688 protein-coding genes, 10 tRNA genes, 1 other RNA gene and 6 pseudogenes (1 of these 705 cut by a window edge) are annotated in these 776,912 nt (G+C 68.8%); 379 read left to right on the forward strand and 326 right to left on the reverse strand.

What is annotated here, in order from left to right; genetic code table 11:
* From ACFRAQ_RS21945 to fbaA, 3 genes are all read right to left on the reverse strand, one after another.
* Positions 1 to 514, reverse strand: the 5' end (the start) of a protein-coding gene (locus ACFRAQ_RS21945) for a DUF4185 domain-containing protein (protein ID WP_379102438.1). Its footprint begins 953 nt before the window's first position; only the first 514 of its 1,467 coding nucleotides appear in the window; its start codon is at positions 512 to 514; its stop codon lies off the left edge, out of view.
* A 65-nt stretch (positions 515 to 579) separates the two neighbouring features.
* Complete coding sequence (locus ACFRAQ_RS21950) at positions 580 to 1,698, reverse strand: BTAD domain-containing putative transcriptional regulator (RefSeq protein WP_379102440.1); 1,119 nt, start codon at positions 1,696 to 1,698, stop codon at positions 580 to 582.
* Positions 1,699 to 1,788: 90 nt separating this feature from the next.
* On the reverse strand, positions 1,789 to 2,826 hold the full coding sequence (fbaA, locus tag ACFRAQ_RS21955) for a class II fructose-bisphosphate aldolase (protein WP_379102442.1): 1,038 nt from the start codon (positions 2,824 to 2,826) through the stop codon (positions 1,789 to 1,791).
* A gap of 228 nt (positions 2,827 to 3,054) precedes the next feature.
* Between fbaA and ACFRAQ_RS21960 the strand changes: the two genes are divergently transcribed.
* Together ACFRAQ_RS21960 and ACFRAQ_RS21965 are read left to right on the forward strand one after the other, a co-directional pair.
* Entirely contained in the window at positions 3,055 to 3,708 is a 654-nt protein-coding gene (locus tag ACFRAQ_RS21960) for a DedA family protein (protein WP_379103686.1), read from the forward strand.
* A gap of 8 nt (positions 3,709 to 3,716) precedes the next feature.
* Positions 3,717 to 4,436 carry a DedA family protein gene (locus ACFRAQ_RS21965; protein ID WP_379102444.1) on the forward strand — a complete coding sequence of 240 codons (720 nt, stop codon included), beginning with the start codon at positions 3,717 to 3,719 and terminating at the stop codon, positions 4,434 to 4,436.
* Positions 4,437 to 4,454: 18 nt separating this feature from the next.
* On the opposite strand, the gene ACFRAQ_RS21970 is transcribed toward ACFRAQ_RS21965, so the two are convergent.
* The 3 genes from ACFRAQ_RS21970 to ACFRAQ_RS21980 form a co-directional block, all read right to left on the reverse strand.
* Complete coding sequence (locus ACFRAQ_RS21970) at positions 4,455 to 5,597, reverse strand: glycoside hydrolase family 76 protein (protein WP_379102446.1); 1,143 nt, start codon at positions 5,595 to 5,597, stop codon at positions 4,455 to 4,457.
* Between the two features lie 64 nt (positions 5,598 to 5,661).
* Positions 5,662 to 6,369: a TrmH family RNA methyltransferase gene (locus ACFRAQ_RS21975; protein WP_379102448.1), complete on the reverse strand. Its 708-nt coding sequence runs from the start codon at positions 6,367 to 6,369 to the stop codon at positions 5,662 to 5,664.
* A gap of 25 nt (positions 6,370 to 6,394) precedes the next feature.
* A complete protein-coding gene (locus ACFRAQ_RS21980; protein ID WP_379102451.1) occupies positions 6,395 to 6,799 on the reverse strand; it encodes a DUF4190 domain-containing protein in 405 nt (134 codons plus the stop codon).
* Positions 6,800 to 6,903: 104 nt separating this feature from the next.
* Here ACFRAQ_RS21980 and ACFRAQ_RS21985 point away from each other — a divergent pair, with 104 nt between their 5' ends.
* From ACFRAQ_RS21985 to ACFRAQ_RS22005, 5 genes are all read left to right on the forward strand, one after another.
* Positions 6,904 to 7,515 (forward strand): Uma2 family endonuclease, encoded by a 612-nt coding sequence (locus ACFRAQ_RS21985; RefSeq protein WP_379102453.1) that lies wholly within the window; start codon positions 6,904 to 6,906, stop codon positions 7,513 to 7,515.
* Between the two features lie 113 nt (positions 7,516 to 7,628).
* On the forward strand, positions 7,629 to 8,075 hold the full coding sequence (locus tag ACFRAQ_RS21990; protein ID WP_357284876.1) for a hypothetical protein: 447 nt from the start codon (positions 7,629 to 7,631) through the stop codon (positions 8,073 to 8,075).
* A gap of 131 nt (positions 8,076 to 8,206) precedes the next feature.
* Positions 8,207 to 9,526: a purine-cytosine permease family protein gene (locus ACFRAQ_RS21995; protein WP_379102456.1), complete on the forward strand. Its 1,320-nt coding sequence runs from the start codon at positions 8,207 to 8,209 to the stop codon at positions 9,524 to 9,526.
* Complete coding sequence (locus ACFRAQ_RS22000; RefSeq protein ID WP_379102458.1) at positions 9,523 to 10,620, forward strand: phosphotransferase enzyme family protein; 1,098 nt, start codon at positions 9,523 to 9,525, stop codon at positions 10,618 to 10,620. The genes ACFRAQ_RS21995 and ACFRAQ_RS22000 overlap by 4 nt, the downstream gene beginning before the upstream one ends.
* 130 nt (positions 10,621 to 10,750) lie before the next feature.
* Positions 10,751 to 11,014: a hypothetical protein gene (locus ACFRAQ_RS22005; RefSeq protein ID WP_379102460.1), complete on the forward strand. Its 264-nt coding sequence runs from the start codon at positions 10,751 to 10,753 to the stop codon at positions 11,012 to 11,014.
* Between the two features lie 45 nt (positions 11,015 to 11,059).
* On the opposite strand, the gene ACFRAQ_RS22010 is transcribed toward ACFRAQ_RS22005, so the two are convergent.
* The 7 genes from ACFRAQ_RS22010 to clpB form a co-directional block, all read right to left on the reverse strand.
* Positions 11,060 to 11,746: a lysoplasmalogenase family protein gene (locus ACFRAQ_RS22010; RefSeq protein ID WP_379102463.1), complete on the reverse strand. Its 687-nt coding sequence runs from the start codon at positions 11,744 to 11,746 to the stop codon at positions 11,060 to 11,062.
* Entirely contained in the window at positions 11,746 to 12,804 is a 1,059-nt protein-coding gene (locus ACFRAQ_RS22015) for a beta-ketoacyl-ACP synthase 3 (RefSeq protein ID WP_357284890.1), read from the reverse strand. The genes ACFRAQ_RS22010 and ACFRAQ_RS22015 overlap by 1 nt, the downstream gene beginning before the upstream one ends.
* 152 nt (positions 12,805 to 12,956) lie before the next feature.
* Entirely contained in the window at positions 12,957 to 13,502 is a 546-nt protein-coding gene (pyrE, locus tag ACFRAQ_RS22020) for an orotate phosphoribosyltransferase (protein ID WP_357284893.1), read from the reverse strand.
* A gap of 8 nt (positions 13,503 to 13,510) precedes the next feature.
* Positions 13,511 to 14,326, reverse strand: coding sequence for an SDR family NAD(P)-dependent oxidoreductase (locus tag ACFRAQ_RS22025; RefSeq protein WP_379102466.1), 816 nt, complete (start codon positions 14,324 to 14,326; stop codon positions 13,511 to 13,513).
* 146 nt (positions 14,327 to 14,472) lie between these two features.
* On the reverse strand, positions 14,473 to 15,588 hold the full coding sequence (locus tag ACFRAQ_RS22030) for a hypothetical protein (RefSeq protein WP_379102468.1): 1,116 nt from the start codon (positions 15,586 to 15,588) through the stop codon (positions 14,473 to 14,475).
* A gap of 59 nt (positions 15,589 to 15,647) precedes the next feature.
* Positions 15,648 to 16,520, reverse strand: coding sequence for a DUF5666 domain-containing protein (locus ACFRAQ_RS22035; protein ID WP_379102470.1), 873 nt, complete (start codon positions 16,518 to 16,520; stop codon positions 15,648 to 15,650).
* Positions 16,521 to 16,676: 156 nt separating this feature from the next.
* A complete protein-coding gene (gene clpB / locus ACFRAQ_RS22040; RefSeq protein WP_379102472.1) occupies positions 16,677 to 19,232 on the reverse strand; it encodes an ATP-dependent chaperone ClpB in 2,556 nt (851 codons plus the stop codon).
* 192 nt (positions 19,233 to 19,424) lie between these two features.
* Between clpB and ACFRAQ_RS22045 the strand changes: the two genes are divergently transcribed.
* The 3 genes from ACFRAQ_RS22045 to ACFRAQ_RS22055 all read left to right on the forward strand — a co-directional run bounded on the left by ACFRAQ_RS22045 (position 19,425) and on the right by ACFRAQ_RS22055 (position 22,600).
* Positions 19,425 to 20,402, forward strand: coding sequence for an NADP-dependent oxidoreductase (locus tag ACFRAQ_RS22045; RefSeq protein WP_379102474.1), 978 nt, complete (start codon positions 19,425 to 19,427; stop codon positions 20,400 to 20,402).
* A 134-nt stretch (positions 20,403 to 20,536) separates the two neighbouring features.
* The gene (locus tag ACFRAQ_RS22050; RefSeq protein WP_357094304.1) at positions 20,537 to 21,697 is read left to right on the forward strand and encodes a globin domain-containing protein; all 1,161 of its coding nucleotides are present in this window, start codon (positions 20,537 to 20,539) and stop codon (positions 21,695 to 21,697) included.
* 153 nt (positions 21,698 to 21,850) lie between these two features.
* On the forward strand, positions 21,851 to 22,600 hold the full coding sequence (locus ACFRAQ_RS22055) for an FAD-binding oxidoreductase (protein ID WP_379102476.1): 750 nt from the start codon (positions 21,851 to 21,853) through the stop codon (positions 22,598 to 22,600).
* Positions 22,601 to 22,669: 69 nt separating this feature from the next.
* Here ACFRAQ_RS22055 and ACFRAQ_RS22060 read toward each other — a convergent pair whose 3' ends face one another.
* The 8 genes from ACFRAQ_RS22060 to ACFRAQ_RS22095 form a co-directional block, all read right to left on the reverse strand.
* Positions 22,670 to 23,839 (reverse strand): globin domain-containing protein, encoded by a 1,170-nt coding sequence (locus ACFRAQ_RS22060; protein ID WP_379102478.1) that lies wholly within the window; start codon positions 23,837 to 23,839, stop codon positions 22,670 to 22,672.
* Between the two features lie 528 nt (positions 23,840 to 24,367).
* On the reverse strand, positions 24,368 to 24,763 hold the full coding sequence (locus ACFRAQ_RS22065; protein ID WP_379102480.1) for a heat shock protein transcriptional repressor HspR: 396 nt from the start codon (positions 24,761 to 24,763) through the stop codon (positions 24,368 to 24,370).
* A complete protein-coding gene (gene dnaJ / locus ACFRAQ_RS22070) occupies positions 24,763 to 25,947 on the reverse strand; it encodes a molecular chaperone DnaJ (protein WP_379102484.1) in 1,185 nt (394 codons plus the stop codon). Before dnaJ ends, ACFRAQ_RS22065 begins: the two co-directional genes overlap by 1 nt.
* Positions 25,948 to 26,028: 81 nt before the next feature.
* Positions 26,029 to 26,613: a nucleotide exchange factor GrpE gene (grpE, locus tag ACFRAQ_RS22075; RefSeq protein WP_379103688.1), complete on the reverse strand. Its 585-nt coding sequence runs from the start codon at positions 26,611 to 26,613 to the stop codon at positions 26,029 to 26,031.
* A 20-nt stretch (positions 26,614 to 26,633) separates the two neighbouring features.
* Positions 26,634 to 28,472, reverse strand: coding sequence for a molecular chaperone DnaK (dnaK, locus tag ACFRAQ_RS22080; RefSeq protein ID WP_379102486.1), 1,839 nt, complete (start codon positions 28,470 to 28,472; stop codon positions 26,634 to 26,636).
* 275 nt (positions 28,473 to 28,747) lie between these two features.
* On the reverse strand, positions 28,748 to 29,521 hold the full coding sequence (locus ACFRAQ_RS22085) for a DUF1707 domain-containing protein (protein ID WP_379102488.1): 774 nt from the start codon (positions 29,519 to 29,521) through the stop codon (positions 28,748 to 28,750).
* A gap of 8 nt (positions 29,522 to 29,529) precedes the next feature.
* A complete protein-coding gene (locus tag ACFRAQ_RS22090; RefSeq protein ID WP_379102490.1) occupies positions 29,530 to 30,600 on the reverse strand; it encodes a DUF1707 domain-containing protein in 1,071 nt (356 codons plus the stop codon).
* 77 nt (positions 30,601 to 30,677) lie between these two features.
* Entirely contained in the window at positions 30,678 to 31,316 is a 639-nt protein-coding gene (locus ACFRAQ_RS22095; RefSeq protein ID WP_379102492.1) for an endonuclease, read from the reverse strand.
* 134 nt (positions 31,317 to 31,450) lie between these two features.
* Here ACFRAQ_RS22095 and ACFRAQ_RS22100 point away from each other — a divergent pair, with 134 nt between their 5' ends.
* Complete coding sequence (locus ACFRAQ_RS22100) at positions 31,451 to 32,344, forward strand: LLM class flavin-dependent oxidoreductase (RefSeq protein WP_379102495.1); 894 nt, start codon at positions 31,451 to 31,453, stop codon at positions 32,342 to 32,344.
* A gap of 22 nt (positions 32,345 to 32,366) precedes the next feature.
* On the opposite strand, the gene ACFRAQ_RS22105 is transcribed toward ACFRAQ_RS22100, so the two are convergent.
* Positions 32,367 to 32,858, reverse strand: a complete 492-nt coding sequence (locus tag ACFRAQ_RS22105; RefSeq protein WP_379102497.1) for an SRPBCC domain-containing protein — start codon at positions 32,856 to 32,858, stop codon at positions 32,367 to 32,369.
* A gap of 122 nt (positions 32,859 to 32,980) precedes the next feature.
* Between ACFRAQ_RS22105 and ACFRAQ_RS22110 the strand changes: the two genes are divergently transcribed.
* Positions 32,981 to 33,457 (forward strand): winged helix-turn-helix transcriptional regulator, encoded by a 477-nt coding sequence (locus ACFRAQ_RS22110; RefSeq protein WP_379102499.1) that lies wholly within the window; start codon positions 32,981 to 32,983, stop codon positions 33,455 to 33,457.
* Between the two features lie 24 nt (positions 33,458 to 33,481).
* Here the strand turns inward: ACFRAQ_RS22110 and ACFRAQ_RS22115 are convergent, their stop codons facing one another.
* From ACFRAQ_RS22115 to ACFRAQ_RS22125, 3 genes are read right to left on the reverse strand one after another with little or no spacing between them, the layout of a single operon-like run.
* A complete protein-coding gene (locus tag ACFRAQ_RS22115) occupies positions 33,482 to 34,327 on the reverse strand; it encodes an RNA polymerase sigma factor (protein WP_379102501.1) in 846 nt (281 codons plus the stop codon).
* 55 nt (positions 34,328 to 34,382) lie between these two features.
* Complete coding sequence (locus tag ACFRAQ_RS22120) at positions 34,383 to 35,342, reverse strand: haloalkane dehalogenase (protein ID WP_379103691.1); 960 nt, start codon at positions 35,340 to 35,342, stop codon at positions 34,383 to 34,385.
* Positions 35,339 to 35,854, reverse strand: coding sequence for a MarR family winged helix-turn-helix transcriptional regulator (locus tag ACFRAQ_RS22125; RefSeq protein ID WP_379102503.1), 516 nt, complete (start codon positions 35,852 to 35,854; stop codon positions 35,339 to 35,341). The genes ACFRAQ_RS22120 and ACFRAQ_RS22125 overlap by 4 nt, the downstream gene beginning before the upstream one ends.
* A 112-nt stretch (positions 35,855 to 35,966) precedes the next feature.
* On the opposite strand from ACFRAQ_RS22125, the gene ACFRAQ_RS22130 reads away from it, so the two are divergent.
* Both ACFRAQ_RS22130 and ACFRAQ_RS22135 read left to right on the forward strand, forming a co-directional pair.
* On the forward strand, positions 35,967 to 37,649 hold the full coding sequence (locus tag ACFRAQ_RS22130) for a DHA2 family efflux MFS transporter permease subunit (protein WP_379102505.1): 1,683 nt from the start codon (positions 35,967 to 35,969) through the stop codon (positions 37,647 to 37,649).
* Between the two features lie 101 nt (positions 37,650 to 37,750).
* Positions 37,751 to 38,911: a zinc-binding dehydrogenase gene (locus ACFRAQ_RS22135; protein WP_379102507.1), complete on the forward strand. Its 1,161-nt coding sequence runs from the start codon at positions 37,751 to 37,753 to the stop codon at positions 38,909 to 38,911.
* A 9-nt stretch (positions 38,912 to 38,920) separates the two neighbouring features.
* On the opposite strand, the gene ACFRAQ_RS22140 is transcribed toward ACFRAQ_RS22135, so the two are convergent.
* The 3 genes from ACFRAQ_RS22140 to ACFRAQ_RS22150 all read right to left on the reverse strand — a co-directional run bounded on the left by ACFRAQ_RS22140 (position 38,921) and on the right by ACFRAQ_RS22150 (position 44,734).
* Complete coding sequence (locus tag ACFRAQ_RS22140; protein ID WP_379102509.1) at positions 38,921 to 40,519, reverse strand: dynamin family protein; 1,599 nt, start codon at positions 40,517 to 40,519, stop codon at positions 38,921 to 38,923.
* A gap of 277 nt (positions 40,520 to 40,796) precedes the next feature.
* Entirely contained in the window at positions 40,797 to 42,644 is a 1,848-nt protein-coding gene (locus ACFRAQ_RS22145) for a dynamin family protein (protein ID WP_379103693.1), read from the reverse strand.
* 107 nt (positions 42,645 to 42,751) lie between these two features.
* Positions 42,752 to 44,734, reverse strand: a complete 1,983-nt coding sequence (locus tag ACFRAQ_RS22150) for an IniB N-terminal domain-containing protein (protein WP_379102511.1) — start codon at positions 44,732 to 44,734, stop codon at positions 42,752 to 42,754.
* 314 nt (positions 44,735 to 45,048) lie between these two features.
* On the opposite strand from ACFRAQ_RS22150, the gene ACFRAQ_RS22155 reads away from it, so the two are divergent.
* The 6 genes from ACFRAQ_RS22155 (at position 45,049) to ACFRAQ_RS22180 (ending at position 55,007) form a co-directional block, all read left to right on the forward strand.
* Positions 45,049 to 46,869, forward strand: coding sequence for an Hsp70 family protein (locus ACFRAQ_RS22155; RefSeq protein ID WP_379102513.1), 1,821 nt, complete (start codon positions 45,049 to 45,051; stop codon positions 46,867 to 46,869).
* Between the two features lie 475 nt (positions 46,870 to 47,344).
* Positions 47,345 to 49,834, forward strand: coding sequence for a LuxR C-terminal-related transcriptional regulator (locus ACFRAQ_RS22160; RefSeq protein WP_379103695.1), 2,490 nt, complete (start codon positions 47,345 to 47,347; stop codon positions 49,832 to 49,834).
* A gap of 43 nt (positions 49,835 to 49,877) precedes the next feature.
* The gene (locus ACFRAQ_RS22165; RefSeq protein WP_379102515.1) at positions 49,878 to 51,017 is read left to right on the forward strand and encodes a hypothetical protein; all 1,140 of its coding nucleotides are present in this window, start codon (positions 49,878 to 49,880) and stop codon (positions 51,015 to 51,017) included.
* A gap of 119 nt (positions 51,018 to 51,136) precedes the next feature.
* Positions 51,137 to 52,486 (forward strand): S1 family peptidase, encoded by a 1,350-nt coding sequence (locus tag ACFRAQ_RS22170; protein WP_379102517.1) that lies wholly within the window; start codon positions 51,137 to 51,139, stop codon positions 52,484 to 52,486.
* A 186-nt stretch (positions 52,487 to 52,672) separates the two neighbouring features.
* Positions 52,673 to 54,016: a S1 family peptidase gene (locus tag ACFRAQ_RS22175; RefSeq protein WP_379102519.1), complete on the forward strand. Its 1,344-nt coding sequence runs from the start codon at positions 52,673 to 52,675 to the stop codon at positions 54,014 to 54,016.
* Positions 54,017 to 54,179: 163 nt separating this feature from the next.
* Complete coding sequence (locus tag ACFRAQ_RS22180) at positions 54,180 to 55,007, forward strand: NRDE family protein (RefSeq protein WP_379102521.1); 828 nt, start codon at positions 54,180 to 54,182, stop codon at positions 55,005 to 55,007.
* A 78-nt stretch (positions 55,008 to 55,085) separates the two neighbouring features.
* On the opposite strand, the gene ACFRAQ_RS22185 is transcribed toward ACFRAQ_RS22180, so the two are convergent.
* Positions 55,086 to 55,808, reverse strand: coding sequence for a hypothetical protein (locus tag ACFRAQ_RS22185; RefSeq protein WP_357284974.1), 723 nt, complete (start codon positions 55,806 to 55,808; stop codon positions 55,086 to 55,088).
* A 375-nt stretch (positions 55,809 to 56,183) separates the two neighbouring features.
* On the opposite strand from ACFRAQ_RS22185, the gene ACFRAQ_RS22190 reads away from it, so the two are divergent.
* The 3 genes from ACFRAQ_RS22190 to ACFRAQ_RS22200 all read left to right on the forward strand — a co-directional run bounded on the left by ACFRAQ_RS22190 (position 56,184) and on the right by ACFRAQ_RS22200 (position 61,362).
* Positions 56,184 to 59,378: a (Fe-S)-binding protein gene (locus ACFRAQ_RS22190; RefSeq protein ID WP_379102524.1), complete on the forward strand. Its 3,195-nt coding sequence runs from the start codon at positions 56,184 to 56,186 to the stop codon at positions 59,376 to 59,378.
* Between the two features lie 174 nt (positions 59,379 to 59,552).
* Entirely contained in the window at positions 59,553 to 60,314 is a 762-nt protein-coding gene (locus ACFRAQ_RS22195; RefSeq protein ID WP_379102526.1) for a copper homeostasis protein CutC, read from the forward strand.
* A 226-nt stretch (positions 60,315 to 60,540) separates the two neighbouring features.
* Positions 60,541 to 61,362 (forward strand): lytic polysaccharide monooxygenase, encoded by an 822-nt coding sequence (locus ACFRAQ_RS22200; protein ID WP_379102528.1) that lies wholly within the window; start codon positions 60,541 to 60,543, stop codon positions 61,360 to 61,362.
* 584 nt (positions 61,363 to 61,946) lie between these two features.
* On the opposite strand, the pseudogene ACFRAQ_RS22205 reads toward ACFRAQ_RS22200, so the two are convergent.
* The 3 genes and pseudogenes from ACFRAQ_RS22205 to ACFRAQ_RS22215 all read right to left on the reverse strand — a co-directional run.
* A pseudogene (locus ACFRAQ_RS22205) lies at positions 61,947 to 63,230 on the reverse strand (YibE/F family protein); the annotation flags it as partial.
* 430 nt (positions 63,231 to 63,660) lie between these two features.
* The gene (locus ACFRAQ_RS22210; protein ID WP_357094657.1) at positions 63,661 to 64,872 is read right to left on the reverse strand and encodes a pyridoxal phosphate-dependent aminotransferase; all 1,212 of its coding nucleotides are present in this window, start codon (positions 64,870 to 64,872) and stop codon (positions 63,661 to 63,663) included.
* Positions 64,873 to 64,948: 76 nt separating this feature from the next.
* A complete protein-coding gene (locus ACFRAQ_RS22215; RefSeq protein ID WP_379102531.1) occupies positions 64,949 to 66,307 on the reverse strand; it encodes an XRE family transcriptional regulator in 1,359 nt (452 codons plus the stop codon).
* A 256-nt stretch (positions 66,308 to 66,563) separates the two neighbouring features.
* Here ACFRAQ_RS22215 and ACFRAQ_RS22220 point away from each other — a divergent pair, with 256 nt between their 5' ends.
* The gene (locus tag ACFRAQ_RS22220) at positions 66,564 to 67,013 is read left to right on the forward strand and encodes a hypothetical protein (RefSeq protein WP_379102533.1); all 450 of its coding nucleotides are present in this window, start codon (positions 66,564 to 66,566) and stop codon (positions 67,011 to 67,013) included.
* A 137-nt stretch (positions 67,014 to 67,150) separates the two neighbouring features.
* On the opposite strand, the gene ACFRAQ_RS22225 is transcribed toward ACFRAQ_RS22220, so the two are convergent.
* The 3 genes from ACFRAQ_RS22225 to ctaD all read right to left on the reverse strand — a co-directional run bounded on the left by ACFRAQ_RS22225 (position 67,151) and on the right by ctaD (position 71,123).
* Positions 67,151 to 68,578 carry an Hsp70 family protein gene (locus ACFRAQ_RS22225; RefSeq protein WP_379102535.1) on the reverse strand — a complete coding sequence of 476 codons (1,428 nt, stop codon included), beginning with the start codon at positions 68,576 to 68,578 and terminating at the stop codon, positions 67,151 to 67,153.
* A 205-nt stretch (positions 68,579 to 68,783) separates the two neighbouring features.
* Positions 68,784 to 69,356, reverse strand: coding sequence for a dCTP deaminase (gene dcd, locus ACFRAQ_RS22230; RefSeq protein WP_379102538.1), 573 nt, complete (start codon positions 69,354 to 69,356; stop codon positions 68,784 to 68,786).
* 15 nt (positions 69,357 to 69,371) lie between these two features.
* On the reverse strand, positions 69,372 to 71,123 hold the full coding sequence (ctaD, locus tag ACFRAQ_RS22235) for a cytochrome c oxidase subunit I (protein ID WP_379102540.1): 1,752 nt from the start codon (positions 71,121 to 71,123) through the stop codon (positions 69,372 to 69,374).
* 300 nt (positions 71,124 to 71,423) lie between these two features.
* Between ctaD and ACFRAQ_RS22240 the strand changes: the two genes are divergently transcribed.
* Positions 71,424 to 71,494, forward strand: a tRNA-Gly gene (locus ACFRAQ_RS22240).
* 51 nt (positions 71,495 to 71,545) lie between these two features.
* Here the strand turns inward: ACFRAQ_RS22240 and ACFRAQ_RS22245 are convergent.
* The 4 genes from ACFRAQ_RS22245 to ACFRAQ_RS22260 form a co-directional block, all read right to left on the reverse strand.
* Complete coding sequence (locus ACFRAQ_RS22245; protein WP_379102542.1) at positions 71,546 to 72,001, reverse strand: hypothetical protein; 456 nt, start codon at positions 71,999 to 72,001, stop codon at positions 71,546 to 71,548.
* Positions 72,002 to 72,140: 139 nt separating this feature from the next.
* Complete coding sequence (locus tag ACFRAQ_RS22250; protein ID WP_379102544.1) at positions 72,141 to 72,503, reverse strand: hypothetical protein; 363 nt, start codon at positions 72,501 to 72,503, stop codon at positions 72,141 to 72,143.
* 32 nt (positions 72,504 to 72,535) lie between these two features.
* Positions 72,536 to 72,832 (reverse strand): hypothetical protein, encoded by a 297-nt coding sequence (locus tag ACFRAQ_RS22255; protein WP_379102546.1) that lies wholly within the window; start codon positions 72,830 to 72,832, stop codon positions 72,536 to 72,538.
* Positions 72,819 to 73,043: a hypothetical protein gene (locus tag ACFRAQ_RS22260; protein WP_379102548.1), complete on the reverse strand. Its 225-nt coding sequence runs from the start codon at positions 73,041 to 73,043 to the stop codon at positions 72,819 to 72,821. The genes ACFRAQ_RS22255 and ACFRAQ_RS22260 overlap by 14 nt, the downstream gene beginning before the upstream one ends.
* Positions 73,044 to 73,141: 98 nt before the next feature.
* Between ACFRAQ_RS22260 and ACFRAQ_RS22265 the strand changes: the two genes are divergently transcribed.
* The 4 genes from ACFRAQ_RS22265 (at position 73,142) to ACFRAQ_RS22280 (ending at position 76,785) form a co-directional block, all read left to right on the forward strand.
* The gene (locus ACFRAQ_RS22265; RefSeq protein WP_379102550.1) at positions 73,142 to 73,921 is read left to right on the forward strand and encodes an alpha/beta fold hydrolase; all 780 of its coding nucleotides are present in this window, start codon (positions 73,142 to 73,144) and stop codon (positions 73,919 to 73,921) included.
* Positions 73,922 to 73,930: 9 nt separating this feature from the next.
* Complete coding sequence (locus tag ACFRAQ_RS22270) at positions 73,931 to 74,689, forward strand: crotonase/enoyl-CoA hydratase family protein (protein WP_379102552.1); 759 nt, start codon at positions 73,931 to 73,933, stop codon at positions 74,687 to 74,689.
* A 156-nt stretch (positions 74,690 to 74,845) separates the two neighbouring features.
* Positions 74,846 to 75,952 carry a DUF4185 domain-containing protein gene (locus ACFRAQ_RS22275; protein ID WP_379102554.1) on the forward strand — a complete coding sequence of 369 codons (1,107 nt, stop codon included), beginning with the start codon at positions 74,846 to 74,848 and terminating at the stop codon, positions 75,950 to 75,952.
* A 104-nt stretch (positions 75,953 to 76,056) separates the two neighbouring features.
* Positions 76,057 to 76,785 carry a class I SAM-dependent methyltransferase gene (locus ACFRAQ_RS22280; protein WP_379102556.1) on the forward strand — a complete coding sequence of 243 codons (729 nt, stop codon included), beginning with the start codon at positions 76,057 to 76,059 and terminating at the stop codon, positions 76,783 to 76,785.
* A 15-nt stretch (positions 76,786 to 76,800) separates the two neighbouring features.
* On the opposite strand, the gene ACFRAQ_RS22285 is transcribed toward ACFRAQ_RS22280, so the two are convergent.
* A complete protein-coding gene (locus tag ACFRAQ_RS22285) occupies positions 76,801 to 77,691 on the reverse strand; it encodes an SDR family NAD(P)-dependent oxidoreductase (RefSeq protein ID WP_379102558.1) in 891 nt (296 codons plus the stop codon).
* A gap of 78 nt (positions 77,692 to 77,769) precedes the next feature.
* Between ACFRAQ_RS22285 and ACFRAQ_RS22290 the strand changes: the two genes are divergently transcribed.
* Positions 77,770 to 78,342: a TetR/AcrR family transcriptional regulator gene (locus ACFRAQ_RS22290; RefSeq protein ID WP_379102560.1), complete on the forward strand. Its 573-nt coding sequence runs from the start codon at positions 77,770 to 77,772 to the stop codon at positions 78,340 to 78,342.
* A gap of 36 nt (positions 78,343 to 78,378) precedes the next feature.
* Here ACFRAQ_RS22290 and ACFRAQ_RS22295 read toward each other — a convergent pair whose 3' ends face one another.
* Positions 78,379 to 78,984 carry an alpha/beta family hydrolase gene (locus tag ACFRAQ_RS22295; RefSeq protein ID WP_379102564.1) on the reverse strand — a complete coding sequence of 202 codons (606 nt, stop codon included), beginning with the start codon at positions 78,982 to 78,984 and terminating at the stop codon, positions 78,379 to 78,381.
* A gap of 369 nt (positions 78,985 to 79,353) precedes the next feature.
* On the opposite strand from ACFRAQ_RS22295, the gene ACFRAQ_RS22300 reads away from it, so the two are divergent.
* A complete protein-coding gene (locus ACFRAQ_RS22300; protein ID WP_379102566.1) occupies positions 79,354 to 81,180 on the forward strand; it encodes an acyl-CoA dehydrogenase in 1,827 nt (608 codons plus the stop codon).
* Between the two features lie 85 nt (positions 81,181 to 81,265).
* Here ACFRAQ_RS22300 and ACFRAQ_RS22305 read toward each other — a convergent pair whose 3' ends face one another.
* The gene (locus tag ACFRAQ_RS22305; protein ID WP_379102568.1) at positions 81,266 to 82,969 is read right to left on the reverse strand and encodes a VanW family protein; all 1,704 of its coding nucleotides are present in this window, start codon (positions 82,967 to 82,969) and stop codon (positions 81,266 to 81,268) included.
* A 258-nt stretch (positions 82,970 to 83,227) separates the two neighbouring features.
* Between ACFRAQ_RS22305 and gnd the strand changes: the two genes are divergently transcribed.
* From gnd to ACFRAQ_RS22325, 4 genes are all read left to right on the forward strand, one after another.
* Positions 83,228 to 84,256, forward strand: a complete 1,029-nt coding sequence (gene gnd, locus ACFRAQ_RS22310; RefSeq protein ID WP_379102570.1) for a phosphogluconate dehydrogenase (NAD(+)-dependent, decarboxylating) — start codon at positions 83,228 to 83,230, stop codon at positions 84,254 to 84,256.
* A gap of 85 nt (positions 84,257 to 84,341) precedes the next feature.
* Entirely contained in the window at positions 84,342 to 85,511 is a 1,170-nt protein-coding gene (locus ACFRAQ_RS22315) for a glycoside hydrolase family 3 N-terminal domain-containing protein (protein WP_379102572.1), read from the forward strand.
* A 130-nt stretch (positions 85,512 to 85,641) separates the two neighbouring features.
* Positions 85,642 to 86,250, forward strand: a complete 609-nt coding sequence (locus tag ACFRAQ_RS22320) for a TetR/AcrR family transcriptional regulator (RefSeq protein WP_379102574.1) — start codon at positions 85,642 to 85,644, stop codon at positions 86,248 to 86,250.
* Positions 86,251 to 86,350: 100 nt separating this feature from the next.
* Positions 86,351 to 87,526, forward strand: coding sequence for a DUF5685 family protein (locus ACFRAQ_RS22325; RefSeq protein WP_379102576.1), 1,176 nt, complete (start codon positions 86,351 to 86,353; stop codon positions 87,524 to 87,526).
* Positions 87,527 to 87,742: 216 nt separating this feature from the next.
* On the opposite strand, the gene ACFRAQ_RS22330 is transcribed toward ACFRAQ_RS22325, so the two are convergent.
* Both ACFRAQ_RS22330 and ACFRAQ_RS22335 read right to left on the reverse strand, forming a co-directional pair.
* The gene (locus ACFRAQ_RS22330) at positions 87,743 to 88,609 is read right to left on the reverse strand and encodes a MaoC family dehydratase (protein ID WP_379103698.1); all 867 of its coding nucleotides are present in this window, start codon (positions 88,607 to 88,609) and stop codon (positions 87,743 to 87,745) included.
* Positions 88,609 to 89,967, reverse strand: coding sequence for a 3-oxoacyl-ACP reductase (locus ACFRAQ_RS22335; RefSeq protein WP_379102578.1), 1,359 nt, complete (start codon positions 89,965 to 89,967; stop codon positions 88,609 to 88,611). The genes ACFRAQ_RS22330 and ACFRAQ_RS22335 overlap by 1 nt, the downstream gene beginning before the upstream one ends.
* A 150-nt stretch (positions 89,968 to 90,117) precedes the next feature.
* Here ACFRAQ_RS22335 and ACFRAQ_RS22340 point away from each other — a divergent pair, with 150 nt between their 5' ends.
* Positions 90,118 to 91,440, forward strand: a complete 1,323-nt coding sequence (locus ACFRAQ_RS22340) for an acetyl-CoA C-acetyltransferase (protein ID WP_357094168.1) — start codon at positions 90,118 to 90,120, stop codon at positions 91,438 to 91,440.
* A gap of 74 nt (positions 91,441 to 91,514) precedes the next feature.
* Here ACFRAQ_RS22340 and ACFRAQ_RS22345 read toward each other — a convergent pair whose 3' ends face one another.
* Positions 91,515 to 92,624: an ADP-ribosylglycohydrolase family protein gene (locus tag ACFRAQ_RS22345; RefSeq protein ID WP_379102581.1), complete on the reverse strand. Its 1,110-nt coding sequence runs from the start codon at positions 92,622 to 92,624 to the stop codon at positions 91,515 to 91,517.
* Between the two features lie 16 nt (positions 92,625 to 92,640).
* Positions 92,641 to 93,081 (reverse strand): hypothetical protein, encoded by a 441-nt coding sequence (locus ACFRAQ_RS22350; RefSeq protein ID WP_379102583.1) that lies wholly within the window; start codon positions 93,079 to 93,081, stop codon positions 92,641 to 92,643.
* A 234-nt stretch (positions 93,082 to 93,315) separates the two neighbouring features.
* On the opposite strand from ACFRAQ_RS22350, the gene ACFRAQ_RS22355 reads away from it, so the two are divergent.
* From ACFRAQ_RS22355 to ACFRAQ_RS22370, 4 genes are all read left to right on the forward strand, one after another.
* Entirely contained in the window at positions 93,316 to 93,810 is a 495-nt protein-coding gene (locus ACFRAQ_RS22355; protein ID WP_379102586.1) for a universal stress protein, read from the forward strand.
* Between the two features lie 163 nt (positions 93,811 to 93,973).
* Complete coding sequence (locus ACFRAQ_RS22360; RefSeq protein WP_379102588.1) at positions 93,974 to 95,065, forward strand: isochorismate synthase MenF; 1,092 nt, start codon at positions 93,974 to 93,976, stop codon at positions 95,063 to 95,065.
* Between the two features lie 148 nt (positions 95,066 to 95,213).
* Positions 95,214 to 95,384, forward strand: a complete 171-nt coding sequence (locus ACFRAQ_RS22365) for a DUF2613 domain-containing protein (protein WP_071812209.1) — start codon at positions 95,214 to 95,216, stop codon at positions 95,382 to 95,384.
* Between the two features lie 85 nt (positions 95,385 to 95,469).
* Positions 95,470 to 99,639 (forward strand): alpha-(1->3)-arabinofuranosyltransferase, encoded by a 4,170-nt coding sequence (locus tag ACFRAQ_RS22370; protein WP_379103700.1) that lies wholly within the window; start codon positions 95,470 to 95,472, stop codon positions 99,637 to 99,639.
* Between the two features lie 49 nt (positions 99,640 to 99,688).
* Here ACFRAQ_RS22370 and ACFRAQ_RS22375 read toward each other — a convergent pair whose 3' ends face one another.
* Complete coding sequence (locus ACFRAQ_RS22375; RefSeq protein WP_379102590.1) at positions 99,689 to 100,840, reverse strand: acyltransferase family protein; 1,152 nt, start codon at positions 100,838 to 100,840, stop codon at positions 99,689 to 99,691.
* 187 nt (positions 100,841 to 101,027) lie between these two features.
* Between ACFRAQ_RS22375 and ACFRAQ_RS22380 the strand changes: the two genes are divergently transcribed.
* The 3 genes from ACFRAQ_RS22380 to ACFRAQ_RS22390 all read left to right on the forward strand — a co-directional run bounded on the left by ACFRAQ_RS22380 (position 101,028) and on the right by ACFRAQ_RS22390 (position 105,538).
* Positions 101,028 to 102,164 carry a DUF3068 domain-containing protein gene (locus ACFRAQ_RS22380; RefSeq protein WP_379102593.1) on the forward strand — a complete coding sequence of 379 codons (1,137 nt, stop codon included), beginning with the start codon at positions 101,028 to 101,030 and terminating at the stop codon, positions 102,162 to 102,164.
* A gap of 185 nt (positions 102,165 to 102,349) precedes the next feature.
* Positions 102,350 to 103,639, forward strand: a complete 1,290-nt coding sequence (locus ACFRAQ_RS22385) for a polysaccharide biosynthesis protein (protein ID WP_379103702.1) — start codon at positions 102,350 to 102,352, stop codon at positions 103,637 to 103,639.
* A 9-nt stretch (positions 103,640 to 103,648) separates the two neighbouring features.
* Positions 103,649 to 105,538, forward strand: a complete 1,890-nt coding sequence (locus tag ACFRAQ_RS22390; RefSeq protein ID WP_379102596.1) for a hypothetical protein — start codon at positions 103,649 to 103,651, stop codon at positions 105,536 to 105,538.
* Between the two features lie 72 nt (positions 105,539 to 105,610).
* Here ACFRAQ_RS22390 and ACFRAQ_RS22395 read toward each other — a convergent pair whose 3' ends face one another.
* The gene (locus ACFRAQ_RS22395; protein ID WP_379102598.1) at positions 105,611 to 106,780 is read right to left on the reverse strand and encodes a glycosyltransferase family 4 protein; all 1,170 of its coding nucleotides are present in this window, start codon (positions 106,778 to 106,780) and stop codon (positions 105,611 to 105,613) included.
* A 266-nt stretch (positions 106,781 to 107,046) separates the two neighbouring features.
* Here ACFRAQ_RS22395 and ACFRAQ_RS22400 point away from each other — a divergent pair, with 266 nt between their 5' ends.
* On the forward strand, positions 107,047 to 107,838 hold the full coding sequence (locus ACFRAQ_RS22400; protein WP_379102600.1) for a methyltransferase domain-containing protein: 792 nt from the start codon (positions 107,047 to 107,049) through the stop codon (positions 107,836 to 107,838).
* A 15-nt stretch (positions 107,839 to 107,853) separates the two neighbouring features.
* Here ACFRAQ_RS22400 and ACFRAQ_RS22405 read toward each other — a convergent pair whose 3' ends face one another.
* Positions 107,854 to 108,156, reverse strand: a complete 303-nt coding sequence (locus ACFRAQ_RS22405) for a hypothetical protein (RefSeq protein ID WP_379102602.1) — start codon at positions 108,154 to 108,156, stop codon at positions 107,854 to 107,856.
* A gap of 203 nt (positions 108,157 to 108,359) precedes the next feature.
* Positions 108,360 to 108,563: a hypothetical protein gene (locus ACFRAQ_RS22410; RefSeq protein WP_379102605.1), complete on the reverse strand. Its 204-nt coding sequence runs from the start codon at positions 108,561 to 108,563 to the stop codon at positions 108,360 to 108,362.
* Positions 108,564 to 108,803: 240 nt separating this feature from the next.
* Between ACFRAQ_RS22410 and ACFRAQ_RS22415 the strand changes: the two genes are divergently transcribed.
* Positions 108,804 to 110,240, forward strand: a complete 1,437-nt coding sequence (locus ACFRAQ_RS22415) for an aldehyde dehydrogenase (protein WP_379102608.1) — start codon at positions 108,804 to 108,806, stop codon at positions 110,238 to 110,240.
* Positions 110,241 to 110,301: 61 nt separating this feature from the next.
* Here the strand turns inward: ACFRAQ_RS22415 and ACFRAQ_RS22420 are convergent, their stop codons facing one another.
* The 3 genes from ACFRAQ_RS22420 to ACFRAQ_RS22430 all read right to left on the reverse strand — a co-directional run bounded on the left by ACFRAQ_RS22420 (position 110,302) and on the right by ACFRAQ_RS22430 (position 115,252).
* Positions 110,302 to 112,128 (reverse strand): phosphoenolpyruvate carboxykinase (GTP), encoded by a 1,827-nt coding sequence (locus ACFRAQ_RS22420; RefSeq protein WP_379102610.1) that lies wholly within the window; start codon positions 112,126 to 112,128, stop codon positions 110,302 to 110,304.
* Positions 112,129 to 112,370: 242 nt separating this feature from the next.
* The gene (locus ACFRAQ_RS22425) at positions 112,371 to 114,239 is read right to left on the reverse strand and encodes a hypothetical protein (protein ID WP_379102612.1); all 1,869 of its coding nucleotides are present in this window, start codon (positions 114,237 to 114,239) and stop codon (positions 112,371 to 112,373) included.
* A gap of 287 nt (positions 114,240 to 114,526) precedes the next feature.
* Entirely contained in the window at positions 114,527 to 115,252 is a 726-nt protein-coding gene (locus ACFRAQ_RS22430; protein WP_379102614.1) for a hypothetical protein, read from the reverse strand.
* Between the two features lie 210 nt (positions 115,253 to 115,462).
* Here ACFRAQ_RS22430 and trmB point away from each other — a divergent pair, with 210 nt between their 5' ends.
* Genes trmB through ACFRAQ_RS22445 form a run of 3 tightly spaced genes read left to right on the forward strand, consistent with a single transcriptional unit; the run spans position 115,463 to position 120,401 of the window.
* Positions 115,463 to 116,317, forward strand: a complete 855-nt coding sequence (trmB, locus tag ACFRAQ_RS22435; RefSeq protein WP_379102616.1) for a tRNA (guanosine(46)-N7)-methyltransferase TrmB — start codon at positions 115,463 to 115,465, stop codon at positions 116,315 to 116,317.
* The gene (locus ACFRAQ_RS22440; RefSeq protein ID WP_357094131.1) at positions 116,314 to 117,084 is read left to right on the forward strand and encodes an NYN domain-containing protein; all 771 of its coding nucleotides are present in this window, start codon (positions 116,314 to 116,316) and stop codon (positions 117,082 to 117,084) included. Before trmB ends, ACFRAQ_RS22440 begins: the two co-directional genes overlap by 4 nt.
* Positions 117,084 to 120,401 carry an MMPL family transporter gene (locus tag ACFRAQ_RS22445; protein ID WP_379102619.1) on the forward strand — a complete coding sequence of 1,106 codons (3,318 nt, stop codon included), beginning with the start codon at positions 117,084 to 117,086 and terminating at the stop codon, positions 120,399 to 120,401. The genes ACFRAQ_RS22440 and ACFRAQ_RS22445 overlap by 1 nt, the downstream gene beginning before the upstream one ends.
* Positions 120,402 to 120,461: 60 nt before the next feature.
* Here the strand turns inward: ACFRAQ_RS22445 and ACFRAQ_RS22450 are convergent, their stop codons facing one another.
* The 6 genes from ACFRAQ_RS22450 to ACFRAQ_RS22475 form a co-directional block, all read right to left on the reverse strand.
* Positions 120,462 to 122,183 (reverse strand): DUF2339 domain-containing protein, encoded by a 1,722-nt coding sequence (locus tag ACFRAQ_RS22450; RefSeq protein ID WP_379103704.1) that lies wholly within the window; start codon positions 122,181 to 122,183, stop codon positions 120,462 to 120,464.
* Between the two features lie 641 nt (positions 122,184 to 122,824).
* Positions 122,825 to 123,634, reverse strand: coding sequence for an alpha/beta fold hydrolase (locus tag ACFRAQ_RS22455; RefSeq protein WP_379102621.1), 810 nt, complete (start codon positions 123,632 to 123,634; stop codon positions 122,825 to 122,827).
* A 42-nt stretch (positions 123,635 to 123,676) separates the two neighbouring features.
* Positions 123,677 to 124,321, reverse strand: a complete 645-nt coding sequence (locus ACFRAQ_RS22460) for a DUF1707 domain-containing protein (protein ID WP_379103706.1) — start codon at positions 124,319 to 124,321, stop codon at positions 123,677 to 123,679.
* A 106-nt stretch (positions 124,322 to 124,427) separates the two neighbouring features.
* A complete protein-coding gene (locus tag ACFRAQ_RS22465) occupies positions 124,428 to 125,090 on the reverse strand; it encodes a response regulator (RefSeq protein WP_379102623.1) in 663 nt (220 codons plus the stop codon).
* Between the two features lie 14 nt (positions 125,091 to 125,104).
* A complete protein-coding gene (gene macS, locus ACFRAQ_RS22470; protein WP_379102625.1) occupies positions 125,105 to 126,295 on the reverse strand; it encodes a MacS family sensor histidine kinase in 1,191 nt (396 codons plus the stop codon).
* Entirely contained in the window at positions 126,279 to 127,499 is a 1,221-nt protein-coding gene (locus tag ACFRAQ_RS22475) for an AI-2E family transporter (RefSeq protein WP_379103708.1), read from the reverse strand. The genes macS and ACFRAQ_RS22475 overlap by 17 nt, the downstream gene beginning before the upstream one ends.
* A gap of 173 nt (positions 127,500 to 127,672) precedes the next feature.
* On the opposite strand from ACFRAQ_RS22475, the gene ACFRAQ_RS22480 reads away from it, so the two are divergent.
* Genes ACFRAQ_RS22480 through ACFRAQ_RS22490 form a run of 3 tightly spaced genes read left to right on the forward strand, consistent with a single transcriptional unit; the run spans position 127,673 to position 130,783 of the window.
* Positions 127,673 to 129,190, forward strand: coding sequence for an adenylate/guanylate cyclase domain-containing protein (locus ACFRAQ_RS22480; protein ID WP_379103711.1), 1,518 nt, complete (start codon positions 127,673 to 127,675; stop codon positions 129,188 to 129,190).
* Positions 129,191 to 129,194: 4 nt separating this feature from the next.
* Positions 129,195 to 130,349 carry a YbhN family protein gene (locus ACFRAQ_RS22485; protein WP_379102627.1) on the forward strand — a complete coding sequence of 385 codons (1,155 nt, stop codon included), beginning with the start codon at positions 129,195 to 129,197 and terminating at the stop codon, positions 130,347 to 130,349.
* A gap of 41 nt (positions 130,350 to 130,390) precedes the next feature.
* On the forward strand, positions 130,391 to 130,783 hold the full coding sequence (locus ACFRAQ_RS22490; protein ID WP_379103713.1) for a DUF3054 domain-containing protein: 393 nt from the start codon (positions 130,391 to 130,393) through the stop codon (positions 130,781 to 130,783).
* A gap of 7 nt (positions 130,784 to 130,790) precedes the next feature.
* Here the strand turns inward: ACFRAQ_RS22490 and ACFRAQ_RS22495 are convergent, their stop codons facing one another.
* Entirely contained in the window at positions 130,791 to 132,467 is a 1,677-nt protein-coding gene (locus ACFRAQ_RS22495; protein ID WP_379102629.1) for an NTF2-like N-terminal transpeptidase domain-containing protein, read from the reverse strand.
* A gap of 337 nt (positions 132,468 to 132,804) precedes the next feature.
* Here ACFRAQ_RS22495 and ACFRAQ_RS22500 point away from each other — a divergent pair, with 337 nt between their 5' ends.
* From ACFRAQ_RS22500 to ACFRAQ_RS22520, 5 genes are all read left to right on the forward strand, one after another.
* A complete protein-coding gene (locus ACFRAQ_RS22500; RefSeq protein ID WP_379102631.1) occupies positions 132,805 to 133,422 on the forward strand; it encodes a hypothetical protein in 618 nt (205 codons plus the stop codon).
* Positions 133,423 to 133,450: 28 nt separating this feature from the next.
* On the forward strand, positions 133,451 to 133,888 hold the full coding sequence (gene aroQ, locus ACFRAQ_RS22505) for a type II 3-dehydroquinate dehydratase (RefSeq protein WP_379102633.1): 438 nt from the start codon (positions 133,451 to 133,453) through the stop codon (positions 133,886 to 133,888).
* Between the two features lie 158 nt (positions 133,889 to 134,046).
* Positions 134,047 to 134,976 carry an ABC transporter ATP-binding protein gene (locus ACFRAQ_RS22510; RefSeq protein WP_379102635.1) on the forward strand — a complete coding sequence of 310 codons (930 nt, stop codon included), beginning with the start codon at positions 134,047 to 134,049 and terminating at the stop codon, positions 134,974 to 134,976.
* Positions 134,973 to 135,824, forward strand: a complete 852-nt coding sequence (locus tag ACFRAQ_RS22515; RefSeq protein WP_379102637.1) for an ABC transporter permease — start codon at positions 134,973 to 134,975, stop codon at positions 135,822 to 135,824. Before ACFRAQ_RS22510 ends, ACFRAQ_RS22515 begins: the two co-directional genes overlap by 4 nt.
* 28 nt (positions 135,825 to 135,852) lie before the next feature.
* Positions 135,853 to 136,056: a helix-turn-helix transcriptional regulator gene (locus tag ACFRAQ_RS22520; RefSeq protein ID WP_357275871.1), complete on the forward strand. Its 204-nt coding sequence runs from the start codon at positions 135,853 to 135,855 to the stop codon at positions 136,054 to 136,056.
* Here ACFRAQ_RS22520 and ACFRAQ_RS22525 read toward each other — a convergent pair.
* Entirely contained in the window at positions 135,984 to 136,979 is a 996-nt protein-coding gene (locus tag ACFRAQ_RS22525; RefSeq protein ID WP_379103716.1) for an NAD(P)-dependent oxidoreductase, read from the reverse strand. The two genes, ACFRAQ_RS22520 and ACFRAQ_RS22525, sit on opposite strands and share 73 nt — an antisense overlap.
* Positions 136,980 to 137,054: 75 nt before the next feature.
* On the opposite strand from ACFRAQ_RS22525, the gene ACFRAQ_RS22530 reads away from it, so the two are divergent.
* A complete protein-coding gene (locus tag ACFRAQ_RS22530; protein ID WP_379102639.1) occupies positions 137,055 to 137,411 on the forward strand; it encodes a winged helix-turn-helix transcriptional regulator in 357 nt (118 codons plus the stop codon).
* On the opposite strand, the gene ACFRAQ_RS22535 is transcribed toward ACFRAQ_RS22530, so the two are convergent.
* Positions 137,408 to 138,523, reverse strand: coding sequence for a glycerate kinase (locus tag ACFRAQ_RS22535; RefSeq protein WP_379102641.1), 1,116 nt, complete (start codon positions 138,521 to 138,523; stop codon positions 137,408 to 137,410). The two genes, ACFRAQ_RS22530 and ACFRAQ_RS22535, sit on opposite strands and share 4 nt — an antisense overlap.
* A gap of 98 nt (positions 138,524 to 138,621) precedes the next feature.
* Here ACFRAQ_RS22535 and ACFRAQ_RS22540 point away from each other — a divergent pair, with 98 nt between their 5' ends.
* Complete coding sequence (locus tag ACFRAQ_RS22540; protein ID WP_379102643.1) at positions 138,622 to 138,945, forward strand: GNAT family N-acetyltransferase; 324 nt, start codon at positions 138,622 to 138,624, stop codon at positions 138,943 to 138,945.
* Positions 138,946 to 138,948: 3 nt separating this feature from the next.
* On the opposite strand, the gene ACFRAQ_RS22545 is transcribed toward ACFRAQ_RS22540, so the two are convergent.
* Positions 138,949 to 139,710, reverse strand: coding sequence for a lysophospholipid acyltransferase family protein (locus tag ACFRAQ_RS22545; RefSeq protein ID WP_379102645.1), 762 nt, complete (start codon positions 139,708 to 139,710; stop codon positions 138,949 to 138,951).
* Between the two features lie 125 nt (positions 139,711 to 139,835).
* On the opposite strand from ACFRAQ_RS22545, the gene ACFRAQ_RS22550 reads away from it, so the two are divergent.
* Genes ACFRAQ_RS22550 through ACFRAQ_RS22560 form a run of 3 tightly spaced genes read left to right on the forward strand, consistent with a single transcriptional unit; the run spans position 139,836 to position 141,731 of the window.
* On the forward strand, positions 139,836 to 140,450 hold the full coding sequence (locus ACFRAQ_RS22550) for a YqgE/AlgH family protein (protein ID WP_379102647.1): 615 nt from the start codon (positions 139,836 to 139,838) through the stop codon (positions 140,448 to 140,450).
* Positions 140,451 to 140,502: 52 nt separating this feature from the next.
* Positions 140,503 to 141,009 carry a sigma-70 family RNA polymerase sigma factor gene (locus tag ACFRAQ_RS22555; protein ID WP_379102649.1) on the forward strand — a complete coding sequence of 169 codons (507 nt, stop codon included), beginning with the start codon at positions 140,503 to 140,505 and terminating at the stop codon, positions 141,007 to 141,009.
* Positions 141,006 to 141,731 carry a zf-HC2 domain-containing protein gene (locus ACFRAQ_RS22560; protein WP_379102651.1) on the forward strand — a complete coding sequence of 242 codons (726 nt, stop codon included), beginning with the start codon at positions 141,006 to 141,008 and terminating at the stop codon, positions 141,729 to 141,731. Before ACFRAQ_RS22555 ends, ACFRAQ_RS22560 begins: the two co-directional genes overlap by 4 nt.
* On the opposite strand, the gene ACFRAQ_RS22565 is transcribed toward ACFRAQ_RS22560, so the two are convergent.
* The 3 genes from ACFRAQ_RS22565 to ACFRAQ_RS22575 all read right to left on the reverse strand — a co-directional run bounded on the left by ACFRAQ_RS22565 (position 141,728) and on the right by ACFRAQ_RS22575 (position 144,088).
* Positions 141,728 to 142,498, reverse strand: a complete 771-nt coding sequence (locus ACFRAQ_RS22565; protein ID WP_379102653.1) for an ABC transporter permease — start codon at positions 142,496 to 142,498, stop codon at positions 141,728 to 141,730. The two genes, ACFRAQ_RS22560 and ACFRAQ_RS22565, sit on opposite strands and share 4 nt — an antisense overlap.
* On the reverse strand, positions 142,495 to 143,454 hold the full coding sequence (locus ACFRAQ_RS22570; RefSeq protein ID WP_379102655.1) for an ATP-binding cassette domain-containing protein: 960 nt from the start codon (positions 143,452 to 143,454) through the stop codon (positions 142,495 to 142,497). The genes ACFRAQ_RS22565 and ACFRAQ_RS22570 overlap by 4 nt, the downstream gene beginning before the upstream one ends.
* A 118-nt stretch (positions 143,455 to 143,572) precedes the next feature.
* Positions 143,573 to 144,088 (reverse strand): EXLDI protein, encoded by a 516-nt coding sequence (locus ACFRAQ_RS22575; protein WP_379102657.1) that lies wholly within the window; start codon positions 144,086 to 144,088, stop codon positions 143,573 to 143,575.
* Between the two features lie 193 nt (positions 144,089 to 144,281).
* Here ACFRAQ_RS22575 and ACFRAQ_RS22580 point away from each other — a divergent pair, with 193 nt between their 5' ends.
* The 4 genes from ACFRAQ_RS22580 to ACFRAQ_RS22595 are packed head-to-tail and all read left to right on the forward strand — an operon-like array spanning position 144,282 to position 148,816.
* Positions 144,282 to 145,985: a thiamine pyrophosphate-binding protein gene (locus ACFRAQ_RS22580; RefSeq protein WP_379102659.1), complete on the forward strand. Its 1,704-nt coding sequence runs from the start codon at positions 144,282 to 144,284 to the stop codon at positions 145,983 to 145,985.
* Positions 145,986 to 145,988: 3 nt separating this feature from the next.
* Positions 145,989 to 146,648: an SRPBCC family protein gene (locus ACFRAQ_RS22585; protein ID WP_379102661.1), complete on the forward strand. Its 660-nt coding sequence runs from the start codon at positions 145,989 to 145,991 to the stop codon at positions 146,646 to 146,648.
* Positions 146,649 to 146,657: 9 nt separating this feature from the next.
* Entirely contained in the window at positions 146,658 to 147,698 is a 1,041-nt protein-coding gene (locus ACFRAQ_RS22590) for a 3-oxoacyl-ACP synthase III family protein (protein WP_379102663.1), read from the forward strand.
* The gene (locus tag ACFRAQ_RS22595; protein WP_379102665.1) at positions 147,698 to 148,816 is read left to right on the forward strand and encodes an aminotransferase class I/II-fold pyridoxal phosphate-dependent enzyme; all 1,119 of its coding nucleotides are present in this window, start codon (positions 147,698 to 147,700) and stop codon (positions 148,814 to 148,816) included. The genes ACFRAQ_RS22590 and ACFRAQ_RS22595 overlap by 1 nt, the downstream gene beginning before the upstream one ends.
* Here ACFRAQ_RS22595 and ACFRAQ_RS22600 read toward each other — a convergent pair.
* Positions 148,770 to 149,738 carry a bile acid:sodium symporter family protein gene (locus ACFRAQ_RS22600; protein WP_357274581.1) on the reverse strand — a complete coding sequence of 323 codons (969 nt, stop codon included), beginning with the start codon at positions 149,736 to 149,738 and terminating at the stop codon, positions 148,770 to 148,772. The two genes, ACFRAQ_RS22595 and ACFRAQ_RS22600, sit on opposite strands and share 47 nt — an antisense overlap.
* 127 nt (positions 149,739 to 149,865) lie before the next feature.
* On the opposite strand from ACFRAQ_RS22600, the gene ACFRAQ_RS22605 reads away from it, so the two are divergent.
* Genes ACFRAQ_RS22605 through ACFRAQ_RS22625 form a run of 5 tightly spaced genes read left to right on the forward strand, consistent with a single transcriptional unit; the run spans position 149,866 to position 152,928 of the window.
* Positions 149,866 to 150,804, forward strand: a complete 939-nt coding sequence (locus ACFRAQ_RS22605) for a TIGR04222 domain-containing membrane protein (protein WP_379102668.1) — start codon at positions 149,866 to 149,868, stop codon at positions 150,802 to 150,804.
* Positions 150,801 to 151,685 carry a DUF692 domain-containing protein gene (locus ACFRAQ_RS22610; RefSeq protein WP_379102670.1) on the forward strand — a complete coding sequence of 295 codons (885 nt, stop codon included), beginning with the start codon at positions 150,801 to 150,803 and terminating at the stop codon, positions 151,683 to 151,685. The genes ACFRAQ_RS22605 and ACFRAQ_RS22610 overlap by 4 nt, the downstream gene beginning before the upstream one ends.
* Complete coding sequence (locus ACFRAQ_RS22615) at positions 151,682 to 152,032, forward strand: hypothetical protein (RefSeq protein WP_379102672.1); 351 nt, start codon at positions 151,682 to 151,684, stop codon at positions 152,030 to 152,032. Before ACFRAQ_RS22610 ends, ACFRAQ_RS22615 begins: the two co-directional genes overlap by 4 nt.
* Before the next feature lie 27 nt (positions 152,033 to 152,059).
* Complete coding sequence (locus tag ACFRAQ_RS22620) at positions 152,060 to 152,482, forward strand: cupin domain-containing protein (protein WP_379102674.1); 423 nt, start codon at positions 152,060 to 152,062, stop codon at positions 152,480 to 152,482.
* A 14-nt stretch (positions 152,483 to 152,496) separates the two neighbouring features.
* Positions 152,497 to 152,928 (forward strand): GNAT family N-acetyltransferase, encoded by a 432-nt coding sequence (locus ACFRAQ_RS22625; protein WP_379102676.1) that lies wholly within the window; start codon positions 152,497 to 152,499, stop codon positions 152,926 to 152,928.
* Between the two features lies 1 nt (position 152,929).
* On the opposite strand, the gene ACFRAQ_RS22630 is transcribed toward ACFRAQ_RS22625, so the two are convergent.
* On the reverse strand, positions 152,930 to 153,334 hold the full coding sequence (locus tag ACFRAQ_RS22630; protein WP_379102678.1) for an SdpI family protein: 405 nt from the start codon (positions 153,332 to 153,334) through the stop codon (positions 152,930 to 152,932).
* 161 nt (positions 153,335 to 153,495) lie between these two features.
* Between ACFRAQ_RS22630 and leuS the strand changes: the two genes are divergently transcribed.
* Entirely contained in the window at positions 153,496 to 156,369 is a 2,874-nt protein-coding gene (gene leuS, locus ACFRAQ_RS22635) for a leucine--tRNA ligase (RefSeq protein ID WP_379102680.1), read from the forward strand.
* A 64-nt stretch (positions 156,370 to 156,433) separates the two neighbouring features.
* On the opposite strand, the gene ACFRAQ_RS22640 is transcribed toward leuS, so the two are convergent.
* From ACFRAQ_RS22640 to ACFRAQ_RS22650, 3 genes are all read right to left on the reverse strand, one after another.
* Positions 156,434 to 157,216 carry a polysaccharide deacetylase family protein gene (locus ACFRAQ_RS22640; protein ID WP_379102682.1) on the reverse strand — a complete coding sequence of 261 codons (783 nt, stop codon included), beginning with the start codon at positions 157,214 to 157,216 and terminating at the stop codon, positions 156,434 to 156,436.
* Between the two features lie 53 nt (positions 157,217 to 157,269).
* Positions 157,270 to 158,067 carry a polysaccharide deacetylase family protein gene (locus tag ACFRAQ_RS22645; protein ID WP_379102684.1) on the reverse strand — a complete coding sequence of 266 codons (798 nt, stop codon included), beginning with the start codon at positions 158,065 to 158,067 and terminating at the stop codon, positions 157,270 to 157,272.
* Between the two features lie 85 nt (positions 158,068 to 158,152).
* Entirely contained in the window at positions 158,153 to 158,857 is a 705-nt protein-coding gene (locus ACFRAQ_RS22650; RefSeq protein ID WP_379102686.1) for an SDR family oxidoreductase, read from the reverse strand.
* A 226-nt stretch (positions 158,858 to 159,083) separates the two neighbouring features.
* Here ACFRAQ_RS22650 and ACFRAQ_RS22655 point away from each other — a divergent pair, with 226 nt between their 5' ends.
* On the forward strand, positions 159,084 to 160,424 hold the full coding sequence (locus ACFRAQ_RS22655; RefSeq protein WP_379102688.1) for a glycogen debranching protein: 1,341 nt from the start codon (positions 159,084 to 159,086) through the stop codon (positions 160,422 to 160,424).
* 86 nt (positions 160,425 to 160,510) lie between these two features.
* Positions 160,511 to 161,239 (forward strand): glycoside hydrolase family 25 protein, encoded by a 729-nt coding sequence (locus tag ACFRAQ_RS22660; protein WP_379102690.1) that lies wholly within the window; start codon positions 160,511 to 160,513, stop codon positions 161,237 to 161,239.
* A gap of 19 nt (positions 161,240 to 161,258) precedes the next feature.
* Here ACFRAQ_RS22660 and ACFRAQ_RS22665 read toward each other — a convergent pair whose 3' ends face one another.
* The 3 genes from ACFRAQ_RS22665 to ACFRAQ_RS22675 form a co-directional block, all read right to left on the reverse strand.
* Positions 161,259 to 161,984, reverse strand: coding sequence for an amino acid ABC transporter ATP-binding protein (locus ACFRAQ_RS22665; RefSeq protein WP_379102692.1), 726 nt, complete (start codon positions 161,982 to 161,984; stop codon positions 161,259 to 161,261).
* Positions 161,981 to 163,774, reverse strand: coding sequence for an ABC transporter substrate-binding protein/permease (locus ACFRAQ_RS22670; protein ID WP_379102694.1), 1,794 nt, complete (start codon positions 163,772 to 163,774; stop codon positions 161,981 to 161,983). Before ACFRAQ_RS22670 ends, ACFRAQ_RS22665 begins: the two co-directional genes overlap by 4 nt.
* Positions 163,775 to 163,865: 91 nt before the next feature.
* Positions 163,866 to 164,642 carry an LLM class F420-dependent oxidoreductase gene (locus tag ACFRAQ_RS22675; protein ID WP_379102696.1) on the reverse strand — a complete coding sequence of 259 codons (777 nt, stop codon included), beginning with the start codon at positions 164,640 to 164,642 and terminating at the stop codon, positions 163,866 to 163,868.
* A 193-nt stretch (positions 164,643 to 164,835) separates the two neighbouring features.
* On the opposite strand from ACFRAQ_RS22675, the gene ACFRAQ_RS22680 reads away from it, so the two are divergent.
* Positions 164,836 to 165,906, forward strand: coding sequence for an ABC transporter ATP-binding protein (locus tag ACFRAQ_RS22680; protein ID WP_379102698.1), 1,071 nt, complete (start codon positions 164,836 to 164,838; stop codon positions 165,904 to 165,906).
* Between the two features lie 30 nt (positions 165,907 to 165,936).
* On the opposite strand, the gene ACFRAQ_RS22685 is transcribed toward ACFRAQ_RS22680, so the two are convergent.
* A complete protein-coding gene (locus tag ACFRAQ_RS22685; RefSeq protein ID WP_379102700.1) occupies positions 165,937 to 166,437 on the reverse strand; it encodes a winged helix-turn-helix transcriptional regulator in 501 nt (166 codons plus the stop codon).
* Between the two features lie 98 nt (positions 166,438 to 166,535).
* Between ACFRAQ_RS22685 and ACFRAQ_RS22690 the strand changes: the two genes are divergently transcribed.
* The gene (locus ACFRAQ_RS22690; protein ID WP_379102702.1) at positions 166,536 to 167,705 is read left to right on the forward strand and encodes a thiolase family protein; all 1,170 of its coding nucleotides are present in this window, start codon (positions 166,536 to 166,538) and stop codon (positions 167,703 to 167,705) included.
* 52 nt (positions 167,706 to 167,757) lie between these two features.
* On the opposite strand, the gene ACFRAQ_RS22695 is transcribed toward ACFRAQ_RS22690, so the two are convergent.
* Complete coding sequence (locus tag ACFRAQ_RS22695) at positions 167,758 to 168,174, reverse strand: hypothetical protein (RefSeq protein WP_379102704.1); 417 nt, start codon at positions 168,172 to 168,174, stop codon at positions 167,758 to 167,760.
* Positions 168,175 to 168,806: 632 nt separating this feature from the next.
* On the opposite strand from ACFRAQ_RS22695, the gene ACFRAQ_RS22700 reads away from it, so the two are divergent.
* On the forward strand, positions 168,807 to 169,784 hold the full coding sequence (locus ACFRAQ_RS22700) for an o-succinylbenzoate synthase (protein ID WP_379102707.1): 978 nt from the start codon (positions 168,807 to 168,809) through the stop codon (positions 169,782 to 169,784).
* An 8-nt stretch (positions 169,785 to 169,792) separates the two neighbouring features.
* Here ACFRAQ_RS22700 and ACFRAQ_RS22705 read toward each other — a convergent pair whose 3' ends face one another.
* Complete coding sequence (locus ACFRAQ_RS22705; protein ID WP_379102709.1) at positions 169,793 to 170,317, reverse strand: TIGR04338 family metallohydrolase; 525 nt, start codon at positions 170,315 to 170,317, stop codon at positions 169,793 to 169,795.
* Complete coding sequence (locus ACFRAQ_RS22710; RefSeq protein WP_379102711.1) at positions 170,317 to 171,159, reverse strand: DUF2786 domain-containing protein; 843 nt, start codon at positions 171,157 to 171,159, stop codon at positions 170,317 to 170,319. Before ACFRAQ_RS22710 ends, ACFRAQ_RS22705 begins: the two co-directional genes overlap by 1 nt.
* Before the next feature lie 149 nt (positions 171,160 to 171,308).
* On the opposite strand from ACFRAQ_RS22710, the gene ACFRAQ_RS22715 reads away from it, so the two are divergent.
* The 6 genes from ACFRAQ_RS22715 to ACFRAQ_RS22740 all read left to right on the forward strand — a co-directional run bounded on the left by ACFRAQ_RS22715 (position 171,309) and on the right by ACFRAQ_RS22740 (position 178,107).
* Positions 171,309 to 172,613, forward strand: coding sequence for an ABC transporter substrate-binding protein (locus ACFRAQ_RS22715; RefSeq protein WP_379102714.1), 1,305 nt, complete (start codon positions 171,309 to 171,311; stop codon positions 172,611 to 172,613).
* A 179-nt stretch (positions 172,614 to 172,792) separates the two neighbouring features.
* Entirely contained in the window at positions 172,793 to 173,728 is a 936-nt protein-coding gene (locus ACFRAQ_RS22720; RefSeq protein WP_379103718.1) for a carbohydrate ABC transporter permease, read from the forward strand.
* Entirely contained in the window at positions 173,728 to 174,618 is an 891-nt protein-coding gene (locus tag ACFRAQ_RS22725; RefSeq protein WP_357097426.1) for a carbohydrate ABC transporter permease, read from the forward strand. The genes ACFRAQ_RS22720 and ACFRAQ_RS22725 overlap by 1 nt, the downstream gene beginning before the upstream one ends.
* A gap of 211 nt (positions 174,619 to 174,829) precedes the next feature.
* The gene (locus ACFRAQ_RS22730; RefSeq protein WP_379103720.1) at positions 174,830 to 177,043 is read left to right on the forward strand and encodes a transglycosylase domain-containing protein; all 2,214 of its coding nucleotides are present in this window, start codon (positions 174,830 to 174,832) and stop codon (positions 177,041 to 177,043) included.
* 28 nt (positions 177,044 to 177,071) lie between these two features.
* Entirely contained in the window at positions 177,072 to 177,674 is a 603-nt protein-coding gene (locus ACFRAQ_RS22735) for an effector binding domain-containing protein (protein ID WP_357274630.1), read from the forward strand.
* Between the two features lie 7 nt (positions 177,675 to 177,681).
* Positions 177,682 to 178,107 carry a GyrI-like domain-containing protein gene (locus ACFRAQ_RS22740; RefSeq protein WP_379102717.1) on the forward strand — a complete coding sequence of 142 codons (426 nt, stop codon included), beginning with the start codon at positions 177,682 to 177,684 and terminating at the stop codon, positions 178,105 to 178,107.
* Positions 178,108 to 178,236: 129 nt separating this feature from the next.
* Here the strand turns inward: ACFRAQ_RS22740 and ACFRAQ_RS22745 are convergent, their stop codons facing one another.
* Together ACFRAQ_RS22745 and ACFRAQ_RS22750 are read right to left on the reverse strand one after the other, a co-directional pair.
* A complete protein-coding gene (locus ACFRAQ_RS22745; RefSeq protein WP_357097432.1) occupies positions 178,237 to 179,334 on the reverse strand; it encodes an inositol-3-phosphate synthase in 1,098 nt (365 codons plus the stop codon).
* On the reverse strand, positions 179,327 to 179,908 hold the full coding sequence (locus tag ACFRAQ_RS22750; RefSeq protein ID WP_357274636.1) for a PadR family transcriptional regulator: 582 nt from the start codon (positions 179,906 to 179,908) through the stop codon (positions 179,327 to 179,329). The genes ACFRAQ_RS22745 and ACFRAQ_RS22750 overlap by 8 nt, the downstream gene beginning before the upstream one ends.
* Before the next feature lie 194 nt (positions 179,909 to 180,102).
* Here ACFRAQ_RS22750 and ACFRAQ_RS22755 point away from each other — a divergent pair, with 194 nt between their 5' ends.
* The 3 genes from ACFRAQ_RS22755 to ACFRAQ_RS22765 all read left to right on the forward strand — a co-directional run bounded on the left by ACFRAQ_RS22755 (position 180,103) and on the right by ACFRAQ_RS22765 (position 185,178).
* Positions 180,103 to 180,516, forward strand: coding sequence for a DUF5318 domain-containing protein (locus ACFRAQ_RS22755; RefSeq protein ID WP_357274638.1), 414 nt, complete (start codon positions 180,103 to 180,105; stop codon positions 180,514 to 180,516).
* 780 nt (positions 180,517 to 181,296) lie between these two features.
* Positions 181,297 to 183,471: a transglycosylase domain-containing protein gene (locus ACFRAQ_RS22760; protein WP_379103723.1), complete on the forward strand. Its 2,175-nt coding sequence runs from the start codon at positions 181,297 to 181,299 to the stop codon at positions 183,469 to 183,471.
* Positions 183,472 to 183,564: 93 nt separating this feature from the next.
* Complete coding sequence (locus tag ACFRAQ_RS22765; protein WP_379103725.1) at positions 183,565 to 185,178, forward strand: glycosyltransferase family 87 protein; 1,614 nt, start codon at positions 183,565 to 183,567, stop codon at positions 185,176 to 185,178.
* A 33-nt stretch (positions 185,179 to 185,211) separates the two neighbouring features.
* Here ACFRAQ_RS22765 and ACFRAQ_RS22770 read toward each other — a convergent pair whose 3' ends face one another.
* Positions 185,212 to 186,522 (reverse strand): TerD family protein, encoded by a 1,311-nt coding sequence (locus ACFRAQ_RS22770; RefSeq protein WP_379102721.1) that lies wholly within the window; start codon positions 186,520 to 186,522, stop codon positions 185,212 to 185,214.
* A gap of 111 nt (positions 186,523 to 186,633) precedes the next feature.
* Here ACFRAQ_RS22770 and ACFRAQ_RS22775 point away from each other — a divergent pair, with 111 nt between their 5' ends.
* The 4 genes from ACFRAQ_RS22775 (at position 186,634) to dhaM (ending at position 189,810) form a co-directional block, all read left to right on the forward strand.
* Positions 186,634 to 187,374, forward strand: a complete 741-nt coding sequence (locus ACFRAQ_RS22775; protein WP_379102723.1) for a hypothetical protein — start codon at positions 186,634 to 186,636, stop codon at positions 187,372 to 187,374.
* Between the two features lie 101 nt (positions 187,375 to 187,475).
* Positions 187,476 to 188,477, forward strand: a complete 1,002-nt coding sequence (gene dhaK / locus ACFRAQ_RS22780; RefSeq protein ID WP_379102726.1) for a dihydroxyacetone kinase subunit DhaK — start codon at positions 187,476 to 187,478, stop codon at positions 188,475 to 188,477.
* A complete protein-coding gene (gene dhaL, locus ACFRAQ_RS22785; protein WP_379103727.1) occupies positions 188,477 to 189,088 on the forward strand; it encodes a dihydroxyacetone kinase subunit DhaL in 612 nt (203 codons plus the stop codon). The genes dhaK and dhaL overlap by 1 nt, the downstream gene beginning before the upstream one ends.
* On the forward strand, positions 189,085 to 189,810 hold the full coding sequence (dhaM, locus tag ACFRAQ_RS22790; RefSeq protein ID WP_379102729.1) for a dihydroxyacetone kinase phosphoryl donor subunit DhaM: 726 nt from the start codon (positions 189,085 to 189,087) through the stop codon (positions 189,808 to 189,810). The genes dhaL and dhaM overlap by 4 nt, the downstream gene beginning before the upstream one ends.
* 3 nt (positions 189,811 to 189,813) lie before the next feature.
* On the opposite strand, the gene ACFRAQ_RS22795 is transcribed toward dhaM, so the two are convergent.
* From ACFRAQ_RS22795 to ACFRAQ_RS22810, 4 genes are read right to left on the reverse strand one after another with little or no spacing between them, the layout of a single operon-like run.
* Entirely contained in the window at positions 189,814 to 190,620 is an 807-nt protein-coding gene (locus ACFRAQ_RS22795; RefSeq protein WP_379103730.1) for an HAD family hydrolase, read from the reverse strand.
* 21 nt (positions 190,621 to 190,641) lie between these two features.
* Entirely contained in the window at positions 190,642 to 193,071 is a 2,430-nt protein-coding gene (locus ACFRAQ_RS22800; RefSeq protein ID WP_379102731.1) for a phosphoribosyltransferase, read from the reverse strand.
* On the reverse strand, positions 193,068 to 194,279 hold the full coding sequence (locus tag ACFRAQ_RS22805; RefSeq protein WP_379102733.1) for an HpcH/HpaI aldolase/citrate lyase family protein: 1,212 nt from the start codon (positions 194,277 to 194,279) through the stop codon (positions 193,068 to 193,070). Before ACFRAQ_RS22805 ends, ACFRAQ_RS22800 begins: the two co-directional genes overlap by 4 nt.
* A 40-nt stretch (positions 194,280 to 194,319) precedes the next feature.
* Positions 194,320 to 195,522: a hypothetical protein gene (locus tag ACFRAQ_RS22810; protein ID WP_379102735.1), complete on the reverse strand. Its 1,203-nt coding sequence runs from the start codon at positions 195,520 to 195,522 to the stop codon at positions 194,320 to 194,322.
* A 262-nt stretch (positions 195,523 to 195,784) separates the two neighbouring features.
* Between ACFRAQ_RS22810 and ACFRAQ_RS22815 the strand changes: the two genes are divergently transcribed.
* Entirely contained in the window at positions 195,785 to 196,360 is a 576-nt protein-coding gene (locus ACFRAQ_RS22815) for a TerD family protein (protein WP_357274658.1), read from the forward strand.
* A 146-nt stretch (positions 196,361 to 196,506) separates the two neighbouring features.
* Entirely contained in the window at positions 196,507 to 197,616 is a 1,110-nt protein-coding gene (locus ACFRAQ_RS22820; RefSeq protein ID WP_379102737.1) for a DUF475 domain-containing protein, read from the forward strand.
* Positions 197,617 to 197,671: 55 nt separating this feature from the next.
* Here ACFRAQ_RS22820 and ACFRAQ_RS22825 read toward each other — a convergent pair whose 3' ends face one another.
* A complete protein-coding gene (locus tag ACFRAQ_RS22825; RefSeq protein ID WP_379102740.1) occupies positions 197,672 to 198,634 on the reverse strand; it encodes a DUF389 domain-containing protein in 963 nt (320 codons plus the stop codon).
* A 102-nt stretch (positions 198,635 to 198,736) separates the two neighbouring features.
* Positions 198,737 to 199,678, reverse strand: coding sequence for a DMT family transporter (locus ACFRAQ_RS22830; RefSeq protein WP_379102742.1), 942 nt, complete (start codon positions 199,676 to 199,678; stop codon positions 198,737 to 198,739).
* 84 nt (positions 199,679 to 199,762) lie between these two features.
* Here ACFRAQ_RS22830 and ACFRAQ_RS22835 point away from each other — a divergent pair, with 84 nt between their 5' ends.
* Entirely contained in the window at positions 199,763 to 200,323 is a 561-nt protein-coding gene (locus tag ACFRAQ_RS22835) for a CGNR zinc finger domain-containing protein (RefSeq protein ID WP_379102744.1), read from the forward strand.
* On the opposite strand, the gene ACFRAQ_RS22840 is transcribed toward ACFRAQ_RS22835, so the two are convergent.
* Entirely contained in the window at positions 200,225 to 201,643 is a 1,419-nt protein-coding gene (locus ACFRAQ_RS22840; RefSeq protein ID WP_379102746.1) for a hypothetical protein, read from the reverse strand. The two genes, ACFRAQ_RS22835 and ACFRAQ_RS22840, sit on opposite strands and share 99 nt — an antisense overlap.
* Before the next feature lie 237 nt (positions 201,644 to 201,880).
* On the opposite strand from ACFRAQ_RS22840, the gene rpsF reads away from it, so the two are divergent.
* From rpsF to ACFRAQ_RS22880, 8 genes are all read left to right on the forward strand, one after another.
* Positions 201,881 to 202,171, forward strand: coding sequence for a 30S ribosomal protein S6 (gene rpsF / locus ACFRAQ_RS22845; protein ID WP_357274669.1), 291 nt, complete (start codon positions 201,881 to 201,883; stop codon positions 202,169 to 202,171).
* A 103-nt stretch (positions 202,172 to 202,274) separates the two neighbouring features.
* On the forward strand, positions 202,275 to 202,832 hold the full coding sequence (locus tag ACFRAQ_RS22850) for a single-stranded DNA-binding protein (RefSeq protein WP_379102750.1): 558 nt from the start codon (positions 202,275 to 202,277) through the stop codon (positions 202,830 to 202,832).
* 61 nt (positions 202,833 to 202,893) lie between these two features.
* The gene (rpsR, locus tag ACFRAQ_RS22855) at positions 202,894 to 203,163 is read left to right on the forward strand and encodes a 30S ribosomal protein S18 (RefSeq protein ID WP_040814320.1); all 270 of its coding nucleotides are present in this window, start codon (positions 202,894 to 202,896) and stop codon (positions 203,161 to 203,163) included.
* Positions 203,164 to 203,180: 17 nt separating this feature from the next.
* Positions 203,181 to 203,636 carry a 50S ribosomal protein L9 gene (gene rplI, locus ACFRAQ_RS22860; protein ID WP_357274672.1) on the forward strand — a complete coding sequence of 152 codons (456 nt, stop codon included), beginning with the start codon at positions 203,181 to 203,183 and terminating at the stop codon, positions 203,634 to 203,636.
* A gap of 489 nt (positions 203,637 to 204,125) precedes the next feature.
* A complete protein-coding gene (dnaB, locus tag ACFRAQ_RS22865) occupies positions 204,126 to 206,771 on the forward strand; it encodes a replicative DNA helicase (RefSeq protein ID WP_379102753.1) in 2,646 nt (881 codons plus the stop codon).
* A gap of 149 nt (positions 206,772 to 206,920) precedes the next feature.
* Positions 206,921 to 208,852 (forward strand): CocE/NonD family hydrolase, encoded by a 1,932-nt coding sequence (locus ACFRAQ_RS22870; RefSeq protein WP_379102755.1) that lies wholly within the window; start codon positions 206,921 to 206,923, stop codon positions 208,850 to 208,852.
* 116 nt (positions 208,853 to 208,968) lie between these two features.
* Entirely contained in the window at positions 208,969 to 210,894 is a 1,926-nt protein-coding gene (locus ACFRAQ_RS22875; RefSeq protein WP_379102757.1) for a DUF6301 family protein, read from the forward strand.
* 9 nt (positions 210,895 to 210,903) lie between these two features.
* Positions 210,904 to 211,542, forward strand: coding sequence for a class I SAM-dependent methyltransferase (locus ACFRAQ_RS22880; protein WP_379102758.1), 639 nt, complete (start codon positions 210,904 to 210,906; stop codon positions 211,540 to 211,542).
* 12 nt (positions 211,543 to 211,554) lie between these two features.
* On the opposite strand, the gene ACFRAQ_RS22885 is transcribed toward ACFRAQ_RS22880, so the two are convergent.
* Positions 211,555 to 211,977 (reverse strand): winged helix-turn-helix transcriptional regulator, encoded by a 423-nt coding sequence (locus ACFRAQ_RS22885; RefSeq protein WP_379102761.1) that lies wholly within the window; start codon positions 211,975 to 211,977, stop codon positions 211,555 to 211,557.
* A 66-nt stretch (positions 211,978 to 212,043) separates the two neighbouring features.
* Between ACFRAQ_RS22885 and ACFRAQ_RS22890 the strand changes: the two genes are divergently transcribed.
* The 3 genes from ACFRAQ_RS22890 (at position 212,044) to ACFRAQ_RS22900 (ending at position 216,305) form a co-directional block, all read left to right on the forward strand.
* A complete protein-coding gene (locus ACFRAQ_RS22890; protein ID WP_379102763.1) occupies positions 212,044 to 212,967 on the forward strand; it encodes an NADP-dependent oxidoreductase in 924 nt (307 codons plus the stop codon).
* A 68-nt stretch (positions 212,968 to 213,035) separates the two neighbouring features.
* On the forward strand, positions 213,036 to 214,571 hold the full coding sequence (locus ACFRAQ_RS22895) for an FAD-binding protein (protein ID WP_379102765.1): 1,536 nt from the start codon (positions 213,036 to 213,038) through the stop codon (positions 214,569 to 214,571).
* Positions 214,572 to 214,754: 183 nt separating this feature from the next.
* Positions 214,755 to 216,305 (forward strand): phytoene desaturase family protein, encoded by a 1,551-nt coding sequence (locus tag ACFRAQ_RS22900; protein WP_379102768.1) that lies wholly within the window; start codon positions 214,755 to 214,757, stop codon positions 216,303 to 216,305.
* Between the two features lie 10 nt (positions 216,306 to 216,315).
* Here the strand turns inward: ACFRAQ_RS22900 and ACFRAQ_RS22905 are convergent, their stop codons facing one another.
* The 3 genes from ACFRAQ_RS22905 to ACFRAQ_RS22915 all read right to left on the reverse strand — a co-directional run bounded on the left by ACFRAQ_RS22905 (position 216,316) and on the right by ACFRAQ_RS22915 (position 218,979).
* Positions 216,316 to 216,960, reverse strand: a complete 645-nt coding sequence (locus ACFRAQ_RS22905; RefSeq protein ID WP_379102770.1) for a class I SAM-dependent methyltransferase — start codon at positions 216,958 to 216,960, stop codon at positions 216,316 to 216,318.
* A gap of 258 nt (positions 216,961 to 217,218) precedes the next feature.
* Positions 217,219 to 218,139: a LysR family transcriptional regulator gene (locus ACFRAQ_RS22910; RefSeq protein WP_379102773.1), complete on the reverse strand. Its 921-nt coding sequence runs from the start codon at positions 218,137 to 218,139 to the stop codon at positions 217,219 to 217,221.
* Positions 218,140 to 218,352: 213 nt separating this feature from the next.
* Complete coding sequence (locus ACFRAQ_RS22915; protein ID WP_379102776.1) at positions 218,353 to 218,979, reverse strand: GDSL-type esterase/lipase family protein; 627 nt, start codon at positions 218,977 to 218,979, stop codon at positions 218,353 to 218,355.
* 195 nt (positions 218,980 to 219,174) lie between these two features.
* On the opposite strand from ACFRAQ_RS22915, the gene ACFRAQ_RS22920 reads away from it, so the two are divergent.
* Complete coding sequence (locus ACFRAQ_RS22920; protein WP_379102779.1) at positions 219,175 to 221,616, forward strand: YbhN family protein; 2,442 nt, start codon at positions 219,175 to 219,177, stop codon at positions 221,614 to 221,616.
* A 56-nt stretch (positions 221,617 to 221,672) separates the two neighbouring features.
* Here the strand turns inward: ACFRAQ_RS22920 and fadD5 are convergent, their stop codons facing one another.
* On the reverse strand, positions 221,673 to 223,238 hold the full coding sequence (gene fadD5 / locus ACFRAQ_RS22925) for a fatty-acid--CoA ligase FadD5 (RefSeq protein ID WP_379102782.1): 1,566 nt from the start codon (positions 223,236 to 223,238) through the stop codon (positions 221,673 to 221,675).
* A 283-nt stretch (positions 223,239 to 223,521) separates the two neighbouring features.
* On the opposite strand from fadD5, the gene ACFRAQ_RS22930 reads away from it, so the two are divergent.
* The 5 genes from ACFRAQ_RS22930 to ACFRAQ_RS22950 all read left to right on the forward strand — a co-directional run bounded on the left by ACFRAQ_RS22930 (position 223,522) and on the right by ACFRAQ_RS22950 (position 229,676).
* Complete coding sequence (locus tag ACFRAQ_RS22930) at positions 223,522 to 224,496, forward strand: NAD(P)H-dependent flavin oxidoreductase (protein ID WP_379102784.1); 975 nt, start codon at positions 223,522 to 223,524, stop codon at positions 224,494 to 224,496.
* Positions 224,497 to 224,653: 157 nt separating this feature from the next.
* On the forward strand, positions 224,654 to 224,821 hold the full coding sequence (locus tag ACFRAQ_RS22935) for a type II toxin-antitoxin system VapB family antitoxin (protein ID WP_357098794.1): 168 nt from the start codon (positions 224,654 to 224,656) through the stop codon (positions 224,819 to 224,821).
* A 184-nt stretch (positions 224,822 to 225,005) separates the two neighbouring features.
* Positions 225,006 to 228,080: an acyltransferase domain-containing protein gene (locus ACFRAQ_RS22940; RefSeq protein WP_379102787.1), complete on the forward strand. Its 3,075-nt coding sequence runs from the start codon at positions 225,006 to 225,008 to the stop codon at positions 228,078 to 228,080.
* A 35-nt stretch (positions 228,081 to 228,115) separates the two neighbouring features.
* Positions 228,116 to 228,505: a hypothetical protein gene (locus tag ACFRAQ_RS22945; RefSeq protein ID WP_379102790.1), complete on the forward strand. Its 390-nt coding sequence runs from the start codon at positions 228,116 to 228,118 to the stop codon at positions 228,503 to 228,505.
* A 7-nt stretch (positions 228,506 to 228,512) separates the two neighbouring features.
* Positions 228,513 to 229,676, forward strand: a complete 1,164-nt coding sequence (locus ACFRAQ_RS22950; protein WP_379102792.1) for a cation:proton antiporter — start codon at positions 228,513 to 228,515, stop codon at positions 229,674 to 229,676.
* Between the two features lie 9 nt (positions 229,677 to 229,685).
* On the opposite strand, the gene ACFRAQ_RS22955 is transcribed toward ACFRAQ_RS22950, so the two are convergent.
* The 3 genes from ACFRAQ_RS22955 to ACFRAQ_RS22965 form a co-directional block, all read right to left on the reverse strand.
* Positions 229,686 to 230,081: an RNA-binding S4 domain-containing protein gene (locus tag ACFRAQ_RS22955; RefSeq protein ID WP_379102794.1), complete on the reverse strand. Its 396-nt coding sequence runs from the start codon at positions 230,079 to 230,081 to the stop codon at positions 229,686 to 229,688.
* Positions 230,082 to 230,098: 17 nt separating this feature from the next.
* Positions 230,099 to 230,773 carry a C40 family peptidase gene (locus ACFRAQ_RS22960; protein WP_379102796.1) on the reverse strand — a complete coding sequence of 225 codons (675 nt, stop codon included), beginning with the start codon at positions 230,771 to 230,773 and terminating at the stop codon, positions 230,099 to 230,101.
* A gap of 221 nt (positions 230,774 to 230,994) precedes the next feature.
* Positions 230,995 to 231,249, reverse strand: a complete 255-nt coding sequence (locus tag ACFRAQ_RS22965) for a hypothetical protein (protein ID WP_357098812.1) — start codon at positions 231,247 to 231,249, stop codon at positions 230,995 to 230,997.
* Between the two features lie 156 nt (positions 231,250 to 231,405).
* On the opposite strand from ACFRAQ_RS22965, the gene ACFRAQ_RS22970 reads away from it, so the two are divergent.
* Both ACFRAQ_RS22970 and ACFRAQ_RS22975 read left to right on the forward strand, forming a co-directional pair.
* Positions 231,406 to 232,590, forward strand: a complete 1,185-nt coding sequence (locus ACFRAQ_RS22970) for an AAA family ATPase (RefSeq protein ID WP_379102799.1) — start codon at positions 231,406 to 231,408, stop codon at positions 232,588 to 232,590.
* A 90-nt stretch (positions 232,591 to 232,680) separates the two neighbouring features.
* Positions 232,681 to 234,636 (forward strand): acyl-CoA dehydrogenase family protein, encoded by a 1,956-nt coding sequence (locus ACFRAQ_RS22975; RefSeq protein WP_379102802.1) that lies wholly within the window; start codon positions 232,681 to 232,683, stop codon positions 234,634 to 234,636.
* A 71-nt stretch (positions 234,637 to 234,707) separates the two neighbouring features.
* Here ACFRAQ_RS22975 and ACFRAQ_RS22980 read toward each other — a convergent pair whose 3' ends face one another.
* Positions 234,708 to 235,136 (reverse strand): hypothetical protein, encoded by a 429-nt coding sequence (locus tag ACFRAQ_RS22980; RefSeq protein WP_379102804.1) that lies wholly within the window; start codon positions 235,134 to 235,136, stop codon positions 234,708 to 234,710.
* Between the two features lie 229 nt (positions 235,137 to 235,365).
* Between ACFRAQ_RS22980 and ACFRAQ_RS22985 the strand changes: the two genes are divergently transcribed.
* Both ACFRAQ_RS22985 and ACFRAQ_RS22990 read left to right on the forward strand, forming a co-directional pair.
* Positions 235,366 to 236,352 carry an alpha/beta fold hydrolase gene (locus ACFRAQ_RS22985; RefSeq protein WP_379102806.1) on the forward strand — a complete coding sequence of 329 codons (987 nt, stop codon included), beginning with the start codon at positions 235,366 to 235,368 and terminating at the stop codon, positions 236,350 to 236,352.
* 182 nt (positions 236,353 to 236,534) lie between these two features.
* Positions 236,535 to 236,822 carry a hypothetical protein gene (locus tag ACFRAQ_RS22990; RefSeq protein WP_357098825.1) on the forward strand — a complete coding sequence of 96 codons (288 nt, stop codon included), beginning with the start codon at positions 236,535 to 236,537 and terminating at the stop codon, positions 236,820 to 236,822.
* 145 nt (positions 236,823 to 236,967) lie between these two features.
* Here ACFRAQ_RS22990 and ACFRAQ_RS22995 read toward each other — a convergent pair whose 3' ends face one another.
* On the reverse strand, positions 236,968 to 238,305 hold the full coding sequence (locus ACFRAQ_RS22995) for an acetyl-CoA acetyltransferase (protein ID WP_379102809.1): 1,338 nt from the start codon (positions 238,303 to 238,305) through the stop codon (positions 236,968 to 236,970).
* Between the two features lie 336 nt (positions 238,306 to 238,641).
* On the opposite strand from ACFRAQ_RS22995, the gene ACFRAQ_RS23000 reads away from it, so the two are divergent.
* The 4 genes from ACFRAQ_RS23000 (at position 238,642) to ACFRAQ_RS23015 (ending at position 242,535) form a co-directional block, all read left to right on the forward strand.
* A complete protein-coding gene (locus ACFRAQ_RS23000; RefSeq protein ID WP_357274726.1) occupies positions 238,642 to 239,472 on the forward strand; it encodes a hypothetical protein in 831 nt (276 codons plus the stop codon).
* Between the two features lie 40 nt (positions 239,473 to 239,512).
* Complete coding sequence (locus ACFRAQ_RS23005) at positions 239,513 to 241,441, forward strand: fumarate reductase/succinate dehydrogenase flavoprotein subunit (protein WP_379102812.1); 1,929 nt, start codon at positions 239,513 to 239,515, stop codon at positions 241,439 to 241,441.
* Positions 241,442 to 241,443: 2 nt separating this feature from the next.
* Entirely contained in the window at positions 241,444 to 242,190 is a 747-nt protein-coding gene (locus ACFRAQ_RS23010; RefSeq protein ID WP_379102815.1) for a succinate dehydrogenase/fumarate reductase iron-sulfur subunit, read from the forward strand.
* 147 nt (positions 242,191 to 242,337) lie between these two features.
* Positions 242,338 to 242,535, forward strand: a complete 198-nt coding sequence (locus ACFRAQ_RS23015; protein WP_357098833.1) for a hypothetical protein — start codon at positions 242,338 to 242,340, stop codon at positions 242,533 to 242,535.
* A 99-nt stretch (positions 242,536 to 242,634) separates the two neighbouring features.
* Here the strand turns inward: ACFRAQ_RS23015 and ACFRAQ_RS23020 are convergent, their stop codons facing one another.
* Complete coding sequence (locus ACFRAQ_RS23020; protein ID WP_379102819.1) at positions 242,635 to 242,838, reverse strand: DUF397 domain-containing protein; 204 nt, start codon at positions 242,836 to 242,838, stop codon at positions 242,635 to 242,637.
* Complete coding sequence (locus tag ACFRAQ_RS23025; protein ID WP_379102822.1) at positions 242,835 to 243,722, reverse strand: helix-turn-helix domain-containing protein; 888 nt, start codon at positions 243,720 to 243,722, stop codon at positions 242,835 to 242,837. Before ACFRAQ_RS23025 ends, ACFRAQ_RS23020 begins: the two co-directional genes overlap by 4 nt.
* A gap of 253 nt (positions 243,723 to 243,975) precedes the next feature.
* Here ACFRAQ_RS23025 and ACFRAQ_RS23030 point away from each other — a divergent pair, with 253 nt between their 5' ends.
* The 3 genes from ACFRAQ_RS23030 to ACFRAQ_RS23040 all read left to right on the forward strand — a co-directional run bounded on the left by ACFRAQ_RS23030 (position 243,976) and on the right by ACFRAQ_RS23040 (position 245,852).
* Entirely contained in the window at positions 243,976 to 244,179 is a 204-nt protein-coding gene (locus ACFRAQ_RS23030) for a hypothetical protein (protein ID WP_357088694.1), read from the forward strand.
* Between the two features lie 387 nt (positions 244,180 to 244,566).
* On the forward strand, positions 244,567 to 244,989 hold the full coding sequence (locus ACFRAQ_RS23035; protein WP_379102825.1) for a GNAT family N-acetyltransferase: 423 nt from the start codon (positions 244,567 to 244,569) through the stop codon (positions 244,987 to 244,989).
* A gap of 2 nt (positions 244,990 to 244,991) precedes the next feature.
* On the forward strand, positions 244,992 to 245,852 hold the full coding sequence (locus ACFRAQ_RS23040; RefSeq protein ID WP_379102827.1) for a hypothetical protein: 861 nt from the start codon (positions 244,992 to 244,994) through the stop codon (positions 245,850 to 245,852).
* A 9-nt stretch (positions 245,853 to 245,861) separates the two neighbouring features.
* Here the strand turns inward: ACFRAQ_RS23040 and ACFRAQ_RS23045 are convergent, their stop codons facing one another.
* The 4 genes from ACFRAQ_RS23045 to ACFRAQ_RS23060 are packed head-to-tail and all read right to left on the reverse strand — an operon-like array spanning position 245,862 to position 250,713.
* On the reverse strand, positions 245,862 to 246,845 hold the full coding sequence (locus tag ACFRAQ_RS23045; protein WP_379102830.1) for an SCO2521 family protein: 984 nt from the start codon (positions 246,843 to 246,845) through the stop codon (positions 245,862 to 245,864).
* Positions 246,846 to 246,857: 12 nt separating this feature from the next.
* Positions 246,858 to 247,907: an SCO2522 family protein gene (locus tag ACFRAQ_RS23050; RefSeq protein ID WP_379102833.1), complete on the reverse strand. Its 1,050-nt coding sequence runs from the start codon at positions 247,905 to 247,907 to the stop codon at positions 246,858 to 246,860.
* Complete coding sequence (locus tag ACFRAQ_RS23055) at positions 247,904 to 248,836, reverse strand: SCO2523 family variant P-loop protein (RefSeq protein WP_357274747.1); 933 nt, start codon at positions 248,834 to 248,836, stop codon at positions 247,904 to 247,906. The genes ACFRAQ_RS23050 and ACFRAQ_RS23055 overlap by 4 nt, the downstream gene beginning before the upstream one ends.
* On the reverse strand, positions 248,833 to 250,713 hold the full coding sequence (locus tag ACFRAQ_RS23060; protein ID WP_379102836.1) for an SCO2524 family protein: 1,881 nt from the start codon (positions 250,711 to 250,713) through the stop codon (positions 248,833 to 248,835). Before ACFRAQ_RS23060 ends, ACFRAQ_RS23055 begins: the two co-directional genes overlap by 4 nt.
* A gap of 212 nt (positions 250,714 to 250,925) precedes the next feature.
* Between ACFRAQ_RS23060 and ACFRAQ_RS23065 the strand changes: the two genes are divergently transcribed.
* The 3 genes from ACFRAQ_RS23065 to ACFRAQ_RS23075 are packed head-to-tail and all read left to right on the forward strand — an operon-like array spanning position 250,926 to position 253,919.
* Positions 250,926 to 251,813, forward strand: coding sequence for a carbohydrate ABC transporter permease (locus ACFRAQ_RS23065; RefSeq protein ID WP_379102838.1), 888 nt, complete (start codon positions 250,926 to 250,928; stop codon positions 251,811 to 251,813).
* Positions 251,803 to 252,633 (forward strand): carbohydrate ABC transporter permease, encoded by an 831-nt coding sequence (locus ACFRAQ_RS23070; RefSeq protein ID WP_379102840.1) that lies wholly within the window; start codon positions 251,803 to 251,805, stop codon positions 252,631 to 252,633. Before ACFRAQ_RS23065 ends, ACFRAQ_RS23070 begins: the two co-directional genes overlap by 11 nt.
* An 11-nt stretch (positions 252,634 to 252,644) precedes the next feature.
* Complete coding sequence (locus ACFRAQ_RS23075; RefSeq protein WP_379102842.1) at positions 252,645 to 253,919, forward strand: ABC transporter substrate-binding protein; 1,275 nt, start codon at positions 252,645 to 252,647, stop codon at positions 253,917 to 253,919.
* Positions 253,920 to 253,926: 7 nt separating this feature from the next.
* Here the strand turns inward: ACFRAQ_RS23075 and ACFRAQ_RS23080 are convergent, their stop codons facing one another.
* Positions 253,927 to 254,850: a DNA-3-methyladenine glycosylase family protein gene (locus ACFRAQ_RS23080; protein ID WP_379103732.1), complete on the reverse strand. Its 924-nt coding sequence runs from the start codon at positions 254,848 to 254,850 to the stop codon at positions 253,927 to 253,929.
* Between the two features lie 59 nt (positions 254,851 to 254,909).
* The gene (locus ACFRAQ_RS23085) at positions 254,910 to 257,687 is read right to left on the reverse strand and encodes an FAD-binding and (Fe-S)-binding domain-containing protein (protein ID WP_379102845.1); all 2,778 of its coding nucleotides are present in this window, start codon (positions 257,685 to 257,687) and stop codon (positions 254,910 to 254,912) included.
* A gap of 133 nt (positions 257,688 to 257,820) precedes the next feature.
* Between ACFRAQ_RS23085 and ACFRAQ_RS23090 the strand changes: the two genes are divergently transcribed.
* The 6 genes from ACFRAQ_RS23090 (at position 257,821) to ACFRAQ_RS23115 (ending at position 264,500) form a co-directional block, all read left to right on the forward strand.
* Positions 257,821 to 259,701 (forward strand): ABC transporter ATP-binding protein, encoded by a 1,881-nt coding sequence (locus ACFRAQ_RS23090; protein WP_379102848.1) that lies wholly within the window; start codon positions 257,821 to 257,823, stop codon positions 259,699 to 259,701.
* Positions 259,702 to 259,794: 93 nt separating this feature from the next.
* On the forward strand, positions 259,795 to 260,754 hold the full coding sequence (locus ACFRAQ_RS23095; RefSeq protein WP_379102850.1) for a class I SAM-dependent methyltransferase: 960 nt from the start codon (positions 259,795 to 259,797) through the stop codon (positions 260,752 to 260,754).
* A 190-nt stretch (positions 260,755 to 260,944) separates the two neighbouring features.
* Entirely contained in the window at positions 260,945 to 261,415 is a 471-nt protein-coding gene (locus ACFRAQ_RS23100; protein ID WP_379102852.1) for a hypothetical protein, read from the forward strand.
* Between the two features lie 130 nt (positions 261,416 to 261,545).
* Positions 261,546 to 262,622, forward strand: coding sequence for a DNA polymerase IV (locus tag ACFRAQ_RS23105; RefSeq protein WP_379102854.1), 1,077 nt, complete (start codon positions 261,546 to 261,548; stop codon positions 262,620 to 262,622).
* Between the two features lie 30 nt (positions 262,623 to 262,652).
* Positions 262,653 to 263,438 (forward strand): enoyl-CoA hydratase/isomerase family protein, encoded by a 786-nt coding sequence (locus tag ACFRAQ_RS23110; RefSeq protein WP_379102856.1) that lies wholly within the window; start codon positions 262,653 to 262,655, stop codon positions 263,436 to 263,438.
* Between the two features lie 69 nt (positions 263,439 to 263,507).
* Positions 263,508 to 264,500 carry an oxidoreductase gene (locus ACFRAQ_RS23115; RefSeq protein ID WP_379102859.1) on the forward strand — a complete coding sequence of 331 codons (993 nt, stop codon included), beginning with the start codon at positions 263,508 to 263,510 and terminating at the stop codon, positions 264,498 to 264,500.
* Positions 264,501 to 264,643: 143 nt separating this feature from the next.
* On the opposite strand, the pseudogene ACFRAQ_RS23120 reads toward ACFRAQ_RS23115, so the two are convergent.
* The 3 genes and pseudogenes from ACFRAQ_RS23120 to ACFRAQ_RS23130 all read right to left on the reverse strand — a co-directional run.
* Positions 264,644 to 265,184: pseudogene (locus ACFRAQ_RS23120) on the reverse strand (heavy metal-binding domain-containing protein); the annotation flags it as partial.
* A 100-nt stretch (positions 265,185 to 265,284) separates the two neighbouring features.
* Positions 265,285 to 267,666 (reverse strand): endopeptidase La, encoded by a 2,382-nt coding sequence (gene lon / locus ACFRAQ_RS23125; protein ID WP_379103734.1) that lies wholly within the window; start codon positions 267,664 to 267,666, stop codon positions 265,285 to 265,287.
* A gap of 159 nt (positions 267,667 to 267,825) precedes the next feature.
* Positions 267,826 to 268,437 carry a TetR/AcrR family transcriptional regulator gene (locus ACFRAQ_RS23130; RefSeq protein WP_379102861.1) on the reverse strand — a complete coding sequence of 204 codons (612 nt, stop codon included), beginning with the start codon at positions 268,435 to 268,437 and terminating at the stop codon, positions 267,826 to 267,828.
* Between the two features lie 98 nt (positions 268,438 to 268,535).
* Here ACFRAQ_RS23130 and ACFRAQ_RS23135 point away from each other — a divergent pair, with 98 nt between their 5' ends.
* The 9 genes from ACFRAQ_RS23135 to ACFRAQ_RS23175 all read left to right on the forward strand — a co-directional run bounded on the left by ACFRAQ_RS23135 (position 268,536) and on the right by ACFRAQ_RS23175 (position 277,472).
* Positions 268,536 to 269,417: a metal-dependent hydrolase gene (locus ACFRAQ_RS23135; protein WP_379102863.1), complete on the forward strand. Its 882-nt coding sequence runs from the start codon at positions 268,536 to 268,538 to the stop codon at positions 269,415 to 269,417.
* Positions 269,414 to 270,436, forward strand: a complete 1,023-nt coding sequence (locus tag ACFRAQ_RS23140) for a PDR/VanB family oxidoreductase (RefSeq protein WP_379102865.1) — start codon at positions 269,414 to 269,416, stop codon at positions 270,434 to 270,436. Before ACFRAQ_RS23135 ends, ACFRAQ_RS23140 begins: the two co-directional genes overlap by 4 nt.
* A 23-nt stretch (positions 270,437 to 270,459) precedes the next feature.
* Entirely contained in the window at positions 270,460 to 270,969 is a 510-nt protein-coding gene (locus ACFRAQ_RS23145; RefSeq protein WP_379102867.1) for an SRPBCC family protein, read from the forward strand.
* Entirely contained in the window at positions 270,966 to 272,429 is a 1,464-nt protein-coding gene (locus tag ACFRAQ_RS23150; RefSeq protein ID WP_379102869.1) for a flavin-containing monooxygenase, read from the forward strand. Before ACFRAQ_RS23145 ends, ACFRAQ_RS23150 begins: the two co-directional genes overlap by 4 nt.
* Positions 272,429 to 273,262 (forward strand): short-chain dehydrogenase/reductase, encoded by an 834-nt coding sequence (locus ACFRAQ_RS23155; protein ID WP_379102871.1) that lies wholly within the window; start codon positions 272,429 to 272,431, stop codon positions 273,260 to 273,262. Before ACFRAQ_RS23150 ends, ACFRAQ_RS23155 begins: the two co-directional genes overlap by 1 nt.
* A complete protein-coding gene (fadD11, locus tag ACFRAQ_RS23160; protein ID WP_379102873.1) occupies positions 273,259 to 274,977 on the forward strand; it encodes a fatty acid--CoA ligase FadD11 in 1,719 nt (572 codons plus the stop codon). The genes ACFRAQ_RS23155 and fadD11 overlap by 4 nt, the downstream gene beginning before the upstream one ends.
* A gap of 66 nt (positions 274,978 to 275,043) precedes the next feature.
* Positions 275,044 to 275,895 (forward strand): alpha/beta fold hydrolase, encoded by an 852-nt coding sequence (locus ACFRAQ_RS23165; protein ID WP_379102876.1) that lies wholly within the window; start codon positions 275,044 to 275,046, stop codon positions 275,893 to 275,895.
* The gene (locus ACFRAQ_RS23170; protein WP_379102878.1) at positions 275,888 to 276,460 is read left to right on the forward strand and encodes a TetR/AcrR family transcriptional regulator; all 573 of its coding nucleotides are present in this window, start codon (positions 275,888 to 275,890) and stop codon (positions 276,458 to 276,460) included. The genes ACFRAQ_RS23165 and ACFRAQ_RS23170 overlap by 8 nt, the downstream gene beginning before the upstream one ends.
* A 4-nt stretch (positions 276,461 to 276,464) precedes the next feature.
* Complete coding sequence (locus tag ACFRAQ_RS23175) at positions 276,465 to 277,472, forward strand: zinc-binding dehydrogenase (RefSeq protein ID WP_379102880.1); 1,008 nt, start codon at positions 276,465 to 276,467, stop codon at positions 277,470 to 277,472.
* Positions 277,473 to 277,495: 23 nt separating this feature from the next.
* Here the strand turns inward: ACFRAQ_RS23175 and ACFRAQ_RS23180 are convergent, their stop codons facing one another.
* Positions 277,496 to 278,572: a metallophosphoesterase gene (locus ACFRAQ_RS23180; protein ID WP_379102882.1), complete on the reverse strand. Its 1,077-nt coding sequence runs from the start codon at positions 278,570 to 278,572 to the stop codon at positions 277,496 to 277,498.
* 227 nt (positions 278,573 to 278,799) lie between these two features.
* On the opposite strand from ACFRAQ_RS23180, the gene ACFRAQ_RS23185 reads away from it, so the two are divergent.
* The 6 genes from ACFRAQ_RS23185 (at position 278,800) to ACFRAQ_RS23210 (ending at position 284,534) form a co-directional block, all read left to right on the forward strand.
* Positions 278,800 to 280,155, forward strand: a complete 1,356-nt coding sequence (locus ACFRAQ_RS23185) for a hypothetical protein (protein WP_379102884.1) — start codon at positions 278,800 to 278,802, stop codon at positions 280,153 to 280,155.
* 87 nt (positions 280,156 to 280,242) lie between these two features.
* Positions 280,243 to 281,034, forward strand: a complete 792-nt coding sequence (locus tag ACFRAQ_RS23190) for a TIGR03084 family metal-binding protein (protein ID WP_379102886.1) — start codon at positions 280,243 to 280,245, stop codon at positions 281,032 to 281,034.
* A 381-nt stretch (positions 281,035 to 281,415) separates the two neighbouring features.
* Positions 281,416 to 282,117 carry a hypothetical protein gene (locus ACFRAQ_RS23195; protein WP_379102888.1) on the forward strand — a complete coding sequence of 234 codons (702 nt, stop codon included), beginning with the start codon at positions 281,416 to 281,418 and terminating at the stop codon, positions 282,115 to 282,117.
* A gap of 10 nt (positions 282,118 to 282,127) precedes the next feature.
* A complete protein-coding gene (lhgO, locus tag ACFRAQ_RS23200; protein ID WP_379102890.1) occupies positions 282,128 to 283,321 on the forward strand; it encodes an L-2-hydroxyglutarate oxidase in 1,194 nt (397 codons plus the stop codon).
* Positions 283,322 to 283,372: 51 nt separating this feature from the next.
* Entirely contained in the window at positions 283,373 to 283,873 is a 501-nt protein-coding gene (locus tag ACFRAQ_RS23205) for an SRPBCC family protein (protein ID WP_379102892.1), read from the forward strand.
* A 10-nt stretch (positions 283,874 to 283,883) separates the two neighbouring features.
* Entirely contained in the window at positions 283,884 to 284,534 is a 651-nt protein-coding gene (locus tag ACFRAQ_RS23210; protein WP_379102894.1) for a ribonuclease H, read from the forward strand.
* A 123-nt stretch (positions 284,535 to 284,657) separates the two neighbouring features.
* Here the strand turns inward: ACFRAQ_RS23210 and ACFRAQ_RS23215 are convergent, their stop codons facing one another.
* Genes ACFRAQ_RS23215 through ACFRAQ_RS23255 form a run of 9 tightly spaced genes read right to left on the reverse strand, consistent with a single transcriptional unit; the run spans position 284,658 to position 294,166 of the window.
* Positions 284,658 to 285,551, reverse strand: coding sequence for a hypothetical protein (locus ACFRAQ_RS23215; protein WP_379102896.1), 894 nt, complete (start codon positions 285,549 to 285,551; stop codon positions 284,658 to 284,660).
* A gap of 52 nt (positions 285,552 to 285,603) precedes the next feature.
* Positions 285,604 to 286,776 (reverse strand): MlaD family protein, encoded by a 1,173-nt coding sequence (locus tag ACFRAQ_RS23220; protein WP_379102897.1) that lies wholly within the window; start codon positions 286,774 to 286,776, stop codon positions 285,604 to 285,606.
* The gene (locus ACFRAQ_RS23225) at positions 286,773 to 287,894 is read right to left on the reverse strand and encodes an MCE family protein (protein ID WP_379102899.1); all 1,122 of its coding nucleotides are present in this window, start codon (positions 287,892 to 287,894) and stop codon (positions 286,773 to 286,775) included. Before ACFRAQ_RS23225 ends, ACFRAQ_RS23220 begins: the two co-directional genes overlap by 4 nt.
* Positions 287,891 to 288,982: an MCE family protein gene (locus ACFRAQ_RS23230; protein WP_379102901.1), complete on the reverse strand. Its 1,092-nt coding sequence runs from the start codon at positions 288,980 to 288,982 to the stop codon at positions 287,891 to 287,893. Before ACFRAQ_RS23230 ends, ACFRAQ_RS23225 begins: the two co-directional genes overlap by 4 nt.
* A complete protein-coding gene (locus ACFRAQ_RS23235) occupies positions 288,979 to 289,974 on the reverse strand; it encodes an MCE family protein (protein ID WP_379103736.1) in 996 nt (331 codons plus the stop codon). Before ACFRAQ_RS23235 ends, ACFRAQ_RS23230 begins: the two co-directional genes overlap by 4 nt.
* Entirely contained in the window at positions 289,974 to 291,017 is a 1,044-nt protein-coding gene (locus ACFRAQ_RS23240; protein ID WP_379102903.1) for an MCE family protein, read from the reverse strand. Before ACFRAQ_RS23240 ends, ACFRAQ_RS23235 begins: the two co-directional genes overlap by 1 nt.
* Positions 291,014 to 292,468 (reverse strand): MlaD family protein, encoded by a 1,455-nt coding sequence (locus tag ACFRAQ_RS23245; RefSeq protein ID WP_379102905.1) that lies wholly within the window; start codon positions 292,466 to 292,468, stop codon positions 291,014 to 291,016. The genes ACFRAQ_RS23240 and ACFRAQ_RS23245 overlap by 4 nt, the downstream gene beginning before the upstream one ends.
* A gap of 12 nt (positions 292,469 to 292,480) precedes the next feature.
* Positions 292,481 to 293,344, reverse strand: coding sequence for an ABC transporter permease (locus ACFRAQ_RS23250; protein ID WP_357274830.1), 864 nt, complete (start codon positions 293,342 to 293,344; stop codon positions 292,481 to 292,483).
* Positions 293,345 to 293,347: 3 nt separating this feature from the next.
* Positions 293,348 to 294,166: an ABC transporter permease gene (locus ACFRAQ_RS23255; RefSeq protein ID WP_357088587.1), complete on the reverse strand. Its 819-nt coding sequence runs from the start codon at positions 294,164 to 294,166 to the stop codon at positions 293,348 to 293,350.
* A gap of 500 nt (positions 294,167 to 294,666) precedes the next feature.
* Here ACFRAQ_RS23255 and ACFRAQ_RS23260 point away from each other — a divergent pair, with 500 nt between their 5' ends.
* A complete protein-coding gene (locus tag ACFRAQ_RS23260; protein ID WP_379102908.1) occupies positions 294,667 to 295,329 on the forward strand; it encodes a serine protease in 663 nt (220 codons plus the stop codon).
* 103 nt (positions 295,330 to 295,432) lie between these two features.
* Here the strand turns inward: ACFRAQ_RS23260 and ACFRAQ_RS23265 are convergent, their stop codons facing one another.
* Complete coding sequence (locus ACFRAQ_RS23265; RefSeq protein WP_357088584.1) at positions 295,433 to 296,062, reverse strand: hypothetical protein; 630 nt, start codon at positions 296,060 to 296,062, stop codon at positions 295,433 to 295,435.
* A 122-nt stretch (positions 296,063 to 296,184) separates the two neighbouring features.
* Here ACFRAQ_RS23265 and ACFRAQ_RS23270 point away from each other — a divergent pair, with 122 nt between their 5' ends.
* From ACFRAQ_RS23270 to ACFRAQ_RS23295, 6 genes are all read left to right on the forward strand, one after another.
* Positions 296,185 to 297,483: a cytochrome P450 gene (locus ACFRAQ_RS23270; protein WP_379102910.1), complete on the forward strand. Its 1,299-nt coding sequence runs from the start codon at positions 296,185 to 296,187 to the stop codon at positions 297,481 to 297,483.
* Between the two features lie 295 nt (positions 297,484 to 297,778).
* Positions 297,779 to 298,684: an Ig-like domain-containing protein gene (locus tag ACFRAQ_RS23275; RefSeq protein ID WP_379102912.1), complete on the forward strand. Its 906-nt coding sequence runs from the start codon at positions 297,779 to 297,781 to the stop codon at positions 298,682 to 298,684.
* 239 nt (positions 298,685 to 298,923) lie between these two features.
* Positions 298,924 to 299,853, forward strand: coding sequence for a carbohydrate ABC transporter permease (locus ACFRAQ_RS23280; RefSeq protein WP_379102914.1), 930 nt, complete (start codon positions 298,924 to 298,926; stop codon positions 299,851 to 299,853).
* A gap of 68 nt (positions 299,854 to 299,921) precedes the next feature.
* Complete coding sequence (locus tag ACFRAQ_RS23285) at positions 299,922 to 300,713, forward strand: carbohydrate ABC transporter permease (protein ID WP_379103738.1); 792 nt, start codon at positions 299,922 to 299,924, stop codon at positions 300,711 to 300,713.
* Positions 300,714 to 300,732: 19 nt separating this feature from the next.
* Positions 300,733 to 302,076, forward strand: coding sequence for an ABC transporter substrate-binding protein (locus tag ACFRAQ_RS23290; protein ID WP_379102916.1), 1,344 nt, complete (start codon positions 300,733 to 300,735; stop codon positions 302,074 to 302,076).
* Between the two features lie 26 nt (positions 302,077 to 302,102).
* Entirely contained in the window at positions 302,103 to 303,182 is a 1,080-nt protein-coding gene (locus ACFRAQ_RS23295; RefSeq protein ID WP_379102918.1) for an ABC transporter ATP-binding protein, read from the forward strand.
* A 66-nt stretch (positions 303,183 to 303,248) separates the two neighbouring features.
* Here ACFRAQ_RS23295 and ACFRAQ_RS23300 read toward each other — a convergent pair whose 3' ends face one another.
* The 3 genes from ACFRAQ_RS23300 to ACFRAQ_RS23310 form a co-directional block, all read right to left on the reverse strand.
* Positions 303,249 to 305,240 carry a M13 family metallopeptidase gene (locus ACFRAQ_RS23300; RefSeq protein ID WP_379102920.1) on the reverse strand — a complete coding sequence of 664 codons (1,992 nt, stop codon included), beginning with the start codon at positions 305,238 to 305,240 and terminating at the stop codon, positions 303,249 to 303,251.
* A 168-nt stretch (positions 305,241 to 305,408) separates the two neighbouring features.
* On the reverse strand, positions 305,409 to 305,789 hold the full coding sequence (locus ACFRAQ_RS23305) for a DUF397 domain-containing protein (protein ID WP_379102922.1): 381 nt from the start codon (positions 305,787 to 305,789) through the stop codon (positions 305,409 to 305,411).
* A gap of 31 nt (positions 305,790 to 305,820) precedes the next feature.
* Entirely contained in the window at positions 305,821 to 306,672 is an 852-nt protein-coding gene (locus ACFRAQ_RS23310; RefSeq protein WP_379102924.1) for a Scr1 family TA system antitoxin-like transcriptional regulator, read from the reverse strand.
* 90 nt (positions 306,673 to 306,762) lie between these two features.
* Between ACFRAQ_RS23310 and ACFRAQ_RS23315 the strand changes: the two genes are divergently transcribed.
* Complete coding sequence (locus tag ACFRAQ_RS23315; RefSeq protein ID WP_379102926.1) at positions 306,763 to 307,275, forward strand: hypothetical protein; 513 nt, start codon at positions 306,763 to 306,765, stop codon at positions 307,273 to 307,275.
* Here the strand turns inward: ACFRAQ_RS23315 and ACFRAQ_RS23320 are convergent.
* Both ACFRAQ_RS23320 and ACFRAQ_RS23325 read right to left on the reverse strand, forming a co-directional pair.
* Positions 307,253 to 307,783, reverse strand: coding sequence for a DUF4190 domain-containing protein (locus ACFRAQ_RS23320; protein ID WP_379102928.1), 531 nt, complete (start codon positions 307,781 to 307,783; stop codon positions 307,253 to 307,255). The genes ACFRAQ_RS23315 and ACFRAQ_RS23320 overlap by 23 nt on opposite strands.
* 9 nt (positions 307,784 to 307,792) lie before the next feature.
* Positions 307,793 to 308,566, reverse strand: a complete 774-nt coding sequence (locus ACFRAQ_RS23325; RefSeq protein WP_379102930.1) for a pirin family protein — start codon at positions 308,564 to 308,566, stop codon at positions 307,793 to 307,795.
* A 281-nt stretch (positions 308,567 to 308,847) separates the two neighbouring features.
* Here ACFRAQ_RS23325 and ACFRAQ_RS23330 point away from each other — a divergent pair, with 281 nt between their 5' ends.
* From ACFRAQ_RS23330 to ACFRAQ_RS23340, 3 genes are all read left to right on the forward strand, one after another.
* Positions 308,848 to 309,318 carry an NUDIX hydrolase gene (locus tag ACFRAQ_RS23330; RefSeq protein WP_379102932.1) on the forward strand — a complete coding sequence of 157 codons (471 nt, stop codon included), beginning with the start codon at positions 308,848 to 308,850 and terminating at the stop codon, positions 309,316 to 309,318.
* Positions 309,315 to 310,694, forward strand: coding sequence for a hypothetical protein (locus ACFRAQ_RS23335; protein ID WP_379102934.1), 1,380 nt, complete (start codon positions 309,315 to 309,317; stop codon positions 310,692 to 310,694). Before ACFRAQ_RS23330 ends, ACFRAQ_RS23335 begins: the two co-directional genes overlap by 4 nt.
* 79 nt (positions 310,695 to 310,773) lie before the next feature.
* Positions 310,774 to 312,417 carry a DUF4185 domain-containing protein gene (locus ACFRAQ_RS23340; protein WP_379102936.1) on the forward strand — a complete coding sequence of 548 codons (1,644 nt, stop codon included), beginning with the start codon at positions 310,774 to 310,776 and terminating at the stop codon, positions 312,415 to 312,417.
* A gap of 27 nt (positions 312,418 to 312,444) precedes the next feature.
* Here ACFRAQ_RS23340 and ACFRAQ_RS23345 read toward each other — a convergent pair whose 3' ends face one another.
* The 8 genes from ACFRAQ_RS23345 to ACFRAQ_RS23380 form a co-directional block, all read right to left on the reverse strand.
* A complete protein-coding gene (locus tag ACFRAQ_RS23345) occupies positions 312,445 to 313,308 on the reverse strand; it encodes a biotin-dependent carboxyltransferase family protein (RefSeq protein ID WP_379102938.1) in 864 nt (287 codons plus the stop codon).
* Positions 313,309 to 313,311: 3 nt separating this feature from the next.
* A complete protein-coding gene (locus ACFRAQ_RS23350; protein WP_379102941.1) occupies positions 313,312 to 314,049 on the reverse strand; it encodes an allophanate hydrolase subunit 1 in 738 nt (245 codons plus the stop codon).
* Between the two features lie 16 nt (positions 314,050 to 314,065).
* Positions 314,066 to 314,818, reverse strand: a complete 753-nt coding sequence (locus tag ACFRAQ_RS23355; RefSeq protein ID WP_379102943.1) for a LamB/YcsF family protein — start codon at positions 314,816 to 314,818, stop codon at positions 314,066 to 314,068.
* A gap of 143 nt (positions 314,819 to 314,961) precedes the next feature.
* Positions 314,962 to 316,080 carry a sulfate/molybdate ABC transporter ATP-binding protein gene (locus ACFRAQ_RS23360; RefSeq protein ID WP_379102945.1) on the reverse strand — a complete coding sequence of 373 codons (1,119 nt, stop codon included), beginning with the start codon at positions 316,078 to 316,080 and terminating at the stop codon, positions 314,962 to 314,964.
* Positions 316,077 to 317,696: a DUF885 domain-containing protein gene (locus tag ACFRAQ_RS23365; protein WP_379102947.1), complete on the reverse strand. Its 1,620-nt coding sequence runs from the start codon at positions 317,694 to 317,696 to the stop codon at positions 316,077 to 316,079. The genes ACFRAQ_RS23360 and ACFRAQ_RS23365 overlap by 4 nt, the downstream gene beginning before the upstream one ends.
* A 5-nt stretch (positions 317,697 to 317,701) precedes the next feature.
* The gene (locus ACFRAQ_RS23370) at positions 317,702 to 318,469 is read right to left on the reverse strand and encodes an ABC transporter permease (protein WP_379102949.1); all 768 of its coding nucleotides are present in this window, start codon (positions 318,467 to 318,469) and stop codon (positions 317,702 to 317,704) included.
* A complete protein-coding gene (gene modA / locus ACFRAQ_RS23375) occupies positions 318,469 to 319,194 on the reverse strand; it encodes a molybdate ABC transporter substrate-binding protein (RefSeq protein ID WP_379103740.1) in 726 nt (241 codons plus the stop codon). Before modA ends, ACFRAQ_RS23370 begins: the two co-directional genes overlap by 1 nt.
* A gap of 38 nt (positions 319,195 to 319,232) precedes the next feature.
* Positions 319,233 to 319,646: a molybdopterin-binding protein gene (locus tag ACFRAQ_RS23380; RefSeq protein WP_379102951.1), complete on the reverse strand. Its 414-nt coding sequence runs from the start codon at positions 319,644 to 319,646 to the stop codon at positions 319,233 to 319,235.
* 140 nt (positions 319,647 to 319,786) lie between these two features.
* On the opposite strand from ACFRAQ_RS23380, the gene ACFRAQ_RS23385 reads away from it, so the two are divergent.
* Entirely contained in the window at positions 319,787 to 320,614 is an 828-nt protein-coding gene (locus tag ACFRAQ_RS23385) for a hypothetical protein (protein WP_379102953.1), read from the forward strand.
* Positions 320,615 to 320,666: 52 nt separating this feature from the next.
* Here the strand turns inward: ACFRAQ_RS23385 and ACFRAQ_RS23390 are convergent, their stop codons facing one another.
* Entirely contained in the window at positions 320,667 to 322,145 is a 1,479-nt protein-coding gene (locus tag ACFRAQ_RS23390) for a CCA tRNA nucleotidyltransferase (protein WP_379102955.1), read from the reverse strand.
* 172 nt (positions 322,146 to 322,317) lie between these two features.
* Between ACFRAQ_RS23390 and ACFRAQ_RS23395 the strand changes: the two genes are divergently transcribed.
* The 8 genes from ACFRAQ_RS23395 to ACFRAQ_RS23430 all read left to right on the forward strand — a co-directional run bounded on the left by ACFRAQ_RS23395 (position 322,318) and on the right by ACFRAQ_RS23430 (position 334,432).
* Positions 322,318 to 322,872: an NUDIX hydrolase gene (locus ACFRAQ_RS23395; RefSeq protein WP_357088536.1), complete on the forward strand. Its 555-nt coding sequence runs from the start codon at positions 322,318 to 322,320 to the stop codon at positions 322,870 to 322,872.
* Positions 322,869 to 325,400 carry a DUF6049 family protein gene (locus ACFRAQ_RS23400; protein WP_379102957.1) on the forward strand — a complete coding sequence of 844 codons (2,532 nt, stop codon included), beginning with the start codon at positions 322,869 to 322,871 and terminating at the stop codon, positions 325,398 to 325,400. The genes ACFRAQ_RS23395 and ACFRAQ_RS23400 overlap by 4 nt, the downstream gene beginning before the upstream one ends.
* A gap of 488 nt (positions 325,401 to 325,888) precedes the next feature.
* Positions 325,889 to 329,770, forward strand: coding sequence for a murein biosynthesis integral membrane protein MurJ (locus ACFRAQ_RS23405; RefSeq protein ID WP_379103742.1), 3,882 nt, complete (start codon positions 325,889 to 325,891; stop codon positions 329,768 to 329,770).
* Between the two features lie 181 nt (positions 329,771 to 329,951).
* Positions 329,952 to 330,509 carry an RNA polymerase sigma factor SigM gene (sigM, locus tag ACFRAQ_RS23410; protein ID WP_379102959.1) on the forward strand — a complete coding sequence of 186 codons (558 nt, stop codon included), beginning with the start codon at positions 329,952 to 329,954 and terminating at the stop codon, positions 330,507 to 330,509.
* A gap of 140 nt (positions 330,510 to 330,649) precedes the next feature.
* Positions 330,650 to 331,447 (forward strand): hypothetical protein, encoded by a 798-nt coding sequence (locus ACFRAQ_RS23415; protein WP_379102961.1) that lies wholly within the window; start codon positions 330,650 to 330,652, stop codon positions 331,445 to 331,447.
* Positions 331,448 to 331,666: 219 nt separating this feature from the next.
* Positions 331,667 to 332,650 carry a thioredoxin-disulfide reductase gene (gene trxB / locus ACFRAQ_RS23420; RefSeq protein WP_379102964.1) on the forward strand — a complete coding sequence of 328 codons (984 nt, stop codon included), beginning with the start codon at positions 331,667 to 331,669 and terminating at the stop codon, positions 332,648 to 332,650.
* 11 nt (positions 332,651 to 332,661) lie between these two features.
* Complete coding sequence (gene trxA, locus ACFRAQ_RS23425) at positions 332,662 to 332,997, forward strand: thioredoxin (protein ID WP_379102966.1); 336 nt, start codon at positions 332,662 to 332,664, stop codon at positions 332,995 to 332,997.
* A 238-nt stretch (positions 332,998 to 333,235) separates the two neighbouring features.
* Positions 333,236 to 334,432 (forward strand): N-acetylmuramoyl-L-alanine amidase, encoded by a 1,197-nt coding sequence (locus ACFRAQ_RS23430; RefSeq protein ID WP_379102968.1) that lies wholly within the window; start codon positions 333,236 to 333,238, stop codon positions 334,430 to 334,432.
* An 82-nt stretch (positions 334,433 to 334,514) separates the two neighbouring features.
* On the opposite strand, the gene ACFRAQ_RS23435 is transcribed toward ACFRAQ_RS23430, so the two are convergent.
* The 9 genes from ACFRAQ_RS23435 to rpmH form a co-directional block, all read right to left on the reverse strand.
* On the reverse strand, positions 334,515 to 335,234 hold the full coding sequence (locus ACFRAQ_RS23435) for a GNAT family N-acetyltransferase (protein WP_379102970.1): 720 nt from the start codon (positions 335,232 to 335,234) through the stop codon (positions 334,515 to 334,517).
* A 160-nt stretch (positions 335,235 to 335,394) separates the two neighbouring features.
* Positions 335,395 to 336,408 (reverse strand): ParB/RepB/Spo0J family partition protein, encoded by a 1,014-nt coding sequence (locus ACFRAQ_RS23440; protein WP_379102972.1) that lies wholly within the window; start codon positions 336,406 to 336,408, stop codon positions 335,395 to 335,397.
* Between the two features lie 50 nt (positions 336,409 to 336,458).
* Entirely contained in the window at positions 336,459 to 337,427 is a 969-nt protein-coding gene (locus tag ACFRAQ_RS23445; RefSeq protein ID WP_379102974.1) for a ParA family protein, read from the reverse strand.
* A 310-nt stretch (positions 337,428 to 337,737) separates the two neighbouring features.
* Positions 337,738 to 338,517: a 16S rRNA (guanine(527)-N(7))-methyltransferase RsmG gene (rsmG, locus tag ACFRAQ_RS23450; protein ID WP_379102977.1), complete on the reverse strand. Its 780-nt coding sequence runs from the start codon at positions 338,515 to 338,517 to the stop codon at positions 337,738 to 337,740.
* Positions 338,518 to 338,600: 83 nt separating this feature from the next.
* Positions 338,601 to 339,137 (reverse strand): protein jag, encoded by a 537-nt coding sequence (locus tag ACFRAQ_RS23455; protein ID WP_379102980.1) that lies wholly within the window; start codon positions 339,135 to 339,137, stop codon positions 338,601 to 338,603.
* Positions 339,138 to 339,167: 30 nt separating this feature from the next.
* The gene (yidC, locus tag ACFRAQ_RS23460) at positions 339,168 to 340,247 is read right to left on the reverse strand and encodes a membrane protein insertase YidC (RefSeq protein ID WP_379103745.1); all 1,080 of its coding nucleotides are present in this window, start codon (positions 340,245 to 340,247) and stop codon (positions 339,168 to 339,170) included.
* Between the two features lie 4 nt (positions 340,248 to 340,251).
* Positions 340,252 to 340,593: a membrane protein insertion efficiency factor YidD gene (gene yidD / locus ACFRAQ_RS23465; RefSeq protein WP_357274901.1), complete on the reverse strand. Its 342-nt coding sequence runs from the start codon at positions 340,591 to 340,593 to the stop codon at positions 340,252 to 340,254.
* The gene (rnpA, locus tag ACFRAQ_RS23470) at positions 340,590 to 340,961 is read right to left on the reverse strand and encodes a ribonuclease P protein component (protein ID WP_379102983.1); all 372 of its coding nucleotides are present in this window, start codon (positions 340,959 to 340,961) and stop codon (positions 340,590 to 340,592) included. Before rnpA ends, yidD begins: the two co-directional genes overlap by 4 nt.
* Before the next feature lie 87 nt (positions 340,962 to 341,048).
* A complete protein-coding gene (gene rpmH, locus ACFRAQ_RS23475; protein ID WP_033085250.1) occupies positions 341,049 to 341,192 on the reverse strand; it encodes a 50S ribosomal protein L34 in 144 nt (47 codons plus the stop codon).
* Between the two features lie 601 nt (positions 341,193 to 341,793).
* Between rpmH and dnaA the strand changes: the two genes are divergently transcribed.
* From dnaA to ACFRAQ_RS23540, 13 genes are all read left to right on the forward strand, one after another.
* A complete protein-coding gene (dnaA, locus tag ACFRAQ_RS23480; protein WP_379103750.1) occupies positions 341,794 to 343,911 on the forward strand; it encodes a chromosomal replication initiator protein DnaA in 2,118 nt (705 codons plus the stop codon).
* Between the two features lie 781 nt (positions 343,912 to 344,692).
* On the forward strand, positions 344,693 to 345,862 hold the full coding sequence (gene dnaN / locus ACFRAQ_RS23485) for a DNA polymerase III subunit beta (RefSeq protein WP_357274908.1): 1,170 nt from the start codon (positions 344,693 to 344,695) through the stop codon (positions 345,860 to 345,862).
* 94 nt (positions 345,863 to 345,956) lie between these two features.
* Complete coding sequence (gene recF, locus ACFRAQ_RS23490; protein ID WP_379102986.1) at positions 345,957 to 347,129, forward strand: DNA replication/repair protein RecF; 1,173 nt, start codon at positions 345,957 to 345,959, stop codon at positions 347,127 to 347,129.
* Between the two features lie 114 nt (positions 347,130 to 347,243).
* Positions 347,244 to 347,837: a DUF721 family protein gene (locus tag ACFRAQ_RS23495; RefSeq protein ID WP_379102990.1), complete on the forward strand. Its 594-nt coding sequence runs from the start codon at positions 347,244 to 347,246 to the stop codon at positions 347,835 to 347,837.
* A gap of 422 nt (positions 347,838 to 348,259) precedes the next feature.
* Positions 348,260 to 350,302, forward strand: a complete 2,043-nt coding sequence (gene gyrB, locus ACFRAQ_RS23500; RefSeq protein ID WP_379102993.1) for a DNA topoisomerase (ATP-hydrolyzing) subunit B — start codon at positions 348,260 to 348,262, stop codon at positions 350,300 to 350,302.
* Between the two features lie 78 nt (positions 350,303 to 350,380).
* Positions 350,381 to 352,894, forward strand: coding sequence for a DNA gyrase subunit A (gene gyrA, locus ACFRAQ_RS23505; protein ID WP_379102996.1), 2,514 nt, complete (start codon positions 350,381 to 350,383; stop codon positions 352,892 to 352,894).
* Positions 352,895 to 352,938: 44 nt separating this feature from the next.
* On the forward strand, positions 352,939 to 353,910 hold the full coding sequence (locus ACFRAQ_RS23510) for a DUF3566 domain-containing protein (RefSeq protein ID WP_379102998.1): 972 nt from the start codon (positions 352,939 to 352,941) through the stop codon (positions 353,908 to 353,910).
* 139 nt (positions 353,911 to 354,049) lie between these two features.
* A tRNA-Ile gene (locus ACFRAQ_RS23515) sits at positions 354,050 to 354,123 on the forward strand.
* A gap of 30 nt (positions 354,124 to 354,153) precedes the next feature.
* Positions 354,154 to 354,226, forward strand: a tRNA-Ala gene (locus ACFRAQ_RS23520).
* Positions 354,227 to 354,287: 61 nt separating this feature from the next.
* Complete coding sequence (locus ACFRAQ_RS23525) at positions 354,288 to 354,395, forward strand: DLW-39 family protein (protein ID WP_379103000.1); 108 nt, start codon at positions 354,288 to 354,290, stop codon at positions 354,393 to 354,395.
* Positions 354,396 to 354,466: 71 nt separating this feature from the next.
* Positions 354,467 to 355,492, forward strand: a complete 1,026-nt coding sequence (locus tag ACFRAQ_RS23530; protein WP_379103003.1) for an adenylate/guanylate cyclase domain-containing protein — start codon at positions 354,467 to 354,469, stop codon at positions 355,490 to 355,492.
* A gap of 387 nt (positions 355,493 to 355,879) precedes the next feature.
* Positions 355,880 to 356,869 (forward strand): ATP-binding cassette domain-containing protein, encoded by a 990-nt coding sequence (locus tag ACFRAQ_RS23535; RefSeq protein WP_379103006.1) that lies wholly within the window; start codon positions 355,880 to 355,882, stop codon positions 356,867 to 356,869.
* On the forward strand, positions 356,866 to 357,708 hold the full coding sequence (locus tag ACFRAQ_RS23540) for an ABC transporter permease (RefSeq protein ID WP_379103009.1): 843 nt from the start codon (positions 356,866 to 356,868) through the stop codon (positions 357,706 to 357,708). The genes ACFRAQ_RS23535 and ACFRAQ_RS23540 overlap by 4 nt, the downstream gene beginning before the upstream one ends.
* A 25-nt stretch (positions 357,709 to 357,733) precedes the next feature.
* Here ACFRAQ_RS23540 and ACFRAQ_RS23545 read toward each other — a convergent pair whose 3' ends face one another.
* The 3 genes from ACFRAQ_RS23545 to ACFRAQ_RS23555 are packed head-to-tail and all read right to left on the reverse strand — an operon-like array spanning position 357,734 to position 360,090.
* Positions 357,734 to 357,913, reverse strand: a complete 180-nt coding sequence (locus ACFRAQ_RS23545) for a hypothetical protein (protein WP_357274929.1) — start codon at positions 357,911 to 357,913, stop codon at positions 357,734 to 357,736.
* A 54-nt stretch (positions 357,914 to 357,967) separates the two neighbouring features.
* The gene (glmS, locus tag ACFRAQ_RS23550; RefSeq protein ID WP_379103013.1) at positions 357,968 to 359,806 is read right to left on the reverse strand and encodes a glutamine--fructose-6-phosphate transaminase (isomerizing); all 1,839 of its coding nucleotides are present in this window, start codon (positions 359,804 to 359,806) and stop codon (positions 357,968 to 357,970) included.
* Between the two features lie 14 nt (positions 359,807 to 359,820).
* Positions 359,821 to 360,090, reverse strand: coding sequence for a hypothetical protein (locus ACFRAQ_RS23555; protein ID WP_246598244.1), 270 nt, complete (start codon positions 360,088 to 360,090; stop codon positions 359,821 to 359,823).
* 141 nt (positions 360,091 to 360,231) lie between these two features.
* Here ACFRAQ_RS23555 and ACFRAQ_RS23560 point away from each other — a divergent pair, with 141 nt between their 5' ends.
* The gene (locus ACFRAQ_RS23560; RefSeq protein ID WP_379103016.1) at positions 360,232 to 360,759 is read left to right on the forward strand and encodes a peptidylprolyl isomerase; all 528 of its coding nucleotides are present in this window, start codon (positions 360,232 to 360,234) and stop codon (positions 360,757 to 360,759) included.
* A 38-nt stretch (positions 360,760 to 360,797) separates the two neighbouring features.
* The gene (locus tag ACFRAQ_RS23565) at positions 360,798 to 361,667 is read left to right on the forward strand and encodes a rhomboid family intramembrane serine protease (protein ID WP_379103019.1); all 870 of its coding nucleotides are present in this window, start codon (positions 360,798 to 360,800) and stop codon (positions 361,665 to 361,667) included.
* Here the strand turns inward: ACFRAQ_RS23565 and ACFRAQ_RS23570 are convergent.
* Both ACFRAQ_RS23570 and crgA read right to left on the reverse strand, forming a co-directional pair.
* Positions 361,664 to 362,107: a PH domain-containing protein gene (locus tag ACFRAQ_RS23570; protein WP_379103022.1), complete on the reverse strand. Its 444-nt coding sequence runs from the start codon at positions 362,105 to 362,107 to the stop codon at positions 361,664 to 361,666. The genes ACFRAQ_RS23565 and ACFRAQ_RS23570 overlap by 4 nt on opposite strands.
* Before the next feature lie 107 nt (positions 362,108 to 362,214).
* Complete coding sequence (gene crgA / locus ACFRAQ_RS23575) at positions 362,215 to 362,481, reverse strand: cell division protein CrgA (protein WP_357088463.1); 267 nt, start codon at positions 362,479 to 362,481, stop codon at positions 362,215 to 362,217.
* A gap of 223 nt (positions 362,482 to 362,704) precedes the next feature.
* Here crgA and ACFRAQ_RS23580 point away from each other — a divergent pair, with 223 nt between their 5' ends.
* From ACFRAQ_RS23580 to ACFRAQ_RS23590, 3 genes are read left to right on the forward strand one after another with little or no spacing between them, the layout of a single operon-like run.
* Complete coding sequence (locus ACFRAQ_RS23580; RefSeq protein WP_379103025.1) at positions 362,705 to 363,346, forward strand: aminodeoxychorismate/anthranilate synthase component II; 642 nt, start codon at positions 362,705 to 362,707, stop codon at positions 363,344 to 363,346.
* Positions 363,347 to 363,359: 13 nt separating this feature from the next.
* Entirely contained in the window at positions 363,360 to 364,043 is a 684-nt protein-coding gene (locus tag ACFRAQ_RS23585) for a RibD family protein (protein ID WP_379103027.1), read from the forward strand.
* Positions 364,033 to 364,494 carry a dCMP deaminase gene (locus ACFRAQ_RS23590; protein WP_379103029.1) on the forward strand — a complete coding sequence of 154 codons (462 nt, stop codon included), beginning with the start codon at positions 364,033 to 364,035 and terminating at the stop codon, positions 364,492 to 364,494. Before ACFRAQ_RS23585 ends, ACFRAQ_RS23590 begins: the two co-directional genes overlap by 11 nt.
* Positions 364,495 to 364,579: 85 nt before the next feature.
* Here ACFRAQ_RS23590 and pknB read toward each other — a convergent pair whose 3' ends face one another.
* The 7 genes from pknB to ACFRAQ_RS23625 form a co-directional block, all read right to left on the reverse strand.
* Positions 364,580 to 366,484: a Stk1 family PASTA domain-containing Ser/Thr kinase gene (gene pknB, locus ACFRAQ_RS23595; RefSeq protein ID WP_379103031.1), complete on the reverse strand. Its 1,905-nt coding sequence runs from the start codon at positions 366,482 to 366,484 to the stop codon at positions 364,580 to 364,582.
* Entirely contained in the window at positions 366,481 to 368,091 is a 1,611-nt protein-coding gene (locus ACFRAQ_RS23600) for a protein kinase (protein WP_379103033.1), read from the reverse strand. The genes pknB and ACFRAQ_RS23600 overlap by 4 nt, the downstream gene beginning before the upstream one ends.
* 109 nt (positions 368,092 to 368,200) lie before the next feature.
* Positions 368,201 to 369,694: a peptidoglycan D,D-transpeptidase FtsI family protein gene (locus ACFRAQ_RS23605; RefSeq protein ID WP_379103036.1), complete on the reverse strand. Its 1,494-nt coding sequence runs from the start codon at positions 369,692 to 369,694 to the stop codon at positions 368,201 to 368,203.
* On the reverse strand, positions 369,691 to 371,157 hold the full coding sequence (locus tag ACFRAQ_RS23610) for an FtsW/RodA/SpoVE family cell cycle protein (protein ID WP_357274952.1): 1,467 nt from the start codon (positions 371,155 to 371,157) through the stop codon (positions 369,691 to 369,693). Before ACFRAQ_RS23610 ends, ACFRAQ_RS23605 begins: the two co-directional genes overlap by 4 nt.
* Positions 371,157 to 372,671 carry a protein phosphatase 2C domain-containing protein gene (locus tag ACFRAQ_RS23615; protein ID WP_379103038.1) on the reverse strand — a complete coding sequence of 505 codons (1,515 nt, stop codon included), beginning with the start codon at positions 372,669 to 372,671 and terminating at the stop codon, positions 371,157 to 371,159. The genes ACFRAQ_RS23610 and ACFRAQ_RS23615 overlap by 1 nt, the downstream gene beginning before the upstream one ends.
* Positions 372,668 to 373,135, reverse strand: coding sequence for an FHA domain-containing protein (locus tag ACFRAQ_RS23620; RefSeq protein WP_213558686.1), 468 nt, complete (start codon positions 373,133 to 373,135; stop codon positions 372,668 to 372,670). The genes ACFRAQ_RS23615 and ACFRAQ_RS23620 overlap by 4 nt, the downstream gene beginning before the upstream one ends.
* Before the next feature lie 208 nt (positions 373,136 to 373,343).
* Positions 373,344 to 374,738 carry an FhaA domain-containing protein gene (locus ACFRAQ_RS23625; RefSeq protein WP_379103041.1) on the reverse strand — a complete coding sequence of 465 codons (1,395 nt, stop codon included), beginning with the start codon at positions 374,736 to 374,738 and terminating at the stop codon, positions 373,344 to 373,346.
* Positions 374,739 to 374,998: 260 nt separating this feature from the next.
* Between ACFRAQ_RS23625 and ACFRAQ_RS23630 the strand changes: the two genes are divergently transcribed.
* Positions 374,999 to 375,084, forward strand: a tRNA-Leu gene (locus tag ACFRAQ_RS23630).
* A 686-nt stretch (positions 375,085 to 375,770) separates the two neighbouring features.
* On the opposite strand, the gene ACFRAQ_RS23635 is transcribed toward ACFRAQ_RS23630, so the two are convergent.
* Complete coding sequence (locus ACFRAQ_RS23635) at positions 375,771 to 376,832, reverse strand: stage II sporulation protein M (protein WP_379103043.1); 1,062 nt, start codon at positions 376,830 to 376,832, stop codon at positions 375,771 to 375,773.
* Between the two features lie 102 nt (positions 376,833 to 376,934).
* On the opposite strand from ACFRAQ_RS23635, the gene ACFRAQ_RS23640 reads away from it, so the two are divergent.
* Complete coding sequence (locus ACFRAQ_RS23640; RefSeq protein WP_379103045.1) at positions 376,935 to 377,747, forward strand: RDD family protein; 813 nt, start codon at positions 376,935 to 376,937, stop codon at positions 377,745 to 377,747.
* Here the strand turns inward: ACFRAQ_RS23640 and ACFRAQ_RS23645 are convergent.
* Genes ACFRAQ_RS23645 through ACFRAQ_RS23665 form a run of 5 tightly spaced genes read right to left on the reverse strand, consistent with a single transcriptional unit; the run spans position 377,725 to position 382,565 of the window.
* On the reverse strand, positions 377,725 to 379,044 hold the full coding sequence (locus ACFRAQ_RS23645; RefSeq protein WP_379103048.1) for a DUF58 domain-containing protein: 1,320 nt from the start codon (positions 379,042 to 379,044) through the stop codon (positions 377,725 to 377,727). The genes ACFRAQ_RS23640 and ACFRAQ_RS23645 overlap by 23 nt on opposite strands.
* A gap of 3 nt (positions 379,045 to 379,047) precedes the next feature.
* A complete protein-coding gene (locus tag ACFRAQ_RS23650; protein ID WP_379103753.1) occupies positions 379,048 to 380,049 on the reverse strand; it encodes an AAA family ATPase in 1,002 nt (333 codons plus the stop codon).
* Between the two features lie 20 nt (positions 380,050 to 380,069).
* Positions 380,070 to 381,116, reverse strand: a complete 1,047-nt coding sequence (locus tag ACFRAQ_RS23655) for a DUF4129 domain-containing protein (RefSeq protein ID WP_379103050.1) — start codon at positions 381,114 to 381,116, stop codon at positions 380,070 to 380,072.
* Positions 381,113 to 381,988 carry a hypothetical protein gene (locus tag ACFRAQ_RS23660; protein WP_379103052.1) on the reverse strand — a complete coding sequence of 292 codons (876 nt, stop codon included), beginning with the start codon at positions 381,986 to 381,988 and terminating at the stop codon, positions 381,113 to 381,115. The genes ACFRAQ_RS23655 and ACFRAQ_RS23660 overlap by 4 nt, the downstream gene beginning before the upstream one ends.
* A gap of 10 nt (positions 381,989 to 381,998) precedes the next feature.
* A complete protein-coding gene (locus ACFRAQ_RS23665) occupies positions 381,999 to 382,565 on the reverse strand; it encodes a TetR/AcrR family transcriptional regulator (protein WP_379103054.1) in 567 nt (188 codons plus the stop codon).
* A gap of 78 nt (positions 382,566 to 382,643) precedes the next feature.
* Between ACFRAQ_RS23665 and ACFRAQ_RS23670 the strand changes: the two genes are divergently transcribed.
* Positions 382,644 to 384,215 (forward strand): MFS transporter, encoded by a 1,572-nt coding sequence (locus tag ACFRAQ_RS23670; protein ID WP_379103056.1) that lies wholly within the window; start codon positions 382,644 to 382,646, stop codon positions 384,213 to 384,215.
* A gap of 73 nt (positions 384,216 to 384,288) precedes the next feature.
* On the opposite strand, the gene ACFRAQ_RS23675 is transcribed toward ACFRAQ_RS23670, so the two are convergent.
* Positions 384,289 to 386,148 (reverse strand): DUF4407 domain-containing protein, encoded by a 1,860-nt coding sequence (locus ACFRAQ_RS23675; protein ID WP_379103058.1) that lies wholly within the window; start codon positions 386,146 to 386,148, stop codon positions 384,289 to 384,291.
* Between the two features lie 884 nt (positions 386,149 to 387,032).
* Here ACFRAQ_RS23675 and gltB point away from each other — a divergent pair.
* The 5 genes from gltB (at position 387,033) to ACFRAQ_RS23700 (ending at position 396,430) form a co-directional block, all read left to right on the forward strand.
* Complete coding sequence (gene gltB, locus ACFRAQ_RS23680; protein ID WP_379103060.1) at positions 387,033 to 391,682, forward strand: glutamate synthase large subunit; 4,650 nt, start codon at positions 387,033 to 387,035, stop codon at positions 391,680 to 391,682.
* Positions 391,683 to 391,753: 71 nt separating this feature from the next.
* Positions 391,754 to 393,223 carry a glutamate synthase subunit beta gene (locus ACFRAQ_RS23685; RefSeq protein WP_379103062.1) on the forward strand — a complete coding sequence of 490 codons (1,470 nt, stop codon included), beginning with the start codon at positions 391,754 to 391,756 and terminating at the stop codon, positions 393,221 to 393,223.
* A 318-nt stretch (positions 393,224 to 393,541) separates the two neighbouring features.
* A complete protein-coding gene (locus tag ACFRAQ_RS23690; protein WP_357274979.1) occupies positions 393,542 to 394,201 on the forward strand; it encodes a hypothetical protein in 660 nt (219 codons plus the stop codon).
* A gap of 42 nt (positions 394,202 to 394,243) precedes the next feature.
* Positions 394,244 to 395,263, forward strand: coding sequence for an alpha/beta hydrolase family protein (locus ACFRAQ_RS23695; RefSeq protein ID WP_357274981.1), 1,020 nt, complete (start codon positions 394,244 to 394,246; stop codon positions 395,261 to 395,263).
* Positions 395,264 to 395,584: 321 nt separating this feature from the next.
* Positions 395,585 to 396,430, forward strand: coding sequence for a cutinase family protein (locus ACFRAQ_RS23700; protein ID WP_379103755.1), 846 nt, complete (start codon positions 395,585 to 395,587; stop codon positions 396,428 to 396,430).
* 94 nt (positions 396,431 to 396,524) lie between these two features.
* On the opposite strand, the gene ACFRAQ_RS23705 is transcribed toward ACFRAQ_RS23700, so the two are convergent.
* From ACFRAQ_RS23705 to lysX, 4 genes are all read right to left on the reverse strand, one after another.
* Positions 396,525 to 396,854 carry a hypothetical protein gene (locus ACFRAQ_RS23705; RefSeq protein WP_379103065.1) on the reverse strand — a complete coding sequence of 110 codons (330 nt, stop codon included), beginning with the start codon at positions 396,852 to 396,854 and terminating at the stop codon, positions 396,525 to 396,527.
* 128 nt (positions 396,855 to 396,982) lie between these two features.
* Complete coding sequence (locus ACFRAQ_RS23710; protein ID WP_379103067.1) at positions 396,983 to 397,600, reverse strand: histidine phosphatase family protein; 618 nt, start codon at positions 397,598 to 397,600, stop codon at positions 396,983 to 396,985.
* 52 nt (positions 397,601 to 397,652) lie between these two features.
* The gene (locus tag ACFRAQ_RS23715; protein WP_357274987.1) at positions 397,653 to 397,850 is read right to left on the reverse strand and encodes a hypothetical protein; all 198 of its coding nucleotides are present in this window, start codon (positions 397,848 to 397,850) and stop codon (positions 397,653 to 397,655) included.
* A 120-nt stretch (positions 397,851 to 397,970) separates the two neighbouring features.
* On the reverse strand, positions 397,971 to 401,306 hold the full coding sequence (lysX, locus tag ACFRAQ_RS23720) for a bifunctional lysylphosphatidylglycerol synthetase/lysine--tRNA ligase LysX (RefSeq protein ID WP_379103069.1): 3,336 nt from the start codon (positions 401,304 to 401,306) through the stop codon (positions 397,971 to 397,973).
* Between the two features lie 271 nt (positions 401,307 to 401,577).
* Between lysX and ACFRAQ_RS23725 the strand changes: the two genes are divergently transcribed.
* Positions 401,578 to 401,799, forward strand: coding sequence for an RNA-binding S4 domain-containing protein (locus ACFRAQ_RS23725; protein ID WP_357088410.1), 222 nt, complete (start codon positions 401,578 to 401,580; stop codon positions 401,797 to 401,799).
* Positions 401,800 to 401,865: 66 nt separating this feature from the next.
* Here ACFRAQ_RS23725 and rraA read toward each other — a convergent pair whose 3' ends face one another.
* Positions 401,866 to 402,357 carry a ribonuclease E activity regulator RraA gene (gene rraA, locus ACFRAQ_RS23730; RefSeq protein WP_357274994.1) on the reverse strand — a complete coding sequence of 164 codons (492 nt, stop codon included), beginning with the start codon at positions 402,355 to 402,357 and terminating at the stop codon, positions 401,866 to 401,868.
* Positions 402,358 to 402,362: 5 nt separating this feature from the next.
* Complete coding sequence (locus tag ACFRAQ_RS23735) at positions 402,363 to 402,869, reverse strand: nitroreductase/quinone reductase family protein (RefSeq protein ID WP_379103072.1); 507 nt, start codon at positions 402,867 to 402,869, stop codon at positions 402,363 to 402,365.
* A gap of 176 nt (positions 402,870 to 403,045) precedes the next feature.
* On the opposite strand from ACFRAQ_RS23735, the gene ACFRAQ_RS23740 reads away from it, so the two are divergent.
* A complete protein-coding gene (locus ACFRAQ_RS23740; protein ID WP_379103074.1) occupies positions 403,046 to 405,250 on the forward strand; it encodes a serine/threonine-protein kinase in 2,205 nt (734 codons plus the stop codon).
* Here ACFRAQ_RS23740 and ACFRAQ_RS23745 read toward each other — a convergent pair.
* From ACFRAQ_RS23745 to ACFRAQ_RS23780, 8 genes are all read right to left on the reverse strand, one after another.
* Positions 405,243 to 405,695, reverse strand: coding sequence for a DUF1707 and DUF4190 domain-containing protein (locus ACFRAQ_RS23745; protein ID WP_379103076.1), 453 nt, complete (start codon positions 405,693 to 405,695; stop codon positions 405,243 to 405,245). The genes ACFRAQ_RS23740 and ACFRAQ_RS23745 overlap by 8 nt on opposite strands.
* Before the next feature lie 95 nt (positions 405,696 to 405,790).
* Positions 405,791 to 406,171: a DUF5313 family protein gene (locus ACFRAQ_RS23750; protein ID WP_357275002.1), complete on the reverse strand. Its 381-nt coding sequence runs from the start codon at positions 406,169 to 406,171 to the stop codon at positions 405,791 to 405,793.
* Between the two features lie 75 nt (positions 406,172 to 406,246).
* Entirely contained in the window at positions 406,247 to 406,729 is a 483-nt protein-coding gene (locus ACFRAQ_RS23755; RefSeq protein ID WP_379103078.1) for an SRPBCC family protein, read from the reverse strand.
* A 58-nt stretch (positions 406,730 to 406,787) separates the two neighbouring features.
* Positions 406,788 to 407,756: a copper resistance D family protein gene (locus tag ACFRAQ_RS23760; RefSeq protein ID WP_379103080.1), complete on the reverse strand. Its 969-nt coding sequence runs from the start codon at positions 407,754 to 407,756 to the stop codon at positions 406,788 to 406,790.
* The gene (locus tag ACFRAQ_RS23765; RefSeq protein WP_379103082.1) at positions 407,753 to 408,283 is read right to left on the reverse strand and encodes a copper resistance protein CopC; all 531 of its coding nucleotides are present in this window, start codon (positions 408,281 to 408,283) and stop codon (positions 407,753 to 407,755) included. The genes ACFRAQ_RS23760 and ACFRAQ_RS23765 overlap by 4 nt, the downstream gene beginning before the upstream one ends.
* Positions 408,280 to 408,933, reverse strand: a complete 654-nt coding sequence (locus ACFRAQ_RS23770) for a YcnI family protein (protein WP_379103084.1) — start codon at positions 408,931 to 408,933, stop codon at positions 408,280 to 408,282. Before ACFRAQ_RS23770 ends, ACFRAQ_RS23765 begins: the two co-directional genes overlap by 4 nt.
* A 49-nt stretch (positions 408,934 to 408,982) precedes the next feature.
* Positions 408,983 to 409,483 (reverse strand): hypothetical protein, encoded by a 501-nt coding sequence (locus ACFRAQ_RS23775; RefSeq protein ID WP_379103086.1) that lies wholly within the window; start codon positions 409,481 to 409,483, stop codon positions 408,983 to 408,985.
* A 7-nt stretch (positions 409,484 to 409,490) separates the two neighbouring features.
* On the reverse strand, positions 409,491 to 410,129 hold the full coding sequence (locus tag ACFRAQ_RS23780) for a DUF6474 family protein (protein ID WP_379103088.1): 639 nt from the start codon (positions 410,127 to 410,129) through the stop codon (positions 409,491 to 409,493).
* Positions 410,130 to 410,306: 177 nt separating this feature from the next.
* Between ACFRAQ_RS23780 and ACFRAQ_RS23785 the strand changes: the two genes are divergently transcribed.
* From ACFRAQ_RS23785 to ACFRAQ_RS23795, 3 genes are all read left to right on the forward strand, one after another.
* Positions 410,307 to 411,956 (forward strand): TM0106 family RecB-like putative nuclease, encoded by a 1,650-nt coding sequence (locus ACFRAQ_RS23785; RefSeq protein WP_379103090.1) that lies wholly within the window; start codon positions 410,307 to 410,309, stop codon positions 411,954 to 411,956.
* Complete coding sequence (htpG, locus tag ACFRAQ_RS23790; protein ID WP_379103092.1) at positions 411,953 to 413,908, forward strand: molecular chaperone HtpG; 1,956 nt, start codon at positions 411,953 to 411,955, stop codon at positions 413,906 to 413,908. Before ACFRAQ_RS23785 ends, htpG begins: the two co-directional genes overlap by 4 nt.
* A gap of 317 nt (positions 413,909 to 414,225) precedes the next feature.
* The gene (locus ACFRAQ_RS23795; protein ID WP_033085228.1) at positions 414,226 to 414,426 is read left to right on the forward strand and encodes a cold-shock protein; all 201 of its coding nucleotides are present in this window, start codon (positions 414,226 to 414,228) and stop codon (positions 414,424 to 414,426) included.
* 207 nt (positions 414,427 to 414,633) lie between these two features.
* Here ACFRAQ_RS23795 and ACFRAQ_RS23800 read toward each other — a convergent pair whose 3' ends face one another.
* Positions 414,634 to 415,401, reverse strand: coding sequence for an SDR family NAD(P)-dependent oxidoreductase (locus ACFRAQ_RS23800; protein WP_357275020.1), 768 nt, complete (start codon positions 415,399 to 415,401; stop codon positions 414,634 to 414,636).
* Positions 415,402 to 415,541: 140 nt separating this feature from the next.
* Between ACFRAQ_RS23800 and ACFRAQ_RS23805 the strand changes: the two genes are divergently transcribed.
* The gene (locus ACFRAQ_RS23805; RefSeq protein ID WP_379103095.1) at positions 415,542 to 416,450 is read left to right on the forward strand and encodes an SDR family NAD(P)-dependent oxidoreductase; all 909 of its coding nucleotides are present in this window, start codon (positions 415,542 to 415,544) and stop codon (positions 416,448 to 416,450) included.
* Between the two features lie 25 nt (positions 416,451 to 416,475).
* A complete protein-coding gene (locus ACFRAQ_RS23810) occupies positions 416,476 to 417,120 on the forward strand; it encodes a TetR/AcrR family transcriptional regulator (RefSeq protein WP_379103097.1) in 645 nt (214 codons plus the stop codon).
* Here the strand turns inward: ACFRAQ_RS23810 and ACFRAQ_RS23815 are convergent.
* The 3 genes from ACFRAQ_RS23815 to ACFRAQ_RS23825 all read right to left on the reverse strand — a co-directional run bounded on the left by ACFRAQ_RS23815 (position 417,061) and on the right by ACFRAQ_RS23825 (position 419,420).
* Positions 417,061 to 417,804: a TMEM165/GDT1 family protein gene (locus ACFRAQ_RS23815; RefSeq protein ID WP_379103099.1), complete on the reverse strand. Its 744-nt coding sequence runs from the start codon at positions 417,802 to 417,804 to the stop codon at positions 417,061 to 417,063. The two genes, ACFRAQ_RS23810 and ACFRAQ_RS23815, sit on opposite strands and share 60 nt — an antisense overlap.
* A gap of 291 nt (positions 417,805 to 418,095) precedes the next feature.
* Positions 418,096 to 418,617 (reverse strand): peptidase, encoded by a 522-nt coding sequence (locus tag ACFRAQ_RS23820; RefSeq protein ID WP_357088368.1) that lies wholly within the window; start codon positions 418,615 to 418,617, stop codon positions 418,096 to 418,098.
* A 179-nt stretch (positions 418,618 to 418,796) separates the two neighbouring features.
* The gene (locus tag ACFRAQ_RS23825; protein ID WP_357088365.1) at positions 418,797 to 419,420 is read right to left on the reverse strand and encodes a superoxide dismutase; all 624 of its coding nucleotides are present in this window, start codon (positions 419,418 to 419,420) and stop codon (positions 418,797 to 418,799) included.
* Between the two features lie 150 nt (positions 419,421 to 419,570).
* Between ACFRAQ_RS23825 and msrA the strand changes: the two genes are divergently transcribed.
* Entirely contained in the window at positions 419,571 to 420,236 is a 666-nt protein-coding gene (msrA, locus tag ACFRAQ_RS23830; protein ID WP_379103102.1) for a peptide-methionine (S)-S-oxide reductase MsrA, read from the forward strand.
* Here msrA and ACFRAQ_RS23835 read toward each other — a convergent pair.
* The gene (locus tag ACFRAQ_RS23835) at positions 420,233 to 420,844 is read right to left on the reverse strand and encodes a hypothetical protein (RefSeq protein ID WP_379103105.1); all 612 of its coding nucleotides are present in this window, start codon (positions 420,842 to 420,844) and stop codon (positions 420,233 to 420,235) included. The genes msrA and ACFRAQ_RS23835 overlap by 4 nt on opposite strands.
* Before the next feature lie 309 nt (positions 420,845 to 421,153).
* Between ACFRAQ_RS23835 and ACFRAQ_RS23840 the strand changes: the two genes are divergently transcribed.
* The 4 genes from ACFRAQ_RS23840 (at position 421,154) to ACFRAQ_RS23855 (ending at position 424,504) form a co-directional block, all read left to right on the forward strand.
* Positions 421,154 to 421,525 (forward strand): rhodanese-like domain-containing protein, encoded by a 372-nt coding sequence (locus ACFRAQ_RS23840; RefSeq protein ID WP_379103107.1) that lies wholly within the window; start codon positions 421,154 to 421,156, stop codon positions 421,523 to 421,525.
* Between the two features lie 18 nt (positions 421,526 to 421,543).
* Complete coding sequence (locus ACFRAQ_RS23845) at positions 421,544 to 422,635, forward strand: DUF4328 domain-containing protein (RefSeq protein ID WP_379103109.1); 1,092 nt, start codon at positions 421,544 to 421,546, stop codon at positions 422,633 to 422,635.
* Entirely contained in the window at positions 422,632 to 423,399 is a 768-nt protein-coding gene (locus ACFRAQ_RS23850) for a glycerophosphodiester phosphodiesterase (protein ID WP_379103111.1), read from the forward strand. The genes ACFRAQ_RS23845 and ACFRAQ_RS23850 overlap by 4 nt, the downstream gene beginning before the upstream one ends.
* A 190-nt stretch (positions 423,400 to 423,589) precedes the next feature.
* A complete protein-coding gene (locus ACFRAQ_RS23855; protein WP_379103113.1) occupies positions 423,590 to 424,504 on the forward strand; it encodes a DUF5926 family protein in 915 nt (304 codons plus the stop codon).
* 129 nt (positions 424,505 to 424,633) lie between these two features.
* On the opposite strand, the gene ACFRAQ_RS23860 is transcribed toward ACFRAQ_RS23855, so the two are convergent.
* The 4 genes from ACFRAQ_RS23860 to ACFRAQ_RS23875 form a co-directional block, all read right to left on the reverse strand.
* Entirely contained in the window at positions 424,634 to 425,182 is a 549-nt protein-coding gene (locus tag ACFRAQ_RS23860; RefSeq protein WP_379103116.1) for a ferritin, read from the reverse strand.
* Positions 425,183 to 425,273: 91 nt separating this feature from the next.
* Entirely contained in the window at positions 425,274 to 426,746 is a 1,473-nt protein-coding gene (locus ACFRAQ_RS23865) for an LCP family protein (RefSeq protein WP_379103118.1), read from the reverse strand.
* A gap of 51 nt (positions 426,747 to 426,797) precedes the next feature.
* Positions 426,798 to 427,592, reverse strand: coding sequence for a CPBP family intramembrane glutamic endopeptidase (locus ACFRAQ_RS23870; protein WP_379103120.1), 795 nt, complete (start codon positions 427,590 to 427,592; stop codon positions 426,798 to 426,800).
* Positions 427,593 to 427,616: 24 nt separating this feature from the next.
* Entirely contained in the window at positions 427,617 to 428,387 is a 771-nt protein-coding gene (locus ACFRAQ_RS23875; RefSeq protein ID WP_379103123.1) for a DUF2470 domain-containing protein, read from the reverse strand.
* 151 nt (positions 428,388 to 428,538) lie between these two features.
* Here ACFRAQ_RS23875 and ACFRAQ_RS23880 point away from each other — a divergent pair, with 151 nt between their 5' ends.
* From ACFRAQ_RS23880 to ACFRAQ_RS23890, 3 genes are all read left to right on the forward strand, one after another.
* On the forward strand, positions 428,539 to 428,958 hold the full coding sequence (locus ACFRAQ_RS23880; protein ID WP_379103126.1) for a hypothetical protein: 420 nt from the start codon (positions 428,539 to 428,541) through the stop codon (positions 428,956 to 428,958).
* 144 nt (positions 428,959 to 429,102) lie between these two features.
* Positions 429,103 to 430,020, forward strand: coding sequence for a prephenate dehydratase (gene pheA, locus ACFRAQ_RS23885; RefSeq protein WP_379103128.1), 918 nt, complete (start codon positions 429,103 to 429,105; stop codon positions 430,018 to 430,020).
* Positions 430,017 to 430,679, forward strand: a complete 663-nt coding sequence (locus tag ACFRAQ_RS23890) for a histidine phosphatase family protein (RefSeq protein ID WP_379103129.1) — start codon at positions 430,017 to 430,019, stop codon at positions 430,677 to 430,679. The genes pheA and ACFRAQ_RS23890 overlap by 4 nt, the downstream gene beginning before the upstream one ends.
* Here the strand turns inward: ACFRAQ_RS23890 and ACFRAQ_RS23895 are convergent.
* The 6 genes from ACFRAQ_RS23895 to ACFRAQ_RS23920 all read right to left on the reverse strand — a co-directional run bounded on the left by ACFRAQ_RS23895 (position 430,676) and on the right by ACFRAQ_RS23920 (position 436,301).
* Positions 430,676 to 431,509, reverse strand: coding sequence for an ESX secretion-associated protein EspG (locus ACFRAQ_RS23895; protein ID WP_379103131.1), 834 nt, complete (start codon positions 431,507 to 431,509; stop codon positions 430,676 to 430,678). The genes ACFRAQ_RS23890 and ACFRAQ_RS23895 overlap by 4 nt on opposite strands.
* Positions 431,506 to 432,681 (reverse strand): PPE domain-containing protein, encoded by a 1,176-nt coding sequence (locus ACFRAQ_RS23900; protein WP_379103133.1) that lies wholly within the window; start codon positions 432,679 to 432,681, stop codon positions 431,506 to 431,508. Before ACFRAQ_RS23900 ends, ACFRAQ_RS23895 begins: the two co-directional genes overlap by 4 nt.
* Positions 432,678 to 433,007 (reverse strand): PE family protein, encoded by a 330-nt coding sequence (locus tag ACFRAQ_RS23905; protein ID WP_379103135.1) that lies wholly within the window; start codon positions 433,005 to 433,007, stop codon positions 432,678 to 432,680. The genes ACFRAQ_RS23900 and ACFRAQ_RS23905 overlap by 4 nt, the downstream gene beginning before the upstream one ends.
* A gap of 75 nt (positions 433,008 to 433,082) precedes the next feature.
* Entirely contained in the window at positions 433,083 to 433,436 is a 354-nt protein-coding gene (locus ACFRAQ_RS23910; protein ID WP_379103137.1) for a metallopeptidase family protein, read from the reverse strand.
* Positions 433,437 to 433,456: 20 nt separating this feature from the next.
* Positions 433,457 to 434,617, reverse strand: a complete 1,161-nt coding sequence (locus tag ACFRAQ_RS23915; RefSeq protein ID WP_379103139.1) for a septum formation family protein — start codon at positions 434,615 to 434,617, stop codon at positions 433,457 to 433,459.
* A gap of 94 nt (positions 434,618 to 434,711) precedes the next feature.
* Complete coding sequence (locus ACFRAQ_RS23920) at positions 434,712 to 436,301, reverse strand: GMC family oxidoreductase (protein WP_379103141.1); 1,590 nt, start codon at positions 436,299 to 436,301, stop codon at positions 434,712 to 434,714.
* A 154-nt stretch (positions 436,302 to 436,455) separates the two neighbouring features.
* On the opposite strand from ACFRAQ_RS23920, the gene serS reads away from it, so the two are divergent.
* The 4 genes from serS to ACFRAQ_RS23940 all read left to right on the forward strand — a co-directional run bounded on the left by serS (position 436,456) and on the right by ACFRAQ_RS23940 (position 441,421).
* The gene (serS, locus tag ACFRAQ_RS23925) at positions 436,456 to 437,715 is read left to right on the forward strand and encodes a serine--tRNA ligase (protein ID WP_379103143.1); all 1,260 of its coding nucleotides are present in this window, start codon (positions 436,456 to 436,458) and stop codon (positions 437,713 to 437,715) included.
* 150 nt (positions 437,716 to 437,865) lie between these two features.
* Positions 437,866 to 439,659, forward strand: coding sequence for a putative bifunctional diguanylate cyclase/phosphodiesterase (locus ACFRAQ_RS23930; RefSeq protein WP_379103146.1), 1,794 nt, complete (start codon positions 437,866 to 437,868; stop codon positions 439,657 to 439,659).
* Between the two features lie 103 nt (positions 439,660 to 439,762).
* The gene (locus ACFRAQ_RS23935) at positions 439,763 to 441,043 is read left to right on the forward strand and encodes an MFS transporter (protein ID WP_379103758.1); all 1,281 of its coding nucleotides are present in this window, start codon (positions 439,763 to 439,765) and stop codon (positions 441,041 to 441,043) included.
* A 120-nt stretch (positions 441,044 to 441,163) separates the two neighbouring features.
* Entirely contained in the window at positions 441,164 to 441,421 is a 258-nt protein-coding gene (locus tag ACFRAQ_RS23940; protein WP_379103148.1) for a hypothetical protein, read from the forward strand.
* A 203-nt stretch (positions 441,422 to 441,624) separates the two neighbouring features.
* On the opposite strand, the gene ACFRAQ_RS23945 is transcribed toward ACFRAQ_RS23940, so the two are convergent.
* The 3 genes from ACFRAQ_RS23945 to ACFRAQ_RS23955 are packed head-to-tail and all read right to left on the reverse strand — an operon-like array spanning position 441,625 to position 442,929.
* A complete protein-coding gene (locus tag ACFRAQ_RS23945; protein ID WP_379103150.1) occupies positions 441,625 to 441,831 on the reverse strand; it encodes a DUF397 domain-containing protein in 207 nt (68 codons plus the stop codon).
* Positions 441,832 to 441,848: 17 nt separating this feature from the next.
* Positions 441,849 to 442,055 (reverse strand): DUF397 domain-containing protein, encoded by a 207-nt coding sequence (locus ACFRAQ_RS23950; protein ID WP_379103152.1) that lies wholly within the window; start codon positions 442,053 to 442,055, stop codon positions 441,849 to 441,851.
* Positions 442,045 to 442,929 carry a helix-turn-helix domain-containing protein gene (locus tag ACFRAQ_RS23955; RefSeq protein WP_379103154.1) on the reverse strand — a complete coding sequence of 295 codons (885 nt, stop codon included), beginning with the start codon at positions 442,927 to 442,929 and terminating at the stop codon, positions 442,045 to 442,047. The genes ACFRAQ_RS23950 and ACFRAQ_RS23955 overlap by 11 nt, the downstream gene beginning before the upstream one ends.
* Before the next feature lie 597 nt (positions 442,930 to 443,526).
* Here ACFRAQ_RS23955 and ACFRAQ_RS23960 point away from each other — a divergent pair.
* Entirely contained in the window at positions 443,527 to 443,742 is a 216-nt protein-coding gene (locus tag ACFRAQ_RS23960) for a hypothetical protein (protein ID WP_379103156.1), read from the forward strand.
* Between the two features lie 21 nt (positions 443,743 to 443,763).
* On the forward strand, positions 443,764 to 444,714 hold the full coding sequence (locus ACFRAQ_RS23965) for a DMT family transporter (protein ID WP_379103760.1): 951 nt from the start codon (positions 443,764 to 443,766) through the stop codon (positions 444,712 to 444,714).
* A 75-nt stretch (positions 444,715 to 444,789) separates the two neighbouring features.
* Here ACFRAQ_RS23965 and ACFRAQ_RS23970 read toward each other — a convergent pair whose 3' ends face one another.
* Complete coding sequence (locus ACFRAQ_RS23970; protein ID WP_379103762.1) at positions 444,790 to 446,334, reverse strand: Rieske 2Fe-2S domain-containing protein; 1,545 nt, start codon at positions 446,332 to 446,334, stop codon at positions 444,790 to 444,792.
* A 221-nt stretch (positions 446,335 to 446,555) separates the two neighbouring features.
* Between ACFRAQ_RS23970 and ACFRAQ_RS23975 the strand changes: the two genes are divergently transcribed.
* Positions 446,556 to 447,308 (forward strand): lysophospholipid acyltransferase family protein, encoded by a 753-nt coding sequence (locus ACFRAQ_RS23975; protein WP_379103158.1) that lies wholly within the window; start codon positions 446,556 to 446,558, stop codon positions 447,306 to 447,308.
* Here ACFRAQ_RS23975 and ACFRAQ_RS23980 read toward each other — a convergent pair.
* Genes ACFRAQ_RS23980 through ACFRAQ_RS24000 form a run of 5 tightly spaced genes read right to left on the reverse strand, consistent with a single transcriptional unit; the run spans position 447,305 to position 453,483 of the window.
* Positions 447,305 to 447,892, reverse strand: coding sequence for a hypothetical protein (locus tag ACFRAQ_RS23980; protein ID WP_379103765.1), 588 nt, complete (start codon positions 447,890 to 447,892; stop codon positions 447,305 to 447,307). The genes ACFRAQ_RS23975 and ACFRAQ_RS23980 overlap by 4 nt on opposite strands.
* Before the next feature lie 59 nt (positions 447,893 to 447,951).
* The gene (locus tag ACFRAQ_RS23985) at positions 447,952 to 449,640 is read right to left on the reverse strand and encodes an ABC transporter family substrate-binding protein (RefSeq protein WP_379103160.1); all 1,689 of its coding nucleotides are present in this window, start codon (positions 449,638 to 449,640) and stop codon (positions 447,952 to 447,954) included.
* 44 nt (positions 449,641 to 449,684) lie between these two features.
* Entirely contained in the window at positions 449,685 to 451,562 is a 1,878-nt protein-coding gene (locus tag ACFRAQ_RS23990; RefSeq protein ID WP_379103162.1) for an ABC transporter ATP-binding protein, read from the reverse strand.
* Positions 451,559 to 452,506, reverse strand: a complete 948-nt coding sequence (locus ACFRAQ_RS23995) for an ABC transporter permease (RefSeq protein WP_357275096.1) — start codon at positions 452,504 to 452,506, stop codon at positions 451,559 to 451,561. Before ACFRAQ_RS23995 ends, ACFRAQ_RS23990 begins: the two co-directional genes overlap by 4 nt.
* Complete coding sequence (locus tag ACFRAQ_RS24000) at positions 452,506 to 453,483, reverse strand: ABC transporter permease (RefSeq protein ID WP_357275098.1); 978 nt, start codon at positions 453,481 to 453,483, stop codon at positions 452,506 to 452,508. Before ACFRAQ_RS24000 ends, ACFRAQ_RS23995 begins: the two co-directional genes overlap by 1 nt.
* Positions 453,484 to 453,707: 224 nt before the next feature.
* On the opposite strand from ACFRAQ_RS24000, the gene ACFRAQ_RS24005 reads away from it, so the two are divergent.
* The gene (locus ACFRAQ_RS24005; protein ID WP_379103767.1) at positions 453,708 to 454,508 is read left to right on the forward strand and encodes an HAD family hydrolase; all 801 of its coding nucleotides are present in this window, start codon (positions 453,708 to 453,710) and stop codon (positions 454,506 to 454,508) included.
* Position 454,509: 1 nt separating this feature from the next.
* Here the strand turns inward: ACFRAQ_RS24005 and ACFRAQ_RS24010 are convergent, their stop codons facing one another.
* Positions 454,510 to 456,513, reverse strand: a complete 2,004-nt coding sequence (locus ACFRAQ_RS24010) for an N-acetylmuramoyl-L-alanine amidase (RefSeq protein ID WP_379103165.1) — start codon at positions 456,511 to 456,513, stop codon at positions 454,510 to 454,512.
* Positions 456,514 to 456,832: 319 nt separating this feature from the next.
* On the opposite strand from ACFRAQ_RS24010, the gene ACFRAQ_RS24015 reads away from it, so the two are divergent.
* Positions 456,833 to 458,233, forward strand: coding sequence for a SpoIID/LytB domain-containing protein (locus ACFRAQ_RS24015; protein WP_379103167.1), 1,401 nt, complete (start codon positions 456,833 to 456,835; stop codon positions 458,231 to 458,233).
* Positions 458,234 to 458,300: 67 nt separating this feature from the next.
* Here ACFRAQ_RS24015 and ACFRAQ_RS24020 read toward each other — a convergent pair whose 3' ends face one another.
* The gene (locus ACFRAQ_RS24020; protein WP_379103169.1) at positions 458,301 to 458,801 is read right to left on the reverse strand and encodes a MarR family winged helix-turn-helix transcriptional regulator; all 501 of its coding nucleotides are present in this window, start codon (positions 458,799 to 458,801) and stop codon (positions 458,301 to 458,303) included.
* 109 nt (positions 458,802 to 458,910) lie between these two features.
* On the opposite strand from ACFRAQ_RS24020, the gene ACFRAQ_RS24025 reads away from it, so the two are divergent.
* On the forward strand, positions 458,911 to 459,840 hold the full coding sequence (locus ACFRAQ_RS24025; protein WP_379103171.1) for an EamA family transporter: 930 nt from the start codon (positions 458,911 to 458,913) through the stop codon (positions 459,838 to 459,840).
* Between the two features lie 30 nt (positions 459,841 to 459,870).
* Positions 459,871 to 460,509, forward strand: coding sequence for an NAD(P)-dependent oxidoreductase (locus ACFRAQ_RS24030; protein ID WP_379103173.1), 639 nt, complete (start codon positions 459,871 to 459,873; stop codon positions 460,507 to 460,509).
* A gap of 91 nt (positions 460,510 to 460,600) precedes the next feature.
* Here the strand turns inward: ACFRAQ_RS24030 and ACFRAQ_RS24035 are convergent, their stop codons facing one another.
* Positions 460,601 to 461,332, reverse strand: coding sequence for a S1 family peptidase (locus tag ACFRAQ_RS24035; protein WP_357088207.1), 732 nt, complete (start codon positions 461,330 to 461,332; stop codon positions 460,601 to 460,603).
* Positions 461,333 to 461,601: 269 nt separating this feature from the next.
* On the opposite strand from ACFRAQ_RS24035, the gene ACFRAQ_RS24040 reads away from it, so the two are divergent.
* The gene (locus ACFRAQ_RS24040) at positions 461,602 to 462,054 is read left to right on the forward strand and encodes a DUF4189 domain-containing protein (RefSeq protein ID WP_379103176.1); all 453 of its coding nucleotides are present in this window, start codon (positions 461,602 to 461,604) and stop codon (positions 462,052 to 462,054) included.
* 113 nt (positions 462,055 to 462,167) lie between these two features.
* On the forward strand, positions 462,168 to 462,923 hold the full coding sequence (locus ACFRAQ_RS24045; protein ID WP_379103178.1) for a MerR family transcriptional regulator: 756 nt from the start codon (positions 462,168 to 462,170) through the stop codon (positions 462,921 to 462,923).
* 116 nt (positions 462,924 to 463,039) lie between these two features.
* Here the strand turns inward: ACFRAQ_RS24045 and ACFRAQ_RS24050 are convergent, their stop codons facing one another.
* Positions 463,040 to 464,263, reverse strand: a complete 1,224-nt coding sequence (locus tag ACFRAQ_RS24050; RefSeq protein ID WP_379103180.1) for a hypothetical protein — start codon at positions 464,261 to 464,263, stop codon at positions 463,040 to 463,042.
* A 322-nt stretch (positions 464,264 to 464,585) separates the two neighbouring features.
* Between ACFRAQ_RS24050 and glf the strand changes: the two genes are divergently transcribed.
* From glf to ACFRAQ_RS24145, 19 genes and pseudogenes are all read left to right on the forward strand, one after another.
* Entirely contained in the window at positions 464,586 to 465,782 is a 1,197-nt protein-coding gene (gene glf / locus ACFRAQ_RS24055) for a UDP-galactopyranose mutase (protein WP_379103182.1), read from the forward strand.
* A complete protein-coding gene (locus ACFRAQ_RS24060; RefSeq protein WP_379103184.1) occupies positions 465,782 to 467,737 on the forward strand; it encodes a glycosyltransferase in 1,956 nt (651 codons plus the stop codon). Before glf ends, ACFRAQ_RS24060 begins: the two co-directional genes overlap by 1 nt.
* On the forward strand, positions 467,734 to 468,318 hold the full coding sequence (locus ACFRAQ_RS24065; RefSeq protein ID WP_357275130.1) for a phosphatase PAP2 family protein: 585 nt from the start codon (positions 467,734 to 467,736) through the stop codon (positions 468,316 to 468,318). Before ACFRAQ_RS24060 ends, ACFRAQ_RS24065 begins: the two co-directional genes overlap by 4 nt.
* Before the next feature lie 26 nt (positions 468,319 to 468,344).
* On the forward strand, positions 468,345 to 469,292 hold the full coding sequence (locus ACFRAQ_RS24070) for a decaprenyl-phosphate phosphoribosyltransferase (RefSeq protein WP_379103187.1): 948 nt from the start codon (positions 468,345 to 468,347) through the stop codon (positions 469,290 to 469,292).
* Positions 469,293 to 469,338: 46 nt separating this feature from the next.
* Positions 469,339 to 471,264, forward strand: coding sequence for a flagellar motor control protein ZomB (gene zomB / locus ACFRAQ_RS24075; RefSeq protein WP_379103769.1), 1,926 nt, complete (start codon positions 469,339 to 469,341; stop codon positions 471,262 to 471,264).
* Positions 471,265 to 471,580: 316 nt separating this feature from the next.
* Positions 471,581 to 472,561, forward strand: a complete 981-nt coding sequence (locus tag ACFRAQ_RS24080; protein ID WP_379103189.1) for an alpha/beta hydrolase — start codon at positions 471,581 to 471,583, stop codon at positions 472,559 to 472,561.
* Positions 472,562 to 472,765: 204 nt separating this feature from the next.
* Positions 472,766 to 473,854, forward strand: coding sequence for an alpha/beta hydrolase (locus ACFRAQ_RS24085; protein WP_379103191.1), 1,089 nt, complete (start codon positions 472,766 to 472,768; stop codon positions 473,852 to 473,854).
* Positions 473,855 to 474,027: 173 nt separating this feature from the next.
* Positions 474,028 to 475,074, forward strand: coding sequence for an alpha/beta hydrolase (locus ACFRAQ_RS24090; protein WP_379103193.1), 1,047 nt, complete (start codon positions 474,028 to 474,030; stop codon positions 475,072 to 475,074).
* A gap of 586 nt (positions 475,075 to 475,660) precedes the next feature.
* Entirely contained in the window at positions 475,661 to 476,620 is a 960-nt protein-coding gene (locus ACFRAQ_RS24095; protein ID WP_357275140.1) for an alpha/beta hydrolase family protein, read from the forward strand.
* 87 nt (positions 476,621 to 476,707) lie between these two features.
* The gene (locus tag ACFRAQ_RS24100; RefSeq protein ID WP_379103196.1) at positions 476,708 to 477,718 is read left to right on the forward strand and encodes an alpha/beta hydrolase; all 1,011 of its coding nucleotides are present in this window, start codon (positions 476,708 to 476,710) and stop codon (positions 477,716 to 477,718) included.
* Between the two features lie 136 nt (positions 477,719 to 477,854).
* Positions 477,855 to 478,880, forward strand: a complete 1,026-nt coding sequence (locus ACFRAQ_RS24105; RefSeq protein WP_379103198.1) for an alpha/beta hydrolase — start codon at positions 477,855 to 477,857, stop codon at positions 478,878 to 478,880.
* Between the two features lie 142 nt (positions 478,881 to 479,022).
* Positions 479,023 to 480,807 (forward strand): annotated as a pseudogene (locus ACFRAQ_RS24110) (alpha/beta hydrolase-fold protein); the annotation flags it as partial.
* Between the two features lie 514 nt (positions 480,808 to 481,321).
* A complete protein-coding gene (locus ACFRAQ_RS24115) occupies positions 481,322 to 481,837 on the forward strand; it encodes a DUF732 domain-containing protein (protein WP_379103200.1) in 516 nt (171 codons plus the stop codon).
* Entirely contained in the window at positions 481,834 to 482,817 is a 984-nt protein-coding gene (locus tag ACFRAQ_RS24120; protein ID WP_379103202.1) for a cutinase family protein, read from the forward strand. The genes ACFRAQ_RS24115 and ACFRAQ_RS24120 overlap by 4 nt, the downstream gene beginning before the upstream one ends.
* Before the next feature lie 415 nt (positions 482,818 to 483,232).
* The gene (gene fadD32 / locus ACFRAQ_RS24125; RefSeq protein WP_379103204.1) at positions 483,233 to 485,155 is read left to right on the forward strand and encodes a long-chain-fatty-acid--AMP ligase FadD32; all 1,923 of its coding nucleotides are present in this window, start codon (positions 483,233 to 483,235) and stop codon (positions 485,153 to 485,155) included.
* 104 nt (positions 485,156 to 485,259) lie between these two features.
* Entirely contained in the window at positions 485,260 to 490,386 is a 5,127-nt protein-coding gene (gene pks13, locus ACFRAQ_RS24130; RefSeq protein ID WP_379103206.1) for a polyketide synthase Pks13, read from the forward strand.
* 52 nt (positions 490,387 to 490,438) lie between these two features.
* Positions 490,439 to 491,983, forward strand: coding sequence for an acyl-CoA carboxylase subunit beta (locus ACFRAQ_RS24135; protein WP_379103208.1), 1,545 nt, complete (start codon positions 490,439 to 490,441; stop codon positions 491,981 to 491,983).
* Positions 491,984 to 492,066: 83 nt separating this feature from the next.
* On the forward strand, positions 492,067 to 492,543 hold the full coding sequence (locus ACFRAQ_RS24140) for a hypothetical protein (RefSeq protein WP_379103210.1): 477 nt from the start codon (positions 492,067 to 492,069) through the stop codon (positions 492,541 to 492,543).
* Between the two features lie 61 nt (positions 492,544 to 492,604).
* Entirely contained in the window at positions 492,605 to 492,811 is a 207-nt protein-coding gene (locus tag ACFRAQ_RS24145; protein WP_357088157.1) for a DUF5988 family protein, read from the forward strand.
* A gap of 82 nt (positions 492,812 to 492,893) precedes the next feature.
* Here ACFRAQ_RS24145 and ACFRAQ_RS24150 read toward each other — a convergent pair whose 3' ends face one another.
* Entirely contained in the window at positions 492,894 to 496,253 is a 3,360-nt protein-coding gene (locus ACFRAQ_RS24150; protein WP_379103212.1) for an arabinosyltransferase domain-containing protein, read from the reverse strand.
* A 77-nt stretch (positions 496,254 to 496,330) separates the two neighbouring features.
* Positions 496,331 to 499,585, reverse strand: a complete 3,255-nt coding sequence (locus ACFRAQ_RS24155; protein WP_379103214.1) for an arabinosyltransferase domain-containing protein — start codon at positions 499,583 to 499,585, stop codon at positions 496,331 to 496,333.
* 68 nt (positions 499,586 to 499,653) lie between these two features.
* On the opposite strand from ACFRAQ_RS24155, the gene ACFRAQ_RS24160 reads away from it, so the two are divergent.
* Both ACFRAQ_RS24160 and ACFRAQ_RS24165 read left to right on the forward strand, forming a co-directional pair.
* Positions 499,654 to 501,528 carry a serine/threonine-protein kinase gene (locus ACFRAQ_RS24160; protein ID WP_379103216.1) on the forward strand — a complete coding sequence of 625 codons (1,875 nt, stop codon included), beginning with the start codon at positions 499,654 to 499,656 and terminating at the stop codon, positions 501,526 to 501,528.
* Positions 501,529 to 501,561: 33 nt separating this feature from the next.
* Positions 501,562 to 503,199: a serine/threonine-protein kinase gene (locus tag ACFRAQ_RS24165; protein WP_379103218.1), complete on the forward strand. Its 1,638-nt coding sequence runs from the start codon at positions 501,562 to 501,564 to the stop codon at positions 503,197 to 503,199.
* A 104-nt stretch (positions 503,200 to 503,303) separates the two neighbouring features.
* On the opposite strand, the gene ACFRAQ_RS24170 is transcribed toward ACFRAQ_RS24165, so the two are convergent.
* The 4 genes from ACFRAQ_RS24170 to ACFRAQ_RS24185 all read right to left on the reverse strand — a co-directional run bounded on the left by ACFRAQ_RS24170 (position 503,304) and on the right by ACFRAQ_RS24185 (position 509,665).
* Entirely contained in the window at positions 503,304 to 505,124 is a 1,821-nt protein-coding gene (locus ACFRAQ_RS24170; protein WP_379103221.1) for a glycosyl transferase, read from the reverse strand.
* A gap of 203 nt (positions 505,125 to 505,327) precedes the next feature.
* Entirely contained in the window at positions 505,328 to 507,259 is a 1,932-nt protein-coding gene (locus tag ACFRAQ_RS24175) for a galactan 5-O-arabinofuranosyltransferase (RefSeq protein ID WP_379103224.1), read from the reverse strand.
* A 145-nt stretch (positions 507,260 to 507,404) separates the two neighbouring features.
* Positions 507,405 to 508,166, reverse strand: a complete 762-nt coding sequence (locus tag ACFRAQ_RS24180; protein WP_379103226.1) for a decaprenylphospho-beta-D-erythro-pentofuranosid-2-ulose 2-reductase — start codon at positions 508,164 to 508,166, stop codon at positions 507,405 to 507,407.
* Entirely contained in the window at positions 508,163 to 509,665 is a 1,503-nt protein-coding gene (locus tag ACFRAQ_RS24185) for an FAD-binding protein (protein ID WP_379103228.1), read from the reverse strand. The genes ACFRAQ_RS24180 and ACFRAQ_RS24185 overlap by 4 nt, the downstream gene beginning before the upstream one ends.
* A 44-nt stretch (positions 509,666 to 509,709) precedes the next feature.
* On the opposite strand from ACFRAQ_RS24185, the gene ACFRAQ_RS24190 reads away from it, so the two are divergent.
* Positions 509,710 to 510,192, forward strand: coding sequence for a GtrA family protein (locus tag ACFRAQ_RS24190; RefSeq protein ID WP_379103231.1), 483 nt, complete (start codon positions 509,710 to 509,712; stop codon positions 510,190 to 510,192).
* A 7-nt stretch (positions 510,193 to 510,199) separates the two neighbouring features.
* Here ACFRAQ_RS24190 and ACFRAQ_RS24195 read toward each other — a convergent pair whose 3' ends face one another.
* From ACFRAQ_RS24195 to ACFRAQ_RS24205, 3 genes are all read right to left on the reverse strand, one after another.
* Positions 510,200 to 510,817 carry a pyridoxamine 5'-phosphate oxidase family protein gene (locus tag ACFRAQ_RS24195; RefSeq protein ID WP_379103233.1) on the reverse strand — a complete coding sequence of 206 codons (618 nt, stop codon included), beginning with the start codon at positions 510,815 to 510,817 and terminating at the stop codon, positions 510,200 to 510,202.
* A gap of 412 nt (positions 510,818 to 511,229) precedes the next feature.
* Positions 511,230 to 513,488, reverse strand: coding sequence for a molybdopterin-dependent oxidoreductase (locus tag ACFRAQ_RS24200; protein WP_379103235.1), 2,259 nt, complete (start codon positions 513,486 to 513,488; stop codon positions 511,230 to 511,232).
* 191 nt (positions 513,489 to 513,679) lie between these two features.
* The gene (locus ACFRAQ_RS24205; protein ID WP_379103238.1) at positions 513,680 to 514,147 is read right to left on the reverse strand and encodes a hypothetical protein; all 468 of its coding nucleotides are present in this window, start codon (positions 514,145 to 514,147) and stop codon (positions 513,680 to 513,682) included.
* Positions 514,148 to 514,519: 372 nt separating this feature from the next.
* On the opposite strand from ACFRAQ_RS24205, the gene ACFRAQ_RS24210 reads away from it, so the two are divergent.
* Both ACFRAQ_RS24210 and ACFRAQ_RS24215 read left to right on the forward strand, forming a co-directional pair.
* Positions 514,520 to 515,101, forward strand: coding sequence for a DUF4282 domain-containing protein (locus ACFRAQ_RS24210; protein ID WP_379103240.1), 582 nt, complete (start codon positions 514,520 to 514,522; stop codon positions 515,099 to 515,101).
* A gap of 107 nt (positions 515,102 to 515,208) precedes the next feature.
* The gene (locus ACFRAQ_RS24215) at positions 515,209 to 516,081 is read left to right on the forward strand and encodes a helix-turn-helix transcriptional regulator (RefSeq protein ID WP_357275186.1); all 873 of its coding nucleotides are present in this window, start codon (positions 515,209 to 515,211) and stop codon (positions 516,079 to 516,081) included.
* Positions 516,082 to 516,093: 12 nt separating this feature from the next.
* On the opposite strand, the gene ACFRAQ_RS24220 is transcribed toward ACFRAQ_RS24215, so the two are convergent.
* Entirely contained in the window at positions 516,094 to 516,507 is a 414-nt protein-coding gene (locus ACFRAQ_RS24220) for a MarR family transcriptional regulator (RefSeq protein ID WP_357275189.1), read from the reverse strand.
* Positions 516,508 to 516,567: 60 nt separating this feature from the next.
* Here ACFRAQ_RS24220 and ACFRAQ_RS24225 point away from each other — a divergent pair, with 60 nt between their 5' ends.
* The gene (locus ACFRAQ_RS24225) at positions 516,568 to 518,058 is read left to right on the forward strand and encodes an MFS transporter (protein ID WP_379103243.1); all 1,491 of its coding nucleotides are present in this window, start codon (positions 516,568 to 516,570) and stop codon (positions 518,056 to 518,058) included.
* 108 nt (positions 518,059 to 518,166) lie between these two features.
* Here ACFRAQ_RS24225 and ACFRAQ_RS24230 read toward each other — a convergent pair whose 3' ends face one another.
* Positions 518,167 to 518,751 carry a dTDP-4-dehydrorhamnose 3,5-epimerase family protein gene (locus tag ACFRAQ_RS24230; RefSeq protein WP_379103245.1) on the reverse strand — a complete coding sequence of 195 codons (585 nt, stop codon included), beginning with the start codon at positions 518,749 to 518,751 and terminating at the stop codon, positions 518,167 to 518,169.
* Positions 518,752 to 518,753: 2 nt separating this feature from the next.
* Positions 518,754 to 519,629, reverse strand: a complete 876-nt coding sequence (gene rfbA, locus ACFRAQ_RS24235) for a glucose-1-phosphate thymidylyltransferase RfbA (RefSeq protein ID WP_357275195.1) — start codon at positions 519,627 to 519,629, stop codon at positions 518,754 to 518,756.
* A gap of 248 nt (positions 519,630 to 519,877) precedes the next feature.
* Between rfbA and ACFRAQ_RS24240 the strand changes: the two genes are divergently transcribed.
* Positions 519,878 to 520,879, forward strand: a complete 1,002-nt coding sequence (locus ACFRAQ_RS24240) for an alpha/beta hydrolase (protein WP_379103247.1) — start codon at positions 519,878 to 519,880, stop codon at positions 520,877 to 520,879.
* Positions 520,880 to 521,031: 152 nt separating this feature from the next.
* Here the strand turns inward: ACFRAQ_RS24240 and ACFRAQ_RS24245 are convergent, their stop codons facing one another.
* Positions 521,032 to 521,748, reverse strand: coding sequence for a hypothetical protein (locus ACFRAQ_RS24245; protein WP_357275200.1), 717 nt, complete (start codon positions 521,746 to 521,748; stop codon positions 521,032 to 521,034).
* A gap of 434 nt (positions 521,749 to 522,182) precedes the next feature.
* Between ACFRAQ_RS24245 and rfbB the strand changes: the two genes are divergently transcribed.
* Positions 522,183 to 523,187, forward strand: coding sequence for a dTDP-glucose 4,6-dehydratase (gene rfbB / locus ACFRAQ_RS24250; RefSeq protein ID WP_379103250.1), 1,005 nt, complete (start codon positions 522,183 to 522,185; stop codon positions 523,185 to 523,187).
* Positions 523,188 to 523,268: 81 nt separating this feature from the next.
* Here the strand turns inward: rfbB and ACFRAQ_RS24255 are convergent, their stop codons facing one another.
* On the reverse strand, positions 523,269 to 524,852 hold the full coding sequence (locus ACFRAQ_RS24255; RefSeq protein WP_379103252.1) for a DUF2142 domain-containing protein: 1,584 nt from the start codon (positions 524,850 to 524,852) through the stop codon (positions 523,269 to 523,271).
* Complete coding sequence (locus ACFRAQ_RS24260) at positions 524,849 to 525,820, reverse strand: glycosyltransferase (protein WP_379103254.1); 972 nt, start codon at positions 525,818 to 525,820, stop codon at positions 524,849 to 524,851. Before ACFRAQ_RS24260 ends, ACFRAQ_RS24255 begins: the two co-directional genes overlap by 4 nt.
* A 98-nt stretch (positions 525,821 to 525,918) precedes the next feature.
* Here ACFRAQ_RS24260 and ACFRAQ_RS24265 point away from each other — a divergent pair, with 98 nt between their 5' ends.
* Both ACFRAQ_RS24265 and ACFRAQ_RS24270 read left to right on the forward strand, forming a co-directional pair.
* A complete protein-coding gene (locus ACFRAQ_RS24265; protein ID WP_379103256.1) occupies positions 525,919 to 526,422 on the forward strand; it encodes a GtrA family protein in 504 nt (167 codons plus the stop codon).
* A gap of 93 nt (positions 526,423 to 526,515) precedes the next feature.
* Positions 526,516 to 528,420 carry a glycosyltransferase gene (locus ACFRAQ_RS24270; protein ID WP_379103258.1) on the forward strand — a complete coding sequence of 635 codons (1,905 nt, stop codon included), beginning with the start codon at positions 526,516 to 526,518 and terminating at the stop codon, positions 528,418 to 528,420.
* Between the two features lie 94 nt (positions 528,421 to 528,514).
* On the opposite strand, the gene ACFRAQ_RS24275 is transcribed toward ACFRAQ_RS24270, so the two are convergent.
* Entirely contained in the window at positions 528,515 to 529,102 is a 588-nt protein-coding gene (locus tag ACFRAQ_RS24275) for a TetR/AcrR family transcriptional regulator (protein ID WP_379103260.1), read from the reverse strand.
* Positions 529,103 to 529,123: 21 nt separating this feature from the next.
* Here ACFRAQ_RS24275 and ACFRAQ_RS24280 point away from each other — a divergent pair, with 21 nt between their 5' ends.
* Positions 529,124 to 529,504, forward strand: a complete 381-nt coding sequence (locus tag ACFRAQ_RS24280) for a hypothetical protein (RefSeq protein WP_379103262.1) — start codon at positions 529,124 to 529,126, stop codon at positions 529,502 to 529,504.
* Positions 529,501 to 530,004, forward strand: coding sequence for a hypothetical protein (locus ACFRAQ_RS24285; protein ID WP_379103264.1), 504 nt, complete (start codon positions 529,501 to 529,503; stop codon positions 530,002 to 530,004). The genes ACFRAQ_RS24280 and ACFRAQ_RS24285 overlap by 4 nt, the downstream gene beginning before the upstream one ends.
* Before the next feature lie 2 nt (positions 530,005 to 530,006).
* Here the strand turns inward: ACFRAQ_RS24285 and ACFRAQ_RS24290 are convergent, their stop codons facing one another.
* Positions 530,007 to 530,855 (reverse strand): SDR family oxidoreductase, encoded by an 849-nt coding sequence (locus tag ACFRAQ_RS24290; protein ID WP_379103265.1) that lies wholly within the window; start codon positions 530,853 to 530,855, stop codon positions 530,007 to 530,009.
* Positions 530,856 to 531,079: 224 nt separating this feature from the next.
* Between ACFRAQ_RS24290 and ACFRAQ_RS24295 the strand changes: the two genes are divergently transcribed.
* Both ACFRAQ_RS24295 and ACFRAQ_RS24300 read left to right on the forward strand, forming a co-directional pair.
* On the forward strand, positions 531,080 to 532,255 hold the full coding sequence (locus ACFRAQ_RS24295) for a serine hydrolase domain-containing protein (RefSeq protein WP_379103266.1): 1,176 nt from the start codon (positions 531,080 to 531,082) through the stop codon (positions 532,253 to 532,255).
* An 11-nt stretch (positions 532,256 to 532,266) separates the two neighbouring features.
* Positions 532,267 to 533,793, forward strand: coding sequence for an alpha/beta hydrolase (locus ACFRAQ_RS24300; protein ID WP_379103267.1), 1,527 nt, complete (start codon positions 532,267 to 532,269; stop codon positions 533,791 to 533,793).
* Here the strand turns inward: ACFRAQ_RS24300 and ACFRAQ_RS24305 are convergent, their stop codons facing one another.
* The 7 genes from ACFRAQ_RS24305 to ACFRAQ_RS24335 all read right to left on the reverse strand — a co-directional run bounded on the left by ACFRAQ_RS24305 (position 533,794) and on the right by ACFRAQ_RS24335 (position 540,683).
* The gene (locus tag ACFRAQ_RS24305) at positions 533,794 to 534,441 is read right to left on the reverse strand and encodes a response regulator (RefSeq protein ID WP_379103269.1); all 648 of its coding nucleotides are present in this window, start codon (positions 534,439 to 534,441) and stop codon (positions 533,794 to 533,796) included.
* A 28-nt stretch (positions 534,442 to 534,469) separates the two neighbouring features.
* Positions 534,470 to 535,867, reverse strand: a complete 1,398-nt coding sequence (locus ACFRAQ_RS24310; protein WP_379103271.1) for a sensor histidine kinase — start codon at positions 535,865 to 535,867, stop codon at positions 534,470 to 534,472.
* Positions 535,868 to 535,992: 125 nt separating this feature from the next.
* A complete protein-coding gene (rsgA, locus tag ACFRAQ_RS24315) occupies positions 535,993 to 537,099 on the reverse strand; it encodes a ribosome small subunit-dependent GTPase A (RefSeq protein WP_379103273.1) in 1,107 nt (368 codons plus the stop codon).
* 271 nt (positions 537,100 to 537,370) lie between these two features.
* The gene (locus ACFRAQ_RS24320; protein WP_379103275.1) at positions 537,371 to 538,294 is read right to left on the reverse strand and encodes a glycosyltransferase; all 924 of its coding nucleotides are present in this window, start codon (positions 538,292 to 538,294) and stop codon (positions 537,371 to 537,373) included.
* Positions 538,291 to 539,112, reverse strand: a complete 822-nt coding sequence (locus ACFRAQ_RS24325) for an ABC transporter ATP-binding protein (RefSeq protein WP_379103277.1) — start codon at positions 539,110 to 539,112, stop codon at positions 538,291 to 538,293. Before ACFRAQ_RS24325 ends, ACFRAQ_RS24320 begins: the two co-directional genes overlap by 4 nt.
* Before the next feature lie 7 nt (positions 539,113 to 539,119).
* Positions 539,120 to 539,944, reverse strand: coding sequence for an ABC transporter permease (locus ACFRAQ_RS24330; RefSeq protein WP_379103279.1), 825 nt, complete (start codon positions 539,942 to 539,944; stop codon positions 539,120 to 539,122).
* A gap of 142 nt (positions 539,945 to 540,086) precedes the next feature.
* Positions 540,087 to 540,683 (reverse strand): bacterial proteasome activator family protein, encoded by a 597-nt coding sequence (locus ACFRAQ_RS24335; protein WP_379103281.1) that lies wholly within the window; start codon positions 540,681 to 540,683, stop codon positions 540,087 to 540,089.
* Between the two features lie 227 nt (positions 540,684 to 540,910).
* On the opposite strand from ACFRAQ_RS24335, the gene ACFRAQ_RS24340 reads away from it, so the two are divergent.
* Entirely contained in the window at positions 540,911 to 542,116 is a 1,206-nt protein-coding gene (locus tag ACFRAQ_RS24340) for a cysteine desulfurase-like protein (protein ID WP_357088066.1), read from the forward strand.
* A gap of 21 nt (positions 542,117 to 542,137) precedes the next feature.
* Here the strand turns inward: ACFRAQ_RS24340 and ACFRAQ_RS24345 are convergent, their stop codons facing one another.
* Positions 542,138 to 543,130 (reverse strand): NAD(P)H-quinone oxidoreductase, encoded by a 993-nt coding sequence (locus ACFRAQ_RS24345; protein WP_379103283.1) that lies wholly within the window; start codon positions 543,128 to 543,130, stop codon positions 542,138 to 542,140.
* Between the two features lie 293 nt (positions 543,131 to 543,423).
* On the opposite strand from ACFRAQ_RS24345, the gene ACFRAQ_RS24350 reads away from it, so the two are divergent.
* From ACFRAQ_RS24350 to ACFRAQ_RS24360, 3 genes are all read left to right on the forward strand, one after another.
* Entirely contained in the window at positions 543,424 to 544,602 is a 1,179-nt protein-coding gene (locus tag ACFRAQ_RS24350; protein WP_379103286.1) for an alpha-hydroxy-acid oxidizing protein, read from the forward strand.
* A gap of 170 nt (positions 544,603 to 544,772) precedes the next feature.
* On the forward strand, positions 544,773 to 545,207 hold the full coding sequence (locus ACFRAQ_RS24355) for a MarR family winged helix-turn-helix transcriptional regulator (protein ID WP_379103773.1): 435 nt from the start codon (positions 544,773 to 544,775) through the stop codon (positions 545,205 to 545,207).
* Positions 545,208 to 545,272: 65 nt separating this feature from the next.
* Positions 545,273 to 545,357, forward strand: a tRNA-Ser gene (locus ACFRAQ_RS24360).
* Between the two features lie 684 nt (positions 545,358 to 546,041).
* Here ACFRAQ_RS24360 and ACFRAQ_RS24365 read toward each other — a convergent pair.
* Positions 546,042 to 546,293 carry a hypothetical protein gene (locus ACFRAQ_RS24365; RefSeq protein ID WP_379103288.1) on the reverse strand — a complete coding sequence of 84 codons (252 nt, stop codon included), beginning with the start codon at positions 546,291 to 546,293 and terminating at the stop codon, positions 546,042 to 546,044.
* A gap of 513 nt (positions 546,294 to 546,806) precedes the next feature.
* Between ACFRAQ_RS24365 and ACFRAQ_RS24370 the strand changes: the two are divergent.
* A pseudogene (locus ACFRAQ_RS24370) lies at positions 546,807 to 548,055 on the forward strand (serine/threonine-protein kinase).
* Positions 548,056 to 548,073: 18 nt separating this feature from the next.
* On the opposite strand, the gene ACFRAQ_RS24375 reads toward ACFRAQ_RS24370, so the two are convergent.
* Positions 548,074 to 548,370 (reverse strand): hypothetical protein, encoded by a 297-nt coding sequence (locus tag ACFRAQ_RS24375; protein ID WP_379103291.1) that lies wholly within the window; start codon positions 548,368 to 548,370, stop codon positions 548,074 to 548,076.
* A gap of 198 nt (positions 548,371 to 548,568) precedes the next feature.
* On the opposite strand from ACFRAQ_RS24375, the gene ACFRAQ_RS24380 reads away from it, so the two are divergent.
* On the forward strand, positions 548,569 to 548,772 hold the full coding sequence (locus ACFRAQ_RS24380) for a hypothetical protein (RefSeq protein WP_379103293.1): 204 nt from the start codon (positions 548,569 to 548,571) through the stop codon (positions 548,770 to 548,772).
* A gap of 148 nt (positions 548,773 to 548,920) precedes the next feature.
* On the opposite strand, the gene ACFRAQ_RS24385 is transcribed toward ACFRAQ_RS24380, so the two are convergent.
* The 4 genes from ACFRAQ_RS24385 to hisC all read right to left on the reverse strand — a co-directional run bounded on the left by ACFRAQ_RS24385 (position 548,921) and on the right by hisC (position 551,614).
* Positions 548,921 to 549,106, reverse strand: a complete 186-nt coding sequence (locus tag ACFRAQ_RS24385; RefSeq protein WP_379103295.1) for a hypothetical protein — start codon at positions 549,104 to 549,106, stop codon at positions 548,921 to 548,923.
* A complete protein-coding gene (locus ACFRAQ_RS24390) occupies positions 549,082 to 549,378 on the reverse strand; it encodes a hypothetical protein (protein ID WP_379103297.1) in 297 nt (98 codons plus the stop codon). The genes ACFRAQ_RS24385 and ACFRAQ_RS24390 overlap by 25 nt, the downstream gene beginning before the upstream one ends.
* A gap of 271 nt (positions 549,379 to 549,649) precedes the next feature.
* Positions 549,650 to 550,450, reverse strand: a complete 801-nt coding sequence (locus ACFRAQ_RS24395) for an alpha/beta fold hydrolase (RefSeq protein ID WP_379103299.1) — start codon at positions 550,448 to 550,450, stop codon at positions 549,650 to 549,652.
* A gap of 87 nt (positions 550,451 to 550,537) precedes the next feature.
* Complete coding sequence (gene hisC, locus ACFRAQ_RS24400) at positions 550,538 to 551,614, reverse strand: histidinol-phosphate transaminase (protein ID WP_379103301.1); 1,077 nt, start codon at positions 551,612 to 551,614, stop codon at positions 550,538 to 550,540.
* A 187-nt stretch (positions 551,615 to 551,801) separates the two neighbouring features.
* Here hisC and ACFRAQ_RS24405 point away from each other — a divergent pair, with 187 nt between their 5' ends.
* The 3 genes from ACFRAQ_RS24405 (at position 551,802) to ACFRAQ_RS24415 (ending at position 552,781) form a co-directional block, all read left to right on the forward strand.
* Positions 551,802 to 552,494 (forward strand): dienelactone hydrolase family protein, encoded by a 693-nt coding sequence (locus tag ACFRAQ_RS24405; protein WP_379103303.1) that lies wholly within the window; start codon positions 551,802 to 551,804, stop codon positions 552,492 to 552,494.
* An 88-nt stretch (positions 552,495 to 552,582) separates the two neighbouring features.
* Positions 552,583 to 552,672: transfer RNA gene (locus tag ACFRAQ_RS24410), tRNA-Ser, on the forward strand.
* A 36-nt stretch (positions 552,673 to 552,708) separates the two neighbouring features.
* Positions 552,709 to 552,781 (forward strand) — tRNA-Arg (locus ACFRAQ_RS24415).
* Positions 552,782 to 552,839: 58 nt separating this feature from the next.
* On the opposite strand, the gene ACFRAQ_RS24420 is transcribed toward ACFRAQ_RS24415, so the two are convergent.
* Genes ACFRAQ_RS24420 through ACFRAQ_RS24485 form a run of 14 tightly spaced genes read right to left on the reverse strand, consistent with a single transcriptional unit; the run spans position 552,840 to position 561,238 of the window.
* Positions 552,840 to 554,039, reverse strand: coding sequence for a tyrosine-type recombinase/integrase (locus ACFRAQ_RS24420; protein ID WP_379103305.1), 1,200 nt, complete (start codon positions 554,037 to 554,039; stop codon positions 552,840 to 552,842).
* Positions 554,036 to 554,212 carry a helix-turn-helix domain-containing protein gene (locus ACFRAQ_RS24425; protein ID WP_379103307.1) on the reverse strand — a complete coding sequence of 59 codons (177 nt, stop codon included), beginning with the start codon at positions 554,210 to 554,212 and terminating at the stop codon, positions 554,036 to 554,038. Before ACFRAQ_RS24425 ends, ACFRAQ_RS24420 begins: the two co-directional genes overlap by 4 nt.
* Before the next feature lie 12 nt (positions 554,213 to 554,224).
* The gene (locus ACFRAQ_RS24430) at positions 554,225 to 555,238 is read right to left on the reverse strand and encodes a DNA adenine methylase (protein ID WP_379103309.1); all 1,014 of its coding nucleotides are present in this window, start codon (positions 555,236 to 555,238) and stop codon (positions 554,225 to 554,227) included.
* Between the two features lie 14 nt (positions 555,239 to 555,252).
* Positions 555,253 to 556,944, reverse strand: a complete 1,692-nt coding sequence (locus ACFRAQ_RS24435) for a replication initiator (protein ID WP_379103311.1) — start codon at positions 556,942 to 556,944, stop codon at positions 555,253 to 555,255.
* Positions 556,944 to 557,606 (reverse strand): hypothetical protein, encoded by a 663-nt coding sequence (locus tag ACFRAQ_RS24440; RefSeq protein ID WP_379103313.1) that lies wholly within the window; start codon positions 557,604 to 557,606, stop codon positions 556,944 to 556,946. The genes ACFRAQ_RS24435 and ACFRAQ_RS24440 overlap by 1 nt, the downstream gene beginning before the upstream one ends.
* Complete coding sequence (locus tag ACFRAQ_RS24445) at positions 557,603 to 557,782, reverse strand: hypothetical protein (RefSeq protein ID WP_379103315.1); 180 nt, start codon at positions 557,780 to 557,782, stop codon at positions 557,603 to 557,605. The genes ACFRAQ_RS24440 and ACFRAQ_RS24445 overlap by 4 nt, the downstream gene beginning before the upstream one ends.
* Positions 557,779 to 557,946 (reverse strand): hypothetical protein, encoded by a 168-nt coding sequence (locus ACFRAQ_RS24450; RefSeq protein ID WP_379103317.1) that lies wholly within the window; start codon positions 557,944 to 557,946, stop codon positions 557,779 to 557,781. The genes ACFRAQ_RS24445 and ACFRAQ_RS24450 overlap by 4 nt, the downstream gene beginning before the upstream one ends.
* The gene (locus ACFRAQ_RS24455) at positions 557,943 to 558,128 is read right to left on the reverse strand and encodes a hypothetical protein (RefSeq protein ID WP_379103319.1); all 186 of its coding nucleotides are present in this window, start codon (positions 558,126 to 558,128) and stop codon (positions 557,943 to 557,945) included. The genes ACFRAQ_RS24450 and ACFRAQ_RS24455 overlap by 4 nt, the downstream gene beginning before the upstream one ends.
* The gene (locus ACFRAQ_RS24460; RefSeq protein WP_379103321.1) at positions 558,125 to 559,432 is read right to left on the reverse strand and encodes an FtsK/SpoIIIE domain-containing protein; all 1,308 of its coding nucleotides are present in this window, start codon (positions 559,430 to 559,432) and stop codon (positions 558,125 to 558,127) included. The genes ACFRAQ_RS24455 and ACFRAQ_RS24460 overlap by 4 nt, the downstream gene beginning before the upstream one ends.
* Positions 559,432 to 560,061: a DUF2637 domain-containing protein gene (locus ACFRAQ_RS24465; protein ID WP_379103323.1), complete on the reverse strand. Its 630-nt coding sequence runs from the start codon at positions 560,059 to 560,061 to the stop codon at positions 559,432 to 559,434. The genes ACFRAQ_RS24460 and ACFRAQ_RS24465 overlap by 1 nt, the downstream gene beginning before the upstream one ends.
* Positions 560,062 to 560,107: 46 nt before the next feature.
* Positions 560,108 to 560,287, reverse strand: a complete 180-nt coding sequence (locus tag ACFRAQ_RS24470; protein WP_379103326.1) for a hypothetical protein — start codon at positions 560,285 to 560,287, stop codon at positions 560,108 to 560,110.
* Positions 560,287 to 560,508, reverse strand: coding sequence for a hypothetical protein (locus ACFRAQ_RS24475; protein WP_379103328.1), 222 nt, complete (start codon positions 560,506 to 560,508; stop codon positions 560,287 to 560,289). The genes ACFRAQ_RS24470 and ACFRAQ_RS24475 overlap by 1 nt, the downstream gene beginning before the upstream one ends.
* Entirely contained in the window at positions 560,508 to 560,753 is a 246-nt protein-coding gene (locus ACFRAQ_RS24480) for a hypothetical protein (RefSeq protein WP_379103330.1), read from the reverse strand. Before ACFRAQ_RS24480 ends, ACFRAQ_RS24475 begins: the two co-directional genes overlap by 1 nt.
* The gene (locus tag ACFRAQ_RS24485; RefSeq protein ID WP_379103333.1) at positions 560,753 to 561,238 is read right to left on the reverse strand and encodes a hypothetical protein; all 486 of its coding nucleotides are present in this window, start codon (positions 561,236 to 561,238) and stop codon (positions 560,753 to 560,755) included. Before ACFRAQ_RS24485 ends, ACFRAQ_RS24480 begins: the two co-directional genes overlap by 1 nt.
* Positions 561,239 to 561,453: 215 nt before the next feature.
* Here ACFRAQ_RS24485 and ACFRAQ_RS24490 point away from each other — a divergent pair, with 215 nt between their 5' ends.
* Together ACFRAQ_RS24490 and ACFRAQ_RS24495 are read left to right on the forward strand one after the other, a co-directional pair.
* Positions 561,454 to 562,200 (forward strand): GntR family transcriptional regulator, encoded by a 747-nt coding sequence (locus tag ACFRAQ_RS24490; protein WP_379103334.1) that lies wholly within the window; start codon positions 561,454 to 561,456, stop codon positions 562,198 to 562,200.
* Between the two features lie 12 nt (positions 562,201 to 562,212).
* Entirely contained in the window at positions 562,213 to 562,881 is a 669-nt protein-coding gene (locus tag ACFRAQ_RS24495; RefSeq protein ID WP_379103336.1) for a YdcF family protein, read from the forward strand.
* Between the two features lie 1,079 nt (positions 562,882 to 563,960).
* Here ACFRAQ_RS24495 and ACFRAQ_RS24500 read toward each other — a convergent pair.
* From ACFRAQ_RS24500 to ACFRAQ_RS24515, 4 genes are all read right to left on the reverse strand, one after another.
* Positions 563,961 to 564,674, reverse strand: coding sequence for a maleylpyruvate isomerase family mycothiol-dependent enzyme (locus ACFRAQ_RS24500; RefSeq protein WP_379103338.1), 714 nt, complete (start codon positions 564,672 to 564,674; stop codon positions 563,961 to 563,963).
* A 26-nt stretch (positions 564,675 to 564,700) separates the two neighbouring features.
* Complete coding sequence (locus ACFRAQ_RS24505; protein ID WP_379103340.1) at positions 564,701 to 565,462, reverse strand: DUF998 domain-containing protein; 762 nt, start codon at positions 565,460 to 565,462, stop codon at positions 564,701 to 564,703.
* Between the two features lie 124 nt (positions 565,463 to 565,586).
* On the reverse strand, positions 565,587 to 566,006 hold the full coding sequence (locus ACFRAQ_RS24510; RefSeq protein WP_379103342.1) for a very short patch repair endonuclease: 420 nt from the start codon (positions 566,004 to 566,006) through the stop codon (positions 565,587 to 565,589).
* A 38-nt stretch (positions 566,007 to 566,044) separates the two neighbouring features.
* On the reverse strand, positions 566,045 to 567,187 hold the full coding sequence (locus ACFRAQ_RS24515) for a DNA cytosine methyltransferase (protein WP_379103775.1): 1,143 nt from the start codon (positions 567,185 to 567,187) through the stop codon (positions 566,045 to 566,047).
* 275 nt (positions 567,188 to 567,462) lie between these two features.
* On the opposite strand from ACFRAQ_RS24515, the gene ACFRAQ_RS24520 reads away from it, so the two are divergent.
* Positions 567,463 to 568,065: a putative glycolipid-binding domain-containing protein gene (locus tag ACFRAQ_RS24520; RefSeq protein WP_379103344.1), complete on the forward strand. Its 603-nt coding sequence runs from the start codon at positions 567,463 to 567,465 to the stop codon at positions 568,063 to 568,065.
* Between the two features lie 6 nt (positions 568,066 to 568,071).
* On the opposite strand, the gene ACFRAQ_RS24525 is transcribed toward ACFRAQ_RS24520, so the two are convergent.
* Positions 568,072 to 569,022, reverse strand: a complete 951-nt coding sequence (locus tag ACFRAQ_RS24525) for a prephenate dehydrogenase (RefSeq protein WP_379103346.1) — start codon at positions 569,020 to 569,022, stop codon at positions 568,072 to 568,074.
* Positions 569,023 to 569,080: 58 nt separating this feature from the next.
* On the opposite strand from ACFRAQ_RS24525, the gene ACFRAQ_RS24530 reads away from it, so the two are divergent.
* From ACFRAQ_RS24530 to ACFRAQ_RS24550, 5 genes are all read left to right on the forward strand, one after another.
* Complete coding sequence (locus ACFRAQ_RS24530) at positions 569,081 to 569,620, forward strand: tRNA adenosine deaminase-associated protein (protein ID WP_379103348.1); 540 nt, start codon at positions 569,081 to 569,083, stop codon at positions 569,618 to 569,620.
* Positions 569,621 to 569,646: 26 nt separating this feature from the next.
* Entirely contained in the window at positions 569,647 to 570,084 is a 438-nt protein-coding gene (locus ACFRAQ_RS24535; protein WP_379103778.1) for a nucleoside deaminase, read from the forward strand.
* A gap of 54 nt (positions 570,085 to 570,138) precedes the next feature.
* Positions 570,139 to 570,226 (forward strand) — tRNA-Ser (locus ACFRAQ_RS24540).
* A 138-nt stretch (positions 570,227 to 570,364) separates the two neighbouring features.
* Positions 570,365 to 570,826 carry a hypothetical protein gene (locus tag ACFRAQ_RS24545; RefSeq protein ID WP_379103350.1) on the forward strand — a complete coding sequence of 154 codons (462 nt, stop codon included), beginning with the start codon at positions 570,365 to 570,367 and terminating at the stop codon, positions 570,824 to 570,826.
* A gap of 175 nt (positions 570,827 to 571,001) precedes the next feature.
* A complete protein-coding gene (locus ACFRAQ_RS24550) occupies positions 571,002 to 571,487 on the forward strand; it encodes a hypothetical protein (protein ID WP_379103352.1) in 486 nt (161 codons plus the stop codon).
* 57 nt (positions 571,488 to 571,544) lie between these two features.
* Here ACFRAQ_RS24550 and ACFRAQ_RS24555 read toward each other — a convergent pair whose 3' ends face one another.
* Positions 571,545 to 572,111 (reverse strand): TetR/AcrR family transcriptional regulator, encoded by a 567-nt coding sequence (locus ACFRAQ_RS24555; RefSeq protein WP_379103354.1) that lies wholly within the window; start codon positions 572,109 to 572,111, stop codon positions 571,545 to 571,547.
* A gap of 89 nt (positions 572,112 to 572,200) precedes the next feature.
* Here ACFRAQ_RS24555 and ACFRAQ_RS24560 point away from each other — a divergent pair, with 89 nt between their 5' ends.
* On the forward strand, positions 572,201 to 573,310 hold the full coding sequence (locus tag ACFRAQ_RS24560) for an FAD-dependent monooxygenase (RefSeq protein WP_379103356.1): 1,110 nt from the start codon (positions 572,201 to 572,203) through the stop codon (positions 573,308 to 573,310).
* Positions 573,311 to 573,381: 71 nt separating this feature from the next.
* On the opposite strand, the gene ACFRAQ_RS24565 is transcribed toward ACFRAQ_RS24560, so the two are convergent.
* Positions 573,382 to 575,709 carry an MMPL family transporter gene (locus ACFRAQ_RS24565; RefSeq protein ID WP_379103358.1) on the reverse strand — a complete coding sequence of 776 codons (2,328 nt, stop codon included), beginning with the start codon at positions 575,707 to 575,709 and terminating at the stop codon, positions 573,382 to 573,384.
* 218 nt (positions 575,710 to 575,927) lie between these two features.
* On the opposite strand from ACFRAQ_RS24565, the gene ACFRAQ_RS24570 reads away from it, so the two are divergent.
* From ACFRAQ_RS24570 to tgt, 5 genes are all read left to right on the forward strand, one after another.
* Positions 575,928 to 576,515, forward strand: coding sequence for a TetR/AcrR family transcriptional regulator (locus ACFRAQ_RS24570; protein ID WP_379103360.1), 588 nt, complete (start codon positions 575,928 to 575,930; stop codon positions 576,513 to 576,515).
* A gap of 36 nt (positions 576,516 to 576,551) precedes the next feature.
* Positions 576,552 to 577,091, forward strand: a complete 540-nt coding sequence (locus ACFRAQ_RS24575; protein WP_379103362.1) for an RrF2 family transcriptional regulator — start codon at positions 576,552 to 576,554, stop codon at positions 577,089 to 577,091.
* 27 nt (positions 577,092 to 577,118) lie between these two features.
* The gene (locus tag ACFRAQ_RS24580; protein WP_379103364.1) at positions 577,119 to 578,852 is read left to right on the forward strand and encodes an ABC transporter ATP-binding protein; all 1,734 of its coding nucleotides are present in this window, start codon (positions 577,119 to 577,121) and stop codon (positions 578,850 to 578,852) included.
* Positions 578,849 to 580,813 carry an ABC transporter ATP-binding protein gene (locus tag ACFRAQ_RS24585; RefSeq protein WP_379103367.1) on the forward strand — a complete coding sequence of 655 codons (1,965 nt, stop codon included), beginning with the start codon at positions 578,849 to 578,851 and terminating at the stop codon, positions 580,811 to 580,813. Before ACFRAQ_RS24580 ends, ACFRAQ_RS24585 begins: the two co-directional genes overlap by 4 nt.
* A 102-nt stretch (positions 580,814 to 580,915) precedes the next feature.
* On the forward strand, positions 580,916 to 582,166 hold the full coding sequence (gene tgt, locus ACFRAQ_RS24590) for a tRNA guanosine(34) transglycosylase Tgt (protein WP_379103369.1): 1,251 nt from the start codon (positions 580,916 to 580,918) through the stop codon (positions 582,164 to 582,166).
* A gap of 42 nt (positions 582,167 to 582,208) precedes the next feature.
* Here tgt and ACFRAQ_RS24595 read toward each other — a convergent pair whose 3' ends face one another.
* Complete coding sequence (locus tag ACFRAQ_RS24595) at positions 582,209 to 582,979, reverse strand: queuosine precursor transporter (RefSeq protein WP_379103371.1); 771 nt, start codon at positions 582,977 to 582,979, stop codon at positions 582,209 to 582,211.
* Positions 582,980 to 583,043: 64 nt separating this feature from the next.
* Here ACFRAQ_RS24595 and ACFRAQ_RS24600 point away from each other — a divergent pair, with 64 nt between their 5' ends.
* On the forward strand, positions 583,044 to 583,604 hold the full coding sequence (locus ACFRAQ_RS24600; protein ID WP_379103375.1) for a DUF4190 domain-containing protein: 561 nt from the start codon (positions 583,044 to 583,046) through the stop codon (positions 583,602 to 583,604).
* Positions 583,605 to 583,700: 96 nt separating this feature from the next.
* On the opposite strand, the gene ACFRAQ_RS24605 is transcribed toward ACFRAQ_RS24600, so the two are convergent.
* The 3 genes from ACFRAQ_RS24605 to ACFRAQ_RS24615 form a co-directional block, all read right to left on the reverse strand.
* On the reverse strand, positions 583,701 to 584,471 hold the full coding sequence (locus ACFRAQ_RS24605) for an RDD family protein (protein WP_379103377.1): 771 nt from the start codon (positions 584,469 to 584,471) through the stop codon (positions 583,701 to 583,703).
* Between the two features lie 50 nt (positions 584,472 to 584,521).
* Positions 584,522 to 585,481: a tRNA glutamyl-Q(34) synthetase GluQRS gene (gluQRS, locus tag ACFRAQ_RS24610; protein ID WP_379103379.1), complete on the reverse strand. Its 960-nt coding sequence runs from the start codon at positions 585,479 to 585,481 to the stop codon at positions 584,522 to 584,524.
* Between the two features lie 97 nt (positions 585,482 to 585,578).
* On the reverse strand, positions 585,579 to 586,076 hold the full coding sequence (locus tag ACFRAQ_RS24615) for a DUF309 domain-containing protein (RefSeq protein ID WP_379103381.1): 498 nt from the start codon (positions 586,074 to 586,076) through the stop codon (positions 585,579 to 585,581).
* A 381-nt stretch (positions 586,077 to 586,457) separates the two neighbouring features.
* Here ACFRAQ_RS24615 and ACFRAQ_RS24620 point away from each other — a divergent pair, with 381 nt between their 5' ends.
* The gene (locus ACFRAQ_RS24620; RefSeq protein ID WP_379103383.1) at positions 586,458 to 586,667 is read left to right on the forward strand and encodes a DUF397 domain-containing protein; all 210 of its coding nucleotides are present in this window, start codon (positions 586,458 to 586,460) and stop codon (positions 586,665 to 586,667) included.
* 111 nt (positions 586,668 to 586,778) lie between these two features.
* On the opposite strand, the gene ACFRAQ_RS24625 is transcribed toward ACFRAQ_RS24620, so the two are convergent.
* Positions 586,779 to 588,434, reverse strand: a complete 1,656-nt coding sequence (locus tag ACFRAQ_RS24625; RefSeq protein ID WP_379103385.1) for a cytochrome bc complex cytochrome b subunit — start codon at positions 588,432 to 588,434, stop codon at positions 586,779 to 586,781.
* A 97-nt stretch (positions 588,435 to 588,531) separates the two neighbouring features.
* Here ACFRAQ_RS24625 and ACFRAQ_RS24630 point away from each other — a divergent pair, with 97 nt between their 5' ends.
* The gene (locus tag ACFRAQ_RS24630; protein ID WP_379103387.1) at positions 588,532 to 589,941 is read left to right on the forward strand and encodes a WS/DGAT domain-containing protein; all 1,410 of its coding nucleotides are present in this window, start codon (positions 588,532 to 588,534) and stop codon (positions 589,939 to 589,941) included.
* Positions 589,942 to 590,010: 69 nt separating this feature from the next.
* Here ACFRAQ_RS24630 and ACFRAQ_RS24635 read toward each other — a convergent pair whose 3' ends face one another.
* The 4 genes from ACFRAQ_RS24635 to ACFRAQ_RS24650 all read right to left on the reverse strand — a co-directional run bounded on the left by ACFRAQ_RS24635 (position 590,011) and on the right by ACFRAQ_RS24650 (position 593,122).
* A complete protein-coding gene (locus tag ACFRAQ_RS24635) occupies positions 590,011 to 590,436 on the reverse strand; it encodes a hypothetical protein (protein WP_379103389.1) in 426 nt (141 codons plus the stop codon).
* Positions 590,437 to 590,464: 28 nt separating this feature from the next.
* Positions 590,465 to 591,277, reverse strand: a complete 813-nt coding sequence (locus ACFRAQ_RS24640; RefSeq protein WP_379103391.1) for a DUF2637 domain-containing protein — start codon at positions 591,275 to 591,277, stop codon at positions 590,465 to 590,467.
* Positions 591,278 to 591,941: 664 nt separating this feature from the next.
* Positions 591,942 to 592,027: transfer RNA gene (locus tag ACFRAQ_RS24645), tRNA-Ser, on the reverse strand.
* 54 nt (positions 592,028 to 592,081) lie between these two features.
* Positions 592,082 to 593,122 (reverse strand): hypothetical protein, encoded by a 1,041-nt coding sequence (locus ACFRAQ_RS24650; protein WP_379103393.1) that lies wholly within the window; start codon positions 593,120 to 593,122, stop codon positions 592,082 to 592,084.
* A 100-nt stretch (positions 593,123 to 593,222) separates the two neighbouring features.
* Here ACFRAQ_RS24650 and ffs point away from each other — a divergent pair.
* Both ffs and ACFRAQ_RS24660 read left to right on the forward strand, forming a co-directional pair.
* An RNA gene (gene ffs, locus ACFRAQ_RS24655) (signal recognition particle sRNA small type) lies at positions 593,223 to 593,317 on the forward strand.
* A 138-nt stretch (positions 593,318 to 593,455) separates the two neighbouring features.
* A complete protein-coding gene (locus ACFRAQ_RS24660; protein WP_379103395.1) occupies positions 593,456 to 594,745 on the forward strand; it encodes an aminotransferase class I/II-fold pyridoxal phosphate-dependent enzyme in 1,290 nt (429 codons plus the stop codon).
* A 55-nt stretch (positions 594,746 to 594,800) separates the two neighbouring features.
* Here the strand turns inward: ACFRAQ_RS24660 and ACFRAQ_RS24665 are convergent, their stop codons facing one another.
* Entirely contained in the window at positions 594,801 to 595,619 is an 819-nt protein-coding gene (locus ACFRAQ_RS24665) for a methyltransferase domain-containing protein (protein WP_379103397.1), read from the reverse strand.
* A 99-nt stretch (positions 595,620 to 595,718) separates the two neighbouring features.
* Between ACFRAQ_RS24665 and ACFRAQ_RS24670 the strand changes: the two genes are divergently transcribed.
* The 19 genes from ACFRAQ_RS24670 to ACFRAQ_RS24760 all read left to right on the forward strand — a co-directional run bounded on the left by ACFRAQ_RS24670 (position 595,719) and on the right by ACFRAQ_RS24760 (position 613,437).
* Positions 595,719 to 596,282 (forward strand): HhH-GPD-type base excision DNA repair protein, encoded by a 564-nt coding sequence (locus tag ACFRAQ_RS24670; RefSeq protein WP_379103780.1) that lies wholly within the window; start codon positions 595,719 to 595,721, stop codon positions 596,280 to 596,282.
* Between the two features lie 116 nt (positions 596,283 to 596,398).
* Positions 596,399 to 597,097: a hypothetical protein gene (locus ACFRAQ_RS24675; protein WP_379103399.1), complete on the forward strand. Its 699-nt coding sequence runs from the start codon at positions 596,399 to 596,401 to the stop codon at positions 597,095 to 597,097.
* A 155-nt stretch (positions 597,098 to 597,252) separates the two neighbouring features.
* On the forward strand, positions 597,253 to 597,972 hold the full coding sequence (locus ACFRAQ_RS24680) for a hypothetical protein (RefSeq protein ID WP_379103401.1): 720 nt from the start codon (positions 597,253 to 597,255) through the stop codon (positions 597,970 to 597,972).
* A 205-nt stretch (positions 597,973 to 598,177) separates the two neighbouring features.
* Positions 598,178 to 598,891 carry a hypothetical protein gene (locus ACFRAQ_RS24685; RefSeq protein ID WP_379103404.1) on the forward strand — a complete coding sequence of 238 codons (714 nt, stop codon included), beginning with the start codon at positions 598,178 to 598,180 and terminating at the stop codon, positions 598,889 to 598,891.
* A gap of 114 nt (positions 598,892 to 599,005) precedes the next feature.
* Positions 599,006 to 599,554, forward strand: a complete 549-nt coding sequence (locus tag ACFRAQ_RS24690) for a flavin reductase family protein (RefSeq protein ID WP_379103406.1) — start codon at positions 599,006 to 599,008, stop codon at positions 599,552 to 599,554.
* Positions 599,555 to 599,600: 46 nt separating this feature from the next.
* Entirely contained in the window at positions 599,601 to 600,482 is an 882-nt protein-coding gene (locus ACFRAQ_RS24695) for an amino acid ABC transporter permease (protein WP_379103408.1), read from the forward strand.
* Positions 600,475 to 601,239, forward strand: coding sequence for an amino acid ABC transporter ATP-binding protein (locus tag ACFRAQ_RS24700; RefSeq protein WP_379103411.1), 765 nt, complete (start codon positions 600,475 to 600,477; stop codon positions 601,237 to 601,239). The genes ACFRAQ_RS24695 and ACFRAQ_RS24700 overlap by 8 nt, the downstream gene beginning before the upstream one ends.
* 25 nt (positions 601,240 to 601,264) lie before the next feature.
* Positions 601,265 to 602,251, forward strand: a complete 987-nt coding sequence (locus tag ACFRAQ_RS24705) for an ABC transporter substrate-binding protein (protein ID WP_379103413.1) — start codon at positions 601,265 to 601,267, stop codon at positions 602,249 to 602,251.
* Positions 602,248 to 602,751 carry a GNAT family N-acetyltransferase gene (locus ACFRAQ_RS24710; protein ID WP_379103416.1) on the forward strand — a complete coding sequence of 168 codons (504 nt, stop codon included), beginning with the start codon at positions 602,248 to 602,250 and terminating at the stop codon, positions 602,749 to 602,751. The genes ACFRAQ_RS24705 and ACFRAQ_RS24710 overlap by 4 nt, the downstream gene beginning before the upstream one ends.
* Positions 602,748 to 603,818, forward strand: a complete 1,071-nt coding sequence (locus ACFRAQ_RS24715) for an LLM class flavin-dependent oxidoreductase (protein ID WP_379103418.1) — start codon at positions 602,748 to 602,750, stop codon at positions 603,816 to 603,818. The genes ACFRAQ_RS24710 and ACFRAQ_RS24715 overlap by 4 nt, the downstream gene beginning before the upstream one ends.
* The gene (locus tag ACFRAQ_RS24720; RefSeq protein WP_379103420.1) at positions 603,815 to 605,449 is read left to right on the forward strand and encodes an ABC transporter substrate-binding protein; all 1,635 of its coding nucleotides are present in this window, start codon (positions 603,815 to 603,817) and stop codon (positions 605,447 to 605,449) included. The genes ACFRAQ_RS24715 and ACFRAQ_RS24720 overlap by 4 nt, the downstream gene beginning before the upstream one ends.
* A 4-nt stretch (positions 605,450 to 605,453) precedes the next feature.
* A complete protein-coding gene (locus ACFRAQ_RS24725) occupies positions 605,454 to 606,413 on the forward strand; it encodes an ABC transporter permease (RefSeq protein ID WP_379103422.1) in 960 nt (319 codons plus the stop codon).
* A complete protein-coding gene (locus ACFRAQ_RS24730) occupies positions 606,406 to 606,579 on the forward strand; it encodes a hypothetical protein (protein ID WP_379103424.1) in 174 nt (57 codons plus the stop codon). Before ACFRAQ_RS24725 ends, ACFRAQ_RS24730 begins: the two co-directional genes overlap by 8 nt.
* Complete coding sequence (locus ACFRAQ_RS24735; RefSeq protein ID WP_379103426.1) at positions 606,572 to 607,426, forward strand: ABC transporter permease; 855 nt, start codon at positions 606,572 to 606,574, stop codon at positions 607,424 to 607,426. Before ACFRAQ_RS24730 ends, ACFRAQ_RS24735 begins: the two co-directional genes overlap by 8 nt.
* Entirely contained in the window at positions 607,423 to 609,045 is a 1,623-nt protein-coding gene (locus tag ACFRAQ_RS24740; protein ID WP_379103428.1) for a dipeptide ABC transporter ATP-binding protein, read from the forward strand. The genes ACFRAQ_RS24735 and ACFRAQ_RS24740 overlap by 4 nt, the downstream gene beginning before the upstream one ends.
* Positions 609,045 to 610,121 carry an LLM class flavin-dependent oxidoreductase gene (locus tag ACFRAQ_RS24745; RefSeq protein WP_379103430.1) on the forward strand — a complete coding sequence of 359 codons (1,077 nt, stop codon included), beginning with the start codon at positions 609,045 to 609,047 and terminating at the stop codon, positions 610,119 to 610,121. Before ACFRAQ_RS24740 ends, ACFRAQ_RS24745 begins: the two co-directional genes overlap by 1 nt.
* Before the next feature lie 12 nt (positions 610,122 to 610,133).
* On the forward strand, positions 610,134 to 611,498 hold the full coding sequence (locus tag ACFRAQ_RS24750; RefSeq protein ID WP_379103432.1) for an NtaA/DmoA family FMN-dependent monooxygenase: 1,365 nt from the start codon (positions 610,134 to 610,136) through the stop codon (positions 611,496 to 611,498).
* Positions 611,495 to 612,304: a DUF1684 domain-containing protein gene (locus ACFRAQ_RS24755; RefSeq protein WP_379103434.1), complete on the forward strand. Its 810-nt coding sequence runs from the start codon at positions 611,495 to 611,497 to the stop codon at positions 612,302 to 612,304. Before ACFRAQ_RS24750 ends, ACFRAQ_RS24755 begins: the two co-directional genes overlap by 4 nt.
* On the forward strand, positions 612,301 to 613,437 hold the full coding sequence (locus ACFRAQ_RS24760; protein ID WP_379103436.1) for an LLM class flavin-dependent oxidoreductase: 1,137 nt from the start codon (positions 612,301 to 612,303) through the stop codon (positions 613,435 to 613,437). Before ACFRAQ_RS24755 ends, ACFRAQ_RS24760 begins: the two co-directional genes overlap by 4 nt.
* A 155-nt stretch (positions 613,438 to 613,592) precedes the next feature.
* On the opposite strand, the gene ACFRAQ_RS24765 is transcribed toward ACFRAQ_RS24760, so the two are convergent.
* Entirely contained in the window at positions 613,593 to 613,904 is a 312-nt protein-coding gene (locus ACFRAQ_RS24765; RefSeq protein WP_379103438.1) for a hypothetical protein, read from the reverse strand.
* 148 nt (positions 613,905 to 614,052) lie between these two features.
* Between ACFRAQ_RS24765 and ACFRAQ_RS24770 the strand changes: the two genes are divergently transcribed.
* Positions 614,053 to 616,395 carry an ATP-binding protein gene (locus ACFRAQ_RS24770; protein ID WP_379103440.1) on the forward strand — a complete coding sequence of 781 codons (2,343 nt, stop codon included), beginning with the start codon at positions 614,053 to 614,055 and terminating at the stop codon, positions 616,393 to 616,395.
* A 43-nt stretch (positions 616,396 to 616,438) separates the two neighbouring features.
* Here the strand turns inward: ACFRAQ_RS24770 and ACFRAQ_RS24775 are convergent, their stop codons facing one another.
* Positions 616,439 to 617,713: an ROK family protein gene (locus ACFRAQ_RS24775; RefSeq protein WP_379103442.1), complete on the reverse strand. Its 1,275-nt coding sequence runs from the start codon at positions 617,711 to 617,713 to the stop codon at positions 616,439 to 616,441.
* Between the two features lie 708 nt (positions 617,714 to 618,421).
* On the opposite strand from ACFRAQ_RS24775, the gene ACFRAQ_RS24780 reads away from it, so the two are divergent.
* Genes ACFRAQ_RS24780 through ACFRAQ_RS24805 form a run of 6 tightly spaced genes read left to right on the forward strand, consistent with a single transcriptional unit; the run spans position 618,422 to position 625,165 of the window.
* Positions 618,422 to 619,210 carry a GntR family transcriptional regulator gene (locus ACFRAQ_RS24780; protein ID WP_379103444.1) on the forward strand — a complete coding sequence of 263 codons (789 nt, stop codon included), beginning with the start codon at positions 618,422 to 618,424 and terminating at the stop codon, positions 619,208 to 619,210.
* Positions 619,211 to 619,438: a ferredoxin family protein gene (locus ACFRAQ_RS24785; protein ID WP_357087910.1), complete on the forward strand. Its 228-nt coding sequence runs from the start codon at positions 619,211 to 619,213 to the stop codon at positions 619,436 to 619,438. It begins immediately after the preceding gene.
* 21 nt (positions 619,439 to 619,459) lie between these two features.
* On the forward strand, positions 619,460 to 620,848 hold the full coding sequence (locus ACFRAQ_RS24790) for an ABC transporter substrate-binding protein (protein ID WP_379103447.1): 1,389 nt from the start codon (positions 619,460 to 619,462) through the stop codon (positions 620,846 to 620,848).
* The gene (locus ACFRAQ_RS24795; RefSeq protein ID WP_379103449.1) at positions 620,845 to 621,711 is read left to right on the forward strand and encodes an ABC transporter permease; all 867 of its coding nucleotides are present in this window, start codon (positions 620,845 to 620,847) and stop codon (positions 621,709 to 621,711) included. The genes ACFRAQ_RS24790 and ACFRAQ_RS24795 overlap by 4 nt, the downstream gene beginning before the upstream one ends.
* Positions 621,708 to 622,469, forward strand: a complete 762-nt coding sequence (locus ACFRAQ_RS24800; RefSeq protein ID WP_357087904.1) for an ABC transporter ATP-binding protein — start codon at positions 621,708 to 621,710, stop codon at positions 622,467 to 622,469. The genes ACFRAQ_RS24795 and ACFRAQ_RS24800 overlap by 4 nt, the downstream gene beginning before the upstream one ends.
* Positions 622,469 to 625,165 carry a fumarate reductase/succinate dehydrogenase flavoprotein subunit gene (locus ACFRAQ_RS24805; protein ID WP_379103451.1) on the forward strand — a complete coding sequence of 899 codons (2,697 nt, stop codon included), beginning with the start codon at positions 622,469 to 622,471 and terminating at the stop codon, positions 625,163 to 625,165. Before ACFRAQ_RS24800 ends, ACFRAQ_RS24805 begins: the two co-directional genes overlap by 1 nt.
* Positions 625,166 to 625,186: 21 nt before the next feature.
* Here ACFRAQ_RS24805 and ACFRAQ_RS24810 read toward each other — a convergent pair whose 3' ends face one another.
* Positions 625,187 to 625,987, reverse strand: a complete 801-nt coding sequence (locus ACFRAQ_RS24810) for an immunity 49 family protein (RefSeq protein ID WP_379103453.1) — start codon at positions 625,985 to 625,987, stop codon at positions 625,187 to 625,189.
* Between the two features lie 210 nt (positions 625,988 to 626,197).
* Positions 626,198 to 627,799 carry a DUF2207 family protein gene (locus tag ACFRAQ_RS24815; protein ID WP_379103455.1) on the reverse strand — a complete coding sequence of 534 codons (1,602 nt, stop codon included), beginning with the start codon at positions 627,797 to 627,799 and terminating at the stop codon, positions 626,198 to 626,200.
* A gap of 529 nt (positions 627,800 to 628,328) precedes the next feature.
* Between ACFRAQ_RS24815 and ACFRAQ_RS24820 the strand changes: the two genes are divergently transcribed.
* Positions 628,329 to 629,258 (forward strand): neutral zinc metallopeptidase, encoded by a 930-nt coding sequence (locus ACFRAQ_RS24820; RefSeq protein WP_379103457.1) that lies wholly within the window; start codon positions 628,329 to 628,331, stop codon positions 629,256 to 629,258.
* A 97-nt stretch (positions 629,259 to 629,355) separates the two neighbouring features.
* Here the strand turns inward: ACFRAQ_RS24820 and ACFRAQ_RS24825 are convergent, their stop codons facing one another.
* Positions 629,356 to 630,651 carry an ammonium transporter gene (locus ACFRAQ_RS24825; RefSeq protein ID WP_379103460.1) on the reverse strand — a complete coding sequence of 432 codons (1,296 nt, stop codon included), beginning with the start codon at positions 630,649 to 630,651 and terminating at the stop codon, positions 629,356 to 629,358.
* 105 nt (positions 630,652 to 630,756) lie between these two features.
* A complete protein-coding gene (locus tag ACFRAQ_RS24830; RefSeq protein WP_379103462.1) occupies positions 630,757 to 631,590 on the reverse strand; it encodes a hypothetical protein in 834 nt (277 codons plus the stop codon).
* 400 nt (positions 631,591 to 631,990) lie between these two features.
* On the opposite strand from ACFRAQ_RS24830, the gene ACFRAQ_RS24835 reads away from it, so the two are divergent.
* The 5 genes from ACFRAQ_RS24835 (at position 631,991) to ACFRAQ_RS24855 (ending at position 643,760) form a co-directional block, all read left to right on the forward strand.
* Positions 631,991 to 634,768, forward strand: a complete 2,778-nt coding sequence (locus ACFRAQ_RS24835) for a DNA polymerase III subunit gamma and tau (protein ID WP_379103464.1) — start codon at positions 631,991 to 631,993, stop codon at positions 634,766 to 634,768.
* Between the two features lie 257 nt (positions 634,769 to 635,025).
* Entirely contained in the window at positions 635,026 to 636,237 is a 1,212-nt protein-coding gene (locus tag ACFRAQ_RS24840; protein ID WP_379103466.1) for an acetyl-CoA C-acetyltransferase, read from the forward strand.
* Between the two features lie 37 nt (positions 636,238 to 636,274).
* Positions 636,275 to 638,428, forward strand: a complete 2,154-nt coding sequence (locus ACFRAQ_RS24845; protein ID WP_379103468.1) for a 3-hydroxyacyl-CoA dehydrogenase NAD-binding domain-containing protein — start codon at positions 636,275 to 636,277, stop codon at positions 638,426 to 638,428.
* Positions 638,429 to 638,636: 208 nt separating this feature from the next.
* Positions 638,637 to 642,218, forward strand: coding sequence for a protein kinase (locus ACFRAQ_RS24850; RefSeq protein ID WP_379103470.1), 3,582 nt, complete (start codon positions 638,637 to 638,639; stop codon positions 642,216 to 642,218).
* 57 nt (positions 642,219 to 642,275) lie between these two features.
* Positions 642,276 to 643,760, forward strand: coding sequence for an alpha/beta hydrolase (locus ACFRAQ_RS24855; protein WP_379103472.1), 1,485 nt, complete (start codon positions 642,276 to 642,278; stop codon positions 643,758 to 643,760).
* A gap of 46 nt (positions 643,761 to 643,806) precedes the next feature.
* Here ACFRAQ_RS24855 and ACFRAQ_RS24860 read toward each other — a convergent pair whose 3' ends face one another.
* From ACFRAQ_RS24860 to ACFRAQ_RS24870, 3 genes are all read right to left on the reverse strand, one after another.
* The gene (locus ACFRAQ_RS24860; protein WP_379103475.1) at positions 643,807 to 645,123 is read right to left on the reverse strand and encodes a class I SAM-dependent methyltransferase; all 1,317 of its coding nucleotides are present in this window, start codon (positions 645,121 to 645,123) and stop codon (positions 643,807 to 643,809) included.
* The gene (locus tag ACFRAQ_RS24865) at positions 645,120 to 646,550 is read right to left on the reverse strand and encodes an FAD-binding oxidoreductase (protein ID WP_379103782.1); all 1,431 of its coding nucleotides are present in this window, start codon (positions 646,548 to 646,550) and stop codon (positions 645,120 to 645,122) included. Before ACFRAQ_RS24865 ends, ACFRAQ_RS24860 begins: the two co-directional genes overlap by 4 nt.
* A gap of 189 nt (positions 646,551 to 646,739) precedes the next feature.
* Positions 646,740 to 652,568, reverse strand: a complete 5,829-nt coding sequence (locus ACFRAQ_RS24870) for a pentapeptide repeat-containing protein (RefSeq protein ID WP_379103477.1) — start codon at positions 652,566 to 652,568, stop codon at positions 646,740 to 646,742.
* Positions 652,569 to 652,672: 104 nt separating this feature from the next.
* On the opposite strand from ACFRAQ_RS24870, the gene ACFRAQ_RS24875 reads away from it, so the two are divergent.
* Positions 652,673 to 653,911, forward strand: coding sequence for an SLC13 family permease (locus tag ACFRAQ_RS24875; RefSeq protein WP_379103479.1), 1,239 nt, complete (start codon positions 652,673 to 652,675; stop codon positions 653,909 to 653,911).
* Here ACFRAQ_RS24875 and ACFRAQ_RS24880 read toward each other — a convergent pair.
* Entirely contained in the window at positions 653,908 to 654,801 is an 894-nt protein-coding gene (locus tag ACFRAQ_RS24880) for a hypothetical protein (protein ID WP_379103484.1), read from the reverse strand. The genes ACFRAQ_RS24875 and ACFRAQ_RS24880 overlap by 4 nt on opposite strands.
* Positions 654,802 to 654,910: 109 nt before the next feature.
* Here ACFRAQ_RS24880 and ACFRAQ_RS24885 point away from each other — a divergent pair, with 109 nt between their 5' ends.
* Positions 654,911 to 655,345 (forward strand): SRPBCC family protein, encoded by a 435-nt coding sequence (locus tag ACFRAQ_RS24885; RefSeq protein ID WP_357275397.1) that lies wholly within the window; start codon positions 654,911 to 654,913, stop codon positions 655,343 to 655,345.
* Here the strand turns inward: ACFRAQ_RS24885 and ACFRAQ_RS24890 are convergent.
* Both ACFRAQ_RS24890 and ACFRAQ_RS24895 read right to left on the reverse strand, forming a co-directional pair.
* Positions 655,342 to 655,698, reverse strand: a complete 357-nt coding sequence (locus ACFRAQ_RS24890; RefSeq protein ID WP_379103487.1) for a VOC family protein — start codon at positions 655,696 to 655,698, stop codon at positions 655,342 to 655,344. The genes ACFRAQ_RS24885 and ACFRAQ_RS24890 overlap by 4 nt on opposite strands.
* A gap of 16 nt (positions 655,699 to 655,714) precedes the next feature.
* Complete coding sequence (locus ACFRAQ_RS24895; protein ID WP_379103490.1) at positions 655,715 to 656,524, reverse strand: MerR family transcriptional regulator; 810 nt, start codon at positions 656,522 to 656,524, stop codon at positions 655,715 to 655,717.
* Positions 656,525 to 656,625: 101 nt separating this feature from the next.
* Here ACFRAQ_RS24895 and ACFRAQ_RS24900 point away from each other — a divergent pair, with 101 nt between their 5' ends.
* Positions 656,626 to 656,955, forward strand: coding sequence for a YbaB/EbfC family nucleoid-associated protein (locus ACFRAQ_RS24900; protein ID WP_379103492.1), 330 nt, complete (start codon positions 656,626 to 656,628; stop codon positions 656,953 to 656,955).
* A 14-nt stretch (positions 656,956 to 656,969) separates the two neighbouring features.
* Positions 656,970 to 657,578, forward strand: a complete 609-nt coding sequence (recR, locus tag ACFRAQ_RS24905) for a recombination mediator RecR (RefSeq protein WP_379103495.1) — start codon at positions 656,970 to 656,972, stop codon at positions 657,576 to 657,578.
* Between the two features lie 38 nt (positions 657,579 to 657,616).
* Here the strand turns inward: recR and ACFRAQ_RS24910 are convergent, their stop codons facing one another.
* The 3 genes from ACFRAQ_RS24910 to ACFRAQ_RS24920 form a co-directional block, all read right to left on the reverse strand.
* The gene (locus ACFRAQ_RS24910) at positions 657,617 to 657,808 is read right to left on the reverse strand and encodes a hypothetical protein (protein WP_357275408.1); all 192 of its coding nucleotides are present in this window, start codon (positions 657,806 to 657,808) and stop codon (positions 657,617 to 657,619) included.
* 155 nt (positions 657,809 to 657,963) lie between these two features.
* The gene (locus tag ACFRAQ_RS24915) at positions 657,964 to 658,605 is read right to left on the reverse strand and encodes a hypothetical protein (protein ID WP_379103497.1); all 642 of its coding nucleotides are present in this window, start codon (positions 658,603 to 658,605) and stop codon (positions 657,964 to 657,966) included.
* Between the two features lie 16 nt (positions 658,606 to 658,621).
* Entirely contained in the window at positions 658,622 to 658,765 is a 144-nt protein-coding gene (locus ACFRAQ_RS24920) for a hypothetical protein (RefSeq protein WP_379103500.1), read from the reverse strand.
* A 192-nt stretch (positions 658,766 to 658,957) separates the two neighbouring features.
* Here ACFRAQ_RS24920 and ACFRAQ_RS24925 point away from each other — a divergent pair, with 192 nt between their 5' ends.
* The 5 genes from ACFRAQ_RS24925 to ACFRAQ_RS24945 all read left to right on the forward strand — a co-directional run bounded on the left by ACFRAQ_RS24925 (position 658,958) and on the right by ACFRAQ_RS24945 (position 670,106).
* Positions 658,958 to 662,341, forward strand: coding sequence for a DUF2126 domain-containing protein (locus ACFRAQ_RS24925; protein ID WP_379103503.1), 3,384 nt, complete (start codon positions 658,958 to 658,960; stop codon positions 662,339 to 662,341).
* An 89-nt stretch (positions 662,342 to 662,430) separates the two neighbouring features.
* Complete coding sequence (locus ACFRAQ_RS24930; RefSeq protein ID WP_379103784.1) at positions 662,431 to 665,259, forward strand: circularly permuted type 2 ATP-grasp protein; 2,829 nt, start codon at positions 662,431 to 662,433, stop codon at positions 665,257 to 665,259.
* Positions 665,259 to 666,176 (forward strand): transglutaminase N-terminal domain-containing protein, encoded by a 918-nt coding sequence (locus ACFRAQ_RS24935; RefSeq protein WP_379103505.1) that lies wholly within the window; start codon positions 665,259 to 665,261, stop codon positions 666,174 to 666,176. Before ACFRAQ_RS24930 ends, ACFRAQ_RS24935 begins: the two co-directional genes overlap by 1 nt.
* A gap of 199 nt (positions 666,177 to 666,375) precedes the next feature.
* A complete protein-coding gene (leuA, locus tag ACFRAQ_RS24940; protein WP_379103507.1) occupies positions 666,376 to 668,178 on the forward strand; it encodes a 2-isopropylmalate synthase in 1,803 nt (600 codons plus the stop codon).
* 158 nt (positions 668,179 to 668,336) lie between these two features.
* Entirely contained in the window at positions 668,337 to 670,106 is a 1,770-nt protein-coding gene (locus ACFRAQ_RS24945) for a MinD/ParA family protein (protein ID WP_379103509.1), read from the forward strand.
* Positions 670,107 to 670,188: 82 nt separating this feature from the next.
* On the opposite strand, the gene ACFRAQ_RS24950 is transcribed toward ACFRAQ_RS24945, so the two are convergent.
* Together ACFRAQ_RS24950 and ACFRAQ_RS24955 are read right to left on the reverse strand one after the other, a co-directional pair.
* A complete protein-coding gene (locus tag ACFRAQ_RS24950) occupies positions 670,189 to 671,178 on the reverse strand; it encodes an LLM class F420-dependent oxidoreductase (RefSeq protein WP_379103512.1) in 990 nt (329 codons plus the stop codon).
* 72 nt (positions 671,179 to 671,250) lie between these two features.
* A complete protein-coding gene (locus ACFRAQ_RS24955; RefSeq protein ID WP_379103786.1) occupies positions 671,251 to 672,144 on the reverse strand; it encodes a LysR family transcriptional regulator in 894 nt (297 codons plus the stop codon).
* 114 nt (positions 672,145 to 672,258) lie between these two features.
* Here ACFRAQ_RS24955 and ACFRAQ_RS24960 point away from each other — a divergent pair, with 114 nt between their 5' ends.
* The 7 genes from ACFRAQ_RS24960 (at position 672,259) to ACFRAQ_RS24990 (ending at position 680,695) form a co-directional block, all read left to right on the forward strand.
* Entirely contained in the window at positions 672,259 to 673,236 is a 978-nt protein-coding gene (locus ACFRAQ_RS24960; protein ID WP_379103514.1) for an EamA family transporter, read from the forward strand.
* 126 nt (positions 673,237 to 673,362) lie between these two features.
* Entirely contained in the window at positions 673,363 to 675,129 is a 1,767-nt protein-coding gene (locus ACFRAQ_RS24965; protein WP_379103516.1) for an FAD-dependent oxidoreductase, read from the forward strand.
* A gap of 66 nt (positions 675,130 to 675,195) precedes the next feature.
* The gene (locus ACFRAQ_RS24970) at positions 675,196 to 675,819 is read left to right on the forward strand and encodes a pyridoxamine 5'-phosphate oxidase family protein (protein WP_379103518.1); all 624 of its coding nucleotides are present in this window, start codon (positions 675,196 to 675,198) and stop codon (positions 675,817 to 675,819) included.
* Positions 675,820 to 675,908: 89 nt separating this feature from the next.
* Positions 675,909 to 677,141 carry a MurT ligase domain-containing protein gene (locus tag ACFRAQ_RS24975; protein ID WP_379103788.1) on the forward strand — a complete coding sequence of 411 codons (1,233 nt, stop codon included), beginning with the start codon at positions 675,909 to 675,911 and terminating at the stop codon, positions 677,139 to 677,141.
* Positions 677,142 to 677,211: 70 nt separating this feature from the next.
* Positions 677,212 to 677,925, forward strand: a complete 714-nt coding sequence (locus ACFRAQ_RS24980) for a glutamine amidotransferase (protein ID WP_357275433.1) — start codon at positions 677,212 to 677,214, stop codon at positions 677,923 to 677,925.
* A 158-nt stretch (positions 677,926 to 678,083) separates the two neighbouring features.
* Complete coding sequence (locus ACFRAQ_RS24985; protein WP_379103520.1) at positions 678,084 to 679,712, forward strand: GMC oxidoreductase; 1,629 nt, start codon at positions 678,084 to 678,086, stop codon at positions 679,710 to 679,712.
* 182 nt (positions 679,713 to 679,894) lie between these two features.
* Complete coding sequence (locus ACFRAQ_RS24990; protein WP_379103522.1) at positions 679,895 to 680,695, forward strand: ion transporter; 801 nt, start codon at positions 679,895 to 679,897, stop codon at positions 680,693 to 680,695.
* Positions 680,696 to 680,699: 4 nt separating this feature from the next.
* Here the strand turns inward: ACFRAQ_RS24990 and ACFRAQ_RS24995 are convergent, their stop codons facing one another.
* The 3 genes from ACFRAQ_RS24995 to ACFRAQ_RS25005 all read right to left on the reverse strand — a co-directional run bounded on the left by ACFRAQ_RS24995 (position 680,700) and on the right by ACFRAQ_RS25005 (position 683,378).
* Complete coding sequence (locus ACFRAQ_RS24995) at positions 680,700 to 681,908, reverse strand: low temperature requirement protein A (protein WP_379103524.1); 1,209 nt, start codon at positions 681,906 to 681,908, stop codon at positions 680,700 to 680,702.
* A gap of 89 nt (positions 681,909 to 681,997) precedes the next feature.
* Positions 681,998 to 682,606 carry an SRPBCC family protein gene (locus ACFRAQ_RS25000; RefSeq protein WP_379103526.1) on the reverse strand — a complete coding sequence of 203 codons (609 nt, stop codon included), beginning with the start codon at positions 682,604 to 682,606 and terminating at the stop codon, positions 681,998 to 682,000.
* A gap of 193 nt (positions 682,607 to 682,799) precedes the next feature.
* Positions 682,800 to 683,378 carry a TetR/AcrR family transcriptional regulator gene (locus ACFRAQ_RS25005; protein WP_379103528.1) on the reverse strand — a complete coding sequence of 193 codons (579 nt, stop codon included), beginning with the start codon at positions 683,376 to 683,378 and terminating at the stop codon, positions 682,800 to 682,802.
* A gap of 72 nt (positions 683,379 to 683,450) precedes the next feature.
* On the opposite strand from ACFRAQ_RS25005, the gene ACFRAQ_RS25010 reads away from it, so the two are divergent.
* The 3 genes from ACFRAQ_RS25010 to ACFRAQ_RS25020 all read left to right on the forward strand — a co-directional run bounded on the left by ACFRAQ_RS25010 (position 683,451) and on the right by ACFRAQ_RS25020 (position 686,524).
* Positions 683,451 to 684,035 (forward strand): dihydrofolate reductase family protein, encoded by a 585-nt coding sequence (locus tag ACFRAQ_RS25010; protein WP_379103791.1) that lies wholly within the window; start codon positions 683,451 to 683,453, stop codon positions 684,033 to 684,035.
* A gap of 112 nt (positions 684,036 to 684,147) precedes the next feature.
* Positions 684,148 to 685,413, forward strand: coding sequence for an aspartate kinase (locus tag ACFRAQ_RS25015; protein WP_357275449.1), 1,266 nt, complete (start codon positions 684,148 to 684,150; stop codon positions 685,411 to 685,413).
* A 79-nt stretch (positions 685,414 to 685,492) separates the two neighbouring features.
* Positions 685,493 to 686,524: an aspartate-semialdehyde dehydrogenase gene (locus ACFRAQ_RS25020; RefSeq protein WP_379103531.1), complete on the forward strand. Its 1,032-nt coding sequence runs from the start codon at positions 685,493 to 685,495 to the stop codon at positions 686,522 to 686,524.
* 71 nt (positions 686,525 to 686,595) lie between these two features.
* Here the strand turns inward: ACFRAQ_RS25020 and ACFRAQ_RS25025 are convergent, their stop codons facing one another.
* Positions 686,596 to 686,796, reverse strand: coding sequence for a hypothetical protein (locus ACFRAQ_RS25025; RefSeq protein ID WP_379103533.1), 201 nt, complete (start codon positions 686,794 to 686,796; stop codon positions 686,596 to 686,598).
* Between the two features lie 455 nt (positions 686,797 to 687,251).
* On the opposite strand from ACFRAQ_RS25025, the gene ACFRAQ_RS25030 reads away from it, so the two are divergent.
* Positions 687,252 to 688,502, forward strand: coding sequence for a helix-turn-helix domain-containing protein (locus tag ACFRAQ_RS25030; protein ID WP_379103535.1), 1,251 nt, complete (start codon positions 687,252 to 687,254; stop codon positions 688,500 to 688,502).
* Positions 688,503 to 688,517: 15 nt separating this feature from the next.
* On the opposite strand, the gene ACFRAQ_RS25035 is transcribed toward ACFRAQ_RS25030, so the two are convergent.
* The gene (locus tag ACFRAQ_RS25035) at positions 688,518 to 689,870 is read right to left on the reverse strand and encodes a serine hydrolase domain-containing protein (RefSeq protein WP_379103537.1); all 1,353 of its coding nucleotides are present in this window, start codon (positions 689,868 to 689,870) and stop codon (positions 688,518 to 688,520) included.
* A 147-nt stretch (positions 689,871 to 690,017) separates the two neighbouring features.
* On the opposite strand from ACFRAQ_RS25035, the pseudogene ACFRAQ_RS25040 reads away from it, so the two are divergent.
* The 4 genes and pseudogenes from ACFRAQ_RS25040 to ACFRAQ_RS25055 all read left to right on the forward strand — a co-directional run.
* Positions 690,018 to 690,368, forward strand: a pseudogene (locus ACFRAQ_RS25040) (AAA family ATPase); the annotation flags it as partial.
* Positions 690,331 to 690,468 (forward strand): hypothetical protein, encoded by a 138-nt coding sequence (locus ACFRAQ_RS25045; protein WP_379103810.1) that lies wholly within the window; start codon positions 690,331 to 690,333, stop codon positions 690,466 to 690,468. The pseudogene ACFRAQ_RS25040 and the gene ACFRAQ_RS25045, both read left to right, overlap by 38 nt.
* Positions 690,469 to 690,681: a hypothetical protein gene (locus ACFRAQ_RS25050; RefSeq protein WP_379103812.1), complete on the forward strand. Its 213-nt coding sequence runs from the start codon at positions 690,469 to 690,471 to the stop codon at positions 690,679 to 690,681.
* A gap of 85 nt (positions 690,682 to 690,766) precedes the next feature.
* Entirely contained in the window at positions 690,767 to 692,221 is a 1,455-nt protein-coding gene (locus tag ACFRAQ_RS25055; RefSeq protein WP_379103539.1) for a catalase, read from the forward strand.
* A gap of 15 nt (positions 692,222 to 692,236) precedes the next feature.
* On the opposite strand, the gene ACFRAQ_RS25060 is transcribed toward ACFRAQ_RS25055, so the two are convergent.
* Complete coding sequence (locus ACFRAQ_RS25060) at positions 692,237 to 692,887, reverse strand: TetR/AcrR family transcriptional regulator (RefSeq protein WP_379103541.1); 651 nt, start codon at positions 692,885 to 692,887, stop codon at positions 692,237 to 692,239.
* Positions 692,888 to 692,988: 101 nt separating this feature from the next.
* On the opposite strand from ACFRAQ_RS25060, the gene ACFRAQ_RS25065 reads away from it, so the two are divergent.
* Positions 692,989 to 693,714 carry an SDR family oxidoreductase gene (locus tag ACFRAQ_RS25065; protein ID WP_379103543.1) on the forward strand — a complete coding sequence of 242 codons (726 nt, stop codon included), beginning with the start codon at positions 692,989 to 692,991 and terminating at the stop codon, positions 693,712 to 693,714.
* Between the two features lie 18 nt (positions 693,715 to 693,732).
* On the opposite strand, the gene ACFRAQ_RS25070 is transcribed toward ACFRAQ_RS25065, so the two are convergent.
* Positions 693,733 to 694,473: a TetR/AcrR family transcriptional regulator gene (locus ACFRAQ_RS25070; protein ID WP_379103545.1), complete on the reverse strand. Its 741-nt coding sequence runs from the start codon at positions 694,471 to 694,473 to the stop codon at positions 693,733 to 693,735.
* 157 nt (positions 694,474 to 694,630) lie between these two features.
* On the opposite strand from ACFRAQ_RS25070, the gene ACFRAQ_RS25075 reads away from it, so the two are divergent.
* Positions 694,631 to 696,172 (forward strand): MFS transporter, encoded by a 1,542-nt coding sequence (locus ACFRAQ_RS25075; protein WP_379103548.1) that lies wholly within the window; start codon positions 694,631 to 694,633, stop codon positions 696,170 to 696,172.
* Between the two features lie 67 nt (positions 696,173 to 696,239).
* On the opposite strand, the gene ACFRAQ_RS25080 is transcribed toward ACFRAQ_RS25075, so the two are convergent.
* The 3 genes from ACFRAQ_RS25080 to ACFRAQ_RS25090 all read right to left on the reverse strand — a co-directional run bounded on the left by ACFRAQ_RS25080 (position 696,240) and on the right by ACFRAQ_RS25090 (position 698,638).
* Entirely contained in the window at positions 696,240 to 696,431 is a 192-nt protein-coding gene (locus ACFRAQ_RS25080) for a hypothetical protein (RefSeq protein WP_379103551.1), read from the reverse strand.
* 63 nt (positions 696,432 to 696,494) lie between these two features.
* Positions 696,495 to 697,520 carry a phosphotransferase family protein gene (locus tag ACFRAQ_RS25085; protein WP_379103553.1) on the reverse strand — a complete coding sequence of 342 codons (1,026 nt, stop codon included), beginning with the start codon at positions 697,518 to 697,520 and terminating at the stop codon, positions 696,495 to 696,497.
* 2 nt (positions 697,521 to 697,522) lie between these two features.
* A complete protein-coding gene (locus ACFRAQ_RS25090) occupies positions 697,523 to 698,638 on the reverse strand; it encodes a hypothetical protein (protein ID WP_379103555.1) in 1,116 nt (371 codons plus the stop codon).
* Between the two features lie 128 nt (positions 698,639 to 698,766).
* Here ACFRAQ_RS25090 and ACFRAQ_RS25095 point away from each other — a divergent pair, with 128 nt between their 5' ends.
* Positions 698,767 to 699,375 (forward strand): TetR/AcrR family transcriptional regulator, encoded by a 609-nt coding sequence (locus ACFRAQ_RS25095; protein WP_379103557.1) that lies wholly within the window; start codon positions 698,767 to 698,769, stop codon positions 699,373 to 699,375.
* 499 nt (positions 699,376 to 699,874) lie between these two features.
* Here the strand turns inward: ACFRAQ_RS25095 and ACFRAQ_RS25100 are convergent, their stop codons facing one another.
* The 4 genes from ACFRAQ_RS25100 to ACFRAQ_RS25115 are packed head-to-tail and all read right to left on the reverse strand — an operon-like array spanning position 699,875 to position 703,029.
* Positions 699,875 to 700,528, reverse strand: a complete 654-nt coding sequence (locus ACFRAQ_RS25100) for a lactate utilization protein C (RefSeq protein ID WP_379103559.1) — start codon at positions 700,526 to 700,528, stop codon at positions 699,875 to 699,877.
* A complete protein-coding gene (locus ACFRAQ_RS25105; protein WP_379103561.1) occupies positions 700,525 to 702,024 on the reverse strand; it encodes a lactate utilization protein B in 1,500 nt (499 codons plus the stop codon). The genes ACFRAQ_RS25100 and ACFRAQ_RS25105 overlap by 4 nt, the downstream gene beginning before the upstream one ends.
* The gene (locus ACFRAQ_RS25110; protein ID WP_379103563.1) at positions 702,021 to 702,800 is read right to left on the reverse strand and encodes a (Fe-S)-binding protein; all 780 of its coding nucleotides are present in this window, start codon (positions 702,798 to 702,800) and stop codon (positions 702,021 to 702,023) included. The genes ACFRAQ_RS25105 and ACFRAQ_RS25110 overlap by 4 nt, the downstream gene beginning before the upstream one ends.
* Before the next feature lie 22 nt (positions 702,801 to 702,822).
* The gene (locus tag ACFRAQ_RS25115) at positions 702,823 to 703,029 is read right to left on the reverse strand and encodes a hypothetical protein (protein ID WP_379103565.1); all 207 of its coding nucleotides are present in this window, start codon (positions 703,027 to 703,029) and stop codon (positions 702,823 to 702,825) included.
* Positions 703,030 to 703,156: 127 nt separating this feature from the next.
* On the opposite strand from ACFRAQ_RS25115, the gene ACFRAQ_RS25120 reads away from it, so the two are divergent.
* Positions 703,157 to 704,842 (forward strand): PKD domain-containing protein, encoded by a 1,686-nt coding sequence (locus tag ACFRAQ_RS25120; protein ID WP_379103567.1) that lies wholly within the window; start codon positions 703,157 to 703,159, stop codon positions 704,840 to 704,842.
* A 36-nt stretch (positions 704,843 to 704,878) separates the two neighbouring features.
* Here the strand turns inward: ACFRAQ_RS25120 and ACFRAQ_RS25125 are convergent, their stop codons facing one another.
* Together ACFRAQ_RS25125 and ACFRAQ_RS25130 are read right to left on the reverse strand one after the other, a co-directional pair.
* Positions 704,879 to 705,874, reverse strand: a complete 996-nt coding sequence (locus ACFRAQ_RS25125; RefSeq protein ID WP_379103793.1) for a TIGR03617 family F420-dependent LLM class oxidoreductase — start codon at positions 705,872 to 705,874, stop codon at positions 704,879 to 704,881.
* Between the two features lie 151 nt (positions 705,875 to 706,025).
* On the reverse strand, positions 706,026 to 707,660 hold the full coding sequence (locus ACFRAQ_RS25130) for a GMC family oxidoreductase (RefSeq protein WP_379103569.1): 1,635 nt from the start codon (positions 707,658 to 707,660) through the stop codon (positions 706,026 to 706,028).
* Positions 707,661 to 707,865: 205 nt separating this feature from the next.
* Between ACFRAQ_RS25130 and ACFRAQ_RS25135 the strand changes: the two genes are divergently transcribed.
* Both ACFRAQ_RS25135 and ACFRAQ_RS25140 read left to right on the forward strand, forming a co-directional pair.
* Complete coding sequence (locus ACFRAQ_RS25135; RefSeq protein WP_357275497.1) at positions 707,866 to 709,098, forward strand: cytochrome P450; 1,233 nt, start codon at positions 707,866 to 707,868, stop codon at positions 709,096 to 709,098.
* A gap of 63 nt (positions 709,099 to 709,161) precedes the next feature.
* The gene (locus tag ACFRAQ_RS25140; RefSeq protein ID WP_379103795.1) at positions 709,162 to 709,626 is read left to right on the forward strand and encodes a glutathione peroxidase; all 465 of its coding nucleotides are present in this window, start codon (positions 709,162 to 709,164) and stop codon (positions 709,624 to 709,626) included.
* Here ACFRAQ_RS25140 and ACFRAQ_RS25145 read toward each other — a convergent pair.
* Together ACFRAQ_RS25145 and ACFRAQ_RS25150 are read right to left on the reverse strand one after the other, a co-directional pair.
* Positions 709,623 to 710,990, reverse strand: a complete 1,368-nt coding sequence (locus ACFRAQ_RS25145) for a cytochrome P450 (RefSeq protein WP_379103572.1) — start codon at positions 710,988 to 710,990, stop codon at positions 709,623 to 709,625. The genes ACFRAQ_RS25140 and ACFRAQ_RS25145 overlap by 4 nt on opposite strands.
* 99 nt (positions 710,991 to 711,089) lie before the next feature.
* Positions 711,090 to 711,653, reverse strand: coding sequence for a TetR/AcrR family transcriptional regulator (locus ACFRAQ_RS25150; protein ID WP_379103797.1), 564 nt, complete (start codon positions 711,651 to 711,653; stop codon positions 711,090 to 711,092).
* 119 nt (positions 711,654 to 711,772) lie between these two features.
* Between ACFRAQ_RS25150 and ACFRAQ_RS25155 the strand changes: the two genes are divergently transcribed.
* Complete coding sequence (locus ACFRAQ_RS25155) at positions 711,773 to 712,186, forward strand: hypothetical protein (protein ID WP_379103574.1); 414 nt, start codon at positions 711,773 to 711,775, stop codon at positions 712,184 to 712,186.
* On the opposite strand, the gene ACFRAQ_RS25160 is transcribed toward ACFRAQ_RS25155, so the two are convergent.
* The 7 genes from ACFRAQ_RS25160 to ACFRAQ_RS25190 form a co-directional block, all read right to left on the reverse strand.
* Positions 712,183 to 713,211 carry a hypothetical protein gene (locus ACFRAQ_RS25160; RefSeq protein ID WP_379103576.1) on the reverse strand — a complete coding sequence of 343 codons (1,029 nt, stop codon included), beginning with the start codon at positions 713,209 to 713,211 and terminating at the stop codon, positions 712,183 to 712,185. The two genes, ACFRAQ_RS25155 and ACFRAQ_RS25160, sit on opposite strands and share 4 nt — an antisense overlap.
* A 68-nt stretch (positions 713,212 to 713,279) precedes the next feature.
* Positions 713,280 to 714,146: an LLM class F420-dependent oxidoreductase gene (locus tag ACFRAQ_RS25165; protein WP_379103578.1), complete on the reverse strand. Its 867-nt coding sequence runs from the start codon at positions 714,144 to 714,146 to the stop codon at positions 713,280 to 713,282.
* 15 nt (positions 714,147 to 714,161) lie between these two features.
* Complete coding sequence (locus ACFRAQ_RS25170) at positions 714,162 to 715,634, reverse strand: FAD-dependent oxidoreductase (protein ID WP_379103580.1); 1,473 nt, start codon at positions 715,632 to 715,634, stop codon at positions 714,162 to 714,164.
* 33 nt (positions 715,635 to 715,667) lie between these two features.
* Positions 715,668 to 716,042 carry a carboxymuconolactone decarboxylase family protein gene (locus ACFRAQ_RS25175; protein WP_379103582.1) on the reverse strand — a complete coding sequence of 125 codons (375 nt, stop codon included), beginning with the start codon at positions 716,040 to 716,042 and terminating at the stop codon, positions 715,668 to 715,670.
* The gene (locus tag ACFRAQ_RS25180; protein ID WP_379103584.1) at positions 716,039 to 716,917 is read right to left on the reverse strand and encodes an NAD(P)-dependent oxidoreductase; all 879 of its coding nucleotides are present in this window, start codon (positions 716,915 to 716,917) and stop codon (positions 716,039 to 716,041) included. Before ACFRAQ_RS25180 ends, ACFRAQ_RS25175 begins: the two co-directional genes overlap by 4 nt.
* On the reverse strand, positions 716,914 to 717,666 hold the full coding sequence (locus ACFRAQ_RS25185) for an SDR family oxidoreductase (protein WP_357275517.1): 753 nt from the start codon (positions 717,664 to 717,666) through the stop codon (positions 716,914 to 716,916). Before ACFRAQ_RS25185 ends, ACFRAQ_RS25180 begins: the two co-directional genes overlap by 4 nt.
* Positions 717,667 to 717,677: 11 nt before the next feature.
* Complete coding sequence (locus ACFRAQ_RS25190; protein ID WP_379103588.1) at positions 717,678 to 719,150, reverse strand: aldehyde dehydrogenase; 1,473 nt, start codon at positions 719,148 to 719,150, stop codon at positions 717,678 to 717,680.
* A gap of 232 nt (positions 719,151 to 719,382) precedes the next feature.
* On the opposite strand from ACFRAQ_RS25190, the gene ACFRAQ_RS25195 reads away from it, so the two are divergent.
* The 9 genes from ACFRAQ_RS25195 to ACFRAQ_RS25235 all read left to right on the forward strand — a co-directional run bounded on the left by ACFRAQ_RS25195 (position 719,383) and on the right by ACFRAQ_RS25235 (position 728,542).
* Positions 719,383 to 720,588, forward strand: a complete 1,206-nt coding sequence (locus ACFRAQ_RS25195; protein WP_379103590.1) for a cytochrome P450 — start codon at positions 719,383 to 719,385, stop codon at positions 720,586 to 720,588.
* The gene (locus tag ACFRAQ_RS25200) at positions 720,589 to 721,383 is read left to right on the forward strand and encodes an SDR family oxidoreductase (protein WP_379103592.1); all 795 of its coding nucleotides are present in this window, start codon (positions 720,589 to 720,591) and stop codon (positions 721,381 to 721,383) included.
* 2 nt (positions 721,384 to 721,385) lie between these two features.
* Positions 721,386 to 721,604, forward strand: coding sequence for a ferredoxin (locus tag ACFRAQ_RS25205; RefSeq protein ID WP_379103594.1), 219 nt, complete (start codon positions 721,386 to 721,388; stop codon positions 721,602 to 721,604).
* Positions 721,605 to 721,630: 26 nt separating this feature from the next.
* A complete protein-coding gene (locus ACFRAQ_RS25210; protein WP_379103799.1) occupies positions 721,631 to 722,149 on the forward strand; it encodes a nuclear transport factor 2 family protein in 519 nt (172 codons plus the stop codon).
* A complete protein-coding gene (locus tag ACFRAQ_RS25215; RefSeq protein ID WP_379103597.1) occupies positions 722,143 to 723,399 on the forward strand; it encodes a hypothetical protein in 1,257 nt (418 codons plus the stop codon). Before ACFRAQ_RS25210 ends, ACFRAQ_RS25215 begins: the two co-directional genes overlap by 7 nt.
* 25 nt (positions 723,400 to 723,424) lie before the next feature.
* Positions 723,425 to 725,035, forward strand: coding sequence for an acyl-CoA synthetase (locus ACFRAQ_RS25220; RefSeq protein WP_379103599.1), 1,611 nt, complete (start codon positions 723,425 to 723,427; stop codon positions 725,033 to 725,035).
* 65 nt (positions 725,036 to 725,100) lie between these two features.
* Positions 725,101 to 725,811 (forward strand): acetoacetate decarboxylase family protein, encoded by a 711-nt coding sequence (locus tag ACFRAQ_RS25225; protein WP_379103601.1) that lies wholly within the window; start codon positions 725,101 to 725,103, stop codon positions 725,809 to 725,811.
* The gene (locus ACFRAQ_RS25230) at positions 725,808 to 726,578 is read left to right on the forward strand and encodes an SDR family NAD(P)-dependent oxidoreductase (RefSeq protein ID WP_379103603.1); all 771 of its coding nucleotides are present in this window, start codon (positions 725,808 to 725,810) and stop codon (positions 726,576 to 726,578) included. Before ACFRAQ_RS25225 ends, ACFRAQ_RS25230 begins: the two co-directional genes overlap by 4 nt.
* 182 nt (positions 726,579 to 726,760) lie before the next feature.
* Complete coding sequence (locus ACFRAQ_RS25235; RefSeq protein WP_379103605.1) at positions 726,761 to 728,542, forward strand: ABC transporter ATP-binding protein; 1,782 nt, start codon at positions 726,761 to 726,763, stop codon at positions 728,540 to 728,542.
* Between the two features lie 47 nt (positions 728,543 to 728,589).
* On the opposite strand, the gene ACFRAQ_RS25240 is transcribed toward ACFRAQ_RS25235, so the two are convergent.
* The gene (locus tag ACFRAQ_RS25240; RefSeq protein WP_357087710.1) at positions 728,590 to 729,411 is read right to left on the reverse strand and encodes a crotonase/enoyl-CoA hydratase family protein; all 822 of its coding nucleotides are present in this window, start codon (positions 729,409 to 729,411) and stop codon (positions 728,590 to 728,592) included.
* Positions 729,412 to 729,548: 137 nt separating this feature from the next.
* On the opposite strand from ACFRAQ_RS25240, the gene ACFRAQ_RS25245 reads away from it, so the two are divergent.
* Complete coding sequence (locus ACFRAQ_RS25245; RefSeq protein WP_379103608.1) at positions 729,549 to 731,138, forward strand: succinic semialdehyde dehydrogenase; 1,590 nt, start codon at positions 729,549 to 729,551, stop codon at positions 731,136 to 731,138.
* A gap of 68 nt (positions 731,139 to 731,206) precedes the next feature.
* On the opposite strand, the pseudogene ACFRAQ_RS25250 reads toward ACFRAQ_RS25245, so the two are convergent.
* Positions 731,207 to 731,866, reverse strand: a pseudogene (locus ACFRAQ_RS25250) (YbhB/YbcL family Raf kinase inhibitor-like protein).
* A gap of 105 nt (positions 731,867 to 731,971) precedes the next feature.
* Between ACFRAQ_RS25250 and ACFRAQ_RS25255 the strand changes: the two are divergent.
* The gene (locus tag ACFRAQ_RS25255) at positions 731,972 to 732,826 is read left to right on the forward strand and encodes a helix-turn-helix transcriptional regulator (protein WP_379103801.1); all 855 of its coding nucleotides are present in this window, start codon (positions 731,972 to 731,974) and stop codon (positions 732,824 to 732,826) included.
* Between the two features lie 48 nt (positions 732,827 to 732,874).
* Here ACFRAQ_RS25255 and ACFRAQ_RS25260 read toward each other — a convergent pair whose 3' ends face one another.
* A complete protein-coding gene (locus ACFRAQ_RS25260) occupies positions 732,875 to 733,405 on the reverse strand; it encodes a hypothetical protein (protein WP_379103610.1) in 531 nt (176 codons plus the stop codon).
* A 119-nt stretch (positions 733,406 to 733,524) separates the two neighbouring features.
* Here ACFRAQ_RS25260 and ACFRAQ_RS25265 point away from each other — a divergent pair, with 119 nt between their 5' ends.
* The gene (locus ACFRAQ_RS25265; protein ID WP_379103612.1) at positions 733,525 to 733,959 is read left to right on the forward strand and encodes a nuclear transport factor 2 family protein; all 435 of its coding nucleotides are present in this window, start codon (positions 733,525 to 733,527) and stop codon (positions 733,957 to 733,959) included.
* Between the two features lie 71 nt (positions 733,960 to 734,030).
* On the opposite strand, the gene ACFRAQ_RS25270 is transcribed toward ACFRAQ_RS25265, so the two are convergent.
* From ACFRAQ_RS25270 to ACFRAQ_RS25285, 4 genes are all read right to left on the reverse strand, one after another.
* Positions 734,031 to 734,104: transfer RNA gene (locus tag ACFRAQ_RS25270), tRNA-Pro, on the reverse strand.
* A 64-nt stretch (positions 734,105 to 734,168) separates the two neighbouring features.
* Entirely contained in the window at positions 734,169 to 735,335 is a 1,167-nt protein-coding gene (locus ACFRAQ_RS25275) for a hypothetical protein (RefSeq protein ID WP_379103614.1), read from the reverse strand.
* 30 nt (positions 735,336 to 735,365) lie between these two features.
* The gene (locus tag ACFRAQ_RS25280; RefSeq protein ID WP_379103616.1) at positions 735,366 to 736,427 is read right to left on the reverse strand and encodes a hypothetical protein; all 1,062 of its coding nucleotides are present in this window, start codon (positions 736,425 to 736,427) and stop codon (positions 735,366 to 735,368) included.
* A gap of 77 nt (positions 736,428 to 736,504) precedes the next feature.
* Positions 736,505 to 737,470: a metallophosphoesterase gene (locus ACFRAQ_RS25285; protein WP_379103618.1), complete on the reverse strand. Its 966-nt coding sequence runs from the start codon at positions 737,468 to 737,470 to the stop codon at positions 736,505 to 736,507.
* An 83-nt stretch (positions 737,471 to 737,553) separates the two neighbouring features.
* On the opposite strand from ACFRAQ_RS25285, the gene ACFRAQ_RS25290 reads away from it, so the two are divergent.
* The gene (locus tag ACFRAQ_RS25290; protein WP_357087687.1) at positions 737,554 to 738,018 is read left to right on the forward strand and encodes a GatB/YqeY domain-containing protein; all 465 of its coding nucleotides are present in this window, start codon (positions 737,554 to 737,556) and stop codon (positions 738,016 to 738,018) included.
* An 86-nt stretch (positions 738,019 to 738,104) separates the two neighbouring features.
* On the opposite strand, the gene ACFRAQ_RS25295 is transcribed toward ACFRAQ_RS25290, so the two are convergent.
* Entirely contained in the window at positions 738,105 to 740,471 is a 2,367-nt protein-coding gene (locus ACFRAQ_RS25295) for a penicillin-binding protein (protein WP_379103622.1), read from the reverse strand.
* 301 nt (positions 740,472 to 740,772) lie between these two features.
* On the opposite strand from ACFRAQ_RS25295, the gene ACFRAQ_RS25300 reads away from it, so the two are divergent.
* Complete coding sequence (locus tag ACFRAQ_RS25300; RefSeq protein WP_033089817.1) at positions 740,773 to 741,096, forward strand: WhiB family transcriptional regulator; 324 nt, start codon at positions 740,773 to 740,775, stop codon at positions 741,094 to 741,096.
* A gap of 145 nt (positions 741,097 to 741,241) precedes the next feature.
* Here ACFRAQ_RS25300 and ACFRAQ_RS25305 read toward each other — a convergent pair whose 3' ends face one another.
* Both ACFRAQ_RS25305 and ACFRAQ_RS25310 read right to left on the reverse strand, forming a co-directional pair.
* Positions 741,242 to 742,417 carry an ArsA family ATPase gene (locus tag ACFRAQ_RS25305; RefSeq protein WP_379103624.1) on the reverse strand — a complete coding sequence of 392 codons (1,176 nt, stop codon included), beginning with the start codon at positions 742,415 to 742,417 and terminating at the stop codon, positions 741,242 to 741,244.
* A gap of 2 nt (positions 742,418 to 742,419) precedes the next feature.
* Entirely contained in the window at positions 742,420 to 743,439 is a 1,020-nt protein-coding gene (locus ACFRAQ_RS25310; protein ID WP_379103626.1) for an ArsA-related P-loop ATPase, read from the reverse strand.
* A gap of 173 nt (positions 743,440 to 743,612) precedes the next feature.
* On the opposite strand from ACFRAQ_RS25310, the gene ACFRAQ_RS25315 reads away from it, so the two are divergent.
* The 3 genes from ACFRAQ_RS25315 (at position 743,613) to ACFRAQ_RS25325 (ending at position 745,144) form a co-directional block, all read left to right on the forward strand.
* Positions 743,613 to 743,777: a DUF4177 domain-containing protein gene (locus ACFRAQ_RS25315; protein ID WP_213558954.1), complete on the forward strand. Its 165-nt coding sequence runs from the start codon at positions 743,613 to 743,615 to the stop codon at positions 743,775 to 743,777.
* Complete coding sequence (locus tag ACFRAQ_RS25320; protein WP_379103628.1) at positions 743,777 to 744,232, forward strand: RidA family protein; 456 nt, start codon at positions 743,777 to 743,779, stop codon at positions 744,230 to 744,232. Before ACFRAQ_RS25315 ends, ACFRAQ_RS25320 begins: the two co-directional genes overlap by 1 nt.
* A 105-nt stretch (positions 744,233 to 744,337) precedes the next feature.
* Positions 744,338 to 745,144, forward strand: a complete 807-nt coding sequence (locus ACFRAQ_RS25325; RefSeq protein ID WP_379103631.1) for an MBL fold metallo-hydrolase — start codon at positions 744,338 to 744,340, stop codon at positions 745,142 to 745,144.
* 156 nt (positions 745,145 to 745,300) lie between these two features.
* On the opposite strand, the gene ACFRAQ_RS25330 is transcribed toward ACFRAQ_RS25325, so the two are convergent.
* Positions 745,301 to 745,975 (reverse strand): Crp/Fnr family transcriptional regulator, encoded by a 675-nt coding sequence (locus ACFRAQ_RS25330; RefSeq protein WP_019044571.1) that lies wholly within the window; start codon positions 745,973 to 745,975, stop codon positions 745,301 to 745,303.
* Positions 745,976 to 746,245: 270 nt separating this feature from the next.
* Positions 746,246 to 746,473 (reverse strand): hypothetical protein, encoded by a 228-nt coding sequence (locus ACFRAQ_RS25335; RefSeq protein ID WP_379103633.1) that lies wholly within the window; start codon positions 746,471 to 746,473, stop codon positions 746,246 to 746,248.
* Between the two features lie 307 nt (positions 746,474 to 746,780).
* Between ACFRAQ_RS25335 and nth the strand changes: the two genes are divergently transcribed.
* The 4 genes from nth to ACFRAQ_RS25355 are packed head-to-tail and all read left to right on the forward strand — an operon-like array spanning position 746,781 to position 750,073.
* Positions 746,781 to 747,461, forward strand: coding sequence for an endonuclease III (gene nth, locus ACFRAQ_RS25340; RefSeq protein WP_379103803.1), 681 nt, complete (start codon positions 746,781 to 746,783; stop codon positions 747,459 to 747,461).
* Positions 747,458 to 748,114, forward strand: a complete 657-nt coding sequence (locus ACFRAQ_RS25345) for a TlpA family protein disulfide reductase (RefSeq protein ID WP_379103635.1) — start codon at positions 747,458 to 747,460, stop codon at positions 748,112 to 748,114. The genes nth and ACFRAQ_RS25345 overlap by 4 nt, the downstream gene beginning before the upstream one ends.
* A 40-nt stretch (positions 748,115 to 748,154) precedes the next feature.
* A complete protein-coding gene (locus ACFRAQ_RS25350; protein WP_379103637.1) occupies positions 748,155 to 748,883 on the forward strand; it encodes an NUDIX hydrolase in 729 nt (242 codons plus the stop codon).
* Positions 748,880 to 750,073, forward strand: coding sequence for a MarP family serine protease (locus ACFRAQ_RS25355; protein WP_379103640.1), 1,194 nt, complete (start codon positions 748,880 to 748,882; stop codon positions 750,071 to 750,073). Before ACFRAQ_RS25350 ends, ACFRAQ_RS25355 begins: the two co-directional genes overlap by 4 nt.
* A gap of 64 nt (positions 750,074 to 750,137) precedes the next feature.
* On the opposite strand, the gene ACFRAQ_RS25360 is transcribed toward ACFRAQ_RS25355, so the two are convergent.
* The 4 genes from ACFRAQ_RS25360 to acs all read right to left on the reverse strand — a co-directional run bounded on the left by ACFRAQ_RS25360 (position 750,138) and on the right by acs (position 755,068).
* Positions 750,138 to 751,085 (reverse strand): alpha/beta fold hydrolase, encoded by a 948-nt coding sequence (locus ACFRAQ_RS25360; RefSeq protein WP_379103642.1) that lies wholly within the window; start codon positions 751,083 to 751,085, stop codon positions 750,138 to 750,140.
* Positions 751,086 to 751,108: 23 nt separating this feature from the next.
* The gene (locus tag ACFRAQ_RS25365; RefSeq protein ID WP_357275585.1) at positions 751,109 to 751,651 is read right to left on the reverse strand and encodes a phage holin family protein; all 543 of its coding nucleotides are present in this window, start codon (positions 751,649 to 751,651) and stop codon (positions 751,109 to 751,111) included.
* Positions 751,652 to 751,692: 41 nt separating this feature from the next.
* Positions 751,693 to 752,919, reverse strand: coding sequence for a Na+/H+ antiporter NhaA (gene nhaA / locus ACFRAQ_RS25370; RefSeq protein WP_379103645.1), 1,227 nt, complete (start codon positions 752,917 to 752,919; stop codon positions 751,693 to 751,695).
* A 202-nt stretch (positions 752,920 to 753,121) separates the two neighbouring features.
* Positions 753,122 to 755,068, reverse strand: a complete 1,947-nt coding sequence (gene acs / locus ACFRAQ_RS25375) for an acetate--CoA ligase (protein WP_379103647.1) — start codon at positions 755,066 to 755,068, stop codon at positions 753,122 to 753,124.
* A 181-nt stretch (positions 755,069 to 755,249) separates the two neighbouring features.
* On the opposite strand from acs, the gene ACFRAQ_RS25380 reads away from it, so the two are divergent.
* From ACFRAQ_RS25380 to ACFRAQ_RS25400, 5 genes are all read left to right on the forward strand, one after another.
* A complete protein-coding gene (locus tag ACFRAQ_RS25380) occupies positions 755,250 to 756,857 on the forward strand; it encodes an ABC transporter substrate-binding protein (RefSeq protein ID WP_379103649.1) in 1,608 nt (535 codons plus the stop codon).
* A gap of 4 nt (positions 756,858 to 756,861) precedes the next feature.
* Positions 756,862 to 757,788 (forward strand): ABC transporter permease, encoded by a 927-nt coding sequence (locus tag ACFRAQ_RS25385; RefSeq protein ID WP_357087656.1) that lies wholly within the window; start codon positions 756,862 to 756,864, stop codon positions 757,786 to 757,788.
* 13 nt (positions 757,789 to 757,801) lie between these two features.
* Positions 757,802 to 758,761 (forward strand): ABC transporter permease, encoded by a 960-nt coding sequence (locus ACFRAQ_RS25390; protein WP_379103652.1) that lies wholly within the window; start codon positions 757,802 to 757,804, stop codon positions 758,759 to 758,761.
* Positions 758,758 to 760,428, forward strand: a complete 1,671-nt coding sequence (locus tag ACFRAQ_RS25395; RefSeq protein WP_379103654.1) for a dipeptide ABC transporter ATP-binding protein — start codon at positions 758,758 to 758,760, stop codon at positions 760,426 to 760,428. The genes ACFRAQ_RS25390 and ACFRAQ_RS25395 overlap by 4 nt, the downstream gene beginning before the upstream one ends.
* A gap of 61 nt (positions 760,429 to 760,489) precedes the next feature.
* Positions 760,490 to 761,236, forward strand: a complete 747-nt coding sequence (locus tag ACFRAQ_RS25400) for an oxidoreductase (RefSeq protein WP_379103656.1) — start codon at positions 760,490 to 760,492, stop codon at positions 761,234 to 761,236.
* 469 nt (positions 761,237 to 761,705) lie between these two features.
* Here ACFRAQ_RS25400 and ACFRAQ_RS25405 read toward each other — a convergent pair whose 3' ends face one another.
* Positions 761,706 to 762,506, reverse strand: a complete 801-nt coding sequence (locus tag ACFRAQ_RS25405; RefSeq protein WP_379103658.1) for an HAD family hydrolase — start codon at positions 762,504 to 762,506, stop codon at positions 761,706 to 761,708.
* 438 nt (positions 762,507 to 762,944) lie between these two features.
* Here ACFRAQ_RS25405 and ssd point away from each other — a divergent pair, with 438 nt between their 5' ends.
* The 7 genes from ssd (at position 762,945) to ACFRAQ_RS25440 (ending at position 768,296) form a co-directional block, all read left to right on the forward strand.
* Positions 762,945 to 764,258 (forward strand): septum site-determining protein Ssd, encoded by a 1,314-nt coding sequence (gene ssd / locus ACFRAQ_RS25410; RefSeq protein ID WP_379103660.1) that lies wholly within the window; start codon positions 762,945 to 762,947, stop codon positions 764,256 to 764,258.
* Between the two features lie 186 nt (positions 764,259 to 764,444).
* The gene (locus ACFRAQ_RS25415) at positions 764,445 to 765,641 is read left to right on the forward strand and encodes a TadA family conjugal transfer-associated ATPase (protein WP_379103662.1); all 1,197 of its coding nucleotides are present in this window, start codon (positions 764,445 to 764,447) and stop codon (positions 765,639 to 765,641) included.
* 405 nt (positions 765,642 to 766,046) lie between these two features.
* Positions 766,047 to 766,688 (forward strand): type II secretion system F family protein, encoded by a 642-nt coding sequence (locus ACFRAQ_RS25420; RefSeq protein WP_379103664.1) that lies wholly within the window; start codon positions 766,047 to 766,049, stop codon positions 766,686 to 766,688.
* On the forward strand, positions 766,685 to 767,281 hold the full coding sequence (locus ACFRAQ_RS25425) for a type II secretion system F family protein (RefSeq protein WP_379103666.1): 597 nt from the start codon (positions 766,685 to 766,687) through the stop codon (positions 767,279 to 767,281). The genes ACFRAQ_RS25420 and ACFRAQ_RS25425 overlap by 4 nt, the downstream gene beginning before the upstream one ends.
* Before the next feature lie 78 nt (positions 767,282 to 767,359).
* Positions 767,360 to 767,554, forward strand: a complete 195-nt coding sequence (locus tag ACFRAQ_RS25430) for a DUF4244 domain-containing protein (protein ID WP_379103805.1) — start codon at positions 767,360 to 767,362, stop codon at positions 767,552 to 767,554.
* Between the two features lie 35 nt (positions 767,555 to 767,589).
* Positions 767,590 to 767,904, forward strand: a complete 315-nt coding sequence (locus ACFRAQ_RS25435) for a TadE family type IV pilus minor pilin (protein WP_379103668.1) — start codon at positions 767,590 to 767,592, stop codon at positions 767,902 to 767,904.
* Positions 767,901 to 768,296 carry an Rv3654c family TadE-like protein gene (locus ACFRAQ_RS25440; RefSeq protein WP_379103670.1) on the forward strand — a complete coding sequence of 132 codons (396 nt, stop codon included), beginning with the start codon at positions 767,901 to 767,903 and terminating at the stop codon, positions 768,294 to 768,296. The genes ACFRAQ_RS25435 and ACFRAQ_RS25440 overlap by 4 nt, the downstream gene beginning before the upstream one ends.
* 320 nt (positions 768,297 to 768,616) lie before the next feature.
* On the opposite strand, the gene ACFRAQ_RS25445 is transcribed toward ACFRAQ_RS25440, so the two are convergent.
* Positions 768,617 to 771,013, reverse strand: a complete 2,397-nt coding sequence (locus tag ACFRAQ_RS25445) for a DEAD/DEAH box helicase (RefSeq protein ID WP_379103672.1) — start codon at positions 771,011 to 771,013, stop codon at positions 768,617 to 768,619.
* A 435-nt stretch (positions 771,014 to 771,448) separates the two neighbouring features.
* Here ACFRAQ_RS25445 and ACFRAQ_RS25450 point away from each other — a divergent pair, with 435 nt between their 5' ends.
* The 4 genes from ACFRAQ_RS25450 (at position 771,449) to ACFRAQ_RS25465 (ending at position 776,707) form a co-directional block, all read left to right on the forward strand.
* Complete coding sequence (locus tag ACFRAQ_RS25450; RefSeq protein ID WP_029925108.1) at positions 771,449 to 771,652, forward strand: cold-shock protein; 204 nt, start codon at positions 771,449 to 771,451, stop codon at positions 771,650 to 771,652.
* Positions 771,653 to 771,969: 317 nt separating this feature from the next.
* Positions 771,970 to 774,882 (forward strand): type I DNA topoisomerase, encoded by a 2,913-nt coding sequence (topA, locus tag ACFRAQ_RS25455; RefSeq protein ID WP_379103807.1) that lies wholly within the window; start codon positions 771,970 to 771,972, stop codon positions 774,880 to 774,882.
* A 61-nt stretch (positions 774,883 to 774,943) separates the two neighbouring features.
* Positions 774,944 to 775,450 (forward strand): DinB family protein, encoded by a 507-nt coding sequence (locus ACFRAQ_RS25460; RefSeq protein WP_379103674.1) that lies wholly within the window; start codon positions 774,944 to 774,946, stop codon positions 775,448 to 775,450.
* A gap of 42 nt (positions 775,451 to 775,492) precedes the next feature.
* Complete coding sequence (locus ACFRAQ_RS25465; RefSeq protein ID WP_379103676.1) at positions 775,493 to 776,707, forward strand: DNA polymerase III subunit delta'; 1,215 nt, start codon at positions 775,493 to 775,495, stop codon at positions 776,705 to 776,707.
* The last annotated feature ends 205 nt before the right edge of the window (positions 776,708 to 776,912 follow it).

A 776,912-nucleotide genomic window follows, 5' to 3' on the forward strand; every position in this document is an offset into this window, starting at 1 on the left:
GTTTGGACACCTCGCGCACGTCGGAGACCTGTGGCGTGGGCCGGGTGGGGGTGCGCTCGGCGGGCTCGCTGGACGGGTGCTCGGGTTCGGGCCCGGGCGGCAGCGCGGGCGGATTCGGGTTGGGCAGTGCGAAATTGAACGGCTGCGGCCGCACGATGAGTTTCGGGATGCCGAGTTGTTCGGCGAGTCCCGGTGGCGCGGCGGGTGTGTCGGTGAGGTCCGGGCACGGGTTCACGCACGGGTCCGGCGGCAGTTCCATGTTCACGCGCTTGGTGTTCTCCGGCAGCGGCCCGGTGTCGACCGTGACGACCGGGTAGGCGACCGGCACCTCGAGGGTCTTGGGCACCACCGACTCGTGTTCGGGTCTGGGGTCGGTTTTGCAGGCGCCGATGCCCGGAACCGCCGGTGTCGCACCGGTTTCCGAATCCGCGGACGCCACCGGCCGGCCCATACCGACCAGTACTCCCGCCCCGAAGATCACCGCTCCCGCAGCCGCCACGAGCCGCTTGGCCATGCGTTCAACCCTCTCGACATTAGGGTCATCCGGACATCATCCGGGCAAGGACCCTACCCCACAGGTCAGCGCATGGCCTGGAAGGTGATCACGGTCGTGCCGATCCGGATGGCATCGCCGTCGGCGAGCACCGCGGCCGACTCGATGGTCTGCTCGTTGATGTAGATCCCGTTGGCGGAGTGCAGGTCCTTGATCAGCAGCCCGGCCCGGCTGGGCGTGATCTGCGCGTGGTACCGGCTGGCCTTCGGATCGTCGAGCACCAGATCGTTGTCGGTCATGCGACCGATCTTCACGCCATTGGCGCCGATCGGCACCACGCGTCCGTCCGCCAGGCGCAGCTGCCCGGCACGCACCGCGCGCGGCATCTCGGTGACGGTCTCGGTCATGGCCTTCGCCATCCGCTCGACCTCGTGAATCTGCCCGGTGCTCAACGGTTCCTGGCGCAGCACCTTCTGTTCCAGCGCGATCAGCGCGGGCCCCGGATCGATGCCGAGCTCGTCGGCGAGCACGGTCCGCACCCGGCGGCAGGCGTCGAGCGCGTCGGCCTGACGGCCGGACAGATAGAGCGCGGTGATGAGCTGCGCCCACAACGGTTCCCGCAGCGGATGGGCATTGGTCATCGACACCAGTTCGCCGACCACGGAAGACGCACGGCCCAGGGCGATTTCGGAGTCGATGCGGGCGGAGGCGACCAGCAGCCGCTCCTCGTCCATGGCGGTGGCGAAGCTCTCCGCGAAACCGAGACCCGACAGGTCGTCGAGCGCGCGCCCGCTCCATTCGGCGAGGGCCTCGCCGAAGAGCCGGGACGCGGTGGCCGGGTCGCCGATCGCGGCGGCCTCGGAGCCTTCGCGGCGCAGCGTCTCGAAACGCCCGAGATCGCACTCGTCGTCCTCGATTTCGAGGCGGTAGCCGGAGGATTCGGTGCGCAGCAACGCCACCGGGTCGATCCCGGCGGTGCGCAGCGTCTTGCGGATGTTCGAGACGAACACCTGGAGACTGGCCTGATAGGAGTCCGGCGGATCATCGTTCCAGACGATGTCGGCCAGGGCCTGGGAGGACACGGCACGCCGCCGGTTCACAGCCAGCGCCGCCAGCAGTGCGCGGGGCTTGGGACCGCCGACCGGTATGGACCGGCCGGCGACCAACAGCTGCACGGGGCCCAGGACCCGCACGTCGACAGTCATGCCACCTGCCTCGATAGAGACCGCGGCGCGCCCGCCGCTCGAAAATTGCCCGGGATTCCGCTGCGCTGCGCGGAATCCCGAGCGTTGAGCTTACTTGGCGCTGATCGAGCGTCCCGCCGAGTTCAGGTCGTTGCAGGCCTCGACCACGCGCGCGGCCATCGAGGTCTCGGCCTTCTTGAGGTAGCTGCGCGGGTCGTAGACCTTCTTGTTGCCGACCTCGCCGTCGATCTTCAGGACGCCGTCGTAGTTGCCGAACATGTGGCCGGCGACCGGACGGGTGAAGGCGTACTGGGTGTCGGTGTCGACGTTCATCTTCACCACACCGAAGCGCAGCGAGTCCTCGATCTCCGACTTCAGCGAGCCTGAACCGCCGTGGAAGACGAAGTCGAAGGGCTGCGCGTCCGCGCCCAGGCCCAGCTTGGCGGCGGCCACGCGCTGGCCCTCGGCCAGCACCTCGGGCTTGAGCACCACATTGCCCGGCTTGTAGACGCCGTGCACGTTGCCGAAGGTGGCGGCCAGCAGATACTGGCCGTTCTCGCCGGCGCCGAGCGCGTCGATGGTCTTCTCGAAGTCCTCGGACGAGGTGTAGAGCTTCTCGTTGATCTCGGCCTCGACCCCGTCCTCTTCACCGCCGACGACGCCGATCTCGACCTCGAGGATGATGTTGGCGGCGTGCGCCTGCTTCAGCAGTTCCTTGGCGATCTCGAGGTTCTCGTCGATCGGGATCGCGGAACCGTCCCACATGTGCGACTGGAACAGCGGGTTCAGGCCGTTCTTCACGCGCTCGGCCGAGATGGCCAGCAGCGGGCGCACGAAGGTGTCCAGCTTGTCCTTCGGGCAGTGGTCGGTGTGCAGCGCGATGGTGACGTCGTACTTGGCGGCCACCACGTTCGCGAACTCCGCGAGCGCGACCGCGCCGGTGACCATGTCCTTCACGCCCAGGCCGGAACCGAATTCCGCACCACCGGTGGAGAACTGGATGATGCCGTCGGAACCGGCGTCCGCGAAGCCCTTGATGGCCGCGTTGATCGTCTCCGAGGACGTGCAGTTGATGGCGGGGAACGCGAAGGAGTTCTGCTTGGCCCGAGCAATCATCTCGGCGTAGATCTCCGGAGTCGCGATGGGCACGTGGACCTCCGTGGGGTGTGTGCTGCGATACAACAAAATTCTGTCAGCCCACACCATAGGGGAGCGGCTTTTTCCACGGCCCGGGGCCTCGGATACTCGACAACTTTGTGAGGTTGCTTCGACGTTCGGTGTGATGTCCGGGGTACCGGTACTGTGGTGGCCGTGACCTTGCTGGCCGTATCCGATGCCGTGACGACCAACGCCGCGCTGCCCGCGATCTTGGACCCCATGCACCTCCTCACGGAGACGTGGTTGTCCCACGCGGTGCTCCCGGCGATCTTGGCCATCGTCTTCATCGAGACCGGCCTGCTGTTCCCCATCCTCCCCGGCGACTCGCTGCTGTTCACTGGCGGTCTGCTGGCGGCCCAGGCGCACCCGCCGGCCGGCATGAACATCTGGTGGCTGGTACCGGCCACCGCGTTCGTGGCCTGGCTGGGTGACCAGAGCGGCTACTGGATCGGGCGGACCATCGGCCCGGCGCTGTTCAAGAAGGAGGACACTCGCTTCTTCAAGCAGCGTTACATCACCGAGACGCACGCCTTCTTCGAGAAGCACGGCCCCAAGACCATCATCCTGGCCCGCTTCGTGCCCATCGTGCGCACCTTCATGCCGGTGCTGGCCGGTGTCTCGAAGATGGACTACCGCAAGTTCGCGACCGTCGACATCATCGGCGCGGTCCTGTGGGGCGGCGGCGTCACCGTGCTCGGGTACTTCCTGGGCAATGTCGAATTCATTCGCAAGAACGTCGAGGCGATCTTCCTGCTGATCGTGTTCGTGTCCATTCTCCCGGGCATCATCGCGGTCGGTAAGAATCTGCTGCACCGCGGTCAGCACCCGGAGCAGGCCGAGCTCGCCACCTCGTCGAACGAGTCGACCCGCTGAGCCATTCGGTGCCGACGACCACCCCGCTAACGACGACCCTCGCCTCCGGCGGGTTCGGACCGCTCGAGACGGCCGGACCGGTGCTCGTGTGGACCATCGTCCTCACGTTCGTATTCCTGGAGTGCGCACTCATCATCGGGCTGTTCCTGCCCGGTGACTCCATGCTCATCACCGCGGGCGTGGTGCTGGCCTCCCAGGTCAATGGCGAGGGCCACGTGTGGGCGCTGTCGGTGGGCACCATGATCGCCGCGATCGCGGGCAATCAGGTGGGATACGTGTTCGGGCAGCGCACCGGGCATCACCTGGTCGCGCGCAAGAACGGCAAGTACATCAACACCCGCAATCTGGCGCGGGTCTCGGAACTGCTGCACAAGCACGGATTCCTGGCGGTGCTGGTGGCCCGCTGGATTCCGTGGGTGCGCACGCTGTGCCCGCTGGTCGCGGGCGCGGCGGGGATGGATCACCGCAAGTACACCATCGCCTCGTCGATCGGGGCGGTGATCTGGGCGCCGGTGATCCTGCTGGCCAGCTATTACGCGGGCAGCTTCATCGAGGACATCTCCTGGCTGATGCCCGCGGTCATCGGGACCCTGGTCGTCGGGTTGATCCTGGGAACCGTGATCGGCGTACGGCAGTACCGGGCCGAAATGGCGCGGCCCGCCGAGGATTTCGACGTCGATATCGACGATCCGGCGACCGTTCCGCTCCCCCGGCAGCACCACGGCTGATCCTGGCGTGATTCGCGGCTAGAGTCCCGCGGCCGTGACCGTGTGCGCGGCCTCCATCAGTTTCCAGCCCGAGAGCTGTACCGACAGATCGCGTTCCGGGCTCTGGGAGGCGCTCACCGATCCGCCCTCGAAGCCGCCGGCGCCCGCGATGCCGGGCAGCCGGGCGGGCTGGCGCCAGTCCGCGCCGAACAGCGGTTCGCCCTCGACATCGAGTCGGTGCTCCCAGGCCGCGGTCGCGCAGGCGCGCACGATGGCGGCGGCCTTGCGGCGGGCGGTCACCCGGTCGGGTTCGTCGCCGGGCAGCATGAGCGCGGCCAGCGCGAGGTAGCGAATGAGGATGCCGTTGAACAGGCCGCCGTCACCGCCGCCGTCACCGACCACGACGCCGTTCTCGGTCAGGTGCTCGTCGATGGCGTCGATCAGCCGGACCGCGCGGTCGGCGTGCCGGGGTTCGCCGGTGTGCACCGCGAGTTCGGTCTCGAGCCCGAGGACGACGCCCTGGCAGTAGCTGTAGACGGGCTTCTCCACCTCGCCGGACGGTAGGTGGATGCCGTCGAAGATGAGACCGGTCTCCTGGTCACGCAGGTTCGCGTCGAGGAAGTCGGCCAGTTCCTGGGCGCGGGTGTAGCGGCCCAGCCGCGCCATGGCAATCCCGACCGGTCCGTTGGCGGGGGCGTTGTAGAAATCCGAGCCCTTCCGCCACGGCACCGCGCCGAACTCCGGCTCGAACCCGTTGACCAGCGTCTTCTCCAGAATCAGCAGCGCGCCCCGGACCTCTTCGACGCCCTGAGTGCGCTCGGCCCGCTCCAGCGAGATGGTCAGCCAGGCCATGTCGTCGTAGTAGTTGTTGGTCCAGCCGGTGATATTGCGCAGCCGCATGCCGTGCGCGATGGACCACAGCCGACGCTGCCGCGCGGGAGTCGGCGCGCGATTGGCGGCGTCGACCGCGCAGTCGATCAGGTGGGCCTGCCACCAGTAGTGCCAGAACGCGAAGGTGCGCTCGCGTTTGGTGGCGGGCCAGCCCACCACCCCGAGCTGCGTGCCCGGGCAGCCCCAGAGTTTGCGCAGGTGACGGGACAGAATCGCGGATTCGGCGAGATCGGCCCGCTGCGACCAGAGGGCAGCCGTCGGCTCGATATTGCGTCCGGTCCGCGATGTCATGGGACTAATAATGCCAATCGGACAACAGGGTTCGTGGCTTATTTGTTACCGAGAGTCGTACGCCTCACCATGCCTGAGCGAGGTCCGCGTGCTGCCGGATCCAGGCGTGCATGGCGATGCCCGCGGCCACCCCGGCATTGATGCTGCGGGTGGAACCGAACTGCGCGATCGAAACGGTCAGCAACGCGCCCGCTTTCGCGGCCTCGGTCACCCCGGGCCCCTCCTGACCGAACAACAGCAGGCAATCACGCGGCAGCTCCACCGTTTCCAGCGGCACCGCGCCGGGCACATTGTCGACCGCGACCACGGTCAGCCCGGCCTCCGCCGCGAAGGCGAGCAGCTCGGCGGTGTCGTGGTGATGGTGAATGTGCTGGTAGCGGTCGGTGACCATGGCGCCGCGCCGATTCCAGCGCTTACGCCCGACAATGTGCACGGCCGCCGCGGCGAAGGCGTTGGCGGTGCGCACCACGGTGCCGATATTGGCGTCGTGGCCGAAGTTCTCGATGGCCACGTGCAGCGTATGCCTTCGGCTGTCGATGTCGGCGACGATCGCCTCGCGCCGCCAATACCGGTACGCGTCCACCACATTGCGGCGGTCGCCGTGGGCGAGCAGCTCCGGATCCAGACGCGGATCGGCGGGCGGCTCGGTGCCGAACTCGTCCCGCCACGGTCCGACGCCGTGCGGATGCTCGCCCCACTCGGTCGGACCGGGGGCCGCCGCGTCGGCCTGGCCAGGGGCGCCGGATTCGTCGGCGATCGGGGTGGAACTCACCCGGCGATGGTAGTTGCCGGGCGAATCAGTACTGGGACGCCCCGACCCCACCGACGATGATCGCGAACACGATGAACAGGATCACCATCGCCATCAGCGCGGTGGCGACGATCCCGCAGATCCAGCCCGCCGTCACCATCCCGGCGCCGCCGATGGCGCCGTGGGAGTCGCGGATCTCGCGGCGGGCCTTGCCGCCCATGATCCAGGCCACCGGACCCAGCAGCTGACAGAACACCAGGCTCATCACGCCGAGGATCAGCACCACCACGGCCTGCGGGTGGTCCGGGGCGGGCGCGCCGTAATAGCCCGGCGGGTAGTAGCCGGGGACGGGCGGCTGATAGCCGGGGTTGTATCCGGGCTGCTGGTAGTAGCCCGGTTGCTGGCCCTGGGACTGCGGATCCCAGCCCGGCGGGGGCGCGTCGTAGGTCATGTGCGCAAGCCTAGGTGGTGCTGCGCCACAACGGGTGCGGGCGCTTCCGTGGTCGAAGGTTTGAAACATCGCTGCGCGGTTGCCGGGCGTGGAAGACTGGAATCATGACTCGGTCGAGTTCCGCGGAATTGCTGAAATCGGTTGAATACTGGCCGAATCACCTGCTGTCCATCGCGGAGTGGTCGCTGCTCCCCGAGAACAACCGGCACTGCCGGGAGCTGGTGGACGGCGTGCTGGTCGTGGCGCCGCAACCGCCCCGGCATCAACTCGCGGTGTGGCGCTTGGCAGCTCAGCTCGAGCGGGCGCTGCCGCGGCGCATGGCCGCCATGGCGCGCATCGAACTGCTGATCGACGAGGGCACGCCGCCGACGGTGCGGGTGCCGGACGTGCTGATCGTCGGCGGGGCGGCCGGAGCCGAGCACGCCACCCGGGTGCGGCCCCCGGATGTGCTGGCGGCCATCGAGATCGTGGCGCCGGGGTCGCGGCGGGTGGACCGGGTGATGAAGTTCGCGGAGTACGCGGCGGCCGGAATCGGGCACTACTGGCTGTTGGAGACCGAGGATGCGTTGCGGCTGTATACCTTTCGACTGCGGGACGGCCGGTACATACCGACCGGTGAGCATGTCGGACAGGTGACCCTGGAGCTCGACGATATCGGCCTGCCCTTGGACCTGGACGCGCTCACCGCGCTACGCCCCTCCGGCGTCTCGGTGTGATCCCGGACAGCTCTCGATTTGCCGCGCATACCCTCTGACCTCGCCTGATCGGTCCACACGGGACAAAATTCGGGACTATCCTGGAATCCCGGAGGCCGTGGTTGGAGGGTGTCATGGACCACGCGCGCATAGCCAGAACGGTGCTCGGAGTGACGGCGGCATATCTCGTCGCACTCGGCCTCTGGCTGGGCTGGCTGGTCCCGCTCACCCCGCCCGGAACCATCCCGGTCCAGGTCGTCACACTGGTCGGCCTGTACGGAACCTTCCTCGGACTCGGCATGCTGCTCGCCCAGCGCCCCACCCGCTCGGACCGGAAGCTGCTGCGGCACGGTCTCGAAGGCTGGGCGAACATCGAGGGCGTGCACCCGCTGCAGCGCACCGACCACTGCACCGAGCTCACCGAACTCGACCTCGAGCTGGTGGTGCCGGGGTCGGAAACCTATTACGGCAGCATCGTGTTCGACGTCGAACCCGTGGTCAAGCCGAGAATCGCTGTGGGCGGCACGATTTCGATCCGCGTCGATCCGCGCAACCGCGACCGCATCATCCTGTGCCTGTGAACCGCGTCCCGCAGGGCCGGTGACCCGGCGCTCATCGGACCGCCCCCACGGGGTGGCACCGCGACCGAGCCGGGTGCGCCCGCCGGGACGGTCTGCCGGATTCGTCCGATCCGGGCCGTAGCATCCTGACCATGACGATCGCCGACACACCGGACCGCCGGGAAGCGCCGCTGGTACTCGACACCGAGCCGCCGCGCACCCTCGGCTTCACCGATCAGGCGGCGTTCTGGCTGAATCTCGGCGTCAGCCTGATCGGGTTCAGCGGCGCCGCGGTCGTGCTCACCCCCGCCGGCGCGAACCTGCCGCTGACCGGAGCGCTGCTGGCCACCGTGCTCGGCACCGTGGTCGGCGCGGCCATGGTGGCCGGTCCCGCCGCCATCGGCGCCCGCACCGGCGCGCCGGCCATGGCGGTGCTGCGCGGACTGTTCGGCACCCGGCTGTCGTACGTGCCGACGGTCGCCAATATCGTGCAGTGCATCGGCTGGGGCGTGTACGAGCTCACCGTCATCACGCTCGGCGTCTCCGCGCTCACCCATGACCGGGTGCCGCACTGGATCGTCATCGTCGGCGCGGGTGCGCTGTCCACCGTGATGGCCGTGTGGCCGCTGTCCGCGGTGCGCGCGCTGCGCAAATACGTCTCGGTGGCGGTCGCTATCGCCCTGGTCTACTTCACGATTCAGCTGCTGCGGCAACCGGTTCCGATGCCGACCGACACCAGTTGGAGCGGGTTCTGGCCCGCCGTCGACGCCACCCTCGCGGTCTCCATCTCCTTCGTGCCGCTGGCCGCCGACTACACCCGGCACTCGCGGTCGGCCCGCACCGCCGCCGGGGCCACCGTGATCGGCTACTCGGTCGCACAGGTCTTGTGCTATCTGCTCGGCATCCTCGCGATCCTGCAGGCGGGCAGCGCCGACCACATCTTCGACACCTTCCTCGGCGTCACCGCCGGGTGGCTGTTCTTCGCGGTGCTGGTGCTGCGCGAATCGGATCAGTCCTTCGCCAATATCTATTCGACGGCCATGTCCATCCAGAACCTGCTGCCCCGGGTGGATCGGCGGCTGCTGGCTACCCTGGTCGGCGCGCTCGTGACGCTGCTGGCGCTGCCCGTCCGCGACTTCGGCAACTACGCCAACTTCCTGTACCTGATCGGGTCGGTCTTCGTGCCGCTGTGCGCGGTCCTGGTCGTCGACTACTTCTTCGGCCGCGGCCGCACCGGCTGGGACCTCACCGAGCAGGCCCCCACCCGCCCGCTCATGCTGCTGCCGTGGGCGATCGGATTCGTCGTCTACCAGCTGTTCAACCCCGGTTCGATCACCTGGTGGAGCGACTTCTGGACCAAGGCGCAGAACACCCTCGGCATCCATCCGGGCTGGTGGGCCTCGGCCTCGCTGTACTCGTTCCTGGCGGCCGCCGCCGTGACGGCGATCCTGGTGCGGCTGCGCCGGGGATGACCGACGGCCGGGTCTACGGCATGGGGCTCGACCCGCTGGTCGAACCGGATTGGCCCGCACTCACCGCCGCCGAGGTGGAAGCCGTGCTCGGCGCGGACGCCCGGATCGCCTGGCGCAGTCCGCGCCCACTCTCGGCCACCGCGCGGATCCGGCTGCCGGACCACCGCGAGGTCATCCTCAAACGCCTGCCCCGGGCGCTGCGCGACGCCGCCGCGCTCGGCGAGGAACACGCCTTCATGGATCACCTACGCGCGCACGGAATTCCGGTGCCGAGTGTCCCGCGTACCGCCGAGATCGGCGAATTCGCCTACGAGGTGCAGGAACTCGGCCCCGGCGACGACGCCTACGCGGGCGTCTTCTCCTGGTCCCCGTACCGCTCACTCGCCGACGCCGCCGCGGCCGGTCGCATGCTGGCCCACCTGCACTTGGCCGCCACCGGATACGACGCCGCCGCCCGCCCGGCCCGGCCCCTCCAGGCGGGATTCACCCTGTTCTCCGCCGCCGATCCCCTTGCGGCCGTGACGCATCGCGCGGCCCGACGCCCCGCGCTCGGCGCGTTTCTGGCCGGTCGCGATTGGCGCGCCGACATGACTCGCGTCCAGCTCCCCGCCTGCGAGCGCCTGTACCCGCTGCTCGCCGACCTGGAACCGCTGTGGACGCACAATGATTGGCACGGCACCAACCTGCTGTGGCGCGACCACGCTGTCACCTCGGTCATCGACTTCGGGCTGTGCGACCGCACCACCGCCGTCCACGACCTGGCCACCGCCATCGAACGCGCTGCGGTGGATTGGATTTCGATCCGTGCCGGCGGCTCCGCGCACGTGCGCTTCGACCAGGTCCGCGACCTGCTCGAAGCCTACGAATCGGTCCGCCCCCTCACACCCGCCGAACGCCGGGCCCTCCCCGCCCTGCTGCCCCTGGTGCACTGCGAATACGAACTCTCCGAGATCGATTACTTCCTCGGCGTGGTACCGGGCGGTAATCCGGAGAATGCCGAAATCGCCTACACCGATTACTTTCTCGGCCACACCGAATGGTGGGAATCCGTTTCCGGCCGAGAACTGCGGGCCGCCATAGCCATCGCGCAGTGAACGCGAAGTGAACTTGATTCCGTGACCGCGATCCGCTAGAACTTGTTCTGTTGCCTTTTCTGGCAACGCGAATCGTTCTGCACGCCATCTGAGTACAGCGTGCATCCCGAACGCCCAGAACCACGATCCGATGGCCAATGCCGCCGCCCTCGGCTTCGTGATCGGGGCCGCGACCGGCGCCGTGATCTGTGGCGTCACCATTATCGGAATTCCGCTGATCCCGCTCTGCGCGGTCGGCCCGGGCCTGCAGCTCGCGCTGGTCGGCCTGCTCGTCGGCGCGATCGCCCCGAATTCCGTTCCGCAGATCCTGCCCTGGTCCCTCGGACACCGGAGACACGAAGAACCCCATCCAGAGATTTCCGGATGGGGTTCTTTCGTATCGAATTCCGGGTGACGGATACGGCGACCTATTCGGTTACCGATATACCGACCGATATGCCTACCGATGCGCGCGCGGATCCGCGAGCAGATATTGCGCGGCGGCATAAGTGCCGAGAATGACACCCTCGGTGATCCGGCGCGACTTCTCACCACGCGCGAAAATACGGCGCAGCACGATCAATCCGTCCGAGACGGTGAACAGCAGTGCGCCCAGACCCAATCGGCTGCGCGGATCGGCGTTCGGAACGTTCACGCCCGCAATGTTCTTCGCGTCGCGGGCGAGTTCCGGATCCGAGGCCAGGGTGGCCGCGGCGCCCAGGGTCGCGCCGTACACGGTGAGCGGCACCGCCACCGTGGGGGCCTTGAACCGCATGAGCGTCGCCGCACCCAGCCAGGCGCCCAGCCGCTGGCCCGCGATGGCGGGCCGGGGCCGGGCCCCGCGCCGCCACCACAGCCACGAGTAGCCGGTCTGCATGACCGCGAACGACGAAGCGCCCGCGATCAATCGGCGGTCGTCGTCGGGTTCGATGAGCAGCACGTCGCCGACCGTGGCCGCGGCCAGCGAGCCGAGCAGCACGGTGCGGTCGGCGGGATCCAGGCGCTTGCCGTTCACGGCCACGTCGGCGGCGAGCAGCGGCATCAGCAACGGCTTCGCGACCCACTGCAGCTTCTCGCGACCGGTGACCGCGCCGTAGACGGTCACCGCCGCCGCGCCGACGAAGGCGGCACGGAACGGGCTCGCCATCAGAAGCTGGGCTCGGCCGGGGCGGGCGGCAGCACCGCGACCTGGCCGGCGTAGGACAGGCCCGCGCCGAAGCCGAGCAGCAGCGCCAGCTGACCACCCTTGGCCTTGCCGGTCACCAGCATCTCCTCGATGGCCAGCGGGATCGAGGCGGCGGAGGTGTTGCCGGTGTTCTCGATGTCATTGGCCATCGGCAGGTCGTCGGGAAGGCCGAGGTTCTTCTTCATGAGCTCATTGATGCGGGCGTTGGCCTGGTGCGGGACGAACACCTCGATGTCGTCCTTGGCCACGCCCGACAGCTCGATCGCGCTGGACAGCGCGCGCGGCAGGGTGACGGCGGCCCAGCGGAAGACCTTGGGGCCCTCCATGTGCAGCGACATCCGGCCCACGGACTCCACGGCCGGGTCGGTGCCCTGCAGCCGCTGCGCCTTGTTCATGAACTCCAGGAAGTCCACGTCCTGCGCGATGGCCTCGGCGTTCTCGCCGTCGGAGCCCCACACGGTCGGGGAGATGCCGTTCTCCTCGGCGGGACCGATCACGACCGCGCCCGCGCCGTCACCGAAGATCATGGCGGTGCCGCGGTCGGTCGGGTCGAGACCGACGGTCATCGTCTCGGCGCCGATGAGCAGGATGTACTCGGCCGAGCCGGAACGGATCATGTCGGCGGCCACGCCGAGGCCGTAGCCGAAGCCGCCGCAGCCGGAAACCAGGTCGAAGGCCGGGATGCCGTTCATGCCCAGGTCCGAGGCCACGGTCGGCGCACCGTGCGGGGTCAGCTTGAGCCAGCTGGAGGAGGCCAGGATCAGGGCGCCGATCTTGGATCGGTCGATGCCGGTGTTCTTCAGCGCCCGCTCGCCCGCGGCGACCGCCATGCTGCGCAGCGTCTCGTCGCCGGAGATCCAGCGCCGGTTGTGAATGCCGGTCCGCTCGAAGATCCACTCCGGGGTGGAGTCGAGGACCTCGCACACCTCGGCATTGCTGACGACGCGCTGGGGCCGGTAGGCACCGATGCCGAGCATCGCAATATTCTGCTGACCCTTGTTGATTGCAATGCTCACCACAGGTGACTCACACGACCCTTCGCACAATCATTGTCGACACCGTTGTCGGACGTAAGACCAGGACACAGGCTAACCCAGAGCAAGGTTTCAGCCCAGAGCCAAGTCTTGTTAACCGTCCAGTAAGGACACGCCCTGGCACCAGGGCATAAGTCCTACCCCAACGCGAGGTCTTTCAGGCCCAGAATCGATCGATATTCCAAACCTTCGGCGGCGATGATGCCGTCCGCGCCGGTTTCGCGGTCCACCACGGTGGCCACGCCGACCACGATCGCGCCCGCCTCGCGCAGCGCGCGCACCGCGGTGATCGGGGAGTTACCGGTGGTGGTGGTGTCCTCGACCACCAGCACCCGCTTGCCCACGATGTCGGGGCCCTCGATCTGGCGCTGCATGCCGTGGGTCTTGGCGGCCTTGCGCACCACGAAGGCGTCGATCGGCCGGCCCGGCGCGTGCAGGACCGCGGCCGCCACCGGGTCGGCGCCCATGGTGAGCCCGCCCACCGCGTCGAAGTCCCAATCCGCCACGAGCTCGCGCAGCAGCTTGCCGATGAGCGGGGCCGCCTCGTGGTGCAGGGTGGCGCGGCGCAGGTCCACGTAGTAGTCGGCTTCCTTGCCCGAGGACAGGGTCACCCGCCCGTGCACGACGGCGAGTTCGCGTACCAGAGCCGCGAGTCTGTCCCGGTCGGTCGTCGTTACCTGCATTGCTGTGTCTATGTCCTTCCGCGTGCGTTGAACAGGCCCCGGTTCAGGCGGGTCACCAGGGTTCGTGGGATGAGCCCGGCGATCGCGACGATCGCTTTGTACTGCCTTCCGGGCACGCTGATCACCCGGTCTCTCTCCAGATCATGCAGCGAACCGGCCACCACCTCGTCCACGCTCAACCACAGGGGTCGCGGTAGCGAGGCCATCTCGATGCCGGCCCGCTCATGGAATTCGGTGCGGACGAATCCCGGGCACAAGGCCTGCACCCGGACTCCGGTTCCGGCCAGCCCGCCGGCCAGCCCCTGAGAAAAGGATACGACGTACGCCTTGGAGGCCGAATAGGTCGATCCCCGCCCGGAGATCAGACCCGCGACGCTGGCCACATTCACCACGGTGCCCTTGGCCGCGTGCAGCATGGGCGGCAGGGCCGCCCGGGTGAGCTGCACGACAGCGGTGACGTTCACATCGAGTTGGTGCTGCAGGGCGTCGGCGTCCTGCGTCCAGAACTCACCCGACATGCCGAATCCGGCATTGTTGACCAGGAATTCGACGCCCTCGGCCAGGCGTGCGGCCACCCGGTCGCGATCCGCGGCCCGGCTCAGATCGGCGGGCAGCGTCTCGGCGCGTGCGGCGAACCGCACCCGCAGGTCGTGGGCCAGCGCGGCCAGCCGCTCCTCATCCCGCGCCACCAGCACCAGGTCGTAGCCGAGGGCGGCGAGCCTGGTGGCATACGCCTTGCCGATGCCGGAGGTCGGCCCGGTGACCAAGGCCACGGGGCGGCGGGCGCCCGGCAGGCGCACCTGATCTGGGGAACTTTCGGTCATCGACGGCCCATCACTCGCACGATCGGGGAGTGGTCGGCGATGACCTGAACTGCGCCCTCATTCTGGTCCCTGGCCGACCCACACGCGGCGAATTCGCGCAGACACCCTGTGGCTGCGGCGCGCCGCGCGTAGACACGGCCGAGGCGTCACCTCGGCGCGGGTCCCTGGTAGGGGCGGAAGCCCGGATGGAAGGGTCCGCCGGGCGGGGCGCTACGGCCCTGATCCCTGCGCCAGCCCTCCTCGGGCTCGCGGTTCGGATCCGATTCGGCGCGTCGGTCGCCGGATTCCGGCTCGTCCCAACGGTCCTCGTGGTCGGGGCCGTCGGCGTCGTAGCCGTCCTGCTCGCCCTCGGGGGCGGGCGGCCAGTTGCGGCGCGGGCGATTGCGCGGATCCGGCACGACTTTCAGTGCGGGACGCCAGCTTTCGGGCTCGCCGTCCGGTTCCCCGCCCCCGGCGATATCGCTGACCAGCGGGGAGTCGTAGTCGCCGGCGTCGTCGCGGGGGCGGTCGTCGCGGGCGGGACGCTGGGCGCGCGGGTCGCGCTCCTGGTCACCGTAGTCGCCGAACTCGTCGTGGCCGTCGTAGTCGTCGTCCCCGGAAACCGCTTGCGAGCGACCGGGTTCGGGCAGTTCGTCGCGGCCCCGCTCGGCATTGATGACCGGCGGCAGCACGTGCAGCAGGCCGGACAGCCGCAGCACCGCGTCGATGGCGGTCTCCCAGTCCTTGGCGACCGCGCCGACCGGCAGCATGCCGAGCGTCCAGTTGCCCTCGGACCACAGCTGCTGCACCTCGTCGGGCAGCGACTCGATGAACGCCACCATGCGCTGATCCACCGCGTGCCGTGCGACATCGGGATTGGTCGCGAAGACCACCCGGTCGCCGATGGCGCCGAGCAGCTCCAGATCGTGATCCTTCGGCGGCGCCGCGGTTTTCAGCCGCAGGTCGATATCGATGTCCGAGCCGATCTGACGGCGCACCGCGACCAGGGTGGCGGCGTCCTCCAGATCGAAGAGCACGAACTTCTCGCCCTTGCGGTTACCCGACACCACATCCACCGCGGACAGGTAGCCCAGTTTGGCGAGCGCGCCGCGCCGCCAGGTGGAGGCGAGCGCGGGCTCCACCGAAACATAGGTATAGCCCTGGGATTTCGCCCAGACCTGTCGCACATGCCCGGTGCGCTGCCGCTGCAGCCGATCGAAATAGAGGAGCACGATCGCACCCACGAGCGCGATCGCCGCCAGCCCGAACCATATAGCCGTCATCGCCGCCTACCCTATCCAGAGTGAGGGCGTCATGCCCGGCACGCCCACAGCATTCTTGCTCATCGAGTCCCGCTCGGCAGGGACGTGCTGAAGATCAACTTCGCCTGAATGGATCCGTCGGAGTTCTTGTCGCCCTGCACCATCACCACTTCGCCGACCGGCAGGTCCGCGACTTTGGTGCTGCCCAGGGAGATTACCTGCGTCTTGTCGTCGGTCTTCACGGTCACCGTGCTGCCGGACAGAGCCGTGATGGTGAGCGTCGAGCCGTCGTTGGAGGCGATGGTGCCCATGTCCGCGCCGAGCTGGTCCAGATCGCCCAGGCCCGGAATCGTGGGCACGCCGCTGGGCAGCGGCAGCGAGGACGTATTGCCCGGGAAGGCGGGCAGGCCGAGACCGGAGGTACTGGGTCCGGCGGCGCTGTCGGACGAGTCGTTGTTGCTCAGCAGCGTGCCCACGATCACCCCGACGATGGCGACCGCGATGATCGCGGCCAGACCCAGCGCGATCCACATGGTGGTCTTGCGCGGCGGCGGGGGCGGCGCCGGATTCTGCGGGAAACCCGCGGGCTGGTAGCCGCCCGGCGGCGGCATGCCCGCACCACCCGGATAGCCGGGTGCACCGGGCGGATAGCCCGGAGCGCCGTAGGCCCCCGCGGGCGCGTACCCCTGTTGCCCCGGGTAGACAGCCGTCGGCTCGTAGCCGCCGCCGCTGTCGTACCCACCCCAGCCGGCGTCGGCGGGCGGGAACACCCGGGTCGCCTCGGGCCCGGGCTGCTGCCCGAAATAGTCGGTCGGACCGGCGGGTATGGACTCGGTGGGCCCGTACGCCGCGGCGCTGTCCGAGGTGTGGCCGCCGGGGACGGCCTGCTCGGCGGGCCCCTCCGCGGAGCCCGGTTCCGGCCGCCGCGACCACGGATCGCTCGGATCAGTCATGGCCTCCAGGGTAGGCGGAGTACGGCTACCCAGCCGCGAACTCGAGCTGTGTTTGATTTGCCTTCGCTTCGCTTCGGCTGTTCGCGGCCCTTGTGACCCCGATTCTCGTGCGAATGGCCCCGAGACTCTTGTCTCGGGGCCATTCATCTCGGTACGTCAGCGGCCGACGATGAGCGTGTCACCGTCCGGGGTGACGTTCACCTTCACCGTGTCGCCGTCCTGCACCTCCCCGGCCAGCAGCTCCTTGGCGAGCGAATCGCCGATGGACTGCTGGATCAGCCGGCGCAGCGGGCGGGCGCCATAGGCCGGGTCGTAGCCGCGCACGGCCAGCCAGAAGCGGGCCGAGTCGGACACGTCCAGGGTGAGGCGGCGCTGGGCGAGCCGCTTCTGCAGCTGGTTCAGCTGGATGTCGACGATCCGCTCCAGCTGTTCCTCATCGAGAGCGTGGAACATGACCACGTCGTCGAGCCGGTTCAGGAACTCCGGCTTGAAGGCGCGGCGCACCGCGTTCATGACCGTGTCCCGATCACCGCCCGCACCCAGATTCGAGGTCAGGATGAGGATGGTGTTGCGGAAGTCGACGGTGCGGCCCTGGCTGTCGGTGAGTCGACCTTCGTCGAGCACCTGCAGCAGGATGTCGAAGACATCCGGGTGGGCCTTCTCGATCTCGTCGAAGAGGACCACCGTGTACGGGCGGCGCCGCACCGCCTCGGTGAGCTGGCCGCCCTGGTCGTAGCCGACGTAGCCGGGAGGCGCGCCCACCAGGCGGGCCACCGAGTGCTTCTCGCCGTACTCGCTCATGTCGATGCGGACCATGGCGCGCTCGTCGTCGAACAGGAAGTCCGCCAACGCCTTCGCCAGCTCGGTCTTACCGGTGCCGGTCGGGCCGACGAACATGAAGGAACCGGTGGGCCGGTTGGGGTCGGCGACCCCGGCCCGCGCCCGGCGCACGGCATCCGACACCGCTTGCACGGCTTCCTTCTGCCCCACGACCCGGCGGCCCAGCTCGTCCTCCATGCGCAGCAGCTTCTGGGTCTCGCCCTCCATCATGCGACCCACGGGGACACCGGTCCACGACGACACCACCTCGGCGATATCGTCCGGCCCGACCTCCTCCTTGAGCATGACGTCACCGTCGGCGGCGGTCTTCGCCTTGGCCTCGGCTTCGGCGAGTTCCTTCTCCAGCTTGGGGATTCGCCCGTATCGGAGTTCGGCGGCCTTGTTGTAGTCGCCGTCGCGCTCGGCCCGTTCGGACTCGCCCTTGAGCGACTCCAGCTCCTCCTTCAGCACCGACACCGCGTCGATGGCCTGCTTCTCGTTCTGCCAGCGGGTCATCAACTGGTTGAGCTTCTCGCGGTCGTCGGCGAGTTCGGAGCGCAGCTTCTCCAGGCGCGCCTTGGACGCGTCGTCGGTCTCCTTGGCCAGGGCCACTTCCTCGATCTCGAGCCGTCGCACCACGCGCTCGATCTCGTCGATTTCCACTGGGCGGGAATCGATTTCCATGCGCAGTCGCGAGGCCGACTCGTCGACCAGATCGATCGCCTTGTCCGGCAGGAACCGGGAGGTGATGTAGCGGTCGGACAGGGTCGCCGCCGCCACCAGCGCGGAGTCGGTGATCCGCACGTGGTGGTGATTCTCGTAGCGCTCCTTGAGCCCGCGCAGGATGCCGACGGTGTCCTCCACCGACGGCTCGCCGACCAGCACCTGCTGGAACCGGCGCTCCAGGGCCGGGTCCTTCTCGATGTGCTGGCGGTACTCGTCGAGGGTGGTGGCGCCGACCAGACGCAGTTCGCCACGGGCCAGCATGGGCTTGATCATGTTGCCGGCGTCCATGGCGGATTCGCCGGTCGCGCCCGCGCCCACGATGGTGTGCAGCTCGTCGATGAACGTGATGATCTGCCCCGCCGAGGATTTGATCTCCTCGAGCACGGCCTTCAGCCGCTCCTCGAACTCACCGCGGTACTTCGCGCCCGCGACCATCGCGCCGAGGTCCAGCGACACCAGTTTCTTGCCGCGCAGCGATTCGGGGACGTCGCCCGCGACGATGCGCTGGGCCAGGCCCTCGACGATGGCGGTCTTGCCGACGCCGGGCTCGCCGATCAGCACCGGGTTGTTCTTGGTGCGGCGGCTCAGCACCTGCACGACGCGGCGAATCTCGGTGTCGCGCCCGATGACCGGGTCCAGCTTGCCCTCGCGGGCGGCGGCGGTCAGGTCGGTGGAGTACTTCTCCAGCGCCTGGTAGGAGCCCTCGGGATCCGGCGAGGTGACGCGGGCGTTGCCGCGCACGGCGGTGAACGCCTCGCGCAGCGCGTCCGCGGTCGCGCCGTACTTCAGCAGCAGCTGCTGGACATCGGAATCGCCTGCGGCCAAACCGTAGACGAGGTGCTCGGTGGAGACGTACTCGTCGCCGAGCTCGGTGGCCAGGTGCTGCGCCGAGGTGAGCGCGGCGATGGCTTCGCGGCCGAAGTTGGGTGTGGTGGTGGCCCCCGTGGCGCGGGGAAGGCGCTCCACGATCTCCTGGGCCTCACGCCGGACCGTGGCCGGATCGACCGCGACGGCCTTGAGCAAGGGTGCGGCGATGCCGTCGGTCTGATCCAGCAACGCCACCAGCAAGTGAGCCGGACGGATCTCCGGGTTACCGGCGACCGAGGCCGCCTGTTGCGCGGCGGTCAGGGCCGCCTGGGTCTTGGTGGTGGGATTGAACGAGTCCACTGTCACCTTCCTACTAGTCGTTGCTGTCTACAACGCGGTAGAAGTTGAGTCTGTTCCGCTCAAGTCTGACCAGTTTTCGACGCCGACGCCAGCGGGCAGGGCCCGTCCTTACGCTACGCGTACGATGGCCCCATTCGTTGACGCATCACACCAGCTCATCCATCCCGGTTCGCCCGAACGAATGGAGCAGCAATGCGCGCGATCGTCGTCCGAGAATTCGGTGGCACCCCCGAACCCGCCGACATGCCGGTTCCGGAGGCCGGGCCGGGACAGATCCAGATCCACCTGGAGGCGGCCGGGGTGAACCCCGTCGACCAGCGGATCATCGACGGCTTCCTGGACGGCCAACTCCCCCACGACTTTCCGATGATCCCCGGCGTCGACGGCGCGGGCACCGTCAGCGCGGTGGGCGCGGGCGTCGACGACTTCGACATCGGCGACCGGGTGGTCGGCAAGTTCCTGTCACCGCCGCTCGGGCACGGCACCTTCGCCGAATACGTGGTGACCGCCGACGGCGGCACCCTGGTCAAGCTCCCCGACGAGGTCACCGCGGTGCGCGCGGCCGCGCTGCCGACCGCGGGCATCACCGCCCTGGACCTGCTGCACGCGGCCGGGGTCCAGCGCGGGCAGCGGGTGCTGATCGTCGGCGCGTCCGGCGGCGTCGGCTCCTACCTGGTGCAACTGGCGGCCATGGCCGGGGCGCACGTCATCGCGACCGCCCGGCCCGACGACACCGACCGCATGATCCGGCTCGGCGCGACCGAGGTGGTGAACTACGGCCGCACGACCGTCACCGACTCGCCCACCCATGCCGAGGCGGCGCGGCTGTCGGTCGCCGATTCGGTGCGGATCACCGATCCGGGCGGCATCGACGCGGTCTTCGATCTGGTCAGCCCACCGCCGGTGTTCGCCGACAACGCGAGCCTCGTGCAACCGGGCGGCCACGCCTACTCGACCATCGGATCGGCCGACGAGGCGGATCTGAAGGCCCGTGGCATCACCGGCGGCAACCTCGAATCCCGCGGTGGCACGGCCGAATTGAGCGAACTGCTGCGCCTGGTCGCGACCGGCGATCTGATGGTGCCGATCGGCAATCTGCCGCCGCTGGCCGACGCGCCCGCCATGATCGGCGCGTCGGGTGCGCGGGGCAAGACGGTGCTGGTGATCTGAACCCCGGGTTACGGAAATCGATCCACCTCCGGCTATATCCGTGCGACCTCCGCGTTTTAAGGGATACTTGACGCGGAGGGCCGCCTGGCAGCAGGCGGTTCGGGGTAGTTGGACAGGAAGGAAAGCTCGACGTCGTGGATGCGCGTTCGGCAGCGCTGGTCCGCGCAAACTTTCGGACAGTCGTCGAGGCCCCCAACGGGCCGGAACGGCTGATCAGCGCGTTCTACGGTCATCTTTTCGCGGAGATCCCCGCTTTGCGGGAACTTTTCCCCTCCGCCATGGACATGCAGGCGAAACGGTTGGTCACGGCCATCTCGTTCGTCCTCGACAACCTGGAGGACTGGGATCGCGCCCAGCGCTTCCTGGAGCAACTCGCCCGCGACCACCGCAAGTACGGGGTGGAGGCGGCGCACTACGACATCGCCGGGCGCGCCCTACTGCATGCCTTCCGGAGCTACAACGGGGTTGCGAACTGGTCGCGGCCGCTCGAGGCGGGCTGGCGCGACATCACCATCCTGATCTCGGCGTCCATGGCCATCGGAGCGAATTCCGATAAGTCGCAGCCCTATTGGGAGGCGACCGTGGTCGGGCACCGGCGGGTCGTGGACGATCTGGCCATCGTGCGCCTGCAGACCGACACCCCGATCCCCTACCAGGCCGGGCAGTACGTGCCGGTGGCCATCCCGCAGCGGCCCAAGATGTGGCGCTACCTGTCGCCCGCCATCCCCACCAACCCGTACGGCGAGATCGAATTCCACGTGCGCAAGGTCCGGACCGGCTGGGTCAGCCCCGGCATCGTGAACGAGACCCAGGTCGGCGACCGCTGGATGATCGCCGCCCCGCTCGGCGGCCTGCACGTCGACCTGAGCCGCCGCAAGGACGTGCTCATGATCGGCGCGGGCACCGGCATCGCCCCGCTGCGGGCCCAGCTCATCGAGATGGGACGGCGCGGCATCAACCCGCGCGTGCACCTGTTCATGGGCGGCCGCTACCCGTGTGACCTCTACGACGTGGAGAACATGTGGCAGCTCTCGCAGTCCAATCCGTGGCTCACGGTGATCCCGGTCTGTGAGAACGAGACCAACCCCTGGTGGCACCCCTACCCGCCCGCCGATCCCCCCTTCGGCATGCACCGGCGGCTGATCGGGAACCTGGGTGCGGTGGTGGCCAGCTTCGGCGCCTGGGCGGATCGGCAGATCCAGATCGCCGGTTCGGCCCGCATGATCGCCGACACCAAGCGAGCCCTGCTCGCGGTGGGAGCCCCCGAGTCGGCGATAAGCTCAGACCCGGTGTGATAGTTACGAAATTCGTTGTGCCACTGCGAGCTCGGTTTCAACCACTCACAGCCCACCCGCCCGGCCGCGAACCCGCCGAAGCGAAGCGGAGGCAAATGGAACAGAGCAGGAGTTGTTTTGACGATCGGCCCTGATGAGACCGGTGCCATTCCTGTGGACGCGCAGACCGAGTGGACCGCCACGGTGGTCGGTGCGCACCGGTTGCGTGAGGACACCACGGTGGTGCGGTTGATCGGCGAGTTCGTGCCGTTCGCGGCGGGACAGTCGGTGGAGGTGCGCACGCCGCAGCATCCGAACATGGTGCGCCGCATGTATTCCGCGCTGCCGCCGTCGCTGGACGGCAAGCTCGAGTTCCATGTGCGGACCGTGCCGGGCGGGTGGTGCAGCGGTTCCATCGTGGCCGACTCCCATCCCGGTGACGAATGGCGGATCAGCGCGCCCGGCGGCTGGCTGGCGGTCGAGCCGGACGCCACCGAGGTGGTCATGATCGCCGACGGGGTCGGGCTGGCGCCGATGCGCGCGCTGCTGCTGGATCTCGCGCGCCGCGAACAGCCGCCGCGCACCCACCTGTTCGTCGGGGCGCGCTACCCGCGCGACCTGTACGCCTCCGACATGCTCTACCTGTTGACCGGCGAAATGCCCTGGCTCACCGTGGTTCCCGTGGTGCAGGACGAGTACGACCCGGATTTCGTCGACACCTGGTACGAGCAGTGCCGCGTCGACATCGGCTTCCGCCCGGAGGAGATGATGCCGGGCACCATCGCCGACATCCCGGAACGGTTCGGCCCGCTGGACCACCACCAGATCCTGGTGTGCGGCGGCGCGGCCATGGTGCGCAACACCATCGACCAGCTCGTCGCCATCGGCGCGCCGGCCGAATCCATTCGCTACGAGGGCTTTTGACAGTTGCCGGCGCGGATACGGCAAACGGTCACGGCGCTTCGCCGCCCGCCGAAGTCCCGGAGAAGCGGGTCAGAACAGCGGGTCGTGGCGGATGTTCTCGGTGGAGGTGCCGGCCGCCATGAGCCGGAACTTGGTGGTCTGCACCATGGACGGGGCTCCCACGATCTGCACGTCGCGGTCCTCCCAGGAGCCGTGGCTCGCCACGATCTTGCCGATCTGACCGACCACCCGCGGCTGCAGGCCCGGGTATTCGCGGGTCTCCTCGGAATTGTCGAAGTGCCACCACGGGTTCTCGGTGGACTCGGTGACCGGGTGCACGGAGAGCCACTTGTTGGCGCAGGCCAATTGGCTGAGCACCTCGAGGTCGTAGAGGTCGCACGGGTAGTGGCCGCCGACGAACAGGTCCACTTTGGGGTTGGATCGGCGCGTTGTCATGGCCATGAGCTGGGCGCGCAGCGGCGCGATGCCGGTGCCGCAGCCGATCATCAGCATCTTGCGGCGGGTGTTGCGGGGCACGCCGAGACCGCCCAGCGGCGATCCGATCAGCCACTGCTCGCCGACCCGGCTGTGCCCGACCATGGCCGGGCTGACCCAGCCGCCGGTGACGCCGCGGATGTGGAATTCCAGTTCGCCGTCGGCGTTGGCGGGGATGGCCGGGGACAGGTAGCGCCACATGCGGGGACGGGACGGGATCTGCACGCTCATGTACTGACCGGCCGCGTACTGCATGGGCTGGTCCAGCTTCAGGCGCACGACCGCCAGGTTGCGCAGCACTTCGCGGTGCTCGATGACGGTGCCGGTCCACACCGGCGGGGTGGTCTCGCCGTCGGCGGCCTTGATCATGGTGCCGGCGATGATGCCGATGCCCTCGTCCCAGGCCCGGCCGACCTCGTCGGTCCAGATCTCGGTGCCCGCGTAGGCCTCGAGCGCGCTCTTGAGCGATTTCCCCACGGCCGCATAGTGATCGGCCACCACGCCGTACTTGCGGTGGTCGCGGCCGAGCTGCGCCAGGAAGGGCAGCAGCCGGTCGGGTTCCTCCAGCCGGTCCACCACGTAGGCGATGGCCTTCACCAGCCGGTCGCGCTGGGCGTCCAGGGCGGCGGGGAAGAAGTCCCGCACGTGGGGATACTCCGTGAAGAGGATGGCGTAGAACGACCGCGCGAGTTTCTCGGGGCCACCTTCTTCCGCAGCAACCGCCTTGAACGTTGTTCTTATCAATGCGACGGTCCGCGAATCCATTTGTGTCACAACCCCATTTCGCAATCGAACGCAGGCGTGACCGGCGAGTGAAGTGCTGCGGGACACTCGACAGCAGCCGTTGCCAAGCAAGTGTAAGCGAGGTTAGCCAGCAACGGAACGGGACGTTTCAATAACAGGCGCTTTATTCCTCGAAAACGTGAACGTTGCGGGCCTTCCGAGCCGAAAACCGACTGATCAACTGGAAAACACCGTGCGACACGGGTTTTCAGTCGTCGATTATGGCTGATCCGTTTTGCAAGACTCAGGAAAACAGCGATCCCGCCGCAACTACGTCAGGCCATGAATTCCCCTGCAGCATACGGACAAAACTCACGATCGGCAGCAATTAATAACCTACCGGTCCGTTTGTTATAAACAGCCCCACCGGACTTCGCCAATCACACAGTTCTCTGTCGCAACGCAGCACATCGGCCGCAACAATCGCAACCGGGCGAACGTCGACAAGCGGTATCCGGACAGCAGAAAGGCGGCGCCCACTCGGGACACCGCCTTCCGGCTTGTCTTGCCCTACTGCGGCTTACGCCGGTTTCGGGGCTGCCACACCACGAGAGCGGTGCTGGGCTGAGGGGTCAGGTGCGCGGGCCGGTACCCGGCCCGCAGCCTTTCCGCCTCGGCGGCCAGCTCGCTCACCCGCTGTTGCAGCTCGTCCACCTGGTTGGTGAGTTCGATGATCCGTTTGATGCCGGCCAGGTTCACGCCCTCGTCCTGGGACAGGCGCTGCACCTCGCGGAGCAGCTCCACATCCCGGTTCGAGTAGCGCCGCCCGCCGCCCGACGTGCGTTGCGGCGTAACCAGACCCAGCCGGTCATAGGTGCGCAGCGTCTGGGCGTGCATGCCCGCCAGCTGCGCGGCCACCGAGATCAGGAAGTACTGGGCCTCGGTCTGCTTCGGATCGGAACTCATTACGCACCTGCCCATCCCGCACGGGGATCGAATCCACTGGTCTTCTCCGCCTCCGCGTAGCGCCGCAGCGCCTCGGTGGCATCGTCGTCCAGTTTCTGGGGGACCGCGACCTTCACGGTGACCAGCAGGTCGCCCGCGCCGCCGTCACGCTTGGGCACACCGCGCCCGCGCACCCGCAGGGTACGGCCGTCGGCGGTGCCCGGCGGCACCTTGACGCCCACGCGGCCGTCCAGCGTCGGCACCGACACCGTGGTGCCCAGCACCAGTTCGGCGTAGGAGACCGGCAGCACCAGGGTCAGATCGTCGCCATTGCGGCCGAAGACCTTGTCCTGACTGACGTGCACGGTGACGTACAGGTCGCCCGGAGGCGCGCCGCGCAGGCCCGCCTCACCCTGACCGGCCAGCCGGATCCGCTGCCCGTCGCGCACGCCCGGGGGAATGCGCACGGTGATGGTGCGGGTCCGGTTCTGGATGCCCGAGCCGCGGCAGTCGACACACGGGTCGTCGATGATCGACCCGGTGCCCCGGCAGTCCTCGCACGGCTCGCTGAAGCCGAACGCGCCCTGGTTCCGGCTGACCACACCGGCCCCGTTGCAGTGCGGGCAGACCCGCGGACTGGTGCCGGGCTTGGCACCACTGCCGTGGCAGGTGGTGCAGGCGGCCGGGCTGGTCATGCGCAGCGGGACGGTCACGCCCTGGGCGGCCTCGCGGAAGCCGAGGGTCGTCTCGGTCTCCACGTCCGAACCGCGCCGGGGACGCGAGGACGCCCGCGTGCCGCCGCGATTGAACAGTCCGCCCAGCAGGTCGCCCAGGCCGCCATCCGCGCCGCCCGCGCCACCGGCGCCGGCCCCGAAGATGTCACCCAGGTTGAACTCGCCACCGGAGAACCCGCCGCCGGGCTGGCCGTAGCCGCCCCCGGGCGGGAATCCGCCGCGGCCGAAACCGCCGCCCGCGAACAGCTTGCGGGCCTCGTCGTACTCCTTGCGCTTCTCCGGATCCGACAGCACGGCGTTCGCCTCGCTGACGGCCTTGAACCGCTCCTCGGCCTTGCTGTCCCCGGGGTTCTTGTCCGGGTGCAGGTCTCGGGCCAGCTTGCGGTAGGCCTTCTTGATCTCGTCCTGGCTGGCGCCGGAGGAAACACCCAGATCCTTGTAGAAGTCCTTCTCGAGCCACTCTCGATTCACCGGGCATCTCCTCCTTTCTGTGTTGTCGGTGACGCCGGAGGCGTCGGTGATGTCGAGGACGCGGGGTGCGTCCGATTGCTGTTAATCAGTGCCAGCGGCATCGGTGCCAGCGTTCTGCGAATCCGGCTGCGCCGCAGACAGATCCGCCACACCGTCGGTGACGCCGACCAGCGCGTGCCGCAGCACGCGATCGCCGAAGCGGTAGCCCTTGCGCATCACCATGCCCAGCACGGGGTCCGCACCGCTGCCCTCGTGCTGCACGGCCTCGTGCAGGGTCGGGTCGAAAGGCTCACCCTCCGAACCGAATTCCTCGAGGCCCTGCTTCTGCAGGGCGGTGACCAGCTTGTCGGCGACCGACTTGAGCGGGCCGTTGTCCAGGTCACCGTGCGCGCGAGCGCGGTCCAGATCGTCGAGCACCGGCAGCAGTTCGCTGACCACCGCGGCCTTGGCGGTGTCGATGGTGACCTTGCGGTCCCGCTCGACCCGGCGGCGGTAGTTGGCGTATTCCGCGGTCAGGCGCTGCAGATCGGAGGTGCGCTCGGCCAGTTCGGCCGTGATCGCGTCGGCGAGGACGTCCTCGCTGACCTCGGGAGTCCCCTCGGCCCCCGCGGCCGCGGCGGTGTCCGCCGCGGCCTCGAAGACCTCACCCGTGGCCGGATCGACCATGTTGTCCGGGTTCTGGTTCGTCACTTCTTCTCCGGCTCCTCGACCACCTCGGCGTCGACGACGGTGTCATCGGACTCGGGCGCGCCCGCGCCGTTGCCCTGCGCGGCCTGGTCGGCGGCCGAGGCCTCGTAGATGGCCTGGCCCAGCGCCTGCGACTCGGTGGCGAGCTTCTCCACCGCGGTCTTGATGACCCCGATGTCGGTGCCCTTCAGCGCGTCGTTGGCTTCGGCGATGGCCGCCTCGACCTTGGTCTTGACGTCGGCCGGGACCTTGTCCTCGTTGTCCTTGATGAACTTCTCGGTCTGGTGCACCAGCGACTCGGCCTGGTTGCGGGTCTCCGCCTCCTCGCGACGCGCCTTGTCCTCGGCGGCGTGCGCCTCGGCGTCCTTCACCATCCGGTCGATCTCCTCCTTGGACAGGCCGGAGCCGTCCTGGATCTTGATCGTGTTCTCCTTGCCGGTGCCCTTGTCCTTGGCCGTCACGTGAACGATGCCGTTGGCGTCGATGTCGAAGGTGACCTCGATCTGCGGCACGCCGCGCGGGGCCGGCGGGATGCCGGTCAGCTCGAACGATCCGAGCAGCTTGTTGTGCGAGGCGATCTCACGCTCACCCTGGAAGACCTGGATCTGCACCGACGGCTGGTTGTCGTCGGCCGTGGTGAAGGTCTCCGAGCGCTTGGTCGGGATCGTGGTGTTGCGCTCGATGAGCTTGGTCATCACGCCGCCCTTGGTCTCGATGCCCAGCGACAGCGGGGTGACATCGAGCAGCAGGACGTCCTTGACCTCACCCTTGAGCACACCGGCCTGCAGGGCGGCGCCGATGGCGACGACCTCGTCCGGGTTCACACCCTTGTTGGGCTCCTTGCCGCCGGTCAGTTCCTTGACCAGGTCGGACACGGCGGGCATACGGGTCGAACCACCAACGAGCACAACGTGATCGATGTCGCCGACGGAGATACCGGCGTCCTTGATGACCGACTGGAACGGCTTGCGGGTGCGGTCCAGCAGATCGGAGGTGATCTTCTGGAACTCGGCGCGGGTCAGCTGCTCGTCGAGGAACAGCGGGTTCTTGTCCGCGTCCACGGTGATGTAGGGCAGGTTGATCGAGGTCGACTGCGAGGACGACAGCTCGATCTTGGCCTTCTCGGCAGCCTCGCGCAGGCGCTGCATGGCCATCTTGTCCTTGGTCAGGTCGATGCCCGAGGTGCCCTTGAACTTGTCGACCAGCCAGCCGACGATGCGCTCGTCCCAGTCGTCGCCACCGAGGTGGTTGTCACCGGAGGTCGCGCGGACCTCGACGACGCCCTCGCCGATCTCGAGCAGGGACACGTCGAAGGTGCCGCCGCCGAGGTCGAAGACCAGGATGGTCTGTTCCTTGTCGCCCTTGTCGAGGCCGTACGCCAGCGCGGCCGCGGTGGGCTCGTTGACGATGCGCAGGACGTTCAGGCCCGCGATCTGCCCGGCCTCCTTGGTGGCCTGGCGCTGCGCGTCCTCGAAGTAGGCGGGGACGGTGATGACCGCGTCGGTGATCTCCTCACCGAGGTACGCCTCGGCGTCGCGCTTCAGCTTCATCAGCGTGCGCGCGGAGATTTCCTGCGGGGTGTACTTCTTGCCATCGATCTCGACCGACCAGTCCTCGCCCATGTGGCGCTTGACGGACCGAATGGTGCGGTCGACATTGGTGACGGCCTGGTTCTTGGCGGGCTGCCCGACGAGCACCTCACCGTTCTTGGCGAACGCGACGACCGAGGGGGTGGTCCGCGATCCTTCCGAGTTGGCCACGACGACCGGCTCGCCGCCTTCGAGAACGGCGATGACAGAGTTCGTGGTCCCGAGGTCGATACCGACCGCACGAGCCATGGTGATTCCTCCTAGTTGGCACTACATCTCAGTGACACTGAGCGTGGTCGGCTCAATCCTGCCTCCGCCGGCGGCGGTGCGCAACTTTAACTTGAGTCCAACTCGCTCAACCTTGCTGACCTGTCCCAACGGGCGGCGCGCGTCATCTATTCCACGAGTCACAGAAAATTTCTTCGGGGGCGGGCGCGGCCCGACGCCCGCGGTCGAGGCGCGGGCTCTGCCATTGTGTCCATACCGGCCGGTCGGAACCACGTATGGATCCGGATCGTGACCGATCAGGAGGGCCAGTTGAGCATGATCGGCTCACCGGTGGCGGTGACCTTGATGTAGCCGGACTTGGCGCCGTCCACGGCGTACACGGTCACCATCGGCCCGCCGTCCTTCCCGCGCCCGATGATGATGTGACTGATCCGGCCGTTCGGCACGCCCGCCGACTTCGGCGCGCCCGCGAGCAGGCCCGCGATCTTCTTCAGATCCAGGACCGACAGGTCGATGATGTCGGTGCCCGGCGACCGCGGAATGTCGCCGGTGCTGCGGAAACTGCCGTCGTAGCGGTAGTAGTCGTCCCGCGGCGCGTTCGGATCCGCCGGACGCCGCTCGATGACCGCGTAGGTGGGGAACAGGGTGACCTCGTCGGCCTTGGTATCGCCGAAGTGGTCCTTGTAGGCCTCGACGAAACTGGCCAGGCCCTGACCCGTGGTCGGATCCGGCAGATCCGGCTTCGGCGTGGCGACCCGGGCCACGCAGCCCGCGAACGCGCCCAGCAGAGCGGCCGCCACCACGATCGCGGCCGCCACCTTCCAGCGGGTGGACGGGCCGCGCCGATTCGCCCGCACCACCGGCGAATTCACCAGATTGGCCGGGATCTGCAGATCGTCGAGTACCGCGTCCAGATCGCCGAAAGTCTTGGCCGCCATGGCTTTCGCGGTCCGGTGCGCGTGTTCGGCCTCGGTGAGCTCGCCCGCGTCGCGCGCCGAATCGAGCAGGGTGCAGGCGTCCACGCGATCGGTGTCGCGGGCCCGGACTCCCCGGGAACGTGCGTCAGCCATGGTCTCGCCTATCCCCCGAACGCCACGGTGCGCGTGACCCGGCCGTCGAGGGCGGCCTCGACGTAGCCGGTCTCCTTGGCCTGGTTGCCGACGTAGATCCGGACCACCGGCCCGGTGCCGCTGCCCTGGATATCGATGTAGTTGACCACGCCCTGATCGACCTTGGTGAGGGCGGGAGCCTGAGCCGCCAGCGCCGCGACGGCCTGCACGTTCAAGGCCGCCAGGTCCACGGTCGGGGTCTTCGGGTCCCGGGTCTGGGGTTGGTCGGTCTGGTCGAAACCGCCGAAGTAGTTGTAGTGCACCTTCCGATTGGCCTGCGGCGCGCGCGTGAACACCGCGTAGCCGGGGTAGAAGTCCACCTCGTCGAGCACGGTGTCGCCGAACTTCGCCCGGTAGACGTCACGGAAGTAGGAGATGCCCTCGGCCTCGGTGAGTTTCGGCCGGGGCAGCACCAGCGGCTGGATGATGCCGAGGTCCACCGCGGGCGGCCCGGCGGGCGGGGTGGCCGGGCGGGCCACGGCCATGAAGGTGCCCACCGCCACCGCGATGCTCATCGCCGCGACGCCGGCGGCGAACCAGTTCTCGCGCCGCGACTTCGGCGGGACCGGGTCGGGGGCGGCGTCGGCGTGCCGCTGCAGATCGTCGGTGAGCTGGGACAGATCGCCGAGGGTCCGGGCCTCACCGGCCAGTTCGGTGAGGGTGCGGTGGTCGGCGGTGGTCAGCTGGCCGTCCGCGAGCGCGGCGTCGAGCAGGACGTAGGTGGCCTGCCGATCGGCGTCGCGGGCCCGCGTCCGCGGCGGGTATCCGCCCGAGGCGGGCCGCCGCGACCACTTGCGCGCACGGGTCAGGTCGGCGGTCTTGGTGCTCGGCTGCAGATCGGCGATGAGCCGCTGCAATTCGCCGAGGGTCTGCGCGGACTGGGCCTGATCGGACCGCTGGTGATATTCGTCGGCCCCGAGCTCACCCTCCGCGTAGGCGGCGTCGAGCAGCGTCCGCGCGTTGACGCGGTCGATGTCCCGCGCCCGCATCCGCCCGGCCGCGGGCGAATCCCCGGCCGATCCGGACGTTTTCGAGCTCACGCGGGGATCGTAGACGGATTCCGGTCCGGTCGCGCGCCTTATCCACGCCCGAATCATCTACGCCCGAGTCGGGTGGCTCATCCGATGTGGAGGTCGTCCTTCAGGCCGTGGTCCAGTGTGACGCGCACCAGGGCCGCGGCCAGTTCGGCGTCGCGGCCGGCCGGAGCCAGGGCGGCGAGGGCGGACGGATCGGTGGGCAGGCCCAGGTCACGCGCGCCGCGACGGGCCCGCTCGTCGAAATAGGGGCGCAGCCAGGTCCAGGTGTCCTGCACCTCGCGCAGGTAGATGTCCGCGCCGACCGGGCCGATGCCCCGGAAACCCTGGAGCAGCTCGGCCAGGGCGGCGGGGTCGTGCCCGGATTCGATTGCGAGCCCGCGCATATCGCCGTGCCACCGCTCGATCAGCTCGGCGGCATTGGCGATCAGGCGGGTGGCGGTGGATTCGTCGTAGCGGACGTAATGCGCCCGGCCCAGCGCGGCGACCAGATCGGACCACTCTGCCACGGCGACGTGGTGGGGGGTGGTGTAGCCGGACTCGCGGAGTTCGCGGGCGGCGGCCACCGCGATGCGGGCCGAGATCCGGGTACTGAGCAGCTGGGCCAGCATCAGGAGTTGGTAGAGCGGCGCGGGCTTGTCGGCCAGCCGGATTCCGGCCTCGGCGGCATAACCGGTCCCGGCCCGGGCCAGCAGGGTGCGCACGGTGTCCTGCGCGGTCATCGGCATCGCCTCCTCTCTTCCCCGGCATACCCACGGACACGCCCGAGATGCGTGTCGAGGTCCGAAATGCCGGGGTTGCGCTCGGTGGCCCACGAAGATCAGAAGTATGGATTTCCCCTGGTAGAGGAGGTTCTATGCAGGCCCGGTTCGGTATTTCGATCCCGCCCGTCGCGTCCGCGCTGCCGGACGTCATCGACATGGCCCTCGCCGCCGACGCCGAGGGACTCGATCTGGTCGGCATCCAGGACCACCCGTACAACGCGCAGTTCGGCGACGCCTTCGCGGTCATCGGGGCCTGTCTCGCCGCGACCGGTCGGGTCAGCCTCTATCCCGGGGTCGCGAACCTGCCGCTGCGGACACCCGCCATGCTCGCCAAACAGGCCGCCACCTTCGACATCCTCAGCGGCGGACGCTTCGAATTGGGTTTGGGGGCGGGCGCTTTCGAGAGCGGCGTGGTGGCCATGGGCGGCCCCGCCCGCAAAGGCCGGGCCGCGCTCATGGCCATCGCCGAGGGCATCGCCATCATCCGGGCCGAATGGCGGCCCGGACAGCCGGTGTCGGTGGTCGGCACCGAATACACGGTGCAGGGGATCGAGGGCGGGCCCGCGCCCAGGCATCGGATCGGGATCTGGCTGGGAGCCATGGGCCCGCACGCCCTCGACCTGATCGGGGCGACCGCCGACGGATGGGTTGCGCCACTGCCGAATTGGCTGCCGTGGGAGCAGTGGGCCGCGGCCAATACCCGCATCGACGCCGCCGCCCGCGCGCACGACCGTGACCCCCGCTCCATCGCCCGGCTGGCCGCACTGCCCGGAGTGGTCAGCGACCGCGCGCTGCACCCGAATCCGCAGGGCACCGACCCGATTCACGGATCGCCCGAAGAATGGGCGAGCATCATCGCGAACCTCGCGCACACGGGCGGATTCGACACCTTCATCTACTGGCCGCCCGGGTTCGACGTCGACCAGGTGCAGCGTTTCGCGCGACAGGTGGTGCCTCTCGCGCGAAAGCTTTTGGCGGAGTTCTGATTTGACCCCGCCCGGTTCCGATTCAGTTCTGCGCGGCCGCCGCGGCGGCGGCCTCGGCCTCGACCTGGCCCGGGAACTCGCTGGGCTGGCCGACGCCGGTGGTGACCAGGTCGCGCAGGCTCTCGGTGATGTAGAAGGTCCAGGCCGGGGAGCACGCGTCGTAGCACTCGTAGTCCGGCACCAGGCCGACGTGGGTGAAGGTGAGTTCGGTGCCGCCGTCGGTCGCGGCGATATCGAAGCGCATCTCGGTGTTCACCCATTCGGTCTGGTCCTCGATGAAGGACATGAAATTGTCCTTCACCAGCCAGACCACGCGCTCGTCCGGCACCACCTCGGTCAATTCGATCTCGCTGCGGTGCACACCGGGAGCCTCGAAGACGAAACGGTCACCCGCCCGCTCGGTGCCGCCCTTGATACCGGGCGACCACCAGCCGCGGGCGTTCAGGACGGCCGCGAAGACCTCGGCGGGGGTGCGGTCGACGGTGATGGAGGTGGTGAAGTTCTGATCAGTCATGGCAGGTCCCGACTCTTCTCTCAGGGGTCAGCGGGTTGATGGGGACTGTCTCGCGAGAACTTACTTTCATGACGATAGCGTTGTTGCTTGCATCACACAAGCGGATAAGTCACCCTGGAGTCATGTTGGGACGCATGTACGACGGGGAGGTCTGCTCGGCGGCGCGCACGCTGGAACTGGTCGGCGAGCGCTGGAGCCTGCTGATCGTGCGCAATGCCATGTTCGCGGGCATGACCCGGTTCACCGAGTTCCAGCGCGCGCTCGGCATCGCGCCGAACATCCTGACCAAGCGGCTCGCCGAATTCGTCGAGGCCGGGATCTTCGAGCAGCGCACCAACGGCGGCCATCCGGAATACCTGCTCACCGACAAGGGACTCGACCTGAAACCGGTCATCCTGGCGCTCACCGAATGGGGCGACCGCTGGGCCGCGCCGGACGGGCCGCCGGTCACCTACCGGCACACCGGATGCGGCGGGAAAGTCGCCCTGCGCCTGGAATGTTCGGACTGCGACGCCACCCCCGAGCTGTCGGACGTGACCGCGGAACTCGCGCCGTGGGCGTACGAAATGAAGTACGGGACCTCGGCGTCGCTCTCCTGACCGAGCCTCATCCCGGAGCGAACCTCACTCCAGGAGCGGGAACCGGCCCGAGGCCAGCAGCCCGGCGATGGCCTCCATCTTCGCCTGCGGCGCGGCGTAATCCGGGTGCGCGCCCAGCACGGCCGCGGCGTCGTGCAGCCGGATCATCTGCCGTTCCGCCTCCGCCACACTCCGCCCGCCCGGCGTCACCGGGTGCGCGGCGAAGGCCGGGCGCTTCGGATCCACCCGCCCCAGGTCGACGGCCTTCTCCACCCGCCGCGAGCACCGGCAGAACGCCTGCGGATTCGCCAGGCCACACGTCGACCGCAGGAAGTTGCCGAGCCGTTTCTTGGCCCGCTCCACCCGTTTCCGATACGCGGCCGGTGTCGCGCCGACGATCCAGGCCGCCTCCTCCGAGTTCACCTCGAACACATCGGAGAGCACGTACGCGACTCGTTCGTCACGCCCCAGGCATTGCAGCATCGCCTGACTGCAATTGAGGCGGACCTCATGGGTGAGCAGCGTGGCCTCCGGACCGCGATAGTCCTCCTCCGCCAGGCCCTCCCGCAGTCCCTCGCCGAACTCGTCGAGGCTGAGCTGCCGCTGCTCCTGCGGCGTCTGCCGCTTCAGATTCAGCAGATAGTTGACGCCGATGCGGTACGCCCAGGTGGTGAGCTTGGCCTCGCCCCGCCAGCTCGCCAGACTGCCGACCGCGCGCAGCAGGATCTCCTGGGTGGCGTCCTCGGCGTCGGCGGGGCGCCACACCATGCGCAGCGCCAGCCGGTAGATCGGATCCTGCAGCAGCCGAACCACATCCGCGACGGCGGCGCGATCACCGCCGACGGCCCGCGCGACGAGATCGCGCTCGTCGATCTCCGATCCGGTCTCCATACCGCCAGCATAGGGGCCGGGTCCGACATCGCGGGGCCGTCAGGCCGGCCGCCACTCAGGCGACAGCGGGCGCGGTGAGCAGGGCGTGCGCACGCAACCAACCGGCGACAGCCAGGCCGATGGCGTCGGGCTGATCCTCCGGGCAGTGGTGCCCGGCCGGGCCGATGTTCGCGAGCTCGGCGGACGCGAAGGTGCGCACCGCCCACTCCATCGCCTCCGGCGAACCCAGGCCGACCCCGTCCTCGACGTGCATGAGCAGCTTGGGCACCTCCAGGCTGTCCGCCATCCAGGCGTCGTAGTTCTCGATGATGGCGACCACGTCGGCGGGCTCGCCGTCGAGCGGGAACTCCCTGGGCCACACCAGCATCGGCTTGCGCGACTCCGGCGTCGGGTACGGCGCGCGGTAGGCGTCGAGCGCCTCCGGGGTGAGGGTGCGGGTCGAGGCGGGCAGGTTGAACTCGATGAACATGTTCTTCTCCAGCACCATCTCCTCACCCTCGGGGGAACGGAAGCGGCGGAACAGTTCCGCGCCCTGCGGCGGCATGTCCGACCAGCTCATGGGACGCAGGAAGGTCTCCACCACGGCGATCCCGCGCACTCGCTCGGGATGGCGCGCGGCCCAGTCCATTCCGAGCGCGCCGCCCCAGTCGTGGCCGACGATGACGACCTGGTCCAGGCCCAGAGCCTCGAACCAGGCGTCCAGGTAGCGGGCGTGATCGACGAAGCGGTAGTCGCTGTCCGGCTTGCCGGAGGCGCCCATGCCGATGAGATCCGGTGCGAAGACGCGGGTTTCACCGCTCACGTGCGGGATCACATCGCGCCAGATGTAGGACGAGGTCGGGTTGCCGTGCAGGAAGACGACGGGGACGGTCCCGGCCGCGACGGGACCGCTGCCGGTGTCGGTGTAGTTGATGAACGAGTCCAGAACGTCGATGGTGGCCATCGTGGTGTCCTTCCGGGTGAGTTGCCTACACCTGGTTGGACACGCGCCGGAGCGGCTTGTGACAGCCCTCAGCTGTGACCTGGGTCATACATCGGCAGGGTGCCCGGCTTCATCGTCAGACCTGGGTGGACGCCCGGAGTGAGGCCGTTGCCGACGGCCAGGCGCTGCAGCATGGCCAGCATCCGCGGCCGATCCTCCGGTTCGAGCGGGGCCAGCAACTCGGCGTTCAGCTGTTCGGCGAGTTCGGCCGCACGGGCGATGGCCTCGCGGCCGGCGGGCAGCAGATGCACGGCGTGGGCGCGACGGTCGGCGGGGTGGCGGCGGCGCTCGACCAGACCCCGCTGCTCCAGGGCGTCGATCAGGCTGACCATGACATTGCGGTGGATTCCGAGCGTGTCGCACAGCTGCTGCTGGGTGCGGCCGTCATTGGCCTCGAGCAGCCGCAGCGTGCCGTACTGCGGGGGCTTGATCCCCAGGGGCGCGAGCAGCTGATCGAACCGGTACGCGGAATGCGATCCCAACTGTCCCAAGAGGAATGCGGGACTTTCGAACAGCGGCGAGTGCTGGGGATCGGCATCGGTCACCGGCACAGACTACAGCAATGCCCGAGCCATGATTGCCCTCTTGATTGATAATCACTTCAGGTGCATAGTTTGAATCGGACCTCCACCCACACCGAATCGAAGAGAGTTCGCAGTGGATACCGACAACACCCCCACCCTCGATCCACGCCGCTGGATCGCCTTCACCGTCGTGCTGGCCGCGGGATTCATGGACCTGCTCGACGTCACCATCGTCAATGTCGCCGTCCCCAGCATCCAGAAGGACCTGGGCGCGGCCTACTCGCAGATCGAATGGATCATCGCCGCGTACGTGCTGTCCTTCGCGGCGGTGCTCATCACCGGCGGCCGGCTCGGCGACATCTACGGCCGCAAACGCCTGTTCCTGATCGGCGTCGCCGGATTCACCGCGGCCTCGCTGGCCTGCGGCCTGGCGACCTCGCCCGGCATGCTCATCGGCTCCCGGTTCGTGCAGGGCGCGATGGCCGGGCTCATGGTGCCGCAGATCCTGGCCATCATCCGGGTCACCTTCCCGAAGGACGAGCGCGCCAAGGCGATCGCCGTGTACAGCGGGGTCGGCGGGTCCGCGTCGGCGGTCGGGCTGTCCCTGGGCGGGCTGCTCGTCGAGTGGAATCTGTTCGACCTGGACTGGCGGCCGATCTTCCTGGTGAACGTGCCGGTCGGGCTGCTCGCGCTGGGCGCGGCCGCCGTCGTCATGCGGGATTCGCGGTCCACGCACGCGCCGCGGCTGGACATCATCGGCATGGCGCTGGCCATCTCCGCGGTGCTGCTGCTGGTGTACCCGCTCACCGAGGGCCGCCGATTGGATTGGCCCGCCTGGACTTTCGTCATGATCGGGGCGGCGGCGGTGACCTTCGCGACCTTCCTGGTCTACGAGCGGTGGCGGGCCCGCACCACCGGGTCGCCGCTGATCGACCTGGAGCTGTTCCGGTCGCGGCCGTTCACGGTCGGCCTGGCCAGCTGGCTGCTGTTCTGGATCGGATTCGGCGGATTCTTCCTGATCTGGACCCTGTTCATGCAGGCCGGGCTCGGCTGGTCGCCCATGCGGGCCGGACTCACCTCGGCGTTCTTCGCGGTCGGCGCGGGCATCGGGGCGGGCGTCTCGGTGAGCGCCCTCGCGCCGCGGTTCGGCAAGTGGGTGCTGCTGGTCGGCGGGCTGATCACCGCGGGCGGATTCGCGCTCTACGGTGCGCTCGCCACCCGGTACGAATCCGATTTCGCCTCCTGGCAGATGGTGTTCCCGCTGGTGGTGACCGGTATCGGATTCGGCATCGTGGTCGCGCCGACCATCGACATGCTGCTCGGGCAGATTCCCGACCGTGAGGCCGGGGCCGCGTCCGGGCTGCTGAACACCGGACAGCAGCTGGGGCTGGCACTGGGTGTGGCGCTGGTCGGGATCCTGTTCTTCGGGCAGCTGGATCACGACTCGGCGCGCGGCGTGGATTCCGTTGCGGCACAGACCCGCACGGAGTTGGCCACCGCCGGGGTGCCGGACGGTGCGCGGGAGCAGATTCTCGCGGGCTTCTCCGCCTGCGTGCGGGACCGCTCCGGTGCGGTGGATCCATCGGTGGTTCCGCCCAGCTGCCAGTCGGCTCCGGCGGACCCCGCGATCGGCGGGATCCTGACGCGGGCGGGCGAAGACGCCAATGCGGTCAACTTCGCGCACACCTTCGAGTACACGCTGTGGTGGGGTATCGGGCTGATGGCCCTGGTCTGCGTCGGATTCCTGGCGCTGCCGCGCGACACCCGGCTCGAACAGCACGAGATGGCGGCCGAGGAGGACCTCGTCGGGGTCTGACCGCCACGCGCGCCGGCCGCCGGTTCGGGGAATTCCTCCGACCGGCGGCCGCTTCCGGGGAAGAATTCAGACGAATCACCGACTTCCGACAGGAGCCAGTCATGCGCGCGGCCGTGGTCAGTAAGGGCGAATTCCAGGTCGAGGACCTCCCGACTCCCGTGCCGGGGCCGGGCCAAGTGCTCATCTCCGTCACCCGCTGCGGCATCTGCGGCTCCGACCTGCACGCCCGCCTGCACTGCGACGAACTCGCCGACGTGGCCGCCGCCACCGGCTACGACCGGTTCATGCGGTCGGAACAGCGCGTCGTCATGGGTCACGAATTCACCGGGGAGATCGTGGAATACGGTCCCGGCACCCGGCGGCGCTGGAAGCCCGGCACCCCGGTGGTCGCCCTGCCGATCCTGCGCACCGGGCGGCAGCCCGAACTGACCGGACTGTCCGCGCACGCGCCGGGCGGCTACGCCGAACAGGTCCTGATCCAGGAACCCATGACCTTCCCGGTCCCCAACGGCCTCTCCCCCGATCACGCGGCCCTCACCGAACCCATGGCCGTGGCCTGGCACGCGGTCCGCAAGAGCCGGATCACCAAGGGCCAGACCGCTTTCGTCATCGGCTGCGGGCCGATCGGCCTGGCCGTCATCTCCATGGCGAAGGCCGCGGGCGTCCACACCGTCGTCGCCAGCGACTTATCCCCCCGCCGCCGGGAACTGGCCGCGGCCTGCGGAGCCGATGTGGTGGTCGACCCCGCCACCGCGTCCCCGTGGGAGTCGACTCCGAAGAAGTCCCGCATCACGGGCGCCGCCGACATTCTCAACCTCGGCTTCGACGCCATGGAACGCCTGCGCCGCATCCCCGCTGTTCCGTGGTGGTACCTGTTCCGCGCGGCCCACACGCTCCAGCGCGGGCCCTCCGGTCCGGTCGTCTTCGAATGCGTCGGCGTCCCGGGCATCATCGACCAGATCCTCACGGCCGCACCGCCGTTGACCCGGGTCGTGGTCGTCGGCGTGTGCATGCAGCAGGACGCGTTCCATCCCGCCACCGCGATCAACAAGGAGATCGAGCTGCGCTTCGTGCTCGGCTACGACCCGGGCGAATTCCGCGACACCCTGCACATGATCGCCGACGGCAAGGTCGACCCGTCACCGCTGATCACGGGCACCGTGGGCCTCGACGGTATCGACACCGCTTTCGCCACCCTCGCCTCCCCCGAGCACCACGCCAAGATCCTCATCGACCCGCGCAGCGACCGCACCGCGCCCTGACCGGGGACGTTATCGGCCGGGGCGCAGGGCCGGGAACGGGGTCGTCGGGGGCTCGTGCAGGATTTCCAGCAGGCCCTCGGCGCTGCGCGCGGCGGTGAGGCAGGCATTCGCGGTGAACTGATCGGCCAACGGGTGGCGGGCCCGGTTCCGCCACTTCTGAACCGCCGCCAAGGCCGCTTCGCGCTGGGTGGGGACGTCGGTGTGGGCGGGCAGGCCCAGGCGGAGGGTGGGGGCCACGCCGGTGCCGCCGATCAGGCGGTTGAGTTCCGCGAGATCCTCCGGGGGCAAAGGGAGTTCGTCGGAGCGGAGGTGCGACAGCAGACGTAGTTCGGCGAAGCCGTGGACGTCGGCCAGCAGGGTGCGGACGCGCGGGAGCAGGGCGTCGGCCGGGGAACCTTGGTTGGCGGCGAGAATGCGGGCCAGCGCGGTCAGCGCCGAGTGGGCCTTCAATTCGTCCGCGCGCTGGGCGAATTGAACATCCAGGACGGTGCGGAGTTCGTCGAGGCCGCTGCGGCTGGAGAGTTCGGCGGCCAGCGCCTGCGAGCCGCGGACGCCCAGGCGGATCAGGGTGACGGCCAGCCGGATACCGAACAGGCCGAATCGCGCGGCCAAGTGGGCGCGCAGGTCGGCGGGGACCGGGAGGGGCAGGTCGGGGTGGGCGAAACGGTCCGCCGACAGCAGGGCGGTGGTCAGGTCGTCGACGGGGATGGCGGCCAGCGCCTCGAAGGCGTCGTACTCCCGCTGCCGGAGGGTGGCGGCCGCGAAGGCCAGCAGACCCGCCACCGGAATCACCGACTGGCACAGGCCCGTTCGCTCCAGTTCCGTCGCGAAACGGGAGGCCACATCGCGCGCCGAATGCAGGGCGTCGATGCGGCCCGCACCGATCTCATCGGCCCGCGACACCACGCCGACCACCCCCAGCGGCCCCGAGAAACCCTGCGGCGCAGCGCTATTACCGCTGTGACCGCCGCCGATCCGCTCCAGGAAATCGACATCGGCGGCGTCCAGGCGGCGCAGGAGATAGAGCACGGCGTCGGCGGGCGGCAGCGCCGGACCCGGGCCGCCGGGGGTCAGCAGCCGCGACGTGCGGGCCGACACCTCCCGCGACAGCGACGAGATGCCGGGGGTGTCGATGATGGTGGTCTGCGCCAGTTCGGCCGACGGCCACTCCACCGCCAGCTGATCCACCTCGCGCGGAGCCGGCGAATTCCAGCGCAGCGCCGACAGATCGAAGGTGAGACCGTGCGCGCCGGGCAGCCCCTCGGCCCCCCGGCCACGGCGCACCACCACATCGGCGCGGGCGCCGTCCACGCTGTACGCGGTGACCCGTGGCGCGGTCCCATTGCGATACCAGGTGACCAGGCGGGTGCACTCGGTGGCGTCGGTGGGCGCGATGTCCTGCCCGACCAGAGCGTTCAACAGGGTCGACTTGCCCGCCTTGAGCTGACCCGCCAGGGCCACCCGCAGCGGCTCGTCCAACCGCCGCGCGCACTCGTCCAGTTGAGCCCGCACCCGCGGCTGCTCGCCGAGCGCCCGTCTGGCCGCGGCCAGCAGCCCGCGCGTCTCCGGTACCAGCCCGTATCCGACACCGCTCGCGTCGTCCCTCATAGGCTCCCGATTCCGAAGCACACCGCACCTCCACGCATCCGCAAGGCATTCGCCGGGACACGCGGAATCGTTATCAGACCCCGCCGGGTCTCACAGCCGATTCCCAGTCCCGGGCATCGGCCCGCGCCGCCCGGGAACGCGACTCCGTCCGCCACACCCTGATCTTGCCCGGCCCGGAGCGAATCCCCCCGACCCGGCCTCGGTGTGCCGCACCGGTCGGCGCCGGGGCCTCCCAGCGCGCACCAAGCCCCCCTGCGGCTCGGCGCGCGCGACGGGTTCAGCGCGCGGCGGGCGGGAGCTGGGGGTGATTGCCCGGCGGCAGCGCGCCGGGCGACTCCGGGCCGAGGAGCGCGCCCGCGTGGCGGCGGAGTTCCCCCACGACGTGCAGGCGGCGTTCCAGTTCGGCGGCCCGTTCGGTGCGGCGCGCGGCCTCCACGTTGGCGGCCTCCTGGGCGGCGCGCAGGGACTCGTCGATGGAGCGCAGGGTGCGGTCGGCGATGGCGGTGAAATGGTCGCGCAGCAACCGGTGGATGCGGTGCAGGCGGTCCTTGGTCTCCTTGCCGCTGTGGAAGGCGATGTCGTCGAGATAGCGGCGCACCGCCATCTTGGCGTCGGCACGGCGCTTGGCCAGGCGGGCCTTCTTGTCGTCGCTGAACGCCTTGCCGCCCAGCAGGACTCCCGCGCCCAGCGAGAGCGGATTGATCAGCGCCATCCCCGCCATGGTGCCGACCATGCCCGCCATGATCACGCCGCCGTACGAGCCGCGCACGCCCACCAGCAGCTTGTGACTCAAGCCCAGATCCGGTTCCAGATCGGCGAGGGTGCACGACCCGGTGCGGGAGTCGTCGTCGAGGGTGTCGCGGACCTCGGGCAGATCCACCGCGCCCAGATCGGTGAAATGGGCGGCGACCCGCTCGGCCAGTTTCACCGCCCGGGTGCCGGTCCACACCAGGTTGTCCCCGACCGCGGAACCGACGGTGGCCGTGAGCCATTCGTCCATGCTGTCCCAGTGCTTGCCGGGATCGTGGTCGTCGATCCAGTCCTCGGCGGTGCGGGAGATGTCCCGCAGCCGGTTGCGCAGATCGTGGTCGATATCGCCCGCCAGATCGGTGATGCCGTCGCCGAGGGTCTGCTGCCACGCCGCGGTGTGGCGGTGAAGCTTCTCCGCCTCGGCCTTGGCGGCGTGCAGTTCCCGGATGGCGGCCGCGCCACGGGCCGGATCCCGCAAGGCGACCAGCTCACTGCCCAACGCCAGCGCGAGATGCTCCGCGGCGGAGGAGATGTCGAGGGCGACCGCGCGCTGCGTGGCCGCCTGGTCCCGCGCCACCACCTGCTCCCGCAGGAACTGGAAGACCAGACCGAACCCGGACTCGCGGCCGAGACCCTCGTCCTGCAGGCGCATGGCGTGGGAGCGCAGCACCGCCGAGACCGGCAGGATCGGCATCTCGATCTCATTGGCACGCAGATGCTTCCGGTTCGCCTCGAACACCTGTCGCCAGTGCGGGTACAAATCGATCTTGGTGACCAGCACCGCGACGGCCGGGCACAACTCCCGCACCTGCCGCAGGAAGTCCACCTCGGGATCGGTCAGCTCGGTGGAGGCGTCGGTGAGCACCAGCACGGCGTCGGCGGCCGGAGCCTGCGCGAGAACGCCTGCCGCGCCGGTGGTTCCGTGCGCGCCCAGTCCGGGCGTGTCCACCACCACGATGCCGTCGGCGAGCAGCTGACTCGGGGCCTCGAGTTCGACGCGGAGCACGGCGCGGCCCTGCGGGCTGCGGGCGGTGAGCGCGGTGACGGCCTCGAACGGCACCGCCTCCCGGGTGTTCTCGCCGCCGTCCGCGCCCGCCGCGACCACAGTCGCGCGCGGTTGCGGACCGTAGGACAGGACGGTGGTGACCGCGGTGGCGATATCATCGGCGACCGGGCACACATCCAGATTGACCAGCGCGTTGACGAATCGGCTCTTGCCCTGATTCCCCAAGCCCGCCACCAGGATCCGGCGGCGCGGATCGCGCACCTTGCCCGCCACCGTCTCCAGGCGCGCGACCAGGTCGCCGCGTTCCGCGGCCCGCGCCACCGCGATGGTCTCCGAGACCATCGTCAACAGCGGATTCGCCGCCACCATGCCTGTCACAGCTTGCTCACCGACCTGCTCCAGCCGTCCATGTTCCGAGTGCATCGTCGAGAGACTGTCGCTCACCGCGGCGAACCCGCGGTGAGCGACCCCTCGCGTCACGAGTGCAGGATGTCGCCGACGACATCGCCGCCCGCGTGCGCCCCGAGATCCACACCGGTGTGCGCGCCACCGTCGCCGAACAGCGACGCGTCCGGACCGGTGGTGTGCACCCCGCCGCCGAAGGCCTGCGAAACATCCACTCCGGCCCAGGGATTCGCACCCGCGCCGTGCAGCCCGGCGTCCACCGCGCTGCCGCCGTGCATCCCGGCATCCAGACCGGTCCCGACCTGGGCCCCGCCGCCGACCTGCGTCGTCCCGGTGACCCCGGTGTCGAGCCCGGCCACCGCGTTCCCGACCCCGGTCAGCCCGGTGCCGAGACCCGCGCCGACCTGCGTACCCGCACCGACCGCCGAGTGCACCCCGGCATCCAGACCGGTCCCGACCTGAGTCCCGGCGCCGACAGCGCCGTGGAGGCCGGTGTCGAGCCCGCCCTGCACGCCGGTGCCGATTCCGGTCGCCGCACCGCCCACGCCGGAAATGCCCGTCTCCAAACCACTTCCGACCTGCGCGCCGAGCCCGGTACCCACAGTCGCCGCGCCATTGAGCCCGGTCTCGAGCCCCGCGCCGACCTGCGTACCCGCGCCGACCGCGGTGTTCAGCCCGGCGTCGAGACCCGTACCCAGCTGCGCACCGGTGTGCAGCCCGGTGTCCAGGCCCGCGCCCAGTTGCGTCCCGAGGTCCGCACCCGTGTGCAACCCGGTGCCCACGCCCGCACCGAGCTGCGTCCCGAGGTCCGCACCCGTGTGCAACCCGGCGTCGAGACCCGTGCCCAGCTGCGCACCCGTGTTCAGGCCGGTCTCGAGACCCGCGCCCAGCTGCGTGCCCGCGCCGACCGCGGTGTTCAGCCCCGCGCCGAGACCGCCGCCCAGCTGCGTGCCGAGATCCGCGCCCGCCTGGAGTCCGGTGTTCAGCCCCGCGCCCAGCTGGGTGCCGGCGCCGACAGCGGTGTCGACGCCCGCGCCGAGGTTGCCGCCGAGCTGGGTGCCGAGGTCCGCGCCCGCGTGCAGGCCGGTGTCCAGGCCAGCGCCGAGCTGAGTGCCCGCGCCGAGGAGGGCGTCGGCGGCGCCGGGGAGGCCGGTCTCCAGGCCGGTGCCGACCTGGGTGCCGAGAGCGGCCCCGGTGGTCACCGCGCCGTTGAGACCGGTCTGCAGACCGAGGCCGGTGTTGAGAGCGCCGTTCAGGCCGGTCTGCAGGCCCGCGCCCGCGCTGGTGACGGCGTTGACGGCGGTGGAGAGTCCCGCGCCGAGGCCGGTCTCCAGGTCGGCGGCGGTGGTGATCGCGCCGGTCAGGCCGGTGGCGAGGTCCGCGCCACCGTGGGCGACCGCGTCGAGCGCGCCCTGCAGGCCGGTTTCCAGGCCCGCGCCGGCCGCCAGGCCACCGGTGAGGGCGGAGGTCAGGTCGGCGGCGGCCTGGGCGCCGAGGACACCGCCCAGATTGGCTTCGACACCGGCCGCGACGTCGGCGGCCGCGCCGAGCGCACCGCCGAGTCCGGCGGTCAGGCCCGCGCCGAGACCGGCGGCCGCGTCCACGGCGGCGCCGACGCTGTTGGCGAGATCCAGCTCCAGGCCGGCGCCGACCTCGGTGCCGAGGTTGACCTGGGTGGCGGCGAGGGTGGCGGCCCCGAGGTTCAGAGCCGCGTTGTCGACGAGACCGGCGCCCACGTTCGCACCGACTCCGGTGGCCGCGCCCACGCCGGCGTTCGCGCCGAGGCCCGCGTCCGCGCCGAGCCCGGCGTCCAGACCGGTGCCGGCGCCGAGGCCGCCGGCCCCGCCCGCGGCGATGATGCTCGACAGCTGCGAACCTCCGGCAACCAGCGCGGATTCCGCCACCATCGGCGCCACGGCCGCGATGTCCTCCGGGGTCACGGTGTCCAGGCCGGCGGCGGCGAGGGCCGCGCCCGGATTGGTGCAATAACTGACGGCGGCCTCGTGGTCGCGCAGCAGGTTGAGGATGAACTCGAGAATTGCGTTGGGGCTCATGATCAATCGTCTCCCTGGTGGGGCGGGCCCCGTTGACCCGCACTGCTCGAATTGACTTTCCTGTTGGGAAGACGAGTTGTTACGCGTGCGGGGTGAACTCCCCCACTTTCCCCATCGACCACCTTGGGGGTCCTGCGAACATTAGGGGAATTTCCCCAAACCTGCCGGGGAATCGGTAACGAGAACCCCCCAGCAACCGACAGGCTCGGTGGGCCGACCGGCCTAACAGAGGGTTTTCAGACATATCGGACCAAGAGCTTTCGAGCGGCACGCGCAACACCCACCGCGTGTCCGGTAATGACAGGGGAACTCGAATGAGTCAGGGGCTGGCGCTCGGCATCACGGTCGGGTCGTCGAACACGGTTGCCGTGACAACTTCGGGGGGACAACACAAGCTCCATACCCGGCCCAGCACGCTGGGCGCGGAGACGGAGGTTCCGGAGAGTTTCCTGTCCCGGGTCGGGGACCCCGTGGACATCCGCACCCGCGATGGCTCCGTCGTCCGGGCCGCGGACCTGGTGGCGACCATCATCGGCCGCGTGGTGACGGATATGGGCCCGGCGGGCGCCTCGGTCGCCTGCTACCCGGCCTGGTGGTCGCAGCACACCGTGGAAACGCAGCGGACCGCGCTGGACGAGGCCGGACTGGGCGAGGTCGCCCTGGTCCCGGAACCGGCGGCGGCCATGCGCTGGCTGCAGGACGTGCACGGCTCCAGCCGTGACGGCGCGATGGTGGTGTTCGACCTCGGAGCCACCGGGCTGACCGTCTCGGTGGCGCGCACGGGCGCCATGTCGGGCCTGCTCGGCGAACCGGTCCGCAGCACCGCGGTGGCGGGTTCGGAATTCGATCTGCTGACGATGAGATATGTCCTCGCCTATGCGGTCGGCGAAAAAGATTTCGATCCTTTCGACCCGGAAGTGGAACAAGAATTGTCGGCGCTCCGGGAACGCTGCAAAATTGCGAAAGAAACTCTCTCCACAAATACCGCCACCATGGTGCCGGTGCGTTTGCCCATGCTCGGCGTCGCCGATGTGCGACTGGTTCGCGACGATATCGAGGAGCTGCTGCGGGGTCCGCTCCTCGGTTCGACCGACCTGGTCCGCGAGGCGCTGCGCCGCGCCGGACTGACCGCCGCCGATCTGGACGGCTTCCTGCTCACCGGCGGCGGCGCGAGCATCCCGCTGGTAACCGAGGTGCTGTCCACCGAGTTCGGCATCCCGGTCGCGGCCGCCGCCGACCCGGCCCACCTGAGTGCGCACGGCGCGGCCCTGCTGGCCGCCGACCTGCTCGCCGACTTCACCGAGACCGAGGCCCACCCGGCCATCGCGATCGGCGGCCCGACCTACGCCGAGGCCGACGGCAGCACCACGCTCATTCCGCCCCGGACCGCCGCGGGCGTGCCCCGCCGCATCGGGGGCGGCTCCCTACCCGAACCCGCCGACACCGCTCCGCCGGCGGTCGCCGGACCCGAGACGACGACGGAACCCGCTGTGGCTCCGCGTATTCCGCTGCTGCCCGAACTGCCCGTCGAGGAACCCCGGAGCGGCTTCCGGCACTGGAAGCGGCTGGCCGTGTTCGGCGCGGCCGCCATCGCCGTGGCCGCCGTGGCGACCGGCACGCTGGCCATGGGCACCGGAGACCGGTCCACCCCCGCGAATCCCGCGGGCACACCGGCCCCTTCGACCTCGGCGGTGGCCCTGGACAAGGCCGCGCCGAACGGCGGGGCCACCCCCTCCGGCACGCCCGCCGCGGCCGTGCCGGGCAGTCCGATCGCCGCGGTGAACTCGCCGCAGCAGCCCGGCGCCACCCAGCCGGGCGGCGCCCAGCCCGGCACGCCGGCCGCCGGCGCCCCCGTGGGCGCTCCGGCCGCCCCGGGCGGCCAGTCGGATACCCCTGCCCAGCAACAGAATCCGGCGCCGGACCAGTCGCCGCAGACCCAGCAGGCGCAGCCGCAACCCGCGCCGCAGACCCAGCCGCAGCCCGCCCCGGCGCAGCAGCAGCCGCCGGTGCAGACCATGCAGCTGCCGCAGCCTCCCGTGCCCGCCCCCGTGCAGGTGCCGGCGCCCCAGCTCCCGACGGGAGCCTTGAACAACGCCGTCGACGGACTCGGGAAAATTCCCGGTACGCACGGCTGAGAGTTGGTTCCTCGTGACAGGCGTTACCCCAGTCGCGCTCGATTCACTTCCGGGCGCGCGAGAGATATTCCGGGACTTGGATTCCGGCGACTCCGGTGCGGTGCTGTACCTCATCCGCGGCCGTTCCGGCACCGGTAAGTCCACCCTGCTGGGCGCGATCCGGGCGCGGCTGCGCGCCCGCGGCGTCACGCTCACCGACCATCCGGCGCAGGCCCCGCGTCCCGGCGGCGCGGAGACCGGCCGCCCCCGGACCGCCCTGGTCGTCGACGACGCGCACACCCTCGGCGCGGCCGAGTTCGATCTGCTCCGCGCCGCAGCCGAATCCGGGGAGTTCCCGGTCGTCATCGCGCTGCGCTCGCGGCCGCACGACGCCCGGCTGCGCGCGCTCACCGATCTGGTGGCCCGCCGCGGCCGCGTGATCGATCTGCGCGCCCTGGGCGCGACCGAGATCGCCCCGTTCGCACGGGAATTGGGCATGATGGTGCCGCGCGGGCTGGCCCAGCACATCCATCGCCAGACCGGTGGCATCCACGGCGGCGTGGTGGCCGCCCTGACCGCCGCCTGCGCGACCCGCCTGGACGCGGGCGTGACGGCCGTCGATCAAGCGGTGACCGCGTGGGCCCGGACCCGGCTCGACGACTCCGACCCGGACCTGCTCGACGCCCTGGTGGTGGCCGCCATCGGCGCGGGCCTGGACACCGGCGAACTGACCGAGGTCCTCGACCTCTCCCCCGCCGACGCCCAGAGTCTGGTGGACCGGGCCCGGGGCAGCGCCCTGGTCACCGATGCCGATCTGCTGCTGGCCCCGGCGGTCGCCCCGCTGCGCACCCTCGTCGGTGACCGCCGTTTCCTGACCGTCGCCCGCCGCCTGCTGCACGCCCGCCTGGACGCCGGACTGCTGCGCGACCACACCGCGCTGCTGCTCGCCGAATCCGGCCTCCGCGACGAGCGGCTGGCCGCGTTCCTGTGCGCCGCCGCGGAACGCGCCGGTGACGAGGCCGTCCGCTACTACGCGTCCGCGGCCGCCGCCGGTGCGAACCCGGAGGCGCTGGCGGTCCGCTGGGCCGACGCCGCGGCCCGCAGCGGCGACGGCGACACCGCGCTGCGCCTGGCCGAACCCAGCCTGGCGAATCCCTCGATCCCGCTCACCGATCTGGCCGTCGCGGTCCGTGTCTGCGCGGGCGTCTGGACCCGGCGCGGTCTGGCCGATCGAGCGGCACAGCTCTACACGTGGCTCGGGCCCGCCCGGGTGGGCGCGGACTGGGCGGTGGCGGCCACCGTGCTGTGCCTGTCCGGCGATGTCCGAGGCGCACAGGCCCTCTCGGTCAATGCCGGGCAGTGGCCACCCACCGAGGCGACCTCACGGGCCGCGTCCATCGCGCACGCCCTGTCCGATTCGATCGGATCGCCCGGAGCCCAGACGGCCCAGCGCCCCCACGCCACGCAGCACGGAGCGGCCGCGTCCGGAGCGCTCGGCGGCGGGCGTTCCGGGACCGGACAGCCGTCGCCCGGCGCGGCCGGCAACGGTCGCACCGGAACCGAATACTCCTCGGCGCCCGCGTCTTTCCACCGCCCCGCGCCGGGGACCGACCCGGCCCGCGGCGCGTACGACGCGGTCGCCGCGCGCAATGGCGGACCCGGCGGTGCGGGTGCGCTCGCCGCCGGTGACCACCGCGGCCACACCGTCACGGGCGCCCGACCGCCTTCGCCGGCACCGGTCGGCGACTTCGGAACCGTCTCGGCCCCCACCGGTTTCACCGCGGAGATGCGGGCGGTCCCCCCGGCGACCCTCGCCGGGCAGCGTTTCGCCAATCCGGCGCAGGCCCGCCGCGGTGCGGCCGTGTCGGCGGCATCGGCGCTGATCCACGCGGCGCACTCCGGTCCGGCCCCGGCCGACGACGGCGGCGATCGCTTCCTGCCGTGCTCGGCGGTGTCGATCGCGGTGCTGCTGTGCCTGAGCATGGGCGACCCCCGCCGTGCCGCCGACGCCCTGCGCGGCGCGAGCCCCACGCCGCAGAGCCTGGTGCTCGGCGCCTGGGTGGCCATGCTGGGCGGCGACGAGCATTCGGCCGCCACCCTCATGTCGGAAGTGCCGGTGGCGGAACTGGATCCGCGTGATCGCCTGCTCGCACACGGCGTGATCGTCGGCCTGGCCCGCCGCAGCGGCGACCATGCCGCGCTGGCCCTGGCCTGGCAGCAGGCCTACCCGCTGTTCGACGAGGTCGGCGCGGACCTGCTGGCGCTGCTGCCCATCGGCGAACTGTGGCTGGCCGGAATCCGTTTGCGCGACGAAGCGCGAATGACCGCCCTGGTGACCGGCGCCGACGAACTGCTGCGCCGCCTCGGCGAACCGCCGGTCTGGTCGAATGCCTTCCACTGGTACGCGATTCAGGCCGCGATCGCCCAGGAGAGCCCGGAAGCGCTGCTGCCGCACGCCCATCGGCTGAAGACGGCCGCCTCGGCGGGCGATCCGCAGGCCGCCGTACTGGCCGACGCGGGCCGCACCTGGGTGCTGGTGCTGCGCGGACAGGTGCTGCGGGATCGGGTCGAGGGCGCGGTGGCGCGACTGGCCGGGCTCGGCCTGCGCTGGGACGCGGCCCGGCTGGCCAGTGAGGCCGCGCTGGCGGCGAGCGACGCCGCCACCGCGACCGCCCTGCTGAAGCTGGCCCGCACGGTGCGCGCGCAGTCCCGGCCGCCGGAATCGCCGGTCCGGGTGCCCGAGCCCGCGGCCCCGCAGGCGCGCCCGGAACCGGTCACCGATACCGTGCTGAGCGAACGCGAACGCGAGGTGGCCGAACTGGTGCTCCTGGGTTTGACGTACCGGGAGATCGGCGCCCGGCTCTACATCTCGGCCAAAACCGTGGAACATCACGTGGCCCGGATGAGACGTCGAATCGGTGCGGGGTCGCGTTCGGAGTTATTGTCAATGCTCCGCGCCATGGGTCACGGTTCACTCCTGGTCTGATCCGGGCGCGGAGAGACCGGACGCACCGAGTGAGGTAACGAGGATGGCCACTGGCGTGGGCCTGCGGATCGCGGACGACGAATCCGTCGTAGCCGTGGTGACCGGCGACGACGCCACGCTCCCGGTGCATTACACCGTGCGTGAATCGGTGCTGCACATGTCCGACGACGGGGACGCCGTGCTGGGCGGGGACGCGCCGGAGGGCTATTCGCACTCCATTCGCGGCTTCGTCGGCGCGGTCGGCGACCCGGCCGGGCTGCCGGTGGACGACGGCGAGGCGTACCGCGCCGAGGACCTGATGGCCACGGCGGTGTTCTGCCTGATCAGTCAGGCCGCCGAACACCTCAACGGGCCCGCCGAGTTCTATCTCGCGCATCCGACCGGCTGGACCGACCCGCACGTGCGCTCGCTGCGTGAGGCCCTGGACTACCTGGGCCTGAAGTCGGTGGTGCTGGTCAGTGAGCGCGACCTACCGCAGGCGGACGCGGAGACCGGCAAGACCCTCGCCTACAACGCGGCCCGTGCGGCCCTGGCGGCGGTGCTGTCCACTCCGGCCGGGCTGACCCCGCCCGATGCCACCGCGTCCGCCGTGAACGCCGCCGACGTCACCGATGTGCTGCCCGCGCTGAAGTCGTCCGAGCCGCTGGCGCAGGCGTATTCGGCCGCGGTCGCGGCGGTTCCGGCCGCCACCGCCGCCGAGCCGGTGGTCGCCCGGTCGATTCCGGCGGCCGCGGTCACGCACGCACCCCGGGCCTCCCGGGGCCCGTACATCATCGCCGGGGCGGCCGCGCTGATCGGTTTGCTGCTCGGTGGCGTCGGAGTGGCGGCGGTGTTGCGCCAGGACGACTCCACCCCCGGCCCGCCGCGCGGCGAGGTCCGCAACGAACCGGACGCCACCGCGGGGGTCGCCCCGCCGCTGCTACCGCCGACCGGTTCGCTGCATCCGACCGCGGCCGCGCCCGTCGATCCGGCCGATGCCCCGGTGACCTCCGAGGCGCCGACCACGACGCCGCCGACGACCACTCCGGAGCCGACGACCACCCTGCCGCCGGTTCCGGCGACCACGGTGCCGCCCACCACCACCCGTCCGTATCCGCCGATCTATCAGAATCCGCCGGTACCGACATTCGGCCTGCCGCCGGCTCCGGTGCTGCAAGACCCGTGGGGACAGAGTCAGCGCTGATTTCGTAGCGACCATCCGAGGTTTGTGCCCTAAAGTGGTGCGCTGACCGACCTTCCGGAAGGTAACCCGGAACCTTTCCCCGCCGAAGCCGGTCTGCTGGTGCACTACGAAGGGACTCCATGCGCAAGTTCATGGCGCGCCGCGCCGCGGTCCGAGCAGCCACCGTCGCCGTTGCCTCGACCGTTCTCATCGGGCCCCTTCTGAGCACCGCCACCGCAGACCCGGCCTCCCCGGATCAGCTTGCCGCCGAGAGCCTTCCGGCCGAACTGGTGACCGCTATCCAGCGCGATCTGAAGATGACTCCGGCCGAATACCTGGACCGCGCGGCCAAGGCCCAGCAGTTGCGGGACTACGCCAGCGAATTCCGCACCCAGCGCCCCGACGACTTCGCGGGCGCCTGGATCGGGACCGACGGCAAGCCGGTGCTGGCCGTCACCTCCCTCGACGCCGCCAAGGTCGCCGCGGCCGCCGGGTACCAGACCCGGCTGGCCCCGATCAGCGCGGACGGCCTGGAGAACTCGGTCGATCAGCTGAACCAGTGGATCACCACGCTGCCGCGGGAGATCTCGGGCGCGATCAATTCGGTGGCCATCGACTTCCTCAACAGCCAGCTGGTGCTCAGCGTCGCCAACACCCCGGGCGGCCATTTGCTGAATCTGCCCACCCTGATCGCCAATATCAAGGTGATCCTGTCGCCGAACTCCGGCGGCCCGGTGGAGCGGCGGCCGATGGGCGGCGACACCTACATCACCGCACCGACTCCGCTCGACACCTCGCTGCACGGGGTGGATGTGTGCTCGTTCGGATTCAACAGCGTCGATTCCGCGGGCAATGCGCTGAACATCAGCGCGGGGCATTGCAATCCGAATGTGGACAAGGGCACCGGCGCCGAGGTGTACCTGCCGAATGTCAAAAACCTGTTGTCCAGTCCGAAGGTCGGCACTTTCGTTACCTCGAACCTGGGCGGCAGCAGCGCGCTGGACTATTCGGTCATCAAGCTCAATGACGACGCGGTGAAGGCGGGCATGGATCAGCCGTCGGTACGCGGCGCCAACGGCACCACCCTCACCATTACCGGTGTGGCCGACCCGATCACGGGCGCGCCGGTCTGCAAGTCGGGCCAGTCGTCCACGTTCACCTGCGGTTTCGTGGTGGCGGACCGGGTCGAGACCCAGCTCTACACCACCGAGGGCAATTCGAAGACGATCCGCGGCTTCGCCTCCAGCGCCTGCACCCTGGGCGGTGACAGCGGCGGCGCCATCGTCACCGGCACCCTGGCGCTGGGCATCACCAGCGGTTCCAACGCGGCGGACGCACCGAACTGCAACGAGGCCAACACGCAGCTCGCGCAGTACGGCGGCACCGCGTCGCTGGGCATCCCGCTGCGCCCGATTCTGAACGAAATCGACGCCAATTCGGGCGGAGGCGTCGGCAGCGGAATTCAGGTGCGGACTCGCTCGCACACGTGAGTGATTCACTTCGTGCGTGATTCATGCCGAGTGACGGATTCGCGGCCCGGTGCGACGGGCCGCGAAAATCGGACATCCCCCGCATTGGGGGGCCAATCTCCCATGCCTGCCGTTTGCTCTGCGAATACCGAAACGTCATCTGGCAATAAGTAGGCATAACGGGCTGGACACCATATAGTCGGGGCCATGCTCCTGCCACGTATGCGCGCCTCCATGCCTGCCGCGGGCCGACGCCCACGGTCCCTTGTCCGAACTGCGGCGATCGCGGCCACCGCGGTTCTCGTCGCCGGACCCTTGGCGGCGAGCGCGCATGCGGAGCCCGAGACCCCCGCGACCCCGAACCTGCCGGCCGAGCTGATCAACGCGATCAGCCGTGACCTCAAGATCTCCCCGCAGGACTACCTGAACCGCGCCGACGTCGCGCAGAAGGTGGCCAGCTTCGCCACCACCGCACAGCGCCAGTTCCCGGATGTCTTCGGTGGCGCCTGGCTGGACGAGACCGGCAAGGCGATCGTGGCGATCGCCCCCGGCGACGCGCACGAGCAGGCTCGCAAGGCCGTGCAGGACGCGGGCTTCACCGCCAAGGACGTCGCCAAGAGCGAGACCACCCTGCGCGGCGAGAAGAACGCCTTCCAGCAGTGGCTCAAGGACCAGCCGGAGTCGGTGTCCAAGTCGATCCGTGGCGTGGCCGTCGACACCCTGAACAACAGCATCGCGGTCCGCGTGGACAAGGCCGACATCCCGCTGCCCGGTTTCGTGGACCCGGCGCGCGTCATCGTCATGGCCGCCCCGCCGGTCGGCGGCGAGGGCCAGGACGTCCCGAAGGCCGCGGAGATCGCCGGAGCCGGCCCGCGCGCCATGGCCGCCGGTGACGCTTTCGCCTCGGTGGCCGGTCGCATGTCGCTGCGCTGCTCGCTGGGCTTCAACGGCGTGGACGGCAACGGCAATGTCGTGAACATCACCGCGGGCCACTGCAACCCGAACATCCCCGCCACCGGCGGCGCCAACTCCCCCGGCGTGTTCCAGCTGGTCGGCGAGAGCATGGGCCCGCAGATGGGCTCGTTCCAGAAGTCGGTACTGGGCAACCAGGACTACTCGATCGTCGGCATCAACGACCAGTTCCGGGACAGCTTCTCCAACCCGCTGGTGAGCGTCCCGAACGCGGCCCCGATCACCGTCACCGGTGTGGCCGTCCCCGTGGTGGGCGCTCCGGTCTGCAAGTCGGGCGCGCGCGCCGGCTTCAGCTGCGGCGTGGTGAACGCCGTCGACCAGACCGTCCAGGTCGGCGACCGCCTGCTCACCCAGTCGTTCTCGTCGAATATCTGCGCCCTGCCCGGTGATTCGGGCGGCCCGCTGGTGACCGGCACCCTGGCTCTGGGCATCTCCAGCGCCTCCTCGGTCGCCGACTACCCGATCTGCGAGATCCCGAACCTGATCGGTCTGATCACCGGCAACACCCCGCAGCTGTTCGCGCAGCCGATCAGCACGGTGCTCTCCGACAACCCGGGTCTGCGGGTGCGCACCAGCTAGGCACAGCATCCTTGGAAAGGCCGGTAGCTCAACCGCTACCGGCCTTTTCGCTTTCTTGGGTACCGGGGGCCCTCCGAGGGGCAGCGATGGGGCGGTGGGCAAGCAGTGGGACGGGAGGGACCGGGCGTGGTCGCGGCCCGGCCGCGTCGGGCATCCTGGAGTCATGTGTTTGGCGTTGCTCGGCTGGCGGGCGCATCCGGACTACCGGTTGATCCTCGCCGCCAATCGGGACGAGTTCTTCACCCGCCCAACGGAATCGCTGCGCCGCTGGGACGAGGTGCCGGGCCTGCTCGCGGGCCGGGATCAGGGTGCGGCCGGTCCGGTGCCCGGCACCTGGCTGGGCGTGCTGCCCGACCGGCACCGCGTCGCCACGGTCACGAATGTGCGACTACCCGGCGAGTTCCGCACCGACGTCCGCTCCCGCGGCGCGCTGCTGATGGATTTCCTGCGCGGCGACGCGGTGCCGGAGAAGTTCGCGCGCGGCATCGCGACCGCCCCCGACGACTACAACGGCTTCAATCTGCTGGTCTCGGATCTGGAAACGCTGTGGTGGCACAGCAATCGGAGCGAGGGCGGCCCCCGGGAACTGCCGCCCGGCTTCCACGGCGTCTCCAACAACGCACTGGTCGGTTCGCTGACACCGGACGGCACGGTCGTCACCGACACCGATGCCCCCGTGTGGCCGAAGGTCCGCAATGGCGTGCGCGCGCTGGCCGCGGTGCCACCGGGCGATGTCGCGGGGTACCTCGGGGTGCTGGCCGACCGCACCGCGGCCCCCGCCGCCGAACTGCCCCGCACCGGCCTCGACCGGCTCACCGAACGCTCGGCCTCGGCGCGTTTCGTCAACCATCCCGTGCACGGAACCCGCTGCAGCACAGTCCTTCTGGTGCGCGAGGACGGACGCTACATGATGACCGAGCGCACCTTCGCCCGCTTCGGCCGCCGCCGCGACACCGTGGTGTTCGAGGGCCGGATGGACCTCCCCGCCTGACAAAGCACCAGGCCCGCCTCCGACGAGCGAGGCGGGCCTGGTGTTCGAACTTGCCGGGGCGATGCCCCGGCGACGTCACTAGTTCGGGGTGACCTGCTGCTGGGCAGCGGGAGCCCACTTGGTGGTGCCGTCCGGCGCCTGCATGGTGTTCAGCAGATCGATACCGGCCGCGACCAGGGTCGGGCCACCCGCGGCGATGGTGCCGAGGATGCCGCCGATGCCGGCGCCCGCGACCAGACCCGGCACGCAGCCGGCGACGATGGTCACAACGCAGCCGATGATCGCGCCGAGGGCGGTGCCCACGAAGCTGCCGATGCCCAGCGCGAGGCTGAACTGGGTGGAGAAGTAGCTCATCGCCTTCTGGTTCTCGTCAGAGGAGGCGATCGGCTTGGCGGAGGCGACCGGCGCGGCGGCCAGCACCTGGGTGCCGGGGTTGAAGTCGGCCGGCTTCTCCGGAACGACCTCGAGCACCTTGCCGTCTTCCTTGACCTCGGACTTGACCGGGATCTGGGTGCCCGCCGCGGTGTAGGACAGCGGGAACGAGATCACGACCGCGCCCTGCTGATCCTTGACGTTGACCACCGTCTGCTTCGGGTCCTCGGGCGTCGCGCCGTCCTGCTGCGCGAGTTCGAAGGTGCCGTTCTTCAGGGTGGAGACGATCGTCTTGCCGTCGACCAGCTTGGTGGAGTAGTTGATTCCAGCAGGCTGCGCAGGAGCGTTGTCGGCGTGAGCGGTCGTCATCCCGATGGTCATTGCGCCGATGACCAGGGCAGCAGCCGCAGTGGTACTGCGAAGCTTCATTTGGTTGGTTTCCAATCCGTCATCAGGTATCCGCTGTGCGCTCTTCGCCACGCGAGGCCCGGCTTCCCTCGGGCCATGCCTCTACGCGCTAGGACGAGTCCTCCCCGAGCATGTGAAGACGCGCACAGCTGTCGGACAGCGTGAGCCTAGTCGATCACATTACGATTTGCGAGATTGGTTTCTTTCTGCACGCCACCATCTTTAGAAGTAAGCCTGCCCTTGGTTAAGGGCGTGATTTGCCGGGATTTACGGTGTGGGAAACCCTGGACAACTAAGTTACCGGTGGGTAACTTACCGTCCATTAGGATACGAGCATCTCGAGGCGTACCAGGCTGCCTCGCGAAACGCTCGGAGAACCGTAAGAGAGGTCGCGACATGAATGCCCTGACAGTGACGCTGGGCACGATTGGGGCGGTGTTCACAGTCTTCTGTTGGGCATCGTTCATCGGAGGCGTGCGAAATATCGCGCGCACCATCATGGTCGGGCAGTCCGCGCCCGATCGCTGGCGGCCGTTCTTCCCCCGCTTCAAGACCATGATGGTGGAGTTCATCGCGCATACGCGCATGAACAAGTTCCGCACTGTCGGCTGGGCGCACTGGCTGGTCATGATCGGCTTCCTGCTCGGCTTCATCCTGTGGTTCGAGGCCTACGGCCAGATCTTCGACCCCGAGTTCCATTGGCCGATCATCGGCGGCTGGGGCATCTACCACCTGGTCGACGAAATCCTCGGCATCGGAACGGTTGTCGGCATCGTCGTGCTGATCGTCATCCGCCAGCTGAACCACCCGCGGGTGCCCGCGCGCCTGTCGCGCTTCAGCGGCTCGAAGTTCGCGCCCGCCTACGTGATCGAGTCCATCGTCCTCGTCGAGGGCCTCGGCATGGTCTTCGTGAAGGCCGGCAAGATCGCGACCTACGGCGAATCTCACACCTGGAGCGACTTCTTCACCGAGCAGGTCGCCAAGCTGCTGCCCGAGTCGATCGCCCTGGTGTCGGTCTTCGCGTTCATCAAGCTCTGCTCCGGCGCGCTCTTCCTGCTGCTGGTCGGCCGCAATGTCACCTGGGGTGTCGCGTGGCACCGCTTCGCCGCGTTCCCGAACATCTACTTCAAGCGTGAGGCCGACGGCGACGTCGCCCTGGGCGCGGCCAAGCCGATGATGTCGGGCGGCAAGCCGATCGAGATGGAGACCGCTGATCCGGACAATGACACCTTCGGTGTGGGCAAGTTCGAGGACTTCTCCTGGAAGGACATCCTCGACGTCACCACCTGCACCGAGTGTGGTCGTTGCCAGTCGCAGTGCCCGGCCTGGAACACGGGCAAGCCGCTCTCGCCGAAGCTGTTGATCATGTCGCTGCGTGACCATGGTTACGCCAAGGCCCCGTACCTGCTGGCCGGCGGCCGCAAGGACATGGGTGGCGACGAGATCGGTCTGGTCGACGCCGAGGGCAAGCCGAACGAGCGCGCGCTGGCGCAGATCTCGGAGGCCGCGCGTGCGGAGGCGGAGCGTCCGCTGGTCGGTGGCGAGGACGTCAACGGCGTCATCGATCCCGAGGTGTTGTGGTCGTGCACGACGTGTGGTGCGTGTGTGGAGCAGTGCCCGGTGGATATCGAGCATGTCGATCACATCATCGATATGCGTCGCTATCAGGTGTTGATCGAGTCGGAGTTCCCCTCCGAGCTGGCGGGTTTGTTCAAGAACTTGGAGAACAAGGGCAACCCGTGGGGTCAGAACGCCAAGGATCGCCTGAACTGGATCTCCGAGGTCGACTTCGAGGTTCCGGTCTTCGGGCGTGACGCCGACTCCTTCGACGGCTACGAGTACCTGTTCTGGGTGGGTTGCGCGGGCGCGTACGAGGACCGCGCGAAGAAGACCACCAAGGCTGTCGCGGAGCTGCTGGCGACCGCGGGCACCAAGTTCATGGTGCTCGGGCAGGAGGAGACCTGCACCGGTGACTCGGCTCGCCGCGCGGGCAACGAGTTCTTGTTCCAGCAGTTGGCGATGCAGAACATCGAGTTGCTGAACTCGGTGTTCGAGGGTGTCGAGCAGGCCAAGAAGAAGATCGTCGTGACCTGTGCGCACTGCTTCAACGCGCTCAACAACGAGTATCCGCAGGTGGGTGGCACCTACGAGGTCGTGCACCACACTCAGCTGCTGAACCGTCTGGTGCGGGGCAAGGCGTTGGTGCCGGTGTCGCCGGTCGCGCAGAACGTGACCTATCACGACCCCTGCTATCTGGGCCGGCACAACAAGATCTACAACGCGCCGCGTGAGTTGATGGAGGCCTCGGGCTCGACTCTGGTCGAAATGCCGCGTCACGCCGAACGTTCCATGTGCTGTGGTGCCGGTGGCGCGCGCATGTGGATGGAAGAGCAGCTCGGCAAGCGCATCAACATCGACCGGGTCGACGAGGCGCTCGACACGCTCAAGGGCGGCAACGAGCCGTCGATGATCGCGACGGGTTGCCCGTTCTGCCGGGTGATGCTCACCGATGGTGTGACCGCCCGTAAGGACGGTGGCGAGGTCGGTCAGGGCGTCGAGGTCGTCGATGTCGCGCAGCTGATGTTGCAGTCCATCAACCGTGTGGACGCCGCGACCCTGACCGAGAACTTGAAGGTCATCCAGACCCCCAAGGCCGAGCCCGAGCCGGAACCCGCTCCGGAGCCGGTCAAGGCCGCGGTCGCGGTCGCGCAGGCTCCGGCCGAGGCCGCGCCGAAGGCCGCTCCGGCCGGTGGCGGCCTGGGTATGAAGGGTGGCCTGAAGCCGCCGGGCGGCGGCAAGGGCCTGGCCATGAAGGGCGGGCTCAAGGCCCCTGGCGCGAAGACCGAGGCTCCCGCCGCCGAGGCCGCTCCGGCGGCTGAGGAGACCGCCGCCCCGGCTCCGGCCAAGGGCCTCGCCATGAAGGGCGGCCTGAAGGCCCCCGGCGGCAAGGGTCTGGCCATGAAGGGCGCCGCCAAGGCCCCGGGCGCGAAGGCCGAAACCGCTTCCGCCGCCGCGGCTCCCGCCGAGGCCGCCGCCGCTCCGGAGGCTCCGGCCGCCAAGCCGGGCGGGCTCGCCATGAAGGGTGGCCTGAAGGCTCCCGGCGGCAAGGGTCTGCAGATGAAGGGCGCCGCCAAGGCTCCGGGCGCCAAGCCCGCCGCCGCGGCCGCACCCGTCGAGGCTCCCGCGGCCGCCGCTCCGGCTCCGGCCGCCGAGGCTCCCGCTGCCCCGGCCGCGGAGGCCAAGCCGTCCATCGCGCCCAAGGGTCTGGCCATGAAGTCGGGCCTGAAGCGTCCCGGCCCGAAGGCTCCGGGCGCCGCAGCTCCGGCCGCCGCCCCGGCGCCGGAAGCGCCTGCGGCTCCGGCCGATTCGGCTCCGGCGGCCGCTCCGGCTCCCGAGGCCGAGCCCGCCGCCCCGGCCGAACCGGCCGTGTCGGAGAGCAATGGCATCTCGGAGAGCAATGGCTCTTCGGAAGGCAACGGTGCTTCGGAAGGCAATGGCACTTCGGAAGGCAATGGCGCGACGCCGCCCGCCGCGAAGCCGGGTGGTCTCGGCTTCAAGTCGGGCATGAAGGCTCCGGGCCGCAAGAACTAGGCTCCGGCCCGAAACACCGGGCTGCCGAACCTGATTGACCAGGGCGGCGCTACCGAATGGGTAGCGCCGCCCTCGTCGTTTCCGGTCACGGTGTGGCCCGGTTCACGAGGCGTTCACCGCCCAGCGGCTAATCTCGGGCAACAAACTTGGCGGGAGTTCGCCATACTGCAAGGTATGACGGATGCGCGGGCGGTGCGGGTCGAGATCGGGGTGGAGTCTCTGGGCGGGGTCCGGATCGCCGAACAGGCGGGGGCGGCGCGCGTGGAGTTGTGTTCGGGCCTCACGGTCGGGGGGCTCACGCCGGGTCCCGCGCTCATCGAGGCGGCCGTGGCCGCGGCCGGGCACACCCAGGTGCACGTCCTGATCCGGCCGCGCCCCGGTGATTTCCGCTATACCCCCGACGAGGTGGCGCTCATGCGCGCCGATGTCGAGCGGGTCCGGGCGGCGGGCGCGCACGGCGTGGTGGTCGGCGTGCTCGACGAGGACGGGCACGTGGACCCGGCCGCCAATACCGAACTGCTGGCCGCCGCCGACGAGCTGGAGGTCACCTTCCACCGCGCGTTCGACGTGTGCGCCGATCCCTACGCGGGGTTCGACCAGCTGCTGGAACTGGGTTTCACCCGGCTGCTCACCTCCGGCCGCCAGGAGTCGGTGCTGGACGGCGCGTCCCTGATCGCGCGCATGGTGAGCCTGTCCGACGGCCGCATCGACGTGATGGCCTGCGGCGGCCTGCGCGCCGACAACGCCCGGCGGGTGATCGAGTTGACGGGCACGCGGGATCTGCATGCGGCCGTGCGCATTCCGGTGCCGGGCCGCTCGCAGCCGGATACCGAGGTCACCTTCGCCGAGTTCGGGGTGCCGAGCGGTTTCGACCATTTCGCCACGGACGCCGACGGAGTCGCGGCGCTGTGTGAAGCGGCGAGAACGGCTGTCTGACCGGGCGCGAACTCCACTGCCATCCAACGAGTTTGCTGTGACACCCCTGAAGTTTGCTGCGCAAAGGGATAATTCGGTCATCTGAGATAGGACGCTTGACCAAAGCGTTGCTGAGTCATATCTTTTTGAGCACGCTCTTGCTACAAAGTGGTCTGGATCACATCACAGATCCGTCACGGGACAGCACGCCGGCCTCCGCTGCCCCACTCTCTCTAGGGGTTTCACGTTGATAGCTCGAAGAAGTCTGTCCCTCCTCGGGGCCGCCGGCATCGCACCGCTGCTCGTCGCTGTCCTGCCCGCCGCCCCGGCGAGCGCCCACGGTTACGTGGCGTCACCGCTCAGTCGCCAGGCCCAGTGCGCGAAAGGTCTGGTGCCCTGCGGCGACATCCAATACGAGCCGCAGAGCGTCGAAGCGCCCAAGGGCTCGGACAAATGCAGCGGCGGCAACTCCCGCTTCCCGGAACTGGATGACGACAGCAAGCCGTGGAAGGTGCAATCCGTCGGCAGCACAGTGACTTTCACCTGGACGTTCACCGCCCTGCACCGCACGCTGAACTGGGAGTACTTCATCGGCGGCACCCGGGTCGCGGTCGTCGACGGCGGCAATAACCCCCCACCCCAGGACGGCGTCAGCCACACCGTGGACCTGAGCAAGTACAGCGGCCGCCAGAAACTGCTGGCGGTCTGGAACATCGGCGACACCGTCAACGCCTTCTACTCCTGCGTCGACCTCCAGATCGGGAGTGGTGGCGGCGGAACACCCACCACCACAAAGCCTCCCGCCACCACGACGCCCCCCGCCACCACCACGACAGCGCCGACCACCACGCACAGTCACCAGCCGCCGCCCAGCACCACCCACAGCCATCAACCCCCGGCCACCACCACGGCGCAGCCGGGCGCGGGCGCGTGGACGGTCGGCGAACACTACGCGGTGGGCGACGTCGTCACGTACAGCGGCAAGCGCTACCGCTGCCTGCAGGCGCACACGGTGTACGACCCGGGCTGGACGCCGACCGCCGCGCCCGCCCTCTGGCAGGCGCTCTAGAACCCCCGCGTCGCGAGTGAGGGGTACGGTGACCGCCGAATCCGAACCCGGAGACGACTCGCGGAACGGGAGAGGGGCGTGTTTCCTCGGAAACACGCCCCTCGCACCATCTTTCGCCCCAGCAGCCCGTTCGATCAGGAATCGGGCCGCGAATGCCGGCCGCCGCGCGGTGGTTCGGGTGGCGGCCCCGGGTTCCGCGCACCCGGTTCCGACCACGGCTCGTCGGGATGGAACCAGGACGACGTGGTGTACCGCGGCTCCTGGGGCGGCGCCCCGCCCTCGAACCACGACTGCTGCGGCGGCGGCGCGGGCTCGACCGGAGTCGGACCCGGTTGCACCACACTGGTTCTCGGTACCGTCGGATCCCCGTCCCCGGACTCGGCGGGGGCCTGGGGCGGTGCCGGCTGCGGCCCGGTGCGCGGGTCGCCGGTATCCGGTCCGAGCCGCACCACGAACTGCGAACCCGAGCGCGGTGCGTTCGGATCGCCGCCGCGCCGCGCCGTGGGCTGTCCGCCGGTGCGCGGGCCGCCCGCCGGTCCACCGGTTCGCCGCGGCGTATTCCGTTGCGGCCCACCACTCCGAGGCCGATTGCCGCCCGTGGCCGCGACCGCGCGCGCCGTACCCGGCGGTCGCGCCAGCAACACCGCGATGGCGGTGGTCAGTGGCACCGACAGTGCCAGCGCGATACCGCCGACCGCGGAGCGCGCGATCTCGATGCCCACCGCGTCGCCGGTCAGCACGTCGCGCATGGACCGCCCCGCCACGCTGAACAGCATCAGCAACGGCAGCGCGCCACCGGCGTAGGCGAGCACCAGGGTGTAGACGGTACTGGCGATGTGGTCCCGCCCGACCCGCATGGCCGCGGCGAAAATCCCGCGCCGCGTGGACTTCTCGTCCAGCGCCGCCAGCTCGAAGGCCGCGGACGCCTGGGTGATCGTGACGTCGTTGAGCACACCCAGCGAGCCGATGATGAACCCGGCGAGCAGCAGCCCGGTGATGCTCACATGCTGCAGATAGGTGGCGACATTGGTGTTCTGCTCTTCGGAGAACCCGGTCAGATGGGTGATCTTCAGTGCCGCCCAGGACAATACGGCCGCCAGCACCATCGCCGACAGCGTGCCCAGCAGCGCCGAGCTGGTACGCAGATTCACCCCGTGCGCGAGATACAGCACCGCGTACAGGATCACCGCGCCCGCGACGAGTGCCGTTGGGATGGCGGGTTTTCCGTCCAGCAGCGCGGGCAGCAGGAACACCACCAGGACGCCGAAGGCGACCACGAGTCCGAGCAGCGCCCGCAGTCCGCGCCACCGCGCGACCGCGATGATGACGACGGCGAACACGATGCCGATGATGGTCAGCGGCAGTCCGCGCGCGTAGTCGTCGAACGAGTAGGTGGTGACCAGGCTGGGGTCGGCGTTCTTGTCGGCCTTCGGATCCACTTGGCGCACGATGCGGATCTTGTCGCCGGCGCGCAGATCGGGTTGACCGGGCCCGGGCGCGATCTCGAAGAGCGTCTTCTCACCCCGGCTGGGTCCGGAGTCGATGGTGACGATGCTGCGCTGGCACGAGTAGCCGTTGGCGCGCGGGGCCTGTGGTTCGTCGCTGAAGACCCGGCCGTTGGAGGGGCTGCCGCAGGGTCCGATGTCCTGCTTGATCACGGTGCCGGCCTCGGTCTGCACCGCACCGCCGCCGCCGTTCTGCATGGGCAGGGGGATGTCGATGTGCTGAGCGCTGGGCCAGAGCCAGATCAGCCCGGCCACGACCGCCACGCCGATCAACGCGAGCAGTCCGATCACGACCTTGGCCGCGTTGGCGCCGATCGCGATGGGTCCCGAGTGGTCGTGATGGTGGTGATGGTGATCGCTCACGCGGAGAGCCTAAACGAAAACCATTTTTGACATGCTGAGAGGTCTCGGCATTGTGCCAGGTGAGGCGGTCGCGATCGCGAGAATTTTTTAGGGGGCGGCGGAGAGCAGGGGGATGTCTCCGCCGCCCGGGGTCAGCGGCCCAGGGGGGGTAGGCCGACTAACCAGGGCCGGACGGCCCAGGGGGGGTAGGCGGTCCGGCCGGGCACTCGAAGTGCCGAGGACCACTGTACACAAAAGACGGTTCTTTGCGCTAGCTAAGTCTCTAAAAACCCAACTTTTTCGTACCAGCGGTTTGTTTTAGCCAGAGTCCCACCTGCGCCACACCCCGCGAGGGAGGGTGTCCGCTCCGGGACAAAACCGTATAGGCGCAGGTCGAGAGGGCTCACGGGATACCCCATGAACCCTACCGGTAGATATTTCCGCCCGGAAGTTATTGGCGGTAGCTGGACAGGAAGTTGCCGAATCGTTCGATGGCGACCGACAGATCCCGCGCCCACGGCAGCGTCACGATGCGCAGATGGTCGTGATGCGGCCAGTTGAAGCCGGTGCCCTGCACCATCAGGATCTTCTCCTGCAGCAGCAGATCCAGCACCAGCTTCGAATCGTCGTGGATCTCATGGACTTCCGGGTCCAGCCGCGGGAACGCGTACAGCGCGCCCTCCGGCTTCACACACGACACACCCGGAATCGTGTTCAGCTTCTGCCAGGCCACATCCCGCTGCTCCAGCAGCCGCCCGCCCGGCAGCACCAGATCGTCGATGCTCTGATGTCCGCCCAGCGCCACCTGAATGGCATGCTGCGCGGGCACATTCGGACACAGGCGAGTGGAGGCCAGCAGGTCGATGCCCTCCAGGAAGCCGCCCGCGTGATCCTTCGGACCGGTGATGACCAGCCAGCCCGAGCGGTAGCCCGCGACCCGGTAGGCCTTGGACAGGCCGTTGAAGGTCAGGCACAGCAGATCGGGGGCCAGCGTGGCCAGCGACACATGCTTGGCGTCGTCGTAGAGGATCTTGTCGTAGATCTCGTCGGCCAGCAGCAGCAGCTGATGCTTGCGAGCCAGGTCCACCACCTGCTGCAGCACCTCGGCGGAGTACACCGCCCCGGTGGGGTTGTTCGGGTTGATCACGACAATCGCCTTGGTCTTGTCGGTGATCTTGGATTCCATGTCGGCGATGTCGGGCTGCCAGCCGTTGGACTCGTCGCACAGGTAGTGCACCGGGGTGCCGCCGGCCAGCGAGGTCATCGCCGTCCACAGCGGGTAGTCCGGCGCGGGGATGAGCACCTCGTCGCCATTGTCGAGCAGCGCCTGCATGACGATGGTGATCAGCTCGGAGACGCCATTGCCCAGGTAGACGTCGTCCACATCGAATTCCGGGAAGCCCGGCACCACCTCGTAGCGGGTGAAGATGGCCCGGCGCGCCGACAGGATGCCCTTCGACTCGCTGTAGCCCTGCGCGTACGGCAGCGCCGCGATCATGTCGCGCATGATCACGTCGGGCGCGTCGAACCCGAACGGCGCGGGATTGCCGATGTTCAGCTTGAGGATGCGATGCCCCTCGGCCTCCAGCCGCGCCGCATGCGCGTGTACCGGCCCCCGGATCTCATAGAGAACGTTCTGGAGCTTGGTGGACTGCTCCAGCATGCGCGGGGACCGATGCGAAGGGTGACTCTGAGGGCTCACCCCGTCAATGGTGCCATTAGCCCGCAACCAGCTTTTTTCAGCGCGAGGTATCGGGCGGCAACACGCTGCGGGCGGCGGTGGAGCCGCAGAACTCCTCGATTCTCTCGTCCAGATCCTGTGCCTCGCCCGCGGCGCGGAACTCCGGGCTGGCGAGGCGCCGGCGGAGGACGGACAGGCGTTCCTCGAGTTGGGCGATGCGTTTGTCCTCGTCCAGTTCGAGCACCGGTTCGAGGGCGGCGGCCGCGCCGTCCAGGCTGCCGTTGATCAGGTGCGCGGCGGCGTTGTCGACCCGGGCCAGCGACTCCGCGCCGTAGGAGCGCTTGTCGGTGGGTCCGTTCACGTACAGGTCGATGGCGCGGCGGGTGGCGTCCAGCGCGGGTTCGGCCTGGCCCAGATGGATGTAGGTGGCGCCCGCGTAATAGTGGCTCTTGGGCTGGTTGAAGCCGAAGACGCCGCCGACGTCATCGTGCAGGGTGTCGCTGGAATCGCCGTCGCGGGCCTCGTCGGCGGCGCGAATGCAGCGTTCGGTGTCGGCGGCGCTGCCCAGCCGCGACCAGATGCGGGCCTCGATGTTCAGCAGCCGCACCTTCGAGGTCGCGGATTCGGTGTAGCGCTGGCCGCTCTGGGCCAGCAGCACCGCGCGGCGCGGGCGTTCGGAGCGGTACTCGATGAGCGCCTGCATGCCGCGGGTCCAGGCGCGCAGCGGATTGTGCTCGCACAGTTCGGCGTAAGCCCATGCGGCCCTGGCCTGTTCACCGGCCGCGTCGAAATAGCCCAGATCCGTACTGGCATTCGCCAGCAGACCGGACAAAGTTCCCGCCAACAGATACAAATGCGCCGTATCCGACGGCCGCTGATGGCCTTCCAGCAACCGGTACACGCGCCGCCGGACCCGCAACATCTCCACCATCATCGGCACCGGAGGCATGTGTACGTAGTCGTTGGCGATGCGCGTGACATCGGCATCGAGCTGTTCCAGCAGGGTGGCACCCACATTGGTGCCCTCGGCCCGGCCGGCGTGCTCGCTGGCTTCATGGGCAGCCGCCATGATCAAGTCCCTCTCCGAAATCGCCGCTAACGCATCGCCTCTCATCGCACCCGTGTCGACGAGTGCCAGCAGTTCCGCGTCGCTGGAATAACTGGCCTGCGCCGGCATGCCGCTCCACAGCTCGGAACCGCCTTGGCGCACATCGAAACCGGGAACGGCGGGGCCACTCGAGGGCTGGTCGATCAAGGCCGCGAACCGTGCCCGCACCACATCGTCGGACCTGGCAAGGGATGTATCGAGGGCGGCCTGATTGACGGGGCGGGGATGCACCCGATCGCCCCCGGCCTCCCACTTCGAGACCAGTCGCTCGTGCACGCCCAAGTGGGCGGCGAACTCCCGGATACTCATGCGTTTGGCATCACGGAGGGCACGGGCCTCTTTGCCTGACCAGTGCCGTACCACGGTGCCATCCCTTCCGAACGAACTCCGAACTCCAGGGTACGAGCGGAAACTGGCCGCGGCCACAGCCGAAACCTAGCTGGTACCAGGCTTTATACGAAGCCGCAATAGTGGCGGCGGAAAGGCAGTGGAAGGCGAGTGTGCGGGCGTTTTCCCATCCAGCTCCGGCGCGCGACCCTGGTGACCAGGGGAAGGAGGCGGGGAAGTGAACGCGGACAAGCTCAGAACAGTCGACGACTGGGTCTCCTACTACCGGCACGAGTTCGGGCTGCCGGTCATCGAACGCGGCGGATTCGTCATGCTCCCCGTCACCACGCAGGTCGCGGTCGTGCACCTACCGGTCGCCCGAGCCGAAAAGGTCCGCAGCGCACTGCAACAGCGCCGGGCCGACGGCCCCATGCTGGCACGCCAGATTCGCTGGAGCTTTCTGGCCGAACCGGATTCGCGCCCCGGTGCCCAGATCATGGAGGTGCTGGACCGCCTCGACATCGGCATTCCGACGGTCGGCAGCGCGGTCATGCTCCCCACCGGCCTCGGCCGCTGGACCCGCGAGGGCTGCCACTGGGTACGCCCGCCCGCCCGAGACTCCAAACTCCCACCCCTGTCGGCGATCATCACGACAGCTCTGGCGGTGGGAACGGGAAGCGAGGATTGAACGCAGCCTCTCCTCGCACCGGCGCGCCTCGCGCCGGAACCACCGGGTCCGCCCTCTCCTGGCAGTCGACGGGGGCGGACTCGGTGTTGCATGTGCCCCTCCGCCCGCGCTCCGGGGCGGGTTGGTCTACCTGTGCGTCAGCGCGCTTGCTGCTGTTGCGCGGGAGCCGGCTGGAAGAGCGGCGGCAGGGTGGGCACGATCACCGGTGGGAGGCCGGGGATGAGCGTGATGGTGTTGGGGCCGACCGTGGTGGTGGGGGCCTCGGTGGTGGTGGTCGTGTTCTGCGGCTGCGGCGGCCCGGCCAGCGCCTCGTTGGTGGCGTCGGTGGTGCTCGGGGCGACGGTGGCCGGTTCGCTCGGGCGGGTGGTGCTGGTCGGCACCGAGCTGGTCACCGCGTCCTGGCGCTGCGAATCGTGGCTCAGCACTTGGGTTCCCCAGCCCAGGGTGATGCCGATGGCGGCCACCACGACCAGCGCGCCCACGGCGACACCGGCGAGGCTGACCTCGCGGCGGCGGCCCGGGCCGTCGGCCGGACCCGCAACCAGCGGCCGGGCCGGGGCGGGCTCGGCGGGCCGCGGCGCGACCTCCTCGCGCGGCGCGGCCGGGAACGGGGCGGGGGCCGGGCGTGGCATGACCGGGCGGGCCAGCATGGCGGCGCCGCGGGTCACCACGGTCTCGGGCGCGGCGGGCACGATCACCGGGACACCCAGCCAGCGCCGCAGAACCTTTGCCACCAGCGGAATCTGGGCGCAGCCGCCGAGCAGGGCGACGGCCTGCACGGGCTGCTCGGAGCGCAGGATGACATCGCGGGTCATGCGCGCGGAGGATTCGACGGCCAGCATGATGAGGGCCTCGAAGTTCTCCTGCGACAGCAGGACCAGCCCTTCGGTGGAGGGCAGAGCCACCGCGCTGCTGCCGGAGAGCTGTTCCTTGGCCTCGCGGCACAGCTTGTCCAGGGCGGTGAGGCCGGTGTGATCCGGCGGATGGGCGATGCGCCCGGAGGCGATCTGCTGTTCGCGGATGAGCGCGTCCAGATAGTCGCCGCTGATATCGCTGGTGCGCTCGGTGAAGCAGACCTGGCGGGTGCCGATGTCGACCACCGTCACGGACAGGCCGGACGCACCCAGGTCGTAGAGCGCGACGGTGCCGAAACCCGGCCCAGGGAGGTGGGGCCGTAGCTCGCCGGAGTATTCGAGGAACTCCAGGGCCGCCACCACATCCGGCACCAGCTCGTAGTTGGTGAACTGCCGCCGCGCCAGCTCGGCGCGGATGGCGCGCGCGTGGTTCTCGTCGCGGTAGGCGATGGCGGTGGCGCTGATCCGGGAGTCGGCGGCCAGCACCGCTCCGACCGCGTCGGCGACCAGCTCGTCGACCCGGCGTTCGCCGACCGGCACGGCTTGCACGTCGAACGCGTCGGGGGGACCGTCGAATCCGCTACGGGCCCGGCCGTATCCGGGCGCGGGCGGGGCGGCGAAATTCCTGGTGGGCTCGGCGGATTCACCGGTGTACGGACGTGCGACGCGAACCGCGCCCGCCCCCACCGACACTCCCAGCACCGAACTCATCGCCAGCCCATCTCGTTCACACCTACCTGTCGTCGCCACCTTACGACGTGCCGGGCCATCCGTACACCCGGCGAACCCGCCCAGCGGACGGCGTAATAGCGCCATTCCATGACGGTCAACTGTCCAGGCAGCGGCCGATTTCCGCCGGACGCCCGGCCGAACCGGCTACCCCGTAATACAACTCACGCGCGCCGGGGTCCGTGGCTCACTGCCGGGCGCCGAAGTTCAGGTAGGCCTTCGACGGCGTCGGCCCGCGCTGCCCCTGGTACTTGGAGCCCACGGTGGCGCTGCCGTACGGGTGCTCGGCCGGACTGGTGAGCCGGAACAGGCACAACTGGCCGATCTTCATACCCGGCCACAGCGTGATCGGCAGGTTCGCGACGTTCGACAGTTCCAGGGTGATGTGCCCGCTGAACCCCGGGTCGATGAACCCGGCGGTCGAGTGGGTCAGCAGCCCGAGCCGTCCCAGGCTGGACTTGCCCTCCAGCCGCCCGGCCAGATCGTCGGGCAGCGAGCACACCTCGAGCGTGGAGCCGAGCACGAACTCACCCGGGTGCAGCACGAACGGCTCGCCTTCGGCGGGCTCGACCAGCGAGGTCAGCTCGTCCTGCCGCTGCGCCGGGTCGATATGGGTGTAGCGGGTGTTGTTGAACACCCGGAACAAGCTGTCCAGCCGCACATCGATGCTCGACGGCTGCACCAGCTTCTCGTCGAACGGATCGAGCCCGAGACGACCGTTGGCGATTTCCTTGCGGATGTCGCGATCACTAAGCAGCACGCGCAAGAGCGTATGTCAATGATCGGTCGGCGAGTCGACTGGCCCGGCCTCGATGACCTGCTTCGGCTTGCGCAGACCCCAGGTGGCATGGGCTTCCGCGCGCATGCGCGGCACCATGTGCGGGTAGTGCAGCTCGAAGGCGGGGCGCTCGGAGCGGATGCGGGGCAGCTCGTAGAAGTTGTGCCGGGGCGGCGGGCAGGTGGTGGCCCACTCCAGGGAGTTGCCGTAACCCCACGGGTCGTCCACCGTCGCCAGTTCGCCGTAGCGGTAGGACTTGAAGACATTCCAGACGAACGTGACCATCGAGAACCCGAGGATGAACGAGCCGACCGTCGAAATGGTGTTGAGCGTGGTGAATCCGTCGCTCGGCAGATAGTCCGCGTAGCGCCGCGGCATGCCCTCGTTCCCCAGCCAGTGCTGCACCAGGAAGGTGGTGTGGAAGCCGAGGAACGTGGTCCAGAAGTGCAGCTTGCCGAGCCGTTCGTCGAGCATCCGCCCGGTCATCTTGGGGAACCAGAAGTAGATGCCCGCGAAGGTGGCGAACACGATGGTCCCGAACAGCACGTAATGGAAGTGCGCCACAACGAAATACGAGTCCGACACATGGAAGTCCAGCGGCGGCGAGGCCAGGATGACGCCCGACAGCCCGCCGAACAGGAACGTCACCAGGAAGCCGACCGAGAACAGCATGGGTGTCTCGAAGGTCAGCTGACCGCGCCACATGGTGCCGATCCAGTTGAAGAACTTCACCCCCGTCGGCACCGCGATCAGGAACGTCATGAACGAGAAGAACGGCAGCAGCACCGATCCCGTCGCGTACATGTGGTGCGCCCACACCGCGATCGACAGCGCGCCGATGGCCAGCGTCGCGTACACCAGGGTGGTGTAGCCGAACAGCGGCTTGCGGCTGAACACCGGGAAGATCTCGGTCACGATCCCGAAGAACGGCAGCGCCACGATATAGACCTCGGGATGCCCGAAGAACCAGAACAGATGCTGGTAGAGGATGGCCCCGCCGTTGGCCGAGTCGAAGACGTGCCCGCCCAGGTGCCGATCGAACTCCAGCCCCATCAGCGCGGCGGTCAGAATCGGAAACGCCAGCAGCACAAGCACACTGGTGACCAGGATGTTCCAGGTGAAGATGGGCATCCGCCACATGGTCATGCCCGGGCAGCGCAGGCACACGATCGTGGTGACCATATTGACGCCGCCCAGGATGGTGCCGACGCCGGACACCGCCACGCCCATGATCCACAGGTCCGCGCCCATGCCCGGCGCGTGTTCGGCCAGGCTGAGCGGGGTGTAGGCGGTCCAGCCGAAGTCGGCCGCGCCGCCGGGGGTGATGAATCCGGCGGTGGCCATGAGCGCCCCGAACAGGTACAGCCAGTAGCTGAGCGCGTTCAACCGCGGGAACGCCACGTCCGGCGCGCCGATCTGCAGCGGCAGCACCGCGTTGGCGAAGCCGAACACGATCGGGGTCGCGTAGAACAGCAGCATGATGGTGCCGTGCATGGTGAACAGCTGATTGAACTGTTCCGGGGTCAGGAACTGCATGCCCGGCCGGGCCAGCTCCGCCCGCATCAGCAGCGCCATCAGGCCGCCGATCAGGAAGAACGCCATGGCCGTGAACAGATACATGTTCCCGAGCATCTTGGGATCGGTGGTGGTGATGGCCTTCCACAGGTATGAGCCCTGCGGGCTCTTCCGACGTGGAAACGGCCGCACGGGTTCGAGCTCGGGAACCTCACGAGCGGGCACCGCGGTCATACGTCCTCCTCGACCGCCGAGCAGGAGCACCGAACCAGCGCCAGCTAACGTTCAGCGCATCCAAACTTCCAGTGGTGGACGGGTTTTCGACCCTGCGGGTCAGTGTAGGACCGGCCGCGCACGGAACTCGGTGCTTCGGCGAAAGAGCTACGCGATCTTCGGCGCGTCGCGCCGACACGGGCGACAGGCGGGGGCTGGGCGCCCACAACACCGCAGCCTCGAAACCCCTGCGACCCGGGCCCGTGAATTTGCACCGGCGGAGAAGTGGTCTGATAGAGTCGCGTGCGCAAGCAGGACCGTGCCGGTGTGGTGTAGTGGCAACACGCTACCTTCCCAAGGTCGAATTGCGGGTTCGATTCCCGTCACCGGCTCCGACGACAAGCCCCGCCCGATTCGGGCGGGGCTTGTCGCATGTCAGGGCCCTACTTGGTGCATTCGGTGGCGATCCGCTTGCCGGCCTTGCCCGCCTTGAGCAGATCCTCGGTGCCGAGGTTCACCTTGGTGGGGTTGGCGCCGTTGGCGCTCTCGATGATCTTCTGGATGCCGCTGTCCGACAGGCCTTCCTGGATGTAGATCCCGGCCACGCAGTCGGCGGTCTGCTGGTTGAGTTTGCCCTTGTCCTGCAAGGCTTTCGAGATCTCGGCGGCGGTCAGCGCGCCGAGCGCGCCCGGCGTCGCCGCGATCGAGGACGGGAGGGTCACCCCGGAGGGGAGCGTGGGCAGGCCGGACGGGAGGGTGGTGGGCAGGCCGGACCCGCTGGTCGGCGCCACGGACGTCGGCACACCCGCGGGCGTGGGCGTGGCCGCCTGCTGACTGTTGGCGCAGGCGGACAGTAGGGGCAGCGCGAGCAGCGCCACCACGACGACGGATTTCCGCATGATGTGATCCCTCCCGGATGCCGGGTCGATCCCGGTCGATTCAGAAATTGCACACCGGCACCGGAGAGTTAACAAGGGCGGCGCGGAAACCGCAGGCCGCCAAGGCCCCTGGCGGCCGGAGCCGCCGGGGAGACACCCGCTACTGCTGCTTGAGGCAGTCGGTCACGATCTTGTTGGTGGCCGCGCGCGCCTTCTCCGCGTCCTCTTTGCTCATGCCGAGCGACTCCGGATCGGTGGCGGCCGCCGACTTGGCGTCGTTCTTGATCATGATGCGCAGGCCGTCCTGCGAAATACCCTGATCCACATAGACTTTGGCGGCGCAGTCGGCGAGCTTGGTGTCCTTGAGGCCGCCGTCCTGCAACGCCTTGGAGACGTCCGTCTGGCTGACGTCGGCGGGCTTGTCGCCGCCGCCGCAGCCGGCCAGCAGGGGAAGGGCGACAAGCGCGGCAGCCATCAGGCCTGTGCCGCTCAGAGAAAGACGCACCGGTGCCTCGACTCTCATGATTCGATGGGAGAAATACGCCTGGCACCTTCTCACAGATCCATCGCGGCGCGCAGCGCTGTGTCGATTCGCTCGGCCGTCTCGGTGTCCACCTCGGCGACCCGCTCGGCCAGCCAGCCGCGATAGATGCGGCCCAGATTGCCGGCGTGCACCCAGCCGTGGCCGGGAATCGGGACCGCGAGGATGTCCTGCGGATCGGCGGCCTCGACCTCGGCCGCGATCAGCCAGGGCCGCGGCGACTCGTTGATGCCGTCACTGGAGATGAGAACGATGGTGCGGGTGCGGGTGGTGCCGTGCGGGTGGTAGACCCAGAGTTCACCCCTGCGCACGCAGCTCCTTCTCGGCGGCCAGCATTTCCGCCTCGTCGGCGGCGGCGAGGTCGACCGGATCCGATGCCGGGCCGCACGCCAGCCGCACGGCTTCGCGGCGTGCGGCGCGGGAGATCCACGCCGACGGCGACATGCCCGCGCGGGCGGCGGCGTCCTGGGCATATGACCAGGCGGCTTCGTCCAGCGACAGGGTCACTTTCCGGGTTGCCATACCTTTTATCGTACCGCTGGAGGCCCGTTTTCCAGCCTGTTGGCGACGCGTCAACAACGGTAGGGTGACATCAGCGATCGCGGCCTGGGGAGTGACAGATGACCACGTTGAACCATTACCGGACCGGCAGCGGCGAGCCGCTCGTGCTGGTGCACGGCGTCGGCAGCCGCTGGGAGGTGTGGGAGCCGATCATCGGCACGCTGGCCGAATCCTTCGAGGTGATCGCCGTGGACCTGCCCGGCTTCGGCGGCAGCGAGCCGCTCGCCGACACCACCGTCACCACCCTCGCCGACACGCTCGCCGAATTCCTCACCGCCGAGGGGGTCGAGAATCCACATCTGGCGGGCAATTCCATGGGCGGCGGCATCGTCCTGGACCTGGCCGCGCGCGGCCTGGCCCGCTCGGCCACCGCCTTCTCCCCCATCGGATTCTGGGACACATCCGGCCGGATCTGGTGCCAGCAGGCGCTCGGGCGTGCGAAACAGCTGCTCACCGCGCTGCGCCCGGCCGTGCCCGCCGTGCTCGGCAACACCGTGGGCCGGTCCGCCACGCTCGGCCTGGCGTTCGGCAAGCCCTGGCAGCTCGACACCCGGGTGTCGACGCAAACCGTCGAGGGCCTGCTCGGCGCGGAGGGCTTCGACGCCGCGCTGGCCTCCTTCACCGACTTCCGGCTCCCCGATCCGGCCGCCCTGGCCGATGTCCCGGTCACCATCGCCTGGGGCAATCGTGACATTCTGCTCACGTACGCCACCCAGGCCCGCCGCGCCCGCGCGCTGCTGCCTGGTGCGCGGCACGTCACCCTGCACGGCAGCGGCCACACGCCGTTCTCCGACGATCCGGCCGGCTGTGCGCGACTGCTCCTGGACCAGCTCGGATAAGGAATGACCGTGAGCCACAACGTTTCCCTGACCATCGCCGGCGACCGGGCGTATGTGGCCCTCGACCGGCCGGACAAGCACAACGGCCTGACCATCGACATGCTGAACGAGCTGGTCCGGGTGGCGGGCGTGGTCGGGAAGCGACCGGACGTGCGCGCGGTCATCCTGTCCGGCAACGGGCCCAGCTTCAGCTCCGGGCTGGACGTCGCCAAGGCGATGGGCAATCCGCTCGACGTGGTCCGCAACTTCGTCCCGCTGCCGTGGCGCGGCACCAACACCTTCCAGGAGGCGTGCTGGGCATGGCGGCGGCTGCCGCAGCCGGTGATCGCGGTGGTGCACGGTCGTTGCTACGGCGGCGGACTGCAGCTCGCGCTCGCCGCCGACTTCCGGTTCGTCACACCGGATTCGGAGTTCTCGGTGATGGAGGCCAAGCACGGCCTGATCCCCGATATGACCGGCGCGGCCACGTTGTCGCGGCTCATCGGCATCGATCAGGCGCTGCTGCTGACCATGACCGCCGACCTGGTCGACGCCGCCTACGCCGAGCGCATCGGTCTGGTCACCGAGGTGTCCGCGGACCCGCTCGCGGCCGCGGAGCAGCTGGCCGATCGGATCGCGGCGCGCTCCCCGCACGCGGTCGCGGCCGCCAAGAAGATGTTCGACCGCACGTGGCAAACTTCGGTGCGCCGGACTTTGTCCATCGAACGCGCCACCCAGCTGCCCCTTATCGTTCGACAGGCCCTCGGACGTGATAGGAATGGAAAGTAAGCCAATTCACGGCAAACACACTGGTGTGCAGTCACGATCGACTCGCGATCACTGTTAGCATTTTCACACTTTGCCAACGAGTCGAACGCATTGTGCGGTCCGCCACATACCGTTTGGTCCGCGCATTATTCGGCGAGACCCGGAGGACGCACGCAATTGACCAAGACCGCCCCGCTGCTGCTGTCCGCTGTGGCCGGTGCCACGGCCTTGCTCCTGGCGATGACATCACCGGCCGCAGCGAACCCCAACGCCATCAATCCGATTCCCGTGCTCAACGGCACCAACGGTTTGCCACAGCTGCCCGGCCGCACCAAGGCCGTCTTCCAGGTCACCGGCATGGCGAGCCCCAACAACACCCAGGCCTACAACGTGCTCGGCACCGACCTGGGCATCATGTGGGACAACGGCAACGGCGAACTGCTGACCGCCTTCGGTGACACCGCCGGCCTGGGCCTGCCGAACCTGCTGGTCGGCAGCACCTGGGCCTGGCGTTCCAATATCCTGGTCCGCTCGCACACCCAGGACCCGTCCAACGGCATCTACTTCGACTCGGTGGTGCGCGATATCTTCGGCCAGGCCCGCGACCTGATTCCGAGCCCCAAGATCCCCTTCATCGAGATCAGCCGCATTCCCACCGCGGCCATCTCGGTCGGCGGCACCCAGATCATGAGCCTGATGTCGGTGAAGAGCTGGGACGACGTGGGCCAGTGGACCACCAACTACTCCAGCCTCGCGGTCTCCGGCGACAACGGCGAGAACTGGGTCGAACTGCCCGCCACCCGCCGCGCCGACGACGGCGGCAACTCCAACTTCCAGATGAACGCCTTCGTCAAGCGCGGCGGCTTCCTGTACGACTTCGGCACCGACTCCGGGCGCAACCATCCGGCCTACGTGGCCCGCGTCCCGGAGGGCGCCGCCACCGATCTCGGCGCCTACGAGTATTGGGACGGCGGCCGGTGGCAGAAGGACGTCAATGCCGCGCAGCCGGTGGTGGGCGGCGGCGTCTCCGAGATGTCGGTGATGTGGAACGACTACCTCGGGCAATACATCATGCTCACCACCGACCCGTGGAACTCGGTCGTCATGTACACCTCGCCCAGCCCGGAGGGGCCGTGGAGCCCGCCGTCGGTGCTCATCGACACCCGCGAACTCCCGACCGCGTACGCGCCCTACATCTTCCCGTACCAGACCGGGCGCGACCTGTACTTCCTCACCACCGTCCACAGCCAGTACAACGTGCTGCTGATGCACACGACGCTCTAGCGGAACCCCACTCTCGGGACTCTCCCCCGCTCGACCTGCCGCCCGCGAACGCCCCGCGTTCGCGGGCGGCGTCGTCTCCGCGCGCGACTTCTAAACTCGTTCCCATGGATGCCGCCGCATGGGACGAGCACTACTCCGCCACCGAACTGGTGTGGGGCGCGCCCCCGAACGCCACGGTGGTCGAGCAGGTCTTCGGGCTGGAACGCCGGGTGCCGGTCGGCGGGTACGGGATCGGCGAGGGCCGGCCCGAGTTGCCGCGGGTGCTGGACCTGGGCTGCGGCGAGGGCCGCAACGCGCTCTGGCTCGCCACCCACGGCTGGCAGGTGGACGCGGTCGACTTCTCCCAGACCGGCATCGACAAGGCCCGTACCGTCGCCGCCCGGCTCTCCCGCTCGGTGCGCGGGCGCATCCGCTGGGTGCACGGCAATGTCACCGATCTGGATCGTGCGGGCATCACCGGCCCCTACGAACTGATCCTGGTCGCCTTCCTGCACCTGCCGCCCGAGGACCGTCGCATCCTGCTGCTGCGCGCGGCCGGGATGCTCTCCCCCGAGGGCACCCTGCTGGTCATCGGCAACGACACCCTCAATCTGGCCGAAGGCTATGGCGGCGAACAGGATCCGGCCCTCACCTTCACCCCGGCCGACATCATCGCCGATCTCGCCGCCGCCGAACCGGCCATTCGCGTCCAGATCGCCGACCGCGTGCACCGGCCCACCGAGGACCGCGACGCCATCGACGCCCTGGTGGTCGCCACCCGTCCGGCGGTCGAGGACCCGGACGCGCCGCGGGCCCTCGAGGTTCCCCAGCCCCCGGCACTGGACATGTTCTGACGGGCGCGCGGCTCGTCAGTGATCGACCGTCAGCCCCGTGAGGCGTGCGCTCTCGTCCCACAACCGAATGCGGCGGGCCGGATCGGTGGTGTGCGCGGCGGTCGCGACCTCTTTGCGGCGCACGAAGAATCGACCGGACACGCCCTCGAGTTCGAGCGCGGTGGCCAGCCAGACCGGCGTATCGGCCCCGGCGTCGGGACCGGGCAGCAGCGGATTGACCCACTGCGACCAGCCGAAGACCCGCAGCAGCCCGCGCGCGGACTCCCGGCCCAGCCCGGTGTGCCGGATGATCCCCGGATGCGCGCCGTTGACGGTCACCCCGCTGCCCGCGAGCCGCTCGGCCAGGCTGTACACGAACATCGCGTTCATGTTCTTGGTGCGGCCGTAGGCCACGAAAGGCCGGAAACTGGGCGGGAATCCGAGCGCGCGCGGATTCCGGAATCCCAGATCGTCGAGATCGACGGGCACCGGGCGCAAGGCGGTCGGTGACGCCCCGACCACCACCAGTCGCGCGGATCGCCCTGCGTCGGCGAGGTTCTCACCCAGGGTGCGCAGCAGCAGGTACGGCGCGAGGTGATTGGTGGCCAGGGTCGGCTGCAAGCCCTCGGCGGTGCGGTCGGCGATGTCGGCCACCACGGCGGCATTGCTGATCAGGATGTCGATCCGGCTGTCCCGCAGGCGATCCGCGAGCGCGCGCACGTCCGCGACCAGCGAGAGGTCCGCGAGTTCGGCCCGCAGTACGGCGTCGGGCACCGCCGCCGTGATCCGTTCCCGCGCGGCGCGCAACCGGCCCGGATCCCGCCCGACCAGCACCACCTCCGCACCTGCCTCGGCCAGCTGCCGCGCGATCGCTGCCCCGATACCGTTCGTCGCGCCCGTGACGACGGCTGTTGTTCCCCGGTCCATACCCGCTCCCATCAGAGGTTGACATTGTCAACCTAGGCGCGCTGGTTGACACTGTCAACCTGTGATTACGATGGACCGATGCCGCCGTCCACCCGCACCGTGCTGCTCGATTCCGCCCTCCGCCTGCTCGACGCCGGCGGGGTCGAGGCCGTCACGCTGCGCGAGGTCGGCAGCGGCGCGGGCGTCTCGCACAACGCGCCCTACAAGCACTTCGCCAACAAGGATGCGCTGCTCGCGGCGGTCGCCGCGCGCGAATTATCCGAACGCTCAGCGGATTTCGCGCGCATCGTGCAGGAGCGCCCGGAGCCGGTCGAGATGCTGCGCGGGGTGCTGCACGGCTACATCGCGTGGGCCCTCGAACACCCCGCCCGCTTCAAACTGGTCTTCGGCCACTGGGCCGACGAGACCCCCGAACTCGCCGAAACCGGCCGCAATGCCCAGAACGCGCTGATCGCCCTGGTCGAGCTGGCCCAGGAGGCGGGCAGCCTGCCCGGCGGCGACACCGAGCGCATGGCCTCCCTGGTCCGCGCCCTGGCGCACGGGGCGGCCGACCTCGCCTCCTCCGGCCACCTGGACGCGAACGGCAAGGGGCACGCGACGCCGACCGACCTCGTCGACGACCTGCTCGCCTACCTGAGCAAAGCCCGCTGAGCCCGCGGGCGAACCCGGTCGGCGGTACACCACCGCTCAGTTCGCGGACCAGCGCTCCAGCCACGGCTCGATCGCGGCGACGATCTCCTCGAACCCGGCGCGATACGAATGCGCCTGTCCCGCAATGACATGCACCTCGGCCGCATCGGCGGCGTCGGGAATGCCGAAGGGGTCGCGCGCGCCATTGACCACGACGACCTCGATATCGCCGGGCTCGAGCAATTCCTCGCGCCGCGACTTCTCCGGCTTACCCGGCGGATGCAGCGGGAACGACAGCGCGACCACGCCGCGCGCACCGGCCTTCCGCGCGGTCCGGCACGCGACCCGCGCGCCATTGCTCCGCCCGCCCTGGATCAGCGGCGCGCCCCGGACCTTCTTCCGCAGGGCCGCGATGATCTCCAGCCAGGCGGCGTCCTGCACGTCGGCCTTGCCGGGCGCGCGCCGCCCCGCGACCCGATACGGCTGGGTCACCAGCGCCACCGCGCCGCCCCGCGCGACGGCCGAATCCCGCACCGCCAGCAAATCTTTCGCATCGACCCCGCCGCCGGAGCCGTGGGTGAGCACCAGCAGGAATCCGGGCTTGTTCCGCCCAGGCTTGGCGATCTCCGCCTCCGCCGGTCCGGCACTCGTCTCGATCCGCATATACGCACCGTAACCACCGTCACAGACCGGATTCGCGCGGCACACCGGCGGTGTGCGGGAGGGTTGCCCACCCGCCGGGAGCCGACTGTGTCGAGGGCCTCACCTCGCCCCGGCATCGATCTCCGGCAGGGCTTTCACCTGCGACGACGGGATCCCCACGGACTCAACACAACCCCGGCCCCCGGCTACCCGCGTGCTTTCGGTCACATTCGGCCTCGATCGGGTTGGCGGGCCCCCTACCGGTCGGTAACATGGCGCATAAGTTACCCGCTAGTAGCGCTGCTTTACGGTGTCTACCCGGTGGAGACCTTACGGGCGGGAACGGCACACACCGAACCGCACCCATCTCAATGGAGAGTGAGTACGACCATGGGTCACTACAAGAGCAACGTCCGCGACCTCGAGTTCAACCTCTTCGAGTTCCTGGGCATCCAGAAGCTCCTCGACGCGGGCGCCTACGGCGACCTCGACGCCGACACCGTCAAGGAAATGCTGAGCGAGGTCCGTCGCCTGGCCGAGGGCCCGCTGGCCGAGTCCTTCGCCGACGCCGACCGCAACCCGCCGGTCTTCAACCCGGACACCCACACGGTCACCCTCCCCGAGTCCTTCAAGAAGTCCTACCGCGCCCTCGAGGACGGCGGCTGGTCCAAGGTTCCGGTCCGCGAGGAGCTCGGTGGCCTGGGCGCCCCCTCCGTCGTCGGCTGGGCGCTGGGCGAAATGGTCCTGGGCGCCAACCCGGCCGCCCAGATGTACGCCGCCGGTGCGGGTTTCGCGCAGGTCTTCTACAACAACGGCACCGATGAGCAGAAGCAGTGGGCGCAGAAGATCGCCGACCGCAACTGGGGCGCCACCATGGTGCTGACCGAGCCCGACGCGGGCTCCGACGTCGGCGCCGGCCGCACCAAGGCGATCCAGCAGGAGGACGGCTCCTGGCACATCGAGGGCGTCAAGCGCTTCATCACCTCGGGTGACTCGGACGACCTCTTCGAGAACATCATGCACCTGGTGCTGGCCCGCCCCGAGGGCGCCGGCCCGGGCACCAAGGGTCTGTCGCTGTTCTACGTGCCGAAGTTCCACTTCGACTTCGACACCGACACCATGGGTGAGCGCAACGGCGTGTTCGTCACCAACGTCGAGCACAAGATGGGCATCAAGGTCTCGGCCACCTGTGAGGTCACCTTCGGCGGCCACGGCGTGCCCGCCAAGGGCTGGCTGGTCGGCGAGGTCCACAACGGCATCGCGCAGATGTTCGACGTCATCGAGAACGCTCGAATGATGGTGGGCACCAAGGCCATCGCCACCCTGTCGACCGGTTACCTGAACGCGCTGGACTACGCCAAGACCCGCGTGCAGGGCGCCGACCTGACCCAGATGACCGACAAGGCCGCCCCGCGCGTCACCATCACCCACCACCCGGACGTGCGTCGTTCGCTGGCCATGCAGAAGGCGTACGCCGAGGGCCTGCGCGCCGTGTACCTGTACACCGCCGCGCACCAGAACGCCGACGTCGCCGAGCTGGTCTCGGGCGCCGACAAGGACACCGCGTTCCGCGTCAACGACCTGCTGCTGCCGATCGTCAAGGGTGTCGGCTCCGAGCGGGCCTACCAGTACCTGACCGACTCGCTGCAGACCTTCGGTGGCTCCGGCTTCCTGCAGGACTACCCGATCGAGCAGTACATCCGCGACGCCAAGATCGACTCGCTGTACGAGGGCACCACCGCCATCCAGGCGCAGGACTTCTTCTTCCGCAAGATCGCCCGCGACCGCGGCGTGGCGCTGGCCCACGTGGCCGGTCAGATCCAGAAGTTCATCGAGCGTGAGGGTGGCAACGGCCGCCTGAAGGCCGAGCGCAAGCTGCTCGCCACCGCCCTCGAGGATGTCCAGGGCATGGCCGCCACCCTGACCGGGCACCTGATGGGCGCCCAGCAGGACCCGAAGGAGCTCTACAAGGTCGGCCTGGGTTCGGTCCGCTTCCTGCTGGCCGTCGGTGACCTGATCATCGGCTGGCTGCTGCTGTCGCAGGCCGAGGTCGCCATCAACGCCCTCGACGCCGGCTCCACCGAGAAGTTCTACGACGGCAAGATCGCCACCGCGCAGTTCTTCGCCCGCAACGTGCTGCCCGAGCTGACCTCGGTCCGCACCGTCCTGTCGAACCTCGACAACGACATCATGGAGCTGGACGAAGCCGCGTTCTGACGTAGGGTCCCGGGGGCTCCGCCCCCGAACTCCCAGCACACAGCGATGCGGTCCGGATTCTTCCGGGCCGCATCGCTGTTGGTCGTTATTGGCACCGCACGACCGGGATCGGGTCGTACTTGACGGTGCGGGTGTTGCGGGAGATCTCCTTGCCCGTCTTGGCGTCGCGGATCACGCGGGTGTCGGAGGTGGTGAAGCCGGAGCCGCCGCTGGAGGGGACGCAGTCCTTGCCCGCGGGCAGCGTGATGGTCTGGGGCTCGGTGTATTTGGAGCGATCCCCGGTGATCGATTCGACCTCGACGGTCTTGGTGCTCCACATGCGGACGGTCACGTTCGAGTCGTCGGAGGTGGCGTCGATGATCACGCCGTACGGGGTGTTGTTGCGGAACTTCAGGTCGATCGCGCCGTCGAAGACGGTGGCCTCGCGGGCGGCCGGATAGCGCGAGATGTAGTAGCTGTGCTCGGTGTGGCCCGCGTCCTCCATGCCCGCGAAATAGGCGGCGTTGTAGAGGGTGGTGGCGAACTGCGAGATGCCGCCGCCGACCGCGTTGGCGGGGCGGCCATTGTTGATGATGCCGGACTCCACGTAGCCCTCGGCCAGACCGCGGGGGCCGGTGAAACCGTTGAGCGAGAACGTCTCCCCGGGCCGCACCAGCGCGCCGTTCACCTTGCGGGCGACCACGCCGATGTTCACCCCGGACGGTCCGCTGAACCCGCCGGTGGTGAAGGAACCGATCACCTCGGTGATGCCGAGCTTGCCCGCCTCCTCGGTGGTCAGCTTGGGCTGCACCTCCCGGTAGGTCACCGGCTTGACCCGCATACCGGGCGAAGTCAGGACGGCCGGAAGGTCTTCTAGTGTCTTGTCCCAGTCGACCAGCAGCCCGGGCACCGCGGGCCGCACACCGGCGCGGGGACCGCTCAGGTCGAAGCTCGCGTCCTGCGGCTTGGTCTCCGTGGCCTGCAACTGCGGGGCCAGGATGGCGATCATCGCCTCCCGGTTGATCGAAAGGCCCAGTCCGCCATGGCCGTCCGGCGGGAAGGAGAGCACGCTCGCGATCTGCGCCGGTTCCACTGTGGCGTCGCCGCCCTGTCCGGTGAATGTGATCGGGGCGCGCACGGCCGGTTCGGCGACCATCCGCACGGTGCGGTCGACGGCGTCGGCGGTCACCTTGGCCGGGGTCTCCACCATGGGCAGGGTCACCGTCGAGCCGTCGGCCCAGTGCTCGATCAGCGTGGCGCGGGCGGCCGGGGCGTCGAGGGTCAGGCCGGGCACCGGGCGGACCGCGACGGGCCGCGCGCCCTCGAAGGCGATCCCACCCTCGACCGGACGCCGATCGTGCGCCCGCAGGGCCTCCAGCTGCTTGTCCAGGGCCGCGGCGTCGACGGTGGACGCGGGCTCCACATCACGGGTGGTGAAGAAGGATGCGATCCGGGTGAAGGGGTTGAGCGGCTGACCGCCGATCCGGTCCCACGTGCCGTCCCAGTCGACGTCCAGTCCGGCGGCCCGCGGCACGACGTCGGTGGTGGTGTCGCCGGAGCGGACGGTGACCGGATGGGTCGCCCGCTGTTCGAGCGCGGGTTCCAGCCGGGCCCGCGCGGCCGCCCGGTCCTGGCCGCCGATATCGATCCCGGCCACCTGCGTACCGCGCGGCACATTTCCGGACGAAACAGACAGATCAACCAGGTATCCGACCGTCGCGGCGGCCACCAGCACACCCACCGCGATCCCGGTGCGACGCCCGGCCTTCGAATTCAGAAGTTGGCGAACACGAGCAATTCCACCGGCCACGAACCATCTCCCAAGCTTTCAGCAAACCTGCTGCAACGATACCGGGCGGGTGATTTCGGACCAGTCCTGAGACGCAAAGAGCTCCGTGCGGTTGCCGGGTCGGGGGTCTGGCAACAGCACGGAGCCACCCGTTCTATCGATACCGGTTCCAGGGTGTTACACACCCATTTCACGAATCGGGAAAAGTTTCCGGCGAGGGCTATCGTCGTCATAGCGAACGCAACATCTGATCTCGAAAGAGGCGGAGGAGCGACACCTATGCAGCTGGGGATGATCGGGCTCGGGCGGATGGGCGCGAATATCGTGCGCCGGATCGTGCGCGACGGGCACACCGCGGTCGGATATGAACGCAAGTCCGAACACATCGAGGAACTCGCCGGGGAACTCGGAGACAAGTTCCAGGGCAGCACCGAACTCCAGAAATTCGTGGCGATGCTCGACACCCCGCGCGTGGTGTGGGTGATGATCCCCGCCGGTGCGACGGGCGCGGTCATCGACAATGTCGCCGAGCTGCTGGAGCCCGGCGACATCATCGTCGACGGCGGCAACAGCCGCTATCACGAGGACATCGCCCGCGCGAACGCGCTGCGGCCCAAGGGTATTCACTACATCGACATCGGCACCTCGGGCGGCGTGTTCGGCCTCGACCGCGGCTTCTGCCTGATGATCGGCGGCGAACCGGAACCGGTCGCGCACCTGGATCCGCTGCTGAGATCCATCGCCCCCGGCGTGGACGCCGCCCCCCGCACACCCGGCCGCAGCGGCACTCCGTCCCAGGCCGAGCAGGGCTATCTGCACTGCGGCCCGGCGGGCGCGGGGCATTTCGTGAAGATGGTGCACAACGGGATCGAATACGGCGCCATGGCCGCCTATGCCGAGGGCCTCAATATCCTGCACAAAGCGAATGTCGGCAACGAACGCGACGACGAGCATTCCGCCGAAGTCACGCCGCTCGAACATCCCGAGTACTACCGCTACGACATCGATATCCCCGAGGTCGCCGAGGTGTGGCGGCGCGGATCGGTGGTGGCGTCCTGGCTGCTCGATCTCACCGCCGCCGAGCTGTACGCCGACCCGAATCTCGACTCCTTCGGCGGCCGGGTCTCCGACTCCGGTGAGGGCCGCTGGACCGTGGACGCCGCCATCGACGAGGGCGTGCCCGCACCGGTGCTGTCGGCGGCCCTGTTCCAGCGCTTCGCCTCCCGCGGCGAAGCCCTGTTCGCGGACAAGACGCTGTCGGCCATGCGCCAGGCCTTCGGCGGCCATCACGAGCTGCCGAAGCGGTAAATGGGATAGGGCGGGTGCGAAACGGACCACGGCTCGCGGCTGGCCGCTGAAGTCTCGGAGAGGCGGGGGAGCTACCGTCGGAGATATGCGCCTTGCACCGGGGATCGTCGTCGCGGTAACCGCCCTCGCCCTGACCGCCTGTTCGAGCGGAAAGGACACCAACGACGCCGCGCCGAGCAGTAGCGTCAGCGCGGCATCGAGCAGCAGCGCCGTCGCGCCGCCGTCGACGACGCCGGGCAAGCAGGACTGCGCGGCCGGGTACCTCTCGGAGTTCACCCTGCGGCAGAAGCTCGCGCAGTTGCTGACCGTCGGCGTGACCGGTGAGGCCGACGCCGAGAACGTGGTGCGGAACGAGCAGATCGGCGGCATCTTCATCGGCAGCTGGACCGACAAGGCGATGCTGGCCCAGCACCAGGTCGACGCGGTGCAGCAGGCGTCGCGGACCCCGCTCATGGTGACCATCGACGAGGAGGGCGGCAGGGTCTCGCGGGCCAAGGACCTGATCGGGCCCGCGCCCTCGGCCCGGGTGATCGCCCAGACCATGAGCCCCGACGAGTTCTACACCTTCAGCCTGGACCGCGCGAAGAAGCTGCGGGCCCTCGGTGTGACCGTGGACTTCGCGCCGGACACGGATGTGAGCGCGCAGTCCGACGACTCGGTGATCGGCGACCGCTCCTTCTCCGACGATCCGGATGTGGTGACGCAGTACGCGGGCGCGCAGATCCGGGCGATGAAGGACGCCGGGCTGGGCAGCGTGATCAAGCATTTCCCGGGTCACGGCTCGGGTTCGGGTGATTCGCACACCGGCGCGGTGCGCACGCCGCCGCTGGATCAGATGCAGACCACGGACCTGGTGCCGTTCCGCAATCTGGTGGATTCGGGCGCCGCCGTGATGGTCGGGCACCTGGACGTGCCGGGTCTGACCACCCCGAATGTGCCGGCGAGTATCAGCCCGCAGGCGATGGCGCTGCTGCGTCAGGGCACGGGTTACGGCGCAGCACCCTTCGAGGGGGTCATCTTCACCGATGACCTGGGCGGCATGGCCGCGATCACCAGCCGGATGAGCATCGAGGACGCGGTGGAGGCCGCCCTGATCGCGGGGGCCGACAACGCCCTGTGGATCACCACCGACGCGGTGCCGAAGGTGCTGGACCGGCTCGTGGCGGCGGTGAACAGTGGCCGCTTACCGGGATCCCAGGTGGATGCCTCGGTCTTGCGCATGGCAAAGTTCAAGGGCTCCGCGCCGCACTGCTGAGATCGACCCAGACGCCGCCGTCCAGGCTTGGCGAATCACCGGCAATTCACACTGGCGGAACTTACCATGGAGTAAGATAAGGGCTTCGGCGCTTGCGATGAGCGCCGACTGTCCGGTCCGAGGAGAGTGAATGGCAGGCGGAACGAAACGGCTTCCTCGCGCGGTGCGCGAGCAGCAGATGCTCGACGCCGCCGTGGAGGTCTTCTCGCGCAAGGGCTACCACGACACCTCGATGGACGCGATCGCCGCCGAGGCGAAGATCTCCAAGCCGATGCTGTACCTCTACTACGGCTCCAAGGACGAACTCTTCCGCGCCTGCATCCTGCGTGAGAGCGCGCGGTTCATCGAGGCGGTCGCGGTCGCGGGCAACCCCAAGCTCACCCCGCACGAGCAGCTGCGCGCGGGCCTGGAGGCGTTCCTCGCCTACGTGGACCAGAATCGGCTGTCCTGGCAGGTCCTCTACCGGCAGGCGCTCGGCCAGCAGCCGTTCGCCACCGAGATCGCCAACAGCCGCGACCGGATCATCGAGCTGACCGCGAAACTGCTGGAGTCCAGCGCCAAGTACGCCGAGCCGGGCACCAATTTCGAGGTGGTGTCGGTGGCGGTGATCGGCGCGGGCGAGGCCATCGCCGACCGGGTCGCGAGCGGGCAGATCGATATGGACGTGGCCGTGAACCTGCTCGACGATCTGGCCTGGCGCGGCCTGTCCGGCAGCAAGAAGCGGGCCGAGCCCGCCTGAGCCGGTCGGCCCACCGGACTTGCCGTCCCGGCGCGCGCCTGCCACAGTTCGCTGCGATCGTGTTGCAGGACGGCCCTTCCGGCCGGGGAGCGGGGACATCTTGTTCGGCTTGCTGAAGCCGTGCGCGCACAGTGCGGCACGGCACGGAATCGACCCCTCGGCGTGGCAGGCGCACATGTGCGGCCTGTGCCTGGGCCTGCGCGACGGCCACGGCCAGCTGGCCCGCGCGGCCACCAATACCGACGCCATCGTGCTCGAGATCCTCACCGAGGCGCAGCAATCGCTGCCTTCGCCGCGCACGGCCGCGGGCCCGTGCGCACTGCGCGGCATGCGCCGGGCGGAGGTGCTCGCCGCGGACGCGCCCGGGGTCCGGCTGGCCGCCACCGCGTCATTGCTGCTGGGCGCGGCCAAGATTCGCGATCACGTGGACGACGGCGACGCCCACCGGCTGGCCCGCCGCCCGCTGACCCGCGTCTCCACCCGCTGGCACGCCCGGGCCCGCTCGGCCGCCGCGCCGCTGGGCCTGGATGTGGAACCCCTGATCGCGGCCATCGAATCGCAGCTGCGCCTGGAGAACTCGCCCGGCAGCTCGCTGGCGGAACTGACCGAGCCGACCCAGGTCTGCGCCGCGGAACTGTTCGCGCACACCGCGATCCTGGCCGATCGCCCCGAGAACGCCGACGCGCTGCGCGACGCCGGATGGCATTTCGGCCGGATCGCTCATCTCGCGGACGCGCTCGAGGATCTCGACGCAGACCGCGCCGAGGGTCGCTTCAATCCGCTGTCCGCCACCGGAACCACGCCCGAGCAGGCGCATGCCCTGGTGGCCGAATCGAATTCGCTGTTGCGCGCGGCCCTGTCCCGGGTCGCCCTGGACCGGACCGCCACGGTTCGCTGGGCGCTGCTCGACCCGCTGGGCGGCGTGGTCAAGCGGCTCGGCCGGGCCGCGGGCGTCGTCCACACCTGCGCCACGGGCGCGTGCCGCACCCAGGCCGCCGCTCTGCCGGTGGCCGCCTTCACCCAGCGCCCGGATTCCGATGACCTGATCAAGCAGCCGAGCCTGCTCGAGGGGCTCGGCATCATCTGCACCCAGTACTGCACCGGTTACGCGTGCTGCGCGGAGCACACCGGCCCGTGCAGCGGCCGCCGCAAAGAGCCGTGGATGAACTGCTGCGACGGCTGCGGGAACTGCGGCTGCGACGGCTGTGACGGCTGCGGAGACTGCTGCGACTGTGACTGCGACTGCTGCGACTGCGGTTGCGATTGCAGCTGCTGACGCCCGGATTTCGTACGGCTCCGGAATGGCAAGAGCCGCACGCTGTTCCGTCCCGGATGTAGAAACCCCTGCGTGGCGACATCCGAAATAGGAAACAGCGTGCGGCTCCTCACCCCCATCGGGCGAACCGCGCATCGCGATCCGGCCCGAGTCTGCGGGTGCCGGGCTCAACACTCCCTCGCGCCGCGGAGCTGAGACCGCTCCGTGTTGCGAGGATCAGCGCAGCGTAGCCGTCAGGTGCGGATAGCCCTTCTTCGGGTGCTTCAAGGACAAGTCCCACCCACCGGACACCTGGTCGGCGTACACGTTCACGGTGGACGGCAGCAGGATCGGCTTGCCGAACTTCACCGAGTACGTGGTCCGGTCCGGAACCCGGCCCTCGATGGAACCGAGGATGGCGGCCGCCGACCACATGCCGTGCGCGATGGGCTTCGGGAATCCGAAGGCCTTGGCGCCCAACGCGGAGGTGTGGATCGGGTTGTGGTCGCCCGAGGCGGCGGCGTAGCGGTTGATCATCTTCTGATCGACCCGCAGCGTGCGCAGCGGCGCGGGCGGCACCTCGTCCGGCTTCGGTTCCGGCTTCGGGCCGCCGGACAGTGAGGTGCGCTGCTGGTGCAGGAAGGTGGTGACCTGCCGCCACACCAGCTCACGACCGACGCTCACCTCGGTGACGGCGTCCACGAGCAGGCCCTTCGGGTGCTCGCGCAGGTTCTCGATGTGGGTGTCGAAGTCCAGCGGCTCGGCGACCGAGATGGGGCGGGTGCGCTCGATGACGTTCTCCGCGTGCACCGCGCCGACCGCCACGAACGGGAAGTCCCGGGCGACGACCAGCTGCATGGCCAGCGGGAAGCTGAGCACGAACGGGTAGGTCAGCGGCAGCGAGTCGCTGAAGCGCAGCCCGGCGGCCCGGCAGTAGGCGGCCAGGTGGTCCGGGTTCACCCGGAAGCCCTCCAGCCGGACGCTGCGGTCGGGCAGGGTCGGCTTGCGGGCCGAGAGTCCGGGCACCGGCAGCGCGCCGAGGGCGGCCTTGACGAACAGGCCGCCGTTCTTCGGCACCTCGGACAGGGTGATGGTCTGCGACATCATGCTCCGATCATGGCCTGGCCGCAGACGCGAACGATGTTGCCGTTCACCGCGTTCGAGGCCGGGGAGGCGAAGTAGGCGATGGTCTCGGCGACGTCCACGGTCTGACCGCCCTGCAGCAGGGAGGACAGCAGGCGGCCGCCCTCGCGAGTGGCGAGCGGGATGGCGGCGGTCATGGCGGTCTCGATGAAGCCGGGGGCCACCGCGTTGATGGTGATGCCCTTCTCGGCCAGCTTCGGGGCCTCGGCGTTGACCATGCCGATGACACCGGCCTTGGACGCGCCGTAGTTGGTCTGACCGCGGTTGCCCGCGATGCCCGCGATGGAGGACACGTCGATGACGCGGCCCCCGGCGCGCAGCGCGCCCGCGGCGACCAGGCCCTCGGTGATGCGGTGCGGCGCGGCCAGGTTCACGTTGAGGACCGAGTTCCAGCGACCCTCGTCCATATTGGCGAGCAGCTTGTCGCGGGTGATGCCGGCGTTGTGGACGACGATGTCGATGCCGCCGAAACGCTCGGTGGCGAAGGCGGCCAGCTTCTCGGCGGCGTCGGCGGCGGTGACGTCCAGCGCGAGCGCGGTGGCGCCGACCTTGTTGGCGGTCTCGGACAGCGCCTCACCGGCGGCCGGGATGTCGGCGACGATCACGGTCGCGCCGTCACGGGCGAAGACCTCGGCGATGGTGGCGCCGATACCGCGGGCGGCGCCGGTGACCACGGCCACCTTGCCCTCCAGCGGCTTGTCCCAGGAGGCGGGGGCGACGGCGTCGTCGGAGCCGACCCGGAAGACCTGGCCGTCGACGAAGGCCGACTTGCCCGACAGCACGAAACGCAGGGTGGACTCCAGACCCGTTGCGGCGGTGGCGGCTTCGGGGTTCAGGTAGACCAGGTTGGCGGTGGCGCCGCGCAGCAGCTCCTTGCCGACCGAACGGGTGAAGCCCTCGAGCGCGCGCTGCGCGATCTGGCCGTCGACCGAACCGGCCAGCTCCGGGGTGGTGCCGATGACCAGCACGCGGCCCGAGGGGGCGATGCTGCGCATGGCGGGCTGGAAGAACTCGAACAGCTGCTGCAGCTCTTCGATGGTCTTGATGCCGGTGGCGTCGAACACGAGCGCGCCGAACTTCACGCCCGGGGTGACGGCGTCGACGAAGGTGTAGTCGCCCAGCAGGTTTCGCACGGCGTCCGCGGCGCGGCCCTTGCCGCCGAGCAGCACGGGGCCGGGGAGGGCGGCTTCGCCCGCCTTGTAGCGGCGCAGCGCCTCCGGCTGCGGCAGGCCCAGCTTCGAGGCCAGGAACGCGCCGGGGGCGGAGTGAACGAAAGATCCGTAGAGGTTGGGAGCGCCCTTGCTCTTGCTGGCAGCCACGTTTCCTACCTTCTCCTTGTCTAGGCCCGCGGACGGTGGATTCTTCAAGAGCGGCATTGCGCACATCTGCGGGGTACGGTGTCGACAAATGAACTTACTCCAGAGTAAGTTTAATGTAAACCGACTGACGTCACCCCTCAGGAGACTCGAGTGACCACCAAAGCCCGTTCGGCGAAGGCCGCGGCCAAGAACACCAAGCAGGCCCGCCCGGTTGCCATCCTCGGCGGTAACCGCATCCCGTTCGCGCGGTCCGACGGCAAGTACGCCCACGCCTCCAATCAGGACATGTTCACCGCCACCCTGAACGGCCTGGTCTCCCGCTTCGGCCTGCAGGGCGAGCGGCTGGGCATGGTCGTCGGCGGCGCGGTGCTCAAGCGCGTCGGCGAGCACGGCATGATCCGCGAGAGCGTGCTGGGCTCGACCCTGTCGCCGTACACCTCGGCCCACGACCTGCAGCTCGCCTGCGGCACCGGCCTGCAGTCCATCGTCACCGTCGCCGACGGCATCGCCCTGGGCCGCATCGAGAACGGTATCGGTGGCGGCACCGACACCACCTCCGACGCGCCGATCGGCGTCAGCGAGGGCATGCGCGAGTGGATGCTCGACGCCAACCGCGCCAAGAAGAACTCCGACTACGTGAAGCTGGTCGGCCGCCTGCGCCCGTCCATGGTCGGCATCGAGATCCCGCGCAACGCCGAGCCGCGCACCGGCCTGTCCATGGGTGACCACGCCGCCATCACCGCCAAGGAATTCGGCATCTCCCGCGAGGCGCAGGACGAGCTGGCCTACCTGTCGCACAAGAACATGGCCGCCGCCTACGACCGCGGCTTCATGGACGACCTCATCACCCCCTTCCTGGGCCTGACCCGCGACGACAACCTGCGTCCGGGCTCCACCCTGGAGAAGCTCGCCACCCTGAAGCCGGTCTTCGGCACCAAGCTGGGCGACGCCACCATGACCGCCGGCAACTCCACCCCGCTGACCGACGGCGCGTCCGCGGTGCTGCTGGGCTCCGAGGAGTGGGCGGCCTCGCGCAACCTCTCCCCGCTGGCCTACCTGGTGGACTCCGAGGTCGCCGCGGTGGACTACATCCACGGCCCCGACGGCCTGCTCATGGCCCCCACCTACGCGGTGCCGCGGATGCTGGCCCGCAACGGCCTGACCCTGCAGGACTTCGACTACTACGAGATCCACGAGGCCTTCGCCTCCGTGGTGCTCGCCACCCTGCAGGCGTGGGAGTCGGACCAGTACTGCAAGGAGCGGCTGGGCCTGGACGGCGCGCTCGGCAAGATCGACCGCTCCAAGCTGAACGTGAACGGCTCCTCGCTCGCCGCGGGCCACCCGTTCGCCGCCACCGGCGGCCGCATCATCGCCCAGACCGCCAAGCAGCTGGCGGAGAAGGGTGGCGGCCGCGCGCTGGTCTCCATCTGCGCCGCGGGCGGCCAGGGCGTCGTCGCCATCGTCGAGCGCTAGTCGACACCGCGTCATCCCCGCGAAGGCGGTGCGGTCCGAGTCTTCGGATCGCACCGCCTTTCACGTATCCGGGTCTATACGAACAGGTTTCGGGTGCGGCCGGCCAGGTCGGCGAGACCGCTGCCGTCGGTGGTGGAGAGCGCGGCGGCTCCGGTCAGGATGCCCGCCACCGACCCGGCGGTCGCGCTGTTCGAGTCGGTATCCCAGCCGCCCCGGGCGGTCAGGGTGACGGTCCGGTCGAAATCGCCTTCGCCCCAGAGCAATCCGGCCGCGATGAGGCAGGCGTTGCCGATGGCGTGCACCCGGTTGTAGTGGTTGTGGCGGGCGTGGACGGCGGTCACCGCCCGCTCCCAGGTGTCGCCGCGAGCGTGGTCGGCGAGCACCTCGGCCAGGGCGACGGCGAGGCGGGAACGGGCCGGGACGACGGCCGCGGCGGCGGTCAGCGCCGAGGCCGGGACATGGTCGGTGAAGGCGGCCGCGATCAGGGCGGCCGACCACATGGCGGCCCATAAACCGTTGCCCGTGTGGGAGATCGAGGCGTCGCGGGCGGCCGCGCCGGCAGCCCGCCGGGGGTGTCCGGGGTGGGTGTAGCCGTGGATGTCGGCGCGGGCGAGGGCGCCGACCCACTCCCGGTAGGGGTTTCGGTAGGTGGCGGTGTCGGGCGGGGCGAAACCGTCGATGAGATTGCGGTAGGCGACTCGTTCGGCGGTGTAGGTCCGGAGGAACGGCAGGCGCTCGAGCCATTCGGCCGCAACGTCGTCGGGACTGAAGTCGAGGCCGTGGCGTTCCAGCAGGTGCAGGCCGAGCACCGCGTAGTCGACCTCGGCGACGGCGCGGGATCGGGCGGTGTGGCGGCCGAGCCAGCCGCCGTGGAGGCGGTCCAGCAGTTCCGGTTCCGGCAGCGGTCCGGCCGAATCCTGGTCGCTCCCGGGCGGATTGCCGAGATGCGGCGCGTCGGCCCACTCCGTGTAGGGCCAATCCGGTAGCCGGGGCGCGTGTTCGATCTTGTCCAGGAGCCGGAAGCAGGCCGCGGGAACCGGCCGGTCGGTGTTCGTGAGCTCGTGCACTTCTTCCTCGAACTCGTCCACGGCGTAACCGGATTCGGTGCGCTGACACCACTCGTAATACAGCAGGGCGCGGGGGTCGGCCTCATGATGGCCGAACATGGCCGCCTCGATCGTCACCTCGATACCGCAGCGGTCAGAGCACCGCGCGGGTGGCCGCGACCACCTCGGAGAGCAACGGCAGCGATTCGTCGCGCTGGGGCTCGCGCGCCCACCAGCGACCCTCGTGGGTGTGCCGCCCGAATCCGGTGGGCAGGATGACATTACTGCGGTGCGGGCCGATGTCGACGCTGTTGCGCTCCAGCAGCTCCAGCAGGTCGTCGCCGGGGTAGCCGTCGAAGACCGCGAGGAAGGTGCGGCGCGGCGGCTTGTCGCGCACCAGCACCGGGCCGGGCGTGCCGCGCTCCATCATCTCGTGAAGGATCAAGCCCCCCAAGGGTTCCGGGGTGTTCAACGCCGCGATGGCGTCGTTGAGCGGTAGCACCACGAAGCCGGGGGTGGTCACGTGCACGTAGGGGAGACCGAACAGGGAGCGGTACACACGCGCCCACTCCTGCGGGGTCGTCAGCTCGTCCAACCGCACAATCCACCCCTCGTTCGGGCCCTGCTCCAACGACGGCGATGTCGATCGTCGGCGACAGCCGACAATTTCAGTGAAAACCCGTACCCCCCATCGCACCACCGCTTTGGGTGAATCGTTCGCAAACTGTGGAGAACTTGCGACGTGCCGGGCCTTGCCAAGTCCACTGGACAGCGGGCTCGAGGGGTAGCCTCGGGAGGACAGAGAGGCGTTCCTACCAGGAGGTTCGTCATGCCCTGCGATTTGATGCTGATCGCCTACGACGGCTCCGAGAACGCCCGGCGGGCCGTCGAATACGCGGGACGGTTCCTGGCCGCGAATCGGGCCGTGGTGCTGACGGCGTGGGAGCCGATGGTGCGACAGGCCGCGCGGCTGTCGGGGCTGTCCGGGGTGATGCAGCCGGAGTGGATGACCGACGACGAAATAGAGGACGTCGCGCTCGTGGACGCCCGGAATATCAATGCCGAAGGCGTGCGGCTGGCCAAACTGGCCGGTCTCAACGCTGAGGCTCGCACCGTGGAGTGCGGCACCACCATCTGGACCGCCATCGTCGAGACCGCCGACGAGCTGGATGTGGACATCATCGTGGCGGGCACCCGCGGGGCCACCGGCATCCGCGCCCTCATGCACTCCAGCGTCGCCGACGCCGTGCTCAAGCACTGCCACCGGCCGGTGCTGATGGTTCCGCCGGGCCGCGAACCCGACCCGAAACCCGCCGGTCGGTGAGGCTCCGGCGCCGCTCGGCGGCCCGCTCGCGGGCCGGATCGCACCGCTTGCGGGAAAGATGCTGGGCCGCAGGGTGATCCGTCTCACCACGCCGACGGCCGGGTGAGAGATGCGTCGCTCCCCGGGCTCGAGCGCTCGGGCGCGGGGCTATCGTCGATCCATCATGGACGGATTTCTGCTCGCGACCCCGGACGGTGTGCTGCGCGCCTCCGGCACCCGGGCCACGTTCGACTCGGCGGCGGCCGCGAGCACGGCGCTGCGGTCCGGCGCGGCCGAGCTGATCGTGGGCGCGCTGCCCTTCGATCCGCGCGGGCGGACCGCACTGACCGCGCCCGAGCAGGCCCTCCACACCGCCGGTCCGTGGCGGCCCGCCGCCCTGCCGGAGCTGCCCGGTGTACGGGTCGTCGCCGAAATACCGAGTGCCGCAGACCATGTCGCGCGGGTCACCAAACTGGTCGAGCAGCTGGGCGATCCCGCGCAGCCGCTGCGCAAGGTGGTGGCCGCCCGCGCGCTGCGGGTGGCGGCGGAGGCCCCGCTGGAACCCGAGGTGATCGCGGCCCACCTGGTCACCAGGCATCCGCGCGCCGCCGTCTACGCCGTCGACCTGACCGCCGCCGGACGGCCGGGCGACACCCTGCTCGGCGCGACGCCGGAAACCCTGGTGTCGCGCCACGGGCGCGCCGTCACCCTGCGCCCGCTGGCGGGCACCCTGCCCCGGCTCGCCGATCCGGCCGCCGACGCCGAGCAAGCCCGGGATTTGCTGGCCAGCACCAAGAATCGCGACGAGCACGCCTACGTGATCGACTGGATCCGGGAACGGCTGACCCCCGTCTGCACCGAGCTATCCATTCCCGACGCCCCCGAACTGCTCTCCACCCCCGAGGTCTGGCACCTGGCCACCCCCATCCGCGGCGTCCTGCGCGACCCGGCCACCACCGCCCTGGACCTGGCCGTTCTGCTGCACCCCACCCCCGCGGTCTGCGGCACCCCCACCGACTTGGCCCTGGACGCCATCGCCGCGCTCGAGGGCGACCGCGGCTTCTACGGCGGCGCGGTCGGCTGGTGCGACGCCACCGGCGACGGCGACTGGTTCGTGGCGATCCGCTGCGCCGAACTCGCCGCCGACGCCCGCACCCTGCGCGCTTCCGCCGGCGGCGGCATCGTCTCGGCCTCCGACCCGGTCGCCGAACTCCACGAGACCACCGCCAAACTCCGCACCTTCCTGGGCGGATTGCACTGCGTGATTCCCGAATAGCGGCAGCGCTGACGCCACCCGTCGCTGGGGTTCGGGGGCGCGGCCCCCGGGATTCATTTCGACCTGGGGTGTGGGGGCGGGCAGCCCCCACGTCAAAACCTGCTAGGTTGGCCGGGTTACGCATGCGTCCGATGTTGGGAGTACCGCGATGAAGTTTGCCGTTCCTGGTGCAGCGAGTGCTGTCGGTGGAGCCCTCGTCGGCCTGGCGGCGGTCCTGGTCATCACGATGGCGGCCTCGCAGGACAAGCGGCCCGATATCGACCGCAGCGGTGACGCCTCATCGTCGCTGCTGAACAACGTTGAGTACGGCTCGCGCTGACCGGACGACCTCCGAGCCAGACCACACCGAAGACTCACAGTCCGCGACCGGTCCGGACGAGGACCGGTCGCCGACTACCGCGCCGCTGGGCCGCCGCTGGCTGCTCGGCAGCGTCATCGCAGCATTCCTGCTGACCTTTCTGCAGGCCCCCGGGCAAACCGTCGCCGACACCAAGTACGACCTGGCGCAGAATCCGCTCGGCTTCCTGTCCCGCGCCTCGCATCTGTGGAGTAGCCAGGCCCCGATGGGCCAGGTGCAGAACCAGGCGTACGGCTACTTCTTCCCGCATGGGGCGTTCTTCTCGCTCGGGCACGTGCTCGGGCTGCCCGCCTGGGTGACCCAGCGCATCTGGTGGGCGCTGCTGCTGCTCGCCGGATTCTGGGGCATCGTCCGGCTCTGCGAGACCCTCGGCATCGGCAGCCGCGGGTCGCGAGTGATCGCCGCGGTCGCGTTCGCGCTGTCGCCCCGCGTGCTCACCACCCTCGGCTCGATCTCCTCGGAGACGCTGCCGATGATGCTGGCCCCCTGGGTGCTGCTGGCCCCGGCCGCGCTGGGCGCGGCGATGCGGCGGGACCGGAACTCCGAACCGCCGCGGCGCGGGATGGCGACGCCCGCCGGCAGCGCCGCGGCCCTGGCCCTGATGGGTTCGGTCAACGCCGTGGCCACGGCGGCGGCTTTCCTGCCCGCGGCCCTGTGGTGGTTGTCCTGCAAGCCGAATCGGACGTGGTGGCGGTTCACCCGCGCCTGGATCCCACTGCTGGCGCTGGGCACCTTCTGGTGGGTCGTGCCACTGTTGTTGCTGGGCAAGGTGAGTCCGCCGTTCCTGGATTACATCGAGTCCTCGGGCGTGACCACGCAGTGGGCGTCGCTGGGCGAGGTGCTGCGTGGCACCGACAGCTGGACGCCGTTCGTGTCGCCGGAGCGCATCGCGGGCGCGGTGCTGGTCACCCAGCCCGCCGCGGTGCTGGCCACGGGTCTGCTGGCGGCGGCGGGCATGGCGGGTCTGGCCATGCGGGCCATGCCGAATCGCGGTCGGCTGGTGCTGATCCTGATCGTCGGACTCACCGGCATCTGCGCGGGCTACGCGGGCGCGCTGGGCGGGCCGTTCGCCGAGCAGGTGCGCCTGTTCCTGGATTCCGGCGGCGCGCCCCTGCGGAACGTGCACAAGCTGGAACCGCTGATCCGACTACCGCTGGTGCTCGGGCTCGCGCACCTGCTGGCCCGGGTCCCGCTGCCCGCCTCGGTGCCGATGCCGGTGTGGCGCAGGGCGTTCGCGCATCCGGAGCGCGATCGGATGGTGGCGGTGGGCGCGCTCATCCTGACCGCGCTGGCCCTGTCCACCTCGCTGGCCTGGACCGGCAAACTCGCACCGCGCGGCAGCTACGACGAGGTCCCGGCCTACTGGCGGCAGACGGCGGACTGGCTGGCGCACAACGCCTCCGACACCCGTGCGCTCATCGTGCCGGGCGCGCCGTTCGCCTCCCAGGTGTGGGGCCTGACCCGTGACGAGCCGATGCAGGCGCTGGCGAGCACCCCGTGGGCGGTGCGCGACGCGGTGCCGCTCAACCCGCCCGGCGCGATCCGCGCCATGGATTCGGTGCAGCGGCTCATCGCCGACGGACGGCCGTCGGCGGGCCTGGCGGCCACGCTGGCCGGACAGGGCATCGGAGTCCTGGTGCTGCGTAACGACCTCGACCCGGAGACCTCCCGATCGACCCGGCCGATGCTGGCGCACCGCGCCATCGAAGGATCACCGGGGATCCGTAAGGTCATCGAGTTCGGGGATCCCATCGAGACCGGCAAGGTGGAGGGCCTGGTCTCGGACGGGGATCTGCGGCCCGGCTACCCGGCGGTCGAGATCTACCGCGTCGAGGCGCCCGCGCCCGGCACGCCCACCAGCGTGCGCAGCGGTGCCGGCGCGCCGGATTCGTTCCCGGGCGCGTTCACGGTTCCGCTCGCGAACCTCCCGGTCGTGCAGGGCGGACCCGAAGCCGTGGAACGACTACGGCGCAATCCGGCCGTACCCGCCGGGCCGGTCCTGCTGTCGGCCGACGCGAACACCGCCGGACTGCCGCAGCACGGCGTCACCATCACCGACACCCCGATGGACCGCGAAGCCGACTTCGGGCGCGTCGACAACCACAACTCGGCGCTGCGCGCACCCGGCGACGCCCGCCGCACCCACAATCTGGTCCCCGACTATCCGGTGCCCGGCGCACCGCTGGTGGAGGGCGAATGGTCCGGTGCCACCGTCACCGCCTCCAGCGCCGCGGGCGACGCCACCCAGCTGGGCGGGGCCGCGCCCGGCAGCTCCACCGCGGCCGCGGTGGACGGCGACCCGGCCACCGCGTGGATCAGCAATGGCGCCGAACACGCGGTCGGCCAATGGCTTCGACTCGACCTGGACAAGCCGGTGAGCTCGGCGGTACTGCGGCTGACCACCAGCGCGGCCGCCATCGGCAGCCCGATCAAATGGGTCGAGGTCGAGACCGCCAAGGGCACCGTCGCGGGCCGGATCACCGAACCCGGTGCGCCCGTGTCGGTCTCGCTGCCGCCGGGGCGCACCGACTGGATCAAGATCACCGCCGTGCACACCGAGGACGGCAGCGCCGGTGGACAGTTCGGGATCGCCGAATTGAGCCTGGACGACTACGCCGACCGCGAGAACCCGGTCACCGTCGACATCCGGCATCGCACCGTGCTCCCGCCCGCCCCCGCCGGCGCCACCGTCGCGGGCTGGGACCTGGGACAGGAATTCCCTGGCCGCAGTGCATGTTTCGACTCCCCCGACCGGATACGGTGCGGCAAGGGCCTCGCGCTGGCCGCCGAGGAACCGAGCCTGTTCGAACGCACCCTCCAGGTCCCGGAAGCCGTCACCGTGGCCCCGGACCTGATCGTGCACACCCGCCCCGGCCCCGCCCTGGAGGCCCTGCTCACCGATCCGGATCGGCCCATCGCCCGCGGCCGGGCCGATGTCGCGGACCCGCGCGGCTCGGCGCTCGCCGCCACCGACGGCGACCCGCTCACCAGCTGGACCGCGCCCGAGACCACGGTGCGCAACCCCGCCGGGCCCAAACCCACGCTCACCATCGAACTTCCGGCCCCCACCCTGGTGACCGGGCTGACCGTGACGCCCTCGCGCGGCGACCTCCCCGCGCACCCGACGGCCGTCACCGTGAACCTGGGCGACGGTCCGCAGGTGCGGGAGGTGCGGCCGGACTCCGGCGGCACCACCCGCCTGGAGCTGTACCCGACCGTCACCAGCCGCATCGAGATCTCGCTGCAGAGCTGGGACGGCGTACTGGACCGCACCGCACTGGGTTTCGCGCAGGAGCAGCCGCCGGGCCTGGCCGAGGTGACCGTACTCGGCCCGGACTATCCGGCTCCCGCCGATCCGAATCGGCCCATCACCATCGACTGCGCGCACGGGCCCACCATCGCGGCCGCCGGTCGTACCCTGCACACCACGGTCACCGGGACCGCCGCCGAATTGCGCTCCGGCGCACCGCTGCCCGCCACGGTGTGCGGGGTGGACGACGATGGCGGCGGCGCGTCCGAGCAGCACTCCTTCGAATTCCCCTCCGGGCGTGTGGATGTCGCGGTCGCGCCGACCGATCTGTTCACCGTCGACGAGCTGCGCCTCGACCGCACCCCTCCCCTGCCCGCCGCGACCGAGGCGACCGGCGACCGGGTGCTGGTGCTGCCGCTGTCGACGAATGTCGGCTGGCAGGCCACGACGGCCGACGGCACCGCGCTGAAGCCCGTGGTGATCAACGGCTGGCAGCAGGCGTGGCTGGTCCCGGCCGGCACGCACGGCCCGATCACCGTGTCCTTCCCCACCGACCGCTGGTACCGGCTGGCCATCTTCGGCGGTCTGGTGCTGCTAATTCCGTTGCTGGCGCTGGCCTTCCGGGGCGCGCGGTCGCCGGTTCGCGCGGACGGCCCGCCGCCGCGCGCCTGGCGCAGCCGGACCGTCGCCGGACTCGGCTTGGCCGCCGCGGCCGGCCTGATCGCGGGCCCGGTCGCGTTGGTGCTCACCGTGTTCGGCTTGATCGGCGATCAGCTGCGGCCGCGCGGCTGGTCGCGCATCCTGATCGCGCTCGCGGGCGGCGGCACCGCCGTGTGCGCTGCCGCGCTGTCCACCGGACCGTGGCGGTCGTTCGAGGGCTATGTCGGCGGTTCGCTGTGGGTCCAGTTCCCGGCGCTGGTCGCGATCATCGCGGTCGGGATCGCGGCCCTCCCGCCGCGGCGCTGAATCACACCGCCGCTCAGCATCACACTGCCGCTCAGCATCACACTGGCGCTCAGCCGAAGCGGCGGCGCGTCCACTGCCGGACCGGCTCCTCGACCAGGGCGAAACTGGCGGCCGCCAGGGGCAGCGTGAAGACGACAGTCAACAGGTAGACCACCACGAAATGCCCGCGGAACGGCACCACGCCGAACACCGGGAACACGATCGACAGCACCGCCAGGTGCCAGATGAAGATGCCGTAGGACCAGCGGCCGAGGGTGGCCGCGACCCGGCTCTCCAGCCACCGGTGCGGCAGGTCCGGCCGGAGCACCAGCGGGGCGATCAGCCCGAAGCCGACGATCGCGCCGAGCGCCATCTTGGCGGCGTACTGCCACGGCTGGCCGTGCACCAGCCCGCGCGGCCCGGCCAGGTCGGTGGTCGCGAGAACCATGGCCGCGACGGCGAGCGGCCACATCAGCCACCGGTTGCCCGCCACCCGCCGCCACGTCGGCGCGGGCTGGTCGGCGAGTTCGGCGAGCAGCATGCCGACCGCGAACCAGGGCAGGTAGCCGGGCAGCCAGTTGTCGGAGTGGATGCCGTCGGGGGTGGGGACGGGGAGGAAGTTCCAGCCGAGACCGATCAGGGCGAGGCCGAGCACCACCGGCACCCGCAGTCGCGCCCGCTGCCCGCGCAACCACACCAGTGCGAACGCCAGCAGCGGCAGCACCAGATAGAAGGCGACCTCCACCGAGAGGCTCCACATCTGGGTGAGCCCGTCGGTCAGCGTGAACGGCACGAACACCTGCAGCAGGCCCAGATTCGACAGCCACACCCGCAGTCCGGCGGTGTGCGCCGCGCTCGGCAGCAGGATCAGCACCGCGCACACGACCACCCAGTAGGCGGGCAGGATGCGGGCCGCGCGGTGCAGCAGATAGCGTCCGGCGCTCGGTGCCACCCCGTGGCCGCGGGCCGCCGCGGCGTGCGGCCGCCACAGCAGGAATCCGGACAGTGCGAAGAACACCGCGACCGCGAGATCGAAGCGCTCCCAGATCCGGCCGAGCACCGGCTGTCCGGTGGCACCGGTCTGGAAGGCGACGTGGGTGAGCACGACCCCCAGGGCGGCGAGCGCGCGCATGCCCTCGAGTGCGGGAACGAAGCGGCCCGGACGGACCGGCGCCGGGTCCAGGTCGGGCGTCTCCGCGGTGGTGAGGGTGGTCGTCGTCATCGGGTCCCAGTGTGCCTTGCGGGTGTTCCGCGGATCATCCGGCTTTTGACTTGGGGGCGTTTCGGGGTGTTTTCCTGCCTCGGCCACACTCAGGGACCGCTCGGACTGTTAGTGTCTGGGCTCACGAGTGCTGCGCGGCGACCGCAGTACTGGAAGAAACACGCGTTCGACGACGAGGAGAACCTGCATGGCACTCAGTGCCGGTACCAGAAGGACGGTTGCCTGCGTACTCGTGGGGCTCGGCGCGATGCTGCTTGTCGCTGCCATCATGATTCCCACGTACACGGTGAGCCGCCTCGCGAAGACGCCGTTGGATCTGGAGATCACGACCGTCGCGACCAACCCGCAGACCGGGGCGCCCAGTGAGGTGCTGGACTCGAAGTCGCTGACTTCGACGACCGGCTCGGCGAAGGTGGACCAGAACGTCCCGCTCGTCTCGCAGCGCTTCCTCACCGTCGAAAACCCGTCCGACGCTTCGGAAATGACCATTCAGGCCGGTCAGACCCTGCGTCGCACGGACAAGCAGGGCGACACCGGCCTGCTGACCGCGAGCATCGACCGCGTCACTGTGGACCGCAAGACCGGTGAGCCGGTGGAGTCGGTCGACGGCGGCCCGAACGGCGCGATCGCCGTGACGGTCGACAAAAAGGGCGAGTCGGTCATGGACCCGGTGCAGCACAAGGGTCTGCAGTACCGCTTCCCGATCGGCACCGAGAAGAAGACGTACCCGTACTTCGATCTCAACACTCGCAAGACCTACGACGCCCCGTTCGTCGAGGAAACCGAGATCAACAGCCTGAAGGTCTACCACTTCCAGATGACGGCGCCGGTCACCGACCTGTCCACCGTCGCGAACTCGCCGACCAACAAGCTGACCCTGCCCGCCGCCAAGTGGGGCGTGGAGGGCGACGGCGACGTCACCATGGCGCGCTACTACACCAACGTCCGCGACCTGTGGGTCGAGCCGGACACCGGCACCGTCATCAAGGGCCAGGAGCAGATTCACCTGTTCTACGCCCGCTCCGGTGACAAGCCCGAGGTGACCGCGCTCAAGTCGACCCTGGTGTTCGACGAGAACACCATCGAGTCGCAGATCTCGGTGGCCAAGGAGAACATCGACAAGCTGTCGCTCTACGGCCGCACCCTGCCGATCATCCTGGGCGTCCTCGGCCTGCTGTTCCTGATCGCCGGCATCGTGCTCGGCCTGCTCGGCAAGAACGGCGACGGCCGGACCCCGGCCCGCCGCGTCCCCGCCCCCGCGGGCGGCCCGGCTCCCTCGTTCGACGCGCCGACCCAGCAGATCGACATGAACAAGCGCCCCTGACGGCACCCGTTCCCGGCGGCCCAGCACCTTTCTCAGGTGCTGGGCCGCTGTCGTTGACGGACACACGTCCGGGTTGCGCGGGGTGGCGGGCCGGAGGCCGGACCCCGGATGGGAGCATTGCGGGCGTGTCTGTTGTACGCCGTCTGCCCGTGGTCAAGGACCTGACCTTGGTAACGGCGGGGGCCATGACCGCGAATGTCGCGGGGTATCTGCTGCAATTGCTCGCCAGCCGCTGGCTGGGGGTAGCGGGATACAGCTCTTTCGCGAGCCTGCTGGCGATCCAGGTGCTGTGCGCCGTGCCCGCGCTGGCCTTGCAGAACGTGGTCGCGCGCGAAGTGGTTCGCGGCGCACCCGTGGCGGCCGTACGCACACTCGCGCTGCGCTGTGCCGCACTGGTCGCGGCGGCCGCGGTCGTGCTGGCGCCAATCGTCGCCCTCGTCTTGAAGGTCAGCGTCGCGGCCGCCGCGGGCGCGCTCTGCTCTGCTCCCCTGCTGGTCCTGCTCGCGGGCGAACAAGGGATTCTCCAGGGTGGCAGCCGATTCCGGCCGCTGGCGTGGGTGCTGGGCGGCGCGGCGATCCTCCGGGTGACTCCGGCCCTGGTCGCGCTCGCGGTCGGCGGCGGGCCCGCGCCCGCACTCTGGGCGGGCGCCGCCGGGGCCGCGGTCGCGGCCGTCGCCGCCCGGCGCGTCGCCGACACGGTCGGCGCCCCGCACCCCGAATCCCCAGTCACGCAGGGCGGATCCTCGGGGCGAACGGCGGCGGGCGGCTCCGAGAACGCGGCACAGGCTGGCGCGGCCGGGGCGGCGGCACCGGTCCCGTCCGTCGGCGAACGCACGCGTGATGCGGCCCTCGGGGTGGTGCCGGTCTTCCGGGCGGCGCAGGTGCAGGCGGCATTGATGGCGTTGTCGTCGGCCGATCTGCTCATCTCGCGAATCGTGCTCAGCGAGAACGATGCCGGGCGGTACGCACTGGGTGCGATCGCGGCCAAGATCGCGTTCTGGCTGCCGCAGGCCGTCGGCGTGGTGCTGTATCCACAGATGGCGCGGCCCAAGCATTCCGCGCGGGCCATGCGGTCCGCGCTGGCGGTGCTGATGGGGATCGGGGCGGTCACGGTGCTCGGGGCCGCGCTGGCCGCCCCGCTGGCCCCCTTGTTCGCGGGACGCGACTACGCGCCGATCCAAGGGCTGCTGTGGCTGTTCGCGCTCGACGGCGCCCTGCTCGCGGTTCTGCAGGCGGTGCTGTTGTCGGCGATCGCGGCCGACCGCACCGCGCCCGCGGCGATCACCTGGGTCGGGCTGGGCGTCGGGGTGACGGTCATGCTGACCTGTGCCCACTCGGTGCTCACACTGATTCTCATCGCCACGGTCACCGCGGCCGTCACCACCCTGGTCCTGACCGCGGTCACCCTGCGCACCGCCCGCGACGACGCCGAGACCCCTTCGCGTGTCCCCGATCTCGGGCCGACCGGAACGTAGGGTGCCGGTGTGAACGCGGTGGGCGGAGAACGGCGGTGGCGCGGGCTGATCCCGGCCGGGTACAGCCTGCTGCTGTCCGTGATCGTCCTGGGCCCGCTGCTCGGCCCCGGCTACCTGCTCCTGCGCGACGCCGTCAGCACCCCGCGCTCGTATCTCACCGACTCCGCGCTCGGGCTCGGTGACGCCGCACCCCGCGCGGTGCCGCAGGACGCGCTGATCGCCACCCTGTCCGCGGTCGTCGACGGCGGACTGATCGTCAAAGCGATTCTCCTGATGGCCCTCTGGCTGTCCGGCTGGGGCGCGGCGATCCTGGCCCGCGACCTGTTGCGGGTCTCGCTGGGCCCGCAGCTGGTCGCGACGACCGTCGCCGTCTGGAATCCGTACGTGGCCGAACGTCTGCTCCAAGGACATTGGAGCCTGCTCACGGGCTACGCCGCCCTGCCCTGGATCGCCCTGCTCGCCTGGCGGTTACGCGCGGGCCCGGACCCAGCACGAGCGAGCGCGGACGTGGCAGCACGCCACATGCGACGCCTCGGCTCCGTGGGCGGGTGGGCCGGGCTGGCGGGATGTCTGGCCGCGGCGGGGCTCACGCCCACCGGATCCCTGCTCGCCGGTACGGTGACGCTCGTGCTGGTGGGCCGCCGGAATCTGGCCGGCGCGGTGGTGCTCTGGATCCTCTCCGCTGCCCCGTGGCTCACCGCGACCGCGCTCTCCGGCGCCGCCGCGGAACCCTCCGATCCGGCGGGCGTCGCGGCCTTCGCGGCCCGCGCGGAACCGTGGCTCGGCACCCTGGGCAGCCTCGCCGGACTGGGCGGCATCTGGAACGGCACGGCCGTTCCCGGCTCACGCACAACCTTTTTCGCCCTGGTGGGGACTGCGCTGTTGCTCGCCCTGGTGGCGACCGGGGTGCGTACGGTGGTGAGCCGATCCCCGGAAGAGGCTGCGACCGTGCCGAATACGGGGACCGACCACGGACTCGTCGTTCGCCGCCGACTGGTGTGGTTGGGGCTCGCGGCGATCGTGTTGCCCGCGTTCGGGGCGACCGGGTGGGGGCTGGCGGCGGGCGAGTTCCTGGTGCGTGAGGTGCCGGGAACCGGGCTGCTGCGGGATACCCAGAAGTATGTGGCGCTGGCGGTTCCGGCGTACGCGTTGTGCGCGGCGGCGGGGTGCCTGGTGGTGGGACGCTGGATCTCCCGCCTGGTGGTGGACGAAACGAGCGACCTGCCCCGGCGGGCCCGAACCGGCGGGGCCGCAGCGCTTTTCCTCGCGATCCTGTTCCTGGCGCTGCCGGATATGGCGTGGGGTGTCGGTGGCGCACTGCGACCGGTGCACTATCCGGACGGGTGGCGGAAGGTCGCCGCCGCGGTGGGCGCGCCCGGTGATGTGGCGGTGCTGCCGGGCGGGATGTTCCGCAAGTTCCGGTATTCGGGGAGCGCGCCGGTGCTGGATCCCGCACCGCGCATGCTGCCGCGAGATGTGTTGCAGACCGGGGAGCTTCCGGTGCGCGGCGGCAGTGTGGCCGGTGAGGGCGTGCGCGCCCGGAAGGTGGAGAGCCTGCTGCTGCGCGGTGGGTCCGTGCGCGAGCTGGCCGGCCTCGGCGTTGGCTGGGTGCTGGTCGAGGGTGGTACGCCCGGGCCGTCGGGTGATTCGAAAACCGTTCTGGCCCAGCTGACTCCGGTCTACGCGGATCGAGATGTGCAGCTGTACCAGATGCCGGGCGAGATCGCCACGCACGAGGCTTCCGCGAGCAGCCGCCGGATCGCCGGGGCCGCGCACCTGCTGTGGGCCGCGCTGCTGACCGGCGGATTCCTCACCGCCGCAGTCTTTTCGGTGCGGCGCGGGTCAGTCCTGCGGGAATCCGAGCGCGAATCCCGCACCGATCACGACAATGCTGATTAGCGCGATGACGACGATGATCCATAGGCCTCGATGCCGGGAATCACCACCGCGTCACGGCGGGACTTCGGCGAATCAGACGCGCGCGGGCGCGATCAGCCCGCTCACCCGCTGACCGCGGGTCACCGCGGACAGCACCTCGTAGACGCCGTTTCCGGTTTGCTCCCAGGAGAATTCACGTGCCCGCGCCCGCGCTTTCTCCCCCAGCACGGTGCGGGCCTCGCTGTCGCGGAGTAGTTCCCCGACGGCCGCGGTGAGCTGGGCGGAGTCGTCGACCAGGAGCCCGGTGACGCCGTCCACGACGGAATCGGTGAGCCCGCGCGAACTCCGGTAGCCGACGGTCGGCACCCCGTGCTGGGCGGCTTCGATGACAGCCAGTCCCCAGCCCTCCTTGCGGGAGGGCAGCACGTGCACCCAGGCGCGGGCCAGCAGGCGATGCTTCTCGTCCTCGTCGACGTGCCCGTGGAAGGTGACCGCGTCGGCGATGCCGAGCCCGCGGGCGTGCGCGCGCAGATTCTCGTCCCACCAGCCGCCGCCGACCACATCCAGGTGCAGGCCGGGGATGCTGTCGCGCAGTCCGGCGACCGCCGCCATGGCGTCCTCGATCTGCTTGTGCGGCACCAGCCGCGAGAGCACCACGATGCTCGGATGCGGGGTGCGGGCGGATTCGTCTCCGGCGGGCACGCATTCGGGGATGGGCTCCGCGCCATTGCGCACCACCGCGATCCGCGGCGCGTCCACGCCGAGCGCGGTGAGCTCTTCCGCGGACGGCAGCGACACCGTGAGGTACTGGTCGCCCCGGTGCACGCGCGGCGAGAGCCGCGATTCGATCCACCACCCGATCCGGCCGACGAGCTTCCCGGCCACCGGCCACTGCTCCCGATGCCCGTGGTGCACCAGCACCACGGTCGGCGCGGCCGTCACGGTGCGAGCGAAGAAGGGGATCCCGTTCTGGGTATCGATGACCGCGTCGGGCCGCAGCCCCTGCAGCGGTCCGAGTCCGACCCGCCCGAGCGCGATGGCGGCCAGCGCCCGCGGGTACACGGTGAACCGTCCCCCGCCGCGACTGATCTCGATCCCGTTGACCGATTCCCGGCGCGCCGCCCCCGGATATCCGGCGGTCCGCAGCGTCACCTTCACGCCGCGCGCGGCCAGCTGCGCGCCGACCTGCTCCAGATACCGCTCACTCCCCCCGCCCTGCGGATGCCCGGTGTCGCGCCAGCACAGCAGCAGCACTTCACGCACGGGCGAATCTCCAGGACAGAGTAGGTAGGCGGACAGACAATGGGCTCAACCGTACCGGTTCCCACGAACTTCAGTGGACAGCCCGGAGCATTCATCGGATCGCATCCGGTACTCGCGCGACGGAACGACTGGTTTGGCGAGGTGAGAGTAACTACCGGGGTACCCCAGAATCGGGTTGGGCTCCGAACCGCCGGCACGGTGCAGGGCGGTGAGCGGATTCCAGGCCGCCCGCTGAAGTCGCGGAGAGGCGGGTTAGCCTTGCCGCCGTGCTTCGAGCCGATCAGACCAGAGTGCGCCGTCCGCGATTCGCCCGCCGGGCGACGCTGCGACGCTCGCTGCGGTTGCTGGGCAGCTTCCGGTTCGAGCAGACCGATCCGGCCGTGTTCTACGGGGGTGTGGCCACCGATACGGCCGAGCTGGTGTCGGACTTCTACCGGGATCTGACCGGGCAGTCGCTGCGCGGCACCGTGGTGCTGGACGTGGGCGGCGGGCCCGGCTATTTCGCGGACGAGTTCGGTCGCGCGGGCGCGCGCTATCTACCGGTCGAACCGGACCCCTCGGAAATGCACGCGGCCGGGTTGCGGGTCGCGGGCGCGGTGCGCGGGTCGGGCATGGCCTTGCCGTTCCGCGACGACGCGGTGGAGGTGTGCGTCTCCTCGAATGTGGCCGAGCACGTGCCGCAGCCGTGGGTGATGGCGGCCGAGATGCTGCGGGTGACGAAACCCGGTGGCCTCATGGTGTTTTCGTACACGGTGTGGCACGGCCCGTTCGGCGGGCACGAGACCGGGCCGTGGCATTACCTGGGCGGGGAATACGCGGCCAGGCGGTATCGCCGCAAGCACGGGCGGGAGCCGAAGAACCGCTTCGGGCGTTCGCTGTTCGCGGTGAGCGCGGCCGAGGGCGTGCGCTGGGCCGCGGCGGCACCGGACGACATCGAGATCCTGGCGATGTTCCCGCGCTACCACCCGCGCTGGGCATGGTGGGTCGTTCGGGTTCCCGTGCTGCGGGAGCTGCTGGTCAGCAACCTGGTGGTGGTGGCCGCCAAGCGGCCGCGCTAGCCCACCCGGGCGCGCTCAGCGGAGGGAGAAGCCGCGCCGCCACACCCGGCGGAAGCCGGTGCAGGCCTCGGATTCGCCCCACGGTGACTCCTGGGTTGCCAACCCCACGGTCTCCATAGCGGTCAGGCCGACCTGACCGGCGAGGTCGTTCACGGCGGCAACCGCCTCGGCCGCCAGTAATGCGGCGGTGGCTTGCGCTGTGGTGAGGGTCCGGCCGGGTAGGAAGGACACCACCCATCCGCCCGCGCCGACGCTTTTCGCCTGATGCGGCGTGAGATCGCTGGTCATCAGCGCTCTGCCGACCACTTGCACCGCCATGACTCGGACTCCCCTGTGCGGTAACGGTTCATGTTACGAGCGAGCTATCCACGGTAGCTATAAAGCATGCTCGCTATGGCTTCCGAATGCAATAGTGCGTTCGGCGAAAATCGAACCGACAGGTCGGGATTCGATTGTTCGGAGCGCTGACGATTTGCCACAGGTATGCGGAAGTGCTTGCGCCGCTACACGTCCGGCGCGGATCAGTCCTCCGGCATCAGAAGCCGCAGTGCCGGTTGCCCTTTCCGGACAGTCGGATAGGTCGCCTCCACGACCTCCACCCGCCACCCGGACGGCAACACCCGCTGCAATTGGCCCGCCGCGCGCTGCATGGGCGTGCTGATCACCGAAGAGTCGGTATCGGACAACTCATTCACCAGGAAGTCATCGAGCCGCGTATCAGCCATGCGGGGGATCTACCTTTCGAAGAGCTATGGAATAGCAACCGACCGAAGTGGTGGAGAAAGGTGTTCTGACCCGAGCATAGGCCACGGCCGGGCAACCAAGATTTCAAACCGCGTATTACCTCGCCGGTAACAAGGGTGCTTAGAAACCGAGAGGTCCAATTTCAAAGAAAATCCCGGTCAACGGGACGATGGGCCGTCAGGACACGGACAATCCGGGGCAAAAAACTGTAACGTGTTCTCATGGAGTACCAGAGTCTGTTCATCGGTGGCCGCTGGACCGCGCCGGCCGGCCCCGACACCCTGCCCGTCGTCTCGCCCGCAACCCTGGAAACTGTCGGCAGCGTGCCCGTCGTCACCCGCGCCGACGTGGACGCCGCGGTCGCCGCCGCCCGCCGGGCCTTCGACAGCGGGCCCTGGCCCGCCACCCCGCCGGAGGAACGCGCCGCTCTGCTGTCGCGCGTCGTCGCGCTGCTGGACCAGAAGTCCGGGGACATCGCCAACGCGCTCTCCGCCGAGACCGGTGCGCCGCCGATGGTCGCCAGCACCCTCAACTACGTCTCCGGCCGCGCCACCCTCGACTTCTACGCCGGCCTCGGGAAGTCCTTCCCCTGGACCGAGTCCCGCACCGGCCTGTTCGGCACCGCCCGCGTCTCGCGTGAACCGGTCGGCGTGGTCGCCGCCGTCATCGCCTGGAACGTGCCCATCTTCCTGGCCATCAACAAGCTCGCCCCCGCCCTGCTGGCCGGGTGCAGCGTGGTCCTCAAGCCCGCGCCGCTGACCCCGCTGGCCACCAACCTGCTGGCCGACATCTTCGCCGAGGCCGGACTGCCCGAGGGCGTGCTCTCGGTGCTGCCCGCCGAGGCCGACGCCTCCGAGTACCTGGTCTCGCACCCGGGCATCGACAAGGTGACCTTCACCGGCAGCTCCGCCGTCGGCCGCAAGATCGCGAGCATCGCGGGCAGCCAGCTCAAGCGGTGTTCGCTGGAACTCGGCGGCAAGTCGGCCGCGATCCTGCTGCCCGACATGAACATCGAGGACATGCCGAAGCTGGCCTTCTCCGGCCTGATGAACAGCGGCCAGGCCTGCGTGGCCCAGACCCGCATCCTCGCCCCCCGCGGCCGCTACGACGAGATCCTCGAGGCCCTCACCGCATCGGTGGACCTGTTCCCGCTGGGCCTGCCCGACGATCCGGCCGCCCAGCTCGGCCCGCTCATCTCGAAGGCGCAGCGCGAACGCGTCGAGGGCTACATCGCCAAGGGCAAGGACGAGGGCGCGCGTCTGATCCGCGGCGGCGGCCGCCCCGACGACCTGCCCGGCTGGTACGTCCAGCCCACCGTCTTCGCCGACGTGGACAACGGCATGACCATCGCCCGCGAGGAGATCTTCGGCCCGGTCCTGTCGGTCCTCCCGTACGACACCGAGGAGGAGGCCATCGCGATCGCCAACGACAGCGACTACGGCCTCGCCGGTTCGGTGTGGACCGCCGACATCGAGCACGGCGCGACCGTCGCCTCGAAGGTCCGTACCGGCACCTACGCCATCAACTGGTACGCCTTCGACGCGTGCGCGCCCTTCGGCGGCTACAAGACCTCCGGCATCGGCCGCGAGAACGGCCCCGAGGGCCTCGACGCCTACTGCGAGACCAAGTCCCTGCTCATGCCCATGGGCACCGCGTAACCAGCTGAACGAAAAAGGCTCGCCCGCACAATCCGTGCGGGCGAGCCTTTTTCGTTCGGTCTTACGCGAGACGCTGCTTGAGAGCCTCGAACTCGTCACGCAGGCCCGAAGGCAGCTTGTCGCCGATGAACTGGAACCACTCCTCGATCGAGGGCAGCTCGTTCCGCCACTCCTCGACGTTGACCGCGAGGGCCTCGTCGACGTCGCCGGCGGTCACGTCCAGGCCCTCGAGGTCGAGGTTCGCCGCGACCGGCACATTGCCGATCGGGGTGGCGGTGGCCTCGGAGCGGCCCTCGATGCGGCCGACGATCCACTCCAGCACGCGGGAGTTCTCGCCGAATCCGGGCCACAGGAAGCGGCCGTCGTCGCCACGGCGGAACCAGTTGACGTAGAAGATCTTCGGCAGCGCCTGGGCGTCGGCGTTCTTGCCGAGGGTGATCCAGTGGTTCAGGTAGTCACCCACGTGGTAGCCCATGAACGGCAGCATGGCCATCGGGTCGCGGCGGACGGTGCCGACCTTGCCCTCGGCGGCGGCGGTCTGCTCGGAGCCCACGGTCGAGCCCATGAACACGCCGTGCTGCCAGTCGAAGGACTCGGTCACCAGCGGGATGGTGGTCTTGCGGCGACCGCCGAACAGGATGGCCGAGATCGGCACGCCCTGCGGGTCGTCCCACTCGGGGGCCAGGGTGGGGCACTGCGACATCGGGGTGCAGTAGCGCGAGTTCGGGTGCGCGGCGAGGGTTTCCGACTCGCGCTCGTACCAGTCGTTGCCCTTCCAGTCGACGAGGTGGTCCGGAGTGCCCTCGAGGCCCTCCCACCACACGTCGTTGTCGTCGGTGAGGGCGACGTTGGTGTAGACGGTGTTGCCGGCCTCCATGGTGGCCATGGCGTTCGGGTTCGAGCTGCGGTTGGTGCCGGGGGCGACACCGAAGAAGCCGAACTCCGGGTTGACGGCATATAGTCGGCCGTCCGCGCCGAAGCGCATCCACGCGATGTCGTCACCGAGGGTCTCGGCGCGCCAGCCCGGGATGGTCGGCTGGATCATGGCGAGGTTGGTCTTGCCACAGGCCGACGGGAACGCCGCGGCGACGTAGTAGGCCTTGTTCTCGGGCGAGATCAGCTTGAGGATCAACATGTGCTCGGCCAGCCAGCCCTCGTCGTGCGCCATGGCCGAGGCGATACGCAGCGAGTAGCACTTCTTGCCCAGCAGCGCGTTGCCGCCGTAACCCGAACCGTAGGACCAGATCTCGCGGTCCTCGGGGAAGTGGGTGATGTACTTGGTGTCGTTGCACGGCCACGGCACGTCGGCCTGGCCCTCGGCGAGCGGGGCGCCGACGGAGTGCAGCGCCTTCACGAAGGGGCGGTCGGTGCCCAGCTTCTCGAGGGCGGCCTGGCCGGCGCGGGTCATCACGCGCATGGAGACCACGACGTACTCGGAGTCGGTGATCTCGACGCCCAGCTTGGGGTCCTCGGCGCCGAGCGGGCCCATGCAGAAGGGCACCACGTACATGGTGCGGCCCTTCATGGAGCCGCGGTACAGCTCGGTCATGGTGGCGCGCATCTCGGCCGGGTCGACCCAGTTGTTGGTCGGACCGGCGTCGGCCTCGTTCTTGGAGCAGATGTAGGTGCGCGATTCGACGCGGGCCACATCGGACGGGTCGGAGAGCGCCAGGTACGAGTTGGGCTTCTTCGACTCGTTCAGCTTCTTGAAGGTGCCGGCGGCGACCAGCTGCTCGGAGAGACGGGCCGCTTCCTCTTCGGACCCATCCGACCAGACCACGCGGTCGGGCTGGGTGAGTTCTGCGACCTCCTGTACCCAGGCAAGCAGTTCCTTGTGCTCGGTGGGCGCGGTGCCATCGTGAAGACCAGGAATGGTCGCTGAGGTCATGAAAACTCTCCTGAGATGGGCGGCCCCGATGAGCATCGAGCCGAGGAGCGCGGCTCGCGACACCGAGTGCCACCAATTGCGGCAAGGCCCCGTCGGTCCCGCACGTGCGCCCATACCGGCTGGACGCATGTACAGGAACTCGGCGGATGCCCTGGTTCCTGCCATAGAGGTTAACGCCATATATCGCGCTGTACGGAATCGGGTTGTCCAGTCGGTACCGGGTCGAAACCTCCGACCAGCTGCTATACGAATTCGAGTGCGACCAGGTCACGTTCGCATGCCTGCACGAGCGCGGGTCGCCGCTGCGCCGCGTGCCGCAATTGCGCCTCCAATTCACCGACCCGCAAATCGGTTTCGACCATGCGGGCGGCGGCACTGCCGAGCACCTCGTCGGTGAGCCGTTCCTCGGCGTCCACCAGGGCGGTGGCGACCCGCTGTTCCAGTCCCGCGCGGGCGTCGACCAGCGCGTCGGCCACCCATTGCCGCAGGTGAGCGCCCTCGGCGAGGCGTCGGCGGGCGCGCACCACCCAGCCCGCGCCCGCGGCACCCAGGACCAGACTGATCGGCATGATCGCGTAGTCGAAGGCCTGCAACAGGGCCAGCGGCGTCACCAGCAGCCGCCCCAGCCCGAACCCCGCCGAGGCCCCCAGCACCAGGACCAGGTGGTCTTCGACGCCCCGCAGCCGCGGTCCCGGCGTCGGCGCGGCCCGCGACACCCGGTCCGCCGGGGCCGGAAAAGATATATGCCATTCCGCCGCGACGGATTCCTCGACCTGACGGCACAATTCGCCGATCCGGGACCGAATCGACCGATCCATCTCCTGTGTGAGTTTTTCCACACATTCGCCGACGCGCGGCGGAAATTCGGCGAGCGCATTCCGCGCCAACCCGTCGATCTCATCGCGCAGCTCGCCGTGCAAGCCCCGAATCCGCGCCCCGACCTCGTGCAACAGCTCCACCCGAGCCAACTGCGCCCGATTCCGCACCACGCTCATCGCCGCCCCGCGACCCCCGTCCCCCACCGCCAGCAACCGCGCCCGCTCCTCCCGCAACCCCGCCACGTCCCCGCCGTCCCGCACCTTCCCCAACTGCCCCCGAATCCGCTGCCGCGTCTCCTCCAGCACCCGCTCCCGCACGATCGCCATCTGATCCCCCACGGCCCCGGCCCCCGCCGCGGCCACCAGTCGCGCGTGCAACAACCCCACCCCCGACCGATCCACCAGCGCCGCATCCCCTGCCACCCGCCCGACCGCCGCCATCCGCCCCGATACCGGCACGATCTCGTCCCCGCCGGCCCCGGCCGCCTCGAGTAACTCCGCGTCCAGCTTCCGCACCTCCCGCCACTCGCGGTGTGCGTGAATCCCGTCGAGCGCGAACACGATCCGCGTGCCGTCGGCCCGCAATCCCCGCACCCGACCCAGCAGCTCTCCGCCGATCAGCGCACCGGCATCGAGTACGACCAGCGCTACACGGTACGGCCGGGACCTCGCGTCATCGCCACCGTTCACCTCGGGCGCATCGGTTCCAGCGCTGAGCATGCCGTCGCCCACCCGGCCACCGTCCGCCGCGGCGCCGGCGATGATGAGGTCGAGACGCGGCTGAAACCGGGCCAGCTCCACCCGCAATGCGGCGGCGAGGGATGTGTCCGCGGCGATGAGCGCGACCGCCGGGGGCGCCGGCGGCTCCGGGACCAGCATTCCGCGCAGCAACGCCAGCCCGTGCGGATTCCAGCGCATGACAACGGATTCCGCGGCCTCGGGCAGCGCTCCCGATACCGGGGCCGGGCCGGCTTCGCCTACCGCGGCCCCGGGACTGCGCCGGCCCTCTGGCAGCTCGGCGATGAGATCGACCTCTTCAGGCTGCCGCTGTCGCTGACTCCGGCGCGCACGGTCACCGTGCGGATCGGGACGCGGCCCGGTCGCGGGTTCGGCCGCCACCGGCGCGTTCGGCTCGCTCGCGGCGGTCCGGATCAACGGCGGCAGGTCGAGGCCACCGCCTCCGGCCGGTACCTGGGCTGTGGGCTGCGCTCCGGGCCCGGTGACCTGCCGGAGGCTCGGGGTCGGGATCGACAGCGGGTCTCGCGTCGCGGAGACCCGCACCGGCGGCGGCAATTCGAGGCCATGGCCCGCGGTCCGGGGGTTCCGCTCGCTCTCGGGGCCCGTTTCGGGCTGCGCCGCAACGGGTTCCGCGACACGGGCCGTCGCCTCGGAGGCTTCTGGGAGGGTATCCGGCTGTGGCAGGTCCGAGTCCGGCCGCGGGAGCGGTGGTTCGGTGGGACGGTGTGCTGGCATCAACACCGCTGATTCGTTCCTGCCGATGCGTTCGGCTTGCCCGGTCGACGCATTCGGCCCCGCCGATCTCGGCGGGGCCACGGCGAGATCGTCCGTCGCGAGGCGGATCATTCGGCCGGTTCGGCTGCAGCGGCTTCGTAGCGGCGGTGCAGTTCGCGGTGGAGCGGGTCGATTCCACTGGCGCAGTGCAGTATGTGGAGCAGGAACTGGGCCGGGAGACGTGGCGCGTGACGAAGGGCGGTCAAGGCGCACGAGACGCCGTACAGGTCCCAGCGGTCGAGCAGGGTGTGGCGAGCGTCGCGGCCGGGGGCGACATCCGGGGCCAGGAAGAGGTCGTGGGACAGGGTGAGGGGTGGGTCCGGCTCGTCGCGGTGGCGGCGCAGCGCGGTCAGATCGGTATCGGTGAGGGCGCCCGCGCGCGTGCGGGCGGCGAGGGTGGCGACCACCGGGAAGACCGGCAGGCCGAGGTCGGTGGCGAGGGTCTCGGCGGCGGTGGCCGCGTCGGACCAGCGGATGCCGATGGCGTCGGCCTTGTTCAGTGCGACGAGGGTCCGGGCCGGGGGCAGGGTGGCGAGAATGCGGCGGTCTGCGAGGTCGGCCAGGCCGGGCAGGACATAGAGGAGAAGGTCGGCGTCGAGGATCGGGGCCGGATGCCCGGGCTGGTCAATCGACCGGGTCTCCTCGGCGGTGAGCAGGGAGAGGGCGCGGCGGAGGGTGGTTTTCCGGCGCGGGCACGGCCGGTGACCTGGATGCGCGGCGTTCGCCGGGGCGGCACGCGGGCAGCGTAGCGGGCGGATGCGGAGGTGGGGGCGGAAAACTCTCACGGAACTCACAATCAAGACCGTGCGGTCGGGGACGCGGGCTCGGAAGCGCCCCGCCACGGGTGGTGGAAATGGCAACTACCGCAAGGTGAGTCACCGTGCGGTCGTCATCGCGCGTGGTCGCGTCGGCGTGTCCGGTGTGGCGTCCGGCCTGGCAGCCGGATTGATCTTGGCCGTCGGAACCCGTGGTCGATTGCTGCGCTAAGGATCGAATACTGGACAATGGACGCCGTGAACGACGCCGCGAACCCCTCTGCCGAGCCAGCTCCCGGGCCGCGGTCCGCCGACCCCGCCGGTGACCCCGGTCACCCGGAGAACGCCGCCGCCGAGTCGGAGCAGACCGCCGGCCGCGAGCGCCCCGTCGGCGGCAACCGGCTCTATCCCCGGGTCACCAGCTTCCGCGCCCGCCGCGGCGCGGTGTCGCCCGCCCGCCAGGACTCCTGGGATCGGGTGTGGCCGGTGATCGGCAAGGACGTGTCCGACGAAAAGCTGGACGCCGACGCCTGGTTCGGCCGCTCGGCCCCGCTGATCATCGAGATCGGCTGCGGCACCGGCACGGCCACCGCGGCCATGGCGCAGGCCGAGCCGGAGTTCAACCTGATCGGCATCGAGGTCTACAAGCCGGGTCTGGCGCAGCTGGTGCAGCGGGTGGAGCGGGAGGGGATCGACAATCTCCGGCTGCTGCGCGGCGATGCCGTGGATGTCCTGGAAAATATGATTGCTCCCGAATCGCTGACGGGCGTGCGCGTGTTCTTTCCGGACCCGTGGCCCAAGGCCCGCCATCACAAGCGGCGGCTGTTGCAGCCGGAAACCTTCGCACTCATCGCAAGTCGGCTGATTCCGGGCGGCGTGTTGCATGTCGCGACCGACCATGCGGACTACGCGGAGTGGATCGGCCTGTACGGCAATGCGGAACCCCAGCTCATCGGCATGAACGAGCCCACCGGCGGGGACCCCGACGCGTATCGAAACAAGGCACCGATTGGTTTCGAACGTCCGATTACTAAGTTCGAAAACAAAGGACTCCGCGCGGGTAGCGCCATCACCGAGTTCATCTGGGGGAAGATCGAATCATGAGCGTCAGTGAGATGACCCCGGAGGTCGCGGAAGTTGCCGGAATAATGCACGGCGGCGACTCGACCGGACTACAGGGCACCACCGGGCTCCACGGCAACGCAGCCGTCGCCATTGGCGGCACCGCCACCGACGTACGCCGCGTGCTGTTGGTCTGGGATGCACCGAATCTCGATATGGGCCTGGGCGCCATCCTCGGCGGCCGCCCCACCGCCGCCTACCGCCCGCGCTTCGACGCGCTGGGCCGCTGGCTGCTGGCCCGCACCGCCGAACTGTCGGTGGGCAGCACCACCCGGGTGGAGCCCGAGGCCACCGTCTTCACCAATATCGCCCCCGGCACCGCCGATGTGGTGCGACCCTGGGTCGAGGCGCTACGCAATGTCGGCTACGCCGTCTTCGCCAAACCCAAGATCGACGAAGACTCCGACGTGGACAGCGACATGCTCGGCCACATCGAGCTACGCCGCCGCGGCGCCGGACTGGCCGGGATCATGGTGGCCTCCGCCGACGGGCAGGCGTTCCGCGCGCCCCTCGAGGAGATCGCCGCTTCCGGCGTGCCTGTTCAGGTACTGGGTTTCCGCGAGCACGCGAGTTGGGCCGTCACGTCGGATATTCTCGAATTCATCGACCTCGAGGACATCCCGGGCGTGTTCCGTGAACCGCTGCCCAGGGTCAGCCTCGACTCGCTGCCCGACGAGGGTGCGTGGCTGCAGCCGTTCCGGCCGCTGTCGGCCCTGCTCACCTCCCGCCCCGCTCAAGGAGTCGCTTAGTGTTCACCCGCTGGGGCGACCTGGTCTACAAGCTGCGCTACACCGTCCTGGGTGTGGTCGTCGCCGCACTGCTCTCGTTGGGAGCGTTCGGGTTCGGGCTGGAGGACCATCTCAGCTCCAGCGGATGGGACGACCCGACCTCGGAGTCGACCGCGGCCGCGCAGCTCAAGGACAAGGTTTACAACCGCGACCACAACAGCGACGTGGTGCTGCTCTACACCGCGCCCGACGGCAAGACCGTCGACGATCCGGCGTGGAATCAGAAGGTCATCCAGTCCCTGAACGACCTGCCCAAGCAGCACCCGGAGATCACGCAGGTCAACGCGTCGCCGTGGAAGACCGAGACCGGTCAGCAGCTGGCGCAGGCGGTGAGCCCGGATCGCAAGCATGCCTTCGCGACGGTCGCCATCAAGGGCGACAACGACACCGAGATCATGCGCAACTACCGGAATGTGAAGAGCGCCTTCACCGTTCCGGACGTGACGGTCGAGGTCGGCGGCATGCAGCCGATCGCGGGCACCCTGAACGACACCATGGCGCAGGACCAGAAGCGCATGGAGATCATCGCGATTCCGGTGGTCGCGGTGCTGTTGTTCTTCATCTTCGGCGGTGTCGTCGCGGCCGCGCTGCCGCTGATCATCGGTGGCCTCACCGTGCTCGGCGCGAACGGCATCGTCATGGGGATCACGAAGTTCACCGAGGTGAATTCGTTCGTCTCCCCGGTGGTTTCAATGATCGGTCTGGGCCTGGCCATCGACTACGGCCTGTTCATAGTCAGCCGCTTCCGAGAGGAAGTGGCCGACGGCTACGACACCAAATCGGCGGTGCGGCGCACGGTGCAGACCGCCGGCCGCACGGTCATCTTCTCGGCGACCATGATCATCGCCGCCAGCGCCGGCATGCTGCTGTTCCCGCAGGGCTTCCTGAAGTCCGTGGCCTACGGCACCATCGCGACCGTCGCGCTGGCCGCGATCTCCGCGCTCACCGTCCTGCCCGCGTTGCTGTCCATTCTCGGGCCGCGCGTGGATGCCCTGGGCCTCAAGCGTTTCCGCAAGGAGAAGACCACCGAGGAGATCGAGAACGGCTTCTGGGGCCGGATGACCGCGTGGGTCATGAAGCACCCGCTGAAGGTGGCCATCCCGATCACCATCGGCCTGCTGCTGCTCATCATCCCGGTGAAGAACCTGCAGTTCGGCGGTATCTCGGAGACCTATCTTCCGCCGGATAATTCGACCCGTCTGGCGCAGCAGCACTTCGACGAAGTGTTCCCGATGCGCAAGTCCGATCCGCTGCAGCTGGTCATCATCACCGATGATTCGCGCAGTGTGGGACCGCTGATCAGCGAGGCCAACGCGAATACGCCGGGCCTGCTGGCGAACGGCAAGTTCCAGATCCCGTCGAAGCCGCCGAACGGCTCCAACGTGTGGGTCTCGGAAGGCCGCCTGGAGAAGGGCGCGGACAAGGCCGCCGCCATCGACTCGCTGCGCGCCATGGAGGTGCCCGAGGGCGTCGACATGATGGTGACCGGTCAGCCCGCCATCGAACAGGATTCGATCAGCGCGCTGCTGGACCGCATGCCGTTGATGATCGCCCTGGTGGTGCTGGTGACCACCATCCTGATGTTCCTCACCTTCGGCTCGCTGGTGCTGCCCATCAAGGCGGCGCTGATGAGCGCGCTCGGCCTGGGGTCCACGCTCGGCATCCTGACCTGGATCTTCATCGACGGTCACGGCGCGGGCCTGTTGAACTTCACGCCGCAGCCGATCATGTCGCCGGTGCTGGTCCTGATCATCTCCGTGGTCTACGGCCTGTCCATCGACTACGAGGTGTTCCTGATCTCCCGCATGGTGGAGGCCCGCACGCAGGGCGCGAGCACCACCGAGGCGGTGCGCGCGGGTACCGCGCAGACCGGCCGCATCATCACCGCGGCCGCGCTCATCCTGCTGGTGGTCACGGGCGCGTTCGCGTTCTCGGATCTGGTGATGATGCAGTACATCGCCTACGGCATGGTGTCGGCGCTGTTCATCGACGCGACCGTGCTGCGCATGCTGCTGGTCCCGGCCACCATGAAGCTGCTCGGCGACGACTGCTGGTGGGCACCCAAGTGGATGAAGAAGGTTCAGCAGAAGATCGGCCTGGGCGAGCCCATCCTCGACGATGAGCGGCCCGGCGGCGGCGAGGTGGTGGACCTGGTCAAGACCACCCCGATCACCGACCCGGTCACCATGCAGATCCCGATCGTCTCCGACGGTTCCACGCCCGCGCGCCCGCGCAAGCCGCGCCCGCGCCGCACCGTCGACGTGGACAGCGAGGCCCCGACCCAGCGCATCGACACGGTGACGCCGGCCGAGTCCACGCCGCCCGCCGACAACACGCCGCAGCCGCCGGAGCACACCGCGCAGCAGGCGGAGAGCGCCGCGCCCGCTCCGGAACCGGAGCGCCCCCGAACCGGATTCCCGTCCGCCACAGCGCGTCCCGGCTTCGGCGTCACGCCGTCGACCACCGCGCCCCCGGCCTTCGCCAAGCCCACGGGCATCACCGAACCCAGCACCGAGGCGACCTTCGGCCCGCCGGTCGAGAACTTCGGGACCGCGTCGGAGACCTACGGCGCGCCCGTGGAGTCGGTTCCACCGCTGGCCCCGCGCCGGGTGATCAGCGCGGCCGCCGCGGAAGCGCCGACCACCGAACTCGGTTCCGTCCCGCCGGTCGCCCCGGCCGGACCCGCCGAGTCCGCCGCGCCCCGCGGCCCGGTGACCCCGATCGGCGACTTCGCCTCGCCCACACGCGGTTCCGCCCCCGGTCTGCCGCAGCGCAAGCCCGAACAGCCCGCCGCGCCCGCCGAGAGCCAGGCGTACGGCCAGGACGTGAGCTTCACGCCCCCGCCCGCCCCGGTCACGCCGGCGAGTTCGGTGCCGTCGATCTCGCAGCCCGCACCGCCGGTCACCCCGGTGCCGCCGGCGCCGCAGCCCGAGGCGACCCCACCCGCGTCCACGGTCGGGTCGGAGCGGGTGCTGCCGCCGCCCGCGCCGAAGATCGCGCCGCATCCGGCCACCCGGGCCCAGTTGTACCAGCCGCAGCCGGAGGGCGAGCAGCCCGCGCCGGAAGCCGCTCCCGCGGAACATCATCCGGCGCATCACGCGGCCGGTGAGCAGCCCGAGGACGGCGCCGGGCGCAGCAGCATCGAGCAGTGGATGTCGGATCTGCGCACCTCCCGTCGTCGTCCCGGCAAGCCGGACGAGGACGACGCCAAGCACCGCGGCGGTGAGGGGCGGCAGGTGAGCGTCAACGAACTGCTGCGTCGCCAGAACAACGACTGATACGCCACGACGCAGGAAGGCCCGGCCGAATTCTCGGCCGGGCCTTCCTTTTTCGCCGCTCTAGGTGCGCGCGTCCAGATCGGCGAAGGCCCGCGCGTAGCGGGTGCCGACCATCAGCAGCAGCACACCCACCACCAGGAACGCGGCCGCGCGCAGCAGGCCGGCCAGGGTGGCCAGGTCGAACAGGAACAGCTTGGCCAGGGCCGCGCCGGTGAGCAGCAGGCCCGCTACCAGCGCCACCTTCGCCTGCGGCGACTTGCGCGAGAGCCGGCGCAGGCCGAACAGCAGGGCGGCGGTGGCCGCGGCCATCCAGATCACCGTGGCGATGCCGTGTCCGGCGAGGAACCCGTCGCGGCTGCCGGTGGCGACGCCGAGCGAGACGGTCAGGGCGGTCACCGCGTAGAGCCCGCCGATCCCGGCGAACACCGACAGAACGGCGGCGTCGGACTCCCGGTCGAGCAGACCCAGACGACGCGCCGTCCAGGCCGCGACCGCCAGCACCGCGAGCAGGAACACCGCCGACAGCGCGGTCGAAATACCCAGGTGTGCTTCGGCTTCCACCTGCCCCGCCAGCGTGGCCGGGTCGGCGCGGAACAGGAACGCGAGCGCGCCCAGCCCGCCGTAGACCGCGCCGAGCGCCGCCGCGAACCGCGATCGCTGCTGTCCGGCCGCCGCCAGGAAGCCCATAGCGACCACGAACAGCGCCGTCGGCAGCGTCTGGACCTCGGTCACGCCGACACACGCTTCGAACAGCGCGACCGCACCGGCCAGCGCGGACACCACCGCCAGGTGCCCCGGAATTCGCGCGGCGGCACCGAGTTTCGGCACCCACGGCACCGCCGCGACCAGCAGCAGCACCGCCGCGACCGCACCGGCCACCACCGTCGGCCCGGTGCGCCCGGAGAACAGCACGGGCGCGGCCAGCATCGGCACGGTCGCCGCCCCGAAGCTCAGGCTCGCGGTCACGTCACCCGCCCGCAGCCGCCCGGCGAGCACCGCACCGGTAAGCCCGGTCACCGCGATGACGATCGCGGCGGCCAGCGCCTGATACCGGTCCGGGCCCGCGCCCGAATCGAGGGCCGTGCCGACCACCGCGAGCAGGGTCCCCAGCACCGCCGGAATCGTCCGAATCACGTGCAGCCACGGCCAATCCCGCACCAACTGCACCGGCAGGGCGGCGATCTGCAACACGATCAGGAAGCCGACCAGAAGCATCAACTCCGTCGACACGAACGGCGCGAGCACCGCCGCCCCGGCGGTGACCAGCACGGCCAGCCCCTGGGAGTTCCACCGCATGGCGAGCGCCACGCCCCCGGCCGCGATCCCGAACGCCACCACGTACCCCACCACCGGATCCAGCCACCGGTACATCGTGGTCATGGCGACGACATCCAGATATCCCCCGGCGATACCGGTGGCCGCCAAGGCGATACCCCCGACCCGGCCCCCCGGCTTGGCGAACACCCGCGCCCCGACACCCACCAGAGCGGCCGAGAACAGGCCACCGGCGACAACTCTCGGCACCGGCCCGAAGAACCCCGCCTGCGCCGCCAGCACCAGCAGCATGACCACGCCGATCAACGTGACGGCCACCCCGGCCACGGCCAGCACCCGGCTGATCACGCCTTCCCGCTGCCACCACGGCTCCCGCGCCGGCCGCCCGGCCACCACGCGCCGCTGCTGCGGCAACCCGGGCATCGGCGACAGCGGCTGCGCACCCGGACCAGCCCACCCCGGCCGAGCCGCGCCGGCCGGACCTGGAACGGGCTGCCCCACCGGCATTCCCATCGGACCCGCGGGCGGGATCCACCCGGAGGCGGGCGGGATCGGCGCACCCGGCGCCCCGGGCATCCCTACACCTGACGCGGGCGGCTGCCCCCACCCGGCCGCCGGAGCAGCCCCGGACACTCCCGGGATCGGAACCCCCTGCTGCGCAGGCCATCCCGGCGCACCGACGGGTGGCGGCCCCCACAGGGGCGCGGCCCCGGCCGGACCGGACCCCGGCGCGCTCCGGACTGGAACCTCCTGCCCCGGCGGAACCGTCCCCTGAACGGGCTGTCCGCTCTGCTGAGCAGCGGCACCTCCGTCGAGCGCGCCCGGAACGCCCGGTTCCGGCCGCTGTTCCGTGACGGAGACGGTCGACGGGGCCTCGGAACTGCCCGCTCCGGCAACGCCCGTGCCGGTCGCGGTCTGTGCAGCGGTGCGCATGGATTCGGCGAGGACCTGCGTGTGCAGGGTGTCGAGGTCGCGGCCGAGGATGTTCAGGTGCTCGCCGAGCGAGGTGAATTCGGTCGACAGCCGCGCGATCAGGCGGGGATCGATGGCGGGATTCATGCCGGCAATGCTCCCGACCTGGGGGTTCTGCCACATGAGTAGAAACACCCGGGTAGCGGGCGATTACTACGCGAGTCGCAGCCGAGCGGTCAGGCGGAGTGGGCGGCCGCGCGCGCGATGGTCGCGGTGATCTCGGCGGTGATCAGGTCGGGGGCTTCCAGCATGGGGACGTGGCCCAGGTCCGGGAGCGGGCGCACCCGCACGGCTCCGGTGGGGGTGAGGGGCGCGTAGACGTGCGGCGGCAGCACCCGGTCGTGTTCGGGCAGCAGGATCGTGGTGGGGACGTCGAGCTCGGCCAGACCGGTGAAGCCGACGGGCAACTCGGGGTCGGTCGCGAGGTCGTCGACGATGGCGCATTCGGTGATGGCGGCGGTCATGGCCTTGGCGAGCGGGTTCGGCACGGCGGCGGGCCGGTAGGCGAGCAGCGGCAGCAGCAGGCTGCGCAGCAGCGACGGCATGGTCGGCTGCTGGCCGGGGCCCAGTCCGATGAGCGGCCCGAAGGCGCGGAACCGGCGCAGCAGCGAATCCGCGGCGGCCGGGGTGCGCCACAGTCCGGCGGGTGCGATGGCGGTGCAGGAGCGGGCCCGGCCGCGGGCGGCGAGTTCCAAGGCGATCCAGCCGCCCAGCGAGTTGCCCGCGATATGGACGGCGTCCCAACCGGATTCGTCGAGCAGCCGTTCGCAGTGGTCGACCAGGGCGGTCACGGTGGCGGGACGCGCGGCCTCGGGTCCGCCCCAGTGTCCGGGCAGGGTGGGGGCGAGCACGCTGTGGCTCGCGGCCAGGTCGTCGAGCACGCCGCCCCAGGACTGCCAGGTGAGCAGGACGCCGTGCAACAGCAGCAGCGGTTCGCCGCGGCCGGTTCGATGCACTGCCTCCGGTGCCGGGACGCCTTCCACCATGGGCGTGACCCTACCGTCCGGCTCCGGCTCCCGCCGACCGGTTCACGCCCCGTTGAGGAAGCGCTTCCAGTTGGTCCCGAACGGGTGCTTGGCGGTGACGGAGCTGAATCGCAGGCTCCCGCGCACGATGATGTGCAACGGACCCATCGGCGGCCCGCTGCGCACCTTGGTATTGGCGCTGGACCCGATCAGGTCGATGGCATTGAGGTCCACGGTCGCCTCGGCGGGCAGGATGAGTTCCAGCGAGCTGCAGGTGTCGTTCACGTGGATCTCCACCACCTGGGTGGACATGACGGCCTGGGTGAAGTCCAGGTGCACGCTGCCCATCATGCTGTTCAGCACGAGGCTGGGCGGCACGTGCCAGACGCCCCTGCGGTGCACGCTCGACATGCGCGCGCGAATCACGTTGCCGGGCACGGGTTGCGGCAGGCGCGGCGGCCCGCTCACGAATCGGGGCTGCGGCGCCACGTAATGCGGCGCGGCCGGGGCGGGCTGCCCGACCAGCCGGACCCCCGGCAGATCGATCAGCACCGCGTTGAGTTCGCCGCGGGTCTTGGCCGCGAGCGCGGTGTCCATGCGCTCGGTGAATTCCCCCAGCGACAGCATGCCCAGCCCGACCGCTCGCTGCAGCAACCGGCCGACATGTTCGCGTTCTACATCAGATACCCGTAGATCCCGGTCGCCGATCACGGTGCCGGTCTCGAGCGCGGAAACCGCTTCAGGACCTCCCATGTCTTCGAGGCTAGCGAGCCCGGGCCGGTCACCGCATCAGGGCAATCCCTGAACCGCTCCCCTACTCGAGGCCCTGTTCGATGGCGTACCGGGTCAGTTCGACGCGATTGCCGAGCTGGAGTTTGCGCAGCGTGGACTGCACGTGGTTCTCGACGGTGCGGTGGCTCAGCCCCAGCCGGGTGGCGATCTGCCTGGCGGACAAGCCTTTCGCCACCATCCGCAGCACTTCGGTCTCGCGGTCGGTGAGGGCGGGCCGGTGGGGTTCGTCGCGATCGGCGGGGGTGTTGGCGATGCGGCGGAACTCACCGAGGACCAGTCCGGCGAGGCCGGGGGTGAAGACGGCCTGGCCGGCGGCGGTGGCGTGCACGGCGTCGAGGAGTTCGGTGGCCGAGGCGCTCTTGACCAGGTATCCGGTGGCCCCGGCCTTGATGGCGTCGAGCACGTCGTCGCGTTCGGCCGACGCGGACAGCACCAGCACCCGGGTTCGCGGGGAGACCCGCAGCACCTCGGCGGTGGCGTCGGCGCCGTTGCCGTCGGGGAGCTGCATGTCCATCAGCACGACGGCCGGTCGGACGGCGGCGGCGCGGGCTCCGGCCGAGCGCACGCCGTCGGCGGTGGCGACCACGTCGAACCCGGCCTCGGCCAGGTCGCGGGCGACGCCGTCGCGCCAGATCGGGTGGTCGTCGACCACCATCACGGTGATCCGGTCCGCCGCTGCGCTCATCTCCGCCTCCGCTCTCATTGTGGCCGTCCGACGGGAATCCGGAACTCCCATTCCGCGCCCGCCCCCTCGTCGCCGTCCTCGGGTACCGCCTCGAACAGCAGCTGCGCGGTGCCGCCGAGCGCGGCGACCCGGCCGATGATGGAGCGCGAAACACCCATGCGCCCTTGCCCTTCGGCCTCCGCGAGCCGCCCGGGCGGGATCCCCGGACCGTCGTCGCGCACGCTCACGACGATCTCGTCACCCATATCCTCCAGCAGCACATAGGCTTTCGCGCCCGGTCCGGCGTGCTGGACCACATTCGCCAAGGCGGCGGCGACGGCCGCGGCGACCTCGCGGGCCGCCCAGTGCCCGAGCAGCACCGGATCGCCGGGCGTGGAGACGAAGACGGACGGCGTGGTCTGCGCGGTGAGCAGCGGCCGCAGGTCCTCGTCCACCCCGCTGACGTCGGCGGGTTCACCCTGTTCGGAGATGAGCACCCGCAGCGCGACCTCCTGCTCCCCCGCCCGCTGCGCCAGTTCCGCTGTCGGCCCGCCGATCTCGTTCCCGCGCCGCTTGATGTAGCTGAGCACCTGGAGGACGCCGTCGTGCACCTGGCGGGCCAGGCGTTCGCGTTCCTGGGCGGCGGCGGTGAGCCGGATGGCCCGCTGCAGCTGCGCGTGGGCGCGGCGGGCGGTGTTGGAGGCCAGCCCCACGGCCAGGCCCACCGAGATCAGCACCGGCAGCGTGGCGTCGCGCCAGACGTCGACATCCCATTGCGCGCGGGCGGTGATGACGGCGGCCGAGACCACCAGTCCCGAGCAGATGCCGCCGAACGGTCCCCACAGGATCGCCGCGGAGACAACCGCATTGGCGGCCCACAGCGTGGTGGGCAGGGTCTGATGGCCGTGGTACCAGTCGTACGGCGCGACCAGCCGGGTGGCGAAGATGAGAGCGATCACCACCACGTGGTCGCCGATCACCACACCGGTGCGCACCCGCGGCTCATGACGGATCCGCCACTGTGACAACAGGATCGCGGAGATGCCCGACCACACCGCCATGACCGCGATCAGCGCCCAGCTCAGCCGCTGATTGGTGTAGTGCGGCACCGAGGCCACCTGCTGGCCGACCGCGTACAGCAGCGTGACCAGCCGGAACGCCTGCACTGCCCGCCACAGCGGCGCGGTCGCGCCCCAGGCGGGGTCGGGCTCAGGCCCCGGGGACATCCTCGGTCCCCGGTGTCGCCGCGCCGCCCGCGGATTTCGGATCGGGGAGCGCCGGGCGGTCGCCCTCGCCCGCCGGCAGGGCGATCTTGTACCGGTCGGGGTCGGGTAGGTCGGGTTCGGCGCTGAACATCGGTTTGTCCGGGTCACCGCTGTGCAGTTCCTGATAGAGCTCCTGCGGCGAATCGGCGAGCAGCGAGCGGATGGCGGTATTGAGCACCGCCACGAACGGCACCGCGAGCAGACCGCCCGCCAGCCCGGCCAGCACCACGCCCGCCGCGATGGCCAGCACCACTGCCAGCGGGTGGATGCGTACCGCGCGGCCCATCAGCAACGGTTGCAGCACATGGCCTTCCAGCTGCATGACCGCCACCGTGATGCCCAGCACGATGAGCGCGGTGACCAGACCCTTGGTCATCAGGGCGATGAACACCGCCACCGAGCCGGCGATGAACGAACCCACGATGGGGATGAACGCGCCGATGAAGACCAGCGAGGCCAGCGGAAGTGCCAGCGGCACATTGAGAATGGCCAGGCCCGCGCCGATGCCGATGGCGTCCACCGCCGCCACCAGCACGGTGGCGCGGACGAAGCCGGTGAGGGTGCCGAAGCCGAGCCGTCCCGCGGCCCGCACCCGCGCCCGGTGCGGGGTCGGGACGATGCGAGTGCAGAACTCCCAGATCTGGTCGCCGCCGTAGAGGAAGAAGATGAGGATGAACAGGGTCAGGAACGCGCCGGTGAAGAACTCGCCGATGACGGTGGCGGTGGTGAGCGCCCCGTTGGTGAGCGCGTCCTTGTTGGATTCGACGGTCTTGACGATGGTGTCGCCCGCATTGCGGATCTGATCGTTGCTCAGGTGCAGCGGCCCGTTGATCAGCCAGTCCTGCACCTGGTGCACGGAGGTCTTGAACTCGTCGGACAGCTGCGGCACACCGGAGACGAACTGTTCCACGACGAAGGTCATGATCCCGGCCAGGATCCCGAGCGACCCGATCAGCGCGACCAGCACCCCGATGGCCCGCGGCACCCCGAACCGCTGCATCCAATTGACCAGCGGCGCCATCAGAGCCGCGCCCAGCAGCGCGATGGAAATCGGAATCGTCACCGTGGACAGCCGCCGTGCCAGATACGCGACCGCGACCACCGCCGCGAGAATGATGAGCAGCCGCCAGCACCATTCCGCGGTCTGCCGGACGAGCGGGTGCACAGCCTCCGCGTCGCGCCGCCGTACCTGACTCGTTTCCCCGGACCCGCTGGACACCGCCTGCGCCTCACTCACCTGAGCGAGCCTAACGGCCGGAACCTCCGCAGGCATGTACCGGCGATGCAAACGCTAGATTGGAGCTCGTGTCAGCGCCCCTGGAAGCGGTCAAACAGACCATGCATACCCGCTGGCCGCTGTACTTAGCTTCGATGCTCGCGGCCAACGCGTTCGGCGCTGTCCTGGTGTGGGCGTTCATCGAGTACGGGTTGCCGGTGCCGGAGGACGGCACGAGCGCGACCCGCGAGACCGGGCTGCTGGTGCCCGCGCTGGTCTTCGTGATCGGCGGATTCCTGAGCGTGACGGCGTCGGCGCTGATGCTGCGGCCGGTGATGCGGTGGCAGATGCGGGGCGGGCCGCCGTCGCGGCAGGAGCAGATGGCGGCGCTGCACGCGCCGTTGCGGCAGGCCATCGTGCATCTGGTGTTGTGGCTGATCGGCGGCGCGGTGCTGGCTTCGCTGATCATCGTGCGCACCCCGGAGCTGGCGGCGGCGGTGATCGTCACCGAATGTATGGCCGCCACCATCGTTTTCGGCTTCACCTACATGCTGGGGGAACGGATTCTGCGGCCGGTCGCGGCCGAGGCGCTGACCGTGGGGGCCTTCGACCACACCCTGACCGCGGGTGTCGGCACCCGAATGGCCATGACCTGGGGGATGGGCACCTTCGCGCCGACCATCGCCATCGTGCTGCTGTGCGTCACCCAGATTTCTTCTCGCGTCCAGTTTTCCGCGCAGTCGCTGGCGGTCTCGATTCTCTTGTTGTGCGGCGTGGTGATCATGCAGGCGCTGGCGCTTTCCATGCTCACCGGCTCCTCCATTTCCGATCCGATCCGCCAGCTCAGCCAGGCCATCGACCGGGTGCAGGAAGGCGCCCGGGATGTGCAGGTGGAAGTTTTCGACGGTTCCGAGATCGGGCTGCTGCAGGTCGGCTTCAACCGAATGATGGGCGAGGCCGCGAAACGCCGGGAACTGCAGGAATTGTTCGGTCAGCATGTCGGCGAGGATGTGGCGCGGCGCGCCCTGGAGTACGGCACCGAACTCGGCGGTGAAACCCGATTCGTGGCGGTCCTGTTCGTGGATATGGTCGGCTCGACCGCGACCGCGGCGGAACGCCCGCCGACCGAAGTGGTCAGCCTGCTCAACGAGTTCTTCCGGGTCGTGGTGGATGTCATCGACCGCCATCACGGGCTCATCAACAAATTCATGGGTGACGCCGCGCTGGCCATCTTCGGCGCGCCGCTGGATCGCCCCGACGCACCGACCGCGGCCCTGGCCGCGGCCCGCGAACTGCGTGAAGCCCTGCGCGAGGTGGTGGGCCTGGATATCGGTATCGGCGTCTCGGCCGGACTCGCGGTGGCCGGGAATATCGGTGGGGCGAATCGCTTCGAATACACCGTGATCGGCGATCCGGTGAACGAGGCGTCGCGCCTGACCGAACTCGCGAAAGACCGGCCCGAACGCGTCCTGACCTCGTCGAGCGCCCTGTTCTTCGCCGACGAGAACGAACAGCGGCATTGGCAGACCGGAGAAGAAGTGCAACTGCGTGGCCGCCGCCGGAAAACCCGGCTGGCGTGGCCGCGGGAAAGCACCGACCCCGCTGCTGCAGACGAGGCGGCGGCGAGTTCGTTAGGCTGACGACGTGACGGCCCATGGTGAGCTGGACGGCGAACCCACGCCGCCCGCGGACAACGCGCGCCGTGGCAGATTCTGGTGGGCCAAATGGGTGCTGGGCGCCGCGCTCGTGGGACTGCTGATTTCCGAGGGCACTTACCTATATCCGCGCCTGCACGAATCCTGGAAGAACCTCACCGAAATACATTGGGGCTGGATCGCCGCCTGCATCCTCATGCAGGCGGTTTCCATGTCCGGGTTCGGTCGCATCCAGAAACAGCTGCTGCACGCCGGCGGCGTGGAGGTGAGTCAGCGCAAGTCGGTGTCGGTGGTGTACGGCTCCACCGGCATGTCGCTGACCTTGCCCGCCGGTCAGGTGTTCTCGACCGCCTTCACCTACCGCCAGACCCGGCGCTGGGGCGCGAGCCCGATCGTGGCGTCCTGGCAACTGGTGATGTCGGGCGTGGTGGCGGCGGCGGGCCTGGCGCTGCTGGGCCTGTTCGGCACGGTGCTGGCCGGGGACCGGGTGGGTCCGGCCAAGGTGATCCTGACGCTGGGCACGGTCGCGCTGCTGATCTGGGCGGTGAACTACGTGTCCCGGCATCCGGACGGGGTGCAGGGCCTGCTGCAGCGAATCCTGCACCTGGTCAACCGGATCAGACGCAGACCCGCGGACGACGGCATGGACAAGATCGAGGAGATCATGTCCCAGCTGGAATCGGTGGACCTGGGCAAACGCGATGGCGCGTGGGTGGCGGCCTGGGCGCTGGTCCACCGGCTCGCCGACGTCGCCTGCCTGGGATTCGCCTGCTACGCGGTGGGCGCGGACCCGCGCTGGGCGGCGCTCATGCTGGCTTTCGCGGCCGGAAAGGCCGTGGGCACCATTCCTTTGGCTCCCGGCGGCATCGTCTATGTGGACGCCACCCTCATCTACTCGCTGACCGCCGCGGCCGGGCTGCCCGCCGCGCAGGCCGTGGCCGCCGCCTTCCTCTACCGGCTGGTGAGCTTCATCCTGGTGGCGATCGTCGGCTGGATCGTCTTCCTGTTCCTGTTCCGCAAGCCGCAGGCCGGTGACGCCGAACTGGAGAAGGAGTTCGAGGAGCGCGGCAATTCGCTGGTCACGGACCGCCGCCGCGCCACACCTCCCGCGGACCCGGGCTCCCCCGCCGCCCCGGATCTTTAGCCTGGTGTCCCTGCACGAGCGTTCGCGGGCGGCCCGATAGCCTGTCCCGCGTGAAGAAACTCGTGCCCTTCGTCGTGGATGTCGCCCTGGTGATCGTGTTCTGCGCGATCGGGCGGCGCAGTCACGACGAGGCGATCGCCGCGGGCCTGCTGCGCACGTTCTGGCCGTTCGGCACCGGGCTGCTGCTGGGCTGGGTGCTCGGGGTGGCGGTGGCGGCGGGCCGGGAAGGCGTCTCGGCGGCACGGGGTTTCGACGGCCGCACGGTGTGGCCGACCGGCGTGATCGTGTGGCTGAGCACGCTGGCGGGCGGCATGCTGCTGCGCGCGGTGTCGGGTCAGGGCGTCGCGGTCAGCTTCGTCATCGTGGCCGCGACCTTCCTCGGGCTGTTCCTGGTCGGCTGGCGCGCGGCCGCGCAGGCGCTGTCCTCCCGCTGAGCCGCCGCTAGTCCGGGGTGGCCAGCGACTGCAACAGCCGGGCGGCCACCCGCGCGGTGAGGTCGCCGCTGTCGGGATCCTCGATGTGGATGGCGAAGGCCAGGTCCCCGAGGGTCGCGACCAGCCACCCATTGTTGCCGGTGGTAGCGCTGTAGACCTGGACATCGCGATACCGGCCGAGGGCGGCCATCTCCGGCGCGCCGCCGCCGTCGTGCAGCATGGCGCGCAACCGGTCGGTGGCCTCCGGCGGCAGCGCGGCCAGGTCGGCCTCGGTGGTGGCCGGCTGGCCGATGGCGATCATCGGCTTGGGCACCTGCCCGCGCGCGACCGCGGCCGCCGCGATGGCCATGCCCCAGGGGCTGGCCAGCAGCGAGTCGGCGGCATTGCCGCGGCCGACGTTCTCGGCGGTGTTCTTCCCGGTGGGCAGGCGGCCGGTGGTCTCGTCGAGGCCGGGCACCCGGAAGTCGATGCCGATGCCGAGCAGGCTGGCCGCGTCTGCGGCGTCGCCGACCGAGACATCCTGCGGCGCTTTGTGTTTGGTGACCGCGGCGACATTCTTGAACAGCTCGATCATGCCGCCGACCGGGTACAGCCCGGTGAAGGCGATATTGCCGCGCTCACTGGCCTGACTGTTCTGGGCGACCGCGACCAGGGCCCCGCTGGAGGGCTGGATGGCGACGATGGAGGTGGGCGAACCGGTGCTCACCGCGGCGTCCTCGGCGGCGCGCTGCAGATGCTGGTCCATGGTGCCCGGAATGTCGGGTCCGGGCGGGCCCTGCTCCCCGACGAGCTGGGTGACCATGGCCCCATTGGGCTCGAACAGCTGCACACCCCAGCCGGAGTGGCTGTCGCGGTTCTCGTCCCACACCTTGGTGAGCGCGTCGAGCATGGGCGACCACACCCGGCGGTCGGCGGAGATGAGCTTGGGCTGCTTCTCCAGCACCACGCCCGGGATCGGGGCCATGCGCGGTTCGAGGATGGCGAAGTCGCCGTCGCGCAGGTTGACCGCGGTGATCGGTTTGCCCTGCGCGGCCGAAAGCTGTTGCATCAGGGCCGGTCCGTCGATGAGCGGGGCGACCGGGGCGATGGCGGCGGCGAGCGCGTTGGTCGAGGCGACCGGGTCGGTGATCTTGGCCGGGTCCAGCTTGACCACATTGATGGTCTGCTCGGTCATGAGCGGCTGGCCGACGATGTCGTTCACCCGCGGGGAGGGGTGGGCCTCGGTGCGGACCAGTTTGGCGGTCCGCTTGGCGTCGAGCTGCGGCATGACCAGGGCGGGATCCCACGAAATGCGCCAGCCCACACTGAGTTTGCGGACGGTGCCGTTGAGGTCGTACTTCCAGTTCCGGTTCCCGCCGAAGTTCCAGGCGCCGGTCATGGAGAAGAGGCCGGTCGTACCATCCAGTTTGATGAACTGGGTCACGCGGTAGTCGGGCTTACCCGACCCCATGCCCTCGAAGACTTGCTTCAGCGTTGCCGAAGCGCCCGCCGGATAGGAGGTCAGTCGCGACGCCCCGTCGTAGTCCTTCTTGTCGATCAGCGAGGTGAACTGCTCGACCACGTTCTCCGCGCCCGTCGATTTGTCCCGAAACCCACACGACCCCATCGCGATCGCGACGGCCGCCACACCCGCGAGTGCGATCGCACCCCGAACTCGGAAGCGGCGGGATCCCCACACATCCATATCGCCCACTCTTCACTCTGGCCACATCAGCATCAGGTCCACGGTACCGCGCTCCGAACGCCGCGGCGCCACCTTCTCCACCAGGTGCGCACGTACTGAGCATCACCATAGTGCCGAAATCCTTCAGTAGGGACCAGTTACATGATCACCGGTCGGTTACAGCACTGACGTATTCGAGACTCGGCAGACCGATCGGTTCTCACTGGTGACAGCCCCGCGCGCGATTCGTGACCATGCCTCGAGACCCCGTTCTCCCAGAGCGGAACCCACGCACCCAATTTCGACGTAACGTTGTAATCAGCATTACAACTCCATGCCGTAAGTGAGTGTGACCAACATGAGACACGGACATCGTGGACCCGGCTTCGGACGCACCGGCGGTTGGCAGCAGGCCGACCTCCCTGACGTCTCGGATGCCCCCGACTGGTTCGCTGGCAGATTGCCAGCCGACTGGTTCACCGGTCCCGCAACCCTCGAGGTCGATCGCGACGAAATCGTCGTCCTCGGCGAACTCCCCCTCCCCCCAGCCGAATCCACCCCCGCCGCCGAAGCCGGCGCGGACGCCCCCGCCGCCGACGCGGCCCCGGCCGGCGTCCCGCAGGCCACCCGCGAGGGCCTGCTCGCCCGCTTCCGGGAGTCCACCCGGCCCGCCCGCATGCAGATCGCCCAGGAGGCGCAGGCCCGCTACGGCCGCAATGTCGCCTGGGGCGTGCTCGTGGACGGCGAGCGAATCATGTTCACCCATCTGGCCGTACCGGTCATGACCCGATTGCGCCAGCCCGAGCGCAAGGTGCTCGACACCCTGGTCGACGCCGGGGTAGCCCGCTCCCGCTCCGACGCGCTGGCCTGGACCGTCAAACTGGCCGGCAAGCACGCCGAGGAGTGGCTCGGGGAATTGCGCACGGCCATGCGCAAAGTCGACGACCTGCGGACGGAGGGACCGCGCGGCCTGTGATCGCCCGGTCGGCCGATAGAGTGGGCGCATGCCTGCTACCGGTCCGATCCTGGTGCTCAACGGCCCCAATCTGAACATGCTGGGCACCCGTCAGCCCGAGGTGTACGGGGCCGACACGCTCGACGACGTGGTCGAACTGTGCCGCAAGACCGCGGCCCGGTTCGATCGCGAGATCGTGGCGTTCCAGTCCAATCACGAGGGCGCGCTGATCGACCGCATCCACGCCGCCCGCGGTGTGGAGTCCGGCATCGTCATCAATCCGGGCGGGCTCACCCACACCTCGGTGGCGCTGCGGGACGCGCTGGTGATCCCGGAGGTGCCGATCGTGGAGGTGCACATCAGCAATGTGCACGCCCGCGAGGAATTCCGGCACCACTCGTTCGTGTCCCCGATCGCGACCGCGGTGATCGCGGGCATGGGCGTCCAGGGCTACGCGGCGGCCATCGAGTTCCTCAGCACACGCTGACCCGTTCCCCAGCCCGCGCCGACCGGCGCGAATCCTTCGACGAAGGGCCCGGCTCTCTCCAGAGCCGGGCCTTTTTCGCGTGTGGACAAATAGCTTGAGCACCTCGAAATGTAGTAGTTATGCTACATCCGATCCGGCTTCTACTACGGAGGGGTGTCATGACGGTCGGCGAGGACGTCGTACTCGACGTCGAGAATCTGCGCATGCGCTACGGCACGCGCGACGTGCTGCACGATGTCGGTTTCCAGGCGCATCGCGGCGAGGTGGTGGCCCTGCTGGGCCCCAACGGCGCGGGCAAGACCACCACCATCGAGATCCTCGAGGGCTTCCGCATGCGCTCGGCGGGCCGGGTCGAAGTACTCGGGACGGACCCCGCGCACGGCGGCGAAGCCTGGCGGGCGCGCCTGGGCGTGGTGCTGCAATCGTGGCGCGACCACGGCAAATGGCGGGTGCGCGAACTCCTCGAGTACCTGGGCATGTACTACGCGCCCTACTCCACCCCCGCCATCCGACGGCCCTGGGACACAGACGAACTGATCGCCGCCGTCGGTCTCACCGAGCACGCGGGCGCCAAGGTGATGACCCTGTCCGGTGGCCAGCGCCGCCGCCTGGACGTGGCCATCGGCATCGTCGGCCGCCCCGAACTGCTGTTCCTGGACGAGCCGACCGCGGGCTTCGATCCGCAGGCCCGCCGTGAATTCCACGACCTGGTGCACCGTCTCGCCGACGACGACCACACCACCATCCTGCTCACCACCCACGATCTGGACGAAGCCGAGAAGCTGGCCGACCGCATCCTGATCCTGGCGGGCGGCCGCATCATCGCCGACGGCTCCGCCGATCAACTCTCCCGCCGCATCGCGGGTGAGGCCGAGGTGAAGTGGACCCGCGACGGGCAGCGCTTCGTGCACACCACCACCGAGTCCACCAAGTTCGTCCACGAGCTGTTCAAGCAGTTCGGCGAGGCCGTGGAGGAGCTGGAGGTGCGCCGCGCCTCGCTCGAGGACACCTACATGACCCTGGTCCAGCGGTTCGAATCCGGCCAGGGCGACATCGAATTGCACAGCCTGGAAGAGGTGGCCCGATGAACCCGACGACCGTGGCGATCCGGGCGGGGCTCCGGCGCGGGCGCATCGAAGTGGTCCAGACCCTCACCAACGGGATGGACATCTTCTCGCAGTTCTTCTGGCCGGTGGCCACCATGGTCGCGGTGTTCTTCATGCGGCACGGCGACTTCGAGGGCACCGGCGTCGGCCTGGGCGCGCTGGCGCTGCCCAGCGTGCTCGGCATGCTGGTCGCCTTCACCGGCATGTTCGGCATCGCCCAGGGCCTGGCCATGGACCGCGAGGACGGGACCCTGTTGCGCGCCAAGGCCACTCCCAACGGGATGCTGGGCTATCTGATCGGCAAGGTCACCGCGGTCTCCGGCGTCACCGTGGTGCAGGTGGCCCTGATCCTCGGCTTCGGCCTGTTCGCCATCGGCGGGGTGAGCCTGGACAGCGTCGGCGCGTGGGCCACCCTGATCGGCATCCTGGCGCTCGGTCTGCTGGCCTGCCTGCCGCTGGGCGCGATCATCGGCTCGGCGTTCGACAGCCCGCGCAGCATCGGCTTCGTCTCGTTCCCCATCATGGGTCTGGTGGCGATCTCCGGAATCTTCTACCCCATCACCGGCCTGCCCGGCTGGCTGCAGGCGGTGGCGCAGGCGTTCCCCATCTATTGGATGGGCCTGGGCATGCGCTCGGCCATGCTGCCCGACAGTGCTTCGGTGGTGGAGCTGACCCACTCCTGGCGGCACCTGGAGACCGTCGCGGTGCTGGGCGCGTGGGCGGTCGCGGGCGTTCTGATCGCGCCGATGGTGTTGCGCCGCATGGCCCGCCGCGAATCGGGTGCGGCCGTGGCGGCCCGCCGCGAGAGGGCCATGGCGCGTGCCTACTAACAGCGAGGTCATCTACAACCGGATCGCCATGTTGCGGGCCGAGCGCGGGATCTCGCGGCGAGAACTGGCCGAGGCCCTGGGCGTGCACTATCAGACGGTCGGCTATCTGGAGCGCGGCGAGTACAGCCCGAGCCTGCACCTGGCGCTGCGGCTGGCGACCTATTTCGAGGTGCCGGTGGAGATCATTTTCTCCACCACCCCGTTCCCGCGCATCGGCTCCGAAACCGCCTGAGCCATCAGCTCATAGGTCGATACCGGGCTCCCGGCCGCCAGGCTGGCGGCCACCGCCCGGCGCCAGAACGCCTGGGCGGTGTGCGAGAGCGTGGCGTCCACGCCGGCCTCCTCGCTGGCGTCGATGACGTGCTGCGCGCCCGCGTCCATCATGCGCAGCCCCGCCAGGTCGGCCCAGCCGCCGCTCGCGTTCCGCACCGAGAACTGCTCCATGAAATACGGGAAGGCGGCATTGGAGCGCACCGCGAACGGCACGAACTGCGCGATGTCGTGGCCGGCCCGGGCGATCATGGCCGTGGCCTGGTCGAAGGCCAGCAGCCAGGGATGGAAGATGGTGAGCAGGCCCTGGTAGAAGACCTGGGCCAGACCGTCATCCGCGCCCAGGTACTCCTGCGGGCTGAGCGGGCGCAGCAGCTCGGCGTGCGCGTCGAAGACCGCGCGCGGGCCGCTGTAGAAGATGTACGACGCCGGGTGCTCGATATTGTTGCCCGCCGACATGACACCGCCGGACAGGAATTCGGCGCCGTGCTCCCGCACCCACGCCGCGCCCCGGCGCGCCTGCTCGGGTGAATCCGAGGACAGATTGGCGATCACCTTGCCGTGCAGGCGATCCGCGTCCGGTCCGAGAACGTCGTACATGGCGGCGTAGTGGGTGAGGCTGAGCACCGTCACCTCGTTGGCGTCGAGCGCCTCGGCGACGGTCCCGGCGCGCTGCGCCCCGAGCTCGACCATGGCGTCCGCCTTCTCGGGGCTGCGGTTCCACACCGTCACCTCGACCCCGGCCTTCAGGAAGGCCTTCACCATGGCCCGGCCCATCGGGCCCAGGCCGATGACGGTGACGGATTTGCGCTGATCGGACATGCTGTACCCCTTCGATTTCGGCTGTTCTGCGGTGGCGCGCCGGAATCGATGGTCGTCCGGGATCGGTAGCCTCGGGAAGACCGCACCCGCGGGTGCGGTTGCTTACCTGGAGGTTGGCGATCTGGTCAGGAGGGCGCGATGAGTACCGGTGGTGACGGGGATCACGAGGTGTGCGGCATGTCCATCGCCATCGGCGCGGTCGGCGGCAAATGGAAATTGCACCTGATGTGGGTGCTGGCCGAGGGCACGCAGCGCTTCGGGCAGATCCGGCAACTGCTGACCGGCGTGAGCGAGAAGGTGCTCACCGAGAACCTGCGGCAGATGGAGGCGAGCGGCCTGGTGCACCGGGAGATCTTCCCGGAAATCCCACCGCGCGTGGAGTATTCGCTGACCGAGCTGGGCCGGGAGCTCAGCGCGGCCCTGCGACCGCTGGAGGAGTGGGGTGACCGCAATCGGAACCGGATTCCCGGCCGCGCGCTCACCCCGTCCGCCTAGGCTCCGCCGATCCGCTCACCGATCCGTTCCAGCAGGTCCGCGGCATCCGCCATGCTGCGGGCCGGGTCGGGCTCCAGTTCCGACAGGGCGTAGGCCGCCTCGAATCCGGCGTCCCGCACCTGGTCCGGGGTCAACCGCACCCGGCCCGCGACCGCGATGACCGGCAGGCTCGCCGCCCGGGCCGCGCGGCAGACCCCGATCGGGGCCTTGCCGGACAGGCTCTGTGCGTCCAGCGAGCCCTCCCCGGTGACGACCAGGTCGGCGTCCTTCAGCTGGGCCGGGAAGTCGATGAGGTCGAGGATCAGCTCGATGCCCGGGCGCAGCCGCGCGCCGAGAGCGGCCAGCGCCCCGAATCCGGTGCCGCCCGCCGCGCCCGCACCCGCCCGGTCCGCCCATTCCGGCCCGAGCACGGCGGCCCAATTCTTCAGTGCCGCTTCGAGAGTGGCGACCTGCTCGGGGTCCGCGCCCTTCTGCGGGGCGTAGATGGCGGCCGCGCCGCCGGGTCCGAGCAGCGGGTTGTCCACATCGCTGGCCAGGGTCACGGTCGCATCGGCCAGGCCGGGATGCAGATCGCTGCGGTCCACGCGTATGGCGCGCGCGAGAGCTGCTCCCCCGCACGGTAATTCGTGGCCGTCGGCGTCGAGGATGCGCAGGCCGAGGGCTTGCAGCAGGCCCGCGCCGCCGTCGGTGGAGGCGCTGCCGCCCAATCCGAGCACGATGTCGCGCGCACCCCGGTCGAGCGCGTCACCGATCACGTCGCCCACGCCGTAGGTGCTGGCGTGCAGGGGATCCGGTTGCCCGTCCGGCAGTTTCGCGAACCCGCTCACCGCGGCCAGCTCCACCACGGCGGTCCGGCCGCGCACCGCGTAGGAGGTGGTCACCGGTGCGAGGGTGGGCCCGAAGCTCTCGACCTCGACCCGCTCCCAGCCCGCCGCCACGAAGGCGTCCACGGTCCCGTCGCCGCCGTCGGCCACCGGTGAGCGCCGCACCTCGGCGCCCGGGTCGGCGCGGCTGATTCCCGCCGCGAGTGCGTCCGCCACCTGCGCGGCGGTCAGTGAGCCCTTGAATTTGTCCGGGGCGAGCAGCACCCGGCGCGGCCGTGGGTCCGTCATGCGTCCAGTGTGATCGCTGTGCCGGAAAGCGACACGCCAGGCGGCAGCCTTCGGCCGAACGGACAAATTGCCGGGGCCGGGGAACTAGCGTCGCACGCATGCCGAGTCAGTCGATCGAAGTCCGTATGAATTCCGCGCTGGATCGGTTCGAGTTGTACATCGACGATTACCTCGCCGGGGTCGCGGCGTATCAGGACACCGCCAATGAGCGGGCCTTCGTGCACACCGAGATCTATCCCCAGTTCGAGGGACAGGGGTACGGGCGCAAGCTGGTGCAGGGTGCGCTCGATCAGACCCGGGACGCGGGGTTCGGGGTCCTGCCGCTGTGCCCGATGGTGCACCACTTCGTCGAATCCCGGCCCGAATACCTGGCTTTGGTGCCGCACTGGTCCCGGGAACGGCTCAATCTGCCGCAGCACTGACGCCTAGTACGCCTTCACCGCTCCGTCCAGCGCTACCTGCAGTTCGTCGCGGACCACCCGGGTGATCTCGGCGGGTTTGGCGGGCAGCTCGGCGACCGGCACGCCGAAGTAGAAGCTGGCTGAGTACGCCTCCTTCTTGGTGGGCTCCACCGCCGGATCCAGGCGCGGGCCGTAGCTGAGCCCGAGGCTCACCAGCGCCGGTTCGGCGCCGAGCTTCTTGGCCCGGAAGGCGATGTGCCCGATGCCGCTGCCGATGGTCTGCACCTGGGTGGGGTCGACATCGTTGCAGGTCCCCTCCGGGAACACTGCGATCCCGTCCCCGCGCGCCATGCGCTCGGCGCAGATGTCGATCATGCGCTGCCCAGCCGCGTTGACCGCGCGCAGTCCGTGGTCCTTGCCCCGGAACACCGGGATCCCGCCCATCATGTCGATGCGTTCACGCAGCTTGGGCTCGGTGAACAACTCGTCCTTGGCCAGCACCCGGGTGCGTCCGATGACCGGCCGCATGGCGCTGCGCCACGCCGCGGCGGCGACCGTGTACGGATCCAGCTGGGAGAGGTGGTTCACCGCGATGAGCAGCGGACGCCGCTGGGAGATCAACTCGCGCAACTTCTCCCGCGCCCCGGCCGCGTAGGTCACGCGGGGCCGATAGCGACGACCCAGCAGCCAGTAGGCCGCCTTCGCCTTCAGCAAATTCTGCTGGTGGTCACGGTAGAAGTCGTACACGGTATCGGCGTTCTCGAGGATGACCTCGGGGCGTTCCATAGCGCCCACCCTAGCTACCAACCGCAAGGTATGCGGGACAAGTTCTTCCGCCCCCCCGACGGCACAAAAGGGTAACCAGCAAATTAAGCAACGCAATTACCCAGTCTCAGTGCGATGATGACTGAGTGGCACGTGCAGAGGAACACGGTGACCGATCTCGACGCGAATTCCGGCATGAGGACCAGGTGGTTCGGCCAGGAACTCTGCTGGTGTCGGCAACCGATCTGACCGAGCCGTCCTTCCGGCGCTCGGTGGTCTACATCCTCGAGCACAATGACGGCGGCACCTGGGGCGTGGTGCTCAACAAGCCCAGCGACACCGCCCTGCACGATGTGCTCCCCAACTGGTCCGAACTCGCCGCCGGGCCGCGCGCCCTCTACATCGGCGGCCCCGTGAAACGCGATGCGGCACTCTGCCTGGCCACCATCAAGGTGGGCGCGTCCATCGCCGGGGTGGCCGGCGTGCGACGGGTCGACGGCCGGGTGGCCCTGGTGGACCTGGATTCCGACCCCGACCGGATCGAAGGTCTGGTCGACGGCATCCGGGTCTTCGCGGGCTACGCGGGCTGGACCTTCGGCCAGCTGCAAGGCGAACTGGACCGCGGCGACTGGATCGTGCTCTCGGCCCTGCCCACCGACCCCCTGGCGGGCCGCGTCGACCTCTGGGCCCACGTCCTGCGGCGCCAACCCCTCCCCCTCTCCCTCCTCGCCACGCACCCGATCGAACTGGAACGCAACTAGGATCGTGGATCCGGTATGGCAACACTGCCGTGCGGAGAGGCGGGTTAGCGCGATGCCGGACGACCAGGCCGCCTTGCTCCGGGCGCTCTACGAGGAGCACGCGGCCGCACTGTGGCGCTACACCTACGGGTTGGTCGGGGATCCGGGCCGGGCCGAGGACATCGTGCAGGAGACCCTGCTGCGCGCCTGGCAGCGGCCCACCGTGCTGGATCAGTCCACCGGTTCCGCGCGGGCGTGGCTGTTCACCGTCGCCCGTAACCTGGCGGTGGACGAGCATCGCAGCGCGCGCAGCCGGCGCGAGTTCCGCACCGATCACCCACCGGAGGTGCCCGAACCGGACAAGACGGATCGGGCGCTGGACGGGTGGCTGGTGGCGGACGCGCTGGCGCGGCTGAACGTCGATCACCGCGAGGTGATCGTCCGCGCCTACTACCGGGGCCTGTCCACGCATCAGATCGCGGGGGAACTGGAGATCCCGGAGGGCACGGTCAAGTCGCGCATGCACTACGGCATGCGGGCGTTGCGATTGGTGCTGCAGGAGATGGGGGTGACGAGATGACCGAAGGCCATGAGCTGTGCGATGGCTACACCACGTGGGATGGCGCGTATGTGCTCGGCGCTCTCGCCCGGGACGACCGCCGCGAGTACGAGGAGCATCTGACCGGATGCGATTCCTGCCGCGCGGCCGTGTCGAAATTGGCGGGACTGCCCGGTCTGCTGGCCCTGGTGGACCCGGAGACCGCGCTGTCGATTGCGGCGCAGGAGGATCCGCCCGCGAGCGTGCCACCGACGCCCGAACGCCTGCTGCCCGCCCTGGCGGACCGGGCGCTGGCGAGCCGCCGGCGCGGCCGCCGACGGTCGATCGGCGCGGCGGTGGCGGCGGCCGCGGCGGCGGTGGCCGTCGCGGTGCCGGTGACCGCCACCATTGACCGGCCCGACCGTCCAGCGGTCGTGCAGCAGGTGGTGGCGCAGGGACCGCTGAAGCCGCAGACCGACACCCCGATGCAGGCCACCTTCAAGGTGGTGTCGATCAACGGCCAGACCCGGGTGGACATGTGGTGCGCCTACCCGCCGTCCGACGAGAAGGACGAGGTGTACGCGTGGACGCTGACGATGTGGGTGACTCGCGTCGACGGCGTGCAGTCCAAACTCGCCGAGTGGACGGTCAAGTCGGGCCAGAGCCTGACCCTGGACGGCACCGCGTCGGCCTCGCCGGAGCAGTTGAAGACGGTGGAGATCCGCAACCTGTCCGGCAAGGTCCTGATGGCGGCCGGGCTCTAGGCGGTCTTGCGACGGAAAGTCGTGGTGGCCCAGAAGTATCCGGCGACGGTGATCACCACGCACCAGCCGATGGCGAGCGCCCCGTTGTGCCCGATCGGCCCGCCCATCAGCAGCCCGCGCAGGGTTTCGGTGATCGGCGTGAACGGCTGGTACTCGGCGAACTGCTTCACCCCGGCGGGCATGGTGTCGGTGGGCACCAGCCCGCTGCCGAGGAAGGGCAGCAGCATGATCGGCATGGGCAGGTTGGAGGCGCTCTCCGGGGTCTGGGCGACCAGGCCGAAGCCCGCGCCGAGCCAGTTCACCGCGAACACCATCAGCCCGAGCAGTCCGAACGCCGCCAGCCATTCCAGCGCGTTCGCGTGCGGCCGGAAGCCGATGGCGAGCGCGGCCAGCGTCATCACGAGCACCCCGGCCATGCCCTGGATCCAGGTGCCCACCACGTGTCCGGTCAGCACCGACGGATGCGAGAAGTGCATGGTGCGAAAGCGATTGATGATGCCCTTGGTCATATCGGTGGACACCCCGACGGCGATGCCCGCGACCATGTAGGCCGGGATCAGCAGCATCATGCCGGGCGTCAGGTAGTCGATGTACCGGCCGCCGGTGGCGGACTTCAACGCGCCGCCGAACACGAAGTTGAACAACAGCAGCAGCACGACCGGCATGATGACCAGCGCGAAGGTCATGCCCGGATACCGCTTGGCGTGCACCAGATTCCGCCGCAGCATCGTCGTGGAATCGGCGAACGACGTGGTGAGAGTATTCATTTCAGGTTCTCCTCGGCGGGAGCGTGGCCACCGGTGAGGGCCAGGAAGACATCGTCGAGGTCGGGCGTGTGCACGGACAGTCCCGCGGGCTCCACCCGCGCCGCGTCCAGCCGGTCGAGCACCTCGCGGACCGAACGCACCGCGCCGTCGCTCGGAATGGCCAGCGTGAGATCACCGTTGACCCGCGCCGCGTCGCCGAACAATTGTGCGGCGGAGTCGAATTCGCCGCGTTCGAGGAAGTCGAGCCGGATGTATCCGCCCGGCACCATGCGCTTGAGCTGATCCGCCGTGCCCTCGGCCACCAGCCGCCCCTGATGCAGTACCGCGATGCGATCGGCCAGCTGGTCGGCTTCTTCGAGGTACTGGGTGGTGAGGAAGATGGTGACGCCCCGCGCGGTGAGGTCGCGAATGATGTCCCACATGGCCCGGCGGCTGCGCGGATCCAGGCCGACAGTGGGTTCGTCGAGGAAGATGATGCGCGGATCGCCGACCAGCGTCATGGCCAGATCGAGTCGCCGCGTCATACCGCCGGAGTAGCTGGACGCGATCTTGTCGGCGGACTCCTCGAGATCGAAGGTGGCCAGCAGTTCCGCTGCGAGCCTGCGGTTCTCGGCGCGCGGCAGCTGGTGCAGGTCCCCCATCAGCCGGAGATTCTCCCGTCCGGTGAGCAGTTCGTCGACGGCCGAGAACTGGCCGGTGACCCCGATGACCGACCGCACCCCGCCGGGATCGGTGACCGGATCGTGCCCGCCGACGCTGATCTCGCCGCCGTCGGGCCGCTTCAGCGTGGACAGGATCTCCACGGTGGTGGTCTTGCCCGCGCCATTGGGCCCGAGCAGCGAGAACACGCTGCCCGCGGGCACGGTGAAGTCGATGCGGTCGAGCACGATCTGCTCGCCGAAGGATTTGCACAGGCCGGTGACGCTGATGGCCGCCGGACCGGGTTGGAGGTTCATGTCTCCCTCTCATCAATTAGTAGGCATGAATGCATGAGTCATCGACGCCGTGACCGCCGAGGCTCGAGGTCAAGGTTGCCGGTTACCGCTGTTCGGTTGTGTTACAAGGATTGTCGAATCAGATGTCGAGGTCCTCGACGTTCGGATGTTCGGTGGCGTCGATGACGCGGGCGTAGAGCCGATCCGGGATCTTGCCCTTCAGCTCCCCCACGGTGTCGAAGACCTCGAGGGTGAAGTCCCCCCAATTCTGTTCCCCCACACCGAGGAAACGCCGCCATTGCCGCCAGTCCTTGAGGATGTTGGTGTCGGCCGGGAACTCCGACCAGTTGGAGAAGTGGCTGTGCACCGCGTACGCGCCTTTGCGGGTGCGGTACACCCGGATGTCCTCGATGCGCTCGTTGGTCACCTGGTGCCAGTCGGTCAGCAGGGTGGCGGAGAATCGAACCTGCCGGATCCCGTCCTTGCCGACCTTGAGGACCACCTCGTCGTAGCCCTGCTGGCGGCCCTCCTCGAGCTCGATGAAGCGCCGCAACGCCGTCACGATCGCCCCCGAAAGATTGCCCCCGACCAACTCCTGAGCCCGCTGAAAGAGTTTGAGGTCGTCATCGGACACGTAGATCGTCTTGTTCGGCATGAGCCAACTATACGTAGACGTATACATACACGGCAAGGGCCGGTCCGATTCTCGGAACTCTTCGGGGCTTCACCCCTGAAACCCCGAGAACACCGGCCGTCGAGCAGCAGAATTGAACCACCGGCTACCCGGATTTCGTATCCCGAGTGAGCGGTACTCGGTCACCGGTGGCGACCACCGAAAGGAATCGCCCATGCATAGCGGTACACGGGTCGCGGACCGGCTGGTCCAGGCGATCTCGACGCTGGGCGTCCGGCACCTGTTCGGAGTCGGCGGCGCCAATATCGAGGACCTGTACGACGCGGCCTACGAACAGCGCGACCTGATCACCGCGGTGGTCGCCACACACGAGTTCGGCGCGGCCACCATGGCCGACGGCTACGCGCGCTCCACCTCGGGCCTCGGGGTGGTCTGCGCGACCTCCGGCGGCGGGGCCGTGAACCTGGTCGCGGGGCTCGCCGAATCCTTCGCTTCCCGGGTGCCGGTGCTGGCCCTGATCGGCCAGCCCCCGACCGCGCTGGAGGGCCAGGGCGCGTTCCAGGACTCCAGCGGGCAGGCGGGCAGCTTCGACGCGGTCGCGCTGTACTCGCCGATCTCGCAGTACTGCGCGCGGGTGGCAGCTCCCGCCGACCTGCCCGCACACCTCGCCCACGCGGTTACCGCCGCCCGCCGCGGCGGCCCCGCGGTCCTGTTGCTGCCCAAGGACATTCAGCAGGCCGACCTGGTCACCCCGGATTTCGTGCCGCCCTCACGCGACTACCGCCGGGAGATCGAGAGCCTGTGGCGGGTGGTGCACATCGTGCGCGGCGCCCGTGCCCTCGGCAAGATCGTGATCATCGCCGGGGACCAGGTGGCCCGCGACGACGCCCGCGACGAGCTGGCCCGCTTCGCCGCCCGGCTGGACGCGGCCGTCGGGGTCGCGCCCGACGCCAAGGACGTCTTCCACCACGCCGACCCGGGGTTCTGCGGCGTCTCCGGCAGCATGGGCAATCCGGAACTGCTCGACGCGCTGCAAGGCGCCGCCCTGTGCCTGCTGATCGGCACCCGTATGCCGGTCACCGCCAGGGCGGGTATGGAGGACGCGCTGGCGGCCGTCCCGCTGGCGAGCGTCGGCGCCCTGCCGCCGTACCTGCCCGCCACCCACGCGCACAGCAATTACCTGGCCAAGACGCTCAACGAGCTGATCGCCGAATTGGATTCCGGCCCGGCCGAGAACACCGCCCGGATCATTCCGCTGCGACCCCACCCGCACCGCGAGCCCGCCCTCACGCCCCTGCCCGTCCCGCCCGCGCACGGTCCCGGACTGCGGTATCGCGAGGTGGTCGAGATCATCAACGACGCCCTGCCGCCCGGCGCGGACGTATTCGCCGATGCGGGCAATACCGGTGCGGCCGTGGTGCATCACCTGCGGCTGCCGCGCGGCGGCCGGTTCACGGTGGCGCTCGGCATGGGCGGTATGGGGTACGCGTTCGGGGCCGGCATCGGATCCGCGTTCGCCCGCCACCGCCGCCCCGACGGCGGCTCGCGTCGCACCTTCGTGATCGCCGGGGACGGGGCGTTCTTCATGCACGGCATGGAGATTCACACCGCCGTCGAGCACCGGCTGCCGATCACCTTCATCGTCCTCAACAACAACGCGCACGCCATGTGCGTCACCCGCGAACAGCTGTACTACGGGGATCGGTACAGCTTCAACCGATTTCGTCCCGCGTATCCGGGCGCGGGGATGGCCGCCATGTTCCCGGATCTGTGCACCCACGCACCGGAGAACCGGGCCGAACTCGCCGCGGCGCTGCGGCACTGCCGCGACCGCCCGGGTCCGTCGTTCGTCGCGATCGACTGCGATCCCGACGAAATCCCGCCGTTCACACCGTTCCTGACGCCACCCAGGAGGTAATCCGTGACCACCAGTGCCCTGCCCGCCCTCAGTGACATTCCGGACGGGGTCGTGCCCGGCGTGCTGCGGATCGAGAACTCCGATCGCGACGCCACCACCCCGATCATCTTGGACATGCTCCGCTCGGTGTATCCCCACGACCAGATATTCGGCGACTTCTGCCCGGTCCAGGGCTATATCGACGCCCCGCCCCGGGACCTGTACGAGTACCTCGCCGACACCCGGTGCCTGGAGGAGTGGACCTACAGCCTGCGCGGATTCACCGAGACCGAGGAACCCGGACTGTGGGAGTCCTACGACCGGCTGGGCGACAACACCCGGATCTACACCCGCACGGTGGCCAATCCCGAGGCCATGACCGTGGACTACCACTGCGCCTGGGATCAGCGCGAGCACCTGTGGATGGTCTATCTGATGCGGGTGGTCGACGCCCAGGTGGTGTTCGACAAGCCGGGCTCGGTGGTGCTGTGGACGAACTGCCATCACCCGTTCTACGACCGGAACCCCTACCAGGACACCGCGCCCGACCAGCGCAAGGTGTGGGTGGGCGATTTCTGGGAGATGTTCTCCGCCGGGCACCAATTGGAGCTCGACAACCTGCGGGGCATCGCGGAGTACCGCGCCTCGCACGGGCTACCCATCAAGCCCGCCTGGATGAAGTGAGGACGCGCCATGGACTTCACCGATCCCGCGCTGCGGATGCCGCCCGCGGTCAGTCTGGTCGACGTCGCCGGGTACCTGCCCGGTGATCCGGTCGGCACCGAGTACTTCACGCAGTTCTCGCGCTCGGACCGGATGGCCAAGAACGTCATGTTCCGCGCTCCCCAGGGCCGTCACCATGTGGGGCGCGACGAGACCGCCGTGGACATGGTCGAGCAGGCCGTCGCCCCGCTCATCGAACGTCATGGGGCACAGGAGATCTCGAGCATCGACGTGCTGCTCACCCACACCCAGCTGCCCGACAACCCCGTGCTGGGCGCGGGCCCGGAAGTGGCGCGGCGGCTGAACATGAAGCCGCGCTGGGTCTTCGACATCCACAACGGCGGCTGTGCGGCGTTCGTGCACATGATGTGGACCGCCCGCATGATCCTGCAGACCACCGATGCGCGCACCGCGCTCATCGCCTGCACCCAGAACTGCGCGGGCCCGGTGTTCACCCAGCCCGATATCCGCGGGCTCGCGCAGGCCCCCGTCCCCGGCGACGGCTGCGGGGTCGGGCTGCTGGTGAAGAACGGTTCCGCGCCCATCCTCGACATCGAATGCCGCACCTATCCGGAGTTCGCGGGCGATATGGAATTCAGCACCAATGGCGACCGCAAGTACTGGGAGCCGGGCGATGGCCAGGGCTGTGTCAGCTTCACCGAATCCAAAGTGGCCAAGGTGATGACGCGCGGCAATCGGCTGGTGCCGGAGGTCGCGCAGGCGGTGTGCAAGCGGATCGGCGTGAAGTCCAGCGATCTCGACACCTTCGTCACCAACCAGCCCAACCGGCTGTTCCTGCGCAATTGGAACGAGGCCATGGAACTGCCGCCCGAACGTCATCCCGACACCTTCGACAGCTGCGGAAACCTGTTCGCCGCGGGCATTCCGGTGACCCTCGACGCCGAGAACCGGGCGGGGCGGCTGCGCAACGGCTCGGTGGTGCTGATGGCCGCCTTCGCGCACGCGGGTGACTTCGCGGGCGCCGCCGCCGTGCGCTGGGGAGCCGCCTGATGACCCGCCCGGTGCCGTGGCCGACGGGGCTGCGCGCCGACTCGGGGGCCGTCCGCTTCGACCTGAGCCTGAGCGAGAATCCGTTTCCGCCACTGCCTTCCGTCATCGCCGCGATCGACACCAGTCTCGGCGGGGCCAACCGGTACCCGGAATTCCTGCCGCAACGGCTGCCCCGGCTGATCGGCGAGCACCTCGGGGTGGACGCCGACCGGATCGTGGTGGGGGCGGGCGCGACCGGGGTCGCCATGCAGATCATGCAGACCCTCCCCCGCCGCGGATCCGAATTCGTCTACGCCACACCGACCTTCGACGGCTATCCGATCATGGCGAACATGGCGGGACTGCGGCCGGTGGCGGTGCCGCTGGACGCCGACGGCCGCCAGGACCTGTGGGGCATGGCGCGCGCGGTCGGCGACCGCACCGGACTGATCGCGGTGTGCCGCCCGCACAATCCGACCGGCACCGTCGTCGGGGCCAGCGAGCTGAAGGCGTTCCTGTGCTCGATCCCCACCCGGGTGCCGGTGATCCTGGACGAGGCGTACGTCGAATTCCTCGGCGCGGCCGACGCACTGGACCCGCTCGAACTTATCCACAGGCATCCCAATGTGCTGGTCCTGCGCACTTTCTCGAAGGCGTACGGGCTGGCCGGGCTGCGGATCGGCTACGCCTTCGGCGCGCCGGAGCCGGTGCGGCGGGTGCGGCGGCTGCAACTGCCGTTCGGGATGCCCGGCCCGGCGGTGGCCGCGGTGCGCGCCTCCTACGCCGCGGAAGCCGAACTGGGCGAACGGATTCTGCGCATCACCACCGAACGCGAGCTGCTCCGGATCGACCTGCGCCGCGCGGGCATCCGGGTGCCGCGCTCGAGCGCCAACTTCCTGTACCTGCCCGGCCGCGACATCGCGCCCGCGCTGGCCCGGGCCGGGATCGCGGCCAAGCGCTACCCCGACGGCAGCGCCCGCATCGCGGTGGGCGATCCGGGCGCGCACCGCGCCGTGCTGCACGCCCTGGCCGACCGGCCCTCCGCCGGACTGCACCGCGCGCTGCGGCGCGAGGACAGCCGGCTGCTCTCCCTCACGGCGCGGTACGAGCCCAGCGTCCTGCGAGAGCGGCACAGGTGATCAGCTGAATCTGGTGGAACATCATGAGCGGCAGCACGACCAGGCCCACCGAGTGACCGGCGAACAGCACCGTCGCCATGGGCAACCCGGTGGCCAGGCTCTTCTTGGAGCCGCAGAACACCACCACGATCCGGTCGGCGCGATCGAACCGCACCGCCTCGCCGAGGAAACCGGTGGCCGCCAGCACGATCGCCAGGATCACGCAGCACACCACCGCCAGACCCAGAATCCGCCACGGCGACATGGCGTGCCAGATGCCCTCCACCATGCCCGCGCTGAACGCGCTGTAGACCACCAGCAGGATGGAGCCGCGATCCACCAGCTTGGTCGGCTCGGCGTAGCGAGACAGGAAACCCTTCACCTTGGGCCGGATCAACTGGCCCACGAAGAACGGCACCAGCAGCTGCAGCACGATGTCCACCACCGCGGACGGATCCACGCTCGCCTGGCCGGTGGTGTTCATGAGCAGGATCACCAGCGCGGGGGTCAGGAACACGCCCAGCAGGTTCGACACCGTGGCGCTCACGATCGCGCCCGCCACATTGCCTTTGGCGATGGAGGTGAACGCGATCGAGGACTGGACCGTCGACGGCACCAGGCACAGGAACAGCACACCGGTGTAGAGGTCGGGGGTGAGGATGTGCGGCACCAGCACCCGCGCGGCCAGGCCGATCAGCGGGAAGACGATGAACGTGCAGGACAGCACCGTCAAGTGGAGTCGCCAGTGCTTGAGGCCCTCGATCGCCTCGTGCGGCGCCAGGCGGGTGCCGTAGAGCAGGAACAGCAGCGCGATGGCTATCTTCGTCAGCCAGTTCACGACCTCGGCGGCGTCGCCCCGGGCCGGGAAGATGCTGGCCAGGACGACCATCCCGAGGATCGACAGAATGAAGCCGTCGATGTAGAACTTGCTGAGAAATCGCACCGGATCAGGCTAATCACCGAAAATTTCTTCGGATTACCGCCCCGAGGTCGCTCGGATAACACGGCACCCGCGCAGCCGCGATACTGGAGTTGATCGACTGTCACGACGACTCCCGAGGGGAATCGCCATGGTCCATGGGACCGTCGCGGCCGCCGCCGCGACCAACACCTGGGGGATATCCGGCCCGGCCTTCCTCTTGTTCTATGTCCTCGCCGGGTTGCTGGCGATCGCAGCCGGATACGCGATCCGCGCGAGCGTGGTGCGGCGGATCGACCCGGCCTGGCCGCCCGCGGGACCGCTGACGCCGAGCGAGACCGCCCTGCTCGTCGACGACCGGCGGCCGGTGCTGGCGGCGCTCGCACAGCTGCGCGGCCACGGGATCATCGATTCCAGCGGCAAACCGGTCCGGCCCTACAACGCCGGCGAGGCCGCGGAGCTGGATCAGATCTCCCGCACCCTGTGGGCGAGCCTGAGCCGGTCGGACCAGCTCAACATGACGTCGATGCTGGTCGCGACCGCCGGCGTCACCGATCGGATGCGCAAGGACCTCAGCTACCGCGGCTACCTCTTCGGCGACCAGCAGCGAAAAGCCTTGCGGACGGCTCGCTTCCCGCTCTTCGCGGTGTTGCTGCTCGGACTGGCCCGGCTGATCGCGGGTGTGGCCACTCATCATTCGGTCGGCTTCCTGGTGATCGTCATGATCGTGCTGAGCGTCGTCACCGTCGTGGTGGGTCGGGCGCCGCGCCTGACCCGACGCGGCCGCGACACCATCGAGCACGCCCGCAACAGCAACCTGCATCTGAGACCCGCCAACGCGCCCGCCTACGCGGCGTACGGCGCCGGCAGCGCGGCCCTCGCGGTCGCGCTCTACGGCTCACTCGTGTTGTGGACCCTGGACCCGGCCCTCGCCGGGGCCGCCGATCTCGCGGCCGGAACCAGTGGCGGCGGAAGCAGCTCGTGCGGCAGCGGATCCAGCTGCGGCACCAGCGACAGCGGAGGCGGCAGCAGTTGCGGAAGTAGCAGCAGCTGCGGCAGCAGCTGTGGCGGAGGAGGCTGCGGCGGATGACCGGATCACCGCTCCCCGAGGGCGCGCTGGGCATCGGCTGGCGGCGCGAGATCTGTGGCATGGTCGCCGCGCTGGACGGCATCGGCTTCTGCGAGGTCATCGCGGAGACGTTGGCGCCGAGCGGTTCCGGGCGCAGGCGCGGACGGAGTGCGGGGGCCGTGGTGCCGGAGGAACTCGCCGCGCTGGTGGCGCGCGGGATACCGGCGGTGCCGCACGGTGTTTCACTGTCCCTGGGTGGTGCGGAAGGGGTGGACGACCGGCGGGTCGCGCATCTCGCCGACTGCGCGCGGGCCTTGGGCTCGCCGCTGGTGAGCGAGCACATCGCCTTCGTGCGCGCGGGCGGACTGGAAGCCGGTCACCTGCTGCCGGTGCCGCGCACCCGCGAGGCGCTGGATGTCTTGGAGCGCAATATCTTCCGCGCGAGCAGGCAGCTGGACGTGCCGCTGGCGGTGGAGAACATCGCGGCGCTGTTCGAATGGCCGGACGCCGACTACTCCGAGGCGGAGTTCCTGCAGGAACTGGTCGAACGCACCGGCGTCTATCTGCTGCTCGATATCGCGAATGTCTATGCCAATGCCCACAATACGTCACGTGACCCGCTGACCGAGCTGTTGCGGCTGCCCGCCGAACGGGTCGCCTACTGCCATGTGGCGGGCGGCCACGAGTCGGACGGACGCTACATCGACACGCATGTGCACAGCGTCCCGGCCGAGGTCCTGGACCTGGTGGCCGAGTTCGCCACCGGTCGATCGGTCCCGCTCATGCTGGAGCGCGACGGAAACTATCCGCCCGCAACCGAACTCGCCGCCGAACTGAACGCCATCGCCGCGGCGTCCGGCCGCGCGCCCGTCACCCTGCACCCGGAGGCGATTCCGGCATGACCATCGAATCGGAGCGCGCCGCGGGCACACTCGCCGACCAGCAGGCCGCGATCGTGCGCGCCCTGGTCGCCGGGGACAGTCCGCCGCCGGGATTCGACACCGGCGACCTGGCGGCCACCGCTCACGGCCTGTTGCACAAGCGGGCCGACGAGGTGGCGCGGCGCTTCCCGGGACTGGCCGTCGCCGCCGGTCCCGACTTCCGCACCCGGTATGTCGAGTGGGCGCGCACCCGCCCGAAGACCAGCACCCCCGAGGACGCGGCCGCCTTCGCCGCGTCGGTCGGCCTGCCCGACCCGCGCCCGCGCCGCGGCCTGCGGGCGCGACTGCTCGGCCGTGGTCGGCGCTGACGCCACCTGGATCGGCAATGATGGATCGTGGTCTTCTCCAGGCGTGATCCGCGACACGGCTTCCGGCCCAATCCCGCACCGGCGGCCGGGACGGCCAGTCGGGTGCTGTTCCGATTCGGTCTGGCGCGATGGGAATTCGTACTGCGGCAGACGATCCTCGAGCCGGGCGGCCGCACCGGCTGGCACTACCACGACGGAACCCTGTTCGTGCTGGTCACCGGCGGTGTGCTCGATCATCCACGGGCGGATTGCACGCCCGTCACCGTGCGGCCGTGGCGAGTCTTCCGCGAGCCCAGCGGTCCCCGGCACGCGCATCTGGCGCGCAACAGCGGCGGGCGGCCCATCATGCTGACCGTGTTCTACGTGAATCCGAAGGGCAGCCCGCTCTCGCGGGGCATTCCGACCCCGCCGTGCGCGGGCGAACCCTCGGCGAGTGATCCGGCGCACTGAGGCATGCTGGGTTCATGATCGAGGTCGTCACCGTCAGCACCGAGCGGGAACTCGCCGACGCCTACGCCGTGCGGTTGAAGGTCTTCGTCGCCGAGCAGGGCGTGCCGGAGGAGATCGAGATCGACGAGCTCGACGAGGTCGCCGATCATTTCCTGGGATTGCTGGACGGCAGGCCCGCGGGGGCCGGGCGGCTCATCGTGCGCGACGGGATCGGGATTCTCGGGCGGCTGGCCGTGCTGGCCGAGACCCGCGGCACCGGGCTCGGCGCGGCCCTGGTCCGGGCCATCGAGGAGCGGGCGCGGGCCCGCGGACTGGTCGCGATCGAACTGCACTCGCAGACCCATGCCACCGGCTTCTACGAGAAGCTGGGCTACGTGCGGTTCGGGGAGATCGGCATGGACGCGGGCATCCCGCACATCTGGATGCGGCGCTCGCTCACCGAGTGAGTCAGGCGGTCTCGCAGGTGTCGCGCAGCGAGCACCCGCCGCAGGCGCTGCCGCACCCGCCGACCTTCTCCTCCGGGAAGGCGTTCGCGATGGCCTTCTCCGCCGCCGCCGCGCCCGCACCCATGGTGAACAGCGCGATCACCACGGCGACCACCGCGAGCACCAGGGCCGGGACGCCCCCGGACACCAGCGCCACCGCGCCGCTCGCCGCGAGCAGCAGACCGGCCACAATGGAGGTCGGCCCGGCCACCTTGTTGGCCAGCCTGAAGGCCTCCTCGGTCTTCAGCGCCGCGTCGGAGTGCACCCCGAAATAGCGGTTGCCGGGCAGGGTGCCGGTGAGTCCGAGCACGCCCGTGACCACGGCCACAGCCGCGAGGACAAAGAGGATCAGCGCCACGACAAACACCCCGCCACGGTACCTGTCAGGCCGGTACGGACCCGCCGCGGGCCTGCTTCGGACACCGTCGGCGGGAGCAGCCTCGACCCTTTTTGGGGCCCGAGGTACCGACGTTTTACCCTGGTGAGCGACCTTTATCGGGGATTGGCTGGACAAGCGAAGGCAGGACCGTGCAGGACACCCGTGCAACCGAAACACCCACCGCGACCGCGGCGGGGGGCGGCGACGTTCCCGCACACCGCTACAACGCCGACCTCGCCGGCCGCGTCGAGCGCAAGTGGCAGCGCAACTGGGAGGAGCGCGGCACCTTCTTCGCGCCCAACCCGGTCGGCCCGCTGGCCGCCGGCGTTCCCGCCGACAAGCTGTTCATCCAGGACATGTTCCCGTACCCGTCGGGCGCGGGCCTGCATGTCGGGCACCCGCTGGGCTACATCGCCACCGACGTGTTCGCCCGCTACCACCGCATGCACGGCCGGAATGTGCTGCACGCGCTGGGTTATGACGCCTTCGGCCTGCCCGCCGAGCAGTACGCGGTGCAGACCGGCGCGCACCCGCGCGACACCACCATGTCGAATATCGCGACCATGCAGCGGCAGCTGGACCGGCTGGGCCTGGGCCACGACCGCCGCCGGTCGTTCGCGACCACCGACCCCGAGTACTACAAGTGGACGCAGTGGATCTTCCTGCGCATCTACAACGCCTGGTACGACGAGGGCCTGAACAAGGCGCGCCCGATCGCCGAGCTGATCGCCGAATTCGATTCCGGCAAGCGGTCGCCCGCCGACGGCCGGGCCTGGGCCGACCTGTCGCCGGTCGAGCGCAATGCCGTGGTCGACTCCTATCGCCTGGTGTACCAGACCGATTCGATGGTCAACTGGTGCCCGGGCCTGGGCACCGTGCTGTCCAACGAGGAGGTCACCGCCGACGGCCGCTCCGAGCGCGGCAACTTCCCGGTGTTCCGCAAGCGCCTGTGGCAGTGGATGATGCGCATCACCGCCTACTCCGATCGCCTGGTCGACGACCTGGACGAGCTGGACTGGCCGGAGAACGTGAAGTCCATGCAGCGCAACTGGATCGGCCGCTCGCGAGGCGCGCAGGTCAAGTTCGAGGCCGGCTCGGACATCATCGAGGTCTTCACCACCCGCCCCGACACCCTGTTCGGCGCCACCTACGTGGTGGTCGCGCCCGAGCATGAGCTGGTGGACCGGCTGACCGGCAACACCTGGCCGTCCGGCACCCAGGCCCGCTGGACCTTCGGCAATGCCGACACCCCGGCCGAAGCCGTTGCGGCGTACCGCAAGTCGATCGCGGCCAAGTCCGATCTGGAGCGCCAGGAAAACAAGGAAAAGACCGGCGTCTTCCTGGGCACCTACGCCACCAACCCGGTGAACGGCGCCCGCGTGCCGATCTTCATCGCCGACTACGTGCTGTCCGGCTACGGCACCGGCGCCATCATGGCCGTCCCCGGCCACGATCCGCGCGACTGGGAGTTCGCCACCGCCTTCGGCCTGCCGATCGTGGAAGTCGTGGCGGGCGGCGACATCTCGCAGGCCGCCTACACCGGTGACGGCACCCTGGTGAACTCCGGATACCTGGACGGCCTGGACATCGACACCGCCAAGGCCAAGGTGATCACCCAGCTGGAGTCCGACGGCCACGGCAAGGGCACCGTCCAGTACAAGCTGCGCGACTGGCTGTTCGCCCGCCAGCGCTACTGGGGCGAGCCCTTCCCGATCGTCTACGACGAGGACGGCGCGCCGCACGCGCTGCCGGAATCCATGCTGCCGGTGACGCTGCCGGAGATGGAGGACTTCGCGCCGGTCACCTTCGACGCGGACGACGCCACCTCCGAGCCGTCCCCGCCGCTGGCCAAGGCCACCGACTGGGTGCACGTCGAACTGGATCTGGGTGACGGCCCCAAGAAGTACCGCCGCGACACCAATGTCATGCCCAACTGGGCGGGCAGCTCCTGGTACCAGCTGCGCTACGCGGACCCGACCAACACCGACGCCTTCTGCGCCCCCGAGAACGAGAAGTATTGGCTGGGTCCCCGGACCGCCGAGCACGGTCCGAAGGATCCGGGCGGCGTGGACCTGTACGTCGGCGGCGTGGAGCACGCGGTGCTGCACCTGCTGTACGCGCGCTTCTGGCAGAAGGTGCTGTTCGACCTGGGTGACGTGTCCGGCTTCGAGCCGTACCGCCGCCTGTTCAACCAGGGCTACATCCAGGGCTTCGCCTACACCGACGCGCGCGGCGCCTACGTGCCCGCCGCCGAGGTCGTGGAGCGGGACGGAAAGTTCTTCTGGACCAACGCCTCCGGCGTCGAGGAAGAGGTCGCCCAGGAGTACGGCAAGATCGGCAAGTCGCTGAAGAACGCCATCTCCCCCGACGAGATGTGCGACCTGTACGGCGCGGACACCTTCCGCTTCTACGAGATGTCGATGGGTCCGCTGGACACCTCGCGCCCGTGGGCGACCAAGGACGTCGTGGGCGCGCACCGCTTCCTGCAGCGCGTGTGGCGCCTGACCGTGGACGAGGAGACCGGCGCGCTGAAGGTCACCGACACCGAGCCCTCGGCCGAGGCGCTGCGCCTGCTGCACAAGACCATCGCCGGGGTCGACGACGACTACGCCAACCTGCGCGACAACACCGCGGGCGCGAAGCTGATCGAGCTGACCAACTACCTGACCAAGAACTTCGGCGACGGCGCGCCCCGCGCCCTGGTCGAGCCGCTGGTCCTGATGCTGGCCCCGATGTCCCCGCACGTGGCCGAGGAACTGTGGGAACGCCTGGGCCACCACACCGCGCTGGCGCACGGCCCCTTCCCGACGGCGGATCCGGCACTGCTGGTGGAGGATTCGGTCGAGTACCCGATCCAGGTCAACGGCAAGGTCCGCAGCCGGATCAGCGTCCCCGCCGACGCCGATCAGGCCGCGGTCGAGGCCGCCGCCCTGGCCGACGAGAAGATCGCGGAACTGCTGGGCGGCAAGCCGCCGCGCAAGATCATCGTGGTGGCCGGCCGCCTGGTGAACATCGTCGCGTAGCCGACAGCCGAATCGGTCCCGGCGCGCACTACACGCCGGGACCGATTTCCTTGTGTCCCAAGCTTTATCGCGGCGGGATCAGGACGTCGTCGAGGGTGACCAGTTGCAGGTTGCGTTCGCGGACGATGTCCATGAGCTGGTCGTAGACGTGGGTGACGGTCGGGCGGTTGGCGTGGCCGATGACGATGGACTGGGCTCGGAACCATTGGCGGGCGGCGTCGAGCAGGATGCCTTCGTTGATCACCGTGTTGGTGTCGCTCAGGCTGCCGTACCACATGGTCGGGACGGTGTAGCCGCAGTCGGCGGCCACCGCGTCGACGCCGGCATTGTGCCTGCCGAAGGGCGGGCGGTAGTACGGCGTGGTGTCGACGCCGTACTGGTCCCAGAGGAAGTCCTTGCAGCGGTTCAACTGGTCGGCGATGGCGCCGCCGGACAGCCGGGTCAGGTCCGGATGGTCCCAGGTGTGGTTGCCGAGCTGGATCTGACCGGAATCGACCATGGGGCGCAACGCATCCCGGTGATCGAGCCAGCCCGGGTAGTAGGCGGTGACGAAGAAGGTGAGCCGCGCACCGGTATTGCGCGCGAAATCGATGAACCCGCCGATGGTTTCGGAGCTGGCGCCGTCATCGATGGTGAGCGCCATATGGTTTCCGTCGCCGGGCAGCGCCTGGATGGTGCCCGGCCCGATCGGCGTCTTGGGCCCGAAATCCGGTGTCACCCCCGGCAATGGCGGAACGATCCCGGAAGACCCGGTGTCGAAGGGGAATTCGGCGCGGGCTTCCCCCGCTCCCAACAATCCGGCGACCCCACCCGCAGCCAGCAACGTCAACAGCCGACGTCTGTCCATCTCGACCTTCAATCACTCTTCCGAACGAAACTCCCGCGCCCCCGGCGCAGCCGTCAGGCCGGTGACACCAGCACGTCGTTGAGGGTCACCAGCGAGAGGTTGCGCGCACGGATGATCTCGACCAGACGGTCGTAGCAGTGCGTCACGGCGGGGGCGTTGGCATGGCCGATCACGATGGCCTGCGCGTTGAAGTACTTCTGCGCGCACTCGATCAGATAGTCCTCGGTGATGACACCGGAGTCGGACAGCGAGCCGTACCACATGGTGGGGACGGTGTAACCGAGATCGGCTGCCACCTTGTCGACGGTAGCATCGTGGCGGCCGAAGGGGGGCCGGAAATACGGGGTCCCGTCCACACCGAAGTTGTTGTGCAGGAAGGTCTTCGCCTTGGTCAGCTGGGCGGCGATCTCGGCCGTGGACAGCTTGGTCAGGTCCGGGTGATCCCAGGTGTGATTGCCCAGCTGGATCTGACCGGATTCCACCAGCGGCCGCAGCGCGGCCTTGTGCGTGGTCCACGAGTCGTAGTACGCGGTGACGAAGAAAGTGAAGCGGGCCCCGGTGTCCTTGGCGAACTTCACGTAGGCCCCGACCACCTCGGGGCTGGCGCCGTCGTCGACGGTGAGGGCCAGGTTGTTGCCGTGCCCGGGCAGCGCCGTGATCGTGCCCGCGGGAATCGCGGACTTCTGCGCGGGCGGCGCGGCGATCGACTTCGGCGCCGCGGACGGCGTGGGCGTCGCGACGGGTCCACTGATCCGCGGGGTCACCTTGGGGGTGGGGCCCTCCGCAGAGCACCCGGTCAAGGCGGCCGCAGTGCCCGCGGCGAGCATCGCGAGCAACTGTCGTCTATCCATCGCGTTCGTTATATCCATACGGCGTGAACCGGGCACCAATTCTGTGCGAAATGATCGCAATTCAGCACAGAAATTCAGGTTCCTCTCAGCGGGCGATGGGACGCAGCACGATCTCGGTCGGATGGGCGTCACGCGGGGTCTCCACGGCATTGCGGACCGCCCGCGCCACCGTCTCCGCGGTGAGGAACTCGTTCGGGTCGTAGTCGCGGCCCTCCCCCGCGATGATCTCGCGCTGCATGTCGGTGTCGATCCGCCCCGGATGCACCGAGGTCACCCGGAGCGCCGGTTCCTCCAGCCGCAACGCGTCACCGAAGGCCCGCAACCCGAACTTGCTGGCCGCGTACACGCCCCAGCCCGGATTCGCCCGCAGTCCGGCGCCCGAATTGATCAGCACCACATGGCCATTGGCGGCGCGCAGCGCGGGCAGCAACAATCTGGTCAACTCCGCGACCGCGATCAGGTTGGCTTCCAACGTATTCCGCCACTGCGCCACCGACGAATCGGCTATCGTTCCCAGGTCGGCGATCCCGGCATTGTGCACCAGGACATCCAGCCGTTCGATGCCGTCCACCGCGCGCGCCACCGCCGCGTAATCGGTGAGATCGACCGGCCATCCGGCGCTGCCGGGCAGCTCGCGCAGCATCGGTTCCAGGGCCTGCCGCGTGCGCGCGCCCAGCAACAATCGATGTGCCGGAGCCAGTTCCCGCGCAATCGCCGCCCCCAGCCCCCGGCTGGCCCCGGTGATCAACGCGGTCGGCCGGTCGGATTCGGGCCTCGCGGAATTCGCCATGTGATCACCGTAACCGGCCGCGCCGGTCCGGCGATGCTCCGGACGGGCACCCCACCGCTAGCTGATTCATGAGAAGGCGAACGAAGTGCAATCTGGCGATCAGGAGTCGTCCACGGGCGATCCAGCGCAGTCCACTGTCCACGCGTCATCCACGATCCATCGAGCGCCGAGCCACACCTCCTCGCCCTATCGCGCATACCTACGGGTACCGGCGCAGAATAGGGCGATGACACACCCGGGATTCACGCCCACCCAGCTCGCGGCCCGCGCGGCCTACCTGCTGCGCGGCAACGACCTGGGCACCATGACCAGCGCCGCGCCCAAGCTCTATCCACATATGTGGAGCTGGGACGCGGCATTCGTGGCGGTCGGCTTGGCGCCGCTCAGTGTCGAACGCGCGGCCCTGGAACTGGACACCCTGCTGTCGGCGCAGTGGCGCAACGGGATGATCCCGCACATCGTGTTCGCCAACGGGGTGGACGGCTACTTCCCCGGACCAGCCCGATGGGAATGCCGCCGCCTCGCCGCCGACGCGCCCGACGGGCCCGACACCTCGGGAATCACGCAGCCGCCCGTGCATGCCATTGCGGTGCAACGGATTCTGGACCACTCACGCCGGCACGGGCGCAGCACCCGCGCGGTCGCCGAGGACTTCCTGAACCGGCGCTGGCCCGACCTGATGCGCTGGCACCGCTGGCTGGCCTACGCGCGAGATCCCAAGCAGCACGGGCGGATCACGCTCTACCACGGCTGGGAATCCGGCATGGACAACTCGCCGCGCTGGGATCGGGCCTACGAGAACGTGATTCCCGGTCCGGACCTGCCGCCGTACCAGCGCGCCGACACCCAGGTGGTGGGCGATCCCACGCAGCGCCCCTCCGACCGTGAGTACGACCGCTACCTGTGGCTGGTCGAGCAGATGCGCCGCGCCGGGTACGACGACTACCAGCTGGCCTCCACCATGAGCTTCGCGGTCGAGGACGTGTTCGTGACCGCCATCTTCGCGCTGGCCTGCGATGTGCTCGCCAATATCGGCGAGGACTACAAGCAGCCGCACGCGGACGTGCGCGAACTCTACGAGTGGGCCGACTACTTCCGCGCGGGCGTGATCGCCACCACCGACGCGCGCACCGGCGTGGCCCGGGACTTCGACGTGCGCGCGGACAAGTGGATCGAGACCGAGACGCTCGCGTGCTTCGCGCCGCTGCTCAGCGGCGGACTCCCCCGCGACGCCGAACGACGGCTGCTGCGGCTGTTCGAAGGCCCGCGCTGGTGCGGGCACCCGGATCTGCGCTACGCGCTGCCCCCGTCGACCTCCCCGGTGGCGCGGGACTTCCGCTCCCGCGAGTACTGGCGCGGGCCGGTGTGGCCGGTGATCAGCTGGCTGTTCTCCTGGGTGTTCGCCCGCCGCGGCTGGGCCGAGCGCTCGTTCATGCTGCGCGCGGAAGGACTGCGCCAGGCCAGTGACGGCAGTTTCGCCGAGTACTACGAGCCGTTCACCGGCGAACCCCTGGGCAGCATGCAGCAGTCCTGGACCGCGGCGTCGGTGCTGGACTGGCTCGGCTGACGATCGGACAGATCCGCTAACGATTGGCGAATTAGACAGTCGCGCCTTCACCGCTCCGGCGGCAGTTCGGCCTAGCGTTTTTGCGCATGACCGGACGCACACTGATGAAAGTGCTCACTGTCGCGGCTACAGGCATCCTCATGGCTACCCCCGCCGGGGTGGCTGCCGCCGATATCGAGGGCCCGGACGTGGCCTCGTGGCAGCACCCCGGCGGCGGCAGCATCAACTGGTTCGGTGTGCGCGCCGCCGGATACTCGTTCGCCATGCTCAAGGCGACCGAGGGCCTCAACTACGTGAACCCGTACTTCGTGCAGGACAGCCTGTCCATGCGGGTGGCCGGCGTCGCCCGCGGCACCTATCACTTCGCGCGCCCGAACCTGCTCCCCGAGGCGCAGGCCGCGTTCTACTCGGCGATGGTGCTGGGCCAGAACGGGCCCATGGACCTGCCGCCGGTGCTGGACCTCGAGGACTCCGGCGGGCTGCCCCCGGCCGCGCTCATCGACTGGACCCACCGGTACCTGAACACGGTCCGCGCCCTGACCGGCCGGATGCCGATCATCTACACCTATCCCCGCTTCTGGCAGACGGCCATGGCCGACTCCAACGAGTTCACCGCCTACCCGCTGTGGATCGCCGACTACCGCGGCAACGACCAGCCCGAGGTCCCGGGCGGCTGGCCGCACTGGACGTTCTGGCAGACCACCGACGCCGGGCGGATCCCCGGCATCGCCGCGGGCGTGGATCTGAACATCTACAGCGGCGCTCAAGGCGACTTCGGCCGCTATGCGAACCTGCCCTTCGCGGGCAGCAGCTGACCCCCGCGCCGAGAGTTGGTCACAGCACCTGGGAGAGGAACTGGCGCAGCCGAGGGGTTTCCGCGTTCTCGAAGAGCGCCTCGGGTGTGCCGGTTTCCACCACCCGGCCGTGATCCATGAACACGACCTGATCGGATACCGAACGGGCGAAGCTCATCTCGTGGGTGACCACGATCATCGACATGCCGCCGCTCGCCAGCTCGGACATGAGCGCGAGCACGCCCTTGACCAGCTCCGGATCCAGCGCCGAGGTGGCCTCGTCGAAGAACATGATGTCCGGCTTCATGGCCAATGCCCGGGCGATGGCCACGCGCTGCTGCTGACCGCCGGACAGTGACGAGGGGCGCACGTCCGCCTTCCCCGCCAGTCCGACCGCCTCCAGCTGCTGCAGGGCCAGCGTCCGCGCCTGCTCCTTGGACAGCCCGTGCAGTTTGCGGGGACCGAGCGCCACATTGTCGGCGACGGTCCGGTGCGGGAACAGGTTGAAGTGCTGGAACACCATCCCGATCCGCTGCCGCAGCCGGTCCGGGTTCTCGCCCAGCACCGACGCGCCGTCCAGCAGGATGTCGCCGGAGTCGGGTTCGTGCAGCCGGTTCAGCACCCGCAGCAGCGTCGACTTGCCGGACCCGGACGGCCCGATCACCGTGGTGGTCTTGCCCGCGTCCACGTGCACGTCCACGCCGCGCAGGATCTCGGTGCGGCCCAGCGTCAATCGCAGGCCGGTGCCGGTGAGGGAGGCACTCATGCTCCACGCCCTTCCGTGATGACGGCCTGTTCGACGGGTTCGGCGGGATCGCCGGCGGCGGGGCGGCCGTCGCGCATGCGCTTGTCGATGTAGTTGACCAGGTGCGTGAGCGGCACCGTCAGCAGCAGGTAGACCAGGCCGGCCGCCACCAGCGGCGACAGATTCCCGGTCTGCGCGTTGAGATCCCGGCCCACCGCGAACAGTTCGCGTTGCGAGGCCAGCAGACCCAGGAAGTAGATCAGCGAGGAGTCCTTGATCAATGCGATGAACTGGTTCATCAGCGCGGGCAGCACCCGGCGCACGCCCTGCGGGATCACCACCAGCGTCATGGCCTGCCGGTAGCCGAATCCGATGGCGCGGGCCGCCTCCAGCTGCCCGGTCTCCACCGACTGGATGCCGGACCGGAAGATCTCACCGATGTACGCCGACGCCAGCAGCGCCAGCGCCACCGCGCCCAGCCAGTACGGGTTGTTGCCGGTGATGCCCTTGACCACCGGTCCCACGCCGAGACCGATGAGCAGGATGATCACCACGGCGGGCAGGCCGCGGAAGATATCGGTGTAAACCCGTGCGGGCCAGCGCAACCAGCGGGTGCGGGAGATGCCCGCCACCGCGAGCAGCATGCCGAGCACGGTGCCCAGCAGGCCCGAAACCAGCGCCAGGATCAGGGTATTGGGCAGACCCGTCTTGATCAGGTCCGGGAAGGCCTTGCGGTACAACGACCAATCGAAGAACGTGTCCTTCAACTGCCGCAGCGTCGACTTCGGCTGCGCTGTTCCCGCCCCGGGCCGGTCGCTCGCGTGTTCGGCCGCGATCTTCGCGAAGTCCGGAAGCTGCGGTGTCGCCACGGCTTTGGAGCCCGGCTTCCAGCCCGGCGGCAGTTCGCGCGGCACCCAGTTCTCGTACAGCTTGGCGTAAGTGCCGTCCGCGATCACCGCGTCCAGACCCGCGTTGAGCGCGTCGGTGAGCGGCTGATGCCCCTTGCGCACCGCCCAGGCGGTGAAGTTGTTGACGCTGAACGTGTTCTGCGTGATCGAGGTCGGGTCGCCCGGCTTGATCGCGCCGATGGCCTGCTGCGACGGCGCCACCCAGGCGTCGATCTGCCCGGACTTCAGGTTCGCGTAGGCGGTGTTGTAGTCGGGGAACTTCACCGGATCCAGGTGCAGTTCGTTGACCACGTACTCGTCCTGCACGGTGCCCTGCACCACGCCGATCCGCTTGCCCCGGTTCAGGTCCCCGAAGCCGTGGATGGCGCTGCCGTTCGGCACCACCAGGGAGAAGTAGCCGAAGTCGTAGCCGTTGGTGAAGTCGACCAGCTGCCGCCGGGCGTCGGTGGTGGTGATGCTGGACGAGCCGATGTCGAAGCGGCCGTTGGCGACCTGCGCCAGCAGGCCCGCGAACTCGGTGCCGGTGAACTCCACCTGCAGACCGAGTTTCGCGCCGATCGCCTTCAACAGCTCGTTGTCGAAGCCGGTGAACGTGCCCTTGGAGTTCACGCAGATGCTCGGCGGGGCGTCCGACAGGGTTCCGACGCTCAGTTTGCCGGGCGTGAGCAGCCCCAGCTTGGTGACGTCGATCGTATTCAGCGGCACCGTGGTGGGCGTCGTGAACCGGTCCGCGCTCTGGTTCTGCTGCCCCGCGGCCAGGTTGGTCGGCGCCGCGCTGGCCGCCGCCGGACCGGGCGGCGAACACAGATCACGGTCGTCGGCCGCCGCGCCGCCCACGCCGAGCGTGGCGACGCCGACCAGCCCTACCAGCAGGACACCCGCGAGGTGCCGCAAGGAAACCATGACGAATCACCCTAGTGCCGGATGTTTGCCACTCCAGGTTTAGCCTCACGACGATTCGGAAGCGTCATCGTCCGAGCCCGATCTACCCGCTCTACCCCTGATTGACGCGGTCGCGCCAGGCCACCGCCTCCTGGATCCGGGCGGTGTCGTAGTCGGGGCCGCCGGAGCTCACCGTGAACAGGGTCACGCCCGCCGCGTGATAGTCGTCGGCCTGGTCCAGGCCCGGCCACGCCACCGACTTCTCGATCGCCGCGGCGTCGGTGCCGACCTCGGCGCAGTGCTCGCCCAGGATGCCGATCTTGCGCCGCAGCACGTCGATGTCGGAGAAGCTGTGCCAGATGTCGGCGTACTGGGCGACCAGCCGCAGCGTCTTCCTCTCCCCGCCGCCGCCGATCAGGATGGGGATGTCGCGCACCGGCTGCGGATTCAGCTTGGCCAGCCGGTCGGTGATCCGGGCCATCGACTCCTTGAACAGCGCGAGACGGCTTCCGGCCGTGCCGAATTCGTACCCGTACCGGTCGTAGTCCTTCTCGAACCACCCCGCGCCGACACCGAGCACGAGCCGCCCGTTGCTGATGTGGTCGACGGTGCGCGCCATATCGGCCAGCAGGTCCGGATTGCGGTAGCCGCCGCCGGTGACCAGCGCGCCGAGCTCCACCCGCTCGGTCTGCTCGGCGATCGCGCCCAGCATGGTCCAGCACTCGAAGTGCGCGCCCTCGGGATCGCCGTACAGCGGATAGAAGTGGTCCCAGTTGAAGACGATGTCCACCCCGATGTCCTCACATCGCCGCACCGCGTCCCGGATCAACCCGTAGTCGGGCGCGTGCTGCGGCTGAAGCTGGACTCCGATACGAACCGGTTTGCTCATCACGTACTCCTCGTCGCGGGGCGGAGATCGATTCGAGGCTACCGAGGTAGGGCGAATCGAGTGCGCCTACCATGTCCCCGGAACCGCTCCCGGGGGTTCGGGGGCGCAGCCCCTGAGAGTCCCGAGAGTTGGATCCATCCCCTCTACTACGGATCGTCCGGCACGTTCCTGCCGGTGAAGGGAAGTGCTAACCGTGGCAACGGTGACTTTCGACCAGGCCACCCGGCTGTACCCCGGCTCGGGCAAGCCCGCCGTCGACGCGTTGAACCTGGAGATCGCCGACGGCGAGTTCCTGGTGCTCGTCGGCCCCTCGGGCTGCGGCAAATCCACCTCGCTGCGCATGCTCGCGGGGCTCGAGGAGGTGAGCGACGGCCGAATCCTGATCGGGGACAAGGACGTCACGCACGCCGAGCCCAAGGAACGCGATATCGCCATGGTGTTCCAGAACTACGCGCTGTACCCGCACATGAGCGTGGCCGAGAACATGGGCTTCGCCCTGAAGATGGCCAAGGTCTCCAAGGACGAGCGGCAGCAGCGCGTGCTCGAGGCCGCCAAGCTGCTCGACCTCGAGCCCTACCTGGACCGCAAGCCCAAGGCCCTGTCCGGCGGTCAGCGCCAGCGTGTCGCCATGGGTCGCGCCATCGTGCGGTCCCCGCAGGTGTTCCTGATGGACGAGCCGCTCTCGAACCTGGATGCCAAGCTGCGCGTGCAGACCCGCACCCAGATCGCCCAGTTGCAGCGCCGGCTCGGAACCACCACCGTCTACGTCACCCACGACCAGGTCGAGGCCATGACCATGGGCGACCGGGTGGCGGTGCTCAAGGACGGGCTGCTGCAGCAGTGCGCGTCCCCGCGCGACCTGTACCGGGATCCGGCCAATCTGTTCGTCGCGGGCTTCATGGGCTCCCCCGCCATGAACCTGTTCACGCTGCCGGTCGGCAACGGCTCGGTGACCCTGGGCGGCTGCCCGCTGCCGCTGCCGCGCTCGGTGGCGGCGGCCACCGGCGAGCGGGTCGTGGTCGGCGTCCGCCCCGAGCACCTGGACTTCGTCGGCACCGGGGCGGGCATCGCCATGGAGGTGGACGTGGTCGAGGAGCTGGGCTCCGACGCCTACATCTACGGCCGCACCTTCGGTGAGGGGGAATCGATTGTGGCGCGCGCGGATTGGCGCAACCCGCCGACCAAGGGCGCGCAGCTCTCGCTGGTCGCGGACCCGGCGCACACCTACTTCTTCCACCCGGAGGACGGCCGCCGGCTGCACTGACGGGTCAGGTTCGCACTGACGGGTCAGGTTTCAGGAATGGCGGCGGGCTTTCCGCCGCCATTCGTCGTTCACCCGGATGCGCAGATTCTCCAGCGGAACCTCGGTGCCCGAGGCGCTGCGCAGTTCGGCGCGGACCGGCTCGCCGCTGGAGTCCTCCAGCCGTTCCAGCGGCGCGGGCCCGTCCTGTAGGTATTTGTCACCCCACTGCCAGAGCGCGACCACGGCGGGCAGCAGGTCCCGTCCCATCTGGGTGAGCACGTATTCGTTGCGGGTGCGCTTGCCCTCTTCCTGGTAGGGCCGCTTCGCCAGCAGTCCGGCGTCGACGAGTTTGCGCAGCGCGCTGGAGGCCGCCGCGTCGGTGATCCCCACCCGCGCCGCGAAGCCGTCGAACCGCGTGGTGCCGTAGTACGACTCCCGCAGAATGAGCACGGCCGAGCGGGTGCCGACGATGTCCATCGCCTTGGCGATCGAACATTCCTCGGGCTTCCACGAGCTCAGGTCGCTGAGTTTTCCCTCCAGTACGGCCGACATGGCGTACATCATACCCTGCTGACTTGCCCCAACTATGGCCAGCTTCTACCCTGACTTTAGAGACATCTAGTCAGATGCCCGCTCGGAAGGGAACGTCAATGAGAGACGCAGTCATCGTCGAAGCCGTCCGCACTCCCATCGGCAAAGGCAAGGCCACCGGCGCACTGCACGGCGTACACCCCGCCGACCTGCTCGCGCACAGCCTGCGGGAAGTGGTGCGACGCTCCGAGATCGATCCGGCGCTGATCGACGATGTGATCGGCGGCGTGGTCACCCAGGTCGGCGAACAGGGCTCCAACCTGACCCGCCGCGCCGCCCTGGCCGCCGGATATCCCGAATCGGTGCCGGCCACCACCGTGGACCGGCAATGCGGCAGCAGCCAGCAGGCCATCCACTTCGCCGCCCAGGGCGTGATCGCCGGGGCCTACGACATCGTGGTGGCCGCGGGCGTGGAATCCATGAGCCGGGTTCCCATGGGGGCCAACCTGATCGGGGCCGAGGACATCGCCGGAGTCGGATTCGCCGAACGCTACCCGGAGGGCCTGGTACCGCAGGGCATCAGCGCCGAACTCATCGCCGCCAAGTGGGGTCTGACCCGCACCCAGCTCGACGAATTCGCCCTCGCCAGCCACGAGAAGGCCGCCGCCGCAACCAAGAACGGGGCCTTCGAGGCCCAGCTGTCGCCCTTCGACGGACTCGCCGAGGACGAGGGCATCCGCCTGGGCAGCACCCTCGAGACCCTGGCCGCACTGCGCCCCGCCTACTACAGCGAGGAGATGGCGGCCCGCTTCCCGCAGATCGGCTGGAACATCACCGCCGCCAACGCCAGCCAGATCAACGACGGCAGCGCCGCCACCCTCATCATGACCAGCGAACGCGCCGCCCAGCTGGGCCTGCGTCCACTGGCCCGGGTGCACAGCTTCGCCGTCGCGGGCGACGACCCGCTGCTCATGCTCACCGCGGTCATCCCCGCGACCCGGAAGGTGTTGCAGCGCTCCGGACTCGACCTCGCCGACATCGACCTGTTCGAGGTCAACGAGGCCTTCTCCTCCGTCGTCCTGGCCTGGGCCCGGGAGACCGGGGCCGACCTGTCCAAGGTCAACGTGAACGGCGGCGCCATCGCCCTCGGCCACCCCCTGGGGGCCTCCGGAGCCCGCCTGGCCACCACCCTCGTCCACGCCATGCACGACCGCGGCGCCCGCTACGGGCTGCAAACCATGTGCGAGGCGGGCGGTCTCGCCAACGCCACCATCTACGAACGCCTCTGAAACCGAACGCCGCCCCGGAAACCACCGGGGCGGCGACTCGAGGCGCTCCTCCTCAGCTGATGGCCGTGGCCACCAGTACATGCCCCGCACCGCCCGCGGCGAGGATCACCGGCAGCGCGACGGCCGTCCAGATCCACGCGCGACGACCGGTCATGGCCGCGACCGAGGCGAGCACCATGGCCCCCACCAGCGCCAGGAACATGCCGCCCCCGCCGATCAGCAAGCCCCACAGGGCCGACGCGGGCGGGCGGATCACGATGCACTGCACCGAGAAGTCCCTTTTCGCGGTGCAGCGGTTGTGGACCAGATCGAACAGTTTCGCGAACAGATCGTAGGCCCAGCCGAACGCGGCGACCACGCCGAGCAGATACAAGCCGGCCGACAGCGCGATATCCCTGCGAGCCAGTGGCTTCCGCTCCGGCGCGGCCGCCGCCACCTCGACCTCTGACGGCCGCAGCGGCGCGGGCATGGTCCGATCCTCCGCTTGCTGGAGGTCGGCCGGCCGCCAGGGCTGCGGCGGCATTTCGGCATGCGGCGCCGACCCGGGAGTCGGGGCATAGTTCGTGTCCGGGTTGGCGAGTGACTGGTGCTGCGGCCCGGGCGGCCGCGCCGGACCGCCCGATCGCGGTGGGACACCGACTATTTCGGGAGCCTGCGGCGGCACTCGCGGCGGCGGGTTCTGCCGGCCGCCCTGGGGAAGAGTGGGCGCGGCCTGATCGACCGCACCGGCCCGCGGCCCGCCGGGCTGCGGGGGTGGGGGCGGCGGTGCCTGCCCCCGCGGTCCGGGCAGCGTCGGGCCCTCCGGGCCGGCCAGATTGGCGTCCTTCGCCCCCGGTCCACCGGAGCCGGGTAGCGAGCGCGGCGATCCGGCGGCGCGCGGGCCGGGACCGACGGGGTGCCGGCGGCCGTCCGGTCCGCCGGGCCCGGGCGGGGGAAAGTTCTCCGGCGCTGGACGTCGGGGATCGTTGGGCGGGTTCATGATTGCGGTCTCCCCCACGGCGCAGGTCTGCGAAGCCGGACATGGCTCCATTTCGCATTGTCGCCGGGGGCGGGCCGCGCCGCCACCTCGGGCCCGCGCGGGCGGTCGGTAGGGTGCGACGGATGAGCGACAGCGCGGTGGATTTCGAGTCGGCGGTGGTCTACGCGATTCCCATGCGAACCCGATTCCGGGGGATCACTGTTCGCGAGGGGATGCTGATTCCCGGGGCCGCAGGATGGGGAGAATTCTGCCCGTTTCCCGAGTACGACGACCGGGAAGCGGCATCCTGGCTGGCCACAGCGGTCGAACAGGCGACGCTGGGATGGCCGGAGCCGGTGCGGGATCGGGTGCCGGTGAACTGCATCGTGCCCGCGGTGGGGCCGGAACGGGCGTACGAGATCGTGGCCGGGTCCGGCTGCCGCACCGCGAAGGTGAAGGTCGCCGACCACCCCGACTCGCTGGGCGAGGATCTGGAGCGAGTGGCGGCCGTGCGCGACGCGCTCGGGCCGGACGGCGCGGTGCGGGTCGACGCCAATGGGCTCTGGGATGTGGATACCGCCATCGACCGGATCGGGCGGATCGACCGGGCCGCAGGCGGTTTGGAATACGTCGAGCAGCCGTGCCGGACGATCGAGGAATTGGCCGCCGTGCGCAAACGGGTGGACGTGCGCATCGCCGCCGACGAGTCGATTCGGCGGGCCGAGGATCCGCTGCGCGTGGCCGTGGCGGGCGCGGCGGATGTCGCGGTCCTGAAATGCACGCCGCTGGGCGGGGTCCGGCGCGCACTCGAGGTCGCGGCCGCCGCGGGGCTGCCGTGCCTGGTGTCGTCGGCGCTCGAGACCAGCGTCGGACTGGCCGCGCAGGTCGCGCTGGCCGGCGCACTCCCCCACCTCGATTTCGCCTGTGGCCTGGACACTTTGTCGCTACTCACCGGCGATGTGGTCACCGCGCCACTGCGCCCGGTCGACGGCCGGCTGGAGGTGCCGCGCACTCCCCCGGCCCCGGATCCCGAACTCCTGGACCGGTACCGCCACCCCGACACCGAGCGCACCGAGTGGTGGCGTCAGCGCCTGGCCCGGGTCCGGAAACTGCTGCCCTAGCGCGCCACTCAGGCGATACGAACGCCGCACGAGTACATCGTGGTGCGCAACAGCAGTGCGGCTTCAGGCCCGATGACCCCGTCCACCAACTCGACATACCGGGCGCAGAACTCGGGGCCGTGCGGCGCGGCCTCGGCCGGCTCCGGGTCCAGATGGTGCGCCAGCTCGTGCAAGATCACCAATTCGCGTAGTGCCCAGGCGCTTCCACCGGCGTGCAGCGGCACCGCGAGCACGGCTCCCGCCGACTCGTAGTGCGCGGCCTTGGTCCCGGCCCGGGCGCGCACCGTCACCGGCGCCCCCGCCCGATCCCACTGGGCACGCACCCAGTTCAGCGCCAGCACCCGGTCCGCGTAGATCTGCACCGATTCCACCGACCCGAACCGCCGCTCGATGGGCAGCGTCAGGTGCGATCCGTGCACTTCGACCGTTCGCGTGTCGAATTCGTCGGCGCGGTCGAACATTCCGCGCACCAGACCCTCGGCGTCGTACACCTGGGACCGCTGCGCATCCCGGGCAGCCGTGCGCGCGTTCACTATTCGCCCGAACCGCGCGGCAGCTGCCCGCGCGCGCCACCCAGCTCGGCGGCGCCGCCCAGTCGCGCGGCCTTGCCCGCCCGGTCCCCGGCCCGCCGGGCGGCCGCCGAGTACCCGGCCGAGGCCTGCGGGCCCCGCCAGGTGCCGCGCGCTTCGGAGGTGCGGGAGTAGTAGTCGGTGAGCTCGAGTTCCTTGTCGCGCAACGCGAGCGCGGTGCCCGTGGGCGCGACCCCGGCGGCGTCGGCTCGCACGGCGTCCTTCTCGACCTCCGCCTTCACCTCGCCGAGGCGGCGGCCGATCCGCGCGGCGAAGGCCATCTGAAAGTTCAGGCGCGCCGTCACCGCCGCGACCGGCACCTCCACCGGATGGTGGTAGACGCGGCCGTATTTTCGTTCGACGACGACCTTCTGCGCGGTGGCCGTCTTGTACGCGCCCGATTTGATGTAGTGGTCGGAGGCACGCACCATCTGCACCAGCAGGCTGGTGTACAGCGCCGAACAGGTGTCGATATCGGTGTCGAACCCGTAGGCGTACACCGTCGTCGAACTGCGGGCCACATCACAGCGCACGTCATTGGCGGCGGCGATGGCCACGAACAGCTGGACATACGTGCGTAGACCACGTTTTCCGGGCTCCCCGATCGGGATCACCCGCTGCGTCGGCGTGGGGCGTCGTTCCCGGTGGGCGATATGCGCCCGCGCCACCGCCAGATCCACCGACGAGCCGGTCGCGAGCCGTTGCGCGGCCGCGAGGAAGGCCTCGGCTTCATGCTCGTTATCGGTCGATTCGGCCTGCCGCAGCAGCCCCCCGATCCGCGTGAGCATCTTGTCCTGAGAAGACATCGCGACCCAGCGTAGCGGTACCGGTGATCTTCGTGGTCACGCGCGATCGGACCAGGTACTCCCGGCACGGGGAACGGCCACCATGTATCTTCCCTTGTGCAACCGGCTGGGTGTGCCGCCGCTCACGTCTCGACCCTGGAGTATCCGCGATGGCTTTGAAGAAGGTGTCCTCTCTACGCTCGACGTTGGTGCCGCGTGCCGTGCTGGCCGTCACCTCCGCGGCTCTGCTGACCGCGACATTCGCCGCGGGCTGCTCGAGCGGCAACGGCGGGAACAGCTCGACCGGTGAGAACCTCACCGGCCGTGGCCCGATCACCTATGTGGAGGGCAAGGACACCACCGAGACCGGTGCGGTGAAGCAGCTGGTCGAACGCTGGAACGCCGCCCACCCGGACGAGAAGGTGACGTTCAAGGAGCAGTCCAACGACGCCTCCCAGCAGTACGACGACCTCAAGCAGCACATGCAGGCCAAGGCGTCGGACTACGACGTGGTCGCGCTGGACGTGCCGTGGACCGCGGAGTTCGCCGCCAAGGGCTGGATCCAGCCGCTGAAGGACTCCTTCCAGATCGACACCTCCACCCTGCTGTCGCCGCCGGTCGCCTCGGCCACCTACAACGGCACCCTGTTCGCGGCTCCCCGCAACACCAACGGCGGCCTGCTGTTCTACCGCAAGGACCTGACGCCGGAGCCGCCCAAGACCTGGGCCGAGATGATCTCCCTGTGCCCGAAGGCCCGGGACGCCGGAATCGGTTGCTACGCAGGCCAGCTGGCCCCCTACGAGGGTCTGACCGTGAACACCGCCGAGGTCATCAACGCCTTCGGCGGCAGCTTCGTCGGCGCCGACGGCAAGACCCCGACCGTGAACAGCGCGCAGTCCAAGGCCGGTCTGCAGACCCTGGTCGACGCCTACAAGAACGGCGACATCCCGAAGGAGGGCATCTCCTTCAAGGAGCCGGAGTCGCAGAACGCCTTCGTCACCGGCAAGCTCATGTTCATGCGCGGCTGGCCGTCCACCTTCGGTGACGCCGGGTCCGACGCCTCCGCGGTGAAGGACAAGTTCGGCGTCGCCCCGCTGCCCGGCAAGGACGGCGTCGGCGCCTCCACCCTCGGTGGCTACAACGCCGCGATCAGCGCCTTCTCCAAGAACAAGGCCACCGCGCTGGACTTCCTGCGCTTCCTGATCAGCGAGGACGCCCAGCACATCGTGGCCTCCGGCGCGCTGCCGTCGGTCCGCGCCTCGGTCTACGACGACCCGGCGCTGATCGCCAAGATGCCGTATCTTCCCGCACTGAAGGAATCCATCGCCTCCGCGGTGCCGCGGCCGGTGACCCCCTTCTACCCCGCGGTGTCGAAGGCCATCCAGGACAACGCCTATGCTGCGTTGACCGGAAACAAGTCGGTCGACGATGCCATCGCGGGGATGCAGAAGGGCATCGAGACCGCCGGATCGTAGGGCGTGCTCGACGGCGAAGCCCCGGAGAACGATCAAGGGCCGAGTCCCGTAGGAGAAGAGAACAGGTGTCACGTCCTTCGGGAGCGACCGATATCGAGTCGCCCGACCGTACGGAGCCGAGCGTGAAATCCGTAGCGCCACAGAACAACGCGCCGCAGACCAAACGCCGGGGTGATCGGCTGAGCGTCTCGGCCCGGGCATGGGTGTTCGTCACGCCGGTGCTGCTCGCCCTGGCCGTGGTCGTCGGCTATCCGGTGGTCCGGGCCGTGATCATGTCCTTCCAGAAGGACTCCGGCCTGGACAAGTCCACCGGCATGTTCGTCGAGGGCGGCGGCGCGGGCTTCAGCAACTACACGCACTGGCTGCTGCAGCAGTGCACCAACTCGCTCGGCGAGACGGTGGACTGCCCGACCGGCAACCTGGGCTCGCAGTTCTGGGCCGCCATCGGCGTCACCCTGCTGTTCACCGTCGTGACCGTCGTGCTGGAGGCCACCATCGGCCTCGGCATGGCGGTCATCATGGGCAAGACCTTCAAGGGCCGCGCCCTGCTGCGCGCCGCCGTGCTCATCCCGTGGGCCATCCCGACCGCCGTCACGGCGCGGTTGTGGGAGTTCATGTTCCAGTACGACGGCGTGGTGAACCGCATCTTCGGCACCCACATCCTGTGGACCGCCGACCCGTGGCCCGCCCGCTTCGCGGTCATCGCCGCCGACGTCTGGAAGACCACCCCCTTCATGGCGTTGCTGATTCTCGCGGGCCTGCAGGTGATTCCGGAGGACGTGTACGAGGCCGCGCGCGTGGACGGCGCGTCCGCGTGGCAGCGGTTCCGGCACATCACCCTGCCGCTGCTGAAGCCGGCGCTGCTGGTGGCGGTGCTGTTCCGCACCATGGACGCGCTGCGCATGTACGACCTGCCCGCGATCATGACCCAGTCCAACCCGGCCACCCGCACCATCTCCATGCTGGTGGTGGATCAGGTGCGCCAGGGCCCGAACAGCGCGTCGGCGCTGTCGGTGATCACCTTCCTGCTCATCTTCACCGTGGCGTTCTTCCTGGTGAAGGTGTTGGGCGCGAACGCCGTTCGCACCCAGGAAGAACAGCGGGAGGCCCACTGATGAGCACCAACGTCGTCGAGCGGGCCGCGAACAAGCCCGCGCCGCAAGCGGTTCCGTGGAGCAAGCGGCTCGCGTCCGGCCGCGTCTACCTGGGCGCGCTGATCGTGCTGGTGTGGGGTCTGGGACCGTTCTACTGGATGGTCGTGACCGCGCTCCGCGATCCGGCCTACACCTTCGACAACACGCCGTGGCCCACCCACGTCACGTTCGAGAACTTCCGCAACGCCTTCGACACCAGCCGCGGCAACAACTTCGGCCGGGCGCTGGGCAACAGCGTGATCATCGGCGCGGCCACCACGGTGGTGGCGCTGCTGATCGGCATCATGGCCGCCTACGCGCTGGCGCGGCTCACCTTCAAGGGCAAGTACCTGGTGTCCGGACTCATCCTGTCCGCCTCCATGTTCCCCGTGGTGGTGCTGGTGACGCCACTGTTCCAGCTGTTCACCGACCTCGGCTGGATCGGCCACTACCAGGCCATGATCATCCCGAACATCTCGTTCGTGCTGCCCATGACCGTGTACATCCTGGCGTCCTTCTTCGCCGAACTCCCCTGGGAGCTCGAAGAAGCCGCACGGATCGACGGCGCGTCGCGGTTCCAGGCGTTCCGGCTGATCATGCTGCCGCTGGCCGCCCCGGCGGTGTTCACCACCGCCATCCTCGCGTTCATCGCGGCGGTCAACGAATACCTGCTGGCGCGACTGCTCTCCAGCGACAAGACCGAACCGGTGACGGTCGCGGTGGCCCGCTTCTCGGGCAACAACCCGCTGGTCCAGCCGTACACGGCGATCATGGCGGCGGGCACCATCGTCACCATTCCGCTGGTCATCATGGTGCTGCTCTTCCAGCGCCGCATCATCTCCGGCCTCACCGCGGGCGGCGTCAAGAGCTGAATTCGATTGCCTCCGCTTCGCTGCGGCGGGGTTCGCGGCGCGTACCGCCAGGTCTTCGGATCCCGGTGACGTAGCCGCGGGCCCCGTCAATTGCGCTGAGTGGCCGGAGCGTCGATTAACATAGGGCGATCCGCGGCCGGTGTCGCGGGGTTTCTGTGTGCTCCCCACCCCGGTGGGGTGGAACCGCGCTTTGTCGACGCTCCGGAAGGAGATGCTCGTGAGCTCGTCCCGCGACCGGCACGGAGGAGAACCGGAAGCGTCCGCCACCAGGGCGGAGTGGAACGAGCTGGCGGCCAGCGCATCTCATCGGCAGCGGCATCCCTCGCCGAGCCGCCCACGGCGGCGGGCCAAGCCGCCCATCAACCCTGATCAACCGGGTACTCCACCGGCGCGCACCCGCGGACAGCGGATCCGGCGACTGGTCCTCGCACTGTTCCTGGTGCTGGTGGTCATGCCGACCACCCTGCTGGGCGTCGCCTACTGGAGCGCCGAGATCCCGGACCCGAACGCGGTGCAGACCAACCAGATCGCCACCATCTTCACCTCCGACGGCGCCACCGTGATCGCGAAGGTCGTTCCGCCGGACGGTAATCGGGTGCCGGTGCCGCTCACCGACGTGCCGCTGCCGGTGCGCCAGGCGGTGCTGTCGGCGGAGGACCGCAACTTCTACTCCAATCCGGGCTACTCCACGTCGGCGTTCCTGCGCGCGGCCCGCGACAACCTGCTCGGCCGCGACGACGCCGGCGGCGGCTCCACCATCACCCAGCAATACGTGAAGAACGCCTTCCTGAGTTCGGAACGCACCCTGAGCCGCAAGATGCGCGAGCTCATCATCTCCGCCAAGATGGCCCGCGAATGGAGCAAGGACGAGATCCTCGCCGCCTACCTCAACACCATCTACTACGGTCGTGGCGCGTACGGCATCTCCGCCGCGGCCCACGCCTACTTCGGCAAGCCCGCCCCCGAACTCACCCTGGCCGAGGGCGCGGTACTGGCCTCGGTCATCCGCACCCCGTCGCTGCTGGACCCGGAGACCCACCTCGACCAGCTGCGAGCCCGTTGGGCGTACGTGCTCGACGGCATGGTCGAGAAGGGGACGCTGACCCGCGACGACCGCGCCGCCACCCAGTTCCCGCTCATCATCCCGGCCCCGGCGGTGGACGACAGCACCCCGCGCGGCCCCGAGGGCCTGATCCGCGCCCAGGTGCTGCGCGAACTGCGCGCCACCGGGATCAGCGAGCGCGAACTGAATACCGGTGCGCTGCAGATCATCACGACCATCGACGCCAAGGCCCAGCAGGGCGCGCTGACCGCGGTCGGCAAGGCGCTGGCCGGGCAGCCGGGCGAACTGCGCTCGGCGGTGGTCTCGGTCGACCCGCGCTCGGGCGCGGTGCGCGCCTACTACGGCGGACCCGACGGCATCGGCTTCGATTTCGCGCAGGCCCCGCTGCAAACCGGTTCCGCCTTCAAGACTTTCGCGGTGGTCGCCGCGCTGGAACAGGGAATTCCGCTGACCTACCAGCTCGACAGCGCGCCACTCACCGTCAACGGCGAGAAGATCCAGAACGTCGACGGCGAGTCCTGCGGCACCTGCTCGCTCGGGGAGGCGTTCAAGCGCTCGCTCAACACCAGCTTCTACCGGCTGTCCGGAACCCTGTTCGAGGGCCCGAAGGCGATCGCCGACGCGGCCCACCAGGCCGGGATCCCCGACCAGATCCCGGGCATTCCCGGCAAGACCCTGACCGAGGACGGCGGCGGCCCGCCGCTGCCCGCCATCGTGCTGGGCGCCTACTCGGTGCGCCCGATCGACATGGCCTCGGCCTACGCCACCCTGGCCGCCTCCGGCGCCTACCGCGCACCCTATTTCGTGCAGAAGGTCGTGACCGGCGACGGCCGGGTGCTGCTCGACCGCGGCGCCGCGCCCGGCGGGTCCGAGCAGCGCATCCAGGCCGGCGTCGCCGACTCCGTCGCCCAGGCCATGCTCCCCATCGCCGCCTACTCCAACGGCCACGGCCTGGCCGGCCGCCCGTCCGCGGCCAAGACCGGCACCACCCAGCTCGGCACGACCGGCCAGAACAAGGATGCCTGGATGGTCGGCTTCACCCCGGCGCTGTCCACCGCGGTCTGGGTGGGAACCGAACAGCCCCAACCCATCCGGACCTCCCGCGGCGCCGCCATCTACGGTTCCGGCATGCCGTCCGACATCTGGAAGCAGACCATGGACGCCGCGCTGGCCGGAACACCGGTCGACCAGTTCCCCGGTTCGGCGCCGGTCGCCGGAAATCCCCCGGCCAACAGCAATTACGACATCCTGAACCCGCCGACCCCGGCCCCCGCGCAGGAACCGGTCCTGGTGATTCCGCCCGCTCCCACGCCTCGCGAGGTCGAGATCTTCCCCGGCCTCAGTGTCCCCGTCCCCGGGTAGCGTTCATAACATTCATGTCCTGTTGATCATGTTTCGTGCCTACCGCTCCATCCGCGCGCGGCCGCGGATATTGTGGAACCCGCTACCGGATTCAGCGACTCCGAATGCCGGTGGCAGGATGCGGGTTGGGAGCAGGGTGGGGTCGGAGACAGCACGAGACTTAGGGGCGACGCCGGTGGAATTCAATGTTGTTGAACGCCACGAAACGCTGGTAGCCGGAACGGTGCTACGCAGCCCGGCACTCGCGGTCGAAGGGCCGCGCCGCGCGAAGGTCGAGGAGGCCTGGAAAAGAACGATCGCACGCGATCTGCCGGGCCCGCCCGCGACCGCGTACGTGGATCACGCACCCGAGATCGGTTCGTATCTGACCCATATCGTCGGCTACGAATGCAAGAATCCGGACGACCTATTGCCCGGCGATGTACTGGCGCGTATCCCGGGCGGCGTTTTCGCCCGCTTCATTCGCAGCGGCGACAATCTCGGCGACGTGATCGTGTCGATCTGGCGGACGGTCTGGGATCTCGAGGCGGCCGGCAGCCTGGTGCGCGCCTACACCGGGGATTTCGAGCACTATCCGGACAACCGGACGGTGGAGGTTTTCGTCGCGCTGGATCCGAGCGCGGAGGGGTAGGGGAGCAGTGGACTTCGAAATCGTCACCCTGGAGGAATTCCTGGTCGGCGGGCTGACCATCCCCCTGGCGGGCCGCGAGGTCACCGCCCGCGACCTGGACCTGGTGAACTTCACCTGGGACCGCTATCTGGCCCGGGAGAAGAAGGCCGAACGCGTCGCCGCCTACATCGGCCAGAACGATCACGCGGTAGCCGTTCTCGGATACGAGCTTTCGGGCCTGCCCGACCTGGACACCGGCGACGTCATGACCCGCATCCCCTCGGGCCGCTACGCGAAATTCGTTGTCTCGGACAAGCCTTACGACCTGCTCCGCACCGCCTGGGCCCAGGTCGCCAAGGCCGAGAACGCGGGCACCATCACCCGCTCCCACACCGCGGAGATCGAGCGCTACACCGGTCCCACATCCGTCGAGGTCTACGTCTCCCTCGACTGACGTCGAAAACCGAAAAGGGCGGCATCGCGATTGCGATGCCGCCCTTTGTGTTCGGTGTGTGGGGATGGAGCCCCCACGTCGCCCATCGGGGGTGTTCGGGGGGCGCAGGCCCCCTGAGACCGATGAGAGTTATTCGGCGTCGATGATGAAGGCCTCGAGCTGGGCGCGGGCCACGTCGTCGGCCAGCTGCTTGGGCGGCGACTTCATCAGGTAGGCCGAGGCCGGGAGGACGGGTCCGCCGATGCCGCGATCCTTGGCGATCTTGGCGGCGCGGACGGCGTCGATGATGATGCCGGCCGAGTTCGGCGAGTCCCACACCTCGAGCTTGTACTCCAGGTTCAGCGGCACGTCACCGAAGGCGCGACCCTCGAGCCGGACGTAGGCCCACTTGCGGTCGTCGAGCCACTCGACGTAGTCCGACGGGCCGATGTGCACGTTGCGGTCGTACACCTTGCCCGAGAGCGGGCCCTCGAGGTTGGAGGTCACGGCCTGGGTCTTGGAGACCTTCTTCGACTCCAGGCGCTCACGCTCGAGCATGTTCTTGAAGTCCATGTTGCCGCCGACGTTGAGCTGGTAGGTGCGGTCCAGCACGACGCCGCGGTCCTCGAACAGCTTGGCCATCACGCGGTGGGTGATGGTCGCGCCGACCTGGGACTTGATGTCGTCGCCGACGATCGGCACGCCGGCGTCGATGAACTTCTGGGCCCAGACCGGGTCGGAGGCGATGAACACCGGCAGCGCGTTGACGAAGGCCACGCCCGCGTCGATGGCGCACTGCGCGTAGAACTTGTCGGCCTCTTCCGAACCGACCGGGAGGTAGGAGACGAGGACGTCGACCTTGGCATCCTTCAGCGCCTGGACGACGTCGACCGGCTCGGCCTCGGACAGCTCGATGGTCTGCGCGTAGTACTTGCCGATGCCGTCCAGCGTCGGTCCACGCTGCACGGTCAGGCCCGACGGCGGCACGTCGGAGATCTTGATGGTGTTGTTCTCGCTGGCGAAGATCGCGTCGGACAGGTCGAAGCCGACCTTCTTGGCGTCGACGTCGAACGCGGCGACGAACTTCACATCACGGACGTGGTACGGACCGAACTTCACGTGCATGAGTCCGGGGACGGTCGAATTCTCGTCGGCGTCCTTGTAGTACTGCACGCCCTGAACCAGGGAAGATGCGCAGTTACCCACGCCGACGATGGCCACCCGAACTTCGGTGTTGATCTCACTCATGGCCGATATTTCCCTCTTTCTGTGGTGCCGCCTTCGTCGATTGCTCCGCAGCAATCAACTCGTTGAGCCAGCGCACTTCGCGCTCGCTTGATTCGAGACCGAGTTGATGGAGCTGGCGGGTATAGCGGTCCAGTTGCCCACTGGCTCGCTTTATCGCTTCCCGCAGTCCTTCTCGGCGCTCCTCGACCTGCCTCCGCCGCCCCTCCAGGATTCGCATCCGCGCTTCCGCGGGGGTGCGGCCGAAGAAGGCCAGATGAACGCCGAAGCCGTCGTCGGTGTAGTTCTGGGGTCCGGTGTCGGCGAGCAGTTCGGCGAACCGCTCCCGTCCCGGGTCAGTCAGGTTGTAGACCCGCCGCGCACGGCGCGTTGCAGAGCTCGACCACGAGGCTGTCGCAGGGCCCTGCGGACTCTCCTCCGCGATGAGGCCGTCGGCCTGCATGCGCCGCAGGGTCGGATACAGCGACCCGTAGGAGAAGGCCCGGAACGGGCCCAGCAGACCGGTGAGCCGCTTGCGCAGCTCGTAGCCGTGCATCGGCGACTCGAGGAGCAGCCCGAGGATTGCCAACTCCAGCACCGGGCTTCACCCCCTGACTGTTGTGTTCAGACCTAACCGATGGATGCAGTTCCAAACTATATCGCGCCGATATAAACGGCGCACCGAACCACCGCGACCCGGCGTGTGGTGAGCCGCGTTACGCCGTGTGGCGAATTGATCAGAGTCCGTCCGGGGCGTGCGGGCCGAGGGCCACCGCAAGTACTCTGGGTCGCGTGCGAATACAGCGGCAGGTAGTGGACTATGCGCTTCGGCGCCGGTCCCTGCTGGCCGACGTCTACGCGGGGCGGGTGGACGTCGCGGATGTGTGCGATGCCAATCCGTACCTCCTGCGGGCGGCGAAGTTCCACGGGCGGGGAAGCGAGGTCACATGCCCTATCTGCAGGAAAGAGCAGTTGACACTCGTCTCGTGGGTCTACGGCGACGGCCTGGGCGCCGTCGCGGGCTCCGCTCGCGCGCCGGAGGAACTGGTCCGGTTGGCCGAGACTCGCGAGGAGTTCTCGGTGCATGTGGTCGAGGTGTGCCGGACCTGTAGTTGGAACCATCTGGTGCAGTCCTATGTGCTGGGCCTAGCCCCGGCGCCGACGGGCCGACGCCGCGCCGGCACCCGTCGTACGGCCGCCGAGTGAGAGGCCACGTCGACTGCTGATCCGCGGGCACGCATGCCCGCCGCGGTACACCGACAGTGACCGCATCGAGCCCTGCCCGGGGACCCGGACCGTATCGAGAAGTAATTGGAGAGCCAGGCTGTGACATCGCCCTATGACGACGGACCGCACGGCGGCCGCCCCCGTGGCGGTTCGCAACCCGGCCCCGGTGGTTACCCGCCGCCGGCCCAGGGGGGACGGCCCGCGGGGCCGCCGCCCGGGGCGCGTCAGCCCATGGGGCCCGGTGGCCCGCAGCGCGGCAACGGCGGTGGTCCCGGCGGGATGCCGCCGCGCGGACCGAACGGCCAGCCGCCGCGCGGGGGCGCGCCGCAGGGCGGACAGCCGGCCCGTCGGCCCGGACCGCCCGCGTCGCCGCCGCCCAGACCCGGCAATCCGGATGCGACCCGCAAGCTTCCGAACCCCGCCGCCGATCAGCGCGTGAACACCGGCGCGCGACAGGCGGTTCCGAATCACATCTCCCGGGCGGCCGCCCCGGACCGCGGCCAGCGGGTCTCCGATCGCGGGGCGCGCGCGGGCGCCGCGGCGGGCGCGGGCGCGGCGACGCGGACCCGCCCGGCCGACGGCAACCGGCCGCCGACCGGTGGCCAGCCCGCCACCCGGCGGCCCCAGGGCGGCACCCCTCCCGGCCCGCCGCCGCGGCGGCCGGGCGGCAACGGTTCCGGAGGCGGCCAGGGCGGCGGTAAGGGCACGCCTCGCAAGACCTCCATCTGGCGGATCATCCGCCGGACCATCTACGTGGGCATGGCGCTGGTCCTCGGTCTGGGCAGCACGGTCTTCCTGTACGCCTATTCGACGGTGAACGTGCCGCAGCCCGGTGACCTGAAGAACAACCAGGTGGCCACCATCTACCTGGCCGACGGCAATTCGGTGCTGGCGAAGATCATTCCGCCCGAGGGCAACCGGACCGATGTGACGATCGACCAGATCCCGCCGCACGTCCGCAACGCGGTCATCGCGGCCGAGGACCGGTCGTTCTACACCAACCCGGGCTTCTCGATCCAGGGCTTCGGCCGCGCGTTCGTCGGTCAGCTGACCGGCAATTCGAGCGCCGGTGGTGGTTCGACGATCACGCAGCAGTACGTGAAGAACGCGATGGTCGGCAACGAGCACTCGCTCACCCGAAAGCTGCGTGAGCTGGTGATCTCGGCCAAGATGGCCAAGCAGTGGTCCAAGGACCAGATCCTGGCCGCCTACCTGAACACCATCTACTTCGGCCGCGGCGCGTACGGCATCGACGCGGCGTCCAAGGCGTACTTCAACAAGCCGGTGCAGGATCTGAGCGTGGCCGAGGGCGCGGTACTGGCGGCCACCATTCAGCAGCCGTCGAACCTGGATCCGGAGAAGAACCCGCAGGGCGCGCAGACCCGCTGGAAGTACGTGCTGGACGGCATGGTCGACGGCGGCAACCTGCCCGCCGCGGACCGCGCGAACATGCAGTACCCGGCGGTGATCTCGGCCGCCGAGGCGCAGCACGACAAGACCCTGGACGCGGGCCCGGAGGGCCTGATCAAGACCCAGGTGCTCAAGGAGCTGGAAGCCGCGGGCATCTCCGAGCACGATCTGAACACCCAGGGCCTGCAGATCACCACCACGATCGATCAGAAGGCCCAGGACGCCGCCGTCAACGCGGTGAACAAGGTGATGGACGGCGAGCCGGAGAAGCTGAAGGCCGCGGTGGTGTCGGTGGATCCCAAGACCGGTGCGGTGCGCGCCTACTACGGCGGCTCCGACGGCCAGGGCTTCGACTTCGCCAATGCCGGTCTGCAGCCGGGCTCCTCGTTCAAGGTGTTCGGCCTGGCCGAGAACCTGGAACTGGGCAAGCCGCTCTCGACCATGTACGACAGCTCCTCGCCGTTCAAGGTCAATGGCATCGAGATCCACAATGTCGCCGACGAGAACTGCGGCATGTGCACCATCGCCGAGGCCACCAAGCGGTCCTACAACACCAGCTTCTACCGGATGATGCTGGACATGCCGGGCAACGGCCCGCAGAAGATCGCCGACATGGCGCACCGGCTCGGCATCCCCGCGAGCGTCGACGGCATCGGCAAGACGCTGGTGGAGCCGGACGGCTCGTCGCCGAACAACGGTATCGTGCTGGGCCAATACAACGTTCGCGTGCTGGACATGGCCTCGGCGTACGCCACGCTGGCCGCGTCGGGCATGTACCACGCGCCGCACTTCGTGACCAAGGTGGTCGCCTCCGACGGCACCGTGCTGATGGATCGCGGCGACGTGGCCGGTGAGCGCAAGGTCTCGGCGGCGGTGGCCGACAACGTCACCGACGCGATGAAGCCGATCGCGCAGTACTCGAACAAGCATCAGCTCGCGGGTGACCGCCAGTCCGCGTCCAAGACCGGTACCGCCCAGCTGGGCGACACCATCGAGAACAAGGACGCCTGGATGGTCGGCTACACGCCGTCGCTGTCCACCGCGGTGTGGATCGGCACGGCCGCCGGAAACGAGAAGCTGCGCAACGCCAATGGCGGCATGATCTACGGTTCGGGCCTGCCGTCCGACATCTGGAAGTCGACCATGGACGGCGCGCTCAAGGGCACGACGAACGAGTCCTTCCCGAAGCCGGGCAATATCGGTAGCTCGCAGGGTGGTGTGCCGTCCTGGTCGGCGCCGTACACCGCGCCCTCGACCACCGAGGCGCCGCTGCCCCCGGTCGTCACCACCAGCCAGATGCCGATTCCGGGTCTGCCCGGGTTCTCCATCCCGGTGCCGGGCCTGGCGCCGAATCCGCAGAACCAGCGGCAGCAGACCCAGCCCGAACCCACCCAGGAACAGCAGGGCGGCGGCACCGGTCCGATGTCCGGGCAACCGGTCGCGCCCGCGGACGGGGGCGCCACGACCACGGCTCCGAACAGCGGTGGCGGTACCGGCAACGGCAATGGACGGCCGAATCGGTAGCCTGCTGGCGTGATCGAGCAGCAACTGGCGCACCGGTCGGCCGCCGCGAGCGGACCGGCCGGCGCGGCGCCGGAGCCGGGGGAGGCAGCAGGAGTGGAACAGGCTCGCGCGCAGCGTGATACGCCGGTCGGCTACGAGTCGCCGGCGCCGCTGGCGGCCGATCTGCAGTCGGTCGACGACCGGGACAAGCCGAGTCGCACCGACACGCTGACCGCGCAGCTGTGCGATCCGCTCGGCGGCCCGGTGGGCGACCACGCGGTGATCGGCCGGGTCCGCTTCTGGACCCCGATGCGGGTGCTGATGGCGTTCGCGGTGCTGTTCCTGGCGTTCGGCTGGTTCGGCAAGGCGGGCTGCATCCAGCAGCGGCCGGACTCCTCGGGAGTCATGGGCCTGGACTGGAACAACGGCCGCCAGTACCTGGCCATGTGCTACTCGGACACGGTCCCGCTGTACGGCGCCGAGCATCTCAACGAGGGCGCGTTCCCGTACAAGAAGCAGTGGGTCGAGTTCAGCGACGGCAAACCGCAGGTCCGCTACATGGAGTACCCGGTGCTGTCCGGGATGTACCAGTACGTCTCCATGGGAATCGCCAAGGCGTGGAAGGTCTCTCCGCTGCCGGGCAGCGGCGCGCTCGAGGTGGTCATCTACTTCAATGTGGTGGCGATCGGCCTGGCGCTGGCCTGGCTGGTGACCATCTGGGCGACCGCGCTGTCGGCCGGGCGGCGGATCTGGGATGCCGCGCTGGTGGCGCTGTCGCCGCTGGTGGCGGTGCACGCGTTCACCAACTTCGATTTGCTGGCAACGGCTTTCGCGGCGGGCGGCCTGCTGGCCTGGGGTCGCCGCCGTCCGGTGCTGGCGGGCATCCTGCTGGGCTTGGGCGGGGCGGCGAAGCTGTATCCGCTGCTGCTCCTGGGCCCGATCCTGATCCTGTGCGTCCGCGCCGAACGGCGCGATGAGGACGACGCGGCCTTCGGCGGCCTGACGCCGATGCGGGCCGCGGGCGCGGCGGTGGCGTCGGCGGCGATCACCTGGCTGGCGGTGAACGCGCCGATCGCGGCGCTGTACCCGAACGGCTGGTGGGAGTTCTTCCGGCTCAACACCGAACGGCACGCGGACCCGGATTCGATCTACAACGTGATCACCTCGTTCACCGGCTGGGCCGGATTCGACGGGGTGCTCGGCTCGCAGGACGTGCCGACCGTGCTGAACACGGTGTCGCTGCTGCTGTTCATCGCGGCGTGCGCGGGCATCGGCTGGATCGGCCTGACCGCCGCGCGGCGGCCGCGCCTGGCGCAGCTGGCCTTCCTGGTGGTGGCGGCGTTCCTGCTGACCAACAAGGTGTGGAGCCCGCAGTATTCGATCTGGCTGGTGCCGCTGGCCGTGCTGGCGCTGCCGCACCGGCGGATCCTGTTGGCCTGGATGACGATCGACGCCCTGGTGTGGGTGCCGCGCATGTACTACTACCTGGGCCCGGATCACAAGGGTCTGCCCGAGCAGTGGTTCACCGGCACCGTGGTGGTGCGCGATCTGGCGGTGATCGCGTTGTGCGTCCTGGTGATCCGCCAGATCTACCGTCCGGCCGAGGATCCGGTGCGCCGCGACGGCGCCGACGATCCGGGCGGCGGTGTGCTCGACCGCGCCCCGGATCCTCAGGATCCGTGGCTGCCGTCCTGGCTGTGGCCGCGCCGGCCGGAACCCGTGCCCTGAGCCGACGCTCAGGGCCGGGGCCCGCTCATCGCCTCAGAGGAAGCGGGCCAGCTGCGGTACGGCCTCGCCCGGGTGCTTGGCCTGGAAGCCCTCGCCGAGGGCCTGGAACTTCCAGTCCGCGCCGGGGGCCGCGCGGAACATCTTGCCCATGGCCATGCCGGTGAACGGCATGCCGCCGGTGAGGGTGAAGCGTGCCATCTCGGCATTGGTGGCGCTGTCCACCAGGCGGCAGTAGGCATTGGCGAGCTGTTCGAAGGTGTGGCCCTTGTAGGAGGTCACGATGAACAGCAGGGTGGTGACCGACGGCGAGATGCGCGACAGGTCGACGCTGATCTCCTCGTCGTCGCCCTCGCCCTCACCGGTCAGGTTGTCGCCCTGGTGGCGGATGGACCCGTCCTTGGAGGTGAGGCTGCCGTAGTACACGACGTCGACCGGTCCGTGTCCGGCGAACATCACCACCGAGGCGTCCAGGTCCACGTCCACGGCCTTGTTGCCGAAGATGCCGCCGCGCTTGACCGGGTCCCAGCCCAGACCCATCTTCACGTAACTCAGTGCCGCGCCGCCCTCTTTGCGCAGGTTGATGCGCTGACCCTTGACCAGGCTGACGACGTGGCCGGTGGGCAGATCGCGATCGGCCTGTGGCGCGGGCGGCGGCGGAGGCGGGAAGCCGCCGGTGGGTGCGGGGGGCGGCGGGAAGCCGCCGGTGGGCGCGGGGGGCGGCGGGTAACCGCCCGTGGGCTCGAATTGCGCGGGCGGGGGCGGGTATCCGCCCGTGGCCGGGGCGAGCTGCTCGGGTGCGGGTGCGGACACGGGCGCGGGCTGCGCGGCGGGCTGCGGCGCGTCGTCGACGCGCACGCCGTGGTCGGTGACCAGCGCGGCGAAGCCCCCCGCGTACCCCTGCCCGACCGCGCGGGCCTTCCAGCTGCCCTGGCGGCGGTACAACTCCAGTGCGATGACGATGGATTCGGTGCTCAGACCCTCGATCCGGTACTCGTACAGCGAGTTTCCGGCGGCGTCGGAGACCCGGGCCACGGGCGCGGACAGTTGCCCGAAACTGCCGTTGGCGTCGTCGAGGGTGATGACGGCCCGAAGCTGTTCGATATCAGCGGGAATCGCGTCCAGCGACACCGCCAGCACGGCGGGCGTGCCCGGCGCGCCGGGGCGCAGTGTCACCCCCGGCCCGGAGGGCTGGTTGAAGAACACGAAATCGGCGTCGGTGCGCACCGTGCCCGCCGGGGTGACGAGTAGCGCGGACAGATCGGCCGGTGCGGCCACCTCCACGCTGATCACCAGTTCGTGGACACTCAGCGGACCGTTCTGGCCCTTCACCAAAACTGCGGACACGATCGACCCTTCGCTTGACGGTGCGGTCGCTGCCACTCTACGAGAACATGGCGACACGAGCCGGAGGCGTGGTAGCCGAGTATGCCGGGAACGCGTGGCAGTATCGGCACCGTGAGCGACGGTGAGGTGGAACCCGCGGAAGCGCACGAACAGTACCTACGCGCCTTCCGGCACCCGGCCGTGTCCCGCGACCAGCTGCGCGACCTGCTGGACGCGGTGAACGCCTTCCTGGACACCATCACGCCCAAGGAGGGCGAGTTCACTCCGCGCGGCGGCTGGGCCCCGGAATCCACGGCCATGGCCTTCCAGATCGGGCGCGCGGTCGAGCAGGTGCTCTCCGAGCGCGAGGACGCCGATCGGGAGCTGGTGCGCCGCCGCGATATTCGGGACCGCCTGGTGGCGGCGCTGGACGCGGTGCTGGACTGCCTGCGCACCCTGCCGGAGCTGGCCGAGGCCGAGGTGTCGCTGGGCACCCTCTGCGTGAACGAGGGCTTCCAGGTCTACGACGACGGTTCGGTCCGCACCACGCCGGAACAGGAGGCGACGGTGGACGCGGGTCTGCTGGAGCGCCGCCGGATCGAATTGGACGAGCGGATGACGGCCGCGGTGGCCGCGCGCACCGCCCTGGTGGAGGACACCACCGATCTGATCCGGGAACGGCTCGGCGTGGCCGAGGTGGGGATTCCGTGGGTGATCCTGGCCGCCACCCAGGGCGGCCTGGACGTCTCCGAGCCGTTCGAATTCGCCGCCGACCATCTGCCCGACGGTGAACTGCGGGATCTGATGGTGCAGCTGGTCACCGATATCGAGTTGGCCCGTTCCCTCGAGGAACCCGCGCAACCGCTGGCTTAGCCCGAATCCCGTCCCAAAAGCCCGAAACCACATCGCCGCCGCACCGGCGGTGCGAGTCTGACTCACGGGGACCCGAACCGGCCTTCCGACGGGAGATTTCGGTGAAGAAGCTCATCAACGATCCGGCCGATGTGGTGGACGCCGCCCTGGCCGGGATGGCCGCGGCGCATCCGGAACTGCGGGTGGACGCCGAACAACGCATCGTGGTGCGCGCCGACGCGCCGCGCCCGGGCAAGGTCGGCCTGGTATCGGGCGGCGGCTCCGGACACGAACCCCTGCACGGCGGCTTCGTCGGCCTCGGCATGCTCGACGCGGCCTGTCCCGGCGAGATCTTCACGTCCCCGGTGCCCGATCAGATCCAGGCCGCCACCGCGGCCGTGGACTCCGGGGCGGGCGTGCTGCACATCGTGAAGAACTACACCGGCGACGTGATGAATTTCGAGATGGCCGCCGAACTGGCCGCCGCCGAATCCGGTGCGGAGGTCCGCACGGTCGTGGTGAACGACGATGTGGCAGTACAGGACAGCACCTACACAGCGGGGCGGCGGGGTGTCGGGGCGACGGTGATCCTGGAGAAGATGGCGGGCGCGGCCGCCGAACAGGGCCGGCCGCTCGACGCGGTGGTGCGCATCGCGGAACTGGTGAACGCGTGCTCGCGCAGCATGGGGATGGCGCTGACCTCCTGCACCGTCCCCGCCGTCGGGCACCCCACCGTCGCGCTGGGCGACGCCGAGATGGAGATCGGCATCGGCATCCACGGCGAGCCCGGCCGGGAGCGGGTGCCGCTGGCCCCAGCCCGCGATGTGGCGGGGATGCTGCTGGAGCCGATTCTCGCGGATCTGCCGTTCGCGGCGGGTGATCGGGTGCTGTGCTTCGTCAACGGCATGGGCGGGACGCCGCTCATCGAGTTGTACCTGATGTTCGACGAGGTGGCGCGGATCCTGCGCGGGCGGGGGATCCACGTCGAGCGCTCGCTGGTCGGGCCGTACATCACCGCACTCGACATGGCGGGCTGCTCGGTCACGGTGACTCGCCTGGACGAGGAGCTGACGGCGCTGTGGGACGCGCCGGTGCGGACTCCGGCGCTGCGGTGGGGCATCTGATGGCGGCGGTCGATGTGTCCGCGTGGGTGCGCGGATTCGCGGCGCTGGTGGACGAACACGCCACGGAGTTGACCGCACTGGACGCCGCCATCGGCGATGCCGATCACGGGACGAATATGCGGCGGGGAATGACAGCGGCCGTTGCGGCACTGGATGATTCGTCGTCACCGGCCGAGACCATGAAGCAGACCGCGCTCGTGCTGATCCGCACCATCGGCGGCGCCAGCGGTCCGCTGTTCGGCACGTTCTTCCTGCGCTTCGCCGGCGCCATCGACAGCGGTTCGGACATCGTCGATTTCGCGCGGGCGTTCCGGACGGGCCTGGACGGTGTGATCGCGCGCGGAAAGGCCGAGTTCGGGGACAAGACCATGGTGGATGCCCTCGGTCCCGCCGCCGATGCCTTGGACGAGGAAGTCGCGGGTGGCGCTTCGGCCGAGGTGGCCCTGGATGCCGCGGTCGCCGCGGCGGAGGTTGGTCGCGATGCCACGACGCCGCTGGTGGCGCGCAAGGGCCGGGCGTCGTATCTGGGTGAACGCAGTGCGGGACACCAGGATCCGGGCGCGACCAGTGCCGCCCTGCTGGTCCGGGCGGCGCGGCGGGCCGTGCGATGATCGGACTGGTGGTGGTCTCGCACAGCCGCGCGCTGGCCGAGGCCGCGGTGGCGCTGGCCGCCGGGTTGCTGCCGGATCAGGGCGTGGCGGTGCGGATCGCGGCAGGCCTGTCCGCGGAGGAATTCGGCACCGACGCGGTCATGGTCGCCGACGCTGTCCGGGAGGCCGATTCCGGGGACGGCGTGCTGGTGTTGATGGATCTGGGGAGCGCTGTGCTGTCCGCCGAGACGGCGCTCGATCTGCTCGAATCCCCAGTGCGGGTTCATCTCTCCGCGGCGCCGCTGGTCGAGGGTCTGGTCGCGGCGCTGGCCATGGCGGGTGGGGGCGCTGATCTGGAGACCGTGGCCCGCGAAGCCGACGGCGCGCTCACCGCGAAGCGGTCGCAGCTCGGTTCCTCCGCGGAGCCGGGGGTCGCGATCGATCCACATCCATCCACAGGTAGTGCACCTGTGGATAACTCGGCTGTCATCGAGATATTCGAGGTGACCGGTCGGCACGGATTGCATGCCCGCCCCGCCGCCGAGTTGGTCTCGGCCCTCAGGGATTTCGACGCACACGTCGAACTTCGCAATGACACCACCGGCATCGGACCGGTGCCCGGCGACAGCCTGACCCGCGTCCTCACCCTCGGCGTACTCCCCGGTCATCGGCTGGAAGTGCGCGCGACCGGTCCCGACGCGGCCCGGGCCGTCGCGAAAGTTCGCGCCCTGACCGTGAATTGACGCCTAGCGCGGGACCGCGGCGCCCAGGAAGAAGTCGACGATCTCCTCGGACGCCCGGATACCGGACGCCGCGGTGACCGCCACCCGGGGATGACTCCAGTTCCGCTGTTCCAGCTCGCCGTGGCGGGGCCGGATGGCGGCGTCGGCGGTGATCAGCATCTCCGCGTCGAGTGAGCCGTCGCCCGCGGCCAGCAGCGGCGACCCGGCGCGCAGTTCACCCGAGTCGAGCATGCGGCGTCGAACCTCGCGCACCGCATGGCTTTTGCACACCGGGGTCGGCATGGCGTAGATCTTGCGGCCCTGCTGCGAGGCCGTCCAGCCGCGCGGGCGGCACCAGGCGTCCCAGTCGGCGAGGAATCCGGCGGGCAGCCGGTCCTGGTCCACGACCAGGTAGCAGAACAGGTCGTCGGCCTCGCGCAGTCGCAGCGCGAACGATTCGTCCACGCGGGCCCGCAGTTCCGCGCGAACCTCGACGAGGGTGGCGCATTCGGCGCGCACCCGGGCGTCGAGGGCGGAACGCCAGCGCCGGTCCGGCAGGCCGTTGCGCAGGATGCTGCCGCCATTGCTGGTGACGGCGTAGGGCCACGGCCCGCCGGGCAGGCGGATGCGCTGGAACTGTTCGATGGTGCGGGTGGTGACCGGTACCACGGCCGAGGTCTCGGCCAGGATCTCGAGCCGTTCGGCCGCCGTCACCGTCATGTACGAGAGCGGCTGTCCCTCATACTCTTCCACGCACACCTTGTCGGGGTCCGCGTTCCCGAAGGCCGCTCGCGTATAGATCAGCGTCCGATCGAGATCGGTCGCCACCATCACCTCGCGCTGCTGCACCCGCTACCCCTTCACTTCCTTGATCAAGCCCATACAGGCGTACGCCAAATCCGGCACGACTTCGACCGGCACGCCGCGCGCCGCGGCGAGCAGCCGGATGTGCGCGTGCTCGCCCGCGTCGGGATCACGCACCAGCACCCGCCACGGCACCCGCCGCAGCAGCACCCGGGTGGTCTCTCCCACACCGGGTTTCACGAAGTTCACGCTCGAGATCCCGTATTCGGCCCGCACCCGCTCCACCGAGGCCCAGCCGGCCCAGGTGGGGGTCCGGTCGGCGGCCAGCAGCTCGCGCACCCGCGCGTCCACCTGCGGGCGCACCCGGTCGAAGCAGCCGCTCACGGCGTCCAGCAGGCGGTTGGACTGGTCCGCGCCCGCGAGGTCGCGGTAGAACTTGGCGCCGTGGAACCGTCCGGGCCCGAGCAGCCGGTCATTGAGCACCGTGCGCGAAATCAGCCCCGACACGGTCGAATTCAAGCATGCGGAGGCGATCAGGAAGTCGTCGCGCGTGCCGAAGGTCCGCGCGCAGCCGCCCGGATCGGCCAGTACCGCCAGGTCCGGATCGAACCGGGCCCCGCCCGCCGCGTGATACGCCGCCAGCGCCGCGTCGAGCTCACGGGTGATGGCGCCCTTGCCGGTCCATCCGTCCACGAACACCACCCGCGCCGGATCGTGGTGGCGCGCGAGGTGATCCAGTGCGGCCGCGTCGATTCCGCGATCCCGCACGATCGACACCGCGTAGTGCGGCACCTCGATCCCCCGGCCGCCCAGCCACCGGCGCATGAGCACGCCGACGGGCGTCCCGGCCCGCGCCAGGGACGCCAGCACGATGTCGTCCCCGCGCTCGGCGACCACCAGCTCCGCGACGGTCGCCACCGCCAGCGCCAGCCGCTCGGCGCTCTGCTCGAGCACTCGGTCGAACAGCTCCCGATACTCGGCGTCCGGCTGGTACTCCACCGGCAGCGACTCCGCGTAGTGCGCCGCCCCCGATTGGATCCGCCGCTCACGCTCGGCGACATCGGCTTCCAGGGCGACGCCGGACAGATCGGTGAGCAGCCACGCCACCTCGTCGCGCGGGTACGACCCGAACTCCGGCCCGTACAACGGTTCCGGCGGCGCCGACCGCGTCGCGGCGAGCGCGCGCGGGTCCGATTCGGTCAGCACGGCCAGCAGCACATCGGAACCCGACGCGGTGAGCACGTCGACGAGTCCGCCCGCGGCCGTGAGCCGTTCGGTGTCCGCCGGAGTGTCGACGACGACCAGCAGGATCGGATGGTCCGCCGTACGGTCCTCGCCCGGCCACCGGGCGTTGTACAGGTATCGCGGAGCGTCCTCGCCGGTCTCGGGCGCGGTGAAGCGGAATCCGCGGCGCAGCGGGTACCCCGGCTGGTCGAGAACATAGGCCGGCGAACGCGTCGTCGTCTGGTAGCGGGCGGGAATCCCGTTGTCCGCCAACCCCGCCGCGATGCGCAGCGGCAGGTACATGAGTTCCTCGTGGGCGATGACGATGACCGGCCGCGGCTCGGCCAGTTCGGCGGAGAGGGCCTTGGTGGCGCGGGCGAGCGCCGCCTCGAAGGGTGCGGTGTCCGAGTCGAGGAAGCCGTGGCGGCCGCCCTCGGGAACATCGTGGGGCCAGGGGATCTCGACCCGGGTGCAGGCGCCCCGGCGTTCGGCGACCGGGTTCAGCACGGGTTCGGGCAGTGCGGCGACCGCGTCGATCAGGTCCGCGGGCAGCACGGTGCGCCCGCCCGCCAGGCAGACGGTGTCGATGCGCGCGCCGAGGTCGGCGGCCGCCTGCTCGAAGGCGCGGCGGTCGGCGTCGGTCCGCATGTCCACCAGGGACGCCAGGATGTAGTGCGTGCGCGGGGTCAGGGCGTGCAGGGCGCGGACGGCGTCCAGTGCCGTTGCGCCGGTGGAGATCTCGTCGTCGACGAGCACCATGGGCAGGTCGTTGTGGAAGACCGCGGCGGGCATGGGTTGCAGCAGGTGGGAGGTGGCGTGCGAGTGGCCCTCCTCGAAGCCCGCCAGGGTGTCGGCGGTCGGCACGTCGCGGCGGGTGGAGTGCAGGTAGCACCGGGCGCCGATGCGGGCCGCCACGGTGTGGCCGAGCCCGGTCGCGGTTTCGGCGAAGCCGAGCACCACCGCGACGCCGGGCCGGTCGCCGGACGCGGCGAGCACCTCGAGCACCAGGTCGCCGAGCCGGTCCCCCGCCTCGAGCACCCGGTGCGGGTCGGTGGGCAGATGCTTGCCGAGCACCGTCGAAACCAGCAGGTGGGCGCGGCGCGGGTTGCGGCGCAGCCCGGGTTCGACGAGCGTCTCCACGCGCCATTCCGGACCGGGCAGGCAGGTGCCGGTGTGGCGCAGGGTGAGGCCGAGTTCCCGGGTGGCCCAGGGGAGTTCGCGGGTGGCCGAGGGTAGGGCGGAGTCGGCGGTCACGATTCGACCAGGGCCTTGAGCAGGTCCACGAAGGAGACTCCTTTGTTGGCGACGCCGAAGACGCGGGCGCGCAGCATGATCTGGTGGGCCCAGCTGCGGTGCGGGCGCATCTCGTTCATCTTGTTGCGGTACTCGGAGGCGGCGACCCCGCCCGCGCCGGTGCTGAGAATGTCGGCGGCGTCGGCGTATTCCTCGTGGGTCACGATGGACAGCGCGTGCACGACCGCGACGTGGGTGGGGTGGATGACGGTTTTGCCCTGGATGCCGTTGGCGCGGTCCAGGGTGATCTCCCGCAGCAGCCCGTCCATGTCCCGGCTGACCAGCGACTGCCGGAACGGCACGGCGTCCACCTCGGCGAAGGGCGCGGTGCGCAGCAGCGGCCGGAACATGCGGGTGTGATCGGCGAAGTACTCCCACACCGGTCCGGTGATGGTGAATCCGGTGCCGTCGGCGCGGCCCAGATAGTTGACGATGTCGGCGATGACGTCGGCGACCACGCGCACGTCGTAGATGGTGAGGTCGCGGTCGCGGCGAATCCCGAAGGTGGAGCACATGTCCGTGGCCCCGATGCGGACGGCGAGGATGCGGTCGCGGTGCACGGTGAGCAGCTCACCGATGCGGCCGAGTTCCCGATCGCGGGTCTCGCGGTGCACCAGCGCGGGAGATTCCAGCACCGGCATACCGAAGACGGTGCGGTCCAGCCGTTCCGAGGCGAGTTCCAGCGCGTGCAGGTAGTCGGCGGCGCAGCCGCTGTCGAACTTGGGCAGCACGAATCCGGTGAGCGCCGTCGCGCCCGCCCCGAGTCGTCCGGCGATCTCGCCGATGCTCTGCGGGTCGCGCACCCGCACGAACAGCAGCGGGTAGGCCTCGCCGCTGGCCGCCAGTTCGTCGAGGGTGGCGGCGGCCTGCCACTTCCCGTGTTCGACGGCGTGGTCGGCGACCGCGTCCTCGAGGTCGATGACCATCGAGCAGACACCGCGTTCGGCGCGGCGCAGGATGGTGGCGGTGAGGTCGGCCCGGGTGGCAGGCACGTACAGGGTCGCGCCCAGCGCCATGGCGAGCAGGTCGCGATCGCGGGAACCGCCGAAGGCCTCGGGCAGGCGGTAGAACAGCCGCCGCAGCTCCGGGCCCGGAACCTGCCGGAAATGCCGCAGCGGGAAGCGCTTCCGCAAGGAGACCGGTGCGACGTCCGAGTCGCTGGTGATCATCGCGGTCATCGTCGCGGACGTCCTCCTGGTGACTTTCGTTCTATCTGTCGGTATTTCGCATGCGTTCGACGACTCCGGCGACGAACGCGGTGATCGCGTCGAGTTCGGACACGTACGCCCAGTAATCGGGATGGCGGCCGGTCAGGCCCGCGGTGGCCCGGTCCAGGCGTTCGGCCTGGGCGTCGAGCACCGATCCCCATTGCGGGACGACGCCCTTGTTGACCGCCAGCATCTGCGCGTCGCGCAGTTTGAAGCGAACGGCCTTGGCGCGCTCGGCCGGTTGTTCCCGGACCGCGCGTAGCTGGGCGAGCCGGTCGGTGACGGCCTCGGCGCTCTCCTCGGCGGCGGCGAGGCGGGCGCGGGCGGTGGTGGTCAGGTCGAGCGCGTCCTCCGGGTCGTGGGCGGCCAGGGCGGCCCGGGCGCGGGTCAGGTCCGCGTCGGCGGCCTCGACGGCCTCCCGGGCTTGTCGCTCATTGTTGGCCAAATCGTTCGATGACGCAGCCGCGAATTCCCGCAGCAGCGCGGACATGGCCGGGGCGACGCGGTCCAGACGATTGCGGGCGGCATCGAGCCTGGTGGCCGCCGACGCCAGCGCGGTGGTGGCCGAATGCTGTTTGCCGGGAGCGGCTTCCAGGGCGCTGGACAACTCCCGGGTGCGGGACTCGAGCCGGGTCGCGGCGTCGCGGGCGGGGCCCCCGGCGCCGCCGATCGCGGCGGCCTCGAGTGTGAGCAGCGCCTCATCCAGAGCCGCCGCGCATTGCCGGACCGAGGGGTAGGCGGCGTACGGGGAGGCGTCGGCCTGCTGCCGGACCCGCTGCGCGTCGGCGCGGGTCTGCGAGACCAGTTGCGGCACCGAGCCGAACACCGCGACCGCGTGCTCGAGGTGGGCCTGATCCCCGCGGTAGAAGTCGTCGACCGCCCGCGCGGCGTCGGTGAGCCGACGGACCACACCGTCGATCTCGGGCTGCGGAATCACCCCCGTGCCGTCGCGTTCGACCTGCTCGAGGCGCTCGTCGAGGGCGAGGTAGGCGCCGGACGCGTCATAGCAGCGAGCACGCACCGGTTCCCAGCGCGCGGCCGCGCCGCGTTCGGGGAACAGCGCGGCGGACGCGGCGACGGCGGCCTCGGCGATGCTCTGCCGCCGGTCCATATCGAGGAAGGCCGCCGTCAGCATCGACCGGGCCTGTTGCACCCATTCGTTGTTCCGGGGTGCCCGGAACCATCCGCTTCGACGGCCTGCCACGCCACGATCGTAGGCAACCCTGGACGATCACGGCGACCGTGCGTCGGCGAACATCTCGGCCACGCGTTGACGATTGCCGCGACCGCGGCGATGGAGTGTGTGACCCTGTCCTGTGACAGGCTGTCGTCGCACGGTTGCCTTGACCCATTCCTACCCATGGCTTGGGGAAACCATTACTGTCGACGACGGCGGAACCTGGACAGTGGGCGAAGCCGTTAGACAAGAAACGCTTCGAACGCTAAACAACGGAAGGATCCCCGCAATGGGTGTCAGTTTGTCCAAGGGCGGTAACGTTTCACTGACCAAGCAGGCGCCGAACCTGACCCAGGTCGCGGTCGGCCTGGGCTGGGACGTGCGCACCACCACCGGCACCGACTTCGACCTCGACGCCAGCGCCATCGCGACCGGCGGCGACAAGAAGGCGCTGTCGGACAAGCACTTCGTGTTCTTCAACAACCTGCAGTCCCCGGAGGGCACCATCGTGCACGCCGGCGACAACCTCACCGGTGAGGGCGAGGGCGACGACGAGGTCATCAACATCGACCTGGCCAACACCCCGCCGGCCGTGGAGTCCATTTTCTTCCCGGTCTCGATCTACGACGCCGACTCGCGCGGCCAGAGCTTCGGCCAGGTCCGCAACGCCTACATCCGGGTCGTGGACCGCGCCAACGGAACCGAGCTGGCCCGCTACGACCTGTCCGAGGACGCGTCCACCGAAACCGCCATGGTGTTCGGTGAGCTCTACCGCAACAATGGTGAGTGGAAGTTCCGGGCCGTCGGCCAGGGCTACGCCTCGGGCCTGTCGGGCATCGCCCGGGACTTCGGCGTCAACGTCTGACGCGACCAGCTCGCGACCGACGCGAAGTACCAGCGTCTCAATAGAACACACGGCGACACGTCGAGGGCTCGGTCGCACGAGCCCTCTTCGTGTGTCCGCTCGACCGGCATGTCACCCGACCCCGGCACAACGAAAGGCCCACTGCGGTGCGAATATTCGGCCTCTCCATCATCGTCACCGTACTGTCGCTGATCGCGGCGCTGGTGTACGGCGGACCCACAGCCCTGGTGCTGTGCGCCATCCTGGGCATCCTCGAGGTGTCCCTATCCTTCGACAACGCGGTCATCAACGCCAGCATCCTGCAGCGGATGAGCGAGTTCTGGCAGCGCATCTTCCTGACCATCGGCGTCGTCATCGCCGTGTTCGGTATGCGCCTGGTGTTCCCGCTGGCCATCGTGTGGATCACGGCCGGGCTCAGCCCCGTTCGCGCGTTCGACCTGGCCATGAACCCGCCCGCGGACGGCGCGCTCACCTTCCCCGACGGCAGCGCCTCCTACGAGAAGCTGCTCACCGACGCGCACCCGCAGATCGCGGCCTTCGGTGGCGCGTTCCTGCTGCTGCTGTTCTTCAACTTCATCCTCGAGGAGCACGAGGTCACCTGGCTGGGCTGGATCGAACGCCCGCTGGCCAAGCTCGGCAAGCTGGACATGCTCGCGGTGGTGCTCACCCTGGCGGGCATCGTGATCGCCGCCGAGTTCATCGCCCATGACGACGACCGCGGCACCGTGCTGCTGGCCGGCATCCTCGGCACCATCACCTACATCGTGGTCGACGGACTCGGATCGCTCTTCCACACCGAGGAACACGCGGGCGGCGAAGGCGGACCCTCCGAAGTCGTCAAGGCGACCGGCAAGGCGGCGTTCTTCCTGTTCCTGTACCTGGAAGTGCTCGACGCCTCATTCTCCTTCGACGGCGTGATCGGCGCGTTCGCCATCACCTCCGACCCGATCCTGATCGCCCTCGGCCTCGGCCTGATCGGCGCCATGTTCGTCCGCTCGATCACCGTGTACCTGGTGCGCAAGGGCACCCTCTCGGAGTACGTGTACCTCGAGCACGGCGCGTTCTGGGCCATCGGCGCCCTGGCGGTCATCCTGCTCATCACCATCGGCGTGCACGTCAACGAGGTGATCAGCGGTCTGGTCGGCGTGGCGTTCATCGGCGCGGCGTTCATCACCAGCATCATTCGCAACCGGCGCGAGGAAGCGGAAGCCGACGATGCGGAACCCGAACTGGAGAAGTCGCCCAGCCTGAGCTGACCCGCACACGAAACACGAAGCCCGCCGTCCGATTTCGGACGGCGGGCTTTTCTGTTCAGACCATGCGGCGCGGGACGGCCAGATGCTTGGCGCGCCGCACCGACACCCGCGACCACAGCGCCTGTTGCAGGAGCAGGGTCAGCCAGCCCGCGATCGCCATGCCCACGATGTTCACCAGCAGCTGCGCGAGACTGCCCCAGACCGTCGCACCGTCGGCGATGGCCACACCGAGAGCGATATTGCCCGCGGCGGGCACCGTGGTCACCGAGATGAACACACCCGCCAGGCCGAGGGATTTCGCCGAGGTGATGGACAGCACGCCCGCCGCGCCCGCCACTACCGCCACGATGAACGACCACTTGTCGGGGGTGTAGATGAAGTGGGTCGCCGGGCGCGGCCCGGTCACCTGCGCGACCGTGATCCAGCCCAGCGCGCGCCCGATCAGCGCCAGCACGATGGTCACGCCGATGGCCGCCACGAAGCCGAACACCAAGGTGCGCAGGGCCAGTCGCAACAGCACGAAGCGCCGCCGGACCAGGGCGACGCCCAGCGCCGCGATGGGGCCGAACTCCGGGCCGAGCACCATCGCGCCGACGGTCAGAATCTGGGAGTCGGTGACGATGGCGATGCTCGCGATGATGATGGCCAGCGTCAGGAAGCTGAGGTAGGTCCAGTTCAGTTCGGTTTCGTCGTAGGCCCGCTGCGCCACCTGCGCCCAGACCACGGAATCCGTACTGCTGCCCGGCGTCCGCACCTCGGCCTCGAAACCGCTGCGCGACAACCAGGTACCCACCTGATCGATCTCGATGCTGCCCTCCTGGTGCACGCGCATCGCGCGCAGCCGCGCCACCAGGTCGTTGGCGGCCTCGCGGGCGATCTGCGCGGTGATCAGGTCACCGGGCGGACGCAGTGCCGCGCCGCGGACCAGGACCAGTCCGGTCACCGCGTCGTCGGTTTCCAGGACCTCGAGGATGTCGTCGGTCATGGCGGCCGGGGAGAGAATCCGCAGGTGCAGCATAGGCACAGTCTGCCGGGCGCAGCGCCTGGACCGGACGCTGGAAGCACGAAGCGGCCGGGATGTCACGGAAATCGCGCCCGCGACGCCCCGCCGCCAGTGGATTCACACCCGCTGCGGCTGTGAGCCGACCGCGAGGTGGGGGCCCGCGGCGACCGGGCCCGGTTTCGGAACACGCTCCGGTTCGGGTGCTGCGGCGCGGCGGGAAGCGAGCACCAGGCCCAACAGCCCGACCGCCAGCCCGGCAATCGTCAACGGGCGCAACGGCTGACCGATGGCCAGCCACGCCATGACCGCGGTGACAGCCGGGATGGCGAAGAAGAAGCGGCTGACGCGGGTGGTGTCCCAGCGCTGCAGCATGGTGTTCAGCAGCAGGAACGCGCCGATGGAGTTCACCAGCACCATCCACACCATGGAACCGGCGAAGCGGGCGGGATCGGCGATGCGGAAATCGCCGCCCGCCCAAGCCATCGCGCCCGCGAGCGGAGCGCTGACCGCGATGTGCAGCGCGGTGCCGGTGCGCGGATCGAGCGCCGGGGTGAAGCGCTTCTGGTACACGGTGCCCAGGCTCAGGCCGAGCAGCCCGACCACGCACAGCAGCAGCCCCGGCAGCGAGAAGGCCGGCTGATCCAGCACCGCGAGGCCGACGCCCACCCCGCCCACGCCGAAGCCCAGCCACTGCCGCGCGCTCACGGATTCGCCCAGGGCCCCGGCGAATACCGCGATCACCACCGGGCTCAGCCCCTGGACCAGGGAGATCACCGCGGCGGTGACGTGCTCGTGCATGGCGGTGTAGAACGCGCCGAACTGGACCATCTGCATGAGCAGGCCCGCCACCAGGGTGTGCGCGAGCGTCCGGCCGCGCGGCCAGACCGCACGGGTCAGCAGCGCGAACGCGATGAGCAGCGCGCCCGCGATGCCGAAGCGGGCGAAGAGCACCAGCATCGGCGGGGCCGCGCCGACGCCGATGATCCCGGCGATGAAGGCGCTGCTCCACATGAGGATCAGGGCCGGTGGGCCCGCCACGTCCAAGAGCCGGTTCTCCATGATCCCTCCAAGCGCTAACCCGTTCAGGTGGTTATTACCGTCGCACCGCGCTACATAACCTGTCAAGGGGGTTATGATCGGGACATGTCATCGTTCGCCGACCCGCACCTGTTCGTCAGCGGCAATCTCGCGCTGAACTTCATCGGCACGGCACAGGAACGGCGCACCACCTTCATCGAACGCCTCACCAGCGCCGAAGACCTGGGCGAATGGACCGTCGCGGCCGGAATCCTCGACACCGCGCCCGACTGCGCGGACGCCCTCGAACCCGCGCTCCAGCTGCGCGAAGCGGCCTGGCGGCTCATGCAGGCCACCCTGCACGGCGAACCCCTCGAAGACGCCGACCGCAAGCTGCTCAACCGGCACGCGCACGCCGAGCCGCCCGAACTCACGCTGCGCGCGGACGGTTCGGTCACCCGCGGCGGGACCATCGAATCCGCGCTCACCGCCATCGCCCGCTCGGCCGTCGAACTACTCGGCGGCCCGGAACGCGAACGGCTCAAGGAATGCGGGCGAGACGCCTGCACCCGCCTCTACCTGGACACCTCACGCGGCGGTTCGCGCCGGTGGTGCGATATGGCGGTCTGCGGAAACCGAGCCAAGGGCAAGGCTTTCCGCGCCCGGAACACCGATACGGAAGGGTGACCGCTCCGAGGCGGACACGAACACGAAGAAGAACACCAGCAGCAGCACCGCCCGCCCCCACACGCCGATCTGCACCAGATACTGCTCCACCTCGTACGGATGACCCGACCCGAGCTCGTAGAAGTAGCGGAAGACACCGACGCCGATACACAGGTCCGCCAGCAGATACGCGATCACCAGGCTCCACGGCACCCGCAGCAGCACCAGGAACGGGATCAGCCACAGCGTGTACTGCGGCGAATGCACCTTGTGGAACAACAGGAATCCACACAGCATGGCGCCGCTGACCCCGATCCACGGATACACCCCCGCCAGCCGATACCGGCGCACCCCCAGCCAGCAGGCCAGCACGAACGACCCCACCACCAGCGTCGGCGAGAGCACCGACACCAGGTGCTGGAAGGCCGATTCCGACTCCTGCGACGGACCGAACAGCGGGCGCAACCCCCAGTACCAGATGGAATTCGTGGTGATATCGGCCTGCCGCAATTGCTGGAAGGTGATCGACGCACGCCAGCCGTCGTAACCCGCGAGCGCGAACGGCAGATTGATCGCGACCACCGTGCCGATCGCGGTCGCGGCCACCATCAGTGCGCCGCGCACATCGAATCGCTTCTCCCGCAAGGGATATTCACCGAGCAGCACATAGATCAGCAACGGCAGCACGAAGATGCCCGGATACAACTTGAAACAGAAGCCGATCGCCAGGAACACCGCCGCCGCGATCGCGCGATCCCGCAGCGAATACCGGGTCAGCGTCGTCATCACATAGAACGCGGCGACCGCGGTCGCGACCACCGGCAGTTCCCAATTGTGAAAGGCGTAGAGCACCAAGGGCGGTGCGGCCGCCCACAACAATGCCGCCGGACCGGCCATCCGGGCCAGCAGGTACGCGGTCAACAAGGCGAACGGAGCCAGCAGCAGCGCCGAATGCCACAGGAAGGCCGCGTCGGTGTGCGCGCCGATTCCGCCGATCCACATGAACAGGCCGCTGAGCACCGGATACTCCACCGCGCCGCCGGTCAGCTGACCGTCCGGGGTGATGCCGCCGGTTATATACGGAAAGACGTGGTGATCGATGCCGCGACCCAGCCACAAGTACTGGATGTCGGAATAACAGACATCCGAATCCTTGATCACGTCGAAGAGCACGCTGCGCCCGGATTCGTCGTACGGGCCGACCGCGCAGCGCGCCTTGTTCACGAACGCGATCAGCAAGGTGACCCCGCACACCAGCGTCGAGACGACCGCGATCATCGACCCGCGCGCATCGCGACGGCGGGGAGCGGCCGCAACGCTGACGACCGGTCGATTCGGCATGGGCATCACCCTAGGTGGCTGGTCGGCGAGTTCGCCTGTTCAAAATCTGGACTGGCCCGATTTCGCAGGCCACGCCTTGGTTATCTACCCCGGATCCGACGCCGTGAACGCCGTCCGGACCCCTTTTCTGTTCGTCGCGGCCGCTCATGTAGCCTTGTCGGGTTGCTGACGCAACGAACCCTCCTGCCCACGGACAGTCCGTGGGCCGTTCACAGTCCACAGGAGGTGATGAGGTCCGTGCGTCATTATGAAGTGATGGTTATTCTCGATCCAGCGATGGATGAGCGCACCGTCGGCCCGAACCTGAACAACATGTTGGGTGTTGTCGGGTCCGAGGGCGGCAAGGTCGACAACGTCGACATCTGGGGTCGCCGTCGTCTCGCCTACGAGATCGCCAAGCAGGCCGAGGGCATCTACGCGGTCGTCACCCTGACCGCCAAGTCCGAGACCGTCAGCGAACTCGATCGCCAGCTGGGCCTGAACGAGTCGGTGCTGCGCACCAAGGTGCTGCGCCTCGACAAGAAGTAAGACCAGTCCTCCCGCGACGTCGCTCGTAACCGTCGGTGCCGATCTCTAGGCTGACCGGTGAACGCGAGCGCATTGCGGACTGCACCGGAAAGCAGGAGGAACCATGGCCCAGGGCGACACGGTCATCACCGTCATCGGCAATTTGACGGCTGACCCCGAGCTTCGATTCACGCCCGCGGGAGCGGCCGTCGCGAACTTCACGGTCGCGTCGACTCCCCGTGTGTTCGACCGTAATACCAATGAATGGAAAGACGGCGAAGCGCTTTTCTTGCGCTGCAACATCTGGCGTGAAGCTGCGGAGAACGTTGCCGAGAGCCTGACCCGTGGCTCGCGAGTGATCGTGAGCGGACGACTGAAGCAGCGCTCCTACGAAACCCGCGAGGGTGAGAAGCGCACGGTCGTCGAACTCGAAGTCGACGAGGTGGGTCCCTCCCTGCGGTACGCGACCGCGAAAGTCAACAAGACCACCCGTGGCGGTGGTGGCGGCGGCTTCGGCGGTGGCGGACAGGGAGGCGGCGGCCAGCAAAGCGGCGGCGGCTTCTCCGGTGGTGGCAGTGGTGGGGGTCGTGGCGGCCAGAGCGCCGGCGACGACCCGTGGGGCAGTGCCCCCGCGGCCGGCTCCTTCGGGGGCGGGCCCATGGACGACGAACCGCCGTTCTAGACAACGGCTTTCCCCGGAATCCGCTTCGGCGAGATTCCCAAAATTACGGAGTTGAAAGACCATGGCCAAAGCACCGGCACGCGAAAAGGTGCTGAAGAAGAAGGCTTGCACCTTCTGCAAGGAAGACAAGGCCGGCAAGAAGAACAACACGGCCGGCGCGAAGATCGACTACAAGGACACCGCGCTGCTGCGCAAGTACGTGTCCGACCGTGGCAAGATCCGCGCGCGCCGGGTGACGGGCAACTGCGTCCAGCACCAGCGCGATATCGCTGTCGCCGTGAAGAACTCGCGTGAGGTCGCTCTGCTGCCTTACGTGTCCACCGCTCGCTGAGAAAGGAAGACACAGCTATGAAGCTCATCCTCACCGCTGATGTCGACAACCTCGGTGCGCCCGGCGACACCGTGGAAGTCAAGGACGGCTACGGCCGTAACTTCCTGCTCCCGCGCGGCCTGGCGATTGTCGCCACCCGTGGCGCGGAGAAGCAGGTCGAGGGCATTCGCCGGGCACAGGATGCCCGCCGCGTGCGCGACCTGGACCACGCCAACGAGCTGAAGCAGGCCATCGAGGGCCTGACCGGCGTGTCGCTCGCGGTCAAGACCGCCGGCACCGGCAAGCTCTTCGGTTCGGTCACCGCGGCCGACGTCGCCTCGGCGATCAAGACCGCCGGCGGCCCGGTCGTCGACAAGCGCAGCATCGAGCTGCCGAAGGCCCACATCAAGAGCACCGGCAAGCACGGTGTCGTGGTGCATCTGCACCCGGATGTGGTCGCCAAGGTCGACCTGCAGGTCACTGCCGCCGAGTAATTCGGTTGATCGGAGGCCGCCTCACCCGTGGGGGCGGCCTCCGATTTCTTTGTTTGCTCAGGAATCGCCAGATTTCGGATCGGTTGTGGATTGCCCAGCAAACCAACCGTTTTCGTTGTGTGACCGGCCACACCCGCGTGACCGTTCGTTTACCCAACACGCCCGGCCGTTGCCGTCCAGCGACACGCCGCACGAAATTGATCCACAGTTGCGAACAGTGAGAATTCCGCCACTACCAGCGCTTTGAGCAGCGACATCGACTGTTGTCCCCAAGTTTTCCACAGGGGGTGCACAACGGGCGGTGAACAATACCCACGTTATCCACAGGTGTGTACACAGCTCGGTTTGGCGGGTCACCGCCCGGTCGCCTAGGTTCGCCTTCGAGGTCGTGACCACGGCTCGAGCGTGGCGGTCCCAACATGTCGGTGCGCTGGCGTACAACGGGTCTTGCACGCCGTTGCGGCGCGAGCAGAGAGGACGGTCGAGCCCATGGCAGTCGTCGACGATCGCGGCCACGACGAGCACGGGCCCGCCGACTATCCCGACGCTCCCGGTGAGGATTTCGGCCGTCAGCCGCCTCATGACATGGCGGCGGAACAGTCCGTTCTCGGCGGCATGCTGCTGTCCAAGGACGCCATCGCCGACGTCGTCGAAGTCATCCGCCCCGGCGACTTCTACCGCCCCGCCCACCAGGCCGTCTACGACGCCATCCTCGACCTCTACGGCCGCGGCGAACCCGCCGACCCGGTCACCGTCGCCGCCACCCTGGACCGCAAGGGCGAACTCAAACGCATCGGCGGCGCACCGTATCTCGTCACCCTGACCCAAACGGTCCCCACCGCCGCCAACGCCGGCTACTACGCCGAGATCGTCGCGGAGAAGTCGGTGCTGCGCCGCCTCGTCGAAGCGGGCACCCGCATCGTCCAGTACGGCTACGCGGGCGCCGACGGCCAGGACGTGGCCGAGGTCGTGGACCGCGCCCAGGCCGAGCTCTACGACGTCACCGAACGCCGCTCCAGCGAGGACTTCGCCCCCCTCACCGACATCCTCCAGCCCACGATGGACGAACTCGACTCCATCGCCTCCCGAGGCGGCATCTCCCTCGGCGTCCCCACCGGCTTCACCGAACTCGACGAGATCACCAACGGCCTCCACCCCGGCCAGATGGTCATCGTCGCAGCTCGACCCGGCGTCGGAAAGGCTCTCGCACTCGATACCCCGCTGCCCACACCGGGCGGCTGGACCACCATGGGCGAGGTCAAGGTCGGCGACGAGTTGCTGGATGCGCAGGGCCGACCCACCCGCGTGGTTGCCGCCACCGAGGTGATGCTGGACCGGCCCTGCTTTGAGGTCGAATTCTCCGACGGCACAGTCATAGTCGCGGATGAACAGCATCAGTGGCTCACCGAGACACGATCCTCGCGCCGGTCGGCGCAGCAGGCCGCTACCGGCCAGAATCGGTGTCGGAATCAGAAGACCTTCGCGGAAGTGCGGACGACTGCCGAAATCGCGGCCACTGTGCGCTGCAAGACCGCCGATCGACGGCTCAACCACTCGGTGGTCAACACCGAGGCACTGCAATTGCCCGAGCGCGAGCTGCTCTTGCCCCCATACACATTGGGTGCTTGGCTCGGCGACGGTAGTTCGGCGTGTGCGCAGCTGACCACAGCCGACCCCGAGATCGTGTATCGGATCGAGAACGAGGGCATCGTGGCGACGCAGTCGGATTCCGCACCGCTGCGCTACAGCCTCCGGCTACCCGAGGACGCACCGATCGAGCCGCGCGACTGCATCGTCTGCGGTACGGAGTTCATCCCATACACCAGCGAGGTCCGCACCTGCGGCCGATCCTGCGGTGGTAAAGCTCGTTTCGTCTCCGGTCCAGCACCCAGCCCGACCTGCCCGCAGTGCGGCGGCCCGTCCATCGGACTGCGTCTGTGCCAGTCCTGCCGCAATTCCGTCGGAAGTGTGCAAGCTCGTCTGCGCACCATCGGGGTGCTCAACGACAAGCACATTCCTGCCGAGTACCTGCGCGCTTCCGAGACACAACGACGCGCCCTGCTCGCCGGCCTGCTCGACACCGACGGGACCGTCACCAAGGGCGGCTCGGTCCAGTTCGCAGTGACCAACGAGCAGCTTGCCCGGGATACCGAAGAGCTGATCGTGAGCCTCGGCTACCGCTGCCAGCTGTCGACCAAGCGAGTCCGAGGCCGTACCGAAGCGAGTTCGACCGCCTACACCCTGACCTTCGCCACCGAGGACGAGGTCTTCGGTCTGAGCCGAAAAGAGCTGCTGCACAAGCAACGACGTGGCGCGGCCAATACATCGCGCTCCAGTTCGCGTTTCATCGTGGACATTCGTCCGATCGCATCGGTCCCGGTCCGCTGCGTGGAGGTGGACAACACGGATCACCTCTACCTCGCGAGCCGAGCGATGATCCCGACTCACAATTCCACCCTGGGCATGGATTTCATGCGCAGCTGCTCCATCAAGCACGGCATGGCCAGCGTCATCTTCTCCCTGGAAATGAGCCGCACCGAAATCGTCATGCGCCTCCTATCCGCGGAGGCGAAAATCAAACTGGGCGATATGCGTTCGGGGCGGATGAGCGACGACGACTGGACCAAGCTGGCGCGGCGCATGAGCGAGATCAGCGAAGCGCCGCTGTTCGTTGATGATTCGCCGAACCTGACGATGATGGAAATTCGAGCGAAGGCTCGACGGCTGAAGCAAAGGCACGACCTTCGCCTCATCGTTGTGGACTACCTCCAGCTGATGAGCTCCGGTAAGAAGGTCGAATCCCGACAGCAGGAAGTCTCCGAGTTCTCCCGAAGCCTCAAGCTGATGGCGAAGGAGCTCGAGGTCCCAGTGATCGCGATTTCGCAGCTCAACCGTGGTCCGGAACAGCGAACCGACAAGCGCCCCATGGTCTCCGATCTTCGCGAATCGGGCTCGCTAGAACAGGACGCCGACATGGTTATCCTGCTTCACCGACCTGACGCTTTCGAACGCGACGACCCTCGCGGCGGTGAAGCGGACCTCATTCTGGGCAAACACCGAAATGGCCCCACCGCAACCATCACGGTCGCGCACCAGCTGCACCTCAGCCGATTCGTCGATATGGCCCGCGGATAGGTCGATCTGTACCCGTCGCGGGTATCGGCGCGGTCCTGTTCGTGGTGTTGGCGGTGCTGGCGGTCATGGAGCTGCGGCAGGCTCCGCCCACCGGTGCGGTTTGAGCGATTGTCGGCCGGTGGGGGCGGGTGCGGCGTTACCGTCGATTCATGACCCGGAGTGGGCGACGGCGTGGCCGGATCGCACAGGTGGGAGCGGTGGTCGGCGTGGTCGCGCTGATCGCCGCCGGGTGCGGGAGCGGCGGGGGCGGGTCGGGGCCGCAGGATGCCGGGAGCTGGCCGCCCGCGGGTGGGCGTGGGGCGTGCGCGGTGGACAAGCAGGAGAACGTGCCCGCGACCATGCGGGACGGGGTGGTGTTGAAGGCCGATGTGTATCGGCCGAAGACCGGTGACGCGGTGCCGGTGGTGCTGATGCGGACGCAGTACGGGAAGGCGGCGGCGCAGATCCAGCCGTACCGGTATCGGACGCCGGAGTGGTTCGCTTCGCACTGCTATCTCGTTGTGGTGCAGGATATTCGCGGTCAGGGTCAGTCGGCGGGGGTGTTCACCGAATTCGGGAACGACATGACCGACGGCTACGACTCGGTGGAGTGGGCGGCCGCGCTGCCGGGGACGAATGGCAAGGTCGGGATGTACGGGTCGTCCTATGTCGGTGCGACGCAATGGCTTGCCGCGATCAGCACGCCGCCGCATCTGACCACGATCGTTCCGGCCAATACCGCCTCGGATTACTACGACGGGTGGACTTACGAGGGCGGGGCGTTCCGGTTGGGGTTCGTGGAGCCGTGGGCCATGGAGACGATCGGGGCGAGCGCGGCCGTGAATCGCGGCGATACCGGCACCGCCAAGCAGCTGGCGGCCGACGGCACGAATTACACCCGGTGGCTGGGTTTCCGCCCGTATCAACAGTTTCCGCCGTTGCACCCGGGGGATCCGGTGATCGCGCCGTGGTTCTACGACTGGGTGCGGCATTCGACCCGCGACGACTATTGGAAGCAGTGGAGCATTCGGGACAGGTACGCGAATGTCACAGTCCCCGTCCTGAATTTCGAGGGCTGGTACGACGCGTTCCTGGCCGGCGGGGTGGAGAACTTCACGGGGATGGTGGCCGGGGGCGGTTCGCCGGAGGCGCGGGCCGGGCAGCGGTTGGTGCTGGGGCCCTGGGATCACCTGGGATGGGGTCGCCCCGGAAGCGGGGTGACGACGCCCCTGCTGACCGCGACCGGGACGGCGGGCGACAGTCCGATCAATGAGCTGATGCTGGCCTGGTTCGACCATTTCCTGAAGGGGAAGGACAACAAGGTTTCCGGGCAGCCGGTGGTCGACTATTTCGTGATGGGCGCGAACAGGTGGAAGTCGGCGTCGGCGTGGCCGTTGCCGAATACCCGCTGGACCACCTATTACCTGTCGGGGAATGGCGGCAATTCGATGCTGGGGCGGACGGGCGCGCTGGCCGCCGAGGCGCCGAAGGATCCGCAGCAGCCGGATCGGTTCGAGTACGACCCGTTGAATCCGGTGCCGAGCGCGGGCGGCCATTCGTGTTGCGGTGCGTCGTCGGGGCCGCAGGGGCCGGTGGATCAGTTCGTGGTGGAGCAGCGGTCGGATGTGCTCACCTATACGACCGCGCCGATGCCGGGGGATACGGAGATCACCGGTCCGGTTCGAATGACGTTGTGGGCGGCCTCGAGTGCGCCGGATACCGATTTCACGGCGAAGCTGGTGGCGGTGGCGCCGGACGGGTCCACGGTGAACCTCAACAATGGGATCATTCGGGCGGCGTTCCGGGATTCGCTGGAGCGTCCGGCGCCGATCGTGCCGGGGCAGCCGTACCGGTACTCGATCGATATCTGGCCGACGAGTTATCTGGTGAAAGCGGGATACAAGATCCGGGTGGAGGTCTCGAGCAGCGATTTCCCGCAGTTCGCGCCGAATCCGAATACCGGTGATCCGTTCGGGGAGAACACGAATACGCAGGTCGCGACGCAGACCGTCTATCACGATCCGGAGCATCCGTCGGCGCTGGTGCTGCCGATCATTCCGGCGGGCGACGCGGGAAGTTCGCGATTCCCGACCGAGCATTGAAGACCGTGGCCGGGCTTCCCGTGAGTTGTCCGCCCCGTGGGAAGCGCCGGCCGCTTACATAATAGTCGCGGCCGGGAAGTTTCCCGACATGGCCGGGCCGGGGTTAGTGTCGCGAGGTGGGATTCGAGGTACGGGTCGATATCGCGGGTGCGGTCGAGATCGTCGGTGCGGCCGCCGGGTTCGGCTGGCGGTGGGGTTCCGGGAATGTCGCGGAATTCGCCCGACTGGTCGGTTGGACCGGGCCACAACCGGTCGGCACTCTCCGCAACGGTCCGGTCTTCTCGCGCACCGGCCTGCCGGTGTGGTGGGACTCGGCCATGTTCTGGGGCAGTGACCGCGGCCTGGACCATGTGCGCGTGGCCATCTCCGACTGCCCGGATCCCGCCGACCCCCGCAGCCGGGACCTGCTCACCGCCGCCATGGCCCGCGCCGCCGCGGAGTTCACCACCCGCTGGGGCGATCCGGAGACCACCGCCGCGGGTCCCGCCGAGGGCCTGGCCTGGCGTTTCCCGAATGTCTTCGCGGGTCTGACGATCGGCGCGGACACCGTGGACCTGCTGCTGGTGAATCCGACCGCGCAACGGTATTGGATGGAGCGCCGCCACGAGGCCGCCCGCCGCCGCGCCGCCGCGGGCCCCTGGATCCGGTTCGCCGAGAGCCTGGCGGGATTCCTGGAGACGCTGCCGGTCGACGGGCGACTGCTGGTGACCGCGCCCGGTGGGCGTTTCGTGCAGTTCGAGGCCGGGCCGGAGCAGCTGGCGGGCGAGTTGGCCCGCAGCGAATTCATCGATCCCGCCTGGTATTACGGCCCCGAACTGGAACGACAGCTGATCGCGCTGGGCTGGACGCCGCCTCGCGAGGGCAATTGGACGCGTCGCCTCTCCCGGCGCGCGGGCACCGTCGCCATGAGCGGGCTGGCCCTGTGCACCACCGACACGCTGCGCGCGGTCGGGGTCGCCGCACCGACCGAACTGGTGGCCGACGCCTGGTTGGAGGGCGGCACCGATCTGGAGGTGAGCACGCTCGGTATTCCGCCGCACCCGACCTCCCGCACCCAGCGCGCGGACTTCCTGCGCCGCCACGCCGTTTCCGAATTCGATGCCGGGCCGCTGCGCGTGGATGTGCCCGCCGGCGTCGAGATCGCGCGTGCCGCCCGCGCCTTCGCGTGGACCTGGACCCGCGCCGACCTGGACGGGTTCGCCGCCGTCGTGGGCTGGAAACCGGTGCACGACAACGATATCGGGGAGCGCACGGTGTGGGCCGACACCGAGCTCCACGTGGACGATCCGCGCGCCCGCTTCTGCTTCGACGGTGACCGGCTCGAGGCGGTCTGCGTCACGCTCAGCGACAGCATCGAATCCTTCCTCTACGACGAGGGCCTGCCCGCCGAGGTCGCGGCGCAGCGCACCGCCGCCCAGGCTCGTGCGCTGGACGGGTTCCGCGCCGAATTCGGGGCGCCCCGGCACGCGGTGCTGGGCCAGGCGTACGGACCGGCCTGGCCGGAGGGCCGCCTCACCCTGGGCCTGGTTCCGGAGGCCGACACGGTCGAGCTGTACCTGGTGCGGCCGGGCGAACGCGACCGCCGCCTCATCATCGAGCAGCAGCGGGCCGCGCATCGCGCGCACGATCGCGAATGGGAGCAGTGCTACGAGGAATTGGCCGCTCTCATCACCGATCTGGCGGACTCCGGCCAGCTCACCGTGGATGCCGGAGACCCGCATCGGGCCCGGGTCGACCGGGACGGCGACCTGCTGCGCCTGGAACTCGCCACCGCCACCGCCCGCGAACTGTCGCCGCGCGTCCTGAAGTTCATGCTGCGCGACGGCTGGCAGCATCCCGATCACCGCTATCCGCTGTGGCACATCGACCTTCAACTGCCCGCGCTGCCCCGGGACCTGCGCCGCCTGGCCCGGCTGGCGATCCTGCCGCTGCGCACCCTGATGCCGCCGCAGGCCCGGTTGCGGGTGCTGTTGAACGGCGAGTACCTGCCGGTTCGGGCCCCGTCGACGGGCGCGATCGGGGCACTGCCGACGGAGGCCTAGAGTCGAAACATGGTGGACAGTGCGGACATAACGGTTACCCGGGACGCGTACGACGAGGTCGCGGAGCTGTACACCGATCTGTTCCGGCGGCAGTTGCAGGACAACCCGTTCGACGCCGTGATGCTCGACGCGTTCGCGCACACGGTGCGGGAGCACGGGGCAGGACCGGTCGCCGATATCGGCTGCGGTCCGGGCCGGGTCACCACGCATCTGGCGGCGGCCGGACTGGAGGTGTCCGGCATCGACCTGTCGCCGGAGATGATCCGGATCGCCCGCGAGCTGTACCCGGACCTGTCCTTCGAGGTCGGCCCGATGGAGCGGCTGCGGTTCGAGGACGAGTCGCTGGCCGGAATCGTGGCCTGGTACTCCATCATTCACACCCCGCCGACCCGGGTTCCGGACGTGCTGACCGAATTCGCCCGGGTGCTGCGGCCCGGCGGGCACGCACTGTTCGGCTTCCAGGCCGCGGACGAGGCGACCGGCGTGCACGACTACGACCACAAGGTCGCGCCCGCCTACCGCTGGGCTCCGGTCACGTTCGCCGAAGCGCTGGCCGCGCACGGCTTTCGCGCCACCGCGACGCTGGCCCGGGAGGCCCGCCCCGACGAGCGCACCCCGCAGGCCATCGTGCTGGCGGTCAAGGTGTGAGCGAACCCGGGTTCAGGGGCTGACCGGTTCCGGCTCGCGGGTCGCCCGTTCGTCGAAAGCCGCTCGGGCGACGGCGATCTCGTCGGCGTGCCGCAGCGCCCACTGTCCCATGGCGTGCGTGATGTGCCCGAGGTCCGCGCCGAGTTCGGTCAGCGCGTACTCGACCCGGGGCGGCACGGTCGGGTACACGGTCCGCCGGACCAGCCCGTCGCGTTCCAGGTCCCGCAGCGTGCGGGTGAGCACCTTCTGGGTGATGCCGTCGAGGCGGCGGCGCAGTTCGTTGAACCGGATCGGGCCGCCCTCCTTGCGCAGCGTGCCCAGCACCAGCAGCACCCATTTGTCGGCGAGCACCGCGAGCACGTCGCGGGCGGGGCAGCGCCGCAGGTAGCTGTCGACCAGATTTCCGGATGGCTCCCAGTCGGAGACGGTATCCATGAGGTACCTCGGGATCAAAGGAGTGCCTTCTTCCTGACAGAGACTATCCCGCGCAGGATCGAGATCATGAAAGCGATCAGTCAGCGCACCCTCGGCGGACCCGGCGTTCTGGAGACGGTGGAGGTCGAACGGCCGCGGCCCGGCGCGCGCGAGGTGCTGGTGCGGGTGGAGGCCACCTCGATCAATGCCGCCGATTGGAAACTGCGCTCCGGCGCGATCACCAAACTGGGCCCGCCGCCGTTCACCCTGGGCCTGGACCTGTCGGGCGTCGTCACCGAAGTCGGGGCGGAGGTCACCGAATTCCGGTCCGGGGACGAGGTTTTCGGCAATGTGGTCAGCCGCTCCGGCGCGAACGCCGAATACACGGTGACCCCTGCGGAATTCCTGGCCCGCAAGCCCGCCGGACTCGATCACGTCCGAGCCGCCGCGCTGCCCACCGCGGCACTCACCGCCTGGCAGGCGCTCGCCGAAGTCACACCGGGACAACGGGTTCTGGTACACGCGGCAGCGGGTGGCGTCGGCCATCTGGCGGTGCAGATCGCGAAGGCGCGCGGCGCGTATGTGATCGGCACGGCCCGCACCACCAACCACGAATTCCTGCGCGACCTGGGCGCGGACGAGCTGATCGATTACACGACAACCGATTTCGCCACCGCTGTGCGCGACGTGGACCTGGCCTTCGATCTGGTCGGCGGCGACTACGCGGCCCGGTCATTGCGCGTTCTCACCCCGCACGGCCGCGTGATCGACGCCCAGGGCGAGGAGGCGCTCGACGATCCCCGCTACCACCGCCACTACTTCACCCCGTCCGGCGCGGATCTCGCCCGAGTCGCCGAGCTGGTGGTTGCCGGTCGCTTGCGCGCGGTGGTCGACCGGGTGCTGCCGCTCACCGACGCGGCCGCGGCGCACGCGCTGGGCGAGTCCGGGCGGGTGCGCGGCAAAATCGTGCTGACCTCCTGGAACCGATCGGCTATCCGGCCATTGGGATAGTTGATGCGCGGGGCGCGCCCGCCCGCATACCGTCGCGCGAAGAGACCGCGTCGATCAGGGAGCAAACGGTGACGGACTGGAACGAAGAAGTCGATGTCCTGGTGGCAGGGTCGGGCGGCGGCCTGGCCGGGGCCTACACGGCCGCCCGCGAGGGCCTGAGCGTGGCGGTGGTCGAGGCCACCGAGAAGTTCGGCGGCACCACCTCGTTCTCCGGTGGCGGCGGCGTCTGGTTCCCGTGCAACCCGGTGCTGCGGCGCGAGGGCGTGGACGACACCGTCGAGGACGCGCTCACCTACTTCCGCGCGGTGGTCGGCGACCGCACCCCGGCGGATTTGCAGGAGACCTACATCCGCAATGGCGCGAAGGTCATCGAGTACCTGGAGCAGGACGACGCGTTCACGTTCCAGATGTTCCCGTGGCCGGACTACTTCGGCAAGGCCCCGAAGGCGCGCCTGGACGGCAAGCGGCACATCGTGCCCGCGCCGCTGAAGGCCGCCAAGCTGGGTGAGCTGAGCGAGTCCGTGCGCGGACCGCTGGCCACCGAACGGCACGGCGACCCGCAGCCGGACTATCTGATCGGCGGGCGCGCCCTGGTCGGCCGCTTCCTGCTGGGCCTGTCGAAGTTCCCGGACGTGGCGCTGCACCTGAACACCGCGCTGGTCGAGTTGGTGACCGAGGACGGCGCGGTGACCGGTGCGATCGTGGAGCGCAACGGGCAGCGCATCGCGATCCGGGCTCGCAAGGGCGTGCTGCTGGCGGCCGGCGGTTTCGAGGGCAACGACGAGCTGCGGCAGCGCTACGGCGTGCCGGGCGTGGCCCGGGACACCATGGGGCCGTGGGGCAATCAGGGCCAGGCGCACGTGGCGGGCATCGCGGCGGGCGCGGACACCGACCTGATGGATCAGGCGTGGTGGTCGCCGGGCCTCATCCATCCCGACGGGCGCGCGGCGTTCGCGCTGTGGTTCACCGGCGGCATCTTCGTCAACCAGGCCGGCGAGCGGTTCGTCAACGAGTCCGCGCCCTACGACCGGCTCGGCCGCGACATCATCGAGCACCTCGGCGACGGCTCTGTGACCCTCCCGTACTGGATGATCTACGACGACGCCGAGGGCGTGGCGCCGCCGATCAAGGCCAGCAATGTGCCGATGGTCGAGGCGGAACGCTTCATCGAGGCGGGCCTGTGGAAGACCGCCGACACGCTGGAGGGTCTGGCCGCGGAGATCGGCGTCCCCGCCGACGCGCTGATCGCCACCGTGGCCCGCTTCAACGAATTCGTGACCGCGGGCGTCGATCCGGACTTCGGCCGCGGCGACGAGGCCTACGACCGCGCCTTCTCCAATGGCGAACCGCCGCTGGCCCCGATCGTGCGGGGCCCGTTCCACGCGGCCGCCTTCGGCATCTCCGACCTGGGCACCAAGGGCGGTCTGCGCACCGACACCGCCGCCCGCGTCCTGAACGAGGCGGGCGAACCCATCCCGGGTCTGTACGCCGCGGGCAACACCATGGCCGCGGTCAGCGGCACCGTCTACCCCGGCGGCGGCAACCCGATCGGCGCGTCGGTGCTGTTCAGCCACCTCGCCGCGCTGGACATGAGCACCCGCTAGAACACCCCCGGAGGTTCGCGTAGAACACCCCGGAGGTTCGCGGCGCGTCTCGTTCTGGACCGAGTGGAGCGGGGGAGCGAAGCGGAGGAGCGGAGGGAGGGAAGAACGAGACCTCCAGCGCCGCGAACCCGCCCCGGAGCGAAGCGGAGGGGCAAATCGAACACAGTGTGATGCGATGGAGGCATGACGCAGGCGGGATACGACGTGATCGTGGTCGGCGGCGGCCACAACGGGTTGGTGGCCGCCGCCTACCTGGCCCGGGCCGGGAAGTCGGTGCTGGTGCTGGAACGCGCGGACCATACCGGCGGCGCGGCCGTCTCCGAGCGGGTGTTCCCCGGCTTCGACGCGCGGCTGTCGCGGTACTCGTATCTGGTGAGCCTGCTGCCCGAACGGATCGTCCGGGACCTGGATCTGAGTTTCGAGACCCGTAAGCGCCGTATCTCCTCGTACACGCCGATCGGCGATGCGGGGCTGCTGGTGGACAACGGCTCCGAGGCGGCGACCCGCGCGAGTTTCGCGCAGGTCACCGGGTCGGAGCGGGATTACGAAGCGTGGCAGCGGTTCTACGCCGTGACCGGGCGGCTGGCCGAGCGGGTGTTCCCGACACTCACCCATCCGCTGCCCACCCGCGCCGAACTGCAGCGCACGGTCGATGATTCCGCCGCCTGGGAGGCGATCTTCGAACGGCCCCTGGGGGAATCGGTGGAGGCCGCCTTCGCCGACGACACCGTGCGCGGCGTGGTGCTCACCGACGCGTTGATCGGCACCTTCACCCACGCCCACGATCCGTCGCTGCTGCAGAACCGCTGCTTCCTCTATCACGTGATCGGCGGCGGCACCGGCGACTGGAACGTGCCGGTCGGCGGCATGGGCGCGCTCACCGACGCGCTCGCGGCGGCGGCCCGCCGGGCGGGGGCGGAGATCCGGACCGGCCGCACCGTCATTGGCATCGACACCGACGGCGACGCCGCGGAAGTCCGCTTCACCGAGGGCGATCGCACGGGCACGGCCGGCGCCCGGCACGTGCTGGTGAACGCCGCGCCGTACACACTGGCGGGCCTGTTGGGCGAGTCGGCCGACAAGCCCGAAGGCGCGCAGCTGAAGATCAATATGCTGCTGCGGCGGCTGCCGAAACTCCCTGACCCACGGGTGGATCCGCGCACCGCCTTCGCCGGGACCTTCCACGTCTCCGAGTCCGCGGCCCAGCTCGACCGCGCCTATCGGGAGGCCGCGGCGGGCGCGCTGCCTTCGGCGCCGCCGTCGGAGATCTACTGTCACACCCTCACCGACCCGTCGATCCTCGCGCCGGAGCTGATCGAGAGCGGCTTCCACACCCTCACCCTGTTCGGCCTCCACACGCCCGCACGGCTTTTCGCCGACGACCCGCGCGGCGCGAAGCGGCGCTTGGTGGACGCCACTCTGGCGCAGCTGGATTCGGTGCTGGCCGAACCCATCGGTGACTGCCTGGCCTTGGATGGTGAGGGCAACCCGTGCATCGAGGCCCGCACCCCGGTCGAACTCGAACGCGAGGTGGGGCTGCCCGGCGGGCATATCTTCCACGCGGACTTGGCTTTTCCCTACCGCATCGGCTCCGCCGACAGCCCGGCGGAGCGGTGGGGCGTCGCGACCGGGCATCGCAATGTTCTGCTGTGCGGGGCGGGTGCGGTGCGCGGCGGCGGGGTCAGCGGCATCGGCGGGCACAATGCCGCCATGGCGGTGCTGGAACAGGACTGAGCGGGTCCCGTCACCGCGAGGGCAGCAGCTGGGTGACCCGCCACAGCCGCCGCGGCAGCTCGCCCTCCTCGAACGGGTGCCGGTCGCGCAGTTCCCAGCCCGCGGCCAGGCTGTCCACCAGCGCCTCGGAGAAGAAGTGCACCGCGAACCCGCCGTGCTCGTAGATGTCGTCGCCCAGCGCCTTACCGGTGCCGAAGTGCGCGTCGTCGGTATTGCGGACGGTGTAGACGAACGCCCCGCCGGGCTTGAGCACTCGGCGGATCTCCGCGACCAGGTCCCGCAGCTCCTGGGTGCTGAGGTTCATGCACAGCAGCATGTGCGCGTAGACCGCGTCCACGGCGCGGTACGGCAGCGGAATCGGCTGGCGGACATCGTGTTCCAGAGTGGTCACCCGCGCGCTCAGGCCGGCCGCGTCCGCCCACTCCCGCAACTGGGCCAGCCCGACGGCGCTGAAATCGGTGGCCGTCACCCGAAAACCGCGGCGCGCCAGATAGATCGCGTCGCGGCCGTGACCCGCGCCCAGTTCCAGCACCTCGACGGCGCCCTGCTCGCGGAACAGGTCGGCCGCGTACACCGCGGCCTCCGACGGCTGCTCGCCGTACATGCCCGGATGCGTGCGGTAGGTGCGCTGCCAGTGTTCGTGCTGGTCACTCATGCTGCGTCCTTTCGGGCACGAGCGGAGCGCCGCGTGGTTACGCTGCGCTGCCGCCTCCGCGCTTGACCGCTCATGCCGCGTCCTCTCGGGCATGAGCGGAGCGCTGCGTGGTTACGCTGCGCTGCCGCCTCCGCGCTTGACCGCTCATGCCGCGTCCTCTCGGGCACGAGCGGAGCGCTGCGTGGTTACGCTGCGCTGCCGCCTCCGCGCTTGACCGCTCATGCCCCCTATCATGTCCGACCGGCGGCGGCTCGGGGGTTAGGACGTGCGGCGGCCGTCCGCGCCGTGCTGGCCGCCCATGATGTCGGAGCAGCAGCGAATGAAGTAGCGCACCACCGGATCGGCCTCGGAGGCGTCCGGCCAGACCACGGCGACCCGGGTGGGGCCGATGCCGTGTACGGGCCGGAACACCACGCCCGGGTATTCGGTGCGGGAGGTGGAGGCGGGGGTGAAGCTCACCCCGAAGCCATTGGCGATGGCGCGCAGCCATTCGTCTGTATTGCGGGCGATGGCGCCGATGATGGCGGTGTCCGCGGGCCGTGAGTCCAGGCCCATCCAATAGTCGCGCCACCAACCGGTTTCGGCGGGCGAGGCGACGTAGGGCTCGTCCCACAGTTCCCGGAACGCGATGTCGTGGCGGTCCGCGAGCGGATGGTCCTCGGGCAGCGCGATCCAGCGCGGTTCGGCGAACAGTTCCCGCAGGTGGTATTGGTCCTGACCGGGAAAGGGCAAGCGCAGCAGGGCGACATCCACATCGCCCTCGTCGAGTCCGGCGGTCGGGTCGGTCCAGCCGCCCTGGTGCAGATCGACCTGCCAGTCCGGGTGCAGCCGGTGGAAGACCCGGATGATCTCCGGGATATGGCTGTCGGCCGCGCTGTTCACGCAACCCAGCCGCAGCACCCGGGAGGCGCGGCTGGAGTCGCTCTTGGTGTTGCGCAGGATCCGGTCCCAGGACGCGAGCAGCGCGGGCAGCTGCTCGGCGAGCACCTTGCCGGCCGCGGTCAGGGTCCAGCCCGCCCGGGACCGGATGAACAGTTCCACGCCCAGCTGTTGTTCGAGCTGTTTGATCTGGGTCGCCAGCGCGGGCTGCGCGACATGCAGTCGCTGCGCCGCCCGCGGCAGGTTCTCCGCATCCGCGACTGCCAGGAAGTAACGCAGCAGTCGCGTGTCGATATCCATGCCACCAGGTTAGGAACAGGGCAACCGGTAGGCATACCCCTGGCTTGGAAGGTGGGATTCGGGCGGCATGCTACCGGCGGTTCCGTGTCGGGAGGGGCGGCACGCGGGGAGTGACGGTGCTCGCGTCGGGCGATTCGGGCGTTGGCGCGCGCCAGATTCGAATTGCTACGAAGTTGCCCTACTCGAAAGGCGAGGACGACGAGCCCGGCGAAATCAGCGCACGACAGGCAGTTCCGAGCCCGGATCGGCGAGCCAGAGCAGCCAGTGAGGGGCGAGCAGGGCGGCGAATTCGTCGTAGCCGGTCGCGCTCGGGTGGTAGCCGTCACCGGCGGCGATGTCGCGCATCCAGATCTGGTTCTCACGTAAGGGCTGATGGGCCCGCAGGTAGGGCGCCTGCGCCTCGTCGCACAGCTCGGCGTAGCGGACGTCGAGGTCCAGCAGCCGGGCATTGTGCTCGTCGTCGACGTTCGGCGGTGGCGCGACCACCATTGCCTGCCAACCCTTTTCCCGCGCCCGGCGCAGGATCTCGGCCAGGTTGCGCACCGACTCCACGGAATCGACTCGGGGACGCCCGTTCTCGAACTGGGTGTCGTTGACGCCGGTGGAGATCACCACCCGGCAGTCCGCGCCCGCGGGCAGCCGGGGCGCGCATTCGGCCTCCCACCGCCCCCGTAGCTCGGTGCTGTTCTCCCGGCGGATCCCCAGGTTGTAGTAGGTCAGGGGCTGCCCGGCCGCGGTCGCCCGGGCCGCCAGCCGCCCCGCCCACCCCAGGCATTTCTGATCACCGACCCCGGCGACGAACGACTCCCCCAGAAAGCAGACACGCAGATCGAGCACCACGGGCAGATCCTCGCACGCCGGTCGGACCGCCGCCCGATCCTCGGAATAAGCCGGAAAAACCGATACCGGAACCGGGCGCGGCGGACGCTTCGGGCCGGGCTTGTCGGGCAGTGTCCGGCCCACGGGTTACGGTTAGCGACGTCAGCCGACCCTGGGACCGCAGCCGTTCCCACGATCCGAAAGCGCGAATAGGACATGCGAGTCGACGGGCGGGAGATTCCCGTCTCCGGCAGCCTGCTGCAGCCGCGGATCCGCCGGACCAGTGACATTCTGCGCGTCGTGCTGTCCGCGCTGTCGGTGGCCGTGGTCATCGCGGGATCGCTGATCAGCAGGCCGCAGTGGGAGGCGCTGGAACGGTCGGTATCCAAGATCGTGGGGTTCCTGACCCCGGAACAGTCCAACCTGGTCTACATCGTCTACGGCATCGCCGTCCTGGTGCTGCCCTTCGCCATCCTGGTGCGGCTGGTGCTGCGCCGGCAGTGGAAGCTGCTGGCGGGCTTCACCTCCGCGGGCCTGATCGCGCTGGCGCTGTTCTCCATCACCGGCAGCGGCTTCTCCGCGCCCCGCTGGCATCTGTCCGAGGCCGGGCAGGTCAACACCTTCCTGTCGCAGTTCCTCGACGATCCGCGCTGGATCGCCATGCTGGCCGCGACGCTCACCGTGGCCAGCCCATGGCTGCCCGCCCGGGCCCGGCGCTGGTGGTGGACGCTGCTGCTGGCGTTCGTGCCGATCCACCTGTTCGTCTCGCTGGTGGTGCCCGCCCGCGCGGCCCTGGGCCTGGTGGTGGGCTGGCTGGTGGGCGCGGTGATCGTGCTGGTGGTCGGCACCCCCGCGCTGGAGGTGCCGCTGGCCGCCGCGGTGCGGGTGCTGGCCCAGCGCGGCTTCCGGGTCACCGCGTTCACGGTGCTGCGCCCGGCTGCCCGTGGGCCGCTGGTGCTTTCGGCGTCGACGACGCCGCAGCCCGAGCTGAGCGCCTCGCCCAACGGCCCGTCCGGCGAGGCCGAGTCCGGCGAATCCCATTCGCCGGACGATGAATTGATCATCGAACTGTACGGCGCGAACCAGCGCAGCCGCGGCATGCTGCAACAGTTGCGGCGCTGGCTGACCATTCGCAGCGGCGAGTATCCGGCCCCGTTCGCGTCCATGCGGCGCGCGGTCGAGCACAAGGCGCTGATGGGTTTCGCCATCGCGGATCTGGGGCTGGCCAGCTACAAACCGCTCACCGTCGCTGCGCTGGACCGCGGCTGGACGCTGTACGCGCACACCGTGCCCCAGGGCCGTCCGCTCGCGGCCGCCGACGGGGAACCGGCGCTGACCCGGGTGTGGCAGGCGCTGCACCGCATGCACCAGGCCCAGATGTCGCACGGTGATCTGCGCACCGACGAGATCCGCATCCTCGACGACGCCGTGTTGTTCGGCGGCTTCGTGCAATCGGAATTCGGCGCCTACCAGGTGCGTTTCGACTCCGACGTGGCCCAGCTGCTGCTCGGCTCGTCGGCGTTGTTCGGCACCGGCCCGGCGGTGCGGACCGCGCTCGAGGTGCTGGACAAGCAGGCCGTGCTCGACGCCTCGGCGCGACTCACCAAGACCGCCATGCCCACGCACGTCCGCGGGGCGGTGCCCGACGCGGGCGAGCTGATGACGTCGATCCGCGAGGAAGTGGCCGCGCAGACCGGGCAGGACAAGATCGAGGCCGCGCAGATCAACCGCTTCTCGCGCAACCAGATCATCCAGCTGGTCCTGCTGATCGGCCTGGTGTACGTGGCGTACCCCTACATCAGCGCGGTGCCGACCTTCGCCTCCGAACTGGGCAGCCTGAACTGGTGGTGGGCGCTGCTCGGATTGACCGTGTCCGCGCTGACCTACGTGGGCGCGGCGATGGCGTTGTGGGCGTGCGCCTCCGAGGCGGTGAAGTTCCGCAATCTGCTGCTCATGCAGATCGCCAACACCTTCGCCGCGACCACCACCCCGGCCGGTGTCGGCGGTCTGGCGTTGAGCGTGCGCTTCCTGCAGAAGGGCGGGCTCGGCGCGGTACGGGCCACCGCGGCGGTCGCATTGCAGCAGACCGTCCAGGTGGTGACCCACGTGCTGCTGCTGCTGATCTTCGGCGCGCTGGCCGGAACCTCCACCGACCTCTCGCATTTCGTGCCCAGCGCCACCGTGCTGTACCTCGTGGCCGGCGCCCTGCTGGGCCTGCTGGGCGTGACCATGTTCGTCCCCAAGGTGCGCAAGTGGCTGCTCAACGAGGTGCGTCCGCAGCTGGCGGATGTGGTCGCCCAGCTGAAGGACTTGGCGCGGCGTCCGGGGCGGCTGGCCATGATCGTGGGCGGCTGCGCCACCACCACCCTCGGCATGGCGCTGGCGCTGTGGGCCAGTATCGAAGCCTTCGGCGGCAGTACGACTTTCGTGACCGTCACCATCGTCACCATGATCGGCGGCACGCTGGCCTCGGCCGCGCCGACGCCCGGCGGTGTGGGTGCGGTGGAGGCCGCGCTCATCGGTGGTCTGGCCGCGTTCGGAGTGTCGGCGGGGATCGCGGTCCCCGCCGTGCTCCTCTACCGCGTGCTGACCTGCTGGCTGCCGGTGTTCTGCGGCTGGCCGATCATGCGCTGGCTCACCGCGAAGGACATGATTTGACACTCGCGCCCGGTGCGGGAGCAACGGGCGGGGGAGGCTAGAGCGCAGCGGTCGGGTCAGGCCGAATACTGGTCGCGCAGTGCGACCTTCACGACTTTGCCGCTGGCATTGCGGGGCAGCTCGGGCACCACCACCAGATGCTTGGGGTGCTTGTAGCGGGCCAGGGACTCGTTCAGGAACGGCTCCAGCTCCTCGAGGGTCAGCTCGTCGATGCCCGCGGCCAGCGCGACCACCGCCACCGGCACCTCGCCCCACTTCTCGTGGGCGCGGCCGACCACGGCGGCCTCGTGGATCTTGGGGTGCGAGAAGAGCACGTTCTCGACCTCGGCGCAGTAGATGTTCTCGCCGCCGGAGATGATCATGTCCTTCTTGCGGTCCACCACGTAGACGAAGCCCTCCTCGTCGCGGCGCACCAGATCACCGGAGTGGAACCAGCCGCCGTGGAAGGCCTCCGCGGTGGCCTCGGGCTTGTTCCAGTAGCGCTGCATGAGAGTCGGTCCGCGGTAGACGATCTCGCCGATCTCACCCGGCGCGACATCGTTCATCTCGTCGTCGACGACCCGGACCTGCAGGGTCGGGATGGGCAGGCCGACCGAGCCGAGCTTGCGCAGCGCGTCCTTGCCCTCGAGCACACAGGTGATGGGCGACAGCTCGGTCTGGCCGAAGACCGCCACGTTGAAGGCGTCCGGGAAGCAGTCGGCCATGGCCCGCAGCACCGTGTCCGAGGCGGGGGCCGCACCCCACGACAGCGCCCGCAGGGCCAGCTTGCGCTGCTTGACGGTGGGCTCCTCACAGATGAGCTGCCACTGCGCCGGGACGCAGAACGCGGTGGTGGCCTGCTCGGCCTCGATGGCGTCGAGGAATTCGGTGGCGTCGAACGCGCCCAGCGGGTGCAGCACGGTGGTGCCGCCGAGCATGAAATACGGGGCGAGACTGCCCAATCCGGCGATGTGGAACAGCGGCGAGGTGCAGAAGCCGATGGAATCGGGGCTGATCTCCAGGGCCCGGATACAGGTCAGCGCCTGCGCGTTCATGTTCGCGTGGGTGAGCACCGCGCCCTTGGGGCTGCCGGTGGTGCCCGAGGTGTACATGATCAGGCAGGGCGTGTCCTCCGGAATGTCCAGCGGCGCATGGGGTTCACCCGGCTCGGCGAGCAGCTCGTCGTAGCCGAGCACGCCCTCGCCGGTCCGCCCGTTGATCACGACCACGGTGGACAGCTCCACGGCCTGCCCCGCCACGCCCACCGCGAGCGGCTGCAGCACGGAATCGGTGACGATCGCCTTCGCGCCGGAGTCGGCCACGATGTAGGCGACCTCGGGCGGGGTGAGCCGGAAGTTCACCGGCACCGCGATGGCGCCGAGGGCGTTGATGCCCATGACCGCCTCGATGTACTCGGTGTAGTTCAGCGCCAGGATGAGCACGCGATCGCCGAACCCGACCCCTCGACGGGACAGCGCGTCGGCGAACTTCTCCGACCGCTCGTGCAGCTGCTTCCAGGTGGTCTCCGCGCCCTTGAACCTGAAGGCCACGTGGCCGGGCCGCATGGCCGCGTGCGTGGCGATCTGGTTCACCCAGTGGTTGCGAACCGATCGAATCGGCTCGTCTAGCGGCTGGAAGGTCATGCGGTGTCCTTTCACGCTGATCGACCGTGAGAATACCGCTTAACTTTCTGACGTGACAAGGGTTACAGAGAAGGATTAATCGATACGTTCTCACCCAGTCATCCAGCAGTTCAGAGGCCATATTCAGGCGTGTACCACCGTGTTGCCCACAGGTACCCATACACAGACCCACAGGTGACGGCACTGTGTATATGCAAACTCTGACTCACATCAGGGTTGTCGCCCCATATGCAACTATGCGAGTATCGGGGCAGTTGCGAGAGGCAGGGAGAGGACAGCGCCCATGGCACTGAAGACCAGATTCACCGAGACCTTCGGGGTGGAGCACCCGATCGTGCAGGGCGGCATGATGTGGGTCGGCCGCGCCGAGCTCGCCGCGGCCGTCTCCGAGGCGGGCGGCCTCGGCATCATCACCGCGCTGACCCAGCCCACCCCCGACGACCTGCGCCGCGAGATCGACCGCGCGCGGGAGCTGACCGACAAGCCCTTCGGCGTGAACGTCACTATCCTGCCGTCGATCAACCCGCCGCCGTACCAGGAGTACGTGCAGGCCATCATCGAGTCCGGCGTGAAGATCGTGGAGACCGCCGGGTCCAACCCCGAGCCGTTCCTGCCGTACTACAAGGAAGCCGGAATCAAGGTGCTGCACAAGTGCACCAGCGTCCGGCACGCGCTCAAGGCCCAGAAGATCGGCGTCGACGGCGTGTCCATCGACGGCTTCGAATGCGCCGGCCACCCCGGCGAGGACGACGTGCCCGGTCTGATCCTGATCCCGGCCGCCACCAAGGCGCTCGACATCCCGGTCATCGCCTCCGGCGGTATCGCCGACGCCCGCGGCCTGGTCGCGGCGCTGGCGCTGGGCGCGGACGGCGTGAACATGGGCACCCGCTTCATGTGCACCCAGGAGTCGGCCATCCACCAGACGGTCAAGGAGCAGATCGTCGCCAACTCCGAGCGGGCCACCCAGCTCATCTTCCGCACCATGCACAACACCGCGCGGGTGGCGGACAACGAGATCAGTCGCAAGGTCGTCGAGATCGAGAAGGCGGGCGGCAAGTTCGAGGACGTCCGGGACCTGGTCGCGGGCGCCCGCGGTCGCCGGGTGTTCGAGGAGGGCGACCTGGACGCCGGCATCTGGTCGGCCGGTCAGGTGCAGGGCCTCATCGACGACATCCCGACCTGCGGCGAGCTGGTGTCGCGCATGGTCACCGAGGCCGAGGCGCTGATCGGGCAGCGGCTGGCGGGCATGCTCGGCTGATCCCTTCGGGATGATTCCGGCGAAAGTCGGTACGTCCCAGACAATTACGACAAGAGCCCTTGGCACCCGTGCCGAGGGCTCTCGTCATTCGGGGTATCCCAGGACGCTGGATCCGTCATGCTTTTCAGTAACGACGGATGCGGCGGAGGTGCCTGAAATGGCAATCACTCGAATCTATCTCGACGACGACGCGCTGCGCCGGACCATGGCCATCTCCGGTGTGTACACCGAACAGGACGCGGTGAACCTAGCACTGCGGTTCTTCAGTACCCACGCCACGGCCGAGGATTTCGACCAGCCCTTTCACTCTCGCACCGCCTCGTAATCCCAGGCGGCGGTGAGCCTCGCGGCGGTCGCGGGGCCGTGCCTGCACGAAAGGTCTTCAGACCGCGAGGAAATCTTGGCAGAATCGCCGGAGTACCTCGACGGCCGACAGCGCGCGGACACGGGAGGGCATTCCTGTGCACCACAGTACGAGAGCGACCACCGATCCCACCCCGGCGACGAGGGTGGCGATCGTCGGTGTCGGTTGCCGGGCCACCGGCACCGACTTCGACCACGCGTGGTTCGGGCTGGACCGGCTCGCCGCCGTCGGCCTGACCCCGCGCCAGCGCACCACCCTCGAGGCGGCCGTCGAAGCCCTCGACGACTCCGGATTGGGTTGCCTGGCAACGGGTTCCCAGGCGGCGGTCGTGTTCGGCGCGATCGGCGGCACCAATACGGCACACCACCTGTCGCGTGCGCTCGACCTGCGCGGGCCCAGTCTGACCGTGGACAGCCAGCGGGCCTCACCGCTGGTGGCGGTGGACATGGGCGTCCGGCTGCTGGCCGACGAATCCGTGCCGTTCGTCCTCGCCGGGGGCGTGGATCTCACACTGCTCCCGGATATCTCGGACCTGCGCCTGCCGCTGCCGCGGGGCGCGGGGCACGAGGGCGGCGACCGCGCGGGCGGTGGCGCCGGGGTGTGCACCGTCCTGGTGCTGCAACGCACCGGCGACGCGTTGCGCACCCGGACCCGCCGGTACGCCGAAATCGGCGGCCCCGGAATCGGTTTCCGCGAGGCGCGCGGTGTGGACGCGCATATCGCCCTGGACGATCCACGCCGGGGCGGATCGTCCGACTCCGGCCGCGGTGAGGAACCGCCCGTTCTCATCCCGGTCTCCGGATCCGACGCCGTCACCATCCACCACCTGGCCCTGCGCTGGGCCGTCGCGCTCGGTTCGTACCGATCTCTGCGCGAATTCGCCGCCGCCACGGCCAGACTCGTGCCCGAACCGGCCCGCGCCGCCGTCATCGCGCGGGACGGCATCGAAGCCGCCGCCCAGTTGCGCGCGCTCGCCCGCCGGATCGAGGCGAGCACCGCGACGGATCGCGCACGGGCACCGCTGGCGACGCCCGGCACCGGCTCCGTGACAGCCGCTCCCTTCGTGACGGTGTCCGGGCCCGATGTCTTCACCCCGGTCCGCGAACGTGCGGACGGCGGCGTACTTCTCCTGTTCCCCGGGACGGGAGACCATCCGCGCATGGGACGCGCCCTCGCCGCGCGCTACCCGGTCTTCGCCGCGGCCCTCACCAGGGCTGTCGACGCGGTCGTCGCGGTGGGCGGCCCGCGAGTATGGACGCCGCGCTATGGATTCGGGCGGAACGGGCATGTCCCGGTGGCGACCTCGGCAAACCAGCACCCGGCGTCGGACCATTCACCGCCGTCCACGGCCACCGCCGCGTCGAGTCACGGCGCTGACGGAGCAGACGCTGCGGAGCTCGACGAGACACACTGCGCGGGTGACCTTCCCGATAGCCGGACCGGCAGTGGCATCCACGGCGACCTCCGAAACTCCGGTAGCCACGACGGGGGAGTCACGGGCATCCCGGATGGCCGCGATGGGATCGTTTCCCGGCAGATTTCGCTGTTCGTCTTCCAGTACGCGCTGACGGCATTGCTGGAGTCGTGGGGGATTCACGCGGACGGCGTCGCCGGGCACGGTGCGGGCGAGGTCGCGGCGGCGGTCGGGTGCGGCGCGTTGTCGCTCGAGGACGGGGCGCGCGTCGCGGTGGAGCGAGCGCGGTTGGTGGCCCGGGCCGGTGGCGGCGGGGCCGCGGCGGTGCTGGAGGCGACCCCCGCCGAGGTGAATCAGCTGGTCACGCCGATGAGCGCGGAGGTCGCGGTGGCCGCCGTGGACGGCCTGGCGATCACCGTGTCCGGTGAGCCACGGTATGTCGACGCGCTGGTCCGGCGAGCCCATCGGCGCGCCATCTTCGCACAGCGGGTACCCGCCGGATCGGATCACGAACCGCCACACCTGCCGATGGTCCGCGGCCGCGCCCACGAATTGCGCGGCGAACTCGCTGATCTCACACCCCGGCAGCCGTGGTGGCCACTCTATTCGGCCACCCGCCGCGGCACCGTGCTGCGCCCCGAAAGCCCGGATGGCTCGGCCCACGACAACGACACTCCAGCCCTCCGCACCAGCCCGACACATACAGACCCGCGCACCATCCGGACGAGCACAGACCCGCGCACCATCCGGACGAGCGCGAACCCGCGCACCATCCCGACAAGCGCGAACCCGCGCACCATCCCGACAAGCGCGAACCCGCGCACCATCCCGACAAGCGCGAACCCGCGCACCATCCCGACACGTACTGACCCGAATGCTGGCCAGGCGCCCGCTATCCCGAGCACTGGCCTACCGGGTGACCCGATGGGCGTCGGCCCGTCCGCCGCGCCCGACCCGGCCAGCGCGCTCCGCATGGACGGCGAGTACTGGGCCGAGAACGTCTCGCACGCGGTCGAGCTCGCGGCGGCGTTGGACGGTGTTGTCGCGGACGGCTTTTCGACCGTGCTCGAGGTCGGTCCCACCTCGGTGCTCACCGCCGCGGTGCGGGAGCGGATCGCGCTGCGGGACGGGGTGTGGCCCGTGCTGGCGGCGGATGACGAGGCGGGGAGTCTGTTGCGGACGATCGCGCGGCTGTATCTGGAAGGGCGGACCGTGGATTGGACCGCGCTGGGTCCGCACACGACCGCACCCCCGCAACGGCAGTGGCGGCGACCGGATTCCGGTGATTCGGGCAGTTGGCCGCGGCCCGGGTTCGCCGCGGACGGACATCCGCCCGGTCCGGTGTTCCCTGAGGTGGAGATCCGTCCCGAGGGGACGTACGTGGTGGCGGGCGGGCTGGGGCCGCAGGGCGAGGCCGCGGTGCGGTGGCTGCTGGCGGCCGGCGCGCGGGACGTGGTGGTGTTGACTCGCACACCGCGGCCGCTGCCCGCCCGATTGACCGGCATGGAGGATCGGATCGTCATGATGCGGTGTGACTGCGCCGATCGCGCCGACCTCGCGACGGCCCTGCAGGACATTCGCGAATGCGGGTCGGCGGTGCGGGGTGTGGTGCACGCGTCCGGTGCGACGCGGCTGGTGGCGGCGACCAATCTGCTGGAGCTGACCGCGGCCGATCCCACGGATTTCACCGTGCTGCTGACCTCGGCGCCCGGCGCGGGCGGGCCGGAGGCGGTGCGGGAACTCGCGGACGCGCAGGCGGATCGGCGGGTCATCTGCGTGGAGTGGGAGGTCGGGCCCGCAGCCTGAACGAGGATCGGCGCCGGCTGAGGCATGATGACTGGATGACGGATCCCGAGATCACGGTCAAGTGGAAGAAGGAGCCGGACGAGCACGATTACCCGGCCGCCGCGGACTACCTCGAGATGCTGGCGGAGCCGGACGTCATCGAGCAGGTCGTCCAGTCGCTGCGCGACGCGGAGGTGACCCACAAGAAGGCCAAGGACCTGTTGCGGGCGTCGCACCTGAAGATCCTGCCGAGCTACAACCCCTACGTGCGGCGTGACCTGGCCAAGATCACGGCCGGGAAGGCGCTGTCGCCGATCCTGGTGGTGCGCGGCGACTTCCGTCAGGGCGTGCCCATGCAGATCGTCGACGGCTACCACCGGGTGTGCGCCATCTATTACACCGACGAGAACATCGCGATCCCGGTGAAGATCGCCCCGCTGCCGTGAGCTCGGCGTGAACTTCCAGACCCTCACCCTGATCACCGTGCTCGGACTGGCCGGGCCCTGGCTGGCCTGGCGGCAGTCCTGGCATCTGCCGGTGATCCTGGGCGAACTGCTGGCCGGAATCGTCTTCGGCACCACCGGCTTCGGCCTGCTGCACCCGGCCGACCCGACCTTCACCTTCCTGGCCGACGTCGGCTTCGCGGTGGTCATGTTCGTAGCGGGCACCCACGTGCCGGTGCGCGACGCGGCGATCCGCTCGGCGCTCGGGCGCGGCGCGGTGCGCGCCGTGGCGGTGGGCGTGCTGGCCGTGATCGCGGGACAGGGCATCGCGGTCTGGTTCGACACCGGGCACGGGCTGCTCTACGCGGTGCTCATCGCCTCGTCGTCGGCGGCCATCGTGCTGCCGATCATCGATTCCCAGGGCCTGGGCGGAAAGCCGGTCCTGGAGTTGACCGCTCAGGTCGCCCTCGCCGACGCGGCCGCGGTGGTCGCGTTGCCGCTGGTGATCGATACGCGCAATGCGGGCCGGGCCGCCATCGGCGCGCTACTGGTCGCGGCGGCCGCGCTGATCGTCTACGTCTTCCTGCGCCGGCTCGAGGAATCCGGTATCCGGCACCGGCTGCACACGGTGTCCGAGGATCGGAAGTTCGCTCTCGAATTGCGGGTCAGCCTGGCGCTGCTGTTCGCCCTCGGCGCGCTGGCCACCCGCAGCCACGTGTCGATCATGTTGGCGGGCTTCGCCCTCGGTCTGGCGGTGGCGGCGGTCGGCGAACCGCGCCGGGTGGCCAGGCAGCTGTTCGCCCTGAGCGACGGATTCCTCGCGCCCTTGTTCTTCGTCTGGCTGGGTGCGCGACTGAACCTGCGCGAGTTCGGCGACCATCCGTACCTGATCCTGCTCGGCCTGGCCCTCGGGGCGGGCGCGGTGCTGGCCCACGCGCTCATGCGGGTACTGGGTCAGCCGGTTCCGCTGGGCGCCATCGCCTCGGCGCAGATCGGGGTCCCGGTCGCGGCGGTCACGGTGGGCACCCAACTGCATGCGCTGAAACCGGGCGAACCGGCCGCCCTCATGCTGGGCGCGCTGGTGACCATTGCCGCGGCCGCGTGGGGAGCCCGGTCGGCCGCGGCGACGCAATCGGGGAATCCGGCTCCGGCGCAGGGCGATAAGAAGTCCTGAGCGTCCCGATCAGTCGGATTCGCGACCGAGGAGTTTGTCGGTGTCGCGGCGCTCCCGCTTGGTGGGGCGTCCCGCACCGCGATCCCGGCGCGGCATCAGCGCGGTCAGTTGCGGATCGGGCGGGGGCGGGCTCTTGTCGATCATGCACTGCACGGCTACGGCCGCGCCCACCCGTTTGGTGATGAGCTGCTCGACGATGACGATGCGTTCGGTCCCATTGACGCGCACCCGGATCTCGTCACCGGGTTTCAGCGAGTGCGCGGGTTTCACCGGCACGCCGTTCACCCGGACATGCCCGGATCGGCAGGCCGCGGCGGCCGCCGATCGGGTCTTGAAAATGCGGACGGCCCAGGTCCAAGAATCAACTCGGGCCTGGGCCGTAGTGCTCAGTGGAGCAGGGGTCACGCTCTAAAGATTACGTGTCACGCGTTGACGACGCGGCGGGCGGTGACCACCTGGCTGGCGTGCAGCGGGGTGTAGGAGACCGGGGTGCCGGACTGCACGGCGTTCAGCAGCTTGCCGTCACCGGCGTAGATGCCGACGTGGCCGCCGCCGTTGGTGATGACGATGTCGCCGGGCTGCAGGTCGTCGAAGGCGACCGGGGCACCGACATTGGACTGCTCGAAGCTGGTGCGGGGCAGCTCGATTCCGGCCTGCTTGTAGGCCCACTGGACCAGGCCGGAGCAGTCGAAGCTGTAGGGACCGGTCGCACCCCAGGAGTACTGGGCGCCGACCTTGGTCTCGGCCGCGTGCAGGGCGATGTCACCCACGGAGCTCGGCTTGTTGAAGATGGTCGGCAGTTGGAACTGCGGAGCGGGCGCGACCGCCGGAGCGCCGACCTGGGCGCCGCCGCCCAGAGCGCCGGGGGTCTGCAGCGCCGTCGCGGCGTCCTTGACCGTCTGGTTGAACTGCTGCACCTGGGGCGTGAATTCGTCCGGCACATCGAAGTTTCCGATGCCGGGGATCTCGACGGTGGCGGCCGTGGCGGTGATCGCCGGGAAGACACCAGTAGTCGTCGCCGCCATCGCACCCATGACGATGGCACCCTTCACGGAAGCCGGAAGCTTCGATTCCTGCTGCAAGCTGTGCTTACCCACTGAGACGCATCTCCGATCGTGCTGCTTGTAACTTCGCGGGCTGCCTCTCCGATGAAGCAACAGACTCCGCTAAGTCACGAGAAGATTACGACTCGGTCGCCCGGTTGTCCACCCGACACGGGCGGCATGTCCGATGTTTCCGAAAACGTCCCGCTAAGCGGTCAATTCGGTGTAAAGAGCCACGGATCACGAGACGATATAGGTGATCGTTCCGGCCGTTATCAACCCTTCGCCTGGGCGCCCCGCTCCAGTTCGGCGATCCGCCGGCGCGCGTCGGCGAGGTCGACTTCCAACTGGCCCAGGGCCATCACCAGCGGTCCCACCGCGAGGTCGGCCACCAGCTGCGGATCGTCGTACCCGCGCTCGATGGCGACCAGGATGTTGTTGCGGATGCGCGCGGCGACCACCGCCTCGGCGGGGACGTTCCAGGACTCGACCACCTCCGCGACGGTGGGGGGTACGACTTCTTCCGACATGAACCCTCCTGCCCTGGATCCCAACGAATCAGGCATAAGGGTAGAGACCCCGGGCGACACCGCGGGCACATGTGCCGCATGCCGGTCGATAGCTGCGTCTAGGGCCCGCCGTAGATACCCGGATAATCGGTGATTCCCGCGCTACGGTTGGGCCGCATGGACCCCGTCAAGAATCCGTACGCACCCGGCGCGGGGCAGCGGCCACCGGAACTCGCGGGCCGGGACCGGCAGCTCGCGGCCTTCGACATCGTGCTGGAACGGGTGGCGAAGGGCAGGCCGGAGCGCAGCGTCATGCTCACCGGACTGCGCGGGGTCGGAAAGACGGTGCTGCTCAACCAGCTTCGCTCCGCCGCCCGCACCCGCGGGTGGGGCACCGGCAAGCTGGAGGCGCGGCCGGATCAGGAACTGCGGCGGCCGCTGGCCTCGGCGCTGCACATGGCGGTGCGTTCCCTGGCCGTGGGACACCGCAATCCGGAGCAGGTGGACGATTTCCTGGGGATTCTCAAGGCTTTCGCGCTGCGTTCCACCGCCGACAAGGGCATGCGGGACCGCTGGAACCCGGGCATCGACGTGCCCGCGGTGACCGGGCGCGCCGACTCCGGCGACATCGAGATCGACCTCGTCGAGCTGCTCGTGGAGGCGGCGGCGCTGGTGCGCGATCACGGCATCGGGATCGCGGTGTTCATCGACGAGATGCAGGATCTCGGGGCCGCCGACATCTCCGCCATCTGCGGGGCCTGCCACGAATTGAGCCAGGACGCCGCGCCTTTGATCGTGGTCGGGGCGGGGCTGCCGCACCTGCCCGCGGTGCTGACCGCGTCCAAGAGCTACTCCGAGCGGTTGTTCTCCTATCACCGGATCGATCGGCTGGATCGGGAGTCGGCGGATCAGGCGTTGATCGCGCCCGCCGAGCGGGAGAGCGTGGAGTACTCGGCGGAGGCGCTGGACGCGCTCTACAAGAAAGCCGACGGGTATCCGTATTTCGTGCAGGCGTACGGCAAGGCGGCGTGGGACGCGGCGGCGCGGAGTCCGATCTCGGCCGAAGACGTGGCGGTGGCGTCACCCGCCGCCGAAGAAGAATTGGCGGTCGGTTTCTTCGGTTCCCGCTACGAACGCGCAACGCCCGCCGAGCGCGAGTACATGCGCGCCATGGCCGATCTGTCCGGAGACGACGGACCGGTCGCGACCTCGGCGGTCGCCAACGAATTGGGACGAAAACCCGCATCTCTGTCCCCGGCCCGGGACGGGCTGATCAAGAAGGGACTCATCTATTCGGCCGAGCGCGGCACCATCGGTTTCACGGTTCCGCATTTCGGCCGCTATCTCCGTGGTGTGCAATAGGAATGGCTGAACGGTAGATCTACCCCTACCGGTGGGTAACAAAGGCTCCTACACTCGAATGTGATTCTCATCACGGTCGAGGAGGACATCATGGCGACTGTCGCCAAAGTCGACGCCACCGAAGAACAAGCCCGGGCACTCGTCGAGGAATCCCGCGAAACCACTTGGGCCAAGCCATCCTTCGCCAAGGAGATGTTCCTCGGCCGATTCCGGCTCGACCTCATCCATCCCTTCCCCCGCCCCAGCGCCGCCGACGAGGCCCGGATCGAGGCCTACCTGACCCGGCTGCGCGCGTTCTGCGAGACCATCGACGGCCTCCGCATCGAGGCCGAGGGCCGCATCCCCGACGAGTACGTGCGCGGGCTGGCCGAGCTCGGCTGCTTCGGGCTCAAGATTCCCGCGGAGTACGGCGGGGTCGGCCTCTCGCAGGTCGGCTACAACCGCGCGCTCATGCTGGTCGGCTCCGCGCACGCCAGCCTCGGCGTGCTGCTGTCGGCGCACCAGTCCATCGGCGTGCCGGAACCGCTGAAGCTGGCCGGCACCCCGGAACAGAAACGCGAGTTCCTGCCGCGCTGCGCCAAGGGCGCGGTCAGCGCGTTCCTGCTCACCGAACCCGATGTCGGCTCCGATCCGGCGCGCATGGCCTCCACCGCCACCCCCACCGCCGACGGCGAGGCCTACGAACTCAACGGCGTGAAGCTGTGGACCACCAACGGCGTGGTGGCCGAACTGCTGGTGGTGATGGCGCGGGTGCCCAAGAGCGAGGGGCACCGCGGCGGCATCTCCGCGTTCATCGTGGAGGCCGACAGCCCCGGCATCACCGTGGAGCGGCGCAACGGGTTCATGGGTCTGCGCGGCATCGAGAACGGCGTCACCCGCATGCACAATGTGCGGGTCCCGAAGCGAAACCTGGTGGGGCGTGAGGGCGACGGGCTGAAGATCGCGCTCACCACCCTCAACGCCGGCCGCCTGGCGATTCCGGCCATGTGCACCGCGGCGGCCAAGTGGTCGTTGAAGATCGCGCGGGAATGGTCGGCCACCCGTGTGCAGTGGGGCCGCCCGGTCGGCGAGCACGGCGCGGTCGGCACCAAGCTGTCCTTCATCGCCGCAACGACTTTCGCGCTGGAGTCGGTGCTCGACCTGTCCGCCACCATGTGCGACGAGAACCGCAACGACATCCGCATCGAGGCCGCGCTGGCCAAACTGTGGGCTTCGGAGATGGCCTGTCAGATCGCCGACGAGCTGGTGCAGATCCGCGGCGGCCGCGGCTACGAGACCGCGGCATCGCTGCAGGCCCGCGGCGAAAGAGCGGTCGCCGCCGAGCAATTGGTGCGGGATCTGCGGATCAACCGCATCTTCGAGGGCTCCAGCGAGATCATGCGCCTGCTCATCGCCCGCGAGATGGCCGACGCCCACATGGCCGCCGCCGGCGCCCTGGTCGACCGCAATGCCGAACTCAAGGACAAGGCCAAGGCGGCGGTCGGCGCGAGCGGCTTCTACGCCAAGTGGTTCCCGCAACTGGCCGTCGGCGCGGGCACCGCCCCGGTGAGCTACGGCGAATTCGGCCCCCTCGCACGCCACATGCGCTACGTCGAACGCATGTCCCGCAAGCAGGCCCGCGCCCTCATGTACGGCATGGCCCGCTGGCAGGCCAAGCTCGAATACAAACAGGGCTTCCTCGGCCGCATCGTGGACATCGGCGCCGAACTGTTCGCCATGGCCGCCGCCTGCGTCCGCGCCCAGTCCCTGCGCGTCGCGGGCGGCCCCGACGGCGAAGCCGCCGAGGAACTGGCCGAGGTCTTCTGCCGCCAGTCCCGCCTCCGCGTCGAGCGCCTCTTCGACGCCCTCTGGTCCAACACCGACGACGCCGACACCGACCTGACCCGCGGCATCCTCGACGGCCGCTACCGGTGGATCGAAGGCGGCGCCCTGGACCCGAGCGAAGGCACCGGCCCCTGGATCGCCGAATGGCAGTTCGGCCCGTCGGTGGAGCAGAACCTGATCCGCCCGTTCCTGCCGTCCACGAAGACAGGGGCCGCGACCTAGCCGAAGGCGCTCGCGACAGAACTCGGCCGCTATCTAGCGAACTGCCTAGATAGCGGCAGATTCTCAGGTTCTCAGGACGCGGGGTGGGGCGCCAAGGCGCGGGCCCACACCTCGCGGAGGGCGATGGCGAGGAGGACGATCGGCAGGGCGGGGAGGACGGCGGAGGTGCCGTGGCCGCCGCAGCCGGTCGGGTTCACCGACCAGAGCACGATGGCGGCGACGAACGGGGTGCCGACGGTCATCAGGCCCGGGGCCAGGCGGCCGACCGCGGCCGCTTCCACCGCGGCGGCGATGATCAGGACCAGGAAGGCCACGACCGCGATCGGGCTTGCCATGCAGAAGCCGTCGGAGGGGAGGTAGTCGGCGTATCTGCGGGGCAGGTCCTCATCGCCGGTCCAGCTGACACTTGCGCTGCCCGGCCACAGGGTCGCGACGACGAAGACCCACCAGCACGTATGGCCGGTGACATGGACGAACCGGAATAATCGGTCTCGTGTCACCGGGTCAACTTTAGTCGTGGCCTATCTAGAGGTTTCTATCAATTTTGGTAGATACGAGTAGATATTCATGAGGTGCAAGTTGCCGAGGCAGGGGAAGATCCGTCGGCAGGCTGTATAGATCAGCGGAGACAGTTGGACAACTTGTGCATAACGCCTGGTGTGGGGGGTTAACGCCGGGGGCATCTATTCCGACAACCGGGCAAGAAGGCGCACTCTTCAGGAGGACGTCATGTCCACGCTCAACTCTCGCGCGGCCGATTTCGACGGCCGCCACCTCACCGTCACGGCGGATGACGGCGTGCCGCTCGCGGTTCGCGAGTTCGGCGCCACCGATGCCCCGGTCACGGTGGTGTTCGTCCACGGGCACTGTCTGCGCGCCGAATCGTGGGCGTTCATGCGCGGGCATCTGATGGAGACCTGGGGCGAGGACACCCACATGGTGTTCTACGACCATCGCGGACATGGGGATTCGGGCAATGCGGACCCCTCGACCTACACCATCGAGCAGCTGGCCAAGGATCTGGACGTGGTGCTGCGGACCGTGGTGCCGACCGGACCCGTTGTGCTGGTGGGACATTCGATGGGCGCCATGACGGTGCTGGCGTACGCGCGACTGCACCCGATGGCCATCGGCACCCGGATCGTGGGCGTCGGCCTGATCTCCAGTGCCGCCAACGGCGTGACCCGGGTGGGGCTGGGACGCCTGCTGAGCCCGCCCGCGGTGAGCTCGCTGCGCGCGGCGGTGAAGCGCGCGCCGCGGGCCATGCAGGCCTCGAAGCACCTGAGCCGCCGGATCTTCGAGCCGATCATGCGGGACGCCACCCTGGGCACCCGGAAGGTGAGCCCGCGCATGCTGGCGGTGGCGACGGCCATGCTCAACGACACCTCGCTGCTGACCATGGCCAGCTTCCTGGAGTCGCTGATCCGGTTCGACGAGTCCGCGACCCTGCACCGGCTGGGCGAGATTCCGGTGCTGGTGCTGGCCGGGTCCGCGGACATCATGATCCCGTTCGCGCATTCGGTGGTGCTGGCCTCCCAGGTCGAGGACGCCGAGCTGGTGCGCCTGGACGGGGCCGGGCACAGCGTGATCCTGGAGCGGGCCGAGGAGGTGGCCGCGGCGGTGGTCGGGCTGGTGGCGCGGGCGACCGCGGCGATGCGCGCCGGGAACCCGGATTTCGGACCGGACAGCGGGCCCGAGTTCGCCATCGCGGGGTAGCCGGAAGCCGCTCGGCGGCGGCCCGATTCGTGGATCTGAAACGTGTCAGACCCCGATTCGAGCGCTCTCGACAGGCCCTCGACCAGCGAATATTCATCGCGGACGAGACGAATCCCGCATGATCACGTACTGTGTTGTAGATCACGATGTGTGGTCTGTCACACGGGTCGAGGAGGTTTTCGATGACACGCAGCGAGATTGCGGAACTCCGCTACGCGGTGGGCCAGCTCCGCCAGTGCGTGGGCGCGCTGCGCTCGCACTACGGAGACGCGGGCACCGTCCGCCGGCTGGAAAACGATCTGGAGCGGCTCAGCATCGATGCCGACGAGTTCGAGCAGACCCCGCCCCCGGAGTCCCCGGCCGCGAAGCAGGAGACCATCTACGTCCCGGACGCCAAGCACGACGAGGCGGCCTGGATGGGCGCGCAGGACGAGGGCCTCGGCTTCCACTCCCGTCCCCGCACCAAGTAACCGAACCGTCGTTTCGAACAGCAGCTGAGCCACCTCGACAATGGCGTCGGGGCTCGGTGATTCGGCCAGCGCGTCGGGTGGGCTCAGTTGCCGCTGTAGCGCGCGCCGATGAGCCGCGCATTCGATCAGCCGCGCATTCGATCAGTCAGGGGCGGTGACGACCTCGACCGGAGCGTCGGCCGCCCGCGCCACGGAAGCGCGCGCCGCGCGGCGTCTCGGAAACCGGTGTTCGATCCGGTGATTCGAAGATCGCCGCCAGGGCGGTGTCGGGGCCCGCGGGTGTGACCGCCAGGCCGAGTCCGCCTTCCCGGCGAGCCAATTCGTGCAGCATGGTGGTGACCATGCGCAGGCCCGCGGCGCCGCCCGGCTCGCCCAGGGCGATCGACCCGCCGTGCACATTCAAGCGGCCGTCCGCGGGGTCCGCGAAACCGCCCGCGTGCTCCGCCGATCCACCGGCGTGTTCCGTCAGGCCCAGGACGCGGGCCAGTGCCAGGACCTCGACGGCGGACGATTCCTCGACCTCCAGCAAGGCCAGATCGGGCAATTCGAATCCGTTGCGCCACAGGGTCTTCGCGACCGCGCCGGTGGCGGCCGGAGCGGTGGCGTCGGCGGGCGCGGCGGCGCTCGCCCAGTCCACCAGGTAGGCCAGGGGTTCCAGGCCCAGGTCGGCGACGCGGTCCTCGGCGACCACCAGGCAGGCCGAGGCGGCCAGGCCCCGGGTGCTGCTGTTGGCGGCGGTGGTCACCCCGCCGGGGCGGAACGGGGGCAGGGCGGCGAAGGCGCGGTGCGAGACATCGTCGCGCAGGCCCTCGTCGCGGTCGACCAGCCGCACCACCTCGGAGTTCGGGTCGTCCGGTCGCGCACACACGACCGTCGGCGCGATCTCGGCCCCGAAGACGCCCTGCCGGTGCGCGCGGGCCGCGCGGCGGTGGCTGACCGCCGCGAAGTCGTCGGCGGCGGTCCGGTCCAGGCCGTGGTGGCGGGCCAGCTGTTCGGTCCGCACCGAATCCGCTTGTCCGCGTGCCGGTTCCGTGGCCCACAGCGCGATCTGCTCGTCGGTGCTGGGGCCGGCGTCCGGAGATCCGGGACGGGCGGCGGGCGTTCGGACGCTGGCCAATTGCGCGGCAAACGGCGGTGCGGCACAAGGATATTCGGCCCCCACGGCCAGCACCACGCCCGCCGCCCCGGAGCGCACCATCATGGCGGCGGTGATCAGGGCACGCAGGCCGCTGCCAGGTCCGGCGCCGACGGTGAATTCGCCGAGTTCGGGGGACAGCCCACAGCGGGGCAACGCGGAGCGGATGACGTCGGGGTCGGGTACGGCGGTGACCAGCTGTTCCACCCGGAGCGGGTCGATGCCGGACCGGCCGAGCACCGCCCCAATAACCGTGCCGACCAGACGGTTCGGCGGCACCGCGGCGAGCGCGCCGCCGGGCAGGCCCACCGGTGTGCGCAGCGGCATGACGATGGCGGCACGTCTCATCATCGGCTCCCTTCCAGCCCTCATCAGGGGGACAGGGCACCACACCCTTGTTGCTGCCGTGTGACGGCGTGTAACCGGCGAAAACAACCGTCCGGAGCTGCGTAATCACGCTGCGGCCAATCCCGGTGACAGCCCGCCGAGTTCGCACGATTGCCGTTTGTTCACTACACGAACGAAAAGCGAAAGTTCGCAGGAAATGTGGCGTAAATCACTGGATCACGAAATAGCTGATGCGAGCTCGAGTGATAGCACTCCTGTCGTAGGGTGCTCACCATCACATTCGATGCCGGAGGTAACGATGACGTTCCACGGGGTAGAGCAGCGAGGCAGGCCGCAGTGAGCGCCGCACCAGTCAAGGCTTCTGAATCGAGTACCGGGGTTTTCAGCAGGGGTCGGGCCGCCATCGCGGCACGCACGCTGCGCACCGACCGGTGGTGGTTGCCGCCGGCATTGACGGTGCTAGGACTGGGGGCGTTCGTCGTCTACGCGACCGTCAGATCCTTTGTGCGAACCGCGTATTGGGTGAACGACTTCCACTATCTGACACCGTTCTATTCGCCCTGTCTGAGCGCTTCGTGCGTCGAGGGCTCGAGCCACTTCGGCACCCCGATCGGCCACCTGCCCATGTGGATTCCGCTGGGCTTCCTGGTGCTGCCGTTCCTGTTGCTGTTCCGGCTCACCTGCTACTACTACCGCAAGGCCTACTACCGGTCGGTGTGGATGTCCCCGCCGGCCTGCGCGGTGGCCGAGCCGCACGCCAAATATTCTGGGGAGACCAAGCTTCCGCTGATCATCCAGAACGCGCACCGCTACTTCTTCTACGTCGCGGTGATCATCTCGGTGATCAACACCTATGACGCGGTGATCTCCTTCCACGCCAAGGACGGTGGCTTCGGCATCGGCCTGGGCACGGCGATCATCACCGGGAACGCCCTGCTGCTGTGGGCGTACACGCTGTCGTGCCACTCCTGCCGGCACATCGCGGGCGGGCGGCTCAAGCACTTCTCGCAGCACCCGGTGCGTTACCGCTTCTGGACCGTGGTGTCGAAGCTGAACACCCGGCACATGCAGTTGGCCTGGACCACGCTGGGCACGCTGGTCCTCACCGATTTCTACGTCATGCTGGTCGCGAGCGGAACCATCTCCGATCCTCGCCTCATCGGCTGACAGTCCTCTATTCCTCAGTCTCCCAGGAGTATTCGGTTCCATGCCTGAAGTCGAGCGGCACAAGTACGACGTCGTCGTGATCGGTGCCGGCGGTGCCGGTCTGCGTGCGGTGATCGAAGCCCGCGAACACGGGTTGTCGGTGGCGGTGGTCTGCAAGTCCCTGTTCGGCAAGGCGCACACCGTCATGGCCGAGGGCGGCTGCGCGGCCGCCATGGGCAATGCCAACGAGAAGGACAACTGGCAGGTCCATTTCAAGGACACCATGCGTGGTGGGAAGTTCCTCAACAACTGGCGCATGGCCGAACTCCATGCCCAGGAGGCCCCCGACCGGGTGTGGGAGCTGGAAACCTATGGGGCGCTGTTCGATCGAACTCCGGACGGGCGGATCAGCCAGCGCAACTTCGGCGGCCACACCTATCCGCGGCTGGCGCACGTCGGTGACCGCACCGGCCTCGAGATCATCCGCACCATGCAGCAGAAGATCGTCTCGCTGCAGCAGGAGGATTTCGCGCAGACCGGCGACTACGAGGCGCGGATCAAGATCTTCGCCGAGTGCACCATCACCGAACTGCTCAAGGACGACGACAAGATCTCCGGGGCCTTCGGCTACTGGCGGGAATCGGGCCGCTTCATCCTGTTCGAGACGCCCGCGGTGGTCATCGCCACCGGCGGTGTCGGCAAGTCCTACAAGGTGACCTCCAACTCCTGGGAGTACACCGGCGACGGCCACGCGCTCGCGCTGCGTGCCGGGGCCTCGCTGATCAATATGGAGTTCCTGCAGTTCCATCCGACCGGCATGGTCTGGCCGCCCTCGGTGAAGGGCATCCTGGTCACCGAGGGTGTGCGCGGCGACGGCGGGGTGCTCAAGAACTCCGACGGCAAGCGGTTCATGTTCGACTACATCCCGCCGGTGTTCAAGGGGCAGTACGCCGAGAGCATCGAGGAGGCGGACCAGTGGTTGAAGGACAACGACTCCGCCCGCCGCACCCCGGACCTGCTGCCCCGTGACGAGGTGGCGCGTGCCATCAACGAAGAGGTGAAGGCGGGACGCGGCACCGAGCACGGCGGTGTGTACCTCGACATCGCCTCGCGGCTGCCCGCCGACCAGATCATCAAGCGGCTGCCGTCCATGCACCACCAGTTCAAGGAGCTGGCGGACGTGGACATCACGAAGGAGCCGATGGAGGTCGGTCCGACCTGCCACTACGTCATGGGCGGCATCGAGGTCGACCCGGACACCCAGGCGGCGAAGGTGCCGGGCCTGTTCGCGGCCGGTGAGTGCGCGGGCGGCCTGCACGGATCCAACCGGCTCGGCGGCAACTCGCTGTCGGACCTGCTGGTGTTCGGCCGTCGCGCCGGATTGGGCGCGGCCACCTACGTGGAGCAGCTGGCCGCACGGCCCAAGATCTCCGACACCGATATCGCCGCGGCCGCGAAAGCGGCCGTAACGCCGTTCGATCCGCCGGACGAGGGCCGGGGGGAGAACCCCTACACCCTGCACATGGACCTGCAGCAGACCATGAACGACCTGGTCGGCATCATCCGCAAGGAACACGAGCTGAAGCAGGCCGTGGAGAAGCTGTCCGAACTGCGCGACCGCTACGACCACGTCACCGTGGAGGGGCACCGGCAGTTCAACCCGGGCTGGCACCTGGCCATCGACCTGCGCAATATGCTGCTGATCAGCGAATGCGTCGCGCAGGCGGCGTTGTTGCGCACCGAGAGCCGCGGCGGCCACACCCGCGACGACCACCCGGGCATGGATCCGGTATGGCGGAATCAGTTGCTGGTCTGCACGATCGGCGAGGACGAGGTCGGCTTCTCGGTGCCCGCGGTCACCGTCACCTCCGAGGCCCAGATCCCGATGCGCGCCGAGCTGCTGCGACTGTTCGACCTGGCCGAACTCGAAAAGTATTACAACCCCGCCGATCTCGCGGAGCTGCGGGACGACGCCGGAAAGGCGGAATAGCCATGGGTTATCAGGCGAAGTTCAAGGTGTGGCGCGGCGATACCGAGGGCGGCGGCCTGCACGACTTCAGCGTGGAGGTGAACGAGGGCGAGGTGGTGCTCGACATCATCCATCGCCTGCAGGCCACCCAGGCCCCGGATCTGGCGGTGCGCTGGAACTGCAAGGCGGGCAAGTGCGGTTCCTGCTCGGCCGAGGTGAACGGCCGGCCGCGGCTGCTGTGCATGACCCGGATGTCGACGTTCACCGAGGACGAAGTGGTGACGGTGACGCCGATGCGCACCTTCCCCGTCATTCGCGACCTGGTCACGGATGTGTCGTTCAATTATCGGAAGGCGCGCGAGGTCCCGTCGTTCACACCGCCGGTGGATCTGAAGCCGGGCGATTATCGGATGCAGCAGGCCGACGTGGAACGGTCACAGGAATTCCGCAAGTGCATCGAGTGCTTCCTGTGCCAGAACACCTGTCACGTGGTGCGTGATCACGAGGACAACAAGCACGCATTCTCCGGCCCGCGTTACCTGATGCGTATTGCGGAACTCGAAATGCATCCTCTCGATGTGGCGGATCGCCGTGATCTGGCTCAGGAGGACGCCGGGCTGGGCTACTGCAATATCACGAAGTGCTGCACCGAGGTGTGCCCCGAACACATCAAGATCACCGATAATGCGCTGATCCCGCTCAAGGAACGCGTGGTGGACCGGAAATACGATCCGATCGTCTGGCTGGGAAACAAACTGTTCCGTCGCTGACGAAATACCACAGAAAATCTGCCACCGGGGCCCCGCGCACCAGCGCGGGGCCCCGGATTCCCAGCGCTGGAAGTTGATCACGAAACGGCAGCCGTTCAGCAACGAAACCATGTTTACGCGCGTTAAAACATGGGTATCCAACTATTCGTGGACCGAGGACTGAAGAATGCACGTCCCCGGTACCGGAAATTGGGTCCTGACGACTGGGTCGAACGGCTGATCGTAGGGATGCTCTTCGCGGTATCGGCGATGGGCGTATACGTACTGACCGGCGCTTTGATGCCTTCGGTCGCGATCGGTGTGCTGGTGGCCGCCGTCGCGATCGGAGTAGTCGCGATTCTCTGAGTGTGATCGTGAACGACTGATGCCGAGGTGCGCGGGCCCTGGAGCCCGCGCACCTCGTTCAGTTCTCTCAGCGCTCGCGAATCGTCCGCCGCACGCGAATCACCTGTCGAAGCGCCCGTTTTCGAGGCCGGTGGTGAACGACGACCACTCCGCGGCGCCGAACACCAGCGCCGGCCCCTGCGGATTCTTGCTGTCCCGCACGCCGACCCGGCCCGCGGGCAGGAACGCCACTTCGACGCATTCCTTACCGGCCCCGCTGCGGCTGCTCTTGAACCAGCGGGCCCCGGAAAGCTCCACACTCATGCCGAATACTCCTTCGCCACCTGCCGCAGCAGGCTTCTGCTGTCCTGGACGTCCAACGCGCAGCGTTCCAGACCCTCCTGGGCCCGGCGATAACGCTGAACGTCGCCCTGTCTCTCGAGATACAGATCGCCGGTGAACCCCTCCACGTAGACCACCGGGGGCTCCACCGGCTGCCCCTTGCTGTCGGATCCGAACTCCAGGATCACGAACGGGCCGGTCGAAAGCCCCAGGGGGACACCGGCGGCGAAGGGCAGGATACGCAGGACGACATTGGACCGGGTACTCAATTCCGCCAAGTGCCGCACCTGCGCCGCCATCACCCTTGCACCTCCCACCAGGCGGCGCAATACCGATTCGTGCAACACCATCGCGATCGCGGCCGGGTGCATGCGCCGGGTGATCATGGCCTGGCGCTGCATGCGCAGCTGAACGCGCCGATCCACCTCGGCCGCCGTCTCTTCCGGGTATCCGAGCCGGTTCAGGGCCCTTGCGTAGTCGGAGGTCTGCAGCAGGCCCGGCACCAATTCCGATTGGTAGCAGGACAACTGCTGCGCGGATGCCTCCAACCCCACGTAGACGTCGAAGTTCTCGGGAATCAGGTCGCCGTAGGAGTGCCACCAGCTCTTGACAGCCGCCTGCTGGGCCAAACCCTTGAGTCCGTCGGCGATTTGGGCGGGTATCCCGTAGATCCGGCACAGCTCCTGGATGTCGATGGTGCGGATGCGGTCCGCGTTGCCCTTCTCCAGCCGCTGCAAGGTGCTGGCGCCCCACTCCATCAGCTTGGCGGCCTCGGCGATGGTCAATCCTGCCTGGATACGCCAGTCCCGTAGGTAGCGGCCGAGCTGGCGGCGCGGCAGGGTGGAGGACGCGGGACCTTCTGACACAACACGCTCCATTCGCGTTCGCGGGCATGGATCGGGGGACGCGAGGTTCGTCCACTATGGAGAATCGTCCTCTCCCAAGTGGATTCGCTGCTGGGAATTCGCGCAATTTTGCGTTCTCCTTGTCGAAATTCGCCCGCTTGGCGTCTGCTCGTGGTGTGCTAGATGTGTGCCCGGAGCGGTGTAGCTAGGCCCCTTTCCTTTCCTGAACCTCCGGGCACTTCAGGAACCAGCGGGAACGAGGAGTGGTCTGGACATGCAACTGACGTCCCTCAATTTGCACATCGCCGTTTTGTCGCGCTGCCGCCGGGATCCGGGGGTGATGACCGCCGAACAGGCGCACGCAGCAATGCAATTGCACCTCGATTGCACCGTGCAGACCTGCAAGGTGCGTCGACGAGCCCGGGCCACCCTGGTGGAGGAGGGACGGTGCGTGCTCGACGAGCGCGCATTGCCATGACGGCCATCGATCCGGCGTACTCGGGCTTCGACCGGGTCGTGTACCGGCTGTTGTGGCTGGTGCTCGACGCCCGTTTCACGCGCCATCGCACCCGGAAGATTTCGCGGCCCGGGACATACCGGGGAAGGCCCCCGGCCGCGATAAACGCTGCAGCACAGCGCTTTCGAACGCCCCGCGCCTAACCTCCGGGCAGCGGCGGTGTGGTCCCCACCGCGTGCGGCAGCGCGGTTCGGCCCGTTCGTTCCACAGACGGCGGACGGGCCGAACCGCACCCAACCCTCGGCGTGACGCTTACCCTGGAATCCATCGCACTTGCGCCCGGGGTGGAGGGGAACACCGTTGTTGGCCTTCGAAGAGCCGGCTATACCGGTATGTCGGACTGCGTCGTTGGCGGATCTGGACGCCATTCGGGCGCTCGAGGTGGTCGAGTTCGAGCATCTCGCGTATCCGTATTTCGTTCTGCGGCAATTGTTCGAATTACACGGAGCAAACTGGACGGTTGCTGAAGATGCGGGGGAGGTGTGCGGTTATGTCCTCACCGCCATCGACGGCGACGGCACGGCCTGGTTCCTCGGCTTCGCCGTGGCTTCCGCCTGCCGCGGCCGCGGTTTCGGCCGGGTCCTGCTGGAAGCCGCACTGGCCCACTGCCGCAAGGTCCACGCCGAACAGGTCTACGTGACCGTGAAGCCGGGCAATCGCACCGCCTACCACCTGTACAAGGAGGTCGGGTTCGCCTGGGCGGACCACGAGCCCACCTACTTCGGCGCCGATGAGCCCCGAGATGTGCTGGTGCACAGGATCTATCATTGATCATGCTCGAGAGAAGCGCGCCGTCGTCACCCTTCGTGGCCGATATGAGCATGCGGATCGAGCGCCACGCCGACGCCTACGGCGAGAGCATCACCGAATTCCTCGCCCAGCCCCACGGATTGCGGCGACGCGCCACCGAACAACCACTGCTGGATCTGTTCACCCGGCACACCGAGGCGGTGGTCGCCACCTACGACCCGCCCGGAATCCGCCGGGCCGGTGACAGTCTCGTCTTCGGCCACATCTACGCGCCCGCGCTGCACCGCCCGGCCGGGCCGGATCCGCAGGCCGTGCCGGTCAACCAGCTGCTCGCGGCGCTCATCGCCGCGGAGGTCGAGTTCCGGGGCCCGCTCCGGCTGAGCCGCACCCAGAATCGGCTGCTCGCCGAGGCGTACGAACGCCTGGGACGTCCGCTCGTACAGGCGGGCCTGCCCGGCCATGCCGCCCTGGCCTATCGGCGCGCGGGCAGTCTGTACCGCATCGACGAGGACACCGACGCCGAGGACCGCTGCGGACTCGCGCTGGCCCGGGCCCGGCGGCAGGCGCAGCCGCAGGCCTGGCGGCGGCTCGGCGGCCTGGTCCCGGATCTGGTCTGCGGCTATGGATATCGGCCGTTCCGGATGCTGTGGTTCGTGGTGTTCCAGCTCCTGGTCTTCACCGGCGCGGTGGCGTTGCGCGCGGAGCAGCCGGTGGCCGTGACCGTGTACCAGGTGCTGATGAACTACCTGAACCCACTCGGTATCGGCGACACCGATCACCTGCGGGTGGGCGGCCGGGCGGTGTTCGTCACCGAGGCGTACACCGGTGCCGTCACCATGTCCGTGTTCTTCGCCCTGTTGGTGCGGCGCTGGTTCCGGCTCTGAGCACAGCCGTCACCACTGCACGGTGCTGATCTTGGAGCTGCGGAGCGCTTCCAGGGTGGCCACCGCCAGCCGGTCGCGCAGGTGCCCGACCTGCGCGGTCCACTGCCGGGTGAAGCCGGGATCGGATTCCAGCCGGGTCCACAGTTCGCGCAGCCGGGGCGGGGTGTGCGCGCCCGGCATCCACAGGTGCACCAGCTGTTCGAGCAGCGGAGCCAGTTCGCCCGTGGGATCGCGTTCGAGCACGGGACGATTCGCGTCCGACAACGCGGCGGCGAGGGTGGACAGCAGCCAGTCGTGGACGGCGAGGTCTTCGCAGAAGCGCTGCACGCCGGCCAGGTCCCGGACGGTCGGCACCATGATCCGGACCGATCGGGTGTTCTCGTCCTCCAGCCGGAAGGCGAACAGCGTTCGTCCGCGCGCGCTCCCATCCACCGGCGGCGCGACCCGCGCGGCCCAGCGCAGCCGAGTCGCCCCGGAGTGCACCGGCGGGTCCTGGTCCAGCCGCGGATCGGTGCGCACCCGGGTGAGTAGTCGTTCGCTGATCGAGCCGAGGTCGAGGGTGGTGGCGCTGGACGCCTCCAGGAAGCCCTCGGTGAGGTCGACCGCCGTGGCGGTGTCGTCGCCGATGCGATGCACCAGTTCGACGGTCCCGGCCCGGCTCAGATAGTGCGACCAGGGCCGCCGGTTCTGATTGGCCGCCCGCACCACGCTGGAGCAGGCCGAACTCTGGAGCACCCGGCCGCCGACCAGTACGGCGTGCGCGGCCACGGTGCCGATGGCCCGGCTGTCGGACCGCGACACCGTCGCCAGCCGGCAGTCCACGCCCACCGGTGTGGTCGGCGAGATGGCCAGCGCCAGTGGGCGTTCCCGCATCAGCACCCGCTGCCCGGGCAACAGCGAGAGCAGCGCCGACGCCTCCCGCGCCGCCAGCCCCCCCGCATTCGGCAGCAGCGTGGTGCGCACCTCGCCCAGCAGGACCAGCGGATCGCTCATAGGGCGGCCATCTCAGACGTCACCGAGGAACAGGTGGTTCAACCGGCGGGTGGCCTGGCGCGGCACCTCGACCGGAATCCGCTCGCCCGCACCGCGTTCGGCGAGTTTGGCGTGCACGTCGTCGTCGAGTTGCAGGTGGTCCAGGATCACTCGCACCGCGTGCTCGATACCCAGGTAGCTGTAGGGCAGCACCGACAGCGCCCGATAGGCGGCGAACGGTTTGGCCTGCGGATTCAGCTGCACCACCGCGGGCAGCCGCGACCACTCCTCGGGCCACGGGTCGCTCCACGCCACCGGCGCGGCCACCATGGCGCCCTCATCGCGAATCATCCCCAGCCGCAACAACTGCCAGATGGAGGCGAGGAACGGGCAGGACCAGAGGATGCGTTCCACCTGCTGTCCGGCCACCTCCTCGAGCTGGCGGCTCCACAGCTGTACATCCAGGAAGATGGAGTGATTGCGCGCCCCGAACTCCTCCGGTGGCCGATACCGCGCGATCCGCATCGCCTGTCCGGCATCGTATTCCGAGGAGCGGCGGCCATTGCACAGCCAGCCGGATTCGACGGTGGGCGGGCGGCGTCCGGTGCTGTCGCGTTCGGGTTCGGCGACGATGCGCGCCGCCATCATCTCGGCCAGCCGCACCGGTTCGCCCACGGGTTCGCCGTCCAGGAACGCCGGCACCTCCGCGCACCCGGCCTCACGCGCCAGGTAGTCGATGCGGACCTCGCATTCCTCGGCGGCGGTCAGCAGTTTCTCGAGCACGTGCCGGGGGTCGGCGACGCGGCGGGCGTCGCGGCCGCGGCCCGGGGTGCGGCCCCAGAAGTAGTCGTCGACCAGGAAACAGGTGCTGACCCGCGCGCCCGGGCCGAATTCCCTTTCGGCGGCCGCGATCTGGGTCTCGACGATGGGCGCGACCTTGCGCAGTTGCGCGCGGATCCGGTCGACGCCGTTCACCAGCTCGTCCATGTAGAAGTGCCCGACCTCGATGGACAGGTGCGAGAGCGGCTGCCCGGCCACGCGGTTGCGTTCACCGGCCTCGCTGTAATCGGTCGCGGAGCTCATCTGCGTATCTCCACCTGTTCCCAGACGGCGTCGTTCATGAGTTTCTCGGTGAGCGTGCGGAACGCGTCCACGGTCTCGGCATTGGCGACGTGGGCGGCGACATCCACATCCAGGATCACCTGCTCCCGGCATTGCAGCATCGGTTCCACCGGGGTCTGGCCCAGTATCCCGCTCGGACCCATCCCGTGCCGGTTGGCCGCGCGGGTCAGGGTGTTGTGTTGTTCCTGCAGCCAGGCGGCCTGGGCCGGACGCAGCCCGGCGGTGCGGTTCAGTTCGGGTACCGCGATGCGGACGAAGCGCAGCGAGTTCAGCAGTCCGGTGCGGTCGTGTCCCCACGCCTCCCCGGTGGCCAGCACCCCGTGGTCGTCGTGCACCAGGCCGCGGGCGGCGGCGATGTGCTGGCGGGTCCAGCGATGGAAGATGAGCCACCGGCACACCGCGCGCGACAACTGCGACTGCTTGGTCGCGCTGAGCGCGAGCGCCAGCGCGATGGAGCGGCCCGCGCTCAGATCCACGAAGGTGACGTCGAATTCCTGCTCACAGGTGGCGAACAGGGCGGCGCAGCGGTCGATCATGCGCTCGTCGAGGGTGGTGAACTCGGAGCCGCCGAGATCGCCGGGGAACAGCACCAGGCGGCCCGAAGGATGCCGGGACCGGCTCAGTTCCATCCGGTCGGTCTCCGAGCGCACGCTCAGCCGGGCGGGGGAGCCGTTCTCGTTGAGCAGGTACGCGTGCAGGCCGGTGCCGTCGCGCACCCCGTTGTCGATGCGGCTGATCTCGAAGGTGCCTCCCGCGGTGGGCGATCCGAAATCGAAATCCAGATAGGCGACCTTGTGGCCCTTCATGCTCAGCCAGTACGCCATATTGCAGCTGGTGACCGAGCGGCCGGTGCCGCCCTTGTCGGACGCGGAGAACACGAGCACGGTCATTCGCTCCTGGTCGCGTCGAGCCGGGCATAGGCGAGTTCGTCCAGCTCCATGAGGGCCTGCTGGGTCAGGCTGACGGCGGTGCCCGGGCGCTCGTCGATGAGTGTGCGGGCCCGTTCCAAGCGTTGTTCGGCCAGCGCCAACGCGGTGCGGCCCGCGGAGATGTCGGTTTCGCTGAGCTCCAGTATCTCCCGGTTGAGCAGGTGTTCGGCCTCGGTGAGCAGCTCCATCGCGCGGGTCGCCGAGTTCGGCGCGCGCAGTGGCGGTTCCCGGTACATGCGGGCGGCGGTCACCATGCACTCGACCACGCGCTCGGTGAGATACCAGGACGGCAGATGCGAATCGCTGCCGCCGAAGATGCGGCTGGGGTCGTCCCAGAGGCCGGTGGCCGGTCCCTCACGGAAGGCGCGCAGATCGAGGTGGTCCATGGTGGCCTGGGCCAGCGCCATCAGCTGATCCCGGGTCTCGATGGTGCCGGAGAGCCGGGCCGCCTGCAGGGTGCGCTTCAAAAGCACCGTGGCGTAATCGGATACGGTCCACAGCAACAGCGGGCCGTCCAGCTCCTCGCTGCCCAGCAGGCGCAGGCTCACGCCCGGGGTGTGCATGGTGCGGGCCGGGTCCCCGGCGGTGAAACGGCGGATGATGCGGCCGCGGCGGGCCAGTTCGTCGAAGATGGTGGCGGCGCGATCCAGGTCGTCGTCATTGGCCTCGCGATTGAGCAGATCCTGCATGAGCACCGCGGATACGATGAGACTGAAGTAGTCGGACTCCTCGCCGTCGGAGGTGCGCCACGGAATGTCCTCCAGCGGCCAGCGGCCATTGCCGAAGCGCGCCACCGCCGCCCAGTACCGCTGGGCCAGATCCCAGCGCAGCTGCAGCGCCTCGGCCAGACGCCGCTGCTCGGGATCGAGCAGGTCGAGTTCGCGGGTGCGCTGCGAGGTGAGGTCGTTGATGCCGTCCAGCGCCACCACGGTGAAATGCAGGTAGGGGCGGGCGACGGCGTGGCCCGGCTGCTGCGCGATGGGCAGGTCGACGAAGTCGATGTCGGCGGCCTTGCGCACGATGGCCCAGCTCCAGCCGCATTCGAACAGCATGTCCGAGCTGTCCAGGTCGACGCCCTCGATCTGGCTCAGCGTGGCGTCGTTGCGTAGTCGGATCCGGACCCGGTCCAGGCGGTCCCGCACCGCCCGCACCACCGTGTCGGCGGAACCGCCCGTCTGATTCAGCATCGACAGCATGGCCTGCCCCGCCGGGGACTTGGGCGTCACCGTGTTCACCACGAAACTGCGGATCAGCCCCACCATCGCGGCGGTCAGGCGGGTATTGATGTGCGCGTCGAGGCGGTCGATGCGGGGCCCCAGGTCGATCGCGGTCCGGTTGCGCCGGCCCACCGCCAGCGCCGACACCGGACCGCTGAAGCCGCGCAGGAACTTCAGCGCGGCCAGGCACAGGGTCAGCGACATCGAATAGGAGTCGACGACCTCGAGCGCGTGCTGGTCCGAGGTCGGCTCGGTGCCGTCGGAGGTGGCCAGATAGCTGCCCGCGGCGAAGTTCGGCAGTTCCTTGCCGGTATCCGGATCGTGGTCGGTGTGCCGTTCGACGTACTGCTCGAGCAGCCACACCACCCGCTCGCCGATCCGCAGGCCGTCATCGCCCAGGGGGGACAGCACCGCGAGGATGTCGTCGGCGATCTCGTCGGGCGTCTCCAGGCCGAATCCGTCGATCTCGGTGGCCGGATACAGCAGGCACAGCAGCTGTTCGGCATCGCTGATGGAGTTGGAGCCGTTGCGGCCGCCCCAGACCCAGGCCCCGTCCTGGTAGCACGCGGTCAGCAGTGACCGCCAGACTCCGAGGATCTGTTCCCGTGGCTTGATTCTCATCGGCGCCGTCCCCTGCCCTGTCGTGGCCAGCCTCGCCGGCATCGCGATGTACGAGCGCGGCACAAACTATCATGCGCCGATGCCGCGCACCGGGTGGAGAGCAGGCTCGAAATCGCGTCGCGCACAGCGCAATATCGGACATCACACAATATCGGGCAAGTCGGGCGTGGGATGGCGCGCGCACCCGCGCCGGGCCGGTAGCGTCGCCCGTCATGGACCGGACGGCCCGCCGCGCCACAGCCGGCACCAGGCACGCCGCGGTCGGCTACGCGCTGCTGCTGCCCAGTCTGCTCGGGGTCGGCTGCTTCCTGTTGCTGCCGATCGCTGTGGTGCTGTGGCTGAGCCTGCACAGCTGGAATCTGCTGGGGCCCATTCGATTCACCGGCTGGGACAACTGGCGATCCGTCCTCACCGACCGGCAATTCGGACATTCCATCCTGGTGACACTGGCGTTGACGGCACTCGTGGTGCCGGTGCAGACAGTCGTGGGATTCGCCGTGGCGGCACTGCTGGCACGACGCGGGCGGGCCGGGACCGTGCTGCGGGTGGTGTACGCGCTGCCATGGATGTGTGCGCCCGTGGCGGTAGGCGTGGTGTGGCAGTGGATCTTCGCGCCGACCGGCGGGGCGCTGAACGCCGTCCTGGGACATCGGGTGGAGTGGTTGAGCTCGCCGACCCTGGCGCTGCCCGCCGTGGCCGCGGTCATCGTGTGGATGAATGTCGGATATGTGGCTTTGTTTTTCGTTGCCGGAATCCGCGCCATACCGCCCGAGATCCTCGACGCGGGGGCCTTGGACGGGGCCGTCGGGTGGCGGCGGGTGTGCTGGCTGATCCTGCCGTTGTTGCGGCCGACCATGTTCTTCGTGCTGGTCACCGGGGTGCTCAGCGTGTTCCAGACCTTCGACGCGGTGTACGCGCTGACCAAGGGCGGGCCGGGGCAGCACACGGATGTCGTTGCCATGCGGATCTATTCGGAGGCGTTCGACGCCGCGCATCCGGGGCGGGCGGCGGTCATGGCGGTGGTGGTGTTCGCGGTGATGTTCGTGATCACGGTGGCGCAGCACCGGTACTTCCGGAATCGGACCAGCTATGAGTACTGACCGGCGGACGGCGGCGCGGGCGGTCGCGGCGTACGGGATGTTGATTCTCGGGGCGCTGCTGACAGTGGCGCCGCTGGTGTTGAGCGCCATGACGGCGTTCAAGACACCCAGGCAGTTCGCGGCCGAATCCGCCCTGGCCACACCGGATCCAGTGACTGTGGATAACTTCCGCGCGGTGCTGGATCAGGGGCTGGGCCGGGCTGTCGCGGTCACCGCGCTGATGACGGTGTGCATAACCTGTGGACAACTCGTGACGTCGATCATGGCGGCATATGCGTTCGCCCGCACCAGGTTTCCCGGACGGGACGTGCTGTTCTGGGTGTACCTCGGGACCATGATGGTGCCCAGCGCGGTCACCCTCGTGCCGCTGTACCTCATGTTCGCGAAACTGGGGTGGCTCAACACCTTCTGGGCGCTGGTGCTGCCGTTCCTGTTCGGGTCGCCGTACGCGATCTTCCTGCTGCGCCAGTACTTCCTGGCCATCCCGGGGGAGATCATCGACGCGGCGCGGGTCGACGGCGCGAACACTCTCGACATCCTGTTCGGCGTGGTGGTGCCGATGAGCAGGCCCATTCTGGCCACCCTCACCGTCATCACGGTGGTCTCGCAGTGGAACAGCTTCATGTGGCCGTTGGTCGCCGCGTCCGGGGCGAAGTGGCAGGTGCTGACCGTGGCGACGGCGAACATGCAGACCCGGTACAACGCGCAGTGGACGCTGATCATGGCCGCAACCACGCTCGCTATCGCGCCGCTGGTGCTGCTGTTCGTGGTCTTCCAGCGGCAGGTGCTGCGGTCCATCGCGGTGACGGGACTCAAATGAGGAGCCTCCACGTGAAGGACTCGACCCGGGCGGTCCTCGGGATCATCGTGGTCGCGGTCCTGCTGGTGGCCGCGGCGCTGTGGCTCGGGCGCGATGCGGAGAGCGGCGGTCGGACGGTGGTGCGGCTGCGCATCTGGGATCAGAGTTTCGTCAGCGCCTACCGGGCGTCGCTGGACGAGTTCCAGCGCGCCAACCCGGATGTCGAGGTGCGCATCACGCTGGTGCCGTGGGCGTCCTACGCGCAGAAGCTGCGGCTGGATGTGGCGGGCGGGATCGCCGACGACCTGTTCTGGACCAACCTCTACGAGGACTACGCCGACAGCGGGCACCTGATGGATATCGGCGCGACGCTGGGGCCGGAGACCGCGCGCGGTTGGGATCCTCAGGCCGTCACCCAGTTCACCCGGAACGGGACGCTCTGGGCGGTACCGCAATTCGTGGACGGCGGTAGCGCGGTCTACATCAATCGGGACCTGCTCGGGCAGGCCGGGGTCGATCCGGCTGAACTGGCCGGGCTGCGGTGGAATCCGGATCCCGGGCGGGACACCTTCCGGCCGGTCCTGCGGCGGCTGGCCGCGGTCTCCACGTGGCCGTACAACGCCGCCAACGACTTTCAATCGATCGCGCTGCCATATCTGGGCTCGGCGGGCGGGCAGCTCCAGCGGGACGGGCGGTTCGCGTTCGACTCTCCGCAGGGGCGCGACGCCTACGGATACACCGTGGGCCTGGTGGCGGACCGGCTGTCACCGTCGGCCGCCGACACCAATACCAGCGGCGACTTCGCCAAGAACGCCTTCTTGCAGGGCCGCATGGCACTGTTCCAGTCCGGCACCTTCAATCTGGCGACCATCGCGCGGAATGCCGGATTCCCTTGGGGATTGGCCATGATTCCCGAGGGCCCGGCCGGTCGGGTCAGCGCCGACAATGCCATCGGGGTCGCGGGCAATGCCGCCACCGCACATCCCGACGCGGTGCGGCGCGTCCTGGCATGGCTGGGCAGCGCGGCCGGCAACCGCTACCTCGGCCTGGACGGCAACACGGTTCCGGCGGTGGTGTCGGAGCAGCGGGTGTATCGCGACTACTGGGCGCGGCGCGGTGTGGACGTATCGCCGTTCTTCGACGTGCTGCGCGGCCGGACGATCAGCGCCGGTGGGGGGCCCGGATTCCCGGCCGCGCTGCAGGCGATCACGCCGATCTTCGACGAGATGTACCTGGGCCGCGTCCCGGTGCCCGAAGCCCTGACCCGCGCGCAGCGGGCGGCGGACACCGCGGCCGAACAGCGGTGATCGGGGTTCAGATGCGGCTGTGATCGGTATAGGGCGTGCGCGGACCGAACTTCGGCTTGTGCGCGAAACCGGCCAGCCCGAGCAGCCGCACCGCCCGATACCGGTGCGGGCGTAGCGGTTCCAGGTATTCGACCATGGCGTCGTCGTCGATCGGCTCACCCAGCAGGGTCCAGCCGACCGTGGCGGCCAGATGGAAATCGCCCACCGACAGGGCATCCGGATCGCCGAAGGCGCGCTGCGCGATCTCGGCGGCGGTCCAGATCCCGATCCCCGGCACGGTACGCAGCCGGTGCGCGGCGTCGGCGTGACCCAGGGTGGCGGCCTGCTCCAGCTTCGGCGCGATCCGGGCCGCCAGCACAATGGTTTTCGAGCGCTGCGGCCCGACATTGGCGCGGTGGTAGACCCACGACGGGATATGCCGCCAGGTCTCGGCGTCCGGCATCACCCGCAGACCCTCGGGGGCCGGACCGGGTGCGGGAGTCCCGTAACGCCACACCAGTTTCCGCCAGGAGTCGTGGGCGGTCCTGGTGTGCACCTTCTGCTCGAGCACCGCGGGAACCAGCGCTTCCCACACCAGACCCGTGCGCAGCATGCGCAGGCCCGGATTGCGGCGGTGTGCCTCGACGATCTTGGGGTGTTCGGGGGTGAAGTCGCTGACGTCCTCGTCCAGGCACAGCATGCGCGGCAGTTGCTCGAGGAATTCCTCGCTGCCCGGACCCCAGGCGCGGGCGTCGACGGTGTGCCGGTCGCGCTGACGCAGCCGGTAGGTGACCTCGCCGGACGGCATCCGCGAGGCGTGCCAATGCGAGCCGTCGGGGGTCTCGCGGTGGCAGGGGTCGCCGAAACCACGGCGCAGCGGGGAGATGGTGGCGGCCAGATCCAGCGGCCGGTCCGAGCTCAGCGTCCGGCTGTGCTCCGCGGTGGCGGCCACCGGCCCGCGAGCGGGCTGGGCGGGCGGCGCGGAAGTCACCGCGTCATTCTAGGGACGCCTCACCGGTCCAGCAGGAACTGGGCGAGATGGCGGGAGGATCGCCCGGCCAGCTGCGCGGCCTGGGTCCGGCAGGAGAAGCCGTCGGCGAGCAGGGTCGCGTTCGCGGGTGCGGTGCGCAGGGCCGGGAGCAGGCCGCGCTCGGCGACCGCGACCGACACGTCGTAGTGGCCGCGCTGCATGCCGAAGTTGCCCGCGAGTCCGCAGCAGCCGGTGACCTCGATCACCCGCGCGCCGGTGCGGTCCAGGATCCTGCGGTCGGCGGCGAATCCGAACACGGCGTGCTGGTGGCAGTGCGGCTGCACCAGCACCGTGCGGCCGGAGCGGTCCGGGGGCTGCCAGCCGGGCTGGGTCTCCAGGAACTCGGCGAGGGTGTGCACCGCGGCCGCGACGGCGGCGGCGCGCGGGTCGTCCGGCAGCAGGCGGGGCAGGTCGTCGCGGAGGGCGGCGGTGCAGGACGGCTCCATGCCGACGACCACGCCGCCGGATCGGACGTGGGCGTCGAGCGCGTCGACGGTGGCGCGCAGTCGCTGTCGCGCGCCGTCCAGCTGGCCGGTGCTGATCCAGGTCAGACCGCAGCAGACGCGCCGGTCCGGGATGCGCACGTGATGGCCGAGCGATTCGATCAATTCGACCGTGGCGGTGGCGATCTCGGGGTCGAAGGCATCCGTGAAGGTATCCGTCCACAGCAGCACGCCCGGCCCGTCCTGCGGAGGCGCCGAAGGACGCCAAGTCCGGCGGAAGCTCTTCTTCGCCAGCGCCGGCACCGTGCGCCGGGAATCCATTCCGGCCGCGCGCAATCCGAGTCTGCGCAGCGGACCGGCACCGCTGAGCGCGTTGACCAGACCCGGCAATCGCGACGCCGCTGCCAGCCAGCGCGGCAGCTGACCGAGGGTGTAGTGATCGATCGGTCGGGGCCTGCCCTGATAGCGGCGGTACAGCGTCTCCGACTTGTACGTGGCCATGTCGATACCGGCCGGACACTCGGAATGGCAGGCCTTGCAGGACAGACACAGGTCCAAGGACTCCGCGACGGCTTCCGACCGCCAATCCAGCTCGCCCCGGACGACATCCTGGAGCACTCGGGCGCGGCCACGGGTGCTGTCCTTCTCGTCGGCGGTCGCCAGATAGGACGGGCACATGACACCGCCGGGAGTGTCCGCGCGGCACTTGCCGATACCGACACAGCGGTGCACCGCGGTGGCCAGATCACCGTCGGCGGGGAAGGCGAATCCACCCGTGGTGGGCAACGGACGCAGGCCCGCCAGGCGCAGGTCGGCGTCGAGCGGGCGGGGATGAACGAGGACACCGGGATTCAGGACCGCGTCCGGATCGAACAGCGCCTTGAAGCCCGCGAAGGCGTCGAGCGCGTCCTGGGAGTACATGAGTCGCAACAGATCCGAGCGGGCGCGGCCGTCGCCGTGCTCACCCGACAGCGAGCCGCCGAAACCCACCACCTGCCGGGCGGCGTCCTCGAGGAAGGCGCGGAAGCGTTGCGGCGCATCGGCTATCGGCAGATCCAGGCGCACGTGGATGCAACCGTCGCCGAAATGGCCGTACAGCAGGCCGTCCACGCCGTGCTCACGGGTGAGCCGCTCGAAGTCGCGCAGGTAGTCGCCCAGGCGGGCGGGCGGCACCGCGGCGTCCTCCCAGCCGGGCCAGGCCGGATGACCGTCCGGGGTGCGGCCGGCCAGGCCCGCGCCGTCGGCTCGGATGCCCCACAGTGCGCGAGCCTCGGCCGCGTCGGTCACCAGCCGGGAGTCGAGGGCGTGGGCGGACGCGCGCAATGCTTCGGCCTTCTCGCGCGCCTGTTCCGGTGTGTCACCGTCGATTTCGATCAGGAGCCAGCCGCCACCGCGCGGCAGCTCGGGTACGGCGCCCCGGTGCACCCGCACCACATCGACCAGGCGGGCATCCATACCTTCCACGGCGATCGGCCCGGCGGCCATGATCGTGGCGATATCGTCGGCGGCCGTGGGCATGTCCGGGTAGCCGAGCACGACCAGTACCGTCGCCGCGGGCACCGGGACCAGATCGACGGTCGCGTCGAGCAGAAGTCCACAGGTTCCCTCGGTGCCGACGAAGGCCTTGGCCGCCGACGAACCACGTTCCGGCAGTAGATGTTCCAGCGCGTATCCGGACGCCTGCCGCTCGAATCTGCCGAGTTCGGTGCGGATCAAGGCCAGGTGTTCCCGGGTGAATTCGGGCAGTCCGGCGAGTACCGACGGATCGGCCCCGAGGGTGCGCTCCACGCCGCGCCCGTCGAGAATCCGCAACTCCCGCACCGTATCCGAGGTCCTGCCCCAGGCCACGGCGTGCGGGCCGCAGGCGTTGTTGCCGATCATCCCGCCCAGCGTGCACCGGTTCTGGGTGGAGGGATCCGGGCCGAACCGCAGCCCGTGCGCCCCCGCTCGCCGCTGCAACGCGGCCAGCACCACGCCCGGCTGCACGCGGGCGATCCGCCGGTCGGGGTCGAGATCGAGGATCCCGGTCAGGTGGCGGCTGAAGTCGAGGACCAGACCCGGTCCGATGGCATTGCCCGCGACCGAGGTGCCCGCCCCGCGCGCGGTCACCGGCAGTCCCTCGGCCCGGGCGATATCGAGGGCGGCCATGACATCGGCCGCGTCGCGCGGAAACACGACGGCCGCCGGCGGCACCCGATAGTTCGACGCGTCCGAGGCGTACTCGGCCCGCCGGCGCGGTCCCGTGTCGACCTCGCCGGTGATCGACCCGCGCAATGCCCGCTCCCACGCCGCGCTCACGTCCCGACCTCGCTTCACGGGTCCAACCCTAGGCGGATTTCGCTGCGAGCGAACTCGTGACCAGGCCGGAAGCACTTGCCCTCAACCTTTGTTGAGGTCTTAGTGTCGGTGGTGCGGGGTTTGCTGTACCCCGGACAGGTGAGGAGCGGGGATGAGTATCGAATCGGTGGCGTGGAATCAGCTCTATCGGCAGATGCACGCGCCCACGGAGCAGCGGCCGCTGCGGATGGCGACGGCGAAGCGGATTCTCGCTTTCGCGCGCCCGCATCACCGGCAGCTGGTGTCATTCCTGATCTTCAGCATCGTCTCCGCGCTACTCGCGGTGGCGACGCCGGTGCTGGCGGGACGCGTCGTCGACGCAATCGTGTCGCACGGCGCGCCGCGGACGGTCATCGTGCTGGCGGTGATCATCGCGGTGGTCGCGGTCCTGGACGCCGGGCTGGGCCTGGTGATCCGGTGGCTGTCGGCGCGCATCGGAGAAGGGCTCATCTTCGATCTGCGCACCGCGGTGTTCGACCACGTCCAGAAGATGCCGATCGCCTTCTTCACGCGTACCCGGACCGGCGCACTGGTGAGCCGGTTGAACAATGACGTCATCGGGGCGCAGCGGGCCTTCAGCACCACCCTGTCCGGGGTCGTCACCAATGTGGTGACCCTCGCGCTGACCATGGCCGTGATGCTGCGGCTGTCCTGGCAGATCACCCTGCTCGCGCTGGTGCTGCTGCCGGTGTTCGTCCTGCCCGCGCGGCGCATGGGCGAACGGCTGGCCGGGATCCAGCGTGAGGCCGCCGGGCTCGACGCGGCCATGAGCACCCAGATGACCGAACGCTTCTCCGCGCCCGGCGCCACCCTGGTCAAACTGTTCGGGCGGCCGCGGCAGGAGTCGGCGGAGTTCGGGCTGCGGGCCGGTCGGGTGCGCGATATCGGGGTGCGCACCGCCATGCTGCAGACGGTCTTCGTCACCGCGCTCACCCTGGTCTCCGCGCTCGCGCTGGCCCTCGTCTACGGGCTCGGCGGCTACCTCGCGCTGAAGGGACAGATGGAACCCGGCTCGGTGGTGGCGCTCTCGCTGCTGCTGACCCGGCTGTACTCGCCGCTCACCGCGCTGGCCAGCGCCCGGGTGGACGTGATGTCGGCGCTGGTGAGCTTCGAGCGGGTCTTCGAGGTGCTCGATCTGAAGCCGTTGATCGAGGATTCGCCGCTGGCCGGGCCGGTGCCGCCGGGTCCGGTGGCGGTCGAGCTGGACGGCGTCAGCTTCGGCTACCCGTCGGCGGACAAGGTGTCGCTCGCCTCGCTCGAGGATGTGGCCACCCTGGACACCCGGGGCGGTGAGGAGGTGCTGCACGCGGTGTCGCTGCGCGCCGAGCCCGGGCAGATGGTGGCGCTGGTCGGCTCCTCCGGGGCCGGGAAATCCACCATCGCGCAATTGGTTTCGCGGCTCTACGACGTGGACTCCGGCGCGGTGCTGCTGGGCGGCAAGGATGTGCGGGAGCTGACCGGGCAGTCCATCCAGGACACCGTCGGCCTGGTCACCCAGGACGGGCATCTGTTCCACGACAGCATCCGGGCCAACCTGCTGCTCGCGCGGCCCGAGGCCACCGAGGACGACCTCTGGGACGCGCTGCGGCGGGCCCGGCTGCGCGACCTCATCGAATCGCTGCCCGACGGTCTGGACACCGTGGTCGGCGAACGCGGTTATCGCCTGTCCGGCGGGGAACGGCAGCGGCTCACCATCGCACGACTGCTGCTCAAGCAGCCGCGCGTGGTGATCCTCGACGAGGCCACCGCCTCGTTGGACTCCACCTCGGAGGCCGCCGTGCAGGAAGCGCTGGCCGAGGCGCTCGACGGCCGCACCGCCCTGGTCATCGCGCACCGGCTGTCGACGATCCGCAATGCCGACCAGATCGTCGTGCTCGAGCACGGCCGGATCGTGGAACGCGGCACCCACACCGAACTGCTCGCCGCGGACGGCCGCTACACCGAGCTCTATCGCACCCAGTTCGCCGATTCCAGCGTGCCCGCGACGGCCTGATCGGCTCGGCGGGGTCGGCCTGATCGGACCGACCCATTGCCGGATCGGCAAAAGGATTCGAGGCGGGTGGGCGCTCCCCGATAGCGTCGGGGCATGAGCGCTCACTCCCACGAACAGGCAGGCACGCACGGACACCAGCATTCCCACGGTCACGGCCACGGGCATGCGCACGGTCACGGCCACACGCACGACGGAATCGACTGGGCGACCATGATTCCCGACCTGCAGCGCGACGACGCCATGTCGGCCGCCACCAATGCCGAGATCGCGCGCCGACTGGTCGGATCGATTCCCGCCGGGACCGAGGCGGTCGTGCTCGACATCGGGGCGGGCGCGGGTGGTCAGAGCGTGGCGTTCGCGCGCGAACTACTCGCCCGCGGCGGCGGCCGGCTGCTGATCGTCGACGCCGTGCCCGAACTGCTCGAGGTCGCCCAGCAGGCCGTGAAAGTCGCGCTGGACGGCGACGACCGGGTGCACGTCGAGACGGTGACCGCCGATGCGGCGGCCGCGGACTTCGGCGCGGGACTCCCGGCGGCGGACCTGGTCTGGGCCTCCCGCATGGTGCATCACCTGCCCGATCAGCAGGCGGGCGTGGCACGCTTCGCCGGACTGCTGCGTCCCGGCGGGCGGCTGGCGCTGGCCGAGGGCGGGGTGAGCGTGCGGTGCCTGCCGTGGGAACTCGGCATCGGCGCACCCGGCCTGCAGGATCGGCTGCTGGGCCTGCGCGACGCGGGCTTCGCGCAGATGCGCACCGACATCACCGGCGCGGTCTCCATGCCCTACGGCTGGAATGTGGCGCTGACCCGGGCCGGGCTGGCCGAGGCCACCTCCTTCAGCGTGCTCACCGATCACCCCGCGCCGCCCGCACCGGCCGTGCGCGACAGTGTGGTGGCGTGGCTGACCGGATTGAGCGAGCGGGTCGGTGAACGCCTCGACGCGGCGGACCGGGCCACCATCGCCGCCCTGCTGGATCGAGACGCCGACACGTATATCGGTGCGCGCGAGGACATTTACATCCTCGGGGCCACCACGGTGTTCGTCGGCCGCCGCTGATCCGGCTCCCGCCACGCCGCGGGACGACATGTCGGTCGGGCGCGATCGTGATCTGGCCGTGCCCGAACCGACACCGTGTTGTGGCCGCAGAACCCGCTCCGACCTCCCGAAATGCCCTGCTATGCGGCATAATTCGAGCTCCCATGGCATAACCCACATGATCGTTTCACATGCCGGGGGAGGAGTTTCGGTGACCCGTACCAAGGAGCAGCGGCAGACGGCCGCGACCCGCGTCGACGATATCGAGGGCGTGCTCGGTGCACGCCGATATCGGCCCTCGATGGACGCGCCTCCCCTGGAACTACGGGTGACCAGCGGCACCAAACGCACCGACGAGGACTGGACGGTCCCCAAACAGCTGGTCGCCGAATGCGTTTCGGGCAAGCTGGTAGTGGACTTCACCCAGGCCCGGTGCTCCCGGCGCGAGATCGACATCCGGGTCGCGGCCGGTGCGGGCGCCATCGTGCTGATCGTGCCGCGCGGCTGGCGGGTCGACACGGACGGCGTGCGGCCCGGCAACGGCACCGTCGCCAATCGGGTCAAGCTGCCGCGGTTCCCGGGCGCCCCGCTGATCCGGGTCACCGGGGAGGCCGATTCGGGTGCGGTGAGGGCGCGCTACGCCTACCGCACGCCCATCGGGCTGCTGCGCCGCTCCCGCTGACCCGGGCGCGCCGCTCCGCCCGACCGCACCCGGTATCCCGGTAATTCGGAAGACCATGCGGTATGACGGAGGAGTACGCCGGTTTCGCCCCGGAGAGTCCGGGTTCAATACTGCGGGAGGATCCGCCGGCATGACGCGCTGGCTGCTGCACGTCGACCTCGACCAATTCCAGGCCGCGGTCGAATTCCGGCGGCACCCGGAGCTGCGCGGGCAGCCGGTCATCGTGGGCGGGCACGGCGATCCCACCGAACCTCGCAAAGTGGTGTCCTGCGCCTCCTATCCGGCGCGGGCGTTCGGGGTGCGCGCGGGCATGCCGCTGCGCATCGCCGCGCGGGTCTGCCCGGACGGGGTCTTCCTGCCGCAGGATCTGGCCACCTACGCCGAGGCGTCCGAGGAGATCATGGCGCTGCTGCGCACCTTCCCCGGACGGGTGGAGGTGCTCGGCTTCGACGAGGCGTTCCTCGCGGTCGACACCGAGGATCCCGAGGAACTGGCGCGCGAGATCCGGTCCGCCATCGCGGAATTGGATCTGACCTGCGCGGTCGGCATCGGGGACAACAAGACCCGGGCCAAACTGGCCACCGGGTTCGCCAAGGCCGTGGGGAAATCGCTGCCGGCGGCCGACGAGCCGCCGCCGGAGCAGGACGCGGGGACCGGGATCTTCCGGCTGACCAGCGCCAACTGGGTCGAGTTGATGTCCCACCGCCCGACCACCGCGCTGTGGGGGATCGGCGCGCGCATCGCGAAACGCATGAGCGGGTTGGGCATCGAGACCGTGGCCGATCTGGCCGCCGCCGACCGGGGCTTACTGGCGGCCGAGTTCGGGCCCAATACCGGGCCCTACCTGTGGGTACTCGGGCACGGGGCGGGCGACACCGATATCGCCGAGCCGCGAGAACCGGTGGGGCACAGCCGCTCCGAGACCTTCCCGCGCGACCTCACCGAACGCGACGAGATCGACGCCGCGGTGGCGCGGCTGGCCACCCAGGTGGCGGAGGAGACCGTCGCGGCCGGGCGAGCCGTCGGACGGGTGAGCGTGACGGTGCGGACCAAAACCTTTTTCACCCGCAGCAAGCAGCGGAAACTGCCCGCGCCGACCACCGACGTGGACGAGATCACGCAGACCGCGTTGGAGGTACTGGACGGGTTCGAGCTGGATCGGCCGATCCGGTTGCTCGGGGTTCGTGTCGAGTACGCCATGCTGTGATCAGGTCTACCGACGGAAGGCATCCTCTCGATGAGCGACAACTACGAGAACATCCTGTTCGAACACGACGGCCCGATCGCCCGCATCACGCTGAACCGGCCGAACGCCGCCAATGGCATCGATCAGGCGCTTGCCGAAGAGCTGGAGCGCGCGGCCACCTACTGCTCGGAGGATCCGGCGGTGAAGGTCGTGGTGCTGACCGGGGCCGGGCGCTTCTTCTCCGCGGGCGGCGACGTGCGGGCCATGGCGGCCAGCGGCGACACCGGCGCGTTCATCGAGAAGCTGGCCGGGACCCTGCACCGCGCGGTGTCGGCGCTGGCCCGGATGGACGCGCTGCTCATCGTGGGCGTGAACGGCACCGCCGCGGGTGCGGGCATGAGCCTCGCGGTGGCCGGTGACCTGGTGGTGGCCGCCGAGTCCGCGGCCTTCACCATGGCGTACACCAAGATCGGCCTGAGCCCGGACGGCGGCGCGTCCTACTACCTGCCGCGTCTGATCGGCCTGCGCAAGACCCAGGAGCTCATGCTCACCAACCGCACCCTGCGCGCGGCCGAGGCCCTGGAGTGGGGTCTGCTGCACCGCGTCGTCGCCGACGACGAGCTGGCCGACGCGGTCGAGACGCTGGCCCAGGAGTTCGCGGCCGGCCCCAAGGCATCGAACGCGGCGGTGAAGAAGCTGCTGCTGGTCTCCGGACAGCACAACCTGGAGGAGCAGCTCAACACCGAGGCGGCGTTCATCACCCGCAACGCGGAGTCCGCGGACGGCCAGGAGGGTATCGCCGCCTTCACCGGGAAGCGCGCCCCGAAGTACGCCTGACGTCCGGATTCGTCTGAGCCCGGCCGTTTTCCCCGATCCGGCCGGAGCTCGGCCCCCTATGCTCGGACCATGGGTTTCCAGGCGATGGTGGCACAGGAATCGGACAGCGGGATCGCCCTCATCCGGGAGGAAGTCGCCGACGACTTCCTCATGCCGGGTGACGTGACGATCAAGGTGCACTTCTCGAGCGCCAACTACAAGGACGGACTGGCCATCACCCCGCGCGGCGGCGTGGTGCGGCAGTACCCGCTCATCCCCGGCATCGACCTCACCGGTGAGGTGGTCAGCTCCACCGATCCGGAGTTCGCGCCCGGCGACCTGGTGGTCGCCCACGGCTACGACATCGGCGTCGCCCACCACGGCGGCTTCGCCGAATACGCCCGCGTCCCCGCCGGCTGGGTGGTGAAACTGGACGGCCTCACCCCGCGCGAGGCCGCCGCCATCGGCACCGCGGGCTATACCGCCGCCATGAGCGTGCAGGCCCTCCTCGACCGCGGCCTCACCCCCGACTCCGGCCCGGTCCTGGTCACCGGCGCCACCGGCGGCGTCGGCACCGTCGCCGTCGACATCCTCTCCGGCCTCGGCTTCGAGGTCGTCGCCTCCACCGGCAAACTCGGTGCGACCGAACTCCTCTCCGCTCTCGGCGCGTCCTCGGTCATCGGCCGCCTCCCCGCCGAAGGGGAAAAGGTCCGCGCCCTCGGCAAGGCCCAGTGGGCCGCCGCCGTCGACAGCGTGGGCGGCGAATCTCTGGCCCACATCCTCAGCACGGTCAAATATGGTGGCGCGGTTGCCGTTTCCGGCCTGACCGGCGGATCCGACCTCCCCACCACCGTCATGCCCTTCATCCTGCGCGGCGTCTCTCTCCTCGGCATCGACTCGGCCCACTTCCCGATCGCCCAGCGCCGCGACCTGTGGGCCCGCCTCGCCAAAGACTTGAAACCCCACCACCTCTCATTGCTGGAAAATTACGCTCCCATCACCGAAGCCGAATCCGTCCTCCGCTCCATCCTCGACGGAACCCACTCCGGCCGAACGATTCTCGGCGTGGCCGGGGAGTTCTGACCAGCGGTGCACCGTTTCATGTGAAACAACCAGCGTTGCCCACCGGTTGCCGCAGTCAGCCTGCCAGCACGTCGAGAGCGGCGGACAGGTGCGGCAACGCGGTGGGCCCGTAGGACGAGGCGATCTCGGCCAGCGCCCTCGCCGTAATTGCCCTGGGTCCACTGGGGCATTTCCATATTGCGGCCCATCTGGCTGAGCATCTGGCGGAAGCTCTGCACGGCCACCCATGTCCTGGCCGGAGAGGTGGCTGGTGAAGGCCTGGCCGTTCGGGCGTTTGTAGCTGCCGGGCGCCTTCGCGTATCGGACCGCGGTGCCGACCGCGATGAACTCCAGATGCTCGAGGGATTCGCCGTGCTGACGCCACTCCAGGCGCACACCCACCACGCCGTCGGCATTCAACGCGTCGGCCTCGGCCTGCATACGGGACATGGCATTCCAACGGGCCCGGTAGGTGGCCTCGGTCAGCACCGGGAGCTCCTGCTGCTGTCGGATGCCGGTGAACTGGAAGCCCACGTGATAGACGGACACGCCCATCACCAGGTCGATGGGGTCGAAGCCCGCGCCGTGCAGCAACGCGAACTCGTTGACCGACAGGTCGGAGGTGAAGATGCGGTTCGCATGGGAGAGGCGCTCGCCCGCAACCTGATCGAGCTGATCGGGCTGGCTGGGCTGATGAGGCTGCATGGCGTTGTGTCCTCCGTCGGAAGTCTTCTCCGAGAGTACGACTCGCAAACCACAGGGGCCGGGTGTCTTCACAGAAGACACCCGGCCCCTTGCCGTCACCTCAGGCGGTGGCGCTCAGCTGCCGCCCGTCGTAGGCCGGTTCGGCGACCGGCTCGATGGCGTAGGCCAGGATCTCGGCCACGTCGGCGACGGGGCGGACATCCAGGGCGGCCAACACCTCGGCGGGGACCTCGTCCAGGTCCGGCTCGTTGCGGGCCGGGATGAACACGGTCTTCAGGCCGGCGCGCTGGGCGGCGAGCAGCTTCTGCTTCACGCCGCCGATCGGCAGCACCCGTCCGTTCAGCGTGACCTCACCGGTCATGCCGACATCCGCGCGGACCTGGCGGCCCAGGGCCAGCGACACCAGGGCGGTGACCATGGTGACGCCCGCGGACGGTCCGTCCTTGGGCACCGCGCCCGCCGGGAAGTGGATGTGGATATTGCGATCCAGCACCGTCGGCTCGATGCCGATCTCCTCCAGGTGGGAGCGGACGTAGGTCAGGGCGATCTGCGCGGACTCTTTCATGACGTCACCCAGCTGACCGGTCAGGGTCAGCGAGCGATCGCCCTCGGCGGCATTGGCCTCGATGTAGAGGACGTCGCCGCCCGCGCCGGTCACGGCCAAACCCGTTGCGACACCGGGGACCGCGGTGCGTTCCACCCCGTCGGGGGTGAAGCGCGGACGGCCCAGGTAGTCCTTCAGGTCACCCAGTCCGATCACCAGCTTGCCGGACGCGGCCGCGTCGGTGTCGTAGCCCAGGTCCTGGTCGTAGCCCAGGCCCTCCGGCACGAATTCGCCCTTGCTGACCAGGCTTTCGGTGTCCGAGATGTCCGCGGACTCCGACAGCTTGGTGGCCGCCTTGCGCAGCGCCTTCGCGATCAGCCGCTCCATCTGGCGCACACCGGCTTCCCGGGTGTAGTTGGCGGCGACCTCACGCAGCGCCTCGTCCGTGATCGAGACCTCCTCGGCGGTCAGAGCGTTGCGCTCCAGCTGCCGCGGGATCAGGAAGTCGCGGGCGATGGCCACCTTGTCGGCCTCGGTGTAGCCGTCGACGCTGATCAGTTCCATGCGGTCCAGCAGCGGGCCCGGGATCGTCTCGAGGACGTTCGCGGTCGCGATGAACAGCACGTCGGACAGGTCCAGATCCAGGTCCAGGTAGTGGTCGCGGAACGTGTGGTTCTGCGCCGGGTCCAGCACCTCCAGCAGGGCCGCCGCGGGATCGCCGCGGAAGTCGCTGCCGACCTTGTCGATCTCGTCCAGCAGGACAACGGGATTCATCGATCCCGCCTCCTTCATGGCGCGGACGATGCGGCCGGGCAGCGCGCCGACGTAGGTGCGCCGGTGACCGCGGATCTCGGCCTCGTCGCGCACGCCGCCCAGGGCGACGCGAACGAACTTGCGGCCCAGCGCGCGTGCCACGGACTCACCCAGCGAGGTCTTGCCGACGCCGGGCGGACCGACCAGCACCAGCACCGCGCCGGAACCGCGTCCGCCGACGACCTCCAGGCCGCGGGCGGCCCGGCGGGAACGCACGGCCAGGTACTCGACCATGCGGTCCTTGACCTCGTCGAGGCCGTGGTGGTCGGCGTCCAGCACCGCGCGGGCGGCCGAAACATCAGCGGAGTCGGTGGTTTTCACCGTCCACGGCAGTTCCAGCACGGTGTCCAGCCAGGTGCGGATCCAGCCCGTCTCCGGGCTCTGATCACTGGAGCGTTCCAGCCGTCCGACCTCGCGCAGCGCGGCCTCGCGGATGTCGTCGGGCAGGTCGGCGTTCTCGACGCGGGTGCGGTAGTCCTCCGCGCCGTCCGGCTCGTCCTCGCCCAGCTCCTTGCGAATCGCGTTGAGCTGCTGGCGCAGCAGGAATTCGCGCTGGGTCTTCTCCATCCCCTCGCGGACGTCCTCGCTGATCTTCTCGCTGATCTCGGTCTCGGCGATGTGCTGGGTGGTCCAGTCGATCAGCTTGTGCAGTCGCGCTTGGGTATCCGGGGTGTCGAGGATCTCGCGCTTCTGCTCGTTGCTCAGGTACGAGGCCCATCCGGCCGCGTCGGCCAGCGTGGACGGATCGTTCATCTGATTGACCGCGTCGATCACCTGCCACGCCTCGCGGCGCTGCAGGACCGACACGACCAGCTTCTTGTATTCGGCCGCGAGGTCTTTGGTGCGTCCGTCGGCGGCCGGGATCTCGACCGGCTCGGCCTCGACCCAGAGCGCCGCGCCGGGTCCGGTCACGCCGTGCCCGATCTTGGCCCGGCTCTCCGCCTTCAACACCGCCGCGGGCGCGCCACCGCGCATCCGGCCGACCTGTTCGATGGTGGCCACCACGCCGTAGGCGGCGTAGCCCTCATCGAGGCGAGGCGCGACCAACACCTGGTTGACCTTGCCCGCGCGGGCGGCATCGATGGCGGCCTGCGACGACTCGTCCAGCTCGATCGGCACGACCATGCCGGGCAGCACGATCGGATCGGTCAGGAACAGGACCGGCAGGTTCTGAGGTGTAGTCACGTCTTCGACCCCTTCCAAGGTTGAGCGTTACCCAGTCAACCCTGGAGGTATACCGATTGTTCCGCCCCACCGTTCGCCGGGGGCGAACGCGGCCGTGACCTAGGGAATGAGGATCGGGACCAGGTAGGTCTTTGCGAAGGCGGTGAGAGCGGCCTCCGAATCGAGGTCGATGCCGCCGGTCGGCTGAAGGATCAGGGAGTGGACTATTCGGCAGACGACTTCGGTGCGGGCGGAGAGGTCCGGGGGTTCGGGTAGGGCGTCGTCGGTCAGGACTTTTCGGAGGAGATCGGTGGCGGAGACGACGGCGAGGACGAAGGGGGCGGCGCCGTCGGTGGTGAATTGGGGGAGGAGGCGCTCGGGTTCGAGGGTCATGAGGCGCTCGACCAGGGGGTGGGTGCGCCAGCGGGTGACGACGGTGGAGAAGACGGCGGCGACCGTGTCGGCGAACGTCTCGTGGCGGGACGGGATGCTCTCGAGGTCTTCGAGGAGGCGGCGGACCTCGCGGGCGGTGACGGCGCGGACCAGTTCGTCCCGGGAGCCGATGCGGCGGTAGACGGTGACGCGGTCGACCTCGGCTTGGCGGGCCACGTCCTCGATCGTCGTCTTCTTGACCCCGACGCGGCCGAATTGCACCAGGGCGGCGTCGAGGATGCGGTCCTCGATGGTGTCCGTTCCGGGGGCATTCTTCGAGGTGGCGGCTGTCGGGGGCACGGTTCGAGGCTAACAGCCGGGTGCGGCGATGCAACAATTTGCGGTGATTTGTGGCTGCAACATTGCCATGGTGTTTGTTGCTTTGTTACGGTCGGGCCATGGCTGAGGACAGTGCGACGAGGCGCTCCTATCAGGACGAAGCCCACGCGATTCAGGCTCGGGACGTGCATTTCGACTTCACGTCGGTGCCGATGCACTACATCCCCGGGGAGGTGCTGGCCACGCACGTCGTGAATGTCATGCACCTGGTGCTGCCGGAGGGGGAGCGGGCCATGGCGGCCTGCCTGGCCGAGGCGCTGCCATTGATCGACGACGAGCGGTTGCGGGAAGAGGTCGCGGGGTTCGTCGGACAGGAGTCGATGCACGCGAGCAGCCACGAAGGGGCGCGGAAACACCTGCAGGAGATCGGACTCGACGTCGAGTCCTATGTCTCGAAGATCGCGTGGCTCACCGATCGGGTGCTCGGCGACCACGGCCTCACCGGGCGCGCGCAGCAGGAGTGGCTCAAGGAGCGGCTCGGATTGTTCGCGGGGATGGAGCATTTCACCGCGGTCATCGGCGAGTGGCTGCTGGAAACCGACGCGCTGCAACGCGCCGGAATGGATCCGACCATGCTGGATCTGGTCCGGTGGCACGGCGCCGAGGAGGTCGAGCACCGCAGCGTGGTGTTCGACGCGTACATGCACGTCGACGGCGGATACGGGCGGCGGGTCCGCACCGGGCTGCTGGCCAGCGGACTGCTGCTGCCGCTGTTCGTGGTGTCGACCGCGTACCTGTACCGCCGCGATCCGAGCCCGGACAAGGGGCGCTTCTGGCTGAAGCAGTTCGTGAGCGCCACCCGGCGGCAGGTGATTCCGAACTTCACCACCTTCGTCACCGAGATGCCGCGCTACCTGGACCGGAGATTCCATCCCTCCCAACTGGGTTCGATGGACAACGCGCTCCGCTACCTGGCGCACTCCCCGGCGGCCCGCGCATGACGGCCGCGCCGACCTTCGGCCTGCGGGCGCTGGGCGCGGCGGTGGACGTGTACAAGAAGGTGTTCACCACTCCCGCGCTGTCGCGGCCGCACCCGGTGCGCCACACCGGCTTCGACATGGCTGTCGTCGTCGAGACCGTGGAGGTGGAGGCCGAGGATGTGGTGAGCCTGACCCTGGTGCGGCCCGGCCGCGAACGGTTGCCCGCGTGGCGGCCCGGGTCGCATCTGGACGTTTTCCTGCCCTCGGGGCGGCAGCGGCAGTACTCGCTGTGCGGCGATCCCGTCGACCAGCACTGCTATCGGATCGCGGTGCGCCGGCTGCCCGACGGTGACGGCGGATCATTGGAGATGCACGCGCTGCGCCCCGGCGACCCGGTGCGAATTCGCGGTCCCCGCAACGCGTTCACGTTCGTCGAGCGCGCTCCCTACTTTCTCTTCCTCGCCGCCGGAATCGGCATCACGCCGATCCTGCCGATGGTGCGCGCGGCCGGAAGCCGCGGCCACCTCGTCTATCTGGGGCGGTCCCGCGAAACCATGCCGTTCCTGAACGAACTGCCCGGCGACGCCGACATCCGCCCCGATGACGAGTGCGGCGCGCCCGATATCCCGGCGATCCTGCGGACCGCGGAGCCCGGCGCGGCGGTCTACGTCTGCGGCCCGCCGCCGGTCCTGGAGGCCGCGCAGCGCACGCTGTTCGCGGTGAATCCGACGGCCTCCCTGCACACCGAACGCTTCTCCGCGCTACCGGTGCTCGACGGCCGGGAGTTCGCTCTGACCTTGGCGCGCAGCGGCATCGAGGTGCGGGTCGGCAGCGCCGAAACCGCGCTGGACGCGATCCGCCGGGTGCGGCCCGGCGTCGCCTACTCCTGCCGCCAGGGCTTCTGCGGCACGTGCCGGACGCGCGTGCTGTCCGGCACAGTCGACCATCGCGACCGCCTGCTCACCGAGGCCGAACGACCCGGTCACATGCTCACGTGTGTGTCCCGCGCGGTCGACGGCCCGCTCGTGCTCGACCTCTGATCAATGAAAGGCCGAACGGTCTCATGCGCACTCGCTTCCCGCTCACGCCCACCGATGACACCTTCCTGACCACCGCCGCCCACCGCTACGTCCACGTGGTCGATCTCCCCGGCACCCCGCAGGCGGTCTGGCAGCTGCTGATCGCCGACGACGCCCTGGCCTCCTGGTCGGTGGCGGTCACCGAGGTCGAGTGGATGTCGCCCCGCCCCTTCCGGGCCGGGACCACCCGGGTGGTCACGCTCGGCGGCTTCGTCAGTCTGCTGGAGCGGTTCTACCGCTGGGAGCCCGGTTCGCGCATGACCTTCACGGTCGATGCCGCGTCGATCCCCGGTCTGAAGCACTTCGCCGAAGACATTCAGCTCGAGCCCATCTCGACGGGAACGCGGTTGACCTGGACCTTCGCCCTCGAAGGAACCCCGGCGCTGCGCCCCCTGCTCACCGCGGCGAGCCCACTCCAGCGGTACGTCACCCAGACGATTGCCCGGGGCATCGCCCGCCGGGCGCAGCCGGCTTCCGCGGAGGCCCGACGATGACCGACTCCATCGAACACCGGAACATCGTCATTCTCGGCGCGGGCTTCGGCGGGATCGGACTGGCGATCAAGTTGCGGGAAGCCGGATTCGAGGATGTGGTGCTGCTGGAACGCGCGGCGGATCTGGGCGGGACCTGGCAGGCCAATACCTATCCCGGGTGCGCGTGCGATGTGCCGTCGCAGTTGTACAGCTACTCGTTCGCGCCGAATCCCGACTGGTCGCGCACGTATGGGCGGCAGCCGGAGATCCTGGAGTACATCCGGGCCGTCGCCACCGAACACGATGTGGTGCGGCACATTCGGCTCGACACCGAGGTGCTGGACGCGCGGTGGGATGACGAGCGTTCGCGCTGGCTGATCGAGACCTCGCGGGGGCCGATCACGGCGGACTACTTCATCGCCGCGGCCGGGATCTTCGCGGAGGCGAAGTATCCGGACCTGCCGGGGCTGGACACCTTCGAGGGCACGGCATTTCACTCCCTGCACTGGGACCACACCCACGATCTGACCGGGGAGCGGGTCGCGGTGATCGGGACCGGCGCGTCGGCGGTGCAGTTCATTCCCGAGATCCAGCCGAAAGTCGCGCAGCTGACCGTGTTCCAGCGTTCCGCGCCCTGGATCGTGCCGCGCATGGACCGGCGGACGCTCGGAATGGAACGCGCCATGCTGCGCCGGATTCCCTTGACGCAGCGTTTGGTTCGCGGTACCTGGTACGCGCTGATCGAGAGCTTCGGCCTGGTCGGATTCGTGGACAACCGATTCCGGCATCCGTTCGAGACGCTCGGGCGAATCCAGCTGCGCCGGCAGATCCGCGATCCGGAGCTGCGCGCGAAATTGACCCCGGACTACATGATCGGCTGCAAGCGGGCGATCTTCTCCGACGCCTATCTGCCCGCGCTGGAGCGGGACAATGTCGAGGTCGTCACCGACGGTATCGCGGAAGTCCGCCCGCGCTCGGTAGTGACACGCGCCGGCGTCGAAATCCCAGTCGACACCATCGTTTTCGGCACCGGCTTCGAACCCCTCGCCGCCGCTTTCGAACACATCACCGGCCGCGACGGCCTCAGCATCGCCGAGCTGTATCGCAAACAGCCGCGCACCTACCTCGGGACAGCCGTCGCCGGCTTCCCCAACTTCTTCTGCACCCTCGGCCCGTTCGGCGCGGCGGGCAACCAGTCGGCCGTCTACATGATCGAGTCGCAGATCGCCTACATCGTCGACGCCCTCACCACCGTGCGCGACCGCGGCGGGCGCCGGGTGGAAGTGCTTGCCACGCAGCAGGACGCGTTCGTGGCCGAGATGCACCGGCGCAGCGCGGCGACGGTGTGGCTCACCGGCGGCTGCGAGACGTACTACACGACGCCGGACGGCGGCAATGCCGGACTGTATCCGGGCTGGAGCTTCGAGTACCGCAGGCGCACACAGCAGTTCGATTCCGACGCGTACGAGGTGAGCGCTTGATGGAGTACGACATCGACGGCAAGGTCGTCCTGATCACGGGCGCGGGCCAGGGCATCGGCCGGGCCCTCGCCGCCATCATGCACCGGCGCGGCGCACGGGTGATCGTCGCCGATATCGACGAAACCGCCACGCGGCGAACCGCACTCGACCTCGGCGAACGCGCCCACGCCGTCACCGCCGACGTCACCGATCGGGCGCGCATGGCGGCCGTGATCGCCGAGGCGGTCGAGCGGTTCGGCGGCCTGGACGTGGTCGTCGCCAACGCGGGCGTGACACCGGTGCCCGCCACCCTGCGCACCATGGACCCGCGCGACTTCGACCGCGTCCTCGACATCAACCTGACCGGCGTCTTCAATACCGTGCACCCTGCCCTCGACCACATCGTCCGCGCCCGCGGCCACGTCGTCGTGATGTCCTCCTGCGCCGCCTTCGCCCCCGGCATGGGCGGATCGCCGTACATGATGAGCAAGGCCGCGGTCGAGCAGCTGGGCCGCGCCCTGCGGGTGGAGCTCGCCGCGAGCGGGGCCACCGCCGGCGTCGCCTACTTCGGCATCGTCGAGACCGCCATGACCCACGACATGCTCGACGCCGACGACCTGGGCCGCCGCCTGGACGCCTTGCTGCCCTGGCCGCTGAGCGTGCGCATCACCGCCGACCAGGCCGCCCGCACCATCGCCGACGGCATCACGCGCCGCGCCGCCCGCACCATCGCACCGCGCGGATGGACGCCCTACGCGCTGCTGCGCGGCACGATCAATGTCGTGCTCGACGGCCGACTGGCCGCGAATCCCACTGTCCACCAGCTCATTCACGCGATCGAGGACCGCCGATGACCGACACCCTGCCCGCGGCCTTCCAGCACACCGCCGCCATCGACCCCGACGCGATCGCCCTCCGTACTCCCGGCGACACCCAGACCCTGACCTGGCGGGACTACGCCCGCCAGGTGCGGGAGGTCGCCGCCGGGCTCGCCGCCATCGGCGTCACGCGCGGGGACACCGTGGCGCTGATGATGGGCAACCGGATCGAGTTCTATCCTCTCGAGGTCGGTGCGCAGCATCTGGGAGCGACCTCGTTCTCGGTGTACAACACGCTGCCCGCCGAGCAGCTGGCGTACGTGCTCGGGAACGCGGGAGCGCGAATCGTGATGTGCGAGTCGCACTATGTGGAGCGGTTGCGGAGCTGCGGGGTGCACCTCGATCGGATCATCTGCGTGGACGACGCGCCCGAGGGGACCATGACGGTCGCCGAGCTGATCGCGTCCGGGGCAACCGATTTCGACTTCGAGGCCGCGTGGCGGGCCGTCCGGCCCGAGGACATCGCCACCCTGATCTACACATCCGGGACCACCGGCGATCCCAAGGGCGTGGAGACCACGCACGCCAATCTGCTGTTCCAGGTGCGCGGGATCGCCGAGGTGCTGGGATTCGTATTCGGTGACACCATCACCTCGTTCATGCCGACCGCGCACATCGCCGACCGGCTCACCGCGCTGTACGTGCAGGAAGTGCTCGGCACCCAGGTCACCTGCGTCAGCGACGCCAAGCAGATCGCGCCCGCGCTGGTCGATCTGAAGCCGACCGTGTGGGGTGCGGTGCCCCGGGTGTGGGAGAAGCTGAAGGCGGCAATCGAATCCAAGGTCGCCGGTGAACCGGATGTCGACCGGCGATCGGCGATGGAGTGGGCGCTGTCGGTGGCGGCCACCCGCAGCGGCTACCAGCTGGCCGGTGAAGCGGTGCCCGAGGATGTGGCGGCGGATTGGAAGCGCGCCGACGACATGGTGTTGCGGCATTTGCGGGCCGCAATGGGCTTCGACCGGCTGCGATGGGCGCTGTCCGGAGCCGCCCCGATTCCCCCGCGGACCCTGGGATTCTTTGCCGGACTGGGCATTCCGATCGCCGAGATCTGGGGCATGTCGGAGCTGTCGTGCATCTGCAGCGTCTCCCATCCGGACGACGCGAAACTCGGCACGGTCGGACAGCTGTTGCCCGGCATGGCGGCCCGCCACACCGCCGACGGTGAGCTCCAGGTGCGCGGACCGCTGGTGATGAAGGGGTATCGCGGGCTGCCCGAGCAGACGGCGGAGGCGATCGACGCGGAGGGCTGGCTGTCCACCGGCGACATCATCACCGTCGACAGCGACGGCTACCTCACGGTCGTGGATCGCAAGAAGGAACTGATCATCAACGCGGCCGGCAAGAACATGTCGCCCACCCACATCGAGAACACGGTGAAGGCGGCCGCCCCGCTGATCGGGGCCATGGCGGTGATCGGTGACGGGCGGCCGTACAACACGGCGTTGATCGTGCTCGACGAGGAGACCGGGGAACGGTTCGCCGACCCGGTGGTGCTCGAGGCGATCACGGCCGGGGTGGCCGCCGGGAACGAACGCCTCTCGCGGGTGGAGCAGATCAAGCGGTTCGTGGTGCTGCCGACCTTCTGGGAGGCGGGCGGCGACGAGGTCACGCTGACCATGAAGCTCAAGCGCAAGGCCATTGCCGCCAAGTACGCGAAGGAGATCGACGAACTCTACGAAGTCAGGGGTTGACGCGGTTGGCTAACTCGATTAGCTTTATGGCTATCGCAGTTAGCTACTCCTGGGGAGCGAAAGACCATGACGCAGTACGTGGACATCGACGGCGGCCGGATCGCATACGACGAGCAGGGCACCGGCCCGCTGGTGGTGCTGTCCCACGGGATGGGCATCGACCGCACCGTGAACCGCCACCTCGCCCCGCTGCTGGCGGCGGCCGGATACCGGGTGGTCAACACCGATATGCGCGGCCACGGCGAGTCCAGCCTGGACTGGGCGTCGGAGACCGGCAAGGCGGCCATCAGCCGCACCGACGTCGCCCACGACCTGCTGGCCGTCATCGAGCGGCTGGGCGGCGGTCCCGCCATCGTGGTGGGCCACTCGCTCTCGGGCGGCTCGGCCACCATCGCCGCCGCGCTGCGGCCGGACCTGGTGCGGGCGATCGTGGAGATCAACCCCTTCACCCTCACCCAGAAGGCCGACGTGGGAGCGCTTTTCACCAACGCGCGCCACCGCCGCGGCATGGTCCCGCTGATGGGGACCATGATGTTCAAGAGCATCGGGCAGTGGCTGAAGTACCTGCGGGTCGCCATGCCCTCGCAGCCCGCCGACCTCGACACCTACCTGGGCGAGGTGGCCGCGAAGCTGAACGAGCCCGGTCGCATGGCCGAGTTCATGAAGTGCGGCAAGTCCACCCCGGCCGACGCGGAAGCCCAGGTGCCCAACGTGACCCGGCCCGCGCTCATCCTGATGGGCACCGCCGACCCGGACTTCCCGAGCCCCGAGGCCGAGGGCCAGCGCATCGTCGCCGCCCTGCCCGCCGGACTGGGCAGCCTGGGCCTGATCGAGGGCACCGGCCACTACCCGCAGTTCGAGGCCGCCGAGCGCACCGCCGAACTGATGCTGCCGTTCCTGAAGGAACACCATGCCTAGGGTCGGGCTGAACCGGACCGACGTCATCGCCGCCGGCGCCGCCCTCGCCGACGAGGTCGGCTTCGGCGACCTGGCGCTGGGCGCGCTCGCGCAGCGGCTCGGGGTGCGCACGCCGTCGCTCTACAAGCACATCGAGAGCCTGGCCGACCTGCAGCACGCCATCGCCGCGCTCGCCATGGCCGAACTCGACGCCCGGGTCCGCGACGCCATGCACGGACTCGCGGGCCGCGACGCGCTCACCGCCTTCGCCAACGCCTTCCGCGGCTACGTGGTCGAACATCCGGGCCGGTACGCCGCCACCGTGGGCGCACGCTTCACCGGGCCGGACGACCCACTGCTGCAATCGGGTTCGCGGCTGCTGGAATCCATGGAGGCGGTGCTGCGCGGCTACGGCATCGGCGCCGACGAGATGGTGCACGCGCTGCGCACGCTGCGCTCCACCTTCCACGGTTTCGCCAGTCTGCAGGCCTCCGACGGCTTCCAGTGGAGCGACGACGCCGAGCAGAGTTTCGTCTGGATGATCCGTTTTCTCGACCGTGGACTCACCGACATCGGCCTACGATGAGCCGATGACGATGCTGGCCGCACGACTCCATCTGGGACCCGAACGCCGACTCGAACTGGACCGGGTGCCGATCCCGGAACCCGGCCCGGACCACGTACTGGTCAAGGTCGAAGCGGCCGGTGTGTGCCTGTCCGACGTGCACCTCATCGACGGCACCCTGACCCCGCTGTTCCTGCGCGGCGACGTGGTGACGCTGGGCCACGAGGTCGCGGGCACCGTCCACGCTCTCGGACCGGGGGTCACCACCGCGAAGGTCGGCGATCGAGTCCTGTTGCAGGCGGGCGAACTGCGCGGCGGCGCCACCTTCACCCGCGGCGTCGACTACGACGGCGGCTGGGCCGAATACACCCTGGCCCGCGTCGACACCCTGGTCCCGATTCCCGACGAACTGCCCTTCGAACAGGCATGCTTCATCCCCGACGCGGTGTCCACGCCGTGGGCGGCCATCACCGCCACCGCCGAGGTGAAAGCCGGTGAGGCCGTGGGCGTCTGGGGTGTCGGCGGGCTCGGCGCGCACGGGATCCAGTTGCTGCGCCTGGTCGGGGCCGCACCCATCATCGCGATCGATCCGCTGCCCGCCGCCCGTGAGCGCGCGCTGTCCTTCGGCGCGGATCTGGCGTTCGATCCGGCCGATCCGGACCTGCGCGCCAAGATCTTCCAGGCCAGCGGCACCGGTCTGGCCGCGGCCTTCGACTTCGCGGGCGTGGCGCCGGTGCGCGAACAGGCGGTCACCTGCCTCGCACCGCAGGGCCGCCTGGTGCTGGTCGGGCTGACCGACAAGCCGATCACCATCACCGGCGGCACCGCGTTCAGCTTCTTCCAGCAGCAGCTGCGCGGGCACTACGGGTCCGCACCGGAGCATGTCACCCAGCTGGTGAAACTCCAAGGGCTGCAACGGATCGACTTCGCGCGCTCGGTGAGCGCCGTAGTGCCGCTGGCCGACGCCCCCAAGGCCGTGCACGCCCTGGAGGCCAAGGAAGGCAACCCGATCCGGATCGTCCTGAAACCGTAGGCGACTAGAGTCGCTGGCGCGGGCTAACCGAGCCGACGCTGGAAGACGTTGGCGGACTGGCCGTTCGCGAGGTCGACGGTGTAGACCCCCAGATCCGCGGATGTGGGGGTCAGGTCCAGGACCATGAAGCCCAGGGCGTCGTAGTTCTCGTAGAGCGCGCCGTTGGGGCTGCCCTTACCGCCCGAGGACGGTTCGCCGTGCACGGATTTCGCGGCCGCGCCGGAGATGATCTGCCGGGTGCCCTTCGACGCGGTGGTGGGTTCGAGCACCTGCAGCGAATGATCGTGGCCCGACAACAGGAACTGGCAGCGGCCGACCACGTGCGCCTCGAAGAAGTCCCGCGCGTGGCGGCCGTCGATCGGGTCGATGGTCAAACCGTCGTATTCGCCGGCGTTGCCGTGCGGCCCGTTGTTGCGGTACGGGTGGTGGGTGCAGGCGATCTTCCAGGGCGCGGGGGACTCGTCGAGGGCGCGGTCCAGCCAGGCCGCCTGCTCGGTCATGAACTGGCCGTCGGCCGCCCAGTACGGCTGGAAGAGCGGGGGCAGGTAGGCGGCCACGGGGTTCAGGTCGAGCACGAAGAACTCGACCACCGGATTCTCCTGGGGAACCCGCACCGAGTAATAGCGCGACGGCATGAACCAGCGGGCCGAGCGGGCGTGATACGCCACCTCGTGATCGCCGCGCAGCAGCCAGCCGCCGTCGCCCGGCAGGATCGAGGAATTGTCGTGATTGCCCTGCACCATGAGCCAGGGGAAGTCGAGGTCGTGGTTGGGGTTCTCGAACTTGGCCGCGAACTGGGCGTCGTCGTCGGCCCACGGGCCCTGCTCGTAGACATTGTCACCGAGGGCGAGGGCGAGCGAGAACGGGTCGCGCGCATGCTGTTCGCGCATGGCGTCGGCGACCTGCCACTGCGGGCGCGCGCCGGTGCCCGCGTCTCCGGTGACGAGCACGCGCAGCCGCTGCGCGTCGGGGAAGCCGAATTTGCCGACGGCCGGGTCGTTCTCGGCCCGCGCGGGCGCCGCGCCCACGGTCAGCGCCGCGGCGCCGCCCACCGCCGCGGCGGCGGTGCCGCCGATGAAAGCCCGACGATCGACGGTCATGCTCTGCTCCCTGCCTGTCACCCTGGACTCCCCGGCTGCCACCCTGGTCGGTTGACCAGTATTCCGAACTCCCAGCCCCGCCGCAGAGTACGACGTCATGACCCCGCCCACACCGGCACGACACGACACGTTCTTCCAGGCCAGGACCTTTTGACAGCGACTCGGCCCGATGAGAGTGTTGGGGATCTGATTTCTCACCACGAGCTCGGCCGTAGGGGGACCCCGCAATGACGACACTGGCCTCGGGCCTGTTCCTGGATTGGGAACAAATAACGGGCCAGTCCAAACTCGTGGTCGATCTGATCAGCTTCCCCATCTTCAGCGCCATCGCCGGCTGGCTCACCAACTGGACCGGCGTGCTGATGTTGTTCTGGCCGGTCTACTTCAAGGGTTTCCGGGTGCCCGGCCTCGAGATCCTCTACCCCTACCTGCCGCGCCGCGTCCAGGTGCTGCCCACCTTCTCCGGCGACGGCAGGCAGCTCGGCTTCCAGGGATTCATCCCCGCGCGCGCCGAGAAGATGGCCAGCATCTGCGTGGACGTGGCCATCATGCGGATCGGCAGTCCCAAGGACTTCATTCGCGAACTCGACCTCGAGGGCATCGCCGACTACATCGCCGAGGTGGGCCGCAAACAGGTGCCGGGCATGGTCGACGAGATCATGAGCAAGGAGAACCCGGACCTGTGGGGCGCGGTGCCCAAGTCCGTGCGCAATGCGCTCTACCAGCGCATCGAACGCGAACTGCCGTCGCTGGCCCGGAACGCCTTCGACCAGCTCGGCGACAATGTCGACCAGCTGATCGACATCAAGGACTTCGTCATCCGGTATCTGCGGGAGAACCCGGAGATCCTCAAGGACCTGACCACCACCATCGCCGCGCCGGAACTCAAGTTCATGGTCCGCATCGGCCTGCTGGGCGCGCCGTTCGGCCTGCTGCTGGCGCTGTACATGCATGTGCACCAGAGCATTCCGGTGCTGGGCTGGATCCCGCCGTGGCTGGTCATCCTGTCCGCGACCGCGACCATCGGCGTGCTGGTCAATGTCATCGCCGTCAAGATGGTGTTCGAGCCGGGCGATCCCCAGCCTTGGTACAAGTACCTGTGGAAGCAGGCGCTGCTGGCCAAGCGGCAGCCCGAGGCCGCCGCCGATCTGGCCCACATCCTGGCCTACCAGGTGCTGACCCTGCCGAACCTGGCGGGCGAACTGCTCAGCGGCCCCAATGGTGACAAGACCCGGCAGCTGCTGGAACGGCTCATCGCCAAGGAGATCCACCGCCAGCTCGGGCCGACCCACTCGGTGGTGCGGACCGTGTTCGGCAAGCGGCAGTTCGACAATCTGAAGATCGGCGCGACCACCGCCGCGGTGGGGCTGGCCCCGAGCCTGGCCGACGATCCGGAATTCGCGGCCGCGCAGGCCAAGAAGATCGACGAGTTCGCGGCCCGCAAGCTGCAGCAGCTCACCCCGGGCGAGTTCATGGAGATGTTCTACGCCTCCGTCGAGCAGGACGCCTGGCTGCTGTATCTCCACGGCGCCGCCCTGGGCCTGGTGGTCGGGGCCGTGCATCTGATCCTTTTCGGCTGGTAGACAGCCCTTTCGGAGCAACTCTCCGGCAGCCCGGGAAATCAAGCACGCATGCTTGCATTTTTCCGGGACGGCTGCGATGCTGAGCCCGTGGCCGATCTCGAGGCATTGCTCGCCGACTTCACCGCCGAATGCGCCGATCTCGATCGGCTGATCGCGGACCTGGATCCGACCGGCTGGGAGCGCGACACGCCCGCCGCCGGGTGGACCATCGCGCACCAGATCGCTCACCTGAACTGGACCGATCAGGTCGCCGCCATCGCGGCCACCGATGCGGCCGAATTCGACAAGCTGGTCCAGGCGGCGCTGCCGAAGGCCCTCACCTTCGTCGACGAGGCCGCCGAGGAGGGCGCGAAAGCCCCTGCGCCGCAATTGCTCGCCGACTGGCGTCGCGACCGTGCCGCCCTGGTGGAGGCGCTGCGCGCCGTTCCGGCCGGGACCAAACTGCCCTGGTTCGGCCCGCCCATGAGCCCCGCCTCCATGGTCACCGCCCGCCTGATGGAGACCTGGGCGCACGGCCAGGACGTGGCCGACACGCTCGGCCTCACCCGGGAGCCCACCGCGCGGCTGCGGCACATCGCGCACATCGGCGTCCGGACCCGGAACTTCGCGTACATGACGCACGGCAAGACCGCTCCCGCCGAGGAGTTCCGCATCGAGCTGACCGCGCCCGATGGCAGTCTGTGGACCTGGGGCCCGGACGACGCCGCCCAGCGGATCAGCGGTCCGGCCTGGGATTTCTGCCAGCTGGTCACCCAGCGTCGCCATCTCGACGATCTGGCTCTCGAGGTGCGGGGCGCGGAGGCGTTGGAATGGCTGGGCCTGGCCCAGGCCTTCGCCGGTCCGCCCGGAAGCGGCAGAACGGCGGGCCAGTTCGCCTGACCCGCCGTCGATCCCGGCCTCCGACCAGAATCCCCAATTCCCACAGGGGCTTTTCTCCCAGCGGTCCGGGCAATGCCCGACCGGCTGGGAGGGAGCGAGCGAGCGCCAGCCTGGGTGCGCCGTGCCTGGTGCCGACCGGACGCCGTTGGCCGGAGGTCTCTTCGATGGCAGTCGAGTTGGCGCTCGCCGCTTACAAGTTTTTACCCAGGCTTTCGCTGCCGAAAACCTGATGATGCCCAACCTTTCTCGATAGTGATCCTGGTCTCACCTACGACATGTGGTACCCGCCGCCACCGTAATCTGGACGCGCGTACGACTTTCAATGGTGCGGGTCTGCGTTGCGCAGGGGGCCCCAGGGGAGAGGGAGAGGACGCACCAGTCATGTCGCATCAATTGGCGACCCAGGCCGCCCGGTCGACCCGGCGAACGGCCCAGGTGATCCGCTACAGCGCCATCGTCACCGCCAGCATGGCCAGCATCGGGCTGACCGTCGCGGCGGGCTCGTACATCGCCAACGAGATGGCCCAGCGGCCCGGCAAGCTCACGACCACCACACCGGCCGGACGCCCGGCGCTCGCCGCGCCCGGCCCCGCCACCGATCGGCCGGGCGTCCAGCTCGGCGCGCCGATCGCCGAGAAGATCACGCTGACCTCGCTTTTCAGCGGATATCCGCTGGATCCGGCGGTGGCGCAGGCGATTCCGGACCACATCCCCGGCAGCGCTCCCGCGGCCGAGGCGCCACGGCCGCTGGCCGGTCAGCTCCGGCTCGGCACCACCTATGTGGGCGCGCAGCTGGCCGGGGCTCAGCACGAGACGGTGACCCTCACCCTCGACACCAACGTCTTCGCCACCGTGGCCGACGTGCTGCTGAACTCGCCGCTCGGGCAGCAGCTGGGGATCACCACCGACCCGACCGCCAACACCCGGCTGCGCACCGATGTGGACAGCCGCGGCGACGTGACGCTGACCCTGTCGGATCCGGCGCTGGGCACCTACGGCCTGCAGATCGCCCGGCATCCGGTTCCGGCCGCGGCCGCTACGAACGTCGTCCACGGAGAAGACTCCGCGACCGTCACTGTGTGAGACTTCCGGTGTGTACGACTACTGCGTGATCGGCGGGGGCATCGTCGGCGTGGCGACCGCGCACCGCATTCTCCAGCGTCACCCGGGGGCGAGCCTGCTGCTGGTGGAGAAGGCCGGACAGCTGGGCCTGCACCAGACCGGGCACAACAGCGGGGTCATCCACTCCGGCATCTACTACGAGCCCGGAAGCTTGAAGGCGCGGCTGTGCGTGCGCGGCGCGGAGCTGACCAAGGAATTCGCGGCGGCACACCACATTCCATTCGAGGAATGCGGAAAACTGCTGGTGGCCACCGATGCGGCAGAGCACGCGCGGATGCTCGCGCTCTACGAGCGGTCGGTCGCCAACGGGGTCGAGGTGGAATTGCTCGACGCCGCCGAACTGGTGCGACGGGAGCCGCGGATCACCGGGGTCGGGGCCCTGTTCGTGGCGAGCACCGGCATCATCGACTACGGCAAGGTGACCCGGGCGCTGGCCGAGGACGTGCGCGCGGCCGGGGGCGAGATCGTTCTGAACGCGGAGATCGCCGCCATCGCCGAAACAGACTCGGCGGTAACAATTTCCGGTCCGACCGGCAGTCGGCAGGCCCGGCGGCTGGTGGTGTGCGCGGGCCTGCAGGCCGACCGGATGGCGCGACTGGCGCGACTCGACATCGATCTGCGCATCGTGCCCTTCCGCGGCGAGTACTACCAGCTGCCGCCGCACCGCAAAGATCTGGTGAACACCCTCATCTACCCGATCCCGGATCCCGAATTGCCGTTCCTGGGGGTGCATCTGAGCCCCACCATCGACGGCGCGCTGACCGTCGGACCCAATGCCGTGCTCGGCCTGGCCCGCGAGGGGTACCGCAAGGGGAGCGTGAATCTGCGTGACGCCCGGGAGATCCTGGGCTACCGCGGTTTTCACAAGGTGGCCGCCGCCAATGTCCGCACCGGGCTGCGGGAGCTGCGCAACTCCCTGTTCAAGCGCGGTTACCTGACCGAATGCCGCCGCTACTGCCCGGAGTTGACGATCGCCGACCTGTTGCCACGAGAGGCCGGTATCCGCGCCCAAGCGGTGCTGCGCGACGGTAGCCTGGCTCACGACTTCCTGCTCGAGCGCACGCCGCGCTCGGTGCACGTGCTCAACGCACCGTCTCCGGCGGCCACCTCCGCGCTGCCGATCGCCGAGTACATCGTGGATCGATTGGACGACTCCGTTCAATAAATAGGATTGCTGTAGTACTTTTAATGGCAGCCGTGGGACAGGGAGCAGCCTATGGGCCATTTCAAGTACGCGAGTGATGTCGGCGCACCGGTGGAAGTCGCGTTCACATATACGGACAACCATCAGTTCGTGCCGGACTGGGCGTTCGGCGTGGCCGCCTTCGAGCCGGTCGGGGATTCCGACCATGGTCTCGGAGCGGTCTTCGCCGCGACGCTGCGTGTCGGCCTGTGGCATCCCACGATCGAGTGTGAGATCACCGACTACCGCCGCAACGCGGTCATCGAGTACACACTGCGCCGACGCCGGAAGGGGAAGCCGGCGTCGGCGTGCTCCAACTTCTGTGTCATCACCCTGCGCTTCGACCCGCTCGGGTACGGACGCGCGGTGCTGACCTCGGAGACCGAGTACTGGGCGCCGCGCGGCGTCACCGGCAAGTTGCTCTCCGCGGTGCTGGCCGCATTGGTGCAGGCCACGGTCCGGCGGACCGAATCGCAATTGCGCAGGGAGATAGAGGAATTCCACGGCACCGATCTTGTCGGCCGGATCGCGTAGGGTAGGCCGCATGATCATCGTGAGCACCGACGGATCATGCCTGCGCAATCCGGGCGGGGCGATCGGCTGGGCCTGGGTCAATCACGCGGGCGGCTCGGCCAGCGGCGGCGGGCCCTCGGGCACCAACCAGATCGCGGAACTGCGCGCGCTACTCGAGGCCGTCCGGGCCCATCCGAGCACCGAACCCCTACTCATCGAGAGCGATTCGCTCTACGCCATCAAATGCGCCTCCGAGTGGATCAACGGCTGGCGCAACAACGGCTGGAAGACCTCGACCGGCGCGGCGGTCAAGAATGTCGAACTGATCCAGCAGATCGACCGCGCCATCGCCACCCGCCCCGGCCCCGTCCGGTTCCGTTGGGTGCGCGGCCACGTCGGCAACTACTTCAACGAGCAGGCCGACACCCTGGCCGGACAGGCGGCCCGGCAGGCCGCCGCCACCGGGCAGACCACCGACTCCGATGCCGTTCAGCCGGAGCCCTTCGATCCGCCCACCGCGCCGATCCCGGTCGCGGAACCCAAGACCGAGCCGCTGCCGGTGACCGCGCCCGCGGAACCGGCCGAGAAGATCGGCGCGACCGCGCATTCCGCACCGGCCACCCCGCGCCGCCGGGCCGCCGCCGCCAAAGCGCCTGTCACCGAGGCACTCACACTGTTCTGAGAACAGCCCCGAGGACCCTGGTGCAGCGCGTCTACCTGCGACGATGATGCCGCGATAGAACCAGAAGGGCCCGCCCCCGGAAAGATCCGGGGGCGGGCCCTTTTCGCGCTGTGGCGAACTTACTCAGTTGCCGGGCTTGGGAGCCGCGGACGTCGGCGCGGGCTGCGCCGGGGGAGTCGCCTGGCCCGAGGGCTGGATGCCCTGCTTGTCGCCACCCGCGCCGGGGATGGCGCTGTCATCGTTGCCGTAGACCGTGCGGTACTTGGTGACCAGCCATTTGTCGCCCTTCTTCTCCAGCTCGACGTAGGAGGGCAGCGGCAGCACCACCGGCTGGGCGTGCAGATCGTTGCTGGCGGTCTGGAGCACGTCCACCAGGATGGTCGCCTTGTTCGCGTCGCCGGACTCGTAGGCGCAGCGCAGCATGCCCAGGGTCGCCTTGGCGTGCTGCTTGATCAGCAGGTCCTGCAGGTCGGCGGCGACCGGCTCGAAGCTCTGCGCGAACTCGCCGCCATCGGCGATCTGCGACTTCATCCGGGCGGCGAAGTCGGGCAGGGACTTCTCGTCGTACGCGGTGAGGGTGCGCACGAAACCGCACGCCGCCGAGGTGGCGTTGTCGCGGGCGTCGAGCTGCTGGGCGCGGTCGTGCGACTGCCACCAGAATCCGGCCGCCCCGGCGATCGCGGCCACCGCCACCACACCGAGTGCGCCGAGTGCGACCAGCGGCACCGGCACCGCGGACAGCAGACCGGACTTGGCGGCCTTCGATTCGGCCGCCGGCTCACCGGTCTCAGGCTCGGCGCCGGCCGCGGCGTCCACACTCGCCTTCGGCTCGGCATCCTTGCTCACCGTCGGCTCAGCATCCTTGCTCACCGTCAGCTCAGCGTCGGTGCTCGCCGTCGGCTCAGCGGCATCCGTGCCCGCTGTCGTCTCGGTGACCTTCTCGGCGTTGCCCTGGCTATCGGCCTCGGCGATCGAATCGTCTTCGGTTTTCTTGTCCTGGGCAGCGTCGTCCGACATCTAATCGATCACTTTCCCGGTGCGCTGCGGACGCACCGTGTTGGTTGAGGCCTCACTTGACCGGCGGCAGGGTCCGCTCGTTGGGATCCGAGCCCGCGGGCGGGAGCGCGCCATTGTTCGGCACGTCCGGTCGCGGGGCGTTGGCGGATCCGCGGATCTGCTGGTCCTGCGGCGGGTTCTGGCAGTAGCCCGCCCACCGCGGGAAGGTGTTCTCGGTGGCGACCTCCGTCCGCACCTTCTTGGTGGCGTAGTCACAGAAGGCACGCGGCCAGATGTCGACAATCGTGTAGAACTCGCCGTCGTGCGCGGGCACACCCATGGCGGAGGTGCCGATCACCAGCGACGGGAACAGTGCCCGCAGCGCCGGCGCGCGCAGCTGCGCGGCCCTGGTGATGGCCGCGAAGTTGGTGGCCAGACTGGTCATCGGGTCCGCGGTCCGGTCCAGCACCGCGCCGAGGTCCCGCATCTGGCCGGGGGCCTGCTCCAGGATCTTCTGGAGTTCGGCATTCGCGTCGTTGAACTGGTTGAACAACACACTCGAATTACGGGTCAGCGTACCCAGGTCCGGTTGCGCGAGCGCGGTGGTGCCGGAAATGACCTGCAAATTCTTGAGCAGGTTGGTGGTCTGCGGAAGCAGATCATCCAGGCCCTTGGTGGCGATGCTGACCGCGTTGATCAGCGAGCGCAGCTGGTCCGGGCCGCCGGACAACGCGGTGTCCAGCTCGGTCAGGATGACGCTGAACTTGTCCGGATCCACCTGCGCGATCAGGGCGCTGGCATTGTCGAGCACCGACCACACCGGGGTGGGCGTCTTGACCTTGGCCGGATCGAACTGCACCAGCGAACCGTTGTGCAGGAAGGGGCCGCTCTCGGTGTTCGGGCGGAAGTCGATGTACTGCTCGCCCGCGCCGGACAGCGCGCCCACCGCGACCACGGTGTCCGCGGGAATGGAGTACTTCTTGTCGATCTCGGCGGTGGCCGCGATGGCCGCGCCGTTGTCGATCAGCTTGATGTCGTCGACCTTGCCGACCCGGAAGCCGCGCAGGGTCACGTCATTGCCCGCCTGCAACCCACCGGAACGGTCCAGATTGACCGTCACCGTGTAGGTTTCGCGCAGCGGGTTCACCCGCATCACGCTGATCGCCAGGTAGGACGCGCCCACCAGCAGGATCAGCACCAGCGCGGCATTGGACACCAGGTTCTTGTGTCGCGATACCCAGTTCATCGGTGTCCCCCGTTGATCCGGCCGTAGATGATCTGCAGAACCTGGATCAGGCTGCCGCCGAAATCGTTGAGGTCCTTCACGTCCGGGAACTTGCTGTTCGCCGGATCGGTGAGCAGGCCGATGTCGAGCATGGTGAGGGTTCCGCTGACGGCCAGGACGTCGCCCTTGAAGGAGGCGTCGGCCTTGGGCCGGATTTCGTGCAGCGCGTCCAGCGCGGGGCCGAGCGTCTGATCGGTCCGGGCCAGCGCCGACATCAGCTGGTTCAGGTTGTCGAGCAGGCTGCCCAGCGAATCCGAGGTGGTGTTGGCGTAATCACCCAGGGCCGCACTGGTTGTCGAGATCTTGTTGAGCAGATCGCCGATGGCCTGGTTGTTCTCGGCGATGGCGCCGATCATGCCGGGCAGGCTGTCGGCCACCTGGCCGAGCTGCTGGTGGTTGGCCTCGATGGTGTTGGCCAGCGCGCTGAAGCCGGACAACACATTGTCGACCCGCGCGCTGTTGTTGTTCAGGCTGGTCATCACGCTGGTCATCTGGGTCAGCACATGGCCGAGCTGTTCACCGCGGCCGCCGACGATGGAGTCCATCTCGGAGGTCAGTTTGGACAGGCTGGCGATGCCGCCGCCGTTGAACAGCAACGAGACCGAGATCAGCAGCTCTTCGACGGTGGCGCCGGCCGAGGTGTTCTCGATCCGGGCGCCGTCCTTCAGCATTTCCGCGCCGGGCTGGGTCTTGGGCTTGGATACCGCCACGAAGACGTCGCCGAGCGGGGTGGCCTGCCGCAGTTCCGCCGTACTGCCCTGGGGCAATTCGATGTCCTTGCGGATGGCCAGGTCCACATTGGCCTTGAAATCCTTGGTGGTGATCTTGGTGACCACCCCGACGTCGGAACCACCGATCTTGACCTTGGCCTGATCCGGGAGGTTCAGGGCATTGTCGAAGGCCGCGTGAATGGTGTACGTATCGTTGCCCGGACCGGGTTTGGGCAGCGGCAGGCTCTCCACCGTGACACCGCAGCCCGACGCCACCACGGCCGTCGCGGTGACCGCGACCGCCACGATCGCGCGCCGCGCCCGATGGCCGGTGCGCTCATCCCAGAGGGCCGACATTCGATTGCTCATTTGGTCATCCCCAGCGCCGCCGCCATCAGACCGAAGTCGGGTCCGAAGTCCTCCATCTTGCCCGTCCGGCAGCCGTCCGCCCTCATCTGCACGCGCTCGCAGAACAGGCTGACGAGCTCACCCGAGAGCGCGGTGCCGATCAGGCCGTGCAGGCGAATGAAGTTGCCCTGCCGGTTGACCGAGCGGTCCAGGTTCTGCATGAGCAGTGGCGTCACGTCGACCACCTCGGTCACCCCGGCCGCGTTGTCGCGCAGCTGCTTGGTGACCGCGGTGAGCCCGGTGAGGGTGCCGTTGAGCTGATCGGAGTACTGCGAGAACGCGCCACTGGTGTTGGCCAGGAAGGCGTTCAGCTGATCGAGGGTGGCCTGCAGGCCGGGGGCCTGATCGGACAGCAGCCCGGTCATCTGGGTGATCTTGTTGCTGAATCCGCGCACCGAATCGTCGTTCTCGGCGAGCATGGTGGTCAGCTCGTTCAGCTTGATGATGATGGTGGAGATGGCGTCCTTGTTGTCCAGGCCCGTCTTCAGGGCGCCGGACAGCGAGTTGAGCACATCGCGCATCTTCTCGCCGTTGCCGTTCATCATCGGGTAGAGCACCCGGCCCGAGAGCGGGCCGATGCCGTCCTGTCCCTCTTGGGGTTTCAGCGCGGCGGCGAACGAGTCGATGGTCTTGATCATGGTGTCCAGCTCGACCGGGGTCTTGGTCTGCTGGGTGGTCAGGTGCGCGCCGTCGTGCAGCTTGTCCCCACCGGTGTAGCGCGGGGTCAGCTCGATGTGCCGGTCGGTCACGATGGACGGCGAAACCAGTGCGGCCTGAACGTTCTTCGGGATGTCGACGCCCTTGTCCACGGTCATGTGGACCTCGACGTACTGGCCCTTGGGCACGATCTTGTCGACCCGGCCCACCTCGAGCCCGAGCACGGTGATCGGGTTGCCCTCGAACATGCCCGCGATATTGAGGAAGTCGGCGGTGAAGTGCTGGGTCTGGCCCGCGGCGTCCTTCACTCCGAGCGGAACGAGCGAGCAGGAGCCGACGGCGGCGGCCGCCACACCGATCATGGCCGCCTGGGCGAATCGTTTCAGCATCATTGGTGGCACCCCTCGTTCACCTGCGCGAAGCACAACCAGTTGTCCGGGAACAGCCAGGGCAGCGCGACCTCACCGTAGTTGCCGTTGCCGAAGACGTTGTTGAACTGCCGCACGGCCGGCGGCATGATCGACAGCAGCCGGTCCAGGTTGTCCTTGTTCTTCTGCAGACCCTCGGCCATGGTGTTGAGCTGGATCAGGGTGGGGCCGAACCGGTTGTCGTTCTGCGCCCCGATCTGCTGCAACTGCTTGCTGAGCATGGCGATGTTGTCCAGCAGGCTCTTCAGCAGACCCTGCCGCTCCATCACCCGGTTGGCGATGGCCTCGCCCTGGGTGATCACCAGCAGCACGCTGTTGCGGTTGTCGCCGAGGATCTTGGTGACCTTGTCCAGATCCTTGAGCAGCTGGTCGACCTGGTCCTTGCGGTTGTTCATGGTCTTGGCCAGCGCGCCGATGGCGTCGAGGGCCTGCACCGTCATCTGGGGGGTGTCGCCCATCTGCTGATTGATCAGATTGAGCGAGTCGGCCAGCTTCTTGGTGTCGAGCTCCTCGAACTTCGGCGTGCCCTCCTGGACCACGTCGGCCAGGTTGTAGGGAACCACGGTGTTGGACTTGGGGATCCGGTTGCCCTTCAGGCCCTTGCCGTCACCCGGGACGAGGTCGACGTAACGCGCGCCCAGCAGGGTCGCCATCTTGATCGACGCCTTGGCGTCCTGGCCGAGCTTCACATCGTCATTGACGCTCAGGGTGATCAGCACGTGGTCGCCCTCGAGCTCGGCGGCCGAGACGGTGCCGACCGGGACGCCGGAGACGTCCACCTTGTCACCGACCTTGATGCCGGCGGTCTGCACGAACTCCGCCTTGACGCTCTTGGTGCCGATGCCCACCGACTTGTAGATGGAGGAGCCCATCAGCAGTCCGACGATCACCGCGGCGCCGAGCACGCCGAGCCAGAAGTTGCGGTTGGAATTGAAGCGGGACTTGAGTTTCGACATCATGGCCGGCACACCGCCGAGTGGGAGTTGCCGCCGATCTGCGAGAACAGACCGCGCGGGAAGAGGACACCGTACAGCGAGATATCCAGGCTGCACAGGTAGGCATTGGCGTAGGCGCCGTTCTGGGTGAACTTGCCGACATCGGAGAGGATGCCGGGCAGATCCACCGCGGCCTGGTCCAGTTTGGAACCGTTGGCCAGCAGCAGCGCGAGCGCGTCGTTGGAGGAAGCCTGTGCCGCCACCAGCTTGGGCTGGATCTTGCCGAACATGTCGACCAGACCCAGTGTGGCGTCGGCGATCTGGACCGTGGACGCCTGCAGCGACTGGCCCTGCGCGTACAGGCCGCCGATCAGGGCGCGGGTCTGGGTGACCAGCGTCTCCAGTTCGTCGCCGCGCTTGGCCAGGCCGGACATGACGCTGGACAGGTTGGTGATCACGTCGGAGAGGATCCCGTCGCGGCGTTCGAAGTCCGAGGCCACCGCGGCGGCCTGGGTGATGAACGCGCTCAACGAGACATTGTCGCCCTGCAACGCCAGGATGAAGGTGTTGGACAGGTTGTTCACCTGCTCCGGCTGCAGCACCTGGAACAGCGGCTGGAAACCGTTGAGCAGACCCGAGACGTCGAAGGACGGCTCGGTGCGCTCGATCGGGATCACCCCATTGTTCTTCAGCGCCACGTGATCACCGGTCTTCGGCTTGCCCGCGACCGGCGGGGTCAGCGCGACATACCGCTGACCGATCAGGTTCTGGTAGCGGACCAGGGCCTTGGTGTCGCCGAACAGCGTCTGATCGCGCTGCACGATGAAGGTCACCTTGGCCTGGTTCTTGCTGTCCAGGTCGATCTTCTCCACCTTGCCGACGCGCACGCCCGCCATCCGGACGTCGTCGCCCGGACGCAGACCCAGCACATCGGTGAAGGTGGCGGAGTAGGTGTTGGTGGACCCCTGCACGGTGCGGGCCAGTGTGTTCCAGATGACCGCGGTCACCAGGACGGACACGATCGCGAAGATGCCGAAGCCGATCAGCGGTTTGCGAATGCTCATCGGCCGGCCTCGCTCTGCGTCAGGTGCACGGTCGCATCCTTCAGAATCGGGCTCAGCAGCAGGTATTCCGCCGCGGTGGGACGCCGTCCGAGCATCGCGGTGATGGCGTCGTCACCGGCGAGGGCGATGTCCTTACCGGTCGCCGGGGCGCCCGGCTGGCTCGCCGGGGCCGCGGGAACCAGGTTCGGGAACATGCCCTGCAGCGGGGTGCCCGCGAGCGGGTCGCTGCCCGGCTGCTTCGGAGCCTCACCGGTCGAGGGCGTACCCGTGACGGTCACGCCCGGGATCAGCGGGAAGCCCGGCGGCGGCGCGGTGATCGGCAGACCCGCCGCGGCGTCGATGGCCCTGGGCCGCAGCGAGTCCGGCAGCGTGCCCGGATCCGAGGTGAGCGGCGCGGTACCGCAGCTGGGCCCGGCCAGCTCGCCGTAGCGCGGGCAGTCCTCGCGGGTGTAGGGCTTGTACGGCGTGAACGTGATGCCCACGTTCCAGATCATCTGGTTTTGCGGGCCCCAATGGAAGGAGGAGCTCAGCTTGCGGACCGAGTCATTGAGGTTGTAGATGGCCTGCGGGATCGCGTCCGGGTTGTCCGACAGCGCGCCGAACAGGGCGCTGGTGCCGTTGGTGACGTCCTTACCGACATTGGGGTTGCGGGCGAAGAGCCCGTTCACCTTGTCGATGGTGTTGGACGTCCCGGCGAGCAGCGCGGTCAGCTCGGCCCGGCGGTCGGAGATGGTCTGCGCGGTCTTGACCGAATCCTGCAGCACCCCCATCAGTTCCGGCGCGGACTGGTTGAGCGCGCGGAAGGAGGTGGAGAAGTCGTCGAGGAAACCGCCGACGTTCGGGACCGACCCGCGCACGCCCGCGAGCCAGGTGTCGACGCGCTCGATGGTGGAGCCGGGCATCCGGCCGCTGCCGTCGAGGGCGTAGGACAGGGTGCCCAGCACCCGGCCCAGCTGCACCGGATCCAGCTTGCCGAGGATATTGCGGACCGTGGTGAGGGTGTCCTGCAGGGCGATGGTGCCCTTGGAGGTGTCCTCCGCGATCTGCGAGCCCTCTGCGAGGTGCGCGGAATCGGCTCCGTTGTAGACCAGTTCGACCGAGGTGACGGCGAACAGGTTGGACGGCACCACGCGCGCGGTGACATTGGCCGGGATGCCCGAGGTGTACTCGGGCTTCATCTCGATGTGCACCTGCTGCAGCTCGCCCTTGGCGGCCACCGACACATCCTTGACCGCGCCCACCAGCACGCCGCGGAACTTCACGTCCGCATTGGCCGGCAGGCCGTCACCGGTGGTGGTGAGATTCGCGGTGACGTTGACCTTTTCGACGAAGTAGCCCTTGTACCGCGCCATCAGGAATCCCAGGATGACGGCCATGACGGTGAGACCGCAGATACCGGCGATGAGCAGCTGCCGCATCGTCGGTCCGCGCCCGCTCGGATCGATGATCATCGTGTGCGCCCCCTATCCCGAGATCCGGATACCGGGGTTGACCCCCCAGATCGCCAAGGTCATGAACAGGTCGGCGAAGACGACCGCGATGATGCAGTACTTGATCGCGCGACCAGCGGCCACACCCACGCCCTCCGGGCCGCCGGAGGCGAAATACCCGTAGTAGCACTGGATGAAGGTGGTGATCGCGACGAAGATGATCGCCTTCAGCAGTGAGTACAGCACATCGTGGGGGATCAGGAACTGATAGAAGTAGTGCTGGAAAGTGCCTGTCGCGGTGCCGCCCACCAGGGACACGGTCAACGAGCAGGAGATGTAGGCCAGCGGCAGCGCCAGGCAGTACAGCGGCACGATGGCGATCATGGCCGCGATCATGCGGGTGCTGACCAGGTACGGAAGCGGCCGGATGGCAACCGATTCCAGCGCGTCGATCTCCTCGGAGATGCGCATGGCGCCCAGCTGCGCGGTGAACCGGCAGCCCGCCTGCGCCGCGAACGCGACCGTGGCCAGCATGGGCCCGAGCTCACGCGTGGTGGCGAAGGCGGAGATGGCACCGGTCAGCGGGCTCAACCCGAGCAGGTTCAGCGAGGTGTAGCCCTGGATGGCGACGGTCATGCCGCCGAACGCCGACAGGATCAGCACCACGCCGATGGTGCCGCCACCGACCACGAGATTGCCGTTGCCCCAGGTGACGTCGGACAGCAGCCGCCACACCTCTTTGGGGTACTGCTTGAACGCCATCGGCATGGAGCCGATCGAGCGTAGGAAGAAGAAGACCTGGTGGCCGATGCGCGCCAGCCAGTCGCGCGGCCATCCGGCCGCGCCCTTGATGCGTGTGAACGGCCGCAGCAGCGGCGGTACGTAAGTAGCTGACACGGCTCAGACCATCGCTGGGGGGAAGAAGGAGTTGTACAGCTGCGTGATGATCAGATTGACGCCGAAGAGCATGACCGCCGACATGACCACGGCGGTGTTCACCGCGTTGGCGACACCGCCCGGGCCACCCTTGGCATTGAGCCCGGAGTCGCAGGCGATGATGGCCGCGAGCAGGCCGAATATGAGCGACTTCAGCAGGGCGGCAATCAGATCGGCCGTGACGGCGAAGGACGAGAAGGTCCCGATGTAGGAGCCCGGCGTGCCGTTCTGCGCGAAGATGTTGAAGACGTAGCCGGTCAGGAAGCCGACGAAAACCACGAAGCCGCAGAGCAGTACGGAGACCAGCATGGCCGCGCCGAGGCGGGGGGCCACCAGCCGCCGCATGGGATCGACGCCCATCACCTTCATAGCGTCGATCTCCTCGCGGATGGTCCGCGAGCCGAGGTCGGCGCAGATGGCCGAACCGACCGCGCCGGCGATCATGAGCGAGGTGACCAGCGGCGCACCCTGCTGAATGATGCCCAGGCCGTTGGCCGCACCGATGAACGAGGTCGCACCGACCTGTCCGGCAACCGAACCCACCTGGATCGAGACGATGACGCCGATCGGAATGGCGACCAGCAGGGTGGGGGCGGCGGCGACATTGGCCATGAAGGCGCACTGCCGCACGAACTCACCGTAGGGGAAGCGTCGGCGGAAGATGGCCACGAAGAGCTCGGTGACCGCCGCGACACCCATCACCATCATGCGGCCGCCGGTTTCCAGCGACCGTTTCGGATGGTCCCGCCAGTACCCCTTGGCCCAATCCACTGCCGTATTCATCCGTGACGCCGGCGGTGGACTCCCCGGTCCCCCCGGGATCGTGGTCGACTGCACTGACTACCCCTCTCGACGCCGGAGTTACCCGCCTCCGGCGACTGTTTGCTTGACGCACCCTACTACGGAGTTAGGAAAAACACACCACCGATTGTGGTTCCGATCATAGAGCCGGATCACATTCACGCTATGGCTGTGAACAGCCACATCAGGGTCGGTTTTCGTGCAAAAGAACCTGGCAGAGATCTAGAACTTGTTCTAGTTTTCGACTAACTACCGGAAGATGAGAACACCTACCGGGTAACAATTTGTAGGACCAAATTTATCGGAATTCGATAGCCATTGTGCATTGTTCCGATATACCCATCCAACTAGCTAAGTGCCGCGAAGCCCAGCAGGACACGGCTCGGCAACACAAGGCGGTACAACCGCCAACTGGGCCCGAATACTGACAGGATGTGTAACCGCAGGTTGCGATTCGTGCGGCTTCCGACACCTGGAGGGACATGATCAACAAACTGGCCGGGGCGACCGGCGTGCTCGCCGTCGCTATCGGCACCGTGCTCACCGGCGCCGGAGCCGCTCACGCCGATGGAGGCGCCGTCATCGGCGGCGGCTCCGGGATCATCATCGACGATCAATACGAATGCACGGTCACCACCATCGGTTACGACGGAGCGGGTCGCCTGGTCGGCCTCACCGCCGGTCACTGTGGCGACGCGGGCTCCAAGGTCTGGGCCGAAAAGGACCGGGCCGCAGGTCAGATCGGGCAGTTCGCGTACTCCAACCACGATCTGGACTACGCCGTCATCCAGTTCGATCCGAACCGGGTCGTCCCGGTCAACCGGATCGGCGGCGTCACCATCACCGGCATGGGCGGTCCGGCGACCTTCCCCGCCATCGTCTGCAAGGAGGGCCGGACCACCGGCAACACCTGCGGCGTCGCGTGGGGCGACGTCTTCGACACCAATGTCGAGACCTGGAGCCAGATGTGCGTCGTCGAGGGCGATTCCGGCGCGCCGGTCGTCGTCGGCACCACCCTGGTCGGCATGGTCAACGCCTACCTGGCGGTGGCCTGCTTCGGCCCGGAGGTCGGCACCAATATGAGCGCGATCATGGATGACGTCAACGGACGGGGCGGTGTCGGCGCGGGCTACCGGCCCGTCTGACCGGCCCCTCGGTCATCCGAGGCGGGAAATGCTGAAAGCGGCGGTGATTCGAGAATCACCGCCGCTTTCCGCCGTACCGGTCCTGGAGCGTTTCGCCCCGGTGCTAGAGGGTGTTCACGCAGACGACGAAGTTGCGATCGTCGTAGACGTAGCCCTGGTCGCCGTCGGGGCAGTCGTCGACGCTGGTGCTGTGCTGCACGATCGACACCACCTTCACGCCCTCGGTGGCCGTCTTGCTGGTGCACGGGATGCGGTGCGCGGTGTCGCCGCCGACCTCCATGCAGTCGCCCACCACCCAGTCGATGGTCAGGCAGAGCGCGCCGGTCTCGGACCCGTTGAGGGTCTCGTAGTAGACCTGGTCGGAGTCCTTGCCGCACTGGGCATTCTTCGGGGCCTTGCCGGTCACCTTGTAGTTGGAGTCCTGGCTGCCGCACACCGCCTTGTCGATGGTGGCGTTCTCGGTGGTGCCGCCCAGCTTCACGCAGTCGCCGATCGAGGCGTGGAAGTCGGTCTTGCCACCGCGATCCGCGCGCGGAGTGGTGGTCGGCGCACCGGGCTTGCCGGGCTTGGTGGGCGTGTTCCCCGGGGTCTTGGTCGTGGTCGGGAGCACGATATCGCCGGGGGCGGCCGTCGGATGGCCGGTGACGGTGCTCCCACAGCCGGCGAGCAGCAGGGCGGCGACGGCGGAGATCGCGGGCACGACGATCCGGACGGAAAGCTGCTGACGCAACACGGGCGAGTCCTATATTTCGAAACAAACAGGTTTGAGTTGTGCGCCCATGAGTACACCACGGGCACCCAGAAGATCGAATCAAGGCTGCGAACCATTTCATCCGGGCACCCGTAGAGGAAGCCATGAGCACCGACATCCTGGAGCGGTACGTCACCTGGCGGCGGGCCCGCGACGGCGATCCCTTCCGGGTGCGCATGCCCACGCTCGGTTCGGTTCTCTTCACCGGCACCGCCGCGGGTGCGCGGGAACTGTTCCGCGCGCCGATGGATCTGCTGGAACCGCCGCTGCCCAATCCGATCGAGCCGATGGTCGGCGCGGCCTCACTCATCCTGGCCCGCGGCGAGCGGCACCGGCGCGAGCGGGCCCTGCTCGCGCCCGCCTTCCACCGCAATCGAATCAGCGCCTACGGCACCGTCATTCGCGACGCCACCCGCGCCGAACTGCATGGCGAACGCACCGGGACGCCGTGGCGGCCGGGCACCCGCGTCGATGCCCGCGCGGCGGCCCGGGCACTCACGCTGCGGGTGATCCTGGCGGCCGTGTTCGGCATCGACGAGCCCGCGCGGCGTGCCGAGTACACCGCCGCCACCACCGCCTTCCTGGAATCCTTCGGCAGCACGCTGTTCCTGGCTCCGGGCCTGCGGCGCAACATGTTCGGGCTCACGGGCTGGGAGCGGTTCGCCGCGGCGCGGGACCGGCTCGACGAACTCGTCGACGCCGAGGTGACGCGGCGGCGCGCGCACGGGGGCGGCGGCACGGATCTGCTGGCGCTGCTGCTGGATACGCGTTACGAGGACGGTGACGCCATCAGCGACACCGACCTGCGCGAGCAGTTGCGCACGCTGCTGGTGGCGGGGCACGAAACCACCGCCACCGCACTGGTGTGGGCGCTGTACCGGCTGCACCGGGAACCGGACACACTGGCCCGGCTGCGCGGCGAATTGACCGGCGCCGGAACCGATCCCGATCCGGCCGAGCTGATGAAGCTCCCCTACCTGGACGCGGTCTGCCAGGAGACGCTGCGGTTGCATCCGCCGGTGCCGATCGTGTTGCGCAGGCTCACAGGTGATTTCACGCTGCTCGGCACGCGGCTGGCGGCGGGGGACACCATGGGGGTGTCGGTGCACCTGCTGCACACCGATCCCGCGGTGTGGCCGGAACCACGGCGTTTCCGGCCCGAACGGTTCCTCGAGCGTAAATACGGCCCGTTCGAGTACGCGCCGTTCGGGGGCGGTCACCGGCGCTGCATCGGCGCCACCCTGGCCGATTACGAGCTGCGCATCGTGCTGGCAACCGTGCTGAGCGGAGTGCGGATGCGGCTCACGCCGCGCTTCGCGCGCGGGGGTGCGCCGATGTCGGTGCCACACACCATCACAGTCGGACCGCGGCGCGCCATCATGTTCGACATCGTCGAGTCGTGAAGCGACGTCGGTGATTTCGATCACAAGTAGGTTTTGGGGAGCAATCACTCCGAAAGCGGCCGTACCGGTGTCACTTTCGGTGAATCGCCGCCGCCATCGGCGCATACACGCCCAACGAGGAACCGGCCCATGGTGTTGTGACTGAGTGCACACCTAGCAGTCGGTACGAATAACTCGCAGAAGGCGGTTGGCGCACTCGACAGATCGCTGTAGTAATGGACGCGGGGTTGGGACTACTGCGGGTGAACTGCGCCCGCGTTCTGCGTGAAGAACAAAGATCTGAGAGGACCAAGCTGTGCGCCATACCCGGTATCGAAAGACGGGACTGATCGCCCTTGCCGCCATCGCGGCAACCGGAGCAGTGGTGGCAGCACCCGCCTCAGCGACTCCGCTATGGCCGGGCGGCCCGGACGTCCCGGGCACCCCCTCCGCGGTCATGCCGCAGCCCGAGCCGGGCTCGCTGCCGACCGACCCGAACGCCAAGGCGCCGATTCCGCCCGCCAACTTCGCGGCCCCGAACGTCAGCCCCGGCGACGGTGACGTGGTCGGCGTGGCCATGCCCGTCATCATCAACTTCAAGGACCCGGTCGGCGACCACGCCGCCGCCGAGAAGTCGATCCGCATCACCTCCACCAACAAGGTGAACGGCCACTTCTACTGGATGGGCGACAAGCAGGTCCGCTGGCGACCCGAGAACTTCTGGCCCGCCGGCTCCAAGGTGACCGTCCAGGCCGGCGGCACCGACGTGGCCTACACGATCGGCGACGAGTTCATCACCACCGCCGACGACACCACCCACACGATCACCGTGACCCGCAACGGCGAGGTCGTGAAGACCATGCCCACCTCCATGGGCAAGAAGGGTCACGAGACCCCGAACGGGACCTACATCGTCAGCGAGAAGAACCGCAAGATGATCATGGACTCGTCCACCTACGGCGTGCCGACCACCGCACCCGAGGGCTACAAGCTCGAGGTCGAATACGCGACCCGCATGTCCAACAGCGGCATCTTCGTGCACGCCGCCCCGTGGAGCGTGGCACAGCAGGGCGTCTCCAACGCCTCGCACGGCTGCCTGAACGTGTCCACCGAGGACGCCAAGTGGTTCCAGGAGAACGTGCAGAAGGGCGACCCGGTCATCGTGCAGAACACCGCCGGCGGCACCCTGAACACCGGCGACGGCTGGGGCGATTGGAACTGATCCAGCTCTGAACACGAGGGCCGCGCTCGATTCGAGCGCGGCCCTCGCTGTTTTCTATTGGCTAACCGTTCATATTGTTTTGGCCTCGAAACATCTTGGGCGGTCGTACGATTCGGCGCATGTCCGCGCCCCTCGGTGGTGTGACCGGTGAACAGTCGGTGGCGGGTGCCGACCGACAGTTCAGCGAGCTACCATCTGGAATTAACCAGTCAGTTGCCAAAGGCCGCCAGGCTGCGCGGGTGCGATCTTGGCCCGAACGAGTACTCCCGACGCCCCCCGGGCGCGGGTGGCGAAACAGACCCTGGCGGGACTACGCGCTGTTCACCGTCCTGGTCGCGCCCAACCTGATCCTGTTGGGGCTGTTCGTCTATCGACCGCTGATCGACAACGTGCGACTGTCCTTCACCGACTGGAACATCTCCGCGACCACCCTGAACTGGGTCGGATTCGACAACTACACCGAATGGTTCGGGCGCGACGACTCCTGGCAGATCGTCGGCAATACCGTCGTGTTCACCGTCGCCGCGGTGCTGGGCAGCATGATCCTGGGCCTGGCCCTCGCGCTGCTGCTGGACCGCAAGCTGGTCGGGCGCAATGTGGTTCGATCCGCCATCTTCGCGCCGTACGTCATCTCCGGCGCGGCCATCGGCGTGGGCTTCCAGTTCATCTTCGACCCCGGCTTCGGCCTGATCCCGGACCTGCTGCAGCGGATGGGAATCCACTCACCCGACTTCGCGCAGGACCCGCACTGGGCGCTGTTCATGATCACGGTCACCTACATCTGGAAGAACCTGGGCTACAGCTTCGTCATCTATCTGGCGGCGCTGCAAGGGGTTCGGGCCGACCTGATGGAAGCCGCCGAGATCGACGGCGCCGGCCGCTGGACCACTTTCACCCGGGTGTTGCTGCCGCAGCTGCGGCCCACCACCTACTTCCTGTCGATCACGGTGCTGCTCAACTCGCTGCAGGTCTTCGACCTCATCAATGTGATGACCCGCGGCGGGCCCATCGGCACCGGCACCACGACCATGATCTACCAGGTCTATCGCGAATCCTGGGTGAACCAGCGGGCGGGCTACGGGGCGGCCGTCGCCACCATCATGTTCCTGGTGTTGCTGATCGTGACATTGATCCAGGTGCGCGTCATGGACCGAGGGGACGAGAAGTGAAGCGGCTGAACCTACTGCGCGCGTTCCACGATCAGGAGTTCTGGGCCAAGGTTTTCGGCTACGCCGCCATGGTGTGCGTGCTGATCATCATCGGCGTTCCGCTGTACTACATCCTCACGCGCTCGTTCATGGCGCACGCGGAGGTCTACTCCCAGCCGGTCAGCTACTGGCCGAAACAATGGCTGGCCTCCAACTATCACGACGCCACCACCACGCTGCCGTTCTGGCAGTTCCTGCGCAACTCCATCATCGTGACCAGCGTCGTGTCCGCGGTGAAGTTCGTGCTCGGCGTGCTCAGCGCCTACGGGCTGGTGTTCCTGCGCTTCCCCGGCAAGAACATCGTGTTCCTGGTGATCATCGCGGCGCTCATGGTGCCCAACCAGATCACCATCATCTCCAACTACGCGCTCATCGCGCAGCTGGGCTGGCGGAACACCTTCCAGGGCATCATCATTCCGCTCTGCGGCGTCGCCTTCGGCACCTTCCTCATGCGCAACCACTTCCTGTCGCTGCCCTCCGAGGTCATCGAGGCGGCACGGATGGACGGCGCGGGCTGGTGGCGGCTGCTGACCCGGGTGGTGCTGCCCATGTCCGGGCCCACCATGGTGGCGTTCGCGGTGGTCACCCTGGTGAACGAGTGGAACGAATACCTGTGGCCCTTCCTGATGGCCGACGACGCGCGGGTCGCCACCCTGCCGGTCGGCCTGACCCTGCTGCAGAACACCGAGAACCCCAGCGTCACCAACTGGGGACCCGTCATGGCCGGGGTCATCCTGACCATGCTCCCCATCCTCATCGTCTTCCTGGTGCTCCAGCGCCAGATGATCAAGGGCCTCACCTCCGGTGCGGTCAAGGGTTGAGTCCCAGAAGGAGATTCACGTGTCCGATACTCGCGCTTTTCAGAGACACCGTCCCGCGCTCTCGCGCCGCGGCTTCCTCGGCCTGGCCGGCGCGGCCGCGGGCGCGGTGGCCCTGACCGCGTGCGCCGGGTCCGGTGGCGGCGGCACCCAGGGCGGTGACTCGAAGACCATCACCTTCTGGTCCAACCACCCGGGCACCTCCAAGGATCAGGAAACCGAGCTGATCAACCGGTTCCAGGCCAAGTACCCGGACCTGAAGGTCAACCTGGTCGACGCGGGCAAGAACTACGAGGAGGTCGCGACCAAGTTCAATGCCGCGCTGTCCGGCGGCGAACTGCCCGACGTGGTCATCCTGTCCGACGTGTGGTGGTTCAACTACGCGCTCAACGGCACCATCGAACCGCTGGACAGCCACTTCGCCAGCGCCGGCGTGAACGTGTCCGACTACGTCGACACCTTCATCGGCGACTACAAGTTCAACGGCAAGACCTGGGCGCTGCCCTACTCGCGCTCGACGCAGATCTTCTACTACAACAAGGACGTCTGGGCGAAGGCCGGGCTGCCCGACCGCACCCCGAACAGCTGGGACGAGTTCGACGAGTGGGGCCCCAAGATCCAGGGCGTGCTCGGCGGCGACAAGTGGGCGCACGGCTGGGGTGACGCGAAGAACTACCTGGCCTGGACCTTCCAGGGCCCGTGCTGGACCTTCGGCGGCGCGTACTCCGACGAGTGGAAGCTGAAGTTCACCGACCCGGCCACCATCAAGGCCGGCCAATACCTGCGCGACTCCATCAACACCAAGAAGTACGCCAGCATCCGGCCCACCTACGCGGTCGACTTCGGCAACGGCATCATCGCCTCCGCCATCGGCTCCACCGGTGACCTCAAGAGCATCAAGACCAACTCCGCGGGCAAGACCGAATTCGGCACCGGCTTCCTGCCGCACCCGAACGGGGCGGGCGCCACCACCGGTGGTGCGGGCCTGGCGATTCCGTCGCGCATCAGCGACGCCCGCAAGGAGAACGCGCTGAAGTTCATCGACTTCATCACCAACGCGGCCAACACCTCCTACTTCTCGCAGGCCACCGGCTACATTCCGGTGCGCAAGTCGGCGCAGCAGGATCCGAGCATGGCGGACTTCCTGTCCAAGAACCCGAACTTCAAGACCGCCATCGATCAGCTGCCGCTGACCAAGCCGCAGAACTACGCGCGCGTGTTCGTGCCCGGCGGCGACCAGATCATCGGCACCGGGTTGGAGCAGATCGGCCTGCAGAACCGGGATGTCGCAGGCGCTTTCGGCGATATCGGCAACCAGCTGCAGACCATCATCGACCGGCAGATCACGCCCAAGCTGCCCAAGTAAGAACTAAGCGAGGAGACCCGCCCGCCATGGCGACTGTGCAGTTCGAGGGTGTTTCCCTCACCTATCCGGGTGCGCCCGGCCCCGCGGTCGACGACCTGAACCTGGAGATCGCCGACGGCGAATTCCTGGTGCTGGTCGGGCCTTCGGGCTGCGGCAAGTCCACCAGTCTGCGCATGCTGGCGGGTCTCGAAGCGGTGACCGCCGGGCGGCTGCGCATCGGCGGCCTGGACGTCACCGGCCTGCCGCCGCGCTCGCGCGACGTGGCCATGGTGTTCCAGAGCTACGCGCTCTACCCGAACATGACCGTGGCCGACAATATGGGGTTCGCGCTGCGTAATGCCGGAATGAGCAAGGCCGACACCCTGGTTCGGGTCAAGGAGGCCGCGGCCATGCTGGAGCTCGAGGACCTCCTGGACCGCAAACCCGCGCGGCTGTCCGGCGGCCAGCGGCAGCGCGTCGCCATGGGCCGCGCCATCGTGCGGCGGCCACAAGTCTTCTGCATGGACGAACCGCTGTCGAATCTCGATGCGAAACTGCGGGTCTCGACCCGCTCGCAGATCGCCGCGCTGCAGAAGCGGCTCGGCACCACCACCGTCTACGTCACCCACGACCAGGTCGAGGCCATGACCATGGGGCACCGGGTGGCGGTGATGAAGGACGGGAAGCTGCAGCAGGTCGCCGCCCCGCGGGAGCTCTACGACGACCCGGTCAACACCTTCGTCGCCGGATTCATCGGATCCCCCGGCATGAACCTGCTCACCGCGCCCGTCCGCGAAGGCGCGGCCGTGCTGAACGACCTGCGAATCCCGCTGCCGCACAGCGTCGACGGCGCCGATGTCATCATCGGCATACGGCCGGAATCGTGGGAGGTCACCACCGACGCGAGCGATGCGCTCGCGGTCGAGGTGGAGCTGCTCGAGGAGCTGGGCTCGGAATCGTTCGTCTACTCGCACGGCGTGGCCGACGAATGGTCCAGCCGTTCCGGCCGCGTGGTGGCGCGCGTCGACCGGCGCTTCCAGGTCGCGCTGGGCGACCGGCTCCACCTGACGCCCAAGCAGGACGAACTGTTCTTCTTCGACGCCGAAACCGAAGAGCGCCTGCGCTGATCCACCACGGCCGCGCCTCGAGCCCCACCCATCAGGACGGGGCTCGAGGTCGTCAGCGGTGAGTGATCACCAGATCTTCACGCGCTCCGCGGGATCCAGGTACAGCGCATCGCCGGGAGTGACCTCGAAGGCTTCGTGGAAGCTGTCGAGGTTGCGGACGACGCCATTGCAACGGAACTCCGGCGGGGAGTGCGGATCGACCGCGAGACGGCGAATCGCCTCCTCCGAGCGAGCCTTGGTGCGCCACACCTGTGCCCAGCCGAAGAACACGCGCTGCAAGCCGGTCAGCTGGTCGAGGACGGGGGAGTCCTGACCCTCGGTGGCGATCTTGTACGCCTCCAGCGCGATCGAGAGACCACCCAGATCACCGATGTTCTCACCGATGGTGAACTCGCCGTTGACCGTGTGGTCGTCGGACAGGTCCTTCGGCGAGAAGGTGCTGTACTGGGCGATCAGCGCCTTGGTGCGCTTGCCGAATTCGGTCCGGTCCGACTCCGTCCACCAGTCGATCATGTTGCCGTCGCCGTCGTACTTCGAACCCTGATCGTCGAAGCCGTGACCGATCTCGTGGCCGATGACCGCGCCGATACCGCCGTAGTTGGCGGCGTCGTCGGCGTTCATGTCGAAGAACGGGGGCTGCAGGATCGCGGCCGGGAAGACGATCTCGTTCATGCCCGGGTTGTAGTAGGCGTTCACCGTCTGCGGGGTCATGAACCACTCGCCGCGATCCACCGGGCCGCCCAGCTTGTTCAGATCCCGGTCATGCTCGGCGGCGTACCCGCTGCGGTAATTGCCCACCACGTCGGCGGGATCCACGGTGACGGCGGCATAGTCGCGCCACTCCTCCGGGTAGCCGATCTTGGGGGTGAACTTCTCCAGCTTGGCCAGCGCGGCCTGCCGGGTGTCCGGGCCCATCCATTCCAGCTCGGAGATATTGCGGCGGTAGGCCTCCTGCAGGTTCTCCACCAGCTCGACCATGCGGGCCTTGGCCGCGGGCGGGAAGTGCCGGGCCACATAGAGTTTGCCGACCGCCTCGCCGAGCAGGTCCTGCACCAGGGAGACGCCGCGCTTCCAGCGCTCCCGGTTCTCCTGCGCGCCGGTCAGGGTGCGGCCGTAGAAGTCGAAGCTCTCCTCGACCAGGGCCTCGGTCAGGTACGGGGCGCGGGCCTTCACCACACGCCAGGCGGCCCAGCCCTTCCAGTCCTCCAGCGACTCCGACGCCCAGGTCCGGGCGAAGGTGCGCACGTAATCGGGCTGGCGCACCACCAGTTCCGCGAACAGTTCGGCGCCCGCACGGTCCAGGCCGGCGGCCAGCGCGGAAGTCCAGGCGGTCCAGTCGAATTCCGGGTTCTCCGCGGCCAGGTCCGCGAAAGTCACCAGGTTGTAGCTCAATTCGGCGTCGCGGCGGCGCACCACGTCCCAATGGCCCGCGGCCAGCTTGGCTTCCAGGTCGAAGACCCGCTGCGCGTCGTAGTCCAGGCCCGCCAGCTCGAACATGCGGCGCATGTGCGCGACGTACTTCGCGCGGATCTCCGCGTATTCGTCCTTGTGGTAGTACGACTCGTCGGGCAGGCCGATGCCGGACTGAGTGGCGTGCACCAGGTAGCGGGTGGAGTTCTTGTCGTCGGTGTCGACGTAGAACGCCAGCGCGCCGCCGACGCCGGTGCGCTGCAGGCGGCCGATGAGGGCGGCGAACTCCGCGCGGTCGGCGACCGCGGCGACGGCCGCCAGCTCCTCGGCGATCGGGGTCAGGCCCGCGGCCTCGATGACCTCGGCGGCCATGAAGCTGTTGTACAGATCGCCGATCTTGCGCTCTTCGGAGCCGGGCGCGGCGTCGGCGGCCGAGGCGTCCTGGATGATCTTCTGCACATCCAGTTCGGCCTGGTCGTAGAGCGTGCGGAAGGCACCGTCGACCGCGCGGTCGGCCGGTATTTCGTAGGTGTCCAGCCATTTGCCGTTGACGTGCGCGAACAGGTCGTCCTGCACCCGCACGTCCGCGTCACGGAAGGACAGGTCGATACCGGAAGGAGGCGTCAGCTGCGAAGTCACAATGTCCATCTTGCCCTCCGCTCCGCTCCGGGCGGGTTCGTGGCGCTGAAAGTCTCGTTCTTCCCTCCCTCCGCTCCTCCGCTTCGCTCCCCCGCTCCACTCAGTCCAGAACGAGACGCGCCACGAACCACCGAGGCTCAGCCTGCCGCCGAGCCTCGGAGCTGCGCGGTTCGACGACTACGCGCGTTGCAGGCGCCGGTCGAACTCTCCGTCCCGGGCGCCGTCGACGAAGGCGCGCCACTCGCCCGGGGTGTAGACCAAGGTCGTGTCGTGGTGCCGGAGGGAGGTGTGGCCGTCCGCACCGGTCTCCGCGATGAGCGCGGCGCGGTGGATATGGCGGCCCAGCACGGCGGCCAGGAATGTCATCCATTCGGCCGCGGTGACGGTGATGATGGGCTCGTCGTCAGGGCGATGTTCCGGATTGCGCCGGTACTTGCTGTCGCGGATGAGCACCGCATCACCGTCGAATCGAACCTCCACGCACTGATTTCCGTTATTGGTACGAGTCGACGTGAACCAGCCGCTGGATTCCGGCTGATACTTCGCGGTGGTAAGCATGGGCAGCATTTTACCGTTACGCATGCGTCTCCTACCCTTGCGAATAGCGTTTGATGAGCTCCAAAGATTCTGCGCGACCGAGGGATTGGTCGAGTGCGCGCACAAATGCGAACCGCAGATCGCGAATCTGATCCGGATCCTCCACGGCCCCACCGAAAACCGCGCTCTCCACCCAGGTGAAGGTGGGAAGACTTTCGGAAGAGAAATCCAGCAGATGGAAACTCGAGCCGCCCAGCATCGCGCCGCGAGTCGCGGTGAACGGAATCACCCGCACCGAAATGGAATCCAGTTCGTCCAGCAGTGTTGCCAGATGTTCGAGTTGGCCGCGCAATACTTTCGGGCCGCCGATCTGCTGCAACAGGGTGGCCTCGCCGATCACCGCGGTGAGCTCCACCCGGTCGTCGCCGCGCAACCGTTCCTGCCGTTTCAGCCGCACCGCCACCAGCTGTTCCACCTGCACCGGGCGGATCATGACGTCGGCGCTGATCAGCGCCCGCGCGTATTCCTCGGTCTGCAGCAGGCCCGGCACCACCAGGCTGTCATAGCTGAGGATGCTCTCCGCGCCCAGCTCCATGCCGTAATACCGTTGCAGCTCAGGCCCGATCAGCGCCGAAGACTTGGCCCACCAGCCGCGCTCCTTGCTGAGCAGCAGCAGCTCCAGCAGTTCGTCGCGCTCCTCGCCCTCCACCTCGAGCAGCTCCAGCACCGGGCCGATGGTGGTCGTGGTGAGGACGCGGCGCCCCTTCTCCACATGCGACCAGTTGGCCGGGGTGAAGCCGACGTGCTTGGCGAACGTCGCCGAATCGAAGCCGCACTGCTCGCGTAATTCACGCAGCCGCAGGACCAGCTCCCACCGGGCGACGGTAGGCGAGACGGGTGCCACGGCCACCGATGCTACGCCGCGAAACTCGCTGGCGTGTGACTATTGTCATAGTGATTGCGCGGGCTTACTGTCGGTAGCAGGAGGTTCGCCATGAGCGCGCTGGACCCGTCGACGTACACCGCCACCCAGGAAGCGCTGGCCCGGTGCAGACGTTACCGCAAGGAACACGGGCTATACGGCGTGGTGGATTCGACGCTGGGCCGAATCATGTTGGAGGTCGGGGCCGTCAGCGCCGTGACCATGCCCGCCGAGCTGGGCCGCAGGGTCCGCGACCAGCTCACCGCGCGACAGCGCCGCGGTCCGGTCATCGCCCATCCGCGCTCCGGCCGCTGGACCTTCCTCACCGGGCCCAGCGACGATTCGTATCTCGACATGGCGCTGTTCTCGGACCTGTTCCGAGATTGCGCGGCCGTAGCGCAGCCCGGCAGCACCATCGTGCTGCCCTCACCCACCGATGAGCACAACGCCTACCGCACCTGGATTCACCCGCCCGAAGGGGACTTTCGCCCGGAACTGTCGGAAGTGCTGGCCGCCGTACGCGAATGCCACCCGGGGGCAGCGGGATCCACTACCGGCGGCGTCAGCGCGTCGGAACCGGTGTGAGCGTCACGCTGAACTTGTCCTCCAGCCGCTGATCGAACTCGCGCTGGCACTGATCGACCTTGGCCTGATCGCCGTTCGCGTCGCGGACGCAGTCCAGGAAGTCGGTGGCGCCGGTGTCCTTGAACACCGTCCACACCAGCACGCCGATCACCACGCCGCCGATCAGGCTGATCACACCCATGATCGCGCCCGCCAGCGCCATCCCGAAGCCGCCGGCCGTCCCGCGGCGGGCCTTCATCACCGCGATCAGGCCCAGCACGATGGCCACCACGCCGCAGATCACGCCGACGATGGTGAACAGGACGGTCCAGAACGTCAGCAGACCGATGACGCCGAACACCAGGGCGGTGATCGCCATGCCCTTGCGCTGCGGCGACTCCTGCCAGTACTGCCCACCGCCCGGCGGCGGATAGTTGCCCGGCGGCGGGTACGCACCCGGCGGGTAGTTCCCCGGCTGCCCTTGCGGCGGGTACTGACCGTACTGGTCCGGCGGCGGGTACTGATTCATAGGCCGATGCTATTGCCCGCCGAGCCGGGCATGCATTTCCCACACCAGGATCTCCGACGGCAGGTTGGCCGTGACCCGCTGGCCGCCGCTGCGGGCCAGCCGGACGGCGTCACCCTCGTACAAGGTCCCCGCGCCCTCCATCTCCACCTCGCCGCGTGCGACGAAAACGTGCAGGTAGGGGGCCTCGGGTAGGCGGATCTCGGCGCCCTCGCCGGGCATCCGGGCCACGTGCATGGCGGAATGACTGCTGGCGATGGCGATGGCCGTGCGGTCGCGGTAGCGGGGCAGGCCCGAGGCCACCGTGACCAGGTCGCCGCTCGCGAGTTCGGCGTCGATCTCCAGCTGCTGGTAGCCGGGGGTCAGCCCGGAGTCGTCGGGCACCACCCACATCTGCACGAAATGCACCGGCTCCTGGTGTTCGGGCGCATTGCTGAGCCGCCAGGAGTCGTTCTTCTCCGAGTGCAGGATGCCGGTGCCGGCGCTCATCCGCTGGGCCAGGCCCGGATAGATGACGCCGTTGTGGCCCAGAGAATCCTGATGCACCAGGCTGCCGCTCAACACCCAGGTGACGATCTCCATGTCCCGGTGCGGATGGGTCTCGAACCCCTCGCCGGGCAGGACGATGTCCTCGTTGTTGACCAGCAGCAGGCCGTGATGGGTGTTGTCGGGATCGTAGTGTTCTCCGAAGGAGAAAGAATGCTTCGAATCCAGCCACGCCACACGGGTTTTCATGCGGTCGCCGCCACGATGGATATCGATGTGTGGTGTCGTGAGGGTGGACACCGCCGTACTCCTCTCACCGGCGAGCACCGATCGGATTCCAGGGTAGGGGCCGATACAGCGGCCCAACTTGAATTCCGGGTTAAATTCTAGCGTGCGGGCAGCGCTGCCCCACCTGCCGCCGACCAGGTACTACGCTTCCGGCAATCGGCCCGGGCAAATGCCCGGCGATTGTCCGGGCGCCCGGTCGCCATGTTCCCGGATCCCGCCCCGACCATCAGCGGGTTTCGGTCGGCGACCGTATCATGATGTGCCGCAAGCGAAACGGGAGGGAGAGCAGGGGGATGCGACCCGAGGTACTCGCGGGCATCGAGCGTGAACTCCGGCAGCAGGCCGAGAGCGAGGGGATCGCTCATTTCGTCATGGGCGTGGCCGTCTTCCGGGACGGCAAACTCCTGGTCGTACGGCGTGTCGAGGAAGGCTCGCACGCGGGGATGTGGGAACTGCCGGGCGGTGGCGTGGAATCGGGGGAGACCTTCGCCGATTGCGTGGCCCGCGAGCTGTTCGAGGAGACCGGGCTGCGGGTCGTGAACGTCACCGATGTGCTGGGCGGCTTCGACTACGCCACCCGCACCAAGTCGCGGGTCCGCAAATACAGCTTCGTGGTCGAGGCCGAACCCGGCGAGATCCGGCTCGACCCCCTCGAACACGACCGCTACCAGTGGATCGATTCCGACACCGTCGACAACCTGCCCATGGCCGATGACATGCGCGCCGCCGTGTTCGCCCTGGTGACCACGCACCCGTCCCGGTGACCGCGCCCCCGCCCGCCGAGCCGCGCACCCGGCTCGCCGCGGTGACGGCCGCGCTGCGCGAGAACCCGGGCACCCTGCGCCTGACCATGGTCCGGCTCACCGGGCAGTTCGGCGACGGCATGTTCCAGGCCGCGTTGTCCGGCGCGATCCTGTTCAACCCCGAGCGGCAGACCGATCCGCTGGCCATCGCCGGGGGCTTCGCCGCGCTGCTGCTGCCGTATTCGATCATCGGACCGTTCGCGGGCGCGCTGCTCGACCGCTGGGACCGCCGCCGGGTGCTGCTGTACGCCAACCTGCTGCGGGCCGTGCTCATCGTGGCGACCGCCGCCGGGCTGCTGGCCGGGATCCGGGCCACGCCGCTCCTGCTGGGCGCGCTGGCCGTCGTCGGGGTGAGCCGCTTCGTCGGCGCGGGCGTGTCCGCGTCCCTGCCCAAGGTGCTGTCCCAGCGCTGGCTGGTCCCGATGAACTCGGTGCTGGCGACGGTGGCGTCCGGGTGCGCGATTCTCGGCGCGGGCCTGGGGTTCTCGCTCATCGGCGTGATCGGGGCGGGTGACTTCGCGTCTGCGGTCGCGACCGCCGCCAGCGCCTCGGGCTCGATCGTGAGCGGGCTCGTGGTGGCCGGATTCCGGCCCCGGGCACTGGGTCCCGACCGGGACGGGCCCGCTGGCGACACCGTGGGCGGGCCCACCGGCGACACTGTGGGCGGGCTCGCCACCGTACGGGCCATCGCCGCCGGACTGCGCCGGGGCGCCACCGCGGCCTGGGGGTCACGGGACGTGACCACCGCGTTCCTCGGGATCGGCGCGCACCGCATCGTGTTCGGCGCGGACACCCTGCTCATGGTGCTGGCACTGCGCCGCGGCGACGAGTCCGCGGTCGGCATCCACCTCGCCAAGTTCAGCGCGGCCATCACCGCGACCGGGGCGGGACTGGTGACCGCGGCCGTGGTGGCGCCGTTCCTGATTCCGCGGCTGGGCCGCCCGCGCACCGTGGTGAGCTGCCTGGTGGCCGCGATCATCGTGCAGCTGACCCTGGTCACGCCCATCACCGTCGCCACCGGCGGGACCGAGCGGCGGGCGGAACTGCTGCTGCTCGCGGCGGCCTTCCTGCTCGGGCTGGCCGGGCAGGTCATCAAGCTGACCGGCGACGCGGCCATGCAGATCGAGATCGACGACACCCACCGCGGCCAGGTGTTCGCGCTGCAGGACACGATCTTCAACATCACCTTCGTGCTGGCCCTGGCCGGGACCGCGCTGCTGATCCCGGCGGACGGGCGCTCCCCGGCGGTGGTGGTGGCCGCGGCCGCCGTCTACGCCTGCGGAATCGTCGCCATCGGGGCGAATTGCCGGCGACGGACGGGTCCGTCCGCGGCATAGGTATCGGCTCGATCACACCGGCCCGGCGACACGCGGCAGCGCTCTGTCGGATCCGGCCGGGCCCGATACCGTGGATTCAATGACTGCGCGGCGCTCCGAAGCACCTGCGGCACTGGCACTCTCCAGCCTGGCGATGGCCGGGGTCATGATGCTGCCCGGCGTGCCCGCCACCGCGAACGCCCTGGCGCCCTGGGCTCCGCCGCCGCTGAACGCCTGCGGCGAAACGGGATTCGATCCGCTGGCCCGGGAACCGAATCCGGACCTGCCGCCACCGCCACCGGCGCCCGTGGACACCACCATCCACATCCAGCTCCCGGTCCCGAAGTTCACGCCGGTCCCGATCCCCGGACCCCGGCAGAACAACACCCGCATCGACCCGCCGCCACTGCCCGCGGACCCGTGCATCAACCCGTGCCCGGACATTCGCACCGACCAGAGCCCGCGGCCCGAGAACCTCCCGCCCGAGACCGAACCCGCCGAACCGGGCGACGACGAGGACGTCACCGGCGCGCCGCCCCCCACCGAGCCGGCGCCCGAACCCGCGCCCCCGCCGCCGGCAAACAGCGGATCGGGCGGAATCCCATTGCCGCGGCTCCAGATCGATCAGGTCCCCGAGACCATCCCGATCCCGATCCCCGGCGGGGAGCCCCCCGCACCACAGCCGCAGCCCGCACCGGCCGTGCCGTCCCTGGCGCCCGCGCCGGTCGCCGCGCCCGTCGCTCCTGTCGCACTCGACGAGCTGGAGCTGGTGAACCAGGTGACCGGGCACGGGTCCAGCAACCGCACCGACATGCGCTGGTCGGTCGACGGCACGGACCTCGGCCTGATGTGGGAAACCGAGCCCGGGCGGATCGCCGTCGTGTTCGGCGACACCTTCGGCAAGGGCTGGGAGCCGGTCGGGGCGGGCACCGGGGACCAGGACTGGCGCAGCAACGCCATCGCCTTCAGCACCGAACGCGACCTGTCCAAAGGCTTGGTGCTGGATACCTTCGCCCAGGACAGCCGCTGCCACGCCGCCGAGATCCTGGCCAGCCGCAAGGTCGACAACTTCGAGATCACCACCATTCCCACCTCGGGATTCGCGCTGCACGGCCGGCAGTACCTGACCTATATGTCGGTGGCGCGATGGAGCCGCCTGAAGCCGGGCATGTGGTGGACCACTCTGGGCGGGCTGGCCTGGTCCGACGACGGCGGCGACACCTGGACCAAATCCGAATGGGCGCGCTGGGACAATGTTTTCGGACTCGGGCGGTTCCAGGTCATGGCGATGACCCCGCACGACGGGTACGCCTACATGTTCGGCACGCCCAACGGCCGGTTCGGCACCATCGCGCTGGCCCGGGTGCCCAGCGATCAGGTGCTCAACAAGTCGGCGTACCAGTACTGGATCGGCAACACCTGGGTGCCCGCGTTCGGACCCGACGAATTGCTCGCCACGCCGGTGGTTTCCGGGACCGCGGGGGAGGTGTCGGTGCGGTACGACGCGTCGACGCGGCGGTGGCAGATGCTGTACCTGGACCTCGACCGGGGGGCGCTGGTGCTGCGCACCGCCGCCGAACCGCAAGGGACGTGGACCGATCCGGTGACACTGGTCGACACCCGCGAATATCCCACCACTTACGGCGGATTCATTCATCCCTGGTCGAGGGGGAACGATCTGTACTTCACCATGTCGGCGTGGAACAGCTACAACGTGTACCTCATGCACGCGAAACTGAAGTAGTGCGGTGGAATCCGTGCAGGCGCACGGTCACTCGATGCGGCGGAAGCGCAGCGGCTGCCCGGGCCTGGCCTGCGCCACCATGTCCACGTCGGCGTCCACCACCACCGCGATCACCGGGTAGCCCCCGGTGATCGGGTGATCCGCGAGGAAGACCACGGGCTGACCGCTGGGCGGCACCTGCACCGAGCCCAAGGCCATACCCTCCGTGGGCAATTCGCCGGCGACGCTGCGCTGCAACGCGGGCCCGCGCCGCCGGTCCAGCCGTGCGCCGATCCGGTCGGTGTCCGGGGACACCGTCCACTCGCCCGCGAAAAGCGCTCCGGCATCGGTGAACCAATCGGCGCGCGGGCCGGGCACCGCGCGCACGGTGAGCAGGTCGTTGCCCAGCGCCGGAACCGGCGCGACATCGACGATCGGCAGCGCGCGCGGTGGCGGGCCCACCGGCAGCAGATCACCCGGGCGCAGGGGTTCGGGGCCGATGCCGGAGAGGGTGTCGCGGCTGCGGGAACCCAGCACCGGCGAGACCTCGATCCCGCCGCGCACCGCTACATAGCTGCGCAGGCCGATGGCGGCGAGCCCCAGCCGAAGCCGTTGGCCCTCCTCGATTTCCAGCACACTGGCCGTGCCCATCGGGCGGTCGTCGACGGTGACGGGGGCGGACGCGCCGGTCACGGCCACCGTGACATGCCGCTGGGCCACGAGTTCCAGCCCGCCCAGCAGCACCTCGATGCCCGCGGCGCCCTCGGAGTTGCCGACCAGTCGATTCGCCAGCCGTAGCGAGGCCCGGTCCGCGGCCCCGGCCGCGCCCACCCCGGAGTCGAACCAGCCCGGACGGCCCAGATCCTGAATGGTGGCCAGCGGCCCCACCCGATCGACCCGCAATGCGCTCATGACCTACCTCCCCGCGTCGACGAACCGGACCGGCGTCCCCGCGCGCACGAGGGCGGGCGGATCCCGGTCCACATCCCACATCGATGAATCGGTGGTGCCGATCAACTGCCACCCGCCCGGGCTGCGGCGCGGGTAGACGGCCGAATAGCCGCCCGCCAGGGCCACCGCGCCCGCCGGGATCGCGGTCCGCGATTGGGTGCGCCGCGGCACGGTCAGCCGGGCGTCGGGTGATTCCAGATAGCCGAAGCCGGGTGCGAAACCCACGAAGGCGCAACGCCATACGGTCCCGGTGTGCTGGGCGACGACCTCGGTCTCGGACAGGCCGAGCAGACGCGCGACCTCGGGCAGATCCTCGCCGTCGTAGCGAACGGGGATCACGACCGGTTCGCGTGGCGCGGCCCGCTCACCACGATCGCCCACGACGCCCTCCCGACTCCAGCCGTCGAGGGTGGAAGGCCTCGCCGGTGACCGCCGATCACCGGCGCCGACCCGGGCCGCCGTGTCGAGCCGGTTCAGCAAGGCCAGCAACCGCTTTCGTACCGGCTCCAGCGACCGCGGCGAATCCAGGGTCACCAGCACGGTTTCGGCGGCGGGCAGCACATCCAGCACGCCGCGCGGCCGCGGCTCCAGCGCGGACACCAGCTCGGCGACCAGGGCGTGCAGCGGTGGAATCACCAGCAGCGCACGGTCACCCGCCGCCCGCACCTCGCCGGCGGTGTCGATCTGTCCGGGATCGGTCATGGCGCACCATCCCCGGTCAGGTGAAAGCCCGGACGGGCGTGCCGGATTCGTCGAGCGCCGCGCGGATCCGGCGGGCCATCTCGACCGCCGCCGGAGTGTCGCCGTGCACGCAGATGCTGGCCGCCGTCACCGCCACCGTGCCGCCGTCCACGGCCGCCGCCTTGCCGTCCCGGGCGATCGACAGCGCCTGGGCCACCGCCGCGTCCGCGCCGAGCACGGCGCCCGGCAGCCCGCGCGGGGCGAGCAGACCCTCCGGCGTGTAGGCGCGATCGGCGAAACCCTCACCGACGAACGGAGTTCCGGCGGCCGCGGCCGCGTGCTCGAGTTCCGTGCCCGCCGGGCCCAGCAGGGCCAGAGCGGTGTCGAAGTCACGCAGCGCCGCGACGATCGCGTCGGCCAGCGCCCGGTCGGCCGCCGCCTGGTGATACAGCGCGCCATGGGGTTTCACGTAGCGAACCCGGTCCCCGGCCGCGACGGCGAAGCCCGCCAGCGCGCCGATCTGATACAGCGTCTCGTCCCGCAGGTCGGCCGGGGTGACGGCGATGGCGCGGCGGCCGAACCCGGCCAGATCCCGATGGCCCACGTGCGCGCCGATCCGGACACCCTTCTCCACAGCCAGGGCGCAGGTGCGGCGCATGATGGCCGGATCGCCCGCGTGGAAGCCGCAGGCGATGTTCGCGCTGGTGACCACGTCCAGCATGGCGGCGTCATCGCCCATGGCCCAGTCGCCGAAACCCTCGCCGAGGTCGCTGTTCAGATCCAGCGTCATCCGCGTCCTCCCGCTGTCGTCGTGATCCGATTGTGGGCGCACCCGCATCCGGCGACAAGAATGTCACGACAGAAACTGTGTCATGGATCACAGCGCCGTGCGGCCGGTTCCGGCGGCGCTCCCGGCGTCAATACGCGTAGACGTCAATACGCGTAGACGTCCACTTCGGTCGCCTTCACCGCGAAATACACCCGCATACCGGGGGCCACGCCCAGCCGGGCCACGGCGGCCGGAGTCAGATCGGCCGCCAGGCCCGCGGCCGCCCCCGGGCCGTCCATCGCGCGTACCCGCACGATCCCGCCGTGATCCTCCAGCTCGGACACGGTCACCCGGAACACATTGCGGGGACTGCCCTCCGGATGGTCCCGATGCACCGCCACTGCGGCGGGCGAGAACACCGCCGCGGCGTCGCCACCGGGCGTCCACTCGTCCTCGGCCCGGCCGAAAACCTCGGCGCGCCCATCCGTCACGGCGCCCAGCCCCGCACTGTCCCCGGGCGCCGCCGTACCGAGAATCAGGTTCACCCCGGCGATCCGGGCCGCGAAACGGCTGCGCGGACGCGCGAGAACCTCGGTGACGGAACCGGATTCGATGACCCGGCCGGACTCGATCACGACGACCCGATCCGCCAGGGTGACCGCGTCGATGATGTCGTGGGTGACCAGAATCGTGGCCGTGGGACGCGCGTCGGCGAAGGCCGCGTCATCACCGTGCGGGCGCAGCACCTTGCGCAACAACGCCCGCATGGCCGGGGCCGCGGTCACATCCAAGGCCGCCATGGGTTCGTCCAGCAGCAGCACCCGCGGATGCACGGCCAGTGCCCGGGCCAGGGCCACCCGCTGCGCCTGGCCGCCCGACAGGGAATCGGGCGAACGGTTCGCCAGGTCCTCCGCCTCGACCGCCCGCAACCACTCCCGCGCGAGCGTCACCGCGGCCTTGCCGCGCATGCCGCGGCTCCGGGGGCCGAACGCGACATTCGCCTCCACCGACAGATGCGGGAACAGCAGGGCATCCTGCGCCAGCAGGGATACACCCCGCTGATGCGGCGGCACCGCAAGACGTTTCGAGGTATCGGTCAGCGCACGCCCGTCGAGCCGGACATATCCCTCGTCCGGAACGGCCAGGCCCGCGACCACATCCAGCAGACTCGACTTGCCCGCGCCATTGGGGCCGAGGACCGCCAGCACCGCACCGGCCGGAACCTCCACGGCCACCTGGACATCCCGCTCGTGCAGCCGGGCGGACACCTCGAGCCCGGTCACGGCGTCAGCTCTCCCAGCAGGGCGCCCAGGTGGCGGGGCGCGGGGGAGCCGTGCGCGAGCATCGCGTCGTGCCAGTCCCGCAGGGGAGTCGCGGCGGGGCGCGCGGCGGCCAGGGCGGCCACCTCGGTGTAGCCGACGAAATAGGTGGAGAGCTGGGTGGAGGTGAGCAGGGTGCGACGCCATTTGCCGACGGCCTCGCCCTCCTCCTGGAAGCCGCGGTCGAGCATCAAGCGCATGGCCTCGGACTCGGTCATGGCGTCACAGTGCACCGACTGGTCCAGGATGGCGTTGATGGTCATGCGGAGGTGGGACTTCAACTGCTGCAATCGGACCGGGAGCCCGCCGAAACCGGTGTCGGCCATGAGTTTCTCGGTGTAGACGGCCCAGCCCTCGATGAACGTCCCGCTCGCGCACAACGCGCGGACCGCGGTCGAACCGCGGAAGCGGCGAGCCCGCGCCAACTGGAGATAGTGACCGGGCATGGCCTCGTGCACGGTCAGATTGCGCATCATGTGGTCGTTGTATTCGCGATAGAACGACGTCGCCCGCTCCGGCGACCAGTCCTCCGGGGTCGGGGCGATGGCGAAGAAGGTGGGGAGCTCGGCGGTTTCGAGCGGACCCGCCGAATCGCAGTAGGCCACGGCCACCCCGCGCGCGAATTCCGGCATCTCCTGGATCACCAGGGGGTCCTCGACCAGCGACGCCAGGTCGTGCTCCCGGACGAAGGCGGTGGCCTCGGCGAGCGCGGCGGCGGCCACGGCCACCACCGTGTCGTTCGACGGGCGCTCGGCCGACACCCGCTCCAGCGCGCGGCGCACGGTGTCATCGTCGGGGTTCGCGACGCCGAGCAGTTCGCCCGCCGCCGAACGGATCTCGCCGGTCAGCCGCTCGAGATGACGGTGGGCGCGGTCCAGGATCTCCCGCGAGCCCAGTTCGGTGTCGAGGGTGTGCCAGAGCCTGGCCTCCCACAGGCGACGGCCCAGGCACGGGTCACGGTCCGCGCCGTCGAGGCGACCGCCCAGCCAGGAGGTGAACTCCCTCAGTGCCGACACCGCGGCGGTGGCGGCGGGTTCGATCGCGAACCCGGGCGCCTCGGCGGCCAGCGCCGGCACCTGGTCGCGCACCAGCGCGGCCACCCCGTCGAACTGGCCGATCGCGGTCCCGACATGGACGCCCGGCATGTCACCGAGCACCGCGCGCGCCGTGGCCAGTGCGTCCGGGAGCGCGGTGAGCCGGGCGCGCAACGCCTCCAGCCGCACCTCGGCGGGAGCGAACGGGCGGGCGATCAGGTGATGCAGAAGCGGACCGGGATTGTGCACCAGCGGATTCCACTCGTGCTCACGGATCTCGGTGAGCTCGAAGAGCAGGCCGTCGACCCGCTGCTGCAGCAACGCCAGATCGACGCCGTCCTGCGGCGCGAGATCGTCGGGATCCACCTCGGCCAGCGTGTGCGAGGCGTCGCGCAGCAGGGCGACCCGCTCGGCCACCGCACCCGGCGACAGATCCGGCAACCGGCCATCGGCGCGATGATCGCCGACCTCGGCGGCCAGGTGCGGATCGGCGGTCAGCAGCGCATCGACGATGCGCTCGGCACGGGAGGCGAAGATCGGCGACATGGTGGTCACGTTAGCGTTCGCCGGTACGCGACCAGCACGATCACCGCGGCGACCAGCACCAGCAGCAGCGAAAGCGCCACCGCGGCATCCGGATCGGACTCCCGTTGCAGATAGATCTCCAACGGCAGGGTTCGGGTCCGACCCTGCAGACTGCCCGCGAAGGTGAGGGTCGCGCCGAACTCGCCCAGCGCCCGCGCGAACGCCAGCACCGTCCCCGACACCAACGCCGGGCGCAGCAGCGGCAAGGTCACCCGCCACCACACCACCGACGGCCGCGCGCCCAGGGTCGCCGCGATCCGCTCGTACCGGTCGCCCGCGGTGCGCATCGCGCCCTCCAGCGTGATCACCAGGAACGGCAGCGCGACGAACGTCTGCGCCAGCACCACCGCCGTCGTGCTGAACGCGATGCGGATGCCGAGCGACTCCAGCTCGCGGCCCACCAGACCGTGCCGTCCGAACAGATACAGCAGCGCCAGACCACCCACCACCGGCGGTAATACCAAGGGCAGCAACACCAGTGCGCGCAGCACCGGCATCGCCCGCCACCGGACCCGGGCCAGCACCGCCGCCATGGGCACGCCCAGCAGGACGCACAACACGGCGGCGGCCAGCGCGGTGCGCAGGCTCAGCTCCAGCGCCACCCGCGAGGACTCCGAGGTGATCAGGCCGAAGAAGTGCGACCAGTCCACCGCCCCGGTCAGGGCCACCAGCGGGCCGGCCACCAGCACGAAGCCGATGGCCGCCGGCAGCAGCAACCAGACCGGGAGACGCATCACGGCTGCCCGAAACCGGCCTGCTGCAACGCCTTCCGACCGTCCGGTCCGGTGACCAGGGCGACGAAGTCCTTCGCCGCGGCAGCGTTCTTGGAATCCGCCACCGCCGCGATCGGGTAGGTGTTCACGGCCTTGGCGGATTCGGGGAAGTTCACGGTGGTGACCTTGGCGCCCGCGCCCGCCGCGTCGGTGACGTAGACCAGCCCGGCGTCGGCCTGACCCGAGGTCACCTTGGCCAGCACGTCGGTCACCGAGGACTCCTCGCTCACCGGCGAAATCGCCACTCCGGCATCGGCGGTCACCTTCTTGGTGGCCGAACCGCACGGCACCTGCGGCGCGCACACCACCAGCCGCAGACCCGCGTGCGACAGGTCGGCCAGCGCAGTGACATGCGCCGGATTACCCGGCGGCGTCACGATGGTCAGCACATTGGTGGCGAAAGTCTGCGGCTGGTCGGTGATCCTGCCGCCCTTCACCGCCTTGTCCATATTGTTCTGGTCCGCGGAGGCGAAGACGTCGGCGGGCGCGCCTTGATTCAACTGCGCCACCAGATCCGAGGAACCGGCGAAGGAGAACGTCACCTTCGTCCCCGGGTGCGCGGACTCGTACTGGGTGCCCAGCTGGGTGAACACCTGCTTCAGGGACGCGGCCGCGAACACGGTGACGGTCTTGGTCTCGGTGCTGTCCGACGAGGACCCGCACCCCGCGAGCAGGCCCGCGCCCAGGACGGCGGTGGCGGAGAAGGCCGCGCCGGACTTGAAACCTAGGCCGCGCCACCGGCTTCGGTCGCCGTCTCCACCACGACGGTGGTCGCCTTGACGCTCGCCCACGCCACGCTGCCGGGCTGCAGCCCCAGCTCGCGCACCGACTCGCTGCTCATCAACGACACCACTGTGAACGGTCCGCATTGCATCTCCACCTGTGCCATCACGGTATCGGCCACCACTCTGGTGACCAGTCCCGGAAACCGATTGCGCGCCGAACTGGCGCTACCCATCCGGGTCTGCGGCGTGCGGGCCTGCTCGACAGCCAATTCCGCGAGCTCCCCGCCGTCCACCACCAGGCGACCGGACTCGTCCTTGCGGCCGGACAACACGCCGCCGTCGATCCAGCGGCGCACCGTGTCGTCGCTGACGCCGAGCAGCTGCGCGGCGTCACGAATCCGTATTTCGGGCATGACAGGAAGGATATAGCCGCAACTACGGAGATATCAATCCAATCCATCCGCAAGTACGGATGACAAGAGGTCTCCGAGTGTTCCTGTTCACCTTCGCGCCGCTGGCGTCGCCGCCGGCGGCCAGTACGCTCGAAGCAATCATGGCCACGTATTTCGATCCGAAGGCCTGGTCACCCCTGCGCGCGGTGGACCTGGGCATGGACCTCGGAAGACGCTTGTTCGACCAGGTCTGGGTGGAGCAGTGGACGAGCTTCACCAGCGCCTGGCTCGAACCGGCCGCCGACTTCGGGTCCGGAACCGTCACCGCGCTGATGCCCGACGTCCTCATGACCCTGCTGTCCGAAGGCATCCTGAGCCAGTTCGGCGGCCAGGAGGTCAGCGCCACCCTGCTCGGCAGCGATATGCGAGCCACCCTGCACACGCTCAAGGTGCGGCGGCGCGGCGCGCACTTCCAGGCCAAGACCGTGCTCACCGGCCTGCTCTGGAACACCCACCCGATCGAGGAACTGACCGTCATAGCCCACGGGCTGCGGCTCATCCCCGGCGTCCCCACCAAGGTCCGCACCTCACAGCTCGACCTCACCGGCGTGATAACCCTTGCGGCACTGCTGGAATGGATCAACAGCTGGCAGCCCGACTGGGAACTGGAAACCGCCGACGACGGGCTGATCCTGGCCCGGCACCGGCGGCGCCGGATCCGGGCGCTGGCCTCGGCCGAGGTCAGCGACAACGTCCTGTCGATCACCGTGCACCGCGCGCACTGGCGAAAAGTCCGCGCGCCCAAACGATTCACCACGCTCAACCCGATCCCGCTGACCGGGCTGCCCAGTCAGGCTCGGATCAGCCGGGCCGAACTGGTCGGCGAGCACGTGTTCTTCCGCATCGACCTGCCGGGCATCACCGGCTCGTTCGATCTCGCGCAGATCCGATCGGCCATCGTCGCGGGGACGACCCTGATCATCTTCTGAGAGAACCCCACTCTCGGGACCCTCGAGGGCTCCGCCCCCGAACCCCTCAGACCTATTGCGTCGGCCACCATTCGAGTAGCGCGGCCTCCGCCTCATCACGCGTCATCGGGCCGCGGTCCAGGCGCAGTTCCTTCAGGAAACGCCACGCCTTGCCGACATCCGGGCCCGGCTTCAGATCCAGCAGCTCCATGATCGCGTTGCCGTCCAGATCCGGCCGCACCCGCGCCAGATCCTCCTGCTCGGCCAGCGCCGCGATACGCGTCTCCAGCCCGTCATAGGTCGAGCGCAGCGCGGCGGCCCGGCGCTTGTTGCGGGTCGTGCAGTCGGCGCGAACCAGCTTGTGCAGACGAGGAAGCAGGTCACCGCCGTCGGTCACGTAGCGGCGCACCGCCGAATCGGTCCACTGGCCCTTGCCATAGCCGTGGAAACGCAGGTGCAGGTACACCAGCCGCGCCACGTCCTCGGTGAACTGCTTCGGATACTTCAAGGCGCGCAGGCGCTTTCGCACCATCTTCGCGCCCACCACCTCGTGATGGTGGAAGCTGACGCCGCCGCCGGGCTCATTGCGCTTGGTCGGCGGCTTGCCGATGTCGTGCAGCAGGGCGGCCCAGCGCAGCACCAGGTCCGGATCGCCATCCTCCTGGTCGATGGCCTGGCGCAGCACGGTCAGCGAATGCTGGTAGACGTCCTTGTGCTGGTGGTGCTCGTCGATCTCCAGCTGCATGGCCGGAACCTCGGGCAGCACCTGCTCGGCCAGACCGGTCTCGACCATGATGTCGATGCCGTCGGTCGGGTACTCGCCGCCGATCAGCTTGTCCAGCTCGGTGCGCACCCGCTCCGCGGTGATGCGGTCGATCTCGGGAGCCATCTCCACGATCGCCGCCCGCACCCGCGGGGCCAGCTCGAAACCCAGCTGCGAGACGAAACGCGCGGCGCGCAGCATGCGCAGCGGATCGTCGGCGAACGAATCCTGCGGCAGCGCAGGCGTATCCAGGACACCGGCCAGCAGCGCCTCGACACCGCCCAGCGGGTCCACGAACTCCAGCTCGCCCAGCGAGCCGATCCGCACCGCCATGGCGTTCACCGTGAAGTCCCGGCGCACCAGATCACCCTCGAGGGTGTCGCCGAACGTGACCTCCGGATTGCGGGAGACCCGATCGTAGGCGTCGCTGCGGAACGTGGTGATCTCCAGTTGCTGGCCGTCCTTGGCCGCGCTCACCGTGCCGAAGGCCAGGCCGCCGGTATCCCACAGGTTGTCGGCCCAGCCGCGCATCAACTCCTGCACCACGTCGGGGCGGGCGTCGGTGGTGAAATCCAGATCGGTGCCGAGACGGCCGAGCACCGCGTCGCGGACGCTGCCGCCGACCAGATACAGCTGATGGCCGTGTGCGGCGAACAGTTCGCCGAGGGGAGTCAGCACATCGGAGAGCCTGCCGAGGGTTATCGCTGCCGCCGCCAGCAAACGAGTACGGCGATCGTCGACAAGCGCGGGGGGGCTGAGCGCTGCTTCCTCGGACTTCGGCGAAACCACGAAGACGCAGCTTAGTCGCACGTCGGCGCAATCCCGAATAGTGTCCCGCGACCCGGGGCGGGCATCCGGCGTGCCGCGCCACGACCGGTGTCTACCTGCTATGAGAGCCCTGTATATAGAGGAGCCACCGCGCTGGGGCGGGCGGAGCCGACCTCCCCTATAGACTGACGCAGTGTCCCCGGCCGATCGTGCGAACAGTCGACGCCGCCAGCCCCGGCGGCGTGGTTCGGCCGGTAATGCGGCGAAAGCTACCGGCGCGGCGAAACCGCGCATGCGCACCGTCCGCGAGACCTCCGCGGGCGGACTCGTGGTGGACGGTCTCGACGGCCCCAGCGAGAAGCGCTGCGCCGCCCTCATCGGACGCACCGACCGGCGCGGACGCCTGCTCTGGTCCCTGCCCAAGGGACACATCGAAGAAGGCGAGACCTCCGAGCAGACCGCCATCCGGGAGGTCCAGGAGGAGACCGGCATCCACGGCACCGTGGTCGCCGAACTCGGCAGCATCGACTACTGGTTCGTCACCGAGGGCCGGCGGGTACACAAGACCGTGCACCATTACCTGATGCGTTCACTCGGCGGTGAGCTCTCCGACGCCGACGTCGAGGTCACCAAGGTGGCCTGGGTTCCCTTGAGCGAACTGGACTCCCGGCTCGCCTACGCTGACGAACGCAGGCTGGCCGAGGTCGCCAACCGGCTGATCGACCGGATGGAGAACGGCAGACAATGACGCGTGCGGGATCGCGGCGCACGCTGCTGTCACTCGTCGCGGTAATGCTGGCGGTGCTCACGTCACTGGGAATCGGCCCGGGAATCGGCACGCCCATTGCCGCCGCCGAACCCACCGGCAGCGGTAGCGGACAGAACACTGGACCCAAATTCCTGAAACTGTCACTGGATTCGGTGACACCGACCGCCATCACGGCCGGCAGCGACCCCTACTTCGTGGTGTCGGGCACCGTGACCAATATCGGCGATCGGCCGGTCGACGACGTCAGCGTCCGCATCCAGCGCGGCGCGGCCGTCACCAACCCCAGCGCGTTGCGCACCACACTGCGCCTGGACCAGGCCAGTTACGACGTCACCGGCGAATTCCAGGACGTCGCAGACCGATTGACCGCCGGACAGCGCAAGCAGTTCAGCGTCACCGTCGCCCTGCACTCCGGAACCGAGCTGCCCGACGGCATCTCGTCGCTCAATATCGACGCGCCCGGCGTCTACCCGCTGCTGCTCAATGTGAACGGGCAACCCGCCTACGGCGGCCAGGCCCGCCTCGACGATGCCCGCTTCCTGCTGCCCGTGCTCGGCGTGCCCGGCGGCGCCGACGCCAAACACGCTCCCGGACAACCCGCCCCAGCCGTCGTCGACGCTCCGCCGGTCGCCACCACCCTGCTGTGGCCGCTGGCCGACCGGCCCCGGCTGGTCGCCGGGCAGCCCGGCGCACCCGACGCGCAAGCCCTGCTCACCGATGACGACCTCGCCGCCTCACTGGCCCAGGGCGGACGGCTCGACCAGCTGCTCTCCGCCCTGGAGAGCATCGTCAAGCCCGACAGCGCCCGCGACCGCAGCCTGATCAACGCGGTCTGCCTGGCCGTCGACCCCGACCTGCTCATCACCGTGTCCGACATGACCAGGGACTACCGGGTGCTGGCCAGCCCCTCCGACCCCGAAGGACCCACCCGGTCCGGTAGCGGCGGCCGGGCCGCCAAGGCGTGGCTGGAACGACTGCGCACACTCGCGCCGGGAATGTGCGTGACCGCACTGCCGTTCGCGCAGGTCGACCCGAACGCACTGGCCGCGGCCGGGGACGTCACGCTCGCCGACCGCGCGCTCAACGCGCCCGCCGACCTGGTCGACTCCGTACTCGGCGTGAAATCGGTGCGCGGCGTGGCCATTCCGGACGCGGGCACCGTCGACAACGAGGGCGCCGCGCTCTTCGCGCACCACGGCTTCACCACCACCGTGCTCGCCGACAACGCGGTCGCACCGGCCGACGGCCGCTCCAACCTGCTCACCGCCAAGACCCCGCCCGCGGCGCCCGGCGGCGCATCCGAAACCGGCGCCCCCGACGTGGTCACCCTGGCCGACGTCAGCCCGCCACCCGCCACCGGCACCACCACGCAGCCCGCACCCGCCGCCCCGCATGCCGCCACCTTCGACATCTGGGCCGCCACCGCGCTCGCCGCCATCGGATCCAACCCGCCCACCCCGCCCTTCACCCCGGACAAGGCCCGCTACGACGTCACCGTCGACTCCCGCGCCGCCCGGTTGCAAGACGCGCTCGGGGCCGTCGCGTGGACCGCGCTCAACCCACAGCCCGGCCGCCCGCGCTCCGCGCTGCTGGTGCCGCCGCAGCAGTGGGGGGCCAACCGGGACGAGGCCTCCTCGGTCCTCGCCCTGCTGGACCTGCAGCTGCGCAGCAACCTCGCCACCCCGCGACCGCTCACCGAACTGCTTGCGCAACAGCCCGATCCGCAGCCCTACACGCTCGACTATCTGGAACAGGCCGCCGACGACGCGGTCCCGGCGCACTACGCCGAACCCGTGCACCAGCAGGGCCAGCGCATCACCGAACTGATGAGCGCGCTGGTGGACGTGCCGCAGCAGGAACTCAGCCCGCGCGCCTTCCTCACCCCGCTGCGCGACGACCTGATCCGGGTGCTGTCGCTGACCGACCGCCGGTCCGGGGGCGCCGCCGCCGACACCAATGCCCAGCGGCGGCTGGACCAGACCACCAAAACCATGGACAACCTGTACGGATCGGTGACCGTGCTGCCGCCCGGCGGCGTCTACACCCTCGCCTCCGAACAGAGCCCGCTGCTGCTGGTCGCCCGCAACGACCTGCCGGTGGCCATCCGGGTGCGGTTCAAGATCAACGCGCCGGCCGAGACGAATATCACCGATATCGGCGAACAGCAGCTGCCCGCCAAGGGAAACCGGTCTTTCCAGATCCCGACCGAGGTCTCCGACAGTCGAAACCTGGCCATTCCCATCGGACTCAGCACGCCGGACGGCGTGCCGCTCGGCAACGCGGTCTCGGTATCGGTGCGATCCAACGCCTACGGTCAGGTGTTGGCAATAATTACGGCGAGCGCCTGTGCACTCCTGCTCCTGCTGGTCGGTCGCCGGCTCTGGCACCGCTTCCGCGGACAGTCCGATCCGGCCGACGAGGAGGGGTTCGACGCCGGCGCCGCCCACGGCCCCGAGCAGCACGGCCGCGGACGCAAGCGGGACATGAAACGACAGGAGGCACGGTGAGCGAGTACGGCGGGCCACGCTCATCCGGCCGACCGGAGGACTCATCGGGCCGGGCCGCAGGCCACCCCGGACATCACGAAGGACAGGCCGGGCGCCAGGACGGGCCCGACGGTCCGCCGCAGGCGCGCCGTGCCCCCTCCGCGCCATGGGAACGTGGCGTCCCCCGCCCGGGACCGCGCGGACCCCAAGGCCCCGCCTCCGGAGCACAGCGAGCGATTCCTGGTAATCCGCAGGGCAATCCGGGCCGCCCCTATCCGGGTCAACCGACCGGTCCTCAACGACACGTTCCCGCGCCCGGCGAATCCGGGCCCATCATGCGACGACCCCAGCAGGGCCGCCCCGAACCCGCCGCCGGACACGTCCCACCCGAAGAGCGCTACCACTGGGGACACCCCGGCGCCGCGGGCAACCGCGCGCCCGGAACCGGGCCCATCTCGATGCCGCCCGGCCAGCGCTACCCGACGCCGCCGATGTCGAATCCGCGCCCGATGGCCGCCCCGCGCCCCGGACCACCGACCGGGCCGCAGCGGCACGCCGATTCGGGCCGGCAGGCAGTGGTCACCGCGCCGCGCGCCGACGAGAAGCCGGACAACTCCAACGCCAAACTCGTGCGCGACACCGGCTCGCTCGCGCTCGCGACCCTGATCAGCCGCATCACCGGATTCGCGAAACAGGCGCTGCTGCTGACCGTGCTCGGCCCGGCCATCGCCAGCGCCTTCACCATCGCCAGCTCCATCCCCAACATGATCTCCGAGCTGCTGCTCGGCGCGGTGCTCACCGCCATCGTGGTGCCCACCCTGGTCCGCGCCGAACGCGAGGACGCCGACGGGGGAGCGGCCTTCGTCCGACGGCTGTTCACCACCGCGCTCACCGTGCTCGGCACCGGAACCGTCATCGCGCTGATCCTGACCCCGGTGCTCACCGAGCACGTCTTCCTGTCCAGCGACAGCAAGGTCAACTCCGCGCTCACCACCGCGCTGACCTTCATGCTCGTGCCCGCCGTACTGCTGTACGGTATGTCGGCGCTGCTCATGGCGATCCTGAACACCCACCAGGTGTTCAAACCCGGCGCCTGGGCGCCCGTGCTCAACAACTGCGTCGCCCTGGTGGTGCTCGGGCTCTACGCCCTGCTACCCGGCGAGCTGACGCTGAACCCGGTCCGGATGGGCGAACCCAAACTGCTGCTGCTCGGCATCGGCACCACCGTCGGCGTCGCCGTCCAGGTCGCCACCCTGCTGCCCGCCATCCGGCGCGAAGGCATCGACCTGCGGCCGCTGTGGGGCCTCGACGCCCGGCTCAAGCAGTTCGGCGGCATGGCCGCGGCCATCATCCTGTACGTGCTGATCAGCCAGATCGGCTTCAGCTTCACCCTGCGCGTGGCCTCGCACGCCGACGTCGCGGGCCCGACCATCTACCAGAACGCGTGGCTGCTGCTGCAGCTGCCGTGGGGCGTGCTCGGCGTGACCCTGCTGACCGCGATCATGCCGCGACTCAGCCGCAACGCCGCCGCCGACGACACACCGGCCGTGGTCGACGATCTGAGCGCGGCCACCCGGCTCACCATGATCGCGCTGGTGCCGATCGTCACCTTCCTGACCTTCGCCGGCACCCAGATCGGCGAGGCCATCTACGGATACGGCCGCTTCGGCGGCGACGCGGCCCGCCTCGGCGAAGCCGTGTCCTGGTCCGCGTTCAACCTGATCCCGTACGCGCTGGTGCTGATCCACCTGCGCGTCTTCTACGCCCGCGAACAGGCGTGGACGCCCACCTGGATCATCCTCGGCATCACCAGCGTCCAGATCACGCTGTCGGCGCTGGCGCCGGTGTTCTTCTCACCCGAACACGTGGTCATCGCGCTCGGCGTGGCCCGCGGGCTCGGCTTCGTGACCGGCGCGATGATCGGCGGCTGGCTGCTGCACCGCAGCCTCGGCGATCTGCGCATGGCCAATGTCGGCCAGACCATCACACGCGTGGTGCTCGCCTCGCTGGCCGGCGGCGCGGTGCTGCTCATCGTGGACAAGGTGCTGGGCCTGCACCGGCTCTCGGACTCCTTCGGCGGCTTCGGCTCGCTCATCCGGGTCGGCATCACCGCCGTCGTCATGTTCGGCGTGGCCTTCGGGCTGATGCGCCTGCTCGGCATCCCCGAGATCGTGGCCATCACCGTCGCCGTGTCGCGGCGGCTCGGCTTCACGCCGCCCGCCCCGGATCTGGACCTCGACGGCACCCCGCTCGAGGACCTCCACGAGACCACCCTGCTGCCCAAACCGGACCTGCGCGCCGCGCCGTACTACTACCGATTCGATCCGTACCTCGACGCGCAGACCATGGTGCTACCGGTCATCCGACCCGATGCGGTTGAACTCACCGAGAAGGTGGAGTTCCCGTACCCTGTTCGGCAGGCAAACGCAACTGCCCAAACCGGCCTGCCCGCGGACAGCTCCCGCGGCACGCCGGACGTCGCCCGGAACCCCGACGGCGGCTTCCGCACTGGTCCGGAGGCCGCCGCGGCGGGTCCGGCGCCGATATATCGGTCTTCGACATATGAGGGCGAAGGAGGAACGAGGGTGAGCGACGACGCGGCGGGCGGTGTCCCGGCCGCCGAATCCGCACAGGCCGCGGGCGGCGGGCTCTCCACGGACACCCCTCCGGTCGGCGACGCCGGCGGTAAGCCCGGGGTCAGAGCCGAATCCGCGGACCGCACCAGCGGGTCCGGCGGACCGGAGGAACTACCGGACGACCAGGACCACGCAGGTCCCGAAACCGGTGTCTACGAGGCCATCTCACCGCAGATGCCGCCCATGCGGGTGGAATCGCCGACCAAGCGGATCCAGCGCGGACCCAAGCTGACCCCCGGCGCCTCCGTGGCGGGCGGCCGCTACCGGCTGCTGGCCGGGCACGGCGGCGCGCGCGGCCTGCGGTTCTGGCAGGCCCTGGACGTGAAGCTCGACCGCGAGGTGGCCCTCACCTTCGTCGACGCCGACCAGGAAGCCACCGAGAACTCCGGGCACGACGGACCGCAGGCCATCCTGTCCCGCACGCTGCGCCTGGGCCGGATCAACTCGCCCGGCCTGGCCCGCGTCCTGGACGTGGTGCGCGGCTCCTCCGGCGGCATCGTGGTGGCCGAATGGACCCCCGGCCGCTCGCTCAAGGAGATGGCCGACACCGTGCCGTCCCCGATCGGCGCGGCCCGCGCCATCCGGGCGCTGGCGGCCGCGGCCGAGATGGCGCACCGCGGCGGCGGCTCACTGTCCATCGACCACCCCGACCGGGTGCGGATCAGCGCCTCCGGCGACGCCGTGCTGGCCTTCCCCGGCACCCTGTCCGATTCCGACGCGCAGTCCGACGTGCGCGGGCTCGGCGCCATGCTCTACGCACTGATCACCGCTCACTGGCCCATCCGCCCCGGCGGCATCTCCGGCACCGCGATCACCGTCGGCGGACTGCCGCTGGCCGATTTCGGGCCCGACGGAACCCCGGTGGAACCCCGCAACATCCGGCCCGAGGTGCCATTCGAGATCTCCGCGGTCGCGGTGCGCTCGCTGGAGTCCAACAAGGGCGTCCGCACCGCCGCCACCGTCCAGCACGTGCTGGAGCAGGCGTCCGTGGTGGACCAGAAGACCGACTTCATCCCCGTGCTGCGGCTCGGGCAGAAGCCGCCCAGCGCACCCGACGAGACCCTCGCCGATCCCGAACTGCTCGCCGCCGAGAAGGAACGCTCGCAGCGGATGATGTGGATCCTGGTCGGGCTCGGCGTGCTGGCCGCGCTCGTGGTCGGCGTCATCATCTGGTGGCTGCTGAGCGTGTTCGCGCCCGGCTCCTCCAACGCGCCGCTCAACGAACAGCGCAATATCGGCCTCACCACCTCGGCGACGCCGCCGCCCGCCCCGGGCGCGGCCACCCAGACCCCCGTCGGCGCGCCGCCCGTCGGTGGGGTGCCGGTGCCGGTCACCGGCGCGACGGTGTTCTCCCCGGAGGGCACCCCGGACAATGTGGGCAGCGTCGGGGCCGTGCTGGACAACAACCCCACCACCACCTGGCGTAGCGACGCCTACTTCCAGCAGTTCCCGGCCCTCAAGAAGGGCGTGGGCGTCCTCACCACCCTCGGCAGCCCGTCCAAGCTGACCAAGGTGAGCATCGAATCGCCCTCGCCCGGAACGCAGGTCGAGATCCGCACCTCGCCGACCGCCTCGCCGACCCTCGACCAGACCCAGCTGGTCGGGTCGGCGGTGCTCGGCGACGGCATGACCGAGATCCCGGTGCGGGCCGACCAGCCCGCCCGGTACGTGCTGCTGTGGATCACGCAGCTCGCGAACAACGGCGGCCAGTTCCAGTCGGCCATCGCCGAAATCCGCTTCGAAGCAAGTGTCTGACGCTCCTCCGAGGTCCTGAGCGCTGACCGCCACCAGGTCGCGTGGTCCGGACCAAATGGCCGCTACCTGCGCATTCTCGCGCGATTCACCGCTGCTGAATCGTTCTCCTCGATATGATCTTGGCGCTCTCGGCATGGGGAGTTCGCCGCTCTGAGGGGATGCATTGTCGTCACCGAACGCAGTGTCAGCATCGAGGACAGAGTCACCGTCGAACGCGAGCGATCGCGAACTATTGGCCGCGCACGCCGCGGGCGCACCGCACGCCTTCGCCGAACTGTTCCGCCGCCATCGCGACCACCTCTACCAAACCGCGCTACGCGCCTCCTACAGTCCCGAGGACGCCGCCGACTCGCTCCAGGACGCCCTGCTGTCCGCGCACCGCGGCGCGGCCGGATTCCGTGGCGACGCCGAGGTCCGCAGCTGGATGCACCGCATCGTGGTCAACGCCTGCCTGGACCGCATCCGCCGCAACAAGCTGCGCCGCACCGAACCGCTGTCCGAGGACACCGCTGACGAGCCCGCCTGTCCGCGAGACGATTTCGCGGCCCTGGAGGCCAGCCTGCTGGTCGACGCGGCGCTATTCACGCTGCCCGCCGACCAGCGCACCGCACTGGTCACGGTGGAACTCGAGGGCTACTCCATCGCGGATGCCGCTGCCCTGCTGGGCATCCCGGAGGGCACGGTCAAGAGCCGCTGCGCCCGTGGCCGCCGAAGGCTCGAGATGAAACTTCGCGAATAGGACGTTTGCACGCCGACACAGCCGGGCATGAACACCTGAATTCCGCTCGAACACCGCACTATTGGGGGAACCTTGTACGGTTCCCGTACGTCCGATACGAAGACAGGTCTGTGATTCCCACTCGACGCCCTGGAGGGGCAATGGAGGAAACCTTCTCCACCGAGCTGCTGGCCGATCTGCACGGCGGCAACCTGCCGCCGGAGCAGTCCGCACGGCTCTGGCCCGAGGTCCGGCGCGACCCCGAGGCCATGCGCTACCTGAACGCCCTCGACGGCGTCGACGACCGGCTGCGCGAACTCGGACGCGACGAGAACATCACCCACCCCATCCCCACCGACGTGGCCGACCGCTTGGAACGCATGATCGACGACCTCGCGGCGGAGGACACCCCCATCGCCACCGCGCCCATGCCGGTCCTCAACGGGTCCATCTTCACCACCGGCCGCCTCGACCCCCGTGACCTCGAGGAACCGCTCCTCCCGGCGGACCTGGACGAGGACGAGACCATGCCCGCCGAGTTCACCGAACGCCCGTCCCGCCGCCTGCGCTGGCTCACCGCCGCCGCGGCCGCCGCCGCCCTGGCCGCGGGCGCCGTCGTCGCCGTGGACGCCCTGAGCACCCGCCCCACCACCCCGGCCGCCCAGCCCACCGCCGGCGACGAACTGGACCCCGCCCTCTCGCCCGGCGTCGTCCTGACCGCCATGGGCCGCCACGACATCACCGGCCCCCTGGCCGCGGGCACCGCCCTCACCGACTGCCTACGCGCCGCCGATCTGGACCGCCAGGTCCTCGGCAGCCGCAGCGTCGTGTTCTCCGGCACCCCCGGTGTCCTGGTCCTGCTCCAAGGCCCGAAAGCGCCACAGATCACAGCCGCCGTCCTCGGAACCAATTGCGCGCCTGGCCACCCCCAGGTGCTCGGCCGCACGGATATCGGGTAGCCCACCTGCAAGTTCGCGGCCGTCTCGATTCTGGACTGACGGAGCGGGGGAGCGGAGCGGAGGAGCGGAGGAGGGAAGAATCGAGACCTCGGGGCCGCGAACCCGCCGGAGCGAAGCGGAGGCAATCAAACCGGGGAATGACAGCGTTTAGGCTGTTGTTGACCGGTTCGCTCACGCTCGAGCGATCGAGATTCTGTACTACAGCTTCGGAGGGCCATCTTGAGCACGCCTGTTCGCGACCTGATCATCGTCGGCTCCGGCCCGGCCGGCTACACCGCCGCGGTGTACGCCGCCCGCGCGGAACTGGAACCGCTGCTGTTCGAGGGCACCCAGTTCGGCGGCGCGCTCATGACCACCACCGAGGTCGAGAACTTCCCCGGCTTCCGCGAGGGCATCATGGGCCCCGACCTGATGGAGGAGATGCGGGAGCAGGCCAAGCGCTTCGGCACCGACATCCGCACCGAGGACGTGGACGCCCTCGACCTGACCGGTCCGGTCAAGAAGGTGACCGTCGGCGGCGAGGTATACGAGGCGCACGCCGTGGTCCTCGCCATGGGTTCGGCGGCCCGCTACCTCAATGTCCCGGGCGAGCAGGAGCTGCTCGGCCGCGGCGTCAGCGCCTGCGCCACCTGTGACGGCTTCTTCTTCAAGGGCCAGGACATCGTGGTGGTCGGCGGCGGCGACTCGGCCATGGAGGAGGCGACCTTCCTCACCAAGTTCGCCAGCTCGGTGACCGTCATCCACCGCCGCGAGGAGTTCCGCGCCTCCCGGATCATGCTGGAGCGGGCCAAGAACAACGACAAGATCCGCTTCATCCTGAACTCCGAAGTCGCTGCGGTGCACGGTGATTCGAGCGTCACCAGCCTGACCCTGCGCGACACCCGCACCGGCGAGACCTCCGAGCTGGCCGCCACCGGCCTGTTCGTCGCCATCGGCCACGATCCGCGCAGCGAACTGGTGCGCGGCCAGGTCGATCTGGACGACGAGGGCTACGTGCTGGTCCAGGGCCAGAGCACCTACACCTCGGTGCCGGGCGTCTTCGCCGCCGGCGACCTGGTCGACCACACCTACCGGCAGGCCATCACCGCCGCCGGCACCGGCTGCCGCGCGGCCATCGACGCCGAGCGCTGGCTCGCCGACCAGGGTGACATCACCAGCAACACCCTCGATCACGCCGGTCAGCCGGTGGAAGTGAACAACTAAGGAGTTTGGCAATGTCCGACGCCAAGACCGGTGCCACCAAGACGGTGACCGACGCGACCTTCGCCGACGAAGTACTGCTCAGCGAGAAGCCCGTACTCGTCGATTTCTGGGCGGCCTGGTGCGGCCCGTGCAAGATGGTCGCCCCCGTGCTGGAGGAGATCGCCGCCAACACGGACAAGATCACCATCGCCAAGCTCGACGCCGACAACAACCCGGAGACCTCGAAGCACTACGGGATCCTGTCGTTGCCTACCATGGTCCTGTTCCAAGGGGGCAAGGAAACCAAGCGGATCGTCGGAGCGAAGGGCAAAGCCGCCCTCTTGCGCGAACTAGAAGCAGTTCTTTAGCGACACTGGATACGATTTCGGCGTCAGCGGGGGCCTCCGTGGTTACGCAAGCAAGCGCGGAGAGGCGGAGCGACGCCTTCGGCCCCTGACCCTGACGCCGGGGTTAGTATGCCTGCACTCGACAGTTGCCGAAATTCGGTCCGGGTCTGAAACAATCGTTCGACGCTCCGGTCGCGCGGTGGTGTGAACCACCGCGCGAATGGGTACCCGGGTTGGCGGAAGGAAAGGGCTCTCACGCATGCACCGACTTCGTCACGGCGATACAGGACCAGCCGTAGCAGAGGTTCGGAGCACCCTGGCAAGCCTCGGGTTCCTGCACACTCATCCCACCAGCGATCCGGCGGGTCTGGACGGGGAGTACTGGAAGGACGCCGACGCCACCTTCGACCATGATCTGGACTCCGCTGTGCGCGCTTTTCAGCAGCACCGCGGTCTCCTGGTCGATGGCGTGGTCGGCCCGGCCACCTACCGCGCGCTGAAGGAGGCCTCGTACCGCCTCGGCGCCCGCACTCTCATCTACCAGCTCTCCGCACCGCTCTACGGCGACGACGTCGCCACCCTGCAGCGTCGGCTGCAGGATCTCGGCTTCTATGTGGGCCGGGTCGACGGGTACTTCGGCCCGCACACCCACGACGCGCTCACCGCGTTCCAGCGTGAGATCGGGCTCTCCTCGGACGGCATCTGCGGTCCGGACACGCTGCGCTCGCTGGATCTGCTGGGCGCTCGCGTCACCGGCGGCAATCCGCATCGGATCGCCGAGGAAGAGGTGGTGCACCGGGCCGGGCCGCAGCTCACCGGCAAGCGCATCGTCATCGATCCGGGTCTGGGTGGGCCGGACAAGGGTTCGCCGGTGCCGACCGAATTCGGTGACGTCTACGAATCGGAGATCCTCTGGGATCTGGCCAGCCGGCTCGAAGGCCGGATGGCGGCAACGGGTATGGAGACCTTCCTGTCGCGGCCGTGGGGGGCCAACCCCTCCGATGCCGAGCGCGCCGAGACCTCCAATACCTTCGACGCCGATCTGATGATCTCGCTGCGCTGCGCCAGCAGTGACAACGATTCCGCCAGCGGCGTGGCCAGCTTCCACTTCGGCAACTCGCACGGCTCGACCTCGATGATCGGTCAGGTGCTGGCCGGGTTCATCCAGCGCGAGATCGTGGCCCGTACCTCGCTGCAGGACTGCCGGACCCACGCCCGCACCTGGGACCTGCTGCGCCTCACCAAGATGCCGACCGTGCAGGTCGACATCGGCTATCTCACCAGTGATTACGACGCGTCGGTGCTGACCAACCCGCGCATGCGCGACGTCATCGCCGAGGCCATCCTGATCTCGGTGAAGCGGCTGTACCTGCTGGGCCAGGACGACCAGCCCACCGGCACTTACACATTCGCCGAGTTGCTCGCCGAAGAGTTGGCGGCCGCAGACCGGCTGTAATGTTTCACATGAAACAACCCCGCCTCCCGAACTTCCGGGAGGCGGGGTTTTTCGTTGCGGTGGAACCGGACGGGGGGAGTGGTCAGCGGGTGGAGATACGGGTCGGCATGGTGAGCGCCGCCGCCGCGAGGAGCTGATCGAGCGCGCGCTCGACGTCTTCCTTCCACAGGTGCTCGTGATCCAATTCCAGCCGCAGGCGCGGGAACCGATGATGCGAGGCGACCACCTTGAAGCCGACGTCCTCCAGGAAGTCGGCCTCGATCATGCAGTTCTCGGGGGAGCACCCCGAGGGCGACGGCGCGGGGGAGCGCAGCGGCGAGCCGATCCGCTCGCGCAGCGACAGGGAACCGACGGCGGGCATGGAACTGGTCGGCGGATCCTTGCGAATGCCGAACGCCTCGATGGCCCGCACACCGCGGCGCACCAGATCGCCCACCACGGCCTGGAGCAACTGCTGACCAACCTGCTCCCCTTGGAACGGGATTTCGGCGCTCAGCGTGGTCAGCAGCACTGCATCCGGGCTCACCGGGGACGTGGGGAAGAGACCCGCTCGCGGGACGGCGCTCGGCGGCGCGTAGATGGCGCAGCCGGCCGGTTTGTCCTCGATCACGGCGACCTGACCGCACAACCCCCACTGCAACATGACGGTCGAGAGCCAGGCCTCCTTCTCGAAGACCGGGTCACTGAAGCTATGGGAATCCGCTGCCACCGCCGGATCGATCTCCCAGAACACGCATCGCCGCGCATGCACCGGAAGTTTGTCGAGTCCGCCGAGGGTAAGCGCGGTCACGCTGGTCGACACCGCTCTGCTCAGCCTCCAGCTGTCTGATTCATCCACACTCACGCCGCATCACACAGTGCTCGCCAGCAAGAATAAGCGATCAACGCTTTACGCCTCTCCAGGGCCGTAGACCCGAACGTCACAGTGACGTTTCCACTGTGACCTCCGGGATGGGCCCTCCTTAGGGCCTGGACTGCTCCATCATGCTGACAATCCGCTCCAGATCGTCGATGGAGCCGAATTCGACAGTGATCTTTCCCTTGCGCTTGCCGAGGCTGACCGTGACGCGAGTGTCGAACGACTCCGACAACCGCTCCGCCACATCCTGCAGACCCGGCATCTGAATCGGCTTCCGCTTCGGCGCCGGGGGAGCGGCCGCATCCGGATTCCGGTTCGCCAGCGTCACCGCTTCCTCGGTGGCCCGGACCGACATGCCCTCGGCGACGATCCGCGCGGCCAACGCCTCCTGCGCATCGGCACCCGCCTCCAACGCCAGCAGAGCGCGCGCGTGGCCGGCGGACAAGACGTTCGCGGCCACCCGGCGCTGCACCGGGATCGGAAGCTTCAGCAGCCGAATCATATTCGTCACCACCGGACGCGAACGGCCGATCCGCGAAGCCAGTTCCTCGTGGGTGACGCCGAACTCCTCCAGCAGCTGCTGATAGGCGGCCGCCTCTTCGAGCGGGTTCAGCTGCACGCGATGGATGTTCTCCAGCAACGCATCCCGCAGCATGGAGTCGTCCGCGGTCTCGCGCACGATAGCGGGGATGGCTTCCAGCCCCGCCTCCTGGCTGGCCCGCCACCGCCGCTCACCCATGATGAGCTGATAGCGGGGGACCGGCCCGGACTCGACCTGACGCACCACGATGGGCTGCATCAGACCGAATTCCTTGATGGAGTGCACCAGTTCGGCCAGCGCCTCTTCTTCGAAGACGGAGCGCGGCTGCTTCGGGTTGGGCTCGATCTGCTGTGGCGGGATCTCGCGGTACACCGCGCCCGGGTCCGCGCCGTCGGCCGACTCGACCGGATCGGGGACCCGATGCAGGTACGCCGACGCGGGCTGCGGCCCAACCGGATCGACACCGATGACGACATTGGCCGCGGCACTGCCGAGCCCGCCCGGTGTGGTGGCCGGTCCGGTCGGAATCAATGCCGCGAGGCCGCGCCCCAGTCCACCCTTCTTCGCCTGACTCATCGGCCTACCGACCCCTTCCATTGTTCACCGTCACCGCCGCCGAGATTTATCTACACACCGGATTGTGCGTCCGAAACGGGCACCGGCGCGGCTTGGCGCGCCGAGTTCCGCGACGCGATCTCACGACCGGCGTCGAGGTAGCTCATCGCGCCCCGCGAGCCCGGATCGTAATCGAGGACGGTCATGCCGTACCCGGGAGCCTCCGACACCTTGACGCTGCGGGGGATGACCGAGCGCAGCACCGCGTCACCGAAGTGCGAGCGGACTTCCTCGGCCACCTGATCGGCGAGCTTGGTGCGGCCGTCGTACATGGTGAGCACGACGGTGGAGACATGCAGTCCGGGATTCAGGTGCGCTTGCACCAGACCGATATTGCGGAGCAGCTGACCCACGCCCTCGAGTGCGTAGTACTCGCACTGGATGGGGATCAGCACCTCCTTGGCGGCGACCATGGCATTGACCGTGAGCAGACCCAGCGACGGCGGGCAGTCGATCATCACGTAATCGATGTCGTACCCGGCGAGGTTCGCTTCCTGAATGGCGGCCTTGAGGCGACCCTCGCGGGCGACCATGGAGACGAGTTCGATCTCGGCGCCGGCGAGGTCGATGGTGGCGGGGATGCAGAGCAGTCGTTCATTGTGCGGGCTCTGCTGGATGGCGTCGCTGACCGAGCACTCGCCGATGAGGAGTTCATAGCTGGACGGGGTGCCCGACTGGTGGGGGACGCCGAGCGCGGTGCTGGCGTTGCCCTGCGGGTCGAGGTCGATGACGAGGACCCGCATGCCCTGGATGGCGAGCGCCGCAGCCAGATTCACGGCCGTGGTGGTCTTACCCACGCCGCCCTTCTGGTTGGCGATGGTGATGACGCGCTGTTCCTTGGGACGCGGAATGTGGGCATTGGTTCCCGACCGCACCTGGCTGGCGCGCTGCGCCTCGGCGGCAATCGGGGTGTCGGCGGAGATGTTGCCGTAGGGGGTGCGGCTGAACTCGTCCGTATCGAAGGGACCGCTATCGAGCATGCCGGGAACCCGAGACGTTGTTTCCCGTGAAACATTCGCCGGACCGTTGGACATACAGGCTCCTAACCCCGAGAACTCAAAGACACGTGGCCGAGCTGAAATTCGCGCGCCTGGCAGCAGCAGCCGCGTCACTGCGTTGTCACTGAGGGCTGGCTGGAATCGGCTGGAAGTCGTTCATCGCTCGACGTTCATTAGCTTGCCAGTAGAGGACACAATACGGAAGTTGAACGCACAGCTTCGCACCACGACACACCCCGAGGCGACTCAAAGATCGCGAAGGTGCGCATGTTTCACGGGAAACATCGCTTCGTCAGTGACGCTTCGAGGGCGGGGTCCCACGACCCCCGGCTTTGCGCTCAGCACTCGCCGCTTTGCGTTCCGCACTGCCTGCTTTGCGCTCCGCGCGACGCTCGGCGCGGGCCAGCCGCTCCGCGCTGATGACGAAGGTGGGCGTCTCGAGTACTCCCACACCGCATTCCAGAACTTCGGCGTGACCCGCACCCGCCTTGGTGAGCTCGTCGCGATCGCGCTCGAGTTCCTCGGCGGCGCTGATTCCCTTGAGGGCCAACATCCGTCCGTGCTCGTGCACCAGCGGCATGGACCACCCCGCGAGCTTCGCCAGGGGAGCGACCGCACGGGAGGTGACGATGTCCGCGCCGCCCGCCTCCTTCTTCACGCCCGCCTGCTCGGCGCGGCCGCGCACGATGACGATATTGTCCAGTCCCGCTTCGGCCGCGAACTCGGCGAGGAAAACGGTCCGGCGAAGCAGCGGCTCCACCAATGTGATCCGGAGATCGGGCCGGGCGATGGCGAGCGGGATACCGGGGAGCCCCGCGCCACTGCCGATGTCGACCACGCGCGCGCCGGGCGCGATGAGGTCACCGATCACCGCGCAGTTGAGGATGTGGCGATCCCAGAGCCGGGGAACCTCGCGGGGGCCGATCAGTCCGCGCTCCACACCCGCGGTCGCGAGCGCGGTGTAGTACTGCCGGGCCTTGTCGAGCCGATCGCCGAAAACGATCGCGGCGGCGGCCGGGGGATCGACCGGACCCGGAGCGGTCATCTCGGTGTCTGGTTCCACGTGAAACATCCTTCCGGGGGGACGACTGTAGCTAAAAGAGTAGGGCCCCCGGGTTTCCGAAACCCGGGGGCCCTACCGCTGCGATCCGCGTGTCAGGCGGGGAGTACCACCACGTGACGATTCGGCTCGACACCCTCACTCTCGCTCACGACACCGTCGATCGCGGCCACGGCGTCGTGCACGATCTTGCGCTCGAACGGAGTCATGGGGGAGAGCGCCTCGCGCTCGCCGGTTTCCAGCACGCGCTTGCCGGCCTCGGCGCCGAGCGCGCTCAGCTCCGAACGACGCGCGGCCCGCCAGCCCGCCACATCCAGCATGAGCCGACTGCGGATGCCGGTCGCCTGCTGCACGGCCAGCCGGGTCAGCTCCTGGAGCGCGTCCAGCACCTCGCCCCGGCGGCCGACCAGCTTCGCCAGATCCTTGCCGCCGTCGATGCTCACGATGGCACGGTCGCCCTCGACATCGAGGTCGATATCGCCGTCGAAGTCGAGGACATCCAGCAACTGCTCGAGGTAGTCGCCGGCGATCTCGCCCTCTTCGATGAGCGCTTCCTCGGAGTCGCTCGCGGCGCCCGGTGCGGCCGTCGCTGACGTCACAGTGGGATCCCCTCCGTCGGTTTCAACAGTCATGGTTGTTTCCTTCATCTGGAGTTGTAAGTCTCAGCGACGCCGCTTCTGGTTGGCGCGGCCACGGTTGCCCGACCGCTTCTTTCCGGTGGTGGGCTTGGCGCCGGCGGCCGGCTTGGCGGGCGCGGGGTTCACACCATTCTGCGACGCGTCCTCGGCATCGGTCACGGCGTCCTCGATCTTGGTGCCGGACTGCTTCTTGCGGACGTCGACCGGCTTCGCGCCCGGCTTCGGGGCGTTCTGGGCGCGCCGCTCGAGGGCGGCCTGCTTCTTCTCCTCTTCCTCTTTTTCGATCTTGCCGAAAACGAGGTGCTGCTGACCGTAGGTCCAGATGTTGTTGGAGACCCAGTAGATCAGGATGGCGACGGGCAGGAACGGACCACCGACGAGCACGCCGAGCGGGAACACGTAGAGCGCCAGCTTGTTCATCATGGCGGCCTGCGGGTTGGCCGCGGCCTCCGCCGACTGCCGGGCCACCGAGGCGCGGGCGTTCATATGGGTCGCGATACCGGCGATCACCATGAGCGGGATCGAGACCAGCGCGATGACCAGCTTGCTCGGCACGCCGCCGTAATCGGCGAAGGACTCCAGGACCTTCGCCGGCTCGGTGATGTACGCCGACAGGGGAGCGCCGAAGAGCCGTGCGGTCAGGAAGGACTGGACGTCGGCCGCGGAGAAGATGTAGTTCGGGGTGTGGGCGTTGTCGTAGGGCGACATGCCCAGCTGCCCGATTCCGGTGCCGGTGCGGTTGAACGACCGCAGCACGTGGAACAGACCCAGGAACACCGGAACCTGCAGCAGCACCGGCAGACAGCCCATGAGCGGGTTGAAGCCGTGTTCCTTCTGCAGCTTCTGCATCTCGACCGTCATCTGCTGACGGTCGTTCTTGTACTTCTTCTGCAGCTCCTTGATCTGGGGCTGCAACTCTTGCATCTGCCGGGTGGTGCGGACCTGCTTCACGAACGGCTTGTAGAGCACCAGCCGCAACGTGAACACCAGGAACACCACGGCCAGAGCCCAGGCGAATCCGCTGTTCTTGCCCAGCACATACCCGAATGCCTGGTGCCAGAACCACAAAATGGCCGACACCGGGTAATAGATGAAGTCGAGCACGGCGCTATGCACTCCCGTCGTTCGTATCGCCGGTCACCGCGGGCGATGATCCTTCGTAAGCTGATGCCGCGCGCCGGTGCTTACGCTCCGGAACGGGGTCCCACCCACCAGGGTGCCAGGGCGCACATTTCGCCAGACGGACGGCTGCCAGTCCGAGTCCGACGAACAGTCCGCGGGTGCGCAACGCCGTCACCGCGTACTCACTGCACGTGGGAGTGAATCGGCACACCGGCATACGGGTGGGGGAGATATAGGTCCGATACAGCTCGATGAGGAATATCAGAGCTTTGGCCGGTAATCCGGCAGCCGCGCGCAGCGCGCCCGCAGAAGAATGCGGCGCGTTCATGCGAGGGGGCCGAGTTTGCGCAGCCCGCTGTGCAACTGGCGCAGCAGTTCTTCGGAGGGCGCGTCGGCGGCACCCGGTAGGGCGCGAATGACAACATCTGCGCCGCCGGGCAATTCGGCCGTCAGGCTTGCGCAGATATGACGCAGGCGGCGGGCTACCCGGTGGCGTACCACCGCCGGACCCACCGCCTTGCTGACGATCAAGCCGAAACGCGGACCGCCCACCCGGATAGCCGGGGTCGATCCGTTCGCTTGATCGTCGTGTAGCAGTACGTGCACAACGAGGTCCCGTCTCCCGATCCGCCGGCCCTGGCGCACCGTCCGGGAAAAGTCGGTGCGCCGGTGCAGCCGGTAGGGCTCAGGCAGCACCTGAGCGTCCAGCGGAGTGCGGGCGGATGGGGGACCGGAGACCGGACGGCGAGTCGCTCATACGACGCCGCATCCGGGGTTACCGAATCAGGCGGTCAGCTTGGCGCGGCCCTTGCCACGACGAGCCGACACGATGGCGCGACCCGCACGGGTCCGCATCCGGAGACGGAAGCCGTGGACGCGCGCCCGACGACGGTTGTTCGGCTGGAACGTCCGCTTGCCCTTGGCCACGGTCAACACTCCTCTAGGTGGTGGACGTCCGGTGACGTCCGAAGCTGTTCGGTGAAACGGTGCTCTCGACAGACGGGAGTCCCTCGGCGCAATACCCTTGTCGGCACGGGCAGCAGACAGCCGCCACCGCACCATAGGGTGACTGTAGAAGGGTACTTACCCCCTGGACGAGGGTCAAACTCGGGGGTCGAGGCCCGATTTCGCGGGACTGGATCGATCGTTCCGCGTGGCGTTCGGGGACGGTTCGTGTCGGAGCGCCGGTGTCGTGTACGGTCCTTCCCAGTCCCTTCCGGTGACCGCGGACGGCCTCATCCTCCGCCCCGCGAGCGGTATTGCCAGCTGGTAGCTGTGAAGCCGCAGGTACGCGCCGGATCCGAGGAATCAGACACGCGGACGCGTGTATCCCCAGGTTGTCCACATCTGTGGATAATTGTGTGGAAATACCCCTGGAGTGGCATATTCGTAGGGCCGACGGTACCCGCCGACGCCCGGTGACTGGGGGAGCCGAGCAGCGCAACCGTCTGCTCCAATCGACCTACATCCGGGGAGGACTACGTTCGTGGACGACGAGCAGAATGTGCTGACGGCTGTCTGGCCGGAGGTGATCGCCGAATTGGCGAGTGGCTCCGCGGATGGGGAGATCCAGCCGGTCAGCAAGGCTCACAAGGCGTGGCTCAACACTATCGAACCGATCACCTTCGCGCAGGGGTTCGCCCTGCTCTCGGTGCCCGGCACGATGGCGCAGGTGACGGTCGAACGCGACTTGCGGGAGCTCATTCTGCGCTCGCTCGCCCGCCGCGGGCTCCAGGTCGAGGGTCTGGGCGTGCGCATCCGCGCGCAGCAGAATCCCCCCGCCGGACGGTCCGCGAACGCGCCCCGGCACGCCCGCATGACCTCCCGCCCGGAGCGTCCCCGCGAGCCCGAACCGACGCCCCCGGCGTACGCGCCCGAACCGCCGATGACCGAGCGTCCACAGCCCTCGTACCAGTCCCAGCCGGAGTACGCGCCGCGCTACCTACCTCCCCAGGACTACCCGGGCGAGTACGACGAGCGCGAGGCTTATCCACCTGTGGAATACGGGCAGCCGCCAATGGCCGAGGAGTTGCCGCCCGTCACCGCCGACCGTCCGACCGCGCCCGAGCGGCCGTTGCCGGGCGGTGAACCGGCCGTCGCGCCCCTGGGCCAGCGGCCCGACCGGCGGCGGGACAACCATCGCGGCGCGCCCATGCCGCCGGGACAGGAGTCCCTGTTCTCCCCGGACCCCGAGGACGAACCGGTCCGGTCCGCCCCGCAGCGGTACGCCGACGAACCCACGCCGCAGCGCTACTCGGACGAACCGTCTCCCCAGCGCTATGCCGACGAGCCCGCGTCCCAGCGCTATTCCGACGAACCCGCGTCCCAGCGCTACGCCGACGAACCGTCCCCACAGCGCTACGTGGACGAGCCCGCGCAGCAACGGTATTCCGACGAGCCCGCGCCGCAGCGTTATGCGGACGAGCCCGCCCCGCAGCGGTATGCCGACGAACCGGCGGCCCGCTACGAGGAGCCCGCGCCGCGCTACTCCGAGGAGCCGGCCGCGCGCCGTCCGGTGGACGAGCCGCACGACGACGAGCCGGTGGTCAATGTCCGCAATTCGTGGCCGACCTACTTCAACCGGTCGCCCGAGCGGGAGCCCGCGCCCGCGCCGTCCTCGGCCAGCCTGAACGCGAAGTACACCTTCGACACCTTCGTCATCGGCGCGTCCAATCGCTTCGCGCACGCCGCGGCGGTGGCCATCGCGGAGGCGCCGGCGCGCGCCTACAACCCGCTGTTCGTTTGGGGCGCTTCGGGTTTGGGCAAGACGCACCTGTTGCACGCGGCGGGCCACTACGCGCAGCGGCTGTTCCCGGGCATGCGGGTGAAGTACGTGTCCACCGAGGAATTCACCAACGACTTCATCAACTCGCTGCGTGACGACCGGAAGGTGGCGTTCAAGCGCCGCTACCGGGAGACCGACATCCTGCTGGTGGACGACATCCAGTTCATCGAGGGCAAGGAAGGCATCCAGGAGGAGTTCTTCCACACCTTCAACACCCTGCACAACGCGAACAAGCAGATCGTGGTGTCCTCCGACCGGCCGCCGAAGCAGCTGGCGACGCTGGAGGAGCGGCTGCGGACGCGGTTCGAGTGGGGTCTGATCACCGATGTGCAGCCGCCGGAGCTGGAGACCCGCATCGCGATCCTGCGCAAGAAGGCGCGCATGGACCGCCTGGACGTGCCGCACGACGTGCTCGAACTGATCGCCAGCCGGGTGGAGCGCAATATCCGGGAGCTGGAGGGCGCGCTGATCCGCGTCACCGCGTTCGCGTCGCTGAACGGGCAGCCGCTGGATCTGTCGCTGGCCGAGGTGGTGCTGCGGGATCTGATGCCCGACACCGCGACGCTGGAGATCACGGCGGCCACGATCATGGCCGTGACCGCGGAGTACTTCAACACCACGCTGGAAGAACTGACCGGTCCGGGTAAGGCGCGGCCGCTGGCGCAGGCCCGGCAGATCGCCATGTACCTGTGCCGTGAGCTCACCGACCTCTCCCTGCCCAAGATCGGCCAGGCCTTCGGACGCGACCACACCACGGTCATGTACGCGGAGAAGAAGGTGCGCAAGGAGATGACCGAGCGGCGCCGTGTGTACGACCAGGTTCAAGAACTCACAGCCCGAATTAAACAGCGTTCGCGCTGATCCACAGTCCACAGGACCCCACGTCGTCTGACGTGGGGTTCTGTGCTTTCCGGGGTTGTGGATTCCTCGAGGAGTCCTCGAGGAAAGGGTGTGGAGTCCTCGAGGAATCCCACTGTTGTCCACGGGGTTGCGCACAGGTCGCTACTCACAGCGATGCACAGGTGTTGATCCACAGATCCCACAGGTGAATTCATCCTCGAGGGCTGAGCTGCGCGGATGGGGTTTTCGGCTTGTGGATTCCTCGAGGAGTCCCTGTCAGGTCCTCGAGGAATCCACGGGGTAGTCCCCGGTTCCATCCTCATGTGGGTATCCCGGCCCGATTCGGGGGAGCAACTCGAGGATCACTCGAGGATGGCTGGGGAGTTCCCGGGTGACTCCACAAGCACCGGCTGTTCATCCTCGAGCCACCCCAACGACATCCCCACGCCGCCGCCCGGTCGGACCTGCGGAAACAGGCGAAGTCCACAGAACTAACAGGACCTACTACTACTTCAGTTCTTCATCTAGAGAAGGTTCTTCTAAAACAGGGTGTGTGGAAACTCGGGTTGGGAGGGCACGGTGCGATGGGCAGCTCCTCCACACCCGATCGGGAGGCAGGGAGGAGAAGGGAGAGGGACCGGTCTTCAGCCGAAGGCTCGGTGGGGTCGGGGCAAAGGCTCGGTGGGTCGGCGTAGGCGGGTCGGTCTCGCGCAGGTACGGTTTGGTGTCGGCCCCGTGTGCGAGACTGCCGATTACCGTTTCGAGATCCGAACGACCCCCAGTGGAGAGGACAGACCGGGCGATGGAGCTTGCAAGCATGAAGTTTCGGGTCGCTCGCGAGGACTTCGCCGAATCCGTAGCCTGGGTGGCCCGCAGCCTGCCGTCGCGGCCTCCGGTGCCCGTGCTCGGTGGCGTACTCCTCGTGGCTGACGAGGACGGCCTGACGGTCTCCGGTTTCGATTACGAGGTCTCCGCGCAGATGCGGGTGGCCGCCGAGGTCGCCGGTCCGGGCCAGGTGCTGGTGTCGGGCCGCCTGCTGGCCGATATCACCAAGGCGCTGTCCAACAAGCCGGTGGACGTGTCGGTGGACGGCACTCGCGTGCTGATCGCCTGTGGCAGTGCCAAGTTCTCGCTGCCGACCATGCCCGTCGAGGACTATCCCCAGCTTCCCGAGCTCCCGCCGCAGACCGGTGAGCTCGCCGTGGATCTGTTCTCCGAGGCCGTCTCCCAGGTGGCCGTGGCCGCCGGCCGTGACGACACCCTCCCCATGCTCACCGGCATCCGTGTGGAGATCGAGGGCCCGAAAGTGGTCCTGGCCGCCACCGACCGTTTCCGGCTCGCTGTGCGCGAATTGGAGTGGCAGCCGGGCCGTGCGGATGTGGAGACCGCGGTCCTGGTCCCGGCTCGCACCCTGTCCGAGTCCGCGAAGACCCTCGGCGCCTCCGATCAGCCGGTGCAGCTGGCGTTCGGCACCGGCACCGACGGCCTGCTGGGCATCGTGAACGGCGGCCGCCGCACCACCACCCGCCTGCTCGACGCGGAATTCCCCAAGTTCCGCCAGTTGCTCCCCAAGGAGCACACCTCGCTCGCGACCATCGCGGTGAGCGCGCTGACCGAGGCCATCAAGCGTGTGGCCCTGGTGGCCGAGCGCGGCGCCCAGGTGCGGCTGGAGTTCTCCGAGGAGGGTCTGCTGCTCTCCGCCGGTGGCGATGACGCCGGTCGCGCCGAGGAGTGGCTGGTCGCCGATTTCCGCGGTGAGCCGCTGACCATCGCCTTCAACCCCGGCTACCTGCTCGACGGCCTCTCCGCCGCGCATTCGGACCGGGTGACCTTCGGCTTCACCACGCCCAGCCGTCCGGCGGTGTTCCTGCCCGCGCCGGAGGAGGAGCCCGCGCAGCTGGAGTCGGGCGCCTTCGCGGCGCTGGCCGGAAGCTACATCTACCTGTTGATGCCAGTGCGGTTGCCGGGCTGAGCAGGTTTGGCGACCCATCGCTTCGGAGCGAACGACACACCTGTGCACAGTGTTGACAAACCTGTGAAAAACGCGGGGACGGTGGGCTGACCGGATGTACGTGCGTGCGCTGTCACTGCGCGATTTCCGGTCCTGGGAGGCCGCCGAACTCGAACTTTCGCCCGGTGGAACGGTTTTCCTGGGGTCCAACGGGAATGGCAAGACCAACCTGATCGAGGCCATCGGATATTTGTCCACACTCGGCTCACATCGGGTATCTGCCGATGCTCCGCTCATCCGGATCGGCGCGCACAAGGCCCGGATCGGCGCGACGGTGGTGAACACCGGCCGCGAGCTGCGGGTGGACATGGAGTTGAACCAGGGCACGGCCAATCGCGCCCAGATCAATCGTTCCCCGGTGCGGCGGCCGCGGGAGATCCTGGGGATTCTGCAGACGGTGTTGTTCGCCCCCGAGGATCTGTCGCTGGTGCGCGGGGATCCGGGGGAGCGGCGGCGGTTCCTGGACGAGCTGGCCACGGCCCGGCTGCCGCGCCTGGCCGGGGTGCGCGCGGATTACGAGAAGGTGCTGCGGCAGCGGTCGGCCCTGTTGAAAACGGCTGGGCGCAATGCCCGTTCGGGGGCGCGGGGCGCGGAGATGAGCACCCTCGATGTGTGGGACGGGCATCTGGCGGCGCACGGCGCGGTGCTGCTCGCGCATCGGCTGCGACTCGTCCACGACCTTTATCCACATCTTGCACAGGCTTATTCAGATATCGCGCCCGAGTCCCGGCCGGCGTCGATCGGCTATCGCAGTGCGAGTCTGCCGCCGGAATTGCTGGATTCCGCGCGTTCTCCACAGGACGATGACGAGGAGGCGCTCGAGGCGATCCTGTTGCGGGAGTTGGCCGCCGCGCGTCCCAAGGAGCTGGCGCGCGGGGTGTGCCTGGTCGGTCCGCACCGTGACGAACTGGATCTGATGCTGGGGTCCGCGCCGGCCAAGGGTTTCGCCAGTCACGGCGAGTCCTGGTCCTTCGCCTTGGCTCTGCGGCTCGGGGCGTTCGAGTTGTTGCGGTCCGCCGGAACCGATCCGGTGCTGATCCTCGATGACGTCTTCGCCGAACTGGATCGCCGCCGTCGGAGCGCGCTGTCTCGGGTGGCCGCGGGCGCGGAGCAGGTGTTGATCACCGCGGCGGTGCCCGAGGACGTGCCGCCCGAACTCGATGCCGCGCCGCAACGCGTGGAGACGACCGGGGAGGCGGATCGGCGGGCCTCCCGGATCGCGGAGTGAGGTTGCCCGAGTGCGTCGGCCGTGGGAATCGCCGAGCGGTCGGTGGCATGCGGCAGAATCACGTGACGAACCGAGGGTGATCATCCGGATTCCCAGGTGTGGAAGGAGTTGTGGATGGCCGAGTCGCCGGAAACCGACGACCACACCCCGCGCGGGGGTGCGACCGGACCGGGCGCCGAACCGGAGTTGCGTGGAGTCGATCTGGCTCGGCGCGCGCTCGAGGAGGCGCGGGCCGCGGCCCGCGCGGCCGGGAAGTCGGTGGGGCAGGGGCGGGCCTCGCCGGCCGCGCCGCGCAAGGGCGGCATCCGGGCATTGCGGCGGCGCAGCAGCTGGTCGGGCGCGCACCCCGACGATCGGGATCCGCAGACCTTCGCGTCCCTGGCCATGCAGTTGGCGAAGGGCCGGGGCTGGTCGGCCAAGGTCGCCGAGGGCACGGTGTTCGGCCGGTGGGCGAGCGTGGTGGGGGAGGACATCGCCTCCCATGCCCAGCCGATCTCGCTGGAGAACGGCGTGTTGAGCATTCAGGCCGAGTCCACGGCCTGGGCCACCCAGCTGCGCATGTTCCAGTCCCAGATCCTGGCGAAGATCGCGGCGGCGGTCGGGAACGGCGTGGTCAAACAGCTGAAGATCAATGGTCCGACCGCGCCGAGCTGGCGCAAGGGCGAGCGGCACATCAAGGGCCGCGGCCCCCGCGACACCTACGGGTAGGCCGCTGTCACCGGGGTCCGGGCCGCGAATCCCGGCGTCCGCGCGCTGGTTTCACGTGGAACGTTCGGAGATCACGACGAACCCTCGCGCAAACGCCCGCGTGTCCGCTGGCGCATCGACCGCTGAGGCTCCCGGAACCGCCCAGACCCATAACGGGTCATATCGCTGGTCGATTTCATGACCGTACGGCCCACTCAGGGGTGTCATAGGTGGGTTCTCTGCCGGTCGTACCAGTAGGATGAGGGAGTAACTAGCGGCGATACCTCCCGGCGCGTTCCGTAGCGCCCGCGCGTGGGCCCCCGTAACTCTCGAGCAGACAGTGTTCCGGAGCTCGGGCAGACAGTGTCTGTGGGCCTCACGCGTGCGACCGCACTGTGCCGGGAGGATCAGCAAGTAAGGAGAGCTACCGACCAGTGGCTGCCATGGACTCCAACGCAGACGGCTCGACCCAGCCCAAGTCAGGCAAGCCGACGTCGTACGGTGCCGACTCCATCACCGTCCTCGAGGGCCTCGAGGCGGTTCGCAAGCGCCCCGGTATGTACATCGGTTCCACCGGTGAGCGCGGCCTGCACCACCTGATCTGGGAGGTCGTCGACAACTCGGTCGACGAGGCGATGGCCGGATACGCCTCGCGGGTCGATGTCACCCTGCTGGCCGACGGCGGCGTCGAGGTCGTCGACGACGGCCGCGGTATCCCGGTCGCGATGCACGCTCAGGGTGTGCCCACCATCGAGGTGGTCATGACCCAGCTGCACGCGGGCGGCAAGTTCGACGGCGAATCGTATGCGGTGTCGGGTGGTCTGCACGGCGTCGGCATCTCGGTGGTGAACGCGCTGTCCACCCGGCTGCAGGCCGATGTGGACACCGACGGGTTCCACTGGACCCAGGAGTACAAGGACTCCAAGCCGGGCAAGCTGGTCCAGGGCAGTCCGACCAAGCGCACCGGTACCACCATCAAGTTCTGGCCGGACCCGGACATCTTCGAGACCACCACCTTCAGCTTCGAGACGGTCGCGCGCCGTCTGCAGGAGATGGCGTTCCTGAACAAGGGCCTGACCATCACGCTGACCGATCAGCGGGTGTCCGAGGGTGATGTCACCGACGAGGTGGTCAGCGAGACCGCCGAGGCGCCCAAGCATGTCGACGAGAACACGCCGGCCGCCGAGCCGAAGGTGAAGACCCGCACCTATCACTACCCGGGCGGGCTCGAGGACTACGTCAAGCACATCAACCGGACCAAGACGCCGATCCACAACTCGATCGTGGCGTTCACCGGTAAGGGCACCGGCCACGAGGTCGAGGTCGCGATGCAGTGGAACTCGGGCTACTCCGAGTCCGTCCACACCTTCGCCAACACCATCAACACCCATGAGGGCGGTACCCACGAGGAGGGCTTCCGCGCGGCGCTCACCACGGTGGTGAACAAGTACGCGAAGGACAAGAAGCTCCTCAAGGAGAAGGAAGGCAACCTCACCGGTGACGACATCCGTGAGGGTCTCGCCGCCATCGTGAGCGTGAAGATCGCCGACCCGCAGTTCGAGGGCCAGACCAAGACCAAGCTCGGCAACACCGAGGTGAAGTCCTTCGTCCAGCGCACCTGCAACGAGCACATCTCGCACTGGTTCGAGGCGAATCCGGCCGACGCGAAGACGATTGTGCAGAAGGCGGTTTCGTCGGCGCAGGCCCGCGTCGCCGCCCGTAAGGCGCGCGAGCTGGTGCGGCGCAAGTCCGCCACCGATCTGGGCGGCCTGCCGGGCAAGCTGGCCGACTGCCGTTCCAAGGACCCGAGCAAGTCCGAGATCTACATCGTGGAGGGCGACTCCGCCGGTGGCTCGGCCAAGTCCGGCCGCGACTCGATGTACCAGGCGATCCTGCCGCTGCGCGGCAAGATCATCAATGTCGAGAAGGCGCGCATCGACCGCGTGCTGAAGAACACCGAAGTGCAGTCCATCATCACCGCGTTCGGCACCGGCATCCACGACGAGTTCGATATCGCCAAGCTGCGCTATCACAAGATCGTGCTGATGGCCGACGCCGACGTGGACGGCCAGCACATCTCGACCCTGCTGCTCACCCTGCTGTTCCGCTTCATGCGCCCGCTGGTCGAGCACGGTCACGTGTATCTGGCCATGCCGCCGCTGTACAAGCTGAAGTGGCAGCGTTCCGAGCCGGAGTTCGCCTACTCCGACCGCGAGCGCGACGGGCTGCTCGAGCGCGGCCTGGCGGCCGGCAAGAAGATCAACAAGGACGATGGCATCCAGCGCTACAAGGGTCTCGGTGAGATGAACCCGAAGGAGCTGTGGGAGACCACCATGGATCCGAGCGTGCGGGTCCTGCGCCTGGTCACCCTCGATGATGCCGCCGCGGCCGATGAGCTGTTCTCCATCCTGATGGGTGAGGACGTGGAGGCTCGCCGCAGCTTCATCACTCGGAACGCCAAGGACGTCCGGTTCCTCGACGTGTAATTCGCGACGGCGGAGGCCCTGTCGGGTCTCCGCCGCGCGCCGCGAGGACCACCCACCACTTCTGACGGAGACCAATTCATGACTGAGACTTCGCTTCCGCCCTCGGGTGGCGACCGCATCGAGCCGGTCGACATCCAGCAGGAGATGCAGAACTCCTACATCGATTACGCCATGAGCGTGATCGTCGGCCGCGCGCTGCCGGAGGTGCGCGACGGCATGAAGCCGGTGCACCGGCGCATCCTGTACGCGATGTACGACAACGGGTATCGGCCCGACCGCGGTTACGTGAAGTCCGCCCGCCCGGTCGCCGACACCATGGGTAACTATCACCCGCACGGTGACACCGCCATCTACGACACCCTGGTGCGTATGGCGCAGCCGTGGGCGCTGCGGTATCCGCTGGTCGACGGTCAGGGCAACTTCGGTTCGCGCGGTAATGACGGTGCGGCCGCCATGCGTTACACGGAGTGCCGCCTGACGCCGCTGGCGATGGAGATGCTGCGCGAGATCGACCATGAGACGGTCGATTTCGTCCCGAACTACGACGGTAAGACGCAGGAGCCGACCGTCCTGCCGAGCCGGGTGCCCGCCCTGCTCATGAACGGTTCCAACGGCATTGCCGTCGGTATGGCGACGAATATCCCGCCGCACAACCTGACCGAGCTGGCCGACGCCATCTACTGGGCGCTGGATAATCACGACGCGGACGAGGAGGCCACTCTCGCCGCGTGCATCGAGCGGGTGAAGGGTCCGGACTTCCCGACCGCGGGCCTGATCGTGGGCACCCAGGGCATCCACGACGCCTACACCACCGGCCGCGGTTCGGTCCGGATGCGCGGTGTCGTGGAGATCGAGGAGGACAGCCGGGGTCGCACCACGATCGTCATCACCGAGCTGCCGTACCAGGTCAATACCGACAACTTCATCAATGCCATCGCGGAGCAGGTGAAGGACGGCAAGATCGCGGGTGTCTCCGACATCCACGACGAGTCCTCCGACCGTGTCGGTATGCGCATCGTGGTGACCGTGAAGCGCGACGCCATCGCCAAGGTGGTGCTGAACAACCTCTACAAGCACACCCAGCTGCAGACCTCCTTCGGCTGCAACATGCTGTCGATCGTCGACAAGGTGCCGCGCACGCTGCGCCTGGATCAGATGATCCGGCTGTACGTGAACCACCAGTTGGAAGTCATCGTCCGGCGCACCCGCTACCTGCTGCGCAAGGCGGAGGAGCGGGCTCACATCCTGCGCGGTCTGGTGAAGGCGCTGGATCAGCTGGACAAGGTCATCGCCTTGATCCGCCGCTCGGCGGACACCGAGACCGCGCGCACCGGCCTGATGCAGTTGCTGGAGATCGACGAGATCCAGGCGACCGCGATCCTCGACATGCAGCTGCGTCGCCTGTCGGCTCTGGAGCGGCAGAAGATCCTCGACGAGTTGGCCAAGATCGAGGCCGAGATCGCCGATTTGAACGACATTCTGGCCAAGCCGGAGCGGCAGCGCGCCATCGTCCGTGACGAATTGGCGGAGATCGTCGACAAGTACGGCGACGACCGCCGCACCAAGATCATCGCGGCTGACGGCGACGTGCAGGACGAGGACCTGATCGCCCGCGAGGACGTGGTCGTGACGATCACCGAGACCGGCTACGCCAAGCGCACCAAGACCGACCTCTACCGCTCGCAGAAGCGCGGCGGCAAGGGCGTGCAGGGCGCGGGTCTCAAGCAGGACGACATCGTCAAGCACTTCTTCGTCACCTCGACCCACGACTGGCTGCTGTTCTTCACCAACAAGGGCCGGGTGTACCGGGCCAAGGCGTACGAGCTGCCCGAGGCCAACCGCACCGCGCGCGGCCAGCACGTGGCGAACCTGCTGGCCTTCCAGCCGGACGAGAAGATCGCCCAGGTCATCCAGCTGAAGTCGTACGAGGACGCGCCGTATCTGGTGCTGGCCACCCGCAAGGGGCTGGTCAAGAAGTCCAAGCTGACCGACTTCGACTCGAACCGGACCGGCGGCATCGTGGCGGTCAATCTGCGCGACGAGGACGAATTGGTCGGTGCCGCACTGTGTTCGGCCGACGACGACCTGCTGCTCGTCTCCGCGCACGGCCAGTCGATCCGCTTCAACGCCAATGACGAGGTGCTGCGCCCGATGGGCCGCGCCACCTCCGGCGTGCAGGGCATGCGCTTCAACGCCGACGACGAACTGTTGTCGCTCAACGTGGTTCGCGACGCGGAGGGCATCTATCTGCTTGTCGCGACGGCGGGCGGGTACTCCAAGCGCACAGCCATCGACGAGTACACCGCGCAGGGTCGTGGCGGCAAGGGTGTGCTGACGATTCAGTACGACGAGAAGCGTGGCAGTCTGGTCGGTGCGCTCATTGTCAATGACGACGACGAGCTGTACGCGATCACCTCCGGCGGCGGTGTCATTCGCACACTGGCGCACCAGGTTCGTAAAGCGGGTCGTCAAACCAAGGGCGTCCGGTTGATGAACCTGGGTGAGGGCGATACTTTGCTCGCGATCGCTAGGAACGCGGATGAGCCTGACCAGGTTGCCGAAGAGGACACCAGCGGTTCGGCGAAGCAGTAGTTTCTCCACAGCAGCGGCGGCACAACGGATCGAAGGATTCACCATTGACCACGAATCAGCCGAATGACCAGCGAGGTCACGCCAACGGCGTGACCGAGAGAATCGCCCCGTCCCCGATTCCGCCGCGTCCTATTCCGCGGCCGGGTGCGCAGGACGGTGGAACGCCGCAGAATTCCGAATTGCCGGACAAGTCCGGTGATTCGGCCGCCGAGGCCCCCGCGGCCGCAGCATCGCCCGCCGCTCCCGAGGCGGCGGACGGGCAGGGTGGTTCGCCCTTCCAGGAGGGCTGGTCGCAGCTGCCGCAGCGGGAGCCGCAGTCCAACCTGTACCGTCCGGGCCAGTCCCCGGCGGCGGGCCGGCCGGGGACCAACCCGAGTCTCGGCGGTGGCGGCCTGCAGGGCGGCGGCCTGAACGCCGGTGTCTCCAATGCCCGCACCACCGCCGACCTGGCGGCCAAGGCGGCGCGCAAGGAGGCGGCCATGGTGAAGTCCGTCGGCATCGACGGACCGACCCGCAGCATCGCCCGCCCGGAACTGGTCAAAGATCTGCCGGATCTGTCCGAGCTGCGGCACCCGCTGCCGCCGCCGGACCCGATCGCGCCGGCCGGTCCGGTGTCGCCGTCCGCCCCCGCGGCGGTGGCGCAGGCCGCGGCCACCGGTGAGCCGCTGCGCGCCACCGTGCAGCTGCGCCACATCGACCCGTGGTCCACGCTGAAGATCTCGCTGGTGATCAGCGTGGCCATGTTCTTCGTGTGGATGCTGGCGGTCGGCCTGCTGTACCTGGTGCTGGAGGGTATGGGCGTCTGGGAGCGCCTGAACTCCACCTTCACCGACATGGTCTCGGACAACTCCAGCTCGGCGCTCATCGACGCGGGCACGGTCTTCGGCTACGCCGGTGTGATCGGCCTGATCAATGTGGTGCTGCTGACCGCGCTGTCCACGGTCGGGGTGTTCGTCTACAACCAGTGCACCGATCTGGTCGGCGGCATCCAGGTCACCCTGTCCGATCCGGACTAGGAAACCCGCTGTTTCGATCCGCCCGCGACGGCCGGTCAGCCTTGCTTCCGCAAGCCGCTGACCGGCCGTTTTGGTTATCGGCGCCGACGTACGGTAATCTTCTGCCTCGTTCGAGTCACACACTTCGAACACCCACTAAGGGCCTATAGCTCAGGCGGTTAGAGCGCTTCGCTGATAACGAAGAGGTCGGAGGTTCAAGTCCTCCTAGGCCCACCCACAGGTAAAGAACGAACTGCCTTCCCAGGGGCCTTAGCTCAATTGGCAGAGCACTGCCTTTGCAAGGCAGGGGTTAGGGGTTCGATTCCCCTAGGCTCCACTCCCACAAGCCGCAGACCGCTTCGGTCTGCGGCTTCTGTCGTTGCAGTACTGTGGGATTCATGAAAATCGTGCTCACCATTGTGATCGCCGCCGTCGTCGTTTTCGGGATCAGCAAACTGCGTCAGCGCAATGACGCCGACCTGTGGCATGAGGTCACCACGCGCTGACCGCGTCGAATTTGGCTGTGACACGGAACAAGCGGCGGTTTTCCATCCGATTCACGCCGTAAGGTCGAGAGATGGCGTCCACTGAGATCTCCGAGCTGGTGCAGTCCGTGGTCGAGCCATATCTGTTGAGCGGCCCGCGCCGGTACAACCGGCATCAGGTCGCGGATCTGACCGGGTTGCCCAACAATGTCACCCGCCGCTTGTGGGTGGCGTTGGGCTTCCCGGCCGATCCGGACGACGAGGCCGTGGAATACAGCGACTCCGATATCGAGGCCGCCCAGACCTTCGCCAAGCTGCACGTGCTGGCCACCGCCGACACGCACCGCCAGACCACGGCCGCGCGCACGCTGGGACGGTCCATGGCGCGGCTGGCGGAGTGGCAGGTCGATCTGGTGACCGAGGAGATCCTGGACCGGATCACCACCATCACGCGCGAGCAGCCGGACATCGATCCGAAGGAAGCGGCGCGCATCGCCACCGACGAGGTGGTCACCGAATTCGAGACCTTGCAGCGCTACGCCTTCCGCAGGCACCTGGACGCCGCGCTGGCGCGGTCGCTGGACGGGGGAGCGGCGGCGGGGGACACGGTTCGCGTGCTGGCCGTCGGATTCGCCGACATGGTCGGTTACACCCGCCTGACCCGCCACCTGGAGGCCGATGAGCTGTCGGCGCTGCTGGAGGCCTTCGAGACGGCCACCAGCAACGCCATCGTCGCCAATGGCGGCTGGGTGATCAAGAACGTGGGCGACGAGGTCATGTTCGCGGCGGCGACGGCCACCGACGGGGCGCGGATCGCGCTCGCGGTGCAGGAGGCCGCCATCGCCTCGCACGGCGTCACCCAGGAGCTGCGGGTGGGTCTGGCCTACGGGGAGGTGTTGCAGCGCTTCGGCGACCTCTACGGGTCGACGGTGAACACGGCGGCGCGGCTCACCGGTGTGGCCCGGCCGGGCACGGTGCTGGTGGACGACGGCGCGGCCGCGGCCATCGAGGCGGATCTGGATTTCACGCTGCGGCATCTGGCCACGGTGCGGGTGAAGGGCATCAATCGGCTGTACGGGCATGTGCTGCGCCGCAATGAGATTCGACCGCTGGTCTGAATGATCCCCGTCGAGGACGTGCTCCGGGAATGGGGGCGGGCCTCGGCGAAGGGGGGGAGTTAGCCGAGGCCCGCGTAAGGTCGGCCCGGGGGGGAGGGGCCGACGGGAACGATCCTACGCGACGAATTCGGATTGTGTGGCTATCGGGGCATCGCGTTCAAAGATTTTTTCGAGGAAAAAGCGCGGTTGTCGGCGGCGGGCTCGGCATCGTGACCGAAATGCGTCCTTCGCCGAATTACGTTCGAGTAGTTGACGACTCGCGCTCCCCGACGCCGTCCGCGCCGACACCGGTGAAACTCGGATGACTCACTCTGTCGATCCGGGCATACTGGCCAGACGCCGACGATCGTGTTCGACCGCATCCGTGCAGTTCGGAACAGGAGAATCATGCCCGACGCCATAGTCGCCGAGGGTCTGGTCAAGAGGTACGGCCATCTGGTCGCCCTCGACGGCCTCGACCTCTCGGTCCCCGAAGGCACCGTGACCGCCCTGCTCGGCCCCAACGGCGCCGGCAAGACCACCACCGTGCGCGTGCTCACCACGCTGCTCCTCCCCGACGCGGGCCACGCCGTCGTCGCCGGGGCGGACGTCCTGAAGGACCCGCAGCTGCTGCGCTCCCGCATCGGCGCCTCCGGCCAGTACGCCGCGGTCGACGAATATCTCACCGGCTTCGAGAATCTCGAGATGGTGGGCCGTCTGTACCACATGGGGGTGCGGCGCAGTAAGGAGCGAGCGCGCGAGCTGCTGGACCGGTTCCGCCTCGCCGACGCCGCCGACCGCCCGGTCAAGGGCTACTCCGGCGGTATGCGCCGCCGCCTGGACCTGGCGGGCGCGCTGGTCGCGAATCCGCCCGTACTGTTCCTGGACGAACCCACCACCGGCCTGGATCCCCGTGCGCGCCTGGATCTCTGGGACGTCATCGAGGAACTGGTGGCGGGCGGCACCACGCTGCTGCTGACCACCCAGTACATGGAGGAGGCCGACCGGCTGGCCGACTCCATCGCCGTCATCGACCACGGCCGGGTGATCGCGGAGGGCACCTCCGACGAGCTCAAGGCGATGGTGGGCGGCGACCGGATCGAGCTGGTCGTCGATCACGCCGACAATCTCGCGGTGGCGCAGCAGGCGCTGGAAGGCTTGGCGCACGGCGAGATTCGGCTCGAGCCCGGGCTGCGGCGGATCATCGTGCCGGTCGAGGACGGCTCGCAGGCACTGGTCGACGCGATCGGGCAGCTGACCGAGTATGGGGTGAAGATCCACGACGTGGGGTTGCGCCGGCCCTCGCTCGACGATGTGTTCCTGTCCTTGACCGGACATCAGGCCGAGGAACTGATCAACGGCAATCGATCCGCCGAGGAGAAGGAGGGGGCCCGATGAGCGCCGCGCTCGCCGTCGCCGGAAAGCCTTCGCTCGCACAGCGACTGGCCATGGTGGTGACCGACAGCATCACCATCACCAAACGCAATGTGATCAAGATCCGCCGGGTGCCGGACGTGCTGATCTTCTCGACGCTGTCGCCGATCATGTTCGTGCTGCTGTTCGCCTACGTCTTCGGCTCGTCGATCCAGTTGCCGGGCACGTCCTATCGCGAGTTCCTGATCGCGGGCATCTTCGCCCAGACCGTGGTGTTCGGTGCGACGTTCACCGGTCTGAGCCTGGCCGAGGACATGCAGAAGGGCATCATCGACCGCTTCCGGTCACTGCCCATGGCCCCGTCGGCGGTGCTGATCGGCCGCACGCTCTCCGACGTGGTCATCAATGTGGTGAGCCTGGTGGTGATGTCGCTGACCGGTCTGCTGGTGGGCTGGCGGATTCGCGGCTCGTTCCTCGACGCGGTGCTGGCGTACGTGCTCTTGCTGCTGTTCGCGTACGCGGTGTCGTGGATCATGGCGGTGGTCGGCCTGCTGGTGCGCGCGCCCGAGGTCTACAACAACGCCAGCTTCATGGTGATCTTCCCGCTCACGTTCATCGCCAACACCTTCGTGCCGGCCGCGAACCTGCCGACGGTATTGCGCTTTGTGGCGGAATGGAATCCGGTGTCGGCGGTGACGCAGGCGACGCGCGATCTGTTCGGCAACACCTCGCCGATGGGGCCGAGCGCGGATGTCTGGCCCATGCGGCATCCGGTCGCGACGACCCTGATGTGGGTCGTCGCGATCCTGGCGATCTTCGTGCCGCTCGCCCTGAAGCAGTACAAGCGCTCGGTGAGTCGCTGAGTAACTCGGCGACTCACCGCGGGCTTCAGTGGTTCACGAGGTCCGGCGAGGGCGCCGAACCGTTGCGCGAGTAGCCCAGGCGCGGCGGTTCGGCGGCCGGTGCCTCCGGTTGCGGACGCTTGTTCACGAAGAACGCGACGACACCTCCCGCGATAGCCACGAGGGCGGCCACGATGACCTTGTTACGAACGCTCCCCAGCTCCATCCGACCATGCTGGCACAGCAAGACAATTCGTGCACGGACGGGGCCGCCGATCGGTTACTCGACGGTAACGCTCTTGGCCAGGTTGCGCGGCTTGTCCACGTCCCGGCCCAGCGCCATGGCCGTGTGATAGGCGAGCAACTGCAACGGAATCGTGAGGATGATCGGGTCGAGTTCCGGGCACACCGCCGGAACCCGGATCACCGAATCCGCCAGCCCGTCCGGCAGATCGGTGTTGGTGACCGCGATGACCGGGCCGCCGCGCGCCTTGATCTGCTCGATGGTGGTGATGTTCTTCGCCAGCAGCTCGTCGCCGGGCACCAGCACGATGGACGGCATCTCCGGGTCGATCAGCGCCAGCGGCCCGTGCTTGAGTTCGGAACCCTGGTACGCCTCGGCGTGGATGTAGGAGATCTCCTTCAGCTTCTGCGCGCCCTCGCGCGCCACCGGCCAGGCACGCACCCGGCCGATGAAGAACATGCTGCGCGCCTTGGCGAATCGGGACGCGATATCGGCGACCGTCTCCTCCTCGGCCAGCACGGCGTCGATGGCGTCGGGCAGCGCGCGCAGCCCGGACACGATGCGCTCGCCCGCCGCGGCCGACAGGTCCCGCACCCGGCCCAGCAGCAGGCCCAGCATGGCGAAGGACACGGTCATATTGGTGAGCGCCTTGGTCGAGGCCACCGAGACCTCCGGGCCCGCGTGCAGGAAGACGCCCGCACCGCACTCGCGCGCGATGGCGCTGCCGACCACGTTCACCGCGCCGATGACGCGGCCGCCCTTGCGCTGCAATTCCTGAACGGCGGCAAGGGTATCCAGGGTCTCGCCGGACTGGCTGATCGCCACGTACAGCGCGTCCGGGTCCACCACCGGATTGCGGTAGCGGAACTCCGAGGCGGGCTCGGCGACGGCCGGGATCCGGGCCAGTTCCTCGACCAGCTGCGCGCCCAGCTGGCCCGCGTAATAGGCGGAGCCGCAGCCCAGGAACACCACCTTGCTGATCCCGCGCAGCTCGCGCGCGTCCATATTCAGGCCGCCCAGGTGGGCGGTGGCGAAGCGCTCGTCGAGGCGGCCGCGCAGCGCCCGGCGGACGGCGTCGGGCTGTTCGGCCATCTCCTTGCGCATGAAGTCGGGGTACCCGCCCAGCGCGTAGTCCTCGGCCGCCATATCGATGGTGGTGGGGATCTTGTCGGTGCGGCGGGCCTCGAGACCCAGTGTGCTGGTGCGGAATTCGTCGGCGCGCACGGTGGCCAGCTCGCCGTCGTCGAGGAACACCACGCGCTGGGTGTGGTGCACCAGGGCGGCCACGTCGGAGGCCACGAACATCTCGCCGTCGCCGACGCCGAGCACGATGGGGGAGCCGTTGCGGGCCACCACCAGTTCGTCGGGGCGGCGGGCGTCGAGCACCAGCAGGCCGTAGGTGCCCTCGACCCGGCGCATGGCGGTGCGGACCGCGTCCTCCAGGGTCTCGGACGCCTCCAGGGCGGCGGCGACCAGATGCGCGATGGCCTCGGTGTCGGTGTCGGAGACGAATTCCACGCCCTCGGCGGTCAGCGCGGCGCGCAGCACCTCGGCGTTCTCGACGATGCCGTTGTGCACGACCGCGATCCGGCCGGAGACGTCGGTGTGCGGGTGCGCGTTGGCGTCGGAGGGTTCGCCGTGAGTGGCCCAGCGGGTGTGGGCGATGCCCACATTGCCGCGCAGCCGGGCGGCTTCGGCATCGGCCTTGTTGCGCAGGTCCTGGACCCGGCCCTGGGTCTTGGTGACCCGCAGGCGGCCTCGGTGCGGCACGGCCAGACCCGCGGAGTCGTAACCCCGGTACTCGAGCCGGTGCAGGCCCTCCAGCAGGACCGGGACGGCTTCACGATGACCGATGTAACCGACGATTCCACACATTGCGGGACGGACTCCTACCCGTAGACGATGCGACGCAGCTGCCGTTCGGTGAAGTCGGGGGCGGCGACCCGGCGCTGCGCGAGCTCGGCCGCCAGGCGCTGCCAGATTTCGGCATTGCGGACCTGACGGCTCTGCAATTCGGCATGTCTGCGGCGCACGAACTGCTCGGCGGTCTCGTCGAAGTATCCGACGACATCGGCGACCACGCGGGCCGCGACGGCGGGCGGCAGGCCGGTGGAGGCCGCCACATGGCGGACCAGATCGACCGGATCCCCGTCATTCACTCGACCGAACATGCCATGCTGGGACCGTTTCCGCCACTTCTGTGCCCGAATCCGGGCAGGGAATCACATCTCGCGGCGGATTCGGGGGCTTCGTGTGTGCCGCTTCGGCCCGGCCGCGCGCCCTGCACCTATCCTGGCGGCGTGACCTCACCGAATCAGACCGCAGTGGCGACGTTGCACACGAACCACGGCGACATCAAGATCTCGCTCTTCGGTAACCACGCCCCCGCCACCGTCCGCAATTTCGTCGGCTTGGCCGACGGCTCCAAGGCGTACAGCACCAAGAACGCCGCGGGCACCGACTCCGGGCCGTTCTACGACGGCTCGATCTTCCACCGGGTGATCGACGGATTCATGATCCAGGGCGGGGATCCCACCGGCACCGGCCGCGGCGGCCCCGGCTACGAGTTCAAGGACGAGTTCCATCCGGAACTCCGTTTCGACCGCGGCTACTTGCTCGCGATGGCCAATGCCGGACCCGGCACCAACGGCTCCCAGTTCTTCATCACCGTGGGCGCGCAGCCGCACCTGAACCGCCGCCACACCATCTTCGGCGAGGTCCTGGACCCCGATTCCCGCAAGGTGGTCGACGCCATCGCCACCATCTCCACCGACCGCGGCGACCGCCCCAAGGACGACGTGGTGATCAACAGCATCACCATCGCCTGAGAAACGGCCCGCGCCACGGCCTTCGAAGAGGACTTCCCATGCAGCCCCAGCCGCCCGCCCCGGCCTGCTACCGCCACCCCGACCGGCCCACCGGTCTGGCCTGCACCCGGTGCGGGCGTCCGGCCTGCCCCGAATGCCTGACCGCGGCCGCGGTCGGGCAGCACTGCGTGGAGTGCGTCCAGCAGGGCCGCGACGATGTCCGGCCGGTCCGCAACGCGGCCGGTACGACGCTGTCGCGGATCTCGCAGCCGTACGTCACCTACACGCTGATCGCCGTCAATGTGATGGTCTTCGCGGTCACCGCGCTGCAGGCGCACAGCCTGATGGACAACCAGCGTTCCCGGCTGTTCTACGACTGGGTGCTGGTGCCGGGCTTCGTCGGCTACGACGGCGGCTGGGCGCGGGTGCTCGGCTCGGGCTTCCTGCACTACGGGCCGATCCACCTGCTGGCCAATATGTTCGCGCTCTACGTGCTGGGTCCGTACTGCGAGGTGGCATTGGGCCGGGCCCGCTTCGTCGCGGTCTACTTCACGTCCCTGCTGGGCGGTTCGGCCGCGGTCACGGCGCTGTCGGGTCCCCTGACCCCCACCGCGGGCGCCTCGGGCGCGATCTTCGGGATCTTCGGCACGGTCGCGGTGATCATGCTGCGTATCCGCCAGAACCTCACCCAGATCGCGGTGCTGCTGGGGATCAACCTGGTGATCACCTTCTCGGTGCCCGGCATCTCGGTGTGGGGGCACCTGGGCGGGCTGCTCGCGGGCACGCTCGCCACCACCGGAATCCTGTATCTGCCGCGCTGGATCGGGATCGGGGACGCCCGTAAGGCGCTCACCGTCGGCTGGGTGGCGGTCGCGGCGGTGGCGCTGGCCGCGGTGCTGGTCACCGTGCTGGCCGCGCCCACCCTCTAACGCGACAGATGCGCGCGCAGCACCTCGAGGACATCCTCGGGGCGCGTGCCCAGATCCCAGCGGCCGAAGATCAGCAGCCGTTCCTCACCGGAGTTGTCCACATCCATCTCCAGCATGGGCATACGACGGCCCAGTCGCCGGTAGTGCACAACCCGGACCCGCAGGATCTGCTCGGGTGTGTACCGCTGCGGCCCGGTCAGACCGCGCACCACGATATGCACAGGGTTGCCGGGTTCGACCGCGAGCCGCGGCCGTTGCCGCACGCCCAGGGCGGTCAGACCGAGCAGTCCCACCGCGGCCACGCCGATGAGCAGGCGGCCGGGGCCGTCCGTAGACACGATCGCGGCCACGGCCAGCACCAAGCCGCCGATGCCGCAGGCCACGAGGGCAGCCGGGGGTGTGGACCAGGACAGTTGGGAATCGGGGCCGGTGGCGGTCACTGTCCCCACTCTTTCCTCGAGTTGTCCACAGGCTCATCCACAGGTGTGCATGAATGACAATGGTGTAAGCCACATTCCCGGGGGAGCGGGCCACCCGTGCGGGGCATTCAGCGCCAGCGCATGGTCATGATCAGACCGACCACCATCAGGCCGAATCCGATCAGGAAGTTCCACGCGCCCAGGTCGCTCATCCAGTGGATCTGCTCGTTGGCCAGGTAGTAGACGAGCAGCCACACCAGACCGGCGAGCATGAAGCCCAGCATGATGGAGACGTACCAGACCGGCGACGGACCAGCCGTCTTCACTCGCACCGGGGTGCGGCTGGCCGGGTTGATCGTGTAATCGGTCTTCTTCCGGACCTTAGACTTCGGCATGACGTCCTCTGCTCCGCCTCTCCGTGACTTCAGCGCACGGCTGAGTGCCGTCGACATTCTCGCATGCGGCCCGGCGGTTGGGTGCCGACGCGATTCTGGGGGTACCCCAGGAGTTACCCCGACCGTGACGAAACCAGTTGCTACGTCCGCATACGCTCGCGGTGGTACCTCCATACTAGGTATTGCTCGCGACGGGCGAGTCGCCAGCCACTACTCTCGAATCATGCGTGTACTGGTCGTCGACAACTACGACAGCTTCGTGTTCAACCTGGTTCAGTATCTCGGACAGCTGGGTGTGGACGCCGAGGTCTGGCGTAATGACGACCCGCAGCTCGCGGATGTGGACAAGGTTGTGCAGGACTTCGACGGCGTGCTGATCAGCCCCGGGCCCGGCACCCCCGACCGCGCCGGCGCCTCCATCCCGCTGGTGCACGCCGCCGCGAAGCACGCCACCCCGTTGCTCGGCGTGTGCCTGGGACACCAGGCCATCGGAGAAGCCTTCGGCGCCACCGTGACCCGCGCCCCCGAACTGCTGCACGGCAAGACCAGCAGCGTCTTCCACATCGGCGCCGGCGTGCTGGCCGGGCTCCCGGATCCGTTCACCGCCACCCGCTACCACTCCCTGACCGTCCTCGAGGAGACCATGCCGCCGGAGCTGGAGGTGCTGGGCCGCACCGAATCCGGCATCGTCATGGCCCTGCGGCATCGCGATCTGCCCATCCACGGTGTGCAGTTCCACCCCGAATCCGTGCTCACCCAGGGCGGGCACCGCATGCTCGCCAACTGGCTGGGCGTGTGCGGCGAGCGGCCGGCGGAGGGGCTGGTGCAGACCTTGGAGGCGGAGGTCGCGGCCCTCGCGTCATGATGGGCGGCGCGGCGTGAGGCCGCGGGTCCTGCTGTCGGTGGCCGTCAGCATCGACGGCTACATCGACGACGCGAGCCCGGACCGCCTGTTGCTGTCCAACGCCGCCGATTTCGATCGGGTCGACGCGCTGCGCGCCGAATCCGACGCCATCCTGATCGGTGCGGAGACCCTGCGCCGCGACAACCCCCGGCTGCTCGTGAACAGTTCGGATCGCCGCCTGCAGCGGGTCGCCGCGGGCAAGCCCGATTATCCGGCGCGGGTGATCGTCTCCGCGCGCGGCGAACTCGACCCGGAGCTGCGGTTCTGGCACAGCGGCGGCGAAAGACTGGTCTACACCACCGATTCCGGGGCCGCCCGCCTCGGCGACCGGCTCGCGGGACTGGCCGAGGTGGTATCCCTGGGCGCGGCGATCGATTTCGCGGCTTTGCTCGATGACCTGGGGAAACGTGGTGTCGAGAGCCTGATGGTCGAGGGCGGCGGGTCCATCCATACCGCCTTCCTGTCGGCCGGATTGGTCGACGAGATCTGGATGGCCGTGGCGCCCTTGGTGGTCGGCGATCCGGCCGCCCCGCGCTTCCTGGGACCCGCGGCCTTCCCGGGCGGGCCCCAGCACCGCATGCAGCTGGCCGATGTGGCCCGGATCGGGGATATCGCCCTGCTGCACTACCTGCCGAAGGAGGATTCCGATGTCGGATGAGGCACGGCTGGATCGCGGCTGGATGCGGCACGCCATCGGTCTGGCGCGGTTGTGCCCGCACAGCGACACCGCCTTCGCGGTGGGTGCGGTGATCGTGGGCCCGGACGGGGTGGAGATCGAGCACGGGTGGTCGCGAGAGACCGACGACAAGGTGCACGCCGAGGAGTCGGCGCTGAACAAGCTGGCCTCGGACGATCCGCGGCTGCGGCACGCCACCCTCTACAGCACCCTCGAGCCCTGTTCGCAGCGCGCGAGTCAGGATCGGCTGCCGTGCACGGATCGGATTCTGCGGGCCGGGATCCGGCGTGTGGTGATCGCCTGGCGGGAGCCCGGCACCTTCGTGGACAACTGCGTCGGGGTGGAGCGGCTGCGCGAGCACGGCGTCGAGGTGGTCGAACTGCCCGATCTGGCCGACGAGGCCATGTCGATGAACCGGCATCTGCGGCTGTAGGTTTCGCCCGCGCAAGGTTTCACATGAAACAAAACAGGGGTTCGCGGACGATCCGCGAACCCCTGTTCTCACCATGGAATCCGAATCACGGCGGGCCGAGCGACAGCACTCCGGTCGTGATGGTCACCGTCTGGGACTTGCCCAGCGACGAGCCCGAGGTCGGCTGCTGGGCCAGGATGCGCCCGACCTCGCCCGCGTTCAGCGTGCTCATGGTGTTCTGGCTGACCTGCCCGTTCCAGCCGCTCTTGCGCAGCATGTCCACGGCCTGCGCCGGAGTGAGGCCGCGCAGGTCGGGCATGGTGATCTGATCGCCGCTCGACACCTGCACGGTCACCGTGGAGCCCTTGTCGGCCTGGGTGCCCGCGGACGGGTTGGTGGCGATGACCGTGCCCTTGGGCTGGTTGTTCGGCACTTCCTGGACCACGACCTTGAACAGCGCGGTGTCGCCCAGCGTGGACTGCGCGACCTCGATCGACTGCCCGACCACATTGGGGACGACCACCTTGTCCGGACCCGAACCGAGGGTGATGGTGACCTGTCCGTCGGAGTCGACCTTCTGGCCCGCGTCCGGGGTCGACGAGACGACCTTGTCCTTGTCGTCGGCGCTGGAGGCCTCCCGTTTCACGTCGGGATTCATCCGCAGCCCTTGCGAATTCAGGGTCTGCTCGGCCTGCTGCCGGGTGAGGCCGGCCAGCTTCGGCACCGTCACCTGCTGCGGTCCCGCGGACACCTGCAGGGTGATGGTGCTGCCCTTGCCGACCCGGGATCCGCCCAGCGGCTGGGTGGCGATGACATTGTTCAATGCCACCTTCGGGTCGTTCTTCTGCTGGATGGCGACCGTGAAACCGGCCTTCTCCAGATCCCGTTGCGCCAGTTGGTAGTTCTGGTTGGCGACGTCGGGCACGGTGACCTGATCGGCCCGCGACCCGGGGCCGACCAGCATCCACAGCAGGATCCCGACCACCGCGACCGCGGCCACCCCGAGGATGCCGATCAGCGCGGTGCGCCGGCGCGGATTGGCCTCGACGATCTCCTGTTCGGTGGTGTCGTCGCGGCGTTCGACGGTGCGGTAGCTGCGCGGCGGCGGCAGGTCGTCGTCGAGGAAACCGGTGCGGTCCTCGTCGGTCATGACCATGGGGGCGGTGGGCTTCTGCCCGCCCAGCACCCGGATCAGGTCGGCGCGCATCTCGGCCGCGGTCTGATACCGGTTGGCCGGGTTCTTGCTCATCGCCTTGAGGATCACCGAGTCGAGCTCGCGCGGCACCCCGGGATGCACCTGCGACGGCAGCCGCGGATCCTCCCGGACGTGCTGGTAGGCGACCGCGACCGGGGAATCGCCGGTGAAAGGCGGTTCGCCGGTGAGGATCTCGTAGAGCACGCAGCCCACCGAGTACACGTCCGACCGCGCGTCGACCTGCTCGCCGCGAGCCTGCTCGGGGGAGAGGTACTGGGCGGTGCCGATGACGGCGGCCGTCTGGGTCATGGGGTTGGAGCTGTCGGCGAGGGCGCGGGCGATGCCGAAGTCCATCACCTTCACCGCGCCGGCCCGGTTGATCATGATGTTGGCGGGCTTCATGTCCCGGTGCACGATGCCGTTGCGGTGCGAGAAGTCCAGCGCCGCGCACACGTCGGCGATGACCTCCATGGCGCGCCGCGGCGGCAGCGGTCCCTTGCCGCGCACGATGTCGCGCAGGGTGTCACCGTCGACGTACTCCATCACGATGTAGGGCAGCGGCCCGCCGTCGATCTCGGCCTCGCCGGTGTCGTACACCGCGACGATGGCCGGATGGTTGAGGGCGGCCGCGTTCTGCGCCTCACGCTTGAAGCGCAGGTAGAACGTGGGGTCGCGGGCCAGGTCGGCGCGCAGCACCTTGATCGCCACATCCCGGCCCAGCCGCAGATCCCGGGCCTTGTGGACCTCGGACATGCCACCGAACCCGATGATCTCGCCCAGCTCGTAGCGGGAGGAGAGGTTCTTCGGGGTCGTCATGGCAATCCTTGCTGCGCGACTGAGGATGAATTGGGGTCCTGTGCGTACACCGGACTGCGGTTACTGCCGGGACTCACCGCTCCGCCGGAATTCACGCCGCCGCCGGAATTCGCGCCGGGAGTCACTGGCAATGATGGTAGGTCGCCCCCGCCCTGGCCCGGCCACGGCCACCGGTCGGGCTTGGTGGTCGTGGGTTTCGCCGGGGTGGTGGTGACCGGCGGGGTGGTCTTGGGCGGCGTCGTCGTGGTGACCGGCGGCGGGGTGGTGGTCGGCTCGACCGTGGTGGTCGGCGGCGGCTCGACCGTGGTCACCGGGGGCGGCGGCGGCACCGGCCGTTCCCGGGTGGTGGTGGTCGGCGGGACGGTGGTGGTCGGGGTGATCACCGGCGGCGCGATCACCGCGCTGGTGCGGGCGGGCGGCGTGGAGTCGTGCGAGGAGCTGCTCATCAGGATGATGGCGGCGGCCGCGCCGAGGATCAGCGCGCCCACACCCAGTCCGGCGACGACCTTCTGGCCATTGGTGAATCGACCCGAGCCGCCGTCCTCCACACCGGGGACCGTCATGGGTCCGACCGGGGTGCGGGGTCCGGACATGACGGTGGTCTGGGCGGCGGGCGGTTCCATGGGCCCGCGCATCGGCTGCTGCGTCGGCGGGGCGTAGCGGGCGGTGGCCTGGTCGGCCCGCGCGCCCGGGATGATCATGGTCGGTCCGGGCGGCAGCACCCGGGTGGCGCCGGTCATGGCCGCGGACGGCAGGCCGCCGGGCGGCGTGGGCCGGCGACCCGAACGCACCGCGGACACCGCGTCGGCGAACTCGCCGCCATTGGCATAGCGCTGGCCCGGCTCCTTGGCCATGGTGATCTCGATGAGCTCCCGCACGTTCGGCGGCAGGTCGGCGGGCAGCGGCGGCGGGGCCTCCCGCACATGCTTCATGGCGACGGTCAGCGCGCCGTCGCCGGTGAACGGCCGCGCGCCCGCGAGCGCCTCGTAGCCGACCACGCCCAGCGAGTACACGTCCGAGGCGGCGGTGGCGTCCTCACCGGTGGCCTGCTCCGGCGCGATGTACTGGGCGGTGCCCATCACCATGCCGGTCTTGGTGACCGGGGAGGCGTCGACGGCCTTGGCGATGCCGAAGTCGGTGATCTTCACCTGACCGGTCGGCGTCACGAGGATGTTGCCGGGCTTCACGTCCCGGTGCACGACACCCGCGAGGTGCGCCACCTGCAGCGCGCGCCCGGTCTGCTCGAGCATGTCGAGGCCCTGGGCCACCGAGAGCCGGTTCAGCCGGGACAGCACCGCGTTGAGCGGCTCGCCCTGCACGAATTCCATGACCAGATAGGCGATCTCGCCGCCGGACGGATCCTGCGTCTCGCCGTAGTCGTAAATGCTCGCGATGCCCGGGTGATTCAGCTGCGCGGTGGTCCGCGCCTCGGTACGGAAGCGCTGCCGGAAGGTGGGGTCGGTGGAGAACTCCGCCTTCAGCACCTTCACCGCGACCCGGCGGTCCAGCCGGGTGTCCAGCGCTTCCCAGACCTGGCCCATGCCGCCGGTGGCGATCAGCCGCTGCAGCCGGTACCGGTCCGCGATCATCGCACCGTTGTTCAGCATTCGTGACCCTGTCTGCTCCCATGCAGCATGAGTGAGGGCCCTGCGTGGTTACGCGGGCTGCCTCCTCCGGGCCATGACTCACTCATGCTGTCTTGCACTCTCATGTCTCTCAGCCCCCCAGCCCGGCGTCCAGCACGGCCCGCGCGATCGGTGCTGCCACCGAGCCGCCGGTCGCGGCCAGGGCCCGGTCGCCGCCGTTCTCGACGATCACCGCGATGGCGATCTTCGGGTTCTGCGCCGGTGCGAACGCCATGTACCAGGCGTGCGGCGGGGTGTTGCGCGGATCCGAGCCGTGCTCGGCCGTTCCGGTCTTCGACGCGATCTGATACGGGCGCGGCTGCGTCCCTCCCTGCGTGTTCTTCTCCGACTCGATCATCAGATTGGTGATCTGGGTGGCCACCTGGGGGGTGACCGCCTGGCCCACCGAGGTCGGTTTGGTGGTGCTCAGCGTGCTGAGGTCCGGCGCCTGCAACTGGTCGACCAGGTAGGGCTTCATCCGCACGCCGCCGTTGGCGATGGTGGCCGCGATGACCGCGTTGTCCAAGGGGGTCAGGGCCACATCGCGCTGTCCGATGCTGCTCTGGCCCAGCGCCGCGTTGTCGGGAATGTCGCCCACGGTGCTGTCGGTCCACGGGATCGGGATGCTGTTGTGCAGATCCTTGCCGATCCCGAACGCGCTCGCCTCGTCCTTGAGTTTCGCCGTCCCCACCTTGATACCGAGTTCCACGAAAGCCGTGTTACACGAGTACTTGAAAGCCTCTGTCAGCGAAGCGGTTTGGCTGTCGCCGGGACCGCAGTGGCTGCCGTTGTAGTTCTCCAGCGTGGTCTGGGTGCCGGGCAGGGTGATCCGTGGCGCGGCGGTGAACTGGTCCTCCGGTTTCGCGATGCCGTTGGACAGCGCGGCCGCGGTGACCACCACCTTGAACGTCGAGCCCGGCGGGTAGGTGGTGGACACGGCGCGATTGATCAGCGGCTTGCCGGTGTCCTTGTCCAGCTGCTTGTAGGTGTCCTCGACCCGGCCGGCGTCGTGCCCGGCGAGGGTGTTCGGATCGTAGGACGGGGTGGACACCATGGTCAGGATGCGCCCGGTGCTCGGCTCGATCGCCACCACCGACCCGGTCAGCTTCTTCGAGGTCAGCTGCTCGTAGGCGACCTTCTGCATGAGCGGGTTGATCGTTGTCACCACATTGCCGCCGCGCGGATCCCGGCCCGAGATGAGGTCGATGAGCCGCCGCCCGAACAGCTGGTTGTCCGAACCGTTGAGCACCGAGTCCTCGGTGTGCTCGAGTCCGTTGTTGCCGTTCTGGAGCGAGTAGAAGCCGGTCACCGGCGCGTAGGCCATCGGATCGGTCGGGTAGGTGCGCAGGTACTTGTAGCGGTCGTCGGTGGCCACCGAACTCGCGAGCACCGTTCCGGCCGCGGAGATCTGGCCGCGCTGGCGGGCGTACTCGTCGAGCAGCACGCGATCGTTGCGCGGGTCGTTGCGCAGGCTGTCGGCCTTGCCGATCGGGCCGATCTGGACCTGCACGTAGGTGGCGTTGATCAGCAGCGCGACGATCATCGCCATCACCGCCAGCGCCACCCGGCGCAGAGGCGTGTTCACCCGGCACCCCCCTCGACCTTGCGCAGCATCTGCGTCGACGCGTCCGCGATCGGCTCGGCCCGCTTGCGGGCGGGCGCCGGGCGGCGGGCCGCGTCGGAAATCTTGATCAGCACTCCCAGCAGGACGTAGTTCGCCAGCAGCGACGAACCGCCGTACGACATGAACGGGGTGGTCAACCCGGTCAGCGGAATCAACTTGGTGACTCCGCCGACCACGACGAACACCTGAATGGCAATCGTGAAGGCCAGCCCCGACGCGAGCAACTTGCCGAAGCTGTCGCGGATGGCCAGCGCGGTGCGGATGCCGCGCACCGACAGGATGCAGAACAGCACGAGGATCACCGCCAAGCCGATCAGGCCTAGCTCCTCGCCGATGGCGGCGATGATGAAGTCGGTCTTCGCGAACGGCACCTTCGACGGATTCCCGCTGCCCAGACCGGTTCCCGCGAGACCGCCCGTGGCCAGGCCGAACAGCGACTGCGAGATCTGGTAGCCGGTGCTGGAGTAGTCGTCGAACGGGTGCAGCCAGGTCGAGACCCGGACCCGCACATGCCCGAACGCGTTGTAGGCGAACACGAATCCGACGGTCAGCAGCACCAGCCCGACCGCGACCCAGCCCACTCGCTCGGTCGCGACGTAGAGCATGCACAGCACGGTCGCGAAGATCAGCAGCGAGGTGCCCAGATCCTTCTCGACCACCAGCACACCCACCGAGACCACCCACACCAGCAGGATCGGTCCCATGTCGCGCATGCGCGGCAACTCCATACCGAACACGTGCTTGCCCGCGCCGGTGAACAGGTCGCGCTTGGACACCAGCACTCCGGCGAAGAACACGATCAGCGCGATCTTGGCGAACTCACCGGGCTGAACGCTGAAGCCGGGCAGCCGGATCCAGATCTTCGCGCCGTTCACCATGGAGTACCGGTCCGGCAGCAGCGCGGGCAGCGCGAGCGCGACCAACCCGAGCAGGCCGACCGTGTAGGAGTAGCGGGCCAGGCTGCGGTAGTCGCGCAGCGCGATCAACAACCCCATGAAGACCACCATCCCCAACCCCGTCCACAGCACCTGCTGGTTGGCGTCGGGGGAGGGGATGGGCAGGTTGGCGAAGGCGGCGTCCTGGGCCTGCGCTAGGTCCACTCGGTGAATCACCACCAGGCCCAACCCGTTCAGCAGTGCCGCGATCGGTAGTAGCAGCGGATCCGCGAACGCCGCGAACCGCCGCACCGCCAGATGCGCGACGCCGAACAGGGCCAGGTACGCGGCACCGAGTTTGGCGATCTCCCAGGTGATCGCCTGCTCCTGACTGGCCTCCACCAACACCAAGGACACGGTGGTGATGAGGGCCGCCAGCCCCAACAGCAGCAACTCGACATTGCGCCGGGTGGCGGGCGGCGGCGCAGGAGCGAATCCGCCGGGTGGACTGGGGAAGGCCCCAGTGAACGGCGGTGCCGGTGCGGACATCAGTCCGCCGTCCTGCAGTTCTGCCCCGGGTTCTGCGGTGCCGTGGTGGTGGGAACGGTGGTGGCCGGCGGGCTCGGCTGCTCGGACTTGTGCTCCAGCGGGTGGTTCTCGCCGGTCCGTTCGCCGCCGCTGAGGCCGCCGGGGACGGCGGTCGGTGCGGCGGGTGTGGGGGTGACCGAGGCGCCCGGCTGGTTCGGGTCGGCGGGCGGGGCCGGAGTCGTGGTCGGGGTGCTCGGGGCCTGCGCCTTGGTGTCGCAGGGCGGCAGCAGCTCGGTCGACACCAGCATGCGGATCTGCTTGATGGCGTCGTCGCGCGAGCCCGGCGGCAGACCCTTGTCGACCGAATCCCGGCCGCTGGGGCGCAGCGCCTCACGGGTCAGCGAGACACAACCGGCGGCGAACTTGTCGCCGGGAGCGGCCAGCGTCAATTCACCGGCGCGGGTGACACATCCGACCTGATCCACATCGCGGATCGAGTAGCCCAGCACCGAACCGGGCAGGCCGCGCAGCACGACCACCTTCTCGCCGTCCACGCCGACGTAGTAGTTGCTGCGAATCATGTTGTAGCCCACGGTGAGACCCGCGCCGACGGCCACCAGCAGGGCCAGCGACAGCGCCAGCCAGCGCAGCTTGTGGCTCTTCTTGGGCGGCTCGGGTTCGGGCTGCGCCACCGCGCGGCGCGGGGTGGCCCGCGGCGGGCGCATGGCGGCGGCCCGGCCGGCGGCGGTGTTCGGCGGGGGAGTGTCCTCGTCCTCGCCGGACGCCGCGCCCGCCACGATGGGGTGGCTCTGGCCGTAGTCCAGATCGATGACGTCGGCGACCACCACGGTCACGTTGTCGGGACCGCCACTGCGCAAGGCCAATTCGATGAGCCGGTCGGCCGCCTCGTCGGTGGTGCCCTCGCGCAGGGTGTTGGCGATGGTCTCGTCGCTGACCACGTCGGACAGGCCGTCCGAGCACAGTAGGTAGCGGTCTCCGGCACGGGCCTCGCGCACCACCAGGGTGGGGTCGATCTCGTTGCCGGTGAGCGCCCGCATGATCAGCGAGCGCTGGGGATGAGTGTGGGCCTGCTCCGGGGTGATTCGTCCCTCGTCCACCAGCGATTGCACGAAGGTGTCGTCGCGGGTGATCTGGGCCAGTTCACCGCCTCGGAGCAGATAGGCGCGGGAGTCGCCGATGTGGGCGAGGCCGAGTTTGCGGCCGGCGAACAGGATGGCGGTGAGCGTGGTGCCCATGCCGTCGAGTTCCGGCTCCTCCTCGACCTGGTCGGCGATGGACGCATTGCCTTCGTGCACGGCACGATTCAGCTTGCCGAGCAGATCGTCGCCGGGCTCGTCGTCGTCCAGATGCGCCAGGGCGGCGATCATCAGTTGCGAGGCGACCTCACCGGCGGCGTGGCCGCCCATGCCGTCCGCCAGCGCGAGCAGTCGCGCACCGGCGTAGACGGAGTCCTCGTTATTGGCTCGGACGAGACCACGGTCGCTGCGCGCTGCGTAGCGGAGAACAAGTGTCACGATCGCAGCTCGATCACTGTCTTGCCGACACGGACAGGGGTGCCGAGTGGGACTCGGACCGGAGTGGTGACCTTCGACCGGTCGAGGTAGGTCCCGTTGGTGGAACCGAGATCCTCGACGTACCAATCCTCACCGCGCGGAGACAGTCGCGCGTGGCGGGTGGAGGCGTAGTCGTCGGTGAGGACCAGTGTGGAGTCGTCCGCGCGCCCGATCAGCACCGGCTGCTGGCCGAGTGAGATACGAGTGCCGGCGAGAGAACCCTGAGTCACCACGAGATATTTGGCGCCCTTCTGGCCCCGGCGAAAAGATGGGAGCACCGCGGAACCGCCTGCGGCCCGAGGCGCGACCCGAAGGCCGGAAGCCGCGTAGATATCGCTGCGCAGGGTCCGGAGCACCGCCCACACGAACAGCCACAACAGCAGCAGGAACCCCGCACGGGTCAATTGCAGGATCAGTCCCTGCACGGTGCTCCACCTCCTGTTCGACCGTGTCGTAGGTACGGGGCAGTTACGGAGGTATGGCTCCGTGACCCCCAACCGGTGTGTTGCGTGTCAGCGCGGCCAGAGTCCGCCGCGCGTAATGGCAGCATCATAGGGCCGTCGACCGGTTGCGATCACGATACGACCGAGGAATTCCTAGTCATATCGTGACCTGCACCGCGAGCTTACGGGATCAGACGATCCGGATCAGGATCTCGGAATGCCCGGCGCGGATGACATCCCCGTCGGCCAGCTGCCAATCCTGGACGGGAGACCCGTTGACCAGCGTGCCATTGGTCGAACCGAGGTCCGAGAGCATCGCGGTCTGGCCGTCCCAGCGAACCTCGATGTGCCGCCGGGAAACCCCGGTGTCCGGCAGTCGGAAGTGCGCGTCCTGCCCACGGCCGATGATGTTGCTGCCCTCTCGCAGTTGGTAGGTGCGGCCGGAGCCGTCGTCCAGCTGCAGCGTCGCCGAGTAGCCCGACGCGCCCCGCGCGGGGGCCGCGCCGTAGCCCGCCTGCTGCTGGTCGTAGCCCTGCTGGCCGTAGCCCTGCTGGTCGCCGTAGCCCTGCTCGTAGCCCTGCTGCTGCCCGTAGCCCTGCTGATCGGCATAGCCCTGCTGCTGGCCGTAGCCCTGATCGGCGTACCCGCCCTGCTGCTGGCCGCCGTAGCCGCCGCCCTGCTCGTAGCCCTGCTGGCCATAGCCCTGCTGCTGGCCGTAGCCCGGGTCGGCGTAACCCTGCTGCTGGCCGTAGCCCTGCTGGTCGCCGTAGCCCTGCTCGTAGCCCTGCTGCTGGCCGTAGCCCTGCTGGTCGGCATAGCCCTGCTGCTGGCCGTAGGCCTGATCGGGCGCGCCGTACCCGCCTTGCTGGCCGTAGCCCTGCTCGGCGTACCCACCCTGCTGCTGGGCGCCGTAGCCGCCGCCCTGCTGCTGGTAGTCGTAGCCGTTCTGGTACTCGCCATAGCCCTGCTCGGACTGGCCGTAGCCGTACTCGCCGTACCCCTGCTGACCGGGGCGGCCCGCAGGCGGGGGCGCGTACCCGCGGTTCCGCGGATCGGACTCCGCGGGCTCACGGCTGGGGTCGTAGCCTGAGTTCTGCGTCATGGGGCCAGCTCCTGGTTGCGGGTTGGGTCGTTGTGGGCGTTCAGGTCCCGGTGACGGGCTGGCCCGCCTGCCCGCGTCCGGATCCACCCGGCCGCGCGTCCTGAACTGTCCGGTGTGCAGCGTAGGGGATGCCTCGAACTCCACGTGCACTTCGCCGTAGGTCTGCCACCCTTGCTCACGGATGTGGTCCTGCAGATGTTTGGCGAACGCACGCACGGTGAGCTGGTAATCCTCCGTGGCGACCTGCTGGTCCGGCTGGCCTTCACCGTGGACGAGTTGCCGGAGATCGGTCTCGTTGACGGTGATGACGTAGCTGTTGGGAGCCAGCAGATGCCCCCCGCCCAGATCCTGGACGTGGTCGCCGGCCTCACGCTGCAGTGCGGCCTCCACCTCCTGGGGAACCACACTGCCGCCGAACGCACGGGCGAAGACATCACCGACAGCACCCTGGAGGCGGCGCTCGAAGCGGGAAACGAACCCCATCGCCCCTCCTTCCCGGGTCGTGTCGTTTCTGACCTGCCAATAGTCGTGCGCGGAGCGTCCCGGAATGCAACACGCAGGCATGGCGTGTCGCCGGAGGGACACGGTCTTTGCATGATATCCACGATCGTCCACACCTGTAACTCTTGGCGGCGAGCCCAGGTTCCCGGGGCGTACCCACTGCGCCACGAAGCATGCGCACCCCCGATAACCAGGCGATTTCGTTTTGGTGCAAACCCCGTGATACGTTCTTCTCGTCGCTCGGGCGAGTGGCGGAATGGCAGACGCGCTGGCTTCAGGTGCCAGTGTCCGTAAGGACGTGGGGGTTCAAGTCCCCCTTCGCCCACCACGAGGAAGGCCCCCGATCCCACCGGATCGGGGGCCTTCTTCTTTGTCCGGACTCGGGTTCCCGTCCGGCCTGTCCGGCTCATCCGGGTATCCATGGATGTGACGAAGGTCGCACACCCTGTCCGGGGTGGGTTTCGAGAGACGTTGCCAGGGGCCGTTTCTGGGCCTCGCGAGGGGTGAAAATCGTTTGCCGGAGGATGTCGCCTCGGGTATGCGCCCGATTACTGTCCAGCGTTGCCTGATGATCATTTAGCTAAAACCATTCGAAACAAACTTGAGGTTTGTTTGACCCCAAGCGACTGCTTGGCAATCACGCTGAGCTGGGACGAAACGCCAGCTTAACGGGGGTTGAACCGGTGGTGAGCGGAGAATTCGCGAGTTTTTCGCAAACCGGATGACGGCGTTCGAAACGCATCGCGCGCAATGGGTTGAAACGGGTCCTGAAACGCAACCGCGAGGATAGTTTCGAGGCCCTCCGCAGACCGCCCGCAAAGGGTATGCCGAGAATTAGCGATGGTGCCGGGTTCCCTACGGGGAGGGCGCATTTCGCCTGGTCGCGTTATACGCCCGGTGGGCAAGTCGGAGGTTGCGTAGCCATAACGATTGTGTAGAGTCAACGGCAACGCTGGCCGCAGCTGAGCCGGACTCGCTGCGGCCAGTGGAACTCAATCCGAACGGTGCTCGCGACTAGGAAGTCGCCACTCTCACAACCGGTTCCGGATGGTTCCCGATCGAATTGCCCGTGATGTGCTCCGGGCCCGACTCCCGCGCCGCGTCGTCCAACGCTCGCGCTGTGTCGTCCATCTCTCGCACGGCCTGGCGACCACGCCCGAATACGTAGGCCAGGAAACCGAGTTCGGCCACCGCCCCGATCCCGACCCGCACCGCGGTGGGCCATCCGCTGGGCGTCACGAAGCCCTCCAGGAATCCCGACACCAGCAGCACCCCGGCCAGACCCAGCGCGATCACCGCCGTCGCGCGTCCCTGCCGGGCCAGGGCCTGCGGGCGGCTCTCCCGGCCCGGGTCGATCAACGTCCAGCCCAGCTTCAGGCCCGCCCCGCCGGCCACGAAAATGGCTGTGAGCTCGAGCATTCCGTGCGGCAGGATCCAGCCGAAGAACGGCTCCAGTCGTCCCGCCTCCGCCATCAGCCCGGCACTGACGCCGAGGTTCAGCGCGTTCATGAACAACAGGTAGAGCGCGGGCAGCACGAGCACGCCCATGAACAGCGCCATGGCCGACACCCACGCGTTGTTGGTCCACACCTTCGCCGCGAACGCGTCGTGCGAGTGCTCGTAGTAGTAGGTCTCGAATTCGCCGCCCGGCTTCGTCAAGGCGTCTGTATCCATGTTCAGCCCGAGACGCTTGCGTGTCGTCTCGGAATTGGCCACCGCCGCGCCGAGCGCCGCCGCGCCGAGCAGGAACACCGCCGCCACCGACAACCACCACGGCCAGGCCCGGTACACGGCGGCCGGAAAGCGGTGCGTGAAGAAGTACCCGATCTCGTGGGGAGTGTCGATGCGCGCGCTCAGGATCCGTCCCCGCGCCCGGGTCAGCACCGCGGACAGCCCGGCGATCAGCTCCGGATCGGCCTCCCGGGTCTGCAACCGCGCCAGCTGCTGTGAGGCCACCCGGTACAGCCGCACCAGCTCGTCGGCCTCCGCCCCACTGAGCCGCTTGCTCCGCGACGCCAGCCGATCCAGCCGATCCCAGGAAGGCCGGTGAACGAAGGTGTACGCGTCCAGATCCATGAGTTCCCCTCCCGCACTTCGGCTGACAAAATGCTAACCACACGATTCCGACTCGCTGATCAACGTTCACATGTTCGCGGCCCGGAGCGAAGCGGAGGGCACATGGGCAGAGCACTTTTCACCACCGGCGAGGCTGTAGCCGTCGAACTGCCCATCGCGCGGATTCCGACGCGTGCCGCGGCGTTCCTGCTCGACCTGATCGTGCAGTTCATGCTGGGTGTGACGCTGATCCTGCTGTTCCGGGCGCTGCTGGTGTGGATCGGCGCGGACGCCGCCTGGCTGGACGCGGCGCTGCTGGTGGCCCTGGTGTGCGCGGCCATCGGATATCCGGTGGTGTTCGAGACCCTCACCCGCGGGCGTTCGCTCGGGAAGATGGCGGTCGGGCTGCGGGTGGTGCGCGCCGACGGCGGGCCCGTCGACTTCAAGCACGCGGTGACCCGGGGCCTGGCCGGGATCGTCGACTTCTGGGTGCTGGGCACCGGTCTGATCGCCGTCGTGGTGTCGCTGTGCTCGCCGCAGGGCCGCCGGGTCGGGGACGCGCTGGCGGGCACCGTGGTGGTGCACGACCGCAGCCGCCTGCCGTTCGCGGCGCTGGCGGCGCCGCCGCCGTGGCTGGCGGGCTGGGCGCGGCAGCTGGACCTGTCGGGGCTCTCCGACGAGCAGGCGTTCGCGGTGCGGCAGTACCTGCTGCGGTTCCGCACCCTGACCCCCGACGTGCAGGATCGGCTGGGCCGGGCGCTGGTGGTCTCGGTGTGCGCGAGCCTGCGCACCGCGCCCCTGAACGGCTATCCGCCGCTGCAGATCCTGGGCGCGGTGCTGGCCGAGCGGCAGCGGCGGCAGTTGCCGCCGCCGTCCTTCCCCCGGTGGCAGCCGGTCACCCCGCCCTCGCCGGTCACAGCGCTCCGGTCCGTTTGAGTTCGAGGTATTCGTCGGCGAGCGCCCCGGGCAGCAGGTCCGGCGGCGCGGTGATGACGCGGACGCCCGCGCGGCGCAGGGTCTCCCGGGCCACGGACTCCTCCGCGATCACGTTCTCGGCGGCCGCGGCGGTGTAGAGGTCGGTCAGCCCGGTGCGGTGGATGGCGGCGGCCGCCACCTCCGGGTCGGTCACCGACACCACCAGCACCCGGTGCCGTTCGGCCAGGACCGGCAGCACCGGCCGCAGGCCCTCCTGCACGGTGGCGGCGTTGAGGTGGGTGAACCAGACCACCAGGCTGCGGCGGCGGGCCCGTTGCAGGGTGGCGCGCAGCATGCCGCGGTAGTCGGTGTCGGCCAGTTCGGGGGTGAGTCCGGCGAGGGCGTGCATCAGCTTGAGCTGCAGGCGTTTTCCGCCGACGCCGCGCACCTCGGTGCGCAGCCGCCGGTCGTAGGCCAGCAGGTCCACCGAGTCGCCCCCGGCGGCGGCCAGCCCGCCGAGCAGCAGGGCGGCTTCGATGGCGGCGTCGAGGCGGGTGCCGCCGCCACCGGGTGCACTGTCGGCGCAGCCGATGCGGCCCGCGCTCACCCGTCCGGTGTCGAGCAGCATCACCACGTGCCGGTTGCGTTCCGGCCGCCAGGTGCGGACCAGTACGTCGTTGGCGCGGGCGGTGGCCCGCCAGTCGATGGTGCGCACGTCGTCGCCCGCGACATATTCACGGAACGAATCGAATTCGGTGCCCTGGCCGCGAATCGTGGTGGTGTTGCGGCCTTCCAGCTGCTGCAACTGCTTGACCTTGGAGGCCAGCAGCGGTTCGCTGCGGAACGGCGGCAGCGCCCGCAACCGGGCGGGCACCTCGCGGCGCACCTGGCGTCCGGCCAGGCCGAGCGGCCCGAGCAGGCGCAGCGTCACCGGACCGGCCACCCGGTCGCCGTGATAGGCGGGGGTGAGTTCGGTGCGCAGCCGAATCCTGGTGTTGGGCGGCAGGTGCAACGGATGCGTGCGGTGCCGGGCGTGGGCGCTGGGCGGCCAGTCGTCCCACAGTGTCCCGCGTACCGGCCGGGCGCCGCCGTTGAGCACCGCCAGTTCCACGTCGATGCTGCGGCCCGTGCGCACGCTGGTGAGCGGCTCGCGCGAGAGTTCGAGCGCGCCCGGCGATCCCAGCAGCAGCAGATCGAGCCCGATGAGCGCGGCCAGCGCCAGCGTGGCGACCAGTACGCCGAGCCACGACGGCAGCACCAGCGTGACGAACAGGGCCGCGAGCACCGCGGCGGCGGCCAGGCGGCCGGTGACGACCACCGGCTACACCGGAACCGGGACGGACATCAGCAGCGAGGCCAGCACGCCCTCGGCGGTGACGCCCTCCACCTCGTGTTCGGGCCGCAGGTGCAGTCGATGCCGCAGCACCGGCGTCGCAACGGCTTTCACGTCGTCGGGGGTGACGTAGCCGCGGCCGTGCAACCAGGCGAAGGCCCGCGCGGCCGCCATCAGCGCGGTCGCGCCGCGGGTGGACGCGCCGTGCGCCACGGCGGGGGAGGTGCGGGTGGCCCGGCACAGGTCCACGGTGTAGGCGAGCACCTCGGGACTGATGGCGACCTGGGCGACCGCGGCGCGGGCAGCCGCGATGTGCGCGGGACCGGCTACCGGCCGCAGTCCGGCGGCGGCCAGGTCCCGGGGGTCGAAGCCGGCGGCATGCCGTTGCAGGATGCGGAATTCGTCGTCGCGCCCGGGCAATTGGACGTCGACCTTGAAGAGGAACCGGTCCAGCTGCGCTTCCGGCAGCGGATAGGTGCCCTCCTGCTCGATCGGGTTCTGGGTGGCGACCACCACGAACGGGTCCGGCAGCGGCTGCGGCACGCCGTCCACCGAAACCTGGCGCTCCTCCATCGATTCCAGCAGCGAGGACTGGGTCTTGGGCGGGGTGCGGTTGATTTCGTCGGCCAGCAGCAGGTTGGTGAACACCGGGCCGCGGCGGAAGGTGAACTCGGCCGAGTGCGGATCGTAGATCTGGGAGCCGGTGACGTCACCGGGCATCAGGTCCGGGGTGAACTGGATGCGGGCGTGCTCCAGGTCCAAGGCGGTGGCCAGGGCCCGCACCAGCAGCGTCTTGGCCACGCCCGGAACGCCTTCCAGCAGCACGTGGCCGCGGCACAGCAGCGCCAGCACCAGGAACATGACGGCGTGGTCGTTGCCGACCACGGCCTTGCCGATCTCGGCGCGCAGGGCCAGCAGCGCCTGCTGCGCGTCCTGCGTGGTCGGCGCCTGACCGTCGGTCGCCGGGGTGCCGTCGTGGTGGGCGTCCACCACGTCCTTGGACAGGTTGGTCACAAGACCTCCGCTTCGATCCATTCGAGTTGTGCCGCCACGAGTTCGAGGGTCTCCCGGTCGGTGACGGGGGCGTAGAGGGCGGCGCGGAGGACAGCCGGGTCCGCGCCGGTGCGGACGGCGATCGCCCCGACCACCAGTTCCTCCGGGGTGTCGGCGGTGACGCCGAGCACGGGGCGCAGCCGGCGCAGCGCCGCCGCCCGCAGTTTGGCGGCCACATGGTCGTGGTCGCGGGATTTCCGGTACAGCCCGGCCTGTCCGGCCAGCAGTTCCTGGGCCGGGGCCTCGACCGGCAACGGTTCGCGCACGATGGCGCCGCGCCTACGGCCGCGCCACCACAGCACCGCGACCCAGGCGATGAGGAACTGCAGACCGCCGAAGGCCAGCCAGCCCGGCAGCCGTTCGAAGATGGAGTCCTCGCCGTCACCGAAGTTCGGCGGCGGCAGGTCCGGTTCCCGGCTCGGGGTCGGCGGATGTGTCGGCGGCGTGTCCGGATGGGGCGGCGGTGCGGGCGTGTGCCCGGCATGGGTGACCACGTACACCAGTGCGACGACCGCCAGCAGCGCGGCGAGCGCCGCCCACAGTCGCCAATCCCGCAGCAGCTCCGGCAGTTCCGGGCGCTCCCGGGCGGGTTTGTCCTTGGCGGTCTTGGTCTTGCGTACCTTGCGTTTCTCGGTGAGCTCGACCGGCCCGTCCTTGGGCGGCGGCGCGCTCGAGAACCGGTCGGCCTGTTCGAGCTGCCGGTACTCCGACTCGGTGGCGTACCGGCCGCCGTAGACGACCTCGTCGAAACTGTGTGCCGCCGAGGGCAGTTCACCCGCGTCGCGCACGGCCGCGGTGGCGGCCCGCGCCGTCTCCCGCGCGGTGCGCGCCCGCTCCTCGTCGAGGATGCCGCGCTGTTCCAGACCTCGGGTGACGGCGCGATACCGTTCACGCAGTGCCACCCCGAAGTCGCCGCGCCGGGCGGCCTCCTCGGCCGCGGCCAGGTGCGCGGCGGCCGGGCCCAGCGCGGGTTCGGGCGGTGCGGCGTGCGGAATCTCGGTCATCGGGCCCCTCCCGTGGGTACCCGGATGTCCCAGGCTTCGCGGCGGCAGCGCCGGTCCACATAGGTCACGACCTGGGTGGCGGATTCCACCAGCTCGCCGATCGCCACGATGAGCAGAGCCACGGAGACGATCAGCACCGTCACCGTCCCGCGGTGGGTGCCGGAGAAGTCGGTGATGAACCGCGGCAACGCCAGCAGCGGCACGATGAGCACCAGCAGCAATAGGCGCAGGTACAGCCACAGCCCGACCAGCTGCCATTCCGCGCCGCCCGCAAGCAGTTTCGCCCGCCGGGCGGCGTCGCGGTAGCCGATCGAGCCGTCGAAGACGCTGGGCGCCAGCGCGAATCGCCGTCCACGCAGCCAGGCCAGCCAGATCACCGCGAACGGCGCGGTGAACATCAGGGGAGCGCCCACGGCCAGCACGCCGACCCCGATCAGCGTGTACATCACCTGGTAGGCGAGCAGCGGTCCGGCTCCGGAGCGCATCCGCCGCAGCACGCCACGCCAGGTGGAGGGCCTGCGGTACACGACATCCAGTCCGGCCGGCACGGTCACCCCGCGCACGAAAAACCGTAGCCCCCAAGCGCACAGCAGGCTGGTGAGCAGCGCACCCCAGAAGGTTCCGAGGTCGGAATCACCGGTGATCGCCGCGGCGGCCGCGGTACCCGCGACGGCCACCAGCACGGCGGCCACCCAGGCCACCCCGACCAGGGCCGCCAGGATCGTGATCCGGGCCTGGATCAGCGCGAACGGCAGGTCCAGCAGTTCCCGGAACTGCATCGGGCGAATCGGAACAACCGGCGGTTCGGTCGAAGTCGGTTCCCCCACCGAGCCGGTCGGCGAACCGACGGAGTCGGCGGCGGTCGGCAACACGGGCCCGAGTCTATCCGGACTCGGGCCCCAGCAGCCGGGCGACGACCTGGCGATACATGTCCGGTTCGATCGGCGGCATTCCCATCAGCGCGCGCAGGTAGACGCCGTCGCCGACCAGCCGCACGATCTCGGCCCGCACCGGGTCGTCGATCTCGTTGTCCAGGGCCGTCTTCCAGGAGGTCATCACCTCGGTGATGGCCCGGTCGGTCTCGGCCTGGGCGCCGTCGGCCGGGGCGTCGACGGTCCGCATGGCGGCGAGCATGGAGCGGTACAGCGCGAGTTCGACGGCGTCGGATTCGTTGTCGGGGTGCGGCGCCTGCAGGTACCACTCGGCCACCGAGCGGCCCTGTTCGATCGCGGCGCGCACCTGCTGGTCGGCCCGTTCGGTGACGCGGCGGAGCAGTCCGGCGAGTAGCGCGTCCTTGCTCTTGAAGTGATAGAGGAGCCCGCCCTTGGAGACGCCCGCGGTGGCGGCGACGTTCTCCAGGGTCACCTGGGACAGGCCCTTGTCGAGCAGCAGGTTCTCGAGCGCGTCGAGGATCCGGTCGCGGGTGCCGGCGGGGTCGCGGGTGGTCACGGGGGTTGACTGTACCGGCTGGACGGTTCAGGCTGTTACTGTACCGTCTGGACGGTTCAGAACCGAAAGAGAAAGCTGATGACCACCCACTCGACCGCGCGTTCCGGAACTCCTTCGACCCTCGACCGGCCCGTGACCCCGCACGCCGCGCCCAAGGCCCGGCCCCGGGACTGGGCCGGCCTCGCCGTGCTGGCCCTGGCGCTGCTGCTGATCGCCGTCGACGCCACCGTGCTCGACCTGGCGGTCCCCTCGATCACCGCGCACCTCGCGCCCACCACCCCGCAGCTGCTCTGGATCATCGACGTCTACTCGTTCGTGCTGGCCGGCCTGCTGGTCACCATGGGCACCCTCGGCGACCGCATCGGCCGCCGTCGCCTGCTGCTCATCGGCGCGGCCGGATTCGCGGCCGCCTCGGCGCTCGCCGCCTGGGCGATCAGCCCCGAAATGCTCATCGCCGCCCGCGTCCTGCAGGGTGTCGCCGGTGCGACCCTGATGCCCGCCACCCTGGGCCTGATCCGGTCCATGTTCGCCGACGCCCGCCAGCGCACCCTGGCCATCTCGGTCTGGGGCGCGATGGCCGCCTCCGGCGCGGCGTTCGGCCCGCTGCTCGGCGGCTGGATGCTCGAGCACTTCTGGTGGGGCTCGGTGTTCCTGGTGAACCTGCCCGTCATGGCGCTGCTGCTGGTCCTGGCACCGATCCTGGTACCGGAATCGCGCGACCCCAACCCGGGCCGTTTCGACCTGGTGAGCGCCGGACTGTCGATGCTGGCCCTGATCCCGGTGGTGTACGCGGTCAAGGAGTTCGCCGCCCACGGTCCGAGCCTGAACCTGCTGATCAGTGCCGGTGTCGGTGTGACGGCGGGCGTGCTGTTCGTGCGTCGTCAGCGCGGGCTGTCGGCTCCGCTCATCGACCTGGACCTGTTCCGGCTGCCCGCCTTCCGGGCCGCCGTGTTCACCAACCTGCTGTCGGTGTTCGCGTTGGCCGGGGTGCTGTTCTTCGGCTCGCAGTACCTGCAGCTGGTGCTGGGCAAGTCACCGCTGGAGGCCGGCCTGCTGCTGATCCCGGGCACGGTCGGCTCCATGCTGGGTGCGCTCGCCGCGGCCTGGCTGGTCCGGTACTGGCGTCCGGCGACCGTGCTCGCGGGCTCGCTGGCGACGGTCGCGCTCGGCGCGGGCCTGTACTGGCTGCTGCCCACCGATCCCTCGGGTTCGGTGACCCCGTTCATCGTCGGTTTCCTGCTGATCGGACTGGGTGAGGGTGTGGCCCTGACGGTGTCGGCCGACATGATCGTGAGCACCGCGCCGGAGGCGCGCGCGGGCAATGCCGCCGCCATCTCGGAGACCGCGATGGAGATGGGTATCGCCCTGGGTGTGGCGGTGCTGGGCAGTGCCGTGATGGCCGTCTTCCGCGGCGGTCTGGACCTGACGCACGTGCCGTCGGGTCAGGCGGACGCGGCGCGCGAGTCGCTGGGTGGCGCCATCGAAACCGCCCGGGCGCTACCGGAACCCGCGGCCGGGGAGCTGTTGCACTCGGCGCACACGGCGTTCGTCAGCGGCATCCACGTGGCTGCCACGTCGACGGCGGTCATCCTGCTGCTGACCGCGTTCGTCGCCTACCGCGCGGCGACTCGCAAGACCGCGGTGGCGTAGTCGAAAAAGGCTGTGGCCCGGATGTTTCCGTGTTCAACGTGAAACATTCCGGGCCACAGCGCGTTTCCGCGGGTTACTCCTGGCCCTTGCCCGGCGGCAGTTCGCGCGGGGCACGGTAGTCGAGTTCGGGGTGGCGGCGACCCGCCAGCGCGTCCCGCTGCGGGGCCGCGGGCAGCGGGTAGCCCGGGTCCACCACGTGACCCTGGGGGAGCGGGGCGTATCCCGGGTAGGCGGCATAGGGCTGATCCACCACGGTGGAGGCCACCCGCTGCGCGTAGACCTGCTGGGGCGCGCCCTGCGGCAGGTATCCGTACTGCTGGGGCTGCGCGTACATCTGCTGCTGGTGCTGCTGCGGCTGCGCGGAATCCTCCGAGTCCACCGTGACCTTGCGCGTGCGGCGCAGGGTGAAGGTGATCTCCTCGGCCTCCTCGAACGCCTGCCGCACCGTGCGCAGCGGATGCGTGGCGGTGTCGATGGCATTGGCCACGAAGGACGGGACCAGCGGCCGGATCCAGCGGGCAGCGGTGTCGGTGAACGGCACGGTGCCGATGATCGGCAGTTCCAGCCCGCCCCCCTTGGCAGGCTGCGGCGCCGGCGCGGCGGGCGCGAGCGCGCCGCCGGACGGCACGGGGGCCAGCGCACCCGGGGTGAGCTGGGCGGGCAGGTTCGGCGACTGTGTCACGATCCCCTCTTGGGACACGGTGCTGTCCTTTCGATCTCCGGCCGCGGTCCCGGCCGGAAGTTCCAGTCTGGTGGCGGAGTCGAATTCGGCCACGGCGCGCTGCGCGGGCTCGGTGATGCCGATCTCGAAATTGCCGATGGCGGCGATGATGCGGGTGCGCTGCCGTTCCCGGTCGATGGCGGTGTCGGCGTGCGCGGCCAGCCGCGCGGCGGTGAGTTGTTGTTCCGCGCGCAGGTTTTCGGTCTCCACCCGCACCTCGGCCTGTTTGACGGCGATGGCGGTGGCGGCGGCCTGGTCGATTCGGTCGGTCTCGGTGCTGACCGCGACGCTGCGGTCGAATGCCGTCTCGCCGCGCCACCAGCGCAGCAGCAGCGGCAGCAGGGCGAGGGTGATCAGGAGCAGGGCGACGGCGAGGCGCAGGACGAACGCCCCGAAATGCCCTGTGGTGTAGTCGTTCACGGCCACCCAGCGCGCCCCGAGTCCGCGGTCGCCGTCGGTATAGGCGGCCTTGCGGGCGTCGGTGAGGGCGTTGTCCTGCGCGGTGACCTTGTCGTCGAGCCCGGCCACCTTGTTCCGCTCGGCGGTGACTTGGGCGCGCGCGTCGTCGAGCATCTGATTGGCGGTGCGCTCCTCGGGACCGCGTCCGGGGACGCCGGTCCGGGGGATTCCGTCGCAGTCCTGCGCCGGGTTGATCTCGCAGCGCGCGATCTTCAGTGCGGTCGCGACGTCTGTCTGTGCCTTGGTGATCTGCTGCTCGAGCGCGCCGCGCGCGGCTTTCGCCTGGTCCAGGTCGGCGCGGGCGGTGACCACGGCGGGCGCGGATTCCACTGCGCGCTGCGCGTTCTCGTCGAGCAGTCGGTGCACGGTGCCGGAGAACAAGAGGGTGCAGGCCAGTTCGGCCACCACCACCCCGGCCAGTACCGCGACGGCGATGCGCCCGGCGAATTCGGCGACGGCCCGCCGGTCCTCGCGCCGATCGGGCGTGGCCGCGGTGGCGAGAGCCCGGGACAGCGCCCCGACCAGGAAGGTGGCGATCAGCGCGATGGCCACGACACCGAGGGCGGGCCAGCCCGCGGCCCCGGTCGCGGCGGCGGTGATGCCTCCCGCGGTGACCGCGAACAGGGCCACCACCGCACCGGTGACGGTGTAGCCCGCACGCTCGGGACCGGCGGTGAGCTGCGGTTGCGCCCCACCCAGCCAGACCAGCAGGTCGCCGGGTCCGGCCGGGGAATGGACGTGGGGATCTGTCATGGGAGGCTCACATCCTCTACGTCCCAGGTGGTTCGGCAGAGCGAAACTGTCGCTGATTCGTTGTCTCAGCGTGACAGGCGTCCGGCGGTTACACCGACCGCGGCGGGTGTGATGTGGCCAGGCTCACATCGCCCCTTTTCGGGCCGCCGAGGTGGTGTTGATCACCTGCGTCCGGTCTCGGATATCGCCGAAAACCGAGTCGGGAGACAGATTTACGGTTTGCTGAGCGTGTGCTGAATCCCACATTCAGGAAAAATTCCGTACGGTCCGCACGTTGCGAGCCCATGTCTCCCGGGTGGTCGCCGGAGCGACGGAACTTGTCCGGAAAGTTAGCGGCCTAACGCCCGGTTTGCCGGATCCGCTTGTGGGGAAACCTGATTCATTGCAGGTGGGAGGCAGTCTGGAGCTGCGCTGGACCGTCCGGCCGTCGACCTCGCGCGGGTGCGTCACAGTGGTGAACTCAACTGAAACGCACGGGCACCCCTGCTTTACACTGGAGAACGCGCGTGTGTTGGAGGACCGGATGTAGAAGCCCAGCTAGAAGCTGGAATTAGCCTTACCTGAGTTGGTTGGGCTCCAGTCCTGACTTATCGTTTGCTCTTACGCCGAACTACACAATTCGGTGTATCTCCCCATACGGACAGAGGCCCGATCGGTGCTCAGCCTAGCGGGCGAGAACGGCACGGCGTGTAGCGAACGCGTAAGAGTTCCGTTACCACCGAGCACCCGACTAGGTAATCGAAGCGGGTGGACAACTGCAAAGTTGACTGCACGGAGTGACCATCAGCGCCGCTGGTCTCCGAAACGTCCGGACGCAGTCCAGACCGGAGGCGTTCGACGAAGGCCGCATTCTTCGAAGGCCTGTTTTTTGTGAAGGCAGAGGCATGACGCAACTTCCTGGCCACAGGTCCCCTGGACCCATCGGGCTCTATGACCCGGCGAATGAACACGACGCCTGTGGTGTCGCATTCGTCGTCGACATGCACGGCCGCCGCAGCCGCGACATCGTCGACAAGGCTATTACGGCATTGCTGAACCTGGAGCACCGTGGTGCGGCCGGCGCCGAACCCAACTCGGGTGACGGCGCGGGCATCCTGATCCAGCTCCCGGACAAGTTCTTCCGTGCCGTGGTCGACTTCGAGCTCCCCGCCGAAGGTTCCTACGCGACCGGTATCGGCTTCCTGCCGCAGGCACGCCGCGAGGCCGCCCGCGCCGGGTACGGCGTCGAGAAGATCGTGCGCGAGGAGGGCCTCGAGGTCCTCGGCTGGCGCGAGGTCCCGATCGACGAGTCGTCGCTGGGCGCGCTGTCGCGCGACGCCATGCCGACCTTCCGGCAGATCTTCATCGCCTCCCCCAAGGGCGGCGCCGAGCAGCTCTCCGGCATGGACCTGGAGCGCCGCGCCTACGTCATCCGCAAGCGCATCGAGCACGAGCTCGGCAAGTCGGGTGCCGGCGAGGGCGCGACCGGCAAGGAGTCGGTCTACTTCCCGAGCCTGTCCGGCGAGACCTTCGTCTACAAGGGCATGTTCACCACCCCGCAGCTGCGGGCGTTCTACCTGGACCTGCAGGACGACCGGGTCGAGTCGGCGCTGGGCATCGTGCACTCGCGCTTCTCCACCAACACCTTCCCGTCGTGGCCGCTGGCGCACCCGTTCCGGCGCGTCGCCCACAACGGTGAGATCAACACCGTCTCCGGTAACGAGAACTGGATGCGGGCCCGTGAGGCGCTGCTGAACTCCGACGTGTTCGGCACCGACTCCGAGGGCAACAACCGCCTGGAGAAGATCTTCCCGGTCTGCACCCCGGGCGCTTCGGACACCGCGCGTTTCGACGAGGTGCTCGAGCTGCTGCACCTGGGTGGCCGCAGCCTGCCGCACGCCGTGCTCATGATGATTCCGGAGGCGTGGGAGCGCCACGAGTCCATGACCCCGGAGCAGCGCGCGTTCTACCGCTACCACTCCTTCCTCATGGAGCCCTGGGACGGCCCGGCCTCGGTGTGCTTCACCGACGGTTCGGTCGTCGGCGCGGTGCTGGACCGCAACGGTCTGCGCCCCGGCCGCATCTGGGTCACCGAGGACGGCCTGGTCGTGCTGGCCTCCGAGGTCGGCGTGCTCGACATCGACCCGGCCAAGATCGTCTACAAGAAGCGCCTGCAGCCCGGCCACATGTTCCTGGTCGACACCAAGCAGGGTCGCATCATCAGCGACGACGAGGTCAAGTCGACGCTGGCCGCCGAGTTCCCGTACCAGCAGTGGCTGGACGAGGGCCCGACCAAGCTGAGCGACCTGCCCGACCGCCCGCACGTGCACATGTCGCACGACCGCGTGCTGATCCGCCAGCAGATCTTCGGATACTCCACCGAGGAACTGAACATCCTGATCTCGCCGATGGCGCAGACCGGTGGCGAGGCGCTCGGCTCGATGGGCACCGACACCCCGATCGCGGTGCTGTCCTCGCGGCCGCGCCTGCTGTTCGACTACTTCTCGCAGCTCTTCGCGCAGGTCACCAACCCGCCGCTGGACGCCATCCGCGAAGAGGTCGTGACCTCGCTGCGCAGCATGGTGGGCCCGGAGGCCGACCTGCTGAACCCGGGTGCCGAGTCCTGTCGTCAGATCACCCTGACCCAGCCGATTCTGGACAACGACGAGCTGTCCAAGCTCGTCCACATCAATGACGACGGCTCCCGTCCCGACCTGCGTTCGGTCGTCGTGCACGGCCTGTACCCGGTGAAGAAGGGCGGCAAGGGGCTGCGCAAGGCCATCGAGGCCGTGCAGCGTCAGGTCTCGGCGGCCATCGACGGCGGCGCGCGCATCATCGTGCTGTCCGACCGCGAGTCCAACGAGAAGCTGGCCCCGATCCCGTCGCTGCTGCTGACCGCCGCGGTGCACCACCACCTGGTCCGGGAACGCACCCGCACCAAGGTCGGCCTGGTCATCGAGGCCGGTGACGCCCGCGAGGTGCACCACATGGCCATGCTCGTCGGCTTCGGCGCGGCGGCCATCAACCCCTACATGGCCTTCGAGTCCATCGAGGACATGCTGGAGCGTGGCGCGCTGCAGATGCCGGGCAGCATCGGCGATCACGCGGCCGACTTCAAGAAGGCCGTCTACAACTACAACAAGGCGGCCGGCAAGGGCGTGCTGAAGGTGATGTCCAAGATGGGCATCTCCACCATCGCCTCCTACCGTGGCGCGCAGCTGTTCCAGGTCGTCGGCCTGGCGCAGGAGCTCGTCGACGAGTACTTCACCGGTCTGCGTTCGCCGCTGGACGGTATCGGCCTCGACGACATCGCCGACGAGGTCGCGCAGCGGCACCGGATCGCGTTCCTGGAGAACCGCAACGAGCGCGCGCACCGCGAGCTCGAGATCGGCGGCGAGTACCAGTGGCGTCGTGAGGGCGAGTACCACCTGTTCAACCCGGACACGGTGTTCAAGCTGCAGCACGCCACCCGCTCGGGCCAGTACAAGGTCTTCAAGGAGTACACGAAGCTGGTCGACGACCAGTCGGAGCGTCTCGCCTCGCTGCGCGGTCTGTTCAAGTTCAAGAACGGGCACCGCAACCCGATCTCGATCGACGAGGTCGAGCCGGCGTCGGAGATCGTGAAGCGCTTCTCGACCGGTGCGATGAGCTACGGCTCCATCTCGGCCGAGGCCCACGAGACCCTGGCCATCGCCATGAACCGCCTGGGCGGTCGCTCGAACTCCGGTGAGGGCGGCGAGCACCCGGCGCGCTTCGAGCCGGAGGAGAACGGCGATTGGCGCCGGTCCGCGATCAAGCAGGTGGCCTCGGGCCGCTTCGGCGTGACCGCGCACTACCTGACCAACTGCACCGACATCCAGATCAAGATGGCGCAGGGCGCGAAGCCCGGTGAGGGCGGCCAGCTTCCGGCCCACAAGGTGTACCCGTGGGTCGCCGAGGTCCGGCACTCCACCCCGGGCGTCGGCCTGATCTCGCCGCCGCCGCACCACGACATCTACTCGATCGAGGATCTGGCGCAGCTGATCCACGACCTGAAGAACGCGAACCCGCAGGCGCGGATTCACGTGAAGCTGGTCGCGGAGCCGGGCGTCGGCACCGTCGCCGCGGGTGTCTCGAAGGCGCACGCCGACGTGGTGCTCATCTCCGGCCACGACGGTGGTACCGGTGCGTCGCCGCTGACCTCGCTGAAGCACGCGGGTGGCCCCTGGGAGCTCGGCCTGGCCGAGACCCAGCAGACCCTGCTGCTCAACGGTCTGCGCGACCGCATCGTGGTCCAGGTCGACGGTCAGATGAAGACCGGCCGCGACGTCATGATCGCCGCGCTGCTGGGCGCCGAGGAGTACGGTTTCGCGACCGCTCCGCTGGTCGTCTCGGGCTGCATCATGATGCGCGTCTGCCACCTCGACACCTGCCCGGTCGGCGTCGCGACCCAGAACCCTGTTCTGCGTGAGCGTTTCACCGGCAAGCCGGAGTTCGTCGAGAACTTCATGCTCTACGTCGCCGAGGAAGTCCGCGAGCTGCTGGCGTCGCTGGGTCTGCGGACCCTGGACGAGGCCGTCGGCCGGGTCGACCTGCTCGACACCACCGCCGCCAAGGCGCACTGGAAGGCCGCCAAGCTCGACCTGTCGCCGATCCTGGACGACGTCGAGACCGCGTTCATGTTCCAGGACCGCCGCCGCACCAAGGACCAGGACCACGGCCTGGACAAGGCGCTGGACAACGAGCTGATCGCGCGTTCGGCCGACGCCCTGGAGCGTGGCAAGCCGGTCAAGTTCGACTCCAAGATCACCAACGTGAACCGGACCGTCGGCACCATGCTCGGCCACGAGGTGACCAAGCTGTACGGCGGAGTCGGCCTGCCGGACAACACCATCGACATCACGTTCACCGGTTCCGCCGGTAACTCGTTCGGTGCGTTCGTCCCGGCCGGTATCACCCTGCGGGTGGTCGGCGACGCCAACGACTATGTCGGCAAGGGTCTTTCGGGTGGCCGCATCACGGTGCGCCCGTCCGACGACGCGCCGGAGTCCTACGTCGCGGAGCAGAACATCATCGCGGGCAACGTGATCCTGTTCGGCGCCACCAGCGGCCAGGCCTTCCTGCGCGGTGTGGCCGGCGAGCGCTTCGCCGTCCGCAACTCGGGCGCGACCGCGGTCGTCGAGGGTGTGGGCGACCACGCCTGTGAGTACATGACCGGTGGCCGCGTGGTCATCCTCGGTGAGACCGGCCGCAACTTCGGCGCGGGCATGTCGGGCGGTATCGCCTACGTGTACAACCCGAACGGCACCTTCGAGGCCAACCTCAACACCGAGCTGGTCGACCCGGAGCAGCTCTCGGCCGATGACGCGCAGATCGTGCACGACATCGTCGCGCAGCACCGCGACGAGACCGGTTCGGCTGTCGCCGAAGGCATCCTGGGCGACTGGTCGCAGCAGGTGACCAAGTTCGTGAAGGTCATGCCGCGCGATTACAAGAAGGTCCTGCTCGCCATCTCCGAGGCCGAGAAGGCCGGCCGGAACGTGGACGAAGCCATCATGGAGGCAGCTCGTGGCTGACCTCATCTCCGCGGTGCAACGCAGCACCATCGTTGTTCCGTGCGCGCAGCGCATTAGTCAGGAGTTCGTAAATGGGTGACGCACAAGGCTTCCTGAAGCACACTTCCCGGGAACTGCCCAAGCGCCGTCCGGTTCCGCTGCGACTGCTGGACTGGAAAGAGGTCTACGAGGAGAAGTTCTCCCACGAGACCCTGCAGAAGCAGGCCAGCCGCTGCATGGACTGCGGTATCCCCTTCTGTCACAACGGCTGTCCGCTCGGGAACCTGATTCCCGAGTGGAACGACCTGGTGTACAAGGGCGCGTGGAAGGAGTCGTTCGATCGGCTGCACGCGACCAACAACTTCCCGGAGTTCACCGGCCGCCTGTGCCCGGCTCCGTGTGAGGCGTCCTGCGTCCTGGGCATCAACCAGGATCCGGTGACCATCAAGCAGGTCGAGGTCGAGATCATCGAGAACGGTTTCGACGAGGGCTGGGTCACCCCGGTCTACCCGACCCGTCTCACCGGCAAGCGCATCGCGGTCGTCGGCTCCGGCCCCGCGGGCCTGGCCGCCGCCCAGCAGCTGACCCGGGCCGGTCACACCGTGACCGTGTTCGAGCGCGACGACCGCATCGGCGGCCTGCTGCGCTACGGCATCCCGGAATTCAAGATGGAGAAGCGCTTCATCGACCGCCGCGTCGCGCAGATGGAGGCCGAGGGCACCATCTTCAAGACCAGCGTGAACGTGGGCGTGGACATCACCGCCGACCAGCTGCGCAAGCAGTTCGACGCGGTCGTCCTGGCCGGTGGCGCCACCATCGCGCGTGACCTGCCGATCCCGGGTCGCGACCTGGACGGCATCCACCAGGCCATGGAGTTCCTGCCGCTCGCCAACCGCGTGCAGCTGGGCGACGAGATCACCGACGAGGACGGCCTGCCGCGCATCCACGCGCGTGGCAAGAAGGTCGTCATCATCGGTGGCGGTGACACCGGCGCGGACTGCCTGGGCACCTCGCACCGTCAGGGTGCGGAGTCGATCCACCAGTTCGAGATCATGCCGCGTCCGCCGGAGGAGCGGGCCGCCTCGACCCCGTGGCCGACCTACCCGCTGATGTACCGCGTCTCCTCGGCTCACGAGGAGGGCGGCGAGCGCGTGTTCTCCGTCAACACCGAGCGTTTCGTCGGTGCGGACGGCAAGGTCAACGGCCTGCAGGCGCACGAGGTGAAGATGGTCAACGGCCGCTTCGAGAAGGTCGACGGCACCGACTTCACCCTGGAGGCGGACCTGGTGCTGCTGGCCATGGGCTTCGTCGGCCCGCAGAAGAACGGCCTGCTCGAGGGTCTGGGCGTCGGTTACGACCAGCGCGGCAATGTCATGCGTGACAAGGACTGGGCCACCACGGTGCCCGGCGTCTTCGTCGCCGGCGACATGGGTCGCGGTCAGTCGCTGATCGTGTGGGCCATCGCCGAGGGCCGCGCCGCGGCCGCCGCGGTGGACAAGTACCTGGAGGGGGAGACGGCGCTGCCGTCCCCGATCACCCCGACCATGGTCGCCCAGCGCTGATCCGCAGCCACTGAGCGAACGCTCGAAGGTGCCCCCGGACCTCGGTTCGGGGGCACCTTTTGTCATGCCGGGACACTTTTGGTCATGCGATAAACGTATGTGAAATGTTTACTAGTCAGTAGCTTCGAGTAGTTTTCGCAAACCCTGGACAGGGGACCAGTTACACCTGTTTACTTACCCCTCGTGTGGAGTCCACCTCTCCGAGTCGTCCGCAGCGCTCGGTAAGTATGGATCGGTCCCGGAGGATCTCGGGACATCTTTGGAGGAAAAGTAATGTTCCGTAATCGCCGCGCGGCCGCAATCGCGACTTCTGGCGCAATGGTTTTCGCCGGTATGGGCATGGCCGTCATGGAAACCGGCGTCGCGTCCGCCGAAGGCACCTGCGCCATCAGCTCGCACGCCGAGAAGAAGGATGCCAGCACCGTCGGCATCACCATGACCTACGACAAGTCGGTCAACGGTGACTCGATCGGCGTCGGCACCACGGCGACCTACAAGATCGTCGTCGGCACCACCGGCATCGGCAACCCGTACGTCAACACCATCACCGACTACCCGCCGTCCGGCTTCGGCGCGCCGCTCGAGGCCAGCGTCACCGCCTACCACCTGGCCGGTGGCCAGCGCACCGAGGCGGTCACCCCGGAGCCCAACGGCGGCGGCTGGAAGGTCACCAACCCGGGCTGGTTCGTGAACTCCGGTAACCCGGTCACCTACACCATCACCTACCGGGTGCCCACCAACCTCTCCGGTGGTCAGCAGGTCACCAGCGGTGGCATCGGCGTCGCCGGCACCGTCGGCGTCAGCAACAGCCTGCCGAACCTGACCGCGTGCTTCACCGCCCGCCCGAACACCGTCGGCGAGTCCGCCCTCGGCAGCCTGAACAATAACGGCCTGGGTTCCTCGGACGGTCAGACCAGCTCGACCGGTTCGTTCTCCGACATCATCTCGGACGCGATCCGCAAGTACATCGGCAGCTGATTCCCGACCGGGCCGATTCGATCGATAGGAACACCCGTACCGATGCGCACCCGTAAGTCACCGGCACTCACCGCGATTGCGGGCCTGGCGTTCTCGCTGGCCCTCACGTTGTCGCCGGAGGCCATCGGTACGGCCACGGCCGATCCCGCGAATTCCGCGGAATCCCATCTCGTTTCGATCGATCGGCCCGGACAGCGGCAGGAAGAGTTCAAGGTCTATTCGGCCGCCATGGGTCGGGAGATCACGCTCCAGGTCCTCACCGCATTCGACAACAGCGTGCCCCGTCCGACGCTGTATCTGTTGAATGGCGCGGGCGGCGGCGAGGACGCTGCGACCTGGTATCGGCAAACCGATATTGTCAGTTTCTTCTCCGACAAGAACGTGAATGTGGTATCGCCGGTCGGCGGTAAATTCTCGTATTACACCGACTGGCAACAGGATGACCCGGCGATCGGCCGCCAGAAGTGGGAAACCTTCCTGACCGCCGAACTGCCGCCCATTATCGACAAGGCGCTCAACACCTCCGGCGCGAACGCCATCGCGGGCGTCTCCATGTCCGCGACCTCCGCGTTGAACATGGCCATCCTCGCGCCCGATCGCTACCGCGCGGTCGCCGCCTACAGCGGGTGCGCCTCCACCGCCGATGACAACAGCCGCAAGTACATTCAGATGGTGCTCGACCGCGGCGACGCCGACTCCCGCAATATGTGGGGTCCGCCCGGCGACCCGGACTGGGCCCGGCACGACGCGGTGATCAATGCCGAGAAGCTGCGCGGCAAGGCGCTGTTCATCTCCAACTCCACCGGGCTGCCCGGTCCGATGGACACCTTGGACTCGCCGTCGATCGGCGGCCGCCCGGCGACGCTGGCCAACCAGATCATCCTCGGCGGCCTGATCGAGGCCGCGACCAACGGGTGCACCCATCAGCTCGCCGACCGGCTGGGCGCGCTCGGTATCCCGGCGCAGATCGAATTCCGGCCCTCCGGAACGCATTCCTGGCGGTACTGGGAGGACGCGCTGCACCGCTCCTGGCCGATGCTCGAGGCCGCGCTTCAGGGCTGATCCGCCGGGGTTGCCGGATGTTGCTGCGCCGGTGAAGGTTCGGCCGGAATCGGACGTCTTGGCCCGCTCGCCTGGCATTGCTGACTAGGCCCCTTTATGCTAGTCGGCGGTGTGTCGCTGATCTCGTCGACCAGTTTGTTTCGGTGAACTCATACGGGGCGGTTACGTGGGTTAACCCGGAGTGCACCGGAGTGTCATCCGGCGACCGCACCATGATCGGGAATACGGGACGCGTGAGATGTCCCGGCACAAGCGTGAACTGGAGCAAGGGTGCGGTTGAAGAATATTGTCGCGGCTGCGGGGGCAGCGGCGAGCGTGCTCATGTCGGGAATCGTCCTGGGCAGCGGTCCCGTTTCGGCGGACCCGGGGTGCCCGCGTCTCTACACGGTCGCCGTCCCCGGCACCTGGGAGACCGGCCACGACAAGGACCCCAAGCCCGGCATGCTGGCCACGGTGACCAATGGTCTACCCGGTGAGGTCGACTACGTGACCTACGCGGCGACCGCCTTCCCGTGGGAGGGCGACATCTACGCCGCCTCCAAAAAGGAAGCCGTCGACAACGCCCGCGGTCTGGTCCAGGCCGTGGCCGCGCGGTGCGCGGGCACCAAGATCGCCATCACCGGTTACAGCCAGGGCGCCGACGCCGCAGGCGATCTCGCCGCCGAGATCGGCACCGGCCACGGCGTGGTGCCGCCGGATCGCGTCGCCGCCGTCGCGCTGATCTCCGACCCGCGCCGTTCGCCCGCCGACGCCCAGATCGGTCCGTTCGCCCCCGGCGCGGGCGCGGGCGGGCCGCGCGCCGGCGGCTTCGGCTGGGTCAGCGACAAGGTGCGCACCGTGTGCGCCCTGGGCGACCTGTACTGCTCCACCGAGGAGACCGACTTCGTCACCCGCTTCGCGGGCTTCCTCGCCCAGGCGACCAACCCGAACAACTTCAACCCGTGGCAGACGCAGCTCGAGTTCGGGTCGATCCTCAATGACCTGATGGCCCAGGGCGGTTTCGGCACCCTGCAGGCACAGCTGGCCGAGGGCGCCGACAGCGAGTACGCGCACCAGCTCGAGCAGTTCTACCGCAGCGGCAAGCACACCAGCTACGGCAGCTACGGCGTCGGCGGCGGCCAGACCGCGCTGACCTGGATGCACAACTGGATCGCGACCAACGCCTGATCCTCGGGTGAGAGGTCCTGCGCCCCAGGACCGCACCGCATCGAAAAGGCCGCTCCCATTCCGGGAGCGGCCTTTTCGGCTGTCTGCGGGTGATCTAGCCGAAGGAGCCGGTGGGCGGCAGCGCGGGCGCGGGGGCGGGGTCGTTGTTCCAGCCGTTGTTGTTCCAGTCGCCGTTGCGGTTCCAGTCACCGTCGTGATCGCGGTCGTGGTGATCGCGGTCGCGGTCGCGGTCGTGGTCGCGGTCGTGATCGTGGTCCCACGGCCCGTTGTCGTCGATCTGCTGGGCGACGACGGGGGCGGTGGTGTCGGCGGGGGTCGCCGCGTTCGCCGGGAGGGCGACGACGGCGAGCGGGATGGCGGCCAGGAACCCGGCCGCGGCCAGACGCAGGGCGAGACGACGGCGGGGCTTGTGGAGGGCGGACATCGTGGTGCCTTTCTGTCGGGATCGCGCGCCGCGGGGGGAGCGGCGCACGAGTCCCATCGAAAGGCCCGGCCCTCCGGGCTGTGTGAGATCGGGCTGGGAGTCGGCTGAGCGTCCGTCCGTCCGTCCGGTCAGGGCAGGGCGCGTTGCGCGCGCGGCAGCAGGTCCCAGACGTGCCCGTTCTCGTTGACCGTGGCGGCGGTGCGGCCGCCGGTGCGCGAGTACAGGATTCGGGTGATCGAGCAGTAGTCGATCGGGAAGGTGAGCGGCCGTGCGAGTCCCAGTACATCCTGCAGCAGCACGTTGATCACGCCGCCGTGCGCGAAGACGACCACGGTGTCGGCGGGCGCGGCGGCCGCCACGATGGCGGTGACGCTGTCACGCACCCGCGCGATGAAGGCGTCACCGTCGATCTGCTCGGGCAGGTACCCGGCCTTGATGCGCGCGTAGGTCTCCTGGAAGTCCCGCTGCGCGTCCTCGATCGGGATGTACATCGGCAGGTCGCGATCGTATTCGGCGAGCCCGTCCACGATGTCGATGTCGAGCCCGAGCTTCTCCGCGGTGGGTCGCGCGGTCTCGCGGGCCCGCAACTGCGGGCTGCTGACCACCCGCGCGATCCGGTGCTGGGAGAGTGCGGCCGGAACCCGGCCCGCCTGTTCGATCCCGAGCGCGGTGAGATCCGGGTCGGCGTGGCCGGATTCGGCCTGGACGCGCTGCGGCTGGGCGTGGCGGACGAGGATCAACTGCACACCCCCCACTCTGCCGCACCCGGCCCGCAGCGCACCCCGGGGGTGCCGGGGGTCAGCTCTTCTTGCGGCGCATCAGGTAGACGATGCCCAGGACGAGGATGACGATGCCGATGCAGCAGACGCCCAGGAAGCCCCAGAAGCTCATGCCGCGCTTGCTGCTGGAGCGGCGGGCGGCGGTGTTCTCGAGGGCGGCGTTCCAGGTATCGGGGTGCGTCCACACGTGGTGGTCCAGCAGTGTCGCCTGGGTCATGAGATCTAGGTAGTGCATGGATTCCCCAATCGGTGTGGCCGGTGGCCCTCCCGGGCCGAACTCCCAGATTAACCGGGGAGACGGCCGCGGGAATCAGGGTTTACCCGGGTCCTGCCGGGATCAGCTGCCCGCGCCGCGCGGTTTCACCAGCGGGAAGGGCAGGGTTTCGCGGATGCTGCGGCCGATCAGCAGCATGACCACCCGGTCCACGCCGACGCCGAGGCCACCGGTGGGCGGCATGGCGTGTTCGAGGGCCTGCAGGAAGTCCTCGTCGAGTTCCATGGCCTCCGGGTCGCCGCCGGCGGCGAGCATGGACTGTTCGGTGAGGCGGCGGCGCTGTTCGACCGGATCGGTCAATTCGCTGTAGGCGGTGGCCAATTCGACCCCCCAGGCGACCAGGTCCCAGCGTTCGGTGACACCGGCGATGTGCCGGTGCGCGCGGGTGAGCGGGGACACGGAGGTGGGGAAGTCGATGTAGAAGGTGGGGTTCTGGGTGGTGGACTCCACCAGGTGCTCGTACATCTCGAGTACGAGTTGACCGGCGTCCCAGCCCAATTGGAACGGGACGCCCGCCTTCTCGCACAGCAGTCGCAGCCGTTCGGCGTCGGTGTCGGGGGTGATGGTCTCGCCGAGCGCCTCGGACACGGCGCCGTGCACGGTCTTGACGGTCCACTCGCCGGAGATGTCGACCTCGGTGAGCGCGCCGTCGGGTCCGGGCCGCAGCGCCACCATTCTGCCGTTGGCGGCGACCGCGGCGGCCTGGATGAGCTGACGGCAGGCGTGCATCATGCGTTCGTAATCGCTGTGCGCCTCATAGGCTTCCAGGATGGTGAACTCGGGGTTGTGGCTGTAGTCGACGCCCTCGTTGCGGAAGACGCGGCCCAGTTCGAACACCTTCTCCATGCCGCCCACGCACAGTCGCTTGAGGTACAGCTCGGGTGCGATGCGCAGGTACAGGTCCAGGTCGTAGGCGTTGATGTGGGTGGTGAAGGGCAGCGCGTTGGCGCCGCCGTGCACCTGCTGCAGTACCGGGGTCTCGACCTCGAGGAAGCCCCAGCCGTGCAGGCTGTCCCGCAGGGACCGCACCACCGCGCTGCGCTTGGCCATCACCTCGCGGACGTCGGTGTTGATGGCCATGTCGACGTAGCGCTGCCGCACCCGGGCTTCCGGATCGGAGAGGCCCTTCCACTTGTCGGGCAGCGGGTGCAGGCATTTGCCGATCATCCGCCAGTCCTGCGCGAGCAGGGACAGTTCGCCGCGGCGGCTGCGGCCCAGCTGGCCGCTCACCTCGATCAGGTCGCCCAGGTCGAAGAACTCGGTGAACGATTCGCTGCGGTCCGCGCCCACCCGGCCGCGGTCGATGAGCAGCTGGATGTCGCCCGACCAGTCGCGCAGCACGGCGAAGATGACGCCGCCGTAGTCGCGAATCCGCAAGAGCCGCCCGCAGACTCGCACCGTGGTGCCCTGCGGGCAGCCGCGGGCCGCGGCCACGGTGTGGGTGGGCGGATAGGCGACCGGGTAGGCCTCGACGCCGGAGTCCTGGAGCTTGGCCAGCTTGTCCATCCGCACCCGTACCTGTTCGGGGCGGCGCTGGCCGTTCTCCTCGAGTTCCTCGGGCGGCAGGTCGGGCGGGCTGCCGTCGGCGTGCAGGCCGGTGACCTCGTCGGGCACCGAGGGCCGCAGACCGGTGTGGGCGGAGGCGTCGTGTTCGCGGCCGAAGCGGGGCAGGAAGCCCTCGGCGAGCGCGCTGGCGGTGGCGACCCGCAGCAGGTGGCGGCGTTCCTCGAACATGGAGAACCGCGGCACCCATTCGGGCTGGTACTTCACATTGGAGCGGTAGAGCGCCTCGAGCTGGTACCAGCGCGAGAAGAACATGAGCACGCCGCGCCACAGCCGCAGCACCGGTCCGGCGCCGATCCGGCTGCCCTCCTCGAAGACCGCGCGGAAGACCGCGAAGTTCAGCGAGATCCGGGTGATGCCGTACTGGTCGGAGGTGAGGGCGAGCCGCGAGATCATCAGTTCCATCAGCCCGTTGGGGCCGGTGCGGTCGCGGCGCATGAGGTCGAGGGAGACACCGGTGCGGCCCCACGGCACGAACGACAGCATGCCGAGCACCTGCCCGTTCGGCGCGACCGCCTCGGCGAGCAGGCAGTCGCCGTCGAGCGGGTCGCCGAGCCGGTCCAGCGCCATGGAGAAGCCGCGTTCGGTCTCGGTGTCGCGCCATTCATTGGCGCGTCGCATGACGTCCTGCATCTCCTCGGGGGAGATCTCCTTGTGGCGGCGCACCCGCACCGTGATGCCTTGTTTGGCGAGACGATTGGCGGCCTGCCGGACCGGCTTCATATCGGGTCCGGCCAGGGAGAAGGTGCGGGTCTCGAGGATGGCCTCGTCGCCCAGGCGCAGCGCGGACAGTCCGGCCCGCCGGTAGGCGGTGGCGCCGAGCTCGCTGGCGCCCATCACCGCGGGGGCCCAGCCGTACTGGTCGGCGAGCCGGAGCCAGGCGTCGATGGCGTGCGACCACGCCTCCTTCGGCCCGATCGGGTCGCCGGAGGCCAGGCAGACGCCGAGTTCCACGCGATAGGTGATGGCGGCCTTGCCGCTGGGCGCGAACACCACGGCCTTGTCGCGGCGGGTGGCGAAGTAGCCGAGCGAGTCCTCGACGTCGGAGCGTTCGATGAGCCCGCGCAGCGCGGATTCGTCGAGTCCGGTGAGCGCGTTGGAGGAGCGCTGCGACCGGAACAGGGTGATCACCGCGGCCAGCAGCGCGATGGCGCCGAACAGGCCGAGCAGCAGGTTCACCGGATGCGGCGGATGCCCGTCGAAGTCCTCGTTGGAGACCAGGATGGTGGCGGTCACCCGCGACACCGCCCACAGCGCGCGCTCGGTGTGGTCGGGCAGGCTGCCGGGGAACAGTTCGACCAGGCCCCACCCGGCGAGGCTGCCCAGGGCCAGCCCGCCCGCGAGCACGCCCAGCGCCCGCCACACCGCGCCCTGCTGCACGTGGGTGTAGAACTCCGACCAGGACGCGATCAGGACGCCGATCACCGCGAGATGGATGATCAACGCCACCAGGGCGTTGATGTCGCCCTCGGAGGCGAAGTCGAGGGCGTTGGCGAGCGCGAAGGCCGCCATGTAGCCGACCAGCAGCCACCAGGCGATGCGTTTGCGGCTGGCGGTCGCGCCCGCCAGCAGGCCGATGACCAGGGCCCACACCAGCGAGGTGTCGGGCGCGTCGAAGTAGTAGGTGTCGACGAAGTGACGCAGGTGCGTGGTCAGGTAGCGCAGCCCGGGCGAGATGCTCCAGGCGAAGCAGAGGACCGAGAAGATGCCGAGCGCGGTGCCCGCGAGGTGCGGCAGCTCCCGCAACCGGCCGTGTCCGCGGTGTGGCACCTCCGGGGACCGCGGCTCCGGTCTGTGGTCGGAGTCGGGGTGCGGCCGGTCCTGCGTGGAAGTCACCGCACCAGTGTGAATGTTGCCGGTACCCATGTGCACTCAGAACCCGGTTCGTGTCTCGTCGCCGCGGTGCGGCTGGTGGATACCGCCGCGGTGCGGCTGGTGGATACCGCCGCGGTGCGGCTGGTGGATACCGCCGCGGTGCGGCTGGTGGATACCGCCGCGGTGCGGCGGGTGGATTCTGCCGCGGTGCGGCCGGTGGTTACCGCCGCGTGGCGGCCGGTGGTGAGGGCGCCGTTTGGTCTCGCGGCGGCCGCGGGTGAGGATGTACCCCATGTCGGATCCATTCGATGTCCCGATCGAGGACGAGGTCATTCGACTCGGCCAGTTCCTGAAGCTGGCGAACCTCATCGATTCGGGTTCGGAAGCCAAGACGGTTATCGCCCAGGGCCTGGTACGTGTCAACGACGAGGTGGAGCTGCGCCGCGGGCGGCAGCTACACGCCGGGGATGTGGTGGCGTTGGCCGGGCACAAGGCTCGGGTCACCAGCGGCTGAAGGCACACGGGTTCCCATTGTCGGGGGTTCCGGGCTTCAGCCGCTGAGAGCTTCCCGAGAGTCGGCCTAGTCTTCGCTGCGAACCACGACGCCGTCATGATCGCTGTAGAGCATGTCACCGGGGACGAAGCTGACGCCGCCGAATTCGACGGTGACGTCCTTCTCGGCGTTGCCCTCCTTCTGGGTGCTCTTGCGCGGGTTGGTGCCGAGCGCCTTGATGCCGATGGGCATGGTGCGCAGCACGGCGGAGTCCCGGACCGCGCCGTTGATGACGACGCCGGCCCAGCCGTTGTCCACGCCGCGGCCCGCGATGATGTCGCCGACCAGGGCGGTGTGGATGCTGCCGCCGCCGTCGACGACCAGCACGCGGCCTTCGCCGGGTTCGCCGAGGGTCTGCTTGACCAGCAGGTTGTCCTGGAAGGTCTTGATGGTCACGATGCGGCCGGCGAAGGTCTCGCGGCCACCGAACTGAATGAACTGGGTGTCGCAGCTTCGGATCTCGGGGCCGATCTCGTCGGCTAGGTCGGCGGTTGCCACTACGTTCGTTGATTCGGTCACGAGAACTATCTTGTCAGGGCGAATATCCGCAAGTCACGGGCGGTGCGATTGCGGTAGGCGGTGTACGCCTCGGTGGTCTCCTCGAAGCGTTCGAAGATCCCTCGCCGGCGGTCCTCGTCGGTGACCAGGGCGGCGGTGACGGGCAGATGCTGCCCGGCGATCGCGACCTCGGCGGCCGGGTTGGCGAGCAGGTTCGCGGTCCAGGCGGGGTGGTGGGCCTGGCCGAAGTTGGAGCCGATCACGTACAGGGTGTCGCCGTCGTGCACGTAGAGCAGCGGGGTGGTGCGGGGTGCGCCGGATTTGCGGCCGACGGTGGTGAGCAGGATGACGGGCGCGCCGATCGGGCCCAGGACGGTGTATTTGCCGTCGCTGCGTTCGAGCACCCTGCGATCGAGCGGGGTCAGCTTGCGGATGACCAGTGATCCGAGCTTGGTGGCGGCGAACGGGCTGGCCAGCCGGGACAGCAGGTTGGTACGGGAACCCCAGATCCGTTCCGGGAACTGCTCACTCATACCGCGACAATAGTGCTCCGCGACCGGCCGTGCGGGGGCTCCGGTCGGCCGCCTGGGGACCGTGGTGATGCGCTCCGCGCTCGCTCCGCGATCTATCTACAGGAATGAATCAACCGCTCAGTCGGATTCTCGGGCGCATACTGGCGACAACCCGGTGAATCCAGGTCGGGGGAGGCATGAACGTGGAACCGGCGATCGACTCCGATGGCGTCGACGAGATCCGTTCTCTGCTGGCGTCTACCGTCGCCGGATTCCAGGCCGCCTGGGAGGCCGCCGGCGCGCCGCCGAACCTGGTCGAATTCCTGCCGCGCGCACCGCAACTGCGGCGCGTCGCGCTGATCGAACTGATCAAGGTGGACCTCGAATACCGCTGGATCCGCTACGACTTCCCCAAACGCCTGGCCGAATACCGCGGCGAGTTCGACGAATTGCGTTCCGGCCCACTGCCCCCGGACCTGGCCTACGAGGAGTTCCACGCGCTCGAGCGCTCCGGCATCGCCCTCGACATCAGCTGCTACCCGACCGAGGCCGCCCCCACCGAATGGGCCGAGCACGACTACCGCAGCACCCTGATCGCCCGCCCGCAGGCCCAGCACGCGCTGGAGGGCATCGAGGTCGGCGACCGGATCGACGATTTCGATCTGCTGGTGGAGTTGGGCGCGGGCGCCTTCGCCCGGGTGTTCCTGGCCCGGCAGCGATCCATGCAACGCCTGGTGGCGGTGAAGATCTCGCAGAATCACGGCACCGAGTCCGAGACCCTGGCCCAGCTCGACCACGAGCACATCGTGCGCGTCTTCGATCAGCGGCTGCTCGCCGACCGGGAACTGAAACTGCTGTACATGCAGTACCTTCCGGGCGGCACGCTGTCGAAGGTGCTGGCGCTGGTGCGTTCCCGGGAACCAGCCGAACGGAACGGCGGCATCCTGCTGGAGGCCGTCAACGCCGCCATGCGCGACAAGGGCGGCCTGGTGCCGGGCGAATCCGTCACGCGCGCCGAGCACGCGGAGCGGACCTGGCCGGAAACCGTTGCGTGGCTGGGCGCCCGGCTGGCCCGTGCGCTGGATTACTCGTCCGCCAACGGCGTTCTGCACCGGGACATCAAGCCCGCCAACGTGCTGCTCACCGCGGACGGCAGTCCGAAGCTGGCGGACTTCAACATCAGTTTCAGCACGCACGTGGCGGGCGCGAGTCCGCTGGCGTACTTCGGCGGCTCCCTCGCCTACATGTCCCCGGAACAGTTGGCCGCCTGCCATCCGCACCTGCCGGAGACGGCCGAGGCGCTCGACGGGCGCAGCGATGTCTACGCCCTCGGGGTGGTGCTGTGGGAACTGCTCACCGGCCACCGTCCCTTCGACGACGAGACCCGCGCGGGTGATTCGGAGTCCTCGCTCGAGCGCATGCTGCGGCTGCGCTCCCACGAGGTCGATCCGGTCCACCTCGAGGCGCTGCCGCCGGACTGCCCGGCGACCCTGCGCCGGGTGTTGTTGAAATGCCTGTCCCCCGACCGTGAGAACCGCTGGGCGGACGGCGCGGCCCTGGCCCAGCAGCTGGAGCTGTGCCTGGACGAGCGGGCCCGCGATCTGGTGGATCCGCCCGAGCGCAGCTGGCGGGCCCGGGTAGGGCCGTGGTCGCTGCTGGCCTTGATCACGGTGGCCAGCCTGGTCGGCGACGTGCTCGGCATGGCGTACGCGAATCTGCACAACCATCCGCTGTGGGCGCTCTGGTTCACGCCCGAGGAGCGGGCGCGGTTGCAGGTGGTCGGCAACGGGCTGGTGTTGATCTCGACGCCCGCGGCCATCGCGGTTACCAACTATCTGTGCCGCCGGGCCTTCATCGTGTGGCGTGGTCTGCGCCGGGGCCGCACCTACGATTCCGCGGACCTGTCGCTGGCCCGCCGGGACACGTTGAAGAACGGTGACCGGGTGGCGTTGCTGGCCTTCGCGTGGTGGGTGCTGGCGGCCGTGGTGTCGGCGGTGTCGCTGGCCGTCCTCACCGACCTGTCGCCGGGCCGGATCGCGAATCTGGTGGCGACGCTGCTGGTTTCGGGTGCGATCGCGGTCGCCTACCCGTTCTTCGTGGTGACCTTCTTCATCGTGCGCTGCTTCTATCCGCGGCTGCTCACCCACGGCGAGACGGCCGAGGATCGGGACGCGCTGCGCGCGCTGGGCCGCCGCTGCACCCGCTATCTGGCGGTGGCCGTGGCGATTCCGCTGGTCGGGGTGATCGCCAGCCTGATGTTCCTCGACGCCGGGGAGGTGGCGCTGGTGCTGGTCCCGATCTACGGCCTGTGCGTGGCGGGCGTGCTCGGCTTCCTCGGCGACTACTGGCTGTTCCGCCAGACCGAGGCCGATCTGCTGGCCTTCGAGCGAGCGGTCAGCTGAAGTAGATCCACCCGAAGACCAGCATCCACATGGCGCCCACCGCGAGCCCCGCGATCGCGAACCCGCGGTCGTCGCGGCGTTCGGGTTCGACGGTGAGCGCGACCAGGCCCAGTACCACCGCCGGAACCGCGGTGAATCCGCACAGGAATCCGAACACCCCGAGCACGAACGCGGCGATCCCCATTCCCTTCGACCGCGCGGGCGGCGGCGTATAGGGCGCGTAATACGCGGGATACCGCATCGGCGTGACCGGCTGCCACGGTAATCCGCTCATCACCCGGTCGATTTCCCCGCAGGTCCGCGCATTGAGCGCGTGCCCGATGCGTTCGGACAATTCCTCGACCGTGATCCGCCCGGCCTGAAAACTCTGTTTCAGCGCCTCGATCGCGTGTTCCCGATCGGCATCACTCGCCAGGAATTGCGGTGCCGCCCATTGAGGTTCCATCTGGTTCTCCATCGAACCCGAAGCCGACTGTCACTGCCTTCGAGCGTATTCCTCGCGGCCGTCGGGGGGTTCGAATCGAGACCGGGGACACAGGGTCAGGCGCGGCCGTGGCGCTGCTCGTAGGCGTTGCGGTCGGCGGCCTCGCGGGCGCGGCGGTCGGCGTCGGCCAGGGCGGGGTCCAGGCCGTTCTTGATGAGCCGGTTGCGGCGGAAGACGTAGGTGAGGGCCGCGGTGAAGTAGATGAGCGGCAGGTACAGCAGGGCCATCATGGCCAGGCCCATCCACAGTGGGCCGGGGATGAGCAGGAACAGGCACAGCACCGGGATGATCGGGATCAGGATGCGCAGCAGGTAGCGGCGGGTGGCGCCGGGGCCGGTGAGGTCGCGCAGCACCCAGTCCCGCATGGACGGCGGGAGGGGCCGGCCGCAGATGTAGCCGAGGCGCTGCAGCGGGCTGGGGGTGGTGCGTTCGGGCATGCGCCCAGGATCCCTCAGCGGGCGCGTGGCGGACAACCGCGGGGGGTCGGCGGCTCTGACGACCCGTGGACTGGATCAGGCGTTGGTGCGGTCCGGCTCGGCGCCGGTGCGCTCGGCGTGGAAGGCCGAGACCTGGCTGACCAGATTGCCGGTGGAGCTCTTCACCGCGAGCTTCACGAAGGGCTCGATGGTCTTGCCGAGAATCTTGCCCGCCAGGCCGCCGGGGACCCGGTAGTCGACGATGGCGTCGATGGTGCAGGATTCGGCGCCCTTGTCGTGGAACAGGAAGGTGGATTCGATTTCGAAGCCCTTGATGGATTTCACCGCGATGGCGTAGCCGGGCTCATGCCGGACGATCTTGATGGTGGAGTGCAGCGCGATCGGCCCGAGCTGAATGGTGCCGTCGAAGGTGGCGTCCATGCCCTCGATCTGTTCGGTCAGCGGGGTGAAGGCGCTGATCTCGTTGATGAATTTCGGCAGGTGCCGGTAATCGTTGACATAGGCGAAGGCGGATTCGGCCGAGGCAGCGCAATCCGCGACGATCTTGACTTCTGTCATGGGCGCAACTGTAACGTGTTCTAGTTTTCGTCGCAGAGGTTGTGATGCGCGCCATCTATCACGCGGTCACTGCCAGCGTCGCGGCCAACCCGAAGACTAGCGCCATCACCAGCACTTCCACAATCGCGCGCCGCAGCGACTGCTCGGCTGTCATCCGGTGATCGGCGGCCTTCGGCACCCAGCCGCGCCGCCACCACCAGCCCAGCCCGATCAGCACCGCCACCAGCAGCGTCTTCGCCAGCAGGATCCGCCCGTACCCGCTGGTCACCAGGGGAGTCACGCCGCCGATCCGCACCAGTCCGTTCACCACTCCGGTGACGGCCACCGTGACCACCAGCGGCAGCGCCCACGTCGAGTACTTCGGCAGCAACGCCGCCCACTCGCCGCGGGTGCGCACCGTCAGCGCCAGCGCCAGCAGCAGCCCGAACCAGGCCGCCGCGGCCAGCGCGTGCAGCGCCGCCAGCACCGACCCGAACGTCTGCTGCGACATGTGCCCGGTGATCGGCCGCAGCGCCAGCGTCACGGCGGTGAAGACCAGCACCAGATCGGCGGTGGCCCGATCCGGCCGCCGGAAACCGAAGGCGCTGTAGGCCGCCACCACCCCGGTCCCGATCAGCAACGCGATCCCGATCTGCCCGCCGCTCACATGCGCGAGATAGTCGCCGAACTCGGTACCGCTCAGCCGCCGCGCCCGAATCCCTTGCACCTCCGCGGCTTCCAGCACCAGCATGGCGAATTCCATGGCCGCCCACGCGGCGGCGGCCACGGTGAGCGCCCGCCAGTGCGGGGTCAACCGATCCGAGAGCCGCGGCAGCGCCGCCAGCCCCAGCACGGTCGCCCCCGCGCAATCCGCGAGCACCCGGACCGGGGCCTCGGCCTGCACCGGATCCTCGGCGGCCAGCGCCCAGGCCAGCCCGGTCCCGGCCAGGGCGGCCGGAATGACCAGCAGCAGTAGCCATCTCGGTGAGCTGCCACCGCCGGTCGTCCCGCGCTCCCGGCGACGATCGATGCGGCCGGGCCGATTCACGAGCGCCGCTTGCCCCGTCCGCCGAACAGGGCGAAGGCCAGGCCGCCGCCGAACAGCGCCACCGCGCACACGATGAAGATCCACAGCGGCACGCCACCGTCGGAGCCGCCCGACTTGGCGCCCGAGTCCGACTTCGGGCCCGGAGTTCCGTTGCCCGCCTTGGTGAGCGTGAACGACCGGGTACCGCTGACCGGGTGGCCGTCGGCGGAGGTGACCCGGTAGGCGATCTTGTACTCGCCCACCGGACCCAGCTCGCCGACCTCGACGCTGAGCGTCGCGCCATCCACCTTCGGCTGGCCCTTCGACCACAGATTGCCGTCCGGCCCGGTGACCGTCATGGACGGGTAGGCGGGCTGCAGGCTCTCGTTGAAGGTGACGCTGACCGTCGCGGGGGAGGTGTCGATCTGCGCGCCGTTCTCCGGGGTGGAACCCACCACGGCCGAATGCGCGCCCGCCACGCCACCGCCGAGCAGCGCGAACAGGGCGACCAGGAGACCGGTGATCAGACCGGCGACCTTGCGGCTCATGACCGCCGTCCCCGGATGACGCTGCCCAAGCCGAGCGCCGCGCCCAGCGCGCCGAGCGCGAGACCGACGCCGCCGAGCCAGCGGGCGGTGTCGTCGGTGGCCTTCTCACCCTTGTCCGAGTCGGCCGCGGCGGGCGCGTCGTCGTCGTGGCCGGTGCTCTTGGCGAGCGTGAGGGTGGGGGCCGGGTGCTCGGGCTCGGTGCCGTCGGCGTTCGCGGGCTGATTCCAGTCCACGACCTTGCCGTCGCTGTAGGTCTGGCTCGCGTTGAAGCTGACCTTCGCCTGCTCGGGCAGCGGCCCGAGGGAGACCGCGAAGCGCTGGAACTGGCCCGGCGCCACACCCGGATTGCCGGGGTCCGCGGTCCAGGTGACGGACACGGCCTGACCCTGCGCGTTCTTCTCGACCTTGGAGGTCCAGCCGGCGATCGGTTCGGTGCGCGCACTCTTCAGATTCGGCAGCGTCACCGAAACCTTGGTGGTGGAAGCGGTATCGGACTCGGTCGGCACCCGGAAGGTCGCGACCGTGTAGCCCTTCTGGGTGGCGCCGGGAGCGTCGACCACCACGTGCGCGGCGGCGATGCCCGCGCCGGACAGCAGCAGCCCCGCGGCGGCCGCCGACGTGATCAAGGCACGCGAAAGAGAGGAGTTCATGAGTGTATTGCCTTCTCTGACAATGGTTACGGGAAGTTAGGGAGCGGGGTTACACCGTGACCGGGGGCGCGCGCGGTCCGGCCGCGCCCAGTGCGAGAAGAGCTTTCGAAGCAGGGGAGTGGTGCGCCGGGCGCAGCCGGGCGACCCGAGCGGGCCGGCCGGACGGGCGGGTGAGCGCGATCCGCACGGCCCGCGAGATCACCTCGTAGAGCCGCTCGGCGACCAGGATCCCGAACGCGCAGACCAGGCCCGCGACCGCGTGCGCGAACACCATCGGCCCGTGCGCGGTGAATTCCATTGCCCGCGCGGCGTGCCCGTGCTGCACCAGGCCGCTCAGGGCGACGTGGCAGACGGGCTGGCCCGCCAGCATGAGCAGCGGCAGCGCGGCGGGCGGGCGCAGCACGGCGGCGATCGCGCCGAGCGCGGCCGCCGCCAGCATCAGCAGCATCAGCCCGGAGGTGCCGGGGTAGCCGCCGCCCGCGAACCCGTGCGCGCCGACCGCCAGGGCGGCCATGGCCACCCCGGCCGATCCGCCGCGCACCGAGCTCATGGGTGACTCAGCGCACGCCGAGCCGGGTGAGCACGTCGGCCTCGATGCCGGAGAGCTCGTTGGAGATCGAGGCGTGCACCGCGCGGCGCCGCGGCACCGGCATCTGGGCGGCGGTGCGCACGGCCGCGGACAGGCTGTCGAGCCGGTCGCGGCTGGCGGCCACGAACTTCTTGGTCTCGGTGTCGGTGTGCTTGGCCTCGATCTCGGCCAGCGTCGACTCCACGCCCGCGATCCGGGCCTGCAGCTTGGCGCCCGGCCCGGCGAACTCGCCGAGCTGGTCGAGGCCGACGCCGAGCTGCTGGGCGCGGCGGGTGTCGAGCTGCCCGCGCACGAAGGTGGCGCCGCGGTAGGCGAGCGGCGCCAGCACCGGCACCAGGATCCGGGCCACGCCCAGGTACTTGCGGATCGAGGCCGCGCTGAACGGGTCCCGCTCGGCGCGGGCGGCCACCTTCTCGGCGGCCTTCTCCTCGGCCTGCAGCTTCGCGATCTCGGCTTTGGCGACCTGCTGCTGCGTGCGCGCCTCGGCACGGTTGCGCTTGCGCTCGTTGCGCGCCCCGAGCTTGGCCTCCATGCCGGCCTTGTGCTTGAGGGCTTTCGCCTCGGCTCGGCGGCTGACCCGCTTCTTGCGCTTGGTGAACAACCCCATTGATGGCCTCCGTCATGCTGGTTCGCCATGGCAGTACAGGGCCGGGGGAAATGCCTGTCCGCCCATGAAACGCAGTGTGCGAATCACCCTAACGGGTGGGTTCCCGCCGCAGCGAGCGCCTGGCGGAAACAGGGCGGCCCGCCGACCCTGTCGGGGGATGAGGCCATACTGACTGGCGTGTATTCGGGCATCGGTGACCATGGCGAGCGGGCGGCGTTCGTCGACGCGCGCGCGCTGATCGGGTGCCGGCACCGGCTTTTCCTGGACGCCACCCATCCGGGCGTGTTGACCGGAGTCGCCGAGGACGCCGGCGTGCAGCAGCGACGAGAAGCGGCGGCCGCGCACAGATCTCAGGTGCGCGACACCCTGGTCGCCGCGGCGCCCGAGAGCTGGACGGTGATCGATCCCAAGCAGCCCGCGACCGCGCGGGCCGCCGCCACCATGGCCGCCATGGCCGCGGGCGTCGACCGCATCTGGGGCGGGCTGCTGCCGCAGGAGGTCGACACCGGCCGTCGCGGCGGCTGCGAAATCCTGTGGCGCGACAGCGATCGCGGCGGATACCGCCCGGTCATCGTGGTGAACCACAAGGTGACCGACCCCCGCCAGCCCGACCCGGCCGATCACCACCCGCTGACCAGCGGCCTGTACGAGTGGAATCCCCAGGAGGACAGGCACGTCCGCACCCGGCCGCAGCCGCGCGACCTCCAGCGCCTCGCGCACCTGTACCGCATGCTGCAGCGGCACGGCCTGGCCAGCCCGTCCCTGACCGGCGGCGCCATCGGCTACCACTTCGACCGCATCCTGGTGCACGACCTGGCCCTGCTGCTGGACGACTACGACATCCGCTACGCCGACCGCATCGCGGTGGTGCGCGGCGAACTCCCCACCGTCCCTTCGAAAGTCCCCGAATGCCGCCAGTGCCCCTGGTGGAGCCGGGCCCCCGAGGAGGGCGGCCGCAGCTGTGAGCAGTGGCTGGCCGACCACCGCGACGTGAGCCTGGTGGCCCCGGGTTCGCGCGCGGAGGTGCTGCGCCGCCACGGCGTCGAGACCATCGACGAGCTGGCCGCCTGGAGCGGCGACGATCCCGACGACTGGCAGTACGAGCCGTTCACCGAGGCCGTGGTCACCGCCCGCGCCTGGGCGACGGGCGCGCCGCTGGTCCGCCGGGTGGACCGGGTGCGGGTGACCCGCGCCGACGTCGAGGTGGACGTGGATCTGGAGAGCTTCCAGGAGCACGGCGCCTACCTGTGGGGCACCCTGCTCGACGGCGTGTACCGACCGTTCGTCACCTGGGATCCGCTGCCCACCGAGGACGAGGGCCGCTCCTTCGCGGAGTTCTGGACCTGGCTGATGGGCGTGCGCGCGCAGGCCGCCGCCGACGGTAAATCCTTTGCCGCCTACTGCTATTCGCGCACCGCCGAGGACAAGTGGCTCTACGAGTCGGCGCGCCGGTTCGCGGGCCGCCCCGGCATCCCCACCGAGCGGGAGGTGCAGCGGTTCGTGGACGGGCCGCAGTGGGTGGACATGTTCCAGGCGGTGTCGGAGCAGTTCATCTGCCCGAACGGCAAGGGCCTCAAGAAGATCGCGCCGGTCGCGGGCTTCCACTGGCGGGACGCGGAGGCCGGCGGCGAGGCGTCGATGGCCTGGTACCGCCTGGCCGTCGCCTACGACGGCGGCGAACCGGACCTGTCGCAGCGCACCCGCATCTTCGAGTACAACGAGGACGACTGCCGGGCGACCCAGGTGCTGCGGGACTGGATGACCGACCGCGCCGACGCCGAGGTTCCCGCCATCGCCGACTTCGACCGTCGTAATATCGCGTCGTGACCGAACACGTCGAACACCTGGAGTTTCAGGCCGAGACCCATCAGCTGCTGGAGCTGATGATCCACTCGGTGTATTCGAACAAGGACACCTTCCTGCGGGAGTTGGTCTCCAATGCCTCCGATGCGCTGGACAAGCTGCGCCTGGAGACCTTCCGCGACAAGGACCTGCACGCCGACACCTCGGATCTGCACATCGAGCTCGAGGTCGACCGCGACAACCGCGTGCTCACCGTGCGCGACAATGGCATCGGCATGTCCCGTGCCGAGGTGGTGGACCTGATCGGCACCCTCGCCAAGTCGGGCACCGCCGCGCTGCGTCAGCAGCTGCTGGAGGCCAAGGCCGGGGATCAGCAGGCCGAGGAGCTGATCGGCCAGTTCGGCATCGGCTTCTACTCGACCTTCATGGTGGCCGACAAGGTCACGCTGACCACCCGCAAGGCGGGCGAAACCACCGGTACCCGTTGGGAATCGGAGGCCGGCAGCCCCACCTACACGATCGAGGAACTCGACACCGCCCCGCAGGGCACCTCGGTGTCGCTGCACCTGATGGCGGCCGACGAGGACGATCACCTCTTCGACTACACGCAGGAGTGGAAGCTCCGCGAAATCGTCAAGAAGTACTCGGATTTCATCGCCTGGCCGGTCCGGATGGACGTCGAGCGCACCGTCATGGAGGGCGAGGGTGAGGACAAGGTCGAGAAGACCATCGTCGAGACCCAGACCCTGAACTCCCAGAAGGCGTTGTGGACCCGCCCGCGCAGCGAGGTCACCGACGAGGAGTACACGGAGTTCTACAAGCACGTCGCGCACGCCTGGGACGATCCGCTCGAGATCATCCCGATGAAGGCCGAGGGCACCTTCGAATACCAAGCGCTGCTGTTCATTCCCTCGCACGCGCCGTTCGACCTGTTCACCCGCGAGCACAAGCGCGGCGTGCAGCTCTACGTGCGTCGGGTGTTCATCATGGACAACTGCGAAGAGCTGATGCCGGAGTATCTGCGCTTCGTCAAGGGCGTGGTCGACGCGCAGGACCTGTCGCTCAATGTGTCCCGCGAGATCCTGCAGCAGGACCGCCAGATCCAGATGATCCGCAAGCGCCTGGTGAAGAAGGTGCTGTCCACGGTCAAGGATCTGAAGAACGCCGAGGATCAGGCCAAATACCAGGAGTTCTGGCGTGAGTTCGGCCGGGTGCTCAAGGAGGGCCTGCTCTCCGACGCCGACAATCGCGAGACCATCCTGGGCGTCTCGTCCTTCGCGTCCACGCACTCCGAGAGCGAGCTGACCACGCTGGCCGGGTACGTCGAGCGCATGCCCGAGACCCAGTCGGCGATCTACTACATGACCGGCGAGACCCGGCAGCAGATCGAGAACTCGCCGCACATGGAGGCGCTGCGGGCCAAGGGCCTCGAGGTGCTGGTGCTGACCGACCCGGTCGACGAGATGTGGGTCGGCTCGGTCACCGAGTTCGAGGGCAAGCCGATCGTCTCCATCGCCAAGGGCGAGGTCGACCTGGAGACGGAGGACGAGAAGAAGGCCTCCGAGCAGCTGCGCGAACAGCAGGAGAAGGATTTCTCCGGCGTGCTCGGCTGGCTCCAGCAGACCCTGGACGCGGACGTCAAGGAGGTGCGCCTGACCAACCGGCTCACCACCTCCCCGGCCTGCATCGTCGGCGATGTGTTCGATTTCACTCCGATGCTGGAACGCATGTACCGCGCCTCCGGCCAGGAGCTGCCGCACAGCAAGCGCATCCTGGAATTGAACCCGGACCACGCTCTGGTGACGGGTCTGCGCGACGCGTACGCGAAGGTGTCCGGCGACGAGGACAAGCCGCTCGCCCTCACCGAGACGGCCGAATTGCTCTACGGCACGGCGGTTCTCGCCGAGGGCGGGGAGCTCAAGGACCCGGCGCACTTCGCCCGGATCCTCGCCGATCGCCTCACCCGCACGCTCTGACCTGGCGCGTCGGATCGGGTCGTGCCGGGGCCGCCGGCACGTTCCCGATCCATAGCGAGCGGGAATCGGTCATGCTCAGCCGGTCTCCGGTGTGACGGTGCGCATGTCTCGGTGATTTTCGGGAACTAGCGGCGGGGGCGTACGTTGTATGTCTTGGTCGTAAGTTTTTCGTGTTCGTGTTTCAACATGCTCGCGCGGAACAGTGTGCGGGCGTTGCTTCACCTTGCCAGTCAAGTTGCAAGCCGCCTTCTGATCGACCCGGGTCCCGCAGCCGCGGCGCCCACGCAATAAAAGAAACACCTCGTCAGGAGAAGGTAATGGTTCAGGGCACCGTCAAGTGGTTCAACGCGGAGAAGGGCTACGGCTTCATCGCCCGCGAGGACGGCCCCGACGTTTTCGTCCACTACTCGGAGATCGAGGGCAACGGCTACCGTCAGCTCGAGGAGGGCCAGGCGGTCTCGTTCGAGATCACCGAGGGCAAGAAGGGCCCCCAGGCGGCCGCTGTTCGCCCGCACTAAGGGAGGCTCCCCCGCCTCCCCGAGACTTTAGCGCCCGGCTGAAAGCCGTGGGCCGCACCGCATGCGGGCTGGCGGTTGGGTGCCGAGCCGATTTTGGGGGTACCCCCGGAGTTACCCGGAACCTTCCGAGATCAGTTCTCGCGGACTCGATAACAAGATTCAAGGCCCCGCACTGAATTCAGTGCGGGGCCTTGGTCTTTCGCACAATTAGCGCGGAGCCATGCGCAGGGCGCCGTCCATGCGGATGGTCTCGCCGTTCAGGTAGTCGTGCTCGGTGATGTACTGCGCGAGCTGCGCGTACTCGTCCGGGCGACCCAGGCGGGACGGGAACGGAACGCCGGACTCGAGGCCCTTGCGGTACTCCTCGGTGACACCGGCGAGCATCGGGGTGTCGATGATGCCGGGCGCGATGGTGTTCACGCGGATGCCGAACTGCGCGAGGTCACGCGCGGCCGGGATGGTCATGCCGGCGACGCCGCCCTTGGAGGCGGAGTACGCGATCTGCCCGATCTGGCCCTCGAAGGCCGCGACCGAGGCGGTGTTGATGATGACGCCGCGCGAGCCGTACTCGTCGACCGGCTCGGTCTTGGCGATGGCGTCGGCGGCCAGGCGCATGACGTTGAAGGAGCCGAGCAGGTTCACGGTGATGACCGTGCGGAACAGCTCGAGGTCGTGCGGGCCGTTCTTGGACAGGATGCGTCCCGCCCAGCCCACACCGGCGCAGTTGACGACAATGCGCAGCGGCACACCGGATTCCACGACCTTGGCGACCGCGGCGGCCACCTCGTCACCGCTGGTGACGTCGGTCGGGATGAGGGTGACGCCGGCCGGCACGCTGTCACCCGCACGCTCGATGGACTGAGCCAGATCCAGGCCGAACACGGTCGCGCCCGCATCGGCGAAACGCTTGGCGGTGGCCGCACCCAGACCGGACGCACCTCCGGTGACAATGGCGGCGGAGCCCGAAATCTCCACGGTTTGGTCCTCTCGACAAGGGACGGCCCTCTCGCTGGCCATCCGTCAATAGGCACCCTAGCGGGACTGTGTGCGGGCCTACACAACAGGCTCTCGAGATTTGCGAACATGGGTGTTCGTCTAAGTGGTATTTTCAGCTCATGAACGCCAGCACGGTCGGTCATCGCCGTGGTTTCCGCCGCCGGATCCCGCGTGTGGCCGGCAAACGCATCCTGATCACGGGCGCGGCCCGCGGCATCGGGGCCGCTCTCGCCCGTCAGTTGCACGCGCACGGGGCGCACGTCGCACTGCTCGGCATCGAGGAGACGCTGCTGGCCCAGGTCGCGAGCGAATGCGGCGACGCGCCCTGGCGATACTGCGACATCGGCGACCCGGCCCAGGTGGAACGGGTGGTGAACTCGCTGACCGCCGAACTGGGCGGCCTGGACGCGGTGGTGTGCAACGCGGGCATCGCCCGGCAACTGTCCTTGCTCGGCGGCGACCCGACCGTGCTCGAGGAGACCCTCGCCGTCAATGTGCTGGGCGTCTACTACACGATGCGCGCGGCCGGACCGCACATCGCGCACCCGGGCGGCTACATCCTGATCGTCTCCTCGCTGGCCGCCGCCATCCATCTACCCCTGGCGGGGGCGTACAGCGCCTCCAAGGCCGCGGTCGAGGCGCTCGGCGACACTCTGCGCATCGAATTGCGGCACACCGGGGCCAAGGTGGGCATGGCCTATTTCGCCGAACTCGACACCGAGATGACCAGCCGCGGCTTCGGCACCGAGGCCGCCCACAGCATTCTGGGCCGGTCCACCGTCTCCGGCGTGGCCCCGCTGGGCCCGGCCATCGATGCCTGTGAGCGGGCGTTGGCCCGCCGTTCCCGCCACATCGTCTCGCCGTATTGGGTGAGCATGGCGCTGTGGTGTCGTCCGCTCACCCAGCACCTGATCGACTTCTCACTGCGCCGGGGTGTAGCGAGTGGACTGGCCATCGCCGATACGGAACCAACGGGGTTCACCACCGAGCAACCGGCCCGGCCCCGCAGAATGAGAAAGCTCGCCTGAACGACAGCCACCTGGAGTCCCGCGTATGACCGAATCGGCAACCCGCCAACTTCCCCGCGGCCGGCACGGCCTGCCCCGGGAGCAGGTGGTGGCCGCCCAACGCGACCGCATCCTGGCCGCCATGGCCGAGGCGATGGCCGAGAACGGTTATGTCGGAACACCGGTGGCCGCGGTCATCAAGCGCGCGGGGGTTTCCCGTGAAACCTTCTACGAGCAATTCCGTTCCAAGGAGGACTGTTTCGAGGCCGCCTACGAGCGGGCCACGGAACTCATGCTGACCGGCATTCTGGCGGCCACCGGCGCCGAGTTCGACGGGGAGACCCGCACCGAGCGGATGGAACGGCTGCTCGGCGCGTATCTGGAGGCGCTGGCCGCCCAACCGGCTTACGCCCGGGTTTTCCTCGTCGAGGTGTACGCCGCGGGCCCGGACGCCATCGCGCGGCGCACCCACCTGCAGGAAACCTTCGTGGCCATGGTCGCCGACGTGCTGGGCGCCGAGACCGAGTCGCAGCGTTTCGCCTGTCAGACCCTGGTCGCGGCGCTGAGCTCGATGGTCACCGCGCGCATCGCGGTCGGCGACCCGGACGGGCTGCGCGAATTGCGCGCGCCGCTACTGGACCTCGTGCGGCGCAGCGGGGACCTGTTCGGCGACAACGTGCTCGGCGACTGAACCGGCCGGGGTCCCGGCGCGGCGGCGCAGCACCAGCAGCACGCCGCCGGCGAGGACGGGCAGCGCCAGCGACAGCAGTGCGGCCAGCGGGGTGCCCAGCCCGTGCGCGAAGGCCTCGAGCAGGGTGAGCGCACCGAAGTACAGGAACAGCAGGCCCGAGCAGACCGCGATGATCCGCTCCGGGATGTGCTTGCCGACGGTCACGCCGATCACGATGGCCAGCGCGCCCGCGGCCACCATGCCCGCGACCGAACCGATCCACACGGCGACCCAGTTGTTGTTGGTGGCCAGTGCCATGGTGGCGAACATGGTGCGGTCGCCGAGTTCGGCGAGCAGGAAGGCCGACAGCACGACCAGGAACGCGGACCGGGACCTGATCTGCGGCGCGACCTCGTCATCGGAGGCGTCCGCGGAGTTCGACAGGGTCTCGCGCAGGGTCCAGAGACCGACGCCGATCAGGGTGGCGGCGGCGAACAGCGAGATGACGCCGGTCGGCAGGGCCGCACCGAGGAAGTGGCCGACGCCGACCGCGATCAGGTTCACCAGCACGCTGGCGACGGTGATGCCGGACAGCACGGTCCACCAGTGGTAGCGCAGCGCGAAGGTCAGCGCCATGAGTTGCGATTTATCGCCCAGTTCGGCGAGGAACAACACGCCGAAACTCAGCAATATCGTGGCGATCATGAAGTCAGCTCCCAGGTCTCCGGCCTGTCGGCTGAATGCGGGGGCGCTTCAGCCGACACCGCACCGGTAAATCGGTTTGGTTCTTGTCGGCCGAAGGTCTCGCCCACCGGAAGTTTCCGGTTCACGCGCCGGATCCCGGGGGATCAGTATGTCGACGACGTGATTGGGGGCTACTCCCCTTCGCTCGGGGGAGACTTTACTCCGGCAAACGGGGCGCATGCAAACCGCTGTCGCCCAAATCGCAATGCGCACAATAAGTTTGGCGATGCTTCCGAAAGGTTTCGGGTTCCCTTACGCGGCCAGCAGCATAGCCAGAACCGCGGTGTCGGGATCACTGATCGGATCCACCCCGACCCGCGAAACCATCGAGGTCACCGCACCGTCGGAATCGGTTTCCACCCAGGCCGCGCGGTGTTCCAGCCCCAGATGCGGCAGGCCCGGCAGCAGCAGGCAACCCGAGGCCGCGCCGGAGCACTCGGGTAGCGAGGGTCGCGTTTCGCGCGGCGGATGCAACATGATCAAGGCCGGTGGCACATGTCCGGCAAACCTGCCGGGCTGCAACGCTTCGTCCCCGAGCACGGGCCCTTCCGCGATCACCAGCCCCACCATGGCCGGATCCGGGTCGTCCGGCAGCTCTTCGCGCGCCCCGAAGACCGTCGACGTGGGCAACAGGCCCGGGAGTCCGGCCACGCGCACGGCCAGGACCAGCAGTTGCGCCCATTCCTTGGTGGAGTCGGGCCAGCGTCCGGAGATCACGAATCCTTGCAGCGAACCATGGGCCTGGAAGGGCATGACGCCGATCTGACCACTCATGATGTGCCTCCCGAACTTCCCAGGGGGCGGCTGTGCCCGGTGTTGCCAGTGGGAACACCAGGTTGTACCCGAAGCTAACTGGCACACAAGTACCAAAGAGTGCTAGCACCCGGCCCCTTGAAATGCCGAAAGGCCCGCGAACCGATCGGTTCGCGGGCCTCCGCAAGCACGAGGGGGCGTCAGCCGAAGATCAGGCCCTTGCCCTGGGAAACCGCCTTGGAGTAGCGGTCCTGGATCTCCGCCCAGTTGACGACGTTCCAGAACGCCTTCACGTAGTCGGCCTTGACGTTCTTGTACTGCAGGTAGAAGGCGTGCTCCCACATGTCCAGGCCGAGCAGCGGGATGATGCCGAGCGGCACGTTGCCCTGCTGGTCGGTGAGCTGGAAGGTGAGCAGCTTGTTGCCCAGGGTGTCGTAGCCCAGCCAGGCCCAGCCGGAGCCCTGCAGGCCGTTGGCCGCGGCGGAGAACTGCGCGACGAACTTGTCGAAGGAGCCGAACTCCTCGTCGATGGCCGAGGCCAGGTCGCCGACCGGCTTGTCGCCGCCGTCCTTGGACAGGCTCTTCCACCAGATGGAGTGGTTCACGTGGCCACCGAGGTGGAACGCGAGGTTCTTCTCGTTGAGGAAGATGGCGGCGTGGTCGTCCTTGGCGCGCGCCTCTTCCAGCTTCTCGAGGGCAGCGTTGACGCCCGCGACGTAGGCGGCGTGGTGCTTGGTGTGGTGGATCTCGTTGATCTGCCCGGAGATGAAGGGCTCCAGGGCGCTGTAGTCGTAATCGAGTTCTGGCAACGTGTAAACAGCCACGATGTCCCTTTCCGTGTCGGGGCCGCGTGCCCTCGGCATGATCCGAGGCGCACCCAACCATCATTCGTACACCCGCTGGTTCGCAACCGGGCTGCGTGCCCCCGCATTCCGGCCCAGATATATATCCCACACGTCCCGTAGCCTGGAGTCATGTCGTGGTACGACGAGTTCGTCGGTCGCTTGCGACTGCCGGAGCCGACCATGGTGACTCCCGGGCAAGCCCTGCCCGGGCGTTCCGAACCGCTGGTCGTGCCCGGCAAGCACTATGTCAGCGGTCATTCCTTCAAACCCCCCTTCCCGGCGGGCACGCAACTCGCGGTGCTGGCCATGGGCTGTTTCTGGGGCGCTGAGCAGGGGTTCTGGGAATTGGAGGGCGTGTACTGCACGGCCGTGGGCTACGCGGGCGGCTTCACCCCGAACCCGACCTACGAGGAAACCTGTTCGGGCCGTACCGGTCACACCGAATCGGTGCTGGTGGTCTTCGATCCGCAGGTGATCGACTACGCCGCGATCCTGCGGCGGTTCTGGGAGCACCACGATCCGACTCAGACCATGCGGCAGGGCAATGATCGCGGGACCCAATACCGTTCGGCCGTCTACACCTTCGACGACGAGCAGGCGCGGACGGCCGCGGTGTCGCGGGCCGAATACCAGGAACGCTTGTCGGCGGCCGGGTTCGGGGAGATCACCACCGAGATCGCCCCGCTCCCGGACCTTTCCGCGTTCTTCTACGCCGAGGGTTATCACCAGCAGTACCTGGCGAAGAACCCCGGCGGTTACTGCCCCGATCACGCGACCGGGGTGACCGCCGCCTAGAGCGCCGGGACCACGTCCGGCCGCTGGGTGCGCGGGTCACCCGCGTCGTGGGCCTGCCACCAGCGCACGCCGCCGGCGATGAACTCCGGCAACGGGATCGGGTTGCCGTGCTTGTCGGTGACCTCGGCGGCGTCGAACCACACGCGGATGTCGAGTTCGCGCGGGTCGACGCCCTCCTCCTGGGAGAACTCCATCAGGTGGGCGCCGGGTTCGTCGCACAGCACCGTGTCGAAGCTGAGCAGCTTGCGCCACTGGCTCCAGGAGCTGTCGCTGAGGTCGAGGAAGTCCCACCCGTGCAGCGCGCCGCCGCCGAAGCTGTTCACGGCGTCGTGCAGGCCGTCGACGGTGAGCGGGAGCACAACCGGCTCGAGGTCGTCCCAGCGCTGGCGGCGCAGGGAGGCGGCGATCCGGCTGACGCCGCGGAGGTTGAGGTAGATGTCGCAGTCGGCCGGTGGCGGGCCGTCCGCGGGGAGGGTCAAGACGTCCAATTCCAGCCTCAGCGTGGCCGCCGCCGGATCGACGTCGATGCCGAGGCAGGTCGCCTCCGACAGCGCGAGGTTCAGTCCCTTGATATCCAGGCCGTCGAGTAGCCCCCTGCTCACAGTCATAGCGCCAGGCTACCGATCTTGCCTGGCTGGACCGAGGATTTCCGGTTTTCTCTAGTTATGTCGTTTTTTCCGATGCGAATGGAACCGTGGGCCGACCTGCGGCGTCAGACTGGATGAGGCCTTCTGAGACAGGCCTTCGTGTCGGCCGCTCCGGAACGGGGAGGGGACTTCCGGATCGGCCGACCCGGACGAATCAGTCGTCTATCAACCTGTGGATCAGGTTGTGGATTATGTGGATAACTCCCGAAACCAACCCTGTGCAGGTACGGAACTCCACAGCCCCCGCGCGCGCGTGGCAGGATCGAAACCGTGACGAACCCCCACGTGCCCTCGGTGCCCATCGATGAGGTGCCCGCGGAATTCGACGCCGCGGACGGCTGGGGCTCCGCCGCGCCCGCGCCGGCCCAGCTCCTCGACGTCCGCGAGGACGACGAGTGGCAGCTCGGCCGCGCGCCCGGCGCCATCCACATCCCCATGACCGACGTCCCCGCCCGGCTCGACGACTTGGACATCGACGCCGAGATCTACGTGATCTGCCGGCAGGGTGGCCGGTCCATCGCGGTGGTGGAGTTCCTGAACCAGATCGGTTACGAGGCGATCAATGTCTCCGGTGGCATGGTGGCCTGGCAGAAGACCGGCCGTCCGCTCGCCGGCGACGGTCCCGAGGCGAAGATCTACTAGGCGCGGAGAGGTGGAGCGATGAACGGGGGACAGGTGGGCCGATCGCGATCCGCCGTCGTACAGCCGTGCGCCCGCTGCGGCGCCCGCTGGGCGGTCCAGGGCAAGCCGCTGCACTGGTGCCCGCGCTGCCACGGCGTGCTGCTGTCACCGGCCCCGGTGGACGCGCCCGCCGACCGCCGCAACTACCGCTGGGTGGCCCGCCCGCCAGGCCGCAAATCACCGGCTGCCCAGCCCGTCCGGCGCTCGGGTTCGACGGAGACGCCGCGCTATCAGCAGATTCCGCGCTGGGGATTACACGACCGGCCCGCGGCCGAAGCTCCCGAGCAGCACCGCCCGCTGGCCGCCTGGACCGACCGGTTGGACCGGTTGCTCATCACGACCGCGGCCGTCTTCGGGATCGCGGCACTGGCCGAACTGGGTCGCTACGGGATCCTGTTGCGCAATCGCACCCGCCTCATCCAGCCCTGGCTGCTGTGGATCTCCGATGCGGCCGTGACCGTGTCGGCGATTCTGGCGCTGGCGCTGGCCCTGCTGTCGGCGGTGGCGCTGGTCGGCTGGCTCGCCGAGACCCGCCGCGCCGCGTACGCGAATGTGGGCGAGTCGGATTCGCGATCGCTGCTGTCGCTGGCGCTCGGCTGTGTGGTGCCGGTCGCGAACCTGATCTGGCCGGGCATCTTCCTGACCGAGGCGGCCCGGCGCACCGGCGACGGTGATCCGCGGCTGCTGCGCGCGGTCCGGATCTGGTGGGCCGCTTGGCTGTCGAACGCGGTGCTGGTGCTGGTGGCGCTGGGCTACCGATTGGCGGATTCGCTGCAGGTGCAGGCCGACGGCGTGCTGGTGGCGATGTGGACGGATCTGGTCGCGGCCGGTGTCGCGGTGGCCTCGCTGAGCCTGGTGCGCGCGTTCGCGGGCCTGGATCTGCAGGGCCGTCCGAAGACGCCGCACCGCTGGCTGATCGCGACCGGCCCGGCGCGCCCGGTGATCGAGCCCGTGCGGCGCGCGCCCGCGGCTCCGGTCGGGGATGATGCTGTGGTCGGGGATGAGGCCGCCGCCGGGGACGCTGCGCAGGCAGCTCCGGACGCGGAGCAACAGGAGGTAGTGGCGAAGTGAGCCGGGCCAGTCGCGCGCCGTTCGTGGTGGCGCACCGGGGGGCGTCCGCGGCGCGACCCGAACACACCCTCGCCGCCTACGATCTCGCCCTGCAGGAGGGCGCCGACGGCGTCGAATGCGATATCCGTCTGACCCGCGACGGACACCTGGTCTGTGTGCACGACCGCACGGTGGACCGCACCTCGACCGGGATCGGCGCGGTCAGCGAGATGACGCTCGAGGAACTGAAGGCCCTGAACTTCGGCACCGCCGCGGAACCGGAGGGCGTGCTCACCCTGCGCGAGCTCATCGAGCTGGTGCTGGACTGGAAGAGCCGCCCCACCAAGCTGTTCATCGAGACCAAGCACCCGGTCCGGTACGGCGCGCTGGTCGAGACCACCCTGCTGAACGAGCTGAACCACTACGGCATCGGCGCGCCCGCCTCCGCGGATCACTCACGCGCCGTGGTCATGTCGTTCGCCGCGACCGCGGTCTGGCGCATCCGCCGCGCGGCCCCGCTGTTGCCGACGGTGCTGCTGGGCGAGTCCTCGCTGTACCTGTCCGGCGGTGCGGCGCACACGGTCGGCGCGACCGCCATCGGTCCGTCGGTCCGCACCCTGCGCGAGCACCCCGATCTGGTCGACAAGGCCGCCGCCGCGGGCCGCGCCACCTACGTCTGGACCTGCGACGACCCCGAGGACATCCAGCTCTGCGCCGACCTCGGCGTGGACTGGGTGGCCACCAACCACCCCGCCCGCACCAAGGCCGTGCTCACCACCGCATAACCCCCGCCCTTGCAAGGCGCATCACCCGAAGGTTCGCGGCCGTCCCGATTCTGGACTGCGGCTTGATAGACCTCCGCCTTGGAGCGGGGGAGCGAAGCGGAGGAGCGGAGGAGGGAAGAATCGGGACCAGGGGCCGCGAACCCCGCCCGGAGCGCAGCGGAGGGCCAAAGACACAGTAGGTTTGCCAACCATGGGTAAGAGCAAGCGCAACAGTCCCAAGCCGGACTCCAATCGGGCGCAGAAGCTGGCCGCCCGCCGTGCCGAACAGGAGGCGGCGGCGTCGGCGGTGACGCGGCCCTTCGCGGGCTTGGCCGCGGAATGCGATCTGGTCGCGCTACGGGAGTTCGTGCCGTCGGCGACCGCGACCTTGAAGCTGGCGCCGAGCGTCGGCGCGGAGCGTGAGGTCACCCTCGCCACCGTGCTGCCGGGTGCGGTCGCCGCGCTGGTGCGGGCCGGTGACGAGCCGGTCGGTTTCGTTGGCACGCAGGTGCAGTTCCAGTCCGCCGATCCCGCCGCGGATCTGGCCGCCGCCATCCTGTGGACCCAGTCCGCCACCCCCGGCGACTCGCTCGCCGCCGCCAGCGTCGGCGGCGCCCCGCTGACCGAGGTGCTGGATTCCGGTGCGGCCCTGGACCTCACGGTGCACCAGGACTTCAACTGGTGGGTGCCCGCGGGCGTCACCCCGGACCCGCAGGTGGCCGCCACCATCGAACAGGCCAACCGGGCCATCATGCCGTCGGCTCGCCTGGAGCTGGGCGCGGACGCGACCGGCGCGGCCTGGTGGGTCGACGCCGGCGAGAAGGCGCACATCCGCTGGGTGCGCCCCGAGGACGAGGACCAGCTGATGCTGGCCCTGGCCCGCCTGCACGCCGCCGGTGATCTGCACCTGGGCGAGGGTTCGCGATTCGCGGGCTCGTTCCGCACCCACGGCCTGCTGGTGCCGGTCTTCGACCTGGACCGCGAGCGTCACGCGAGCGAATGGGAAGCTCCCGCACGCGAATTCGGCGCGAAGCTGGCGGCCGCGCTGAAGTCGGACGCCCCGCTGACCTCCGACGAGCGTCGTTCCCGCGACGGCCTGCGTTCGCGTCAGGTCACCTTGCGCTGACCGTCCGCGGATTTCCGCGCGATACGGCAACAGGCCCGGTCCGAAGTGTCGGACCGGGCCTGTGTCGTCTATCCACCGGACGGAGCCGAATCGTGTTCGGCCCCACGGGTTATTGCCGTGATTCGCCGGTTACAGCGAGCCGCCCGCGGCGTGCGGCGCGCCGGACGCGTCCTTCGGGCTGCTCATTTCGCGCTGCACGAAGTTCTCCAGGTCGAACAGATTCGCGCTGGCCCGCTCGGCGACGGTGAGCAGGGTCTTCATGGTGGCGACTTCCTCGACCTGCTCCTTGAGGAACCACTGCATGAACTGCTCGCCCTGGTAGTCGCCCTCTTCGCGGGCGGTCTTGGCGAGCTGGATGATCTGGTCGGTGACCGACTGCTCCTGCGCGACGGCGAGCGCGATCGGCTCCTTGGCGTTCGCGAAATGCGAAGTGGCGGAATCGACCCCGGGCATCTCGACACTGATGTCCTGGTCGATCAGGTACTGCGCGATCATCATCGCGTGATTGCGCTCTTCCACGGCCTGCTTGTAGAAATACTTGGCCAGGACCGGAAGATCGGCATTGTCGAACCACAATGCCACCGCGATGTACTGGTGCTCGGCATTGAATTCGTTGCGGATCTGATCCTGCAGCAGGGCCTGGAACTTGCTGCGCTTGGTCTGGGTTCGGGTGGACATGCGGAAGACATTAATCCTGGTAAAACAGCGTGTCATCCAAGTGCAGCCTTATTGAGCACAGCCTTATTGAGGCAAGTATTGCCTAATTCGACTAACTGCCAACCGTGGTGATCAGGTCCGCCGGGATCTGCTGATCCTTGGCCAGCGCGTCGAAGAACGCACTCGCCTTGGTCTTGTCCCAGAGCAGCACATTGCCGCTGCCGGAGACATTCTCGAAGCCGCCGACCGGCACCGTCGTGGTGATCGGATCGTTGCTCAGCGCCTTGCCCAGGCCCGCCAGATTCCACACGTGCGCGCCGTCGTCGACTTTCAACGCCGAGGTGAGATCCCTTACCAGCGGCCAGGATCGGAACGGATTGGCCAGCGTGGCCGGGCTGGACGCCTTCTTCAACAGCGCGCTGAGGAATTTGCGCTGATTCAGCATGCGATCCAGATCGGCGCGCGGCGTGGCGCGGGAACGCACGAAACCCAGTGCGTTCGGGCCGCTCAGGGTCTGACAGCCCGCCGGCAGATCGATACCCGCCAAGGGGTCTTTCATCGGCTCGTCCAGGCACATGTCGATGCCGCCGACCGCGTCCACGATATTGGCGAAACCGCCGAATCCGATCTGCACGTAGTGGTCGATGTGCACACCGGTCGCGCCTTCCACGGTGCGGGCCAGCAGTTTCGCGCCGCCCACCGAGAAAGCGGCATTGAGCTTGTCCTTGCCGACGCCCGGGATGTTCACGTACGAGTCGCGCGGCAGGCTGACGAGGGTGGGCCGCCCGGATTTGGGGATGTGGACCAGGATCACGGTGTCGGTGCGTTCGCCCTCCACATCGGACCCTGTGGACAACTCGTCTTCCTGCGACTGGGAGAGCCCCGCGCGGCTGTCGGATCCGACCAGAAGCCAATTCGTCCCGGGCGTGTCGCCGACCCGTCCGGAATAGTCCGCGAGCGCGTCGATCCGGGTCAGGTGGGTGTCGACGTAAATGGCCGCGGCGATGGGCAGCACGAGCAGCACCACCAGCAGCGACAGGATCCAGCGGAACCAGTGTCGTTTGCGGCGCGGCCGGGCCCCGCGCGGGGGACGCCCGTCGCCGCCGCGGCGCTTGCCGGGCAGCGGCGGCGGGGGAGTGCGGGGCGGGTCCTCGTGGAAGGGGACCGGCTGCTGGGTGGGCGCGTGTCCCATGGGCGTCGCGGTCCGGGCGGGCATCCGATCACCCTGCGGCGGAACCCGATTCCCCGGGGGTGGCACGCGATTGCCCGGCGGCGGCATCCGGTTCCCGGGGGGTCGCTGTCGCGGGTCCGGGTTCCGGGGCGGCGGCACCTGCGAATACGCCAGGGACTGACCGGATTCATCGCGTCGGATCACCTGGGTTGGTTCTACCCGCGGCCCGCCGTCGTTAACGGGCGGGTCGTAGTTCCGCGCCCGATCGGGCATGGGCTGCCGTGGAGCCGAGGGCCGCTGTGGTTGCCCGGGATTCGCCATCGGGCGCTGCGGGTGTGCCGGGCGCTCCCCCGGGCGTCCCGGCGGCGGCTCCCGGCGCATCCGTGCAAAGTGCTGGGGGTCGTCGCCGTTCATTACTGGAAACAGTACCGACCGCGCCCGCGCCGCGCCGCTTTCCGAGCGGATTCACGGCAGCCAGGAGACATGTCCGCGCAGGAAGGCGTACCCGAGGTAGGCGATGGTGTCGATGAGGGCGTGTGCGAGCAGCAGCGGCCACAGCCGGTGGGTGCGTTGCCAGTAGCGCCCGAAGATCAATCCCATCACCAGGTTTCCGAGCCCGCCGCCGAGACCCTGGTACAGGTGGTAGCTGCCGCGCAGTAGCGCCGACGCCAGCAGGGACCGGTTCTCGCTCCAGCCGAGCGCCCGCAGCCGGGTGATGAGATAGGCCACAACGAGCACTTCCTCGGCCGCGGAATTGGCCCAGGCGGCCAGCACCAGCATGGGTAGTCGCCACCAGTGTTCGAGTGAACTGGGGACGATGGTCACACTCACGCCGAGGGCGTGTGCCGCCAGATACAGCCCCAGTCCGGGTATTCCGATCACCGCGGTGAGCAGCAGTCCGGGCAGCACGTCCGCGCGCCAGCGCAGTGACCGCGCCAGTCCGATGGCCCGCGGCGCGATCCCGCTGCGCCACAACAGGTATATCCCCAGGGCCGCCCACCCGAGCAGCCGCGCCACGCTCAACAGCTGGAACAGCAGGTCGATGGCCGATTGGGTGGCGCGCGAGGGATTGAGCGCCACCGTCTGCCCGCCGACCCCGCCGGGGGAGAGGGCGCTCTCCAGTAGTGACAGTGCCGCGTTGGCCCCGCTCAGCCCGAAGGTGACGACCAGCACCACCGTGATCTCGAGTGTGATCGCCCGGCGCCCCCGCTCGGACGACTCGGGCGCGGGCCAGACGGGCGCGGGATCAGCCGAAACCATGCCGCCAATCTAGGCGCGGCGGCGTCAGATCCGGTGCATCCCGCCGTGGAAGGGGTTGCCCGCCAAGGCGTGTACCGCGCGGCTGAGCGATTCGATGTCGTCGGCGGGGGCCTCGAAGGGGATGCGGACGTCGTGGTCGGCCTCGATGGCCTCGACGCGCAGGGTGACGCCGTACCGGTCGATGGCCAGCGGGTGGATGAGCGCGCCGCGGCGCAGGGCGTGCGGGAGGCGGCGGGCCAGCCGGTCCACCACGTCGGGGTGGTCGGCCTGAAGGTGTTGCAGCCAACCGGCTTCCAGCGCGCAGAACGGGTCGGGCCGGGCGTCGCGGAGTTGTTCGCGGTCGACGGAGGCGGCCCCGGAGGTGTCGGCCACCACGGCGGAGTCGATGACCAGCCGCAGCAGGGTGGCGGTGTGGCCGATGTCGAGCAGGTCGGGGTGCGGGTGGTCGGTGGCGATCGCCCCGGCGAGGGCGCGTTGGGAGTGTGCGGGCACCGCGTGGGCCCAGCCGCGCAGCCAGACCAGGGCGCGGACGCGTTCGCGCAGGGCCAGTGGCGCCTGGTCGGTGAGTTCGAGCACCGCGGGGGAGCCGTTCACGCCGCAGCCGTGCACGAGTCCGGCGGCGGTGGAGTTCATCGGCACCGCCATCACCATGTCGCCGCACTGCCGTAGCAGGTGCACGGAGGTGGGCACGGGGTCGAGGCCGGGGAGGGCCAGGACCGCGTGTTCGGCGTGCGCGCAGGCGCTGTGCACGCGTTCGGCGGTTGTGGGCGCGACGACCTGGGCCGCGTGCGTCATGAACACCTCCGGGGGTGAATTAGGTAAACCTAAGCTAAGTGACGCACGTCGCTCGCGCAAGACGTTCCCCCGCCGGCCGGGACCGGGCCGTCCCGCCGCACACCCTCGGGGTCGAGGTCAGGGGACCTGCCGGGGCCATTACCGTGGGAGCGTGCCGCACGATTCATCGCACGCGCCCGAACCGGTCGCGCTGAGCCTGTCCGTCCCGCCGCGCCCGGCGCGCGGGCTCACCGAGGACCTGGTCCGCCCGATCACTGCCGACCCGGGCGTCGAAGTCCTGGACCTCACCCTCGACGATGAGGCGGTCTCGGAATTCCTGGTGCGAATCGTGCACGGCGACAGCGGTTTCGTGGCCCGCACCGATTCCGGCGAGCGCGCCCTGGCCGCTGTCGCCGCGACCGTGGCCGCCCTCTGCGGCGAGGACATTCGCACCGCGCTGACCACCCCCGACACCGTGTTCCTGACCGGTCTGCGGCCGCCCGCCGTCGAGGCCTTCCGTGACGTCCTGCTCGCCATCGAGACCGCGGACGTGGTTGCCGTGCGAACCGGATTGGCGGTTCTGGGCGGCTGAATTCGCCCCGCCGCCGGCCCCCGCAGGGCCCTCCTGGCGTCCGGGCCTGCGGTTTTTATGGCGACACCGAGGATTTCGCCGAAAGTTACCCGGGAGTCGGGCAAAGCGAGGGGTGACCGCGCGCACGCAAGTAATGTCGTAACCGTGCCGCGTATCGCCTACTTCGGGCCGTCGGGAACCTTCACCGAGATGGCCCTCGCCAAACTCGAGTCCACCGGAGCCTTCGATGGACCGGTCGAGCGTGTCCCCGCCCCGAGTCAGGGCGCTGCCGTCGAACTGGTGCGCGCCGGTAAGGCGGCGGGCGCGGTGGTGCCGATCGAGAGCTCGGTGGAGGGTTCGATCGCACCGACGCTGGACGCGCTGGCCGTCGGTCCGCGATTGCAGATCGTCGCGGAGACCGATCTGGATGTGGCGTTCACGATCGTGGGCCGCCCGGGCATCGCGCTCGACCAGGTTCGCCGCATCGCCGCCTATCCGGTCGCGGCCGCGCAGGTGCGCATGTGGCTGGCCGTGAACATGCCGCTGGCCGAGATGTACACCTCGGCATCGAATGCCGCGGCCGCCGAGGACGTGGTGGCCGGGCACGCCGAGGCCGCGGTCTCCACCGCGCTGGCGGGTGAGCGCCTGGGACTGGCCACCCTCGCCGACGGGGTCGCCGACGTGGAACGCGCCGTCACCCGCTTCGTGCTGGTCGCGCCGCCGCGACCGGCCCCGCGGCGGACGGGTGTGGATCGCACCTCGATCGTGCTGGAGCTGGCCAACGAACCGGGTTCGCTGATGCGGGCGTTCGCCGAGTTCGCCACCCGCGGTATCGATCTCACCCGCATCGAGTCCCGGCCGACGCGCACCGGCATGGGGACCTATCGCTTCTACCTGGACTGTGTCGGACACATCGACGACACCGCTGTCGCCGAGGCCCTGAAGGCATTGCACCGCACCGCCGCCCGGATCCGGTTCCTCGGTTCCTGGCCCGCCACCGCGGCCACCGGCACCCCGCCGCCACCGGACGCGCCCGCCGCGGCCTGGCTGGCCGATCTGAAGAAGGGGGTGGCCGACCTGTGAGCGGCAAACTCATCCTGGTCCGCCACGGCGAGACCGAAGGCAATGTGGGCAAGGTCCTCGACACCCGGCTGCCCGGGCTGCCGCTCACCGAACGCGGTGTGGCCCAGGCCAAGGACTTCGGCGCGAACCTGATCGCGCCGCCGCAACAGCTGTTCTCGTCGCAGGCGCTGCGGGCCCGCCAGACCGGCGGCTACATCGAGTCCGCCACCGGCGTCGCGCTCACCGTGCTCGACGACCTGCAGGAAGTGCAGCTCGGCGACCTGGAGGGCCAGACCAGCCGGGACGCGCACCTGGAGTTCCAGAAGGTCTATCACGCCTGGCATTTCGGTGATCTGAGCGTGCGGATCCCGGGCGGCGAATCCGGCGAGGACGTGCTCGCCCGCTACCTGCCCGCACTGCGGCGACTACGCGACGACTACCTGACCCGGCCCGGCGCCGGCGATGTCATCGTGGTCAGCCACGGCGCCGCCATGCGCTTGGTATCGCGTGAACTCACCGGGGTGCCACGGCTTTTCGCCGCCAACAACCATCTCGACAACACCGAGACCATCGAGCTGCGGCCGTTCGAGGACGACCGCTGGGAGTGCACCCGCTGGGGCCGCCATCCCGCGCCGTTCACCGGCGCGTTCGCCGCCACCGGCGACGACCCGATGGGCTAGGAACCGAATTCGGTACGCGGCGGCAGGGATTCGACGAGATCCCGCAACGCCGTGCGCAGCCGGGCGGGGGTGCCGCTCGCGAAGGACGTCCACTTGGTCCCGTCCTCGGCGGTGGTGGTGATGGCGAGGAACCGGCCGTGACGGGTGTCGTACACGGCGAGGTGGTTCCCGGCGACCTCGCGCACGGCGTCGCCGTAGCGCACGCCGACGATCTCCGCGTGCGAATACACCCGCACCAGCGCCGATGCGACGGCCTGCGCGTCCCGCGCCGGATCGCACACCGTGCTCAGGCGGGCCGCCGTGGTGGCGGAGTCGCCCGCGTCGTCGAAGATCGGCGCCAGATCCTCGGTGGGCGCGTGCATTCCGGACACTTCCAGCGGATCGGCCGGGCCGAGCGCGGCCAGCACGGTGCCGGGGAGATCGTGGCTCGCCTCGTCGACGACATAGGATCCGGGGCCGCGCAGCGCGACCACGTCGATATCGTCGCCCCTGGCGATACACAGCCGATTGACCTGGTCCTCGACGTACCAGCGCAACGCCAGCACCCAGTGCGGCCGGTGGAGCACCCGCAGCCGTTCGGCCAATTCCGGATGGACCCGATGGTCCTGGGTGGCCGGATCACCCTCGAGCAGTTCGCGTTCGGTGAGTGTGTCCGCCGCAGCGGCCATGGCGGCATCGTGGTCGGCGGCAGTGTCGTAGCGCCCCATGGCATTCAGCACCACGGGCAGCTCGTCGATACCCGATGTCTCCTGGAGATACTGCATTTCGTCGAGGGACAGTGTGACCGAGCCCAGCAGCGACGGCCCGCGGCCCGCGCCGAGGACGGTCACCGATTCGCCCGGCCAGCGGCATCCGCGTGGACGGCCGCATGCGCGACTGCCGTGTCCCCGCCGCAGACCGCGTCGCCACCGATGACCGCGGGCGCGACCACCCGCCCGTCCGTGAACACCTCGATCGAGCGGCCGTAGTCGTGGCCGCGGTGCGTCTCGTTGTCGTCGCCGCCCTGCTGCCCGAGCACTGAGCCGGTACCGGTCGAACGGACCAGTGCGGTCGACGCGGGTGTCCCGCCCACCCCCGTCGGCTCGGCGGCCGGTGCCGTTGCGCCACTGAGGTTTCCGAGGCCACCGGGTCCGCCGAAGCCCGGTCCCCAGCCCTCGGGCAGGCGCAGGGTACCCGCGCCGTTGCCGATACTCACCGAGCCGCCGCCGGTGTAGGACACCGCCTGCGTGGACAGCGCCGCCCCGCCGACTCCGGTGGTCGCGACCCCTGCGGTCGCCGTGCCCGCGGTCGCCGGCGTCCCGTATCCCGGCTGCGTCAGGGCGTCGGCCGCGGCCGTGATCGCCGTGCTCGCAACGTTTCCCGCACTGGTGACACCGCTGGTGGCGACGGTCGCCGCGACCTGCGCGACCTGGGACAGCGCACTGGTGACCGCCGGATTCTGGGCCCCGGTCGAGCCCGCGCCCATCGCGATGGGCGGCGGCATCAGGAATTGGCCGGGTGTGGCGACCATCGAACTCGTTGCCGCCTCATAGGTTTCCATGACCAGCGCGGCCCGGATGTCGAGCGCCAGCTTGGCGGCCTCGGCGGCTTCGGCCGTGCCGTTGAGCGCGCCGCCGGTCGAGTACGCGGCCACCCGCGCGGTTTCCACCAGCGCGATCTCCGGCAGGCTCGGCATGGCGAGGGAGGCCACCGTGTAGGCGGTGGCATGGGCGCCGGCCTTGCCCGCCATCACGCCCGCCAGGACGGCCTGCTGTTCGGCCCAGACGGTGAACCCGCCGAGCCGGGCCAGCACCGCGAGCCCGTTGACGCCCTCGAGCCCGATCCCGATCTCGGCCATCACCCGCGCCACCGTGGTGGCGGCGTCCACCCAGGCGGCGGTGAGGCCGCCCCAGGCGCCGCCCGCGGCCGCGATCGGAATCGCGTGCGCCCCGGTGTTGAGCGAGAGGGAGTTGATCTCGGCCATGCGGGGCAGCCAGAACACCCCGGTGATCCCCAAGGTCATGCGCTGCTTCCCCCGGATACCTGGATCGCCGCGAGAGCGGCCGCCCGCATCGCGTCGTGGGCCAGGTACTGGGCCAGCTGGCCGCGCAGGGTGGCGGCGGCGTGGTGCAGTTCGAGAATGCCCTGGGCGACGGACCGGTCGTGGGTCAGCGCGGCGGTATTGAAATGCGCGGCGGCCAGGAAGGACACCTCTTCGGCGCCGGAGGGGAGCACGTGGGTCGCCGGCGCCGTCGCGCTCGCGGCGGCGGCCAGGCGTTCGGCGAGCAGATCGAGTTCCAGGGCGGCCGCGAGGATCACCTCGGGCTGCACGACGACGTGGCCAACCATGATCGGACCCCTCTCCGCTTTCTATCCCCGGTTATGAGGATTGGACGCGGAGGTTCCCAGATCGGTTCCCCCGGATCAGCCCCATCCCAGCTGATGGAGGCGCTCGTCGTCGATCCCGAAATAGTGCGCTATCTCGTGAATCACCGTGATCGCCACCTCTTCGACCACCTCGTCTTCGCTGCCGCACATCTCGAGGATGGCGTCGCGATAGATGGTGATGGTGTCCGGCAGGGCGCCCCCGTAGTGGCTGAAGTCCCGATCGGTGAGGGCGATGCCGTGGTAGAGACCGAGCAGGTGGGGGTCCTCGTCGCTGCGCGCTTCGATGAGAACCACCACATTGTCGATCGCCCGGGCCAGCTCCGGCGGAATCAGGTCGAGCGCGTCGCCGACCAGCTCCTCGAAGCGGTCGTCGGACATCGAGACGGGCATGTCTGCGTTGTCCCCCGGAACTAGCGCGGCTGGGGGATGACCGGCGGCACCGCGCCGGGCAGCGGCGGCGGGGTGTAGCGGCCGTTGTTGGGCGGCGGCACCGGGGCCTGACCGTCGATCTGGATGTCGCCCTTGGCCGATCCGGTGATGGCCGCGAAGCCCTCCTGGTCCGCGCCCTTGCCGACCAGGCAGTTGAGGCTGCGGCTGCCGGCCACCCAGCTGCGGGTGTCGAGCGCGTCCCAGAACAGGGTGAGGGTCTTGTTGCGCAGCGCGTCGGGGGAGCCGAGGTAGTCGGTGGCGTCCTTGGCGCACTGGTCTTCCATGTACTTGTCCTGCTCGTCCTTCGACGGGGGGCCGCCGTTGAAGTGGGTGGCCAGGTCCACGGTGGAGACGATCTCGAAGGCGTGCGGCTGGGTGCAGTCGACCGGGTCGGTGGGCAGGTTCGACTTGATGCCGATGCAGGTGCCCACGTCGTAGACCTTGGACTGGTTGATGTCGCGCACGCTGCCGGTGATGGGCTTGGTGGCCAGGCCCTGGCTGCCGGAGACCTGCAGGCCGCAGCGCAGCGTGCGCTCGCCCGCCTTCCAGCCCGCCTCACCCGGATTGATCAGGCCGACAACGAATTTGCCGCGCGGGTCGAGCCGCCCGGCGAGGTACTCCTGGGCGGCGGACACGCAGTGCTCGTCGCGCAGTTCGGAGAAGCGCAGCGAGTCCGGGAAGCGGGAGCCGGGCCCGAACTCCTTGCCCGGGTACTTGCTCAGGTCGATGTCGGCGGTCACCTCGAACAGGTGCTTGCTCCCGCACTCCACCTTGGACAGGTCGCTGGCATTGGACTTGGTCCAGGTCAGGCAGTCGCCCTCCTTGGCGGTGCCGAAGGCCGCGCCCGCGACCGCGCCCGTGGGCTGCGCGGCTCCCGGCGCGTGCGCCTTCACCCGGCTGGAGTCGAAGCCGTGCGAGACGAACATGGTGATGAGCACGGCGAGCGTGACGCCGACCGCCATGGCCAGCAGCCCCCACCGCACGGTGGACGCCGAGAGCGGACCGTTCTCGTCCAGCTTGGCTTCCACCGCGCGGAAGGGCGTCAGCAGTCGATCCGCCGCCGTCGGCTTGCGACGGGACGGCGACCCGGGGCGCTGCGAGGACGGCGCGGACCACTGCGAAGGCGTCTTTTGCTCAGGCATCGCAGCCGAGCTTAATTGCCTCCGCTCCGCTCCGGCTGGTTCGCGGCCCCGTGGTCTCGATTCTTCCCTCCTCCGCTCCTCCAAGGCGGGACCGTTACGACAAGATCAGGTCAGCCGCCTTCTCGCCGATCATGACGGCCGGGGCGTGGGTGTGGCCGCGGGTGATCACCGGCATCACCGAGGTGTCGGCGACGCGCAAGCCCTCGATGCCGCGCACCCGCAGTTCCGGGTCCACCACGCTGGATTCGTCGCGGCTCATCGCGCAGGTGCCGACCGGGTGGTAGAGCGTGTGGGAGTGGTCCTCGAGGCAGCGGCGCAGCACCTCGTCCAGCGCGGTGTCGGACGGGACGGCGGGTTGCATGAGTTCGCCGATGTGTTCCTTCAATGCGGGCTGGCTGGCGATCTCGACGCAGGTGCGCAGGCCCGCGAGCAGGGCGGCGCGGTCGGCCGGTTCGGCGCAGTAGCGCGGGTTGATGCGCGGCGCGACGAACGGATCCGGCGAGGTGATGGAGACGCTGCCGATGGATTCCGGCTTCAGCAGCACCGCGGCGAAGGTGAGCGCGTGCCCGTCGGGTTCGCCCAGGCCCTCGCCGATGTAGGGGGCGGGCGCGAAGATGAGTTCCAGGTCGGGCAGGTCGAGGTCCTCGCGGCTGCGGGTGAACCCGTATGCCTCACCGATGTTGGAGGTGAGCTGCCCGCGCCGCAGCACGAAGTAGTTGGCGAGTTCGAGCAGGTTCTTGTCCGCGCCGTAGAGGCTGCCGCCGGTGGTGCGGTAAACGATGGGGGCGGCCAGGTGGTCGCGCAGGCCGCGCCCGACCTCGGGCAGGTGCCGCACCACGGGGATGCCCAGTTCCTGTAGCCGGTCGCCGTCGCCGATGCCGGACAGCTCGAGCAGCTGCGGGCTGTTGATCGCGCCGCCGGACAGGATGACCTCGCGTTTCGCGCTGATCTGCTTGGTCTCGCCGCCGATCCGGAATTCCACGCCGATGGCGCGGGTGCCCTCGAACAGCACCCGCGTGGCGTGCGCGTCGGTGACGACGGTGAGGTTGCGTCCCTGCTGGCGGGCGGGCCGCAGGTAGGCGTCGGCGGTGCTCCAGCGGGCGCCGCGCTTCTGCGTCACCATGGTCTGCGAGAACCCTTGCGGCCGATCGCTGTTGGCGCGTTCGACCGCGTATCCGGCTTCGGCGGCGGCCTGCAGGTAGGTGTGGGTGAGGGGGCGGGGGCTGCGCTGGCGGGAGATGTGCAGCGGTCCCTTGCGGCCTTCGCCGGGCTCGCTGGCCTCTTCCACGGATTCGATCCGCTGGAAGTAGGGCAGCACGTTGTCGAAGGACCATTCGGGTCCGGCGTAGCGGGCCCATTCGTCGTAGTCGGCGGCGAAGCCGCGCACCCACATCATGGCGTTCATGGAGGAGGATCCGCCGAGCATCTTGCCGCGCGGCCAGTAGACGCGCCGGTTGCTGAGTTCGGGCTGGGTCTCGGTCCGGTAGTTCCAGTCGTTGTCGCCCTGGAACAGCTGGTTGAACGCCGCGGGGATGTGCGCGAACTTGTCGTTGTCCTCACCGCCGGCCTCCAGGACCACGACGCTGACGCCGGGTCGCTCACTCAGTTTCGCGGCCAGTGCGGCCCCCGCCGATCCGGCACCGACTACGACGAAATCGGCGGTGTGCGGGGTGTATTGGGGCATGGTGACTCCTCGGAAAGACCACGGCGGAGCCCGTCCCGGGCCCCTGCCGTCCCATCGGGGTAACCCTATGGCGGAAATCACCTGGTTGTGAGGTGGATGAATTGATCGGACCTACACGAAAACCGGTGGCGCCTTCCCACTAGGCTGAATACCTATGATCGACCTTCGATTCCTGCGGGAAAACCCCGACGTGGTCCGTGCTTCGCAGCGTGCTCGCGGTGAGGACCCGTCCCTGGTGGATGCCCTGCTCGAGGCGGATGCCGCCCGTCGCGCGGCGGTCGCGACGGCCGACAATCTGCGCGCCGAGCAGAAGGCCCTGGGTAAGAAGGTCGGCAAGGCTTCCAAGGAGGAGCGCCCGGCGCTGCTGCAGGTGGGCCAGGAGCTGTCGGCGAAGGTGAAGGAGGCCGAAGCGGCGGAGAACGCCGCGGACGCCGACCTCGACGCCGCCCAGCGCGCGCTGTCGAACGTGGTGCAGGAGGGCGCGCCCGCCGGCGGCGAGGACGACTACATCGTGCTCGACACTGTCGGCACGCCGCGCGAGTTCGATTTCGAGCCGAAGGACCACCTGGATCTGGGTGAGTCGCTGGGCCTGATCGACATGGAGCGCGGCGCGAAGGTGTCGGGTTCGCGGTTCTACTTCCTGACCGGCTACGGCGCGCTGTTGCAGCTGGGCCTGTTGCAGCTGGCCGCGCAGAAGGCGACGGCGAACGGTTTCACCATGATGATCCCGCCGGTGCTAGTGCGCCCGGAGATCATGCAGGGCACCGGCTTCCTGGGCCAGCATTCGGCCGAGGTCTACCACCTCGAGGACGACGACCTGTACCTGGTCGGCACCTCGGAGGTGCCGCTGGCGGGTTATCACTCGGGCGAGATCCTGGATCTGAGCGGCGGTCCGAAGCGCTACGCTGGCTGGTCGTCGTGCTTCCGCCGGGAGGCGGGCAGCTACGGCAAGGACACCCGCGGCATCATCCGCGTGCACCAGTTCGACAAGGTGGAGATGTTCGTCTACACCACCCCGGAGCAGGCCGACGAGGAACATCGGCGGCTGCTGGCCTGGGAGCGGGAGATGCTGGCCGCCATCGAGGTGCCCTACCGGGTGATCGATGTGGCGGCGGGCGATCTGGGCAGCTCGGCGGCCCGCAAATTCGATTGCGAGGCTTGGGTTCCCACCCAGCAGACCTACCGCGAACTCACCTCGACCTCGAATTGCACGACGTTCCAGGCCCGTCGCCTGAATGTCCGGTACCGGGACGAGAACGGCAAGCCGCAGATCGCCGCCACGCTGAATGGCACATTGGCGACAACGCGCTGGATTGTCGCGCTGCTGGAGAACCATCAGCAAGCGGACGGTTCGGTGCGAGTGCCCGCTGCGCTGGTGCCTTTCGTTGGCGCCGAGGTTTTGGAGCCGCGCTGAGTATTCGCTACTCGGCGTGGCTTATTCCGCCGGATGTGTCTACCGCTGGCTGGGCTTGTGGCTAGGCTGAGCAGCGTGCGAGGAATCGGGTCTCGCGGCGATGCCCGAACCCGGGTCCGGGCGGCATCGGCGCTGGCGACGGCAATGGTCATGGCTCGGACCACCGGGGCGTTCTACGTCATGGGTGGCTTTCTGGGTCTTGCCCTGACCGCCGTCGCTCCGGGTGATGAGGGCAATCGGCCGCTGGTGGGCGTGGCGGCGTTCGTGGCGCTGCTGCTGGGTATCAGCCTGCTCATCTGGGGTCCGAGGCTGCCGCATTCGGTGCATCACGCCTATGTGGCGACGGCGACGGTGCTGGTGACCGTTGCGGTGCATTGGTTTCCGAACACGGTCGGCGCGATCAGCCTGGCCGCGTTCTATGTGTTCGTGGCCTGTGACGCCGCGATCTTCTTCTCGTGGCGCTGGCTGGGCGGGCATCTGGCGTTCGCCATAGCCTGCTGTCTGTGGGTGGTGCCGTCGCGCGGGTTGCCGTGGTGGTCGGGCATCATTCCGGCAGGTATCACCTTCGGAATCGGCATCGTGGTCGGCATTTTGACGCGCATGGCGTCCGACGCCGATATCGATGTGCTGACCGGTCTGCTGAATCGCCGCGGTTTCGATCGCGCGTTGAGCAATGCCATCGCGCACGCCACCCGTACCGGTCAGGGTCTGGCCCTGGTGCTGGTGGACCTGGACCGCTTCCAGAAGATCAACGACCATCTGGGTCACCGGGCCGGTGACGCCGTGTTGCAGCGGGTGGCCGACACCTGGTCGAAACTGCTTGCGCCGGATCAGCGCCTGGCCCGCTACGGCGGTGACGCGTTCGCGCTGTTGCTGCCCGGCACCACCGAGCAGGCCGCGATCCTGTTGACCGAGGAGCTGCGGGCCGCTGTCACCACCGGTTGTTCGGCGGGTGTGACGTCGTGGCAGCCGGGTGAATCCGGTTCGCTGCTGGTGTCGCGCGCGGATGTGGGTCTGTACCGGGCCAAGCAGGCGGGCCGTAATCGCACGGTGCTGGAGTCGTCGCGGCAGCTGCCGCTGGCGGTGGAGCTGCGCGAGGCCATCGACCGCGGCACCCTGGACGTGCAGTACCAGCCGATCGTGAGTCTCACCGACGGCGATACCCGCGCGGTCGGCGTGGAAGCCTTGCTGCGCTGGTCTTCTCACGCGCAGCCGGAGGTCACCACGGAGGGCCTGATCCGGGTCGCCGAGGAATACGACCTCATCTCCGATCTGGACGAGCTGGTGTTGCGCCGCGCCTGCGCCGACGCCGCCCGCCTGCAGGAGACGTTCGCTCAGCTGGACCTGACCCTGAACGTCAATGTGAGCGGCCTGGAGTTGGCCGAGTCCGAGTACGCCGCCCGGGTTTCCGGCATCCTCGAGGAAACCGGCTGGCCCGCCGAGCAACTGGTGCTCGAGGTGACCGAGAGCGAGCTGGCCGCAGAGTCCGAGACCGCGATCGCGAACCTGCACAAGCTGCGTGAGTTCGGCGTCCGGATCGCCATCGACGATTTCGGCACCGGCTACTCCTCGCTGAGCCGCCTGGCCACCCTGCCCTCGGACATCCTCAAGGTGGATCAGTCCTTCGTGGCGTCGATCCGCTCCGATTCCCCCGCCCCGCCGCTGCTGGGCGTGATCGCGGCGTTGAGCAAGTCCCTGGACCTGCAGGTGATCGCCGAGGGCGTGGAGACCGAATACCAGGCCGCGGTCCTCACCGAGCTCGGTTTCGCCTTGGCGCAGGGCTACCACTACAGCGACGAGCACCCGGTCACCGAGCTCATCAACGACCTCAATGAACGCCCCGGCCTGGTCGGCGCGTCGGTGTCGGAGGGCGAGCCGTCCAGCAACGGCTGGATCCCCATCGATAATCCGCTTGACGGTGGTATCCCCGGCGCGCAGAGTTGATCGCATGCGGATGCTGATCTACGCCTGTTGATTCGTTCTTCGTAGTGCTCTGCCCCGCACCGAGCGTGCGGGTTCGACGCACGCACTCACCTTCCGTGCGGTCCTGTTCGCGTTCACCGCGGATCTGATCCCGCTCTACGCGATCTACGCCCTGCTGTTCGCCGATCACGGCCTGAACGCCGCGCAGATCTCGTCCCTGTTCGCGATCTGGTCGGCCACCGCGTTCCTGCTGGAGATTCCCTCCGGAGCCTGGGCCGACACCGTCTCTCGCCGTGGTCTGCTCGTGTTGTCCGGTGCGCTGCTGGCGGCAGGCTTCACGGTCTGGACCCTGTACCCGTCCTACCTGGGTTTCGCCACCGGCTTCGTGCTCTGGGGCACGTCCGGCGCCCTCCGATCGGGCACGTTCGAGGCGCTGATCTACGACGACCTGCACGCCCGCGCGGCGACCACCGAATACCCGCACCTGATGGGTTACGTCCGCGCCGCCACCGAAGCGGCCGCCCTCGCAGGCATTCTCGCGGCCGCCCCGCTCTACGCCTGGGGCGGTTACGCCCTGGTCGCCTGGTCCAGCGTCGTGATCGCCGCCGTCCACACCCTGACCGCGGCCCTGCTGCCCAGTGCGCCGAAGTCAATATCCGCCGCGACTGTCGAGGATCTCGAGGACGTTGACGATGACGATCCGGATGCCGCCGTGGAGGCTCGCCTATCACGAGCGCCGGCAGCCGCGGAACCCGTTGGCTACCTGGCGATGCTGCGCGCCGGATTGCGAGAAGCACTGCACGTCAGGCTGATTCGCCGAGGCGTCATCCTGGTCGCCCTGCTGAACGGCATCACCGCCTTCGACGAGTACTTCTCGCTGCTCGCCGATCACGCCGGCGCCGGACCGTCGCTGGCCGCAGTGCTGGTCGGCGTCACGGTCGCCGGTTCCCTGGCGGGCGCGATGCTGGCGGGCCGTACCGAGCGGATCTCGGCCCGAGTCATGGCATCGGCCCTGGCGGTCGCGGGCGTCCTGTTCATCGCCGGCGCACTGCTGGCGGGCTCGGCCGCCGCCCACCCGACTTCTTTGTATGTCCTGACCGCCGTGGGCTTTTCAGCGGTGGGCATCGCCTACGGCATCGACTACAACGCCGACGTCATCGCCTCGGCCCGCCTGCAGGACGCCATCACCGGCCCGGCCCGAGCCACGGTCACCTCGGTCGCGGGCTTCACCACCGAGGTGATCGCCCTGCTGGTCTTCGGTTTCGCGGCCGTCGCCACCACCTGGCTCCCCTTGCCGTTCATGGTCGCCGCGCTGGGTATCCCTCTCCTCCTGGCCGCCGCCCTGACCCCGACCTGGCTCCCACGCCAGTCTCACACCAGATCTCTTGCAGCCGAGAACGACTAGCCCATGAAACTCGGGGCCCGCGAGTGTGTGGATTCCAGGGTCATTTTGAAATGTAAGCGATTAACTATTTGGGCGGTGGTCGAGAGGTCCGGCCGCACGCTCGATCGAAGGGTTTCACGCATGCGCACTCTCATTGCGGCGGTAGGCATTGCCACGGCACTGACTGTCGGAGCCGGTCAGGCGGGGGCCGCGCCGCTCCCGCTCGTCGACGCTCCGGCCGCGGCCCCGGTCGCGGGGTCCGGCTCGTCCACAGGCTCGGCCTTCCCGATCACGACCGGTTCGGTAGGGGTGGACGCGGCCCTCAATATCGCCGGCACCATCGTGTGCGCGATCATGATCCCCGACTGCTTCCACCGGGAGACGAACGACGTGAGCTAGTCACGTGGGAACGTCGGTGGGACAGGCGTTTCGCGGGCCCGTCGGCACTCGGCGCTCCCCGGAGGTGAGCGTACTCATCGCGCCGCTTCGATAGATCCCTGCCTTGCTACATCCGGCTGTCGGCCACTCTGTCGGTGGCCGCCTCCCGACACCTAATGAGGCGGCTCACCCGGCGCGGTTGTGCACTTGGTCGCGGATTACCGCTAGGGACAGTCGAAGTCACCGTTGCGGACGCCATCGGCGAACGCATCCCATTCGCCGGGGGCGAAGACGAAGGCCGGACCTGTTCGGTCCTTGCTGTCCCGGACGGCGACGCGCCCGCCCTCGACGAAGGCGACCTCCACGCACTCCCCGCCTGCCTGGCTGTAGCTGCTCTTGAACCACTGTGCATCAGACGGCTTCGGGTCCATGACGAATACTCCCTTTGCTAGGCGCGGTCGAATACGCCGCGTCGCACGCCGCCAGTGAACGCATCCCACTCGGCCGGGGTGAACACGAACGCGGGACCGGTCCGATCCTTACTGTCGCGGACGGCCACGTGCCCTTGCTCGACGAAGGCGACTTCGACGCATTCCTGGCCGCCCTGGCTGAAGCTGCTGGTGAACCACTTTGCCTGGGCTAGTTCATCGTTCACGTTGTTCGTACTCCTTCGCTACCCGCGTGAGCAGGTTCATTGTTTCAGGTTCGGTCAGGCTGGCGTCTTTGATCAGCTGGTACTTTTCGGTGTAGAAGCGGACGTCATCCTCCTTCTCGAGGTACATACCGCCGACTGCGAGCTCCAAGAACGCAACCGGCGGCTCCTCGGGTTCGTTCGAGTCGTCGTCGAAGTGCAGGACCACGAACGCGGGCATGGCGCTGCCGCCGGGAAAGCCGGCCTCGAATGGCAACACTCGCAGGCTGATATTCGGGTGCAGCGCGGAGACTTCGACCATCCGCCGCAGCTGCTTCGCCATCGTGGCGGGACTCCCGACCACGTGGCGCAGGGCTCCTTCGCCGATCACGACATCCAGACGTGCGGGCTCGACCCCGCGCAGGATGATGTGCTGGCGATGCACCTTGATCTGCACGCGTCGATCCCACTCCGCCGGAGTGCTCTCCGGCCAGATTCGCTCCACGAGAGCGCGGTCGTAGTCGGCGGACTGCAACAGGCCGGGAATCAGGTTGGGCTGATACGAGACAAGCCGCCGAGCGCATGCTTCCAGCCCGACGTACACGTCGAAATCCTTGGGGATGACGTCACCGTACGCGTGCCACCAGAGTGCACCGGTCGATGCCTGTTTCGCCAGCCCGACGAGACCGTCCTTAATGCCGGGTGGGACGCCGTAGAGCTGACATGCTCGCTCGACGAAATACGACTTGATGCGAGTGTTCTTGCCCTTTTCGGCGCGGTGCAGGGTAGTCGGACCCACCTCGAGTAGTTTGGCGGCTTCCTCGAGACTCATTGAGGCCCGTAGCCGCCAGTCGCGCAGGTGTCGGCCCAGTTGTCGGAGTGGCAGAGCCAAGCCCAAGTCTGGCATGACAGTCCTTCCGTTTCGGATGGCTGTTTCATTCCGCTTCGGATGAAGGATGACAGCCGAAGCGGAAGCCGTGCAGGGCATTTGGAAATTCCGATGCGGATTCATCCGAAACGCTGGGACTCGCCGGATACACGGGCGTCTCATGGTGGTGGGTCCGGTTGAGGGTGCACTCCACTCCGACACCCTCGCCGGACGCGTCTATTCGCACCGATTGAGAGGTCTGTGATGAATCTGCTTGATTGCGAATCGGATCCGGGGCCGATGACGAGGTTCGATGCTCGGCTGGCGTGGCAGATGCACCGGTATTGCGATCGGGATGTGTGCCGGGTGCGGCGGCGGTCGCGGGTCGTGCTGGAGGGATTCGTCAGTGCGGCAGGGGGTTTCGAAATGGGTGCGGAATGACCGCGGGTCAGGGTGGGGCGCGGGTGGAGGATCACTGCGCCAATGGGCGGATTGTCCCGATTTCCCGGGAGCGGGCCGAGGGGATTCTCGCCATTCACGCCGGCTGTGATTCGGCCTGCGCGCGGAAGGCGAGTGCGGCCGCGTATCTGCGCGGTCGGACGGCGGAACCGAGCGAAAGGCACTCCGATGCTGGTTGAACTGTTCTTCGCGGCGGCGACGGTGATCCTGTGCGCGCTGGCGGCGGTACGCATGACTCATGACGCGCCGGTGTCGGCGGCCCGGCACGCGCGGGATCGCTACTCGGTCGCCGCTATCCGGGCGCGCATCGAGGCCGAGAATCGGGCCGAGAGCCGGGCCGCCGCGCTCACGATCCGGCCGGTCGGTCGCGGAAGCCGCCGGTGAGGGGAGAATCGGGCGGTGGAGATGCGGCGGTGGGTCGGGTTGGGGTTCGGGGGTTCCATCGGCGCGGCCGTGGCCGTTCAGGCGCGGATCAATGGGGAGCTGGGGGAGCGGTTGGGGGATGGGATCGCGGCGGCGGCGATCAGTTTCGGTAGTGGGCTGGTGATCCTGGGGGTGGTGTTCGCGGTCAGCGGGCGGCTGCGTGCGGGTGTCGGGCAGGTGCGGGCGGCGCTGGACAGCGGCGAGTTGCGCTGGTGGCAATTGCTGGGCGGCTTGTCCGGCGCGTATTTCGTTGCGTGTCAGGGTCTTACGGTCGCGACGATCGGGGTGACGGCGTTCACGGTGGCCACCGTTGCCGGGCAGCTGGCGAGCAGTCTGGTGGTGGATCGGCTGGGCTGGGGTCCGAGTGGACCTACGCCCGTGACGGCTCTGCGAGTCGGCGCCGCGGTGCTGGGTCTGGTCGCGGTCCTGCTCGCGGTGGTCGGCCGGAGCGGCACCGGTACCGGCTCGCACTCCGCCGCCTCGGTGCTGCTGGTGGTCCTGCCCCTGGTCGCGGGCGTGCTGGTGGCGTGGCAGCAGGCGGTGAACGGCCGGGTGGGTGCGGTCGGCGGACCCTTGTCGGCGACGCTGGCGAACTTCGCGACCGGTACCGCGGCGCTGCTGGTCGTCGAAGCGGTGGTGCTGGTCCGGCGCGGCGGTCTCCACAGTCCGCCGACCGAGCCCTGGCTGTATCTCGGCGGCCTGATCGGGATTTCGTTCGTGGCGCTGGCCGTGGCCGTCGTGCGCTGGATCGGCGTGCTGCTGCTGGGCCTGGCCTCGGTGGCGGGTCAGCTGCTGGCGTCGGTGGTGCTGGATGTGGTCGCGCCGACCGGGGCCGGTGTGTCCGCGCTGGCGGTCACGGGTTGCGCATTGACCTTCGTGGCGGTGGCGGTGGCCGCGAGATCCCGTGCGGGATTGCCGTCGGAACCCGCGTGAGAGACGCCGGACCCGCGGTGTGACAAGGGTTTCCGGTTCGCGGCCGATACCCCGGTACCGGCCGCGATCACCGGGTCAGACCAGTTTCTTCGAGCGCAGCTCGTGGCCCTTGGACGTCTTGCAACGCCCCGATTCCAGGTCCCACTGCCACCCGTGCAGGTTGCAGGTCAGCGTATTGCCTTCCACCACACCGAATTTAGACAGGTCGGCCTTGAGGTGCGGGCAGCGGCGCTGCACTTCCCAGCCGTCGAGTTCGGTGGAGGCGGTGTCGTCGTGCGCCTCGGAGAACCAGCCGTCGGCGTAGGCGATGCGCTCGTCGGTGAGGCATTTGAAGAAGGTGTAGAGGAATTCGTTGTATCCGCCGATGCGCCAGGTGGTGAAGCGCGTGGACAGGAAGATGGTGTTGACCCAGTCGGGTTCGTCGTCGCGCAGCACGGTGCGGACCAGCTGCGGCGCGATGCGGAATCCGTAGCGGTACTTGCCCTCTCCCTCGATGGGTTCGCGCACTTCGCGCTTGGGGAAGTCCAGCACCACGGTCTCGTCGCCCATGACCAGGCCGACGGGGTAGCCGATGCCGTCGCAGATGAGGTCGCTCTGCTTCATGATCGGCTCGAACTTGGCCTTCAGCGCGGGCAGCAGCGGTTCGCCCTCGGCGGGCGCCCAGGTCGCCTTCTCGGCGGCCAGCACGGGAGCCAGGCGCTGGGCCATGTCCTCGATGTAGGCGGCCTTGTCGCCGTAGATGGTGTCGGGGTCGACGGGGTGGGTGAGCGAGAGCAGTTCCTTGCCACGCAGATCCGCGGTCGAGCCGGGGATCAGCAGCAGCCCGCCCTCGTTGCCGTGGATCTTCATCTGATCCAGGAAGGTGATCTGGTCGGGGAAGATATTGCCTTCGTCGCCGCGGTCGTCGTTGAGGTAGCGCAGCTCGTCGTCGAGGAACACCGGCGGACCGGCGGACGGCACCACCCAGGTGGCCCCGACCTGCTCGATATAGGAGCGGGCGCGGTCCATGCCGCGCTGCCGCTTCTGCTTGCCGAAGTTGGCCTTGGTCTTGGTCGGAATGTCGTAGACCATCGGGTACCAGATGGCGCCCGAGTACTGGAGCAGGTGGATGTCCACGTGCCCGAAGTTGTCGTGCAGCACGTCCATGTCGACGGGTCGCGCGTCGTTCATGTTGAAGCAGACGGTTTCCCCGTCGGCGACGACGAGCGCGGAGTCGCCGATCGGTCCGTCGGCGGGCGCGCGCAGCGCGATGATCATGATGTCGAGGTCGCCGCCGGGTCCGGTGACAGTGGTCTTGACGGAATCCTCGGTCTCCACGAACTTGGTGAACCCGAGCGCCTCGAGCTCCCGCTTCAGGTCCGGCACCGGGTAGTCGGGGAGCAGGACGGTGGTGTCCTTATTGATCTTGTCCGCCAGCAGCTTGGCGTCCCAGTGATCGCGGTGCAGGTGCGACACGTAGAGGAAGTCGCAGTTGCCGAGCTCGTCCCAGTCCAGCTGGGTGTTGTCGGGGAACGGGAACCATGACCCGAAATAGGCCGGATTGACCCATGGATCGCAGAGGATCGTTCCGGCCGCGGTTCGGATGTGGAATCCGGCGTGTCCGACGCTGGTGATCTGCACGAGCTTCATTCCTCCCTGACCGTTACCAGCCACCCAGACTACTGGCTGGCCGGAGACGTCACCGATGCAGTAACCCCTCGGTGCCCGACTTCGAGATGTATATCTATTTCGTCTGACTACCCGCATCGGACCTGTTTCAGTGTCACCGCGTCACATCAAAACGGGGTGCTGTTACCCGGATCACTGGATGCCGCGCGGGCAGCGACTACGCTAGCGGAACTGTGGAACCCGTCTACTACCCGATCATCGGGCTGGCCCGCACTGTTTTCGCGCTGCAGGGCCTGAAGTTCGCCATCAAGGGCGACGACAATATTCCGTCGACCGGTGGTGCGGTGATCGCGATCAACCACACCGGGTACATGGACTTCACCTACGCGGGCCTGCCCGCCCGCACCACGAAGCGCTACATCCGCTTCATGGCGAAGAAGGAAGTCTTCGACAATGCCGTCACCGGCCCGGTCATGCGTGCGCTGAAGCACATTCCGGTGGACCGGTCGGCGGGCGCGGATTCCTATCACGAGGCCGTGGCCCGGCTCAAGGCCGGCGAACTGGTCGGCGTCTACCCCGAGGCCACCATCAGCCGCAGCTTCGAGCTGAAGGACTTCAAGTCAGGCGCGGCCCGCATGGCCATCGAGGCCGGCGTCCCGATCATCCCGATCGTCATCTGGGGCGCGCAGCGCGTCTGGACCAAGGGCCACCCGAAGCGCCTGGGCCGTACCAACACCCCGGTCTCCATCGCGGTCGGCAAGCCGATCCAGCCCTTCGAACCCGCTTGGGCGCTGACCGAACAGCTCAAGGGCACCATGCAGGAAATGCTGCTGGACCTGCAGAAGGACTACATCCACGAGCCCGGCGCCTACTGGGTTCCGTCCCGTCTGGGCGGCGGCGCCCCCACCCTCGAGGAGGCCAACGAGATGGACCGCCGCGAAGCCGAGGAGAAGGCCGCCCGCCGCACCCAGCGGTCCGCCGACTAACTCGGATCCGACCCGCTGACGGCAGACAGCCATGTGGCCGTGGCCGCCCCCACCATGGTGGCGGCCACGAAAGCCCCCACCCCGCCGCCCGCCACGTACACCCACAGCAACCCGGCGAACGGCCCCGCCACCGCGGACTGCGCATCCAGCAGCACCCGCCGCCCCACTCCGGTCCGCCCGATCGCCTCGGGATCCACCCGCTCCGGATTGTCGACGAGCCGACCCACCGGCTCCGAATCCCGCACTCGCCCCGACGGATACATCCGCCGCCCGTCGACGGACACCTTGCGCCCGCCGATCTCGGCCGTCCGAGGCGTGAGCGTCACCAGCCCCGGTTCGAAATACACAGGCAGCCACCGATTCCGGCCATCGACGCTGAACTCCAGCCACGACCGGCTCACCAACCGATGCTGCTGCCGCACCCGCCGCACCGCCAGTTCCTTCGCCCCACCGCGCAACCCGGCGGGCAGATACCCGAACGCGACCGCGAACCGAAACCCGGTGTACCCCAGAATGACCGCCGCCACGGCGATCAACATCGCACCCTGCTCCGGATCAGCGAACGGGACCCAGGCGAGGGTCATCGCCAGGGTCCCGATCGTCACGAGCGCCGGATAGGCCAGGGGGTGGCCCATCCGGGAATTCACTTCAGGAAGCCGATTTTGGTGTAGTCGAGGCTGGCCAGACCGGCCGCGCCGTAGTTGGCGAGGTTGCCCCGAACGGCCACGTTGCCGGCCGACTGCATGAGCGGCAGGGAGTGGCCTTCCGCGAAGATCTGCTTGTCGACCTGGTTGGCCAGTTCGATGGCCTTGTCGGGGTCGAGCTCGGAGACGGTCTTCTCGATCAGGTCGTTGAGTTCGGGCGAGCCGATGCGGCCGTAGTTGCCCTGCAGGTCATTGGTTTCGGGGTGGTAGCCCCAGATCTGGTCGATGCTGCCGAGCGGGAACAGGTCGCCGACCCAGCTCCAGTGCGCCATGTCGAAGTCACCGGGCTGGATCACCTTGGTGAAGTAGTCCTGGCCGGGCTTCGTCACGATATTGAGCTTCACGCCGATCGAGGCCAGATTCTGCTGCATGATCTGTGCCATCTGCACCCAGGTGTCGGCGTTGTACATCACATCGCGGAACTCGAGCTTCTTCCCGTCCTTCTCGCGGATGCCGCCACCGGCGGGCACCTTCCAGCCGAGTTCGTCGAGTTCCTTGGCGGCCTCGTTCGGGTCGAAGGCCGGAGCGTTGTCCTGATAGCCCTTCTGTCCCGCCATGTAGATGTGGTTGTTGAGCGGCTTGGGATCGACGACCAGGCCGGTCTGGATGGCGGTGGCGATACCCTGCCGGTCGATGGCCTTGCCGACGGCCACGCGCAGCTTGGGGTCGGCGAAGATCGATCCGGGCGCGCCGTTGAAGGTGATGTGCGACCACGAGTTACCGGGCGCGTGGCGAATGACCACGCCCGGCGTGTTCTCGGCGGTCTTGCGATCGTCGCGTGAGCCGATGCCGACCACGTCGATCTCGTTGTTCTGCAGGGCCGGCATGGTTGCCTGGTCGTTGAGCACGCTGAAGGTGATGGTGTCGAGCTTGGGGGTGTCACCCCACCACTTCGGGTTGTGCCCCAACACGATCCGGCCTTGCCCCCGATCGGTGGACTGAACCATGAACGGTCCCGAGGTCAGCCCGATGGCGTCCACGTATCCCCTGTTGAAGGATTCCGGCGTGCTGGTCACGGACTTCGGGTAGAGGAAGGAGTTGCCGGCGAACTGGCCCTTCCACTCCGAGAAGTGCTTGTTGAAGGTGAGGACGGCCTGCCGGTCGTCGGTCCCGCGCTCGATCTTCTCGACCCGGTCCCAACCCTGGTTGTTGGCGAGCAGGTAGTCCTTGTTGCGTCCGCTGAGCGCGTTGCCCTGGGCGGCGATGTCCTCCCAGGTGATGGGCGATCCATCGGACCAGACGGCCTTGGGGTTGATCGTGTAGGTGACCTGCTGCGGATTCGTGTTCGTCAGCTGGATATCGGTGAAGTAGTTCGTGTCGATCGAGAGATTGCCCGACGCATCGGATTTGAAGGCGCGCGGCATCATCGACCGTTCGACGCCCATGATCTCGGCGTCATTGCCGTCGATGTTCAGCGTGTTCCAGTTCGGAGGGAACGCCGACATGGCCAGCCGCAGATTGCCGCCGTCCTTCAGGTCGGCGACATCGTGCGGATTGATATCGCTGGTGGTGCCGAGCTCGGCTTTGCCCTGCGGCGCGGTACCGTCGTCGCCCCCGCATCCGGTCGCCACCATTGTCACGGCGACCAGTGGGACCGCGAGCTTCGTTCCGATCGAGCGAATCCTCACCGGTTGCTCCTTCCGTTGGAGTTCTGCTGGAACACTCTCCGCTCCTATCCCGAAACGACCGGGACGGGAACGGCGTCGATGAGGGCGCGGGTGTACTCGTGCCGCGGATCGTTGAAGACCTGTTCGGCCGCACCATATTCGACGATCTGACCGCGGTACATGACGGCAATGTCGTGGGCAAGATTGCGTACTACCGACAGGTCATGGGAGACGAAAAGGTACGACAGCCCGCGTTCGGCCTGCAAGTCGCGCAGCAGATTCAGCACTCCGGCCTGGATCGACACGTCCAGCGAGGACACCGGCTCGTCGAGGACCAGGATCTCCGGATCCAAGGCGAGCGCCCGCGCGATATTGATGCGCTGCTTCTGGCCGCCGGAGAAGTCGGCCGGATACCGGTCAGCATGCTCGGGACGAAGGCCCACGAGCTCCAGCAATTCCTTGACCCGGCGTTGGATTTCGTCCTTCGGGCGGCCGTTGATGCGCAGCGGCTCGCCGAGCGCATCGGAGATCGGAAGACGCGGGTCGAGCGACGAGGCGGGATCCTGGAACACGATCTGCATCTTGCGCCGGATTTCCCGCCGCCGGGCCTTGGTGAGGGTGGTGACATCACTGCCCAATACCTCGATGCTGCCGCTTTCCGGCGCGACGAGGTCCATGATCTGGGTCAGCGTCGTCGATTTCCCGGAACCGGATTCCCCGACCAGCGCCAGCGTGCGGCCCGACTTGATCTCGAAGCTGACGCCGTCGACCGCCTTCACCTCGCCGGTCCGGCGTTTGAAGACCACTCCGGAGGTGAGCGGGAAGGTCTTCCGCAGGTCCGAAACCCGCAGCACCACACGCTCATCGGTGGGTATCGGCGTTTCGGTGGGCGGCACCTCGCGGCGGTAGGCCGCGAAAAGGTCCGCGGTCCCGACTTCGGCGACGCGGATGCAGGCGGCCCGATGCCCGGGCTCGGTGTCCCGCAGGGGAGGTTCCGCCGCTCGGCAGTCCTCCACCGCGACCGGGCAGCGTGGTGCGAACGGGCAGCCCGGAGGCAGTGCGTGCATGGCCGGCGGTGCGCCGACGATGGGCACCAGCGGCATTCGCGCCGGACCGTCCAGTCGCGGAATGGAACCCAGCAGGCCCACCGTGTACGGCATCCGCGGTGCGTTGAAAAGGTCTGCGGTGCGGGCGGTTTCGATGATCCGGCCCGCGTACATGACCGCCACCCGATCGGCCAGCGTGGCCGCGATCCCCATGTCGTGGGTGATGAAGACGACGCCCGCGCCGGTGATGTCACGGGCCTTGCGCAGCAGGTTCAGGATTTGCTTCTGCACGGTGACGTCGAGCGCGGTGGTCGGCTCGTCGCAGATGATGAGCTCGGGATCGTTGGCGATGGCGATGGCGATCACCACGCGCTGGCGCATACCGCCGGAGAACTCGTGTGGGAACGCCTTGGCGCGCAGAGCGGCATCCGGAATGCCGACCAGATCCAGTAGTGCCACCGCCTTGTCGGCGGCTTCCCGCTTGCTCATCGTGCCGTGCGCCAGTAGTGCTTCGGCGATCTGGTCGCCGACGCGGTATACCGGTGTCAAGGCCGAGAGCGGGTCCTGGAAGACCATGGAGATCTTGCTGCCGCGCAGCGTGGACAGCTGCCGGTCACCCATGCCGAGCAGTTCCTGGCCTCGGAGGCGGATGGATCCCTGCACCCGGGCCTGATCGGGGAGCAGCCCCATGATCGCCAGCGAGGACACCGATTTTCCGGAACCGGATTCACCGACGATGGCCAGGACCTCACCGTCCTGCACGGTGTAGTTCACACCGCGCACCGCCTCGACGCGGCCCTCTTCGCTCGGGAAGCTCACCCGCAGATCGGACACCTCGAGCAGCGGCGCGGTCGTGGGGCGGATTCCATTGTCGGACATGGTCGTGTTGTCGGTCATGCCGCGGCCTTTCCGGCGGGAGCCGCCGCCCGGTCCTTGCGGCGTGAGCGCGCACGCTGAGAGCTGGGGTCGAAAGCGTCGCGCAACCCGTCGCCGACCAGGTTCGTGCACAACACGGTCAGGATCAGGAACCCACCCGCGAACAGGAACAGCCACGGGTAGGTGAGCGCCGACTTGGTGCCCGAGGCGATCAGTGTGCCCAGTGAGACATCCGGCGGCTGGACACCGAATCCCAGGTAACTCAGACCGGTTTCGCCCATGATCGCCGCGCCCACCGCGAGCGCGGTGTCGATGATCAGGAACGACGCGACGTTCGGAATGATGTGGGTGGTGATGACGGTCCAGGTCGACGCGCCCATATAACGTGCGGCCCTGACGAATTCACGCTCACGCAGGCTCAAGGTGAGTCCGCGCACGATGCGGGCGCTGATCATCCAGCCGAAGCCACCGAGCAACAGGATGAGCAGCACGATGCTGCCGCTGCCCTTCGCCCGCGGCGCGAACAACGCGACGATGATGAAACTGGGGATGACCAGCAGCAGGTCCACCAGCCACATGATCGCCAGATCGGTCCAGCCGCCGAGCAATCCGGCCACCGATCCGGTGAACGCCGCGATCAGGGCGGCCATGAAAGCCACCGCGAAGCCGATGAGCAAGGACTTCTGCAGGCCGCGCAGGGTTTGCGCGAGGACGTCCTGACCGATCTGGTTGGTGCCGAAGGGATGCCGGGAGCTGGGCGGCTTGAGCAGCGCCGTGTAGTCGAGCTGCTGGTAGTCGTACTTCAGGAAGGGCGGCAATGCGAAGGCGAGCACCACCATGAGGATCAGGATCGCCAGTCCGATGACGGCCGGCTTGTTGCGCAGGAAGCGCCGTACGACCAGCTTGCGCCGGCCCGCGGCCATCGGCTCGGGAGCGCCTTGGACGATGAGTTCGGTTTCGGACATCACGCACGCACCCTGGGGTCGAGAATGGCTGTGACGATGTCGGACAACAATCCCGACAACAGGATCACCAGCGCGACGAATCCGGTGACCGTCACCACGGGGTACAGGTCCTGGGCGTTGATCGAGTCGACCAGCCATTCACCGACGCCGTGCCAGCCGAAGATCTTCTCGACGAAGGCCGCGCCGGTGATGAGCCCGCCGAAGCTGTACGCGAACAGCGTCGCCATCGGGATGAGCGCGGTGCGCAGGCCGTGTTTGTACAGCGCCCGGGAACGGGTGAGGCCTTTCGCGCGTGCCGTCCGGATGAAGTCGTTCTGGAGGACGTCGAGCATGGCGGCGCGCTGATAGCGGCTGTATCCGGCAGCGGCGGTGAGGATCAGGGCCGCCGTGGGAACGATCATGTGCTGTAGGCGGTCCACGAACTGATTCCAGGTGCCGTGCACCGCGTTCGCCGATGTCTCGCCGGTGTAGTAGAAGATCTGCTGCCCCGTGGCCGTATTGATGCCGTACGCACCGTATTTCAGCAATGTCGCGAGCAGGAACACCGGCGTGCTGATGATCAACAGCGAAATCACCGTGGTCAGGTAGTCGCTGAACTTGTACTGCCGGATCGCCCCGGCCGCGCCGATCAGCACACCGAGAATCGTGCCGATGATCGAGCCGACCAGGACCAGCCGGAGGCTGACCCCGATGCGGCGCGGCAGTTCCTGGTTCACCGGCTGCCCCGCCAGCGTCTTGCCGAAGTCTCCGTGCGTGACGATCCCGCCGACCCACTCCGCGTAGCGCTGCGGGATCGGCATGTCCAGCTTCAGCTCTTCGCGCTTGGCGTCGATCACCGACTGCGGCGGCCGCGGGTTGCGATGTTCGAGACTGTCGAGCGGGCGAAACGTGAGGGACGCGAGCCCGAAGGCCAGGAACGACGCCAGTACCAACAGCACGACATAGTTCAGCGCACGTCGCAGCAGAAAACCGGCCATCATTCCCTTTCGGGGTCGAGTTCTGCACCAGATCATAGGGAGTGGAGTGGGGAAACGCGGGGTACGGACCGGGGACGCCCCGGCAATCCGTGTGTTACCCGGCGCGGGAGGGTGGTGCCGGAAAGGTCTCGTTTGTACGGCAGCGTCCGTAATCCACGGGCGCACGGGTCGCGGCTCGAGGCAGGATGGAGTAGGTGACGCTCTTTCACCTGCCCAAACCCAAGATGGTCGCCTCCGACGTGGACGGCACGCTCATCGACCACCGTGAGCAGGTGAGCGCCCGGACCAAGGCCGCTGTCGACGCCCTGATCGCGGACGGCGTGCCGTTCGTGCTGGCGACCGGACGGCCGCCGCGCTGGATCGATCCGGTGGTCGAGGGGCTGGGGTACGCGCCGCTGTGTGTGTGCGGCAACGGTGCGGTCATCTACGACAGCGCCTCGGACCGGGTGCTCGACAGCCGGACCCTCGATGTCGAAACCCTCACCTGGCTCGCCGATCTGGCCGAGGGCCTGCTCCCCGGTTGTGGCCTGGCCGCCGAACGAGTCGGCGCCACCGCGCACGACGCAGCCACTCCGCAGTTCGTCAGCTCCCCCGAATACGAGCACGCCTGGCTCAACCCCGATGACACTCAGGTCTCTCGCGCCGAGGTTATCGCCTCCCCCGCCATCAAGATGCTGATCCGGCTGCCCGGAACCTCCAGCGCCATCATGCGCAGCACCCTGGAACCGCACCTGGAGGGTCGCGCGGATCTCACCTATTCGACCGACAACGGCTTGATCGAATTGTCCGCGCCGGGCGTCACCAAGGCGACGGGTCTGGCGGCGGTGGCGCAGCGGCTGGGCGTGCAGCATTCCTCGCTGATCGCCTTCGGTGACATGCCGAACGATGTGCCGATGCTGCTCATGGCGGGTCACGGCGTCGCCATGGCGAACGCCCACCCGGAGGCCATCGCCGCCGCCGACGAGGTGGCTCCCTCGAATGTCGACGACGGCGTGGCCCGCACCCTGGAACGCTGGTGGTCCTGACCTAGTTGGGCGCCACCGCGGGAATGGGTTTGATGGGATCCTGGACCGCGCCGTAGTTCTTCAGCACGGTGGTGACTATTCCGGTCATCCGGTCGAAAATCAGTGCGCCGTTCTGGAAGTCGGTGCGGACGCCGTTCGAGACCGGATATTCATTCGAGGTCGGCAGGCCGAGAATACCTGTGTCCGCGCCCATTTGCAGGAATCGTTCCAGGATCTTCCCGATCACCGAAACGATCCGTCCTGCGGAATTGGCGTACACGAATCCATTCGTGAATTGCCCGTACTGCCCGCCGTCCGCCAGGGCCACCGGCTCCGCTTTCGGTTGTCCCAGTGGGCCTTCCGCGCCACCCTGCTCGTTCCAGTAGCGGGCGACGGCACTGCGGTCGAGCATGCCGAGGATGCGCTGTGTGAGGTCGGCGAGGGCGGCCAGGTCCGCTTCGCTGGAGCTGGGCGAAGGCGGCTCCGGGGCGGCCTGGACCTGCGGGTTCGCGCCCGCGTTCTGGCCGGGCCGGTTCCGGTTCGGGCTGGTCGGTTCGACGGCGCCGGCGCCGCCCGCGGCATCGGCGGCGATCTGCCGGATCTTGTCCATCAGGGCGTAGGCGGCATCACCGGGGCAGGTGGTGTTGCCGACGTCGCGGTGGGCGAAGATGTTCGGCAGCTTCACCGCCTGTCCGAGCGCGTATTTCGTGTAGTCGCTGCCCTCGGAGTACATGGTGGTGGAGCCCTGCGGGTCGAAGCCCGCCAGCTTGGCCCGCCAGCCGATGAACTTGCCGAGCGCCTGGATGGAGACGTCGGTCGGATCGTCCTCCTCGTAGTCGCCCATCAGCGCGACACCCGCGGTATCGATATTGAAGCCGCCCGCGTGCGCGCCCTCGACCGGGCGGTCCAGGCCGCCGTAGCGTCCTTCGAAGATCTGCCCGTACTTGTCGACGAGGGCGTTGTACCCGATGTCGCACCAGCCCAGCGTTTTCGCGTGATACGAGTAGATGGCGCGCACGATGCCCGCGGACTCGGCCTTGGTGTAGTCATTGCGGCCGGCGGTGTGGTGCACGGTGATCGCGGAGACGCCGTCGTCGTAGGTGGGTTCCTCGCAGCGCAGCGACTCGTCCGCGCCCCACTGCGCCCGGGCGATCACCTTCGGCCCGCCGCCGGGCAGCGGCGCGGCGACCGAGGTGAGGTTCTCGTCGATGCTGCCGCGGCCCGGATCGATCAGCACCGCGGCCAGTTTCTCCAGGTTGATCTGCGCGGGATCGGCTTTGCTGTCGTCCAGCGGAGTGGGTTCGGCGGGCGTGGAGACGGCTTTCGCCTTCGGCGTCACCAGCATCTGCACGGTCTTGGTGTTGCCCACGTAGATGGGCTCGGTGCCTTTGCGCTTACCCGGCTGGGACTTGTCGCTGCCGGATTCGGATTCGGCGTCGTACCACGGTCCCCAGGTGCCGTCGGGGCGCTGGGCGCGAATCTTGGTGGTGGCGTTCAGAACGTCGGTCGCGGTGAGCGCGACCATGCTGAACGGGGTGTCGCGGGTGATTTCCTTGACCTGCGCGCCGACCTTGTCGACCAGGTCGGTGGGGACCGCGCCGGGGGAGAGGGCGGGGGCGCGCAGATCGCCGGTGAGACCGGGGACCGGGTGTGCCCCCGGGGCCGCCGGGATCTCCGGCCCCGGTTCGGCGATGAATCCGGGTGCGCCCGCGGGGGCAGCCGGTTTCGCGGAGCCGGGGACCACCGGTGTGGCGTTGGGGAGGGAGCCCGGCACGGTGGGCCGGACGGCGTGCGGCGCCGGAATCGGAGCGGGCCCGACGGGCTGCGGCTGGGAATTATTGAGCCTGGGCAGCGGGATCTCGGTCGGCAGGGGCACGCCGGGGATCAGGTTCTCGGGGATCTGAATCGAGCTGGGCAGCGGCAACATCCGCAGATCGGACAGTCGGAGGTCGGGCAGGTCCAGCCCGGTCAGCTCGCGCAGCGGCAGCACGATGTCAGGCACCGAGGACAGGGCGACTTCGGCCATTTGTGCTGGTATAGCTGCCAAATTGCTTTCATCCGCGTTCCGGACATCCCGGGTGTCACTCAGTGCGAGGACACCGACGGGCACGATCAGCGCGAGGGCGGTGACAACCGGGAGCGTGTAGGCATGTTTCGGTCTGCGATACGGCACAAGCATCTCCCATTCAGGTAAATCGGTCTAACCGCGCCCCCGAGCACAAGCTTGCTACTTGGCGCATCAACGATCACACTAGTCTCTACTGTCACATTCCCTGAACGTATGGTTGAGGCTTAGCTTTGGGTAACTCGAATGTAGCTTCAGCCCTCGAAAGAACGGGTATGACATGCCGAACGGGTACCTAGCCGAGCGCCGTAGACGGCGCGGTCTGCTCACCCTGTCCCTCGCAGTCGCAGCCACCACCGGCGGCACCGCCGTCCTCGTGTGGGCCTGGCCCGGGAACGCCCTCCACCTGACGGTCGGCGCCGGTCACGGCCGCGGTCTGAGCCAGCACGGTGCATTCGAGAAGGCCGCGGAAGGCTGGACCGCCGACCGCATTCTCGCGAACTACTACTCCGGAGCCGACCTCGCCGACATCGGCGCGACCTCCGTCCGAGTACGCCTCATGGAGCAGGACGACAAAACCCTCGACGTCGTCTCCGACTCCGTCTTCTACGTCGCCGGCCGCCGTGTCATCCCCGGCCAGGCCGCCCACCTCACCCCCACCGCCTCCGGCGCGGACGTCACCATCACCCAGGACTGCGACGGAAACACGTTGTGGGAGGGCTCGACCGACGATCCGTGGGCCTACCCCGTCACCGAAGGCACCGCCCGCCCCGCCGAGGAACAACTGGAAATCTGCGGCGGCAACGCCTTCCGCGGCGTCCTCGGCGTAGCCCTGGACGGCGACGCCTTCCGCACCGTCAACGAGGTGGACCTCGACGACTACCTCAAGGGCGTGGTCCCCGCCGAAATGATCCCCGGCTGGGCCGACCAAGGCGGCGCCGAAGCCCTCAAAGCCCAAGCCATCGCCGCCCGCTCCTACGCCCTGGCCGAAGACCGCTACACCTACGCCCAAACCTGCGACACCACCGACTGCCAGATGTACCTCGGCACCGACAAAGAGGACCCCCGCACCACCGAGGCCGTCGACTCCACCTCCGGCCGAGTCCTGGTCCGCGACAACCACATCCTCCGCGCCGAATACTCCGCCGCCCCCGACGGCGGCCCCCTGACCCCCGCCTCGGCCATGGAGATCGGCCCCGCCCTCACCGACTTCCCGGCAGTCCAACCCCAGGGCCTCCTCCCCAGCCTCCTTACCCCGCAATCCCCCCAAACTGGAACCACCCCAACGGAACTCGATCCGGAAACCGGCGCGGCCCCGGAAGCCACCGCCCCCGGCGCCGCCACCCCGGCCCTCACGGATCCGTCCCACACCCCGCAAACCCTCCCCGGTGCCGAAAACCCCGCAACCCCCGGCGATGTCACGCCGGACACCCCGGCTCGCCCCAGCCCGGGCAACCGGACCCGAGGCGCCCTCCCCAACCCCGGCAGCGCCGACCCGAACTCCCTGCACTCCGACACCCGCGGGGTCCCCGATCGAACACCCCCGCAGCCACTGGCGGTCCCCACCGTCACCCCGGCTCCCCGAACCGTAACCACCCCAGCTCAACCCACCCCCACCCGTCCGGCCTACACCCCGGCGCAGCCGACCACTCCGAGCGCAACCCCCTACCCGGCCGAGTAGCCCACATACAAGTAACCCATGCACAGGGCGGCACCTTCGAACAGAGGGTGCCGCCCTGGTGTGTGTTTCAGTCCAGGGAAAGGTCGCCGAGGGATTCGGAGAACTTGCGGAGGAGGGGGATCAAGGCCTCTCGGTCGGCGGGGGTGAGGTCTGCCAGGAGGCGTTGTTCGTTGTCCATGTGCAGGGGGAGGACGTTGTCGACGAGGGTGCGGCCGGTGTCGGTGAGGCGGACTCGGATGGCGCGGCGGTCGGCGGGGTCGGGGACGCGTTCGACCAAGTCCTTGGCGACCAGGCGGTCGATGCGGTTGGTGATGGCGCCGGAGGTGCGCATGGCGGCCTTGTTGAGGGCGCCCGCGGTGAGGCCGGATTCGTTGCCGGAGCGGCGGAGGGTGGCGAGGACGTCGAACTCCCAGAACTCCAGGCCCTGCGTGCGGAAGAACTCGGTGAGTTCGCGCTCGATGATGTGGGCCAGGCGGGAGATGCGGCCGAAGATCTCCATGGGGGAGCTGTCGACGTCGGGGCGCTGCTGACGCCAGGCGGCGGTGATCTGGTCGACTGCGTCGGGCATGTGACCTGCTCCTTTCGGTCCCGAAATAATCTCAACGTTGAGATACTTGACGCTGAGGTATCTGGGATGTTGTTATCTCAACGTTGAGATTATCAATGAGGAGCTATCGATGACCACCACACGCGCTGGAGCCGCAGGACTCGCGGGAACCCTCGCCGTAACCGCCCTCGCCCCGCTGGTCTTCGGATCGACGTACGCGATCACCACCACGTTCCTGCCGCCGGACCGGCCCATGTTCACCGCGCTCATGCGCGCGCTGCCCGCCGGACTGCTGCTGCTGGCCATCACCCGCAAGCTGCCGCACGGGCAGTGGATCGGCCGCGCGGCCGTGCTCGGCGCGCTGAACATCGGCATCTTCATGCCGCTGCTGTTCCTGGCCGCCTACCGCCTGCCGGGCGGCGTCGCCGCCGTACTCGGCGCGGCCGCACCGCTTTTCGCGCTGGGCATCGCGACCGTGGCGCTCAACGAGCGGCTCACCGTCCGCAAGGTACTGGCGGGCGTGATCGGACTCTTCGGTGTCGCCCTCGTAGTCCTCAGGGCCACAGCGGTTCTCGACACCGTCGGCGTGATCGCCGGTCTGCTGGGCGCGGCCTCCATGGCGGGCGGCACCGTGATGACCAAGCGTTGGGGACGCCCCGAAGGCGTCAGCCCGCTCGCCATGACCGGCTGGCAGCTGACCGCCGGTGGCCTCATGCTGCTGCCGCTGGCCGCGATCATCGAGGGCGCGCCGCCCGCGCTGGACGCCCGCAATATCGGCGGCTACCTCTACCTCGGACTGATCGGCACCGCCGCCGCCTACGCGCTGTGGTTCCGCGGCATCGCCAAGGCCCCCGCCACCTCGGTCTCGTTCCTCGGCCTGCTCAGCCCGCTGTCGGCGGCCGTCATCGGCTGGGCCGCGCTCGGCCAGGCACTGGCCCCGCTGCAGATCCTGGGCATGGCGATCGCGCTGGGCGGCACCCTGCTCGGCCAGACCGGCGCCGCGCCCAAGGCACCCGAACCCGTCACCGACACGCCCGCGCCGGCCCGCACCGCGGCCTGATCCGAAACCCTTGCGAAGGAGCGAAACATCATGCAGATCACAGTGTTCGGAGCCAGCGGAGACACCGGGAGCCGGGTCGTGGCCGAGGCGCTGAGCCGGGGCCACCGGGTGCGCGCCGTCGCCCGCCAGGAGGACCGGCTGCGGCACCTGCCCGAACAGGTCGAGGTATGGACCGGCAACGCCGCCGATCCGGCCGAGGTCGAGAAGGCCAGTGCCGGGAGCGACGTCGTGGTCAGCGCGACCCGCCCGGCGCCCGGCCGCGAGCACGAGCTGGCCGAGGTCGCCACGGCCCTGCTGGAAGGACTGTCGGACAGCGGAATCCGGCTGCTGGTGGTCGGCGGCGCGGGCACCCTGACCGTCGCGGGTACCGGCAAGACGCTCAGCGAGCAGCCCGATTTCCCGGCCGAGCTAGGACCCATCGCGGAGGGCGGTCGCCGCCAGCTCGAGGTGTTCCGCACCAGCGCGCACCCGGTGAACTGGGCCTACGTCAGCCCGCCCGCGCTGTTCGAGCCGGGCGAGCGGACCGCGGTCTTCCGCCTCGGCCGCGACGAGATGATCGCCGACCAGCAGGGCAATTCCGCGATCTCCATGGAGGACATGGCCATCGCGCTGCTCGACGAGATCGAGAATCCCCGCCACCACCGCGTCCGATTCACCGTCGGCTACTGAAAGCCGCTACCGCACAACGAAAACACCGCGGGGCGTGACCGATGATCCGGTCACGCCCCGCGGTGTTCGCCGATTACCCGGCTCGAAGTGCTTACGCCACGCGGAAACCCGCGCCCGCTCCGCCGTGGCGGTCGATGTCGGCCAGCACCGTGGTGATGTTGGTGGCCAGCTCCGGCTCGTGGATCAGGTTGCCGCCACCGGTGCACAGCGGCAGTTCGATGGTGATCGGCCCGGCCCGGAAGTCGGTGCCCGCCACCACCATGCCGACCAGTTGGTCGCCGCGCAGGACGGGCGCGCCCGAGTCACCGTGGTTGGCACACACCTGGCTACGGAAGTAGGTGGACTTGGTCTCCCACACCGGACCACAGGTGAAACCGGTGGTGCGGCCGTTCTTGCAGACGTTCTCGCCGATCTGCGGCGGCGCGCCGACCGAGTTGATGACCGACTGCGCGACCTGACGGGTCGGAATCACCCGGTCGGCGTTGAAGACGATGATGGCCCAGTCCATCTCCTCGTCCTTCTCGGCGATGACGCCGATACCGCCGGAGCGGGTGTACTCGGCCGCGATGCGCGCGCCGACCTCACCGCAGTGGCCCGCGGTCAGTCCGACCAGCTGGTTCTTGTTGTCGTAGCCCATCGCGGTGATGGTGCACTCGCTGACCGAGGTGGCGTCCTGGAGGTCTTCGACGTAGACGCCGGAGCCACCGCCGAGCGTCACCACCGGGGCGGCGTCCGCGGAGCCGGCGAACAGGAGGGTGGAGCTCACCGCAGTGACGGCCGCGGCCGCCCAGTGCAGAACTCGGGCGCGGCCCGCAGACTTCATCAGGTTTTCCCCATCCCACGAAAAACGATTCCAGCGCGCCGAATTCGGGAGTCCGGGGGCGCGCGCGTGGAGCATGTCACGCCCGCAAGTGATTGGCAAGTCCCCACTTCCGGAGCTATTCGGAAAAGCTATGCCCGGCAGCCGGTTCCGGCGGAAACTGACTTGGTCGTGTCGGTGGCCCGTGATAGAAATCCGGCAGTGGTGATCGCACCACCGAGAGCAGTAGCGGCCCATGCGCAGCGGCCGCTGCGAAATTGGGGAGAATTCGAATGGCTTTCTCGGGCAAGCTCGCCTTGACCATGTTCGTTTCCGCGGCCGCCGTGCTGGTGACGTCGCTGGGGGCCGGTACCGCCAATGCCGAGCGGGGACCGGATGGATCGCTCTACGGCACGCTCGCGCTGAGCACCGACGGCGGCACCTTCTACGGCGCCGCGTGGAACTACCCGAGCTGGGGCGCTTCCGACGCGGCCGCGCTGAACAAGTGCGCCCACCGCGGCTGCAAGGTGATGGTGCAGTTCGCCAACGGCTGCGGCGCCATCGCCGAGAGCGCCGACCACTCCTACTACTACGGCGGTTCGGGCCGCAACCGTGCCGAGGCCGAGCGCGACGCCATGGACCGGCTCACCAACTGGATGCCGTCCCCGCCGGCCATGTTCGGCAGCTCGGCCCCGCCGAAGCAGTCCGTGCACGTGCGCTACAGCGAGTGCACCGCCGGCGCGTAAGCCCCTCGAGCAAGCCCCGACCGGCGCATACTGGTCGGGGCTTGACCTTGACGCTGCGTCAACTTGCATCCTGAATTCGTCGAGGAGAACGAGAGGATACGAAAGGCCGGAACGTGGCAACCGAATGGTCCATCCAGCAATTGGCCGCAGTCGCCCGAACCACCAGCCGCACCCTGCGGCATTACGGTGAGCTCGGGTTATTGCCGCCGAGCCGGATCGGGTCGAACGGTTACCGCTATTACGACCAGGAATCCCTCGTCCGGTTGCAGCGCATCCTTTTACTCCGCGAGCTCGGTCTCGGCCTGCCGGCCATCGCCGAAGTGCTCGCCGGGCAAAAGGACACCGCCGCCGCCCTGCGCACCCATCTGGAATTGCTGAAAAACGAGCAGGACCGGATCGCGCGCCAGATCGCCTCGGTGCAAACAACATTGCGCAAGACGGAAGCAGGTGAAGAACTGATGGCAGACGAGGTATTCGACGGATTCGACCACGCCCAGTACAAGGACGAGGTCATCGAACGCTGGGGCAAGAACGCCTGGGACAGCGGCAACAAGTGGTGGAACGCCATGAGCGAGGCGGAGCAGAAGGCTCACCTCCAGACCCACCTCGATATCGCCGCCGACTACGGCCGCGCCCACGCCGCGGGCCTCCCGGCGGACAGCGACGAGGCGCAGGCGATCGTGCAGCGCCACTACGACTGGCTCGGTGCCTCCCCGACCGGCGGTCCCGTGACCGCCCAGTACTTCAACGGTCTCGGCGACATGTACGTCGCCGACCCGCGCTTCGCGAAGAACTACGACAAGCACGGCGACGGCACCGCCGCGTACGTCCGTGACGCGATGCGGGTGTACTCCGCCGCCCGGCTGTAGTCCTCGGGCAGTGAGCTCCGGCCGCGGCGAGTGGGCCGAGAAGTGAACAGCCGCCCGGTCTTTCGACCGGGCGGCTGTTTCAGGTCAGTGCTCGATCAAGAGCATTTCCTAGGCGGTCAGGCCGCGCACATCGACTGCAGGACACCGCGCAGGATCGGCGCGCCGTAGGTGGTGGGCGCGAAGGCGATGGTCTGGGCCATGCTCAGCGGGGTCGTGACGGCCGAGGCCACCCCGGTGAATCCGGCGATCGTCGTACCCGCGGTGAGCAGCAGGCTGGTGGTGTCGAGGGCGAAGGTGATGAGCGAGAAGAGGTTCTCCACCTTCACATCCGCCAATGCGACGGTGTTGAGGGCGCGGCCCTCGTAGATGTCGAAGCCCAGGTTGGCCAGGAAGGTCAGCGGCCCGTAGTCCAGCGCGTCCACGATCGGGCCGAGCTGCTCGGTGCGGCGCAGCATCATGATGTCGGCGACCCGGTTCTCGTGCAGGAAGCCTTGCAGCGCATCGGCATTGGCGTTCACCGACGCCGGATCGACGGGCAGCCCGGCGGCGGTGGTGAGGAACGTGCGGGTGCGCTCGACCAGATCGCCGGTCTTCAGTTCGGCCAGCGTGGTGCAGGTGCCGTCGGCCTTGGTGAGCTGGTTGGCCAGGTCGATGAGCGGCTGCGGCACGTCCACGCGCTCGTCGGGCAGCTCCAGCCGCAGCTTCTGATACGTGCCTTGGGCAGTGCAGCCCAGCGACAGCTGCGACTGCACCGACCGCGCCAGCGACTTCACGCCGTTGAACAGCGCGCCCACCACCGGCTTGAGCACGAAGCCGACGGTCGGCACCAGGCTGGCCGCGAACTGGGCGGGGATCTTCACGATGCGGGTAGCGAGAATGAACACCTCGACCACGTCGCGCACCTTCAGCTGCGAGAGCGCGATGGTCTTGTGCAGGTTGCCGGTCTTGACGGCGTCCAGGTTGTTGACGATGTAGGTGACGATCGGGTCGTCGAGGAACTGGGTGCGGTCATTGACCTCGTCCGGCCCCAGCGGCAGCCCGTTGCGATGCACGTGGATCGACGCGACGTTCTGCCGGAAATCCTCGACCGAGCGGTCGTAGGCGGTCTGCTGCTCGGCCGGAACCACCGTGCGAATGGCCGTGGCGGCCGCGGTGATGACGTCGTCGAAAGTTGCCGCAGGCTTGCCGCAGACCTCGCCGGCGTCGGCGATCTGGGTTGCCGCGAGCGCGTCGCCCTCGTCGGCGCGCGCGGGCGCCGCACCCGGGACGAGGGCGGCGGTGCCGAGGATGGCGGTGATGGACAGGGCCCCGATGAGCGGGGCGAATCGAGCGAGGCGCATGTAGATGGTCTTTCGAGGGATCGCGCAATCACGCGGCAACAAACTGGTCGGTGTTACAAATCGAGTCGATATGTAATACAGCCCGCATTGCGCGACAGTCAGCGTTTCATGAACGCTGAGCGAAAACCTCGCAACTTGTGAGGCGCAATACTCGCAGTTCGCGGCCCGCCTCGTTCTGGACTGACGGAGCGGGGGAGCGAAGCGGAGGAGCGGAGGAGGGAAGAACGAGGTAACAGGGCCGCGAACCCGCCCGGAGCGAAGCGGAGGGCAATAGAACACAGCCCACGCGCGTCCTGCGGGAGTGCCGGTAGTCTGGGCGACCGTGACCGTCGCATCCCCCTTCGATCTGATCGTTGTCGGCTCCGGCTTCTTCGGGCTGACCATCGCGGAACGCACCGCCAACCTGCTCGGCAAGCGAGTCCTGGTGGTCGAACGCCGCTACCACCTGGGCGGTAACGCCTACTCGGAGGCGGACCCCGAAACCGGCATCGAGATCCACAAGTACGGTGCCCACCTCTTCCACACCTCCAACAAGCGGGTGTGGGACTACGTGAACCAGTTCACCGAGTTCACGAACTACCAGCATCGCGTCTTCGGCCTGCACAAGGGCCAGGCGTACCCGCTGCCCATGGGGCTGGGCATGATCTCCCAGTTCTTCGGCCGCTACTACACCCCGGACGAGGCGCGTGCGCTGATCGCCGAACAGTCGGCGGAGGTCGCCGGCGACGAGGTGACCAATCTCGAGGAGAAGGGCATCTCGCTGATCGGCCGCCCGCTCTACGAGGCGTTCATCCGCGACTACACGGCCAAGCAGTGGCAGACCGATCCCAAGGAGCTGCCGGCGAACATCATCACCCGGCTGCCGGTCCGCTACACCTTCGACAGCCGCTACTTCAACGACACCTACGAGGGTCTGCCCAAGGACGGCTACACCGCGTGGCTGACGAAGATGGCCGAGAACCCGAACATCGAGGTGCGCCTGGACACCGACTGGTTCGACGTGCGCGACGAGGTCCGCGCCCAGAGCCCGGACGCCCCGGTCGTCTACACCGGCCCGCTGGACCACTACTTCGACTACAGCGAGGGCGAACTCGGCTGGCGCACCATCGATTTCGAGACCGAGGTGCTGGAAACCGGTGACTTCCAGGGCATCCCGGTGATGAACTACAACGATGCGGACGTCCCCTTCACCCGCATCATCGAGCCGCGCCACTTCCACCCCGAGCGCGACAACTACCCGGCCGACAAGACGGTCATCATGCGCGAGTTCTCGCGCTTCGCCCAGACCGGCGACGAACCGTACTACCCCATCAACACCCCCGAAGACCGCGCCAAGGTGCTCGCCTACCGCGAGCGCGCCAAGGCCGAAACCGCTTCGGCCAAGGTGCTGTTCGGTGGCCGCCTGGGCACCTACCAGTACCTGGACATGCACATGGCCATCGGCGCCGCGCTCAGCATGTTCGACAACGTGCTGCGCCCGCACCTGGAATCCGGTGCGCCGCTGGTGGATGAGGCCTGATGACCGCCCAACTCACGCGGGAAGACATGAGCACCGAGACTCGCGCCGTATCCCTGCTCCAGCGCATCATCCTGCCCCGGCCGGGTGAGCCGCTGGACGTCCGCAAGCTGTACCTCGAGGAATCCGACACCAATTCCCGTCGCGCGCACGCCATCACGCGCACCGCGCTGGCCATCGGCGCGGAGTCGGAGGTGTCGTTCTGCACCTACTTCAACGCGGTCCCGGCCAGCTACTGGCGGCGCTGGAGCGTGCTGAAGTCGGTGGTGCTGCGGCTGGAACTGTCCGGCCACGGCCGCGTCGACGTCTATCGCTCCAAGGCCGACGGCTCCCGAATCCACGTGCAGGGCAACGAGTTCAGCACGCCGGGCGAGGGCGCGGCCGCCGCGGACTTCGTCGAGTTCGAAGTGGATCTGGGCCCGTTCGAGGACGGCGGCTGGATCTGGTTCGACATCACCACCGACAGCCACGTCGAAATGCGCAGCGGCGGCTGGTACGCGCCCATCGAGGCGCCGGGTGAGGGCAGCATCGCCGTCGGCATGCCGACCTTCAACCGCCCCACCGACGCGGTCAAGACGCTGACCGCGCTGGGCTCCGACCCGCTGGTGCTGGAGAAGATCCAGGCCGTCATCATCCCCGACCAGGGCACCAAGAAGGTCGTGGACGAGCCCGGATTCGCCGAGGCCGCGGCCCGCCTGGCCGGTCGCCTCGCCATCCACGACCAGCCGAACCTCGGCGGTTCCGGCGGCTACAGCCGTGTCATGTACGAGGCGCTCGAGACCACCGACGCCGAGTACATCGTCTATATGGACGATGACATCGAGATCGAGCCGGACTGCATCCTGCGGGCCCTGGCCTTCTCGCGTTTCGCCAAGTCGCCCATCCTGACCGGCGGCCAGATGCTCAACCTGCAGGAGCGCTCGCACCTGCACGTGATGGGCGAGGTGGTGGACCGCTCCATCTTCATGTGGACCGCGGCCCCCAATGTCGAGTACGACCACGACTTCGCCAAGAACCCGCTGCGCGACCGCGACAACTCCAAGCTGCTGCACCGGCGCATCGACGTCGATTTCAACGGCTGGTGGACCTGCGTCATCCCGCGCCGGGTGGCCGAGGAGATCGGGCAGCCGCTGCCGCTGTTCCTCAAGTGGGACGACGCCGAATACGGTTTGCGCGCAAGGGAACACGGCTACCCGACGGTCACCCTGCCGGGTGCCGCGGTGTGGCACATGGCCTGGTCCGACAAGGACGACGCCATCGACTGGCAGGCCTACTTCCACCTGCGCAACCGCCTGGTCGTCGCCTCGCTGCACCTGCCCAACGACGGCCGCCCGATGGTGGTCAACACCGTCAAGGCCACGCTGAAACACCTGCTGTGCCTGGAGTATTCGACGGTCGCCATCCAGAACGAGGCGATCCGCGACTACCTCGCCGGACCGGAGAAGCTGTTCGAGCTGCTGCCGACCGCGCTCGGCAAGGTGCACGCCATGCGCAAGGAATACCCGGACGCGGTCGTGGTGCCGTCCTCCACCGAACTGCCCCTGGCCTCGCGGGCCGAGGTCGGCGCGGTCGGCGAGCCGGGCAACCCGATCGCCAAGGTGGTGCGCCTCGGCAAGGGCGTGCTGCACAACTTCCGCAAGGCCAACCCGAAGCATCACGACACCCCGCAGCTGAACGTGCCGACCCTGGACGCGCGCTGGTTCCTGCTCTCGCAGGTCGACGGAGTCACCGTCACCACCGCCGACGGCCGCGGCGTCGTCTACCGTAAGCGGGATCCGCGCAAGGCCAAGGAGCTTTTCACCGAGGCCATGCGCCTGCGGAAGGAGCTGGCCGAGCGCTTCCCGGAGGTGCGCGAGCAGTATCGTCGCGCGCACGCGCATCTCACCAGCCAGGCCGCGTGGGAGAACGTCTTCGGTATCGACGCTTCCGCCGCCCAGACGAGGAATGAGCCCAAATGACGGCTGCACAGCCAGCTTCCGGCGTGGACCGCGGACTGCACGCGGTCCCGGACGCGCCGGCGACTCCGGCCGCACCCCCGGCCGAGGTCAAGATTCTCAACCTGGTGCAGGGCACCATCGGACAGAACCCGGCGGTCGTGAAGGCCGCCCGCGGCATGTCCCATTTCGGTGAGCACTCGCTGGGCTGGATCGGCATCGCCGCGGTCGGTGCGCTGGTCGACAAGCCGCGCCGCCGCCAGTGGGCCGGGGTCGCGGTCGGCGCGTTCGGCGCGCACGCCGCGTCGGTGGTGATCAAGCGGGTGGTCCGCCGCCCCCGTCCGAACGATCCGTCCGTGCAGGTCAACGTGTCGACGCCGTCGAAGCTCAGCTTCCCGTCCTCGCACGCCACCTCGACCACCGCGGCGGCTGTGTTGCTCGGCCGACTGACCGGGCTACCCTTGCCTGCGGTGCTCGTCCCGCCGATGCTGCTCTCGCGGGTGGTCCTCGGTGTGCATTACCCCTCCGACGTGCTGGCGGGTTCCGCGCTGGGCGCAGCATCAGCCGCCGCCGTGCTCGCCGCCGAAAAGAGACTCGCGAAGTGACCGCCCAGGAAGAAGCCATCGTTGACATGAGCGAAGAGCCGACCAGCACCGACCTAGCAGAGGCGGTCATCAAGGGACCGCCGAAGACGTTGGGCGGCGGCTTGATCAAGGCCATGCGCCCGCGTCAGTGGATCAAGAACGTGCTGGTCCTGGCCGCGCCGCTGGCCGCGGGCAAGACCGCCGCGGGCGATCTGGTGATCAGCGATGTGTCGGTGCTCGGCCACGTGGCTCTCGCCTTCGTGGTGTTCTGCATGGCCGCGTCGGGCATCTACCTGGTCAACGACGCCCTCGACGTGGAGGCCGACCGGGCCCACCCCACCAAGCGTTTCCGGCCCATCGCGGCCGGCGTGGTGCCGGTGAACCTGGCCTACGCGCTCTCGGCGGTGCTGCTGATCGGCTCGATCCTGCTGTCCTTCGCGGCGAATTGGCATCTGGCCGTGGTGATGGCGGTCTACGTCGGCATTCAGCTGGCGTATTGCTTCGGCCTCAAGCACCAGGCGGTGCTGGACATCTGCATCGTGTCGTCGGGCTTCCTGCTGCGCGCGGTCGCCGGCGGCGTTTCCTCGGATATCCGTCTGTCCCAGTGGTTCCTGCTGATCATGGCGTTCGGTTCGCTGTTCATGGCGGCCGGAAAGCGCTACGCCGAACTGAAGTACGCGCTCGACACCGGCGCGAAGATCCGCAAGTCGCTGGAGTACTACACGCCGACCTACCTGCGTTTCGTCTGGACCCTGTCGGCCACCGCGGTCGTCGTGTTCTACGGTCTGTGGGCGTTCGAGCAGGATCGCGCCAAGGACACCATCTGGTTCGCCATCTCCATGATCCCGTTCGTCATCGCCATCATGCGGTACGCGGTGGATGTCGACGGCGGCGAAGCGGGTGAGCCGGAAGAGATCGCCCTGGGGGACCGGGTCCTCCAGTTCCTCGCAGTCGCCTTGATCGGAGCTCTGGGTGTCGCTGTCTATCTCACCTGACGTGGTAGAGGGAGAAGAGCGAGAGACGGGCGCGCCGACGGCACAATTGCCGGTCGGTCGCGCCCGTCGGCGTGCGGATGACTCCGCGCGCGGTGCCTCGCGACTATCCCGAGCCACGTTCATCGGTGGGATCGCACTGACCGCGACACTGTTCGCGGCCGGTGCGTGGCAGCGGCGCTGGATCGCCGACGACGGCCTGATCGTTCTCCGCACGGTGCGAAACCTGCTGGCGGGCAACGGTCCGGTCTTCAATGTCGACGAACGCGTCGAGGCCAATACCAGCACCGCCTGGACCTACATCGTCTACTTCTTCAGCTGGCTGACCCAGGCCCGGCTGGAATACGTGGTGCTCGGGATCGCGCTCACACTGTCGGTGCTGGCCATCGTGTTCGCGATGCTCGGCACCGCCCGGCTGTGGGGCGGAACGGGTTCCGCGCTGCTGCTTCCCGCGGGCGTGCTGGTCTACATCGCCCTGCCGCCGGCGCGCGACTACGCCACCTCCGGACTGGAGTCCTGCCTCGTCATCTTCTGGCTGGCGGTGCTCTGGTGGGGGATGGTGCGCTGGAGTCAGGCCGAGAAGGTGCGCCCCGCGGGCTTTCTCGCACTCGTCTTCTTCGCCGGATTGGCCCCGCTGATCCGCCCGGAGATGACACTGGTCGGCGCGCTCGCGCTGCTCATGCTGTTCTGCGCCCCGGTGCCCGAGACCCGTTTGCGGCCCTGGCTGTTCCGGGTGCTGATCGTGGCGGTCGCGGGTCTGCTGCCCGTGGCGTACCAGATCTGGCGGATGGGTTACTACGGCCTGCCCTACCCGAACACCGCGGTGGCCAAGGACGCCGGCGGCGCGAAGTGGGGCCAGGGCCTGGCGTATCTCTGGGATCTGGTCGGGCCGTACTGGCTGTGGTTGCCGCTGCTGGTGCTGCTGGTGGCCGGTGTGGTGGTCGGGCGGCAGCGCCGCGACCAACTCTCCGGGTCCGATCCCACGGGCGAATCCCGGAAACCCGGATGGCGCGGGCGGATTGACAGTTTCAGCCACTGGCTGCGGACCCCCGCCGCGGTGGTCACGCTCATGCTGGGCAGCGGATTCGTGCTCACCGTCTACGAGATCCGGGTCGGCGGCGACTTCATGCACGGTCGCATGCTGCTGCCGCAGGTGTTCTGCCTGATCCTGCCCGTCGCGGTGCTGCCGCTGCGGCTGCCGCGCACGGTGGCGGCGGGCGCGACCGGAATGCGCCGCATGGACTGGGCTTTCGTGATCGTGCTGGCCGCGTTCGCCGGAACCACGGGGTGGGCGCTGTTCGCGGCCGACACCACCGCCATCACGACCGGCACCAAGATCCGGGCCAACGGCATCGTGGACGAGCGCATCTACTACGTGCTCAACACCGGCCACGATCACCCGATCCGCGCCGAGGACTACCTGGACTATCCGCGCATTCGCGCCATGGTCCGGGACATCGGGAATTCGCCGGACGGCGCGCTGCTGCTCAGCTCGCCCTCGTTCACGAACTGGTATCTGGTGCCCGCGCCGGTCCCCGAGGGCAATCAGGAGCACGTGGTGTTCTTCCTGAATCTCGGCATGACCAGCATGAACGTGCCGCTGAACGTCCGGGTCATCGATCAGATGGGCCTGGCGTATCCGCTTGCCTCGCACACCGATCGGCTGACCGACGGCCGCATCGGCCATGACAAGAACCTCTACTCCGACTGGGTGGTCGTGGACACCGGCATGGTGGACAAGCATCCGTGGATGCCGTGGTTCCTGGACGAGAAGTGGACCACTCAGGCGCGAACGGCGCTGTCCTGCCCCGCCACCCAGGACATGCTGGCCTCGGTGCGCGGGCCGCTGACCTTCGACCGCTGGCGGCACAACGTGGTGCAGTCGCTCGATTTCGCCAAGTACCGGATCGATCGGGTCCCGAAGTACGAGATCCAGCGCTGCGGATTGGTCGACCCGACCGAGCCGCCGAAGTAACCGGTCCACACGGCAGCCCCGTATCCTCCGCGGATACGGGGCTGCTTTGCGCTGTCGAGCAATTAGTTTGGGCGTTTTGTCACGAACTGAAGATGAAATTTGAAATTCTGTCTCAATTAGGTAACGCCTGGTGGGGGGTTCCGCGATACGCTACTCGGCAGGCCGCTGCGGGTGATCTTCCTATGTGTCACAGCGGATGTCATGAGTTTGGAAGGGCCGGAACAACACGATGCCTAGCGCTGCCACCACTGTGCGTGGGAAACGGGGAACTCGACCGCGGCGAGCGTGGTTCACGAGGGCGACATTCGGCCTGGCCATGGCGCTGATGCTGCCGTTCGGCGCGTCGGTCGCCGGCACCGGCGGCACCGCGCAGGCGGCTCTGAATCCGGCCGGTTTCGATTTCTACGTGGATTCCGCGATGGGCCCGATCAAGTCGCGCGTCTTCCGCGCCAATGACGGCAACACCAATCGCGTGGTCTACCTGCTCGACGGCATGCGCGCCCGCGAGGACCTCAACGGCTGGGAGATCGAGACCAACGTCGCCCAGGCGTTGATGGACGCCAATATCAATGTGGTGATGCCGGTCGGCGGCGCGTCCAGCTTCTACGCCGACTGGACCCAGCCCAGCACCTTCCTGGGCATGAAGCCCGGCACCGCGCCGGGCGACGTGACCGGTTCCGGCGCCTCGTCGGTGTTCTCGGGTGGTCCGGGCAAGTCCTACACCTACAAGTGGGAAACCTTCATCACCAGCGACCTGCGCAACGCGCTGCGGGATCGGCTGGGCTTCAGTCCGAACCGCAACGGCGTGGTCGGCGTGTCCATGAGCGGCAGTGCCGCGCTCATGCTGGCGGCCTTCCACCCGGACCAGTTCAGTTACGCCAGTTCGAATTCGGGTGTGCCGAATATGAGCACGCCCGGCATGCGGGCGGCGATCCGCGCCGCGATGCTGGACTGCGGCGGTTACAACGTGGATGCCCTGGCTTCGTCGGAGGCCAAATGGCAGCACCTCGATCCGGCCGTGTTCGCAACGCGGTTGAAGGCCAACAACACCCGGCTGTGGATCTCCGCGGCGAGCGCCATTCCGGGTGGCGGTGACATCTCCGCGATGGCGACCAAGGAGGGCATGGGCATCGAGGCGGTGGCGCTGGCGAGCACCCGGATGTTCCAGGCCCGCTTGGCCGTTGTCGGTCTCGGCAATGTCGCCTACGACTTCCCGCCCACCGGCATCCACAACTGGCACACCTGGGAGCCGCAACTTATCAAGCAATTGCCCGATCTCTCCTCACACATCGGGTGACGAGCCGGGTTTTGTCTCGAGTCCTGTATTAATGAGCAGCTCAGGGCACATTTCCGGAAAAATGTGGCGCCCGTCACTTCTGTCACAAACCGATAACGAACAGTTCGCTAACGCACGATAGGCTCCCCGAGACCTTCCGCCGGGCGATGACCGAACCGGCGGGATTGCACGGAATGAACAGGACACGAAAGGCCGGACGAAGGCATGCGAGGCGAGTGGGTTAGACGTCCAGTGATGGGCGGCGGATGGTTGAAACGATCGGCACTCGGGCTCGCCGCGGCCCTCATGGTTCCCCTGGGCGCGTCGGTGGCCGGAGTCAGCGGCGTCGCGCACGCCGCCTTCAACCCCTCCGGGTTCGACTTCTGGGTCGACTCGGCCAGCATGGGCCCGGTCAAGACCCGTGTCTTCCGTGCCGCTGACGGCAACACCTCGCGGGTCGTCTACGCCCTCGACGGCATGCGTGCCACCCAGATCCTCAACGGCTGGGAGAACGACACCGAGGTCGTCCGCGCGCTGACCGCCGCGAACATCAACGTGGTCATGCCGGTCGGCGGCGAGTCCAGCTTCTACGCCGACTGGGCCGAGCCCAGCTCCATCCTCGGCATCGGCGGCGGCAGCGGCTCGGCCGGTTCCTCCTCGGGTTCCGCCTCGGGCTCGCAGTCGGGTTCCGGCGCGTTCGGCCTGTTCGCCGGCGGCCCCGGCAAGAGCTACCGCTACACCTGGGAAACCTTCATCACCCAGGACCTGCGCAACGCGCTGCGTGACCGGCTGGGCTTCAACCCCAACCGCAACGGCGTGTTCGGCCTGTCCATGGGTGGTTCGGGCGCGCTGACCCTGGCCGCCTACCACCCGGACCAGTTCAGCTACGCGGGCTCGTTCTCCGGCTACCTGAACGTCTCCGCGCCGGGCATGCGTGAGGCCATCCGCGTCGCCATGATCGACGCCGGCGGCTACAACGTGGACTCGATGGCCCCGCCGTGGGGTCAGCAGTGGCTGCGCATGGACCCGTTCGTGTTCGCGCCGCGCCTGATCGCCAACAACACCCGCCTGTGGATCTCCGCCGCCAGCGCCATCCCGGCCGCCGGCGACGTCTCCGGCGTCATGTCGGTGATCCAGGGCATGCCGCTGGAGGCGCTCGCGCTCGCCAACACCCGGGCCTTCCAGGTCCGGATGGCCACCCTGGGCGCGCAGAACGTCACCTACGACTTCCCGGCCAGCGGTGTGCACAACTGGCGGAACTGGGAGGCCGAGGTCTACCGCATGATCCCGGACCTCTCCAACAACATCGGCTAGAAAACCGCGCTCAGCGCGTAAAGTCCCCCGGGCGTAGGTCAAGATCTGGACTCGCCCGGGGGACTCGTGCGTCGACACGCCCGACACGCCGACGCGGACGTCCGATACTTGAGCAGTTTCGAAGAGAAGATCGTTCTGCTGGATCGTCTGTGCTCCGATGAGAGGCTGGGTCGATGCTGGTGCGTGGCTTCAAACGAACTGTGCTGGGTATCGCGACGGCGATGCTGCTGCCATTAGGCGCCGGGGTGGTCGTCTCCCCGCCCGCATCAGCCGGATTCAATCCGTCGGGATTCGACTTCTGGGTCGATTCTCCCGAGATGGGCCCGATCAAGTCCCGGATCTTCCGCGCCGCCGACGGCAATACCAACCGCGTCGTCTACGTGCTCGACGGCGAACGCGCCCAGGGCGACCTGAACGGCTGGGAGATCAACACCAATGTCGCCGAGGTCCTGCAGAGCTGGAACATCAATGTGGTGATGCCGGTCGGCGGCCAGTCCAGCTTCTACGCGGACTGGGATTCACCCAGTTCGTTCTTCGGCCTGCGGCCCGGCAGCGGCTCGTCCGCGGCGAATTCCGGATCCGGCATGACCGAGGCGCTGGGCGGCGGTGAGGGCAAGAGCTACCGCTACACCTGGGAATCGCTGCTCACCAATCAGCTGCGCTGGGCATTGCGGGATCGCCTGGGCTTCAATCCGAATCGCAATGGCGTGTTCGGATTGTCGATGGGCGGCAGTGCCGCGCTCACCTTGTCGGCGTACCACGCCGACCAATTCAGTTTCGCCGGATCATTCTCCGGTTATCTGAACATTTCCGCGCCGGGTATGCGCGAGGGCATTCGCGCGGCCATGATCGACGCCGGCGGTTACAACGTCGACTGCATGGCGCCGCCGTGGGGTCCGCAGTGGTTGCGCATGGATCCCTTCGTCTTCGCGCCCACCCTGATCGCGAACAACACTCGCGTCTGGGTCTCGGCCGGCAGCGGCCTGCCGATGCAGCAGGACCTCCAGATTCCGTTCGGCGCGGCCGCCGACCGCATCGTCCGCGGCACCCCGCTGGAGGCGTTGGCGCTGGCCAATACCCGCGCGTTCCAGGTCCGCATGATGACGCTCGGCGCGAGCAACGTGGTCTACGACTTCCCGCCCGCCGGACTGCACGCCTGGACCAACTGGCAGGACGACGCGTACCGGATGATTCCGGACATGTCGGCGAATATCGGCTGACGTCCGAAATCCGCGCCACCGCAACACGGTTCGACACGAGTTCGCCCGATGTTCGATCAGCGGCATGAGACCGAGTCTCATGCCGCTGTTTTGTCGTGCCTGGTCGGAGCGCATCGGAGGCATTGCCCGGCACATCGGAGAGATTGCCGGCCAGCGGGATTGGGGGCTGTCGATTACCGGCTGAGCTGTTGTCATAGGAATGGCGAATAGGCAGGTGAGTGACACAAGTCACTGGTACCGAATCGCTGTTTGCGCATAGGTGAAATGCGAGTTCGTGTACGCGTCGGATGCGCTTCCCGTCAGTGCCGCGACACTCGGGAGTCGGCGTGTTTCTCATTGTGCCGAAAGATCATTCGGTCCTGTTGCCGAGAGTGGGCTCCGTGACATATTGTCACGCGGAACCAATCTGATGAGGTTGTCGGGGATCTCGCTGTCCGGTGATGTCGCGGCCGATGTCGGCTGCACTCATGGGGCGGGTTGGCCGTCAGCAGCGAAGTAGCCGGAGTAAAAGAAAGCAGGATTCATGAGGTTCGGCAGGAACGGGGGGAGTACTGCGGCGCGTCCGACACGCGGTGCGGGTACATGGATGAGGCGGACGCTGGTCGCATCGGTCGCCGCTCTCGCACTGCCGGTGGTGGTGGGCGGCGCTCCGGCGCAGGCCCTGCCCGCTCATGGCATCACCCACCGGATGAACCCGGGCGCCACCGAGGACCTGATGGTTCCCTCGAGCATGGGCCCGATCAAGGTCCAGGTCCAGTGGGCCCGCAACGGCGGCAACGGCGCGCTCTACATGCTCGACGGCATGGCCGCGCGTGACGACCGCAACGCGTGGAGCTTCGAGACCAACGCCAACCAGCAGTTCTCGAACGACGACATCACCCTGGTGATGCCGGTCGGTGGTCAGTCCAGCTTCTACACCGACTGGCTGGCCCCGAGTAACACCAACGGCCAGAAGTTCACCTACAAGTGGGAGACCTTCCTGACCAAGGAGCTGCCCGCCTTCCTCGAGGGCTACGGCGTCTCCCGCACCAACAACGCGGTCGTCGGTCTGTCGATGAGCGGTGGCGCCGCGCTCGCGCTGGCCGCCTTCCACCGCGACCAGTTCAAGTGGGCCGGCTCGTACTCCGGCGCGCTGAACGTCTCCGCCCCCGGTATGCGGGAGGCCCTGCGCGTGGCCGTCCTGCGCTGGGGCGCCTACAACATCGACTCGATGGCGCCGCCGTGGAGCCCGCAGTGGCTGCGCATGGACCCGTTCGTGTTCGCCCCGCAGCTGCGTGGCCTGCCGATGCGTATCTCGGCCGGTGGCGCGCTGCCCGGTGAGTTCGACCGGCCGGCCAATGTCGGCGCGGTGTTCGACACCGGCGTCGGTATGGGCATCGAGGCGGTCTGCCTGCTCAACACCCGCTCGTTCCAGGCCCGCCTGGCGCAGCTGGGCATCCCGGCGGACTTCGACTTCCCGGCCACCGGCACCCACTCCTGGAAGTACTGGGAGGCCGAGCTGTGGAAGTCCCGCATCGGCATCCTGCAGGCGCTGCACGCGATCTGATCTTCCGATAGCCCGAATGCCGGTCACCCCTCGGGGTGACCGGCATTCGCCGTTTCCCGGACGGGTTCGAAAGCTAATGTGGCACAGGTGGTATCGCGACGACGGCGCTCGTGCCGGATCAGGGGGACGGTCGCCATCGCGGCGGCCGTCGCGATAGTGCTCACCGGCGCTCCGGCCGCCGCGGAGCCGGCGCCCGCCGCGGCGCCCGTCATCAGTCAGGTCACCCCGCTGGGCGCGAGACGTGTTGCGCTGTGGGTGGATTCGCCCGCCATGCGCGGGCGGGTGCAGGTGCAGCTGTTGCTGCCGCGCGATTGGGACGCGCGGCCCGCCGCCAAGTTCCCGGTGCTGTTCCTGCTGGACGGAACGCGGGCCGGCGATCAGGAGAGCGGATGGACGAAAGAGGCTGGGGCACAGTCGTTCTACGCTGACAAGAACGTGGTGGTCGCCCTGCCCGTCGGTGGCGCGGCGAGCTACTACACCGATTGGAGACAGGCTTCGGAAGGCAAGACCAATCGGTGGGAAACGTTCCTCACCAAGGAATTACCGCCGCTGCTCGAACGCGACTGGCGCACCACCGATGTGCGCGGCATCGCTGGGCTGTCGATGGGTGGTTCGGCCGCCATGACGCTGGCCGCGCGGAACAAGGGCTTCGCGCGTTTCGCGGCCTCGTTCTCCGGGCTGCTCACGGCCACGACTATCGGTATGCCGCAGGCGATCCAGCTCGCGCAGCGGGCGGCGGGGGAGAACAACGCCGACTTCATGTGGGGGCCGCCGGGCGCCGCGGAGTGGTCCGCGCACGATCCCTATGAGCTGGCCGAACGGCTCAAGGGCGTCAGCCTCTACATCTCCAGCGGCAGTGGGTCCGGGGGTGTCCGGGGTGGCGCCACGGTCCCCGGCGTGAGTACCGACTGGTCGGGTACGGCGCTGGAGATCCTGGCGCGCATGTCATCCCGGCAATTCGCCGCGAAACTCGACAAATTGAGCATTCCGGTCTCGGTGAACTACCGGGCGGCCGGCACGCACGCTTGGCCGTACTGGGATTTCGAGATGCGACAGTCCTGGCCGCAGGTCGCGGCCGCGCTCGGCGTGGAGCAGTGATCGAAATACACGCCTGCTGAACGGGATACCCGCCGGTTCCCTCCGATACCTCCGAGCCGACTGTAGAGTGCACCGTTGTCCGTGACTCCCGTCACGTCGGTGTGGTTCCCCCCTGCGGTTCAGGAGATCGATCTCTATGGCAGTACAGGGCGCTTCGTCATGCCCACAGCACGGTTCGGTTCGGCTCACCACGCGCGCTCGCGTCCGGAGGTTCTGGCGGCGCGCCCTGGTCACGGCCCTGGCGGTGGCCGCGCTCCCGGCATTGGCCGGGCCCGCGGCCGCCATGCCCACGCACCCGGTGCATCGCACTCCCGAGGGCGGATTCGAGGAGCTGTACGTGCCCTCGAGCATGGGCCCGATCAAGGTTCAGGTGCAGTGGGCGCGGCACGGCGGCAACGCCGCGCTGTACCTGCTCGACGGGCTTCGTGCCCGAAATGACTTCAATGCCTGGACTTTCGAGACGGATGCCTTGAAACAGTTCGCCGAGGACAACGTCACCCTGGTGATGCCGGTCGGCGGTCAGTCCAGCTTCTATACGGACTGGCGCGCGCCCTCCTCGACCAACGGGCAGAAGCTCACCTACAAGTGGGAGACCTTCCTGACCGAGGAGCTGCCGGCGTTCCTCGAGGGCTACGGCGTCTCCCGCACCAACAACGCGGTGGCCGGACTGTCCATGGGCGGCTCGGCGGCACTGGCGCTGGCCGCCTACCACCGCGACCAGTTCAAACACGCGTCCTCGTTCTCGGGCTACCTGAACATCTCCGCGCCCGGTATGCGGGAGGCGATCCGGATCGCCATGCTCGACGCGGGCCGTTTCGACGTGGATTCGATGGCCTGGCCGTGGAGTCCGCAGTGGCTGCGCATGGACCCGTTCGTATTCGCGCCGCAGCTGCGCAACCTGCCGCTGTACATCTCCGCCTCGTGGGGCGTGCTCGGCCCGCACGACAATCCGGACTCGGCGATCGGCACGTTCAACACCGTGAATGCCGTTGCGCTGGAGTCCTTGTCGATGGTGAACACCATGTCGTTCATCGGCCGGATGGAACAGCTGGGCATCGGCGCGCACTACAACCTGCCGGTTCAGGGCACCCACTCCTGGGGCTACTGGCAGGACCAGCTGGCCGACGCCCGGCCCGACATCCTGGCCGCGCTGGGGGCTTGACGCTCGGCCCGGACCGGCAACTGGGCGTTTGCTGCGGAACGGCAGATTTGCGTGTGTCCTACCGGAACTCACACGGTTCCGGAGGTACAACACTAATGTGGCTGGAGTTGTCCGTGGGATCAGAACAGGGCGCATGCGTAGGATGGCATGCGCCATGGCGGCGGTATTTCCGCTGGCAGCGGGCACTTTCTTAGTGCCGGGGGTGGCAAGCGCCGCCCCCGAGGCCCCGGCTCCGGCGGCCTCGGTCCAGAAGATGAACTGGCTGAACGACCACCGGGTCAATGTGTGGGTGAACTCCCCCGCGACCGGTTCCCCACTGCAGATTCAGCTTTTGCTGCCGCGTGACTGGAACACCAAACCGGACGCCAAATTCCCGGTCGTCTACATGCTCGACGGCCTGCGCGCGACCGACGACGAGAACGGCTGGACCAAGGACGCGGGTGCGGCCGGCTTCTACGCCGACAAGAACGCCCTGGTGGTGCTGCCCATCGGCGGCCAGTCCAGCTTCTACGCCGACTGGCTGGCCCCCGACAACGGCCACAACTACCAGTGGGAGACCTTCCTGGTGAAGGAACTCCCGCCGCTGCTGGAGAACCAGTTCCGGGCCACCGATGTGCGTGCGGTGGAGGGCCTCTCGATGGGCGGCACCGCCGCCATGATGCTGGCCGCGCGCAATCCGGGCTGGGTCCGCTCGGCGTCCTCCTACTCCGGATTCCTGACCCTGACCTCGCTGGGCATGCCGCAGGCGGTCAACTTCGCCATGCACGACGCGGGCGGCTTCGACTCGTCGAAGATGTTCGGTCCGCCCTCCAGCGCGGCGTGGAAGGAACACGACCCCTACGAGCAGGCCGAGAAGCTCAAGGGCACCGCGCTGTACGTCTCCAGCGGTAACGGCGTCGCGGGCGCCACCGACCCGCTGTCCGACATTCCCGGCATCAGCACCAACTACGCGGGCCTCGGGCTCGAGGTGCTGTCGCGGCTGAGCACCCAGAACTTCGTGGCCAAGCTCAACAAGCTGAACATCCCGGTCTCCGTGAACTACCGCCCCTCCGGCACCCACACCTGGCCGTACTGGGACTTCGAGATGCGTCAGGCCTGGCCGCAGACGGCGGCCGCGCTCGGCGTGGACTCCACCCCGCCCAACTGCAGGACCGGCGGCGCGATCGCCCCGGTGGTGCAGGGCAACAACTGGCTCGGCGACTGCCTGACCGGCGAATACCCGATGACCGGTGGCGTCGGCCAGGACTTCCGCGGCGGCCGGGTGATGTTCTCCCAGGGCACCGGCGCACAGCCGGTCGCGGGCGCGATCGGCGGCAGCTACGCCGGACTGGACGGCGCGAGCGGCGCTCTCGGCTTCCCGACCGGCGGCGAGGGCGGGCTGCCCGACGGCCGCGGCCGGGTGCAGCACTTCCAGAACGGATCCATCTACTGGACCCCGCAGACCGGGGCCCAGGCGGTGCGCGGCGCGATCCTCGGCGAATGGGCCCGGCAGGGCTTCGAGCAAGGCCCCGCGGGCTACCCGAACGGGCAGGAGGCGCGCACGCCCCAGAAGGACGGCGTGGTCCAGAGTTTCGAGAACGGACCGGTGTACTTCACCGCCAAGACCGGCGCGCACCTGGTGCAGGGCCTGATCCTGGGCAAATACTCCCAACTCGGATTCGAGAGCGGCCCTTACGGTTTCCCGACCAGCGGTGAGCAGGGGCTGCGCGACTTCGGCCGCTACAGCGCCTTCGAGGGCGGCAATATCTACTGGAGCCCGCTCTCGGGCGCCTGGGCCGTGCGCACCGGCCAGATCATGGACGCCTGGGGCGCAACCGGATTCGAGAACGGACCGCTCGGCTTCCCGATCTCCGACGAGGGGCAGTCCCCGGGCGGCCTGCAGCAGACCTTCCAGGGCGGCACCATCACCATCCGCGACGGGCGCGCCGTCGCGGCCACCTTCGACGGGCGGCCCATCGCCATCCCCGGCAGCGAGGCCCCCAAACCCGACCCGGCCCCGGCGGCGGCTCCGGCCGCCACCCCGGCTCCGGCTCCCGCGAACGCCCCGGCTCCGTCCCCGGCCGAGGTTCCCGTCCCGGCGGCGGCCGCACCTGCCCCCGCGGCGCCCGCCCCCGCTCCGGCGGCAGCCGCCCCCGCCCCCGCCCCCGCGCCGGCTCCGGCTCCGGCCGCCGCTCCGGCTCCGGCCGGGGTCCCCGCCGCGGTTCCGGCTCCGGCGGCGGCTCCCGTCCCGGCCCCGGAACCCACTCCGGCCGAACCGCCGGCCCCGGCGCCCATCCCCGCGCTGGGCCCTGAAGTCCGTCCCAACTGAGACTTTTCCGACGAACAGGCCCTAATCGGCCCTAAGAAACGGATGAGGGTCCGTTGTGGTTCGGGCTCCGCGTCCGGGTTGCGGCTAGCCTGGGGGCGACCTTTGCCCTTGGACAGAAATAGGATGCGAATAGATGCACGGAACCCGTGGAAAGGTATTCGGCGTGGTGGCCGCCCTCGCCGCCGCCGGCCTGCTCGCCGCGTGCGGTAGCAACGACTCGACCGCCAAGAGCACTCCCACGCTGAGCGCCACCAAGACCACGGCCGCCGCCTCCGGTGCCGCCACGCCGTCGGCCGATCAGCAGGCCCCCTCGGCCGCGCCCGACGGCGGGACCTCCGAGCGCCCGGACCCGATCCCGAGCCAGTTCCTGACCACGCCGCCCGGTTCCCCGGCGCTGACGGACAAGGAGAAGGGCTTCCTCGAGGAGCTGAAGAAGGCCGGCATCACCCCGGGCTCCTCGGACATCGCCATCACCGCGGCGAATCTGGTCTGCCAGGGCAAGGCGGAGAACGCGCCGCAGGACCAGATCATCACGTACGTGACCGCCATCGCCGGCTCCGACCCGGCCTTCGATCCGGCCAAGATGTCGGTCGAGCAGGCGGGTAAGACCTACTACGACGTCGCCACGAAGAGCTACTGCAACAAGTGACGACACGACGCCGAAACGGACGACGCCGGACCCGGCCCGTAGGTTGCCTGCTCCTCGCCATCGCCGCGATCGTGATCGTGGTCGTGGTGGCGCTGCTGCTGTGGTACCTGCTGGCCGGCCGGCTGCGGCTGCCCGGCCCCAAGCCGCCGGGACCCACCCGTCCGAGTTCGCAGCCGGCCGCCTGCCCGGATGTGTTGCTGCTGTCCATTCCGGGCACCTGGGAGTCGAACGCCACCGACGACCCCTACAACCCGACCGCGAACCCGGCGTCGCTGATGTTGAACATCTCCAACCCGATTCGGGCCAAGTTCCCGAACGAACGGCTCGAGGTCTACACCGTTCCCTACGTCGCCCAGTTCTCGAATCCGGTCGCCATTCCGCCGGACGGGCAGGCGTCGTACAACAACAGCCGGTCCGAGGGCGCCAAGCGGGCTTCGGAGAAGCTGGCCATGACCCACGCCGACTGCCCGCTCACCACCTTCGTGCTGGCGGGCTTCTCGCAGGGCGCGGTGATCGCGGGTGACGTGGCCGCGCAGATCGGCGCGGGCAAGGGCCCGGTGCCCGAGGACCTGGTGCTGGGTGTGACCACCATCGCCGACGGCCGCCGCGATATCGGCGACCCGGGCGAGGCCACGGCCATCGGACCGTCCCCGGCGGGCGTCGGCGCGGAGGTCGCGCTGCGGGGCCTGAACGTGCCGGGCATCACCATGACCGGGCCGCGCGGCGGCTTCGGCAAGCTGTCCGACCGGGCCTTCACCATCTGCGCCGCAGGCGATTTGATCTGTGATTCGCCCCGGCAGGCGCTCAACCCCGGCAACATCCTCGGGAGCCTGAACATCCTGGTCAAGGCCGCGGGTAACCCCGTCCACAGCCTCTACAACGGCTACCAGGTGGACGACAACGGGACCACCGCCACCCAGTGGGCGGTGAACTGGGCCTCCGGTCTCATCGAAAACGCCCCGCACCCAGCACATTCGTGAGTGAATGGTGACCCCCGCCGACCAACCCCCCAGTTTGGGGGTCACCCGGTAAAGTGCTCCGGGTTGCGACACTGCCGAGACCCGGTGGGTGCGGCAACTCACATCCCTGTCCTAGTTGTGTCCTATCCGGGGCGCTCCCCACCCATTTGGAGGCATTCGCGCCGGTGAAGCCATAGTCCAGTGGTGTGAGCTGGGAGATGTTCGGCCGCTCCGACGCATGGCCGGATCGCTCCTCTGTAACATGTCCCTGGCTCGAGAACATCTAGCCAATAGACGGTCACCGCGCAGACCGCAACGAAATTCTGCAGGTTGGCTCTCCCATGGAGCTCCCGCGGGCGAACACAGTCGGGGCCTCACAGGTAACAGCGGCAAAGCAGCCGTTCCATGCCGCGTGTGCCTCGGAGGAGAAGAAGGAATGGACGAGACTTTCGACGATTACCTCGACGAAACGGGGAACATCACGATTCCCGAGGGACGTACCCTCGTCGACTACGTCGAGATGCACACTGCGGGCAATGACGCGAACGACCTTGCCTACCGCTACATCGACTACTCACGCGAGCGCGACGGTGAGTACCAGGACCTCACTTGGAGCCAGTTCGGCACCCGGCTGCGCGCGGTGGCCGCCCGACTGCAGCAGGTGACCAAGCGGGGCGATCGGGTCGCCATCCTGGCCCCGCAGGGCCTGGATTACGTCATCTCCTTCTTCGCGGCGATCTACGCGGGCACCATCTCGGTGCCGCTGTTCGATCCGGACGAGCCGGGCCACACCGACCGGCTGCACGCCGTGCTCGGCGACTGCACGCCCTCCGCGATCCTGACCGCGAGCTCCTCCGCCGCCGGCGTGCGGCAGTTCTTCCGCTCGCTGCCCGCGGCCCAGCGCCCGCGCATCATCGCGGTCGACGCCATCCCCGATAGTGTCGGTGAGTCCTGGATCCGCCCCGACATTCGCGTCGACGACATCGCGTACCTGCAGTACACATCCGGCTCCACGCGCGTGCCGGCCGGCGTCGAGATCACCCACCGCGGTGTCGGCACCAATGTGCTGCAGATGGTGAACGCGCTGGATCTGAACGAGAACTCGCGCGGCGTGACCTGGCTGCCGCTGTACCACGACATGGGTCTGCTGACGGTGATCCTGCCCGCCGTGGGCGGCAAGTACATCACCATCATGTCCCCGGCCTCCTTCGTGCGCCGCCCGTCGCGCTGGATCAACGAGCTGGCCGCGGTCTCCGACGGCGCCGGAACCTTCGCCGCCGCACCGAACTTCGCGTTCGAGCACGCCGCCGTGCGTGGCCTGCCCAAGGCGGGCGAGTCGCTGGACCTGTCGAACGTGCTCGGCCTGATCAACGGCTCCGAGCCGGTGACCACCACCTCGATGAAGAAGTTCAACGAGGCGTTCGCGCCGTACGGTCTGCCCAAGACCGCCATCAAGCCGTGCTACGGCATGGCCGAGGCCACCCTGTTCGTGTCGGCCACCCGGCACGAGGACGAGGCCAAGGTCATCTACGTGGACCGCACCGAGCTCAACGCCGGTCGCGTGGTGAAGGTCGAGCAGGGCACCGAGAACTCCATCGCGCAGGTGTCGTGCGGTTACGTCTCGCTGTCGCAGTGGGGCGCGATCGTGGACCCGGAGACCGTCGACAATCCCGAGGGCGCGCGTGAGCTCCCCGAGGGCGAGGTCGGCGAGATCTGGTTGCACGGCAACAACATCGGCATCGGCTACTGGGGCCGCGCCGAGGAGACCCAGAAGACCTTCCGGAACCGTCTCACCAACCGCCTGCCCGAGGGCAGCAAGGCGGGCGACGTCCCGCTGGACGGCAACTGGCTGCGCACCGGTGACTACGGCGTCTACGTGGACGGCGAGCTGTACATCACCGGCCGCGTCAAGGACCTGGTCATCGTGGACGGCCGCAACCACTACCCGCAGGACCTCGAGTACTCCGCGCAGGAAGCCTCGACCATGCTGCGTCCCGGTTTCGTCGCCGCCTTCGCGGTACCGGCCAACCAGCTGCCCGCCGAGGTCTTCGCGCAGGACAGCCACTCCGGTCTGAGCTACGACGCCGACGATGCCAGCGAACAGCTGGTGATCGTGGCCGAGCGCGGTCCGGGCGCGGGCAAAGCCGATCCGGCCCCCATCGCCGACGCGGTCCGCGCGGCCATCTCCTCCCGGCACGGTGTCACCGCTCGTGACATCCTCCTCGTTCCCGCCGGGTCGATTCCGCGTACCTCCAGCGGCAAGATCGCGCGTCGCGCCTGCAAGGCGGAATATATGGGCGGGACCCTGCGTGGTGGTTACACGCAGCAGGCCTTCCCCGATGCACCAGACGAGGAGTGAGACGACCGTCTCGAAGTTGGATGGCGCGAGCCGATAAGGTTCGCGCCATTCATGCATGAAAACACCGCCGCGCACCGTAAGCAGACAGGTAGCTTGAGGAACTGATGGCTGAGAACGAGGGCACGGACCCCACCCAGACGACCGAGAACGCGCCGACCACGGATGCCGCGGCGAAACCTGCGGGCACCGACATGTCGGTGCAGGATCTGCGGGAGTGGTTGCGCCGCTGGGTCTCCGATGCGACCGGGCAGCCGCTCGACAACATCACGGTGGACCGGCCGCTGGAGGAATTCGGCTTGGCCTCGCGCGACGCTCTCGCGCTCGGCGGCGACATCGAGGAGCTGACCGGGGTCGTGCTGAACGCGACCATCGTGTTCCAGCACCCGACGATCGGTTCGCTGGCGGAGCGCATCATCAACGGTGAGCCCGACCTTCCGGCCGAGGCGGCCGACGACTCGTTCTTCACCCAGGGGTTCCAGCCCGGCGAGGCCCACGACATCGCTGTCGTCGGCCTGTCCACCCGTCTGCCGGGCGCGGGCGATACGCCCGAATCCACCTGGGAATTCCTGATCAACCGCGGTGACGCCATCCGCGACCTTCCGGAGGGCCGCTGGTCTGAGTTCCTGACCGATCCGCGCGTCGCGGACCAGGTCGCGAACTCGAACGTCAAGGGTGGTTATCTCGACCAGTCCGTTCTCAAGAGCTTCGACGCGGAATTCTTTGCCACCTCGCCGGTCGAGGTCGAGCGCATGGATCCGCAGCAGCGGCTCGCGCTGGAGCTGACTTGGGAGGCGCTGGAGCACGCCAGGATTCCCGCCAACACGCTCAAGGGCGAGCAGGTCGGCGTCTTCATCGGCTCCACCGGCAACGAGTTCGGGATCATCGCCGGTATGGCGGCCGGGAACGTCGATCCGGGCACGCCGCTCTCCGCCGAGGGCTACGTCATCATGGGCGCCGTTTCGGCCATCATCCCGAACCGCGTCTCCTACTTCTTCGACTTCCGCGGCCCGTCGGTAGCCGTTGATACCGCGTGCTCGTCGTCGCTGGTCGCGGTGCACCAGGCCGTGAGGGCGCTGCGCGGCGGTGAGGCCGATGTGGCGCTGGCCGGTGGCGTGAACGTGCTGCTGTCTCCGGCCGCGACCCTCGCCTTCGACGCCAATGGCGGTGTGTCGAAAGACGGTCACATCAAGGCGTTCTCGTCGGACGCCGACGGCATGGTGCGTTCCGAGGGCGCCGGTCTGGTGGTCCTCAAGCGCCTCGCCGACGCCGAGCGCGACGGCGACACCATCTACGCGGTCGTCAAGGGCTCCGCGATCAACAGCGACGGCCGCTCCAACGGCCTGCTCGCCCCCAACCCGGACGCCCAGGCCGAGGTGCTGCGCCGGGCCTACCGCGACGCCGGAATCGCGCCCTCCACGGTCGATTACCTCGAGGCGCACGGCACCGGCACTCCGATCGGCGACCCGATCGAGGCGGATGCTCTCGGCCGAGTCCTGGGCCGGGGCCGCGAGGCCGACAAGCCCTTGCTGCTGGGTTCCGCCAAGACCAACTTCGGTCACCTCGAGGCCGCCGCGGGCGCGGCGAGCCTCGCCAAGGTGATCATGGCGTTGCAGCACAACGTCATTCCGCCGCACATCAACTACGCCGGTCCGAGCCCCTTCATTCCGTTCGACCAGGCGCACCTGAAGATCACCGATCAGGCGACCGAGTTCCCGCGCTACAGCGGTAAGGCCACGATCGGCATCAACGGCTTCGGTTTCGGTGGCACCAACGCGCACGTGGTCGTCCAGGAGTACATCCCGGCCACAACCGCGACCGAGGCGCCGGAGACCGCCGATCTCGACAACGAGACCACCGGCGTGATCTCCGAGGCCGAGGCCATCGTGGAAGCCACTGCGCCGGAACCGGAGTGGGGCAATCGCGAAGAGCCGATGCCGCTCATCATTCCGGTGTCGGGCTACCTACCGTCGCGCCGCAAGCGCGCCGCGAAGGATCTGGCCGACTGGCTGGAATCCGACGCGGGGCAGGCGACTCCGCTCGAGGATGTGGCCCGGGTGCTGGCCAAGCGCAACCACGGCCGCTCCCGCGGTGTGGTCGTCGCCAAGACCCACGAGGAAGCCATCGCGGGCCTGCGCGCCATTGCCGAAGGCAAGCCCGGCAACAGCGTCTACACCGCCGATTCCCCGGCCGCCCGTGGCGCGCTCTGGGTGATGGCCGGTTTCGGTGCGCAGCACCGGAAGATGGGCAAGCAGCTCTACCAGGAGAATTCGATCTTCCGCAAGGCCGTCGACCAGGTCGACGAGCTGGTGGTGGACGAGGCCGGCTATTCGGTCCGGGAGATGATCCTGGACGACGAGCAGGACTGGGACATCGGCACCGGCCAGGTCGGCACCTTCACCATTCAGGTGGGTCTGGCCTCGGTGCTGCGCGCGCACGGCGCGGAACCCGAAGGCGTGGTGGGCCACTCGCAGGGTGAGGTCGCGGGCGCGTACATCTCGGGCGGTCTGCCGCTCGAGGACGCGGTGCGGGTGATCTGCGCCCGCTCCCGGCTGATGGCCGAGGGCGAGGCCATGCTGACCGACGACCAGGTCCGCAATATGGCGCTGCTGGAGTACTCCGCCGAGGAGATCGCCAAGCTGCAGGAGACCGAGTTCCCCGACATCGAGGTCGCGGTGTACGCCGCGCCCAACAACACGGTGATCGGCGGCATGCCGGACCAGGTGCACGCGATCGTGGCGCGCGCCGAGTCCGAGGGCAAGTTCGCGCGCGTGCTGCAGACCCGCGGCGCGGGCCACACCTCACAGATGGACATGCTGCTGGGCGAACTGTCCGCCGAACTGGCGGGCATCGAGCCCACGAAGCTCAAGCGCGACCTGTACTCCACCGTGCACGCGGCGGCCGTCTACCGCGGCGGCAACGCGCCGGTCCACGACGTGGACTACTGGGTCATGAACATGCGTGGCTCGGTGTACTTCACCAACGCCATCCGCCAGGCCGTGGACAACGGCATCACCACCTACCTGGAGCTGGCGCCGAACTCGGTGGCGCTCATGCAGGTGATGGGCACCACCTTCGCGGCCGGCGTGCACAACGCGGCGCTGATCCCGACGCTCAAGCGCAAGGAGGACGAAGCCGCCGGCGTCGTCTCCGCGCTCGCGCAGCTCTACGTGCAGGGCCACAAGGTGGACCTGTCCTCGCTGCTGCCCGCCGGTGATTTCGCCGCCGTGCCGCGTACCGCGTTCCTGCGTAAGCAGTACTGGCCCAAGGTGACCGGCGGTTTCGGCGGCTCGGGCAACGCCGCGGTCCCGGGCGCGCACGTGGCGCTGCCGGACGGCCGCCACGTGTGGGAAGTGCAGGCCCAGGCCGTCACCGACCTGGCCGCGCTGGTGAATGCCGCTGCCGCACAGGTGCTCTCGGATGTCACCGTCGGCGCGTCCCTGGCGCACGAGGCGATTCCGGCGAGCGGCACCCTGACCACCACGCTCACCCCGCATCCGGGTGGCGCGTCGGTGTCGGTGCACGCCAAGGCGGGCAATGCCTTCCGTCCGCTGTTCGACGCGGTCGTCACCTCCGGCGCTCCGCTGCCGGAATCGGTGGTGGCGCAGCCGGTCGTGGCCGTCGAGGCGGCTCCGGCCGCCGCGGTCGAGGTCGCCGAGTCGGCCGGTGAGCGCTGGGATCCGAACGGCACCCAGACCATCGAGGCGCGCCTGGCGATCATCGTGGCCGAGTCCATGGGCTACGCGGTCGAGGACCTGCCCATGGAGATCCCGCTCATGGAGCTGGGTCTGGACTCGCTGATGGCGATGCGCATCAAGAACCGCGTCGAGTACGAGTTCGACATCCCGCAGCTGCAGATCCAGGCGGTACGCGACGCCAGCCTGCTCGAGGTCGGCAAGGTGCTGCGCTACGCCATCGAGCACCGCGAGCAGCTCGAGGACATCGCGGCCCGCCAGGCCGCCGGCGAGGACATCGCCGTCGACGCCGACTTCGTCTCCGCCGCGCGCGCCGCCATGGCCGCGGGCCAGGATCCGGCCGCACTGCTGCCGAAGACCGAGACCACCTCGCCGGTGGCCGAGGCCGAGGCGGTCGTCGAGGAAGCCGTTGTCGCCGACCATGAGGCGTCCGCGCCGATCGCCGAGACCGACGCCGACAACGTGCCTCCGCGCAACGGCGAGGAGCGTCTCGCCTTCGCGACCTGGGCGCTGGTGACCGGCAAGACCGCGGGCGGCATCTTCAACCAGCTGCCCGCGATCGACGACGACACCCTGGCGAAACTGGTGGCGCGCCTGTCGGAGCGGGTCAAGGCCGAGGTCGACCCGGAGCTGGTGAAGGCGTGCAAGACCATCGAGGACCTGTCCCGCGTGGTCGTCGAGTACCAGGGCAAGAGCTCGGATCTGGACGGATTCGTGCGCACGCTGCGCGCGAAGGAAGCCGGTTCGAACGCGGTGCCGGTCTTCGTGTTCCACGCCTCGGGCGGTAACACGCTGGTGTACGAGCCGCTGCTCAACCGGCTCCCGGCCGGTACCCCGATGTTCGGTCTGGAGCGCGTCGAGGGCACCATCGAAGAGCGTGCGCGCCAGTACATTCCGGAGATCCGCAAGAAGCAGCCGGAGGGCCCGTACATCTTCTACGGCTGGTCGCTGGGCGCGGTGTTCGCGTTGAAGGTCGCCGAGATCATGCGGGCCGAGGGCTCGGATGTGCGAGAGGTCGGCCTGATCGATCTGGCGCTGCCGGTAGAGCCGTTCGACGATTCGGCCGCGGAGCGGGTGGAGCGGATTCGCCGCTACCAGACCTTCGCGCAGAAGAACTACGGCTTCCTGGGCGAGCTCGATCAGGAACAGCTCGAGGAGCTGGCCGCGGCGTCGGACGCCGAGCAGATCGACATCATCATGGAGCTGCTGAAGTTCGCCGGGGTCGACATTCCGGGCGGCGTCATCGAGCACCAGCGCACCTCGTGGATCGACAGCAAAGAACTGGAGAAGATCGAGCCGACCAAGTACGACGGTCACGTCACCCTGTACCTGGCTGATCGATACCACGATGGAATGATCGAGCTGGAGCCGCGTTTCGCCGATCGCCGGCCGAACGGCGGCTGGTCCGAGCACATTCCGAATCTGGAGATCATCCACATCCCGGGCGATCACATCCAGATCATCGATGAGCCCCGGATCTCCACCATCGGCGCCGATCTCGCCAAAAAACTTGCGGAGATCGACACCACCGGGAAATAGCACCACCGTGACGCCGGTTCTGCGAAAGTAGGTTTTTGCCGAAAGGAGTCCAGTGAGCACCACCGCCGAAAAACTCGCCGACCTTCGACACAAGCTCGACATCGCGAGGGAACCGGCGGGTGATGCGGGAATCGCCAAGCGGGCGCGGAAGTCCATTCCTTCCGCCCGCGACCGCATCGATATGCTGCTGGACTCCGGAACTTTCGTGGAAATCGGTGCGCTGGTGCGCAATCCGGGTGACAAGAAGGCGCTCTACGGCGACGGCGTGGTCACCGGGCACGGCCTGGTGGACGGCCGCCCGGTGGCGGTCTTCTCGCACGACCAGACCGTGTACGGCGGTTCGGTCGGCGAGATGTTCGGCCGCAAGGTCGCGGGCATCATGGAATTCGCGGCCAAGGTGGGCTGCCCGGTGGTCGGCATCAACGACTCCGGCGGCGCCCGCGTGCAGGAGGCGGTGACCTCGCTGGCCTGGTACGCGGAGCTGGGCAGACGCCAGGAACCGTTGTCCGGCTTGGTGCCCCAGATCTCGATGATTCTGGGCAGCTGCGCGGGCGGCGCGGTGTACGCGCCGATCAATACCGACGTCGTGGTCGCCACCGAAGAGGCGTACATGTTCGTCACCGGTCCCAAGGTGATTCGCGAGGTCACCGGCGAGGATGTCAGTCTCGAGGAGCTGGGCGGCGCGAATTCCCAAGCGCAGTACGGCAATATCCACCACGTGGCCCGGGACGAGAAGGCCGCGTTCGAGTGGGTGCGTGACTACCTGAGCTACCTGCCCTCCAGCTGCCAGGAGGTGCCGCCGGTGGTGAATCCCGGTCTGGAACCGGAGATCACGGAGTCGGACCGGGAACTCGAGGCCATCGTGCCCGACGCCGACAATGCCGGCTACGACATGCACGAGATCCTGCTGCGCATCTTCGACGACGGCGCCTTCCACGAATTCGGTGAATCCGCGGGCCGCAATGTGATCTGCGGTTTCGCGCGGGTCGACGGACGCAGTGTCGGCGTGGTCGCCAATCAGCCCCTGGTCTACGCGGGTGCGCTCGACGCCCGGGCCTCGGACAAGGCCGCACACTTCGTGCGGCTCTGCGACGCCTTCGAGATTCCGCTGGTCTTCGTGGTGGATACGCCGGGCTTCCTACCCGGTGTGGAGCAGGAGAAGATCGGCGTCATCAAGCGGGGTGGCCGGTTCATCTTCTCGTTCGTGGAGGCGACGGTCCCGAAGGTGACCGTGGTGATCCGCAAGTCCTACGGCGGTGGGTACGCGGTGATGGGTTCCAAGCAGCTGGGTGCGGATGTGAATCTGGCCTGGCCGACGGCGCGGATCGCGGTCATGGGCGCGGAGAGCGCGGTGTCGCTGATCGGTGCGAAGACCTTGGCGGCGGCGCCGGAGGATCAGCGTGCCGCCATACGCCAGCAGATGATCGATTTCTACAACGCGACGGTGGCGACGCCGTGGGTGGCGGCCGAGCGCGGCTATATCGACGCGGTCATCGAGCCGTCGAGTACCCGGCTGGAAATCCGGCGGGCGTTGCACTTGCTCAAGGACAAGAGAATTCCTCGCAACCCGCGTAAGCATCACCTGCTTCCGTTGTAGATTCCGAAACCGTTGCGGGTCGCTCCCGTGTGTGAAAAGCTCGCATTTCATTTTGAAATGCGAGCCTTGGGAGCGAAGCACTAATGGCTACCCGTCGAATTCGGCAACTCATCATCGGTGGCGCGGCCACCGCCGCCACCGCCGCCGCGATCATGACCGCGCCGGCCGCGTCCGCACAGACCTACGGCATCATCTTCCCCGGCGGCCTGGCGCACGTCGGCACCACGTACAACCTGACCGTGCACGTCGCCGCCCCGAACGCGGGCACCCAGGTGGGCTTCTGGGTGCTGAACCCGGGCAGCAGCACGGTCGTCAGCCTCGGCACCGTTCCGGTCGACTCCTCCGGCAACGCCGTGCTGGCGTGGTCCCCGACCGCGGCCGGCACGTACTCCTTCACCGCGAACGACGATCTGACCGTCGGCCCCAACGGCGGATCGACGCTGGGTGTCCAGGCCACGGCCGTCCCCGAGGGCAGCATGGGCGGCACCGGCAGCTTCAGCGCGATCCCGGTCATCGGCGGGCCGCTGGTGGCCCTGATGAAGCTGATGGGCCTGGTCTAGGCGGCTCGCCGATTGCGCTGAATCTATCGGCTGTAAGGCATGAATGTGAGAGCCTTCAGCTATGAGTACCTCACCGCTGGCGCTACTCGAAGGCGGGCCGGAAGGCCTCGAAACACGGATCGTTCGGATCACTCCACCGGGAGTCGAACTGCGGGTCGCGTACGGGAACGGGTACGAGCGTTTCAAAGTGACGTCACGGTGGCAGGACACTCCGGACGGCAGTCTGCCCGTCTACGAGTGGGTCGCCCACGTCGACGCCGAGAAGTAGCCGCCGGAACTCGATCGCCGTACGACATGGCAGTGGCCGCCCGCTTCGTCGCGGGCGGCCACCGAATGCCTGACGCCTCGGGTCAGAAGACCCGCATCTTGCCCGGTGACCAGAACCCGGAGCGGTTCACCACGTGGGTGTCGATCTGCGCGGGCTTGGGGAAGTCGCCCTTGCCCGGATCGGCCGGGTTCGAGTAGTACGGCACGTACTGCTCCAGCGAACCCCAGTCGCGGTCGTAGTTGTCCTTCAGATACGTCGGAACCGTCTTCGACGACGCGAGCATCTGCGCCCAGCCGAGCGGGCCACCGAATTCCTGCGCCTGCCAGGTGTTCGTGGAACTGATCGCGAGCGGGCGATCCGGCAGGATGCGGTACTTGGGGGCCGCGTCGACCACGCCGTTGTGGTGGTCGAACGGGTGCTGGCACGGGAACTGCAGGCCCACCGCCCAGTCCAGCAGGATCGGCTGGGTCCGGCCCAGGTAGCTGTCGAGCGACACCAGCTTGGGCACCCGCGGCGGCGTGAACGCCAGCCACTGATCACCGATCAGGATCGGGTCATTGGCCCGGATGCGCACCACATTGGCGTCGTCGGACAGCGCCGAGAACGGGATGCGCAGATTCCGCCAGGACGGGGCCGGGCCGATGTCGAGCGGCCGGTAGGCCCGGATCTCACCGAGGCTGCCATCCGGATTCCGGTGCGCGTACTCCAGGAAGATGTCCTGGCCGTAGGTCATATTGCCGGTGTCGTCGAACGACATCGCGCGCCCGGCCGCCGAGATGACGATCAGCGGGGAGTCGTCCGAACGCTGCGGCAGCTGGTACCAGCTCGAGGTGAGCGAGGCGGGCTGCTGCACGCCGTCCTGGTAGCTGCCCATCACCGGGGTGGTGGCCGGGTCCAGGCCGAACGGCAGCGCCACGGTCGATCCGTTGACGCCCTGCGCGCCCTTGCCGCCGCCGGTGCCCGCGTTCTGGCCCTCCTCGAAGGCCGGGCCGACGGTCTGGGTGGAGGTGTTGCCGGTACCCGGCTTCACCTCGACGGCGTCCGCGTCGAGCTTGGCGGCGACCCCGTTGGGGGCGAAGCCGACGGGGTTCTCCCCGGCCAGCGGGTCGCCGTTCAGCGGCGGGTGGGCGGGATCGATGATCGGAGTCAGGTTGCCGCTGTTGACATTGCCCTCGACGAGCACGTCATTGGCCAGGCCGCAGGTCTTGCCGGTGACCGCGTCGATGTTCGAGCGGGCCAGCGAGTAGGCCGGGTACTGCTGCACCGCGCCCTTGAGCAGCGACACCACCTCGAAGATCACCATGAGCGCGGCGACCACGGTGAGCGGAATCGCGGCGAACCTGCGGATCCGCTTGCCGCGCTGAGTCTTCCCGGTCGCCATCGGCTTGGCGTAGCCCTCGCGCAGCGACTGCCACGCCACCACCGCCAGCGCCAGCCCGAACAGCATGAGCATCAGGGTGTTGGACTGGAAGCCGTGCAGGGAGACGGTCTTGTCGTACCACGGCACGCCGTAGCTGGAGACGTACCAGTAGCCGTTGATGCCGGAGAAGGCGACGGCGAGGGTGAACAGCAGCCCGGCCAGGAAGACCGAGCGGTTCTTGCGGGACCGCAGGGCGGTGGCGGACACCGCGACCGCGGTCACCGCCGCCAGCGAGCCCGCGATGCCCGCGTACGAACCGAAGTGGTGGGTCCACTTGGTCGGGTTGAACATCATGAAGAAGATGGTTCCGAAGACCACGCCCATGAGCCGCCAGGTCGGCGCGCTCGCGATGCCCGGCACCTGTCGCCGGCGCAGCAGCACCAGCATGGTGGTCATCAGGCACAGGATCATGAGCAGGAACGCGAAGCGGCGGGCCAGCGAGCCGTCCACCGTCTCGACGAACAGGTAGTAGTAGCGCAGATAGTCCTTGTACCAGGCCAGATTCGGTCCGGTCACCTGCCGCACCCGGTTGGCCTCCATGATCCCGGCGAAGGTCTGATCGGCGAAAACCGCCACCAGCACCAGGGTTCCGGCCGCCGCGATGGGGGCCAGCAGCGCCACGTCACCGAACTGCTTGCGCCGCCGCACCACGATGGCGACCAGCGGCCGGATGCCGGCGAGCAGGGCCGCCACACACATCAGACCGGTCGGCGCCGCCGCCAGCGTGAACGCCGCCACCAGGACCGCGACCGCGGCGGGCAGCAGTCGCGAGGTCGCGATGGCCCGCTCGATGGAGACCCAGGTCAGCAGCGCGCCCAGGGCCACGATCGGCTCCGAGCGCAGGCCGTTGTCGTAGGGCAGCCAGAAGGCCAGGAACACCAGGCCGCCGGTCCAGAGCGCGACCTTGGAACGCGCCACCGCATTGCCCAGGCGCGGCACCACCTCGCGGCTGATCACCAGCCAGCACAGGATTCCGCAGAGCAGCGCGGGAATTCGCACCCACGGGCTGGAGGTGGAGATCTCGGCGAAGGCCTGGATGACGTAGTAGTACCAGCCGAACGGCGCTTCGGGCACGCCGTACCAACGGAAGTAGTTGGCCAGGTAGCCGGCGTGCGGGGCCGCCCGCACCATGGTCAGGATGTAGCCGTCGTCGGAGGTGTTGGCGCCCACGAAATGCCACAGCAGCAGGGTGCCGATGATGCCGCCGTCCGCCCACGTCGGCTTCAGCCAGTGCGCGGGCAGGATGCGCCGGTGCCCGCGGCCGTCGCTGGTGTCCAGCACCGCGAGCGCGCCCATGGCCAGCAGGGTGAGCAGCACGGCGGCGATGATCGCGACCAGCTTGATCAGCGTCGGCGAGGACGAGTACCGGGAGTCCACCGTCATGTGGAACGAAAGGCCCTCCGGGACGCCGCCTTTCATATCGGTGAAGACGCCCACCACCTGCGGCCGCAGGTCGCCCAGCAGTCGGCCCTCGATCGGCACGGTGACCAGTTCCCGGCCGCCGTCGGGGGTGGTCTTCTCGATCGTGCGGGTGACGCCCTCGAAGACCGCGTAGGTCTCCTTGCTGTCGGAGGTGATGACGAGCTTCGAGCACTCGTTCATCTCCGCGCGGGTGGCGGTGGCCACCACGGCATTCCGATCCAGCACGTCGACGCTGTCGCCGGAGACGCGGACGAACATGGCCTCCAGGTCCGCGCTCTTGCCCTGCGGCGGTGCCGTTGCCAGCAGGATGCCGCCGCGCGGATCCAATTGCCCGACCGCGGAACAGGGGATGGTGACGTTCACGTCGATCGGCACCTGCGACACCAGGGCCGCCTGCACCGGATCCAGCGAACCGCGCTGCGGCCAGCTCACCTCCGCCTGGGTCTGCTGCACCGGCAGGAACGGCGTCGCCAGCGCGAACAGCGCCCCGAGCAGGCCCGCGACGATCGCTATCAGCTTCGCTACCCGGTAATCACGCGGGTTCGCGGGGTCGGTCGCCGGAGGGTTCGGCTTCGTGAGCACTGCGGAGGCGTCTGGCACGGTTGCTGATCGTATCTGCCCTCTCTGAGAGTGGCGGTGTTCACTCCCGTGCCGCGACAGGCATGGTGTGAATCCTGCTATTTGGCCTTGATCGGCGAGTCCTTGGACAGGCCGGATCGGGTCTCGACGGTCACGTCCAGGGTCGGGCGTGAATTCGCGTTCGGGGCATACGGGGTGAACTTCTCGAGGGCGCCCCAGTCCCGTCGCCAGTCGTGGTTCAGGTACGACGGCCGGGTCTCGGACTGCAACAGCAGACCGGTCCAGCCGAGCGGCCCGCCGCCGATATCGTCCTGCCAGGCATTGGAGGCGTCCTGGCCCACGCGGTCGGGCAGGATGCGCCATTCGGGCACCTCGGCCACGCCGTCGTGGTGGTCGAACGGGCGCTGGCACGGGAACGCGAGGCCCACGTGCCAGTCCTCGAGCACCGGGGCCTGATCGCCGACAAGGGAATTCAGCGTCCGCAGCTCGGGCAGCCGGGGCGGGGTGACCGCCAGCCACTGGCGCGGGGTGAGGTCGGCATCGTTGAGGACCAGGCGAATCGCGTTCGCGCCCGCGGGAATCTGGTCCAGCGGGATGCGCAGGTTGCGCCAGGACGGGTTCGGGCCGATGTCGATGGGCCGGATCTGGCCGACCTCGCGGACCTCGCCCGCGGCGTCGCGGGTGCCGTACTCGACGATCAGGTCCTGTCCATAGGTCTGGACGCCGTCCTTGTCGAAGGACTTGACGCGGCCCGCCGCGGTCACCACCAGCACCTGGTAGGCCGGGTTGTCGCGCACGGCGTTCAGCTTCTCGGCGTTGTACCACTGGGTGGTGAGCTTCGAAACCTGCTGCTCGCCATCGATGTAGCTGCCCAGTACGGGGGTCTTGGCCGGATCCAGGCCGAAGGGCAGGGCGACCGAGCTGCCGTTGATACCGGCCTGCTCGCTCTTGCCGCCGCCGGTGCCGGCCCCGGTGGTCTTGGAGGTCTTGTTGCCGGACTTGTCGTTCACCGAGTTGGCGCCGCCGGTGACGGTCTCCTCGGCGTCCGCGGTCAGGTCGGTGGCCACGCCGTTGGGGGTGAACCCGGTGTTCTGCGCGGCCAGGCCGTCGGCGTCGGAGCCGGTCCACGGGTGCAGCAACGACCCCGCGGTGTCGGTCTCCACCAGCACCTCGTTGGCCAGGGCGCACGAATCGCCTTTCAGCGCGCGCAGATTCGACTGGGCGATGGAGTAGGCCGGGTACTGGCCGGCGGCCGCCTTGGCCAGCGACAACACCTCGAACAGCACCAGTACGGCCGCCGCGATGGTGAGCGGCATGCTGGCGAACTTGTCGAAGCCGCGCACCGGCCGCGGCGTCGTGTACGGCTCCCGGAAGTGCTGGTAGGCCGCGATCAGCAGGCACAGCACCGCCAGTCCCAGGAACAGGGTGGAGAAGCCCTTGCCCGCGACCAGCGGGGCCTTGTCGAACCACGGCACGCCGTAGCTGGACACGTACCACCAGCCGTTGGATCCGGTGAAGGTCATGGCCAGCAGGAAGAACACCGCCGCCGTGAACAGCGTCCGGTTGCGCGGCGAGCGAATCCCGTTGACCCCCACCGCGACCGCGGCCAGCGCCGCCAGCGATCCGGCCAGGCCCGCGTACACGCCGAAGTGGTGTGTCCACTTGGTGGGCGTGAACATCATCAGGAACAGCGACATGAACACGATGCCCAGCACCCGCGCCGACGGACCGCGCGAGGTGCCCGGGATGCGGCCGTTCTTGCGCAGCATCACCATCACGCACACGCCCAGGCTCAGCAGCATGGCGAGGATGCCGAATCGGCGGGCCAGCGAGCCGTCGGGGGAGAGCATGAGCAGCGAGTCCCAGCGGGTGCGTTCGTCGAACCAGGCCACATTGGGGCCGATCAGGGTGCGCACCCGGGTGGCCTCCATGACCGAGGCCAGGGTCTGATCACCGAAAACGACCACCAGCACCAGGGTTCCGGCCGCGATGCCGGGCGCGAGCAACGCGCCATAGCGCAGCAGCCACGAACCGCGCTGCTGCCCGGCGCGTGTGATGATCACCATCAGCACCGGCCGCGCGCCCGCGATCAGGGCCGCGATGCAGATCAGGCCGGTCGGCCCGGCGGCCAGTGAGAAGGCGGCGATCAGCACGCCGACGGCCGCGGGCAGCAGCCGCCCGGTGGCGATGGCGCGTTCGATGGAGCACCAGGTCAGCAACGCGCCCGCGGCGATCAGCGGTTCCGGTCGCAGACCGTTGTCGTAGGGCATCCAGGCGGCCAGGAACACCAGACCCGCGGTCCAGATCGCGACCTGGTCGCGGCGCACCCGGGAGCCCAAGCGCGGCAGCACTTCCCGGCTGATCACCAGCCAGCACACGATGCCGGCCAGCAGCGCGGGCAGCCGCATCCACGGGCTGGAATCACTGATCCGGGTCATCCAGGCCAGTACCTCGTACGGCCACCCGAAGGGCGCCTCGGCGACCCCGAACCAGCGGTAGTAGTTGGCCATGTAACCCGAATACTTCGAGGCCCGGGCCATATTCAGGATGTAGCCGTCATCGGAGGTGTTGGCCCCGATGAAGTGCCACACCACCAGCGTGCCCAGCACCGCGACATCGGCGAGCCGCACCCGCCACCAGTGCGCGGGCAGGAAGCGGCGCGGCTTGCGGCCGTCGGCGGTGTCGAGCAGGTGCAGCGCGTACAGCGACAGCAGGGTGAACAGCACCGCGCCGATGGTCGCCAGCCGTTTGAGCCAGGTCGGGCTGGAGGTGAAGCGCGCGTCGATCTGCACAGTGGCGGAGGCTTTCCCGAGCTGCTCCCGCTTCAGATCGGTGAACAGGCCCACCACCTGTGGCCGGGTGTCGCCGCCGACGGTGCCGACGAACGGCGTCTCGTCCTTGCGCGCGACACCGGTGAATTCCACCCGGGTCTGGGTGGCGTCCGAGCGCACGGTCACGGCGCCGCAGTCGCCGATCTCCGCGACGGGCGCGGACAGCAGCGGAATCAACCGCACGAGCACCGAGAGCACGGGCCCCTTGCCGGGTTCGTCGGTGACCTTGACGACCAGGCCCTTGGTCTCGGCCTGCCCGGAGGCGGCGGGCACCGTCGAGAACAGCGTCCCGCTCGGCGACTCCCGCAGCACCTGGCACGGCAGTGTCACATCGAGGCTCAACGGCACATAGGAGACCAGGGGCGCGGCCACGTCGGCCGTATCCCCTTGCGGCCAATGCAGAGTGGGCCGGTCCTGCTGCACCGGCAGGATCGGTGTGATCACCGCCAGCAGGAATCCGAGAAGACCGGACACCAGGGCGAGGATGCGGATGCGGTGGAACGCTCGGGAGTCTGCGCGCACGAAGAACGACTCTATGATGGTTGTTATCCGAACTGGGCGTGGGGCCGGGCCGGAAGACAAGAGGAATCATGACCGAGCTGCGACCTGGCGAAGTTCTCGCCGGGTATGTGATCGCGCGGCGGGTCGGGGCCGGGGGATCGGGCGTGGTCTACGCGGCCCGGCATCCGCGGCTACCCCGGCTCACGGCTCTGAAGATCTTGAAACGTGACGAGGTCGCCGAAGACGACGAGGTGTGGCGGCGTTTCGAGCGTGAGGCCGATATCGCGGCGCATTTCGACCATCCCAATATCGTGCAGATCTACGACCGCGGCGTCGCCGAGGACCGGTTTTGGATCTCCATGCAGTTCGTGGACGGCGCGGACGCCGGTGAGCTGCATCATGTTTCGCCGGAACGGGCGTTGAGCATCGGCGGTGAGATCGGGGCCGCGCTGGATTACGCGCACGGCAAGGGCGTGCTGCACCGGGATGTGAAGCCGTCCAATATCCTCATCGCCGATCCCGAGAGCGGCCGCCCGGAGCGGGCGCTGCTCACCGACTTCGGTATCGCCCGGCTGCGCGACGAGACCACCAAGCTCACCCATACCGGAAATATCTCCGCCACTTTCGCTTTCGCATCACCGGAGCAGGTGAGTGGGAAACCGGTCGGTCCGCGATCTGATCAATACTCGCTGGCCTGCACGCTTTTCGTGCTGCTCACCGACCAGCGGCCCTTCACCGCCGACAATCCGCTGGCCTGGGTGCACGCCCACACGCAGGAGAAGCCGCGGCGGCTGAGCGAACTGAACCCGGCGCTCCCGGAAGCCCTGGACGACGTGTTCGACCGTGCCCTGGCCAAGGACCCGGAGGACCGCTTCGACAGCTGCGTGGATTTCGCCTATGCCGCCACCGAGGCGTACTACTCCGATCCGGCCCTGGCCGTCACCGCCCGTGCGCGCCTGTTGCATCCGCCGCCTCGGAGCATCGGAAAGCGAAGACGGAAACCGCTGTGGCACGGCCGGTTACAGCGGCGTGTGCTGATTCCGGCCGCCGTCGCCGCGGTGACCGCGGCGGGCGTGGGATTCGCGCTCGACCACGGCAACTCGCCATCTCCGCCGACCGCGCGAGGAATGGTGCCCGACCGGTTCGTGGGCACCTGGCTGGCCACCGAGGGCCAGACCAACTACCGGCTCACCGTGCAACAGGCCAAGATCGGCGACCCGGTGCTCTCCAACCGGGTGGACGGCGTGCTGCCCAACGGGTTTCCGTTCCACTGCGAATTCTCCGCCCCGCTCGACCAGGTGCCCGGCGACGGCGACCGGCTCATCATCGGCACCTCCGAGATCGTGGTGCGCGAGCCCTCCAACGCCTGCCGCGCCAACGGGCCCACCACCCTCACCCTGCTGCCCGACGGGCGGGTCAGCCGCAAAACCGATGTGAGCGGCCTGATCACGTACACCAGCGCCGACACCCTGATCTCCTCCTGGGGCCGCGAGGACGCCGCCATCGCCCGCGCCTTCCCCAGCCTGATCGGTCAACTCGCCGCCAACGGCACCGCGGTCGGCTGGCAGGGCGGATCCTGCCGTCCCAAGGATCCCGGTCCGGACGAGGCGGTCCAAGGCGCGCACCGGGTGCGCTGCAATGCCGAGGACGCCACCGGTCAGCCGCGCTTCGACTTCCTCGACTTCGACACCCGCCCGGGCAAATCCGTGGCCGCGCTGTTCTTCGGCGGCAATGCCCGCGTCACCCCGGTAACGCATCAGGACGTAGCGGGTGATCTCACCGTCACCACGGCGGCCTCGGTGGATCCGGCCGTCACCCGGGACAGCGAGAGCCAGCGCGCGCTGGCCGCGGTCTCCTTCCCCGACGGCGATCCGCGGTCGCGTTTCGTCATGGTGCTGCACTGGCCCGGGCACACGGTGAACAACCTCCTGACCGACTGGCTCGACCGGGCTCCACTGAAGTAGCAGGGCTCCACTGACGTAGGTAGGTGCGCGATCATGGCCGATCCGAAGCCGGGCGAGGAGATCGCCGGATATGTCATCGAACGCTGGATCGGGGCCGGGGGATCGGGCACCGTCTACGCCGCCCGACATCCCCGGCTACCCCGCCTGGCCGCCCTCAAGGTGTTCAACCGCGACGAGGTGGACGCCGACACCGAGGGCTGGCGGCGCTTCGAACGCGAGGCCGACATCACCGCCCGCTTCGACCATCCGAACATCGTGTCGGTCTACGACCGCGGCGTGGACGCCGGAAGACTGTGGATCGCCATGCAATTCGTGGCCGGCCCCGACGCCGACGGACTCACCGGCCTGGCCCCCGAACGGGCGCTGCGCATCGGCGACGGCATCGCCTCGGCCCTCGACTACGCGCACGGCCAGGGCGTGCTGCACCGGGATGTGAAGCCCTCCAACATCCTGCTCTCCCCGGCCGCCGACGGCCGCCCCGAACGCGCCCTGCTCACCGATTTCGGCATCGCGCGCCTGCGTGACGAGACCACCCACGTCACCAAGACCGGCGACATCTCCGCCACCTTCGCCTTCGCGTCCCCCGAACAGGTCTCGGGCCGCTACCTCGACCCGCGCACCGACCAATACTCGCTGGCCTGCACCCTTTTCGTGCTCCTCACCGGCACCCGCCCGTTCCTCGCCACCGACCTGGCGGGCTGGATCTACGCCCACACCAGCACTCCGCCCCTGCACGTCACCCAGCTCCGCCCGGACCTGTCCGCGGCCTTCGACCCCGTCTTCGACCGCGCCCTGGCCAAACACCCGGACGAGAGATTCCCCAGCTGCACCGATTTCGCCGACGCCGCCTGGCACGCCTGGCAGACGGGTTCCGCCCGGACCGTCCTGAACCCGGCCGCCGCGGCCCCGAACACCCCACCGCCCGGCTTCGTCACCGACCCGTCCATCCTGCGCTCCCCCCGCACCGACCCCACCCTGCTCCGCTCCTCCCGCACCGACCCCACCGCCCTCGCCGGCGGCTACCGCACCAATCCCGGCGCACCGGCCTACGGCGTCGCCTACGGCGCGCGCACCGGATCCTTCGAAGACGCCGCGCCCCACCGGCATCGGGCCCCCGAACCCGTCCCGGTGTCGACGGGGGTGAGCCGCGGCGTGGTCACCGGCCTGCTGGCCGTGCTGGCCGCCGCCGTGATCGGCGGCAGCGCCATCCTCGTCACCATGTACCTCGAAAGCCACGGAAGATCCACCGGCACACCGCTGTCCGCCGCGGTCACCACGGTCGCCTCGGCCGCCCCCACCGCCCTCACGACGGTCGCCGCCGCCACCCCACCCGCCTCCGCGGGCCGCGTCCCCTCCGCCTTCGTCGGCGACTGGTCCGGCACCAGCACCGCCAACGCCGACCGCTACCGCCTCTCCATCCGCCAGGGCAACCTCGACGACGTGGTCGTCACCTCGACCGTCCTCCGAGACAACCGCCCCATCTGCGTCTTCGACTACCGCCTCCTCGGCGTCCCCGGCACCGCCGACATCACCGTGGGCGCGGGCAACCTGGTCACCGGCGACGCCGACGGCTGCCTGGTCCAAGGCACCCACGAACTCGTCCTCACCGACGGCCGCATCACCCGTGCCCTCTCCCGCAGCGGCGCCGTCACCTACACCCGCACCAACTGAGCACCGAAAAGCCCTTGGCGGCACGCTGGTTCGCTCCGGCGCGAATCACGGCGGAGCGACCTACTGCACCGAGGTGAGCGCGCCGCCGACCCGCTGACGCGGGGTCAGTGCAGGAGGCCGCGGACGTCCCACAGCCAGACGCCGTCGACGTATTTGGCGGGGAAGCCGAGGAGCTGGTCCAGGGTCAGGCGGAGGGTGTCGGCGTTGTCGGTGGGGGGCAGGACGACGACGTCGGCTCGCCAGTAACGGAGGTCGACCAGGGCGCGGATGCGGTCGGATTCGTCGATCGACGGAATCTTGTTGGACTGCTGGGCTTTCGTCAGCAGGGTTGCGGTGGGGCGGTCGTCGGGGCCGTAGCGGCCCTTCTTGGAGGAGCCGGTGGGGCCGACGAAATAGCCTCCGGCGAGCGGGAATTCGAAGCCGGAGTCGACCTGCCAGCGCAAGGCGCGGGCGTCGGGGGCGGTGGGCGGCGGGGCGATCACCACGGAGCCGCCCGAAACGTAGTGGCGCACCGTGCCGTCGGTGAAGAACGCGGGCGTGGGGGCGCGCTGGACCACCGGCAGGACGGTGGGCGTGAGCGGCAGCAAGGCGAAGACCAGGGCGGCGAACAGGGCCAGCGGGCGCCAGTCGGTGGCGGAGACGCTCCAGTAGTCCAGGGCGCGCTGGGTGGCCAGGACCAGCACCACCGCGATGGCGGGGATGGCGGCCATGGTGAAGCGGGACTCCAGGACCGAATTCAGCAGCGGCACATGGTCGAGCCACTTCCACGGCAGCACGATGCCGGTGTCGCCGAGGCCGATGGTGGCCGAGGCGCCCAGCGACAGGATCGTGAACAGGGCGATCACCGCGGCGGCGGCCCGCACCGCGCGTTCCCGCCACATGAGCGCGATGGCCACCGACACCACGATCCACAGCGGCCAGCCGAAGTACGAGTTCTCCTCGGTCGCGTTGATGGCCACGTTCTGGCCGTGTGAGAACACGCCGCCCAGGGACTCGGACGGGAACTGGAACAGCGCCTTCAGGTCGTTCTTCATCGGCCCGTGGTCGATGGAACGGTAGGACTGCGGCCCGAAGAACTGCCACCACAGCGGAATATCGGTCAGCGCCACCGTGATCAGCGCCGCCAGCAGCACCGGCGGGGCCAGGCTGCGCACCATCCGCAGCCCGGCCTTCGGGGCGTGCAGGTGGTAGACCAGCGCGAAGAGACCGAACGCGAGCGCGAAGATGAGCAGCGGCTCCTCACCGAGCGCGATCTGCATCGCCACCAGCAGGCCCAGCACGAAGGCGTCCTTGTTGCGGCGACCGCGGGTCACCTCGGTGCCCGCGGCCGCGCGGCGCGCCATCCGAATCACCTTCAGGGCGATCACCGGCAGCAGCGCCAGCAGCACGAAATTCGGGTGGGCGTTGGCGTGCGAGATCATGGCGGGCGCGAACCCGCAGAACAGGCCGCCCACGGCCGCAGCGAATTTGGACGAGACCAGCTCGCGGGAGAACAGCCAGTACCAGGCGAACGCGGTGCCGCACAGGCCCAGCGTGAGGACCAGCACGAACGTGACCGTCGGGCCGAACAGCAGCGTGACCGGGGTGAGCGGCACCCCGACTCCGAACATGGCGGTATTGGCCATCATGTTCACGCCGTCGGGATAGTTCTGCAGCGTGGTGCCCAGCGGATTGTGCAGATGCGAGACATCGTGGGCGGTGACCGCGAAGAACCACTCCCACATGGTCTGGTCCTGGCCGCTCTTGATCAGGTAGCCGCGGTCGGCGTGCATCCACTGACCGGACAGCACCAGCACCGCCAGCGACAGGTACGCGCCCGCGACGAACAGATCGGCGCGGGCCAGGCGTAGCCGTGCGGCCGTGCGCTGCGTGCGAGTCAGGTTGGGATTGGCCGTATTCGGCGTGACGCGGTCGAGAACCGCCACCGCCGAGTCCGTTTCGTTCCCCCGATCGGTTTCCCGCCCCTGTGCCAACGCATAACTCCTTGTGCCTTGCAATCAGCGGCCCACGCTACAGCTTCCGGCTGAGATTGCACGGGCAAGTCGAGAAGTTATCCACAGAATCGGACAGTTATCCCCAGATTCCGCCTCATTTTTGGGGATAAGTGATCCTTGTCTCGCCCGATCTCTCAGACGCGCACGACGAGGGTGAACGGCCCGATATCGGTGATGCGGTAGTGCCCGTCATCGAACAATGCCTTGGGCAGCGTCACCGTGATGCGCTTCACATTCGGATCGTTCGGATAGACGTCCTGGGACAGCCGCAGCGAGTAGCCGTCGCCGGAACGCCGGAACAGGAACGCGTCCGGCGCCCGCCACGGGCAGTGCTCGAGCGCGTCGGTCAGCTCCCGCGGCGTCTTCAGCGTGCTCCAGCGCTGGATCTCGGCGGTGCGCGCCGCGAAGTCGGCCAGCGGGTTCGCGTAATGCGAAGTGAGCGCCTGGAATCCGAAGTACGGGTAGATCGCCAGGAAGCTGGTGTCCGCGGTCAGCACCACGCTGCCGTCGCGCGGCCGCCTGGTCTGCTCCAGCAGTTTCGCGTCGATTTCGCGGTAGTAGGAAACCGCCGACGGAGCCCGCTTGTCGGCGCGATCCCCATGGCCGTCGGTATCGGTGTAGGCCGTGGTGATCTCGGTGGCCAGCACCGTCGGAATGCCCTGGCTGAACCCGATCGCCCCGGCCAGCGCCACCGCGGCCGCCGCGATCCGGAACCGGCTCGGCTCGTTCAGTGCCTGATAGACCGCCCGCGCCCCCTCGGCGAACGCGAACACACCCGCCGCCGACAGCAGCGCCAGCAGCGGCGACTCCAGCCGGAACGACAGCAGGGTGGTCCCGGCCGCCGTCGCGGCCATGGACAGCAGGCACCACAGGTAGATGGCGACCACGCCGATGCCCAGCGCCTGCGCGCGCCGCGAACTGCCCGCGCGCAGCACCAGCCAGATGGTTCCGGCCAGGCACAGCACGCCCAGCAGATCGAAATCGAACATGGGCAGCGGCAGCCGTGACCCGGTCTCGGGCAGGTAGTGCAGTGCGGTTCCGGAGCTGGCGGTCGCGCCGCGCAGCGCCTTCAGGAAGTACGGCAACCACACGATCAGCGCCAGCACACCCGAGATCGCGCCGATTCCGATGAGCCGCAGCAGGATCGGAGTCAGCGCGCGCCACGTCCGCTGCGCCCGACAGGTGAGCCCGAAGGAGATCAGCGCCATCAGGCAGACCGCGAACACGGCTACCAGGAAGTACAGGGTGTAGAAGGTGGCGAACAATCCCAGCAGCAGGCCCGCGCCGATCACCGCGCCCCAGCCGCCCGCGGTCCGCAACCCCGTGGCATCTCCGGTCTCGTCCGGCCGGTACAACGCGCCCCACGCCAGCAGCAGCAGCGGTCCGAGCAGTAGCACCAGGACCGCGCTGTACGCCTCCGGCGCGCCGTAGGCCAGGGTCACCGCGGTTGTCGCGGCGGCCACTGCCACCGCCCAGTCGGCGCGAATCAGGTTGGACCACAGCACGAGTGCCACCACGGCGGCGACGGCGAGGCCGATGATGGCGTAGGGCTTGAACGCCTCCCATCCGGCCAGGCCGACCAGGTTGGCGAACCGCCCGCCGAACCAGAACCATCCGGCCGGGTAGTACGGCGGCAATTCGGCGTAGTTCATATCGCGCAGCGCCGCGCTGTCGGTCAGCCGTGTCAGATACTGCGTCCGGAACTCCTGGTCCACGGACATGCCGAACAGGTACAGCTTGGTCGCGGCCAGCGGCATCCCGAGCGTCACGGTCACGAAGGCCGAAAGTCCGCCCCAGGACAGCAGTTTCGCGATCCGCCCCCACGTGCGCAGGCGCAGCAACACGACCGCGACCGCCAGCATGGCCAGTGCGGCCACCTGCCCGACCGTGGTGAGCGCCCGGGTCACGTTGGAGGAGTTGAACGCCGGCCAGTGCACGACCGAGAACGCCTCGAGCCCGATCGCGGCCACCACGGCCGCCACCACGGCGGCGAGCACGGCCTCCCCGGCCGCACTACCGGCCTGCCGCGCCAGCACCGCCGCTCGCCCGCTCGCCCGCTCGCTCATCCGCACCAGCCCTCCGCATTCGTGTCATGGACCGCCGGTCAGCCTAGCCAGTGCCGCGTGCGCGGACCTCTCGCCGGGGCCGACCCGCCGGAAATGAAAAACGCCGCACCCCGGGACCGGAATGCGGCGTTGATCGCAAACTCGCCTAGATGGGCAGCTTGCGGAAGATCGGACGCGGCACGTGCCGCAGGATCATCATGACGTAGCGGAAAACGCCGGGGGCCCAGACGATTTCCTTGCCCTTCTCCGAGGCGGACACCGCGAGCAGCGCGACGTCTTCCTTGTTCACGGTGAGGCCGTTCTCCTTGGCGTGCGCGGAGAGCCGGGTACGCACCATGCCGGGGCGGATGACCGTGACGCGCGGGCCGAACGGGGCGATCGCCTCGCCCAGGCCCAGGTAGAAACCGTCCAGGCCGGCCTTGGTGGAGCCGTAGACGAAGTTGAAGCGGCGCACCCGCTCGCCGGCGACCGAGGACATGGCCAGGATGCGGCCGAAGCCCTGCGCCTTCATCTTCTCGCCGAGCAGCACACCCACCGACACCGCGGCGGTGTAGTTGATCTCGGCCATCATGACGGCCTTGCGCTGGTCCTGCCAGAAGATCTCGCCGTCGCCGTCGATGCCGAACGCGACGATGGCCACGTCGATATCGCTGGTGGCCCAGGCCGCGTCGATCACGGCCGGGTGGCTGCCGGTGTCGAGCGCGTCGAAGTCGACGACCTGGACCTCGGAGGCCCCGGCCGCCTTCATCTGCGACACGGCGTCCTCGCGCAGCGGGTCACCCGGCAGGGCCGCCAGGACGACGCGCGCGGGGCCCTTCTTCAGGTACTCGGCGCAGATCGCCAAGCCGATCTCCGAGGTGCCGCCCAGCAGCAGAATGGACTGCGGGTTGCCTACCGCATTGATCACTGAAGCTCCAGCCTTCTCGCCATATCGGACATGAAAACGCCTGTGGGGTCGACGCTCCGGCGGATCTTGATCCACTCGTCGATCCGGGGGTACATCTTGTGGAAGGTCTCCGCGTCGGTGCGCGAATCCTTGGCAGTGTAGAGGCGCCCGCCGAATTCCAGGACGCGGCGGTCCAGTTCGCGCACGAAGTCGTTGAGACCCGGGCGGACGGGGAAGTCGACGCAGATGTTCCAGCCCTCCATGGGGAAGCTCAGCGGCGCCGGGTTGCCCGGACCGAAGAACTTCAGCACATTGAGCGCCGAATGGTGCCCGGAGCGCTGGATATCGATGATGATCTTGGTGAATTCGTCCAGCGCCTCGGGCGGCAGCACGAACTGGTACTGGATGAATCCGGCGGAGCCATAGGCCCGATTCCACTCCGAGACCACGTCGAGCATGTGGTAGAACTGCGTCAAGTTCATGATCTTGCCGGTGTAATTGCCGCCGAGCGCGTAATACGCCTCGCCGACCATGCCGAGCGTGAACTTGTTCGCTGCGAAATTCGGGAAGATATCCGGCACCGTCAGCAGATTCGGCGCATCGAACTTCAGCGGGTTCTTCCGCAGCTTCTTCGGCAGCTCGTCCAGCTTCGCCAGCCGCCCGCGAGACACATTGGCGCGGCCCAGTTTCGGCGGCGCGCTGATCGCGTCGAACCAGGTGGAGGAGTAGGTGTAGTTCTCCTCCGAGCCGTCCTTGTGGACTGCGATGGTCTCTTCCAGGCCGGTGGTCTTGATGCCGTCGGAGATGAAGTAGGCCGTCTCGGTCGGCGTCATCTCGATGGTCGCGCGCAGGATGATGCCGGTCAGCCCGTTGCCGCCGACGGTCGCCCAGAACAGCTTGGCGTTCTTCTTCGGCCCGATGGTCTGCACCTTGCCGTCGGCGGTGAGCAGATCGATGGACCGCACGTGGTTGCCGAAGCTGCCCGCGCTGTGGTGGTTCTTACCGTGGATGTCGGAGCCGATGGCGCCGCCCACGGTGACCTGCCGGGTGCCCGGGAGCACCGGAACCCACAGGCCGAACGGCAGCGCCGCCTTCATCAGCTGGTCGAGGGACACGCCCGCGTCCACGTCCACCAGCCGGGAGTCCCGGTCGATGCGGTGGATGCGGTTGAGCGCGGTCATGTCGACGACCAGGCCGCCGGCGTTCTGCGCGTGATCGCCGTAGGAGCGGCCCAGGCCGCGGGCGATGACGCCGCGACGCAGGTGCGCGGGCTTCGAGTCGTTGTCCTCCGCGACCATGGCGACCGCCTTGGCGATCAGTTCCGGGTCGCTGGTGGAGAGCACTTCCGAGGTGGTGGCCGCGGTGCGTCCCCAACCGGTCAAGCGCCGGGTCTGCGTCGGCAGGTCGAACGAACCCTGCTGTGACACGGTGCCCTCTTTTTCTTTGCCGACTACGGGGCTGTCACCGTTCGAGCTGGGCTCGGCGGCGGCCTCGGTAGTGGTCTGAGCTTTCGTGGACATCGGCATAGAGGCTACAGGCATAACCGTTCCGAGGCTTGTGTCCGATGTCGCGGGCATTAGTCTTCTGCGTTGTGACCGCGGAACCCCATCTGCCCCTCCCGCCCGAGCTGCCCCTCGTCGACGAACCGGGTGGCACGGATGTCGATCTCAAGACGCAGATCATTCGCTTCCTGGCGACGGGCATCTTCTCCGCGGTGGTGGACTTCGGCCTGTACACCCTGCTTTTCACGGTGGTGGGCCTGCCCCTGCCGGTGGCCAAGTCGATCAGCTTTATCGCGGGGACCACGACGGCGTACCTGATCAACCGGCGCTGGACCTTCCAGGCCGAGCCGAATCGCAAGCGGTTCCTGGCGGTGATCGCCCTGTACGCGTTGACCTTCGCCTTGCAGGTGGGGATCAACCAGCTCTGCTATTACGCGTTGCCGGACGCCTGGTGGCGGATCGCCGTTGCGTTCTGTGTGGCGCAGGGCACCGCCACCGTGATCAACTTCATCGTCCAGCGCGCGGTGATCTTCAAGATCAAATAGGCGCGGTTCAGGATTCGACGAGGGCGCTGGTCTCTTCCTTGGCGCGGAAGTAGTCGCCGCCCTTGGCGCGCACATTGTCGGTGCCCCACTGCCGGGCCTCCCGCCGCGCGGGCACCAGGTGCGGGATGTGCTTGCGGCAGTGGATGTAGGCCTCCTCCACATCCACCACCACCCAGCGCTCGGGCATGCGGCCGCGGGACTCGGCGGGCAGATCCGGGACGCAGCGGCGCATGAGCGCGTCGTCCACGATGCGGGCGGTGCCGTTGACGTGCAGGCCGATCAGGTCCTGCACGAAGTCGATCATCAGAATGCCGACGTGCGGGTTCTCGAGCACATTGCCGAGGCTGGCCATCACGCCGTTACCGCGGTATTCGGGATAGGCGACGGTGCGTTCGTCGATCACGTGCAGGAACCCGGGATTGCCGGCGCGGAAACTGGCATCGCATTCGCCGTGCTTGTCGGCGGTGGCGATGAAGGCCATATCCATCCGGCGGATGAAATCGATCATCTGGGTATTGAGCCGATCCCGTACCTGATCGGAGTAGAAGCGCTCTGCTCGGTCCTCGGTGCCGTACCGATCCTGCAGTTCCCGCTCGCCGTCGCTGCCGTTTCTGACCCCGGGCATCGTGCGCCCCCTTTGGTAGCTGAAATACCGGATGGAAGAGGCTCGGCCACGAACTACGGCCACCCGAAATCCTATACGGTTTAACTATTTTCGTGTGGCGAATGCGTGAACCGGCATATCTGACCTGGTAGGGGTGCTTCGACTGATGCCGGACAAACCTTCCCGATGCGAGGATCCTCCCGGATGAAACTGCTCACAAGGGACCTTCGTCCCTTAGCTGTGGGGATGCTGCCGGTCATTTCCGGGGTATGGGTATGCGAGATCCCCAGGGGGCGCGGGGATTTCGCATTCCTGTTTTGTCCATTTTGCAGACCTTCGCGCCGGGTTCGATCGTTTTCATCCCCCTAGCTGGCGCTGATCTTCGGTCCTCGAAACATAAATACCGAAAGGTCTTTTCGAAACGGCTCCGGAATCAGGCCCGCGTGAGCGTCACCGGCACCCCGTTGAACACCGCGTTCCCCGACGGGACATCCACCAGCGAATCATCGGTCAGCACATTGGCGTTCACCCCGGCATGGGTCCGGGCGACCGCCTGCGCGCTGTCCTCGTGTCCCCAGCCGTGCGGCAGGCTCACCACCCCCGGCATGATGTCCTCGGTCGGCTCCAGCTCCACGGTCACCGTGCCCGCCGCCGACTTCACCACGGCCCGCCCGTCCAGCCCCAGCCGCGTCGCGTCCTCGGGATGGATGTGCAGTGTGCACCGGTTCGACCCGCCCACCAACGGCGGAACATTGTGCAGCCAGCTGTTGTTGGAGCGCAGCTGTCGCCGCCCCACCAGCACCATCTCCGGCCGCCGGTCCTCCGCGCGCGCCCGCAGCCGGGCCACGTCGGCCAGCAGTTGCGCGGGCGCGAGCTCCACCTTCCGGGAGGCCGTCCGCAGCGCGCCGGGCAGCCGCGGGCGCAGCGGGCCGAGGTCGATGCCGTGCGGATTGTCCAGCAGTACTTGCAGATTCATCCGACCTGCCCAGTTCTCGGTCGAGTCCCCGGAATCGGGATCGCCCGAAGCGGGCGGCGCCGTGGGCGCGTTCGCCGCGGCCGCCCATTCGCCGAACGGGCCCAGCCGCAGCATCAGGTCCAGCCGCTGCTCGGTGGTGTTCGACCCGAGCAGTTCCCCGCGCCGATCCGCCATCCCGGCCTTGTGCAGGGTTCCGGCGATCACGATCTCGTCGACCACGGTGAGCGGATCCAGCCCCGGTTGGGGCTCCTGCCCGGACACCGCGAGCGCCAGCCGGGCCATCACCTCGGCCTCGGACAGCTCGTCCTCGCCGAGCGGCGCCACCGGCGGCGAGTAGCGGGCGTAGTTCCGCACCGCGAAATTGAGCAGCGCGAAGTCGTAGTGCGGGGACTGTGTGACGCGCGGAGGCGGCAGGATCACGTCCGCGTGCCGGGTGGTCTCGTTGAGGTACCGATCGACGCTCACCATGAATTCCAGGCCCTCGAAAGCGGCATCCAGGCGCGCGCCACTGGGTGCGGACAGCACCGGATTGCCGGCCACCGTCACCATGGCCCGGATCTGCCCGTCCCCGGGCGTCAGGATCTCGTCGGCCAGCGTCGCCACCGGCAGTTCGCCCATGGCCTCGGGCAGCCCGCGCACCCGGCTGCCCCAGCGCCCGGTCCGGAACGGCCGCGACCGCACGATGCCCAGCGCGGCGCCGGTCGCGAACATGGCTCCGCCGGGCGAATCCAGATTGCCGGTCAGCACATTGACCACGTCCACCAGCCACTGCGTGACCGTCCCGAACTCGGCGGTGCAAGTCCCGATCCGGGCGTAGACGGCGGCGGTGGGCGCGGCGGCCAGTTCCCGGGCCAGCCGCACGATGGTCTCGGCGGGCACCCCGGTGCGCGCGGCGACCAGCTCCGGCGGGAAACCCGCCGCGGCGGCGCGGATCTCGTCGAGCCCGTTCACCTCGACCCGGACGTCGGTCAGGTCCTCCGCGAACAGCGTGTGCACGATCCCGAACAGCAGGTAGGCGTCGCTGCCCGGTCGCACGAACAGATGCTCGTCGGCCAGCTTGGCCGTGCGGGTACGGCGCGGATCCACCACCACGAACCGGCCGCCGCGCTGCCGCAGCGCCTTCAATCGACCCGGGAAATCCGGTGCGGTGCACAGGGATCCGTTGGACTCCAGCGGATTCGCGCCCAGCATCAGCAGATAGTCGGTCCGGTCCAGGTCGGGCACCGCCACGGTGAGCGGGTCGCCGAACATGAGCCCGCTCGACACCTGCTTGGGCATCTGGTCGGCGGTGCTGGCGGAGAACAGGCTGCGGGTGGCCAGGGCCCGGATCAGCAGCGGCACGTACAGCGCACCGGCCACGGTGTGTGCGTTGGGGTTGCCGAGGTACAGGCCCACCGCCTGATTGCCGTACGCGGCCGACACCTGCGGCAGCCGTTCCCGGATCACCCCGAAGGCCTCGTCCCAGCTCGTGGCCCGCCAGGTATCGGTGGCGCGATCGCGAATCATGGGCCGGGTGAGCCGGTCCGGGTCGCCGTCCAGGTGGCCGAGCGTCGCGCCCTTGGGGCAGACGAAGCCTTTGCTGAAGGGGTCGGCGTGATCACCGCGCACCGACACGATGCGGTCGCTGCCGTCGAGGGTGAGTTCGAGTCCGCACACCGCTTCGCAGAGCGGGCAGGTGCGCAGCGCGGTCCGGGGGCTGTCCGTGACGTGGGTCATACCCAATGATCGCCCGGCGGCGGATCGGGCGAAACACCTGCGGCGGACGAATCGCGATGGGGGAGCAGGCAATCGCGAGACCTGGGCTGATGCCCGTTAACTCTCAATTCGCAACGTTCGGACCCGGATACGGCGAAACCCGCGAGCGCCGGGGAGCACTCGCGGGTTTCGAGTCGTTCGTGGAGCCGGTGTCAGGAGGCGATACGAGTCGCCTGCGGCCGGGCTCCTTTGGCGGCGGCGCGGACGCCCGCGGCGATGGCGACCACCGGCGGGATCCAGCGGGCCTCGTGCGGGGCGACGCCCCAGCAGGCCGCACCGGCGGACAGCTTGCTCGGCGGCAGCGGGATGCCCGCGCCGTCGGAGTAGACGACCACGCCGGCCTCGCGCAGCGCCTCGATGGCACGCGCGGCCTTGGCCAGGCCGGTGACGAGGTGGATCTCGCGGCGCTCGGCGCCCGGGATCTCGATGACCGGGCCGGTCAGGTCGTTGGCCCGCAGGTAGCGGCGCACGAACGCGGCGGTGTCGCCGGTGACCTCGATGCCCGCGATGTTCTCGTCGGTGACCAGGCAGACGCCATTGGCGGTTTCGGCGACCGTCCAGCCGCGCTGGATGTAGTCCTGCGCAGATTCCGCAACGGCTGACGAAAACGTCGTACGCACTGGTTTCTCCATTCCCCGGTAGATCTAGTTCCTGCTCTGGTGGCGTATCGGAGCGGGGGGTTCGGGGCGTTACACACCCTTTTTCACCTCGAGTCCGGTTCTGTTGCAGAACGTCGTTTGTCCAGTCCGCTTCGGCCGGAACGTGGCCGTGGCTCATCTGAGACACCCGGTGGCCGGACCGGCTCTCGCCTGCGACGACGCGTCAAGGGCGCTATCGCTCGGTTCGGAGCCCGTCATCAGCCGCCGGCGTGACGTGTTCTACAACACACTCTCTCGTCGCGCGGGCCTCCGGCGTTACCGGAGACACTGAATCGGCCGAAACCGGACACACTGAATCGGCCGAACGGGTCTGCGGGAGAGGAGATCGTCGGCATGGCCGAACAGCCGGGGGAGTCGGAACTCGAGGAGCTCGAGAAGCTCGAGGAGCTCATCGAGGAAGGCCGCTGGGCCGCCTTCAAGGAGGCCGCCACCCGTCGCATGTCCCGGCGGCTCGCCGAGGGCGAGGACGCCGAGGAGCCGGTCGAACCCTTCGCCAGCCCAGGAGCTTTCGGCGCGTGGTGCGTGGATGCCGCCCGCGCCCTGCTGGACCTGCAGTTTCACCGCGCCGCCACTCGCACTCTGCTGCCGCTGGCGTACCTGCTGGGCTTGGCGGGCGCTTTCGCGATCCCGATCGTGGGAACCGTAGGGCTCTGGCGAATCTCGGCGTGGCTGGGAATCGTGTTCGCGGTGGTGTTCGCGGTGCCGTTGGGCCTGGTGATCGCCGCGGTGGTGCGCCTGCTGCTGGAGTTCGTGCTCAACGCGTCCCGGCTGGCGGCGCGGGTCGAGCATATTTCCGATATGGCCGACGATCTGTTCCAGGCGTTGTCGGATGTGGCGGAACCTGTCAATCAGCTGTCCAAAGATGTTCAGGCAGTGCAATTCTGGCGCTTCCGTCGGCGGTCTTCCCGGAAGTAGCCTGAGTAGCGGCCCGTTATGTCTCCGCCCGGAGCGTGTCCCGCGTCCATGGATCGCTGAGTTTTCCTGTGCAACAATGCGATCGCAACACTGGTATAGGGGGACTAATGGCTCTACCGCAGGGGATTACCGGATCGACCGTGCCGCGCCGCCAGCTCGGCCGACACCTGCGCGACCTGCGAAATCGCGCGCGCATGACGACCCGGGTGGCGGCGCAGCGACTGGAATGGTCCGAGGCCAAGATCTGGCGCATCGAAACCGGTCAGACGTCGCTGCGCAGCCTGGATGTCGAGGCCATGTGCCGGATCTACGGCGCGCCGGAGGACGCCATCGAACCGCTCACCGCGCTGGCCCGCGAGACCAAGGCCCGCGGCTGGTGGACCGAGTTCAGCGATGTGATCGACGAGGGCTACGAGGTCTACATCGGGCTCGAGGAAGCCGCCGGAAAGCTGATCAGCTACGAGAACGAGCTGGTCCCCGGGCTGCTGCAGACCGAGCAGTACTACCGCGCGGTGCTGGCGGGGGCCTACCCCGGCATCTCGCCCGAGCAGCTGGACCGCCGCGTCCGGGTGCGGACCGCGCGCCAATCCCTGCTCACCCGGGCCGATTCGCCGCTGCAGCTGGACGTGGTGATCTCCGAGGCCGTGCTGTGGCACCGCGTCGGCGGTGACGAGGTGACTCGCGGCCAGCTCGACCGGCTGCACAAGCTCGGTGAGCTGCCCAATGTCCGGCTGCGCCTGTTGCGCGCCGAGTGCGGCTACCACAACGGCATGGACGCGGGCCGCTTCGTGCTGCTCGAATTCCCCACCGCCGCAGGCGAACCCACCGAACCGCCGGTGGTGTACGTGGAATCGCTGACCGGGTCCTCGTATCTCGACAAGGAGCCCGAGGTGGCCCGCTACCGCGAGGCCTTCGCCTCGGTGAGTTCCATTGCGGTGGACGCGCTTCCGATCATCGAGTCGGTGCGCGCAGCGCTCTAGGGCGCGGGATCTCTAGCCCAGAGTCTGGGCCAGCACCGCACGGTGCGTGGGCGCGGCCTGCTTGTGCAGTTCGCGCCCTTTTTCCGTCACGCAGACGAAGATCGCGCGGCGATCGTTCGTGCACAGCGTGCGATCCACCAGGCCGTCGCGTTCCAGCCGCGCCACGGTGCGCGAGAGCGCGCTCTGGCTGAGGTAGATGTCATTGGCCAGATCGCTCATCTTGTAGCTGTCGCTGCCGGTTTCGATGAGGCGGTCCAGGGTCTCGAATTCGCTGAGCCCGATGTGGTGGCGGCCCTGCAGTTCCTTCTCCAGGGCGCATGAGGTGGACGCGTGCCGGGCCAGCAGCTCGCGCCACTCACCCACCAGCCCCGACGTCTCGAAAGACGTTGTCACAGGCCGGTCGACGGGCACTGTCGGCTTCGGCATGGGGGTCATCCTAGTCGCTTCGGCAAAATCATGCCACCGCATTAAATGCTTGTGCATTTGATGCGTGTGCATGTACCGTCCTCTCTCGTGACTTCCACCGAGATCCGCCCCGCAGTGAGCGCCGCGGCCGACACCACGCAGTGGACCGCCCGGCTCTGGGGCATGCTCATCACCCTGTGCATCGTGCTGTTCCTCGACGGCCTCGACGTCTCGATGATCGGCGTCGCGTTGCCCTCGATCGGCACCGAACTCGACATCCAAACCTCCACCCTGCAGTGGCTGGTCAGCGGTTACGTGCTCGGCTACGGCGGCCTGCTGCTGCTCGGCGGCCGCACCGCAGACCTGCTGGGCCGTCGCAAGGTCTTCCTGATCGCCCTCGCCGTCTTCGCCCTGGCCTCGCTGGCCGGCGCGCTGGTGAGCTCGCCGGCGCTGCTCATCCTGACCCGCTTCGTGAAGGGCCTGGCCGCCGCGTTCACCGCGCCCACCGGCCTGTCCATCATCACCACGAACTTCCCGGAGGGGCCGGCCCGCAACAAGGCGCTGTCCATCTACACCGTCTTCGGCGCGGGCGGCTACTCCATGGGCCTGCTGTTCGGCGGCCTGATGACCGGGCTCGGCTGGCGCTGGACCTTCCTGCTGCCCGTCCCGATCGCGCTCGCCGCCCTGGCCGCCGCGTACGTCCTGGTCCCCAAGGACAAGCCCGCCGAAGAGGGCGGCCACGACCTGCTCGGCGCGCTGCTGTCCACCGCCACCATGCTGCTGCTGGTCTACACCGTCGTCTCCGCGCCCGCCGCGGGCTGGGCCTCGGTCCGCACGATCGGCTCGTTCGTCGCGGTCGCCGTGCTCGCCGCCGCCTTCGTCTACGTCGAGAACAAGGTGCGCTACCCGCTCGTCCGCCTGGGCATCCTGCGCAAGGGCACCTTGGTCCGGGCCAGCCTGGCCATCATCGCGGTCGGCGGCTCGTACTTCAGCTGGCAGTTCATCACCACCCTGTACCTGCAGGACACCCTCGGCTGGTCGCCGCTGAAGCTGGCGCTCGCGCTGCTGCCGGTCGGTCTGCTGGTGGTCGCCTCGGCCTTCGTCTCCGACAAGCTGGTCGACCGCTTCGGCACCGGCCCGATCATCGCGATCACCATGGTGATCATGGGCATCGGCTACCTGCTGTACCTGCGCATCGACACCGCGCCGGACTACCTCACCGTGCTGCTGCCCGCCGTGCTGCTGGTCGGCATCGGCTGGGTCGGCTTCCCGGCCATCAACATCCAGGCCACCAGCGGTATCGACGACGACGAGCAGGGCTTGGCGGCCGGTGTGCTGCAGACCGCCATGCAGGTCGGCGCGGCCATCGTGCTCGCGGTGACCACCGCCATCGTCACCTCGTCGGTGCCCAGCCACCCGACCCCGGCCAGCATGCTCGACACCTACCGGCCGGGCCTGCAGTTCGCCGCGGGCGTCGCCATCGTCGGCGCCCTGGTCGCGCTCACCGCCTTCCTGCCGAAGGTCCGGGCTCGCCGGGCGGACCGCGACGCGGAGGTCGAACTGGTCGGCTGACGCTCGTGGTGACTCCGCCCGCAGCTCACACGGGCGGAGTCGTCAAAGAAATCGGGGCGCATCGCATGACGCGATGCGCCCCGATGACGTATTGACCGGCGACGGCTCTCAGCCGTGCGCTGAAGTTCCGGGGAGGCGGGAGAGCTCCGCCAGGCGCGGAGCCGCGGCGTCCTTGTCGGAGCGGACGAAGGTGAGCGGTTCGCCGTTGCGGCCCACGGCCGGCCAGGCGATGGCCAGGTCCGGGTCGAAAGCGTCCAGGTCCCGGTCGAATTCGGGGGAGTACTCGAGCGAGCACAGGTAGTTCACCGTGGAGCCGTCCTCCAGCGACAGCAGCGCGTGCCCCAGGCCCTCGGCCAGGAACACCGACTTGCGCTCCACATCGTCGATCACCACCGCGTCCCAGGTCCCGAAGGTCGGGGAGTCGCGGCGCAGGTCGACCACCACGTCCAGGAACGCGCCGCGCACGCAGGTCACGTATTTGGCCTGGCCGGGCGGGGTCTCGGTGTAGTGGATGCCGCGCAGCACGCCCGCCGCCGACGTCGAGATGTTGACCTGCAGCAGATCGAAGGGCCGGCCCGTCGCCTTCTCGAACTCCGAGGCCTTGAACGACTCGTAGAAGACGCCGCGGTCGTCTCCGTGCAGCCGGGGGGTGAACTCCCACGCACCCGGCACCGACAGTTCCCGAATCCGCATGCCTACTCCCAGGTTCGCCCGTGGCCCAGCAGGTCCATCAGGTACTTTCCATAGCCCGAGCGCACCAGGGGTTCGGCCAGCCGGGCGAGTTGATCGTCGTCGATGAAGCCGAGCCGCCAGGCCACTTCTTCCGGCACGCCGATCTTCAGGCCCTGGCGTTCCTCGATGGTGCGCACGTAGTTGGCCGCGTCCAGCAGGGAGTCGAAGGTGCCGGTGTCGAGCCAGGCGGTGCCGCGGGCCAGCACCTGCACGTGCAGGCGGCCCTGCTCCAGGTAGGCGCGGTTGACGTCGGTGATCTCGTATTCGCCGCGGTCGGAGGGCTTCAGATCGCGGGCGATGGCGAGCACGTCGTTGTCGTAGAAGTACAGCCCCGGGATGGCGTAGTTGGAGCGCGGGCGGGCCGGCTTCTCCTCGATGGAAATGGCCCGGCCGTCGGCGAATTCGACCACGCCGTAGGCGGTGGGGTCGGAGACGCGGTAGGCGAAGACCGCGCCGCCGTCGAGGTTGTGGAAGGTCTGCAGCTGGGTGCCCAGGCCGGGGCCGTGGAAGATGTTGTCGCCCAGCACCAGTGCCGCGCTGTCGTTGCCGATGTGATCGGCGCCGAGGACGAAGGCGCGGGCCAGGCCGTCGGGCTCGGGCTGCACCACGTAGGAGATGTTCACCCCGAAGCGGCTGCCGTCGCCGAGCAGCCGGGTGAAGGCGTCCGCGTCCTCGGGGGTGGTGATCACCAGGATGTCCCGGATCCCCGCCAGCATGAGGGTGGACAGGGGGTAGTACACCATCGGTTTGTCGTACACCGGGACCAGCTGTTTGCTCACCCCGCGCGTGATCGGGTGCAACCGCGATCCGGTGCCCCCGGCCAGGATGATTCCGCGCATGTCACGACAGTCTGCCAGTTCTGCCGTGAACCGTGGCGGTCAGGTTCCGACTGGACCTCAGATCGATCACGCCCGTTTACCGGTGGACGAATTCGGCGATAAATGTTGCGTAGGTCACGTTCCCATGGTGTTCTGAAACAACGCTATGTGAGATGTCAGCGCCGACTCTCCGCGCGCCGGGTGCCGAGCCAGCCAATCGGTCCTTCCGGTCGAACGGCTCGGCGCGCCAACAACGAGGTAGGTGCGCGATGGCATTGCCCCATGACGGGACCGCTGCGGCCCGCGACGAAGTCGAGAACCCGGACCGTATCAGCGCCGCCGCGCGCACCCTGACCGCATTCTCCCGTACCGTGATCCGGCCCGCCGGCGACCGCGCGACGGTCACCGTGGGCTCGATGCCGGTCGTCAGCACCGTGATCAACAGCCTCGCCAAACTGCGCCCCAGCCCGCGCGGCGTGGAACGGGAGGAAGTGCGGCTCAAGGGCTTCCGCATCGAGATCGTGCGGCCCGCCGGGGCGAGCAAGTCACTGCGCGACGGCGCGGTGCTGTACATGCACGGCGGCGGCTTCTTCCTGTGCGGACTCGACACCCACCGCCCGGTGGTCGCGTCCCTCGCCCGGCGCACCGGACTGCCGGTGGTCAGCGTGGAATACCGGCAGCTGCCCAAGACCGACATCTCCGGATCCGTCGACGACTGCCTCACCGCCTACACATGGCTGCTGGCACACGGGGTTCCGGCCGGCCGGGTGGTGTTCGCGGGCGACTCCGCCGGCGGCTACATGACCTTCGCGACCGCCCTGCGCGCCCGCGACACCGGACTCCCGGTTCCCGCCGGTCTGGTCGGGCTGAGCCCCGCCCTGGACCTGGACTGCACCGAGAAGCGCGCCCACCCCAACTATCACCGCGACGCGCTGATCCCCTTGTCCGCCTTGGAATCCGTGGTGAAGATCGGCGCGGAGGTCGACGGCCGCCTGGATCCCCGGATGTCGCCGGTCAACAATGTGCTCGCGGGCCTGCCGCCCGCCCTGCTCATCGTCGCCGAGGACGAGGTGCTGCGCCGCGACAGCGAGGTGATGGCGCAGCGGATGGCCCAGTCGGGTGTGCCCGCCACGCTGGAGATCTGGCGCGGCCAGGTGCACGCGTTCCCGGCCATCTTCCCCAACATGCCCGAGAGCCGGGCCGCGCTGGCGCACGTCGCGCGGTTCGTCCGCGAACGCGTCGAATCCGGAAGCATCGCCCGCACCGCGTGAATCGGTGATGCGCACAGCGTGATTCGATGATGTGGGGCTCGGGGCCGCGGGCCTCGGGTCCCACATCCCCGGACACCGCGAAACCCCCGCCCGGATGATCCGGGCGGGGGTTTCGACGTACAGCGCGCAGCTACTCGGCCGGAGCCGACGTATTACTTGGCCGGAGCCGGGGAGATGTGCGGGCCGTTGATGGTGGTGAAGTACTGGATCGCGGCGGCGATGGCGACCGGCGCGGTGATCAGCAGCTGACCGGCGATGGTGCCCAGGAAGCCGATGGTCGAGGCGCCGACGAGGCAGCCGATGACCGGGCCGGCGCCGAACAGGGCGGCCAGCGGGGCGGAAGCCAGACCGGCGACGCCGAAGCCGAGGACGCAGCCGACGGCCGCGGCGCCCAGGCCACCGACCAGGGTCGCCACGGTGGCGCCCAGCGCGATGGTGTCCTTCATGCGGTTCCAGGCGGCCTGCTCACGGTCGTAGTCCGACTTCCAGGGAGCCTGGTCCTCGTACGGCAGGGCGACGTCCTTCACGTTCTGCGGCGTGTAGGTCGCGTGGTCCATGTCGTACTGCGGGGTGAGGGTCGCGGTGTGGTCGGAGATCTCCGCCGCGATCGGGAAGGTGAAGTCGTCCACCTGCAGCTTCAGCGGCATGCCGGCGACGATGTTGCCGTTGGCGGCCTTGATAACGAAGTTGCCGTTCTCGACAGCCATCGAGCCCGCGTCGGTACGGATGATGGTGTTGGTCTCGGAGGTGGTGGCGGTGTAGTTGATCGCACCGGCCTCCTCGGCGGGGGCGGCGTTCACGGTGCCGGCGGTGACGGCCATGGCAGCGGACACCAGCGCCGCGGTGGCGGCGAATTTCCTCATCAGCATTTGTTGAAACCTCATCGAAGAGCTCGGGGGGACAACACGAATCGAAATGGAGGACAGCTAACGAGCGGTGAACCCGTTGTGACCGTTCGTTCAAATTCTGTTCACCATCACGATCGTGCCGATGGCAAGGTATTGGAAAAGTGCTGCGTACGACAGGGTTTCGCGCAGTCTGATTCTGTTGCCGGACGCCATCCGAGGCGCATCGAGTGATGAAGGTCACACGCGTCGCTTGCTCGGTTGAGACACTGTGTCGGTGAATGTCACGGTTCCGGCGCTGAATTGCGACATTTCGACCGAACGGCCTGGTTTCAATTAAGTGCATTTGTTTCAGCGCGATGACCGATTCCGCGCACACAGGCCGCCCCGCTGATGTAAAGACGGCAACTTCCCGGACCCACCGCCGCGGTGCGCCGCGGCCGTCGTAGTGTTTCGGTGTGCGATTGCTCGTAACCGGCGGGGCCGGCTTCATCGGCGCGAACTTCGTTCACCAGACGGTGACGCGGCGCGCGGGTGTCCATGTCACCGTGCTGGACAAACTCACCTATGCGGGCAACCGCGCCTCACTCGACCCGGTCGCGGACCGAATCGAGTTCGTGCACGGCGACATCGCCGATACCGCGCTGGTGGATCGCCTGGTCGGGGGTGTGGACGCGGTGGTGCATTTCGCCGCCGAATCACACAACGACAATTCGCTGGCCGACCCGTGGCCCTTTGTCCAGACCAATATCGTCGGCACCTATTCGCTGCTCCAGGCCGTGCGCCGCCACCAGGTGCGCTACCACCACATCTCGACCGACGAGGTGTACGGCGACCTGGAACTCGACGATCCGGCGGCATTCGATCAGAACACGCCCTACAACCCGTCGAGTCCCTATTCGGCCACCAAGGCCTCCAGCGACATGCTGGTCCGCGCCTGGGCGCGTTCCTTCGGCGTGCGGGCCACAATCTCCAACTGCTCCAACAACTATGGGCCCTACCAGCATGTGGAGAAGTTCATCCCGCGTCAGATCACCAATCTGATCGACGGCGTCCGGCCCCGGCTCTACGGCGCCGGACATCAGGTGCGGGACTGGATCCACGTGGACGACCACAACAGCGCGGTCTGGGAAATCCTGGAGCGCGGGCGAATCGGCCAGACCTATTTGATCGGCGCCGATGGCGAACGCGACAACAAGTCCGTGGTGGAGCTGATCCTGGAGGCCTTCGGTCGCGCCGCGGACGATTTCGATCACGTCACCGATCGCCCCGGCCACGACCTGCGCTACGCCATCGACGCCTCGCTGCTACGCACCGAGCTGGGCTGGGAACCCGAGTACCGGGACTTCCGCAAGGGCCTGGAAGCCACCATCGACTGGTATCGGGACAACGAATCCTGGTGGCGGCCACAGAAGGCCGCGACCGAATCCGCGTACGCTGACGCGGGCGAAAAGGTAATCTAGACCGGTCCTGACCGACCCGAAACAGCAACGCCGGGGCAATTCGCCCCGGCGTTGATCGTTGCAGGTCACGGATGTTTCGGGTCAGCCCCAGACCAGAGTGGAGTACTTCACCACGGCCGCGATCAGCGCCACCGACGTCGCCGTCACCACGGTGAACGCCGCCGCCCGCGCCGGCACCCGGCCCGCCGCGTCGGCGAGCCGCAAGGGCACCCAGCGCAACAGCACCGCCAGGCCCAGCACCGCGAGCGGCACGAAGTAGCGGCCCTGCACGCCGTCGATGATGAAGTAGCCGACCGGCGTGAAGGACATGTACAGCGTCACGTAGATCATGGCCACGCTGGCCGCGATGGTCAGCAGCACCAGCCAGGTCCGCTTGCGGTCCGCGCCGGTCGGCGAGAAGCGCTCGGCCGCACCGAGGCTCATACCGAAGGCCAGCAGCGCCGCCAGGATGGTGAGGGCGGGCACCTCCACGTAGGAGAAGCCGAGCTCACCGAAGAACTGGGTGAACCAGTGCTGGTCGCGGCGGGCGATGCTGTCGCCGAAGATCCGCAGGAAGTGGAACGGATCGCTGAGGATGCCGTGCAGCTGGTCGCCGGGGCGCACCGTGCCCCACTGCTTCTCGGGCCGCATCAGGCTCATGCCGTCACCCGTCGGGGCGGCGATCTTCATCCAGCCCGCGAAGGACACCGCGCCGAGCCCGGCGGCCGCCCACGGCAGCACCCGCTGCCACACCGCGACCCGCTCATCCGCTCCGTCCTGGACAACTCGGCCGAAACCGAAGCGGCGGGCCGGGATCAGCACGGTGAGCATGGCGATCAGCACGTAGGTCGGCTTGCAGACCGGCAGCAGCACGGTGGTGGCCAGCGCGGCCACCGTCTCCGGCTTGCTCAGTCGCTCACCGAGGAACAGCGACTTCACCACCAGCGCCGACACCAGCAGGGCGAGCGCGTTGGTGACGGTGTCCGCGGTGACGGTCCCCGCCTGGAACAGCGCGATGGGCAGCACCGCGACGGTGAAGGCCAGCCACTGCACCCGGTGCCCGCGCAGCACCCGCAGCGCGAATCCCACGATCAGCAGGTAGGCGAGCAGTCCGGCCCAGCGGGTGGCCAGCACCATGCCGCCGACGTTCAGGTCGAGGGCCTCGGCGATCCGGATCCCGGCCGCGGGCGGCAGGTACGGGATCGGGGAGTAGGCCGCGGTATTGGTGAACCACACCGGGGTGGTGTCGGCCGAGACAGCGGCCGAGCCGAGCTGGTCGTAGACGTGCGGGTCCAGGACCATGGGGTCCGGCTCGTCCGGGTTGTCCTGGTAGTCGGTGAAGGCGTAGCTCATCAGCGCGTCGATGCTGACCGGCACGTCGCCGCCCCAGGCCGGGCCGCGGTCGTCGTGGATCTTCTGCGGCAGGAGCCCGCCGTGCGCGATCTGATAGGCGCGGCCGAACTGGGTGATCTCGTCGTGGCCCCAGAACGGGGGCGTGAGCACCGACCACACCGCGCCGAAGACGCCCGCGATGAGCACGAAAGCCACGGCGGCCGAACCGAATCGGCGTTCGACGCCGATCGCGGCGCGACGCAGCCCGGCGGTCTTCGACTCGGGCCGCGCGGCCGTGGCCTCGGGTTCGGCCGGGATCTTTTCGGGTGCCGCGATGGTGGTGCTCTCCGTCATCGAACCGAACCGCCGGAGTGGCCGCCGGGTTCGGACTCGCCGACCGCGGCGTAGCGCAGGTACATCAGGCGCGCCGCCTCGTGCCGGGAGCGGCGGATGCCGTCCAGGATCAGGCCGGCGGTCCAGGCCAGGCTGCCGAGCAGCAGCAGGGTGAAACCGAGGAACAGGGTCGGGAAGCGCGGGACCTGGTGGGTCTCGTAGAACTCGATCACTATCGGCGTGATGAGCACCAGCGAGACCAGCCAGGACAGCGTGCCGAACAGGCCGTAGAAGGCGACCGGCCGCTCGTGCCGGGCCAGGCCGACGATCAGGCGCAGGATCTTGAAGCCGTCGCTGTAGGTGCGCAGCTTGGATTCGCTGCCCGCGGGCCGGTCCCGGAAGCCGACCGGCACGGCGGTCTGCGGGACGCCCAGGTGCTGCGAGTGCACGGTCAGTTCGGTCTCGATCTCGAACTCGCGCGACACCGCGGGGAACGACTTCACGAAGCGGCGGGAGAAGACCCGGTAGCCGCTGAGCATGTCCTCGACGTTCTCGCCGAACACCTTGCCGACCACGCCGTTGAGCACCTTGTTGCCGGTCTCGTGCCCGGCCCGGTACGCCGACCCGGCCTCGACCTCGCGGCGTACGCCCAGCACGTGGTCGTAGGGGCCCGCGAGCAGAGTTCGGATCATCTCCGGCGCGGCGGCGGCGTCGTAGGTGTCGTCGCCGTCGACCATCAGGTAGACATCGGCCTCGATATCGGCGAAAGCGCGGCGCACCACATTGCCCTTGCCCTTGCGGTTCTCGGTGCGCACGATCGCCCCGGCCGCGCGCGCCTTATCGGCCGTGGCGTCGGTGCTCAGGTTGTCGTAGACGTAGACGACTATGCCCGGGACGGCGGCCTGCAGGTCGGTGACGACCTTCGCGACGGCGGCCTCTTCGTTGTGACACGGCACGATGGCGGCTATACGAAGCTCGGTGGAGTCCACCCGGTCAATCCTCTGATCGGAGGCGAATATGAACACCGGGGAGGGTACCCGACCGTCACAGATATATGGGTGCTGCGGGGTTGGGGTACCGTCGGCCGGTGTCTGCGAACGAGTCCACGGCGGTCAGCGTGTCGTCGCCGAATGCTTCCCTGACCGGGAAGGTCCGGGCCCTGCTGCAGCGCGGCGGGGCCTTCCTGGTGGTCGGCGCGATCGGCTTCGTGGTCGACGCGGGCACCTACAACCTGCTGGTCTTCCTGGGCGGTGAGGGGCCGTTGTTCCGCCTCCCACTGGTCGCCAAGATCATCGCGATCGGGGTGGCCACGGTGGTCACCTATTTCGGCAACAAGTGGTGGACCTACTCCGATCACGACGGCGATACCGGGGCCCGGCACATCCTGACCTATGCCGCGCTGAATGTGATGGCCATCGGACTGCAATTGGGCTGTCTCGGCTTCTCCCGCTACGTGCTGGGACTGGACAGTCCATTGGCGGACAACGTTTCCGGCACGCTGATCGGTCAGGCCGTCGCCATGGGCTTCCGATTCTGGGCCTACGGGAAATTCGTCTTCACCAATCCGGCCTCGGGAACGAATAAGGCCTGACACTGATATTGTCGGGCCGCCGAGCGTGACAGTGGCGGTGCGACCACGTCGGATGAGCCGGTGTCTAAGTATTCAAAGGATGTCGAGGGATTCATGGATGCGTCGGCTGGGCAGGCCGTGACCGAAACCGAGGATCGGACGGAGACCGGGGAGGCCCCCGTCTCCCTGCGCGCGGAACACGCCGCGCCGGATCGGCTGGTGCTGGCCCGCGGGATCTTCACCGGTCCCGCCCCCAAGATCAGCGACGACCTGTACGCGGTGGCCAAGGGCAAGGTCACCCGGGAACGGCGGACCCTGCGCCTGGAGAAGGGCGCGTCGGTCAACACCAATACCTATTTCGGGCGCTTCGCCGCCGCCTACTGGCAGCGCTGGACCACGGTCACCGAGGTCGAGGTGGGCCTGACCCTCGAGGTGACCGGCAAGGTGCGGGTGCGGCTGGCCGCCTCCGACATCGCCGGACACCGCCGGGTGGTGGACACCGCCGTGGTCGAGGAGACCGGCCGGGTGACGCTGCTCGCCCCGCTGGACATGTACGTCGACGGCGGCGCGATCTGGCTGGAGATCGAGGCGCTCGGCGGTGAGGCCGTGATCACCGATCTGGAGTGGACCGCGGCCGCGCCCGAGCGGGTGCGCCCGGTGGCCATTGCCATCTGCACCTTCAACCGGGCCCAGGACTGCGCGAATACCGTTGCGGCACTGGCCTCCGACTCGACCGTGCTGTCGCTCATCGACGCCGTGTACGTGGTCGACCAGGGCACCGACCTGGTGCAGGACCAGGCGCTGTTCACCGAGACCCAGCCCAAGTTCGGCGACAAGCTGCGCTACATCCGGCAGCCCAACCTCGGCGGCGCGGGCGGGTTCACCCGCGGCCTCTACGAGGTGTCGGGCGCCAACGAGCACGCCGACGTCATCCTCATGGACGACGACATCCTGTGCGAGCCGGAAACGGTGTTGCGGCTCAACGCCTTCGCCAATCTGACCGTGGAACCCACCCTGGTGGGCGCGCAGATGCTGTTCCTGTTCAACCCCGACTTCCTCAATGTCGGTGCGGAAGAGACGAATCTGGGCAAGCTGCGCCACGGCCAGAAGGTGGCCAAGGCGCTGCGCAACACCTCCATGCTGAAGAAGCACCAGGAACGCCGCGTCGACGCCGGCTACCAGGCCTGGTGGACCTGCCTGATCCCGGCCGAGGTGGTCAAGAAGATCGGGCTGCCGGTGCCGATCTTCTTCCAGTGGGACGACGTGGAATACGGTCTGCGCGCGCGGGAGAAAGGTTTCGTCACCGTCACCCTGCCCAATGCCGCCGTGTGGCACGCCGACTTCTACTGGAAGGACTTCGACGACTGGGCGCGCTACTTCTCCTCGCGCAACTCGCTCATCGTGTCCTCCCTGCACCACGACCTGGACGGCAAGGCGATCACCCGCCAGCTGTTCCGTGAGATCGCCGAGTACCTGGTCGGCATGCAGTACGGCCTGGCGCACACCACCCTGCAGGGCATCGAGGACTACCTGAAGGGCCCGGAGACGCTGCGCGACGGCGGTATCGAGGCGCTGGCCAAGGCCCGCGGCTCCCGCTCCGACTACCCGGAGACCGCCAAGCACCCCGCGGCCACCTCCCCGGTTCCCAACGCCCACCTGCATGTCCGCCGTGCGGGCGGCGAGCCCAGCCACCCGCTGCTGGTGCTCTACAAGCGCGCGCTCAACCAGTGGACCGGCCGCGTCATCCCGGGCCCCGTCGCGGTCACCCGCGAGGACGCCCACTGGTGGCACGTCGGCCTGTTCAACCACGTGGTCGTCACCGATGCCTCGCAGTCCGGTGTCCGAGTTCGCGTGCGCGACAAGGAAACCGCCCGCCGTCTGCTGATCCGCACCTACCGGGTGCTGCGTCAGCTCCGCAAGGAGCTGCCGGATCTGCAGCGCCGCTGGCGGGGCGCGATGCCGGAGCTGACGAGTCGAGAGAACTGGGAACGTCTCTACGGAATCGACAAGACTGCTTGATATTCGGCTGAGCATGGCCCGGGACATCCTGTCCCGGGCCATGTTTCATTTCCGCGACGGGTATTCCGCCTGTCCGCCGATCCGGCTCGCCGAGTCAGGGCGCGGTGAGCAGTGTGCGGGCGGCGGCGGCGAGGTCGGCTTCCAGCCACTCCGGGAGTTCGGGTGCGTGGGCGTGGCGGCGCAGCGCGGCGTAGGGGAGGTCCACGACCGCGCGGCTGACGGCGTCGATCTCGCGGGGCCCGGCGCTGCCGTAGAGGCCGTTCGCGATGCGATCGAGCTGCGCGAACAGGGGTTCGTTCATCCGGGCCAGGCGATCGCGGAACTCGGTGTCGGGCGCGCCGTCGAGCAGATCGCGCGGCCGCAGGTTGAGCAGCAGTTTGGCGTCGTCGGGGCAGTCCCGGCCGAAGCCCACCGCGGCGGAGGTCATGCCGACCGCCGCCGCGAGCGGATCCGCCGCCGCCGCGGCGGCCAGCACCCGGGACTGGAACCGGTCCAGCGCCCGGATCCAGGCCTCGGTGAGCACGCCGTTGCGGTTGCCGAACCGGTGGTAGAGCGTGCCCACGGGTGCGCCGCTGGCCTCGGCGATGGCGGCGACGCTCGCCGCGCGGGGGCCGTCGCGCAGCACCAGTGCGCGCGCTGCGTCGAGGATCACGTCGGTGTCGTGCTTGCGGGGAGGCGCCATGAACTAGTACGTTCCTTCTATATGGAGCGTTTGCCCTATATCGATGAGCATTCCAGGGTAATCAATGCCGATCGCGCCGGCACGTGGACCGCACTACTGCGCACGACCTGCGAAAACCCTGACGATCTCAACACACTGCCCCGTGGTTTCGTGCTCGACGACGCCGATCCGCCGCACCGATTGGCCGCCAAGGGTCGGCACTGGTTCTCCCGCTACCGCCTGACCTTCGTCCTCGACGAGGTCGACCCCACCCACACCCGTCTCACCGCGATCAGCCACGCCGCCTTCCCCGGCATCCACGGCCGGATCTATCGGGCTCTGGTCATCGGCACCCGGATGCATCGCCTGGTGGTCCGCGACATGCTGCGCCGGATCTCGGTCGCCGCGGGGCGGCCCGCATGAGTCTCCCCGGGCAGCGGTGGGGCGCCACCGACACCGAGCTGTCCGCACGCATGCCTTGTGACGCGGAGCTTTCCGGCTCCGTGGTGATCTGCGATCGGGCCGTTCCGGTGGACGCGCCCGCACCGTTGGTCTTCGCCTGGCTCTGTCAGCTGCGCGCGGCCCCGTACAGCTACGACCTGCTCGACAACTTCGGCCACCGCAGCCCCCGGCTGCGCGATCCGGAACTCACCGAACTCGCGCTCGGCCAGCGTTTCATGTCGCTCTTCGAACTCGTCGATTTCACGCCCGACGAGCAGATCACGTTGCGGGCCAAGGGCGTAGCGGTCACCTATGCGGTGCGCCCCGAGACCGGTGCGGGCAGTCGCCTGCACGCGCGCGTTCGATTCCGGGGTCCCGCCTGGCCGCTGGCGCTACCGGTCTTCGGCGATTTCCTGATGATGCGCAAGCAATTGCTCACCCTGAAGGCACTCGCCGAGCGCGAGGCCGTCGCGCCCGGCTGAGATCAGAGGAACAGGTCGGTGGTGAGCGGGCCGTCGCCCGGAGTGACGCGGTACTTGTCCAGGTCGGTGATGCCGTGTGCCGCAAGGACTTCGTCGTCGATGAAGAAGTTTCCCGTGGTGTCCTTGGCGGGGGAGATAAGGACCAGGTAGGCGGCGTCGGCGTAGATGTCGGGGGTGCGGGAGGTGGAGACCATCTCCTCGCCGCCGAGCAGGTTCTTGACGGCCGCGGTGGCGATGGTGGTGCGCGGCCACAGGGAGTTCACGCCGATGCCGTACTTGCGCAGCTCCTCGCTCAAACCCAGTGTGGTGAGCGACATTCCGTACTTGGCGATGGTGTAGCCGAGGGCCATGCCCGCCCACTTGGGGTCCAGGTTCAGGGGTGGGGACAGCGTCAGGATGTGCGGATTGCGCCCGGCCTGGGCGGAATCCTTCAGCGCCGGGATGCTGAGTTTGGAGAGCAGGAAGCTGCCGCGGCAGTTGATGTCCTGCATGAGGTCGTACTTCTTCATGGGCAGGAACTCGGTGGGGGAGATGTCGATGGCCGAGGCGTTGTTCACCACCATGTCGATGCCGCCGAACCGCTCCTGCGTCTGCCGTACCGCGTCCGCGACGGCCTCGTCATCGCGCACGTCGCCGAGGTATTTGAGGACGGTGCCGCCCGCGGTCTCCAGTTCGGCGGCCGCGGTGTGAATGGTGCCGGGCAGTTTCGGATGCGGCACATCGGTTTTCGCGATGAGGGTGATGTTCGCGCCGTCCGCGGCCGCCCGCTTGGCGATCTCGAGCCCGATTCCGCGACTGCCACCCGACATGATCATGGTCCGACCCGCCAGCGGCTTCTGTGCTCCGGTCATGGATCCACTCCTCTTCTGCTGTTGTCGCCCTGAATCCGATCATCCGCGCCTCACCGGGCCGGCGGGCCGGAACTCTCGCATCTCGGGCAGTAGTGCTGGCACTACCGAGCACCCGGCCGCCGACACGACCGCGATCCGGGTGCTCGGGGCATGGGCCGCACCCGTACGCGTCTTTACCCTCGAAAGGGCCGGAAAACCCGGCCTGAACAGGAGGAATGTCTTCCATGAGCGGATTGCGGCGGCCACGCGGGCGGGCTCTGCTGGCCGGTGTCGGGGTCCTGGCCGTCCTCGCGGCCCAGGCGTGCGGCACCGACCCCGGGAGCGGCGAACCCGCTCGCAAGGAGATCTACCGCACCATCACCCACGCCCTCGACGGCGTGGTCCGCGGCGGCTTCCCGGGCGCGCAGGTCGTGTTCGACGGACCGGGCGGTCATCACGTGCTCACCGCGGGCGTGGGCGACCTGGGCACCGGCGCACCGATCCCCGAGGATGCGCGGGTGCGGATCGGCAGCAACACCAAGACCTTCGTCGCCACCGTGGTGCTGCAGCTGGTCGGCGAGGGCACGGTCGAACTGGACGCTCCGATAGAGCGCTATCTACCGGGCGTGGTACGCGGCAACGGCAATGACGGCAATCGCGTGACGGTCCGGCAGCTGCTGCAGCACACCAGCGGCCTGCCCGAATATCTGGCGGGCCGCGACCCCGCCGCGCCCGGGTCCGGGCAATTGACCGCCGATTCCGATCAACTCCGCCGGTCCCACTACGAACCGGCGGACCTGGTCCGCATCGCCATGGCCATGCCACCGCAATTCGAGCCCGGCGCGCGCTCGGTCTACACGAACACCAACTACATCCTGCTCGGCATGTTGATCCAGCAGGTCACCGGCCGCCCGGCCGCCGCCGAGGTCGAGCGCCGCGTCCTGGAGCCGCTGGGCCTGCGCGACACCTACTTCCCGGACTCGCGCGAGACCGGGATCCGGGGACCGCATCCGCGCGGATACCATGAAATCGACGGCCGCCGAGAGGACTTCACCGAGCTGGACCCGTCCTGGGCCGATACCGCGGGCGCGATGATCGCCACGCCCGCCGACCTGAACCGCTTCTTCACCGCCCTGCTCGCCGGGAAGCTGCTGCCCGCCGCCCAATTGGCGGAGATGAAGCGGACGGTCCCCTGGGATCGCGGCGAACCCGGTTCCGGCTACGGGCTCGGACTGATCCACCACGCGAGCTCATGCGGCAAGGAGGTGTGGGGTCACGGCGGCAGCATTCCCGGCTTCGGCACCCACACCGGCGTGGCCGCCGACGGCACCGCCGTGGTGGTCACCGTCAATCAGCTCCTGGCCGACCGGGCCGCTTCCGAGGTCGTGACCAAGGTCTTCGACTCCGCCTTCTGCTCATGAGAGGAACCTCCGTGCGTTTTCGCGAGATCGCCCGCACTCGGCGGGGCTTGGCCGCACTGGCGGTGACCGGGCTGGCGGCGGGAGCCGCGCTCACCGCGGCCGCCGTCACCGAGCCTCCTGCGGCCGCGGCGCCCCTGGACCGCTACTACCACCAGCAGCTGGACTGGAACTCGTGCGATATTCTGGAACTCGACGGTATGGGCGGGCAGTGCGCCGACATCACCGTGCCGCTGAATTACGCCGAGCCGCAGGGCCGTACGACCACCGTCGCTCTCTCCCGCATCCCCGCCACCGACCCGGCGCGACGGCGCGGCGTCGTGCTGTCGAATCCGGGCGGTCCCGGTGGCGCGGGCCTGGACTACTTCGTGGATGCCAGCAAGGCCCTGACTCCCGAGGTCCGCGCCCGCTACGACCTCATCGGCATGGATCCCCGCGGCGTGGGCCGGTCCGACGCCGTGAACTGCCACTGGCCGACCGGCTTCGGATTGCAGTTCGCGGGAGTCGACGCCAAGGGTTTCGCCGAATCCGTGGCGAGCCAGTCCGATCTGGCGGCACGGTGCGCGGCCGCCGAGGGAGATCGGCTGCCACACATGACGACTCGCAATACCGCCCGCGACATGGACGTCATCCGCACCGTGCTCGGTGAAAGCCGGATCAACTACGTGGGCACCTCGTACGGCACCTACCTGGGTGCGGTGTACATGCAGATGTTCCCGGACCGGTCCGACCGCATGGTGCTCGACGGCAGTGTCGACCCCGACCGCTACGGCGTGGTCGGCATGGTGCAGGACATGGGCGCGCCCAATGAGGCCGCGCTCGACGCCTGGGCGGCCTGGACCGCCGAACGTGACGGTGAATACCACCTCGGCGCGACCGCGGCCGCCGTCCGTGACCTGGTCCAGCGGCTCATCGCGCGCGCCGCGACCCAGCCCATCCGGATCGGCGACTTCGACGTCGACGCGCACTCCCTGCCCCTGGTGCTCTACATCGCCTTCGACTCCCCGCAGAACTACGGCCGTGCCGCACAACAGATCCGGGAACTGGCCGACGCCGCCGACGGGCAGCGGGTCGAGCCGGACGAGAACCTGGCGGGCAGCCTGGCCGTGATACTGCGCGCCCAGCCCCGCGACATGTCACCGTCCATGGCGGTGCTCTGCGGAGATGTCGGCGCGCCCCGCGATCCGGCCTGGTACTGGCGCAACCTCGAGGCCTCCCGCGCCACCCAGCCGGTCTTCGGGGCACTGGCGAACAACATCACGCCGTGCGCGTTCTGGGCCCCGCCCGTCGAATCACCCACGGCCATCGCCAATGCGATGCCGAGCCTGATCGTCCAGGCCACCGGTGACACCCGCACCAGCTATGGCGGCGCGCTCGCCATGCACCGGGCGCTGACCGGCTCCCGCATGGTGACATTGCAGGACGTCGGCATCCATTCGATCCTGGGCCGCTACCCGAACGCCTGCGTCTACGACACGGTGAACACCTACCTGGCGGACGGCGTCCTGCCCGCCACCGACCTCACCTGCCGCGACGAGTGATCAGCCGGCGTTCAGATAGGCGAGGACGGCCAGCACCCGCCGGTGCCCCACCTCGTCGGCGAACAGCCCCAGCTTGGCGAAGATGTTCCGAATGTGTTTGAGCACAGCGCCTTCGGTGACCACGAGGCGCTCGGCGATCGTGGCATTGTCGAGCCCCTCGGCCATGAGCGCCAGCACCTCCCGCTCGCGCGGGGTGAGGCCCGCCAGCGGGTCGTCGGTCTTGCGCCGCACCAGCAGTTGGGAGATCACCTCGGGATCCATGGCGGTCCCGCCCTCGGCGACCCGGCGCAGCGAATCCAGGAAGCGATCCACCTTCCCGACCCGTTCCTTGAGCAGATAGCCGATCCCGCCCGCCCCGTCGCCGAGCAGTTCGGCGGCGTAGCTGTCCTCGACCCAGGCCGAGAGCACCAGTACCGGCAGGCCGGGATGAATCTGCCTGGCGCGCACCGCTGCCCGCAGCCCGTCGTCGGTGTAGGTGGGCGGCATCCGCACATCCACCACCACCGCGTCGGGCCGGTCGGCGGCGACCACCCGCAGGAAATCGTCGGCATTGTCGACCGCCGCGACCACGTCGATACCGGCGGTCTTCAACAACAGCGCCAGTCCCTCGCGCAGCAGCGCGTCGTCCTCGGCGATCACCACCCGCATGACGCCACCACCTCGTTCACCGGTTCCTTCACGATCCGCACGGCAGCTCCACGCGCACCAGGGTGGGCCCGCCCGGCGGGCTGTTCAGCAGCATCCGGCCGTCCAGCGCCTCGGCCCGCCGCCGGATTCCGGCCAGCCCGCCACCCGCGATCTCGATCGCCGAGCCGATCCCATCGTCCCGGACCTCGACGACCAATACCTCGGCGGTACCCCCGAGGCCGACTCGGAGCTGCCGGGCCCCGGAGTGTTTGGTCGCGTTGGTCAGTGCTTCCGCGATCACGAAGTACGCGGCCCCTTCGACCGCGGCGGGCCGTCGCCGGAATCGAGTGCTCGCGGCCGGGATCGGATCCTGGCCCCGCTGTGCGGCGGCGCGCGGCTCCTCCCCGTCGATATCGAGTGCGCACGGGATCGGCGAGCGGGCGGCCAGCGCCGAAACGGCGCTCGCCAGACCACGATCCGCGAGCACCGGCGGATAGATGCCCCGCACGACGTCCCGCAGTTCGGCGAGTGCGGCCTCCGCGGTGTCCTGTGCCTTGCGCACCAGCTCCTCCGCCGCACCCGGATCGCGTTGCCGCAGTTGGTCCGCCAGTCCGAGCTGCATGATCACCGCGGCGATTCGCGCCTGCGCACCGTCGTGCAGATCCCGTTCGATGCGTCGAAGTTCCGCCCCGTGCGCGTCCAGGGCGGCCGCGCGCGTGGCGGTGAGTTCGGCGACCCGGACCGCCAGCTCGGCCCGCGGGGACCCGAGCAATGTCCGCGCCAGCAGCGCCTGCCAGCGGGCCACGGCGGGAATCTGGAGCACCAAGGCGGCCAAGGGAATCGCGATGAGGGCACTGAGCGCGGCCAGAGGCCACGAATCCACGACGAAACCGAAGCTCTCGACGGTGCCCGGCGGCACGATCCGCCAATACGCCGGTATCGCGAGCTGATTCAGGAAGCCCCAGGGCAGTCCGATCGAGAACAGCGCGACCACCATGCCGGGCACCCCGTGCACGCACAGCCAGGCGATATCCCGCGCGTTCGCCGGATCCTGGAAGGAGGTCGCCAGCCGCTGCTGGAGCCCGCCCGTCATCGGCCGGTAGGCCACCGTGATCGGCGCGCCCAGTCGTTTTCCGGCCCGCCTCCGCTCGAACCCGGTCAGCGGCCGGATCAGCCGCAGGAATTCGGGAATCGCGGGAATACCGACGCCGATCAGACTGGTGGCCGCCACCAGCAGCACACCGACCGTCGCAAGGACGGCCGCGGCTCCCGTAGCGCCACCGATCAGCAGGTAGCCGATGCTCCCCGGCAGCGCCCGCAGCCGATCCGCCGTCCACCGTCGCGCGCTCGGAACGGCGGCGCCGGAATCACCATCGCCCCGGGCATCCACCGCCGCGCCGCCGGCCCGGCGATCCGGGCCGTGCTCCGGCATCGGGTCGGCAGTCATGCCACCAACCTACTGGCTGTGAAACGGGCATAGTCGGGGCCTTCCGCCGGGTACTGTCCGGCGCCGACCTGGCCGGATTCGGCGCGCCGCGTTGGTTCACTCCGGCGCGCCGCTTCCGGGCCCGGTCAGCGTTGCTTGCCGCCGCGTTCCTTGTACATTCGGCGCTGGCTCTTGTTGATGTCCTTCCACACCTTCTTGCGCTCGGCCTGCAACCGGGCGTCGGTGCGGGAGGCCAGCCAGTCGTTCTCCCGGCTCAGCTTGCGGAAGCTGTCCAGGCGCCGCTGCGGCAGCTCACCGGATGCGATGGCCGCCAGCACCGCGCACCCCGGTTCGGTGCGGTGGTCGCAGTCGGCGAACCGGCACCGTCCGGCCAGGGATTCGACGTCGCTGAAGGTGCGGCCCAGACCTGTCGCGGCATCCCAGAGACCGACCGACCGCAGGCCCGGCGTATCGATGAGCGTGCCGCCACCGGGCAGCGGCCGCAGTTCGCGGTGCACGGTGGTGTGCCGGCCGCGCTTGTCGCCTGCGCGGACCGCCTGGGTCGCGAAGACATCCGCGCCGAGCAGGGCGTTGGCGAGCGTGGACTTGCCCGCACCCGAGGGGCCGATCAGGGCGACGGTGCCGGACAGCAGGGAGGTCAGCACATCCATGCCGACACCGCCGGAAGCGCTGACCGCCAGCACGGTCACGCCGGGCGCGGCGGCCCGGACGTCCTCGATCGGAATATCGTGGGCCAGATCGGCTTTGGTGAGCACCACCACCGGTTGGGCGCCGGATTCCCAGGCCAGCGCGAGCAGCCGCTCGATGCGCCCGAGATCGACGTCCCCGTCACCGGCGGTGCACACCAGCACGGTGTCCACGTTCGCGGCCAGCACCTGGTGGGCGGATTTGGCCCGGGACTCGGGCTGCCCGGAGACCGCCGCCCGGACGATCGCGGTCCGGCGCGGCAGCAGGGCTCGCACCGTGCGGCCGCGGTCGATGGCCACCCAGTCGCCGGTGCACAATCCGCTGACCTCGGAATCCGAGCGCGGAAGCTGTGCGCGGACCACCGCGGCCGTCAAACGGCTCTGGTAGTCGGCGGTGGGCAGTGGGGCGGCGATATCGCATTCACTGCGATCCATGCGAATCACGCGGGCGGGAATCAGGTCCTCGCCCAGCAGCGGCAGATAGTCGGCGGCCAGGGCGGAGTTCCAGCCGTAGGGGGAGAGCAGGTCGAGATCGACCGTAGACATGTGGAGTCCTTCGACGGGCCGAGCCCGGATCATGGACTCAGCGAGGGGAATTCGAGGTGGAGGCGCGCACCGCGCGCGTGAACGCGGGCACGGCAATCCGCACAGTCGTCGTCACGAAACTCCACCTCCCATCTCTCCTCATGCCGTCACCGAGGCGACCGCTCCCAACAAGAACGGGGACAAGCTTGGCAGCCTGTCCCCGTTGCGCGCAACGTATTTTCTCGCCCGGTCCTTCGGGGTTTACCCCGGAGAGTCCGAGAGTTGGACTCACCTACGACGAGGGCTTGTCGAACTGCTCCCGGCGGCCCATCCGCTGCAGGCGTAGCCACTCCATCAGCCCGGCCGGGTCCTTCTGCTGCACCAGGAAGAACCACCCGAAGCGGGCGACCTCCTGCGGCAACAGCTTTCGCATGCCCGGCTGAGCCATCAGGTAGCCGCGGTTGCGGTAGGTGAAGTGCCGCTTGACCGGATCGTCCGGGTACTGGGTGTGCATGCGCCCGCCCAGGATCGGCTTGAACTCGGCCGAGCCGTTCGGGTGCAGGTAGGCGGTCTGCAGGCAGGTGCCGAAGGGCAGCCCGGACCGCACCAGCCGCCGGTGCACCTCCACCTCGTCACCGCGCACGAACAGCCGCAGGTCCGGCACGCCGATCTTGTCGACGGCCGTCGCGGACACCAGCGCGCCATTGAACAGCGAGGCGATGCCGGGCAGGAAGTCCTCGTCGCCCAGCTCGGACCGCAGTCGCCGCCACACCACGCCGCGCCGCAGCGGGAAGGCCAGCCGGTCCGGGTCGTCGATATCGGCCACCACCGGCGACACCTCGACCAGCGAGTGCCGTTCGGCGCAGTCGAAGAGGGTGGCGAGCACGTCGGGGCCCTCGGGCCGGCCGTCGTCGTCGGCCAGCCAGACCCAGTCGGCGCCCATGGTGAGCGCGTGCAGCATGCCGAGCGCGAAACCGCCCGCGCCGCCCAGATTGTGTTCCGAACCCAGGTAGGTGGATTCGATGGGCTGCTGCTTCACCAGCTCGCCCACCTCGGCCTCGTTGCCGTTGTCGACCACGATCAGATGGTCGACCGGACGCGTCTGGCTGCTCAGCACCTTCAGCGATTCGGCGAGCAGTTCCCGGCGTTTGTGCGTGACCACGATGGCGACGATGCGGGCCTCGTCGCCGTAAAGGGGGGTGGATGGCTCACTCATGCGGGATTCCGTTCCGGTTCACGTTCACGTTCCAGATCCCGCAGCACCTGCGCCACGTGATCACCCGCCTCCGGGCCCTCGTAGGCCCGCACCACGTCCTCGATGCCGCCCTGCATGCGCACCTGTCCGTGATCGATCCACATGGCGCGGTCGCACAACTGGGCCAGGAACTCATTGGAATGGCTGGCGAAGACGAGAATGCCAGAGCGCGAGACCAATTCCTGCAGACGCACCCGCGCCTTCTTCATGAATTCCGCGTCGACCGCGCCGATGCCCTCGTCGAGCAGCAGGATCTCCGGATCGATGGAGGTCACCACGCCCATCGCCAGACGCACCCGCATACCGGTCGAGTAGGTGCGCAGCGGCATCGCCAAATAGTCGCCCAGCTCGGTGAATTCGGCGATCTCGTCGATCTTGGACAGCATCTGCTTGCGGGTCTGCCCGAGGAACAGGCCGCGAATGATGATGTTGTCGTAGCCGGAGACCTCGGGGTCCATGCCCACGCCGAGATCGAAGACCGGCGCCACCCGGCCGCGAATCCGCGCGCTGCCGCGGGTCGGTTCGTAGATGCCCGAGAGCAACCGCAGCAGTGTCGATTTGCCCGCGCCGTTGTGGCCGACCAAGCCGACGCGATCGCCTTCCTTCAGCGACAGCGAGATATCCCGCAGCGCCTCCACGACCACCACATCGGATTGGTTGCGCCCGATGGCCCCACCGGCCGAACCCAGTACCGCCTTCTTCAGCGACCGGGATTTGGCGTCGAAGATGGGGAATTCCACCCACGCGTTCTGGGTCTCGATACTCACATGGTCGGTCATTGAGCCTTCACACCCAGTAGGGGACTCGGGAACGGAACTTCTTCATAGCCAGTATCGCGACTATCCAGCCGACGACGGTGATCGCCACCACCACAATCCAGCTGCGCAGGTGGATCGGGTCGCCCAGCAGGGGCGCGCGCACGATCTCCAGGTAGTGGAAGGTCGGCACCAGTTCGGCCAGCTTGGCCCGATCGCTGGCGGTGCCCGACAGCGCCGAGGTCTTCCACATGACCGGGGTGAGCACGAACAACATCAGGGTGGTGCTGCCCAGGATCGGCGCCAGATCCCGATAGCGGGTGCTGAAGATGCCGAACACGATCGTCACCCAGATGGCATTGAGGAACAGCAGCACCAGGGCCGGAATCGCCAGCAGCGCCGACCAGTGCAGATGCCGCCAGATCCCGAACGCGGGCACCATCACCGCGTAGATGATCAGGTTGTGGGCGAAGAACAGGAACTGCCGCCACACCAAGCGGTACACGTGCACGCTCAGCGCCGACGGCAGCTGTTTGATCAAGCCCTCATTCGCGATGAAGACATCCGAGCCTTCGAGAATGCTGGCATTGATCACATTCCAGACGATCAATCCCACTGTCACGTACGGCAGATACGAACTCAGCGACTGCCCGAACAGTGTGGCGTAGAGCACGCCCATCGCGGCGGCCTGCAAACCGGTGGCGATGGTGATCCAGAACGGGCCCAGCACCGAGCGCCGGTACCGCTGCTTGATGTCCTGCCACCCCAATGCCAGCCATAGTTCACGCTGGGAGAACCCGTCGCGAAAATCCTTGAAGGCGCGACCGAAGGACTGGGAGTCCGACACCAGCGGCACTATTTCAGTGTCCGGGCGCACGTCGGTCTTCGCCGAGTCAGGGGGAGCAGCAGCAGGCACAGCACCCGACCCTATCTAATGGCAAACGCTTTGCGCGCAGAACCTGCCGCCGACCGCGTTGTATCGGCGGCAGGACGGGCTGTCAGAGGTATTGACCGCCGCCGGAACCCTGCTGTCCGCGGGGGTCGCCGTGGCTCATGCCGGGCGGGAGGGCCTGGCGCATCTGCTCGAGTTGGGCGCGGGCCGCCATCTGCTGGGCGAACAGGGCGGTCTGGATGCCGTGGAAGAGGCCCTCCAGCCAGCCGACCAGCTGGGCCTGGGCGATGCGCAGTTCCGCGTCGGAGGGGATGGTCTCGTCGGTGAAGGGCAGAGCCAGTCGCTCCAGCTCCTCGCGGAGTTCGGGGGCGAGGCCGGTTTCCAGTTCCCGGATGGAGGTGCGGTGGATCTCGCGCAGCCGGGTGCGGGAGGCGTCGTCCAGCGGCGCGTGCCGGACCTCCTCGAGCAGCTGCTTGATCATGGTGCCGATGCGCATGACCTTCGCGGGCTGCTCCACCATGTCGGCGAGCGACTCCTCCTTCTCCTGGGAGTCGTCCAGAATGCCCGAATTATCATCACCGACAACCTGTCCGGTGATCTCCACCGGATCGCCGCCGATCTGGGCCGCCGCCGGGATGAACAGCGGCTTCCCTTCGGGCCCGATCACGACAATGTTCTCCGGAACCCCATCGGATTGCGTCATGTCTCCCATCCTGCCCAATCCGTACCGAACCCGCTAAGTCACACCCCAACCCGCAAGCATCTGGCGCCGCAGGTGTAACTCCCGCCCCGTGTGAAACGAAGCCGTGGATAGACCGGACAGCGACGTCCCGTCCAGTTTGTTCGGTAGATGCTGGTCGTCCCTTTCTGGGTGGACGCTTCCATCCCTACCGTTACCCAGTCGTGCCCTCTCCCTTTAGAGTGGCCAGCATGACTTACGACGTCGCACGGGTGCGGGGCCTGATTCCGTCCCTGGGCGACGGCTGGATCCATCTAGACCCTCAAGCGGGCATGCTGGTCCCGGATTCGGTATCCCGGGCCGTCTCAACGGGTTTCCGGACCTCCGCGTTCTCGCACTCCAATCGGCACGGCGCGGCCAAGCGCAGCGCCGCGATCCTGGAGGCCGCGCGCGAGGCCGTCGCCGATCTGGTCGGCGGCGATCCGGCGGGCGTGGTACTCGGCCCGGATCGCGCGGTCCTGCTGGCCTGGCTGGCCGAATCGCTGAGCTCCCGGCTGGGTCTGGGCACCGGGATCGTGCTGTCGCGCCTGGATGACGAGGCGAATGTCGCGCCCTGGCTGCGCATCGCGAATCGCTATGGCGCGCACGTGCGCTGGGCCGAGGTCGAGATCGAGACCTGCGAGATGCCGGCCTGGCAGTTCGAGGAGCTCATCGGGCCCACCGCCCGGCTGGTCGCGCTGACCGCCGCCTCGCCCATCGTGGGCTCCGCGCCCGCGGTCCGGGTGGCCGCGGACCGCGTGCACGAGGTCGGCGGCCTGCTGGTCGCCGACTGCTTCGGCGCCGCGCCCTACGCGCTCATCGACATCGACGAACTCAACGCCGACGTGATCGCCCTGAGCGCACCGGCCTGGGGCGGCCCGCAGATCGGCGCGCTGGTCTTCCGCGACCCGGCCTTCCTGGACCGGATTCCGTCCATGTCGCTGAATCCCTATGCCAAGGGCGCGGAACGGCTCGAGGTGGGCGGCCACCAGTACGCGCTGCTGGCCGGGCTCACCACCTCCATCGACTACCTGGCCTCGCTGGACGAACGCGCCACCGGCACCCGCCGCGAACGCCTGGAGATGTCGATCACCTCGCTGCAGGACTATCACGACCAGCTCTTCGAGCATCTGATGGCGGTGCTGGACACCATCCCGAATCTGACCGTGATCGGCCGCGCCTCCACCCGCATCCCGACGGTGAGCTTCACCATCGCGGGCATGCAGGCGGAGAAGGTCTCCGCCAAGCTGGCCGACGCCCGCATCGGCACGCTGAGCGGCTCCCACGGCGGCAGCCGCCTGCTCGACGCCCTGGGCGTCAATGACGAGGGCGGCGCGGTGACCATCGGACTCGCGCCCTACACAACGACTTTCGAGATCGACCAGCTCGGCCGCGCGCTGGCCGCCCTCGACACCTAAGATCGTGCGGCCACCCAGGCCCTAGACCTCGCGGATCTGCAGGATCACCTTGCCGACGGTCTGCTCGGAGTCCAGCAGCCGGTGCGCCCGCGCCACCTCGGTCACCGGAACCTCGGCCGACACCACCGGCGCCACGGTGCCATCGGAGATCAACGGCCACAGGTGGCGGCGCAGTTCGGTGATGATCTCCGCCTTCGACCCGCGCCCGTGCTCGGGACGGCGGCGCAGATTGGTGGCGTGCACCGAGCCCCGCTTGCCCAGCAGCACGCCCAGATTCAATTCCGCCTGCACGCCGCCCTGCATGCCGATCACCACCAGATGCCCGTCCTCGGCGAGCGCGTCGACATTGCGCTTCAGATAGGACGCGCCCATATTGTCGAGAATGATGTCGGCGCCCGGATATTCGCTGTGCAGCGTGGTCACGAAATCGTGCTCGCGGTAATTGATCAGCACCGTCGCGCCCAATTCCGCGCACCGGTCCAGCTTGAACTGCGATCCGGCCGTCACCGCCACCCGCGCGCCCAGCGCCCGCGCCACCTGGATGGCGTGCGTGCCGATACCGCTGCCGCCGCCGTGAATCAGCAGCAAGTGCCCGCTGTGCAGACCCGCGGTCATCACCAGGTTGGACCACACGGTGGCCGCCGCCTCCGGCAGCGCGGCCGCGGCGGCCACGTCCAGGCCGTCGGGTACCGGCAGCAGTTGCGAGGCGGGCGCGTTCACCCGTTCGGCGTAACCGCCGCCGGCCAGCAGCGCGCACACCTGATCGCCGGGACGCCAATCCCGTACGCCGGGACCGACTTCCGCGACGGTCCCGGAGACCTCCAGCCCCAGGATCTCGCTCGCGCCGGTCGGCGGGGGATACAGGCCCTGCCGTTGCAGCAGGTCCGCGCGGTTCACCCCCGCCGCCGTCACATCGATCGCCACTTCGCCCGGTCCGGGCGCGGGCAGGTCGTCCACCTGCGCCCATTTCATGACCTCTGGCCCACCGAAACCGTCGAGTGTCACCGCATACATGAAAACGAGCCTACGACCGAGCCGCACCGATTACTGTCAGGCCACCCTCGGGCGCGGTACAGCATCCTCTTAGCTTCGACCGGCACCGTGTGTGTGGAGGGATTCGAAAGGAGATTCCATGATCACCACCCTGACCGTTCTCGGCGGCATGGTCATCCTGGCCGCCATGGCGATGTCCGGATTCGTCGCCCACGACGCCCCGCGCGCCCTGGTCCGCGTCCGAAACCGCCGATAGTCCCCGAGTACTTTCGACCCCCTACGCGGCCGGGTCGAAAGTACTAGCGTTCCGGGGCATGAGCAGTTTCGTCGACTTCCAGAACGAGATCTATCTCGCCGGTCTGGCGGGCGCTGTCCCGGCGCTCCCGATGACCGCGGCGGGCCTGGAAGAGCGGGCTCGGGAAGAGCTGGATCCGGCGGCCTTCGCTTATGTGGCGGGCAGCGCGTCCTCCGAACGCACCGCGCACGCCAATCTCACCGCCTTCGAGAAGTACCGGCTGCTGCCGCGTGTGCTGCGTGGCGCGAGCGGGCCCGGCGCGCGCGACCACTCGGTCGAGGTGCTCGGAACCCGTTTGGCCGCACCGATTCTCACCGCGCCGGTCGGCGTGCTGGGTCTGTTGCGCGAGCGCGGCGAGACCCTGGTCGCCGACGTCACCAAGGAACTGGGCATCGGCATGTGCCTGTCCACCGCCGCCTCCTCCACCATCGAGGAGGTCGGCGCCCGGGCCGGGGCCTGGTGGTATCAGCTGTACTGGCCCAATGACACGGAGCTGGCCCGCTCCTTCGTCGAACGCGCCGAGAAGGCCGGCGCCAAGGCCATCGTCGTCACCGCCGACACCCCCGCGCTGGGCTGGCGGCCCCGCGATCTCCAGCACGGCCACCTGCCGTTCCTGCACGGCCAGGGCATCGCCAACTACCTGTCCGACCCGGTCTTCCGGGCCAAGCTGAGCGTCCCGCCGGAGGAGAGCGAGGAGGCGCTGCGCGCGGCCGTGCTCACCTGGTCCGGGCTGTTCGGCAATCACGCGCTGCGCCCGGCGGACCTCGCCCGCCTGCGGGACTGGACCGAACTGCCGATCGCCGTGAAGGGCATCCTGCACCCCGACGACGCCCGTCAGGTGGTGGACGCGGGCGCGGACGCGGTGATCGTGAGCAATCACGGCGGCCGGCAGGTCGACGGGGCGATCGGCGCGCTGGACGCGCTGCCGACCATCGTGGCCACCGTCGGCGATCGCGCGGACGTGCTCTTCGACTCCGGTATTCGCACCGGGTCCGACGTCATGATCGCGCTGTCCCTGGGCGCCAAGGCCGTCCTCTACGGCCGCCCCTGGGTGTACGGCCTGGGCCTGGCGGGCGCGGACGGCGTGCGCCACGCGCTGCGCTGCCTGCTCGCGGATTTCGATGCGGCCATGGGGCTTTCGGGCTGCCGCGGTCCGCACGAGCTGAGCCGCACCATGATCTCGTCCTACCGCGTTTAGCCCGCGCGCGCGGAGGAATCCTGCGGGGGGGAAACCGCGCGGGACCGCCGAGCTGAGGAGGGGCGATCACACGCCGTCACAACAATGAGCCGGTGGCCGCGGCCGCGGGCCGGAATACGCTCGAACCGAGGTGGCTCACCCCGGAGCAGCAGCGTGCCTGGCGCGCCTACATGGACGGCAGCCAGCGCCTCATGTCCGACCTCAACCGGCAGCTGCAACGCGACTGCGATCTGTCCCTGGCCGAGTACCGCATCCTGACCAAACTCTCCGAGGCCCCCGGCCGCGCCCTGCGCATGAGTGACCTGGCCGACGGCGTGCTGTCCTCCCGCAGCCGCCTCACCCACCAGGTCCGCCGCATGGAGGCGGAGCGCATGGTCCGCCGCATCGCCTGCGAGGACGACGGCCGCGGTGTGCTGGCCCAGCTCACCGACGAGGGCCTGTGCCGCCTGCGGACCGCCGCGCCCGCCCACGTCGCCGCGGTCCGCCGGTTCTTCGTGGACCTGCTCACCCCGCAGCAGCTGGCCGCGGTGGCCGCGGCCCTGGACCTGGTGAATCTGGCCGCCGACCACCGCGCCGACACCAGGTCGGCCGCCGATCCGGAGTGACCGGCTACGCGGATCTGGAAGCGGCAGGCCGACCGCACGCGCCATCAGTTACCATCAGTCCGCTTGGAAGCGTGGCAGAGCGGCCGAATGCACTCGCCTTGAAAGCGAGCGTTGTGAAAGCAACCGGGGGTTCAAATCCCTCCGCTTCCGCTAGATGACCTGCGGTTTCGTGTATCGATCGTGGGTCGCTGTGTAGTTCTGTTGAGGTTCGAGACACACGGCGACACACAGGATTTAATGTGTGTCCTCGCTGTGTGTCATCGAGGCTCGTACCCCATCGCCTCGTCCGTGCAGGAAACCGCGATTCCGAGCCCTCGGCCCCGGCTGGCATTGCGTCGTTGCGACACTGCGGGATTCACCCGGCCAGCCGGATTCTTGGCGTCGTCTTCGAAGTAGGCGCGAAGTACAGTGCGCTGCCACGGGCTGATCTTGACACCAGCGGCAACCGCATAGCGGTCGCTGGGCCATGGCGATGCGTCGTTCACCATGCGGACCTACGTCCACGGCCAGAAGGACGCTCTCGCCGAGGCCGCCGCCGTCATGCAGGCGGTTACCGGACTTCAGGAGGCGCATTGATCGTCTACGACCAGACGGCCTCCGAAGTCGGACAGCTCGCCGTGAAAACCTGCGGCACCCGGGCGTGGCGGTGGGTCGTGATGCCCTTGAGATGAAGGCTCTCCGAAGACCGAGAACGGTGAGCACGTTGCCGCTCACGAAGCAACTGCGGGATGTACTCCGGGCAGCCTGGAAGCAGTACTGCTAGGAGAAACTGGCCGCCGGAAAATCCTGGAGCGGCGAGGACAGCTATGTCGTCTGCGACGAACTGGGGCGTCCCTACAAGCCAGCACAGCTCAGCTTCCAGTGGAAGATGCTGCTCCGCCGCGCGGGCGTCAAAGAGATCCGGCTCCAGGACGCCCGGCACACGATATCGGGCCAGCGCAGGCCGCACATCTCGCCACGGCGCAAACCGTTCAACGACAGGTGCCAGGCGTGCTCCAGCCGCTCCGGATGGCGGAACTTGCTCGGAGGACGTTCGGCCTCGGTGCGGGTGAATGGCTGCCCGGCGACACGAAGGACCTTCTGCAACTCGGCCGGGGTGAAGGTCTGAGACTTCTTGTCGGGGGGATCAGTCCTTCCAGCGGACCGGGGAGAGATAGACGTTCAAACCGACGGCACACCATTCGGTGTGCCGGTCGACTGGGACCGTGCATTGCACTGGCCGCCAGGTTGTTTCGTTGCTGTAGCTGCTCCCGTGGATCGGGTATTGCAACTCGGGATGCTTTGCGCCGCAACGGGGGATCTGCTTGATGTGGGGCTTCTGTGTCCCAGTTCGTGCAGCCTCAGTGACCCGGGCTGTGTGGGGCGGTGGTTTGCGCATGGCTCGCCTCAAGGTGGTGGTGGAAGATGAGGTTCGGCGACGTAGTGCGTCGGTCGATTGAAATCGCCTTGTTTCGCTAACCCCACGCCGGCGCGATTGTCTGCGTAGAGTCAGTTCGACGTTCAGTGGGCGCGAGAGGGGCGCGGAGGGTGGCAACCATGCTCAGGCCCGGCGATGAGTTCGCCGGTTACCGGGTTATTGAGCTGATCGGTGCAGGTGGGATGGGCGAGGTGTACCGTGCGCGCGATCGTGATGGCCTGCCGCGAGATGTGGCGTTGAAGGTGCTCAATGGCGCAGTAAGCCACCAAGAGGACATTCGAGCCCGCTTCCAGCGCGAGGCGAACATCATTGCGGCACTGGATCATCCGAACTTGGTGACCGTGTACGCGCGTGGGCATGAGAACGGTCGCCTCTGGTTCGCGATGCAGTACATCGATGCCGGATCTGGGCCAGGTGATGAAGGCTGGAGCACCAGTCGAACCCGTGAGGGCTGTGCGCATCCTTGGCGAGGTAGCGGCCGCGCTCGACAGTGCACATAAGTCCAACGTTCTGCACCGAGATGTTAAGCCCGCCAACATTCTGCTCACACGCGGTCGACCGGAACGCGCCCTGCTTGCAGACTTCGGGATCGCCAAAGATGTGGATTCGCAAACCGTCGCCACCGCGACCGCCGAGCTGGTCGCAACCTTCAGTTACATAGCGCCGGAGAGAATCACCGCGCCCGGAGAGGTCGACCATCACGCCGATGTCTACTCGCTCGGATGCACCTTCTATCACATGTTGACTGGTGAGCTTCCGTATCCCTACCACGACGTCGCTCCCCTCATCAACGCCCATGTGAATGCTCCGATCCCCTTGCCGACAAAGAAGGTTCCTGGGCTCGACCTCACATTCGACAGGGTGATCAAGCTTGCCTTAGAGAAGGACCCGGGAAAGCGACTGCACAGCTGTCGTGATCTGGCTGAGCTTGCCAGATTGGCTTTGTTGAGCATGCAATACAAGGAAGCAGCAAAACGCCAAGAGCAAGCGCAAGCTACCCTGGCCACCCCATCACGCGATGCGAAGCGTTCCGTCATGGCGGGCGCGAAGATCCAAGCGAGCGAACCTAGTGCGGTTGCATCTGCGGTGAAAACCCCACTGGTTCAGCCGGGGCAACGTGTGCCGCAATCTAAGGCGGCCTCTGCGGTGCCCAAGCCAGCAGTTAAGGCAGCAGCGGCATCCAACCCGCAACCCAAGGCAGCCTCTGCCGCGCCCAAGATGAAGCCGTATTCATATACGTACCAGCCCAAAAGTCATCGCGCGGAGAAGGACCGCTTCTTTACGAAGTTCATGGCCGTGCTTCTAGGTTCGATCGTGTCGCTGGTGTTGGGGTGGTACGGGATCGATCACGGGTATTGGTTCGGATGGGTGCCAGCGGTGCTCGGTGGTGTGGTCTTGGCAGGCATCGTGCTCGTGTTCTTCCTGGCCTGAGACCTTCACGCTTGCTGCTCAATAGCGAGACTCCTTCGACTCCTTGTGCAGCCACGGCACCCGGAGCGCGGCGTATCCCCGCGACTCCGATGCATGGAGATAGCCCGGCTGGACGATGCCGACGACCACGAGCGCTTCGAGAAGATGCCGGTAGGCGTCCCAGGTCATCGGGTGATCGATGTAGAGGTGGTAGTGCCCTTCGGTGGATGAGGGCACCAGAGCCGCGGCGTGCGCGGCCCTCACCTCGCCGCCAGCGCGCGCCGACGTTGATGCGGTGCTTCGCATCTTGAGCCTGGACCGCGTGCGCTTCCGCATTGGCGATCCGGTCGAAGGGGTCGTCGGGCGCATCCTGGACCTACTGGGAGCCGTGGCTGAAGGCGCACCACTCGACGCGACCAGGATGCCGCCGAGTACCGCTACTGAGCGGCATCGGCGGCTTCCTGGACACGGACGATCTCTACTGAGAGGTGCGCCTGACTATGGCAGAGGGCAGTCATCCGTGCAGTGCAGGGCTTGCCGCTGATGGAGTATCGCGTCGATGCGTGCGAGAGCGTTTTCGATCGCGTGCTCAGAGGCGACGCCGCTTGTTTCAAGCTCTTCGAGATGCTTGTCGGCCTTGATCAGTTCACGGCAGAGAGCGCGGCATTTCTGATCACTGCTCTTGAATACCTCGTCGATACGCTTCCGAAGGGCTTCTTCGGTTCGGGGCTGAGCTGATTCGTAGGCCATCTCGCACTCCTATCTGGAGGGGTTGTACCCGTTCAGACCTGGCATGCTTCGGACACAGACGATTGTCGATGCTGCGGGGCGGACGCGTGCGAGTTTTCTTCGATTAGGCCGATCACCGCCTCGGCATACCGAGGGCTCAGCTCTCCAGGTCTTCGATGCTGCTCTCGGCGCTCTGGAGGGCAGCATCTCCTGCGGCGAGGTCGTTCACGGTCGCCGACAGTTCCTTCACCAGGTCGCGCAACGACCTCGCGTAGACGAGGACTTCTCTCGGCCGGTCCCCCGCTTCGGCGAGCCGGATCAGCTGGTCGACGTTCTCCTCCATCTCGGCGAGCCGGCCACCGCCGACGATGGGCGGGATTCCGCCGCGGTGAGACAGGCGTGCGCTCCCCAGGCGAGCCCGGCTGCGATGCCGTGGCTGCGTTGGTCGGCGTCGGCGTCGGTGAGTACCTGGGTATACAGCAAATGGCTGGCGAAGGGGTACTCGCCGCGGTTGAGGGAGTCCAGCAAGGCGGCGCGGGCGTAGGCGAGATTCGCTTCGACGTCGCCCGCGTAGGGGCTCTCGATGATCACCAATGGGGGCGTGTGGATCGGCATGTCGATGGGCTCTTTCTGGTACGTGTGTGCAATTTTTGTGACACACCGTGACCCACCGGGGGTGTGTACATGCATGTACAGCCCGATGCATCAATACCCGAAACCGCAGGTCAGGGACCTTTGATGCCCTCTACTGAACCGGACAAAACGCCATGCACTCGCCTTGAAAGCGAGCGTTGTGAAAGCAACCGGGGGTTCAAATCCCTCCGCTTCCGCGTGAAGATGCTGGCGGCCAAGGGATTTCAGACCCCTTGGCCGCCGGCATTTCGCATTACCGGGCGGGGAGGTTCGCGAGCCAGTCGCGGATGATCGGGTCGGTGACCTCGGGGTGGGTGAACGGCACCGAGTGGGCCGCGCCCAGTCCCTCGATGGTCTCGACCCGGGTCGGACCGCCCAGCTGCGCGGCCAGTTCCTCGGTCTGGCGGCGGCTGTGGATCTGATCCTGCACCCCGTGCATCAGCAGCGCGGGCGCGGTGATGTCCTTGACCAGGTCGACGATGGACTCACGATCGATGAGGCAGCGTCCGGCCTGCTCGAGCCGGCGCCGATCGGAGGCATTCCACTTGTCGAGCCAGTAGCGGCGCTGTTCGCGGGTGCCGCCGATCATCTGCACCGCGATCGGGGTGGCGATGGGCTCCAGCGGGACGTCGCCCAGGATCCACTGGTTCATGATGATCATCTCGAAGCCAACGGATTCCGCGTCGTCGTAGGCGTCCGCCCGGGTGCCGATCAGGATCAGGCCGCGCACCCGCGCGGGCTGCAGCAGCGCCATGCGCATGCCGATCCAGCCGCCCTGCAGCAGGCCGCCCACGACCAGCCGGTCCAGGCCGAGGTGATCGATGACAGCCCATGCGTCCCAGGCCAATCGCCAGTTGTCGAACGGCTCGGCCGGGTCCTCGGTGTGGCCGTGGCCGCGCGCGTCGATGGTGACGACCCGGTAGTCCGGGGCCAGGGACGCCTCCTGGGCGGCCCACATCTCGGTGTCCTGGAAGAAGCCGTGCATCAGCAGCACCGCCGGGCCGTCGCCGCCGGTGTCGCGATAGTGGATCTTCGCCCCGTCTTCGGTCGTCACGAACGGCATGCGGCGGCGCCCCCTGTCAGGTCTTCGGTTGCGCCGGTGTGGATTCGAGGCGCGTGCCGACCCTAACAGGAACGTGTTCTAGATGAAGCGCGCGATCGTCGCCGGATCGGTGGCGAACTCCAGGAACGCGTCGTTCTCGTGCGGATCGCCCGCCGTGACGCGCACGCCGTCCGCGCCGTAGGGCCGGATGATGACCCCCGCCTCGGTGCTGGCCGTCCCGTATTCGGCGCTGCGGTCGCCCAGCGGCAGCCAGACGAAGTTGGCGTGACTCACCGGCACCCGGTAGCCCGCCGCCAGCAGCGCGGCGCGCATGCGATCCCGTTCGGCCACAACCGCATCGGTGCGCTCGATCAGCTCCGGCCGCGCCTCCAGTGACGCGATGGCCGCCGCCTGCGCCACCCGGCTCACGCTGAACGGGATGTGCACCTTCATCAGCGCGGTGATCACCTCGGGCGCGCCGACCGCGTAGCCGACGCGCAGCCCCGCGAGGCCGTACGCCTTCGAAAACGTGCGCAGCACCAGCACATTCGGGCGCGTGCGGCCCAGTTCGACGCCGTCCGGGAAGTCCTCGGCGGGCATCCGCACGTACTCGAAATACGCCTCGTCCAGCACCACCAGGACGTCGGAGGGCACCGTGTCGAGGAACTCCACGAGCTCGGCCCGGCCACGCGCTGTGCCGGTCGGATTGTTCGGGTTGCACACGAACACCACGCGGGTCTTCGGGGTGATCGCCGCCGCCAAAGCGTCCAGGTCGTGGGTGAATTCACCGTCCAGCGGCACCTGCACCGCCTTCGCGCCCGCCACCTGGGTGACGATCGGGTACGCCTCGAACGAGCGCCACGCGAACAGCACCTCGTCGTCGGGGTTGCGGCAGGTGATCTGCACCAGCTCCTGGCACAGCGCGACGCTGCCGCACCCGGCCGCCACGTTCTCCAGCTCCACGCCCAGGAAATCCGCGATGGCGCCACGCAATTCGATGGCGTGGTTGTCCGGGTACCGGTTGGACAGCTCGACCGCCTCGGCAATGGCCTTGGTCACCGACGGCAGCGGCGGGAAGGTGGTCTCGTTGCTGGCCAGCTTCACCGCGCCGGGGTGGGTCTTGCCGGCGACGTACGCGGGGATGGCATCGAGGTCCGGGCGAATGTGCGCGCTCACCCCTCCACCCTATGTGCAGTGCCGGCGGGGTCGCCCGGGGGTGTCGTCCGGTTTGCGCGAATGCCGGCCGGGGTTCGCTCGCCCACCCCGAGCTGGGCTCGAATCGCGCTCGGCTGGAGTGTCTCCGGCCCTCCTGACCGGCGGAAAGATTTATCCCGTTTTTACCTAGCACAACTACAGTGGCCCTATGTCGGGCATCTATCGAGAACTGGCCCCTGTGCACGACACCACCGCGATAGCGCTGACCGTGCTCGAACCCGAGGGACACACGCGCGGCGGCATCGTGGTGTTGCACGAATCACGTGAATTCACCGAGCCATTGCTGGAACTCATGCGAGCGCTCGCCGCCGACGGCTGGACCGTCATCGCCCCCGACCTGTTCCACCGCCCCGCCAACGGCAGCCTCGTCGACCGTGTCTTCGGCGACGACCTCTTCGCCGACTTCGACGCCTGCTTCGAGTGGCTCACCGGACACGGCGTCTTCCGCGACTGCATCGGCGTCCTCGGCTTCGACTCCGCCGGCACCGCCGCCGCCCTGGTCGCCACCAACCGCCGCGTCGGCGCGGCCGTCAGCGTCGCCGCCCCCGGCATCGAAACGCCCCTCACCGAGCAGGCCGTCGCCCTGCTCGCCGCCGCGCCCGCCTTCCAGGCCCCTTGGCTAGGCCTGTTCGGCGAGGACGACCCGCGCACGCCGCCCGATCAGGTGGACCGCCTGCGCGAGGCCGCCGCCCGCGCCGACGTCGCCACCCTGGTGGTCACCTACCCCGGTCTCCACCACCGCCCCGACCAACCCGGCTTCGACCCCACCGCCCTCGACGACGTCTCCGTGCTCGACGCACAGACCAGAATCTACGAATGGTTCGACTCGCACCTACGCTGACCAGCCGATTTGGCCTATTGGTCACCCGCTGTGTAATCTTCTGTCCCGGCGGTTCGAAAGGAACCGGCGCCCTCGAAGAGGGGCACCAGGAGGCGTGCCAGAGCGGCCGAATGGGACTCACTGCTAATGAGTTGTCCCTTCACGGGGACCGGAGGTTCAAATCCTCTCGCCTCCGCCACTACCCGGTACGCCGGGTGGACATTTGAATAGACATGCGCCCGTAGCTCAACGGATAGAGCATCTGACTACGGATCAGAAGGTTAGGGGTTCGAATCCCTTCGGGCGCACAACAGAAAGAAGCCCTGACCAGCACTTTAGCGGTCAGGGCTTCTTTCGTTTGAGCAATCATCCGGCGTCGATGTCACGAGTTGTCACAACCGCCCCCAAAATCGCGGCGGCGTCGGCGAGGGCGTGCTCCTGGGAATGGGCGTAGGTGCGCTGGGTGAAACTGGCATCGGTGTGCCCGAGCCACTCGGCGATCACGGCAATCGGGACCTTCCGCAGGTGCATGGTCGTGCCCGCGGTGTGCCGACAGTCGTGCAACCGAATGTGACGGACCCCGGCCGCTTTCGCCGTTCTCGTCCAGGCGTGAGACAACGTGTGCGGGTGATACGGGTTGCCCGCCTCATCGCACGCCACGTACCCGCCCCTGCCGTAGGCGTCGCCGACCGCCAGCTTCTCCACGACCTGCCGACAATGCGCCCGCTTCAGTACCTCCACCAGGTCCTCGTCCATGGGCAGGGTGCGTTTGGACGCCTCGGTCTTGGGTTCGTCCTCGATCGCGGTACCGCCCGCCGCCGCCCGGCCGATCTCGATCGTGAGCGTCTTGGCATCGAAATCGATATTCCGCCAGCGCAGTCCGCCGATCTCACTCCGGCGAAGGCCCCGCAGCGCGAGGTGCCAGAGATGCTCGTTACGGTCCTCGGTCAGGCTGTCGAGCACCTGGCGCACCTCCTCGGCGGTGTAGGTGTCCGGCTTCCTGCGCCGCCGCGGCACCGCCTTGATCTGCTCGGCGACATTGCGCGCCACCAGCTTCCGGTCCACCGCGTAGTCGAGCACCATCGAGGTGCTGTCCACCGTGCGGTTCAGCGATCGGGCAGCCCAGGGCCGCCGCACCCGGCCTTTCGCCGTCAGAGTGCCACCCTCGCGCAGCGCCACCACCAGCTCGTCCAGATGCTTGCGGGTCAGCTTCTGCACCGCCAGCGTGCCGTACTGCTGCTTGACCGGCGCGAGGTCGTACTCGTACCCGGCGAGGGTGGTCCGGCGCACCGAGTGCAGGCTCTTCAACCAGTCGTCAATGATCTCGGCCACGGTCACATCCTTCCGTGGCACGAAGGTGCCGGAGGCGGCCTGATCGAGGAACTTGGCGAGCGCGTCGCGAGCCTCCTTCTCGGTCTTGAACCGGCGGCGGATCTGGTGACGCTTGCCGGTCTCGGGATCACGTCCGGCGTCGGCGACCACCTCGTAGCGGACGACATCCTTCTTGGTGCGCCGGTCGGTGACCATCATTTTCGTGATCTGCGGCGGCAGCTGCTGGCGGCTCATGCGGCTACCCCATCCAGCTTCGCGATGTAGTCCGCCACGGCCTGCTCGGTGACGAAGCGCCGACGGCCGATCTTCACCGACCGCAGTTCGCCGGAGATGATCAGTTCGTAGTACTTGCTGTGCCCGATCGGAATCCGCTTCCGGACTTCCTGTTCGGTGAGTAGCTGAGACATTCCCGCCCCTTCCTAGGCCATCGTGGAATCAGTTGCCGAACGTTGTTGCGCTGCCGCGGCGCGGTGGGCCCGCATGCGGCAGGCCGTCGAGCAGAAGCGGGCCCGCCGACCTGTCGCGGCCGGGGTGAGGACTTTCGAACACCGTGGTGCGGCACACCGAGTTTCGTAACCAGAGACCTCCGAATCGGCATTGTTGTTACGAAACCCGTTCAGCGGCAGTGCTTCCGGCTCAGTGATGACCAGGGGGTGATTGGCCCACAGCACCTCGGTTCGGTCCTTGCGGGCACCTCCTTGCGTGGTGAAGGCGGCCATTTCGTAGCGGTACCAGTGCGGGTACAGCTCGCGGTCGTAGAGGTCGCTGGCGTAGCCGGAGAGCACCACGGAGGCCTGGCAGGTGTGAAGGGCCGCCGCCAAGTCCCTGTGTTCGGTGTCGTCGGTCATTTCGTGGCGGTAGTTGCGGTCACGGGTGGTGCCCAGGTAGGGCGGGTCCACGTACAGCAGGGTTGAGCGGTGGCGGCCGTAGGTGGCGATCAGCTCCAGCGCGGGGCGCGACTCCAACGACACCCCCGCCAGGCGTTCGGCGGCGGGCAGCATTCGTTCCAGATAGGCGGCCAGATATCCGGGCATGGAGACGTTCGAGCCGTGTGGGTCCACGTGGTGACGCCACCCGGTGCGACGCAGAGTTCCGGTGCGGGACTGGGTGATTCGCACCCACACCTGGCGGGCCCGCTCCAACTCGTCCACGCCGGACAGGTCACCGCGCGAGGCCTGCTGCTCGGCGCGAGCGTGGGGAGTCAGCGCACACACCCGTGCCAAGTCGTGCGGACGATCGCGCAGCACCCGCCAGAACGTCATCAGGTCGCCGTCGATGTCGTTGACGGTCTCCATCTTCGCCGCAGGCTTGGCCAGCAGCACCGCCAGCGACCCGGCGAACGGTTCGACGTAGTGGCGGTGCGTGGGCAGCAGGGCCGCGATGCGAGGCGCGAGGGTGGTCTTACCCCCGTAGTAGGCCATTGGCGGTTTCATCGAACAGCCCCCGGTTACGCTGCGCGGCCGGTTGCCGAAGTATCCGGCCCGTCCGGAGGTGCGGCCGCCAGCTGGGCTTTGAGGTACTCCGCGCGCCATGCCGTCCGCTTGGCGATCACGGCCATGATCAGGTGTTCGCGCAGCGGTCGATCCGGGTCGCCGGGCTGGACCGGGCGCATGCGGTGGCGGCTGGTGTCGGGCTTGAGGATTCCGACCCTGGCGAGCAGTTGCCGAACAAACTCGGCACGGTCGGCGCGGTGGTCGGGAAGGGTCTTGCCGGTCCAGCGGCGCGAAACCAGCACGCGGCGGCCGGGCAGGCCGAGGGTGTCGCGGCGGTGGGCCTTGCCCTTGCAGTGGCCGGGCACGGTCTTGTCGGAGACGCCGCGGGGGACGATGCCGTAGCGCAACCACACCGGGCACTTCTCCGAGCACGGGGTGAGCGTCAGTTCATGGTGCAGGCGGTCGTAGTGGGCGCGGACGCGGGCCGAGTCCGTGTCCAACACCTCGCCAATGGACTTGGTCAGGTACTTGGTGACGTAGCGGATGGTGCGGTTGGCCTCGGTGCCGGCCACCACGCCCTGAATGTGGCGGGGATCGACCTGGGCGCCGAAACGGATGGTGTGGGCCGGTTCGAACTCGTCCACCTGCCCGATCACGTCGAGGGCGTCGTCGATCGAGGGCAGGACGCGGCCGGTCCGCGGATCGGTGAAGGTGACCCCGTTCCAGACCGGCATCCGGTCGTCGTCGTATTGCGGGTGATCGAAGTGCGGCACCCACGCCTGATGGTAGGTGGCGTCGGTGACCAGGCGAATCAGCTTGCGCGACACCGGAGTCCGCAGCAACACGTGGATGTGCGGGGCACCGCGCTTCTGCGGTTCGACGACCGCGAAGTACTGGATGTCGTAGCCGACCACGCGGCGCAGATTCTGAACCCAGCGGTCGAACAGCGCGGAGAAGTAGACGATGTCGCGGGCCGCGCGGCTGTAGTCGTAGGTGCGGGGGTCGCGCGGGGAACCATCGGAGCAGACCTTGCCCTGGGCGTCGCGGGCACCGACGCGGTTGATCGGGCCGTAGGAGGGCAGGGTCAAGGTGATGAACATGCCGGGCAGCCACTTGCCGTCCAGCACTTCGCCGATGGTGCGTTTGGTGACCTTGCGCCGCGGCAGGTTCGGGGCATCCTGGCGGCGGCGGGTCGAACGCTGCCGGCGAGGCTTGGCGGTGGCGTCCAGATCGGGCAGCCGTCCCCGAACTCCCGATTCCCGCAGGTCGATATCCACGGCGGCCACGACCGTCCGGAGCATCTCGGCGAGTTCGTCGTCGCCGGCTTCCTTCGCCTGGTGGTATTCGGCGGCCAGTTCCGCGCGGTCGGTCAGTGCTCGGATCTGCCAGTCGGAGGGGTCGGTGTTCGGGTCCACCGGTTCCTTATCGAGGTGCCATCCTTCGGTGCATTGCTGAATGCGCAGGGCACGAGCGGCTTTCGCGCAGGCCGGGCAGGCCGATTCCATGGTGGACTTGCAGGGCGCGCCCTCGTAGGTGATCTTCCCGGTGTCCGGGTCGAACACCCGCATTGCGATCGGACGCTTGCACACCTCGTACTTCTCGGCGGCAGCCTGGGCGATGTCGTGCAGATCCGGCAGAGCACGGCGAGCAGCCGCGGTATCGGTGTCCGGTGCCGGCGAGTCCTGGGTGTGATCGTCGGTGCTCATCAGGCGGCGTCCTTCCGGGTCTTGCGGTGGCTAGGCAGGGTGCGCCAGGCATCAACGGGCAGGGTGATCGGTTCGGCGAGGGAATCGCCGTGGCGGAACACCAGTTCCACGAGCGCGGGTCCAGCGTCGATAGCGCGGCATTCGCGGGCACCGAACGCGTGGGCCAGCCGGACGACGCGGGTGTGGTAGTCCTCGGGGGACTGGCCGGGCAGCATCCGCACCCGGACCCGGTCGATGGTGTCGCCGATGGTGACCGTGCGCAGCCGCGGGACGTAGAGGGCACCGGCGTCGCCCTCAGTGAGCTTGCAGGCGGTGAGCATGCGCGCCCAGCGGCGGCGGTAGCGGAACCAGCGCAGGAACCGCACCCGCGCCCGATCGGTGACCCAACGTCGGAACGAGTCCGGTCGGAGGGCCAGCCACAAGCCCAAACCGGCGAACCCGAGTGCGGCCACCACGACGCCGGCGGGCCAACCGAGCAGGAATCCGGCGGTGAGGGCCGCGCCGATCGGGAGCGAGACCATCGGGAACAACAGCGCCCACCAGAGCGTGACGAACACCGCGGTGAGCAGGCCGACGAGGAGATTCCCGAGAGCGGTGAGAACAAAGTCCATGAGGTCGAATTCGCCGGCGGGGCGGGCGTGACGGGTAGGCGTGCTGGTCATGACTGGTTTCCTTCTCTGGGATCGAACAGCGACAGTTGGCCCTCGCAGGTCCACGTGCGAGGAATGTCCTTGCCCGCCGGCTTGCGAGGGCGCTTGGACTTGGCCACCTGATCGGCGGCGGCCTGGACAATCGGATTCACTTGCGAGGCAGACTGTTTGCGCTCGGATGCGGTCATGCCGCCCACCGCCCGCCGTCGTGGTCCACGGCCAAGCCGAGGGTGTCGTCGTCCTCGATGGGGTCGGCGGCGGTGTGCAACGGGTCGAAGCCCTGGCGTTCGAGCCAGAACCGCAGCGAGATCTGTGAGTCCAGGCCGTGTTCGTAGCGGTGACGGATGCTCATGATCGGGTCTCCTGTCCGATCGGGAGGGACAGTTCGGCGTAGACACGCACACCGCCGTCCCGGTTGCGGTAGGTGTGGTCGTCGACCATGACGCGGAACGCATGCGAGCCGATCAGGTCCGCGAGAACCGCGGTGATATCGCCCAAGTCCCCCGAAAGGCGCAGGCGGACAATCCCGTTCATGCCGCCACCGCCGGGCCGTCGCCGGTCTCCTCGTCGCCGAGGTCGTCTGGGTCGAAACCGCTGTAGTCCTCGGCGGGACCGGTGATTTCCGGGGCCGGCGAGTACATGTCCACGATCCGGTCAGCGACGTAATCGGGAATCATGAAGGCCCGTACCCGAACGAATTCGGCGGTACCGTCCTCACCGACGTAGCCGACACCGGGCGTCAATTCCGAGATCTCGTCGCAGCGGGCACCACGGTCCTTCGCGCCCTGGCCGTGGACCATGGCGTTCTGGGTCGGCTCATCCAGCCGCAGCCCGATCCGGACCGGGAACAACTGCCGGTTGGGCATCGTCTCCTTGGACGGGTCCTGCAAGGCGGCGATGACCGTCACCGCGGCGGCGCGGCCCTTGGACAGCAGCAGCCCGGTCAGGCGGCGGAATTCCTGCTGCTGGTCGCGGTCGGCGTAGGAGGACAGCGAGGCGGCCTCGTCGATGATGATCAGAATCAGGGGTTCGTCCACGGTCGGGACGAGCTTGCGGATTCCTTCGGCACGCATGCGGGCCAGGCGGTCGTCCATCACCTCAACCGCTTCACGCAGCATCGCGAGGATGGTTTCCGCGTCGGTGGTGAACCGCACGAACAGCCGGCCCTCACCGCGCCCGAACTCCGCACCGCCCTTCGGGTCCGCCATCCACACATCCACCAGACCGGCCTTGATCGCCGGGCCGAGGGCATTGAGGATCGACCACAACACCGAACCCTTCCCGGAGCCGGTAGCACCGGCGAGCAGGATGTGGGCGTAAAGGACGCGCAGCAGCCACGGCAACCTGTCCTCCCGCATACCCACATGGGCCGCTTCGAGATCCACAGCATCGGGAGCCATTGCCGGCGTCATCACCGGGGCGGCGAGCGTGTCGAAGGCCCTGACGTGCAAGAGAATCCGGGAAGGCTCCGGAGTTGTCGCCAACACCTTCGGAACCATGAGGTAGTGGGCCAGGGCGTCGAGCATTTCCGGGTCGGTCCAGGTCTTGGTGGACTGTCCGCACAGCAGCGTCCACTCCACCTCCATGCCGGTCTCGGAGTAGTCCCACCACTCCAGCCGCGGGAAACCCCGATCCATCGCGCCCAGGCCCAGCGTGGCAAGCATGGACATGCGACGGGAATTGTCGGCGAGAACCTCTACCGCCCTGGACAACTCGGCCGGAGCCGCGGCAAGCAGCAGCTCGAAGTCGGTGGGTTTGCGGCCGCGCAGAATCCAGGCCGTGGACCCGAGCGCGGCCAGCGCGGGAACGGCGAGCGGAACGAACGTGAACAGGGACATCACGCACCCCCAACAGGGACGGAGATCGGAAGCATGGTTTGCAGCGGAAGCGCGGGCCGCAGCGGCTTTGCCACGGCCGGCGCACGAGCAGGGACGGGAACGGGTTGGGGAGTCGGAGCAGGAGCCGGCGACGCTGCCGGTTCGACCGTGTCCACGCTGACCGGGTCCGACTCAGGGAGTTCTTGAACGACCGCCTCAGCAACCGGTGCTGAAACACGGTGTGCTGCACGGAAAAGCAGTGCGAGCCCGTGGGTATCGGCGAGCAAACTCAGCGGTGCGATAGCTGCCACCAACGCGCAGGCCCACGGGGGAAGCGACTTACCGGCGGCGACCGCGTGCAGGCTGTTGCCGGCGATCGAGACCATGGCACCGATGACCAGAACCCGCCGGAACCATTGCCGTTCCGGGGAATTCGCCAGCACCAGTGCGCCCACGGTGGCCTCGATGATGGTGCCGTCCACGATCATCGGGAACAGCCACGCATCCGAGGCCGGAATGTGGGCCAGTATCGCCAGATCCCGCAGGGTGGCGAACGAGAGCCAGAAGGCGGCCATGCCCACGGCCACCGTGGTGGTGACCGCGAACAGGCGGGCTACGACCATGGCACGGGAGCGCTCGGCGATGTCCATCACGCAACCCCCGCCATCCCGTCAAAACCGAGCCGAAAGGGAGCGCTCATCGCGGGTCACCGACCACGGTCGAAGCGACGCAGAACGGCGCACAGACACCCGGGACCGGGCTCGGGGCCGGCGGGCTGGATTCCCGCGGACCGAAGGCCAGCAGCACCGCCACCGGAAAGAAGGCGATCGCCGCCAGCATCAAACCGGCCATGTAGATCATCCGGAGCAGATTCATCACCGCACCGCCTTCATGCTCACCTGCGGGAAGAACGCCGCCAACGCCTCGCACAGATCGGCCTGCAAGGCCACAGCCTGAGCGAACGGCAGGTGGACCGAGACATCGCCACCGAAGCGGACGATCACGATCTGTTCGCCGTACTGATTGGTCCAGTGCTCCGCGGACGCCTTGCCGTGGATGCCGACCGACACGAACGACTCGTTGGGCTTGCCGCTCATCACGCCACCACCCGCAGCGCGAACACCGAATCCTTCAGCGCCACATCGTGTTCCACCAGCGCGACTCCGAGGCCGTAGAACAACTCCCGGGCATCGTCGATGTCGAGGTCCAGGCCCGCGACGTAACCGGCGAACCGAACCCGGATCTGGGCCGGGCACAGGCCGCCCTGATCGAGGCTCTGCGGGGCGAACTCCACCGAGCGCACCCCGGTCGTCACCACATAGGTGGTCACCTGCACCGACATCACGACACCGCCTCGGACTCGTTCGCGGAACGGCCGTTACGGGACGGACGCGACGCGGGGACATCCGCCGGCGGCTGGTTCGAGCCGGAGGTGTCGCCGACGATGCCGGTCGCCCGCAGGGTCCAGCCGATCGACTTGTACTGACCGTCACCGACGACGCGGGGCTTGACCTGCAAGCCAGCCAGCACGACCGGGGTGTAACCGGGCATGATCGGCGACGCCGAGGGAACCGGCTGGTGGTCCGAGACGAACGTGACGTCCAGGGTCTTGCCCTTCGAGCCGACGCCGGTCGGGTCGGCCACCGTGCCCTTCCACAGCCGCTTGCCCGTGCCGTTGCCGAAGTCGTCGAGGTCGATCTTCTGCTTCTTGGGCTTGGTGCGGTCCGCGCCGAACTCGGTGATCGGCTCGATGGTGCCGATCAACATCGTCCCCTCCGGGAACACGTCCTCGTACTTCGGCTTGAACCACGCATCCTTGAGAGCCACTGCTCCAACTCCTTGCCTTGACTGAGCTGTCGAACCCCTGATCGAGCTGTCCAATAGGGGTAGCTCTATTTGAGCACTGGCAGGTTGGGTCAGCAATAGGGCTGGTTCTAACTGGCCGCATTCCTCAATTGCCGGAATATGGCTACTCTTAATGCGGACCACAGTGCAGAACGGCGACGAGAGAGCACCCGAGCGACATGAGCGGATACCGAGAAGTGGCGGCCCACCTGCGCGAAGCCATCAACCGGGGCGAATATCTCCCTGGGGCAACGCTTCCCAAGCAGGAGGAGTTAGCCAGCCGTTACGACGTGAACATCAAGACCGTTCGTCAGGCGGTGAACCTGCTCGAAGCCGAGGGGCTGGTAACCCCAATCCGTCGGCGCGGGACCGTCGTTCGCGAGCGCCCACCCATGCGCCGGATGGGCACGGAACGGTACTCGAAGAAGAAGTGGAAGTACGGCGATACGGTCGCCTTCATTGCAGACCGCGAGGCATCCGGCCGGCCGTGGCAGCGAACCGACCAAACGCAGACCGTTGCCCTCGTCGAAGCCGACCTAGAGGTGGCGGAAGCCTATGGGCTGGAACCGAATTCACCGGTATACGAGCGAGCGCGCACGGTGCGAGACGCTGGGCGGCCGACGCACACGCTCACCAGCTACTACCTTCCAAAGATCGTCGAGGGCACACCGCTGGTGGACCCGACGCCAGGCCCCGCTGGTCGGGGTGGCGGCTTTGAAGTGCTCACATTGCAGGGTTACGAGCCCGACCACATGTCGGAAACGATCTTCGCGCGGATGCCAACCCCCGACGAGACGGAAAACTTGGAACTGCCTGCTGGTGAGCCTGTCATGATCCTCACGCGCCGTACCTATACCTCGAATGATGTCCTCATCGAGTTTGCGCGCGGGGTTCATGCGGCATCCCGCTTCTCGTGGACGTACGACTTCAAATTGCCCGAGTAAGAGGAGCAGCCGATGCCAATGACGACCTTGCCCGCGGAACACCGCTCGGATGTCGAACGCCTCTGGGATTACAACCAGATGCACCACGAGGCGAGGCCTGTCGATGTGGGAATCGGACTCGGAGGCCACGACATCGGCGTCGCCACATACGCCGCTGATCTCTACCGTGTTGGCACCTTTCCGTTGATCGTGTTCACGGGCGCAAATGCACCGACCACCGTGGACAGGTTCCCGCGTGGTGAGGCGGTGCACTTCCGTGAGCGAGCCATCGAACTGGGAGTGCCGGCGGAGGCAATCCTGATCGAGCCCGAGGCGACCAACACCGGCGACAACATCGACTTCACTCGCGCTCTGCTCGGCGAGCGCGGCTACTTGGACTCGATCAAGTCGGTGATGCTCATTTCTCGGCCCTACCAACAACGCCGCAGCTTTGCCATCTGTCGGAAGCGTTGGCCCGAGGTGGACGTGGTCTGTGGATCACTCCCGCTCGCGCTGGATGACTATGTCGCGAGTATCGGCGACGTTGATCGCGTTATCAACATGCTTGTCGGCGACACCCAGCGAATCTGGGTCTACCCCGAAAAGGGATGGGCCATAGAGCAAGATGTGCCGCCCGATGTCCGAGCCGCGTACGCATCCCTAGTCGAGGCAGGATTCACACGGCGACTGCTCGATGAGTGACCGACCTCAGCAGTAGGGCTGAACGGTGGCATTCCTAATCTCATCCACTGCCGAATTCCGCCATACAGGATCAAGAGCGGCGCGCAGGCGCGCGCCGCCCCGCGCTACGACGCACTGCGGGCCGCGCTCCGACAAGCTCCGCGCAGCCCGGAGCGTCGGCGCGTTGCGGCACACGCCAGCACGCCGCGAATCGATCCCATTGGGCCACTTCAAGCAACGGACAGGATCGGGAAAGCAGGCGGGCCTGAGAGCCGAGCCCGATCGGCTTGCCTGACCTCCACTGGCGAATCGGCCGGCATCTCCAACCGCGGAGTCCGAAGATGGCCGACTCCTCCACCGGAGCCCCGTCTCAGCCTTCGGAACTCCTCGCGAGAGCAACTCCCCGCCTCCTCATAGGCCCAATTGTCTCGCTCCAGGAGACCGCATCAAGGGCGCTTCGCGTCGGCTACGCCGATGGGCATACGCCCACCCTTGACCCGACCTCCTTCCACAGAGGGCGGCCAGTATGAGGAAGCAGGGAGAAGAACAGTCCCCGGAACGTGGCAAGGCGGCGGATAGACTCCACGTGCGTCAAATTCCCCCAGTCACAACACTTCTAGGAGTCCTCATGGCACCAACCCCATGGCATCCTGACCTGGGAACTATGCCCCCGCCTTGCGAAACGGCCGAAGGCGTGCGAGTGGGGGTCTCTCGTTCGGAGACTGGCGACCAGAATGATGTGCTGCTGAAGCTGGGCGAAGGCCCAGACCAGCAGTGGGTAACGTTCACGCCCTCGCAGGCCCGTGGGCTCGCCTGGCAGCTGACTGAGGTTGCGGATGCTCTGGACGCCGAGTATCCGGGCCAGCCACGCCGGTAGGCCGACCCTTGGTGTCACGGGGCTGTCACAAGTCTCACGGACACTCCCGTACAGACGCTGACGAAACTCCACCGTCGAACGACTCTGCCGGACGATAAAAGAGCCCGCTGACCGGGCCAAATCCGACTACGGATCAGAAGGTTAGGGGTTCGAATCCCTTCGGGCGCACAAACAAAGGCCCCACACCAAACGGTGTGGGGCCTTTGGCTTTTGGCGGATGCGGCTACTTCCAGGCGGCGAGGGCGGGGAGGTCGCCGGTGAGGTCGGCGCCGGGAGCGCGGCCGATGAGCCAGGCGGCCAGGGATGCGGCGGGGCCGGTGATCTCGGGGCCCTGAGTGCCCACTGCGCCGGTGTAGCCGGTGTCGGTGGCGATGACCGTGAAGCCCGCTCCGTCGGTGGGCTTCACCTCCCTCAGGGACTCGGCGAGCAGGCGGGTGGTGAAGTCCTCGGGCCAGTCGGCGGGGGTGTATCCGATGTTCAGGTCGACGTGGTGGATCTCCACCTCCAGCAGGCGCATCCAGATGACGCGGGTCGCGGGGATCTCGCCGCCCATGCGGTTGCGGACGGTGGCGGTCCAGCGGTCGGCGGGCATGACGCGGGCCAGGGCGAGCCAGCGTTCGGCCGAGGCGGTGAGGTCCTCGAGTTGGTCGCGCAGCGCGCGCGGCGCACCGGCCTCGATATCGGATTCGCGGAGGTATTGGCTTGCGTACTGCGGGGTTTCGATGCCGGTGCGGGCCCACAGCAGCAGGTTGACCAGGCTGTCGGCATTGCGGGAGAGGTGCGCGAGCACGTGGCCGCGGGTCCAGCCGGGCAGGAGGGAGGGGTCGACGAGGTCGGCGTCGCTCAGCGCGGCGACCGCGGGGAGCAGGCGCTCGGTCGCGGCGGCGACGGTGTCGAGCTGGGCGGCGGTGTCGGCGAGGTGCGCGTCGCTGGTCACGGTCCGACCCTAACCGCTGCGGGCGGTCAGCGGCCGGACGAGCGCGCGGTGTGCCGGTGCCGGGACGGCGTCCCGGAATCGCGTTCGGCCACAACGATTTGCACGGCCAGCGCCACCAGCCACAGGGACATGGCCCCGACCTGGATGCGCTGCGCGATGCCCAGGCCGTAGTTGCCGGGCAGATTGTCGGCGATCAGCATCCACGCCGTCACCACCGAGCCGACGATCAGAATCCACAAGCCGGTGTGCCGCAGGATCGGCCAGCGCCGGTACTTGAACGCGGCCACCGTGAACGCGATCATCGCGATGTAGATCGAGAAGACGGCCAGGGTGCTGGTCAGCGCGTGAATCTGGTGCAGCTGCGGGAACAGTCCGGTATCCACATAGCGTTTGGGCGCGCCCGGCTCGTCGGGCACGATCGGCCACTGCGCGTCCGCGATGGTCGCCGCGCCGAAGCAGGCCAGCGCCACCCAGCCGATGGTGGAGTAGAGCCGCCGCGAGAACAACAGCACGCCGCCCAGCCCCGCCACCACCAGCAGCGAGCCGGAGACGGTGTCACCGGTGGTGAAGACCCAGCGGAACGGTGCGCCCTTCTCGGCCAGCTGGCTGAGGAAGGTGTTGGTCGGGTTGCTCTGGATGGGCAGGATGAATTCCAGGACCCAGGAGGAGTAGCCGAGTCCGGCGACCGCGATCAAGATCGCGATGAACCATCGCAGTACCCGTCGCCATCGCGGCTGGAGCACGGCCGTGCTCGGAGCCGCCTCGGCTAGTTTCTGCTCGGTTGGCATCACCGCGCTCGCTTTCGCTGGCCTCGCTCACTCGTACTGCCCTGCCCGGCAGTTTTCGATTCGCCCGGACTGGTCGGCTGGTCCGGTTGCTACGTCCATTGTCGCCCATCGGTTAACACAGACGTCACACGCCGCGCGACAACGCGGTCATCACCAGGTCGGCAGCCGATTCGACGGCCTCGTGTTCCCACACCCGCACCACGGTCCAGCCCGCCGCCGCCAGGCGGGCATCGGTGTCGCGGTCGCGCGCCACATTCCCCGCCAGCTTCTCGGACCACCATTCGGCGTTGTTCTTCGGGCGAGTCGCATGCGCCGGACAGCTGTGCCAGAAGCACCCGTCCACATAGACCGCCACCTTCCGCCGCGGGAACACGATGTCCGCCCGCCGCCGTAGTCCCGGCAGCGGCGCCCGGTCCACGAAGTAGCGCTCGCCGCGCCGATGCAATTCCCGCCGCAGGGCCAGCTCCGGCTTCGTCCCCACGCGGCGCTGCTTGGCCATACGGGCGCTGGTAGCCGCGTCGGTGCCCGGCCGCGCATCCGTCATGCGGCCATCCTTGCCGCGCAGGATAGGTCCGGCAAGGTTCACGCGGCTTTGACGGGAGCGCCTCCCATGCGCTCGAGATGGTTCTCGACGTCGTCGAGGAAGCCCTCGGGGAAGCGCAGCGAACCCATCTGGGTGCGGCGCAGGAATCCGGCGGTCGCCCGGGCCGAGAGCAGCCGGGGATCGTCGAGGAACCAGCGCAGGTCCTCGTACGGCGCGTGAACCGGCCAGGTGGACACCGGAACCCGCCGCACCTCCCCGCGATGCCCCCAGGCCGCGGTCGGCCAGCTGCGGCGAGTCAGCGGTTCGCCGTCGGGGACCGGGCCGTCGGCGGGGTCGGTGACGCGCCCGGCGATCCACTCGGCCATGCGCACGCTCACCGCGTTGCCGACCAGCTTCCAGCGATGCCCGGGACGCACGCCCGGGACCTCCAGCGCCGGAGTCGTCCAGTCGCGGTCGAAGCCCTGCAACCGTTCCCCGTCGGTGATGCCCGGGGTCACCAGTTCCCCCGACGGCAGCCGGACGGCGGGCGGGCTGGCGATGCCGAGGCCCGAACCGCCCTTCAGAGTGGGCACCGCGTTCACCGCCCAGCCCAGTCCGCGGTTGCCCTCGGTCCAGTAGAAGCCGCACGGATCGTGCGCCGGATCGCCGACCTCCCGCGGGCCCGCGTCGGTCCCGAACAGGATGGGCCGCGGATCCTCGGTGCGGGAAGCCAGCATCAGCACCCGCTCCCGCCGCTGCGGCAGCCCGAACGCGCGCGCGTCCACCACCCGGTAGGCCCAGGTGTAGCCGAGTTCGGTGAGGGCGTCGGTGATGTGACGCATGGCCGCGCCGCCGCCGAGCTGCAGCATGAACGGCACGTTCTCGATCAGCAGCCAGCGCGGCCCCCGCTTGCGCTTGACCAGCCGGAACACCTCGTCCACCAAACCCGAACGGGAGCCGGTGATTCCGGCCGTGCGCCCGGCCTGGGACAGGTCCTGGCACGGGAATCCGGCCGCCACCAGCTCGATCCCGGATGGCAGCGCGCGCAGCTTGGTCACGTCCGAATGCAGTGGCACGCGGGGGAAATGCGCCGCCAGCACGGCCTGCGCGCCCGAATCGATCTCGCAGAGCAGTTCACTGCGCCACCCGTGGGCCGCGAGCCCGAGTTCCAGCCCACCGATGCCGGCGAACAGGCCGACCATCCGCGCGCCCGTCACAACAGTCCCTTTCACCCCGGAGTCCCCGTGCCGCAGAGCACGTTACTCGAGTCCCCTCATCGACACCGAGCGCAACGCCCGGCGGAGCCGGACATCCAGAGCCGGTCGCTATCATTCGGGCGATCGATCAGCGGGCGCCGGCGTGCGGAAACGCCGAGAACCGCTCCGCACCATTGCGTGTTGATCACGATGTCCGGTCATGGGAGTGATACCGGCCGGGGATCTCGGACGAGCCGGGGCCTGCAACTACGGTTATAGGCGTGACGGATAACGGGAGTGAGGACGCCAAGCCGGTGGCGCCGCGGTGGCCGGCCATTCTCACCTGGCGCGCACACAACGCCTCACGCATGGAATCGGTGCGGGTGGTGGTGAGCGGCAACCGGATTCGCGCCGCGGGCCGGATCATCGCCGGTGACTGCGCGGACCATCCCGCGTTCAGCGCCTCCTACGACCTGGTCACCGATGAATCCGGGGTCACCAAGCGGCTGTCGCTGCGCAGCACGCTGGCCACCGGCGAACGCCACGCCTCGATCGCGCGCGACGAGGAGGACTACTGGCTGATCGACGCCGGAAACACCCATGTGCGCTCCACCTTCGGCGGGGCGCTGGACGTGGACGTGGTGCTGAGCCCGTTCTTCAACACGCTCCCGATCCGCCGCTACGGGCTGGCCCGGGCGAGCGAGGACGTGCAGGTTCCGGTCGTCTACGTGCGGCTACCGGACCTGCTGGTGCAGGAGGCCAGCCTCACGTACAGCAGCGGGCCGGACGGCATCCACGTGCTGTCCCCGGTGTCCTCGGCGACCGTCACCGTCGACCAGGACGGATTCCTCCTCGACTATCCGGGCCTGGCCGAACGGATCTGATCCCGGTCAGTCGAGGGACGTGAGAACGCCGCCGGCGCGCCCGGCGTCGATGAGCTTGGTGAGCCAGTTGCGCTCGCCCAGGCTGATGTCGGTGATCGGCCAGCGCTCGTTGTCCTCGTAGTCGGTGCGGGCGTCGTGACCGGCCTCGGTCAGTTCGGTGATGGTGCCGTCGCCGCGCAGGCTGTCGCGGGCCTGGGTGAGCACCTCGAGGGTGTCGTCGAGGACGTCCAGCAGGGCGGCGGCATTGGGTTCGCAGATGGCGCGGACCAGTTCGGGGGAGGTGGCGGCGACGCGAGTGCCGTCGCGGAAGGAGCCCGCCGCGAGGCCGAGCGCCAGCGGGCCGCCGTTGGCGCCTTCGATGGCGAGGGCCTCGGCGAGCACGTGGGGTAGGTGCGAGATGCGGGCGACCGCGCGGTCGTGCTCCACCGCCAGCACCGGGACCACCACCGCGCCGCAGTCCAGGGCGAGCTGGGCGACGCGCCGGAAATTGTCGGCGTGCACGCCCGGGTCCACGCTGACCGCCCAGGCGGCGTTCTTGAACAGGTCGGGAGTGGATGCGGCCCAACCGGATTCGCTGGTCCCGGCCATCGGGTGACCGCCCACGTAGCGGGCGCCCAGTTCGTGGCGTTGCACGGCGGCCGCGACCGGGGACTTCACGCTCACCACGTCGGTGAGCACGCAGTCGGGTGCGAAGGTCTTCACATCGGAGAGCACCGCGTCGATGGCGGGCATGGGCACGCCGACCACGATCAGCGCGTCGCGTTCGGCGGCGCGCGACAGCACCGCCTCCACGTCGCTGATCACGTCGTAGCCGTCCATCCGCGCGGCCTTGGCGCCGACCTCGGACCGGTTGTAGCCGAAGGCCTCGTAGCCGCCGGCGGCGGCGGCCCGCAGGACCGAACCGCCGATCAAACCGGTACCCAGGACGCAGACAGCTGGTTTCGAAGTGCCCGTCATGCGATCAGATTCGCATACGACTTCAACATTTCCCCCGAAGCGGACTACCGTTGCGCGCATGGCAGCACAACGCTCGAGCACGAACAGGGCGGCGTCGGACGACTTCGACGACGTGGAAGGGTTCGCGGTGGCCGTTGTCCGTGAGGAAGCCAACTGGAAGGTGACGTCGCTGAGCGACGCGTCCCTGACCAGTTTGTCCGCGGCCGAAGACGAGTTGCGCGCGCTGCGCAGTTCCGGCGCGGTGTTCGGCCTGATCGACGTCGACGACGAGTTCTTCATCATCCTGCGCCCCGGCCCGACGGGTAGCCGCATCCTGATCTCGGACGCCACCGCTGCCATCGACTACGACATCGCGGTCGACGTACTCGAGGAACTCAATGTCGAGGTCCCCGACATCGACCCCGACGAGATCGACGACGTCGAACCGTGGGAAGAGGGCGACCTCGGCGTCCTCTCCGACCTCGGCCTGCCCGAGCCGGTGCTGGCGGTCATCCTCGCCGAGACCGACCTCTACCCCGACGAGCAGCTCGGCATGATCGCCCAGCGACTCGGCTTCGCCAACGAGTTCTCGGCGGTCCTGGACAAGCTCCCGCGTTGACCGGCTCGCTCGCCGCCGATGAGGCGATGATGCGAGCCGCCATCGCCGCCGCGGCCGCGGCCGACCCGCGCGACGTCCCCGTCGGCGCGGTCGTCTTCGATGCCGACGGCCGCGAACTCGCGCGCGCCGCCAACGCCCGTGAAGTCCTGGGCGATCCCACCGCCCACGCCGAAGTCCTCGCCCTGCGCGCCGCCGCCCGGGTCCACGGCGACGGCTGGCGCCTCGAGGGCGCCACCCTCGCCGTCACCCTCGAGCCCTGCACCATGTGCGCCGGCGCCCTGGTCCTGTCCCGGGTCTCCCGCGTCGTCTTCGGCGCCTGGGAACCCAAGACCGGCGCCGTCGGCTCCCTGTGGGACGTGGTCCGTGACCGACGTCTCAATCACCGCCCCCAAGTCCGCGCCGGCGTCCTCGAACCCGAATGCGCCGCTCTCCTGGACTCTTTCTTCCAATCCCACCGCCCCTAGCCCCCTCTCCAGCCGATTTCGGTTTCCGCACGGTCCTCCTGTAAAGTCACCACCGGTGGCGTGTCCGAGCGGCCTAAGGAGCACGCCTCGAAAGCGTGTGAGGGGTAACCCCCCTCCGAGGGTTCAAATCCCTCCGCCACCGCTGAGGAGCCCCTCACCTGTTCACGCAGGCGAGGGGCTTCTTCTATTTATCCGAACCAAAAGGTTTGCTTAAGGCTTGGCTCGCAGGATTGCTTGCAACGCAGAACTTTCCGTGCGAACGAGCAGCCTGGAGGCTTCGATGTCCTACCCGCACAATCAGCCTGGTCAGGCCTACTGGTATCCCGCGCAGCAGGTGCCGCCTCGGGTGGACAGCGCCGCCGGGGTTCTCGCGGGGGTTGCGGCCCTCGGGTTCGGGTTGCTCACCGCGTTGGGAAGTGCTGCGCAGTACCACCTGTGGTGGAGCTACTCGGATGAGATGCGGAAGCTCATGGGTGTGCTGCCGTCGATGGTGTGCGGCCCGATCGCTGCCTTGCTGCTGATCCCCGGCGGCATCTTGCTGCTGCGTCGTACGGCGGTAGGCCGAGTCCTGGTCATTCTCGGCTTCGTTCCGCTCTTCGCCGAGCAGGTGCTCGAGTGGCAGAAGCATGTGCCCGCGAGCCCCTTCGTGCTGGCCTGGTCGCTCGGCCTCATGGCCCTCTATCTGGGAGTGGTCATCCTGGCCGCCCTACCCTCCGTCACCCGCTGGATCGACGCCCGCTGAATGAATAGGTAGTCCTATCTGTCGGCGCCTACCGGAAATGCGCCAATTAAGTTAAGGGGCAAGGACTTTCGGCATAAAGATGTTTGAATGACTGCGCTTCAATTTGTCGGTGGGGTGTTGTAACTTCGCGCATGGACGTCGATCGTTAGGGCGTCGAATGAACGAAGGGGTCGGTATGGAGAACACTCGGATTCGGCGGGCGGGCATCGGGATTGCCGCCTTCGCCGCAGTGGCGGCGGGGATCGCTGGCGTGCCGGAGGCATCGGCTGATGCCGTGCAGTGCCCGCAGGGGGTGTGGCCGCAGGTGTCGAGTTCGACGTTGTATGCGGGGCAGACGTATACCTTGACCGCTCCGGCCTGTAGTGGCGCGACCACCGCGTGGTTCTCGGTCTTCTCGAAGACCCAGAACAAGTGGCTGGACCCGCAGAACGTTGCGATGACGTTGAGCCAGAGTGGCGGGAACGCCGTGTTCACGGCGTCGTGGACCCCGACTCAGACCGGTGGCAACGAGATCCACGTGATCGAGCAGAGCGACACCACCACTTTCGTGTCCAACCCGAACACGGTGAACGTGGATACGGCTCCGAGCACCGGAACCGATACGGGCAGTGCCGATTCCATTCCGGTAATCGGCGGCTTGCTGAAGCTGCTCGGATTCTGAACCGAACGGCGAGAGATGTGAGTCCCGTGCTGGGAAACCGGTGCGGGGCTTTTCTTTTCAGGGGCGGAGGCCGTCGAGGAGGAGGTCGAGGACTCGGTTGACGGCGGTGGAGTAGGGCTCGTCGGGGGTGGCGTAGATCTGGAGGGTCATCAGGCGGCCGATGTCGGCGGGGGTGACGTCGGGGCGGAGGGTGCCGTCGGCGTGGGCTCGGGTGGTCAGGCTGTCGATGCGGTCGGTGATGGTGGCGCGGACTTCGGTGAGGGTGGGGTCGGCCTTGATGTCGGCGTGGAGGGTGGGTTCGATGGCGGCGGCGAGGGCGCCGAGGCGGAGTTCGGCGCAGGCTCGGAGGAGGCGGGTGAGGGCTTCGAAGGGGGTGGGGGCCTCGCGTTCGGCGGTGGCGGCCAGGTCGGAGAGGGCCGAGAGGTAGGAGTGGGCGGCAGCGGTGATGAGGGCGCCGCGGTCGGGGAATCGGCGGTAGAGGGTGCCGACGCCTACGCCGGCGGCGTCGGCGATGTCCTTCATGGAGACGTTGGCGCCCTGCTCCCGGAAGACGAGCTGGGCGGCGGCCAGGATCTGGTCGCGGTTGTTGCGGGCGTCGGACCTGAGCTCGGCCGTTGTCCTCACCTCCGGCAATAAGTGGACGAAATTCTTCCGGTTACTGTACCGTCTGAAAAGTGGACGAAAATCGTCCACTTCGGATGGAGGTGATGACGATGAGCAAGGCCGTGCTGATCTCCGGGGCGGGGATCGCGGGGGCGACGCTGGCGTATTGGCTGGGGCGCAACGGGTTCGATGTGACCGTGGTCGAGCGGGCGCGCGGACAGCGGTCGAGCGGGAACCCGATCGACGTGAAGGGGCCCGCGGTCGAGGTGGTCGAAGCCATGGGGGTGATGCCCGCGCTGCGGGCGGTGGCGTCGGCCGTGGATCGGATGAGCTTCGTGGACGAGACCGGCGGGAAGCGGTCGGGGTTGCGGCTCAGCGCTTTTCAGGGTGGGGCGGGGGATCGGGAGGTGGAGGTCGCTCGGGCGGACCTGGCGGGCATCCTGCTCGAGGCGGCTCGCGACAAGGCCGAAGTCCGCTGGGGAGAGTGGATTTCGGCGATCACGCAGGATGCGGGCGGGGTGGATGTCGGCTTCGAGAGCGGCGGCACCGGCCGCTACGACTATGTGATCGGAGCCGACGGCCTGCATTCGAACGTCCGGCGGCTGGTCTTCGGCGACGAGGCCGGATTCATTCGCCACCTGGGCATGTACGCCGCCACCCTGCCCGTCGACCGGGTCTTCGACGACGACCGTGCGGTAGTCATGTTCAACCGGCCGGGCCGCGCGATCACCGTCCACCCGTCCAAGGGGAAAGCCGTGGCCGCCTTCATGTTCCGGCGGTCCGCTGTTCCCGGCTTCGACCACCGTGACCTCGCGCAACACAAACGCCTGGTCGCCGCCGCCTTCACCGGCCGCACCGGCATCTTCACCGAGCTCCTCGACCGACTCCAGGCCGCCGACGACATCTACTTCGACTCGGTGAGCCGAATCAGCCTGCCGCACTGGTCGATCGGCCGCGTCGCCCTGCTCGGCGATGCCGGATCCTCACTGTCCCTGTTCGGCGACGGCTCCACCCTCGCCATCGCGGGTGCGCACACCCTGGCCGAGGAACTCACCCGCGCACCCGATGACCCCCGGCAGGCTCTGGTGGCCTACGAGCGCCGCCACCGCAAGCTCGTCGAACCCAAGCAGCGCGGCTTCCGCGCGGCCGCCGCCCTCATGGTTCCCGGCACCGCCGCCGGCATCGCGCTCCGCAACGCTGCCGTCCGCTTCCTGCGCTGACGAACCAGGCGTGCAAACGAACTCGGCCCCCACCCGGAATCCGGGTGGGGGCCGAGCGTGCAACGCGTCGATCAGCCGATCGTGGCGTGTTCCTTCGTCTCGGTGGGGACGGTGGACTGCTTCAGCTCGGTGAGCTTGGCGCCCTCCACGTCGATGTCGGGGAGGATGCGGTCCAGCCACTTGGGGATCCACCACGCCGAGTCGCCCAGCAGAGCGAGCAGCGACGGGATGAGCACCATGCGGACGATGAAGGCGTCGAAGAAGACGCCCGCCGCCATGGCGAAGCCCATGGACTTGGCCACCACATTGTCCTGCAGCATGAATGCGCTGAAGACCGAGATCATGATGATGGCCGCGGAGGTCACGACGCGGGCGCCGTGGTGGTAGCCGCTGATCATGGCTTCCTTGGCGGACTTGCCGTGTACGTATTCCTCACGCATGCGGGTCACCAGGAACACCTGGTAGTCCATGGCGAGACCGAATACCAAGCCGATCAACATGATCGGCAGGAAGCTGACCAGCGGGTGCGGTTCGACCAGGCCGAACTTGCCGTCCTGGAAGATGAGCACGGTCGCGCCGAAGGTGGCCGCCATGGAGAGCAGGAAGCCGAGCGCGGCGGTCAGCGGCACCAGGATGGAGCGGAACACCAAGAGCAGCAGGATGAATGCCGCGCCCGCCACGATCGCCAGATACGGGATGATCTTGACCAGCAGCGCCTGTGAGACGTCCGCGAAGATGGCGGTCGTACCGGTGATGCCGTACTCCATGCCGTACTGAGCCTTCAGCTCCGATTCGGCATTGCGTGCGTCCTTGACCAGGTCCTTGGTCTCTTTGTTGTTCGGTCCGGCGTGCGGGACGCCCATGAACATGGCGGCCTGCCCGTCCTGGCTGTGCTGGGCCACCGTCAGGTAGTCCATGCCCGGGTAGTGGGCCAGCTTGTCGCGCAACGCGTTCAGCGCCTCGGTGCGCTGGTTCTCCGGGGTCTTGCTGAGGTCGACCACCACCATCAGCGTGCCGTTCGAGCCTTCGCCGAAGCCCTCGGTCTGCAGGTCGTACGCCTTGCGGATGGTGCTGTCGTGCGGCATCGAGTCGCCGCCGGGCAGACCCAGCTGCAGATTCACCGCGGGGGCGGCGAGCAGACCGAGCAGCACCACGGAGATGCCGAGGGTCAGCGCGGGCGCCTTGCCGATGAGACGGGCGAAACGCTGGCCGTTGGTGACCGACGAGTCGTCCTCCGGATCGTGCTGGGCGACCAGCGGCAGCTTCGGCTTGAACAGGAAGCGGCCGAACGCGCCCATGAGCGCGGGCATCAGGGTGACGGCCACCAGCACCGCCATGGCCGCGGAGACGGCGCCGAAGATACCCATCGAGGTGAGGAAGCTGACCCGGACGAAGGTGAGACCCGCCAGCGCGATGATGACGGTCAGACCGGCGAAGATGACGGCCGAGCCCGCGGTGCCGACCGCGGTGCCCGCGGCCTCCTCCGGCGAATTCGACACGGCCAGTTCGTGTTTGTACCGGGAGACGATGAACATGGCGTAGTCGATGGACAGCGCCAGGCCGATCATGGAGGCCAGGATCGGGGTGAAGGTCGGCACGGTCAGCCAGTGGGTGCCGAACATGATGACGGAGATGGCGGTGCCGACACCGACCAGCGCGGTGAGGATCGGCACGAAGGCCGCCACGATCGCGCCGAACGCGATCACCATGACCACCAGGGCCACCGCGATGCCGATCATCTCCGAGGCGCCGCTGGAGCCGCCCGGATCCTGGGTGATGGAACCGATGAGTTCGACCTGCAGGCCGGCCGCGCGCGCGTCGTCACCGACCTTGTAGGCGGCTTCACGGTCTGCCGCGGTGAGGTCGGAGTACTTCGGGATCGTGTACTTGACCTGCATGGTCGCGACCGAGTCCGGGTGCGCTTCGTTCAGCACGTTCAGCGGTGCGCTCGAGCAGTTCGCGGCGAAGGCAGGGTTGGAGCGGTCGGCGGCGAGGCAGTCGATTCCAGCGCGCTCACCGATCTTCTTGGTGATGTCGACCGGGTTCATCAGCGGCGCGGTCTTGTCGATGATGTTGAGTTCACCGAGCTTGGTGACGAAGGCCTGCAGCGCGGCCGCGTTGCCGGGATCGGTCAGCTTCTGACCGTTCGGCGCGGCGATCACATAGGTGCCGTTGACGGCATTCTGGTCGAAGCCGGCGGAGGCGCCCGGGAAATGTTCGTCGAGGATCGTGGTGGCCCGCTCGGATGGCAGGTCCGGCATGGTGAAGGAGTCCTGGAACGGCTTGGCCAGGGAACCGCCGACACCGCCGATCACGAACAACGCGGCGACCCACGCCGCGATGACGATCCATTTACGGCGGAAGGCGAACTTTCCCCACCGATAGAGGTATACGGACACGAGGGGTCTCCTGGGCGATGGTTTGTGCGGGCTGAACAGGGGTGCTGGTGTGCGAGCGCGTAGACAACACTGCCGCCGGGAGCTGTCGGCTCCCCGCCTTCACGAAACGAAATCTGCCTACCGTGCGGTAGGTAGACTACCGAGGAGTTAAGCGGAGGAACAACCTCGACTCTAGGTGGCGTTGATCGCATTCAGAGCACGGGTGAGAGGATGAAAGCATGGGTGGCCAGAACGGTTCCGGGACCGTTGTCGCAGGTAGAAGCACTAAAGACGCGATCCGTGACGCCGCTCTGCAGTTATTCGCCAGCAAAGGGTTCGACCACAGCAGTTTGCGCGAGGTCGCCGATGCGGTGGGAATCACAAAAGCCTCGCTCTACTATCACTATGCCTCGAAGGTCGATCTTCTGGTCGCGATCATCGAGCCGATGTTCGACGAAGTGCGGGATCAGGTCGCGAGCCTCGACAACCTGCCCGCAACTCCCGACAACGTCCGAGCGGTGATTCGCGAGCGTCTGCACTCCACCCTGGCCAACCGTCAGGTGGGCGCGCTGTGCATGCGCGACACGGTCGCCATCGTCAACGCGCTCGGCAATCGCTACCCCGACATGATCGAGTTGCATCACCGCATGTGCCGGTGGATGGCGGGACCCGATCCGGACGCCGACACCCTGTTGCGCGCCGCCGCGACCATGCAGGTGCTCAGCACCGCGATGATGACCCAGGAGATCGTCCCGGACATGGATGTCGACCACGTCGAGACGACCTTGCTGAATGCCGCACTCGGTGTGCTGTATCCAGCGCGATAGGGTTTTCACACCACCGGTCCGATATCAGGAGTTTCCGTGCACATCACCGCGAAGGTCGATTACGCGGTGCGCACCCTCGTCGAAATCGCGAAGGGGCAACCGGATTCGGTGAAGGCCGACGCGATCGTCGCCGCCCAGGACATTCCGCCGAAGGTGCTGGAATCGGTGGTCGCGGATCTACGCAAGGGCGATCTGGTGATCAGCCGCCGCGGTCCGGACGGCGGTTACCGGCTGGCCCGCCCGGCCGCCGAGATCAGCATCGCGAATGTGATTCGCGCCGTGGAGGGCCCGCTGGCCTCGGTGCGCGGACAGCGGCCGGAGGACGTCAGCTACACGGGCGCGGCCGAACCGCTGCAGCGGGTGTGGATCGGGCTGCGGGTGAACATCCGTTCCGTGCTCGAGCGTGTCACCATCGCCGATATCGCCCATGACCTGCTCCCGTCCTTCCTGGACGAACTGCTGCACGACCCGGACGCCTGGACCCGCCGCCCCCGCCCGGCGGGTGGCGCGGTCGCGACCACACCCGCCCAGCCCACCGCGGGCGAGTGGCGTGATCTGGATCAACCCGACATCTAGGCAGATGGCGGTAGCCTGCCAAGCATCATGTTGATCCGACTTCTACGCACCTCCATGCGGCCCTACCGCAATCAGTTGGCGGGGGTCGTCGTGCTCCAGCTGATCTCGGTCATCGCCATGCTGTATCTGCCCACTCTGAACGCCGACATCATCGACCGGGGTGTCACCAAGGGCGATATCGGCTACATCTGGTCCACCGGCGGCTGGATGCTGCTGGTGACCGCCATCCAGATCGTCGCCCAGGCCGCCTCGGTCTATCTGGGCGCCCAGGCCGCAATGGGCGCGGGCCGCGATATGCGCGCGGCCCTGCTGCACCGGGTGGGCACCTTCTCCGCGCGGGAGGTCGGCGTGTTCGGCGCGCCGTCGCTGATCACCCGCAATACCAATGACATCGGCCAGGTACAGCTGCTGGTGCTGATGAGCGCGACCATCCTGGTGATGGCCCCGATCATGTGCATCGGCGGCATCTTCATGGCGTTGCGCGAGAGCATGCAGCTGTCGTGGCTGCTGTTGATCGCGGTGCCCGCGCTGGCGCTGTCGATGGGCTTCATCATCACCCGTATGGTGCCCGGCTTCCGGCGCATGCAGGACCGCATCGACGCGGTGAACCGGGTGCTGCGCGAGCAGATCACCGGTATCCGTGTGGTGCGGGCGTTCGTGCGGGAACGTCAGGAGACCTGGCGGTTCGGTGTCGCGAACAGCGAGCTGACCGAGCAGTCGCTCTATGTCGGTAAGTACATGGCCCTGATGTTCCCGATGGTCATGCTGATCTCGAACGTCACCACGGTCGGCGTCATCTGGTTCGGCGGCCACTCGATCGACAACGGGGACATGCAGATCGGCACGCTCACCGCGATGCTGGCCTACATCATGCAGATCCTGATGGCGGTCATGATGGCCTCCTTCCTGGCCATGATGGCCCCGCGCGCCGCGGTCTCGGCCGAGCGGATCAGCGCCGTTCTCGACACCGAGTCCTCGGTGTCGGAGCCGCGGCTGCCGCAGGCGTTCACGGACGACCCGGGCAAGGTGGACCTGCGGTTCGCCGAGTTCAAGTTCCCGGGCGCGGAGAAGCCGGTGCTGAAAGCCATCCGCTTCCAGACGGAGCCGGGTACCACCACCGCCATCGTCGGCGCGACCGGCGCGGGCAAGACCACCCTGATCAACCTGATCCCGCGGCTGATCGACGTCACCGACGGCGCGGTCCACGTGGGCGGCACCGATGTCCGGGAGCTGCAACTGGAGACGCTGCGCACCGAGATCGGCCTGGTCCCGCAGAAGGCGTACCTGTTCTCCGGCACCGTGGCCTCGAATCTGCGCTACGGTAAGCCGGACGCCACCGATGAGGAACTCTGGCACGCGCTGGAGATCGCGCAGGCCGCCGACTTCGTGCGCGAGATGCCGCAGGGCCTGGAAACACCTGTGGCGCAAGGCGGTACGACCGTCTCCGGCGGGCAGCGACAGCGTCTGGCGATCGCCCGCGCGCTGGTGCGCAAGCCGCGCATCTACCTGTTCGACGACTGCTTCTCCGCCCTGGACGTCGCCACCGACATGCGGGTGCGCGAGGCCCTGAAGCCGGAGACCGTCAACGCGTCGGTCATCATTGTGGCGCAACGGATCTCGACCATCCGTGACGCCGATCAGATCGTGGTGCTGGAGGACGGCGCGATGGCCGGCATCGGCACCCACGACCAGTTGCTGCTCGACTGCAACGAATACCGCGAGATCGTGGAATCGCAGTTCAGCGCGGAGGAGGTGCGATGAGGCCCGGAGCCCCCAATCCCGGTGCGCCGGATGCGAAGGCGAAATCCTTCGGCCCGTCGCTCAAGCGCCTGCTGCGCATGCTCGCGCCGGATCGGGCCTATCTGATCGTGGTGTTCGTGCTGGCGGTCGGCTCGGTGGTGCTCAACACCCTGGGTCCGCAGATCCTCGGCAAGGCCACCAACCTCATCTTCGACGGCGTGGTCGGCAAGCAGCTGCCCGCCGGGCAGAGCAAGGACGAACTGGTCGAGGGCCTGCGCGCGGGCGGCAACACCACCTTCGCCGACATGCTCGCCAGCATGGACGTGATCCCCGGCACCGGAATCGATTTCACCGCCGTGGGGCAGGTGCTGGCCTGGGTGCTGGCGCTCTACATCGGTTCCGCGCTGTTCGGCTGGCTGCAGGCGCAGCTGCTGATCGTGGTGCTCAACCGCACCGTGAAGCGGATGCGCGCGCAGATCGAGGAGAAGATCCACCGGCTGCCGCTGCGCTACTTCGACTCCATGCCGCGCGGCGACGTGCTCTCGCGCGTCACCAATGACGTCGACAATGTGGCACAGACGCTGCAGCAGACCATGTCGCAGCTGATCATCAACGTGCTGTCGGTGATCGGCATCCTGATCATGATGTTCTGGATCTCCTGGATCCTGGCCCTGATCGCGCTGCTCACCGTGCCGCTGGCGGTCATCGTGACCGCGCAGATCGCCAAGCGCTCCAAGCCGCACTTCGTGGACCAGTGGAAGTTCACCGGCGAGGTGAACGCTCAGGTCGAGGAGGCCTTCACCGGCCACGAGGTGGTCAGCGCCTTCGGTCGCGTGCGCGAGGTGGGGGAGAAGTTCGACGAGACCAACGAGAAGCTCTACGACTCCTCGTTCAAGTCGCAGTTCATCTCCGGGCTGATCATGCCCGCCATCATGTTCCTCGGGAACCTGAACTACGTGCTGATCGCCGTGGTCGGTGGTCTGCGGGTGGCGTCGGGTCAGCTGTCGCTGGGCGAGGTGCAGGCGTTCATCCAGTACTCGCGCGGATTCACCCAGCCGCTCACCCAGATCGGTTCGATGATGAACCTGCTGCAGTCGGGTGTGGCGTCGGCGGAACGGATCTTCGAGATCCTCGACGCCGAGGAGCAGTCGCCGGACCCGGATCCGGAGGACTCGCGGCCGCTGGAGCGCGGGCGGGTCGCGTTCGAGGACGTGTCCTTCCGCTACGAGCCGGAGACCCCGGTCATCGAGAACCTCTCGCTGGTCGCCGAGCCCGGGCACGTGGTGGCCATCGTCGGGCCGACCGGTGCGGGCAAGACCACCCTGGTCAACCTGCTCATGCGGTTCTACGAGGTGGATACCGGCGCCATCACCATCGACGGCGTCGACATCACCGCCATCACCCGAGACCACCTGCGCTCGCGCATGGGCATGGTGCTGCAGGACACCTGGCTGTTCGGCGGCACCATCCGCGAGAACATCGCCTACGGCAATCCGAACGCCTCCGAGGAGGACATCCTCGAGGCCGCCCGCGCCGCCTACGTGGACCGGTTCGTGCACGCGCTCCCGATGGGCTACGACACGGTCATCGACGAGGAGGGCTCCGGCGTCAGCGCCGGTGAGAAGCAGCTCATCACGATCGCCCGCGCGTTCCTTGCCAAGCCATCCATCCTGATCCTGGACGAGGCGACCAGCTCGGTCGACACCCGCACCGAGCTGCTGGTGCAGCACGCCATGGCGGCGCTGCGCCGGGATCGCACGAGTTTCGTGATCGCGCACCGGCTTTCGACGATCCGCGACGCCGACACCATCGTGGTGATGGAGAAGGGCAAGATCGTCGAGCAGGGCACGCACGAGAAACTGCTCGCCGCCCGCGGCTTCTACCACCGGCTCTACAACGCCCAGTTCGCCGCCGCCATCACCGACGGCGAGGGCAACAATGTGGATGATCCGGAGCCGGACGCGGTCGTCCTCACCAAATGACCCTCGCTCCAATGGCCTGGCCCGCACACGACGGTGTGTGGGCCGGGCCACTTTCGTGGAGCGAAGAAAATCACTCGGCTGACGAAGTGAGAGGATAGCTCGGTGTCTGCTGCCTCCGAGTTCTCGTTCAAGGTCGGTGCCCGCCTGGAAGGGCGGCACGGCAGGACCGGTGTGATCAGCACGCCACATGGCGATATTGCGACACCCGCCTTCATTCCCGTCGGGACCAAGGCCACGGTCAAGGCCGTACTGCCGGAGACCATGAAGGAACTCGGCTCGCAGGCGCTGCTGGCCAACGCCTACCACCTCTACCTGCAGCCCGGCCCGGACATCGTGGACGAGGCCGGGGGCGTGGCGGAGTTCATGAACTGGCACGGCCCGACGTTCACCGACTCCGGCGGCTTCCAGGTCATGTCGCTGGGTGTCGGCTTCAAGAAGGTGCTGGCCATGGAATCGGTCGGCGTGCAGGACGACGACGTGATCGCCAAGGGCAAGGAGCGGCTGGCGCACGTCGACGATGACGGCGTCACCTTCCGCTCCCACCTGGACGGCTCCAAGCACCGGTTCACCCCCGAGGTGTCGATGGGCATCCAGCATCAGCTGGGCGCGGACGTCATGATGGCCTTCGACGAGCTCACCACGCTCATGAACACCCGTGGCTACCAGGAGGAATCGCTGGAGCGTACGCGGCTGTGGGCCAAACGCTGCCTCGACGAGCACGAGCGGCTCACCGAGGCGCGCCCGCATCGGCCGTATCAGGCGCTGTTCGGCGTGATCCAGGGCGCGCAGTACGAAGACCTGCGCCGCAAGGCCTGTCGCGACCTCGAGGAGTTGCGGGGCGCGGCCGGAACGGGATTCGACGGTTACGGCATCGGCGGGGCGCTGGAGAAGCACAATCTGGGCACCATCGTCGGCTGGTGCTGCGACGAACTGCCCGAGGGCAAGCCCCGGCACCTGCTCGGCATCAGCGAGCCGGAGGACATCTTCACCGCGGTGGAGAACGGCGCGGACACCTTCGACTGTGTGAATCCCTCACGCGTGGCGCGCAATGCGGCGCTGTACACCGACGAGGGCCGGTTCAATCTCAATACCGCCCGGTTCAAGCGCGACTTCACGCCCATCGACGAGACCTGCGACTGCTACACCTGCGCGCACTACACACGCGCCTACATCCATCACCTGTTCAAGGCGAAGGAGATGCTCGCCTCGACGTTGTGCACCATCCACAACGAGCGATTCACGGTGCGTCTGGTGGACCGCGTCCGCGAGAGCATCGACGGCGGCTACTTCGACGAATATCAGGCGGAATTCCTGGGCCGCTGGCGCGGCCGCATCAAAGCCCCTGGGCAATAAGGGAATTCGACACGGCCGCGAGCTTCGGAAGGTCGGTCCGCGTCACTCGTAGATGGCCGATCGCTCGCGCGGTCGGTAGGAGGGTTCGCGCTTCTTCAGGAAGGCGATGCAGCGGTAGCTGATCGGCAGCACGCACACCTCGACGAGGGTCTTCCAGAGGAAGCCGACGATCACGTAGTTGACGAAGTCGCCCCAGGTATTGATGCCGATGGCGGTCGCCGCGATCGAGCAGAACACGAGCGTGTCACCGAACTCGCCCGCGACGGTGGAGCCGAGCAGTCGCGCCCACAGATGCTTCTCCTTGGTGCGCTCCTTGATCAGCACCAGCGTGCTGGAGTTCAGGAACTGGCCCACGAAGTAGCCGGTGATCCCGGCCAGCGCCAGCTGCGGGGTATTGCCGAGCACGTCCCCGAAGGAGGTCGAGTTCTGCTGCAGGTCACCGGTGGGCAGTTTGATGACGATCTGGAAGCAGACGATCATCAGCAGCAGCGCCGCGAACCCGTAGTAGACGGTGCGGCGGGTGGCCCGGAAGCCGTACACCTCGCTGAGGATGTCGCCGATGACGTAGGCGATCGGGAAGAGGAAGAACGCGCCGTCCATGGTGATCGGCAGGATGGTCAGCGGGCCCAGGGAGAAATGCTGTCCGGAGAAGAACTGGACGCCCTTGGCGACGCACACGTTGGAAATCAGCAGGACAGCGGTGAAGGCCACCGCCACCGGCGTGAAATATCCCCCCGCCGCGTCCGCGAATGCGGCGTGTTGCGGCGTGGGGTGTCCAGATCGGTCGGTTTCGACCGTTTCGATATCACTCACGCTCGAAAGTATCCCCTGCCTCGACCGCGGGGTATGGATAGCTGGGGTGCCCTAGGCTGGACGAATGACGAATCCTGGCGATTCCGACGAGTGGTGGAAGCAGTACGGCGGTGAGGGCGTCACGCCCGAGACTCCGCCCGCGGCGCCGCAGCAATCGACGCCGCCTCCGCCCGGCTACACCTCCGCGCCGCAGTATCAGCAGCCGCCGCTGACCCCGCCGCCGCAGCCGGTGTATCCGAGCTATCCGCCGCCACAGGCGAATCCGACGCCGGGCTATCCGGGCGCGGGTCAGCAGCCCACGCCGCAGCCCCCGGGCTACGGCGGCTACCCGGGCTATCAGCCCTACGGGTACGCGGCGCCGACACAGCAGACCAGTTCGCTGGCCATCGCGTCGCTGGTGGTGTCGATCATCGGCATCCCGGCCATGTTCTTCTGCGCCTTCCTACCGGTGGTCTCGATCGTCGGACTGGTGCTGGGGATCGTCGCGTTCAACCAGCTCAAGACGAACGGGCAGCAGGGCCGCGGCCTGGCGCTCGGCGGCATCTGGGTCGGTGCGGCCGGGACGGTGCTGGGGCTGGGCGGGTTCCTGATCTTTCTCATCGCCAGCGCGACGGGCTCCAGCTGAGCGACCGGAGCGGTGCGCGAATGATGTGGCGCACCAATGACAATGGGGCGCATCCGGAGAGGATGCGCCCCATTGCGTTCAGCGGAGGGAAGAGCCTCAGCCCTTCAGCACCTGGGTGCCGCCGGCGAACTGGTCGTGCCAGCCCTGCTTGGTCGGGCTCTGCTCGATGGTGATGGCGATGTAGATCGCCATGCCGAGGCCGACCAGCGTGCCCAGGCACGGGACCAGCTGCACGATCATGAACAGGTTGCGCTTGGCGGAGGTGGCCGGGTCCAGCGGCGCGCCGCCGGGACCGACGACCCGCAGGTTCAGGATCTTCTTGCCCAGCGTCTGGCCGCCCTGCTGGGTCTCCATGAAGATGAAGTAGCCGAAGTAGATGACCGGGACCAGCACGCTCCACAGCCACGCGATGCTGCTGGGCAGCACCGCCTGGATGATGCCCGCCGGAATGCCGATGATCAGGCCGTCGATGATGCGGGCCGCGAAGCGGGTCCACAGGTCACCGGGCTGCGAGCCGCCGAAACCGCCGCCGAAACCGGGCTGGCCGCCGTCCGGGTAGGGCTGGTAGGCAGGCTGGCCGTACGGCTGCTGCTGGCCGTAGGCGTCGGACTGACCGAACGGCTGCTGCGGCTGCTGGCCGTACTGCGGCGGCTGCTGTTGCTGCTGGCCGTACGGGTCGGGCTGCTGCCCGTAGGGCTGCTGGCCGTAAGGCTGCTGCGGCTGCTGGCCGTAGGGGTCGGACTGCCCGTAGGGCTGCTGCTGACCGTACGGCTGCTGTGGCTGCTGCGGCTGGCCGTAAGGCTGCTGCGGCTGCCCGTACGGCTGGCCGCCCGGATACTGGTTGGGGTCGTACCCACCGCTCGTCATTGTTCCGCCGTCCTCGTCGATTTCGTTCGGGATCTGGTCGAGTGCGTACGTTACGGACACCAGCTGGGTTGCAACAACCCGTCGGGGTCGAGTCTCCAGGGTTCTTTGGGGAGGTTTTCCGGCCGGAATCGTTCCAGGACATCGGCCGGCGTGATTGCGCCTTCGTAGCCGAGCGACGCCGCGAGCGCGCTCAGCACGTGTCGCGGGGATTCGCCGAGGGCTGTCCGATCGCGCAGGGTGACCGCCCCATCGCGCTTGGCGAGCCGTTGCCCGGAGGTGTTGAGCACCAACGGGACGTGGGCGTATGCGGGGACGGGCAGGCCGAGCAAGGTGGCCAGATACGCCTGCCGCGGCGTGGAGGGCAGCAGGTCGTCGCCGCGCACCACCTGGTCGATGCCCTGGTCGGCGTCGTCCACCACGACGGCGAGGTTGTAGGCGGGGGTGCCGTCGCCGCGCCGCAGCACCAGATCGTCCACGGCGCCGCGGTATTCGCCGAGCAGGAGGTCGGTGACGGTGAATTCGGTGCGGTCGGCGCGCAGGCGCAGCGCGGCGGGGCGGCCCTCGTCACGCCGACGCTGCTTCTCCTGCTCGGTGAGGTTGCGGCAGTTGCCGGGGTACGCGCCCATCGGGCCGTGCGGCGCGGTCACCGCCTGCTGTATTTCCCCACGCGTGCAGAAACACTCGTAGGTCAGGTCCGCCTCGGTGAGGCGTGCGATGGCCGTCTCGTGGAGGGCGAGGCGCTGCGACTGCCACACCACCGGCGGGTCCCAGTCCAGGCCGATGGCGGCCAGGTCCTCGAGTTGTCGTTCGGCCGCGCCCTTTTTGACGCGGTCCAGATCCTCCACCCGCATGAGGAATTCGCGTCCGGTGGAGCGGGCGAAGAGCCAGGCCAGCAGTGCGGTGCGGAGGTTGCCCAGATGTAGATCGCCGGACGGGCTGGGCGCGAAGCGACCGGCCCCGGTCCGCCGCCCGGGGTGGGCGGCCGTTGCTGGGGCGGGGTCGGTCGGCATGTCTGTCGATGGTAGTTCGCATCCTTCGCAGCGCGGCCGACCCTTCCTTTCTCGCCGGTGCGCACATCGAGTGCGGCGGGACAAGGGGATTGCGAATTCAGTGGGGGATTGTGAGCCGAGCTCGAAGGTCCGTGTCGGAGATGGGTTTTCCCTGCTCAATGGCCATGAGCAAGGTATGCGCACGGTCCACCAGGCCGGGCGAGTCGATGCCGTAGGGCGCGGATCCGTAGGCGGAGAGGCGTTCGGACGCCCGTTCCAGCAGAGTGCGCGCTCCCTTGGGGTTTCCCCGCTGAATGTGGGTGAGTCCAACGGCAAATTGCGCGAGGCCCTGCCATAGCGACTTCTCCGCGAACGGGCCGTTCTTCCAGGCGGCCTCCAGTACCTCGTGCGCGTTGAAAGCCAGGCCCTCGTCCAGCAGACGTTGGGCATAGTCGAGGGTTTCGGCCGGCGGCAGGTCCAGGTCATCGGGAATGCGGGGAATGCCGGGGCTACCGAACGGGAGAGGTCGCCCAAAACGGTCACGAGGACGGGCATTCCGGGCACGGCCGTCGTCGTCACGGTCCCGTCCGGCGTCCTCCGGTGACTGCTGGGGCATGGTCCCCATGATTCCCCATGCCCCGCGTGCGCCGGTCCACCCGGGGTACCCGAGGCGTGAGCGAAGGAATTCTCATGTTTGAAATTCAATAGCCTCAAACTGGGGCTAATTTCTTGCAAATAATTTGCTGGCTAACCTTGCCGCAAATTTGCTGATTGAAAACGAAAGAATGCGATCTCCTAATGACGAACCCTGCTAGGGTTTAGCGCGGGAACGGCCATCGGGGGCGCATTCCCGTCGTGACGTGCAGAGATAGGTTGTACGGAGCGTTTGCGTGCGATCTACGGCGGCCCCGAGGATTCGTGATTTCGAGCGATCCCGCGGTCGCCAAGATCGATGCCAGCAGGATTCCAAGCTTGACGCAGAAAAGGAGCTAGTACCGTGAAGGTGGATTTCACCGGCGCTGTTTGGCGCAAGAGCAAACACAGCGGCCCCAACGGCAACTGCGTGGAGGTCGCTTTTCTCCGCGACGGCAATGTCGCGGTCCGGGACACCAAGGACCGCGGCACCGGGCCGATCCTGGCTTTCACGCCGGGCGAGTGGGATGCCTTCGTAGCGGGCGTTTCCGACGGAGAGTTCAAGCGGGCCTGATCGCACAGCCTGCGGGTGGCCTGCCGCGGCCCCACCGGGAGAAACGAGAAGCCCCCGAGTCCCGGAGACTCGGGGGCTTCACTTTTGCTGAAGGCCGTCGCAGCGGAGCGGTCAGGTGGAGCGCTGCCCGTTGCCGGAGTGCCCGTTGCCCGCGGCGTTCTCCTGCGCCCGCCGCAGTACCGCCAGCTGGGCGTGCTCGGCCGCGTGGTCGTTGGCGGCGTTGAGTTCGCGTTCCTCCGGGGGATCGGCCCAGAAGAACGCGCCTGTGCCGGGACGCCCCGCGAGGCCGAGTTGGTTCATCTTCCGGGGGACGCGGGCGCCCTGATACTCCAGGGGAATCGGATGGTCGTGCTCGTCGACCGGGCCCAGCGGCTGGTGCACTTCGATGTACTCGCCGTGCGGAAGTCGCCGCACCACACCGGTTTCGATGCCGTGCTCGAGCACGCTGCGGTCGGCGCGCTGTAGTCCGATGCACAGCCGGTAGGCCGCGGCGTAGGCCAGCGCCGGGACGGTCAGCAGGCCGATGCGGAAGGCCCAGGTGGTGGCGTTGAGCGAGATGTCGAACTTGAAGGCGATGATGTCGTTGACGCAGGCCAAGGTGAGGATCAGGTAGAAGCTCAGCGACATGGCCCCGATGGCGGTGCGCACCGGGACGTCGCGCGGGCGCTGCAGCAGGTTGTGCCGGGCCCGATCGCCGGTGAGCCGCTTCTCGATCCACGGGTAGGCGATGATCAGCGTGAAGATCAGCGGCATGAACAGCGCCACCGAGAACGCGCCGGGGATGGTGTGCCCGAACGGGTACGCCTCCCAGGCCGGGAACAGGCGCAGGAACCCGTCGGTCCACATCATGTAGAAGTCGGGTTGGGTGCCGGCCGAGACCTGGGAAGGGTTGTAGGGCCCCAGATTCCAGATCGGATTGATCTGCAGCAGTCCGCCCATGAGCGCGAGCGCGCCCAGGGTGAAGGCGAAGAACGCGCCCTGGTCCAGCGAGAAGACCGGCACGATGCGGGTGCCGATGACGTTCTTCTCGCTGCGTCCGGGCCCCGGGTACTGGGTGTGCTTCTGATACCAGACCAGCGCGATGTGAACGACGATGAGCGCCAGCATGATTCCGGGCAGCAGCAGCACGTGCGCGATGTAGAGGCGCGGAATGATGATGGTGCCGGGGAAGTCTCCGCCGAACATGAGCCAGTGCAGCCAGGTGCCGATGACCGGACTGCCCAGGGTGATCCCGGCGAAGGCGGCGCGCAGGCCGGTGCCGGAGAGCAGGTCGTCGGGCAGTGAGTAGCCGAAGAAGCCCTCGAACATGGCCATGATCAACAGCAGCGCGCCGATGACCCAGTTGGCCTCGCGGGGTTTGCGGAAGGCGCCGGTGAAGAAGACCCGGCACATGTGAACGATCATCGACGCGGTGAACAGCAGCGCGGCCCAGTGGTGCACCTGGCGTACGAACAATCCGCCGCGTACGTCGAACGAGAGGTTGAGCGCGGTCTCGTAGGCCCGCGACATGGTGACCCCGCGCAGCGGCTGATAGGAGCCGTTGTAGGTGACGTCACCCATGGAGGGGTCGAAATACAAGGTCAAATAGACGCCGGAGAGCAGCAGGATGATGAAGCTGTACAGCGCGATTTCACCGAGCAGGAACGACCAGTGAGTCGGAAATACCTTGTTGATCGATCGTTTCAGGAATGCGGCACCCTGGTACCGCTGATCCATCTCATCGGCTTGTTTCCCAAGTCGACCGGCGATCTTGTTGGTGGTTGCCATAGCGGTCACCCCGCCCCCGGGACAGTGCCAGTGCTTCTACTACAAACGGTAGCACTACCGTCTCCGCAGCGCATCGGGTTTTCGTTATGGTCGTCGGGTGAATTCCCTGGCCGCCCGGGACGCCACCATGTACTGGCTGTCCGCGCGCACCCGTAACGATCTGTTTCTGCTCTACTGCTTCACCGACACGGGGTGCGATGCCGAGCGGCTGCGGACGGCCGTCGCGAACCGGGTGGTCCACATCCCGGATTTGCTGGTCCACGTGCTGGACGCTCCCGCGAATATTGCGTATCCGATGTGGGCGACTTGCGAATTCACCACCGATCAGTTCACCGACCACGATCTCGGCGACGCCACCTGGGCGACGCTCACCGACGAACTCGGCACCCTGCTCGGCACCGGTGTGCGGGCGAATGAACGCCCCTGGCGACTGCATGTCTTCCGGAACGTCCGGGACGTCCCGGGATTCGCTGGCGGGGAGTCCGCCCTGGTAGCGGTGCTGCAGCTGTCCCACGCCCTGGCCGACGGGCGTCGCGCCGCCGCCATCGCCCGCGCGCTCTTCGGTGCGGGCGGCGTTCCGACGGCATCCGTGCCGCGTCCTTCGGCCCCGTTCCTCCTCCGTTCCCTGCCCCGCCGCCTGCGCGACGCGGCGACCAGCGCCTCCGCCACGGCTCTCGCTCTGCCCGCCATCCCGATCGGCATGGCGCGCACCGTGATTCGCGGCCTGGCCGCCGTCCGCGCCCAGCGCGGCCTGGCGGATCTCACCGCCGCCGGGGAACTCCCGCCCCCGGCCTTCGATGTCGAACCGACCCTCCTGAACGGCACCGGCGCACCCCCGGAAACGCATATCGTGCGCATGCTGGTGTGCGACAAGACCCGCCTGCGCACCCCGGACCATTCGGTCACGGTGGTAGCCCTCACCGCCATCTCCTTCGCTCTCGAACGCTATCTCCGTGACCACGACGCGGCCGTCGCCGAACTCCGCGCCCAGGTGCCCATGGCGGTCGCCGCGCCCGGAACCGACGGGCCGGGCCGTCCCGCCCGCAATGCCTACCGCGACCTCTCGGTCGATCTGTCCCTCGCCGAACCCCTGCCGCGCGCCCGCGCCGACCGCATCGCCGCCGACCTGACCGCCCGCCGCACCCGCGCCGCCCACCCCCTCCAGTACGCGCCGGACGCGGTGACCGCAGTCCTGCCCGCGCCGATCCTCCACCGCGATGTAGCCAAGGTGCCGATCGATCTACTCCCCGAACGAGTTTCGGGTCACACCGTGGTTTCCAGCGTCGACCGCGGTCCCGCGGATCTCGAGTTCGGTGGCGGTGCGGTGCGTTTCACCGCGGGATTCCCGGCCCTGGGCGCGGTCATGCACGTCACCCACGGCGTCACCGGTCTCGGCGACACCGTCACCGTCTCCGTGCACGCCGACCCCGCCGTGATCCCGGATCCGGACCGCTACTCGGAGCTGCTGGAATCCGCTCTGGACGAGGTCGCGCGCGCATTGCGCTGAACCGCGAATGCGAAAGCCCCCGGCGGACCGAGTCCGGCGGGGGCCTTCGATGCGGAGTTCGGTGGAGAGTTACACCATTCCGTTGATCAGCGGATGCTCGGACAAGCTATCGGGTGCACCCCACTGGGTATGGGTGAGTGCTTCGAAAACACAGATCAACAATAGTTTTCGCGCGCGATGGCCGGAATGGCCTTCGGATTCGCCACCGACGTCCTGGATTCGCATACCGACCGCCGGGTTGCGGCGCGGTGCGGGTTCCGACAACATCCAGAACATTTCGGGTCCCATCAATGTCGAGCGCCCGCCCGTCTCGCTGAACCACCGACCGGAGTAGTCGATCATCAGATCGGTGAATGATTCGACGTTACCGAATGCTTCGGTGAACTGAGTCATCGCACCCGATCGATCCAGACTGTTCTGGATGATCGAAGCCAGCCGGATTGCGATCTCCCGGAACTGATCTACTCCCTGGTCCTGCCACATGTTCATCGCCATACTTCGCTCCAGAAGGGTCGGTGGGGCACTACATTTGCGCAGCGGTCATGTAGAACTGGCGCCGTTCGTCGGCATCCAGCGGGACGGGCCTGGGCTGGGTGCTGATGCCGGTGGTCTGCCCCAGGGAATATCCGGGTGCCGCGGATTCCAGTGGGTAGAGCCTCGGCTGAGCCGCGGGATAGGGGTCCTTGGCGCGCCCCGTCTCCGCCCAGTCGAACGCCGCATCGTAGAGCTCGGGTGCGGACTCCGGTTCGTCGTGCTCGGCCGCGCCGACTACGTCCTCGAGCTCATCCTCGAGCTCGGGCACCTCGATCTCGTGCTCGAGGTCGGAGGCCTCCAGCTCGGCCGCGTGTTCCGCCGCGACCTGCTTGCCGCGTTCCCAGAGCATCAATGTGAGGTGCACGGCGAACAGCATTGTCAGCGGCATGCCGGCGTAGAGGCACATCGGCACAACGCTGCCGCCGATCTCGTGGGCGTACTGGATATTCCCAGCGATCGAGACGAGGGTCGAGAGAGCGAACAAGGCGGTCGAGTACCACCAGCCGACGCTCCATTGCCGGAATGCGGCCGTGGCGATGATCGAGGCGATCACCAAGCCATCGATGGCGATCGGCACATTCGAGGCGAGATCGGGCGGAACCAGATTACGCACCGAGAGTTGGTGCAACGCCGCAAAAGACATCTGAAATGACTTGACTGCCACCACTGACGTCACCAACAGCGAAGCATGGGCCAGCCGGGGTCTGAACGAACTCAGTCGACGGAGAGTGCCTCCCGTCCCGCGTGACGGGGATACTCGCACTTCGCCATTCGTAGATCCTGCGGTAGTCATCGTCACCATGGCGGCGAGGGTACCGCGCAGTTGGTCGTCGATTGCGCATCGTCTTGTTTTCAGATGCGGTAGGGTCCCGAGTTCTTATCTGCGGCCATTGGAATTGGCGAACTATTGCCTGAAATCCCCTCTACCGCAACATGTCACGACTGGCCACATTGTTCTGAAGTGCTGTAATCATCAGTCTATGGGTGTTTCGTGGTGAATATCCGTAATGTCACCATCCAAAAGCGAACGCTCCCAGACGATTGCGGCACCATGACCCACACGACGTTCGGCATCGAACGTCTCGGCATCGGCGATCGGCCGGTCTCGTCGGACGAGACATCGACCGGATCGACATGGGCCTGTGGCGCTCGACCCGACCACCCGAGCTGATCCACTTCTCAACCGAGTCCGGAGAGATCGCATCGACCGGCGGCGTCAGAATCGTGACGTAGCTAACACCATGATCGACCGGCCTCCCGAACGAGTCTCGGGTCACAGCCTCATCGCCAGCGTCGACCTCGGCCTCGCCGACCTCGAGCTCGGGGGTGGACCGGTCCGTTTCGCCGCTATCTGGACCCGCTGGAATCCGTCCTGGATGAGGTGGCCTGCGCATCGCGCCGAGCCGGATCGGGCCCGGATATGCGGAAGGCCCCGGCCGGACTGAGTCCGGCCGGGGCCTTCGAAGCGGAGGATAGGGGATTTGAACCCCTGAGGGCTGTTAACCCAACCCGCGTTCCAGGCGAGCGCCATAGGCCACTAGGCGAATCCTCCGCCGAGCAATATACCGGGTACACCCCTGGTAGAAGCAAATGCAGTGGTCGGCGGCTACTTCTTCTTCAGATTGTTGAGCGCTTTCTGGGCCTGCTCCTTGCATACCTGGGCGATCTCGTCCTTGCTGACGCTCTGGCCCTTGCCCATGCGCAGGCGGATGTTGACCTTCACCGAGGCGTTGTCGTCCTTGACCGCGACCGTGTAGTCGGTGGTGGTGAACGAGGAGTAGTCGTCGACCTTGGCCGCCCAGTAGCCGGCCTCGCCGATGCCGTTCACGTCACCGGCGGTGCGGCCGCTGCCGGTGGTGCCGGTGTCGCTGGTCTTCCAGATGTCGTATTCGGGGCGGTTGTAGGCGCTCGACGAGCCGCTCAGCAGCGAGACGTTGAGGGTGAGGTCGGCGGTGTTGGCGATCGCGTACTTGTCGGTCTTGGAGGTTTCCTCGTTGCCGGCCCGGCAGTCGAAGCGGCCGCCCGAGTAGTCGGTGGGCTTGGTCTCGGAGTGCTCGGGGGTGCCCTTGGAGTTGGCGGCCCACTTGTTGAGCACCGAGGTATCGATCACGGTGCAGCCGTTGGTGATGCCCTCCATGGAGTACTTCCCGGCGACCTTCTTCTTGTCCCCGCCCAGCGGCGACGGGCTGTCGCTGCCGCTGAGCGCGACCACGCCGATCACCGCGCCGACGATCACCACCAGGCCGATCACCCCGCCGATGATCCAACCGGTCTTGTTGCCGCCTGAGCGCGGCGGCTGCGCCGGATAGCCGTAGCCCCCCTGGCCCGGCGGCGGGACCGGGGGCTGGGCGAACTGCTGCTGCGGGAAGCCGCCGGACAGCGGCTGGCCGTAGGCGTCGGTCATGGGCTGCGGGTAGCCGGGCATCGGCTGCTGCGGGTAGCCGGGCGCGGACTGCCCGGTCGGAAGGGGCTGTGCGGGTGGCGTGTACGGGGGCATGCCGCCGGCGGCGTAGTTGAGCATCGTCGGGTCCGCACCCTGAACCGGCTGGCCCTCCCCGGCGGCGGGCGCGGTGGCCCACCATTGCGCGGTCTCCTGGGCTTTCTGCGGATCGTGCGGCGCACCGGCTCCTGGATCGGAACTCGTCATATCGTCTCTACCCCTCCGGAAAATCGCGGGCGACCCCGCATATCGCAGGCATCGTATCGACCCCGGGCGGCGGCGGGCGCGGTGAGCCGCTACACTGGCCGACGGATCCAGCGCGGCGCGCATCCTGTGAACTCCCCCAGGGCCGGAAGGCAGCAAGGGTCAACGGGCTCTGCCGGGTGCGCTGGGTCCCCTTTCTTTTTCCGGCCCGGTCGTGCGGGTGACGGAAGTACAGATATCCCTGCCGAATCGGATACGCCGCCTAGTAACCTGGGCGGTTGGGTTCGCGGTGCGCGTAACCCTGGACATATCCCACGCCATTGGAAGGGCGCTCAGATGCCTCGGCAGACGCAATTCGGTTTGATGAGCCATGCGGAACTCGTGACGGAACACGAGACGCAGACCGCGAACTACGCGAAGCTCAAGACCGAGAAGCTGACGCTGGACATTACGAGGGGTAAGCCCTCGCCCGAGCAGCTGGACCTCTCGCAGGGACTCCTCGAGCTGCCGGGCGCCGCCGACTACCGTGACGCCAACGGCACCGACGTCCGCAATTACGGTGGCCTGCACGGCCTGCCGGAGCTGCGCGCGATCTTCGGCGAACTGCTCGGCATCCCCGTGTCGAATCTGCTGGCCGGCAACAACGCCAGCCTGGAGATGATGCACGACCTGCTGGTGTTCGCCATGCTGTACGGCACCGCGGATTCGGAGCGCCGCTGGGCGGACGAGCCGGTGCTCAAGTTCCTGTGCCCGGTACCGGGTTACGACCGGCACTTCGCGATCACCGAGTCGCTCGGCTTCGAGATGATCCCGATCCCGATGAAGAACGACGGCCCCGACACCCACCTGATCGCGGAGCTGGTCGCGTCCGACCCCAGCATCAAGGGTCTGTGGGCGGTGCCCAACTATTCCAACCCGACCGGCGTCACGTTCTCCGAAGCCGTTACCCGCGAACTGGTTTCGATGCCGACCGCGGCTCCGGACTTCCGCCTGTTCTGGGACAACGCCTACGCGGTGCACCCGCTCACCGACACCGCCGAGCCGGTGCTCGACGTGCTGGGTATGGCCGCCGCGGCCGGCAACCCGAACCGCCCGTTCGTGCTGGCCTCCACCTCGAAGATCACCTTCGCGGGTTCGGGCGTCAGCTTCTTCGGCTCCTCCACCGCGAATGTGGAGTGGTACCTGAAGCACCTGGGCAAGAAGACCATCGGCCCGGACAAGGTGAACCAGCTGCGGCACCTGCGCTTCTTCGGCGACGCCGAGGGCGTACGGGAGCACATGCAGAAGCACCGGGCAGTCCTGGAGCCGAAATTCAAACTGGTGCTGCGGATTCTGGAGGACCGGCTGGGCGCGTCGAAGGTCGCGTCCTGGACCGAGCCCAAGGGCGGCTACTTCATCAGCCTCGACGTGCTGGAGGGCACCGCCAGCAAGGTGGTGGCGCTGGCCAAGGACGCGGGCATCGCGCTCACCCCGGCAGGTTCGTCCTACCCGTACGGAAAGGACCCGGAGGACAAGAACATTCGCATCGCGCCCAGCTTCCCGTCCCTCGGTGAACTGGAGAAGGCGATGGACGGCCTGGCCACCTGCGTCCTCCTGGCCGCCTCCGAAAAGCTCATGAGCCTGTAGAGCCGACGAAAAAGCGGCGCGTACCCGGAAGGGTGCGCGCCGCTTGCGTTCTCGGTCAGTTCGGCTTGTGCGCCAGCACCGCGAAGATGGTCACCGACAGGTGGATGTCGCCGCTGGCGGCGCCGGCCTCCAGGTCGGCGAGCAACCGATCGCGCTGGGGCTCGCTGATCGCGCCCCGCGCCACCGCCCGATCCGCGACCCGGGCGACCAGTGCGCCCGCCCCGACGCTGCGGTCCTGGATCAGGGCGTGCGAGCCGATGTCGTCGACGACCAGTCCGGCCGCGGCCAGCTGCCCCGACAGGCGGCGGCCCGCGAACGGGTTGGTGGTGCCCGCGATCATGGTCTCGATCACCTCGTGCACCACGTGCCGGTCGCCCGGGTGCACGATGGCCGAGCCCCAGTCGGTGTCCATCACCACGACCCGGCCGCCGGGCCGCAGCACGCGGGCGATCTCCCCGACCGCGCGGGCAGGAGCGGTGAGGTGCTGGAAAACGCGTTCACACAGGGCCACGTCGAAGCTCTCGCTGCCGACGGGCAGGCCGTAGGCGTCGCCGCTGACGAAGGTGGCGGTGGAGCCGGCCTGGGCGGCGCGGCGTTCGGCGGCGGCCAGCAGGTTCGGGTCGGGTTCGACGCCGAGCGCGGTGCCGGTCGGCCCGACCAGCTCGGCCAGGGTCAGCACCTCCGACCCGGTGCCGGAGCCGATGTCGACGGCGCTCTCGCCGGGGCGGGTGGCCAGGGCCTCGTGGGCCCAGGTCCGCAGGCGCCGGATACCCGGCAGCGCTGCCTGTAGATCGTGGACGTCGACGAGCTGGTCCTGTCCGTCACGGTCGAAGCGGTCCGGTCGCAGTCCTGAGTCCGCACCAGGTTGCGGCACGGTTCGCACTGAAGAATTAGCCATGGTGTCGGGCATATGCCGAGCCTAGTCGTGACCCGCGTCACCGCAACGCAAGATGAATGGGATGATCGATGCATGGTGAGCCGCACGCTGTGTATTGCGCAGGAATCCGATGCCGACGAGCTGCTTTCGACCGATGATTTCGCCCTGTTGGTCGGGATGATGCTCGATCAGCAGTTTCCGATGGAACACGCATTCCGTGGGCCGTGGAAACTGGCCGACCGCATGGGCGGATTCGATATCCATCGGATCGCCGCCGCCGATCCCGCGGAATTCGAGGAGCTGGCCGCCACCCCGCCGGCCATTCACCGCTACGGCCGTTCCATGGGACGACGGGTCCAGGAGCTGGCCCAGTACATTCTGGACAACTACGGCGGCAATACCGCGGGTCTGTGGACCGACGGCGATCCGGACGGCAAGGAAGTCCTGAAGCGGCTCAAGAAACTGCCCGGCTTCGGTGACCAGAAGGCCCGGATCTTCCTCGCCCTGCTGGGCAAACAGCGTGGTCTGGCCGCCGCCGGCTGGCGCGAGGCGGCCGGCGCGTACGGCGAGGACGGCTCCCGCCGCTCGGTCGCCGACGTCACCGACGCCGAATCCCTCACCCAGGTGCGGGAATTCAAGAAGCAGGCCAAGGCGAAGTAATCTCCCTCACTTCCACGGCATCGAATCAAGCTGGTTTTTAACCTCCAGTTTCACAGGGGGTTCACAGATGCTTGCCGCCGACAGTTCAGTTCTCGGCAGTGGAAGCAGTAAAGAAAATGAAGATGAGGGAATTCGCCGGGATCGCGGCATTGCTGGTCGCGGCGACGGGGGTCACCGCCGGCACCGCGTACGCCGGTCCGGCCAAGGCCGACGACGGCACGATCAACTACACGTCCCAGGTCACCGAGCAGGGCAACACGGTGGTCAGCACCGACGCCGGCTCGCTGGTCGTCGAGGACGGTGCGCTGAAGGTCAAGGCGGCGAATGGAACCACCGTCGCCGGCACCGAATTGAAGTTCCGGATCGACGATTTCGAGTTCCCGATCGCGGCGCAGATCAGCGACCGCACCGCCACCCTGACGCCGCAGGCCGATCTGGCGCACGCGGTGTACAAGCCGGTCGCGCTGCCCTACGAGGATCAGGCGCCGTGGAAGACCCAGTACGACCGTGAGCTGGCCGCCTGGAACCGCCTGACCAGCACCATCTCCGCAGGCGCGACCATCGGCACCGTGGTCGGCGGCCTCGGCGGCGCGGCGCTCGGCTGCGTCCTGGGCGGCGTCGCCTTCGCGACGGCGACGGCCCCGCTGGCCACGCTGTTCGGCGTCGGACCGCTGGCGGGTTGCTTGATCGGAGCCAGCACGGTCGGCTTCCTGGGCACGATCGGCGGTCAGTTGTTCGTCACCGCACCGATCGCGATTGCGGCTGCGGTGCAGTACTTCACGACTATCAACCAGCCGTTTTCCGCGCCCAAGTAGGCATTTTCGGCAACCGATGGGCAAAGGTTCACCGCGCTGGAACCCCACTGCCATGTGGCGTTTGTGAAGGCCGGTTTCCATCACTGGGCCCCGGGGACACGCCTGACCTTGTTTCCCGGGGCGCACTGCTCATCTCAAGAGGGATTTTCGAACACATGCGTCTCAAGAACTTCACCGCGGTTTCCGCGCTGGTCATCGCCGCTCTGGGCGTCACCGCCGGCACCGTGAACGCCGCGCCCGCCGCCGATAACAACGGCGTGATCAACTACACCGCCACCAACTCCGAGACCAACACCATCATCCGCACGGATGCCGGTTCCATGGTCGTCGAGAACGGCAACTTCGTCATCAAGGCCGCCAACGGCAATGTCGTCGCCGGCATGCCGCTGAAGGTGCGCGTGGACGATTTCGAGTTCCCGATCGCCGCGGAGATCTCGGACCACACCGCGACCCTGACCCCGCAGTACGACATGGACCACGCCACCTACGCGCCGGTCGCCAAGGATGTCGCCCTCCCCTACGAGGACCAGGCTCCGTGGAAGTCGGACTACGACCGTGAGCAGGCCGCCTGGAACCGCATGAAGGACACCATCTCCCTGGGCGCCACCGTGGCGACCCTGGTCGGTGGCCTGGGCGCCGCGGCCGTCGGCTGCGTCCTCGGCTTCGGCGTCGCCGGTCTGGCCTCGGCTCCGCTGGCCGCCCTGTTCGGCGCCGGCCCGGTCATCGGCTGCCTCGTGGGTGCGGCCACCGTCGGCTTCCTGGGCACCATCGCGGGTCAGCTGCTGATCACCGCGCCGGTCGCCATCGCCGCCGCGATCCAGTACTTCACCACCATCAACCAGCCGCACATCACCGCTCCGGCTCCGGCCAAGTAATACTCGGTCCGAGTTAAGAGCAAGGGGCGCAACAGGCATCAGCGATCACCTCATCGGGACAGCCCGCTCGGTCATTCGGCCGGGCGGGTTTCGCAATTCGGGAGTGTTCACCGTCTGAGCACCCGTGCGACATATTTCGTTCGCGTCGGCCCGTTTCGATCATGCGGTCCAACTACGCGGACTGCCTGATGAGGAAAACCGAGAAATGCGCTTCAAGACTTTCGCCGCGACCGCGGCCCTGGTGTCCGCTGCCCTGGGCGTCACCGCCGGTACCGTCAACGCCGCTCCGGCCGCCGACAACGGCGTGATCAATTACACCGCAACCACTTCCGAGACCAATAGCGTCATCCGGACCGACTCCGGCTCGCTGGTCGTCGAGAACGGTGTCTTCAAGATCAAGGCCGTGGACGGCACCGTCGTGGCCGGTATGCCGCTGAACTTCCGCGTGGACGACTTCGAGTTCCCGATCGCCGCGGAGATCGCCGACCACACCGCGACCCTCACCCCGCAGTACGACATGGACCACGCGACCTACAAGCCGGTCGCCGAGGCCAAGGACGTCAACCTGCCCTACGAGGACCAGGCTCCGTGGAAGTCGGACTACGACCGTGAGCAGGCCGCCTGGAACCGCATGAAGGACACCATCTCGCTGGGCGCCACCGTCGGCACTCTGGTCGGTGGCCTCGGCGGCGCGGCCGTCGGTTGCGCCATGGGCGCGGTCGTCTTCGCCGCCGCGACGGCCCCGCTGGCCACGATGTTCGGTGTCGGCCCGCTGGCCGGCTGCTTCATCGGCGCGAGCACCGTCGGCTTCCTGGGCACCATCGCGGGCAACCTGCTCGTGACCGCCCCGGTCGCGATCGCCTCCGCCTACAACTACTTCGTGACCATCAACCAGCCGCACCTGGTCGCGCCGAAGTAGGTCGCACAGCAGCACCCCGAAACCCCGTCCGGCGCCCGCCGGGCGGGGTTCGTCGTTGTAATCGGCGTGAGCCCAATCCTGTCGCCGCGCCGCGGCCGATGCTGGAGTGGATCGATGGGTGACCTGACCTCGATTCACGGCGCGGCAGCCGCGCTCACTCCGGTCGACGGGACCGATCTCCGGAAGACCTTCGCGCACTTCCCCAGTGGTGTGGTGGCGCTCTGCGCCCGGCTCGGTGGAACGCCGCACGGGCTGGTGGCCAGCACTTTCGTGCCGGTATCGCTGGATCCGCCGCTGGTGTCGGTGTGCATTCAGTACTCGTCGGAGACCTGGCCGCGGCTGGAGCAGGCGAGCCGATTGGGATTGAGTCTGCTCAGCAGCGACCAGGAGAGCGCGGCGCGAGGTCTGAGCTCCAAGCGTGGAGACCGGTTCCGGGATGTGGAGCTGCGGGGCGGGAACGGCAACGCCGCGTTCGTGGCGGGGGCGACAGCCTGGCTGGAAACCTCGGTGTACGAGCAGGTTCCGGCGGGCGATCACGCCGTGGTGCTGCTGCGGGTGCATCGGGTGAGCGTCAGCCCGGAGTCGGAGCCCCTGGTCTTCCATCGCAGTGATTTCCGCGCACTTTCCGGGAAATCGGTTGAGGCGCAATTGAATTCAGCCTGAGCCGGACCGGCGACAGGGGGTGCCGGGCTTCGTATCGTCATTGTCCATGAGCACCCTGGCGGTATCCGCGCAGACGGTGGCGGCCACCGGAGCCGAGGACGGAGATCTGCCCGTCGTCCGCACCCGCCACCCCTGGCGCTGGGTCACGGGGGTGGTCGCCCTGGTGCTGGTCGCGCAGTTCGCGCACGGTCTGATCACCAATCCGGGCTGGGACTGGGGCACGTTCGCGCGGTACATCACCGCGAAATCGGTGTTGTCGGCGCTGAAAGTGACTCTGGAACTGACTTTCTGGGGCACCCTGCTCGGGTTCTTCCTCGGCGTCTGGCTGGCTGTCGGCCGCCTGTCGAAGAATCCGGTGCTGAAAGCGATCGCGTGGACCTATGTCTGGGCGTTCCGCTCGATTCCGCTGATCGTGCAGCTGCTGTTCTGGTTCAACCTGGCTTATCTGTACAAAACGCTGTCGCTGGGAATTCCTTTCGGCCCCGAGTTCGTGCGTTTTCAGACCAATGGCGTGATCAGCGGATTCAGTGCGGCCGTCATCGGTTTGGCGTTGCATCAGGCGGCGTATTCGGCGGAGATCATCCGGGCCGGCATCATCTCGGTGGACGCCGGGCAATGGGAGGCGGCGCGGTCGCTCGGGCTGCCGTGGCGGCGGCAGTTCTTCACTATCGTCGGGCCGCAGGCCATGCGCGGAATTCTGCCGAATGCCGCCAATGAGGTGATCAGTCTCTTCAAGGGCACCTCGATCGTCTCGACCATGGCGATCGCCGAGCTGTTCTATCAGGTCCAGGTGATCTACGGCCGCAACGGCCGCGTGGTGCCGATGCTGATGGTGGCAACCGCCTGGTACATCCTGCTGACCACGGTGCTCAGCGTCATTCAGTTCTATATCGAGCGGCGCTTCGCGAGAGGGACCGGCGATGAGTGACTACGCGATCGAATTGCGCGGCATCCGAAAGTCTTTCGGCCGCACCGAGGTGTTGTCGGGCATCGATCTGACGGTCCGTCCCGGCGAGGTCACGGTCATCCTGGGTCCGTCGGGTTCGGGCAAGTCCACCTTGCTGCGCACCATCAATCACCTCGAACAGGTGGACGCCGGCACCGTGCGTGTGGGCGGCGAGCTGGTCGGATACCGCCGCAAGGGTCGCAAGCTCTACGAACTGCGCGAGCGCGACATTCTGCGGCAGCGGGCGCGCATCGGTTTCGTGTTCCAGAACTTCAATCTCTTTCCGCACCTGACGGTCCGGGAGAATGTCGCGCTGGCGCCGGTGGCCGCCCAGCGGCGCGCCAAGGCCGAGGTGAACACCGAGGCGCTCGACCTGCTGGCGCGAGTCGGGTTGGCGGACAAGGCCGACGAGTACCCGAGCCGCCTGTCCGGCGGGCAACGGCAGCGGGTCGCCATCGCGCGGGCGCTGGCGCTGCGGCCGGAGGTGGTGCTGTTCGACGAGCCCACCTCGGCGCTGGATCCGGAGCTGGTCGGCGAGGTGCTCGAGGTGATCCGGGATCTCGCGCGCGCCGGCTCGACCCTGGTGATCGTCACCCACGAGATCGGTTTCGCCCGCGAGGTCGCCGACACCGTGGTGCTGATGGACGCCGGCCGCATCGTCGAGCAGGGCCCGCCCGCGCAGGTGCTCGATGCCCCGACCCATCCGCGCACCAAAGCCTTTCTCGCACACGTCCTCTGACCGATCGACCACGAAGGAACCTCCCATGCCTCAGGCGCACCGTCGCAGACGGATCACCGCACTCGCCGCACTCACCGTGCTCGGCCTGTTCGCGGCGAGCGCCTGTGGCAAGGACGGCGACAGTGACGCTCCCGCCTCCAATACCGTCAACGGACTGAGCTACGACCTGTCCCCGGCGCAGTCCGGCCGGGTGCACGCCGCCAAGGTGGACGCTCTCGCGGCGCAGCTGCCCGCCGCCGTGCGGGATCGCGGGACGCTGGTGGTGACCGGATCGGTAGGTGCGACACCGCCGCTGCGCTTCTACGCCACCGACGACCGCACCCCCATCGGTTCCGACGCCGACATCTCCTACCTGCTCGCCGACCTGCTCGGCCTGAAAGTGGAGACCCGCATCGGGGACTGGGCGCAGAACTTCGTGAAGGTCGACTCGGGTGAGGCGGACGTCTTCATCAGCAATGTCACCGTCACCGAGGAGCGCAAGGAGAAGTACGACTTCGCCACCTACCGCCTGGACAATATCGCGTTGGAAGTGCCCAAGGACGCGACCTGGACCTATCAGGACCGGAAGTCGCTGGCGGGCAAGACGATCGGCGTCGGAACCGCCACCAACCAGGAGCAGCTGCTGGTGAAGTGGAACGAGGACAATATCGCCGCGGGCCTGCCCAAGATCGATCTCGCCTACTACGAGAAGACCAGCGACTACTACCTGGCGCTGTCCTCGGGCCGATTGGACGGCTACCTCGGCCCCAACCCGTCGGCGCAGTATCACGCCGCCTCCGCCGGCCAGACCAAGGTGGTCACCACCCTCTCCGGCGCGGGTGACGCGCTCCAGGCCGAGATCGGGGTCCTCACCAAGAAGGACAACGGTCTGGCCGGTCCGCTGCGGGCCGCCATCCAGTACGCCATCGACAACGGGCTCTACAAGCAGGTGCTGGACCGCTGGGGTCTGGGCGGCGAGGCCGTGCCGCAGTCGCGGATCAATCCGCCCGGACTGCCCAAGAAGAAGGGATGAGCATGTCGCGCAGGGTTTTCCATGTCGGGCAACACGATCCCCTGGCCGCGCCGCTGCTGGCGGAGCTGGCCATCGAGTACAGCAGCCGGTACGGCGGGACGCCGGGGGAGGTGCACGCGGATCTGACCGGGTATTCGGCCAGTCACTTCGCTCCTCCACAGGGCGACCTGTTGATAGTTGTGGATAACGGGGAAACGGTGGCGGGCGGCGCGTTCCAGCGGTACGACGCCGAGACCGCCGAGCTCAAGCGGATCTGGACCGCCGCCGAGCACCGGCGAAAAGGGCTGGGGCGCTTTGTGCTCGATCAGCTGGAGGCCGAGATCGCGCGGCGCGGCTACACGCGCATCTATTTGACCACCGGGCCGCGTCAGCCGGAGGCCGTCGCCCTGTACACGGCGGCCGGCTACACCGCGCTGCCGCGTGACGTTCGCAAGGAAGTCGGCTACGTGCACCCGTTCGAGAAGTTCATCGAGGCCGGAGAGCAGGCGATCCCGGCATGAAATTCCTGCTGCTGACCTTGATCACCCACACTCCGGACCCGGTGACCGGCGGGACCGAGTCGCCGCGGCAGCGGTTGCGGCGGGTCGTCGACAGCGCGCGCCTGGCCGAGGAACTCGGCTACGACGGCTTCGCGGTGGGGGAGCGGCACGAGGATCCGTTCATCTCCGCGGCCCCGCCGGTGGTGCTCAGCCACCTCGCGGCCGTCACCTCGCGGCTGGCGCTGTTCACCGGTGTCACCACGCTCAGCCTGCTGGATCCGGTGCGCGCCTTCGAGGACTATTCGACGCTGGACAATCTGTCCGACGGCCGGCTGGAACTGATCATCGGGAAGGGCAACGGCGCGGCGCAGGCCAAGCTGTTCCACGTCACCACCGACGACCAGTGGGATCGCAATCGCGAAGGCTATGAACTGTTCCGGAAGCTGTGGGACAGCGACAGCGTCACCTGGTCGGGCCGGTTCCGGCCCGCGCTGACCGAGGCCAAGGCGCTGCCCCGGCCGTTGCAGCCGCGGCTGCGCATCTGGCACGGCAGCGCCACCAGTCGTGAATCCGCGGATTACGCGGCACTGCACGGTGATCCGCTGTTCTCCGCGAACGTCACGTACCCGATCGAGCCGTACGCCGAACTGATCGACCACTACCGGGAACGCTGGGCGGCTTACGGCCACGACCCGGCCGAGGCGCTGGTGGGCGCGGGCACGGCGGGGTTCCTGGTGACCCGGACCTCGCAGGAGGCGCTCGACCGGTATCGGCCGGTCTTCGAGGCGCGGCAGGCGGTGGCGCGGAAGTTCGACGTGCCCATCGTGTTCACCTCCGTCGAGGACTTCGCGGCCCGGTCCTCGGCGCTCATCGGCAGCCCGGAGCAGGTGCTGGACAAGGTGAGCCGCTATCACGAGCGATTCGGCCACGAGGTCATCCACCTCAGCGCGGACGCGGACGGCCGGACCGAGGCCGAGCACCGCGACAGCCTCGAGCTGTTCCAGGCCGAGGTCGCCCCCGAACTCCGCCGCCGCATTCCGAGCCGGCCGCTCGGCGCCGACCGTTACCCCGTTGGAGACCCCCGATGACCCGTTCCCTGCTCGCGCGCACCACCCGCCCCGTGGCCCTGGCGGGAATGTTCGCCGCCGCCGTCACGCTCGCCGGGTGCGGCGGCGGGGACGCCGCCACCGGCAGCGGTGAGCCGGCGGGTCCGCCGCAGGCGGGCGGCACCCTCCGCTACGGCCTGTCATCGGCCCCGACCTGCTCCGATCCCGCGCAGTCGTCGACCAATCAGACGATCTACGTGACCCGGCAGGTGGTGGACTCGCTGGTCGATCAGGACCCGGAGACCGGTCAGCTGAAGCCGTGGCTGGCCGACACCTGGACCGTCTCCCCGGATGCCAGGTCGTTCACCTTCCATCTGCGCGACGGCGTCACCTTCAGCGACGGCACCCCGCTCACCGCGGACTCGGTGCGCCGGAACTTCGATTCGATCGTCGCGCTCGGCGGCGCGAAGGCGCCGCTGGCCGCGAGCTACCTGGCCGGGTACGCGGGCAGTACGGCGCTGGATCCGCGCACCGTGCGGGTGGACTTCGCCGGGCCGAACGCCCAGTTCCTGCAGGCGACCTCGACCCCGCAGCTGGGCATCCAGTCCGAGGCCACCGCCGCCAAGGCCGCCGAGGAGCGCTGCCTGGGGACCAATGTCGGCAGCGGCCCGTTCACCTACGCCGAGTGGAAGCAGAACGCCTCCGCCACCCTGGCCAAGCGGGCCGGGTACGCCTGGGGCTCCGCGGTGTTCGCCAGTCAGGGCGAGGCGCAGCTGGACAAGATCGTGTTCACCGTGGTCCCCGAGTCCGGGGTGCGCACCGGCAGCCTCGCCTCCGGCCAGCTCGACGCCATCAGCGACGCGCTGCCGCAGGATGTGGCGCAGATCGAGGGCGGCGGCGGTCGCGTGCAGTTCACCGCCAACCCGGGCGTCCCGTTCGGCTTGCAGGCCAATGTGACCCGGGGCGTGCTGCGCGATCCGGCGGTCCGGGCCGCGCTGCTGCCCGCCATCAACCGCAAGGAACTGGTGGACACCGTGCTCGGGCCGCAATTCAAGCCGGCCAGCAGCGTGCTCGCCTCCAAAACCCCCGGCTACGTGGATCTTTCGGCCCGGGTGAAGTTCGACCCGGACGCCGCGAAGAAGCAGCTCGACCAGGCGGGCTGGGTGCCGGGCGCGGACGGCATCCGGGTCAAGGACGGGCAGCGGCTGAGCGCGGGCGTCATCTTCGCCCCCGTGTTCTCGGCCAATCAGGCCATTCTCGAGCTGACCCAGCAGCAGCTGCGGGCGGTCGGCTTCGACCTGCGGCTGGAACCGTTGTCGGTGGCGGAATCGACGGTGCGCCAGAACACCAAGGACTTCGACTTCAACTACTACAACTCGACCCGCGCGGACGGCGACATCCTGCGCACCACCTTCGCCGTCGACCAGCGCAACCTGAACGCTCGCGGCCCCGCCGAACCCCTCGACGCCCTGCTCGCCCAACAGTTGTCGGCCACCGATCCGGCCGCGCGCGCCCGCATCATCGGCGACGCCCAGACCGCGGTCCTCGACCAGGGCCTGTGGATCCCGACCATCGAACTCTCGCAGGCCATCGGCGTCGGCAAGGCGGTGGCCGGGGTGAAGTTCGAGGCCTCGGCGCGACTGCAGTTCCACGACACCTGGCTGGCGCGGTAAACCCATGGGCCGCTACGTTATCGGACGGGTGCTGCAGGCGATCGGCGTGCTGTGGGCGGCGTTCACGCTGTCCTTCGCCGGGCTGTACCTGCTGCCCGGCGACCCGGTGGCGCTGGCGGCCGACGCGGCCACCGGCACGCCCGTCGACGCCGCGGCGATCGCGGAGATGCGGGCCCGCTACGGTCTCGACCAGTCGTTGTGGGCCCAGTACTGGACGGCCTTGTCGCACGCGGTGCGCGGCGATCTCGGTCACTCCATCTCCACCGGCCAGACCGTCACCGGGGCGCTGGGCGACGCGCTGCCCTCGACCCTGGCGCTGGCGGCGATCGGGCTGCTGCTGGCCGTGGCGGCCGGTGGGGCGCTGGCCCTGGCGGCCGCGTACACCGAGCGTCCCCGGTTGCGCGGGCTGCTCACCTCGCTGCCCGCGGTCGGGGCGTCGATGCCGGGCTTCTGGGTGGGATTGCTGCTCCTACAGCTGTTCTCGTTCCGGTTGAAGCTGGTGCCCGCGTTCGGCGGCGCCGGATTCGGCGGGACCATCCTGCCCGCGATCACCCTGGCCATCCCGGTGGGGGCGGTCATCGCCCAGGTCCTCCACGCGAGCCTGGTCGCGACCTGGCGGCAGCCGTTCGTCGAGGTCGCCTTCGCCAAGGGCGCGTCCCGCTGGTGGGTGCAGCTGCGCCACGTCCTGCGCCCGGCCGCCGCCCCCGCGCTGACCGTGTCGGGATTGTGGACCGGCACCGTGCTGGCCGGGGCGGTGGTCACCGAGACGGTGTTCTCCCGCCCGGGTATCGGCCGACTGGCGCAGGAATCGGTCCTGCGCCAGGACATCCCGGTGGTCCAGGGCATCGTCGTGTTCGCCGCCCTCGCCTTCGTGACCGTCAATCTGCTGGTCGATCTCGCCTACCCCCTGCTCGACCCCCGTGTGGTGCAACGGAACTCGACGAAGGAGCGTGCTCATGCCTGACCGTTCGCCGACCCCGCCCCGGCATGTGATCCGCGATCTGCGCGCGCGACTGCGCGGCTGCTCGCGCGGACCGCGATCGACGCTGCGGGTCGTCACCCTGACCCACCCCCTGCTGGACCCGGGCATCGCCTTCTGGGACGCGGATGACGAGTGGTCCGATGTCTGACCTGGCACTCCGACCCGAGTCCGACCGGACGTTCCGCCGCGAGGCCATCGCCGGCGGGACGGCCGCCGCGTCGTGGGCGCGGCGCAATCCGGGAACCGTCGCGGCGGGCGCGGTCGTCGCGCTGGTGTGCGCCTGGGCCGTCGCCCCGGCCGTGTTCGCGAGCGGCGATCCCCTGCGCGGCCCCAGCCTCCAGCACTGGTTCGGCACCGACAATCTCGGGCGCGACCTCTACACCCGGGTGGTGCACGGCGCGGCACTGTCGTTGAGCGCGACCGTGTTCGCGGTGCTGATCGGGCTGGTGACCGGTGCCTTGATCGGGCTGGTCGCGGGTGCGGCGGGCGGCGTGGTCGACACCGCGATCATGCGCGCGGTCGATGTGGTGCTCTCGATTCCCGACATGTTGCTCGCCCTGGCCACCATCACCGTGCTGGGGCTGGGCACCCGCAATGTGGCCATCGCCGTGGGGATCTCGCTGATCGCGAGGTTCGCCCGGGTGATGCGCGGCGAGGTACTGCGGGTGCGCAACGCGCCCTACGTGGAGGCCGCGTTCGCGTCCGGTGTGCGCTGGCACATCGTGTTGTTCCGCCACATCCTGCGCAATGCGTACGGGCCGGTGGCGGCCTTGGCCGCCGTCGACTTCGGGGTGGTGACCCTGTTCGTGGCGTCGCTGAGCTTCCTCGGCTACGGCGCGGTGCCGCCCACGCCGGAATGGGGCTCGCTGGTGTCGGAGGGCCGCGGCTACCTGGCCACCGCGTGGTGGCTGACCACCCTGCCGGGGCTGGTCATCGTCGTGCTGGTGCTGTCCACCCAGCGGATCGCCCGCGCCATGCAGAAGGAGGCCCGATGACCGAGCTGTTGAACATCGAGGGGCTACAGGTCGAGTATCGGGGTCGCGGCGGCGCGACACCCGCCGTGCGCGGTGTCTCGCTCGAGATCCGGCGCGGGGAGACGCTCGCGCTGGTGGGTGAATCGGGTTCGGGCAAATCCACTCTCGCGCACGCGGTGATCGGGCTGCTCCACGGCGGCGTGATCACCGGCGGGGCGATCACCTTCGACGGGGAGCGGATCGACCGGGCGTCTCCGCGTGCGCTGCAACGGATTCGCGGCGCGCGCATCGGGCTCGTCCCTCAGGATCCGGGCACCTCGCTCAATCCGGTGCTGCGCATCGGACGGCAGGTGGGCGAGGTATTGCGCGTCCACGGCCGGGCCGATCGCCGCACCGCCGACCTCGCGGCAATCGAGATCCTCGACCAGGCCGGGCTGGATCGTCCCGCGTTGCGGGCGCGCCAGTATCCCCAGGACCTGTCGGGCGGACAGCGGCAGCGGGTACTGATCGGGATCGCGCTGGCCTGCGGGCCCGAACTGGTGATCGCCGATGAGCCGACCAGCGCGCTCGATGTCACCGTGCAGCGCCGCATTCTCGATCTACTGGCCGCGCGGACCACGGAATCGGGAACGGCGGTGCTGCTCATCACCCACGACCTGGCGGTCGCGGCCGAACGCGCGGACCGCATCGCGGTGATGCGGGACGGCCTGATCGTCGAGACCGGCACGGCGGCGGAGGTATTGGGCAATCCGCGACACGAGTACACGCGGCGGTTGATCGCCGCCGTCCCGAGCCTCGGCGCGGATCAGCCCGCGCGTCCGGTTCGCGAACACGGGACCCCGCTGCTGGCCGCGACCGGTCTGCACAAGTCCTTCCGTGTCACCAGGGATTTCACCGTCGACGCGGTGAACGACGTGTCCTTGGAGGTCCATCGTGGTGAAACCCTGGCCGTGGTAGGCGAATCCGGCTCGGGCAAGTCGACCACGGCCCGCATCATCGCCCGGCTGACCCCGCCCGACGCGGGCGCCGTCACCTTCGACGGGCAGGACGTCACCGCCCTGCGCGGTTCGGACCTGCGGGCGCTGCGCCGTCGCGTCCAGGTCGTCTACCAGAACCCGTACGTCTCGCTGAACCCGAAGCTGACGGTCGGACGGATCGTGGCGGAACCCTTGCAGGCGTTCGGCATCGGCGATCGGCGCGGCCGTCGCGCCGCGGTGGCCGAACTGCTGGATCAGGTCGCGCTGCCCGCCGCCTTCCTGGATCGGCGCCCGGCGGAGTTGTCCGGCGGGCAGCGGCAGCGGGTCGCCATCGCCCGCGCGCTGGCCCCGCGCCCCGAACTGGTCGTGCTCGACGAACCGGTCTCGGCCCTGGACGTCTCGGTGCAGGCGCAGATCCTCGACCTGCTCGAACGACTCCAGACCGAACTGGACCTGGCCTACCTGTTCATTTCCCACGACCTGGCCGTGGTCCGTCGCCTGGCCGATCGTGTCGCCGTCATGCGCCAGGGCGGTGTCGTCGAAATCGGCGCGACCGCCGAGGTTTTCGACCGACCGCGACACGCCTACACCCGTGAACTGCTCGCGGCCGTCCCCCGGGCGGCCACCCCCGATCACCCGCTACCGCTCGAAAGGACAGCCTGATGCCGCATCCGACTCCGCTGCTGCTGGGCCTGGAACTGTCCGGCACCGGCGCGCACCCCGCCTCCTGGCGGCGCGCCGACTCCCGCGCCGAGGACCTCTTCGACGCCCGGTACTGGGTGGACGCGCTGCGCGCCGCCGAGGACGCGGGAATCGAGCTGGCGTTCCTGCCGGACTCCTTCACCCTGCAATCCGCCGGGGCCATCGGCCGCCTGGACGCGGTGGCGGTGGCCGCGCGCGCCGCCGCCGAGACCCGGCGCATCGGCCTGATCCCGCAGGCCTCGGTCACCCACACCGAGCCCTTCCACCTGTCCAAAGCCATTGCCAGCCTGGACTTCGCGACCGCGGGCCGGGCGGGCTGGGAGGTGTCCGTCGGGGCGGGGGAGGCGCGGCTGTTCGGCCGCAAACCCGAACAGGACGACCGCTCCCGCTGGGAGGAGGCGGACGAGGCGGTCGAGGTGGTGACCCGGCTGTGGGACAGCTGGGAGGACGACGCCGAGATCCGCGACCAGGCCACCGGCCGGTTCATCGACCGCGACCGGCTGCACTACATCGACTTCGCGGGTGAGCACTTCTCGGTGAAGGGACCGTCCATCACCCCGCGTCCGCCGCAGGGGCAGCCGCCGGTCGCGGTGCGCGCGGCCGACCCGCACAGCACCCGGGTCGGCGTGCACCGCGCCGACCTGATCCGGATCGCCGCACCGGATCTCGCGACCGCCGCCGCCACCCGCTCCGAACTGCGGTCCGCCATCGCCGCCGCCGGACGCGACCCGAACCGGGTGCGGGTGCTGCTCGACCTCGACATCCATCTCGCCGACACCGCGGACGCCGCCGCCCTCGCAGTCGCCGAACTGGAGGACTGGAGCGCCTCGCCCGCCCCGGCCACCGTCTTCCACATCGGCACCCCCGCGGAACTGCGCGACATCCTGCGCCGCATCGAAACCGACTGCGCCGCCGACGGCGTGGTGCTGCGCCCGCTGGCGCTCGCCGCCGCCCTGCCGCAGCTGCAAGCCCTCACCCCCACCCTGCGCGAGCGGCTGGGGCTGCCCCGACCCGCCGGCCGCTACGCCCACGCTTGAGGAGTCACCGCCATGCCGGATCATCGGATACGCAAGCAGATTCACCTGGCCGCCCACTTCCCGGGCGTCAACCACCACACCGTCTGGACGGACCCGGACTCGGGCAGCCAGATCGACTTCGACTCCTTCGTGCACCTGGCCCGCACCGCCGAACGCGGCCTGTTCGACTTCTTCTTCCTCGCCGAGGGGCTGCGGCTGCGGGAACACCGCGACCGCATCCACGACCTGGACGTGGTCGGCAGGCCCGACACCTTCACGGTGCTCAACGCGCTGGCGGCCGTCACCACCCGCCTCGGGCTGGCCGGGACGATCAACACCACCTTCAACGAACCGTTCGAACTGGCAAAGCAATTCGCCTCGCTGGACCACTTGTCCGGCGGCCGCGCCGCGTGGAACGCCGTGACCTCCTCGGACGCCTTCACCGGCGAGAACTTCCGGCGCGGCGGCTATCTGGAGCACGCCAAGCGCTACACCCGCGCACACGAGGTGGTCGAGGCCACCCGCGCGCTGTGGGACAGCTGGCCCGCCGACACCCTCGTGATCGACCGGGAGCGCGGCGTTTTCGCCCAGCCCGTTCCGCAGGCCCGGATCAGCAGCGACCAGTTCGAGATCGAAGGCCAGTTCGTCCTGCCCCGTGGACCGCAGGGCTACCCGGTGCAGATCCAGGCGGGCGACTCCGACGAAGGCCGCGAATTCGCCGCCGCCAAGGCCGATGTCATCTTCAGCGCGCACGGCGAACTCGAGGACGGGCAGCGCTTCTACCGCGACGTGAAGGACCGGCTCGCCAAGTACGGCCGGGCCCGTGACGACCTGAAGATCCTGCCCGCCGCCGCCTTCGTGCTCGGCGACACCGTCGAGGACGCCGCCGAACGCGCCCGGTACATCCGGCGGCAGCAGGTGACGCCGCAGACCGCCATCGCCTTCCTCGAACAGGTCTGGGGCCGTGACCTTTCCGCCTACGACCCGGACGGCCCGCTGCCCGACATCGACCCGGTGGACGACGCGACCATCACCCGCGGGCGGGTGCGCCACGCCCGTGACCCGCTCGCCGTCGCCGAGGCCTGGCGGGCCAAGGCCGCCGCCGAGCAGCTCTCCATCCGCGACCTCATCATCGCCACCACCGCCCGCCAGCAGTTCGTCGGCACGCCCCGGCAGGTGGCCGCCGAGATCGACCGCTACGTGCAATCCGATGCCGCGGACGGGTTCGTCCTGGTCCCGCATCTGACCCCGGCCGGGCTCGACGAATTCGTCGACAAGGTCGTCCCGGAGTTGCAGTCCCTGGGCAGCTTCCGCACCGAGTACACCGGCGCGACCCTGCGTGAACACCTGGGCCTGCGCCACCCCCATCACGGCACCGAAGGAGTACGCGCCTCATGACCGCCATCGAAACCACCTACGACCAGCAGTGGGCCGCCTTCCGCACCGAACGCGCCGCCTGGGCGCGCCAACCCCTGGGCTGGCTCAGCCTCACCGGGCTGCACTGGCTGGGGGCCGACCCGGAGACGGTCGACGGGCTGCCCGGCCGGTGGCACGCGGACAGCGAGAACGTCTATGTCACGGTCGATTCGGACCAGCCCGAGCTGTCGCTGGACGGGGTGGCGCTGAGCGGCGAGGCCGCGATCACGCCCGGCGAGGGAGCGCCGGGTCTCCAGATCCACACCGGTGACCGCATCATCGAGGTGATCCGGCGGACCGGGCAGTTCGCGCTGCGTGTGCACGATCCGGCCGCGCCGACCCTGGCGGCATTCACCGAGATCCCCGTCTACGAACCGCGGCAGCGGTGGATCGTGACCGGCTATTTCGAGCCCTTCGCACAGACTCGGGTCGTCACCACCGGCGCGGTCGTGGAGGGTCTGGAGCATCACCACACCGCCACCGGCACAGTCACTTTCGACCTGGACGGCGAGCGCCGCGAACTGGTGGTGTTCGGCAGCGAGGCCCTCGGCCTGCACGTGCTGTTCACCGACGCCACCAGCGGTGTCACCACCTACGGCGGCGCGCGGCGACTGGATCTGTCCCGGCCCGCGGCGGACGGCAGCCTGCTGCTCGACTTCAATCGCGCGGTCAACCTGCCCTGCGCCTTCACCGACTACGCGACCTGCCCGATCGCCCCGGCGGAGAACCGGCTGCCGCTGGCCGTCGAAGCGGGCGAACAGGATCCGCGGCGGGGGCGGTCGCTGTGACCATTCCGCTCTCGGTGCTGGACCTGTCGCCGATCAGCGCGGGCTCGACGCCCCGCCAGGCCCTCCGCAATACCGTCGACCTGGCCCGGCAGGCGGAAAGGCTGGGCTACCACCGGTTCTGGGTCGCGGAGCATCACTTCGTGCGGGTCGCGAGCTCCGCGCCGACGACGCTCATCGGACTGATCGCCGCGGCCACCGACACCATCCGCGTCGGTTCGGCGGCCGTGCAGCTCGGGCATCACACCTCGATCTCCGTGGTGGAGGCCTTCGGCACCATCGACGCTCTCTACCCGGGCCGGTTGGACCTGGGGCTGGGTCGCTCGGGGCAGCGTGCCGAACAGCTGCGATCCGCGGGCGTGCCACCGGTGCCCGCCCCACCGCGGCCCACCGAGGTCCGCGACGGCGTGGTGCTCCCGCCGCCGTTCTACCCCGGTCAGCTGCTCGACTTCACCAGGGTGAAGGCGGCTTTGGAGACCCTGCACCTTCCGGGTTCGCGGCCGCTGCCGTACACCGAGCAGGTCGAGGAGATCCTCGCGCTGCTCGACGGCAGCTTCGTGACCGACGACGGTGTGGAACTGCGCGCCGTCCCGGGTGCGGGCGCGGAGGTGCAGCCGTGGCTGTTCGGCAGCAGCGGCGGCGAAAGCGCGCAACTGGCAGGGCGATTCGGACTGCCGTTCGCGGCGAACTACCACGTGTCGCCGGGCACCATCGTCGAGACCGTGGAGGCGTACCGGGCGGCGTTCCGGCCCTCGGCCCGCTTCCCGCGGCCCTACCTGGTGGTGTCCGCCGATGTGCTGGTCGCCGAGGACGACGCCACCGCGCGGCACCTGGCCTCCAGCTACGGGCATTGGGTGTACTCGATCCGCAGCGGCGCGGGAGCGGCCGACTACCTCGATCCCGATACCGCGCCCGCCCTGTCGGGTCCGCAGCAGCGGCTGGTCGACGATCGGGTGACCACCCAGTTGGTGGGTTCTCCGGCCACCGTCGCCGAACGCCTCGACGCCTTGCGCAAGCTGACGGGCGCGGACGAAATCCTGGTCACCAGTGTGGCTTTCGACCACGAGGACCGGGTGCGGTCGCACCGCCTGCTGGCGCGTGAGTGGGGGCTGACCCCGCAGGCACGCGCCGCCTGAGACCACCGCCGCCCGCCCGGAAGGGGACTCCGGGGCGGGTGGCGGTACCCCGCACCGCGCGCACAGGGCCTCGCGCGTGGGGCGGGACCCGGGGCCGGGCCGGATCGTGGACCATCCGGCCCGGCCTCCCGGGCGCGAACCGAGGTTCGACGGATTCAGGCCGCGGCGAACGCCGGCGCGGCGGCCTTTTCGCGATGTCCGGCCGCCCGCAAGACCTGCAACACACCCTGATTGGCGTCGATCAGCTCGCGCTCGCACGCCTCACCGTCCGCGCCGGCGAGTTCATCCTCGTGCGCTTGCACGGTCAGGTTCCAGCGGTAGCGAAGCGCCGCGATCAGTCCGCCCGGGTCGCCGAATACCGTGGCGTGTTCCGGGCGCCAGGGCAACTCGCCGTCTCGTCGGCGTTCGATCTCCGCGGCCACATCGTGCAGTGCCCGCCACCATGCGTGTGTGCTGTCCCAACTCATTGCTCTCACCTCGATCGATTGTCGATGCCGTCACGATCGCCGGGCTGTGACCGACTCTCCAGATCAGAATCGGTCCGGGCCGCGTCGGACCGCTATTGGGGGAATCACGTACTTCCGGGCACCGGTGGAGTACGCGTAGGCTCCGACAGTGACGCCCAGCGATTGGGAGTTCTCTCCTCCGCTGAACAATCTCCCGACGCCGCTGTCGAGCTTCGTCGGACGTCACGCCGATCTCGCGAAGATCCGGGACCTCTTCCAGACCTATCGATTCATCACCATCACCGGGCCGGGTGGCGCCGGTAAGAGTCGGCTCGCGCTCGAGGTGGCGCTGGCGCGCAGCGATGACTTCGTGGACGGCTGCTGGTTGGTCGAACTCGCCTCGATCACCGATCCCGCGCTGGTGCCGCATGCGATCGCCGGAGCCGTGGGGGTTCCGGAGCATCGCCGGCGTTCCCTCACCGATTCCCTGGCGGTCCGTCTCGAAGCGTCGGCCGCGCTGATCGTGCTCGACAATTGCGAACACGTCGTCGAGTCCGTAGCGAACGTGGTGACAGAGTTGCTCGGGCGCTGCGGCCTGTTGCGGATTCTGGCCACGAGCCGGGAACTCGTCGAGATACCGGGTGAGGGCGTTGTGCGAGTCGGAGGACTCGCGCTGCCGTCAGCGACCGGCGATCAGGATCTCGCGGTCGTGACCGGGACGGAAAGCGTCGCGCTGTTCTTCGAGCGGGCTCGAGCGGTGCAGCCGAACCTGACGATGACCGCGGCGACCGCTGCCGGGGCCGCGCGGATCTGTCGCTATCTCGACGGCCTTCCCCTGGCGATCGAGCTGGCGGCATCGAGAGCCGCATCGCTCGACGTCGAGCGGATCGCGGCCTATCTGGACGACCGGTTCGGGCTGCTGACCGGTGGAAACAGAGCCGTCATCCGGCACCATCGCACCCTCGTCGCCACCATGGACTGGAGTTACCGACTGCTGAGTCCGGCAGAGCAGACATTGTTCGACCGACTCGCGATCTTCGCGGGCAGCTTCGGAATCGAGGAGGTGGACGGAGTCGGCTGCGCACGGTCCGACGGGGACTGCGCGGGACTCCTCGCTGGTCTCGTCTCGAAATCGCTGGTCTCGTTCGACCCCGCCGCGGGACCGGTGCCCTATCGCCTGCTGGAGACGGTGAAGAGCTACGGCCGCGCGCATCTGCGCGAATCGGGGGACCTGGGCGAACTGCGGAACATCCACGCGTCCTACTTTCGCGATCTCGCCGAGCGCGCCGGCGCCGCGTTCCGGACCTACGCGGAACACGCCTGGGCGAACCGGTTGGAGGCCCAGCACCCCGACCTGCGTGCGGCGCTGTCCCACAGCATCGAGTCCGGCGATGCCGACACCGCGATCCGGCTCGCCGGCGCGCTGCCGCACTTCTGGCAGCTGCACGGTCATTTCCAGGAGGGCTTGCGGTGGCTCGCGGCAGCCCTCGCGATATCCGGTGAGGTCGACGAGTGGTTCACCGCCTGGGCCCACGTCGGGGTCGGTGACCTGGCGATGATCCATGGCGACCGGGCGGCCGCGGCGGCGGCGCTCGATGTCTCGGCGGCGACCTTCCGAGGGCTCGACGACGATCGTGGTCTTGCGCGTGCACTGCAATATCGAGGTCTCACAGCAGCGTTCGGCGACGATCTGGCCCCTGCCGAGAGTCTGATCCTCGAGTCCCTGGCGCTCATCACGGCGGCCGGTGAGACCGGGGGGCCGGCCCACGGTTGGGGCCTGGTCATGCTCGCGGGCGTCGAACTCGGGAAGGAAGACTATGTCGCGGCCGCCCGCGATGCCGAGGCGGCCGACCGGATCATGCGGGTGATCGGGGATCGTGAGGCCCTGGGCTGGGCGGCCCTGATTCGTGCGGTCGCGGCGTGGCGCACCGATCGGATCGACGAGGCCACGACCGAGGCGCGGGTCTGCCTGGTCGCCTTCCTCGATGCCGGCGGACTGTACGGAGCCAGCGTCGGTCTGATGGTGGCGTCCGCCGTCGCGTTGAGCGGTTCCCGGCTCACGCGCATGGCCGAATTGCTCGGCGCCGCCGAGGCTCTCGCCGCCACGATCGGCGCCATGACGGTTCCGTTCGGAATACGGTGGCTGACAGAGACATTCGGCAACGCGGTCGCCACGCTCGGTCCCGCGGCCTTCGCGGAACATCGCCGGATCGGTGCGGATCGGGTGCGATCCGACACCGCCGGATACCTCGCCGAGGTCCTCGACGATCTCGACGTCTCGATTCCACACCGAGCCGGCAAGCCGCTGCTCACCAGGCGTGAGCGTGAGGTGGCGGCGCTGGTGGCGCGCGGCCGGACGAACCGCCAGATAGCCCGGGCGCTGGGGATTTCCGAGCGGACGGCCGAGGTGCACGTGCACAACATCGCGGGCAAGCTCGGGGCGAGCGGCCGTGCCGAGGTCGCCGTATGGTTCGCCACCGATCACGCCCTCCGGGGCGGGGAAACGACGTAAGTCCCCGCCGGGATCACCCGGCGGGGACTTCGTGTTCGGTGGGCTAGCGGGTCCGCGTGGCGCGGCGCATGGCCGAGAGCGGGTCGGCGTAGAACGCGCTCACCGAGGTGACCGCCGCCGCGAATTCCTGCACCCGGCCGCCGAATCGGCTGATCCGGAGATCCGCCGCGGGCAGCGTGGTCGACTCGGCGAAGGCCTTGGCGACCCGCTCCATGCCCGGCCGCCAGCCGGTGAACGCCTGGCCGCCCAGCACCACCCGGTCCGGGTTGAACATGTCACGCACCAGAGCCGCTGTGCGGCCGAGGATTTCGGCCCGCTCGATGAGCAGGTCGCGAGCATCGGCATTGCCCGCGTCGGCGGCTCGGTACAGATCGGTGACGGCCGGGCGGCGCGGGGCCTCCGGCTTGGGCAGGATGCCCTTGCGCACGGCGCGCTCCAGCAGGGCGCGCTCACCGATGGAGGCCTCCAAGCAGCCGCGCCGACCGCAGGTGCAATCGGCGTCGGAGCCGGTCGGGAGATGCGCGATGGAGCCCGGGCCATTGGCGGGGGTGTGCACGCGATCGTGCAGAGTGACTGCGACACCGGCGGTTTCGCGGGCGTACACGAACAGGCTGCTGCCGGGCCGGTTCTCCTCGGCCGGGTCGCGCGGGGTGAGCAGCAGCTCCGCCGCGGCCATCGCCTCGACGTGCGCGGACACCGAGACCGGCAGGTCCAGCACGCTGCTGAAGACCGCCGCCACCGGCGCGGCCTGCCAGCCCAGGCGGGGATGGTCGACGACACCGGCCGCCGGATCCACCCGACCGGCCAGCGCGACGCCGGTCCACAACGGCCGCCGCCGGGGCAGCCGGTCCAGGAAGGCCTTGGCGCTGCGGGCCACTATGGTCAGCGCCGCGTCCTGACCCGTTTGGGGCGTGGCGATCTCGAGCCCGCCGAGGATGCGGCCGGACAGGTCCGCGGCCACGATGCGGGTCACGGTGAAGCCGATGTGCACGCCCAGGGTCACGTACGAATCGGTGTCGACCTCGAACGGCACCCGGGGACGGCCCACCGCGCCGGACGCGGTCAGATCGGCGCGCTCACGCAGCAGCCCGGCCGTAAGCAGCGCGGACACTTGGCGATTCACGGTGGCGATGCTCAGACCCGTGGTCTGTGCGGCGACATCGCGGAAGATCGGGCCGCGGGTGGCGGCGCGCAGCACGGCGGCCGCCGGGTTGTCGGTGATCCGCAACTCCGGGGGCACGGCCGGGCGCGCCGGGGCGGGGCGCGCGGTCGCGGTGGAGACGGCGGTATGGGTGCGGTCGAGCGTGGGGCTGGACACTGTGTCGAATCCTTGCTGCGGTCCACCCGGTCGACGGGTGGACGAATGCCTACATGAAGGTTTCAGCGGTGCAGCGAGGAACCCGGACGACGACCGGCGGAAATGCCTGGTTATCGGGGTCAGAACTCGACTGCGCGACGGCAGGGACAACACAGTTCCCGTTGCCGCGGCAGCCGAACGCCCAGCGCGACGGTCACGTACGTGACCCGCGGCGCGGAAGAAGGGCGACTGGCAGACATAGGATCAAAGTATCATTCCGATCACGGAGAACGGAAGGCGAGCGCGATCCTCCCGGCAGTCCCGGGCCTGTCGCGGCGCGTCGGTGCGAAACCCTCCTGGCAACCTCCATAGCTACTGAATCTTTTGCGGCGGTTGATATTTCAAGCCATCCGCGACACGGATCGGATCGGGATCAACGAGTGGCGCACGCCACATTCTCTTCTCATCTCTCGAGAAGCAGCCCGAATCCCCACCCCACTCGAGTCCGCTGTCGCGCACACGCATTCCGCTCACTGTGATTCCAAGGCGCGCGCTCCCGGAGCGGGTGGCGCAATACCCCGATTCGACCGCATTCCGGCAGGCCGCGCGCTCGGGCCGGCGGCGCAGAACCGCACCGCCGGCGCCGGGGCGCGGTGAGCGGCCCGGACGGCCCCATTTTCGCCGCTACAGTTCTGAAACCGCAGGTCAACGGCGTGGAAAGGAGTCGATGTGTCGCCGGAACCGGTACCGCTGCGCGCCCCCGAACGCCGGGCGGATCGCGCCCGACACGTGGCCGACGTGTTGCGTCAGCAGATCCACGCGGGCGCCTTCGACAACGCGCTGCCCGCCGAAGCGGCGCTGTCCGTGGAATTCGGCGTGTCACGCAACACTGTTCGCGACGCGCTCGCGCTGCTCAAGGACGAAGGTCTGATCGAGCGCGCGCCGAAGATCGGAACACATGTCGCGCGCCGCAAATACGACCACGGCCTCGATGCGCTGCTCGGTTTGAAGGAGACGCTGCGCGGCCACGGCGAGGTCCGCAACGAGGTGCGCGCCGCCCGCCGGGTCACCCCGCCGCCCGCGGTCGCCCGCAAGCTGCGGCTCGAACCCGGTGAGCAGGCCGTCTACATCGAGCGGCTGCGCTGGTTCGGCGACCTGCCGCTCAGCCTGGACCTCACCTACCTGGTGCCCGGCATCGGCGACCAGGTCGTCACCCGCGACCTCGAGACCAATGACGTGTTCGCGCTCATCGAGCAGATCAGCGGCGGCCCGCTCGGCTCGGCGGAACTGGCCCTGGAGGCCATCACCGCCGACGCGCACTCGGCCATGACCCTGCAGATGCCCGAGGGCGGCGCGCTGCTGCTGCTCGAGCGCCTCACCTCGCTGGAGGACGGCCGCCCGGTCGACCTCGAGTACATCCGCATGCGCGGCGACCGGATCACCATGCGCGGCAGCCTGATCCGGCCGCCGGAACGCTCACCCGATGCCGACCCGGGCACCGACTGGAGGTTGACCTAGATGGCTTTGGCCGAGAACCGGGCGGATGTCCCGGTGACCATCGACGAATCGCTGTGCATCCAGGGCTGCACGCTCTGCGTGGAGATCTGCCCGCTGGACTCGCTGGCGATCAACCCCGACAACGGCAAGGCGTACATGCACGTCGACGAGTGCTGGTACTGCGGCCCCTGCGCGGCCCGCTGTCCCACCGGCGCCGTCACCGTCAACATGCCCTACCTGCTGCGTTGAGCCCAACCCGCTGAGGAAACCATGAAGTACCGCCCCGCCCGCGTGATCGCCGCGGCCCTCGCCTCCGCCCTCGCCCTGACCGTGTCCGGCTGCTCGCTCGAGAACGCCGGCGACGGTGACACCGTCAAGGTCGTCATCGGCTACCAGTCCAAGACCATCAATACCGTCACCGCCGGAACCCTGTTGAAGGCCAAGGGCTTCCTGGAACAACGCCTGAACGCGCTGAGCGCCAAGGGCGGCGCGAAGTACCAGGTGGAGTGGCAGGACTACGACACCGGCGCGCCCATCACCGCGCAGATGGTGGCCGAGAAGATCGACATCGGCTCGATGGGCGACTACCCGCTGCTCATCAACGGCTCCCGGACCCAGGCCAATGAGCGCTCCCGCACCGAGCTGGTGTCCATCACCGGCTACAACCCCAAGGGCGCGCTGAACATGGTGGTCGTCGCGCCCGACTCCAAGGCGCAGTCCATCCATGACCTGGCCGGGCAGAAGATCTCGGCGAGCGTCGGCTCGGCCGGGCACGGCACCCTGGTCCAGGCGCTCACCCGGGCGGGCATCGATCCCAAGTCGGGAGTGGAGGTGCTCAATCAGCAGCCCCAGATCGGTTCCTCCGCACTGGAATCCGGTCAGGTGGCGGCGCTGTCGCAGTTCGTGGCCTGGCCCGGCCTGCTGGTGTTCCAGAACAAGGCCAAACTGCTCTACGACGGCGCGGAACTCAACGTCCCGACCTTCCACGGCGTGGTCGCCCGCCGCGACTACGCCAAGCAGCACCCGGAGGTGCTCGATGCCTTCCTGCAAGCCCAGCTCGACGCCACCGACTTCATCCACCAGCACCCCCTGGAGGCGGCGCAGACCGTCGCGGACAACGCCGGGCTGGCCCCGGAGGTCGTGTACCTCTACAACGGGCCGGGCGGAACCTCCTTCGACACCACGCTGAAGCCCTCGCTGCTGGCGGCATTCAAAGGCGACGTTCCGTACCTGAAGTCGATCGGTGACTTCGCCGACCTCGACATCGACAAGTTCGTCGACCCGGCCGCGCTGAAGCAGGCGTACCAGGAACGCGGACTGAACTACGACGCGGAACTGGCCGGCAACGCCAACCCGCTGCCCGGGTCCGGTGGTGAGCTCTGGCTCGCCGGGCAGGACACGACGCAGTCGGTCGCCGATCCCACCGCCCTGTTGCGGGCAGTGAAACAGGCTCGGGCACAGGGCAAGACGGTGCGCGCCGCCTACGTGCCGGACGCCGAACTCGGCACCCGCTGGTTCGCGGACAAGGCGATCTGGGTGCGCGACGGCGACAACTACCTGCCCTTCACCACCCCGGCCGCCGCGCAGCGGTACCTCGCCAAGCACCCCGCGGGCGTGATCGTCGGCTTCGACCAGGCCGTGAACGAGGTCCGGGTATGAGCGCCCCGGTGGTCGCCGCACCGGCGGCGGCCCCCGTCCTCGCCCCGGCCGCACCGCCGGTGGCGCGCCCGCGGGCCGGGCGGGCGGTGTGGCGGTCGCGGATCGTGCGGGCGCTGTCCGTGCTGACCGCCATCGGGGCCTGGGAGTTCCTGACCGCCAACCACATTCGGCTCTGGGTTCGATTCGACACGCTGCCGACCGTCACCCAGATCGTGCGGGCCTTCCGGCATCAGCTCGGCACCGACGCCTACTATCTGGACCTCGGGCAGTCGCTGATCCGGATCCTCAGCGGCTTCGGCCTGGCCGCCGTGATCGGCGTGAGCGCCGGTGTGGCACTGGGCCGTTCCCGCTGGTTCGCCGACACCGTGGGACCGCTCACCGAACTGGCGCGGCCCATCCCGGCTATCGCCATCGTGCCGGTCGCGATCCTGCTGTTCCCCGACGACGAGGCCGGGATCGTGTTCATCACCTTCCTGGCCGCCTTCTTCCCGATCCTGGTCGCCACCCGGCACGCGGTGCGGGCGCTGCCCACCATCTGGGAGGAATCCGTCCGCACCCAGGGCGGCAACCGCTGGGACGTGCTGTGGCGGGTGGTGCTGCCGGGCAGCCTGCCCGGCGTATTCGGCGGGCTCTCCGTCGGCATCGGCGTGGCCTGGATCTGCGTGGTCTCGGCCGAGATGATCTCGGGGCGGCTGGGCGTCGGCTACCGCACCTGGCAGGCGTACACCATCGTCGACTACCCGGGAGTGTTCGTCGGCATCATCACCATCGGCGTGCTCGGCTACACCACCTCCGCCGCGGTGGAACTGCTCGGGCGGCGCGTCACCCACTGGCTGCCGCGCGGCGACGAGGAGGCGAAATGAGCACGGCCGGAATCGGATTGACCCTGGACCGGGTGCGCCTCTCCTACACCGGAGCCCCGATCATCGACGACCTGTCGATCACCGTGCGGCCCGGCGAGATCCTCGTCCTCACCGGACCCTCGGGCTGCGGGAAGTCCACGGTGCTGCGCGCCCTGGCCGGACTGCTGCGCCCCGACGCGGGCCGGGTGCTCGCCGACGGCGTCGAGGTCACCGGCACCGACCGCGACCGCGCCGTCGTCTTCCAGGACAACGCGCTGCTGCCCTGGAAGACCGTGCGCGCCAATATCGAACTGGCACTGCGGTTGCGGGGCGCGCCGCGCGCCGGACGCCGGGAACTGGCCGACCGCTGGATCGCCGAGATCGGGCTCACCGGCTTCGCCGACTTCCTGCCCAAATCGCTGTCCGGCGGCATGCGCCAGCGCGTGCAGCTGGCCCGCGGCCTGGCCGGCGCGCCGCGCGCGGTCATGATGGACGAGCCCTTCGGCGCCCTCGACACCCAGACCCGCGACACCATGCAGCGCCTGCTCGTCGACACCTGGGACAGCCACCCCACCACCGTCGTCTTCGTCACCCACGACGTGGACGAGGCCCTGCTGCTCGGCGACCGCATCGCCGTCCTCGGCCGCGCCGGCGAACCCCTGCGCGCCCTGCTGGAGGTCCCCCGGCCGCGCGAGACCGGCGTCGACCGCACCGCCCTACGGTCCGAAATCATTGCCGCCCTGAACCATTCGGGCGAGCTCACGGAGGCAACGAAGTAATGGAAATCCCCGATCTCGACGACACCCTCCGCCTCGACTGCGACGTACTGGTCATCGGCGGCGGCACCGCCGGCACCATGGCCGCCCTCACCGCCGCCGAGGCCGGCGCGAACGTGCTGCTGCTGGAGAAGGCGCACGTCCGCCACTCCGGGGCGCTGGCCATGGGCATGGACGGCGTCAACAACGCCGTCATCCCCGGCAAGGCCGAACCCGAGGACTACGTCGCCGAGATCACCCGCGCCAACGACGGCATCGTCAACCAGCGCACCATCTATCAGACCGCCACCCGCGGCTTCGCCATGGTGCAGCGGCTGGAGCGCTACGGCGTGAAGTTCGAGAAGGACGCCTACGGCGAATACGCGGTGCGGCGGGTCCACCGGTCCGGGTCCTACGTGCTGCCCATGCCGGAGGGCAAGGACGTCAAGAAGGCGCTGTACCGGGTGCTGCGGCAGCGGAAGATGCGCGAGCGCATCCGCATCGAGAACCGGCTGATGCCGGTGCGGGTGCTCACCGAGAACGGGCGGGCGGTCGGCGCGGCCGCCCTGAACACGCGCACCGGGGAATTCGTGGCGGTCGGGGCCAAGGCCGTCATCCTGGCCACCGGGCCGTGCGGGCGGCTCGGGCTGCCCGCCTCCGGGTACCTGTACGGCACCTACGAGAACCCCACCAACGCGGGCGACGGGTACGCCATGGCCTATCACGCCGGTGCCGAGCTGTCCGGGATCGAGTGCTTCCAGATCAACCCGCTGATCAAGGATTACAACGGCCCGGCCTGCGCGTACGTCGCCAACCCGTTCGGCGGATACCAGGTCAACGCGCTCGGCGAGCGGTTCGTCGACTCGGACTACTGGTCCGGCCAGATGATGGCCGAGGTCAAACGGGAGATCGAATCCGCGCGCGGGCCCATCTATCTGAAGGTCTCGCACCTGCCCGACGAAACCCTCGAGGCCCTCGAGGACATCCTGCACACCACCGAACGCCCCACCCGCGGCACCTTCCATGCCAATCGAGGCCACGACTACCGCACCCACGACATCGAGATGCACATCTCCGAGATCGGTTTGTGCAGTGGGCATTCCGCGTCCGGCGTCTGGGTCGACGAGCACGCCCGCACCACCGTGCCCGGCCTCTACGCCGCCGGCGACCTGGCCTGCGTGCCGCACAACTACATGATCGGCGCGTTCGTCTATGGCGACCTCGCCGGAGCGCACGCCGCCGCCACCGTCGACGAGCTGCCCGAACCCGGTGAGCTGCCCGCGGACCAGCTGGCGGCCGCCCACGAGCTGGTCTACCGGCCGCTGCGCCAACCCGACGGGCCGCCGCAGCAGCAGGTCGAATACAAGCTGCGCCGCTTCGTGAACGACTATGTGGCCCCGCCCAAGACGGCCGCCAAACTCTCCCTCGCCATCGAGACCTTCGACCGCATGCGCGGCGACCTCACCGCCATGGGCGCGCGCACCCCGCACGAACTCATGCGCTGCGCCGAGGTCAGCTTCATCCGCGACTGCGCGGAAATGGCCGCCCGCTCCTCGCTCACCCGCACCGAATCCCGGTGGGGGCTCTATCACGAGCGCGCCGACCTGCCCGCCCGCGACGACGTCGAGTGGCGGTACCACCTGAACCTGCGCAAGACCGCCGACGGGGACATGGAGTTCCTGAAGCGGCCCGTCGCACCGTATTTCGTGCCCGTGCCGGGGCTGGACGATCTGCCCGGCACCGACACGGCGGTCATCCCGGTCGAACAGCCCGCCCTGATCGGCACCCCGCCCAACCTCGGGGCCCAGGTGCGCTCGCACGCGCCCACGGTCCGCACCGCGAAAGACGTTGTCGCGCCGCGGATCGCGCTGCTGCTGAGCCTGGACGCGCCCGGCGTCGCGGAATTGCGGCCCTTCCTGTCCGACCCGGATCCACGGGTGCGGGCGAACGCCCTCGCGGTCCTCACCGAGCACACGCCCGACGGATTCGCCGGCGAACTGGTCGCGGCGCTCGGCGACGAGGACGCCGAGGTGCGCGCCGCCGCCGTGGCGGGCCTGCGCGAACTCGCCGAAATCCTGCCCGCCGCAACAGGGCTCGCGGAGCACACCGATTCGCCCGACCCGTTCGTGCGGGCGGCCGTCGTGGATCTGCTGCGTTCGCTGCGCGCCGGGACGGCCGAACTGTTCGGCAAGGCCTCGGTCGACGCCGACCACCGCGTCCGCATCCAGGCCGTACACGCGCTGGTGTCGCTGGACGACTGGCCCGCGCTGACCGCGGCCGCCCACGACGACAACCGTGAGGTCCGCATCGCCGCCGCCCGCGGCTTGGCCACCATCGGCCAGGGTGGTGTCGACACCGTGCGCGCGCTCACCCTGGACCGCGACCCGCTGGTGCGCGCCGCCGCGTTCACCGCGCTCGCCCGGCTCGGCGGGGACGCCGATACCGCGATCCTGACCGCCGCGCTGAGTGATTCGGCCTGGCAGATCCGGGAGGGCGCGGCGCGCGGGCTGGCCGGGGTCGGCCCGGAGCACGCCGTCACCGCCCTGAGCGCGGCGCTCACCGATATCCACCCGGACATCCGCAAGGCCGCGGTGCTGACGCTCAGCGTCTGGCCGGAGTCCGAGGCGGCCCGGGTCGCGCTCGAAACCGCCCACGGCGACAGCGATGCCGACGTGCGCGCCTACGCCCGGCGGGCCCTGGCGGTGCACGCCGAACGGTGAGAGCGGTTGCGGGCGAACCGGTTACGCGGCGCGGTACATCAACCCGGTCGGCAGGTACCCGGTGGAGACCCCGGGGCTCAACCCGCGATCGACCGCCAAGCACACCACCGCCAGCAGCGGCCACGCGATGAATCCCTCCGGATCCAGGCCGCGCTGCGGGGTGTCCCAGAAGCGGCGGTGGAATTCGAGGCCCTCGACCAGCGCGGTCTCGAATTCGGCCGGGTCGCCGCGCAGCACCGCATCCAGCAGGCACAGCGCCGAATAGGCGATGGTGAGCGCGTAGTCGTCACCGCCGGCCTGCTGCGCGTCCACCGCGGCCTCGATTCCGTCCACGATGATCGTTTCCGCCGCCGGATCGCCGGTCCAGGCCCGCTGCCACGCATCGGCCCACAGATAGAGGCACTGCTCCCCGGGCTGCCCGGTGCGCGTGGTCACCGCCAGCGGGTGACCGGGGCTGCCCGGCGCGCCCAGCAGATAGGCCAGCAGCTCGCGATCGCGGTCGATCACGGCGGCCCACAGGCCGTTCAGCAGATCCGTCACCGGCGGGGGCGCCACCACACCGCCGGACGCGGGGACCGTCCACCGCGTGCGCGCGAGCGTCACCGGGATCGGCTCCTGCCCGGCGGGCCGTGCGGCCGAGCGCAGCCGAGCGGTGTAGGCCGCGGCCGTGTCCGCGACGGCCTGACGCAGCCGGGCCGACTCGCCGCGCGGATCGTCCAGGCTCAGATAACCGGCGACGGCCCGGGAACTCCAGGCCACGTCGGCGAGCACCGCCTGCGGTTGCGCGGCCAGGAATTCGGCGCGCAAGGCCGTGGTCCGCACCCGGAAGGCGCGGCCGAAACCCGCATCGGTCGGTCGAATAGCTGTTGGATAACTAAGTTCCTGGGCTGTCCGTGCGATATGGCGATCGATCATCGGACTTCGATGATGATCGGTGTGTCCACCAATTTTGCCAATCGATTGCTCACGCTGTGACCATAGCGAATGGCGAACCCTGCTACATCGGTTGGTATATCGGTCGCCGAGGGTGTGTCACCGCTGATTGCCGGGCCGGAACAACCCCTCGACCGCGGTGATGAAGAACGGGAAGTGCGCGCCGAATCGCTGCAGACTCCGATCACCCTCGAACCCGCCGAACCAGTACAGTCCCGGACTCCCGTCCGCCGTCGGATCCAGGTCCCGGAACGTGCGCACCCACTGATCGCCGCGGCGCGCGGCCACCAGGAACGGCAGCGCCCGCGAGAACGCCAGCTCCTGATCCGCCGCCGGAATACGCTGCGGCGCAAGCGCGTCCAGCCCGCGCTGCATGGCCTGCACCCGGCCGGTCAGCTCCCGGCCCATCGCGGTGCGGGACGGCAGATAGCGGGGGAGCAGCAGGGCGGCCACCCCGCCCAGCGCGAGCGCGACACCGATCAGGGCGTGCCGCTGCGGACCCAGCGCCAGCGCCGCGGTCGCGGCGAGACCGCCCACGATCAGCGCGATCCCGAGCCAGAACTCGAAACCGCGGCGGGTGCGGTCGATGAACACCCCGGCCGTCACCGCATCGTCGATCAGCGCGGCGCGCACCGCCTTCGCGTCCACCCGCCCGCGGAGCTCGGACAGCAGCACCGCGTCCGCGCCCTCGGGGATCAGCGCCGAATACACGGCGCGCTCATAGTCGGTCAGCTGCTCGTCCGGCGGATTCACCCGGGAGAAGCGCCAATCCGCGTCACCGGCGACCGTCACCCACAGATAGTTGCGGACCGCCAGATCCACCACCGTCGACGCCATGTCCGGCACATCGGCGTGGCCGTCGAGCAGCAGGCCCGCCGTACTCGGCAGCACACCGTCCGGCGAGGTGAACTGCACGTGATCGCCGGTCCGCACCAGCGGATCCAGGGTCTCGGCGGCGACCGGCGCGGAACGCCGCGACCACAACACGTATCCGGCCGCCGCGGCCACCGCCGCGAGCAGCGCGCCGAAGGCGGCCCACACCGGACCGGTCGGCGAGAACGCGTTGGGCGCGTTGTCGTCGCGCACATCGGCATTGGCCCGCACCGTATTCGGCGGCAACTGCAAGGTCACATCGAGAATGTCGCCCTTGCGTAGGTCGGTCTTCTCCAGATGCGCGAAACCGTCCGGCTCGACCCGAATATCGCCGCAGTTCTGCGGATTTCCGGGCGGGCCGACCGTGCACTTGGTGACGCCCATCCGGAAGCTCGGGCTCGACACCGTCACATTGATCGACGCCACATCGGTGTTCAGCACACCGGTCCACTGGAACACCTGCGCGCCGCTCGCGTCACTGACGGTGTTGTGCACGGTGTACTTGAAGGTGGCCGCGCCCGGCCGCGCGGAGATGGTGAACAGATTGTCCGCGACATTCGCCTCGCCGTCCCCCTCGGCGGACACATCGGTCACCTCGAAGGTGCGCAGCACACTCGGGCTCACCTGCACCCGCAGCGGCAGCAACTGCCGAAACTCCCCACCCTCGGGGACTTTCACGGTTTCGGTGACCCGCAGCAGACCGTCGTCGCCCAGACTCACCTCCGCGGTGATATCCACTCCGGCCGGCTGCGCCCACGCGGCCGGCGCCGCCACACCCGCCACCGCGAGCAGCAGCGCGACGAGGGCGGCCCCCCGAAAAATCTGCATGACTGGCACTCTAGCCAGCTTGCTATCCTTCCTCAGCGGCAAGTCGCAGGTCTATGGAGCCGGCAGGCTATCTCTGAGGAACGAGGGGGTGCGGGGGTTGACTCGCCCACCGTCCGAGCACGGACCGACGCCCCCGGGTCGCCGGCCCACGCCGCCTCCTGGAAACCCACAGCCGCACGGCAATCCGCAGCAGCCCGTCCAGCACCCCGGATTCCCGGCGGTCCCGCGCCGTCCGGCAGGTCAGCCCGGGGGCGCGCCGCCGCCCGGATACCAGCCTCAGCCCGGGTATCCGCCGCCACCCGGATATCAACGGCCACCCGGATATTCGCCGCAGCCGGGCCATCAGCCCCCGCCGTACTCCGGTCACCCGCAGCAACCCGGCGCGCCCCGCCCGGGATATCCCGCTCAGCCGGGCAAGGGCCCCGCTCGGCCGGGTTACCCACCGCAGCAGGGCTTTCCGCCGCCACCCGGTTACGGACAACCCGGATATCCGTCCACCGGCCAAGGCCGGCCCGCGTATCGCGCGCCCATGCCGCCGCCCACCGCCGCGCCGCCGACCGGCGCGATTCCGGTGGCCCGGCCCGCGCCGCCGCGACGCGGCCGGGTGGGGACGCTCGTCGTGATCCTGGTGCTGCTGGTGTCCGGTGTGCTGCTGCGCACCGCCGTCACCACCGGCCTGAACTCCATCGGTTCCGGTGCGAACGTCAAGACCGGCTATTCCAGCGACGCCGGGGAGAACCACGGTGTCGCGGCCACCGCCGACAATCCGCTGCTGACGAACCCCGATTACACGCTGCTGCCCGCCAAATGCGCGTACTCGCCGTGGGGCACCCAGGTCGCGGTGGCGCGCAAGTTCTTCGAGACCGCGGCCGACTGCCTGCACACGGCGTGGAAACCGTTGTTCGACAAGATCAATCTGCCATTCCCCGCACCCAAGCTGAACGTGTCCGCGGACACCGCGGGCATCACCACCCTGTGCACCGGCAACAGCAGTAACTTCGCGGCCTTCTACTGCTCGGCGGACATGACCATCTACATGCCGATCAGTCAGCTGCAGACCGACATCTTCGGCAACAACTGGGTCGTCTACCTCTCGGTGTTCGCCCACGAGTACGGCCACCACGTCCAGGCGCAGTCGGGCATCCTCGGCAAGGTGCACCAGCAGCGCCGCGACGCCGGATCGCGCAGCGACACCGGGCTGGAACTGTCGCGCCGCACCGAACTACAGGCCCAGTGCTTCGACGGCATGTACCTGTCGTCCTCCTCCAACGGCGGCTCGCTGACCAGCGCCCAGATCGGGGTGGCCCGCAATGACGCCTACCACCGCGGCGACGCACCCGGCGACATGCGCGATCACGGCACCGCGCAGAGCATGGGCGGCTGGTTCGAGATCGGCTACGACAAGGACCGCGCCCTGCAGTGCAACACCTTCAGCGCCGCCGCGAGCAAGGTGAACTGACCGCCGCGACACTCGATCCCCGCCCCTGAAATAGTCGAGCCACTGAAACACTCGAGCCCCGCCGCGGTACGCGACGGGGCTCGAAACAGCTTCGGGCTCAGTGCCCCAGCGGCTTGCCGATGCGGTTCGGCGAATGTCCGTGCACGCCCTCGGCGTACGCGGTCTCCGCGTGCAGCGCGAAGTCGACGCCGCCCAGCTCGTCCTCCTTGGTGACCCGGAAGCCGATGACCTTGTCCAGCACCTTGCCCAGCGCGAACGTCACCCCGAAGGCGAAGGCCGCCACCGTCAGCACGCCCACGGCCTGCTTGCCGAGCTGACCCAGCCCGCCGCCGTAGAACAGGCCCGCCGGGCCCTTGGTCATGACGGCCGAGGCCAGGAAGCCGATCAGCAGCGTGCCGACGATGCCGCCCATGAAGTGCACACCCACCACGTCGAGCGAATCGTCGTAGTTGCCCTTGAACTTCCAGCCCACCGCGAACGAACACACCACGCCCGCGACCAGGCCCACCACCATCGCGCCGATGGTGTTCACCTCACCGCAGGACGGTGTGATGGCCACCAGACCGGCCACCGCACCCGACGCCGCACCGAACGTGGTCGGCTTGCCGTCGCGGCGCGCCTCGACCACCAGCCAGCCCAGCATGCCGAGACAGCCCGCCACCAGCGTGTTCAGGAACACCGCCGCGGCGGTGCCGTCGGCGGTCAGCGCCGAACCCGCGTTGAAGCCGAACCAGCCGAACCACAGCAGGCCCGCACCCAGCACCACGAACGGCAGATTGTGCGGGCGCATGGCGTCCACTTTGAAGCCCTGACGCGGGCCCAGCACCAACACCATCGCCAGAGCCGAAGCGCCCGAAGCGATCTCGACCACCAGGCCGCCCGCGTAATCCAGCGCGCCCACCTTGCTCAGCCAGCCGTCCGAGGTCCACACCCAGTGCGCGATCGGCGCGTACACGATCAGCGCCCACACCGGCACGAAGATCATCCACGCCGAGAACTTGGTCCGATCGGCGATCGCGCCGCTGATCAGGGCCACGGTCAGAATCGCGAAGGTCAGCTGGAAGGTGACGAACAACAGTTCCGGAACGCCCGCGCCGGTGGTCTTGTCCACCACGTGCACGGTGTCCGGGTTGATTCCGGCGAGCCCGAAATGTCCGAGATCGCCGATGATTCCGCCGCCCGCGTCATCGCCGAAGGCCAGGCTGTACCCGCCGAGCAGCCAGGCCACCGTCACCAGGGGGATCGAGATGAAGCTCATCATCAGCATGTTGAGCACACCGCTGGACCGCACCATGCCGCCGTAGAAGATCGCGAGGCCGGGTGTCATCAACAGCACGAGCGCCGTGGCCGCCAGCAGCCAGGCGGTCGACGCCGCGTCGATGTGGGGTGTCATGCGGTAACTCCTTCTGCGCGTGATCGCGTTGCGTGGAAGTTACCGAAAACTCACGTTAAGGCGCTGTTACAAAAATGAGGAGTCCGATACCTCCCCGTAACAGCGTCAGCTGCGCTGTTCCCTGGCCTTTTTGGCCAGCGCGCGCAATCCCCGCGGGCCGGGCACCGGATTTCCGTCCTCCAGCGCCATCCATTCCGCGGTGACGAGCCACTGCTGCTGGGCGCGGGCGTCGGCTGTGTCGTTGAACACCCGCCGGCCCCGGTCGTCGCGCAGCTCGTAGGCCATGACCGACCAGCGCGGCGGGCGCCCGTTCTCGGCCAGCTGGTCGCGGAGGTACGCCGCCACCAGGGTGCCGATCATGTTCGCCGGCCGCAGCGAGACCCGGTTGCCGTAGCGGGCGCCGAAGAAACGCCTTCCGGCGCACAGGGATCGAGGCTCGGCGCTGTAGGCGATCCAGCCCGACCGCTGCGCGCGCTCGATGAGCCACAGGTGCTTGACGGCGGTCGGCGGGATGTCACCCACCCGGTCGCGGATCAGGGCGATCACCGGTTCGGTGAGCAGAATGTCGCGCCGGGTCGGACCGGTGCCGTGCACGGTCCAGTATTCGTCGGTCAACTTGGCCAGGACCCGCCCGAAATCGTCGATGCTGCGCTGCGCCCGGCGGCCCAGCCGCTCGATGCGCTCGGCCTCGGTTCGCATGTCGTTCTGCACCATGTGGGTGCGGATGGCGGCCAGGGTCGGAACCTGGCGGCGCTGCAGCAGTTCCAGAATCGCGCCCGCGGTGGCCGGATCGGCAGCCGCCGACACCGGTAGCGAATCACGCTTGATGTCGTAATCGTGCGGGCTGATGGCCCGGCTGAGCAGTCCGACGGCGGCGCTGTCGTCCGCGAATTCGGTGCTGGAGAGCCAGGCGGTGGCGATGTCGTCGTGCGAAGGCACGGAGCATGTCCTCCGGAGGATTTGGTTGTGCCCCGGTCGGGATGAGGGACCGGCCGGGGCAACCAACCTGATGAAGGTTTGGCTACCGAAGTTGCCGATGTCTACGGTAGCCAAGGGATTGCGATCTTGCCGCACCGAGTCACAGGATCGTTATGTCCGCTCTGTGGAGTTGAAACAGAACGCAGGTCTGTATCTGGTGTGGTTGCAAGAAATGTGGGTTCGACAATTACCGTTTCAAAACAACGCGGAGAATTAGCTATCCGATTTGACGGGGTATCAGTTCGGGTCGGTCGGTTTTGACCGGAGCTCGGGATGGAATGTGATTTGCATCACATCGAGGGGCGGCTGGTGGTTCGGCCGCATGTCACCACCTGTCGGGGCGCACCGGTAACCTCTCCCCGTGGCTCTGTACCGGAAGTACCGACCGGCAACGTTCGCTGAAGTGGTGGGTCAGGAGCACGTCACCGATCCGCTGAGTACGGCGCTCGACACCGGACGGATCAGTCATGCGTATCTGTTCTCGGGACCGCGCGGGTGCGGCAAGACCTCCTCGGCACGCATCCTCGCCCGCTCGCTGAACTGCGAGCAGGGACCGACCTCCACCCCCTGCGGCGTGTGCTCGTCGTGCGTGGCGCTGGGTCCGGGCGGCGCGGGCAACCTCGACGTCATCGAGCTCGACGCCGCCAGCCACGGCGGTGTCGACGACACCCGCGAACTGCGCGACCGCGCCTTCTACGCACCCGCCGAATCCCGGTACCGCGTCTTCATCGTGGACGAGGCGCACATGGTCACCACGGCCGGCTTCAACGCGCTGCTCAAGATCGTGGAGGAGCCGCCCGCCCACCTGATCTTCGTCTTCGCCACCACCGAGCCGGACAAGGTGCTGCCCACCATCCGCTCGCGCACCCACCACTACCCGTTCCGGCTGCTCCCGCCCGCCACCATGCGCGGACTGCTCGGCAAGATCTGCGACCAGGAAGGCGTGCAGGTCGAGGAGTCGGTGTATCCCTTGGTGATTCGCGCCGGCGGCGGGTCCCCGCGTGACAGCCTCAGCGTGCTGGACCAGCTGCTGGCGGGCGCGGGCACGGAAGGCGTCACCTATCCCCGCGCGGTGTCGCTGCTCGGCGTCACCGACGTCGCCCTGATCGACGACGCCGTCGACGCCCTCGCCGATTCCGACGGCGCGGCCCTCTTCGGCACCATCGACCGCGTGGTGGAGGCGGGCCACGACCCCCGCCGCTTCGCCACCGACCTGCTCGAGCGCCTGCGCGACCTGATCCTGCTGCGCGCCGTCCCCGACGCCACCGACCGCAACCTGGTCACCGGCCCCGGCGACGTCATCGACCGCATGCGCGCCCAGGCCGACCGCCTCGGCTCGGCCACCCTGGCCCGCCACGCCGAACTCCTGCACGAGGGCCTCGGCGACATGCGCGGCGCCACCAACCCCCGCCTCCTGCTGGAGGTCATCGCGGCCCGCATGCTCCTGCCCGCGGCCTCCGACGCCGAGACCGCCACCCTCCAGCGCCTCGAACTCCTCGAGCGCCGCATGGCGAGCGGCGCACTCCCCGCCGCGTCGCAGCAGCCCCAGGGCGCCGCGCCCGCCGCCGCGTCCGCGGCGGCGGCCCCGGCCGCAGCTCCGCCCGCCGCGGGAGGCGGCAACGCGCGCCGCGGAGCCGCCGCCCTGGCCGCCATGCGGGCCGAGAAGTCGGGCACGCCAACGCCTTCCGCCGCAGACGAGCCGGTTTCGCCCCAGGCCGCCGCGGCTCCGGCCGCGCCGGATTCGCCCTCGGCAGCCGCGCCTCCGGTGGCTCCCGCAGTGGCTCCTGCGCCGCCCGCTCAGGCCCCGGCCGCTCCCGCCACGGAATCGAACGCTCCCATGGCCGGGGACGCCCCGTCCGCCCAGGCCATGCCGCCGAGCGGATCCGGTTCTCCCGCAGTGGATTCCGCGAATCCAGGTCCGACCGGAACCACGGTCCGGCCGCCCGAGCTCTCGCCGGTTGCGAGCCCGGTGCCCGCGATGGCCGCACCGCCGTCCCCGGTCCCCGTGCCGGAGAGCGCTGCCGCCGCAGTGGCCGCGCAGCCTGCTCACCCCGCCGAACGCGCTGCCGCGCAACAGGCTTCACAAGGCTCCGCGACTACCGGGAACGTCACGCCGGAGCCCGAGTCCGGGCAAGCGCTGCCGCCGCAGCAACAAGCGCCCGCGGATCCGGTAGCCGCGTCCGCGCCGACGAGCACCGCCGCGGCCGCCGCTCCCGCGCAGCCCGCCGTAGCCGCCCCGCCGTCCGCTCCCGCCGCCGACCACGCTGTCGCGCAGCCCGCTTCGTCCGGCCCGGCGGTCGCCGAAGCCGGTGCCGCCACCGCTGGGCAGGAACCGGCGCAGCCGACCTCCGTGCCGGTTCCGGCTGCCGCGGCGGCCCCGGCGGCCGGCCCCGCCGGTGACGATGTGCTGGCGCAGGTCGAGGAGGCCTGGGCGGATATCCGGGCCAAGGTGCGGGAGTTCGGGGCCGCGGTGCACGCGCTGCTGTCCGGCGCGAGCGTGGCCCGGGTCGAGGGCGAGACGATCGTGCTGGCGCATCAGCACGCGCCGCTGGCGCAGCGGTTGTCGCAGCCGCAGTACCTGGAGGCCGTGCAGTCGGCGGTCCAGGCGGTGCTGGGGCGTGAACACGGGGTGAAGTGGGAAGTCGGGGGAGCCGGGTCGGGCGGCTCGGCCGCCAAGGCCCCGGCGGGCCGGGCGCCCGCGAGCGCGCCCGCGGAGCCGAAGAAGGCGGCGCAGAAGTTCTCGCGGCCGAGTCAGGCCAAGGCGGCCGCGGCGCCGGTCGCCGAACCGGCTCCGGCGACCGGGTGGGGGAGCGCCCCCGCGTCCGCTCCGGCGGCTCCCGCGCCCGCGGATCCGGGGCCGGCGGGCGGGGATTCGTTCGAGCGGGAGAGCGCTCGTTTCGCGCCGCCGGAGGACGATATTCCGCTGCCCGACGGGCCGGACCTTCCGGACGATCCGGGGCCGGTGGACTACTCGCCGGTAGGTTATGACGGCGTCCCACCTGCTACTACGCCGGAGGAGGAGCGCGAGATGCTGGAGGAGTCGGCCAAGCCGGTGCCTCCGGAAGAGCGCCGCGACCCGGATGAGGTGGCCCTAGCGTTGTTGGTGCAGGAGTTGGGCGCCACACCTCTGGAGGGTTGACAGTTCCCTCGGGTGCCAACTTAAGTTAACCGGAGTTCGCATAGTTCGGTACTATGATCGGGTGGCCGTGAGTATCGGTTTCGCGAGGTTCTAAGGTATGCCCAGGCGTACGGGTTACCGGAGCGTCAACAAACCGGCTCGGGACGTTGTTTGTACAGCGTCAAAGGCGATCGGTCGTGGGGCCGGTCGGCGAGGTATGGCTACGGCACGGCCCGCACAACGCGGTGACGGCGCACCCAAGAGAGGAAAACTCCGATATGACCACAGAGGCCTACATTTACGAGGCCATCCGCACCCCGCGCGGCAAGAACCGTGGGGGGTCGCTGCACTCGGTCAAGCCGATCGACCTGACCACCGGTCTGGTCCAGGAGCTGCGGAAGCGCTTCCCGAACCTGGACGAGGCTCGCATCTCGGACATCATCCTGGGTGTCGTCTCGCCGGTCGGTGACCAGGGCGCGGACATCGCTCGCACCACCGTGCTGACCGCGGGCCTGCCCGACACCGTTGGCGGCTTCCAGATCAACCGCTTCTGCGCCTCGGGCCTCGAGGCCGTCAACCTGGCCGCCCAGAAGGTGCGCTCGGGCTTCGACGACCTGGTCATCGCCGGTGGCGTCGAGTCCATGTCCCGCGTGCCGATGGGCTCCGACGGCGGCGCCATGTTCATGGACCCGAAGACCAGCTACGACAGCTACATTGTCCCGCAGGGCATTTCGGCCGACCTGATCGCCACCATCGAGGGCTTCACCCGCGATGACGTCGACGCCTACGCCGTGCGCTCGCAGGACCTGGCCGCCAAGGCCTGGAAGAACGGCTACTTCGCCAACTCCGTCGTCCCGGTCAAGGACATGAACGGCCTGACCGTGCTGGACAACGACGAGCACATGCGTCCCGGCACCACCGCCGCCGACCTCGGCAAGCTGAACCCCGCCTTCGCCGGCATCGGCGAGATGGGCGGCTTCGACGCGGTGGCCATGCAGCGCTACACCTTCGTCGAGTCGATCAACCACGTGCACCACGGTGGTAACTCCTCGGGCATCGTCGACGGCGCCGCCCTGGTGCTGGTCGGTTCCGAAGAGGCCGGCGCCGCGTCGGGCCTGACCCCGCGCGCCCGCATCGTGGCCACCGGCACCTCCGGCGCCGACGCCACCATCATGCTCACCGGTCCGACCCCGGCCGCCGAGAAGGCGCTGGCCAAGGCCGGTCTGAAGCGTGAGGACATCGACCTCTACGAGATCAACGAGGCCTTCGCCTCCGTCGTCCTGAAGTTCCAGAAGGACCTGCAGATCCCGGACGAGAAGCTGAACGTCAACGGCGGCGCGATCGCCATGGGCCACCCGCTGGGCGCGACCGGCGCGATGATCACGGGCACCGTGGTCGACGAGCTGCACCGTCGCAACGCCCGCTACGGCCTGATCACCCTGTGCATCGGCGGCGGCATGGGTGTCGCCACCATCATCGAGCGCGTCTGACGCCCACCGACTTTTCTCTAGGGAGACACGAAACACTATGACCGAGAACATGATCGGCTGGGAAAAGGACGCCGACGGCATCGTCGTGCTGACCATGGACGACCCCAACCAGGGCGCCAACACCATGAACCAGCTCTACAAGGACTCCATGAAGGCGACCGTCGATCGCCTCGAGGCCGAGAAGGACGACATCACCGGTGTCGTCATCACCTCCGCGAAGAAGACCTTCTTCGCGGGCGGCGACCTGAAGAACATGATGAAGACCACCCCCGCGGACGCGGCCTCCATCATGGAAGAGCTCACCACCATCAAGGCCGACCTGCGTCGCCTGGAGAAGCTGGGCAAGCCGGTCGTCTCCGCGATCAACGGCGCTGCCCTGGGCGGCGGCCTGGAGATCACCCTGGCCACCCACTACCGCATCGCCGCGGACGTGAAGGGCGTGCAGCTGGGCCTGCCCGAGGTCTCCCTCGGTCTGCTCCCGGCCGGTGGCGGCGTCACCCGCGTCACCCGCATGCTGGGCATCGCGAACGGCCTGATGGGCGTTCTGCTGCAGGGCAACAAGTTCACCCCGGCCAAGGCCAAGGCCACCGGCCTGATCAACGAGGTCGTCGGCTCGATCGAGGAGCTGGTCCCGGCCGCCAAGGCGTGGATCAAGGCCAACCCGGACAAGGGCGTGCAGCCCTGGGACGTCAAGGGCCACAAGATTCCGGGCGGCACCCCGTCCAGCCCCGCGCTGGCCGCCAACCTCCCGGCCTTCCCGGCCAACCTGCGCAAGCAGCTCAAGGGCCAGAACATGCCGGCGCCGCAGGCCATCATGGCCGCCGCGGTCGAGGGCGCGCAGGTCGATTTCGACACCGCGTCGCTGATCGAGTCCCGCTACTTCGTGTCCCTGCTGACCGGCCCGGTCGCCAAGAACATGATCCAGGCGTTCTTCTTCGACCTGCAGCACATCAACAACGGCGGCTCGCGTCCGAAGGACGTGCCGAAGCGTGAGATCAAGAAGGTCGGCGTGATCGGCGCGGGCATGATGGGCGCGGGCATCGCGTACGTCACCGCCAAGGCCGGCATCGACGTCGTCCTCAAGGACGTCACCGTCGAGGCCGCCAACAAGGGCAAGGACTACTCGGTCAAGCTCGAGGAGAAGGCGCTCTCCCGCGGCAAGACCACCGAGGAGAAGTCCAAGGTGCTGCTCGACCGCATCAAGCCGACCGCCGACCCGGCCGACTTCGCGGGCGTGGACTTCGTGATCGAGGCCGTGTTCGAGAACCCGGAGCTCAAGGCGAAGGTCTTCGGCGAGATCGAGGACATCGTGGACGCCGACGCGCTGCTCGGCTCCAACACCTCGACCCTGCCGATCACCCTGCTGGCCAACGGCGTGAAGCGGGCCGAGGACTTCATCGGCATCCACTTCTTCTCGCCGGTCGACAAGATGCCGCTGGTCGAGATCATCAAGGGTGAGAAGACCTCCGACGAGGCGCTGGCCCGGGTGTACGACTACACCCTCGCGATCCGCAAGACCCCGATCGTGGTGAACGACTCGCGCGGCTTCTACACCTCGCGCGTGATCGGCAAGTTCATCAACGAGGCCATCATGATGCTCGGTGAGGGCGTCGACCCGCAGACCATCGAGCAGGCCGGTCTGCAGGCGGGCTACCCGGCGGCGCCGCTGAAGCTGTCGGACGAGCTGAACTTCACCACCATGCAGAAGATCTACAAGGAGACCGCCGAGGCCGTGCTGGCCGCGGGCGGCGAGATCGACGCCGCTTCGGGCGCGACCGCCAAGATCCTCGACAAGCTGGTGGGCGAGTTCGACCGCAAGGGCAAGGCCGGCGGTGCGGGCTTCTACGACTACGACAATGGCAAGGCCACCGGTCTGTGGTCGGAGCTGCGCTCCACCTTCGGCACCTCGACCACCCTCCCCGAGGGCGTCACCCTGCAGGATCTCAAGGACCGCATGCTGTTCGCGGAGGCCATCGAGACCCAGAAGTGCTTCGACGAGAACGTGCTGACCTCGACCGCCGACGCCAACATCGGCTCGATCTTCGGCATCGGTTTCCCGGCCTGGACCGGTGGCACCCACCAGTTCATCGTCGGCTACCCGGGTGGACAGGAAGCCTTCGTGGCCCGCGCCGACGAGCTGGCCGCCAAGTTCGGCAGCCGCTTCGAGGTTCCGGCCTCGCTGCGCAAGTAGTAACCGTGCGCGAGCGCTGAACCACCAGCGCTCGAGCATGTGAAATACCCGGCCCGGGTCGCGAATACGCGGCCCGGGCCGAGTGTTGTACGGGTATGTGTACAGCGGTGGGCGCGAGACCGAAACGGTCCACACGCCCGAGCGGTCCGCGCTACGTTGAATATGCGCGGGTGGACACGGTTACTCGTTCCAGGTCGAGGTGGTGGAGATGAACTCACAGGCGCGCCGGGACGGCTCGCGGCGTGAGCAGGCGTCTCCCGAAAACTCCACGCAGGCATACGTTCCCGTGAATATCGACGACGAACTCGAGGCCATGGGCCTGTTCGACGCGGAGGAGATCGGCCGGGGCGGGTTCGGGGTGGTGTACCGCTGTAGCCAGCGCGCCCTGGACCGGGTGGTGGCGGTGAAGGTGCTCTCCGCGGAGATCGACGACGAGAGCCGGGAGCGGTTCCTGCGCGAGGAACACGCCATGGGCCGGTTGTCCGGGCATCCGAACATCGTGGACATCCTCCAGGTGGACGTGACGCCGACCGGGCGGCCCTACATCGTGATGCCGTACGCGACCCGCGGTTCCCTGGAACAGGTGGTGCACGACAATGGGCCGCTGTCCTGGGCGGATTCGCTGCGTGTCGGGGTGAAGCTGGCAGGGGCCATCGAGACCGCGCATCGTGCCGAGGTGCTGCACCGGGACGTGAAGCCCGCCAACGTGCTGTTGAGCCGGTACGGGGAACCGCAGCTCACCGATTTCGGAATCGCGCGCATCCCGGGCGGTTTCCGCACGTCCACGAGTTTGATCACCGGGTCGCCCGCGTTCACGGCGCCCGAGGTGCTCAAGGGCGACGAGCCGACCGTGCGCTCGGATGTGTACGGGCTCGGCTCCACCCTGTTCGCGCTGCTGACCGGGCACGCCGCGTTCGAGCGGCAGGCCGGGGAGAAGGTGGTGGCGCAGTTCCTGCGCATCACCAGTCAGCCGGTGCCGGACCTGCGGGAACTGGAGATCCCGGCGGATGTGGCCGCGGCCATCGAGGCGGCCATGTCGCCGGAGCCGCGGGATCGGCCCGTCAGCGCGGTGGAGTTCGGTGAGCTGCTGCGCGGGGTGCAGGGCGACCACGGTCAGGTGCCCGACGAGATGGCCTTGATCGACGGCGCGGAACTCGGTGCGGACGGCCACGATCCCTCGGCGCCGACGTATTCGACCCAGCGCCGGCACACCGTGGTGACGGCCCCGCGCAACCGGTCGCTGACGCTGCGCCCGACCGGCAATCCGAGCGCGGTGTTCGGCACCGGCAATACGTTCCCGCCTACGGCCACAACGAAATTCCTGCCGCCGACCCCGGCGCGGGAACCGATCGCCCGGCCCCGGTTACTGGAGCCGCTGCGGTCGGGCGGCCGCCGCCGGCTGGCGGTGATCCACGGCCCGGCCGGATTCGGCAAGAGCACGCTGGCCGCGCAGTGGTGTGCCGAGCTCACCGATCGCGGGGTGCCGGTGGCCTGGATCGGCATCGACCGCGACGACGACAACGAGGTGTGGCTGCTGGCCCACATCATCGCGGCCATTCGCAAGGTGCGGCCGGAGATCGGCGCGGGACTGGAACAGCTGCTGGAGGAGCGGCCCGCCGAGGCGGTGCCGTACGCGGTGTCGGCGCTCATCGACGAGGTGCGGGCCGGCGGGACCCCGGTGGTCGTGGTGGTGGACGACTGGCATCGGATCACCGACGCCGGGGCGCAGCGGGTGATGGCGTCGCTGCTCGACAATTGTTCGCACGAACTGCGTTTCGTCATCACCAGCCGGGAGCGGGCGGGGCTGCCGTTGAGCCGCATGCAGGTGGCCGACGAGCTGATCGAGCTCGGGTCCCCGCAGTTGCGGCTGACCGAGTCGGAGACCCGGGAAATCCTGGTCGACCGGCTGGGATTGGAATTGAGCGACCGGCAGGTCGAGCAGATCCACACCGCCACCGACGGCTGGCCGGCCGCGATCCAGCTGGCGGGATTGTCGCTGCGCGCGGCGGATCACGATGTCGACCGGCTGATCATCGGGCTGTCCGGTGACAACAAGGCGATCCGGGAGTATCTGGCCGAGAACGTGCTCGGCGCCATCGAGCCGCGCATGCTCGAATTCCTCGGCGCCATAGCGATTCCCGAGCGGGTGAACGCGTCGCTGGCCGAGGCGCTGTCGGGTGCGAAGGACGCCGCGGATCTGCTCGACGAGGCCGAGCAGCGTGAGCTGTTCGTGCACCGGATTCCCGACGATCCGAGCTGGTACCGGATGCAGCCGATGGTGGCCGAGCATCTGCGGGCCCGGCTGGACCGGGCGCAGCCGGGGCAGTTGAAGAAGTTGCACGGCAAGGCGTCTCGGTGGTTCGCCGAACACAATCTGATCAAGCAGTCGGTGGATCACGCGCTGGCCGCCACCGATCTGAAGTACGCGCTGGACCTGGTCGAGAAGGGCGGCATGGATCTGATCGACAGTTCGCGGCTGGCCACCCTGTTCGGCACCGTGTCGAAACTGCCGGTCCAGCAGGTGACTTCGCGGTCCAAGCTGTTGATGGCGCTGGCCCGGGCGAATGTGAATCTGCAGCAGTCCGGGGCGGCGCGGACCGCGCTGGGCCGGTTGTCCAACATGCTGGCGCGCAGCGGCACCGACGATGCCGAGGCGGTGACCCAGCGCTGTCAGGCGGCGGTGCTGGCGGCGGCCGACCAGGTGGCGCGGGACCGCACCGAGGGCGTGCTCGACAAGATCACCGAATGTCTGAAGCTGGCCGACGATCTCCCGGCGTGGACGGTGTCCACGGCCGCGAACCTGGCCTCGTTCGTGCGGCTGTGCGGTTTCGACTTCGAGGGCGCGCGCGACATGCAGGACTGGGCCGCCCCCTTCCACTCGCGGTCGGCCGACCCGCTGGGCGAGGTGTTCGGCCTGTGCGCCCGGGGCGCCGCCGCCTACGAGCAGCTCGATATCGCCACCGCCACACGGTGTTTCGAACAAGCCTGGCAGACCGCCCGCGATCGCGCCGGGTCCCGGTCGGACGCGGTGCGGGTGGCGGCGGCGCTGCTGGGCGAGGTCGCCTACCGCCGCGGCGACCTGGACAGCGCCGAGCGGCTGCTGGATCAGAGCCACGAATTGACCACCCGCGTCGGCCCGGTCGACTTCCTGGTCACCACCTTCGTGAGCGGCGCGCGCGTGAAGGCGGTGCGCGGCGACCTGGCGACCGCCGCGGCTCGCCTGGACGAGGGCGCGCGGATCGCCGCCGACCGTAAGCTCACCCGGCTGGCCGCGCAGGTCCGGGCCGAGCGCCTGCGGCTGGGCCTGCCCGCCGATGCACTGAGCGCGGGCCTGGTCACCGACCCGATGGCGCGCACACCGCGGCATGCCACCGGTGCGGCGGTGCTGACCGCCGAGGCCGAGGAGATCGCCACCATCCGGGCGCTGCTGGCCCGCCACTATCGCGGCGACGACCGCGCCACCGACGACCTGGCCCCGCTCGGCACCGACGACACCGTGGTGAAACGGGCCCGCGTCCTGCACTCCCGGATCCAGGAACAGCACCGGCCCCGGGCCGAACTCGATTCGGCGCTGCTGCTGGCCGAGTGCCTCTCCACGGCGGGCTGGCTCGGGGAGTCGATCGCGACGCTGACGCCGGTGGTGCTGCGGTGCGCCGAGCTGGGCTGGTCGCGGCCGCTGCTGGATGCCGGGCCGGGCGTGCTCACCATCCTGCGGACCATGCGGCACGAGATGCCGTTGGACGCGGACGGTCAGGAGGCGCCGCGTCGCTTCCTGGACTCACTGCTGTAGGACGGGTCGCAGGGTATTCACAGCGTTTCTCGAGGAACGGCGGACACAATCGCCGTCGTGTTCTCGCCGCATGCGCCGTCGCAGTCACCGCCGCTCGGGCCGCCGCCCGCGCCGCACCCGCCCGCCGCCCGCAATGGCTACGGGGGCTTCCACCACGGGGTTTCGCTCTTGCACGGGTGGGTGCCGCAGGTGGTGGCGTTCGTGGCGGTGCTGCTGCTGGTGATCGCGTTCGCGCGGGCGACGCGGCGCTGGTGGGTGCTGTGGATGCCGGTGTGCGCGGTGGGCGGCGTCGCGGCGGCGTGGGCGGCCTGGGATTTCGTGGACGATCAGGGGCTGGCCTCGGATCCGGCGCCGGCGTTGTTGTGGGCGTCGGTCGGGCTGACGGCCGCCGGACTGGTGGCCGCGATCGTCGGACTGCGGACCGGCGGCTGGTGGCAGCGGATCGCGGCGGTGCTCGCGGTCCCGGCGGCGCTGCTGTACACCGGCGTGGTGCTCAACCAGTGGGTCGGTTACTACCCGACGGTGCAGGCGGCATGGGACGCGCTCAACGCGGATCCGCTACCGCACCAGGTGGATCTGGACGAGCTCGCCGCATTGCGCGAGACGGATGTGGGAACCGGGCGCATCGTGGAGGTGGATATTCCGGAGGCGGGCAGCGACTTCCGGCATCGGCGCGAATACGTGTACCTGCCGCCCGCCTGGTTCGCCGGTGACACACCGCCCACCCTGCCCGCCGTGATGATGATCGGCGGCGAGTTCAACACCCCGGCCGACTGGGTGCGCAGCGGCCAGATCATGCCCGCCGTGGACGCTTTCGCGGCAAAGAACAGCGGGCAGACGCCGGTGCTGGTGTTCGTCGATTCCGGCGGCAGCTTCAACAATGACACCGAATGCGTGAACGGCCCGCGCGGCAACGCGGCCGACCACCTCACCAAGGACGTCCCCGGTTACGTGGAGTCGGAGTTCGGCGTCTCGAAGGACCCGGCGCAGTGGGCGGTGGTGGGCTGGTCCATGGGCGGCACCTGCGCGGTCGACCTGGCCGTCATGCATCCGGACCTGTTCGGCACCTTCGTCGACATCGCCGGTGACCTGGGCCCGACCGCGGGCTCCAAGGAACAGACCATCAAACGCCTGTATGGCGGAAACGCCGACGCCTGGGCGCAATTCGATCCGCTGACGGTCATGGAGAAGCACGGTCCCTACACGGGCGTGGTCGGCGTGTTCGACGACCTGACCGCGCCCAAGCGCACCAACAACGCGGGCGCGAACGGCGCACCGAACGGACAGCCTCGGAACTTCCCCGGGATGCCCAAGGTGAGCGAGGAACAGATCGGCAAGGGCGGCCGCGACGGCGTCCAGGACGCGAACGAGGAAGGCGCCGCCGAGCAACTGTGCGACGCGGGCCGCAAGGTCGGCATCGACTGCACCGTGCACACGACGGTCGGCGGTCACACCTGGCAGTTCGCCGCCTCGGCCTTCACATCGTCATTCCCCTGGCTGACAGCCCGTTTGGGGATTCCGGTGCCCGGCCTGTCGTCGTGAGAGGGGACGGACGCGCGGCACCGGCCGCACGCCCGTCCTCCGGGGGTTATGCCTTCCACCAGGGGCGGAGGGGCACGGTCCAGGTCTGGTCCGCGGGGAGTTTGACGCCCAGGATCTGGTGTAGCTGCACCACATTGCGTTCGAACCCGAGCTGGCAGCCCGCCATGTACAGGCCCCACACCTTGGCGGTGCCCTCGCCGACCTCGGCGACCGCGTCGTCCCAGTTCTTCACCAGGTTGTCGCACCATTCGGCGAGGGTGAGGGCGTAGTGCTCGCGCAGGTTCTCCTCGTGCAGCACCTCGAGGCCCACGTTCTGGATCTCGGAGATGATGCGCCCCGAGCCCGCGAGTTCGCCGTCGGGGAAGACGTAGCGGTCGATGAAGTCGCCCGCCTTGGTGATGCGGGTGTTGTCCGGCCGGGTGATGGAGTGGTTGAGGAACAGGCCGCCGACCTTCAGCTTGGACTTGATGTAGTCGAAGTAGGCCGGGTAGTTGTGCACGCCGATGTGTTCGGTCAGGCCGATGGAGGACACCGCGTCGAAATTGCCCTCGCGCACGTCGCGGTAGTCGGAGTGCCGCACCTCGGCGAGGTCGGACAGGCCTTCCTCGGCGATCTTGGCCTGCGCCCATTCGGCCTGCTCGGCGGACAGGGTCGCGCCGATGACGTGGACGCCCTGCTTGGCGGCGTAGCGCACCATGCCGCCCCAGCCGCAGCCGATGTCGAGCAGCCGGTCGCCGGGCTTCAGGTTCAGCTTCTCGAAGACCAGGCGGTATTTGTTCTCCTGCGCCTGTTCCAGCGTCCAGGCCGGGTCCTCGTAAGCAGCGCAGGTGTAGGTCATGGACGGGCCCAGCACGTATTCGTAGAACGTGTTGGAGACGTCGTAGTGGTGGTGGATGGCCTCGGCGTCGCGAGTCTTGCTGTGCCGCAGTCCCTCCAGCGCGATGCGCCGCCAGCGCGGCATGGCCTCCTGCGGCGGCGGGGGCACCGGCTTGAGCAGTTCCCAGCCCAGGGAACGGGCGATGACCACCAGCTGCAGCGCGGTGGGGCGGCGGAACTTCATGCCCGCCATGGCCTTCAGCAGTTCGTACGGGTCGCCGGGTTCGACGCCGTGGGCGATCAGGTCCCCGGCGATGTAGGCGCGCGCCATGCCGAGGTCGCCGGGCGCGGTGGCGATGTAGTTGACGCCGCGGGGCGTGAGGATCTCGAGGCCGAATTCGGAGTCCTCGGGTCCGGCGGTGCTGCCGTCGTAACAGGTCAGGCGGATGGGCACCGGGCCGTCGAGCAGGGTCGCGAAGATCTCGGCAATACTCAGTTTGGTTCCGAGCTCGGCGAATACGTCGGAACGGTCCTTGTACGTGGTCACTTGCGTTGCACCGCCTTCGAATACAGATCCAGTAGACGAGAATCCGGGTCGTAGCGTTTCTTGAGAGAGGAGTAGGCGCCGCCGCCGTAATAGAGGCCGGCGAATTCATCCTGGTCGTAGAAGGAGTCCGAATACAGCGATTTGTGACCGTCCAGTTCGGACACTCTGCGTTCGATGGCGCGGTTGGCCACGCCCTCGGGCTGTCCCGGCACGGTCGGCACGGCCGACCAGAAGCCGACGTTCACGTAGGTGCGCTCGGGTTCCAGCGGGTAGAGCGGCCAGGGCCGTTCGCCGTCGCTGTCGCGCAATCGCAACGGGCACAGCCAGATCGGCTCGATCGGGATCTCGCGCAGGAACCATTCCACGAAGTCCGCGGTGTGCTCGAGCGGCACCTCGATGTCCTGCACCACCCGTTCGCGGGGCGGATTCCCGTGCCGCGCCTCGATCTTGTCGCCGATGCCGTACTTGTGGTCGAGGGCGATGAGTTTCCAGTAGAAGCTGGAGCGCCGGTACCGCTGCGGCCAGAAGCGCCGGATGCGCGGGTTCTGCGCGCCGAAGGCCCGCGAGCACCAGAACCAGTCGGTATCCCAGCGCCACAGGTAGTCGTGGATGGTGAGCCGGTCGCGTGTGGGTCGCGGGGAGTCGTGCTGGATGGACCGGTAGTAGATGTCCATGCCGGTGTAGTCGCTGACCGGGCCGGGTTCGTCGGTCTGGCGGCCCAGGATCAGGTAGCTCTCGTCGGCGGTGAAGACGACGCCGTCGAGGTAGTCGACCGGTTCGCCGTCCCAGGCGCGGTCGGCGATGATCCGCGCCATGGCGGCCTCGAGTTCGCGCAGCCGGTGGAAGCGAACGTGCCGTACTTCGACAAAAGGTTCGACGGTTTCCAGCTCGATTTTCAAGCGCGTCGAATAACCTAGCGTTCCATACGAATTGGGGAATCCGCGGTACAACTCCGCGTGCTCCCCGTCGCGGGTCGCGGTGATGATCTCGCCCGCCCCGGTGAGGATGTCCATCTCCAGCACGGATTCGTGCGGTAGCCCATTGCGGAACGAGGTGGATTCGATGCCGAGTCCGGTGACCGCGCCGCCGAGGGTGATGGTCTTGAGCTGCGGCACCACCAGCGGGGCCAGTCCGTAGGGCAGCGTGGTGGCGACCAGGTCCTCGTAGGTGGTCATCCCGGCCACGTCGGCCGTGCGGGCTTCCGGGTCGACCGCGATGACCTGCGTCAATCCGGACACGTCGAGTCCGGGTGCGGTGCTGCGGGCGCGGGCCCGGAAGAGATTGGACGTTTTCTTGGCCAGCCGGACATTGGCATCCGGCGGTATGGCGCGGTAGGAGGCCAGGAGGCGATCGACCCCAGCCTGATGCGCGGCGAAACCTGATTCCTGTGCGGCCGGTGCGCGGCCGGCCTTACCCAACAGACTCACTGCCACCCTCGAAAACCTAGCGTGCACCGACCGGTACGGCCAGCAAGAAAGCACCGGCGGGGCGGGTTTTCACACATAGTTTCCTTGTGTGCGGGCAGGCGTGACCTGCCCTGTAGTCAGAGTATTCCCCGTCACACCGTGATGATTCTTACTTTGGCTAACATTTGGCTTACGGTGTGGCGGAGCGGTTTACAGCGGGTCGTCGAGTTCCATCTGCCGGATCTGCGGCAGATACGGGTCCAATTCGCCCGCTTCGAACCGGCACATGCCGATCACGTGCCAGAACTGGCCCGCCGTCAGACCTTCGGTCTTGTAGCGGCCGTCCGGCGTGAACGCCACCCAGCCCTCCGGCAGGCCCAGCAGGGTGGCCCGCGGTTCCGGCGCGGCGTCGGACTCGTCCAGCGCCCACACCATGATCGAGCCGTCATTGCCGCCGCTGGCCAGCAGCCGCCCGGACGGATCGAAGGCCAAGGACCGCACCCGGTTCCGATGGCCGTGCAGGGTGTGCCGGTGCTCGCCCGTGGCGATGTCCCACAGGTGGATCACCAGGTCGTCGCCCGCCGTGGCCAGCAGACCCGACCGCGCGTCCAGCGCCACGCACCACAGCCGCCCACGATGCAGGTCCAGCCGGTGCAGCGGGGGACCCCCGGCCCGGCTCCAGATCCGGACCGTGCCGTCCCAGGAGATGCCCGCGACCAGGTCGTCGTGCAGGACCACCCCGTAGACGCGATGCCCACCCGCGCCGCTCGGCGTCGGATCCGACAGCGTGCCCACCAGTTCCCCGGACTCCACCGCCCAGAGCCGGATCTGCCCGTCGTCGCAGCCGGTGGCCATGGTCGCGCCGGTGGCGTCGAACGCGATCGAGCGCACCCGGCCGCGATGGTCGGCACAGACCGCGTGCTCGCCGCCGGTCTCGCGGGTCCACAGCGTCACGGTGTCGTCGTCGTTGGCGGTGGCGATGAAGCGGGCGGTCGGGTCGTAGGCGATGGCCCACACCGGCGCGGAGTCGACGGTGATCTCCCGTTCGGCCTCGCCGGTGCCGATATCGGACACCCGCAGCCGCCCGGCATTACCGACCGTCACCAGCTGGGTGGCCCGGGCCGGGCTGAACACCCCCGATTCCACCGTGACCAGCCCGTCCGCGCTGCCCCGCAGACGGCGGGTGAGCCGCCCGGTGGCGGCGTCCCAGAGCCGGACGCTGCCGTCGTTGCCGAAACCGGCGAGCACGGTGCCGTCCGCGTTGAAGGACACCGCGCGCACGTGCCGCCCGTGTCCGTTGAGGGTGTGCAGGCGTTCGCCGGTGGCGGGATCCCAGACCCGCAGCGCGAACTGGTCGTCGGCGATGGCGAGCTGGGTGCCGTCGGGCCGGAACGCGAACGGCCAGATGGATCCGGTGTGCCCGGTCAGCTTGTGCAGCGGCGCGCCGGTGCGGCCGTCGCGCACGTAGACCGCGCCCGCGGTGTCGCCGGAGGCGAGCATGTCACCACCCGGATCGAAGCCGAGCCAGTGGATGCGGGCACTGCCGTGTTCGGTGCGGTGGTGCCGCCGCACGCCGGTGCCGGTGTCCCACAGCCGGATTCCGCCCGCGAGATCGCCGCTGGCCAGGATGGGTTCGGTCGGGTGGAAGGCGATCGCGTAGACGATGTGCTCGTGCCCGGACAGGTCGTGGACCAGGGTTCCGGTGGCCGGATCCCACAGTCCGAGTACGCCGTCCGCGCCCCCGGCGGCCAGCAGCGTGCCCATCGGATCCCAGCAGACGCGGCGGACCGGTCCCGGCGCGGCCCGGAAGCCGCCCAGCTCGGCCCCGGTGCCCAGGTGCCGGATCCGCACCGTCCCATCGTGATACGCGGCGGCGAGCCGGTCGCGGTGGAAGGCGAGGCTGTAGATGCGTTGCGGGCGGCCGTCCGGCGGCGGGAATTCGTGCAGCAGTTCACCGTCGGGGAGTCGCCGGACGCGCAGCGTGCCGGCCGCGTCGCCGGTGGCGAGCAGGGTTCCGGCGGTATCGGTTTCCAGTGGCCAGGGCCAGTTCTCGTGTCCGGTCAGGACCGCCTTGACTGCACCGCTGGCGGCGTCCCAGATCCGCACGGTGCCGTCGGCCGAGCCGGTGACCAGCACCTGTTCGGTGTAGGCGAGGGCGAAGGTGCGGTCGCGGTGCCCGTGCAGGGTGCGCAGGGTGCGCCCGGTGTCCGCGCCGTAGACGACCACGCTGCCGGAGTCGCAGCCCACGGCGATGGTGCCGCCGTCCGGACTGTAGGCCAGCGGTCGCGGCAGTCGTCCGCTCTGCGCGTCCACGCCGTGCTTGACCCCGATGGCGGCGGGAGCGAATTCGGTCAATGGCGGGGTGCCGGGCACGCGGCCGGACCCGGCCAGGTCGGTCCCGGCGGGTCGGCCGATGACGTCGAGCAGCGCGGCCCGGGTCCACCGGCTGCCTTCGCCGCGCACGCCGGTGAGGTCGGTGCGGGCCAGGCGGGCCCCGGTCAGGTCGGCGCGGCCCAGATCGGAGCGCACCAGCGAGGCCTGATCCAGGTGCGCCCGGTGCAGGCGGGCTCCACGCAGGTCGGCGTTCTGGAGATTGGCGCTGGTCAGCTGGACTTCGGTCATATCCGCTCCGCGGAGGTCGGTGCCGACCAGGGAGGCCTGGTCGAGTTGCGCGCCCACCAGCCGGACGCCGCGCAGGACGGCCTGGTCCAGCACCGCGCCGGTGAGCCGGGTGGCGGTCATGTTCGCGCCGGTGAAATCGAGCTGCCGCAGATTGCGGAAGGACAGGTCCTCGCGTGACAGGTCGAGGCCGCGCAGGTCCTTGTCGGGGCTGATGCGCAGCCGGGCCGCGACCCGGGCGGCATTGGTGCGGGTGATCTCGTGTTCGTCCGGATCGTCCTGGATGCGTTCGACCCAGGCCTGCAGTAGCTCGACTTCGGCCAGATCGCAGAGGAATTCGACGGCGAGGGGTTCCAGCTGCGCCTGCGCCGGCGGCGCGGGTTCGGCGACCCCCGCGCTCAGCTGGGTGGCGATGGCCTTGGCCACCAGCCAGTCCCGCACCGACGAGTGGATGAAGCCGAAGCGGTTGTCGTCGGTGCGGACGATGAGGCTGCGGGAGCCGAGGGCGTGCACGAACTGCGCCACATTGAGCCGGCTCGCGTCGATCTCCTGCACGGCGGCCTGCGCGACCTCGGTCAGTTCCGTGAGATTCAGGTAGGGCCGCCCGTTCTCCCACACCCGCAGCGCGAAATACGTGACGGCGAGCCACAGTTCGGTGAGGCCCAGGGTGGGCTGGGAGCTGGCACGTTCCGGGGACCGCTCGATCTCGTAGGTGAGCCAGCTGGTCAGGATCTCCTCGTACAGCCGCGTGGGGCCGATGATCCGGCGGGCCCCGGCCGCGGTGCGCAGCCGCTGTTCGTCCAGGTCGGCGATGAAGCTCAGCATGCGCGGATTGCAGGCGAGTTTCAGCAGGCCGGGAATGCCGCGCAGCAGCCGCATGCGGGCGTCGGCCGAGGGCCCGCCGGGACCGTAGCGGTTGACCAGGAAGGCGTGCACCTGCTCGTCGGTGAAGTTCTCCACGCTCAGGATGTAGCGGTCCGGGTGCGGGTCCTCGCGGGTGTCGAGGGCCGCCGCGATCTGGTCGTAGGACTTGAAATGCTGTGTGCGCCCGGCCACCACGACCTTGGCCCGCCCCACCGCGGCTTGCAACAGGGTGGCCATGTGCTCGGCGGCGCTGTCGTAGTTGAGGCGGGTGAGCAGTTCGTCGAAGCCGTCGAACAGCAACACCACCCGGCCCTGTTCCAGCATGTACCGCAGGGCGCGCAGGTCGATGCGGGATTCGCCGTTGTTGGCCAGGTGCGCGGCCAGCAGGGTGTCCAGGGAGCTGGTGCGATCCAGTTCGCGCAGCTCGATGTGGATGGGCACCAGTCCGGTGGTGGTCTCGGCGATCCGGCGGGTCAGCTCGCGCAGCGCGAAGGTCTTGCCGAGTCCGAAATCTCCGAGCAGCAGTACGAATCGGCCGTCCGCGGCGGTCACCAGGTTCATGAGTTCGGCGACCAGATCGTGCTGCACCTCGCGCCCGCGCGGGGCCAGCATGCGGAAGCGCTGCGGCACATACAGTTCCGGCGGATAGGCCGGGTCGTCGCGGAGACGGGCCGACTGTTTGCGCAGGTAGTCGCCGAGTTCGACCATGCCCTGGAAGTCGGTGAAGCTGCGGATCCGCACGCCTTCGGCGGCCGCCCGGTCGGACAGTTCGCGGCTCGGGGCGGGACCGAGGTAGATGAGCTGGGAGCCGGGTCGCGGTTCGGGGCCGAGGAAGGCGTCGAGGACCTGGCCGGTCACTTCGCCCACGTGCGCGCCGATGATGAGCTGTTCGATGACCGGCTCGGAATTCACCGTGACCAGCAGGTAGTGCGGGTCGGCGGAGATGCGGCGGATGCGCGCTCCCGGATAGCGCACCTCGCACACCTCGGCGACCTGCTCCAGCAGCATGTCGTGTGGGCGGGCGGTCTCGTTCGTGCGCGGTTCCGGGCGGGGCGCGGGTGGGGGAGCGGGCAGTTCCCGGGGGGCCCGGCTCTCCAGCGCCACCACGGCATTCGTCCAGGTGAGGGCCTGCGGGACCGGAGGCTCCGGCGGTTCGTCGTAGCGATAGCGGGTGAGTCCGGCATCGGTGATGTGGACCAGTTCGGCCTGACCCGGTGCGGGGGCGGACAGGACGGGCAGCGTGCCGCCCGGGTGCGCGAGCGAGCGGCCCGCCCGGCCGGGGCCGCGCAGCAGCAGGTTCAGGCGCGGACCCAGGCGGCGGAAGGCGCGTTCGGCGTCGCGCAGCACGCCCGCGTCGTAGGGCGAGGTGTTCGGGCCGGGGGCCGGATCGTGGCGCAGCACGCCCAGCCGGAACCAGCCCTGCGCTTCCTGGGCGCGCAGCTGCTCGGCGAACCAGTCCTTCTGTTCGTCGCCGATGGCGCCGTAGTCGTCCTCGGGGCGGTGGGTGGCGGCCATGGTCGAGTTCAAACCGGCCACGACCAGCCGTAATCCGGGGATCGGGAACAGCGTCCAGGGCTGGCCGACATCGAAGACCAGGTGGTCGAGGCCGCGGTAGAGGGTGTTGAACATCTGCTCGAACAGGCGCAGTTTCGCGAAGTAGGGCGCGCGGGGCAGGCGGTCGTTGGCCTCGCAGTCCAGGAAGTGGGCGCGGCAGGCCAGTTTCGAGATGTCGTGGTTGCCGGGGACCACGATCAGCCGGTCGGGTTCGAGTTTGAGCAGCACGCGCAGGCCGGTGAGAAACGCGGTGGCCTTGCGGAATTCGGTCGGATGCGCGGATTCGGTGAGATCGCCGCTGACCACGATCAGATCCGGCGGCGGGGCCTGACGATCCACCAGTTCGGTGACCGCGCCCCAGATGTGGGACTGCAAACCCTCCGGATCGGTGGGGAGATCGGCCGACGCCCGCCCGAACCGAGGACCGCCGATATGCAGGATGGACAGCCCCGCGTGGGTGCGGGCCGCGGCCATGTCCCCCGGAAACGCCGGTGGCGACAGCGGTCGGCGCCCCGGCGGCCTGGGCTCCGGTGCCGCGGACCACAAGTCGTCCGAACGCGGGCTCGCCCGCCGTCGCGGCATCCACCGCTCCGACAGCATCCGCTCGACCCGGTCCAGCACCTCCCGCCGCATCTCGGCCTCGTCGGTCACCCCGAACAGGTCCAGGCAGGCGACCCCGGTCGGCAGCCATTCCAGCGAGCAGTCGCTGACCCGGATGGCCAGCAGCTTTCCCGGATCCACGTCCAGCGCGGCCTGCCACTCCCGGTTCGCGTGCCGCGACGATACGTAGTCGCGGGTCAGCACGGCGATCACCAGATCCGCCTCGCGCACCCCGCGCTGCACGAACTCCCCGTAGTTCGCCGCCGGATCGAAGTCCCACGACGACACCAGGGTTCGATACCGCCCCTCGGCGTGTTCGAGCAGCCATCCCAGCCAGATGGCCCATCGCTCGTCGGCCGCCGAATAGCTCGTGAACAGTAACCGCCCGCCCCACCCCGTCACACCGCCCAGTATCCCGCCCCCGAAACCACCCCGCGGCCAATCGAATTGACCTCTTTCCCAATTCTCAGATCATGCGACTCGCCCCGACCTGCGAGAATTGACCGATGCTCGAAGAGGACTCCGGTTCACCTCCCGCCCGGGCAGACTCGGTCGTGCGGTGGCGGCCCGGCGTCCTGGACTCCGTCCGGATCGGATTGCTGCTGGTCGGACTGCTGTGCGTCGCGACCGGTCTGTTGCCGCGGGCTGAGGCGGCGGCCAATATGCGGCGGATCGCGCCGCTGCTGTTGTTCCTGGGCAGCGTGATCGTGCTGGCGAATCTGGCGCGGCGGGCCAAGGTGTTCGATGTGATCGCGCACCGGCTGGCGATCATCGCGGGCGGGAACTACGCCGGGTTGTTCCTGCTGTGCGTGCTGTTCGCGTCGGTCACGACGACGGTGCTGAACCTGGACACCACCGCGGTGCTGCTGACACCGGTGATGATCGCGCTGGCCGTGCCCGCGCGGATTCCGCCGCTGCCGCTGGCCATGACCACCCTGTGGCTGGCGAACACGGCGAGTCTGCTGCTGCCGGTGTCGAATCTGACCAATCTGCTGGCCGCGGATCGGGTGGCCTTGGACGCCACCGGGTTCGCGGCCCGCATGTGGCTGCCGCAGTTGCTGTCGATCGCGGTGACCATGGTGTGCCTGTGGTGGTGGTACTGGCGGCGGTCGCAGCGCGGGGCCGAACGGTATGTGGTGCCGGAACCGATCCGGCCCGCGGATCTGCGGGAACGAGTGCTGCTGTACGCGTCCGGGGGCGCGTGCGCGCTGTTCGTGCTGGCGATTCCGTTCGTGGGGGACCGGATCGGGATCGCGGCCACGGCGGCGGCGGCCATCGCGGTGCTGGCCTTCGCGATCTGCGATCGATCAGCGCTGCGGCCGTCCCTGTTGCCGTGGCAGCTGCTGGTTTTCGTGGCGGGCCTGTTCCTGGTGGTGCCGACGCTGTCGCGGTACGGGCTCTCGACGCTGATGGAACACCTGATCGGGCAGGACACCAGCGGGCCGGGCGTGTTCCGGGCCGCCGGGGCGGGTGCCGCGCTGTCGAACATCGTGAACAATCTGCCCGCCTACACCGCGGGGGAGGCGGTCGTGCACGGCGGCCGGGATCAGTTGCTGGCCTTGCTGATCGGCGCCAACGTGGGCCCGGTGGTGACGCCGTGGGCCTCCCTGGCCACCCTGCTCTGCCTGGAGTTCTGCCGCACCCACGAGGTGCGGGTGCCCATGCGGCGCTTCGTGCTGACCGGCCTGGTGCTGGCCGTCGCCGCGACCACCGCCGCGACCGCGGGGCTGCTGCTCACCGGCTAGAACGTATTGGCCGGTCGCAGTGCGTATTCCACGATCTCGGTGACATCATCGTCGGTGTACACGGCGGGCAGCGGTAGCGCCAGCCGCTCCAGCAGCCGCCGCACCTGCGCGATGCTCGGTTCGGCAGGTGGCCGCAGCTCGCTGTCGCGGCCCAGCGGAACGTGGCGGGCCTGCTTGAAGCTCAACGCCAATTCGCGGGTGAGATCGGAGTATTGGGTCTTGCCGCGTTCGAAGAGCAGCGCCGGGGTGTTCGAGCCGCGCTGATTGGTGATGACCACGCTGTCGGACATGTCCCAGCGGTAGGTCGACACCACCGCGGACAGCGCCAGCTCGATGGTCAGCAGCTCGGACTGGGCCCGGTACCAGGAGCAGGCCACCACGGTGGCGAAGGACTGCTTGCGAATCCGGTCGGTGGTCCACGGTCGCCCGGTCGCGTCGCCGCCCGGCTGCAGTGAATTGCGATGCTGCGCCTCGACCTCACACAGCTGCTCGTCGCCGGGGTCCAGGATCTCGACCCGCAGATTCAGCAGGTGCTGTTCGGCGCGTACCCGGCCCAGGAAGAACGGCAGCGTGGTGGCCCGCAGATAGGTTCCGGTGCCGCCCTTGTAGATCCAGTTGTCGGTGTCGCGGCGGGCCATGGCGTGCGCCTGATCCACCTCCGCGCCGTAGAGCAGGCGCACCGCGGCGGTCTCGCCGACCAGCCGGGCGATCCGGTTGCGGTCCCGCAGCAGCGTCACCGCGAGCAGGCTCAGCACCAGCAGGATGGCATTGCTCACCGGATCGAGCTTGGTGTTCTTGTCGATGAACTCGACGATCACCGCGGTGATCGCGATCACGATGGCGACCACCGCGTCGATATTGAGCCGGAGCCAGGTAGCGAAGCGGGTCATGGGCGGCGTCCTCCCCCGAGAGATGTCACCCAGGATAGGTGCCGCGTAGCATGACCGAGCGGTAACAGGGCAGAGTGCCGGTCAGCCCGCAATCACTAAGGAGCACATGGTGGGACAGGTCAGCGCCTCCAGTTCGATCGTCGTCGCGGCGGATCCGAAGCGCACCCTCGACGCGATCGCCGACTACGAAACGGTCCGGCCGAAGATCCTCTCCTCGCACTACCGCGACTACAAGGTGGTCGAGGGCGGCCAGGGCGCGGGCACCGTCGCGGAGTGGACCCTGCAGGCCACCGAGAAGCGGTCCCGCAATGTGCGCGCGGCCGTCTCGGTCTCCGATTCCATGGTGACCGAACGGGATTCGAACTCCTCCATGGTCACCGCCTGGACCGTCACCCCCTCGGGCTCCGGCTCGCTGGTCACCGTGCGCACCACCTGGAAGGGCGCGGGCGGCATCGGCGGGATCTTCGAGGGCATCTTCGCGCCCCTCGGCCTGAAGAAGATCCAGGCCGAGGTGCTCGAGAACCTGAAGAAGGAACTGGCCTAGTTCGGCTGATCCTGCGCGATATCGAAGAGGTTGCCCTCGGGGTCGGACAGCGTCGCCCACTTCACGCCGTATTCGTCGAAGTCGGCGAGATGCTTGGCCCCGAGCGCGACCGCCTTCGCGATCTCGGCCTGCTGGTCGGGTGAGTGCAGGTCCAGGTGCACCACGTTCTTGCCCGGGTTCTTGTCGGGCACCTTGATGAACATGAGCGTCGGTGTGGCGGCTCCGTTGTCGATGGTGGCGAAGAATTCGGTCGCGCCGTCGTCGACGGGACGCTCGAACAGCTGCGCGTAGAACCCCGCCAGCTCGGCGGCGTTGTCGCAGTCGATGGTGATGTTCCCGAGGGACAGTGCCATGGTTTTTCTCTCCTTTTCAGAGCCGGCCGATCGGCCAGCAGACTTCGGTGCGGTAGTCGGCGGGTTCGGCGTCGCCGGGACCCACCAGGTAGAGCTCGCGCACGGGTTCGGCGAGCGCGGTGTCGTGTTCGGCGACGTGGCTGCCCAGCGCGCCGTAGGTGCGGTCGAATTCGGTGAACGGGCCCGCGTGCACCGCGATGGCGAAGCGGCGGGCCGGGAGGTCCAGCACCGTCGCGGCGTCGAACCGGTCCCGGTGCCGGGGATCGATGGGCACGAAAGTGACCACCTCGCCCCGGTCTTCCTCGAAGAACGAGAGCGCGTAGGTCGCGCCGGCCGGTCCGGCGGGCGCGAGATCGGCGGCGGCCAGCGCCCCGTAGAGCTCCCCGAAACTGTGGTCGCACCATTCATCGCAGTTCTCGCGCGCCACGTCGGCGGACATGGCGATCACGGGATGGCTGGTGATGGAACGGTATTCGACGCTGATCCGGTCGGATGGCAGCAGCAGCGCCTTGAGTGAGGCCACCACGTCGCGGGTGCGCACCAGCTCGGCCTCCATCCGCTCGAGATGCGCGCGGATCGCCGCGTCCCGCGCCACCTGATCCGGGGCGGCCATCACCGCCTTGATCTCCGGCAGCGGCATGTTCAGCTCGCGCAGCCGCTTGATCAGGTGCGCCTGATCCACCTGGGCGGTCGAGTAGAACCGGTAGCCCGAGGCGGGGTCCACCGCGACCGGCTCCAGCAGCTCGATCTCGTGGTAGTACCGCAGCGTCTTGATGGTCAGGTAGGTGAGCCGGGAGAACTCACCGATCGGAACCGTTGCCGTCATGCTTTCAGCGAACACCCTCCAGCGAGGGGAGAGTCAAGCGAGCTGTCGCGTGTCGGCGACTAGGCTGGGGTGCGATCACCATCCCCCAGGAAGGACGCGCCGTGCAGCCCGGTGAAGGTTTCGATTTCCAGCAGTTGATGGCCCAGGCCCAGCAGATGCAGCAGGCGGTGATAGCCGCGCAGCAGGAGATCGCGGAGTCCGAGGTCGAGGGGGAGGCCGGCGGCGGCCTGGTGCGCGCCAAGATCCGCGCCACCGGCGAGGTGCTGTCGCTGACCATCGATCCCAAGGTGGTCGATCCCTCGGATGTGGAGACCCTGCAGGACCTGATCATCGGCGCGCTCAACAACGCCATGGACACCGCGCAGAACCTGGCCGCCGAGCGGCTGGGCCCGCTCGCGGGCGGTCTCGGCGGCGCGCTGCCCGGACTCTGAGCGGGGCTGGGTAGGTGTACGAGGGTCCGGTTCAGGATCTCATCGACGAACTGGGCAAACTGCCCGGTGTCGGACCGAAGAGCGCGCAGCGCATCGCCTTCCATCTGCTGTCGGTGGAACCGCCGGAGATCGACCGGCTGCAAGCCGCGCTGCAGAAGGTGCGTGACGGGGTGCGGTTCTGCGCTGTCTGCGGCACCGTCTCCGATGGCGAACTGTGCCGTATCTGCGCCGATCCGCGCCGCGATCGCACCATGATCTGTGTGGTCGAGGAGCCCAAGGATGTGCAGGCCATCGAGCGCACCCGTGAATTCCGGGGCCGTTATCACGTGCTCGGCGGCGCACTCGATCCGCTCTCGGGCGTCGGCCCGGATCAGTTGCGTATCCGGGAATTGCTGACCCGCATCGGAAATCAGGATGACGGGGTGGACGTGTCGGAGGTCATCATCGCCACCGACCCGAATACCGAGGGTGAGGCGACGGCCACCTATCTGGTCCGTATGCTGCGCGACTTCCCGGGGCTGAGCGTGACGCGTCTGGCCTCGGGCCTGCCCATGGGCGGCGATCTCGAATTCGCCGATGAATTGACCCTGGGCCGCGCCCTTTCCGGCCGTCGCGCGCTATAGCCGGTCCGGGGGTTTCGGGGGGAACCCCCGGGAGTCGATCAGGTCCAGGTCGGCGGTGCGGGCAGCGCCGCCGGCTGCGGGCACGGAATGTGCTGCACGTTGCGGGGGATATCGGCGCCGGCGCCGCTGGCGTGTAAAGCCACGGCAATGGCGAAGGTGGCCGCCAAACCCGCCACAAGTGCCAGGCCCTTACGCAAGGTCCCGGTTTTCAGGGACGGGCGTAGCTTCATCTTTCGCTCCTCGCCTCGGTGATAATGCGTCGACCTGGAACACCGCGTGCAATTAGCCCTGTGTTGAACTAACTGAAGGCTAGCTTTCCGTCCGCCCCCCGCAGCACATTATGGGGGGTTAGAACCGGAAATTGAAATCTTCCCGTTATTTCTGGTCAGAACGTTAGACGCTGCCAGTCCAGGGCATCGAATCCCGAACGATCTCCGGTCGCCCAGCCCCAGATCAGATCGGCGACAATTCGCGGGTCGTTCGCGGTGGCGGCGAAATGCTTGTCCGGAGAGCCGTCCCGGTATTCGAGGTCGTAATGCCCGTCCGGGTGGCGATAGGTCTGGATATAGACCTGATCGGCGGTTTCCGCGATCAGATAGGGACCGGGCTGACCCAGCTCCGGAATCCACAGGTCCACCAGTTGTTTTGTCAGGTAAGGAAATTCGCCCGCCCCGCCGTGGGTGACCGCGGCGGCCACCGATCCGGCCGGATCCGCCAGCCACGACAGCTGCGGATCCCACACCGCGTACCCGTGCGGCGTGCCCAGCTCGAACAGCAGCGAGCGGGTGTGCCCGATGGCGTCGTACTGGGTGGACACGAACAGCGCGTCACCGAGCACGCCGTCGGCGGCGGGCGCGCCCAGGAAGCTGTCGACCTCGGGCAGCTCCGCATTGCGTTTGTCCAGCTCGGCCGCGATCCCGGTGATCGCCTCGCCGGCCGGGCGGCCCTCCTGACCGGTCAGATGGTCGTCCACCTCGGCGGGGGAGGACGCGACGCCGGAGGGCAGCAGAACGAGGTCGTAACTCACCCGGCCAGGCTAGTGGCTAGCCCGCGCGAGTCCGCCGCCCGGTCTCCGCGCAGGCGCAGCCGCCGGCCGCGTCGCCGCAGTCGGCCACGAACAGGTGCCGGGCCCGATCGGTGTCGAAGCATTCGGATTCGGTGCATTCCACCGGACCCGCGGCGTGCACGATCAATGTCCCGTGACAGTGATCGAGGGCCGATTCGCATAGTGAGCAACCCGCAGGATGCACCGCAACCTCCTTCAGCCGTTCCTATGGTGATAACACTCGCCACCGACAAGCGCGGGAGGACACCGCGTGTCGTCCGAACTGTCGGAAAAACTCCCGCGTGCCTGGGGTCCGCCGTGGTGAACTGGACGGATGGGGATCAAGGTTTCCCTCGAACACCGCACCACCTATTCCTTCGACCGCCCCGTGCGCGTCCACCCGCACGTGGTCCGGCTACGCCCCGCCCCGCACACCCGCACCGCCATCGAGGCGTACTCGATGCGGGTGACGCCGGGAACCCACTGGGTGAACTGGCAGCAGGACGCGTTCGGGAACTTCCTGGCGCGCTTGGTCTTCCACGAACCGACGCCGGAGCTGTCCATCGTGGTCGGGCTGATCGCCGACATGGACGCCATCAACCCGTTCGACTTCTTCGTCGAGGATCGGTCCGAGCACTTCCCGTTCGAGTACTCCCCGCAACTGGCCGCCGACCTGGAGGCGTACCTGCGGCCGGTGGCCGACGGCGAAAACGACGCGGGGCCAGGCGGTCTCGTACGCGACTGGGTGCGCCGCCACACCCCGCGCGACCGGCCCCGCACCATCGAATTCCTGATCGCCGTGAATCAGGCGCTGCGCCAGGACGTCGCGTACACGATCCGGATGGAGCCGGGCGTGCAGACGCCCGGCCACACCCTGCGCGCCGGGCTGGGGTCCTGCCGCGACTCGGCCTGGCTGCTGGTCTCCATCCTGCGCGAATTCGGTCTGGCCGCCCGTTTCGTCTCCGGCTACCTCATCCAATTGGCTCAGGACGTCCCGTCTCTGGACGGCCCCTCGGGCCCGCCCGCCGACTTCACCGACCTGCACGCCTGGACCGAGGTTTACCTCCCCGGCGCGGGCTGGGTCGGCCTCGACCCCACCTCCGGGCTCTTCGCCGGAGAGGGCCACATTCCCTTGGCGGCCACCCCGCACCCGGTGTCCTCGGCCCCCATCACCGGCGCCACCGACCCGGTCACCGCCACCCTCGACTTCTCCAACACGGTCCGCCGCATCCACGAGGACCCCCGAGTCACCCTGCCCTACACCGATTCCCAATGGGAGCGCATCCGCGCCGCGGGCGCCGCGGTCGACGCCCGCACCACCGCCGCCGGAATCGACCTCACCATCGGCGGCGAACCCACCTTCGTCTCGGTCGACGACCAGACCGCCCCCGAATGGACCACCGAGGCCGACGGCCCCGCCAAGCGCGACCGCGCCGCCGACCTCGCCGACCGCCTCCGCCGCATCTACGCCCCCGCCGGTCTGATCCAGTATCGCCAAGGCAAGTGGTACCCCGGGGAACCCTTGCCGCGCTGGGAAATCGCCCTCACCTGGCGCGATGACGACGAACCCCTCTGGAGCCACCCCGACCTCCTGACCCAGCCCTCCCCGGCAACCGCCGAAGCGCCGGGCCCCGCCGATGCCCGCGCCGCACGTGCGCTGATCAGCCACATCGCCTCGGGTTTGGGTCTGCCGGATGGTCAGGTTCGGCCGGCGTTCGAGGATCCGCTGCGCCGGATGGCGGCGAAAGTCGCTGCGCCGTCGGGTGATCCGGTCGGATCGGAGGAGGATCTCGCGCCGAGCCGGGATTCGGTGCGGGCCCGCCGCGAGCTGCTGGAGCGGCTCGACACCGCGGTTGGCGAACCTGTGGCCTATGTGCTGTCGATGTATCGCCGCGCCGACGAGGCGGGCTGGGCGAGCGCGGACTGGCGGTTGCGGCGCGGCCGAATCATGTTGACCGAGGGCGATTCTCCGGCCGGATTGCGGCTGCCGTTGGGGTCGGTCGCCTGGAACGCGCCGCCGCCGAGTGCGGAGGCGGATCCGTTCGCGCCCCGCAAGCCCTTCGTGGCCGGCGAGCCCGCGGCCGTGGTCGAGTCCGCCGAACGGGCGCCCATCTCCGCGCTGGTCGCCGAGATCCGCGATGGACAGCTGTACGTCTTCCTGCCGCCGATCGCTGAATTCGGGGCCTTCTGCGATCTCGTCCGCCGGGTCGAGGAAGCGACGGTGGCGGTGGGCGTGCCCATCGTGCTCGAGGGGTATCCGCCGCCGGTGGACGACCGGCTGCACACGCTGTCGCTGGCTCCCGATCCGGGCGTGCTCGAGGTGAATGTGCAGCCCACCACCGGGTTCGGTGAGCAGTCGCGGTTGCTGGAGAACCTGTACGAACAGGCGCGGCTGGCGCGGTTGAGCACCGAGGCGTTCGATGTGGACGGCACCGATCGGGGGACCGGGGGCGGTAATCACATCACGCTGGGTGGGCGGACGCCCGCGCGGTCGCCCTTGCTGCGCAGGCCGGATCTGCTGGTTTCGATGCTGACCTATTGGCAGCGGCATCCGGCGCTGTCCTATCTGTTCTCCGGCCGGTTCATCGGGCCGACCTCGCAGGCGCCCCGGGTGGACGAGGGGCGGGAGGACACGCTCTACGAGTTGGAGATCGCGTTCGCCGAGATCGAGCGGTTGAGCCGGGCCGCGGCGGACGACGATTCCGCGGAGTCCGTCGCGCCGCCGTGGGCGGTGGATCGGGCCTTGCGGCATCTGCTCACCGATCTCACCGGCAATACCCATCGCGCCGAGTTCTGTGTGGACAAGCTCTACAGTCCGGATTCGGCGCGCGGCCGACTGGGTCTGGTGGAGTTGCGGGGTTTCGAGATGCCGCCGCATTTCCGGATGGCCATGGTGCAGTCGCTGCTGGTGCGGGCGCTGGTCCTGCGGTTCTGGGAGCATCCGTACACGGCCCCGCTCATCCGGCACGGCGCGAATCTGCACGGCCGCTATCTGCTGCCGCATTTCCTGCAGGCCGATATCGCCGATGTCGCGGCCGATCTGCGCGCGCACGGTACCGAATTCGACACCAGTTGGCTCGATCCGTTCTCGGAGTTTCGTTTTCCCCGCTTCGGTTCGGTGGTACTCGGGGATATGGAAGTGGAACTGCGCGGGGCGATCGAACCGTGGAACACCCTGGGTGAACAGACCACCGCATCGGGGACCGCCCGGTACGTGGACTCGTCGGTGGAGCGGCTGCAGGTGCGGGTCACCGGCGCCGACCGGGACCGATACGTGGTGACCTGCAATGGCTTCCCGCTGCCGCTGGTCCCGGCCGGACGCGCGGACGTGCAGGTGGCGGGCGTGCGGTATCGGGCCTGGCAGCCGCCGGAATCCCTGCACCCCACCATCACCGTGGACGCGCCCCTGGTCTTCGACGTGCTCGACCTGGAGACCGGACTGTCGCGCGGCGGCTGCACCTATCACGTGAGCCATCCCGGCGGCATGTTCTACGCCGGGCCGCCGGTGAACGCGGTGGTGGCGCAATCGCGGCGCAACCGGCGCTTCGAATCCACCGGGCACACTCCGGGTCCGGTCGATCTGGCCGATGTGCGTGCCAAAATGGCCATACAGGCGACGGACGTGGGCGCGCCCGGAATACTCGATCTGCGCCGGGCGCGGACCGTGTGGGGCACGGCCGACGGTCCGCGGGCCCACCCGAACGTCGGCGATCGATAGGCATACCCGGGGAAGTGGTTGCGGTGACAGTGCTCGACGCGGTGCCGCCCGGAGACGCCACGCCGGGAGAACCCGACCGCTGGACCGCTCTGTCCGCGCGCCGGGAAGTGCTGGAGGAGTTCGCGAACTACCGCGCCGCCGCGGCCGACACCGGCGCGCGCGACGCCTGCGGCCTCGCCACCGGCGGCTACTACGACGAACTCGCCGATCGGGACGGCCGTCTGCGCGGCATGTGGGCAGACCTGTCCGCCGACGTCCTGGACCAGGGCCGGGAAGGGCTGCGCCGCATCGACACCCGGGTCCGGCGGCTGGTCGAGGACGACGGCATCACCTACACCGAACTGACCGCCTCCGCGGAACCGGCCACCCCCTCGCCGTGGCGGCTGGACCCGATCCCGCTGCTGCTCTCCGACACCGAATGGTCGGCTCTGGAATCCGGCGTAGTGCAACGCTCCCGACTGCTGGACGCCGTGCTCGCCGACGTCTACGGCCCGCGCCGCACCCTCACCGAGGGCCTGCTGCCACCGCAGCTGGTCTTCGCGAACCGGGGGTATGTCCGTGCCGCGCACGGCATCTCGCTGCCGGGGCGGCATCAACTGTTCCTGCACGCCTGCGATGTCAGCCGCTGGAGCGACGGCGGGTTCCGGGCGCTGGCCGACTGGGCGCAGGCCCCGTCCGGCGCGGGCTACGCGCTGGCCGACCGCCGCGTCGTGTCCGCCGCCATCCCCGAGGCGTTCGAACTGGCCAGCCCGCGCCCGCTCACCCCGTTCGTGCGGGCCATGCGGCTGATGCTCATCGAGGCCGCGCCCCGTGCCGCCGACGAGGACCCCGTGGTGGTGGTGCTGAGCCCCGGCGTGCACTCCGAAACCGCCTTCGATCAGGCGTATCTGGCGTCGGTGCTGGGCTTCCCGCTGGTCGAGAGCGCCGACCTGGTGGTCCGCGAGGGCCGCCTGTGGATGCGATCACTGGGCACCCTGAAACGGGTCGACGTGGTGCTGCGCCGGGTGGACGCCGAATTCTCCGATCCGCTGGACCTGCGCGCGGATTCGCGGCTGGGCGTGGTCGGGCTGGTCGAGGTGCTGCGCCGCGGCGCGGTCACGGTCGTCAACACCCTGGGCAGCGGGCTGCTGGAGAATCCGGGGCTGGCCCCCTTCCTGCCCCGGCTGTCGCGACGGCTGCTGGACGAGGAGCTCACGCTGCCCGGTGTCGAAGCCTATTGGGGCGGCGATGATTCCGAACGCTCCCACCTGACCGCCAACCTGCACCGGCTGATCTTGCGCTCCACCGTGGACGGCGCCACCGTCTTCGGGCCGGTGCTCACCGCCGCCCAGCGCGCGCGGTGGCGGACCCGGGTGGAGGCCGAGGGCTGGAAATGGGTGGGGCAGGAACCCGCCCGGTTCTCCGTCGCCCCGGCGGTGGACGGCTCGGGCGGACTGGTCGCCGCACCCGTCGCGGTCCGGTTGTTCTCACTGGCCGGCCGGGTCGGATACCGCGTCATGCAAGGCGGATTGGGGCAGCTGCACCAGCGCGGTGGTCCCGCCGGCATGGTGGGGGAGGCCGCCGCCAAGGACGTCTGGGTGCGGGCCACGCCCGCGGAGGTCCCGGCCGTGCCCGCGGTCGAGGTGCCGGAGGAGCGCGAACGCCTGGTGGCGGCCGTCACCCCCGTCGATGTGGTCAGCTCGCCGCGCGTCCTCGACGACCTGTTCTGGCTGGGCCGCTACGGCGAACGCGCCGAGGTCACCGTGCGCTTGCTCGCCGCCATTCACGACCGGCACCAGGACTACCGTTATCGGCCCTGGATGGAGGGCGCGGAGGCGATGCCGGTCCTGATGGAGGCGCTGGCCCGCATGACCGGTACCGCGCCGCCCGCGCCGACCCGGGTCGTCGTCAAACCGGTGCCGGTGCACGAGGATTCGACGGACCGCTCCGGCAGGCGGCGTCCCGGGGTATCGACGTCGCGTGCGCGTCCGGGGACGTCACCGCGATCCGCCGGGCAGCCCGGACCGGAAGCCGCCGGACAGTCGCAGTCCCTGCCCGAGCCCGTGGGCGCGGCGCAGATCTCCCGTCGCCGCGAGTACTCCGACGAACCGACCGTCCCGATCGCTCTGCCCGGCGCGTCCCGCCGCGATCACGACTACCTGGTCTCGCTCACCGTCGACCGTCATGTCACCGGTTCGGTGGCCTTCTCCGTGGAGCGCTACGCCAAGGCCGCCCGCGCCGTCCGCGATCAACTCTCGCCCGATACCTGGATGGTGCTCGGCTCCCTGGACCGCGCCCTGTCGGAATACCGTGACGCGCTGGGTGATCGGGGCGCGGCCCTGTCCGCCGTGCACTCCCGCGCCCTGTCCGCGCTGCTGTCGCTGACCGGCATCGACGCCGAGTCCACGGTGCGTGACACCGGCTGGCACGTCATGGACATCGGCCGCCGCCTGGAACGCGCTCTCGCGCTGGCGGCGCTGATGAGCTCCGCGCTCACCGGCGACCATCCGCCCGAGGCCGGGCGAGTGGTCACCGACGCCGTCCTCCAGGCCACCGTCTCCGCGGTGAGCTACCGCCGCCGCCACCGCGATTCGGTGCGCATCGCCGCCGTGGCGGGTCTGCTGCTGTTCGACGAGCACAATCCGCGCTCGCTGGCCTACCAGCTGCAACGCCTGGACGACGACTTCCAGGCGATACCCGGCGCCTCCGGATCCGCTCGCCCGCAACGACTCCTGGCCGACGCCCAGCGCATGCTGCGCCGCGTCGATCCGGCCGACCTGGAGGCGGTCGACGCCCAAGGGCGCCGCGCCGAGCTGGCCGAGCTGCTCGACGGCGTCCACCTGCGGCTGCGCAAGCTCTCCGAATCCTTCGAGGCGACCCGGCTGTCGGTGCCCTCGGAGATCCAGCCGTTGTGGGGCACCGCCCGGGTGGTGGGCTGATGCGCCGCTACCGGGTGCTGCACCGCACCGTCTACGAGTACTCCGACGTGGTCAGCAGTTCCTACGGCCGCGCGTATCTCACCCCGCGCGAGTTCCCGGGTCAGCGGCTGCTCTCCCATGACACGCGGGTGGATCCGGCACCGTCGGACCGGTCGGTCGGCGTGGACGTGTACGGCAATACCACCCTGTATTTCCACGTCACCGCCGGGCACCGCCGCCTCGAGGTCACCGGCGAATCCCTGGTCGAGGTCGCCCCGCCCGCCGTCCCCACCGCGCAACCACCCTGGGAGCAAGCCCGCCCCGGCGCCGGAAACGGTCCGCTCGCGGTCGAATTCACCCTGGACCTGACCCCGCCCGAGATCACCCCCGAGGTCGCCGCCTACGCCGCCGAGTCGTTCCCGCCCGGCCGTCCCCTGCTGGACGCGGTCCGGGAGCTGACCACCCGCATCCACACCGACTTCGCCTACGAATCCGGCTCCACCACGGTCAGCACCAGCGTCGCCGACGTCTTCGCCGAACGCCACGGCGTCTGCCAGGACTTCGCGCGCCTCGGCATCGCCTGCCTGCGGTCCCAGGGCCTGGCCGCCCGCTACGTCTCGGGCTATCTCTCCACCGACCCGCCCCCGGGCAAGGAACGGATGGTCGGCGCGGACGCCACCCACGCCTGGGCCGACGTCTGGCTGCCCGGCGGCGCGGGTCAATGGATCGGCTTCGACCCGACCAACGACCAATTCGCCGACGACCGCTATGTCACCGTGGCCTGGGGCCGCGACTACGCCGACGTCCCCCCGCTGCGCGGCATCATCTATACCGACGCCCGCGAATCCACCATCACCGTCTCCGTCGACGTCGCCCCGGTCACGCCCGATATCGCCCCCATCTCGCCCGATGTCGGCCCGGCTCGGGCCCCGGAGTGACACACTCGACGATGTGGCCCCCGCCTCCCCTGCTTCCAGGCGTCTATCGCACCCCTGTAAACTCGTGATCATCATGCAGCGGGCACTTCTCCTCGGCCGCCGCGACGGGGTCTGATTCGGACCGGCTCCCGCCGCGGGGATCTGCCGTGCCGGTCTACCCAATAACTGGGATCCAGCCACACCTCGGAGATAAATCGCCATGTCACCCGCTGACGCTTTCGTATCCGGTACGCGCATCATCACCGCGCCGTCCAAGCCCGCGCCCGCTGACCAGCCGGCCTGGAACAAGCAGAAGAACTCCTCCATGCCGGTATTCCGGTACCGGCCGTTCGCCGAGGAGGTCGAGCCCGTCGAGCTGCCCGACCGGACCTGGCCGGACAAGATCATCGACCGCGCGCCCGGCTGGTGTGCCGTGGACCTGCGCGACGGCAACCAGGCGCTGATCGACCCGATGAGCCCCGCCCGCAAGCGCCGCATGTTCGACCTGCTGGTGCGCATGGGTTACAAGGAGATCGAGGTCGGCTTCCCGTCCGCCTCGCAGACCGACTTCGACTTCGTCCGCGAGATCATCGAGGACGGCGCGGTGCCGGACGATGTCACCATCCAGGTGCTGACCCAGTCCCGCCCGGAGCTGATCGAGCGCACCTTCGAGGCCTGCGCCGGCGCCCCGAACGTGATCGTCCACTTCTACAACTCGACCTCGATCCTGCAGCGCCGCGTGGTCTTCCGCGCGGACCGCGACGCGGTCAAGAAGATCGCCACCGACGCGGCCGCGCTGTGCCTGGAGGTGGAGAAGCGGTACCCGGACACCAACTGGCGCTACGAGTACAGCCCCGAGTCCTACACCGGCACCGAGCTGGACTACGCCCGTGAGGTTTGCGACGCGGTCTCCGAGATCATCGCGCCGACCCCCGAGAAGCCGTTGATCATCAACCTGCCCGCGACCGTGGAGATGGCGACGCCCAACGTCTACGCCGACTCCATCGAGTGGATGCACCGCAACCTGGCTCGCCGCGACTCCATTCTGCTGTCGCTGCACCCGCACAACGACCGCGGCACCGCCGTGGCCGCCGCCGAACTGGGCTACCAGGCCGGCGCGGACCGCATCGAGGGCTGCCTGTTCGGCAATGGCGAGCGCACCGGCAACGTCTGCCTGGTCACGCTGGGCATGAACATGTTCTCCCGCGGCGTGGACCCGCAGATCGACTTCTCGAACATCGACGAGATCCGCCGCACGGTCGAGTACTGCAACCAGCTGCCCGTCGCCGAGCGCCACCCCTACGGCGGCGACCTGGTCTACACCGCCTTCTCCGGTTCGCACCAGGACGCCATCAACAAGGGCCTGGACGCCATGAAGGCCGCCGCCGACGCGCAGGGCGCGGACGTCGACGACATCGTGTGGGAGGTTCCGTACCTGCCCATCGACCCGAAGGACGTCGGCCGCACCTACGAGGCCGTGATCCGGGTGAACTCGCAGTCCGGCAAGGGCGGCGTCGCCTACATCATGAAGACCGATCACGGGCTGGTGCTGCCGCGCCGCCTGCAGATCGAGTTCTCGCAGGCCGTGCAGCGGATCACCGACGGCGAGGGTGGCGAGGTCACCCCGAAGGAGATGTGGGACGTCTTCTCCGAGGAGTACCTGACCCCGATCCTGCCGCTGGAGCGGATGCGCCAGAAGGTGACCGCGTCCGAGACCGACGGCGGCGTCGACCACATCGAGGCCGTGGTCAAGGTCGACGGTGTCGAACACGCCATCACCGGTGAGGGCAACGGTCCGCTGGCCGCCTTCGTCGACGCGCTGGCCACCATCGACTACGACGTGCGGGTGCTGGACTACAGCGAGCACGCCATGTCCTCCGGTGACGACGCCCAGGCCGCGGCCTACGTCGAATGCGCCATCGGCGATCAGGTCACCTGGGGCGTCGGCATCGCCACCTCGATCACGACCGCCTCGCTGCGCGCGGTGGTCTCCGCGGTCAACCGCGCTGCCCGGAAGGCCTGAGTGGCCTGAGCCTCGAGGCTGAGAGAAAACGCAGGTAGGAGAGCCCGTCTCGACTTCGTCGAGGCGGGCTCGCCGCGTCGGGGCGGGTCAACAATGCTAGCGTTGGGTCGCAATAGCGCCGAGCTCTCTGTTCGAGCTGTCGAGCAGATGGGGGACACGTGACTACGAAAGATCAGAATTCGACCTCGAAGCCGATCGTGGCGGAGGACGTCGAAGACATCCTCGACGAGGTGGAAGCGGGCGGGCCCGCCGAGTCGAAGGAATCCGATTCCGAGGAGCAGGCGGCCGGATTCTTTCCGCCGGTACCGGATTCGATCGACCAGACCGTGGTGTATCCCGGCAATGGCGGACCGTTCCCGGGACCCCAGGGGCCGGACGGCCACAATCCCTTCGCGGCCGACGGCCACAATCCGTTCGCGCCGGGCGGGCCCGGACCGTACGGCCCGCCGGGATTCCCGCCCGCCGGCGGCTTTCCGCCGCCGGATGCCGGGCAGTTCGCCCCGCCGCCGAATCCCGGTGCGCCGGGCGGTTTTCCGCCGATCGGCGAAGTGCGTGAGCAGACGCCCTACGGTGAGGTCCGGCAGGAGATCGGCAGCGACGGCATGGTGCGCCGGGTGTTCCCCGAGCAGCAGCCGGGTGAACCGGGGGAGCCGGGCCACTTCGGCGGTCCCGGACAGCCGGGGCAGTTCGCGCCCTCCAACGATCAGCCGGGCGGGCCGATCTACAGCTGGTCGCCGCCCCCGGCCGCGCCGCCGCAGCAGCCGCAGCCGCAGGTCGGTTTCCAGCCGGGCTGGAATGCCCAGCAGCAGCAGGGGATTCCGCCGCAGCAGGGTTCGTTCGGGCAGCAGTACGGTCAGCAGCCGCCGCCGCCCGGACATTCGGTCAATGACCTCAATCTGTTGAAGCGGGCCCGGCGCGCGCCGGGCAGCGGCTGGCGGCGCGCCGTGCACAAGGCGTCCGGCGGTGTCATCAACCCGGGCGAGTCGGCCGCGGACGTGGTGTACCGGCAGTTGGTGGACCGGGTCAACCAGCCGGTGCGCGGGGATTACCGGATCGCCATCCTGTCGCTCAAGGGCGGCGTCGGAAAGACCACCACCACTGTCGGTTTGGGCTCCACCTTCGCGTCGCTGCGCGGTGACCGGGTGATCGCCATCGACGCCAACCCCGACCTCGGGACGCTCGCGCACCGGGTGCCGCGGCAGACCCGTTCCACGGTGCGAAACCTGCTGGAGGACGGGCACATCAGCCGGTACTCCGATGTGCGGGCGCACACCTCGCAGGCGCCGAGCCGACTGGAAGTGCTGGCCTCCGAACAGGATCCGGCCGTGTCGGAGGCGTTCTCCGAGGCGGACTACCGCAAGGCCATCGGCATCCTGCAGCAGTTCTACAACATCATCCTGACCGACTGCGGCACCGGTCTGATGCACTCGGCCATGTCCGGCGTGCTGGATATGGCGAGTTCGCTGGTGCTGGTCACCTCCCCGGCCATCGACGGCGCGCGCAGCGCCTCGGCCACCCTGGACTGGCTCGACCACCACGGCTACCACAAGCTGGTGGAGCGAACCGTGGTGGTGGTCAACGCCTCTCGCAAGGGCTCCTCGACGGTGGACCTGGACCAGCTGCGCAAGCTGTTCCTGGATCGCACCCGGGCCGTGCAGGTCGTCCCGTTCGACGACCACCTGGCCGAGGGCGCGGAGATCGACCTCGAACTGGTCGGCAAGCCCACCCGCCGGGCGCTGCTGGAACTGGCCGCCATGGTGGCCGACGACTTCGGCTATCAGGCTGCCGCGCAAGGCTTCCCGCCCCAGCAGGGCGGCTTCCCGCCGCAGGGTGGCTTCCCGCCGCCGCAGGGCGGTATGCCCCCGCACCAGGGCGGGATGCCTTCGCAGGGTGGCTTCCAGCCGGGCGGGTTCCCGCCACAGGGCTGAGCTCCGGCGGGATCCGACGAACGAAAAACCCCGCGGTTCAACGGAACCGCGGGGTTTCGTCTGTCCGGTGCCGTGTGGTGATTCAGCCCTGGACCAGGGGCGAGAGCGCGCGCCCGGCCAGTTCGACCGTGCCCGCCTCGTGCCCGTTGGTGACCAGATTGACGATGATGCCGTCGATGCCGTGATCGAGGACCCGCGACTGGATCTGCTCGGCCACTTCGTCCGGGGTGCCGACGAATTGGCGGTCGGCCGGGGAGTTGCGCAGCGCCTCGTTGGGCAGCGCGCCCAGGTCGGTGATGCCGATGCGGGCCAGCATCTCGGCCTGGGTCTTGCGGGCGCGATCGCCGTCCTCGTCGACGATGATGAAGGCCAGGAAGCTGGTCTCCAGGGTCTTCGGGTCGCGGCCCGCTTCGTCCAGGCGGGCGTGCAGGGCGTCCAGCTTGCGGGGCAGCTCGGAGGCATTGCAGATGATGTTGAGGTGGTCGGCGAACCTGGCCGCCAGCCCGAAGGTCTTCTTCTCGCCGCCGCCGCCCAGCAGGATCGGCAGGTCGTCGCGCACCCGCGGCTCGTTCATGGCGTTGTTGGTCCGGTACCACTTGCCGTCGAAGGTGGAGTGCTCGCCGCGCAGCATCGGCGTGATGATCTCCAGGGCCTCCTCGAGCTTCTCGAAGCGCTCGGTGAAGGTGCCGAAGTCGAAGCCGTAGGCCTGGTGTTCGAGCTCGAACCAGCCCGCGCCGATGCCGAGCACGGCCCGTCCCCGGCTCACCACGTCCAGGGTGGTGACGGTCTTGGCGGTGAGCGCCGGGTTGCGGTAAGTGTTGCCGGTCACCAAGGCGGACAACTGGATTCGCTCGGTCGAGGCCGCGAGACCGGACAGCGCGGTGTACGCCTCCAGCATCGGTTCCTCGGGCGCTCCGAGGAGCGGCAGCTGGTAGAAGTGGTCCATCACGAAGGCCGCGTCGAAGCCCGCCGCCTCGGCCTCGCGCGCCTGCGCCACCACCGCCGGGAAGAGGTCCCGGGGCGCGACCCCGTAGCTGAAGTTCGGCATCTGATACCCGAGTCGAATGCTCATGAGCGCCACGGTAGGACTTGGAGCGCACTCCAAGTCAACCGCTGACATTCCATCCGGTCGCCCGGCGCGGGGTCAGGTGGTGGCGTGCCGGGCGGCGGCCTGGAAGGCGGCGATCACCATGGCGACGGCGGGCCGCCGCTCGGCGTGCGGGCGGGTGGCCAGGTCGTAGACGCGGGCGGCGCGCACCCCGGCCAGGCGCAGCATCACCAGGTGCGGGTGGCGGACCGCGTAGCGGGGCATGAGGGCGACGCCGTACCCGGTGGCCACCAGCGCCTCGATCACGCTGAACTCGTTGAGGCGCTGCGCGATCCGCGGTTGCACGCCGGTCACGGTGGCGATGGAGCGCAGCACGTCGTCGACCGGGAAACCGGTGCGCACGCTGATCCAGGTCTCGTCGGCGAGTTCCGCGGGCACCACCGCGCCCTGCCGGGCCAGCCGGTGGTCGGGCGCGACCACCACGTCGATGGGCTCCCGCATCAGCACCCGCGACGCCACCCGCGGCCCGGTGAGCGACGGCGCGCGCTCGTCGCGGTGGGTCAGCACCACGTCGTAATCGGCCAGCAATCGCGGCACCTCGCTGGGCGGCACATCCTCGTCGCTGGCGACCACATCCACGCCGCCGCCCGCCAGTTCGGCCAGCACGTGCGGCAGCAGTAGCGCGGCCCCGGACGGGAAGAGCGCCACCCGGACCCGCCCGCGCGGCGATCCCCGGTACTCGGCCATCTCGGTGACCGCGCGTTCCATGGCCGCGAGCACCTCGTCCGCGCGCACGACCAGGGCCCGGCCGGCATCGGTGAGCCGCACCCGCCGGCCGTCCGGCTCGAGCAACGGCACCCCGGCCTCGCGGGCCAGCACCTTCAGTTGCTGTGAGACCGCGGACGGGGTCATGGACAGGGCTTCGGCGACCGCGGCAACTGTTCCGCGATCGGCCAGTTCCCGCAGCACCCGCAGCCGTTCGAGCGACAGCAGCGGCCCGTCGGAGCGGGGTGGTTCGGGGCTCGGCACAGTTAAGTTCTACTACATCGTGAGTGCAGAATTATTCGATTGTCCTTACTTATTAGCGCCAGCAATATTCTCGGCATGACCAATCGCGATCGACTGCTCGGACTCGCCGTCGTGGTGCTGTGGGGGCTGAACTTCCTCGCCATCCACGTCGGGCTGGAGCACTTCCCGCCGTTCTTCTTCGCGGGACTGCGGTTCGCCGTCATCGCGATTCCGGTGCTGCTGTTCGTGCCGCGGCCCCGCGTGGCGTGGAAGTGGTTGCTGCTCTACGGGATCGGGTTCGGGATCCTGCAGTTCGCCTTCCTGTTCACGGCCCTGCGGACGGGGATGCCGACCGGGCTGTCCTCGCTGGTGCTGCAGTCGTCCGCGCCGTTCACGGTGCTGCTGGGCGCGGTGTTCCTGAGGGAACGGCTGCGTGGGGTCCAGTTGGCGGGGATCGCGGTGGCCCTGGCGGGAATGGCGGTGATCGGCTGGGATCGGGCGCAGCACGCGGCCCTGCTGCCCCTGCTGCTGACGCTGCTGGGCGGGTTGGGCTGGGCCTTCGGCAATATCGGGTCGCGGCTGGCCGCGGCGTCGTCGGAGGACGTGAATCCGCTGCACCTCACGCTGTGGATGGCCGTGGTGCCGCCGATCCCCATGTTCGCGCTGTCCGCGCTCACCGAGGGGCCGGCCACCGGCTGGAACGACCTGATCGCGTCGTTCTCGGCGACCGGGTGGCCCGCGTTCGCGGCCCTGGCCTACATCGTGGCGCTGGGCACCATCGCGGGTTCGGGTCTGTGGACGTATCTGATGAGCCGCTATCCGGCGAGCACGGTGGCCCCGCTGTCGCTGGCCGTGCCGGTGGTGGGGATCGCCGCCTCGTGGGCCTTCCTGCACGAGGCGCCGTCGGTATTGTCGCTGGTCGGGGCGGTGATCGTGCTCGCCGGCGCGTTCACCGCGACCTCGGCGGGCCGCCGGGTCGCGGCGGTCGGGGTGGAAGCCGCCACGCCCGGGCCAATTCGACACGCCCAGCCGACACACCGCCAAATTCAGGACTCTGCGCTCGTCGAGGCCTAGCTGAGCAGTCCGGTTTGTTGTTGTTCAGCCGAATTCCGGACCTTCGGGATGAAAATTTCCACCCCAACCGACCATCTGTCTGCGACAGCTCCATAGGATGCTGACCAGGCGTGGGAGGTAACGGGTATGGCAGGACAGCGTTTGTCCGTCACGCGGCGATCAGTGCTGCGTGGAGCAATGGCGGCCGGGGCGATGGCGGGAGCGGTGGCGGCGGGGGCCGCCCGTCCCGGCGCCGCGCACGCGGCCGCCGGACGTCGGGTAGCCGTGCTGGGCGGCGGTGTCGCGGGTCTGACCGCGGCGCACGAACTGGCCGAACGCGGTTTCGAGGTGACCCTGTACGAGCGGCGGGCGCTGGGCGGCAAGGCGCGCAGCATTCCCGTCCCGGGCAGCGGCAAGGACGGGAAGCCGGAACTGTGGGGTGAGCACGGATTCCGTTTCTTCCCCGGCTTCTACCGTCATATTCCAGACACCATGCGGCGAATCCCGTTCGCGGGCAATGTCAATGGTGTATGGGACAACCTGGTCGCGGCGTCGGAGGCGCGCTTCTCGCGCAAGGGCACCGACGACACCATCATTCCGATGGGCAAGGCCGGGAAACCGTGGTCCACCCCCGACAACTTCCGCGAAACAGTCGGGTCCGCGATCACCACCTCCACCAATATGGGCACGGCCGACGCCCTCTACTTCGCCAACCGCCTGCTGGTCTTCAACACCAGCTGCGACGCGCGCCGCAATGGGCAGTGGGACAGCGTGGCGTGGCGGGACTACGTCGGTGCGGGCAAGCGTTCCAACGAATTCCGCATGCTGCTGTCCAGAACGCTCACCACCCTGCTGGTGGCCGCGAAGGACGACAAGGCCAGCACCCGCACCATCGGCAATATGGGCGAGCAGTTCCTGGGCAACCCGTTCGAGACCGGCAATGACGGCCCGCTCGACCGGCTGCTGAACGGCTCCACCAACGAGGCCTGGATCGACCCCTGGGTCAACCGGCTGCGCGAACTCGGCGTCACCTTCGTCAACGCCGAGATCCGTGGTCTGGAATTGGATGGGGCGCGCATTTCCGGTGCGCGGATGGTGGATTCGTCGGGAGCGGCCCAGACAATCGAGGCCGACCATTTCGTGAGCGCGCTGCCGGTCGAGGTGGCCCGCACCCTGTGGACGCCCGAGATCCTGTCGCTGCGACCGGAATTGGCGGGCATGAGCCAGCTCACGGTGGACTGGATGAGCGGTATCCAGTTCTTCCTGCGCCGCCGTACCGATATCGCGCGCGGCCACGTAGCCTACGTGGACTCGCCGTGGTCGCTCACCTCGATCGCACAGGGCCAGTTCTGGAATCGCACCCCGGTCACCGGTCTGGGTGACGGCACCGTGCAGGACTGCCTGTCGGTCGACATCTCCGACTGGAACACCCCGGGCATCCTCTACGGCAAACCGGCCAAGGAGTGCACGCACGAGGAGATCGCGCGCGAGACCTGGGCACAGCTGGACGCGCACCTCAACGACCGCGGCGAGCTGCTGCGCAAGGACGACCTGCACTCCTGGTTCCTCGACACCGGCATCGCGTGGGACGCGGCGCAGAAGCGCAACACCAATGCCGACCCGCTGCTGATCAATACCGCGGGTTCGCTGGCGCTGCGCCCGGATTCGCATTCCGACAGCCTCCAGAACCTGTATCTGGCGGGCGATTACGTACGCACCAACGTGGACCTCGCCACCATGGAGGGTGCTTCGGAATCGGCCCGTGCGGCGGTCAACAAGCTGCTCGACGTGACCGGTTCGGACGCGCCGCGCTGCAAGCTGTTCACGCTCTACCGCGCCCCCGAGCTGGAGCCGTTCCGGCAGCTGGACACGCAGCGGTACGCGGCCGGGCAGCCGAATCTGTTCGACGCCTAGGGGCATTCCTCACACCGGCGGAAAAGAGCTGGTGTGAGGGCCTCGGGCGGGCGTTGAATCGGAGATATGAGCGAGATCACGGACCCGGTCGAACTGCGTGAACTACTGGGGGAGGTTGCTCCGCGGCCGCGGAACAAGGACCGCTACACCCTGCACGAGCGGGACCGGGAGTGGATCGCGCGCTCGCCGTTCGTGGTGCTGGCCACCAGCGCCGCGGACGGCACCTGCGACGCCTCGCCGAAGGGCGATCCGGCCGGATTCGTGCGGGTGCTCGACGACAAGACCATCGCGATCCCGGAGCGGCCCGGCAACCGGCGCGCCGACGGCTACCTCAATATCCTGAGTAATCCGCAGGTGGGCGTGCTCTTCATGATTCCGGGCCGCAACGACACCCTGCGGATCAACGGCCGCGCCCGATTGCTCCGGGACGCACCGTATTTCGACGACATGATCGTCAAAGGCCATCGCCCGATCCTCGCCATCGAGATCGAGATCGAGCAGATCTTCTTCCACTGCGCCAAGGCGTTCATGCGCAGTGACCTCTGGCGGCCGGAGCGGTGGGCGGCCGACACGCTGCCGGGCACGGCGCGCCTGGTCAAGGATGTGCAGCCGGCCACACCCGAGACCGTCGAACAGCTCGAGGAGTACTACAGCGTCGAGAGCTACCAGCAGAAGCTCTACAACGGCTGATTGCGGCGCGTATCACGGCGCGGCCCCCCACACCGCGTGCGCGCCATTTCCCCGTTCCCCATAAACTCGCGGTCGTGGCAGACATCTCGATGCGCGGACAGCTGGCGCTGCGGGCGGCGACGGCGGCGTCGTGGGCCTCGCGGCGGGCCGGGCGGGGCAACGGCTCGATGATCGGCGGGTTGATCGCGCTGAAGATCGATCCCTCGCTCATGACGCAGCTCGGCCGGGGCAAGCGCACGGTGCTGGTGACCGGCACCAACGGCAAGTCCACCACCACCCGCATGACCACCGCCGCCCTGCAGTCGCTGGGCCGGGTCGCCACCCAGGCCGACGGCGCGAACATGGACGCCGGGATCGTGGCCGCGCTCACCGCGCACCGCACCGCCCCGCTGGCGGCCATCGAGGTGGACGAACTGCACCTGCCGCATGTCGCCGACGCCCTGAACCCGTCGGTGGTGGTGCTCCTGAACCTGTCCCGCGACCAGCTCGACCGGGTCGGCGAGATCAATATGATCGAGCGCCGCCTGCGTGAGGGCATGGCCCGGCATCCCGCGGCCGTCCTGGTCGCCAACTGTGACGACGTACTGGTCACCTCCATCGCCTACGACCACCCGAACGTGGTGTGGGTCTCGGCCGGCAGCGGCTGGGCCGTGGACGCCACCAGCTGCCCGCGCAGCGGCGAGCCCATCGTGTGGGAGGGCGAGCACTGGTACAGCACGGGCGCGGACTTCCAGCGCCCGGAGCCGCGGTGGCGGGTCGACGAGGCGGGCCTGCACGGCCCCGACGGCCTGGAACTGCCCCTCTCCCTTGCCCTTCCGGGCCGCGCCAACCGCGGAAATGCCGCTCAGGCGGTGGCCGCCGCGGTCGCACTGGGCGCGGATCCGGCCATGGCCGCCGCGGCCACCGGCACCGTGAAGGAGATCGCGGGCCGCTACCGCAGCGTCGACGTGGACGGCCGTAGCACCCGCATGCTGCTGGCCAAGAACCCGGCGGGCTGGCAGGAAGCGCTGTCCATGATCGACCCGGCCGCAACGGGTCTGGTGATCGCGGTCAACGGCCAGGTGCCCGACGGCGAGGACTTGTCCTGGCTGTGGGACGTGCGCTTCGAGCACTTCGAGGGCACCCAGGTGGTCGCCGCCGGCGAGCGCGCCACCGACCTCGCGGTGCGCCTCACCTACGCCGGCGTCGAGCACATCACGGTGGCGGATCCCTTGCACGCCATCGCCTCCTGCCCGCCCGGACGGGTCGAGGTGCTGGCCAACTACACCGCGTTCCGCGACCTGAACCGCGACCTCGAAGAGAAGACGGGCGGCCGCGCATGAGCGGTCAGGCCCGGAGGCGGCAGCGCAGTGTAACCACGGAGGGCCCCGCGAAGGCGCGAGAGGATAGAGCATGACACGAGAATCGACCGTCCGCATCGGCCTCGTGCTCCCGGACGTGATGGGCACCTACGGCGACGGCGGCAATGCCGTGGTGCTGCGCCAGCGGCTGCGGATGCGCGGCTACGACGCCGAGATCGTCGAGATCCCGCTCACCGAGCCGGTTCCCAACTCCCTGGACCTCTACACCCTCGGCGGCGCGGAGGACTCGGCCCAGCGGCTGGCCACCCGCCATCTGCAGCGCTATCCGGGCCTCCAGGAGGCCGCCGGACGGGGTGCGCCGGTGCTGGCCATCTGCGCGGCCATCCAGGTCCTGGGCCACTGGTACGAGACGTCGTCGGGCGAACGCGTCGACGGCGTGGGCCTGTTCGACGTCACCACCGCGCCCCAGGACAAGCGGGCCATCGGCGAGGTCGCGACCCAGCCGCTGGTGCCCGGCCTGTCCCAGCCGCTCACCGGCTTCGAGAACCATCGCGGCGGAACCAAACTCGGTGGCGACGCCAAACCGCTGGCCCGGGTCACCAAGGGCGTCGGCAACGGCGTCGGGGACGGGCTCGAGGGCGTCATCCAGGGTTCGGTGCTCGGCACCTACATGCACGGCCCCGCCCTGGCCCGCAATCCTGAGCTCGCCGACTATCTGCTCGGCCGCGCGCTGGGTGTGGATTCGCTTCCGCCGCTGGAGCTTCCGGAGGTCGATCAGCTCCGCCGGGAACGCCTCCGGGCCTGATGGCGGGCTGATTTCGGCGCCGCCCACGGGATCGGGGGCTTGTGCCGCGGCACACCCGTCTTGAATGTCCGGTTGGTGATCTCTCACGGAGGTGTTGAGGCGATGGCGACCGGCCGGTAATCTCGCGCGCGGTCACGCGTGATGAGGGAGGTGACCGGTTGCGTAGGCGCACCATGTTGAAGGCTGCCGGATTGGCGGCTCTGTTGGCGGGCGTCGGAACGGGTGCCGCTACGCGCGGCGCCGGATCCGCGTCGGCGAATCCGTTGTGGAACGCGCTGTTCGAGGCGTGGGTCCCGGAAATCTTTGCGCCACTGCCGGATCCGCCCGACCACACCGAGGCCATCGTGATCGGCTCCGGTTTCGGCGCCGCGGTGACCGCGCTGCGACTGGCCGAGGCCGGTATCCAGAACACCGTGCTGGAGCGCGGTTCCCGCTGGCCCAACGACCCGTGGCGGGAGATCTTCACCGGCGACGAGCTGCCCGACGGTCGCGGCTTCTGGCATCGCACCAGCTTCACCGGCATCACCAAGGTCCCGGTGCCGTGCGCGGACTTCGGCGGCGTCCTGGACGTCACCGAGTACCCCGGCATCGATGTGTGGCGCGCCTCCGCGGTGGGCGGCGGGTCGATCGTCTTCTCCGGCGCCATGGTCGCGCCGCCGAAGCACCTGTTCGACCACGTCTTCGGCGGCGTCGTGAACTTCGACGAACTGGACTCGGTGTACTACCCCCGGGTCCGGCAGATGCTGCGGCTGTCCCCGATGCCCCAGGACGTCTACGACTCCGCGCCGTTCGCGCACTCGCGGGTGTGGGACCAGCAGGTGCGGGCCGCGGGGTACACGCCGGAGGCCAACGACTCGATCTTCAACTGGGACGTGGTGCGCGCCGAGCTGGCGGGCAACAGCCGCGCCTCGGCCACCGCGGCGCACAGCAATCTCGGCAACTCCAACGGCGCGAAGTTCGATCTCAACCAGAACTACCTGCGCTACGCCGAGGGCACCGGCCGCACCGGCATCTTCCCGGGCCACCGGGTCGACACCATCGGCCAGGACGCCAACGGCAAATACGTTGTCACCGTGAGCAAGCTGGCCCCGACCGGTCAGGTGCTGCGCACCCGCACCCTCACCTGCGACAAGCTGTTCCTGGGCGCGGGCTCGGTCGGCACCTCCGAACTGCTGGTGCGGGCCCAGGCCACCGGCACGCTGCGCAACCTCAACGAGCATGTCGGCGACGGCTGGGGCACCAACGGCGATGTGGTGCTGGCCCGCAGCTTCAGCTACCCGTCCATGAACGGCGGCGGCGTCCCCAGCGCCAGCCGCATCTTCGACGACGCGGGCATGCCGCTGCACCTCGAGAACTGGTACGTGCCGGGCATTCCCATCGACACCGGCGCCATCGCCTCGCTCGGCATCGTGCTGGACCCGACCCGCGCCCGCTTCGGCTACGACCGCGGCCGCAATGCCGTGGGACTGGCCTGGCCGCACGAGGCGCAGGGTCGGATCGTGGACGCCTGCCGCGCGGTGGATCACAAGGTGGGACAGGCCAGCGGCGCGATGGTGGACTACACCGCCATCGGATTCGACGCGCAGGGCTTCTTCACCGCGCACCCGCTGGGCGGCGCGGTGCTCGGGCGGGCGACCGACGGCTACGGGCGGGTGGTAGGCCATCCCGGTCTGTACGTCATGGACGGCGCGGCCATCCCGGGCAGCACCGCCACGGTGAACCCGTCACTCACCATCACCGCGATCGCCGAACGCAATATCGAGGCGATCATCCGCGCCGGAAGGTAGCCGGGCGGAAGGCTTTTCGCCGTTGTCCACAGTTCCCCAGGGGGCTGTGGACAAACTTGCGGCGCGGAATGCTGCGATAGGGAAAGACCGGTCGGCGGGAAATCTGCTGTGCGGAACACCGCCTCACCGGGGGTTTGCGCCGACTACGCTGGCGGCGACCGTTCGAGGAGGAAGGGGACGTCGTGACCGAGCTCGGCGCACCGGAGGCCGATGAGTTTCCGCACAAGCCCCCGGCCCTGTGGAGCGACTTCCTCATGCTCGCCCTCGCGGTGGTGTCCGTCGCGCTGGTCGCCTGGATAACCTTCTTCCCGGTGTCCGACCACACCTACCGGTTGATCCGGATCGCGGACTACAGCATCTGCGCGGTCTTCCTGGCCGAATTCCTGTGGCGCTGGCGGCGGGAGGGCTGGAGCTGGACGTTCCCGTTCATCTACTGGTACGAGGTCCTCGGCATGATTCCGGTGACCTCCCCGTTCTTCCGCGGGTTCCGGCTGCTGCGGATCGTGGTGATCGTGGTGCGGCTGGGCCGGGTGGCCGACCGCGCCTTCGGCGACCGGATCACCGCGGCCGTGGTGAACCGGTCGATCGGGGCCATCGTCGAGGCCATCGAACGCCCGCTCACCATCCGGGTGCTCGACGAGGTCGGCGAGGTGATGCGCGCCGGCCACTACACCCGCAATATCGCGAACGCGCTGGAGGAGAACCGCTCCGAGATCGATCAGATGATCGTCGAGGTGATCCGGAGCGATCCGCAGCTGGGCAAGGTGCGCTACATCCCGTTCCACGAGGAGATGATCCGCGGTATCGCGGACGCCAGTTTCCGGGTCATCTTCCAGGTGCTGGCCGATCCGCGCACCGACGAACTGGTCGCGGACGCCCTGCGCGAGAACATCAATCAGCTCCGCGACGCCGTACACGCGGGCACCCGGGTGCCGGAGTCGATCAACCACCGGATCGCCCCGGGCGCCGGATCGCCCGTATGACCGCTCAGATCGTCCCGTGCCGGATGAGATCGCGCGGCTGGGCGTAGCGCACCACCTCGAACACGATCAGCGCCAGCAGCACCGCGCACAGGATGCCCAGCGCGGCCAGCGCGGGCAGCGCCGAGGCGAGCGGGATGAGCGCCAGCAGGACCCCGGCGGTCACCAGTCGCGGCACCAGCACCTTGCCGGTCGCGTAGTGCCGGAAACCGGCCAGCGCCAGCAGATATGTCGCCACGCCGCCGTACAGCGCGAACAGCGGGATCCCGTGCAGCTGGTCGCTGAGCGAATGCCCTTGGGCCCCACCCACGTAGTTGAGCACCTTCTTCAAACCCAGTGCCATGGCCACGATTCCGGCGATCATCGGGAAGTGCCAGAAGGTGTAGCAGTTGCGGGCGATCTGCACGCGGCGCGCGCCCTGGGCGTGATGCATAGCGCGCTCCACCACCAGCGCGGCCACGTCGAAATAGGCCCACCACAGCAGCCCGGCCACGCCGAGCCCCAGCATCGAGCCGACCGCGATGGGCCACGAGATCGGCAGTCCGGCCACGCCGACGCCGATGGACACGATGGATTCGCCCAGCGCGATGATGACGATCAGGCCGTACCGCTCGGCGAAGTGCGAGGCGGAGTACAGCCGCCATTCGTTGCCCGCGAAGAACGTCCAGCCCATGTCGCACACCAGAGCGGCCAGCCACAGCCCCAGCTGGGCGGCGCCGGTGGTGAGGGCGCCCGCGACGAGCAGTACGGCGGGCACGCTGAGTGAGCCTGCCGCCCAGCGGATCACCTGCCGTCGCAATTGGGCGTCGTGCGTACTCGCCATCCAGAACACGGTCAGGTGGATGAGCCGCACGGCCAGATACGCGATGACGAAGACCAGCGGCCCGTACCAGCCACCCGGCAGATCGTGGAAGGACTCGGGAATGGTGAGCGCGATGATGAACGCCCCGCCCATGGCCACGAACATGGCCACCCGGGCGATGCCCTCGTCGGCCTTGATCACGTTGCCGAGCCAGGAGTAGCCGATCCACGCCCACCACAGCATGGCAAGGATCAGCACGGCGCGCAGCAGATTCACGGCGGTGGTGTCGTGCGCGGCGAAGTCGGTGACCATGGTGAAGGCGAAGACGATCACCAGGTCGAAGAACAGTTCCAGCTGGGTCACCGAGGCGTCCTCGGCGACCGGGGTCATGCGGGTGCGAACCGAACCGGGCATGGCAGACATACTGCCGGTTCGCGCGGGCGAACGGCAGTGTCAGTCGCCAGTGTTCGCCGTCGGCATCAAGCGGGTTCCCGCCACCGGCCTTACGCGGTGCCGAAGCCGGGCTCGAAGCCGCGGCCGTAGTCCAGGCGCTGCGCGTAGCCGGGCTGCGGGTAACCGGGCTGGGCGTAGCCGCCCTGCTCGTAACCCTCGGCGTAGGACGCGGGTTCGGCGGCCTCGGCCGGGGCGGCCTCGACCTCGCCGAGGCCCTGCAGGCCGGTCACGGATTCGACGAAGGCGATGAAGTTGCTGATCAGCGCCTCGCCCTCGCGGCGCGCGCTGCGCTTGAGGACCATGCCGGGCACCGGGATCGGCAGGTAGAGCTCGGAGTGGTACCAGACTTCGGTTGCACCGTCCTCGATTTCGGCGAGGTCGAACCAGCTGGTGCCGCCGGCGCCGGCGCTGGACTCGGTGACCCGCCATTCGACGCGGGTCTCGGTGCAGCTGAACTCGACGACCTGCCGGTCCGGCCGGCCCATCAGGTTGGCCGAGACGTAGACCCGCTTCGGGCGGCCGAATTGGTCGCGGCTGGCGACCCGGACGTCCTGGTGCGAGGGCGACCAGTCGGGCATCTGCTCGACCATGAGCAACGCGTCCATCACCTGGTCGGGATCGAGGTCGATCACGAACCGGTGGTCAGTTTTCGTGCGCATATCTACCCTCCACTCGGGGACCGATTGTGACCAGGGTCGCTGCCAGAGTCAACTGCGCATCCCACTACTTCTGACCGACTGGTCGGTCTGATTGGTCGCAATGTCCCAGCTCGGCGTAGAAATCCGCCACGGCTGTAGATAAACCGGAAATCTTGGGAAAAGCCGGTATTCGGACGGCGTGAAGTGACGGCGGTCACATGGCCGGGATGACTCGTTCCACCGCCGTCTCGATCAGCCGCGCGGCCTCCGCGTCGTCGAAGATCTCGGGCAACGTGAGCCTTTCGACGATGAGCCAGTTCAGGGCCAGGTACAGCAGCAATACGGAGTCGGCATCGCCGGGCAGCCCGGAGTCCAGATGGTTGCGGACATTGAACTCGATGTCGGCGCGCACCCGTTCGGTGAGGATGGCCTGTAGCTCCGGCCGGCGGGTGGCCTCGAGGCGCAGTTCGAGCAGGGCTAGGTAGCCGGTGCGGAACCCGCTGATCCGTGCGACGGTCTCGGCCATCAGTTCGGCGATGGTCTCGCGGGTGCGTGGCCCGGTGAACAAATGGTCCATCGTCTCGGTGCTGGGTTGTAGCCGTTCATAGAAGCGGTGGCCCGCCTGTACGAACAGTTCGTCCCGATTCGGGAAGTAGTTGGAGGCGGTGCCCGCCGGGACGCCGGCCTCCTTGTCGACCGCGCGGAACGTTAGCCCGCGGGCTCCGTCGCGGGCCAGGACCTCGATGGCCGCGTCGATCAGGGCATTGCGTCGTTCCGGATTCGTCCGAACCATTGACACCACTCCATCTGTAGTACTACGTTCGTAACCACTACGGACACAGTACTACGAATGAGGCGGTACAACATGCGAAATCTCGTCTACTACGTGGCGGTCTCCCTGGACGGTTACATCGCGGGTCCGGAAGGTCAGGTCGACTTCTATCCGGTGGCCGACGACATGGCGGCCTGGTTCAACGAGCGGTACCCCGAGGCTGTCCCGACGCACATCCGCCCGCACGCGGGCCTTCCCGTCGATACGCCCAATAATGAATGGGACACCGTGCTCATGGGCCGTGGCACCTACGAGCCCGCGCTCGCCGTGGGCATCGCCAGCCCGTACGACCACCTGAAGCAGTACGTCTTCTCCACGACCCTCGCCCCCGTGGACAACCCGCAGGTGGAAGTGGTGGCCGGAGATCCGGTCGAGCTGGTGCGCCGATTGAAGAAGGAAGCGGGTAAGGACATCTGGCTCTGTGGCGGCGCGAACCTGGCCGGGCAGCTGGCCGGCGAGGTCGACCGGATGATCATCAAGAGTTACCCGGTGATCGCGGGCGCGGGCCTGCCGCTCTTCTCCGGCGGATTCCGGCCCGCTCGATTCACCGTTACCCAGCGCCGCGAATTCAGTAACGGGGCCCAGGTGACCTGGTTGGACCGGGTGCGGCCGGAATAGCTGGCCGATGGCCGAAAGTGGCCGACGAGAGGTGGGGCGAAATCTCGTGGACCTGGGCCGGTAGTCTTGACCCTCGGTAGCAGCAGTTTGTCGATCTTGGAGGATTTCCGCCGTGGCTCTCGTCGTCCAGAAATACGGAGGATCCTCGGTCGCCACCGCCGAGCGCATCCGGAGGGTCGCCGAGCGGATCGTCGAGACCAAGAAGCTCGGCCACGATGTGGTCGTGGTGTGCTCGGCCATGGGCGACACCACCGACGAACTCCTGGATCTGGCCCAGCAGGTCGCGCCCGCCGCGCCCGCGCGCGAGATGGACATGCTCCTCACTTCCGGTGAGCGCATCTCCAACGCGTTGGTGGCCATGGCCATCCACTCCCTCGGCGCCGAGGCCCGGTCCTTCACCGGCTCCCAGGCCGGTGTCATCACCACCGGCACGCACGGCAACGCCAAGATCATCGATGTGGCCCCGGGCCGAGTGCAGCAGGCGCTCGGTGAGGGCACCATCGTGCTGGTCGCGGGTTTCCAGGGCGTGTCCCAGGACAGCAAGGACGTGACCACGCTGGGTCGCGGTGGTTCCGACACCACCGCGGTCGCGCTGGCCGCCGCGCTCAATGCCGACGTGTGCGAGATCTACACCGATGTGGACGGCGTCTTCTCCGCCGACCCGCGCATCGTCACCGACGCCCAGAAGCTGGACTCCGTCTCCTATGAGGAGATGCTGGAGATGGCGGCCTGCGGCTCGAAAGTTCTGATGCTGCGTTGCGTCGAGTACGCGCGCCGCTACAACGTGCCCGTCCATGTGCGGTCCTCGTACACGGACAAGACGGGCACCATGATTACCGGATCGATGGAGGACATCCCCTTGGAGCAAGCAATCCTCACGGGCGTCGCGCACGACCGCAGCGAGGCCAAGGTGACCGTGGTCGGCATTCCGGACGAGCCGGGCTACGCCGCCAAGGTGTTCCGCGCGGTCGCCGATGCCGAGATCAATATCGACATGGTGCTGCAGAACATCTCCAAGGTGGAGACGGGTAAGACCGACATCACCTTCACCCTGCCCAAGCTGGAGGGCCCGCGCGCCGTCGAGCTGCTCACCAAGCGGCAGGGCGAGATCGGCTTCTCCCAGGTCGTGTACGACGATCACATCGGCAAGGTGTCGCTGGTCGGCGCGGGCATGAAGTCGCACCCGGGCGTGACCGCCACCTTCTGCGAGTCGCTCGCGGACGCGGGCATCAATATCGACCTGATCTCCACCTCGGAGATCCGGATCTCGGTGCTGGTCAAGGACACCGACCTGGACGAAGCCGTGAAGGTGCTGCACTCGGCGTTCGATCTGGGCGGCGACGAGGTCGCCGTGGTGCACGGCGGAACGGGACGCTGACTTGATCGGGTCAGGCGCGGAGGCGGAAGCGCAGCGTAACCACGCAGCGCTCCCGATCAAGTCGAAAGGATACTGAGCGATGGGTGTGCGTGTAGGCGTCGTCGGCGCGACCGGTCAGGTCGGCGCGGTCATGCGAAAGCTGCTGGAGGAGCGCAACTTCCCGGCCGACGAGGTGCGGTTCTTCGCGTCCTCGCGCTCGGCGGGCAAGACGCTGCCGTTCCGCGGCAAGGACATCGTGGTCGAGGACACCGAGACCGCGGACCCGACCGGACTGGACATCGCGCTGTTCTCGGCCGGCGCCACCATGTCCCGGGTGCAGGCGCCGCGCTTCGCGGCCGCCGGTGTCACCGTCATCGACAACTCCTCGGCCTGGCGCAAGGATCCCGAGGTGCCGCTGGTGGTCTCCGAGGTGAACCCGGAGGCGACCCGCAACCTGGTCAAGGGCATCATCGCCAACCCGAACTGCACCACCATGGCCGCCATGCCGGTGCTCAAGGTGCTGCACGACGAGGCCGGTCTGCAGCGGCTGATCGTGTCCAGCTACCAGGCGGTCTCGGGTTCCGGCCTGGCCGGTGTGGAGGAGCTGGCCTCGCAGGTGCGCGCGGTGATCGGCGACGCCGAGAAGCTGGTGCACGACGGGTCGGCCGTGGACTTCCCGGCGCCGAACAAGTACGTGGCCCCCATCGCCTTCGATGTGATTCCGCTCGCGGGCTCACTGGTGGACGATGGCAGCGGTGAGACCGACGAGGATCAGAAGCTGCGCAACGAGTCCCGCAAGATCCTGGGTCTGCCGGACCTGCTGGTGAGCGGCACCTGCGTGCGCGTGCCGGTGTTCACCGGGCACTCGCTGTCGATCAATGCCGAGTTCGCCCGGCCGCTCTCGGTCGAGCGTGCTGAGGAATTGCTGGCCAAGGCGCCCGGCGTGCGGCTGACCGATGTGCCGACGCCGCTGGCCGCCGCCGGCCAGGACGAGTCGCTGGTGGGTCGTATCCGCCAGGATCCGGGTGCTCCGGACGGTCGCGGTCTGGCGCTGTTCATCTCGGGCGACAATCTGCGTAAGGGCGCCGCGCTGAACACCATTCAGATCGCGGAAGTTCTTTTGAACAACTGATCAGTTTCTATGATCGGAACTAACCGTTACGGACCGTGCACGCAAAGTGCGCGGTCCGTTTTCGGATATGGTCAATCGGCCCAGAGTTCCGCGCACGGTAGTGGCGCGAGTCGATCGATCGGCATGCCGTCGATGATGACTTCAATGCGATGCGGTCGCAAATGTGCTGCGAGGCGTTCCGCAATTGCTCGCTCGGCGCGGTAATCCAAGATCATTCCGCCGGGAAACCGCAGGCGCACATGGACTTCGTCGGTTTTGGGGGCGGCCGTCATCGTGTGGGCGCCCGGTGGGTGACTGGTTGACCTTTCGCCGCGCGAGAGTTCCGGTTACCCTCGCGTTCGAGGCGAGCGGTGATCGATTGCACCGTCGCCCCGTCGGCAGCGGAGGAACACTTGGTGGCCGCTAGGGCGCACGCCGCGAACCACATTGCCGCGCCGCCGATTCCGGCTCCGAGTAGGAAGAAGAGAAGTTCGCCGGGCATGACCACCTCTTGTCGTCCGTTTGGTTCGACGGGTCCTCTTCAAACGTTAAACACAGAAAAATTGCGGTGCAATAAGAAAAATCCATGTTCCATACTGTGCGCCGTAAGCTCGCCCGGTCTGGAATCCTTGTCGGCAGATCCACCCTTGGAAGGAATGGGCGGAAGGAGAAGGGCATGGTAGACATCGGCGAAACAAGCGGGCGGTGACGGCCGGGAAAGCCGATCAGGCAGAAGGAGTTTGACCCGGTGGCCGAAAGTACCCTTGGGGCACGGGTAGCGGAGTTGCGCCGGCGGCGGGGACTATCGCAGAAAGAGTTGGGCGCGGCGATTCGGCGCTCGGAAAGCTGGGTGTCGCAGGTCGAGCGAGACGTCCTGCCTGTTGAGCGACTGTCCGTTCTGCAAAGACTGGCGGACGTGCTCGGCGTGGCGGTACGCGATCTGCGTCCCGAAGCGGCCGAACCGGTGGCCGCCGACCGCGGCGACGGGCATCGGCCCGGCTCGGCGGTCTTCGAGCAGCTGCGGCTGTTGCTCACCGGACATCCTGCGCTGGACCAGCTCCTCGGAGACGCGGCCGACCGCGTTCCCGAGCCGAACGCGGCGGACGCGAAACTCCCCGAGCTGCAACAGCGCGTGGACCTGGCCTGGCAGCTGGCACACGAATCCCGTTTGGTCGAGGTGGGCGGCAGCCTGCTGGAACTGATCCCGGATCTGGAACACGCCGCGCGGGCGAACACCCCGCGGCGGCCGGAAGTGCTGACCCAGCTCTCGCGCGCCTATCAGGTGGCCGCGACCGCGTTCACCCGTCAGGAGGAGGTCGACGCGGCGTGGGTCGCGGCCGATCGCGCCTTGTCCGCGGCCGAGGAATCCGGTGACGCGCTCAGCGTCGTGGCCGGAACCTACCGCATGGCACAGGCCTTCCTGCGCCTGCAACGACTGGAACAGGCCGAACGGGCGGCACGGGTGTCGGTGGCGGCGCTGGCCGCCCGCGCGGCGGCCGACCACCCGCGGCCGGAAGTGCTGTCGCTCTACGGATCCCTGCAGCTCATGCTGGCGGTGATCGCGGCGACGGACGGGAATCGCACCGCGGCCCGGGCCGGGCTGGCGGCGGCGCGCACCGCCGCCGATCGACTGGGCGAGGGCCGCAACGACTTCGACACCGAGTTCGGTCCGACCGGGGTCGCCGTGCACGCGGTGGCCGTGGCCGTCGAACTGGGTGACGCCGGCGAGGCGCTCGACACCGCGCGCACCGTCGACGCGTCGATCCTGTCGCCGGAACGGCAAGCCCGCTTCCTGGTCGATGTGGCCCGCGCGCACGCGCAGCGGCGGCAGGCGGCGGAAGCGTTGGAGGCGTTGCTCAATGCCGAGCGACTAACGCCCGAACTGGTCCACACCGATCATCGCGCCCGCGAGGTGGTGCGCGATCTGCTGCAGTTCGCCGGCCGCCGACCGGCCGACGACTTACGGGAGCTGGCGGGGCGGGCCGCGGTCACGCCCTAGACGCGGTCGTCGGAGTCAGCGCATCCTCGGGGTGCGCGGGTCGGGGCCGACGCACGCCAGCAGCAGGCAGCCCGGGGGCGCGTCACTGAACGGCGGGGCGAGTGAAAGGTTCAAGCAGGACAACACGGTACAGCCGGGATAGGCGTCCGCGCCGACACCGAAGACCGCCAGTGCGATATCGGTGTCGAAGTACGCGCGGTAGTCCACTCGCAGCGGCGTCTCCACGTACGGGCCCGGATCCGGCATCGGATGGTCGCGGAACCCGGACAGCAGGCGGCGGAAGAACTCGTGCGACGGCTCGTCGCCGTATTGCAGGAGGCCGCCGGGGCCTTGACCGCTGTGCACGCCGAACACGCCGGTCCACACCACCATCAGGTCCAGGTCGGGCACCACGAAGACGTTCTGCTGGCCGAGTCCGGACATGGAATAGGTGTCGGCGGGCAGGAATTCGGGATTCTCCGCGCAGCCCGGGCCGATCCAGAACAGGTAGCCGTAGCAGCGGTTGGTGGCCGACGGCGTGACGGCCCGATCCAGATAGGCCTCGGAGATGACGGCGCGACCGTTCCAGCGGCCGTGCGTGGCGACCAGCATGCCGAGCCGCGCCAGATCGGCGGGCGGGATGAACAGGTGCGCGTACCCGTAGGTGTGGCCGGAACGGTCCCGCGCCCAGTAGTAGTCGCCGCGCTCGATCCCCAAGGGGCCGAACAGTTCCCGCTGCGCGAAGTCCTGGAGCGGTTCGCCGGTGGCCAGTTCGATCACATACGACAGCAGGTCCACATTGCGCTGGCTGTATTGGAAGGCGCTGCCCGGCGGGGTGTCGAAGGGCACGCCCAGTGCCTGGACCGCGCTGAACGGGTCGAGGGGGACGACACCGGTGATGCCCTCGGTGGCCGCGCCGACCCGCAGGCCCGAGGCCTCCTGCAGCAGGTTCTCCACGGTGATGGCGCGGTGCCCCGCGTCGCCGATGCCCGGCGGCAGATAGTTGTCCAGGGTCGCGTCGATATCGAGTTTCCCATGGTCCCAGGCGATTCCGGCGAGCAGGGAGACGACGCTCTTGGTGACGCTCCAGACGTTCCACGGCACGGTGTCGGTCTCGGTGTTCGAGGGGCCCGCGCCGATCAGACAGTTGTGCCGAAAGACCTGGACGTTCAAGCGGTTTCGGGTGGCCGCGAAGGCGAGGGCGTCGGCCAGGGGTCCGGGGGCGACCCCGGTGTCCTCGGGTGCGGCGCGCACGAAGTCGCGCCCCGTGGGTTGCGCGCAGTACGCCGGGTCGGTCACCGCTGTCGCGGCCCCTCCGCCGAGGATCACGCTGCCCGCCATCACCACCGTCGCCAACGCGCCGGCCATCCCCCTGCGCATGCGCCGCATGGAGTTCAGGCTAACCCGGAAAGTTGAAGCCGACGCCCAACAAGCGCCTCTCGGCGAGTGGTCGCTCGTGGCGACGAAGGGTGCGGCCCGGGGCTGTTCCGACGCCGGCACTGTGCATCAACCAGGCTCCGTGTCGATCTATTCCAGGTGCGACACTGTGATCTGGGCTATGCCTCGAAACGTCTATGGAGAGTCCGGGTTCGACACCGCGGGTGGCACACCGGGTACACCGGCCGCAGCGAGTACAACCTCAAACAGGTCTTCCGCACCGCGCGCCGCAAGGCCCCCTGCGTCCTGTTCTTCGACGAGATCGACGCTCTCGGCCACAAGCGCAGCCATCTGTCCGGCTCGAGTTCCCTGCGCTCCACCGTCAATCAGCTGCTCACCGAGATGGATTCGATGACCAGCGACAACGAGGGCGTCTACATCATCGGCGCCACCAATCACCCCTGGGACGTCGATGTGGCCCTGCACCGCCCCGGCCGCTTCGACCGCGTTCCGGGAGGTGCTGCGGCTGGAGCCGGACCATGCGGAAGCGCTGCACGAGCTCGCGCTGCTCGCGGTGGATCGGGGGGACAACCAGGCGGGCGCGGAGTAATTGCGGCGGGTCGCGCAGTTGGATCCGGCGTACGGCGATGTGGTGCGGGAGCAGCTGGCGTGGCTGGCCGCGCAGGACGAGCTGCGGGCGCGGGCGGCCCGCGAGGCCGCGGCCGGGGGCGCGCCGCCGCCGATGCCCACCTGGCTCGATCGCCCGCCCACCTATATCCCGCCACCGAATTTCCCGACCTATCGCCCGCCGGCTCCGCGCTAGCGCCCGGACTGTATACAGCTTTGTTTACTGACGAGCCTGCCCGCTTTTCTTGACTAGTTCAAGAAAGCGGAGCAGGCTCGGTTTCATGACCAAGGCGACCACCACCAACTCCGGCGCCCCGGTGCCCAGCGACAACGAATCGCTCACCGCGGGCGCCCAGGGCCCGATCCTGCTGCACGATCACTACCTGATCGAGAAGCTCGCGCACTTCAATCGGGAGCGCGTCCCGGAGCGCGTGGTGCACGCCAAGGGCGCGGGCGCGTTCGGCGAACTGGTGGTCACCGGCGACGTCAGCCGCTACACCAAGGCCGCGCTGTTCCAGCCGGGCGCCCGCACCGAATCGCTGGTGCGGTTCTCCACCGTCGCCGGTGAGCAGGGCAGCCCCGACACCTGGCGCGACCCGCGTGGTTTCGCGGTGAAGTTCTACACCACCGAGGGCAACTACGACATCGTCGGCAACAACACCCCGGTCTTCTTCATCAAGGACCCGATCAAGTTCCCCGACTTCATCCACTCGCAGAAGCGCCTGCCCGGCTCCGGCCTGCGCGACGCGAACATGCAGTGGGACTTCTGGACCCTGCGCCCGGAGACCGCCCACCAGGTCACCTGGCTCATGGGCGACCGCGGCATCCCCGCCACCCTGCGCCACATGGACGGCTTCGGCTCGCACACCTACCAGTGGATCAACGAAGCGGGCGAACGCTTCTGGGTGAAGTACCACTTCAAGACCGACCAGGGCATCAAGACCCTCACCCAGGCCGAGGCCGACGAGCTGGCCGGCAAGGACGCCGACTACCACCGGCGCGACCTGTACGAGGCCATCGAGCGTGGCGACCACCCGAGCTGGACGCTGAAGGTCCAGATCATGCCGGTCGCCGAGGCCGAGAACTACCGCGTCAACCCCTTCGACCTGACCAAGGTCTGGTCGCAGCAGGACTACCCGCTCATCGAGGTCGGCCGCTGGACCCTGAACCGCAACCCCGCGAACTACTTCGTGGATATCGAGCAGGCCGCCTTCGCGCCCTCGAACGTGGTGCCCGGCATCGCCTTCTCGCCCGACAAGATGCTGCTGGGCCGCGTCTTCGCCTACGCCGACGCGCACCGCTACCGGATCGGCGCCAACCACGCGCAGCTGCCACCCAACCGCGCCAAGGCCGCGCCGGTGAACTCCTACTCGCAGGACGGCGCCATGCGTTTCGGTCACAACGCGCCGACCGTTCCGGTGTACGCGCCCAACTCCTTCGGCGGTGCGCACGCCGACCCGGCCCGCGCCATCGATGACGGCGCGTGGGCGTTCGACCCGACCATGATCCGCGCCGGCTACGTCACCCACCGCGAGGACAACGACTTCGCGCAGGCGGGCGCCCTGGTGCGTGAGGTCATGGACGACGCGCAGCGGGATCGCCTGGTGAGCACTGTGGCCGGGCACATCCTGGGCGGCGTTCGCGAGCCGATCCTGGGCCGCGTTTTCGACTACTGGAAGAGCGTGGACGCCGACCTCGGCAAGCGCATCGAAGTGGCTGTCCGCGAACAGCTCTGACCCACTCTCGGGGTCTTACCCCCGAACCCGATCGAGGCCCGCGTCGCTTCGGCGACGCGGGCCTTCTGTGTTCCCGGCCAGAATCGAATCGGTGAGCCGTTCGGCCACGGCGGTATCGAGGGGCGCGTGGCCGAGCAGGAAGCGGTACCAGAACACGCCGTAGAACTGGTCGACCATGAGATCGAGGTCGGCGTCATCGGACAGTTCGCCGCGTGCGCGCCCCCGCTCCAGGACCTCCCGGACGGCCTGACGCCGTTGCGCCGTGAAGGTTTCCAGCAATTCGGCCAGGTGCGGGTCCTGCGCGGCCTCGCGAACCAGGGTGCGCAGGGCGGGCGCGGTCGAATCGCTCTGCGCGCCACGGAAGGTCGAGTCGATGATCGCGATCAGGTCGGCGCGCACCGAACCGGTGTCGGGCGTCGGCACGTGCAGGGTGGATCGTTCGGTGAGCGCGTCCAGCAGCAAGGCGCCTTTGGACGGCCACCAGCGGTAGACGGTCTGTTTCCCGACTCCGGCCGCCCGTGCGATGGCGTCGATGGTGACCGGCGCGCCCCCGGATTCGCCGAGCAGCCGTAGCGAGGTGTCGAGGATGGCCTGGTGGGTGGCCTCGTTGCGGCGGCGGCCGGTGTGGGGTCGCTCGGGATCGGACTGCGGCCCTGCGGTTTTCATCGATGTCCTCCTGTGGCGCAGCTCACCGTTCTGTCGAGACTAAAAGTCTCGGTTCCGCTGTTGTCGAGACTATCAGTTCCAACAAACTGGAGGTTCCGGCAATGACCACAACACAGCGCGTCGTCATCATGGGCGGCAGTTCCGGCATCGGTGAGGCCACCGCCGCCGTCTTCGCGGCCGCGGGCGCCGAGGTCGTCATCACCGGTCGCGACCGGGCCAAGCTGGACGCGGCCGTGGCCCGCATCGGCGGCGACACCACCGGTCACGCCGTGGACGCCGCCGACCAGGCCGAGGTCTACGCCTTCTTCGCCGGGCTGGGAACCCTGGACCACCTGGTCATCTCGGTGAGCGGTTCGGCCGGTAGCGGCCCGTTCGCCGAACTCGGCCTGGATCAGCTGGCCGCCGGTTTCGACGGCAAGTTCTGGCCGCAGGTCCGCGTTCTGAAAGCCGCACTGCCACATCTGGATTCGCACGGTTCGGTGACCCTGGTGACCGCCGCCTCGGCTCGTTCGGCCTTCCCCGGCACCGCGGGTCTGGCCGCCATCAACGGCGGGCTCAATGCCATGGTCGCGCCGCTGGCGGTCGAGCTCGCCCCGCTGCGGATCAACGCGGTCGCCCCGGGAGTCATCGATACCCCGTGGTGGGACCGGGTTCCCGAGGCGCAGCGCACGGCCCTGTTCGACGGTCTGGTCGCCACCACCCCGGTGGGCCGGGTCGGCCGCCCGGAGGATGTCGCGGCCGCCATTCACCTGCTGGCCGTGAACGGCTTCACCACCGGCGTCGTCCTCGATGTCAACGGCGGGACCAGCCTGGCGTCCGGTCGCTGAATCAGCCCGCGCGGCAGCCTATTTGCCGGCCGCCCGGGTGCGCCGCACTTCCAGCCCGTCGAGGATGAGGCCGAGTTCGTCGTCGAAGAAGTCCTCGCGGGACTGGGCGACGTCGATGTCTCCCATGGTCCGGTGGCGTTTGCTGATGTGCGGATAGCTGCGTGTCGCTTGCTCGGCCAGGGTCATGAAGTTGGTGAACCACTCCTGCTGACTCTGGCCGCTGCGGGCGATGGTGGTGACCATGGCGGTCTCGCCGCTGGTGGTGCCGAGCACGTAGGACCAGACGGCATTGGCGGCGCGGTCGGCGGAGTAGTCGTCGAAGCCGACCGCCGCGAGCAGGGCGAGCATGGTCTCGGACAGGCGCAGCAGGTTCGGGCCGAGGTAGGCGAGTCCGGCGCCGGTCATGGCGGTGCTGATCCATGGGTGCCGCAGGATGGCGGCGCGGATGTCGCGGCTCAGGGTGAGCAGTTCGGCGCGCCAGTTCTCGGCGATGCCGGGGGGTGCGGGGACGTCGCCGAAGGCCTCGTCGATGGCGAGTTCGAGGATCTCGTCCTTGTTGGTGACGTGGGTGTAGAGCGAGGTCGCGCCCGCGTTCAGGCGGCTGCCGAGGCGGCGCATGCTGAGCGCGTCGTAGCCCTCGGTATCGAGCAGGGCGAGCGCCTCGGTGACGATCTGTTCCCGGCTCAGTGCGGGCTGATCCTTGCGCTGTCGTTCCGGTCGGGTCCACACCGACGAGAACTCCTGTGCCTTGGCCGCCATGGCTCTTCCTCCTTTGTCTGCCGAACAGCATAACCCCAGCTAGAACGCCGTTCGTCCTGCCGTACACCGTTCCCTCTTGCGAACAGTGTACGGAGGTCGTACAGTGTTCGACAACGCCGCACAGTGTGCGGAACCGCTTCTCGAAGGGGACACGACAATGACTGCGAAAGATATGGCCGAGGCGCTGACAGCGCCGGTCGCCCAGCGCGACCCGCGGCGCTGGCTCATCCTGGTGGTGCTCTGCCTGAGCTCCCTGGTGCTGGTGATCGACAATATGGTCCTCACCGTCGCCCTGCCCCAGATCGCCACCGACCTGCACGCCGGCCCGCAGGCGCTGCAGTGGGTGATCGACTCCTACATCCTGGTCTTCGCGGGGCTGCTGCTCACCACGGGCAGTCTCTCCGACCGTTTCGGCCGCCGGCTGGTGATGGTCTTGGGCCTGGTGCTCTTCGGCGCGGCCTCACTGCTGGCCGCCTACGCCACCAGCCCCGAGATGCTGATCGGCGGCCGCGTGATCATGGGCATCGGCGGCGCGCTCATCATGCCGAGCACCCTGTCCATCCTGATCACCGTGTTCGACGAGCAGGAGCGCCCCAAGGCGATCGCCGCCTGGAGCAGTGTCGCCATGATCGGCATGGTCGGCGGCCCGGTGCTGGGCGGCCTCATGCTCGAACACGTGTGGTGGGGCGCGGTCTTCCTGCTGAACGTGCCGATCGCGGCGGTGGCCATCGTGGCGGCCATGACCCTGATGCCGGAGTCCAGGGGCCCGGCTCGCCCGACCGATCTGCCGGGCATGGCGCTGTCCATCGTCGGCACCGTGGCGCTGGTGTGGGGCATCATCGAGTTCCCGACCAAGGGCCTTGCCGGAACCTGGGTTTCGCTGGTGGTCGCCGCGCTCTTCCTGGTGGCCTTCCTGATTCGTGAACTGAAGGCCGAGCACCCGATGGTGCCGCTGCAGCTGTTCCGCAACCGCGTCTTCACCGGATCCAGCTTCTCGCTGGTCCTGGTCACCTTCGCCAATGCCGGTCTGCTCCTGCTGCTGACCCAGTATCTGCAGTTCGTGCTCGGCTACACGCCGATGAAGACCGCGCTGGCCTTCACCCCGCTGGCCTTCGCCGCCCTGGTGGCGCAGGGTGTGGGCGCGGGTCTGGTGCGGAAGCTGGGCGTCCGCCCGCTGACCCTGCTCGGCATGCTGGTGCTGGCCGCCGGTTCGGGCGCCCTGGCCGCGCTCGACACCGACTCGGGCTTCTGGGCCGCGGCCCTCGCCATGGCGCTGGTCGGCGCGGGCGCCGGTCTGGCCATGCCCGCCGCGATCGGCGCGCTGATGGGGGCCATCCCGCCGGAGCAGGCCGGCGTCGGTTCGGCCCTGAACGACACCATCCAGCAGACCGGTGGCGCGCTGGGCGTGGCGGTGCTGGGCGCGATCCTGGCCGGAACCTACACCGACGGAATGCCTTCCGACGCCCCGGCGGCGGCCCGCGACAGCATCGCCGGAGCCTTCGCCACCGGTGACGCCAGCCTGCTGAACGCGGCTCGCGACGCCTTCACCCACGCCATGTCGACCACCTTCCTGGCGGGTGGCGCGGCGGTCCTGGCCGCCACGGTGATCGCCTTCTTCCTGATGAAGGGCGCGAAGGCGGCGGCGCCGGAAGGACTTCCGGAGGAGACGGCCGAGCCGGAGCTGGCCGAGGCCCGCTAGCCGACACCGGAAAACGATTCCGCCCCCGGCGTACTGCCGGGGGCGGAATCGTCTATTTCCTGGTGGCTCAGGCCGACTCGTCCTTGGCCTGCATGCCGAACGAGACCAGCGCCAGCAGTACCCCGATCGCCCCGAGCACGATGCCGAAGCCGGGCTGCATATCGTCAGCCCAGGCCAGGATGATGAAGTGCATATCGGCCTTCTGCAGGAACAGCGAGCCGAAGCCGAGAATCGCCATCCAGATACCCAGACGCAGCATTAGGGAACCCCCCCGATCGAAATGAAATGTGCCGCGACAGCGTATCGGTGGACGGCGACACTGTCAGTTCAGTAATTGCTCGATGCGGGCCGTGCAGAAGCCGGTGATGTTCATTTCCGGTGGCAGTTGCACGCGATGGGTCATGCGCAGCAGCGGAATCGACAGCAGGGCGGCGGAGAAGATCTCCTGGTATTCGAGATCGCGGACCTGGTATCCGGTGTGCTTCTCGTAGTGGGCGATGGTCTCCTCGCGGGTCGGGGTGCCCGGTAGCGGGGGGTGGCCCTCGTATTCGCTGCAGGCCCAGTCCAGGAACAGCAGCCAGGCCAGATCCGATTCGGGCGCACCGAGATGTGCGATCTCCCAGTCGAGGACGCCGCGGACCTGGAAGTCTCTGTCGTAGAGGATGTTCGACATGCGGGCGTCGCCCCAGCACAGGCAGGGCCGCTCCGGCTCGTGGAGGTTGTCGCGAAGGTAGGCGACCGCCCGCCGGTACGTCTCGGGCGGATCCCCTTCGCAGGCCCAGCGCAGGGCTCCTTCGAGGTAGTTCACCCCTTGTTCGACCACCCCGGTCCCGTGCCGCGGGAAGGCGAGGAAGTCCAATCCCAATGCCCGCCAATCCAGTTGGTTGACCGTGGCGATGGTGTCCACGCACCCCCACCACATGCGGGCTCGTTGTTCGGGCGTGGCCTCGAAGTAGTTCCCGGCGGCGTGATACGACGGATAGTCGCTGGGGGCCTGCCCGTCCAGCCGGTGCATGACGAAGTACGGGCTGCCGAGCGGATTGTCCCCGCGCTCGAGCCAGGCCACCTCGGGGACCGGCAGCCCGGTGCCCGCCAGTCGTCGCATGACCAGTACCTGCCGCAGCAGGTCGTAGTCGGGGAACAACGACAGGTCCGGCGGGCGGCGCAGTACCAGGGGAGTGCTGCCGGATTCGTCCTCGACGGTGAAAAGGTAGGTCTCGGTGGCGAATCCGCGCTTGGTGCGCGCGAGATCGCGGACGCGAGCCGCGCCGGAGGCCGAAAGATGCTCGCGCACCCGCGGTTCCAGGGCCGCTCCGAGGTGCTCGGCGGGAATTCTGGTGGCGGTCACGGTCAGTACCCCTCGTACCCGTACCGCGCGTTGCGGCCCATGAAGACCATTTCGACCAGGCCGTAGCCGACCTTGCCCTCGGTCTCGACCCGGCAGAAGGTCTCGCTGAGCATGCTGACCTGCTTCAGGTCGGCGGTGTCGGTGAGGTCGGCGGTGAAGCCGTCGCTCCAGTTCGGGCCCTTCCACAGTCCGGAGGCGTAGCCGCGGTAGTGGTCGTATCCGGCCAGGCCGGGCCAGAAGTCGGAGACGGGGGTGATGGTGAATTCGCGATCGCGCCCGTCGGCGGAGCGCACCGTGAAGCTGCCGCCGCTGACGATGCGGAAGTCGTCGCGGAAGGTGAGCGCGTGGTTGGTGGTGGCGATGGGGATGGGCTGTCTGCCGGAGTCCAGCGGCGGCAGCACGGTGCCCTCGAAGTGCCAGCGCTGCCCGTCGGCGGTCTCGCGCTGCGCGAAGTGCACGAGTTCGTCGTCGAACTGGAAGATGCCCATGTAATAGAGGACGCCGTCGGGGATGTCGCCGGGCTGCAGGCCCTCGCCCTCGCCGAGGCTGCCGCCGCCACCGCCGTGGCGGGTGCCCCAGGAGTGGTCGCGTCCGAACCACCAGGTGTCGGGGTCGATCTCGAAGCGGGTGCCCTCGACCTCGATCCAGCCCGAGACGCGCCCGTTCTGGTAGTAGCGGCGCGCGTCTTCGCGGACCCGGCCGCGGCTGCGGAAGAAGGCGGGTTCCTGCTCGTAGGCCGGGAATTCGCCCGCGAGTTCGAGCTCCAGCCGGATGCCGTGGTCGTTGTCGCCGAGCGTGGCGCGGACCGTGCGCAGCGGCTCCACGATCTCGTACTTGAACGGTCCGACGGTCCAGTCGGCGATGCCGTCGTAGCGGTCGCCGATCTCGCGGGAGAGCCGGACCACGTGGGCGGTCTTGTTGCCGATGGTGACCATGGCGTACGCGTCGAGCACATTGCGGTTGGGGTAGCGCGCCATGCCGGTCATGACGCTGATCTCGCCGGTGGTGTCGAAGCCGTACAGGACGACGCGTTCGGTCCAGCGCAGATCGCTCTGCTGCACGTGGTCGAAGGTGGTGGGGAGCTGGTGGGCGAGTAGTTCGTCCTGGGGCGTCAGCATCGACGGCTGCCTCTCAGCGGTGTGGCCTGTGCCACTCTGAATTAGAATACGAGGCGCAGCGTATTCCAAATAAGGCAGGAATGTAACCTGTTCCAGGAGATTCGCCCGGCCGACCCGAGGGAGACCACGTGACCGCAGCGACAGGGACCGCCCGCACCGGCCCCGGCCGTCCCCGGGATCCGCAGCTGGACGCGCAGGTGCTGACCGCCACCCAGGAACTCCTGGTGCGGGACGGCTACCAGGCCACCACCATCGCGGCCGTGGCCCGCCGGGCCGGGGTGGTCACCACCTCGATCTACCGCCGCTGGCCGGGGAAGCGGGCGCTGGTCGAGGACGCGATCTTCGCGCTGGACACCGAGAACCATCCGGTCCCCACCGGCGATCTACGCGCCGACCTCTTGGCGTGGACCCGCCTGTTCCTGAACGCGGCCGCGCATCCCGCCGCCCGCTCGGCCATTCCCGGCCTGCTGTCGGAGTATCACGACGATCGGGAGAGCTACCGCCGCCTGCTCGACGGCGGCGAGCGCCCCACGATTCAGGCTCTGGGTGAGCTGTTGACGGCGGCCGCCGACTCCGGCCAGGCCGCCCGGACCTGTGACACCGAGGCGGTCTTCGAATTCCTGCGGGGTGCGACCCTGATGCGCGCGCTCACCCACGGGATCGAGGATGCCGACCACTTCAGCCGCCGGATCGCCGACGCCCTCTACGCGGTCGCGCAAACCCCCCGATCAGAGTAGGCCCCACCAGTAGATCAGGCAGGCCAGAGCCAGTACGACCAAGGTTTCCATCGTCCATCCCAATCTGCTTGGCGCTCTTGCCTTCCATGATGCCGTCTCTCGAGTCGTGAAGGCCACATTCGCGGATAACAAGATCATTCGACTTGCTTCACCAGGCGATCGACGCACGACCCGCCCGGAGCGAAGCGAAGGGCAAAAAAGCGCATAACCCGCGTGTCCGTCACCCCTCGTGGACGGACTCGCGGGTTCTGCGCCTGCCTGCCACCCCCTTCGCGGCAGGCCGGAAACCCAGCGAGACGCCGATCGATCGGTGTGCTGTGGGCGGCCCGTCACCCCTCGTGGACGGGCCGGCCCCAGCATTCCCGCCCCAGGAAAGGTGGCTCGGTGGGTCCGCCGGTGCGTTCCGGCGTTGGACACAACGATGCCCAGCCGTGCTTGGCACGGCCTTAACAAGATCTTGTAACAGTGAAAAGTCCTGCTAATTCCCCCTTTTCGGGGGCTAGTCGACCACGATGACCACCAGCTGCCGGGGTCCGTGCACGCCCTGTACCCGGATCATCTCGATGTCCACCGTCGCGGACGGCCCGCTGAACCAGGTCAGCGGCCGGTGCGGGTCCAGCACGCCGATCACCTCCGGGATCGACGAGGCGATCTGCTCGGCTCCCACCACGCAGACATGGCAGTCGGGCACCAGCGTCGGCGCGCGCCGACCCTGACCGGGGCCGCCGTCGAGCACCACGGTGCCCGAATCGGCGATCGCCGCGGCACAACCGGTGACCACGGCATCCACCGCGTCGAGTTCGGCTGGGGACAACTGTGGATCATCGGAGACGACGCGATTTCCGGACCCGTTCGCCCACTCCGTCAGCCAGGACGCGGGCAGCCCGGCCGGAGCGAGCACGCGGGATGCCCCGTGCTCGCGCAGGGCCGACGCGATGGCGGCGGGCAGTGCTGCGGCCCGCACCCGATGCGATTGCGCGCCATAGTGCTTCAGCCGTTCGAGGAACAGCGCGGTGACCGCGGCCGGGTCCCGTTCGTCGATTCCCGGTGCCTGCCTGAGGTATTCGCGTGGCACGGTGGTGGTGCGCTGCGCGGCGGGCAGGTCCGACAGCGCCTCCCGAATGCGGGTGAGTACGACCTCGCGCGCGCTCATCGCGGCCCTCCGTGTCCGTTGCCCTGCACGTTGACCTGCCCATTGCCGACCTGCCCGTTGCCATTGCGCCCGCCATTGGTTCGCGCCCACCAGGTCCGGAACGACTCCTTGGGCACGGCGGGCACCAACCGGCTCCGTGTCCATCCCGAAAGCGGCGGCGGCAGATGCTTTTTCGGTGCGATGACGCCCGCGATCCCCGCGGTCTTCACCGCCGCGGCCCAGAGCTGGGGGTGGTACATCATGTGCTCGACCGCGTCGAGTGCCGCGCGTTCGCCGCGGTGCTTCACCGCGGCCGGTCCCTCGGCGATGTCGTTGCGCAGCTCGAGGAGGTTGCCCGTGATGTCGATGCGGACGGGACACACCTCGTTGCACGCGCCGCACAATGTGGACGCGTACGGCAGTGACGCGGTCTGCGGATCGTCCGCGCCTTTGAGCAGCGGGTTCAAGATGGCCCCGATCGGTCCCGGGTACACCGAGCCGTAGGTCTGCCCGCCGGTGCGTTCGTAGACCGGGCAGATGTTCATGCACGCGCCACATCTGATGCAGCGCAACGCTTGTCGACCGAGCGGGTCGGCCAGGGCCCGGGTGCGGCCGTTGTCGACCAGGACCAGGTGGAATTCGCGCGGCCCGTCGCGGTCGGTGACGCCTGTCCAGGTGGACACGTAGGGCGACATGCGTTCGCCGGTGGAGCTGCGGGCCAGCAGTTGCAGGAACACCTCGAGGTCGCGCCAGGTCGGCACCACCTTCTCGATGCCGACCACCGAGATGAGGGTCTCGGGCAGGGTCAGGCACATGCGGCCGTTGCCCTCCGATTCCACCATCACCACGGTGCCGGTCTCGGCGACCAGGAAGTTGCCGCCGGTGACGCCGACCTTGGCGGCCAGGAACTTCTCGCGCAGGTGCAGTCGTGCGGCGTCCGCCAGTTCGTTCGGATCGTCGGTGAGCCCGGCCGGGGCGGGCCGCCCGTGCTTCCCCATCTCCGCGGTGAAGATGTCGCGAATCTGCCCGCGGTTCAAGTGCATCGAGGGCACCACGATGTGGGAGGGCAGGTCGTCGCCGAGCTGCAGGATGATCTCGGCGAGATCGGTTTCGCGGGCGTCGATCCCGGCGGCGCGCAGCGCGTCGTCGAGCCCGATCTCCTCGGTGAGCATGGATTTGGCCTTGACGATCCGAGTCTCGCCGGTGCGCCGCACCAGCTCGGTGACGACCAGGCAGGCCTCGGCGGCGTCGCGCGCCCAGTGCACCACCCCGCCCGCCGCCGCCACCGCGGCCTCCAGCTGCACCAGATAGGAGTCGAGATGGTGCAGCGCGTTGTCCTTGATGGCGGCGGCGCTGTCGCGCAGCTGCTCCCAGTCGGGCCGTTCGCCGACCAGCGCGTCGCGTTTCGCGCGGATGGTGTGGGTGGCCCGGTGCACGGTGGCGCGCAGTTGCGGATCGCGGGTGGATCGTTCGGCGGCCTTCGGGAACGGCGGCCAGCCCACGAAACTCTTGCTCATGACGCCACTTCCGCGGCGGCGAGCGGCAGTCCGGGCATCGGCCCGTCGGCGGTGGTGCGGGCCAGGATCTCCACCAGATGCAGGCTGCGGACGTCGGTCCTGTCCTTGGCGAGCCGCCCGCCGATGTTCATCAGGCACGAATTGTCCACGGCCGTCAGCACATTCGCGCCGGTCTCGCGGACGTGCCGGGCCTTGTCACCGTTCATCGCGCCCGACACCGCCCCGTTCTTGACCGCGAAGGTGCCGCCGAACCCGCAGCATTCCTCGGCGGCGGGCAGTTCCACCAGGTCGATGCCCGCCACCGCGCGCAGCAGCGTCAACGGCCGGTCGCCGATGTGCTGGACGCGCAGGGAATGGCAGGTCGGGTGGTAGGTGACCCGGTGCGGGAAATACGCGCCCACATCGTGGATTCCGAGGTCGTCGGTAATGAATTCGGTGACCTCGCGAATTCTGGGCAGGATGGCCTGGGTGTCGAGGGCGAGCCTCGAATCGCCGGTGGCCTCGGCGACTGTCATGTAGAACTCGCGCGGCGCCTGCCCGCACGAGGCCGACGGCATGATGATGCGGTCGTACCCGCCGAGCACCTTGACGAAGTGCCGCGCCAGTTTCGCGGTGTCGGCGCGGTACCCGGTATTGCAGTGCATCTGCCCGCAGCAGCTCTGTGCCGTCGGGAATTCCACCTCGACGCCGAGCCGCCGCAGCAGTTTCACCGTGGCCTGTCCGGTGCCGGGGTAGAGCACATCGTTGATGCAGGTGACGAAGAGAGCGATACGCATGCGGTCCCTTCCGGAGTGGTGGTCAAACGCGTTGGCGGACTTCGGCGGCCGGTGCGGTCCGGAGCGCCGGGATGATCGAGATGAAGCAGACGGCGGTGAACAGCGATTGCCGGCCGGGGGAGAGGTCCAGCCGCTTGGTATAGCTGCTCGGTAGCGGACCAATCAGATTCCATGCCCAGAAGGTGCGGGCGAAGGCGGCGGTAGCGAGTGTCAGATTTCTCGCGTTCATCCCATTTGTCTAACAGATGCGCAGGTAGAACGGGCTAAATTGGGCCATTTCGGCGCGCCTACGGCCGCCGCGCCGCCGTATCCGCACCATGTCTGCTGTCGGATTGCGCATCTCCCCAGGAGGAGCAATGAAAGTGTGGCGATCCCGCCGGTGTCGCGCGGCCCTGCTGCCGGCCCTGGCGGGTGCGATCGCGGTGGCCGGAATCGTGGCGCAGGCCGGTCGGCCGCTACCCGCCGCCGCCGAACCCGCGAGCGACCTTCCCCTCATCATCGACGTCAGCGCGCCCCCCGACGGGCCGTGCGCCGGCCCGCTGCACGGCACCGCCGCCGTCTACTTCCCACCGGGGGTCGACTCCCATGCGGAGGTGGAGTGGCGGATTCTCGGTGGCGGCCAGCCGATTCGCAGCGGCATCACCGTGGTGGAGAACGACGTGATGGCGGTCGGGTTCGACCTCCGCCACGACGAGCTCCCCGCCGACGGCCTGCTCCGCGTGGACGCTCGCGCTCGGATCCCGGGCGGCGACGTCAGCGGCTACGGCAAGCCGTGGAACTTCCGGGTGAGCCGGGATTGCCGCCCGCTGCACGTGGTCTCGGTCGGCGACTCGGTGTTGTGGGGCCAGTCGGTGCTCGGCGGCGTGAGCGCCCCGCGCAAGCACAGCTTCGCCAACGTGGTGGCCGACGCCCTGGGGTCCAGGACCGGCCGCGGCGCCACCCTGCACGACTACACCGCCTCCGGCGCCGCCCTGGACGCGCCCGGTGAGCACCCGACCGGCAAATGCCCCGGCGGGGACGCCACCCTCGACGTGTTCTGCCAGCTCGCCAAGGCCACCGGCGACGCCACCGCGAACGGCTACCCGGTCGATCTGGTGCTGATCGACGGCTGCCTCAACGATCTGGACCCGATCTTCGGCATTCCGGTGGGCGTCACGCCCGGCACCCAGGATCTGACGGCCGCCGTGCACCGCGAATGCGGCGGCATGGGCGCGGACGCGGTGAACCCGGCCGCCGCCGTGCCCTATTACAGCGGAGCCGCTCTCGGCTACGGGGGTCGTGGCATGCGGGAGGCGGTGCAGGCCGCGCACCAACTGCCCGGCACGCCGAAGGTGCTGGTGGGCAACTACTTCCACGGCTACGACGGGGATCGGGTGCCGCAGTCGTTGACCCAGCGCTGGTCGGAGTTCGTGCGGGTGTCCTCGGAGCTGTTCCGGCAGGCCGTCGCCGACGCCAATGCCACCGCGGGCGAGGGGTACGCCACCGCCGCCGACGGGCTGTTCACCGAGGATGCCGCGGGCGGTCAGGATCCGGCGCAGGTCGTGAAGGAGCCCGCGCAGACGACGCCCCGGGACGTCGCACAGCCCGCCGAGCGGACGCCGGCCCTGAACCCGCTCGGCGACGAGGCGGCGTCGCTGCGCCTGCTGGTCTGCCCGCAGGCCGACGACCTGCCGCAGTGCCGGGCTATCCCGGCCGTGTCACCGCCCGACCTCGAGGTCGCGCGCAAGCACGCCGACGCCTTCCTGATGAATCCCCGGATCAGCGAATGGTTCGGTGGCGGTGAGCCGTTCGGTATCGGGTTCACGGCCTCGAAGGTGACCGCCCGGTCCGGCAACGCGGTCAGTTTCGACGCCGAGCGGGCGGGCGGCGCCATTCGCCGGTACGACTGGTACTTCGGCGACGGCTCGCACGAGACCACCACCGATCCGGCGGCCTCGCACGTCTACAACGGGCTGGGTCCGAACCTGCCGCGGCTGGTGGTCACCGATATGACCGGCCGTCGGAGCCTGTACGAGCTGGCCGAGCCCATCACCGTGGGCTGATCAGGCGTGCGGTGTTGATCACGCGTGCGGTGTTGATCAGGCATGTAGGGCGGTCACCAGGTCGGCGATGGCCTCGTCGCCGACCTGGTAGCCGGGGAAGTAGCAGCAGACGCGAGCGGCGGTGTCCCCGAAGCGGTTCCGGATCTGCGCGGCGCATTGGGCGGGCGTGCCACCGACCGTGAGCGCGTCCACCATGGTGTCGTCGATCAGTCCGGCCATCTCCCGCCAGCGCCCCTGCTTGGACAGCAGATTGAGCTCGGGCTGCAGATCCGCCCAGCCCTCGACCTCCAGCACCGGGCGGTACGCGGGCGTGGAACCGTAGAACGCCAGCAGGTTTCGCACCGCCTTGCGCGCCGTGGCCAGCTCTTCTTCCGTATCACCCATGGCCACAATGGCTTCCACGATGATCTCGAACGGCCGGGTGGAGTCGCCGCGGCCCTTGCCCACCGCGGCGAGGGTCCGCTCCCGGTAGTGGCGCTCGGTGGTGAACGGCATGACCAGCAGCCCGTCCGCGACCTCGGCGGCCATGGCGGTCATGCGCGGACCCAGCGCGCCGACCAGAACCGGCGGCGGCCCGCAGGGATTCGGTCCCGGATCGAATTGCGGCGTCATGAGCGTGTGCTGCCAGAACCGCCCGCGATAGTCGAGGCGCTCCCCGGTCTGCCAGGCCCGCAGAATCGCCTGCACCGCGAGCACCGTGTCGCGCATCCGCTCCACCGGCTCCGACCAGACGCTGCCGTACCGCTTCTCGATGTGCGGGCGGATCTGGCTGCCGAGCCCGAGCCGGAACCGCCCGCCCGAGAGCGCCTGCAGATCCCACGCGGTGTGCGCGAGATGCATCGGGCTGCGCGGGAACGCCATGGCCACATTGGTCATGATGTCGGTTCCGGCGGTGGCGGCCAGGGTGAGCGGCGCGAACACGTCGTGCGCGCCCTCGAAGGTGAACACGCCGTCCACCCCGAGTTCGCGCAATCGCGCGGCGCGCGAGGCGGATTCGGCCAATGGCGCGTTGAGCCACAGATCGACGGGCAGGGACACCGCTGACTCCTCGGGAGAAAGGACAACAGCCCCGGGCCGAGAGGTAGGAGGCCCGGGGCTGTTGCAGGTCAGCGATGGTCGTGGCCGCTGACCCGCGCGCCGGAGCTACCAGGGAAGTAGCGGTCTCCGGAGCGGCTCGGTGGGATTACTGTCCGCCGTTGATGAACTCGGCGGCCTTCTCGCCGATCATGTAGCTCGGCGCGTTGGTGTTGCCGCCGGTGATGCTGGGCATGATCGAGGCGTCGGCGACGCGCAGGCCCTCGATGCCGTGCACCTTCAGGGTCGGGTCGACGACCGCGCGCTCGTCCACGCCCATGCGGCAGGTGCCGACCGGGTGGTAGATCGAGTGCACGCGGTTGGGGAGCTCGCGGCGCAGCGCGGTCTCGTCCGCCCACTGCTGGCCCGGGAAGAAGTTCTCGGTGACATCGCCCGCGATGCTCTTGTGCGACATGATCTCGCGGATCATCTTGATGCCCTCGACCAGGAACTCGGTGTCCCACGGGTCGGTCAGGTAGCCCGGGTCGATGAGCGGCGAGGCGAACGGGTCCGCCGAGGCCAGCTTCATCTCGCCACGGCTCTTCGGGTAGATGAGCGACGGCATGATGGTGAAGGCCGGGCGGCGGTCCACCAGGTGCAGCTTGTCGGCGTCCTGGTTGGGCGTCGGGTAGCTCCACGGCAGGGTGTGGATCTGCATGTCCGGGTGGTCGCCCTCGGCGAACTTGGTCTTGACGAAGCCGGCGGCCTCGAAGACCGTGCGGCCCATGAAGGAGCTGCCCGGGTTGCGCATCTCCTTGAGGATGCCGCGCGCGAAGTAGGTCGGGATGCCGCGGTGGATGGCCTTCTTGGACACGAAGGTCATGGGCACGAACAGGTGGTCGTGCAGGTTCTGGCCGACCGGCAGGTCCGCGACGACCTCGATGCCGTGCTCGCGCAGCTGCGCGGCCGGGCCGATGCCCGAGAGCATGAGCAGCTGCGGGGAGCCGATCACACCACCGGAGACGATGACCTCCTTGGCGGCCTTCACGATCCGGCGGGTGCCGTTCTTCTCGGCGATCTCGACGCCGGTGGCGCGGCCGTTCTCGATGACCACGCGGGTGGCGTGCACGTGCGTGAGCACGGTCATGTGCGAGTTCGGCATGTTGGTGATGAAGCCACGCGAGGAGCTGTAGCGGATGCCGTCCTTGACGGACTGCTGGAAGATCGAGAGGCCTTCCTGCGACTCGCCGTTGTAGTCCTTGATGATCGGCGTGCCGAGGGACTCGGAGGCGGCGGTCATGAACTGCTCGGCGATCGGGGTGATCTCGCGGGGGCGGGTCACCTCGATGGGGCCGCCGGTGGCGCGGTAGTCGTCGGCGCCGTCGACCCAGTTCTCCAGGCGCTTGTAGGCGGGCAGGACCTCGTCGTAGGACCAGCCCTTGTTGCCCTCGGCGGCCCAGGAGTCGAAGTTGGCCTTGTTGCCACGCACGTAGAGCATGCCGTTGACCGAGGACGAGCCGCCGAGCACCTTGCCGCGGGTCATCGGGATCTTGCGGTCGTTGGCGTGCTTCTGCGGGACCGAGTACTGCTTCCAGGTCACCAGCTTCTTCAGCTGCGGGACCGTGTGGACCATCGAGATCATGCCGGGGCGGGTGACCAGCTGGGTGTTGTCCTTGCGCCCGGCCTCCAACAGGATCACGCTCGCGCCGGCCTGCGCGAGGCGCCCCGCCAGCACCGCGCCGGCGCTACCCGCGCCAACGACGACGTAATCGGCTTCGGACGTGGAGCCCGGGGAAGGGGTCATATCAGTTACCTCATCTTCGAGTGTGCCTGGCATCACTGTAGAACAGGTTCTAGTCTGCCGACACCCCGGATGGGCTGTCCAGTCCCAAGATCGACTTCGGGTTGGAGGCCGGAAACGCTGCCCTCTGGCCGGTCGGCATGGTTGAATTCCTGTGAAACACGTTCCAATTTCGTGATCTTAGCGGCACCTTGCCCGAGGAGGAACAGTGTCTGTTCCGTCACTGCCCGCCGGCTTCGACTTCACCGATCCCGCGCTCTGGGCCGACCGTAGTCCGGTCGAGGAGTTCGCTCTGTTGCGGCGCACCGCACCCGTCTGGTGGAACGCGCAGACACCCGAGCAGGCCGCCCCCATGGACGACGACGGGTACTGGGTGATCACCCGCCACGAGGACGTCAAGGAGATCTCCCGGCGGCCCGAGCTCTGGTCCTCCCATCGCAAGGGCTCGATCATCCGGATGCCCGCCGACTCCGAACCCGAACAGCTCGAACTCGGCCGCGAAGCGCTGCTGGTGAACATGGATCCGCCGAAACACACCAAGATTCGGCGCATCGTGTCCAAGGGCTTCACCCCGCGCGCCGTCGAGGGCTTGCGGGCCGCGCTCACCGAACGCGCGGAAAAGATTGTGCGGGAGGCGAAATCGACCGGCGGCGGCGATTTCATCGAGCAGGTGGCGTGTGAACTGCCGCTGCAAGCCATCGCCGAACTGCTCGGGGTGCCGCAGGACGATCGATACAAGCTGTTCCACTGGTCCAACCAGCTGATGAACTACGACGATCCGGAATTCGCGGGCCAGAACATGGCCGCCAATGCCGAATTGCTGGGCTACGCCTACAACATGGCCGAACAGCGCCGGGCCTGCCCGGTCGGCGACATCGTCAGCCAGCTGGTGACCGCCGATGTCGACGGCGAGGCGCTGGGCTCCGACGAATTCGGATTCTTCGTCATCCTGCTGTCGGTGGCGGGCAACGAGACCACCCGCAATGCCATCGCGCACGGCATGAAGGCCTTCGTCGACAACCCCGATCAGTGGGAGCTGTACCGGCAGCGCCGCCCGCACACCGCGCCCGACGAGATCGTGCGCTGGGCGACGCCGGTGACGGCGTTCCAGCGGACCGCCACCCAGGACACCGAACTCGGCGGGCAGAAGATCCGCGAAGGCCAGCGCGTCGGATTGTTCTACAGTTCCGCCAACTTCGACGAGGAGGTCTTCGACCGCCCCTTCGAATTCGATGTGCTGCGCGATCCCAATCCGCACGTCGGGTTCGGCGGCACCGGCACGCATTTCTGTGTCGGCGCGAATCTGGCGCGGCTGGAGATCGACCTGATGTTCAATGCGATCGCCGACGCCATGCCGGAAATCCGCGAAGTCGAACCGCCGCAGCGGCTGCGTTCGGGCTGGATCAATGGGATCAAGCATTGGCAGGTCCGCTACTCCTGAACCGGTGACCCCGTCGAACCCGTTCTAGAATTCGGGCTTGTGACCAATCTTCGCGAGATTCCGCTGCGCACCCTGACCGACAAGCCCACCTCGCTGGCCGAGCTGGCCGACGACCAGATCGTGCTGCTGGTCAATGTCGCCTCCAAGTGCGGGCTCACCCCGCAGTACTCGGGCCTGGTCGAACTCCAGCAGACCTACGGGTCGCGCGGGTTCACCGTGGTCGGCGTGCCGTGCAACCAGTTCATGGGCCAGGAGCCGGGCACCGCCGAGGAGATCGCCGAGTTCTGCTCGGCGACCTACGGCGTGGACTTCCCGCTGCTGGAGAAGAGCGACGTGAACGGCGACGGCCGCATCCCGCTGTACCAGGCGCTGACCCAGGTCGCCGACGCCGACGGCGCTGCCGGGGACATCCAGTGGAACTTCGAGAAGTTCCTGATCGGCCGGGACGGCTCGGTGCTGGGCCGTTTCCGCCCGCGCACCGAGCCCAAGGACGCGGCGATCGTCGCCGCGATCGAGGCCGCGCTCTAGTCGGCCTGGGACGGCCGGGCGCGGCGCCGGTAGCGGACCGCGCACGGCTGTTCCAGCTGGACCACCATCTTGGAGTGGTCGTTGCGGTAGCTGTCGGACGGCTGTGCCAGTTCGAACTCCCAGTCCCGCAACAGGATCGAGAAGATCGCCTTCAGCTGCATGAGCGCGAACGCCGCGCCCACACAACGGTGCCGGCCCGCGCCGAACGGGATCCAGTTCCAGCGGTTGGCCAGATCCTCCTGATTCGGGTCCAGGTAGCGGCCCGGATCGAAATGCTCCGGATCCGGGAACGCCTCCGGAATCCGGTTGGAGACAGCGGGACTCGCCGCCACCAGGTCGCCCGGATCGATGCGGTGGCCGCACACCTCGAACTCCTCGCGCGCCACCCGCATCAGGATGATGAGCGGCGGGTGCAGGCGCAGCGCCTCCTTCAGCACCGCCTCCAGATTCGGAATCTGGCGCAGCGCATGGAAACTCACGTCCGCGCCGTCGGCGTAGAGGGTGTCCAGTTCGGTGACCACCTGACCGAGCACCTCCGGGTGCCGGAGCAGTTCGATGATGGTCCAGGCGGCCGTGCCCGAGGTGGTGTGGTGCCCGGCGAACATCATGGAGATGAAGATGCCGGTGACCTCGCTGGCGGAGAACCGGGGCTGACCCCGCTCGTCGCGCACCGACACCAGCACGTCGAGCATGTCCCGATCGTCCTTGCCGGTCGGCGGATTCGCCATCCGCCCGGCCATGATGTGGCGCACCAGCTTCACGAGCTGGTGACGGGCCTCGTCACGGCGGCGGAAGCTCTCGATATCGGCGTACGGGTCGACGTAGCAGTAGGCGTCGGTACCGCGCTCGAGCTCGTGGTAGAGGTGCGCGAAGCGGTCGTCGAGCTCCTCGCGGAACTTGGTGCCGATCAGGCAGGCCGAGGACGTGTAGATGGTGAGTTCGGCGAAGAATTCGAGCAGGTCGATCTCGCCCTCGTCGCCCCAGCGGGCCAGCATGCGCTCCACCTCGCGGGCGATGGTGGTGGCGTGCCCGCGCATCTGCTCGGCGCGCAGGGCGGTGTTGTGCAGCATTTCCTTGCGCCGCTCGGGTGGGGCGTCGAAGACCACGCCCTCGCCGAAGATCGGCTTCATGAACGGATACGCCGCGGCTTGATCGAGTTCATCGTCGCCGGCGCGGAAGAAGAACTCGTTGGCCTGCGCGCCGGTCAGCAGGATGACATCGCGATCCGCCAATCGGAACGAGCCGATATCACCGCATTCGCTCCGAACCCGGGCCATGAGGGCGATGGGATCGGTGCGGAATTCCTCCAAGTGGCCGTGCTCGTGCTCGCCACCGGATACCGCGCGCGGTTTGACCTGGGTCATCTGTGACCTCCCGGGTAGACACCTGTCCAGACGGTACTACGGAAGGGATTGCACGGCAAGGGATCCCGCGGATTCCCGCGCGAAATCGAAATGGTTATTTCAGGGCCGCAGGATGCGCAGCGCGGATTTCTCCATGCGCTCGGCAATTTCGGCGTAGGACGCGTAACCCATGCCCGCGCGCACCAGCGCGCCCGCGTAGATCATTTCGAGCGTCTCGATGAGTTCGGGATCGGAGTCGGAGCCCAGTGCGTCGATCAACCGCCGCCGGATCTCGCCGCCGATCCGCAGCCGCAGATGCGCGACATCGGGATCGACACCCAGCAGCGCGGCCGTCACGGCGCCCGCGAGCGTGGGCTCGTCGGCCATCAGCATGGCGATCTGCCGCAGCACGGCCAGCACCCGGGCGGTGGAGTCGATGCCCTCCCCGGCGGGTGCGTCCGTGGCGGCGAGCCGCCGCCAGAACATCTCCGCGACCAGGTGTTCCTTCGAGGAGAAATACGTGTACGCGGTCGCCGTGCCGACCCCGGCCTGCGCCGCGACCATCCGTACGGTCAGCCCGGCGAACCCCTCCCGGGACAGCACGTCCATGGCCGCCCGGGTGAGCTTGTCCACGGTGTCGGCCTGCTTCTCGGTGAGCCGCCGGCGGGTGGCCTCCATGCTCACCGCTGAGCGGTCGGAAAGGGGATCAGACACGTGTCCGGATGCTACTATGACTCGGGCCGCCGAGCAACTCGCGGTATGCGTGATCGGTATGAATGAGACCGCACCGGAAAGGCTTTCGAATGCTCCCCGCCGCGCTCTCCGCCATCCCGCGCGAATTGCCCGCACTCATCGAGCAAATCGCCGCCACGCTGCCCTCGGACGAGGCCGCCGCATTGTCCGAGGCCGCCCGCACCTATGCGGGCACAGGCGCGATCCTGGAGATCACCGCGGGCCCTGGCGATGCCGCCGATGCCTACGCCGCCGCCGTCCGGGAATGGCGCACCCCGCTGCGCCTGCTGCTGATCACCGGCTCCGACTCCGCTGCCGCCGAACGCGCCTACGACGACTGGTCCCACTGGGTGGCGGGCGGCGGCCTGCTGGCACTGCGCGCCGCGGACGAGCTCTACCGCCGCGCCGAGGCCACCGGCAAGTTCCGCACCCTCGCCGCCGCCGGAACCCTGCGCATCCTGCAGCGCATCGCCGCCTGCAACTAGCGGCTCGCCGCCATGTCGGCATTCAGCGCGCGAATGTAGGCGATCGCGAAGTCCGGGAACAATTCCCGCGGGTACGCGCCGCCGTCCAGGCCCCGCAGTTCGACCACCCCGTCCTCGATGCGGACACCGCTGATCCATTCGTACCGGATGCGGGTTCGGCGGCTGCCCAGGTGAATATCGGCCGCGTCCGGCCCGAAGCGCGCCGCGAAGCCGGTGCCCGGCGGGAATTGGTGCGCCATTTCCCTTTCCCGCCGATTCCGGTCCGCGGTGTAGGTCAGGGAGAACGCGACGGCCAGCAGCAGGATGCCCGCGGCCGCGAGCGGAATCGGCCCCGACCCGCGGATCAGATACAGCGTGATCAGGTAGATCGACGAGAGCCCGGCGAAGATGATCGCCCGCCGCACCCGGAATCTGTGCGCCGGAACCTGGACCAGCCGGCTCGTGTCTCCGGGCCGCACGACGTAGACGGCCGACGGATCGGCCAGCGGCGGAATCGGACTCGGCGGTTCGACCGGGTGGGTATCCGCCGTCATGAGTTCGAGTGCGCTGTCGGGGAACAGCTCTCGCGGATAGGTGTGGTACTGCTGACCCTCGCCGAAGGCGACCGCCGCGGGCGTGACCTCCAGGTCGCGGATGCCGTCGTAGCGGACCCGGCGGTGGGTGTCCGCGCCCACCTGGATATCGAACGCGGCCGGCCCGAACCGGGTCGCCATCACCGTGCCGGGCGCGGCCATGGCCGAGAACAGGGCCAATGTCCGCGCGGGATCGGAATTCCAGCGCCGCCGGTACATCCCGACCAGCGCCGCGCAGATCGCCAGCCCGATCAGCAGGCCGCTGAGCGACCACAGCGAGTACAGCACGATCGCCGTGATCACCCAGCGCAGCGCGTTGCGCCGTCGTCGCCGGGAGTGCTGCCGCACCCAGGCCAGCGCCGACTCGGCCAGCGCCCGCGCGGTGTCCTCGTGCGTGATGAACACCGCGGTCGGGTCGGGCAGGCCGGGCATCGGCGGCAAGGGTTCGAACACGGCTCGAGCGTACGATTCTCGCCGCCGTACCGAATCCGCAGGTGAATCGGCCATGGCGGCCGATCCGGTCAGGCGGACGGCGTGTTCAGACCCATCGGGGCGAGCTTGGCGGCCAGCCGGTCCAGGTAGGCGAGCACCTCGTCCTCGGACTTGTCGGGCAGACCGTAGACGGCGTCGGTGACCCCGGCGTCGGCCCAGGCCGCGAGCTGGTCGGCGTCCGGCTTGCCGGCCAGCGCCACCACACGCGGGGCGCCCTCGCGGCCCGCCTCCTGCCAGTGCTTCAGCAGCAGGGCGGTGGAGGCGGAGATGTCGGACTCGTACGGCGTGGTGATCCAGCCGTCGCCGGAACGGGCGATCCACTTGAAGGTCTTCTCGGTGCCGCCCGCGCCGATCAGCAGCGGAATGTGCGACTGAACCGGTTTGGGCCAGGCCCAGCTGGGGCCGAAGGAGATGAAATCGCCGCTGTAGGAGGCTTCTTCCTCGGTCCAGAGGGTCCGCATCGCCTCCATGTACTCGCGCAGCACGGTGCGGCGCTTGTTGCCGGGGACGCCGTGGTCGGTGAGTTCGTCGGTGTTCCAGCCGAATCCGGCGCCGATGGTGACCCGGCCGCCGGAGAGGTGGTCCAGGGTGGCGATGGTCTTGGCGAGAGTGATCGGGTCGCTCTCGGTGGGCAGCGCCACCGCGGTGGACAACTCGATGCGGGAGGTGACGGCGGCCGCGGTGCCCAGCGCGACCCACGGGTCGAGGGTGCGGGTGTAGCGGTCGTCGGGCAGTTCGCTGGTGCCCGTGTGCGGGTGGGCGGCGTCGCGCCGGATCGGGATGTGAGTGTGCTCGGGCACGTAGAACGAGTCGAAACCGCGGTCCTCGGCGGCCTTGGCGGCGGCCGCGGGCGTGATGCCGCGGTCGCTGGTGAAGAGAACGATGCCGAAACGCATGGGGGAGAACTCCTTTCAGAGCTGCTTGGCGGCGGAGACGCCGGCGCGGCGGCCGAAGAAGCTGCCGTCGCCGAGGGAACAGCCGGAGGCGTATCCGCCGGCGCAGATGCCGGAGGTGACGCGACCCGCGGCGTACAGGCCGGGAATCGGTTCGCCGGAGACGTGCAGGACCCGCGAGTCCAGATCGGTGCGCAGGCCGCCGAGTGTGAAGCCGCCGGTGTAGCCGCGCAGGTCGTAGGCGCCGAGCGGCGTCCGGATGGGCTTGACCCATTCGGTCTTCTTGTTCTGGAACGGGTCGTCGCCCTGCGCGGCGTGGTGGTTGTAGAGGTCGATGGTCGACTGGAGGGTGTGCTCCGGCAGCCCCATCTCGCCTTCCAGCTCCGCGACGGTCTCGGCGACCCAGGTCGGCGCGATGCGCAGGAACGACATGGACGACTTGGTCTCCATGGCCTCCTCCAGCGCGAGCTCGTCGATCACCAGGTACGCCTTGTTGTCCTGATCCTGCAGCACGGCCTGACCCATGCGCCCGGGGTAGGTGTCCTCGGTGATGAACCGCTGCCCGTGCCCGTTCACCAGGATGCCGCGTGCCACCAGCTGCGGGTCCACCACCAGGGCCACCTCGGTGGCGTCCATGTGGGCGAGGTCCGCGCCGAGCGCCTGCGCCACCCGGATGCCGATGCCGTCGTGCTCCTCGACCGTGGCGGCCGGGCGGCCGGCGATCTTGGGCGCGAACTGTTCCACCATCTCGTGGTTGTAGGCGAAGCTGCCGGTGGCCAGCACCACGCCGCGCTCGGCACGCACGTGCACCGGCTTGCCGTAGCGGGTGGCGGCCACGCCGACCACGCGGCCGGTCTCGTCCACGATGAGCCGCCGCATCCGCACGTCGTACTCGTGCCGCACGCCGAGCTCGTCGGCCTTCTGGGCGAGCGGCTCCATCAGCATGTAGCCGCCGCCCTTCTCACCCAGCTTCTTGTCCTTGGTCCAGGCCAGGTGACCGCGCGGAGCGGGCGGGATCTTGTCCTTGAAGGGGGCGGCGTTCTCGCCGCCGGAGAACATCAGGCCCTCGTCGGCGGGCGGCTCGTAGCCGGGTTCGCCCCAGAACACCTCGTTGAACGGGACACCCTGCGCGACAAGCCAATCGAAGTGCTCGACACTGCCCTGGCAGTAGTCGTGGATCTTGGCCTTGTCGACGCCGGGGCCCAGGGCCGCGGTGAGGAACGCCTCCATGTTCTCGGCGGTGTCGTCGAAGCCCAGTTTCCGCTGGAGCGCCGTGCCACCGCCGAGATAGATGAAGCCGCCGGACATGGCGGCCGCGCCGCCCCAGCCGCCGGTGCGTTCCAGCACCAGGACATCGGCCCCGGAGCGGGCGGCCTCGAGGGACGCGCACACCCCGGCGATGCCGAAGCCGACGACCACGACGTCGGCCTGGTAGTCCCAGGTCTCGACCTCATCGGCCAGAAGCGGGCTGACGCTTGCGGTTTCCGCCATTGTCTCTGTATTCCTCACTGCGGGTTGGGATTACTACTTCTTCTTGTCTTTGGCGAGCGTCTTGCGCACGGCGCCGTCGAGTTTGGTCGCGCTGGGCCAGCCCACGTAGTGGGCGAGGAACACCGTGATCTCGCGCAGCTGATCGGCGTCGAGCTCGCCATTGCGCAGGGCCGCGCCCACCTGGATCTCGAGGATGTCGGCATGCCCCTGCGCGGTGATCGCGCCGAGCAGCAACAGGCGCTGGTCCCGCATGGAGAGGCCGGGCCGGTTCCAGATATCCGCGAAGAGATGATCCGCGGTGACCTCGAAGAACGGGTCGCCGGAGAAGTTCGGCAGGTCGAAGCCGTACACCTCCGACATCTTCTTCAGGCCCTGCTGCCGCTGTTCGGACATCTGCTCGTCGCTCATTTCTGCTCCTTCGCAAGGGATCCGGGCCCCACGCCGAGTCCGTCTCCCAAGTTGTGCAAGGCCTGCCGCGCCAGCGGTAGGTCGAGATCCAACCGGCCCGCCAGATCCAAGGCCAAGGACAGGTCCTTCTCACCGAGATCGCGCACATGCCCGAGGATGGGGAACCAGAAGTCGTCCGCCTCGACCGGTGCGGTGGTCTTGCGCAGCATGATCGCGCCGGGCCCGCCGGTGCGCGAGTCGGAATGCCGGACCACCTTGCCGAGGGCGGCGATATCCAGTCCCGCGGCCTCGGCCAGCCGCTGCGCCTCCGCCGCCGCGGTGAAGGCGACGAAGTGGAGCAGGTTGCGCGCCAGCTTCATGCGCGTGCCCGCGCCGACCTCGCCGGCATGGATGACCAGCGATCCGAACCGCCCGAAGGGCTCGCGCACCGCTTCGAAGGCGGCGGGACTGCCGCCCACCATGACCGCGAGCGCGCCCTGCTGCGCGGCGGGCGCCCCGCCGCTGATCGGCGCGTCCACGAATTCGACACCGTGCGAGGCGCATTCGGCGCCGAGTTCCACGGCGGTCCGATCGGAGATGGTGGAGTGCACCGCGATCACGGTGCCGGGCTTCGCGGTCCGGAGCAGACCGTCCGGGCCGGTCACCACCGTGCGCACCTGCGCGTCGTCGAGGACGACGACCGAGATGACCCCGCACCGCTCGGCCACGTCCGCGGCGGTCGCGGCGGCGGTCGCCCCCGCGTCGGTGAACGGCAGCAGCGCGTCGGCCCGCATATCGCAGACCACGAGCCCGCCCGGCCATTCGACCAGCCGCTGCGCCATCGGCGCACCCATATTGCCGAGTCCGATGAACCCGACCGAGATGTCCGCGCTCATGGCCGGAACACCTGCCCGCCATCGACATTCAGCACCTGACCGGTGACCCAGCCCGCGTCGTCGGACAGCAGGTACAGGCAGGCCCCGACCATGTCCTCGGTAGTGCCGAGCCGCTTGAGCGCCATCTGCTTCACCAGCTGATCCACGAACTGCTCGGGCACGATGCTGCGGGTGGCCTCGGTGTCGGTGGGTCCCGGCGCGATGGCGTTCACCCGAATCCTGGAGTGCCCCAGCTCGTGTGCCAGCTGCTGGGTGAGGCTGTTGATCCCGGCCTTGGCCAGCCCGTAGAAGCCGGAGTAGGTCCAGGCGGCGGTGGACGACTGGTTCACGATGGACCCGCCGCCCGCCTTGGCGATGTGTTTGTAGACCGCGCGCGTCACGTTCAGCGCGCCGTCGAGGTTCACGGCCATGAACTTCTTGTAGTAGTCCCACGGCACGGACACCAGCAGGTCGAGCTTCATGTCGCCGTAGATGGCGGCATTGTTGACCAGGTGGTTGATGCCGCCGAACTCGGCGACGGTGAAATCGGCCAGGGCCTTGGCGGATTCCGGATCGGCGACGTCGACCGGCGCGAAGACCGCGACGCCGCCGTCGGCGGTGATCTCCTTGGCGGTCGCCTCGCCCAGTTCGCTGTTCAGGTCGGCGACGACGACTTTCGCTCCCTCGGCGGCCAGCGCCTTCGCGTAGGCCGCCCCGATGCCGCGCGCGGCGCCGGTGACGATGATCGATCTGTCGGTGAATCGGCTCATGTCGGTACTCCTCAGACGCCGGTCGCGATGAGTTTGGTCTCGGTGTATTCCTCGAATCCGAGGACGCCCATTTCCCGGCCCACGCCGGACTGCTTGTAGCCGCCGAAGGGCGCGTCGGCCGAATACCAGATGCCGCCGTTGACGCTGAGCGTCCCGGTGCGCACACCGTTCACGACCTCGCGCAGCCGCTCGGGATCGCTGCCCCACACCGTGCCGGACAGGCCGTACGGTGAGTCGTTGGCGATGCGGACGGCATCGGCGTCACCGTCGTGTGGGATGACGGTGAGGACGGGCCCGAAGATCTCCTCCTGGGCCACGGTGGAACTGTTGGGCAGGCCCGTGATCAGCGTCGGCTCGACGAACCAGCCGTTCGCCCGGTCGGGCCGCTTGCCGCCGGTGACGATGGTGCCGCCCTCGGCGCGCGCGATGTCGAGATAGCGCTCGATCCGCGCCCGCTGCCGTTCGGAAATGACGGGGCCGCACACGGTTCCGGGCTTGGCCGGATCGCCCGGTTTGATGCCCGCCATGGTGCGGGCGGCGGCTTCGACGGCCTGATCGTGCAGTTCGCGCGGCACCAGCAGGCGGGTGCTGATCGCACAGCCTTGGCCCGCGTGCACGCACACGCCGAACGCCGCGTAACTGGCGGCGGCCGCGATGTCCGCGTCATCCAGCACGATGAACGCCGACTTGCCGCCCAGCTCCAGGAACACCTTCTTCAAAGACGCTGCCGCCGCGGTCATCACGGCCTTACCGGTCTGGGTGGACCCGGTGAACGAGATCATGTCCACCCGCGGATCGGTGACCAGCTGCGCGCCCAGGCCGTGATCGTCGGAGGTGACGATATTGACCACCCCGGCCGGAATGCCGGTCTCCTCGGCGATGATCCGGCCCACGGCCGCCGCGCACCACGGGGTGTCGGGCGCGGGCTTGAGCACCACGGTGTTTCCCGCCGCGAGGGCCGGGCCCAGCTTGGCGAAGTTGATCTGGTGCGGGAAGTTCCAGGGCGTGATCGCCCCGACCACGCCGATGGGTTCGCGCCGCAGCCGGCGCGAGCTCTTGATCCCCATGGGCGCGGCGACCCCGAGATCGGTTTCCCACGCGTAGTTCTCGGCCAGATCGGCGAAGTAGCCGAGATCCCCGACCGGTCCCTCCAGCTGTGGTCCGCTGGTGAGCATGCGGGGCGCGCCCGCCTCGGCGATGGTGATCTCGCGCAGTTCCTCGATGTGCCCGCGCAGGGCGTCGCGCAGCTGCCGGAGGCAGGCCGCGCGGAACGCCGGATCGCGGGACCAGTCGGTGGTGTCGAAGGCGGTGCGGGCCGCGGCGATGGCCGCGTCCATATCGGCGGAGTCGGCGTTGGCGGCATAGCCGAGGGGTTCCCCGGTGGCCGGGTCGGCGGTGGTGAACACACCGCCGCCGCCGGGCGTCAGCTTGCCGCCGATCAGCAGGTGCGAACCGCCGTCGGGGACGAGATCGCTCGGGCTCATAGGTAGCTCCCATGCTGTCCGGACACGTGTACGGACTATAGGTTCGCGGCTCGGAAACGCGCAAGAACAGGTTTCAGTTTCTGCGGTCCGGCCGATTTTCTTCGCGGGATTCCGTTGTGAGGTGATCCCGTCGCTAGTACCGTACAGACACATGTCCAGCTACGTGTCTCCGTTGCTGGAAAACGTTCGTCAGAGCCGATGAACGAGTTATCGAATACGAGGTGGACCCACCATGACCGCAGCCTCGCTGGAGCCGCTGCTGTTCGACCCCTACGACTACCGCATCCACGAGGACCCCTATCCCGTGTACCAGCGGTTGCGCACCGAGGCCCCGGTGTACCACCACCCCGAGCTGGACTTCTGGGCGCTCTCGCGGCACGGGGACGTGGCGGCCGGCTTCCGGGACAACGTGCGCCTGTCCAGTGCCAACGGGGTCTCGCTCGACCCCGCCGCCTGGGGGCCGCACGCCTGGCGAACCATGTCGTTCCTGGCTATGGACGACCCCCGGCATCTGCGCCTGCGCAAGCTCGTCTACCAGGGATTCACACCCCGGCGGGTGACCGAGATGGGCGCGCGGATCCGCGAGATCACCCTGCGCTACCTCGAACCCGCGCTGGCCGGCGGCGATTTCGACTGGATCGACGCGGTCGCGGGCCAGGTCCCGATGGACGTCATCTCCGAACTGCTCGGCGTGCCCGAAGCCGATCGCGCCGAACTCCGGCGGCTGGCCGACCTCCTGGTGCATCGTGAGGAGGGCGTGCTGGACGTGCCGGTCGCGGCCATGGAGGCGGCCATGAAACTCGCGGGCTACTACAACGAGATCCTCGCCGAACGGAAGCGCAAACGCGCCGACGACCTCACCTCGGCCCTGCTCGACGCCGAGGCCGACGGGGACCGGCTGACCGAGGAGGAGATCCTCGGCTTCATGTTCCTCATGGTGGTCGCGGGCAACGAGACCACCACCAAACTGCTCGGCAACGCCCTGTACTGGGCGGGCCGCAATCCCGAGCAGTACGCCAAGGTCGCCGCCCACCCCGAACTCGTCGAGGACTGGGTCGAGGAGACCCTGCGCTACGACGCCTCCAGCCAGATCCTGGCGCGCACCGCCGCCGAGGACCTCGAGTACTACGGGCAGACCATTCCCGCGGGCTCGAAGGTGCTGCTGCTCATCGGATCCGCCAATCGCGACGACGCCGTCTTCCACGACCCGGACCGCTACGACCTCGAACGCGGCGACAAGGGCGGGCTGATCAGCTTCGGCCGCGGCGTGCATTTCTGCCTCGGCGCGCACCTGGCGCGACTGGAGGCGTCGATCGTGTTGCGCGAGTTCGCCGCTCGCGTCCGTTCGTACGGCGTCGCCGACACCGGTATCCAGCGCGTGCATTCGGTGAATGTGCGCGGTTTCGCCCACTTGCCCGTCTCCGTGGAGGTTCGCTGAATGGCCCGCTTCGCACCGCATCCCGCCCGCCGCCCCGCCATCGTCGCGGGCGCGTCCTCCGGAATCGGGGCCGCCACCGCGGAAGCCCTTGCCGCGCTGGGGCACCCGGTCGCGCTGGGTGCGCGCCGGGTGGAGATTTGCGAAACCCTCGCCGAGAAGATCCGCGCCGAGGGCGGGGAAGCCTTCGCCGGACGGCTCGACGTCTGCGACACCGCCTCGGTGAACGAGTTCGTCACCGCCGCCGAGGCGGTCCTCGGGCCCACCGAGGTCCTGGTCTCCGGCGCGGGCGACCTCGAATTCGGACAGGGCTGGGAGATGGATCCCGACCTGTTCGAATCCCAGGTGCGGGTGCACCTGGTCGGCGCGCAACGCCTCGCGCACCGGGTGCTGCCCGGCATGATCGAGCGGCAGCGCGGCGACTTCGTGGTCATCGGCTCCGACTGCGCCGTGCGGGCCCGGCCCGGCGCGGGCGCGTACAACGCCGCCAAGACCGGCGTCGAGGCCTTCGCCACCCAGCTGCGCATGGAACTGGAGGGCACCGGGGTGCGCTCGTCCATCGTGCGTCCGGGCCAGACCCTCACCGGCATGGGCATGCAGGCCACCCCGGAAGTGGTGGGTCCGCTGCTGGAGAACTGGGTGAAATGGGGATTCGCCCGGCACCCGCAGTTCCTGCGGCCCGCCGATCTCGCGGCGGCCGTGTCCGCGGTCGTGTCCACCCCGCGCGGCGCACACCTGGTGCTGGTGGAGGTCCAGCCGGAAGCGCCACTGCGCGAACCGAATCCGGAAGGACCCTGACCATGCGCCTGGTCGTCGATCTCGACCTCTGCCAGGGCCACGCCGTCTGCCAGGACGAGGCCCCCGACCTCTTCGAGGTGCCCAGACAGGGACAGGTGCGGATCCTGCGCGCCGACCCCGGCACCGACCTGGACGCGGCCCGCGCCGCCGTCCGCTACTGCCCGACCCAGGCCCTGTCGCTCGTAGACGACAGCGCTGTCGAAGGAAGGAGACAGCCGTGAGCTGGTCCCGCGACGAACTCGACGAGATGATCCGCCGCTGGGTGGACGAGAACAAACACTGTGAGGCGGCCGGGGACTGGAAACCCCTCGAGCACTTCTACACCGACGACGCCACCTACGGCTGGAACTACGGTCCGCAGCAGGAATTCATGGCCGTCGGGCGCGACGAGATCCGCGATATCGCGCTCGGCCAGGAGATGTTCGGGCTCGAGGGCTGGACGTACCCGTACCAGGAATTCGTGGTCGACGAGCGCACCGGCAGCGTCATCGGATTCTGGAAACAGGTCAACGATCAGCAGCGGGCCGACGGACGGCCCTACAGCCCGGAAGGGCTCGGCGGCAGCTGGTTCCGCTACGCCGGGAACTACCAGTGGAGCTGGCAGCGCGACTTCTTCGACTTCGGCAATGTGACCGCGCTGTTCGTGGAGATGATCTCGAACAACGCGCTCTCGTCCGGCATGCGCAAGCGCATGGAACGGTCCATGTCGGGCGAACCGCTGCCCGGCTGGTACCCGGTCGGGACGGGGCCGGTGCCCCTGTGGTGACCAGCAGATACGCGTCACTCACCAGATCCGAACTGGCCCTGCTGGTTCCGGAACTGCTGTTGTGCGGGCACCTCATCGACCGGTCCGGGATGGCGCACGTCCTCGGCGCGCTCGGCCGGGAGGGCATGACCGCGGTCGCCATCGACGAATGGCAGCTGGCCAGCCCGGTCTACACCCGGCGCATGCGGCGGGCGCTCGGCATCATCGGTGACGGGGTGGACGCCATCTTCAAGGGCTTCCAGCTGGATATCGGCGCGCCACCGCAGTTCATGGACTTCCGCTACACGGTGATCGACCACGATCACGGGGAATTCCATCTCGACCACTGCGGCGCGCTCGCCGACGTCGAGCCGATGGGCACCGAATTCGTGGTGGCCATGTGCCACGACATCGAGGACCCCACCTTCGACGCGACCGCGCTCGCCACCAATCCGCACGCCCAGGTGCGACCCGTGCACCGGCCGCCCCGCGAACCGGCGGACCGGAAACCGGTGTGCGCGTGGACCGTCACGATCGATCCCGCGCACGAACCGCCGACCCCGCACGAGGACGCGCAGGTGGTGGCCGGATCCGAGGCCGCCGCCACCGTGCTCGACCCCATCGACCCGGAAGATCCCGGGCAGGCGGACTATGCGGGGCCGCTGCTGAGTGACCTGCGGTTCGAGGACTTCTCGCGCTCGGCGCTCATCCGGATCGCCGACGAGGTGTGCCTGCAGCACCACCTGCTCACCCTCGGCTACCGGACCGCGGTGGAGACGCGCACGAAACCGGAAGTGGCGCTGGACATCCTGCGCAAACAGTTCACCGGCATCGCGGGTCTCACCGCCGAACGCATCCGCACCGCGCTCGGGCTCGGCGACGATATGGCGGCGCTGGCCAAGGTGCTGCGCCTGCACCCGGCGCTGAACCCGGCCGCCTATGTCGACATCGACGTGACGGCCGAGACCACCGGCGGGGAGCAACTGGTCGAGCTGCGCATCGGCCGCGGCTGCGGCGCGGTCGACGACGGCGCCTGGCCCGCCCTGCTCGACCCCGACCATCTTCAGCCGCTCGACGCCCTGGTGCGCGGGGTGAACCCGCGTTTCCACGCCCGGGTCCGCGAGGCCGCCGACTGCGGGCTCACCCTCGAAATCGCTTGCGCCGATCTGCCGTTCCGGGAAGCCGACGAGGTCGCCATCACCCGGTTCAGCTCCGGGGCGGCCTTCACCTTCACCGACCGGGGCACACCGCTGCCGCTCACCGTCCTGTAGCCGGAACACACCAGGAGAAACGGCCATGGCGTGCAACTTCGCCGACCTCTACGAACATTCGGCCGACGCCGTGCCGGACCGGACCGCCGTGATCGAGGGGACACGGCGGCTCACCTTCGCCCAGCTCGACGCCCGCGCCAACCGGCTCGCTCACCACCTGGCGGCGGCCGGGGCCGGGCCCGGCACCCACATCGGGTTCCACATGCACAACAGCATCGAGAGCCTCGAAACCCTGCTGGGCTGCTACAAGATTCGCGCGGTGCCGGTCAATATCAACTACCGGTACCGGGCCGAGGAACTGCGCTACGTCTACGACAACGCCGACCTCGAGATGGCGGTGCACCACCGCTGCTACGCGCCGCTCATCGAGGAGATCCGGGATCAGCTGCCGAAGCTGCGGCACACCCTGGTCGTGGAGGACGACCAAGGGGGAGCGGGACTGCCGAGCCGTTCGCTGCCCTACGAGGAGGCGCTCGAATCAGCCTCCGGCATCCGGGATTTCGGTCCGCGCAGCGCCGACGACCACTTCATCATGTACACCGGCGGCACCACCGGTCTGCCCAAGGGCGTCATCTGGCGCCAGGAGGACATGTGGCGGGTGCTCGGCGGCGGCATCGACTTCTACACCGGTGAACCCGTCGCCGACGAATACCAGCAGTCCCGGGTGGCCGCGCGGAACGAGTTCCCCATGACCTGGTTCGTGCTGCCGCCGCTCATCCACGCCGCCGCCATGATGCCCACCTTCACCGCGCTGTGGTCGGGCAACGCGGTGCTGTTCCAGCCGCGCTTCGATCCCGGCGAGGTGTGGCGGGTGGTGGCGCGGGAACGGCCGCACGTCCTGGTCGTCACCGGCGACGCCATCGCCCGGCCGCTGGTCGACGCGTATCGGGCCGCGCCCGTGGACGCCTCCTCGCTCGTCTCCATCGGGTCAGGGGCGGCGCAGCTGACCCAGCCGGTGAAGAACGCACTGCTGGAACTGTTCCCGAACACCCTGGTCACCGAGTCCATCGGGTCGTCCGAAACCGGTTTCGGCGGAATCGGATTCGCGCAGAAGGACGACGATCCGGCCCGCGCGCCGCGCGTGAGCACCGGTCGAGGCGCGCTGGTGGTCGACGATGACGGGCGGCCCGTCGCACCCGGCGGGGAGGGCTGGGTGGCCAAGACCGGCAATGTGCCGATCGGGTACTACAAGGATCCGGTCAAGACCGGCAAGCTGTTCCGCATCGTGGACGGCGTGCGGATGGTGATCACCGACGATCGCGCGCGCGTCGAATCCGACGGGTCGGTCACGTTGATCGGGCGCGGCAACATGGTCATCAACACCGGCGGCGAGAAGGTCTTTCCCGAAGAAGTGGAAGCCACGCTCAAGGCGCATCCGTCGGTCTACGACGCGGTCGTGGTGGGGGTGCCGCACGAGCGATGGGGTCAGCTGGTGGCGGCCGTGGTGTCCCCGGCGGACGGCGACATCGACCTGGCGGTCCTGGAGGCCCACGTGCGCGAGCGCCTCGCCGGATACAAACTGGCGCGCCGGATCTGGGTGGCCGGGACCGTCGCCCGGACGCCGAGCGGGAAGCCCGATTACCGGTGGGCGAAGGCATATGTCGCCGAGCGGGCGCCAGACCATGAAAGTAGGTGACCGGTGAGCGGACGAACTGCGTGAAACAACCGGCGCGCCTAGGTGAAACCTGTTCTAATTCGAACATGGTAGATGCCCACACCGTGCTCGGGGAGCGGGTCAGCATGCCGGTGCGGATCCGGCACGCGGACGCGAGTTCGGCGCTGTTCCTCGTCGACGCCCGCGCCGCCGCCGAACTGCTCACCGGCACCGGGCTGGAGCCGCTCACCCTGCTCGGCAAGGCCGTGCTCTCGCTGGCCTTCGTGCGCTACGTCGACGGCGACCTCGGGCCGTACCACGAATTCGCGTTCTCGATCATGGCGAAACAGCCCGGACGCAAGGACAGCACCGGGGCCTACATCCACTGGCTGCCGGTGAACCAGAGCTTCACCTGCGAAGCGGGACAGTCGATCTGGGGCTTCCCCAAGCTCATGGCCGACATCGACATCGCGCCCGACGGGCGCGGGCACCGGTGCGAGGTCCGCGTCGACGGGCAGTTCGTGCTCGCGCTGCGAGTCGCCGACGGCGTCCCGATGCCCGCCGGCGCGGGCGGCGCCTCCATCGACGCCTACACCTCGCGTAACGGAATCCTGCGTCGCACACCCTGGATCATGAACCCCGGCCAGGTCCGGGGACGGCCGGGCGGCGCGCGCATCCACCTCGGAGACCACCCCGTCTCCGATCAACTGCGCGCTCTCGGGCTGCCCGGGCGCGCACTGTTCTCCAGCCGGATCGGCGCGCTCCGCATGACTTTCGAGGACGCCGCAACGGTCTTGCAGACCCAGGAGGTCCGATGAGCCGCACCGCACTGGTCACCGGAGCGGCCAGCGGTCAGGGCCGCGTCGTCGCGCAACGCCTCGCGGCCGCGGGCTGGCAGGTGGCGGCCGTCGACGTGAACGCCGACGGGCTGGCCGTCACCGCCGCCCGCTCGCCCAACACCCACACCTATGAATGCGACGTCTCCGATGCCGCGCAGGTGCGGGCCGTCGTCGACAAGGTGCGCTCGGAACTGGGGACCATCGACCGGCTGGTGCACGCGGCCGGCATCGGCCATGTGCACGCCTCGGTGCTGGACCACGACGTGGCCCTGATCCGGAAGATGATGGACGTCAACTACATCGGGACCGTCAACCTGGCGCAGGCGGTCGTGCCCGCCATGCGGGACGCGGGCGCGGGGACCGTGGTGCTGTTCGCCTCGCTCGTCGGCTGGCTGCCCTCACCCGGCATGGCCGGATACACCGCGTCCAAGCACGCCGTCATCGGCTTCGCCGAGAGCCTCTCCTACGAACTGCACGGCACCGGCGTGCGCCTGCTCGTCCTGTGCCCGCCCGGCGTCGAGACCCCGTTCCTGGACGTGGTCCGCGAGGAGAACGCCAGCGTGCTCGGCAACGCGGTCCCCGTCACCCCGGAATTCGTCGTCGACGCCCTGGAAAAGGCGTTGGCCGCACCGAAGACGCCGCTCTACGTATTCCCCGGAGAGGCTCGGCCCGCCTACTACATGCGGCGATTCCTGCCCGGCGTGGCGCGCGCCATCATCCGCCGCACGATTCGTCCGATCGAGTAGAACCCCCCCGAACGTGGATGCCGGCACGTGCTCCGATCGGCATCCGCTCCGGTGCTGGGCGGCCCGGGCTCTGCGGCCGCCCAGCACCCGTATCCAGCAACCATCCAGCGATAATTCACTAGCGCTATCACTCCCCTCCAGGCACTCTGGGCTCTCTGCAAGCACTAGCCGAGAGGGGATGAATGAGTACGCGCACGTCCGGGGTACGGCTGGTTCTGCGCTACTACGGCCGGGAAATGGCCCGGCGCAAAGCCATCACGATCACGGCCATGCTGGGGCCCGCTCTCGGCAATATCTGCCAGCTCTACATCGCGCCGCTGCTGGTCGCGATCGTCGTCGGCAAGGTCGCCGCCACCGGCGACTCGTCCATCGGCGCGCTCGCACCCTATGTGGTGGGGTTCGGCGCGCTGCTGTTCATCGCCGAGGTGTGCTGGCGCATCGGCATCCACTTCCTGAACCGCTTGGACGCCAACGGGATCGAGAACCTCTACAACACCGCGATGGACGAACTCCTCGCCAAGGACTCCGCGTTCTTCCACAACAACTTCGCGGGCTCGCTGACCAAGCGCGCGCTGAGTTTCGCCACCCGGTTCGAGGACTTCGCCGACACCTTCGCCTTCGAGATCGTCGCCGCCTTCGTGCCGCTGACCTTCGCGTCGGTGGTGCTGTGGCGCTACGACCCGATGCTGGTCATCGTGCTGCTCGGCCTCATCGCCGTCAGCGGCGTGGTCGTCGCCCCGCTCATCCGCCGCCGCCAGCATCTGGTCGACGACCGCGAGGCGGCCATCGCCCTGGTGTCCGGGCACGTCTCCGACACCCTGTCGAACATGCAGGCGGTACGGGCCTTCGCGGCCGAACCCGAGGAGATCGCCGAACACCGGCGGCGGGTCGCGGTGCAACGGCGAAAGTCGTTGCTGTCGTGGGATTACAACAATCTCTACATCGACACCGCCATCACCCCGCTGATGGTGATCGTGAACGTGGCCGGGCTGCTCATCGCCCTCGGCATGGGCGGCGGGCACGCGTCGGTCGAGGTGATCATGGTGGCCTTCACCTACTACTGGAACGCCACCGGGATCATGTTCCGGTTCAACCAGATCTACCGGCGGCTGGAGAGCACCACCACCGAGGCCGCGCAGTTCACCGAGCTGCTGCTGGAATCTCCGACCGTGCTCGACATCGCCGAACCGGAACCCTTGCGGCCCAAGGGGTCCGACATCCGGTTCGAGCAGGTGAACTTCGCGCACGCGGGGGCGCAGCCGCTGTTCCGCGGCCTGGATCTGGACGTGCCCAGCGGCGCGCGCATCGGGCTGGTCGGCCGGTCCGGCGGCGGCAAGAGCACGCTCACCCAGTTGCTGCTGCGCATGATGGACATCGACGGCGGCGTGATCCGCATCGGCGGACAGGACATCTCGCGACTACGCCAGAGCGATCTGCGCAGCCTGCTGTCCTACGTGCCGCAGGACCCGGCCATGTTCCATCGGTCGCTGAGCGACAACATCCGCTTCGCCCGGCCCGAGGCCACCGACGAGGAGGTGCGGCGCGCCGCCAAGGCCGCCCACGTCACCGAATTCGCGGACGGGCTGCCCGACGGCATGGACACGCTCATCGGCGAGCGCGGCGTGAAACTGTCCGGCGGACAACGCCAGCGGGTCGCGCTCGCGCGGGCCATCCTGCGCGACGCCCCGATCCTGCTGCTGGACGAGGCCACCAGCGCCCTCGACTCCGAGAGCGAGATCCTGGTGCAACAGGCGCTCTGGGAGTTGATGGAAGGGCGTACGGCGCTGGTGGTCGCGCACCGGTTGAGCACCGTGGCCGGGATGGACCGGCTCATCGTGCTCGATCGCGGGCGGATCGTCGAACAGGGCAGCCACGAGGAACTGCTGCGCGGAGAAGGCACCTACGCGCAGCTGTGGCGGCACCAGTCCGGCGGATTCCTGGCCGAGGAAGTAGCCGCCCGCTGATGGTTCGAGGTGGTGACGGGAGAGGTTCCGTCGCCACCTCGAATTCCTCAGTTGCCCTGGAAGTTCGGCTTGCGCTTCTCGGCGAACGCGCGCGGGCCTTCCTTGGCGTCATTGCTGCGGAAGACCGGCAGGCCGACCTTGGCGTCGATCTTGAACGCCTCTTCCTCGTGCAGGCCCTCGGTGTCGCGGATGACCTTCAGGATCGCTTGCACGGCCAGCGGGCCGTTGTTGTTGATCAGCTCGGCGATCTCCAGGGCCTTGTCCAGCGCGGTGCCGTCCGGCACCACGTGGCCGATCAGGCCGAAGTTCAGCGCCTCCGCGGCGGTGATGTGGCGGCCGGTCAGCAGCAGCTCCGCGGCCACGGTGTACGGGATCTGGCGCGGCAGGCGCACCGCCGAGCCGCCCATCGGGAACAGGCTCCACTTCGCCTCGGACACACCGAACTTGGCGCTCTCACCGGCGATGCGGATGTCGGTGCCCTGCAGGATCTCGGTGCCGCCCGCGATGGCCGCGCCCTCGACGGCGGCGATCAGCGGCTTGGTCAGACGGCGGCCCTTGAGCAGACCCGGCATGCGGGACGGGTCGAAGGCCGAACCCTCCTTCATGCCGTCCTCGGGCTTGTTCTTGTTCATGTTCTTCAGATCCGCGCCCGCGCAGAACGCGCCACCGGCACCGGTGAGGATGCAGGAGCGGATCTCCGGATCGTTGTCGACCGTGTCCCACGCCTCGGTCATGATGGCCAGCATCTCGCCGGTCAGCGCGTTCTTGGACTTCGGGCGGTTCATGGTGACGATGAGCGTCGCGCCACGCTTCTCGACCAGCGCGTGCGGCTCGGTGTTGGCGGGGGTTTCAGCAGTCGCTGCGGTCATCGCCGACCCTTCTTTCGATATGGACGAACCAAGATTCCGGCACGAAAGTACCCCGCGCCGTTGTCCTAAACAATAACGTGTTCTAGTTTGAACCATGGTGACCGCCGTCACGGGCGGCAAGTAGTGGAGAGAGTCCCATGAGCACAACGAGTAAGGCGAAGCTTCCGCCGCGCGTCACGGAATCCCTCATCAACCGGCTGACCGCGATGGTGACCGCGGGCAAGGCCGGCGAGGCCCGCGAGCCCTTCGAGATGACCGAGGTCTACACCGGCGACGTCGTCGGCTACCTGCCCCAATCCTCCCCCGAGGACGTGGTGGCCGCGGCCGAAATGGCTCGCGCCGCGCAGAAGGAATGGGCCGCCCGCCCGCTCAAGGACCGGCTCGCCGTCTTCGAGCGCGCGCACGAGCTGCTGCTCACCGAGATCGAGACACTCGCCGACCTGATCCAGATCGGCTGCGGCAAGGCCCGGCGCATGGCCATCGAGGAAGTGTGCGACACCCCGCTGGTGATCGCGCAGTATCTCAAGACCGCCGAGAAGACGCTCAAGCCCAAGAAGCGCTCCGGGCCCATGCCGGTCATCACCTCCTCCACCGAGGAGCACCGGCCGAAGGGCGTCGTCGCGGTCATCGCGCCGTGGAACTTCCCGTTCGCCATCTCCATGTCCGACTCCACCCCGGCGCTGATCGCGGGCAACGGCGTGATCATGAAGCCGGACAACAAGACCGCGCTGTGCACCCTGTACGGCATCGAACTGCTCCAGAAGGCGGGCCTGCCGCGCGGGCTCATCCAGGTGGTCTGCGGCGTCGGCCCCGACGTCGGGCCGACCCTGATCGACAATGTCGAGTTCGTCATGTTCACCGGCTCCACCGCCACCGGCCGCACCATCGGCGAGCAGTCGGGGCGCAACCTGATCGGGTGCAGCCTCGAGCTCGGCGGCAAGAACCCGATGATCGTGCTCGATGACGTCAACTTCGACGAGGCCATCCCGTCGATCCTGTTCGCGGCCTTCGGCAACGCCGGCCAGATCTGCATGCACATCGAGCGCATCTACGTGCAGGAACGCATCTACGACGAGTTCCTGCGCCGGTTCACCGCGGCCGCGGAGGAACTCTCCGGGAAGATGGGCGCGTCCTACGACTTCGCACCCGAGATGGGGTCGCTGGTCTCCGTCGACCACATGAAGCGGGTCGCGGCGCACGTCGACGAGGCGCGGGAGAAGGGCGCGACCATCGTCACCGGTGGCAACCCGCGTCCCGACCTCGGACCGGCCTTCTTCGAGCCGACCGTCCTCACCGAGGTCACCAAGGACATGGCGCTGGCCACCATGGAAACCTTCGGGCCGGTCGTCAGCATCTACAAGTACAAGACCGACGACGAGGCCGTGGCGCTCGCGAACGACACCCCCTACGGGTTGAACGCCGCCATCTGGACCGGAAACTTCGACCGCGCAACGAAACTCGCCGAGCGCATCGAATCCGGCTCGATCAACATCAACGACGGCTTCATCACCAGCTATGCCGCCAAGGGCACGCCGTCCGGCGGCGTCAAGCAGTCCGGCGTCGGCACCCGCCACGGCGCGGCCGGGCTCCTGAAGTACACCGACACCATCAACGTCGGCGTCCAGAAGAAGCAGATCATGGCTTCCCGCTCGTCCATGCCGTACGAGAAGCAGCTCAAGTCGACCCTGGTCACGCTGCGCCTCATGCGTCGCCTGCACCTGGGCTGACGGCTGTAAACCGCTCCACGACACAGGGTCCCGGCCGATTCGGCCGGGACCCTTCGCGTTGGTTCGGGTCAGGGGCGCTGCGCGGTCAGCGACAGCTGGGCGACACCGATGATGTGCGAGCCCATGGAGAACGACGCGACCGCCGGGGTCGCGGTGGCGGGCAGGCCCAGACTCGGGGTGTCCAGGGCCAGGACCGAGATCTGATAGGTGTGCGGGCGGTCGCCGGTGGGCGGGCACGGGCCCAGGTAGCCGGGGGCACCCGCGTCATTGGCGCCCGCGACGCCCGCCGCGCCCGCGGTGAAATCGGTTGCGGTGGCCGGGATATCCCAGTTCAGCCAGTGTCAGAAGCCCGCGCCGGTCGGGGCATCCGGATCGAACATGGTGACCGCGAAACTCTTCGCGCCCGCCGGTGCGCCCGACCATTGCAGGCGCGGGGCGTGATTGGCGGCGGTGCAGCCGAACGCGCCCGCGTAGAAGTCGGCCGGGAAGGCGTGATCGGCGGCGCCGTCCGGGCTGGTGACCGTGAACCGTGCGGCAGCGGCCGGGACCACGGGCCGAACCTGAACGGACGCGGCCGGATTCGTGGTGGGGGCGGCGGGCGTCGAATCCCCGCCGGTGCCGCACGCGGCGGCGGACAGCAGGGCCGCCACGGCGAAGGTCGCGGAAACGGTGCGTGCGATGCGAGTCATGGCGGTTCTCCTCGGGTGCTCGAATGACAGGACGAGCATCCCGAAAGCCGGAACTCCCAGGGAGAGCCTGTGCACCCTGGTATTCCGCGTACCACCCGGCCGCTCTCCTACGCTGGAGCCGAGTGAAGGAGTGCGAGCGTGGACATGACGACATCCGGACAGGAGCTGGGCGCTTTCCTGCGTGCCATGCGCGAACGCCTGTCACCCGAGCAGGCGGGCCTCCCGGCGGTCGGCCCGCGCCGCACCCCCGGCCTGCGCAGGCAGGAAGTGGCGCAGCTCGCCGCCGTCTCCATCGACTGGTACATCCGCCTCGAACAGGGCCGCGTCGGCACCCCCGGCGCCGCCATCCTCGACGCCCTCTCCGAGGCCCTCCGCCTGACCGACACCGAACGCGCCCACCTCCACCTCATCGCCCGCGGCGCCACACCCCCGGCCCGCACCCCCATCGCCGCCCCGCCCGCCTCGCTCCTGACGATCCTCGACGGCATGCCCGCCCTCCCGGCCTACCTGACCGACTTCCGCCTGGACGTCCTCGCCCGGAACACCGCCGCCGTGGCCCTCTTCGGCACCGGATTCGACTCCGGCGTCAACACCGCCCGCCTGACCCTCCTCGACCCCGGCATCCGCGCCGGCCAACTCGACTGGGACCGCATCGCCCGCGAAACCGTAGGCATCCTCCGCCGCAACCAGGCCCGCCACCCCGCGGACCCAGGCCTGCGCGCACTCATCGACGAATTACGCACGGACAGCCCTGAATTCGCCGACTGGTGGGACGACCACACCGTCCAGGACCGCAGCCACGGCACCAAACGCATCCGCCACCCCGAAGCCGGTGACCTCACCGTCGCCTACGACAGCCTCACCAGCCCCAACGACCCCGACCACACCCTCACGATCCTCACCCCCGCCGACCCCGCCACCACCGCGGCCCTCGACAACTTGCTCGCCACCCACGCGAACCGCCTGGGTGCCAATCGGCTTCGCCCCGTCGCCGGATGACACACGGCCCCGGCTCCGCGAGGGAGCCGGGGCCGCGTCGCGGTCACGCTACTTCTGAGCCGACAGGCTGCTCAGCAGTCCACCGATCACCGGAATCGAACTCGCGCTGCCCGTTCCGCCATTTCCAGCGGTCGGCGGCGCGCAGGTCGTCCCGGCAGGAGCGGTCTGGACCACGGTCACGGTCGGGCCGTTCTCCCCGAAATTGGAGAGCCCCCGATCAGTGCTGTACGGCCACGCGCTGGTCATGAACTCTCCCGGAGCGGTCGGCGTCCACGTCGCCACGACATCCTTGCCCGCCACATACGGAGCCGTCGCGACGATGGTGAAGGCCGAATCGCCGGTCGCCCGCGTCTGGAACGCAAAAGCGTTCTGCCAGGGGACATTGCCGATCAGGATCGTGGCATCGGCGGCCGGCAGCGTCAACGTGTAGGTCGATCCGACGCAATAGGCCGTCGACGCCGAGATGGTCACCCCCTCGGCGGCCGCGGGCGCCGCCGTCGCAACAATGGTGGCCACCGCCACCGCACCTGCCGCCGCGGCAAAGCCGATCCGCGGTCGGGCAAGCATCGCCATATTCATTTCTGCACTCCCCATTTGTCGAAAATCCCCCTGTGTCAAGGGGACTGGCGCAGCTTAACGCAGCACACCGACACGCCACCTCGCCCGGCGCGGGCCCTCGAACGCGTATCGTCCCGCCCATGAGCACAGCCGCTGACACGACCGCCGTGACAAACCTGATCGCGCGGTACGCGGAACTGGTCGATGCCGGAGATTTCGCCGGAGTCGGCGCCTTGTTCGCGGAGGGTGAGTTCATCGGCGGCGGTGGCTCGATCCGAGGCAGCGCGGACGTGGAGCGAATGTTCCAGCGCATGGTGATCCGCTACGACGACGGCACCCCGCGCACACACCACGTCACAACCAACATCGCCATCGAATTCGGCGACCCCGCGAATACCGCGACCTCGCGCGCCTACTTCACGGTCTTCCAAGCCCTCCCGGACCTGCCCCTCCAGGCCATCGCCACGGGCCGCTACCGCGACCGCTTCCACCGTCGCGACGGACAGTGGCGATTCGCGGAGCGCCACGTCACCATGCACTTGACCGGCGACCTCAGCCGCCACCTCCGTCGCTGATCGACCCCGGAAAACACAAAACCCCCGGCTCTCGAAAGAGCCGGGGGCCGAGTTGTGTCTCAACCACACAGTCGGGGTGACAGGATTTGAACCTGCGACCTCTTCGTCCCGAACGAAGCGCGCTACCAAGCTGCGCCACACCCCGTGAAGTGAACCTGCAGTAGCTTAGCGCACCCGTTGTCCAGGTGTTAAATCGGCTGGTCAGAGTGCTAAAGGAGGCGGAAGGTGGCGAAGATTCCGCGGGCCAGATCGGGGGAGACGGAGCGGTCCACGCCGGTGTCGGCGACTATGACGAGGACCAGGGAGCCGCTGGTGGAGCCGGCGCTCACGGCGTAGGTGAAGACCGAGAACGTGGTGGCGCAGCCGGCGGGGGCGGTGAAGGTGCCGGTGGTTTCCAGGAAGGTGCCGTGGAGGGTGTCGTCGCCGGCGTCGAGGGGTTGGGGCGTGCCCGCTTTCGCGGAGGTTCGGGTGGACCAGCCGATGCGGGCGGCGTGGGCGCCGATGTCGGTGGCGGCGGCGGTGGCGTCGGACAGGTCGGAGGTGGAGAGAAACATGGTGGTGCGCACGTTGTTCGGGCAGTAGTCGACGCCCTCTTGGGCGAAACCGGCGGCGGGGATGTGGTCGGCGTCGGTGCCGTATTTGGTGGTGGCGAGGTCGACGGCCCAGTCCTGGGGGACGTCCCAGGCGGCCTTCAGGTCCTTGGGGACCACCACCTGGTAGCCGGGGATGCGTGGGGTCAGGGTGGCGGCCGGGGCGGTCGTGGAGCCGCGCGGCGCGGTGGTGGTCGGTGCGGCCGACGACGGCGGAGTGGCGGGCGTGGGGGTGGAGCCGGAATCGCGCAGGACGAACACGATCGCGGCGATGGCGACGATCGCCACCACGACCGCGCCGATGGCCGCCAGCAGCCACAGGCGGCCGCGATCACCGCGCGGGGGTGGATAGGTGCCGGGAAGAGGCGATCCGGGGGCGACGGTGGCAGGACCGGTGCCGTACGAATTCGCGCCCGGGGACACCGGATTCGGGCCCGAGGCGTAGGGATTCGGCCCGGACGCGTACGGGTTGCGGCCGGACGCTTGGGGATTCGGTCCGGAGGCGTGCGGACTTCTCCCCGCCACTCGGGGCCTCGGCCCGGATGGGGACCGGGTCGGCCCGGATGCTTCAGGGCTCGGTCCGGAGGCGTACGGATTCGATCCGAAAACCTGCGCGCCCGCGCCGGAGGAGTGCGGATTCGATTCGGGGACAGGGTAATTCGGGGCCGGGTGATAGGGCGGCAGCGGCGGGTTGGCGGGGCGGTCGTGGACCGGGCCCTGCCACCAATCGCCGCTGGACGTCGTTCGATCCGGGTCGTCGCCCTGGTCGTCGCGTTCTCCGCTCACCGCGGCCCCCTGTCCGACGAGTCGTGCCGCCTACTGGATCGGGCGGATGCTGGCGAGGATCTTCTTCGCCAAGGTCGCGTCCACCGCCTGCGCCACTCCGGTATCGGCCGCGATCGTGAACACGAAAGCGCCGCTGTCACCGGGAAACGCGAAGGTGTAGATCGAGTAGGTCGATGCGCAACCCGCGGTCGTCGGGGTGGCCGTCCCCTTGGTCTCCAGGTAGACGCCCTGCAACTGTCTGTCCGAGGACTGGAACGACTCCGGCGCGCCGGGCGTGGTGCCGGTGGAGGTGGACCAGCCGATGCGGCCCAGGCGGGTCCCGATGTCGGTGGCGGCCTTGCCCGGATCGGTCTCGTCGGACTGGGTCAGGAAGACGTTGGTGCGCACGTTCTCCGGGCAGTAGTCGACGCCGTCCTGCGCCAGCCCGGCCACCGGCACGGAGTCCGAGCCCTTGCTGAACGAGTCCTGACCGGTGTGGTCCAGCTTCCAGCCCTGCGGAATGTCATAGGCCGCACCGTTGTTCGGGATCGTCACGACCTGATAGCCGGGAATCACCGCGCCCGGCGTACCGGTCGCCTTCGGCGCCGTGGTCTTGCCGGGCGTCGGCTTGCCCGAAGGCGACGGCTTGGCGGTGGTCGAGGTGAGCGCGCTGATCAGCGACGGCGTCGTATTCGACGTGGCCGACGGCGAATTCGAGCCCTTGTTCACCAGCGCGACGATCCCCACCACCGCGACGATCGCCACCAGCAACGCGGCGAGACCACCGAACAGCCAGCCGCGGCCCTTGCCGGCGCCCGGGGGCGGCGGATAGGCCGGCTGTCGCCCGTAACCCGGCTGCTGACCGTATTCCGGCGGCCGGGTGAACGCCTGCGTCGGCGGATACTGCGGCGGCGGAGCGTACTGCCCGGCGGGCATCGGCGTGGTCGGCTGATACCCGGGCTGCGGCCACGGCTGACCCGGCGGTTGATTCTGCTGCGGCGCCGGATAATCCGGCTGCCAACCCTGCTCCTGCGCGGGCGGCGTGCCCTGCCACCAGTCCGGATTGGGCTCCGAACCGCCGGCCTCGTTGCGGTGGTTGTCTCCACTGGTCACGATGGCCCCCTACTGAACGACTACATACCGCGCTGTATATCGCGGCGGGAGCCCGGGGCAATATCGCCGCGGGACGATCAGCGTGCGACGGCCTCCGAGGACGCGGCCCGGCCGCGCCCCGACTCGGCCACCGGCTTCTTCGGCGGCGCGCCGACCAGCGTCAGCAGCGTCGCCTCCGGACGGCAGCAGAACCGGTACGGAGCCCACGGCGAGGTGCCCAGACCGGCCGACACGTGCAGCCGGGTGTGGGCGCCCCAGCGCGACGCCCCCTTCACCCGGGCCCGGTCGATCCCGCAGTTGGTCACCAGCGCGCCGAATCCGGGCACGCACAGCTGCCCGCCGTGGGTGTGGCCCGCCATCACCAGGTCGTAGCCGTCGGCGGCGAACCGGTCCAGCACCCGCGGCTCCGGCGAGTGGGTGAGCCCGATGCTCAAGTCCGCCAGCGGATTCGGCGCGCCCGCGACGGTCTCGTAGCGATCCCGCTTCAGGTGCGGGTCGTCCACGCCCGCGGTGGAGATCTTCACGCCCGCGACCTCGATATCGCGGCGCACGTGGGTCAGGTCCAGCCAGCCGCGCTCGGTGAACGCGGCCCGCATGTCCTGCCAGGGCAGCGGCTCGCCGTAGACGCGCTTGTGGTCCTTCTTGAAGTACTTGAGCGGGTTCTTCGGCACCGGCGCGAAGTAGTCGTTCGAGCCGAACACGAAAATGCCGGGGCGCGCGAGCAATCCGCCCAGCGACTGCACCACCGAAGGCACCGACTTCATGTGCGAGAGGTTGTCCCCGGTGTTCACCACCAGGTCCGGTTCCAGCCGATCCAGCTCGCGTAGCCACGCCTGTTTCAACTGCTGCCCGGGCATCATGTGCAGGTCGCTGATGTGCAGCACCCGCAGCGACGGCTTGCCCGGTTCCAGCACCGGCAGCGTCGCCTCCCGCAGGGTGAAGGCGTTGCGCTCGATGAGCGTCGCGTATCCGATTCCGGCGACCGCGGCCCCGGCGGCTCCCAGGGCGGCACGGCTGAGGGCGGTGGTCGAGAAGACGGGCATTTGCCCAGAATAGGCGACCCGGCGGAGAAACATCGAGTCAAATGAGCTGGACCACGATAGAAGTCCCTCGTACCGTGTCGCTCATGTCGGAACTCAAAACCACGCTGCGCACGGATATGACCGCCGCGATGAAGAGCAAGGACGCGCTGCGCCTCGGCACCCTGCGGATGCTGCTGTCGGCGATCCAGAACGCCGAGGTCGCCGGACCCGAGGCGCGTGAGCTCTCCGACCCCGAGATCATCGCCGTCCTGCAGAAGGAGGCGAAGAAGCGCAACGAGGCCGCCGTGGTCTACGAGCAGGCCGGGCGTGGCGAGCTCGCCGCCAACGAGCGCGCCGAGGAATCGATCATCGACGAGTACCTGCCCACCCAGCTCACCGAGGCCGAGGTCGGCGACATCGCCGACACCGCCATCGCGCAGGTCGCCGAGCAGCTGGGCGAGCGGCCGGGCATGCGGCAGATGGGTCAGGTCATGAAGGCCGCGACCGCGCTGGCCGCCGGGCGCGCCGACGGCACCCGGATCTCCGCGGCCGTGAAGGCCCGCCTCTGAGACGGTCCCGACGGCGGTTCATGCGATACCGCTATTAATACGAAAGGCCCGGAGCGAATGACTCGCTCCGGGCCTTTCGTTCGCGGCTAGCGCGGGATGGGAATCGGGATCGGGATCGGCGGCAACGCCGGGATCGTGATGCCCGGCAGCCCCGGCACGGACGGCGGCGCGTTCGGCGGCGCCGTCACCGGCAGCTGACTGCCGTCGCTGACGTACATGGTGATCACCGAGCCGGGAATCGCCGACCCGTTGGGCGACACGTTCATGACCGTGCCCTTGCCCGCGCCCGGCTGGGTCACCACCGACACCTGGAAGCCCGCGCCGACCAGCGCCGCGTTGGCCTCGGCCTGCTGCATGCCGATCACGTCCGGGATCTGCGAGTTGTTCGATCCGCGCACGTACTTGTCGTCGACCGGCGGCAGCACGGCCGGCGGGAACCGGTCGAGCACGTTCTTCATCGCGCCCAGGTAGGTGCGGGCCGGCTCGTTACCGCCGTACAGGTTTCCGCTGCCGCAGCTGCGCAGCGGGAACGAGCAGATCTCACCGGGCGTCGGGCTGTCGCCGTAGACGTAGGAGGCGCCGGCGAAACCGTTGGTGAAGGCCAGGAAGGCCGAGGACCGGTGACTCTCGGTGGTGCCGGTCTTCGCCGAGGTCGGAATGTTCCAGCCGACGGAATGCGCGGAACCGGCACCCGTGCCGCTCACCACGTCCTGGCCCAGCGCCACCGCGAGGGTATTGGCCAGACCCGGGTCGACCACCTGCTCACACGCCTGCTGGGTCAGCGGTACCTGCTTGCCGCTGCGGTCGATCACCTCGCGGATCGGGGTGGGCGGGCACCACTTGCCGCCGGAGGCCAGGGTGGCGGCCACATTCGACAGCTCCACCGGGTTGATCGCGACCGGCCCCAGGGTGAACGAGCCCAGGTTCTGGTCCTTGATCATGTCCGAGAGGCTCTGGTTCCCGTGTCCGGAGGTGCCGGGCAGGGTGTACGAGCGCATGCCGAGCCGGACCGCCATGTCCACGGTCGGGGCCACGCCGACAGCCTGGATCAGCTTGACGAAGGCCGTGTTCGGCGAGGTGGCCAGCGCCTCGGTCACCGACATCGAACCCTTGTAGGCGCCCGCGTTCTTCACGCAGTACGTCTCGGGCGGACAGCCGGGCGTGCCGGAGTTACCCATGCCCTTGGCGGAGAAGAACGCCGGAACATCGAGGGTGGCGTTGATGCCCAGGCCCTTCTCCATGGCCGCGGCCGTGGTGAAGATCTTGAAGATCGAGCCCGCGCCGTCGCCGACCATCGAGTACGGCTGCGGCTGCACGGTCTGATGCGCGTTGGCGTCCAGGCCATAGACCCGGCTCGAGCCCATGGCCAGCAGCGGATGCGAATCCTGGCCGGGGGCGATGATGTTCATGACCTCGGCGATGTCGTCGAGATTCGGATTGGTGTTGGCGGCCAGCGAGTCCCGCACCTGGTCCTGCACGGCCGGGTCCAGGGTGGTCTTGATCAGGTAGCCGCCCTTTTCCAGCTGATCGCGGCTGATGCCGGCGTTGGTCAGGTACTGCATCGCGTAATCGCAGAAGAAGCCGCGGTCGTTGGCCGCGATGCAGCCGCGCGAGAGGCCCTTGGGCTCGGGCAGCACGCCCAGTCCCGTGTCCTTGGCCTTACGGAACTCCTCCGCGCGGCTGGGCACGTTCTGGATCAAGGTGTCGAGCACGGTGTTCCGGCGCTCCAGCACGCCCGTGGGGTTGGTGTACGGGTTCAGCTTGGAGCTGGACTGCACCATGCCGGCCAGCATGGCCGACTGCGTCATGGTCAGGTCCTTGGCGTCCACGCCGAAGTACGTCTGCGCGGCGTCCTGGATGCCGTAGGAGCCGTTGCCGAAGGGCACCAGGTTGAGATACCGGGTGAGGATCTCGTCCTTGGTGAGGCGCTTGTCCAGCGTCAGCGCCATGCGGATCTCACGGATCTTGCGGGCCGGGGTGGTCTCGGTGGCGGCCCGGCGCTCGGCGTCGGTCTTGGCCACCACGAGCAGCAGGTAGTTCTTCACGTACTGCTGATCGATGGTCGAGCCGCCTTGGGAGACCTGGCCGCCGGAGGTGTTGGTCAGGAAGGCCCGGAAGGTGCCCTGCCAGTCCACACCGTGGTGGTCGGCGAAGCGCTTGTCCTCGACCGAGACCAGGGCCAGCTTCATGTTGTTGGAGATCTTGTCGCTGGGCACCTCGAAGCGGCGCTGCTCGTACAGCCAGGCGAAAGGCGTCCCATTGGTGTCCACCATGGTCGAGACCGCGGGCACGCTGCCCTCGACCAGTTCGGCGGAGACGTTGTCGACGGCGTCGGCGGCCCGGTTGGAGATGAACCCGAAGCCACCGGCCAACGGGAACAGCAATCCGGCCAGCAGCACGGCTGCCAAGACGCACGCGCCTGCCAGTCTCCAGAGCGTTCGTGTGATCGGCACGGGCCCTAGCCTAATTGGCCTTTCGGACACTCGGTGTTCGCCCGCCACGGGTGTCCTTTCGTCCCCAAAGGTACGGACTGACCGGTTCTTGGCAACGAATGCGTGGACGGACGTACCAGAAAATCTCGGGACGGTCTTGCGCAGCCGATACACGACTATCTAGATTGAGAACCCAGTGTGATAGAGCTAACACTCAAAGTGGAATGTGGTGCAGAACGCAGTGGGGTTGGGTAACTGCGCGCTGCACTCGCGATTCTGGAGCGCCGTGACCCGGTGTTCGGACTGCAAAGGGGCACACCAAATGCACATGACTACCCCGATCGCTCGATTGGACGTGGAGCAGGCCGAAGCGAGAATCGCCTGGGTTTCCCAGGCCCGATGCAAGGAAGTGGATCCCGACCAGCTGTTCGTGCGTGGCGCGGCACAGCGCAAGGCCGCCACCATCTGCCGGCACTGCCCGGTGCTGATGGAGTGCGGCGCTGACGCCCTCGACAACCGAGTCGAGTTCGGTGTGTGGGGCGGTATGACCGAGCGGCAGCGCCGTGCGCTGCTGAAGCAGCACCCGGAGGTGACGAGCTGGGCGGACTTCTTCCGCGTCCAGCGATCACAGAAGGTAGCGATGTAAGCGAGTATCCCTTACCTAGATCCCCCCTATAAGCAGAACGGATCGAGCCCGCGGGAGCGGGCTCGATCCGTGTCCGGGGTCGGATCGGGCAATTCAAACCAAAGGGTCGAAAGCCGGAATCGAGCCGAGGGCTCGGCGGTCCGCGTCAGGCGGGCTTGGCGCCGGCCTCGACGAGCTGGTCACCGACGGCGCGCAGCGCCTCCAGATCGGCCACCTCGAAGGGCAGCGCGGTGACGGCCACGATGGGCACGCTCGGGTGGGCGCCCGTGAACCGGTGCAGCAGATGCTGTTCCCGCTTGGCGGTGGCGGCCCGATGGGCGTGGATACGCAGCACCGCGGCCGCGAGCGCCTCCGGCGTCTCCGCCTCGGATTCGGGCGTCGCGCCGTTCTCGGACTCCGGGACCAGGCGATCCGCCGCGACCTGCGCCTGCTCGCCGGACAGCGAGCTCAGGACCGGGTGGGTGCGGTTGAGCACCAGTCCGGCCATCGGCATCTTGTCGGTCGAGAGCCGGTCCACGAAGAAGCTGGCCTCGCGCAGCGCGTCCGGTTCGGCCGCGGCCACCACCAGGAAGTGGGTGCCCGGGCGGGACAGCATCGCGTAGGTGCGGTCGGCCCGATCCTGGAAGCCGCCGAACATGGATTCCAGTGACTGCAAGAAGACACTGGCGTCTTTGAGAAGCTGGCCGCCGACGATGGTCGAGACCCCGCGCAGCGCCAGGCTCATCGCGCCCGCGACGAACTTCCCGACGCCGCGGCCCGGGGCCATGATGACCCGGATCATCTTGCCGTTGAGGAAGTTGCCCAGCCGCTTCGGCGCGTCCAGGAAGTCCAGGGCGTTCCGTGAGGGCGGGGTGTCGACCACGATCAGGTCCCACTCCCGCTTGGCCGCGAGCTGGCCCAGCTTCTCCATCGCCATGTACTCCTGCGTGCCACCGAACGAGGACGCGACGGTCTGATAGATCGGGTTGGCGAAGATCTGCTCGGCCTTGTCCGGGGTGGTGTGCTCGAGCACCATGTCGTCGAAGGTGCGGCGCATGTTCAGCATCATGGCGAACAGTTCGCCCTTGGTCTCGGGCCCGAGCTCGACCCTCTGCGGCACATTGCCCAGATCGCTGACGCCCAGTGACTGGGCCAGGCGGCGGGCCGGGTCGATGGTCAGCACCACGACCTTGCGGCCGGCCTCGGCCGCGCGCAGCGCGATGGCCGCGGCCGTGGTGGTCTTGCCGACGCCGCCGGAACCGCAGCACACCACGATCCGCGCCGACGGGTCGGCGATGATCTTCGAGATATCCAGGGGCACAGTGCCTGCCGGAACGACCATGACTAGCGAACCCCCTGCGCGCTCAAGACTTCGGCCAGCTCGTAGAGCCCGCCCAGATCCATGCCGTCGGTGAGCGACGGCAGATACAGCCGCGAGATGTCGAGCTGGGACAGCTCGGCGGCGCTCTCGTCCTGGGCGGCCAGGCGCGCGGAGTGCTCGACGGTCTCGGCGACCAGGCCCTGGAAATCGGCCTCGGACAAGGTGACTCCGGCCTCGGCGAGCCCGGCCTTCAGCGCGTCGACGTCGACCTCGCCGAGGGCGGCGCGTTCGCGCACGGAGCGCGGCAGGTAGCCCTCGCCGGCCCGGTTCACGATGACGGTGCCGATGTTCAGGTCGTTGGCGGTGAGTTCGGCGACGGCGTCGGCGGTCTCCTGCACCGGCAGCGCCTCCAGCAGCGTGACCAGGTGGATCATGGTCTGCTCGGAGTGCAGCAGTTTGGACACGCCCTCGGCCTGCGAGGCGATCGGCCCGCCGCCGGCGATATCGGCCATGGCCTGGGTGACGTCCAGGAAGCTGGCGATCCGGCCGGTCGGGGGCGCGTCGATGACGATTTCGTCGTAGGCGGGCTTGCCGGATTTGTCGGCCCGCACCGCGCATTCCTTGATCTTGCCGGTGAGGATGACGTCCCGCAGGCCCGGCGCGATGGTGGTGACGAACTCGATGGCCCCGACCCGGCGCATGGCCCGGCCGGCGAAGCCGAGGTTGTAGAACATGTCGAGGTATTCCAGGAAGGCGTGCTCGACGTCGAGGGCCAGCGCCATCACCTCGCCGCCGCCGTCCGCGGTGGCGATGCGAGTCTCGGTGGGCGGCAAGGGCGGCAGATCGAACAGCTGCGCGATGGACTGTCTGCCCTCGACTTCGACCAGCAGCACCCGGCGCCCCCCGGCGGCCAGTGCCAGCGCGAGCGCCGCGGCGACCGTCGACTTCCCGGTGCCCCCCTTCCCGGATACGTAATGCAGGCGGGCCTTGTCCGCCCGCTCCGGCCAACCTGCTTCGACCCCCGGCTCAACCGAAACGGGCACTGCTATCGGTACTCCCACGCTCGCGAGCCTATAACTCGTTCCGAATTCCTGCCCACAGGCACGACAAACTGTCTGATACACCACTTCTGGTTCGCGGCCGGCCTCGGCCTGGACCGCGGCGTGGCGGATGGGGTGCGGCACTGCGGGAACCCCGCCGGGGCTACTCTCAGCCCATGAGTGAAGTGACCGTGTGGGAGTACGCGACGGTGCCCCTGTTGACCCATGCCACCAAGGCCATCCTCGACCAGTGGGGTTCCGACGGCTGGGAACTCGTCACCGTGCTGCCCGGACCGACCGGTGAACAGCACGTCGCCTACCTGAAGCGGGCGAAGAGCTGATGACCTGGGCCGAGAACCTGAAGGAGCTCGGGCTCGAACTGCCGGTCGCGCCGAAGCCGGTCGCGGTGTACGTGCCGGGCGTCCGGACCGGCAACTACGTCTACACCTCAGGCCAGCTGCCGTTCGTCAACGGCGAACTGCCGCTGACCGGCAAGCTCGGCGCCGAGGTCACCATCGAGCAGGGTGCGGAGATGGCCAAGCTGGCCGCGCTCAACGCCCTCGCGGTGGTGCACGACCTGGTCGGCCTCGACAATGTCGTGCGCATCGTCAAGGTGGTCGGCTTCGTGGCCTCGGCGGCCGGTTTCAACAGCCAGCCGCTGGTCATCAATGGCGCGTCCGAGCTGCTGGGCGCGGTCCTCGGCGAGGCCGGGGTGCACGCCCGCTCCGCGGTCGGCGTCAACGAGCTGCCGCTCGACACCCCGGTCGAGGTGGAGCTCATCGCCGAGGTGCGATAGCCCCCACCGAAATCCTTTGGGGCACAGAAATGCTTGGGGCACAGTCGAAAGCGTGATGCGTCCAACACTGGACGCATCACGCGCGGTGCATTAGGACGGAAAAGTATGACGCTCACCCACCCCGCGTACGAACAACTGCGGCAAGTGACTCCGTCCGCCGCCGTGGTCCTGGCCGACAACCCCAGCGGAATGACGTTGCAGGGCACCAACACCTGGCTGCTGCGCGCCCCCGGCGCCACGGAATACGTTGTGGTGGACCCGGGTCCGAAGGATCGCAAGCACACCGAGGCGCTGGTCCGCGCGACCGGCGGCGAGATCGTGCTGACGCTGATCACCCACGAGCACGCGGATCACACCGGCGGCATCGACCACCTGGTGAAGGCCACCGGAACCCCGGTGCGCGCCAAGGGCTCCGAATTCCTGCGCGGCTCGGGCACTGTCCTGGCCGACGGGGAGGTCATCGAGGCGGCCGGGGTGCGCATCACCGTGCTCGCCACCCCCGGTCACACCGGGGATTCGCTGAGTTTTCTGGTCGACGGCCCGGACGGCGAGCGAGTCCTGCTCACCGGCGACACCGTCCTGGGGAGTGGGACCACGGTCCTCGAATCCTCCGATGGCGCGCTGGCCGCTTACCTGGATTCGCTGAATCGCCTGGTGTCGGTGGCCCCCGGCCGCACCCTGCTCCCGGCGCACGGCCCGGACCATCCGGATGCCGAACCGGTCATCCGCTACTACATCGCGCACCGCGAGGAGCGCCTGAACCAGGTGCGCGCGGCGCTGGAGAAGCTGGGCCCCAACGCCAAAGCCCTGCAGATCGTCGCCGAGGTCTACGCCGATGTCGACAAGCGGCTCTGGCCCGCGGCGCACAGTTCGGTGAAAGCCCAGCTGGCCTACCTGCGTTCGCAGGGCTAGGCGCACAGGTCAGGGCTGGGCGCACACGTCAGGGCTGGGCGCACGGGTCAGGCTGGGCACACGGGTCAGGCTGGGCACATGGAAACGCGAAAGGATCGGGCACCGCTACGGAGGTGATGCCCGATCCTTTCGGCGTATTCGTTTGTCCGTCTCGCGTCAGCGAGCGCGGCGCGCCAGCCGCTCCGAGTCGGAGATCAGCACGCTCTTGCCCTCGAGCCGCAGCCAGCCGCGGTGCGCGAAGTCGGCCAGGGCCTTGTTCACGGTTTCGCGGGAGGCGCCGACCAGCTGGGCGATCTCTTCCTGGGTCAGGTCGTGGGTCACGCGCAGGGCGCCCGCTTCCTGGGTGCCGAAGCGCTGGGCGAGCTGCAGCAGCGCCTTGGCGACACGACCCGGCACGTCGGTGAAGATCAGGTCGGCCAGGTTGTTGTTGGTACGCCGCAGGCGGCGGGCGAGCACCCGCAGCAGCTGCTCGGCGATCTCCGGACGCTGGTCGATCCACGCCTTGAGCGCGTCCCGGTCCATGGTGACGGCTCTGACCTCGGTGACGGTGGTGGCCGTCGAGGTGCGCGGGCCCGGGTCGAAGATCGAGAGCTCGCCGAACATGTCGGACGGGCCCATGATCGTCAGCAGGTTCTCCCGGCCGTCGGGGGAGCGGCGGCCGATCTTCACCTTGCCCGAGGTGATGATGTACAGCCGGTCGCCGGGCTCACCCTCGTTGAAGATGACGTGGCCGCGCGGAAAATCAACGGGCTGTAGTTGTTTGGCGAGAGCGGCCACCGCGGTGGGCTCGACGCCTTGGAAGATGCCTGCTCTGGCGAGGGCCTCGTCCACGAATGTGCTCCTTATGGGAAATGGCTCTGTCCTGGACCGAAACGACTCGGCCGACAGTGCAGTCTACTTTGCATTACCGCCGGGTAGTGATAGACACCACGCGCCGAGCTGATACTCGGCTACGCGGAGCCCCAGTAAGCGACACACAACGCAACGTGCGACACGCTTCACACGAATCTACGACACGCCGTGAGACCGGCGTCATGAAGATCGTAAAAAGTGGTCCGGGGCTCGTAGCCACCGGACCACCCGACCGCCGACCCGCCCGGGTCAGCTGGCCTGCGCGACGTCCATTCCCTTGGTTGCGGGCCGGGCCCGCCGGGGACGCGCGGCGGCGGCCGGCAATCCCAGCTTGGTCAGATCGCTGACCTCGGCATTCGTGGCTCGATCGAGGTACTGCTGAACCTCCGGGTCGGGTTCGAGCAACTTGCGAAGTCGATTCTCGACCCGTTCCATCACCAACGCGAACAGCATCAGCGCTATCGGAAACAGCACCACAGCGAGTCCTTGCATAGGCAGCAGTAAACACGCCGAAGGTCTCAGATGGAACACGGCAGACCCGCTGGCCGGTTGTGACGTAGTGCTGGTTCCGTAAGGTGGACGCGTGCGTGTCACTGAATCCAACGCGGCCCTGAGCGGGGCAGACCCGGATAATTCGGGCCTCGCGACAGCGAAATCGGACGCTGCCGCGGTTCCTGCCGAGGCCGCGGTCGGTGTCGCGGATGCGCCATCGTTCACGCGCCCGGCCAAAGCGCGCAAGCGCGACAAAGAGACTCGGACCGGCCTGGTCAGGCGCGCGCGGCGGATGTATCGGGAAATGACACGGGAGTTCCCGGACGCGCACTGTGAGCTTGATTTCACTACGCCGCTCGAATTGGCGGTCGCCACAATTCTTTCCGCGCAGTGCACCGATGTGCGGGTGAACCAGACCACACCGGCATTGTTCGTGAAGTACCGCAGCGCACGCGATTACGCCGAGGCCAATCGCGCCGAGCTGGAGGAGTACATCCGGCCCACCGGCTTCTATCGGAACAAGGCCAATTCGCTGATCGGGCTCGGCCAGGAACTGGTCGAGCGATTCGACGGCGAACTGCCCGGCACCCTGGACGAGTTGGTCACCCTGCCGGGGATCGGGCGCAAGACCGCGAATGTCGTCCTCGGCAATGCCTTCGGGGTCCCCGGCATCACCGTCGACACCCACTTCGGGCGGCTGGTGCGGCGCTGGGGCTGGACCGCCGAGGAGGATCCGGTCAAGGTCGAGCATGCCGTCGGCGCACTGATCGAGCGCCGGGACTGGACCATGCTCTCGCACCGGGTGATCTTCCACGGCCGCCGCGTCTGCCATGCCCGCAAGCCCGCGTGCGGCGCCTGCCTGCTGGCCAACGACTGCCCCTCTTTCGGGACCGGGCCGACCGATCCGGCCGAGGCCGCCAAACTCGTGAAGGGCCCGGAGACCGAGCACCTTCTCGAACTGGTCGGCCTGTGAGCGCCGAGGCGACGCGGGGCAACACCTGGTGGCGCTGGGTCCTGGCGGCGGTGATCGTCGCCGTGGCGGCCGTTGTCGCGCTGTGGCCGCAGCTCACCCGCACCGATGACAAGAGCACCGCCACCGGGTCGACCACCGCCCCCGCCGAACCGGCGGTCGCCGAGGCCGATCGGGCCGCGGCCGCGCTGGCGTCCTGCCCGCGGCCCACCGGCGCGCCCGTCGGCGACACCCCGCTGCGCGGCATCACCCTGGACTGTCTGGCCGACGGCAAGCCCGTGGACCTGGTCTCGGCGCTGGCGGGCAAGCCCGCCCTGATCAACCTGTGGGCCTATTGGTGCGGCCCGTGCGCGGAGGAACTGCCGCTGCTGCAACAGTTCTCGCAGCAGGCGGGGACCGCGCTCACGGTGCTGACCGTGCACAGTGATCCCGGCACCGGCAAGGCGCTGTCGCGGCTGAGCGGGCTGGGCATCCACCTGCCGGGTGTCGTGGATCCGAACTCCAAGGTCCGCGCCGCGGTCGGCGCGCCCGCCGTGCTGCCGATCTCGGTGCTGTTGCGCGCGGACGGCACCGTTGCCAAAGTCGTGGTGCGCCCGTTCCGCAGCGTCGAGGACATTTCCGATACCGTCGCGGCCGAATTGGGAGTCCGGGCGTGAGCGCGGCCGGTCCGCGGTGGTTTTCGGTGAGGGTGTGGTGATGAGACTCGAGGCGTCCAGCAATGGGATTCCGGCCTGGCTGCGCGGGGTGGCCGAGCACGATCCGGCCGACCCCACCGGCGTGAACCCGGTCCTGCGACGCAGTGCCATGCGGCGGTTCGCCGCCGCCGCGACCCGGCCCCGGGACGCGGCCGTGCTGGTGCTGTTCGGCGGTTCCCCGGAGGCGGATCCCGATACGCCGGGCGGGCTTCCGGCCGACGCCGACGTGCTGCTCACCCAGCGTGCCGCCACCCTGCGCCAGCACAGCGGCCAGGTGGCGTTCCCCGGCGGCGGGGTGGAGCCGCAGGACGACGGCCCGATCAGCACGGCCCTGCGCGAGGCCAATGAGGAGACCGGCCTGGATCCGGCGAGCGTGGAGCCGCTCGCGGTGCTGCCCACGATCTTCGTGCCGCCGTCGCGGTTCGATGTGACGCCGGTGGTCGCCTATTGGCGCACGCCCGGCGCGGTCGGCGTGGTGAGCGAGACCGAGGCGGCCCGGGTGGCGCGGGTGCCGGTGCGGGAGCTCATCGATCCGGCCAATCGTTTCGTGGTGCGGCATCCGCTGGGCTATATGGGCCCGGCGTTCACCGTGGACGGAATGCTGGTGTGGGGGTTCACCGCCGGCGTGCTCGCCGGACTGCTGGCGGTATCCGGGTGGGAACACGAATGGGACCATCACGATGTACGTGATCTGCAGGCCTCGCTGGCCGCGGTAGGGATGACATTATGAGCGCCTCTGGCTGGCTCGACCTCGGCATCATCATTCTGGCGTTGCTCGCGGCCACCTCCGGGTGGCGGCAGGGCGCGGTCGCCTCGGCGCTGGCCTTCCTGGGCGTCATCCTGGGCGCCGTGGCCGGAATCCTGATCGCGCCGCACATTCTGAAGCACCTCAGTGAAGGCCGGACGCGGGTGCTGGTGGGCGTGCTGCTCATCGTGGCGCTGGTGATCATCGGCGAGGTCGCGGGCATGGTGCTCGGGCGGGCCGCGCGCGGCGGCATGCGGGATCCGTTCACCCGCAGCGTGGACAGCGTGGTGGGCGCGGGCCTGCAGGCGGTGGCGGTGCTGGCCACCGCGTGGCTGCTGGCGCTGCCGCTGACCAACTCCTCGCAGCCGGGCATCGCGGCCGCGGTCACCAACTCCCAGGTGCTGCGCAATGTCGACCACGTCGCGCCGGACTGGCTGCGCCGGGTGCCGACCGACTTCTCCAACCTGCTCAACACCTCCGGGCTGCCGGACGTCATCGGCCCGTTCGGGCATGTCCCGATCACCGCGGTGGAGCCGCCCGACGCCAGCGTGCTGCAGCTGCCCATCGCCCAGCAGCTGCAGGGCAGCGTGCTGCGCATCCGCGGCATCGCACCCAGTTGCCAACGGCAGCTGGAGGGTTCGGGCTTCGTGGTGGCCCCGGAGCGGGTCATGACCAACGCCCACGTGGTGGCGGGCACCAACAGCGTCAGCGTGGACACCGCGCGCGGTCCGCTCCCGGCGACCGTGGTGCTCTTCGACTCACAGAAGGACGTCGCGATCCTCTCGGTGCCGGGCCTCAATGCCCAGCCGTTGGCGCTGGCCCCGAAGGACGCCGGCACGGGCGAGAGCTCCATCGTGCTCGGCTACCCGGGCGGCGGGCGCTACACGGCCAGTGCGGCCCGGGTGCGCGAGACGCTGAACCTCAAGGGCCCCAACATCTACCGCGACGCCGACGTCAAGCGCGAGGTGTACACCATTCGCGGTCAGGTCCGGGCCGGTAACTCGGGCGGTCCGCTGGTGGACACCGACGGCCGGATCCTGGGCGTGGTGTTCGGCGCGGCCGTCACCGACGACGACACCGGGTACGTGCTGACCCTCGACGAGGTGAAGCCGGAACTGGATGCGGCCTCGAGCCAGACGACGGCCGTCGGCACCGGCAGCTGCGTGCTGAGCTGATCGAGACCGGCAGCGGCCCCCGGCGACCTGATTCGCCGGGGGCCGCTGTCGGTGTATGGGCCGGTCAGGCCAGCAGTTTCGCGATCTCCGCGGTCACCGGTTCCGGATTCTCCTGGTGCGCATAGTGACCCGCGCCGGGAATCTCGACCAGCCGCCGCTCCGGCGACAGCTGCCGTCCCCGGTGGATGGTGCTCGGCAGGATGTAGGGGTCGCGGTCGCCGTACATGGCCAGTGTCGGCACCCGTACGGGCTCGCTCATGGCGGACATGAATCGCCGACCGTCGGGCCGCCATTGGCTGCGGAAGGCCCAGCGCTGGTATTCCAGCGCGCAGTGCGCGGCGCCGGGGATCCGGATGGCGGTGCGCATGCGGCGGGCGGTGTCGGCGAATTCCTCGGTGGCCGAGAACCGTTCGCTGACCCGGTCGCGCAGCAGCAGTTCGACATCGATGCCGTCGTCGCGGGTGAGCCGGTGCTCGGGCAGGCGCGGCAGCTGGTAGCGCAGGAAGCCGGGCAGCCAGGCCGAGCGTTGCGCGTCGTCACGCAGCACGGCCCGCTTCAGCGCCACCGGGTGCGGGGAGCTGATCAGGGCGATGGACCGCACCACCCGGGGGTGCAGGACCGCGGTGGCCCAGCACACCAGCCCGCCCTCGGCGTGCCCGACCAGGGTGGCCTCGGTGTGCCCGAGAGCCCGGACCAGTCCGGCCACGTCCCCGGCGAGGGTCCAGCCGTCGTATCCGCGCGGCGGCTTGTCGGTGTCGCCGTAGCCGCGCAGGTCCACCGCGACGGCGCGGTAGCCGCGCGCTGCCAGCCCGGTCAGCTGATGCCGCCACGACCACCAGAAATCGCCGAAACCGTGCAGCAGTAGCACCAGCGGCGTGCTGGTTCCGGGCTGGGCGGGTTCGGGCGCGGCCTCGACGACATGGAAGCGAATGCCGTTGGCGCGCACGTCGCGATGGGTCCACGGCCCGTCATAGCGGACTGCGGACGGATCCGGCTGCGATTTCGACGACACGCCGAAGGAGCGTAATCGAAGGTCTAGGCCCGGGGCTTGCCGACTTCGGCGGAGCCGAATTTATCGGTGCTACCGACGGTGGCGTCCACCGAGTGCTCGTCGGAGTGGCTGAAGCTGCTCGACAGCAGCGTCTGAGTCTCCTTCAGCGAGCCGATGGTCTTCTCCGGCGCGCGCAGTTTGCGCACCTTGAGGTAGCCGAGCAGCGCGAAGGCCGCGACCGCCGCGATCATCAGCAGGAACACCACCAGGAACGCGGCCCAGCGGTACAGCCACACGTCGAGCAGTTCGGCGAGGAAGAAGAAAAAGAAGAAGGAGCTGAACAGCAGGATGGTCAGCGCCAGGATGAAGAAGACGCTGCCCTGCAGGCCCTTCTTGATCTCGCCGGTGACCTCGGTCTTGGCGAGCTCCACCTCGGCGCGCACCAGGGTCGACATCTGCTCGGTGGCGTCGCGGACCAGACTGCCGATGGTGGCCGACTGATGGGCGTCGATATCGGACAACGGAATCGAGGTGACGGTGCGGGTGCGGTTCCCGTCGTAGCCGTTACCGCCCTGTGTGAAGCTCAATTGCTCGACCCTTCTCCATGTCCCGGTAGTACGTTCCGGTGTCACTCTTGACTTTGCAGTGCGCGCTCGTCACGTCGTGCCTGGTGAGCACGGCCACGACGCAACAGTAGCGCCGAACCGGCCAGGGAAGCCGCCAAAGACGTGAGCAACACAGCCGCTTTCGCGAGTTCTGCCGCCGACCCGTCGCCGACGTCTTCCAAGGCCAGTTCTGCCACCAAGAGGCTAACGGTGAAGCCGATCGCGCCCAGTACCGACAGGGCGAACATGTCCCGATACCCGAGATCACCCGGTCGTTCGGCGATCCTCAACCGCACGGCGAGCCAACTGAATCCGAAGATACCGACTGTCTTGCCGACCAGTAGACCCAGGATGATGGCCAGCGACATCCGGTTGGTGAACAGCTTCGACAGCACGGCCGAATCCAGCGGGACGCCGGAGGCGAACAGCGCGAACAGCGGCACGCACAGCGCCGCGGAGATGGGCTGGAAGAAGTGTTCGAGCCGGGCCGCGGGCACGCAGTGCACGTCCTCGCCGGAATCCGGGCGCACCCGGGTGAGCAGGCCGCACGCGACGCCCGCCAGTGTGGCGTGAATCCCGGCTTCGTGCAGGGCGTACCAGGAGAGCAGGCCCAGCGGCACATAGAGGAACGGGGTGCCGATCCGGAACCGCTGGCCCAGCGCCCAGCCCGCGAAGCACAGGACGGCGATCAGCAGCCACAGCATCTTCAGAGTGGTGGTGAACAGCACCGCGATCAGGATGATGGCGATCAGGTCGTCCACCACGGCCAGGCTGAGCAGGAACACCCGGGCACTGGCCGGAATCCGCGACCCGGTCATGGCCAGCACGGCCAGCGCGAAGGCGATATCGGTGGCGACCGGGATGGCCCAGCCGCGATCCATGCCCTCCACGCCGTGCCCGACCACCATGGCGATGATCGCGGGCATGATCACGCCGCCGACGGCGGCCACGATGGGCAGGGTGGCGCGTTTGCGATCGGCGAGCTCGCCGACCACCAGTTCGCGTTTGAGCTCCAGTCCGGCGACGAAGAAGAAGACGGCGAGCAGGCCGTCCTTGGTCCAGTCGGCCAGCGTGAGGTCCAGGTGGAGGGCGGGAATCGCGAGCTTGGTCTCGACCATGGTGGTATAGCTCGCGCCCCACGGTGAGTTGATCCAGATGAGCGCGCTCGCGGCGGCGATGAGAAGGAGTGCGCCACCGAAGGTTTCGGTTCTCAGATAGCGCGTGAGCTCCGATCGGACCTGAGCGATCACCGGGTGCACCTTTCAGCCGTGCGTTCGACAGAACAGCGGCGTGCACACCACTGACGGGATCATCGGCACAACCGCATGCCGACCAGACTTCCCGGCACACCTTTTGCGCGATTCTAACGGTTTGCCCGGAACTTCTTGACCATCCCATGGCAGCGAGGCCCCCCGATCAGCGATCGGAGGGCCTCGCGCGGGGTGCTACCGGTTACGCCTTGCCGGCTCGGATGGCCTCGAAGACATTGGGGTCCACCAGGGTTGAGGTGTCGCCCAGTTCCCGGCCCTCGGCCACGTCGCGCAGCAGGCGGCGCATGATCTTGCCCGAGCGGGTCTTGGGCAGCTCAGGCACCACGTGGATCTCGCGCGGGCGCGCGATGGGGGAGATCTCGCGGGAGACCTCGGCCTTGAGCTCGGTGATCAGATCCGCGCCGGTGTCCTTGGCCTCGGCGGTCAGGATCACGAACGCCACGATGCCCTGGCCGGTGGTGTCGTCGGACGCGCCGACCACCGCCGCCTCGGCCACGCCCGAGTGCCCGACCAGCGCGGACTCCACCTCGGCGGTCGAGATGCGATGGCCCGACACGTTCATCACGTCGTCGACGCGGCCGAGCACCCACAGGTCCCCGTCCTTGTCGAGCTTGGCGCCGTCGCCGGCGAAGTACCAGCCCTTCTCGGCGTAGCGGGACCAGTAGGTGTCCACGTAGCGCTCGTTGTCGCCCCAGATGCCGCGCAGCATGGACGGCCACGGCTCGTCGAGCACCAGATACCCGTTGGCCTCGGTCTCGCCCAGCTGGACCGGATTGCCTTCCTCGTCAACGACTTTCGCCGAGACGCCGGGCAGCGGGGTCATGGCCGCGCCCGGCTTGGCCGCGGTCACGCCCGGCAGCGGGGAGATCATGATGGCGCCGGTCTCGGTCTGCCACCAGGTGTCCACGATGGGAGTCTTGTTGCCGCCCACCACATCCCGGTACCAGCGCCAGGCCTCCGGGTTGATCGGCTCGCCGACCGAGCCCAGCAGCCGCAGGCTCGACAGGTCGTGCGCGTCCGGGATCTCGCGACCCCACTTCATAAAGGTGCGGACCAGCGTCGGCGCCGTGTAATAGATGCTGACGCCGTACTTCTCGATGATCTGCCAGTGCCGGTGCTCGTCCGGGAAGTTCGGGGTGCCCTCGTAGACGATCTCGGTGGCGCGGTTGGCGAGCGGGCCGTACACGATGTAGCTGTGCCCGGTCACCCAGCCGATGTCGGCGGTGCACCAGTACACGTCCTGACCGGGCTTGTGGTCGAACACCTGGTGGTGGGTGTACGCCGCCTGGGTCAGGTAGCCGCCGGAGGTGTGCAGGATGCCCTTGGGCTTCCCGGTGGTGCCGGAGGTGTAGAGGATGAACAGTGGGTGCTCGGCGTCGAAGGCCTGCGCCTCGTGCTCGGGGGAGGACAGCGAGACGGTCTCGTCCCACCAGATGTCGCGGCCCTCGGTCATCTCGGTGTCGAGGCCGGTGCGGCGCACCACCAGCACGTGCTCGACGGTCGAATCACCTTCGGCGAGAGCCTCGTCCACGGCCGCCTTGAGCGGGGCCGCGGCGCCACGCCGCCACTGGCCGTCGGTGGTGATGACCAGCTTGGCCGCGGCGTCGTCGACGCGCTGGCGCAGGGCGCTGGGCGAGAAGCCCGCGAACACCACCGAATGGGTCAGGCCCAGGCGGGCGCAGGCCAGCATCGACACGATGGCCTCGGGGACCATCGGCATGTAGATGGCGACCCGGTCGCCCGCGACCAGGCCCAGGCCGGTCAGGTAGTTCGCCGCGCGGGACACCTCGGCCAGCAGTTCGGCGTAGGTGATGGCGCGGGAATCGCCCGGCTCGCCCTCCCAGTGGATGGCGACCTGGTCGCCGTGCCCGTCGATGACGTGCCGGTCCACGCAGTTGTAGGCGACATTGAGCTTGCCATCGGCGAACCACTTGGCGAAGGGGGCGTCATCCCAGTCCAGTACCTGGGTGAACGGCTGATGCCAGTGCAGCCGTCGCGCCTGCTCGGCCCAGAAGCCCTCGCGGTCGGCTTGGGCCTGAGTGTAAAGAGAGGCGTCGCCATTGGCGGCGGCCGCGAACTCAGCGCTGGGCGGAAAGGCATCCAGGTGGTCGGCGGATGTCTCGGTCATCTCGTCTCTTCTTCTCTCGCGTGCATGCCGCGTGGGGGTGACGGCGGCCACGTCCGACCCTAACCGACTGTGACCTGGGCCGGGACTCGCTGTCTCGATCGGTGGGGCGTTACCGCTGACAACCGGGGTGCGGGTGGCTACTGTCCCTTTCACCGACAGCGGCTCGAGGCGGGAGAACGCGTTGAGAATCAGAGGGATCGCCGTACTGGCCGCGGTGCTCGCGCTGATCGCCGCCGCGGGACTCACCGGATGCGCCGTCACTCCGGCCTACGGGGACATGGTCGCCGTCAACGGCACCGAGCCGCAGAATCCGCTGATCCCCTCCAATACCAGCGAGAACGGCGGCGGGCGCATCGTCGACCGGCTCTTCGCCGGACTGCGCTACATCGACCAGCGCGGCGCCCTGCACGACGAGGTCGCCCAGTCCATCGACACCACCGACCAGCAGCACTACCGGATCACCCTGAAACCCGGGTGGACCTTCAGCGACGGAACGCCGGTCACCGCACACTCTTTCGTCGACGCCTGGAACTACGGGGCGCTGGTCACCAACGCGCAGCTGCAGAGCTACACCTACGGGCCGATCGTCGGCTTCGCGGACGTGCAGGCGGATCCCCCACGCGCGCAGACCATGTCGGGCCTGAAGGTGGTCGACGACCTGCACTTCACCGTCGACCTGGTGGCGCCCACCATCGACTTCCGGACCCGGCTGGCGTACGCGCCGTTCTATCCGCTGCCCGCCGCCGCCTTCAAGGACATGAAGGCCTTCGGGCAGCACCCGATCGGCAACGGCCCCTACCGATTCGCCGACGGCAACGCCTGGCAGCACGACGTCCAGCTCACCGTGGTGCCGAACGAGCGCTACCGGGGCGGGCGGCCGCCCCGCAACAAGGGCCTGACCTTCGTGTTCTACTCCAACTTCGACGCCGCCTACTCCGACCTGCTGGCCGACAATCTCGACGTGCTCGACACCGTCCCCGACAGCGCCATCGCCGTCTACAAGCACGATCTCGGCGACCGCGCCATCGAGGCCCCCACCGCGCAGAACCAGTGGCTCGGCTTCCCGTCGAACATGGCGCACTTCGGCGGTGAGGAGGGGCGGCTGCGGCGGCAGGCACTGTCGATGGCCATCGATCGCGCGCAGATCGGGCGGAAGATCTTCCACGGCACCCGAATTCCGGCCCGCGACTTCACCTCCGCCGTGCTGCCCGGATTCGATCCGAACCTGCCCGGCTCCAACGTCCTCGACTACAACCCGGCCGAAGCCGTCCGGCTGTGGAACCAGGCCGACGCCATCGCGCCCTGGAGCGGGAGCTTCGAGATCGCCTACAACGCCGACGGTGGCCACCAGGCCTGGATCGACGCCCTGGCCAACAGCATTCGCAATACGCTGCACATCGACGCCGTCGGCGCGCCCTACCCGACCTTCAAGCAGCTGCGCGACCAGGTCGTACACCACACCATCGGCAAGGCCTTCCGCTACGGCTGGCAGGGCGACTACCCGACCATGTTGCAATTCCTCGAACCCGGCTTCGTGACCGGCTCGGAATCCAACGACGTCGGCTACAGCAACCCGGAATTCGACCGGCTGCTCACCGCCGCCGAAGCCGCGCCCACCGAAGCAGAGTCGTGGAAGCTGGTGGGGCAGGCCCAATCCGTGCTGCTGCGCGACCTGCCCACCATCCCGGTCTTCGACTACATCAACTCCGCCGGCTACTCCAAACGCGTCCGCGACGTGGTCATGACCTGGAACGGACTGGCCGACTTCGAGAACATCGAGCTGAGGTGACCTGATGGCCTGGTACATAGCGCGGCGGCTGCTGCAGATGATCCCGGTGTTCTTCGGTGCGACGCTGCTCATCTACTTCCTGATCTGGAAGGTCACCGGCGGGTCGGTCACGGCGCTGGCCGGGCAGCGCACGCTGACACCGGCGCTGGAAGCGCAGCTGAAAGCGCAATACGGGCTGGACAAACCGTTCTGGTGGCAATACCTGCACTACCTGAAGGGCATCGTCACCCTCGACTTCGGCACCTCGTACTCGGGACGGCCGGTGCGCGAAGTGCTCGCCCGCGCCTTCCCGATCACCTTCCGGCTGGCGCTGCTCGCGGTGTTCTTCGAGGCGGTGTTCGGCATCGCGTTCGGCGTGATCGCCGGACTGCGCAAGGGCGGCTGGTTCGACTCCACCATGCTGGTGCTCAGCCTGCTCGTGATCGCCATGCCCATCTTCGTGATCGGATTCCTGGCCCAGTTCCTGTTCGGCGTCACCTGGCATCTCGCGCCCGTCACCGTCGGCTCCGACGTGAGCATCCCGCGGCTCGTCCTGCCCGCGCTGGTCCTCGCCTCGCTGTCCTTCGCCTACGTGCTGCGGCTGACCCGGAACTCGGTGGCGGAGAACAAGGACGCCGATTTCGTGCGCACCGCCACCGCCAAGGGCCTGCCGCGGCGGCGGGTGGTCGTGGTGCACATCCTGCGCAACTCGCTGATCCCGGTGGTCACCTTCGTGGGCGCCGACCTGGGCGCGCTCATGGGCGGGGCCATCGTCACCGAGGGCATCTTCAATATCCCCGGCGTCGGCGGCACCCTCTACCAGGCCGTGGTACGCGGTGAGGCGCCGACCGTGGTGTCCTTCGTGACCGCGCTCATCGTCATCTTCCTGCTCTCCAACCTGATCGTGGACCTGCTCTACGCCGTGCTCGACCCGCGGATCCGCTATGCCTGACGGGAGCGCCGACATGCCCGAAACCTCACCGCCCCGGCGTGATCCGCGACCCGGCCAGGAACGCTGGGTGGCGCCGCCCGACGCCGTCGAAGTGGTCGCCACCGACCGGGTCGACGTGCACGGCGCGCCCGCCGGATTCTGGGGCTCGGCCTGGCGGCAGCTGCGCCGGAAACCGCTGTTCCTGGTCTCGATGGCCATCATCGTGCTGGTGCTGCTGGTCGCCGCGTTCCCGGGCCTGTTCACCGGACAGGATCCGCGGCACTGCGTGGTGGATTTCAGTCTCGCGCCACCGAATCGGGACCACTGGTTCGGTTACGACCTGCAAGGCTGCGACATCTACGCCCGCACCATCTACGGCGCGCGGGCCTCCGTGCTCACCGGCGTCGGGGCCACCCTGCTGTTCCTGCTCGTCGGCGGCAGCCTCGGCGCGCTCGCGGGATTCTATGGGGGACCGCTGGATTCGATCATCTCCCGGATCGCCGAGATCGTGTACGCCATCCCGCTCATGCTGGCCGCCATCGTCCTCATGCAGCTGGCCGGGCACCGCACCATCTGGGTGGTGATCGCCATCCTCGCGGCCTTCACCTGGCCGCAGGTCGCGCGCATCGCCCGCGGCTCGGTCCTCGCCGCCAAGGGCAGCGACTACGTGCTCGCGGCCCAAGCGCTCGGGGTGTCGCGATTCCGGATCCTGGTGCGGCACATCATCCCCAACGCGCTCGGACCGGTCATCGTGGTGACCACCATCTGGCTGGGCGTCTTCATCGTCACCGAGGCCACCCTGTCGTTCCTCGGCGTCGGACTGCCGCCCACCGAAGTGTCCTGGGGCGCGGACATCGCGGCCGGACAGCGGCAACTGCGCGCCGGATCGCTCATCCTGTTCTACCCGGCCACCGCGCTGGCGCTGACCGTGCTCGGCTTCATCATGCTCGGTGACGCGCTGCGCGACGCACTCGACCCCAAGGAGCGGCGATGACCGAGCCCCTGCTCGACATCCGGGACCTGCGAGTGTGTTTCGGATCCGGGGACAACCGGGTCGAGGCGGTGCGCGGGGTGAACCTCACCGTGTACCCCGGCCAGACCGTGGCCATCGTGGGAGAGTCCGGGTCCGGGAAGTCCACCACCGCGCACGCCGTTATCGGACTGCTGCCCGGCGGCGGGCGCGTCGAATCCGGCAGCATCCTGTTCCAGGGGCGGGATCTCGCGGGAGCATCCGAATCGGAGCTGGTCGCGGTGCGCGGCAACGGGATCGGATTCGTGCCGCAGGACCCCATGTCCAACCTCGATCCGGTGTGGAAAGTCGGATTCCAGATCTCGGAGACCCTGGCCGCCAACGGCATCGCGCGCGGACGGGCCGCGCGGCAGCGAGCCGTGGAACTGCTCGCCGAGGCGGGGATCAAGGAACCCGAACGGCGCGTCGGCCAGTACCCCCACGAATACTCCGGCGGGATGCGACAGCGCGCGCTCATCGCCATCGGGCTCTCGGCGCGGCCGAAACTGCTCATCGCCGACGAACCGACCTCCGCGCTCGACGTCACCGTGCAACGCCAGATCCTCGACCACATCGACGAACTGACCCGCGAACTCGGCACCGCGCTGCTGCTCATCACCCACGACCTCGGGCTCGCCGCCGAACGCGCCGAACACCTGGTGGTCATGTACCGCGGGCGGGTGGTGGAATCCGGACCGGCGGCGGAGATCCTGCGCGATCCCCGCCACGAATACACGCGACGACTGGTGGCCGCGGCGCCCTCGCTGGCGGCTCGGCGCAGCGCCACCACCGCCGAACGCGCCGCCTACCGGAACCTCGCCATCGACGTGGCCGACGCCGAAGCGGCCGACGTGCCCGGCGACATCGTGGTCGCCGAGGGGCTCACCAAGCGGTATCGGGTGCGCGGGTCGGTGCCGTGGAAGCACACGGAATTCACTGCGGCCGACAATGTCTCGTTCCGGCTGCGGCGGGGAACGACCACCGCGCTGGTCGGGGAATCGGGCTCCGGCAAGACGACGGTGGCATCCCTGGTACTCGGATTGGACACGCCCACAGCGGGTTCGGTGCACTTCGACGGCCAGGACGTCGCCGAGCTCGCCCGCCGGACGCCGCTCGCCTTCCGGCGGCGGATCCAGCCGATCTTCCAGAACCCCTACGGGTCACTGGATCCCACCTACTCGATCCATCGCGCCATCGCCGAACCGCTGCGCACCCACCGCATCGGCACCCGGGAGTCGCGCGACGCCCGCGTCCGGGAACTCCTGGACCTGGTGGCCCTGCCGTCCGCCGTGGCCGCCCGCTATCCGCGCGAATTGTCCGGCGGCCAGAGGCAACGCGTCGCCATCGCCCGCGCGCTGGCGCTGGAACCCGAGCTGATCGTGTGCGACGAGGCGGTGTCCGCGCTCGACGTCCTGGTGCAGGACCAGATCCTCGAGCTGCTCAACACCCTGCAGGCCGAATTCGGGCTCTCCTACCTGTTCATCACCCATGACCTCGCGGTGGTGCGGCAGATCGCCGATTCGGTCCTGGTCATGCAGGACGGGAAGGTGGCCGAATCGGCGTCCACCACCGACCTGTTCGCGAACCCGCGGTCGCCGTATACCCGGCGCCTGCTCGAAGCCATCCCCGGCCGCGATCTGCACGTGAGCTGACGAGCCCGGGGCGCGAGGTGGTGGCCCGGGCGCTGGTGACCAGCCAGTAGCCTCGTATCTCGTGACCGACCCGCTGCAGCCCCTCGTCGACCTGCCCGGCGTGCGCGACGCCGCCGACAAGGCCCGTGACGCCCTCGCCGCGGTGCACCGCCACCGGGCGAACCGGCGCGGCTGGCCCACCACCGCCGCCGAGGCCGCCGTCCGCGCGGCCCGCTCCTCGGCCGCCATCGAGGGCGGCACCATCGACCTGCCCGCCGACGGCAACGTCGAGGACCCGATCCTCGCCGGCTCGCTGCGCGTCGGGCAGGCCCTGGACGCGGAGGCCCTCACCAACCTGGTCGGCGTCTGGCAGCGCGCGCCCCTCCAGGCCCTGGCCCGCCTGCACCTGCTCGCCGCGGCCGACATGGTCGAGGATCAGCAGCAGCTGGGCCGTCCGCGCAACGTGCCCGGAGTCGCCGAGCGCCTCGACCTGCTCGCCCAGACCGTCACCACGACCAAAGCGCCCGCGCCGGTCATCGCGGCCGTCGTCCACGGGGAGTTGCTCTCACTGCGCCCCTTCGGCACCGCCGACGGGATCGTCGCCCGTGCCGCCTCCCGGCTCGTCGCGGTGTCCAGCGGTCTTGACCCCCACAGCCTCGGCGTTCCCGAGGTTTTCTGGCTCCGCCGCCGTCAGGCGTATCTGGACGCGGCGGCCTCCTTCGGCATGGGCACCGCCGACGGGGTCGGCGGCTGGGTGATCTTCACCTGCGGCGCGCTCGAGGACGGCGCGCGCGAAGCCCGCTCGATCGCGGACGCGGCCTCGGGGTAAACGCCCCTGACATCGAAAACGCGTGTGCACCACCGTGATTCGAGGTATCGCACGCATTAAGAGCGGGCGGCGTTGTCGCGATTGCGACCTCACCGCCCGCTAGCACGGACTACCCGGTTACCAAGCGTGCTTTTCGGGTTGTGTTCTCTTCGGCCTCGGCGAGCTCTCCGGGATCCGGTGGTTCATCCCCGCATTGGATGCGAGGCCCTCGCCGTCGAAATCCCGGATAACGCAGGCCCACAACTATCCGTGCCCTTGTCGCGGCGTGCTCCGCGTGGGTGCCTGGTGTCCGTGCTGGGAAGGGTGGGATGGGAGGTCGAATCTTCTCTTCCGATCCGATCTTGGCCTTCCGTCCTTCCGTGCCTCCATTGTTACCCCGTGACCGCCGTCACATCAAGACCTGCGGAAACTTTCCAATCCCGGCGTGTCCGCCTCGTTTCACGCCCGGCGAATCGGACGAATGACCGGGTCAGCGTCGCCGGCGCAGCAGCCGGTAACTCAGTGCTCCGGCCGCCACCGCGCTCAAGCCGACCGCGACCGTCGCGGCCACCGTGGTGGTCGTCGGCGCCGGGATCCGGGCCCACAGCGACACCGGGTTGGAGAAGGCCAGCACCGGCCAGCCGCGGGCGGCGGCCTCGCGCCGCAGACCCCGGTCCGGGTTCACCGCGGTCGGGTGGCCGACCACCTCCAGCATCGGCAGGTCGGTCACCGAGTCGGAGTAGGCGTAGCAGCGGTCCAGGTCGTAATCGTAGTGCGCGGCAAGCTTTTCGATCGCCTCGACCTTGCCGGGGCCATAACAGTAGAACTCCACTTCGCCCGCGTACCGGCCGTTTTCGATCACCATGCGGGTGGCGGCGAAATGATCCGCGCCCAGGGCTGCCGCGATGGGGGCCACCACCTCCTCGCCGGAGGCGGAGACGATCACCACGTCGTGTCCCCGAATCCGATGGTCCGCAATGAGATCCGCGGCTTCCGCGTAGATCAGCGGGTCCACGATGTCGTGCAGGGTCTCGGCGACGATCGAGCGCACCTGGTCGACATCCCAGCCCGCGCACATCTTGGTGAGGTGCTCGCGCATGCGCTCCATCTGGTCGTGATCAGCGCCGGACAGCAGGAACAGGAAGTGCGCGTAGCTGCTCTCCAGCACCGCACGCCGGCTGAGCAGGCCCTGGTCCAGGAACGGCTTGCTGAAGACGAAGGCGCTCGACCGGGCGATCACCGTCTTGTCGAGATCGAAGAAGGCGGCGACTCGTCCGCGTTCGGCTGTCACGGGTCCAGGATATGGTTCCGCGGCGCGCGGCGGGCGTCGTGGGTCGTCCCGCGCGGGTCCCCGATGCGCCGGGGTCCTTCATGCGACTCGGTCGGCGGGCATGGTCGACGTCACGTTCGAACCGGGGTTCGCCGGGGTTAGCCAGCTGGAAGCCGGGCGGTCAGGACGGGAAAAAGACTCGCCGGGCGGACTTGCAATACGGCCGGGGCTTGGGTGTAGTATCGCAGTTACCTGGACATGGTCCAGGCGCGTTCAGCCCGACCCCCCGGGGCTGAACCCGACGGCCCCAGCCTCCTCCCCCCCCGGCTGGGGCCGTCCTCTATTTTCAGGCGGTTTCGGATCCGCCCACGCTTCCCGAATTGTGCACAGGCCGCGTGTTATCCACACTCGCCGTCGGGCCGCTGTCGCGGCCTCGCCAATCAGGCGACGCTGACCTGCATGAACTCCGATGCCGCCACCCCACCCGCGCTCGCGCTGGTCGCCGATCCCCGTCTGCGCGAGGAGATCCGCCGCATCGCCGCCGCGGCCGACCACCCGCTCGACGAACGCGTGCCACCCCCGGGTCGACACCCCTGGACAGCCGCGTCCGTCATCATCCTCGACACCGCCGCCGCGCGTAGCTGCGTATCCGCCGGGCACCCCCGTCGCCCGGGGATCCTCCTGGTGACCGACGGCGAGCCGAGTTTGCTCGACTGGCAAGCCGCCACCGCGGCGGGCGCCGAACAAGTCCTTCCCCTGCCGGCCGCAGCCGACGCCTTGATCGCCGCCTTCGCCGCCCACGACGGCCGCCGTCCCGGCGACGGCGCGGTCCTCGCGGTCGCGGGCGCGGGCGCCGGTGCGGGCGCCTCGGTGCTCGCCGCCGCCGTAGCCCTCACCGCCGCAGGACGTTTCCGCGACCGCACCCTGCTCGTCGACTGCGCGCCCTACGGCGGCGGCCTCGATCTGCTGCTCGGTCTGGAGAAGCACGCGGGCCTGCGCTGGCCCGACCTCACCATCGAACACGGCCGTGTCGCCGCATCGGCGCTGCACGAGGCCCTGCCCAGCGCTTCGGGACTGGCGGTCCTCTCCTGTGGAAGAGCCGCTCCCGCAGGGGAACTCGATGCGGAGGGCTGTGTGATCGATCGCGGCGAGATGGCCGGGCTCCACGGAATCCCCGGAGTGGCAACCGAACTCGGCTCCGGAGCGGAGGCGCCGAGCGGCGCGTGGGCGGATGGCGGTGGGGCGAATTCTCCGCTGGCGCCGGCGGCGGTGCGCGCCGTCCTCGAGGGTGGTCGCGCGGCCGGTGATCTGGTGGTCGCCGACCTGTCCAGTGACCATGGTCCGCACACGGATCAGGTTCTCGATCTGGCGGATCTGGTGGTGCTGGTGACGCAGGCGCGGTTGCGTTCGATCGCGGCGGCGAAGTCCGCGGCGGCCTACCTGAAGGCTCGAAACCCGCATGTGCGCTTGATCATCCGCGGACCGGCCCCCGGCGGCCTCACGCCCACCGACATCGCGGAGACTCTCGCGCTGCCACTGCTGTCGGCCGTTCCCTCCCAGCCGGGGCTGACCGAGCGCCTGGAACGGGGCGGTCTCACCGTGCGCCGTCGCGGTCCGCTCCGCTCCGCCGCCGAGTCCGCGCTGACGGCCTTGTTCACCGGTGGTCCCGGCCATGACCGGGCAGCGCGCCACCCGGGCCCGTTCTGGTGGAGCCTCGCCCGGGCGCGTGGCACCCACGCGGGGCCGCGGGCGTCAGCGCAGGCGGGCCGATGACGCCGGGGTGCGGGCGCTGCCGGTTGCAGCGGGTGCTCGTGGGCATCTGGCCGGATGCGCGCGCCTCACGGGCATCGGGCGGGGGTCCGCTGTCGCACGCGCGGTCGACCGCCGGGCGATTGACCTACTGCCGTATCGGGTCCGGGCCCGGCTGCCGCTGGCTCGCCTTCGATGTGGAGGTGCGTGATGAGTGAGCTGGTGACGGCGGAACTGCTGGAGCGGGTGCGGGAGCGGCTGGCCGACGGGGCCGCCGATCCGGATCCGGCTCGCGTGGCGGCGGCCATCCGGACCGAGGCCGGCGGGGTGCTGGCCGACACGGATCTGTTGCGCGCCTTGCGAATGCTGCAGACCGAGATGACCGGAGCGGGGGTGCTGGAACCGCTGCTGCACGATCCCGAGGTGGCCGATGTGCTGGTCACCGGACCGGAGTCGGTGTGGGTGGATCGCGGGCGGGGGCTGCGACGCACATCGATCCGATTCCCGGACGACGCGGCGGTGCGGCGCCTGGCCCAGCGGCTCGCACTCGCGGCCGGACGCAGGCTGGACGACGCGCAGCCATGGGTGGACGGTCGACTGCCGGGAATCGGGGCGGCACAGGGGGATTCGTTCGGCGTCCGATTGCACGCGGTGCTCTCGCCGATCGCACACGGCGGCACCTGCCTGTCTCTGCGGGTGCTGCGGCCCGCCACCCTGGGCCTGGATGCCCTCGCGGCGGCCGGGGCGGTGAACTCCGACGCGAAGTCGCTGCTGGAGCGCATCATTCGCGCCCGGCTCGCCTTCCTGGTGGTGGGCGGGACCGGATCGGGCAAGACAACCCTGCTGTCGAGCTTGCTGGCCACGGTCGATCCGGCCGAGCGCATCGTCTGTGTCGAGGACGCGGCCGAGCTCGCGCCGCCGCATCCGCACGTGGTCCGGCTGGTGGCCCGGCCCGCCAATGTCGAAGGCGCGGGCGAGGTCACGATGCGCGACCTGGTCCGCCAGGCGCTCCGCATGCGGCCCGACCGCATTGTCGTCGGGGAGGTCCGCGGCGCCGAGGTGGTGGACCTCCTGACGGCCCTGAACACCGGACACGACGGCGGGGCGGGCACGGTGCACGCGAACTCGCCCGGCGAAGTCCCGGCCCGCCTGGAGGCGCTGGCCGCCCTCGGCGGCCTGCCCGCGGCCGCCCTGCACAGCCAGGTGGCGGCGGCGATCCAGGTGATCCTGCACGTTCACCGCCATCCCGACGGCCGCCGCACGCTCCGCGAGATCGGCCTGGTCACGGCCGACAGTGGCCGGGTGCGGCTCGTCCCCGCGTGGACCGCCGACGATCGTCCGGCCCCGGCGGCGGCCGCCCTGCTGACCCTGCTCGAGGAAAGGACCCCTGATGATTCCCGCGAGTGACGAGTGTTCGGGTTCGTGCGGGTGCCCGCGGCCCGGAGCGGTTCCGCGCGTCCGTCTGGAGAAGACCTACCCGGTTCCGGTCGATAATGCGCCGTGCTGCAATCCATTCGGGCTGCACGGGCCGCGGTTTCCTGGTCTCGGGCTGGCCTGGCCCGCGGGATGTAGCTGCTGTGCTGGCGGTGAATCGACTGGGACACAAGAAGAGTCGCCCGCATCGCTGAGCGAAGGCAACTGATGCTGACCGGCATCGGCCACTCGGCTTCCGTGCTGGTGTGCGTCGCGATCGCGCTGTTCTTGTTGCCGCCGCCCATCGCCCGACGGCGGTTGCGTAGGTTGTTCGATCAACCTGCGGGCGCGCGAAAGACCCAGTACACCTTGATTGTTCGAACACTTCCGTTCGCCGCCGTGCCTCTGTTGCTGTTCGCTGGTCCAGGATCTGTGCTGGCCGGGTTGCTGGTGTCCGCGACCCTCGTGGTCCGCTTTCGCCGGTCCCGCCGTGAGCGGTCGCGGATCGCCGCCACAGCGCAGCTGCTGGAGGGGTTGGAGGCGGTGATCGGTGAACTGCGCATCGGGGCCCATCCGAGTACGGCGGCCGCGGTGGCTGCGGTCGAGACCGAGGGCGAGGTGGCCAGGGCTTTCGCGGTCAGCGCTGCGCGCAGCCGACTGGGCGGGTCGGGCGCGGAGGGCCTGCGCCGCCCCGATTCGGTGGTGGCACGGGAACTGTCCCGGGTGGCCGGTGCCTGGCGGGTGGCGGAGCGGCACGGCCTCGCGTTGGCCGAGCTGTTGACGGCCGCGCGTCTGGATCTGCTGGGCCGCAAACGCTTCCGGGACCGCACGGCCGCGGCGCTGGCCGGAGCCCGAGCGACAGCGGTGGTTTTGGCCCTGCTTCCGGTCCTCGGCATCGGCCTCGGACAGCTGATGGGCGCGGCTCCACTGCGGGTGCTGTTCCTGTCCCCGGCGGGAACGGCCCTACTGCCGTTGGGTTCCGCCCTCACCTGTGCCGGTCTGCTGTGGTCCGACGCCATCGCGGGCAAGGTGCTGCGATGAGTCCCGCTGTCGCCGTGCTGGCGGCTCTCTCCCTGCTGGTCCTGCCGGGCCGGGTCGGCGCGGTGCGCAGGCTGCGCCGGATGCGTGGCTCCACGTCGGCGGAACCGCCGATGCCTTCGGCCTTTCCGGCCGATCCGGATGTGCTGGGCGTCGCCTCGGCGCTCGATCTGCTCGCGGCCTGCCTGCGAGCCGGGCTGCCCACACCACGCGCCGCCGCCGCGGTGGCCGCGGAATCGCCTGAGCCGTTGGCGTCGGTCCTGTCCCGGGTCTCGGATCTGCTGATGTTGGGCGCGGATCCCGCGAGCGCCTGGGCGCAGGCCACCGAGGGTGTCGCCGACGACGCGGTGGAGGCGCTGGCCCGGATGGCCCGCCGGTCGGCGCGTTCGGGAACCGGATTGGCCACCGCCGTCACCGAATTGGCGGAACGCCGCCGCGGGGAGCTCGAGGATGCCGCCGCCGCCCGCGCCGAACGGGCCGGGGTGCTCATCGGCGGCCCGCTCGGCCTCTGCTTCCTGCCCGCCTTCGTATGCCTGGGCATCGTCCCGGTGGTACTGGGTCTGGCGGGCCGGGTACTGGACGGCGGTCTGCTGTGACCGCCGACAACTGTGCCGGCGCGGAACTGCCGCGCCGCGACGAGGGAGGGAGAAACCGTGGGAACGACCATCCGACACCTGTGCTGGGAACTGCGCGCCCGACTGCTGCGCGCCCTGACCGCCGACTCCGGTATGAGCACCGCCGAGTACGCGATCGGCACCATCGCGGCCGCGGCCTTCGGCGCGGTGCTCTACACCGTGGTCACCGGGAACAGCATCGTGAGCGCGCTGACCGCCATCATCGACCGAGCCCTGAAGACTCCCGTCAAGTGACGTATGCCACACCACCTGATCATGCCGAGGCGGGGATGGCGACCGTTGAGGCGGCGATCGCGCTGGCCGCGCTGGTCGCGGTCGTGATCCTCGGTGTCGGCGCCCTGCTGGCGGTGTCGGCGCAGGTGCGGTGTGTCGACGCCGCCCGTGAGGCGGCCCGGCTCGCGGCCCGCGGCGAGACCGACACCGGCGTCGCGACCGCCCGACGGCTGGCGCCGGCCGATGCCCGGATCGTCGTCCGGTCCGAGGGGGAGCTCGTGGTGGCCGAGGTGAGCGCCCACGCCGCGCTGGTCCCGGTCACGCTGCACGCGGCGGCGGTCGCGGCTCGGGAACCGGGGGAGTCGCCATGACCGGTCCGCGGCGGGATTCGGGCGGGGTGACGGTGACCGCGTGCCTGGCGCTGATCGGCCTGTTCGCGGTGACGATCCTGGTCGCGCAGGTCGGGGTGGCGGTCGTGGCCCGGCATCGGGTGCAGGCCGCCGCGGATCTGGGCGCGCTCGCGGCGGCGGGTGCCCTGGATGGCGGCGTGGGTGCCGCGTGTCGCCGGGCCGCCGAGATCGCGGCCCGCATGGGTGTCCGGTCTGCCGGGTGCGAGGCGCGGGGATGGGACGTGACGGTGACGGTCGTCGGGCGGGTGTCGCTCGGGCCGCTCGGGGAGCGCGATGTCCGGGCCGCCGCCCGGGCGGGCTTGGGGGATGACCTGGGGTTGCGAGGGGATATCTCGTACCGAGCGGTTGGTTAAAATTGTGATGGCGCGGGCCACATCGGTGGTCGATCAATGCGGAAATTCGATGAAAGCTTTAGCCGAATTGAAGAGGTTTCGATTGCATTGCAATTCGTTGCCCGAGACTCATTCGAATGAATGCACAGGTAAATCCACGAGTGCCATATTCGAGTGGAGCAACCCCTCAGTTAACAGGATGACATCCCTTTTTAATCGACTCGAGGCCTCGGCGTGTCGCCGCCACCCTCCAGCATCCGGATTCGGCCCGATATCAGCCAGTTGACGACGCCGACCGGTTGGTCGGATGGCGCTCCGGTCTCACCGCGGCGACGGCGGCGTCACGGTTCGGGAGTGCCGTCGTCACCTTCGCCCAGATCGGCCAGAACCGCCCGCAGGAGCCGAGCGGCCCCGGCCTTGTCCAGGGGATTGTTGCCGTTCCCGCACTTGGGTGACTGCACGCAGGACGGGCACCCGGCCGCGCAGCCGCAGGAGTCGATCACGCCCAGCGTGGCGGTCAGCCAGTGTCGTAGTCGCAGGAACCCGCGTTCGGCGAATCCGGCCCCGCCGGGATGTCCGTCGTAGACGAATACTGTTGGCAGACCGGTGTCGGCATGTTCAGCCGTCGACACTCCGCCGATGTCCCACCGATCGCAGGTCGCGACCAGCGGCAGCATGCCGATGGCGGCGTGCTCGGCCGCGTGCAGCGCGCCCGCGGCGTGTCGCGCGTCGATGCCGGCCCGGGCCAGCAGGTCCGGCGTGACGGTGTAGTACACCGCCCGGGTGGGCAGGGTCTGGGCGGGCATGTCCAGCGGGATCAGGTCCAGCACCTCGCCGCTGGGCAGTCTGCGCAGGTAGGCGACGACCTGCCGGGTGACCAGCACCTGAGCCAAACCCGTGGTGACCGAGCCGTACCGCCGTTCCTCGGTGACCGCCTCGATCGCCAGGGTGGTGACCGCCCGCGCGCTGGTGCTCCACCCCGGCGTGTCGGCGCGGACCAGGGCGACGCCCTCCTCCAGGTCCAGCTCGTCGACCACATAGCTCTCGCCCTGATGCAGGTGCACCGCGCCCGGGTGCAGGGTCGCGGGGGCGCGCCCGGCGTCGGTGGTGCCCAGCATGCGCCCCGATTCGACGTCCACCACCGCGATCGCGGTGCCGATCCCGCCGCGCACGTCCACCGCGTCGTGCGGGTGCGCGTCGGCCGTCACGAACCAGCGCGCCGATCCGTCCCGCGCCACGCCCGCGCGCCGCCGGATCAGACCCTGTTCGGCCAGGTCGGACAGCAGTTCCCAGGCTTCGAAGGCATGCACTTCGGCATCGCTGAGCGGCTGTTCCAGCGCCGCGCACAGCAGGTGCGGCCCGAGCACGTACGGATTGTGCGGGTCGGTGATGGTCGCTTCCAGCGGCCGCCCGAGCAGCGCTTCCGGGTGGTGCACGAGGTAGGTGTCCAGCGGGTCGTCACGGGCGATGAGCAGCACCAACGACCCCTGGGTGCGGCGTCCGGCGCGCCCGGCCTGCTGCCAGAACGAGGCGACCGTCCCCGGGTATCCCGCCACCACGACGGCGTCCAGTCCGGCGATGTCCACGCCCAGTTCCAGGGCATTCGTGGTGGCGGCTCCCAGCAACGTGCCCTCCGACAGGGCCGCTTCCAGGGCGCGCCGGTCCTCGGCCAGATATCCGGCCCGATAGGCCGCGACACGCCCGGGCAGTCCCGCGTCCACGTCGGCGAGCAGCCGCCGGGTGTCCATGGCGATGAGTTCCGCGCCGCGCCGGGACCGCACGAAGGTCAGGGTGCGGGCGCCTTCGGCCACCAGATCGGCCATCACGGTGGCCGCTTCCGCTCCCGCCGAACGCCGCAGCGCCGCACCGTTTTCCCCGGTCACGCCGCTGCCCACGAGCGGCGGCTCCCACAGCGCCACGGTCCGCGCGCCCTGCGGCGACCCGTCCTCGGTGACCGCGACACACGGCGCGCCGATGAGTTTCTCAGCGGTGGCGGCGGGGTCGGCGGCCGTCGCGGAGCACAGCACGAAGACCGGATCGGCCCCGTACCGCTCGGCGAGTCGCCGGAGTCGGCGCAACACCAGCGCCACGTGCGACCCGAAAACCCCGCGATAGATATGGCATTCGTCGACCACGATGTACCTGAGCTGCCGAAACAGCCGCGCCCACCGCTGATGCGACCGCAACATGCCGACGTGCAGCATGTCCGGATTCGTGAAGACCCAGCGCGCGTGCGACCGCACCCACTGCCGGATCTCCGCCGGCGTGTCGCCGTCGTAGGGCGCGGGATGGATGCTCCGCAGCGGATCTTCGCTGGTCAGCTCGTTGACCATGCGCAGCTGGTCGGCTCCCAGCGCTTTGGTCGGCGCGAGATACAGCGCGGTGGCCCGCGGATCCTCCTGTAGCGCGGTCAGCACCGGCAGCTGGTACGCCAGCGACTTTCCAGACGCCGTTCCGGTCGACACCACCACGTGCCGGCCCGCCGCGGCGAGGTCCGCGGCCCGGCTCTGGTGGCTCCATGGCTCCGTGACCCCGGCCGCCTGAACTGCGGCGATGACGTCGGGAGATGTCCATTCGGGCCATTTCGTGACCTGCGCCGAGCGCGGTGGTAGCTCACGAACATGAGTGAGGCGGGAGTCACCTGAAACAGGGCCGTTTAGGACACGATTCAGCAACGATCTCCCGTAGCTGATGTCGCTCGCATCTCCGGATCGCGGCGCCGGATCTCGATCAATCATCGAAGCGCCATCGCGACACGCCGAAGGGGTGCGAAACGTGTGTGCGTCCGCCGCTCTACCTGCCATTTCACTACAGGGTAGCGACCTGCCTCACACCCTGTTTGCCAGATGCTCGCTCTGTTATCCGGAAGCAAACCAACTTCAAGTACGGATTTGGGCATTATGCCCCTCACCTGCGCATTCGCAAGATCAACTTTTTTGCAAATTGTGGGTAACTCCGCTGTTGAATTGCCCGAAGACATGGTTCACTGGTCCCTGGTCGCAAGCTTCTGTGTTCGAGGGAACGGATCTAAAGTCCAAACCATCAGCAGGATCGATGTTGCGAACGGTGTACTAGGTGCTTTCCTGCAGGGGGAACAGAGTACAGCGGTCTCAACGGACCCGGTGGATGAACCCAGTTGTCCGCCGTTCCGGTATGGAAAGAGAAGGAACAGAATGGCACAGGGAACTGTGAAGTGGTTCAACGCGGAGAAGGGGTTCGGCTTCATCGCGCCCGAGGACGGCTCCGCTGACGTCTTCGTCCACTACTCCGAGATCCAGGGGTCGGGCTTCCGCACCCTCGAGGAGAACCAGAAGGTCGAGTTCGAGGTTGGTCAGGGCACCAAGGGCCCGCAGGCCACCGGTGTTCGCGCGCTCTGAGCGAGCCAACCCCTAAGGTTCCGTCCCCCATCGCCCCCGGCGGTGGGGGACGACCCATATCTTGACCCATTACACTCGATCACGATCAGGGGCTACATCGTCGCCGCGCACCAGCCGCGGCCTTTGAACACGGTATAAACGTTGCTGGCAGCGATATCGGACATCGCAGCCGCTTTGCCCCAGCCGCGTAGAGCGCGTACACCAAGCTCCGGCGCGGATCGAGACGAAAGGTGTGTTCGCCGGTGGCAACACGAGACCGCGGTGCAGCGCCGAACCCCGAGGCAGCGCCCGACCAGGGCCGTTCCCTGCGTCGTCTCGTGATCGTCGAGTCGCCGACGAAGGCCAAGAAGATCGCCCCGTATCTGGGCCGCGGTTATGTGGTGGAGGCGTCGGTCGGCCACATTCGGGACCTGCCGCGTGGTGCGGCGGATGTGCCCGCCAAATACAAAGGACAACAGTGGGCGCGGCTCGGCGTCGACGTCGATCATGATTTCGAGCCCATCTATGTTGTCAGCCCCGAAAAGAAGGGGAAGGTCAGCGAGCTGAAGAGCCTGCTGGCCGACGCCGACGAGCTCTACCTCGCCACCGACCCCGACCGCGAGGGCGAGGCCATCGCCTGGCATCTGCTCGAAACCCTCAAGCCCAAGGTGCCGGTCCGGCGCATGGTGTTCCACGAGATCACCGAGCCCGCGATCCGCGCGGCCGCGGCCGACACCCGGGAACTGGACCAGGATCTGGTCGACGCGCAGGAGACGCGGCGCATCCTGGACCGGCTCTACGGCTATGAAGTGTCGCCGGTGCTGTGGAAGAAGGTCATGCCGCGTTTGTCGGCGGGCCGCGTGCAGTCGGTGGCGACCCGGGTCATCGTGCAGCGCGAGCGGGAGCGCATGGCGTTCCGGTCCGCGGAGTACTGGGACATCGCGGCCAAACTGGATGCCGGCGGCAAGGAGGACGGCGGGAATCCGCGGGTCTTCGGCGCACGCCTGGTCAGTGTCGACGGTCTGCGGGTCGCGACCGGTCGTGACTTCGGCGCCGACGGGCAGCTGAAGTCGCAGTCCAACGACTCCGCCGCGCCGACCGTTCGCGTCCTGCGCGCCGCCGACGCCCAGCATCTGGCCGAGTCACTGCACGGCGTGAATCTCTCCGTCAGCTCGGTGGAGTCGAAGCCGTACACGCGAAAGCCGTACGCGCCGTTCATGACCTCGACCCTGCAGCAGGAGGCGGGACGCAAGCTGCGTTTCACCTCCGAGCGCACCATGCGGGTGGCGCAGCGGTTGTACGAGAACGGCTACATCACCTATATGCGTACCGACTCGACGACCCTGTCGGAGTCGGCGATTCAGGCGGCGCGCTCGCAGGCCACCCAGCTGTACGGCGCGGAGTACGTGAGCCCCACGCCACGGCAGTACACGCGCAAGGTCAAGAACGCGCAGGAAGCACACGAGGCGATCCGCCCCGCCGGTGACACCTTCGCCACCCCGGGCCAGCTGCACAACAAGCTCGACGGCGACGAATTCCGTTTGTACGAGCTGATCTGGCAGCGCACAGTGGCCTCACAGATGCAGGACGCGCGTGGCACCACGCTGACCGTCCGCATCACCGGTGTCGCGAATTCCGGTGAGGAGTGCGTGTTCTCGGCGTCGGGCCGGACCATCACCTTCGCGGGCTTCCTCAAGGCGTACGTGGAGAGTGTCGACGAGGAGGCGGGCGGCCAGTCCGATGACGCCGAATCGCGGCTGCCCGCGCTGACCGAGGGCCAGGGCGTCACCGCCATCGAGCTGCTGCCGGACGGGCACACCACCAATCCGCCCGCGCGATTCACCGAAGCCTCGCTGATCAAGGCGCTGGAAGACCTCGGCATCGGCCGTCCGTCCACCTACTCCTCGATTATCAAGACCATTCTCGACCGCGGTTACGTGTACAAGCGCGGTAGCGCGCTGGTGCCGTCGTGGGTGGCGTTCGCGGTGATCGGGCTGCTGGAGGAACACTTCGGTCGGCTGGTGGACTTCGACTTCACCGCGGCCATGGAAGACGACCTCGACGCCATCGCCGGCGGCCGCGAGCAGCGCGGAAACTGGTTGTCCTCCTTCTATTTCGGTGGCGATCACGGCGCGCAGGGTTCGGTCGCGCGCGAGGGCGGCCTGAAAAAGATGGTGGGCGAACGACTCGACGGCATCGACGCGCGAGAAGTCAACTCCATCAAGCTCTTCGCCGACGACGAGGGCCGCGATGTGGTGGTCCGGGTCGGCAAGTTCGGGCCGTATCTGGAGCGCATGGTCGTCAATCCCGATGACCCGGACGGGGATCCGGTCTCGCAGCGCGCCAACCTGCCCGACGATCTGCCGCCGGACGAGCTGACCCCGGAGGTCGCGGAGAAGCTGTTCGCGACGCCGCAGGAGGGTCGCTCGCTGGGTGTGGATCCGGAGTCGGGACACGAAATCGTCGCCAAGGAAGGACGTTTCGGCCCGTACGTCACCGAGGTCCTGCCCGAGCCGGTCGAGGAAGCCGACACCGGCGCGAAGAAGACGACCAAGAAGGCGGCCGACAAGCCGAAGCCGCGCACCGGCTCGCTGTTCAAGTCCATGAGCGTGGAGACGGTGACGCTGGACGAGGCGCTGCGGCTGCTGTCGCTGCCGCGCGTGGTCGGTGTCGACCCGGCTTCCGGGGACGAGATCACCTCGCAGAACGGCCGTTACGGGCCGTATCTGAAGAAGGGCACCGATTCGCGGTCGCTCACCGGTGAGGACCAGATCTTCACGGTGACCCTCGAGGAGGCGCTCAAGATCTACGCCGAGCCCAAGCGGCGCGGTGGGCAGGCGGCGAGCGCGCCGCCGCTGCGGGAACTGGGCGTCGACCCGGTGTCGGAGAAGCCGATGGTGATCAAGGACGGGCGTTTCGGCCCGTACGTCACCGACGGCGAGACCAATGCCAGCCTGCGCAAGGGCGACGAGGTCGAGTCCATCACCGACGCCCGGGCTTCGGAGCTGCTGGCGGACCGGCGGGCGCGCGGCCCGGTGAAGAAGGCCGCGAAGAAGACGGCCAAGAAGGCGGCGGCGAAGAAGACCCCGGCCAAGAAGACGGCGGTGGCCAAGACCGTGGTCAAGAAGGCGGCGGCGAAGAAGGCGGCGGCCAAGACGGCCGACGGCGTCACCACCAAGAAGGCCGCGGCGGCGAAGAAGGCCCCGGCCAAGAAGGCCGCGACGAAGAGCGCCGCGTCGGCGCAATCCTGACGATTGTCGGCGCCCTGCCGTAGCGTGCTGTTCGGAACACGCACCAGCGGAAGGGCATTCGATGACGGTCGACCACGAGCGGGAAGAGCTGATCAAGGTTCTCGCGAGCCAGCGGGACCTGCTCCGGATCACTGTCCGGGGCATCGACGACGAACAGGCGCGCCAGCGCACCACGATCAGTGAACTCACCCTCGGCGGGCTGCTCAGTCATTGCGTGAATGTCGAGCGGCACTGGACCACCATCCTGGTCGAGCGGGACCCGAACTCCGAATTCGATGTCTCCCGAATGGATTCCGAGTACCGGCTGGACGCGGACCAGACGGTCGCGGGGTTGCTCACCGAGTGGGAGGCGGTGGCCGAGCACACCGCGAAGCTGATCCGCGAACTACCGAACCTCGAGGATTCGGTGCCGACGCCGACCGCCCCGTGGGCGCCGGAGCGGGAGTGGCTGACCGTGCGCTACATCCTGCTGCACATCCTGCGGGAGATCGCGCACCATTCCGGTCACGCGGACATCATCCGTGAGGCGCTGGACGGCGCGAACACGACATATCAGCGCGCGAACTGACACTCGGCGGCGCTGTCGGGGGTGGCCGCTAAGGTGGTCGGCGTGGCGGGTGTCTTCGATCGGCTGGTCGGCCAGGGTGCGGTCGAGTCCGAGTTGACGGCTGCGGCGGTGGCGGCGCGGGGTGGGGCCGGATCGTCGTCGGCCATGACGCATTCCTGGTTGTTCACCGGTCCGCCCGGTTCGGGGCGGTCGGTGGCGGCGCTGTGTTTCGCGGCCGCTCTGCAGTGCACGGACGAGGGGACGCCCGGCTGCGGCCGCTGCCACGCCTGCACCACCACCATGGCCGGCACCCACGGCGATGTGCGCCGGGTGGTGCCGGAGGGTTTGAGCATCGGCACCAAGGAGATGCGCGAGATCGTGCAGGTGGCGTCGCGGCGGCCGAGTACCGGCCGCTGGCAGGTCGTGGTGGTGGAGGATGCGGATCGGCTGACCGAGGCGGCGGGCAATGTGCTGCTGAAGGTGGTCGAGGAGCCGCCGGCCCGTACGGTCTTCCTCCTCTGCGCGCCGTCGGTGGATCCGGAGGACATCTCGGTGACGCTGCGATCCCGCTGCCGCCACGTGCATTTGGCGACGCCGTCGGTGGAGTCGATCGCCCGGGTGCTGCGTGAGCGGGACGGGTTGGACGACAAGGTCGCCGGTTGGGCGGCCTCGGTGAGCGGTGGCCACGTCGGTCGCGCCCGCCGGCTGGCCACCGATGACGACGCCCGTGCGCGCCGCCGCCGGGCCCTGGCCTTGGTCGCGGCGACCGCTCGCCCCGCTCAGGCCTATGCGGCCGCTGATGAGCTGGTGAAGTCCGCCGATGACGAGGCCAAGCTGGTCAGCGCCGACCGCGATGAGAAGGAACGCGACGCCCTGGCCACCGCGCTGGGCGCCGGCGGCACCGGCAAGGGCACCGCCTCGGCGACCCGGGGTTCCGCGGGAGCATTGAAAGACCTGGAAAAACGCCAGAAATCACGCGCCACCCGCACCGGCCGCGACGCCCTGGACCGTTCCCTGATCGATGTGGCGGGCCTCTACCGTGACGCGCTGGCCGTCCGTTTCGGCGCGGCCGCCGCCGATTCTTCGTCCGGCGTCACCCTCACCCACCCCGATATGGCCGACCAGATCCGCGAACTCGCCACCGACGTCCGACCCGAAGGCCTGCTCCTTTCCATCCAAGCCGTCCTCGACTGCCGCGAGGCCCTCGAAACCAATGTGAAGCCCCGCTTCGCCCTCGCCGCCATGGTCGCCGCCCTGATGGCAGCCCGTTCCGCCTGACCGCCGAGTGTGGTTGGTCACCGTGAACACACGTTTTCGCGATTCGGGCACGAGACGATAGACTCGCAGCGCCGGAAGGCACGCCGCCTTAGCTCAGTCGGTAGAGCGCTTCACTCGTAATGATGAGATGCAAGTCTTTCGCGGCATTTTCTCCCCCTCTGAAAACCTTCTGACCAGCTAAGTTTCATGAGCAGACTTTCGTGAA

Origin of the sequence: Nocardia sp. NPDC056611 (assembly GCF_042792755.1) — a bacterium.
Lineage (GTDB): Bacteria > Actinomycetota > Actinomycetes > Mycobacteriales > Mycobacteriaceae > Nocardia.

Coding starts and splice junctions, on each gene's coding strand:
- ACFRAQ_RS21950 (WP_379102440.1), bottom strand. CDS start 1,698: ATGACTGTCGACGTGCGGGTCCTGGGCCCCGTGCAGCTGTTGGTCGCC.
- ACFRAQ_RS21960 (WP_379103686.1), top strand. CDS start 3,055: ATGCACCTCCTCACGGAGACGTGGTTGTCCCACGCGGTGCTCCCGGCG.
- ACFRAQ_RS21970 (WP_379102446.1), bottom strand. CDS start 5,597: ATGACATCGCGGACCGGACGCAATATCGAGCCGACGGCTGCCCTCTGG.
- ACFRAQ_RS21980 (WP_379102451.1), bottom strand. CDS start 6,799: ATGACCTACGACGCGCCCCCGCCGGGCTGGGATCCGCAGTCCCAGGGC.
- ACFRAQ_RS21985 (WP_379102453.1), top strand. CDS start 6,904: ATGACTCGGTCGAGTTCCGCGGAATTGCTGAAATCGGTTGAATACTGG.
- ACFRAQ_RS21990 (WP_357284876.1), top strand. CDS start 7,629: ATGGACCACGCGCGCATAGCCAGAACGGTGCTCGGAGTGACGGCGGCA.
- ACFRAQ_RS21995 (WP_379102456.1), top strand. CDS start 8,207: ATGACGATCGCCGACACACCGGACCGCCGGGAAGCGCCGCTGGTACTC.
- ACFRAQ_RS22000 (WP_379102458.1), top strand. CDS start 9,523: ATGACCGACGGCCGGGTCTACGGCATGGGGCTCGACCCGCTGGTCGAA.
- ACFRAQ_RS22005 (WP_379102460.1), top strand. CDS start 10,751: ATGGCCAATGCCGCCGCCCTCGGCTTCGTGATCGGGGCCGCGACCGGC.
- ACFRAQ_RS22010 (WP_379102463.1), bottom strand. CDS start 11,746: ATGGCGAGCCCGTTCCGTGCCGCCTTCGTCGGCGCGGCGGCGGTGACC.
- pyrE (WP_357284893.1), bottom strand. CDS start 13,502: ATGCAGGTAACGACGACCGACCGGGACAGACTCGCGGCTCTGGTACGC.
- ACFRAQ_RS22025 (WP_379102466.1), bottom strand. CDS start 14,326: ATGACCGAAAGTTCCCCAGATCAGGTGCGCCTGCCGGGCGCCCGCCGC.
- ACFRAQ_RS22030 (WP_379102468.1), bottom strand. CDS start 15,588: ATGACGGCTATATGGTTCGGGCTGGCGGCGATCGCGCTCGTGGGTGCG.
- ACFRAQ_RS22035 (WP_379102470.1), bottom strand. CDS start 16,520: ATGACTGATCCGAGCGATCCGTGGTCGCGGCGGCCGGAACCGGGCTCC.
- ACFRAQ_RS22045 (WP_379102474.1), top strand. CDS start 19,425: ATGCGCGCGATCGTCGTCCGAGAATTCGGTGGCACCCCCGAACCCGCC.
- ACFRAQ_RS22060 (WP_379102478.1), bottom strand. CDS start 23,839: ATGGATTCGCGGACCGTCGCATTGATAAGAACAACGTTCAAGGCGGTT.
- ACFRAQ_RS22065 (WP_379102480.1), bottom strand. CDS start 24,763: ATGAGTTCCGATCCGAAGCAGACCGAGGCCCAGTACTTCCTGATCTCG.
- grpE (WP_379103688.1), bottom strand. CDS start 26,613: ATGGTCGATCCGGCCACGGGTGAGGTCTTCGAGGCCGCGGCGGACACC.
- dnaK (WP_379102486.1), bottom strand. CDS start 28,472: ATGGCTCGTGCGGTCGGTATCGACCTCGGGACCACGAACTCTGTCATC.
- ACFRAQ_RS22085 (WP_379102488.1), bottom strand. CDS start 29,521: ATGGCTGACGCACGTTCCCGGGGAGTCCGGGCCCGCGACACCGATCGC.
- ACFRAQ_RS22095 (WP_379102492.1), bottom strand. CDS start 31,316: ATGACCGCGCAGGACACCGTGCGCACCCTGCTGGCCCGGGCCGGGACC.
- ACFRAQ_RS22100 (WP_379102495.1), top strand. CDS start 31,451: ATGCAGGCCCGGTTCGGTATTTCGATCCCGCCCGTCGCGTCCGCGCTG.
- ACFRAQ_RS22105 (WP_379102497.1), bottom strand. CDS start 32,858: ATGACTGATCAGAACTTCACCACCTCCATCACCGTCGACCGCACCCCC.
- ACFRAQ_RS22110 (WP_379102499.1), top strand. CDS start 32,981: ATGTTGGGACGCATGTACGACGGGGAGGTCTGCTCGGCGGCGCGCACG.
- ACFRAQ_RS22115 (WP_379102501.1), bottom strand. CDS start 34,327: ATGGAGACCGGATCGGAGATCGACGAGCGCGATCTCGTCGCGCGGGCC.
- ACFRAQ_RS22135 (WP_379102507.1), top strand. CDS start 37,751: ATGCGCGCGGCCGTGGTCAGTAAGGGCGAATTCCAGGTCGAGGACCTC.
- ACFRAQ_RS22140 (WP_379102509.1), bottom strand. CDS start 40,519: ATGAGGGACGACGCGAGCGGTGTCGGATACGGGCTGGTACCGGAGACG.
- ACFRAQ_RS22145 (WP_379103693.1), bottom strand. CDS start 42,644: ATGGTGGCGGCGAATCCGCTGTTGACGATGGTCTCGGAGACCATCGCG.
- ACFRAQ_RS22150 (WP_379102511.1), bottom strand. CDS start 44,734: ATGAGCCCCAACGCAATTCTCGAGTTCATCCTCAACCTGCTGCGCGAC.
- ACFRAQ_RS22155 (WP_379102513.1), top strand. CDS start 45,049: ATGAGTCAGGGGCTGGCGCTCGGCATCACGGTCGGGTCGTCGAACACG.
- ACFRAQ_RS22160 (WP_379103695.1), top strand. CDS start 47,345: ATGATGGTGCCGCGCGGGCTGGCCCAGCACATCCATCGCCAGACCGGT.
- ACFRAQ_RS22165 (WP_379102515.1), top strand. CDS start 49,878: ATGGCCACTGGCGTGGGCCTGCGGATCGCGGACGACGAATCCGTCGTA.
- ACFRAQ_RS22170 (WP_379102517.1), top strand. CDS start 51,137: ATGCGCAAGTTCATGGCGCGCCGCGCCGCGGTCCGAGCAGCCACCGTC.
- ACFRAQ_RS22175 (WP_379102519.1), top strand. CDS start 52,673: ATGCTCCTGCCACGTATGCGCGCCTCCATGCCTGCCGCGGGCCGACGC.
- ACFRAQ_RS22180 (WP_379102521.1), top strand. CDS start 54,180: ATGTGTTTGGCGTTGCTCGGCTGGCGGGCGCATCCGGACTACCGGTTG.
- ACFRAQ_RS22185 (WP_357284974.1), bottom strand. CDS start 55,808: ATGAAGCTTCGCAGTACCACTGCGGCTGCTGCCCTGGTCATCGGCGCA.
- ACFRAQ_RS22190 (WP_379102524.1), top strand. CDS start 56,184: ATGAATGCCCTGACAGTGACGCTGGGCACGATTGGGGCGGTGTTCACA.
- ACFRAQ_RS22195 (WP_379102526.1), top strand. CDS start 59,553: ATGACGGATGCGCGGGCGGTGCGGGTCGAGATCGGGGTGGAGTCTCTG.
- ACFRAQ_RS22210 (WP_357094657.1), bottom strand. CDS start 64,872: ATGCTGGAGCAGTCCACCAAGCTCCAGAACGTTCTCTATGAGATCCGG.
- ACFRAQ_RS22215 (WP_379102531.1), bottom strand. CDS start 66,307: ATGAGTATCCGGGAGTTCGCCGCCCACTTGGGCGTGCACGAGCGACTG.
- ACFRAQ_RS22225 (WP_379102535.1), bottom strand. CDS start 68,578: ATGAGTTCGGTGCTGGGAGTGTCGGTGGGGGCGGGCGCGGTTCGCGTC.
- ctaD (WP_379102540.1), bottom strand. CDS start 71,123: ATGACCGCGGTGCCCGCTCGTGAGGTTCCCGAGCTCGAACCCGTGCGG.
- ACFRAQ_RS22245 (WP_379102542.1), bottom strand. CDS start 72,001: ATGCGGAAATCCGTCGTCGTGGTGGCGCTGCTCGCGCTGCCCCTACTG.
- ACFRAQ_RS22250 (WP_379102544.1), bottom strand. CDS start 72,503: ATGAGAGTCGAGGCACCGGTGCGTCTTTCTCTGAGCGGCACAGGCCTG.
- ACFRAQ_RS22260 (WP_379102548.1), bottom strand. CDS start 73,043: ATGGCAACCCGGAAAGTGACCCTGTCGCTGGACGAAGCCGCCTGGTCA.
- ACFRAQ_RS22265 (WP_379102550.1), top strand. CDS start 73,142: ATGACCACGTTGAACCATTACCGGACCGGCAGCGGCGAGCCGCTCGTG.
- ACFRAQ_RS22280 (WP_379102556.1), top strand. CDS start 76,057: ATGGATGCCGCCGCATGGGACGAGCACTACTCCGCCACCGAACTGGTG.
- ACFRAQ_RS22285 (WP_379102558.1), bottom strand. CDS start 77,691: ATGGACCGGGGAACAACAGCCGTCGTCACGGGCGCGACGAACGGTATC.
- ACFRAQ_RS22290 (WP_379102560.1), top strand. CDS start 77,770: ATGCCGCCGTCCACCCGCACCGTGCTGCTCGATTCCGCCCTCCGCCTG.
- ACFRAQ_RS22295 (WP_379102564.1), bottom strand. CDS start 78,984: ATGCGGATCGAGACGAGTGCCGGACCGGCGGAGGCGGAGATCGCCAAG.
- ACFRAQ_RS22300 (WP_379102566.1), top strand. CDS start 79,354: ATGGGTCACTACAAGAGCAACGTCCGCGACCTCGAGTTCAACCTCTTC.
- gnd (WP_379102570.1), top strand. CDS start 83,228: ATGCAGCTGGGGATGATCGGGCTCGGGCGGATGGGCGCGAATATCGTG.
- ACFRAQ_RS22315 (WP_379102572.1), top strand. CDS start 84,342: ATGCGCCTTGCACCGGGGATCGTCGTCGCGGTAACCGCCCTCGCCCTG.
- ACFRAQ_RS22320 (WP_379102574.1), top strand. CDS start 85,642: ATGGCAGGCGGAACGAAACGGCTTCCTCGCGCGGTGCGCGAGCAGCAG.
- ACFRAQ_RS22330 (WP_379103698.1), bottom strand. CDS start 88,609: ATGTCGCAGACCATCACCCTGTCCGAGGTGCCGAAGAACGGCGGCCTG.
- ACFRAQ_RS22355 (WP_379102586.1), top strand. CDS start 93,316: ATGCCCTGCGATTTGATGCTGATCGCCTACGACGGCTCCGAGAACGCC.
- ACFRAQ_RS22360 (WP_379102588.1), top strand. CDS start 93,974: ATGGACGGATTTCTGCTCGCGACCCCGGACGGTGTGCTGCGCGCCTCC.
- ACFRAQ_RS22365 (WP_071812209.1), top strand. CDS start 95,214: ATGAAGTTTGCCGTTCCTGGTGCAGCGAGTGCTGTCGGTGGAGCCCTC.
- ACFRAQ_RS22375 (WP_379102590.1), bottom strand. CDS start 100,840: ATGACGACGACCACCCTCACCACCGCGGAGACGCCCGACCTGGACCCG.
- ACFRAQ_RS22380 (WP_379102593.1), top strand. CDS start 101,028: ATGGCACTCAGTGCCGGTACCAGAAGGACGGTTGCCTGCGTACTCGTG.
- ACFRAQ_RS22385 (WP_379103702.1), top strand. CDS start 102,350: ATGACCGCGAATGTCGCGGGGTATCTGCTGCAATTGCTCGCCAGCCGC.
- ACFRAQ_RS22405 (WP_379102602.1), bottom strand. CDS start 108,156: ATGGCGGTGCAAGTGGTCGGCAGAGCGCTGATGACCAGCGATCTCACG.
- ACFRAQ_RS22410 (WP_379102605.1), bottom strand. CDS start 108,563: ATGGCTGATACGCGGCTCGATGACTTCCTGGTGAATGAGTTGTCCGAT.
- ACFRAQ_RS22415 (WP_379102608.1), top strand. CDS start 108,804: ATGGAGTACCAGAGTCTGTTCATCGGTGGCCGCTGGACCGCGCCGGCC.
- ACFRAQ_RS22420 (WP_379102610.1), bottom strand. CDS start 112,128: ATGACCTCAGCGACCATTCCTGGTCTTCACGATGGCACCGCGCCCACC.
- trmB (WP_379102616.1), top strand. CDS start 115,463: ATGGACGCCGTGAACGACGCCGCGAACCCCTCTGCCGAGCCAGCTCCC.
- ACFRAQ_RS22440 (WP_357094131.1), top strand. CDS start 116,314: ATGAGCGTCAGTGAGATGACCCCGGAGGTCGCGGAAGTTGCCGGAATA.
- ACFRAQ_RS22450 (WP_379103704.1), bottom strand. CDS start 122,183: ATGCCGGTGGGGCAGCCCGTTCCAGGTCCGGCCGGCGCGGCTCGGCCG.
- ACFRAQ_RS22455 (WP_379102621.1), bottom strand. CDS start 123,634: ATGGTGGAAGGCGTCCCGGCACCGGAGGCAGTGCATCGAACCGGCCGC.
- ACFRAQ_RS22465 (WP_379102623.1), bottom strand. CDS start 125,090: ATGAGCGCAGCGGCGGACCGGATCACCGTGATGGTGGTCGACGACCAC.
- macS (WP_379102625.1), bottom strand. CDS start 126,295: ATGTCCCCGGGGCCTGAGCCCGACCCCGCCTGGGGCGCGACCGCGCCG.
- ACFRAQ_RS22480 (WP_379103711.1), top strand. CDS start 127,673: ATGCATACCCGCTGGCCGCTGTACTTAGCTTCGATGCTCGCGGCCAAC.
- ACFRAQ_RS22495 (WP_379102629.1), bottom strand. CDS start 132,467: ATGGATGTGTGGGGATCCCGCCGCTTCCGAGTTCGGGGTGCGATCGCA.
- ACFRAQ_RS22500 (WP_379102631.1), top strand. CDS start 132,805: ATGAGACACGGACATCGTGGACCCGGCTTCGGACGCACCGGCGGTTGG.
- aroQ (WP_379102633.1), top strand. CDS start 133,451: ATGCCTGCTACCGGTCCGATCCTGGTGCTCAACGGCCCCAATCTGAAC.
- ACFRAQ_RS22510 (WP_379102635.1), top strand. CDS start 134,047: ATGACGGTCGGCGAGGACGTCGTACTCGACGTCGAGAATCTGCGCATG.
- ACFRAQ_RS22515 (WP_379102637.1), top strand. CDS start 134,973: ATGAACCCGACGACCGTGGCGATCCGGGCGGGGCTCCGGCGCGGGCGC.
- ACFRAQ_RS22520 (WP_357275871.1), top strand. CDS start 135,853: ATGTTGCGGGCCGAGCGCGGGATCTCGCGGCGAGAACTGGCCGAGGCC.
- ACFRAQ_RS22530 (WP_379102639.1), top strand. CDS start 137,055: ATGAGTACCGGTGGTGACGGGGATCACGAGGTGTGCGGCATGTCCATC.
- ACFRAQ_RS22535 (WP_379102641.1), bottom strand. CDS start 138,523: ATGACGGACCCACGGCCGCGCCGGGTGCTGCTCGCCCCGGACAAATTC.
- ACFRAQ_RS22540 (WP_379102643.1), top strand. CDS start 138,622: ATGCCGAGTCAGTCGATCGAAGTCCGTATGAATTCCGCGCTGGATCGG.
- ACFRAQ_RS22545 (WP_379102645.1), bottom strand. CDS start 139,710: ATGGAACGCCCCGAGGTCATCCTCGAGAACGCCGATACCGTGTACGAC.
- ACFRAQ_RS22555 (WP_379102649.1), top strand. CDS start 140,503: ATGCCGGACGACCAGGCCGCCTTGCTCCGGGCGCTCTACGAGGAGCAC.
- ACFRAQ_RS22560 (WP_379102651.1), top strand. CDS start 141,006: ATGACCGAAGGCCATGAGCTGTGCGATGGCTACACCACGTGGGATGGC.
- ACFRAQ_RS22565 (WP_379102653.1), bottom strand. CDS start 142,498: ATGAATACTCTCACCACGTCGTTCGCCGATTCCACGACGATGCTGCGG.
- ACFRAQ_RS22570 (WP_379102655.1), bottom strand. CDS start 143,454: ATGAACCTCCAACCCGGTCCGGCGGCCATCAGCGTCACCGGCCTGTGC.
- ACFRAQ_RS22575 (WP_379102657.1), bottom strand. CDS start 144,088: ATGCCGAACAAGACGATCTACGTGTCCGATGACGACCTCAAACTCTTT.
- ACFRAQ_RS22580 (WP_379102659.1), top strand. CDS start 144,282: ATGCATAGCGGTACACGGGTCGCGGACCGGCTGGTCCAGGCGATCTCG.
- ACFRAQ_RS22590 (WP_379102663.1), top strand. CDS start 146,658: ATGGACTTCACCGATCCCGCGCTGCGGATGCCGCCCGCGGTCAGTCTG.
- ACFRAQ_RS22595 (WP_379102665.1), top strand. CDS start 147,698: ATGACCCGCCCGGTGCCGTGGCCGACGGGGCTGCGCGCCGACTCGGGG.
- ACFRAQ_RS22605 (WP_379102668.1), top strand. CDS start 149,866: ATGGTCCATGGGACCGTCGCGGCCGCCGCCGCGACCAACACCTGGGGG.
- ACFRAQ_RS22610 (WP_379102670.1), top strand. CDS start 150,801: ATGACCGGATCACCGCTCCCCGAGGGCGCGCTGGGCATCGGCTGGCGG.
- ACFRAQ_RS22615 (WP_379102672.1), top strand. CDS start 151,682: ATGACCATCGAATCGGAGCGCGCCGCGGGCACACTCGCCGACCAGCAG.
- ACFRAQ_RS22625 (WP_379102676.1), top strand. CDS start 152,497: ATGATCGAGGTCGTCACCGTCAGCACCGAGCGGGAACTCGCCGACGCC.
- ACFRAQ_RS22640 (WP_379102682.1), bottom strand. CDS start 157,216: ATGGACAGACGTCGGCTGTTGACGTTGCTGGCTGCGGGTGGGGTCGCC.
- ACFRAQ_RS22645 (WP_379102684.1), bottom strand. CDS start 158,067: ATGGATAGACGACAGTTGCTCGCGATGCTCGCCGCGGGCACTGCGGCC.
- ACFRAQ_RS22650 (WP_379102686.1), bottom strand. CDS start 158,857: ATGGCGAATTCCGCGAGGCCCGAATCCGACCGGCCGACCGCGTTGATC.
- ACFRAQ_RS22655 (WP_379102688.1), top strand. CDS start 159,084: ATGACACACCCGGGATTCACGCCCACCCAGCTCGCGGCCCGCGCGGCC.
- ACFRAQ_RS22660 (WP_379102690.1), top strand. CDS start 160,511: ATGACCGGACGCACACTGATGAAAGTGCTCACTGTCGCGGCTACAGGC.
- ACFRAQ_RS22665 (WP_379102692.1), bottom strand. CDS start 161,984: ATGAGTGCCTCCCTCACCGGCACCGGCCTGCGATTGACGCTGGGCCGC.
- ACFRAQ_RS22670 (WP_379102694.1), bottom strand. CDS start 163,774: ATGGTTTCCTTGCGGCACCTCGCGGGTGTCCTGCTGGTAGGGCTGGTC.
- ACFRAQ_RS22675 (WP_379102696.1), bottom strand. CDS start 164,642: ATGAGCAAACCGGTTCGTATCGGAGTCCAGCTTCAGCCGCAGCACGCG.
- ACFRAQ_RS22685 (WP_379102700.1), bottom strand. CDS start 166,437: ATGTCGGCCGTACTGGAGGGAAAACTCAGCGACCTGAGCTCGTGGAAG.
- ACFRAQ_RS22690 (WP_379102702.1), top strand. CDS start 166,536: ATGAGAGACGCAGTCATCGTCGAAGCCGTCCGCACTCCCATCGGCAAA.
- ACFRAQ_RS22695 (WP_379102704.1), bottom strand. CDS start 168,174: ATGCCCGCGCCGCTGCGGCCGTCAGAGGTCGAGGTGGCGGCGGCCGCG.
- ACFRAQ_RS22700 (WP_379102707.1), top strand. CDS start 168,807: ATGAGCGACAGCGCGGTGGATTTCGAGTCGGCGGTGGTCTACGCGATT.
- ACFRAQ_RS22710 (WP_379102711.1), bottom strand. CDS start 171,159: ATGTCTTCTCAGGACAAGATGCTCACGCGGATCGGGGGGCTGCTGCGG.
- ACFRAQ_RS22715 (WP_379102714.1), top strand. CDS start 171,309: ATGGCTTTGAAGAAGGTGTCCTCTCTACGCTCGACGTTGGTGCCGCGT.
- ACFRAQ_RS22725 (WP_357097426.1), top strand. CDS start 173,728: ATGAGCACCAACGTCGTCGAGCGGGCCGCGAACAAGCCCGCGCCGCAA.
- ACFRAQ_RS22730 (WP_379103720.1), top strand. CDS start 174,830: ATGCTCGTGAGCTCGTCCCGCGACCGGCACGGAGGAGAACCGGAAGCG.
- ACFRAQ_RS22735 (WP_357274630.1), top strand. CDS start 177,072: ATGTTTCGTGCCTACCGCTCCATCCGCGCGCGGCCGCGGATATTGTGG.
- ACFRAQ_RS22745 (WP_357097432.1), bottom strand. CDS start 179,334: ATGAGTGAGATCAACACCGAAGTTCGGGTGGCCATCGTCGGCGTGGGT.
- ACFRAQ_RS22760 (WP_379103723.1), top strand. CDS start 181,297: ATGGCGCTGGTCCTCGGTCTGGGCAGCACGGTCTTCCTGTACGCCTAT.
- dhaL (WP_379103727.1), top strand. CDS start 188,477: ATGGCGGCGGTCGATGTGTCCGCGTGGGTGCGCGGATTCGCGGCGCTG.
- dhaM (WP_379102729.1), top strand. CDS start 189,085: ATGATCGGACTGGTGGTGGTCTCGCACAGCCGCGCGCTGGCCGAGGCC.
- ACFRAQ_RS22795 (WP_379103730.1), bottom strand. CDS start 190,620: ATGGTGGCGACCGATCTCGATCGGACGCTGATCTATACGCGAGCGGCC.
- ACFRAQ_RS22805 (WP_379102733.1), bottom strand. CDS start 194,279: ATGATCACCAGCGACTCGGACGTCGCACCGGTCTCCTTGCGGAAGCGC.
- ACFRAQ_RS22815 (WP_357274658.1), top strand. CDS start 195,785: ATGGGTGTCAGTTTGTCCAAGGGCGGTAACGTTTCACTGACCAAGCAG.
- ACFRAQ_RS22825 (WP_379102740.1), bottom strand. CDS start 198,634: ATGCTGCACCTGCGGATTCTCTCCCCGGCCGCCATGACCGACGACATC.
- ACFRAQ_RS22830 (WP_379102742.1), bottom strand. CDS start 199,678: ATGGAGAACCGGCTCTTGGACGTGGCGGGCCCACCGGCCCTGATCCTC.
- ACFRAQ_RS22835 (WP_379102744.1), top strand. CDS start 199,763: ATGTCATCGTTCGCCGACCCGCACCTGTTCGTCAGCGGCAATCTCGCG.
- ACFRAQ_RS22840 (WP_379102746.1), bottom strand. CDS start 201,643: ATGCCGAATCGACCGGTCGTCAGCGTTGCGGCCGCTCCCCGCCGTCGC.
- ACFRAQ_RS22850 (WP_379102750.1), top strand. CDS start 202,275: ATGGCCCAGGGCGACACGGTCATCACCGTCATCGGCAATTTGACGGCT.
- rpsR (WP_040814320.1), top strand. CDS start 202,894: ATGGCCAAAGCACCGGCACGCGAAAAGGTGCTGAAGAAGAAGGCTTGC.
- rplI (WP_357274672.1), top strand. CDS start 203,181: ATGAAGCTCATCCTCACCGCTGATGTCGACAACCTCGGTGCGCCCGGC.
- dnaB (WP_379102753.1), top strand. CDS start 204,126: ATGGCAGTCGTCGACGATCGCGGCCACGACGAGCACGGGCCCGCCGAC.
- ACFRAQ_RS22870 (WP_379102755.1), top strand. CDS start 206,921: ATGACCCGGAGTGGGCGACGGCGTGGCCGGATCGCACAGGTGGGAGCG.
- ACFRAQ_RS22880 (WP_379102758.1), top strand. CDS start 210,904: ATGGTGGACAGTGCGGACATAACGGTTACCCGGGACGCGTACGACGAG.
- ACFRAQ_RS22885 (WP_379102761.1), bottom strand. CDS start 211,977: ATGGATACCGTCTCCGACTGGGAGCCATCCGGAAATCTGGTCGACAGC.
- ACFRAQ_RS22890 (WP_379102763.1), top strand. CDS start 212,044: ATGAAAGCGATCAGTCAGCGCACCCTCGGCGGACCCGGCGTTCTGGAG.
- ACFRAQ_RS22900 (WP_379102768.1), top strand. CDS start 214,755: ATGACGCAGGCGGGATACGACGTGATCGTGGTCGGCGGCGGCCACAAC.
- ACFRAQ_RS22905 (WP_379102770.1), bottom strand. CDS start 216,960: ATGAGTGACCAGCACGAACACTGGCAGCGCACCTACCGCACGCATCCG.
- ACFRAQ_RS22910 (WP_379102773.1), bottom strand. CDS start 218,139: ATGGATATCGACACGCGACTGCTGCGTTACTTCCTGGCAGTCGCGGAT.
- ACFRAQ_RS22920 (WP_379102779.1), top strand. CDS start 219,175: ATGCGAGTCGACGGGCGGGAGATTCCCGTCTCCGGCAGCCTGCTGCAG.
- fadD5 (WP_379102782.1), bottom strand. CDS start 223,238: ATGACCTTCCAGCCGCTAGACGAGCCGATTCGATCGGTTCGCAACCAC.
- ACFRAQ_RS22930 (WP_379102784.1), top strand. CDS start 223,522: ATGGCACTGAAGACCAGATTCACCGAGACCTTCGGGGTGGAGCACCCG.
- ACFRAQ_RS22935 (WP_357098794.1), top strand. CDS start 224,654: ATGGCAATCACTCGAATCTATCTCGACGACGACGCGCTGCGCCGGACC.
- ACFRAQ_RS22945 (WP_379102790.1), top strand. CDS start 228,116: ATGACGGATCCCGAGATCACGGTCAAGTGGAAGAAGGAGCCGGACGAG.
- ACFRAQ_RS22965 (WP_357098812.1), bottom strand. CDS start 231,249: ATGTCGGAAGAAGTCGTACCCCCCACCGTCGCGGAGGTGGTCGAGTCC.
- ACFRAQ_RS22970 (WP_379102799.1), top strand. CDS start 231,406: ATGGACCCCGTCAAGAATCCGTACGCACCCGGCGCGGGGCAGCGGCCA.
- ACFRAQ_RS22975 (WP_379102802.1), top strand. CDS start 232,681: ATGGCGACTGTCGCCAAAGTCGACGCCACCGAAGAACAAGCCCGGGCA.
- ACFRAQ_RS22985 (WP_379102806.1), top strand. CDS start 235,366: ATGTCCACGCTCAACTCTCGCGCGGCCGATTTCGACGGCCGCCACCTC.
- ACFRAQ_RS22990 (WP_357098825.1), top strand. CDS start 236,535: ATGACACGCAGCGAGATTGCGGAACTCCGCTACGCGGTGGGCCAGCTC.
- ACFRAQ_RS22995 (WP_379102809.1), bottom strand. CDS start 238,305: ATGAGACGTGCCGCCATCGTCATGCCGCTGCGCACACCGGTGGGCCTG.
- ACFRAQ_RS23005 (WP_379102812.1), top strand. CDS start 239,513: ATGCCTGAAGTCGAGCGGCACAAGTACGACGTCGTCGTGATCGGTGCC.
- ACFRAQ_RS23010 (WP_379102815.1), top strand. CDS start 241,444: ATGGGTTATCAGGCGAAGTTCAAGGTGTGGCGCGGCGATACCGAGGGC.
- ACFRAQ_RS23020 (WP_379102819.1), bottom strand. CDS start 242,838: ATGAGTGTGGAGCTTTCCGGGGCCCGCTGGTTCAAGAGCAGCCGCAGC.
- ACFRAQ_RS23030 (WP_357088694.1), top strand. CDS start 243,976: ATGCAACTGACGTCCCTCAATTTGCACATCGCCGTTTTGTCGCGCTGC.
- ACFRAQ_RS23040 (WP_379102827.1), top strand. CDS start 244,992: ATGCTCGAGAGAAGCGCGCCGTCGTCACCCTTCGTGGCCGATATGAGC.
- ACFRAQ_RS23045 (WP_379102830.1), bottom strand. CDS start 246,845: ATGAGCGATCCGCTGGTCCTGCTGGGCGAGGTGCGCACCACGCTGCTG.
- ACFRAQ_RS23050 (WP_379102833.1), bottom strand. CDS start 247,907: ATGAGCTCCGCGACCGATTACAGCGAGGCCGGTGAACGCAACCGCGTG.
- ACFRAQ_RS23055 (WP_357274747.1), bottom strand. CDS start 248,836: ATGACCGTGCTCGTGTTCTCCGCGTCCGACAAGGGCGGCACCGGCCGC.
- ACFRAQ_RS23060 (WP_379102836.1), bottom strand. CDS start 250,713: ATGAGAATCAAGCCACGGGAACAGATCCTCGGAGTCTGGCGGTCACTG.
- ACFRAQ_RS23065 (WP_379102838.1), top strand. CDS start 250,926: ATGGACCGGACGGCCCGCCGCGCCACAGCCGGCACCAGGCACGCCGCG.
- ACFRAQ_RS23070 (WP_379102840.1), top strand. CDS start 251,803: ATGAGTACTGACCGGCGGACGGCGGCGCGGGCGGTCGCGGCGTACGGG.
- ACFRAQ_RS23090 (WP_379102848.1), top strand. CDS start 257,821: ATGAGTATCGAATCGGTGGCGTGGAATCAGCTCTATCGGCAGATGCAC.
- ACFRAQ_RS23095 (WP_379102850.1), top strand. CDS start 259,795: ATGAGCGCTCACTCCCACGAACAGGCAGGCACGCACGGACACCAGCAT.
- ACFRAQ_RS23105 (WP_379102854.1), top strand. CDS start 261,546: ATGACGCGCTGGCTGCTGCACGTCGACCTCGACCAATTCCAGGCCGCG.
- ACFRAQ_RS23110 (WP_379102856.1), top strand. CDS start 262,653: ATGAGCGACAACTACGAGAACATCCTGTTCGAACACGACGGCCCGATC.
- ACFRAQ_RS23115 (WP_379102859.1), top strand. CDS start 263,508: ATGGGTTTCCAGGCGATGGTGGCACAGGAATCGGACAGCGGGATCGCC.
- lon (WP_379103734.1), bottom strand. CDS start 267,666: ATGGTCGTGCCGATCGAGCTGGACGAGTCGTCGCAGGCCGCCATCGAT.
- ACFRAQ_RS23135 (WP_379102863.1), top strand. CDS start 268,536: ATGGCTGAGGACAGTGCGACGAGGCGCTCCTATCAGGACGAAGCCCAC.
- ACFRAQ_RS23140 (WP_379102865.1), top strand. CDS start 269,414: ATGACGGCCGCGCCGACCTTCGGCCTGCGGGCGCTGGGCGCGGCGGTG.
- ACFRAQ_RS23145 (WP_379102867.1), top strand. CDS start 270,460: ATGCGCACTCGCTTCCCGCTCACGCCCACCGATGACACCTTCCTGACC.
- ACFRAQ_RS23150 (WP_379102869.1), top strand. CDS start 270,966: ATGACCGACTCCATCGAACACCGGAACATCGTCATTCTCGGCGCGGGC.
- ACFRAQ_RS23155 (WP_379102871.1), top strand. CDS start 272,429: ATGGAGTACGACATCGACGGCAAGGTCGTCCTGATCACGGGCGCGGGC.
- fadD11 (WP_379102873.1), top strand. CDS start 273,259: ATGACCGACACCCTGCCCGCGGCCTTCCAGCACACCGCCGCCATCGAC.
- ACFRAQ_RS23165 (WP_379102876.1), top strand. CDS start 275,044: ATGACGCAGTACGTGGACATCGACGGCGGCCGGATCGCATACGACGAG.
- ACFRAQ_RS23170 (WP_379102878.1), top strand. CDS start 275,888: ATGCCTAGGGTCGGGCTGAACCGGACCGACGTCATCGCCGCCGGCGCC.
- ACFRAQ_RS23175 (WP_379102880.1), top strand. CDS start 276,465: ATGACGATGCTGGCCGCACGACTCCATCTGGGACCCGAACGCCGACTC.
- ACFRAQ_RS23180 (WP_379102882.1), bottom strand. CDS start 278,572: ATGACCGTCGATCGTCGGGCTTTCATCGGCGGCACCGCCGCCGCGGCG.
- ACFRAQ_RS23185 (WP_379102884.1), top strand. CDS start 278,800: ATGACGACACTGGCCTCGGGCCTGTTCCTGGATTGGGAACAAATAACG.
- ACFRAQ_RS23195 (WP_379102888.1), top strand. CDS start 281,416: ATGTCGCATCAATTGGCGACCCAGGCCGCCCGGTCGACCCGGCGAACG.
- ACFRAQ_RS23205 (WP_379102892.1), top strand. CDS start 283,373: ATGGGCCATTTCAAGTACGCGAGTGATGTCGGCGCACCGGTGGAAGTC.
- ACFRAQ_RS23210 (WP_379102894.1), top strand. CDS start 283,884: ATGATCATCGTGAGCACCGACGGATCATGCCTGCGCAATCCGGGCGGG.
- ACFRAQ_RS23215 (WP_379102896.1), bottom strand. CDS start 285,551: ATGTCGGACGACGCTGCCCAGGACAAGAAAACCGAAGACGATTCGATC.
- ACFRAQ_RS23220 (WP_379102897.1), bottom strand. CDS start 286,776: ATGAACTGGGTATCGCGACACAAGAACCTGGTGTCCAATGCCGCGCTG.
- ACFRAQ_RS23225 (WP_379102899.1), bottom strand. CDS start 287,894: ATGAGCAATCGAATGTCGGCCCTCTGGGATGAGCGCACCGGCCATCGG.
- ACFRAQ_RS23230 (WP_379102901.1), bottom strand. CDS start 288,982: ATGATGCTGAAACGATTCGCCCAGGCGGCCATGATCGGTGTGGCGGCC.
- ACFRAQ_RS23235 (WP_379103736.1), bottom strand. CDS start 289,974: ATGTCGAAACTCAAGTCCCGCTTCAATTCCAACCGCAACTTCTGGCTC.
- ACFRAQ_RS23240 (WP_379102903.1), bottom strand. CDS start 291,017: ATGAGCATTCGCAAACCGCTGATCGGCTTCGGCATCTTCGCGATCGTG.
- ACFRAQ_RS23245 (WP_379102905.1), bottom strand. CDS start 292,468: ATGATCATCGATCCGAGCGGGCGCGGACCGACGATGCGGCAGCTGCTC.
- ACFRAQ_RS23255 (WP_357088587.1), bottom strand. CDS start 294,166: ATGAATACGGCAGTGGATTGGGCCAAGGGGTACTGGCGGGACCATCCG.
- ACFRAQ_RS23260 (WP_379102908.1), top strand. CDS start 294,667: ATGATCAACAAACTGGCCGGGGCGACCGGCGTGCTCGCCGTCGCTATC.
- ACFRAQ_RS23270 (WP_379102910.1), top strand. CDS start 296,185: ATGAGCACCGACATCCTGGAGCGGTACGTCACCTGGCGGCGGGCCCGC.
- ACFRAQ_RS23285 (WP_379103738.1), top strand. CDS start 299,922: ATGGTGTGCGTGCTGATCATCATCGGCGTTCCGCTGTACTACATCCTC.
- ACFRAQ_RS23295 (WP_379102918.1), top strand. CDS start 302,103: ATGGCGACTGTGCAGTTCGAGGGTGTTTCCCTCACCTATCCGGGTGCG.
- ACFRAQ_RS23300 (WP_379102920.1), bottom strand. CDS start 305,240: ATGGACATTGTGACTTCGCAGCTGACGCCTCCTTCCGGTATCGACCTG.
- ACFRAQ_RS23305 (WP_379102922.1), bottom strand. CDS start 305,789: ATGCTTACCACCGCGAAGTATCAGCCGGAATCCAGCGGCTGGTTCACG.
- ACFRAQ_RS23315 (WP_379102926.1), top strand. CDS start 306,763: ATGAGCGCGCTGGACCCGTCGACGTACACCGCCACCCAGGAAGCGCTG.
- ACFRAQ_RS23320 (WP_379102928.1), bottom strand. CDS start 307,783: ATGAATCAGTACCCGCCGCCGGACCAGTACGGTCAGTACCCGCCGCAA.
- ACFRAQ_RS23330 (WP_379102932.1), top strand. CDS start 308,848: ATGCGACCCGAGGTACTCGCGGGCATCGAGCGTGAACTCCGGCAGCAG.
- ACFRAQ_RS23340 (WP_379102936.1), top strand. CDS start 310,774: ATGACTGCGCGGCGCTCCGAAGCACCTGCGGCACTGGCACTCTCCAGC.
- ACFRAQ_RS23345 (WP_379102938.1), bottom strand. CDS start 313,308: ATGAGCGCATTGCGGGTCGATCGGGTGGGGCCGCTGGCCACCATTCAG.
- ACFRAQ_RS23350 (WP_379102941.1), bottom strand. CDS start 314,049: ATGACCGATCCCGGACAGATCGACACCGCCGGCGAGGTGCGGGCGGCG.
- ACFRAQ_RS23355 (WP_379102943.1), bottom strand. CDS start 314,818: ATGACGCTGGATCTGAACAGCGACCTCGGCGAGGGTTTCGGCGACTGG.
- ACFRAQ_RS23365 (WP_379102947.1), bottom strand. CDS start 317,696: ATGTCGCCGATCTTCGCCTCCCGTGCCGAGCGCATCGTCGATGCGCTG.
- ACFRAQ_RS23370 (WP_379102949.1), bottom strand. CDS start 318,469: ATGCGTCTCCCGGTCTGGTTGCTGCTGCCGGCGGCCATCGGCTTCGTG.
- ACFRAQ_RS23380 (WP_379102951.1), bottom strand. CDS start 319,646: ATGCCCGAAATACGGATTCGTGACGCCGCGCAGCTGCTCGGCGTCAGC.
- ACFRAQ_RS23385 (WP_379102953.1), top strand. CDS start 319,787: ATGGCCACGTATTTCGATCCGAAGGCCTGGTCACCCCTGCGCGCGGTG.
- ACFRAQ_RS23400 (WP_379102957.1), top strand. CDS start 322,869: ATGACGCGTGCGGGATCGCGGCGCACGCTGCTGTCACTCGTCGCGGTA.
- ACFRAQ_RS23405 (WP_379103742.1), top strand. CDS start 325,889: ATGGCCGCCCCGCGCCCCGGACCACCGACCGGGCCGCAGCGGCACGCC.
- ACFRAQ_RS23415 (WP_379102961.1), top strand. CDS start 330,650: ATGGAGGAAACCTTCTCCACCGAGCTGCTGGCCGATCTGCACGGCGGC.
- trxA (WP_379102966.1), top strand. CDS start 332,662: ATGTCCGACGCCAAGACCGGTGCCACCAAGACGGTGACCGACGCGACC.
- ACFRAQ_RS23430 (WP_379102968.1), top strand. CDS start 333,236: ATGCACCGACTTCGTCACGGCGATACAGGACCAGCCGTAGCAGAGGTT.
- ACFRAQ_RS23440 (WP_379102972.1), bottom strand. CDS start 336,408: ATGAGTCAGGCGAAGAAGGGTGGACTGGGGCGCGGCCTCGCGGCATTG.
- ACFRAQ_RS23445 (WP_379102974.1), bottom strand. CDS start 337,427: ATGCTCGATAGCGGTCCCTTCGATACGGACGAGTTCAGCCGCACCCCC.
- rsmG (WP_379102977.1), bottom strand. CDS start 338,517: ATGTTTCACGTGGAACCAGACACCGAGATGACCGCTCCGGGTCCGGTC.
- ACFRAQ_RS23455 (WP_379102980.1), bottom strand. CDS start 339,137: ATGACTGTTGAAACCGACGGAGGGGATCCCACTGTGACGTCAGCGACG.
- yidD (WP_357274901.1), bottom strand. CDS start 340,593: ATGAACGCGCCGCATTCTTCTGCGGGCGCGCTGCGCGCGGCTGCCGGA.
- dnaN (WP_357274908.1), top strand. CDS start 344,693: ATGGAGCTTGCAAGCATGAAGTTTCGGGTCGCTCGCGAGGACTTCGCC.
- recF (WP_379102986.1), top strand. CDS start 345,957: ATGTACGTGCGTGCGCTGTCACTGCGCGATTTCCGGTCCTGGGAGGCC.
- ACFRAQ_RS23495 (WP_379102990.1), top strand. CDS start 347,244: ATGGCCGAGTCGCCGGAAACCGACGACCACACCCCGCGCGGGGGTGCG.
- gyrB (WP_379102993.1), top strand. CDS start 348,260: ATGGACTCCAACGCAGACGGCTCGACCCAGCCCAAGTCAGGCAAGCCG.
- gyrA (WP_379102996.1), top strand. CDS start 350,381: ATGACTGAGACTTCGCTTCCGCCCTCGGGTGGCGACCGCATCGAGCCG.
- ACFRAQ_RS23525 (WP_379103000.1), top strand. CDS start 354,288: ATGAAAATCGTGCTCACCATTGTGATCGCCGCCGTCGTCGTTTTCGGG.
- ACFRAQ_RS23530 (WP_379103003.1), top strand. CDS start 354,467: ATGGCGTCCACTGAGATCTCCGAGCTGGTGCAGTCCGTGGTCGAGCCA.
- ACFRAQ_RS23535 (WP_379103006.1), top strand. CDS start 355,880: ATGCCCGACGCCATAGTCGCCGAGGGTCTGGTCAAGAGGTACGGCCAT.
- ACFRAQ_RS23540 (WP_379103009.1), top strand. CDS start 356,866: ATGAGCGCCGCGCTCGCCGTCGCCGGAAAGCCTTCGCTCGCACAGCGA.
- ACFRAQ_RS23545 (WP_357274929.1), bottom strand. CDS start 357,913: ATGGAGCTGGGGAGCGTTCGTAACAAGGTCATCGTGGCCGCCCTCGTG.
- glmS (WP_379103013.1), bottom strand. CDS start 359,806: ATGTGTGGAATCGTCGGTTACATCGGTCATCGTGAAGCCGTCCCGGTC.
- ACFRAQ_RS23565 (WP_379103019.1), top strand. CDS start 360,798: ATGCAGCCCCAGCCGCCCGCCCCGGCCTGCTACCGCCACCCCGACCGG.
- crgA (WP_357088463.1), bottom strand. CDS start 362,481: ATGCCGAAGTCTAAGGTCCGGAAGAAGACCGATTACACGATCAACCCG.
- ACFRAQ_RS23580 (WP_379103025.1), top strand. CDS start 362,705: ATGCGTGTACTGGTCGTCGACAACTACGACAGCTTCGTGTTCAACCTG.
- ACFRAQ_RS23590 (WP_379103029.1), top strand. CDS start 364,033: ATGTCGGATGAGGCACGGCTGGATCGCGGCTGGATGCGGCACGCCATC.
- pknB (WP_379103031.1), bottom strand. CDS start 366,484: ATGACGACCCCGAAGAACCTCTCCTCCCGCTACGAGCTGGGCGAGATC.
- ACFRAQ_RS23600 (WP_379103033.1), bottom strand. CDS start 368,091: ATGCTGAACAACGGTGCGATGATCGCGGACCGGTACCGGCTGCAGCGG.
- ACFRAQ_RS23610 (WP_357274952.1), bottom strand. CDS start 371,157: ATGTCCGCACCGGCACCGCCGTTCACTGGGGCCTTCCCCAGTCCACCC.
- ACFRAQ_RS23625 (WP_379103041.1), bottom strand. CDS start 374,738: ATGGGGTTCGTTTCCCGCTTCGAGCGCCGCCTCCAGGGTGCTGTCGGT.
- ACFRAQ_RS23635 (WP_379103043.1), bottom strand. CDS start 376,832: ATGGATCTGGACGCGTACACCTTCGTTCACCGGCCTTCCTGGGATCGG.
- ACFRAQ_RS23640 (WP_379103045.1), top strand. CDS start 376,935: ATGGGCAGAGCACTTTTCACCACCGGCGAGGCTGTAGCCGTCGAACTG.
- ACFRAQ_RS23655 (WP_379103050.1), bottom strand. CDS start 381,116: ATGACCGAGATTCCGCACGCCGCACCGCCCGAACCCGCGCTGGGCCCG.
- ACFRAQ_RS23670 (WP_379103056.1), top strand. CDS start 382,644: ATGACCACCCACTCGACCGCGCGTTCCGGAACTCCTTCGACCCTCGAC.
- ACFRAQ_RS23675 (WP_379103058.1), bottom strand. CDS start 386,148: ATGACAGATCCCCACGTCCATTCCCCGGCCGGACCCGGCGACCTGCTG.
- gltB (WP_379103060.1), top strand. CDS start 387,033: ATGACGCAACTTCCTGGCCACAGGTCCCCTGGACCCATCGGGCTCTAT.
- ACFRAQ_RS23685 (WP_379103062.1), top strand. CDS start 391,754: ATGGGTGACGCACAAGGCTTCCTGAAGCACACTTCCCGGGAACTGCCC.
- ACFRAQ_RS23690 (WP_357274979.1), top strand. CDS start 393,542: ATGGTTTTCGCCGGTATGGGCATGGCCGTCATGGAAACCGGCGTCGCG.
- ACFRAQ_RS23695 (WP_357274981.1), top strand. CDS start 394,244: ATGCGCACCCGTAAGTCACCGGCACTCACCGCGATTGCGGGCCTGGCG.
- ACFRAQ_RS23700 (WP_379103755.1), top strand. CDS start 395,585: ATGTCGGGAATCGTCCTGGGCAGCGGTCCCGTTTCGGCGGACCCGGGG.
- ACFRAQ_RS23705 (WP_379103065.1), bottom strand. CDS start 396,854: ATGTCCGCCCTCCACAAGCCCCGCCGTCGTCTCGCCCTGCGTCTGGCC.
- ACFRAQ_RS23715 (WP_357274987.1), bottom strand. CDS start 397,850: ATGACCCAGGCGACACTGCTGGACCACCACGTGTGGACGCACCCCGAT.
- ACFRAQ_RS23725 (WP_357088410.1), top strand. CDS start 401,578: ATGTCGGATCCATTCGATGTCCCGATCGAGGACGAGGTCATTCGACTC.
- ACFRAQ_RS23735 (WP_379103072.1), bottom strand. CDS start 402,869: ATGAGTGAGCAGTTCCCGGAACGGATCTGGGGTTCCCGTACCAACCTG.
- ACFRAQ_RS23740 (WP_379103074.1), top strand. CDS start 403,046: ATGAACGTGGAACCGGCGATCGACTCCGATGGCGTCGACGAGATCCGT.
- ACFRAQ_RS23745 (WP_379103076.1), bottom strand. CDS start 405,695: ATGGAACCTCAATGGGCGGCACCGCAATTCCTGGCGAGTGATGCCGAT.
- ACFRAQ_RS23750 (WP_357275002.1), bottom strand. CDS start 406,171: ATGCCCGAACGCACCACCCCCAGCCCGCTGCAGCGCCTCGGCTACATC.
- ACFRAQ_RS23755 (WP_379103078.1), bottom strand. CDS start 406,729: ATGACAGAAGTCAAGATCGTCGCGGATTGCGCTGCCTCGGCCGAATCC.
- ACFRAQ_RS23765 (WP_379103082.1), bottom strand. CDS start 408,283: ATGAGCCGCAAGGTCGCCGGTCTGATCACCGGTCTCCTGGTCGCCCTG.
- ACFRAQ_RS23770 (WP_379103084.1), bottom strand. CDS start 408,933: ATGAACTCCTCTCTTTCGCGTGCCTTGATCACGTCGGCGGCCGCCGCG.
- ACFRAQ_RS23775 (WP_379103086.1), bottom strand. CDS start 409,483: ATGAGCTCGGTGCGCGGCGGATCGGCCGGGGTGGCCATGGCCGCCCTG.
- ACFRAQ_RS23780 (WP_379103088.1), bottom strand. CDS start 410,129: ATGGGGTTGTTCACCAAGCGCAAGAAGCGGGTCAGCCGCCGAGCCGAG.
- ACFRAQ_RS23795 (WP_033085228.1), top strand. CDS start 414,226: ATGGTTCAGGGCACCGTCAAGTGGTTCAACGCGGAGAAGGGCTACGGC.
- ACFRAQ_RS23805 (WP_379103095.1), top strand. CDS start 415,542: ATGAACGCCAGCACGGTCGGTCATCGCCGTGGTTTCCGCCGCCGGATC.
- ACFRAQ_RS23810 (WP_379103097.1), top strand. CDS start 416,476: ATGACCGAATCGGCAACCCGCCAACTTCCCCGCGGCCGGCACGGCCTG.
- ACFRAQ_RS23815 (WP_379103099.1), bottom strand. CDS start 417,804: ATGATCGCCACGATATTGCTGAGTTTCGGCGTGTTGTTCCTCGCCGAA.
- ACFRAQ_RS23820 (WP_357088368.1), bottom strand. CDS start 418,617: ATGAGTGGTCAGATCGGCGTCATGCCCTTCCAGGCCCATGGTTCGCTG.
- msrA (WP_379103102.1), top strand. CDS start 419,571: ATGTCGTGGTACGACGAGTTCGTCGGTCGCTTGCGACTGCCGGAGCCG.
- ACFRAQ_RS23835 (WP_379103105.1), bottom strand. CDS start 420,844: ATGACTGTGAGCAGGGGGCTACTCGACGGCCTGGATATCAAGGGACTG.
- ACFRAQ_RS23845 (WP_379103109.1), top strand. CDS start 421,544: ATGAACGGGGGACAGGTGGGCCGATCGCGATCCGCCGTCGTACAGCCG.
- ACFRAQ_RS23855 (WP_379103113.1), top strand. CDS start 423,590: ATGGGTAAGAGCAAGCGCAACAGTCCCAAGCCGGACTCCAATCGGGCG.
- ACFRAQ_RS23860 (WP_379103116.1), bottom strand. CDS start 425,182: ATGTCCACCCGAACCCAGACCAAGCGCAGCAAGTTCCAGGCCCTGCTG.
- ACFRAQ_RS23865 (WP_379103118.1), bottom strand. CDS start 426,746: ATGAACGGCGACGACCCCCAGCACTTTGCACGGATGCGCCGGGAGCCG.
- ACFRAQ_RS23870 (WP_379103120.1), bottom strand. CDS start 427,592: ATGGTTTCGGCTGATCCCGCGCCCGTCTGGCCCGCGCCCGAGTCGTCC.
- ACFRAQ_RS23875 (WP_379103123.1), bottom strand. CDS start 428,387: ATGACGCACGCGGCCCAGGTCGTCGCGCCCACAACCGCCGAACGCGTG.
- ACFRAQ_RS23900 (WP_379103133.1), bottom strand. CDS start 432,681: ATGACCTTGGGGATCACCGGGGTGTTCTGGCTGCCCCGCATGGCCGAG.
- ACFRAQ_RS23905 (WP_379103135.1), bottom strand. CDS start 433,007: ATGGTTGGCCACGTCGTCGTGCAGCCCGAGGTGATCCTCGCGGCCGCC.
- ACFRAQ_RS23910 (WP_379103137.1), bottom strand. CDS start 433,436: ATGCCCGTCTCGATGTCCGACGACCGCTTCGAGGAGCTGGTCGGCGAC.
- ACFRAQ_RS23915 (WP_379103139.1), bottom strand. CDS start 434,617: ATGCCTGAGCAAAAGACGCCTTCGCAGTGGTCCGCGCCGTCCTCGCAG.
- ACFRAQ_RS23920 (WP_379103141.1), bottom strand. CDS start 436,301: ATGCCCCAATACACCCCGCACACCGCCGATTTCGTCGTAGTCGGTGCC.
- serS (WP_379103143.1), top strand. CDS start 436,456: ATGATCGACCTTCGATTCCTGCGGGAAAACCCCGACGTGGTCCGTGCT.
- ACFRAQ_RS23930 (WP_379103146.1), top strand. CDS start 437,866: ATGGCTCGGACCACCGGGGCGTTCTACGTCATGGGTGGCTTTCTGGGT.
- ACFRAQ_RS23940 (WP_379103148.1), top strand. CDS start 441,164: ATGCGCACTCTCATTGCGGCGGTAGGCATTGCCACGGCACTGACTGTC.
- ACFRAQ_RS23945 (WP_379103150.1), bottom strand. CDS start 441,831: ATGGACCCGAAGCCGTCTGATGCACAGTGGTTCAAGAGCAGCTACAGC.
- ACFRAQ_RS23960 (WP_379103156.1), top strand. CDS start 443,527: ATGCTGGTTGAACTGTTCTTCGCGGCGGCGACGGTGATCCTGTGCGCG.
- ACFRAQ_RS23965 (WP_379103760.1), top strand. CDS start 443,764: ATGCGGCGGTGGGTCGGGTTGGGGTTCGGGGGTTCCATCGGCGCGGCC.
- ACFRAQ_RS23980 (WP_379103765.1), bottom strand. CDS start 447,892: ATGACCCTCGCCTGGGTCCCGTTCGCTGATCCGGAGCAGGGTGCGATG.
- ACFRAQ_RS23990 (WP_379103162.1), bottom strand. CDS start 451,562: ATGACCGACAACACGACCATGTCCGACAATGGAATCCGCCCCACGACC.
- ACFRAQ_RS23995 (WP_357275096.1), bottom strand. CDS start 452,506: ATGTCCGAAACCGAACTCATCGTCCAAGGCGCTCCCGAGCCGATGGCC.
- ACFRAQ_RS24000 (WP_357275098.1), bottom strand. CDS start 453,483: ATGGCCGGTTTTCTGCTGCGACGTGCGCTGAACTATGTCGTGCTGTTG.
- ACFRAQ_RS24005 (WP_379103767.1), top strand. CDS start 453,708: ATGGTCGCCTCCGACGTGGACGGCACGCTCATCGACCACCGTGAGCAG.
- ACFRAQ_RS24010 (WP_379103165.1), bottom strand. CDS start 456,513: ATGGCCGAAGTCGCCCTGTCCTCGGTGCCTGACATCGTGCTGCCGCTG.
- ACFRAQ_RS24015 (WP_379103167.1), top strand. CDS start 456,833: ATGCCGAACGGGTACCTAGCCGAGCGCCGTAGACGGCGCGGTCTGCTC.
- ACFRAQ_RS24020 (WP_379103169.1), bottom strand. CDS start 458,801: ATGCCCGACGCAGTCGACCAGATCACCGCCGCCTGGCGTCAGCAGCGC.
- ACFRAQ_RS24025 (WP_379103171.1), top strand. CDS start 458,911: ATGACCACCACACGCGCTGGAGCCGCAGGACTCGCGGGAACCCTCGCC.
- ACFRAQ_RS24030 (WP_379103173.1), top strand. CDS start 459,871: ATGCAGATCACAGTGTTCGGAGCCAGCGGAGACACCGGGAGCCGGGTC.
- ACFRAQ_RS24035 (WP_357088207.1), bottom strand. CDS start 461,332: ATGAAGTCTGCGGGCCGCGCCCGAGTTCTGCACTGGGCGGCCGCGGCC.
- ACFRAQ_RS24040 (WP_379103176.1), top strand. CDS start 461,602: ATGGCTTTCTCGGGCAAGCTCGCCTTGACCATGTTCGTTTCCGCGGCC.
- ACFRAQ_RS24050 (WP_379103180.1), bottom strand. CDS start 464,263: ATGCGCCTCGCTCGATTCGCCCCGCTCATCGGGGCCCTGTCCATCACC.
- ACFRAQ_RS24060 (WP_379103184.1), top strand. CDS start 465,782: ATGACCGCCCAACTCACGCGGGAAGACATGAGCACCGAGACTCGCGCC.
- ACFRAQ_RS24065 (WP_357275130.1), top strand. CDS start 467,734: ATGACGGCTGCACAGCCAGCTTCCGGCGTGGACCGCGGACTGCACGCG.
- ACFRAQ_RS24070 (WP_379103187.1), top strand. CDS start 468,345: ATGAGCGAAGAGCCGACCAGCACCGACCTAGCAGAGGCGGTCATCAAG.
- ACFRAQ_RS24080 (WP_379103189.1), top strand. CDS start 471,581: ATGGCGCTGATGCTGCCGTTCGGCGCGTCGGTCGCCGGCACCGGCGGC.
- ACFRAQ_RS24085 (WP_379103191.1), top strand. CDS start 472,766: ATGCGAGGCGAGTGGGTTAGACGTCCAGTGATGGGCGGCGGATGGTTG.
- ACFRAQ_RS24090 (WP_379103193.1), top strand. CDS start 474,028: ATGCTGGTGCGTGGCTTCAAACGAACTGTGCTGGGTATCGCGACGGCG.
- ACFRAQ_RS24095 (WP_357275140.1), top strand. CDS start 475,661: ATGAGGCGGACGCTGGTCGCATCGGTCGCCGCTCTCGCACTGCCGGTG.
- ACFRAQ_RS24105 (WP_379103198.1), top strand. CDS start 477,855: ATGGCAGTACAGGGCGCTTCGTCATGCCCACAGCACGGTTCGGTTCGG.
- ACFRAQ_RS24115 (WP_379103200.1), top strand. CDS start 481,322: ATGCACGGAACCCGTGGAAAGGTATTCGGCGTGGTGGCCGCCCTCGCC.
- fadD32 (WP_379103204.1), top strand. CDS start 483,233: ATGGACGAGACTTTCGACGATTACCTCGACGAAACGGGGAACATCACG.
- pks13 (WP_379103206.1), top strand. CDS start 485,260: ATGGCTGAGAACGAGGGCACGGACCCCACCCAGACGACCGAGAACGCG.
- ACFRAQ_RS24140 (WP_379103210.1), top strand. CDS start 492,067: ATGGCTACCCGTCGAATTCGGCAACTCATCATCGGTGGCGCGGCCACC.
- ACFRAQ_RS24145 (WP_357088157.1), top strand. CDS start 492,605: ATGAGTACCTCACCGCTGGCGCTACTCGAAGGCGGGCCGGAAGGCCTC.
- ACFRAQ_RS24160 (WP_379103216.1), top strand. CDS start 499,654: ATGACCGAGCTGCGACCTGGCGAAGTTCTCGCCGGGTATGTGATCGCG.
- ACFRAQ_RS24165 (WP_379103218.1), top strand. CDS start 501,562: ATGGCCGATCCGAAGCCGGGCGAGGAGATCGCCGGATATGTCATCGAA.
- ACFRAQ_RS24175 (WP_379103224.1), bottom strand. CDS start 507,259: ATGAGCGAGCGGGCGAGCGGGCGAGCGGCGGTGCTGGCGCGGCAGGCC.
- ACFRAQ_RS24185 (WP_379103228.1), bottom strand. CDS start 509,665: ATGTCCACGAAAGCTCAGACCACTACCGAGGCCGCCGCCGAGCCCAGC.
- ACFRAQ_RS24190 (WP_379103231.1), top strand. CDS start 509,710: ATGTCGCGGGCATTAGTCTTCTGCGTTGTGACCGCGGAACCCCATCTG.
- ACFRAQ_RS24195 (WP_379103233.1), bottom strand. CDS start 510,817: ATGCCCGGGGTCAGAAACGGCAGCGACGGCGAGCGGGAACTGCAGGAT.
- ACFRAQ_RS24200 (WP_379103235.1), bottom strand. CDS start 513,488: ATGACCCACGTCACGGACAGCCCCCGGACCGCGCTGCGCACCTGCCCG.
- ACFRAQ_RS24210 (WP_379103240.1), top strand. CDS start 514,520: ATGGCCGAACAGCCGGGGGAGTCGGAACTCGAGGAGCTCGAGAAGCTC.
- ACFRAQ_RS24215 (WP_357275186.1), top strand. CDS start 515,209: ATGGCTCTACCGCAGGGGATTACCGGATCGACCGTGCCGCGCCGCCAG.
- ACFRAQ_RS24220 (WP_357275189.1), bottom strand. CDS start 516,507: ATGCCGAAGCCGACAGTGCCCGTCGACCGGCCTGTGACAACGTCTTTC.
- ACFRAQ_RS24225 (WP_379103243.1), top strand. CDS start 516,568: ATGCGTGTGCATGTACCGTCCTCTCTCGTGACTTCCACCGAGATCCGC.
- ACFRAQ_RS24230 (WP_379103245.1), bottom strand. CDS start 518,751: ATGCGGATTCGGGAACTGTCGGTGCCGGGTGCGTGGGAGTTCACCCCC.
- rfbA (WP_357275195.1), bottom strand. CDS start 519,629: ATGCGCGGAATCATCCTGGCCGGGGGCACCGGATCGCGGTTGCACCCG.
- ACFRAQ_RS24240 (WP_379103247.1), top strand. CDS start 519,878: ATGGCATTGCCCCATGACGGGACCGCTGCGGCCCGCGACGAAGTCGAG.
- ACFRAQ_RS24245 (WP_357275200.1), bottom strand. CDS start 521,748: ATGCTGATGAGGAAATTCGCCGCCACCGCGGCGCTGGTGTCCGCTGCC.
- ACFRAQ_RS24255 (WP_379103252.1), bottom strand. CDS start 524,852: ATGACGGAGAGCACCACCATCGCGGCACCCGAAAAGATCCCGGCCGAA.
- ACFRAQ_RS24270 (WP_379103258.1), top strand. CDS start 526,516: ATGGATGCGTCGGCTGGGCAGGCCGTGACCGAAACCGAGGATCGGACG.
- ACFRAQ_RS24275 (WP_379103260.1), bottom strand. CDS start 529,102: ATGGCGCCTCCCCGCAAGCACGACACCGACGTGATCCTCGACGCAGCG.
- ACFRAQ_RS24280 (WP_379103262.1), top strand. CDS start 529,124: ATGGAGCGTTTGCCCTATATCGATGAGCATTCCAGGGTAATCAATGCC.
- ACFRAQ_RS24285 (WP_379103264.1), top strand. CDS start 529,501: ATGAGTCTCCCCGGGCAGCGGTGGGGCGCCACCGACACCGAGCTGTCC.
- ACFRAQ_RS24290 (WP_379103265.1), bottom strand. CDS start 530,855: ATGACCGGAGCACAGAAGCCGCTGGCGGGTCGGACCATGATCATGTCG.
- ACFRAQ_RS24295 (WP_379103266.1), top strand. CDS start 531,080: ATGAGCGGATTGCGGCGGCCACGCGGGCGGGCTCTGCTGGCCGGTGTC.
- ACFRAQ_RS24305 (WP_379103269.1), bottom strand. CDS start 534,441: ATGCGGGTGGTGATCGCCGAGGACGACGCGCTGCTGCGCGAGGGACTG.
- ACFRAQ_RS24310 (WP_379103271.1), bottom strand. CDS start 535,867: ATGACTGCCGACCCGATGCCGGAGCACGGCCCGGATCGCCGGGCCGGC.
- rsgA (WP_379103273.1), bottom strand. CDS start 537,099: ATGTCTACGGTCGATCTCGACCTGCTCTCCCCCTACGGCTGGAACTCC.
- ACFRAQ_RS24320 (WP_379103275.1), bottom strand. CDS start 538,294: ATGAGTGAGCCATCCACCCCCCTTTACGGCGACGAGGCCCGCATCGTC.
- ACFRAQ_RS24325 (WP_379103277.1), bottom strand. CDS start 539,112: ATGACCGACCATGTGAGTATCGAGACCCAGAACGCGTGGGTGGAATTC.
- ACFRAQ_RS24335 (WP_379103281.1), bottom strand. CDS start 540,683: ATGACGCAATCCGATGGGGTTCCGGAGAACATTGTCGTGATCGGGCCC.
- ACFRAQ_RS24340 (WP_357088066.1), top strand. CDS start 540,911: ATGACTTACGACGTCGCACGGGTGCGGGGCCTGATTCCGTCCCTGGGC.
- ACFRAQ_RS24345 (WP_379103283.1), bottom strand. CDS start 543,130: ATGTATGCGGTGACACTCGACGGTTTCGGTGGGCCAGAGGTCATGAAA.
- ACFRAQ_RS24350 (WP_379103286.1), top strand. CDS start 543,424: ATGAGCAGTTTCGTCGACTTCCAGAACGAGATCTATCTCGCCGGTCTG.
- ACFRAQ_RS24355 (WP_379103773.1), top strand. CDS start 544,773: ATGGACGGCAGCCAGCGCCTCATGTCCGACCTCAACCGGCAGCTGCAA.
- ACFRAQ_RS24375 (WP_379103291.1), bottom strand. CDS start 548,370: ATGCGGAAGCGCACGCGGTCCAGGCTCAAGATGCGAAGCACCGCATCA.
- ACFRAQ_RS24385 (WP_379103295.1), bottom strand. CDS start 549,106: ATGGAGGAGAACGTCGACCAGCTGATCCGGCTCGCCGAAGCGGGGGAC.
- ACFRAQ_RS24390 (WP_379103297.1), bottom strand. CDS start 549,378: ATGCCGATCCACACGCCCCCATTGGTGATCATCGAGAGCCCCTACGCG.
- ACFRAQ_RS24405 (WP_379103303.1), top strand. CDS start 551,802: ATGTCGGGCATCTATCGAGAACTGGCCCCTGTGCACGACACCACCGCG.
- ACFRAQ_RS24420 (WP_379103305.1), bottom strand. CDS start 554,039: ATGAGCCGCCAGCAGCTGCCGCCGCAGATCACGAAAATGATGGTCACC.
- ACFRAQ_RS24425 (WP_379103307.1), bottom strand. CDS start 554,212: ATGTCTCAGCTACTCACCGAACAGGAAGTCCGGAAGCGGATTCCGATC.
- ACFRAQ_RS24430 (WP_379103309.1), bottom strand. CDS start 555,238: ATGAAACCGCCAATGGCCTACTACGGGGGTAAGACCACCCTCGCGCCT.
- ACFRAQ_RS24435 (WP_379103311.1), bottom strand. CDS start 556,944: ATGAGCACCGACGATCACACCCAGGACTCGCCGGCACCGGACACCGAT.
- ACFRAQ_RS24440 (WP_379103313.1), bottom strand. CDS start 557,606: ATGACCAGCACGCCTACCCGTCACGCCCGCCCCGCCGGCGAATTCGAC.
- ACFRAQ_RS24445 (WP_379103315.1), bottom strand. CDS start 557,782: ATGACCGCATCCGAGCGCAAACAGTCTGCCTCGCAAGTGAATCCGATT.
- ACFRAQ_RS24450 (WP_379103317.1), bottom strand. CDS start 557,946: ATGAGCATCCGTCACCGCTACGAACACGGCCTGGACTCACAGATCTCG.
- ACFRAQ_RS24455 (WP_379103319.1), bottom strand. CDS start 558,128: ATGAACGGGATTGTCCGCCTGCGCCTTTCGGGGGACTTGGGCGATATC.
- ACFRAQ_RS24460 (WP_379103321.1), bottom strand. CDS start 559,432: ATGTCCCTGTTCACGTTCGTTCCGCTCGCCGTTCCCGCGCTGGCCGCG.
- ACFRAQ_RS24465 (WP_379103323.1), bottom strand. CDS start 560,061: ATGGACATCGCCGAGCGCTCCCGTGCCATGGTCGTAGCCCGCCTGTTC.
- ACFRAQ_RS24470 (WP_379103326.1), bottom strand. CDS start 560,287: ATGAATCTGCTCCGGATGATCTACATGGCCGGTTTGATGCTGGCGGCG.
- ACFRAQ_RS24475 (WP_379103328.1), bottom strand. CDS start 560,508: ATGAGCGGCAAGCCCAACGAGTCGTTCGTGTCGGTCGGCATCCACGGC.
- ACFRAQ_RS24480 (WP_379103330.1), bottom strand. CDS start 560,753: ATGTCGGTGCAGGTGACCACCTATGTGGTGACGACCGGGGTGCGCTCG.
- ACFRAQ_RS24495 (WP_379103336.1), top strand. CDS start 562,213: ATGCCAATGACGACCTTGCCCGCGGAACACCGCTCGGATGTCGAACGC.
- ACFRAQ_RS24505 (WP_379103340.1), bottom strand. CDS start 565,462: ATGCCAACCGAGCAGAAACTAGCCGAGGCGGCTCCGAGCACGGCCGTG.
- ACFRAQ_RS24510 (WP_379103342.1), bottom strand. CDS start 566,006: ATGACGGATGCGCGGCCGGGCACCGACGCGGCTACCAGCGCCCGTATG.
- ACFRAQ_RS24515 (WP_379103775.1), bottom strand. CDS start 567,187: ATGGTCGGCCTGTTCGCCGGCATCGGTGGGCTGGAACTCGGGCTCGCG.
- ACFRAQ_RS24525 (WP_379103346.1), bottom strand. CDS start 569,022: ATGACGGGCACTTCGAAACCAGCTGTCTGCGTCCTGGGTACCGGTTTG.
- ACFRAQ_RS24530 (WP_379103348.1), top strand. CDS start 569,081: ATGGCAGCACAACGCTCGAGCACGAACAGGGCGGCGTCGGACGACTTC.
- ACFRAQ_RS24535 (WP_379103778.1), top strand. CDS start 569,647: ATGATGCGAGCCGCCATCGCCGCCGCGGCCGCGGCCGACCCGCGCGAC.
- ACFRAQ_RS24545 (WP_379103350.1), top strand. CDS start 570,365: ATGTCCTACCCGCACAATCAGCCTGGTCAGGCCTACTGGTATCCCGCG.
- ACFRAQ_RS24550 (WP_379103352.1), top strand. CDS start 571,002: ATGGAGAACACTCGGATTCGGCGGGCGGGCATCGGGATTGCCGCCTTC.
- ACFRAQ_RS24560 (WP_379103356.1), top strand. CDS start 572,201: ATGAGCAAGGCCGTGCTGATCTCCGGGGCGGGGATCGCGGGGGCGACG.
- ACFRAQ_RS24570 (WP_379103360.1), top strand. CDS start 575,928: ATGGGTGGCCAGAACGGTTCCGGGACCGTTGTCGCAGGTAGAAGCACT.
- ACFRAQ_RS24580 (WP_379103364.1), top strand. CDS start 577,119: ATGTTGATCCGACTTCTACGCACCTCCATGCGGCCCTACCGCAATCAG.
- ACFRAQ_RS24585 (WP_379103367.1), top strand. CDS start 578,849: ATGAGGCCCGGAGCCCCCAATCCCGGTGCGCCGGATGCGAAGGCGAAA.
- ACFRAQ_RS24600 (WP_379103375.1), top strand. CDS start 583,044: ATGACGAATCCTGGCGATTCCGACGAGTGGTGGAAGCAGTACGGCGGT.
- ACFRAQ_RS24605 (WP_379103377.1), bottom strand. CDS start 584,471: ATGACGAGCGGTGGGTACGACCCCAACCAGTATCCGGGCGGCCAGCCG.
- gluQRS (WP_379103379.1), bottom strand. CDS start 585,481: ATGCCGACCGACCCCGCCCCAGCAACGGCCGCCCACCCCGGGCGGCGG.
- ACFRAQ_RS24615 (WP_379103381.1), bottom strand. CDS start 586,076: ATGCCCCAGCAGTCACCGGAGGACGCCGGACGGGACCGTGACGACGAC.
- ACFRAQ_RS24625 (WP_379103385.1), bottom strand. CDS start 588,434: ATGGCAACCACCAACAAGATCGCCGGTCGACTTGGGAAACAAGCCGAT.
- ACFRAQ_RS24635 (WP_379103389.1), bottom strand. CDS start 590,436: ATGGCGATGAACATGTGGCAGGACCAGGGAGTAGATCAGTTCCGGGAG.
- ACFRAQ_RS24640 (WP_379103391.1), bottom strand. CDS start 591,277: ATGGTGACGATGACTACCGCAGGATCTACGAATGGCGAAGTGCGAGTA.
- ACFRAQ_RS24650 (WP_379103393.1), bottom strand. CDS start 593,122: ATGACGAGTTCCGATCCAGGAGCCGGTGCGCCGCACGATCCGCAGAAA.
- ACFRAQ_RS24660 (WP_379103395.1), top strand. CDS start 593,456: ATGCCTCGGCAGACGCAATTCGGTTTGATGAGCCATGCGGAACTCGTG.
- ACFRAQ_RS24675 (WP_379103399.1), top strand. CDS start 596,399: ATGAAGATGAGGGAATTCGCCGGGATCGCGGCATTGCTGGTCGCGGCG.
- ACFRAQ_RS24680 (WP_379103401.1), top strand. CDS start 597,253: ATGCGTCTCAAGAACTTCACCGCGGTTTCCGCGCTGGTCATCGCCGCT.
- ACFRAQ_RS24685 (WP_379103404.1), top strand. CDS start 598,178: ATGCGCTTCAAGACTTTCGCCGCGACCGCGGCCCTGGTGTCCGCTGCC.
- ACFRAQ_RS24690 (WP_379103406.1), top strand. CDS start 599,006: ATGGGTGACCTGACCTCGATTCACGGCGCGGCAGCCGCGCTCACTCCG.
- ACFRAQ_RS24695 (WP_379103408.1), top strand. CDS start 599,601: ATGAGCACCCTGGCGGTATCCGCGCAGACGGTGGCGGCCACCGGAGCC.
- ACFRAQ_RS24700 (WP_379103411.1), top strand. CDS start 600,475: ATGAGTGACTACGCGATCGAATTGCGCGGCATCCGAAAGTCTTTCGGC.
- ACFRAQ_RS24705 (WP_379103413.1), top strand. CDS start 601,265: ATGCCTCAGGCGCACCGTCGCAGACGGATCACCGCACTCGCCGCACTC.
- ACFRAQ_RS24710 (WP_379103416.1), top strand. CDS start 602,248: ATGAGCATGTCGCGCAGGGTTTTCCATGTCGGGCAACACGATCCCCTG.
- ACFRAQ_RS24715 (WP_379103418.1), top strand. CDS start 602,748: ATGAAATTCCTGCTGCTGACCTTGATCACCCACACTCCGGACCCGGTG.
- ACFRAQ_RS24720 (WP_379103420.1), top strand. CDS start 603,815: ATGACCCGTTCCCTGCTCGCGCGCACCACCCGCCCCGTGGCCCTGGCG.
- ACFRAQ_RS24725 (WP_379103422.1), top strand. CDS start 605,454: ATGGGCCGCTACGTTATCGGACGGGTGCTGCAGGCGATCGGCGTGCTG.
- ACFRAQ_RS24730 (WP_379103424.1), top strand. CDS start 606,406: ATGCCTGACCGTTCGCCGACCCCGCCCCGGCATGTGATCCGCGATCTG.
- ACFRAQ_RS24735 (WP_379103426.1), top strand. CDS start 606,572: ATGTCTGACCTGGCACTCCGACCCGAGTCCGACCGGACGTTCCGCCGC.
- ACFRAQ_RS24740 (WP_379103428.1), top strand. CDS start 607,423: ATGACCGAGCTGTTGAACATCGAGGGGCTACAGGTCGAGTATCGGGGT.
- ACFRAQ_RS24745 (WP_379103430.1), top strand. CDS start 609,045: ATGCCGCATCCGACTCCGCTGCTGCTGGGCCTGGAACTGTCCGGCACC.
- ACFRAQ_RS24750 (WP_379103432.1), top strand. CDS start 610,134: ATGCCGGATCATCGGATACGCAAGCAGATTCACCTGGCCGCCCACTTC.
- ACFRAQ_RS24755 (WP_379103434.1), top strand. CDS start 611,495: ATGACCGCCATCGAAACCACCTACGACCAGCAGTGGGCCGCCTTCCGC.
- ACFRAQ_RS24765 (WP_379103438.1), bottom strand. CDS start 613,904: ATGAGTTGGGACAGCACACACGCATGGTGGCGGGCACTGCACGATGTG.
- ACFRAQ_RS24785 (WP_357087910.1), top strand. CDS start 619,211: ATGGCTTTGGCCGAGAACCGGGCGGATGTCCCGGTGACCATCGACGAA.
- ACFRAQ_RS24790 (WP_379103447.1), top strand. CDS start 619,460: ATGAAGTACCGCCCCGCCCGCGTGATCGCCGCGGCCCTCGCCTCCGCC.
- ACFRAQ_RS24795 (WP_379103449.1), top strand. CDS start 620,845: ATGAGCGCCCCGGTGGTCGCCGCACCGGCGGCGGCCCCCGTCCTCGCC.
- ACFRAQ_RS24800 (WP_357087904.1), top strand. CDS start 621,708: ATGAGCACGGCCGGAATCGGATTGACCCTGGACCGGGTGCGCCTCTCC.
- ACFRAQ_RS24805 (WP_379103451.1), top strand. CDS start 622,469: ATGGAAATCCCCGATCTCGACGACACCCTCCGCCTCGACTGCGACGTA.
- ACFRAQ_RS24815 (WP_379103455.1), bottom strand. CDS start 627,799: ATGCAGATTTTTCGGGGGGCCGCCCTCGTCGCGCTGCTGCTCGCGGTG.
- ACFRAQ_RS24820 (WP_379103457.1), top strand. CDS start 628,329: ATGCCGCCGCCCACCGCCGCGCCGCCGACCGGCGCGATTCCGGTGGCC.
- ACFRAQ_RS24825 (WP_379103460.1), bottom strand. CDS start 630,651: ATGACACCCCACATCGACGCGGCGTCGACCGCCTGGCTGCTGGCGGCC.
- ACFRAQ_RS24840 (WP_379103466.1), top strand. CDS start 635,026: ATGACCACAGAGGCCTACATTTACGAGGCCATCCGCACCCCGCGCGGC.
- ACFRAQ_RS24845 (WP_379103468.1), top strand. CDS start 636,275: ATGACCGAGAACATGATCGGCTGGGAAAAGGACGCCGACGGCATCGTC.
- ACFRAQ_RS24850 (WP_379103470.1), top strand. CDS start 638,637: ATGAACTCACAGGCGCGCCGGGACGGCTCGCGGCGTGAGCAGGCGTCT.
- ACFRAQ_RS24875 (WP_379103479.1), top strand. CDS start 652,673: ATGCTCGAAGAGGACTCCGGTTCACCTCCCGCCCGGGCAGACTCGGTC.
- ACFRAQ_RS24880 (WP_379103484.1), bottom strand. CDS start 654,801: ATGACCCGCTTCGCTACCTGGCTCCGGCTCAATATCGACGCGGTGGTC.
- ACFRAQ_RS24890 (WP_379103487.1), bottom strand. CDS start 655,698: ATGGCACTGTCCCTCGGGAACATCACCATCGACTGCGACAACGCCGCC.
- ACFRAQ_RS24895 (WP_379103490.1), bottom strand. CDS start 656,524: ATGACGGCAACGGTTCCGATCGGTGAGTTCTCCCGGCTCACCTACCTG.
- ACFRAQ_RS24910 (WP_357275408.1), bottom strand. CDS start 657,808: ATGAAGCTACGCCCGTCCCTGAAAACCGGGACCTTGCGTAAGGGCCTG.
- ACFRAQ_RS24925 (WP_379103503.1), top strand. CDS start 658,958: ATGGGGATCAAGGTTTCCCTCGAACACCGCACCACCTATTCCTTCGAC.
- ACFRAQ_RS24935 (WP_379103505.1), top strand. CDS start 665,259: ATGCGCCGCTACCGGGTGCTGCACCGCACCGTCTACGAGTACTCCGAC.
- leuA (WP_379103507.1), top strand. CDS start 666,376: ATGTCACCCGCTGACGCTTTCGTATCCGGTACGCGCATCATCACCGCG.
- ACFRAQ_RS24950 (WP_379103512.1), bottom strand. CDS start 671,178: ATGAGCATTCGACTCGGGTATCAGATGCCGAACTTCAGCTACGGGGTC.
- ACFRAQ_RS24960 (WP_379103514.1), top strand. CDS start 672,259: ATGACCAATCGCGATCGACTGCTCGGACTCGCCGTCGTGGTGCTGTGG.
- ACFRAQ_RS24965 (WP_379103516.1), top strand. CDS start 673,363: ATGGCAGGACAGCGTTTGTCCGTCACGCGGCGATCAGTGCTGCGTGGA.
- ACFRAQ_RS24970 (WP_379103518.1), top strand. CDS start 675,196: ATGAGCGAGATCACGGACCCGGTCGAACTGCGTGAACTACTGGGGGAG.
- ACFRAQ_RS24975 (WP_379103788.1), top strand. CDS start 675,909: ATGCGCGGACAGCTGGCGCTGCGGGCGGCGACGGCGGCGTCGTGGGCC.
- ACFRAQ_RS24980 (WP_357275433.1), top strand. CDS start 677,212: ATGACACGAGAATCGACCGTCCGCATCGGCCTCGTGCTCCCGGACGTG.
- ACFRAQ_RS24995 (WP_379103524.1), bottom strand. CDS start 681,908: ATGCCCGGTTCGGTTCGCACCCGCATGACCCCGGTCGCCGAGGACGCC.
- ACFRAQ_RS25000 (WP_379103526.1), bottom strand. CDS start 682,606: ATGCGCACGAAAACTGACCACCGGTTCGTGATCGACCTCGATCCCGAC.
- ACFRAQ_RS25005 (WP_379103528.1), bottom strand. CDS start 683,378: ATGGTTCGGACGAATCCGGAACGACGCAATGCCCTGATCGACGCGGCC.
- ACFRAQ_RS25010 (WP_379103791.1), top strand. CDS start 683,451: ATGCGAAATCTCGTCTACTACGTGGCGGTCTCCCTGGACGGTTACATC.
- ACFRAQ_RS25020 (WP_379103531.1), top strand. CDS start 685,493: ATGGGTGTGCGTGTAGGCGTCGTCGGCGCGACCGGTCAGGTCGGCGCG.
- ACFRAQ_RS25025 (WP_379103533.1), bottom strand. CDS start 686,796: ATGACGGCCGCCCCCAAAACCGACGAAGTCCATGTGCGCCTGCGGTTT.
- ACFRAQ_RS25035 (WP_379103537.1), bottom strand. CDS start 689,870: ATGCGGCGCATGCGCAGGGGGATGGCCGGCGCGTTGGCGACGGTGGTG.
- ACFRAQ_RS25045 (WP_379103810.1), top strand. CDS start 690,331: ATGTGGCCCTGCACCGCCCCGGCCGCTTCGACCGCGTTCCGGGAGGTG.
- ACFRAQ_RS25055 (WP_379103539.1), top strand. CDS start 690,767: ATGACCAAGGCGACCACCACCAACTCCGGCGCCCCGGTGCCCAGCGAC.
- ACFRAQ_RS25060 (WP_379103541.1), bottom strand. CDS start 692,887: ATGAAAACCGCAGGGCCGCAGTCCGATCCCGAGCGACCCCACACCGGC.
- ACFRAQ_RS25065 (WP_379103543.1), top strand. CDS start 692,989: ATGACCACAACACAGCGCGTCGTCATCATGGGCGGCAGTTCCGGCATC.
- ACFRAQ_RS25070 (WP_379103545.1), bottom strand. CDS start 694,473: ATGGCGGCCAAGGCACAGGAGTTCTCGTCGGTGTGGACCCGACCGGAA.
- ACFRAQ_RS25075 (WP_379103548.1), top strand. CDS start 694,631: ATGACTGCGAAAGATATGGCCGAGGCGCTGACAGCGCCGGTCGCCCAG.
- ACFRAQ_RS25080 (WP_379103551.1), bottom strand. CDS start 696,431: ATGCTGCGTCTGGGTATCTGGATGGCGATTCTCGGCTTCGGCTCGCTG.
- ACFRAQ_RS25090 (WP_379103555.1), bottom strand. CDS start 698,638: ATGCTGACGCCCCAGGACGAACTACTCGCCCACCAGCTCCCCACCACC.
- ACFRAQ_RS25100 (WP_379103559.1), bottom strand. CDS start 700,528: ATGAGCGCGCGCGAGGTCGTACTCACCCGCATTCGGGAGGCGCTGTCG.
- ACFRAQ_RS25105 (WP_379103561.1), bottom strand. CDS start 702,024: ATGAGCAAGAGTTTCGTGGGCTGGCCGCCGTTCCCGAAGGCCGCCGAA.
- ACFRAQ_RS25110 (WP_379103563.1), bottom strand. CDS start 702,800: ATGCGTATCGCTCTCTTCGTCACCTGCATCAACGATGTGCTCTACCCC.
- ACFRAQ_RS25115 (WP_379103565.1), bottom strand. CDS start 703,029: ATGAACGCGAGAAATCTGACACTCGCTACCGCCGCCTTCGCCCGCACC.
- ACFRAQ_RS25120 (WP_379103567.1), top strand. CDS start 703,157: ATGAAAGTGTGGCGATCCCGCCGGTGTCGCGCGGCCCTGCTGCCGGCC.
- ACFRAQ_RS25130 (WP_379103569.1), bottom strand. CDS start 707,660: ATGACCCCTTCCCCGGGCTCCACGTCCGAAGCCGATTACGTCGTCGTT.
- ACFRAQ_RS25145 (WP_379103572.1), bottom strand. CDS start 710,990: ATGACCCAGGTCAAACCGCGCGCGGTATCCGGTGGCGAGCACGAGCAC.
- ACFRAQ_RS25155 (WP_379103574.1), top strand. CDS start 711,773: ATGCTCCCCGCCGCGCTCTCCGCCATCCCGCGCGAATTGCCCGCACTC.
- ACFRAQ_RS25165 (WP_379103578.1), bottom strand. CDS start 714,146: ATGCGTTTCGGCATCGTTCTCTTCACCAGCGACCGCGGCATCACGCCC.
- ACFRAQ_RS25170 (WP_379103580.1), bottom strand. CDS start 715,634: ATGGCGGAAACCGCAAGCGTCAGCCCGCTTCTGGCCGATGAGGTCGAG.
- ACFRAQ_RS25175 (WP_379103582.1), bottom strand. CDS start 716,042: ATGAGCGACGAGCAGATGTCCGAACAGCGGCAGCAGGGCCTGAAGAAG.
- ACFRAQ_RS25180 (WP_379103584.1), bottom strand. CDS start 716,917: ATGAGCGCGGACATCTCGGTCGGGTTCATCGGACTCGGCAATATGGGT.
- ACFRAQ_RS25185 (WP_357275517.1), bottom strand. CDS start 717,666: ATGAGCCGATTCACCGACAGATCGATCATCGTCACCGGCGCCGCGCGC.
- ACFRAQ_RS25190 (WP_379103588.1), bottom strand. CDS start 719,150: ATGAGCCCGAGCGATCTCGTCCCCGACGGCGGTTCGCACCTGCTGATC.
- ACFRAQ_RS25195 (WP_379103590.1), top strand. CDS start 719,383: ATGACCGCAGCCTCGCTGGAGCCGCTGCTGTTCGACCCCTACGACTAC.
- ACFRAQ_RS25200 (WP_379103592.1), top strand. CDS start 720,589: ATGGCCCGCTTCGCACCGCATCCCGCCCGCCGCCCCGCCATCGTCGCG.
- ACFRAQ_RS25205 (WP_379103594.1), top strand. CDS start 721,386: ATGCGCCTGGTCGTCGATCTCGACCTCTGCCAGGGCCACGCCGTCTGC.
- ACFRAQ_RS25210 (WP_379103799.1), top strand. CDS start 721,631: ATGATCCGCCGCTGGGTGGACGAGAACAAACACTGTGAGGCGGCCGGG.
- ACFRAQ_RS25220 (WP_379103599.1), top strand. CDS start 723,425: ATGGCGTGCAACTTCGCCGACCTCTACGAACATTCGGCCGACGCCGTG.
- ACFRAQ_RS25225 (WP_379103601.1), top strand. CDS start 725,101: ATGGTAGATGCCCACACCGTGCTCGGGGAGCGGGTCAGCATGCCGGTG.
- ACFRAQ_RS25230 (WP_379103603.1), top strand. CDS start 725,808: ATGAGCCGCACCGCACTGGTCACCGGAGCGGCCAGCGGTCAGGGCCGC.
- ACFRAQ_RS25235 (WP_379103605.1), top strand. CDS start 726,761: ATGAGTACGCGCACGTCCGGGGTACGGCTGGTTCTGCGCTACTACGGC.
- ACFRAQ_RS25240 (WP_357087710.1), bottom strand. CDS start 729,411: ATGACCGCAGCGACTGCTGAAACCCCCGCCAACACCGAGCCGCACGCG.
- ACFRAQ_RS25245 (WP_379103608.1), top strand. CDS start 729,549: ATGAGCACAACGAGTAAGGCGAAGCTTCCGCCGCGCGTCACGGAATCC.
- ACFRAQ_RS25255 (WP_379103801.1), top strand. CDS start 731,972: ATGACGACATCCGGACAGGAGCTGGGCGCTTTCCTGCGTGCCATGCGC.
- ACFRAQ_RS25260 (WP_379103610.1), bottom strand. CDS start 733,405: ATGAATATGGCGATGCTTGCCCGACCGCGGATCGGCTTTGCCGCGGCG.
- ACFRAQ_RS25265 (WP_379103612.1), top strand. CDS start 733,525: ATGAGCACAGCCGCTGACACGACCGCCGTGACAAACCTGATCGCGCGG.
- ACFRAQ_RS25285 (WP_379103618.1), bottom strand. CDS start 737,470: ATGCCCGTCTTCTCGACCACCGCCCTCAGCCGTGCCGCCCTGGGAGCC.
- ACFRAQ_RS25290 (WP_357087687.1), top strand. CDS start 737,554: ATGTCGGAACTCAAAACCACGCTGCGCACGGATATGACCGCCGCGATG.
- ACFRAQ_RS25300 (WP_033089817.1), top strand. CDS start 740,773: ATGCACATGACTACCCCGATCGCTCGATTGGACGTGGAGCAGGCCGAA.
- ACFRAQ_RS25305 (WP_379103624.1), bottom strand. CDS start 742,417: ATGGTCGTTCCGGCAGGCACTGTGCCCCTGGATATCTCGAAGATCATC.
- ACFRAQ_RS25315 (WP_213558954.1), top strand. CDS start 743,613: ATGAGTGAAGTGACCGTGTGGGAGTACGCGACGGTGCCCCTGTTGACC.
- ACFRAQ_RS25320 (WP_379103628.1), top strand. CDS start 743,777: ATGACCTGGGCCGAGAACCTGAAGGAGCTCGGGCTCGAACTGCCGGTC.
- ACFRAQ_RS25325 (WP_379103631.1), top strand. CDS start 744,338: ATGACGCTCACCCACCCCGCGTACGAACAACTGCGGCAAGTGACTCCG.
- nth (WP_379103803.1), top strand. CDS start 746,781: ATGTATCGGGAAATGACACGGGAGTTCCCGGACGCGCACTGTGAGCTT.
- ACFRAQ_RS25350 (WP_379103637.1), top strand. CDS start 748,155: ATGAGACTCGAGGCGTCCAGCAATGGGATTCCGGCCTGGCTGCGCGGG.
- ACFRAQ_RS25355 (WP_379103640.1), top strand. CDS start 748,880: ATGAGCGCCTCTGGCTGGCTCGACCTCGGCATCATCATTCTGGCGTTG.
- acs (WP_379103647.1), bottom strand. CDS start 755,068: ATGACCGAGACATCCGCCGACCACCTGGATGCCTTTCCGCCCAGCGCT.
- ACFRAQ_RS25385 (WP_357087656.1), top strand. CDS start 756,862: ATGGCCTGGTACATAGCGCGGCGGCTGCTGCAGATGATCCCGGTGTTC.
- ACFRAQ_RS25390 (WP_379103652.1), top strand. CDS start 757,802: ATGCCCGAAACCTCACCGCCCCGGCGTGATCCGCGACCCGGCCAGGAA.
- ACFRAQ_RS25395 (WP_379103654.1), top strand. CDS start 758,758: ATGACCGAGCCCCTGCTCGACATCCGGGACCTGCGAGTGTGTTTCGGA.
- ssd (WP_379103660.1), top strand. CDS start 762,945: ATGAACTCCGATGCCGCCACCCCACCCGCGCTCGCGCTGGTCGCCGAT.
- ACFRAQ_RS25415 (WP_379103662.1), top strand. CDS start 764,445: ATGAGTGAGCTGGTGACGGCGGAACTGCTGGAGCGGGTGCGGGAGCGG.
- ACFRAQ_RS25425 (WP_379103666.1), top strand. CDS start 766,685: ATGAGTCCCGCTGTCGCCGTGCTGGCGGCTCTCTCCCTGCTGGTCCTG.
- ACFRAQ_RS25435 (WP_379103668.1), top strand. CDS start 767,590: ATGGCGACCGTTGAGGCGGCGATCGCGCTGGCCGCGCTGGTCGCGGTC.
- ACFRAQ_RS25440 (WP_379103670.1), top strand. CDS start 767,901: ATGACCGGTCCGCGGCGGGATTCGGGCGGGGTGACGGTGACCGCGTGC.
- ACFRAQ_RS25445 (WP_379103672.1), bottom strand. CDS start 771,013: ATGATTGATCGAGATCCGGCGCCGCGATCCGGAGATGCGAGCGACATC.
- ACFRAQ_RS25450 (WP_029925108.1), top strand. CDS start 771,449: ATGGCACAGGGAACTGTGAAGTGGTTCAACGCGGAGAAGGGGTTCGGC.
- ACFRAQ_RS25460 (WP_379103674.1), top strand. CDS start 774,944: ATGACGGTCGACCACGAGCGGGAAGAGCTGATCAAGGTTCTCGCGAGC.